Annotated in this window: 677 protein-coding genes, 1 tRNA gene, 1 other RNA gene, 3 pseudogenes and 1 riboswitch (1 of these 683 cut by a window edge); of the genes and pseudogenes, 358 read left to right on the top strand and 324 right to left on the bottom strand. The window is 61.2% G+C overall.

Annotated features, from left to right (window positions below):
- Positions 1-229: 229 nt before the first annotated feature.
- Entirely contained in the window at positions 230-1,429 is a 1,200-nt protein-coding gene (tyrS, locus tag HBO12_RS12490; RefSeq protein WP_170042264.1) for a tyrosine--tRNA ligase, read from the bottom strand.
- 210 nt (positions 1,430-1,639) lie between these two features.
- On the opposite strand from tyrS, the gene HBO12_RS12485 reads away from it, so the two are divergent.
- Together HBO12_RS12485 and HBO12_RS12480 are read left to right on the top strand one after the other, a co-directional pair.
- Positions 1,640-3,052, top strand: a complete 1,413-nt coding sequence (locus HBO12_RS12485; protein WP_169953839.1) for a peptidoglycan DD-metalloendopeptidase family protein — start codon at positions 1,640-1,642, stop codon at positions 3,050-3,052.
- 3 nt (positions 3,053-3,055) lie between these two features.
- Positions 3,056-4,147, top strand: a complete 1,092-nt coding sequence (locus HBO12_RS12480; protein WP_169953838.1) for an anhydro-N-acetylmuramic acid kinase — start codon at positions 3,056-3,058, stop codon at positions 4,145-4,147.
- A gap of 67 nt (positions 4,148-4,214) precedes the next feature.
- On the opposite strand, the gene erpA is transcribed toward HBO12_RS12480, so the two are convergent.
- Together erpA and argC are read right to left on the bottom strand one after the other, a co-directional pair.
- Entirely contained in the window at positions 4,215-4,565 is a 351-nt protein-coding gene (gene erpA / locus HBO12_RS12475; RefSeq protein WP_003176443.1) for an iron-sulfur cluster insertion protein ErpA, read from the bottom strand.
- A gap of 163 nt (positions 4,566-4,728) precedes the next feature.
- Positions 4,729-5,763 carry an N-acetyl-gamma-glutamyl-phosphate reductase gene (argC, locus tag HBO12_RS12470; RefSeq protein ID WP_169953837.1) on the bottom strand — a complete coding sequence of 345 codons (1,035 nt, stop codon included), beginning with the start codon at positions 5,761-5,763 and terminating at the stop codon, positions 4,729-4,731.
- Between the two features lie 136 nt (positions 5,764-5,899).
- On the opposite strand from argC, the gene hemJ reads away from it, so the two are divergent.
- The 6 genes from hemJ to coq7 all read left to right on the top strand — a co-directional run bounded on the left by hemJ (position 5,900) and on the right by coq7 (position 10,389).
- Positions 5,900-6,328: a protoporphyrinogen oxidase HemJ gene (hemJ, locus tag HBO12_RS12465; RefSeq protein WP_169953836.1), complete on the top strand. Its 429-nt coding sequence runs from the start codon at positions 5,900-5,902 to the stop codon at positions 6,326-6,328.
- 35 nt (positions 6,329-6,363) lie between these two features.
- Positions 6,364-7,326 (top strand): NAD(P)H-dependent flavin oxidoreductase, encoded by a 963-nt coding sequence (locus tag HBO12_RS12460; RefSeq protein WP_169953835.1) that lies wholly within the window; start codon positions 6,364-6,366, stop codon positions 7,324-7,326.
- A gap of 67 nt (positions 7,327-7,393) precedes the next feature.
- The gene (locus HBO12_RS12455; RefSeq protein WP_169953834.1) at positions 7,394-8,356 is read left to right on the top strand and encodes a DUF805 domain-containing protein; all 963 of its coding nucleotides are present in this window, start codon (positions 7,394-7,396) and stop codon (positions 8,354-8,356) included.
- A 63-nt stretch (positions 8,357-8,419) separates the two neighbouring features.
- The gene (locus HBO12_RS12450) at positions 8,420-9,205 is read left to right on the top strand and encodes an SDR family NAD(P)-dependent oxidoreductase (RefSeq protein WP_169953833.1); all 786 of its coding nucleotides are present in this window, start codon (positions 8,420-8,422) and stop codon (positions 9,203-9,205) included.
- A gap of 46 nt (positions 9,206-9,251) precedes the next feature.
- Positions 9,252-9,590 (top strand): histidine triad nucleotide-binding protein, encoded by a 339-nt coding sequence (locus HBO12_RS12445; RefSeq protein WP_032858506.1) that lies wholly within the window; start codon positions 9,252-9,254, stop codon positions 9,588-9,590.
- Positions 9,591-9,741: 151 nt separating this feature from the next.
- Entirely contained in the window at positions 9,742-10,389 is a 648-nt protein-coding gene (gene coq7, locus HBO12_RS12440) for a 2-polyprenyl-3-methyl-6-methoxy-1,4-benzoquinone monooxygenase (RefSeq protein ID WP_169953832.1), read from the top strand.
- 57 nt (positions 10,390-10,446) lie between these two features.
- Here the strand turns inward: coq7 and HBO12_RS12435 are convergent, their stop codons facing one another.
- Complete coding sequence (locus HBO12_RS12435; protein ID WP_169953831.1) at positions 10,447-10,869, bottom strand: OsmC family protein; 423 nt, start codon at positions 10,867-10,869, stop codon at positions 10,447-10,449.
- A gap of 234 nt (positions 10,870-11,103) precedes the next feature.
- Here HBO12_RS12435 and crp point away from each other — a divergent pair, with 234 nt between their 5' ends.
- Positions 11,104-11,748: a cAMP-activated global transcriptional regulator CRP gene (gene crp / locus HBO12_RS12430; RefSeq protein ID WP_169953830.1), complete on the top strand. Its 645-nt coding sequence runs from the start codon at positions 11,104-11,106 to the stop codon at positions 11,746-11,748.
- Here crp and HBO12_RS12425 read toward each other — a convergent pair.
- The 4 genes from HBO12_RS12425 to HBO12_RS12410 all read right to left on the bottom strand — a co-directional run bounded on the left by HBO12_RS12425 (position 11,745) and on the right by HBO12_RS12410 (position 15,083).
- Positions 11,745-12,440: a lipoate--protein ligase family protein gene (locus HBO12_RS12425; RefSeq protein WP_170042263.1), complete on the bottom strand. Its 696-nt coding sequence runs from the start codon at positions 12,438-12,440 to the stop codon at positions 11,745-11,747. The genes crp and HBO12_RS12425 overlap by 4 nt on opposite strands.
- A 157-nt stretch (positions 12,441-12,597) precedes the next feature.
- Positions 12,598-13,434 carry an indole-3-glycerol phosphate synthase TrpC gene (gene trpC / locus HBO12_RS12420; RefSeq protein WP_169953828.1) on the bottom strand — a complete coding sequence of 279 codons (837 nt, stop codon included), beginning with the start codon at positions 13,432-13,434 and terminating at the stop codon, positions 12,598-12,600.
- Positions 13,431-14,480 (bottom strand): anthranilate phosphoribosyltransferase, encoded by a 1,050-nt coding sequence (gene trpD, locus HBO12_RS12415; RefSeq protein ID WP_032858515.1) that lies wholly within the window; start codon positions 14,478-14,480, stop codon positions 13,431-13,433. The genes trpC and trpD overlap by 4 nt, the downstream gene beginning before the upstream one ends.
- A 9-nt stretch (positions 14,481-14,489) precedes the next feature.
- The gene (locus HBO12_RS12410) at positions 14,490-15,083 is read right to left on the bottom strand and encodes an aminodeoxychorismate/anthranilate synthase component II (RefSeq protein WP_038443772.1); all 594 of its coding nucleotides are present in this window, start codon (positions 15,081-15,083) and stop codon (positions 14,490-14,492) included.
- A 420-nt stretch (positions 15,084-15,503) separates the two neighbouring features.
- Between HBO12_RS12410 and estP the strand changes: the two genes are divergently transcribed.
- On the top strand, positions 15,504-17,426 hold the full coding sequence (estP, locus tag HBO12_RS12405) for an esterase EstP (protein WP_170042262.1): 1,923 nt from the start codon (positions 15,504-15,506) through the stop codon (positions 17,424-17,426).
- Positions 17,427-17,531: 105 nt separating this feature from the next.
- Here estP and trpE read toward each other — a convergent pair whose 3' ends face one another.
- From trpE to HBO12_RS12355, 10 genes are all read right to left on the bottom strand, one after another.
- Positions 17,532-19,013, bottom strand: coding sequence for an anthranilate synthase component I (gene trpE, locus HBO12_RS12400; protein WP_169953826.1), 1,482 nt, complete (start codon positions 19,011-19,013; stop codon positions 17,532-17,534).
- 68 nt (positions 19,014-19,081) lie between these two features.
- A complete protein-coding gene (locus HBO12_RS12395; RefSeq protein ID WP_170042261.1) occupies positions 19,082-19,900 on the bottom strand; it encodes a phosphoglycolate phosphatase in 819 nt (272 codons plus the stop codon).
- Positions 19,897-20,571, bottom strand: a complete 675-nt coding sequence (gene rpe / locus HBO12_RS12390) for a ribulose-phosphate 3-epimerase (protein WP_169953824.1) — start codon at positions 20,569-20,571, stop codon at positions 19,897-19,899. The genes HBO12_RS12395 and rpe overlap by 4 nt, the downstream gene beginning before the upstream one ends.
- Positions 20,572-20,655: 84 nt before the next feature.
- A complete protein-coding gene (locus tag HBO12_RS12385; RefSeq protein WP_170042260.1) occupies positions 20,656-21,804 on the bottom strand; it encodes an iron-containing alcohol dehydrogenase in 1,149 nt (382 codons plus the stop codon).
- 199 nt (positions 21,805-22,003) lie between these two features.
- Positions 22,004-22,831 carry an ABC transporter permease gene (locus tag HBO12_RS12380; protein ID WP_029296783.1) on the bottom strand — a complete coding sequence of 276 codons (828 nt, stop codon included), beginning with the start codon at positions 22,829-22,831 and terminating at the stop codon, positions 22,004-22,006.
- 12 nt (positions 22,832-22,843) lie between these two features.
- Complete coding sequence (locus HBO12_RS12375; RefSeq protein ID WP_170042259.1) at positions 22,844-24,091, bottom strand: ABC transporter permease; 1,248 nt, start codon at positions 24,089-24,091, stop codon at positions 22,844-22,846.
- Positions 24,092-24,246: 155 nt separating this feature from the next.
- Positions 24,247-25,287: an ABC transporter substrate-binding protein gene (locus HBO12_RS12370; protein ID WP_169953821.1), complete on the bottom strand. Its 1,041-nt coding sequence runs from the start codon at positions 25,285-25,287 to the stop codon at positions 24,247-24,249.
- Between the two features lie 46 nt (positions 25,288-25,333).
- Positions 25,334-26,446 (bottom strand): ABC transporter ATP-binding protein, encoded by a 1,113-nt coding sequence (locus HBO12_RS12365; RefSeq protein WP_029296791.1) that lies wholly within the window; start codon positions 26,444-26,446, stop codon positions 25,334-25,336.
- Between the two features lie 291 nt (positions 26,447-26,737).
- Positions 26,738-27,367 carry a response regulator gene (locus HBO12_RS12360; RefSeq protein ID WP_169953820.1) on the bottom strand — a complete coding sequence of 210 codons (630 nt, stop codon included), beginning with the start codon at positions 27,365-27,367 and terminating at the stop codon, positions 26,738-26,740.
- Between the two features lie 68 nt (positions 27,368-27,435).
- Complete coding sequence (locus HBO12_RS12355; protein ID WP_170042277.1) at positions 27,436-29,829, bottom strand: PAS domain-containing sensor histidine kinase; 2,394 nt, start codon at positions 29,827-29,829, stop codon at positions 27,436-27,438.
- A 61-nt stretch (positions 29,830-29,890) separates the two neighbouring features.
- Here HBO12_RS12355 and HBO12_RS12350 point away from each other — a divergent pair, with 61 nt between their 5' ends.
- Positions 29,891-30,868 carry an alpha/beta hydrolase family protein gene (locus HBO12_RS12350; RefSeq protein ID WP_170042258.1) on the top strand — a complete coding sequence of 326 codons (978 nt, stop codon included), beginning with the start codon at positions 29,891-29,893 and terminating at the stop codon, positions 30,866-30,868.
- A gap of 37 nt (positions 30,869-30,905) precedes the next feature.
- On the opposite strand, the gene HBO12_RS12345 is transcribed toward HBO12_RS12350, so the two are convergent.
- The 3 genes from HBO12_RS12345 to HBO12_RS12335 are packed head-to-tail and all read right to left on the bottom strand — an operon-like array spanning position 30,906 to position 33,371.
- The gene (locus HBO12_RS12345) at positions 30,906-31,673 is read right to left on the bottom strand and encodes a DnaJ domain-containing protein (protein ID WP_170042257.1); all 768 of its coding nucleotides are present in this window, start codon (positions 31,671-31,673) and stop codon (positions 30,906-30,908) included.
- A 1-nt stretch (position 31,674) separates the two neighbouring features.
- Positions 31,675-32,349: an N-acetylmuramate alpha-1-phosphate uridylyltransferase MurU gene (gene murU, locus HBO12_RS12340; protein WP_169953817.1), complete on the bottom strand. Its 675-nt coding sequence runs from the start codon at positions 32,347-32,349 to the stop codon at positions 31,675-31,677.
- Positions 32,346-33,371, bottom strand: coding sequence for an aminoglycoside phosphotransferase family protein (locus tag HBO12_RS12335; protein ID WP_170042256.1), 1,026 nt, complete (start codon positions 33,369-33,371; stop codon positions 32,346-32,348). The genes murU and HBO12_RS12335 overlap by 4 nt, the downstream gene beginning before the upstream one ends.
- A gap of 130 nt (positions 33,372-33,501) precedes the next feature.
- Here HBO12_RS12335 and HBO12_RS12330 point away from each other — a divergent pair, with 130 nt between their 5' ends.
- The 11 genes from HBO12_RS12330 (at position 33,502) to HBO12_RS12280 (ending at position 47,565) form a co-directional block, all read left to right on the top strand.
- Positions 33,502-36,288, top strand: a complete 2,787-nt coding sequence (locus HBO12_RS12330) for an LPS-assembly protein LptD (RefSeq protein ID WP_170042255.1) — start codon at positions 33,502-33,504, stop codon at positions 36,286-36,288.
- A complete protein-coding gene (locus tag HBO12_RS12325; protein WP_169953814.1) occupies positions 36,269-37,603 on the top strand; it encodes a peptidylprolyl isomerase in 1,335 nt (444 codons plus the stop codon). Before HBO12_RS12330 ends, HBO12_RS12325 begins: the two co-directional genes overlap by 20 nt.
- On the top strand, positions 37,600-38,589 hold the full coding sequence (gene pdxA / locus HBO12_RS12320; RefSeq protein ID WP_170042254.1) for a 4-hydroxythreonine-4-phosphate dehydrogenase PdxA: 990 nt from the start codon (positions 37,600-37,602) through the stop codon (positions 38,587-38,589). Before HBO12_RS12325 ends, pdxA begins: the two co-directional genes overlap by 4 nt.
- Entirely contained in the window at positions 38,586-39,398 is an 813-nt protein-coding gene (gene rsmA / locus HBO12_RS12315; protein ID WP_169953812.1) for a 16S rRNA (adenine(1518)-N(6)/adenine(1519)-N(6))-dimethyltransferase RsmA, read from the top strand. The genes pdxA and rsmA overlap by 4 nt, the downstream gene beginning before the upstream one ends.
- A 131-nt stretch (positions 39,399-39,529) precedes the next feature.
- Positions 39,530-39,910 carry a Co2+/Mg2+ efflux protein ApaG gene (gene apaG, locus HBO12_RS12310; protein ID WP_076962233.1) on the top strand — a complete coding sequence of 127 codons (381 nt, stop codon included), beginning with the start codon at positions 39,530-39,532 and terminating at the stop codon, positions 39,908-39,910.
- Positions 39,910-40,761, top strand: coding sequence for a symmetrical bis(5'-nucleosyl)-tetraphosphatase (locus tag HBO12_RS12305; RefSeq protein ID WP_169953811.1), 852 nt, complete (start codon positions 39,910-39,912; stop codon positions 40,759-40,761). The genes apaG and HBO12_RS12305 overlap by 1 nt, the downstream gene beginning before the upstream one ends.
- 32 nt (positions 40,762-40,793) lie before the next feature.
- Entirely contained in the window at positions 40,794-41,123 is a 330-nt protein-coding gene (gene glpE, locus HBO12_RS12300) for a thiosulfate sulfurtransferase GlpE (RefSeq protein ID WP_169953808.1), read from the top strand.
- A 282-nt stretch (positions 41,124-41,405) separates the two neighbouring features.
- Positions 41,406-43,328, top strand: a complete 1,923-nt coding sequence (locus tag HBO12_RS12295; RefSeq protein WP_017739508.1) for a PrkA family serine protein kinase — start codon at positions 41,406-41,408, stop codon at positions 43,326-43,328.
- A gap of 113 nt (positions 43,329-43,441) precedes the next feature.
- The gene (locus HBO12_RS12290) at positions 43,442-44,713 is read left to right on the top strand and encodes a YeaH/YhbH family protein (protein ID WP_169953806.1); all 1,272 of its coding nucleotides are present in this window, start codon (positions 43,442-43,444) and stop codon (positions 44,711-44,713) included.
- Positions 44,710-46,272 carry a SpoVR family protein gene (locus HBO12_RS12285; protein WP_169953804.1) on the top strand — a complete coding sequence of 521 codons (1,563 nt, stop codon included), beginning with the start codon at positions 44,710-44,712 and terminating at the stop codon, positions 46,270-46,272. Before HBO12_RS12290 ends, HBO12_RS12285 begins: the two co-directional genes overlap by 4 nt.
- A gap of 63 nt (positions 46,273-46,335) precedes the next feature.
- Positions 46,336-47,565, top strand: a complete 1,230-nt coding sequence (locus tag HBO12_RS12280) for a multifunctional CCA addition/repair protein (RefSeq protein WP_170042253.1) — start codon at positions 46,336-46,338, stop codon at positions 47,563-47,565.
- Positions 47,566-47,583: 18 nt separating this feature from the next.
- Here HBO12_RS12280 and folK read toward each other — a convergent pair whose 3' ends face one another.
- Together folK and folB are read right to left on the bottom strand one after the other, a co-directional pair.
- Positions 47,584-48,096, bottom strand: a complete 513-nt coding sequence (gene folK / locus HBO12_RS12275; protein WP_170042252.1) for a 2-amino-4-hydroxy-6-hydroxymethyldihydropteridine diphosphokinase — start codon at positions 48,094-48,096, stop codon at positions 47,584-47,586.
- On the bottom strand, positions 48,087-48,440 hold the full coding sequence (folB, locus tag HBO12_RS12270) for a dihydroneopterin aldolase (RefSeq protein WP_029296829.1): 354 nt from the start codon (positions 48,438-48,440) through the stop codon (positions 48,087-48,089). The genes folK and folB overlap by 10 nt, the downstream gene beginning before the upstream one ends.
- A 74-nt stretch (positions 48,441-48,514) precedes the next feature.
- On the opposite strand from folB, the gene plsY reads away from it, so the two are divergent.
- Positions 48,515-49,084, top strand: coding sequence for a glycerol-3-phosphate 1-O-acyltransferase PlsY (gene plsY / locus HBO12_RS12265; RefSeq protein WP_029296831.1), 570 nt, complete (start codon positions 48,515-48,517; stop codon positions 49,082-49,084).
- Positions 49,085-49,117: 33 nt separating this feature from the next.
- Here plsY and tsaD read toward each other — a convergent pair whose 3' ends face one another.
- A complete protein-coding gene (gene tsaD, locus HBO12_RS12260) occupies positions 49,118-50,143 on the bottom strand; it encodes a tRNA (adenosine(37)-N6)-threonylcarbamoyltransferase complex transferase subunit TsaD (protein ID WP_169953798.1) in 1,026 nt (341 codons plus the stop codon).
- Positions 50,144-50,346: 203 nt separating this feature from the next.
- On the opposite strand from tsaD, the gene rpsU reads away from it, so the two are divergent.
- The 5 genes from rpsU to HBO12_RS12235 all read left to right on the top strand — a co-directional run bounded on the left by rpsU (position 50,347) and on the right by HBO12_RS12235 (position 58,857).
- The gene (rpsU, locus tag HBO12_RS12255; RefSeq protein WP_002551877.1) at positions 50,347-50,562 is read left to right on the top strand and encodes a 30S ribosomal protein S21; all 216 of its coding nucleotides are present in this window, start codon (positions 50,347-50,349) and stop codon (positions 50,560-50,562) included.
- 446 nt (positions 50,563-51,008) lie between these two features.
- A complete protein-coding gene (gene dnaG / locus HBO12_RS12250; protein ID WP_169953796.1) occupies positions 51,009-52,979 on the top strand; it encodes a DNA primase in 1,971 nt (656 codons plus the stop codon).
- 67 nt (positions 52,980-53,046) lie between these two features.
- Positions 53,047-54,897, top strand: a complete 1,851-nt coding sequence (gene rpoD / locus HBO12_RS12245) for an RNA polymerase sigma factor RpoD (protein WP_169953793.1) — start codon at positions 53,047-53,049, stop codon at positions 54,895-54,897.
- A 124-nt stretch (positions 54,898-55,021) separates the two neighbouring features.
- Positions 55,022-58,765: a bifunctional diguanylate cyclase/phosphodiesterase gene (locus tag HBO12_RS12240; RefSeq protein ID WP_170042251.1), complete on the top strand. Its 3,744-nt coding sequence runs from the start codon at positions 55,022-55,024 to the stop codon at positions 58,763-58,765.
- Between the two features lie 15 nt (positions 58,766-58,780).
- Positions 58,781-58,857, top strand: a tRNA-Ile gene (locus tag HBO12_RS12235).
- A gap of 42 nt (positions 58,858-58,899) precedes the next feature.
- Here the strand turns inward: HBO12_RS12235 and HBO12_RS12230 are convergent.
- On the bottom strand, positions 58,900-59,979 hold the full coding sequence (locus HBO12_RS12230; RefSeq protein WP_170042250.1) for a phage integrase: 1,080 nt from the start codon (positions 59,977-59,979) through the stop codon (positions 58,900-58,902).
- Positions 59,980-59,982: 3 nt separating this feature from the next.
- Positions 59,983-60,219 carry a helix-turn-helix domain-containing protein gene (locus HBO12_RS12225; protein ID WP_170042249.1) on the bottom strand — a complete coding sequence of 79 codons (237 nt, stop codon included), beginning with the start codon at positions 60,217-60,219 and terminating at the stop codon, positions 59,983-59,985.
- 337 nt (positions 60,220-60,556) lie between these two features.
- Here HBO12_RS12225 and HBO12_RS12220 point away from each other — a divergent pair, with 337 nt between their 5' ends.
- The 7 genes from HBO12_RS12220 to HBO12_RS12190 all read left to right on the top strand — a co-directional run bounded on the left by HBO12_RS12220 (position 60,557) and on the right by HBO12_RS12190 (position 66,021).
- Positions 60,557-63,229 (top strand): toprim domain-containing protein, encoded by a 2,673-nt coding sequence (locus tag HBO12_RS12220; protein WP_170042248.1) that lies wholly within the window; start codon positions 60,557-60,559, stop codon positions 63,227-63,229.
- A gap of 469 nt (positions 63,230-63,698) precedes the next feature.
- Entirely contained in the window at positions 63,699-63,992 is a 294-nt protein-coding gene (locus HBO12_RS12215; RefSeq protein WP_170042247.1) for a hypothetical protein, read from the top strand.
- A gap of 325 nt (positions 63,993-64,317) precedes the next feature.
- Complete coding sequence (locus HBO12_RS12210) at positions 64,318-64,599, top strand: hypothetical protein (RefSeq protein WP_170042246.1); 282 nt, start codon at positions 64,318-64,320, stop codon at positions 64,597-64,599.
- Positions 64,592-65,026 (top strand): DUF2528 family protein, encoded by a 435-nt coding sequence (locus HBO12_RS12205; RefSeq protein ID WP_170042245.1) that lies wholly within the window; start codon positions 64,592-64,594, stop codon positions 65,024-65,026. The genes HBO12_RS12210 and HBO12_RS12205 overlap by 8 nt, the downstream gene beginning before the upstream one ends.
- On the top strand, positions 65,019-65,282 hold the full coding sequence (locus tag HBO12_RS28575; protein WP_275942093.1) for an Arc family DNA-binding protein: 264 nt from the start codon (positions 65,019-65,021) through the stop codon (positions 65,280-65,282). Before HBO12_RS12205 ends, HBO12_RS28575 begins: the two co-directional genes overlap by 8 nt.
- A gap of 2 nt (positions 65,283-65,284) precedes the next feature.
- Positions 65,285-65,536, top strand: coding sequence for a hypothetical protein (locus HBO12_RS12195; RefSeq protein WP_170042243.1), 252 nt, complete (start codon positions 65,285-65,287; stop codon positions 65,534-65,536).
- Positions 65,537-65,808: 272 nt separating this feature from the next.
- On the top strand, positions 65,809-66,021 hold the full coding sequence (locus HBO12_RS12190; protein ID WP_170042242.1) for a hypothetical protein: 213 nt from the start codon (positions 65,809-65,811) through the stop codon (positions 66,019-66,021).
- On the opposite strand, the gene HBO12_RS12185 is transcribed toward HBO12_RS12190, so the two are convergent.
- The 3 genes from HBO12_RS12185 to HBO12_RS12180 all read right to left on the bottom strand — a co-directional run bounded on the left by HBO12_RS12185 (position 65,994) and on the right by HBO12_RS12180 (position 69,155).
- Complete coding sequence (locus HBO12_RS12185; protein ID WP_170042241.1) at positions 65,994-66,251, bottom strand: ogr/Delta-like zinc finger family protein; 258 nt, start codon at positions 66,249-66,251, stop codon at positions 65,994-65,996. The genes HBO12_RS12190 and HBO12_RS12185 overlap by 28 nt on opposite strands.
- Positions 66,252-66,328: 77 nt before the next feature.
- Positions 66,329-67,195, bottom strand: a complete 867-nt coding sequence (locus HBO12_RS28375) for a phage portal protein (RefSeq protein WP_346343183.1) — start codon at positions 67,193-67,195, stop codon at positions 66,329-66,331.
- A complete protein-coding gene (locus HBO12_RS12180) occupies positions 67,107-69,155 on the bottom strand; it encodes a terminase large subunit domain-containing protein (protein ID WP_170042240.1) in 2,049 nt (682 codons plus the stop codon). The genes HBO12_RS28375 and HBO12_RS12180 overlap by 89 nt, the downstream gene beginning before the upstream one ends.
- 162 nt (positions 69,156-69,317) lie before the next feature.
- Here HBO12_RS12180 and HBO12_RS12175 point away from each other — a divergent pair, with 162 nt between their 5' ends.
- The 25 genes from HBO12_RS12175 (at position 69,318) to HBO12_RS12055 (ending at position 89,836) form a co-directional block, all read left to right on the top strand.
- Positions 69,318-70,223, top strand: coding sequence for a GPO family capsid scaffolding protein (locus HBO12_RS12175; RefSeq protein ID WP_170042239.1), 906 nt, complete (start codon positions 69,318-69,320; stop codon positions 70,221-70,223).
- A 1-nt stretch (position 70,224) separates the two neighbouring features.
- Positions 70,225-71,262: a phage major capsid protein, P2 family gene (locus HBO12_RS12170; protein ID WP_170042238.1), complete on the top strand. Its 1,038-nt coding sequence runs from the start codon at positions 70,225-70,227 to the stop codon at positions 71,260-71,262.
- Entirely contained in the window at positions 71,259-71,981 is a 723-nt protein-coding gene (gpM, locus tag HBO12_RS12165; protein WP_170042237.1) for a phage terminase small subunit, read from the top strand. The genes HBO12_RS12170 and gpM overlap by 4 nt, the downstream gene beginning before the upstream one ends.
- A gap of 100 nt (positions 71,982-72,081) precedes the next feature.
- Complete coding sequence (locus HBO12_RS12160; RefSeq protein ID WP_170042236.1) at positions 72,082-72,552, top strand: head completion/stabilization protein; 471 nt, start codon at positions 72,082-72,084, stop codon at positions 72,550-72,552.
- Positions 72,549-72,995 (top strand): phage tail protein, encoded by a 447-nt coding sequence (locus HBO12_RS12155; RefSeq protein WP_170042235.1) that lies wholly within the window; start codon positions 72,549-72,551, stop codon positions 72,993-72,995. Before HBO12_RS12160 ends, HBO12_RS12155 begins: the two co-directional genes overlap by 4 nt.
- Complete coding sequence (locus tag HBO12_RS12150) at positions 72,985-73,665, top strand: phage virion morphogenesis family protein (RefSeq protein ID WP_170042234.1); 681 nt, start codon at positions 72,985-72,987, stop codon at positions 73,663-73,665. The genes HBO12_RS12155 and HBO12_RS12150 overlap by 11 nt, the downstream gene beginning before the upstream one ends.
- Positions 73,666-73,676: 11 nt before the next feature.
- A complete protein-coding gene (locus tag HBO12_RS12145; protein ID WP_170042233.1) occupies positions 73,677-74,792 on the top strand; it encodes a DUF2586 domain-containing protein in 1,116 nt (371 codons plus the stop codon).
- A 6-nt stretch (positions 74,793-74,798) separates the two neighbouring features.
- Positions 74,799-75,248, top strand: a complete 450-nt coding sequence (locus HBO12_RS12140) for a phage protein (protein WP_092231970.1) — start codon at positions 74,799-74,801, stop codon at positions 75,246-75,248.
- Entirely contained in the window at positions 75,248-75,460 is a 213-nt protein-coding gene (locus tag HBO12_RS12135) for a TraR/DksA C4-type zinc finger protein (protein ID WP_170042232.1), read from the top strand. The genes HBO12_RS12140 and HBO12_RS12135 overlap by 1 nt, the downstream gene beginning before the upstream one ends.
- The gene (locus HBO12_RS12130) at positions 75,457-75,786 is read left to right on the top strand and encodes a hypothetical protein (RefSeq protein ID WP_262376968.1); all 330 of its coding nucleotides are present in this window, start codon (positions 75,457-75,459) and stop codon (positions 75,784-75,786) included. The genes HBO12_RS12135 and HBO12_RS12130 overlap by 4 nt, the downstream gene beginning before the upstream one ends.
- A complete protein-coding gene (locus HBO12_RS12125; RefSeq protein ID WP_170042231.1) occupies positions 75,783-76,316 on the top strand; it encodes a lysozyme in 534 nt (177 codons plus the stop codon). Before HBO12_RS12130 ends, HBO12_RS12125 begins: the two co-directional genes overlap by 4 nt.
- On the top strand, positions 76,316-76,771 hold the full coding sequence (locus HBO12_RS12120; protein ID WP_170042230.1) for a lysis system i-spanin subunit Rz: 456 nt from the start codon (positions 76,316-76,318) through the stop codon (positions 76,769-76,771). The genes HBO12_RS12125 and HBO12_RS12120 overlap by 1 nt, the downstream gene beginning before the upstream one ends.
- A 33-nt stretch (positions 76,772-76,804) precedes the next feature.
- Positions 76,805-77,092: a putative phage tail assembly chaperone gene (locus HBO12_RS12115; RefSeq protein ID WP_170042229.1), complete on the top strand. Its 288-nt coding sequence runs from the start codon at positions 76,805-76,807 to the stop codon at positions 77,090-77,092.
- A 20-nt stretch (positions 77,093-77,112) separates the two neighbouring features.
- The gene (locus HBO12_RS12110) at positions 77,113-77,256 is read left to right on the top strand and encodes a DUF6890 family protein (protein WP_463671611.1); all 144 of its coding nucleotides are present in this window, start codon (positions 77,113-77,115) and stop codon (positions 77,254-77,256) included.
- Positions 77,257-77,262: 6 nt separating this feature from the next.
- Positions 77,263-79,494 carry a phage tail tape measure protein gene (locus HBO12_RS12105; RefSeq protein WP_170042227.1) on the top strand — a complete coding sequence of 744 codons (2,232 nt, stop codon included), beginning with the start codon at positions 77,263-77,265 and terminating at the stop codon, positions 79,492-79,494.
- Entirely contained in the window at positions 79,491-79,808 is a 318-nt protein-coding gene (locus HBO12_RS12100) for a DUF2590 family protein (RefSeq protein ID WP_032863002.1), read from the top strand. The genes HBO12_RS12105 and HBO12_RS12100 overlap by 4 nt, the downstream gene beginning before the upstream one ends.
- Positions 79,805-80,977 (top strand): baseplate J/gp47 family protein, encoded by a 1,173-nt coding sequence (locus HBO12_RS12095; RefSeq protein WP_170042226.1) that lies wholly within the window; start codon positions 79,805-79,807, stop codon positions 80,975-80,977. Before HBO12_RS12100 ends, HBO12_RS12095 begins: the two co-directional genes overlap by 4 nt.
- Entirely contained in the window at positions 80,974-81,498 is a 525-nt protein-coding gene (locus tag HBO12_RS12090) for a phage tail protein (RefSeq protein ID WP_170042225.1), read from the top strand. The genes HBO12_RS12095 and HBO12_RS12090 overlap by 4 nt, the downstream gene beginning before the upstream one ends.
- Before the next feature lie 8 nt (positions 81,499-81,506).
- Positions 81,507-83,855, top strand: coding sequence for a phage tail protein (locus HBO12_RS28370; protein WP_178123724.1), 2,349 nt, complete (start codon positions 81,507-81,509; stop codon positions 83,853-83,855).
- A gap of 8 nt (positions 83,856-83,863) precedes the next feature.
- Positions 83,864-84,442, top strand: coding sequence for a DUF4376 domain-containing protein (locus HBO12_RS12080; RefSeq protein ID WP_170042224.1), 579 nt, complete (start codon positions 83,864-83,866; stop codon positions 84,440-84,442).
- Positions 84,439-85,362 (top strand): hypothetical protein, encoded by a 924-nt coding sequence (locus HBO12_RS12075; RefSeq protein WP_137271034.1) that lies wholly within the window; start codon positions 84,439-84,441, stop codon positions 85,360-85,362. The genes HBO12_RS12080 and HBO12_RS12075 overlap by 4 nt, the downstream gene beginning before the upstream one ends.
- Positions 85,359-85,910, top strand: coding sequence for a baseplate complex protein (locus HBO12_RS12070; RefSeq protein WP_057439554.1), 552 nt, complete (start codon positions 85,359-85,361; stop codon positions 85,908-85,910). Before HBO12_RS12075 ends, HBO12_RS12070 begins: the two co-directional genes overlap by 4 nt.
- On the top strand, positions 85,907-86,599 hold the full coding sequence (locus tag HBO12_RS12065) for a hypothetical protein (protein WP_170042223.1): 693 nt from the start codon (positions 85,907-85,909) through the stop codon (positions 86,597-86,599). The genes HBO12_RS12070 and HBO12_RS12065 overlap by 4 nt, the downstream gene beginning before the upstream one ends.
- Positions 86,584-87,555 (top strand): hypothetical protein, encoded by a 972-nt coding sequence (locus HBO12_RS12060; RefSeq protein WP_170042222.1) that lies wholly within the window; start codon positions 86,584-86,586, stop codon positions 87,553-87,555. The genes HBO12_RS12065 and HBO12_RS12060 overlap by 16 nt, the downstream gene beginning before the upstream one ends.
- A gap of 277 nt (positions 87,556-87,832) precedes the next feature.
- A complete protein-coding gene (locus tag HBO12_RS12055) occupies positions 87,833-89,836 on the top strand; it encodes an acyltransferase family protein (RefSeq protein ID WP_170042221.1) in 2,004 nt (667 codons plus the stop codon).
- Between the two features lie 136 nt (positions 89,837-89,972).
- Here the strand turns inward: HBO12_RS12055 and HBO12_RS12050 are convergent, their stop codons facing one another.
- From HBO12_RS12050 to HBO12_RS12035, 4 genes are all read right to left on the bottom strand, one after another.
- Positions 89,973-90,374: a type II toxin-antitoxin system HicB family antitoxin gene (locus HBO12_RS12050; protein ID WP_170042220.1), complete on the bottom strand. Its 402-nt coding sequence runs from the start codon at positions 90,372-90,374 to the stop codon at positions 89,973-89,975.
- On the bottom strand, positions 90,371-90,517 hold the full coding sequence (locus HBO12_RS12045; protein ID WP_170042219.1) for a hypothetical protein: 147 nt from the start codon (positions 90,515-90,517) through the stop codon (positions 90,371-90,373). Before HBO12_RS12045 ends, HBO12_RS12050 begins: the two co-directional genes overlap by 4 nt.
- A 7-nt stretch (positions 90,518-90,524) precedes the next feature.
- On the bottom strand, positions 90,525-90,707 hold the full coding sequence (locus tag HBO12_RS12040; RefSeq protein WP_128593241.1) for a type II toxin-antitoxin system HicA family toxin: 183 nt from the start codon (positions 90,705-90,707) through the stop codon (positions 90,525-90,527).
- 591 nt (positions 90,708-91,298) lie between these two features.
- Positions 91,299-91,748: a hypothetical protein gene (locus HBO12_RS12035; protein WP_169953788.1), complete on the bottom strand. Its 450-nt coding sequence runs from the start codon at positions 91,746-91,748 to the stop codon at positions 91,299-91,301.
- Between the two features lie 258 nt (positions 91,749-92,006).
- Here HBO12_RS12035 and HBO12_RS12030 point away from each other — a divergent pair, with 258 nt between their 5' ends.
- The 9 genes from HBO12_RS12030 (at position 92,007) to pqqE (ending at position 100,966) form a co-directional block, all read left to right on the top strand.
- Complete coding sequence (locus HBO12_RS12030; RefSeq protein ID WP_170042218.1) at positions 92,007-92,501, top strand: Lrp/AsnC family transcriptional regulator; 495 nt, start codon at positions 92,007-92,009, stop codon at positions 92,499-92,501.
- A gap of 146 nt (positions 92,502-92,647) precedes the next feature.
- Positions 92,648-94,339, top strand: coding sequence for a flavin monoamine oxidase family protein (locus tag HBO12_RS12025; RefSeq protein ID WP_169953786.1), 1,692 nt, complete (start codon positions 92,648-92,650; stop codon positions 94,337-94,339).
- A gap of 11 nt (positions 94,340-94,350) precedes the next feature.
- Entirely contained in the window at positions 94,351-95,145 is a 795-nt protein-coding gene (locus HBO12_RS12020) for a carbon-nitrogen hydrolase family protein (protein WP_170042217.1), read from the top strand.
- A 50-nt stretch (positions 95,146-95,195) separates the two neighbouring features.
- The gene (gene pqqF, locus HBO12_RS12015) at positions 95,196-97,583 is read left to right on the top strand and encodes a pyrroloquinoline quinone biosynthesis protein PqqF (RefSeq protein WP_170042216.1); all 2,388 of its coding nucleotides are present in this window, start codon (positions 95,196-95,198) and stop codon (positions 97,581-97,583) included.
- 163 nt (positions 97,584-97,746) lie between these two features.
- A complete protein-coding gene (pqqA, locus tag HBO12_RS12010) occupies positions 97,747-97,821 on the top strand; it encodes a pyrroloquinoline quinone precursor peptide PqqA (protein WP_003194766.1) in 75 nt (24 codons plus the stop codon).
- Positions 97,822-97,896: 75 nt separating this feature from the next.
- Entirely contained in the window at positions 97,897-98,808 is a 912-nt protein-coding gene (gene pqqB / locus HBO12_RS12005; protein ID WP_169953780.1) for a pyrroloquinoline quinone biosynthesis protein PqqB, read from the top strand.
- 10 nt (positions 98,809-98,818) lie between these two features.
- Positions 98,819-99,571: a pyrroloquinoline-quinone synthase PqqC gene (gene pqqC, locus HBO12_RS12000; protein WP_170042215.1), complete on the top strand. Its 753-nt coding sequence runs from the start codon at positions 98,819-98,821 to the stop codon at positions 99,569-99,571.
- Positions 99,568-99,843, top strand: a complete 276-nt coding sequence (pqqD, locus tag HBO12_RS11995) for a pyrroloquinoline quinone biosynthesis peptide chaperone PqqD (protein WP_032858571.1) — start codon at positions 99,568-99,570, stop codon at positions 99,841-99,843. Before pqqC ends, pqqD begins: the two co-directional genes overlap by 4 nt.
- Complete coding sequence (gene pqqE, locus HBO12_RS11990) at positions 99,836-100,966, top strand: pyrroloquinoline quinone biosynthesis protein PqqE (RefSeq protein ID WP_178121186.1); 1,131 nt, start codon at positions 99,836-99,838, stop codon at positions 100,964-100,966. Before pqqD ends, pqqE begins: the two co-directional genes overlap by 8 nt.
- A gap of 5 nt (positions 100,967-100,971) precedes the next feature.
- Here the strand turns inward: pqqE and HBO12_RS11985 are convergent, their stop codons facing one another.
- From HBO12_RS11985 to HBO12_RS11970, 4 genes are all read right to left on the bottom strand, one after another.
- On the bottom strand, positions 100,972-101,130 hold the full coding sequence (locus HBO12_RS11985; RefSeq protein ID WP_010207008.1) for a YqaE/Pmp3 family membrane protein: 159 nt from the start codon (positions 101,128-101,130) through the stop codon (positions 100,972-100,974).
- A gap of 98 nt (positions 101,131-101,228) precedes the next feature.
- Positions 101,229-101,549: a helix-turn-helix domain-containing protein gene (locus HBO12_RS11980; protein WP_170042213.1), complete on the bottom strand. Its 321-nt coding sequence runs from the start codon at positions 101,547-101,549 to the stop codon at positions 101,229-101,231.
- Positions 101,533-101,898 (bottom strand): type II toxin-antitoxin system RelE/ParE family toxin, encoded by a 366-nt coding sequence (locus HBO12_RS11975; RefSeq protein WP_170042212.1) that lies wholly within the window; start codon positions 101,896-101,898, stop codon positions 101,533-101,535. The genes HBO12_RS11980 and HBO12_RS11975 overlap by 17 nt, the downstream gene beginning before the upstream one ends.
- Before the next feature lie 231 nt (positions 101,899-102,129).
- On the bottom strand, positions 102,130-103,401 hold the full coding sequence (locus tag HBO12_RS11970; protein WP_169953769.1) for an aspartate aminotransferase family protein: 1,272 nt from the start codon (positions 103,399-103,401) through the stop codon (positions 102,130-102,132).
- Between the two features lie 206 nt (positions 103,402-103,607).
- Here HBO12_RS11970 and HBO12_RS11965 point away from each other — a divergent pair, with 206 nt between their 5' ends.
- Entirely contained in the window at positions 103,608-104,528 is a 921-nt protein-coding gene (locus HBO12_RS11965) for a LysR family transcriptional regulator (RefSeq protein WP_169953768.1), read from the top strand.
- A gap of 227 nt (positions 104,529-104,755) precedes the next feature.
- Here HBO12_RS11965 and HBO12_RS11960 read toward each other — a convergent pair whose 3' ends face one another.
- From HBO12_RS11960 to bioB, 10 genes are all read right to left on the bottom strand, one after another.
- On the bottom strand, positions 104,756-106,534 hold the full coding sequence (locus tag HBO12_RS11960; RefSeq protein WP_170042211.1) for an acyl-CoA dehydrogenase C-terminal domain-containing protein: 1,779 nt from the start codon (positions 106,532-106,534) through the stop codon (positions 104,756-104,758).
- Positions 106,535-106,689: 155 nt separating this feature from the next.
- Positions 106,690-108,474 (bottom strand): acyl-CoA dehydrogenase C-terminal domain-containing protein, encoded by a 1,785-nt coding sequence (locus HBO12_RS11955; RefSeq protein WP_170042210.1) that lies wholly within the window; start codon positions 108,472-108,474, stop codon positions 106,690-106,692.
- 90 nt (positions 108,475-108,564) lie between these two features.
- The gene (locus HBO12_RS11950) at positions 108,565-109,857 is read right to left on the bottom strand and encodes a GGDEF domain-containing protein (RefSeq protein WP_169953765.1); all 1,293 of its coding nucleotides are present in this window, start codon (positions 109,855-109,857) and stop codon (positions 108,565-108,567) included.
- Between the two features lie 207 nt (positions 109,858-110,064).
- The gene (locus tag HBO12_RS11945; protein ID WP_029296902.1) at positions 110,065-111,870 is read right to left on the bottom strand and encodes a phenylacyl-CoA dehydrogenase; all 1,806 of its coding nucleotides are present in this window, start codon (positions 111,868-111,870) and stop codon (positions 110,065-110,067) included.
- Between the two features lie 286 nt (positions 111,871-112,156).
- Complete coding sequence (locus HBO12_RS11940; protein ID WP_169953764.1) at positions 112,157-112,438, bottom strand: pyrroloquinoline quinone biosynthesis protein PqqE; 282 nt, start codon at positions 112,436-112,438, stop codon at positions 112,157-112,159.
- 107 nt (positions 112,439-112,545) lie between these two features.
- Complete coding sequence (gene bioD, locus HBO12_RS11935; protein ID WP_169953763.1) at positions 112,546-113,226, bottom strand: dethiobiotin synthase; 681 nt, start codon at positions 113,224-113,226, stop codon at positions 112,546-112,548.
- Positions 113,223-114,035 (bottom strand): malonyl-ACP O-methyltransferase BioC, encoded by an 813-nt coding sequence (bioC, locus tag HBO12_RS11930; protein WP_170042209.1) that lies wholly within the window; start codon positions 114,033-114,035, stop codon positions 113,223-113,225. Before bioC ends, bioD begins: the two co-directional genes overlap by 4 nt.
- Positions 114,028-114,759: an alpha/beta fold hydrolase gene (locus HBO12_RS11925; RefSeq protein ID WP_169953761.1), complete on the bottom strand. Its 732-nt coding sequence runs from the start codon at positions 114,757-114,759 to the stop codon at positions 114,028-114,030. The genes bioC and HBO12_RS11925 overlap by 8 nt, the downstream gene beginning before the upstream one ends.
- Positions 114,752-115,930: an 8-amino-7-oxononanoate synthase gene (bioF, locus tag HBO12_RS11920; protein WP_170042208.1), complete on the bottom strand. Its 1,179-nt coding sequence runs from the start codon at positions 115,928-115,930 to the stop codon at positions 114,752-114,754. Before bioF ends, HBO12_RS11925 begins: the two co-directional genes overlap by 8 nt.
- A gap of 156 nt (positions 115,931-116,086) precedes the next feature.
- Positions 116,087-117,142: a biotin synthase BioB gene (gene bioB / locus HBO12_RS11915; RefSeq protein WP_169953757.1), complete on the bottom strand. Its 1,056-nt coding sequence runs from the start codon at positions 117,140-117,142 to the stop codon at positions 116,087-116,089.
- Positions 117,143-117,234: 92 nt separating this feature from the next.
- Here bioB and HBO12_RS11910 point away from each other — a divergent pair, with 92 nt between their 5' ends.
- The 4 genes from HBO12_RS11910 (at position 117,235) to rarD (ending at position 120,950) form a co-directional block, all read left to right on the top strand.
- Positions 117,235-117,972, top strand: coding sequence for a ComF family protein (locus HBO12_RS11910; RefSeq protein ID WP_170042207.1), 738 nt, complete (start codon positions 117,235-117,237; stop codon positions 117,970-117,972).
- Between the two features lie 65 nt (positions 117,973-118,037).
- Positions 118,038-118,802: a TOBE domain-containing protein gene (locus HBO12_RS11905; RefSeq protein ID WP_170042275.1), complete on the top strand. Its 765-nt coding sequence runs from the start codon at positions 118,038-118,040 to the stop codon at positions 118,800-118,802.
- Between the two features lie 125 nt (positions 118,803-118,927).
- Entirely contained in the window at positions 118,928-119,902 is a 975-nt protein-coding gene (locus HBO12_RS11900) for a serine/threonine protein kinase (protein WP_032858595.1), read from the top strand.
- A gap of 163 nt (positions 119,903-120,065) precedes the next feature.
- The gene (rarD, locus tag HBO12_RS11895) at positions 120,066-120,950 is read left to right on the top strand and encodes an EamA family transporter RarD (protein WP_128593318.1); all 885 of its coding nucleotides are present in this window, start codon (positions 120,066-120,068) and stop codon (positions 120,948-120,950) included.
- Between the two features lie 222 nt (positions 120,951-121,172).
- On the opposite strand, the gene HBO12_RS11890 is transcribed toward rarD, so the two are convergent.
- The gene (locus tag HBO12_RS11890; RefSeq protein WP_057440288.1) at positions 121,173-121,691 is read right to left on the bottom strand and encodes a glycine cleavage system transcriptional repressor; all 519 of its coding nucleotides are present in this window, start codon (positions 121,689-121,691) and stop codon (positions 121,173-121,175) included.
- A gap of 480 nt (positions 121,692-122,171) precedes the next feature.
- Here HBO12_RS11890 and HBO12_RS11885 point away from each other — a divergent pair, with 480 nt between their 5' ends.
- Positions 122,172-124,349, top strand: coding sequence for a malate synthase G (locus HBO12_RS11885; protein ID WP_170042206.1), 2,178 nt, complete (start codon positions 122,172-122,174; stop codon positions 124,347-124,349).
- Positions 124,350-124,421: 72 nt separating this feature from the next.
- Here the strand turns inward: HBO12_RS11885 and HBO12_RS11880 are convergent, their stop codons facing one another.
- On the bottom strand, positions 124,422-124,814 hold the full coding sequence (locus tag HBO12_RS11880; protein ID WP_170042205.1) for a hypothetical protein: 393 nt from the start codon (positions 124,812-124,814) through the stop codon (positions 124,422-124,424).
- Between the two features lie 128 nt (positions 124,815-124,942).
- Positions 124,943-125,389 carry a response regulator gene (locus HBO12_RS11875; protein WP_169953748.1) on the bottom strand — a complete coding sequence of 149 codons (447 nt, stop codon included), beginning with the start codon at positions 125,387-125,389 and terminating at the stop codon, positions 124,943-124,945.
- A gap of 247 nt (positions 125,390-125,636) precedes the next feature.
- Here HBO12_RS11875 and HBO12_RS11870 point away from each other — a divergent pair, with 247 nt between their 5' ends.
- From HBO12_RS11870 to HBO12_RS11830, 9 genes are all read left to right on the top strand, one after another.
- Entirely contained in the window at positions 125,637-127,559 is a 1,923-nt protein-coding gene (locus HBO12_RS11870; protein WP_169953746.1) for a putative nucleotidyltransferase substrate binding domain-containing protein, read from the top strand.
- Entirely contained in the window at positions 127,556-128,263 is a 708-nt protein-coding gene (locus tag HBO12_RS11865) for an exonuclease domain-containing protein (RefSeq protein WP_169953744.1), read from the top strand. Before HBO12_RS11870 ends, HBO12_RS11865 begins: the two co-directional genes overlap by 4 nt.
- A gap of 97 nt (positions 128,264-128,360) precedes the next feature.
- Positions 128,361-128,879, top strand: a complete 519-nt coding sequence (locus HBO12_RS11860; protein WP_169953742.1) for an RNA polymerase sigma factor — start codon at positions 128,361-128,363, stop codon at positions 128,877-128,879.
- Positions 128,876-129,871, top strand: a complete 996-nt coding sequence (locus HBO12_RS11855; RefSeq protein WP_170042204.1) for a FecR domain-containing protein — start codon at positions 128,876-128,878, stop codon at positions 129,869-129,871. Before HBO12_RS11860 ends, HBO12_RS11855 begins: the two co-directional genes overlap by 4 nt.
- A 140-nt stretch (positions 129,872-130,011) precedes the next feature.
- A complete protein-coding gene (locus HBO12_RS11850; RefSeq protein ID WP_170042203.1) occupies positions 130,012-132,837 on the top strand; it encodes an acyltransferase domain-containing protein in 2,826 nt (941 codons plus the stop codon).
- Positions 132,838-132,983: 146 nt separating this feature from the next.
- Positions 132,984-135,422, top strand: a complete 2,439-nt coding sequence (locus tag HBO12_RS11845; protein ID WP_170042202.1) for a TonB-dependent siderophore receptor — start codon at positions 132,984-132,986, stop codon at positions 135,420-135,422.
- 64 nt (positions 135,423-135,486) lie between these two features.
- Positions 135,487-136,590 carry a PepSY-associated TM helix domain-containing protein gene (locus tag HBO12_RS11840; RefSeq protein ID WP_170042201.1) on the top strand — a complete coding sequence of 368 codons (1,104 nt, stop codon included), beginning with the start codon at positions 135,487-135,489 and terminating at the stop codon, positions 136,588-136,590.
- Complete coding sequence (locus tag HBO12_RS11835) at positions 136,587-136,766, top strand: hypothetical protein (RefSeq protein WP_169953736.1); 180 nt, start codon at positions 136,587-136,589, stop codon at positions 136,764-136,766. The genes HBO12_RS11840 and HBO12_RS11835 overlap by 4 nt, the downstream gene beginning before the upstream one ends.
- A gap of 164 nt (positions 136,767-136,930) precedes the next feature.
- A complete protein-coding gene (locus tag HBO12_RS11830) occupies positions 136,931-137,560 on the top strand; it encodes a glutathione S-transferase family protein (protein WP_170042200.1) in 630 nt (209 codons plus the stop codon).
- Between the two features lie 151 nt (positions 137,561-137,711).
- Here HBO12_RS11830 and creD read toward each other — a convergent pair whose 3' ends face one another.
- The 4 genes from creD to rloA2 are packed head-to-tail and all read right to left on the bottom strand — an operon-like array spanning position 137,712 to position 141,812.
- Complete coding sequence (creD, locus tag HBO12_RS11825; protein WP_169953733.1) at positions 137,712-139,085, bottom strand: cell envelope integrity protein CreD; 1,374 nt, start codon at positions 139,083-139,085, stop codon at positions 137,712-137,714.
- Positions 139,086-139,136: 51 nt separating this feature from the next.
- Positions 139,137-140,576, bottom strand: coding sequence for a two-component system sensor histidine kinase CreC (gene creC / locus HBO12_RS11820; protein ID WP_169953731.1), 1,440 nt, complete (start codon positions 140,574-140,576; stop codon positions 139,137-139,139).
- Positions 140,576-141,253, bottom strand: coding sequence for a two-component system response regulator CreB (gene creB / locus HBO12_RS11815; RefSeq protein ID WP_170042199.1), 678 nt, complete (start codon positions 141,251-141,253; stop codon positions 140,576-140,578). The genes creC and creB overlap by 1 nt, the downstream gene beginning before the upstream one ends.
- Before the next feature lie 58 nt (positions 141,254-141,311).
- Positions 141,312-141,812 carry a retropepsin-like aspartic peptidase RloA2 gene (gene rloA2 / locus HBO12_RS11810; RefSeq protein WP_029296952.1) on the bottom strand — a complete coding sequence of 167 codons (501 nt, stop codon included), beginning with the start codon at positions 141,810-141,812 and terminating at the stop codon, positions 141,312-141,314.
- 175 nt (positions 141,813-141,987) lie between these two features.
- Here rloA2 and HBO12_RS11805 point away from each other — a divergent pair, with 175 nt between their 5' ends.
- On the top strand, positions 141,988-142,875 hold the full coding sequence (locus HBO12_RS11805; protein WP_169953727.1) for an acyltransferase: 888 nt from the start codon (positions 141,988-141,990) through the stop codon (positions 142,873-142,875).
- Here the strand turns inward: HBO12_RS11805 and HBO12_RS11800 are convergent.
- Entirely contained in the window at positions 142,872-143,441 is a 570-nt protein-coding gene (locus HBO12_RS11800; RefSeq protein ID WP_170042198.1) for a DUF2780 domain-containing protein, read from the bottom strand. The genes HBO12_RS11805 and HBO12_RS11800 overlap by 4 nt on opposite strands.
- Positions 143,442-143,623: 182 nt before the next feature.
- On the opposite strand from HBO12_RS11800, the gene HBO12_RS11795 reads away from it, so the two are divergent.
- Both HBO12_RS11795 and HBO12_RS11790 read left to right on the top strand, forming a co-directional pair.
- Positions 143,624-144,082, top strand: a complete 459-nt coding sequence (locus HBO12_RS11795; protein WP_169953723.1) for an anti-sigma factor domain-containing protein — start codon at positions 143,624-143,626, stop codon at positions 144,080-144,082.
- Between the two features lie 246 nt (positions 144,083-144,328).
- The gene (locus HBO12_RS11790) at positions 144,329-144,694 is read left to right on the top strand and encodes a hypothetical protein (protein ID WP_178123723.1); all 366 of its coding nucleotides are present in this window, start codon (positions 144,329-144,331) and stop codon (positions 144,692-144,694) included.
- Between the two features lie 137 nt (positions 144,695-144,831).
- On the opposite strand, the gene fdhA is transcribed toward HBO12_RS11790, so the two are convergent.
- The 8 genes from fdhA to HBO12_RS11750 form a co-directional block, all read right to left on the bottom strand.
- The gene (gene fdhA, locus HBO12_RS11785) at positions 144,832-146,031 is read right to left on the bottom strand and encodes a formaldehyde dehydrogenase, glutathione-independent (RefSeq protein WP_038443950.1); all 1,200 of its coding nucleotides are present in this window, start codon (positions 146,029-146,031) and stop codon (positions 144,832-144,834) included.
- 189 nt (positions 146,032-146,220) lie between these two features.
- Positions 146,221-147,078, bottom strand: a complete 858-nt coding sequence (purU, locus tag HBO12_RS11780; RefSeq protein WP_169953721.1) for a formyltetrahydrofolate deformylase — start codon at positions 147,076-147,078, stop codon at positions 146,221-146,223.
- Positions 147,079-147,129: 51 nt separating this feature from the next.
- Positions 147,130-147,762, bottom strand: a complete 633-nt coding sequence (locus HBO12_RS11775; protein WP_169953719.1) for a sarcosine oxidase subunit gamma — start codon at positions 147,760-147,762, stop codon at positions 147,130-147,132.
- 132 nt (positions 147,763-147,894) lie between these two features.
- Positions 147,895-150,912: a sarcosine oxidase subunit alpha gene (locus HBO12_RS11770; RefSeq protein ID WP_170042197.1), complete on the bottom strand. Its 3,018-nt coding sequence runs from the start codon at positions 150,910-150,912 to the stop codon at positions 147,895-147,897.
- Complete coding sequence (locus HBO12_RS11765) at positions 150,909-151,211, bottom strand: sarcosine oxidase subunit delta (RefSeq protein WP_169953715.1); 303 nt, start codon at positions 151,209-151,211, stop codon at positions 150,909-150,911. Before HBO12_RS11765 ends, HBO12_RS11770 begins: the two co-directional genes overlap by 4 nt.
- A 15-nt stretch (positions 151,212-151,226) precedes the next feature.
- On the bottom strand, positions 151,227-152,477 hold the full coding sequence (locus HBO12_RS11760) for a sarcosine oxidase subunit beta (RefSeq protein ID WP_010207084.1): 1,251 nt from the start codon (positions 152,475-152,477) through the stop codon (positions 151,227-151,229).
- Positions 152,478-152,499: 22 nt separating this feature from the next.
- Entirely contained in the window at positions 152,500-153,753 is a 1,254-nt protein-coding gene (locus HBO12_RS11755) for a serine hydroxymethyltransferase (protein WP_029296971.1), read from the bottom strand.
- A gap of 247 nt (positions 153,754-154,000) precedes the next feature.
- Positions 154,001-154,729 (bottom strand): TraX family protein, encoded by a 729-nt coding sequence (locus HBO12_RS11750; RefSeq protein WP_170042196.1) that lies wholly within the window; start codon positions 154,727-154,729, stop codon positions 154,001-154,003.
- A gap of 90 nt (positions 154,730-154,819) precedes the next feature.
- On the opposite strand from HBO12_RS11750, the gene HBO12_RS11745 reads away from it, so the two are divergent.
- Entirely contained in the window at positions 154,820-155,860 is a 1,041-nt protein-coding gene (locus HBO12_RS11745; protein ID WP_170042195.1) for a threonine aldolase family protein, read from the top strand.
- 70 nt (positions 155,861-155,930) lie between these two features.
- Here HBO12_RS11745 and HBO12_RS11740 read toward each other — a convergent pair whose 3' ends face one another.
- A complete protein-coding gene (locus HBO12_RS11740; RefSeq protein WP_170042194.1) occupies positions 155,931-157,745 on the bottom strand; it encodes a flavin monoamine oxidase family protein in 1,815 nt (604 codons plus the stop codon).
- Between the two features lie 263 nt (positions 157,746-158,008).
- Between HBO12_RS11740 and HBO12_RS11735 the strand changes: the two genes are divergently transcribed.
- The gene (locus tag HBO12_RS11735) at positions 158,009-159,454 is read left to right on the top strand and encodes a purine-cytosine permease family protein (RefSeq protein ID WP_169953708.1); all 1,446 of its coding nucleotides are present in this window, start codon (positions 158,009-158,011) and stop codon (positions 159,452-159,454) included.
- Positions 159,451-160,266 carry a nitrilase-related carbon-nitrogen hydrolase gene (locus tag HBO12_RS11730; RefSeq protein WP_170042193.1) on the top strand — a complete coding sequence of 272 codons (816 nt, stop codon included), beginning with the start codon at positions 159,451-159,453 and terminating at the stop codon, positions 160,264-160,266. The genes HBO12_RS11735 and HBO12_RS11730 overlap by 4 nt, the downstream gene beginning before the upstream one ends.
- A gap of 60 nt (positions 160,267-160,326) precedes the next feature.
- Here HBO12_RS11730 and gbcB read toward each other — a convergent pair whose 3' ends face one another.
- Positions 160,327-161,427 (bottom strand): glycine-betaine demethylase subunit GbcB, encoded by a 1,101-nt coding sequence (gbcB, locus tag HBO12_RS11725; protein ID WP_169953703.1) that lies wholly within the window; start codon positions 161,425-161,427, stop codon positions 160,327-160,329.
- Positions 161,428-161,708: 281 nt separating this feature from the next.
- On the opposite strand from gbcB, the gene gbcA reads away from it, so the two are divergent.
- Complete coding sequence (gene gbcA, locus HBO12_RS11720) at positions 161,709-163,004, top strand: glycine-betaine demethylase subunit GbcA (protein ID WP_169953701.1); 1,296 nt, start codon at positions 161,709-161,711, stop codon at positions 163,002-163,004.
- A gap of 854 nt (positions 163,005-163,858) precedes the next feature.
- Here gbcA and etfB read toward each other — a convergent pair.
- The 6 genes from etfB to HBO12_RS11690 all read right to left on the bottom strand — a co-directional run bounded on the left by etfB (position 163,859) and on the right by HBO12_RS11690 (position 171,641).
- Complete coding sequence (etfB, locus tag HBO12_RS11715) at positions 163,859-164,629, bottom strand: electron transfer flavoprotein subunit beta (RefSeq protein WP_170042192.1); 771 nt, start codon at positions 164,627-164,629, stop codon at positions 163,859-163,861.
- Positions 164,630-164,644: 15 nt separating this feature from the next.
- Positions 164,645-165,865, bottom strand: coding sequence for an electron transfer flavoprotein subunit alpha (etfA, locus tag HBO12_RS11710; RefSeq protein ID WP_170042191.1), 1,221 nt, complete (start codon positions 165,863-165,865; stop codon positions 164,645-164,647).
- Complete coding sequence (dgcB, locus tag HBO12_RS11705; RefSeq protein WP_170042190.1) at positions 165,865-167,802, bottom strand: dimethylglycine demethylation protein DgcB; 1,938 nt, start codon at positions 167,800-167,802, stop codon at positions 165,865-165,867. The genes etfA and dgcB overlap by 1 nt, the downstream gene beginning before the upstream one ends.
- Positions 167,803-167,987: 185 nt before the next feature.
- Positions 167,988-170,048: a dimethylglycine demethylation protein DgcA gene (gene dgcA, locus HBO12_RS11700; RefSeq protein ID WP_170042189.1), complete on the bottom strand. Its 2,061-nt coding sequence runs from the start codon at positions 170,046-170,048 to the stop codon at positions 167,988-167,990.
- 15 nt (positions 170,049-170,063) lie between these two features.
- The gene (locus HBO12_RS11695; RefSeq protein ID WP_169953691.1) at positions 170,064-170,594 is read right to left on the bottom strand and encodes a DUF5943 domain-containing protein; all 531 of its coding nucleotides are present in this window, start codon (positions 170,592-170,594) and stop codon (positions 170,064-170,066) included.
- Positions 170,595-170,663: 69 nt separating this feature from the next.
- The gene (locus tag HBO12_RS11690; RefSeq protein WP_169953689.1) at positions 170,664-171,641 is read right to left on the bottom strand and encodes a dipeptidase; all 978 of its coding nucleotides are present in this window, start codon (positions 171,639-171,641) and stop codon (positions 170,664-170,666) included.
- A gap of 220 nt (positions 171,642-171,861) precedes the next feature.
- Here HBO12_RS11690 and HBO12_RS11685 point away from each other — a divergent pair, with 220 nt between their 5' ends.
- Positions 171,862-172,263 carry a lysozyme inhibitor LprI family protein gene (locus tag HBO12_RS11685; protein WP_169953687.1) on the top strand — a complete coding sequence of 134 codons (402 nt, stop codon included), beginning with the start codon at positions 171,862-171,864 and terminating at the stop codon, positions 172,261-172,263.
- Between the two features lie 42 nt (positions 172,264-172,305).
- A complete protein-coding gene (locus HBO12_RS11680; protein ID WP_170042188.1) occupies positions 172,306-172,713 on the top strand; it encodes a DUF3010 family protein in 408 nt (135 codons plus the stop codon).
- Positions 172,714-172,846: 133 nt separating this feature from the next.
- On the opposite strand, the gene HBO12_RS11675 is transcribed toward HBO12_RS11680, so the two are convergent.
- Complete coding sequence (locus HBO12_RS11675) at positions 172,847-173,791, bottom strand: GlxA family transcriptional regulator (RefSeq protein ID WP_170042187.1); 945 nt, start codon at positions 173,789-173,791, stop codon at positions 172,847-172,849.
- A gap of 193 nt (positions 173,792-173,984) precedes the next feature.
- Here HBO12_RS11675 and HBO12_RS11670 point away from each other — a divergent pair, with 193 nt between their 5' ends.
- The 5 genes from HBO12_RS11670 (at position 173,985) to HBO12_RS11650 (ending at position 178,099) form a co-directional block, all read left to right on the top strand.
- A complete protein-coding gene (locus tag HBO12_RS11670) occupies positions 173,985-174,923 on the top strand; it encodes a choline ABC transporter substrate-binding protein (protein ID WP_169953681.1) in 939 nt (312 codons plus the stop codon).
- A gap of 74 nt (positions 174,924-174,997) precedes the next feature.
- Complete coding sequence (cdhC, locus tag HBO12_RS11665; RefSeq protein ID WP_170042186.1) at positions 174,998-175,885, top strand: 3-dehydrocarnitine:acetyl-CoA trimethylamine transferase CdhC; 888 nt, start codon at positions 174,998-175,000, stop codon at positions 175,883-175,885.
- A 145-nt stretch (positions 175,886-176,030) separates the two neighbouring features.
- Positions 176,031-176,996: an L-carnitine dehydrogenase gene (locus HBO12_RS11660; RefSeq protein WP_170042185.1), complete on the top strand. Its 966-nt coding sequence runs from the start codon at positions 176,031-176,033 to the stop codon at positions 176,994-176,996.
- 117 nt (positions 176,997-177,113) lie between these two features.
- Positions 177,114-177,587, top strand: coding sequence for a thioesterase family protein (locus HBO12_RS11655; protein ID WP_170042184.1), 474 nt, complete (start codon positions 177,114-177,116; stop codon positions 177,585-177,587).
- Between the two features lie 248 nt (positions 177,588-177,835).
- Complete coding sequence (locus HBO12_RS11650; RefSeq protein WP_170042183.1) at positions 177,836-178,099, top strand: hypothetical protein; 264 nt, start codon at positions 177,836-177,838, stop codon at positions 178,097-178,099.
- 88 nt (positions 178,100-178,187) lie between these two features.
- On the opposite strand, the gene gbdR is transcribed toward HBO12_RS11650, so the two are convergent.
- Both gbdR and HBO12_RS11640 read right to left on the bottom strand, forming a co-directional pair.
- On the bottom strand, positions 178,188-179,291 hold the full coding sequence (gbdR, locus tag HBO12_RS11645; RefSeq protein WP_029300670.1) for a choline metabolism transcriptional regulator GbdR: 1,104 nt from the start codon (positions 179,289-179,291) through the stop codon (positions 178,188-178,190).
- A gap of 559 nt (positions 179,292-179,850) precedes the next feature.
- Positions 179,851-181,227, bottom strand: coding sequence for an L-serine ammonia-lyase (locus HBO12_RS11640; protein WP_170042182.1), 1,377 nt, complete (start codon positions 181,225-181,227; stop codon positions 179,851-179,853).
- 427 nt (positions 181,228-181,654) lie between these two features.
- On the opposite strand from HBO12_RS11640, the gene HBO12_RS11635 reads away from it, so the two are divergent.
- The 3 genes from HBO12_RS11635 (at position 181,655) to choV (ending at position 184,690) form a co-directional block, all read left to right on the top strand.
- The gene (locus HBO12_RS11635) at positions 181,655-182,602 is read left to right on the top strand and encodes a choline ABC transporter substrate-binding protein (protein ID WP_169953669.1); all 948 of its coding nucleotides are present in this window, start codon (positions 181,655-181,657) and stop codon (positions 182,600-182,602) included.
- Positions 182,603-182,669: 67 nt separating this feature from the next.
- Positions 182,670-183,515 carry a choline ABC transporter permease subunit gene (gene choW, locus HBO12_RS11630; RefSeq protein WP_032858679.1) on the top strand — a complete coding sequence of 282 codons (846 nt, stop codon included), beginning with the start codon at positions 182,670-182,672 and terminating at the stop codon, positions 183,513-183,515.
- Positions 183,512-184,690 carry a choline ABC transporter ATP-binding protein gene (gene choV / locus HBO12_RS11625; protein WP_029300678.1) on the top strand — a complete coding sequence of 393 codons (1,179 nt, stop codon included), beginning with the start codon at positions 183,512-183,514 and terminating at the stop codon, positions 184,688-184,690. Before choW ends, choV begins: the two co-directional genes overlap by 4 nt.
- 156 nt (positions 184,691-184,846) lie before the next feature.
- On the opposite strand, the gene HBO12_RS11620 is transcribed toward choV, so the two are convergent.
- Positions 184,847-186,784: a BCCT family transporter gene (locus HBO12_RS11620; RefSeq protein ID WP_346266490.1), complete on the bottom strand. Its 1,938-nt coding sequence runs from the start codon at positions 186,782-186,784 to the stop codon at positions 184,847-184,849.
- Between the two features lie 378 nt (positions 186,785-187,162).
- Between HBO12_RS11620 and betI the strand changes: the two genes are divergently transcribed.
- From betI to yccS, 11 genes are all read left to right on the top strand, one after another.
- On the top strand, positions 187,163-187,756 hold the full coding sequence (gene betI, locus HBO12_RS11615) for a transcriptional regulator BetI (RefSeq protein ID WP_032858683.1): 594 nt from the start codon (positions 187,163-187,165) through the stop codon (positions 187,754-187,756).
- A gap of 94 nt (positions 187,757-187,850) precedes the next feature.
- The gene (betB, locus tag HBO12_RS11610; protein WP_169953665.1) at positions 187,851-189,323 is read left to right on the top strand and encodes a betaine-aldehyde dehydrogenase; all 1,473 of its coding nucleotides are present in this window, start codon (positions 187,851-187,853) and stop codon (positions 189,321-189,323) included.
- A 128-nt stretch (positions 189,324-189,451) separates the two neighbouring features.
- Positions 189,452-191,152: a choline dehydrogenase gene (betA, locus tag HBO12_RS11605; protein ID WP_170042181.1), complete on the top strand. Its 1,701-nt coding sequence runs from the start codon at positions 189,452-189,454 to the stop codon at positions 191,150-191,152.
- A gap of 246 nt (positions 191,153-191,398) precedes the next feature.
- Positions 191,399-192,094 (top strand): RraA family protein, encoded by a 696-nt coding sequence (locus HBO12_RS11600; RefSeq protein ID WP_029297314.1) that lies wholly within the window; start codon positions 191,399-191,401, stop codon positions 192,092-192,094.
- Positions 192,095-192,216: 122 nt separating this feature from the next.
- On the top strand, positions 192,217-193,659 hold the full coding sequence (locus tag HBO12_RS11595; RefSeq protein WP_170042180.1) for a TldD/PmbA family protein: 1,443 nt from the start codon (positions 192,217-192,219) through the stop codon (positions 193,657-193,659).
- Positions 193,659-194,975, top strand: coding sequence for a TldD/PmbA family protein (locus tag HBO12_RS11590; RefSeq protein ID WP_170042179.1), 1,317 nt, complete (start codon positions 193,659-193,661; stop codon positions 194,973-194,975). Before HBO12_RS11595 ends, HBO12_RS11590 begins: the two co-directional genes overlap by 1 nt.
- 256 nt (positions 194,976-195,231) lie before the next feature.
- Positions 195,232-196,122 carry an alpha/beta fold hydrolase gene (locus tag HBO12_RS11585; protein WP_170042178.1) on the top strand — a complete coding sequence of 297 codons (891 nt, stop codon included), beginning with the start codon at positions 195,232-195,234 and terminating at the stop codon, positions 196,120-196,122.
- Between the two features lie 36 nt (positions 196,123-196,158).
- Positions 196,159-197,586, top strand: coding sequence for a multidrug transporter subunit MdtD (mdtD, locus tag HBO12_RS11580; protein WP_169953655.1), 1,428 nt, complete (start codon positions 196,159-196,161; stop codon positions 197,584-197,586).
- Between the two features lie 130 nt (positions 197,587-197,716).
- Complete coding sequence (gene dbpA / locus HBO12_RS11575; protein ID WP_232545553.1) at positions 197,717-199,054, top strand: ATP-dependent RNA helicase DbpA; 1,338 nt, start codon at positions 197,717-197,719, stop codon at positions 199,052-199,054.
- Positions 199,055-199,217: 163 nt separating this feature from the next.
- Complete coding sequence (locus HBO12_RS11570; RefSeq protein ID WP_169953653.1) at positions 199,218-200,396, top strand: aminoacetone oxidase family FAD-binding enzyme; 1,179 nt, start codon at positions 199,218-199,220, stop codon at positions 200,394-200,396.
- A gap of 223 nt (positions 200,397-200,619) precedes the next feature.
- Entirely contained in the window at positions 200,620-202,803 is a 2,184-nt protein-coding gene (gene yccS, locus HBO12_RS11565; protein ID WP_169953651.1) for a YccS family putative transporter, read from the top strand.
- 87 nt (positions 202,804-202,890) lie between these two features.
- Here the strand turns inward: yccS and HBO12_RS11560 are convergent, their stop codons facing one another.
- Positions 202,891-203,628, bottom strand: a complete 738-nt coding sequence (locus HBO12_RS11560) for a substrate-binding periplasmic protein (RefSeq protein ID WP_170042177.1) — start codon at positions 203,626-203,628, stop codon at positions 202,891-202,893.
- A gap of 255 nt (positions 203,629-203,883) precedes the next feature.
- Between HBO12_RS11560 and HBO12_RS11555 the strand changes: the two genes are divergently transcribed.
- Complete coding sequence (locus tag HBO12_RS11555) at positions 203,884-204,336, top strand: GNAT family N-acetyltransferase (RefSeq protein WP_169953647.1); 453 nt, start codon at positions 203,884-203,886, stop codon at positions 204,334-204,336.
- A 96-nt stretch (positions 204,337-204,432) separates the two neighbouring features.
- On the opposite strand, the gene HBO12_RS11550 is transcribed toward HBO12_RS11555, so the two are convergent.
- The 3 genes from HBO12_RS11550 to HBO12_RS11540 are packed head-to-tail and all read right to left on the bottom strand — an operon-like array spanning position 204,433 to position 207,416.
- Positions 204,433-204,729, bottom strand: coding sequence for a winged helix-turn-helix domain-containing protein (locus HBO12_RS11550; protein WP_170042176.1), 297 nt, complete (start codon positions 204,727-204,729; stop codon positions 204,433-204,435).
- A gap of 17 nt (positions 204,730-204,746) precedes the next feature.
- The gene (locus HBO12_RS11545) at positions 204,747-205,253 is read right to left on the bottom strand and encodes a M48 metallopeptidase family protein (RefSeq protein WP_170042175.1); all 507 of its coding nucleotides are present in this window, start codon (positions 205,251-205,253) and stop codon (positions 204,747-204,749) included.
- Positions 205,254-205,295: 42 nt separating this feature from the next.
- Positions 205,296-207,416, bottom strand: a complete 2,121-nt coding sequence (locus tag HBO12_RS11540) for a putative bifunctional diguanylate cyclase/phosphodiesterase (protein ID WP_170042174.1) — start codon at positions 207,414-207,416, stop codon at positions 205,296-205,298.
- 319 nt (positions 207,417-207,735) lie between these two features.
- Here HBO12_RS11540 and HBO12_RS11535 point away from each other — a divergent pair, with 319 nt between their 5' ends.
- The 5 genes from HBO12_RS11535 (at position 207,736) to HBO12_RS11515 (ending at position 211,716) form a co-directional block, all read left to right on the top strand.
- Positions 207,736-208,401 (top strand): polysaccharide lyase family 7 protein, encoded by a 666-nt coding sequence (locus HBO12_RS11535; RefSeq protein ID WP_170042173.1) that lies wholly within the window; start codon positions 207,736-207,738, stop codon positions 208,399-208,401.
- Between the two features lie 131 nt (positions 208,402-208,532).
- Entirely contained in the window at positions 208,533-209,762 is a 1,230-nt protein-coding gene (gene alr / locus HBO12_RS11530) for an alanine racemase (RefSeq protein ID WP_169953638.1), read from the top strand.
- Between the two features lie 318 nt (positions 209,763-210,080).
- A complete protein-coding gene (locus tag HBO12_RS11525) occupies positions 210,081-210,338 on the top strand; it encodes a hypothetical protein (protein WP_169953636.1) in 258 nt (85 codons plus the stop codon).
- 374 nt (positions 210,339-210,712) lie between these two features.
- Positions 210,713-210,982 carry a hypothetical protein gene (locus HBO12_RS11520; protein WP_169953634.1) on the top strand — a complete coding sequence of 90 codons (270 nt, stop codon included), beginning with the start codon at positions 210,713-210,715 and terminating at the stop codon, positions 210,980-210,982.
- Positions 210,983-211,254: 272 nt separating this feature from the next.
- The gene (locus HBO12_RS11515; protein ID WP_170042172.1) at positions 211,255-211,716 is read left to right on the top strand and encodes a hypothetical protein; all 462 of its coding nucleotides are present in this window, start codon (positions 211,255-211,257) and stop codon (positions 211,714-211,716) included.
- Between the two features lie 119 nt (positions 211,717-211,835).
- Here the strand turns inward: HBO12_RS11515 and fba are convergent, their stop codons facing one another.
- The 6 genes from fba to tkt form a co-directional block, all read right to left on the bottom strand.
- Positions 211,836-212,900 (bottom strand): class II fructose-bisphosphate aldolase, encoded by a 1,065-nt coding sequence (gene fba / locus HBO12_RS11510; RefSeq protein WP_029297347.1) that lies wholly within the window; start codon positions 212,898-212,900, stop codon positions 211,836-211,838.
- 279 nt (positions 212,901-213,179) lie between these two features.
- A complete protein-coding gene (locus HBO12_RS11505; protein WP_169953630.1) occupies positions 213,180-213,515 on the bottom strand; it encodes an MliC family protein in 336 nt (111 codons plus the stop codon).
- A gap of 60 nt (positions 213,516-213,575) precedes the next feature.
- Positions 213,576-213,797, bottom strand: coding sequence for a hypothetical protein (locus HBO12_RS11500; protein WP_170042171.1), 222 nt, complete (start codon positions 213,795-213,797; stop codon positions 213,576-213,578).
- 29 nt (positions 213,798-213,826) lie between these two features.
- On the bottom strand, positions 213,827-214,990 hold the full coding sequence (locus tag HBO12_RS11495; RefSeq protein ID WP_057440234.1) for a phosphoglycerate kinase: 1,164 nt from the start codon (positions 214,988-214,990) through the stop codon (positions 213,827-213,829).
- A complete protein-coding gene (gene epd / locus HBO12_RS11490; protein WP_169953624.1) occupies positions 214,987-216,072 on the bottom strand; it encodes an erythrose-4-phosphate dehydrogenase in 1,086 nt (361 codons plus the stop codon). Before epd ends, HBO12_RS11495 begins: the two co-directional genes overlap by 4 nt.
- Positions 216,073-216,194: 122 nt before the next feature.
- A complete protein-coding gene (tkt, locus tag HBO12_RS11485; RefSeq protein WP_169953622.1) occupies positions 216,195-218,192 on the bottom strand; it encodes a transketolase in 1,998 nt (665 codons plus the stop codon).
- 273 nt (positions 218,193-218,465) lie between these two features.
- On the opposite strand from tkt, the gene HBO12_RS11480 reads away from it, so the two are divergent.
- The 5 genes from HBO12_RS11480 to HBO12_RS11460 all read left to right on the top strand — a co-directional run bounded on the left by HBO12_RS11480 (position 218,466) and on the right by HBO12_RS11460 (position 223,523).
- Positions 218,466-219,461, top strand: coding sequence for an ArsR/SmtB family transcription factor (locus tag HBO12_RS11480; RefSeq protein ID WP_169953620.1), 996 nt, complete (start codon positions 218,466-218,468; stop codon positions 219,459-219,461).
- 19 nt (positions 219,462-219,480) lie between these two features.
- Complete coding sequence (gene metK, locus HBO12_RS11475; RefSeq protein ID WP_170042170.1) at positions 219,481-220,671, top strand: methionine adenosyltransferase; 1,191 nt, start codon at positions 219,481-219,483, stop codon at positions 220,669-220,671.
- A gap of 251 nt (positions 220,672-220,922) precedes the next feature.
- Positions 220,923-221,270 carry a DUF1090 family protein gene (locus HBO12_RS11470; RefSeq protein ID WP_070993955.1) on the top strand — a complete coding sequence of 116 codons (348 nt, stop codon included), beginning with the start codon at positions 220,923-220,925 and terminating at the stop codon, positions 221,268-221,270.
- A 95-nt stretch (positions 221,271-221,365) separates the two neighbouring features.
- The gene (gene ligB / locus HBO12_RS11465; RefSeq protein WP_170042169.1) at positions 221,366-223,048 is read left to right on the top strand and encodes an NAD-dependent DNA ligase LigB; all 1,683 of its coding nucleotides are present in this window, start codon (positions 221,366-221,368) and stop codon (positions 223,046-223,048) included.
- Between the two features lie 79 nt (positions 223,049-223,127).
- Positions 223,128-223,523 carry a DUF1090 domain-containing protein gene (locus HBO12_RS11460; protein WP_170042168.1) on the top strand — a complete coding sequence of 132 codons (396 nt, stop codon included), beginning with the start codon at positions 223,128-223,130 and terminating at the stop codon, positions 223,521-223,523.
- Between the two features lie 18 nt (positions 223,524-223,541).
- On the opposite strand, the gene HBO12_RS11455 is transcribed toward HBO12_RS11460, so the two are convergent.
- Positions 223,542-223,991, bottom strand: coding sequence for a c-type cytochrome (locus HBO12_RS11455; RefSeq protein WP_169953612.1), 450 nt, complete (start codon positions 223,989-223,991; stop codon positions 223,542-223,544).
- A 127-nt stretch (positions 223,992-224,118) separates the two neighbouring features.
- On the opposite strand from HBO12_RS11455, the gene mltA reads away from it, so the two are divergent.
- A complete protein-coding gene (gene mltA / locus HBO12_RS11450) occupies positions 224,119-225,300 on the top strand; it encodes a murein transglycosylase A (RefSeq protein WP_169953610.1) in 1,182 nt (393 codons plus the stop codon).
- A gap of 102 nt (positions 225,301-225,402) precedes the next feature.
- On the opposite strand, the gene HBO12_RS11445 is transcribed toward mltA, so the two are convergent.
- The 4 genes from HBO12_RS11445 to HBO12_RS11430 all read right to left on the bottom strand — a co-directional run bounded on the left by HBO12_RS11445 (position 225,403) and on the right by HBO12_RS11430 (position 228,102).
- Complete coding sequence (locus tag HBO12_RS11445; protein ID WP_057960859.1) at positions 225,403-225,789, bottom strand: MAPEG family protein; 387 nt, start codon at positions 225,787-225,789, stop codon at positions 225,403-225,405.
- A gap of 31 nt (positions 225,790-225,820) precedes the next feature.
- A complete protein-coding gene (locus HBO12_RS11440) occupies positions 225,821-226,654 on the bottom strand; it encodes an EamA family transporter (RefSeq protein WP_169953608.1) in 834 nt (277 codons plus the stop codon).
- A 74-nt stretch (positions 226,655-226,728) separates the two neighbouring features.
- Entirely contained in the window at positions 226,729-227,616 is an 888-nt protein-coding gene (locus tag HBO12_RS11435; RefSeq protein ID WP_169953842.1) for a formate/nitrite transporter family protein, read from the bottom strand.
- Between the two features lie 87 nt (positions 227,617-227,703).
- Positions 227,704-228,102, bottom strand: a complete 399-nt coding sequence (locus HBO12_RS11430) for an acyl-CoA thioesterase (protein ID WP_029297383.1) — start codon at positions 228,100-228,102, stop codon at positions 227,704-227,706.
- Between the two features lie 198 nt (positions 228,103-228,300).
- A riboswitch (S-adenosyl-L-homocysteine riboswitch) is annotated at positions 228,301-228,408 on the top strand.
- 21 nt (positions 228,409-228,429) lie between these two features.
- Between HBO12_RS11430 and ahcY the strand changes: the two genes are divergently transcribed.
- The 4 genes from ahcY (at position 228,430) to HBO12_RS11410 (ending at position 233,892) form a co-directional block, all read left to right on the top strand.
- A complete protein-coding gene (ahcY, locus tag HBO12_RS11425) occupies positions 228,430-229,839 on the top strand; it encodes an adenosylhomocysteinase (protein WP_169953606.1) in 1,410 nt (469 codons plus the stop codon).
- A 169-nt stretch (positions 229,840-230,008) separates the two neighbouring features.
- A complete protein-coding gene (gene metF / locus HBO12_RS11420) occupies positions 230,009-230,854 on the top strand; it encodes a methylenetetrahydrofolate reductase [NAD(P)H] (protein ID WP_029297387.1) in 846 nt (281 codons plus the stop codon).
- A 130-nt stretch (positions 230,855-230,984) separates the two neighbouring features.
- Positions 230,985-231,788 (top strand): substrate-binding periplasmic protein, encoded by an 804-nt coding sequence (locus HBO12_RS11415; protein WP_170042167.1) that lies wholly within the window; start codon positions 230,985-230,987, stop codon positions 231,786-231,788.
- Between the two features lie 223 nt (positions 231,789-232,011).
- Positions 232,012-233,892: a DEAD/DEAH box helicase gene (locus HBO12_RS11410; protein WP_057440348.1), complete on the top strand. Its 1,881-nt coding sequence runs from the start codon at positions 232,012-232,014 to the stop codon at positions 233,890-233,892.
- 231 nt (positions 233,893-234,123) lie between these two features.
- Here the strand turns inward: HBO12_RS11410 and HBO12_RS11405 are convergent, their stop codons facing one another.
- Positions 234,124-234,702: a YceI family protein gene (locus tag HBO12_RS11405; RefSeq protein WP_169953600.1), complete on the bottom strand. Its 579-nt coding sequence runs from the start codon at positions 234,700-234,702 to the stop codon at positions 234,124-234,126.
- Positions 234,703-234,734: 32 nt separating this feature from the next.
- Complete coding sequence (locus HBO12_RS11400; protein ID WP_169953598.1) at positions 234,735-235,286, bottom strand: cytochrome b; 552 nt, start codon at positions 235,284-235,286, stop codon at positions 234,735-234,737.
- A gap of 274 nt (positions 235,287-235,560) precedes the next feature.
- On the opposite strand from HBO12_RS11400, the gene HBO12_RS11395 reads away from it, so the two are divergent.
- Together HBO12_RS11395 and HBO12_RS11390 are read left to right on the top strand one after the other, a co-directional pair.
- Positions 235,561-236,967, top strand: coding sequence for an adenosylmethionine--8-amino-7-oxononanoate transaminase (locus HBO12_RS11395; protein WP_170042166.1), 1,407 nt, complete (start codon positions 235,561-235,563; stop codon positions 236,965-236,967).
- 166 nt (positions 236,968-237,133) lie between these two features.
- Positions 237,134-237,853, top strand: a complete 720-nt coding sequence (locus HBO12_RS11390; protein WP_170042165.1) for a 16S rRNA (uracil(1498)-N(3))-methyltransferase — start codon at positions 237,134-237,136, stop codon at positions 237,851-237,853.
- Positions 237,854-237,973: 120 nt separating this feature from the next.
- On the opposite strand, the gene HBO12_RS11385 is transcribed toward HBO12_RS11390, so the two are convergent.
- From HBO12_RS11385 to HBO12_RS11375, 3 genes are read right to left on the bottom strand one after another with little or no spacing between them, the layout of a single operon-like run.
- Positions 237,974-238,876 carry a transporter substrate-binding domain-containing protein gene (locus HBO12_RS11385; RefSeq protein ID WP_169953592.1) on the bottom strand — a complete coding sequence of 301 codons (903 nt, stop codon included), beginning with the start codon at positions 238,874-238,876 and terminating at the stop codon, positions 237,974-237,976.
- Between the two features lie 24 nt (positions 238,877-238,900).
- Positions 238,901-239,254, bottom strand: coding sequence for a RidA family protein (locus HBO12_RS11380; RefSeq protein ID WP_169953590.1), 354 nt, complete (start codon positions 239,252-239,254; stop codon positions 238,901-238,903).
- Between the two features lie 9 nt (positions 239,255-239,263).
- Positions 239,264-240,505 carry a D-amino acid dehydrogenase gene (locus HBO12_RS11375; RefSeq protein WP_169953588.1) on the bottom strand — a complete coding sequence of 414 codons (1,242 nt, stop codon included), beginning with the start codon at positions 240,503-240,505 and terminating at the stop codon, positions 239,264-239,266.
- Between the two features lie 106 nt (positions 240,506-240,611).
- Here HBO12_RS11375 and HBO12_RS11370 point away from each other — a divergent pair, with 106 nt between their 5' ends.
- Positions 240,612-241,514 (top strand): LysR family transcriptional regulator, encoded by a 903-nt coding sequence (locus tag HBO12_RS11370; protein ID WP_169953586.1) that lies wholly within the window; start codon positions 240,612-240,614, stop codon positions 241,512-241,514.
- Between the two features lie 95 nt (positions 241,515-241,609).
- Here the strand turns inward: HBO12_RS11370 and trhA are convergent, their stop codons facing one another.
- On the bottom strand, positions 241,610-242,227 hold the full coding sequence (trhA, locus tag HBO12_RS11365) for a PAQR family membrane homeostasis protein TrhA (RefSeq protein ID WP_170042164.1): 618 nt from the start codon (positions 242,225-242,227) through the stop codon (positions 241,610-241,612).
- Between the two features lie 132 nt (positions 242,228-242,359).
- Between trhA and HBO12_RS11360 the strand changes: the two genes are divergently transcribed.
- A complete protein-coding gene (locus HBO12_RS11360; protein ID WP_170042163.1) occupies positions 242,360-243,274 on the top strand; it encodes a LysR family transcriptional regulator in 915 nt (304 codons plus the stop codon).
- A 102-nt stretch (positions 243,275-243,376) separates the two neighbouring features.
- Here the strand turns inward: HBO12_RS11360 and madM are convergent, their stop codons facing one another.
- From madM to HBO12_RS11305, 11 genes are all read right to left on the bottom strand, one after another.
- Positions 243,377-244,141, bottom strand: coding sequence for a malonate transporter subunit MadM (gene madM / locus HBO12_RS11355; protein ID WP_169953582.1), 765 nt, complete (start codon positions 244,139-244,141; stop codon positions 243,377-243,379).
- A 5-nt stretch (positions 244,142-244,146) separates the two neighbouring features.
- The gene (gene madL, locus HBO12_RS11350; RefSeq protein WP_169953580.1) at positions 244,147-244,539 is read right to left on the bottom strand and encodes a malonate transporter subunit MadL; all 393 of its coding nucleotides are present in this window, start codon (positions 244,537-244,539) and stop codon (positions 244,147-244,149) included.
- A gap of 66 nt (positions 244,540-244,605) precedes the next feature.
- Complete coding sequence (gene mdcH, locus HBO12_RS11345; protein ID WP_170042162.1) at positions 244,606-245,511, bottom strand: malonate decarboxylase subunit epsilon; 906 nt, start codon at positions 245,509-245,511, stop codon at positions 244,606-244,608.
- Positions 245,508-246,104: a malonate decarboxylase holo-ACP synthase gene (locus HBO12_RS11340; RefSeq protein ID WP_170042161.1), complete on the bottom strand. Its 597-nt coding sequence runs from the start codon at positions 246,102-246,104 to the stop codon at positions 245,508-245,510. The genes mdcH and HBO12_RS11340 overlap by 4 nt, the downstream gene beginning before the upstream one ends.
- A complete protein-coding gene (mdcE, locus tag HBO12_RS11335; RefSeq protein WP_170042160.1) occupies positions 246,098-246,877 on the bottom strand; it encodes a biotin-independent malonate decarboxylase subunit gamma in 780 nt (259 codons plus the stop codon). The genes HBO12_RS11340 and mdcE overlap by 7 nt, the downstream gene beginning before the upstream one ends.
- Positions 246,874-247,716 (bottom strand): biotin-independent malonate decarboxylase subunit beta, encoded by an 843-nt coding sequence (locus HBO12_RS11330; RefSeq protein WP_169953572.1) that lies wholly within the window; start codon positions 247,714-247,716, stop codon positions 246,874-246,876. Before HBO12_RS11330 ends, mdcE begins: the two co-directional genes overlap by 4 nt.
- Positions 247,709-248,008, bottom strand: a complete 300-nt coding sequence (locus HBO12_RS11325; protein ID WP_057960874.1) for a malonate decarboxylase subunit delta — start codon at positions 248,006-248,008, stop codon at positions 247,709-247,711. The genes HBO12_RS11330 and HBO12_RS11325 overlap by 8 nt, the downstream gene beginning before the upstream one ends.
- Positions 248,008-248,865: a triphosphoribosyl-dephospho-CoA synthase gene (locus HBO12_RS11320; protein WP_169953570.1), complete on the bottom strand. Its 858-nt coding sequence runs from the start codon at positions 248,863-248,865 to the stop codon at positions 248,008-248,010. The genes HBO12_RS11325 and HBO12_RS11320 overlap by 1 nt, the downstream gene beginning before the upstream one ends.
- Positions 248,866-250,536 carry a malonate decarboxylase subunit alpha gene (gene mdcA, locus HBO12_RS11315; RefSeq protein WP_115129199.1) on the bottom strand — a complete coding sequence of 557 codons (1,671 nt, stop codon included), beginning with the start codon at positions 250,534-250,536 and terminating at the stop codon, positions 248,866-248,868.
- Positions 250,537-250,635: 99 nt separating this feature from the next.
- On the bottom strand, positions 250,636-251,358 hold the full coding sequence (locus HBO12_RS11310; RefSeq protein ID WP_170042159.1) for a hypothetical protein: 723 nt from the start codon (positions 251,356-251,358) through the stop codon (positions 250,636-250,638).
- 121 nt (positions 251,359-251,479) lie between these two features.
- A complete protein-coding gene (locus HBO12_RS11305; protein WP_170042158.1) occupies positions 251,480-251,731 on the bottom strand; it encodes a DUF6124 family protein in 252 nt (83 codons plus the stop codon).
- A 395-nt stretch (positions 251,732-252,126) separates the two neighbouring features.
- On the opposite strand from HBO12_RS11305, the gene HBO12_RS11300 reads away from it, so the two are divergent.
- Both HBO12_RS11300 and HBO12_RS11295 read left to right on the top strand, forming a co-directional pair.
- Positions 252,127-252,387, top strand: a complete 261-nt coding sequence (locus tag HBO12_RS11300) for a type II toxin-antitoxin system RelE/ParE family toxin (RefSeq protein ID WP_169953841.1) — start codon at positions 252,127-252,129, stop codon at positions 252,385-252,387.
- Between the two features lie 14 nt (positions 252,388-252,401).
- Entirely contained in the window at positions 252,402-252,689 is a 288-nt protein-coding gene (locus HBO12_RS11295; RefSeq protein ID WP_099168625.1) for a HigA family addiction module antitoxin, read from the top strand.
- Positions 252,690-252,847: 158 nt separating this feature from the next.
- On the opposite strand, the gene HBO12_RS11290 is transcribed toward HBO12_RS11295, so the two are convergent.
- The 6 genes from HBO12_RS11290 to pilG all read right to left on the bottom strand — a co-directional run bounded on the left by HBO12_RS11290 (position 252,848) and on the right by pilG (position 262,724).
- Complete coding sequence (locus HBO12_RS11290; RefSeq protein ID WP_169953565.1) at positions 252,848-253,303, bottom strand: chemotaxis protein CheW; 456 nt, start codon at positions 253,301-253,303, stop codon at positions 252,848-252,850.
- A complete protein-coding gene (locus HBO12_RS11285) occupies positions 253,296-259,151 on the bottom strand; it encodes a hybrid sensor histidine kinase/response regulator (protein ID WP_170042157.1) in 5,856 nt (1,951 codons plus the stop codon). Before HBO12_RS11285 ends, HBO12_RS11290 begins: the two co-directional genes overlap by 8 nt.
- 158 nt (positions 259,152-259,309) lie before the next feature.
- Positions 259,310-261,361 (bottom strand): methyl-accepting chemotaxis protein, encoded by a 2,052-nt coding sequence (locus HBO12_RS11280; RefSeq protein WP_169953563.1) that lies wholly within the window; start codon positions 261,359-261,361, stop codon positions 259,310-259,312.
- Positions 261,358-261,894 (bottom strand): chemotaxis protein CheW, encoded by a 537-nt coding sequence (locus HBO12_RS11275; RefSeq protein WP_169953562.1) that lies wholly within the window; start codon positions 261,892-261,894, stop codon positions 261,358-261,360. The genes HBO12_RS11280 and HBO12_RS11275 overlap by 4 nt, the downstream gene beginning before the upstream one ends.
- 12 nt (positions 261,895-261,906) lie before the next feature.
- Complete coding sequence (gene pilH / locus HBO12_RS11270; protein WP_169953561.1) at positions 261,907-262,272, bottom strand: twitching motility response regulator PilH; 366 nt, start codon at positions 262,270-262,272, stop codon at positions 261,907-261,909.
- Positions 262,273-262,316: 44 nt separating this feature from the next.
- On the bottom strand, positions 262,317-262,724 hold the full coding sequence (pilG, locus tag HBO12_RS11265; protein WP_032858786.1) for a twitching motility response regulator PilG: 408 nt from the start codon (positions 262,722-262,724) through the stop codon (positions 262,317-262,319).
- A gap of 238 nt (positions 262,725-262,962) precedes the next feature.
- Between pilG and gshB the strand changes: the two genes are divergently transcribed.
- The 7 genes from gshB to HBO12_RS11230 all read left to right on the top strand — a co-directional run bounded on the left by gshB (position 262,963) and on the right by HBO12_RS11230 (position 268,886).
- Positions 262,963-263,916: a glutathione synthase gene (gshB, locus tag HBO12_RS11260; RefSeq protein ID WP_029300457.1), complete on the top strand. Its 954-nt coding sequence runs from the start codon at positions 262,963-262,965 to the stop codon at positions 263,914-263,916.
- A gap of 77 nt (positions 263,917-263,993) precedes the next feature.
- The gene (locus HBO12_RS11255) at positions 263,994-264,893 is read left to right on the top strand and encodes an energy transducer TonB (protein WP_169953560.1); all 900 of its coding nucleotides are present in this window, start codon (positions 263,994-263,996) and stop codon (positions 264,891-264,893) included.
- Between the two features lie 100 nt (positions 264,894-264,993).
- Positions 264,994-265,563 (top strand): YqgE/AlgH family protein, encoded by a 570-nt coding sequence (locus HBO12_RS11250; protein ID WP_170042156.1) that lies wholly within the window; start codon positions 264,994-264,996, stop codon positions 265,561-265,563.
- Positions 265,563-266,000: a Holliday junction resolvase RuvX gene (gene ruvX / locus HBO12_RS11245; RefSeq protein WP_005792259.1), complete on the top strand. Its 438-nt coding sequence runs from the start codon at positions 265,563-265,565 to the stop codon at positions 265,998-266,000. The genes HBO12_RS11250 and ruvX overlap by 1 nt, the downstream gene beginning before the upstream one ends.
- An 82-nt stretch (positions 266,001-266,082) precedes the next feature.
- On the top strand, positions 266,083-266,589 hold the full coding sequence (pyrR, locus tag HBO12_RS11240) for a bifunctional pyr operon transcriptional regulator/uracil phosphoribosyltransferase PyrR (protein WP_169953558.1): 507 nt from the start codon (positions 266,083-266,085) through the stop codon (positions 266,587-266,589).
- 24 nt (positions 266,590-266,613) lie between these two features.
- Positions 266,614-267,618 carry an aspartate carbamoyltransferase catalytic subunit gene (locus HBO12_RS11235; protein ID WP_038444135.1) on the top strand — a complete coding sequence of 335 codons (1,005 nt, stop codon included), beginning with the start codon at positions 266,614-266,616 and terminating at the stop codon, positions 267,616-267,618.
- Positions 267,615-268,886 (top strand): dihydroorotase, encoded by a 1,272-nt coding sequence (locus HBO12_RS11230; RefSeq protein ID WP_169953557.1) that lies wholly within the window; start codon positions 267,615-267,617, stop codon positions 268,884-268,886. Before HBO12_RS11235 ends, HBO12_RS11230 begins: the two co-directional genes overlap by 4 nt.
- Before the next feature lie 144 nt (positions 268,887-269,030).
- Here HBO12_RS11230 and HBO12_RS11225 read toward each other — a convergent pair whose 3' ends face one another.
- The gene (locus tag HBO12_RS11225) at positions 269,031-269,459 is read right to left on the bottom strand and encodes an NINE protein (RefSeq protein ID WP_170042155.1); all 429 of its coding nucleotides are present in this window, start codon (positions 269,457-269,459) and stop codon (positions 269,031-269,033) included.
- Between the two features lie 249 nt (positions 269,460-269,708).
- Between HBO12_RS11225 and HBO12_RS11220 the strand changes: the two genes are divergently transcribed.
- Positions 269,709-270,344 carry a C40 family peptidase gene (locus HBO12_RS11220; protein WP_170042154.1) on the top strand — a complete coding sequence of 212 codons (636 nt, stop codon included), beginning with the start codon at positions 269,709-269,711 and terminating at the stop codon, positions 270,342-270,344.
- Between the two features lie 76 nt (positions 270,345-270,420).
- Here the strand turns inward: HBO12_RS11220 and HBO12_RS11215 are convergent, their stop codons facing one another.
- Positions 270,421-271,455 (bottom strand): type IV pilus twitching motility protein PilT, encoded by a 1,035-nt coding sequence (locus tag HBO12_RS11215; RefSeq protein WP_170042153.1) that lies wholly within the window; start codon positions 271,453-271,455, stop codon positions 270,421-270,423.
- Between the two features lie 57 nt (positions 271,456-271,512).
- Here HBO12_RS11215 and HBO12_RS11210 point away from each other — a divergent pair, with 57 nt between their 5' ends.
- From HBO12_RS11210 to HBO12_RS11170, 9 genes are all read left to right on the top strand, one after another.
- Complete coding sequence (locus HBO12_RS11210) at positions 271,513-272,199, top strand: YggS family pyridoxal phosphate-dependent enzyme (RefSeq protein WP_170042152.1); 687 nt, start codon at positions 271,513-271,515, stop codon at positions 272,197-272,199.
- A gap of 33 nt (positions 272,200-272,232) precedes the next feature.
- Positions 272,233-273,051, top strand: coding sequence for a pyrroline-5-carboxylate reductase (gene proC / locus HBO12_RS11205; RefSeq protein ID WP_057440375.1), 819 nt, complete (start codon positions 272,233-272,235; stop codon positions 273,049-273,051).
- A gap of 9 nt (positions 273,052-273,060) precedes the next feature.
- Complete coding sequence (locus tag HBO12_RS11200; RefSeq protein ID WP_057440376.1) at positions 273,061-273,651, top strand: YggT family protein; 591 nt, start codon at positions 273,061-273,063, stop codon at positions 273,649-273,651.
- Positions 273,652-273,813: 162 nt separating this feature from the next.
- The gene (metX, locus tag HBO12_RS11195; RefSeq protein WP_169954935.1) at positions 273,814-274,953 is read left to right on the top strand and encodes a homoserine O-succinyltransferase MetX; all 1,140 of its coding nucleotides are present in this window, start codon (positions 273,814-273,816) and stop codon (positions 274,951-274,953) included.
- Between the two features lie 7 nt (positions 274,954-274,960).
- A complete protein-coding gene (gene metW, locus HBO12_RS11190; protein ID WP_029300485.1) occupies positions 274,961-275,581 on the top strand; it encodes a methionine biosynthesis protein MetW in 621 nt (206 codons plus the stop codon).
- A 21-nt stretch (positions 275,582-275,602) separates the two neighbouring features.
- Entirely contained in the window at positions 275,603-276,037 is a 435-nt protein-coding gene (locus tag HBO12_RS11185; protein ID WP_029300487.1) for a DUF4426 domain-containing protein, read from the top strand.
- Entirely contained in the window at positions 276,034-276,630 is a 597-nt protein-coding gene (rdgB, locus tag HBO12_RS11180; protein ID WP_169955044.1) for an RdgB/HAM1 family non-canonical purine NTP pyrophosphatase, read from the top strand. The genes HBO12_RS11185 and rdgB overlap by 4 nt, the downstream gene beginning before the upstream one ends.
- Complete coding sequence (hemW, locus tag HBO12_RS11175) at positions 276,627-277,829, top strand: radical SAM family heme chaperone HemW (protein WP_262376965.1); 1,203 nt, start codon at positions 276,627-276,629, stop codon at positions 277,827-277,829. Before rdgB ends, hemW begins: the two co-directional genes overlap by 4 nt.
- Before the next feature lie 18 nt (positions 277,830-277,847).
- A complete protein-coding gene (locus HBO12_RS11170; protein WP_034116244.1) occupies positions 277,848-278,171 on the top strand; it encodes a DUF3392 domain-containing protein in 324 nt (107 codons plus the stop codon).
- Between the two features lie 138 nt (positions 278,172-278,309).
- Here HBO12_RS11170 and trmB read toward each other — a convergent pair whose 3' ends face one another.
- The 4 genes from trmB to HBO12_RS11150 all read right to left on the bottom strand — a co-directional run bounded on the left by trmB (position 278,310) and on the right by HBO12_RS11150 (position 280,547).
- Positions 278,310-279,035: a tRNA (guanosine(46)-N7)-methyltransferase TrmB gene (trmB, locus tag HBO12_RS11165; RefSeq protein ID WP_169954936.1), complete on the bottom strand. Its 726-nt coding sequence runs from the start codon at positions 279,033-279,035 to the stop codon at positions 278,310-278,312.
- Positions 279,036-279,044: 9 nt separating this feature from the next.
- On the bottom strand, positions 279,045-279,839 hold the full coding sequence (locus tag HBO12_RS11160) for a thiazole synthase (RefSeq protein WP_017845016.1): 795 nt from the start codon (positions 279,837-279,839) through the stop codon (positions 279,045-279,047).
- Positions 279,840-279,894: 55 nt separating this feature from the next.
- On the bottom strand, positions 279,895-280,095 hold the full coding sequence (gene thiS, locus HBO12_RS11155) for a sulfur carrier protein ThiS (RefSeq protein ID WP_170042151.1): 201 nt from the start codon (positions 280,093-280,095) through the stop codon (positions 279,895-279,897).
- A 71-nt stretch (positions 280,096-280,166) separates the two neighbouring features.
- Positions 280,167-280,547: a DUF423 domain-containing protein gene (locus HBO12_RS11150; protein WP_076963151.1), complete on the bottom strand. Its 381-nt coding sequence runs from the start codon at positions 280,545-280,547 to the stop codon at positions 280,167-280,169.
- Between the two features lie 74 nt (positions 280,548-280,621).
- On the opposite strand from HBO12_RS11150, the gene mtgA reads away from it, so the two are divergent.
- Positions 280,622-281,344, top strand: coding sequence for a monofunctional biosynthetic peptidoglycan transglycosylase (mtgA, locus tag HBO12_RS11145; RefSeq protein ID WP_170042150.1), 723 nt, complete (start codon positions 280,622-280,624; stop codon positions 281,342-281,344).
- 170 nt (positions 281,345-281,514) lie between these two features.
- Here mtgA and rpoH read toward each other — a convergent pair whose 3' ends face one another.
- From rpoH to ftsY, 4 genes are all read right to left on the bottom strand, one after another.
- On the bottom strand, positions 281,515-282,369 hold the full coding sequence (gene rpoH / locus HBO12_RS11140) for an RNA polymerase sigma factor RpoH (RefSeq protein WP_003176698.1): 855 nt from the start codon (positions 282,367-282,369) through the stop codon (positions 281,515-281,517).
- 129 nt (positions 282,370-282,498) lie between these two features.
- Positions 282,499-283,521: a permease-like cell division protein FtsX gene (gene ftsX, locus HBO12_RS11135; RefSeq protein ID WP_057440383.1), complete on the bottom strand. Its 1,023-nt coding sequence runs from the start codon at positions 283,519-283,521 to the stop codon at positions 282,499-282,501.
- Positions 283,518-284,189, bottom strand: coding sequence for a cell division ATP-binding protein FtsE (gene ftsE / locus HBO12_RS11130; RefSeq protein ID WP_003213784.1), 672 nt, complete (start codon positions 284,187-284,189; stop codon positions 283,518-283,520). The genes ftsX and ftsE overlap by 4 nt, the downstream gene beginning before the upstream one ends.
- Entirely contained in the window at positions 284,186-285,598 is a 1,413-nt protein-coding gene (gene ftsY, locus HBO12_RS11125; protein ID WP_170042149.1) for a signal recognition particle-docking protein FtsY, read from the bottom strand. Before ftsY ends, ftsE begins: the two co-directional genes overlap by 4 nt.
- A 341-nt stretch (positions 285,599-285,939) precedes the next feature.
- Here ftsY and HBO12_RS11120 point away from each other — a divergent pair, with 341 nt between their 5' ends.
- From HBO12_RS11120 to HBO12_RS11105, 4 genes are read left to right on the top strand one after another with little or no spacing between them, the layout of a single operon-like run.
- Positions 285,940-287,295: a M16 family metallopeptidase gene (locus HBO12_RS11120; protein ID WP_169954939.1), complete on the top strand. Its 1,356-nt coding sequence runs from the start codon at positions 285,940-285,942 to the stop codon at positions 287,293-287,295.
- Positions 287,288-288,778, top strand: a complete 1,491-nt coding sequence (locus tag HBO12_RS11115; protein WP_169954940.1) for a M16 family metallopeptidase — start codon at positions 287,288-287,290, stop codon at positions 288,776-288,778. Before HBO12_RS11120 ends, HBO12_RS11115 begins: the two co-directional genes overlap by 8 nt.
- Positions 288,778-289,392, top strand: coding sequence for a 16S rRNA (guanine(966)-N(2))-methyltransferase RsmD (gene rsmD / locus HBO12_RS11110; protein WP_169954941.1), 615 nt, complete (start codon positions 288,778-288,780; stop codon positions 289,390-289,392). Before HBO12_RS11115 ends, rsmD begins: the two co-directional genes overlap by 1 nt.
- Positions 289,393-289,450: 58 nt before the next feature.
- Positions 289,451-290,446 (top strand): hydrolase, encoded by a 996-nt coding sequence (locus HBO12_RS11105; protein WP_170042148.1) that lies wholly within the window; start codon positions 289,451-289,453, stop codon positions 290,444-290,446.
- Positions 290,447-290,559: 113 nt separating this feature from the next.
- Here the strand turns inward: HBO12_RS11105 and HBO12_RS11100 are convergent, their stop codons facing one another.
- Together HBO12_RS11100 and HBO12_RS11095 are read right to left on the bottom strand one after the other, a co-directional pair.
- The gene (locus HBO12_RS11100) at positions 290,560-291,414 is read right to left on the bottom strand and encodes a sulfurtransferase (protein ID WP_170042147.1); all 855 of its coding nucleotides are present in this window, start codon (positions 291,412-291,414) and stop codon (positions 290,560-290,562) included.
- A gap of 33 nt (positions 291,415-291,447) precedes the next feature.
- Entirely contained in the window at positions 291,448-292,119 is a 672-nt protein-coding gene (locus HBO12_RS11095) for a TetR/AcrR family transcriptional regulator (RefSeq protein ID WP_170042146.1), read from the bottom strand.
- A 147-nt stretch (positions 292,120-292,266) separates the two neighbouring features.
- Between HBO12_RS11095 and HBO12_RS11090 the strand changes: the two genes are divergently transcribed.
- The 5 genes from HBO12_RS11090 (at position 292,267) to HBO12_RS11070 (ending at position 296,870) form a co-directional block, all read left to right on the top strand.
- The gene (locus HBO12_RS11090; protein WP_169954944.1) at positions 292,267-293,694 is read left to right on the top strand and encodes a coniferyl aldehyde dehydrogenase; all 1,428 of its coding nucleotides are present in this window, start codon (positions 292,267-292,269) and stop codon (positions 293,692-293,694) included.
- A gap of 28 nt (positions 293,695-293,722) precedes the next feature.
- Positions 293,723-294,268: a twin-arginine translocation pathway signal protein gene (locus HBO12_RS11085; RefSeq protein ID WP_170042145.1), complete on the top strand. Its 546-nt coding sequence runs from the start codon at positions 293,723-293,725 to the stop codon at positions 294,266-294,268.
- A 57-nt stretch (positions 294,269-294,325) separates the two neighbouring features.
- The gene (locus tag HBO12_RS11080) at positions 294,326-295,921 is read left to right on the top strand and encodes a GMC family oxidoreductase (protein WP_170042144.1); all 1,596 of its coding nucleotides are present in this window, start codon (positions 294,326-294,328) and stop codon (positions 295,919-295,921) included.
- A 114-nt stretch (positions 295,922-296,035) separates the two neighbouring features.
- On the top strand, positions 296,036-296,515 hold the full coding sequence (gene coaD / locus HBO12_RS11075; protein WP_003176711.1) for a pantetheine-phosphate adenylyltransferase: 480 nt from the start codon (positions 296,036-296,038) through the stop codon (positions 296,513-296,515).
- Between the two features lie 103 nt (positions 296,516-296,618).
- Positions 296,619-296,870, top strand: coding sequence for a YfhL family 4Fe-4S dicluster ferredoxin (locus HBO12_RS11070; RefSeq protein ID WP_003213796.1), 252 nt, complete (start codon positions 296,619-296,621; stop codon positions 296,868-296,870).
- Between the two features lie 122 nt (positions 296,871-296,992).
- Here HBO12_RS11070 and mutM read toward each other — a convergent pair whose 3' ends face one another.
- Positions 296,993-297,805 carry a bifunctional DNA-formamidopyrimidine glycosylase/DNA-(apurinic or apyrimidinic site) lyase gene (mutM, locus tag HBO12_RS11065; protein WP_057440389.1) on the bottom strand — a complete coding sequence of 271 codons (813 nt, stop codon included), beginning with the start codon at positions 297,803-297,805 and terminating at the stop codon, positions 296,993-296,995.
- Between the two features lie 21 nt (positions 297,806-297,826).
- Positions 297,827-298,639 carry an HDOD domain-containing protein gene (locus tag HBO12_RS11060; RefSeq protein ID WP_169991609.1) on the bottom strand — a complete coding sequence of 271 codons (813 nt, stop codon included), beginning with the start codon at positions 298,637-298,639 and terminating at the stop codon, positions 297,827-297,829.
- 296 nt (positions 298,640-298,935) lie between these two features.
- Between HBO12_RS11060 and HBO12_RS11055 the strand changes: the two genes are divergently transcribed.
- From HBO12_RS11055 to ilvD, 3 genes are all read left to right on the top strand, one after another.
- Positions 298,936-300,132 carry a class I SAM-dependent rRNA methyltransferase gene (locus HBO12_RS11055; protein ID WP_057960898.1) on the top strand — a complete coding sequence of 399 codons (1,197 nt, stop codon included), beginning with the start codon at positions 298,936-298,938 and terminating at the stop codon, positions 300,130-300,132.
- Between the two features lie 246 nt (positions 300,133-300,378).
- Complete coding sequence (locus tag HBO12_RS11050) at positions 300,379-301,578, top strand: MFS transporter (RefSeq protein ID WP_170042143.1); 1,200 nt, start codon at positions 300,379-300,381, stop codon at positions 301,576-301,578.
- A 228-nt stretch (positions 301,579-301,806) separates the two neighbouring features.
- Complete coding sequence (ilvD, locus tag HBO12_RS11045; protein ID WP_169954950.1) at positions 301,807-303,648, top strand: dihydroxy-acid dehydratase; 1,842 nt, start codon at positions 301,807-301,809, stop codon at positions 303,646-303,648.
- A gap of 168 nt (positions 303,649-303,816) precedes the next feature.
- Here ilvD and HBO12_RS11040 read toward each other — a convergent pair whose 3' ends face one another.
- Positions 303,817-304,875 (bottom strand): HAD family hydrolase, encoded by a 1,059-nt coding sequence (locus tag HBO12_RS11040; RefSeq protein WP_463671610.1) that lies wholly within the window; start codon positions 304,873-304,875, stop codon positions 303,817-303,819.
- Positions 304,876-305,117: 242 nt separating this feature from the next.
- On the opposite strand from HBO12_RS11040, the gene HBO12_RS11035 reads away from it, so the two are divergent.
- Positions 305,118-306,509, top strand: coding sequence for an L-cystine transporter (locus tag HBO12_RS11035; RefSeq protein ID WP_170042142.1), 1,392 nt, complete (start codon positions 305,118-305,120; stop codon positions 306,507-306,509).
- A 67-nt stretch (positions 306,510-306,576) separates the two neighbouring features.
- Here the strand turns inward: HBO12_RS11035 and HBO12_RS11030 are convergent, their stop codons facing one another.
- A complete protein-coding gene (locus HBO12_RS11030; RefSeq protein WP_169954952.1) occupies positions 306,577-307,089 on the bottom strand; it encodes a dihydrofolate reductase in 513 nt (170 codons plus the stop codon).
- Positions 307,090-307,158: 69 nt separating this feature from the next.
- Here HBO12_RS11030 and HBO12_RS11025 point away from each other — a divergent pair, with 69 nt between their 5' ends.
- A complete protein-coding gene (locus HBO12_RS11025; RefSeq protein WP_170042141.1) occupies positions 307,159-308,538 on the top strand; it encodes a DUF2868 domain-containing protein in 1,380 nt (459 codons plus the stop codon).
- Positions 308,531-309,898, top strand: a complete 1,368-nt coding sequence (locus tag HBO12_RS11020) for a DUF3482 domain-containing protein (protein WP_169954954.1) — start codon at positions 308,531-308,533, stop codon at positions 309,896-309,898. Before HBO12_RS11025 ends, HBO12_RS11020 begins: the two co-directional genes overlap by 8 nt.
- Here HBO12_RS11020 and HBO12_RS11015 read toward each other — a convergent pair.
- The 6 genes from HBO12_RS11015 to HBO12_RS10990 form a co-directional block, all read right to left on the bottom strand.
- Entirely contained in the window at positions 309,895-310,449 is a 555-nt protein-coding gene (locus tag HBO12_RS11015) for a phosphonate degradation HD-domain oxygenase (protein WP_169954955.1), read from the bottom strand. The two genes, HBO12_RS11020 and HBO12_RS11015, sit on opposite strands and share 4 nt — an antisense overlap.
- 141 nt (positions 310,450-310,590) lie before the next feature.
- Entirely contained in the window at positions 310,591-311,616 is a 1,026-nt protein-coding gene (locus tag HBO12_RS11010) for a putative 2-aminoethylphosphonate ABC transporter substrate-binding protein (protein ID WP_169954956.1), read from the bottom strand.
- Between the two features lie 26 nt (positions 311,617-311,642).
- The gene (locus HBO12_RS11005; RefSeq protein ID WP_170042140.1) at positions 311,643-313,367 is read right to left on the bottom strand and encodes a putative 2-aminoethylphosphonate ABC transporter permease subunit; all 1,725 of its coding nucleotides are present in this window, start codon (positions 313,365-313,367) and stop codon (positions 311,643-311,645) included.
- 1 nt (position 313,368) lies between these two features.
- Complete coding sequence (locus HBO12_RS11000; protein ID WP_169954958.1) at positions 313,369-314,433, bottom strand: putative 2-aminoethylphosphonate ABC transporter ATP-binding protein; 1,065 nt, start codon at positions 314,431-314,433, stop codon at positions 313,369-313,371.
- Between the two features lie 237 nt (positions 314,434-314,670).
- Positions 314,671-315,534, bottom strand: coding sequence for a LysR substrate-binding domain-containing protein (locus HBO12_RS10995; RefSeq protein ID WP_170042139.1), 864 nt, complete (start codon positions 315,532-315,534; stop codon positions 314,671-314,673).
- 16 nt (positions 315,535-315,550) lie between these two features.
- Positions 315,551-317,863: a heavy metal translocating P-type ATPase gene (locus HBO12_RS10990; protein ID WP_170042138.1), complete on the bottom strand. Its 2,313-nt coding sequence runs from the start codon at positions 317,861-317,863 to the stop codon at positions 315,551-315,553.
- Positions 317,864-317,948: 85 nt separating this feature from the next.
- Here HBO12_RS10990 and cadR point away from each other — a divergent pair, with 85 nt between their 5' ends.
- A complete protein-coding gene (gene cadR, locus HBO12_RS10985; protein WP_169954961.1) occupies positions 317,949-318,398 on the top strand; it encodes a Cd(II)/Pb(II)-responsive transcriptional regulator in 450 nt (149 codons plus the stop codon).
- A 114-nt stretch (positions 318,399-318,512) separates the two neighbouring features.
- Here cadR and HBO12_RS10980 read toward each other — a convergent pair whose 3' ends face one another.
- Positions 318,513-319,484, bottom strand: coding sequence for a thymidylate synthase (locus HBO12_RS10980; protein WP_170042137.1), 972 nt, complete (start codon positions 319,482-319,484; stop codon positions 318,513-318,515).
- A gap of 51 nt (positions 319,485-319,535) precedes the next feature.
- The gene (lgt, locus tag HBO12_RS10975) at positions 319,536-320,348 is read right to left on the bottom strand and encodes a prolipoprotein diacylglyceryl transferase (RefSeq protein ID WP_169954962.1); all 813 of its coding nucleotides are present in this window, start codon (positions 320,346-320,348) and stop codon (positions 319,536-319,538) included.
- 213 nt (positions 320,349-320,561) lie between these two features.
- On the opposite strand from lgt, the gene HBO12_RS10970 reads away from it, so the two are divergent.
- A complete protein-coding gene (locus HBO12_RS10970; RefSeq protein WP_170042136.1) occupies positions 320,562-321,308 on the top strand; it encodes an NRDE family protein in 747 nt (248 codons plus the stop codon).
- A gap of 111 nt (positions 321,309-321,419) precedes the next feature.
- Here HBO12_RS10970 and ptsP read toward each other — a convergent pair whose 3' ends face one another.
- Both ptsP and HBO12_RS10960 read right to left on the bottom strand, forming a co-directional pair.
- Entirely contained in the window at positions 321,420-323,699 is a 2,280-nt protein-coding gene (gene ptsP / locus HBO12_RS10965; RefSeq protein ID WP_169954964.1) for a phosphoenolpyruvate--protein phosphotransferase, read from the bottom strand.
- Between the two features lie 22 nt (positions 323,700-323,721).
- Positions 323,722-324,201 carry an RNA pyrophosphohydrolase gene (locus HBO12_RS10960; protein WP_032858866.1) on the bottom strand — a complete coding sequence of 160 codons (480 nt, stop codon included), beginning with the start codon at positions 324,199-324,201 and terminating at the stop codon, positions 323,722-323,724.
- 143 nt (positions 324,202-324,344) lie between these two features.
- Here HBO12_RS10960 and HBO12_RS10955 point away from each other — a divergent pair, with 143 nt between their 5' ends.
- Positions 324,345-325,001 carry a histidinol-phosphatase gene (locus HBO12_RS10955; protein ID WP_169954965.1) on the top strand — a complete coding sequence of 219 codons (657 nt, stop codon included), beginning with the start codon at positions 324,345-324,347 and terminating at the stop codon, positions 324,999-325,001.
- 112 nt (positions 325,002-325,113) lie between these two features.
- On the opposite strand, the gene HBO12_RS10950 is transcribed toward HBO12_RS10955, so the two are convergent.
- Together HBO12_RS10950 and ilvA are read right to left on the bottom strand one after the other, a co-directional pair.
- The gene (locus HBO12_RS10950) at positions 325,114-325,527 is read right to left on the bottom strand and encodes a DUF2269 family protein (RefSeq protein WP_170042135.1); all 414 of its coding nucleotides are present in this window, start codon (positions 325,525-325,527) and stop codon (positions 325,114-325,116) included.
- Between the two features lie 40 nt (positions 325,528-325,567).
- Complete coding sequence (ilvA, locus tag HBO12_RS10945; protein WP_170042134.1) at positions 325,568-327,082, bottom strand: threonine ammonia-lyase, biosynthetic; 1,515 nt, start codon at positions 327,080-327,082, stop codon at positions 325,568-325,570.
- 136 nt (positions 327,083-327,218) lie between these two features.
- Between ilvA and rpiA the strand changes: the two genes are divergently transcribed.
- Positions 327,219-327,890 carry a ribose-5-phosphate isomerase RpiA gene (gene rpiA / locus HBO12_RS10940; RefSeq protein WP_029289406.1) on the top strand — a complete coding sequence of 224 codons (672 nt, stop codon included), beginning with the start codon at positions 327,219-327,221 and terminating at the stop codon, positions 327,888-327,890.
- 349 nt (positions 327,891-328,239) lie between these two features.
- Entirely contained in the window at positions 328,240-330,186 is a 1,947-nt protein-coding gene (locus tag HBO12_RS10935; protein ID WP_170042133.1) for an autotransporter domain-containing protein, read from the top strand.
- A 7-nt stretch (positions 330,187-330,193) separates the two neighbouring features.
- Here the strand turns inward: HBO12_RS10935 and HBO12_RS10930 are convergent, their stop codons facing one another.
- The 4 genes from HBO12_RS10930 to HBO12_RS10915 form a co-directional block, all read right to left on the bottom strand.
- The gene (locus HBO12_RS10930; RefSeq protein ID WP_169954969.1) at positions 330,194-331,114 is read right to left on the bottom strand and encodes an SdiA-regulated domain-containing protein; all 921 of its coding nucleotides are present in this window, start codon (positions 331,112-331,114) and stop codon (positions 330,194-330,196) included.
- Positions 331,115-331,235: 121 nt separating this feature from the next.
- The gene (locus tag HBO12_RS10925; protein ID WP_169954970.1) at positions 331,236-332,162 is read right to left on the bottom strand and encodes an SdiA-regulated domain-containing protein; all 927 of its coding nucleotides are present in this window, start codon (positions 332,160-332,162) and stop codon (positions 331,236-331,238) included.
- Between the two features lie 263 nt (positions 332,163-332,425).
- Positions 332,426-333,091 carry a fumarylacetoacetate hydrolase family protein gene (locus HBO12_RS10920; RefSeq protein WP_170042132.1) on the bottom strand — a complete coding sequence of 222 codons (666 nt, stop codon included), beginning with the start codon at positions 333,089-333,091 and terminating at the stop codon, positions 332,426-332,428.
- Positions 333,092-333,115: 24 nt separating this feature from the next.
- On the bottom strand, positions 333,116-334,510 hold the full coding sequence (locus HBO12_RS10915) for an FAD-binding oxidoreductase (protein WP_169954972.1): 1,395 nt from the start codon (positions 334,508-334,510) through the stop codon (positions 333,116-333,118).
- Positions 334,511-334,715: 205 nt separating this feature from the next.
- On the opposite strand from HBO12_RS10915, the gene serA reads away from it, so the two are divergent.
- Positions 334,716-335,945, top strand: a complete 1,230-nt coding sequence (gene serA, locus HBO12_RS10910) for a phosphoglycerate dehydrogenase (protein WP_029289418.1) — start codon at positions 334,716-334,718, stop codon at positions 335,943-335,945.
- 64 nt (positions 335,946-336,009) lie between these two features.
- Here the strand turns inward: serA and HBO12_RS10905 are convergent, their stop codons facing one another.
- Complete coding sequence (locus HBO12_RS10905) at positions 336,010-336,447, bottom strand: DUF4399 domain-containing protein (protein WP_169954973.1); 438 nt, start codon at positions 336,445-336,447, stop codon at positions 336,010-336,012.
- A gap of 134 nt (positions 336,448-336,581) precedes the next feature.
- Here HBO12_RS10905 and HBO12_RS10900 point away from each other — a divergent pair, with 134 nt between their 5' ends.
- The gene (locus HBO12_RS10900) at positions 336,582-337,205 is read left to right on the top strand and encodes a transporter substrate-binding domain-containing protein (RefSeq protein ID WP_169954974.1); all 624 of its coding nucleotides are present in this window, start codon (positions 336,582-336,584) and stop codon (positions 337,203-337,205) included.
- A gap of 149 nt (positions 337,206-337,354) precedes the next feature.
- On the opposite strand, the gene HBO12_RS10895 is transcribed toward HBO12_RS10900, so the two are convergent.
- On the bottom strand, positions 337,355-337,849 hold the full coding sequence (locus tag HBO12_RS10895) for a 2-thiouracil desulfurase family protein (protein WP_170042131.1): 495 nt from the start codon (positions 337,847-337,849) through the stop codon (positions 337,355-337,357).
- A 2-nt stretch (positions 337,850-337,851) separates the two neighbouring features.
- Positions 337,852-338,484 carry a 2OG-Fe(II) oxygenase gene (locus HBO12_RS10890; RefSeq protein WP_170042130.1) on the bottom strand — a complete coding sequence of 211 codons (633 nt, stop codon included), beginning with the start codon at positions 338,482-338,484 and terminating at the stop codon, positions 337,852-337,854.
- 131 nt (positions 338,485-338,615) lie between these two features.
- On the opposite strand from HBO12_RS10890, the gene HBO12_RS10885 reads away from it, so the two are divergent.
- The 3 genes from HBO12_RS10885 (at position 338,616) to HBO12_RS10880 (ending at position 340,682) form a co-directional block, all read left to right on the top strand.
- Entirely contained in the window at positions 338,616-339,368 is a 753-nt protein-coding gene (locus HBO12_RS10885; RefSeq protein ID WP_169954976.1) for a DUF2059 domain-containing protein, read from the top strand.
- 166 nt (positions 339,369-339,534) lie between these two features.
- Positions 339,535-339,843, top strand: coding sequence for a transposase (locus tag HBO12_RS28365; protein ID WP_262376964.1), 309 nt, complete (start codon positions 339,535-339,537; stop codon positions 339,841-339,843).
- Positions 339,792-340,682 carry an IS3 family transposase gene (locus HBO12_RS10880; protein WP_346343182.1) on the top strand — a complete coding sequence of 297 codons (891 nt, stop codon included), beginning with the start codon at positions 339,792-339,794 and terminating at the stop codon, positions 340,680-340,682. The genes HBO12_RS28365 and HBO12_RS10880 overlap by 52 nt, the downstream gene beginning before the upstream one ends.
- A 63-nt stretch (positions 340,683-340,745) precedes the next feature.
- Here the strand turns inward: HBO12_RS10880 and bipL are convergent, their stop codons facing one another.
- Positions 340,746-341,687, bottom strand: coding sequence for a phospholipase BipL (gene bipL / locus HBO12_RS10875; protein WP_170042129.1), 942 nt, complete (start codon positions 341,685-341,687; stop codon positions 340,746-340,748).
- Positions 341,688-341,798: 111 nt separating this feature from the next.
- On the opposite strand from bipL, the gene HBO12_RS10870 reads away from it, so the two are divergent.
- Together HBO12_RS10870 and HBO12_RS10865 are read left to right on the top strand one after the other, a co-directional pair.
- Entirely contained in the window at positions 341,799-342,374 is a 576-nt protein-coding gene (locus tag HBO12_RS10870; RefSeq protein ID WP_170042128.1) for a DUF6436 domain-containing protein, read from the top strand.
- Positions 342,375-342,414: 40 nt separating this feature from the next.
- Positions 342,415-344,781: a penicillin acylase family protein gene (locus tag HBO12_RS10865; RefSeq protein WP_170042127.1), complete on the top strand. Its 2,367-nt coding sequence runs from the start codon at positions 342,415-342,417 to the stop codon at positions 344,779-344,781.
- 110 nt (positions 344,782-344,891) lie between these two features.
- Here the strand turns inward: HBO12_RS10865 and HBO12_RS10860 are convergent, their stop codons facing one another.
- On the bottom strand, positions 344,892-345,797 hold the full coding sequence (locus tag HBO12_RS10860; RefSeq protein ID WP_170042126.1) for an AraC family transcriptional regulator: 906 nt from the start codon (positions 345,795-345,797) through the stop codon (positions 344,892-344,894).
- Positions 345,798-345,896: 99 nt separating this feature from the next.
- Between HBO12_RS10860 and HBO12_RS10855 the strand changes: the two genes are divergently transcribed.
- Complete coding sequence (locus HBO12_RS10855) at positions 345,897-346,250, top strand: carboxymuconolactone decarboxylase family protein (protein WP_076963657.1); 354 nt, start codon at positions 345,897-345,899, stop codon at positions 346,248-346,250.
- On the opposite strand, the gene HBO12_RS10850 is transcribed toward HBO12_RS10855, so the two are convergent.
- Positions 346,228-347,193, bottom strand: a complete 966-nt coding sequence (locus HBO12_RS10850) for a GlxA family transcriptional regulator (protein ID WP_170042125.1) — start codon at positions 347,191-347,193, stop codon at positions 346,228-346,230. The two genes, HBO12_RS10855 and HBO12_RS10850, sit on opposite strands and share 23 nt — an antisense overlap.
- Positions 347,194-347,465: 272 nt before the next feature.
- Here HBO12_RS10850 and HBO12_RS10845 point away from each other — a divergent pair, with 272 nt between their 5' ends.
- On the top strand, positions 347,466-348,107 hold the full coding sequence (locus HBO12_RS10845) for an HD domain-containing protein (protein WP_169954982.1): 642 nt from the start codon (positions 347,466-347,468) through the stop codon (positions 348,105-348,107).
- A gap of 130 nt (positions 348,108-348,237) precedes the next feature.
- Here the strand turns inward: HBO12_RS10845 and HBO12_RS10840 are convergent, their stop codons facing one another.
- The 8 genes from HBO12_RS10840 to HBO12_RS10805 all read right to left on the bottom strand — a co-directional run bounded on the left by HBO12_RS10840 (position 348,238) and on the right by HBO12_RS10805 (position 357,480).
- On the bottom strand, positions 348,238-349,122 hold the full coding sequence (locus tag HBO12_RS10840; protein ID WP_057440425.1) for an ABC transporter permease subunit: 885 nt from the start codon (positions 349,120-349,122) through the stop codon (positions 348,238-348,240).
- Positions 349,119-350,039 carry an ABC transporter permease subunit gene (locus HBO12_RS10835; protein ID WP_029289447.1) on the bottom strand — a complete coding sequence of 307 codons (921 nt, stop codon included), beginning with the start codon at positions 350,037-350,039 and terminating at the stop codon, positions 349,119-349,121. Before HBO12_RS10835 ends, HBO12_RS10840 begins: the two co-directional genes overlap by 4 nt.
- Positions 350,036-351,178 (bottom strand): ABC transporter ATP-binding protein, encoded by a 1,143-nt coding sequence (locus tag HBO12_RS10830; RefSeq protein ID WP_029289449.1) that lies wholly within the window; start codon positions 351,176-351,178, stop codon positions 350,036-350,038. Before HBO12_RS10830 ends, HBO12_RS10835 begins: the two co-directional genes overlap by 4 nt.
- 67 nt (positions 351,179-351,245) lie before the next feature.
- A complete protein-coding gene (locus HBO12_RS10825; RefSeq protein ID WP_170042124.1) occupies positions 351,246-352,340 on the bottom strand; it encodes a polyamine ABC transporter substrate-binding protein in 1,095 nt (364 codons plus the stop codon).
- A gap of 241 nt (positions 352,341-352,581) precedes the next feature.
- A complete protein-coding gene (locus HBO12_RS10820; protein ID WP_038448089.1) occupies positions 352,582-353,679 on the bottom strand; it encodes a polyamine ABC transporter substrate-binding protein in 1,098 nt (365 codons plus the stop codon).
- A gap of 194 nt (positions 353,680-353,873) precedes the next feature.
- The gene (locus HBO12_RS10815) at positions 353,874-355,238 is read right to left on the bottom strand and encodes an aspartate aminotransferase family protein (RefSeq protein ID WP_169954984.1); all 1,365 of its coding nucleotides are present in this window, start codon (positions 355,236-355,238) and stop codon (positions 353,874-353,876) included.
- A gap of 55 nt (positions 355,239-355,293) precedes the next feature.
- Entirely contained in the window at positions 355,294-356,652 is a 1,359-nt protein-coding gene (locus HBO12_RS10810) for a glutamine synthetase family protein (RefSeq protein ID WP_170042123.1), read from the bottom strand.
- 39 nt (positions 356,653-356,691) lie between these two features.
- Positions 356,692-357,480, bottom strand: a complete 789-nt coding sequence (locus HBO12_RS10805) for a gamma-glutamyl-gamma-aminobutyrate hydrolase family protein (protein ID WP_169954986.1) — start codon at positions 357,478-357,480, stop codon at positions 356,692-356,694.
- Between the two features lie 278 nt (positions 357,481-357,758).
- Between HBO12_RS10805 and HBO12_RS10800 the strand changes: the two genes are divergently transcribed.
- On the top strand, positions 357,759-359,135 hold the full coding sequence (locus HBO12_RS10800; RefSeq protein ID WP_057440427.1) for a glutamine synthetase family protein: 1,377 nt from the start codon (positions 357,759-357,761) through the stop codon (positions 359,133-359,135).
- Positions 359,136-359,298: 163 nt separating this feature from the next.
- Positions 359,299-359,925, top strand: coding sequence for a TetR/AcrR family transcriptional regulator (locus HBO12_RS10795; RefSeq protein ID WP_169954987.1), 627 nt, complete (start codon positions 359,299-359,301; stop codon positions 359,923-359,925).
- A gap of 113 nt (positions 359,926-360,038) precedes the next feature.
- Here HBO12_RS10795 and HBO12_RS10790 read toward each other — a convergent pair whose 3' ends face one another.
- From HBO12_RS10790 to HBO12_RS10755, 8 genes are all read right to left on the bottom strand, one after another.
- Positions 360,039-360,254, bottom strand: coding sequence for a TOBE domain-containing protein (locus HBO12_RS10790; protein ID WP_003213899.1), 216 nt, complete (start codon positions 360,252-360,254; stop codon positions 360,039-360,041).
- Positions 360,255-360,280: 26 nt separating this feature from the next.
- A complete protein-coding gene (ssuB, locus tag HBO12_RS10785; protein WP_169954988.1) occupies positions 360,281-361,087 on the bottom strand; it encodes an aliphatic sulfonates ABC transporter ATP-binding protein in 807 nt (268 codons plus the stop codon).
- Positions 361,084-361,872 (bottom strand): aliphatic sulfonate ABC transporter permease SsuC, encoded by a 789-nt coding sequence (gene ssuC, locus HBO12_RS10780; RefSeq protein WP_169954989.1) that lies wholly within the window; start codon positions 361,870-361,872, stop codon positions 361,084-361,086. Before ssuC ends, ssuB begins: the two co-directional genes overlap by 4 nt.
- A 9-nt stretch (positions 361,873-361,881) precedes the next feature.
- The gene (ssuD, locus tag HBO12_RS10775) at positions 361,882-363,030 is read right to left on the bottom strand and encodes an FMNH2-dependent alkanesulfonate monooxygenase (RefSeq protein WP_170042122.1); all 1,149 of its coding nucleotides are present in this window, start codon (positions 363,028-363,030) and stop codon (positions 361,882-361,884) included.
- Between the two features lie 25 nt (positions 363,031-363,055).
- Positions 363,056-364,024, bottom strand: coding sequence for a sulfonate ABC transporter substrate-binding protein (locus HBO12_RS10770; RefSeq protein ID WP_170042121.1), 969 nt, complete (start codon positions 364,022-364,024; stop codon positions 363,056-363,058).
- 93 nt (positions 364,025-364,117) lie between these two features.
- Positions 364,118-364,711: an NADPH-dependent FMN reductase gene (gene ssuE, locus HBO12_RS10765; RefSeq protein WP_170042120.1), complete on the bottom strand. Its 594-nt coding sequence runs from the start codon at positions 364,709-364,711 to the stop codon at positions 364,118-364,120.
- A gap of 316 nt (positions 364,712-365,027) precedes the next feature.
- Positions 365,028-365,666 (bottom strand): peroxiredoxin, encoded by a 639-nt coding sequence (locus HBO12_RS10760; protein WP_169954992.1) that lies wholly within the window; start codon positions 365,664-365,666, stop codon positions 365,028-365,030.
- Between the two features lie 275 nt (positions 365,667-365,941).
- Positions 365,942-367,282 (bottom strand): OprD family porin, encoded by a 1,341-nt coding sequence (locus HBO12_RS10755; RefSeq protein WP_170042119.1) that lies wholly within the window; start codon positions 367,280-367,282, stop codon positions 365,942-365,944.
- 369 nt (positions 367,283-367,651) lie between these two features.
- Between HBO12_RS10755 and tauA the strand changes: the two genes are divergently transcribed.
- Entirely contained in the window at positions 367,652-368,638 is a 987-nt protein-coding gene (gene tauA / locus HBO12_RS10750; RefSeq protein WP_170042118.1) for a taurine ABC transporter substrate-binding protein, read from the top strand.
- Positions 368,639-368,759: 121 nt separating this feature from the next.
- Here the strand turns inward: tauA and argA are convergent, their stop codons facing one another.
- Together argA and argE are read right to left on the bottom strand one after the other, a co-directional pair.
- Positions 368,760-370,058, bottom strand: a complete 1,299-nt coding sequence (argA, locus tag HBO12_RS10745) for an amino-acid N-acetyltransferase (RefSeq protein ID WP_032858930.1) — start codon at positions 370,056-370,058, stop codon at positions 368,760-368,762.
- Between the two features lie 135 nt (positions 370,059-370,193).
- Complete coding sequence (argE, locus tag HBO12_RS10740) at positions 370,194-371,342, bottom strand: acetylornithine deacetylase (RefSeq protein ID WP_169954995.1); 1,149 nt, start codon at positions 371,340-371,342, stop codon at positions 370,194-370,196.
- A gap of 160 nt (positions 371,343-371,502) precedes the next feature.
- On the opposite strand from argE, the gene HBO12_RS10735 reads away from it, so the two are divergent.
- Positions 371,503-372,870, top strand: a complete 1,368-nt coding sequence (locus HBO12_RS10735) for a CYTH domain-containing protein (protein ID WP_170042117.1) — start codon at positions 371,503-371,505, stop codon at positions 372,868-372,870.
- Between the two features lie 102 nt (positions 372,871-372,972).
- Here HBO12_RS10735 and HBO12_RS10730 read toward each other — a convergent pair whose 3' ends face one another.
- Positions 372,973-373,443, bottom strand: coding sequence for an Lrp/AsnC family transcriptional regulator (locus HBO12_RS10730; protein ID WP_076963642.1), 471 nt, complete (start codon positions 373,441-373,443; stop codon positions 372,973-372,975).
- 126 nt (positions 373,444-373,569) lie between these two features.
- On the opposite strand from HBO12_RS10730, the gene HBO12_RS10725 reads away from it, so the two are divergent.
- The 6 genes from HBO12_RS10725 to HBO12_RS10700 all read left to right on the top strand — a co-directional run bounded on the left by HBO12_RS10725 (position 373,570) and on the right by HBO12_RS10700 (position 378,881).
- Complete coding sequence (locus HBO12_RS10725) at positions 373,570-373,905, top strand: hypothetical protein (protein WP_170042116.1); 336 nt, start codon at positions 373,570-373,572, stop codon at positions 373,903-373,905.
- A gap of 84 nt (positions 373,906-373,989) precedes the next feature.
- Positions 373,990-375,741, top strand: a complete 1,752-nt coding sequence (gene tfpB, locus HBO12_RS10720) for a type IV pilus assembly ATPase TfpB (protein ID WP_170042115.1) — start codon at positions 373,990-373,992, stop codon at positions 375,739-375,741.
- Between the two features lie 74 nt (positions 375,742-375,815).
- On the top strand, positions 375,816-376,736 hold the full coding sequence (locus tag HBO12_RS10715; protein ID WP_027608388.1) for an SPFH domain-containing protein: 921 nt from the start codon (positions 375,816-375,818) through the stop codon (positions 376,734-376,736).
- 10 nt (positions 376,737-376,746) lie between these two features.
- Positions 376,747-377,193: an NfeD family protein gene (locus HBO12_RS10710; protein WP_169954999.1), complete on the top strand. Its 447-nt coding sequence runs from the start codon at positions 376,747-376,749 to the stop codon at positions 377,191-377,193.
- Between the two features lie 69 nt (positions 377,194-377,262).
- Positions 377,263-377,580 carry a DUF2388 domain-containing protein gene (locus tag HBO12_RS10705; RefSeq protein ID WP_057440438.1) on the top strand — a complete coding sequence of 106 codons (318 nt, stop codon included), beginning with the start codon at positions 377,263-377,265 and terminating at the stop codon, positions 377,578-377,580.
- A 161-nt stretch (positions 377,581-377,741) separates the two neighbouring features.
- Positions 377,742-378,881: a DegT/DnrJ/EryC1/StrS family aminotransferase gene (locus HBO12_RS10700; RefSeq protein ID WP_170042114.1), complete on the top strand. Its 1,140-nt coding sequence runs from the start codon at positions 377,742-377,744 to the stop codon at positions 378,879-378,881.
- Positions 378,882-378,923: 42 nt separating this feature from the next.
- On the opposite strand, the gene gcvH is transcribed toward HBO12_RS10700, so the two are convergent.
- The 9 genes from gcvH to HBO12_RS10655 all read right to left on the bottom strand — a co-directional run bounded on the left by gcvH (position 378,924) and on the right by HBO12_RS10655 (position 388,373).
- Positions 378,924-379,307: a glycine cleavage system protein GcvH gene (gene gcvH / locus HBO12_RS10695; protein WP_170042113.1), complete on the bottom strand. Its 384-nt coding sequence runs from the start codon at positions 379,305-379,307 to the stop codon at positions 378,924-378,926.
- Positions 379,308-379,359: 52 nt separating this feature from the next.
- Positions 379,360-380,442 (bottom strand): glycine cleavage system aminomethyltransferase GcvT, encoded by a 1,083-nt coding sequence (gene gcvT, locus HBO12_RS10690; protein ID WP_170042112.1) that lies wholly within the window; start codon positions 380,440-380,442, stop codon positions 379,360-379,362.
- Positions 380,443-380,598: 156 nt separating this feature from the next.
- Positions 380,599-382,215: an ABC transporter permease gene (locus HBO12_RS10685; RefSeq protein WP_169955003.1), complete on the bottom strand. Its 1,617-nt coding sequence runs from the start codon at positions 382,213-382,215 to the stop codon at positions 380,599-380,601.
- A gap of 197 nt (positions 382,216-382,412) precedes the next feature.
- On the bottom strand, positions 382,413-383,417 hold the full coding sequence (locus tag HBO12_RS10680) for an extracellular solute-binding protein (protein WP_170042111.1): 1,005 nt from the start codon (positions 383,415-383,417) through the stop codon (positions 382,413-382,415).
- 166 nt (positions 383,418-383,583) lie between these two features.
- Positions 383,584-384,801, bottom strand: a complete 1,218-nt coding sequence (locus HBO12_RS10675; protein WP_170042271.1) for a 2-octaprenyl-3-methyl-6-methoxy-1,4-benzoquinol hydroxylase — start codon at positions 384,799-384,801, stop codon at positions 383,584-383,586.
- A 9-nt stretch (positions 384,802-384,810) separates the two neighbouring features.
- Positions 384,811-385,296 (bottom strand): DUF4442 domain-containing protein, encoded by a 486-nt coding sequence (locus HBO12_RS10670; RefSeq protein ID WP_169955005.1) that lies wholly within the window; start codon positions 385,294-385,296, stop codon positions 384,811-384,813.
- Positions 385,289-386,476, bottom strand: coding sequence for a 2-octaprenyl-6-methoxyphenyl hydroxylase (gene ubiH, locus HBO12_RS10665; protein WP_170042110.1), 1,188 nt, complete (start codon positions 386,474-386,476; stop codon positions 385,289-385,291). Before ubiH ends, HBO12_RS10670 begins: the two co-directional genes overlap by 8 nt.
- A complete protein-coding gene (pepP, locus tag HBO12_RS10660; RefSeq protein WP_169955007.1) occupies positions 386,473-387,795 on the bottom strand; it encodes a Xaa-Pro aminopeptidase in 1,323 nt (440 codons plus the stop codon). The genes ubiH and pepP overlap by 4 nt, the downstream gene beginning before the upstream one ends.
- A 20-nt stretch (positions 387,796-387,815) precedes the next feature.
- Positions 387,816-388,373, bottom strand: a complete 558-nt coding sequence (locus HBO12_RS10655; protein WP_170042109.1) for a YecA/YgfB family protein — start codon at positions 388,371-388,373, stop codon at positions 387,816-387,818.
- A 137-nt stretch (positions 388,374-388,510) separates the two neighbouring features.
- Between HBO12_RS10655 and HBO12_RS10650 the strand changes: the two genes are divergently transcribed.
- The 4 genes from HBO12_RS10650 to HBO12_RS10635 all read left to right on the top strand — a co-directional run bounded on the left by HBO12_RS10650 (position 388,511) and on the right by HBO12_RS10635 (position 389,935).
- Positions 388,511-388,720: a TIGR02449 family protein gene (locus tag HBO12_RS10650; RefSeq protein ID WP_057440444.1), complete on the top strand. Its 210-nt coding sequence runs from the start codon at positions 388,511-388,513 to the stop codon at positions 388,718-388,720.
- Positions 388,717-389,034, top strand: a complete 318-nt coding sequence (locus tag HBO12_RS10645; RefSeq protein ID WP_029289530.1) for a cell division protein ZapA — start codon at positions 388,717-388,719, stop codon at positions 389,032-389,034. The genes HBO12_RS10650 and HBO12_RS10645 overlap by 4 nt, the downstream gene beginning before the upstream one ends.
- Before the next feature lie 30 nt (positions 389,035-389,064).
- A non-coding RNA gene (gene ssrS, locus HBO12_RS10640) (6S RNA) lies at positions 389,065-389,243 on the top strand.
- Between the two features lie 56 nt (positions 389,244-389,299).
- Positions 389,300-389,935 carry a 5-formyltetrahydrofolate cyclo-ligase gene (locus HBO12_RS10635; protein ID WP_170042108.1) on the top strand — a complete coding sequence of 212 codons (636 nt, stop codon included), beginning with the start codon at positions 389,300-389,302 and terminating at the stop codon, positions 389,933-389,935.
- 2 nt (positions 389,936-389,937) lie between these two features.
- On the opposite strand, the gene HBO12_RS10630 is transcribed toward HBO12_RS10635, so the two are convergent.
- Positions 389,938-390,087, bottom strand: a complete 150-nt coding sequence (locus HBO12_RS10630) for a hypothetical protein (protein ID WP_169955010.1) — start codon at positions 390,085-390,087, stop codon at positions 389,938-389,940.
- Positions 390,088-390,282: 195 nt separating this feature from the next.
- On the opposite strand from HBO12_RS10630, the gene HBO12_RS10625 reads away from it, so the two are divergent.
- The 5 genes from HBO12_RS10625 (at position 390,283) to HBO12_RS10605 (ending at position 396,216) form a co-directional block, all read left to right on the top strand.
- Positions 390,283-390,732 carry an EVE domain-containing protein gene (locus HBO12_RS10625; RefSeq protein ID WP_170042107.1) on the top strand — a complete coding sequence of 150 codons (450 nt, stop codon included), beginning with the start codon at positions 390,283-390,285 and terminating at the stop codon, positions 390,730-390,732.
- 86 nt (positions 390,733-390,818) lie between these two features.
- A complete protein-coding gene (locus HBO12_RS10620; RefSeq protein WP_169955012.1) occupies positions 390,819-391,784 on the top strand; it encodes an HlyD family secretion protein in 966 nt (321 codons plus the stop codon).
- Positions 391,781-394,498 (top strand): ribosome-associated ATPase/putative transporter RbbA, encoded by a 2,718-nt coding sequence (gene rbbA / locus HBO12_RS10615; RefSeq protein WP_170042106.1) that lies wholly within the window; start codon positions 391,781-391,783, stop codon positions 394,496-394,498. Before HBO12_RS10620 ends, rbbA begins: the two co-directional genes overlap by 4 nt.
- Positions 394,498-395,616 (top strand): ABC transporter permease, encoded by a 1,119-nt coding sequence (locus HBO12_RS10610; protein ID WP_169955014.1) that lies wholly within the window; start codon positions 394,498-394,500, stop codon positions 395,614-395,616. Before rbbA ends, HBO12_RS10610 begins: the two co-directional genes overlap by 1 nt.
- A gap of 150 nt (positions 395,617-395,766) precedes the next feature.
- Positions 395,767-396,216, top strand: a complete 450-nt coding sequence (locus HBO12_RS10605; protein WP_169955015.1) for a hypothetical protein — start codon at positions 395,767-395,769, stop codon at positions 396,214-396,216.
- A gap of 62 nt (positions 396,217-396,278) precedes the next feature.
- Here the strand turns inward: HBO12_RS10605 and HBO12_RS10600 are convergent, their stop codons facing one another.
- Positions 396,279-396,686, bottom strand: coding sequence for a flagellar basal body-associated FliL family protein (locus HBO12_RS10600; protein WP_169955016.1), 408 nt, complete (start codon positions 396,684-396,686; stop codon positions 396,279-396,281).
- 149 nt (positions 396,687-396,835) lie between these two features.
- Between HBO12_RS10600 and HBO12_RS10595 the strand changes: the two genes are divergently transcribed.
- A complete protein-coding gene (locus HBO12_RS10595; protein WP_169955017.1) occupies positions 396,836-397,816 on the top strand; it encodes an NADPH:quinone oxidoreductase family protein in 981 nt (326 codons plus the stop codon).
- A gap of 288 nt (positions 397,817-398,104) precedes the next feature.
- Positions 398,105-399,442 carry a glycerol-3-phosphate transporter gene (gene glpT, locus HBO12_RS10590; protein ID WP_057440450.1) on the top strand — a complete coding sequence of 446 codons (1,338 nt, stop codon included), beginning with the start codon at positions 398,105-398,107 and terminating at the stop codon, positions 399,440-399,442.
- Here the strand turns inward: glpT and HBO12_RS10585 are convergent.
- The gene (locus tag HBO12_RS10585; protein ID WP_169955018.1) at positions 399,426-400,091 is read right to left on the bottom strand and encodes a gamma-glutamylcyclotransferase; all 666 of its coding nucleotides are present in this window, start codon (positions 400,089-400,091) and stop codon (positions 399,426-399,428) included. The two genes, glpT and HBO12_RS10585, sit on opposite strands and share 17 nt — an antisense overlap.
- 26 nt (positions 400,092-400,117) lie before the next feature.
- Positions 400,118-402,505 carry a TonB-dependent receptor plug domain-containing protein gene (locus HBO12_RS10580; RefSeq protein WP_170042105.1) on the bottom strand — a complete coding sequence of 796 codons (2,388 nt, stop codon included), beginning with the start codon at positions 402,503-402,505 and terminating at the stop codon, positions 400,118-400,120.
- A gap of 326 nt (positions 402,506-402,831) precedes the next feature.
- Between HBO12_RS10580 and HBO12_RS10575 the strand changes: the two genes are divergently transcribed.
- On the top strand, positions 402,832-403,308 hold the full coding sequence (locus HBO12_RS10575) for a sn-glycerol-3-phosphate transporter (RefSeq protein WP_169955020.1): 477 nt from the start codon (positions 402,832-402,834) through the stop codon (positions 403,306-403,308).
- 203 nt (positions 403,309-403,511) lie between these two features.
- Here the strand turns inward: HBO12_RS10575 and HBO12_RS10570 are convergent, their stop codons facing one another.
- From HBO12_RS10570 to HBO12_RS10550, 5 genes are all read right to left on the bottom strand, one after another.
- Positions 403,512-404,480, bottom strand: coding sequence for a CDP-6-deoxy-delta-3,4-glucoseen reductase (locus tag HBO12_RS10570; protein WP_170042104.1), 969 nt, complete (start codon positions 404,478-404,480; stop codon positions 403,512-403,514).
- Positions 404,480-405,946 carry a 4-hydroxy-3-polyprenylbenzoate decarboxylase gene (gene ubiD, locus HBO12_RS10565; RefSeq protein WP_038444369.1) on the bottom strand — a complete coding sequence of 489 codons (1,467 nt, stop codon included), beginning with the start codon at positions 405,944-405,946 and terminating at the stop codon, positions 404,480-404,482. Before ubiD ends, HBO12_RS10570 begins: the two co-directional genes overlap by 1 nt.
- 156 nt (positions 405,947-406,102) lie before the next feature.
- Complete coding sequence (rho, locus tag HBO12_RS10560; RefSeq protein WP_003176825.1) at positions 406,103-407,362, bottom strand: transcription termination factor Rho; 1,260 nt, start codon at positions 407,360-407,362, stop codon at positions 406,103-406,105.
- Between the two features lie 232 nt (positions 407,363-407,594).
- On the bottom strand, positions 407,595-407,924 hold the full coding sequence (gene trxA, locus HBO12_RS10555) for a thioredoxin TrxA (RefSeq protein WP_169955022.1): 330 nt from the start codon (positions 407,922-407,924) through the stop codon (positions 407,595-407,597).
- A gap of 120 nt (positions 407,925-408,044) precedes the next feature.
- Positions 408,045-408,746 (bottom strand): FadR/GntR family transcriptional regulator, encoded by a 702-nt coding sequence (locus tag HBO12_RS10550; RefSeq protein ID WP_170042103.1) that lies wholly within the window; start codon positions 408,744-408,746, stop codon positions 408,045-408,047.
- Positions 408,747-409,000: 254 nt separating this feature from the next.
- Between HBO12_RS10550 and HBO12_RS10545 the strand changes: the two genes are divergently transcribed.
- The 4 genes from HBO12_RS10545 to HBO12_RS10530 are packed head-to-tail and all read left to right on the top strand — an operon-like array spanning position 409,001 to position 411,840.
- Complete coding sequence (locus HBO12_RS10545; RefSeq protein ID WP_170042102.1) at positions 409,001-409,786, top strand: transporter substrate-binding domain-containing protein; 786 nt, start codon at positions 409,001-409,003, stop codon at positions 409,784-409,786.
- A 14-nt stretch (positions 409,787-409,800) separates the two neighbouring features.
- Positions 409,801-410,469 carry an amino acid ABC transporter permease gene (locus HBO12_RS10540; protein ID WP_170042101.1) on the top strand — a complete coding sequence of 223 codons (669 nt, stop codon included), beginning with the start codon at positions 409,801-409,803 and terminating at the stop codon, positions 410,467-410,469.
- On the top strand, positions 410,466-411,116 hold the full coding sequence (locus HBO12_RS10535) for an amino acid ABC transporter permease (protein WP_170042100.1): 651 nt from the start codon (positions 410,466-410,468) through the stop codon (positions 411,114-411,116). Before HBO12_RS10540 ends, HBO12_RS10535 begins: the two co-directional genes overlap by 4 nt.
- Positions 411,103-411,840 carry an amino acid ABC transporter ATP-binding protein gene (locus tag HBO12_RS10530; RefSeq protein ID WP_169955027.1) on the top strand — a complete coding sequence of 246 codons (738 nt, stop codon included), beginning with the start codon at positions 411,103-411,105 and terminating at the stop codon, positions 411,838-411,840. The genes HBO12_RS10535 and HBO12_RS10530 overlap by 14 nt, the downstream gene beginning before the upstream one ends.
- On the opposite strand, the gene HBO12_RS10525 is transcribed toward HBO12_RS10530, so the two are convergent.
- From HBO12_RS10525 to HBO12_RS10510, 4 genes are all read right to left on the bottom strand, one after another.
- The gene (locus HBO12_RS10525; protein ID WP_178123719.1) at positions 411,812-412,366 is read right to left on the bottom strand and encodes a DUF1120 domain-containing protein; all 555 of its coding nucleotides are present in this window, start codon (positions 412,364-412,366) and stop codon (positions 411,812-411,814) included. The two genes, HBO12_RS10530 and HBO12_RS10525, sit on opposite strands and share 29 nt — an antisense overlap.
- Before the next feature lie 4 nt (positions 412,367-412,370).
- Positions 412,371-414,860: a fimbria/pilus outer membrane usher protein gene (locus HBO12_RS10520; RefSeq protein ID WP_463671609.1), complete on the bottom strand. Its 2,490-nt coding sequence runs from the start codon at positions 414,858-414,860 to the stop codon at positions 412,371-412,373.
- Positions 414,850-415,542: a fimbria/pilus chaperone family protein gene (locus tag HBO12_RS10515; protein ID WP_170042099.1), complete on the bottom strand. Its 693-nt coding sequence runs from the start codon at positions 415,540-415,542 to the stop codon at positions 414,850-414,852. Before HBO12_RS10515 ends, HBO12_RS10520 begins: the two co-directional genes overlap by 11 nt.
- 143 nt (positions 415,543-415,685) lie before the next feature.
- Positions 415,686-416,333: a DUF1120 domain-containing protein gene (locus HBO12_RS10510; protein ID WP_170042098.1), complete on the bottom strand. Its 648-nt coding sequence runs from the start codon at positions 416,331-416,333 to the stop codon at positions 415,686-415,688.
- 480 nt (positions 416,334-416,813) lie between these two features.
- On the opposite strand from HBO12_RS10510, the gene ppx reads away from it, so the two are divergent.
- Positions 416,814-418,316, top strand: a complete 1,503-nt coding sequence (gene ppx / locus HBO12_RS10505) for an exopolyphosphatase (RefSeq protein WP_170042097.1) — start codon at positions 416,814-416,816, stop codon at positions 418,314-418,316.
- A 3-nt stretch (positions 418,317-418,319) separates the two neighbouring features.
- Here ppx and HBO12_RS10500 read toward each other — a convergent pair whose 3' ends face one another.
- The 3 genes from HBO12_RS10500 to hemB all read right to left on the bottom strand — a co-directional run bounded on the left by HBO12_RS10500 (position 418,320) and on the right by hemB (position 423,217).
- On the bottom strand, positions 418,320-419,729 hold the full coding sequence (locus tag HBO12_RS10500; protein ID WP_170042269.1) for an amidase family protein: 1,410 nt from the start codon (positions 419,727-419,729) through the stop codon (positions 418,320-418,322).
- Positions 419,730-419,962: 233 nt separating this feature from the next.
- Positions 419,963-422,185: a polyphosphate kinase 1 gene (gene ppk1, locus HBO12_RS10495; protein ID WP_169955031.1), complete on the bottom strand. Its 2,223-nt coding sequence runs from the start codon at positions 422,183-422,185 to the stop codon at positions 419,963-419,965.
- Positions 422,186-422,203: 18 nt separating this feature from the next.
- Complete coding sequence (gene hemB / locus HBO12_RS10490; RefSeq protein WP_169955032.1) at positions 422,204-423,217, bottom strand: porphobilinogen synthase; 1,014 nt, start codon at positions 423,215-423,217, stop codon at positions 422,204-422,206.
- Between the two features lie 218 nt (positions 423,218-423,435).
- Between hemB and HBO12_RS10485 the strand changes: the two genes are divergently transcribed.
- Positions 423,436-424,080: a DedA family protein gene (locus tag HBO12_RS10485; protein WP_169955033.1), complete on the top strand. Its 645-nt coding sequence runs from the start codon at positions 423,436-423,438 to the stop codon at positions 424,078-424,080.
- Here the strand turns inward: HBO12_RS10485 and HBO12_RS10480 are convergent.
- The gene (locus HBO12_RS10480; protein ID WP_170042096.1) at positions 424,061-425,296 is read right to left on the bottom strand and encodes a sterol desaturase family protein; all 1,236 of its coding nucleotides are present in this window, start codon (positions 425,294-425,296) and stop codon (positions 424,061-424,063) included. The two genes, HBO12_RS10485 and HBO12_RS10480, sit on opposite strands and share 20 nt — an antisense overlap.
- Before the next feature lie 114 nt (positions 425,297-425,410).
- Here HBO12_RS10480 and elbB point away from each other — a divergent pair, with 114 nt between their 5' ends.
- Positions 425,411-426,076 (top strand): isoprenoid biosynthesis glyoxalase ElbB, encoded by a 666-nt coding sequence (gene elbB / locus HBO12_RS10475; protein ID WP_170042095.1) that lies wholly within the window; start codon positions 425,411-425,413, stop codon positions 426,074-426,076.
- A 63-nt stretch (positions 426,077-426,139) separates the two neighbouring features.
- Here the strand turns inward: elbB and HBO12_RS10470 are convergent, their stop codons facing one another.
- A complete protein-coding gene (locus HBO12_RS10470) occupies positions 426,140-428,038 on the bottom strand; it encodes an FTR1 family protein (RefSeq protein ID WP_170042094.1) in 1,899 nt (632 codons plus the stop codon).
- 301 nt (positions 428,039-428,339) lie between these two features.
- Here HBO12_RS10470 and HBO12_RS10465 point away from each other — a divergent pair, with 301 nt between their 5' ends.
- From HBO12_RS10465 to HBO12_RS10450, 4 genes are read left to right on the top strand one after another with little or no spacing between them, the layout of a single operon-like run.
- Complete coding sequence (locus HBO12_RS10465) at positions 428,340-429,737, top strand: COG3014 family protein (RefSeq protein WP_170042093.1); 1,398 nt, start codon at positions 428,340-428,342, stop codon at positions 429,735-429,737.
- Positions 429,738-429,747: 10 nt separating this feature from the next.
- Positions 429,748-430,116, top strand: a complete 369-nt coding sequence (locus tag HBO12_RS10460) for a YcfL family putative periplasmic lipoprotein (RefSeq protein ID WP_169955038.1) — start codon at positions 429,748-429,750, stop codon at positions 430,114-430,116.
- 35 nt (positions 430,117-430,151) lie between these two features.
- Positions 430,152-430,739, top strand: a complete 588-nt coding sequence (gene lpoB / locus HBO12_RS10455) for a penicillin-binding protein activator LpoB (RefSeq protein WP_169955039.1) — start codon at positions 430,152-430,154, stop codon at positions 430,737-430,739.
- Between the two features lie 3 nt (positions 430,740-430,742).
- Positions 430,743-431,483: a penicillin-binding protein activator LpoB gene (locus tag HBO12_RS10450; RefSeq protein ID WP_170042092.1), complete on the top strand. Its 741-nt coding sequence runs from the start codon at positions 430,743-430,745 to the stop codon at positions 431,481-431,483.
- Between the two features lie 122 nt (positions 431,484-431,605).
- Here the strand turns inward: HBO12_RS10450 and HBO12_RS10445 are convergent, their stop codons facing one another.
- From HBO12_RS10445 to HBO12_RS10435, 3 genes are all read right to left on the bottom strand, one after another.
- Positions 431,606-432,238 carry a LysE family transporter gene (locus HBO12_RS10445; RefSeq protein ID WP_169955041.1) on the bottom strand — a complete coding sequence of 211 codons (633 nt, stop codon included), beginning with the start codon at positions 432,236-432,238 and terminating at the stop codon, positions 431,606-431,608.
- 70 nt (positions 432,239-432,308) lie between these two features.
- Positions 432,309-432,878, bottom strand: coding sequence for a mechanosensitive ion channel family protein (locus HBO12_RS10440; protein WP_170042091.1), 570 nt, complete (start codon positions 432,876-432,878; stop codon positions 432,309-432,311).
- The gene (locus tag HBO12_RS10435) at positions 432,878-434,788 is read right to left on the bottom strand and encodes an ATP-binding cassette domain-containing protein (protein WP_170042090.1); all 1,911 of its coding nucleotides are present in this window, start codon (positions 434,786-434,788) and stop codon (positions 432,878-432,880) included. Before HBO12_RS10435 ends, HBO12_RS10440 begins: the two co-directional genes overlap by 1 nt.
- Positions 434,789-434,838: 50 nt before the next feature.
- Between HBO12_RS10435 and HBO12_RS10430 the strand changes: the two genes are divergently transcribed.
- Positions 434,839-435,303, top strand: coding sequence for a TIGR02444 family protein (locus tag HBO12_RS10430; protein WP_170042089.1), 465 nt, complete (start codon positions 434,839-434,841; stop codon positions 435,301-435,303).
- On the opposite strand, the gene HBO12_RS10425 is transcribed toward HBO12_RS10430, so the two are convergent.
- On the bottom strand, positions 435,300-436,415 hold the full coding sequence (locus HBO12_RS10425) for an AlgP family protein (RefSeq protein ID WP_170042088.1): 1,116 nt from the start codon (positions 436,413-436,415) through the stop codon (positions 435,300-435,302). The genes HBO12_RS10430 and HBO12_RS10425 overlap by 4 nt on opposite strands.
- A 192-nt stretch (positions 436,416-436,607) precedes the next feature.
- Here HBO12_RS10425 and HBO12_RS10420 point away from each other — a divergent pair, with 192 nt between their 5' ends.
- Positions 436,608-437,273, top strand: a complete 666-nt coding sequence (locus HBO12_RS10420; protein WP_170042087.1) for an FKBP-type peptidyl-prolyl cis-trans isomerase — start codon at positions 436,608-436,610, stop codon at positions 437,271-437,273.
- Positions 437,274-437,328: 55 nt separating this feature from the next.
- Here the strand turns inward: HBO12_RS10420 and HBO12_RS10415 are convergent, their stop codons facing one another.
- The 7 genes from HBO12_RS10415 to HBO12_RS10385 form a co-directional block, all read right to left on the bottom strand.
- Positions 437,329-437,787: an Rsd/AlgQ family anti-sigma factor gene (locus tag HBO12_RS10415; protein ID WP_070994033.1), complete on the bottom strand. Its 459-nt coding sequence runs from the start codon at positions 437,785-437,787 to the stop codon at positions 437,329-437,331.
- A 204-nt stretch (positions 437,788-437,991) separates the two neighbouring features.
- A complete protein-coding gene (locus HBO12_RS10410; protein ID WP_169955374.1) occupies positions 437,992-438,513 on the bottom strand; it encodes a disulfide bond formation protein B in 522 nt (173 codons plus the stop codon).
- A 236-nt stretch (positions 438,514-438,749) separates the two neighbouring features.
- Entirely contained in the window at positions 438,750-439,991 is a 1,242-nt protein-coding gene (locus tag HBO12_RS10405) for a heme biosynthesis protein HemY (RefSeq protein ID WP_170042086.1), read from the bottom strand.
- Between the two features lie 5 nt (positions 439,992-439,996).
- On the bottom strand, positions 439,997-441,109 hold the full coding sequence (locus HBO12_RS10400; RefSeq protein WP_169955376.1) for a uroporphyrinogen-III C-methyltransferase: 1,113 nt from the start codon (positions 441,107-441,109) through the stop codon (positions 439,997-439,999).
- Positions 441,110-441,128: 19 nt separating this feature from the next.
- Complete coding sequence (locus HBO12_RS10395) at positions 441,129-441,896, bottom strand: uroporphyrinogen-III synthase (RefSeq protein ID WP_169955377.1); 768 nt, start codon at positions 441,894-441,896, stop codon at positions 441,129-441,131.
- Positions 441,893-442,834 (bottom strand): hydroxymethylbilane synthase, encoded by a 942-nt coding sequence (gene hemC, locus HBO12_RS10390; RefSeq protein ID WP_170042085.1) that lies wholly within the window; start codon positions 442,832-442,834, stop codon positions 441,893-441,895. The genes HBO12_RS10395 and hemC overlap by 4 nt, the downstream gene beginning before the upstream one ends.
- 137 nt (positions 442,835-442,971) lie before the next feature.
- On the bottom strand, positions 442,972-443,718 hold the full coding sequence (locus HBO12_RS10385; protein ID WP_169955379.1) for a LytR/AlgR family response regulator transcription factor: 747 nt from the start codon (positions 443,716-443,718) through the stop codon (positions 442,972-442,974).
- A 552-nt stretch (positions 443,719-444,270) separates the two neighbouring features.
- Here HBO12_RS10385 and argH point away from each other — a divergent pair.
- Positions 444,271-445,665: an argininosuccinate lyase gene (argH, locus tag HBO12_RS10380; protein WP_169955380.1), complete on the top strand. Its 1,395-nt coding sequence runs from the start codon at positions 444,271-444,273 to the stop codon at positions 445,663-445,665.
- 167 nt (positions 445,666-445,832) lie between these two features.
- On the opposite strand, the gene HBO12_RS10375 is transcribed toward argH, so the two are convergent.
- Positions 445,833-446,495 (bottom strand): glutathione S-transferase family protein, encoded by a 663-nt coding sequence (locus HBO12_RS10375; RefSeq protein WP_170042084.1) that lies wholly within the window; start codon positions 446,493-446,495, stop codon positions 445,833-445,835.
- Positions 446,496-446,621: 126 nt separating this feature from the next.
- Here HBO12_RS10375 and HBO12_RS10370 point away from each other — a divergent pair, with 126 nt between their 5' ends.
- The 3 genes from HBO12_RS10370 (at position 446,622) to HBO12_RS10360 (ending at position 450,319) form a co-directional block, all read left to right on the top strand.
- Positions 446,622-446,906, top strand: a complete 285-nt coding sequence (locus tag HBO12_RS10370) for a hypothetical protein (RefSeq protein ID WP_057440482.1) — start codon at positions 446,622-446,624, stop codon at positions 446,904-446,906.
- A 149-nt stretch (positions 446,907-447,055) separates the two neighbouring features.
- The gene (locus HBO12_RS10365; RefSeq protein ID WP_169955381.1) at positions 447,056-447,310 is read left to right on the top strand and encodes a TIGR02647 family protein; all 255 of its coding nucleotides are present in this window, start codon (positions 447,056-447,058) and stop codon (positions 447,308-447,310) included.
- Between the two features lie 168 nt (positions 447,311-447,478).
- On the top strand, positions 447,479-450,319 hold the full coding sequence (locus HBO12_RS10360) for a class I adenylate cyclase (RefSeq protein ID WP_169955382.1): 2,841 nt from the start codon (positions 447,479-447,481) through the stop codon (positions 450,317-450,319).
- On the opposite strand, the gene rnk is transcribed toward HBO12_RS10360, so the two are convergent.
- The 3 genes from rnk to cyaY form a co-directional block, all read right to left on the bottom strand.
- Positions 450,316-450,726, bottom strand: coding sequence for a nucleoside diphosphate kinase regulator (gene rnk, locus HBO12_RS10355; RefSeq protein WP_169955383.1), 411 nt, complete (start codon positions 450,724-450,726; stop codon positions 450,316-450,318). The two genes, HBO12_RS10360 and rnk, sit on opposite strands and share 4 nt — an antisense overlap.
- Positions 450,727-450,869: 143 nt before the next feature.
- On the bottom strand, positions 450,870-451,088 hold the full coding sequence (locus tag HBO12_RS10350; protein WP_169955384.1) for a DUF1289 domain-containing protein: 219 nt from the start codon (positions 451,086-451,088) through the stop codon (positions 450,870-450,872).
- A gap of 2 nt (positions 451,089-451,090) precedes the next feature.
- On the bottom strand, positions 451,091-451,423 hold the full coding sequence (gene cyaY, locus HBO12_RS10345; protein WP_038444425.1) for an iron donor protein CyaY: 333 nt from the start codon (positions 451,421-451,423) through the stop codon (positions 451,091-451,093).
- A gap of 239 nt (positions 451,424-451,662) precedes the next feature.
- Here cyaY and lptM point away from each other — a divergent pair, with 239 nt between their 5' ends.
- From lptM to HBO12_RS10315, 6 genes are read left to right on the top strand one after another with little or no spacing between them, the layout of a single operon-like run.
- Positions 451,663-451,824 carry an LPS translocon maturation chaperone LptM gene (gene lptM / locus HBO12_RS10340; RefSeq protein WP_038444426.1) on the top strand — a complete coding sequence of 54 codons (162 nt, stop codon included), beginning with the start codon at positions 451,663-451,665 and terminating at the stop codon, positions 451,822-451,824.
- Between the two features lie 9 nt (positions 451,825-451,833).
- The gene (lysA, locus tag HBO12_RS10335; RefSeq protein ID WP_170042083.1) at positions 451,834-453,081 is read left to right on the top strand and encodes a diaminopimelate decarboxylase; all 1,248 of its coding nucleotides are present in this window, start codon (positions 451,834-451,836) and stop codon (positions 453,079-453,081) included.
- Between the two features lie 3 nt (positions 453,082-453,084).
- The gene (gene dapF, locus HBO12_RS10330) at positions 453,085-453,915 is read left to right on the top strand and encodes a diaminopimelate epimerase (protein WP_169955386.1); all 831 of its coding nucleotides are present in this window, start codon (positions 453,085-453,087) and stop codon (positions 453,913-453,915) included.
- 13 nt (positions 453,916-453,928) lie between these two features.
- Complete coding sequence (locus HBO12_RS10325; protein ID WP_169955387.1) at positions 453,929-454,654, top strand: DUF484 family protein; 726 nt, start codon at positions 453,929-453,931, stop codon at positions 454,652-454,654.
- Positions 454,655-454,656: 2 nt separating this feature from the next.
- The gene (gene xerC, locus HBO12_RS10320; protein WP_170042082.1) at positions 454,657-455,556 is read left to right on the top strand and encodes a tyrosine recombinase XerC; all 900 of its coding nucleotides are present in this window, start codon (positions 454,657-454,659) and stop codon (positions 455,554-455,556) included.
- Positions 455,553-456,248, top strand: coding sequence for an HAD family hydrolase (locus HBO12_RS10315; protein WP_170042081.1), 696 nt, complete (start codon positions 455,553-455,555; stop codon positions 456,246-456,248). Before xerC ends, HBO12_RS10315 begins: the two co-directional genes overlap by 4 nt.
- Before the next feature lie 110 nt (positions 456,249-456,358).
- Here HBO12_RS10315 and sutA read toward each other — a convergent pair whose 3' ends face one another.
- From sutA to glnK, 4 genes and pseudogenes are all read right to left on the bottom strand, one after another.
- Entirely contained in the window at positions 456,359-456,682 is a 324-nt protein-coding gene (sutA, locus tag HBO12_RS10310; RefSeq protein WP_169955390.1) for a transcriptional regulator SutA, read from the bottom strand.
- Between the two features lie 160 nt (positions 456,683-456,842).
- A pseudogene (locus HBO12_RS10305) lies at positions 456,843-456,947 on the bottom strand (YjbQ family protein); the annotation flags it as partial.
- 251 nt (positions 456,948-457,198) lie between these two features.
- A complete protein-coding gene (locus HBO12_RS10300; RefSeq protein ID WP_029289659.1) occupies positions 457,199-458,536 on the bottom strand; it encodes an ammonium transporter in 1,338 nt (445 codons plus the stop codon).
- Between the two features lie 34 nt (positions 458,537-458,570).
- A complete protein-coding gene (gene glnK / locus HBO12_RS10295) occupies positions 458,571-458,909 on the bottom strand; it encodes a P-II family nitrogen regulator (RefSeq protein ID WP_002555808.1) in 339 nt (112 codons plus the stop codon).
- A gap of 419 nt (positions 458,910-459,328) precedes the next feature.
- Between glnK and HBO12_RS10290 the strand changes: the two genes are divergently transcribed.
- Together HBO12_RS10290 and HBO12_RS10285 are read left to right on the top strand one after the other, a co-directional pair.
- Positions 459,329-459,589: an accessory factor UbiK family protein gene (locus HBO12_RS10290; RefSeq protein WP_057444205.1), complete on the top strand. Its 261-nt coding sequence runs from the start codon at positions 459,329-459,331 to the stop codon at positions 459,587-459,589.
- A gap of 176 nt (positions 459,590-459,765) precedes the next feature.
- Positions 459,766-461,262, top strand: a complete 1,497-nt coding sequence (locus HBO12_RS10285; protein ID WP_170042079.1) for a YifB family Mg chelatase-like AAA ATPase — start codon at positions 459,766-459,768, stop codon at positions 461,260-461,262.
- Positions 461,263-461,268: 6 nt separating this feature from the next.
- Here the strand turns inward: HBO12_RS10285 and HBO12_RS10280 are convergent, their stop codons facing one another.
- Positions 461,269-461,844 (bottom strand): TetR/AcrR family transcriptional regulator, encoded by a 576-nt coding sequence (locus tag HBO12_RS10280; RefSeq protein WP_170042078.1) that lies wholly within the window; start codon positions 461,842-461,844, stop codon positions 461,269-461,271.
- Positions 461,845-461,957: 113 nt separating this feature from the next.
- Here HBO12_RS10280 and HBO12_RS10275 point away from each other — a divergent pair, with 113 nt between their 5' ends.
- A complete protein-coding gene (locus tag HBO12_RS10275) occupies positions 461,958-462,872 on the top strand; it encodes an ABC transporter six-transmembrane domain-containing protein (RefSeq protein ID WP_170042077.1) in 915 nt (304 codons plus the stop codon).
- Positions 462,873-462,875: 3 nt separating this feature from the next.
- Here the strand turns inward: HBO12_RS10275 and HBO12_RS10270 are convergent, their stop codons facing one another.
- Together HBO12_RS10270 and HBO12_RS10265 are read right to left on the bottom strand one after the other, a co-directional pair.
- Complete coding sequence (locus tag HBO12_RS10270) at positions 462,876-464,852, bottom strand: methyl-accepting chemotaxis protein (RefSeq protein ID WP_170042076.1); 1,977 nt, start codon at positions 464,850-464,852, stop codon at positions 462,876-462,878.
- Between the two features lie 189 nt (positions 464,853-465,041).
- A complete protein-coding gene (locus HBO12_RS10265) occupies positions 465,042-465,962 on the bottom strand; it encodes a LysR substrate-binding domain-containing protein (protein WP_170042075.1) in 921 nt (306 codons plus the stop codon).
- 152 nt (positions 465,963-466,114) lie between these two features.
- Here HBO12_RS10265 and HBO12_RS10260 point away from each other — a divergent pair, with 152 nt between their 5' ends.
- Positions 466,115-467,482 (top strand): NorM family multidrug efflux MATE transporter, encoded by a 1,368-nt coding sequence (locus HBO12_RS10260; protein WP_169955396.1) that lies wholly within the window; start codon positions 466,115-466,117, stop codon positions 467,480-467,482.
- A gap of 129 nt (positions 467,483-467,611) precedes the next feature.
- On the opposite strand, the gene HBO12_RS10255 is transcribed toward HBO12_RS10260, so the two are convergent.
- On the bottom strand, positions 467,612-469,285 hold the full coding sequence (locus tag HBO12_RS10255) for a putative bifunctional diguanylate cyclase/phosphodiesterase (RefSeq protein WP_170042074.1): 1,674 nt from the start codon (positions 469,283-469,285) through the stop codon (positions 467,612-467,614).
- A gap of 268 nt (positions 469,286-469,553) precedes the next feature.
- On the opposite strand from HBO12_RS10255, the gene rep reads away from it, so the two are divergent.
- Positions 469,554-471,563 carry a DNA helicase Rep gene (rep, locus tag HBO12_RS10250; RefSeq protein ID WP_169955398.1) on the top strand — a complete coding sequence of 670 codons (2,010 nt, stop codon included), beginning with the start codon at positions 469,554-469,556 and terminating at the stop codon, positions 471,561-471,563.
- Between the two features lie 57 nt (positions 471,564-471,620).
- The gene (locus HBO12_RS10245; RefSeq protein ID WP_029289761.1) at positions 471,621-472,193 is read left to right on the top strand and encodes a xanthine phosphoribosyltransferase; all 573 of its coding nucleotides are present in this window, start codon (positions 471,621-471,623) and stop codon (positions 472,191-472,193) included.
- Between the two features lie 131 nt (positions 472,194-472,324).
- Here HBO12_RS10245 and HBO12_RS10240 read toward each other — a convergent pair whose 3' ends face one another.
- The 6 genes from HBO12_RS10240 to dadA all read right to left on the bottom strand — a co-directional run bounded on the left by HBO12_RS10240 (position 472,325) and on the right by dadA (position 478,418).
- Entirely contained in the window at positions 472,325-474,247 is a 1,923-nt protein-coding gene (locus HBO12_RS10240) for an acetyl-CoA hydrolase/transferase family protein (RefSeq protein WP_170042073.1), read from the bottom strand.
- A 133-nt stretch (positions 474,248-474,380) separates the two neighbouring features.
- On the bottom strand, positions 474,381-474,794 hold the full coding sequence (locus HBO12_RS10235; RefSeq protein WP_169955452.1) for a c-type cytochrome: 414 nt from the start codon (positions 474,792-474,794) through the stop codon (positions 474,381-474,383).
- Positions 474,795-474,975: 181 nt separating this feature from the next.
- Positions 474,976-475,524, bottom strand: a complete 549-nt coding sequence (locus HBO12_RS10230; RefSeq protein WP_029289768.1) for a cupin domain-containing protein — start codon at positions 475,522-475,524, stop codon at positions 474,976-474,978.
- Positions 475,525-475,640: 116 nt separating this feature from the next.
- Positions 475,641-476,714 carry an alanine racemase gene (gene alr, locus HBO12_RS10225; RefSeq protein ID WP_170042072.1) on the bottom strand — a complete coding sequence of 358 codons (1,074 nt, stop codon included), beginning with the start codon at positions 476,712-476,714 and terminating at the stop codon, positions 475,641-475,643.
- A gap of 77 nt (positions 476,715-476,791) precedes the next feature.
- Positions 476,792-477,145: a RidA family protein gene (locus HBO12_RS10220; protein WP_032856829.1), complete on the bottom strand. Its 354-nt coding sequence runs from the start codon at positions 477,143-477,145 to the stop codon at positions 476,792-476,794.
- Complete coding sequence (dadA, locus tag HBO12_RS10215) at positions 477,117-478,418, bottom strand: D-amino acid dehydrogenase (protein WP_029289774.1); 1,302 nt, start codon at positions 478,416-478,418, stop codon at positions 477,117-477,119. Before dadA ends, HBO12_RS10220 begins: the two co-directional genes overlap by 29 nt.
- A 156-nt stretch (positions 478,419-478,574) precedes the next feature.
- Between dadA and HBO12_RS10210 the strand changes: the two genes are divergently transcribed.
- A complete protein-coding gene (locus HBO12_RS10210; RefSeq protein WP_003206849.1) occupies positions 478,575-479,063 on the top strand; it encodes an Lrp/AsnC ligand binding domain-containing protein in 489 nt (162 codons plus the stop codon).
- Between the two features lie 105 nt (positions 479,064-479,168).
- On the opposite strand, the gene HBO12_RS10205 is transcribed toward HBO12_RS10210, so the two are convergent.
- Positions 479,169-479,522 (bottom strand): YkgJ family cysteine cluster protein, encoded by a 354-nt coding sequence (locus HBO12_RS10205; RefSeq protein WP_169955401.1) that lies wholly within the window; start codon positions 479,520-479,522, stop codon positions 479,169-479,171.
- A gap of 115 nt (positions 479,523-479,637) precedes the next feature.
- Here HBO12_RS10205 and HBO12_RS10200 point away from each other — a divergent pair, with 115 nt between their 5' ends.
- Entirely contained in the window at positions 479,638-480,930 is a 1,293-nt protein-coding gene (locus HBO12_RS10200; protein ID WP_170042071.1) for an NAD(P)/FAD-dependent oxidoreductase, read from the top strand.
- A 1-nt stretch (position 480,931) separates the two neighbouring features.
- Here HBO12_RS10200 and HBO12_RS10195 read toward each other — a convergent pair whose 3' ends face one another.
- Positions 480,932-481,165, bottom strand: a complete 234-nt coding sequence (locus HBO12_RS10195) for a DUF1127 domain-containing protein (protein ID WP_169955403.1) — start codon at positions 481,163-481,165, stop codon at positions 480,932-480,934.
- Between the two features lie 165 nt (positions 481,166-481,330).
- Here HBO12_RS10195 and HBO12_RS10190 point away from each other — a divergent pair, with 165 nt between their 5' ends.
- The gene (locus tag HBO12_RS10190) at positions 481,331-482,764 is read left to right on the top strand and encodes an aminotransferase-like domain-containing protein (RefSeq protein ID WP_170042070.1); all 1,434 of its coding nucleotides are present in this window, start codon (positions 481,331-481,333) and stop codon (positions 482,762-482,764) included.
- 62 nt (positions 482,765-482,826) lie between these two features.
- Complete coding sequence (locus tag HBO12_RS10185) at positions 482,827-484,392, top strand: phospholipase D family protein (RefSeq protein WP_170042069.1); 1,566 nt, start codon at positions 482,827-482,829, stop codon at positions 484,390-484,392.
- 82 nt (positions 484,393-484,474) lie between these two features.
- On the opposite strand, the gene HBO12_RS10180 is transcribed toward HBO12_RS10185, so the two are convergent.
- Both HBO12_RS10180 and HBO12_RS10175 read right to left on the bottom strand, forming a co-directional pair.
- The gene (locus HBO12_RS10180; RefSeq protein WP_169955406.1) at positions 484,475-485,617 is read right to left on the bottom strand and encodes an MFS transporter; all 1,143 of its coding nucleotides are present in this window, start codon (positions 485,615-485,617) and stop codon (positions 484,475-484,477) included.
- 166 nt (positions 485,618-485,783) lie between these two features.
- Entirely contained in the window at positions 485,784-487,277 is a 1,494-nt protein-coding gene (locus tag HBO12_RS10175; RefSeq protein WP_057440504.1) for an aldehyde dehydrogenase, read from the bottom strand.
- A gap of 227 nt (positions 487,278-487,504) precedes the next feature.
- On the opposite strand from HBO12_RS10175, the gene HBO12_RS10170 reads away from it, so the two are divergent.
- Positions 487,505-487,867, top strand: coding sequence for a cupin domain-containing protein (locus HBO12_RS10170; protein WP_170042068.1), 363 nt, complete (start codon positions 487,505-487,507; stop codon positions 487,865-487,867).
- Positions 487,868-487,947: 80 nt separating this feature from the next.
- Here the strand turns inward: HBO12_RS10170 and rpmG are convergent, their stop codons facing one another.
- Both rpmG and rpmB read right to left on the bottom strand, forming a co-directional pair.
- Entirely contained in the window at positions 487,948-488,103 is a 156-nt protein-coding gene (gene rpmG / locus HBO12_RS10165; RefSeq protein WP_003176906.1) for a 50S ribosomal protein L33, read from the bottom strand.
- A gap of 11 nt (positions 488,104-488,114) precedes the next feature.
- Complete coding sequence (gene rpmB, locus HBO12_RS10160; protein WP_007920377.1) at positions 488,115-488,348, bottom strand: 50S ribosomal protein L28; 234 nt, start codon at positions 488,346-488,348, stop codon at positions 488,115-488,117.
- Positions 488,349-488,806: 458 nt separating this feature from the next.
- Between rpmB and HBO12_RS10155 the strand changes: the two genes are divergently transcribed.
- Complete coding sequence (locus HBO12_RS10155; protein ID WP_170042067.1) at positions 488,807-490,399, top strand: ABC transporter substrate-binding protein; 1,593 nt, start codon at positions 488,807-488,809, stop codon at positions 490,397-490,399.
- A gap of 47 nt (positions 490,400-490,446) precedes the next feature.
- Here the strand turns inward: HBO12_RS10155 and radC are convergent, their stop codons facing one another.
- Positions 490,447-491,121, bottom strand: coding sequence for a RadC family protein (gene radC, locus HBO12_RS10150; RefSeq protein ID WP_169955409.1), 675 nt, complete (start codon positions 491,119-491,121; stop codon positions 490,447-490,449).
- A gap of 132 nt (positions 491,122-491,253) precedes the next feature.
- Here radC and coaBC point away from each other — a divergent pair, with 132 nt between their 5' ends.
- The 4 genes and pseudogenes from coaBC to argB all read left to right on the top strand — a co-directional run bounded on the left by coaBC (position 491,254) and on the right by argB (position 495,404).
- The gene (gene coaBC / locus HBO12_RS10145) at positions 491,254-492,462 is read left to right on the top strand and encodes a bifunctional phosphopantothenoylcysteine decarboxylase/phosphopantothenate--cysteine ligase CoaBC (RefSeq protein WP_029289805.1); all 1,209 of its coding nucleotides are present in this window, start codon (positions 491,254-491,256) and stop codon (positions 492,460-492,462) included.
- A gap of 5 nt (positions 492,463-492,467) precedes the next feature.
- Positions 492,468-492,923 (top strand): dUTP diphosphatase, encoded by a 456-nt coding sequence (dut, locus tag HBO12_RS10140; protein WP_169955410.1) that lies wholly within the window; start codon positions 492,468-492,470, stop codon positions 492,921-492,923.
- Between the two features lie 150 nt (positions 492,924-493,073).
- Positions 493,074-494,477 (top strand): annotated as a pseudogene (locus HBO12_RS10135) (phosphomannomutase/phosphoglucomutase); the annotation flags it as partial.
- A gap of 21 nt (positions 494,478-494,498) precedes the next feature.
- Complete coding sequence (gene argB, locus HBO12_RS10130; protein ID WP_076963434.1) at positions 494,499-495,404, top strand: acetylglutamate kinase; 906 nt, start codon at positions 494,499-494,501, stop codon at positions 495,402-495,404.
- Positions 495,405-495,600: 196 nt separating this feature from the next.
- On the opposite strand, the gene pyrE is transcribed toward argB, so the two are convergent.
- A complete protein-coding gene (pyrE, locus tag HBO12_RS10125; protein WP_169955412.1) occupies positions 495,601-496,245 on the bottom strand; it encodes an orotate phosphoribosyltransferase in 645 nt (214 codons plus the stop codon).
- Between the two features lie 82 nt (positions 496,246-496,327).
- Between pyrE and HBO12_RS10120 the strand changes: the two genes are divergently transcribed.
- On the top strand, positions 496,328-497,107 hold the full coding sequence (locus HBO12_RS10120) for an exodeoxyribonuclease III (RefSeq protein WP_029289816.1): 780 nt from the start codon (positions 496,328-496,330) through the stop codon (positions 497,105-497,107).
- Between the two features lie 58 nt (positions 497,108-497,165).
- Here HBO12_RS10120 and HBO12_RS10115 read toward each other — a convergent pair whose 3' ends face one another.
- Both HBO12_RS10115 and rph read right to left on the bottom strand, forming a co-directional pair.
- The gene (locus tag HBO12_RS10115) at positions 497,166-497,534 is read right to left on the bottom strand and encodes a DUF4870 domain-containing protein (RefSeq protein ID WP_169955413.1); all 369 of its coding nucleotides are present in this window, start codon (positions 497,532-497,534) and stop codon (positions 497,166-497,168) included.
- Between the two features lie 23 nt (positions 497,535-497,557).
- Positions 497,558-498,280, bottom strand: a complete 723-nt coding sequence (gene rph, locus HBO12_RS10110; RefSeq protein WP_057961002.1) for a ribonuclease PH — start codon at positions 498,278-498,280, stop codon at positions 497,558-497,560.
- Between the two features lie 233 nt (positions 498,281-498,513).
- Between rph and HBO12_RS10105 the strand changes: the two genes are divergently transcribed.
- From HBO12_RS10105 to HBO12_RS10075, 7 genes are all read left to right on the top strand, one after another.
- A complete protein-coding gene (locus HBO12_RS10105) occupies positions 498,514-499,377 on the top strand; it encodes a YicC/YloC family endoribonuclease (protein ID WP_170042066.1) in 864 nt (287 codons plus the stop codon).
- Between the two features lie 10 nt (positions 499,378-499,387).
- Positions 499,388-500,008, top strand: coding sequence for a guanylate kinase (gene gmk, locus HBO12_RS10100; RefSeq protein ID WP_170042065.1), 621 nt, complete (start codon positions 499,388-499,390; stop codon positions 500,006-500,008).
- A 167-nt stretch (positions 500,009-500,175) separates the two neighbouring features.
- A complete protein-coding gene (rpoZ, locus tag HBO12_RS10095) occupies positions 500,176-500,439 on the top strand; it encodes a DNA-directed RNA polymerase subunit omega (protein ID WP_169955416.1) in 264 nt (87 codons plus the stop codon).
- Between the two features lie 60 nt (positions 500,440-500,499).
- Positions 500,500-502,605 (top strand): bifunctional GTP diphosphokinase/guanosine-3',5'-bis pyrophosphate 3'-pyrophosphohydrolase, encoded by a 2,106-nt coding sequence (gene spoT / locus HBO12_RS10090; RefSeq protein WP_032856810.1) that lies wholly within the window; start codon positions 500,500-500,502, stop codon positions 502,603-502,605.
- A gap of 37 nt (positions 502,606-502,642) precedes the next feature.
- Positions 502,643-503,023, top strand: a complete 381-nt coding sequence (locus HBO12_RS10085) for a RidA family protein (RefSeq protein ID WP_025130815.1) — start codon at positions 502,643-502,645, stop codon at positions 503,021-503,023.
- A 55-nt stretch (positions 503,024-503,078) separates the two neighbouring features.
- Positions 503,079-503,822: a hypothetical protein gene (locus HBO12_RS10080; RefSeq protein WP_169955417.1), complete on the top strand. Its 744-nt coding sequence runs from the start codon at positions 503,079-503,081 to the stop codon at positions 503,820-503,822.
- A 66-nt stretch (positions 503,823-503,888) separates the two neighbouring features.
- Positions 503,889-504,623 carry a hypothetical protein gene (locus HBO12_RS10075; protein ID WP_170042064.1) on the top strand — a complete coding sequence of 245 codons (735 nt, stop codon included), beginning with the start codon at positions 503,889-503,891 and terminating at the stop codon, positions 504,621-504,623.
- Positions 504,624-504,724: 101 nt separating this feature from the next.
- Here the strand turns inward: HBO12_RS10075 and HBO12_RS10070 are convergent, their stop codons facing one another.
- The gene (locus HBO12_RS10070; protein WP_170042063.1) at positions 504,725-505,576 is read right to left on the bottom strand and encodes an NAD-dependent epimerase/dehydratase family protein; all 852 of its coding nucleotides are present in this window, start codon (positions 505,574-505,576) and stop codon (positions 504,725-504,727) included.
- Positions 505,577-505,766: 190 nt separating this feature from the next.
- Here HBO12_RS10070 and exbB point away from each other — a divergent pair, with 190 nt between their 5' ends.
- The 6 genes from exbB (at position 505,767) to HBO12_RS10040 (ending at position 512,698) form a co-directional block, all read left to right on the top strand.
- Entirely contained in the window at positions 505,767-506,780 is a 1,014-nt protein-coding gene (gene exbB, locus HBO12_RS10065) for a tonB-system energizer ExbB (protein WP_169955420.1), read from the top strand.
- 6 nt (positions 506,781-506,786) lie between these two features.
- Positions 506,787-507,212: a TonB system transport protein ExbD gene (exbD, locus tag HBO12_RS10060; protein ID WP_029289838.1), complete on the top strand. Its 426-nt coding sequence runs from the start codon at positions 506,787-506,789 to the stop codon at positions 507,210-507,212.
- The gene (locus HBO12_RS10055) at positions 507,209-507,955 is read left to right on the top strand and encodes a TonB family protein (RefSeq protein ID WP_169955421.1); all 747 of its coding nucleotides are present in this window, start codon (positions 507,209-507,211) and stop codon (positions 507,953-507,955) included. Before exbD ends, HBO12_RS10055 begins: the two co-directional genes overlap by 4 nt.
- Before the next feature lie 236 nt (positions 507,956-508,191).
- Complete coding sequence (locus HBO12_RS10050; protein ID WP_169955422.1) at positions 508,192-509,112, top strand: hydrogen peroxide-inducible genes activator; 921 nt, start codon at positions 508,192-508,194, stop codon at positions 509,110-509,112.
- A gap of 7 nt (positions 509,113-509,119) precedes the next feature.
- On the top strand, positions 509,120-511,195 hold the full coding sequence (recG, locus tag HBO12_RS10045) for an ATP-dependent DNA helicase RecG (RefSeq protein ID WP_057961010.1): 2,076 nt from the start codon (positions 509,120-509,122) through the stop codon (positions 511,193-511,195).
- A 102-nt stretch (positions 511,196-511,297) separates the two neighbouring features.
- Positions 511,298-512,698 carry an aminoacyl-tRNA deacylase and HDOD domain-containing protein gene (locus HBO12_RS10040; protein ID WP_170042062.1) on the top strand — a complete coding sequence of 467 codons (1,401 nt, stop codon included), beginning with the start codon at positions 511,298-511,300 and terminating at the stop codon, positions 512,696-512,698.
- A gap of 122 nt (positions 512,699-512,820) precedes the next feature.
- On the opposite strand, the gene HBO12_RS10035 is transcribed toward HBO12_RS10040, so the two are convergent.
- The 4 genes from HBO12_RS10035 to HBO12_RS10020 form a co-directional block, all read right to left on the bottom strand.
- Positions 512,821-513,195: a helicase gene (locus HBO12_RS10035; RefSeq protein ID WP_170042061.1), complete on the bottom strand. Its 375-nt coding sequence runs from the start codon at positions 513,193-513,195 to the stop codon at positions 512,821-512,823.
- 286 nt (positions 513,196-513,481) lie between these two features.
- The gene (locus HBO12_RS10030; RefSeq protein ID WP_003213368.1) at positions 513,482-513,757 is read right to left on the bottom strand and encodes an HU family DNA-binding protein; all 276 of its coding nucleotides are present in this window, start codon (positions 513,755-513,757) and stop codon (positions 513,482-513,484) included.
- Between the two features lie 190 nt (positions 513,758-513,947).
- The gene (locus tag HBO12_RS10025) at positions 513,948-515,096 is read right to left on the bottom strand and encodes an NAD(P)/FAD-dependent oxidoreductase (RefSeq protein ID WP_169955424.1); all 1,149 of its coding nucleotides are present in this window, start codon (positions 515,094-515,096) and stop codon (positions 513,948-513,950) included.
- A 38-nt stretch (positions 515,097-515,134) separates the two neighbouring features.
- Positions 515,135-515,302, bottom strand: coding sequence for a rubredoxin (locus tag HBO12_RS10020; protein WP_003213373.1), 168 nt, complete (start codon positions 515,300-515,302; stop codon positions 515,135-515,137).
- A gap of 196 nt (positions 515,303-515,498) precedes the next feature.
- Here HBO12_RS10020 and HBO12_RS10015 point away from each other — a divergent pair, with 196 nt between their 5' ends.
- Together HBO12_RS10015 and ubiA are read left to right on the top strand one after the other, a co-directional pair.
- Positions 515,499-516,062: a chorismate lyase gene (locus HBO12_RS10015; RefSeq protein ID WP_169955425.1), complete on the top strand. Its 564-nt coding sequence runs from the start codon at positions 515,499-515,501 to the stop codon at positions 516,060-516,062.
- Positions 516,062-516,952 (top strand): 4-hydroxybenzoate octaprenyltransferase, encoded by an 891-nt coding sequence (gene ubiA, locus HBO12_RS10010; RefSeq protein WP_170042060.1) that lies wholly within the window; start codon positions 516,062-516,064, stop codon positions 516,950-516,952. The genes HBO12_RS10015 and ubiA overlap by 1 nt, the downstream gene beginning before the upstream one ends.
- Positions 516,953-517,054: 102 nt before the next feature.
- Here ubiA and HBO12_RS10005 read toward each other — a convergent pair whose 3' ends face one another.
- Complete coding sequence (locus HBO12_RS10005) at positions 517,055-517,435, bottom strand: COG4315 family predicted lipoprotein (RefSeq protein WP_170042059.1); 381 nt, start codon at positions 517,433-517,435, stop codon at positions 517,055-517,057.
- Between the two features lie 152 nt (positions 517,436-517,587).
- Between HBO12_RS10005 and phoB the strand changes: the two genes are divergently transcribed.
- The 4 genes and pseudogenes from phoB to HBO12_RS28360 all read left to right on the top strand — a co-directional run.
- Positions 517,588-518,277 (top strand): phosphate regulon transcriptional regulator PhoB, encoded by a 690-nt coding sequence (phoB, locus tag HBO12_RS10000; RefSeq protein WP_003176964.1) that lies wholly within the window; start codon positions 517,588-517,590, stop codon positions 518,275-518,277.
- An 81-nt stretch (positions 518,278-518,358) separates the two neighbouring features.
- On the top strand, positions 518,359-519,645 hold the full coding sequence (gene phoR / locus HBO12_RS09995; RefSeq protein WP_178121202.1) for a phosphate regulon sensor histidine kinase PhoR: 1,287 nt from the start codon (positions 518,359-518,361) through the stop codon (positions 519,643-519,645).
- A gap of 259 nt (positions 519,646-519,904) precedes the next feature.
- Complete coding sequence (locus HBO12_RS09990; RefSeq protein ID WP_029289929.1) at positions 519,905-521,245, top strand: hemolysin family protein; 1,341 nt, start codon at positions 519,905-519,907, stop codon at positions 521,243-521,245.
- Positions 521,246-521,269: 24 nt separating this feature from the next.
- Positions 521,270-521,356: pseudogene (locus HBO12_RS28360) on the top strand (outer membrane lipoprotein carrier protein LolA); the annotation flags it as partial.
- Between the two features lie 6 nt (positions 521,357-521,362).
- Here the strand turns inward: HBO12_RS28360 and HBO12_RS09985 are convergent.
- From HBO12_RS09985 to HBO12_RS09950, 8 genes are all read right to left on the bottom strand, one after another.
- Positions 521,363-522,043, bottom strand: a complete 681-nt coding sequence (locus HBO12_RS09985) for a M23 family metallopeptidase (protein ID WP_170042057.1) — start codon at positions 522,041-522,043, stop codon at positions 521,363-521,365.
- A gap of 168 nt (positions 522,044-522,211) precedes the next feature.
- Positions 522,212-523,111 (bottom strand): response regulator, encoded by a 900-nt coding sequence (locus HBO12_RS09980; RefSeq protein ID WP_169955430.1) that lies wholly within the window; start codon positions 523,109-523,111, stop codon positions 522,212-522,214.
- Between the two features lie 168 nt (positions 523,112-523,279).
- Entirely contained in the window at positions 523,280-524,041 is a 762-nt protein-coding gene (gene phoU / locus HBO12_RS09975; protein WP_057961181.1) for a phosphate signaling complex protein PhoU, read from the bottom strand.
- A gap of 70 nt (positions 524,042-524,111) precedes the next feature.
- On the bottom strand, positions 524,112-524,945 hold the full coding sequence (gene pstB, locus HBO12_RS09970; protein WP_029289934.1) for a phosphate ABC transporter ATP-binding protein PstB: 834 nt from the start codon (positions 524,943-524,945) through the stop codon (positions 524,112-524,114).
- Positions 524,946-525,109: 164 nt separating this feature from the next.
- On the bottom strand, positions 525,110-526,780 hold the full coding sequence (pstA, locus tag HBO12_RS09965; protein ID WP_169955431.1) for a phosphate ABC transporter permease PstA: 1,671 nt from the start codon (positions 526,778-526,780) through the stop codon (positions 525,110-525,112).
- Between the two features lie 15 nt (positions 526,781-526,795).
- Complete coding sequence (locus HBO12_RS09960) at positions 526,796-528,829, bottom strand: ABC transporter permease subunit (protein WP_170042268.1); 2,034 nt, start codon at positions 528,827-528,829, stop codon at positions 526,796-526,798.
- Between the two features lie 487 nt (positions 528,830-529,316).
- A complete protein-coding gene (locus tag HBO12_RS09955; protein WP_169955432.1) occupies positions 529,317-530,303 on the bottom strand; it encodes a phosphate ABC transporter substrate-binding protein PstS in 987 nt (328 codons plus the stop codon).
- Positions 530,304-530,596: 293 nt separating this feature from the next.
- On the bottom strand, positions 530,597-531,877 hold the full coding sequence (locus HBO12_RS09950) for an MFS transporter (RefSeq protein WP_170042267.1): 1,281 nt from the start codon (positions 531,875-531,877) through the stop codon (positions 530,597-530,599).
- Positions 531,878-532,439: 562 nt separating this feature from the next.
- On the opposite strand from HBO12_RS09950, the gene HBO12_RS09945 reads away from it, so the two are divergent.
- Positions 532,440-532,844: an acyl-CoA thioesterase gene (locus HBO12_RS09945; RefSeq protein ID WP_003176975.1), complete on the top strand. Its 405-nt coding sequence runs from the start codon at positions 532,440-532,442 to the stop codon at positions 532,842-532,844.
- Positions 532,845-532,901: 57 nt separating this feature from the next.
- Positions 532,902-533,789 carry a D-hexose-6-phosphate mutarotase gene (locus tag HBO12_RS09940; RefSeq protein WP_170042056.1) on the top strand — a complete coding sequence of 296 codons (888 nt, stop codon included), beginning with the start codon at positions 532,902-532,904 and terminating at the stop codon, positions 533,787-533,789.
- A gap of 126 nt (positions 533,790-533,915) precedes the next feature.
- Here the strand turns inward: HBO12_RS09940 and HBO12_RS09935 are convergent, their stop codons facing one another.
- The 5 genes from HBO12_RS09935 to HBO12_RS09915 form a co-directional block, all read right to left on the bottom strand.
- The gene (locus HBO12_RS09935) at positions 533,916-534,452 is read right to left on the bottom strand and encodes a DUF3299 domain-containing protein (protein WP_169955434.1); all 537 of its coding nucleotides are present in this window, start codon (positions 534,450-534,452) and stop codon (positions 533,916-533,918) included.
- A 78-nt stretch (positions 534,453-534,530) separates the two neighbouring features.
- Entirely contained in the window at positions 534,531-534,776 is a 246-nt protein-coding gene (locus tag HBO12_RS09930) for a GlsB/YeaQ/YmgE family stress response membrane protein (RefSeq protein WP_029289950.1), read from the bottom strand.
- A gap of 100 nt (positions 534,777-534,876) precedes the next feature.
- On the bottom strand, positions 534,877-535,962 hold the full coding sequence (locus HBO12_RS09925) for a 5-(carboxyamino)imidazole ribonucleotide synthase (RefSeq protein ID WP_032856724.1): 1,086 nt from the start codon (positions 535,960-535,962) through the stop codon (positions 534,877-534,879).
- Positions 535,963-535,974: 12 nt separating this feature from the next.
- Positions 535,975-536,466 carry a 5-(carboxyamino)imidazole ribonucleotide mutase gene (purE, locus tag HBO12_RS09920; RefSeq protein ID WP_057440545.1) on the bottom strand — a complete coding sequence of 164 codons (492 nt, stop codon included), beginning with the start codon at positions 536,464-536,466 and terminating at the stop codon, positions 535,975-535,977.
- 313 nt (positions 536,467-536,779) lie between these two features.
- On the bottom strand, positions 536,780-537,703 hold the full coding sequence (locus HBO12_RS09915; protein WP_170042055.1) for a LysR substrate-binding domain-containing protein: 924 nt from the start codon (positions 537,701-537,703) through the stop codon (positions 536,780-536,782).
- Between the two features lie 180 nt (positions 537,704-537,883).
- On the opposite strand from HBO12_RS09915, the gene aspA reads away from it, so the two are divergent.
- From aspA to HBO12_RS09785, 26 genes are all read left to right on the top strand, one after another.
- On the top strand, positions 537,884-539,308 hold the full coding sequence (gene aspA / locus HBO12_RS09910) for an aspartate ammonia-lyase (RefSeq protein ID WP_038444539.1): 1,425 nt from the start codon (positions 537,884-537,886) through the stop codon (positions 539,306-539,308).
- A 521-nt stretch (positions 539,309-539,829) separates the two neighbouring features.
- Positions 539,830-540,666 (top strand): ABC transporter ATP-binding protein, encoded by an 837-nt coding sequence (locus tag HBO12_RS09905; RefSeq protein WP_262376972.1) that lies wholly within the window; start codon positions 539,830-539,832, stop codon positions 540,664-540,666.
- Positions 540,667-540,705: 39 nt separating this feature from the next.
- A complete protein-coding gene (locus HBO12_RS09900) occupies positions 540,706-541,698 on the top strand; it encodes an ABC transporter substrate-binding protein (protein WP_170042054.1) in 993 nt (330 codons plus the stop codon).
- Positions 541,699-541,726: 28 nt separating this feature from the next.
- Positions 541,727-542,500, top strand: a complete 774-nt coding sequence (locus tag HBO12_RS09895) for an ABC transporter permease (RefSeq protein WP_076963115.1) — start codon at positions 541,727-541,729, stop codon at positions 542,498-542,500.
- Entirely contained in the window at positions 542,500-543,264 is a 765-nt protein-coding gene (locus HBO12_RS09890) for an SDR family oxidoreductase (RefSeq protein WP_170042266.1), read from the top strand. The genes HBO12_RS09895 and HBO12_RS09890 overlap by 1 nt, the downstream gene beginning before the upstream one ends.
- 13 nt (positions 543,265-543,277) lie before the next feature.
- Positions 543,278-543,817 carry a cupin domain-containing protein gene (locus HBO12_RS09885; RefSeq protein ID WP_029289969.1) on the top strand — a complete coding sequence of 180 codons (540 nt, stop codon included), beginning with the start codon at positions 543,278-543,280 and terminating at the stop codon, positions 543,815-543,817.
- Between the two features lie 4 nt (positions 543,818-543,821).
- Entirely contained in the window at positions 543,822-544,700 is an 879-nt protein-coding gene (locus tag HBO12_RS09880) for an alpha/beta fold hydrolase (protein ID WP_170042053.1), read from the top strand.
- On the top strand, positions 544,697-545,530 hold the full coding sequence (locus tag HBO12_RS09875; RefSeq protein ID WP_169955440.1) for an IclR family transcriptional regulator: 834 nt from the start codon (positions 544,697-544,699) through the stop codon (positions 545,528-545,530). The genes HBO12_RS09880 and HBO12_RS09875 overlap by 4 nt, the downstream gene beginning before the upstream one ends.
- Before the next feature lies 1 nt (position 545,531).
- A complete protein-coding gene (locus tag HBO12_RS09870) occupies positions 545,532-546,329 on the top strand; it encodes an SDR family oxidoreductase (protein WP_170042052.1) in 798 nt (265 codons plus the stop codon).
- Entirely contained in the window at positions 546,322-548,004 is a 1,683-nt protein-coding gene (locus HBO12_RS09865; protein WP_169955442.1) for a thiamine pyrophosphate-binding protein, read from the top strand. Before HBO12_RS09870 ends, HBO12_RS09865 begins: the two co-directional genes overlap by 8 nt.
- A gap of 10 nt (positions 548,005-548,014) precedes the next feature.
- A complete protein-coding gene (locus HBO12_RS09860) occupies positions 548,015-548,818 on the top strand; it encodes an aspartate dehydrogenase (protein ID WP_169955443.1) in 804 nt (267 codons plus the stop codon).
- A gap of 10 nt (positions 548,819-548,828) precedes the next feature.
- Positions 548,829-550,322, top strand: a complete 1,494-nt coding sequence (locus HBO12_RS09855; RefSeq protein WP_170042051.1) for an aldehyde dehydrogenase — start codon at positions 548,829-548,831, stop codon at positions 550,320-550,322.
- Positions 550,322-551,287 carry a VOC family protein gene (locus tag HBO12_RS09850; protein WP_169955445.1) on the top strand — a complete coding sequence of 322 codons (966 nt, stop codon included), beginning with the start codon at positions 550,322-550,324 and terminating at the stop codon, positions 551,285-551,287. The genes HBO12_RS09855 and HBO12_RS09850 overlap by 1 nt, the downstream gene beginning before the upstream one ends.
- A gap of 13 nt (positions 551,288-551,300) precedes the next feature.
- Positions 551,301-552,443, top strand: a complete 1,143-nt coding sequence (locus HBO12_RS09845) for an FAD-dependent monooxygenase (RefSeq protein WP_170042050.1) — start codon at positions 551,301-551,303, stop codon at positions 552,441-552,443.
- Between the two features lie 2 nt (positions 552,444-552,445).
- The gene (locus HBO12_RS09840; RefSeq protein ID WP_169955447.1) at positions 552,446-552,763 is read left to right on the top strand and encodes a hypothetical protein; all 318 of its coding nucleotides are present in this window, start codon (positions 552,446-552,448) and stop codon (positions 552,761-552,763) included.
- A 1-nt stretch (position 552,764) separates the two neighbouring features.
- A complete protein-coding gene (locus HBO12_RS09835; RefSeq protein WP_029289990.1) occupies positions 552,765-552,992 on the top strand; it encodes a recombinase-like helix-turn-helix domain-containing protein in 228 nt (75 codons plus the stop codon).
- A 21-nt stretch (positions 552,993-553,013) separates the two neighbouring features.
- Positions 553,014-554,048, top strand: coding sequence for an aromatic ring-hydroxylating oxygenase subunit alpha (locus tag HBO12_RS09830; protein WP_170042049.1), 1,035 nt, complete (start codon positions 553,014-553,016; stop codon positions 554,046-554,048).
- Positions 554,045-554,452 carry a Rid family hydrolase gene (locus HBO12_RS09825; protein WP_170042048.1) on the top strand — a complete coding sequence of 136 codons (408 nt, stop codon included), beginning with the start codon at positions 554,045-554,047 and terminating at the stop codon, positions 554,450-554,452. The genes HBO12_RS09830 and HBO12_RS09825 overlap by 4 nt, the downstream gene beginning before the upstream one ends.
- On the top strand, positions 554,445-555,404 hold the full coding sequence (locus tag HBO12_RS09820; protein ID WP_169955450.1) for a PDR/VanB family oxidoreductase: 960 nt from the start codon (positions 554,445-554,447) through the stop codon (positions 555,402-555,404). The genes HBO12_RS09825 and HBO12_RS09820 overlap by 8 nt, the downstream gene beginning before the upstream one ends.
- Positions 555,405-555,843: 439 nt before the next feature.
- On the top strand, positions 555,844-557,070 hold the full coding sequence (locus HBO12_RS09815; RefSeq protein WP_170042047.1) for a hypothetical protein: 1,227 nt from the start codon (positions 555,844-555,846) through the stop codon (positions 557,068-557,070).
- A gap of 1,118 nt (positions 557,071-558,188) precedes the next feature.
- The gene (locus HBO12_RS09810) at positions 558,189-559,640 is read left to right on the top strand and encodes an alanine/glycine:cation symporter family protein (RefSeq protein WP_170042046.1); all 1,452 of its coding nucleotides are present in this window, start codon (positions 558,189-558,191) and stop codon (positions 559,638-559,640) included.
- A gap of 77 nt (positions 559,641-559,717) precedes the next feature.
- Complete coding sequence (locus tag HBO12_RS09805) at positions 559,718-560,695, top strand: asparaginase (RefSeq protein WP_170042045.1); 978 nt, start codon at positions 559,718-559,720, stop codon at positions 560,693-560,695.
- A 50-nt stretch (positions 560,696-560,745) separates the two neighbouring features.
- On the top strand, positions 560,746-561,738 hold the full coding sequence (locus HBO12_RS09800; RefSeq protein ID WP_170042044.1) for an AraC family transcriptional regulator: 993 nt from the start codon (positions 560,746-560,748) through the stop codon (positions 561,736-561,738).
- Positions 561,739-561,874: 136 nt separating this feature from the next.
- On the top strand, positions 561,875-562,909 hold the full coding sequence (locus HBO12_RS09795; RefSeq protein ID WP_170042043.1) for a histone deacetylase family protein: 1,035 nt from the start codon (positions 561,875-561,877) through the stop codon (positions 562,907-562,909).
- On the top strand, positions 562,906-563,997 hold the full coding sequence (locus HBO12_RS09790) for a polyamine ABC transporter substrate-binding protein (RefSeq protein WP_170042042.1): 1,092 nt from the start codon (positions 562,906-562,908) through the stop codon (positions 563,995-563,997). The genes HBO12_RS09795 and HBO12_RS09790 overlap by 4 nt, the downstream gene beginning before the upstream one ends.
- Before the next feature lie 115 nt (positions 563,998-564,112).
- Entirely contained in the window at positions 564,113-568,747 is a 4,635-nt protein-coding gene (locus HBO12_RS09785) for a dermonecrotic toxin domain-containing protein (RefSeq protein WP_170042041.1), read from the top strand.
- 3 nt (positions 568,748-568,750) lie between these two features.
- Here HBO12_RS09785 and pdxR read toward each other — a convergent pair whose 3' ends face one another.
- Positions 568,751-570,274: a MocR-like pyridoxine biosynthesis transcription factor PdxR gene (gene pdxR / locus HBO12_RS09780; RefSeq protein ID WP_170042040.1), complete on the bottom strand. Its 1,524-nt coding sequence runs from the start codon at positions 570,272-570,274 to the stop codon at positions 568,751-568,753.
- Between the two features lie 87 nt (positions 570,275-570,361).
- On the opposite strand from pdxR, the gene HBO12_RS09775 reads away from it, so the two are divergent.
- Genes HBO12_RS09775 through HBO12_RS09765 form a run of 3 tightly spaced genes read left to right on the top strand, consistent with a single transcriptional unit; the run spans position 570,362 to position 572,122 of the window.
- Complete coding sequence (locus tag HBO12_RS09775; protein WP_170042039.1) at positions 570,362-570,997, top strand: FMN-binding negative transcriptional regulator; 636 nt, start codon at positions 570,362-570,364, stop codon at positions 570,995-570,997.
- A complete protein-coding gene (locus tag HBO12_RS09770) occupies positions 570,994-571,440 on the top strand; it encodes a GNAT family N-acetyltransferase (RefSeq protein WP_169954017.1) in 447 nt (148 codons plus the stop codon). The genes HBO12_RS09775 and HBO12_RS09770 overlap by 4 nt, the downstream gene beginning before the upstream one ends.
- Before the next feature lie 10 nt (positions 571,441-571,450).
- The gene (locus HBO12_RS09765; RefSeq protein ID WP_170042038.1) at positions 571,451-572,122 is read left to right on the top strand and encodes a GNAT family N-acetyltransferase; all 672 of its coding nucleotides are present in this window, start codon (positions 571,451-571,453) and stop codon (positions 572,120-572,122) included.
- A gap of 3 nt (positions 572,123-572,125) precedes the next feature.
- Here the strand turns inward: HBO12_RS09765 and HBO12_RS09760 are convergent, their stop codons facing one another.
- Positions 572,126-572,404 (bottom strand): transcriptional regulator, encoded by a 279-nt coding sequence (locus HBO12_RS09760; RefSeq protein ID WP_170042037.1) that lies wholly within the window; start codon positions 572,402-572,404, stop codon positions 572,126-572,128.
- Positions 572,405-572,520: 116 nt separating this feature from the next.
- Between HBO12_RS09760 and HBO12_RS09755 the strand changes: the two genes are divergently transcribed.
- Positions 572,521-573,777, top strand: a complete 1,257-nt coding sequence (locus HBO12_RS09755) for an autotransporter outer membrane beta-barrel domain-containing protein (protein ID WP_170042036.1) — start codon at positions 572,521-572,523, stop codon at positions 573,775-573,777.
- Between the two features lie 76 nt (positions 573,778-573,853).
- On the opposite strand, the gene oadA is transcribed toward HBO12_RS09755, so the two are convergent.
- Positions 573,854-575,662 (bottom strand): sodium-extruding oxaloacetate decarboxylase subunit alpha, encoded by a 1,809-nt coding sequence (gene oadA, locus HBO12_RS09750; protein WP_170042035.1) that lies wholly within the window; start codon positions 575,660-575,662, stop codon positions 573,854-573,856.
- 11 nt (positions 575,663-575,673) lie between these two features.
- Complete coding sequence (locus HBO12_RS09745; RefSeq protein WP_029290035.1) at positions 575,674-577,089, bottom strand: acetyl-CoA carboxylase biotin carboxylase subunit; 1,416 nt, start codon at positions 577,087-577,089, stop codon at positions 575,674-575,676.
- Between the two features lie 194 nt (positions 577,090-577,283).
- Here HBO12_RS09745 and HBO12_RS09740 point away from each other — a divergent pair, with 194 nt between their 5' ends.
- Positions 577,284-578,258 carry a LysR family transcriptional regulator gene (locus tag HBO12_RS09740; protein WP_170042034.1) on the top strand — a complete coding sequence of 325 codons (975 nt, stop codon included), beginning with the start codon at positions 577,284-577,286 and terminating at the stop codon, positions 578,256-578,258.
- Here HBO12_RS09740 and HBO12_RS28355 read toward each other — a convergent pair.
- The 3 genes from HBO12_RS28355 to HBO12_RS09730 all read right to left on the bottom strand — a co-directional run bounded on the left by HBO12_RS28355 (position 578,188) and on the right by HBO12_RS09730 (position 582,512).
- Positions 578,188-578,385: a PA3496 family putative envelope integrity protein gene (locus HBO12_RS28355; RefSeq protein ID WP_262376960.1), complete on the bottom strand. Its 198-nt coding sequence runs from the start codon at positions 578,383-578,385 to the stop codon at positions 578,188-578,190. The two genes, HBO12_RS09740 and HBO12_RS28355, sit on opposite strands and share 71 nt — an antisense overlap.
- A 224-nt stretch (positions 578,386-578,609) precedes the next feature.
- Entirely contained in the window at positions 578,610-579,476 is an 867-nt protein-coding gene (hexR, locus tag HBO12_RS09735; RefSeq protein WP_029290040.1) for a transcriptional regulator HexR, read from the bottom strand.
- A 156-nt stretch (positions 579,477-579,632) separates the two neighbouring features.
- The gene (locus HBO12_RS09730) at positions 579,633-582,512 is read right to left on the bottom strand and encodes an EAL domain-containing protein (protein WP_170042033.1); all 2,880 of its coding nucleotides are present in this window, start codon (positions 582,510-582,512) and stop codon (positions 579,633-579,635) included.
- Between the two features lie 280 nt (positions 582,513-582,792).
- On the opposite strand from HBO12_RS09730, the gene uvrD reads away from it, so the two are divergent.
- The 8 genes from uvrD (at position 582,793) to HBO12_RS09690 (ending at position 593,975) form a co-directional block, all read left to right on the top strand.
- A complete protein-coding gene (uvrD, locus tag HBO12_RS09725; protein ID WP_169954024.1) occupies positions 582,793-584,976 on the top strand; it encodes a DNA helicase II in 2,184 nt (727 codons plus the stop codon).
- A gap of 223 nt (positions 584,977-585,199) precedes the next feature.
- Positions 585,200-586,072: a Tim44 domain-containing protein gene (locus tag HBO12_RS09720; RefSeq protein WP_169954025.1), complete on the top strand. Its 873-nt coding sequence runs from the start codon at positions 585,200-585,202 to the stop codon at positions 586,070-586,072.
- Between the two features lie 185 nt (positions 586,073-586,257).
- Positions 586,258-586,755 carry a sigma-70 family RNA polymerase sigma factor gene (locus HBO12_RS09715; RefSeq protein ID WP_169954026.1) on the top strand — a complete coding sequence of 166 codons (498 nt, stop codon included), beginning with the start codon at positions 586,258-586,260 and terminating at the stop codon, positions 586,753-586,755.
- A 43-nt stretch (positions 586,756-586,798) separates the two neighbouring features.
- A complete protein-coding gene (locus tag HBO12_RS09710; protein ID WP_346266489.1) occupies positions 586,799-587,779 on the top strand; it encodes a FecR family protein in 981 nt (326 codons plus the stop codon).
- 135 nt (positions 587,780-587,914) lie between these two features.
- Positions 587,915-591,025, top strand: coding sequence for a TonB-dependent receptor domain-containing protein (locus tag HBO12_RS09705; protein ID WP_170042032.1), 3,111 nt, complete (start codon positions 587,915-587,917; stop codon positions 591,023-591,025).
- Between the two features lie 88 nt (positions 591,026-591,113).
- Positions 591,114-591,875, top strand: a complete 762-nt coding sequence (locus HBO12_RS09700; protein WP_262376958.1) for a Slam-dependent surface lipoprotein — start codon at positions 591,114-591,116, stop codon at positions 591,873-591,875.
- Between the two features lie 93 nt (positions 591,876-591,968).
- Positions 591,969-593,468, top strand: a complete 1,500-nt coding sequence (locus tag HBO12_RS09695) for a surface lipoprotein assembly modifier (RefSeq protein WP_170042030.1) — start codon at positions 591,969-591,971, stop codon at positions 593,466-593,468.
- Positions 593,469-593,567: 99 nt separating this feature from the next.
- Positions 593,568-593,975 carry an SMI1/KNR4 family protein gene (locus HBO12_RS09690; RefSeq protein WP_029290059.1) on the top strand — a complete coding sequence of 136 codons (408 nt, stop codon included), beginning with the start codon at positions 593,568-593,570 and terminating at the stop codon, positions 593,973-593,975.
- A gap of 60 nt (positions 593,976-594,035) precedes the next feature.
- Here the strand turns inward: HBO12_RS09690 and HBO12_RS09685 are convergent, their stop codons facing one another.
- Entirely contained in the window at positions 594,036-595,799 is a 1,764-nt protein-coding gene (locus HBO12_RS09685; RefSeq protein WP_169954030.1) for a cation:proton antiporter, read from the bottom strand.
- A 293-nt stretch (positions 595,800-596,092) separates the two neighbouring features.
- Between HBO12_RS09685 and HBO12_RS09680 the strand changes: the two genes are divergently transcribed.
- Positions 596,093-596,575 (top strand): acyl-CoA thioesterase, encoded by a 483-nt coding sequence (locus HBO12_RS09680; protein ID WP_029290061.1) that lies wholly within the window; start codon positions 596,093-596,095, stop codon positions 596,573-596,575.
- Positions 596,576-596,691: 116 nt separating this feature from the next.
- On the opposite strand, the gene pdxY is transcribed toward HBO12_RS09680, so the two are convergent.
- Positions 596,692-597,564 carry a pyridoxal kinase PdxY gene (gene pdxY / locus HBO12_RS09675; protein WP_169954031.1) on the bottom strand — a complete coding sequence of 291 codons (873 nt, stop codon included), beginning with the start codon at positions 597,562-597,564 and terminating at the stop codon, positions 596,692-596,694.
- A 116-nt stretch (positions 597,565-597,680) separates the two neighbouring features.
- Here pdxY and HBO12_RS09670 point away from each other — a divergent pair, with 116 nt between their 5' ends.
- Positions 597,681-598,073 (top strand): DUF3301 domain-containing protein, encoded by a 393-nt coding sequence (locus HBO12_RS09670; RefSeq protein ID WP_057961211.1) that lies wholly within the window; start codon positions 597,681-597,683, stop codon positions 598,071-598,073.
- Here HBO12_RS09670 and HBO12_RS09665 read toward each other — a convergent pair.
- From HBO12_RS09665 to dksA, 4 genes are read right to left on the bottom strand one after another with little or no spacing between them, the layout of a single operon-like run.
- Complete coding sequence (locus HBO12_RS09665) at positions 598,067-599,029, bottom strand: CobW family GTP-binding protein (RefSeq protein ID WP_170042265.1); 963 nt, start codon at positions 599,027-599,029, stop codon at positions 598,067-598,069. The two genes, HBO12_RS09670 and HBO12_RS09665, sit on opposite strands and share 7 nt — an antisense overlap.
- Before the next feature lie 45 nt (positions 599,030-599,074).
- On the bottom strand, positions 599,075-599,719 hold the full coding sequence (locus HBO12_RS09660; protein ID WP_170042029.1) for a DUF1826 domain-containing protein: 645 nt from the start codon (positions 599,717-599,719) through the stop codon (positions 599,075-599,077).
- Positions 599,719-600,927 carry a zinc metallochaperone GTPase ZigA gene (gene zigA / locus HBO12_RS09655; RefSeq protein WP_170042028.1) on the bottom strand — a complete coding sequence of 403 codons (1,209 nt, stop codon included), beginning with the start codon at positions 600,925-600,927 and terminating at the stop codon, positions 599,719-599,721. Before zigA ends, HBO12_RS09660 begins: the two co-directional genes overlap by 1 nt.
- 26 nt (positions 600,928-600,953) lie before the next feature.
- Entirely contained in the window at positions 600,954-601,358 is a 405-nt protein-coding gene (gene dksA / locus HBO12_RS09650) for an RNA polymerase-binding protein DksA (RefSeq protein ID WP_170042027.1), read from the bottom strand.
- Positions 601,359-601,484: 126 nt separating this feature from the next.
- Here dksA and HBO12_RS09645 point away from each other — a divergent pair, with 126 nt between their 5' ends.
- The 5 genes from HBO12_RS09645 to HBO12_RS09625 all read left to right on the top strand — a co-directional run bounded on the left by HBO12_RS09645 (position 601,485) and on the right by HBO12_RS09625 (position 605,156).
- Positions 601,485-601,853: a glutamine synthetase gene (locus HBO12_RS09645; protein WP_169954035.1), complete on the top strand. Its 369-nt coding sequence runs from the start codon at positions 601,485-601,487 to the stop codon at positions 601,851-601,853.
- A gap of 78 nt (positions 601,854-601,931) precedes the next feature.
- Positions 601,932-602,837 carry a GTP cyclohydrolase FolE2 gene (gene folE2 / locus HBO12_RS09640; protein WP_170042026.1) on the top strand — a complete coding sequence of 302 codons (906 nt, stop codon included), beginning with the start codon at positions 601,932-601,934 and terminating at the stop codon, positions 602,835-602,837.
- Positions 602,834-603,259 carry a phosphoribosyl-AMP cyclohydrolase gene (gene hisI / locus HBO12_RS09635; RefSeq protein WP_169954037.1) on the top strand — a complete coding sequence of 142 codons (426 nt, stop codon included), beginning with the start codon at positions 602,834-602,836 and terminating at the stop codon, positions 603,257-603,259. Before folE2 ends, hisI begins: the two co-directional genes overlap by 4 nt.
- A complete protein-coding gene (locus HBO12_RS09630; RefSeq protein ID WP_170042025.1) occupies positions 603,256-603,816 on the top strand; it encodes a gamma carbonic anhydrase family protein in 561 nt (186 codons plus the stop codon). The genes hisI and HBO12_RS09630 overlap by 4 nt, the downstream gene beginning before the upstream one ends.
- Positions 603,817-603,818: 2 nt before the next feature.
- On the top strand, positions 603,819-605,156 hold the full coding sequence (locus HBO12_RS09625; RefSeq protein ID WP_170042024.1) for a dihydroorotase: 1,338 nt from the start codon (positions 603,819-603,821) through the stop codon (positions 605,154-605,156).
- A gap of 39 nt (positions 605,157-605,195) precedes the next feature.
- Here the strand turns inward: HBO12_RS09625 and HBO12_RS09620 are convergent, their stop codons facing one another.
- Positions 605,196-605,717: a DUF3617 domain-containing protein gene (locus tag HBO12_RS09620; protein WP_169954040.1), complete on the bottom strand. Its 522-nt coding sequence runs from the start codon at positions 605,715-605,717 to the stop codon at positions 605,196-605,198.
- A 130-nt stretch (positions 605,718-605,847) separates the two neighbouring features.
- Between HBO12_RS09620 and cls the strand changes: the two genes are divergently transcribed.
- Positions 605,848-607,287: a cardiolipin synthase gene (cls, locus tag HBO12_RS09615; protein ID WP_170042023.1), complete on the top strand. Its 1,440-nt coding sequence runs from the start codon at positions 605,848-605,850 to the stop codon at positions 607,285-607,287.
- A 147-nt stretch (positions 607,288-607,434) separates the two neighbouring features.
- Here the strand turns inward: cls and cfaB are convergent, their stop codons facing one another.
- The 4 genes from cfaB to bufA2 all read right to left on the bottom strand — a co-directional run bounded on the left by cfaB (position 607,435) and on the right by bufA2 (position 610,640).
- Positions 607,435-608,619, bottom strand: a complete 1,185-nt coding sequence (gene cfaB, locus HBO12_RS09610) for a C17 cyclopropane fatty acid synthase CfaB (RefSeq protein WP_169954042.1) — start codon at positions 608,617-608,619, stop codon at positions 607,435-607,437.
- An 85-nt stretch (positions 608,620-608,704) separates the two neighbouring features.
- Positions 608,705-609,487 carry an HvfC/BufC N-terminal domain-containing protein gene (locus HBO12_RS09605; protein WP_169954043.1) on the bottom strand — a complete coding sequence of 261 codons (783 nt, stop codon included), beginning with the start codon at positions 609,485-609,487 and terminating at the stop codon, positions 608,705-608,707.
- The gene (bufB, locus tag HBO12_RS09600; RefSeq protein WP_170042022.1) at positions 609,478-610,323 is read right to left on the bottom strand and encodes an MNIO family bufferin maturase; all 846 of its coding nucleotides are present in this window, start codon (positions 610,321-610,323) and stop codon (positions 609,478-609,480) included. The genes HBO12_RS09605 and bufB overlap by 10 nt, the downstream gene beginning before the upstream one ends.
- A gap of 62 nt (positions 610,324-610,385) precedes the next feature.
- Positions 610,386-610,640: a BufA2 family periplasmic bufferin-type metallophore gene (bufA2, locus tag HBO12_RS09595; RefSeq protein ID WP_169954045.1), complete on the bottom strand. Its 255-nt coding sequence runs from the start codon at positions 610,638-610,640 to the stop codon at positions 610,386-610,388.
- Positions 610,641-610,856: 216 nt separating this feature from the next.
- Here bufA2 and HBO12_RS09590 point away from each other — a divergent pair, with 216 nt between their 5' ends.
- From HBO12_RS09590 to HBO12_RS09565, 6 genes are read left to right on the top strand one after another with little or no spacing between them, the layout of a single operon-like run.
- Complete coding sequence (locus HBO12_RS09590) at positions 610,857-611,480, top strand: CDP-alcohol phosphatidyltransferase family protein (RefSeq protein WP_170042021.1); 624 nt, start codon at positions 610,857-610,859, stop codon at positions 611,478-611,480.
- 10 nt (positions 611,481-611,490) lie between these two features.
- Complete coding sequence (locus tag HBO12_RS09585; protein WP_170042020.1) at positions 611,491-613,245, top strand: bifunctional alpha/beta hydrolase/class I SAM-dependent methyltransferase; 1,755 nt, start codon at positions 611,491-611,493, stop codon at positions 613,243-613,245.
- Positions 613,246-613,247: 2 nt separating this feature from the next.
- On the top strand, positions 613,248-614,546 hold the full coding sequence (locus HBO12_RS09580) for a phosphatase PAP2/dual specificity phosphatase family protein (protein ID WP_170042019.1): 1,299 nt from the start codon (positions 613,248-613,250) through the stop codon (positions 614,544-614,546).
- Positions 614,536-614,979: a hypothetical protein gene (locus HBO12_RS09575; RefSeq protein ID WP_169954049.1), complete on the top strand. Its 444-nt coding sequence runs from the start codon at positions 614,536-614,538 to the stop codon at positions 614,977-614,979. The genes HBO12_RS09580 and HBO12_RS09575 overlap by 11 nt, the downstream gene beginning before the upstream one ends.
- Positions 614,980-614,988: 9 nt before the next feature.
- Entirely contained in the window at positions 614,989-615,609 is a 621-nt protein-coding gene (locus tag HBO12_RS09570; protein WP_169954050.1) for a lysophospholipid acyltransferase family protein, read from the top strand.
- A 1-nt stretch (position 615,610) separates the two neighbouring features.
- Positions 615,611-616,543 carry a phosphatidate cytidylyltransferase gene (locus HBO12_RS09565; protein ID WP_170042018.1) on the top strand — a complete coding sequence of 311 codons (933 nt, stop codon included), beginning with the start codon at positions 615,611-615,613 and terminating at the stop codon, positions 616,541-616,543.
- 80 nt (positions 616,544-616,623) lie between these two features.
- Here HBO12_RS09565 and HBO12_RS09560 read toward each other — a convergent pair whose 3' ends face one another.
- From HBO12_RS09560 to HBO12_RS09530, 7 genes are read right to left on the bottom strand one after another with little or no spacing between them, the layout of a single operon-like run.
- Positions 616,624-619,797: a hypothetical protein gene (locus tag HBO12_RS09560; RefSeq protein WP_170042017.1), complete on the bottom strand. Its 3,174-nt coding sequence runs from the start codon at positions 619,795-619,797 to the stop codon at positions 616,624-616,626.
- A 15-nt stretch (positions 619,798-619,812) separates the two neighbouring features.
- Complete coding sequence (locus HBO12_RS09555) at positions 619,813-620,619, bottom strand: glycosyltransferase family 2 protein (protein ID WP_169954053.1); 807 nt, start codon at positions 620,617-620,619, stop codon at positions 619,813-619,815.
- Between the two features lie 11 nt (positions 620,620-620,630).
- Positions 620,631-620,987 (bottom strand): SMR family transporter, encoded by a 357-nt coding sequence (locus HBO12_RS09550; protein ID WP_057440644.1) that lies wholly within the window; start codon positions 620,985-620,987, stop codon positions 620,631-620,633.
- Positions 620,988-620,989: 2 nt separating this feature from the next.
- Entirely contained in the window at positions 620,990-621,823 is an 834-nt protein-coding gene (locus tag HBO12_RS09545) for a sugar phosphate isomerase/epimerase family protein (RefSeq protein WP_170042016.1), read from the bottom strand.
- Positions 621,820-622,674: an NAD-dependent epimerase/dehydratase family protein gene (locus HBO12_RS09540; RefSeq protein WP_346343162.1), complete on the bottom strand. Its 855-nt coding sequence runs from the start codon at positions 622,672-622,674 to the stop codon at positions 621,820-621,822. The genes HBO12_RS09545 and HBO12_RS09540 overlap by 4 nt, the downstream gene beginning before the upstream one ends.
- Positions 622,631-623,779 carry an NAD(P)/FAD-dependent oxidoreductase gene (locus HBO12_RS09535; RefSeq protein WP_169954056.1) on the bottom strand — a complete coding sequence of 383 codons (1,149 nt, stop codon included), beginning with the start codon at positions 623,777-623,779 and terminating at the stop codon, positions 622,631-622,633. Before HBO12_RS09535 ends, HBO12_RS09540 begins: the two co-directional genes overlap by 44 nt.
- On the bottom strand, positions 623,779-624,804 hold the full coding sequence (locus tag HBO12_RS09530) for a glycosyltransferase (protein WP_169954057.1): 1,026 nt from the start codon (positions 624,802-624,804) through the stop codon (positions 623,779-623,781). The genes HBO12_RS09535 and HBO12_RS09530 overlap by 1 nt, the downstream gene beginning before the upstream one ends.
- 496 nt (positions 624,805-625,300) lie before the next feature.
- Between HBO12_RS09530 and HBO12_RS09525 the strand changes: the two genes are divergently transcribed.
- Entirely contained in the window at positions 625,301-625,498 is a 198-nt protein-coding gene (locus tag HBO12_RS09525) for a hypothetical protein (protein WP_170042015.1), read from the top strand.
- Positions 625,499-625,524: 26 nt separating this feature from the next.
- Positions 625,525-626,487 (top strand): bifunctional GNAT family N-acetyltransferase/nucleoside diphosphate kinase regulator, encoded by a 963-nt coding sequence (locus HBO12_RS09520; protein ID WP_170042014.1) that lies wholly within the window; start codon positions 625,525-625,527, stop codon positions 626,485-626,487.
- A 281-nt stretch (positions 626,488-626,768) separates the two neighbouring features.
- On the opposite strand, the gene HBO12_RS09515 is transcribed toward HBO12_RS09520, so the two are convergent.
- Complete coding sequence (locus tag HBO12_RS09515) at positions 626,769-627,671, bottom strand: LysR family transcriptional regulator (protein WP_170042013.1); 903 nt, start codon at positions 627,669-627,671, stop codon at positions 626,769-626,771.
- Positions 627,672-627,790: 119 nt separating this feature from the next.
- On the opposite strand from HBO12_RS09515, the gene HBO12_RS09510 reads away from it, so the two are divergent.
- Together HBO12_RS09510 and HBO12_RS09505 are read left to right on the top strand one after the other, a co-directional pair.
- Positions 627,791-628,999 carry a tetratricopeptide repeat protein gene (locus HBO12_RS09510; RefSeq protein WP_170042012.1) on the top strand — a complete coding sequence of 403 codons (1,209 nt, stop codon included), beginning with the start codon at positions 627,791-627,793 and terminating at the stop codon, positions 628,997-628,999.
- The gene (locus tag HBO12_RS09505; protein ID WP_262376956.1) at positions 628,996-629,961 is read left to right on the top strand and encodes a DMT family transporter; all 966 of its coding nucleotides are present in this window, start codon (positions 628,996-628,998) and stop codon (positions 629,959-629,961) included. Before HBO12_RS09510 ends, HBO12_RS09505 begins: the two co-directional genes overlap by 4 nt.
- Before the next feature lie 383 nt (positions 629,962-630,344).
- Here HBO12_RS09505 and glmS read toward each other — a convergent pair whose 3' ends face one another.
- From glmS to rpmH, 21 genes are all read right to left on the bottom strand, one after another.
- On the bottom strand, positions 630,345-632,177 hold the full coding sequence (gene glmS, locus HBO12_RS09500; RefSeq protein ID WP_057439302.1) for a glutamine--fructose-6-phosphate transaminase (isomerizing): 1,833 nt from the start codon (positions 632,175-632,177) through the stop codon (positions 630,345-630,347).
- Positions 632,178-632,187: 10 nt separating this feature from the next.
- Positions 632,188-632,955, bottom strand: a complete 768-nt coding sequence (locus HBO12_RS09495) for a DeoR/GlpR family DNA-binding transcription regulator (protein WP_029290123.1) — start codon at positions 632,953-632,955, stop codon at positions 632,188-632,190.
- A 227-nt stretch (positions 632,956-633,182) separates the two neighbouring features.
- Positions 633,183-634,550 (bottom strand): bifunctional UDP-N-acetylglucosamine diphosphorylase/glucosamine-1-phosphate N-acetyltransferase GlmU, encoded by a 1,368-nt coding sequence (glmU, locus tag HBO12_RS09490; RefSeq protein ID WP_170042011.1) that lies wholly within the window; start codon positions 634,548-634,550, stop codon positions 633,183-633,185.
- A 123-nt stretch (positions 634,551-634,673) separates the two neighbouring features.
- Complete coding sequence (locus tag HBO12_RS09485) at positions 634,674-635,090, bottom strand: F0F1 ATP synthase subunit epsilon (RefSeq protein ID WP_057439300.1); 417 nt, start codon at positions 635,088-635,090, stop codon at positions 634,674-634,676.
- Positions 635,091-635,134: 44 nt separating this feature from the next.
- Positions 635,135-636,511: a F0F1 ATP synthase subunit beta gene (gene atpD, locus HBO12_RS09480; RefSeq protein WP_015886645.1), complete on the bottom strand. Its 1,377-nt coding sequence runs from the start codon at positions 636,509-636,511 to the stop codon at positions 635,135-635,137.
- A gap of 27 nt (positions 636,512-636,538) precedes the next feature.
- Positions 636,539-637,399 (bottom strand): F0F1 ATP synthase subunit gamma, encoded by an 861-nt coding sequence (gene atpG / locus HBO12_RS09475; RefSeq protein WP_057439299.1) that lies wholly within the window; start codon positions 637,397-637,399, stop codon positions 636,539-636,541.
- A 50-nt stretch (positions 637,400-637,449) separates the two neighbouring features.
- Positions 637,450-638,994, bottom strand: coding sequence for a F0F1 ATP synthase subunit alpha (gene atpA, locus HBO12_RS09470; RefSeq protein ID WP_029290137.1), 1,545 nt, complete (start codon positions 638,992-638,994; stop codon positions 637,450-637,452).
- 21 nt (positions 638,995-639,015) lie between these two features.
- The gene (locus tag HBO12_RS09465) at positions 639,016-639,552 is read right to left on the bottom strand and encodes a F0F1 ATP synthase subunit delta (RefSeq protein ID WP_057439298.1); all 537 of its coding nucleotides are present in this window, start codon (positions 639,550-639,552) and stop codon (positions 639,016-639,018) included.
- 12 nt (positions 639,553-639,564) lie between these two features.
- A complete protein-coding gene (locus HBO12_RS09460) occupies positions 639,565-640,035 on the bottom strand; it encodes a F0F1 ATP synthase subunit B (RefSeq protein ID WP_008439543.1) in 471 nt (156 codons plus the stop codon).
- Positions 640,036-640,091: 56 nt separating this feature from the next.
- Positions 640,092-640,349 (bottom strand): F0F1 ATP synthase subunit C, encoded by a 258-nt coding sequence (gene atpE, locus HBO12_RS09455; protein ID WP_002555987.1) that lies wholly within the window; start codon positions 640,347-640,349, stop codon positions 640,092-640,094.
- A 133-nt stretch (positions 640,350-640,482) separates the two neighbouring features.
- Entirely contained in the window at positions 640,483-641,352 is an 870-nt protein-coding gene (atpB, locus tag HBO12_RS09450; protein WP_029290172.1) for a F0F1 ATP synthase subunit A, read from the bottom strand.
- A gap of 16 nt (positions 641,353-641,368) precedes the next feature.
- Complete coding sequence (locus HBO12_RS09445) at positions 641,369-641,776, bottom strand: F0F1 ATP synthase subunit I (RefSeq protein WP_010565865.1); 408 nt, start codon at positions 641,774-641,776, stop codon at positions 641,369-641,371.
- Positions 641,777-641,924: 148 nt separating this feature from the next.
- Entirely contained in the window at positions 641,925-642,797 is an 873-nt protein-coding gene (locus tag HBO12_RS09440; protein ID WP_032857179.1) for a ParB/RepB/Spo0J family partition protein, read from the bottom strand.
- Positions 642,798-642,806: 9 nt separating this feature from the next.
- Entirely contained in the window at positions 642,807-643,604 is a 798-nt protein-coding gene (locus HBO12_RS09435; protein WP_005792605.1) for a ParA family protein, read from the bottom strand.
- An 18-nt stretch (positions 643,605-643,622) separates the two neighbouring features.
- The gene (gene rsmG, locus HBO12_RS09430; RefSeq protein ID WP_169902059.1) at positions 643,623-644,267 is read right to left on the bottom strand and encodes a 16S rRNA (guanine(527)-N(7))-methyltransferase RsmG; all 645 of its coding nucleotides are present in this window, start codon (positions 644,265-644,267) and stop codon (positions 643,623-643,625) included.
- Complete coding sequence (gene mnmG / locus HBO12_RS09425) at positions 644,264-646,156, bottom strand: tRNA uridine-5-carboxymethylaminomethyl(34) synthesis enzyme MnmG (protein WP_170042010.1); 1,893 nt, start codon at positions 646,154-646,156, stop codon at positions 644,264-644,266. Before mnmG ends, rsmG begins: the two co-directional genes overlap by 4 nt.
- Positions 646,157-646,707: 551 nt before the next feature.
- Positions 646,708-648,078, bottom strand: coding sequence for a tRNA uridine-5-carboxymethylaminomethyl(34) synthesis GTPase MnmE (gene mnmE, locus HBO12_RS09420; RefSeq protein WP_169954063.1), 1,371 nt, complete (start codon positions 648,076-648,078; stop codon positions 646,708-646,710).
- Positions 648,079-648,157: 79 nt separating this feature from the next.
- Entirely contained in the window at positions 648,158-649,840 is a 1,683-nt protein-coding gene (yidC, locus tag HBO12_RS09415) for a membrane protein insertase YidC (protein ID WP_032857171.1), read from the bottom strand.
- 2 nt (positions 649,841-649,842) lie between these two features.
- Positions 649,843-650,088: a membrane protein insertion efficiency factor YidD gene (gene yidD / locus HBO12_RS09410; RefSeq protein WP_010465488.1), complete on the bottom strand. Its 246-nt coding sequence runs from the start codon at positions 650,086-650,088 to the stop codon at positions 649,843-649,845.
- Positions 650,081-650,485, bottom strand: coding sequence for a ribonuclease P protein component (rnpA, locus tag HBO12_RS09405; protein WP_308936377.1), 405 nt, complete (start codon positions 650,483-650,485; stop codon positions 650,081-650,083). The genes yidD and rnpA overlap by 8 nt, the downstream gene beginning before the upstream one ends.
- A 16-nt stretch (positions 650,486-650,501) precedes the next feature.
- Positions 650,502-650,636: a 50S ribosomal protein L34 gene (gene rpmH, locus HBO12_RS09400; RefSeq protein ID WP_003213577.1), complete on the bottom strand. Its 135-nt coding sequence runs from the start codon at positions 650,634-650,636 to the stop codon at positions 650,502-650,504.
- Positions 650,637-651,221: 585 nt separating this feature from the next.
- Here rpmH and dnaA point away from each other — a divergent pair.
- From dnaA to gyrB, 4 genes are read left to right on the top strand one after another with little or no spacing between them, the layout of a single operon-like run.
- On the top strand, positions 651,222-652,742 hold the full coding sequence (dnaA, locus tag HBO12_RS09395) for a chromosomal replication initiator protein DnaA (protein WP_169954065.1): 1,521 nt from the start codon (positions 651,222-651,224) through the stop codon (positions 652,740-652,742).
- Between the two features lie 39 nt (positions 652,743-652,781).
- Positions 652,782-653,885, top strand: a complete 1,104-nt coding sequence (dnaN, locus tag HBO12_RS09390; protein ID WP_057439291.1) for a DNA polymerase III subunit beta — start codon at positions 652,782-652,784, stop codon at positions 653,883-653,885.
- A 20-nt stretch (positions 653,886-653,905) separates the two neighbouring features.
- The gene (gene recF / locus HBO12_RS09385) at positions 653,906-655,009 is read left to right on the top strand and encodes a DNA replication/repair protein RecF (RefSeq protein WP_029290195.1); all 1,104 of its coding nucleotides are present in this window, start codon (positions 653,906-653,908) and stop codon (positions 655,007-655,009) included.
- A 4-nt stretch (positions 655,010-655,013) separates the two neighbouring features.
- Positions 655,014-657,431, top strand: coding sequence for a DNA topoisomerase (ATP-hydrolyzing) subunit B (gene gyrB, locus HBO12_RS09380; RefSeq protein ID WP_032857164.1), 2,418 nt, complete (start codon positions 655,014-655,016; stop codon positions 657,429-657,431).
- 100 nt (positions 657,432-657,531) lie between these two features.
- On the opposite strand, the gene HBO12_RS09375 is transcribed toward gyrB, so the two are convergent.
- Positions 657,532-658,251, bottom strand: a complete 720-nt coding sequence (locus HBO12_RS09375; protein ID WP_032857163.1) for a response regulator transcription factor — start codon at positions 658,249-658,251, stop codon at positions 657,532-657,534.
- Positions 658,252-658,450: 199 nt separating this feature from the next.
- Here HBO12_RS09375 and HBO12_RS09370 point away from each other — a divergent pair, with 199 nt between their 5' ends.
- The 3 genes from HBO12_RS09370 to HBO12_RS09360 all read left to right on the top strand — a co-directional run bounded on the left by HBO12_RS09370 (position 658,451) and on the right by HBO12_RS09360 (position 662,404).
- The gene (locus tag HBO12_RS09370; protein ID WP_170042009.1) at positions 658,451-658,723 is read left to right on the top strand and encodes a hypothetical protein; all 273 of its coding nucleotides are present in this window, start codon (positions 658,451-658,453) and stop codon (positions 658,721-658,723) included.
- A gap of 369 nt (positions 658,724-659,092) precedes the next feature.
- Entirely contained in the window at positions 659,093-660,082 is a 990-nt protein-coding gene (locus HBO12_RS09365; RefSeq protein WP_170042008.1) for a FecR family protein, read from the top strand.
- Positions 660,083-660,100: 18 nt separating this feature from the next.
- A complete protein-coding gene (locus tag HBO12_RS09360; RefSeq protein ID WP_170042007.1) occupies positions 660,101-662,404 on the top strand; it encodes a CHASE2 domain-containing protein in 2,304 nt (767 codons plus the stop codon).
- Between the two features lie 169 nt (positions 662,405-662,573).
- Here the strand turns inward: HBO12_RS09360 and HBO12_RS09355 are convergent, their stop codons facing one another.
- The 4 genes from HBO12_RS09355 to glyQ all read right to left on the bottom strand — a co-directional run bounded on the left by HBO12_RS09355 (position 662,574) and on the right by glyQ (position 666,970).
- A complete protein-coding gene (locus HBO12_RS09355; protein WP_169954070.1) occupies positions 662,574-663,344 on the bottom strand; it encodes a lysophospholipid acyltransferase family protein in 771 nt (256 codons plus the stop codon).
- 82 nt (positions 663,345-663,426) lie between these two features.
- Entirely contained in the window at positions 663,427-663,966 is a 540-nt protein-coding gene (gmhB, locus tag HBO12_RS09350; RefSeq protein ID WP_169954151.1) for a D-glycero-beta-D-manno-heptose 1,7-bisphosphate 7-phosphatase, read from the bottom strand.
- On the bottom strand, positions 663,966-666,020 hold the full coding sequence (glyS, locus tag HBO12_RS09345; RefSeq protein ID WP_170042006.1) for a glycine--tRNA ligase subunit beta: 2,055 nt from the start codon (positions 666,018-666,020) through the stop codon (positions 663,966-663,968). The genes gmhB and glyS overlap by 1 nt, the downstream gene beginning before the upstream one ends.
- Positions 666,017-666,970: a glycine--tRNA ligase subunit alpha gene (gene glyQ / locus HBO12_RS09340; protein WP_003213601.1), complete on the bottom strand. Its 954-nt coding sequence runs from the start codon at positions 666,968-666,970 to the stop codon at positions 666,017-666,019. Before glyQ ends, glyS begins: the two co-directional genes overlap by 4 nt.
- Before the next feature lie 81 nt (positions 666,971-667,051).
- On the opposite strand from glyQ, the gene HBO12_RS09335 reads away from it, so the two are divergent.
- Together HBO12_RS09335 and HBO12_RS09330 are read left to right on the top strand one after the other, a co-directional pair.
- Positions 667,052-667,609 (top strand): DNA-3-methyladenine glycosylase I, encoded by a 558-nt coding sequence (locus HBO12_RS09335; RefSeq protein ID WP_169954072.1) that lies wholly within the window; start codon positions 667,052-667,054, stop codon positions 667,607-667,609.
- A 40-nt stretch (positions 667,610-667,649) separates the two neighbouring features.
- A complete protein-coding gene (locus tag HBO12_RS09330) occupies positions 667,650-668,537 on the top strand; it encodes a lysophospholipid acyltransferase (protein ID WP_057439284.1) in 888 nt (295 codons plus the stop codon).
- A gap of 127 nt (positions 668,538-668,664) precedes the next feature.
- Here HBO12_RS09330 and HBO12_RS09325 read toward each other — a convergent pair whose 3' ends face one another.
- From HBO12_RS09325 to def, 5 genes are read right to left on the bottom strand one after another with little or no spacing between them, the layout of a single operon-like run.
- Positions 668,665-668,976: a tetratricopeptide repeat protein gene (locus HBO12_RS09325; RefSeq protein ID WP_170042005.1), complete on the bottom strand. Its 312-nt coding sequence runs from the start codon at positions 668,974-668,976 to the stop codon at positions 668,665-668,667.
- Positions 668,977-668,994: 18 nt separating this feature from the next.
- The gene (gene trkA / locus HBO12_RS09320; RefSeq protein WP_057957876.1) at positions 668,995-670,368 is read right to left on the bottom strand and encodes a Trk system potassium transporter TrkA; all 1,374 of its coding nucleotides are present in this window, start codon (positions 670,366-670,368) and stop codon (positions 668,995-668,997) included.
- 23 nt (positions 670,369-670,391) lie between these two features.
- Positions 670,392-671,702, bottom strand: coding sequence for a 16S rRNA (cytosine(967)-C(5))-methyltransferase RsmB (gene rsmB, locus HBO12_RS09315; protein WP_169954075.1), 1,311 nt, complete (start codon positions 671,700-671,702; stop codon positions 670,392-670,394).
- Entirely contained in the window at positions 671,702-672,652 is a 951-nt protein-coding gene (gene fmt / locus HBO12_RS09310) for a methionyl-tRNA formyltransferase (protein WP_170042004.1), read from the bottom strand. The genes rsmB and fmt overlap by 1 nt, the downstream gene beginning before the upstream one ends.
- 57 nt (positions 672,653-672,709) lie before the next feature.
- Positions 672,710-673,216: a peptide deformylase gene (gene def, locus HBO12_RS09305; RefSeq protein WP_029290229.1), complete on the bottom strand. Its 507-nt coding sequence runs from the start codon at positions 673,214-673,216 to the stop codon at positions 672,710-672,712.
- A 265-nt stretch (positions 673,217-673,481) separates the two neighbouring features.
- Here def and dprA point away from each other — a divergent pair, with 265 nt between their 5' ends.
- Together dprA and tsaC are read left to right on the top strand one after the other, a co-directional pair.
- Positions 673,482-674,576 (top strand): DNA-processing protein DprA, encoded by a 1,095-nt coding sequence (gene dprA, locus HBO12_RS09300; protein ID WP_169954077.1) that lies wholly within the window; start codon positions 673,482-673,484, stop codon positions 674,574-674,576.
- A 54-nt stretch (positions 674,577-674,630) separates the two neighbouring features.
- Positions 674,631-675,188 (top strand): L-threonylcarbamoyladenylate synthase type 1 TsaC, encoded by a 558-nt coding sequence (tsaC, locus tag HBO12_RS09295; RefSeq protein WP_170042003.1) that lies wholly within the window; start codon positions 674,631-674,633, stop codon positions 675,186-675,188.
- Between the two features lie 122 nt (positions 675,189-675,310).
- On the opposite strand, the gene HBO12_RS09290 is transcribed toward tsaC, so the two are convergent.
- Positions 675,311-676,288 carry an NADPH:quinone reductase gene (locus HBO12_RS09290; protein ID WP_169954079.1) on the bottom strand — a complete coding sequence of 326 codons (978 nt, stop codon included), beginning with the start codon at positions 676,286-676,288 and terminating at the stop codon, positions 675,311-675,313.
- 160 nt (positions 676,289-676,448) lie between these two features.
- Between HBO12_RS09290 and hemF the strand changes: the two genes are divergently transcribed.
- Positions 676,449-677,381, top strand: coding sequence for an oxygen-dependent coproporphyrinogen oxidase (gene hemF / locus HBO12_RS09285; protein ID WP_170042002.1), 933 nt, complete (start codon positions 676,449-676,451; stop codon positions 677,379-677,381).
- Positions 677,381-678,205, top strand: coding sequence for a shikimate dehydrogenase (aroE, locus tag HBO12_RS09280; RefSeq protein ID WP_169954081.1), 825 nt, complete (start codon positions 677,381-677,383; stop codon positions 678,203-678,205). The genes hemF and aroE overlap by 1 nt, the downstream gene beginning before the upstream one ends.
- Before the next feature lie 105 nt (positions 678,206-678,310).
- Here the strand turns inward: aroE and HBO12_RS09275 are convergent, their stop codons facing one another.
- From HBO12_RS09275 to betC, 3 genes are all read right to left on the bottom strand, one after another.
- Complete coding sequence (locus tag HBO12_RS09275; protein WP_170042001.1) at positions 678,311-679,873, bottom strand: SulP family inorganic anion transporter; 1,563 nt, start codon at positions 679,871-679,873, stop codon at positions 678,311-678,313.
- 152 nt (positions 679,874-680,025) lie between these two features.
- Positions 680,026-680,943: a choline ABC transporter substrate-binding protein gene (gene choX, locus HBO12_RS09270; RefSeq protein WP_170042000.1), complete on the bottom strand. Its 918-nt coding sequence runs from the start codon at positions 680,941-680,943 to the stop codon at positions 680,026-680,028.
- An 18-nt stretch (positions 680,944-680,961) separates the two neighbouring features.
- On the bottom strand, positions 680,962-682,476 hold the full coding sequence (gene betC / locus HBO12_RS09265) for a choline-sulfatase (protein WP_170041999.1): 1,515 nt from the start codon (positions 682,474-682,476) through the stop codon (positions 680,962-680,964).
- Between the two features lie 103 nt (positions 682,477-682,579).
- Here betC and HBO12_RS09260 point away from each other — a divergent pair, with 103 nt between their 5' ends.
- The 6 genes from HBO12_RS09260 (at position 682,580) to HBO12_RS09235 (ending at position 688,300) form a co-directional block, all read left to right on the top strand.
- Positions 682,580-683,527, top strand: coding sequence for a choline sulfate utilization transcriptional regulator (locus tag HBO12_RS09260; protein WP_170041998.1), 948 nt, complete (start codon positions 682,580-682,582; stop codon positions 683,525-683,527).
- A gap of 31 nt (positions 683,528-683,558) precedes the next feature.
- On the top strand, positions 683,559-683,885 hold the full coding sequence (locus HBO12_RS09255) for a DOPA 4,5-dioxygenase family protein (RefSeq protein WP_169954086.1): 327 nt from the start codon (positions 683,559-683,561) through the stop codon (positions 683,883-683,885).
- Positions 683,886-684,048: 163 nt separating this feature from the next.
- On the top strand, positions 684,049-685,014 hold the full coding sequence (locus HBO12_RS09250) for a 2-dehydro-3-deoxygalactonokinase (RefSeq protein ID WP_170041997.1): 966 nt from the start codon (positions 684,049-684,051) through the stop codon (positions 685,012-685,014).
- Between the two features lies 1 nt (position 685,015).
- The gene (locus tag HBO12_RS09245) at positions 685,016-685,636 is read left to right on the top strand and encodes a 2-dehydro-3-deoxy-6-phosphogalactonate aldolase (RefSeq protein WP_169954088.1); all 621 of its coding nucleotides are present in this window, start codon (positions 685,016-685,018) and stop codon (positions 685,634-685,636) included.
- A gap of 47 nt (positions 685,637-685,683) precedes the next feature.
- On the top strand, positions 685,684-686,832 hold the full coding sequence (gene dgoD, locus HBO12_RS09240) for a galactonate dehydratase (RefSeq protein ID WP_170041996.1): 1,149 nt from the start codon (positions 685,684-685,686) through the stop codon (positions 686,830-686,832).
- A gap of 151 nt (positions 686,833-686,983) precedes the next feature.
- Complete coding sequence (locus tag HBO12_RS09235) at positions 686,984-688,300, top strand: MFS transporter (RefSeq protein ID WP_170041995.1); 1,317 nt, start codon at positions 686,984-686,986, stop codon at positions 688,298-688,300.
- Between the two features lie 45 nt (positions 688,301-688,345).
- Here the strand turns inward: HBO12_RS09235 and trpA are convergent, their stop codons facing one another.
- Both trpA and trpB read right to left on the bottom strand, forming a co-directional pair.
- A complete protein-coding gene (trpA, locus tag HBO12_RS09230) occupies positions 688,346-689,155 on the bottom strand; it encodes a tryptophan synthase subunit alpha (protein ID WP_170041994.1) in 810 nt (269 codons plus the stop codon).
- Entirely contained in the window at positions 689,156-690,382 is a 1,227-nt protein-coding gene (gene trpB / locus HBO12_RS09225) for a tryptophan synthase subunit beta (RefSeq protein WP_169954090.1), read from the bottom strand. It lies immediately after the preceding gene.
- Positions 690,383-690,490: 108 nt separating this feature from the next.
- Between trpB and HBO12_RS09220 the strand changes: the two genes are divergently transcribed.
- Positions 690,491-691,387, top strand: coding sequence for a LysR family transcriptional regulator (locus tag HBO12_RS09220; RefSeq protein ID WP_170041993.1), 897 nt, complete (start codon positions 690,491-690,493; stop codon positions 691,385-691,387).
- Here the strand turns inward: HBO12_RS09220 and HBO12_RS09215 are convergent.
- Positions 691,384-691,710 (bottom strand): ElaB/YgaM/YqjD family protein, encoded by a 327-nt coding sequence (locus HBO12_RS09215; RefSeq protein ID WP_016969656.1) that lies wholly within the window; start codon positions 691,708-691,710, stop codon positions 691,384-691,386. The two genes, HBO12_RS09220 and HBO12_RS09215, sit on opposite strands and share 4 nt — an antisense overlap.
- 155 nt (positions 691,711-691,865) lie before the next feature.
- On the opposite strand from HBO12_RS09215, the gene HBO12_RS09210 reads away from it, so the two are divergent.
- Complete coding sequence (locus HBO12_RS09210) at positions 691,866-692,081, top strand: dodecin (RefSeq protein WP_029290270.1); 216 nt, start codon at positions 691,866-691,868, stop codon at positions 692,079-692,081.
- A 115-nt stretch (positions 692,082-692,196) separates the two neighbouring features.
- Positions 692,197-692,421 carry a DUF1161 domain-containing protein gene (locus HBO12_RS09205; RefSeq protein ID WP_169954092.1) on the top strand — a complete coding sequence of 75 codons (225 nt, stop codon included), beginning with the start codon at positions 692,197-692,199 and terminating at the stop codon, positions 692,419-692,421.
- Between the two features lie 58 nt (positions 692,422-692,479).
- Here the strand turns inward: HBO12_RS09205 and HBO12_RS09200 are convergent, their stop codons facing one another.
- Positions 692,480-693,481 (bottom strand): LLM class flavin-dependent oxidoreductase, encoded by a 1,002-nt coding sequence (locus HBO12_RS09200; protein WP_170041992.1) that lies wholly within the window; start codon positions 693,479-693,481, stop codon positions 692,480-692,482.
- Positions 693,482-693,693: 212 nt separating this feature from the next.
- Between HBO12_RS09200 and HBO12_RS09195 the strand changes: the two genes are divergently transcribed.
- Together HBO12_RS09195 and HBO12_RS09190 are read left to right on the top strand one after the other, a co-directional pair.
- A complete protein-coding gene (locus HBO12_RS09195; RefSeq protein ID WP_003170750.1) occupies positions 693,694-694,125 on the top strand; it encodes an OsmC family protein in 432 nt (143 codons plus the stop codon).
- 147 nt (positions 694,126-694,272) lie between these two features.
- Positions 694,273-694,512, top strand: coding sequence for a DUF1161 domain-containing protein (locus HBO12_RS09190; protein WP_057439267.1), 240 nt, complete (start codon positions 694,273-694,275; stop codon positions 694,510-694,512).
- Here HBO12_RS09190 and HBO12_RS09185 read toward each other — a convergent pair whose 3' ends face one another.
- Entirely contained in the window at positions 694,513-694,941 is a 429-nt protein-coding gene (locus tag HBO12_RS09185) for a PA0061/PA0062 family lipoprotein (RefSeq protein ID WP_170041991.1), read from the bottom strand.
- A gap of 87 nt (positions 694,942-695,028) precedes the next feature.
- Here HBO12_RS09185 and HBO12_RS09180 point away from each other — a divergent pair, with 87 nt between their 5' ends.
- Positions 695,029-696,072, top strand: a complete 1,044-nt coding sequence (locus HBO12_RS09180) for an aminopeptidase (RefSeq protein WP_170041990.1) — start codon at positions 695,029-695,031, stop codon at positions 696,070-696,072.
- Positions 696,073-696,157: 85 nt separating this feature from the next.
- Here HBO12_RS09180 and HBO12_RS09175 read toward each other — a convergent pair whose 3' ends face one another.
- Positions 696,158-696,817: an HAD family hydrolase gene (locus HBO12_RS09175; protein ID WP_169954096.1), complete on the bottom strand. Its 660-nt coding sequence runs from the start codon at positions 696,815-696,817 to the stop codon at positions 696,158-696,160.
- Complete coding sequence (locus tag HBO12_RS09170; protein WP_170041989.1) at positions 696,814-697,356, bottom strand: gamma carbonic anhydrase family protein; 543 nt, start codon at positions 697,354-697,356, stop codon at positions 696,814-696,816. The genes HBO12_RS09175 and HBO12_RS09170 overlap by 4 nt, the downstream gene beginning before the upstream one ends.
- Positions 697,357-697,457: 101 nt before the next feature.
- Here HBO12_RS09170 and prlC point away from each other — a divergent pair, with 101 nt between their 5' ends.
- The 8 genes from prlC to HBO12_RS09130 all read left to right on the top strand — a co-directional run bounded on the left by prlC (position 697,458) and on the right by HBO12_RS09130 (position 707,655).
- On the top strand, positions 697,458-699,509 hold the full coding sequence (gene prlC, locus HBO12_RS09165) for an oligopeptidase A (protein ID WP_170041988.1): 2,052 nt from the start codon (positions 697,458-697,460) through the stop codon (positions 699,507-699,509).
- Positions 699,506-699,781, top strand: coding sequence for a YheV family putative zinc ribbon protein (locus HBO12_RS09160; protein ID WP_029290288.1), 276 nt, complete (start codon positions 699,506-699,508; stop codon positions 699,779-699,781). The genes prlC and HBO12_RS09160 overlap by 4 nt, the downstream gene beginning before the upstream one ends.
- Positions 699,782-700,071: 290 nt before the next feature.
- Entirely contained in the window at positions 700,072-700,824 is a 753-nt protein-coding gene (locus tag HBO12_RS09155; RefSeq protein ID WP_170041987.1) for a gluconate 2-dehydrogenase subunit 3 family protein, read from the top strand.
- 2 nt (positions 700,825-700,826) lie between these two features.
- Positions 700,827-702,611, top strand: coding sequence for a GMC oxidoreductase (locus HBO12_RS09150; RefSeq protein WP_169954100.1), 1,785 nt, complete (start codon positions 700,827-700,829; stop codon positions 702,609-702,611).
- A gap of 12 nt (positions 702,612-702,623) precedes the next feature.
- Positions 702,624-703,919, top strand: coding sequence for a c-type cytochrome (locus HBO12_RS09145; RefSeq protein ID WP_169954101.1), 1,296 nt, complete (start codon positions 702,624-702,626; stop codon positions 703,917-703,919).
- Positions 703,920-704,000: 81 nt separating this feature from the next.
- Positions 704,001-705,059 (top strand): PA0069 family radical SAM protein, encoded by a 1,059-nt coding sequence (locus HBO12_RS09140; RefSeq protein WP_170041986.1) that lies wholly within the window; start codon positions 704,001-704,003, stop codon positions 705,057-705,059.
- Positions 705,060-705,290: 231 nt separating this feature from the next.
- Positions 705,291-706,022: a carbonic anhydrase gene (locus tag HBO12_RS09135; RefSeq protein ID WP_057957895.1), complete on the top strand. Its 732-nt coding sequence runs from the start codon at positions 705,291-705,293 to the stop codon at positions 706,020-706,022.
- 85 nt (positions 706,023-706,107) lie between these two features.
- On the top strand, positions 706,108-707,655 hold the full coding sequence (locus HBO12_RS09130) for a SulP family inorganic anion transporter (RefSeq protein WP_170041985.1): 1,548 nt from the start codon (positions 706,108-706,110) through the stop codon (positions 707,653-707,655).
- An 86-nt stretch (positions 707,656-707,741) separates the two neighbouring features.
- Here HBO12_RS09130 and HBO12_RS09125 read toward each other — a convergent pair whose 3' ends face one another.
- Positions 707,742-708,389: a hypothetical protein gene (locus HBO12_RS09125; RefSeq protein ID WP_169954104.1), complete on the bottom strand. Its 648-nt coding sequence runs from the start codon at positions 708,387-708,389 to the stop codon at positions 707,742-707,744.
- Positions 708,390-708,756: 367 nt separating this feature from the next.
- Between HBO12_RS09125 and coxB the strand changes: the two genes are divergently transcribed.
- From coxB to HBO12_RS09105, 4 genes are all read left to right on the top strand, one after another.
- Positions 708,757-709,884, top strand: coding sequence for a cytochrome c oxidase subunit II (gene coxB / locus HBO12_RS09120; RefSeq protein ID WP_169954105.1), 1,128 nt, complete (start codon positions 708,757-708,759; stop codon positions 709,882-709,884).
- Positions 709,885-709,942: 58 nt separating this feature from the next.
- Positions 709,943-711,532, top strand: coding sequence for a cytochrome c oxidase subunit I (gene ctaD / locus HBO12_RS09115; protein ID WP_038444815.1), 1,590 nt, complete (start codon positions 709,943-709,945; stop codon positions 711,530-711,532).
- Between the two features lie 120 nt (positions 711,533-711,652).
- Positions 711,653-712,204 carry a cytochrome c oxidase assembly protein gene (locus HBO12_RS09110; protein ID WP_057439257.1) on the top strand — a complete coding sequence of 184 codons (552 nt, stop codon included), beginning with the start codon at positions 711,653-711,655 and terminating at the stop codon, positions 712,202-712,204.
- Between the two features lie 34 nt (positions 712,205-712,238).
- Positions 712,239-712,872, top strand: the 5' portion of a protein-coding gene (locus HBO12_RS09105) for a cytochrome c oxidase subunit 3 (protein WP_169954106.1). It continues 254 nt past the right edge of the window; only the first 634 of its 888 coding nucleotides appear in the window; it begins with the start codon at positions 712,239-712,241; the stop codon falls past the right edge of the window.

The raw sequence follows: 712,872 nt of genomic DNA, 5'->3' as shown, positions 1-712,872 counted from the left end.
CAACCACTTGCGCTTTCGATCTCTCGTCAGCGGGAGGCGAATTCTACAGCGTTACACGCTGCTGTCAACACCTCTTTTTCAACTTCCTTTTGGCTTCGATGAACTGAAGCAACCTGCTGCCGAAAACCACATAACTCTTTGTTTACCAAGGAGTTTTCCGTTTCGACTGCGCCGGAAGTGGGGCGAATTATAGACAGATATAAATCGCCGTCAACCGTTACTTTCAGGTTTATTCGGATTTAAGCGTAATCCGCGCAAATGCCTTCTTGCCAGCCTGGCAAACGTGGGTCGCACCCAGCTCGTATATAAAGGAGCGATCGACAACCTCACCATCTATACGCACACCACCGGAACCGAGAAGGTCGCGTGCAACCGCCGAGTTCTTCACCAATCCCGCCTTATTAAGGACAGCCGCGATCGGCATCGCCTCGCCAGCAGTCAATTCAATCTCAGGCAGATCATCCGGCAGCTCACCATCCTTCATACGATTGCCCGCAGCACGATGAGCACTGGCCGCAGCCTCCTCGCCATGGAAGCGCGCAACAATTTCTTCCGCCAGCTTGATCTTGACGTCCCGCGGGTTCGCACCCGCCTCCACATCGGCACGCAATGCGTTGATCTCATCCATCGAGCGGAAGCTCAACAACTCGAAGTACCGCCACATCAAAGCATCAGGGATAGAAACCAGCTTGCCGTACATCACACCCGGCGCTTCCTGGATGCCGACATAGTTGCCCAACGACTTGGACATCTTCTTCACGCCATCCAACCCTTCCAGCAATGGCATGGTCAGAATGCATTGAGCCTCCTGACCATACGCGCGCTGCAGCTCACGCCCCATCAACAGGTTGAACTTCTGATCGGTACCGCCCAGCTCGACATCCGCACGCAGCGCCACCGAGTCATACCCTTGAACCAACGGGTACAGGAACTCGTGAATCGCGATGGGCTGATTGGTGGAGTAGCGTTTATCGAAGTCATCGCGCTCGAGCATCCGCGCAACGGTGTACTGGGACGTCAGACGAATGAAGTCCGCCGGCCCCATTTTATCCATCCAAGTGGAATTGAACGCCACTTCGGTCTTGGCCGGATCAAGAATCTTGAAGACCTGAGTCTTGTAGGTCTCGGCATTATCGAGGACCTGTTCACGGGTCAGCGGCGGGCGCGTAGCACTCTTGCCGCTCGGATCGCCGATCATCCCGGTGAAATCACCTATAAGGAAGATCACCTGGTGCCCCAGCTCCTGGAACTGACGCAGCTTATTAATAAGCACGGTATGACCCAGGTGCAGATCCGGTGCCGTCGGATCAAAGCCAGCCTTAATACGAAGGGGTTGGCCACGCTTGAGCTTTTCGATCAGCTCGGCCTCGACCAACAGTTCTTCCGCACCACGTTTGATCAGCGCTAGCTGCTCTTCAACCGACTTCATAACAGACCCGCAAAGCTCAGATTCAAAGGGAACCAACCATACAAGATCAGGGACTAATTACAAGTTTTGCCCTGCAAACGGACACCATTCGGCGAGCCCGGCATTCGCAAGCTTGCACCACAGATGATTTGGTTATATTTTATACAGTTATTTCATCTTCATCATGTCATTCATCTTTTCCATTTCATCTTTTCAAAGTCAAAATTACCTATGACCACTGAACCGTCTAAAGCGCCGCCGCTTTACCCGAAGACCCACCTGCTCGCCGCAAGTGGTATCGCCGCCCTTCTCAGTCTGGCACTCCTGGTATTCCCTTCCAGTGACGTAGAAGCCAAACGAACGACCCTGAGTCTTGACTTGGAGAGTCCGGTTGAACAACTGACACAAGACCAAGACGCTTCTGACGCCCAACAAGCCACAACCGCGAGCGTCGAGTCACCCTTTGCACAGATTGAAGACAGCACGGATGACACCAAGGAAACCGCCCAGGCAGCACCTGTACCCCAGGTAGCAAAAGGTCCCGAACACCGTGAAGTGATCGTGGCCAAAGGCGACACACTGTCGACACTGTTCGAGAAAGTCGGCCTTCCAGCCGCGACCGTTAACGATGTGCTGGCCAGCGACAAGCAAGCCAAGCAATTCACCCAGCTCAAGCGCGGCCAGAAGCTTGAGTTCGAGCTCAGCCCAGACGGTCAACTGACCACCCTGCACAGCAATCTCAATGACCTTGAAAGCATCACCCTGACCAAGGGCGCCAAGGGCTTTGCCTTCAATCGCGTGACCACCAAGCCGGTAATGCGCTCTGCCTATATTCATGGCGTGATCAACAGCTCGCTGTCCCAGTCGGCGGCGCGCGCAGGCCTGTCCCACAGCATGACCATGGACATGGCCAGCGTGTTTGGCTACGACATCGATTTTGCTCAGGATATTCGCCAGGGTGACGAGTTCGACGTGATCTACGAGCAAAAGGTGGCCAATGGCAAGGTTGTCGGCACCGGCAATATCCTGTCGGCGCGCTTTACCAACCGCGGCAAGACCTACACCGCTGTGCGCTACACCAACAAACAAGGCAATAGCAGCTACTACACCGCCGACGGCAATAGCATGCGCAAGGCCTTCATCCGTACTCCGGTTGACTTCGCCCGTATTAGCTCGCGTTTTTCCATGGGCCGCAAGCATCCAATTCTGAACAAAATCCGCGCCCACAAAGGTGTGGACTATGCAGCACCCCGCGGCACGCCAATCAAGGCTGCCGGTGACGGCAAGGTGCTACTGGCCGGGCGCCGGGGCGGCTACGGCAATACCGTTATCATCCAGCACGGCAACAGCTACCGTACGCTGTACGGGCATATGCAAGGCTTTGCCAAAGGCGTGAAGACCGGCGGCAACGTCAAGCAAGGCCAGGTGATCGGCTATATCGGCACCACCGGCCTGTCCACCGGCCCGCACCTGCATTATGAGTTCCAGGTCAACGGCGTGCACGTCGACCCGCTAGGCCAGAAGTTGCCTATGGCCGACCCCATCGCCAAGGCCGAGCGCGCCCGCTTTCTTCAGCAAAGCCAGCCGCTGATGGCACGCATGGACCAGGAACGCGCCACCATGCTGGCTTCGGCGAAGCGCTAAGCGATGGCGCTCTATATAGGTGTGATGTCCGGGACCAGCCTCGACGGCCTGGACATTGCGCTGATCGAGCAAAACACGGCGGTCAAGCTGATCGCCACGCATTACATCCCCATGCCTGAATCCCTGCGTGCGGAGCTGCTGGGCCTTTGTGCCAGCGGCCCGGACGAGATTGCGCGCTCGGCGATTGCCCAGCAAAACTGGGTCACCCTCGCCGCCCAGGGCATTCATGCCCTGCTTGAGCAACAGCAACTCACGCCCGCCGACATCCGGGCGATTGGCAGTCATGGGCAGACTATTCGCCACGAACCTGCCCGCGGCTTTACCGTGCAGATTGGCAACCCCGCTTTACTGACCGAGCTGACTGGAATAACCGTCGTCAGTGACTTCCGTAGTCGCGATGTGGCCGCCGGTGGCCAGGGTGCGCCACTGGTGCCTGCCTTTCACGAAGCGCTGTTCGGCCAGACCAGCGGCAACCGGGCAGTGCTGAATGTCGGCGGCTTCAGCAATCTGAGCCTGATCGAGACCGGCAAACCAGTAGCGGGGTTTGACTGCGGCCCGGGCAACGTCCTGCTCGACGCCTGGATTCACCAGCAACGGGGCGACACCTTTGACCGCGACGGCCAATGGGCTGCGACAGGAAAGATCGAGCCACAGCTGCTCACCGCGTTGCTCAGCGACCCTTTCTTCCTGACCCAGGGCCCGAAAAGCACTGGGCGCGAAGTCTTCAACCTGTCTTGGCTGGAGCACCACCTCGGTCGACTGCCATCATTCGATGCACAGGATGTCCAGGCCACGCTGCTGGAGCTGACGGCGCAGACTATCGTCGAGTCGTTGAAAACCGCACAGCCGCACACCGAGACCCTGCTGGTATGTGGCGGCGGCGCCTACAACACGACGCTGATGAAGCGCCTCGCCGCCATGCTACCGGCCACCCGCGTGAGCAGCACCGCCACCCACGGCGTAGACCCTGACTGGGTGGAAGCCATGGCCTTCGCCTGGCTGGCCCATTGCTGCCTTGAAGGCATCGCCGCCAACCGCCCAAGCGTGACGGGTGCACGCGGCCTTCGCGTACTTGGCGCGATCTACCCCGCCTGACACGCACATAGCAAAACGCCGCCTGGCTCCATAAGAGCCAAGCGGCGTTTTGCCTATCCGCTATCGATCAGATCGAGAACGACGAACCGCAACCACACGTCGTGGTGGCATTCGGGTTCTTGATCACAAAGCGCGAGCCTTCCAAACCTTCCTGGTAATCCACCTCGGCGCCTGCCAAGTACTGGAAGCTCATCGGATCCACGACCAGGCTTACGCCCTCGCGCTCGACGATGGTGTCGTCATCGGCCACATCTTCATCGAAGGTAAAGCCGTACTGAAACCCTGAACAACCGCCGCCCGTAACGAATACGCGCAGCTTCAAGCGATCATTACCCTCTTCATCGACCAGGCTCTTCACCTTGTGCGCAGCACCGTGGGTGAATTGCAAAGCCGTGGGGGTGAAGGATTCAACGCTCATGCTGATAATCTCCCGGCGTAGCGCCGCCATATGCGTGATGGCGGCCATTATCCGCTTCTCCTAGAAAAGCGGTCAACTATTGTTACGGTATATCAATCTGCCCGGCGCCCCTTAAAAACACAAAAGGCCCGATCAACGGGCCTTTTGCACAGCAGCCAACGCCTTAAGGCAGCATGCCGGCGTGGGACAAACCGAGCTTCTCATCCAGGCCGAACAAGATGTTCAAGTTCTGTACAGCCTGGCCCGACGCGCCCTTGACCAAGTTATCGATTACCGACAGCACCACTACCAGGTCGCCATCCTGCGGCCGATGCACGGCAATCCGGCACACGTTGGCACCGCGCACGCTGCGGGTTTCCGGGTGGCTACCGGCAGGCATTACATCGACGAACGGCTCATTGGCATAACGCTTTTCAAACAATGCCTGCAGATCCACCGAGCGATCTACGACCGTTGCATACAGTGTCGAGTGAATCCCACGGATCATCGGGGTCAGGTGCGGCACGAACGTCAGGCCGACGTCACTGCCAGCCGCACGCCGCAGTCCCTGGCGAATTTCCGGCAGATGGCGATGCCCCTTTACGGCATACGCCTTCATGCTTTCCGAGGTCTCGGAGTACAAGGAGCCTACAGCCGCACCACGACCGGCACCGCTGACCCCCGACTTGCAGTCGGCAATCAGGCGCGAGGCGTCCGCCAGGCCAGCTTCCAGCAGCGGTAGGAAACCCAACTGGGTAGCCGTCGGATAGCAACCCGGCACGGCGATCAGACGCGCCTGCTTGATCTGCTCACGATTAACCTCTGGCAAACCATACACCGCCTCTTCAAGCAGCTCTGGAGCACCATGGGGCTGGCCGTACCACTTGGCCCACTCATCGGCATCCTGCAGGCGGAAGTCCGCAGAGAGGTCGATGACCTTGGTCCCGGCGGCCAGCAGCTCGCCGGCCAACGCATGGGCAACACCGTGGGGGGTCGCGAAAAACACCACATCGCAGGCGCCCAGGGTCTTGATATCCGGAACGCTGAACGCCAGGCCGTCGTAATGACCGCGCAGGTTGGGATACATATCGGCAACGGCCAGGCCGGCCTCGGATCGGGAGGTGATGACCACCACCTCAGCTTGCGGATGCTGAGCCAACAGACGCAGCAATTCGACACCGGTGTAACCCGTGCCGCCGACGATACCGACCTTGACCATAAACCTGCCCTCAACGAACCCACTGGAAAGCCGTCGATAATAGGGGCCGTATCGTTCTGCGACAACCGTCAACGTGACGTGCGCGCACTCTAACCTCTACTATCTCCAGTTACCGTGAACCTGGGAATAACTAAAAATGCTTTATCTATGGCTCAAAGCCTTTCATATCGTCAGCATTGTCTGCTGGTTTGCCGGGCTGTTTTACCTTCCGCGCCTGTTCGTCTACCACGCACAAAGCCAGGATGCCGTCAGCCAGGAGCGCTTCTGCATCATGGAGCGCAAGCTGTACAAGGGCATCATGCTGCCAGCGATGATCGCCACGCTGGTATTCGGTATCTGGTTGATCAGCCTTAACCCGAGTGTCTTCAGCCAGGGTGGCTGGATGCACGCCAAGCTGACCTTGGTGGTGATCCTGATCGGCTACCACCATATGTGTGGCGCCCAGGTAAAACGTTTTGCCCGTGGCGAAAACACCCGCAGCCATGTCTTTTATCGCTGGTTCAATGAAGTGCCAGTTCTGATATTGCTGGCTATTGTAATTTTGGTCGTCGTAAAGCCGTTCTAACTCTAATCAGCCGCACTTAACCTGGGGTACTTCCAATGTCGCTGCCCGCTTTGCTAGAACAACGCCTACGCCTGCCCGTGGTGGCTGCGCCGATGTTCCTGATTTCCAATCCGCAACTGGTCCTGGCGTGCTGCCGCAATGGCGTGGTCGGGAGTTTCCCGGCACTCAACCAGCGCGAAAGCAGCGGGTTCAAGGCCTGGCTGGAAGAAATCGAGGCGGGCCTGGCACTGCTGGAAAACCCCGCGCCCTACGCGGTCAACCTGATCGTGCACAACAGCAACCCGCGCCTTGAGGCTGACCTGGCGATCTGCGTCGAGCACAAGGTGCCGATCGTTATCACCAGCCTGGGTGCGGTCAAGGAATTGGTAGACGCCGTACACAGCTACGGCGGCCTGGTGTTCCACGACGTCACTACCCGGCGCCACGCCGAAAAAGCCGCAGAAGCCGGCGTCGACGGACTGATCGCCGTGGCGGCGGGGGCTGGCGGCCATGCCGGCACCTGGAGCCCGTTCTCGCTGATCGCCGAGATCCGCCAGTTCTTCGACAAGACCCTCCTGCTGGCAGGCTGCCTGAACCATGGGCACGAGATCCTCGCCGCACAATTGCTCGGGGCTGACCTCGCGTATTTCGGCACGCGCTTTATCGGCACCACTGAAAGCCACGCCCCCGATGCCTATAAAGAGATGCTGCTCACATCGCGCGCAGCCGATATCGTGCACACTCCGGCGGTGTCGGGCGTGCCCGCAAGCTTTATGCGCCAAAGCCTGGAAAACGCCGGTTTCGACCTTGCCGCCCTGCAAGGCAAGGGCGAAGTGAACTTTGGCTCCAAGCTCAAGCCACTCAGCGACGAGGCAAAGGCCTGGAAGACTGTATGGTCCGCCGGCCAAGGCGTCGGAGAGATTGACGATTTGCCCAGCGTCGATGAACTGGTTGCCCGCCTCGATGCCGAATACCGCAAGGCACGCGAGCAAGCGGCACAATTGCGCTGGCCGCGCTGACTCACCCGCCAGGCCTGCCGATTGAAGCAGGCCTGCATTACCCCTGAAAAGTGACAAGGATGCCCGCATGAGCGACAACCGTTTCAAGATTGTGTTTGATGGAGCCCTGCTCCCGGGTGTCGAAAGCACCACCGCCAAGCTGAACCTGGCCGAATTGTTCAAAAGCGACGTCGAAGCGATTGAAAAACTCTTCACCGGGCGCCCGGTGGCCTTGAAGCGCGACCTGTCTCACGCCGATGCCGACACCTATCTGGCAGCCCTGAAAAACGCCGGCGTCGATGCGCGCATCGAAGCCGAACAACCCGTGGCCTTCAGCCTGGCTGAAACCCATGAGACCGACTCCGCGACCGCCGATTTCTCGCGTCCAGCCGCCTCACCATACGCACCGCCGCGCGCAGTTGTAGGGGAAAACCTTCCAGAGTTTTCCACCCTCAAGGTGTTTACCGTCAACGGGCGTATCGGGCGCTTGCGCTTCCTCGCCTGGACCCTGGTGCTGAGCCTGGCCTTGTTCACCGTCGTGGGCGCCCTGTTTACCGTGGGCCTGGGTATTGCCGCGGTATCTCCCACTGCGGCGATCATCATTGGCTCACTGCTCGGTTTCGTCGTGCTCGTGGCATCTGTGTGGATCAGTGTCCAGATCACCGTGCAGCGCCTACATGACCTGGGCTGGTCCGGCTGGTTATGGTTCCTGAACCTTGTACCGATCGTGGGCAGCATTTTCCCGATCCTGCTGATCGTGCTGCCTGGCAATGCGGGTGCCAACCAGTATGGTGCGCCACCGCCACGCAACTCGACCGCGGTGAAGGTCCTGGCCACCCTGTGGCTGGCACTGCTCCCATTGATATTCGCCGCTACGGTGATGCTGGCCATGAGCGGTTACCTGGACCAGCTCGAAAGCAGCGTGGACGGTGGCTATGAAAACAGCTCCATGACCACCGATGAAGACGCTGATCAGAGCGTCATCGTGGGTGAAGAAGATGTGCAAAGTGCTGACGATGCGGCCGAACCTGTAGACTCTACGCAAGAATGAAGAAACGCCCCACGCCTGTGACGCATCTGTCGCAGGCTCGGTGGCGTTGCGATGGAGAAACGCATGACCCGTTACGCTCTGATCACCGGTGCCTCCAGCGGCATCGGCCTGGCCTTGGCTGAAGCACTGGCCCGTCGCGGCCGCAGCTTGATTCTGGTGGCCCGCCAGCGTGATCAGTTGGAAAGTATTGCCATTGAGCTGACCCAACGCTTTGGCGTCGAAGTGTTGTTCCGCGCCTGTGACCTGGGCGAGCCATTGCGCCTGTCTGGGTTCCTGCTAGAGCTGGAAGAAGGTGAGCGGCAGATCGACTTGCTGGTCAACTGCGCCGGTATCGGCACCAGTGGCCCATTCCTCGCCCAGGACTGGATGACCGAGCAGGACCTGATCGAAGTCAACATCCTTGCCCTGACCCGCCTGTGCCACGCGCTGGGTAACTCCATGGCCCTGCACGGTGGTGGGCAGATTCTCAACGTCGCCTCGGTCGCAGCCTTCCAGCCGGGGCCATGGATGAGCACCTATTACGCCAGCAAGGCCTATGTGCTGCATTTCTCCGAAGGCCTGCGCGAAGAGCTGAAGAGCTGCGGCATCAAGGTTTCAGTGCTCTGCCCCGGCCCGACACGCACCGCCTTCTTCGGCACCGCACAGATGGACACCGCCAAGCTGGACCGTCAGCAGCTGATAAGCCCGGAAGAAGTGGCACTGCACACCGTACGTGCCCTGGCAAAGAACAAGGCGATCATTGTTCCCGGTCGCCGTAATCGCTGGCTGGCGTTCAGCCCGCGCTTGAGCCCACGCTGGCTGACCCGCAAGATTGCCGGCGCCATCAACAAGGCCTATTGCCCGCGTTGACCTGCTGGGTACACTCACCCTGCACTTTCATAATGGAGAAACAGCTGTGGATACTCTGTTCACCAAGATCATCAACAGAGAAATACCCGCGAGGATTATCTACGAGGATGACCAGGTCCTGGCCTTCCACGATATTGCGCCAATGGCCCCCGTGCATTTCCTGGTGATTCCGAAGAAGCCGATCCGCACCCTCAACGACCTGACGGAAGAGGACAAAGGCCTGGCAGGACACATCCTGTTCACCGCCCAGCGCCTGGCCGTGGAGCAAGGCTGCGAAAAAGGCTTTCGCGTGGTAATGAACTGCAATGAAGATGGCGGCCAGACCGTCTATCACATTCATATGCATGTACTGGGTCAACGCCAGATGAACTGGCCACCGGGCTGAAACCCCAATTGTAGGGGCCGGCTTGCCGGCGATGGCGGCCTCAAGAGCCTCATCGCCGGCAAGCCAGCCCTTATAAGAAGCATGACCCAGCGCAAACGCACGCCCCTCTCTTGCGGTAAACTGGCCGCCGAGATTTTTCCCGGAGGTCAGCATGACTACCCAACGTCACTACTCGCCGATTGACCGACTGTTGCTGCAAGCCGACACGGCCATGCGCACGCTGCTGCCCTTCAGCGGCCAGCCGTATCGCCCGTCACCTGCCATCGTGCAACCCGAAGCGCAAATGAGCGAGACGGATACCCGCCACGTCGCAGGCCTGATGCGTATCAACCATACCGGTGAAGTCTGTGCCCAGGCGCTGTACCAGGGTCAGGCATTGACCGCCAAGCTGCCGCAAGTACGCGCAGCCATGGAGCATGCGGCCGAGGAAGAAATCGACCACCTGGCCTGGTGTGAACAACGTATCCGCCAATTGGGCAGCCACCCCAGCGTGCTGAACCCACTGTTTTATGGTTTGTCGTTTGGTATCGGCGCCGCTGCCGGCCTGATCAGCGACAAGGTCAGCCTGGGTTTTGTCGCAGCGACCGAGCACCAGGTCTGCAAGCACCTGGATGAGCATCTGGAACAACTGCCGGCCGAGGACGAAAAGTCCCGGGCGATTCTTGAGCAGATGCGTATCGACGAAGAACATCACGCAGAAAGCGCACTGGATGCCGGCGGTTTCCGCTTCCCGGCACCGGTTAGGTTTGGCATGAGCCTGCTGGCCAAGGTCATGACCAAAAGCACCTACCGGATCTGAGCTGCAAAAAAGGGCGCTTTCAAAGCGCCCTTTCTTTTTTGCCGGTTGATCCAGTGATCAACCCAACTCAACGATCTCGTAATCATGAGTAATGGCCACACCGGCCGCGCCGAGCATAATCGAGGCCGAGCAGTACTTCTGCGCCGACAGCTCGACGGCCCGCTTGACCTGCGCTTCTTTCAGCGCGCGGCCCTTGACCACAAAATGCATATGGATCTTGGTGAACACCTTCGGGTCTTCAGTCGCGCGTTCGGCTTCTAGAAAGGCTTCGCAGCTTTCCACCGCCTGGCGCGACTTCTTCAGGATGCTGACCACATCGAAGTTGCTGCAGCCGCCCACGCCAAGCAGGAGCATTTCCATGGGCCGTACACCCAGGTTGCGACCACCGGCTTCCGGCGGGCCATCCATGACCACCACATGGCCGCTGCCCGATTCACCGAGGAACATGGCTTCGCCCGCCCATTGGATGCGTGCCTTCATCGCCCAGACTCCACTGCTAAAAAAGGGGCGCCAGCTTATCACAGGCCCTCGCGAGCGCAGTGCCCACCCGCAATACGATCAACAGTAGGCCGTGATAGATAAATTCCCTGATCGAGTCAGAATGTGTCTGTTAAGCTGGCGCCAAATCAATGGCGCATTGCCATCCATTGGATGGACCTCGCTCGATAAAAATATAAGTCCAACCACACCGTGCAGTCTTTTCGGGATACAACCATGGTTGCTATTACCCCCATACCCAAGATCAAGAACCTCGATAAGTTGCTGACCCACTGTCAGCGTCGACGCTATCCGGCCAAGCAGAACATCATCTGCGCCGGGGAGCGCTCGGAAACCCTGTTCTTCATTATCAAAGGTTCGGTCACGATCCTGATCGAGGATGAAGACGGCCGCGAGATGATCATCGCCTACCTCAATACCGGGGACTTTTTCGGCGAGCTGGGCCTGTTTGAGCAAGCCGGAAAAGAACAGGAGCGTAGCGCCTGGGTGAGGGCCAAGATCGAGTGTGAGGTCGCGGAAATCAGCTATGCAAAATTTCGCGAGCTGGCCGAACAGGATCCAGACATCCTCTACGCCCTGAGCGGCCAGATTGCCCAGCGCTTGCGCAACACCACCCGCAAAGTCGGCGACCTGGCGTTCTTCGATGTCACCGGGCGTGTCGCCCGCTGCCTGCTGGAGCTGTGCAAGCAGCCAGACGCCATGACTCATCCCGACGGCATGCAGATCAAGGTTACGCGCCAGGAAATCGGGCGCATCGTCGGTTGTTCGCGGGAGATGGTCGGTCGAGTGCTCAAGGATCTGGAGGAACGCAACCTGGTTCACGTCAAAGGCAAGACGATGGTGGTGTTCGGCACTCGCTAGTGCGCAAAGACCTGCGCCAGCATCTGCCGGTACAAACCGTCGAGGCGGCTGATCGCATCCGGCGCCGCAAAAGCTTCATGCAGGGCGATATGGCTGTCAGCGCGCACCCGTTGCTCCAGGCCACACGCCTGATTGAAGCGATTGACCGCAGCAATCAGTTCCTCACGATGGTTATCCAGCAACAGTGCGCCATGCACCAGGCCCACCGGGCGCCCACCACTCTGGCGCCAACGCTGGGCAGTGCCGACCATCTTGCGTCCGTCGAGATTGACGTTATAGCGACCATCGCAAAAGGCACCGTCGATTTCGCCCACGGAGGCATCGCCGCCCAACTCGGTCAGCAAATCGCAGATGGGTTGGCACAGGCGCAAATATCCGGTTTCAATCCGACCCTGGTCGCCCTCACTACGTGGCGGCGCGTAGACCAGTGCAATGTTCACCGTCGCCGCTGACTGCGGCACCGGCTCGCCCCCGGTTTCGCGCAGCAACACCGGCCAGCCGTGGGCCGCCGATACCTGGCTGGCCGCGTCAAATGCGGGCAGGCGGCTCAGACGCCGAGGCATTACCAATGCCTGGTCACTGGGTTGCCAAAACAGCAGGCCGAATGATTGCTCACCCGCGCAGACGGCGGCCAGCAAGTCTTGCTCGGCGGCAAGGCCTGCTTCAACGGTCATCGCTACGGGCTGGATCATCGGGCATCTACCTCTCTGAATAAACACAAAAACAAATGTGGGAGCTGGCTTGCTCCCGATAGCAACGTATCAGTCACCAATGCATTGACTGAAAGTCTGCTATCGCAGGCAAGCCAGCTCCCACACAAGCCAGCTCCTACCGTGACCGCGTTTTGAATCAATCCAGCGTCGAGCCGCTGACCGGCAGACCACGCTCCGGGAAAAACAGGCGCTGCAACTCAGCCCCAGGATTCTCCGCGCGCATAAAGGTCTCGCCAACCAGGAACGAGTAGACGTCGCTGATTTCCATCAGCTCCACATCCGCACGATTGACGATACCGCTCTCGGTAATCACCAGGCGGTCGCGGGGAATGCGCGGCAGCAAGTCCAGCGTGGTTTCGAGGCTGACCTCAAAGGTGTGCAGGTTGCGGTTGTTGACCCCCACCAAGCGTGTGTCGAGGGTTTTCAGCGCGCGTTCCAGTTCGTCACCGTCGTGGACCTCGACCAATACATCCAGGCCCACGCCCTTGGCAACTGCCGCCAGTTCGGCCATCTGCACGTCGTCCAGCGCCGAAACAATCAACAGCACGCAATCGGCGCCCAACGCCCGGGCCTCGACGATCTGGTACGGGTCGATCATGAAGTCCTTGCGGATCACCGGCAACTTGCACGCGGCGCGTGCTTGTTGCAGGTAAGCGTCGGAGCCCTGGAAGTAGTCGATATCGGTCAACACCGAAAGGCAGGTCGCCCCGCCTTTCTCATAGCTGGCAGCAATCTCTGCTGGCACGAAGTGCTCGCGGATCACGCCTTTGCTTGGCGAGGCCTTTTTGATCTCGGCGATCACCGCTGGCTGCTTGAGCTTGGCCTGGGTGATCAGGGCATTGGCGAAGCCGCGCGGTGCATCGGCGCTTTTCGCCAGGCCTTCCAGCTCGGCCAGGCTCACGCGGGCGCGGCGCTCGGCGACTTCTTCAGCTTTACGGGCGAGGATGTTTTCCAGGACTGTTGGCACGCTCATCCTTCATTCTCCATTTTGAATACGGCCGTGAATGCTCCCAGCTCTTCGAGCTTTTCGCGAGCCAGACCCGTATGCAGCGCATCGTGGGCCAAGGCGACACCTTCTGTAAGACTATAGGCGTGATCGGCTGCGTAAAGTGCCGCGCCAGCATTCAGAACAATCATCTCTGCCGCTTTCTGACCGTTTTCAGTCTTGCGACGCCCCAGGGCATCGCGAATCAATTCCAGGGAAGCGGCCGGGCTTTCCACCGCCAGGCCGTGCAGGCTCTGGCTCTTCATGCCCAGATCCTCTGGCTCGACCCAATACTCAGTGACCTGATCGTTCTTCAGTTCCGCCACAAAGGTCGGCGCCGCAAGACTGAATTCGTCCAGGCCATCCTTGGAGTGCACCACCAGCACATGCTTGCTACCCAGGCGCTGCAGGACTTCGGCCAATGGCCGGCACAGTGCCTGGCTGAACACGCCCACCACCTGATGTTTCACACCGGCCGGATTCGTAAGCGGGCCAAGCATGTTGAACAGGGTACGCAGGCCAAGGTCCTTGCGCGGTCCGGCGGCGTGTTTCATCGCACCATGGTGGGACTGGGCAAACATAAAGCCGATGCCAACGTTGTCGATGCAGCGCGCCACCTGAACCGGGGTCAGGTTCAGGTAGATACCTGCTGCCTCCAGCAGGTCGGCACTGCCGCTCTTGCCGGATACAGCACGGTTGCCGTGCTTGGCCACGGTGCAACCGGCAGCCGCCACCACGAAGGAGGAGGCGGTCGAGACGTTGAAAATATTCGCACCATCGCCGCCGGTGCCGACCACATCGACCACGCCGTCGAGGGTCTTGAGTTCGACCTTGTCCGCCAACTCGCGCATCACCGAGACGGCGCCGACGATTTCGTCGATGCTCTCGCTCTTCATGCGCATGGCCATCATAAAGGCGCCAATCTGCGCATCGGTGCATTGACCGGTCATGATTTCGCGCATCACATCGCTCATTTCAGCGGTGCTCAGGTCCAGATGGCCGACGATACGGCTCAGGGCAGTCTTGATATCCATGGAAAGTCCTTAGCGCGTGCCGCCGCTCTGCTTGAGAAAGTTGGCGAACAGCTCGTAGCCCTGCTCGGTCAGAATCGATTCAGGGTGAAATTGCACCCCTTCGACATTCAGTGTCTTGTGCCGCAGGCCCATGATCTCGTCGACCGAGCCGTCTTCCAACTGGGTCCAGGCCGTCAGCTCCAGGCACTCGGGCAAGGTTTCGCGCTTGACCACCAACGAGTGGTAGCGGGTCACCGTCACCGGCAGGTTCAGGCCCTGGAACACGCCCTGATCATTATGGAACACCGGGCTGGTCTTGCCGTGCATCACCTGGCGGGCGCGCACTACGTCGCCGCCGAACGCCTGGCCGATGGACTGGTGGCCCAGGCAAACCCCGAGGATCGGCAGCTTGCCGGCGAAAAACTGGATGGCTTCCAGGGAGATACCCGCCTCGGTCGGCGTGCACGGGCCAGGGGAAACCACAATGCGCTCAGGGTTCAGGGCAGCAATCTGTGCCACGGTCATTTCATCGTTGCGCACCACCTTGACCTCGGCACCGAGCTCGCCCAGGTATTGCACAACGTTGTAGGTAAAGGAGTCGTAGTTATCAATCATCAGCAACATGTGGGTTCAAACCTCTTGAATTCACTGATTTCGAATGACCGCCTTCCAAGAGAGTGACCCGCTGCCAGACGCACTTTCCGGTTGCCGGGGTCAGCCGGCAAGGGGCGTCGAACAAAGGGTGAAGAAGGCAAATCGGTACAGGTCCGGCCGGGCCGGCAGAGAAAATTCAGGCGCGCCAACGCCAACGGGCGTGTGCCTTGACTACTCGCATCAAGAGTTTGCTGATGATCAACACGGGGAGGGTCTCATTCATACGTTCCCGCACAGTAACGTAGCCTCGCCAGCGGTGCAATATGGAGCAGCAAATACGGGGGGCATGACAAAGGGTTTGTAGGAAAAAAACGATTTTCCTCACAGGCAACTCCCACTACATTGCTAGTGTTTCACTTCCGATACAAAAACAATCACATGGAATTGCGTATGCTCAGACCATCTTTTGTTGCGCCCCTTGCCGGCTGCCTCCTGGCGCTGGCCTGCGCGCAGGCGTTTGCAGCCCCTTCACCTTATTCAACCATGGTCGTTTTCGGCGATAGCCTGGCGGACGCGGGCCAGTTTCCCGATGGTCTGTCCGGTGCCACCCTGCGTTTTACCAACCGTACCGGTCCCACATTCCAGGGCGACTACGGCCTGGTTTCCTCGACCCTGCTGGGCTCCAAACTAGGCGTGGCAGCGAACGACCTGAATGCCTCCACCTCGCCGGTTCGCGCGGCCCAAGGCTTGCCTGATGGCAACAACTGGGCGGTCGGCGGCTACCGTACCGACAACATCCTGGATTCCATCACCTCGCTATCCAACACGGCGATCCCTCCGGGCAATGCGGGCGCCGGCACGGTGTTGCGCAGCCGCCAGGGGTATCTGCCGGCAAACGGCGGACGCGCCGACCCCAACGCCCTGTATTTTCTGTCCGGTGGCGGCAATGACTTCCTGCAACAGCGCGTCCTCAGTCCAGGCCAAGCCGTTGCCGCAGGCGGGCGCCTGGCCGACAGTGCCCAGGCCCTGCAACAAGCCGGCGCGCGCTACATCATGGTGTGGATGCTGCCCGACCTGGGCCTGACACCCGCCATCAACGGCACGCCGCAGCAAGCTGCGACGTCCGCCCTGAGTAATATTTTCAACCAGGCATTGGTACAGCGCCTGTCGCAGATCGATGCCCAGATCATCCCGTTGAATATTCCACTGCTGTTGCAGGAATCCTTCGCCGACCCTGGCCGATTTGGCCTGGCGACCGGGCAGAACCTTACCGGCACCTGCTTCAGTGGCAACAGCTGCACCGCCAACCCGACCTATGGCATCGGCGGCACCAACCCGGACCCGACCAAACTGATCTACAACGACTCGGTCCACCCCACCGTCGCCGGGCAACGCTTGATCGCCGACTACGCCTATTCGCTGCTCGCCGCTCCCTGGGAGCTGACGCTGTTGCCGGAAATGGCCCACGGCACACTGCGCGCCCACCAGGATGAGTTGCGCAACCAATGGCAGGCGGACAACGGCAACTGGCAGGCCGTGGGCCAATGGCGCGCAATTGTCGCCGGTGGTGGCCAGCGCCTGGACTTCGACGGTCAAGGCAGCTCCGCCAGTGGCGACGGCAGTGGCTACAACCTGAATGTCGGCACCAGCTATCGCCTCGACGACAGTTGGCGCGTAGGCGTGGCAGCCGGGCTGTATCGCCAGACGCTCGAAGCCGGCGCCAGCGACTCGGACTACAAGCTCAACAGCTACATGGGCAGCGCATTCGCCCAGTATCAGCACAACCACTGGTGGGCTGATGCCGCGTTGACCGGCGGCAGGCTGGACTTCGATAGCCTCAAGCGCAAGTTCGCCCTGGGCGTCAGTGAAAGCTCGGAAAAAGGCGACACCGACGGCTGGCTCTGGGCCTTGAGTGGTCGCGTGGGCTACGACATTGCCGGCGTCGGCAGCGATTGGCACCTGTCGCCGTTCATCAGCGCCGACTATGCGCGAGTCGAAGTCGATGGCTACGGGGAAAAAGGCAACCGCTCCACCGCGCTGACCTTTGATGATCAGCAACGCGACTCCAGGCGCCTGGGCGTTGGCCTGCAGGGTAGCTACCGCGTCACTCCGCAAACCCAGGTTTTTGGCGAAGTGGCTCACGAGCATGAGTTCGAGAATGACACCCAAAAGGTGAATATTTCGCTCAACAGCGTGCAGGGGATCGATTTCAAGCTGGACGGCTACACCCCCCGCAGCAACTCCGATCGCCTGAGCCTCGGGGTCAGCCACAAGCTCACCCAGGAGTTGGCACTGCGCGCGGCGTACAACGTGAGGAAGGATGACAGCCTGACCCAGCAAGGGGTCAGTGTCGGGGTGAGCCTGGATTTCTAAACCGGTCGTAAGAACAACATAAAGCTAATGTGGGAGCGGCAAGTCGAATCGTCGCACCGCCGCTCCCACACAAGCCCAATCCCACATTTAGATCGGGATCGACCGTCAGTCTTGCGGCGTCTGCTCGGCCAACGCCACCGCACGGAACATCGCTCGGCGCTTGTTCAGGGTTTCTTCCCACTCAAGGGCCGGCACCGAGTCGGCCACGATCCCGCCGCCCGCCTGGACGTGCAGTTCACCGTCCTTGATCACCGCCGTGCGGATCGCAATGGCGGTGTCCATGTTGCCATTCCACGCGAAATAACCCACGGCGCCGCCGTAGACACCACGCTTGACCGGCTCCAGTTCGTCGATGATTTCCATCGCGCGAATTTTCGGTGCGCCAGACAAGGTGCCCGCTGGCAGAATTGCGCGCAGCGCGTCCATGGCCGTCAGGCCGGCCTTCAGCTCGCCGGTGACGTTGGACACAATGTGCATCACGTTGGAGTAACGCTCGATCACCATTTTTTCGGTGAGCTTCACCGAGCCGATTTCCGAAACGCGCCCGGTGTCGTTACGCCCAAGATCGATGAGCATCAAGTGCTCGGCGATTTCCTTGTCGTCCGACAGCAGGTCCTCTTCGAGCGCCAGGTCGGCCTCTTCGGTCGCGCCACGAGGGCGCGTACCGGCAATCGGGCGCACGGTGATCAGGTTGTCTTCGACGCGCACCAGTACTTCCGGCGAACTGCCCACCACGTGGAAGTCACCAAAGTTGAAGAAGTACATATACGGCGTCGGGTTGAAGCAACGCAGGGCCCGGTACAAGTCGATGGGCGCCGCCTTGAAGTCGATGGACATACGCTGCGACGGCACCACTTGCATGCAGTCACCGGCGAGGATGTACTCCTTGATGGTATCGACCGCGCGCTCGTAGTCATCCTGGGTAAAGCTGGAACGGAACACCGGATCGGCCGCCGGTGGACGGCTGAGGTCCAGGCCGCGACGCGGGGTGATCGGCTGGCGCAGCTTGTCCAGCAGGGCTTCGAGGCTGGCCTGGCCTTGCTCGAACGCGTCGGCCTGGGCCGGGTCGGCGAGCACGATCGCGTGCATCTTGCCGGCCAGGTTGTCGAACACTACCACCGCGTCGGAAACCATCAGCAAGATGTCCGGTACGCCCAACGGATCGGGGTTCGGGCATTTGCCCAGCCGCTGCTCTACATAGCGCACGCAGTCGTAGCCGAAATACCCCACCAGGCCGCCATTGAAACGCGGCAGGCCAGGGATGGTCGGCACGTTGTAGCGCGCCTTGAAGGCTTCGACGAAGGCCAGCGGGTCTTGCACATCGTGGCTTTCGATCTCGATGCCGTCATGGGTGATGCTGACGTGATGGTCATGCACCCGCAGGACCGTGCGGCACGGCAGGCCGATGATCGAATACCGGCCCCACTTCTCGCCGCCCTGTACCGATTCCAACAGATAGGAATTGGGCTCATCGGCCAGTTTCAGGTAGATCGACAGCGGTGTATCGAAGTCAGCCAGGGTTTCCCGGGCCATGGGGATGCGGTTGTAGCCGGCAGCGGCCAAACGCAGGAATTCTTCGCGGATCATGAGGTGCCTCGTGGCGTGAGGGTCTAACAGTCAGGTATGCAAACGTGCCGCAGCGCGGCCAGGATCAGTCAGGCGCGCCAACGCCAGCGGGCCAGGGCCTTGATGACTTTCATCCAGAGTTTGCGAGTGACCACCACGATGGGATTTCCAGAAGGGGATGGGACAGCGTCGGGCAACGTTATCTCAGCGCCCGCTCCCAAGCAACCGGGGATTAGCCGTCGCAGGTCATCAATGACCAGCGCCGGCGACTCTTCGGCGATCGGCCGGCCATGGTTGTAGCCGTAGCTCAAGGCCACGCACTTGACCCCCGCCGCTTTCGCCGCCAGCACATCACTGCGCGAGTCGCCGACAAACAGCGACTGGGAAGCCGGGATATTGGCCATTTTCATCACAAAGAACAGCGCCGCCGGGTCGGGCTTTTTCTGCGGCAGGGTATCGCCGCCGATGATCCAGCGGAAATACCGGCCGATCTTCATCTGGTCCAGCAACGGAGCGACAAAGCGCTCCGGCTTGTTGGTGATCAGGGCCATTTCCACGCCCTGCTTGTGCAGCCACTTGAGGGTGTCGCGCACGCCGGGGTAAACCACGGTCAGTTCGTGGCCGTCTTCGTAGGCCGCATTGAACAGTTCCAGCGCGTGCTCGGCTTCCACGTCATCGACGCCCTCGGCGTCGATATGGTTGGCCAAGGCACGGCGCACCAGCACCTGCACGCCATTGCCGACCCAGTCGCGCACCGACTCGATACCGACCGGTTTGCGCCCCAGCTTGAGCAACATGTGATCCACCGCAGCCGCCAGGTCCGGCACCGAGTCGACCAGGGTGCCGTCCAGATCGAACATCACCAGCCGCGGCAATTGACCGGGGAACAGCTGCTCAAAACCGCTCATGGACGCGCCAGCGCCAGTTCTGCACGCATTTTGGCGATCACTTCCTGGTAGTCAGGAGTGTTGAAGATCGCCGAGCCGGCGACGAAGGTATCGGCGCCAGCCGCCGCGATGTCACGGATGTTGCTGACGTTGACCCCACCGTCGATCTCCAGGCGGATATCGCGGCCAGAGGCATCGATCAGCGCACGGGCTTCACGCAGTTTGTCGAGGGTGCCGGGGATGAACTTCTGCCCGCCAAACCCTGGGTTGACGCTCATCAGCAAGACCATGTCGACCTTGTCCATCACGTACTTGAGCGTGTCCAGCGGGGTCGCCGGGTTGAACACCAGCCCGGCCTTGCAGCCGCCTTCGCGGATCAGTTGCAGGGAACGGTCGATGTGCAGCGTGGCTTCCGGGTGGAAGGTGATGTAGGTCGCACCGGCTTCGATGAAGTCGCCGATGATGCGGTCCACCGGGCTGACCATCAGGTGCACATCGATGGGCGCGGTCACGCCGTACTTGCGCAGCGCCGCGCATACCATCGGGCCGATGGTCAGGTTCGGCACATAGTGGTTGTCCATGACATCGAAGTGTACGAAGTCGGCACCGGCGGCCAACACGTTGTCCACTTCTTCACCCAGGCGGGCGAAGTCGGCGGAGAGGATCGATGGAGCAATAACGAAGGGCTGCATGACGCACCTTTTCTGAGCTAAATCACGATGGCGCGCATTGTATACCTCATGCTTTGCTGCGCGCACCGTGACCTGACTCAATGGTTAGTAGGCGGCGCGGTAGATTTTCTCGATATCCGCCGCGCTCAGCTTGCGTGGGTTGTTGCGCATCAGGCGCTCGATTCCCGCCGCCTCTACCGCCATGGCCGGGATCGCATCCTCGGGCACGCCAAAGCTGCGCAGGCCGGAAGGGATCTCCACTGCGGCACACAGTCGCGTCATGGCCGCCACGGCCTGGTCCGCCGCATCGTTGACGCTCAAGCCCGTGACGTTCACCCCCATGGCCTGGGCGATATCCTGCATGCGCTCGACACAGGCCAGTTTGTTCCAGTGCATCACGTAAGGCAGCAGCAATGCGTTGCTCACCCCGTGGGCAATATTGAAACGCCCGCCCAACGGGTAGGCCAACGCATGCACCGCGCCCACCCCGGCATTGCCGAAGGCCATGCCGGCCATCAGGCTGGCGGTGGCCATATCGTCACGCGCCTGCAGGTTGGAAGGGTTGGCGTAGGCCTTGGGCAAGGCCTTGGCGATCAACTTGATCGCCCCGATAGCCAGGGCATCGGTGATCGGCGAAGCGTTCAGCGACAGATACGACTCGATGGCATGCACCAGGGCATCCACACCACTGGCCGCCGTGACACTGCGCGGGCAGGTCAGGGTCATTTGCGGGCTGATCAGCGCAACGTCCGGCAGCAGATAGTCGCTGACGATGCCTTTTTTCAATTGCGCGGCCTTGTCCGAGAGAATCGCCACATTGGTCACCTCCGACCCGGTGCCGGCCGTAGTGGGAATGGCGATCAGCGGCGGGCCCTTGCGCGGCACCTGGTCCACCCCGAACAAATCCGCCAGGGCGCCGTGATACCCGGCATAGGCGGCGACGCTCTTGGCAATATCGATGGCACTGCCGCCGCCCACACCGATCAGGCCGTCATGCCCGCCTTCGCGGTACACCTGCATGCAGTCTTCGACGATGGCGATCTCCGGGTCGGGCAGTACCCGGTCGAAAATCTCAAAGGGGCGATCCCCCAACTGCGCCAACGCCAATTGCACCGTGCCGGACTTGACCAGTGCGGCATCGGTGACGATCAGCGGGTTATCGACATCCATCCGGGTCAGCTCGGCGGCCAATTGCTCGATGGCACCTGGGCCGGTGAGCAATTTATGGGCGATCTTGAATGAGGAGATACTCATGTGCGCGGCCTCTTATAAAGTTGGGGGCTGGCACAAGAATAGCTGGGGAATATGGGTTGTCTGCCATTCAGCGGCTGAATGGCCAGATCATTCAAAGCGAACCCGGTCAATGTAGGAGCTGGCTTGCCTGCGATGGCCTCGTACCGAGTCGAGGCCATCGCAGGCAAGCCAGCTCCTACAGATGATAGGGTTTCAGCAGTCAGACCTGTGCCGTACGCAGTTTTTCGCTGCGCCCACGCAGCCATTCCAGGGTCAGCAACAGCACCACCGAGAAGGCAATCAGCAGAGTCGCTGCAGCGGCAATGGTCGGGCTGAGGTTTTCGCGGATGCCGCTGAACATCTGCCGAGGCAAGGTGGCCTGCTCGGGCCCGGCGAGGAACAGCGTTACCACCACCTCATCGAACGAGGTGGCAAAGGCAAACAGCGCCCCGGAAATCACCCCCGGCGCAATCAGCGGCAGCGTCACCCGGCGAAACGCGGTCAGCGGCGATGCCCCCAGGCTGGCCGCTGCCCGCACCAGGTTATGGTTGAAGCCCTGCAACGTTGCCGACACGGTGATGATCACAAAGGGCACGCCCAGTACCGCATGCACCACGATCAGTGAAAAGAAGCTGTTGCCCAGCCCCAGCGGAGCGAAGAACAGGTAACTCGCCACGCCGATAATCACCACCGGCACCACCATCGGCGAAATCACCAGGGCCATCACCAGCGCCTTGCCGGGAAAATGCCCACGGGTCAGGCCGATGGCCGCCAATGTACCGAACACCATCGCCAGCACCGTGGCCGCCGGGGCGACGATGATGCTGTTTTTCAGGGCACGCATCCATTCCGCCGAGGCGAAGAAGTCCTGGTACCAGTGCAGCGAAAACCCCTGCAGCGGGTACACCAGAAAACTCCCCGAGTTGAATGACAGCGGGATGATCACCAGCACCGGCAGGATCAGGAACAACAGGATCAGGCCGCAGAGGATCCGCAAGCTGTAGAACCACACCCGCTCTATGGGTGACATATAAGGACTGCTGGACATGTCAGGCGCTCCTCAGCTCAGGCGCAGGCGGCTGGCGCCCACCAGCCAGTTGTAGATCAGGTACAGCACCACGGTCGCCAGCAGCAGCAAGCCGCCCAGCGCAGTGGCCATGCCCCAGTTGATGCTGGTGTTGGTGTAGAACGCCACGAAGTAGCTGACCATCTGGTCGTTAGGGCTGCCCAGCAGGGCCGGGGTGATGTAATAGCCAATCGCCAGGATAAACACCAACAGGCAGCCGGCACCGACGCCCGCGTAGGTCTGCGGGAAGTACACCCGCCAGAAACTGGCAAAGGGGTGACAGCCCAGCGAAATCGCCGCACGCATATAGGTCGGCGAAATACCCTTCATCACGCTGTAGATCGGCAAAATCATGAACGGCAACAGGATATGCACCATGGAGATGTAGACCCCAAGCCGGTTGAACACCAGCTCCAGGGGCTTATCGATAATGCCCAGGCTCATCAGCGCACCGTTGATCAAGCCGCCGGACTGCAGCAACACAATCCACGCGGCGACACGCACCAGTACCGAGGTCCAGAAGGGCAGCAGCACCAGGATCATCAACAGGTTGCTTTGCCGCGCCGGCAGGTTGGCCAGCAAGTACGCCAGCGGATAGGCCAGCAGCAGGCAGCACACGGTAATCACCAGGCCCATCCAGAAGGTGCGGGCGAAGATATCGAGGTAGATCGCCTGGTCCGGGGTGGCCGGCGCGACTTCACCGAGGTCGTCGATCCGATGATCGACGGCCGCCAGCAGGTAATAAGGCGTAAGGCTGCTGGTGTTGCGGCGGATTGCCTGCCAGTACGCGGGGTCGCCCCAGCGTTCGTCGAGGTTTTCCAGCGCTTCTTTATAAGAGGCCGGCACTTCGCTAAACGGCAGCGCCCGCGCAGTTTTGGTCAACAGGCTGCGATAGCCCGCCAGTTCCATGTTCAGGCGCTTGGACAGGTCGCCCAAGGTCTGGTTTTTACGGGCTTCGCCCAGGTCCTCGCTGATAGCCTGATACACCGGCTCGTCGGGCAAGCCGCGACCATCCCAGGTGGTCACCGCCACCACGGTACGCGGCAAGCCGGCGACCACTTCCGGGTTACCGACGCTTTTGTAGAGCAGCGCAACGATGGGCACCAGGAACACCAGCAGCAAAAACACCACCAGCGGCGCGATCAAGGCCTGGGCCTTCCAGCGGTTAAGCCGCTCGGCACGGGCCAGGCGCTGTTTCAAGCTGGGGGTGGTGACCTCGTTCGAGGGAACGGCGATGGCCATGGCAAACTCCGGAAAATCTACAGTTGAACCCGTGTGAAAGGCCCCTTGTGGGAGCCGGCCTTGCCCGCGATGGCAGCGCCTCGGTGTGTCAGGTCTACCGAGGTGATGCCATCGCAGGCAAGCCAGCTCCTACAGGGGTTTAGCGGTGGGGCTTATTACTTGGCAGCCCAGGAGTTGAAGCGCTGCTCCAACTGCTCGCCGTTATCCGCCCAGAAGCTCACATCGATCTGCACCTGGTTGGCGATGTTTTCCGGGGTGGTCGGCATATCCTTGAGGATGTCCTTGGCCAGCAACGGTACGGCCTGGGTATTGGCTGGGCCGTAGGCGATGTTTTCCGAATAGGTTTTCTGCTGTTGCGGTGCGACGGAGAAGGCGATGAATTTCTTCGCCGCCTCGGCGCGTTCCTTGCCCAGGCCCTTGGGGATCGCCCAGGCATCAAAATCGTAGATGCCGCCGTTCCACACCACTTTCAGGTTGCTCTCTTTCTGCACGGCAGCGATCCGGCCGTTGTAGGCCGAACTCATCACCACATCACCCGAGGCCAGGTACTGCGGCGGCTGGGCGCCGGCTTCCCACCATTGGATCGACGGCTTGAGCTCATCGAGTTTCTTGAAGGCGCGGTCTTGGCCATCTTTGCTGGCCAGCACTTTGTAGACATCCTTGGGCGCTACACCGTCAGCCATCAGGGCAAATTCCAGGGTGTATTTGGCGCCTTTGCGCAGGCCACGCTTGCCGGGGAATTTCTGGGTGTCCCAGAAATCCACCCAGCCGCCTGGTGGCGCCTTGAGCTTGTCGGCGTTGTAGGCCAGCACGGTGGACCACACGAAGAAACCCACGCCGCAGGGCTGGATCGCGCCTTTCACGTAATCTTGCGTGTTGCCAAACAGTGCAGGGTCCAGCGGCTCGAACATGTCTTCGTCACAGCCACGGGACAGCTCCGGCGATTCGACTTCCACCAGGTCCCAGGACACGCTCTTGGTGTCGACCATGGCTTTGACCTTGGCCATCTCGCCGTTGTACTCGCCGGCGATGATCTTGCCGTGGCCCGCGCTTTCCCACGGCGCATAGAAGGCCTTGACCTGGGCCGCCTTGTTCGCGCCGCCAAACGACACCACCGTCAGGTCAGGACCTGCCATGACCTGTGAAGCACCCGCCAGGCCAATGGCCAGGGCGGTCAATTTCAGGGATCTCAACATTTATTGTTCTCTCCACGTGCAGGGTTGGATGAAGCCAAGGGGGCGATCAGTTCGCCTCTAGAAGTGGGTCGAGTGCGCGAACGTGCTCGACTTGCCAGCCAATCGGAACCACATCGCCGACCGTCAGCGCCGGGTCCAGCTCGGCGATCGGTTGTTTCACAAAGAAATCAGCCTTGCCGCAGACTTCCAGGCGCACACGTACGTGGTCGCCCAGGTAGATAAATTCGGCCACCCGACCCGAGAAGCGATTGCTGCAGCTTTCGCTGGAACCGTTGAGGCTGACCCGCTCCGGGCGCACCGACAGCGTCACCGGCCCCCCGATCTGCCCGACATTCACCGCCAGCGCCTCGACCTTCTCGCCCCGCGCCAGCTCGACCACGCAGCGCTCGCCGGTGTGGCTGTGCAGGCGGCCGTTAAGGCGGTTGTTCTCGCCGATGAAGTTGGCGACGAAGGTGTTTTTCGGCTCTTCATACAAGGTGCGCGGCGGTGCGATCTGCTGGATCTCGCCCTGGTGGAACACCGCCACCCGGTCGGACATGGTCAGGGCTTCACCCTGGTCGTGGGTCACGTAGACCACCGTCACGCCGAGGCGCTGGTGCAGGTGCTTGATCTCCATCTGCATGTGTTCACGCAGCTGTTTATCGAGGGCGCCGAGGGGTTCGTCCATCAGCACCAACTGCGGCTCGAACACCAGTGCGCGGGCCAGGGCCACCCGTTGTTGCTGGCCGCCGGAGAGCTGCGCCGGGTAGCGCTGGGCGAAGGCGTCGAGCTGGACCATGCTCAGCACGCGCTTGACCCGCTCGCTGACATCGGTCTTGCTCAAGCCCCGCACCGTCAGGGGGAACGCCAGGTTCTCGGCCACGGTCATGTGCGGGAACAGCGCGTAGTTCTGGAACACCATGCCAATGTCGCGCTTGTGCGGCGGCACGTTATTGATGGAGCGCCCGGCCAGGAGGATTTCCCCGGCGGTCGGCGTTTCAAAGCCCGCCAGCATCATCAGGCTGGTGGTCTTGCCCGAGCCGGACGGCCCCAGCAGGGTGAGGAACTCGCCTTTGCGAATGTCCAGGTTGAGGTCTTTGACGATCAGGTTCTCGCCGTCGTAGCTCTTTTGCACACCACGAAAGCTGACCAGCACATCATTTGAATCCACCTCGCTCATACCCGCACCTTTGTGTTTTGGACTGCTGTGGAGCAAGCGTAGTCCAGGCGCCAGCCCACGAAAATCGGGGCGCAAGAGAGATTGGCATCAGCGCGGTGGAAGGTTCGGGGTAGGGATTGCCCTACACGGATGGCGGGCATGGGACAGTTGGGCTGCCAGGAGGACGCGACAAGCCGCAGGCATGGGCTGCGGGGTGCTGCCGGGGTGTCGCAAATAGATACGCCTCCCTGTAGGAGCCCGGCTTGCCGGCGATGGCGCCCTCAAGATAGCCACCACCGGCAAGCCGGGCGCCTACAGGAGTTTGTGCTCCATCGCGTACTTCACTAGTTCTGCCAGGGAGGTAATGTTGAGTTTTTGCATCAACCGCGCCTTGTGGGTGCTGATGGTCTTGCTGCTCAGGGCCAGTTGCTGGGCGATATCGTTGACGTTGGCACCCTGGGCCAAACGCTCGAACACCGAGAACTCGCGCTCGGACAACAGCGAATGCAACGGCCGGGTGTCAGTGAGGCCGACTTCGAACACCATGCGGTCCGCCAGGTCCGGGTCGATATAGCGCCCGCCCGCGGCCACCTTGCGGATCGCCGTCAGCAATAGCGCCGGATCGCTGTCCTTGGTGGCGTACCCTGCCGCGCCGACCTTCAACGCCCGGGCGGCCATTTGCGCCTCGTCATGCATCGACAACACCAGGATTGCCGGTGGATTGTTCAGCGCACGGATCCGCGCAATCGCCTCCAGGCCGTTGACCCCGGGCATGGAAATATCCAACAGCACCACCTCGCAAGGTGTATGGCGCAAGGCTTCCAGTAACTGCTCGCCGTTCCCCGCCTCGCCCACCACCAGCAGGTCCTTGGCCAGGCCGATCAACTGCTTGATGCCTTCACGGACGATGGTGTGGTCTTCGGCTACCAATACGCGGATCACGGCAATTTCCTCTCTCTATAGCGATTAAACGCCGACATTCAAAATGTGGGAGCAAGACCACAAGGGATCTATGGCGAATCCAACGGCACTGTAACGCTGAGGGTGGTGCCCTCCCCCAACTCGCTGTCGAGGGTCAACCGCCCGCCCATGATCAGCACCCGCTCGCGCATACCCACCAGGCCAAACGATACCGGGCGTCCCGGCGCGGGGACGAACCCTGCGCCATCATCGCTGATGGTCAGGCGCAGATTGGCGCCCTCCACCACCAGGGTCAGCTCCACAGTATGCGCCTGGGCATGGCGCATGACATTGGTCAGCGCCTCTTGCAGGATGCGGAACAGGCCGATGGCCTTGGCGTCGCTCAATGCCGGCAGATTATCCGGCACTTGCACCAGGCAAGGGATCTGCGTGCGCGCTTCGAACCGCCGCGCCTGCCATTCGATGGCCGAGGCGATCCCGGCGTCGAGAATCGGCGGGCGCAGCGCGGTGGCCACATCACGGACCAGTTGAAACAGCTGCGCGATCAGGCGCTTCATACTGTTCAGGCGCTCGTGCAGGCCGGGGTCCAATTGCGCGTAGGCCAACTCGCACATGGACGTTTCCAGCTTCAGCACCGTGAGCATTTGCCCCAGCTCATCGTGGACTTCGCGGGCGATCCGCGCTTTCTCCTCCTCGCGCACGGTCTCCAGGTGGGCCGACAGCTCGCGCAGCTGCGCCCGCGAAGCGTCCAGTTCCAATTCGATGCGCTTGCTATCGCTGATGTCCCAGACGATCCCGTCCCAGACCACCGCGCCATCCTCCAGGCGCCGCGTGACGGCCTTGATCTCGGCCCAGCGCTGCTCGCCTTGCCGAGTGAGGATGCGGCCCTGCCACGACCAGTTGCTCTCGGTGTCGATGGCCTGGTCCTGGGTCTGGTGATAACTGGCGCGATCATCCGGGTGTACCAGGCTACGCAGCCCCACATCGCGGTGGCTGAGCACGGACGGCGAATAACCCACCAGGCGCTCGCTGCCTTCGCTGATGTAGGCAAAATCGATGGCGGCGCTCAACGGCAGGCGCTCCAGGCGAAACACCAACCCCGGCACATTGGCGGCGATGCCTTGCAGGCGCGCTTCACTTTCCTGCAACGCGGCCAAGGCCCGGCGGCGCTCGGTAACGTCGTTGAGGTACACCACCAGGTATTCGCCACCGGCAAAGCGCAGAAAACTCAAGGACACATCCGTGGGCAACAGGCTGCCATCCGCGCGCAGGCACTGGGTGGCAAAGCTCTGCGGCCCGTCTTCACTGGCCCGGGCGCGTTTCCACAGGTTCAGCCAGCGGTCCATGCTCAAGTTGGGTTCGAACTCGATCAACGGGCGTTCGATCAACGCGCCCGGGCCGTAGCCGAGCATCGCTTCGGCGGCGACGTTGGCGTAGCGCACATGGCTGTCCCAATTGACCCAGAGAATGCCGACGGTGCTTTGATCGATGGAAAACTGGGTCAGGCGCAACGCTTCGGCGCCTGCGGCACGGGCAGCGCTTTCCTCGCGCGCGGCCAGCAACTGGTGCTCCAGGGCATGTTTTTGCCGACGCTGCCACACAGCAACCGCCAGGCACGCGAGCAACAACAGGCCCAGCAACAGGCTGAGGTTTTGCCAGAACCCCGGTGATTCCGACAGCCGTGGGTATTTGGCTTGCAGCCAACGGGCGTGCAATTGCTCCAGCTCACGGGCGGGAATGGCCCGCAGGCCGCTCTCGACAATGTCCGCCAAGGCCGGCCAGTCACGCCGAGTGGCCACCCGCAGCAATTGCGGCAAGCCAATATCACCCACCACCGCCAGGCTGGCGAACTCTGGCTCGACCGACAGCCGGCTCAACTGCGCCTCATCGATCACGGCATAGCGCGCCTGCTGGCTGACCAACAATTGCAGGGCCTGGCGCTCCAGGGGCACGCCTTGCAGGTTCAGGTTGGGGTAATTGCTGCGCAGGTAATCAGCCACGGCGCTGGGCATGCGCACGGCGACCCTTGAGTGTTCGTCGAGTTTTTCCAGGTCCACCGCGCCGCTGCCGTCACGAATGCCGACGATGTGCTGGGGCACGCGCATATACGGGTCAGAAAACAACCACAGGCGCAGGCCAGCCGGGGTTTGCAGCAGGCCCGGCGCGAGGTCGACCGCGTCCTCGCGCAAGGCGTCCTCCAACTGTTCTTGCGTGGGGAAGTTGCGCCAGCTCAGCTCGATGTTCAACGCCTTGGCCAATGCCTGCATCAGCTCGACATTGGCCCCGGACAACCGCTGCAGGCGTCGGTCATATTGCGCGTAAGGCGCCTGCAACACCACGCCGACCCGCAGTTGCGGGTGCTGCGCCAGCCACTCGCGCTGCTGGGGGTTGAGCACCGCCGGCGACACCACGGACGCGGGCGCAGCACTTGCCATCAAGGGAAAGCACAGATAGCCGATAACCAGCAGACAGCGAAAAATCATCATTCACATCTCACATCCAACCCATTAGGCTGCCGGGATCACTTCTGGCCGGAATTGCACTATGCCCCTGCTTCACCGTTCGACACTGCCAGCATTGTGCCTGTCGCTCCTGTTTACCAGCACCTTTTGCGTGCAGGCGGCTGACAACGCGCCGGCTGCCGCCGAAAAGCCACCGCAACGCCAGCCTCTGCTCGAGCGCAGCCAGGAGGAAGCCAGCGCCCTGGAGCGACAACTGCCGCCTCAGGAGCAGCAGCAATTGCAGGCTGGCGACGAGTCATTCCTGGCCCTGTGGAAGCCGGCCAACAGCGCCGAGCCGCAAGGCGTGGTGATTATCGTCCCCGGCGCCGGGGAAACCGCTGACTGGCCGCAAGCCGTCGGGCCTTTGCGCCAGAAGCTGCCAGATGCCGAGTGGGGCAGCCTGAGCCTGTCATTGCCGGACCAGAGCCTGGACACCCTGGCGCCCCGAATCATCCAGGCCCCCGACTCAGCCGTCGACACCAGCAGCAAGGATGCCAGCACCGCCGCGCCCAAGCCGATCGAACAGGCCGCTAGCGCCGAAGCCGAAGGCACCGACCCGGCCGTGGTCCCCGGCGCGGATGAGCAGGACAAGACCGATGCGACCCGGATCTTCGCCCGCATCGATGCCGCCGTCGCCTATGCCCAGACCCAGAACGCCCACAGCGTAGTGCTGCTGGGCCACGGCACCGGGGCCTGGTGGGCAGCGCGCTACCTGAGCGAAAAACAACCCGCGCAGGTGCAGAAATTCATTATGGTCGCGGCGCAAACGCCGATAGGCCGCCAACCGAACCTGCAACAGCTGGCGCCGACCTTGAAGCTGGCAACGGCCGATGTCTTCTACCAGGACAATGCCCAGGCCAGGAAAATGGCGCTGGAACGCGGCCAGGCGAGCAAACGACTGAAGAATGACAACTATAAGCAGGTGTCGTTGAAGACTATCCCCGGCAATAGTTCAGCGGCCCAGGAACAGTTGTACCGGCGTATTCGCGGCTGGTTGAGCCCGCAAGGCAGCGGGACTTGACCCACCTCCCCTCGCCGCCAAGCCGGCTCCTGTAAGGTCAGCGGAAATCCCGCTGCTCACGGATCACCGTGTAGGCGCTATGCAGCTCGCGCGTACGCTCCGTAGCCTCGCGTACCTGCGAGGGGCTGGCGCCGCTGCCGGCGATCTTGTCCGGATGATGGCGACTGAGCAGTCGTCGGTAGGCACGCTTGATCACAGCCGGCTCTGTCGTGGCCGTCACCCCCAGAATCCGCAGTGCTTCCTGGTAGGTGCCACCACGAGTGGCCAGGGGCTTGCGCTCCGGCTCGTAGTCGTGGGCCAGGGCCTGGATCTGTTGCGGCGTCCACCCCAGCCACTTGCCCCAGAGGTCAATCAGGTCGCGCTCGGCGAGGCTGGCCTTGCCGTCGGCCCAGACCATGCGCCAGCAGGCACGCAGCACGCCTTCTGCGGCATGGGGCTGGGACTTGAGCACACGCAGGTAACTGCGCACCCGATCGGTCCCCGACTTGCCCCGATTGAACGCCGCAATCGCTCGGCGCTGGGCCGGCTCGGTCATATCCAGCGCGCGCATCTCCACCCGCGCCTGCTGGATATGCCCGTCGACCACTCGCCCGTTGCTCTTGGCCAAACGGCCCAGCAACACAAACAGCAGTTCGTCGTTACGCAGCGCCGGACGGCCACCCAGGCGCTCGCGCAGTTGCGCCCAACTGCGCAATTGCAGGCGTCGATCCAGCGCCTGGCCCAATAGCGCACCCAGCATGGCCCCCGGAATACTGGCGATGGCAAACCCCGCCCCGGCGCCGATCAAAGTCCCTGGCCACAGCATCTTACTGGCCCACGGTCAGCAGGTTTTCTACCTGCGCCAGGCGCTCCAGCGTACCGACGTCAATCCAGCGTCCATCCATGTGTTCCCCCGAGACCAAGCCTTGAGCCATCGCTGCGCGCAACAAGGGCGCTAGCTTGAAGGCACCGGCGCTGCAACCCGCAAACAGCTTGGGATGCAGCAGCGAAATGCCACTGAAGGTCAGGTTATCGGCATCGGGCGCTGCATCATGAAGCAAACCGTCCTTGATATAGAAATCGCCACCACTGGGGTGATGGGCCGGGTTGTCGACCATCACCAGGTGCGCCAGACCGCTCAAGGGCTGCTTGAGGCGGGCAAAGTCGTAGTCGGTCCAGATATCGCCATTGACCACCAGGAACGGCTCGTCTCCCAGCAGGGGCAAGGCCTGGAAAATCCCGCCACCGGTCTCCAGCGGCTCGCCTTCGGGCGAATACTGGATGCGCACGCCGTACTGCGCGCCGTCCCCCAGGTAATGCTCGATTTGCTGGCCCAGCCAGGCATGGTTGATGACGATCTCGGTGAACCCCGCTTTCGCCAGCGCCTCCAGGTGGTACTCGATCAGGCGCTTGCCACCGGCCTGGACCAGTGGTTTGGGAGTGTGCAAGGTAAGCGGACGCATCCGCTCGCCCTTGCCGGCCGCCAGGATCATGGCCTTCATACGTGGGCCTCGGCCGGTTGGCGCAGGCTCGACAGCAACTCGCCAAGGTCGGCCAGTTCCGGCCGATCGGCCAGCACCGCTTCTATATAGCCAAAGAAGCGCGGCACGTCCGCCAGGTAGCGCGGCTTGCCATCACGGTGGCAGATACGCGCGAAGATACCGATGACCTTGAGGTGCCGCTGCACCCCCATCAAGTCGCTGGCACGCAGGAAGTCTTCAAAATCCGCCTGTACCGGAATGCCCAATTGGCCAGCACGCTGCCAATAGCCGCGCTGCCATTCGCGCACCCGTGCCTGGGGCCAACTGAGGAAGGCGTCCTTGAACAGGCAGGTGATGTCGTAGGTCACGGGGCCGTAGACCGCGTCCTGGAAGTCCAGCACGCCAGGGTTCGGCACGCTGATCATCAGGTTGCGCGGCATATAGTCGCGGTGCACCAGGACCTTGGGCTGGGCCAGGGCGCTGTCGATCAACAACTGGCTGACCCGCTGCCATAGGGCCGACTGCTGCGCATCGAACTCGATGCCCAGGTGCCGGCGCACGTACCACTCGGGGAACAACTCCAGCTCCCGGCGCAACAACGGCACGTCGTAGCTGGGCAAGCCGGCGTCCATCGGCAATTGCTGGAACGCCAGGAGCGCGTCGATGGCCTCGGCAAACAATTGGTCGGCATTTTCCCCGTCAATCACATCCAGGTAGGTGTTTTTGCCCAGGTCATTGAGCAAAAGAAAGCCTTGGGACAGATCCTCAGCAAAAATTTGTGGAACATTTATTCCTGATTTAGCCAACATTCGCGCGATATCGACGAAAGGTTTGCAGTTTTCCTGGGGGGGCGGAGCGTCCATCACGACAAATGTGCGACCTGCGCCCTCCCAACGGAAGTACCGTCTGAAACTCGCGTCGCTGCTGGCCGCAGTCAATGTAGCCGGGGGTACGGGGCCCCATCCCTGGGCAAGGAAAAGCTCGGGTAACTGCTGATCGAGCCAGACTTTCAGGTGTTGCAAACGTAGATCTTGGTCGGGCATTACAAGGGTCTCCGACGGCGCTAGCCGTCAAGCGGGTCATGCTTTATTATCACGCATCTTTTTCAGACCATCGAGAGGCGTGCGGCCCACACCGCGGGCAGATGGCACGCAGGAAGCCCGGACTAATAAGATGGCATTGAAATCCCCCGCGTTTCGTAGAAAATTTCCGTTGCTGGTAACCGGCAGTCTGCTGGCCATGCAACCTTTCGCCACCTCATTCGTGGTCGCCGCGGAACAGTATGACTGCTCAGTCTCTGCTTCGGGTGCCTGGGATTGCGCGCCAAAAGCCAGCGCAGCCCCTTTGCCACCGCGTCCGGTGCATGACGGCAGTGCCGTCAGCTCGGCCAATGGCACGCCGCAAGGCGAAGCTGGCGGTGCCGAAGCCGTGCCGCAGACCAAGCTGGTCACCGAATCCAAGGGCCGTGGCCTGCGCTCGCGTAGCGCCGACTACAGCCACCTGGACTGGGTCCCTCGCGAGAAACTCACCGCCGCGCAACTGGCCGAAACCGGTCCTTATTGCGCCGGTGCGTACATCGAGCCGATCCGTCCTGGCATGAACGACAAGACGGACAAGAGCGACGCGCCGACCTTCATCGGTGCCAAGGCCTCTCGTTACGAGCAGGAAACCCAAGTCGCAACCCTGGCCGGTGACGTGGTCATGCGCCAGGGCAGCATGCAGGTCGAGGCCGACGAGGCCAGCCTGTACCAGGCCGAGAACCGTGGCGAGCTGAACGGCAAGGTGCGTTTGCGCGACAATGGCGCGCTGATCGTTGGCGACCACGCCCAGGTCCAGTTGGACACGGGTGCGGCCCAGATCGACAACGCCGAATACGTGATGCACAAATCGCGCATCCGCGGTAACGCGCTGTACGCCAAGCGTGCCGAAAACGCGATCATCCGCCTCAAGGATGGTACCTACACCACCTGCGAGCCGGACAGCAACGCCTGGCAACTGCGCGGCAACAACATCACGTTGAACCCGGCCACCGGCTTCGGTACGGCGACCAACGCGACGTTGCGGGTCAAGAACATCCCGATCCTGTACACCCCGTACATCTACTTCCCGATTGACGATCGTCGTCAGTCCGGCTTCCTGCCGCCGAGCTTCAGCTCGGGTGGGGAAAGTGGCTTTACGCTGGTGACACCGTACTACTTCAACCTGGCGCCGAACTACGATGCCACGCTGTACCCGCAATACATGACCAAGCGCGGCATGTTGATGGAAGGCGAATTCCGCTACCTCACCAAGTCCAGCGAAGGTCAGTTCGGCGGCGCGTACCTGAACGATGACAGCGACGAGCGGAAGAAACAGAGCGACTACAACAAAACCCGCTATATGCTCAATTGGCAGCATAAGGGTGGGTTGGATTCGCGGCTGTTGACTCAGATCGACTACACCAAGATCAGCGATCCGTTCTACTTCCAGGATCTGAAGTCCAATCAGATTGGCGTTGAGTCTCGTGAGTTCGTCAACCAGCAAGGTGCTGCCAGCTATCGCGGCGATACCTATACCGCTCAGTTGAATTTGCAAGCCTACGAGCTGGCGACGATCTCCCAGATCACTCCGTACAACCGGTTGCCGCAGTTAACCATCAATGGTGCACTGCCTTACCGTCCTGGTGGGCTGTACTTTGCTTATGACGCCGAGGCTGTCCGGTTTGATCGGGATTTGAGGACTGGCAATATCTTCAATAAAGATGGAGGCCCGCTCCCCAACGGCGAACCCCGTCTGGACACCTACGTGAGAGGCCTGACCCGTGCAAACGGCACGCGCTTGAACGCAGCACCAAGCGTATCGTTGCCGATGACCTCGAGTTACGGTTTCATCACGCCAAAGCTCAAGTACGCCTACACCAAATACGATCTTGATCTCGACGGCGCCGGCAAACAGCAAATGATTGACGCGGGCCAGAAATTCAAGAGCTCGCAAGATCGCTCCATTCCAATCGCCAGTGTCGATAGCGGGCTATTTTTCGACCGCAGCACCCAGTGGTTCGGCAAGGATTACACCCAAACCCTGGAACCGCGCCTGTTCTATCTCTATGTTCCAGAGAAAGACCAGTCCGATATCCCGGTATTCGATAGCAGCGAAACCACGTTCAACTACAACTCGCTGTTCCGCGACAACCGTTTCTCGGGCACTGACCGGATCGGCGACGAAAACAAACTGTCCCTGGGCGTGACCAGCCGCTGGATCGAAGAAAACGGCTTTGAGCGTCAGCGTGTGGCCATCGGCCAGGCGCTATACTTCAAGGACCGCGAGGTTCAACTGCCTGGCATCGTAGCCGCCGACCGTGCCGACTCGCAGTCGGACGTCTCGCCAATTGCCCTGGACTACGAGTTCCGCTTCAACCGCGACTGGCGCGCCACTGCCGACTACAACTGGGACACCGAGGAGCACGCCGCCCGTTCCGGCAGCGCGATGTTCCACTATCAGCCAGAAGACAACCCGAACAAGGTTATCAACGTTGGCTACCGCTATCGCAACGACCAGGTCGTCTACAACCAGCTGACCGGCAAATGGCAGTTTGGCGGCGATTACGGCACCGAAGGGCAGCCAGGTTTCGAGAAGGATTACTACAAAATCCAGCAACACGACTTCTCGATGATGTGGCCGATCGTTCCGCAGTGGAACCTGATCACCCGCTGGCAGTATGACTACGCACGCAACCGTACCCTGGAAGCCTTTGGTGGTTTCGAGTACGACAACTGCTGCTGGAAACTGCGCGTGATCAACCGTTATTGGGTTTCCAACGACGAATACACCCAGATCGCCCCGCAGAACGAAAAAGGCGACCACGGGCTCTTCCTCCAAATCGTCCTCAAAGGACTCGGCGGCCTGACTGGCGCCAAGGTAGAGAGCTTCCTCGACAAAGGCATCCAAGGTTATCGTGAACGTGAAGATCAAGCTTTCTGATTGTCTGCGCCCGCTGATGCTGGGCGCGCTGTTCTTGGGTACTGCAGCGGCACACGCTGCAGTGCAACCGTTGGACAAGGTCGTGGCCATCGTCGATAACGACGTGATCATGCAGAGCCAACTCGACCAACGGGTCAAGGAAGTTCAGCAAACCATCGCCAAGCGTGGCGGTGGCGTGCCACCGACCAGCGTCCTGGACCAGCAGGTGCTGGAACGCCTGATCGTCGAAAACCTGCAATTGCAGATTGGCGACCGTTCCGGCATCCGTATCACCGACGAAGAGCTGAACCAGGCCGTCGGCACCATCGCTCAACGCAACAACATGAGCATTGATCAGTTCCGCGCGGCCCTGGCCCATGACGGTTTGTCCTATGAGGACGCCCGTGACCAGATCCGCCGCGAAATGATCATCAGCCGTGTGCGCCAGCGCCGTGTGGCCGAACGCGTGCAGGTATCGGAGCAGGAAGTGAAGAACTTCCTGGCCTCGGACCTGGGCAAGATGCAGCTCTCCGAAGAACTGCACCTGGCCAATATCCTGATCCCGACGCCAGACAGCGCCAACGCCGAGCAGCTCAACGCCGCAGCGGCCAAGACCCAGGCGATCTATGACCGTCTCAAGGCCGGTGCTGACTTTGCGCAGATGGCCATTGCCCAGTCCGGCAGCGACAACGCCCTCGAAGGCGGTGATATGGGCTGGCGTAAAGCCGCTCAACTGCCACCACCGTTTGACCGCGAGTTGAGCGCCATGGAAGTGGGTGGCATCACCCAACCTGCGCGCACCCCTGGCGGCTTCATCATTCTGAAGTTGCTGGAGCGTCGCGGCGGTGAGGCTTCGTTGAAGGACGAAGTGCATGTCCGTCACATCCTGGTCAAGCCAAGTGAAATCCGCACCGAGGCTCAAACCAAGGAGCTGGCGCAAAAGATCTATGAGCGCATCGAAGGCGGTGAAGACTTCGCTACCCTGGCCAAAAGCTTCTCGGAAGACCCGGGTTCTGCCCTCAACGGCGGCGACCTGAACTGGATCGACCCACGAGCCCTGGTGCCCGAGTTCCAGCAAGTCATGAACGATACGCCGCAAGGCGTGCTGTCCAAGCCGTTCAAGACCCAATATGGCTGGCACGTCCTGGAAGTCCTTGGCCGCCGCGCCACCGACAACACCACCCAGGCCCGTGAGCAGCAAGCATTGACCGTACTGCGTAACCGCAAATACGATGAAGAGCTGCAAACCTGGCTGCGTCAGATCCGTGACGAAGCCTACGTGGAAAACAAGCTCCCTGGCGCCGACACAACAGGCACCGACCAGGCAGCCCAGTGAAACCCCAGCGTTTCGCGTTGACACCCGGCGAGCCGGCCGGCATAGGTCCAGACCTGTGCCTGCTGCTTGCCTCGCAAGCCCAGCCTCATCCCCTGATTGCCATTACCAGCCGTGACCTGCTCCTTGAGCGGGCCGCGCAACTGGGCGTGGCTGTCGACTTGTTGCCCGTTTCGCCGGGCAACTGGCCCGACCAGCCGGCCCCCGCGGGCAGCCTGTACGTGTGGGACACCCCGCTGCAGGCCAAGGTAGTCGCCGGGCAGTTGGACAAGGCCAACGCCGCCTTCGTCCTGCAAACCCTGACCCGCGCCGGACAAGGCTGCATCGACGGTGACTTCGCTGGGATGATCACGGCGCCGGTGCATAAAGGCGTGATCAACGAAGCCGGTATCGCCTTTTCCGGCCATACCGAGTTCCTTGCCGAGCTGACCCACACCGAACAGGTGGTGATGATGCTGGCAACCCGTGGCCTGCGCGTGGCACTGGTGACCACTCACCTGCCCTTGCGCCAGATTGCCGATGCCATCACGCCAGAGCGCCTGGAACGCGTCACGCGCATCCTGCACGCTGACCTGCAACAGAAATTCGGCATCGCCCAGCCGCGAATCCTCGTGTGCGGCCTCAACCCCCACGCGGGTGAAGGCGGCCACCTGGGCCATGAAGAAATCGACATCATCGAACCCACACTAGAGCGTCTGCGCCAAGAAGGCATGGACCTGCGTGGCCCATTGCCCGCCGACACTCTGTTTACCCCCAAATATCTGGAGCACTGCGATGCAGTGCTGGCGATGTACCATGACCAGGGGCTGCCCGTGCTGAAATACAAAGGTTTCGGCGCCGCAGTCAACGTGACCCTGGGCCTGCCGATCATCCGCACCTCCGTCGACCATGGCACCGCCCTGGACCTGGCGGGCAGCGGCAAGATCGATACCGGCAGCCTGCACGTGGCCCTGGAAACCGCCTATCAGATGGCCGAGACCCGTATATGACCGAGCATTACCAACACCGGGCGCGCAAGCGCTTCGGGCAAAACTTCTTGCACGATGCCGGCGTTATCGACCGCATCCTGCGCTCTATCCATGCCAAGCCCGAAGACCGCCTGCTGGAAATCGGCCCGGGCCAGGGCGCGCTGACCCAGGGCCTGCTCAATAGCGGTGGCCAACTGGATGTGGTTGAGTTGGACAAGGACCTGATCCCTATCCTCAACCAGCAATTCGCCGGCATGCCCAACTTCAACCTGCACCAGGGCGATGCGCTGAAGTTCGACTTCACCAGCCTCAATGCCGCGCCCAACAGCCTGCGTGTGGTTGGCAACCTGCCTTACAACATCTCCACGCCGCTGATCTTTCACCTGCTGAACAACGCAGGGATCATCCGCGACATGCATTTCATGTTGCAGAAGGAAGTGGTCGAGCGCCTGGCGGCCGGCCCTGGCGGCGGCGATTGGGGTCGCCTGTCGATCATGGTCCAGTACCACTGCCGGGTCGAGCACCTGTTCAATGTGGGTCCGGGCGCGTTCAACCCGCCGCCAAAAGTCGACTCGGCCATTGTGCGCCTGGTGCCACACGCGGTTCTTCCGCACCCGGCCAAGGATCATCGCCTGCTGGAACGAGTGGTACGCGAAGCCTTCAACCAGCGTCGCAAGACCCTGCGCAATACACTCAAGGCATTGCTGAGCAACGCCGAGATCGAAGCCGCCGGTGTCGACGGCAGCCTGCGCCCGGAGCAGTTGGACCTCGCCGCGTTTGTACGCCTGGCGGACCAGCTAGCGATTCAGCCTGCACCCGCTGCCGACTGACCCATCGCCGGCAAGCCGGTTCCTACAAGGGTGGACATCAGGTCATACAGCATGTCTGGCCTAGTGCCCACCTCATGGCCTAGACTGATCCGCATCTGCTGTCCTCCGCTTTTGCTCTTAAGGCCTCTTGCATGTCCGATCCTCGCTATCAGATCGACGTCAGCGTCGTCACCCGCTTCCTGGCGGAACAATCCCAACCCGAACAGAACCGCTTTGCCTTTGCGTACACCGTCACGGTGAAGAACAACGGCCAAGTGCCCGCCAAGCTGCTGTCGCGTCACTGGGTGATCACCGACGGTGACGGCCATGTCGAGGAAGTGCGCGGTGCCGGCGTCATCGGCCAACAGCCCCTGATCGACAGCGGCGCCAGCCATACCTACAGCAGCGGCACCGTGATGACCTCCAAGGTCGGCACGATGCAAGGCAGCTACCAGATGCTTGCCGAAGACGGCAAACACTTCGACGCCATCATTGCTCCCTTCCGCCTGGCGGTGCCCGGAGCCCTGCACTGATGGCAACCTATGCTGTCGGCGACCTGCAAGGCTGCCTGGAGCCGCTCAAATGCCTGCTTGATCGCGTAGCCTTCGACCCGGCCAAGGATCGCCTGTGGCTGGTGGGTGACCTGGTCAACCGCGGCCCGCAATCCCTGGAGACCCTGCGCTTTCTTTATGGCCTGCGCGACTCCCTGGTCTGCGTGCTGGGCAACCACGACCTGCATCTGCTGGCGGCCGGCAATAACATCGAGCGTCTGAAAAAAGGCGACACCCTGCGGGAAATCCTCGAAGCCCCGGATCGCGCCGAATTGCTCGACTGGCTGCGCCGACAACCGCTCTTGCACTACGACGAGGGGCGCAATACCGCCTTGGTACATGCTGGCATTGCGCCGCAGTGGACCCTGAAAAAGGCCCTCAAGTGTGCCGCCGAGGTCGAAACCGTCCTGGCCGATGACACCCTGTTCGCCACTTATCTGGACGGCATGTACGGCAATGAGCCAGTGAAGTGGGATAACGATCTGACCGGCGTCGCCCGCCTGCGGGTCATTACCAACTACTTCACGCGCATGCGCTTCTGCACCGCCGAAGGCAAACTCGACCTCAAGAGCAAGGAAGGCGCCGACACCGCCTTGCCCGGCTACAAACCCTGGTTCGCCCACAAGGAGCGCAAGACCCGCGACACGAAGATCATCTTCGGGCACTGGGCCGCCCTCGAAGGTCACTGCGACGAACCCGGCGTATTCGCCCTCGACACCGGTTGCGTGTGGGGCGGGGCCATGACCCTGATGAACATCGACACCGGCGAGCGCCTGAGCTGCCAGTGTGAATCTCCCCTTCCCGTAACACTGCCCGCTGCCGCCAAGCGCTAGACGCCGCTTGCCGCACGCCCAAGGAGCCCGCCATGAGCGAATTCAAACGTATCCCTCCCGAACAAGCCCAGGCCCTGCGCGAGCAAGGCGCCGTAGTGGTGGATATCCGGGATCCCCAGACCTACGCCCTGAACCACATCAAGGGCGCACGGCATCTGGACAATCACAATATCGCCGACTTCATCCGCGCCGCCGACCTCGACGCACCCGTGATCGTGGCCTGCTATCACGGCAACTCCAGCCAGAGCGCGGCGGCCTACTTGGTCAGCCAGGGCTTCTCCGATGTCTACAGCCTGGACGGCGGCTTTGAGCTGTGGCGTACGACGTATCCTGCGGAAATTGCCACAGGCGATTCGCAATAATTTTTTTAAACCCCGCTACCCCGCGTGACGCTTGGGCTCGCGCCGTTTCTGACGAACGGTGCGCCCAAACTAATTAGGCATCTCGCCTTGACCTCCCGGATTCCCAACTATCATTAAGCGCAGGCCATCCAAAACAGGGGAGAGCCGGTACACCGGCGTGCGGGTCATCGGTAGCGTTTCAGGGTGTTCTGGGGGGAAATGGCCACGGCAAGCGCCACTGGCTGCCAGCATCGACTGATTGATCCGGCGTCGGCTCCACGTATCGAGCGAGGTGACGACGTCATGAGTATTTTTAGCCACTTCCAACAACGCTTCGAGTCCACACAGCAGGAAGAGCTCACGCTGCAAGAGTATCTCGAGCTGTGCAAAAAGGACCGCAGTACCTACGCGTCTGCCGCCGAGCGCCTGCTACTGGCGATTGGTGAGCCGGAGCTGGTAGACACCTCCAATAATTCGCGACTATCGCGAATATTCTCCAACAAGGTCATCCGCCGCTACCCGGCCTTTGAAGACTTCCATGGCATGGAAGAATGCATCGACCAGATCGTCTCCTACTTCCGCCATGCCGCCCAGGGCCTGGAAGAGAAGAAACAGATCCTCTACCTGCTCGGCCCTGTGGGCGGCGGTAAATCCTCCCTGGCCGAAAAACTCAAGCAACTGATCGAAAAGGTGCCTTTCTACGCGATCAAGGGTTCCCCGGTATTCGAGTCGCCCCTGGGCCTGTTCAACGCCACGGAAGATGGCGCGATCCTCGAAGAAGACTTCGGCATTCCACGGCGCTATCTCAACACCATCATGTCGCCCTGGGCCACCAAGCGCCTGGCCGAGTTCGGCGGTGATATCAGCCAGTTCCGGGTGGTGAAGCTCTATCCATCTATTCTCAACCAGATCGGCGTCGCCAAGACCGAACCGGGGGATGAGAACAACCAGGATATTTCGGCGCTGGTGGGCAAGGTCGATATTCGCAAGCTGGAGGAGTTCCCGCAGAACGACGCGGACGCCTATAGCTACTCGGGCGCACTGTGCCGGGCCAACCAGGGCCTGATGGAGTTCGTGGAGATGTTCAAGGCGCCGATCAAGGTGCTGCACCCACTGCTTACCGCGACCCAGGAAGGCAACTACAACAGTACAGAAGGCCTGGGCGCGATTCCGTTTACCGGCATCCTGCTGGCCCACTCCAACGAATCGGAATGGCACACCTTCCGCAACAACAAGAACAACGAAGCCTTCATCGACCGGATCTATATCGTCAAGGTGCCGTACTGCCTGCGGGTCAGCGATGAAATCAAGATCTACGACAAGCTGCTGTTCAACAGCTCCCTGGCCAAGGCCCATTGCGCACCCGACACCCTGAAGATGCTCGCCCAGTTCACCGTGCTGTCGCGCCTCAAGGAGCCGGAAAACTCGAATATCTATTCGAAAATGCGCGTCTACGACGGGGAAAACCTCAAGGACACCGATCCCAAGGCCAAATCGATCCAGGAATACCGCGACACGGCAGGCGTCGATGAGGGCATGAACGGGCTGTCGACGCGCTTCGCCTTCAAGATCCTGTCCAAGGTCTTCAACTTCGACCCCCACGAGATCGCCGCCAACCCGGTGCACCTGCTCTATGTCCTGGAGCAACAGATCGAACAAGAGCAGTTCCAGGCTGAAACCCGCGAGCGCTACCTGCGTTTCCTCAAGGAGTACCTGGCGCCGCGCTATATCGAGTTCATCGGCAAGGAAATCCAGACCGCCTACCTGGAGTCCTACAGCGAATACGGCCAGAACATCTTCGACCGCTATGTGCTGTACGCAGACTTCTGGATCCAGGACCAGGAATACCGCGACCCGGAAACCGGCGAGATCCTCAATCGCGTAGCCCTCAACGAAGAACTGGAGAAGATCGAGAAACCGGCCGGCATCAGCAATCCGAAGGATTTCCGCAACGAAATCGTCAACTTCGTGTTGCGCGCCCGGGCCAACAACAATGGCAAGAACCCTACCTGGCTCAGCTACGAGAAGCTGCGGGTGGTCATCGAGAAGAAAATGTTCTCCAACACCGAGGATCTGCTGCCGGTCATCAGCTTCAACGCCAAGGCCAGCAAGGAGGATCAGCAAAAACACAACGACTTCGTCACACGAATGGTCGAGCGCGGCTACACCGACAAACAGGTACGGCTGCTCTCCGAGTGGTACCTGCGGGTTCGCAAATCGCAGTAAGGCAGCGACAGGCGTGCGCTGCCGGGCCTATGGCCTGGCAGCTGACCGTTTGTCTCTAAGCTTCCAGCTCGCGGCTTGAAGCTTGTAACGTGAAGCTGCCCGGAGGGCTCCCTATGAGCTATGTGATCGACCGACGCCTCAATGGCAAGAACAAGAGCACGGTAAACCGCCAGCGTTTCCTGCGGCGTTACCGTGACCACATCAAAAAGGCCGTCGAAGAGGCGGTGAGTCGCCGCTCCATTACCGATATGGAGCACGGCGAGCAGATCAGCATTCCCGGACGGGATATCGATGAGCCGGTGCTACATCACGGCCGCGGCGGTAAACAGACCGTGGTTCATCCGGGAAACAAGGAATTCACCTCCGGCGAACACATCCAGCGTCCTCAAGGCGGTGGCGGCGGCAAAGGCCCAGGCAAGGCCGGCAACTCCGGCGAAGGCATGGACGAGTTCGTATTCCAGATTACCCAGGAGGAGTTCCTCGAATTCATGTTCGAGGACCTGGAGCTGCCCAACCTGGTCAAACGCAACCTGACCGGCACCGACACCTTCAAGACCGTACGCGCCGGCATCAGCAACGAGGGCAACCCCTCGCGCATCAATATCATCCGTACCCTGCGTTCAGCCCATGCCCGGCGTATCGCCCTATCTGGTAGCAGCCGCGCCAAACTCAAAGAGGCCAAGGAAGAACTGGCGCGATTGAAGCGCGAAGAGCCAGACAATTTCGGCGATATCCAGGAAATCGAAGCAGAAATCGAGAAACTCAGTGCGCGTATTCACCGCGTACCGTTTCTCGACACCTTCGACTTGAAATACAACCTGCTGGTCAAGCAACCCAACCCCAGCTCCAAGGCAGTGATGTTCTGCCTGATGGACGTTTCCGGCTCCATGACCCAGGCGACCAAGGACATCGCCAAGCGCTTCTTTATCCTGCTGTACCTGTTTCTCAAGCGTAACTACGACAAGATCGACGTGGTGTTTATCCGCCATCACACCAGTGCCCGCGAGGTCGACGAAGAAGAGTTTTTCTATTCGCGGGAGACCGGCGGCACCATCGTGTCCAGTGCGCTGAAACTGATGCAGGAAATCATGGCCGAGCGTTATCCGGCCAACGAATGGAACATCTACGCGGCTCAGGCTTCCGACGGCGACAACTGGAACGACGACTCGCCCATCTGCCGCGACATCCTGATCAACCAGATCATGCCGTTCGTGCAGTACTACACTTATGTGGAGATTACCCCCCGCGAGCACCAGGCCCTGTGGTTTGAATACGAGCGCATCGGTGAAGCCTTCGCCGACACCTTCGCCCAGCAACAACTGGTCTCGGCCGGCGATATCTATCCGGTCTTCCGTGAACTCTTCCAGCGCAGGTTAGTGACATGACCGCCAAAGAGCATAAGCGCCAACCCATTTCCACGGGGTCCGAATGGACCTTCGAACTGATCCAGGCCTATGACCGGGAAATCAGCCGTATTGCGGCCGGATATGCCCTGGATACCTATCCCAACCAGATCGAAGTGATCACCGCCGAGCAAATGATGGATGCGTATGCCTCGGTGGGCATGCCCCTGGGCTACCACCATTGGTCCTACGGCAAGCACTTCCTCAGCACGGAGAAGTCCTACACCCGTGGCCAGATGGGGCTGGCCTATGAAATAGTGATCAACTCCGACCCGTGCATTGCCTACCTGATGGAAGAAAACACCATCTGTATGCAGGCCCTGGTGGTGGCCCACGCGTGCTATGGCCACAACAGCTTTTTCAAGGGCAACTATCTGTTCCGCACCTGGACCGACGCCAGTTCGATCATCGATTACCTGGTGTTCGCCAAGCAGTACATCATGCAGTGCGAGGAGCGCCACGGGATCGATGCGGTGGAAGACCTGCTCGACTCCTGCCATGCCTTGATGAACTACGGGGTAGACCGCTACAAGCGCCCCTATCCGATTTCCGCCGAGGAGGAACGGTTACGGCAGAAGGACCGGGAAGAGCATCTGCAAAAGCAGATCAACGACCTGTGGCGCACCATCCCCAAACGCGCCGACAAGAATAGCGACAAGGACAATGCGCGCTTCCCCGTCGAGCCCCAGGAAAACATCCTGTACTTCCTGGAAAAACACGCCCCGCTGCTGGAGCCATGGCAACGGGAGATCGTGCGGATCGTGCGCAAGATCGCCCAGTACTTTTATCCACAGCGCCAGACCCAGGTGATGAACGAAGGCTGGGCAACGTTCTGGCACTACACCCTGATGAACGACCTTTACGACGAAGGCCTGGTGACCGACGGCTTCATGATGGAGTTCCTCACCTCACATACCAGCGTGGTCTTCCAGCCAGGCTTCGACAGCCCCTACTACAGCGGCATCAACCCCTATGCCCTGGGCTTCGCCATGTACCGGGATATCCGGCGCATGTGCGAACACCCCACTGAGGAAGATCGCCGCTGGTTCCCGGAGATCGCCGGCAGTGACTGGCTATCGACCATCAAGTTCGCCATGAGCAGCTTCAAGGACGAGAGCTTCATCCTGCAGTACCTGTCACCCCAGGTGATTCGTGACCTCAAGCTGTTCAGCATTCTGGACGACGACCTCAAGGACGACCTGCTGGTACCTGCCATCCACGATGAAGCCGGCTACCGCACCATCCGCGAGACCCTAGCGGCCCAATACAACCTGGGCAACCGCGAGCCCAACGTGCAGATCTACAGCATCGATATGCGCGGTGATCGCTCCCTGACCCTGCGCCACCAGCAACACGACCGCAAACCCCTGGGAGAATCCACGGACGAAGTGCTCAAGCATCTGCACCGGCTATGGGGCTTCGATATCCACCTGGAGACCCTGCAAGGCGATCAGGTCATGAAGACCCATCACGTGCCGCCGCGCAACGAACATAACGACAACGATTACGGCCGCCTGGACCTGGCCGTGGTTCACCTTTGACGCAGCAATGCCTCCATTGGCCGGCCGCAGGCGTTATCCTGTAGGGCTAATGGAGGCTTTTTCATGCAAATCTACAAAGTCGGTGGAGCGGTACGTGATCGCTTGCTCGGCATCCCCGTTACCGATATCGATCGGGTCGTAGTAGGCGCCACCACTGAAGAAATGCTCGCCCTGGGCTATCGCCCAGTGGGCTCTGACTTTCCGGTGTTCCTGGACCCAAAAAACAACGATGAGTACGCCCTCGCCCGCACCGAACGCAAAAGCGGTCGGGGTTATGGCGGCTTTGTGTTTCATGCCAGCCCCGAAGTCACCCTCGAACAAGACCTAATCCGCCGCGATCTGACTATCAACGCGATCGCCGAAGACGACGACGGCAACCTGACCGATCCGTACAACGGCCAGCGCGACCTGCAAGCAAGGGTACTGCGTCACGTTTCCCCGGCCTTCGCCGAAGATCCCCTGCGCGTACTGCGGGTCGCGCGGTTTGCCGCACGTTATGCCGGTCTCGGTTTCACTATCGCCCCCGAAACCCTGGAATTGATGCGTCAGCTCAGCGACTCCGGCGAACTGGAAGCCCTGACGCCGGAACGCAGCTGGAAGGAAATTTCCCGGGCCCTGATGGAAGATCAGCCACAGGTGTTTATCCAGGTGCTGCGCGACTGCCATGCCCTGAAAACCCTGCTACCGGAAGTGGATGCCCTGTTCGGTGTACCCCAACCCGAAGCTCATCACCCTGAGATAGATACCGGCATCCACACCCTAAGCGTGCTGCAACAGGCGGCCCTCCACGCCCAACCCTTGACGGTGCGCTGGGCCTGCCTGCTGCATGACCTGGGCAAGGGCCTGACACCTGTGGATAAGTTGCCCCGGCATATTGCCCACGAGCAACGGGGCCTGAAACTGATCAAAGCCGTCAATGAGCGCTTCAAAGTGCCCAAGGATTGCCAGGAATTGGCGCTACTGGTCGGCGAGTATCACACCCATGGTCATCGGGCACTGGAGCTGAAGGCCTCGACCCTGCTGGAGTTGCTGCAGAGTTTTGATGTCTTCCGTCGACCACAGCGCTTTGAAGAGTTTGTCGTCGCCTGCGAAATGGACGCACGGGGTCGCAAGGGCCTTGAGCAGCGAAGTTATCCACAGGCGGATTACTTGCGTGCTGCCGCGCAGGTGGCGCGGGCCGTGGCAGTGGCGCCGCTGCTGGAGAAGGGTTTCAAGGGCCCGGAGCTGGGCGAGGCGCTCAAGCGTGAACGGCTCAAGGCTCTGAAAGCCTACAAGGACCAACACTCACTGTAGGCGCTGGCGAGCCGGCTTCTACAGGTCTGGGGTGAGTGGGCGGCCACGCCATTCGAAGGCAACCGGTGCCAGTACCTGGTCGATTTGTGCATCCCGCCACAGCGCGGCAAATGTCTTGCCGACTTCAGGATGCACGCGTTCGGGTGCCATCAACGACAGCGGCCACAACACAAAGGCGTTTTTCAGGATTTCTGCCCGCGGCAACACCAACCCATCAAAATTACCGCTCAGGTCGCCATACAGCAGCACATCAATATCCAGGGGCAAACCCTTGCGATCCGGCGCATAGCGGCCATTGTCGGCCTCGATGGACTTCAGCCGGCGATCCAGTTCCATCAACGGCAAATCGGTGTACGCCGATACCACCAGATTGAAGAACGGCCCGCTCTTGATCCCCACCGGCTGACTTTCGAATACGGCAGAACAGCGCATATCGGTCAAAAAGCCATCCAACGCGTCAAGACCCGCCTGCAAACGGGCCTCGCGCTCGATATTGCTGCCAAGACCAAGGTAAACCTGAGTTAGCGACATCCGCGCTCGATCTCCACGCCCACGCCCTTGGCGGCCGGGACGGCACCGGGCTTGGTCAACTTGAGGTGCAGCCAGGGGATCTGGAATTCTTCCATCAAGACCTGCGCCAGGCGCTCGGCAAACGTTTCCACCAGTTGGAATTGCGCCTGCGCGGCAAAGGCCTGGATGCGCGTGGAAACACTGGCGTAGTCGAGGGCCAGGGTCAGGTCATCACCGGCTGCGGCCGGGCGATTGTCCCAGGCGAAACTCAGGTCCAGGCGCAGGCATTGACGGATACCTCGCTCCCAGTCGTAGGCCCCGATCACGGTGTCGACTTCCAGGCCTTCGATAAACACTCTGTCCAAGCACTCTTCTCCACAGCACGACAAGGGCGCAATGCCCCGTTAGAATCAAGGCGTCCTCGCCCGGAATAGTTAGCATGTCTTGGTTACTGGCGACCCTCGCCTACCTGCTCGGCTCGCTGTCCTTTGCCATCTTGCTCAGCCGCCTGACGGGAAATCCCGACCCGCGAATGAGTGGCTCGGGCAATGCCGGCGCCACCAATATGTTGCGCCTGGCCGGCAAAAAGCTCGCCGTACTGACGTTGTTCGGCGACGTATGCAAAGGCCTGTTGCCCGTGCTGATCGCCGACCTCGCCGGCCTCTCCCTGCAACAACAAGCCTGGATCGGCGTGTGTGCCGTGCTCGGCCATCTGTTCCCGCTGTACTTTCGCTTTCGCGGTGGCAAGGGCGTCGCGACGGCCGCCGGCATGCTACTGGGGATCTACCCTCCAGCGGCGCTGCTGGCCATTGCCGCCTGGCTGCTGACGTTCTACCTGACCCGCACCAGCTCCCTCGCCGCATTGATCGCCACCCCCCTGACCCTGCCATTGCTGGCCTGGCAGGAGCCGGCTGCCCTGCTGCCGATGAGCGTACTCACCCTGCTGATTGTATGGCGCCATCGCGGCAATTTACGCGACCTGTTTGCCGGGCGCGAACGGCATTTTTAAATACGCCCGGTGAACCCGACTCATGTTCGTCGATCACAACGGCGGCAGTTGCTCCATCGGCCAACGCGCCTGCACGCTGATGGCCAGGCTCTCATGCTGGCCCGCCTGCAAGCGCTGGCAACCGGCGAAGGCGATCATCGCGCCGTTATCGGTGCAGAACTCAGGGCGCGCGTAAAACACATCGCCCTTGAGGTCGCCGAGCATTTTTTCCAGTGACAAACGCAATGCCTTGTTCGCGCTGACGCCTCCAGCGATGACCAGGCGCTTCATGCCGGCCTGCTTCAGGGCACGCTTGCACTTGATGGTCAAAGTCTCCACCACCGCCTGCTGGAACGCCAGAGAGATGTCGCAACGGGCTTGCTCGCTGTCGTCCCCGGCGCTGACGCTTTGCTGCCAGGTGTTCAAGGCGAAGGTTTTCAAGCCACTGAAACTGAACATCAGGCCTGGGCGATCACACATCGGACGCGGGAAGGTATAGCGCCCCGCCACGCCTTTTTCCGCCAGGCGCGCGATTTCCGGACCACCGGGATAATTGAGGCCCATCATCTTGGCGGTCTTGTCGAAAGCTTCACCGGCGGCATCGTCCAGGGTCTCCCCCAGAAGCGTGTACTGGCCGATTGCATCGACCTGAACCAGCTGCGTATGGCCACCGGAAACCAACAAAGCGACGAACGGGAACCCAGGAGGGTTTTCTTCCAGCATCGGCGCCAGTAAATGGCCTTCCATATGGTGCACGCCAAGGGCTGGAATACCCCAGGCAAACGCCAGCGCCTGGGCGCAGGAAGCCCCAACCAGCAGGGCCCCGACCAATCCAGGGCCGGCGGTATAAGCGATGGCATCGATCTCGGTGGCGACGCAGTCGGCCTCGTCCAGCACCTGTCGAATCAATGGCAGCATGCGTTTGACGTGATCACGGCTAGCGAGCTCCGGCACCACCCCGCCATAGGCCCGATGCAGATCGATCTGACTGAACAGCGCATCGGCCAAAAGCCCGCGTTCACTGTCGTAAAGCGCGACGCCGGTCTCGTCGCAGGAGGTTTCTAAGCCCAGTACTAACATGGGTTTGCGCCTTGTAGAGGCTGAATTCGAAGGCGCGCATAATAGTCGCCACGTCCCCTCCCGACTAGCGGTTTTCGATCAGAGGCTTTGCATTCCGGGCAATGAGGGGTTAACATCCGCAACCCTTAAAAACCGACGACCTCAGCCGCGAATTTTTTGCGACGAGAACGTTGATTCCCGGTAATGAAAGAAGGTAGCTCTGGATGCCAGCCGTCAAAGTAAAAGAGAACGAACCCTTCGACGTAGCTCTGCGTCGTTTCAAGCGCTCCTGCGAAAAAGCCGGTGTTCTGGCTGAAGTTCGTAGCCGCGAATTTTATGAGAAGCCAACTTCTGAGCGTAAGCGTAAAGCAGCAGCCGCTGTTAAGCGTCACGCCAAGAAAGTTCAGCGCGAACAGCGCCGCGCCGTTCGTCTGTACTAATACACAGACGTTCGTAGCAAGCTTCTGCCAAGCCCGGCCCTCAGCCGGGCTGTTGGCATTTGCGGATATCGCTTGATGCTTCACCGTCGACGCCGCACATGCGACCGAGACAAAGCTTCACACGTCAGGACTGGCTCTTTTGCCAGCGGTGCACGTCTCTTCTGACGAGCCTATCAAGGCTACTGACGAGCACACCCATTTTCCAAGCAGGCGATCAATAGGTCGACTGTGCCCCACGATGAGCTTCCGAGGCCGCCATTGGCCGTGACCGGACTCCAGGGCAACGCTTTCAAACACGTCGAAGACTGATTGGAACTAACGTCAGTGAACGTTCGACAGATACACTTCCTGGCAGCCCAAGCAGACAATCGATGATCAAGCCGCCGCCATGCGCGTCTTGAGTGCGTCACGGGCCCTCATTTACACGCAGTGATGACGAGAACGCCATGGCCGGGCTAATTCCCCAGAGCTTTATTGACGACCTTCTGAACCGCACCGACATCGTCGATGTTGTCAGCTCGCGCGTGCAAATGAAAAAGGCTGGCAAGAACTACACCGCCTGCTGCCCGTTCCATAAAGAAAAGACCCCATCGTTCAGCGTCAGCCCCGATAAGCAGTTCTACTACTGCTTCGGCTGCGGCGCTGGCGGCAATGCCCTGGGCTTTATCATGGACCACGACAACCTGGACTTTCCCCAGGCCGTCGAGGAACTGGCTAAAGCCGCCGGCATGGAAATCCCCCGCGAAGAAAGTGGCCGGCCGCACAAACCGCGCCAGCCTACCGACTCGCCGCTGTACCCACTGCTCACCGCCGCCGCCGAGTTCTACCGCCAGGCCCTGAAAAGCCACCCACAGCGCAAAGCCGCCGTGAACTACCTCAAGGGCCGCGGACTGACTGGGGAAATCGCCCGCGACTTCGGCCTGGGCTTCGCCCCGCCAGGCTGGGACAACCTGTACAAACACCTGAGCAGCGACACCCTGCAGCAAAAGGCCATGATCGACGCCGGCCTGCTGGTGGAAAACGCCGAGACCGGCAAGCGCTATGATCGCTTTCGCGATCGAGTGATGTTCCCGATCCGCGACAGCCGTGGCCGCATCATCGCCTTCGGCGGACGGGTACTCGGTGACGACAAGCCCAAATACCTCAACTCCCCGGAAACCCCGGTGTTTCACAAGGGCCAGGAACTCTACGGCCTGTTTGAAGCGCGCAAGAACAACCGCAACCTCGATGAAATAATCGTGGTTGAAGGCTACATGGACGTTATCGCCCTGGCCCAGCAAGGCCTGCGCAATGCCGTGGCAACCCTCGGCACCGCCACCAGCGAAGAGCACATGAAGCGCCTGTTTCGCGTGGTGCCCAGCGTGCTGTTCTGTTTCGACGGCGACCAGGCCGGACGCAATGCGGCCTGGCGCGCCCTCGAAGCCACCCTCTCGAGCCTGCAGGATGGGCGCCGCGCGCGCTTTCTGTTCCTGCCCGAAGGCGAAGACCCGGATACCCTGGTGCGCTCCGAAGGTACCGATGCGTTTCGCGCGCGCATCCACCAGCACGCACAACCGCTGGCCGATTATTTTTTCCAGCAATTGACCGAGGAAGCCGACCCGCGCTCCCTCGAAGGCAAGGCCCATATGGCTACCCTCGCGGCACCGCTGATCGACAAGGTCCCCGGCGCCAACCTCAAGGCCCTGATGCGCCAGCGCCTGCTGGAGATCACCGGCCTGAGCGGCGAGGCGGTCAGCCAGCTGGTGCACAGCGCGCCCCAGGAGGCGCCACCAGCCTACGACCCGGGCTTCGACTACGACGCCATGCCGGACTACGCTGACTTTCACCAGCCTCAAGAGGCCTTTGTGCCTCAACAGGACTGGACGCCGAAGAAACCCGGCGCCGGCGGCAAGAAATGGGACAAGAAACCCTGGAGCAAAAACGGCAAGCATGGCGACCGCGACGAGGCTTACGCCCCGCGGACACCGGTGGCCGTAGAAGCGCCGACGCTGATTGCCCTGCGCACCCTGATCCACCACCCGCAATTGGCGGGCCGAGTGGAAAGCGCCGAACATTTTGCCAACGAGAGCAACACCTACGCCCAGGTGCTGATTGCCCTGATCGAGGCCGTACAAAAAAATCCTAAGCTAAACTCAATCCAGCTGATGGCCCGCTGGCACGGCACAGAGCAAGGACGTCTTTTGAAAGCACTCGCAGAAAAGGAGTGGTTAATTGACGGCGATAACCTTGAACAACAGTTTTTAGACACCATTACTAGGTTATCCGCGGGTCAGCACACGCAGACCCTCGACGAACTTATCAAGAAAGCAAGGCAGCCAGGATTATCGGCTGAAGAGCAAATTCAGATAGCAAAGCAGATGCGCGACCTCTTAAAACAGAATGTTTCCGCATCAAACCCGACCTCAGCTGGCGTGTGAGGTCATAGCTCGGGTATAATCCTCGGCTTGTTTTTTGCCCGCCAAGACCTTCAGTGGATAGGGTGTTATGTCCGGAAAAGCGCAACAGCAGTCTCGTATCAAAGAGTTGATCGTCCTTGGTCGTGAGCAGGGTTACCTGACTTACGCGGAGGTCAACGACCACCTGCCGGAGGATATTTCAGATCCGGAACAGGTGGAAGACATCATCCGCATGATTAACGACATGGGGATCAACGTATTCGAAGCTGCGCCAGATAAGGATTCTCTTATGCTGGCGGACGCCGATACCGACGAGGCCGCCGCTGAAGAAGCTGCTGCCGCGCTGGCTGCAGTGGAGACCGATATCGGTCGCACCACCGACCCTGTGCGCATGTATATGCGTGAAATGGGTACGGTTGAGCTGCTGACACGCGAAGGCGAAATCGAAATCGCCAAGCGTATCGAAGAGGGCATCCGCGAAGTGATGGGCGCAATTGCGCACTTCCCCGGCACGGTTGACCACATTCTCTCCGAGTACACCCGCGTTACCACCGAAGGTGGCCGCCTGTCCGACGTCCTGAGCGGTTATATCGACCCGGACGATGGCATTACGCCGCCTGCTGCCGAAATACCGCCGCCTGTCGACCCGAAAGCCGTGAAAGCGGACGACGAAACCGACGACGACGAGGCTGAAGCCAGCACCGACGACGAAGAAGAAGTCGAAAGCGGCCCGGATCCGATCATCGCAGCCCAGCGCTTTGGCGCGGTCTCCGACCAGATGGAACTTGCGCGCAAGGCCCTGAAGAAGCACGGTCGTGGCAGCAAGCAGGCTACCGCCGAACTGCTGGCCCTGGCTGAGCTGTTCATGCCGATCAAACTGGTGCCGAAGCAATTCGAAGGCCTGGTTGAGCGGGTTCGTAGCGCCCTTGAGCGTCTGCGTGCACAAGAGCGGGCGATCATGCAGCTCTGTGTCCGTGATGCGCGCATGCCGCGTGCCGACTTCCTGCGCCAGTTCCCAGGCAATGAAGTTGACGAAAGCTGGACCGACGCACTGGCCAAGGGCAAAAGCAAATACGCTGAAGCCATTGGTCGCTTCCAGGCCGACATCGTTCGTTGCCAGCAGAAGCTGACTGCATTGCAGACCGAAACCGGTCTGACGATTGCCGAGATCAAGGACATCAACCGTCGCATGTCGATCGGCGAGGCCAAGGCCCGTCGCGCGAAGAAAGAGATGGTTGAAGCGAACTTGCGTCTGGTGATCTCCATCGCCAAGAAGTACACCAACCGTGGCTTGCAGTTCCTCGACCTGATCCAGGAAGGCAACATCGGCTTGATGAAGGCTGTGGACAAGTTCGAATACCGTCGCGGCTACAAGTTCTCGACTTATGCCACCTGGTGGATCCGTCAGGCGATCACTCGCTCGATCGCCGACCAGGCCCGCACCATCCGTATTCCGGTGCACATGATCGAGACCATCAACAAGCTCAACCGTATTTCCCGGCAGATGTTGCAGGAAATGGGTCGCGAACCGACCCCGGAAGAGCTGGGCGAACGCATGGAAATGCCTGAGGATAAAATCCGCAAGGTATTGAAGATCGCTAAAGAGCCGATCTCCATGGAAACCCCGATTGGTGATGACGAAGACTCCCATCTGGGTGACTTCATCGAAGACTCGACCATGCAGTCGCCAATCGATGTCGCCACCGTTGAGAGCCTTAAAGAAGCGACGCGCGACGTACTGTCCGGCCTCACTGCTCGTGAAGCCAAGGTACTGCGCATGCGTTTCGGCATCGACATGAATACCGACCACACCCTTGAGGAAGTCGGTAAGCAGTTTGACGTGACCCGCGAGCGGATCCGTCAGATCGAAGCCAAGGCGCTGCGCAAGTTGCGCCACCCGACGAGAAGCGAGCATTTGCGCTCCTTCCTCGACGAGTGATCACAAAACCCCCAGGCCCAGGCCTGGGGGTTTTGCTTTGTGCAGATTAAATCCTCCTCGCTTTACCTCCCCCCGCAATGCCCGTCTACACTCGAAATATTCCCCGTGCCATAACGAGACCGTTATGCCCAGACTGCCGACCGTGCTACTGCTGTCGCTGCTGACCTGGACCGCAACGGCTGGCGCGTTGACTCTCACTGATGAAGAGCATGGCTGGTTGGCGGACCACCCGGAGTTGCGCCTGGGCGTTGACGCATCGTGGCCGCCATTTGAATATCGCGACGAAGAAGGCCGCTATCAGGGCCTGGCCGCTGACTATGTACGACTGATCCAGGAGCGCCTGGGCATCAAGGTCAGGTTGATCGAGCCTGCCAACTGGAGCGCCCTGCTGGAGCAGGCCAAGAACAATCAGCTCGACCTGTTACCGGGCATCATGTCCACCCCGGAGCGCCAGGGTTTCCTGGCATTTTCCAGGCCTTACCTCGACTTCCCCATCGTCATTCTTGCCCACGAAGGCGGCGCCCAGCCCCGTTCCCTCAAGGACCTGTATGGACTGAAGATCGCCGTGGTGGAGAACTATGCCCCCCACGAATTGCTGCGCACCCACCACCCCGACCTGAACCTGGTGGCGATGCCCAACGTCAGCTCGACCTTGCAGGCCCTGGCCACCGATGAGGTGGACGCCGTCGTCGGCGACCTAGCCTCCAGTGTGTGGAGCCTGCGCCAGCTTAAGCTCGACGGTTTGTACGTTAGTGGCGAAACGCCTTATCGCTACCAACTGGCAATGGGCGTACCCCGCGAGAACAAAATGTTGATCGGCATCCTCGACAAGGTGCTCGCCGACCTCAGCCCCAGCGAAATCAACGAAATCCAGGAACACTGGGTCGGCAATGTCATCGATCACCGAGCCTTCTGGACCGATCTGCTGCTCTACGGCCTACCTGCCGTGCTGCTGTTGAGTACCGTGCTGGCCATCGTGATTCGGATCAATCGCCGGCTCAGCTCGGAAATTTCCCGCAGGGTGGCCCTGGAACAGGAGCTGCGCAGCAGCGAGTACCATTACCGGGGATTGGTGGAAAGCCTGTCAGCCATCGCGTGGGAAGCAGACATCCGCGATTTCACCTACAGCTACGTGTCGCCCCATGCCGAGGAGCTGCTGGGCTATCCACGGGCGCACTGGCTGATCCCCGGCTTCTGGCGCAACATCATCCACCCTGCCGACCTGACCCGTGCCGACAGCTTCTGCCAACGGGAAACCCGCGCCAACCGCGACCACAGCATTGACTACCGGGTAATCACCGCCGATGGCCGTTGTTTGTGGGTCAGGGACATTGTCAGCCTGATCAAGCATGGGCATGAGCCGGTCATGCGCGGCCTGATGATCGATATCAGCGAGGCCAAGCGCACCGAGGAAGCGCTGCAGCTCTCGCAGGAGAAGTTCGCCTCGGTGTTCCAGCAATGTCCGGACATACTGGTGATCGCCCGCCTGTCCGATGGCTGCCTGCTGGAGGTCAACAAGGCATTCGAGGACCAGATTGGCCTGAGCGCCGCAGACGTGGTCGGTAAAACCGCCACCGAGCTGAACATCTGGGGCATCCAGGGCGTAGGCCCCAACCTGCTCAAGCGGGTGCAGACCACCAGCATCCGCAACCTGGAGATGCCGTTCCTGCGCAGCAATGGCCAGGCGTTCACCGGGCTGATCTCTGCCGAACCCTTCCAGCTCGATGCGACCGAAGCGTTGGTGGTGGTAGTGCGGGACATCACCCAACTGAAGGAAACCCAGCAACAGCTGCAAACTTCCGAAGAAAAGTTCGCCAAGGCCTTTCACGCCTCGCCCGACGGCTTACTGCTGACGCGCCAGCACGACGGCCTGCTGCTGGAGGTCAATGAAGGCTTTAGCCGCATCACCGGTTTCAACAGTGCGATGTCCCTGGACCAATCGACCCTGGACCTGGGCATCTGGGTGGACTTGAACGAGCGCAAGCACATGCTCGACCTGCTACAACGCGACGGCCTGGTGCGCGACTTCGTCTGCCATATCCGGCGCAATGATGGCCAGATTCGCCTGTGCGAGGTATCCAGCCGCCCGCTGCCCATTGGGGATGACGACTGCATGCTGACCATCGCCCGCGACATTACCGAACGTCAGTTGATGCAGGAAAAACTGCAACAGGCCGCGACGGTTTTCGAAAGCACTGCCGAAGGCGTGTTGATCACCGATACCCGGCAGAACATCAGCGCGGTCAACCGCGCCTTCAGCGAAATCACCGGCTACAGCGAAGCCGAAGCCCTCGGCCATACCCCGCGCCTGCTCGCTTCCGGCCTGCACGACAGCGCGTTCTACGCCGCCATGTGGCATCAACTGACGGCCAACGGCCACTGGCAAGGCGAAATCTCCAACCGGCGCAAGAACGGCGAGCTGTATCCCAGTTGGCTGACGATCAACGCCGTGCGCAACCTCGAGCAGTCAATCACCCACTTCGTGGCAGTATTTGCCGACATCTCCAGCCTCAAGCATGCTCAGGCGCGGCTCGATTACCAGGCGCACCACGACCCGCTCACCGGCCTGCCCAACCGCACGCTGTTTGAAAATCGCCTGCAAACCGCCCTCAACAACCAACAGGAAACCGGCAGCCAGGGCGCGGTGCTGTTTCTCGACCTCGACCGCTTCAAACACATCAACGACAGCCTTGGCCACCCGATTGGCGACCTGCTGCTCAAGGACATCGCGGTGCGCCTCAAGGAACAACTGCGCGATATCGACACCGTAGCGCGCCTGGGCGGTGACGAATTCATCATCCTGCTGCCCGGCCTGCAACAAGCCAGCGACGCCCAGCACCTGGCCAATAAACTGCTGGCCTGCTTCACCCTGCCCTTCCAGGCGGGCGAGCACGAGTTCTTTATCAGCGCCAGCATCGGCACCAGTTTCTATCCGCAGGATGGGATCGACGTCGCCACCCTGGTAAAAAACGCCGATGCCGCCATGTACCGCTCCAAGGCCAAGGGCCGCAATCGGGTTGAACGCTACACCCAGGACCTCACCGCCCAGGCCAATGAGCGCGTCGCCCTCGAACACGAACTGCGCCGGGCCATAGAGCGCGATGAGCTGTTTCTGTACTACCAACCAAAGCTGAGCCTGGACACCCAACAACTGATCGGCGCCGAAGCCCTGATCCGCTGGCGCCATCCCACCTTTGGCGACGTACCTCCCGAACACTTCATCGCCCTGGCCGAAGAGAACGGCATGATCCTGCAAATCGGCGACTGGGTCCTGGAGCAGGCTTGCCGGCAACTGCATCAGTGGCGCAAGTGCTACGACGACTTCGGCCCCCTCTCCGTCAACCTCGCCGGGGCCCAACTGCGCCACCCCAACCTGTTGGGGCGCATCGAGCAACTGCTGCGCGACAACCGCCTGGAACCGGACTGCCTGCAACTGGAGATCACCGAAAACTTCATCATGAGCCAGGCCGAAGAAGCCCTGGAAGTACTGCATAAACTCAAGCACCTGGGCGTACAACTGGCCATCGACGACTTCGGCACGGGCTATTCATCCTTGAGCTACCTCAAGCGCCTGCCCCTGGACTTCCTGAAAATCGACCAGTCCTTCGTCCGCGGCCTACCGGACGATCCCCACGACGCCGCCATCGTGCGCGCCATCATCGCCCTGGGCCACAGCATGCAATTCACCATCATCGCCGAAGGCGTGGAAACCCCCGCCCAGCAAGCCTTCCTCGCCGACGAAGGCTGCGAACAAATGCAAGGCTACATCGTCAGCCTGCCCCTGCCTCCCGAGATCTTCGCCGCGACCTTCCTTCACATGACCCATTCGGATTTTTCGGATAGCACAGTGGAGAAACCATCGTTATAATCCGCGACCTACTGAGGGCCTATAGCTCAGTTGGTTAGAGCAGGGGACTCATAATCCCTTGGTCGTAGGTTCGAGTCCTACTGGGCCCACCACACTCAAAGCCGCGCACTGCGCGGCTTTCGCGTATCTGGCATCTATGAACTCGTGGGACTGGAGCCTTTCAAAACAAGGGATGTGTCCAATAAGTGTCCAACCCGCTTTGCCAAAGGGTTTAGGTTGACCACCTCGGCCAGGTGTCCAGGACTGAAGTGCGCATACTTCTGAGTCATGGCCAGGGAAGAATGACCCAACACCTTTTGCAAGGTGATGATGTCCCCACCGTTCATCATGTAATGACTTGCGAATGTGTGGCGTAAGACGTGCGTAAGCTGCCCCGCCGGCAAATCCAACGCCGCCGCATCCACCGCACGCCTGAACGTTTCATAGCAGGGCTCAAATGGCAGCGCTTTTTGCAAACGTTTCTCCAGCTCCCTGGAGATCGGAACTGTTCTGTTCTTGCTGGACTTTGTTTTGCTGTAGTGGATACGTTGCTGACGCACCTGGCGCACCTGGCGCAGCTGTAAGCCCTCGGCCTCACCCCACCGGGCACCCGTTGAAAGACATACCTCAGCAACCAGCAGCACGTCGCCGCCCAACGCCCGCAGGCAATCCAGCAGTAGGTCCATCTGGTCGTTGACCAGGTAGGCCATCTCTGTTTCGTCAAACCGCAACCCACGGACATTGGCGAGCGGATTCGGTTCGCTCCACTCCCCTAGCCGCTCCAACTCGTTGAATACAGCCCGCAGATACGCCAGCTCATGATTGAGCATGTTCGCGCTTGTAGGCTTACCGGGCTTGCCTTCCCTCGTATAACGGGAGTGCTTACCCTCGGCTCGCTCAGCGCGATACTGGGCAAAGTGGGAAGCGTTGAAGTGGGACGCTTTCGGGTTCCCCATCCGTTCAGCCATCGACCGCAGAAGGTCTTTGCGTTGTTCACCGGTTTTCAGGGTCTGGCCATGCAATGTGTACCAGCGCTCGATCAGATCGGAAAGCCTACGAGAATCCGCCTTTACCTTCTTTTCGAACTCCCCTTTTACTCCCTCACCCAGGATTCGACGCTCGAAATAAAGCGCCTCTCCCTTTGTGCGGAAAACCTTACGAACACGCCCACCCTCACTGCCCTCCGGACGGCAGTCGACCTTGTAGCGGCCATCCGCTAACAGTTTGATAGACATGGGCTATTCCGGGCTGATCTGGCCGGACTCAGGCGCAACGTCATCGGTGACCAACCAGAGGGCATATTTCTTGAAGCGTGGGTGATTGGCAATTTTCAAAAGTGCAGGGGCTCCGACCTCAATAAATCCTGCCTCGTATTTCCTGAACGTACTTTCACTGAAGCCCAGGACCTCGCAGAACTCTTTCTGCGTCAATCGCTCAGCTTTTCGAATCAATTTGAATTTCGCGGCAAAGTCCATCAAGCCCTCTTGACTTGTTCCTTACAAGGAATGAAGATGTTCCCTCAAAGGAACATATGTCCCATATTTCCCATAGGGTATCCATCGAGGGTAGCAGAATGAAGATCTGTATAGACACGCCATACGTAACAGTCGCCGAGTTTGTTCGTCGCTCCGGACAGTCCGATTCAGCAATCCGAAAGGCAGTGGACCAAGGAATCTATCTTGCCCTCCCACCTCCACCAGGCTCGAAAGCAATCATGATCAATATGGTCCACCTGGCCATGGAAGCAGCGGAGCAGGCTGAGCGGGTGCGTGGTGCAAAAACAGAAGCCGGTAACGAGTAAGGGGCCGGCATATGCAATTTGAAGACATCTACCGTCTGGAGGTGATCGACGCCCTAGAAAAGGACCTCGATCTGGACTTTAAGGACATCCGCGGCCCCAAGTACTTGCAGAAGGGCATTTGCCCAGGTTGCGGGGAACGCACGCTGTACATTGCCCGTAAGCAACCCTATCAACTCAAGTGCAACCGGCTAAACCAATGCCAGTTCGAAGAAAAAACCCGTGAGCGATATAGCTACCTGTTCGAAAACCTCAGCGAGCGATTCCCGAAAACAGACCTGAACCCCAACGCCACCGCCGACGCTTATCTGCTGCGCAATCGCGGTTTTGATATCAGCAAGATGAAAGGCTGGTACGAACAGGGCCGACGCAAAATGGCCGACGACCAATGGGCCGACACCGTCCGTTTTCCGCTCTGTGATGGCTATTGGGAGCGAATCATCGATGCAACGATGGTCGCAGCCAACAAGGGCGACAAAGCCGGCATCAAGTACAAAATGAGCTACAAGTCTGGCGGCTGGATGCCACCTGCTATGGCCATTGAAGCCGGTGACACGGTGTACATCGTCGAGGGCATCTTTCACGCCGTTGCTTTGCACCTTGCCGGATACAAAGTGATTGCATCGATATCGGCCAACAACTTCCCCTGGGATGTGATCGAGGCCAACAAAGGTAGGAAGGTACGCTGGATCATCGCCCTGGACGACGACAAGGCCGGCCACCTGGTGATCCCCAAGTATCGCCACCAGTTGCTCGCCATGGATGAAATCGCTTGGGTTGCTCTTTCTGGTCCCGATCGTGATTGGGACGACGTGTATCGCGACGGCCAGTTGGACGACGTATTCATGCAGGAGGCCAGCTATCAAGGTCGGTTGTTTGTAGCCCCTAATCCAGCAAAGCGAGCCTATCTGCTACACCTGAAAAAGCCATTGAGCTTCTTCCTGGTGGAATTTGGCAACCGCCTGTACACGGCGAAAGTGAACACCGATGAGCTAAACAAAGAGCTTAATAAAGACCAGGAAGGCGGGACGGTCCCCAAAACCAGAGAGGAACTTTTCGACAAATATTGCGACATCAAACAGGTGGCCAACTGCGTGCCACATTTTGAATACATTCAACGCGATGCACTCAGCGGGGATCAACAGTTCTTCTTTCAGTTCAACTTCCCGAACCCCGTCCAGAACTGCAAAGAGCCTTTGGCGCCAAACTCCATTGGTGACCCGAGAAGTTTCGCCAAGTCGCTGCTGGAGCGCACACCTGGTGGGAACTTTGAGGGCGGCGAAAAAGTGCTGGCCATGCTTCGTAGTCGGTGGCTGGACAACGCCTTAACTGTTCGTGCGCTGCCTTTTGTAGGCTATGACGCAGCTAGCAAGACCTATTGCTATCAAACGTTCGGCTATCACAAAGGCCGCGAGTACATGGCCAACAGTCATGGCTATCTGGAAGTCGGTAAAACAGGGCTGAAAACATCACTCAGCAGCCTGGTACTGACACGCGGGCAGGATTTCGACCCTCACTGGTTTTCAGACTTCGTCGAAGTCAATGGCCTGAATGGCTTGGCAGCCCTGTCATGGTGGACGGCGAGCCTGTTCACCCAGCAGATCCGCAGCAGACAAGAGTCGTGGCTTTTTTTAGAGCTGACCGGGGATGCCGGTGCAGGTAAATCCAGTTTACTGCGATTCCTCTGGCGCCTGCTCGGTCGAGCAAATTATGAAGGCATGAAACCTAACGCCACCGGGGCAAGTGCCATCGGATTGACCCGAGCCTTGTCACAGGTCAGCAATCTACCTGTAGTGCTGATCGAGTCAGACAGCACAATTGTCGATGCCCAAGGCCGTGAGACAACCAGCCAATACAATTGGGAAGACTGGAAAATGCTCTATGACAATAACGCCAACATCCGCACCGTGGGCGTCAAGTCGTCGAGCAATGACACCGACAGCCTGATCTTTCTTGCCGCCCTGTGCATATCTCAGAACGCCAGTGTGAAAGGCTCCGAAGCCATCCTGACGCGAATTGCCCACATGCACTGCACACGTGCTGGGCACACACCGGCTCGCAAGGTCATAGCCACACGTTTGAACGCCCTCCCGGTCGAGGAACTCGCAGGCTATTTACGTCGGTGCCTAGAGCAAGAAGCGAGCTGGTTAGAGCATTACTTTGCAGCGTTTGCAGAGTACGAAGCAAAAATGCAAGCCAACCTGGTCATTCAGCATCAGCGGATCGTGCAGTGCCATGCGCAACTTATGGCGGCCGCCAAAGCCACTCAGGCGCTGTTCCCTGAGTGGACTGACCAGCTCCTGGACCAGCTCTCTAAACACGTAGAAAGTCGCGCCATTGACCGGCAGCAGCGCGTAAGCAGCGAAGACCCAACTGCCGCTAGGTTTTGGCAGATCTATCACTATCTGAATGAAAAGGTGATCACGACCACTGACCAGGACGGGGTCCGGGATGTCACTCGGGAGACGCTGAACCACAGCTCCGATCCCACCTTGATCGCAATCAACATCGAGCACTTCCACAACGCATGCCGGCTCGCGGGCCAAGAGGTCATCCACGCTACCCAACTCCAACGCGCACTGCCGAAAAGCAGCTCGCACACTTACATCGAGGTTCGCAAAGTTCGATCAGTGATTGAGAAACGCCCGCTCAATTGCTGGATCTTCCGCAAGGGGGGGAAAGAGTGATGAACATCGGAGGGATGAAAGTCCGTGTGAGGGTCTACACAGAGAATTTTTTCGAAATGCGTGTGTTGCCACTGGAATGCCGGAACATCCAGAACATTTTTAAAATATATAAAAATATCTATATAAAACATATAGATAAGCAACATACCAAAATCACCACCAGCCGGAACATGCCGGAACGCACCGGAACATTCTTTAGAGACCTGTTCCGGAAATGTTCCGGCAACCCAGTTTTCCTGAACATGGCTACAGCCTTTGTAATTCAAGGTCTCCAGCCAATCAGCGGAAAAAAATGTTCCGGTATGTTCCGGCTTCGGATGCACATCATTAGAACCCATGAAACCCAAGTGGGCCGGTGCCGACAGCCAGTTTAATTTTTATTGTTCCGGATGTTCCGGCGAACTCGTGGGCACACACATTTTTTAGTGCAAACGCCTCACTGCCATTCCCACCAAAAAGGAGCAACACCATGCAAGTACAAGTAATCATCGGCAACGCCGGTCCTGGCAAAAACACCACATTGCAGGAAATACAGGCGGATCTGGCCAGGCAGGAGATCGAAGTTCCGATTGTTGTCGGCGCCGCCTATACCACTCCCTATTTCCTTAACCTGATCGCTAGTCATGCGATAGCCGGCGCCAAGTACTTCCTGGCGGACGACTGCACCAACTTTCAAATCAAGGCCGTGCTGGATCTGGCGGCAAAAGAAGAAAAATCAGGACTGCCCGATTACCTGGTTGTGCACCTGGTGCGCCAAACCTAAGAGGGTATAGCCATGATTATTCGATACAGCGCCAATGCTCTACCTGGCCAACTTCCGCTACCCGACGGATACGTAGATATTTGCACCCCCGAAGACTTAGCAGAGCTGGCCGCAGGTTCTCACTGGAGGGATCACCCTGCAGACATTCCGACCAGCATCACCGTCGTGCATTTGCACGACGTGAGTGGGCACGATTTGGGGTTGTTTGAAGTACGCACTGCACAGCGCACGGTATTCACGGCCACCCAATTACGGCAGGCCTGAAAGAGACGGTGTCGAGGAGTTCCAGCTCCCCGACACCAACCACCACAAGAGGAGCAACACCATGCAAGCACAGCACCCAAGTAGCAGCGTGAGCAAGGCTAACACAGGCCCCTGCCTCAACGCAGGAAGCACGTACAAACCAACGCGGCCGATGCTGGCCACTGCCGTGATCGGCGCGGCTCTGATCGGCTACCTGGTTCACAAAACACCAGACGCCCGCCAGCGCCTAGAAGACCTGGCCGACATGGCCCAAACCCTGGGCGACTTGTCCGAGCGTGATGCAGCTGTGGTCGCCCAGTTGCTCGCGAAGCCCGCAACCTTGAAGGGGACAAAGCATGTCTGAACAAACCAATGTAAAGCGCTACAAGGTCAAAGAAGTCTGGAAAGACTACGAGGTAACCCTTGAAGTCGATCACAACATACTGACTGTTGAGCGGGCTACGATGATTAATGGATTCTGGTCTAACCACAAAAATCGATTGTTTACTGAAAACGGTGACGTAATAAGAGTTGTAGTTCGCTACTTCGGACAAACCATCATTAACATGATGCTGAGCGAGGGTGGTTCCTCTTTTAGTGAGCACACAGGAAACCGAAGTTTTTTCGAAAATCCGGCCCCTATCTGGACCAAGGATTTACACGATGACGAAGGTTGGGGAGGAAGTGTTGAAGGTAGCCCTTATGGGTGGTGTGGTATTCGCGTAGTAGCCGCCGAAGTCGAGTGCCCTAGCTTTTATGATGTTGAGCTGGTGGAGGTGCCCCATGGCTGAGTCGCATGCAAAAGACAAGTTCGTAATCCGACTGCCAGATGGATTACGCCCAGCTATCAATGCTCAGGCGAAAGCTAATCATCGCAGCATGAATAACGAAATCATCCATAGACTTGAACGGTCATTAGAGCTTGAGGTTCTTTACGAAGATCAACTTAAGTTGAACATGATTCTGGCTCAATGCATTCAGAAACTCCAAAACCCACTGATAACCGTGGACCCCACCAACTTAAGACTTCCCGAAAAAGGAGTGTAGCTATGTTTATTGACGGCCGAATGATCGCGATCAGTGAAAATCAGTATGAAAGTGCACGTTTACAATTAGAACTGCCCTCTGACCATGTCATGGTTGAGGCGACAAGTTTCCTTCATCACGACACTGGGAACGGACGCGTAACAATCCCGCTCCCCAAAGATTATCTCGTTGCCGCGTTTGAAGGTCGAAACGGCGCCCGGTCTTATGGAGTGGTTTTAATTAAGAACCTGAGCAAGATGCAAGCTTCAACATAGCCACTGGAAAAACAAACTTACAATATATTCAGGGCGCCCCAGGCGCCCTTTTCTATTCCTTGCGCCCAACGAGCATCAAACGTATTTATTCCAGAAAAACAATAGGGCCTTTCTGAAACCGTCAAAGAATTGTCTGCCGCAGCAAAAACTTATACAAAAAAATATGATTCACAGCTTCAAACCAACTTTACAAGCATCAAAAAAACTGCTTGACCTAACAAAAATAGAACCAATAAGCTTTGTCAATTCGAGCCAAAAAAATGGAGTTTTATATGAAAAGCACCGAAGCGCTTATCGAACTAATAGACGACATAGAAAGGGTCGGAGATAAAATCGTGTTCATCATAAATATTGCAACATCAGAGCAGCAGTTATCCGAGCGGGCTCGTAGGGGCTTTTTAGAGTACGGGATAGATACGATTAATAGCTTTAGCGATATTGAAAGTAAAATTAAGAATTACCGCGACAATTGCGCACCGAGCTGATCAAAAAGCTCGCGTTGTTCGGCCCTCGGCATTGCTTGCAGGCGGTCGAACAATAGTCGATCCGCCATTTTCGCGGATGGGCTCAAGGTGTGGTGAAAGGTCAAATGGGCCACCCAGGAATGCCCGCAATGAACATCAAGGCATTGACAGTAAAGGGTTACAAAGTCGGGCGAATGAAGCGTGCTGTCACGTATCTTACCGATATGCCCGCATTTACATGTAACTCGCATACCTCCCTCCCCAGGGTTCCTTATGAGGCACTATTCTGCCACAAGGTGTAGTGCCTTTGCCCGTATTGGTCACTACATCATGTGATTGTCACTGCCTTCTCCGGCTCCCGCCAAGTAAACCGGCGGTCCTCCCGCAACGTATCGTTGAGCTGATTAAACAGCTGGCAGATCGGGCGTATCTCGTTACTGGTATAGACCCGATCGATCTTTTCGATATCGCCAAAACCGGCGCTGTTCTCTGGGATAATCCCGGCCAGTGCGGGGTTCATGCGCCACGCGGCAATCACGTCGTTACGTGTGATGTTCTTCACTTTCTCCAGCTCGTCCTTGGCCTGAAAGTCACCCACGGGGATGATCTGAATAGCCTTTTCGCTGCCGTTCGGGATATTGACGAACATTGAGCGGAAGTTGCCCACTCCCTTACTGGCACTTATTTGGGTGCGCAGTTCGTCTTCGTCTTCTTCGGTCAAGTTGGCGTCATTGGTATAGAAGATGTACCCCGCGTGCGCGCCGTTGCTGTAGTAACGCCGACGAAATAGGGTCGCAGCTTCGTTAAGCAACAGTGCCTGCAGGCCGCCCAAGTAGTCAGGTACGCCGTAGATGTTCTGTTCCACGTCATAGTTCAAGACGTGTTCAATCTCGTCCTGGTCAAACTCCACTTCTTTTCCGTTCGATTGCAGCATCACAAAACCGCCATCCACTTTCACCCGCATGTTGATAGCCGGCAGGTGTTCCATTTCCAGGATCTGCCCGAACAAGTTCGGTTTGCGAAGGAAATAGGATTCACCAAACACCATAAAGTCCAGGGCGGCGCGGCTCATGGTCGCGGTGCTGCAGCCCAATGACGGGATGAGCTCACGCAACAGCAGGTTGCGCTTGAACCCGGGAATGGCGCCGTGATGCGCGTTGGCGCGCAGCAGCTTGGCCAGCCCCTGGCGGGACACCGGCGGTGTGTAGATCCGGCCGTCGTGGCTGGCGAACACGCCCAGGTACTGCCCGATGTTTTCGGTCAGTACTTGTTCCGGGGCTCCGAACGAAAACGCCCTCATTGCTTGTTGCTTGGGTTGATCTACTTCCTGGGGCTTTCGATTTGGCTTGGCCATGGCTACCTGATCCGCTGAGTGTGTAACGGCTGCGCCGCTGTTTGTTGGTGTTGAGAGGTTCATTGGCCAGGGCGTGCATGACCGCCCAGGCAACGTCCGCGTGGCCCGTGGCGTCGGTACGGGAAGCGCTGTAAGTGATCTGGCCGCTGGCCGTAGCGCCGCGCTTGATCGTCAGGAACGCCTGGGCGATATCGTTCCACCCTGCATCCCATTCAATGCGGCTGCCCTGGATCGTGTCCTGGGCCTTGAGTACCAGGGTGTTTTTGGTTTCCAGGCTGTAGTGGATCGAGGTCGCCCGAGGGTAGAAGTCGCGCACCAAGTCGAACACCCCATAGCCAATACCCGTCGTATCGATACCAATGTGTTGCACGTTAAAGCGTTCGGTAAGTTTCTTGACCTGAGCGGCCTGGTACTTAAAGGACTGCCCACGCCAGCTGTGTTTTTCCAGGATGCGAAACTTGGCGCCCGGCTCCAGCGGCGGGGCGACCACAACACAGGTGGCATCGTCGCGTGTGCGGCTTGGGTCATAGCCCAACCATACTGGGCTGTTGCCATAGGGCCGATCATCGTCGGGGTTGAAGTCGGTCCACAGGTCCAGGTCGGAATAGCAACGCTCCAGGTCCGCCAGGCTGAACACACTTTGGGTGCTGTCGATAAACTTGCACTCGAACAGCTGCTGAAACTTGTCTTCGTCGTACTCCAGCTGCAGCTGCTCCAGGTCGAACAGATCGCAGCCGCCTGCAATGGCATCGGTGATGGTAATCACCTTGCGCCATTGACCGTCAGGACAGAGCACGCCGGCGGCGATCTGCTTTTCGCTGGGCCACGGCGCCTTCGCTGCCTTGCGTTTGCTGTTGCGGAACGCCTCGCCGGTCCAGAACGGATAGGCTTGATGGGTGACCGCGCTGGGCGTTGAAAAGTAGGTTTTACGCCACTTTTTATGGGTGCCCATGGCGCTGGCCACGGTGCTCAGTTTGTCGAAGTCGCGTATCCAGAAATACTCGTCGATGTAGACGTGGCCATGGTGCCCCTGGGCCGTGCTGCTGTTGGTACTGAGAAAGCGAAGTTCGGCGCCGTTGCTCAATACGATCGGGTTACCCGTCAGCTCCAAACCAAACCACTGCTGAGCAAACTGGATGATATAGCTGCGGAAAATTTCCGACTGCGCACGGCTGGCAGACAGGAACATCTGGTTATCGCCGGTCAGCACGGCATCCATGAAGGCTTCGCCGGCGAAGTAGTACGTCAACCCTGACTGGCGGCACTTCAACACATTACGGATGCGGCGGGTAAGCGGGTTCAGCTTGGCCTCAAACAACTCCTTCTGATAGCCGTACATCTTGCTGATGAACTTATCCAGGAAATCGACTTCGGTCAGGCCTGAAACGTCGTTCTTGACCTTCTTTTCCCGTTTCCTACCGCCTTTGTCGCCTCGATCACGGCGCTCCCCACGCTGGCCCTGGCGCGCTCCCTGGTGATCCGCCGGCACATCCGCCACCGGTGCCGGCACTGGTTTGACCGTCTGTTTCAGCAACCGATCGCGGACAGTGGTAAGACGGTCCAGTTCGTCCAGGTCGCCCTTGGAGAGAGTGGTGGTTTTCTCCAGGATCAGGGTGATTCGCCGGCTGACAGCCGTCAGCGGTTCTTCATCCGAAAGCATCTCGTCCCAGCCGCCTTTGGCGATCCAGTAATAAATGATGCGAATGTTGGGCAGCTTGAGTTGTGCCTGTATTTCACGCGGCTTGCAGCGGCGTAAATAGAGGCGCTTGGCGGTTTCTATGAGTTCTTTGGCATAGGGCATGCCGGCAGTCTATGCGGCGAAAACACCCGAAACGCGGGGTTTAAATCGACGTTATCCGTCGGGTGAAATGCGACGGATAACGTCGAAACAAAGCGTTTGTTTGGGGGGCATACGCTCCCTATCGTGGCGACTCAAATCACCGATTGAGCGCAGATAACGCCCATGCCCCGTTCCCTTGTTTCGTTCTGGAAACGTGTCGCCACCAGCGGCAAGACCGCAGATGGTCGCGACATCCCGGTCCAGGACCTGCGCGATATCGCCGCAACCTACAAGCCGTCGTTCTATACCGCTGTTATCTGGTGTGACCACCAACGCTGGCCAGGCTCACACGGCACCGTGTACGCCGTGCGCCTGGTTGAAGAAGGGGACGATCTGGAACCTGGCGAAGTGGCCCTGGAAGCTCAGTTGAAGCCCAACGACCAGTTGCTGTACCTGAATGATCGCGGGCAAAAACTGTTCAGCAGCATCGAAATCACCCCGAACTTTCGAGACACCGGCAAAGCGTATCTGACCGGCCTGGGCGTCACCGACGAACCCGCCAGTGTTGGCACCCAGGAACTGTACTTTTCGAATCGCTCCAACAAGACCGCTTACTACGCCGCCTCGGTGGCTATTGGCTCTTTTCGTGACACCCAACCCCAGGGTGATATCGGTCGGCTCGCTGCCATGTTCGCGGGTCTGTTCAAGCGCTTCGGCCTCGAAGAATCCCCCGCAACCCCGCTAACCCCAACCGAGAGCACACCCCCAATGGATGAAGCTACAGCCAAAGCGCTGAAAGCATTGCTGGAGCAGCTGTTGCTGGTCGCTGCCGGCATTCAAGCAGTGATTGAACCCGCGACTGAAGACGCCGAAGAACCCGACCAGGCGCCGATCGATGACGTTGAGAGTGCCGTTGCCGATATCGTCGAGCAGGCCGAAGCTGATCGCGAATTTGCCCGCCGTGGCAATACCGACAAACGCCTGGCCAACATCGAATCGTTGCTGACCAAAGCGTTCAGCACGGTCAAAGGCCGCCAGGTGCCACGCACTATCGGTGCCGTCAAACCGACCGCAAAGCGGGTGGTCTGACATGAGCAAAACCCTGTCCACCCACGCACTGAATCAATATGGCCTGCTGCGCTTGGCAATCGCTGAAGCGTACAGCGTCGATGACGCAAGCGAACAGTTCAGCGTAGAGCCGTCCGTAGCCCAGGAACTGAACGATAAGATCACGGAAAAATCGGACTTTCTGGGCCGAATCAACGTACTCGGCGTGTCAGAAATCAAGGGCGAGAAGGTCATGTTGGGCGTGTCCGGCCCGGTCACCAGTCGCACCAACACCAAGACAACCGACCGTGATGCCCGGGACGTTTCCGGCCTGGACAAACTCGGATACGAGCTGTTTTCGACAGAGTCCGACGTGGGCCTTCCTTACGCCAAAATCGACGCCTGGGCGAAATTCCCAGACTTTGCCGAACGCTACACCGCGGCTGTTCAACGTCAGATTGCCTTGGATCGAATCATGATTGGCTGGCACGGCACCCATGCGGCGCCGCAGACCGACCTGACCGCTTTCCCAATGCTGCAGGACGTGAACAAGGGGTGGCTACAGATCGCTCGTGAGCAGATCCCGGCCCAGGTACTGAAAGCAGGCAAGACCGCCGGCAAGGTCACCCTCGGCGTAGAGGGCGACTACGCCAACCTTGACGAGCTGGTGCATGACGTCAAACAGATGATTGACCCGGTTCACCGCGACGCCGGCGACCTGATTGCGATCATCGGCAGCGATCTGATGGCCGCTGACAAGGGCAAGCTGTACGCCAAACAAGGCGACACACCCACCGAAAAAGAACGTATCGAAGGCGCCCAGGTAATCGCTACCTACGGTGGTCTGCCTAGCTTCATCGTACCGTTCTTTCCAGTGAACGCGGTTGTGGTCACCAGTTGGGACAACCTGTCGATTTACTTCCAGGACAGCAGCTGGCGCCGCCAGTTGATCCAGAACCCGAAACGCTCCCGAACCGAGGACTACAACAGCCGTAATGAGGGCTACGTGATCGAGCAGTTGGAGAAATTCGCCGCCGCTGAAAACGTAGAAGTCCTTCCAACCCCGGCGCCTAAACCATGAGCCTGGCACTTGAGCATAAGCGGCGAATCCTGGCGCTAGGCCCAGATGCCGCCAGTGGCGGTGTTGACCCGGCTTACTCGGCAGACACCGCCTTGACCAGTCCCGCGAACGCCCAAAAGCACTTAAAGCTGATGGAAACCGCACTGGCCCAGGATCTGGAGCGTCTGAGCGCTATCAAGAGCCTGGATACCCGCCAGCAGCTCAAGCGGGACGAGCTGCTGCCCAAGTACATGGACTATGTGGAGCGCTATCGCGACTCGGGCCTGAACTACCCGAACCCGGTGTTAACCCAGGTGGTCGTGTGGCTGTTCGATACCGTCCAGTTCGACCTGGGTTTGGAAGTGGCGCTGTTCGCCATGGGCCAAGACCAGCAGATGCCGGAACGCTTCCTGCGGCGCGACTTGCAGACCTTCGTCGCTGATGCGGTGATCGACTGGGCCGAAGCGGAACACAAGGCCAAGCGCAGTCCTGAGCCCTATGTCAGCAGCTTACTGCCCTTCGTGGATGGCGAGTGGGATCTGTTCGAAGGCATCACCGCCCGTTACCACAAAGTGCTTGGGATTCAGGCCCTGGACGCAAATGAGTGGACCAAAGCCATCGAACACTTTGAACGTGCGATCGAGCTGTATCCGGAAATTGGCGTAGGGACACGCCTGGGCGGGGCCCGCAAGGCACTGGAAAAGCAGCAAAAAGAACAGGCCGAACAGGCCACCGAATAACCGACTACCCCCCCCCGGCGAGAAACTGTGGATGTGAGCCAACCATTTATGGCCCTGACCCACTGAAACAGTTTCCTCGCCCCTATTCGAGTGCCCCGCGATGAGCTTTTCAGGCCGCACTACCACCTTTGTGGAACGCCAGATTGAGAACGACGGCTTTTGGCCGAACCTCTCCCTGGCTGAATTCCAGAAGGAATATCGCCTGCCGGCGGAGTACCTGGAAGAGCTGCTGGTCAACACCCTGAGCATCGCCATGGTCGAGGTGAACGACGACCTGGCCCGCGTGAAAGCCACCCTGCAGGCTGCAGGCATATCGAGCCTGGAAAAAGCGGCCGGCGTGACTACTCCCGCCGAGTGGAGCTATGCCCACAAGGTCATGCTCTACAAGCGCGCCGTGTACTGCCGCGCCAAGGGCAATTCGTTGCCCCAATTCGCCACCGTCACCCGCCGCGAAAGCGCCGAAAACACCGGCAAGGAAGCCCCTGAACGCCGCGAAACCTTTCTGGAATTCAGCCAGCAGGCCGTTCGTACCCTACAGGGCCGTGGCCGCATCACGGCGGTGCTGTTGTGATCCAGCTCAAGGCGTTGACTGCCTACCTGATGGAACGCCGACTGGTGGAGCCTGAGCTGTTTGACAGTTGGACCGAACAGGTCAGCCTGGAACTGATCTGGAAGCCCGATCGCGACGGCCTGCACATGTCTGATATGCGCTATCGCGCCGTGTTCGCCCTGGAGCGTTTCACCGACCACCCAGCCAGGCTGATGGCCCTGGTCGCCAGTTGGCTGGAAACCCACGACCCCGATCGGCACCGCCACGATCTGCCGGCGCCGCTGTTCGCCGTTGAGCCCCTGGACGCGGACACCTTCGACGTGGAGCTGTCCCTGGAATTCATCGAGCCGCAATACCTGGCCGAAGATCCCACCGGCGAAATTGAGGCGTTCGGCAAGACCTGGGCATTTATCCCGTTCGATCTTTGGATCGCTGAACAGGGCGAGGTCGATCATGGCGCGTAGCACCCTGGAGCTGGACGCCCGGGGCTACCTGGGCGTGCGCGAGCAACTGGCGCTACTGAGCCTGCCGCCGCAGTTGCGCCGGCGTTTGCTCAACAACGTGACCAAGCGCGTGCGGACCATGAGCCGCAAGCGCGTGCGCGATCAGCAGAACCTGGACGGCTCGCCTTTTGAGGCCCGCAAGGGATCGAGCAAGGGCAAAAAGAAGATGGAAGCCGGCCTGGCCAAGCTGCTGCAGGTCACCCGTGTGAGTGCCGACGAGGCCGAACTGGGCTGGCGTAACGCGCTGACCCGGTGGGTCGCCGCGCAGCAACACAACGGCGTGTCAGAGCGGCGCACGGCCGCGCAGATGCGCCGCTGGAACAAGGTTCCACCAGGCACCGCCTGCACCGACAAGCAGGCCAAGCGCCTGCGCCGCCTGGGCTTTCGTACCCGGCAGAAGGGCAAAAAGAGCCTGAGCCGACCGTCAGTGGCGTGGATTCAAGAGCATGTGAACTACGCCCAGGCCGGCCTGCTTATCCGCATTTTGAACGACGAACGAACCGAATCTACCGGCGCGCAGAGCTGGGATATCACCTTGCCCAAGCGCCAGTTCCTCGGCGCGAGCAGCGAACGTGACACCAGCGTGCTGGTTAACCAGGTGCTGCAGCAAATCCTAAATTCACCCCGCTAACGAGGCACAGCATGGCACTTGGCAAAGTCAGCGTTAACAATCTCAATCTGGGCCAAGGCGCCGTGACTGAGATCGAGCGCTATTTTCTGTTCATCGGGGCCGGCCCGAAAAACACCGGCAAATTGCTCGCCCTCAACACCGACAGCGATCTGGACAACGAGCTGGGCATTCCGGCAAGCGATCTAAAAACCCAGATCACTGCAGCACGCTTGAACGGCGGCGATCGTTGGGCGTGCCTGGCGGCGCCGATCGGCACTGAAGGCGATTGGAAAACGGCACTGGATATCGCGCAGCAACAGGGCTTTTCCGTTGAAGCCGTGGTGATCACCAAGCCTGTGACGAAGGGCGACGAACTGTCAGCCATGCACGATGCGGCCATTGGCGTGAGCAATATCTACGGGCGCCGCGTTTTCTTCATGGCAGCGACCGCCGGCATCGCGGCGCAACTCACCTGGGCGCAGTACCTGCTCGAGCAAAAGGCAATCACCGCCGGCCTGGCCGCGCCGCGTGTGCTGGTGGTTCCGCAGCTCCACGGTAATGACCAGGGCGTGCTGGCCGGTCGCCTGGCGAATGCCGCTGTCAGCATTGCCGACAGCCCCATGCGAGTCGCCACCGGCGCAGTGCTGGGCCTGGGGCCGGTGCCGATCGACAGCGAGGGTAAACCGCTGCCGTCGGCAATCCGCGCCGAGCTGGACAAAGCTCGCTTCTCGGTCTCGCAGACCTATCCCGACTACCCGGGCGTGTACTGGGGCGACGGCAACATGTTGGACACCCCGGCCAGCGACTACCAGGTAATCGAATATCTGCGCCTGGCCGACAAGGCGGCGCGCCTGGTGCGTCCGCTGTTGATCCGTCGCGTGGCCGATCGGCGCCTGAACAACACGGCCAACAGCATGGCGGTGAACATCAACGCGCTGATGGCGCCCCTGCGCCGGATGGCCAAGTCGGTCAAATTCGCCGGCGAGGTGTTCCCGGGCGAGATCGAATCGCCAAAAGACGGCGACATCGTGCTGGTCTGGAAGAGCAAAACCGCCGTCGAGGCGTTTATCAAGCTCAAGCCCCATAACTGCCCGAAAGACCTCACGGCGAACATCGCCCTGGACCTTTCCACCGACGATTCGGAGTAACCCCCTATGTCACGTATTGGCGGCAAGAACTTTGACGTGAACCTGGGCGACCTCCTGGTCCACGTCGAAAGCTGCACCCTGGATATCACCGACAACAGCAAGGTCGCACAAACCCGGGGCGTACCTGACGGCTACGTCGATGGCGACGTGTCGGCCGCTGGCGAGTTTGAACTGGACTCGACCAACTTCGGCTTGCTGATCGACGCGGCACGCGCTGCCGGCAGCTTTCGCGAGCTGGAGGCGTTCGACTCGGTGTTTTTCGCCAAGGCCGGCGACGACGAGCTGCGCATTGAGGCGTTCGGCTGCAAGTTGAAGGTGTCGAGCCTGTTGAGCATCGACCCTAAGGGCGGCGAAAAGACCAAGCACAAGGTGCCGTTTGAGGTCACCAGCCCGGACTTTATCCGCATCAACGGCGTGCCGTACCTGAGTTCCACCGAGATCGAGGGCTTGGGCTGATGGGTGATTGGCTCGACGACTCCAAGAAGATCGAGGAACTGGAGCGCGAGCGGTGCATTCAGGCCCACCGCGCCCGTCTGCGCCCCTCGGGGCCGAGCCGTAGCCACTGCCTGGACTGCGACGAACAGATCCTGGCCAAGCGCCAGGCCCTGGGCGGAATCACCCGCTGTACGCCATGCCAGACCACTTTCGAGAAGGGAAACCGCCGATGACCAACAGTCTGCGGCCAAGCCTCAACGAGGCACTTTCAGAGCCCGGCCGTCTGGCCGGCCTGGAGCAAAATATGGCAATCATGGAACACCGCCTGACCTACATGGAAAACCGGCATGAGTCCGTGCCCATCCGTGTCAGCAAGCTGGAACAGCAGTTTGAACACATGTCCGGCCAACTGTCGGAACTCAACGCTGGCCAGCAGAAGCTGACCAGCGTGGTATCCGGCATCGGCACCAAAATTACCTGGGCGCTGGCGGTGGCCAGCACGCTGTGGGCCATCCTGCAGATGTTCGGGCCAGTCCTGTTGCGGGTGCTGTTCCCATGAGCCTGCGCGGCAAGATCGCCGCCGGCGTCCTTGCTCTGTCCAGCTCCACGCTGGTGGTGTTCCTGGGCACCTGGGAAGGCAAAGGCCAGAACACCGTGTATGCGGACAAGCTGGCCCGTGGCCTGCCGACCGTATGCATGGGCATCACCCGGCACACCAGCCCTTACCCGGTTGTGGTCGGTGACTACTGGTCAGACGCCCGGTGCGATGAGGTGGAGCAGCTGGTGATCCGCAAAGGCCAACTGCAGCTGGCCGACTGCATCACCAACCAGGACGTGGGCCAGAACACGTTCGACGCCCTGAGCAGCCATGGCCACAACTTCGGCACGCCCAGCACCTGCGCCAGTCGCGCCGTGGGCCTGATCAATGCCGGGCGCATCAAAGACGGCTGTGAGGCCCTGGCCTGGGCGCCTGACGGCAAAACACCAGTCTGGGCATTCATCACCACCGCCCAGGGCAAAAAGGTGTTTGTCCCGGGCCTGCACGCGCGCCGATTGGCCGAGGTCGAGCTTTGCAAGGCGGGCTTGTGATGCTGCGCAAAGCCCTTTTTCCGTTGGCGCTGTGCCTGGCGGCCTGGTTCGGCTTTGGCCTGCTGGAAGGCCAGCGCGACGACGCCCGCCGCGAGCGTGACAGAGCCTTGTCCGAAGTGGTCGGGCTGCGCGAAGCCGCACGGATCAGCGGCGAGATGCTGGCCGACCGTGACGCCATCGACCTTCAACGAACCCAGGAACTGAACCATGAACGCGCTGAAAACGATGCTTTGCGCCTTGATGTTGGCGCTGGCCGTAAGCGGTTGCCAGTCAAGGCTACCTGTACCGCCCCAACCGCCAGCAAAGCCGGCGCCGGCGGCCTGGCTGATGCAGGAACCGCCGAACTCACTGCAGACGCTCGACAAGATTATTTCACCCTCAGAGATCAGCTCGCCCTTAGTCGGCAAATGATCCTGGGCCTGCAGGACCACGTGCGCCGGATCTGCCTGCGCTGAACCTTACTTTTACCCCTGAACGGAGCAACACCCATGAACGATAAACGCGAGATCACCCTGGAAGTAGGCGACAAGGAATTTACCTTTGAACTGACTCCCCAGGACGTGACTAAGTACTTCAACGCAGTGACCCAAAACAACAAGGTCTCGCCGGCGAACAACCTGTTGGTGACCACCGTCAAGCAGGAACAGCGCGCCACCCTCAAGGCCCAGTTGGGCAACCCGGTGTTGGTCATGCAATTGGCCGGTGCGCTCCTGGAAGAGTACGGCCCGGACGTTGAAATCATCGTAAAAAAGCCCTCGACCACGCCGAACGACTGACCGAAAACGGCCTGGGCCAACTGGTGGCCCTGGCCAGCCGCTGGCTACCTGGTGCCGAGCCCACCGCCGAGGTGATGGGCACGGCCAAATGGTTGGAAGACGAACACTGGCGCCGGATGGAAATCGCCATCGCTAACGGCATCGCCTACGCACTGAAGGGATAACCCTAGATGGCTGACCAAAGCGCCCGCCTGGCCTTTATTTTGAGCCTGACCGATAAGGTCACCGCGCCCTTGGGCAAGGTGAAAATGGGCTTTTCTGACCTGGCCGAACAGAGCGAAAAGAACATCAAGACCATGGGCTTTGGCCTGGCGGGTCTGCTGGGCGCTGGCGCGGCCATCAATCAGTCGTTGCAACCGGCCCTGGAGATGAATCGCGCCCTGGGCGAGGTTCGATCGCTTGGCGTAGCCGAAGATGCGTTGAGCGCGCTGAACCGCAAGTCGCTGGAGTTTTCGGTGGCCTACGGCGAGAACGCCCGGGACTTTGTGGCCTCGGCGTACAGCATCGACGGCGCAATGAAGGGATTAACGGGCAGCCAACTGGCGATGGTGACCAATGCCAGCAACGTGCTGGCCAAGGCCACCAAGTCCGACGCGGACACCATGGGCCAGTACGTCGGCACCATGTACAGCCTGTTCAAAGGCCAGGCCGATTCCATGGGCAAAAGCGAATGGGTTGAAACTCTGGCGGGCCAGACGGCGACGGCTGTAAAGCTGTTCCGTACCAGCGGCGCGCAGATTGGCGAGGCGTTCAAGGCCGCCGGCGGGCTGGCCAGCACCGCCGGCGTGAGCCTAGCGGAACAGATGGCAGTCCTGGGCACCCTGGGCAGCAGCATGGAAGGCGGCGAGGCGGGCGGCCTGTACAAGGCGTTTTTCGAGAACGTCAGCGGCGCCTCGGAAAAGCTCGGTATGTCCTTTGTGGACCAGCAGGGCAAGTTGCTGCCGATGATGGACATCCTGGACAAGCTCAAGGGCAAGTTCGGGGATCTGTCGATCGAGGCCAACGGTAAGAAGCTGCGCGATGCCTTCGGCGGCGAAGCGGCACGCCTGATCACCAGCCTGATGGGCGACACCGGCCGGCTGAAAAACGGCATGGAACAGCTGGGCAACGTGCGCGGCCTGGAGAATGCCGAGCGCATGGCCAAGGACATGGTAGACCCGTGGCAGCAGTTCGCCGCTGCCGTGCAGGCATTGCGCATAGCCTTCGGGCAATCGCTGATGCCGATCCTGGAGCCGCTTATGGCCAGGCTGACGGGCGTGGCCACCACCCTGACACGCTGGTCGCAACTGTTCCCCAACATCACCCGGGTGATCAGCATCGCCGTGTTGGTGGTGTTCGGCATCATCGCCGCGCTGTCGTTACTCACGCTGACCGTCGGTATGTCGAAGATGGTCTGGCTGGGCCTGGTCACGGTCTGGAAAGTCCTCACCATGGTGGGCCTGCGCAGCATCGCCATGTTCCTTTACCACACCGTGATGGCGGTCGCGTTTGTCGCCGGCCTGGTGCTGATGGTGGCGTGGATGGGCCTGGTCAAGGGCGCCATGCTGCTATGGCAAGGGGCGATCTGGCTGGTCAACACCGCGTTGCTGGCCAACCCAGTGACGTGGGTCGTGATCGGCATCGTTGCCCTGGTCGCGGCCGTGGCGGCGGCGATCATCTACTGGGACCAGTGGACCAGCGCGCTACTCAACAGCGAGGCGTTCCAGTGGGTCAGCGGGCAACTGACCGCGCTATCAGACTGGTTTGGCTCTATGGGCGGCTGGGCGGGCATGGCCAGCGCGGCGTGGGACGGCATCGTCAACATCTTTAAACAGGCCATCAATGGCTTGATCGAGATGCTGAACAAGATCCCGGGCGTGCAGATCGACGCCGCGTTCGGGGATATGCCGGCACCGCCGCAAATGCCGGGTATCAGTGCGCCTCAGGTCGAGGCGCCGTTGCTGCCGCAGCTGGTGGGCGCCGCCCAGCAGCCAATCCAGGCGCCGCCCCTGGTGATGGCGGCCACGTCGAAGGTGCCGGCACAACCTGCGCCGATGCTCAACGCCCTACAGCCCCAGGCACAAGCACCGGCCTTGGTCCTGGCCCCGGTACCGAAAGGCCCGGCGCCGATCGCGCAGCCACTCGCCGCCCTGGAGCCGCCGCGTCAACCGCCGGCCCTGGTACTGGCGCCGCCACCTATGCAGCAGGCCGAGCAAAGTCAGCAGCGTATCAACGGCTCTGTGGCCAGCCTGTCACCGAAGCGGCCAGACGCTGTGCCCCGGGGCGGTCTGCTGGCAAGCATCCAGAACAACAACCAAACCCAGAACAAGGGCACCCATGTGGAGAACGTGAACATTCACACCGGCAAGCAAATGAACCCGCTGGAGCTGGAAGGCATGTTGGCCATGGCGGTGGGGGGATGAGCGAATACATCGATCTGCTGATCATCGACAACGACCTGGCGCTGGACCCGTCCCGTCAGCCGCTGCTGATTGATGACCGGGCCAGCATCGCCCAGGACATTGCGCACATGATCCGCGAAAGCGGCCTGCTGGTAACGCTGGTGGCCGAGCGTAGCAAGCTGCGTCAGCGCGACTGCATTCAGCAACTGGAGCTGCTGGTGGAGGCCGACCAACGCCTGGTGCCCGGGACTGCCCTGATTAACCAGGTGCAAACGGGGCAGTACCTGGTCACGGCGAAAACCCTGAAGTTTGGCGACATCGAGGTGACCCTGTGAGCGACGTTGATTTTAAACAGGCGCTGGCAGAGTCCGGCATTCCGGTAACCGAGGAAGGCTTGCGCAAAGCCTGGGAAAAGGAAGTCGCCGCCCAGGGCAGCAAGATGAGCAACACCAGCGCCTATTCGCCGTTCTGGCGGGTGATCACGGCCCTGGTGACCAAGCCGGTCATGTGGCTGATCACTTTCGTCAGCGACACCGTGCTGCCTAACTTCTTTGTCAAAACCGCCGTCCGTAAGTGGTTGGACATGTTGGCCTGGGCGGTCAACGTCGAGCGCAAAGGCGCGACCAAGGCCAAAGGCGTGTTGTTGTTTACCCGCGACGTTGCCGGGGGCGCCCTGGAGCTGCCCGCCGGCATCCTGGTGCAGTCGGCCGCGATCAATGGCCATATCTACCAGTTGGTGACCACCCAGGCGGCGACCTTTGCCGATGGGCTGATGCAGCTGGAAGTGCCGGTGGAGGCCCAGGACGTGGGCAGCGGCTACAACCTGGCCCCGGGTTACTACGCCATCCTGCCGGTGCCGATCGCCGGCATCGCCCAGGTGGTCAACGCTGACGGCTGGCTAATTGCACCAGGCGCAGATCCTGAGCCTGACGAGCAGCTGCGTTTACGGGTGCGCAACCAGTTCTCGGCGGTCAACCAGTGGCACACCGACGCGGTATACCGGGCGATGATCGCCGGCTTCCCGGGCGTGCGGCCCGATGGCGTGTACTTTCTGCATGGCGCTCCACGGGGGCCAGGCAGTGCCAATGCCTATGTGCTGTTCGACGCGGACGTGCCGGCGGCGACGTACCTGGAGCAAATCAACGCGCATATCCGCGACCAGGGCAACCATGGCCATGGTGACGATCTGCTGGTCATGGTGATGCCTGAGACCCAGCACGCGCTGAAGTTGACCCTGTGGCCACGTAGCCTGCTGACCGTCGAGCAGCGCACCAAGCTGCAGGCCGAAGTCGATCTATTCATCCGTGCAGCCTTTCGCGAGAGCGGCACCGGCGACTACCAACCGACACTGACCTATCCGCAGTCACGGTTCTCCTTTAGCCGCCTGGGCGAGGAACTCCACCAGCAGTTCGCCGGCATCGAGTCGTTGCGCTTCGATAACGCCGACATCGTGTCAGAGCTGACGATTCCCCGGATCAGCAGCCTGCAGGTGGTGTACGCATGATCAAGCTCAACTTGCCGTTCTGGTTGGATGGCCCGCAACTGACCAAGCTCAAAGACGCCAGCCAAAAGTGGTGGGAGACAGTCGAGGGCTGGTTGCAATGGCCGCTGCTGCAGATGGATGCCGACACCTGCCATTTGACCGTCCTCGATCTGCTGGCCTGGCAGCGGGATATCAGCCGCTTCAAGGACGAACCCGAAAGCCTCTACCGCCTGCGGGTCAAATTCGCCTTCATCAACGCGGTTGATGCCGGCAGCACGGCCGGGCTTAAACGCATCCTGCAGCGCCTCGGCGTGGGGTACGTCGAGATCGACGAACGCATGCCCGATCGGGACTGGGACGTGGTGCTGTTGCGTCTTTCCGACTCCCAACTGTCGCAGAACCCCGAGCTATTGCGGGTTTTGATCCAGCAATACGGCCGCACCTGCCGGCGTTATGACTTCGTGACCATCACCCCCGTGTCACTGCGCATTGTCGCGGTGGACTTCAACGACGACCAGCAAACGCTGGTCGCCAGCCTGTAGGAGCCCCCATGGGAGCCAGCATTACCCTTGCAGGTGAAAGCCTGATCGCGCAAAAACAAGGCGCACAACAGCCTCTGATCGTTTCCCGGTTTGTCCTGGCCAACGTGCCCGGGCTGGACCCGAACGGCCAGGTAGATCGAGCGGCACCGAAGCCGGCCGCGCACCTGGTGGCGAGCTATGACGTCACGCAAAAAGGCTTTGTGAACCCCAACCAGATTGTTTACAGCCTGATGCTGGGCAGCGATATCGGGGATTTTGATTGGAACTGGATCGGCCTAGAGACCGCCGAAGGCGTGTTGCTGGCCGTGGCCTACGTGCCACTGCAGCAGAAGCGCAAGAACATCCCGCCGCTGCAGCTGGGCAACAACGTCACCCGCAACTTCCTGGTGGTGTTCGACGGCGCCCAGGCGCTGACCGGGATCACCATCGACGCCAAGACCTGGCAGCACGACTTCACCGTGCGCCTGCATGGCATCGACGAGCGCGAGCGCCTGAGCAACCGCGATACCTTCGGCCGGGCCTGCTTTTTCAGCGACGGGCTGAAACTGGCCAAGGTCGGCAACAGCTACCAGGTGCAACCCGGGACCGCCTACATCGAGGGTGTGCGGGTGCTGGTGGCTGCTGCCGTCGCCGTGGCACCGCCGGGGTTTCCTGCCAAAGCCTGGCTGGATGTGAGCCTGGAGCGCCAGTTAAGCGATGTGGTGGCCCGCTGGGAAGTGCGTTTCGGCGCCGCTCTGGCCGACTTCACCGACAGCGCCGGCGTGCGCCATTTCTGCGTGCCGCTGGCGGATCTGCCCGATTCCAACACCGTGGTGGATTTGCGTCAGGCCGAGCCGATCAGTGATTCCCTGGTGAAGCATTTTGCGGGGAAAAAGTGGGTTGAAGGCGAACTGGACAAGAAGGCGAACAAAGGCACGAAACTCGCTGATTACGCGATCGATGACGCCATTCCCAATCGCAATCCACTGGGCGACAGCCTGGATATTCACGGCGGCTCCTATGGCTTTTTGACCGCGCTCAATGAAACGCACCTGTGCCAGAACTGCTACTGGAACGGCGCCGACTGGGTACGTCATGACGAAAAACGGGCAGCGGTGTCATTGATTGCCGGCTCTGGCACAGTTCGGGTGCAGCGGGTTGGCCCAGGCAAAAACCCGATCGTCTGGGCGTCAGTGTTCGACGTGCGCGACAGTGGCAACACCTACACCTCCGACAAGATCGATCAGTTGATTAAGGCCATTGACGAGGCGATCGCCAAGAAGGCGAACAAAGGTACAAAACTCGCTGATTACGGGATCAATGATGCCATTCCGAACGTGAACCCGCTGCCCGGCAACAGTCTGGATATTCACGGCGGAACCTATGCTTTTCTCACCTCGGCGGTTGAGACCAACCTGGCCCAAAATTGTTACTGGGACGGCCACTACTGGGTGCGCCACGACGAATCAAAACCGTGCGTTACGGTGTTTGCCAACGCCGGTAACGTGTATGTGCGTAAAGCCGAAGCAGGCCTGAACCCGATCAGCTGGAGCTACAGCGAGAAGCTACGGGACAGTGGCGACACCTACGATAAAACGAGCATCAATAGCTTTTTGGATCAACTGCGCCAGTCGTTGAACCAGCATCACCAGTGGTTGATCCAGATCGATGCTGAATTGAAGAAGAAAGCCGACAAGGGCACCAAGCTGGCCCACTACGGGATCGATGACGCCATCCCGAATTTGAACCCACTGCCTGGGAACAGTCTGGATATTCACGCTGGTTCCTTCGGGTTTTTAACAGCTCTGGAAGAAACCCACCTGGCGCAAAACTGCTATTGGAACGGTGTCCACTGGATGCGCCACGATGAATCCCGCTCAGCGGTCGTGCTGATTGCCGGCGGCGGAGCTATGCGTGTGCAGCGAGTCGCACCTGGACCAAATCCGATTGTGTTTACGGGATCCTCCGAGGTGATCGACAGCAGCAAAAAGGCCCTTCCTGGTGTGGCCGGCATCGCGCCGATCGCCAACCTGGAACAACTGGACGCCGGGGCCGATGAAGCCAGCATCGTGACGCCGCGCACCCTGCGTTGGGGCTTTTCGATCAGCCTGGCAGACAACGGCTACATCGCGTTCCCCCGTTGGATGGGGGGATTGATCATCCAGTGGGGCAATGCCTACATCGCAACCAACGGCAGCCAGTTCCTATTCCCGATCGGCTTCCCCAATAGATGCTTTGTTCTCGACGTGGGCAGCGGTGAAGACACTACGGGACAGGCCGAGGTGATGAATATTGTTCCCGGCTCCCGCACCCGTACCGGCTTTGCCGCCAACGCCACGGCGACATCCACCTACGGCTACATCGCGATCGGCCATTAAGGACTCCCATGAGCAAATACTTTTACAGCCCGTCACTGCACACCTTTCTGGTGGATGGCATTCACCCAAAACGCCCGGGCGACAGCGTTCCGATCAGCTACCAGCACTATTCCTACTTGCTGGCCAAGCAGTCCGAAGGCTTGCAGATCGTGTTCGACAGCGAAACCAAACAGCCTGTGGCGCGCCTGGCGCCCGGGACCAGCAAGCCCGAGCAACTGCAGAGCCTGTACCGGCAGAAGAACAGCGAGATCAATACCGCGTGTGAAACCGCGATCACCGGCGGCTTCTGGTCGCCAGCGTTGGGCGCGCTTCACCAGTACCCCAGCAAACTGGATGATCAACTGAACCTTACCAGTGTGATTCTGCAGGGCTTTGACAGTCCGTACGGCTGCCGCGACGAGGCGGGCGTTAAAGAGCTGCGCCAGCACACGGCCAAGCAGCTGCGCCAGGTCAGCGAAGACTTTACTACCTTCAAAATGGAGCTGCTGCAGCGGGCCAATGTGCTTAAACAGCTACTGGACCAGGCCCTGGCCAATGGCGACTTGAACGCCATGGAGGTGGTGACCTGGGAGAGCCTGCAGCCATGAACTGGGCGCCGGTGACTATGCGCTGGCCAAGTCAGGCCACGCAATGGATGGGCCAGCTGTCAGCGGCCAAGGATCTGGCCAGCACCGAGCAGGCCAGCACGGCCAAGCGTCTGGCAGACCTGGGCGGCAAGACCAGCACCAATCCGGGACCAGTCGGAGATGCCGCCCAGGGTGCGATCACTGCAGGCCGTGACGCGCTTGCCACACAGATGGGCGAGGCGCCGGCGTGCCTGGTGGTAACGCCATTTCAAAGCGGCATTGGCCAGGGCCGCGGATATCAGCGTTTCCTGTCAGCGCCGAACTTGCTGCAGCAGCTCGCCGGCAAACTGGTGGACGTGAGCGACACCGGCCGGCCCGATGGCCCCCAGTTCGCCCTGTGTCTGATGTTCCTGGCCACGCGCTTTGATCAGTTGGCCGAGAGCCTGGCGCGCTTCAATGCGTTGTTGCCGATGCCTGACCTGGTGCGAGCCGAACGCCGAGCGCGGCACTTGTCGAAGCTGGAAACGGAAAAGTGGGAGATCCCCACCGCCGGCGCGTTGCCCCGCTGGCAGACACTACCCCTGGAGCGCTGCACGGTGGTGAAGGCCGCCCAGCAATCCATGGCCGGCCAGCTTTCTGTCCTGGAGAGCTACGCCGCCGACAGCTCGCCCATGGCGGATCTGTCGGCCCTGGCCACGCGCAAGGCCGCCCAGCAGCAAAGCCGCGATAAACAGCTGGATGACCTGAAAGCGCTGCTGGCCAACGGCAATCCCGACAGCAGCATGCGCGCGCGCCTGATCGGGCCCGGCAATGCCACCGAGCTGCGCCAGGCGCTGTTGCAAGGCGAGGCCCCGGGGCATGAGTGGGTGTTGTGTGCCGGCGCGCTGCTGGTGGGATCTGAGCAGGGTCTGAGCTTCGTTCGCGAGCTGGTGGGCCTATGACGCTATTACTCGACGGGCAAGAGGTACGCGGGAAGAACCTCAAGGTCACCGGCAATCTGCGCATTGAGAGCGACGACCTGTCAGGCCAAACCAGCAACACCGACAAGGGCCACAAGGGCTTCAAGCCCAAGACCCTGACGGTCACGCTGATGATTCCATTTGTTGACCAGGTGCAACTGCGCGACCTGATGCGCCTGGTGGAAGCGACCGCCGGCGGTGGCCAGCTCAAGACGTACCGCATCGTCAACGACACGGCGGCCGCGTTCGGCATGCGCCAGGTGACGTTCACGGAAGGCGTGAGCGCCCGGGAAGACGACAACCTGCGCGGTTGGCTGATCCAGTTCACCCTGACCGAAAAGCTGTCCAACCCCGAGAAAGTCGAAGGTAGGCGCCCAGGTAACAAGGTGACAGCCCAATCAGGCCCCGGCGGGGCGGTGGGCGGCACCGGCGACGGTGGTGGCTCCAGCGAAGGCCCCGAGGAACTGACAGGCTTTGAAGCCACGCTGAAAAAGGTGGATGGCTGGCTGGGCGGGAGTAACACCCCATGAAGCTTCACAAAGTGTTGGCCATCGGTGGTGCGCCCTATGTCCTGGTCAAAAACGAAGTGCGGCTGGATGCCAAGAGCCCCGGCCGGGCGACCTTCACCATCCAGGCCAACGCCCCGGTCAAAGGCCTGGTGACGCTCGATATCGGCTACAACGACAGCACGCTGCGGCGCCACTTCATTGGCTACGTCGAACGCTCCACCACGGCCAGCAGCACCCAGCAGGTGCTGTTCTGCCGCGAGCTGGCGGCAATCCTGGCCAACCCGCTGCCGCTGAACCTGCGCCACGTCGATCTGCGCGCCGTCCTGGTCGAAATCAGCCAGCACACCGGCCTGCGTTTTCGCGTGCCGGACAAGCCCTACGCCGGGGTCAAGGCGCCGTTCTTCTACAGCCTGGCCGCCGGTTACCAAGCGATGGACAGCCTGGCCCGGGTGTTCAACATCCCCGACTTTATCTGGCAGCAGCAGGGTGATGGGGAGGTGTTCGTGGGCAGTTGGGCTGACAGCTTCTTTGGCGTTCGCCCGCCGCTGCAGTTGCCGGCGGAACTGTTCGACGACTACCAGGGCAACCAGAGCGCGATGATTGCAGCCCTTCCCGGGTTGCGACCAGGTGCAACGATCAAGCACGGCGAGCGCATCACCAGTGTGGCCCTCGTCGATAACCAGATGGCCATCCGATGGACGACGCAATAAAGCGAAGCGTAGAACGACAGTTCCCCGAACTCACCGGCGGTTACCACCTGCCACGCTTTGCCCGGGTTGTCGGCGTGGCCGATGCCCCGGCCGGCGCCGGGATCTGTGACGACTTCCGGCCGCGTTATGCGGTGGATATCGAGGTGCTGGGGCCGGATGGCGAGCCAGACAGCAAGCTGCCGATCCTGGCGGGTGTGCCGTTGCCGCTGCCCACGGGTGGCGAGGAAATGGGCATCTATGCCTTTCCCGAGGAAGGCACCCGGGTGGTGGTGTGCTTTGCCTACGGCCTGCCGCACAAACCCTATATCCAGACGATCCTGCCCCACGGCCTGAGCATGCCCAGCGTTCCGAAGGGGGACCAGGTGTGGCAGCACAGCGAGGCGTGCCAGCAGCGTGTAGACGCCGACGGCAACTGGCTACGCCAGACTGACGGCAAGATCCAGGACAAGGCGATCGAGCGGGAAGTGGAGGCCATGGGCAACACGGAGCGCTACCAGAACCACACCAGGACGGTGGACGACCATTCCAAGGAGTCGGTAGGGGGTATAAAGACGATCGAGGCTCTGGGCGCGCTCAAGCTGTTGTCGGGCGGATCTGCGAGCCTAGCGGCAATGGATGATCTGCACCAAGCGACCGGGCGCGACTTGAACCTGGTGGTAGGGCAGAAGCACAACGCCACGGTGGGTGGCGACATGGAGGAAAGGATTGAAGGCGTTCGGCAGAGCCTGGCAGCTGTCAGCCAACAACTGATAGCGCCGAAGAACCATGTCGGTTCTCAGAGCGTGAACATCTTCCAGGTGGTGTGTGACTTGCTCGACCTGGTGCAACAGATGAACACCCAGTTGGCCGGTCACACCCATGGGCCTACACCGGTACCAGGAAACGCTGGGGCGTTCACAGGTAACGCAGCTACGGCCATCGCACTGGCCGGACAATTAAAACCCATCACGTTATAAGCCCGGTTATGCGTAGTTCAGCCAGTCACCTGCCCCTGTAAACGCAGGTGGATACTGGCGAAACCCCATCAATCATGGAATCATGCACTTTATTCGCAGCTAACGGTCGCTAGCCTGTTCGTTCCTTCGGAAACCGTTAACGAACGCCAATGCAAATAGTGTTTTAAATACCAGACTGGTAATTCAGTAAATGGTTAGTTTGCTGGTAAGGGTTGCACGAGTAGGTGAGCACCTTATTTTAATAAGCCCTTTTTAGGGTGGAAAACTTGAGATTTTAATGTTGAACAATATGGACGTTAAAGGCAGTAACTTTAGGGGTGATATAAATGGGTTACGTGCCTGGGCGGTAGTTTCAGTAGTTCTGTATCACTTTGGCGTGTTCGGTTTTTCTGGAGGTTTCATCGGTGTAGATGTATTTTTTGTGATCTCTGGTTATTTAATGACCGGCATAATCGCGAAAGGCCTATCTAACTCCCTGACTTCAAATAAGCGGTTTTCGGTGCTAGAGTTTTATGTATCTAGAGCCAAGCGCATCCTACCTGCGCTAATTGTTTTATGTGGCTTCGTTTTGATTCTTGGGTGGGCCATTTTATTGCCGGGAGAATATCGTACGCTTGGCGCTTATACGCTTAGTGCGCTGGGATTTTTTTCGAATATAAAATTTAGACGTGAGTCGGGGTATTTTGACGCCGCCTCCCACGAAAATTTACTGTTGCATACATGGTCGCTTTCGCTTGAGTGGCAGTTCTATATAATTCTCCCGCTAGTAATGCTGGGAGCGTGGAAGCTCCGGCCAAAAATATCAACTCTAAAAATAGTCGTACTTCTTTGGCTTGCGCTATCGCTTTATTGGTCGCTTACGATAACTCCGCACAAACCCACAGCGGCATTCTATCTTCTTAAGAGCAGGGGGTGGGAATTGCTCGCGGGCGGGATTGTTTATCTGTGGGCTAACAATATTTCGATGACGGCGAATCTTAAAAGGATTCTTGAGGGGCTTGGCTTTTCATTAATAATTTTATCAATTTCTTTATTTGATCAAAACAGCCAGTGGCCAGGTTGGCGTGCAATAGTGCCAGTACTTGGGACGGCATTAGTGTTAGTTGCAGCAAGGCAGGATTCGTGGTGGACCGGCTCAAAGCTAGCACAATGGTTAGGAGACTGTTCTTACTCCTTGTATCTTTGGCATTGGCCAATAGTAGTGGTTCTGATGTTTTTGAACCTGAAAGGTCACACATTCGCTGTACTGATCGGATTGGTGTTGTCTCTGTTTTTCGGTTGGATATCTTACCGATATGTTGAAACACCTGTGCGTATAGGCTTGTCCAAAAAGCCTATGATCCCATCGGTGATATTTTTGTTGATTGGGGCCCTAACAATAAGTGCCTTTAGCACGCTGATTCGCCAGAAAGATGGTTTTCCAAGCCGGGTATCACCACAAACAAACGCAATATTTAATGAAGCGCTTAATAAGAATCCGCGTTTAGAAGAGTGCGCATCCGCATCATTTGGTATCGGTTCTAAAGACAACCCTGTACCCAACTGCAAATATGGGAACAATGACATAATCAAAGCGGTAATGATTGGTGACAGTCACTCTTCATCCCTGATTACATCACTGAAAGCAGCCATTGGAGATGGTGATGTATTGCAGTGGGCTGCCAATGCATGTCCTCTGGCTAGCGGCATATACAGCAAGAACGAAGAGCATAAGTGTCCTGATTACTTGACTTGGGCGCTAAAAGAAGCCAAGAAGCTACCAAGCAATGTACCTGTTGTTTTAGTAAATAGATTCTCACTTTATTTGTATGGGCCAAATGAAATTGACCCGCCACTGGCAAAACTAATGTCTCAGTCCACCTCTAAAAATGGAGACATAAAAAGCGATGAATATGCTGCTGAAATGAGAGTGGGCATACTTAAAACCGTGTGCGAGCTTTCTAAAGACAGAGATGTTTACATCGTCAAGCCTGTGCCAGAGCTAGGCTTTAACGTTCCTGCCAGTATGGGGCGGTCGATGATTTTTAATGTGCCCACAAGGGTTTCAGTAACGCTAGATCAATACAATAAAAGAAATTCCTTCGCCTTAAAAACACTCGATTTGGCGGCAGAACAATGTGGTGCAAAACTCCTTGACCCAATTCCATATTTGTGTGGCGAGGATACATGCTGGGGTGATGTTAATGGACTTCCAATTTATTTTGATGACGATCATTTGAATGAAAGAGGTAGTGAGATTCTAATTCCTATGTTTCAAGCAATAGGTAAGCCAAACTCATAGAAGCAATGCAACTTTCGATTCGGTGGTCGGGAGACAGCAACCAAAAACATATAGGCACTCACACCATAACGATTACCTGAACATTTAAAGACAAAGGGCGCCATTTGGCGCCCTTTCTGTAAGTCATTTCGGTTGGTTAAGCGCACAACTCCCGTAGTGCTGCAGTGGCTAGAAAGCCTGATCGCGATGCGTATCGATGATCCTTCTGCACCTTTTCATCGATCCGATTCAGCAGATGCTCAGGCAACGAGGCATTAAATCTTACCGACTTGCCCAGGTATGGGGTCAGATCGAAGTCGATCACTGCCCACACGCCATCCGCGTAATCTGGATTGCTCAAGTGTGCATCTACTTCTTGTGCTTGAGGTAAAGCCTCATCGTCCGCAACGAGCCCTTCCAAGTGTAGCGCCAGTGCCTCGCGTACATTTTCAAGCGCTTCTGAGAAGGTGGTACCAGCCGAGAAGCATCCAGGCACGTCGGGCACGGTCACACTAAAATCAGAGTCGGCGTCTTTATGTATTACGACTGGAAATTTCATTTACGCAATTCTCCCTTGAGAATTAAAGCGCTCGTTACGCAGAGCGCTTGAGATTCAGTATCTGTAGGTTTGAGGGCTTCATAAAGCCCCCTGTCGCCCAGTACCGCCTCACCGGAGCCCTTGTAGGGGTCTTCGGTGGTCAAACCGGCCTCACTTGAGGCCGGCGCTTTTCAGTATGTTGTGCAGCGTTCCTTTAGCTATTTCAGACTTGGGGTGTGGAACCGTCACCCGGCCTTTTTTGGTTGGGTGTTTGAACTGGTGGTGACTCCCCTTTACCGCCACTTCAAACCACCCATCCGCCTCGATTAACTCAATGACCTCTCGACTTCGCATCAACCCCCTCCCTTCGCTTCAATGTTGTGTATGGTACACACGATTGACGCCGCAGTCAAAGACTAATACACACGATACACACGAAAAATCTGCGTGTGGTAAAAGATTGCCGCACAAGAAAAAACGAGATGAAAAAGCACTTATCCCCCTCCCGCCGACGGGCTTTGCGTCCCTTTTTTGTGCAAACCCGCATGGTGGTGCAATCAGGGCGCCAGGCCACGCCAGCCGTGGGGCTTCGCGGGGTAAGGGTGATTGCACGATGTGAAAGGTTTTGCAAAGAAGTGCAACGAACGAGTCGGAGAGTGTCCAAAAAGTGTCCAAAACTTTTATCACCCCGTGGGAAATATGGGGCAAAAGGCCAATAAAAATGGCAGTTCCTAGAGTTTTCCCAATAGGCACTGGTGCTTTTTTTGGGCTCATAATCCCTTGGTCGTAGGTTCGAGTCCTACTGGGCCCACCAAATTGAAAGCCGCGCACTGCGCGGCTTTTTTTGTTTCTGGAGGCTGGAAATCCAAGAGGCTGGCCGCTAACTCTCAGGGCCCACATTCAGCGCGCAGGGCATACATACCGCCAAGCCATGGAGAGGCCTGACTACTGGGACACACCAACATATTCGTCCCTCCACTTTGCGAAGTCGGAGCGAGTCTTATAAATAACGTCATCAACTATATAAGCCCCTCTGGCAACTTCGCCAGGAAAATCAATAATAAACGCAAACCTTAAGCTATAGCTTTCTGACGGTTGATGGCGATATCTCTCTTCTTCAGAAAGATCCTTAATGTACATTTTATTTTCACCAGGTCGTTTTTTTGAAAACGATTCCCAGTCGATGGCAACTCCATCTGGATTAATTATTCGATACCTTTCTGGCTGACTATCAACATTCCACACAATAAACGCACCATTCGGACCGTCAGCAACATTGCGAACAATACCAATCACACCTGGCTTCAAAATATTATTGTTTGCCCTATTCTTCGGCTCCAGCAGTGTAGTCCTATGACCATCAATAAAAACCTCAACCAATGCTTTAGTACTCATGACGGACTCCATCAATTAGACTTTTAAACTTGAGTCTAAAATGCACCTACCGCCCCAACAACTGTGAAAACTAACAGGGCGCAATAACTATTTTGAATATTTTCCATAACCCTCAGGAATTACGACTTTGAATATTCCTGGTGCACTCGCCGCTGAATAATTTTCGGTGTAGCGCACGCGCAAGACTCGAAGATCTTTTTTGATCCAGTCGGCCAACGCGTTAACGAATGCTCCCCCCGTGAAATATGAGCCTGTAACATGCCCCAACCGCCACCCGCATCGGAGCCGCACTTGTCTACCCCCCGCCCGCCCCTCCTCGATGAAATCGACCGCCAACTAATCGCCGCCTTACAGCTCAACGCCCGCGAGAGCGTGGCGATGCTCGCCCGGCAATTGGGGATTGCCCGTACCACGGTGACCTCGCGCCTGGCGCGCCTGGAAAAGACCCAGGTGATTACCGGCTATGGCGTGCGCCTTGGCCAGCGTGTGGTGGATGGTGGGTTGCAGGCGTATGTGGGGATCACGGTGCAACCGCGCTCTGGCAAGGAAGTGCTGCGTCGACTCAGCGCCATGGCCCAGGTCCAGCAGTTGTGTGCGGTCAGTGGTGAGTTTGATTATGTGGCCTGGCTGCGCACCGATTCGCCGGAGCAACTTGATCAACTGCTGGACCAGATCGGCAGTGTCGATGGGGTAGAAAAGACCACCACCTCGATCATCCTCAGCAACAAATTGGATCGCGGGCAGCCAATCTGACCGCCATTTTCGTCACTTCGACTAAAAACAATCCAAAACGACGACACTTTGCGTCTTATTAACGAGCGCTACGCTCCCTAGAATGGCTGCCATCTTTTCCTATACTCCACGGGTCGTGCCCCGTGCAGTTGCCAGCAAGGTCAGCCATGAACGCCACTAACAAGAACAATCGCCACCCTGCAGACGGTAAAAAACCCATCACCATCTTTGGCCCGGACTTCCCGTTCGCCTTCGATGACTGGATCGAACACCCGGCTGGCTTGGGCAGTATTCCTGCCGCCCACCATGGCGCCGAAGTGGCGATTGTCGGTGCGGGTATCGCCGGGCTGGTGGCCGCCTACGAGCTGATGAAGCTGGGCCTCAAGCCGGTGGTGTACGAGGCCTCAAAAATGGGTGGGCGCCTGCGGTCCCAGGCGTTTGAAGGGGCCGAAGGCATCATCGCCGAACTGGGTGGCATGCGTTTCCCGGTATCCTCGACGGCGTTCTACCACTATGTGGATAAGTTGGGCCTGGAGACCAAGCCCTTCCCCAACCCGTTGACACCGGCCTCCGGCAGCACCGTGATCGACCTGGAAGGCCAGACCCATTACGCACAGAAACTCGCCGACCTTCCTGCGCTGTTCCAGGAAGTGGCTGACGCCTGGGCCGATGCATTGGAAGCCGGTTCGCAGTTCAGCGATATCCAGCAGGCCATCCGCGACCGCGATGTGCCACGCCTCAAAGCGCTGTGGAATACCCTGGTGCCGCTGTGGGACGACCGCACGTTCTACGATTTCGTCGCCACTTCCAAGGCGTTCGCCAAGCTGTCGTTCCATCACCGCGAAGTGTTCGGTCAGGTCGGTTTTGGCACCGGTGGCTGGGACTCGGACTTCCCCAACTCGATGCTGGAAATCTTCCGCGTGGTGATGACCAACTGCGACGATCACCAGCACCTGGTGGTCGGTGGCGTGGCGCAGGTGCCCATGGGGATCTGGCGCCATGTGCCTGAGCGTTGCGCCCATTGGCCAGCCGGCACCAGCCTCAGTTCCCTGCACCACGGCGCGCCGCGGGCCGGGGTCAAGCGCATTGCCCATGCCGCCGACGGTCGCTTCGCGGTGACCGACAATTATGGCGACACCCGGGAATACGCCGCCGTGCTGACCACCTGCCAGAGCTGGCTGCTGACCACCCAAATCGAATGCGACGAAAGCCTGTTCTCGCAAAAAATGTGGATGGCCCTGGACCGCACGCGCTATATGCAGTCGTCGAAAACCTTTGTCATGGTCGACCGGCCTTTCTGGAAGGACAAAGACCCGGAAACCGGCCGCGACCTGATGAGCATGACCCTCACCGACCGCTTGACCCGTGGCACCTACCTGTTCGACAACGGCGACGACAAGCCGGGGGTCATTTGCCTGTCTTACTCGTGGATGAGCGACGCCCTGAAAATGCTGCCGCAGCCCATTGATAAACGGGTCAAGCTGGCCCTCGATGCGCTGAAAAAGATCTACCCGAAAGTCGATATCAAGGCGCGCATCATTGGCGACCCGATCACCGTTTCCTGGGAGGCCGACCCGCATTTCCTCGGTGCTTTCAAGGGCGCGTTGCCGGGCCACTATCGCTATAACCAGCGCATGTACGCGCACTTCATGCAAAAGGATATGCCGGCCGAGCAGCGCGGGATTTTCATCGCCGGCGACGACGTATCCTGGACCCCAGCCTGGGTCGAAGGCGCAGTGCAAACCTCGTTGAACGCGGTTTGGGGCATCATGACCCACTTCGGTGGCAGTACCCACCCGCAAAACCCGGGGCCTGGGGATGTGTTCGATGAGATCGGCCCCATCGCCCTGGCCGAATAAGGAGTCAAGCCATGCGTGTCGCCCTGTACCAATGCCCGCCATTGCCACTGGATGTAGCCGGCAATCTCAAGCGCCTGCACCACGTCGCCCATGAAGCGGGCGATGCAGACCTGTTGGTGCTGCCGGAAATGTTCCTCACCGGCTACAACATTGGTGCGGAAGCGGTGGGCGCGCTGGCCGAGGCGCAGGATGGACCGGCGGCGCAAACCATTGCCGAACTGGCGCGCAATGCGGGCCTGGCGATTCTTTATGGCTACCCGGAGCGGGCCGAGGACGGACAGATCTACAACTCTGTGCAACTGATCGATGCCACTGGCCAGCGCCGGTGCAACTACCGCAAGACGCACCTGTTCGGCGACCTCGATCACTCGATGTTCAGCGCCGGCGGCGACGAGTTCCCTATCGTCGAATTGAACGGCTGGAAGCTGGGGCTCCTCATCTGTTACGACCTGGAGTTCCCGGAAAACACCCGGCGCCTGGCCCTGGCCGGTGCCGAGTTGATCCTGGTACCGACGGCCAACATGGTGCCCTTCGACTTCGTTGCGGACGTCACCGTGCGGGCACGGGCCTTTGAAAACCAGTGCTATGTGGCCTACGCCAACTACTGTGGGCATGAAGACCAGATCCAGTATTGCGGGCAAAGCAGCATCGCCGCGCCGAATGGCCAGCGTGTCGCCCAGGCCGGCCTGGATGAAGCGCTGATCGTCGCCACCCTCGACCGTCAGCTGATACGTGACGCACAAGCGGCCAATCACTACCTCGCAGACCGGCGCCCCGAGCTTTATGCCGCGCTGCACAAGCACTGACCACCGCGCTTTGCGCTAGCATAGGCACTTCCTACGTTCTGGAAGTGCTCATGCCTGTGCCGGCCCACCCTCATCACCTGCAACTGACCCTGGCCAATGGCCTGCGCGTTTCCCTGCGTCACGCCCCACGTCTCAAGCGCTGTGCCGCGGCCCTGCGGGTAGCGGCCGGCAGCCATGATGTGCCGTTGGCCTGGCCGGGGCTGGCGCATTTTCTGGAGCACCTGCTGTTTCTCGGCACCGAGGCTTTTCCTGCACCTGACGGTTTGATGGCCTACGTGCAACGCCACGGTGGGCAGGTCAACGCCAGCACCCGCGAACGCACCACCGACTTCTTCTTCGAAGTGCCCACCCCAGTGTTTGGCGACGCGCTGCAGCGTCTGGTGGATATGCTCGCTCACCCGCGCCTGGCGATGGACGATCAGTTGCGCGAGCGTGAGGTGTTACAGGCAGAGTTTGTCGCCTGGGCCCAGGATGCCGAGGCACAGCATCAAGTGGCGATGCTCGAAGGCCTCGCTGCCGCGCATCCACTGCGGGGTTTCCATGCGGGCAATCGCGACAGCCTGCCGGTGCCACACGAGGACTTCCAACACGGTTTGCTGGGGTTTTATCAAGACTTCTATCACACAGGGCAAATGACCCTGAGCCTTGCCGGCCCGCAATCGCTTCAGGAGCTGCAAGCCTTGGCCCAGCACTTTGGCGATCGCCTGCGCGCTGGCCCGCTGCGCCCGCAGCAGGCACCGCCGGCGTTGATGGACAGCAATAAACATCGCTATCAATACCTGGATCAACATCATCTGCACCACCTCATCGCCTGCAACGCGCCCCGCGAAGCCTTGGACTTCCTCTGCACCTGGCTGAATGCGCAGGCACCTGGTGGTTTGCTGGCCGAGTTGAAAACCCGTGGCTGGGTAAGCGCGCTGCACGCCAGGGTGCCGTACCAGTTCGCCGGGCAGGCGCTGCTGGATATCGAGTTCACCCTGGGGCCCAAGGGTTCACAACAAGTCCCGGCAATCGAAGCACTATTGAACGACTGGTTAAGCTTTTTCGCCCACAGCGACTGGGCTGCGCTGCGCGAAGAATATGCCCGGCTGATCGACCGCCAACAGCAAATCAGTGGCGCCTTGGGCCTGGCCCGTCAGGACAGTGAGAACCTTCAAACTCAGTTGTCCGAGCCGCACTGCCAAGCCCTCAAGGCCATGCTGATTGCACTGCAACCGTCGCTCGCGCAACAGGCCTGGCAGCTCCCGCCAGGCAACCCATTCCTGCAACGGTTACCCCAGGAACACCGCCCCGGGCTGATTCGCGGGCAGACCAGCGCCCATCGGGGCTTGCGCACCTTCGCCCAGGATCGCTCCCGTGGCCGGCGCGAACTGCCAGGCCTGTCGTTCAGCCAAGCATTGCCGGCCGATAGCGACGAAGGCGCCCTCTACCTGCGCTGGCAACTGGATTCGCCCGCACATGGCTTGGGCAACAGCCTGCAAACACTGCAAACCAACGCCCGTCAGGCCGGGGTGCAAGTGTCCTGGGAAGCCGTAGGCAATGCCTGGCTGCTGAAAATGAGCGGGCTGCATGAACCCATGCCCGCTATCGTCGAGCAACTGGCACGCGACCTGACCCAGCCTGACGCCGACCTTTGGCAGGACGCACTCGCCAGGCCGGCGCCGCAGATGGCCATTCGCGAGCTGCTCAAGGCATTGCCGGCCTGCTTTGCCGACATCGCTGACGTCACCGCGCCACCTGACCGTTGGGCCACCGCCCGCTGGCAAGGCTTGGGCATGGGCCTGCCGGCTGCGTGCGAAATGGCCATCAAAAGCGCGGCGGCGCGCCTACCCGGGCACTGTGCCGACAGTGAACACAAAGCCCAGCCCATCAACGGCCCGCATCGCTGGCACACCGTAGCAACCGATGGCGACGAAGACGCCTTGCTGCTGTTTTGCCCGACACCCAGCCAGTCCCTCACCGACGAGGCCGACTGGCGGTTGCTCGCTCACCTGGCGCAAACCCCGTTTTACCAACGCCTACGTGTCGAGTTACAAGTGGGCTACGCAGTATTCAGTGGCATCCGACAGTTCAATGGGCAAACCGGCCTGCTGTTTGGCGTGCAGTCACCCAGTGTCGCGCTTGCGGGCCTGTTCGAGCACATCCAGGTCTTTCTCAAGCAACTGCCAGCGTTGATCGGTGGGAGTAACGACTTGGGCAACACCACCCTGGCCCAGCAGTTCTCGCCACAAACACTGCCCACCGCCCAAGCCGCGGAGTTGCTCTGGCAGGCGCATTTGGCGGGGCGTGGCGCGGACTATCTTGAGCAACTGCAACAGATGATCCAGGCGCGCAACCGGCAGAACCTGGTGGATGCGGCGCAGCGACTCGAGCAAGCCGCCGGCGGCTGGCACTGCCTGGCCAATGGTGCGGCGGTGAGCGATGACTGGCAGATATGATTCTGATCGTTGCCGATGCTGCAACAGGCTTTTTCCACCAAGACAGCGCTAGCTTGACGAGAAATGAGTAATATTCCGCCACGCATCTGAACATCTCCGCTTGGAGGTGGACTATATGTATTACTTGGTAGTAAACGTCCCATCCCTTCGTAGGAGTATGAATATGACTTGGTCCAAACCTGCTTACACTGATCTGCGTATCGGTTTTGAAGTCACCATGTACTTCGCCAGCCGCTGAGTGCTTTTGTATTGCAATGCAACGCCTCGGCTCGCCGGGGCGTTTTTATTTTGAGTCTTGTGTGAAGGAGCGGCGATGTTTGTCCAGATTCTAGGTTCGGCGGCCGGTGGCGGTTTCCCGCAGTGGAACTGCAACTGCGTGAACTGCGCCGGCTTTCGCGACGGCAGCCTGCGGGCCCAGGCACGAACCCAATCGTCCATCGCCCTGTCCGACGATGGCGTGAACTGGGTGTTATGCAACGCCTCGCCGGATATCCGCGCGCAACTGCAAGGTTTTGCGCCGATGCAACCGGGCCGAGCACTGCGCGATACCGGGATCAGCGCAATCATCTTGATGGACAGCCAGATCGACCACACCACCGGCCTGCTCAGCTTGCGCGAAGGCTGCCCGCACCAGGTGTGGTGCACCGACATGGTCCACGAAGACCTGAGCACCGGATTCCCGCTGTTCACCATGTTGACTCACTGGAATGGCGGCCTCGATTGGCAGCGCATCGAGCTGGATGCCAGCTTCACTATTCCCGCCTGCCCCAACCTGCGCTTCACCCCGCTGCCTCTGCGCAGTGCCGCGCCGCCCTACTCGCCCCATCGGTTCGACCCGCACCCCGGTGACAATATCGGCCTGATCGTCGAAGACCTGCGCACCGGCGGCAAACTGTTCTACGCCCCCGGCCTGGGCAAGGTAGACGCGCCGCTCTTGGAGATCATGGCCGGCAGCGACTGCCTGTTGGTGGATGGCACGATGTGGGATGACGATGAAATGCAGCGCCGTGGCGTCGGCACCCGTACCGGCCGCGAAATGGGCCACCTGGCACAGAACGGCCCCGGCGGCATGCTGGAGGTACTGGAGCAACTGCCCAAGCAGCGCAAGGTGCTTATCCACATCAACAACACCAACCCGATCCTCGACGAAGACTCTGCCGAGCGAGCCGAGTTGGCGCGACGCAATGTAGAAGTAGCCTACGACGGCATGAGCATTGAACTGTAGGAGAGCCCCAATGACCGATACACCGCTGAACCCCGCCGACTTTGAACAGGCCTTGCGGGCCAAGGGCGCCTTCTACCATATCCATCACCCCTACCATGTGGCGATGTATGAAGGCCGGGCCACCCGCGAGCAGATCCAGGGCTGGGTCGCCAACCGGTTCTACTACCAGGTGAACATTCCGCTGAAAGACGCCGCGATCCTGGCCAACTGCCCGGACCGGGAAATCCGCCGCGAATGGATCCAGCGCCTGCTCGACCATGATGGCGCCCCCGGCGAAGACGGCGGTATCGAAGCCTGGCTGCGCCTGGGCCAGGCCGTGGGCCTGGACCCGGATCAACTGCGCTCCCAGGAACTGGTGCTGCCCGGCGTGCGGTTTGCCGTCGATGCCTACGTCAATTTCGCCCGCCGGGCCAATTGGCAGGAAGCCGCCAGCAGCTCGCTGACCGAGCTGTTCGCCCCGCAGATCCACCAGTCGCGCCTCGACAGCTGGCCCCAGCATTACCCATGGATCGACCCTGCCGGCTACGAGTATTTCCGCACCCGCCTGGGCCAGGCCCGACGTGATGTCGAGCATGGGCTGGCGATCACGCTTGCGCACTACACCACCCGCGCCGGCCAGGAGCGGATGCTGGAGATTCTCCAGTTCAAACTGGACATCCTTTGGAGCATGCTCGATGCCATGAGCATGGCCTACGAACTGAACCGCCCGCCTTATCACAGCGTGACCGCGCAGCGGGTCTGGCATAAAGGGATCACCCTATGAGTTTTGACCGCAGCAAAAAGCCGACGTGGCGCCAGGGCTATCGCTACCAGTACGAGCCGGCGCAGAAAGGCCATGTGTTGCTGTACCCCGAAGGCATGATCAAGCTCAACGACAGTGCTGCGTTGATTGGTGGCTTGATCGACGGTGAGCGCAGCGTGGCAGCGATCATTGGCGAGCTGGAGCAGCAATTCCCCGGCGTGCCCGAACTCGGTGAAGACATCGAGCAATTCATGGAGGTCGCACGTGCAGAGCACTGGATCGAACTTGCCTGAAAAGCCCGAGATTGGCCTGCCGCTATGGTTGCTCGCCGAGCTGACCTATCGCTGCCCGCTGCAGTGCCCGTATTGCTCCAACCCGCTGGACTTCGCCGAACAAGGCAAGGAGTTGAGCACCGAACAGTGGATCAAGGTGTTTCGCGAGGCCCGGGAGATGGGTGCGGCACAGCTGGGGTTTTCCGGCGGTGAGCCGCTGGTGCGCCAGGATCTTGCCGAACTGATCGGCGAAGCCCGCAAGCTGGGGTTCTATACCAACCTGATCACCTCCGGCATCGGCCTGACCGAGCAGAAGATCAGTGACTTCAAAAAGGCTGGCCTGGACCATATCCAGATCAGTTTCCAGGCCAGCGACGAGCAGGTGAACAACCTGCTGGCCGGCTCCAAAAAGGCCTTCGCGCAGAAGCTGGAAATGGCCCGGGCGGTCAAAGCCCATGGTTATCCGATGGTGCTGAACTTCGTCACTCATCGACACAATATCGACAAGATCGACCGCATCATCGAACTGTGTATTGCCCTTGAGGCGGACTTTGTCGAGCTCGCCACCTGCCAGTTCTATGGCTGGGCCCAGCTTAACCGCGTCGGCTTGCTACCGACCCAGGCACAACTGACCCGCGCCGAACGCATCACCAACGAATACCGCGCCAAGCTGCAAGCCGAAGGTCACCCCTGCAAGCTGATCTTTGTCACGCCGGACTACTACGAGGAACGCCCGAAGGCCTGTATGAATGGCTGGGGTAGTATCTTTCTGACAGTCACACCAGACGGCACCGCCCTACCTTGTCACGGCGCCCGACAGATGCCGGTGCAGTTTCCCAATGTGCGCGACCACAGCATGCAGCACATCTGGTACGACTCGTTTGGTTTCAACCGCTTTCGCGGCTACGACTGGATGCCCGAGCCGTGCCGCTCGTGCGACGAGAAGGAAAAGGACTTCGGCGGCTGCCGCTGCCAGGCTTTCATGCTGACTGGCGACGCCAGCAACGCCGACCCGGTATGCAGCAAATCCGCCGATCACGGGATCATCCTCAATGCCCGGCTCGAAGCCGAGCACGCCACGCAGACTATCGAGCAACTGGCTTTTCGCAATGAGCGAAACTCCCGGCTGATCGCAAAAGGCTGAAGGTTTCAGCGCTTGGCGATGATGTATACCGCGTGAATGATGCCCGGGAAGTAACCGCACAAGGTCAGCAGGATATTCAGCCAGAACGCGCCGGCGAAGCCCACTTGCAGGAACACACCCAATGGCGGCAACAGGATGGCGATGATGATACGAATGATATCCATGGGTTCAGCTCCGAAAAATCGGCTCGTGTGAGCCGTACAGCTAATCGACCCTGGCCGCGCGTGAGGGTTCAGTGGAATCTGGCACCGGGCCATCCTCCTCAGGCGAGGATCTCCAACCCGTGCTTTTGCACGATGCTCAGCAACTTGAGCGCCATGCCGCTGGGCTGCTTCTCGCCGGATTCCCATTGCTTGATTGTCGACGCACTGGTGTTCAGGTAACGGGCGAACACCGGTTGGCTGACATGACTGCGCTCGCGCAGTTGCTTGATCTGGTCGGCAGGTATCTGCGCCGGCACAGGCGCAATGCACATCTCATCGAACTCACGAAGGGTGGTCTTGCTGATGGCGCCGATCGAATGCAGCGCGCTGGCCGATTGGTGGATGGACTCCAGCGCTTCACTTTCATATTTTTTGCTCATGATGTATCTCCACAAACTCCCTGAGATCCAGTAACTGCTGGATCTGTATTTCGTTTAAGCCCTCATAGGCCTTTGCCAACGCCCTAAACCCAGCCAATTCCTTGTGGCTGATTTTGCTCTGGTCTTGTTTGGCGAACAGAAACTGATAAACCCAGTAATGCCTGCCCTTCGCCAGGACGATCGAACGATGACGGTTGTGATTGAGGCGTTTCTTCCAAACTCCGCCGCCCATATTATCCGCCTGCCCCCTGAGCATTTGGCCAAATGCCTCGCCCAATTCCATATCACCGATCCAGGCTTTGCGGGCAGCTTCAGCAAAATGCCGGCTTTTGAACAGCCTGAGTTTCATAGGCATCCATTCATCACAAACATACCACCCAGTGGTATAGATTAGAAAGAGCGCATACAAAATCCTTGCGCCCTACCGGCACTCCCTGCCGGTGCCCGCTAAAAAGCCATTTATTTCGATGAGGCTCAAGCCTCCTTTTCAATCCAAAAATTACACACAAAAAAACGCCCCCAACCAAAAAAATCAGGCTGGAGGCGCCGCGTATAACGCGAGACGGTTCAGGAATAAAGGTTAAACAGCAATGCCCTTGCGGCACTGCAGTTGGGTGGTATGCACACGGGAAAAAGCGCGGGCCAGACGCAGCAGCATTTCGTCAATATTGCTCTTGCTCACCGTCAGCGCCGGGGTAAAGCGCAGGCAGTCGGGTTGGGGAGCATTGAGGATAAGACCTTCATACAGTGCCGCCTTTACCACCGCATCTGCCGAATCATCTGACAAGCCCAGGCCCAACAAAAGGCCCTGGCCCCGCAGTTCGCCCTGGCCATAGCGGTGGGCAAGGCGCGCCAGGCCTTCGCCCAGGTATTGGCCGGTATCACGCACGTGTTCGAGGAAGCCGTGACCCAGCACGCTATCGAGCACGGCGACGCCGGCAGCGGCCATCAGGGCATTGCCGTGATGGGTACCTTCCAGCTCGCCCAGCTCAAAGCAGCAGGCCTTGCCGCGAGCCAGCAGCGCCGCCAATGGCACTCCGCCGCCCAGGCCTTTGCCCAGGGTGACGATATCGGCGCGCACGCCGTAGTGTTGTTCGGCCAGCAAGGTGGCGCAACGGCCCATGCCGGTCTGCACTTCGTCGAGGATCAGCAGGATGCCCAGCTCCCGGCACAGCCGCTCCACGCCCTTGAGGTAATGCTCGGTGGCCGGAATGACGCCGGCGTCGCTCTGGATCGGCTCCAGCATGATCGCCACGGTGTGCGCATCGACTGCGGCATGCAGGGCTGGCAGGTCGTTGAACGGTACGTGGCAGAAGCCCGGCAGTTGCGGCTCGAAACGATTGTCGCCAGAGGCCGCCAGTGTAGACAGGCTGCGACCATGACAAGCGTTGCTGGCAGTGATGATGCGATAGGCGCCACTGCGATGCAGTTGGCCCCATTTGCGCGCCAACTTGATGGCCGCCTCGCAGGCTTCCGCACCGCTGTTGAGCAGGTAGGCCTGGTCGCTGCCGGTGCTGTGGCACAGGCGGTCCACCAGGTTCAGTTGGCTGCGGTTGTGCAGGCCGCTGCCAGGGTTGATCAGCGCCTGCGCCTGGTCGGCCAACGCGCGCACCAATACCGAAGGGCTGTGGCCAAGGCTGTTGGCAGCACCGCCTTGGGTAAAGTCCAGGTAGGCACGGTCTTCACTGTCCCATAGCCAGGATCCCTGGCCGCGTACGAAAACCTGTGGCGGACGGGCCACGGTGGGCATCAATGATTGGCTGGAAAGCTCATCACGCAGCATCGGGGTTTTCGCGTCCAGTAACAGATCATCCAGGCTCGGTGCCGGGCGTCGCAGGTTGAACAGGTTCATGCCTGCACACCCCGCAGGTTGTTGGCAACCCTGGATTGGCGCAAGCCCGTCACGTCGTTTTTTGCCTTGCCTATGTAAACACCATCGCTGTAAACGGTATTCATCTCGCTTCTTGGCCCTGTAAGCCCTGTGAATAGGCGCTAGACTAGGCGCCTTGGGGGCGTACAGCCATTTCGATTTTCCAGCTTTTTCGATAAGCATTACTTATGGATTTCAAGCAACTGCGTTATTTCGTCGCGGTGTACGAGGAAGGCCATGTCGGCCGGGCTGCAGAGCGCCTGTCGATCTCCCAGCCGGCCTTGTCACAGCAAATCCGCCAGTTGGAGCAGAACCTCGACGTGAGCCTGTTCGAGCGCAGCAGCAAACGCCTGTTGCCGACCCTGGCTGCCCACACCTTGTACAACCACGCCCTGCCATTGCTCGATGGCATGCAGCAAGCCGTCGAGGCCCTGCGCCACTTCAAGGGCCAGGCGCTGCGTACCTTGGCCATCGGCGTACTGCAAACCGTGCATACCAGCCTGGTACCGCAGATGCTGGAACGGGTACGCAAGGCCCAGCCGCACCTGGTGGTGCAGATCTACGAGTTGACGGGCCTGGAGATCGAACGCCGCCTGCTCAACGGCTCGCTGGACATCGGCATCAGTTACTTGCCGGCACGCCAGCCCGGTTTGCACGGTGTGCTGCTGTATGAAGATGAACTGAAAGTGGTCATCCCATCCGACCATCCCTTGCGTGAATTCAAGAAGGTCTCCCTCAAGCAAGCGGCGGAACTGCCCATGCTGCTGTTGGGGGAAGAGTTCCAGGTCAGGCAGATCTGGCAGGCACAGTTGGCGAACCTGGGGCGCCGGCCACAGGTCCAAGCGGAGCTGAACACCATGGTGGGGATTCTCGACAGCCTGCCCCATACCAAACTGGCGACGGTACTGCCTGGCCGCTCCCAGGACGAACATAGCAGCCAAGCGCTGTTGTGGAAGCCCTTGAGCGAGCCACGGGTGCCGCTGAAGGTGGGGCTGGTGTGTCGGGATGTGCAACGGCAACAGGCGACGCTTGAGTTGCTGCGCACCTTGCTCGAAGACGTGATGAACGGTCCCCATGGGCCGACGGCCACAGTAGACGGGCTGGCCTGAACTTTTTCGCAGGCAATAAGAAAACCCCGCCGAAGCGGGGCTTTGCAGACTGTTTCCCTGACATCCATTTCACTCCGCCACCCTGGCAGAATCCTACGTGTCCCTGTTGTTGCTTTGCGCTTCCTGCGCGACGTCCATGTGAAGTAGATTAGCTGTGGATCCAATCTGGCGATAGAGGACGATTAGCAGCACGTCACGTAAGAGAATGCTTACACGCCCTCCCCCGCTTAGAACTGCGCTTCGTCCAGCAAGAACAGCGATTCACTGCCGGCTTTGACCGAGGCGCTCAGGGAGTTAATGCGCGGCAGCAGGCGGGCAAAGTAGAAGCGCGCCGTCCCCAATTTGCTGGCGTAGAAGTCTTCCTGGGCCTCTTTACCCAAGGCCGCCTTGGCCATCAGCGCCCACATGTAGGCATAGGCCATGTAGCCAAAGGCGTGCAGATACTCCACCGAGGCCGCGCCGATTTCATTCGGGTTGGTCTTGGCGCGGTCCAGCACCCAGGCGGTCAAGGTGTCGAGCTCGTCCACCGCAGCGCTCAGGGGCTGGGTGAACTCAGCCAGGTCGCTGCTGGCAGTGCTGATGAAATGGCGGATCTCATCGGCAAACAGGGTGTAGAACGCCCCGCCGCTGCCAACGATCTTGCGCCCCATCAAGTCCAGCGCCTGGATACCGTTGGTGCCTTCGTAGATCTGGGTGATGCGCACATCACGCACCAGTTGCTCCTGGCCCCACTCGCGAATGTAACCATGGCCGCCGAAAATCTGCTGGCCGTGCACGGTGGTTTCCAAGCCCAGGTCGGTGAGGAACGCCTTGGAAACCGGGGTCAGCAGCGCCACCAGGTCATCCGCGCGCTTGCGGGTCGCGGCGTCTTCGCTGAACTTGGCGGTGTCCAGTTGCATCGCCACATAAGTGGAGAACGCCCGGCCGCCTTCGTTTGCCGCCTTCATGGTCAGCAACATGCGACGCACGTCAGGGTGGTTGATGATCGGGTCGGCGATCTTGTCCTTGGCCTTGGGGCCGGTCGGCGAACGGCTTTGCAGACGGTCACGGGCGTACTCAACAGCGTTCTGGTAAGAACGCTCGCCAGTCGCCAGCCCCTGGATGCCGACGCCCAGGCGCTCGTAGTTCATCATGGTGAACATCGCCGCCAGGCCACGGTTCGGCTCGCCGACCAGGTAGCCAACGGCTTCGTCGAAGTTCATCACACAGGTCGCAGAGGCCTGGATGCCCATCTTGTGTTCGATCGAGCCACAGGTCACCGGGTTGCGCGCGCCCAGGCTGCCATCGGCATTGACCATGAACTTGGGCACCAGGAACAACGAGATGCCCTTGGGACCGGCCGGGGCGTCCGGCAACTTGGCCAGCACCAGGTGGATGATGTTTTCGGTGAGGTCATGTTCGCCACCGGTGATGAAGATCTTGGTGCCGCTGACCTTGTAGGAACCGTCCGCCTGAGGCTCAGCCTTGGTGCGAATAATCCCAAGATCGGTGCCAGCATGCGGTTCGGTCAGGCACATGGAACCGGCCCACACCCCTGCGTACATATTCGGCAGGTAGGTGGCTTTGAGTTCGTCACTGGCGTGGGTATTGATCGACACGCAGGCGCCGGACGTCAGCATGGGGTACAGGCCAAACGCCAACCCCGAGGAGTTGATCATTTCTTCGACCTGGGCCGATACGGCCTTGGGCATGCCCATGCCACCGTAGGCTGGATCGCCACCAACGCCGACCCAGCCGCCTTCAGCGTAGGTCTTGTAGGCTTCGGGGAACCCGGCCGGGGTAGTAACCACGCCGTTGTCCCAGCGGCAACCTTCTTCGTCGCCGCTGCGGCTCAAGGGGGCGATGGTCTTGGCGGTGACTTTGCCGGCTTCCTCAAGGATCGCCTCGACCGTTTCAGCATCCACGGTCTCGGCCAGGGCCGGCAGTTGCGCCCACAGCTTGGCAACCTCGAATACTTCGTTGAGGACGAAGCGCATATCGCGCAGCGGCGCTTTGTAGTCAGCCATGGCAAACCTCGTGAGAACGTTAAAAGTGATTCGGTAGGATCGGTTTCACAGACCCAGAGTGTAACCGAACAACTTTTGTGACACATAGGGTCTGCTTGTGACCAACAAGTATCTTTCAGTCACAACGATCCCTGTAGGAGCCGGTAGCCCGGCGCCTACAGGGCGAACAGTTCGGCAGGCAGGCTCATCAGGCAGTCACTGCCCGCTTCCACCGCCGCGCGATGGGCACTGGTGCGCGGTAACAGGCGCTTGAAATAAAACTCGCAGGTCGCCAGCTTGCCCCGGGCGTAATCGCCATCGCCATTGCCCGCATCCAACTGCGCCTGGGCCACCAGGGCCATGCGCAACCACAGGTAGGCGTGGATGATGTAACCGCTGTACATCAAGTAATCCAGGGCGGCGGCGCCGACTTCATCGGGGTTTTTCATCGCGGCCATGCCGACCTTGGTGGTCAATTCGCCCCATTGCTGGTTCAGCTCATTGAGTTGCGTGACCTGGGCCTTGAGTTGCGGGTGCTCGGCATGCGCCGCGCAAAACTTATGCACAATTTTGGTAAAGCCACGCAGCAACTTGCCCTGGCTGCCCAGCACCTTGCGCCCCAGCAAATCCAGGGCCTGGATACCGTTGGTGCCTTCGTAGATCGGCGCGATCCGACAATCGCGCACCAGTTGCTCCATGCCCCACTCACGGATAAAACCGTGGCCACCAAACACCTGCATGCCGTGGTTGGTCACTTCCAGGCCGGTTTCGGTCATAAAGGCTTTGCAGATCGGCGTGAGGAATGCCAGCAGGTCCTCCGCTTCCTGGCGTTGCTGCGGGTCGTCGCCCAGGTGCGCGGTGTCCAGCAGTTGCGCGGTGAAGTAAGTCAGGGCGCGGTTGCCTTCGTTGAAGGCTTTCATGGTCAGCAACATGCGCCGCACATCGGGGTGCACGATGATCGGATCTGCCGGCTTATCCGGCGCCTTGGCGCCCGTCAGGGAGCGCATCTGCAAGCGGTCGTTGGCGTACTTGATCGCGCCCTGGAAGCTCGCCTCCCCCAGGCACAGCCCCTGCATGCCCGTGCCCAGGCGCGCATGGTTCATCATGGTGAACATGCAGTTCAGGCCCTTGTTGGCCTCGCCAATCAGGTAACCCTCGGCACCATCGAAATTCAGCACGCAGGTGGCCGAGGCCTTGATCCCCATCTTGTGTTCGATGGAGCCGCAACTGACCCCATTGCGCGCCCCGGAATCGGCGAGGAACTTGGGCACGATAAACAGCGAAATACCCTTGGTGCCAGCAGGCGCATCCGGCAACTTGGCCAACACCAGGTGGATGATGTTTTCGCTCATGTCATGCTCGCCGGCGGAGATGAAGATTTTGCTGCCGGTTACCGCGTAGCTGCCATTGGCCTGGGGCACGGCGCGGGTCTTGATGATGCCCAGGTCCGTGCCGCAATGGGCTTCGGTCAGGCACATGGTGCCCGTCCACTGGCCGGCGGTGAGTTTGCTCAGGTAGGTGTCTTTTTGCTCTGCGGTGCCGTGGGCATGGATCGCCGACATGGCGCCGTGGGTCAGGCCCGGATACATGCCCCAGGAGGTGTTGCTGGAGCCGATCATCTCGCTGAGCACCAAGCCCAGGGAAGACGGCAGGCCCTGGCCGCCGTAGGCCGGGTCCGCCGCCAGGCCGTGCCAACCGCCTTCGACGTATTGTGCGAAGGCTTCCTTGAAGCCTTTGGGGGTGGTCACCACGCCATTATCGAAATGGCAGCCTTCTTCGTCCCCCGGACGGTTCAACGGCGCAAGCACGTTCTCGCAGAACCTGGCGCCTTCTTCGAGGATCGCGCTGACCATATCCGGGCTGGCCTCGGTGGCCCCCAGGGCAGCGTAGTGAGCTGGGAAATCAAACACGTGATCGATCAGAAAGCGCATGTCACGCAGGGGGGCTTTATAGGCAGGCATGGTGATGTCTCCGGCGGCAGATTGTTTAAACCTACTGCCGCCAGGGGCCCCGGACAATCACTGTACAGGCGCTGAATACATCACCATCACTCAACCGGCAGCGCCCTGCATGCGCACCGCGCCACGGCGATTCTGGCCGGCCGCCACCACGCAGTTACGCCCGGCGCCCTTGGCGTTGTACAGCGCCTGGTCGGCGCACTTGAGCACTTCTTCCGGGGTGCGCTGCTCGGCCTGGCGCTCGGCGACGCCGATGCTCACGGTCACCGAGACACTGGAATCGCCGCCGCCCGAACGGCGCTGGCGACCTTGGTGGTCGTCCTGGGGGCGACTGTCCTGATTGCGCAACTTGATGTGGTAGTTGGCAATGATCTCGCGGATTTCTTCCAGGTGCGGCAGGCATTCATCCAGGGTCTTGCCGGCAAACACCACGGCAAACTCTTCGCCGCCATACCGATAGGCCCGGCCACCGCCGCTGACTTTCGACAGTTTGCTGGCGACCAACCGCAGCACCTGGTCGCCGACGTCGTGGCCGTGGGTGTCGTTGAATCGCTTGAAGTGGTCGACGTCGCTCATCGCCAGCACATAGTTGCGCCCCAGGCGCTGCATGCGTTCATTGAGGGCGCGGCGTCCCGGCAGTCCGGTGAGCTCATCACGAAAGGCCATCTGATAGGCCTCATGGGACACACCCGCAGCAATCATCAACATCACCTGGCTGCACATGATGTTCAGGGTGAACGGCAGGATGAAGGTCTGCGGCAACATCCAGAACATTCCCAGCAACCCCACCAACTGCGCGGCGTGCAGCGGCCGAGGCTCGCGCCAGTACTGCGCCGCCAATGCGACAAAGCCCAGCAGGAACATCGGGTACGACAGTTGGATCAAGCTCATCCACGCGCCATGCAGCGCCGGCCAGCGAATCTCCGCCAGCCAGTTGAGCAACGGCCCCGGGTAACTCTGCTCCAGGCCCAGGGCCACGCTGCCGACGGCAAGCAGCACCGCGCAGCGTGCGACAAAGTCGCGGAACAGGTGGGTTTTCTCCTGCCACAAGGCATAGATGCTGAACAGCAGCGGCAACAGCAGGCACACCAGGTGGAACACCACGGCGGCGTCTTCGCGCACGCGGCCATGGTCACGATAGAAATCGGTCTGGGTGTCCAGCAGGAAGTAGGCGACGTACACCGTCACCATCAGGAACAGTTCACGCTGGCGACGGTACACCGCGCAATAGGCACCGCCCAGCAACAGCACCAGGGTCGGCAGGACGTTGAACAGCGAGGTGAAGAAAACGCTGAGGTCCTTGACGTAAGCAGCCGACAACCCCGCTAGCAATAACAGCAACGATGGTAGGAAATGACTGAAACGTACAGCGGACGCGCGCGACAAGGGTAAAGCTCCGACCCACAAAAAAAGATGGCATAGTGCCTTCATTGCTCACAGTTAAGCACATTCAATGTGACCTGCATCACATTGCCATCACTGTAACGGCAGCAAGGAGCAATCCCTGAGCGCGCCGCTCAGGTTTTTTCAGCCTCCCGCAAAAAAGCCGCCGCTCCCGAAAGAGCGGCGGCTTGGCAGGGAACCGGCCTAGGCTTAGTAGCCCAGGTCGAAGTTCTCTTCTTTCATGTCCATCAGGTTGTTGGCGCCCGACAGCATGGTGGCCACGTGGGTGCGGGTACGCGGCAGGATGCGCTGGAAGTAGAAGCGCGCTGTCTGCAGCTTGGCGGTGTAGAAGCCTTCTTCGCTGGTGCCGGCAGCCAGTTTTTCGGCAGCCAGGCGTGCCATGTCGGCCCAGAAGTAAGCCAGGCAGGCATAACCGGAGTACATCAGGTAGTCCACGGAGGCGGCACCGACTTCTTCACGGTCCTTCATGGCCGCCATGCCGACCTTCATGGTCAACTCGCCCCATTCCTTGTTCAGTGCAGCCAGCGGTGCGACGAACTCGCTGACCGCTGCGTTGCCTTCGTTGGCCTGGCAGAACTTGTGCACGATCTTGGTGAAGCCCTTGAGCGCTTCGCCCTGGGTCATCAGCACTTTACGGCCGAGCAGGTCCAGGGCCTGGATGCCGGTGGTGCCTTCGTACAGCATCGAGATGCGGCTGTCGCGAACGTTCTGCTCCATGCCCCACTCGGCGATGAAGCCGTGGCCGCCGTAGATCTGTACGCCGTGGTTGGCGGATTCAAAACCGACTTCGGTCATGAACGCCTTGGCGATCGGGGTCATGAACGCCAGCAGGCCATCTGCCTGTTTCTTGGCTTCGTCGTCGGTGCCGTATTTGACGATGTCCACTTGCTTGGCGGTGAAGTACACCATCGCACGGTTGCCTTCGGCGAAGGCTTTCATGGTCAGCAGCATGCGGCGTACATCAGGGTGCACGATGATCGGGTCAGCGGCCTTGTCAGGCGCTTTCGGGCCAGTCAGGGAGCGCATTTGCAGGCGGTCACGGGCATATTTGAGGCCACCCTGGAAACCGATCTCGGCGTGGGACAAGCCTTGCAGCGCGGTACCCAGGCGAGCGGTGTTCATAAAGGTGAACATGCAGTTCAGGCCTTTGTTCGCCGGGCCGATCAGGTAACCGGTGGCCGCGTCGAAGTTCATCACGCAGGTGGCGTTGCCGTGGATGCCCATCTTGTGTTCCAGGGAACCACAGGACACCGCGTTGCGCTCACCCACCGAACCATCGGCGTTGGGCAGGAACTTAGGCACGATAAACAGCGAGATGCCTTTGGTGCCAGCCGGAGCATCCGGCAGGCGGGCCAGTACGATGTGGACGATGTTGTCGGCCATGTCGTGCTCACCGGCCGAGATGAAGATCTTGGTGCCGGAGACTTTGTAGGAACCGTCGGCCTGAGGTTCGGCCTTGGTGCGCAGCATGCCCAGGTCGGTACCGCAGTGCGGTTCGGTCAGGCACATGGTGCCGGTCCACTCGCCCGAGACCAGTTTGGTCAGGTAGGCATCTTGCTGCTCGGGGGTGCCGTGCTCGGAAATGGTATTCATCGCGCCATGGGACAGGCCTGGGTACATGCCCCACGACCAGTTGGCTTCACCGACCATCTCGCTGACGGCCAGGCCCAGGGATTCCGGCAGGCCTTGGCCGCCGTGCGCGACGTCGTGGGCCAGGCTCGGCCAGCCGCCTTCGACGAATTGCTTGTAGGCTTCTTTGAAACCAGTAGGGGTTTTAACGCCTGACTCGCTCCAGGTGCACCCTTCGATGTCACCGACGCGGTTCAACGGGGCCAGCACTTGCTCACAAAACTTGGCGCCTTCTTCGAGAATGGCGTCAACCATGTCTGGGGTAGCGTCCTGGCAAGCCGGCAGACTCTGATAGTGCGCTTCGTAGCCGAGCAGTTCGTCACGAACGAAGCGAATATCACGCAAGGGGGCCTTGTAGTCAGGCATAGCGATAAACCTCTGCTGATGAATCCTGGAATGAACAACCGCGTGGATTTGTTGTAGCGGTCAAACAGTTGTTTGAAACATACGTTTACGACCAATCCTTGTCAAGCGCCCAGCGGCTGCCGTTTGTCATGACGCAGGTCAACGCCAGGCGCGACGAGGCCTGCAGCGTGATGCCGCACAGGATTTCCAGGGGGAAAAATGGCAGGAGCCGGCTGGCCGGCGATTGCGGTGTGCCAGGCAGGCCGCGATCGCCGGCCAGCCGGCTGCTACAGGAGAGTCAGGGGGATCAGGCGTAGGTGTCGATCAATGTGCCGAGCATTTCGTCGGAAGCCTTGGCGACTTTCGCGCCCAGCTCCACCTGGAACTTGCCTTCGGCCAGTTCCACCATATTGCTCGCCGAGTCGGTCGGCTGGCCGCGATTGACCGCTTGCAAACGGTCATTCTGCGCATCCGAAGGCTGGCTGGTGGCGGCACTGGCAATTTTGCCGGCGGCCTGGTCGACGCGGTTCTGCCCGGCCTGGATAGTGTTCAGGCCCGAATAAAACGCGCTACTTCCAGAGATGTCCATGGCGTGCACCTGCCTTGCAATCAATCGTGAACCCTTATTGAAGCAGACAATCTGGCAAAAGGCCCGTCAATAACACTAATGGCATAATGCCTTATCGCTAGGAAAAACTAATCAAGCAAGTCCAGTTGCAGGTACTCGGCCACCGCTTCGGCCGTGGGCTGCTTGAGGCGCGGCACCCGGCCCAGGCACGGCGCCGGCAGGCGTTCGGCCAAGGTGGCGAGGTTTTCTTCCAGACGGGAGGTCTTCGGGTCGATGATATTGGCCACCCAGCCCGCCAACGGCAGACCGTCCCGGGCGATGGCTTCGGCGCTCAACAATGCATGATTGATACAGCCCAGGCGCACGCCCACCACGAGGATCACCGGTAGCTGCAAGGCCTTGGCCAAGTCCGACAGGTTGTCCTGGTCAGCCAGCGGCACGCGCCAGCCACCTGCACCTTCGATCAGGGTGAAATCCGCGTGTTTTTCGAGGATGTGCTGCATCGGCTTGAGCAGGGCCTGCACGGTCAACGCCACGCCAGCTTCACGGGCCGCCAGGTGCGGCGCGATGGCGGGCTCGAAGGCCAGTGGATTGACCTCGGCATAGGTAAGCGGCAACGAGCACTCGGCCAGCAAGGCCAGGGCATCGGCGTTGCGCAAGCCACGGGGCGTTACTTCACAGCCCGAGGCCACCGGCTTGCCGGCGGCGGTACTCTTGCCCGCTTGCCGCGCGGCGTGCAGCAGGCCGGCCGCAACGGTGGTCTTGCCGACATCGGTGTCGGTGCCGGTAATGAAATAGGCAGCGCTCATAGTGGTTTCTCCAATACGGCGTACACGACTTGATAGGTTGCCGGCAGGCCCTGAGCCTGGCGGAACTGCTCATAGGCCTGCACCAGTGCAACAATCCGCGCGCGGCCCGTCAAGCCACCCGGGCGTCCCGGGTTCAGATTATGCGCGCCCAAGGCTTTCAATTCGTGGGTCAGGCTGCGCACATCCGGGTAATGCAGTACATGGGGGCGCTGCTCCAGGCTCACCACACGCAAGCCACTGGCCGCACACAGCTGTTGATAAGCACTGAACGGGCGGAAGCGATTGACGTGCACCATCCCGTCCGCCGCCCGCCAACTTTCGCGCAGCTCATCCAGGGTGCCGACGCACAGGCTGGCAAACGCCAGCACCCCGCCAGGCTGCAGCACGCGCCGGGCTTCGCTGAGCACCGCGGCAAAATCGGCACACCACTGCACCGCCAGGCTGGAAAAAATCAGCTCGCTGCTGCCGTCCTGTAGCGGCAAGCGCTCGGCATCCCCGGCGATAAAATGCTCGGCACCGCCCAAGGGCCGTGCGTGATGGAGCATACCTTCGGCGATATCCAGCGCCAGGCCTTGGCCCTGGGCAAATGCCTGGTTCAATGCACGGCTGAAGAACCCGGTGCCGCAGCCCAGGTCGAGCCAGCGCCGGGGCTGCAACGCCGACGGCAAACGCCCGAGCAACTCGCGGCCCACGTCCCGCTGCAACGCGGCCACGCTGTCATAACTGGCCGCCGCCCTGGAAAACGACGCCGCGACCTGGCGCTTGTCGGGCAAGGCGCCCGGCAGTGGAGGATGGGACAAATCAGTCATCACCGCACTCATGCAAAAAAGCCTGGATCGCCCCCGCCACTCCGTGGGGGTTATCCAGTAGGAAAGCGTGGCCGGCCTGCTCAATCAGACCGACTTCAACATCTGGCAGTAACTTCAACAGGTCAGTGGCCGCCTCACAGGGCACCAACTCGTCCAGGCCGGCAAACAGATGCAACTGTGGGCCACGAAAAGCCTGCAAGGCCTCGCGGGTGTCCAGTTGCGCTAGCAGCTCAAGGCCGCTCATCAATACACTGGACGGGGTAGCCGGCGCGCTGCTGACCAGCAAGCGCGCGATGCCCCGTGGGTCTTGCGTACCCTTGGCGCACAGCAGGCCGAAGCGTTTGAGGGTGACTTGCGAGTCGGCATGGCAGCCGGCCAGGAACCCATCGAAAGCCTGCGCCGCCATCCCATTGGGCCAGCCCTCATGCGCCACAAAACAGGGGTTGCTGGCCAAGGTCAGCAAGCCGCAGCAGCGCTCGCCGCGCCGTGCCGCCAACTCAGAGGCGAGCATCCCGCCCAACGACCAGCCGCCCAGCCAGGCGTTATCCGGCAAGGTGGCGTCGAGTTCGTCGAGCCATTCGTTCAGGTCGCCGCCCGGCAGCGCCGGCAGTGGTTCGATATCCACCCGCAGGCGCTCGTCCAGGCCGCGCAAGGCGGCGGCCAAGGGCTCCAGCGGCGAGACACCCAGGCCCCAGCCGGGAAGCAATATCAGTCGGTCACGCATGGTCGGACTCCCGGCCTGACAAGCGGAAACACTCATCCAATGCGTCTAACAATAGTCGTACCTGCGCCTCGCTGTGGGCGGCGGTCAAGGTCACGCGCAAGCGCGCGCTGCCGGCCGGCACCGTGGGCGGGCGGATGGCTGTGACCATGATCCCGCGCTCGCGCAGCATCTGTGACAGGCGTATCGCCCGGCCACTGTCGCCAACCATGATCGGCTGGATCGGCGTGAAGCTGTCCATCAACGCCAGGCCGATCTGTTCGGCGCCCTGGCGGAACTGGCGGACCAGCGTGCGCAGATGCTCGCGCCGCCAGTGCTCGCTGCGCAGCAGCGCCAGGCTTTTCAGGGTCGCGCAGGCCAGCGCCGGCGGTTGGCTGGTGGTGTAGATGTACGGGCGGGCGAACTGGATCAGGCTTTCGACCAGATCCTCACTGCCAGCCACAAACGCCCCGGCGGTGCCAAAGGCCTTGCCCAGGGTGCCGACCAACACCGGCACATCCTCCTGGCTCAGGCCGAAATGCTCGACGATCCCGCCGCCCGTGGCGCCCAGCGGTCCGAAGCCATGGGCGTCATCCACCATCAACCACGCGCCTTTGGCCCGGGCTTCGCGGACCAGGGCCGGCAGGTCCGCCAGGTCGCCGTCCATGCTGAACACGCCGTCGGTCACCACCAGGGTATTGCCGCAGGCCTTTTCCAGGCGCTTGGCCAGGCTGACCGCATCGTTGTGCAGATAGCGATTGAAGCGCGCACCGGACAGTAAACCCGCATCCAGCAGGGACGCGTGGTTGAGCCGGTCTTCGAGCACCGTATCGCCCTGCCCCACCAAGGCGGTGACGGCACCGAGGTTGGCCATGTAACCGGTGGTGAACAGCAGCGCACGCGGGCGCCCGGTGAACTCGGCCAGCGCTTCCTCTAACTCATGGTGCGGGGTGCTGTGGCCAACCACCAAGTGCGAGGCGCCACCTCCCACGCCCCAGCGGGCCGCGCCGGCCTGCCAGGCCTCGATGACTTGCGGGTGATTGGCCAGGCCCAGGTAGTCGTTGTTGCAAAAGGCCAATAACGGCTGGCCGTCCACCACCACCTGCGGGCCCTGGGGGCTTTGCAGCAGCGGGCGCTGGCGGTAGAGATGGTCTGTACGGCGGGCAGCGAGGCGCGCGGCGAGATCGAAAGACATGCTGGCCTCGATAAATCAGGTTGAATCCGACCCACTGTGGGAGCTGGCTTGCCTGCGATAGCGCAGGGTCAGTCGATCAATCAGGTGACTGATCGGTCGCTATCGCAGGCAAGCCAGCTCCCACATTTGGATTGCATTCCAATAGGGAGATGGGGTTCAGACGGCAGCGTTGTAGAACTGCTCGCTGCTTTTCTGCTCGACCAACGCCTGCTCAATCGCCGCCTGGTGCACTTCATCGGCATGTTCTTCGCGGGCTTCGGGCAGGATGCCCAGGCGCGAGAACAGTTGCATGTCCTTGTCCGCCTGCGGGTTGGATGTGGTGAGCAATTTATCGCCATAGAAGATCGAGTTGGCACCGGCAAAAAATGCCAGGGCCTGCATCTGCTCGTTCATCGCTTCGCGGCCAGCAGACAGGCGCACATGGGATTGCGGCATCAGGATGCGCGCCACGGCGAGCATGCGGATAAAGTCGAACGGGTCGATATCCTCGGCATTCTCCAGCGGCGTACCGGCCACCTTGACCAGCATGTTGATGGGTACCGACTCCGGATGCTCCGGCAGGTTGGCCAGTTGGATCAGCAGGTTGGCGCGGTCGTCCAGGGACTCGCCCATGCCGAGGATGCCGCCCGAGCAGATCTTCATCCCCGAATCACGTACATACGCCAGGGTTTGCAGGCGCTCGCTGTAGGTGCGGGTGGTGATGATCGAGCCGTAGAACTCCGGCGACGTATCCAGGTTGTGGTTGTAGTAGTCCAGGCCGGCCTGGGCCAGGGCCTCGGTCTGGTCCTGGTCAAGACGCCCGAGGGTCATGCAGGTTTCCAGGCCCATGGCCTTCACCCCTTTGACCATCTGCAACACGTAAGGCATGTCTTTGGCCGACGGGTGCTTCCAGGCCGCGCCCATGCAGAAGCGGGTCGAACCGATGGCCTTGGCGCGCGCAGCCTCTTCGAGGACTTTCTGCACTTCCATCAGCTTTTCTTTTTCCAGGCCGGTGTTGTAGTGGCCCGACTGCGGACAATATTTGCAATCTTCCGGGCAAGCGCCGGTCTTGATCGACAGCAAGGTGGACACCTGCACGCGGTTGGCATCGAAATGCGCGCGGTGCACGGTCTGCGCCTGGAACAACAGGTCATTGAACGGCTGGACGAACAGGGCTTTGACTTCGGCCAAAGACCAGTCGTGACGCAAGGTGGCAGTGAGGCTGGCGCTCATGGGCGATTCCTTGTTTATGCTTGGGCAAGCGCTGTGGGTAGGGCAATACCCACAGGCACGACACGGATGCTCGGCATATTTAAGGAAGATTCATGCACTGTCAACCTGACTACAAACATGAGGTTTACATCTGGCTAAAAAGCAACCAGATGTGCCTGCTCTGCGACGAAGCCACACATTCAGCCGCGACCCTGTGCAATACCTGCGAAATCGACCTGCCGTGGCTGACGGACGGCTGCGAGGTGTGCGCGCTGCCCTTGCCGATCAGCGGGCTGGTCTGCGGCCAATGCCAGCGCTCGCCGCCCGCATTCAGGCAAGTGGTCGCGCCCTGGACCTATGGCTTTCCGCTGGACAGCCTGATCAGCCGCTTCAAGCACCAGGGCAGATGGCCGCTGGGGCAGATGCTGGCGAGCCTGTTGCGCCAATGCCTGCAAGACCGCTTCGACAACGCCGAACTGGCCCGCCCCGACCGCTTACTCCCGGTGCCGATGGCCGCCAAACGCCTGCGCCAACGCGGCTACAACCAGGCCGCCATGCTCGCCCGCTGGCTGAGCCGGGACCTGGACCTGCCCCTGGATGAACACCTGCTGTTGCGCCCCCATGACACCGTTGCCCAGCAACAACTGGACGCCAAACAGCGCCAGCGCAACCTGCTCAAGGCCTTTGCCCTGGCCCCCGGCGCGCAGGTGCAGGGCCAGCACCTGGCACTGGTGGACGATGTGCTGACCACCGGCGCCACCGCCCACAGCATGGCCCGCCTGCTGATGCAGGCCGGCGCGCGCCAGGTTGACGTGTATTGCCTGGCGCGCACGCCCAAGCCCGGCACATGACTTGACTCTGGCGGCGCGTGCCCGCAACGTCCCGGGTATTCCAAGCCAGTGTGCAGCCGTTCGCCATGCCTTTACCGTCCCTGTTGAGCCAACATATTGTCCGCCGCCCGCAGCGCATCGCCTTGCTGCAACATATCGCCGAGCAAGGCTCCATCACCCGCGCCGCAAAAAGTGCCGGCTTGAGCTACAAGGCCGCGTGGGATGCCATCGATGAGCTGAACAACCTGGCGCAAAAGCCCCTGGTCGAGCGCAGCGTCGGCGGCAAGGGCGGCGGTGGTGCGCGACTCTCGGCAGAAGGTGAGCGGGTGTTGCGCCTGTATCAGCGCCTGCAAACCCTGCAAGCCCAGGTGCTGGAAGCCGCCGAAGACGCCAGCGACCTCAACCTGCTGGGCCGCCTGATGCTGCGCACCAGCGCGCGTAATCAATTGCATGGCCAGGTGGTCGCCATCGACAGCCACGGCCGCAATGATCGAGTACGCCTGGAACTGGCCGGTGGCTTGACCCTCGATGCCCAGATCACCCATGACAGCACCCTGCGCCTGGAACTGGAAACCGGTACGCAAGTAGTGGCCTTGATCAAGGCTGGCTGGCTGGAGCTGATCGCGGCTGACCAGGCGCCGGTGCCTGGGTTTAACTGCATGGGCGGCCAGGTCGAGGCCATCCTTGATGCCGATGATGGGCCCAGTGAGGTGCGCATTGTCTTGCCCAGTGGCCTGGTGCTGTGCGCGTTGGCAGCGCCCGAGCAGCTCAAGGCGCTGGGGGCGGGTGAAGGCACGCAGGTTCAGGTGCAGTTTGCGCCGAGCAATGTGTTGTTGGGCACGCCGGTTTAGCTGATCTTCAGGGCCCATCGCGGGCAAGCCCGCTCCCACACGATGGCACACGCGCCACCTATCCACGGCCCGGTGCGCTACCATACCCGGCCGGACGCGGCGACCTGCTGCGCGCAGGAGTTCGCATGGCCCACCCGTTTGAAACATTGACCCCCGACCTGGTTCTCGACGCTGTCGAAAGCATCGGTTTTCTCAGCGACGCCCGCGTCTTGGCGCTCAACAGTTACGAGAATCGTGTCTATCAAGTCGGCATCGAAGACTCCGAGCCGCTGATCGCCAAGTTCTACCGGCCCCAGCGCTGGACCAACGAGGCAATCCTCGAAGAACACCGCTTCACCTTCGAACTGGCCGAGTGCGAAGTCCCGGTCGTGGCGCCGATGATCCACAACGGCGAAAGCCTGTTCGAACACGCGGGTTTCCGTTTCACCCTGTTCCCCCGCCGTGGTGGCCGGGCGCCGGAGCCAGGCAATCTCGATCAGTTGTACCGCCTCGGGCAGTTGCTTGGGCGCTTGCATGCTGTCGGCGCCACCCGCCCTTTCGAGCACCGCGAAGCCCTGGGCGTGAAGAACTTCGGCCATGACTCCCTGAACACCTTGCTCGAAGGCAATTTCATCCCCAAGAGCCTGTTGCCCGCCTACGAATCCGTGGCCCGCGACCTGCTCAAGCGCGTTGAGGATGTGTACAGCGCCACGCCACACAAGAACATCCGCATGCATGGCGACTGCCACCCCGGCAACATGATGTGTCGCGACGAGATGTTCCATATCGTCGACCTCGACGACTGCCGCATGGGCCCGGCGGTGCAGGATCTGTGGATGATGCTGGCCGGCGATCGGCAGGAATGCCTGGGGCAGCTGTCGGAACTGATGGACGGCTACCAGGAATTCCACGATTTCGATCCCCGCGAACTGGCGCTGATCGAACCCCTGCGCGCCCTGCGCCTGATGCACTACAGCGCCTGGCTGGCGCGGCGCTGGGATGACCCGGCGTTCCCCCACAGCTTCCCGTGGTTCGGCAGCGAACGGTACTGGGGCGACCAGGTGCTGGCGCTGCGCGAGCAACTGTCTGCACTCAACGAAGAACCCCTGAAATTGTTCTGACCCCGGTAGGAGCCGGCTTGCTGGCGATGGCATCCTCAACAGCCCCCCCAACCCGAGGGCGCCATCGCCGGCAAGTTTTGTGGCGATTGAGTTTTCAGCACACATTTGCTGACAAACATCCTTACAATCGCCGCATTGTTAGTTGCCTAAGCAAGGATTCTGCATGCAAGCCGCCAACCCGCGTCGCGGGTACATCCTGGGCCTGAGTGCCTACGTCATCTGGGGCCTGTTCCCGCTCTACTTCAAAGCCATCGCCAGCGTGCCGGCTGCCGAAATCATCGTCCACCGCGTGCTGTGGTCGGCGCTGTTCGGCGGTTTGCTGCTGCTGGTGTGGAAACACCCCGGCTGGTGGCGCGAACTACGGGACAACCCCAAGCGCCTGGCGATCCTGGCGTTGAGCGGCTCGTTGATCGCGGGCAACTGGCTGACCTATGTGTGGTCGGTCAACAGTGGGCGCATGCTCGAAGCCAGCCTGGGGTACTACATCAACCCGCTGGTCAACGTGCTGCTGGGCATGCTGCTGCTTGGCGAGCGCCTGCGGCGCCTGCAATGGGTGGCCGTCGGGCTGGCCGCCGTGGGTGTGGCGCAACAGGTGTGGCAGGTGGGGAGTCTGCCGTGGGTCTCGCTGGTGCTGGCGCTGACCTTTGGCTTCTACGGCTTGATCCGCAAGCAGGCGCCGGTCAAGGCGCTGCCCGGGCTGGTGGTGGAAACCTGGATGCTGGTGCCGATCGCCCTGGCGTGGCTGCTGCTCAACCCCACCGCCCATAGTGCCAACCTAGCGTTCTGGAGCACTTCCGAAGCCTGGTGGCTGGTGGCTGCAGGCCCGGTGACGTTGATCCCACTGGTGTGTTTCAACGCTGCGGCGCGGCATTTGCCCTACACCACCCTCGGCTTCCTACAGTACCTGGCACCGACCCTGGTGCTGCTGCAGGCGGTACTGCTGTTCGACGAACACATGACGCCCGCCAGCCTGGTGGCCTTTGTGTTTATCTGGGCGGGGCTGGCGGTCTACAGCGTGGATGCGTGGCTCAGCCTGCGCAAACGCTGATCAAATAACGTACAAAACCCTACAAGCCACGGCCGGTGTGGCTTGCAGGGTTTCACCCCAAGGTTATCCACAACCTGATCCCCGGCGTTTGTGCACAAGCCGTTGAAATTGCTCGTTTTTTGCTCAAAGCGCCACAAGCCACGGCCGGCGTGGCCTGGCGCCGGGTCTCTACAGCTTATCCACAGGCCCATGCAAGATTTCCATGAACAACCCTGTGGACGGTTATTCCTCGCTGCGCAGCTGCAACTCCACCATTAGATCGTCGGCCAGGGTTTCCAGGGCGGCTTGCAGCGTGTCCAGCGCCAGGCTGGACGGCACGGCCAACGCAGCTTCGGCGTGAAACAACGGGTCGCTGCTCATGGGCGCCGGGCGCACGTCGGTGCTCAGGCGTTCCAGGTTGACCCCTTGCTTGCTCAACAGTGCGGTGATCTCGCGCACGATCCCCGGCCGGTCATTGCCCACCAGGGTCATCAGGATCGGCTTGCTCGCCGATGCCTGCGCGCCGCTGCTCTCGCCCACCAGCACACGGATGCCATGGGTAGACAAATCCTCCAGGGCGCTGACCAACTCGCTGCGGTTTTCCATCGGCACGCTGACCCGCAGGATCCCGGCAAATTGCCCGGCCATATGAGCCATGCGACTTTCCAGCCAGTTGCCACCGCGCTCGGCAATGCAGTGGGCAACACGTTCGACCACGCCGGGTTTGTCGGCGGCGATCACGGTGAGTACGAGATGGTCCATGGCAACAGCCCTCTTTTATGGATTAGCCAGTATAGGCAGATGTGCTCATGTAGGAGCCGGGAACCATCGCAGGCAAGCCAGCTTCCACGTTGACCCCATGGCAGTGAAGAAAAACAAATCGTGTACCATTTTTATATTTATCTGGAACAATCCATTGGTTTTTTGAGAACATCCCATACCCCGCTGTGACCGTACAACCAAAGTGGGTCGCTAAACGACGTATTTAGTCTAATTTTCACAACCGCAACTCATCATGTAGTATGCCTCGGCGCGCACTACATAACGTTAGGTCGATGTCTGCCCAGGCGCCGTTAGAACCCCGAACACCCCGTCAGCAAGCCTTGCGCCGTTGATTGGAACCGCCCAGCCGCCGTTGATGGCATGTACTGGTGCCTTGGGTTTGTGGTTTAAATGGCCAGAGGCTTCATTGGTAAATTGAAAAGCTGAAAAGCGAATTAGCTCCGCAGAGTGAGGCAAGCAATGACTGAACACGTTCAAGTCGGTGGCCTGCAGGTCGCCAAAGTCCTGTTCGACTTCGTGAACAACGAAGCCATTCCCGGTACCGGCCTGACCGCCGACCAGTTCTGGGCCGGTGCCGACAAGGTCATCCACGACCTGGCACCGAAGAACAAAGCCCTACTCGCCAAACGCGACGATTTCCAAGCGCGGATCGATGCCTGGCACCAGACCCACGCCGGCCAGGCCCACGACGCGGTGGCCTACAAAGCCTTCCTGCAAGATATTGGCTACCTGCTGCCAGAAGCGGCGGATTTCCAAGCGACCACCCAAAACGTCGATGACGAAATCGCCCGCATGGCCGGCCCCCAGCTGGTGGTGCCGGTGATGAATGCGCGGTTCGCCCTCAACGCCTCCAACGCCCGCTGGGGCTCGCTGTACGACGCGCTGTATGGCACCGATGCCATCAGCGAAGCCAACGGCGCCGAGAAAGGCCAGGGCTACAACAAGGTGCGTGGTGACAAGGTTATCGCCTTCGCCCGTGCGTTCCTCGACGAAGCCACACCGCTCACCGCCGGCAGCCATGTCGACTCCACCGGCTACAAGATTGTCGATGGCAAGCTGATAGTCAGCCTCAAGGGCGGCAGCAACAGCGGCCTGCGCAGCGATGCCCAGTTGATCGGCTACCAGGGCGATGCCGCCCAGCCCATCGCAATTTTGTTGAAGCACAACGGCCTGCATTTCGAAATCCAGGTCGACGCCAGCACCCCGGTCGGCCAGACCGACGCCGCCGGCGTCAAAGACATCCTGATGGAAGCCGCGCTGACCACCATCATGGACTGCGAAGACTCGGTGGCCGCCGTCGATGCCGATGACAAAGTGGTGATCTACCGCAACTGGCTCGGCCTGATGAAGGGCGACCTGACCGAAGAAGTGGCCAAGGGCGGCAAGACCTTCACCCGTACCATGAACGCCGACCGCACCTACACCGGTGTCGATGGCAACGCGGTGACCTTGCATGGTCGCTCGCTGCTGTTCGTGCGTAACGTTGGCCACCTGATGACCATCGACGCGATCCTCGATGCCCAGGGCAATGAAGTGCCCGAAGGCATCCTCGACGGCCTGATCACCAGCCTGGCCGCGATCCACAGCCTCAATGGCAACAACAGCCGCAAGAACAGCCGCACCGGCTCGGTGTACATCGTCAAGCCGAAAATGCACGGCCCGGAAGAAGCGGCGTTCACCAACGAGCTGTTCGGGCGCATCGAAGACGTGCTGAACCTGCCGCGCAACACCCTGAAAGTCGGGATCATGGACGAGGAGCGCCGCACCACGGTCAACCTCAAGGCCTGTATCAAGGCGGCCAGCGAGCGCGTGGTGTTTATCAACACCGGCTTCCTCGACCGTACCGGCGACGAAATCCACACCTCCATGGAAGCTGGCGCGATGGTGCGCAAGGCCGCGATGAAGGCCGAAAAGTGGATCGGCGCCTACGAAAACTGGAACGTCGATATCGGCTTGAGCACCGGCCTGCAGGGCCGTGCGCAGATCGGTAAAGGCATGTGGGCCATGCCCGACCTGATGGCCGCGATGCTCGAGCAGAAGATCGCGCACCCGCTGGCGGGCGCCAACACTGCGTGGGTACCGTCGCCGACCGCCGCTGCGCTGCACGCGCTGCATTATCACAAGGTCGACGTCTTTGCCCGCCAGGCCGAACTGGCCAAGCGCGAACGCGCTTCGGTGGACGATATCCTCACCATCCCCCTGGCGCAGAATACCGACTGGTCCGAGGAAGAAATCCGCAACGAACTGGACAACAACGCCCAGGGCATCCTCGGTTATGTGGTGCGCTGGATCGACCAGGGCGTGGGTTGCTCGAAAGTGCCGGACATCAACGATGTAGGCCTGATGGAAGACCGCGCCACCCTGCGTATCTCCAGCCAGCACATCGCCAACTGGTTGCGCCATGGCGTGGTCAGCCAGGCCCAGGTCATGGAAAGCCTCAAGCGCATGGCGCCGGTAGTGGATCGGCAGAACGCCGGGGATGCGCTGTACCGCCCGCTGGCTCCGGACTTCGACAGCAATATCGCGTTCCAGGCCGCGGTGGAGTTGGTGATTGAAGGGACCCAGCAGCCCAATGGTTATACCGAGCCGGTGTTGCATCGTCGGCGGCGGGAGTTCAAGGCCAGGAATGGCCTTTAAGTAATTGATAAAACTAAAAAGCCCTGTTCAATAGATCAGGGCTTTTTATTTGCAAAGAAAAAAGGTCAACACCTAGATAGTAATATCGTAAGTGCCGTTGAGCCGTACGGTTCCGGTTCCCCCCGCGACGTCTACATTATTCAGTTCGCCACTAAAGGTCCCACCTGAAACATGCACCGTGATTGACCCGCCTGTTACGGTTTCATAGAAGTTACCTGATGGACTGAGAAACTCCACACCAAAAGTTTCATGTGCTAGCACATGTGTGCCCTCCGACAAACTCTTGCCGTAATCAATACGCAGTTCTGCATCGATAGATGTCATAAAAACATAGAACCGAGAACCGGATAAATGATTCGCGCTAAAACCCTGAGTATGCCCACCTATCTTGAACTGGATGTCTGAAGACCCCGTGCCACGGCGCAGTGCCTCAATTTTTCCACCGGCTTGTTTTTCAGTACTCATGGTGAACTCCTGTTCGCTTCATTAGTTGGGGCACCGATCCCAAACCAGCACCCTCTCAACGATTAAACAGGCCCCCCTCAAACACCCGATACTGTGAAATCTGACAGTGCCGACCAACGGTCCCTCGGCTACGGAGCCATCCCCAACTCGCGCTTGACCATCTTCGCCAACTTCACGCTATCAATCGGCTTGAGCAAAAAGTCCACCACACTCAAATGCATCGCATCAATAACATCCGGCGCCTCGGCATCCCCCGACATGATGATGATCGGCAACGCCGCGCGGGTGGAGCCACGCACTTTTCGGATCAACTCCAGGCCATTGCTGGGCGCCATGCGCAGATCCGTGATCAACAACCCGATGGAGGTACTGGAATTGAGCAGTTGCCATGCCGCCTCGCCACTGTCCGCCGTCATGCAGCGAATGCCATCGAGCCCGAGAATTTCCGCCAGCAGTTCACGGGCGTCTTTATCGTCATCGACGATCAGCACCCGTTGCGGCGGTAGATCAGGCTCCAGCATCACGGCGCTCAGCGCCTCGCGCTCGGCATCACTCAAAATATCTTGGTCGGGCATAGATTTCTCGGCAGTTTCTCTCAATCTCCCAGCACAGAAGTCAGACATCGCCGGAAGGGCGAACAATGTGCACTTCGTCGGATAGATTTCCTAGTGGGAGATCTACGGGGTTTGGACCATATTCATGTAAGGTTTTTCCCTAGTCATTGAAGGCCGGATAGCTACCTAGACTTACGTCCAATGGGCACCCGCCGCGTGGGGGTCGACCATGAGGGACGATAACGACAAAAAAACTGCGGTCATGGTTATGAGTAAAGCTGATGCTTTCACCCAGGCAGGGAAAACTGCGGTGTTGCAGAACATTCACGGCACCCTGCAATTCCTGCAACGCTTCCCGCCGTTCAACCAAATGGAAAACGCCCACCTGGCGTTTCTGGTGGAACAGTGCCAATTGCGCTTCTATGGCCCCGGCGAGAGCATTCTCAAGCCCTCGGCAGGCCCCGTGGAGCACTTCTACATCGTCAAGCAAGGGCGTGTGGTGGGCGAGCGGCCGGATTCGGCGCAAACCACCTTCGAAATCACCACCGGCGAATGCTTCCCCCTGGCCGCGCTGCTGGGGGAGCGGGCGACCCGCACCGAGCACAAGGCCGCCGAAGATACCTTCTGCCTGCAATTGAACAAGCCGGCCTTTATCAAGCTGTTTGCCCTGTCCAGCCCGTTCCGTGATTTTGCCTTGCGCGGGGTCAGCAGCCTGTTGGACCAGGTCAACCAGCAGGTGCAGCAAAAGGCCGTGGAAACCCTCGGTACCCAATACTCGTTGAACACCCGCCTGGGCGAGTTGGCCATGCGCCACCCGGTGACGTGCAGCCCGCTGACGCCGCTGCGCGAGGCGGTCACGCTGATGCACGAGCAGCAGGTCGGCAGCATCGTGGTGGTCGATGAACACAAGGCGCCCCTGGGGATCTTCACCCTGCGCGACCTGCGCCAGGTGGTCGCCGATGGCACCAGCGACTTCAGCCAGGCCATCGAACAGCACATGACCCAGGCGCCGTTTTTCCTCAGCCCGGATCACAGCGCATTTGATGCCGCGATTGCCATGACCGAACGGCATATCGCCCACGTGTGCCTGGTCAAGGATCGGCGCCTGTGTGGCGTGGTGTCCGAGCGCGATCTGTTTTCCCTGCAACGGGTCGACCTGGTGCACCTGGCGCGTACCATCCGCAACGCGCCCCGGGTCGACAACCTGGTGGCGATCCGTGGCGAAATCGGCCAGTTGGTCGAACGCATGCTGGCCCATGGCGCGTCCTCGACCCAGATCACCCATATCATCACCCTGCTCAACGACCACACGGTGTGCCGGGTCATCGAGCTGAGCATCGCCGACAAGGGCGACCCCGGCGTGCCGTTCAGTTGGCTGTGTTTCGGCAGCGAAGGCCGCCGCGAGCAGACGCTGCACACCGACCAGGACAACGGCATTCTGTTCGACGCCCGTGACGCGGCCCATGCGGCCGAGATTCGCGGCCTGCTGTTGCCGCTGGCGCAGCAGATCAACCAGAGCCTGGCGCTGTGCGGCTTTACCCTGTGCAAGGGCAATATCATGGCCGGCAACCCCGAACTGTGCCTGTCCCGCGCCGAGTGGGCCCGGCGTTTTGCTGCGTTTATCCGCGAGGCGACGCCGGAGAACCTGCTCAAATCCAGCATCTACTTCGACCTGCGGGTGGTGTGGGGCGATGAACAGGGTTGCGAGCAACTGCGCCAGGGCATTCTTGACCAGGTCGCGGACAATCGCCTGTTCCAGCGGATGATGGCCGAGAACGCCTTGCGCCAGCGCCCGCCGGTGGGGCGCTTCCGTGACTTCGTGCTGACGCGCAAGGGCTCGGACAAGGCCACCCTGGACCTCAAGGTGCAGGGTTTGACGCCCTTCGTCGATGGCGCACGCCTGTTGGCCCTGGCTAACGGGATCGCAGCCAACAACACCCTGGAGCGTTTACGCCAACTGGTGGAGCACGAGGTGATCGAACGCCTGGACGGCGCGGCCTATGAAGAGGCCTACCACTTTATCCAGCAAACCCGCATGCAGCAGCACCAGTTGCAGACCCGCGAGAACCAGCCGTACTCCAACCGGGTCGACCCCGACAGCCTCAACCATCTGGACCGGCGCATCCTGCGTGAATCCCTGCGCCAGGCCCAGCGCCTGCAAAGCAGCCTGGCCCTGAGGTATCAACTGTGAGCCTGTTCAGTTGGCTGCGCCCTGCGCGGCCGGGCCTGGATGCCGCTCAACAGGCGCGCCTGCAACACCTGGCCGCCCCCAAGGCGCTCGGCGAACACAGTTTGCGCGAGCAGCGCTGGGTCGTCCTGGACCTGGAAACCAGCGGCCTGAACCTCAATCGCGACCTGGTGCTGTCGATTGGCGCGGTGGTCATTGAAGACGGTGCCATCGACTTTTCCCAGCAGTTCGAACGCACCCTGCTGCGGGCTCAAACCAAACTCAGCCCCAGCGTACTGATCCACGGCCTCGGCCCCAGTGCGATCGCCGCCGGTTGCGATCCGGCCGAGGCGTTGCTGGACTTCATGGATTTTGTCGGCGACAGCCCGCTGCTGGCGTTCCATGCACCGTTCGACCAACACATGCTTGGGCGCGCGCTCAAGGACAGCCTGGGTTATCGCCTGGCTCATCCATTCCTCGACGTGGCGGACCTGGCGCCGCTGCTGTGCCCGCAGGCGCATATTCGCGAAGCGGGCCTGGATGACTGGGTCGGCCACTTCAACCTGCAAGTCGGCGAACGCCATCACGCCAGCGCCGACGCCCTGGCCACCGCTGAATTGATGTTGATTCTGTTCAGCCGCGCCCGCCAGCAAGGGCTGGACAGCCCGGCGGCACTGCAACAGCGCCTGAGCCAATGGAAACGCCGCAAGCAGGCCCCCTCCCTATAGGAAGCATCACCCGACCAACGCCAATTGCACCCATCCGCTGCCTCTGCCACAATCGCGAATAATTCTCGTTAGTTTAAACATCTCGATTGGTGATGCCTTGTCGTCAGCCCAAAGTCCCCACAGTGAGCTTGTTGGCACGTTGTACCGTGACCATCGCGGCTGGCTGCTGGCATGGCTGCGGCGCAACGTGGCCTGCCCCAGTCGGGCCGAAGACCTCAGCCAGGACACCTTCATGCGCCTGCTGGGCCGTGAAGAACTGCGCGAACCCCGCGAGCCCCGGGCGTTCCTGGTGGCCATCGCCAAGGGCCTGTTGTTCGACTATTTCCGCCGCGCCGCGCTGGAACAGGCCTACCTCAGCGAACTGATGCTGCTTCCGGAAAGCGAACACCCGTCCCCAGAAGAACAGCACCTGATCCTCGAAGACCTCAAGGCCATCGACCGCCTGCTCGGCAAACTCTCCAGCAAGGCCCGCGCCGCCTTCCTCTATAACCGTCTCGATGGCCTGGGCCACGCCGAAATCGCCCAGCGCCTGGGGGTTTCCGTGCCGCGGGTGCGCCAGTACCTGGCCCAGGGTATTCGCCAGTGCTACATCGCGCTGTATGGCGAGCCGCTGTGACTCAGATCAGTTCCAAACCGGTTTCGGCACGAGTGCTGGATGCTGCGATAGCCTGGCAACTGTCCCTGGATTGCGGGGATCGCAGCGCCGTAGAGCAGGAAGAATTCAATAAGTGGCTGGCCAGCAGCGACGAACATGCCCGCGCCTGGCGCCAACTGGGCATGCTCGACCAGCGCTTCAGTGTGGCCAGCGGCCCGGCGCGGGCGGCGTTGCTGCAATCGCGCGAAAGTATCCGCCGCCGGGTGCGCAAGCTCGGCAGTGGCCTGGCCAGTGTGGTGCTGGTCTGCGGCCTGGCGCTGTTCGCCGGCCAGCGCTACGCGCCCCTCGACTATTGGCTGGCCGACCAACGCACCGCCACCGGCGAACAACGCACCCTGAAACTGGCCGATGGCACGCTGATCAACCTCAATACCCACAGCGCCATTGATGTGCGCTTTGACGAAAAACGCCGGGTGATTGTGTTGCAGGACGGCGAGATTCTCGTAGAGACCGGCCATAACGACGCGCGCCCCTTTTTCGTCCAGACCCGCGACGGCAGCCTGCGCGCCCTGGGTACGCGGTTTATCGTCGAGCGCGAGGACGACGGAACGCGGCTCAGCGTGTTGCAGTCGGCCGTCGCGGCGCAGCCCGAGGCGGTGCAGCAGGAGCAGGTGTTCAAGGAAGGCCAGCAGGTGCTGATGCGCCATGACGGCCTTGGCCCGTTGCTCGCCGTCAGCCCCGGCACCGACGCCTGGACCCGCGGCATGCTGGTGGTCGACAACGCGCGGCTGGCGGATGTGGTCGAGGAACTGTCGCGCTACCGCACCGGCTACCTGGGCGTGGACAAAAACGTCGCCGACCTGCGCATCACTGGCAGCTTCCCGCTGCACGACACCGACCTGGCCTTGAATGCCCTGCTGCCGACTTTGCCGGTGCAGATCCAGCAGCGTACGCCATGGTGGGTAAACGTGGCCGCCGGGCCCGCGCCAGGCAGCGCTGCTAGTAACAACTGAATAAAGACAATTTCGAAAAAGTCCAAAAAACTGTCATTTTTCACAGGTTATGAACACTACCTTTTGCCATCCAATAAGCCTTCGCTTTGCCGGCAACCCGCTGGCTAAAGCGTTTCTGTTAGGCCAACGAGGATGGACCCATGTCAACCCAACTCAATGTTTACCGTCAGAACTATGTCTTTAGCTTTCCTGGCCAAGGCAGCGACCCCTGTGGCGCTTTGGCAGAGTTGTATCAGTGCGTTCCCCAAGCGCGGGAGCAAATTGACGCGACCCTGACGATCATCGAACACCAGGCGGCCCAATACGAGCCAGATCCGCACCCTGGATTAGTGACCCAGGTTCTGCTGACCCATGATCACGCACTCCCCCTGCCTTCCGGCGTTGCCCAGTTGGCGCTATATGGCGCAGCGGTGGTACTCAATCAATTGCTCCAGGCGGCAGGTGTGGTCCCTGCCCTGATCGTAGCGCAAAGTTTCGGCGAAATTGCGGCCAGGGTCTGTGGCGGCGTGCTCGACATTGCGCAGGGGGCACGCGCGGTGTGCGCTCTCAATGCCGCCTACCGCGACGAGGAGGGCCGAGGCAGCATGCTGCTGATCAACCTTTCGGCGCCGGCCACCCAAGCACTGCTGGACCGCTTCCCCGAGCGCAACCTGGTACTGGGCTCGGTCAACGCACCGGCGCAATGCATCATCAGCGGCGAGACGGCAGACCTTGAGCACCTGCGTGCCCACCATGACGGCAACGCGCCGCCCTTGCGCCCGATCCCCATCGCGTACGCTTCCCACTACCCCCCTCACCTGGAAGTTGCCCGCAAGCTCTACGAAAACCTGCAGCCCCTGATACCCCAGCCGTTCCATACACCGATCTACTCCACCGTACTGGGGCGCCGCTACGAACCCGAGGATGACCTGCACCACATGTTTACCCGGGGTGTCACGCAGCCGACCAACCTGCCCCACACCTTGGCGCAGCTGCCGACGGACGAACACACCGTGTTTATCGACCTCGGGGTGAACAACGGCCTGTCCACGTGCATACACAAGAGCTTGCCCGATGCACAGGTCTACGCGCCGCTGGCACAACCCATCGAAATCCTGCGCCTGTTGCTGACCAAGACACCCCTCGAACACGAAGCGATCATGGCCCTGCGCGGCCTGGCCAATGGCCCGGTCGATGCCCAGGTTCACGCACACATGGCGAAAATTTTCCGCGACCCTGAACTGCGCCCCCGCGCCAACCAGAGCTTTCACGACGGCCACCGCCATACCTACCAGCGCTTGCAGCACCTGATGCGGCAACTGCCCGAAGGCATTCACGGGTTTGCACAACCGCAGTTACTGATGGCCGTGGCCTCTCACGCGGCGATCAACGACCCCTCGCTTTTTATGGGCTGCGTGATTCAGCAAGGGCTGTGCATCGGCACACTCCTGGCGTTCGAACAGGATCACCCGCACGCTGCGCAGTGGCGACATCAACTGGAAACGGGCGCGAGACTTGGGGTGTACGCACTGACTGAGATAGGTCGCAGCAACTCCCATATGGGGGCCTGTGTCGAAGCAGTATTCGACCCCAAAACCCGCACGTTTGTGCTGAACACGCCAAACAAAGCGGCGCTGAAATTCGCCAACGTCGGCATCAATAACCTGGACAAGATGGGCGTGGTGTTTGCCCAGGTAACCGTGCAGGGCCAGGCCTGTGGCGTGTTCGCGTTTGTACTGCCACTGAGTGACGCCAAGGGCCCGCGCCCAGGGGTTTGCATGTCGTCACCGGCGGAGATTCGCGCAGTGCCGCTCGATTATGGCCTGGCAAGCTTTGACCGGGTGCGTCTACCGTTCGACGCGTGGCTGTGCGATGGCGCTTCGATCGACGCGGCCAATCACTTCCACGACCCATTGGGCAGCACCGACCGCCGCCTGATTCGCTCACTGTTTGCGCCCAAAAATGTCTGGGCCATGGTCGGTATCGGCTTGAGTTCGGTGATGCTGGCCTGTGCAACCCTGGCCCTGACCCATGCCAACCGGCGCACCACCCAGGCGCGGATCGGCAACGGCACCGGCTTGCTGGCTTTTCGTACCCAACGCCGTGCGCTGTTCGGCTGCCTGGCCACGGCCTACGTCATGAAGTGCTTTGCCAATGACTCCGCGCGCCTGTGGATCGAAGGCACGGCCAGCCAGGCATCGCTGCAGACCACCGGCAGCGGCGACGCGACGTGGACCCCATGGGCCGCCATCAGCCAGACCCTGGCCCTGACCAAGGCCCTCTGCGCCCCCGCCGCCGAGGCGCTGGCCACCGAATGCCGATTGCGCTGCGGAGTGGCCGGCGCGCTCAACCTCAATCGCTTCGCCGACTACGAAGGCATGGCCAAGATCTACCAGGATGCCGGGGGCAATAACCGCATGATCCTGTTGGACGCAGCCAAGGTCCTGATCGGTCAGCCCTTGGACGAACCCACCCGGCCAGACCCGCAAGGTGCACTGGATGATGCCGCGTACTGGCAGGCCATGGCGCACACCCTGGAGTATCGCTTGCTCAAGCAAGTGGCCGAGCATGTCGCCCAGCATAGCGGCGAGGGTGAGGACGACATGCAGGTATGGAACTCGCAATTGATGATCGTTGCCCGCGCGGGTGAGGCCTACGCCCAGCGCCTGGCCATCCAGAGCGCGGTGCAAGCGAGCCACTCGCTGCCCCAGGGCCTGGCCAGGGAACTGGGTAGCGCGTTGTGCGGGATGTATGTGCTGGAATACCTGAATAAACACGCCGCCTGGTTTATCAGCGAAGGCCTTATGGACATTGCGCGCTACCGCGCCCTTGAGGAGCGCCTTGATGCGTTGAGCGATTTCCTCACCGCGCACGTTGAGCTATTGATTGAGGCGTTCGGCCATGGCGAGGCCACCCGCGCGGCAATCGCCGATACAGCGCCATACCCCGATGCACTGGCCAACAAACTGCAGTGGGCCGTCGGCTGAAAAACACCGCTATCCTGAGCCTTGAGGGCCATGCATTACGAAGAGTTGTGAGCATTCACAGATTTATTTTCACTTGGCCCTATCACTTTTTGATTCTCATCCGGCACCTAGGCAATTGAGAAATATTTCCATTCCGGAGCCGCCCTATGTCCCGCACACTAGACACCTTGTTGCGCCCCAGCCTGCTAGCCGTGGCGATCGCCCTCAGCGCCCCGCTGGCCAGCACTGCGCTGATCGCTGCCGAACAGGCATCCAGCGTGCGTGCCTACAACCTGCCGGCCGCACCGTTGGCCAGCACCCTGAACCAGATCGCCAGCCAGGCCGGCCTCGCACTGACCCTCAGCCCGGCACTGGCCGCCGGCAAGACCTCGGCCCCGGTCAAGGGCCAGTTCGATGCCCCGGGCGCACTGCGCGAGGCCTTGCGTGGCACTGGGTTGCAGCTGGAGCAAAGCAGCGCGGGCACCTACAGCCTGGTGGCGATTCCAGAGGGTGTGGTGTCGTTGCCGCAGACCAATATCACCGGGCAGGGGAATTACGAGAGCGCGTGGGGGCCGGTGGAGGGTTATGTGGCTACGCGTACGGCGGCTGGGACCAAGACCGATACGCCAATTGCCGAATTGCCGCGCTCCGTGACAGTAATCACCCGTAAACAAATGGAAGACCGCTCAGTTCTGAACCTCAACGACGCGCTGCGCTACACCGCAGGGGTGCAGAGCAGCGGCTATGGTTCTGACTCGCGCAGCGATTGGTTACTGGTACGCGGTTTTGTACCGACCCAATTCCTCGACGGCCTGCCTTTGCCAAAGGGCAACTACGCTACGCCAAAAGTTGACACTTGGAGCCTGGAGCGTATCGCTGTACTGCGCGGTCCGGCTTCCTCCGTCTACGGTCAGACGCCTCCCGGTGGCTTGCTGGATATGGTCAGCCGTCGCCCACAAGCTGAAAGCAGTCACGAGGTCGAGGTACAAACCGGTACCAATAACCACAAGCAGATCAACTTCGATAGCACCGGAAAAATCGATGACGAAGGACAATTCCTCTACCGTATCGGTGGCGTGGTGCGTGACAGCGATACAGCGGTCGATCATATCCCTGACAAACGCTACAACGTCGCGCCCAGCCTGACGTGGAACATCAACGACGACACCAAGCTGACCCTGCTCTCGCAGTTCACCCGCGACGACACCGGGATCACGGGTCAATTCCTGCCGCTACAGGGCACCAAATTGTCATCGCCTGCCGGCAAAATTTCCCACCACAAGAACCTCGGTGATCCGGACTGGGAATTCTACGACCGCACTTACTATGCGCTCGGCTATGCCTTTGAAACTCGCTTGAACGATACCTGGCAGTTCCGGCAAAACCTGCGCTATACCAAAAACGACCTGTCGTTCCAGGGCATCACGGCAGGGGGTAGTTTTTGGCCAAACGGGCCGGAGTTGGCCGTAGACGCCGATGGCAACGTGAGCCGCTCAGCCGGCAAGGTCGATGAAAACATCGGGCAGTTTGCCGTCGACAACAACTTCCAGGCCGACTTCCAGACCGGCGCTGTAAGCCACACCTTGCTGCTGGGTCTGGACCACCAGCGCTCCGATGCCGATGCGCGCTGGCTATGGGGTTCCGCCGGTGTTCCGACCATCAACTTCAATCGACCGGTGTATGGGCAGGACTTCTCCAAAGTCCAATACTTCACCATGTATGACTACACCCAAAAGACCCAGCAGACCGGCCTGTACGTACAGGATCAAATGGCTCTCGACAATTGGCGCCTGACTCTTGGTGGACGTGAAGACTGGGTGCACACCGGCACCACGTTCCACAACCAGAACGACGCCACCAACACCCAGCGTGACAAAAACTTCAGCGGTAATGCGGCACTAAGCTATGTGTTCGACAACGGCGTCACTCCATACCTCTCCTACGCCGAATCGTTCCAAGCGGGCTCAGGGACACAAGTACTCAGTACTGGTGCATTCAAACCCACAGAAGGCAAACAGTACGAAGCAGGGATCAAATATCAGCCGCCTGGCACCAAGGCGTTGCTGACCGCTGCCGTGTTCGATCTAACACAGACAAATACGTCGGTTACCGAGGGCGGCATTACCCGTCAAGTAGGCGAGGTGCGTGTGCGCGGCCTGGAACTGGAAGCCAGCGCCGACGTCACCGAAAGCCTCAAGCTCGTAGGCTCGTACACCTATAACGACAGCGAAATCACCAAGGGCGCTGCCGCAGAAAAAGGCAACCGCATGAATCAGGTACCTCGTAACCAAGCCACCGCCTGGGCCGACTACACCTGGCACAGCGGTCCGCTCGACGGCTTTGGCGTGGGTGCAGGCGTGCGTTATGTCGGCGATACCTACGGCAACGCTGCCAATACCGACTGGGGCCATGTTGGCTCCTACACGGTGTACGACGCCTCGGCCCATTACGATCTTGGCCGCGTAAGCAGCGCTCTGAAAGGTGTCACCGTGGCGGTCGATGCCAAGAACATCTTCAACAAGGACTACCTCGCCACCTGCGATGGTTTCTACTGCTACTACGGCGACCAACGTAACGTCGTCGCCAGCGTGAACTACAAATTCTAAGACGGTTAAAAACCGCAGATGAAGGGCCGCCCCAATTGCGGCCCTTCTGCCTTTTGGAGCCGTGATGAAAAGCACAACCATCCGCCGCTGGTCCTTCATCCACACCTGGACCAGCCTGATCTGCACCGTGTTCCTGCTGATGCTGGCGCTGACCGGGCTGCCGCTGATCTTTCACCACGAGATCGATCACCTGCTGGGCAATGAACCCGAGCTCAAGCAGATGCCGGCCGATACCCCGCAGCTCAATCTCGAGCAACTGGTGGCCAAGGCCCAGGCCCATCGCCCTGGCGAAGTCATGCAGTACCTGGCCTGGGACGAAGACGACAAGAACGGTGTGATTGCGATCATGGCGGCCACCGCCGGGACCGAGCCCAATTCGTCCCACACCTTTATGCTCGACGCGCGCACCGGCGAAAGTGTGGAGATGCCGTCGGCCAATGGCGGCTTGACGATGTTCCTGCTGCGCCTGCATGTGGATATGTTCGCCGGGCTGCCGGGCAAATTGCTACTGGCGTTCATGGGGGTGCTGTTTGTGCTGGCGATTGTTTCCGGCACGGTGTTGTACCTGCCGTTCATGCGGCGCTTGAAGTTCGCCACGGTGCGCCAGGACAAGTCCACGCGCCTGCGTTGGCTGGACCTGCATAACCTGATCGGTGTCGTCACCCTGACCTGGGCGCTGGTGGTGGGCGTCACCGGGGTGATCAGCGCCTGCGCCGACCTGATCATCGCCGCGTGGCGCAACGACAGCCTCACCGCGATGATCGAACCCTACAAGAACGCGCCGCCGCTGACCTTGCGTGCGCCGGCCACCAACCTGCTGAACATCGCCGAACAAGTCGCACCGGGCATGACCCCAGACTTTATTGCGTTCCCCGGCACGCGGTTTTCCAGCGAGCATCACTACGCGGTATTCATGAAAGGCAGCACGCACCTGACCTCGCACCTGCTGACCCCGGTGCTGATCGACGCCAGCGACCTGAGCGTCACCGCCGTGGCCGAGCGGCCGTGGTACATGGACGCCATGGGCATGTCCCAGCCCCTGCACTTTGGCGACTATGGCGGCATGCCGATGAAAATCCTCTGGGCGGTGCTGGATGTGCTGACCATCATCGTGTTGGGCAGCGGTGTGTACCTGTGGTGGGTGCGGCGCAAGGCGGCCAAGCCATGAGGCCCCGGCAGTCGAATTTCTGGAAGGTGTTCGGGGTGCCCTTGGTGATCGGGCTGCTCAGTGCTGCCGGGTTGTTTGCGGCGTTGCTGGGGGATGGGGGTTGGGATTCCCTCAGCTGGCTTGGGCTGGGGATCCCGGCGGCAATCGGTGTCTGGGGGTTGCTGCGGCGGCCGTGAGGACGCCATCGCAGGCAAGCCAGCTCCCCCACTTTGATGTGCGAATACCGTCCAATGTGGGAGCTGGCTTGCCTGCGATGAGGCCCGCAAAAACAACCGAGATCCCCCTCGCCAGTCACCTCGCAACTGTCTAGTCTATGGCCGACCCTTTCCGAGGATTGCCCATGTTCGCGCCCAGCATGACCTTGTTCCACAACCCCGCTTCGCCGTTTGTCCGCAAAGTTTTGGTGCTGCTCCACGAAACCGGCCAGCAAGAGCGGGTTGCCCTGGAGACCGTGCTGGTCACGCCGGTCAACCCGATCACCGCGTTGAACGAGGGCAACCCCCTGGGCAAGATCCCGGCCCTGCGCCTGGCCGATGGCAATGTGTTGCACGACAGCCGGGTGATCCTCGACTACTTCGACCACCAGCACGTCGGCAACCCGCTGATCCCCCGCGACGGCTCGGCCCGCTGGCGCCGCCTGACCCTGGCCTCGACGGCCGATGGGATCATGGACGCGGCGGTGTTGGTACGCTATGAAACCGCCCTGCGCCCGGCCGACAAACACTGGGACAGCTGGCTGCAGGAGCAGCGCAACAAAATCCGCCGCGCCCTGGCCGAGTTGGAACAGGACGCCATCGCTGAGCTGGCCAGCCATTTCGACATCGCCGCCATCAGCGTTGCCTGCGCCCTGGCGTACCTGGACTTTCGCCACCCGGACCTGCGCTGGCGTTCAAGCAATCCCAAACTGGCTACCTGGTACGCCGAGGTCAGTCAGCGGCCTTCGATGTTGGCGACCCAGCCGCCGGCCTGAGTGGTGCCTCCCTTGTAGGAGCGAGCTGGCTCGCGAAGGTATTCCAGGCGCATTGTCGAGGGGGAGGCACGCCCGCTCCAAGGGTCGGGCAGCAATGCCCTGATCATCGCCACCAGCTCTCCCCTCTCCCGCTGATCCTCACGTAAGCCGATCATTGCACCGCCTCCAGGTCAAACGCCAACGGCTCGGCCACCTTGCGTTTGCCCACGCCATACCAGTCCAGTTTGCGCGTCAGGACCATCACCGTGCCCAGCAGCCCGAACAGCAACAACGAGCCCATCAGCAGCGCGTAGTCCTCGGCGCTCAACAACCCGTACAGCAAGCCATACAGCGCCGCCAACCCCGCCGAGAACCCCAGGCCGTGGGCCACGCTGCGCAGCACATGGCACACATAAAAACCGATCAACAACACACAGGCACTGGCCGAAATCAGGTACGCCAGGGCAAAGCCGATATGCTCGGACAGCGACAACAGCAGCAGGTAGAAAAACGCCAGGGCCACCCCCACCAACGCGTACTGGATCGGGTGTACCGCCAGGCTCTTGAGCACTTCGAACAGGAAGAAGCCGGCGAATGTCAGGGCGATAAACAGCAGCGCATATTTGATCGCGCGATCGCTCTTGAGGTACTGGTCCACCGGGTCGATAAAGTTCACGCCGAAGCTGCGCTGGTTGAAGTCCTCGCAGCGACTGCCGACCACACAGCCTCCCAGTGATTCTTCAAGGTTGGTGGAGAAAAACGAGGTCTGCCAGCTGGCGCTAAAACCTTGGTCGTTGATCTCGCGCTGCACCGGTAGGAAGTTGCCGACGAAGCTTGGATGGGGCCAGTTGGAGGCCAGCTTGACCTTACTGGTCTTGCCCACCGGCAGCACCAGCAGTTGTTCGGTACCTTGCAGCCGCAGGTCGAACGCGAAGTCCAGCGGCGCGGGGTTCTTGCTGTCCTGGGCGGGCAACGGTACATGCACGCCAGCGCCAAGGAAGCTCACCTGGGTGCCCGGGGCAAACTCCAGGCGCTGGCTGCCCAGCTCCAGTTTCAGGGCGTTTTCAATGCCGCGGATATCGCTGATACCGACCGCCAAAAATGCCTGGCCAAACGTGTAATCGGCAAAGTCCTCCTTGATGCCCATCTGCGCCGGCAGCACAAAGCGGCCGCTGATGCGGTTGTCGGCATGGAACAGCCGCGCCTGGTAGATCCCCCGGGCGCGCAGTTCGGTTTGTACCTTGCCGTCGAGTTCGAACTGCTCCGGCAGGAAGTACAGGCGGCCATCTTCTTCGCTGAGCACTTCATAGCGTTTGTTGAGTTTTTCGTTGAGCTTCCACTCACGCACGGTCTTGCGATACGGCACCACCATCAACGGCCCGCTGACCTGCTGGCTGTAGCTGGAGCTGCGGGCAATGTCCATCAAGACGCCGTCGCGCAGTTCCTGGCGGTCGTTGATGATGCCGTTGATCATCAGCAACGGAATCAGCAATAGCAGGATCAGCAGCGCGATGGCGCCCAGTTTGAATAGCAGGCTGCGGTTCATGGGTCTCTCCCTGTTTTGATGGGGAGAGTCTGGCGGCGGCCTGTGGGGGATTTATGAGGGCAATGTGGAGACTGTGTGGAGATGCAGCACCACTTGCACGCCACCCGGGACGTTGCCGATCTGCAATGAGCCGCCGTGCAGCTTCACTACTTCTTCGACAAAATTCAGGCCCAGGCCGGTGCTTTTGCGCCCGCTGGCCGGGCGCGGCAGGGAGTAGAAGCGCTCGCTCAGGCGTGGCAGCGCGTATTCGGGGATCGGTGCGGCCTGGTTGAACAGGCACACATCCACATCGTGATGCCGCTCCTGGGCACTAAAGCGCAGAGTGCCGCCGGGCGGGGTAAAGTCCAGGGCGTTTTCCAGCAGGTTGCCCAAGGCCTGGCGCAGTAAAAACGGCTCGCCATACAGCTTCACATCCGCTTCGATCAGGCGCTCGACCTGCAACCCGGCCTGTTCGATCCGCGCGCATTGCGCCTTGAGGACTTCATCGACCAAGGCGGCCAACGGTACCGGGACTTGCTGCTCCAGCCCCTGGCGTTGCTCGACCTGGGCCAGGTTCAGCAGGCGCTCGATCAACTGCTGCAAGCGCGCGCTTTCGCTGGCGATATTGCCGACAAACCGCTGTTGCTGGGCGACAGTCATTTCCCCCTGCAACAACTCCGCCGCGCCGCGAATCGCCGCCAACGGGCTTTTCAGTTCGTGGGTCAGGGTGTGCACGTAACGCTCGACGTAGGCCTTGCCCTCCAGTTGCGTGCGCATGTGCTCCACAGCGGTGGACAACTGCGCCAGTTCACCGCCGCGATAATGCGGCAACTCGGCGCGCCGCCCCTCGCTGACCGCCTGGGCATAGGTGGTCAGGCGGCGTAGCGCAGCACTCAACCACCATGACAGCAACGCCCCCAGCAACAAGCCCAGCGCCACCAGGCCGGCGCCGTACCACAGCAGGCGGCGCTCGGTGCGGTCGACATAGGGCTGTAGCGAACTGTTGGGCTTGGCCACGGTAACGGCGCCGATGATCTGCCCGTTATCGCGGATCGGCGCGCCGACATGCATCACCGACGACGCCGGGTCATCGGCATCGCTGCGGGTCGAGCGGGCGCCGTACTCACCGCGCAGGGTCAGGTACACGTCGTTCCATTTCGAGTAGTCCTGGCCCACGGCTGTTCCTGCCGAGTCCAGCAGCACAACGCCCCGGGCGTCGGTCACATAGATGCGGTGGTTGACCTGATTCTTCGCCAGCCCCCAGATCGTCGCGCCCGGCTGGCGCTCGCCGTACGCCTTGAGCACGGTAGGCCAGTGGCTTTGGCCAAGGGTGCCGTTTTTCACATCGTCACGCAGGATTTCCGCCAGCAGGTTGGCGGTATCTACCAGGGTTTCCTCGGTGGACTGACGCACGCCGGGGCGGATTTCCTTCATCACCGTGTTGAGCACAAAGTAGCCGGTGAGGCCGATAAACAGCGCATACACCAGGAAAATCCGCAGCCCCATGCGCATCAGGCGTGGCTCGGGCTGTAGCTGTAGCCCAGGCCCCGATGGGTCTGGATCGGCTCGGCCTCGGCGGCCACGCCACGCAACTTGCTGCGCAGGCTTTTGATATGGCTGTCGATATTGCGCTCGTAGCCGGCATCGGCGGCCACGCCGACGGCATCCAGCAGTTGCTCGCGGCTGAATACCCGCCCGGGCTGTTCCAGCAGGCAGTTGAGCAGGCGAAACTCATGCCGGGTCAGGCCCAGCAACTGGCCGCGATAGAGGATTTGCACCCGCTCGTGGTCCACCTGGAACGGCCCGCCGCTGGCCGGCGCTGGCACCGGTGCCACGCGCTTTAAGATCGCCTTGACCCGCGCCGCCACTTCCCGCGGGCTGAAGGGCTTGACCACATAATCATCCGCGCCGATTTCCAGGCCCACCACACGGTCGATTTCACCGTCGCGGGCACTGAGGAACATCACCGGTACTTCGCTGAAGCGGCGCAGTTGCTTGCAGGTTTCAAAACCGCTGATGTCCGGCAGGCCGATGTCGAGGATCAGCAGGTCGGCCGGGGTTTGGCGTTGATGCTCCAGCGCCGCCTGGCCGAGGGTCAGCCAGGTGGTGGTAAAGCCTTCGCCTTGCAGGGCAAAAATCAGCGTATCGGCTATGGCCGCTTCGTCTTCGACAATCAGGATATGAGGCATGGCGTCCGAGCACTGGGAGCTAAAGGTGAACGGTGCCCCATGCCTTATGCGGCGTCAATCAGCAGTCGGGCTTGTCCGCGGTATAGCGACGAGCCGGGTTCACGGCGGCGCCGAACTCACGCAGGGCCTTGGCCCCGATCAGCAGCGGGTAGTTGAAGCTGCTGCGGTCGGTAAGGTTGACCTCCACCGTGCGCTTGACGTTGCCCAGGCACATTTCCAGGTCCACCACCGGGCGCTTGGCCACGCTGGTTTCTTCGCCGTCTTCATCTTCGTCGGCGCGGTTCTTGATCTTGCTGATGCGCGCCACTTTGTGTTCGTAGACCTTGTTGCTCACGTCCTTGCCGCTGAGACGGAACCGCACCCAGTCCTCGCCATCGCGGGTGAAGGTCTCGATGTCGCGGGCCGACAGCGAGGCGGTCAACGCGCCGGTGTCCATCTTGGCCTTGAAGGTCTCGCCGATTTCCGGCAACTGGATATATTCGTAGCGCCCGTACAGGGTCGGCTCGGCGGCCATCACGGGCAGGGCAACCACGGCTAATAGGGCAAGGAGGGATTTCACGTAGGAGGATTCCTTGAAGTAAGTAGACGAATACTAGACTGCAAACGCTGCCTAAAGTTGGATCGTTGCCCAGCATACGCAACACAAAGTGAAACATTCGTCAGGCCATTTGCGATTTGGCCTCTAGACTCAAGCTGCTTATCATGGCCCGTCCAATCGCTTGCAAGAGTTGCTTATGCGCCGCCTGCTCACCGGCTGTTTCGTCACACTGCTGCTGTTACTCAACACACTGATCCTGATCGGCCCGCTGCTGGTATTCGCCCTGCTCAAGCTGGTGGCGCCCGGGCGGTCACGCGATTACGCCTCCTGGGCCGTGATGTGGATCGCCGAGACCTGGGCCGAGATCGACAAGCTGATCTTTGCCCTGTGCATCCCCACCCAATGGGATATTCGCGGCGACACTGGGCTGAGGGTCGACACCTCATACCTGGTGATCAGCAACCATCAGTCCTGGGTGGATATCCCGGCGCTGATCCAGACCCTCAACCGGCGCACGCCGTTCTTCAAGTTCTTCCTGAAAAAGGAGCTGATCTGGGTGCCGTTCCTGGGCCTGGCCTGGTGGGCCCTGGATTACCCGTTCATGAAGCGCTACAGCAAGGCGTTCCTGGCCAAGCACCCGGAACTGGCGGGCCAGGACCTGAAGATCACCAAACAGGCCTGCGAGCTGTTCAAGCGCCAGCCGGTGACGGTGGTCAACTACCTGGAAGGCACGCGTTTTACCGAGGCCAAGCGTGCCCAGCAGGGCTCACCTTTCACTCACCTGCTCAAGCCCAAGGCCGGTGGCGTGGCGTTTGTGCTGGCCGCGATGGGCGAACAGCTGGATGCGATCCTCGACGTGACCGTGGTGTATCCACAGCAGAAGATTCCAGGGTTCTGGGACTTGATCAGCGGCGCGGTGCCGCGCGTCATTGTTGATATCCGCACCCGCGAGCTGGATCCGGCGTTGTGGCAGGGGGATTACGAGAATGATCCGGCGTTTCGCCAGACCGTCCAGAACTGGGTCAACCAGCTCTGGATGGAGAAGGATGCGCGCATTGCCCAACTGCGCGCCGAGCGACCTTAGCTACCGGTACCCCAGGCCTGGGCCAGTTTGCCAAGCAGTGAGCTGTCGGCACCCTGGCCGCCCAGGTATTGCAGGATCACCGGGGCAAACTGGCCGATCATGCCGCTGTCCATGCCCAAGGCGCTGAACGCGGTGTTCAGGTCGTTGGTGTTCTTCACGTTACCCAGCACGCCGTCCAGGCCGCTGGTCTTGCTGCCACCGTTCTGGCCAAGCATGCCGCTCAAGGCGCCAAGGCTGCCCAATGCGTTGTTGCCCGACAGCTTGTCCAGGCCCGGTACGCTTTTGCCCAACTGCGAATAATCGGTGCTGCTCAGTTGGTTCTTGGCCAGGCCCAGCATCGCACCGGTACCGCCGACGGCCTGCTCCGGGGTGACATTCAGTTGCTGGGTCAGTGCGCCCAGCAAGCCAGCGGTCTGTGAGGTCGGCGCAGCGGCGGCGGCCTTGTTGGTGCCCTGGGCGCCAGAAACGGCGTTGGCCACATCGCCCAGGCTGAAACCTGCTGCAAATACCGGGCTGGCCGCCACGGTCAGGAGGCAGGACAGGGCAAAACCGCGTGAAATCTTCATCGAGACAACCTCGTAAATGTAGGAGCTAAAGCAGCCGTTTGACTCAGCATCCAACAGGTTGTTCCACGTCACAGATTTGTTCAGAAAAGCACCAAAGCCCGGCACCATCAAACTGCCACTAGGAACCCATCGCCTGCCACAGGGTCAATCAACACACTACAAAACTTGTCAGGAAGAGCCTTATGACTGCGTCCCAACCCCCAGTGATCGAGCACAAGCCCTCATTCTGGACCCGCCCGCGCCTGTTCATCGGCGTCTGCGTGGTGGTGGTTGCCGGTATCGGCGGCGCGCTCTACACCCAGGACAGCGTCAAGTCCGCCGCGACCCTGGTCAGCAGTACCCAACAACCGGCGGCGCAAATTGTGGCGCACAAGGATTACCTGGAAGTCCAGCCCATCGCCGCCACCGCGCCTGAGCCGGACCGCAGCCTCGAACTGTGGGCCCTGCCGGCCGGCGGCACGCCTGTGTCTTTGGGCCTGTTGCCTGAAGATGGCAAAGGCATCATCGGCCTCAACCCACGCCAGCAGGAAACCATCAGCCAGCCGGTGGAGTTAATGGTCAGTTCGGAAACCAAAGGTGGCTCGGTGAGCAAGCAGCCTACCGGCCCGACGGTGTACCAGGGCGCGCTGGCAATTCGCTAACCGCCCTGCCTCCCCTCAAAAACGGGCTTGCCCGTGATAGCGCACGCGCCGTGAAGTTCGCAAAAAAAACCTGCTCCTTTGCAGGTTTTTTTGCGCCTGCGCATTTGCTCGGTCGCAGTCGCGGCGTTTGAAATAAGACACGTACTTTTAATTGCATTTAATTTTATCTAACTGTCATTTCCCACAGTAGGCACCCTCCAACTCCCGTTGCAACATGAAGCCTCCCACAACAAAGGAACGTTGATCATGCACAGCAAAATTTCAATCGGAGCACTCGTCTTCATGGCCCTGACCGGTCAGACCCTGGCGGCAGACATTAGTAGTTGTCCCGACGTAAGCGCGATCAAATCGTCACCCTACAGCGACCCCACGCTTGGAACGTTTGCTGATGGTTTCAAATACGAAGCCAGCAGCAACGGCAAGAAGTGGGAGGGCGTAACGGCCGGCACCGACGATGACTACCTTGATCCCAAATACAAACTCAAAGCTGAAGGCTTCAACCAGGCAAATGGCAAGCTGACATGTATTTATGGTGGCGAGGCGGTGAAGGCGGGCGAACCTGGCAAAGAAGTCTATTCCAACCCCTTCCTGAAATTGCATGCCCCCGAGTAGTCCGCCCCGGTATCAAAACGCAAAAACGATGACCGTTGGATCGAATGCCGATCAGTCAAGAGAAGGCGCAGACAGGCCGCTGTTCGCTCTTGGTTGGTCGGCATTAACCTCGGGTCACCGTTTTGTATTACGAGTGCCTACGCCGCGCTGAACAGCTTGTGCGGATCAATCACAAACTTCTTCGGCACCCCGGCATCGAACTCGCCGTACCCACGCGGCGCGTCATCAAGGCTGATCACCTGCACGCCGACGATCTCGGCGATGTTGATGCGGTCCCACATGATTGCCTGCATCAACTGGCGGTTGTACTTCATCACCGGGGTCTGGCCGGTGTGGAAGCTATGGGACTTGGCCCAGCCCAGGCCAAAACGAATGCTCAGGCTGCCCATTTTCGCGGCGGCATCCACCGCCCCTGGATCTTCGGTGACGTACAGGCCGGGGATGCCGATCTTGCCTGCGACGCGCACCACCCCCATCAGTGAGTTGAGCACCGTGGCCGGCGCCTCGTGCTTGACGCCATCATGCCCGTGGCCGCGCGCCTCAAAGCCCACGCAGTCCACCGCACAGTCCACTTCCGGCTCGCCCAGCAACGCGGCGATCTGCTCGTGCAGCGGCGTGTCCTTGGACAAATCGGCGATTTCAAAACCCTGGGCCTTGGCGTGGGCCAGGCGGATCGGGTTGACGTCACCGATGATCACCACCGCCGCGCCCAGCAAACGCGCCGAAGCGGCGGCCGCCAGGCCTACAGGACCGGCGCCGGCGATGTACACGGTACTGCCAGGGCCAACGCCAGCAGTGACGGCGCCGTGATAGCCGGTGGGCAGGATGTCGGAGAGGCACGTCAGGTCACGGATTTTCTCCATGGCCTTGTCGCGATCCGGCAGTTTCAGCAGGTTGAAGTCGGCGTACGGCACCAGTACGTATTCGGCCTGGCCGCCGGTCCAGTCGCCCATGTCGACGTAGCCGTAGGCACCACCGGCACGGGCCGGGTTGACGGTCAGGCAGACGCCGGTGTGTTGTTCCTTGCAGGAGCGGCAGCGGCCGCAAGCAACGTTGAAGGGCACAGACACCAGGTCGCCGAGCTTCAGGTTCTCGACGTCGCTGCCCTTCTCGATCACCTCGCCGGTGATTTCGTGACCGAGCACCAGGCCGGTCTGGGCGGTGGTACGGCCGCGCACCATGTGCTGGTCGGAGCCGCAGATGTTAGTGGAGACCACGCGCAGGATGACGCCGTGCTCGATCTTCCTGCCACGGGGGTCCTGCATTTTGGGATAGTCGATTTTCTGTACTTCGACCTGACCGTTGCCGAGATACACGACACCACGATTACCAGACATGCTTTCACCTCGCTGTTGTTTTTATGGAACTGCGGTGCCCGTTCGAGTGGGCAGCGCGTTTAAGTGCTCGGGTTACAGATGCTGTTTTTGCGTTGTTTGTAAGGGCCTCATCGCGGGCAAGCCCGCTCCCACATTTGATCGGGTTCACACATCACCCTGTAGGAGCTGGCTTGCCTGCGATGGCGTCAGTCAGAGCACCACCGTTCTATTGGCATTCAAGAACACCCGCCGCTCAATGTGGTACCCCACCGCCCGCGCCAATGTCAGCCCTTCGATATCCCGCCCCTTGGCAATCAGGTCCTCGGGATAGTGGCTGTGATCCACCACCTCCACGCCCTGGGCGATGATCGGGCCTTCGTCCAGGTCGTTGTTGATGTAGTGCGCAGTGGCGCCGACCAACTTCACGCCCTTGTTGTACGCCTGGTGGTAAGGCTTGGCGCCCTTGAACCCCGGCAGCAATGAGTGATGGATATTGATCGCCTTGCCATCGAGCTTGCGGCACAGCTCCGGCGACAGCACTTGCATGTAGCGCGCAAGGATCACCAGTTCGGCACCCGCGTCTTCAATCACTTGCCACACCTGACGCTCCTGGGACGGCTTGTCGTTGGGGTCGAGGGGGAAATGGTAGTAGGGAATCTGGTGCCAGTCGGCCAACGGCTTGAGATCGGGGTGGTTGGACACCACCGCGACCACATCCATCGACAGTTGGCCGATACGCTGGCGGTACAGCAGGTCGTTAAGGCAGTGATCGGCCTTGGACACCATGATCACTACTTTTGGCCGGTAGTTCGGTGCCGTCAGCTCGAAGATCATCCCAAAGGCTTCGCCTCGCGTGGCCAGGCCATCGCGAAAACCTTGCTCGTCGAAGCCATCGGGCTGACGGAACTCCACGCGGATAAAAAAGCGCCCCGAGAGGCGGTCATCGAACGAATGGTGCTCGGTGACGTAGCAGCCCTGCTCGAACAGATAGCGGGTGACCGCGTCCACCGTGCCGAGCACGCTGGGGCAGTCGGCGGTCAAAATCCATGTATCGGGTGCGCGGCTCATTACAGTTGACTCCTCAGGGATGCGTTCCCACGCAGCGCATGGGAACGATCATCAGGCTTGGACATTCAGGCCGAATTCGGCCGAGGCATCCTGCAACCACAACCACCAATAGTCCGAGAAGCTGCGACGAATCAGCAGTTCCCAGGTGTCTTCGGCGGTATGGCGGATCACCAGCTGCGACTTGGCGAACACCGTGCCCACTGCCTTGCCCACCGGGAAGTTGTCGGGGTGCACGTCGTAGCTGGTGGACTTCATCAGCACATCGCGCACGTTCGGGCCGCTGAGTTCGAGGATCTGCTGGCCGCCGCTGACGTTGACGACCTGGATGTGCAGATCGCCCAGGGCGGCCCGCAGGTTTTGCTCGGCGGCAAATTCTTCACCGCCTGGCACGATCAGCAACCACTCATCCGGGCCGAGCCATTGCAGGCTGGTTTCGCCCTTGACGATGACCTGCAGGGCGCCGGGCAGTTCGATGCCCAGGGCCTTGTGCACGCCGGCGGCGAAGGCCGCATCGTGGCCATCGCCGCGCAGGGTCAAGTGGCCGAGGAGTTTCTTTTCGCGCACGGTCACGCCGGCGTTCTTGCGGCCCTTGCCCACCTGGCTGGCGAGGTCGGCATGGTGCAGCGACGACTCGGCCTTGGCGCCGGAGGTGGGGCGTTGTTGGTACACATTGGCTGCTGTCATAAAGCACCTATCTGAATTCCAATGAACACCACAACCCCTGTAGGAGCCGGCTTGCCGGCGATGAGGCCCTCAAGCCTGGCGGCGATTTCCGAAACGCCATCGCCGGCAAGCCGGCTCCTACAGGGAGTGGTGTCAGATGTTTTGGCGATCGCCTTTCGGGTCGAAGAACACCGAAGACACAATCTCCGCCTCGATCACGCTGCCATCGGCCTGGGGCGAGAACACCCGCTCGCCCAATCGCTTCAAGCCGCCCTTGACCACCGCCATCGCAAACGAATAGCCGAGGGAGTTGTGCGCATAGCTGGAGGTGACGTGGCCGACCATCTTCATCGGGATGCTCTGCTTCGGATCAAACACCAGTTGCGCGCCTTCCGGCAGCCACACCTTCGGATCGATCGGCTTCAAGCCCACCAGTTGCTTGCGCTCTTCACGCACGCAATCCTCACGGTTCATCCCACGCCAGCCGATCCACGAGAACGGTTTGGTACGGCCCACGCACCAGCCCATGTTCAGGTCGTCCGGGGTCATCGAGCCGTCGGTGTCCTGGCCGACGATGATGAAGCCCTTCTCGGCCCGCAGCACGTGCATGGTCTCGGTGCCATATGGGGTCAGGTTGTACTGTTTGCCGGCCTCGACGATCTGTTCGAGCACGCCCATGGCGTAGTCGGCCTGCACGTTGACTTCGTACGACAGCTCACCGGTAAACGAGATCCGGAACACCCGCGCCGGCACACCGCCCACCAGGCCTTCTTTCCAGGTCATGAACGGGAAGCCGTCCTTGTCCAGGTCGATATCGGTGACCTCGCTCAACAGCTTGCGGCTGTTGGGCCCGGACAGGGTCATGGTCGCCCAGTGATCGGTGACCGAGGTGAAGTACACCTTGAGGTCCGGCCATTCGGTCTGCTGGTAGATTTCCAGCCACTGCAGCACGCGGGCGGCGCCGCCGGTGGTGGTGGTCATCAGGAAGTGGTTGTCGGCAAGGCAGGCGGTGACGCCGTCGTCGAAGACCATGCCGTCTTCCTTGCACATCAGGCCGTAGCGCGCCTTGCCCACGTCGAGCTTGGTCCAGGCGTTGCTGTAGATGCGGTTGAGAAACTCCCGGGCATCCGGGCCCTGGATGTCGATCTTGCCCAGGGTCGAGGCGTCCAGCAGGCCGACGCTGTCGCGCACGGCCAGGCATTCGCGCTTGACTGCCGCATGCAGGTCTTCACCGTTGCGCGGGAAGTACCATGGGCGTTTCCACTGGCCGACATCTTCGAACTCGGCGCCGTTTTTTACGTGCCAGGCTTGCAGCGCGGTGTAGCGCACCGGCTCGAAGATATGCCCGCAGTGCCGGCCCGCCACGGCGCCGAAGGTTACCGGCGTGTAGTTGGGGCGGAACATGGTGGTGCCCATCTGCGGGATGGTCACGTTCAGCGAGCGCGCGGCAATCGCCAGGCCGTTGACGTTACCCAGCTTGCCCTGGTCGGTGCCAAAGCCCAGCGCGGTGTAGCGCTTGACGTGTTCCACCGACTCGAAGCCTTCGCGGGTCGCCAGTTCGATGGCGGCGGCGGTGACGTCGTTCTGCAGGTCGACAAATTGCTTGGGCGCCCGTGCAGTGGCTTTTTCGTGAGGCACCTGGAACAAGGCCAGGGTCGGCTCTTCCAGGCGCGTCAGGGCCTTGGGCAGCGTACCTTCCACCGGGGCAAACCCGGCCTCGCTGGCCGCGCGCACGCCGCCTTCAAAGCCATCGGCCAGGGAATCACCCAGGCCGTAGACACCGTTGATACCGCCCACGCACACGCGTTTTTGCGGTGCTTCACCCGGTACAAAACCAAGGATATCTTCACGCCAGGTTGGCTTGCCGCCCAGGTGCGAGGCCAAGTGCACCACCGGGCTGTAGCCGCCGGAGCTGGCCACCAGGTCGCAGTCCAGCCACTCGCCGGGGCTGGTGACCTTATGTGCTTTGACGTCGATGGCCGCCACACGGGCGCCAGTGACGTGCTTGCTGCCACGGGCTTCGATCACGGCGCTGCCGGTAAGGATGCGAATGCCTTTGGCGCGCGCTTCTTCCACCAGCGCGCCGCGTGGGTTGTGGCGTGCATCGGCCACTGCGACCACGCTGAGGCCAGCGTCGAACCAATCCAGCGCCACACGGTAGGCGTGATCATTGTTGGTCGACAGCAGCAGCTTTTTACCCGGCGCCACGCCATAACGGCGCACGTAGGTCGAAACCGCACCCGCCAGCATATTGCCCGGCACATCGTTATTGCCGTACACCAGCGGACGCTCGCAGGCGCCGGTCGCCAGCACCACACGCTTGGCACGCACACGGTGGATACGCTGGCGTACCACGCCAATCGGCGCACGGTCGCCGAGGTGATCGGTGAGGCGCTCGTGGATGGTCAGGAAGTTATGGTCGTGATAGCCATTGACGGTAGCGCGAGGCAGCAGCACCACATCCGGCAGGGCCTTGAGCTCGGCGATCACGCTGGCGACCCACTCGGCCGCCGGCTTGCCGTCGAGGCTTTCGCGCGAGTCGAGCAGCGACCCACCGAATTCTTCCTGCTCATCGGCGATGATCACCCGCGCCCCACTGCGCGCAGCAGCCAGGGCCGCTGCCAGGCCCGCTGGGCCTGCGCCGACGATCAGCACGTCGCAATGGCGGTTCATATAGTCGTAGGTGTCCGGATCGTTCTCGGTCGGCGAGCGGCCAAGCCCGGCGGCCTTGCGGATGTACTTCTCGTAGGTCATCCAGAACGATTGCGGGTACATGAAGGTTTTGTAGTAGAAACCCGGCGGCATCAGCTTGCCGCCGACCTTGCCGAGGATGCCCATCATGTCGTTGTTCACGCTCGGCCAGCCGTTGGTGCTGGTGGCCACCAGGCCCTGGTACAACGCCTGTTGCGTGGCGCGCACGTTGGGGATCTGCGTGGCTTCGGTGGCACCGATCTGCAGCACCGCGTTCGGTTCTTCGGCGCCGGCAGCAAAGATGCCGCGCGGGCGCGAGTACTTGAAGCTGCGGCCGATGATATCCACGCCGTTGGCCAGCAGGGCGGCGGCCAGGGTGTCGCCTTCAAAACCTTTGTAGCTCTGGCCGTTGAAGGTAAACGTCAGGACTTTATTGCGGTCGATGCGGCCACCGTTGGACAGGCGATTGATCTGGCTCATACCTTCTCTCCAGAAGCCTTGGCGGTGAATTGCGGCTGGGTGCCAATCTTGTAGGTTTCAAGAATTTCGTAGGTCAGGGTGTCGCGGGTGGCGTTGAAATACTGGCGGCAACCGGCGGCATGGATCCACAGCTCGTGGTGCAGGCCGCGCGGGTTATCGCGAAAGAACATGTAGTCACCCCACTCTTGATCGGTGCAGGCATTCGGGTCCAGCGGGCGCGGGATGTGCGCTTGGCCGGAGGCGTGGAATTCCTCTTCGGAGCGCAGTTCGCCACAGTGAGGACAGAAGATATGCAACATAGGGAATTTCTCCTGTTAGTGGGCGACGGCCGCAGCGCCGTGTTCGTCGATCAGCGCACCGTTGTGGAAACGGTCGATGGAGAAAGGTGCCGCCAGCGGGTGCATCTCACCCTTGGCCAGGCTCGCGGCAAATACGTTGCCTGAGCCGGGGGTGGCCTTGAAGCCACCGGTGCCCCAGCCGCAGTTGAAGAACATGTTCGGCACCGGGGTCTTGGAGATGATCGGGCACGCGTCCGGCGTGGTGTCGACGATGCCGCCCCACTGGCGGTTCATGCGCACCCGCGAGAGCACCGGGAACATCTCGACGATGGCCTGGATGGTGTGTTCGATCACCGGGTACGAGCCGCGCTGGCCGTAGCCGTTGTAGCCGTCGATACCGGCGCCGATCACCAGGTCGCCCTTGTCGGACTGGCTGATGTAGCCGTGCACGGCGTTGGACATGATCACGCTGTCGATAATCGGCTTGATCGGCTCCGACACCAGCGCTTGCAGCGGGTGGGATTCGATCGGCAGGCGGAACCCGGCCAGCGAAGCCATGTGCCCGGAGTTACCTGCGGTGACCACCCCAACGCGCTTGGCGCCGATAAAGCCCTTGTTGGTCTCCACGCCGATGCACACGCCGTTTTCCTTACGAAAGCCGATCACCTCGGTCTGCTGGATCAGGTCCACGCCCAAGGCATCGGCAGCACGGGCAAAGCCCCAGGCCACGGCATCGTGACGGGCCACGCCGCCGCGCCGCTGCACGGTGGCGCCGAGGACCGGGTAGCGGGTGTTTTTCGAGCAGTCGAGGTATGGGATCTCGTCCGCGACCTGCTTGGCATTGAGCAGCTCGCCATCCACGCCGTTGAGGCGGTTGGCACTCACGCGGCGCTCGGAATCGCGAATGTCCTGCAGGGTGTGGCACAGGTTGTAGACACCACGCTGGGAGAACATCACGTTGTAGTTCAGGTCCTGGGACAGACCTTCCCAGAGCTTCATCGCGTGCTCATACAGGTGCGCCGACTCATCCCACAGGTAGTTGGAACGCACGATGGTGGTGTTGCGCGCGGTGTTGCCGCCGCCCAGCCAGCCTTTCTCGACCACCGCCACGTTGGTGATGCCGTGCTCCTTGGCCAAGTAGTAAGCAGTCGCCAGGCCATGCCCGCCGCCGCCGACGATGACCACGTCGTAGACCTTTTTCGGGGTCGGCGTGCGCCACATCTTCTGCCAGTTTTCGTGGTGGCTGAGGGAGTGTTTGAAGAGGCCGAAGCCCGAGTAGCGTTGCATAGGCATTACTCCAAAACCGCGCTCAGCGATAAACCGGGAAATCCGCGCACAGGGCAGACACGTGCTTGGCCACGTTGGCCTCGACGTCGGCATCGCCGAGGTTGTCGAGGATGTCGCAGATCCAGCCGGCCAGCTCCACACATTGCGCCACCTTGAAGCCACGGGTGGTCACCGCCGGGGTGCCGATGCGCAGGCCCGAGGTCACGAACGGCGACTGCGGGTCGTTGGGCACCGCGTTCTTGTTGACGGTGATGTGGGCGCGACCGAGGGCGGCATCTGCGTCCTTGCCGGTGAGGCCCTGGCGGATCAGGCTGACCAGGAACAGGTGGTTATCGGTGCCGCCGGAGACTACATCGTAGCCACGCTTGATAAACACGCTGGCCATGGCCTGGGCGTTGTCGATCACCTGCTGTTGATAGGCTTTGAAGCCTGGCTCCATCGCCTCCTTGAAGCACACAGCCTTGCCCGCGATCACGTGCATCAGCGGGCCACCCTGTGCGCCGGGGAACACCGCGGAGTTGAGTTTTTTCTCAATCTCTTCGTTGGACTTGGCCAGGATCAGGCCACCCCGCGGACCGCGCAGGGTTTTGTGGGTGGTGGTGGTGACCACATCGGCGTAGGGCAGCGGGTTCGGGTACAGGCCAGCGGCCACCAGGCCGGCGACGTGGGCCATGTCGACGAACAGAAGCGCGCCGACCTTGTCGGCAATCTGACGAAAGCGTGGGAAATCCAGGGTCTTGGAGTAGGCAGAGAAGCCAGCGACGACCATCTTCGGTTTGTGTTCCACGGCCAGGCGCTCGACTTCGTCGTAGTCGATCAGGCCGGTGTCGGTGTTGATGCCGTACTGCACCGCGTTGTACAGCTTGCCCGAGGACGACACCTTGGCGCCGTGGGTCAGGTGGCCGCCGTGGGCCAGGCTCATGCCGAGGATGGTGTCACCGGCATTGATCAGCGCCAGGTATACCGCGCTGTTGGCCGACGAACCGGAGTGCGGCTGCACGTTGGCGTAATCGGCGCCGAACAGTTGCTTGGCGCGCTCGATGGCCAGGGCCTCGACTTTATCCACATGCTCGCAGCCGCCGTAGTAGCGCTTGCCAGGGTAGCCTTCGGCGTATTTGTTGGTCAGGCCGCTGCCCTGGGCCTGCATCACGCGCTTGCTGGTGTAGTTCTCCGACGCGATCAGCTCGATATGATCTTCCTGGCGCTGCTCCTCGGCATTCATGGCCGCCAGCAGTGCGTCGTCATAGCCCTGGATCTGGTCTTGTTTGCTGAACATCGCGTCTCTCCCAGCCTTTCGTATTGTTGAGGCCCGTGCAGGGCCCTTTGATGCGATGGTAGGGCTGGCGCAGGCAGGTCAAATGCCTACGCACGCCACGCAAAGGTGCGTTTACGACATGGCGGCAACAACACTGAACAAATGTGGGAACGCTTGTGTGGGAGCTGGCTTGCCTGCGATGGCAGCACCGCGATTTTGCTGACACACCGCGCTGCTCGCATCGCAGGCAAGCCAGCTCCCACAAGGATTAGGCGATGATCTGGCGCACGAGTAGCAGCAGCAGGAAATGCAGGGGATAGAGAGCGTAGGCCCAGCGGCGCATGGCCGGGGGCGAGGCGCCTTGGGCATGTCGCAACAAGACCAATCCGACCAATGGCGCAATCAGGCATGCGGCCAACCCGAGCATCGCGACGAGATTGCCGCTATTGAGTAAGACCTGCCATTGATTGGCAGCTACACACACCAACCCCGGCAACACGCTGAAATACCAGGGGCGACTGAACACCAGCAACATCGCCAGCGGCAGTAATACACCAAAAAAGCCGAACATCAGTTGCGCCGAGAACGTACCGGCGATCAACAGCGCGATCAGCGCCAATCCGCGGTCAAAATTCGTCTTCTGCTGCCATCCCCTGGCAACCAGCAGCCCCAGCGCCAGGGTCGGCAGCACGTTCAATGTATCGGCATCGTCGATAAACATCCGATACGGCACCTCGCTGATCACGCTGAACAGCAGCAACCAGCCCAGGTAACGCCATTGCCCGCTGACCGGCGCATCCCGGACCCGCTGCAAATTGGCCGCAATCGCCAGGCAAAACCACGGGAACGCCAGGCGCCCCGGCACGTACAGGCCATCGAGGCTTAAACCGACATAGCGCAGGTGGTCGAGCACCATGCTCAATAGCGCCAGCCATTTGAGCAGGTCCAGAGCGCCATCGCGCCCGCGCTGCAAAGGAATCGTTTCAGTACCGTGCATAATTCCCCAGAGACTTTGCATTAACAGTGCGTGCGCCCGCCGGATATTCTTGGTTAAAGTGCGCACCAACATCGACCACAGGAACAGGCCATGACCGACAAGAGCCAACAATTTGCCAGCGACAACTATTCCGGGATCTGTCCGGAAGCCTGGGCCGCCATGGAACTCGCCAACCAGGGCCATCAACGCGCCTATGGCGACGATGAATGGACCCATCGTGCTGCCGACGGTTTCCGCAAACTGTTCGAAACCGACTGTGAAGTGTTCTTCGCCTTCAACGGAACAGCGGCCAACTCCCTGGCCCTGTCTTCCTTGTGCCAGAGCTACCATAGCGTGATTTGCTCGGAAACCGCCCACGTCGAGACCGACGAATGTGGCGCACCGGAGTTTTTCTCCAACGGCTCCAAGCTGCTCACCGCGCGCACCGAAAACGGCAAGCTGACCCCCGAATCCATCCGCGAGATCGCCCTCAAGCGCCAGGACATCCACTACCCCAAGCCGCGCGTCGTGACCCTGACCCAGGCCACCGAAGTGGGCAGCGTGTACACCCCGCAAGAAATCCGCGCCATCAGCGTCACCTGCAAGGAACTGGGGCTGAACCTGCACATGGACGGTGCGCGTTTCTCCAACGCCTGCGCGTTCCTCGGCTGCTCACCTGCCGACCTGACCTGGAAAGCCGGTGTGGATGTGCTGTGCTTTGGCGGCACCAAGAACGGCATGGCAGTGGGTGAAGCGATCCTGTTCTTCAATCACAAGCTGGCGGAAGACTTCGACTACCGCTGCAAACAGGCCGGCCAGTTGGCGTCGAAAATGCGCTTTTTGTCAGCCCCGTGGGTCGGCCTGCTGGAAAACAACGCCTGGCTCAAACATGCACGCCACGCCAACCACTGCGCCCAGTTGCTCAGCAGCCTGGTGGCGGATATTCCCGGCGTGGAATTGATGTTCCCGGTACAGGCCAACGGCGTATTCCTGCAACTCTCGGAGCCGGCCATCGCCGCGCTGACGGCCAAGGGCTGGCGCTTCTACACCTTCATCGGCAAGGGCGGCGCGCGCTTCATGTGTGCGTGGGATACCGAGGAAGAGCGGGTACGAGAACTGGCGGCGGATATTCGTGAGGTGATGGGAGCCTGATCTCCCCCCCGAAGTAGCCGGCGTGCCGGCGATGGCGACCCTGAGGGCGCCATCGCCGGCACGTTGTTGCCTACAACTGGAGGGGTTGTAATGCGTCCCACTGATCAATCGGCCCGGGATTGTGTTCGATCGTCCCACCGCCAAACTTGACCGCCAACTTGTTCACCGCATTCAACGCCGTCGTCACCCCGCCCTCGGCCCAGCCCCCGGTCCAGGAAATATCATCTCCAGACAGAATGAAACCGTCCGGCGCGCCCTCCTTTACACCACTCATGAACTGGGAAAACAGCAGTCTTTGATACTCATACTGCCCCGGCAGGTTCATCTTGAAGGCACACAGGTAGAACGGCTCATTTTCCCAGTTGATCTCGATAAAAGGGTCAACCATGCCGAACTCGGCCGCCAGGTTTAGTTGCGTGTCGGCATACACCGTATCGAGTAAGGTCGTACACAAATCGACATGAGACGGCAACGGCGCGCTGCGGTCGCCAAGGAACTTCAGGCTGTCATCGTTCCAGGTATATGAGAGAAACATGCCGCTGCCCTTGTTCACCCCGTTGCTTGGGGCATAGTCCAGCAGATAGGTGCCACGGGTAAGGCGGTCCGACAAGGTCACACTCATCTTGTAGCGACCATTCTCGACATCATTCCAAAACGGCCGTCGAGTGTTGGCGAAGATCTTTGCCGATTGCATGTAATGGGTATACATCACCGCTTCCCAGGTAGCCTGGGGCAGTAAGTTGCTCATCGGCGTAAAGCGCTCTTTGCCATCCATATAGCGGAACTTGTCGAGCACCCGCACGTGAGGCGTATAAATCACACTTTTAAAGTTACGCAGGGTGTCTCCACCCTGTTTGTTGTCATGCAGGTACACATCGAACGTGCCATCGGCCAGGCGGTGGATCTGCCGGACTTCCTGGTTGAGGGGGTCAGCAATCTCCCGCCGCGTCAAACTCTCCACCGTCGTGCCTGCCGGCCAATGGACCTGGGTGTCGCCGAACGAAGCCGGCGTGCGGCTCCATAGGCGCAGGGGCAGCTCGCTGGAGCCGTCATACATCAACGTGTGGTTGGTATCCAGGCCGGTGTACAACACCCGCAACACTTCCAGGAAACAGTTCGGATAGTCGGTGTTCCAGCCGCCAGTGCCGAAGCCTATCTGGCCAAACAGGTCAATGTCTTCGCGGCTCCACTTGGCTTGCTCGACCATGGCGGCATAGAAACTCAGGTCATCCCAGCCCGCCCTGAGGATCGTATTCCAGATCGCTTTGATTTCACCTTGGTCCACTGCAGTTTCCTGCATCGCGTTTTCCATGTCGGTGAACCGGATCGGGTCTTGTTCAAGGAATTCGCCGAAGAACATATCTTCGATTCGCCTGTATTTTTGCGGCAGGTCATTGCGTTCGTAGTAGGTCTGCTCGTTCTCGTAATCGACGAGGGTACTGGGGGCGGCGGGCGAGCCGGGGTTAGGGAAATCCGCCGAGTTGGCGCTCATCCCGACCTTGGCAAAGTAGTGCATCAACGCCTTGCCGGACTTGGGGAAGCGCATCGCCCCCAGTTCACAGATCACCCGGCCTTGTGGGTCGTTGCGATCACCCAGCACATGGGAATAGAGCCGCCCGCCAATACGCCCCGAAGCTTCCACCACTATCGGATGCAGGCCCATGCGCATCGCCTCGTAGGCTGCCACCAGCCCGGACATGCCGGCACCGACGATCAACACCTGCTCGCCAAGATGCTGCGCGGCAACTTGGGCCAGGGGCTTTTTAAGGATCGCGGCCTGCCATAAATAGCGGGCGTAATGAAACGGAAAGTCAGGAATCAGCGCCGTGACATTTTTGTTCAAAAGCCGCTGAGCACCTTGGGAGCGGGAGGGAATCGCAGACATGATGGCGTCCTTGCAGGTTGGGTAAATGTCCACCCTCTACTACAAGGCTAAAGGCGAATGCGACGAGACTAAGAGCCAGCCTAGTAGACCGTCCTCGCCACAATTAGATCGCTTTGCAATAAGAAAGAACGGCTCCATCGCCCCCCACGCGCAAAAGCCATTACTTAAGGAAAGTCTGAAGTGATTATTTATAGATCAGGATTTAATCGGGCCATCAGTTGCCCGATGCTGCGGCACTCACTATAAAAACAAGCCGTGAATCTATGAACGCCCTATCTGACAAGACGGTTCCCTGCGTCGCCCCTCGCCCAAAAATCGAGACCCGTTCCATTGACTATGTGCCGCGCAACGAACGGCACGGCAAAGTCTGGCATCAGGGACCCTTCTGGTTCACCGGCAACTTCGTCCTCACCACCATGGTCACCGGGTTCACCGGCGCCGCACTGGGCTTGAGCCTGGTCTACGCGATCCTGGCGATTGTCATCGGCGTGGGCCTGGGCACCTTTGCCATGGCCTTCCACGCCAACCAGGGCCCGCGCATGGGCTTGCCGCAGATGATCCAGTCACGGGCCCAGTTCGGGCTGCGCGGCGCTATCGTGCCGTTTGTGGCGGTGATCTTTGTGTACATCGGCTTCAATGTGTTCAACGTGATTCTCGCCACCGACGCCATCAACACGGTGCTGCCGGGCAGCCGGGCGCCGTGGTATGCGTTGATGATCATCCTCGCGGTGATGATTGCCGTGATCGGCCATGACCTGCTGCACACTGTGCAACGCTGGCTGACCTACGTGATGATCAGCGTATTCGCAGTGCTGACCGTTGCCGCCCTGATGAGCCTGTCGGCCGATGCCGCAGTGGCCGAGGCGCATTTCTCCTGGTCGGCGTTCCTGATCCAGCTCAGCGCCGCTGCCGGTTATCAGATCAGCTACGCCGTGTATGTATCGGACTACTCGCGCTACCTGCCCCATCAAACCCCCTCGCGCCGGGTGATTTTCTGGACCTACCTGGGGGCTGCCGGCTCGGCCCTATGGCTGATGTCCCTGGGCGCGTTCCTGGCCTCGGCCCTGCCCTCGCCCGATGCCATCGCCAGCGTGCGCACGGTGGGCAACCAGGTGATTCCTGGCTTCGGCACCTTGACCGTGCTAATCGCGGTGCCGGCGCTGATTGGCATCATGGCGGTCAATTGCTATGGCGCGATGCTGACCGGCATCAGTGCCATCGACGGTTTCGTGAAGATCCAGCCGCGCCTCAAGAGCCGGGTCATTGGCATCGGCCTGGTGGCAGTGATCATTTTCCTGATCGCCTTGAGCATTCCCGACAGCTATCTGGCCAGCTTCAACACGTTCGTGCTGCTGATGTTGTACTTCCTGGTGCCATGGACTGCCGTCAACCTCGCCGACTTCTACCTGGTGCGCAAAGGCCAATACGCCATCAGCGATATCTTCAACCCCGCCGGCATCTATGGCCTATGGGGCAAGGCGGGCTTGGTCGCGTACTGCCTGGGCCTGGTGTCGATGATCCCGTTCATGTCGTTGAGTTTCTATGAAGGACCGGCCGCCGTGGCGCTGGGCGGGGCCGATATCGCCTTCGTGATCGGCCTGGGCGTTTCCGCGCTTATCTATTGCCTGATGAGCCGCAACCTTGACCGCGATGCCGAACACCGTGCCATTGCCGCCAGCGAGGCCATGTTGGAAGGTGGTAAGCCATGAACACCCTACGTGTCGTCTGTGATCAACTCGCCCCGCGTATCGCCGATGTGGAACACAACCGCGCACTCAGCGCCAAGGCCATTCGCGGTGCGGCGGCGCTGGGCGCGCAAGTGCTGGTGTTGCCGGAGCTGATGCAAAGCGGCTACGCGTTCAATGACCGGGAGGAAGCCCTGGCAGTGTCCGAGGAGCTGGACGGCCCGACACTCACCCGCTGGAAAACCCTCGCGAGCGAACTGGGCATCATTGTCGTGGCCGGCTTTTGTGAGCGCCTGGCGGCAGGCCAGGTGGCCAACAGCGCCGCGCTGATAGAGCCGGGCGGCAGGCTGACGGTGTATCGCAAGGCGCACTTGTGGGATCGCGAGAAATTGATCTTCACCCCCGGAACTGAACCGCCACCGGCGGTGGAAACCGCCGCTGGACGGATCGCTGTCATGATCTGCTACGACCTGGAACTGCCGGAGTGGGTACGCCTGGCCGCCCTGGCCGGGGCTGACCTGCTCTGTGTGCCGGTGAACTGGCCGGACGGCCCGCGCCCAGCCGGTGAAAGACCGGCAGAAATCGTGCGGGTCCAGGCCAATGCGGCGGTCAACCGGATGTTTATCGCCGCATGCGATCGCCATGGCGAAGAGCGGGGGGTCAACTGGATTGGGGGATCCGTCATTGTCGATGCCGATGGCTACCCATTGGCCGGGGCGGTCTCACATCAGAACGAACAACGCCTGGTGGCCGACCTGCCCCTGGCCCAGGCCAGGGACAAGTTCATCAGCGAGCACAACCACGTGCACCAGGACCGTCGGCCGCAGTTGTACTGATCCGCCCGTTAACTCCCCTGATCGCTCCCACGCGCCACGTGGGAACGATCACACGATCTATCAGAACTCGATCCGCACATCGCCCTTCGGCACGCTGCAGCACGACAGGATGTAGCCCTCGGCTTCGTCTTCCTCGGTAATCCCGCCGTTGTGCTCCATTTCTACTTCCCCGCCCAGTTTCATCACCTTGCACGTGCCGCAAATGCCCATGCCGCAGGCCTTGGGGATCAGCAGGCCGAGCTTGGCCGCTGCCGCATGCACGGTTTCCCCTGGGGCCACACGGATACTTTTGCCCGACGAGATGAACTCCACCTGGTGCAAATCCGCCAGGTCGATTTCTGGCGCATCGGCCGCCTGTTCGGCTTGCTCCACCGCATCGGCACGCGCCTCTGGCGGGGTCGCACCGAAGGACTCCTCGTGGTAGCGGGTCATGTCAAAGCCATTGGCTTCCAGCAGGCGCTTGACCGCGTTCATATAGGGCGTAGGGCCGCAGCAGAACACTTCGCGCTCAAGGAAGTCCGGCACCATCAGTTCGAGCATTTTCTGGTTGAGGTAGCCCCGATATCCGGCCCACGGTTCGCCCAGGCCGTGCTTCTCGCAGATCAGGTGCAGGCTGAAGTTGTCGATGCGCGAGGCCATATGCTCCAGCTCGCGGTGGTAGATGATGTCTTTGGGTGACCGGGCGCTGTGCACGAACACCATGTCGACATTGGCGTTGGTGTCGTAATACCAGCGCGCCATGGACATCACCGGGGTGATCCCCACGCCGCCGCTCAGGTACAGCACCTTGGGGTTGCTGAAGTCGATGGCGTTGAACAGCCCGACCGGCCCGTGTACTGCCAGTTCCTGGCCTTCGTGCAGGGTGTCGTGCAGCCAGTTGGAAACCTTGCCACCGGGCACGCGCTTGATCGTCACCGAGAAGCTGTAGGGCACCGACGGCGAGCTGGAGATGGTGTACGAGCGCATGATCGGCTGGCCGTCGATTTCCAGCTCCAGGGTGACGAACTGCCCCGGCTTGAAAAAGAACAGGATCGGCTGGTCGGCCATAAAGCAGAAGGTGCGCACATCCCAGGTTTCCTGGATGACTTTGACGCAACGGACGATGTGCCGACCATTGGCCCAGGTCTGGGTGGTGACAGGATTCAGGAAGCTGTTGGACATGCTGTTCTCCACGGCCGTAGTTCGGCTTGATGCTGGCGATTCTGCGTAAGGCCGCAACCTGCCATTTACCTATCTGCGACATTCGCATACTTATCGCGACCAGCCCCCATACCACTGGGGTTGCGCGTCGGGAACAGAGTGGGCCATGTCGTTAATGGACAAGGTTGCGGGCAGCGCCGGGCCCACACTCGCAGCCAACAACGACGCTTTCTTTACGCCTTGCTGCAAACCTGATTAGCCACTTATCGCGGCCACACAGAATGGCCTTGAGGACACACACGATGGACGTCACCGCAACCTTGAGCTTGGGCGATCCGCTGGAACCCGCACGCAAGGCCACCGCGCAAATGCTGCAGGAGCGCGAGCGCACTTTTTCACTGCCACAGCCGTTTTACTCTGACCAGCGCCTGTTCGATATCGACATGCAGGAGATCTTCCAGAAGGAATGGTTGATCGCCGGCATGACCTGCGAGATCCCCAGCAAGGGCAACTACCTGACCCTGCAGATCGGCAAGAACCCGATCATCGTGATCCGTGGCGCCGAGGGCGTGGTGCATGCCTTCCACAACGTCTGCCGCCACCGCGGCTCGCGCTTGTGCACCAGCGACAAGGGCAAGGTCGCCAAGCTCGTATGCCATTACCACCAGTGGACCTACGAACTGGACGGGCGCCTGCTGTTCGCCGGCACCGAGATGGGCGCTGACTTCGACATGAAGCAGTACGGCCTCAAACCGGTGAACGTGAAGACCGCCGGCGGCTACATCTTCATCAGCCTGGCCGAGAACCCGCCGGCCATCGATGACTTTTTGTCGACGCTGAACCACTACATGGAACCCTACGACATGGAGAACACCAAGGTGGCGATCCAGACCACCTTGTTCGAAAAAGCCAACTGGAAACTGGTGCTGGAAAACAACCGCGAGTGCTACCACTGCAACGCCTCGCACCCCGAACTGCTGAAAACCCTGCTGGAATGGGACGACGTCACCGACCCACGGGCCGACCAGGCCTTCAAGGACCATGTCGCCGCCTCCGCCGCCGCCTGGGACGCCGAGAAGATCCCTTACGCCCACGCTAGCTTCGGCCTGCGTAACCGCATCGTGCGCATGCCGTTGCTCAAGGGCACCGTGTCCATGACCCTGGATGGCAAGCAGGGCTGCAAGAAACTGATGGGCCGGATCAAGAACCCCGACCTGGGCTCGATGCGCATCCTGCACCTGCCCCACTCGTGGAACCACTGCATGGGCGATCACATCATTGTGTTTACCGTGTGGCCGATCAGCGCCCAGGAAACCATGGTCACCACCAAATGGATTGTCCACAAGGACGCCGTGGAAGGCGTGGACTATGACGTCGACCGCATGCGCCAGGTGTGGGACGCCACCAACGACCAGGACCGGCGCCTGGCCGAAGAGAACCAGCGCGGGATCAACTCCACCGCTTACCAGCCGGGGCCGTACTCCAAGACCTATGAGTTTGGTGTGGTGAACTTTGTGGACTGGTACAGCGAGCGCATGTTGAACAACCTGGGAGCGGCGCCGGCGCCGTACCTTAAAGGTGTCGCCGCTCACGAATAACGGACACACCAGAGATCAAACTGTGGGGCTTGTGTGGGAGCGGGCTTGCCCGCGATAGCGGTGTATCAGTCACAGATTTGTTGGCTGACCCACCGTAATCGCGGGCAAGCCCGCTCCTACATTTGGTTACTCATCTGGTCAGAAATTAATCATCGCGCCTCCAGCCCGCTATTACCCTGCCCTCCAGCCATCCCCCAACAACTTATCCACAAAGCCACCCACAGTAATTGTGGGCAACTGCCTTATCTCCTTGAAATAAAACCAAGAAAATCCGTGACTTATTCAAAGCAGCGGGTTTGATCGAACATTGATCATTTTTTAATCAGAAGCGTACAAGCCACGTTTTATATGGCCTGTAGCGGATCGCAAACACCTTATCCACAGAAGCGCCAACAGACTTTGGGGGCAACTTCGGCCATTCTGTGGAAAACCGCCTGCAACCGAGCAAAATCGAGGCTTTACGCGCGTAAACCGATTGAAATGGCGATATTGATCATATTTCAACCAACTCACTGCAAGCCTCTATTCACATGGCCTGTAGCGGGTAGCGAACATCTTATCCACAGAAGCACCAACAGACTTTGGGGGCAACTATGAGCCGAGCTTTTTCCTTATCCACAGAAAAAGCCCAGTAAAAACCGTCGCTTAGGTTGGTTGTTTTTCGTACAGAGGGCTACAGGGCTTGATTTACATGGGGTGTGGACAGCCGCGAACAGGTTATCCACAGCTGGGCTAACAGGGATTGTGGGTAACACCGCAAACCCTGTAGGAGCTGGCTTGCCTGCGATGCAGGCACCGCGGTTTTTCAGTTACACCCAGGTGACGCCATCGCAGGCAAGCCAGCTCCTACAGGGTCAGCGCACCACGCCCTCTTCGACCAACAGCTTGAGAATCGCCTCGGCACCCGCCTCAGGGCTCACCCCCTTGAGCACCTGCCCACCGCCACCACTGGCCTTGGCCGTGGCAGCTTTCATGCGGTCGGCGCCGCTCTTGGCCTTGATCACCTTGAGTCGCTTGGGCCGAGGCTTGGCCGGTTGCAGCACGGCGCCTGTGAATAACTCATCGTCCACCACCTGCACGTCGTGCTCCTGCAGCACGCCACGCTGGGCCGGGCCGTAGGCGCTTTGCCGAGGCTTGGGCGCGGCGTTATCCACCGTGGCCAAAAAGGGCAGGCGCACCTTCAGGCGCCGCCGCTGCCCGCGAGGCAGCGCTTGCAGCACAAGGGCCACGCCGCTGTCGATGGACTCTACCTGGGCCAGGCCGACGATCAGCGGCCAGCCCAGTTGCTCGGCCAACAGGAACGGCAACATGCCCGAGCCTTCGCCGGTTTCGGCCTGGCTGCCGGAGAGCACCACCTGGGCGCCAGCGTCCCGCAGGTAGTCACCGAGTACCGGCAAGGCATCGGCGCCAGCCGGTTGTTCCAGCACGTGCAACTGCGCCAGCCCCATGCCCAGGTAGGCGCGCAGGGTCGGTTCGGCGATGTCGCCGGCATGCAGGACTTGCAGGTTATCCCCAGCCAGTTGCAGCCCCAGCTCGACGGCGCGGGCATCCTGTTCGGCACGACGCGGCCGGCCGGAGGTCGGGTGGGCGCCTATGGATACCAGGCTGATTACATGGGTGGTCATGGCCATATCCTTTGTTTAAGCCGCATCGCGCTTGGCGCCGTTGCGGTGGGCCTGGACCGCTGCAATCAAGGCCCGGAGAATGTCACCGCTGTCGCCGATTACCGACAGGTCGGCGCGCTTGATCATGTCGCAACCCGGATCGAGGTTGATCGCCACCACCTTGTCGCAGGCCCCGATGCCTTGCAGGTGCTGGATCGCCCCGGAGATCCCCACCGCCACATACACCCGCGCGGTGACCCAGATACCACTGGCGCCGACCTGGCGATCACGGGCCATAAAACCATCGTCCACCGCCACCCGCGACGCACCTTCGGTGGCGCCCAGGGCAGCGGCGGTCTGGTGGAACAGGTGCCAATCCTTGACCCCGTTGCCACCGGAGAAAATAAACTCGGCCTCGGCCATGGGAATCGCACCGGGATCCACCGCCACCGCGCCCAAATCCTCGATACGCGGCAAGCTGCGCGCCAGGGCTGTGGATAACTCCACAGGCAACACTTCGTGACGCGTATCGCTGACCGGATCGGCGCATTCCACAGCAGCCAGGATCAGCCGTGGCAGCGCGCGCGCCAGGTCTTCCCGGCCTGCGCCGGCACGGCCGATGCACTCAGAGCCCTTGATCTGCCACACCCGGGTGGCCGGGCGTTCCTTGAGGCTGGCGGCAAAGCGCCGCCCCAGTTCGCCACCGCCACTGCGGCTGTCGGGCAGCAGCCAATGACGCGGGCTGAACTGGTTATCCACAGCCCGCAGGCCATGGACCCGCTGCTCCGGTGAATAACCGTCGAATTCGTGCCCGTCGAGCACCAGCAGGCGGTCCACGCCGGCCGTGTCGAAGGCACTTTCCTTATGCTCGCCAAACACCACCGCCAGCACCGCGCCGTCGCTGCCGGCCAGTTGCCGCGCCAGGCCGAGCAAGTCGCGGTCGTGGCTGCTCAGGCGGCCGCCGACCATGTCCGGCACCACGTTGATGTAGAACGCCGGGGCTGGCACCTGGTGCAACGGCAACTGCACTTGCGCCGCTGCCGTACGTTTGGTCGCACCGCCCTGCTGGGCGCCGCTGCGGTCGATACGCTTGATGCCGTTGGGCCCGATAAAACCTATGCCATGCACGTTTTTACGGAGGATGCCGTTAGGCCCCATCCAGCTGTGCTGTTCCGGTTGCATCGCCGCATGCAGCGGGTGCAAGCGGTTGCGGGCGATCCATTCGGCCCGTGGGTCGCGGCGGATAATGTCGCTCATCAGTGGACCTCCGCTGGTACACGCGTGTTCTTGGCCGGTACAGCCTCTTCGAGCAAGGCGTCCGCCACCAACTCGGCAATGTCCTTGATCAGTGGGCGGGGTTCGACCACCCCTTCGAGCATCGCCGTGCACTGTGGACAACCCACGGCCACCAGTTCGGCGCCGGTCTCGCGGATGTCTTCCATGCGCATGTCGGGGATGCGCTGCTTACCGGGAATATCGGTGATCGGCGCGCCGCCACCGCCACCGCAACAACGGGAACGGAACCCCGAACGTTGCATCTCCTTGACCTCGATCCCCAGCGCCCGCAGCACTTGGCGCGGTGCCTCGTACTCACCGTTATAGCGGCCCAGGTAGCACGGGTCGTGGTAGGTCACGCTGTTGCCTTTGTGCTGGTCCAGGTTCAGCAGGCCTGCGTCGATCAGCTCGGCCATGTAGGTGCTGTGGTGCTGCACCCGGTAGTTGCCGTCGAAGGCGCCGTATTCGTTTTTCAGCACATGGAAGCTATGGGGATCGCAGGTGACGATGCGCTGGAAGCGGTACTTGGCCAGGGTCTGGATATTGCGCGCGGCCAGCAGTTGGAACGTTGCCTCATCGCCCAGACGCCGGGCCACGTCGCCGCTGTCACGCTCCTCAAGGCCCAGTACGGCGAAGTCGACCTTCGCCGCCTTCAGCACTTTGACGAAGGCGCGCAGGGTGCGCTGGTTACGCATGTCGAAGGCGCCGTCGCCGACCCAGAACAGCACGTCGGTGCTGCCTTTATCGCCGAGCAGCGGCAGGTTCAAGTCCGCCGCCCAGTTCATCCGCCCACCCGGGGCAAACCCGCCAGGGTTGTCGGTGGCGATCAGGTTCTCCAGGACTTCGGCGCCCTTGTTCGGGGTCGCGCCTTTTTCCAGGGTCAGGTGGCGGCGCATATCGACGATGGCATCTACGTGCTCGATCATCATCGGGCATTCTTCGACGCAGGCACGACAGGTGGTGCAGGACCATAATGTCTCGGCATCCACCAGGCCATTGACGATCGGTTGGTGCGGGTTGCCGCTGTGTTCGCCGATGGCCTTGCCCGGGTAAGGGCTGCCGGCGAACTTGGCATCGGTGCCGCCGGCCAGGCCGACCACCATGTCCTGGATCAGTTTTTTCGGGTTCAGCGGCTGGCCGGCGGCAAACGCCGGGCACGCGGCCTCGCACTTGCCGCACTGTACGCAGGCGTCGAAGCCCAGCAGTTGGTTCCAGGTGAAATTCTTGGGTTTTTCCACGCCCAGGGGCGCGCTCTTGTCGCTCAGGTCCAGCGGCTTCAAGCCGGTAGAGCGGCCCCCGCCAAAGCGTTCGGCGCGGCGGTGCCAGGCCAGGTGCAGGGCGCCGGCAAAGGCGTGTTTCATCGGGCCGCCCCAGGTCATGCCGAAGAACAGTTCCGACACACCCCACAGCACGCCCACACCAAGCAGTACGGCCAGCAGCCAGCCACCGAAGTCGGCGGGCAGGAGCCCGGCCACCGGCAAGGTCAACAGGAAGAAGCTCACCGAGAACGCCATCAGGCTTTTCGGCAGGCGCATCCACGGGCCTTTCGACAGCCGCGACGGCGGGTTGCGCCGGCGCAGATAGACGAAGGTGGCGCCGACAAACATCAGCACCGACGCCAGCAGCAAGGCGTAGCCGAGGATGCGGTTATGCAGGCCGAAGCCGTGCACCAGGATCGCCAGCAATGCCGACAGCACAAAGCCCAGGGCCGTGGCGACGTGGGTGTTGGCGATGTATTTGTCGCGGGCGACCACGTGGTGCAGGTCGACCATATAGCGCTTGGGCATGGCCAGCAGGCCGCCCAGCAGGTCGACCTTGGCAGCACGGCCCCGGCGCCACATGTTCATCCGGCGCACAGCACCGAGGACGGCCAGGCCTATCGCTGCGAACAAAAGAATAGGAAGCAAGGTGTTCAACATGGTGAAGCTCCCACAGACCACGCAAGTCTCGCGTGGGACCCGGCTCAATGTGGGAGCTGGCTTGCCTGCGATGGCATCACCCAGGTCTCACTCGAGACCGAGTTGCCTGCATCGCGGGCAAGCCCGGCTCCTACATAAAGCAGCTCCCACATTTTTGACCGAGTCCACATTGGTTCGGTGTTGGGTCAGAAATCCTTGCACAAGCGCAGGGCGTCGTAGATCGCAGCGTGGGTATTGCGCTGGGCCACACAGTCACCGATGCGGAACAGCAAGTACCCTTCCCCCGGCTCGCTCAGGCACGGTTGCGGCTTGATCGCGAACAGCGCCTCGACGTCCATCTGCCCCTTGTTGCGCGCCCCTTGCTTGAGGGCGTAGTAGATTTCTTCGTCCGGACGCACGCCGTTCTCCACCACCACCTGGTCCACCACCCGTTCTTCCTTGGCGCCGGTGTATTCGTTCTCCAGCACGGCTATCAGCTTGTCGCCCTCGCGGTAGACTTTCTCCAGCATCATGTCGCCGGTCATGATCACTTCCTTGGGATACATGCTGCGGTAGTAGGTCGGGAATGACGTACCGCCGATGGCCACGCCAGGCTTGATGTCGTCGGTGACGATCTCGACCTGGCAGCCCTTGTCGGCCAAAAAGTCGGCCACCGACATACCGGTGAATTCGCAGATGGTGTCGTACACCAGCACGTTCTTGCCCGGCGCCACCTTGCCGTCGAGCACGTCCCAGCTGCTGACCACCAGGCCTTCTGCCGCGCCCCAGTGTTCGTTCTGCTCGATGAACGGATGCCCGCCCACCGCCAGCACCACCACATCGGGGCGCAGGTCGAGAATGGTCGCGGCATCCGCCGCCACGCCCAGGCGCAGGTCGACGTTCAGCCGCGCCAGTTCCAGCTGGAACCAGCGGGTGATACCGGCGATCTGGTCGCGCTGCGGCGCCTTGGACGCCGTGGTGATCTGCCCGCCGATAAAGTCTTTTTTCTCGAACAGAGTCACCTCGTGGCCGCGCTCGGCAGCGACCCGCGCCGCTTCCATCCCGGCCGGGCCGGCACCGACCACCACCACTTTGCGCTTGGGCCCGGTGGATTTTTCGATGATGTGCGGCACGCCCATGTATTCACGGGAGGTTGCCGCGTTCTGGATACACAGCACGTCCAGGCCCTGGTACTGGCGGTCGATGCAATAGTTGGCGCCGACGCACTGCTTGATCTGGTCGATCTGGCCCATCTTGATCTTGGCGATCAGGTGCGGGTCGGCCATGTGCGCGCGGGTCATGCCGACCATGTCCACATAGCCGCCTTCGAGAATGCGCGTGGCCTGGTTCGGGTCCTTGATGTTCTGCGCGTGCAGCACCGGGGACTTGACCACTTCCTTGATCCCGGCCGCCAGGTGCAGGAACGGCTCCGGTGGATAACTCATGTTGGGGATCACGTTGGCCAGGGTGTTGTGGGTGTCGCAACCTGAGCCGACCACGCCGATGAAGTCGAGCATGCCGGTGTCGTCGTAGTACTTGGCGATCTGTTTCATGTCCTCGTGGGACAGGCCGTCCGGGTGGAATTCATCCCCGCACAAACGGATACCCACGCAAAAGTCCGGGCCGACCTCCGCACGCACAGCCTTGAGCACTTCCAGGCCGAAACGCATGCGGTTTTCAAAGCTGCCGCCCCATTCATCGGTGCGTTTGTTGACCCGTGGGCTCCAGAACTGGTCGATCATGTGCTGGTGCACCGCCGACAGTTCCACGCCATCCAGGCCTCCGGCCTTGGCCCGGCCTGCGGCGCTGGCGTAGTTGCCGATCACCCGCCAGATTTCTTCCGGCTCGATGGTCTTGCAGGTCGCACGGTGCACCGGCTCACGCACGCCCGAGGGTGACATCAGGGTCGGCCAGTTGAAGCCGTCCCAACGCGAGCGGCGCCCCATGTGGGTAATCTGGATCATGATCTTGGCGCCATGCTTGTGCATCGCGTCAGCCAGGTTCTGGAAGTGCGGGATGATGCGGTCGGTGGACAGGTTCACCGAACTCCACCACTCCTGCGGGCTGTCGATCGCCACCACCGAGGAGCCGCCACAGATCGCCAGGCCAATGCCGCCCTTGGCTTTCTCTTCGTAATACCTGATGTAGCGCTCGGTGGTCATCCCGCCGTCGGTGGCATACACCTCGGCGTGGGCGGTACTGAGCACGCGGTTACGGATGGTCAGTTTGCCGATCTGGATCGGCGCAAACATTGCTTCGAAAGCCATGGCACGGTCCTCGGCTTACAACGGCTTGACGGTGAACAGACCGTCGTCGTGGCCCTCTTCGGAGCCTCCGTAGACTTGTTCGGCGACGGTGCGGATGTTGCTGCCGCGCGCTTGCAGAATCTGGTCCATGGCACCGGCAAACCAGCCGGTGAACATGTAGTCGACCTTGCGCCCGACCTTGCCGTACACATAGACGAAGGCCGAGTGTTCGAGGGTGACGCTGGCGGTGCCTTTATCGAGGTCGATGTCCTGGATCTTGAACAGGCCCCAGCCGCGCTGCGACAGGCGCTTCATGTAGTGTTCGAACACCGCGACGCCTTCCAGGCCGTGGCATTCTGCTTCTTTTTCACACCAGTGCCAGGCGGACTTGTAGCCGGCCTTGTAGAGGATTTCGGCGTAGGCGTCAGCGCCCAGGACCTCTTCGATACCCATGTGGTTGTTGACGAAGAAATGGCGCGGCACGTACAGCATCGGCAGGGCGTCGGAAGTCCAGACACCGGTTTCGCTGTCGACTTCGATAGGCAATTGCGGGGCGATCTTGGCCATGGAAACTCAACTCCAGAAAATTCGGTTTGGTGCCCGCTGCACGGATGGCAGCGGGAAAGAATGCAGGGCTTATTCGCCCCAGACGTCCTTGAGAACGTTGACCCAGTTCTCGCCCATGATCTTGCGCACCACGCGCTCGCTGTGGCCGCGCTTGAGCAGGGTCTCGGTCAGGTTGGGGAACTCGCCCACGGTGCGGATGCCCAGCGGGTTGATGATCTTGCCGAAGCTGGTCAGACGGCGGGCGTAGCCCTTGTCATGGGTCAGCATTTCGAAGAAATCCTGGCCATGGCCCTGGGTGAAGTCGGTGCCGATGCCGATGGCGTCTTCGCCGACGATGTTCATGGTGTACTCGATGGCTTCGGCGTAGTCGTCGATGGTCGAGTCGATGCCCTTGGCCAGGAACGGCGCAAACATGGTCACGCCGACAAACCCGCCGTGGTCGGCAATGAACTTGAGTTCTGCATCGGACTTGTTGCGCGGATGCTCTTTCAGGCCGGACGGCAGGCAATGGGAGTAGCACACCGGTTTCTTCGATTCGAGGATGACTTCTTCGGATGTCTTGGAGCCGACGTGGGACAGGTCGCACATGATCCCGACACGGTTCATCTCAGCAACGATCTCACGCCCGAAGCCCGACAGGCCGCCGTCACGCTCGTAGCAGCCGGTGCCCACCAGGTTCTGGGTGTTGTAGCACATCTGCACCACACCGACGCCGAGCTGCTTGAAGATCTCGACGTAGCCGAGCTGGTCCTCAAAGGCATGGGCATTCTGGAAGCCGAAGATGATGCCGGTCTTGCCCTGCTCCTTGGCGCGGCGGATGTCGGCGGTGGTCTTCACCGGGATCACCAGGTCGCTGTTCTCGCGGATCAGGGTCTGGCTGGCCACGATGTTATTGATGGTGGCCTGGAAGCCTTCCCACACCGACACCGTGCAGTTGGCGGCGGTCAGGCCACCCTTGCGCATGTCCTCGAACAGGTCGCGGTTCCACTTGGCAATGATCAGCCCGTCGATAACGATGCTGTCGGCGTGCAGTTCGGCTGGGCTCATCAGGCGTCCCCTTATTGGCGATTCATGCGCCGAATCGTCTGCCGGCGCTTTGGGGCCAGCATATGCCCAGGGGCTGACAGAGCCGGGTGCAAAAACGACAGGGGAATTGCCGAAAGCGTCAATCCACGACAAAGGGTGCACGCAGGTGTCTGTCCTGCATCTGTTCTTTGGCCTACGCTTGAGCCAGAATTCGACCCATCCACTGATATGAGAAGGCGCAATGAAACCGATTTTCCTGGCTTTGGCACTCCTCGCCACCGGCGTCCACGCAGCCGAAGACACCGACAGCACCCCGTGTGATGGCATCGAAAACGACAAACAGACCCTGGAATGCGCCTCCTACAACAAAACCACCGCCGAACAGTTGCTCAAGGATAACTACCAGGGCCTGCTGGAACGCATGGGTTCCACCTACGCCAGCAACAAGGCGCAGTTGGCGGACATCACCGCTCGTCTGAAGGATGCCCAGCAGAAGTGGGAAAAACTGCGGGATGCCGACTGCGCGGTGGACACCTTCCCGGCAGTCACCGGCACCAAGGCCTACGCCATTGCGCAAAATGACTGCCTGGCGCGGATGAGTGATGAGCGGTCGGAGTTTTTGGAGTCGATCGGGCAGGAATAAGCGACAATCGCGCCCATCCTTTCCTCTGAACCAAGGCCACCCATGACTCTCTGCGGCATCGAAATCAAAGGCAGCGAAGCCATCATCGCCGTTGCCACCCTGGATCTGGCCCACGTCGCCCTGGCCACCAAGAAAATCGCCCTCGAGGACGATGACGAGGCGGCCAACGTCAAAGCTTTCGCCAGCCAGGTGGCCGCGTTTGTACGCGACAACGCCATCACCCGTATCGCGATCAAGAAACGCAGCAAAAAAGGCGAATTCGCCGGCGGCCCGACCACGTTCAAGATTGAAGGAGTGCTGCAGTTGCTGGACGGCGTTGAAGTGACACTGCTGTCGCCGCAGACCATCAATGCGCAGAACAAGAGGCACGACTTTGCGTTGCCGGCGACGCTGAACAAGTATCAGCATGAGGCGTTTAAAACCGCGTGCTCGGCCTTGGTAAAAAAGTAAGCCCCACCACAAATCCGATGTAGGAGCTGGCTTGCCTGCGATAGCGGTGGGTCAGCAACTTATTCTGCCAACTGATACACCGCTATCGCAGGCAAGCCAGCTCCTACATGGGGTCGGCGTATACGCAATAGACTTACACCACCTCCCGTCGCCGATCCTCCCGCGGGCACTTGGCAAACCGCGCCCGGTAGCTTCGAGTGAAATACGACGGCGACTCGAACCCACAGGCAATGCTTACTTCCAGCACGCTCATGCCGCTCTGGCGCAGTAACTGCCGGGCTTTTTCCAGGCGCAGGCAGAGGTAGAAGTTGCTCGGGGTGTCATTGAGATGCAGGCGGAACAGGCGCTCCAGTTGGCGCCGTGTGACCTTGATCATCTGCGCCAGCGCCAGGGTGCTCAGGGGCGGTTCGGTGTGTTGTTCCATCTCGCCAATCACCTGCACCAGTTTCTGGTTGTTGATGCCGTAGCGCGTGGCGATCTGCATGCGCTGGTGGTCTTTGCGCGGGCGGATGCGGCCCAGCACGAATTGCTCGGAAACCTGGATCGCCAGCTCCGGGCCGTGGGCCTGGCTGATCAGGTCGAGCATCAGGTCGATGGACGCGGTGCCGCCGGCGCAGGTGATACGCCGGCGGTCGATCTCGAACAGTTCCTGGGTCACGGCCAGTGCGGGATAGGATTCCTTGAAGGCATCGATGGCCTCCCAATGCAGGGTCAGGCGGTAGCCGTCGAGCAGGCCGGCCTGGGCCAGGACGAAACTGCCGGTGTCGATAGCGCCGAGGGTCACGCCGTCATGGTCGAGGCGGCGCAGCCAGTGCTCCAGGGCCGGCGTGGCGAATTCCAGGGGCTCGAAGCCGGCGACTACCAACAGAGTCGCACCTTTTTTCAGAGGCTCAAGCCCGGCGTCGGCGTTGACCGACATGCCGTTGCTCGCCAGCACTGCACCACCGTCAGCGCTCAGCACATGCCAGCGATACAGCTCGCCGCGAAAGCGGTTGGCCACGCGCAGCGGTTCGATGGCCGAGATAAAGCCGATGGCCGAGAAACCCGGCATCAGCAGGAAGTAGAAATCCTGGGACATGGTGCGCACTCGTGGGACGGGTAGCGTGGTCACTGTGATACGCCAGTTCCAGCGCCCATTCAAGGGCACAGGTCGCTGCAGTGCAAGAGTGGGTCGCCGCCGTGCGTTTTGCCGCGCCGCAAGCTGGGTAACTTGGCGGCACGGTGCACAAAGACGCCGGAACCCACAATAACGACCTGCCGAGGGATCCATCATGAACCGACTGATCAGCCGCTGCGTGCTCGCACTCAGTGCCGTCTTGAGCACCAGCCTGTGGGCCGCCGATGCCGCTTCCTGTAAGAACGTGCGCATGGGCGTGGTGAACTGGACCGACGTGATCGCCACCAGCGCCATGACCCAGGTGCTGCTCGACGGCCTCGGCTACAGCACCAAGCAAACCAGTGCGTCCCAGCAAATCATCTTCTCCGGCATTCGCGACCAGCGCCTGGACCTGTTCCTCGGCTACTGGAACCCGCTGATGACCCAGACCATCACCCCGTTCGTCGACGCCGGGCAGGTCAAAGTCCTCGAGGCGCCCAGCCTCAAGGACGCCCGCGCGACCCTGGCGGTGCCGACCTATCTGGCAGACAAGGGCCTGAAAACCTTCGCCGACATTGCCAAGTTCCAGAAAGAGTTGGGCGGCAAGATCTACGGCATCGAACCAGGCTCCGGGGCCAACACCCAGATCAAGGCGATGATCGCCAAGAACCAGTTCGGCCTGGGCAAATTCCAGTTGGTGGAGTCCAGCGAGGCCGGCATGCTCGCCGCCGTGGACCGCGCCGTACGCCGCAACGAAGCCGTGGTGTTCTTTGGCTGGGCGCCGCACCCGATGAACGTCAATGTGCAGATGACCTACCTGTCCGGCAGCGAGGACGCCCTGGGGCCCAATGAAGGCATGGCCACGGTCTGGACAGTGACCACCCCGACCTACGCCGAGCAATGCCCGAATGTGCACAAGTTGCTGACCAACCTGACGTTCACCGCCGCCCAAGAGAGCCGGATGATGCAGCCGTTGCTGGAGCACAAAGATGCGTTCGAGTCGGCCCGCCAGTGGCTCAAGGATCACCCCCAGGACCAGCAGCGTTGGCTGGAGGGCGTGACCACGTTCGACGGCAAGCCCGCTGCCGCCCATCTGCAATTGACCAGCAAATAACCTCTCTCGAATCACCGTTTCGCGGCCAACAACGGCCGCGAACGGCACTACCACGCCTGTAAGGAACCTGCCCCATGAACCACGACGTCATCATCACCTGCGCACTCACCGGTGCTGGCGACACGACCGCCAGAAGCCCCCACGTGCCGGTCACCCCCAGGCAAATCGCTGCAGCTGCGGTAGAGGCCGCCAAAGCCGGCGCCACCGTGGTGCATTGCCATGTGCGCGACCCGCACACCGGCAAGTTCAGCCGCGACGTGGCGCTGTACCGCGAGGTGATGGAGCGCATCCGCGAGGCGGATATCGACATCATCGTCAACCTCACCGCCGGCATGGGCGGCGACCTGGAAATCGGCGGTGGCGAGAACCCCATGGCGTTCGGCCCCAATACCGACCTGGTCGGCCCGCTGACCCGCCTGGCCCACGTCGAGGCACTGCTGCCGGAAATCTGCACCCTGGACTGCGGCACCCTGAACTTTGGCGATGGCGACACTATTTATGTGTCCACCCCGGCCCAACTGCGAGCGGGCGCCAAGCGCATCCAGGAACTGGGGGTGAAGGCCGAGCTGGAGATTTTCGATACCGGCCACCTGTGGTTCGCCAAGCAACTGATCAAGGAAGGCCTGCTCGACAACCCATTGTTCCAACTGTGCCTGGGCATCCCCTGGGGTGCGCCGGCCGATACCACCACCATGAAAGCCATGGTCGACAACCTGCCCGCCGCCGCGGTGTGGGCCGGCTTTGGCATCGGGCGCATGCAGATGCCGATGGCGGCGCAGGCGGTGCTGCTGGGCGGCAACGTGCGGGTTGGGTTGGAAGACAACTTGTGGTTGGACAAGGGCGTGCTGGCGACCAATGGGCAACTGGTGGAGCGTGCCGGGGAAATCCTCAGCCGCCTGGGCGCGCGGGTTCTGACCCCGGCTGAAGGCCGAACCAAGATGGGCCTGACCAAACGTAGCTAATCCCCTGCCGCAACCGGCTCAAAAATGTAGGAGCTGGCTTGCCTGCGATAGCGGTGTATCAGTTGATGCATTTGGCACTGACCCACCGCTATCGCAGGCAAGCCAGCTCCCACAATGAACCTCTTTAGCACTGGAAATTACCGAAATGAGCTTTATCACCGAAATCAAAACCTTCGCCGCCCTGGGCAGTGGTGTCATCGGCAGCGGCTGGGTATCCCGCGCCCTCGCCCATGGCCTGGATGTGGTGGCCTGGGACCCGGCGCCCGGCGCCGAAGCGGCCCTGCGCAAGCGTGTCGCCAATGCCTGGGCCGCCCTGGAAAAGCAGGGCCTGGCACCGGGCGCCTCCCAGGACCGCCTGCGGTTTGTCGCGACCATCGAAGAATGCGTGCAAGACGCCGACTTCATCCAGGAAAGCGCCCCCGAACGCCTGGAGCTGAAGCTGGAGCTGCACAGCAAGATCAGCGCGGCAGCCAAGCCCAATGCGTTGATCGGCTCCAGCACTTCGGGGCTTTTGCCCAGCGAGTTTTATGAAAGCGCCACACACCCGCAGCGCTGCGTGGTCGGCCACCCGTTCAACCCGGTGTACCTGCTGCCGCTGGTGGAAGTGGTCGGCGGCAAACACACTGCGCCCGAAGCGATCCAGGCGGCGATAAAAGTCTACGAATCCCTGGGCATGCGCCCGCTGCATGTGCGCAAGGAAGTCCCCGGCTTTATCGCCGACCGCTTGCTTGAGGCGCTGTGGCGCGAGGCGTTGCATCTGGTCAACGACGGTGTAGCGACCACCGGCGAGATCGACGATGCGATCCGCTTTGGCGCCGGTTTGCGCTGGTCGTTCATGGGCACGTTCCTCACCTATACCTTGGCCGGCGGCGATGCCGGGATGCGGCATTTCATGGCGCAATTCGGCCCGGCGTTGCAGCTGCCGTGGACGTACCTGCCGGCACCGGAACTGACGGACAAACTGATTGATGATGTGGTCGATGGCACCCGCGAGCAGCTGGGCAGCCATAGCATTGCGGCGCTGGAGCGCTATCGTGATGATTGCCTGCTGGCGGTGCTGGAGGCGGTGAAGACCACCAAGGCAAAGCACGGCATGAGCTTCGCCGAATAACGGCTGTTTATTTCTGTGGGAGCTGGCTTGCCTGGGATAACGGTGTTGGATTGACCACCACCATCGCAGGCAAGCCAGCTCCCACAGTTGACCGAGTACAGATCTGGAATTGACGACATGCCCGCACTGACGACCTACACCACCCACATCATCCCCGACTGGGTCGATTACAACGGCCACCTGCGGGATGCGTTCTACCTGCTGATCTTCAGCTACGCCACCGATGCGTTGATGGACACCCTGGGCCTGGACAGCGACAACCGCGAAGCCAGCGGCCACTCGTTGTTTACCCTGGAACTGCACCTCAATTACCTGCACGAAGTGAAACTCGGCGCCGAGGTCGAGGTGCATACCCAGTTGATCGCCCATGACAACAAGCGCCTGCATCTGTATCACAGCCTGCACCTGGTGGGCGAAGAGCGGGAGCTGGCGGGCAATGAGCAGATGCTGCTACATGTCGACCTTGCCGGGCCACGCTCGGCACCGTTCAGCGCAGCGGTGGCACAGCGCCTGGCGGCAATCAGCAGCGAGCAGGCAGACCTGCCCCGGCCTGCCCTGCTCGGGCGTGTCATCGGCCTGCCGGTCAAATAAAAAAAGCCCCGATCAAGCCGTGACAGGATCGGGGCAGAGTGCTTTGTGCGAGCGTGCGGGCCGAGGGTGACCAAACCTTCAATCTGCTTGCTTGAGCCTGAGTGTGCCCACAACCACCCTTGGCAACTGGCCCGAAAACGACCTGTTCATAGTCGTTCCAGCCATCGCGCCATTCAGGCCTTGCCGACCCGCTGACGGCCCACCAGAATCGAACCTGATCGAAGTCTCCCCTAACCAGGATGAACATCATGATGCACGCGGATTTGATTGATCAGGATGACCTGCTGAGCCAACTGCGCTCCCTGGGTTTCGAGGTGTCCAGCGGCGCCACTGCCGAGCAGGCCTGTGAATGTGCGGTACGCGGCTTGAGTGAAGCGCGGGCCAAGGCACTCAAGGGCATGGTCGAGCAGATGTACACCGGCAGCGCGACGATTCTGCCGGCGGTGCGCCAGGCGATTGATAAGCAGTTGTTGCCTGCTTTGGTGGCATTCAGGAAGAGTTCCGGGGCCTGATACACCGCTATCGCGGGCAAGCCCGCTCCCACAGGGGAATGCATTCCAAATGTGGGAGCTGGCTTGCCTGCGATGCAGGCGACTCGGTCTACAGCCTTACACTGGCAAACGTCGATTCATTGCGCGCCTGGCTCAACGCCGACATCGGCCCCGCCAACGGTGACAACACCAACGCCTGCGGAATCGGCATCATCGCCACTTGCTGGGTGGTGTTGGAACCGACGCGTTCATCCCGTGGCGGAATGCCGAAATACTCGCGGTAGCACTTGGAGAAGTGTGGCGTGGACACAAACCCGCACACCGAGGCCACTTCGATGATCGACATCGGCGTTTGCTTGAGCAACTGCCGGGCACGGATCAGGCGCAGCTTGAGGTAGTAGCGCGACGGCGAGCAGTGCAGGTATTTCTGGAACAGGCGCTCCAGCTGGCGCCGCGAGACGGCGACGTAGACGGCCAGTTCATCGAGGTCGATCGGCTCCTCCAGGTTGGCTTCCATCAGCGCGACGATTTCCTGCAGCTTCGGCTGGTTGGTGCCGAGCATGTGCTTGAGCGGCACACGCTGGTGATCCTGTTCATTGCGGATACGTTCGTACACAAACATCTCGGAAATCGCCGCCGACAGTTCACGGCCGTGGTCGCGGCTGATCAGGTGCAGCATCATGTCCAGCGGCGCGGTGCCGCCCGAACTGGTGAAGCGATTGCGGTCGAGGGTGAACAGGCGCGTGCTCATCGACACCCGAGGGAAAGCTTCCTGCATCGACGCCAGGCATTCCCAGTGCACGCTGCAATCAAACCCGTCGAGCAAGCCGGCGCAGGCCAGGGCCCAACTGCCGGTGCACACCGCGCCGAGGCGGCGGGACTGGCGCGCCTGGCTTTGCAGCCACGACACATGTTCGCGGGTCACGGTGCGCTGGATACCCACGCCGCCGCAGACAATCACGGTGTCCAGGGCCGGGGCTTTGTGCATGGAGCAATCGGGGGTGATTTGCAGGCCATCGCTGGCCCATACCTGGTTGCCGTCGACGCTCAAGGTGGTCCAGCGATACAGCTCGCGACCGGACAATTGGTTGGCCATGCGCAGTGGCTCCACTGCGGACGCCAGGGAAATCAGCGTGAAATTGTCCAGCAGCAAAAAGCCGATGGATTGAGGCGCACGGTTCTGGGGTTGAGCCCCGGAGTTGAACGACGTCATCGCGGTATCTCCTCACACAAAGCAGGTGATGGCCTCAGGCGAGGCTCTTGTTATTGCACTCTTCGTCCGTCAGGAGAGAGGCTTTGAATTGATAGAGCAAATGCCATGCCTAAAGTTGAATAGGTATTCAATAACTCCTGAAAACGACCTATTGAGGTGTCTATATAAGCCCGCGCCCGGCGTGAGGATATGAGTCGGAAAAAGCCTACGCTTACGGTCTGTGAGCAGATCGGTAGCACTTGTGGGAAGGCGCTTTCAGGGCGTAGGAAAAGTGTGTCACCACACGCACAGGTGACGGGTGGTCGGGAGGGAAATCGTTTGGGGCTACTTATCTGTTTGCGACGCGCTAAAAGGTGGCGTGTTGGGGGTGAAGTGTTCACTTTATGAGCAGTGGGGTTTGACACTGCGTCATCGCGGGCAAGCCTCAATGCCAGTCAGTTAAGCGCAGATCCCCTGTGGGAGCGGGCTTGCCAGCGATAGCGGTAGTGAATCCAACACCGCTATCGCTGGCAAGCCAGCTCCTACATTTGATCTTCACTGCTTTGAGCATTGGGTTCGCTTAACACTCGACAGCACTCACCGCCAACCCACCCCGCGAGGTCTCCTTGTACTTGTCATGCATATCCGCCCCGGTATCGCGCATGGTGCGGATCACCCGGTCCAGGGAGATAAAGTGCTGGCCGTCGCCACGCAATGCCATCTGCGCGGCATTGATTGCCTTGACCGCTGCAATCGCATTGCGCTCGATGCACGGCACTTGCACCAGGCCGCCCACCGGGTCGCAGGTCAGGCCGAGGTTGTGCTCCAGGCCGATTTCGGCGGCGTTGCACACCTGCTCCGGCGAGGCGCCGAGAATCTCGGCCAGCCCCGCCGCCGCCATGGCGCAGGCCGAGCCGACTTCGCCCTGGCAACCGACTTCGGCGCCAGAGATCGACGCATTCTTCTTGCACAGAATGCCGATGGCCGCCGCACCGAGAAAGTAGTCCACCACATTGGCCTCGGTGACTTCCTCGCTGAACTTCATAAAGTAGTGCAGCACCGCCGGAATGATCCCCGCCGCCCCGTTGGTCGGGGCCGTGACCATGCGCCCACCGGCAGCGTTTTCTTCGTTGACGGCCAGGGCGAACAGGTTGACCCACTCCATGGCGCTCAAGGTCGAGCCGATCACATTCGGCTTGCCCAGCTCCTGCAGGCTGCGGTGCAACTTGGCGGCGCGGCGGCGCACATTCAAGCCGCCGGGCAGGATGCCTTCGTGCTTGAGGCCCTGCTCGACGCAGTCCTGCATGGCACGCCAGAGTTTCATCAGGCCGCTGCGGATTTCTTCCTCGGAACGCCAGACCTTTTCATTGGCCAGCATCAGTTCGGCGACGCGCAGGTTGTGGGTCTTGCACAACTGCAACAACTCCACCGCGCTGGAGAAATCATAGGGCAGTTCGGTGCGGTCCATATCTGCCACGCCGCTGCGCGCCTGGGCTTCATCCACCACAAAGCCGCCGCCCACCGAATAGTAGGTATCGCGATGCAACTCGGTCTGGGCGCCGTAGACCACCAGGGTCATGGCGTTGGGATGGAATGGCAGGTTTTCGTCGATCAGGCGCATGTCCCGCGACCACACAAACGGCACCGGGAAGCGGTTGTCCAACAGCAACGTCTGCGTCTCACGCAGGGCCTCGATACGCAGGCCGATCTGCGATGGATCAATCGCGTCTGGCCACTCGCCCATCAGCCCCATGATCACCGCGTTGTCGCTGCCGTGGCCGATGCCGGTGGCCGATAACGAGCCATACAGCTGCACTTCGACACGCCGCACCTGATCCACAAGCGCACGTTCCCGCAAGCCCTGGACGAATAACGCCGCGGCGCGCATGGGGCCGACGGTGTGGGAACTGGACGGCCCAATGCCGATCTTGAACAGGTCGAAAACGCTGATAGCCATTGCGCGAAACTCCTCGATAGCACAGGCCAGGCGCAATAACGCCTGGTGGCGGAGCTGCTACGCTCAAGTCGCCCAGATGGCGGCATCATCAAGCTTTCACTGCGCCGTCCGGCGTCTCACACCGACATACCCATGCTCACCAGCGTCTTCCCCGTGCAATGGGACGTAATCGCCGTTTTTTGCGGCGCAGATCGAGAAAAAGTGCAGTTTTGCCTATGGAAAAATCTGTAAGCGACGTCACCGACACTGGATACGACCATCCCTGTACTGGATACGACCCACCCTGTAGGCGTCAGATTTTCACTGGTACATGATCAGTCTCGACTCGTTTGCAAGGCACCGAGGCTGCACATCGCTCGCACGCCCCAACTGCAACACTTATAAGCGCGGTCAAGCACCGCCGGAAAAACACCAGGAGTCCAAACCCATGAAAGGTTCCCCCCCGTTGTTGTTGGCCGCCATGCTGAGTCTTCCCCTTGCGGCCCTCGCTGCTGATCCTGAGCAGTGCAGCACCGTCAACTTCTCCGATGTCGGCTGGACCGATATCACCGTCACCACCGCCACCACCAGCGAAGTCCTCAAGGGCCTGGGCTACAAGCCCCGCACCACGATGATTTCCGTACCCGTGACCTACAAGTCCCTGGCCGACGGCAAGAACATGGATATCTTCCTCGGCAACTGGATGCCGACCATGGAAAACGACATCAAGCAGTACCGTGATGCCGGCACCGTGGAAACCGTGCGCGCCAACCTGGAAAACGCCAAATACACCCTGGCCGTGCCACAAGCGCTGTACGACAAGGGCCTGAAGGACTTCGCCGACATCGTCAAATTCAAGGACGAACTGGGCGGCAAGATCTACGGTATCGAGCCGGGCAACGACGGCAACCGTACGATCCAGAGCGTGATCGACAAGAATCAGTTCGGCTTGAAGGACGCAGGCTTCAAGGTGGTGGAGTCCAGCGAAGCGGGGATGCTCTCGCAAGTGGACCGTGCCACCAAGCGCGGCCAGGCCATTGTGTTCCTCGCCTGGGAACCGCACCCGATGAACACCCGCTTCAAACTCAAGTACCTGACTGGAGGTGACGATTCATTCGGCCCCAACTACGGCCAGGCCACCATCTACACCAACACCCGCAAGGGCTACGTGCAGGAGTGCAGCAACGTTGGCCAACTGCTGAAAAACCTGTCGTTCACCCTGGACATGGAAAGCACCCTGATGGGCAACGTCCTCGACGACAAGATGAAACCCGACGTAGCCGCCAAGGCCTGGCTGAAGAAGAACCCGCAAGTACTCGACACCTGGCTCGCCGGGGTCACCACCCTTGATGGCAAACCAGGACTTGCCGCCGTGAAAGCCTACCTCGACAAGTAACCGCTGACCCTGGGCCGGCGTGCCGGCCCGGGATGTTTTCCCTCTTCGCATGTGGACATTCACTACCATGCTGACTGAACAGAAAATCCCACTAGGCCAGTACATCGCTGCCTTCGTCGAATGGTTGACGCAGAACGGCGCCGATTATTTCGACGCGATCGCATCGACACTGGAAACGATGATCCACGGCGTGACGTTTGCGCTGACCTGGTTCAATCCGCTGGCATTGATCGGTCTGATTGCGCTGCTTGCTCACTACATTCAACGTAAGTGGGGCCTGACCGTATTTGTCATCGCCTCCTTCCTGCTGATCCTCAACCTGGGGTACTGGCAGGAAACCATGGAGACCCTGGCGCAGGTGCTGTTCGCCACCCTGGTCTGCGTGGTGATCGGCGTGCCGCTGGGCATTGTTGCCGCGCACAAGCCGATGTTCTACACGATGATGCGGCCGGTGCTCGATTTGATGCAGACCGTGCCAACCTTCGTCTACCTCATCCCGACCCTGACCCTCTTCGGGCTGGGCGTGGTGCCTGGCCTGATCTCCACGGTGGTGTTCGCGATTGCCGCGCCGATCCGCCTGACCTACCTGGGCATCCGCGATGTGCCGCAAGAGTTGATGGACGCCGGCAAGGCCTTTGGCTGCTCGCGCCGCCAGTTGCTCTCGCGCATCGAACTGCCCCACGCCATGCCGAGCATTGCTGCCGGCATTACCCAATGCATCATGCTGTCGTTGTCGATGGTGGTGATCGCGGCCCTGGTGGGCGCCGACGGCCTCGGCAAACCCGTGGTCAACGCGCTGAACACCGCCGACATTGCCCTGGGCTTTGAAGCCGGCCTGGCGATTGTGCTGCTGGCCATCATGCTCGACCGCATCTGCAAACAACCCGACGCCAAAGTAGGGGGTGATGCATGAGCATTATCCGATTCGACAATGTCGACGTGATCTTCTCCAAAGACCCACGCGAAGCCCTCAAGCTGCTGGACGAGGGGATGCACCGCAACGAAATCCTGAAAAAGACCGGGCAGATCGTCGGCGTGGAAAAGGCCAGCCTGGATATCGAGAAAGGCGAGATCTGCGTGTTGATGGGCCTGTCCGGCTCCGGCAAATCCAGCCTGTTGCGCTGTATCAACGGCCTTAACACCGTGAGCCGTGGCCAGTTGTTTGTCGAGCATGAAGGGCGCCAGATCGACATCGCCTCATGCACCCCGGCAGAGCTGAAAATGATGCGCACCAAGCGCATCGCCATGGTGTTCCAGAAGTTCGCCCTGATGCCCTGGCTCACGGTGCGCGAAAACATCAGCTTTGGCCTGGAGATGCAGGGCCGCCCCGAGAAAGAGCGGCGCAAGCTGGTGGACGAAAAACTTGAGCTGGTGGGCCTGACCCAATGGCGCAACAAGAAGCCCGACGAACTCTCGGGCGGCATGCAACAGCGCGTCGGCCTGGCTCGCGCCCTGGCGATGGACGCCGATATCCTGCTGATGGACGAACCCTTCTCGGCCCTCGACCCCCTGATCCGCCAAGGCCTGCAGGATGAGTTGCTGGAGCTGCAACGCAAGCTGAGCAAGACCATCGTGTTCGTCAGCCACGACCTGGATGAGGCGCTCAAGCTCGGTAGCCGGATCGCGATCATGAAAGACGGCAAGATCATCCAGTACAGCGTGCCGGAAGAGATTGTGCTGAACCCGGCGGATGACTATGTGCGCACCTTCGTCGCCCATACCAACCCGCTGAACGTGTTGTGCGGCCGCAGCCTGATGCGCACCCTGGACAACTGCAAGCGGGTCAACGGCTCGGTGTGCCTGGACCCAGGCGGCGATTCGTGGCTGGACCTGGCCGAAGGCAACACCATCCAGGGCGCGCGGCAAAATGGCGTGGCAATGAACCTGCAGAACTGGGCGCCAGGGCAAGCCGTGGAAGGCCTGGGGCGGTTGCCGACCTTGGTGGATTCGAATATCGGCATGCGCGATGCGTTGCAGATTCGCTACCAGACCGGCAACAAGCTGGTGCTGCACGACAACAACAAGGTGGTAGGGATTCTGGGGGATAGCGAGCTGTACCACGCCCTGCTGGGCAAGAACCTGGGCTAAAGACCCAACTGAAGGAACTGGGTCATTGTAGGAGCTGGCTTGCCAGCGATAGCGGTAGTGAATCCAACACCGCTATCGCTGGCAAGCCAGCTCCTACATTTGAGCGCATTGCCAAGTTTGAACAGGCGGTGTCAGTGACGACACCGCCGGCTTTTTTCAGCTATAGACACGGCCAAGGAGCTGCCGATGGCTTTCAAACTGATCGAGCACATCCCGGGTGATCTGCTCCTGGGTGAAGCCCATCAGGTCGTATTCCTGGCCGCCGTTGTGCAGGTAGACCTCGGCGCGGTAGTAGCGCGCACGCTCCTCGTCCGCCTCGATCGACTCACTGGGCGCCGCCAGGTAGCCGTCCAGGCTCACCTCGTAGACAAACGGGTTGCCTTCCATCTCGATCCGCACGCCAATGCAGCGCTTGGACTTACCCAGCAGCGTCTGCACATCCAGCCCTTGGGCGCGCAATGCCACGGCCGCTTCTTCCAGCGCCGGGGTGACTTTCTTGTCCATAAAGCGTTGCACCACCGCCTGGCTCGGTTGCAGGTCCTGGGCGGTGAGGCGCTCGCTGAAACCGCGACGGCCGCGTTCGGCCAATTGCGCCTGCTCCTGTTCGATGGCCACATCCTGGCGCATGGCCTTGTGCAAACCGAACATAAAGAAGATCAGCACCACCGAGAACGGCAGGCCCGCCAGTACCACCATGGTCTGCATGGCTTCAAAGTTGCCGGCAAACAGCAAGCCGATGGTCACCAGGGTGATCACCGCCGACCAGAAGATCCGCAGCCAGTGCGGCGCATCCTCATCCACATTGCCGCCCTTGCACGACAGGTTGGCCATCATCACCGCGCCAGAATCCGCCGGCGTCAGGAACAGCACAAAACCGACAAAGATCGACACGCCGATCACCACTTTCGACGCCGGGTAGTATTCCAGCAACTGGTAGATCGCCATGGATGGCTGCTCCAGCGCGGTCTTGCCCAGCTCCACCGCACCGTGGTTGAGCACCAGGTCCAACGCCGAGTTGCCGAAGATCGACAGCCACGCCAGGGTAAAGCCCAGCGGGATCAGCAATACGCCAGCCACCAGTTCACGCACGGTACGGCCACGGGAAATACGCGCGATGAACATGCCTACGAACGGTGCCCAGGAAATCCACCAGGCCCAGTAGAACAGGGTCCACAGGCCCATCCAGCGCTCGGACTTCTCGCCATCGCCTTCGTACACGTAGAGGTCGAAGGTTTTGAGCACCAGGCCGTTCATGTAGTCGCCCAGGTTCTGCACAAAGCCGTTGAGCAGGTGCAGGGTCGGGCCAAACAGCAGCACGAAAATCAGCAGGCCGCTGAACAGCACGATGTTCAGGTTGGACAGGCGGCGAATGCCATTTTCCACGCCCGACACGGCGGCGATGGTCGCCACGGTGCTCATCACGATGATCACGATCAGCAGGTTGGTGTTGCTGTGCTCCATGCCGAACAGGTTTTCCAGCCCGGACGACACTTGCATCGAACCAATCCCCAGGTTCGTCACCAGGCCCAGCAGGGTCACGAACATGCCGAAGCCATCCACCGCATGACCGGCCGCACCCTTGACCCAGCGCTCGCCCATCAACGGGTACAGCGCCGAACGCAGGGCCAGCGGCTGGTTATGGCGGTAAGCAAAGTACGCCACGGCCAGGCCGACCAGCGCATAGATCGCCCAGCCATGCAGGCCCCAGTGCAGGAAGGTCAGCTGCAACGCCTGGCGCGCGGCCATATGGGTGGCGGCGGCGCCTTCGGGCGGGTTGAAGTAGTGGTCCAACGGCTCGGACGCGCCGAAGTACAGCAACGAGATGCCGATGCCCGAGGAGAACAACATGCCGGCCCAGGCGCCGTAGCTGAAGTCCGGGGTATCGGCCTTGCTGCCCAGCTTCAATTTGCCGTAGGACGAAAACGCCAGGCCCACCACAAATACCAGGTAGGCGGCGATAACCACCATGTAGTACCAGCCAAAGCTCTTCGAGAGCCAGGTCTGGGCGACTCCCAGCATTCTGCCGGCCTCTTGCGGGGCGATGATCAGAACGGCGGTCAACAACAGGATCAGCGCGGTGGAGGTGTAGAACACCCAACCGTTGACCCGCACCTTTTCCGGTGGGGTCTTTATAAGAGAGGCAGAACTCATGGCACAGAGGCTCCGGGCAGTGCGAGAGAGGACACAAGGCAGCGCGTGACCCGCGCCATCGATTTTTCGGCAGTCGACGGACGGGTGTTATAAAGACATCCCGAAAATCCCCGAACCCCAGCGACCCAGGGTCATGGGCGGTTTCAAGGGTTTTTACGGATGTCAGATGTGCCTGCCGACATGTAGGAAATACCTGTAGGCAGCGACCATTTGTCGCAGATCTTATTCTTTGTTGATTGAACGTTCAATCAAAACAAAATAGACTGGCCTTCAAGCCGACGAACGTTTACGCCCGTCGGCAGGCCTAAGGAGAGGTGCTACATGCCCAAGGTCGGTATGCAACCCATACGCCGCCAGCAGTTGATCGAAGCCACATTGACGGCCATCGATCAGGTTGGGATGGGAGATGCCAGCATTGCGCTGATCGCCCGTCTGGCCGGCGTCTCGAACGGCATCATCAGTCACTACTTTCAGGACAAGAATGGCCTGATCGCCGCAACCATGCGGTACCTGATGAATGTGCTGATCGAGAACGTCCACGAACGCCGGCAGGCATTGAAGGAAGACAGCCCCCGGGCGCACCTTCAAGTGATTATTGGCGGCAACTTCGACGCCAGCCAGGTCAACGGCCCGGCAATGAAAACCTGGCTGGCCTTCTGGGCCACCAGCATGCACCACCCGTCTTTGCACAGGTTGCAGCGGATCAACGATCACCGCCTGTATTCCAACCTGTGCTGCCAGTTCCGCCGTGTGCTGCCGCTGGAAGATGCACGCAGCGCAGCCCGAGGCCTGGCGGCCCTGATCGACGGCTTGTGGTTGCGCGGCGCCCTGTCGGGAGACGCTTTCGACACGGAGCAGGCGCAACGGATCGCTTACGAATACATGGATTTCCAATTGGCCAAGCAGGTGAGTTAGAGCCCACATAAACGCTCAACCCCTGAACTGCTGCTGAGCGGGCTATGCCCCTTCAGTGGTTAACGCCAACCACTTATGCACTTGCGAGGACTTTATGGCCCGTTTCGAACTGCAAAAACTCTACATTGACGGCGGCTACAGCGACGCTGGCAGCGATGCCACCTTCGAAGCCATCAACCCGGCTAACGGTGAAGTTCTCGCCAACGTGCAGCGCGCTACGTTCGAAGACGTTGAGCGTGCGGTGGTCAGCGCCGAAAAGGGCCAGAAAATCTGGGCCGCGATGACCGCCATGGAGCGTTCGCGCATCCTGCGTCGCGCCGTGGAAATCCTGCGTGAGCGCAACGATGAACTGGCCGCCCTGGAAACCCTGGACACCGGTAAATCCTTCTCTGAAACCAAGTACGTCGACATCGTCACCGGTGCCGACGTGCTGGAATACTACGCCGGCCTGGTGCCCGCCATCGAAGGCGAGCAGATCCCGCTGCGTACCACTTCGTTCGTCTACACCCGCCGCGAGCCGCTGGGCGTGGTCGCCGGTATCGGCGCGTGGAACTACCCGATCCAGATCGCCCTGTGGAAGTCTGCCCCAGCCCTGGCGGCCGGCAACGCAATGATCTTCAAGCCAAGCGAAGTGACGTCGCTGACCACCCTGAAACTGGCCGAGATCTACACCGAAGCCGGCGTTCCGGATGGCGTGTTCAACGTCCTGACCGGCAGCGGTCGTGAAGTCGGCACCTGGCTGACCGAGCACCCACGCATCGAAAAAATCTCCTTCACCGGCGGCACCGACACCGGCAAGAAGGTCATGGCCAGCGCTTCGAGCTCCTCGCTCAAAGACGTGACCATGGAACTGGGCGGCAAATCCCCGCTGATCATCTTCGACGACGCCGACCTGGATCGCGCCGCCGACACCGCGATGATGGCCAACTTCTACAGCTCCGGCCAGGTCTGCACCAACGGCACCCGCGTGTTTATTCCAAAGCACCTGCAAGCTGCCTTTGAAGCCAAGATCGTGGAGCGTGTTGCGCGCATCCGCGTCGGCAACCCAGAAGACGAGAACACCAACTTCGGCCCACTGGTCAGCTTCGCCCACATGGAAAGCGTGCTGGGCTACATCGCCAAGGGTAAGGAAGAAGGCGCACGCCTGCTGTGCGGCGGCGACCGCCTGACCGACGGCGACTTCGCCAAGGGCGCGTTCGTGGCACCGACCGTGTTCACTGACTGCACCGACGACATGACCATCGTGCGTGAAGAAATCTTTGGCCCGGTAATGAGCATCCTCACCTACGAGACCGAAGAAGAAGTGATCCGTCGTGCCAACGACACCGACTTCGGCCTGGCCGCGGGCCTGGTGACCCGCGATCTGAACCGCGCTCACCGCGTGATTCATCAGTTGGAAGCCGGTATCTGCTGGATCAACGCCTGGGGCGAGTCCGACGCCAAGATGCCGGTGGGCGGCTACAAGCAGTCGGGTGTTGGCCGTGAGAACGGCATCAGCTCGCTGAACAACTTCACCCGCATCAAATCGGTACAGGTTGAGCTGGGCGACTACGCCTCGGTGTTCTAACCCGGCTACCGCCAATCGCCCGCAAGCGGGCTCCTACAAGGATTGCGCACGACCTGTAGGAGCCGGCTTGCCGGCGATCGAGGGCAACGCCCTCGCCTGACCTGACCATCTCCAAAGAGGGTGCATTTATGTCCCAAGAATACGACTACATCATTGTGGGTGCCGGTTCCGCCGGTAACACCCTGGCGACCCGTCTGACCGAAGACGAAGGCGTCACCGTCCTGCTGCTGGAAGCCGGCGGCCCGGACTACCGTTTCGATTTCCGTACCCAGATGCCCGCCGCCCTGGCGTTCCCGCTGCAAGGCCGCCGCTACAACTGGGCCTATGAAACCGATCCAGAGCCACACATGGACGGCCGCCGCATGGAATGTGGGCGCGGCAAGGGCCTGGGTGGCTCGTCGCTGATCAACGGCATGTGCTACATCCGTGGCAACGCCATGGACTACGACAACTGGTCGAAGCTGCCAGGCCTGGAAGACTGGAGCTACCTCGACTGCCTGCCGTATTTCCGCAAGGCCGAAACCCGCGACATCGGCCCTAACGACTACCACGGTGGCGAAGGTCCGGTCAGCGTGACCACGCCTAAAGCCGGGAATAACCCGCTGTTCCACGCCATGGTTGAAGCCGGCGTGCAGGCCGGTTACCCGCGTACCGAGGACTTGAACGGCTACCAGCAAGAAGGCTTCGGCCCGATGGACCGTACCGTGACGCCCAAAGGCCGTCGCGCCAGTACCGCCCGTGGCTACCTGGACACCGCCAAGAAACGTTCGACCCTGACCATCGTCACCCATGCCCTGACCGACAAAGTGTTGTTCGAAGGCAAGCGTGCGGTCGGCGTGCGTTACCTGATCGGCGCCGCCGAAGAACGTGTTGAAGCCCGCGCGCGCAAGGAAGTGCTGGTGTGCAGCGGCGCCATCGCTTCGCCGCAATTGCTGCAACGCTCCGGTGTAGGCCCGGCCAAACTCCTGGAAAGCCTCGACATCCCGGTGGTCCACGACCTGCCAGGCGTCGGTGAAAACCTGCAGGACCACCTGGAGCTGTATCTGCAATACGCCTGCACCCAGCCGGTCTCGCTGTACCCGTCGCTGCTCTGGTACAACCAGCCGGCCATTGGTGCCGAATGGCTGTTCAACGGCACCGGCATCGGCGCCAGCAACCAGTTCGAGGCGGGCGGTTTTATCCGTACCCGTGAAGAATTCGAATGGCCGAACATCCAGTACCACTTCCTGCCGGTCGCGATTAACTACAACGGCAGTAACGGTGTGAAAGAGCACGGCTTCCAGGCGCACATGGGCTCCATGCGTTCGCCGAGCCGTGGCCGTGTGCAAGTGAAGTCGAAGAACCCACGGGACTACCCGAGCATCCTCTTCAACTACATGGCCACCGAGCAGGACTGGCAAGAGTTTCGCGATGGCATCCGCCTGACCCGTGAAATCATGCAGCAGCCGGCACTGGACCCGTACCGTGGCCGCGAGATCAGCCCGGGCATCGACGTGCAAACCGACGAGCAACTGGATAAATTCATCCGCGAACACGCCGAAACCGCGTTCCACCCCTCCTGCTCGTGCAAGATGGGCACCGACGAAATGGCCGTGGTCGATGGCGAAGGCCGCGTGCATGGCATGCAGGGCCTGCGGGTGGTCGATGCATCGATCATGCCGATCATCACCACCGGCAACCTGAACGCGCCAACCATCATGATCGCCGAGAAAATCGCCGACAAGATGCGTGGCCGCCAGTTGCCACGCAGCACCGCGGACTACTACGTGGCCGGCGATGCGCCAGTGCGTGGCAAGCCGTTGCGTGAAGTGGGTCCGACCGCGCGGTAAGCGTTACACCGCGGCGCTCCTATCGCAGGCAAGCCAGCTCCCACATTTGAATGTATTCACCCATCAAAATGTGGGAGGGGGCTTGCTCCCGATGAGGCCCGCCCAGCCAACACACATCTTCCCAGACTCTTCCTACACTGCCCCGCCCTTGATCCCACCCCCCGCGCCGGCCTAATCTAGTCCCTCGCGCAAACGTTTCACCTTCCTACCGACACGCCGGCTTCTGCCTGGCCACGAGGCTTTCTCATGTTTGATGTCGTTTCTTCGAGCAAATGGCCTACCGGCTTCCTGATCAATCCAAACGTTGAACCGCTGGACCCGAAATGGCTGAAGGAATTCAGCAAGATTCCGGCCGCGGCCGTCAGCGACTGCCTGGGCCGTAACGTCGGTGGCCTGGGCCTGAAGGCCTTCCACGGCAATGCACCGATGCTCGGCAGCGCGCTGACCGTGCGAGTGCGCCCCGGTGACAACCTGATGATTCTCAAAGCCATGCAAATGGCCCGCCCGGGCGATGTGCTGGTGATCGACGGCAGCGCCGACCTGACCCGTGCGGTGTTCGGCGGCATCATGCGCGCCATGGCCCTGAAGGCCGGTATTGTCGGGGTGGTGATCAACGGCGCCCTGCGCGACCTCGACGAATGGCAGACCGGCGAACTGCCAGCCTACGCCATCGGCGGCGTGCATCGTGGCCCGAGCACTGACGGCGGCGGCGAGATCAACGTACCGATCTCCTGCGCCGGCATGCTGGTAGCACCTGGCGACCTGATGATCGGCGACGGCGACGGCGTGGTCGCCGCCTCGCGCAGCGAACTGCCGGAATTGCTGGTGCGCTGCCATGACCTGCTGGCCCGCGAGAAAGCCACACTGGCCGCCATCGAAGCCGGCACCCTGGACCCTGATCGCTTTGACGCGATTTTGCGCGCCAAGGGTTGCCCGGTCTAAAGTCAAAAGCATCGCAGGCAAGCCAGCTCCCACATTTTGATTTGTGAACACATTCAAAAGGTGGGAGCTGGCTTGCCTGCGATGGGGCCCTCAAAGCCATCACCGCCCACAAGGAAGGCCCCATGTTCGACAAACACCCGCAACTCAAACAACATTTCGCCGCCCTGCGTACCCGCGCCGAGTTCTTTTCCCTGCGCTACGTGCGCGAGTCCGGCCAGTACCTGTCGGTGCGCAAGAACGTCGCCGAACCGCCACACCTGAGCCGCGACGAAGGCGCCATGCTCACCGTGCGCCTCGACGGGGTCGAAGCCTACGCGGCCACCAACGATATTTCCCTGGCCGGCCTGCAAGCCGCCCTCGAGCGTGCCGAGCAGCAAGCCCGGCGGATCAGGCCCCACGCCCTGCTCGACCTGCGCGACCAGCCGGTGTCCAGCGACGTCGCCGACTATCTGTCGCCAGAACTCGAGCAACCCTTCCCGTCCCTGAGCGACTGCTACCAACTGCTCGGTGCCGAATCGGCCGCCGTGCCCAAGGACGAGCGCCTGGTGAACTGGGAGGTCAGCCTGGGCACCACCCGCGTAGAGCAGATTTACCTCAACAGCGCCGGCGCCGAGTTGCGCCAGGCCCAGCGCTTTGTGTTCCCCGGCGTCAACGTGACCGCCTACGACGGCAACGACAGCCAGACCCGCACCCTGGGTGGCAGCAACTTTGGCCAGCAAGGTGGCTTTGATGTCATCAGCCGCTTCGGCCTGGTCGGAGCCGCACCCCGAATTGCCGACGAGGCCCTGCAACTGCTGCTGGCCCCCAACACGCCCCAAGGCCCGCGCGACCTGCTGCTGATGCCCGACCAGATGATCCTGCAGATCCACGAGTCCATCGGCCATCCCCTGGAGCTGGACCGCATCCTCGGTGACGAGCGCAATTACGCCGGCACCAGCTTCGTCAAGGCCAGCGATTTCGGGCACCTGCAATACGGCTCCAACCTGCTGAACGTGACCTTTGACCCCGACATTCCCGAGCAACTGGCCAGCTACGCCCATGACGATGACGGCACGCCCGCCAACAAGCAGTTCCTGATCCGTAACGGCCTGCTGCTCAAGCCCCTGGGCGGGGCGCTGTCGCAATACCGCTCGGGCATGGGCGGCGTGGCCAACAGCCGCGCCAGCAGTTGGAACCGCGCGCCCATCGACCGCATGGCCAACCTCAATATCGAGGCCGGCGACCAGAGCCTGGGGCAACTGATCGGCGGCATCGAGCACGGCATCCTGATGTCGACCAACCGTTCCTGGTCCATCGACGATGCGCGCAACAAGTTCCAGTTCGGCTGCGAATGGGGCCAGTTGATCGAGAACGGCGAGCTCAAGGGCGTGGTGAAGAACCCCAACTACCGGGCGATTTCCGCGCAGTTCTGGCGCAAGCTCAGCGCCGTGGGCGATGCCAGTACCTTCAAGGTGCTGGGCACGCCCAACTGTGGCAAGGGCGAGCCGAACCAGGTGATCCGCGTCGGCCATGCATCGCCGGCGTGTGTCTTCAGTGATGTGGATGTGTTTGGGGGAGACGCCTGATGAAGGCTTTCAAGGACCTGGTGGAGTGGCTCAAGCAGGCCATCACCGAAGGGGAACAGTTTCATCTGGACTACGCGGCGGAGTCGTCCGAATTCGTGCGTTTCAACCACGCCAAGGTGCGCCAGGCCGGCCAGGTACAGCAGGCCAGTGTCAACCTCAAGCTGATCAACGATGGCCGGCACGCCGACCTCGGTATCACCCTGGCCGGAGACCCCGAGGTGGACCGCCAGCGCCTGGCCGAGAGCCTGCAGCAACTGCGCGAAACCTTGCCCTTGCTGCCCAAGGATCCTTACCTGCTGCTCAATCACACGGCCTGGCAAAACAGCAGCGAGCAGGCCCAGGCGCTGCCGGACCTCGATCAGGTCCTGGGCGAAATCAGCCAGGGCGCCCAAGGTTTCGACCTGGTCGGCATTTATGCCGCCGGGCCGATCAGCCGTGGGTTCGCCAGCTCGTCGGGGGCTTTTGGCTGGCATCAGGCCAATAGCTTCAACTTTGATTTCAGCCTGTTCCATGCCAATGGCGAGGCGGTCAAGGCCAGCTACGCCGGCGATGCCTGGGACAGCGCGGCCTTTGCCCAGCGAGTGCAGCAAGCCCGCGAACAACTGGAGTTCCTTGGCCGGCCCTTGCACACCCTGGCGCCCGGTCAATACCGCGCGTACCTGGCACCGGCGGCCATGGAAGAAATCATCGGCATGCTCGCCTGGGGTGGTTTTTCTGCGCAAGCCATCGCCAGCAAGGGCAGCCCGTTGCAGCGCCTGTATGCCGGCGACCAGGCCCTGAGCCCGCTGGTGGACATGAGCGAACAGATCACGGCCTCCTTGAGCCCGGCGTTCTCCCGTGACGGCTACCCGCGCAGCGACGTGACCTTGATCGCCAATGGCCAGGCGCAAGGGCAACTGGTCAACTCGCGCAGCGCCGCCGAATACGGTTTGAGCACCAACGGCGCCAGCGCCGATGAGTCCCCCAGCGCCTTGCAGATGGCCGCCGGCAGCCTGGCCCAGGCCGATATCCTCAAGCAACTGGGCACCGGCCTGTACATCAGCAACCTGTGGTACCTGAACTACTCCGACCAACCGGCGGCGCGCCTGACGGGCATGACCCGCTTCGCCACGTTCTGGGTGCAAGACGGTGAGATCAAGGCGCCGGTCAGCACCATGCGTTTTGACGATAGCGTCTACCAACTGCTGGGCTCACAGTTGGAGGCATTGACTGCCGAGCGCGAGTTGTTGCTGTCGGCCAGCACCTATGGCGAGCGTAATACCTCGTCCAACCTGCTGCCCGGCGCGCTGGTAAAACGTCTGACCCTGACCTTGTAAACGCCCGGCTTGGCGGCGATGGCGGCCAGACGATCGCCGTCAGGCTCCCGGGCCTGATCGCCGGCAAGCCGGCTCCTACAGGGGAATGCCCTGGGTTCTGATGAACCGTCCCTTGCCGCACCCCGTTGGTTGGCGGGCTGTTGTCGACACTCCAAAACCTCGTTATAACGGTTGGTGGCATCCCGCCACCTTTCAACCCGCTTGCGCGCAAGCGATGCATGACCTCGCCCGGGATAGGGCGAGCCGGAGCGTTGACATGTACCAAGGAAGTTTTGTCATTGATAAGTTGTTCAAGCACTACAACGTTCACGTAGAGCAACTGGGTAACGATCCGCAACGCAAGACCGTGCTGTTGGTCAACGGCGCGCTGTCCACCACCCGCTCATTCGCCCGCACCAGCAAGTGCCTGGCCGAGCATTTCAATGTGTTGATGTTCGACTTGCCGTTTTCCGGCTATTCGCGCCCCCACAACGCCGATCTGGACCTGGTGACCAAGGACGACGAAGTCGAGATCCTGCGGGCGCTGGTGGAGCGTTTCCAGGTCAACCACCTGGTGTCGGCCTCCTGGGGTGGCATCTCGACCCTGCTGACCCTGGCGCGCAACCCGCCTTCTATCGAAAGCTCGGTGGTGATGGCCCTGGCGCCCAATCTCAACCAGGCGATGCTCGAATACGTGGAGCGCGTGCGGGTGCTGATCGAGGCCGATGACAAGTCCGCCGTCGGCCACCTGCTCAATGAAACCGTCGGCAAATTCCTCTCCAGCCGGCTCAAGCGCAATAACCATCGGCACCTGTCGACCATGGCCACCACCGAATACCGCCAGGCGCGCTTTCATATTCATCAGGTGCTTGCCCTGGGCGATGGCAACTACCTGCCGCAATTGCGCCAGATCGAAACCCCGGTGCATTTTCTCAACGGCACCCTGGACGAATACACCCCGGCCAATGAAGCCCAACTGTTCAAGCAGTACGTGGGCCGCAGCAGCTTCGCCAGCGCCGAGCACACCGGCCATTTGCTCGACCTGGAGTCGCGGGAGGCGGCGCTGGCGGTGCACCGGGCGTTGATCGATTTCCTGGTGGGTAAAGACGTTCCCCTGTCAGATATAGACGAACCGCCAGTGGGAAAACCGGCGGAGGTTAGCGCATAATCGGCAACACATAGCCTGCTAACAAAAAGGGATCCCATGCCCAATCGTGTCGTGCTCGATGCCAAGACTGCCCGCTGGTTGCCCTGGGTGGTCGCGATTGCCTTCTTCATGCAGTCACTCGACGGCACGATTCTCAACACGGCACTGCCCGCCATGGCCGAGGATCTGGCGGAAAACCCGCTGCGCATGCAGGGCGTGATCATCGCCTACATGCTCACCGTGGCCTTGCTGATCCCGGCCTCGGGCTGGATCGCCGACCGTTTCGGTACCAAGAAGATTTTCTTTGGCGCGATCATGCTGTTCAGCATCGGCTCGCTGCTGTGCGCCCTGTCCAGCAGCCTGACCATGCTGGTGGGCGCGCGGGTGATCCAGGGCCTGGGCGGTGCGCTGATGCTGCCGGTCGGCCGGCTGGTGGTGCTGCGCGCCTACCCGCGCTCGGAGCTGGTGCGGATCATGGGCTTTATCACCATCCCCGGCCTGCTCGGCCCCTTGCTCGGCCCGACCATGGGCGGCTGGATGGTGCAATACCTGACCTGGCACTGGATCTTCCTGATCAACCTGCCGGTAGGCATGATCGGCTGCTACGCCGTGTGGAAGTTCATCCCCGACCTGCGCGGCAGCGAGCGAACACGCTTCGACAGCCTGGGCTTTTTGCTGTTTGGCGCGGCGATGGTGCTGATCACCATTGCCATGGAAGGCCTGGGCGAGCTGCACCTGCCGCATTTGCGCGTGATGTTGCTGCTGTTCGGCGGCATGGCGTGCCTGGCGGCCTACTGGCTGCGCGCCGGGCATATCGAAAACCCACTGTTCTCGCCGGTGCTGTTCAAGACCCGGACCTTTGCCGTGGGCATTCTCGGCAACCTGTTCGCGCGCCTGGGCAGCGGCGCCCTGCCGTTCCTCGTACCGCTGTTGTTGCAGATCGCCCTGGGCTATTCGCCGTCCCAGGCGGGGATGAGCATGTTGCCCCTGGCGGCGGCGGCCATGCTCGCCAAGTCCATCGCCCGGCCGCTGATCGAACGCCTGGGCTATCGCATCGTGCTCACCGGCAACACCCTGGCGCTGGGGATCATGCTGGCGAGCATGGGCCTGGTCAGCGAGCAGACGCCGTACCCGCTGCTGCTGGCAATGCTCGCAGTGCTGGGGGCGATCAACTCCCTGCAATTTACCGCGATGAACACCGTGACCCTGATCGACCTCGACGACGCCCAGGCCAGCAGCGGCAACAGCCTGCTGTCGGTGGTGGCGCAACTGGCCCTGAGCCTGGGGGTGGCCTGCGCCGGTGCCCTGCTTGGCGGATTTACGGCCGAAGCCGGTAACGATGGGGTCAACACCGTGCTTGAGGCATTCCAGTTGACGTTCCTCACCGTGGGCATCATGGCGATGCTGGCGGCGGCGATCTTCCTGCAATTGTCGCCAAAAGACGGCAAACGGGTGGTCAGCCGCGAGCACGACATTGAGCATTAAGCAGCGACTCGTCTAGAACTTGCAGGGAAATTCCCACGGGGCTGGTACACTGCGCGACATTTTGTTTTGCAGAGCCAGTCCCGTGACCACCATCGCCACCGCTTTTAATACTTTGCCGCTCTCCGCCGCCATGCTGGCTAACCTCGACTCGCTGGGTTATGCCGAGATGACGCAGATCCAGGCGCAAAGCTTGCCGGTGATCCTCAAGGGGCTGGACCTGATCGCCCAGGCCAAGACCGGCAGCGGCAAGACCGCTGCCTTTGGTATCGGCCTGCTGAACCCGATCAACCCGCGCTACTTCGGTTGCCAGGCCCTGGTGATGTGCCCGACCCGCGAGCTGGCAGACCAGGTGGCCAAGGAAATCCGCCGCCTGGCCCGCGCCGAAGACAACATCAAGGTGCTGACCCTGTGCGGCGGCGTGTCCCTCGGCCCGCAGATCGCCTCCCTGGAACATGGCGCCCACGTCATCGTCGGCACCCCGGGCCGCATCCAGCAACACCTGCGCAAGGGTTCGCTGGTGCTGGACGGCTTGAACACGCTGATCCTCGACGAGGCCGACCGCATGCTCGACATGGGTTTCTACGACGCCATCGAAGACATCATCAGCAAGACCCCGGCCCGTCGCCAGACCCTGCTGTTCTCGGCCACCTACCCGGTGAGCATCAAGCAACTGGCGTCCAAATTCATGCGCGCGCCGCAGCAGGTCAAGGCCGAAGCGTTCCACTCCGATGAGCAGATCGAGCAGCGTTTCTACGAAATCTCCCCGGAAGAACGCATGGACGCAGTGACCAAGGTGCTGTCGCACTTCCGTCCGGCCTCTTGCGTGGCCTTCTGCTTTACCAAGCAGCAAGTGCAGGAAACCGTGGATCACCTGACCGCCAAGGGCATTTCTGCGGTCGGCCTGCATGGCGACCTGGAACAGCGCGACCGTGACCAGGTGCTGGCAATGTTCGCCAACCGCAGTACTTCGGTACTGGTGGCCACCGACGTGGCGGCCCGCGGCCTGGACATCGACTCGCTGGACATGGTGATCAACGTCGAACTGGCCCGCGATTCGGAAATCCACATCCACCGCGTCGGCCGTACCGGTCGTGCCGGTGAGACCGGGATCGCCATCAGCCTGGTGGCACCGTCCGAGGCGCACCGCGCCCAGGCCATCGAACTGCTGCAAAAGGCCCCGCTGAACTGGGACCAACTGAGCAACCTCAAGTCCCAGGGCGGCGCGCCGCTGCTGCCGGTGATGAGCACGTTGTGCATTGCTGCCGGCCGTAAAGACAAGGTCCGCCCAGGTGACATCCTTGGCGCGCTGACCGGTGAAGCCGGGATTCCGGGCGCCCAGGTCGGCAAGATCGCGATCTTTGACTTCCAGGCCTACGTGGCGGTGGAGCGCAGCGTCGCCAAGCAGGCGTTGCAGCGCTTGAACGACGGCAAAATCAAGGGCCGTTCGTTGCGCGTACGGATCCTGTAAGCACACCGCGTTGCTGTTGAAGGAACCGAATCAATGTGGGAGCCGGGCTTGCCCGCGATGCAGGCGACTCGGTCTGACAGATTGACCGAGTTGATGCCATCGCAGGCAAGCCAGCTCCCACAGTTGATTGCATTTCAAATCAGGTTTTTGTGAGGACATTGCTGTGCGCTCGACCGAAGTTGTGATCATTGGCGCTGGCGCCGCAGGCTTGATGTGCGCGCTGACCGCCGCCGGGCGTGGGCGCAAGGTGATGCTGATCGACCATGCGAACAAGGCCGGCAAGAAGATCCTGATGTCCGGCGGTGGCCGCTGTAACTTCACCAACATGTACACCGAGCCGGCCAACTTCCTCTCGCACAATGCGCACTTCTGCAAATCCGCCCTGGCCCGCTACACCCAGTGGGATTTCATCGCCTTGGTGGCCAAGCATGGCGTGCCGTACCACGAGAAAAAACTCGGTCAGCTGTTCTGCGATAACAAATCCAGCGACATCCTCGGCATGCTGCTCGACGAATGCATCCAGACCGGCGTGAGCCTGCACCTGGACACCTCGATCCAGGAGATCGCCAGGCTCGACAGCGGCTACCAACTGCAAACCACCCTCGGCGAGTTGCGCTGCGAATCCCTAGTGATTGCCACCGGCGGCCTGTCGATTCCGACCCTGGGCGCCACCGGCTTTGGTTATCAGGTTGCCAGGCAGTTCGGTCATGAACTGCTGCCAACCCGCGCAGGCCTGGTGCCGTTTACCATCACCGATCAGCTCAAGGAGCTGTGTGGCGAGCTGTCCGGCACCTCGGTCGATTGCCTGGTCAGCTGCAACGAGCAGAGCTTTCGCGAGAACATTCTGTTTACCCATCGCGGCCTGAGCGGGCCGGCGATTTTGCAGATTTCCTCGTACTGGGAGCCCGGCGACACGGTTGAGATCAACCTGCTGCCCGACCACGACGCCCACGCCTGGCTGCAACAGCAACAGGCCGAGCGCCCCAACAGCGAGCTCAAGACCCTGCTGGGCGAGATCTTCACCAAGAAGATGGCCAACCTGCTGGCCGAGACGTGGTTTGTGTCCAAGCCGATGAAGCAGTACACCCACGCCGAGCTCGCGGACATCGCCACGCGGCTGGGCTGCTGGCAATTGGTCCCGGCCGGCACCGAAGGCTACCGCACCGCCGAAGTCACCCTGGGCGGGGTGGATACGCGGGAAGTGTCGTCCAAGACCATGGAATCGCTGAAAAGCCCCGGCCTGTATTTTATCGGCGAAGTGCTGGACGTGACCGGGCACCTGGGCGGCTTCAACTTCCAGTGGGCCTGGGCTTCGGGGTATGCGGCGGCGCAGTACGCCTGAACCAAGGATGTACTCGATCAAACTGTAGGAGCCGGTTTGCCGGCGATAGCGGTGTATCAGTGCCCCATTTGCCGGTTGACCCACCGCTATCGCCGGCAAGCCAGCTCCTACAGTTGATTGCGGTGCCTGGGATATTTTTTGCTTATGAATGTGATCGCCACGCTTGCCGTGGCGTCATTACTGGCTCAATTTAGCGGCATCGTCCCGGAAGACCCCAGACTTCATGTCCTCGACCTCGTTCAAGCAGTCCATGCGGCGCCTTTGGGCACTGGATAAGTTCAGTTACAGCGTACGGGTGTTTATCGCCCTCACCGGCAGCATGGCGCTGTGCTGGTATCAGGATGAAATGTCGCTGCTGATCCCGCTGTTCCTGGGGATTATCGCCAGCGCCCTGGCCGAGACCGATGACAGCTGGCAGGGCCGCCTCAATGCGCTGGCGGTAACGCTGGTGTGCTTCAGCGTGGCGGCGCTGTCGGTGGAGTTGCTGTTTCCCTACCCGTGGATTTTTGCCATCGCCATCGCCCTGGCGAGTTTTTGCCTGACCATGCTCGGCGCGTTGGGCGAGCGTTATGGGGCGATAGCCTCGGCCACCTTGATCCTGTCGGTCTACACCATGATCGGCGTGGACCAGCGCGGCGGTGCCGTCACCGACTTCTGGCACGAGCCTTTGCTGCTGGTGGCCGGTGCCGCCTGGTACGGCGCACTGTCGGTGCTGTGGCAGGCAATGTTTTCCAACCAGCCGGTGCAACAGAGCCTGGCCCGGCTGTTTCGCGAGCTGGGGCGTTACCTCAAGCTCAAGTCATCGTTGTTCGAGCCTATTCGCCAGCTGGACGTAGAAGCGCGGCGCCTGGAGCTGGCGCAACAAAATGGCCGGGTGGTGGCGGCGCTCAATGCGGCCAAGGAAATCATCCTGCACCGTGTCGGCAATGGCCGGCCGGGGTCCAAGGTCAGCCGCTACCTCAAGCTGTACTTCCTGGCCCAGGACATCCACGAGCGCGCCAGCTCCTCCCACTACCCCTACAACGCCCTGGCCGAGGCGTTCTTCCACAGCGATGTGCTGTTCCGCTGCCAGCGCCTGCTGCGCCAGCAAGGCAAGGCCTGCCAGGCCCTCGCCGAGTCGATCCAGTTGCGCCAGCCATTCGTCTACGACGACAGCTTCGCCGAGGCCCTGGGCGACCTGAACGCCTCCCTCGAACACCTGCGCATCCAGAGCAACCCGGCCTGGCGCGGGCTGCTGCGTTCGTTGCGCGCGCTGGCGGCCAACCTGTCGACCCTCGACCGCCTGCTCAGTGACGCCAGCAACCCCGACAGCCTGGCAGATGCCAGCGACAGCAGCCTGCTGGACCGTTCGCCGCGCAACCTCAAGGAAATGTGGACGCGCCTGCGTACCCAACTGACCCCGACTTCGCTGCTGTTCCGTCACGCCCTGCGCCTGCCGCTGGCGCTGAGTGTCGGCTACGGCATGGTGCATTTGATCCACCCGTCCCAGGGCTACTGGATCATCCTCACCACCCTGTTTGTCTGCCAGCCCAACTACGGCGCTACGCGGCGCAAGCTCGGCCAGCGGATCGTCGGCACAGCCATCGGCCTGACAGTGGCCTGGGCGCTGTTCGATCTGTTCCCCAGCCCCCTGGTGCAATCGATGTTCGCCATCGCCGCCGGGCTGGTGTTCTTTATCAACCGCACCACCCGCTACACCCTGGCCACTGCGGCCATTACCCTGATGGTGCTGTTCTGCTTCAACCAGGTGGGCGATGGCTACGGGCTGTTCCTGCCGCGCTTGTTCGATACCCTGCTTGGCAGCCTGATCGCCGGGCTGGCGGTGTTCCTGTTCCTGCCGGACTGGCAAGGCCGGCGCCTGAACAAAGTGCTGGCCAACACCCTGACCTGCAACAGCATCTACCTGCGCCAGATCATGCAGCAATATGCCGCCGGCAAGAGCGACGACCTGGCCTACCGCCTGGCCCGGCGCAATGCACACAACGCCGACGCCGCGCTGTCCACCACCCTGGCCAATATGCTGATGGAGCCTGGGCATTTCCGTAAGGAAGCCGACGTAGGCTTCCGCTTCCTGGTGCTGTCCCACACCTTGCTCAGTTACCTCTCGGGGCTTGGCGCGCACCGCGACACCCAACTGCCAGCAGACGTGCGCGAGCACCTGATCGAAGGCGCGGGCAAGACCCTCGCCACGAGCATCGACGAAATCGCCACGGGGCTGGCGAACAAGCAGCCGATCGCGGTGCAAAGCGATGCCGAGGAAGCGCTGGCGGTGGAACTGGAGCAGATGCCGGATGAGATCGACGAAGCACAACGCCTGGTACAGACACAGTTGGGGTTGATCTGTCGGCAGTTGGGGCCGCTGCGTACCTTGGCGGCGCATTTGATCAAGGAAACCAGTGCGGCTTAGGCCGTCATCGCAGGTGAGCCAGCGCCTACCTTTGAAATGCATTCCCATGTGGGAGCTGGCTTGCCTGCGATGAGGCCCTGAAGACCACTACATCCCATGCTGTTTGAGCAGTCGCGCATAACTGCCATCAACTTTCATCCGGGCAATCTCCCGATCAAACCCGGCAACAATCTGCTCATGCCTGGGGTTTTTCAGGCTGACCAGAATATGCAGGCTGTTCTCACTCAACGGCTTGGGCAAAAACTCCACCGCACTGCGCACCCTGGGTGATTCCCGCGCCAGGTAAAAGCGCGCGACATACTCGTCCTCGACCGTCAGCCGCACCCGCCGGGCCGCGAGCATGCGCACGGCCATGGCGAAGTTATGCACCGGGACTTTTTGCAGTTGGGGATCGGCGTCGAAGTCTGCCGAATAGGCGTAGCCGCGTACGACGGCGACGGGATAGTCGTGCAATTGCTGCAGGTTCTGGAACTCGATGGGATCGTCGCGGCGCTTGATGAAACGCACGCGGTTGAGCAGGTATTCGGCGGAAAACTGCCCCAACTGCGTGCGCGCCTCGTCGTACCAGGCATTGATCAGTACGTCATAACGCCCGTCGCCTACCCCCATCAGCGCCCGCGCCCAAGGCACCTGCTCGAAATCACTGGCATAGCCGGCACGCGCCAGGGCAGTGCTGACGATATCGGTGGCCAGGCCTCCATTGACCAGGGTCGCATCGGTAAACGGCGGCCACGCATCCGCCACCAGGCGCAAGCGTTCCGCGGCCACCGTGGGGGCCAGCAACAGCAATACGATCAAAGCAACGGCACGAGACAATCGCAGCATGCTTAATGTCCTTGCACAGCGGGCAGTTCCTTGCGGGCGATGACGCCTGGCGGGAATCCTTCCAGGTTCTGACTTTAGCTTATCGCTCGCGGTGTACCGCAGATTACACAAAGAACCCGGCCGCGAAAGCACTCAATGATGGCAAATTGACGTCACTCACAAAAAACGTGGTTTTGCAGGTGTTTGCACCACCGCCCAAGACAGTCGCCGGTCAGGGCATTACTATCCAGGCAGGTCTTTATGCGAGATGGGACGATGACTGTCGATTGGGTTTGCAAGCACCACAATGATCTGGGCAAGGAACAGCTCTACGCCATTTTGCGTCTGCGGGCAGCGGTGTTTGTGGTCGAGCAGAAATGCGTCTACCAGGATATCGATGACCAGGACCTGGAGGGCGATACCCACCACCTGATGGCCTGGCAGGACAATCAACTGGTGGCCTACCTGCGCCTGCTCGACCCGGAGCTGCACGGCGGCGACGTGGTGATCGGCCGCGTGCTGGTGGCCGAGGCGGCACGGGGTACCGGCCTGGGGCACGAGATGCTGGAGGAAACCCTCAAGCAGATCGACGATATCTGGCCGCAGACGCCGATCTTTCTCTCAGCCCAGGCGCATTTGCAGGGGTACTACGCAAGATACGGGTTCAAGGTCGAGGGGGAGGAATACCTGGAGGATGAAATTCCGCATATTGGGATGCGGCGCGCCTGAGGACGCCATCGCGGGCAAGCCCGCTCCCACATTTGAGCGCAATCAGCCTGTGGGAGCGGGCTTGCCCGCGATAGCGCCAGGCCTGCCAACCCAACTTCAGGGATAACCCAACACCTGCTTGACCTGCACCAGGTTGCGCTCGATCCAGCCGCGGTCAATCGCCCCCCAGTCGCGAATCCGATAGCGCCCGGCATGATTGCGGGCGCCCTCTTCCTGCTCGAACTCACAGACGATATCCAGGTCCGCCAACGCGGCGATGGTGTCCTGCGCCGTGCGCCGGGGCATGCCGGTCACCTCGGTCAGCGCCGGGACGCTGCTGGCCAATTGGCTATCGATCAGGTACGCCACATACAGGCGGCGGTAGAAACTGCTCTTGGTCTTGCTGACATCCATGCTCGCTTCCTCTCGATTCAATCCCGCGCCGCGCCTTGCAAGTCGCGATAGGTCAGGTACACCCGCAGGTCGAATTCCACCTGGTGGTAGCCGGGCAACATGTATTCGCAAAGTTTATAGAACGCCTTGTTGTGGTCCGATTCCTTGAAGTGCGCCAGTTCGTGGACAACGATCATCTTCAGGAACTGCGGCGCCGCGTCCTTGAACAACGCGGCGATGCGGATCTCTTTCTTGGCCTTGAGATTGCCGCCCTGCACCCGCGAGATCATGGTGTGCAGGCCCAGGGCGCGGTGGGTCAGGTCCAGGCGGTTGTCGAACAGCACTTTGTCGATGGCCGGCGCGTTGCGCAGGTGCTCCTGCTTCAGGGCCAGGGCGTAGCTGTACAACGCCTTGTCACTTTGCACCCCATGGCGCTCGGGGTAGCGCTGTTGCAGGTAGTCGCCCAGTTGATCCTTGGCGATCATTTGGCGCACTTGCTCTTGCAGGGCGGCGGGATAGGCCTGGAGGTATTTCAACGCAGTCATGGGTTCGAACGGCAGGGGCGTGAGGCCGCCAGTGTAGCGAATTCAGCAAGGGCCTGCCCGTAGCGCGAAAAGCTGCGGCCACTGGCAAATATCCTCAGCCGTCAGGGGCGGGGCCACCAGCGGTCCCTGGATAAACTGGCAGCCATTGGCCTGCAGCCAGTGGCATTGCTCCAGGGTTTCCACACCTTCGGCGATCACCAGCAAGCCGAAGTGCACGCACAGTTCGATAATGCTGCGGGCCAGCGCCGCCTCCCGCGGCGAGCCGAGCACGCGGGCGACCAGGCCGGGGTCGAGCTTGAGCGTGTCGAACTCCAGGTCACGCAGATGCGCCAGGGAGCAGTTGCCCGAACCAAAGTCATCCAAGGCTATGCGCACGCCCAGGCGCCGTAGCTGCTTGAGCTGCTTGATGGACTCTTCAATGTTGTGCATCAGGCTTTCTTCGGCGATTTCCACTTCCAGTTGTCGCCCGTGCAGCCCATGTCGCTCCAGTGCCTGCTGCAGTTGAGCCACCAGGTTGGGCATATTGAACTGGCTGCTGCTCAGGCTCACGCTGAGCACCCAGTCGTCACGCATGACTGGGGCCCAGGCCTGTCGCGCCAATGCCACCTGGTGGTAGATCCAACTGCTGAGCTGGCTAATCAACCGCGCCTCTTCCAGCAAGGGCAGGAACAACCCGGGCGGCACATCGCCAACACTGGGGTGCTGCCAGCGCAACAAGGCTTCGACCCCGCGCAAGTGCCCGTCCACCAGGGACACTTGGGGCTGGTACACCAACGTCACCTGCTTGTTGTCGATGGCCTCGCGCACACTGCTTTCTAGCATCAGGCGCGAGCGGGCCCGGCCGTTCATTTCCTGATCGTAATAGCGATATTGCTGACGCCCTGCCCGCTTGGCTTCGTACATGGCGATGTCGGCGGCGCGCAGCAGGCCAGTGAGATCGCGCCCGCAATCGGGGAAAGTGGCAATGCCGATACTGACCCCCAGCATCACTTCCAGGCCGTCTACCTGCTGGCAGATCGACACTCGCTCGATCAGTTGTTCGGCGAGCTTGGCGGCCTGCTCCGGGTATTGCAGTTCCAGCAACGCGACAAACTCATCCCCCCCGAGGCGGCCAAGAATGTCACAACTGCGCAGGCACAGCTCCAACTGCTCCGAGACCCAGCGCAGCACCCGGTCGCCGGCGTCGTGCCCCACGGAATCATTGACCCGCTTGAAGCCGTCCAGGTCCATGTACAGCAGCACCGTGGCCAGCTCGCTGCGCTCGTTGCGCAGCAGGATCGTCTCCACGGTCTGGTAAAAACCCCGCCGGTTGAGCAGACCGGTGAGGGGGTCGGTGACGGCCTGGGACTCCAATTGCTGATGCAGGTGCCGTACTTGCGACATGTCCTGCACAGTCACCACCATGGCCTTCTGCTCGCGGGGCAAGGGCGCACAGGACATCGCCACCGGCAGTTGCTGGCCGGGCGCGGTACGCAGGATCGCATCGTGCAGGCGCCAGGTTTCGCCGCGCAGGTAGCCGGCGTAAAGCTCGCAGCCGAACCAGTCGGGCATATGGGGTTTTTGCAGGTAGCCGAGGAACGCCCGGCCTTGCAGTTCATCCACCGTGGCATTGAGCAATCGCGAAATAGCCGGGTTGGCGTAGCTGATCACCCCGTCTTCGCCCACCACCAGGATGCCCTCGGCGGCGTTGTCGAGCACCGAGGCATTGAAGGCACGGGCCAGTTCCAGGTCATGACTCAAGCGCTGCAAGGCCCGTCGGTTGCGCTGATGCTCCAGCAAGGCCTGGACCTTGGGCTTGAGGATCTGCGGGTCGAATGGCTTGAACAGGTAGTCGATGGCACCGCTGGCATAGCCTTCCAGCACGGCGGCGGGCGATTGCTCATTGGCACTCAAGAAAATGATCGGAGTCATGCGGGTGCGCTGGCTGCCGCGCATCAAGCGCGCCACTTCGAAGCCGTCCATGCCCGGCATTCGCACATCCAGCAGCACCAGGTCGACGTCACGTTCGAGCAGCAGCCCCAGGGCTTCCTCGCCGGAAGCCGCCGTCACCACCTGCCAGTCGTCGCGCTGCAGGAGCGCGCGCATGCTGATCAGGTTTTCCGGGTAGTCATCGACCACCAGGAGCACTGAACAGCCGTCGGCCGGGGTTGGAACGGATTCCATGCTGCATCTCTTCCTTGAGGGTTCATTCCGGTCATTTTTGCGACAAAACCGGACACTTAATGTGGAGTCACTCTAGCCCTGGATCCAATAAAGCAGAAGGCGCGACGATGCCATCATTGCGCCAAAAGGCCACACAACCGACTAACGGTCAGCGCCTACAGCCCACGGACTACGGGAAAGATGGCTTTTTGACAGACTATTGACGCCAATAAACCGCCTAAAACTTGTTAACAAACAGTTACCAGCCGCTTATAAAGAACGCGCCAATCCACGGGCCAAAGCCTTTTGACCCTTCTTTCGTACAGTAAAGGCGCACCCCATGATTGATCTGTCCACCTGGAACCTGAGCATCCCTGTTGGCACCCCGCCAGCCACCATCGACACCCCCAAGCTGCTCAGTGGTTTCAAAGGCAAATACTTCCAGGCCGAAGGCAGCAGCGTGCAATTCTGGTCCCCGGTGACCGGTACCCGTACCGAAAACGCCATCTACCCGCGCAGCGAACTGCGGGAAACCTATGCCGACGGCCGGCTGCGCAACTGGACCTATCCCGAAGCCGACAATTACCTGCGCGCCACCCTGGCCATCAACCAGGTGCCCTCTTCGGGCAAGATCGTGATCGGCCAGATTCACGCCTATGACAGCCAGAAACCGCTGGTCAAAGTCGAATACCAGTACAAGGAAAAAACCCAGACCGGCAACATCGTCGCCAAGGTGCGCATGCGCCCGGACGACAGCAAGGGCCGGGTAATTATCGTGGCCGAGAATGTGCCCCTGGGGCGCAACTTCACCTACGTCATTCACCTGAACAAGGCTGGCTTGTTGAGCATCGAGGCCGCCAACGGCCAATGGAACGAGCGCCTCGGCGCGGCCTGGGGCAAAAAGCCGTTGTACTTCAAGGCCGGTGTGTACGTGCAAGACAACAGTGGCGACAGCAAAGAGGGCGGCAAAGTAACGTTTGCCAAGCTGGATATCGATCACAACTGACAGTCTGATCATTCTCACGACGCTTTAGGACAGAACCGCGACCCTGGGTCTCGACTTTCTTGTAGGACAATTCGAGTATGGCGCCGCGCACGCGCAATGCTTACCTATAAGAAAGTCATGGAGACTCATCAATGCCCTTCACTCGCACCCTACTCGCCCTGTCCATGGGCATGGTTCTGCTGCAAAACCCGGCCTTCGCGGCCCCGCCGTTGTCGATGACCGACGGGGTGGCCCAGGTCAATATCCAGGACAGCAACGCCTGGGTTGAGATCAGCAAAGCCGCGTTTGAACACAACATCCGCACCCTGCAAACCAGCCTCGCCGACAAGTCGAAAATCTGCGCCGTGCTCAAGGCCGACGCCTACGGCCACGGCATTGGCCTGCTGATGCCATCGGTGATCAAGCTCGGCGTGCCTTGCGTGGGCGTGGCCAGCAATGAAGAAGCCCGCGTGGTACGCGAAAGCGGCTTCAAGGGCCAACTGATCCGCGTGCGCACCGCCGCCCTCAGCGAACTGGAAGCGGCGCTGCCATACAACGTCGAAGAGCTGGTGGGCAACCTCGACTTCGCCGTGCGCGCCAGCCTGATCGCCGAGCATCACGGCCGCCCGCTGGTGGTGCACCTGGGCCTGAACTCCAGTGGCATGAGCCGCAACGGCGTGGAAATGACCACCGCCCAGGGCCGCCGCGACGCCGTAGCCATCACCAAGGTGCCAAACCTGGAGGTGAAGGCGATCATGACCCACTTCGCCGTCGAAGACGCCGCCGACGTACGCGCCGGCCTCAAGGCCTTCAACGAGCAGGCCAACTGGCTGATCAACGTCGCCCAACTGGACCGCAGCAAAATCACCCTGCACGCCGCCAACTCCTTCGCCACCCTGGAAGTGCCCGAGTCCCGCCTGGACATGGTGCGCCCTGGCGGCCTGCTGTTCGGCGACACCGTGCCGTCGTTTACCGAATACAAGCGGGTGATGCAGTTCAAGTCCCACGTGGCCTCGGTCAACAGCTACCCCAAGGGCAACACCGTCGGCTATGACCGCACCTACACCCTGGCGCGTGATTCGAAACTGGCGAACATCACCGTGGGCTATTCCGACGGCTATCGCCGGGCGTTCACCAACAAAGGCATCGTGCTGATCAATGGCCATCGCGTGCCGGTGGTGGGCAAGGTGTCGATGAACACGCTGATGGTGGATGTGACGGACGTGCCGACCGTGAAGAGCGGCGATGAGGTGGTGTTGTTTGGCAAGCAGGGGAATGTGCAGACGACCCAGGCGGAGGTAGAGGATATAAACGGGGCGTTGTTGGCGGACCTTTATACGGTGTGGGGTAATTCCAATCCCAAGGTTCTGGTCGATCAATAAACTACAGCAACCCTGTGGGTTGATACTTTCAAATCCTGCCCACAAAAAACCCGCATCTCTGCGGGTTTTTTATTAATACCTAAAGCTTAGTTAACCCTGTTATTAATTTTAAATACCACTTCAAATTTACCGCTCTCACACAACTTACACTCCCTAATAACAACCATTCCAAAAAAATCTAAAAAACTGTCATTTCTTACAGATGAAAGCAACAGTTAACGCCCCTATCATTCTCCTCGCACCACCCAGGAAGGGTGAAGCTGGAAACCGGGATTTATCTAATTCACCCACCAACTTTATTTAATAAAGGAATATGCAATGACCATTTCAATCAACTATGCACAAAGCACTTCAACCGGGACCATTACCGTCGGTGGTACAGGCGCAGCACCAAATACTGTTCTAAACGTACAGCAAGCCAACACCGGATATCTCTATGGGCAAATGACCTCAAGTTATGATGGTAGTTTTGCTGGAACATTTGCAGGTGTACCTTCAGGCACACGACAAGACTTGACGATCTACGATACAACCATCGGTCGATACACGCCTTACTATTATGTAGACGTCCGATAAGAAGCATCCCTCTGAGCACTATAAAAGCAACCGAAGGAAGCTTGCTCAAACATCGCTACAAAAAAGCCCGCGTCGCTGCGGGCTTTTTCCATTGAGGATAAAGGGGACGGATCTTTTTTGGCACCATTTTTACTGCTATACGTCTACCCGATTACACGGGCGTGGGAGGATCGATGCCCAATCTGGCCAGAGTTGCATTGCCTAAAAACCCGCATCAGATGGTCCAGCGCAGCCATAACAAACAGATCTTATTAACCACAAGTGCAATCACGAAAAAATATAAAAAAGCCACCAATACTGTGAGATTTCACAGTAGAGACAGTTATAAAAAAAAACTACCTTAAGGACTCAGATCAATCCAGATGAGAAAAATCATGAAAAACTCAATCCTTACGAAGTTATTAAATTCAGGAAAAAACCTCACCCCGGCAGCTTTCCTTGCTTGCACCCTAGCGGTGTCTGCTCCAGCCCATGCACAGGAGGATACATACATATGCAATATATCGTTACCTGGCAACCCAATTTCAACTGTCAAAGCAACGTCTGCAAGTGAGGCAGAAAAAAAAGTAAAAGCGGAAATGGCGGGCACCGCCCAAAAAATTTACGGCATAACATCCCTTAATGTTACTTGCGTAAAAAAGTGAACAAGCCATAACGATAAAGAGGGTAAAGGGGACGGATCTGTTAGATTCCATAGAGTACTGACGCCCCATAAGGGTGGGTTAGTTAAATAGATCTGTCCCCATTATCGATATTCTTCCATTTTATCCTCAATAGCGAAAGAGTCTAAAGACTGCAGCTTTTGACAGGTTTAACTTGGTTTTTGTTGGTTTATTTTTGTTGTGTGGTCTTTGGTGATTAAGGATGAGCCACAAAGTGTGTTTATTTCGCTAACATTTAGGTGAGGTTTAAAGTCATGGAATATAATTTTGTACAAGCACCACATGTAGACACTGCAACTGCAAGGGCTTTGGCTCACCGGGACTTTCTTAAAAATCCTGAAGACTCGACAAAGAAACTTTTTATATCTCTTGGGGGTTGGACACCGGAAGACCCTTTATCTTATGAAGAGACACAAGTGCTTCAGCAGCATGACCAACAATGGGCTGAATTTACTAATCATCATTACTTCTTTGAAGAAACCATCTCAGACGCTCAAAGAATCAGTTATATAGTCGGGCATCGCGGTGGAGACGAGTTTCCAGGCGTTACAGGCGCCGCTAATTATGAGGAACTGGCATCTGGGGTCTTGTCGCAATTAAGAGCCGGTACTTATAAACGAGGAAGTGGTGCTGCATATTCCTTGGATGATTTTGAAAAAAATGTGAAGGCGAGCAATAAAAGCAAGTTGAAATCAGGATGGTTGCGAAAAGAATGATTTTGCTGCGGTTTCGCCTTGCGTTGCCAGGTGTTTCACGCATCTATAAAAAACCCGCAGGAATCAGGCTGCGTTTTCACACAGCCTGAAGAGGCGGGTTTTTTATTAACACCTGAAGCTTAGTTAACCTTGGCGTTCAACTCACCTTTCAAGTACCGCTGGTACATCGCTTCCAACGACACAGGCTTGATCTTCGAAGCATTACCGGCAGTACCGAACGCTTCGTAACGCGCGATACATACATCACGCATCGCAGTCACAGTGGCACCGAAGAACTTACGCGGGTCGAACTCGCTCGGGTTGGTGGCCATCAGGCGACGCATCGCACCGGTGGAAGCCAGGCGCAGGTCGGTGTCGATGTTGACCTTGCGCACGCCGTGCTTGATGCCTTCGACGATTTCTTCAACCGGTACGCCGTAGGTTTCTTTGATGTCGCCGCCGTACTGGTTGATGATCGCCAGCCACTCTTGCGGTACCGAGGAAGAACCGTGCATCACCAGGTGGGTGTTGGGGATGCGTTTGTGGATTTCCTTGATGCGGTCGATGGCCAGTACGTCGCCAGTCGGTGGCTTGGTGAACTTGTAGGCGCCATGGCTGGTGCCGATGGCGATGGCCAGGGCATCGACCTGGGTGCGCTTGACGAAGTCAGCGGCTTCTTCGGGGTCGGTCAGCATCTGGCTGTGATCCAGCACGCCTTCGGCGCCGATGCCGTCTTCTTCACCGGCCATGCCGGTTTCCAGGGAACCCAGGCAGCCCAGCTCACCTTCTACCGACACACCGCAGGCGTGAGCCAGGGCGACGGTTTGTTGGGTGACACGCACGTTGTAGTCGTAGTCGGTCGGGGTCTTGCCGTCTTCACCGAGGGAGCCGTCCATCATTACCGAGCTGAAGCCCAGTTGGATCGAGCGCTGGCACACGTCAGGGCTGGTGCCGTGGTCCTGGTGCATGCACACCGGGATGTGTGGGAATTCTTCGATTGCCGCAAGGATCAGGTGACGCAGGAACGGCGCACCGGCGTATTTGCGGGCACCGGCCGAAGCCTGGACGATCACTGGGGAGTCGGTCTTGTCAGCGGCTTCCATGATGGCGCGCATCTGCTCAAGGTTGTTGACGTTAAAGGCTGGGACGCCGTAGCCGAACTCGGCTGCGTGGTCCAGCATTTGACGCATGCTGATAAGTGCCATTGTGTTGTCTCTCCCGGTCGAGGGTCGTTAATCGTGCAAGCCTGCCGTAGCGGCGGCTGCTATTCAAGTTATTGCAGATCAAGGCGTTGAGCCTTGGCCTGCTGAATCGTTATTGCTACTGGGGCTGACCCAAATTCCAATCTGGAACCGAATCATGTGGGAGCTGGCTTGCCTGCGATCGCGGTGTGCCAGACACCGAATTCGCCAACTGCGCCACCGCTTTCGCGGGCAAGGTCGCTCCCACATTTGGATATCATTTATGTTGAGACCGTGTTCTTTCTATTGGGCCTTGCAGCCCCGGCCGATCAAATCATCGGTGGCCACCCAGTAAACCAGGCCTTCCTCACCTTTGGTGTGAAACGCCAGCCGTTCATTGCTGTACAGCGCGCCGGAGGCCGCCACGTCTTCCTTGAGGCGATAGACCTGGTCGGAGCCGCCGAGGCGCACATCCACCTGCTTGTGGTCGGTATCGACAAACCGCCAGTTCACCTGGGCCTGGCTGTCGCATACCCAGGTGGTCCATGGTGCTTGCTGCGGTTGTGCCTTGTTGAACATGTTCAGGTTGGCACAACCGGCCAGTAGAGCCAGTGCTGCCAGGGCGATAACGCCTTTCATTGCCAATCCTCGAACGGCGGCCTGGGGCCGCCACTGCTGTCGGTTAGTGAATCAGACCCATCAAGGGCAACCCTGTTCCTTACCTTTGGGCGGGGAGTCGTATTTCTCCAGCCCGTCGGGCCCTATGCGCTTGCTGATCACCGGCATGGTTTCAGCCTGCCAGTCGGCCTGGTAGCAGCCCTTGTGCGGCGCAGCCCCCGGTGCCTCTGGCGGCGCCTTGGGCGCGCTGCCGCAGCCGGCCAACAGGGCTGCTGCAATCACCAGCGCGAATGGCTTGATCATGGGAATGCTCCTTTTCCAGACCGCAGGCCTCAGCCCTTGGCTCGACTTTCCAGCACTTCAACGGCTGGCAGCACCTTGCCTTCGACGAACTCAAGGAACGCGCCACCACCGGTAGAAATGTAGGAGATCTGCTCAGCAACGCCATATTTATCGATGGCCGCCAGGGTGTCGCCACCGCCGGCAATGGAGAATGCCGAACTTTCGGCAATTGCCTTGGCCAGCACTTTGGTGCCGTTGCCGAACTGGTCGAACTCGAACACACCCACCGGGCCGTTCCACAGGATAGTCCGGGAGGCTTTCAGCAGCTCAGCGAAGTTCGCAGCAGTTTGTGGGCCGATGTCCAGGATCATGTCGTCTGCCGCCACGTCGGCGATCAGCTTGACGGTCGCTTCGGCGCTTTCAGCGAATTCCTTGGCCACTACCACGTCCACCGGCAGTGGCACGCTGACCTTGGCCGCGATGGCGCGGGCAGTGTCCAGCAGGTCCGGCTCGTACAGGGATTTGCCTACCGGATGGCCAGCAGCCGCCAGGAAGGTGTTGGCAATGCCGCCGCCCACGATCAACTGGTTGCAGATCTGGCTCAGGCTGTTGAGCACGTCCAGCTTGGTCGACACCTTGGAGCCCGCCACGATGGCGGCCATTGGCTGGGCCGGTGCGCCCAGGGCCTTGCCCAGTGCGTCCAGCTCGGCAGCCAGCAACGGGCCAGCAGCGGCCACCTTGGCGAACTTGGCTACGCCATGGGTCGAACCCTCGGCGCGGTGCGCGGTGCCGAACGCATCCATCACGAACACGTCACACAGCGCAGCATATTGCTGGGCCAGTTCGTCGCTGTTCTTTTTCTCGCCCTTGTTGAAACGCACGTTTTCGAACAGCACGATGTCGCCGGCCTTGACGTCGACGCCGCCCAGGTAATCAGCCACCAGCGGCACTTCGCGGCCCAGGGCCTTGCTCAGGTAATCGGCTACAGGCTTGAGGCTATTTTCGGCGGAGAACTCACCTTCGGTCGGACGACCCAGGTGGGAGCAGACCATTACGGCCGCGCCTTTTTCCAGGGCCAGCTTGATGGTCGGCAGCGAGGCAAGGATGCGCGCATCGCTGGTGACCACACCGTCCTTGACTGGGACGTTGAGGTCTTCGCGGATCAGTACGCGCTTACCTTGCAGATCGAGGTCGGTCATCTTCAACACGGTCATGGTCGCAGTTCCTGAATTGCTTGATTTTGAAAGGCTGATTTTGCAGAAGCGATGTGCAGATAATGTTCCGCAACATCCAGCATGCGGTTGGCAAAGCCCCATTCGTTATCGAACCAGGCCAGGATGTTCACCAGCCTCGGGCCGGAAACACGGGTCTGGCTGGCATCGACAATGGCCGAATGCGGGTCATGGTTGAAATCACAACTGGCGTGGGGCAACTCGGTGTAGGCCAACAGGCCTTTGAGCGGGCCGCTGGTGGCGGCGTCGCGCAAAATCCGGTTGACCTCGCCAGCATCGGTGTCGCTGACGGTTTGCATGGTGATATCCAGGCACGACACGTTCACCGTCGGCACGCGCACTGCTTTGGCCTGGATTCGCCCGGCAAGTTCCGGCAGCAGGCGTTCGATACCACGGGCCAGGCCGGTGGACACCGGAATCACCGACTGGAACGCCGAACGGGTGCGGCGCAGGTCTTCATGGTGGTAGGCGTCGATCACCGGCTGGTCGTTCATCGCCGAGTGAATGGTGGTGATCGACACATATTCCAGGCCAATCGCCTGGTCCAGCAGACGCAACAGCGGCACGCCGCAGTTGGTGGTGCAGGAGGCGTTGGACACCAGCAACTCGTCACCGGTCAGGCAGTCCTGGTTGACGCCGTAGACGATGGTGGCGTCGACATCCGCCTCGCTGGCCATCGGCTGGGAAAACAGCACGCGCGGCGCACCGGCGTCGAGGAACCGCTGGCCATCGGCACGGGTGTGGTAGGCACCGGAGCATTCCAGCACCAGGTCGACGCCCAGCGCCGCCCAGTCGATGCCCTCGGGCGTGGCACTGCGCAAAACTTTCACGCAGTTGCCATTGATATGCAGACAATCGCCGTCGATCCGCACTTCGCCGGGGAACCGGCCGTGGGTGGAGTCGAAGCGTGTCAGGTATTCGATGCTGGCCATGTCGGCCAGATCGTTGATTGCGACAATTTCAAACCCGGCCGCCGCCCCTCGCTCGAACAGCGCACGCAAGACGCAACGACCAATCCGGCCGTAGCCGTTGAGTGCAACTTTGTAGGGACGGGGTTCAGGCATGGGGTTCTCGATCAATATGTTCCATCGCTATCGCGGGCAAGCCCGCTCCCACATTAGACCGCGATCCAAATGTGGGAGCGGGCTTGCCCGCGATGGCGCCAGTACAGACAACGCAGACTGACTTAGTCTTCCAGCAGTTCTTCAGCCTGACCCAGGATATTTTCCAGGGTGAAACCGAACTCTTCGAACAACGCTGGCGCCGGCGCCGACTCACCATAGGTAGTCATGCCGATCACGCGACCTTCCAGGCCCACGTACTTGTACCAGTAGTCGGCGTGCGCCGCTTCAATGGCGATACGCGCGCTGACCTGCAACGGCAGGACCGATTGCTTGTAGTCGGCGTCCTGGGCTTCGAACACGCTGGTGCACGGCATGGACACAACGCGCACGTTACGGCCTTGGGCAGTCAGCTTGTCGTAGGCCTGAACGGTCAGGCCCACTTCGGAACCGGTGGAGATCAGGATCAGCTCCGGCTCGCCGATGCAGTCCTTGAGCACGTAGCCACCACGGCTGATAGCGGCGATCTGCGCGTCGGTACGCGCCTGGTGCTGCAGGTTCTGGCGGGAGAAGATCAGCGCCGAAGGGCCGTCCTTGCGCTCGATCGCGTGCTTCCAGGCCACGGCCGATTCCACTGCGTCGGCTGGGCGCCAGCAATCCAGGTTCGGCGTGGTACGCAGGCTGGTCAGTTGCTCGACCGGCTGGTGCGTCGGGCCGTCTTCGCCCAGGCCGATGGAGTCGTGGGTGTACACGTGGATCACGCGCTTCTTCATCAGCGCCGCCATGCGTACGGCATTGCGTGCGTATTCCATGAACATCAGGAAGGTCGCGCCGTAAGGCACCAGGCCGCCGTGCAGGGCAACGCCGTTCATGATGGCGCTCATGCCGAACTCGCGCACGCCGTAGTACATGTAGTTGCCGCTGGCGTCTTCAGCCGAGACACCTTTGCAACCTTTCCACAGGGTCAGGTTGGAACCGGCCAGGTCAGCCGAACCGCCAAGCAGTTCAGGCAGCAGTGGGCCATAGGCATTCAGCGCGTTCTGGCTGGCTTTGCGGCTGGCGATGGTTTCGCCTTTGGCAGCCACTTCTGCGATGTACTCGTCGGCCTTGGCCGAGAAGTCCAGCGGCAGGTCGCCATTGAGGCGGCTCATCAGCTCATTGGCCAATGCCGGGAATTGGGCGGCGTAGGCTTCAAAACGCTGGTCCCACTCGGCTTCAGCGGCGCGGCCGGCTTCCTTGGCGTCCCACTCGGCGTAGATATCAGCCGGGATTTCGAACGGGCCGTAGTTCCACTTCAGCGCTTCGCGGGTCAGGGCGATTTCCGCGTCACCCAGTGGGGCGCCGTGGCAGTCTTCCTTGCCTTGCTTGTTCGGCGAACCGAAGCCAATGGTGGTCTTGCAGCAGATCAGCGTCGGCTGCTCGCTTTTGCGCGCCGTTTCGATGGCCGTCTTGATCTCTTCCGGATCGTGGCCGTCAACATTGCGGATGACCTGCCAGTTGTAGGCTTCGAAACGCTTTGGCGTGTCGTCGGTGAACCAGCCTTCGACTTCGCCATCGATGGAGATGCCGTTGTCATCGTAGAAAGCAATCAGCTTGCCCAGACCCAGGGTGCCAGCCAGGGAACTGACTTCGTGGGAAATGCCTTCCATCATGCAGCCATCACCCAGGAACACATAGGTGTGGTGGTCGACAACGTTATGGCCTGGACGGTTGAACTGCGCCGCCAGGACTTTTTCGGCCAGGGCGAAGCCCACGGCGTTGGCCAGGCCTTGGCCCAGGGGCCCGGTGGTGGTCTCGACGCCAGGGGTGTAGCCGAATTCCGGGTGGCCCGGGGTGCGGCTGTGCAGTTGGCGGAACTGCTTGAGGTCGTCGATGGACAGGTCGTAGCCGGTCAGGTGAAGCAACGAATAGATCAACATCGAGCCATGGCCGTTGGACAGCACGAAGCGGTCACGGTCGGCGAACGAGGGGTTGCTCGGGTTGTGTTTCAGGTAGTCACGCCAAAGTACCTCGGCGATATCCGCCATGCCCATCGGGGCACCGGGATGGCCGCTGTTGGCTTTTTGCACGGCATCCATGCTGAGGGCACGAATGGCGTTGGCACGCTCACGACGGCTGGGCATCGCTGATCTCCTGAGGATATTGAATCGAGAGTGAATAAAAGAAACGGAAAAAAGGACCGGCATTTTCCCTCAGCCAAGGCCTTAGGGGCAATGACAGATACCGACATATGTAGGTTTTTCCTGTGGTTTGGACTGCATTGGCAGCAAGAACACTTCCCGCCGTTCGTCTAAAGGTTATAGCGCCTGCTTATAACCACCGATTATCGACCAATATCAAAACTTTTTGATATTGGCCTTGCGAGGATTTGACCTCATCACTAGACTGCTGGCCTTATGAACTTACCTGCGCCTTCCATTCGCCCCGACGACTGCGATGAGCTGGCGGCCCTGTGCAAGGCCGGCGGCGATCCGCTGCGCCTGAATGTACTGCGCGCCCTGGCCAACGACTCGTTTGGCGTATTGGAACTGGCACGGATCTTTGCCATTGGCCAGTCCGGTATGAGCCATCACCTGAAAGTGCTGGCCCAGGCCGACCTGGTGGCCACCCGCCGTGAAGGCAACGCGATTTTTTACCGTCGCGCCCTGCCCCACACCGACTTGCTGGGTGGCAAGCTGCACGCTGCATTGCTCGAAGAAGTGGACAACCTGGCCCTGCCGGCTGACGTCCAATCGCGGATCGCACAGGTCCACGGGCAACGCGCCGCCGCCAGCCAGGACTTTTTCTCACGGGTGGCGGACAAGTTTCGCGCCCAGCAGGACCTGATTGCCGGGCTGCCTCAATACCGCGAAAGCGTGTTGGCGCTGCTCGACAAACTGGGCTTCAGCCAGGCTGCCACGGCGCTGGAAGTCGGCCCGGGCGATGGCGGGTTCCTGCCAGACCTGGCACGCCGCTTCCACCAGGTGACGGCGCTGGACAACAGCCCGGCCATGCTGGAACTGGCGCGCCAGCTGTGCGAACGCGAGCACTTGGGCAACGTCAGCCTGCGGCTGGCCGATGCCTTGAATGATGTAGGGCTGCAAGCCGATTGCGTGGTGCTGAACATGGTCTTGCACCATTTCGCCGCCCCGGCCGATGCCCTCAAACAAATGGCCGGTTTGCTGCAACCGGGCGGCAGTCTTTTGGTAACCGATTTATGCAGCCACAACCAGAGTTGGGCCAGGGAGGCCTGCGGTGATCTATGGTTGGGGTTTGAACAGGACGATCTGGCCCGTTGGGCCACCGCTGCGGGACTCGTTCCCGGGGAAAGCCTCTATGTAGGCTTACGTAATGGTTTCCAGATTCAGGTCCGCCACTTTCAGCGGCCAACTGGCGACACTCACCATCGGTAAATATCAGGAAAACATCGAGATGAGCGAATATTCCCTTTTCACCTCCGAGTCCGTGTCTGAAGGGCATCCGGACAAAATCGCCGACCAGATTTCTGATGCGGTGCTGGACGCCATCATTGCTGAAGACAAGTTCGCCCGCGTGGCGTGCGAGACGCTGGTGAAAACGGGCGTGGCGATCATCGCCGGTGAAGTCACCACGTCGGCCTGGGTCGACCTGGAGCAGATCGTCCGTGACGTGATCACCGACATCGGCTACACCAGCTCCGACGTCGGCTTCGACGGCGCGACCTGCGGCGTGATGAACATCATCGGCAAGCAGTCGCCCGACATCAACCAGGGTGTGGACCGTGCCAAGCCAGAAGACCAGGGCGCCGGCGACCAGGGCCTGATGTTCGGCTACGCCAGCAACGAAACCGACGTACTGATGCCTGCGCCGATCACCTTCTCCCACCAGTTGGTCAAGCGCCAGGCCGAAGCCCGTAAATCCGGCCTGCTGCCTTGGTTGCGCCCGGACGCCAAGTCCCAGGTGACCTGCCGTTACGAAGGCGGCAAAGTGGTGGGCATCGACGCCGTGGTGCTGTCGACCCAGCACAACCCGGAAGTCTCCTACAAAGACCTGCGCGAAGGCGTGATGGAGCTGATCGTCAAGCACGTGTTGCCTGCCGAGCTGCTGACCAAGGACACCCAGTTCCATATCAACCCGACCGGCCAGTTCATCATTGGTGGCCCGGTAGGCGACTGCGGCCTGACCGGTCGCAAGATCATCGTCGACAGCTACGGCGGCATGGCCCGTCACGGCGGTGGCGCGTTCTCCGGCAAGGATCCATCCAAGGTTGACCGCTCGGCCGCCTACGCCGGTCGTTATGTGGCCAAGAACATCGTTGCCGCCGGGCTGGCCGAACGCTGCGAGATTCAGGTGTCCTACGCCATTGGTGTGGCCCAGCCTACGTCGATCTCGCTGAACACCTTCGGCACCGGCAAGATCAGCGACGACAAGATCGTCAAGCTGGTGCGTGAGATTTTCGACCTGCGTCCGTACGCAATCACCACCATGCTCGACCTGCTGCACCCGATGTACCAGGAAACCGCGGCCTACGGCCACTTCGGCCGTACCCCTGAACTGAAGACCGTCGGCGACGACACCTTCACCACGTTCACCTGGGAAAAAACCGACCGCGCCGACGACCTGCGCACCGCTGCCGGCCTGTAATCGCAGCACGTAGCACCCAAGGCCCCGCCGGGTATTCCCGGCGGGGCTTTTTGTTGCGCTTTTTTACAGGCACCGATGAGCACGCGACGGCGAACCTGGCAAATAGTTCACATTTATTGGATCCAAACCTTGCAGGCAAAATGATGGCCCACTAGAATCCGCGCCCTCCCGAGCGCTCAACCACATTGGATATTGCATTGCGCCCGCTCGGGACAGCCAAGTGCGCAGGCAATCGAACATTGAGGTTTTTCATGCGTATTTCCACGTTCGCCCCTGCCGCCGTCCTGTTCAGCCTGTTCGCCCTGCCAGTGCAAGCCGCTGACCTGAGCGGCCTGACTGGCGCCCTGACTTCCCAGTTGGGCGGCGCAACCGGCAACTGCGAAAAACAGAGCCAGGAGCTGCAAGCCAAGGTCGATGCCGCCAAAGCCAATGGCGAAGACCTGAAAGTGAAGGCCATGCAGGCTGCACTGGATCAGGTAAACAAAGGTTGCAAAAAAGTCGGCGAGTCCCAGGGCAAGCTCGACGAAGCCTCGCAAAAGCAGCAGGCCAAGGCAGACAGCAACGACACCGTGAAAGCCCTGGGCGGTCTGTTCAAGTAAGCAGAAACACCCGGTAAAAAGCCTCGCGCCTGCGGGGCTTTTTTATGGGCGTCTGCCTGCTTTAGGCTGGCCCCCCCTTCAGAGCAAGGATGCTCATGATGCCGCCACGCCTGCTGACCTACCTGCTGTTGATGCTCTTCCCTCTCATCGCCTGGGCGCAGGGCTGCCCGGACTGGCCAGTGAACAAGGCCCAGGACGAAATAACCGCCCTGCAACGGCAAATCGGCCTGTGGGATGACAGTTACCATCGGCTCGGCCAATCCCTGATCAGCGACGAGCTCTACGATCAGGCCCGCATACGCCTGGAGCAATGGCGGGGTTGCTTCGCACAGGCACCGTCATCTGCCGACAACCCCCTGTCCAGCGCGCGCGGCACTGTTGCCCACCCAGTCGCGCATACAGGCCTTGAGAAGCTGGTCAACGACCGCGCCGTGGCAGACTGGATCAGCACACGCCGCGACCTGTGGGTACAACCCAAGGTCGATGGTGTGGCGGTGACCCTGGTCTATCGCGCAGGGCGCCTGGCCCAGGTCATCAGCCGCGGCGACGGCCTGTTCGGCCAGGACTGGACCGCCTCGGCCCGCAACATTCCAGGCATCGTGCAACAGCTGCCCGAGGCCATCGACCTGCTCTTGCAGGGCGAGCTGTATTGGCGCCTGGGCGCCCACATACAAGGGGAGACGGGCGGCATGAATGCCCGCAGTAAAGTCTCCGGGCTGATGAACCGCCAACACCTGAGTGACGCCGACGCCGCAGGTATCGGCCTGTTTGTCTGGGCCTGGCCCCATGGGCCGGCGGACCTCAAGCAGCAGTTGGACAGCCTCGCACGCTGGGGTTTTGGCGATAGCCAGCGTTACAGCCAGCCCATCGACACCTTCGAACAGGCACGGCACTGGCGAACTTTCTGGCATGAACATCCATTGCCCTTCGCCACTGATGGCGTGGTGCTGCACCACAGCCAGCGCGCCCCGGCCGAACGCTGGCAGGCCGGTACGCCGTATTGGGCTGTTGCCTGGAAATACCCGGTCATCAAAGCCCTGGCCCATGTTCGCCATGTGCAGTTCAAAATCGGCCGCACCGGCCGTATCACTCCGATCCTGGAACTGGACCCGGTGCTGCTCGACGACCGTCAGATCAAACGCGTCAGCATCGGCTCCTTGAAGCGCTGGCAGGAATTGGATATCCGCCCAGGCGACCAGGTGTCCATCAGCCTCGCCGGCCAGGTGATCCCAAGGCTCGACCAGGTCATCCTGCGCAGCTATCCACGGGTCGATGTCGCGGTGCCGGTAGCCAGCAATTTCCATCACCTGAGCTGCTGGCAATTGGCCCCGGCCTGCGAGGAGCAACTGCTGGCCCGGCTGACCTGGCTCAGCGGCAAGCAAGGGCTGGACCTGCCACACATTGGCCGCGAGACCTGGAATAGCTTGATCCAGGCCGGGCAAATCAGTGGTTTGGTGGATTGGTTGAACCTTGATGAGACAGAGCTTGCTACCATTGACGGATTCGGCGACCGCAGCAGTGCGCGCCTGCTTGCGAGCCTGCAAGTGGCGCGCCAGCGACCGTTCGCGCAATGGCTGATGGCGCTTGGGGTTCCACCTACCGCCCGCAATAACCTGGCGGGCGGCTGGCATGCCCTGGCTGCGCGAGACACTCAAGCCTGGCAGGCCGAAGCAGGAATCGGCCCGGGGCGCGCGGCGCAATTGAGCGCCTTTTTTCGCGACCCCCAGGTGGTGGCTATGAGTGAAACACTGCGGGCTGCCGGGATAGATGGCTTTTAGTCTCGACCCGCCAATTTAATCGGTGCCAGCAGAAATCATCCTGCCCACCTGACAACGATCTGTTTACTTTGGAGTTTCCATGAAATTTCTTGCACCGCTTGCCCTGTTGACCGTTACCAGCTTCCTCGCCACGCCATTGCTGGCTGCCGAGACAGCCCCGCAACTGACCGGTTGCGCCGCCAAGCGCCAGGCCATCAGTCTGCAGATCGAACAAGCCAAGGCCCACGGCAACAGTGAGCAACAAGCCGGCCTGGAAAAAGCCTTGAGCGAAGTCACCGCCCACTGCACCGATGCCTCCCTGAAAAAGGAACGCGAGAACAAGGTGCTGGACGCCAAGCACGAAGTCAGCCGCCGTCAGGCCGACCTCGACAAGGCCATGAAAAAGGGCGACTCCGAGAAGATCAACAAGCGTAAGGACAAGCTCGCCGAATCGCGCAAAGAGTTGCAGCAAGCTCTCGACGACCTGGACAAGTAAGGCGCAGCCAATCGAGCCTCAATGGTCGCGAAACTGCTTATGACAGGCGCTGCAGGCATCTTCGACTTTCTGCACCGCAGGCTTCAGGTCACTGGCTTTGTAAGGCTGCACCTGGCTGGCGATCACCAATTCACCGGTGGCCGCCTCAAGGTTGCGCGCCAGTTCCTGGAACTGGGCCTGTTTTTGCCATACGTCGTCCTTGGCGCTGGTGTGATCTTCTTCGCGCACCGTTGGAAAGTGCTTCCACGGCTCATGGGACAAAGCGTCAAGCTTGACCGCACCTTCGGCAAATTTGGCCCCGTCGAACGGGATGCGGCCACGCAGCATGCCGCCCAGGTCTTCGCCCGTCTTGAGCATCTGCTTGAAGATGGCCTTGCGCTGGCCCAATGGCGAGTTCGGGTCAACGCCACCGCAAGCGGTCAGCGTCAGGCAGGCCAGCAATACAACAGTCAGTTTTTTAAAAGTCATGATGGCTCAGGGTCACGGGAAACGGCGGCCAGTATCCTCGCCCCGCCCGCAAAGACCAATAGCCCTATTAATAATATGGATGCTTGCGCCGCACCCTGCGCAGGCAATCGCCTTGGGAATTACTTGCATGAATAACCTGTTTAACCCCTGGAGCCGCCGGCTGGCATGGGCTCTGCCGATGATCGCACTACTCGCCGGATGCGACGGCGGCAACGCTCCGGCACCCAAACCTGAGCCAGAAAAACCCCATGCTGTGGCGACCTACGTCAGTGCCACCTGGGAAGACCTGCCGGTGGTTTCGGACAGCGACCTGCAAGCTGGCTTCGAATCCTGGCGCAGCGCCTGCCAACGCTTGAAGAACGACCCGGTGTGGGGCGCCACCTGCGCTGCAGCGGTCAATGTGCCGGGCAATGCCGGGGATATCCGTGGTTTCCTCAAGCAGCAGTTGGACGTCTATGGCTTGCGCTCGGCGGACAACACGCCCAATGGGCTGATCACCGGCTATTACGAACCGGTCTACCCGGGCAGCCTCACCGAAACCAAGACCGCCCACGTGCCGGTGTTTGGGGTGCCGGACGACCTGATCATCGTCAACCTGGAAAGCATCTACCCCGAACTCAAGGGCAAACGCCTGCGCGGGCGCCTGGAAGGCCGGGTACTCAAGCCCTATGACGATGCCGGCACCATCAACCAGCAAGGCTCCAGTGCCAAGCCTATTGCCTGGCTGACTCACCCGATGGACCTGCAATTTCTGCAAATCCAGGGTTCTGGCCGCATCCAGCTGGCTGACGGTCGTCAACTGCGCGTGGGCTATGCCGACCAGAACGGCTTCCCGTATCGCCCTATCGGCCGCTGGCTGGTGGAGCAAGGCGAGTTGAAGAAAGACGAAGTGAGCATGGGCGCGATCAGTGCCTGGGCCAAGGCCCATCCTGAGCGGATCCCGGAACTGTTGGCGAGCAACCCCAGCTACGTCTTCTTCAGCACCCGCCCCGACAGCAATGAAGGCCCGCGCGGCTCGCTGAACGTGCCGCTGACCGCCGGCTACAGCGTGGCCGTGGACCGCAAGGTCATCCCGCTGGGCAGCCTGTTGTGGCTGTCGACCACCCGCCCCGATGGCGCGCCGGTCGTACGGCCGGTAGCGGCCCAGGATACCGGCGGCGCGATTGTCGGCGAGGTACGTGCGGACCTGTTCTGGGGCACCGGTGATGCGGCGGGCGAGTTGGCCGGGAACATGAAGCAGCAGGGCCAGATCTGGATGTTGTGGCCCAAGGGTACGGCGCTGCCTCAAGTGCCGGATGCGCCTTTGTAGGAACCGGCTGGCCGGCGATGGCGGTTTGAAATCCGACATCGCGGGTGCACGTGCTGGCGTCATCGCTGGCAAGCCAGCTCCCACAAGGGCTGGCTGCGTGCCTTAGATCGAGACGAAGAAGAAACTCGCAATCAACGCCATGCCCACGAACCACACCAGCGAACGCAAGATCGCCCAGTCCGCCAGGTAGCAGATGATGTACAGCAGGCGGCTGGTGATAAACAGCACCGCCAGTACGTTGATGGTCACCAGTTCCGCGTTGCCGGCCAGGTGGGCAATGATCACCGCAGCGGCAAACGCCGGGGTCACTTCGAAGCTGTTGAGCTGTGCACTATGGGCGCGCTTGGCGAAGCCTTCGAGGGTTTCGAGGAAGGCCCGGGGGTCATGGTTCTGCCGGGGGCCGAACTTGCCACCACTGAACTTGGCCACGCCGGTACACAGGTAAGGCAGAAAAATTGCGATCAACACACACCAGAAAGCGACAGTCATCACTCATTCCTTTTTTAGTTTTATCCGCTGGTTAGAGTTTCATCACGAGCATGCCGATCAGTACCAACCCACAGGCTAAGAGCCGGGAGCGGCCGAAAGGTTCTTTCAGGTAACGCATGCCGAACAACACCACCAGGATCACGCTGACTTCCCGCAGCGCGGCGGCCTCGGCAATCGAGCCCAACTGCATGGCCCAAAGCACCAGAGCGTAGCTCAACAACACGCACAATCCCACGCTCAGCCCCAACCGCCATTGTGTGCGCCAGAACAGGCTGAACGCCGCACGCTTGCGCACCATGGCCAACAATGGAAACGGCCAGGCGCTGAGCAGGGTCACCCAGACCAGGTAGTCCAATGGGTGCGACCAGCGCCGCAGCGCCTGACCATCGAGGAAGGTATAGCAGCCGATGCACAGGCCGATCAGCGCCACCACCGGCAACATCGACCACGGCAACCGATCCCCACCACCGCCATGCCACAACAGGCACAACATGCCGAGCGGGATCAGCAGGATGCCGACAATCTGCTGGGTACTGAGTACCTCCCCGGCAAACACCAGGGTCAACGCCAGCACCACCAGCGGCGATAAGCCGCGCATCAGCGGATACACCAACCCCAGGTCACCGACGCGGTAGGCCTGGATCAGCAGGTAGCGGTAGAGCAACTCGAACAGCGCCGAGGCGATGATCCACGGCCAGATTTCCAAGGGCGGCAGCGACACAAATCCTACCGCCAATAGCACAAACAGCAGCGCAACGCTGTCCATGCAGGCGATCACCAACAGGCGTTCGCCGCTGAATTTGATCAAGGTGTTCCACGTCGCATGCAACAGTGCCGCTATCAGTACCAAGACTGTCGCAAGCAATGGAACCTCCTGTAAGTGATTCGTGATGTGTCAGCACATACATATACCAAATACCGCGCTGGCACACACTGGCCTCACTGATCCTTGTCGATCCGCTGCGGATGCCTCGGGTCCGCCGCCTTTTTGCCCGGCAGGCTGCCTTCGCTGCGAATCTGCGCATGGCTGATCAACGCAAAGATAAAGCTGCCGCCGATGATATTGCCCGCCAGGGTCGGCCCGGCAAATACCAGCCAGAAGTCCTTCCACGGTAGCTCGCCGGCAAATACCAGGTAGGACACTTCCGCCGAACCGACGACGATGTGGGTGAAGTCGCCCAGGGCCATCAGGTAGGTGATCAGGATAATGATCCACATCTTGGCGCTTTCCATGGACGGGATCATCCACACCATGGTGGCGATCATCCAGCCGGAGACGATGCCCTTGGCGAACATCTGGCCCGTATCGTTTTCCATGATCTTGCGCCCGATTTCGAGGAAGGCCTGGTCGGTCTTGGTGTCGAAGATCGGCAGGTGCAGCATCACATAAGCCACCAGCAAGGTGCCGCAGAGGTTGCCCACCAGCACCACCGTCCACAGCCGCAACAGGCGCCCGGCATTGCCCAGGGTCGGCTTGCTCATCACCGGCAGCACGGCGGTCAGGGTGTTTTCGGTGAACAGTTGCTGGCGCGCGAGGATCACTGCAAGGAAGCCTGCGCAGTAGCCAAAGCTGGCAATCACCTTGAAGCCTTCGCCGTCGGGCAGGCGTGAGTTGAGCAGCCCCATGGCCATCAATGACAGGCCCATGGTCAGGCCGGCGGCCAGCGCCGACCACCACAGCGCCGCTACGCTGCGCTCCAGCTCCTGGTCGCCCTGGGTGCGGATGATTTCATGCAGCACCGCCGCCCGGGGTGGCTGGTTCTTGTCCACATCCTGCTGTTCTTCCTGCGACAGGTTGGGAGTCTTGCCGTCTTTTTGCGTGGCCATGGGCGTACCTGAACGTTGGGTGACGATGTTCAGGTACGACCTGCCAGTCATCACCAGCGTTCAATGGCCACTTGCTTATACGGAGGGTTACTCGCTGTCGTCCTGGAACTGGTCTTTGACGTACTTGATCTCGGTACGACCATGGGGTGCCGGCAGGCCGTCTTCGCCGAGGTTGACGAAGACCATTTTTTCTACGGTGAGGATGCTCTTGCGCGTGATCTTGTTGCGCACTTCACAGGTCAGGGTGATGGAGGTGCGGCCAAACTCGGTGGCGGTGATGCCCAGTTCGATGATGTCGCCCTGGCGCGAGGCGCTGACAAAATTGATCTCGGAAATGTACTTGGTCACCACGCGCTGGTTGCCCAGTTGAACGATGGCGTAGATCGCCGCTTCTTCGTCGATCCAGCGCAGCAGGCTGCCACCGAACAGGGTGCCGTTGGGGTTGAGGTCTTCGGGTTTTACCCATTTGCGGGTGTGGAAGTTCATGTTCACTCCAAAGCGTCTTGCGAAATGATGGCCAACATCATGGCAGAGCGCCGGCCCAAGCTCTATGAGCCATTGCCTATCAGTGTCATGAGCGATCTTCATGACCCCGACAGAAAGGCTTGGGAAGTCAGGCGCAGGCGGCTATAATCGCCACCGTTTCAAAACGGTCATCTGTGATTGATACCGTTCTCCCGCCACCTGTCCGAGGGGCGCTGCAGCAGGCCGTGGCCTGTCAGGCTCGGATGGGGCGTTGCCCAGCCGGGTTGTCCTGGCTGGATACTAAACGCACAACGGCGCCCATTCGCACACTACGAATGGAGGCTCTTCATGAGCGCTGTAATCACGCCTGCAGGTTTTACCGACTACAAAGTCGCCGATATGTCCCTCGCTGCCTGGGGCCGTCGCGAAACCTTTATCGCCGAATCCGAAATGCCTGCCCTGATGGGCCTGCGCCGCAAGTACGCCGCTGAGCAGCCGCTCAAGGGCGCGAAGATTCTCGGCTGCATCCACATGACCATCCAGACTGCCGTGCTGATCGAAACCCTGGTTGCCCTGGGTGCCGAAGTGCGCTGGTCGTCCTGCAACATCTTCTCGACCCAGGACCAGGCCGCTGCTGCCATCGCCGCTGCCGGCATCCCTGTCTTCGCCTGGAAAGGCGAGACCGAAGAAGAGTACGAGTGGTGCCTGGAGCAAACCATCCTGAAAGATGGCGCGCCTTGGGATGCCAACATGATCCTCGACGACGGCGGCGACCTGACCGAGCTGCTGCACAAGAAGTACCCGCAGATTCTCGACCGCGTCCACGGCGTGACCGAAGAGACCACCACCGGCGTACACCGCCTGCTGGACATGCTGGCCAAGGGCGAGCTGAAAATCCCGGCCATCAACGTCAACGACTCGGTGACCAAGAGCAAGAACGACAACAAGTACGGCTGCCGTCACAGCCTCAACGATGCGATCAAGCGCGGCACCGACCACCTGCTGTCGGGCAAGCAAGCCCTGGTGATCGGCTACGGTGACGTGGGCAAGGGTTCGTCCCAGTCCCTGCGCCAGGAAGGCATGATCGTCAAGGTCTCCGAAGTCGACCCGATCTGCGCCATGCAAGCCTGCATGGACGGTTTCGAAGTGGTCTCGCCGTTCATTGACGGCCAGAACGACGGCACCGAAGCCAGCATCGACAAGGCCCTGCTGGGCAAGATCGACCTGATCGTGACCACCACCGGTAACGTCAACGTCTGCGATGCGAACATGCTCAAGGCCCTGAAAAAGCGCGCCGTGGTGTGCAACATCGGGCACTTCGACAACGAAATCGACACCGCTTTCATGCGCAAGAACTGGGCATGGGAAGAGGTCAAGCCTCAGGTACACAAGGTTCACCGTACAGGCAGTGGTGATTTCGACCCACAGAACGATGACTACCTGATCCTGCTGGCCGAAGGCCGCCTGGTTAACCTGGGCAACGCCACTGGCCACCCAAGCCGCATCATGGATGGCTCGTTCGCCAACCAGGTACTGGCGCAGATCTTCCTGTTCGGCCAGAAGTACGCCGACCTGTCGCCAGCCCAGAAAGCCGAGCGCCTGACCGTGGAAGTACTGCCGAAGAAACTCGACGAAGAAGTGGCCCTGGAAATGGTCCGCGGCTTCGGCGGCGTCGTGACGCAACTGACCAAGACCCAGGCCGACTACATCGGCGTGACCGTCGAAGGCCCGTTCAAGCCGCACGCCTACCGCTACTAAGTAACCGGCTCTCTCCCTGCTGGAGCGGGCTTGTGTGGGAGCGGGCTTGCTCGCGAATGCGCAGTGTCAGTCGAAGCAGTAACGACTGGCACACCGCTTTCGCGAGCAAGCCCGCTCCCACATTGACGGTGTATGTCTTCCGGTTTTATGAGTTTTCAAGGGTATTACCATGTCCCAAGACCGTCGCTACAGCTTCGAGTTCTTCCCGACCAAGACCGATGCTGGGCATGAAAAGTTGATGGCGACTGCCAAGCAGTTGGCCAGCTACAACCCCGATTTCTTCTCCTGCACCTACGGCGCAGGCGGCTCGACCCGTGATCGTACGATCAACACCGTGCTGCAGCTGGAAAGCGAGGCCAAGGTGCCTGCCGCGCCGCACCTGTCGTGCGTGGGCGACAGCAAGGACGACCTGCGCGGCCTGCTGACCCAATACAAGGCCGCCGGCATCAAGCGTATCGTCGCCCTGCGCGGTGACCTGCCGTCCGGCATGGGCATGGCCAGCGGCGAGCTGCGCTACGCCAATGACCTGGTGAGCTTCATCCGTGAAGAAACCGGCGATCACTTCCATATCGAAGTGGCTGCTTATCCAGAAATGCATCCGCAAGCGCGCAACTTCGAAGACGATCTCAACAACTTCGTGCGCAAGGCCAATGCCGGCGCCAACAGTGCGATCACCCAGTACTTCTTCAACGCCGACAGCTACTTCTACTTCGTCGAGCGCGTGCAGGCCCTGGGCGTGAACATCCCGATCGTGCCGGGCATCATGCCGATCACCAACTACAGCAAGCTGGCGCGCTTCTCTGACGCCTGCGGTGCAGAAATCCCACGCTGGGTACGCAAGCAACTGGAAGCCTACGGCGATGACGTCAAGAGCATCCAGGCCTTCGGCGAGCAGGTCATCAGTGAAATGTGCGAAACCTTGCTGCAAGGTGGCGCACCGGGGCTGCACTTCTACACCCTGAACCAGGCTGACCCGAGCCTGGCGATCTGGAACAACCTCAAGCTGCCACGCTGAGGCTGCCCCCTTTGTACCGCCGGCCAGGATTCCTTCCCGGCTCGGCGGCGCAATAAAAGTTCAGGTTTGCCGCCTGAAGATCCCCGATCCAGAGCTTCTCTTTAACCTGAGACAGTCGTAACCTCAGGGTATGCCCGTCATTCTCCAGCTGTTGAGCGCTGTTCTTTTCACTTGCCTGAGCCTGACCGCCCACGGCGAGAAACTGCGCATTGTCACCGAGCCCTGGGCACCTTACGTCTACGAAGAAAACGGCCAGATGCGCGGGCTCGACTACGAGACTACCGTCATCGTGTTCCAGCGCCTGGGGATCGAGGTGCAGTGGCAGTTCCTGCCCTGGAAACGCTGCCTGGCCATGCTCGACCAAGGCCTGGCCGACGGCGCGCTGGATATTTTCCACAGCCACGAACGCGACGCGGCGCTGCTTTACCCCAGCGAACCGTTGTCCCAGGTTGAGTTTGTGATGTTCTACGCCAACCAGCGCCCGCATCCGTTCCAGACCCTGGATGACCTCAAAGGGCTGACCATCGGCACCTCCCCCGGTTACCTGTATAGCGCCGGGTTCAGCGAATCCACGCTGTTTACCCGCGAACCGGCCCCCAGCCATGAGGCTAACTTCGGCAAATTGGCCCGTGGCCGGATCGATCTGGTGATCACCGACCGCCGGGTCGGCCAGCATGTGCTCAAGGAATTGGGCCTGGAGCACCAGGTCACCCAGGCGCCGTCGGTGATCAGCAGCCAGAAACAATTCCTCGCCGTACGCCGTGGCGCGGGCATGGACCTGCTGGTCCAGCGTTTTGGTGCCGAGCTCAAACGTTTCAAACAAGAGCCCGCCTACGCGGCCCTGAGTGCCAAATATGCCGGCGCCGGGACCCAGATAGCCCCGTCGCCGCTGCTGGACGACACCGTTGAGCAGCAGGAAAGCAGCGCGCAGTGAATGCTCTGTTATACTCCGGCCTTTCCGCCAGGCTTACGCCCGGCCGCTGTGGTCGTATCACAGGCATCCAACCCCGCTACTGCGCAGCTTTGCAGCCCGCGCGAGCCATTGGAGTGCCTGCCAGCCCCAGCAGGACCGGACGGGGTTGCGTTCCTCTAAACGCCATTCGCGCCCGGCAAGATTATCCCTTTGGGCCAAGCCCTAACTACAAACAGGATTACTCATGTCCTTTGCTTCCCTCGGTCTCTCCGAGGCTTTAGTCCGCGCCATCGAGGCAGCGGGCTATACCGAGCCTACTCCGGTGCAACAGCGGGCTATTCCCGCCGTGTTGCAAGGTCGCGACCTGATGGTCGCGGCTCAGACAGGTACTGGTAAAACCGGCGGCTTCGCCCTCCCGATTCTGGAGCGGTTGTTCCCCAACGGTCACCCGGACAAATCCCAGCGTCACGGCCCGCGCCAACCCCGCGTACTGGTCCTGACCCCTACCCGCGAACTCGCCGCACAAGTGCATGACAGCTTCAAGCTGTACGCTCGCGACCTGAAGTTCGTCAGCGCCTGCATCTTCGGCGGCGTCGGCATGAACCCACAGGTTCAGGCCATGTCCCGCGGGGTTGACGTGCTGGTCGCCTGCCCTGGTCGTTTGCTCGACCTGTGCGGCCAAGGCAGCGTCGATCTGTCCCACGTGGAAATCCTCGTGCTGGACGAAGCCGACCGTATGCTCGACATGGGCTTTGTCCATGACGTGAAGAAAGTCCTCGCGCGCCTGCCGGCCAAGCGTCAGAACCTGCTGTTCTCGGCAACGTTCTCCAACGACATCACCGCCCTCGCCGGCAAGCTGCTGCACAACCCCGAGCGCATCGAGGTCACGCCGCCCAACACCACGGTCGAGCGTATCGAGCAGCGGGTGTTCCGCCTGCCAGCCAGCCACAAGCGCTCGCTGTTGGCCCACCTGATCACCGCTGGCGCCTGGGAACAGGTGCTGGTGTTCACCCGCACCAAGCACGGCGCCAACCGCCTGGCCGAGTACCTGGACAAGCACGGCCTCACCGCCGTCGCCATCCACGGCAACAAGAGCCAGAACGCGCGGACCAAGGCCCTGGCCGACTTCAAGGCCGGCTCCGTACGGATCCTGGTCGCCACCGATATCGCCGCCCGCGGCCTGGATATCGACCAACTGCCGCACGTGGTCAACTTCGAGCTGCCAAACGTCGATGAAGACTATGTGCACCGTATCGGCCGTACTGGCCGTGCCGGTCGTTCGGGCGAGGCCATTTCCCTGGTCGCCCCGGATGAAGAGAAACTGCTGAAAAGCATCGAGCGCATGACCAAGCAGAAAATCGCCGACGGCGACCTGATGGGCTTCGATGCCAGCACCGTGGAAGCCGAAAAACCGGAAGTGCGCGAGCGTCCGGATGTGCGTAACCCACGCAACCCACGTGGTCCCAAGGGCGATGGCCCGAACGGCGGCGGTGGTGGCGGTGGTCGTCGCGACAAAGGCAAGGACAAGGGCGGCAAGGACAAGGCGCCTACCAACGGCCGTGGCGAACGCCCAGCCCGTGAGCAAAAGCCCCGTGAAGGCACCCCGGCCCGCGAACAGCGCCAGCCGAGCCAGCCGCCACGCGCCGCAGCCGACCGCGCACCGGACGAGTTCCTCGACGACGACGTGGATAACTTCGGCAACCGCGTCGACTACGTGCCCCAGGCCAAGCCGGCCCAAGGCCGTGGTCGCCGCCCAGGTGCCCCGGCACCGGGCGCTGGTGCAGGTGCTCCGCGCACCGGCGGCCAGCCGCAGGGTCGCCAGAACGGTCCACGCAGCAGCAACGGCGCCACCACTGGCACCCCGCCTGCCAAGCGCAATGGCCCGCGCAACGGCGCTCCGCGTGACGGCCAGGCCCGTCGCGAAGAGTCGCGCAACCGCCGCCCTGCGCGTGATGAGCAGCCACGCGCCTCGGAACCTGCCGTGCAGAACCCGCGCAGCGGCACCACGCCGAAGATCATCCACAAGGAGTCGAAAAGCGATCGCTTCCCGACACCTGAGCAGTTGGATCAACTGCCAGGCCGCCCTCGTGGTGAAAAACCAGCGTTGCTGACCCGCAACCGCTGATTTTCAAAGCGCCATAAAAATGCCCCGAATCGAAAGATCCGGGGCATTTTTTTGGACTCGACATCGATCAACTGTGGGAGCTGGCTTGCCTGCGATGACGGAATTTCAGCCTGCATCGCAGGTGGCTGACCTGCCGCTATCGCAGGCAAGCCAGCTCCTACATTGACCGTATTCCAGGCTGCATAAAAAAACCGGATCTCACGATCCGGTTTTTTTATGCAGCCTGCGAATTTACTTCGCTTTGACACCTTCCAGCGAGATGTCCAGGTCCACGGTCTGGGAAGTCGGGCCAGGGCCTTTGATGCCGAAGTCATTCAGGTTCAGCGTAGTCTTGGCGTTGAAGCCAGCACGTTCGCCGCCCCATGGATCCTTGCCTTCACCGTTGAACGTGGCCTTGAAGGTCACAGGCTTGGTCACACCGTGGAAGGTCAGGTCGCCGGTCACGTCAGCAGTTTTTTCGCCGGTTGGTTTAACTGCGGTCGAAACGAACTTGGCATCGGCGAACTTGCCAACGTCCAGGAAGTCCTTGCTGGCGATGTGCTTGTCACGTTCAGCGTGGTTGGACCACAGGCTGGCGGTTTTCACGTCGACGGCGATTTTGCTCGCTTCAGGCTTGGCGGCATCCCAGCTGAACGTACCATCCCAGTCCTTGAAGGTACCGTGGATGTAGCTGTAGCCCAGGTGGCTGATTTTCCAATCGATGAAGGCATGCTGGCCTTCCTTGTCGATCTTGTAATCAGCAGCCATCACCTGACCAGCAGACAGCAGAGCAGAACCAATTGCCAGAGCGGCGAGAGTCTTTTTCAACATGCTTTCTATTCCTTGTGAGTCGAGGTTGAACATCAGGCTTTGCGCCCCAGCATACGAACCAGGGTCGCGTCACGATCAATGAAGTGGTGCTTCAACGCGGCCACGCCATGCAGGCCGGCAAACACCACCAGTACCCAGGCCAGGTACAAATGCACCAGCCCAGCTACGTCTGCCTGGTCCGGTAGACCGGAAACCACGGCAGGAATTTCAAACAGGCCAAACACCGGGATCCCGACACCGTCTGCGGTGGAAATCAGGTAGCCGGCAATCATCACGGCAAACAGCCCGAGATACAGGAACGCGTGGCCAAACGCCGCGCCGATCCGGGTCATGCGGCTATAGCTGGCCAGTGGCGGCGGTGGTGGGCTGAGCAGGCGCCAGACAATGCGCACCAACATCACCGCAAACAACGTAATACCAATGCTTTTGTGCAAGTCCGGTGCATCTTTGCGCCATAGGCTGTAGTAGTCGAGGCCGACCATCCACAGGCCCAGCGCGAACAGGCCAAACACCACCAGGGCCACACTCCAGTGGATAACAATGCTGACCCAGCCGTAGCGGGCCGATGTGTTTCGTAGTTGCATTCCCCAAATCCTGTAAGAGCCGTGTCCAAGACTAGCGTGTTACCTATCGATATAAAGCCGAAAATTTCGCTTTGAAATATCGATTTATCCGATGTTGAGCCTATGAACAGTAAATTAACTAGGGATTAAGGACTATTGAGCACAAACGTGACAGACCGTCCTGCATTTACTGCCAATTCACCGTTCATGGGTTGTGACACAGCCCACCATTGCATAGGCTTGCGCGATTGTTTTGCCTGCGCGGGTCACGGCAGCGCTTCGAGGAGACTAAAAGATGGGCTTGAACAACCAGTGGATGCAACGCGATCTGGCGGTGCTGTGGCATCCCTGCACCCAGATGAAAGACCACCAGCAACTGCCGCTGGTACCGATCAAGCGCGGTGAAGGCGTATGGCTGGAAGACTTCGAAGGCAAGCGCTACCTCGATGCCGTCAGCTCGTGGTGGGTCAACGTGTTCGGCCACGCCAACCCGCGTATCAACCAGCGCATCAAGGATCAGGTGGACCAACTGGAGCACGTGATCCTCGCCGGCTTCAGCCACCAGCCGGTGATCGAGCTGTCCGAGCGCCTGGTCAAGATCACCCCCGAAGGCCTGACCCGCTGCTTCTACGCCGACAATGGCTCGTCGTGCATCGAAGTCGCGCTGAAGATGAGCTTTCACTATTGGCTCAACCGCGGCCAGCCGAACAAAAAGCGCTTTGTCACCCTGACCAACAGCTACCACGGCGAAACCATCGCCGCGATGTCGGTCGGTGATGTGCCGCTGTTCACCGAGACCTACAAGGCGCTGCTGCTGGACACCATCAAGGTGCCAAGCCCGGACTGCTACCTGCGCCCCGCAGGCATGAGCTGGGAAGAGCACTCGCGCAATATGTTCCAGGCCATGGAACAGACCCTGGCGGACAACCACGACAGCGTCGCCGCCGTGATCGTCGAACCACTGATCCAGGGTGCCGGTGGCATGCGCATGTACCACCCGGTATACCTCAAGCTGCTGCGCGAAGCCTGCGACCGGTATGGCGTGCACCTGATCCACGATGAAATCGCCGTGGGCTTCGGCCGTACCGGCAGCATGTTTGCCTGTGAGCAGGCGGGCATCCGCCCGGATTTCCTGTGCCTGTCCAAGGCCCTGACCGGCGGCTACCTGCCGCTGGCCGCCGTGGTCACCACCGAAGATGTGTACAGCGCCTTCTACGACGACTATCCGACCCTGCGCGCCTTCCTGCACTCCCACAGCTACACCGGCAACCCGCTGGCCTGTGCGGCAGCCCTGGCGACCCTGGATATCTTCGAAGAAGACAACGTCATCGAGAACAACAAGGCCCTGGCCCAGCGCATGACCACCGCCACCGCGCACCTGGTAGACCACCCCCATGTCTCGGAAGTGCGCCAGACCGGCATGGTGCTGGCCATCGAGATGGTACAGGACAAGCCCACCAAGACCGCCTACCCCTGGCAGGAACGGCGCGGCCTGAAAGTGTTCGAGCATGCCCTGGAACGCGGCGCGCTGCTGCGCCCGCTAGGCAGCGTGGTGTATTTCCTGCCGCCGTATGTGATTACCCCGGAGCAGATCGACTTCCTCGCCGAAGTGGCCACCGAGGGCATTGATATCGCCACCAACAGCAAAGTCAGCGTGGCCGTGCCCAAGGACTTCCACCCAGGCTTTCGCGACCCCGGCTAACCCTCAGCCCCCTGTAGGAGCCGGCTTGCCGGCGAAAAACGTGAGAGCGCCGCGTTCATCCAGGCCCCCTCGTTATCGTTGACCTCCATCGCCGGCACGCCGGCTCCTACAGTACGCCGTCGCTCCCGCTGCATAGCAACACACACATTATTTGCAGAGAACAGAAATGAGACTGTCGCGTTTTTTCACCGATACCCCGCTAAGCCTTGGCGACCACGAATTGCCCGAAGCCCAGGCGCACTACATCAGCCGTGTGCTGCGCATGAACGAAGGCGATGCCGTGCAACTGTTCGACGGCTCTGGCCAGGAATTTCGCGGCAGCCTGCTGGAAGTCGGGAAAAAACGCGTGACGGTGCAACTGACCGAAGCCTTCGCCGGCCAGGTCGAGTCGCCACTGCACATTCATCTGGGCCAGGGCCTGTCCCGTGGCGAGCGCATGGACTGGGCCATCCAGAAAGCCACCGAGCTTGGGGTCAATGCCATCACGCCGATCTTCAGCGAGCGCTGCGAAGTGCGCCTCAAGGACGAACGTGCCGACAAACGCCTGCTGCACTGGCGCCAGGTCGCAATCAGCGCCTGTGAGCAATGCGGCCGCTCTACGGTGCCGGTGATTCACCCACCGCTGTTGCTGGCCGATTGGTTGAAACAGGCCGAGGCGGATTTGAAGCTGGTGCTGCACCCGGTGGCCGAGCCGCTGGTGAGCCATGCCAAGCCATCGAGCCTGGCGTTTTTGATCGGGCCGGAGGGTGGCTTGACCGATGGCGAAGTCCAGACCGCGCAAGGCGCTGGCTTCCACGCCGCACGCCTGGGGCCGCGGGTGTTGCGCACCGAGACGGCGCCCGTAGTTGCGCTGGCCGTCGCGCAACAACTGTGGGGCGACTTCTAACCCCACGTTGCAAACCCAATCAAACTGTAGGAGCTGGCTTGCCTGCGATGGCGGCATCAAGGCCTGCGCAAGACTTGCGGGCCTCATCGCCGGCAAGCCGGCGCCTACAGGCTGGGTGTTTTATTCCACCGGATCACTCACCGGCTTGGCAATGATCGCCTTCAGCTCGCTGGTCATGGGGAACTCCAGGTTCAAGCCCTTCGGCGGGATCGGCTGTTCAAACCAGCGCTGGTAGATCCCGTTGATTTCCCCCGAGCTGTACAGCTCGCCCAACGTTTCGTTGACCACCGCCAGAAACTGCGGGTCGTCCTTGCGCACCATGCAGCTGTAGATTTCCCGCGACTGCTCCTCGCCCACCACCACCCACTTGTGCGGGTCCTTGGCCTTGGCACGCTCGCCGTAGAGCAACGCATCGTCCATGTAGAACGCCACGGCCCGGCCCGATTGCAACATCTGGAACGCCTCGCCGTGATCCTTGGCGCTGATCACCGACATATCCAGCTTGTGCTCGTGGTTGTAGCTCTTGAGGAACCGCTCGTTGGTGGTGCCGGCAGTGGTCACCACGTTCTTGCCGCGCAGGTCGGCGAAGCGCTGGATACCGCTGTCGTTGGCGGTGAGCAACTGGCCCTTGACGTAGATAAAGCCATAGGAAAACGCCACCTGCTTCTGCCGCTCGGCCGTCACCCCGGTGGAGCCGCACTCCAGGTCGACGGTGCCGTTGATCACCAACGGAATACGGGTCTGGGAGGTGACCAGGTTGTACTTCACGTTGAGCTGGGGCACGCCGATCTTCTGTTGGATGCGCTCGACAATCTTGCTCGCCAGGTCCACCGAGTAGCCCATGGGTTTGCCGGTGTGGTCGCCGACATAGGAAAACGGCACCGACGCATCGCGATAGCCCAGGGTGATGCTCTTGGCATTCGCGACCTTGGCCAGGGTGCCCACCAGCGGCGCTTCATTGGCCTGGGCCTGGGCCGCCAGTAACAGCCCGAGGGCCGTGCCGATCAACGTGATTTTTTGCATTGTTATTCTCCGTTGGTTTTCTTGTTATGGGCGGCGTACAGCGATGACGCTGATTTCCACCAGCACACTGGGGCGTGCCAGTTCCGCCTGCAGGGTGGTACGGGTCGGTGCCTGGCCGGGCGTGAGCCAGGCGCACCAGACATCATTCATCGGCGCAAAACCCTCCTGAATGTTTTTCAGGTAGATCGTCGCGTTGAGCAGATGATCCTTGTCGCTGCCGGCTTCGGCCAGCAGCGCATCAATCTTGGCCAGCACCTCGTGGGTCTGGGTACTGACGTCCTGGCCGTCGCCCGGCACCTGGCCGGAAAGGAAGACCAGGTCCTGGAAAGTCACGGCGCCCGACAGGCGACTATTGCTGTTGATCCGGGTGATGGTCATTGCGCTGTCCTATGCGGCGCGGGGCGCTAGGCCCTGCATATCAATGGAAGGAGTGTGCTGGCCGATCAGTTCGGCCAACACCTGGCCGCTGCCGCAGGCCAGGGTGAAACCCAGGGCGCCGTGGCCGAGGTTGAGCCACAGGTTGCGGTACACGCTGGCACCAATCAGCGGCACGCCGCTGGGGGTGGCCGGGCGCATGCCGGCCCATTCGATGGCCTGGCTGTAATCGCCGGCCAAGGGGAACGTCTCACTGGCCTGGCGCTTGATCAGGGCCAGGCGCTTGGGCTCAAGGCCCTTATCGAAGCCGACGATATCGACCATCGCCGCCACCCGCAGTTGTTCGCCGATCCGCGCGTAAACGATCTTGCGGTCATAGTCGGTGATGCTGATGTTCGGCGCGGCGTGCTGCGCGCCAATCGGCACGCTCAGGCTGTAGCCCTTGAGCGGATACAGCGGCAATGCGATGCCCGGCAAGGCCAACTCGGGGCTGCGTACTCCCGCCGCCAGCACCAGGTGCTGCACCGGCATCACCTCGTCACCCAACTCAATCGCCTGCACGGTGCCGTTGGCATGGCGGATACCGGTGACCTTGCGCCCCAGCACAAACCGGCACCGGCCCGACGCTTGCAGGCGCGCCGCCAACTGCTGGCAGAAGCCATGACAGTCCGCCACTTCTTCATTGGGCGTGTAGATACCTCCGACAAAATCCCTGGCCCCCAGGGTCGGCTCCAGCCGCGTGCAATCGGCCGCCGACAGCACTTGCTGTTGCAGGCAATCGAGCACCTTGTTGCGAGCGTGCTCGAAGGTGTGATGGCTGCGAAATGTCACCAGCTTGCCGTTACGTTTCCAGTCGAAGCCGTCCAGCCCGTCTTCTTCGCGCCATTGCTGCAAGGTGCCCTGGCTCAGGGTGGCCAGGCGCAGCAAGTGCCCGGCGTTGCGCTTGTTGACCGATGCCCGGCAGGCGCCAAGGAAGGAGGCCATCCAACGCCATTGCGCCGGGTCCAGGCGCGGGCGCAGCTTCAATGGCGAATCACCACGCAGCAGCCAGCCAATGGCTTGCAACGGCACGCCTTTGTCCGCCAGCGGCGCAACGTAGCGATAGGACAACTGGCCGCCATTGGCAAAGCTGGTCTCGCTGCCCAGGCTGTCGCGGGCTTCGACCACCGTCACGTCCATGCCGGCGCGCACCAGGGCATAGGCGCTCGCCAGACCGATGACCCCACCGCCAATGATGCAAACCTGCTCAGCCATATCGATTCCCAAGCGTTGTAATGAGCGTCCAAGGGTAGGGGCAGGTGACAGGCGCCGGACAATGAATAAAGATGGGCCACCTATAAACAAAGGTTATGGACTCGTCATGCGCTTGCGTCATATCGAAATCTTCCAGGCCATCCGCCAGACCGGCTCGGTCAGTGCCGCCGCGCAGTTGCTGCATGTCTCGCAACCGGCGGTGACCAAGGTGCTGCAACATGCCGAGCTGCAACTGGGCTTCCCGCTGTTCCTGCGCATACGCGGCAAGCTGCAGCCCACCCCGGAAGCCCTGGCCCTGGAGCGCGAAGTCGATAAGGTCAGCGAAAGCCTGCAAGGCGTGCGGCGCCTGGCGCAGAACCTGCGGCGCGCGCCCGGCCAAAGCTTGCGCATTGGCGCCACGCCGGCCCTGGCCTTGTCACTGCTGCCGCCGGCGATTGGCGAGTGGACCCAACGCTACCCGGACATCGCCTGCGAACTGTCCAGCGCCCACAGCCGCGAGCTGGTGCAAAACCTGTTGATGCGCGAGATGGATGTGGCGCTGACCCTCAAGTCCCCGGACCATCCGGGGCTCAAGGCACAGGCATTGGCCCACGGCGTATTGGTGGCCCTGGCACCACGGGGTTTCTGGCCGGCGGCGGAACTGGGCAAACCCCTGCCCTTGATGGCCCTGGCGGGCACGCCGTTGATTGGCCTGTCGAGTGCCGACCCGCTGTCGGCGCGGCTCGACAGCTATCTGGAAGCGGTCGAACCACCGCCGCGCGTGCGGATCTCGGTGCAGACCTACTCCCTGGCCCGGGCCATGGTGGAGTCCGGCGCCGGCCTGGCGGTGATCGACCCCTTCACCGCGCTGGGCGCATCCACCGACAGCACCTGCATCCGCCCCCTGGCCCCACCGCTGCCCATCACCCTGTATGCCCTGACCCGCGCCGACGAGCCACCGCCGCATATGTTGGCGAGCCTGCTGGAGATCTTTGGCAGCCGTGCCCAGGAGCAGCTAGACCGCCTCTAAACCTGTAGGAGCCGGCTTGCCGGCGATGAGGCCATCAAGTCTTGCGCCAACCTTGCTGACGCCATCGCCGGCAAGCCGGCTCCTACAGAGGTGCGTCAGAGCACGTAGCGCATGATCGCCACAAAATGCAGCAGGCTGCCGCCAATCACAAACAGATGCCAGATCCCGTGGGAGTGCCTTAAACGGTGTTCCAGGGCAAAGAAGATAATCCCCACCGTGTACAACACCCCACCCGACGCCAGCCAGATAAACCCGTCCATGCCCAGCGCGGCAATCAACGGTTTGACCGCCACCAACACAATCCAACCCATCACCGCATAAATCACAATCGACAATATGCGCGCCTCGGAGCGCGGCTTGATCTCCTGCAAGATCCCGATCACCGCCAGCCCCCAGACAATCCCGAACAGCGTCCAGCCCCACGGCCCGTTCAGGGTCACCAGGCAAAACGGGGTGTAGCTGCCGGCAATCAGCAGATAGATCGAAAAGTGGTCGACCTTCTGCATGATCGCTTTCTTGCGCCCGCGCACGCTGTGATACACCGTCGAGGCGCTATACAGCACCAGCAGCGTAAAACCGTAGATCGCCACGCTGACGATCTTCCACGGGCTGCCGTCCATGCTCGCCACCACCAGCATCCACACCGCGCCGATAAAGGCTGCCACGGCGCCGAGCAAATGGCTCCAGGCGTTGAATCGTTCTCCGTGATACATGTGTCGCCGACCTCCAAAACTGCTGCATCTACCCCATAAGGCTCAGGCCTGACAGGCGAGAGTGCAAGACCGTTATGACGGTTGCGGCGCTTTAAGGGCACAATCGAACGCATTCGAATAAGAGTCATCGCCATGCTGATCGACGAAGAATTTACCCTCAAGAAACTGGAAATCTTCCTGGCCTTCATGCGCACCGGCAACCTGGCCCGTGCCGCCGCCGAGTTGCAGACCAGCAATGTCAGCGTGCACCGGGCCATCCACTCCCTGGAAAACGCACTGCGCTGCCCGCTGTTCAAGCACGAAGGGCGCAACCTCACCCCCCTGGAAAGCGCCTACATCCTCGAAGAGCGCGCGCAGAAGCTGGTACAGGATGTGGTCGACAGCGTGCGCCTGACCCGCGAAGCCGCCGGTTTCTCCGCCGAGCGTTTCAAGCTCGGCGCTCTGTATTCGCTGACGGTCAAGACCGTGCCGCAACTGATCATGGGTCTGAAAATCAGGCGTAGCGAGCTCAATATCGACCTGATCCTGGGCTCCAACGTCGACCTGATGTACAAGCTCAAAAACATGGAAGTCGACGCGATCCTGATCTCCCTCGACGACCAGGCCGTCGAGCCGGATTGCGCGCAGATCCAGCTGTTTTGCGACGATATCTTCCTCGCCACCCCCGCCGACTCGCCCCTGGATCGCGAACAGGAAATCGACCTGGCCCAGGTGCGCGATGCCACCTTCATCACCCTGACCCAAGGCTTCGCCACCCACCAGGACGGCGCACGGGTGTTCAAGCAGGCAGGCTTCGAGCCGAAGGTGGCGATGCAGGTCAACGATATCTTTACCCTGCTGAGCATGGTCAGCTCGGGCGTTGGCTATGCGCTGCTGCCGGGAAGGATCGCGGCGGTGTATGAGAACCGGGTCAAGCTGATCCCGCTGCAACCACGCTACCGGTTGCAGCAGCACATTGGCGTGGTGTTCTTGAAGGCCAAGGAGCGCGATCCGAACTTGCTGGCGTTGTTGGCGGAGTGTCGGATGTATGCCAATCGGCAACGTTGAACACTGCCCCTGTAGGAGCCGACTTGCCGGCGATCAGGCCATTCGCCTTGCGACACATCCAAGGCAGCCATCGCCGGCAAGCCGGATCCTACAAAGGGTCGATCAGCCCACCAACCCGCGCATGATCAAAAACAACAACGAAGGCCCCAACAAACACCCCAGCGCCGTATAAAACGCCGCCGTCAGGCAGCCATAAGGCACCAGCTTCGGATCAGTCGCCGCCAGCCCACCGGCCACGCCGCTGGAGGTGCCCATCAGCCCGCCGAAGATCACCGCACTGCGCGGGCTGTTCAGGCCAATCAGCGGGGCGACGAACGGGGTCATCACCATCACCAGAATGGCCTTGATCAACCCCGCCGCGATGGACAGCGCCATCACCTCGGAACTGGCGCCAATCGCCGCCCCGGTCACCGGCCCGACGATGTAGGTCACGGCCCCGGCGCCGATGGTGGTCAGGCTCACCGCATCGGTATAACCAAACGCCATGGCCACTCCGACGCCTGCGATAAACGACGAACCAACGCCGACAAACAACGCCAGCACCCCCACATATCCAGCACGCTTGAGCTCATCGACGCTCACCCCAAACGCGGTGGCCACGATGGCAAAGTCCCGCAGCATCGCCCCGCCCAGCAGGCCGATGCCCGACAGCAACGGGATATCCACCACGCCCTTGGCCCCGCCGGTAAACGCACCACCCACATAGGACAGCACCAGCCCCAGCAGGATCGCGATGGCCGAACCATGCAGGCGGCCTTTGGTGAAGGTGTCGCTGATCCAGTAGGACACCCACATGGTCAGGCCGATCACCGCAAAACCGCTGATCAGGCCGTAGCCGGTGATGACTTTCATCAAGGATTCGTACATGGCGCTCACCCTGCCGACTTGGGAGTGACAACCGCTTCCGGCTCACGCTTGCCGATGCGCACCAGCACCGGCACCAGGGCAAATGCCACCACCACCGCGCTGGTGCCGGCGAGGATCGCCATCGGGCCGCCACTGATCGCGCCATACACGTTTTGCTGGGCCGCCATGGCCACCACAATGGGAATGTACACCGCCGCCCAGAAGCTCACGCCCTGCTCGGATTTGCCGGTAAACAGGCCACGCTTGGCGAGGTAACTGCCCAGGCCGATCAGCAGCAACATCGCGATCCCCACCCCGCCGACGTTGGCCGGGATGCCCATCCATTTGCCCAATAGCTCGCCGACGAACAGGCCCGCCAGGGTACACAGGGCCAGAAACGCCACACCGTAAATAATCATGCTGGTAGTCCTCTTGATGCTTGATCGAAATTGTTGTTTTTGTGCTTCGAAAGCCAAGCTCACGCTTTATCGGTGGTGGCGGCCCTCCTGTTCCAGCAAGGCCTGCAAGGTATCCAGGCGCGCACCTTCGAAGGCAATCACGGTGCCTTGCTCAAACACCCGCCGCGCAAGGCCGGTGAGGACTGTGCCCGGAGGCAGCTCGATGTGCAGGCGCACGCCGCGCTCATAGGCGCTTTGCACGGTGCCGCGCCAATCGACGAGGCGGCACATGTTGAACGCCAGGTCGTCGCGCAACTGCGCCGGATCGCGGATCGGCCGCGCCCGGCTGCTGCTCAGGTAAGTGATGGCCGGCGCCTTGAGCGCGACCTTGGCAAACGCTTCAGCGAGGGCCTGGGCCGGTTGCTCCAGCAGTGCGCAATGGGACGGCACGCTGACGGCCAGGCGCTTGGCCACGCCCTGGCCTTTGACGCGGTTGGCCACCCGTTGCATGGCGGCATCGCTGCCGGCGATCACGCACTGGTTATCGGCATTGATATTGGCCAGGTACACCGGGGTTTGCGCGCTGTGGATCTCGGCGAGCACGCTTTCGACGGTGGATAACTCCAGGCCGATCAGCGCTGTCATGCCGTAGCCCTGTGGATAAGCGTGCTGCATCAGTTCACCGCGCAGGCTGACCAGCCGCAGCGCATCGGCAAACGCCAGGGCCCCGGCGATCACTGCCGCCGGATAAGCGCCGATGGACAGGCCCGCCACATAGTCCGGTGTGTGTTGCAACTCACGGGCATGGGCCACGCCGGCGATCAGCAGGCACAGTTGCACGGCGCGGGTGCTGGCCAGGGCCTGCGCCGAATCGAGCTGGCGCACCTCTTGTCCCAAGGTATCGCTGGCTTCATCGAGGACATTGGCAGGCAATTGCTGGAGCATGCCCGGGCGTTGGGCACCCTGCCCCGGAAACACCAGGAGGCTGCTCATGCCACGGCCTGCCAAGGGTCGATCACCAGATGCGCACCGCTGGCGTTTTTCAGCAGCACCCGCAGCGATGGGCCGGCCCATTCGCGCAAGGCCACCGCGCCATAAGGGGTTTGCAATTGCAGGTCCACGGCACACGGTGCGGTGTCCAGAATCGCCAGCAGCGCCTCGGCATCACCGCGATCAAGCCGCTCGGGCGCGCGCAGCAGCAAATCCAGATCGCTCTGGGCATGCAGTGCCTCAATGCCCGTGGCCAACTCGAAACCCGCGCTGCCCGTCACACCCCAAACCTCTTGCGCCAGCACCGGCCGCAGTTGATCGAGGGCGCGCAACGCCGGTAAATCCCGCGGCGAGATCACCCCGCACAGGGCCTCGGGTGTCACTCGCCGTTGCACAGCCGCCACGGGCATCACGGCCGCAAAACGCTGCTCACGCACACGTCCACGCACACCCACCGCCACATAGCCCGGTTCGGCCAGCGCCCGGCGCACCACCACTGGCTGCCCCGCCCCGATCACCGCCAGTACCCAGGCCGGTGCGTCAGCGGGTACGTGCGCCGGGGCCATGCCCCAGAGCAAGTCGTGGGCGTTCACCATTGTTCCCGCAACAGCTGGCGTACATGGCTGGACGCGGCACGATTGACGGCGCCCAGGCGCCCGCGTAAATCGCGCACGCCGCTGTTCTGCACATCCTTGATCGCCTGCACCAGGCAATCCCTGACCCGCGCCAGGTCGTCGGCGGTCGGTTGTTCGATCTGGCTGACCGTGAGGGTTTCCCAGAGCAAGCCGAGGCTGGCATAGCTGTCGATGTCATAGGCCATGGGCGGCACGCTGGCGGCCAGGGCTTCGAGTTCTTCGACGCTGCGCAAGGTGACCCGCGCCGCCGAGGCCTTGCCCATGGCGTGCACCATCACCCCAGGGTCGCGCAGGGCAATCAGGCGGTTGGCCTGGTAGCCATGGGCGAGAAACGCCCCGGACATGGCCTTGCCCACCAGCAACCCGATCACCGGGTGCCCGGCCAAACGGGCGCGGGCATAACTGTCCGCCGCCGCCGCCAGGGCCTGATGAATGCCCAGGGCTTCTTCGCGACGGCCATAGGCCTGGCTCGGCACGTCGACAATAGCCACAATCGGGCGTTGATCGCCGCGGGCGATGGCTTCATCCACCGCCTTGGCCAGGCCCCAGCCTTCCAGCAACCCAACCTCACCTTGGCGGGCGCGGGGGAAGCGGTTGGCAGCATCGGGCACCACCGCGATAAACCGCACGGCCTGCTCGCCGAGCACGCCATCAGCAACTTTCAACGAAGCCGGCAAACCCGCCACCGGCGCTGCATCCGCGCGCAATGCGTTGAACCAGTGCAAGCCTCTCATGAGCGTTCTCCCTGATACAGGTCACGAACCGTGGCCGGCTCGATCTGCGGTTCGGCGTCCAGCGCAGCCAGGCGCGCCAGGTAATAGTCGGCCTGGCGGCTGCGTTGCGAGGCCGGCAAACCTTGCTGCAACAGTTCACTGATCTGCTGGCGGATCTGCGCCACATCGTCCGCCACATAACGGTCGGCCAGGCCGCTGTTGAAGCGCTGCTCGCCGCCGGTCAGGCTCCAGATGAAGGGCCGGTCACGGGAGTCGTATTCTTCAAGGCCGGCTTCCTGTTCGATCACTTGCGGGCCGTTCAAGCCCAGGCGCGCTTCACGGGTCACCACCAGGTAGCTGCAAAGGCCAGCGGCAATGGACATGCCGCCAAAACAGCCAACGCTGCCGGCCACTACGCCGATCACCGGTTGGTACTGGCGCAGGTCGACAATCGCCGCGTGGATATCGGCAATCGCCGCCAGCCCGAGGTTGGCCTCCTGCAGGCGCACGCCGCCGGTTTCCAGCAGCAGCACCGCACGCGTCGGGATGCCGTTGCGGTTGTCCTCGGCGGCCAGTTCCAGGGCACCGGCGATTTTTGCGCCACCCACTTCACCGAGGCTGCCGCCCTGGAAATTACCTTCGATGGCGGCGATCACCAGTGGCAGGCCATCGAGGGTGCCCTTGGCAATCACCACCCCATCGTCAGCCTGCGGCACCACGCCCTGGCGGCTCAACCACGGCGACATCACGCGCTGGAACGGGTCGATCAATTCACGGTAGCTGCCGGCATCGAGCAAGGCCTTGGCCCGCTGGCGGGCGCCGAGTTCGACGAAGCTGTGCCGGTTGAGTAAATCAGTCATGGCCAAGCTCCTCGAAACCTTGCTCCAGGCGCAAACGCACCACGCCGGGGGTGGCGCCAAAATCGTGGATCTGAATGTTCAGCGCCGGTGGGGTCTGCTCCTGGAAAATCCGCTGGAACAGGTGCTGCCAACGCTGCTCGGCGCCGTTGACCGAGGTTTGCACCTGGATGCTCAAGGTGCCCGCCGTGCCCGGTTCCAGCAGCACTTCAAGGTCGCCGGAACCGACGCAGCCCACCAGCGCGCGGCCTTTGGGCGGCTGCCCGGCGGGGAATTCAAAGGATAGGGTTTCCATCAAAACGCTCCGTCGCAAGACTCGATGCGGTCGATAAACAGGCAGGCGGCCAACAGGTCGGCGGCGCCACCGGGGGAGGCATTCAGGGCCAGCAGTTGCTGGTCCAGCTCATTGAGGCGACGCCGCCCGGCCAGGCTCGCGCTGCCGCCCGCATCCAGCACGGCCTGGGCGCCCCGTTGCATTGCCTGCAAGCCATCGGTGCCGGCGCGGTAGAGCACGCAGGTGTCGGCCAGTTGGGTCATGATCGCCAGCAGCGCATCGAGGCGCGCGTTCTGCTCGCCGTGTTGTTGCAAACGGCTTGCGTGCAGTTGCGGCAGGCCCCGTTGCAGCACTGCGGGGAAGCCCAGTTGCGCTTCTTCGCGGGCGCCACGTACGCCATAGCGCTGCGCGACTTGCGCGCCATGGCTCAGCGGTTGCGGTGCAAAACGGTCATGGAGCAGGGCCAGGCGCGCAGCCCTTAAAGTCAGCGCATTGGCCGTGCGCGAGGCAGGTGCCAGCGCGGCGGCGGCCACCAGCAGGCCAAGAGCCCAGATCGCGCCACGGTGGGTATTCACGCCCTGGGTGGTGGCGAGCATCGCCTGTTCGCCTTCGCGGCCGATCCGGCCGAGGGCTTCGCGCAGCGGCAGGCCGATCTCGCCCAGGGCAATCGCCGCTTCGGCCATTTCCTTGAAGGCCGGCCACAAGGACAGCGCCGACGCGTGCATCAGGCCCAGGTGCAAATCGTGATGGGCGCCATTGCCGCGCCGATCCACCAGCGCCGGCTTGGGCGACAGGTCCGCTTCGTCGATCAGTGCATCGACCGCCAGGTCCGCCAGTTGCTCGGCCAGGGTCAGTGTGTGCAATTTGAGTGCGTGCATTTACCAGCTCCTGAACTTGGCGGGCGGGTTGTACAGGCCACCGGACCAGTCCACCAAGTCGGCCACGCTTTTGGCCGCCAGCAGTTCGCGGGTGGCGTCGGTGCGGCGGATGCCGAGGTCTTCGGGCAAGGCGATCAGGCCTTCGCGGCGCATGCGCGCGGTGTCCTTGGGGTTGTGGCGCAGGCCGATGGCGGTCACCCCGGCGACCGCCGCGATCATCGCCTGGCGCTCTTCCAGGGAGCGCGCCTTGTACAGGTAGGCGATGCCTTCTTCGGTGAGCAAGTGGGTCACGTCGTCGCCGTAGATCATGATCGGCGCCAGGGGCATGCCGCTTTTGCGCGCCACTTCCACTGCGTCGAGGGTGTCGACGAAGGTCGGTTTGCCGCCCTCCTGGAAGGTCTCGACCATCTGCACCACCAGCTTTTTGCCGCGCTCCAGCAAGGCTTCGGGGGCATCGTCGTGGCGCATATCGAGCCAGGCCGGGGTGCCGTGGCGGCGCCCGCGTGGGTCGTGACCCATGTTCGGCGCGCCGCCAAACCCGGCGAGCCGGCCTCGGGTCACGGTGGACGAATGGCCGTCACCATCCACCTGCAAAGTGGCGCCGATAAACAGGTCCACCGCGTATTGCCCCGCCAGTTGGCAGAACATCCGGTTGGAGCGCAACGAGCCGTCGCGACCGGTGAAGAACACATCCGGGCGCGCGGCGATGTAGTTTTCCATGCCCAGTTCGGTGCCGAAACAATGCACGCTTTCAACCCAGCCGCTTTCGATGGCGGGGATCAACGTGGGGTGCGGGTTGAGGGTCCAGTTGCGGCAGATCTTGCCTTTAAGGCCCAGGGACTCACCGTAGGTCGGCAGGATCAGTTCAATCGCGGCGGTATTGAAACCAATGCCATGGTTCAGCGACTGCACGTTGTGTTTTTCGTAGATGCCACGGATCGCCATCATCGCCATCAGCACATGCACCGGCTTGATATGCCGGGGGTCGCGGGTGAACAGCGGTTCGATATAGAAGGGCTTGTCGGCCACCACCACGAAATCCACCCAACTGGCCGGGATGTCCACGCGGGGCAAGTCGCTGACGTCGTCCACCAACTGGTTGACCTGCACGATGACGATGCCATCGCTGAACGCCGCCGGCTCGATCAGCGCCGGGGTGTCTTCGGTGCTGGGGCCGGTGTAGATATTGCCGGCGCGATCGGCCATGAAGCCTGCGGACAGCACCACGTTGGGGATCAGGTCTACGACCAGTCGCGCATAGAGTTCGATGTAGGTGTGGATCGCGCCGACTTCCAGCAGGCCGTCTTCAAGGAGCTGGCTGATGCGCAGGGATTGGGTGCCGGCAAACGAGAAATCGAGCTTGCGGGCGATACCCTTTTCAAACAGGTCCAGGTGCTCGGAGCGCCCGACGCTGGGCATGATCATGTGCAAATCGTGGAGCACGGCCGGGTCGGCCTTGGCCAGGGAGCGCGAGAGAAAGTCGGCCTGCTTCTGGTTATTGCCTTCCAGCACCACGCGGTCGCCGGGCAGGATCAGGGCTTGCAGGGCCTCGACGATCCTGTCGCTGGGCAGCACCGCCCCGTCGGCAAACGCCTGGACCAGCCCGAGCCGCCGCTGCTTCTCGTCGCGGCGCCGCGTCCAGCGCGAGTCGGGGGTTATTGTTGTTGTCATGATCGCTCCACGGGTTCGCTGTCGTGGGGCTCACCATAGGAGTGAATCGGGGGGGTATCAATCAAGCTCGGCGGTGGATTGTTACGGTTGGAGTAATGGTCAGGAGCGCCGCCATTCCATGCGCTGGCGCCACACCGTCCAGCCCAAGCCAATGCCCGCCACGCCATGAAACCCCAGCACCGCCGCCAGGCTCCAGCTCACCAGCCCCCAAATCGCCTGCACGTACACGGGCAGCAGAAACAGCAACAGCCCAAACAACACGGCCACGCCCCATTGCTCCCACTTCATCAACCGACGCAGATAGGAGACGATCGCACAGCCTGAAGCCGCGCCCAGGAAAGCCAGCAACAGGCCGGTGACTTCATGCCCCGACACCACGGGCCAATCCAGGCGCCACAAGGGCAGGCAGAAAACAGTCAGCACCAGTGAACACATCAGGATAAACACGAACAGGTATTCAAAGACCGCCAGGCCCCAGCCACGAATGCTGGTGCGGGTCTGTTCAATTTCGGCCTTGCTCGGCCTTTTCGAAATGGCCACCCCAAGCAAGCACGAGCCCAAACCGCCGAGGCTCATGACCACCAGGTTGATCACAACACCCTTGATTTCTTTGCCTGTGGCGTTGAGCACGAGGGTTTCCAGGTACCCCAAGATAAACACCGCGCCCACCACCGAAATCCCGAAGCCAGCGAGCTTGCCGCGCCGTGTCGGAAAATTCATCGTCGCGCTGGCAGTGAACACCAACACCAGGAACCACAACAGCAAAGCACCGGTAAACGGGGTGAGGTTGTACAGCCAGGCAAATACGTCAAATAGCCACATTGTGTTGTTGCTTCCACCGAAAGACTCGTCGGGTTATCGGCGGGTTTACGTGGGGCTTTATCCGAGCAGGCATCAGTCCCAAAAAGGGAACGAACGGTCCCTTTTTGGGACTGATCAAGTTTTACGCAGCGGCCGCAGGCGATAGTTGCGCCAGCGCGCGCTCGACCAGCAGTTGGCCCAGTTCGGTCATTTGTTGGATGGCCAGGAGCACGCCGCGCTGGGCGCCGTTCAGCTCAAAGGCCAGGCCGCAGGCCAGGGCGTTGAGGGAGGCGAGGGTTTCGCTGGCGTTGACCAGCAGGGTTTCGGTGTTCTGGTGTGGGTTGACGGTGAAGATACTGGATGAGGTAGGCGGGTTGGGGGTGGGTTTGATCATGGTGAACATCTCCGATATGTGAAGGAGACTGACACCGCTTGCTTGCACGCAAATCGGGTGGCAGCTGTGCGCAGGTGTGCAAGACCGGGCATATCGGACCCCGGCAGACCCGAAGGTCTCCCACGCACAGCCGCCATAACAAACACAGCAGGCATAAAAAACGCCCGCTGAATGGCTATGGGCGTTGGTGCGCCGATATGTAACCGGACTTGCACGTCCGTGTCACCGTTTTTTGCGATGACCGACCAAGCCTAGGCGCGAAGGCGGCGAGCGACAAGTTCATGGGCGGCGCGAAAATGCGCGGGAAAAATCTGAAGGCATCATGCCGCATGATCATTCCTACAGATTTTTAGGGTTGTTGCTCGGATGGCACCTCTCTAGCCTTTGGAATTTGAATCATCTCACCAGCAGAACATTATGAAACAGGATCAACCAAAGGCATCAACGCGGGTCACGCGAAACGCTTGCGTCGTGTGCTGCTGATTCTGGATAGCGCAGGACACCCGGGCGAATTGAATCTCCCAGGATGGCGTTTTCATCGACTCAAAGGCGATCTGCTCGACTACTGCTCCGTCAGCATTAGCGGTAACTGGCGCATCATTTTTCGTATGCTTGATGATCACGTCGAACTGGTTGATTACCTTGACTACCATTGAACAGGGGCACGTACATGGGTATGCACAACCCGCCACATCCCGGCGAAATCCTGCTTGAGGATGTGATGCCCAGCTTGGGCATCACCATTACCGAAATGGCCCGGCGGCTCGGCTTTGCCAGGGAAACATTCTCCAGGATCCTGCATGGTCACGCGCCAGTCAGCCCAGACCTTGCCGTGAGGTTGGAGCGGGCAGGCATCAGCAAAGCGCGGTTATGGTTGTCGATGCAAAGTACCTACGATCTTTGGCAAGCAGAGCACCGTGAACAACCGGTCATTGAGCGTTTTGCGCAGATTAAGTAAGGTTTGGCGCCAAGCGCAATCCAATGTGGGAGCTGGCTTGCCTGCGATGCAGACGCTTCGGTGTGTCAGTTAAACCGAGGTGATGCTATCGCAGGCAAGCCAGCTCCCACACAAGCCAGCTCCCACATTGGGTCTTCAGAGGTGTTGATAACGGCTGTTCAGGCCAACCCAGCCTCGACCAGCAGCGCTTCCAACCCCATCAGGTCCGGCACTTTCGCCACATGCTCGCCGACCTGTACCGCCGCCAGTTCCAGCGGCGACAGGGGGACGTCCACATAACTCAGTTGGCTGTCGAGCTTGTACGAGCGGGGAATGCCCTGGATCACCAGCGCGATGAACTTCAAGGTCGGGCGCCCGCCTAGGGCGTTGAGCACGACGATCCGTGCGCGTTCGCTGACAACGCTGGTACCACCGCAGGCCGCTTCGAAGCTGATCAGGGGCAGTTGCTGGTCGCGCCAGGTCACTTGCCGCAGGTACCACGGCGGGGCGTCGCTGGCCGGTTCGCCGCGCTGGAAGTCGATCAGCTCGGCCACCGCCACGTTGGGCAGCAGCAGGTGGCGGTCGGCCAGGGGCAGCAGCAAGCCGGTGAGTTGGCTGGTGCGGTGGTCAAGCATGTTTCGGGCTCCAGTAGGCGATGCTTTCGAGCAACACCGACTCTTGATAGGGCTTGCCAAGGTAGTCGTTGACGCCAATCGCCATGGCCCGATCGCGGTGTTTCTGGCCGGTGCGCGAGGTGATCATGATGATCGGCAGGCGCGCGAGCCGTGGATCGTTGCGCACCTGGATCGCCACTTCGAAGCCATCCATGCGCGGCATTTCGATGTCCAGCAACATCAGGTCCGGGGTGTGTTCTTCGAGCAGGGCGATGGCGTCGATGCCGTCCTTGGCAGTCAGTACGTTCATGCCGTTGCGCTCGAGCAGGCGGCTGGTGACTTTGCGTACGGTCACCGAGTCGTCTACCACCAGCACCAGCAATCGCTGTTTTTTCTGCGGCTCGTTGACCGCCAATGCCGTGTCCGCCGCCTGGGCCGGCAAGGCCGGGGCCAGGGCGCGGATATGTGCCAGCAGGTCGATGATCAACACCACCCGGCCATCGCCGAGGATGGTCGCCCCGGACAGCCCCTGCACCGCCGCAAACTGCGGGCCCAGGCCCTTGACCACGATTTCCCGGGTGCCGGCCATGTCGTCCACCTGCACCGCAATATATCGCTCGTTGCATTGCATCAGCAGCACCGGCAGCGGCTGGCTTTGCCCCAGTAGCTTGGGCCGGGCCACGGTGTGCAGCAGCTCGCCCAGGTAATACAGCTCATAGCGCTGGCCGGCGTATTGATACACCGGCGGGTCCAGTTGGTAGTGCCCTTCCAGCTCATTGGGCAACACGCGCACCAGGCCCTGGATGGTGTTCAGCGGGATCGCGTACTGGTCTTCCGCGCACTGCACCATCAACGCCCGGTTGACCGACACGGTGAACGGCAGGCGAATGCGAAAATGCACGCCCTGCCCCGGCGTAGAGTCGATCACCATGCTCCCGCCGAGTTGGCGCACTTCTTCATGCACCACGTCCATGCCCACGCCGCGCCCGGAAATCTGGGTGATTTTTTCGGCGGTGGAAAAGCCCGGCTGCAAGATGAACTGCAACACATCGCGATCGCTGATCTCCATCTCCGGGTCCAGCAGGCCACGCTTGATCGCCTTGCGCCGCACCGCATCCAGCGGCACGCCAGCGCCGTCGTCGCGCATGTCGAAGATGATGTCGCCACCTTCGTGGCTCAGGTCCAGAGTGATCCGGCCCTTCTGCGGCTTGCCCGCCAGCAGCCGTGCATCCCGCGATTCCAGGCCATGGTCGACGGCGTTGCGCAGCATATGCTCCAGGGGCGCGGCCATGCGCTCCAGCACGTTGCGGTCCATCTCGCCCTCGGCATTGCCGACCACGAATTCCACGTCCTTGCCCAGCTCGCCGGCCACTTGCCGCACGATACGCTTGAGGCGCGGCAGCATGCGCTCGAACGGCACCATGCGCGTGCGCATCAGGCCTTCTTGCAGCTCGGTGTTGATCCGCGCCTGTTGCTGCAACAGGTTCTGCGCGTCCTGGTTACGCTGGTCGAGGGTTTCCTTGAGGTCCAAAAGGTCCGAGGCCGACTCGGACAACGCGCGGGACAGCTGTTGCAACTGGGAATGGCGATCCATTTCCAGTGGATCGAATTCTTCGTAGCCCAGGCGCTCGGTCTCGGCGTGCTGGCGGCTGAGGATACGGCCCTGGGTCTCGGTATCGAGGCGGCGCAGTTGGTCACGCATGCGCTCGATGGTGGTTTCCACCTCACTGAGGGCGGCGCGGGCGTCGTTGACCTGCTGCTCGATGCGCCCACGGAAAATCGAGGTTTCGCCGGCGAGGTTGACCAGGTCATCCAGCAGCTCGGCAGAGATTTTCACCATGTCCGCGCCCGGCTCGCTAGCGGCCGGGGCTTCGGGTTTGCTGGCGGCCATGGCGACCGGTGCGGCCTGGTCTTCGCTGGGCTGGACCAGGCTTTTGATGCGCTCGATCAGGCGCTCCACCGAACCGACCGGCAACCCCGCCGCCACTGCCTCGACCATCTGCGCCAGGCGGTCATGGCAGCCCTGCAGCAGCGCAAACAGCTCGCTGGTGGGCGCCAGCAAGCCCGCCGACAGGCCTTCGTAGAGAAACTCCAGTTCGTGGGCCAGGTCGCCAATCGGGCCGATCTCGACCATCCGCGCGCCGCCCTTGAGGGTGTGCAGGTCGCGTAGCAGGGTCTCGACTTCCTGGCGGCCCTGGGGCTCGGCCTGCCAGCGCGACAGTGCGGCGCCGGAGCTGTCGAGGATGTCGGCCGCTTCCTCCAGAAAGATGTCCAGCAGCTCCGGATCACTGCCGCCGCCCTGTGCATCGGGCGGTGTGGGTAGCGCCACCGGCGCGGCGTTCTGGCGCACCTCGCGCAAGCGGCCAATCAGGGCGCTGGAATCACTCAAGGGTCGCTGCTCTTGCAACTGCTCCAGTTGCAAGGCCAGGTGTTCATGGCTGTCCATCAACACTTGCGCCATTTCAACGGAGTAGTTGTAGCGCCGGTCCACCAGGCCTTCGTAAAGGCTTTCCAACTCTTGGGCCAGATCGCCCACCGGGCCGATTTCGGCCATGCGCGCACCGCCGCGCAGGGTGTGCAGGTCGCGTTGCAGGGACGACAGCGGCGCCACGCCGTCGGGGTCCAGCAGCCAGCGCTTGAGGGACTGCCCGGCGCTGTCGAGGATATCCACCGCTTCTTCAAGGAAGATCTCGACGATCTCATCGTCCACCGCCCAGTCCTGCTGCAACTGCGAGGTGGCCGCGCCCAGTTCGGCAATGCTCAAGGCGCGGCTGCCATCGGTTTTGATCAGGCCGGTGGCGCTGGGGTCGAGCCCTTCATCGAGTAACTCGCGCAAGGCTTTCATGCGCGCCGGCGCCGGGCTGACCTCCTGGCCGGCGGCCAGTTGGTCGAGCATGTTGATCAGGGCTTCATGGGCCTGTTCGGCCTCCTGGAAAAATCGCTCGCTGACCGCCAGGCTGCTTTCTTCCACCGCGCCATACAGGTCGAGCAAGGCTTCGCACAGTTCATCCATCGGATGCAGTTCGGCCAGGTGTGCGCCCTCGCCCAGGGTGGTCAGCTCGTCCAGCAACGCACTGAGCTCCTGGCGCTCGCCAGGGTGTTGTTGCCAGCGCCGCAGCAGGCTTTCGGCATCGAGCAGGATGTCCATGCCCTGGGCCAGGAAGTTGCTGATCAACTGTGGGTCGCGCTTGACCCGCAGGCCGGCGCTCGGCGCATTGAGGAAGGCTTCGAGCTGGCCGTCGAGGCGCGCCTGGGTGCGCTCGATCAACGATTGCGCACCGTCGATGGGCGCCAGGGGGTCACTGTCCAACTGGCGCAGGCCGCGCTGGAACAGGGCTTCGCCCTCCAGCAGCAAGTCGATTTCATCCAGGTCCAGGGCCAGGCGATGGGCCTTGTATTCGCGGGTCAGGTGGTCCAGCGGCCGCGCCAGCTCGGCGATGGGCAAGACGCCCGCCATGTAGGCACTGCCCTTGAGGGTATGCAGGGCACGTTGCAGCTCATCGCTGACAGGCAGCGGCATCTGCTCGGTGGCCTGGTGCAAAAACCGATTGAGGCTGTCCAGGTGACTCTGTGCTTCGTTGCGAAAGATCTCCAGCAGCAGTGGGTCGAGCGCGCTGTCATCCTGAGCCACGGCTGGCGGTAACGGCGCGCCACTGGCCAGGGCATGGGCGCGTGCGGCAAGGTGGTCGACATCATCGCGCTGGCGCTGGGTGTCGGCGGCGAACTCGGCGATCAAGGCCGGCAGCAGCACCAGCACGTCATCCAGCACGGCCTGGACCTCGGCGCCCGGCGCGACCACCCGCTCGAGCACGCGGTTCAGCAGGTTTTCCACGGCCCACGCCAACTCCGCCAACACCAGGGCACGCACCATGCGCCCGCTGCCCTTGAGGGTATGGAAGGCGCGGCGCATGTCGCTCAGGGCGGCTTTATCTTCAAGGCTGGCGGCACCTTGGGGCACCAGGCGCTGCAACACGTCCAGCACTTCGGCGGTTTCCTCCAGGAACACTTCGCGCAGTTCATCATCCACCGACTCTTCATCGGCTGGCGGCGGCAGCAGGCTGCCCGGGCGTTGCAGGGCCGGTGGGTTGAGACGTGGGGTCGGGCTGGCCAGGGCCTGCGCCAGGGTCTGGGAATCGACCGGCAATTCATCGTGCGGTGCCGAGGGTTCCTGGCGCCAGGCTTGCTGCGCGGGCACTGGCGCATAACCTAGCGCCGCGAGCCCTTCAAAAGCGATATCCAACACCCGCTCGCCCGGTGCATCCGGGTCCTGCAGCATGCGCTCCAGGTAGTGTTCCAGGCTGGTGAGCACATCGGCGCAATGCTCCAGCTGCGCCGCCGGCGGCGCGGTGTCATGGCCCATCCACTGTTCATCGACGTAAATCTTGAAGCCACGCACTAGGCTCGCCGCGCGCGGCAGCGGGATCATCGCCAGGGCGCCACGCACCTGGGTCAGCAGCTCTGGCAGGGACTCCAGGCGCTGTGTATCCCATTGCGCCTCAAGGCAGTCGATGACCAGCTCTCGCGCCTGCTTGAGGCACTGGCATGACTCCTTGATCACCAATTGGTGGATCTGGGTCAGGTCGGTGGTGGGCAGGCGGCTGTCTTCACGGTTTTGCGGTTCGACGGTGCCGACCATCCCCGCCAGGGTCGCTTCGACATAAAGCAGGGCCCCGGCGACATCCATCAACACCGCGTCGTTGGGCTCGCGCTGCCCCTGGGCCAGGCCCTGGACCACCGCCAATTGGTCGATGATCACTTTGCGCGGCTGGCCAAAGCCCAATACCGCCAGGGTATCGGCGATCTGCCGCAACGGCGCCAGCAGGCTGTCCAGGCCAGAGATGTGTTGGCGGTCGCTGCGCACGAACAGGTCCAGGCGCTCCTTGACCCGCACCAACTCCTCACACAACGCGCCGAGCACCGAGCCCATGGCGTTGCGGTCCGGCCCGGCCAGGCGCGCGCGCTCGGCATCGACCACGGTGCTGTCGGGCAAGGCTTCATCCAGGCCGTAGCGTTCCTTGAGGCTTTGCATGCGCGGCGTCGGTCGGGTGACTTTGGCGATGTAAAACAGCAGGCTCTTGAGCAGTTGGTCGGGCGCCGGGGTGTTGATCCCTTCGATGCCCTGGATTTGCAGGCGCTTGAGCACCTTGTCACAGCTCTTGAGCAGGCTGCGCAACGCCGGGCTATTGGCGATAACGCCGATGAGCATGCCTTCGGCCAGCGCCGAGGTGACTTGCCACAACGCCAGCAACGGCGCGCCGTGGCACAGCGCTTCCAGTTGCGCGAAGACCCGCGCCATGTCTTCCAGGTTGCTCGGGCCGTGGTCTTCACGCAGCAGCCCGGCCAAGCCCTGTTGCAGCATTTGCCGCCATTGCTGCAGTTGCTCGGCAAAATCGGCCGGCGCTCGTTGGGCCAGGGCATCATCGGGCAGCGGCGCGATCACCAGCAGTTGCGGGCTGAACAGGCTGGTTTCCGAGAGCAGGCTTTTGCCGTGCACGCTGCGCAGGTCGTTGAGCAGTGGCAACACCACCAGGGGCAGGTCGCGCCGCGCGCTGTGCACACGGTCCAGGTACAACGGCAGTTGGCCGAGGGCTTGCTGCAGCAGGCGAATGCCTTCTTCACGCTGGCTGACACGCCCGGCTTGCAGGGCCAGGGCCAGGTGCTCCATTTCTTCGGCGAGCAGTGCCGCGCCGTAGAACTCGACCATTTGCAGGGCACCGTGGACCTGGTGAATGCCCTCCAGGCACTGCGCCAGGGCTTGCTCGCTGGCGTCCTCGGCAAAGGCGTCCAGCGCCGCACGGGCCTGCTTCAGGGTGTCGGCGATCTCGCCCTTGACCCATTCGAGGGCGACGTAGTCGTGCCGGTCAACCATAACGACTCCCGTCTGAATGGGTGAAAAGTGAGAATCCATGTGGGAGCGGGCTTGCTCGCGAAAGCGCTGGGTCAGTCGGCACATTAGGTGACTGATACACCGCTTTCGCGAGCAAGCCCGCTCCCACATTTAGATTGCGGTGGTTTTGGGGAGGCATGTCATTCATCGGTCTTGCGCACGGGCGGCAGGGTGAAGCCCGATACCGAGCGGCGCAACTGGCTGGCCATTTTGGCCAGGTTGCCAATGCTCTCGGCGGTGGCCGTGGAGCCCGATGAGGTCTGGCTGGTGATCTGCTGGATCACGTTCATGGTCAGGGAGATCTGCCCCGCCGACGAGGTTTGCTGCTGCGCGGCGTTGGAGATGCTCTGGATCAGCGCGGCCAGGGTCTTGGACACCCCCTCGATTTCTTCCAGGGCCACCCCGGCGTCCTGGGCCAGGCGCGCGCCACGTACCACTTCGGTGGTGGTCTGCTCCATGGAGATCACCGCTTCGTTGGTGTCGGTCTGGATCGCCCGCACCAGGTTCTCGATCTGCCGGGTAGCCGCCGACGAGCGCTCGGCCAGGCGTTGCACTTCATCGGCCACCACCGCAAACCCGCGCCCGGCGTCACCGGCCATGCTCGCCTGGATCGCGGCGTTGAGGGCGAGGATGTTGGTCTGCTCGGCGATGTCGTCGATCAGGCTGACGATATCGCCGATTTCCTGGGACGACTCGCCCAGGCGCTTGATGCGCTTGGCGGTGTCCTGGATCTGCTCGCGAATGTTGTCCATGCCGTGGATGGTGTTGTGCACCACCTCGTTGCCCTTGTTGGCGATCTCCACCGAGCGCTCGGCCACCGCCGAAGACTCGGCGGCGTTGGCCGATACCTGGTCGATGGATTGGGCCATCTGGTTGATCGCCGTCGAGGCTTCGGCAATCTGCTGGGCCTGGTGTTCCGAGGCCTGGGCCAGGTGCATGGCGGTGGCCTGGGTTTCCTGCACGGCGCCGGCCACTTCACCGGCGGTGAGGTTGATGGTCGCCACCAGGTCGCGCAACTGGTCCACCGAATAGTTGATGGAGTCGGCGATGGTGCCGGTGAAGTCTTCGGTCACCGAGGCGGTCACGGTGAGGTCGCCGTCAGCCAGGTCTTCGATTTCGTCGAGCAGGCGCATGATCGCGTTCTGGTTGCGTTCGTTTTTCTCGGCGGTTTCGCGCAGCTGGCGATTGGTCTCGCGCACCATCACCAGGCCAATCAGGATGATTGACGCCAGCGCCAGCAAGCCCAGGACATAGCCGCCGATGGTGTCGAGGGTGCGCCCGCCGGCCAGGTTTTCAAAACCTGTGGCCAGGTGCGAGGCTTCATCGAGCAGGGTTTGCGACAGGCTGAAGATGTTGCTTGCCGAGGCGCGCACCTGGAACAGTTGCGGCGAGGTTTCGAGGATTTCATCCACGGAGCCGGAGACAAACTCGAACAGCTCGGCAATCTCCGCCAGGCGCGCACGGGCGTCCGGGTCCTGCACTTCGCTGATCTTCAGGCCTGCGCTGCCCTGGAGCATGCCGGCCAGGACCTGGCCAAAGCGGTTGGCATCGCGGCCAAAGGCGTCGGCGGCCTTGACCGCCGTGTCATCCCCCGCCAGCACGGTGTTGACCGCCCCCAGGATGCGCTCGGCCAGCAGCGACTGGCGCTGGGCCACGGCCACCTGGCTGGCGGGCGCGCCGCGCTGCAGCAGGATCTCGACGACCTTTTCCGACTCCAACTGCAATTGCGGCACGGTTTCGGCCAGGGTCGCCGCCACTTGATGCAGGGACAGCACCGTCTGCTCGCTGGCCAGGATCACGTCGGTGTTCTTGAGCAAGGCTTCCCAGTCATGCTGCACGGCGCGCATTTCGCTGCGCACGGCGCTGGGCGCAGCGGGCAGGCCGGTGGCCGGGTCGCCTTTTTTCAGGTAGCTCCAGCGCTGGGCAAAATCATTGCGCGCCTCGCTCAACAGCTTGAACGCGGCGGCCTTGCCGGCTGCGGCCTCGGTGGCGTTCTTGGCAATGCGCTGGGACAGCACGCGCAGCTCGCCGGCGTGGCCGATGTACTGCTTGTCGTAGGTGGACTGGGTGTTGAGGTACGCGAAGTTGGCGAACAGCAACATGATGAAGATGATCAGCGCGATAAACAGCACGATGATCTGCGAGCGGCTACGGGAGGCTTCCTGCGGTTTGACGGGCGTGGCGGTGCTCATGCGGCAACATCCAGAAAGCCCGGGGCCTGGGCCAGGGCGAAGGGGCTGAAGACCTGCCACAGCGGGTCGCCGCTGAACTGGCCTTGGATAAACGCGGCGCTGGCCGCGGGCACGCTGGCCGATACCGGGCGCAGCTGGTCCTGGGCGAAGTGCTGCAGGCCGACCACCTCATCCACCAGCAGGCCGACGAAGGTGTCTTCGTGTTCGATCACCAGCACCCGGCGCTGCTTGCGCGCCGTCGACAGCTCATAGCCGAAAAACCCGCACAGGTTGATCACCGGCAGCAAGCGCCCGCGCAGGTTGGCCACGCCCCTGACCCAGGGCTTGACCCCGGGCATCAGGGTGCAGCGCGGTTCATGCAGTACCTCGGCGACTTCGCCCATGGGCGCCACATACCAATGCCCGCCCAGGCGAAAGCCAATGCCGCTCCAGCTGTGCGAGCGGGTTTCCTGGGACGGCAAATCAGCGGCCAACAGGCGGCAACGGCGGTCGATGTCCAGCAGCAGCTCAAAGGCGGTTTGCGACTCGGTCATGGGAACGTGCCGTCAGGACTTGAGCACCGAGTTCAGCACTTCGATCAGCTTGTCTTCTTCCACCGGCTTGGTCAGGTACGCCTTGGCGCCCTGGCGTGCGCCCCAGATCTTGTCGGTTTCCTGGTCCTTGGTGGTGACGATGATGATCGGGATACCGTTGGTTTCCGGCTCCTTGGACAACTGGCGCGTGGCCTGGAAGCCATTGAGGCCGGGCATGACGATATCCATCAGGACGGCGTCGGGTTTTTCCTGGCGGGCCAGGGCCACGCCATCGGCGCCATTCTCGGCCTTGAGGACTTGGTGGCCGTGCTTTTCCAGCATGCCGGTCAGTTTGTACATTTCAGTCGGCGAATCGTCGACGATCAGAACGCGTGCCATGGTTTTCCCCACTACATTGGTTGACGCAAGCCCAGGGGGCTGGGTCAATGTGCTTGTTCTACTGCGGCGAAACCCGGCACATAGGCCTTGATCGCACTGAGCAGTTCTTCCTTGCTGAAAGGCTTGGTCAAAAATTGATCGACGCCGACGATGCGCCCCTTGGCCTTGTCGAACAGGCCGTCCCTGGACGACAGCATGATCACCGGGATGGCCTTGAACGCCGGGTTGTTCTTGACCAGGGCGCAGGTCTGATAGCCATCCAGGCGCGGCATCATGATGTCGACAAAGATAATGTGCGGGTGATGGTCAACGATCCTGGCCAGGGCATCAAAACCGTCGATGGCCGTGATGACTTCGCACCCCACGTTCTTCAACAGCGTTTCAGCGGTGCGGCGAATCGTTTTCGAGTCGTCGATCACCATCACTTTCAAGGCGTTGGAATGCTGTTCCATATCTGCTCTACCATCGCCACAGCGAATCGGGTTTCGGTGTGTACTGCCGGATGCTGCCTGGGACGAGCGCCAAAACCCTTGCCATGCAAGGGCCGACACGCCATGGCAGTCTTTTTAGCACAGACTGGGGAGGCAATCTATCGGCCGACCGGCAAGGTGGTTTTTCCTTGACCCACAACAGCCGCAGCGCCACTCTGACGCCACTTTTATGCGCCCTTATTTGCTAGAGGAATTCCCCATGAGCGTTCGCGTCGGCATTGTCATGGACCCTATCGCCAGCATCTCCTATAAAAAGGATAGCTCGCTGGCCATGCTGCTGGCCGCCCAGGCCCGCGGCTGGACCCTGTTCTATATGGAACAGCGCGACCTTTACCAGGGCGATGGCGAGGCGCGGGCGCGGATGCGCCCCTTGCAGGTGTTCGCCAACCCTGAGAAATGGTTTGAGCTGCAAGACGAGATCGACAGCCCCCTGAGCGACCTGGACGTGATCCTGATGCGCAAGGATCCGCCGTTCGACATGGAGTTCGTCTACTCCACCTACTTGTTGGAGCAGGCCGAGCGCGCCGGCGTGCTGATCGTCAACAAGCCGCAGAGCCTGCGCGACTGCAACGAAAAACTGTTCGCCACCCTGTTCCCACAGTGCACGCCGCCGACCGTGGTCAGCCGCCGCGCCGATGTGCTGCGTGAATTTGCCGCCAAGCATGGCGATGTGATCCTCAAGCCGCTGGATGGCATGGGCGGCACCTCGATCTTCCGTCACCGCGCGGGCGACCCGAACCTGTCGGTGATCCTTGAGACCCTGACCGCCCTGGGCACCCAGCAGATCATGGGCCAGGCCTACCTGCCGGCAATCAAGGACGGCGACAAGCGCATCCTGATGATCGACGGCGAGCCGGTGGATTATTGCCTGGCGCGTATCCCGGCGGCCGGCGAGACCCGTGGCAACCTCGCGGCCGGTGGTCGTGGCGAAGCCCGCCCGCTGAGCGACAAGGACCGCTGGATCGCCGCCCAGGTTGGCCCGACCCTGCGGGAAAAGGGCCTGCTGTTTGTAGGCCTTGACGTAATTGGCGAGCACCTGACCGAAATCAACGTGACCAGTCCCACCTGTATCCGCGAAATAGACAACGCGTTCGGCACCAATATCGGCGAAATGCTCATGGCGGCAATTGCCGACAAGCTACAAGCCAAGTGACATAGAACAGCCAGATGTAAACCAACATTGCGCTATCATGCGCCACCCGTGAGACGCGCGATGTTGGTTTTCCTGTTATGACGCTTCCGTCCGACCTGCCCCCCGAACTCAGCCACAGCGGCGTACGCCCGGCTGATCGGCTCGGATTTACCCTGTTCCTGGCAGCGCTGATTCATTTGGCGTTGATCCTCGGCCTGGGCTTCACGTTCGTCGAACCCCAGCAAATCAGCAAAACCCTGGAAATCACCCTCGCCACCTTCAAAAGTGAGAAAAAGCCCGAGAAGGCTGACTTTCTGGCGCAGGACAACCAGCAGGGCAGCGGCACCCTGGATAAAAAGGCAGTGCCCAAGACCACCGAAGTGGCGCCCTTCCAGGACAACAAGATCAATAAGGTCACCCCGCCTCCAGCGGCCAAGCCCGAGGTCAAGCAGGCCGCGCCCAAGGCCGCCGTCGCCACCATTGCGCCAAAACCCCAGAAGGCCGTGACCCAGCGCGAAGCCGTGAAGACCGAGCCTGTGCCGAGCAAGCCCGCACCGACATTCGACAGCTCGCAACTTTCCAGCGAAATCTCCAGCCTGGAGGCCGAACTGGCCAACGAACAACAGTTGTATGCCAAGCGCCCGCGCATCTATCGGCTCAATGCCGCCTCTACCATGCGCGACAAAGGCGCCTGGTATAAGGACGAATGGCGCAAGAAGGTCGAGCGCATCGGCAACCTGAACTACCCGGACGAGGCCCGGCGCCAGCAGATCTACGGCAACCTGCGCCTGCTCGTATCAATCAACCGCGACGGTTCCTTATATGAAGTGCTGGTGCTGGAGTCGTCCGGCCAGCCATTACTGGACCAGGCGGCACAACGCATCGTGCGCCTGGCCGCACCGTTCGCCCCGTTTACCGGCGACCTGAACGATATCGACCGCCTGGAAATCATCCGCACCTGGCGCTTTGCCAAGGGCGACCGGCTTTCCAGCAATTGACTACCCCAAGCTCGCTCCTACACGGGCAAAAAATCCGCTAACCGTATTCCTACACATCCCCAGCTTGTCAGTTCGCCCCTCCAACGCCACACTAGCGGACATGAAAAATGTCAGCCCGACTTACCTCAAGCACCAATTCCTGATCGCCATGCCCCATATGGCCGACCCGAACTTTGCGCACACCTTGACCTATATCGTCGAGCACACGGCCAATGGCGCCATGGGGCTGGTGGTCAACCGACCGCAAGACCTGAACCTGGCGGATATCCTTGAGCAACTGCGCCCGGAGATCGATCCACCCGCCAGTTGCCAGGCGGTGCCGATCTACTTCGGTGGCCCGGTGCAGACTGACCGCGGCTTCGTGCTGCATCCCAGCGGCCCGACGTTCCAGGCAACCGTCGACCTGGAGGGCGTGTCGTTGTCCACCTCCCAGGACGTGCTGTTTGCCATCGCTGATGGCGCCGGCCCGCAGCAGAGCCTGATCACCCTGGGTTACGCGGGCTGGGAAGCCGGGCAACTGGAAGAAGAGCTGGCCAACAATGCCTGGCTGACCTGCCCCTTCGATGCCGACATTCTGTTCAACACCGCCAGCGAACTGCGCCTGAATGCCGCGGCCAAGCAGTTGGGGGTCAACCTCAACCTGCTGACCAGCCAGGTGGGGCACGCCTGATGGCCTTGCGACTGATCCTCGGGTTTGACTATGGCACCAAGCAGATTGGCGTGGCCGTGGGCCAGGTCATTACCGGCCAGGCCCGCGAGCTGTGTACCTTGAAGGCGCAGAACGGCATACCGGACTGGAATCAGGTCGAAGCCCTGATCAAGGAATGGAAACCCGACGCCGTGGTGGTCGGCCTGCCGCTGAACATGGACGGCACCCCCAGCGACATGTGCCTGCGCGCCGAAAAGTTCGCCCGCCGCCTCAACGGCCGCTACAACCTGCCCTTCTATACCCACGATGAACGCCTGACGACCTTCGAGGCCAAGGGTGAGCGTCGCGACCGTGGCGGGCAGAAAGGCAGCTACCGCGACAACCCGGTCGACGCCATTGCCGCCGCCTTGCTGCTGCAGGGTTGGCTGGATGAAAACACCGCTTTATTTGAATCCTGACTGACGCGGCTTGCCGCGTCTTCTTACGTTTGAGCCCGGACTTTGCCAGCGTCACGCTGCCCAAGCCCTTGAAGGAGCCACCATGAGCCTGCCCAATCCCGCCGAACTGATCCGTCAGATGGCGACGAGCCTCACGACCCACCTGCAACACCGCGCCATCAGCGAGCCGCGTTTCATCGGTATCCGTACCGGTGGCGTGTGGGTCGCCCAGGCGTTGCTGCAAGAGCTGGGCAGTGATGCGCCCCTGGGCACCCTGGATGTGTCCTTCTACCGCGATGACTTCAGCCAGAACGGCCTGCACCCGCAAGTGCGCCCGTCAGCGCTGCCCTTTGAAATCGAAGGCCAGCACCTGGTACTGATCGATGACGTGCTGATGAGCGGGCGCACCATCCGCGCCGCCATGAACGAGCTGTTCGACTACGGCCGCCCGGCCAGCATCACCCTGGTCTGCCTGCTCGACCTCGAGGCTGGCGAACTGCCGATCAGCCCGGATGTGGTGGGTGCGACCCTGTCGCTTTCGGCCCAGCAGCGGGTAAAATTGTCCGGTCCCACGCCGCTCGAACTCGAACTGCAAGACCTCGCCCTTTAAACCGCCTTGTAAAGAGTCCCCGCGATGACGCCTCTAGATGCCAAGCGCCCGCTGCAGCTCAACGCTCAGGGCCAGCTGCAACACTTCCTGTCCCTCGACGGCCTGCCCCGCGAATTGCTCACCGAAATCCTCGACACTGCCGACTCGTTCCTTGAAGTCGGCGGCCGGGCGGTGAAGAAAGTCCCGCTGCTGCGCGGCAAAACCATTTGCAACGTGTTCTTCGAGAACTCGACGCGCACCCGCACCACCTTCGAACTGGCGGCCCAGCGCCTGTCAGCCGACGTGATCACCCTGAACGTCTCCACCTCGTCGGCGAGCAAGGGCGAAACCCTGCTCGACACCCTGCGCAACCTGGAGGCCATGGCGGCCGACATGTTCGTGGTGCGTCATGGCGACTCGGGCGCGGCGCACTTTATCGCCGAGCACGTGTGCCCACAGGTGGCGATCATCAACGGTGGCGATGGCCGCCACGCCCACCCGACCCAGGGCATGCTCGACATGCTCACCATCCGTCGGCACAAGGGCGGCTTTGAAAACCTCTCGGTGGCCATCGTCGGCGATATCCTGCACTCGCGGGTGGCACGCTCGAACATGCTGGCCCTGAAAACCCTGGGCTGCCCGGATATCCGCGTGATTGCGCCGAAAACCCTGCTGCCGGTAGGCATCGAGCAATACGGGGTGAAGGTCTACACCGACATGGCCGAAGGCCTGAAGGATGTCGACGTGGTGATCATGCTGCGCCTGCAACGCGAGCGCATGGCCGGTGGCCTGCTGCCCAGCGAAGGCGAGTTCTACCGCCTGTTCGGCCTGACCACCGCACGCCTGGCCGGCGCCAAGCCGGATGCCATTGTTATGCACCCAGGCCCGATCAACCGGGGGGTGGAGATTGAGTCGGCGGTGGCCGACGGTCCGCACTCGGTGATTCTCAACCAGGTCACCTACGGCATCGCGGTGCGCATGGCCGTGCTGTCCATGGCCATGAGCGGGCAAACTGCCCAACGTCAATTCGAGCAGGAGAACGCCCAGTGAAGCTCAGCATTCTCGGCGCCCGAGTCATCGATCCGGCCAGCGGCCTGGATCAAGTCACTGATCTGCACCTGGAAGCCGGCAAGATCATCGCCATCGGCGCCGCCCCCAGTGGTTTCAGCCCGGTTCAGAGCATCGATGCCAAAGGCCTGGTGGCCGCGCCCGGCCTGGTAGACCTGAACGTGGCCCTGCGCGAGCCGGGCTACAGCCGCAAAGGCAGCATCGCCAGCGAAACCCGCGCCGCCGCTGCAGGCGGTGTCACCAGCCTGTGCTGCCCGCCGCAGACCAAGCCGGTGCTGGACACCTCGGCCGTGGCCGAGCTGATCCTCGACCGCGCCCGCGAGGCCGGCAATTGCAAAGTGTTCCCCATCGGCGCCCTGAGCAAAGGCCTGGATGGCGAGCAACTGGCCGAGCTGATTGCCCTGCGCGACGCGGGTTGCGTGGCCTTCGGCAACGGCCTGGAGAGTTTCCGCAGCACCCGCACCCTGTGCCGTGCCCTGGAGTACGCGGCCACCTTCGACCTGACGGTGATCTTCCACTCCCAGGACCACGACCTGGCCGAAGGCGGCCTGGCCCACGAAGGCCCCACCGCCAGTTTCCTCGGCCTGGCAGGCATCCCGGAAACCGCAGAAACCGTGGCCCTGGCCCGTGATCTGCTGCTGGTGGAACAAAGCGGCGTGCGCGCGCACTTCAGCCAACTGACCAGCGCCCGCGGCGTAGCCTTGATTGCCCAGGCCCAGGCCCGTGGCCTGCCGGTGACCGCCGATGTGGCGCTGTACCAGTTGATCCTGACCGATGAGGCGTTGATCGACTTCTCCAGCCTGTACCACGTGCAACCGCCACTGCGCACCCGCGCCGACCGTGACGGTTTGCGTGCGGCGGTGAAGTCCGGGGTGGTTTCGGCGATCTCCAGCCACCACCAGCCCCACGAACGGGATGCCAAGCTGGCACCGTTTGGCGCGACAGAGCCTGGGATCAGTAGCGTCGAGCTGCTGCTGCCACTGGCAATGACCCTGGTGGAAGATGGGTTGCTGGACTTGCCAACGTTGCTGGCACGCCTGAGCTCAGGCCCGGCGCAAGCGCTGCGCCTGCCGGCGGGCAAGCTGGCGGTGGGTGCGGCGGCGGACCTGGTGCTGTTTGACCCGGCCAGTTCTACTGTCGCCGGCGAGCAGTGGCTGTCCCGCGGTGAAAACTGCCCGTTCATCGGCCATAGCTTGCCGGCGACTGTGCGCTACACCCTGGTGGATGGACGGATCAGCTACCAGGCTTGATCCAGAACTGAAGCGGGCACAGTCAAATGTAGGAGCGGGCTTGCTCGCGAAAGCGGTGTATCAGTTAACAAATAGGTCGACTGATACACCGCTTTCGCGAGCAAGCCCGCTCCCACAATTAGATCCTCACAAGGCTGGAGATGATCAGCGACCGCCCAACCGCTCGGCATTGCGGATCGAAACCTGCGTATTCAACGTCCAGAAGTCATACAGCACGCCAATCAGGAACAAGCCGCCGGTCACCAGGTACAACAGGCCGGTGAGCCATTTGCCCTGATACATGCGGTGCAAGCCAAATACCCCAAGAAACGCCAACAGAATCCACGCCACGTTGTATTCAATCGGCCCGGCGGTAAAACGCAGGTCGGCTTCACGGTCCATTGCCGGGATCAGAAACAGGTCGATCAACCAGCCAATCCCCAGCAAACCAAAGGTGAAGAACCAGATCGTCCCGGTCACCGGCTTGCCGTAGTAGAAGCGGTGTGCCCCGGTAAAACCGAAGATCCAGAGCAGATAACCGATCATCTTGCTGTGAGTGTCCTGTTGCGAAACATCCTGTCGATAGGTGTTCATGAATGACCTCTTTTGCCTCGATAGATAAATATTTCTGGTTTCTTTGTGACTTTTTTACAGGCACCCGACGTACGGCAAATGCTATCGTCGCTTCCCTCAAAGCCTTATGCCGCCTGACTTGTGTAGGACAATTGCGACAGTTCGTCGCGGTTTTCCTGATTTTGACGTCAAGGTTCAGTCGACAAACGGCCTGAGAAAGACACTAAAAGCTGTTATAAAGTTGCGCGCAAACCAACAAGAGCCTGCCTTATGCGACCATTTTTAAAGACATGGCTAACCATTTGCCTATTGATGCCACTGGCCGCCCACGCCACCAATCGTGAGCAACGACTTCCGAACGTTAATGGTTTCACCCCTAAAGTTCACGCCACTACCAGCTCCGCCAAATCGGTAAAGCTCAGCGTCAAGCGCCCGGCTCAACTGAGCAAGGCCAACGTTAAAGCAGTTCCCGGCCTGGTCGCGAGCAATAACCAGCAAAGCAGCAAAGTCTTGAGCCGTGCGGTCAACGTGCTCGGTACCCCTTATCGTTGGGGCGGCAGCAGCCCAAGTAAAGGCTTTGATTGCAGTGGTTTGGTGAAATACGCCTTCAATGATGTAGCTGCGGTGGACTTGCCACGCACCTCCAATGCCATGGCCAGCGGCCACGGGCAGAAGGTTGATCGCAAGGATTTGAAGCCCGGCGACCTGTTGTTCTTCAAGCTCAAGAGCCGCCAGGTCAACCATGTAGCCATTTACCTGGGCAACGACCGTTTTATCCACGCACCACGCCGTGGCAAGTCGGTCAGTATCGACACCCTGAAAAAACCGTTCTGGAACAAGAACTACGTGATTGCCAAGCGCGTGCTGCCCAAAGAGCAGAACAACCTGCGGATTGTGCAGCGCTGACAGTAAATGCACATGTGAATGCTGGCTTGTGTGGGAGCTGGCTTGCCTGCATCCCAGGCAAGCCAGCTCCCACATCCTATATATCTGCTGGCACCCGCGCCTGCCCCCGCGCCTCTTCGCGACTAATCAGCCCCTGACCGACCAACACCTTCAAGCTCATATCCAACGTTTTCATCCCCAACGCCCCACCTGTCTGGATCGCCGAGTACAACTGCGCCACCTTGTCCTCGCGGATCAGGTTACGGACCGCCGGCGTGCCGAGCATGATTTCATGGGCCGCCACGCGCCCGCCGCCGACTTTGCTCAATAACACCTGGCTCACCACCGCCTGCAGCGACTCCGAGAGCATCGAGCGGACCATGGCCTTTTCCCCAACCGGGAACACATCCACCAGCCGGTCCACCGTCTTTGCCGCCGAACTGGTGTGCAGGGTGCCGAACACCAGGTGCCCGGTTTCAGCCGCTGTCAGGGCCAGGCGGATGGTTTCCAGGTCGCGCAACTCCCCCACCAGGATTACATCCGGGTCTTCGCGCAACGCCGAACGCAGGGCCATCGAGAAACTGTGGGTGTCGCGATGCACCTGGCGCTGGCTGATCAACGCCTTGCGCGGTTCGTGGACAAACTCGATGGGATCCTCAAGGGTCAGGATGTGCTGCTGGCGGGTGTTGTTGAGGTAATCGACCATCGCTGCCAGGGTGGTGGACTTGCCCGAGCCCGTGGTACCTGTCACCAGCACCAGCCCCCTGGGCAGCTCGGCGATGCGCCGGAATACATCGCCAAGCCCCAAGGCTTCCAGGCTTTGGACCCGCGAGGGGATCGCGCGAAACACCGCGCCCATCCCCCGGTGCTGGCGGAACACATTGGCGCGAAAGCGCGCGACACCCGGCACTTCAAAAGAAAAATCCGTTTCAAGAGATGTTTCGAAATCCTTTTGTTGGTGTTTATTGAGGATCGGGCTGAGCAGGTCGGCCAGTTGGGCAGCACTCAGCACCGGCCAATCCAGCGGCAGAACCTCACCATCAACGCGCACCCTCGGCGCCAGCCCTGCCGACAGATGCAGGTCGGAGGCGCCCCGGCTGACACTTGCGGCCAGCAGTTCAGTGATGTCCATAGGGCTATCCATTTCCAGTAGAATGCCGCGGACTCCATATCCACGGGCGCAACTTGAATGTCGACCATAGCAGACAATATCGGCCTGGTTAGTGAGCGCATCCGTGCCGCGGCCCGGGCCGTGCAGCGCGATGAAAGCAGCGTCCACTTGCTGGCCGTGAGCAAGACCAAACCCGCGCAAGCCGTGCGCCAGGCCCATGCCGCAGGGATACGCGACTTCGGCGAGAACTACTTGCAGGAAGCCCTCGGCAAACAGGCCGAATTAACCGACCTGCCCTTGAGTTGGCACTTCATCGGCCCCATTCAATCGAACAAGACGCGCGCTATCGCCGAGAACTTCGCTTGGGTGCACTCCGTGGACCGCCTGAAAATCGCCCAACGCCTGTCCGAACAACGCCCGGCCGACCTGCCGCCGCTCAATATCTGCATCCAGGTCAATGTCAGTGGCGAAGCCAGCAAATCCGGCTGTACACCCGCCGATTTGCCAGCATTGGCCGAGGCGATCCAGGCCCTGCCCCGCTTGAAGCTGCGCGGCCTGATGGCGATCCCCGAGCCCACCGACGACCGCGCGCAGCAAGATGCCGCGTTTGCCGCCGTACGAGACTTGCAAGCGAGCCTGAACCTGGGGCTCGACACACTTTCCATGGGCATGAGCCATGACCTTGAGTCGGCCATTGCCCAAGGGGCCACCTGGGTGCGGATCGGTACCGCCCTGTTTGGCGCCCGCGACTACGGCCAGCCATGAAATGGCTGACTTCCATCTGAGTAAGGACCTGTCATGAGCAGCACGCGTATAGCCTTTATCGGCGCCGGTAACATGGCGGCCAGCCTGATCGGCGGCCTGCGGGCCAAGGGCCTGCAAGCCTCGCAAATTCGCGCCAGCGATCCGGGCGCCGAGACCCGTGCCCGGGTGAGCGCAGAACACGGTATCGAAACCTTCGCCGACAACGCCGAGGCCATCCAGGGCGTCGACGTCATCGTGCTGGCAGTCAAGCCACAGGCCATGAAGGCCGTGTGCGAAGCCCTGCGCCCAAGCCTGGCGCCGCAGCAACTGGTGGTGTCGATTGCCGCTGGTATCAACTGCGCCAGCATGAACAACTGGCTCGGCGCCCAGCCCATCGTGCGTTGCATGCCCAACACGCCATCATTGCTGCGCCAAGGCGTCAGCGGCCTGTACGCCACCGCCCAAGTGAGCGCCGCCCAGCGTGAGCAGGCCCAGGAGCTGTTGTCGGCCGTGGGCGTGGCCCTGTGGCTGGAAGAAGAACAGCAACTGGATGCCGTCACCGCCGTGTCCGGCAGTGGCCCGGCGTATTTCTTCCTGCTGGTCGAAGCCATGACCGCCGCCGGTGTGAAGCTGGGCCTGCCACGGGAAATCGCTGAGCAACTGACCCAGCAAACTGCCCTCGGCGCCGCGCATATGGTGGTGTCCAGCGATGTGGACGCGGCCGAGTTGCGCCGGCGCGTGACCTCGCCCAATGGCACCACACAGGCGGCCATCGAATCGTTCCAGGCCGGGGGCTTTGAAGCCCTGGTCGAAAAAGCACTGGGTGCCGCCGCGCACCGCTCGGCCGAACTTGCCGAACAACTGGGTCAATAAGGAGCCAATATGATTGGTTTGAACACCGCCGCCGTCTATGTACTGCAAACCCTCGGCAGCCTTTACCTGCTGATCGTGCTGTTGCGTTTTGTCCTGCAACTGGTACGCGCCAACTTCTACAACCCGCTCTGCCAGTTCGCCGTGAAGGCCACCCAGCCACTGCTCAAGCCGCTGCGCCGGGTGATCCCGAGCCTGTTCGGCCTGGACATGTCTTCGCTGGTCCTGGCGATCCTGGTCCAACTGGCGCTGATGGCCCTGACGCTGCTGCTGACCTACGGCACCATGGGCAATTTCCTGCAACTGCTGGTCTGGGCCCTGATCGGCGTGACCGCGCTGTTCCTGAAGATTTTCTTCTTCGCCCTGATTATCAGCGTGATCCTGTCGTGGGTCGCACCGGGCAGCCATAACCCGGGCGCCGAACTGGTCAACCAGATCTGCGAGCCGGCATTGGCGCCGTTTCGCAAGATCCTGCCGAACCTGGGTGGCCTGGATATCTCGCCGATCCTTGCGTTCATGGTGCTCAAGCTCCTGGACATGCTGGTGATCAACAACCTGGCGGCAATGACCATGATGCCGGACATCCTGCGCTTGCTGATCTGACCTTTGGAGGAGCCGGCTTGCCGGCGATGGCACCCGCGAAAACGCCATCGCCGGCAAGCCGGCTCCCACAGAAACAAGCCGTCATCAGCCAGGACAAGGTTCGCTTGCCGCTGGCCCCCCCGCTCTTTAGACTTACGCCTCATTTAAACGAGAGCAGGGTCGATGCCAGCTGCCTTCCCCCCCGATTCTGTTGGACTGGTCGTGCCCCAAGTGGCGCACTTCAGCGAACCCCTGGCCCTGGCCTGCGGTCGATCGCTGCCGGCCTATGACCTGATCTATGAAACCTACGGCGAGTTGAACGCCACGGCCAGCAATGCCGTGCTGATCTGCCACGCCCTGTCCGGCCATCACCACGCCGCTGGCTACCACAGCGCCGACGAGCGCAAGCCCGGCTGGTGGGACAGCTGCATCGGCCCCGGCAAGCCCATCGACACCAACAAATTCTTTGTGGTCAGCCTGAACAACCTTGGCGGCTGCAATGGCTCCACCGGCCCCAGCAGCCTCAACCCGGAAACCGGCAAGCCGTTTGGCGCCGACTTCCCGGTACTGACCGTCGAAGACTGGGTGCACAGCCAGGCACGCCTGGCCGACCTGCTGGGCATCCAGCAATGGGCCGCGGTGATCGGCGGCAGCCTGGGAGGCATGCAGGCCCTGCAATGGACCATCACCTACCCCGACCGCGTGCGCCATTGCCTGGCCATCGCCTCGGCCCCCAAGTTGTCGGCGCAGAACATCGCCTTCAACGAAGTGGCGCGCCAGGCGATCCTCACCGACCCCGAGTTCCATGGTGGTTCGTTCCAGGAAGCCGGGGTGATTCCCAAGCGCGGCTTGATGCTGGCGCGGATGGTTGGGCATATCACCTACCTGTCGGATGACTCCATGGGCGAGAAATTCGGCCGTGGGCTCAAGAGCGAGAAGCTCAACTACGACTTCCACAGCGTCGAATTCCAGGTCGAAAGCTACCTGCGTTACCAGGGCGAGGAGTTTTCCGGGCGTTTCGACGCCAATACCTACCTGCTGATGACCAAGGCTTTGGACTACTTCGACCCGGCGGCAAACTTTGACGACGACCTGGCGAAGACCTTCGAGGGTGCCAGCGCCAAGTTCTGCGTGATGTCGTTCACCACCGACTGGCGCTTTTCGCCGGCCCGCTCGCGGGAACTGGTGGATGCGCTGATGGCCGCCCGCAAGGACGTGTGCTACCTGGAGATCGATGCACCGCAAGGCCACGACGCCTTCCTGATCCCGATCCCGCGCTACCTGCAGGCGTTCAGCAACTACATGAACCGCATTACATTGTGAGAAAGCCATGAGAGCCGACCTGGAAATCATCCAAGACTGGATCCCCGCCGGCAGCCGCGTGCTCGACCTGGGTTGCGGCGATGGCGAACTGCTGAGCTGGCTGCGCGACAACAAGCAAGTCACCGGCTATGGCCTGGAAAACGACCCGGACAACATCGCCCAGTGCGTGGCCAAGGGCATCAACGTGATCGAGCAGGACCTGGACAAGGGCCTGGGCAACTTTGCCAGCAACAGCTTCGATATCGTGGTGATGACCCAGGCCCTGCAGGCCGTGCACTATCCGGACCGGATCCTCGACGAGATGTTGCGCGTCGGCCGCCAGTGCATCATCACCTTCCCCAACTTCGGCCACTGGCGCTGCCGCTGGTACCTGGCCACCAAGGGCCGGATGCCGGTATCGGACTTCTTGCCGTACACCTGGTACAACACGCCCAACATTCACTTCTGCACCTTCGAGGACTTCGAAGCGCTGTGCAGCGGGCGCGAAGCCAAGGTGATCAACCGCCTTGCCGTCGATCAACAGCATCGCCACGGCTGGGCGAGTAAGCTATGGCCTAATCTTTTGGGTGAAATCGGGATTTATCGGGTCAGCAGTCCTGGCCTGACCGACCACCAGATTGCCGTCTAACCATTTTCGAGGAGGACGATCATGAGTCGCCTGGCTATTTTTCTACTCACCGCCTGCCTGGGCGCCAGTGCCATGGCCGCCGGCCCTATCGACAGCAATCGGCAGAAGGCATTTGGTGATATCACCGTGCACTACAGCACCTTCACCTCCAGCTTCCTGCAACCCGAGACAGCCCAGGCCGTGGGCGTGGTGCGCAGCAAGAACAAGGGCATGATCAACGTTTCGGTGATCAAGGGCGTGGAGCCCGTGGCGGCGCAAGTGACCGGCACGATCAAGGACCTGACCGGCAAAAGTGAAATGCTGACCTTCAAGCAAATCACCGAAAAAGGCGCGATCTACTACCTCGCCCCCTACTCGGTGCCGCAGCAGGAGTTCCGCACCTTTACCATCAATGTTGAAACCGGCGGCAAGGCCCATGGTTTCAGTTTCACCCAAGAACTGTTCCCGGCCGAATAATGAACCTGACACAACTCGTACTGGCCAGCCATAACGCCGGCAAACTCAAGGAACTCCAGGCCATGCTCGGCGAATCGGTGCAATTGCGCTCGATTGGCGAGTTCAGCCAGGTGGAGCCGGAAGAGACCGGCCTGTCATTCGTCGAAAACGCCATCCTCAAGGCCCGCAATGCCTCGCGCATTTCCGGCCTGCCGGCACTGGCCGACGATTCGGGCCTGGCGGTGGACTTCCTCGGCGGCGCTCCTGGCATCTACTCGGCGCGCTATGCCGACGGCAAAGGCGACGCGGCGAACAACGCCAAGCTGCTGGACGCCCTCAAGGACGTGCCGGACGCGATGCGCGGCGCGCAGTTTGTCTGCGTGCTGGCGCTGGTGCGGCATGCCGACGACCCGCTGCCGATCCTCTGCGAAGGCTTGTGGCACGGGCGCATCCTGCATACGGCCAGCGGCGAGCACGGGTTTGGCTATGACCCGCTGTTCTGGGTGCCGGAGCGCAATGTGTCCAGCGCCGAACTGAGCCCCGCCGACAAAAACCAGATCAGCCACCGCGCCCGCGCAATGGATTTGCTGCGCCAGCGCCTGGGCTTGAAATGACCCACAACACCTCCGCGCAGCCCCTGATCCTCGGTGGCGCGCAAACACCTCGGGCGGCCTTGCCAGTGCTGCCGCCCCTGGCGCTGTACATCCACATCCCGTGGTGCGTGCGTAAATGCCCCTATTGCGACTTCAACTCCCACACCGCCAGCAAGGTGTTGCCGGAAGAAGAGTATGTCGACGCGCTGCTGGCGGACCTGGATCAGGACCTGCACGCGGTGTATGGCCGCGAGTTGAGTTCGATCTTCTTTGGCGGCGGCACGCCAAGCCTGTTCAGTGCGGCGGCGCTGGGCCGGTTGCTGGAGGGCGTGGAGCAACGTATCCGGTTTGCCAGCGATATCGAAATCACCCTGGAAGCCAACCCCGGCACCTTCGAGCAAGAGAAGTTCGTCGCCTACCGCAAGCTGGGGATCAATCGCCTGTCGATTGGCATCCAGAGCTTCCAGCAGGAAAAGCTCAAGGCCCTGGGCCGCATCCACAACGGCGACGAAGCCGTACGCGCCGCCGGCATGGCACGCCAGGCCGGGTTCGATAACTTCAACCTGGACCTGATGCACGGTTTGCCCGATCAATCCCTGGACGACGCCTTGGGCGACCTGCGCCAGGCGATTGCGCTCAAGCCGACCCATCTGTCGTGGTACCAACTGACCCTGGAACCCAACACCGTGTTCTGGAACCAGCCGCCGACGCTGCCGGAAGACGACACCCTGTGGGATATCCAGGAAGCCGGCCAGGCCCTGCTCGCCGAACACGGCTACGCGCAATATGAAGTCTCGGCCTACGCCCAGCCGGGCCGGGCCGCGCGGCATAACCTCAATTACTGGAGTTTTGGCGACTTTATCGGCATCGGCGCCGGCGCCCACGGCAAGCTCAGTCATCCAGACGGGCGCATCGTGCGCACCTGGAAGACCCGCGCACCGAAGGACTACCTCAACCCGGCAAAAAGCTTCCAGGCAGGCATGAAAGAGCTGACCAACGAGGAACTGCCCTTCGAGTTCCTGATGAACGCCCTGCGCCTGACCGAGGGCGTGGAAGCCAAGCTGTATGCCGAGCGCACCGGCCTGGACCTGGCCAGCCTGGATCAAGCCCGCAGGGATGCCGAACAAAGTGGCTTATTGCAGGTCGAACCGTCACGCCTGGCGGCCACGGACCGTGGGCAACTCTTTCTCAATGACCTGCTGCAGAAGTTTTTGAGCTGATCGCTCTAAGGAAATCGAATGGATCTGGTACTCGACCTGCTCGCCACCGTATCCCGCTGGAGCCGTAGCAACCTGTCGGAAATATCCCTGGCGCTGGTAGGCTGCCTGTTGGTGCTATTCGGCGCCGACATCAAGGGCTGGGTCGAAGCGCGCCTGGGCAGCATCGCCGGCGCCTTGCGCGTACCGTTGATGGCCCTGCTGTGCATGATCGGCAGCGGCGCCGCGCTGATCTACGCCACGCCGTGGATTGTGCGGGGGTTGAGCCAGTTCAATAACTACAGCCTGGCACCGGTGCTGTTGGTGGTGCTGGTGTTGATTGGCGTGGTTGCCGACCGCCGCTGACTCAAAGCCCACCACAAAACAACTGTAGGAGCTGGCTTGCCTGCGATAGCATCACCTCGGTGTATCAGTGATACCCAAGTGACGCTATCGCAGGCAAGCCAGCTCCTACAGTTGGTCGCATTCCAGCTTTCTAGCTGATCAAGCCAGCTTTTCGAACTTCAAATCCCAAACCCCATGCCCCAACCGCTCGCCACGGCGTTCGAACTTGGTGATCGGACGTTCGGCCGGGCGTGGTACGCACTGACCATCTTCGGCCAGGTTGCGGTAGCCAGGGGCGACGTTCATCACTTCCAGCATGTACTGCGCATACGGTTCCCAATCGGTGGCCATATGCAGGATGCCGCCCACCTTGAGCTTGCTGCGCACCAGTTCCGCGAAGGACGCCTGGACGATACGGCGCTTGTGGTGACGACTCTTGTGCCATGGGTCCGGGAAAAACAGCATCAGGCGGTCGAGGCTGTTGTCGGCGATGCAGCGGTTAAGCACTTCGATCGCATCGCAGTCATAGACCCGCAGGTTTTTCAGGCCCTGGGTCAGCACGCCGTTAAGCAGCGCGCCCACGCCCGGACGGTGCACTTCCACACCGATAAAGTCTTGCTCGGGCGACGCCGCAGCCATTTCCAGCAGGGAATGGCCCATGCCGAAGCCAATTTCCAGGGAGCGCGGGGCCGAACGGCCAAACACCTGGTCGAAGTCCACCGGCGCATCGGCCAGGGGCAGGACGAACAGCGGCGTGCCCTGGTCCAGGCCCTTTTGCTGGCCTTCGGTCATGCGCCCGGCACGCATCACAAAACTCTTGATGCGGCGGTGCTTGGACTCGTCGCCTTCTTCCACGGGGTTCGGCGTTTCGTTTGATTCAGTCATCAATGGCTCTTACTTGATCAGACCATCCAGCGGCGAGGAGGCGCTGGCGTAAAGTTTTTTTGGCATACGCCCGGCGAGGTACGCCAGGCGGCCGGCGACAATCGCGTGTTTCATGGCTTCGGCCATCATGATCGGCTGTTGCGCATTGGCGATGGCCGAGTTCATCAGCACCGCTTCGCAGCCCAGTTCCATGGCGATGGTGGCATCGGACGCGGTACCGACGCCGGCATCCACCAGCACCGGGATCTTGGCTTCTTCGAGGATGATCTGCAGGTTGTACGGGTTGCAGATCCCCAGGCCAGTACCGATCAGGCCGGCCAGCGGCATCACCGCGATGCAGCCGATCTCGGCCAGTTGGCGGGCGATGATCGGGTCATCGCTGGTGTAGACCATCACGTCGAAACCTTCCTTGACCAGGGTTTCGGCGGCCTTGAGGGTTTCGATCACGTTGGGGAACAGGGTTTTCTGGTCCGCCAGCACTTCCAGCTTCACCAGGTTGTGGCCGTCGAGCAGCTCACGGGCCAGGCGGCAGGTGCGCACAGCTTCGATGGCGTCGTAGCAACCGGCAGTGTTGGGCAGGATGGTGTAGCGATCGGGCGGCAGGATATCCAGCAAGTTCGGTTCGCCCGGGTTCTGGCCGATATTGGTGCGGCGCACAGCCACCGTCACGATTTCGGCGCCCGAGGCTTCGATAGCCAGGCGGGTTTCTTCCATGTCGCGGTACTTGCCGGTGCCTACCAGCAAACGCGACTGGTAGGTACGACCGGCCAGGACGAAGGGCTTGTCGCTACGAACGATGCTCATGGGAAATCCTCGAGTAGGGGTGAGGTTCTGCAGAATCCGGGTAGTTGCCGCAGGGCTAGCCGCCGCCGATGGCGTGGACCACTTCAACCTGATCGCCTTCGGTGAGGGCGGTATCGGTGTGCTGGCTACGCGGGACGATATCCTGGTTGAGCTCCACTGCGACGCGACGTCCGGTCAGTTCCAGACGGGTCAGCAGGGCCGCGACGGTTTCACCGTCGGGCAGTTCATAGGATTCGCCGTTCAATTGAATGCGCATGCCACGGGCCGCCATCGTTTTTAGGGGCCAGCATTCTAGCCTGATCGTGACCTGAAGGTCAGCTACAAGCGTCAGGCGGTCAGTTGCAGGCGCCAGGCGGCGAGCCCCAGGCACAGCCAGCCAATCAGGAACGCCAGGCCGCCAAACGGCGTGATGATCCCCAGCTTGCCAATGCCGATGGTGGTCAGCAGGTACAGGCTGCCGGAGAACAGCAAGATGCCGATGCTGAACGACACACCGGCCCAGAGCACCAGGCGCCCGGGCACATGCGCGGCCAGCAAGGCCACGCCAAACAACGCCAGGGCGTGCACCAGTTGGTAGGTCACGCCGGTGTGGAATATCGCCAGGTATTCAGCCGTCAGGCTTTTTTTCAGGCCATGGGCGGCGAACGCGCCGAGGGCAACACCGGTAAAGCCGAAAAAGGCCGCCAACATCAGAAAGCCACGCAGCATGAGGAACTCCAGTCAGACTCAAAGGGCCGGGTCTGTATAATGGCCCGCTCAACGGGTTCGGCCAAGCCATCTCTATGCTGCGTGTCCTCTTCAGTCGTTTTCTCAAAGTCGTGAAATGGTTTGTCATCGGCAGTGTTTTGCTGGTGCTGCTGTTTCGTGTCGTCCCGCCGCCGTTTACCGCACTGATGGTCGAGCGCAAGATCGAGTCCTGGGTCGATGGCGAGCCCATTGACCTGCAACGTACCTGGGTGCCGTGGGATGAGATCTCCGATGACCTGAAAGTCGCGGTGATGGCCGGCGAGGACCAGCGCTTCCCGCAGCATTGGGGTTTTGACTTCGGGGCGATCCAGGCTGCGCTGCTGCATAACGAGCGCGGCGGCTCGATTCGCGGCGCCAGTACGCTGAGCCAGCAGGTATCGAAAAACCTGTTCCTGTGGGCCGGCCGCAGTTATTTGCGCAAGGGCCTGGAAGCCTGGTTTACCGGGCTGATCGAAATCCTCTGGCCCAAGCAGCGGATCCTTGAGGTGTACCTCAACAGCGTGGAATGGGACGAAGGTGTGTTTGGCGCAGAGGCGGCAGCGCGGCATCATTTTGGCGTGGGTGCCAAGGGGCTTTCGCGGCAGCAGGCCAGTTATCTGGCAGCGGTACTGCCCAATCCACGGGTGTGGAGTGCCAGCCATCCGACGGCGTATGTGGCGCGGCGGGCGGCGTGGATTCGCCAGCAGATGGGGCAGTTGGGTGGTACTGGCTATTTGAATGAGCTGAACAGTACGCGAAAGGCGCCGTGGGCCAACTGACGCAACATAAAACCTGTAGGAGCCGGCTTGCTGGCGATGGCGCTGTATCAGCCAATCATTGAGAGCCGGTAGATCGCCATCGCCGGCAAGCCGGCTCCTACAGGGGCGCGGCACGAACAAAAATGCCCCGATCTTTCGATCGGGGCATTTTTTTGCTCGTTCGCTGCGTGTTAGGCGGCGATCGACAGTTTCAGCTTATTCATCGCGCTCTTCTCAAGCTGACGAATGCGCTCGGCCGACACATTGTACTTTTGCGCCAGGTCGTGCAGCGTGGCTTTTTCTTCTGCCAGCCAGCGCTGGTAGAGGATGTCACGGCTGCGGTCGTCCAGCACTTCCAGTGCTTCGTGCAGATTGTGATTGGAGTTGTCGCTCCAATCGGCATCTTCCAGTTGGCGCGCCGGGTCGTACCGGTGGTCTTCCAGGTAATTGGCCGGCGATTGGAAAGCGCTGTCATCGTCCGCTTCAGCGGCCGGGTCAAAGGCCATGTCATGGCCGGTCAGGCGACTTTCCATCTCGCGCACTTCACGGGGCTCCACGCCGAGACTTTCGGCCACACGGTGGACTTCCTCGTTGTTCAGCCACGCCAGGCGTTTTTTCTGGCTGCGCAGGTTGAAGAACAGCTTGCGCTGGGCCTTGGTGGTTGCCACTTTCACAATGCGCCAGTTGCGCAGGATGAACTCGTGGATTTCCGCCTTGATCCAGTGCACGGCGAACGACACCAGGCGCACACCCATTTCCGGGTTGAAGCGTTTCACAGCCTTCATCAGGCCGACGTTGCCTTCCTGGATCAGGTCAGCCTGGGCCAGGCCGTAGCCGCTATAGCTACGGGCGATATGTACGACAAAACGCAGGTGGGCGAGCACCATCTGCCGAGCCGCCCCCAAATCCTGCTCATAGTAGAGACTCTCGGCCAGTTCACGCTCCTGCTCGGGCGTCAGCAATGGAATGCTGTTGACCGTGTGCACATAGGCTTCCAGGTTCGCACCCGGGACCAGAGCATAAGCAGGTTGCAAAGAAGTGGTCATACGAAAAAACCTCCGACTCACATAACTCGTGCAGTTCAGCACTGCGAAAATTGACCGGAAACCGTAGGACAAGTTCCCTAAACCACTGATACGGTCAATACAAACGAAACCACATTAATCTGACATTAACTACTTCGGCGCCAGCTCACGTAAATGCCGTGCGACCGCAATCCAAGCACCGATATACCCCAACAACACCGCGCCAAGCAACAGTGATAGACCATCGGCAGCGGGTACGCCAGCCAGGGCAAAATCACTGCCATACAAACCGGCCAGGCCGACTACCGCGTCGTTCAGCCAATCCAGGCCAAACGCCAATACGCCCCAGGACAGAATCCCCGCACCAAAGCCATAAAGCGCGCCCATGTACAGAAAAGGACGACGCACATAGCTGTCTGTGCCGCCGACCAGTTTAATCACTTCTATCTCGGTGCGGCGGTTTTCAATATGAAGGCGAATGGTATTGCCTATCACCAAAAGTAATGCAGAAACCAGCAACACCGTCAGGCCAAAGACAAACCGGTCGCCCAGCTTGAGAATCGCCGCCAGACGCTCGACCCACACCAGATCAAGCTGCGCCTGCTGTACCTTGGGCAATTCAGCCAATTTTTGTCTTAATGCTTCAAGGGCCGTCTTGTCGATTTCATTGGGCGTGACCAACACAACCCCCGGCAGCGGGTTCTGCGGCAGCTCCTTGAGCGCCTCACCCAGGCCGGACTGTTGCTGGAACTCTTCCAGCGCCTGGTCGCGGCTGATGTACTCGGCATCCGCCACGCCCGGCAGGTTCTTGATCTGCTCGCGCAGGGCCTCGCCTTCAGTGGCGCTGGCATCCAGTTGCAGATATAGGGAAATCTGCGCCGCGCGCTGCCAGGAACCGCCCAGGCGTTCGACATTATTAAGCAGCAACGACAAGCCCATCGGCAGGCTCAACGCCACGGCCATCACCAGGCAGGTGAAGAAGCTGCCAATCGGCTGCTTGCCCAGGCGGCGCAGGCTGTCCACCAGGCTGGCGCGATGGCTTTCGATCCAGGCGTGCAGCAAGGTGCTGAAGTCAGGGCCGTCATCATCGTCGCGTTTCTTTTTCTGCGGTTGCGGGTCGGCCGCTTTCGGCGCTACGCGCTCGGAAACTTTAGGGCTGCGTGTGGCACTCATACGCCAGCCTCCCCGTCACCGATCAGGCGGCCGCGCTGCAGGGTCAGCATGCGATGGCGCATGCGCGCGATCAATGCCAGGTCGTGACTGGCAATCAGCACGCTGGTGCCCAGGCGGTTGATGTCTTCAAAAACACCCATGATTTCTGCAGCCAGGCGCGGGTCGAGGTTACCGGTAGGTTCGTCCGCCAGCAGCAAGGCCGGGCGATGGACGATGGCGCGGGCAATGCCGACGCGCTGTTGCTGGCCGGTGGACAGGTCGCCGGGGTACAGGTCGGTCTTGTCCGACAGCGCCACCCGCTCCAGGGCCGAATCCACACGCTTGACGATTTCGGCCTTGGACAGCCCGAGGATCTGCAATGGCAGGGCGATGTTATTGAACACCGTGCGATCGAACAGCAATTGATGGTTCTGGAACACCACGCCGATCTGCCGGCGCAGGAACGGGATCTGTGCATTGCTGATGGTGGCCAGGTCCTGGCCCGCCAGCAGCAATTTGCCGGTGGTCGGGCGCTCCATGGCCAGCAACAGGCGCAGCAAGGTACTTTTGCCGGCGCCGGAGTGACCGGTGACAAACAAGAACTCGCCACGGCGCACCCGGAAACTCAGCTCATGCAAGCCGACATGCCCGTTGGCGTAACGCTTGCCCACCTGTTCAAAACGAATCATGAACGCTCCCGCTCGGCAAACAGTGCCTGGACAAAGGGTTCGGCCTCAAACGTGCGCAGGTCATCAATGCCTTCGCCGACACCGATATAACGAATCGGCAGCCCGAATTGTTTAGCCAGGGCGAAAATAACCCCACCCTTGGCCGTGCCATCGAGCTTAGTCAACGCCAGGCCAGTCAGCTGGACTGTCTGGTTGAATTGCTTGGCCTGGCTGATCGCGTTCTGCCCGGTCCCGGCGTCCAGCACCAACAGCACCTCGTGGGGCGCGTCGGCGTCGAGCTTGCCTATCACCCGGCGGACTTTCTTCAACTCTTCCATCAAGTTGTCTTTGGTATGCAGGCGACCGGCGGTATCGGCGATCAGCACATCGATGTTACGGGCCTTGGCGGCCTGCACGGCATCGAAGATCACCGAGGCGGAGTCGGCGCCGGTGTGCTGGGCGATCACCGGGATCTTGTTGCGCTCGCCCCACACCTGCAATTGCTCCACGGCAGCGGCGCGGAAGGTGTCACCGGCGGCGAGCATGACTTTCTTGCCTTCCAGTTGCAGCTTCTTCGCCAACTTGCCGATGGTGGTGGTCTTGCCGGCGCCGTTGACGCCAACCACCAGGATCACAAAGGGTTTTTTCTCGGTAATCACCAGCGGCGCTTCCACTGGCTTGAGCATGGCGGCCAGTTCGGCCTGCAATGACTTATAGAGCGCGTCGGCGTCGGTGAGCTGCTTGCGCGCGACCTTCTGGGTCAGGCTCTGGATGATCACGGCGGTGGCTTCGACGCCCACGTCAGCGGTCAGCAGGCGGGTCTCGATATCTTCGAGCAACTCGTCATCGATGATCTTTTTGCCGAGGAACAGGCTGGCCATGCCTTCGCCGATGCTTGCGCTGGTCTTGCTCAGGCCTTGCTTGAGTCGGGCGAAGAAGCCGGTCTTGCTGGTTTCAGCAGGTGCGGTCGCAGGCTCGGCAACTACGGCTACGGGCTCGACAATCACCGGTTCGACCACAACGGGCAGGGGCTCGGCGACCACCTCGACCGGCTCCACAACCACAGGAATCGGTGGTGCCACATGTTCGGCCTGCACATCCTCGACCAGCGCGACAGGCTCTTCAGCCACCGGCAATGGCGGCCACGGCTTGTGCTCTGGCTCTGGCTCTGGCTCTGGCGCAGCCTCCACCACCGGCTGCAAGACCGGTTCGGCGATAGGCAGCACCACAGGCGCCGGCGTCTCGACGACAGGCTCGGCCACCGGTTCAATCGCAGGTTGCGCCTGCAAAACAGGCTCGGGTACGGGCTCAGGTTGCACTTGCGGCTGTTCGACGACGGTTTCCTGCGGCTTTTTGCGCAGCCATCCGAACAGGCCTTTTTTCTCGCCAGCCGCAGCTGGGCTCTTCTTGTCGTCGTTGGAACCAAACATGGAGGACGGCTATCTCACGGTAGCGACGCGCCAAGGTGGCGCCTCGGTAAATAATATTCGATGCGCAACAGACTGTTTTTTAGCCAGCTTGTTCATGCGCAGTATTTTGTGAGGCGTGAATACAGCCTCAACAAATCGATTCAATATAGGACTGAAGCGATAAAATCGGCGAAAAGCGGATTAAAACCGGGGAAACCCACGGATAACTCCATCTTCACGACGACTGGATCCGAAACGATATGACAGCCGCAGTGGCCGCCGCTAATACGGATCAGTATCCTAGCACCTCCTCGCCCGCCGACGCTAAGACCAAGCGGGCAGCCCAACAGGTTTAAAAACGAATGAATGCTCTAGCCCGCCGCGCCGCAGGCCTGCTGCTCAGCACAGTTTGTCTGCCCCTTTCAGCCTTGGCTGCCGACCCTCAACCCACCCATGAATTCACCCTGGACAACGGCCTCAAGGTCGTCGTGCGCGAAGACCATCGCGCTCCGGTGGTGGTCTCGCAGGTCTGGTACAAGGTCGGCTCCAGCTATGAAACCCCTGGCCAGACCGGTTTGTCCCATGCCTTGGAACACATGATGTTCAAGGGCAGCTCCAAGACTGGTCCAGGCGAAGCTTCGTTGATCCTGCGCGACCTGGGCGCCGAAGAAAACGCCTTCACCAGCGACGACTACACCGCCTACTACCAAGTGCTGGCCCGCGACCGCCTGGGCGTGGCCCTGGAACTGGAAGCCGACCGCATGGCCACCCTGCGCCTGCCGGCGGACGAATTCAGCCGCGAGATCGAAGTCATCAAGGAGGAGCGCCGCCTGCGCACCGATGACAACCCGATGTCCAAGGCCTTCGAACGCTTCAAGGCCATGGCCTACCCGGCCAGCGGCTACCACACGCCGACCATCGGCTGGATGGCCGACCTGGACCGCATGAAGGTCGAGGAACTGCGCCACTGGTACCAATCCTGGTACGTGCCGAACAACGCCACCCTGGTAGTGGTCGGCGACGTGACCCCGGACGAGGTGAAAACCCTGGCCCAGCGTTACTTCGGCCCGATCCCCAAGCGTGACGTGCCACCGGCGAAAAAGCCCTTGGAACTGGCCGAGCCGGGCGAACGCCTGCTGACCATGCACGTGCAGACCCAATTGCCGAGCGTCATCCTGGGCTTCAACGTACCGGGCCTGGCCACTGCCGAAGACAAGCGTTCGGTCAACGCCCTGCGCCTGATCTCGGCACTGCTCGATGGCGGCTACAGCGCGCGCATCCCGAGCCAGCTGGAGCGCGGTGAAGAACTGGTGTCCGCCGCCTCGACCAACTACGACGCCTACACCCGCGGCGACAGCCTGTTCACCTTGAGCGCCACACCCAACCAGCAGAAGCAGAAAACCGTGGCCCAGGCCGAAGCCGGGCTCTGGCGCCTGCTGGACGAACTCAAGGCCAAGCCACCGACCGCCGAGGAACTGGAGCGTATTCGCGCCCAGGTCATTGCCGGCGTGGTCTACGAGCGCGACTCCATCACCAGCCAGGCCACGGCCATTGGCTCCCTGGAAACGGTCGGCCTGTCATGGAAACTCATGGACACCGAGCTTGCCGAGCTGCAAAGCGTGACGCCCGAAGACATCCAGAAAGCCGCGCGTACGTATTTCACCCGCGAACGCCTGAGTGTCGCCCATGTCATGCCCGAGGAGACCACTCATGAGTGATCGCAAAAACAACCGCCTGGTGCTGCCTGGCCTGATCGTCGTGACCCTGGTGGCAGCGGTCGCGGTGTATATCGGTCGCCCGGACGACTCCGTGGCCAGCCCGGCGCTGGAGCAGGCCAAGTCCAGCAAGACCCTGCAATCCCTGGCGGAACTGGACGGCAAGAACCCGACCAATCGCCAGCTCAACGTGCAGACCTGGAACACCGCCGAGGGCGCCAAGGTGCTGTTCGTCGAGGCCCATGAGCTGCCAATGTTCGACATGCGCATCCTGTTCGCCGCCGGCAGCAGCCAAGACGGCAACACGCCGGGCCTGGCGCTGCTGACCAACGCCATGCTCAACGAAGGCGTGCCGGGCAAGGATGTGGGGCAGATTGCCGCCGGTTTTGAAGGCCTGGGCGCGGATTTCAGCAACGGTGCCTACCGCGACATGGCGCTGGTGTCGCTGCGCAGCCTCAGTGCCGCCGACAAGCGCGAGGCCGCTCTCACGCTGTTTGACCAGGTGATCGGCCAGCCGACCTTCCCTGCCGACTCCCTGGCGCGGATCAAGAACCAGTTGCTGGCAGGCTTCGAGTACCAGAAACAGAACCCGAGCAAGCTGGCGAGCATCGAGCTGTTCAAGCGCCTGTACGGCGATCATCCCTATGCGCACCCGAGCGAAGGCACACCAGAGAGCGTACCGGCCATTACCCAGGCACAGTTGAAGGCATTCCACGCCAAGGCCTACGCCGCCGGCAACGCGGTGATCGCGATGGTCGGCGACCTGTCCCGTGCCGACGCCGAAGCCATGGCAGCCAAGGTGTCCGCGTCCCTGCCCAAGGGCCCGGCACTGGCGAAAATCGCCGAGCCGACCGAGCCCAAGGCCGGCCTGGGGCACATCGAGTTTCCCTCCAAGCAGACGCACTTGCTGTTCGCGCAACTGGGCATCGACCGTGCCGACCCGGACTACGCCGCCCTGTCCCTGGGCAACCAGATCCTTGGCGGCGGTGGCTTTGGCACCCGCTTGATGAGCGAGGTGCGCGAGAAGCGCGGCCTGACCTATGGCGTGTACTCCGGCTTCTCGCCGATGCAGGTACGTGGCCCCTTCATGATCAACCTGCAGACCCGCGCCGAAATGAGCGGCGGCACCTTGCGCCTGGTGGAGCAAGTGCTGGCCGACTACCTCAAGACCGGGCCGACGCAAAAAGAATTGGATGACGCCAAACGTGAACTGGCCGGCAGCTTCCCGCTGTCTACCGCGAGCAACGCCGATATCGTCGGGCAACTGGGCGCCATGGGTTTTTACAACCTGCCGCTCAATTACCTGGAAGACTTCATGAAGCAATCCCAGGCCCTGACCACCGAACAGGTCAAGGCTGCACTGAACAAGCACTTGAGCAGCGATAAAATGGTGATCGTGACCGCTGGTCCCACCACCGCGCAAAAGCCACTACCGCCCCCCACTGATAAACCTGCCGAGCAGCCGCTCGGGGTTCCGGAGCATTAATGGCTAGTCCATCGCGCCCTAAAAAACCTGTCCACAACGTTCATAACGGTGTGGGCCAACTGCGCATCATTGGCGGCCAATGGCGCAGCCGCAAGCTGAGCTTCCCCGATGTCGTGGGCCTGCGCCCGACCCCGGACCGGGTCCGCGAGACCCTGTTCAACTGGCTCGCGCCGTACATCGAAGGGGCCAAGGTGCTTGACCCGTTCGCCGGCAGCGGCGCGCTGTTCCTCGAGTCGCTGTCCCGTGGCGCCGCCCTGGGCCAGGCCCTGGACGCGAGCAACGTGGCGGTTTCCAGCCTGCGCGAACACCTGGGCACCCTGCGCTGCACCACCGGTCACGTCCAAACCGCCGATGCCCTGCGCTACCTGGAAACCCAGCCGGCCAGTGCATTCGACGTGGTGTTCCTCGACCCGCCGTTCAACCAGAACCTGCTGCCGACCGTCTGCACCCTGCTGGAAGAGCGCCAATGGCTGGCCGATGACGCCTGGGTCTACACCGAAAGCGAAACCGCGCCATCAACCCTGGGCCTGCCGGGCAACTGGCGCCTGCACCGCGAGCAAAAGTCCGGGCGGGTGTATTACGCGTTGTGGCAACGTACCGCTCTGACCCACTGAAAACGCTGTAGGTGCGAGTTTGTCTGCGGGCAGGCCCGCGCCTACAGGACAGGTATTCATGACACCGCCAGCAAACCGCTTCACCCCCGCCTTCGGCCTCGGCAACCCACATCTGCAAACGCTGTGGGGCCCGCTCTGGCGCCCCACCACCCACCTCGAGCGCCAGCGCGAGCGCCTGTGGCTGGAAGATGGCGATTTTCTCGACCTCGACTGGCACGGCCCCCACGACCCGCATGCGCCCTTGGTGCTGGTGCTGCATGGGCTGACCGGTTCGTCCAACTCGCCCTACGTTGCCGGCCTGCAAAAAGCCCTGGCCAGCCAGGGCTGGGCCAGTGTCGCGCTGAATTGGCGTGGCTGCTCCGGCGAACCCAACCTGTTGGCCCGCAGTTACCACTCCGGCGCCAGTGAAGACCTGGCCGCCGCCATCGCGCACCTGCGGGCCAAGCGGCCGTTGGCGCCGCTGTATGCCGTGGGTTACTCCCTGGGCGGGAATGTGCTGCTCAAGCACCTGGGCGAAACCGGCGACCACTGCGGCCTGCAAGGCGCGGCGGCGGTATCGGTGCCGTTTCGCCTGGATCAGTGCGCCGACCGCATCGGCCTGGGCTTCTCACGGGTCTATCAGAAGCACTTCATGCGCGAGATGCTCAGCTATATCCGGGTCAAGCAGCGCCAATTCACCCAGGACGGGCGCGAAGACGCACTGAAGACCCTGGCCGAGCTGGGCTCGCTGGAGAAGATGCGCACATTCTGGGATTTTGATGGGCGCGTCACCGCACCGCTGCATGGCTATCTGAGCGCCGAGGACTATTACCGGCGGGCGTCGAGTCGTTACTTCCTGGGGGAGATTCGCACGCCAACGCTGATCATCCAGGCGGCGGATGATCCTTTTGTGTTCGCCCACAGCTTGCCCCAGGCCAGCGAGCTGTCGGACTGCATCGAGTTTGAACTGCAGGCCAAGGGTGGGCATGTGGGGTTTGTCGAGGGTTCGCTGAAGACGCCTGGGTACTACCTGGAGCGGCGGATCCCGCATTGGTTACGGGTAAAACACGGTTAATCATGTGGGAGCGGGCTTGCTCGCGAATGCGGCGTTTCAGCTAATAAATTCGGTGGCTGGCACACCGCATTCGCGGGCAAGCCCGCTCCTACATTTGATCGGGGATTACCCACTTAATCGCCGGTAGCAATTTCGCGCTGCGGATCAGTGATCCACTCACTCCACGACCCCGCATACAACTTGCCCAACGGATACCCCGCCAGGCTCAAGGCAAACAGGTTGTGGCACGCCGTCACACCCGAGCCACAATACGCCACCAATTCCTGGGGCGAGCGGCCTTGCAGCTTTTCTGTAAACCGTTGCTTGAGCTGCGACACCGGCAAGAAGCGTCCGTCACTGCCCAGGTTTTCGCTGAACGCCGCACATTGCGCGCCGGGAATATGCCCGGCAATCGGGTCAATGGGTTCCACTTCACCGCGAAAGCGCGGCAAGGCACGGGCGTCGATCAAGGTCAGGCCCGGCTGGCCCAGGCGTTTTTGCAGGTGCTCGGCGTCCAGCAGAAGATGGTTGTCCGGGCTGCCGGCAAAGGTGCCAGGCTCGGTGCTCGGCGCATCCAGGCTCAAGGGGAAACCGGCGCTGTGCCAGGCCTTCAGGCCACCATCGAGGATCGACACACCGTCACGCTTGCCCAGCCACACCAGCAGCCACCAGGCACGGGCGGCAAACGCGCCAGGGCCGTCGTCATACAGCACGATTTCGCTGTCGGCATTGACGCCCCAGGCCTGTAACTGCTGGACCAGCACCTGGGGCGCCGGCAGCGGATGGCGACCAGTCACGCCCTTGGTCACTGGCCCACTGAGATGGCGCTCCAGGTCCGCATACTGCGCCCCCTCGATATGCCCTTCGGCATAGCTGCAACGCCCGTAATCCGGGTCTTCCAGGGCAAAACGGCAATCGAGGATGACTAAGCCTGCGTGCTGCTGGCGTTCGGCCAGTTGTTGCGGGCTGATCAGTTGCGCAAGCGGCATGACGGACTCCTGGAAATACGTTCGGGAAAGGGCCTACTTCACTTCTTCCAGTGCCTGACTTAGAGGCACGTAAAATTCCTTGAACAACGCGTCCACGGCTTCTTTGGCCTGGGGCGCGATAAACCCCGCCTCCAGCACCAGCACCTGATACACCCCGCGCTTGATCGCCTCGGCACTCAGGTGTGCGGAGTTCTCGTTGGTGGTGCACAAAAAGCGCACCCAGGAGGTGAGGATAATCCAGGCGTTGAGGGTCAAGGCTTCGGTCTGCACCGGGTCCATGTTCAGGATCCCGGCCTCGACAAACCCCCGGTAAATCGCGCCGCCCTGGATCAGGCAGCGCTGGGAAAAGCGCCGGTAGCCGGTGGCCAGTTCCGGGTCGCTTTCCAGCAGATGCTCAAGGTCGCGGTGCAAAAAGCGGTAGCGCCACATGCCGGCCAGCACCGCCTGCAGGTAGAAGCGCTTGTCCTCGACCACCATGGCCCGCCCCTGGGGCGGGCGCAGGAAGCTGTCTACCAGGGCTTCGTACTCGCGAAACAGCACGGCGATAATCGCCTGCTTGTTCGGGAAGTGGTAGTACAGGTTGCCGGGGGATATTTCCATGTGGGCAGCAATATGGTTGGTGCTGATGCTGCGCTCGCCCTGCTGGTTGAACAGCTCCAGGCTGGTTTGCACAATGCGTTCGCTGGTCTTTACTCGTGGTGCCATGGGGTATCGGCTTCTAAAATCCTGATGCAAACATCTTACGGTCTATCCTTGCCAGGATAAAACTGCATGTTGCCGCGAAGTCATTTGACAAAATAGAGCAATAACTCTAAAAACGCAGGTATTCCAATAACAATCGGGAACTGCGCCATGTCTGCCAACGTTGCCTACCTGCAAGATTCCCAGGCGCTGGACCAACTCCAGGACCTGTTCGCTGCTCAGCGCCGCGCCTACGCGGCCAACCCGATGCCAACGGCGGCGCAGCGTCAGCAGTGGCTCAAGGCCTTGCGCGACCTGCTCAGCGATGAGCGCCAGGCGCTGATCGAGGCCATCAGCAGCGATTTCAGTCATCGCAGTGCCGACGAAACCCTGTTCGCCGAACTGATGCCCAGCCTGCATGGCATTCACTACGCCAGCAAACACCTCAAGGGCTGGATGAAACCGTCGCGCCGCGCTGTAGGTATAGCCTTCCAGCCGGCATCTGCGAAAGTGATCTATCAACCCCTGGGCGTCATCGGGGTGATCGTGCCCTGGAACTACCCGTTGTACCTGGCCATCGGCCCGCTGGTCGGTGCGTTGGCGGCGGGTAACCGGGTGATGCTCAAGCTCAGCGAATCCACCCCCGCCACTGGCCAGTTGCTCAAGACCCTGCTGGCGCAAATCTTCCCCGAAGACCTGGTGTGCGTGGTGCTCGGCGAAGCAGAAGTGGGCATGGCGTTCTCCAAGCTGCCGTTCGATCACCTGCTATTCACCGGGGCCACCAGCATCGGCAAGCATGTGATGCGCGCCGCCGCCGAGCACCTGACCCCGGTGACCCTGGAGCTGGGCGGTAAATCCCCGGCAATTGTCTCGGCCGATGTGCCGCTCAAGGATGCCGCTGAACGGATCGCATTCGGCAAGGCGCTGAATGCCGGGCAAACCTGTGTGGCGCCGGACTACGTGCTGGTTCCCGAAGACCGTGTGGACGGCTTCGTCGAGGCCTACACCCAGGCGGTACGTGGGTTTTATCCGACCCTGGCCGACAACCCGGACTACACCGCCATCATCAACGAGCGACAACTCGCCCGACTCAATGCCTACGTCAAGGACGCAACCGACAAGGGCGCGACCCTGGTGCCGCTCTATGACCAGGGCCAGGCACGGCGCATGGCCCATAGCCTGCTGCTGAATGTCAGCGATGAAATGACCGTGATGCAGGACGAGATTTTCGGCCCGGTGTTGCCCATCGTGCCCTATCGCGGGATCGACCAGGCGTTTGCCTACATCAACCAACGCCCTCGCCCACTGGCGCTGTATTACTTCGGCTACAACAAGGCCGAACAGAATCGCGTACTCCACGAGACCCATTCCGGCGGCGTGTGCTTGAACGACACCCTGCTGCACGTGGCCCAGGACGATATGCCTTTTGGCGGCATCGGCCCGTCGGGCATGGGCCACTACCACGGCCATGAAGGGTTCCTCACGTTCAGCAAGGCCAAGGGGGTGCTGATCAAGCAACGCCTGAATGCGGCCAAGCTGATTTACCCACCGTATGGCAAAGCCATCCAGAAACTGATCCAGAAGCTGTTCGTGCGCTAAAACCGTTACCACCGGGACCACAATAAAAATGAACCCTAGCCTGACTGAATCACCCGCGCTGTCACGGCGCGGCGTCTTGAAGATCGGCCTGTGCGCCAGCGCCTTCCTGGCCACCGCAGGCCTTGGCGCCAGCCTCAGCGGTTGCTCCAGCAGCACCCCCGCCAGCGGCTTTGCCATGTTGCGCAACAGCGACCTGCCGTTTTTGCGCGCAGTGATCCCGGTGTTACTCGAAGGCGCGGCCAGCGCCGAGGTAGTGGCGGCAGGCATTGAGGACACCCTGAAAAAACTCGATTACAGCCTGCAGCACCTGTCACCGGAGATGTTCAAGCTGACCCAGCAGTTGTTCGACGTACTGGGCATGGCCGTCACCCGTGGCCCGCTGACCGGCATCTGGGGCAGTTGGGAAAATGCCAGCAGCGAGCAGATCCGCAACTTCCTGCATCGCTGGGAGAACAGCTTCCTCAACCTACTGCGCATGGGCCAGGGCTCGCTGCTCAAGCTGGTGATCATGGCCTGGTACTTTCGGCCCGAGTCCTGGGCCCATTGCGGGTACCCCGGGCCACCGAAGATCTGACCTTGGCAACCCACTTTGATAGCCACTCCGTAGCCAAAACAATAAGAGAACAAGCTAATGCCCGTACCTGATGTGTTCCGCGATGGCATGGCCCGCGGCTGGAAAACCCATAACGGCGCCGCCCTCGACCAGGACCTGGTGCTGGACGCCGATGTCGCGATCATCGGCAGCGGCGCAGGCGGCGGCACTACCGCAGAGATTCTCAGCGCCGCCGGCTACAAGGTGCTGCTGATCGAAGAAGGCCCGCTCAAGACCAGCAGCGACTTCAAGCTACTGGAAGACGAGGCCTACGCCAGCCTGTATCAGGAAGGCATAGGCCGCATGAGCAAGGACGGCGCCATCATCATCCTGCAAGGCCGTGCCGTGGGCGGCACCACGCTGATCAACTGGACCTCGAGCTTTCGCACCCCCGACCCGACCCTGTCCCACTGGGCCAGCGAGTACGCGGTCAAGGGCCACAGCAGCGCCGAGATGGCGCCGTGGTTTGAAAAGATGGAACAGCGCCTGGGCATCGCACCCTGGGCCCTGCCGCCCAACCCCAACAACGATGTGATCCGCAAAGGCTGCGAAAAGCTCGGCTACAGCTGGCACGTGATCCCGCGCAACGTGCGCGGCTGCTTCAACCTAGGCTATTGCGGCATGGGCTGCCCGGTCAACGCCAAGCAATCGATGCTAGTGACCACCATTCCCTCGACCCTGGAGCAAGGCGGCGAGTTGCTGTACCTGGCCCGCGCCGAGCGCCTGAAGTTCAGCGGCGACACCATCACCAGCCTCGAATGCGTGGCCATGGATGCGCGCTGCGTAGCGCCTACCGGCCGCAAGATCACGGTCAAAGCCAAGCATTACGTACTGGCCGGCGGCGGTATCAACAGCCCGGCGCTGCTGATGCGCTCGGACGCACCCGACCCGCATTCGCGCCTGGGCAAGCGCACGTTCCTGCATCTGGTGAATTTTTCTGCGGGGCTGTTCGACGAGGTGATCAACCCGTTCTACGGCGCGCCGCAATCGATCTACTCCGACCACTTCCAATGGCAGGACGGCACCACCGGCAAAATGTCCTACAAGCTCGAAGCGCCGCCGCTGCACCCGGCGCTGGCCAGCACATTGTTCGGGGGTTATGGCACGCAGAACGCCCTGGACATGAGCCAGTTGCCCAAGACCCACGCCATGCTGGCGCTGCTGCGCGACGGCTTTCACCCCGACAGCCAGGGCGGCAGCGTCGGCCTGCGCGGCGATGGCACGCCGGTGCTCGACTATGAGGTCTCGCCCTACGCCTGGGACGGCCTGCGCCGGGCTTTCCACAGCATGGCCGAGATCCAGTTTGCCGCCGGCGCCAAGTCGGTCAAGCCGCTGCACCACGACGCGCGCTACGTCAACACACTGGCGCAGGCCCGCAGCCTGATTGACGGCCTGAACCTGGAACTGCATCGCACCTGCCTGGGCAGCGCCCATGTGATGGGCGGTTGCGCCATGGGCGAAGAGCCGAAAAACGCCGTGGCCGACAGCCTGGGGCGGCATCACCAACTGCGTAACCTGTCGATCCACGACGGCTCGCTGTTCCCCACCAGCATCGGCGCCAACCCCCAGCTTTCGGTGTACGGCCTGACTGCGCAACTGGCGACGGCGCTGGCTGAACGTCTGAAAACAGCATGAAAAAACCAGGTATTCGCGGTGTCTATAGTGCTTTCTTCTGAATAAGTTGACTTGGCCGACCGGGATGGCTGCGATACCATCCGGTTCCCCAACGGACTCCGCCAGGACGACGCGATGAACCGAGTGTTGTACCCAGGTACCTTCGACCCGATTACCAAAGGCCATGGCGATCTGGTCGAACGCGCCTCGCGCTTGTTCGACCATGTGATCATCGCGGTCGCGGCCAGCCCCAAGAAAAACCCGCTGTTTCCCCTGGAACAGCGCGTGGAGCTGGCCCGCGAGGTCACCAAGCACCTGCCCAACGTGGAAGTGGTGGGCTTTTCGACGCTGCTGGCGCACTTTGCCAAGGAACAGAACGCCAATGTGTTCCTGCGTGGCCTGCGGGCGGTGTCGGACTTCGAGTATGAATTCCAGCTGGCCAATATGAACCGCCAACTGGCGCCGGACGTTGAGAGCCTGTTTCTTACGCCGTCGGAGCGTTACTCGTTCATTTCCTCGACCCTGGTGCGGGAAATCGCGGCATTGGGTGGGGATATCACCAAGTTTGTGCACCCTGCGGTCGCCGATGCGCTGACGCTGCGCTTCAAGAAGTAAGACCGCTCGACCGGCGCCCGCTCGCACTGCGGGCGCCAATGCGGCACAATTGCGCGCATTAGTTTTTCAGATGCCTTGGCAGAGCGCCCTGGCAGGAGTTTCCATGTCCCTGATCATCACCGACGATTGCATCAACTGCGACGTCTGCGAACCCGAGTGCCCGAACGCTGCCATTTCCCAGGGTGAAGAGATCTACGTGATCGACCCCAACCTGTGCACCCAGTGTGTCGGCCACTACGACGAACCCCAGTGCCAGCAAGTGTGCCCGGTCGATTGCATCCCGCTGGATGAGGCACACCCTGAGACTGAAGAGCAGTTGATGGAGAAGTACCGGTTGATTACCGGTAAGGCCTGAGACCTTGTGTTGGCTGGGCGGGCCTCATCGCGGGCAAGCCCGCTCCCACACTTGAAGGTGTTCACAAGTCAAAATGTGGGAGCGGGCTTGCCCGCGATGACGGCAGCCGCCGTCACACACAATCAGCTCTGGCACTTGGGGCAAAACACACTCGCCCGCTGCCCCAGCATCACATTGCGCAATTCGCTCCCGCAGACCTTGCACGCCTCGCCACCCCGGCCGTAGACGAACAGTTCCTGCTGGAAATACCCCGGCTGGCCATCGCCACCGATAAAGTCGCGCAATGTCGTACCGCCGCGCTCGATGGCGGCCGCGAGGATGCGTTTGATCTCGATCGCCAGCTTCAGGTAACGCCCACGGGAAATGCCCTTGGCCTCCCGGCGCGGGTCGATCCCGGCGGCAAACAGCGCCTCGGTCGCGTAGATATTGCCCACCCCCACCACCACCGCGTTGTCCATGATGAACGGCTTGACCGCCATCGAGCGCCCACGGGACAGCTGGAACAGGCGCTCGCCGTCGAACAGGTCGGTCAACGGCTCCGGCCCCAGGCGCAACAGCAGTTCGTGGTTGTGCGGGTCCTGGCTCCAGAGCATCGCGCCAAAGCGCCGGGGGTCGGTGTAGCGCAGGGCCAGGCCCGACTCCAGCTCGATATCCACATGCTCGTGCTTGGCCGCCGGCAGGCCGACTTCCACCAGACGCAGGTTGCCCGACATGCCCAAGTGGCTGATCAAGGTGCCGACTTCGGCGTTGATCAGCAGGTACTTAGCCCGCCGCTCCACCAGCACGATGCGCTGCCCGGACAGGCGCACATCGAGGTCTTCGGGGATCGGCCAGCGCAGGCGCCGTTCACGCACCACCACGCGGCTGACCCGCTGGCCTTCCAGGTGCGGCGCAATTCCGCGCCGGGTGGTTTCGACTTCTGGCAGCTCAGGCATATTCGTCTCGCGATAGAAAGGTTAGTGCGCGCCCAGCTCGCGGATCGACAACTTCAGGCTCTCGAAGTCGTAGTCCGACAGGCCCACGTAATCCAGCACCAGGTGGCCGATGCTCTCCCATTCATGGTCAACCGTCTGGTTGCCCAGCACCCGATAGGACGCGCAAATGTGCTCCGCCATCTTCAGGATCGCCAGCAGGTTTTTCAGCGGGCTGTTGCGCGCCGACTCATCGCTGAAAATCGCCAGGGCGTTGTGGTGGTTGGCGATGGCGTTGGTCACATGCTCCGGCAGGCGCCAGGACTTGGCAGTGTAGTAGCCCACCACCGCGTGGTTGGTGTGGAACGCACGGTTCTCGGTGTCGACCACCCGGCAATCGGGCCCTGCCTTGGCGTAGGAGTCTTCCAGCACGCTCATGTAGTCCGGGAAACGCTTGAGCATCAGCGGCACGCCACAATCGTGGAACAGCCCCAGGGCATAAGCTTCGTCCACCGCCTGGGAGCCGGTGCGCTTGGCCAGGGTCAGGCAGGTCATCGCCACATCCTGGGCGGTGTCCCAGAACCGATTGAGGGTGACGATGGTGTCGTCGCTCATCTCGCCCTTGATCGACTGGGCGTTGATCAGGTTGACGATCGAGCGGCTGCCCAACAGGTTCACCGCGCGCTGGATCGAGGCAATCTTGTTGCTCAGGCCGTAATACGGCGAGTTGACGATTTTCAGCAGCGAGCCGGACAGGCCGGGGTCCTGGGAGATCAGCCGCGCAATCACCTCCAGGTCCGGATCGGGCATGTACTGCTCCATCTGCAAATCCACCATGATTTGCGGTTGGGGCGGCACGCTGATGCCTTGCAGGGCCTGTTGGATCTGTTCGGCGGAAAGCTCTTGGGACATAAATACACACTCTGGGCTAGGGGGCGATTCTAACCCCGATGGGAACCTGACCGACACCTCAAAAGCCGGATTGGAAACCGGAGCAAAATGTGGGAGCTGGCTTGCCTGCGATGGCATCGCTGCGGTGCGACAGACAGACCGAGTCGCCTGGATCGCAGGCAAGCCAGCTCCCACATGTCCGGCGGCGCGGCCAACAACGACACAACACGGTATACTCCCGCTCTTTTTTCCGGAGCGACGTCATGTCCCTGCCAAGCCTGCGTCTCAAAGCCAACGCCGATCGTCGTTTGCGCAACGGCCACCTGTGGGTCTACAGCAACGAAATCGATGTGGCCGCCACCCCACTCCACGGCTTCCAGGCAGGCGACCAGGCCATCCTCGAAGCGGCCGGTGGCAAGACCCTGGGCATCGTGGCCATGAGCCCAAACAACCTGATCTGCGCGCGCCTGCTGTCGCGCGACATCAAGTTGCCATTGGACAAGTCGCTGCTGGTGCACCGCCTCAACGTCGCCCTGTCCCTGCGCGACCGCTTGTTCGACAAGCCGTTCTACCGCCTGGTCTACGGCGACTCCGACCTGTTGCCGGGCCTGGTGGTCGACCGTTTCGGCGATATCCTGGTGGTGCAGATCGCCTCGGCGACCATGGAAGCCCATAAAGAAGACGTGATCGCCGCACTGACCCAAGTGCTCAAGCCCAGCGGCATCCTGTTCAAGAACGATTCCGCCGCGCGCGACGCCGAAGGCCTCAACCGCTACGTCGAAACCGTGTTCGGCCTGGTGCCAGAGTGGGTTGCCCTGGAAGAAAACGGCGTGCAATTCGAAGCCCCGGTGATCCAGGGCCAGAAGACCGGCTGGTTCTACGACCACCGCATGAACCGTGCACGCCTGGCCCCGTATGCCAAAGGCAAGCGCGTTCTCGACCTGTACAGCTACATCGGCGGCTGGGGCGTGCAAGCTGCAGCGTTCGGCGCCAGTGAAGTGTTCTGCGTCGATGCCTCGGCCTTTGCTCTGGATGGCGTAGAGCGCAACGCCGCGCTGAACGGCGTTGCCGAGAAAATGACCTGCATCGAAGGCGACGTGTTCGAAGCCCTCAAAGAATTGAAAGCCAGCGAAGAGCGCTTCGACGTGATCGTCGCCGACCCACCGGCCTTCATCAAACGCAAGAAAGACATGAAAAATGGCGAGGGCGCCTACCGCCGCCTGAACGAGCAAGCCATGCGCCTGCTCAGCAAGGACGGCATCCTGGTCAGCGCCTCGTGCTCCATGCACCTGCCTGAAGACGACCTGCAAAACATCCTGCTGACCAGCGCCCGCCATCTGGACCGCAATATCCAGATGCTCGAACGTGGCGGCCAGGGCCCGGACCACCCGGTGCACCCGGCGATTGCCGAGACGCGCTACATCAAGAGCATCACGTGCCGGTTGCTGCCCAATAGCTAAGTAACACGCAGATCAAAGGTGGGAGTGGGCTTGCCTGCGATAGCGGTGTATCAGTTACAGATTTTTAATCTGTTACACCGCTATCGCAGGCAAGCCAGCTCCCACCTTTTTTTGTGCAGTGTCAGAAAGATTTTCCTACCTTCGCCAGCCACGCGCCCCCAGGAAATTTCCTTCAAAGGTTTTGATTGAATTCCACTTTTTGCAGACTAGTATCGGTTTCTGGCTTTACTGCGGAAAACAAAAACAATGTCTGATTCCACCTGCTCGCCCGTCCTCGATGGCCCAGCCAAACGCCAGTATTTTTCCCGCTTCATCCTGATCACCTGCATTTCCCTGATCAGTTTCTTCCCGATCAATATCCTGCTGCCTTCATTTCCGGCCCTCGCCGCCAGGTTCGACACGCCCAGCGCCAATGTCGCGCTGTCCATCAGCCTGTTTACCCTGGTCTTTTCGGTCTCCCAACTGATCGCCGGCCCACTCTCGGATAAATGGGGGCGCAAGGAAGTCCTGCTTGGCTGCATCACACTGTCGATCCTGGGGGCGATAGGCTGCACGCTGGCACCGGACTACCTGACCTTCCTGCTGTTTCGCAGCGTGCAGGCCATGGGCTGTGGCTTCTTCGTGCTGGGCCACGCCCTGGTGGAAGACCTGTTCGAGGAGCAGGACCGGGCTCGCGTGCGCCTGTATTACATGACCCTGAGCGGCTCGTTCGTCGCCCTTTCGCCGCTGATCGGCTCCTGGCTGCAAACCACCTTTGACTGGCAAGGCAGCTTCTACGGGTTCGCGGTGATGGCATTGGGCATGTTGATCCATGCGCTGTGCATCCTGCCCACCAAGTCCGCCAGCCCCCATCGCGCATCGGTGTCGATCATTGCCACGTTGAAAGCCGTGGCCGGCAACCGGGACTTCCTGCGCTACTGGTGGATCGCCGCACTGGTGTTCGCCTGCTACTTCGCCTTGATCAGCGTCACACCCCTGATGTTCATGGATGGGCTGAAACTGTCCGAATACCAGTACGCCCTGGTGCTGATGGTCTATGGCGTGGCCTATCTGCTGGGCGGCGTGGTGGCCTCGTTTCTGCAAAAACGCATCTCGCTGGCCCGGCAAATCAATATCGGCCTGGGGTTACTGCTGGTGGCCGGTGTGCTACTGATGCTGATCGTCAGCCTTGACGCCATCACCACCATAACCCTGCTGATCCCGATGCTGATCAGCGCCCTGGCCGTGACCCTGGTGCGCCCGGCGGCCATTTCGGCGGCGATGCTGCTGTTCTCAAGCAGCGCGGGCACGGCCGCCTCGGCGGGCAACAGCATCATGTTCCTGACGGCCGCCATCAGCAGCGCAGCCCTTGCGCAAACCGGAACGCATTTGCTGATGACCATTGCCGCAAGCTTTATCGTCTTCAGCCTCTGGGGCTGGCTGACAAATACGAGGGTCGGGCGATAAAGCCCCGGGACATGCTTCTCGCCATTCCCTCCCGACGCCAGCGGTGTAGAATCGACCCTATTCATCGCCAGTCATCCCCCGGCGGGTTTATGAGCTCAAGGCCAATGCGCACGGCGATCCCGTAACGTTTGCGGCAACTTCCGGACACACGGCTATTTCTGAGTGTTCCAGACGTCAATAGAAGCTCACTCCCCTATTTAGTACCTGATTAGCCGCCCGGAGTGCTCCATGCCAGATTACCGCTCGAAAACATCCACCCATGGCCGCAACATGGCCGGCGCCCGCGCACTGTGGCGTGCCACGGGGATGAAAGATGACGACTTCAAGAAGCCGATCATCGCGATTGCCAACTCGTTCACCCAGTTCGTACCGGGCCACGTCCACCTCAAGGACCTGGGCCAACTGGTCGCCCGCGAGATCGAACGTGCTGGCGGCGTAGCAAAAGAATTCAACACCATTGCCGTGGATGATGGCATCGCCATGGGCCATGACGGCATGCTGTATTCCCTGCCGAGCCGCGAGATCATCGCCGACTCCGTGGAGTACATGGTCAACGCCCACTGCGCCGACGCCATCGTCTGCATCTCCAACTGCGACAAGATCACCCCCGGCATGCTGATGGCCTCCCTGCGCCTGAACATCCCGGTGATCTTCGTCTCCGGCGGTCCGATGGAAGCCGGCAAGACCAAACTCGCCTCCCACGGCCTGGACCTGGTGGACGCCATGGTCATCGCCGCCGATTCCAGCGCTTCTGACGAGAAAGTCGCGGAATACGAGCGTAGCGCCTGCCCGACCTGCGGTTCGTGCTCCGGCATGTTCACCGCCAACTCGATGAACTGCCTGGTGGAAGCCCTGGGTCTGGCCTTGCCGGGCAACGGTTCGACACTGGCCACCCACAGCGACCGCGAGCAGCTGTTCCTGCAGGCCGGCCGCACCATCGTCGAACTGTGCAAGCGTTACTACACCGACAACGACGAGTCGGTATTGCCACGCAATATCGCCAACTTCAAGGCGTTCGAAAACGCCATGACCCTGGATATCGCCATGGGCGGTTCCACCAACACCATCCTGCACTTGCTGGCCGCAGCGCAAGAAGCCGAGATCGACTTCGACCTGCGCGACATCGACCGCCTGTCCCGCCACGTGCCGCAGTTGTGCAAGGTCGCGCCGAACATCCAGAAGTACCACATGGAAGACGTGCACCGCGCCGGCGGGATCTTCTCGATCCTAGGCTCCCTGGCCCGTGGCGGCCTGCTGCACACCGACCTGCCGACCGTGCACAGCACGTCCATGGCCGAGGGCATCGCCAAGTGGGATATCACCCAGACTGACGACGAAGCCGTGCACACCTTCTTCAAGGCCGGCCCGGCCGGCATCCCGACCCAGACGGCCTTCAGCCAGTCGACCCGTTGGGACACCCTGGACGACGACCGTGAAAACGGCTGCATCCGCAGTGTCGAGCACGCGTACTCGCAAGAAGGCGGCCTGGCCGTGCTCTACGGCAACATCGCCCTCGACGGCTGTGTGGTGAAGACCGCTGGCGTGGATGAGTCGATCCACGTGTTCGAGGGTCGCGCCAAGATCTACGAAAGCCAGGACAGCTCGGTGCGCGGCATCCTCGCCGACGAAGTGAAAGAAGGCGACATCGTGATCATCCGCTACGAAGGCCCGAAAGGCGGCCCGGGTATGCAGGAAATGCTCTACCCGACCTCGTACCTGAAATCCAAGGGCCTGGGCAAAGCCTGTGCGCTGCTGACCGACGGGCGCTTCTCGGGCGGCACTTCGGGCCTGTCCATCGGCCATGCTTCGCCAGAAGCCGCTGCCGGTGGCGCGATTGGCCTGGTGCAGGATGGCGACAAGGTGCTGATCGACATTCCGAACCGCTCGATCAACCTGTTGATCAGCGACGAAGAACTGGCCGCACGCCGGGTCGAGCAGGACAAGAAAGGCTGGAAACCGGTGGAGAAGCGTCCGCGCAAAGTCACCACCGCCCTCAAGGCCTACGCCCTGCTGGCCACCAGTGCCGACAAGGGTGCGGTGCGTAACAAGGCCATGCTCGACGGCCTGTAAGCCCCGTCCATAAAAATGCCCCGCCACGTGCGGGGCATTTTTTTGCCTGCCTGAATCGCCAAACCACAAGAGATCAAATGTAGGAGCTGGCTTGCCGGCGATCCAGGCGACCCGGTCTACCTGCCACACCGCAGTGATGCTATCGCAGGCAAGCCAGTTCCCACAGGGTTACTGGATTTCATCGGGCTTGACGATCACCCAGTTCTTGTCCGCCGTCACCGCCAGCCCTTCCTTGGCCTGGGCCGCAGCATGCTTGGCCATCATGCCGTTGAGCTGGGTCATGTACTTGTCCTTGCGGTTGATCCACAAGTGGATGCCACCCTTGGCCACGTCCACATCGTGAAACAGCATGTAGCCGTCGCTGGTAGGGGTGTCGCCGCCGACCAGTAGCGGTTTTTTCCATTCGTCGACGTAGGTGAGGATCGCCGCATGCTTGCCGGCCATCCAGGTCGCCGGGGTCCACAGGTAGGGGGTCAGTTCCAGGCCGAGGTTGGCCTTTTCATCGTATTTGCCGGCGCTGATCTGCTTACGGGCAGTGGTCAGCTCGCCAGTCTTGCGGTCCTTGAGCAACAGGCTGACCCCGATGACATTCTGCGGCTTGACGTTGTAGCCGTACTTCGGATCGGAGGCGACCATGCGCACCAGCTCTTCAGAGGCGGCGGTCATCACGTACACGTCGATGCCGTTTTCCATCAGTTTGTTGTACAGCTCGGTCTGGCCGGTGAAGATTTTCGGCGGTTGCACCTCCATGTTCTTCACCACATCGCCTTCAAAGTAGGTGACCGGCACCGGTTTGCCGGAGGCCATCAACTCATCCACGTAACCCTTGAGTTCCTTGAGGGTAAAGCCTGAAAACACCTGGGCGACCCACGGGTAGCAGACCATGTCGTCCACTTCGCACAGGCGATAGTAGTAACTGAACAGACTTTCCTTGTGCTCGGCGGTGTCTTTGAACGGCATAAGCTTGAGCGATGGATCGAGACTGTCGCGGGTGATCAGGCCCTTGTTTTCCAAGTACGGCAGCAGCGACTCTTCGAGGTCGAAGCGGTAGCTGGTGTTGTCCATGTCGAACACCGCGTAATTGCCCTTGTTGGCGTTGGCCGCAATCATTTCATTGAGTTGCTTGGCGGCGGGTGCCGGCCAGTGCTTCAACTCGGTGGCGGCCATGACCTGGCTGGCAAGCCCCAGGCACAGCGCGGCGGCAAACAGTCTCGACGTGAGCTTCATGTGCGTTTTCTCCCTGAGTGAAAGACATCGACGCTAACAAATCCGTGTGACCGTTCCCGGCACCAGCACGACCGTCTGCGTCCTGAAACCGCCACCGGCATATGTCAGGGCGCCAGGCCCTTATTCCAAAAACGACAGTAGTCATTCCATAAAGGTATTAAATCAATATATTTCAAGCTGTTAGGCTTTCCGGTTCGCAGTCGCACGCTCAGGCGACTGGCAGCCATTTACTTGGAGCTTCAATGAATCTGCCGCTGATTCTCAATCTGCTGGTGTTCCTGGCCTTATTGCTAGGCCTGGCCCAAACCCGTCGCACCCACTGGAGCCTGGCCAAGAAGGTCCTGCTGGCCCTGGTGCTCGGGGTGGTGTTTGGTGTGGTCCTGCACACCATCTACGGCGCCGGCCACCCGGTGCTCAAGGCCTCGATCAGTTGGTTCGACCTGGTGGGCAATGGTTATGTGCAGCTGTTGCAGATGATCGTGATCCCGCTGGTGTTCGCCTCGATCCTCAGCGCCGTGGCCCGCCTGCACAACGCCGCGTCCCTGGGCAAGATCAGCTTTCTGACCATCGGCACGCTGCTGTTCACCACCGCCATTGCGGCGCTGATCGGTATCGGCCTGACCAACCTGTTCGGCCTCACCGCCGAAGGCCTGGTGGCCGGCACCCAGGAACTGGCGCGCCTGCAGGTGATCCAGAGTGACTACGCGGGCAAGGTCGCCGACCTGAATATCCCGCAGTTGCTGCTGTCGTTTATCCCGCAGAACCCGTTTGCCGACCTGGCCCGGGCCAAGCCGACGTCGATTATCAGTGTGGTGATCTTCGCTGCGTTCCTGGGGGTTGCCGCGCTGCAACTGCTCAAGGACGACGTGGAAAAAGGCCAGAAGGTGCTGAACGCCATCGACACCCTGCAAGCCTGGGTGATGCGCCTGGTGCGCCTGGTGATGAAGCTGACTCCTTACGGCGTGCTGGCGCTGATGACCAAAGTGGTCGCCAGTTCCAACCTGCAAGACATCATCAAGCTCGGCAGCTTTGTGCTGGTGTCCTACCTGGCGCTGGGGCTGATGTTTGTGGTCCACGGCCTGCTGCTGTCGCTGGCCGGGATCAACCCGCTGCGTTTCTTCCGCAAGGTATGGCCGGTGTTGACCTTTGCCTTCACCAGTCGCTCCAGCGCGGCGAGCATCCCGCTGAGCATCGAGGCGCAGACGCGCCGCCTGGGCATCCCGCAGTCCATCGCCAGCTTCGCCGCCTCGTTCGGCGCGACGATTGGCCAGAACGGCTGTGCCGGCCTGTACCCAGCGATGCTGGCCGTGATGGTGGCGCCGACCGTGGGCATCAACCCGCTGGACCCACTGTGGATCGCAACATTGGTGGCGATTGTGACCTTGAGTTCAGCCGGCGTGGCCGGTGTGGGCGGCGGTGCGACGTTTGCCGCGCTGATCGTGCTACCGGCCATGGGCTTGCCGGTGGCGTTGGTGGCGTTGCTGATTTCCGTGGAGCCGCTGATCGACATGGGCCGCACGGCGTTGAACGTGAATGGTTCGATGACCGCCGGGGCGATTACCAGCCAGATCATGCAGCAGACCGATAAAAAGCTGCTCGATGCCGATGAGCATGCTGAGTTGGCGCAGGCCTGATAGAGCGCTATCGCCGGCAAGCCGGCTCCTACACGGTCCTGTAGGAGCCGGCTTGCCGGCGATGCTTTTAGGCCTTTTCCCAGACTTCGAAGTTGTACGCCGGCTTGTCGCCTTCTGCCGGATTCTGCACATTCGACACCAGCGTCCACCGGTTCAAGTCAAACTCCGGAAACCACGCATCCCCCTGCGGGCTCAACGCAACCCGCGTCAGATACAGGCGATCCGCCTGCTCCAGCCCCTGCGCATACAGTTGCGCGCCGCCGATCAGCATCAGCTCATCCACGCCCTGCTCCAGCGCCCAGGCCTCGGCCCGCTCAATTGCCGCATCGAGGGACGGAAAAACTTCCGCACCTTCGAGCACCAGATCGGTCTGACGGCTGACCACTATGTTCAAGCGACCCGGCAACGGTCGACCCAGGGAGTCCCAGGTCTTGCGCCCCATAATGATCGGCTTGCCCAGGGTGGTGGCCTTGAAATATTTGAAATCCCCCGGCAAATGCCAGGGCATGCTGTTGTCGACGCCGATCACGCGGTTTTCACCGAGGGCTGCGATCAGGCTTAAAGGGAGAGTTTTTTTCATGGCGACGAGAATACCAGAGGCGCGGGCCAGCGGTTATGCTCCAGGCTCACTGACACAACAGGACGGCGCGTGACTGCTCTGAACCCCCTGCACACACTCTGGCTGACGGAAACCGTGCGCCTGCGTGAAGAACACGCTGGCCCCCTGGAAGACCAGGAAGCCAATCGCCTGGCCCGCAGCAACGGCGGCGACCTGCCGACGCGCATTCAAAACCGCGCGCTGTGGCTGGCCGAGCGTGACGGCCTGCGCGCTGCCCTGCTGCATTGGCTGCAAGGCGCACGCCTGGCGCTGATCGTGCTGATGGTGCTGGCCATCGTCAGCGGCGCTGGCCTGGCCTTCGCCGCCCTGGGCAACGGCCTGGCCCCGGTCAATGTGTTCTGGGCCCTGGGCAGCCTGCTGGGCTTGAACCTGATCCTGCTGCTGAGCTGGGCCCTGGGCCTGCTGTTTGCCGGCGAACACAGCGCCAGCCTCGGCCGCCTGTGGTTGTGGCTCAGCGAAAAACTCGCCCGCGATGCCAAGGCCGCGCAACTGGCGCCAGCGCTGTTGTTGCTGCTGCAACGCCATAAGCTCAACCGCTGGGCGGTGGGTGTGCTGGTCAATGGCCTGTGGCTGCTGGCACTGTGCAGCGCGCTGGTGATCCTGCTGACGCTGATGGCCACCCGGCGCTACGGGTTTGTCTGGGAAACCACCATCCTTGGCGCCGACACCTTTGTCAGCGTGACCCAGGCCCTGGGCAGCCTGCCCGCGCTGCTCGGTTTCAGCGTACCCAGCGTGGAGATGATCCGCGCCAGCGGCGATTCGGCGCTGAATATCGAGAGCGCCCGCCAGGCCTGGGCTGCGTGGCTGGTAGGGGTGTTGCTGGTTTATGGCTTGCTGCCAAGGCTGATCCTCGCCGTACTGTGCCTATGGCGCTGGAAACGCGGGCGCGCAGCCCTGGGCCTGGACCTCAACCTGCCCGGCTACAGCCACTTGCGCGAAGCCTTGATGCCCAGCAGCGAACGCCTTGGCGTCAACGATGCCGCGCCGCCGCAGTTGCACCACGTCAGCGGCGGCGCCAGCGACCTGCACAGCGATGGCGCCCTGCTGGTGGCCATCGAACTGGACGACCAGCGCCCCTGGCCGCCCAAGTTGCCGGCCACGGTCAAGGACGCCGGCATCCTCGATAGCCGCGAATCGCGCCACAAACTGCTGGAGCAACTGACCCGCTTCCCGCCGGCACGCCTGCTGATCGCCTGCGATCCACGCCGCTCGCCGGATCGCGGCAGCCTCGCGCTGATCGGCGAGCTGGCCCGCAGCGCCAGCGCTACCCGCGTCTGGCTGCTGCAAGCGCCACCGGGCCAGGCGCTGGATGCCGAGCGCCTCGGCGATTGGCACAGCGCGTTGCGGCAACTGGACTTGCCCTTCGCCGATTGCGCGCCGCTCACCTGGCTGGAGACCGGTCATGACTAAACCCCTGAAACTGGCGGTGGTCGGCCACACCAACGTCGGCAAGACCTCGCTGCTGCGCACCCTGACCCGAGACGTGGGCTTTGGCGAAGTGTCCCACCGCCCCAGCACCACCCGGCATGTCGAAGGTGCGCGCTTGTCGGTCGACGGCGAGGCCTTGCTGGAGTTGTACGACACCCCAGGCCTGGAAGATGCCATCGCCCTGCTCGACTACCTCGAACGCCTCGACCGCCCCGGTGAACGCCTGGATGGCCCGGCGCGCCTGGCGCGTTTCCTCGAAGGCAGCGAAGCCCGCCAGCGCTTTGAGCAGGAGGCCAAGGTCTTGCGTCAGTTGCTGGCGTCCGACGCCGGCCTGTACGTGATCGACGCCCGGGAGCCGGTGCTGGCCAAGTACCGCGACGAGCTGCAAGTGCTGGCCAGTTGCGGCAAACCGCTGCTGCCGGTGCTCAACTTTGTCAGCAGCGCCGAACACCGCGAGCCGGACTGGCGTGAAGCCCTGGCCCGCCTGGGCCTGCACGCGCTGGTGCGCTTTGACAGCGTGGCGCCCCCCGAAGATGGCGAGCGGCGGTTGTATGAAAGCCTCGCCCTGTTGCTGGAAAGCTCGCGGCCACAGTTGGAACGGCTGATCCTCGACCAGGAAGCCCAGCGCCAGGCGCGCCAGCTAAGCGCCGCGCGCCTGATCGCCGAGCTGCTGATCGACTGCGCTGCGTGCCGACGCAGCGTGGTCACCGAGGATGAACAGCAAGCCATCAGCGATCTGCGCAAGGCCGTGCGCCAGCGCGAACAACGTTGCGTCGAGGCCCTGCTCAAACTCTACGGCTTCCGCCCGCAAGACGCTGCGGCCAGCGACCTGCCGTTGCTGGACGGGCGTTGGGGTGATGATTTGTTCAACCCCGAAACCCTCAAGCAACTGGGGGTGCGGGTCGGCGGCGGGATTGCCGCGGGGGCCGCCGCCGGGGCCGGTGTGGATTTGCTGGTGGGCGGCCTGACCCTGGGCGCAGCCGCCCTGGCCGGGGCGATTGCCGGCGGCGCGCTGCAAACCGCGCGCAGCTACGGCAGCCGTCTGCTGGGCAAGATCAAGGGCCAGCGCGAACTGACCGTGGATGACAGCGTGTTGCGCCTGTTGGCCCTGCGCCAGCGCCAGTTGCTCAAGGCCCTGAACCTGCGCGGGCATGCGGCGCTGCACAGCATCAAGGTCGACACCCCGCAGGACAAGAGCTGGCGCGAAGGCAAACTGCCCGACGCCTTGCACAAGGCGCGCGCCCATCCGCAATGGTCATCGCTCAACCCTCACCCAAGGTTGAGCCAGGCCGAGCGCCAGGAACAGATCGAGGCCCTGGCCCAACGCCTGGACGAGGCCTAGGCCGCCAGCAGTTGCCGGGCCTTGGCCTTCAACACCTCAAGGTCGAGCAGCGGCACGTGCATTTCCTTGGCCTGTTCATCCCAGTGGCGCATGCGCAGGCTCACCGCGCACAGCGGGTCCTGCTCGAACGCGCGGGCCTCGTCGGCCGTCATCACCCCGCCCTGATAACCCAGGGTGCGGCGGCTGGCCTCGCTCAAGCGTGCGTAATAGTCCGGCTGGCTGAAGGTCAGGTAACGCTTGGCCTGCACGTGATACTCCACCAGTTTCGCCAGGCGCTCGCTGAACCCGGCGCGCCGCAAGTAATCGGCGCCCAGGCGTTCGTGGCTGACCACGCCGTAGCCACCCATGTTCGCGCCACCCTGGCCGCAGATATGTCCGATGTCGTGAAAGAACGCCGCCAGCACCACTTCATCGTCGAAGCCTTCGGCCATGGCCAGTTGCGCGGCCTGGGACATATGCTCGATCTGCGACACCGGCTCGCCGATATAATCGGCAGCGCCATGCTGTTCATACAGAGCAAAGACCTCGGCGACTACCTGCTCAGCTTTCATTAGGCCTCTCCCCAGAATTAAGTGATGTAGCGAATTGCAGACCGCTATCGCCGGCAAGCCAGCTCCTACAGGGTGAATTGTGAACACCTTCAAATGTGGGAGCTGGCTTGCCGGCGATAAGGCCATCAGCCCCAACGAATATTATTGACCTGCCACTTTCTCCGACTTGCCGTCATAGCGCTTGCGCCATTCAGCCAGGATGTTGTCACGGTTCTTCGAGGCCCAGGCAAAATCGTTCTTGATCAGGCGCTGCTCATAGTCCGCCGGCAATTCGGTCTGCGGCTTGGCAATGCCCGGCTGGGCCAGCACCGCGAAGTTTTCCTTGTACAGCTCCATCGCTGCGGGGCTGGCGGAGAAGTCGGCGAGTTTCTGCGCTGCTTCCGGGTGGGCCGTGCCCTTGATCAGCGCAGTGGCTTCGATATCCCAGCCCAGGCCTTCCTTGGGCAATACGATGTCCAGCGGCGCGCCCTGGCGTTTCAACTGTACCGCCGGGTATTCGAAGGAAATGCCGATCGGGAACTCACCCGAAGCCGCCAGCTTGCACGGCTTGGAACCGGAGTGCACGTACTGGCCGATGTTCTGGTGCAGGTCATCCATGTACTGCCAGCCCTGCTTCTCACCGAAAGTCTGCAACCAGGCGCTGACGTCGAGAAAGCCGGTGCCGGACGACGCCGGGTTAGGCATGACGATCTTGCCCTTGTACTCGGGCTTGGTCAGGTCCTGCCAGCTGATGGGTTTGCTCAAGCCCTGTTTCTCGGCTTCGACGGTGTTGAAGCAAATCGTCGCGGCCCACACGTCCATGCCGACCCAGGCCGGTGGGTTGGCAGCGTCGCGGTAGTTCTTGCCAATCTTGTCCAGATCCTTTGGCGCATAGCTTTGCAGCATGCCTTGCTGATCGAGGATCGCCAGGCTGGAAGCCGCCAGGCCCCACACCGCATCGGCTTGCGGGCGGGATTTTTCCGCCAGCAGCTTGGCGGTGATGATCCCGGTGGAGTCGCGCACCCACTTGATCTCGACGTCCGGGTTGGCCGCCTCGAAGGCTTTTTTGTAGGTCTTCAACTGCTCGGCTTCAAGGGCCGTGTACACGGTCAACTCGGTCTTGGCAGCAAAGGCATTCAGGCTGAACGCGGTGAGCACAGCAGCGGCGAGGGCCAGGGGCTTGAACATGGTGCGTTTCCTTGTGGGGGGCAGAGTTATTGACCGGGCGCGGTTTGGCGCCAGGCCTGGGAGCGGCGCAACAAACCGCGTGAGGCCCACGCCAGCAGCAGCGAGACGCTGGCTGAGGTGAACAGAATCAGGGTCGACATGGCCGCCGCGCCGCCTACGTTGCCGGCGTCGTCCATGTTCAGCACGGCCACTGCGGCGAGGATGGTGTCGGGGCTGTAGAGAAAGATCGCGGCCGATACGGTGGTCATCGCCGAGACAAACAGGTAGCGCAGGATGTCCAACAGCGCCGGCAGGCAGATCGGCACGGTCACCCGCAAAAAGTGGCGGTACAGCGGCGCCTTGAGCGACAGCGCGGCGGCTTCGAACTCGGCGTCGAGTTGGCGCAGGGCCGTGGTGGCGGTCATTTGCGCGGTGGTCAAATAGTGAGCAATGGTGCACACCACCAGCAGCGTCATGGTCCCGTAGAGCACATGCAGCGGGTTGCCGTTGAGGTTGAAAAAGAACACGTAGCCCAGGCCCAGCACCAGGCCCGGCACCGCCATCGGCACAAAGCTGAGCATGCGCAGCGCCAGGTTGAGGCCTTTTTGCCCCTTGGTCTTTTCCATCAGATAAGCGCCGGTGAAGATCAGCACGCTGCCGATCAGTGCGGTGCAGACCGCCATGGTCAAGCTGTTGCGATAGGCCAGCCAGCCACCGCCGGCGGTGTCATTGAACTGATAGTGGTTGAGCGACAGCGACAGGTTGTACGGCCAGAACTTCACCAGCGACGAATACACCGCCATGCCGAACACCAACAGCAGCACCGCGCAGATCAGCAGCACAATCGCCAGGTAGCAGCCATCACGCAGGCGCGATGGCGCCGGCTGGAACACCTGGGCGCGGCCGCTCATGGAGTCGCCATGGCGCCGGCGCAGCCAGGTATCCACCGCAAAACTGAGCAGCGCCGGCAACAGCAGCACCATGCCGATCAGGGCACCACGACCGAATTGCTGCTGGCCGACCACGGCCTTGTAGGCTTCCAGCGCCAGCACTTGATAGTCGCCGCCCACCACCACCGGCACGCCGAAGTCGGTGATGGTCAGGGTGAACACCAGGCAGAACGCGGCGAACACCGCCTGGCGTGTCGCCGGCCAGGTGATGCTGCGAAACGCCCGGGCCGGGCTGGCGCCCATGCTTGAAGCGGCATCGAACAGCCGCGCGTCCGCCAGGGACAACGCCGACAGCAGGATCATCAGCGCGTGGGGAAAGGTGTAGATCACTTCACCGAGGACAATCCCCCAGAAGCCGTAGATGTTGTCTGACAGCAACCCGCGCAACATGCCCTGGTTGCCGAACAGGTACACCAGGGCGATGCCCGGCAACATCGACGGCGCCATCAGCGGCAGCAACGACAGGCCGCGCCAGAGGGTCTTGCCGGGGATCAGCGTGCGTTGCAGGGCGTAGGCAAACAGGTAGGCCAGGGGTACGACAATGATCGCGACGCTCAGGGAAACCTTCAGGCTATTGCCCAGCAGCCAATGGAAGTTGGCGCTGGTCAGCAACTCGCGCGCGGCCACCAGGCCGCCGCCCTGGCCGTCTTCGGCGCTGAAACCGCGCCAGAAGATCGCCAGCAGCGGCAGCAGCACGGCGACGCCCAACAGGCACAGCAACAGCAGCTTGCCGCCCAGCACAAAGATGCGGTCGCCGATTTGCGCACGGGAAGCCTGACGCGCCACGCGGCGGGGTACCGGCAGGCTCATATCAACGGCCATCTCAGGCAAACACCTGCAGGCTGCGCGGTGGCAGTGCCACCCAGATATCCTGGGCGCCCAGGCGTGGCATGGCTTCCGGCGCCAGTTCGGCCAGCAGCGAATGGCCGGGCAACTGGTCCAGTTCAAAGCTCATGCGGCAACGGTTGCCGAGGAAGGTGATCTCGCGGACCTTGGCCGGGAACAGGTTTTCTTCGTGTACCGGCGGGTTGACGCTGATCGCTTCCGGCCGGCAGAACAGGCGGCCCGACGCGGCTTTGCCGCAGTCATCGGCCAGGCGCACGTTCATCCCGCCGACCTGGGCGTGGCTGGCGCTGTTGCGGCTGAACGGCAGCCAGTTGCCCTGGCCGACAAACTCGGCCACGAACGGCGTGGCCGGGCGGTCGTAGATTTCTTGCGGGGTGGCGTACTGCTCGACCTTGCCATTGTTCATCACGGCGATGCGGTCGGCCATCAGCATGGCCTCGTCCTGGTTGTGCGTGACCATCAGGGTGGTGATGCCCAGGCGGCGTTGCAGTTGGCGCAGCTCGGTACACAGGTGCTCGCGCACTCGGGCATCGAGGGCCGACATCGGTTCGTCCAGCAGCAACAACGACGGGGCCGGCGCCAGGGCACGGGCCAGGGCGACGCGCTGTTGCTGGCCGCCGGACAGTTGGCCGGGGTATTTTTTTTCGCTGCCGGTCAGGCCCACCAGTTCCAGCATCTGCGCCACGCGCTTGCGCACTTCATCGCGACCGCTGCCGGTCAGGCCGTAGCCGATGTTGGCCTCGACGCTGAGGTTGGGAAACAGCGCGTAGGACTGGAACAGAATGCCGTAGTCCCGCGCCTGGGGTGCCAGTAGGGAAACATCGCGATCACCCAGGTACAACTCGCCGCTGTCCTGGCGCTCCAGGCCGGCGATGCAGCGCAGCAAGGTGGTCTTGCCGCAGCCCGAGGGACCGAGCAGGCACACCAGTTCACCGGCGGCGACGTCCAGGGACACATGGTCCAGGGCAGTAAAGGCGCCAAAGCGCTTCTGGATACCACGCACCTTCATCGGCGCGCCGGGGTTGAGCTGGGCTGTGTTCATGGTGGCACCTCATCAAACTGATGAAGGCCATGCTAGGCAGCAAATGCGTCCCTGGTGTGGCAGGAAGGCAAAAGCGGGTGATAGTGGTATTGGTGGATTTGGGTAGGGGTATAGCCTTGGGGTGTTTGGTCTACCGCTATCGCAGGCAAGCCAGCTCCCACATTTGAATGTATTCACAGATCAAAATGTGAGAGCTGGCTTGCCTGCGATGGCGATTTCAAAACCACCCAGAATCTTTCAGAGTGGCGACATTTCCTGCGCCAACCCCAGAAAAGCCGCCGGCAACCGCGCACCTTTGCGCTCTTTAAGGCAGTACAGGTACTCGGGAATCTGCGGCGCATTCTCGATGGTCAGCACCCGCAGTTGCGGGTCATGGGGCACTTCCTGGCGGGCGATGATACTGATGCCGATGTTGCGCAGCACCGCCTCGCGAATCGATTCGCGGCTGCCGATTTCCAGCAGCGGCCCATAACTCACGCCAGCGCCCTTGAGCATCTCTTCAGTCAGGCGCCGGGTGGTGGACCCTGCCTCGCGCATCAACAGGGTATGCCCCGCCAGCGCACTGAGCGGCACATGCTCCAGCACGGCCAACGGGTGATTGCGATGCACCGCCAGTACCAGTGGATCGGTGCCCAGCACCCGGCGGATCCGGCGCGGGTCGTCCAGCAGTTGCGAGGAGGCGGCGACGTCCACCCGGTAATCATCCAGGGCTTCGAGGACCTGCTGGGAGTTGCCGATTTCCACCGCCACTTCCACGTGGGGCAAGCGTTCGCGAAAGGTTTTCACCAGGTCGAGGATGTAATAGGGCGCGGTCGCGGCGATCCGCAACGTGCCCTGGACCTGGCCACTGTTGCGCAGGAAAAACTCGATATCCGCTTCCTGTTGCAACAGCGCCTTGACCATCGGCAACAGCCGCGCACCTTCGTCGCTGACGGTGAGGCGGCGGCCACCGCGGTAGAACAGCTCAACTGCGTACTGGCTTTCCAGATGGCGGATCTGGGTGGTCACCGTGGGTTGGCTCAGGCCGAGTTTTTTCGCCGCCTGGGTAATACTGCCCAGGCGGGCAACCATGTAAAACGCCTTCAACTCGGCACTCAGCACACCACCCTCTCATCGACTATTTGCGCAGTAGGCGCAGACCATTGAACACCACCAGCAGGCTCACGCCCATGTCGGCGAACACCGCCATCCACATAGTGGCCATGCCCATGAAGGTGACCGCCAGGAAGATCGCCTTGATCACCAGCGCCAGGGCGATGTTCTGCTTGAGGATACTCGACGTTTGTCGCGACAAGCGTATGAATGCCGGAATCTTGCGCAAATCGTCGTCCATCAGCGCAACGTCGGCGGTCTCGATGGCCGTGTCGGTGCCCGCTGCAGCCATGGCAAAGCCAATCTCGGCGCGGGCCAGGGCCGGGGCGTCGTTGATGCCGTCGCCGACCATGCCGACCCGGTGGTTTTTCCCGTACAGGTCCTCGATAGCCTTGAGCTTGTCGGTGGGCAGCAGGTCGCCCTGGGCCTGGTCGATGCCCACCTGGGCGGCAATTGCCTGGGCGGTGTGAGTGTTGTCGCCGGTGAGCATCAGGGTCTTGATGCCCAGCTCGTGCAACTGCTGGATGGCTTCGCGGCTGCTGTCCTTGACCGTATCGGCCACGGCGAACAGCGCCAGCGGGCCGGATGTGTCGAGCAGCAGCACCACCGACTTGCCTTGTTTTTCCAGGGCGAAAAGTTTTTCTTCAAGGGCCGGCGAGCACAGGCCCAGTTCTTCCACCAGGCGATGGTTGCCCAGGTGATAGACCTGGCCATTGATCTCGCCGCGCACCCCGCGCCCGGCCAGGGCTTCGAAGTTATCCACAGCCTGTAGCGGGAGTTTTTTATCCACAGCGGCATTGGCGATCGCCAGCGACACCGGGTGGTCGGAACGCGCGGCCAGGCTGGCGGCCAAGGCCGGCGCGCGGTCCTCCAAGTTGGGGAACAACGCCAGGTAGTCGGTCTGCACCGGCTTGCCGTGGGTGATGGTGCCGGTCTTGTCCAGGGCCAGATAGTCGAGCTTGTAGCCGGCCTCCAGGTACACGCCGCCCTTGATCAGGATGCCTTTGCGCGCAGCGGCAGCCAGGCCGCTGACGATGGTCACCGGGGTGGAAATCACCAGGGCACAAGGGCACGCGACCACCAACAGCACCAGGGCGCGGTAGATCCAGTCAAACCACACCGCGCCCATGAACAGCGGCGGGATCACGGCCACGCCGAGGGCAAACAGGAACACCGCCGGGGTGTAGATTTTCGAGAAGCTGTCGACAAAGCGCTGGGTCGGCGCCCGCGAGCCCTGGGCCTGTTCCACTGCGTGGATGATGCGCGCCAGCGTCGAGTTGTTGGCGGCAGCGGTCACCCGGTATTCCAGGGAACCGGCCTGGTTGATGGTGCCGGCGAAGACTTTATCGCCCACGGTCTTCTCGATCGGCAGGCTCTCGCCGGTGATCGGCGCCTGGTCGATGGTGGACTGGCCGGCAGTGACTTCGCCGTCCAGGCCAATGCGCTCGCCGGGACGTACCCGCACAACAGCGCCCAGTTCAATGGTCTTGACCTCTTGTTCGACCCAGCTACCGTCAGCCTGGCGCACCGTGGCCCGCTCCGGGGTCATCTGCATCAAGCCACTGATGGCATTGCGCGCACGGTCCAGGGACTTGGCCTCAATCAACTCGGCCACGGTAAACAGGAACATCACCATCGCCGCTTCCGGCCACTGGCCGATCAGGATCGCACCGGTCACGGCGATGCTCATCAGCGCGTTGATGTTCAGGTTGAGGTTTTTCAGGGCAATCCAGCCCTTTTTGTAGGTGGTGAGGCCGCCACTGAGGATCGACACCAGCGCCACCAGCGCCACCACCCAGGTCGGGGCCGCGTCAGTGAAATGGATCACCTCTGCTGCCAAGGCGCAAAAACCAGACAGGGCCAGCGGCCACCAGTGCTTCTTGGCCGGTGGTGCGGCGGCCGGCACGCCCTCTTCGATCGGATCGGCCTGCATGCCCAGGGACTTGATGGCCTCGACGATCGGCGCGGTGCTCGGCAGGTCGTGGGTCACGCCGAGGATACGGTTGATCAGGTTGAATTCCAGTTGCTGCACACCGGCCATCTTGCCCAGTTTGTTCTGGATCAGCGTCTGCTCAGTGGGGCAGTCCATGGCCTCGATGCGGAAGGTACTCAGGCGCGCGTTGGCGCTGGTTGCTTGCGTCAACGTCACCAGCGACGGGGCTGCTGCGCCGGAACAGCAGGAGCCGCCACCGTGATCATGCTTTTTCACAGGCGCAAGCTTTTGCGCGTGATCATGATGGCTATGATCATGGCCGTGGTCGTGATGGCTGTGATCATGGTCGTGATCATGATCGTGGCTATGGTCGTGCTTGTGCGGGGTGCGCAGGGAATCGCTCATTGTGTCGCGTCCATGAAGGTGCCTGTTGCCAAGTAAAGACCCTGTAGCCACTATAGGGTCAAGCACCCTTTTGGAGATTGCTGCGATGAAGATCGGCGAACTGGCAAAACTGACCGACTGCCCGGTGGAAACCATCCGTTATTACGAGAAAGAAGGCCTGCTGCCACCACCGGCGCGCAGTGAGGGCAACTACCGGCTGTACACCCAGGCGCACACCGAGCGCCTGACCTTTATCCGCAACTGCCGCAGCCTGGACATGACCCTGGAGGAAATCCGCAGCCTGCTCGGCCTGCGTGACAGCCCCCAGGACCAGTGCGAGAGCGTGAATGCACTGATCGACGAGCATATCCATCACGTCAAGGCGCGGATTGACGGGTTGCTGGCCTTGCAGACACAACTGCTCGACCTGCGCCAGCGCTGTGGCGAAGGGCCGGAGATCGACCAGTGTGGGATTTTGCAGCGGCTGGAGGTCAGTGGGAGTGTGGCGGCCAGTGAGGCGGAGCACTCACATGTGGGTCGTAGTCACGGCCATTAGATAATGGGGTAACTGAGCTGACGCCATCGCAGGCAAGCCAGCTCCCACATGTGCCTGAGTACTCGGTCACATGTAGGAGCTGGCTTGCCTGCGATGCAGACGATGCGGTCTCGACTAGACCGCCATCGGCGCCGTCATCGGCGCATGGTGCTCATAGCCTTCCAGCGAGAAGTCGCCAGGCTCGATCAGCTCCAGCCACTCCGGCTGGTACACCCCGGTCTTGGCAAACTCCGGCACGCGCTCGCTGATCACCAGCTTCGGCGCGGCAAATGGCTCGCGCTTGAGCTGTTCGCTGAGCATGTCCAGGTGGTTCTCGTAGACGTGCGCATCACCGATGAAATAGGTGAACCAGCGCGGCGTGTAGCCGGTCAGGCGCCCGATCAGGCTCAGCAGCGCGGCGCCTTCGGTGAGGTTGAACGGCGTGCCCAGGCCCAGGTCGTTGGAACGGATGTAGAGGGTCAGGGAGATTTCCCTGGTCTCGACATTCGGGTGGAACTGGTACAGCAGGTGGCACGGCGGCAAGGCCATTTCATCGAGCTGGGCGCAGTTCCAGCCGTGGAACAGGATGCGCCGGCTGCCCGGGTCCTTGATGATGGTGTCGACACACTGGCGGATCTGGTCGATGGCCTTGTACAGCACCACGTAGGCCTGGCCGTCTTCCTCGCCTTCGGCGATCTGGCGATAGCCCTGGGCCAGGGTCTGCTCGATAGCGGCCTGGTTGCTTAGCGGGATCTGCTTGTACGCCGGCCATTTGCGCCATTGCACGCCGTAGATCTCGCCCAGGTCGTCCTCGCCCTGGCGGAACGGGTTGGCCAGCCACTGCGCGTTTTCGTTGGCGTTCTGGTCCCAGACCTTGCAGCCCAGGGCGCGGAATTCGGCGGCGTTATTCACCCCACGCAAAAAGCCGCACATCTCGCCAATCGCCGATTTGAAGGCCATTTTGCGGGTGGTGATGGCCGGGAAGCCTTCCTGCAGGTCAAAGCGCAACATCGCACCGGGGAAGCTGATGGTGTTCACGCCAGTGCGGTTGGCCTGCTTGGTACCGTTGTTGATGACGTGGGAAACCAGCTCGAGATATTGCTTCATGACATTACCTGTATCGGTGAAGCCGAGGCCCTCGGGCCTCGGCGTTCGAATTTATAGCGCAGTGGTCTTGATCGCCTGTGGGCGGTTGTAAGCCCACCAGAGCAGGCCCAGGCCAACAAGAATCATCGGAATGCTCAGTACCTGACCCATGGTCAGCCAGCCGAACGCCAGGTAGCCCAACTGCGCATCCGGCACCCGCACGAACTCGACGATGAAACGGAAAATCCCGTAGAACAGGGCGAACATCCCCGAAACCGCCATGGTCGGCCGCGGTTTGCGCGAGTAGATATAGAGGATCAGGAACAGCGCCACGCCTTCAAGGGCGAACTGGTACAACTGCGACGGATGGCGCGCCAACTGCGCCGGGTCGCTGAACGGCGGGAACACCATGGCCCACGGCACATCGGTCGGCTTGCCCCACAGCTCGGCATTGATGAAGTTACCGATACGCCCGGCACCCAGGCCGATCGGCACCATCGGCGCGACAAAATCCATCAGTTGGAAGAACGACTTACCGTTGCGCCGGCCAAACCACCAGGCCGCGAGCATCACGCCGATAAAGCCGCCGTGGAACGCCATGCCGCCCTTCCATACCTCGAAAATCAGGGTCGGGTTGGCCAGGTACGCGCTCAGGTCGTAGAACAGCACATAGCCCAGGCGCCCGCCGACGATCACGCCCATCGACATCCAGAACACCATGTCGGAGAGCTTCTCCTTGGTCCAGGTCGGGTCGAAGCGGTTCAGGCGTCGGGAAGCCAACAGCCAGGCGCCGCCGATGCCGATCAGGTACATCAACCCGTACCAGTGGATTTTCAGCGGACCGATGGCCAGGGCCACCGGGTCGATCTGCGGGTAAGGCAGCATTGCGACTCCTCGTTAAATCATTCGTTATTGCGCACGGACCTTGCCGGTGGACGATTAAGCCTGCGTTACAGCAGCTCGATCAAATGAAGAAGTTCGCACCCGCGCCAAGCAGCCTGGCATGTTAACGGATGGGAGGCATCTGGCCCAACTTCGATACGATGGATAGCCGGCGGTTCTATGGGTAGAGTGAGCAAAACACAAAAGGATCGCCTTATGTGCCTGATTGTTTTCGCCTGGCGGCCGGGCCATGCCCAGCCGCTGATCGTCGCGGCCAACCGTGACGAATTCTACGCCCGGCCCAGCCTGCCCTTGGCCCAGTGGCCGGATGCACCGCAGGTGTATGCCGGTCGCGACCAGGAAGCGGGAGGCACTTGGCTGGGGGTGGGCGCCGATGGACGGTTTGCCGCGCTGACCAATATCCGCGACCCGCACCAGCCACCGGCGCGCAAGTCCCGCGGCGAGTTGGTGGCGCGTTTTCTCGGTGGTTCGCTGCCGGTTGCCGACTACTTGACCGAGGTTAACGGCAGATCGATTGAATATGCCGGATTCAACCTGTTGCTTGGCACGCCGCACGAGCTGTGGCACTACAACGCCAATGAATCGGCCCCCACCCAACTGAAGGCCGGGATCTATGGTTTATCCAACGCCGGGCTGGATACGCCCTGGCCAAAGCTGCTCAAGGCCAAGGCGGCACTGGCCCAAGTGCTGAGTGATCCGCAGCCGGATGCCTTGCTGGGGATTTTGAGCGACCCGCAGACCGCTCCTTTTGCCGAGTTGCCGGATACCGGGGTGGGGTTGGCTACGGAGAGTTTGTTGTCGAGTGTGTTTATCGCCAGCCCCAGTTATGGGACGCGGGCGAGTACCGCGCTGATTGTGCATGCCGATGGGCTGCGACATATGCTCGAACGCAGCTTTGGGCCCCATGGGGGGCGGTTGGGCGAGGTGGAACTCAAGATCTAACAGCGCCGCAGGTCAACTGTGGGAGCGGGCTTGCCCGCGGTAGCATTGGATCAGTCGGCATCTTAGTTGACTGACCTACCGCAATCGCGGGCAAGCCCGCTCCCACATTTTTTAGAGGGTTTTCGTCGCGGTCGGATTGATCATCCGTGCCAACCCCAGGCTTTTCAGGGCCAATTGCAGCGAGCTGTGGATAACTTGCGGGTTGTCGATGGTCATCAGTTCCGCCAGCAAGTCCTTGGCCTTGCTCAGGTTGATCTGGCGCAGCATCCACTTGACCTTGGGCAAGTTGGTGGCGTTCATCGACAGGCTGTCAAAGCCCATGGCCATCAACAGCACCGCCGCCGCCGGATCACCGGCCATTTCCCCACAGATACTCACCGGCTTGCCTTCGGCATGGGCATCGCGCACCACGTTCTGCAAGGCTTGCAGCACCGCCGGGTGCAGGTAGTCGTAGAGGTCGGCCACCCGTGGGTTGTTGCGGTCCACGGCCAGCAGGTATTGGGTCAGGTCGTTGGAGCCCACCGACAGGAAGTCCACCTGCCGCGCCAGCTCCTTGGCCTGGTACACCGCGGCCGGGATTTCGATCATCACGCCAATCGGCGGCATCGGCACGTCGGCGCCTTCGTCGCGCACTTCGCCCCAGGCCCGGTGGATCAGGTGCAGGGCTTCTTCCAGCTCGTGGGTGCCGGAGATCATCGGAAGAAGAATGCGCAGGTTGTTCAGGCCTTCGCTGGCCTTGAGCATGGCGCGGGTCTGGACGAGGAAGATTTCGGGGTGGTCGAGGGTAACGCGGATACCGCGCCAGCCAAGGAAGGGGTTGTCTTCCTTGATGGGGAAATAAGACAGTGACTTGTCGCCGCCGATGTCCAGGCTGCGCATCGTCACCGGTAACGGATGGAAGGCGGACAGTTGCTCGCGATAAATCGCCAGCTGCTCCTTCTCGCTCGGGAAACGTTGGTTGATCATGAACGGCACTTCGGTGCGGTACAGGCCCACCCCTTCAGCGCCACGTTGTTGCGCACGCGCCACGTCCGCCAGCAGGCCAGTATTGACCAGCAGCGGTACACGGTGGCCGTCGAGGGTCACGCAGGGCAGTTCGCGCAGGGCATCGAGCCCCTGGGACAGCTGGCGCTCCTCCTCGACAACTTCGGCGTACTGCTTGCGCAGCACCTCGCTGGGGTTGGTGAACACCTCGCCACGGTGCCCGTCGACGATCATCGAAATGCCGTCGACCTTGGAATACGGCAGGTCCACCAGGCCCATCACTGTCGGGATGCCCATGGCACGGGCCAGGATCGCCACGTGGGAGTTGCCCGAACCCAATACCGAGACCAGGCCCACCAGTTTGCCTTCCGGCACTTCGCCGAGCATGGTGGCGGTCAGTTCTTCACTGATCAGGATGGTGTTGTCGGGGTAGACCAGGTTGGTGGTGCGGTCTTCCTGCAGGTAGGCCAGCAGGCGCCGACCGAGGTCACGCACATCCGAGGCGCGCTCGCGCAGGTAGGCGTCGTCCATCAATTCAAAGCGGTTGACGTGATCGGTGACCACCTGGCGCAGCGCGCCCTGGGCCCACTGGCCGGTCTTGATCACGGTCTTGACTTCGTTACCCAGGGACGCGTCGTCGAGCATCATCTGGTACACATCGAACAGCGCCCGTTCTTCGGGGCGCAACTGGGTGGCCAGCTTGGTCGACAGGTTGCGCATATCGGCGCGCACGCCTTCCAGGGCGGTCTTGAACAGTTTGATTTCCGCGTCGATGTCGTCGACGGACTTGTCCGGCACCACATCGAGGTCGGCCGGCGGCAGCATGACCACCGCAGTACCGACCGCCGCACCCGGCGAACCCGGTACGCCGACGAACTTGGCTTCCTGGATCCCCTTGCCCTGGCGCCCCAGGCCGCGAATCGAGCCGGTGGCTTCGGCGTGGGCGATCACCCCGGCCAACTGCGCGCTCATGGTCACGAGGAAGGCTTCTTCACCTTCATCGAACTGGCGGCGTTCTTTCTGCTGGATGACCAATACGCCGACAACGCGGCGGTGGTGGATGATCGGTGCGCCGAGGAATGAGGCATAGCGCTCTTCACCGGTTTCGGCAAAGTAGCGATAACGCGGGTGATCGGCCGCGTTTTCAAGGTTCAGGGGTTCTTCACGCGTCCCCACCAGGCCCACCAGACCTTCATTGGGCGCCATGCTGACCTTGCCGATGGAGCGCTTGTTCAAGCCCTCCGTAGCCATCAGCACAAAACGGTTGGTCTCGGGGTCCAGCAGGTAAACCGAGCAGACCTGGCTGCCCATGGCTTCCTTGACGCGCAACACAATAATCCCCAACGCCGCCTTGAGATCCTTGGCGGAGTTAACTTCCTGGACGATCTTGCGCAGCGTATTGAGCATGGCTCGGGGTCGAACTCCGTCGTCAGTCGCGCGCTAAAAGGCGCGGGGCAAGCTCTTTGAGAGCGCGACGATAAACCTCGCGCTTGAATGTCACCACCTGGCCCAACGGATACCAATAACTGACCCAGCGCCAGCCATCGAACTCCGGTTTACCGGTCAAATCCATACGCACCCGCTGCTCGTTGGAGACAAGGCGCAGCAGAAACCACTTTTGCTTCTGGCCGATGCACAGCGGTTGGCTGTGGGTACGCACCAGGCGTTGCGGCAAACGATAGCGCAACCAGCCTCGGGTACAGGCCAGAATTTGCACATCTTCGCGCTCCAGGCCGACTTCTTCGTTCAACTCACGGTACAGGGCGTCTTCAGGGGTTTCATCGGGGTTGATCCCACCCTGGGGAAACTGCCAGGCATCTTGGTTGATTCGGCGAGCCCATAGCACCTGTCCGGCATCATTCGTAAGAATAATCCCGACATTTGGACGGAAACCATCGGGGTCGATCACGGCAACAACCTCGCAAACGCATGTCGCCGCATTGTTCCACAAAGCTTGTTGCAGCGGCAACGAGGCTGCTTACCTTATGTGCACTCTTGTGAAAAGACCGTATTCTGGACGCCTTTTTACAGACTTTTCAGCGAGTAACCGCAATGCGCCTGGCTTTATTCGACTTGGACAACACGCTTTTGGGCGGCGACAGTGACCACGCCTGGGGTGATTACCTGTGTGAGCGCGGCATCCTCGATGCCGTTGCCTACAAGACCCGCAACGACGAGTTCTACCAGGATTACCTGGCCGGCAAGCTGGACAACGCCGCGTACCTGAACTTCAGCCTGGAGATCCTCGGCAGCACCGAGATGGCCCAGCTCGACGAATGGCACCGCGACTTCATGCGCGACTGCATCGAGCCGCTGATGCTGCCCAAGGCGGCTGAACTGCTGGCCAAGCACCGCGCCGCCGGTGACACTCTGGTGATCATCACCGCCACCAACCGCTTTGTCACCGCGCCGATTGCCGCACGTTTGGGGGTTGAAACCCTGATCGCCACCGAATGCGAGATGGCCGATGGCCGCTACACCGGGCGCAGCACCGATGTACCGTGCTTTCGCGAGGGCAAGGTCACGCGCTTGAATCGTTGGCTGGAAGAGACCGGGTATAGCCTGCAAGACAGCTATTTCTATAGCGACTCGATGAATGACCTGCCGCTGCTGGAGCAGGTGACCCACCCGGTGGCGGTGGATCCGGACCCGAATCTGCGGGCCGAGGCCCAGAAGCGTGGCTGGCCGGTGATTAGCCTGCGCGGCTGATAAAGCTTTCGCGAGCAAGCCCGCTCCCACATTCGACTGCATTCCAAAGGTGGAGCCCGATCAAATGTGGGAGCGGGCTTGCTCGCGAATGAAGGCGACCCGGTTTCAAGCCTTAAACGGGTTTGGCACCCATCAACCCGGCAATCGCCACAAACCCCACCAGGCTGACAACCGCCAGGGCCAGGGTGAACTTCGCACTGCCCGTACCGCCCAGCCGCAGGCGATTGAGGCGCACCACCAGCCAGAACCAGGCCAGCGCCGCCACGGTGTAGATCACGCTGGAGCCCAGGATCCATGTCTGCCCCAATGGCCAGCCGATCAGGTGCACCAGCCACCAGCCGGTAAACGGCATGCTTACCAGGCTTACGCCCATCAACAACCAGACAAACAGCCATGGCCGGTGCAACGTAACCGCCGGGCCGGCGGCGCGCTTGCGCCAGCTCAGTACGGCCAGCGCCAGGCCACTGGCCAACAGCAGTACTGTTGCCACCATGTGGATCGTCTTGAGGGTCGTCAGATATTCCATGCTCTCGATTCCTTAAAGGCCGCCCAGTCAGCGTAGTCGCTCAACCGAGGAACAGCTGATAGGCCGGGTTGTCACTTTCATCCCAATACGGGTAGCCAATCGCTTCCAATGCCGCTGGCACCAGGTGGCGCTCGTTTGCCGGCACCTGCAGCCCAGCCACCACGCGGCCATCGGCCGCACCGTGGTTGCGATAGTGGAACATCGAGATGTTCCAGCGCCCGCCCAACTTATTCAGAAAGTTGAACAAAGCCCCAGGACGCTCCGGGAACTCGAAGCGAAACACCACTTCATTGCTGACATGCGCCGCATGCCCGCCGACCATATGGCGGATGTGCAGCTTGGCCAGCTCGTTCTCGGTCAGGTCCAGCACCGGGAAACCCTGCTCGCTCAGGCTGGCAATCAACGCGCTGCGCGGGTCGGTTTCCGGGTGGGTCTGCACCCCGACAAAAATGTGCGCTTCGCTGCCGGAGTGGTAGCGGTAGTTGAATTCGGTGATCTGGCGCTTGCCCACGGCCTCGCAGAAGGCCTTGAAGCTGCCCGGGCGCTCGGGGATGGTCACGGCAATGATCGCCTCGCGACCTTCGCCCAGCTCGGCGCGCTCGGCCACATGGCGCAGGCGGTCGAAGTTGACGTTGGCCCCGGAATCAATGGCGACAAAGGTCTGGCCGCTGACGCCACGGGTCTCCACATACTTCTTGATCCCGGCCACGCCCAATGCCCCTGCCGGCTCGGTGATGGAGCGGGTGTCGTCGTAGATATCCTTGATCGCCGCGCAGATTTCATCGGTGCTGACGGTGATCACTTCATCCACATAGTCCTTGCAGATATCGAAGGTGTGCTGGCCGATCTGCGCCACCGCCACGCCATCGGCAAAGATCCCCACGGCCGGCAGTACCACGCGTTCGCCCGCGGCCATGGCGGCTTGCAGGCAGTTGGAGTCGTCCGGCTCGACACCGATGATCTTGATCTCCGGGCGCAGGTACTTCACGTACGCCGCGATGCCGGCAATCAGGCCGCCGCCGCCCACCGGGACGAAAATCGCATCCAGCGGCCCTGGGTGCTGGCGCAGGATTTCCATCGCCACGGTGCCCTGCCCGGCAATGGTGTGTGGATCATCGTAGGGGTGAATGTAGACGTAGCCTTTTTCGTCGACCAGTTTCAGCGAGTACGCCAGCGCTTCCGGAAAGGAGTCGCCATGCAGCACCACTTTGCCGCCACGGGAACGCACGCCTTCGACTTTGATCTCCGGGGTGGTCTTGGGCATCACGATGGTGGCCTTGACCCCCAGCACCTTGGCCGCCAGGGCCAGGCCCTGGGCATGGTTGCCCGCCGAGGCGGTGACCACGCCACGGGCACGTTCTTCGGCGCTCAGTTGGGTCAGCTTGTTGTAGGCGCCGCGAATCTTGAAGGAGAACACCGGCTGCAAGTCTTCACGCTTGAGCCAGACCTTGTTGCCCAGGCGCTCGGAGAGCTGGCGGGCGGTCTGCAACGGGGTTTCCACGGCAACGTCGTAAACGCGCGAGGTGAGGATCTTCTTGACGTAATGTTCGAGCATCGGAAAGCATCACTGGGCGGGTTGGGCAGGGCCGAGGAGTCTAACCCGCCTCTTGGCCGGACGACCACACGAATCCAGAGGTTTTGTTGGGTTATACTCGCGCCCCTCTTTACTCCCCGCCCGTTCCGGAGCCCGCATGACCCAGGATCAACTCAAACAGGCAGTGGCCCAGGCCGCCGTCGATTTAATCCTTCCTAAACTCGACGATAAAAGCATCGTCGGCGTCGGCACCGGCTCCACCGCCAATTGCTTTATCGATGCGCTGGCCCTGCACAAGGGCGCGTTCGACGGCGCCGTGGCCAGCTCCGAAGCCACCGCCGCGCGCCTCAAGGGCCATGGTATTCCGGTGTACGAGCTCAATACCGTGAGCGACCTGGAGTTCTACATCGACGGCGCCGATGAAAGCGACGAGCACCTGAACCTGATCAAGGGCGGCGGCGCAGCCCTGACCCGCGAGAAGATCGTCGCAGCCGTGGCCAAGACCTTTATCTGCATCGCCGACGCCAGCAAGCTGGTGCCAGTGCTGGGCAACTTCCCGCTGCCCGTCGAAGTGATCCCCATGGCCCGCAGCCACGTGGCCCGCGAGCTGGTGAAACTGGGAGGCGACCCGGTGTACCGCGAAGGCGTGCTGACCGATAACGGCAACATCATCCTCGACGTATTCAACATGCAGATCACCAACCCGGTGGAGCTGGAGACCCAGATCAATGCCATCGTCGGCGTGGTCACCAACGGGTTGTTTGCAGCGCGGCCTGCCGATGTACTGCTGCTGGGGACCAGTGAAGGCGTTAAAACCCTCAAGGCCTGATGCTGTATGTGGGAGCTGGCTTGCCTGCGATGCAGGCGACTCGGTCTTTGAGCAAGACCGAGTTGATGCTATCGCAGGCAAGCCAGCTCCCACATTTGACCGAGTTGTACCCGATGTACATGTAACAAAAACGCTACTTTTCGCAGCATTCCCTCCCCCCGCCTGCCCCAATTTGTGCGCCAGCTCACGGCATCCCCTGCCATATCTGGTATCAAATCCGTTACAACTTATAGCCAGGCGACCCCCACTTCCAACAACGCGCCAATTCGCGACCGCCCCATGGAATGAGGCGCGCATTGTGCAATCGGTCCCGCCGAGCCACTCCCCCAACCACCTCAAGGAAGACCTTGTGATCAAGCCCCTAACCCTCGCTGTCAGCGTTGCCTGTGCCCTGCTGTCGACTCAATCCCATGCCTACGACTACGGCGAGCACGCCAATGTCACCCTGGAAAAGCTGATCACCGACTACCCAGGCCGCTATCGCGGCACGGCCAACTTTGCCGGGGCCGCCGACTGGATGCAGAGCCAGATGGGCAGCGCCTACAACATCAGCCGCCAGGACTTCACCTGGAATGGCGGCAGCCGCGCCTCGCAGAACGTGGTGGCCTACGCCGCCGGTACCAAACCGCAATACGTAGTGATTGGCGCGCACTTCGACACCTACTTCGGCCGCCCGACCCTGCAAGGCCTGGACGACAACGGCTCCGGCGCCAGCGTGCTGACCGAAGTGGCGAAGAACCTCGGTGGCCTGCAACTGGAAAACGGCCTGCAGATCGTCGGCTTCGGCGCCGAAGAGGAAGGCCTGCGCGGCTCCCGGGCGTTTGTCGACTCATTGAGCGCCAGCCAACGCGCCAATATGCTGGCCATGATCAACCTCGACAGCCTGATCACCGGCGACATGATGTACGCCCACGCCGGCCAGAACAGCACCGCCAACCCGGCCCTGGCGTCGTTACGCGAACACACGTTCCAGATCGCCAAGGAGTTGAACATCAACCTGTTCACCAACCCCGGCCTGGACGCGCAATACCCCGCCGGCACCGGCTGTTGCAGTGACGGCGAGGCCTTCGAGGCGCTGAACATCCCGATCCTGTATATCGAAGCCACCAACTGGGAACTGGGCGCCCTGGACGGCTACACCCAGACCAACAACCCGGCAATCCCCGGCGGCTCGACCTGGCACGACCCCAATGAAGACAACAAGACGGTCCTGACCAACGCCTTCGGCCAGGAACGCATCGACCAGCGCCTGCGCGACTATTCGCGCCTGCTCAGTCGCCTGGTGCTGGAGCTGACCAATGCCGACTTGATGGCGTCGACCACCTCGGGCGGCGCGGTTGCGCGCAATATGCAGGACAACCTGCAGCGCCAGCACCAGGCCATGGTGCGCCTGCATGACCGGCGCTGGCTGACTTTGCAAGCGGCCAGCCGTGAAGTCGGCAGCTTCGATGGCGAGATCGGCGTGGACGGCGAATACAACCCGGACAGCGGCTTCGACACCGCCCCCAACCCAGAGGCCCGGCGCCTGGGCCTGCATGCCCTGGGCGACTATCAACTGAGCAGCAGCCTGAACATCGGCGCCAGCCTGAGCTACCTCAACGGTCGCGACAAGCTGGAACACCGTGGCAAGCTGCAAAGCGACACCTGGCAAGCCGCGGTCTACGCCTTGTTGAACGATGGCGGCCCGACCTGGCTGGCTGGCGACCTGAGCGTGGGCCACAGCAGCTTCGACTCCAAGCGCAACCTGCTGATCCAGGCCAATGGTGGCCCCGTGCTGCTTAACCAGCAGTTGACTGGCGAGACCGACGCCCTGTCCCTGCGCGCCCGAGTGCTCGGCGGTTATGACTTCGACCTGGGCGCGATCAAGACCGGGCCGTTTGCCGGGCTCGATTACAGCCACTCGCGCATCGACAAGTTCCACGAGAAGCAGAACCTGCGCACCGCCCTTGAATATGAAGAACAGTCCTTCGATTCCCTGGAAGCCAGCCTCGGCTGGCGCGTGCGCGGTGCCGTGGCCCTGCCTTATGGCCTGAGCCTGATGCCCTACGGCGACATCGCCTGGGTCAAGGAATTGGCCGACGGCCGCCTCGACGACCTCGACCTGACCGCCCGCGCCGACGGCCAGGCCCGTACCGCACGCCTGGGCTCAGTGGACAAGAGCTTTGGCCGCGCACAGGTCGGCAGCCAATTGGCGATCACCCCGCAGCTTGGGGTGTACGCAGAGGTGAACGGCCGCCTGGGCCATGCCGAAGGCAGCCAGACCGGCTATTCGTTGGGTGTGCAGTGGATGTTCTGATCCGCGCTTACCGCTGCTCGGGCTTTTTCTTGAAGACATAGAACAGGTTCGGCTCACTCACCAGGTACAACGTGCCATCGTCATCCATGGCAATACCCTCGGCCTGGGGCACGCGTTTTTTCAGGCCATTGCGCCCCTTGAGCAGCGACAAGCTGCTCAAGGGGCGACCGTCGATATCCAGCTCCAGCACCAGGTACGACTCATCGGACAGCGCCAGCAAATGGCCACTACGCTCATCGTATTGCAGGCTGGACAGGTCGCGTACAAACAGCCCGGCATCGCGCCGGGGGTTGTTGACCACGTGGACCGAGTAGGTTTTTTCCGGTTTGAAATGGGGAAAGCCGTGCACTTCGTAGATCAGCATCGGGTCCCGTTCCTTGGCGACAAACAGGCGCTTGCCCACTGAGTCATAGGCCAGCCCTTCAAAGCCTTTATTGCCCTTCAGGTGCACACCCAGGGTCATTTGCTCGGCCTCGGCCGCGTCGAGAAACTGCGTGTCGTCCTCCAGGTGAATCTTGATCAGCCGCTGCTGGCGTTCATCGCTGACCACGTAGGTGTTTTCGCTGATGAACTCCACCGCCTCGGCATCGCCAAACCCCACCAGGTTGATGCGCCGCAGGATCTTGCCGTCCAGGGACAGTTCCACCAGTTCGGCGTTTTGGTTGGTCACGGTAAACAGGCTCTTGCGCACCGGGTCGTAGGTCAGCGCCGAGACATCATCATCCAGGCCTTCAATCACCTGGGCTTCCAGCACCACCTCATAGTCCGCCAGGCCAATGGAGCGTTCATCCAGCGGCTGGCGCCAGGTCTGCCAGTTGAACCAGGCGCGCTCGAATAAACGAAACTGCTGGGCGACCACGCCCACAGCAACCAGGGCGATCAACACTAGGATAAGAAGGGCAGGTTTGGGGCGGGCAAATCGGCGCATGGGGGCTGGCTCAAAGTCAAAACTGGCAAATGAATATCACAGCCATCTGAATTTAAACTTAAACGCAGCTCAGTGTCTGGGGAATGCCGCTCATAGAGAAGAATCCGACGTAATCAATCGGCTATTTCTGCTTCTCGAAGCGGTAGAACAAATTGGGCTCGCTGACCATGTACAGGGTGCCGTTTTCGTCCATGGTCACGCCTTCGGCGCGGGGGATGGTGTTTTTCAAGCCGTTGAAGCCGCCCAGTACAGTCATGAAGCTGACTTGCTCGCCCTTCTCGTCCAGTTCCAGCAGCAGATGGGAGTCGGCGGACAGTACCAACAGGTGGCCGGTACGCGGATCGACACTCAGGGCCGAAAGGTTGCGGATATCCAGCTCGGAGCTGGGCAATTTCTGCTTGTCGCCCGCCAGGACCTGGCTGCCGTCGCTGGCCCAGGTAAACAGTTGCGCTGGGCGCTCGATACCCAGCACCAGCTGTTGATTGCGTTTGTCCCAGGTGATGGCCTCGAACGCCTTGTTCTGGTTCTTGGAGGGGCCCAGGTCGTAGCTCGGGTAGTCGGCGAAGGCCAGTTGCCGCGTGTCGGCATCGACCTTGACCAGGGTCACGTTGTGCCTGCGCTCATCCACGATGGCCAGCACGCCGTTTTCCATGACCGTCACACCTTCCGGGTTGCTCCAGCCCACCATCGGAATCTTGCGCAACACATCACCCTGCAGGCTCAGCTCCACCAGGAACGGGTTTCTGCCCATGACGGCGAACAGGGTCTTGGTCCTGGGGTCGTAGGCCAGATCCGAAGCTTCGTCCTTTTCCATGCCAGGCAACGGCTTGGCGTCGATCACCGCCTGGTAATCCGGAAGCCAGATGCTCTCGCGACGCTCCATCGGGCTTTCAAACCGCTCCAACACCCACAACGCGCCCCGGTCATCCCAGTGCATCAACCAGGAAATCCCGTACATGATCGCCCCGGCCAGGAATAGCCAGGAATACCAGCGCATGTTCAAGCGCGAACGAAGAGTGGGTTTCACAGAAGGGAGGGGCACGGCCATGGAGGCATTCCAGATAATCGGCTGTAGGTGATGGCCCAGGCTCAGAGCGCCTGCGTGCCATATGACCGAGGATTATCCGGATGGAGTGTGAAAAAAATGCAAAGCCCCGATGTGCGCAGTACGCGCAAATAATCTGTGTACAAGCTTGTGTGGGAGCCGGGCTTGCCCGCGATGCAAGCACCGTGGTGCATCAGGCACACCGCGGTGATGCTATCGCAGGCAAGCCAGCTCCCACACAAGCCGGCTCCTACAGAGAGATGGGGTTAGCGTACGGCGCTTTCGAAGCGGCTGACACCCGGCAGTTCCAGCACCAGTTCGTCACCCACTTCCAGCGGGCCCACGCCCACAGGGGTTCCGGTCAGGATCACATCCCCGGCCTGCAGCGAGAAGCAGCCCGCCATGTGCTGGATCATCGGCACGATCGGGTTGAGCATTTGCGCGCTGTTGCCGTCCTGGCGCACCTGGCCATTGATGGTCAGGCGAATGCCGATATCGGTCAGGTCGGGGAAGGTGCTGCCCACCACGAACGGCGCAATGACTGCCGCACCGTCGAAGGACTTGGCGATTTCCCACGGCAGGCCCTTGGCCTTGAGCTCGGACTGCTTGTCGCGCAAGGTCAGGTCCAGGGCCGGGGCGAAGCCGGAGATGGCGTCCAGCACTTCTTCACGGCTCGGGGTTTTCGACAGCGGTTTGCCGATCAACACCGCGATTTCCGCTTCGTAGTGCACCGAACCGCGCTCGGCTGGAATGGCAAAGCCGCCTTCCAACGGCACCACGCAACTGCCCGGCTTGATAAACAGCAGGGGCTCGGTCGGCACCGGGTTGTCCAGTTCCTTGGCGTGTTCGGCGTAGTTGCGCCCGATGCAGACCACTTTGCCCAGTGGAAAGTGGATGTTGGTGCCGTCGACGTACTTGTGCTGATAGCTCATGGACCGCTTCCTCTTTCGTGATGGTTAAACAGCGAAGATCTTGCCCGGGTTCATGATCCCGTTCGGGTCGAACACGGCTTTCACTGCCTTCATATATTCGATTTCAACCGGAGAGCGGCTGTAAGTCAGGTAATCGCGCTTGGTCATGCCCACGCCGTGTTCGGCGGAGATCGAGCCGTTGTACTTCTCGACGGTCTCGAACACCCACTTGTTGACGGTGGCGCACTTGGCGAAGAACTCGTCCTTAGACAGGTTTTGCGGCTTGAGAATGTTCAAGTGCAGGTTGCCATCGCCGATGTGGCCGAACCAGACAATTTCGAAGTCTGGATAGTGTTCGCCGACGATCGCGTCGATTTCCTTGAGGAATGCCGGCACTTTCGACACGGTGACCGAAATGTCGTTCTTGTAGGGCGTCCAGTGGGAGATGGTCTCGGAGATGTACTCGCGCAGCTTCCACAGGTTGTGCAACTGGGTTTCGCTCTGGCTCATCACGCCATCGAGCACCCAGCCCTGTTCGACACAGTGCTCGAAGGTTTCCAGGGCGTGGTTGGCGACTTCTTCGGTGGTGGCTTCGAATTCCAGCAGGGCGTAGAACGGGCAATCGGTCTCGAACGGCGCCGGCACATCGCCACGGCCGAGGACTTTGGCCAGGGCCTTGTCAGAGAAAAACTCGAACGCCGTCAGGTCCAGTTTGCTTTGGAACGCGTGCAGCACCGGCATGATCGAGTCGAAGTCAGTGGTGCCCAACACCATTGCGGTGAGGTTTTTCGGGGCCCGGTCCAGGCGCATGGTGGCTTCGACCACAAAACCCAGGGTGCCTTCAGCGCCGATAAACAGCTGGCGCATGTCGTAGCCGGTGGCGTTCTTGATCAGGTCGCGGTTCAGTTCCAGCACATCGCCTTTGCCGGTGACGACCTTCATGCCCGCTACCCAGTTACGGGTCATGCCGTAGCGAATCACCTTGATCCCGCCGGCATTGGTGCCGATATTGCCGCCAATCTGGCTGGAACCGGACGACGCGAAGTCCACCGGGTAGTACAGGCCGTTTTCTTCGGCGACGTTCTGCAATTGCTTGGTGACCACGCCCGGCTGGCACACGGCGGTGCGATCGGTGAGGTTCACATCGAGGATCTGGTTCATGTAGTCGAACGACACCACCACTTCGCCATTGGCCGCCACGGCAGCCGCCGACAGGCCGGTACGCCCGCCGGACGGCACCAGCGCCACCTTGTGCGTGTTGGCCCAGCGAACAATGGCCTGCACTTGCTCAATGGTCTTGGGGAAGACGATAGCGGTCGGCGCGGGGGCGAAGTGCTTGGTCCAATCCTTGCCGTAAGCCTCCAGGGAGTCTGCATCGGTCAGCACTTTGCCGGGCTCAACCAGGGTCTTTAGCTCATCAATCAGGGCAGGATGGGTCATCGACAGAACTCTCGAACAATTCATGGTCATCCTGAGAACGCTTCACGTCGCAGGAATGAGTGTTTAGCGGGGCGCGTATGCTAGCATACCGCCCCCGCAGGACAGAGCCCAAGGGCGTTTCTGCGGTGACGGCTTTCCTGCCGTCCGGGTCAGCTTGCGCTGCTCGATTCCCTGCCATTTTTCTCCGGGATACAGGTTTACGCAGATGAGCAAGACTTCTCTCGATAAGAGCAAGATCAAGTTCCTTCTTCTGGAAGGCGTCCACCCATCGGCCGTCGACGTCCTAAAGGCCGCCGGGTACACCAGCATTGAGTACATCACCAGTTCTCTGCCGGAATCCCAGCTCAAGGAAAAGATCGCCGACGCGCACTTTATCGGCATTCGCTCCCGCACCCAGCTGACCGAAGAGATCTTCGACCACGCCAAGAAGTTGGTGGCGGTCGGTTGTTTCTGCATCGGCACCAACCAGGTCGACCTCAATGCAGCGCGCGAGCGCGGTATCGCGGTGTTCAACGCCCCGTACTCCAACACCCGTTCCGTGGCGGAGCTGGTGTTGGCGGAAGCCATCCTGCTGTTGCGCGGTATCCCTGAGAAGAACGCTTCCTGCCACCGTGGCGGCTGGATCAAGAGCGCGGCCAATTCCTTCGAAATTCGCGGTAAAAAGCTGGGTATCGTCGGTTACGGCTCCATTGGTACCCAACTGTCGGTATTGGCTGAAGGCTTGGGCATGCAGGTGTTCTTCTACGACACCCTGACCAAGCTGCCGTTGGGCAACGCCACCCAGGTGTCGAGCCTGACCGAACTGCTGGGCATGTCCGACATCGTCACCCTGCACGTGCCGGAAACCGCTGAGACCCAGTGGATGATCGGCGAGAAGGAAATCCGCGCCATCAAGAAGGGCGGGATCCTGATCAACGCCGCACGCGGCACCGTGGTCGAGCTGGATGCCCTGGCCGACGCGATCAAGGACAAGCACCTGATCGGCGCTGCCATCGACGTGTTCCCGGTGGAGCCACGCTCCAACGACGACATCTTCGAAAGCCCGCTGCGTGGCCTGGACAACGTGATCCTGACCCCGCACATCGGCGGCTCCACCGCTGAAGCCCAGGCCAACATCGGCCTGGAAGTGGCAGAGAAGCTGGTCAAGTACAGCGACAACGGTACGTCGGTGTCCTCGGTCAACTTCCCGGAAGTGGCCCTGCCGGCTCACCCTGGCAAGCACCGCCTGCTGCACATCCACCAGAACATTCCTGGCGTGATGATGGAGATCAACAAGGTCTTCGCGGAAAACGGCATCAACATCTCCGGTCAGTTCCTACAGACCAACGAGAAGGTCGGCTACGTGGTGATCGACGTAGACGCCGAGTACTCGGACCTGGCGCAAGAGAAGCTGCAGCACATCAGCGGTACTATTCGTAGCCGCGTGTTGTTCTAAGGTTTCAAGCGCACCACGAAAAAGGGAGCCCCACGGGGCTCCCTTTTTTTCGTCTGAACAAATCTTACTTCACCGTAACAGTGATCACTTTTGAGGCTACAGTAGGTTCGAACTGACGATGCAGGTTATCGCCCGCCACCAGTTGCAGCGTGTGCTTGCCTGGGGCCAGGGTCAGTTCGGTCTTGGTTTGCGCCTTGCCGAAGTGGATCACAGTGTCGGTGGCCGGAATCGGCTGGCTTGGATCAGGCAGTTGCGCCTGGTCGACCAGCAGGTGGTGATGGCCTGCACCCGGGACTTGTTTGTCGATGGGCTCCAGATCCATGCCCTTGATGCCAAACTCGACGGTGAAGGTCTTGTCGACGGTGGCGCCATCCTTGGGCGAAACAATGAACACTTCAGCCCCTTTGGGTGCCGGTGTGCGCGGGATATCCGCCGCAGACGCCAGCATTGAAGCCCCCAGCAGCAGGCTGGCCAGGGTTGCACGAGACAAAATGGCTTTCATTAACTTCTCCAGTTTTTCTATGAAATCTGTAGGGTTAAGACAACTTAGTGACGAAACGTTGTCCAAGGCACTCAACACCATAGCAAAGCGAGCCTTAACCGCGTCTCGCACCTTCGAATTCTTTAGGAGTGACCATGCGTTTTTTGCCTGGCCTGTTACTTGTGCTGCCTTTGCTGAGCCCCTTGGCTCACGCCGAACTGTTCGACGAGGTGTTTGACCGTGGCGAACTGCGCATTGCCCTGGAAGCGGACACGCCGCCCTTCAACTTCAAGGAAGGCGACAAACTCACCGGCTTTGAAGTGGACCTGGGTGAGTTGCTGGCTCGGGAAATGGACGTACGCGCCTCCTTTATCACCACCGACGACAGCGACTTGCTGCCCGGTGTGGAAAGCGGCAAGTACGACGTGGCGATCAACCACATCGCTGTGACTCCTGAACTGCGGGATCGTTTCGATTTCAGCGCGCCTTATAGCTATGCCAATGCCCAGATGCTTGCTAACAAGCAGCAAAAACCCCTGTTGAGCGGCCTGAATACACTCACCAGCAGTCAATTTGCCGCCAAGCCCACCGCAGGCGTGGATTTGCGCAGCCGGGTCGATGCCAAGGCCACGCTGACCCTGGCCATCCCCTTCCAGAAGGGCAACCCGGCGTTCAAATCGAGCCTGGACAAGGCACTGGAGCGGATCAAGGCCGATGGACGGCTGACGGCGCTGTCGGAAAAGTGGTTTGAGGCTGACACCAGCAAACCTGCCAAATAACCAATGTGGGGCCAGGTTTGTGTGTGTGAGTGGGCTTGTGTGGGAGCGGGCTTGCTCGCGAAAGCGGTGTGTCAGTCAACAAATCTGGCACTGATAAACCGCATTCGCGAGCAAGCCCGCTCCCACAAAAGGATGGTCCTACATGGGATTTAAGCGGGGTTTGAGAGCTCGTCCAGGGCTACCGCCGCCTCGGCCAGCTCCAGCTCGCTGAACACCTGTACCCCATGGCGCTTGAGCAACGCCGCCGTCACGCCTTCGCCCGTGACTTTGACCCCACTGAAGGTGCCGTCATACGTCAGCAGGTTGCCGCAAGACGGGCTGTTGGCCTTGAGCACGGCGATGCGGATGCCATGGCGCTGCACCAGGGCCAGAGCCTGGCGCGCACCCTCGACAAAGGCGTCACTGAAGTCTTCGCCATCGGCGGTCAGCACTTGGGCGCGGCCTTCCCACACCGCCATCCCCTGCCCGCCCGGAATCTCGGCAGATGGCCGTGGGGTAGGCAGGCCACCGGCCACCTCCGGGCATACCGCAACCACCCGGCCTTCGGCCTGCCAGGCGGCCAGTTGGTCAAACGGCCCGCTGGCCCCACCGTCGTAACGTACGCGATGCCCCAGCAGGCAGCGGCTGACCAGAATCTTTTGCATGCTCAAAACGGCTCGTTGCCCCGCCGGCGAAACCAGCCTGTCAGGGACAGGCGTTCGCAGTGGGCGGGCAGGACTTCGTGGGGCACTTCCCCCGACAGGAACACCACCAGGCAACCGCCGGTGGGGTCCACGTCGTATTCAACGCCGTCCTTGAGGTACATGCGCAACTGGCCGCCGTGCTCGGGCAGCCAGTCCTGGTTCAGGTAGACCACCGCCGAGACCATGCGCCGGTCATCATCGCGAAAACGGTCGAGGTGCTTGAGGTAGAACGCCCCCGGCGGGTACATGGCGAAGTGGCATTCGAACTCTTCCAGGCCGAGGAACAGCCCGCGGTTCATCGCCAGCCGCAGGTTGTCCATCAACGCCAGATAGCGGTCGCAGATCGCCGCCTGGCCGGGCTCCAGCCATTGGATATGGTCGCCACGGATCCCCTCGCGAATCTCCTGGGCCGGGCCGCGTCCGACAGCGGCCGGGGCCAATTCGCCTTCAATTGCGCGTTTATGGCACTCAGCCGCCAGTTCCAGGGTCAGAGCCTCTGGCAGGAAGATGTTCTGCTGCGACCAGCCCTTCACGGCCAGGTCGTCGACGATGCTTAGCAGCAGCGGGTCATCAGGGGATATTTGCATGGCGCGCATAGTATCCATACGCCTGGCAAACCGACAGCGCCGCCGAGCGCCTAAATACACTTTAGTCAGGCGATTGATAGGACTTCTCGACAAATCCTACGCCCGACACGGACAATAGTGGCCGACTGACAGGAGTCCCTATGCGTCGTTTGTTTTTATCCTTGCTGATGTTCTGCGTGTTGCCCGCCTGGGCAGACAGCCATGACCAGTTGTACGCGGTCGCCGGCTGGCCGGAACAACGCGCGCATTTTAATGACGCCTTGAGTGCCGCCCAGCAGCGCTACCGCAACAGCTTGCCGCCGGCGGTGTACCAGGCGCTGGTGGACAACAGCAATAAACGCTTCGCCCCCAAGGCCATGGATCAGCGCGCCGAAGCCCAGTTGCGCCAGAACCTGGCGGACCCAAAACCGGCGCTGGCGTTTTTCCAGTCGCCGCTGGGGCGCAAGATTGTCGCCGCCGAGTTGCTGGCGACCCGTCGCGACCAGTTGGCCAAGAACGCCCAGGGCTTGCCGCAAATCCAGGCCGACGCCACCCGCAGCCTGATCATCGGCCATCTGGCCCAGGCCCTGCCTGCCCGCGAAGCCGGGGCCGAAGTCAGCCTGGCGATTGCCGGCGTGGCCGCAGACAGCCTGAGCCAGATGATCCCCGGCCTGTTGGGCGGCGGTCAGGCGCAGAGCATGCTCAATGGCCAGCGCGAGCGGTTGATGCAGCAGATCGGCAATGACCTGAACAACACCTTGTTGTACGTCTATCGGGATTTGTCGGACCCGGAGCTGGAAGAATTCGCCACCTTTGCCGAGTCGCCGCAAGGCAAGGCTTACTACCAGGCAGCGCTGGCGGCGATCCGCGCCGGCCTGGCGGTCGGCCAAAGCACCTCCAGCCTGGCCCCCTGACGCCCCTCCCCCTGTAGGAGCGAGCTTGCTCGCGAAGAACTCAAGGACGCCGCGTCTAACCAGGCAGCACGCGTTATCGTTGACGTTCTTCGCGAGCAAGCTGAACTGGCCTAATACTCCCGGACACCTCTTAAGGGCGATATGATTCGCCCAATCAGGAGGTTCCATGCAAGAGCGAAAGACCTACACCCGCGAGTTCAAGCAACGTGCTGCAAGCATGGTTCTTGATGATAGCTGCTCAGTTTCTGACGTCTGTGCATCGATGGACGTTGGGCCTACGGCTCTGCGTCGCTGGATTGATCAGGTTCGCAAAGAACGCCAGAAAGGGCAGCCAGTGGCAGGTACTAAGGCAATCAGCGACGAACAGCGAGAGCTTCAACAGCTGCGAGCCAAGGTCAAGCGCCTGGAGACCGAGGCTGAAATATTAAAAAAAGCTACGGCTCTCTTGATGTCGGATCCCGATCGTTTTTCCTGATCGAAGAGCTGAGAGAGTCGGGCTCATATCCGACCCGCCTTCTTTGTAGTGCGTTGAGCGTTTCCCGCAGCGCGTTTTATGACTGGCTCAAGCGTCGCTCAGCGCCGAATACCAAGCGTGACGCGCTCAGAGCAAAAGTCGTGCAATTGCATGACGAAAGCCGGGGAAGTGCAGGCGCGCGGATGATCTCTCAGCACTTGAAGGCCCAGCAGATCAAGGTGGGACGGCATCTGGCCGGAAAACTCATGGCGGAGGCAAATCTGGCCAGCAGACAGCGCCGCCGCCATCAGTATCGCTCTAGAGGCGTCGAAGCATTTGTAGCCAAGAACCTGCTCGAGCGTAACTTCGAGCCAACCGCAATCAATCAGGTCTGGTGCGGCGACGTTACCAGCCTGATGGTTGGTAAACGCTGGTATCACTTGGCAGCGGTCATTGATCTGTTCGCCCGCCGAATCGTTGGCTGGGCGTTTTCTCTGATCAATGACGCCAACCTGGTTAGCAGGGCGCTGAGAATGGCGGTGGAGGTTCGAGGTAAACATGCAGGCTTGATGTTTCATTCGGATCAAGGCTGCCAATACACCAGCCAGCTCTTTCAGTCCGCGCTGCTGGAGCATGGGATAACGCAAAGCATGAGCCGCAGAGGGCAGTGCTGGGACAACGCGCCAACAGAGCGTTTCTTCGGGACACTCAAATCAGAGTGGGTGCCCAATAAGGGCTACACGACAGTTGAAGAAGCCAGGCAGGATATGACTAGCTTCTTCATGCGATACAACCGAATCAGGCTCCACAGCTACAACAACTACCTGTCGCCAATAGCCATGGAGCAAAAAGCGGCATAAACACCGTAATCGGTGTCCGGGATGACTTGACCAGTTCAAGCTCGCTCCTACAGGGGGGGAGGGTTATTTCAGGTGGTCGGTGAGGAACTTGAAGTATTCCTCGCGGATTTCAGGCAGCTCATTGGCCATGTGATGCCGCCCACGCGGCACCATCAGGATCTGCGGCTGATCAAACTTGCCACGCAGCACCTGCAAGTTGTGCTGCCAATCCACCGTCATATCTTCCTCGCCCTGCACGATCAGTGGTCGCCGCGTACTGCGCGGCGCGGCCTCGATGCGCTTGATCCAGCGCGCCAGCGCGCCCACCCAGGCGGTCGGTAGTTGCCGGGGCTGCAACGGATCGGCCTCGAGGAACGGACGGAACGCCGGGTCGTTGCTGTTATCGCTGAAGCGCCGGGCGATGCCTTTGACGAACGGCTTGAGCAGGTAATAGCTGAGCTGCGACCAACCCCAGGCACGCGGCCGCACCAGCGGCGACAACAGGAAGGCCTGGCCTTGCGCCGGGCTGCTGGAGCCATGGTTGAGCAGATGGTCCACCACAATCGCCCCGCCGGTGCTTTGCCCGAACAGGTGCCAGGGCTTGGGCAGTTGCAGCGCGTCGGCTTGGTCGAACAAGCCGTTCACCACGTGCTGGTACACCGCAAAATCATCGATGCTGGCACGTTCGCCACTGGACAGGCCATGGCCCGGCAAATCGCAGGCAATCACCACAAAACCCTGGTCCAGCCCCCACTCCACCACGCTGCGATACAGCCCCATGTGATCGTAGAAACCGTGGAACATAAACAGTGTGGCCACAGGTTGCGCCGGCCACCAGACCTGGCTGACCACCTCGAACCCATCCACCTCCATGCGCCCCAGGCGGCTGGCCACCGGGGTTTTGCGCGCGGCCAGGTCTAGCCCATAGAAGCGCTGGTAGACCCTGGCCTCGGCCGAAAGCGGCTGCGCGTCCACCAGGGGCCGCAGGCTTTCGCGCAGATGATCGGGGTCAAAGGTAACGGGCATAAGAACTTCCAGACTAGGGCTTCACAGCAGTGAACAGATGAATATTGAGTCGCGATATTCATCTGTCAGGGCAAGCATGGCAAGCTACGCCACCGTCGAGGATTGTTCTGAATGCCAAAGCCCTACCGCAACGCCCTGCTCGCCAGCCTGATCCTGCTGATCTGCGCCGTGGTGCTGTGGGTTGCGTATGACTGGTTCCAGGGCCGCTACCTGCGGGCATTCAGCGAACATACGGCGGTGTTTTCCGGCGACCTGCTGCGCCTGCCCGACGACCTCGCAGGCCCCGGCCCGATCCGCCTGGTGCACTTCTGGGACCCGGCTTGCCCGTGCAATGTCGGCAACCAGCAGCACCTGAGCGAACTGATCGAGCAATACGCGCCCCAGGGCGTGGAGTTCTACGCCCTGCAAAAAGCCGGCAGCCACGGCCAATTGCCCGCGACCCTTGGCGCGATGAAAATCATCACCGCCCTGCCCGGCGCCGACCAGGTGCCCGCCAGCCCGGCGGTGGGTATCTGGGATCGCAGCGGCAAGCTGGCGTATTTCGGCCCGTACAGCGAGGGCCTGACCTGTAATTCGAGCAACAGCTTTATCGAACCGATCCTGCAGGCGCTCAACGGCGGGCGGGCGGTGAACGCAACCCACACCCTGGCAGTGGGCTGCTATTGTTCCTGGCCGCAAGGTTCGTAGATTTTCAAGGTAGCCCCACTTCTAATAATAAGGATTGTTTATGAAGCGCGTTTTGTCGGGTCTTGTAGCCCTGCTGGTGTTGATCGCCCTCGGGGCTGGCTGGTACGTCTACAGCAAGCAACCGACCCGCCAGGGCACGGTGGAGCTGGCCAACCTGCAAGGCTCGGTCACGGTGCGCTATGACGACCGGGGCGTGCCGCATATCCGCGCGGAAAACGAGGCCGACCTGTATCGCGCCCTGGGTTACGTGCACGCCCAGGACCGCCTGTTCCAGATGGAAATCATGCGCCGCCTGGCGCGCGGTGAGCTGGCCGAGGTGCTCGGCGTCAAGTTGCTGGACACCGATAAACTGTTCCGCAGCCTGCGTATCCGCGAGCGCGCCACCACCTACGCGGCCCAGATGGACCGCCAGTCCCCGCACTGGAAGGCCCTGCAAGCCTATCTGGACGGGATCAACCAATATCAGGACAGCCACGCCAGCCCCATGGAGTTTGACGTGCTGGGCATCCCCAAGCGGCCGTTCACCGCCGAGGACACCATCAGCATCGCCGGCTACCTGGCCTACAGCTTTGCCGCAGCCTTTCGTACAGAGCCCTTGCTGACTTACGTGCGCGACCAACTGGGCAGCGATTACCTGAAGGTGTTCGACCTCGACTGGAAACCCAAGGGCGACCTCGGCCTGGCCGCCGCCGACTGGCAAGGCCTGAGCGCCATCGCCCGCCTCAGCGAGCAGGCCCTGGCCGACAATGGCCTGCCGCAGTTCGAAGGCAGCAACGCCTGGGCCATCAGCGGCAACCGCACCAAGAGCGGCAAGCCGTTGCTGGCGGGCGACCCGCATATCCGCTTTTCGGTGCCGTCTGTATGGTACGAGGCGCACCTGTCGGCGCCCGGCTTTGAACTCTACGGTTATCACAACGCCCTGGTGCCGGTGGCGTTCCTGGGCCATAACAAAGCGTTTGGCTGGAGCCTGACGATGTTCCAGAACGACGACCTCGACCTGATCGCCGAGCAGGTCAACCCGGACAACCCCAACCAGGTGCGCTACCACGACCAGTGGGTCGACATGACCAGCAGCGAGCAACAGATCGCGGTCAAGGGCCAGGCCCCGGTGACGCTGACCCTGCGCCAGTCGCCCCACGGCCCGATCATCAACGACGTGCTCGGCGCCAATGCCGGCACCACGCCGATTGCCATGTGGTGGGCGTTCCTCGATACCGAAAACCCGATCCTCGATGGTTTCTACCAACTCAACCGCGCCGACACCCTGGCCAAGGCCCGCCAGGCGGTGGCCAAGGTGCATGCACCGGGGCTCAATATCGTGTGGGCCAATGCCAAGGGCGATATTGGCTGGTGGGCCGCAGCGCAGTTGCCGATCCGCCAGGCCGGGGTCAACGCCGGGTTTATCCTCGATGGCAGCACAGCCCAGGCCGACAAGCTGGGCTTCTACCCGTTCAGCGCCAACCCCCAGGAAGAAAACCCGGCGCGCGGCTACGTGGTCTCGGCCAATGCCCAGCCGGTATCGCCTACTGGCATGCAGATCCCCGGCTATTACAACCTGGCGGACCGTGGCCAGCAGTTGAACGCGCAATTGAGCGACAACCAGATCAAATGGGACCTGGACAACAGCCAGGCCCTGCAACTGGGCACCACCACCGCCTACGGGCCACGCCTGCTGGCGCCGCTGTTGCCGGTGCTGCGCGAGGTGGTCAAGGACCCGGCCGAACTCAAGCTGCTGGAGCAACTGGCCGCATGGAAAGGTGACTACCCGGTGGAATCGATCCCGGCCACGCTGTTCAACCAACTGCTGTACGACCTGACTGACGCGGCCTTTCGCCCCAAACTGGGTGACGAGATGTTCAAGACCCTGATCACCACTCGTGTGATCGACGCCGCCTTGCCACGCCTGGCCGCTGCTGCCGATTCGCCGTGGTGGAACGGCCAGCGTGCCGCGACCGTCAAGCACGCCTGGGACAACAGCCTGGCGCACCTGAGAACCACCTTCGGTGACGACCCGGCGCAATGGCAGTGGGGCAAGGCCCATACCCTGACCCACGGCCATCCGCTGGGCATCAAGAAGCCACTGGACCAGATCGTCAATGTCGGGCCGTTCGCCTCACCGGGCAGCCACGAAGTGCCGAACAACCTGTCGGCAATCATCGGCCCTGCGCCATGGCCGGTGACGTACGGCCCGTCCACCCGACGCCTGGTGGACTTTGCCGACGCCGCTCACGCGCTGACCATCAACCCGGTGGGCCAAAGCGGTGTGCCGTTCGACAAGCACTATGCCGACCAGGCCGAGACCTATATCGAGGGCGGGTACGAGCAGGCGCATTTTGATGAAGAAGAGGTCCAGGCCAATACTCGCGGCACCCTCAAGTTGTTGCCGGCCCGCCCACAACAGCCCTGAAGAAACACCCTCAAAACGGTGGGAGCGGGCTTGCTCGCGATGGCTGAGTGTCAGTCGATACATTAGTTGACTGATACACCGCCATCGCGGGCAAGCCCGCTCCCACAGTTTTAATCTGCGTTGCGCATTCGACCGGGCGCTTGGCCATATGCCTCCTTGAATTTCTTGCTGAACGCCGCCTGGGACTGGTAACCCACCCGGGCCGCAATATCCGTCAGGCTCAGCCGTGACTGCTGCAGCAGATTGAACGCCAGCTCCATGCGCAACTGGGTCAGCAGCACCCACGGCGACACGCCGGCCACTTTGACAAATGCGCGCATGAACGTGGCCCGGGACATCGATGCAGCCCCCGCCAGGCTGTCGATGGTCCAGTCATGCCCGGGCTCGGCCAGCATCGCCTGCCAGGCGCGGCCCAGGCGTTTGTCGGTGAGCAAGGCAAAGGTGCCGGCCAGCGGCGCCTGTTGCGCCAACCAGGTGCGCACCAGCAAGGTGAACAGCGCCACCGACAGGGCATCAATAAACGACCGCGCGCCCAGCCGCTCACCGTCAGCCTCACTGCGCATCAGCGCAATCAGTGCCGCCAGTTGCCCATCGGCCGGCCATTGTCGGCTGGACACCACCAGGTACTCGGGCAAGGCCGCAAACAGCAACGACTGGCGGTTGTAGTGAAAGGCGCCACAGAGCATCTCAACCTCCGGCTGATCACCGCCCAAGCGATGCACCTTCAGTACCCCGCTGTCGATCACCGTGGGCAGCCTCGGCAGGGTCTGCGCGCCCTGGCTGCGCAGCAGATGGGTCGCACCACCGGGCATCAACAGGATATCGCCTTCTGCCAGCGTCACCTGCTGCCCACCCGAAAGCTCGGCGTGGCAGGTCCCCCGCACGACAATATGATACGGCGCCACCCCCAGCGATTCGGGCGCATGGTCCAGGGCCCAGTCGCCCTGGAACTGGCAGCGCACGTCAAGGCGGCCACGCAGGTTGGCCAATGTGATCAGCGTGTCGATAGCGTTCATTTGCGAATATCGGTCAAAAAGATGAGCGGATCGAACAATACCGCCAAATCCGAACGGCACACACTGGCTTCACACCCAACCCGTTCAGGAGTCAACGCAATGTTCAATAACTGGCCCGACTTGCTGCCCACCGTGAAGAACGCCTTTGGCGCACTGGGCAAGAGCAACCCGAAGATGGTCAAAGCCTACATGGCGCTGGGCGAGGCTGCCGAGGAAAACAACGTCCTGGATGCCAAGACCCGCGAACTGATCGCGATTGCCGTGGCCATCACCACCCGCTGCGACGGCTGCATCGGCGTACATGCCGACGCCGCGATCAAGGCCGGTGCCACCCGCGAAGAAATCGCCGCGACGCTTGCCACCGCGATCTCGCTGAATGCCGGCGCCGCCTACATCTACTCGCTGCGCGCACTGGAAGCCTACGACACACTCAAACCAGCGCCGCAAAGTTGAGCCGGAACTGCTGCGGCGTCACCCCCAGCCGGCGATTGAACACGCTGCGCAGGTGCTGGGCGTCGCGAAACCCGCATTGGTAGGCCACGGTCTTCAGCGGTGCGGTGCTGCTTTCGAGCATCACCCGCGCCGCATCCACCCGCGCGCGCTCGACAAACTCTGCCGGGGTGATCCGCGCTTCGCGGGCAAACACCCGCGAAAAGTTGCGCGCACTCATATTGGCCGCGCGGGCCAGGTCGGCGATGCCCAGGTCACCCGTCAGGTTCGCCAGCACGTACAACTGCACTTGCGCCACCGCCGAGGTGGCTTCGGCGTGGGGCGTGAGGAACGGGCTGAACTGCGATTGCCCGCCGCTGCGCTGGGTAAACACCACCAGGCGCTTGGCCACGCTCAAGGCCACTTCCGGGCCGTGGTCCTGGGCCAACAGGTACAGCGACAGGTCGATGCCCGCCGTGACCCCGGCCGAGGTGTAGAGGTTGGCGTCCTGCACGTAGAGGCGGTCGGCGTCGACCTGGGTCGAGGGGCACAGGCGCGCCAGATCAGCCGCATCGCTCCAGTGGGTGGTGACGGTTTTGCCATCCAGCAATCCGGCCCGGGCCAGCATGAAGGCGCCATTACAGATCGAACCGAAGCGCCGGGCCCTGGCGCTGGCGTCACGCAGCCATTGATGGAACGGCGCGCCGAAATCTTCGAAGGGCAACTGCGGGCCGCCGGCGACCAACAACAGGTCATAGGCTTGCAGCGCATTGCTGTAATGGATATGAGCCTGCAAGGACAGACCGTTGGAACAGGCGATCTGGCCCTGGACCTGGCCGATGACTTCGAGCCGGTAATGATCCGCAGGCGCCAGGAAGCGATTGGCCTCGCAGAACACATCCATGGGGCCGGTCACGTCCAGCGACTGGACGCCGGGGAAGATCAGGATCGCGACGGTCTTGTGCATGGGTAAACCTTCCTCTGGACTGTCGCAAAACCCTGTGGGAGCTGGCTTGTCGGATCGCCGCATCGCTGCGATGGCATCACCTGGGTATACCTGATGTACCGAGGCGATGCTATCGCAGGCAAGCCAGCTCCCACATTGGATCGTGTACAACCATGGCGCGATATGAAGGCACATTGGCCGGGATCGCGCCCCTGCGGCGGTGGTTGCCTGGCAGCTGGGCGACCAGACTGGACTGATCAGCGCCAACCGGCGCTTTCTTGAGGATCATGACCATGAGCACCACCATCGCCGGCATCAAAATCCCCGACAGTGCCCTGGCCAAGGCTACCACCGAATACATCCGCGACATTGAATCCGACCTGCTCTACCACCACTCCCGCCGGGTGTTCCTGTTTGGCGCCTTGAGCGGCGAGCGCCAGCAATTGGCCTACAACCCGGAGCTGCTGTACGTCGGCGCAATGTTCCATGACTTGGGCCTGGTGGCCGGCCACCGCAGCGATGATGAGCGTTTTGAAGTGGACGGCGCCAACGCTGCTGCCGCCTTTCTGAAGCCTTATGGCTTGAGCGACGACGATATCGAGCAGGTATGGCTGTCCATCGCCCTGCACACCACGCCGGGCGTGCCCAAGCACCTGCGCCCTACCGTCGCCCTGGTGACCGCTGGCGTGGAGATGGATGTGCTGGGCATGGACTACGCCGCGTTTACCCACGTGCAGCGCGAGGCGGTGGTGCATGCGCATCCACGGGGTGAAGGGTTCAAGGAGTGCATCATCTGCGCGTTTGCCGACGGGTTGCGTCATCGCCCGCAGACCACGTTTGGCAACGTGAAGACCGATGTGCTGGTGGATCAGGAGCCGGGGTTCAAGCCGATGAACTTTGTCGAGGTGATTCGCCAGTCGCCGTGGACGGCTTAATCAACTTGAAATGCAATTGAATATGGGAGCTGGCTTGCCTGCGATAGCGGTGGTTCAGTCACATCTTCTGTGACTGACACTCTGCTATCGCAGGCAAGCCAGCTCCCACATTTTGAGCCTGTTCCGGCCGTTAGACCGGTGCGGGCGCGCGCCGTACATCCGGCTGTTTCCAGCCATCCGCCGCAGCTTCTTCGATCGCTTGCTGGATCGCCTTCTTGCGCCGCTCTTCGGCACGGCGGCTGAAGAACCACACCAAAAAGGTCACCAGCGACACCGCCAACAGAATCAGGCTGGCCACGGCGTTGATCTCGGGCTTGACCCCAAGGCGCACCGCCGAGAACACTTCCATCGGCAAGGTGGTCGAACCCGGGCCCGACACGAAGCTGGCCAGTACCAGGTCATCCAGGGACAACGCGAACGACATCATGCCGCCCGCCGCCAGCGAGGGTGCGATCATCGGGATAGTGATCAGGAAGAACACCTTCCACGGCCGCGCACCCAGGTCCATGGCCGCCTCTTCGATCGACAGGTCCAGCTCACGCAAGCGTGCCGACACCACCACCGCCACATACGCCGCACAGAACGTGGTGTGGGCGATCCAGATGGTGACGATGCCACGCTCCTGGGGCCAGCCGATCATCTGCGCCATGGCCACGAACAGCAGCAACAGCGACAGACCGGTGATCACTTCCGGCATCACCAGCGGCGCGGTCACCAGGCCGCCAAACAGCGTGCGGCCCTTGAACTGGCTGATACGGGTTAGCACGAACGCTGCCAACGTACCCAGCGCCACTGCGGCCACCGCCGTGTAGCAGGCGATTTCCAGGGAGCGCGCCACCGAGCCCATCAACTGGGTGTTGTCCAACAGGCCCACGTACCACTTGATCGACCAGCCGCCCCACACCGTCACCAGTTTCGATTCGTTGAACGAATAGATCACCAGGATCAGCATCGGCAGGTAGATGAACAGCAGCCCTACGACCAGCATGAAGCTGGAGAAACTGAAGCGCTTCATACCTTGCCCTCCATCTCTTTGGCTTGGCTGCGGTTAAACAGAATGATCGGCACGATCAGGATCGCCAGCATCACCACCGCCAGCGCAGAGGCCACCGGCCAGTCGCGGTTGTTGAAGAATTCTTGCCACAACACTTTACCGATCATCAGGGTTTCCGGGCCGCCCAGCAGTTCCGGGATCACGAACTCGCCCACCACCGGGATGAATACCAGCATGCAGCCGGCAATGATGCCGTTCTTGGACAGCGGCACGGTGATTTTCCAGAAGCTGTTGAAGGTGCTCGAACCCAGGTCCGACGCGGCTTCCAGCAGGCTCTGGTCATGTTTGACCAGGTTGGCATACAGCGGCAGGATCATGAACGGCAGGTACGAATAGACCACGCCGATATACACCGCGATATTGGTGTTGAGGATCTGCAACGGTTCGTTGATCAGGCCCATGGACATCAGGAAGCCATTGAGCAAGCCGTTGTTGCTAAGGATGCCCATCCACGCATACACGCGGATCAGGATCGCGGTCCAGGTCGGCATCATGATCAGCAGCACCAGCACGGTCTGCATCTCTTTGCGCGCACTGGCGATGGCGTAGGCCATCGGGTAGCCGATCAGCAGGCACAAGGCCGTGCTGAAAAACGCCATCTTCAGCGAGCCGAGGTAGGCGGCGATGTACAGTTCGTCGCCGGCCAGCAGGCTGTAGTTGGCCAGGTTGAGCACCACCTCCAGCTTCTGCTCGATGTAGGTGTAGATCTCGGTGTAGGGCGGGATCGCCACGTCGGCTTCGGCAAAGCTGATCTTCAGGACGATGAAGAACGGCAGCATGAAGAACAGGAACAGCCACAGGAATGGAATCCCGATGACCACCTGCTTGCCGCTGGGAATTATTCGGTGTAATCGCCGTTTGAATTTCTTCATGTTCATGAGCGAAGTACCACGCCGCTGTCGTCTTCCCACCATACGTAGACCTGGTCACCCCAGGTCGGCCGCGCGCCACGGCGTTCGGCGTTGGCGACGAAGGACTGCACCAGCTTGCCGCTCGGCAGCTCGACGTAGAACACCGAGTGGCCGCCCAGGTAGGCAATGTCATGCACCTTGCCGCTGGACCAGTTGTGCTCGCAGGTCGGCATTTCGGTGGTGACCAGCAGCTTTTCCGGGCGGATGGCGTAGGTCACCGACTTGTCTTCCACCGACGTGGCGATGCCATAACCCACGTAGATATCGCGGTCCAGGTCGGCGCACTTGAGCACCGCGTGGCCTTCGGCGTCATCCACCACCACGGTGTCGAAGATGTTGACGTTGCCGATGAACTCGCACACCAGGCGGCTGGTGGGGGTTTCGTAGATATCGATCGGGCTGCCGATCTGCGCGATCCAGCCCAGGTGCATGATCGCGATGCGCTCGGCCATGGTCATGGCCTCTTCCTGGTCGTGGGTCACCATCACGCAGGTCACGCCGACGCGCTCGATGATTTCGACGAGTTCAAGCTGCATCTGCGAGCGCAGCTTCTTGTCCAGCGCGCCCATTGGCTCATCGAGCAGCAGCAGTTTCGGGCGCTTGGCCAGGGACCGGGCCAGGGCCACCCGCTGACGCTGGCCGCCAGACAACTGGTGCGGCTTGCGCTTGGCGTACTGGCTCATCTGTACCAGCTTGAGCATCTCGGCCACGCGGGCCTCGACTTCGGCCTTGGGGATCTTGTCCTGTTGCAGGCCGAAGGCGATGTTCTGCGCCACGGTCATGTGTGGGAACAAGGCGTAGGACTGGAACATCATGTTGATCGGCCGCTCGTAGGGCGGCATGTCGGTGATATCCACACCGTCGAGGAAAATCCGCCCTTCGGTCGGTCGCTCGAAACCTGCGAGCATGCGCAGCAAGGTGGACTTGCCCGAACCAGAACCGCCGAGCAAGGCGAAGATCTCGCCTTTCTTGATTTCCAGGGACACATCGTCCACGGCAATCGTCTCGTCGAACTTCTTCGTGACCCGGTCGATTTTGACCAACACCTTTTTCGGTGTCTGGTCGCCCTCGAGGGCTTTCTTATAGGCGCCGGAGGCAACTGCCATTTACGAAACTCCCAGAAAAAAAGAGTGCAGAACGTCCAATACGGACGAACCTTAGATAGTGTGAGCCTTACTTGCCCGTCTTGACCTTGGTCCAACTACGGGTCATCAAGCGTTGCACTTTCGGGGGTAGCTCGAAGTTGACAAACGTCCGGTCGAGAACCGCCTGCGGTGGATAAACCGCTTCGTCGGTGCGTATCGATTGCTCCATCAGCGTGTCCGCCCCTGGGTTAGGGTTGGCGTAGCCGACGTAATCACTGACCTGAGCGATCACTTCAGGTTGCAGTAAATAGTTGATGAAGGCGTGGGCCTCCTTGACGTTGGTCGCGTCCTTGGGGATCGCCAGCACGTCAAACCACAGGTTGCCGCCTTCTTTCGGAATCGCGTAGGCGATGTTCACGCCCTTGCCTGCCTCGGCCGCCCGGGCCTTGGCCTGGAACACATCGCCGGAGAAGCCGGCAGCCACGCAGATATTGCCGTTGGCCAGGTCCGAGATGTATTTGGATGAGTGGAAGTAGGTCACGTAGGGACGTACTTTCAGGAGTTTTTCCTCGGCCTTTTTATAGTCGGCCGGGTTGGTGCTATTAGGGTCCAGGCCCATGTAGTTGAGCACCGCCGGTAGCATTTCATCGGCCGAGTCCATGAAGGACACGCCGCAACTGGCCAGCTTCTTCATGTTTTCCGGCTCGAACAGCACGGCCCAGGAGTCGATCTTGTCGACACCCAGCACTTCCTTCACTTTGTCGACGTTGTAGCCAATGCCGTTGGTGCCCCACAGGTAAGGCACCGCGTATTGGTTACCCGGGTCGTTCTTTTCCAGGCGCTTGAGCAGCGCCGGGTCGAGGTTGGCGTAGTTGCTCAACTGCGCCTTGTCGATTTTCTGGAACGCGCCCGCCTTGATCTGCTTGCCCAGGAAGTGGTTGGACGGCACCACCACGTCATAGCCGGTGCGCCCGGCCAGCAATTTGCCTTCCAGGGTTTCGTTGGAATCGAACACGTCATAGACCGGCTTGATGCCGGTGGCCTTTTCAAAGTTGGCCAGGGTGTCGGGGCCGATGTAGTCCGACCAGTTATAAACATGCACAGTCGAAGCCGCCTGCACGCTGACTGCCAACGTGAGACCCGCCCCTACCAGCAAGGCTTTGCGAAATAAAGAAATTGGCAAGTGGAGGTCCTCTTAAATAGTTGGGCCCAAAGTTGTTGCCCGACAACAAAACCGGCGCGCAACTTACCCTCGATAAACCGATCCGGCAAAACTTTCTGTCATTTAATTTGTGAGAGCGGGCTTGTGTGGGAGCGGGCTTGCTCGCGAAGGCGGCGTGTCAGCCTGCATATGTCTCTACTGACACGCCGCCTTCGCGATCAAGCCCGCTCCCACCCAAACCCCCTCCCACACTTATCAAGGCTTATTTACCCGACTTGATCTTGGTCCAGCTGCGCGTCAGCAGGCGCTGGGTAGCGGCCGGCAGATCGCTGATTGCATACAGCTTGGCTTTCACTGCATCCGAGGGATAGATGCTCGGGTCACCCGAGATATCCTTGTTCACCAGCGGCGTAGCGGCCTTGTTACCGTTCGGGAAACGTACGCTGTTGGTGATGGCAGCCATGACTTCAGGCTTGAGCAGGTAGTTCATGAACTGGTAGGCGGCGTCCAGGTTCTCGGCATCTTTAGGGATGGCGACCATGTCGTAGAAACTGCCTGCACCTTCTTTCGGAATGGCGTAGGAAACCTTGACCTTGCCACCGGCTTCAGCCGCGCGGGACTTGGATTGTTCCAGGTCGCCCGAGTAACCCACGGCCACGCAGATGTTGCCGTTGGCCAGGTCCGAGATGTACTTGGAGGAATGGAAGTAGCCTATCGAAGGACGGATCTTGAGGAACAGTGCCTCAGCTTCAGCCAGTTGCTTCTTGTCCTGGCTGTCGGTCGGGTAACCCAGGTAGTGCAGGGCCACCGGGATCATTTCGGTTGGCGAATCGAGGAAGCTCACGCCACAGCTTTTGAGTTTTTCGATGTTCTCGGGCTTGAACAGCACATCCCACGAGTCGATCTTGTCCACGCCCAGCGCAGCCTTGACCTTGTCGGGGTTGTAGCCGATGCCGATGGTGCCCCACATGTACGGGAATGCGTGCAGGTTGCCTTTGTCGCTGGCGTCACCGACGGCCTTGAGCAGGTCGGTATCGAGGTTCTTCCAGTTAGGCAGCTTGGACTTGTCCAGCTCCTGGTACACACCGGCCTTGATCTGCTTGGCCAGGAAGTTGTTCGACGGCACAACCACGTCGTAGCCGGACTTGCCCGCCAGCAGCTTGGCCTCGAGGGTTTCGTTGCTGTCGAAAACGTCGTACACCACTTTGATGCCAGACTCTTTCTCGAAGTTGGCGATGGTGTCCGGTGCAATATAGTCGGACCAGTTGTAGACATGCAGTACTTTACTGTCTGCCTGGGCCGCGCCCGCCATCACGCCCATCAGGGACAAGGCCAGGAGGGTCTTGCCAGCGTTCTTCAAACCTAATGCCTTCATTCGGTCATGCTCCAATTTTTCTTTTTTGGGCCACATTTTTCTACGTTTCATGGCCCGTCGAAGGGCAACAAAACAGGGCGACAGTCTGGCAAGTTCAGGGGCCGGCTTTCAACCAAAGCCCCGCATTTATCATTGCCCGAATGCAACAGCCGCTAGCCGCTGCATTCTGAGCCTAGCACTTAGCCCTGCAATGCCGCCAAAGTCAGATCCAGGCACTGGCGAGCCTTGGTCACCAGCTCGTCAATCTCGGCCTTGCTGATCACCAGCGGCGGCGAAATGATCATGGTGTCGCCCACGGCGCGCATGATCAGGCCATTTTCGAAACAGAAGGTGCGGCAGATCATGCCCACGCCCTTGCCTTCATAACGCTTGCGCGTGGCCTTGTCCTGTACCAGCTCGATCGCACCCAACATGCCGACACCACGTACTTCGCCCACCAGCGGATGATCCGCGAGCTCGCGTAGACGCTTTTGCAAATACGGTGCCGTTTCGTCATGGACGCGGCTGACAATTTTTTCATCGCGCATGATGCGGATGTTTTCCAGGGCCACCGCAGCAGCCACCGGGTGCCCGGAATAGGTGAAGCCGTGGTTGAAATCGCCGCCTTCGTTGAGCACTGCCACCACTTCGTCGCGCACGATCAGGCCGCCCATGGGGATGTAGCCCGAGGTCAGGCCCTTGGCGATGGTCATCATGTCCGGCTTGAGACCGTAGAAATCGCTACCGAACCACTCACCGGTGCGGCCAAAGCCACAGATCACTTCGTCGGCGACAAACAGGATGTCGTACTTGGCGAGGATTTCCTTGATGCGCGGCCAGTAGGTCTCTGGCGGCACGATCACACCGCCGGCGCCCTGGATCGGCTCGGCGATAAAGGCACCGACGTTGTCCACGCCGACTTCCAGAATCTTCTCTTCCAGTTGATTGGCGGCCCACACCCCGAACTCTTCAGGGCTCATGTCGCCGCCTTCGCCAAACCAGTACGGCTGGGCGATGTGCACGATGCCCGGGATCGGCAAGTCGCCCTGCTCGTGCATATAAGTCATGCCGCCCAGGCTGGCGCCGGCCACGGTGGAACCGTGGTAGCCATTCTTGCGGCTGATGATGGTCTTCTTGTTCGGCTGGCCCTTGATCGCCCAATAGTGGCGGACCATGCGCAACATGGTGTCGTTGCCTTCGGAGCCGGAGCCAGTGAAGAACACGTGGTTCATGCCGGCCGGGGCGATATCGGCGATCGCCTTGGCCAGTTCCAGCACTGGCGGGTGGGCGGTCTGGAAGAACAGGTTGTAGTAAGGCAGTTGTTTCATCTGCTTGGCGGCGGCGTCAGCCAGCTCATCGCGACCATAACCGATGGCCACGCACCACAGGCCGGCCATGCCGTCGAGGATCTTGTTGCCTTCGCTGTCCCACAGGTAAACGCCCTTGGCGTTGGTGATAATGCGCGGGCCTTTCTCTTTCAACTGCTTGAAGTCGCTGAACGGCGCCAAGTGATGATCGTTGCTCAGGGCTTGCCATTCACGGGTTTGCGGGTTGTTGCTGGACATACCAATCTCCAAAAAGTAGGTGAAGGTGCGACCCATCCTGGCCGCACCCGGCGCATCAGACGGCGAAGAGCAGGAATTCCCGCTCCCACGAACTGATCACGCGCTTGAAGTTTTCATGCTCGGCCCGCTTGACCGCGACGTAGCCAGTGATGAATTTGTGACCCAGGTATTTCTCGATGGTCTTGCTGTTTTCCATGCGCTCCAGCGCATCTTCGATGGTCAACGGCAGGCGCAGGTTGCGTCGCTCGTAGCCACGACCGACCACCGGGGCGCTCGGGCTGATGCCTTCGACCATGCCGATATAGCCGCACAGCAGGCTGGCGGCGATGGCCAGGTACGGGTTGGCATCGGCGCCCGGCAGGCGGTTTTCCACGCGGCGGTTCTGCGGGCCGGCATCCGGCACGCGCAGGCCCACGGTGCGGTTCTCTTCGCCCCACTCCACGTTCACCGGCGCCGAGGTGTCGGGCAGGAAGCGGCGGAACGAGTTGACGTTAGGCGCAAACAGCGGCAACAGCTCGGGGATGAACTTCTGCAGGCCACCGATGTGGTGCAGGAACAGCTCGCTCTTGGAGCCGTCCTCATTGGAGAACACGTTCTTGCCGGTGGCGATATCAATGATGCTCTGGTGCAGGTGCATGGCGCTGCCGGGCTCGCCGGTCATCGGCTTGGCCATGAAGGTGGCGGCCACGTCGTGCTTGAGCGCGGCTTCACGCATGGTGCGCTTGAACACCAGGATCTGGTCGGCCAGGGACAGGGCATCGCCGTGACGGAAGTTGATTTCCATCTGCGCCGTGCCGTCCTCGTGGATCAGGGTGTCCAGGTCCAGCTCCTGCAGCTCGCACCAGTCGTAGACATCTTCGAACAGTGGGTCGAATTCGTTGGCCGCTTCTATAGAGAAGGACTGGCGACCGGTTTCCGGACGGCCAGAGCGGCCAATCGGCGGTTGCAGCGGGAAGTCCGGGTCTTCGCAGCGCTTGGTCAGGTAGAACTCCATCTCCGGCGCCACGATGGGCTGCCAGCCTTTGTCTTCGTAGAGCTTGAGGACTTTCTTGAGCACGTTGCGCGGCGACAGCTCGATGGGGTTGCCTTGCTTGTCGTAGGTGTCGTGGATCACCTGGGCGGTGGGCTCGATGGCCCAGGGCACCAGGAACACAGCGTTTTGGTCCGGGCGGCAGATCATGTCGATGTCGGCCGGGTCGAGCAATTCGTAATAGATGTCGTCTTCGACATAGTCGCCGGTCACGGTCTGCAACAGAACGCTCTCGGGCAGGCGCATGCCTTTTTCGGCAATGAACTTGTTGGTCGGCGAGATCTTGCCCCGGGTGATCCCCGTGAGGTCGCCAATCATGCATTCGACTTCTGTGATCTTGTGGTCTTTCAACCAATCGGTGAGCTGGTCGAGGTTGTTACTCATAAATGCCTCTGGGCTGGGTTTCCTGACATCCATTAAAGGTCAGGCGTTGTTTGACGCGTGCGCGTCTCTTTGTTTCGCCCGCGTTCGGCAGGCATCGCCAAATGCCTGGAAGATCGCGAGGTAGTACGGGTTGGAGCTTACCTGCCATTCAGGGTGCCATTGCACTCCTAATGCAAAAGCGTCTGCAAAAGCCTTGCCCTGTTTGAGCGAAAAAGCCTCGACCAGGCCGTCCGGCGCGGTCGCCTCGACCTGCAGGCCCGGCGCCAGGCGGTCGACGCCCTGGCTGTGGATCGAGTTGACCTGGATCGTGTCCGGCAAGCCCAGGCCCGCCAATACCCCGCCCGGGGCGATCGCCACGGCGTGCGCCGGGCCGTACTGGACTTCCAGCGGCTGGGTATCGTCTTCGCGGTGATCGAGCATACCCGGCAACTCATGAACCTTCTGGTGCAGGCTGCCGCCCAGGGCCACGTTCATTTCCTGGAAGCCCCGGCAAATCCCCAGCACCGGCACGCCTGCGGCAATCGCGGCGCGAATCAGCGGCAGGGTGCTCTGGTCCCGTGCAGGATCATGGGCAGTCCCGGGCGCACTGGCCGGACCGTCGTAATGGAAGGGTTCGATATTGGAAGGTGAGCCGGTAAAGAGAATGCCGTCCAGACCGTCAAGAATATTGGCCGGTTCGAACAGCTCCGCCAAGGACGGAATAATCAATGGCAGGCCCTTGGCAGCGACTGCCACGGCGCGGACGTATTTGTCGCCACTGATGTGATAAGCATGCAGACCAACCTGTTTGGAGCAGGCGGTGACGCCGATTAACGGCAGGCCAGACATGAAGCACCCCGGTATTATTGCTGTTATGGGTTTGAATCGAGCTTAGCCTTGTTCATTTTTTTACACAACACCCCCGTAAAAAATACAACACGGCCCGCTCAAGCCTGCTAGTCCCAAGCCGGTCAAACTGGCAAAACTGCCCAAAAAAGCCGCAAAAAAGCCCCCTGGGCGCTTTTTTAGGGCAAAAAAGGCCTCGCTTGACTTCGGCAAGCCGTTCGGGTTGACTGAAACCAGAAAAGATCAATGATTGATATTTTTAACAACAAAGGTGTTGCATCATGTCGGTACCCCCGCGTGCCGTTCAGCTTAACGAAGCGAACGCGTTCCTTAAGGATCATCCTGAGGTTCTGTACGTAGACCTTCTAATTGCGGATATGAATGGTGTGGTGCGCGGTAAGCGCATCGAACGCACCAGCCTCCACAAGGTTTACGAGAAAGGCATCAACTTGCCGGCCTCTTTATTTGCCCTGGATATCAATGGCTCGACGGTGGAAAGCACCGGCCTGGGTCTGGACATCGGTGATGCTGACCGAATCTGTTATCCAATCCCCGACACCCTGTGCAATGAACCCTGGCAAAAGCGCCCTACCGCGCAACTGCTGATGACCATGCACGAACTTGAAGGTGAACCTTTCTTCGCCGATCCGCGCGAAGTGCTCCGCCAAGTTGTAACCAAGTTTGACGATATGGGCCTGACCATCTGCGCCGCCTTCGAGCTTGAGTTCTACCTGATCGACCAGGAGAACGTGAACGGCCGGCCACAACCTCCCCGCTCGCCGATTTCCGGCAAACGCCCGCACTCGACACAGGTCTACCTGATCGACGACCTCGACGAATACGTCGACTGCCTCCAGGACATTCTGGAAGGTGCCAAAGAGCAAGGCATCCCGGCTGACGCCATCGTCAAGGAAAGTGCCCCGGCGCAGTTCGAAGTGAACCTGCACCACGTCGCCGATCCGATCAAGGCATGCGACTACGCGGTACTGCTCAAGCGTTTGATCAAGAACATTGCCTACGACCATGAGATGGATACCACCTTCATGGCCAAGCCTTACCCAGGCCAGGCCGGCAATGGGTTGCACGTGCATATTTCGATCCTGGACAAAGACGGCAAGAACATCTTTGCCAGCGAGGATCCCGAGCAGAACGCCGCATTGCGTCACGCGATCGGCGGTGTGCTGGAGACCCTGCCTGCACAAATGGCTTTCCTGTGCCCCAACGTCAACTCCTACCGTCGTTTCGGCGCACAGTTCTACGTGCCGAACTCGCCGTGCTGGGGCCTGGACAACCGCACCGTGGCGATTCGCGTACCGACCGGCTCGTCCGACGCCGTACGTATCGAACACCGTGTGGCCGGCGCCGATGCCAACCCTTACCTGCTGATGGCTTCGGTCCTGGCAGGCGTACACCACGGCCTGACCAACAAGATCGAGCCTGGCGCACCGGTGGAAGGCAACAGCTACGAGCAGAACGAGCAAAGCCTGCCGAACAACCTGCGCGACGCCCTGCGCGAGTTGGACGACAGCGAGGTGATGGCCAAGTACATCGATCCGAAATACATCGATATCTTCGTCGCCTGTAAGGAAAGTGAGCTGGAGGAGTTCGAACACTCCATCTCCGACCTTGAATACAACTGGTATCTGCATACCGTGTAAGCGGTGGCTGCAATAAATGAACGCTGCAGGCTTATGGCCTGTGGCGTTTTTTTATGGCCGCCTGCGGCGGATCGCTGGCAAGCCAGCGCCTACAGCGATAGCGGTTTGGCAGACAACACACCTTCCTGCTCATACAATGCCCGCTGCCCTGTAGGAGACATCCATGACCCGCCCCGCCGCCCCTCGCAAACCCCGCGCCCGCAGCCAGGCCCGGATCGACGCGATCCTCGACGCCGCCCGCACCTTGCTGGCCGCCGAAGGTGTGGCCAGCCTGTCGATCTACAGCGTGGCCGAACGGGCGCAGATTCCGCCGTCCTCGGTGTATCACTTTTTCGCCAGCGTACCGGCCTTGCTCGAAGCCCTGACGGCAGACGTGCACGCCGCCTTCCGCGCAGCGCTGCAAGCACCCATCGACCACGACCAACTGCACACTTGGCGCGACCTGTCGCGCCTGGTCGAGCTGCGCATGCTGGCGATCTACAGCAAGGACGCCGCCGCCCGCCAATTGATCCTCGCCCAGCACGGCCTCACCGAAGTGACCCAGGCCGACCGCCAGCACGACCTGGAGTTGGGGGACTTGATGCTGCAAGTGTTCAACCGCCACTTTGAGGTGCCGACGCTGCCGGCGGATGTGGACGTGTTTGCCCTGGCACTGGAACTGAGCGACCGCGTGTATGCGCGCTCGGTGCATCAGCATGGGCAGATCACCCCGCGCATGGCGGAGGAAGGGATGCGGGTATTCGATGCGTATGTGGGGCTTTATTTGCCGGTGTTTTTGCCTAAGCGATAAGTTTTACGGTGACTGGGCCGGCCTCTTCGCGAGCAAGCCCGCTCCCACATTCGACCGCATTCCCATGTTCGAATGTGGCAGTAGGCTTGCCTGCGATAGCGGTCTGAAGCCGATCACAGCTTGGCGATCGACACCTCGGTGGACTTCACAAACGCAATCACTTCACTGCCAATCACCAGCTCCAGCTCTTTGACCGAGCGGGTGGTGATCACTGACGTGACGATGCCGGACGCGGTCTGCACGTCGATTTCCGACAGTACGTCGCCTTCGACGATTTCCTTGATGGTGCCTTTGAACTGGTTACGCACGTTGATCGCTTTGATAGTCATGGTGTTATTCCTTAGGGACAAGTGAGTTATTGCGCCCAACGCAATTGCGTAGGCAACGGTGAAACAGGTTCCGGCTCAGGCGGCGTGCCGGGCAGTGACAGCACACGGTTGAGCACTTCGGTTTCCAGGGCCGCCAGGCGATGGGAGCCGCGGACCCGCGGGCGTGGCAGTTCCACATGCAGGTCGAGGCCGATTTCGCCGTCCTCGATCAGGATCACGCGGTCGGCAATGGCCACGGCTTCGCTGACGTCATGGGTCACCAGCAACACGGTAAAACCATGCTTGCGCCACAGGTTTTCGATCAGTTGCTGCATCTCGATGCGGGTCAGGGCATCCAGCGCCCCCAAAGGTTCGTCCAGCAGCAACAGGCGCGGCTGGTGAATCAGGGCGCGGGCCAGGGCCACCCGTTGTTTCTGGCCACCAGACAACGCTGCCGGCCACTCATCGGCACGCTCGGCCAGGCCGACCGCTTCCAGCGCTTCAAGGGCCTGGGGCCGCCAGTTGCCTTTAAGGCCCAGGCCGACGTTATCGATGATCTTTTTCCAGGGCAGCAGGCGCGCTTCCTGAAACATCAGCCGCGTGTCTTCGAGCGCTTCGCTCAACGGTGCGGAGCCTGCAAGCAACTCGCCACTGGTGGCGCTATCAAGGCCGGCCAGCAAGCGCAGCAAGGTACTTTTGCCGCAGCCACTGCGCCCGACCACGGCGACGAACTGGCCCGCCGGGATGTGCAGATCGATCTCGCGCAGGACTTCCCGCGCGCCAAAGGCCTTGCGTAGCTTGCGCACCGCCAACGGGATACCCCGCAGCAGGCGTGGAGGTTGTTGAGCGGTCATGCCGCACCTCCTTTATGTACTTGATAGGCCGGATGCCAGCGCAGCCAGACCCGCTCCAGGCCCCGCGCCGCCAGGTCCGCCAGCTTGCCGAGCACCGCGTACAGCACGATCGCCAGCACTACAACGTCGGTTTGCAGGAACTCGCGGGCATTCATAGCCAGGTAGCCAATGCCGGAACTGGCCGAGATGGTTTCCGCAACGATCAGCGTCAGCCACATAAAGCCCAGGGCAAAGCGCACCCCCACCAGGATCGAGGGCAAGGCGCCGGGCAGGATCACCTGGCGAAACAGGCTCAAACCCGACAAACCGTAACTGCGAGCCATCTCCACCAGCGCCGGGTCGACGTTGCGGATGCCGTGATAGGTGTTGAGGTAGATCGGGAACAGCGTGCCAAGGGCCACCAGGAAAATCTTCGCCGTCTCATCGATGCCAAACCACAGGATCACCAGCGGGATCAGCGCCAGGTGCGGTACGTTGCGAATCATCTGCACCGAGCTGTCCAGCAGGCGTTCGCCCCATTTCGACAGGCCGGTGATAAAGCCCAGGGCCAGGCCGATGCCGCCGCCGATCACAAAACCCAGGCCCGCGCGCCAGCCACTGATGGCCAGGTGGGTCCAGATTTCACCGCTGCTGACCAGATGTACCCCAGCCGCAATCACTGCGCTGGGGGCCGGCAGAATACGCGTCGACAACCAGCCCGCCGACACCGACAACTGCCACACCGCCAGCAACAGGACCGGCAGCGCCCACGGCGCCAGCCGATGCAGAATCCGTTGACTATTCATGACGGCGCCTCAGCTCTGCGACGCGGCTTTGGGAAGAATGTCGTTGGCCACCATCTCGCCAAACGGGCTGACGTAACCGGCGCTTTTCGGCAGCTCGGGACGTTCGATATCCAGGTGCGGGAACAATAATTCCGCGACCCGGTACGACTCTTCCAGGTGTGGATAGCCGGAGAAGATAAAGGTGTCGATGCCCAGGTCCGCGTACTCCTTGACCCGCGCCGCCACGGTCGGCCCGTCACCCACCAGTGCCGTGCCGGCACCACCGCGTACCAGGCCGACGCCGGCCCACAGGTTAGGGCTGACTTCGAGGTTGTCGCGGTTGCCGCCATGCAGGGCGGCCATGCGTTGCTGGCCCACCGAATCAAAGCGCGACAGCGACGCCTGGGCGCGCGCGATGGTGTCGTCGTCCAGATGGGAGATCAGTTTGTCGGCGGCTTTCCATGCCTCGTCGTTGGTTTCACGCACGATCACATGCAAGCGAATACCGAAGCGCACGGTGCGCCCGAGCTTGGCCGCCTTGGCCCGCACCTGCTCGATTTTTTCCGCCACCGCCGAAGGTGGTTCGCCCCAGGTCAGGACCATTTCCACTTGTTCGGCTGCCAGGTCCTGGGCCGCTTCGGAAGAACCGCCGAAATACAACGGCGGCCGAGGTTGCTGGATCGGTGGGTACAGCAGCTTGGCGCCTTTGACGCTGATGTGCTGGCCGTCGTAGTCCACGGTTTCGCCTTCCAGCACGCGCCGCCAGATGCGGGTGAACTCCACCGAGGCCTGGTAGCGCTCTTCATGGCTGAGGAACAGGCCGTCACCGGCCAGCTCTTCTGGATCGCCACCGGTCACCAGGTTGAACAGTGCGCGGCCACCGGACAGCCGGTCCAGGGTCGCTGCCTGGCGCGCCGCCACCGTCGGGGAAATGATCCCGGGGCGCAGCGCAACCAGGAACTTCAGACGCTGGGTCACCGGGATCAGCGAGGCGGCCACCAGCCACGAGTCCTCGCAGGAGCGCCCGGTAGGGATCAGCACCCCGCCAAAGCCCAGGCGATCAGCGGCCTGGGCGACCTGCTGCAAATAACCGTGATCCACGGCGCGAGCGCCTTCGGCGGTGCCAAGGTAATGGCCGTCGCCGTGGGTTGGCAGGAACCAGAAAATATTGAGGCTCATGGAGTTGTCTCCTGAAGAAGTCGGATTACGGCGCTTTGGCAACGGTCGCAGGTGGCGTCCAGATCACGTCCTTGATGCTCAAGGGCTTGGGAATCAATTTGAGCTGGTAGAAGGTGTCGGCGATTTTCTGCTGGGCGGCGACCACTTCCGGGGTCAGGAACAGCGCGCCGTAGCCTTGGCGTTTCACCGAGGTCAAGGTGATGTCAGCCGGCAGGCCGAGCAATGGTGCGACTTGTTCGGTGACTTGCTGGGGGTTGGCCTTGGACCATTCGCCCACGGCGCGCACTTCTTCCACCAACGCCTTGATCACGTCCGGGTGTTTTTCGGTGTAAGGCTTGGTGGCCAGGTAGAACTGGTGGTTATCGGCAATGCCGGTGGCGTCACGCAGGGTGCGGGCTTGCAGTTGCTTCTCGGCAGCCGCCTGGTACGGGTCCCAGATGACCCACGCATCGACACTGCCACGCTCGAAGGCGGCACGGGCGTCGGCGGGCGGCAGGAACACGGTCTGTACGTCGGTGTATTTCAGGCCCGCGTCTTCCAGGGCGCGCACCAGCAGGTAATGCACGTTGGAGCCTTTGTTGAGCACGACTTTCTTGCCCTTGAGCTCGGCCACCGATTTGATCGGCGAGTCCTTGGGTACCAGGATGGCTTCGCTGGTCGGCGCTGGCGGTTCGTAGGCGACGTAGAGCAGGTCGGCGCCGGCGGCCTGGGCGAACACTGGCGGGGTCTCGCCGGTGACGCCAAAGTCGATGGAGCCGACATTCAGCCCTTCAAGCAACTGCGGGCCGCCGGGAAATTCGGTCCACTGCACGTTCACACCCTGGTCCGCCAGGCGTTTTTCCAGGGAGCCCTTGGCCTTGAGCAGCACCAGGGTGCCGTACTTCTGATAACCGATCCGCAGGGTTTCTGCGGCTTGGGCTTGAACAATGGCGCCGAAGGACACAGCCGCAGCAAACAGTGCGACCAGGCCCCGACGCAAGATGACAGTGCGCATGGCGCTCTCCAAATTGACGATGAGGGTTGTGGCTGCACCTGCTTGGCCGTTGGCGGCTGAGTAAGGTGAGGGTTTCTTACATTAGGGTTCGGCTTAGATGCTCCAGCGAGCGTTCAACAAACGTTCATTCAACACATGGGGGTCCAGCGGTTGCGGGCGGCGGGCCATGGCGCTGTAGAACTGCTCCAGGGCTTCGCTCAAGCGTTGTTCAAGGATCGGCACCAACTGCGCCTGGGCACTGCCTTCGCCGTAGGCGATCTGGCTGTCTTCGGCGAAAATCCCGTGCAGCAGCTCCTGGGCTTTCAGCGCCGACAGCACGGGTTTCAGGGCGTAGTCCACCGCCAGCATGTGGGCAATGCTGCCGCCGGTGGCCATGGGCAATACCACTTTGTGGGCCAGGGCGCGTTCCGGCAGCAGGTCGAGGACGGTTTTCAATGCACCGGAAAACGAAGCCTTGTACACCGGCGTGGCAATCAGCAAACCATCGGCATTGGCCACCTGGGCCAGCAGGTCGAGGACCTTCGGGCTGTCGAAGCGGGCATACAACAAATCTTCGGCCGGGAAGTCCCGTACCTGATAACTCACCACTTCCACGCCTTGCTGCTGCAACCAGCGCCGGGAATGATCCAGCAAGACCCCCGAGCGGGAACGCTGACTGGGACTGCCACCAAGTGTTACGACCAGCATCTGGAGTTTCCTTGAGCAAGTGTCGGCGGTTCGCGGTGCGGCGATGGCGCCAAGATGGGACAGACCTTATCAGCAGATTTATATATCTATAAATCTTATTTTTTCATTTGTTTATTCTTAAATTGCATATAAGAAAGATCATTCGCCAGGCGAAAAAAAAGGCCGTCGAAACGGCCTGAAAACCCCTGCTATGTGAGTACTGAAATGCGATTAACTTGTGGGAGCGGGCTTGCTCGCGATTGCGGCGTATCAGTCAGCACATTTCTTGCTGAACCACCGCATTCGCGAGCAAGCCCGCTCCCACATTGGATTCGGGTTACCGGTTGGGCTGTGGGGTCAGCCGCAGATACGGCTTCACCGCCCGATAGCCCTTGGGAAAGCGCTTCTTGATCTCTTCCTCATCCTTGAGCGAAGGCACGATCACCACTTCGTCACCGTCCTGCCAGTTGGCCGGGGTGGCGACTTTGTAGTTGTCGGTCAGCTGCAACGAGTCGATGACCCGCAGGATTTCGTGGAAGTTGCGCCCGGTGCTGGCCGGGTAGGTGATGGTCAGGCGAATCTTTTTGTTCGGGTCGATCACGAACAGCGAACGCACGGTAAGGGTGTCGTTGGCATTGGGGTGGATCAGGTCGTACAGGTCCGAGACCTTGCGGTCGGCATCGGCCAGGATCGGGAAGTTGACGATGGTGTTCTGGGTTTCGTTGATGTCTTCGATCCACTTGTGGTGGGAGTCCACCGGGTCTACCGACAGGGCAATGGCCTTGACCCCGCGCTTGGCGAACTCATCCTTGAGCTTGGCGGTGAAACCCAGCTCGGTGGTGCACACCGGGGTGAAGTCCGCCGGGTGGGAAAACAACACGCCCCAGCTATCGCCCAGCCACTCGTGGAAGCGAATCTTGCCGGCGCTGGAATCCTGTTCAAAGTCGGGGGCGATATCGCCCAGTCTGAGGCTCATGGTGTGGCTCCTGATGAGTGCTTATGGAACCCACTGTGCCTGTGCCGATGAGATTTTAAAAAGAATAAATATCGATTTATTTAGACGATAAAGGAATATTAAAAATCTGTTCACTGGACCGCAACCAAGGCGCAGGCCAACATGCACCCAAGGTTCGAGAAGGCCTTGAGACACTGTAGAAAGAGGGGTTCAGGAAGGGCTTGCGGGGGTTGAGCCCGACTTGAAAGCAACAGCACCTTGCCCGGCATTGCGCCGGGCAAGGTTTTTACCGTGTCTTACAACAGCGGCAGCGAGTAGCTAAGGATCAGACGGTTTTCGTCCTGGTTACGCGTGCTTGCGATGTCGCTGCGCCACATGGCGTTTTTCCAGGTCACGCCGAGGTTTTTCAGCGGACCTTCTTGCACTACGTATGCAACAGTGATGTCACGCTCCCACTCGGACTGGCCGGTGAACTCGCCACGGGTGCTCGAAACGGTGTCGATATCGTCACCCTTCAGGTAGATCACACCAGCGGTCAGGCCAGCCAGGCCCACCTTGGCGAAATCGTAGGAGTAGCGAGCTTGCCAGGTACGCTCGCCAGCGCGGGCGAACTTCTGGATTTGCATATCGGTAGTCAGGTAAGCCGACGAGCCGTCACCCTGGTTCAACCAAGGGAAGTCGCTGCTGCCATTGCTGACCTGATAACCACCACCGAAGGTGTGACCGGCAACGGAGTACAGGAACAAGCCGCTGTACAGGTTGTTATCAACCTTGCCGCGACCGGAGTTGACACCGTTGTAGTTGCCCGACGAGAAGTAAGCAGACTGGTTGCCGTTGTTACCGTCATCGGAGCTGTTGAAATAGCGCAGGTCAGACTTCAGAACGCCTGGACCGATGGCCCAGTTGTGGGTCAGGCCCAGGAAGTGTTGCTTGTAGAAATCTTCCAGATTGCCGTAGTAGTACTGGGCAGTCAGGTCCTTGGTGAGCTTGTAGTCACCGCCGGCATAGATGAACTTGTTGCTGTCGCGCCAGTTAACGCCACGGCTGTTCGCGCCGGAGATCGACAGGTTCTCGTTGTTGCTGGAGTTACGGCCCTTGGCCTTTTCGATCTGACCGCCAACCAGCGTCAAATCTGTGATTTCGTTAGTGGTGATCTGACCACCTTGGAAAGTCTGCGGCAGCAGACGACCATCGTTGGTAACGATAACCGGCAGCTTGGGTTGCAAAGTCCCCAGTTTCAGCTCGGTTTGGGAGATCTTGGCTTTGGCTGTCAGACCCAGGCTCGAGTAGTTATCAACAGCTTTGCCGTTGGACTCGCTTGGGAAGATAGTGCCACCGTAAGCGGAGCCAGTGTTGCCGTTGGTGCCGCCGCCCGAATCAAGACGGATACCCAACAGGCCAATGGCATCAACACCGAAGCCAACAGTACCCTGCGTGTAACCGGAGGTGAAACGCAGATCGAAGCCTTGGCCCCACTCTTCGTTCTTGTTCGCGCCGGCGCCTTCACGGTTGTCGGAGTTGATGTAAAAGTTACGCAGACCCAGTGTGGCCTTGCTGTCTTCAACAAAACCAGCGGCGCCAGCTTGCTGGGCCAAAACCCCAGCTGCGACGGCGAACGCCAATGTGGACTTCTTCATGTACCGCTCCTCTCGTTTCTAATTTTTGTAGTTCTTTGGTCTCGGGTCTGACGCCCTCGATCCACAGATGCGCGATTAGCGCCAGATCGTGACTGACAAGTCAATCGTAACCTTGTGTGTCTACTACCTTCGTCTAATCGCAGTTGATTTGGTCCCTGCAGGGTAATGAGTTTTTCATACACCCAAAAAGAATTATTTCATCCTTTTTCATACTATTCAGGAATAACACTTTCCATGGCGCGACAATCCCGCAGCGGGGTATCGCTCCATAAGCTAATTCCTAAAGGGTATTTATTGGCTATTTTTTAGATCGTTTAGTGTGAGCAGAATCTCGCACACGTCACTCACGATCAAAAAGGCGACGCCATCATGGCCAAACGCGCATCCTCTAGTCAATTTGTTACAGTTTTACTATCGCTTACACTTTCTTTTGGAGTGCAGGCCGCCAACCTCACCATCGGCTATCAGACCGGCATCGATCCGAGCAAAGTGCCCCAGGCCGACGGTGTTTATGAGCAGGCCATCGGCGAGAAAATCGACTGGCGCCGCTTCAATAGCGGCCCAGAAGTGGTCACCGCGATTGCCTCCGGCGATGTGCAGATCGGCAACCTCGGCTCCAGCCCGTTGGCGGCCGCCGCATCCCGCAATCTACCCATCGTAGCCTTCATCGTATCGGCTCAGATCAATAGTTCTGAAGCTTTGGTAGTGCGTAACGGCAGCCAAATTGACGCACCCAAGGACCTGATCGGCAAAACCATTGCCACACCTTTTGTCTCCACATCTCACTACAGCCTGCTCGGGGCCTTGAAACACTGGGGCCTGGACACCACCCAGGTGAAAGTGGTGAACCTGCAACCAGGCGAAATTGCCGCAGCCTGGAAACGCGGGGATATCGATGGTGCCTTTGTCTGGTCGCCCGCCCTGGGGGAAATCCGCAAGACCGGCAAGACGTTGACCGACGCCGCCGAGGTGGGCCAATGGGGCGCGCCGACGTTCGAGGTGTGGGTGGCGCGCAAGGACTTTGCCGAGAAACATCCGGAGGTCGTGGCCAAGTTTGCCAAGGTCACCCTGGATTCGTTTGCCGAGTACGCAGCGCACAAATCCGAGTGGACAGCGGATTCGGTACCGGTGCAGAAGATCGCCCGGTTGACCGGCGCAAACGCCGCAGACATCCCCGAACTGCTGGAAGGCAGCACCTTCCCCGATGCACAGGCGCAGCGAACCGACGCTTTGCTCAATGGTGGGACAGCCAAGGCCATTGGGGAGACGGCGAAATTTCTTAAGGAACAAGGGATAGTAGAGACCGTGTTACCGGACTATTCGGCCTACGTCACCGGAAAATTCATCAAAGAATAAACCCTCCCCCTGTAGGAGCCGGCTTGCCGGCGATGGCGATGGCGGTGGGCCAGTTAACAAAGATGTCGACTGATACACCGCCATCGCGGGCAAGCCCGCTCCTACATTGGATGGGTGGCGCTTATAAGGTCTTTTCGAAGATCTTCGAATTACGCTGGAAGTTGTACAGCGAAGCCCGCGCCGATGGCAGGCGATCGACGCTGCTCGGCACGAAGCCGCGCTCGCGGAACCAGTGGGCAGTGCGGGTCGTCAGCACGAACAAGGTCTTCAAGCCTTGGGTCCGGGCGCGGGTTTCGATGCGCTCCAACAGCTCATCGCCACGGCCGCCATGGCGATACTCCGGATTGACCGCCAGGCACGCCAGTTCGCCAGCATCCGAGTCGGCAATCGGGTATAGCGCGGCGCAGGCGATGATCATGCCTTCGCGTTCCACCACGCTGAACTGCTCGATTTCCCGCTCCAGCACTTCCCGCGAGCGGCGCACCAGGATCCCCTGCTCTTCCAGCGGGCTGATCAAGTCCAGCAAGCCACCGACGTCTTCAATCGCCGCCTCACGCACCAGCTCGAACTGCTCCTGAGCCACCAGGGTACCGCCGCCGTCGCGGGTGAAAAGTTCGGTCAACAGCGCACCGTCCTCGACATAACTGACGATATGGCTGCGCCCCACGCCCCCACGACAGGCCTCGGCCGCCGCATCCAGCAGTTCGGCCTGGTAATTGTTGCCCAGGCGTTGCAGGTGCGCCGGCACTTGTTGCGGGCGCAGTTCGCGCACTAGCCGGCCGTTTTCGTCGATCAGGCCCAGGTCTGCGCCGAACAGCAGCAGCTTGTCGGCGCCCAGGTCGATGGCGGCGCGGGTGGCGACGTCTTCACAAGCGAGGTTGAAAATCTCCCCGGTCGGCGAATAGCCCAACGGCGACAGCACGACGATGGAGCGCTCGTCCAACAGGCGATTGATGCCCTTGCGGTCGACCCGGCGCACTTCGCCAGTGTGGTGGTAGTCGATGCCGTCCAGCACACCGATCGGCCGCGCGGTCACCAGGTTGCCACTGGCCACCCGCAAGCGCGAGCCCTGCATCGGCGAAGACGCCATGTCCATGGACAGCCGCGCTTCAATGGCAATGCGCAGGTGGCCGACCGCGTCGATCACGCACTCAAGGGTTGCCGCATCGGTGATGCGCATGCCGTCGTGGTAATGCGGGGTCAGGCCGCGAGCGGCAAGGCGGGTTTCGATTTGCGGGCGCGAACCATGCACCAGCACCAGGCGCACGCCGAGGCTGTGCAGCAGCACCAGGTCGTGGACGATATTGCCGAAGTTGGGGTGATCCACACCATCGCCCGGCAGCATGACCACAAAGGTGCAGTCACGGTGGGCATTGATGTAGGGCGAAGCGTGACGAAGCCAATTGACGTATTCGGGCATAAAACCTGGGCCTGTAATAAAAAGCAGCCAAAAAAGGATGAATCGCTAAACGCACAGCGGGCTGATGGTTATCGTCGGAACAGGCTTGGCGACACGCTCGCTCTCCTTCTATGTACGGGGTGCAATGGAGTTAATTTATGCAGGTTTGAGGCAGTAGTGTTCAATCAATTCCCGCAATAGACGCACTGTAGGCGTCAAGCGTGACATTTCAAGGTACTCGCCCGGCTGGTGGGCGCAGGCGATATCCCCAGGGCCGAGCACCAGGGTTTCACAACCAAGGCGCTGAAGATAAGGCGCTTCAGTGCCGAACGCTACTGCTTCGGCACGATGACCGGTCAAACGTTCCGCGACCCGCACCAGCTCCGCATCTTCCGGCTGCTCGAAGGGCGGCACTTCGGGGAACAGTGGCGCGTAGTCGATCTGCACCTGATGGCGCTCGGCGATGGGCGTCAGCTTCTGGCGGATGGCGTCGCGCAACACCTGGGGATCCATGCCGGGCAAGGGCCGCAGGTCGAACTCCAGGGAGCACTGGCCGCAAATGCGGTTGGGGTTATCGCCGCCGTGGATGCAGCCAAAATTCAAGGTCGGCTGGGGCACGCTGAACTGGGGGTTGCGGTACTCCCGCTGCCAGGCCAGGCGCAGGCCGCGCAGCTCGCCCATGGCGTCATGCATGGCTTCGAGGGCGCTGTGGCCCAGGCTTGGGTCCGACGAATGGCCACTGCGTCCGAGAATATCGATGCGCTCCATCATCACGCCTTTGTGCAGGCGGATCGGCTTGAGGCCCGTGGGCTCGCCAATCACCGCGGCACGCCCCAGCGGGCGACCGGCCGCAGCCAGGGCGCGGGCGCCGGCCATGGAGCTTTCTTCATCGCAGGTGGCGAGGATCAGCAGCGGCTGCTTGAACGGTTGGTCGAGCAGCGGCAAGACGGCTTCGATGGCCAGCGCGAAAAAACCCTTCATGTCGCAGCTACCCAATCCTACCCAGCGCCCGTCCACTTCCGTCAACTTCAAAGGATCGGTCTGCCATAGCGCTTCATCGTACGGCACGGTATCGCTATGCCCCGCCAGCACCAGGCCACCGGGGCCGCTGCCGAAGCTGGCCAACAGGTTGAACTTGCCGGGGCTGACCTGCTGGATATCGCAGGCAAAACCCAAATCGCCGAGCCAGGTGGCGAGCAAATCGATCACCGGGCGGTTGGTCTGGTCGAGAGACGCTTGGGTACAACTGACAGAGGGCGCGGCAATCAGTGCGGCAAATTGTTCTTTCATGGACGGTAAAGGCATGCGCTGTCTCTCAACTTCCACAGATGAAACCCATCATAGAACCATCCGCGCTGCACAATAAACCCGTTACGGCACGTTGCCCGGCTCAGTCCTGTACACTGCACGGCCTTGGCAGCCACCTATTCTCCCGGCTGCACTCCCGATCCTGGATGTTCCGGCCATGCAAAAAGAAACCGAAATCAAGCTCCGCGTCAGCCGCGAGACCCTCGCCGCGCTGCGTGAGCACCCGCTCCTGAAAAAACGTAACAAAAGTGGCTGGGAACGCCGTGAGTTGATGAACCAGTACTTCGACACCCCCGAGCGCGACCTGGCCCAGGCCAAGGTCGCCCTGCGCCTGCGCAAGGATGGCGACGAAGTGATCCAGACCCTCAAGACCCGTGGCCACAGCGTTGCCGGCTTGTCGGAGCGCAATGAATACGACTGGAAACTGGCCAAGGCCAAGCTCGACGTGAAGAAACTCGACGGCGAGTGCTGGCCCGAGCAACTGGCCGAGTTGGACAAAAAGACCCTCAAGCCGATCTTCACCACCGACTTCGTACGCGAACGTGCCGAGATCGCCTGGGGCCGTGGCAAGGCCAAGGTGGTGATCGAAGCCGCCCTGGACCTGGGCCAGGTGATTGTCGGCAAGCAGAAGGAAGAAATCTGCGAGCTCGAACTGGAACTGCGCGAAGGCGAGCCCGCCGCCCTCCTGGAACTGGCAGCCGAGCTGGCGCAAACCCTGGCGCTGATGCCGTGTGATATCAGCAAGGCCGAGCGCGGCTATCGCCTGTTCGACGCCAACAGCTACTCCCTGAGCCTGCCGGCCCCGCAACTGCAACCACAAATGCCCCTGGACGACGCCTTCGCCGCGCTGACCTGGCATTTGCTGGGCAGCAGCCAGCGCCTGGCCGAGCAGTACCGTTTCAACGGTCATTGGCGCCTGTTGCAGGACTGGGTAGACAACCTCGCCGAAATGCGCGCCCTGATCGGCAGCCTTGGCCAGGCCGCGCCGCGCCAATCCACCAGCGAACTGCGCAGCGCCCTCGACGCCCTTTTGGAAGACTGGCGCCCGCTGGTCCAGGCCGGTGAAGACGATGAAGACGTGCGCAAGGCCGCGCCGGAACAGTTCCTCGAAGAACTAACCGACGTGCGCTGGGGCCTGTTCTCACTGAACACTTCGCGCTGGCTGCTGGCCCGCACCTGGACCCTGGACCGCAATGTGCGTGGCAACCGCCAGGGCGCCGCCCAGGTCGCCAACTGGCTGCCGCGCCTGCTGGCCGACGAAGCCGTCGCCCTGCGCCTGCCACGCTACCAGCAACAGCCCGAAGACCTGGCCGAGCAACTGCCGCGCATCGAGCGTCTGCAGGCCTGGCTGCATCACGCCCGCCACCTGCTGGAGATCCCGGAGCTGGATCGTTTGTACGGCGAGTTGAACAAGTTGGCGGCCCTGGCCAACCAGCCGATCACCGATGAGTCGCTGGATGCGCGGATGCATCAGGTGATTGCGGTGTATCAGAACCGTGCCTGGAAGACTTTGTTGCGCATGTAAGATTGCTATCGCGGGCAAGCCCGCTCCCACACTCGAACCGATTTGCTCTGGAACACTCGGTCAACTGTGGGAGCGGGCTTGCCCGCGATGACACCCGCACTATCACCGCAACACTGGCAGGCTGGTGGTGGACTTGATCTCCGACAGCGCCACAATCGAATTGACCTCCTGAATCCCCGGCACCATCGACAGTTTCTCGAAGAAGAAACGCTCATATGCCTCGATATCCGAGGTGACAATGCGCAGTAGAAAATCCACCGACCCCATCAGCACATAACACTCCAGCACTTGCGGGAACCCGCGGATCGCCTCGGTGAATTCCGTGAAGTTGGAGCGCCCGTGGGCGTTGAGTTTGACCTCGGCAAAAATCTGCGTGTTAAGGCCAATCTTCTTGCGATCAAGCAGCGTTACCTGGGCGCGAATCACCCCCTCCTCCTTGAGCCGCTGAATCCGCCGCCAACAAGGCGACTGCGACAGGCCGACCTGTTCGGCAATCTGCGCGCTGGAGAGCGACGCGTCTTCCTGGAGCAGTGCCAGGATCCGGCGGTCGTAGACGTCCAACTCACTGTGCATAAAAATACCTATTAATCCAGCTTCTACGAATTACCTATTCATATATAAGGCATATCACTCCAACATAGATAAGAAATACCCCACACCCCATGTAAAAATTTCTCCAGTCAAATTTGGAGAACGGCCATGCATTCAATTCCATCCAGCCCCACCACCCGCGTCGATGCCTGGGCCGTCAGCAGCAGCCATTGCCAGGCGCGCTACCAGATCCTCGCCGAAGCCGAGCCCGATGTGCTGTGCCGGATCCTCAATTTCTTCGCCTTGCAGTTTTTGGTGCCGCAGCAGGTGACCGTGATGCGCGACGATGACCTGCTGAACATCGACGTAGTGATGGATGGCCTGAGCTGGCACCGCGCCCAGGTGATCGGTGAAAAACTTCGTAACCTGATCAGCGTGTGCTCGCTGGAACTGCAACCCGTTGAATCCACAAGGCTACAAACCGTGCAGGCGGTGGCTCAGTAAAAACCGGCAATAACCCGCTGGGCGACAGCGACCAGGATCGGACTAGCCTTGGCGCTGCTGCTTCAAACCGCCCAGGAAACCGCCATGTCCGCTGTGCCAGAACACCGGGATCGCAGGCTTTGCCTCGACGATCTGCTGCCCGCCCTTACCGCCCACGGTTTGCTCGACACAGCCCTGGCCGAGCGCTTGCGGCGCACATCGGCCGATGGCTTGCATCCGCTGGAGTTTCTCGCCGGCCAGTCACTGCCTGATCCCGCCAGGCCCGGCCTATTGCTGTGCCTGGAACGGCTGACGGAGTGGCTCGCCCGTCAGGTGGGGCAGCCCTACCTACGCATCGACCCGCTGAAAATCGATGTAGCGAGTGTGGTGCCGCTGATGTCTCACGCCTTCGCCCAACGCCACCATATCCTTGCCGTCGCCGTTGACCGCGACAGCGTGACGGTAGCCAGTGCCGAACCGTACCTGCGTGAGTGGGAAACAGGCCTGGCCCATGTGTTGAAGCGCCCGATCAAGCGCGTGGTAGCCAACCCCGAGGCGATCCGCAGTTGCACCCAGGAGTTCTTCCGCCTGGCCAGGTCGGTCAACGGGGCCGACCAGACCAACCCCACGGCGACCGCTGCCGAGCAACTGCTCAGGCTCGGTGCCGGTGAGCAGGAACCAGACGCCAACGACGCGCACATCGTCAATATTGTCGACTGGCTGCTGCAATTTGCCTTTGGCCAGCGCGCCAGCGATATCCACATCGAGCCCGGCGCCGACCAGGGTCGCGTGCGCTTGCGTATCGATGGACTGCTGCACGATGCCTATCAGTTTCCGTCCCAGGTCACCACCGCCGTGGTCAGCCGCCTGAAAAGCCTTGGGCGGATGAATGTCGCCGAAAAGCGCAAACCCCAGGATGGCCGGATCAAGACCAAGACGCCCGCGGGGATCGAAGTGGAACTGCGCCTTTCGACCCTGCCCACGGCCTTCGGCGAGAAGCTGGTGATGCGGATTTTTGATCCACAGGTGCTGCTCCAGGACTTCCAGCAACTGGGGCTTTCGGCCGATGACTTGCTGCGCTGGGGGCAAATGACCGGTCAGGCCAACGGCATCATCCTGGTCACCGGCCCCACCGGGTCAGGCAAGACCAGCACCCTCTACAGCACACTGCGACAGCTGGCGACCCGCACGGTCAACCTGTGCACGGTGGAAGATCCAATCGAGATGGTGGAACCGGCCTTCAACCAGATGCAGGTCCAGCACAATATCGACCTGACCTTCGCCAGCGGCATCCGCGCGCTGATGCGCCAGGACCCGGACATCATCATGATCGGCGAGATCCGCGACCTGGAAACCGCTGAAATGGCGATCCAGGCGGCCTTGACCGGCCACCTGGTGCTCTCGACCCTACATACCAACGATGCCCCCAGCGCGATCAGTCGCCTGCTGGAACTGGGCATCCCCCACTACTTGATCAAGGCCACATTAATTGGGGTCATGGCCCAGCGTCTGGTGCGGCGGTTGTGCCCGCACTGTAAAAGCCCGGAGGCACTGAACCAGGACGATTGGCGCAGCGCCACCCAGTCCTGCACGCCGCCCCCCGCCAGCGTCTACCGGGCCAATGGCTGTGCAGAGTGCCGGGACAGTGGCTATCGCGGACGCATCGGGGTTTACGAGATCATGCTGATAAATGACGCTGCCAGGAACCTGGTCTGCGCCGAAACCGACCTGCAGGCATTGCGCCGCCAGGCGCTCAAGGACGGCATGCGCAGCCTGCGATTGTCGGGCGCCCACAAGGTTGCGGCGGGGCTGACCACCCTGGAAGAAGTCTTAAGGGTCACCCCCTCCAACGAGTAAACCGTTCTTATCTGCGACAAGCCCGTTACAATCGACAGACTTCGCGTACCGCCACCACCAGACAAGGAATCGTTATGCAGATCGGAACAGTGCTTCTCCTCTTCGTAGGCTTGGCCATTGCCATCCTGTTCATGGGCTTCAAAGTCGTGCCCCAGGGCTACCAATGGACGGTGGAGCGCTTCGGCCGCTACACCAACACGCTCAAGCCTGGCCTGAATATCATCATTCCGGTGATGGACCGCATCGGGCGCAAGATCAACGTGATGGAAAGCGTGCTGGATATTCCGCCCCAGGAAGTGATCACGGCCGATAACGCCACGGTGCAGATCGACGCGGTGTGCTTCTTCCAGGTGGTGAATACCGCCCAGGCGGCCTACGAGGTCAACAACCTCGAACATGCGATCCGCAACCTGCTGCAAACCAACATCCGTACGGTGCTCGGTTCCATGGAACTGGACGCCATGCTCAGCCAGCGCGACGGCATCAACGAGAAGCTGCTGCGCACGGTCGATGAAGCCACCGCGCCGTGGGGCATCAAGATCACCCGCATCGAGATCAAGGACATCAGCCCACCTGCCGACTTGATGGCCGCCATGTCCGGCCAGATGAAAGCCGAGCGGATCAAGCGTGCCCAAATCCTCGAAGCCGAAGGCCTGCGTGCCTCCGCCATCCTGACCGCCGAAGGCAAGAAGCAGGCGCAGATCCTCGAGGCCGAAGGGGGTCGCCAGGCTGCGTTCCTGGAGTCCGAGGCCCGTGAGCGTCAGGCTGAAGCCGAAGCGCGCGCCACACAGGTGGTATCGGAGGCGATTGCCACCGGTAACGTGCAGGCCATCAACTACTTTGTCGCGCAGAAATACATCGATGCCCTGGGCAAGCTGGCCTCGGCCAACAACAGCAAAGTGATCCTGATGCCGCTGGAAGCCAGCCAAGTCATTGGCGCTGTGGGCGGCATCGGCGAAATCGTCAAGGCCACCTTCGACAACAAGAAAGCCTGAGGCTCGCGCCATGTGGGAATTCCTGCAACACCTGTCGTTCTGGGATTGGTTGGCGCTGGGCACCGTGCTGCTGATTCTCGAAGTGTTTGGTGCCGGCGGCTATCTGTTGTGGATGGGGATCGCGGCGGCAGCGGTTGGCGTGCTCAAGTTCCTGATTCCAGGGCTTGGGCTGGAGCTGCAACTGCTGCTGTTTGCGGTGCTGTCGATCCTGACGGCGGTGTACTGGTGGAAGCGCCAGCGCAGCAGTGCCAAGGCCAGCGATCAGCCGGGCCTGAATATGCGTGGTTCGGAGCTGATTGGCCGCACCTTTGTGGTGCATCAGGCGATTATCGATGGCCGGGGCAAAGTCAAGGTCGGCGATGGCGTGTGGATGGTCACCGGGCCTGATGCGCCTGTAGGGGCTCAAGTACGGGTGATTGGCCAGGAAGGCGTGATTCTGCGGGTCGAAACTGTTTAGTCAGCCATGGAACTAGGCTGGGTTATCTACAATCAAACTGTTCAGATAACCCAGTCGGAGTCACCCATCATGCGTCTCAAATATGCTGTCGCCACCCTCGCCGTGCTTTCCCTCCCAGTTGGATCGGCCATGGCCGACAGCTTCTGGCGTAATGTCATCTCATCGGGCGCCACCACCGGCTCCACGTACCTGACCTTCAAGGACCACAAGCTGGTAGTCGCCGCCCAGGACGACGCCGGTAGCTTCGTCGCCAGCGACGGCGGCATCCGTGGCCCTTACCTGGAAGCCGCCATGCAGAAAGTGCGTGCCGACAACCCAGGCCTGAAGGCCACTGACATGGAACTGGCCAACGCCATCCTGGCGAAGAACGCCATCGCCGCCGAGTAAACCGGGCACAAAAAAGCCGCTTCAAAAGCGGCTTTTTTGTGCCTGTCGTTCGACGATTCGTTCACGGATGACAGGCTATATTCAGTTACCCCGTGCGACGATGCTGGGGTTGATATGAGCTTTTATTCTTAGTTCTTCTTAAAACGGATGCTTTCAACGTCATGAGCCAACTGCCTTTCCTGCCGTTTTCAAAACCGACCATTGATGAAGCCACTATCGCGGCAGTCGGTGAGGTGTTGCGTTCCGGCTGGATCACCAGCGGGCCCAAGGTGCAGGCGTTCGAAGCACAGTTGTCGGAATATTTTGGCGGCCGGCCGGTGCGCACCTTCAACTCCGGCACCTGCACCATGGAGATTGCCTTGCGTATCGCCGGTGTCGGGCCGGGGGATGAAGTGATCACCACGCCGATTTCCTGGGTGGCAACGGCCAACGTGATTCTGGAGGTAGGCGCCACGCCGGTGTTTGCCGATATTGACCCGGTGACCCGCAATATCGACCTGGCCCAGGTGGAAGCCGCCATTACGCCGCGCACCAAGGCGATCATCCCGGTGTACCTGGCCGGCCTGCCGCTGGACATGCCGATGCTCTATGCACTGGCCAACAAATATGGGCTGCGGATCATCGAAGACGCCGCCCAGGCATTGGGCTCCAGTTGGGATGGCCAGCGAATTGGCGCCACGGGGGATTTTGTCTCGTTCAGCTTCCAGGCGAACAAGAACATCACCTGTTCCGAAGGCGGCTGCCTGGTGTTGAACAACGCTGAAGAAGCGCGCCTGGCGGAGAAATACCGCCTGCAAGGCGTGACCCGCAGTGGGTTCGATGGCCTGGACGTGGATGTGCTGGGCGGCAAGTTCAACATGACCGATATCGCCGCCGCCATCGGCCTGGGCCAGTTTGCCCATCTCGAGCAGATCACGGCCCATCGCCAGGCCCTGGCCCGGCATTACTTCGAGTGTTTGGGCAGCGATTTCGAGGCAACGTACGGCGCACAACTGCCGCCTGCGGACTTTGAAAACAGCAACTGGCACCTGTTCCAACTGGTTCTGCCCGAGCGTTCGGATGGCCTGCCGGCCCGCGCTACGTTCATGGAGCAGATGCAGGCCCAGGGCGTGGGCATTGGCTATCACTACCCGCCGATCCACCTGCTGAGCCTGTATCGGGCACAGGGGTTCAAGGAAGGCATGTTTCCGATTGCGGAAAGCGTCGGGCGCTTGATTGTGTCGTTGCCGATGTTTACGGCGATGACCAAGGCGGATGTGGAGCGGGCTGTTGCGGCGGTGAAGCAGGTGCTCAAGCCCTGACCGTTGCAGTAGCCGGCTTGCCGGCTCCTGCAGGGGACGGTGTTATTCGCCGATGGCGGCTTTGTAGCCAGCGGCATCCAGCAGTTTTTCCAGTTCTGCGGCATTGCTTGGCTGGACCTTGAAGATCCAGGCCTCGTAAGGCTTTTCATTGAGCGACTCAGGGGCATCGGCCAAATCCTCGTTGACCGCAATCACTTCACCCGAAACCGGCGAGTAGATATCCGAAGCAGCCTTCACCGATTCGACTACGCCTGCGGCGTCGCCCGCGGCGAACACCTTGCCCACTTCCGCCAATTCAACAAACACCACATCACCCAACGCTTCCTGGGCGTGATCGGAGATCCCGACGGTCACGGTGCCATCCGCTTCCAGGCGTGCCCATTCGTGGCTTTCGGCAAAACGCAGTGCGGCAGGGATATCGCTCATAGTCTGTGTCCTCAAAAAGAAATGTCAGCGGCCATTGGCCTGCCGCAAAAGGTTAGATCAAGGTCTTGCCATGGCGCACGAAGGTCGGCTTGACCACTCGCACCGGGTACCACTTGCCGCGAATCTCTACTTCCGCGCGGTCAGCGGTTGCCATCGGTACACGCGCCAGGGCAATGGATTTACTCAGCGTAGGAGAGAAACTACCACTGGTGATCTCTCCTTCGCCAACATCGGCGATACGAACCACTTGATGAGCGCGTAAAACCCCGCGTTCTTCCAGCACCAAACCCACCAGCTTGAGCTGCACTCCGGCGGCCCGTTCAGCCTCCAGGGCGGCACGCCCGATGAAGTCGCGGCCCGCGGGTTCCCAGGCGATGCTCCAGGCCATATTGGCGGCCAACGGTGACACATTCAGGTGGATATCCTGGCCGTAGAGGTTCATGCCGGCCTCAAGGCGCAGGGTGTCACGCGCACCCAGGCCGATAGGCGAGATGCCCGCGCCCACCAGGTCGTTGAAAAAGCCCGGGGCCTGGTCGGCGGGCAGGACGATTTCCAGGCCATCTTCGCCGGTATAGCCTGTGCGTGCGATAAACCAGTCGCCGTCGGCGCGGCCCTCGAAAGGCTTGAGCTGGTGGATCAGCACGCCGCGAGACTGGGTGACCAGCTCGGCAATCTTGTGCCGGGCCTGGGGCCCCTGGATCGCCAGCATGGCCAGGTCCGGGCGCTCATGCATCAGCACCTGATAGCTGCCCAACTGGGCCTGCATCCACGCGATATCCTGGTCGCGGGTGGCCGCATTGACCACCAGCCGGTAACCGTCTTCGGTGCGGTAGACAATCATGTCGTCCACCACCCCGCCCTGCTCGTTGAGCATGGCGCTGTACAGCGCATGGCCGCAGCCATGCAAACGATCGACATCATTGGCCAGCAAGTACTGCAGCCACTCCCTGGCCTGGTGGCCTGAGATATCGATCACGGTCATGTGGGAAACATCAAACACCCCGCAGTCACGGCGCACCTGATGGTGCTCCTCGACTTGCGAGCCGTAGTGCAGAGGCATATCCCAACCGCCAAAATCGACCATTTTCGCGCCGAGGGCGAGATGCAGGTCATACAGAGGCGTACGCTGTCCCATGGGTTTCTCCTTCCGGGCGTGGCGAAGGTGCGGACGGTTGCCGTTCGGGCTACACACCTTGAAATACAAGGCCTGCAGCCACAATCAGCCACCCTGCCCGGAAGACGGGCCGCACCGAATGCCGCGCATTGTAGCCTCAAGCCGTAGGACTGGCACCTAACCGATTCGTCGCGCCGAACGTCGGATCAAGCCGATGACCGGCAACAGGCCGACCAACACCAGGGTCAGGGCGGGCAACGAGGCACGCGCCCACTCGCCCTCGCTGGTCATCTCGAAGATGCGTACCGCCAGCGTGTCCCAGCCGAATGGGCGCATCAGCAGGGTCGCGGGCATTTCCTTGAGCACATCGACAAACACCAGCAAGGCCGCGCTCAAGGTGCCGGGCAGTAAAAGTGGCAGATACACTTTGCAAAACAGTCGTGGCCCACTTACCCCCAGGCTGCGCGCTGCTTCCGGCAAGGACGGGCGGATGCGCGCCAGGCTGTTTTCCAGCGGGCCATAGGCCACCGCCAGGAAGCGCACCAGATAGGCCATCACCAGCGCCGACAGGCTGCCCAGCAGCAAAGGTTTGCCAGCGCCGCCCAGCCAGCTGGAAACCGGAATCACCAACTCGCGGTCCAGATAGCTGAAAGCCAGCATGATCGACACCGCCAATACCGAACCCGGCAAGGCATAGCCCAGGTTGCCCAGGCTGACCCCGGAGCGGATAGCCCGGGTCGGCGCCAGGCGGTTGGCGAAGGCCAGCAGCAACGCCACGCTGACGGTGATCAGCGCGGCCATGCCGCCCAGGTAGAGGGTATGCACGATCAGCCCGGCATAGCGCTCGTCGAGGTCGAAACGCCCGCGCTGCCAGAACCAGGCCAGCAGCTGGAGCATCGGGATAACAAAGGCACAGGCAAACACCAGGGCGCACCAGCCGGTTGCGGCGGCGGCCTTGACGCCATGCAGGTGATAGAGCGCCTTGCCCCGCGGTCGCTCGTTGCTCGGGCGGCTGGCGCCACGGGCCCGGCGCTCGCCGTAGAGCACCAGCATCACCACCAACAGCAGCAGGCTCGCCAGTTGTGCGGCGCTGGACAGGCTGAAAAAGCCATACCAGGTCTTGTAGATGGCGGTGGTGAAGGTGTCGAAGTTAAACACCGACACCGCGCCGAAGTCCGCCAGGGTTTCCATCAACGCCAAGGCTACGCCGGCGCCGATCGCCGGGCGCGCCATGGGCAGGGCCACCCGCCAGAACGCCTGCCAGGGCGACTGGCCCAGCACTCGCGCCGCTTCCATCAACCCCTTGCCCTGCGCCAGGAACGCGGTGCGCGCCAGCAGGTAGACGTAGGGATAGAACACCAGCACCAGCACGATGATCACGCCACTGGTGGAGCGCACGCGCGGCAGGCGCAGGCCCATGCCGAACCATTCGCGCAGCAGGGTTTGTACCGGCCCGGAGAAATCCAGCAAACCCACGAAGACAAACGCCAGGACATAGGCCGGGATGGCAAACGGCAGCATCAACGCCCAGTCCAGCCAGCGCCGGCCGGGGAACTCGCAGAGGCTGGTCAGCCAGGCCAGGCTCACGCCCAGCACCGTTACGCCTACCCCGACGCCCACCACCAGGGTCAAGGTGTTGCCCAGCAGACGCGGCATCTGGGTATCCCACAGGTGCGACCAGATTTGCGTGTCGATGCTTTGCCAGGACAGCAACAGGACACTCAGGGGCAGCAGCACCAGGGCGGCGACAGTGAAGACCGGCAGGTACCAGCGGCGTTGGGCGGGGTGGGCCAAAAGGAATTCTCAAGCAGTGGATTATTCGCAGGCCTGCACAAAACACTGTGGGAGCGGGCTTGTGTGGGAGCCGGCTTGCCTGCGATGCAGACACCTCGGTTTATCAGCGATACCGGGGTGATGCTATCGCAGGCAAGCCAGCTCCCACCCAAGCCGCTCCCACATTAATTAGAACTGCGGCGTGCTACAAATTGTACTCAGTTCCAGCCCGCACGATCCATCAGGCGAATCGCCTCGGCCTGGCGCTTGCCCGCCACTTCCACCGGCAGGGTGTCCGCCTTGAACTTGCCCCAGCTCGCCACTTCAGCCGAAGGTTCTACCGCAGGGTTGGCCGGGAACTCCTGGTTGACGTCGGCAAAGATCTTCTGCGCCTCAGGCGTAGTCATCCACTCCACCAGAGCCTTGGCGGCTTCCGGGTGCGGGGCGTACTTGGTCAGGCCGATGCCCGACAGGTTGACGTGCACGCCACGGTCGCCCTGGTTCGGCCAGAACAGTTTCACCGCCAGTTTCGGGTCCTGCTTGTGCAGGCGGCCGTAGTAGTAGGTGTTGACGATACCCACATCGCACTGCCCGGCGTTGATTGCCTGCAGTACCGCAATGTCATCGGAGAAGACGTCGGTGGACAGGTTATTGACCCAGCCCTTGATGATTTCTTCAGTCTTTTCTGCGCCATGGGTTTCGATCAGGGTGGCGGTCAGCGACTGGTTGTAGACCTTCTTCGCGGTGCGCAGGCACAGGCGGCCTTCCCATTGCTTGTCGGCCAGGGCTTCGTAGGTGGTCAGCTCTGCCGGCTTCACGCGGTCGGTGGAGTAGGCGATGGTGCGCGCCCGCAGGCTCAAGCCCGTCCAGGCATGGCTGGAGGAGCGATATTGTGCAGGGATGTTGGAGTCGATCACCTTGGAGGTGAAGGGTTGCAGAATGCCCATCTGCTCGGCTTGCCAGAGGTTGCCACCATCGACGGTCAGCAGCAGGTCGGCGGTGGCGTTCTGGCCTTCGGCCTTGATGCGCTGCATCAGCGGCGCTTCCTTGTCGGTGATGAACTTCACCTGCACCCCGGTTTTCTTGGTGTAGGCGTCGAACACCGGCTTGATCAACTCGTCGATACGAGAGGAGTAGACCACCACTTCGTCAGCCGCCTGGACGGTGGTGCTGGCGATAAGGGTGAGTGCCAGGGCAGTCAGGAGGCGCTTGGGTGCCAACATAGGTGCGGTCTCTCGTAGGAAAAGTGAGCGCAAATGATAAGGACTCACATTTAGCATCTCAACCAAACACTGGGCGCAGGCGTTACGAGATGTTGCATGGGAAGGATTTACCCTGCGACAACCGGCCTCATCGCCGGCAAGCCGGCTCCTAGCGGGGTGAACGCACTCAGGGCTTGGCCAGGTCCGGCAGGTCGCCGGTCAAGCCCAGCGCCTGACGCACAAACAGCGCCTTGGCCTCGGGCATTTGGTCGACCATTTTCAGCCCGGCATTGCGCAACCAACGCAACGGCAACTGGTCGGCCTGGAACAACCGTTCAAAGCCCTCCATCGCCGCCATCAGCGCCAGGTTGTGCGGCATGCGCCGGCGCTCGTAGCGACTGAGCACCTTCACATCTGCCAAGCGTTCACCGCGCTCGCACGCCTTTAGCAGCACCTCGGCCAACACCGCGGCGTCGAGGAAGCCCAGGTTCACGCCCTGCCCCGCCAACGGGTGAATAACGTGGGCTGCATCGCCAATCAGCGCCAGGCCTTCGGCGACGTAGCGCTTGGCGTGGCGCTGGCGCAGCGGTACGCACAGGCGTGGGTCGGCACTGACCACGCTGCCCAGGCGGCCCTCAAAAGCGCGCTCCAGTTCACCACAGAAGCTTTCGTCGTCCAGGGCCATCAAGCGTTCGGACTCGCTCGGCGTGGTCGACCAGACGATCGAGCACCAATCTTCGTGGCCATCGCGTACCAGCGGCAGGAACGCCAGCGGGCCATGGTCGGTGAAGCGCTGCCAGGCCGTACGCTGGTGCGGCTGGCTGCTGCGCACGCTGGTGACGATGGCGTGGTGCAGGTAATCCCATTCGCGTGTGGCGGTGCCGGTCAGGCGGCGCACGGCCGAGTTGGCGCCGTCGGCGGCGATCACCAGCGGCGCGCGCAGGGTGCGGCCATCGGCCAGGGTCAGCAGCCAGTCATCGCCGGAGCGGCGCATCTGCTCCAGGCGTGCGTTGGCCAGCAGGCCCAGGTCGCAGTCGTGCAGGCGCTCAAGCAGGGCGTCCTGGACCACACGGTTTTCGACGATATGCCCCAACACCTCGGCATGCACACTGGCCGCCGAGAAGTGGATCTGCCCGGTGCCGCTGCCATCCCAAACCTGCATTTCGCCGTAGGGGCTGGCGCGGCGACTGGCGATGCCGTCCCACACGCCCAGGCGTTCGAGGATGCGCTGGCTGGCGGCCGACAAGGCGCTCACCCGCGGTTCAAACGGAGCATCGGCGTCAAATGGCTTGACGCTCAACGGGCTGCCGTCGAGCAGCAGCACTTGCAGGCCACTGCCCTGCAACGCCAGCGCCAGGGCGCTTCCGACCATTCCGGCCCCGACAATCAGCACATCTGCGCGCATGTCCATGCTTTATGCCTGTTTCGCTGGCGGCTTGCGCCGCACGTAAAGGGTTTTGTCGACTCGCGCCACCAGGGTGCCGGAGCCGTCGTAAATCTGCACCTTGAGGTGCGGCAAGTATTTCTCGCCGCCCTCGGTCTGGCGTCGCACTTCATCGAGCAAGGCCTGGTCGATGGAGAATTCGGCAAACACCGGGCCTTTGCCCGGCGAGATGAAATCGATGCTCGCCGCCTTGTCCCACACGATGTAGTCGCGGCCCAGGTTCTCCATCAGCATCAGCATGTAGAACGGGTCGACCATCGAATACAGGCTGCCGCCAAACTGCGTACCGACGTAATTGCGGTTGTACCAGCCCAGGCCCATGCGCACCTTGGCGTGACAAAAGTCGGCACTCAGGTGCTGGACCCGCACCCCGGCGCCGAGGTACGGCGGGTACAGGCTCAAGAACCAGCGTAATAACCGCGCCTTGCCCAGGCGCTCCGTCAGCCACTTACGCATCGGGGCGCGTGCCCAGGCCCATGGCCTGCCGGGCGAACCAGCGTTTGGCCGGCGGCAGCAGGTCCAGGCCCAGCAGGCCGAGGTTACGGCCCATGGCGACCAGCGGTTGGCCGCTGCCGAACAGGCGGGTGACCTGGTCGGAGAAGCCCACGGTCAGTTGTTGATCCAGGCGCTGGCGTTCGCGGTAGGCCTGCAAGGTCGCCAGGTCACCCGGCACGGCGGGCCCGGCCAGCAAGGCCTCGGCCAACGCATAGGCATCGCGCAGGGACAGGTTGAAACCCTGACCGGCAATCGGGTGCAAGCTGTGGGCGGCGTTGCCCAGGACCACCAGGTGCGAGCGCACTTGCTCCTCGGCCTCCACCAGCGTCAGCGGATACAAGTGGCGCGCGCCGACCTGTTTCAGGGTGCCCAGGCGATAGCCAAACACGCCCTGCAACTCGCTGAGGAAACTGCGTTCATCCAACTGCGCCAGGCGCTGGGCGTCCATGCCGACGCGGGTCCAGACCAGCGCGCAACGGTTGTCCGCCAGCGGCAGCAAGGCCATCGGGCCTTCGTCGGTGAAACGCTCGAACGCCTCGCCGTTATGGGCTTCGCTGGGGGTGATGTTGGCGATCAGGGCACTCTGGTTGTAAGGCCGTTGCTTGACGCCAATGCCCAACTGCTCGCGCAGCCCGGAGCGGCCACCATCGGCCAGTACCGCAAGGTCGCACTCAATGACGGTTTCATCGTTGAGGGTCAGGCGGTAGCCATCGGCCAGCGGCTCCATGCGGCTGACTTCTGCGGGGCAGCGCCAACTGATCACGTCTTTGTCCAGGCCTTGCCACAGGCACTGCCCGAGCCAGGCGTTTTCCACCACATAGCCCAGGGCCGGTACGCCCTCTTCAAGGGCCGACAAGCGTGCGGTAGAGAAGCGCCCACGGTCGGAAACATGAATTTGCTTGATCGGTTCGGCACGTCGGGAAATGTCTTGCCATACACCCAGGCGCTGGTAGATCTGCCGCGCGCCAAAGGACAGCGCCGAGGAACGCGCGTCATAGCTCGGCTGGTAGCTGTCGCCGGGGGCGAAGGGTTCGATCAGCACGATTTTCCAGCCACGGGCCTTGGCCCCGGCCTGCAATGCCAAGGCCAGGCTGGCGCCCACCAGGCCGCCACCGATAATCGCCAGGTTGACCCGGCTCATCGGGCGGCCGCCATCAGTGCTTCAATCTCGGCCACGGTCTTGGGTACGCCACCGGTCAGAATTTCACAGCCTTGCTTGGTCACCACCACGTCATCCTCGATGCGCACGCCTATGCCACGCCATTTCTTTGCCACGTTTTGGTTGTCCGGGGCAATGTAGATGCCCGGCTCCACGGTCAGGGCCATGCCCACTTCCAGCACCCGCCATTCGCCGCCGACCTTGTACTCGCCCACATCATGCACATCCATGCCCAGCCAGTGCCCGGCGCGGTGCATGTAGAACGCCTTGTAGGCTTCGCTGGCGATCAACTCGTCCACATCACCCTGCAACAAGCCCAGCTTCACCAGCCCGGCGGTGATAACTTGCACCGTCGCCTCATGGGCCTGGTTCCAGTGCTTGTTCGGCGCGATCTGGGCAAAGGCGGCGTCCTGGGAGGCCAGCACAATTTCGTAGATCGCCTTCTGCTCGGCCGAGAACTTGCCATTGACCGGCCAGGTGCGGGTGATATCGCTGGCATAGCAGTCGATTTCACAACCGGCGTCGATCAACACCAGGTCCCCGTCCTTGAGCAGCGCGTCATTCTGCTGGTAGTGCAGGATGCAACTGTTGCGCCCCGAGGCGACGATGGAGCCATAGGCCGGCATCTTCGCCCCGCCCCGGCGGAATTCGTAGTCCAACTCGGCTTCCAGGCTGAACTCATGCAACCCGGCGCGGCTGGCCTGCATCGCCCGAATATGGGCCGCGCAGGAAATCCGCGCGGCTTCGCGCATGACCTTCACTTCTGCGGCGGATTTATACAGGCGCATGTCGTGCAGCAGATGATCCAGGGCAACGAATTCGTTCGGCGGCTGCGCACCGAGGTGCGCCTTGGAGCGGATCACGTTGATCCACTCCATCAGGTGCCGGTCGAATTCGGCATTGCTGCCCATGGCCGAGTACACCCGGTCGCGGCCTTCGATCAGGCCGGGCAGGATGTCGTCGATATCGGTAATCGGGAACGCATCGTCGGCGCCGTATTCGCGAATCGCGCCTTCGGTGCCAGCGCGCAGGCCGTCCCACAATTCGCGCTCGGCGTTGCGTTCACGGCAGAACAGCACGTATTCGCCGTGAATGCGCCCAGGCATCAGCACAATCACCGCTTCGGGCTCGGGGAAGCCGCTCAGGTACTGGAAGTCGCTGTCCTGGCGGTACACGTGCTCGACATCACGGTTGCGGATCGCCACGGCAGCGGCCGGCAGGATCGCGATGCTGTTGGGTTCCATCTGCGCCATGAGCGCCTTGCGGCGGCGGGTGTATTCCGCTTTGGGGATATGGATCATGGGCAGGTGGGTTCCCTCTCTTAGTGCAGCGACGGCTTGGTTGCAGCAGGTTCAGCAGACTTTCGGGTTTCGGTGAACAGCAGCAACGGCGCGACGCGCAGGTATTCCATGACTTCCATATAGTCGCCTTCGCCATCTTCGGATTCTTCCAGCGCATCTTGCACCTGGGAGATGGCTGCGAGGTCCTGCAACACTTCCTTGGCGTCGGTGCTCAGCTCCAGGCCGCCGGCGTTCACGCCAAAGCCATGGAGGAAACCCTGGCACCATTGGCCCAGTGCAGCGGCACGCTCGGTGAGCGACGCATCGTCGGTTGGCAGCAGCAGGACCACGGTGACGTCATCACCGGTCAGTTCGCCTTTAACCATTTCTTGCAAGCCGATCAACGCGTTGCGCACGTTTTCGGTAGGCTCGGTTTCCAGCAGCTCGGCCACGTCGGCCAGCCAGGTGTCGGCGTCAAAACCGACGCCGGTGCAACTACGGCCCAGCAGCACGCCATGCAGTTCGGCAGGCGAGCAAGGGTGACCGCTGGAGCTCAGCAGTTTGGAAAAAGCGTCGTACGGGGAGTTCTGAATAGGCATGATGAGCTAGGCGCCAGGCGGCGCGATGTCTAGAATGAAGCGCTGTATCCTAGCACCGGCAGACGCACCCGACTATCAAGGGCGTCAGATCGTTTATCCTGCAGTTGCCATTCATCAGACAAATCCAGTGGAACCCTATGGAAGACGCCGACTTGCAAGCGCTGATGGCCAGACTCGAATTGCTAATTACCCGGGTCGAGCAACTAAAGAGTCAAAACGGACTCCTATTAGCTCAGGAAAAGACCTGGCGCGAGGAACGCGCGCACCTCATTGAAAAAAACGAAATCGCCCGGCGTAAGGTCGAATCGATGATTTCGCGCCTGAAGGCCCTGGAGCAAGACTCATGAGTTCAAGCAATAGCGTCACCGTGCAGATTCTCGACAAAGAGTATTCGATCATCTGCCCCCAGGAGGAGCGCAGCAACCTGGTGAGCGCCGCCCGCTACCTGGATGGCAAGATGCGTGAAATCCGCAGCAGCGGCAAAGTCATCGGCGCCGACCGTATCGCCGTGATGGCCGCGCTGAACATTACCCACGATTTGCTGCATAAGCAGGAACGCCCTGACGTACAGGCCAGTGGTTCGACACGCGAGCAAGTGCGTGACCTGCTCGAGCGCGTCGACCTGGTGCTTTCTACCGACCAGGAACCACCCAAGGGCTGATCGCCGCGTCTATTTCGGGTATACTCGCCTCACTCCCTGGCGTGCTTGCCAGTCGGCGATGTCCCTGAGCCGATTCGCACTACCCTGGAAGTTGCACGTTGGGCTGGTGTGCATGTCCGCTAGACGGAAAGCCTTAAAGCCTACTGCATCTTCCACCTTGAACTTTCGGGTTCAAGGGCTAAGTCGACAGCGGTTCTGTCGGGGAGCCTGATTCCCAAACTCAATGCCAGTCCCCGGACTGGCATTGTTTTATGAGCCGAACACCATGACCGAACCTGCGCCACTTTCCCGTCCGCACCTTCGACGCATGTTGCGCAAGGCCCGCCGCGCCCTGACGCCGAGCGAGCAACGCCAGGCCGCGCTTGGCCTGTATCGGCAACTGGCACAGCACCCGCTGTTTCGCCGGGCCAAACAAATCTCCCTGTACCTGCCGACGGATGGCGAAATCGATCCGCGCTTGCTGCTGCGCGCTGCCCAGCGCCGGGGCAAGGCCACCTACCTGCCAGTGCTCAGCGCCTGGCCTCGGACCAAGATGGTGTTCCAACGCGTGCGCCCTGGGGAAAAGCTTGCGCCCAACCGCTTTGGCATTCTTGAGCCACGGGTCAATGTCGGGCGCCAGCGCAAGGTCTGGGCCCTGGACCTGGTGCTGCTGCCGTTGGTGGGTTTTGATGATGCGGGCGGGCGGCTGGGCATGGGCGGCGGTTTTTACGATCGCAGCCTGGCGTACCTGGCGCGCCGCTCATCGTGGCGCAAGCCGACGCTACTGGGGCTGGCCCATGAGTGCCAGAAGGTCGAACGCCTGGCGCAGGCAAGCTGGGACGTGCCGTTGAATGGCACCGTTACCGATAGAAGATGGTATGTCGCAGAGGGGACGCCGCTGGACTCAACGGCGCCGAAATAGCGTCAACGCTTGAAGGTTTGTTGTTGCTGCTGTGCAAATTCAACCGGGGCTTGGGTCTTGTTCGACCATAGGCTTTGCGCATACCCGGTGGTCACGACGCCCAGACCGAACAAAATAACCAAAATCCATAGTAAATCCGGTTTGCGTTTCATCGATTGCCCCCCTTCAGGCATATCACACACGATGACAGCAACGTTCCAAAGTAGTCCGTTCCAGCTGCGTCAAGCTTAAAATCCCGGCATTCTGCGTTAACGTGAACCAACACGCAAACCTTGGCGTCAACCGACCGTCGGTTTGTCATGAAATTGACAGACAAGCTGCCCAATCCCCTGCAAAGGAGCAAAACCATGGCCTATTGGCTGATGAAATCCGAGCCCGATGAGCTGTCCATCAAGGGCCTGGAAAAACTCGGCGAGGCGCGCTGGGACGGCGTGCGCAATTACCAGGCGCGCAATTTCCTGCGGGCCATGGCCGTGGGCGACGCGTTCTTCTTTTACCACTCCAGTTGCCCGGAACCGGGCATTGCCGGCGTAGGAAAAATCATCGAAGCGGCTTACCCCGACCCGACCGCGCTGGAGCCTGATAGCCATTACTTCGATGCCAAGGCCACCCCCGAGAAGAATCCGTGGAGCGCCATCACCGTGGCCCACGTCGAAACCTTCCCCAAAGTCCTCGGGCTGGGCTACCTCAAGCAACAGACGGCCCTGGCCGAATTGCCGCTGGTGCAAAAAGGCAGTCGCCTGTCAGTGATGCCAGTGACGGCGGAGCAATGGGCGGCGGTCATGGCGCTGCGCTAACGCCTAACGGTATTCATTTGACCGGTATCAACGGCTATCGGTTACGATCCCGGCAAACTAGGACGCTAACACCGCAGGATGCACCCATGTCGACGTCACATCGCAGTTCGCAATTCTTCGCCTTTCTCCTGATTTTGCTGTTGGTGGCCGCCGGCGGCTTCGGTTACTGGAAGTCCACCCTCGACCGCCTGCCGGAAGGCTTGAGCATGGGCAACGGCCGACTGGAATCCACCGAAGTGCAGATCGCCACCAAGATCCCCGGCCGCTTGGCCGAGGTGCGGGTCGATGAAGGCGACAAGGTGCTCAAGGGCCAACTGCTGGCGCGTATCGACACCCGCACCCTGGAAGCCCAGCGTTCCCAGGCCGAAGCCGAAGTACTGCGCGCCAAGGAGAACTTCGCCGCTGCCGAAGCCAACGTGCAATTGCGCCAGAGCGAGAACCTGCTGGCCAGCCAGGAACTCAAGCGGACCCAAGAGCTGTACCGCCGCGGTTTCGCCAGCGCGCAGTTGATCGACCAGCAGCAGGCACGCCAGAACACCGGCAATGCGGCGGTGGTGGCCGCCCAGGCCCAGGTGAATGCGGTCAAGGCCGCCATTGGTGCCGCCGAGGCCCAAGTGGCGCAACTGACCAGCGAAATCGACGACAGCAGCCTGCGCGCGCCCATCGACGGCATCATTCAACTGCGCCTGGCCGAACCTGGCGAAGTGCTCGGCGCCGGTGGGCGGGTGTTGTTGCTGATCGATCCGAATGACCAGTACATGAACCTCTACCTGCCCGCCTCCGTCACCGGTCGCCTGACCGTGGGCAGTGAAGCGCGGATCGTGCTCGATGCCCTCCCGGATCAGCCGCTGCCAGCGAAAATCAGCTTTGTCGCGGCCAAATCCCAGTTCACCCCCAAAGAAGTGGAAACCCGCGACGAGCGCCAGAAACTGGTGTTTCGCGTCAAGCTGCGCCTGACTCAACCAAGCGCCGTGCCCCAGGCCAAGCCCGGCATGCCCGGCGCCGGCTATGTGCGCACTGCCGACCTGGACTGGCCGGCCAACCTGCAATGAACGGGCTGGCGCTGCACGCCACGGGCATCAACCACCGCTACGGCAAGCAACAGGCGCTGATCGACATCGCCTTCAGCCTGCCGGCCGGCACCCGCTGCGGCCTGATCGGCCCCGATGGCGCGGGCAAGTCGAGCCTGCTGGGCTTGATCGCCGGGGTCAAAAAGCTGCAGACCGGTGACTTGCAGGTGCTGGGCGGTTCCATCGAAGACCGCCGCCACCGCAACAGCCTGTACCCGTTGATCGCCTTTATGCCCCAGGGCCTGGGTGGCAACCTGTATCCAGAGCTGTCTATCAGCGAGAACATCCGTTTTTTCGCCACCCTGTTTGGCCTGTCCACAGCCGATTGCGACCAGCGCATGCACAACCTGTTGCTGGCCACCGACCTGGCACGCTTCGCCGACCGCCCCGCGGGCAAGCTGTCGGGCGGGATGAAGCAAAAACTGGGGCTGTGCTGCGCGCTGATCCACGATCCGGACCTGCTGATCCTCGATGAACCGACTACCGGCGTCGACCCTTTGTCACGCCGGCGCTTCTGGGAACTGGTAGAAACCGTACGCAGCGAGCGCCCACAACTGACGCTGCTGGTGGCCACGGCCTACATGGAAGAAGCCGAGCAGTTCGAGCACTGCCTGATGCTCGACCGCGGCAAGCTGATTGCCGATGGCCTGAGCCGTGACCTGGCTGCTGTTACGCCCAGTGGCAAGCTGGATGACGCGTTCACCCATTTCCAGGGCGACAGCGCGCACAACAACCAGCCGCTGGTGATCCCCCCTCGGGCTAACGACAACACCGATATCGCCATCGAAGCCCACGACCTGACCCTGCGCTTTGGCGACTTCACCGCTGTCAACAAAGTCAGCTTCGCCATTGGCCGTGGCGAGATCTTCGGCTTTCTCGGCTCCAACGGCTGCGGCAAGACCACCACCATGAAAGTCCTCACCGGGCTGATGCCGGCCAGTGAAGGCAGCGCCACGCTGCTGGGCAACCCGGTGAATGCCAAGGACCTGGCGACCCGCAAGCGCGTGGGTTTCATGTCCCAGAGCTTCTCGCTGTACGGCGAACTCAGCGTGCGCCAGAACCTGGTGCTGCACGCACAGTTATTTGATCTGCCCAAGGCCGACAGCGGCCCACGCATCGAAGAATTGATCCAGCGTTTTGACCTGGGCAGCGTCGCCGAACAACCCTCCGGCGAGTTGCCTCTGGGCTTGCGCCAGCGCCTGTCCCTGGCCGTGGCGGTGCTGCATCGCCCGGAAGTGCTGATCCTCGACGAACCCACATCGGGTGTGGACCCCGCCGCCCGCGACGATTTCTGGCGCTTGCTGGTGGAGTTGTCCCGCGAGCAAGGGGTGACGATTTTCCTCTCCACCCACTTTATGAACGAAGCCCAGCGCTGCGACCGCATCTCGTTGATGCACGCAGGCAAGGTGCTGGCCTGCGACACGCCAGACGCCCTGCAACGACAATTCCACGGCGAGACCCTGGAAGCCGCGTTCGTCACCTGCCTGGAGCAAGCCCAGCAAACCCCGGAAACCGCCGCGCCCAGCGCGAGCGTCAGCACGCCGACCACGCCGCCCGTCAGCAAGCGCGGCTTCAGCCTGGCGCGCCTGCTGGCGGTGGCCAGCCGTGAAGGCAAGGAACTGCTGCGCGACAAAGTGCGCATGGCCTTTGCCCTGCTCGGGGCGATTTTCATGATGGTGATCTTCGGCTACGGCATTTCCCTGGACGTGGAGAAGCTCGCCTTCGCCGTGTATGACCAGGACCAGACGCCGCAAAGCCGCGCCTATCTGGAGGCCTTTCGCAGTTCGCGCTACTTCGCCGAACAGCCGCCGATCACTGATTCAGCCGAGCTGCACCGGCGCCTGCAACGTTCGGAAATCAAACTGGCCCTGGAAATTCCCCCCGGCTTTGGCCGCGACCTCTACGCCGGGCGCCAACCAGCGGTGGCCGCCTGGCTCGATGGAGGAATGCCGTTTCGCGCCGAGACCAGCCGCAATTATGTAGAAGCCGTACACCAGGCCAACCTGCAACAACTGGCCGAACTCAACAGCACACCGCTGTCCCAACCGGCCGCGGCCAAGCTGGAAACGCGCTTTCGCTACAACCAGGACGTGGTCAGCGTAAATGCCATCGGCCCGGGTGTGATGGCGCTGATCCTGGCGTTTATCCCGGCCATGCTCACCGCCCTGGGCATCGTGCGCGAGAAGGAACTGGGCTCGATCACCAACTTCTACGCCACGCCCCTTACCCGCCTGGAGTTCCTTCTTGGCAAACAGGCGCCGTACCTGGTGATCAGCCTGATCAACCTGGCCTTGCTGGTGGCGATGAACCGCTGGCTGTTCGGCGTGCCGTTCAAGGGCAGCGGCCTGACCCTGGCGTTTGGCGGCCTGCTGTATGTGCTGGCCACCACCAGCATGGGCCTGCTGATTTCCGCGTTCACCCGCACCCAGATCGCGGCGATCCTCGGCACCATGATTATCACCAGCCTGCCGACCATCCAGTTCTCCGGGTTGATCGTGCCGCGCTCGTCCCTGGAAGGGGCGGCGGCGCTGATGGGGATGCTGTTTCCCGCCGGTTACTTCCTGGATGTCGCCGTCGGCACCTTCACCAAAGCCCTGGACCTGCGCCAACTGTGGCCACAGTGCCTGGCGCTGTTCGGGTTTTTCCTGGGTTTCACCGGACTGAGCCTGGTCATGCTCAAGAAGCAGGAGGCCTGATGCACAAGTTCGCCCATATCCTGCGCCTGGGAGTCAAAGAGCTCACCAGCCTGCGCCACGACAGCGTGCTGCTGTTGTTCCTGTTCTATGCCTTCACCGTCGCCATCTACATGCCGGCGGCCGGCTCGGTGATTGGCGTGCACAACGCCAGCGTGGCCTTTGTCGATGAAGACCACGGCCAATTGTCGCGCCAGTTGGCCGAAGCCCTGCAGCCACCGGAGTTCCAGCCTGCCGTGCCACTGCCCTACGACCAGTTGGACAAGGTCATGGACAGCGGCCAGTACACTTTCGTGATCAACGTGCCGGCCAATTTCCAGGCCGACCTGTTGGCCGGACGCCAGCCGAGCGTGCAGGTCAACGTGGATGCCACGGCCATGAGCCAGGCGTTTATGGGCGCGGGCTATATCGGGCGGATTTTCCAGCGCGAACTGCTGACCTACGGCGGCCAGTCCGACGCCAGCCAGCGCGCGCCAGCGGCCCTCACCACCCGCGCGTTGTTCAACACCAACCTGGAAGGTGGCTGGTTCCTGGCGGTGATCCAGATCGTCAACAACATCACCATCCTCGCCATCGTACTGACCGGCACCGCCCTGCTGCGCGAACGCGAGCACGGCACCCTCGACCATTTGCTGGTGTTGCCGCTGACCGCCCTGGAAATCATGCTGGCAAAAATCTGGAGCAATATGCTGGTGGTGGTGCTGTGTACCTGGCTGTCCCTGGAAGTGGTGGTCAAGGGCCTGCTCGGCGTGCCGCTGGCCGGCTCGTTGAGCCTGTTCCTGCTGGTGACGGCGTTATACCTGTTTGCCAGCACCGCCTTGGGCATCTTCCTTGCCACCCTCGCCCGCTCGACGCCGCAGTTCGGCTTGCTGGCGATCCCGGTGATCATTCCGATGCTGCTGTTATCAGGCGGCAGTACGCCGTTGGACAGCATGCCCGAATGGTTGCAATGGGTGATGCAGGGCTCGCCGTCCACGCACTTTGTGAGTTTGAGTGCGGCGATTCTGTTCCGGGATGCGGGGGTGAGCGTGGTGTGGCCGGATTTGCTGGCGCTGGCGGGAATTGGGTTGCTGTTTTTTGCGGTGGCGTTGGCGCGGTTCAGGAAGAGTCTGGCGTCTTGAACTATCACTTGTAAATTATAAAAACCACTAAGCCTATTAAAAAACAAAATAAAAAACTGTCATTTATGACAGTAGCCGGCATTCCTCTCCCCTTGTTAGCTTGAACAGCCAACCACGAACTTATCGCCGTAGCACCCCGGGAGAGCGAAAATGGTCAATAAATCAGATTCGGATAACAGTGGCTCCAGCGACGCTGCCACCCCAGAGGTCATAGAGATTAAGATCGACTCGAATAACCCCAACGGAAAAACAACAGTTACAGGGGAGTATTCATTGCATGGATATAAAGGAGCGATAGAGGTTGAATACACCTGGAGAAGTAATGTCTACACGATAACTGCGCTCAGATATCTATTCGAGCGTACTGCGGTAACGGGTAAAAACCCCCGCTTCGAAATCACCAGAGACACCGACGGCCCCAGCGGCCCCACATTGTCAGTCAACCCTCCACAAGATGGCCAATGGCACTCTTGGGGTTCATCAATGAGCTACCAAACAGCCAACACAGCACTATTTTTCACTTTCTACTTTATCTTCGACGCGCCCCCCGAGGGGGTATGGAGAACAGATAGAAAAATACTGAAGCTCACTGTGTACTAACTATTACAACCAGCAACTTAGTTGCTGGTTTTTTAAACCATCAAAAGTCCCCCCACTCGGACCTATTGAATGATCAGGTTGTTAAACAACAAATCCTCAACCACCGGCTTGCCCGTCTCATCGTTCATCACTTGCTGAGCCTGCTTCAGCGCTTCCTGGCGCAACTTCTCCTTGCCCTCGACACTGCCCATGCTCTCGACTGTCTGCTGGGTAAACAACGCCACCAGTTGATTGCGAATCAGCGGCTCATTGGCCTTGATCGCCGCCGCCGCTTCCGGGCCGGTCACGCGCAGGGCCACGTCGGCCTTGTATACCCGCAGTTTCGGGCCGCCATCCAGGGCGTAGTTGCCGACAAAAGGCGGCGTCAGGCTGTAATAGCTGACCTTGGGCGCTTCGCCTTCCTTGGCTTCTTCGGCATGGGCTGCCATCGGCAACGTCAGGGCCAGCATCAACAGGATCCACGCTTTCACAGTTCATTCCTCATATTCGGTGGCCAGTAGCATAACGCTAGCAAGGCAGAGCACAAGCTTATGGCGACTTATCAGGCCGGGGCATGCTCGTTGACCCGTGACCTTACCCACCTACACTTATCGGCCAATACGCCAAAAGGAATAGTCCGATGAAAGCCGTGCTGTGCAAAGCCTTCGGCCCTGCCGAAACCCTGGTGTTGGAAGACGTCGAAAGCCCGGCGATCAAGAAGAACGAGATCCTGCTGGATGTGCACGCCGCCGGGGTGAATTTCCCGGACACGCTGATCATCGAGGGCAAGTACCAGTTCAAGCCACCCTTCCCGTTCTCGCCGGGTGGCGAAGCGGCAGGTGTGGTCAGCGAGGTCGGGGAAAAGGTCAGCCACCTCAAGGTCGGCGACCGGGTCATGGCGTTGACCGGGTGGGGCAGCTTTGCCGAGCAGGTCGCGGTGCCGGGCTATAACGTGCTGCCGATCCCACCGAGCATGGATTTCAATACCGCCGCTGCCTTCAGCATGACCTACGGCACTTCGATGCACGCCCTCACCCAGCGTGGCCATCTGGCCGCTGGCGAGACCCTGCTGGTACTGGGCGCGTCCGGTGGCGTCGGACTGGCCGCCGTGGAAATCGGCAAGGCCATGGGTGCCCGGGTGATCGCCGCCGCCAGCAGCGCCGACAAGCTGGCCGTGGCCAAGGCTGCCGGGGCCGATGAGTTGATCAACTACAGCGAAAGCAACCTCAAGGATGAAATCAAACGCCTGACCGATGGCAACGGCGCCGACGTGATCTACGACCCGGTGGGTGGCGATCTGTTTGACCAGGCCATCCGCGCCATTGCCTGGAACGGCCGCCTGCTGGTGGTGGGGTTTGCCAGCGGGCGTATCCCTGAACTACCGGTGAACCTGGCGCTGCTCAAGGGCGCGGCGGTGCTCGGGGTGTTCTGGGGCTCGTTCGCCCAGCGCCAGCCGCAGGATAACGCGGCGAATTTCCAGCAGTTGTTCAGTTGGTATGCGCAGGGCAAGTTGAAGCCGCTGGTGTCGCAGGTGTATCCGCTGGATAACGCGGCGCAGGCGATCAATGACCTGGGGCAGCGCAGGGCGGTGGGCAAGGTGGTCGTGCAGGTCCGCCAGTGATTTGAAATGCAATCAATGTAGGAGCTGGCTTGCCTGCGATAGCGGTGGGCCAGCTACATCGTTGGTAACTGATCCACCACTATCGCAGGCAAGCCAGCTCCTACAGTGGGTCTGCGGTGTTCTGAAGAATCTGGTTACGACCCATACTTGTCTATTGGCGACATGTTCGTAAAAGAACATGCAATTACTCCGGTTTCCTGTGTTTGCGGATAAGAGGCGATGCTATTTTCGGTAACGAAACTGTAACATTCGCATCCGCAGTCAAAACAAGAAATTTGGAGCTCTTGAATGTTTGCTTTCTTTCGTCCTGCCCCACACCAGGCACCCCTGCCTGAAGAAAAGATCGACAGTACCTACCGACGACTGCGCTGGCAGATCTTCGCCGGTATTTTCTTTGGCTACGCGGGTTACTACCTGCTGCGCAAAAACTTCTCCCTGGCCATGCCGTACCTGATCGACGAGGGTTACACCCGTGGTCAACTGGGCTTGGCCATGTCGGCAATCGCCATTGCCTACGGCCTGTCCAAGTTCCTCATGGGCCTGGTGTCCGACCGCTCCAACCCGCGCTATTTCCTGCCGTTTGGCCTGCTGGTATCGGCCGGGGTGATGTTCATTTTCGGTTTCGCGCCTTGGGCAACCTCCAGCGTGACCATGATGTTCATTTTGCTGTTCATCAACGGCTGGGCCCAGGGCATGGGCTGGCCGCCAAGCGGGCGGACCATGGTGCACTGGTGGTCGCAGAAAGAACGCGGCGGCGTGGTGTCGGTATGGAACGTGGCGCATAACGTCGGCGGCGGCCTGATCGGCCCGCTGTTCCTGTTGGGCATGGCCTGGTTCAACGACTGGCACGCAGCGTTCTACGTGCCGGCCACCGTAGCCTTGGCAGTGGCGGCGTTTGCCTTCATCACCATGCGCGACACCCCGCAGTCGGTGGGCCTGCCGCCTATCGAGAAGTACAAGAACGACTACCCGGAAGGCTACGACGCCAGCCACGAAGACGAATTCAGCGCCAAGGAAATCTTCGTCAAGTACGTGCTGCGCAACAAAATGCTCTGGTACATCGCCTTCGCCAACGTGTTCGTCTACCTGCTGCGCTATGGCGTGCTGGACTGGGCACCGACCTACCTCAAGGAAGCCAAGCACTTCACCGTCGACAAGTCGTCGTGGGCGTACTTCTTCTACGAATGGGCGGGGATTCCCGGCACGCTGCTGTGCGGCTGGATGTCGGACAAGATCTTCCGTGGCAACCGTGGCCTGACCGGCATTGTGTTCATGGCCCTGGTGACCGTGGCGACCCTGGTGTACTGGCTCAACCCGCCAGGCAACCCGATGGTCGACATGATCGCGCTGTTCTCCATTGGCTTTTTGATCTACGGCCCGGTGATGTTGATCGGCCTGCAGGCGCTGGAGCTGGCGCCGAAGAAAGCCGCTGGTACGGCGGCAGGCTTTACCGGCCTGTTCGGTTACCTGGGCGGTTCGGTAGCGGCCAGTGCGGCCATGGGCTACACCGTGGACCACTTCGGCTGGGACGGCGGCTTTGTGCTGCTGATCGGCGCGTGCCTGCTGGCCATCGCGTTCCTGATCCCAACCCTGTGGCACACCAATAGCGTCAGCTCGGCGCGTTAATCGCCGCGACGCCTTTGGCACATCGCTTGAGCCGCGCCTCCAGATTTTTATCTGGCATGGCGTGGCTACGCAGGGCGTTGACGGTCTGCTCGACATAATCGCGAGTGGTGCCGTAACGCCCGCAAGCGCTTTCAAATACCTGGTTCAGCACGCTGTCGGGCAAGTTGCCGGCGTAGCTGGGCAGGTGCCGCTCCAGCACAAAACCCAACGCCTGCACCTGGCTGCCGTCTTCAAGCCGGCAACTGAGCCAATGTGGCCGATACGATGGGTAAGGCATCTCGCGCTGCCACAAGGCATAGAGCGAGGCCTCCAGTTGATCCTCCGGCAGGCGGTAGGCAAAGCCGCTGCACGAGCCACCACGATCCAGGCCAAACACCAGCCCCGGCAACTCCGGCGTGCCCCGGTGCTCGTGGGACCACAGGTACAGGCCCCGGTGATACCCATGGACCCGGGCGCGCAGGCGCTGGGTTGCCGAACACTCGGGACGCCAGATCAGCGAGCCATACGCAAACAGCCAGACCGGCCCACCCTTGTGCAGGCCCATGGTGGCTTGCATCGAGCTCATCAATTGTTCGTGAGTGAGTTGCGGCCCCAGATCGAGCCGCGGTGGGTAAGCCAATTGCAGACGTTCGGATTCAATAACGGTCATGGCAGATCGCTTAGGTCTCCTGTGCATTACCAGTTATAGGCGACTTTACCGTAATAGAACGCGCCGCTGTAACCGTAAGGCGAAAAAGTGCTATAGGCCAGGTTGCCGCCACTGCTGGCGTAGGCATTGAGCTTTTCCGGGTATTTGTCGGTCACGTTGTCGCCGCCCACGGTGAAGGTCCAGTTGTGCAATTTGTAGTCAGCCGACAGGTCCAGCACCCAGGCGGCCTTGAAGGTCTGGTCGTTGACCTTGTCTGCCTGGTAGCTGGTGAATTCGCCATAACGCACCAGGTTGCTGTGCAGCGCCCAGTTGCCGAAGGTGAAATCGTTGGCCAGGCTCAACTTGTGCTGGGGCGTGGTGTCGCCCAGCAAGCCGATGCGCTCGCGCCGGTCGACCCGCACCAGGTTGGCGCCCAGGCTATCGAGAATGGCCGGGTTGGCCTTCACGTCCGTGACCTTGGTGTGGTTGTAGTTGTAGCCCACAGTGCTGTTCCAGCGGATGCCGTTATCCAGTTGGTAGCGGTAGTTGGCCACCAGGTCGACACCATCGGTGCTGGTGTCGGTGGCATTGGTGAAGTAACGGGCGGTGGTGTAGTCGATGTTGCCGACACCGTTGGCCTGCAGATAAGCGCGAGTCGCCGCGTTGAGCGCGAGGTTGGACGACAGGCTGATACGGTCGCGGATATCGATACGGTACACGTCGACCGTCACCGTCAGGTTATCCGCGGGCTCCAGCACCAGGCCCAGGCTGTAGTTACGCGACTTTTCGGCCTTGAGGTCTTCGGCGCCGAGCAGGCGGGCGACCTGGCTGGTGGCCGGGAACGTGCCGGCTTCCTGGATAGTGTTGCCGATCAACTGCGACGAGGTGTAGGCAAAGTTCTGCTGGGCCAGGGACGGTGCGCGAAAGCCATTGGAAATGCTGCCGCGCAGGGCCACCTGCGGGGTGAAGTCATAGCGAGCCGACAGCGAGCCGCTGACGTTGGAGCCAAAGTCGCTGTAGTCCTCATGGCGCACCGCCGCCGAAACCCCGAGCTTCTCGGTGAAATTGGTTTCCAGGTCCAGGTATTGCGCCCAGTTGTGGCGCGAGGTGCTGCCGGCGTCGGCATCACGGAAACCGCCGAGGCCCGAACTGCCGGTCTGGTAGTAGGACGCCGGCTCACCGGCTTCAATCTCATAGCCCTGGTGCAGGTACTCACCACCGAAGGCCACCGACACCGGGTACGGCAACCAACCAAGGTCGAACTCCCGGGACAGGTCCAGGCTGAGCTGCTTCTGTTCGTTGCTCAGGGTGCCGTTGTCGAACTTGCGCGGCGTCGCCAGGCCCAGGGAGGTGTTGATGGTTTCGGTGCGCAGTTCGTACTGGTTCTTGCCGTAGTTGGCCGACAGGTCGTAGTGCCAGTCATACGCCAACTGCCCACGCAGGCCGGCCACCAGCGAGGTGTCTTCGAGGTTGCCACGGATCAGCGGCAAGTAGCCATTGGGGTTGAGCGCCGGGATGTTGTTGGACGCATTGCTCGCCCGGTAAAACGCCGCCGTCTCCCCGCGCCGCTTACTGTAGCCACCAAAGGTGTAGAACTCGGCAGCATCGTTGAAGGCATAGCCGGCGTTCAACCACAGCTTGCCTTCGTTGGTGGAGGGTTCGCCCTGGCGGAACACTCGCTGGCCGTACGTGGTAGAGCCGACGCTGGCCGGGCGGTAATCGTGGCCGGCGCGATTGGTGTAGTCATTGTCGGCGCCTTCGGCGGAGAGGTTGATAAACCCGTTCTCGCCCACTGCCAGGCCGGTATTGCCGCTGATGTTGCGCTGGATCCCGTCGCCTTTCTTGTATTGCCCGAACTTGCTGGAAACCGCGCCTCCATGGTCGGTCTGCTTGAGGATCACGTTGATCACCCCGGCAATCGCGTCAGAGCCGTAGCGGGCCGACGCGCCATCGCGCAGCACTTCGATATGGTCGACCGCCGACAGCGGGATGGCATTCAAGTCTGCCGGGGCCGAACCGCGACCGACCGCCCCGCCCAGGTTGACGAAGGCACTGGTGTGGCGCCGCTTGCCATTGACCAGCACCAGCACCTGATCCGGCGACAGGCCGCGCAGTTGCGCCGGGCGCACCAGTTCGGCGCCGTCCACCAGGCTGGGGCGTGGGAAGTTGATGGAAGGAATCAGCCGCGCCAGTACAGCACCCAGCTCATCGGAGCCGGTACTGCGCAGACTTTCGCCGGAAATAACATCAATTGGTGACAATGAGGCGCTGGCCGTGCGTTCTTGGGCACGAGTGCCGGTGACGATCACCGTGTCGAGTTTTGGTGCGTCCGCAGTCGTCGTTTCAGCTGCAATCACTGGATTGAATCCCACGGCGGTCAGCAAATTGGCTGACAAAATCGCCGTGTACAGCGCGTGTTTGTTGTAGCTCCCCATACCGCTCCCCTTGCAATCAAAAGTCAGAACTTCAATGCCCTGAGTTCATACGATCGATCCGTGTGGCGGACGGTGGCGGTCATTTACTGGTTATTGGCAGAAAGTCGGTGGCCCGATGACATATAGCTTAATGATATTTATCTTGACGAATAAATATCTTTTAAGAATAAGAGAAAGCATAAGCAATGGGCCCCATTCGTCAGGATTGCCCCGGTAAACGTCGTTGTTTCAGCACCGGTTCAGCCTTTACGGGCGGCCTGGCCTCAAGATGGGCCCGCGTCACGACCCCACTTAGCCGCGCATTAACCGACTATCGAGGTCGCCCCATGAAAAACCGACTTTCTGGCCTGCTGCTCCTGGCGCAGGCCACCACCGCCCTGGCCGCCGAAACACCCGCCAACGACGACAAAGGCTTCTGGTACGCCCAGACCAGCGTCTACACCCGGCACTTTGCGCCGGACCCCGAGCACAACAACCACCAGGACCTGATCGGCCTGGAGCGCAATGACGCTTCGGGGTGGGTGTATGGCGGTGCGACCTTTCGCAACTCGTTTCGCCAGCGCTCGTATTACGCCTATGCGGGCAAGCGCTATGACATGGCCAACTATCCGGTGTACCTGAAGCTGACCGGCGGGGCGATCCAGGGCTATCGCGGCAAATACCGCGACAAGATCCCGCTGAACCGCTACGGCGTGGCACCAGTGATCATTCCGTCGGTAGGCGCGCACTATGGGCCGGTGGCGGCAGAGCTTGTGCTGCTGGGGTTCAATGCGGCGATGGTGACCACGGGCGTGCGCTTCTGAGGCCGCGCACCCGAGTAGACACAATCCGATGTGGGAGCTTGCCCGCCCCCATATTTGATTTGTGGCGGTACCAAAATTCCCTGCCATGCGCAGATCCCCTGTGGGAGCGGGCTTGCCCGCGATAGCGTTGGTTCAGTCAATATCGTCGGTGACTGATACACCACTATCGCGGGCAAGCCCGCTCCCACAGTTTGATCGGCGCCTCAGGCGCGAGGGGCGTAGGCAAACACGTCAGCACGCATCTGATGTGCATCCATGCCCGCGTTGACCAGCGCATCCAGCGTGCCATAGATCATCGCCGGCGAACCGCTGGCGTAGACATGCACAGCCTTGAGGTCGGTTATGTCCTCGCACACCGCCTCATGCAACAAGCCACAACGCCCTTCCCAACCGCACAGGTCGCTGACCACTTTGTGCAGGAACAAGTTGGGCAATTGCTGCCACTGCTCCCAGTGTTCGACCTGGTAGAAATCTTCGGGACGGCGCACGCCCCAGTACAGATGCACCGGGTGCTTGAAACCGCTGGCCCGGCAGTGCTCGATCAGGCTGTGCATCTGCGCCATGCCGGTGCCGGCCGCGATCAGCACCAGCGGCCCGTCGGGCAGCTCGGCCAGGTGGGTATCGCCAAACGGCAGTTCGACCCGCGCCATCTGGTTGCGCTGCAACTGCTCGATCAGGCTGCGGGCACTGTCTTCGCGCACCAGCACATGCAGCTCCAGGTCGCGCCCGGCATGGGGCGCCGACGCCAGGGAAAACGCTGATTTCTCGCCGTTTTCGCGCTCGATCATCAGGTACTGGCCAGCGTGGTAGCGCAGCGCCTTGCCGGCCGGCGCACGCAGGCGCACGCGCCACACATCGCCACCCAGGTCCACGCACTCGCTCAACTGGCAGGCAAGCTTGCGCACCGGCAACTCCCCCGGCGCCAACACGCCATCCCATAGCACGATGCAATCTTCCAGCGGCTCGGCGATGCAGGTGTAGAACTCGCCATGATCGCGCACCTCGCCGGCCTGCTGCACCCGGCCCTCGACCAACAGGGCCGCGCACACGTGGCACACGCCATTGCGGCACGCCTGCGGGCATTCGTAGCCCAGGCGCCGCGCACCTTCAAGAATCCGCTCGCCCGGCTGCAAGTCGAGGACCGCACCGGAAGGTTGCAGGGTTACACGCATCAATCTATTCCCAATTCTTTCCACATCGCATCGACACGCGCCGTCACGGCTTCATCCTTGACGATCACCCGGCCCCACTCACGGGTGGTTTCACCCGGCCACTTGTGGGTGGCATCCAGGCCCATCTTCGAGCCCAGGCCCGACACCGGCGAGGCGAAGTCGAGGTAGTCGATCGGCGTGTTATCGATCATCACTGTGTCGCGCTTGGGGTCCATGCGCGTGGTGATGGCCCAGATCACATCGTTCCAGTCCCGGGCATTGATGTCGTCATCGGTGACAATAACGAACTTGGTGTACATGAACTGTCGCAAAAACGACCACACACCGAGCATGACGCGCTTGGCGTGGCCCGGGTAGGACTTCTTCATGGTCACGATGGCCATGCGGTACGAGCAGCCTTCCGGCGGCAGGTAGAAGTCGGTGATTTCCGGGAACTGCTTCTGCAGGATCGGCACGAACACTTCGTTCAGCGCCACACCCAGGATCGCCGGCTCATCCGGCGGGCGGCCGGTGTAGGTGCTGTGGTAGATCGGCTTGATCCGGTGGGTAATGCGCTCGACGGTGAACACCGGGAAGCTATCGACTTCGTTGTAGTAGCCGGTGTGGTCGCCATAGGGGCCTTCATCGGCCATCTCGCCCGGATGAATCACGCCTTCGAGGATGATTTCGGCGGTGGCCGGCACTTGCAGGTCGTTGCCACGGCACTTCACCAGCTCGGTGCGGTTGCCGCGCAACAGGCCGGCAAAGGCGTATTCGGACAGGCTGTCCGGCACCGGCGTCACGGCTCCGAGGATGGTGGCCGGGTCGGCGCCCAGGGCGACAGACACCGGGAACGGCTGGCCGGGATGCTTCTCGCACCACTCACGAAAGTCCAGCGCGCCGCCACGGTGGCTCAGCCAACGCATGATCACCTTGTTGCGGCCGATCACTTGCTGGCGGTAGATGCCGAGGTTCTGGCGGTCTTTGTTCGGCCCCTTGGTGACGGTCAGGCCCCAAGTGATCAGCGGGCCGACGTCGCCGGGCCAGCAGGTCTGCACCGGGAGCATCGCCAGGTCGACATCATCGCCTTCGATGACCACCTCCTGGCACACCGCGTCCTTGACCACTTTGGGCGCCATGGCAATGATCTTGCGGAAGATCGGCAGCTTCGACCAGGCATCCTTGAGGCCCTTGGGCGGCTCGGGCTCCTTGAGGAAGGCCAGCAGCTTGCCGATCTCGCGCAGTTCGCTGACCGACTCGGCGCCCATGCCGAACGCCACCCGGTCGGGCGTGCCGAACAGGTTGCCGAGCACCGGGATATCAAAGCCTGTGGGGTTCTCGAACAGCAGCGCCGGGCCCTTGTTACGCAGGGTGCGGTCGCAAATCTCAGTCATTTCCAGGACCGGGGAAACCGGCACCTGAATACGTTTCAACTCTCCGCGCTGCTCAAGTTGCTGCACGAAATCCCGAAGATCCTTGAATTTCATTAACCATGCCACCCGTAAAATAGGCGTACATCCTACCTGCTCTGAGGGCGGCTGGCAGCTTATCGCGGCGTATTTGCGTTTGGAACATGCTTAAAAAACGCACGAAAAAAAATGGCGCCCCTGGGGGCGCCATTCTTTCGGACCTGAAACGTCGTATTACTTACGCTTCATCGACAGGAAGAACTCGTCGTTGGTCTTGGTGGTTTTCAGCTTGTCGATCAGGAACTCGATGGCGGCAACTTCGTCCATCGGGTGCAGCAGCTTGCGCAGGATCCACATGCGCTGCAGTTCGTCGTCGGCCGTCAGCAACTCTTCGCGGCGGGTGCCGGAGCGGTTGATGTTGATGGCCGGGAACACGCGTTTTTCAGCGATGCGACGGTCCAACGGCAGTTCCATGTTGCCGGTACCCTTGAACTCTTCGTAGATCACTTCGTCCATCTTCGAGCCGGTTTCAACCAGAGCGGTGGCGATAATGGTCAGCGAGCCGCCTTCTTCGATGTTACGCGCGGCGCCGAAGAAACGTTTCGGCTTCTCCAGGGCGTGGGCATCGACACCACCGGTGAGCACTTTGCCGGAGCTCGGGATCACGGTGTTGTAGGCACGGGCCAGACGGGTGATGGAGTCGAGCAGGATCACCACGTCCTTCTTGTGTTCGACCAGGCGCTTGGCCTTCTCGATCACCATTTCGGCAACCTGCACGTGGCGGGTTGGCGGCTCATCGAACGTCGAGGCAACCACTTCGCCGCGCACGGTGCGCTGCATTTCGGTCACTTCTTCCGGACGCTCATCGATCAGCAGCACGATCAGGTGAACTTCAGGGTTGTTACGCGCGATGTTCGCTGCAATGTTCTGCAGCATGATGGTCTTACCGGCTTTCGGCGGTGCGACGATCAGACCACGCTGGCCCTTGCCGATCGGGGCGCACAGGTCGATCACACGACCGGTCAAGTCTTCAGTGGAACCGTTGCCGGCTTCCATCTTCATGCGCACGGTCGGGAACAGCGGCGTCAGGTTCTCGAAGAGAATCTTGTTCTTCGCGTTCTCGGGACGATCGAAGTTGATCGTGTCGACCTTGAGCAGGGCGAAGTAACGCTCGCCTTCCTTTGGAGGACGGATCTTGCCAACGATGGTGTCACCGGTGCGCAAGTTGAAGCGACGGATCTGGCTCGGCGAGACGTAGATATCGTCTGGGCCGGCGAGATAGGAGGCGTCTGCAGAGCGGAGGAAGCCGAAGCCGTCCTGGAGAATCTCCAGCACGCCATCACCGGAGATTTCCTCGCCGCTTTTCGCGTGCTTTTTCAGCAGGGAGAAAATCACGTCCTGCTTGCGCGAACGGGCCATATTTTCTATGCCCATTTCTTCGGCCAGTTGGAGCAGGTCGGTAATCGGCTTTTGCTTGAGTTCAGTCAGATTCATATAGGAATGACGTAATCATTTATAGAGGGGGGGAATTAAGCTTTTGGCTTAATGAGGCCGCGCCGCAGAGAAGGCGACAGGATCGCGTACTAATCGAAAGGAATGCGTCGGCGACGGCTTGCAGGGGGCAGTGGAGAAACCAGTGCGGGGCCGAATGTACCACCTGAGTTTGGGAGCGTCTAGCCCTGTTTCACGAAAAAGCCCCGCAATTTGCGGGGCTTTTTGACGACGCTTAGATGTTGGCGTCGAGGAAAGCTTGCAGTTGCGACTTCGACAGCGCGCCGACCTTGGTGGCCTCGACGTTGCCGTTCTTGAACAACATCAGGGTCGGGATACCACGTACGCCATGCTTGGCCGGGGTTTCCTGGTTGTCGTCGATGTTCAGCTTGGCGATGGTCAGCTTGCCTTCGTAGGTAGCTGCGATATCGTCCAGGACCGGGGCGATCATTTTGCAAGGGCCGCACCACTCAGCCCAGTAGTCAACCAGCACCGGGCCTTGGGCCTGAAGGACTTCGGCATCAAAGGTCGCGTCGGTGACGTGCTTGATAAGATCGCTGCTCATGGATGTCTCCGGGTTGTAAGCAAAAAAAACGTTGCCCATCATAGCCGCCCTTCCTTCGTTCAGGAAGCCGCCGCTGATTGACTCTTGCTATGGGACGCCATCATTTTGGATATGGCCGGGTCATGAGGCTACCGGGGTGATAAGGGCGATCCCCGTACGCAGCGCCGCGTTACGCACGTGCTCCTGCATGGATTTGTGCGCCGCCGCGCTGCTGCGCCGGGCCAGGGCACGGAGGATCTTGCGGTGCTCCTGCCAGGTTTCCATCGCCCGCTCCGGTCGGATGAACGGTAGTTTCTGGCTTTCCAGGAACACCTCGGCGCTGGCGCTGAGGATGCTCACCATCGCCTGATTGCCACTGGCCAACAGGATGCGCTGGTGGAAAGCGAAGTCCAGCCGTGCGGCGGCCTCGAAATCACCGGCCTTGAGCTCCCGGCGCATGGCCTGGACATTGTCTTCGAGCCCATCCAGTTCCTCGGTGGTCAACGTCATGGCCGCCAGCCCCGCAGCAAAACCCTCCAGGGCGTAACGCAACTGGAAGATATCCAACGGGCTGGCCTGTGCCGTAAACGGCCAGGCCACACCGCCCATATCACCCGCCGGTGGTGCCTGCACGAACACGCCCTTGCCCGGTTGCACGCTGACCACCCCCAGAGCGCTGAGCGATGACAAGGCCTCACGCAACGAGGCACGACTGACCCCCAGTTGCAGCGCCAGGTCACGCTGGGAAGGCAATGCATCACCTGGCCCGAAGCCCTGTTGCTTGATCAGTTTGCGGATGGCTTGCAAGGCCGCTTCCGGTACGGCTTGGGCGATGGAATTCATAAAAACCCGAGGTTTTAGTCAACAGTAGGCCTAGTTGTAAATCTATTCTCGGCAGCCCGCAAGCCACGCCCCAAAGGGGCTCGCGCGGTTTTGCCGGCGCTCGAAAAGGGTGCGAAACAGCGGCTGACTGTTCAGACCAGTAAGACCGCTGCAAGCCCATTAAATCCTGCCTTGCAACCGTTTCAGGGCGTCATGGCATGGGCTGTGCACTGGGCAAACTCAGAAAATCCCTTCACCCTTTTCGGAGAGTTGCCATGACCAAGCGTTGCAGCGCCCTGCTCACTGCCTTGTTTGCCAGCCTGATGCTCAGCCAGGCGCCAGCCCAGGCCAACGGCCTGGACGATATCGTCGCCCGTGGCACCCTCAAGGTCGCGGTGCCCCAGGATTTCCCGCCGTTCGGCTCGGTCGGCCCCGACATAAAGCCGCGCGGCCTGGATATCGACACCGCCAAACTGTTGGCCGAGCAACTCAAGGTCAAGCTGGAGCTGACCCCGGTCAACAGCACCAATCGCATCCCGTTCCTCACCACTGGCAAAGTGGACCTGGTGATTTCCAGCCTGGGCAAGAACCCGGAGCGCGAGAAGGTCATCGACTTCTCCAAGGCCTACGCGCCGTTCTATCTCGCGGTATTTGGCCCACCTGACGCGGCCATCGCGAGCCTCGACGACCTCAAGGGCAAGACCATCAGCGTAACCCGCGGCGCCATCGAAGATATCGAGTTGACCGCCGTCGCGCCCAAGGAAGCCACGATCAAGCGCTTTGAAGACAACAACTCGACCATCGCCGCCTACCTCGCCGGCCAGGTAGACCTGATCGCCAGTGGCAACGTGGTGATGGTGGCGATCAGCGCGCGCAACCCCAAGCGGGTGCCGGCGTTGAAAGTCAAACTCAAGGATTCGCCGGTGTATGTCGGCGTGAACAAAAACGAGCCGGCGCTGCTGGAGAAGGTCAACCAGATCCTGGTCGCCGCCAAGGCTGACGGCAGCCTGGAAAAAAACGCGATGCAGTGGCTCAAAGAACCGTTGCCGGCAGACCTGTGAGGCGGAGCTGATCCATGGCCTATCAATTCGACTTTGTGCCGGTGCTGGCCAATACCGACCTGTTGTTGCGCGGTGCGCTGTTCACCCTGGAGCTGACCGCTATCGGCGCCATCCTTGGGGTGGCGCTGGGGATTGTCGGCGCCGTGGTGCGGGCATGGAAAATCCAGCCGTTCTGCTGGCTCTTCGGGGTGTATGTCGAGTTGATCCGCAATACGCCATTCCTGGTGCAGTTGTTCTTCATCTTCTTCGGCTTGCCGTCCCTGGGCCTGCAGATTTCCGAATGGCAGGCAGCGGTGCTGGCGATGGTGATCAACCTGGGGGCTTATTCCACGGAGATCATTCGCGCCGGGATCCAGGCGATTCCCCGTGGGCAACTGGAGGCCGCAGCGGCGCTGGCAATGACGCGCCTTGAAGCGTTCCGCCATGTGGTGTTGCTGCCGGCGCTGGGCAAGGTATGGCCGGCGCTGAGCAGCCAGATCATCATCGTGATGCTCGGTTCGGCGGTGTGCTCACAGATCGCCACGCAAGAGTTGAGCTTTGCCGCCAACTTTATCCAGTCCCGCAATTTCCGTGCGTTTGAAACCTATGCACTGACCACCCTGGTGTACCTGTGCATGGCGTTGATGATCCGCCAGTTGCTCAACTGGATCGGCCGCCGCTATGTGATGAGGAACAGCCGATGAGTGATTTTTCGTTCTGGGACATCGTGCGCAACCTGCTGACCGGCCTGCAGTGGACGCTACTGTTGTCGCTGGTGGCGTTTATCGGCGGCGGGCTGATCGGCTTGCTGGTGATGACCCTGCGCATCAGCAAAAAGGCACTGCCGCGCAATATTGCCCGCACCTATATCGAACTGTTCCAGGGCACGCCGCTGCTGATGCAGTTGTTCTTGGTGTTCTTCGGCATCGCCTTGCTGGGGATCGATATCTCGCCGTGGCTGGCCGCCGCGATTGCCTTGACCCTGTTTACCAGCGCCTACCTGGCCGAGATCTGGCGCGGCTGTGTCGACGCGATCGCCCATGGTCAGTGGGAAGCCTCCGCCAGCCTGGCCCTCAACCCTTATGAGCAACTGCGCCACGTGATTTTGCCCCAGGCCCTGCGAATTGCCGTGGCGCCGACAGTGGGTTTCTCGGTGCAGGTGGTCAAGGGCACGGCGGTGACGTCGATCATCGGCTTCACCGAATTGACCAAGACCGGCAGCATGCTCGCCAACGCCACCTTCGAGCCCTTCATGGTCTACAGCCTGGTGGCACTCGGTTACTTCCTGCTCTGCTACCCCTTGTCCCTCAGTGCCCGCTACCTGGAAAGGAGACTGCATGCCTCTGCTTAGAATATCCGCGCTGCACAAGTATTACGGCGATCACCATGTGCTCAAGGGTATCGATTTGACGGTCGAGGAAGGCCAGGTGGTGGCGATCATCGGCCGCAGTGGCTCGGGAAAATCCACCTTGCTGCGCACCCTCAATGGCCTGGAGTCGATCAACGATGGGGTGATTGAAGTCGACGGCGAATACCTCGACGCGGCCCGCGCCGACCTGCGCAGCCTGCGGCAGAAAGTCGGCATGGTGTTCCAGCAGTTCAACCTGTTCCCCCATTTGACCGTGGGCGAAAACGTCATGCTCGCGCCCCAGGTCGTGCAAAAAGTCACCAAGGCCAAGGCCGCGGACCTGGCGCGACAGATGCTGGAGCGCGTCGGGCTGGGGGAAAAATTCGATGCCTTCCCGGATCGCCTGTCCGGCGGCCAGCAACAGCGGGTGGCCATCGCACGGGCACTGGCGATGTCGCCCAAAGTGTTGCTGTGCGATGAGATCACCTCGGCGCTGGACCCGGAGTTGGTCAATGAAGTGCTCACAGTGGTGCGCCAACTGGCTAAGGATGGCATGACCTTGATCATGGTCACCCACGAGATGCGTTTTGCCCGGGAAGTCGGCGACAAATTGGTGTTCATGCACCAGGGCAAGGTACATGAGGTTGGCGACCCGAAGGTTCTGTTTGCCCAACCGCGCACCGCTGAGCTAGCCAACTTTATTGGTTCTGTGGAGCAGCCGGGCTGATGCCAGCCTCGTGCGGCACCCACTCGACCTGGACCTGCCCTTCCAATGTGGTTTCACGGCGCACAGAGAACGCATCGACCGGCAGATACGGGTCGACCTCCAACTGCGCCGATAATCGCCGGCCTGTCACCGGTACGCCTGCGGCCCGGGCGATCAGCACCTGCCCGGGCACAAGCTGATCGCCGGTCGAGCCGTCGACGGCCAGGTCCACGGGGCGGCCATCCAGCTGGGAGTGCCGGATACTCAAGGTAACGACGCCCTCGTCACCAAACCGAAACCCCCGCCCTCCCGCAGGCAACCCGCCAAACCGGATCGCCATGGGCACGGGATCGATGCACACCACGTTCAGCACCACCGTACGCTTGCCCAGTGACGGTGAACTGGCGGGGCCATCGAGCCACTGCGCGTGGCGCAATATGCCAAAGTCGACGCGAGGCTGGCTTAAAACCAACTGGCAATTGGCGACACTGGCTTCACTGGCCAATATCGCGATAACGAACAACAGGCGCTGATAAAACCTGCTCACCGATTTACAACCCTTGGCAGGTGGCCGAGGCGGTTTCATAAAGTTTGTCATTGGAGGGCTCTGGCTCAAGGTTCAGTTGCAACAGGCAGGGTTTGGTCGAATCCGGCAATTGGACACTCAGGGTTTGCTGGGGCTGGCTGTCATTCAGGAAGATCAGGCCTTCGCCCACCACGCTGGTCACAAAGGCCTTGTCGGTGCCAAACACAGCAGCTCCCTGGGGTAACGTGCGCCCATGCTGATCACGGGCAGTCAATAGAACACGGCGGGCACTGACCACCTGGAATTCCACGGTATTGAACGAGCCGCGTGCAGCCGCCAGGGTTTGGGTGCCGTTCTTGAGGTCGACGCGCTTGGGCAGCGACTGGGTCTGCACTTGGAGGTGGCTGTTGCTGTACGCCGGTAGCCCAGGAATGACCGCTTGGCCGCGATAGTCGGTCCAGACCGGGCCCTGGGGCGTCTCGACCTTGGCGCCCGAGATATTCCCCACCGACAGCAGGCCGAACGTGTCCTGTACCGGGTAGGGCGAAAAAGTCAGCCCTTGCCCATGGGCCACCACGGCGCCCTGCAATTGCCCGGTGTAGCTGGTTCCCGAGGCGTCGCGGTTCACTCCCGCACCTATGCGGGTGTAGCGCGGCATGACATCGACCCGCCCGTGCACCGATTGCTGGCGGTCCGTCAGATCGCGCTCGGCTCCAACCTCATAGTCCACATACTCATTGACCCGTTCCGACAAGGATGTGCCGATATCGGAGCGGCCATTGCGCCGACTGGCGTAGGAGGTCAGGCGACGGCTCTCGCCAAAGGGCAGGCTGACCTGCAGGCGCAGGGACATCCCTTGCGAGGGAAGCTCCTCATTGGCGGCATAACGGCGTTTTCGGCGGCGCGACGGGCCGGTTTGCGAGTCGGCGATCAACGCGACATCAACCTCACTGAAACGCCTGTTCCACGACGCGAATACGTGTTCGGCACCCTGCCCGTCAAACTGGGTGCTGCGCGAATAGCTGAGAGATAGCGCGCCAAACAGCGGCTCGGCCCAACTCAGCCCGGCGGTGTACTGGCGCTGGAAACGCGCATCCAGAAAGTCCTTGTTCGAGACGGCGCCTGCCTCCAGGACATCCCGATAACCTCGGCTCTGGGTAGTAGCACTCAGGTTCACTTCAACCCCGGCGCCCAACGGGCTGCCCAGCGACACGGCATTGCGCGTGCCGCCCACGCCACGGACCTGGTCACGCGACATGTTGTGCCTTGCCGTCAGCGAAACCCGCTGGAAAAACACCCGGCTCAACGTACCACCGGCCGCATGATATTCATCTGTCCCCAGCACGCCGAACCCCAGGGCCGTGCCTGCGCCCAGGCCCCAGGTACCGCTGCCCATCGCCACCACCGGTTGCTCCCGGCCACTGACGAGCGTTTCGCGCACCTTGCCCAGGGCAAAGTCGAAGCCAGGCGCCACAGGCACCTGGGCTCCGAACGACGCCGCCGGCACCACGAAACTGCGCTTGCCACTCCGGGTCCCGATGACACTCACGTCCAGGTCACTGGTGCCATTGAGCAGCGGCAGACCGGTCAGGCTGAAGGGGCCTTCAGGCACCAGGGTCGAATAAATCAGTACCCCGGACTGGCGCACCTCAACCCTCGCCTGGCTATGGGCCAGGCCTTCGACCACTACACCGTTGGCGCTCCCAAGGCGCGCCACACCATCGGGAAAGAATTGGAAGCCCGAAAGCTGGAGCCCACCAAACACCGGGCTGCGGCTGGAAATCTGGCCTGCCTGGAAGGTCGATTGCAGGGCCGCGAAATCGCGCTGGGCGTAGGCATACACATGCTCGCTGCTGCCCCTGCCATTATCGGAAATGTAGAACTGCCGACTGCGCACAACCCAGTTGCCCAGGTTGAACCCCGCCTCGGTATAGGCCGAGACAAACCGGCTGGAGCCATCACGTGCATGGCTGTCGAACCCCAGCACATCGTAGTTGAGCATGGCGGCCGTACCGCCCTGGCTGAAGCTGCCCGCCTCCCACTGCGCCTCGCGCAACGATTGCGTGGGCACCACCAGGGATACTTCGTCACTGCCGGGGCGCAGCCGCACTATCGTTGCCGGATACTCACCAATAAAGTCATGGCATGCCTGATCGGCCGTGACACCGGCCTGCAAGATCACCGATGGCACCCGCAAACCGGCCTTGTCCAGCAGCCCTCGGGTAAAGCACAGTTGGCCCTGATAGTCGAAACGAGCGTCGACCAGCCCCAATGCGGCGCCATTGACCCGCAGCCCGACCACCTGGACACCCTCGCGAAAACGCGCGGCACTGCGAAAGTATTCCGAGACTTTTGGATCAATGCCATGGGTGGTCAGGGCCGCCAGGTCAAACCCCGTCCCCAGCTCGATGGCCACCACCTCCCCATGCCCCCCGAAAAGGCTGGCCAGGCCCATGAACAGCCCCGAACAACGGGCACCACCCGTCATCTTGCCCACCGCCCGGTCAATTCCCATGATCGGCCACATTGGCTTGGTAACTGTCGACGCTGAACCCGTAGACAGTCGCCGGCTGCAGGACCACCGAGCTGACGGCGGAAAGGGCGCCCTGGGTCGCGACCGCCAGGGTCTCACCCGGCAGGATGTAGCTGCGCGGCAGGGTCGCCAACTGTTTGCCCGGCAGCAGTTGCAACTCCAGCGCCAACCGCACTACATACGCACTGTCGTTGTGCACGACCAGGCCACTGCCCTGGCGCTTCCACCTCAGCAGTTCCCAGGGTGCCTGGTGCCTGGCCAGCCCCTTGGGATGCAGGATCAGCGGCAGGTTCTGGCGCAGCGTGATGCCAATGGTCGCCCCGCCGGGGCTGCGGGCCTGGGGGATGCCTTCAAAGGACACGCGTTTCAAGCGCTGGGTCTTGAGCGGCGCAGTGGCGGTGCTGATAAAACGCACCAACTGGGTTTCACCGGCTTCGACCCGACTAATCGGCGGCGTGACAACCAGCAGCGGCTCTTGATCTTCCGGGATGTTTTCAATCACCGAGTGAAGTAACGCGGGACCCGGATCGGTGTTCTTGAGATTGATCGTCGCTTCACCGTCTTCTTCATAGAGCACGACCACCGTTGTCTCGGGCTGCATGCCATCGGCGAAGGCCATGCCACTTGCGCAAAACAGTAAAGCTGAACAACTCAACAGCGTCACACTCGCTTTCAAAAAACAACTCACAGTGTTTTCTCCGCAACGACCCAAACAAATAGCAAACAAGTGCCCACGCAAAAGCAGCCGACAAGTTCCGGAAGTACCAAGAAAACTTCCGTTGCAATATCGGCTGTTTTTATAAGTGCTTAGATGTAACTAAGTACTAAAGTAGCCCGCCCATCCAGCGTGACATCCCGGGTGAGGTCCAGGTCCTGCGCCTTGTTGATGACCGCCTTGACCGCAATCACACCGGTCAGTTGGGCAACGGCTGCCGGAGTAATGGTCGCGCCATTGCGCCACGAATACTGGCTGGGGGATTGCGCGACTTTGCCATCACTGACCTGCCAGGCGCCGGTGCCCGACCGCATGATCGGGTTCAACACCACCCCTGACGACCTCAGGTCGCGCAGGGTGACCGAGTAACCGCCGGTACGCCGGTTCGATACGGCCCCCAAGCCGAAGTTCTGCGCCTCGGTATAGCCGGCACCGAGGATCCCGGTGACCTTGCTGCTAGCCTGTAGGTCGGTCAGGGCCAGGGCGAACTTGGCCGGGGTGCTGCCGCAGTTGACGGACACCGAGGTGGTTCGCTCCTCGCGAGGGTTGAAGGCGGTCTGGGACAACTCGCCGGAGCGGATGGTCCCGTAGTCGATGATCCCACCACCACCCAGGCTCAGGTTGCAGGAGGTGGGAGTGATCGTCCCCCGCACCACCAGTTGCGCTACGTTTGTTGCCTGGGCAGCGATACTGGCTGCCAGGCAGATAATGCCCATCGTCAAACCCAATGCTTTTTTCATGATCAACCTGTCGTTAGAAAGTGTCAGGCGTTATTTATTTAATCCGGGCAGTTTACCGCCCACCTTTAGTTCCTTGATGAAACACAAAGCCATAAATAAATAACACCACGGCATCATTGCCGAAGGACAGTTTCACCCTGGCCACCACCTAATAAATATAAGACAACACCTTAAACCCTGTGAGACCTGTTAAATACAACCGTCCCTTTTAACAACTATAGAAGTAGTCCGGAGCAAACTAAAGATCAGCATAATTAACGCCGCCATGTAGGAAACCGCATAAGCACTTCAACTTTTGAAAAACTTTATAACCCCCTACATACCACTAGGGAGATGTCATAGGCCGCCCGGGAATTTGCCCTACATTTCCTACAAAACTTGATCGAGAGCAGGGGTAAGACAAATCACCGAGCACTACGCGTTGGCGCCAGCGTTTGATCGTGGCACGATGGCAAGGTTATCGACCGAGATCCCCTACCCATGCCGCAATCCCAAGCCAAGAATCTGTCCCTGATCGCCGCCATCGACCTGGGCTCCAACAGCTTTCACATGGTCGTGGCCAAGGCCCAGAACGGTGAGATCCGCATCCTTGAGCGGCTCGGCGAAAAGGTACAATTGGCGGCCGGGATCGACGATGAGCGCAAGCTCAACGAAGAATCCATGCAGCGCGGGCTCGATTGCCTCAAGCGCTTTGCCCAACTGATCAACGGCATGCCCCAGGGCGCCGTGCGTATCGTCGGCACCAACGCCTTGCGCGAAGCGCGTAACCGTGGCGAATTCATCCGCCGCGCCGAGGAGATCCTCGGGCACCCGGTGGAAGTCATCTCCGGCCGTGAAGAAGCGCGCCTGATCTACCTCGGCGTTTCCCACACGTTGGCCGATACCCCCGGCAAGCGCCTGGTGGCCGACATTGGCGGCGGCAGCACCGAGTTCATCATCGGCCAACGCTTCGAGCCGCTGCTGCGCGAAAGCCTGCAAATGGGTTGCGTCAGCTACACCCAGCGCTATTTCAAGGACGGCAAGATCACCCCGGCCCGCTACGCCCAGGCGTACACGGCGGCGCGGCTGGAGATCATGAGCATCGAACACGCCCTGCACCGCCTGACCTGGGATGAAGCCATCGGCTCATCCGGCACCATCCGCGCCATCGGCCTGGCCCTGAAGGCCGGCGGCCATGGCACTGGCGAAGTGAATGCCGAAGGCCTGGCCTGGCTCAAGCGCAAGCTGTTCAAGCTCGGCGATGCCGAGAAGATCGACTTCGATGGCATCAAGCCCGACCGCCGCGCCATCTTCCCTGCCGGCCTGGCGATCCTGGAAGCCATCTTCGACGCCCTCGAGTTGCAGCGTATGGACCATTGCGATGGTGCCCTGCGTGAAGGTGTGCTCTACGACCTGTTGGGCCGCCATCATCATGAAGACGTGCGTGAGCGCACCCTGGGCTCGCTGATGGAGCGTTACCACGTTGACCTGGAACAGGCGGCACGGGTCGAGCGCAAGGCGCTGCATGCCTTTGACCAGGTCGCCGAGGATTGGGACCTGGAAGACGGGGTCTGGCGTGAACTGCTGGGCTGGGCGGCCAAGGTCCATGAGGTGGGCCTGGACATCGCCCACTACCATTACCACAAGCACGGCGCGTACCTGATCGAGCACTCCGACCTGGCGGGGTTTTCCCGGGAGGACCAGCAGATGCTGGCGCTGCTGGTGCGCGGCCATCGCCGCAATATCCCCAAGGACAAGTTCGCCGAGTTCGGCGCCGAGGGCATCAAGCTGATTCGCCTATGCGCCCTACTGCGCTTTGCGATCCTGTTCCATCACATTCGAGGCACCCAACAGATGCCGCAAGTCACCCTGCGCGCCAATGGCGACAGCCTGGATGTGGTGTTCCCCAAAAACTGGCTGGACGAGAATCAACTGACCCAGGCGGATTTCGCCCAGGAAGCCGAGTGGCTGACGCGGGTGGGGTTCAGCTTGAACGTGCACTGACACCTAGACCCTCTCGGACGACAGCGGTACGCCAGGCCGGAACGCCGGCTCGCGGATGGCCTGCGAGGCCTGTTCATAACCGTGTGCAACCGAGAGCAGCGTGGCTTCACTGTTGCCCGTGCCGCAAAAGTGCAGCGCGGTTGGCATACCCTCCTCATCCATGCCCGAGGGCACCGAGATGCCGGGGTAACCGGCTGCGGCGGCAAAGTAGTAACTGTCGGAGCGGAAGTTCGACACGATGGCATCGAGCCTGTGCTCGCTCAACGGCTTATCGAGGGTGTCCTTGAAAGTCGGCAGGACGGCCGCCCACAGTTGCTCGCGCTGCTCATCCGTCACGTCCAGGCTGTTGATGTGCTCCAGCAACGCCTGGTCCGGCTCCCCGGTTTTCCTGTCACGCTCGTTGAACGCAATCAGCTCAGCCAGCGACTTCACGGGCAACCCTTCCCGGCCGGCCAAGTAGCCTTCCAGGCGTTGCTTGATCCCAGCAAACAGCGCGTCGCTGTATTGATCGTACGTCTCATTCGATACATTCGCGTCCAGCCTGCCTATGGGCACCATGACTGCACCCTTGGACGCGAGCAATGCGAGCGCGTCCTCGTAGTGCTTTCTGTCTGCGCGCAGGGCCGGATTCTGGGCGGCCTGCGGCGACAGCTCAGGCAGCGGGGTGTAGCCGATACGCTTGCCCTGCAAGGCATTGGCCGTCAGGCCGGCGGTATAGCCGGTGGTTTCGGTCATGGCATTGAGCGCTTCGCCAGCATCCCGCACGCTGCGGGTAAACGTGCCCACCGAGTCCAGCCTGGAACTGGTGATGACGCCCTCGGTGCTCACCAGCCCGACCGAGGTTTTCAAACCAACCACGCCGTTGTAGGCCGCCGGGGCAATGATCGAGCCGTTGGTCTCGATGCCCAGTGCCAACGGTACCAGGCCCTGGGCGACCGCCACCGCCGAACCCGAACTGGACCCTGCCACCTGCCCTCCCAGCCGATGGGGATTGAGGGTCTGCCCGCCACGGGAGCTCCAGCCATCGACCGCCACGCTGGAGCGGAAGTTGGACAGCTCGCTCATATTGGTCTTGCCCACGATCACGGCGCCAGCCTTGAGCAGGTTGTCCACAACCTTGGCGTTTTTGGTCGCCGGTGAACCAACCAGCGCACGGGAACCCGCACTGGTGTGCATTTTACCGCTGGTTTCAAAGACATCTTTCAGGGCAATCGGCACGCCGTGCAAAAAACCGCGCACGGTACCGCCGGCACGCTCCTGATCGCGCGCCCGCGCCTGTTCACGTGCATCGGGGTTGACCTGCAGGAACGCATTGCCACCCTGCAAACCCTGGTCGATGTTGGCGATACCTTGCAATGAATCGCGCACCAGCGACTCTGAAGTGACTGCCGCCCGAGCCATGTCGGACGACATGGCCTGCGCACTGCGGTAGCCCTTCGGCGGTGCGGCCAGCACCTCAAAAAAACCCGAGGCTTCAAGCCCGATTCCTACGCCCGATCCGATCATCGAAAACTCCTCAACTGCGCTATACAGGCTATCGCCTGATAGCCCGAGGTCAGTCTAGGAGCGGGAGCCTGGGCTCCCCAACCTGGGAAATCTGACGGTGCTGTCCGATTTCTCAGTGGGGGGTGTAGGCCTGGCCGATATCAGCGGACCGTCAGCACCGGGCTGCCCAAGCGCTCCAGCAAGGTTGCCTGGGCACTGCGCGGGTTCTGGTTGCCGGTCGGCGTGTTGCGCACATAGCGCCCGTCCGACTGTAGGCTCCAGCTGTGGGTGTTGTCGGTCAGATAACTCTCAAGCTCTTTCTTGACCCGCATGATCAGCTTCTTGCCTTCCACCGGGAAGCAAGTCTCCACCCGCTTGTCGAGGTTGCGCTCCATCCAGTCGGCGCTGGAGAGGAACATCTGCTCCTCGCCGCCGTTGAGGAAGTAGAACACCCGCGTGTGCTCCAGGAAGCGCCCAATGATCGAACGCACGTGGATATTGTGGGACACGCCCGCGATGCCCGGACGCAGGCAGCACATGCCCCGCACCACCAGGTCGATCCGCACGCCGGACTGGCTGGCCTTGTACAGCGCGCGAATGATCTTCGGATCGGTCAGCGAGTTGAACTTGGCGATGATATGCGCCGGCTTGCCGTCGAGGGCGAACTGGGTCTCGCGGGCAATCATGTCGAGCATGCCCTTTTTCAGGGTGAACGGCGCATGCAGCAGCTTTTTCATGCGCAGCGTCTTGCCCATGCCGATCAACTGGCTGAACAGTTTGCCGACGTCTTCGCACAGCGCGTCGTCGGACGTCAGCAGGCTGTAGTCGGTGTAGAGCTTGGCGTTGCCCGCGTGATAGTTGCCGGTACCAAGGTGCGCGTAACGCACGATTTCACCGGCCTCGCGGCGCAGGATCAGCATCATCTTGGCATGGGTCTTGAAGCCGACCACGCCATAGATCACCACCGCGCCGGCCGCTTGCAGGCGGCTGGCCAGTTGCAGGTTGGATTCTTCGTCGAACCGCGCACGCAGTTCGATCACCGCCGTGACTTCCTTGCCGTTACGCGCGGCGTCGACCAGTGCATCGACGATTTCCGAGTTGGCGCCGCTGCGGTACAGGGTCTGGCGCACGGCCAGGACATGAGGATCCTTGGCGGCCTGGCGCAACAGGTCGACCACCGGGGTGAACGACTCGAAGGGGTGCAGCAGCAAGATGTCCTGCTTGCTGACCACACTGAAGATGTTTTCGCTGTTTTGCAGCAGCTTCGGAATCTGCGGGGTGAACGGCGTGTATTGCAGTTCCGGGTGGCTGTCCAGGCCGGTGATGCTGAACAGGCGCGTCAGGTTCACCGGGCCATTGACCTGGTACAGCTCGGTCTCGGCCAGGTTGAACTGCTTGAGCAGGTAGTCCGACAGGTGCTTGGGGCAGGTGTCCGCCACTTCCAGGCGGACCGCGTCGCCGTAGCGCCGCGAGAACAGCTCGCCGCGCAGGGCGCGGGCCAGGTCTTCGACGTCTTCGGTATCGACCGCCAGGTCAGCGTTACGGGTCAGGCGGAACTGGTAGCAACCCTTGACCTTCATGCCCTGGAACAGGTCATCGGCGTGGGCGTGGATCATCGACGAAAGGAATACATAGTTATCGCCAGCCCCCCCGACCTCTTCCGGTACCTTGATGATCCTTGGCAACAGGCGCGGTGCAGGAATGATCGCCAGGCCCGAATCACGGCCAAAGGCATCGATCCCTTCGAGCTCGACAATAAAGTTCAGGCTCTTGTTCACCAGCAGCGGGAACGGGTGCGTCGGGTCCAGGCCAATCGGGGTGATGATCGGCGCGATCTCGTCACGGAAATAGCGACGAACCCAGGTCTTGAGCTTGACGGTCCAGTTGCGGCGGCGGATGAAGCGCACCTGGTGCTTTTCCAGCTCCGGCAAGAGGATGTCGTTGAGGATGGCGTATTGGCGATCCACATGGCCGTGCACCAGCTCGCTGATACGGGCCAGGGCCTGGTGCGGCTGCAGGCCATCGGCGCCGGCTTGCTCGCGGGCAAAGGTGATCTGCTTCTTGAGGCCGGCGACACGGATCTCGAAGAACTCGTCCAGGTTGCTGGAAAAGATCAGCAGGAACTTCAAACGCTCGAGCAGCGGGTAGGACTCATCCAGCGCCTGTTCCAGCACGCGGATATTGAATTGCAGTTGCGACAGCTCGCGATGGATGTACAGGCTGCTGTCGTCCAGGTTCGGAATCACGATAGGCGGTGCCGCCACCACCGGCTCCGCGGTCACGGCAGGCTGCTCGGGCGCAAGCTCCGGCGGGGTTTCGGCCACCTGTTCAACCACCGGGTGCGCATCTTTTACGGCAACTTCTGTGAGTCCTTCGGTATTCATCGAGTGTTCCTGTGAGGGCTATTGTTGCTCTCTAAGCAATTGGGCGGCACGGGCGGCAAAGTAAGTCAGGATGCCATCAGCACCCGCACGTTTAAAGGCGGTAAGGGACTCAAGGATCACGCCTTCACCCAACCAGCCATTTTGAATCGCGGCCATGTGCATGGCGTATTCACCACTGACCTGATAGACAAAGGTTGGCACCTTGAATTCCTCCTTGACCCGATAAAGGATGTCCAGGTACGGCATGCCAGGCTTGACCATCACCATATCGGCGCCTTCGGCCAGGTCCGCCGCCACTTCGTGCAAGGCTTCGTGGCTGTTGGCCGGGTCCATCTGGTACGAGGCCTTGTTGGCCTTGCCCAGGTTCAATGCCGAGCCGACCGCATCGCGGAACGGGCCGTAGTAGGCGCTGGCGTACTTGGCCGAATAGGCCATGATCCGCACGTTGACATGCCCGGCCAGCTCCAGCGCCTCGCGGATCGCCTGGATCCGACCGTCCATCATGTCCGAGGGGGCCACCACCTGGGCGCCCGCTTGGGCATGGGACAGCGCCTGCTTGACCAGTGCGTCGACGGTGATGTCGTTCTGTACATAACCCTCTTCATCCAAGATGCCATCCTGCCCGTGGGTGGTGAACGGGTCCAGCGCCACGTCGGTGATCACCCCAAGCTCGGGGAAACGCTCGCGCAGGGCGCGGGTTGCGCGCTGGGCAATGCCTTCAGGGTTCCAGGCCTCGGCGGCGTCCAGGGACTTGAGCCCGGCCGGCGTGACCGGGAACAGCGCCAGCGCCGGGATCCCCAGTTCAACCCACTGCGCCGCCTCTTCGAGCAGCAGATCAATGGTCAAGCGCTCGACACCCGGCATCGACGCCACCGCTTCCCGGCGATTTTCGCCATCGAGCACAAACACCGGCAGGATCAGATCATCCACCGTCAGTACGTTTTCACGGACCAGGCGGCGAGAAAAATCATCACGACGGTTGCGGCGCAGGCGGGTAGCGGGAAACAGGCGTTGGGCGGGGGTAAAGCTCACGGCAGACTCCTGAGCCCGGCTTGACGGGCGAGCGTGACAGTTATAAGCGGCCATTATGACGAAGGAATGACAGTTGTGCTTACTCATACAACTGGCATGCGACCTGTAGCCGCATTCATGCTTTACGTAGGAAATGTTCACTTCGTGACACATCTCGATACTTTCATGAATGTTCACGAAGGCGTAGGCTGCGCGTTCATTTCGCCAGCACCCAGACAATGCTCCAACAATTTCTGAATGACTTTGGCTACTTTGCCCTCTTCCTGGGGACGTTCTTTGAAGGTGAGACCATCCTGGTTCTCGCAGGCTTCCTTGCGTTCCGCGGATACATGGATATCAACGTGGTGGTGGTGGTCGCGTTCTTCGGCAGCTACGCCGGCGACCAGCTCTGGTACTTCATGGGCCGCAAGCACGGGCGCAAATTGTTGGCGCGCAAGCCACGCTGGCAACTCCTGGGCGATCGGGCGCTGGAGCATATCCGCCGGCACCCGGATATCTGGGTACTGAGTTTCCGCTTCGTCTACGGCTTGCGTACGGTCATGCCCGTGGCCATTGGCCTGTCCGGCTACCCGCCGGGGCGCTACCTGTTGCTCAACGGTATCGGCGCGGCGATCTGGGCGGCAGCGCTGGGTGCTGCGGCCTATCACTTTGGCGCCGTGCTCGAAGGCATGCTGGGCAGCGTCAAGAAGTACGAGCTGTGGGTCCTCGGCGCCTTGCTGGTGCTCGGCCTGGGCTTGTGGCTGCGCCGGCGCATCCGCAACGCCCGCCTGACCCGGGAAAACTGCGCGGCCGAAAAAGCCCGGCTGGAGCAGGAACAACTGGCCGAGCCGAAAAAGCCCGAGCCTACGACGCCAATCGAGTAAGCCGGCCCCGGCAACAGTAAAGGCCGATGACACTGAGCAGGCTGTAGCTGACCAACCCCAGCCAGCCCAGCACGCTGGCGGGCCACAACCCTACCAGCGGCGCCAGCCACACCAACGGCACGTTCAGCACCAGCCGCAGCAGCTCGGCCTTCAAGGCCCACGGGCGATTCTCCAGGGCCACGCCCAGGGTAAACAAGCCCAGTGCCATCACACTCCAGCCCAACACAAGCGCAGCGGTCGGCATGCCTTCGCCGACATTCATCAAATAGCTGCCAAAACCCACATACGCGGCAAATTGCAGGGCGATGTAAATCTGCTGGCGCGTGTCCAGGGGCACCTCGAATTTCCGGAACTGGCTCAGGTCCGGCTTGGCCAGCGGGTACCTGGCCTGGACGTCCGCCGGGCGCCAGCCGGTGCGCATGAACCAGATACGCAGTTTGTCCCACCCATTTTCGGTACGCCGGGCGTCACTCCACAGCTGTGCATAAAACTGCAGGTTGGCCCACAGCGGATTCCAGCTGGCCAGAGGCGTGGTCACGCCAAAGACCACCGGCTCGTTTTCGTCTTCTTCCTGGAACGAGCCAAACAAACGGTCCCAAATAATGAACACCCCGCCGTAGTTGCGATCCATGTAGAGAGCGTTCTGTGCATGGTGGGCCCGATGATTGGACGGTGTGACGAAGAACCATTCGAACCAGCCGAGCTTGGGCACATGGCGGGTATGCACCCAGAACTGGTACAGCAGGTTGAGCGACGCCACGCTGATAAACACCAGCAGCGGCACGCCGACGACAGCCAGCGGCAGATAGAAGACCCAGCTCAGCAAAAAGCCGGTGCTGGTCTGGCGCAAGGCGGTGGTGAGGTTGTAGTCCTCGCTTTGGTGATGCACCGAGTGCGCCGCCCACAGAATATTGCGCTCGTGGCCGCAGCGATGCAGCCAGTAGTAGCAGAAGTCGTAGAAGACAAAGGCGAACACCCAGGTCCAGACGCTCTGGGCCGGCATCTCGAACAGCGCCAAATGCTTGAGGGCGAAGGCATAGGTCAGCAGCCCGACGCCTTTGGTCAACAGCCCAGTGGTGGTGGACAATACACCGGTGCTCAGGCTGTTGATGGCGTCGGCCACCCGGTAGTTGCGCTCGCCGCGCCAACGGTCAGCCAACAGTTCGACCACAATCAGGGCAATGAAAAACGGTACCGCGTAAGGGACGAAGTCCATGGGCCAGTCCGGTCAATTATTGTTACACCAAGATTAGTGCAGTGGCCGGTTGTCCCATTGGCAATGCGCGACAAATAAGTAGACATTTAACGCCATAAATCAGGAGAAATGCCCATGAGCAAAAAGATTGCAGTGATCCTTTCCGGCTGTGGCGTGTACGACGGCGCTGAAATCCATGAAAGTGTTATCACGCTGCTGCGCCTGGATCAGCGCGGCGCCGATGTCCAGTGCTTTGCCCCGGACATCGCGCAGTTGCATGTGATCAACCACCTCACCGGCGAAGAAATGCCTGAGTCGCGCAATGTCCTGGTGGAGTCGGCGCGCATCGCCCGGGGCGAGGTGAAGGACATTCGCGAGGCCCGCGTGGAAGAATTCGATGCGCTGATCGTGCCCGGCGGTTTTGGCGCGGCGAAGAACCTGTCGAACTTTGCCGTCGAAGGCGCCGGTTGCAGCGTCAACCCGGACGTACTGGCACTGGCCGAAGCCTTTGCCGAAGCGGGCAAGCCGGTGGGGTTGATCTGCATTTCGCCGGCCCTGGCGGCAAAAATCTACGGCCCAGGCGTGACCTGCACCATCGGCAACGACGCCGACACCGCCGCCGCCCTGGACAAGATGGGTGCGACCCACCAGGAATGCGCGGTAGACGAAATCGTCGAAGACAAGGCGCGCAAGCTGGTGAGCACGCCGGCCTATATGCTGGGCAAGAACATCAGCGAAGTGGCATCGGGGATCAACAAGCTGGTGGACCGGGTGCTGGAACTGACCCACGAGAACGACTGAACCAGCGAAGCCGATCAAACAGGTGGGAGCTGGCCAGCTCCCACAATTTGACCGCAAGTACCTTCAGGAAGCCGCCACCCGGCGCTTCTCGGCCAAGCGGCTGCGGCTGTACAGCACCACAATCGCAATGATCGCCACGGCCTGGGCACTCAACGAGTACGCATCGGCATGGATGCCCAGCCAATCGAAGTCAAAGAACGCCACCGGCCGGGTACCGAAAATGCCGGCTTCCTGCAACGCCTTGACGCCATGCCCGGCGAACACCACCGACAGCGCACACAGCAACGCCGCGTTGATGCCGAAGAACAGCGCCAACGGCAACTTCGCCGAACCGCGCAGGATGATCCACGCCAGGCCCATCAGCAGCACCAGCGCCGTGGCGCCACCGGCCAATACCGCGTTATGCCCGGCAGGACCGGCCTGCAGCCACAGGGTTTCGTAGAACAGGATCACCTCGAACAGTTCGCGGTACACCGAGAAGAACGCCAGGATCGCAAACCCAAAACGCCCGCCACCACCGACCAGGCTGCTCTTGATGTAGTCCTGCCAGGCGGCCGCGTGGCGCCGATCGTGCATCCATACCCCCAGCCACAACACCATCACACTGGCAAACAGCGCCGTGCAGCCTTCGAGCAATTCACGCTGGGCGCCGCTGACGTCAATCACATACGCCGCCAGGGCCCAGGTCGCCGCGCCAGCGACCAACGCCAGCGCCCAACCGACGTTGACGCTGCGCACCGCCGACTGCTGGCCGGTGTTACGCAAAAAGGCCAGGATCGCCGCCAGCACCAGGATCGCTTCCAGCCCTTCACGCAGCAGGATCAGCAAGCCCGAGATATAGCTCAACGACCAGCTCAGGCCGTCGCCGCCCAACAGGCCGGCCGCTTCCGTGAGTTTGCCCTTGGCCACATCCAGGCGCTGCTGGACCTGCTCGATTGGCAATCCGTCCTGCAACGACTGCCGATACGCCATCAGGGCTTTCTCGGTGTCCTTGCGCACGTTGGCATCGACGTTATCCAGTGAGCTTTCCACCAGCTCGAAGCCTTCCAGGTACGCCGCTACCGACAGGTCGTAGGCCTGCTCGTGCTCACCACTGCGGAACGCCGCCAGGCTCTTGTCGAGGGTCGCCGCGGTGTACTCCAGCAACTGCGCCGGACCACGCTGGACCTGCGGCGGCTGCGCGCGCTGGGCGCGGAACACCCGGACGGCGTCCGGCCCTTCGGCGGCCAGCACCTCTTCCGGGGTCTGGCGCGCCAGGTCGGCCAGGTTGAAGGATTTTTCGCTTTTTGCAGCGGCCGGGTCGGCGGTGAAGCCGGCGATGTAGGTCGCCAGGTCCCAGCGCTGACGGTCATCCAGCTGGTCGGCGAACGACGGCATGTCGGTGCCTTCGACGCCCAGGCCCAGGGTGTTGTAGATGCCATACAGGCTCAGGCGGTCCAGGCGCTGCGCATCGCGCAGGTTGGCCGGCGGCGGGGTCATGCCGACACCGGCCGGGCCATCGCCAGCCCCGGCGTCACCGTGGCACACCGAACAATGCTGGGCGTACAGCGGCGCGCCACGTGTCGGGTCCGGGGTAATGGCCGGCGCCTGGCTGACTTCATAGGCTACCGCCAACTGCGCCCCCAGTTGCCGGGCCTGGCGTGCTACCGCGTTACCGTCCTGATGGCTGGTAACGGCGGCCAGCAGCTCATCGACGCCTTTGACCAGCGCCACACGCTCGGGCTTGTCCGGCAGTTCTGCCACCAGCCCCTGCAACACGCCGAGAAATTCCACCTGCTCACGGTATTCAGACTCATCGACCACCTTGCCCGCCTGTACCGTCGGCGGATAGTCGGCGCCAATGTAGTCCAGCAAATGCAGGGCCTGGGGCGCACCTTCTGCGGTGGCAGCCAGCAGATTGAAGCTGCACGACACCAACGCTGGCAACAACAGCCAGGCGAGAAAACGGGAGGGGGCAGTCATGAATGAATCTCAGATGGAAACAAGAAGTAACATATTGTCGAATGTTAATGGGTTTGACTCAAGGCGTTAGTGATTGGCGGCTGAAATCTGTGCCCTGGGTAGTGGCACAAACCTTAAACAATGCCGCTGAAAAGCCATTGTTTTGCCAGTAACGAGGCCTATAATGCGCCGCCTTCGTTATCGCGAATCGGCATTTAGGCTCCTCTTTTTATGAGGAATAGGTAGGAAAAAGCTTCCTGCGATTGGTTATTCGACCCGACCAGCCCCTTCGGCCGATTACGCTCAGGGAAGCAGCACCTCAATGGCATCTCGCGCTTTTACCTCCCTTGCCCTCGCGGCAGTCACGCTGCTGTCGGGCTGTTCGATGTTCCGCAGCTACGACACGGAACTGCAAGCCACCAACCAGCAGTTGGCCAGCGGCAACGTGGATGCCGCGCTGACCCTGCTGGAAAAGAACAACAGCAGCGAAGACAAAGACCTTCTCTACTACTTTGAAAAAGGCGAGTTGCTGCGCGCCAAGGGCGACCTGGCCGGCAGCCAGGCGGCCTGGCACCGCGCAGACGTGGTGGTGTACAAGTGGGAGGAGTCGGTCAAGTTCGACACCGAGCGCTATCTGGCGCAGTTCGGCAGTTTCCTGGTCAATGACAAGGTGCGGCGCTACGAAGGGTATGACTATGAAAAAGTCATGCTCACCACCCAGATGGCGCTGAACCTGCTGGCCGTCAACGACTTTGACGGCGCGCGCACCGAAATCAAGAAAACCCACGAACGCGAAGCGGTGATCGCCGAGCTGCGGGACAGGGAATACCTCAAGCGCGAAAACGAAGCCGAGCGCCAGGGCGTAGCCACCCAGTTCAAGGATTTGCGTGGCTACCCGGTAGAAAGCCTCGACGCGCCGGACGTGGAGGGCCTGAAGAACAGCTACCAGAGCGCGTTCAGCCATTACCTGGCCGGTTTCGTCTACGAAGCCCTGGGTGAAAAAGACCTGGCCGCGCCGGGCTATCGCAAGGCCGCCGAACTGCGCCCCAACACACCGCTGCTGGAACAGGCGCTGCTCGATCTGGACGCTTCTGCCGTGGCGGCTGACGAAAGCGACGTGCTGATCGTGGTCCAGAGCGGCCTGGCGCCGGCCCGCGACTCGATCCGCCTGCCGTTGCCGATTCCTATCGACGGGCATTGGGTGATCACACCGCTGTCGTTCCCGGTGATTAAGCCAGACACTTCGACGGCCACCTTTGCGCAGATCGGCGTCGATGGCCGGCAGCAGAACCTCACGGCCCTCAACAGCACGACCGCGATGTCACGCCGCGCCCTGCGCGACGACATGCCGGGGATCATCCTGCGCACGACCGTGCGTGCCATCAGCCGTGGCGTGACGCAAAAAAACCTCAACCAGACCAACCCAATGGCCGGCCTGGTGCTGGGCATCGCCTCCGCCGTCACCGAGGGCGCCGACACCCGCACCTGGCGCACCCTGCCGGACGTCACCCAGGTCACGCGCCTGCGCCTCAAGCGTGGCGAGCACCAGGTGAGCCTGCCCAATGCCCTGGGCGGCAGCCTGGTGACGGTCAAGGCCGAACAACGCCACCAGGTGATCACCTTGCGGGTGGTCGGCAACCAGGTCTTCGCCAGCGGCCTGGCGGCCCATGTGGTCGCGAGCAACCCGGCCCAGGCCGTCGCCAGCCTCAAACAACCTTAAGGAGCACGCTATGCGTCATTTCATCCTCGGCGCCCTGGCGCTGATCTTCCTCGCCGGCTGCGCCACCCCGCCGCCGGCACCTGGCAGCGCCGCGAGCAAAGTCGTGGTGATGGGCAAGTTCAAGGGCATCGCCGTCGGCGCCATTCGGGTGGCCCGCGAGAACGGCTTCCTGACGGCCAAGGTGCAACTGAGCAACATCACCAGCAGCAACCAGATGATGTATTACCGCTTCGCCTGGCTGGGCGCCGATGGCTTCCCGGTGGGCGACGAAGAAACCTGGAAAGTGCTGAACCTCTACGCCAACCAGGCCACCTTCCTGCCGGCCATCGCCAACCTGCCCCAGGCCGCCGACTTCCGCCTTGAAGTCAAGACGCCTTGAGCCTGGCCCCTATTCAGTTTTCGAGAGACCTTCCCATGTTTGCACGCTTTTCGTTCCTCGCCGTGATCGCCGTCCTGGCCAGCGGCTGCGCCAACACCTCGCCGGTCATCGGCGGCAAAAACATCAGCTATGGCGACACCAAGGCCGTGGAACTGGTGACCAACGAGTTCGGCTCCACCGACCTGCAGATGATCGCCGAAAGCATGACCCGCTCCCTGGCGCAGTCCGGCATCCTCCAGGGCCGCCCGGTGGTGCAGGTGTATGACGTGAAGAACAAGACCAGCGAGTACATCGATACCCGCGAGATCACCACCTCGATCAAGACCCAGTTGATGAAGACCGGCACCGCCCGCTTCGCCAGCGACAACACCGATATGCAAAGCCAGGTCGACCAGCTCAAGCTGCAAAACCAGAGCGGCCTGTACAAGAAGTCCACGGTCAGCAAGACCGGCAACATGGTCGCCGCCAAGTACCGCCTGGAAGGTTCCATCAGTTCCATCGTCAAGCGCAGCGCCGACTACAAGGACGTGTTCTACAAGTTCAGCCTGCAACTGGTCGACGTCGAAAGCGGCCTGGCGGAATGGATGGACGAAAAAGAAATCCGCAAGACCACGGAGCGCTAAGCCATGGGCCCATGGATCGGCATCATCGCTCTGCTGTGCAGCTTTGGCGCCTGGGCGGCGCCGAAAATCGCGGTCACGGACCTGGCCTACGAGGCGCGGGTGGAGCAATACATCCACGCCGTCGCGGCCAGCAATAACTTCCAGGCCAGCCCGTATAACGCCAGCGGCGCGTCCAGCTACACCGAGTTCGAGAGCCGCAACAGCTACATCGAACAGAGCGAGCTGCGCAAATTCAGCGGCGATATCAAGGGCGAGATTCTCAAGTCGCGCCAGTTCCAACTGGTCCAGGGCACGCCCTACACCAGCGAGGCCAAAGGCGATGTGTACGACGTGATCAAGCGGATCAAGGCCGGCCACTTCAAGGGCGCCGACTATGTGTTGTTTGGCACCTTGTCGGATATCGACTTCACCCAGGACATCAACGCCCTGGATCGCACCAACAGCTATTCAGCGGTACTGGGGCTGGCGGTCGTGGCGGACTTCAGCCTGATCAACACCCGTACCTACGAGATCACCTCGGCATTTACCGCCATGGGTGAAGGCCAGGACACCAAGTTGGTGAGCAGTCGCGACGTGCGCGTGAGCCTGAGCCGGCCACGGGTGGTGAAGGAAGTGTCGAAAACCCTGGGTGAAGATGTGGCGCGCCAGCTACAAGAGCAGTTGGGCGGCGGGTATCAAGAGCCCGGCCAGCCTGCGTTGCGCAATAACCTGCCAAGGGATGAGGCGCCGAAGATCCTGCACTGAACCCAAAACCAATGTAGGAGCCGGCTTGCCGGCGATAGCGATGGGTCAGTGCAATATATGCTGGCTGATACACCGCTATCGCCGGCAAACCAGCTCCTACAGTTTTGATTGGGTTTATTCAGTCAGGCCGTTGCGCGATGCAGGCTGGCGAGGAAACCCGCCGCGCCCACGAACAGCCCGGCAAACGTACGGTTCACGCGTTTTTGCTGCTTGGGCGTTCGCAACAGGCGCAGTACCTTCGACGCCAGCCCGGTGTAGCCGGCCATCACGATCATATCCACGCCGATCATGGTCGCGCCGAGGATCAGGTACTGGATCAGCAGCGGTGCCTGCGGGTTCACAAACTGCGGCAGCACCGCCAGCATGAAGACCAGGGCCTTGGGGTTGCTGGCATTGACCAAGAAACCACGGAACATCATCGCCATCGGCTTGCCGATCGGGCGTACGGCCGCGTCATCGCTCATGTCCATGGGCAAGGCGCGCCATTGCTTGACGGCCAGATACACCAGGTACGCCACGCCAAACCACTTGATCGCATAGAACGCGGTAGAAGACGCCGCAAGAATGGCGCCCAGGCCGCCCGCCACCACGGCAATCTGCATCGCCAGGCCCAATTGCAGGCCGATGGCGTTCCAGTAACCGCGCAGGAAACCGTATTGCAGGCCGCTAGACATCGAGGCGATGGCGCCCGCGCCGGGGGAGAGACTGATGATCCAGCTGGCCAGGAAAAAGGCCAGCCATGTGTCGAGCGCCATTACACACCTCGTAGCAAATTCGTTGTGAGCACTAAGCTAACTCCGAGGGCCGAGGGCTGGCTAGAGAATTTTAAGGCAAGGAGCTGATATCACTACCGCGCCAGCGGCGTACCGAACGCTGGAAGAACAGGCTGTTGGGCACTTGCACCACCGCGCTGTCGGTGCCCGCCTCGGCCACTTCGATCAGCGTGGTGTAAAGCAGGTTGATCGCGATCACCCGGCCTTTGACGCCAGGCTTGTCGACGGTGTCCACCAGCTCGACCACATCGCCCAGGCGAAACGGCCCGACGGTAAAAATCAGGATCGCGCAGAGCAGGTTGGACAGCACCGACCACATGGCAAAGAACGCCACCGCCGCCACGGCCACAAAACCCGATAGCGCAGTCCACAGCACGGTGGCCGACACGCCCAGGCGTTCGAGGACGAAGATCAGCGCACTGCCCATGATCAGCCAGCGCAGGCCACCACGCAGGGGCATCAGCAGTTGTGGCGGGAACGGGTAGCGCTCGCCCAGCCGCGTCAGGCCCTTGGCGACGAAGCGCTGGGCCAGGTAGCCGGCCAGCAGGATCAGCAGGATTTGCACGCCGACCCACACCGGTTCGATCCATTGCGCTGGCAGCGGCAGTTGCAAGGCTTCCATCAGGACAGCGCCTCCAGCTCCGCTTGCAGGCCTTCGAGCAATTCGAGGGCTTCCATCCAGGTTTCCTCCAATTGCCCTTCACGCACCTTGAGCTTGGCCTGTTCGGCCAGCAAGTCGCGCAGTTCATCCTTGCGGGCCGCTTCGTACACCGCGCTGTCGCCGAGGCTGGCTTCGATCTTGGCCAGGCGCTCGTGGACCTTGCCCAACTCGGCTTCGAGCTTGTCGGCTTCGCGTTTGTGCGGCGCCAACTGCTGGCGCAGGGCAGCGGCGGCCTGGCGCTGGGCTTTCTTGTCGGTCTTGTCCGGGTTGACCGGGGTGTTGCTGACCGGCGCGTTACGCAGGCGATAGTCGGTCAACCAGCGGGCGTAGTCGTCCAGGTCGCCGTCGAACTCTTCCACCTTGCCATCGGCCACCAGCAGGAAATTGTCGGTGGTGCTCTTGAGTAAGTGGCGGTCGTGAGACACCACCAGTACAGCGCCACTGAATTCCTGCAGGGCCATGGTCAGCGCCAGGCGCATTTCCAGGTCCAGGTGGTTGGTCGGTTCGTCGAGCAGCAGCAGGTTGGGCCGGTCCCAGGCGATCAGGGCCAGGGCCAGGCGGGCTTTTTCGCCGCCGGAGAAATTCAGCACCGGCTCATCGATGCGTGCACCACGGAAGTCAAAGCCACCGAGGAAGTCACGCAGGGTCTGTTCGCGCTCGGTTGGCGCCAGGCGCTGCAAGTGCAACAGCGGGCTGGCCTTGGCGTCGAGGGAGTCCAGTTGATGCTGGGCGAAGTAGCCCACCACCAGGTTCTCGCCACGGGTCAGGCGCCCGGCCAGGGGTTGCAGCTCGCCTGACAGGTTCTTGATCAGCGTCGATTTGCCCGCGCCGTTGGGGCCGAGCAAACCGATGCGCGCACCCGGGGTGAGCTGCAGCTTGACCTTCTCCAGGATGGTTTTGTCGCCATAACCCAGGCGTGCATCCGAGAGATCGAGCAAGGGGCTGGAGATTTTCAGCGACTCGCGGAACACAAAGTCGAACGGCGAATCGACGTGGGCCGCCGACAGTTCTTCCATGCGCTCCAGGGCCTTGATCCGGCTCTGGGCCTGGCGGGCCTTGGTGGCCTGGGCCTTGAACCGGGCGATGTAGCTTTCCATATGCGCACGCTGCGCCTGCTGCTTCTCGAAAGCCTGTTGCTGCTGGGCCAGGCGTTCGGCACGGGCCCGCTCGAACGCGGTGTAGCCGCCGCGATAGAGGGTGATTTTCTTTTGCTCGACATGGGCGATGTTGTCGACCACGGCGTCGAGGAAATCCCGGTCGTGGGAAATCAGCAACAAGGTGCCGGGGTAGCTCTTGAGGAAATCCTCCAGCCACAGGATCGCATCGAGATCCAAGTGGTTGGTCGGCTCATCGAGCAGCAACAGATCCGAGGGGCACATCAGCGCCTGGGCCAGGTTCAGGCGCATGCGCCAGCCACCGGAAAAGTCGGCGACCGGGCGATCCATCTGTTCGTTGGTAAACCCAAGGCCGGCGAGCATCTTGCGCGCGCGGGCGTCGGCGGTGTAGCCGTCGGCGCTGTCGAGTTCCGAGTGCAGGCGGGCCTGGGCGGCACCGTCCTGGGCTTTCTCAGCCTCGGCCAGGTCGTGTTGCACCTGGCGCAGGCGCAGGTCGCCATCGAGCACATAGTCGATCGCGATGCGGTCCAGGGTGTCGATCTCCTGGCGCATATGGGCGATACGCCAGTCGGCCGGCAGCAGGCAATCCCCGGAATCCGGGGTCAGCTCACCGAGCAACAGGGCAAACAACGTGGATTTGCCGGCGCCATTGGCACCGATCAGGCCGGCTTTGTGACCGGCGTGCAGGGTCAGCTCGGCGTCTTCAAGAAGACGTTGCGGGCCACGCTGTAATGTTAGGCTTTGAAGTCGGATCATAATGGCGGCGGAGTCTACCAGCTTCGTTGACCGCTGGCTTGGGTGTGAACATGTGCGCTGACCTGTGGAGCTTTGCCCTCTCGACCTACGCCCGTGCGGGCGCTGAAGATGCCTGCCTGCGCTTGCAGGAACAAGGGGCGAATGTGTGTCTGTTGTTGTGCGGGCTGTGGCTGGAACAGCGTGGCGTCGCACCCGAACCTGCGCGTGTGCTGGCACTACGGGAAATTGCCGACCCCTGGCAGGCAGATGTCGTACAGCCCTTGCGCATGGTGCGCACGCAATGGCGCGCTATGGCGCAGCAGGATGTGGAACTGGGAGCTTTGCGCGAGCGGGTCAAGGCCCTGGAGCTGGAAGCCGAACGGCAGTTGCTGTTACGCCTGGAGGCGCTGGCGAAGGGTTGGCCAACAGGGGAACGAGCCACGGATCAAACATGGCTTGAAGGACTGGTGACCGAAGCCGCCAACCTCGACCACGACGCGCTGCATCAGCTGCGCGCCGCGGCCACCGGCACTTAGGAAGTGCTGGTTGGGGTGGTGACGGGTGCTGCCGGGGCAGGCGTGTTGCTGGCCGGTGCGGTGGTAGCGGCTGGAGCGGCAGGGGTAGCAGGCTGGGCGGCTGCTGGAGCTGGTTTGGCGGCTGGCTTTGCAGCAGCAGGCTTGGCAGCAGCAGGTTTGGCAGCAGCAGGTTTGGCAGCTGGCTTAGCGGCTGGTTTTGCGGCAGCAGGTTTGGCAGCTGGCTTGGCGGCTGGTTTTGCGGCAGCAGTTTTAGTAGCTGGCTTAGCGGCCGGCTTTGCAGCAGCAGTTTTGGCAGCTGGCTTGGCGGCTGGCTTGGCGGCTGGTTTCGCAGCAGCAGTTTTGGCAGTTGGTTTAGCGGCAGGCTTTGCAGCAGCAGTTTTGGCAACTGGCTTAGCGGCTGGTTTCGCAGCAGCAGGTTTGGCAGCTGGCTTGGCGGCTGGTTTCGCAGCAGCGGTTTTGGCAGCTGGCTTGGCGGCTGGTTTCGCAGCAGCAGTTTTGGCAGCTGGCTTAGCGGCTGGTTTCGCAGCAGCAGTTTTGGCAGCTGGTTTAGCGGCTGGTTTCGCAGCAGCGGTTTTGGCAGCTGGTTTAGCGGCTGGTTTCGCAGCAGCGGTTTTGGCAACTGGCTTGGCAGCTGGTTTCGCAGGCGCTTTTTTAGCAGCAGGCTTGACCGCAACTTTGGCCGGCGCCTTGGCCGCAACGGCCTTGGCCGGTGTACGAGTGCTCAGCACTTTGGCCACCGCTTCTTTCACACGACCAACACCCTGCGCCAATTTCAGGCTCTCTTGGGCATCGCGCTTGAGTTGAAGGATGTAGGTGCGGGTTTCGGATTGACGATCCTTGAGGGCATCGAGCAAGTCCTCAAGTTCTTTCACGGCGCCCTTGGCTTTGGTTTGCGCCTTGGCTTTGCCGGCGGTTGCGGCGTCTTGCAGTTTGGTACGGGATTTATGCAGTTTTTCTTGCGCCTTGCCGCGTTGCTTTTCCAGCTTGGCGAGCAATTTTTCTGCATCAGCCAAGGCTTGGGAGCAAGCACTTTCCAAATGTTCGAGCAGGCTGCCCGAGAGTTGTTGGAGCAAGTGCAACGGGGTATTAACAGGCTTCTGTTTGGCCGACATGGTTTACCTCCTGGCTGACGTGGGTGCGGCTCATACTAGCCCTCTGCTCTTACCGCCGCTAGGGCATGTTGACAGTATCGAATGCGTTGCGTTGCACCGCACAAAAATTCTTATCGATATAACGAAAAACCACTCCATTCTTTACCCCCTCACACTGGCATAATCCACCGCACTTTCGGCTGGAGAATACCCATGTCGCGTTACCTTTTTTTCATCCTGGGTTTGTCGATTTCAGTGGCCAATGCAACTGAACCGGCGGCGTCCAAAGACAGCCACGACCTGGCCTACAGCCTGGGCGCCAGCCTGGGTGAGCGTCTGCGCCAGGAAGTCCCCGACCTACAGATCCAGGCCTTGCTCGACGGTCTCAAACAAGCCTATCAAGGCAAGCCCCTGGCACTGGATGAGGCACGCATCGCACAGATTCTCGCCCAGCACGAAGCGCAGGCCAGCCACGAGACCCAAGTGCCGCAAAGCGAAAAGGCCCTCGCCGCCGAACAACAATTCATGACCACGGAAAAAGCCCGGACCGGCGTGCGGGAATTGGCCGACGGTATCTTGCTCACGGAACTGACCCCCGGCAGCGGGAAAAAGCCGGGCGCCCATGATCGGGTTCAAGTGACGTATGTGGGGCGATTGCCCGATGGCACGATTTTCGACCAGAGTGCCCAGCCCCAATGGTTTCGCCTGGACAGTGTGATCAACGGCTGGCAAAGCGCGTTGCAGCAGATGCCGGTGGGCGCGAAGTGGCGCCTGGTGATTCCATCGGCACAAGCCTATGGCGCAGACGGCGCAGGTGAGTTGATAGCACCTTACACGCCACTGGTTTTCGAGATTGAGTTGCTCGCAACCGGAGCCTGACCCCAACGAAAAACGGTGCGCCATGCGCACCGTTTTCTTGTCTCGCCGCGAAGGCTCAAGCCTGGGTTGCAGGCTCTTCCTTGTGGGCGTTGTGCAGCACTTCGATCAGGCAGTCTTCCAGCTCGAAACGCTCATGGAGCAAGCCGCCCAGCTCTTTGAATTTTGCGGCAACGCACTCACCCTTGTCGCAGAGGTCGTTAAAAGCCAGGAGCTTTTCGGTGATGACGTCGATGCGCGGGTAAATGGTCTTGGCCAAGTCCAGGCCACGCTGGTCGTCAAAGGCCTCGGCCTCCTTGGTCAGTTGCTCATACACCCCGAAGTGCCCTGCCGAGACGTAGTCCACCAAGACACCACAGAACTCCTGCAGAGGCTTGCGGTTCTCAGCCAGAGCCTCGGGTTTCTCACCAAGAGCATCAAAGGCCCGAACCAATTCGTGACGTGCTTTCAACCAGCTGTCGATCAGCTTATGCACACCACCCCAGCGTTCCTGAGCATTCTGACAACTTTCCAACATGATGATCTCTTCCCTTATGGGCGGTGCCGCTTTTGCCCGCGCAATACGTCGAGGATAAGCGGCAAGCGGACAACGCCGCATCGAACAAACTGTTTCAATAACGCGTGCGGGCCAGATTATGCCCGCGTGACTATGGCTTCAAGGTACGCAGACCAGAAAGTTCATACAAGTGTTTAATCCCATCCTACGAGCCAACACACCCAATCAGTGCTTCACGAACCGCAAACCCGGGCCGGGCAACAAACGCGAAAACTGCGTTGCCCCCAGGATGAGCATGGCCACGAAGAACAGCAGGCTCCACTCCGGGATGCTCAAGTCGAACAGCGTCCAGTTGATTTCCACACAATCGACGGTGCCCTTGAATGCCAGTTGCAAGGCTTGCCCCAGCGACAGGTTTTCGATCATGTATTCCAGGCTCGGCCAGCAGTTGGGCATCTGGTCAGGCGGGATGTTCTGCAACAGCACCTGGCGCACCGCTGTCACTGCGCCGAGCAGCGCACAACCCATGCTCGCCGCCCAGTACAGGTAAATGCCCACGCGCCTGGGGCCATGGAGCGTTGCTATCAGGGTAATCAAGGTGAACACCGCCAGCAGGCTGCGCTGGATCAGGCACAGGAAACAAGGTCGCAGCAGAGCCCCGTATTCCAGATAAAAAGACGCGCCCAACGTCAGCACACCGGCCATGAACGCCAGGAAGAACAAGGAGCGTGAGGGGGCCAAAGACATTGTTTATCCGCAACGCAAGAGATAGGTAGTTACGGTAGAGGAAAGACCTTACCCCTTTCAATACGCGCTGGAGCAGACGCTTCCGCGAGATAGCAGGGATATCCCGTCAGAGGGCTGGCGACTTTACGTGGCCCGGTGTGGGAAACCACCTCAAGCCCCTGAAATCGAGAAAACCCAGGGATTTTGAAGGGCTGGTTACCAGATGCTTCCGAGCCAACCCTTCAAAACATCCTACGTTAAACCCGTGCAGGCACCGGTAGCGGCGAAGCCAGCAGGCGACTATCCAACAACCCCAGGCCTTCCTGGAACAGTTGATTACTGCGCTCGGTGTCACCCAACTGCGCCAGCAATCGCGCCAATTCGGCGCAGGCCTCGGGGTTGCGTTGCACTTGCAGGCTGCTTTCCAGATAGTCCCGCGCCTTGCCCCAAAGACTGTTTTGCAGGCAGAGCCGGCCCAGCGTCAGCAACAGACTGGCGTCCCCCGGATGGTCCTTGAGCCAACCTTCGGCGAATTTCAGCTGGCGTGCCGGATCGCTACCGCGCAGCAGGCCATACAACCTGATCAAGTGACTGTCGTAACCACGCTTGAGCGCAACACGCAACGCCTCTTCGGCCTTGGCATCGGCGCCCAATTGGCGCAATTGCTCGGCATAGGCCAACACCAACTGGGGCTCCTGGCGCTGGGCCGAGGTCAATTGTTGCCAGGCCCGCTCAAGGGATTGCAGGCCCGCCTCGCCCTGTTCTTCACGCTGTACCGCCAGGCTCAGGTTTTCACCCCAGGCCCGGCGCTCCAGATCCGCCAGCTCGGGGGCGGGCAGCACTTTGTCCTTGCGCAGCTCCGGTAACAGCCGGATCACCGAGGACCAGTCACCGCGCTGCTGGTGCAAGCGCTGGAGCTGGCGCAAGACCTGGGCGTTGTGCGGATGGCGCTCATGCATGGCCTGCAGCGTCACGAGGGCCGCATCCGTGTCGCCACGGTCCATCTGCAACTGCGCGTGGCTCAAGGCGATGGCGAGCTCGGCCTGGGGCTGACGCTCCAAAGCGCGCTCCAGCAGGCTGTCGGACTCTTCATAACGCCCCTGCTCGTTGGCCGCCCGGGCTGCGCCAAGGTAATACAGCAATGGTTGGCGTTCGGCTTCCGCCGCGCGGTGCAGGTGCCGCTCGGCACTGGCCCAGCGGCCTTCCGCCAGGTCCATCTGCCCTTGTTCAATAGCGACTTGCACCCGTCGACTGCGATTGCGCCGCGACCACGGGTTGACCACGCCACCGGAAGTCGTCACCAGGCCCAGCAGTACCCGCAGCAGATAGATCGCCAGGCCGACGACAAACACCGCCACCAGGGTCGACCACAGGCCGGACTCATAATGCAGCACATGGGGGTAGCTGATCAGCACATAGCCGGTGTGTTTCGAGATGCCCACCGCCAGCGCCAGGGCGAGAGCTATCGCCAGCACCAGGATCACATAGAAACGCTTCATCGGCTTTACTCCTGGGTCGCCGGCTTACCGGCTGAAGCCTTGGCTTCATCGGCAGACAGGTGGCGGCGTTCAAGGTAAGCCTGCACCGCAGACAAACTCGCGGCGAGGTCCGGGGTCACCACCGAGACGGCCTTGGGCTCAAGCTCGGTGATACGCGCCAGCATGGCCTGGCTTTGCGGATTGTCCTGGTTGAAGTTGCCCTGCAACACGCTGCGCGCCTCGCCCAGCGCTCGGGCGTATACCGCCGGCTCGCCATTGAGTGCGGCCCATTGCGCCTGCTCCAGCGCCAGGCTCAGGGCCAGGCGCACCTGGTTCAGGCCTTGGCCTGCCAGCAACGGGCGGATGTTATCGTCGGGATTGAAGTCGATACGGAAGTAGCGGGAAATCTGCTCCCACCATTGGCTCCAGCGATTGTCAGTGTCGGTAGTCGCAAGGCCTTGCGGGCTTTCTTGCAGCTGATATTCCGGGGACACGGCCGCCAGTTGCACCACCTGGTCACGCAGCGCCGCCAGTTGCAGGTACAGCCCGGTACGATCCGGCTGCTCGACACTGCGCAATGCCGCCAAGCTCTTGGCCAATTGCTCGCGGGCGGCGTACGAACCCGGATCGCTCTGCTCGCGCAGGATCTCATCGGCGCCCTGCACCAACGCCTGGGCACTGTTGATGTCCTGCAACGCGGACAAACGCAGGCTGGCCAGGCGCAGCAGATGCTCGGCCTCGGCCAGGCGCCAGTCCTTGCGGCTGGCACCCAGCACGGTTTCCAGACGCTGGTTCAGGCGCTGCTGGTCGCCCTGTAATTGCGCGACCAACCGGCGGCGTTCCTCCAGCTCATCAGCACCGGGCAATTGTGCCAGGCGTGCGGCCAACTGCTGTTGCGCCTGCGCGATGCCCTGGGATTGTTCATCCAGGGTGCGCACCTGCCCCAACTGTTGCTGGCTGCTCGCTTGCAAGGCCCGGACCTGCCAGAGCCCCCAGCCGCCAGCCGCAACACCGGCGGCACCAAGCAGCAGAGCGAGGATCGCCAGGCCATTGCCACGGCGAGGCGCAGTGATCGGGGTCTCAACAGGCGCATCGAGCGCGGGCTGAGCTTCATCTTTAGGCAAGGCTGTTTCGCTCACGTGTCCATCCTTTGCGTTATTAGAGAGTGGGAACGGGCTGGCTCCGTAACGCCACTAGCAAAGCCGCGGCACTGGCACCACGGCAATCCACAACTTTTTCCGCGCCCGCCGCCCGCGCCATTTCGGCGACTCGTGGGCTGGGCACGAACAACGGCAACTGGGCCACGCGTGGCCAATGGGCACCGGCGAGGCCTTGCAGATGCAAAAAACCCTGCCCACTGCTGACCACCAGGCCGTTCAAGCGTTCCACTGCAATGCGTTGGGCGAGCACATCCGGGTCGTAGGCCGGCAGAAACCGACGATACAACTCCAGATAATCGACACTAGCACCTTGGCCGCGCAAACGCTCAGCCAGCAGCTCTCGCCCACCCTGCCCGCGCAGGATCAATACCCGCGCATGGTCAACAGCGACAGCCTCGCGCAACCTGGGCAATGCAAGCAAGGCCTCACTGTCATCCCCAAGCTCGGGGTAGCTCACGTTAAGGCCATGCTCAGCCAGGACCTGGGCCGTTGCCGCACCAACGCTGAACCACGGCAAGGCCGGCACTGCTGGCGCGTATTGATCAAGCAAGTGCAACGCCCGGCGTGCGGCCGGCTTGCTCACGACGATCACCGCACAATAGCGATCCAGGCCCTGAAAAACCGCCCGGTGTTCAGCAGTGATGGGCAAGGGTTGGGTTTCCAGCAACGGCAGGCTGCTGCTGAAGATACCGGCTTCGGACAACGAGGCCGCCAAGGCTGCCGAATCCTCGGCAGGCCGCGTCAGCAGCACACGCCAGTCGGTCACTGCGGACCGGCCTCGCCATAGACTTTTTGCAGAATGGCGCCGGCGCCTTTTGCCAGGAGTTCTTCGGCTACCTGCACGCCCAGGCTCGCGGCTTCGGCTTGTGGCCCGCGGATTTGCGCGGTGAGCAGCAAACCACCGTCAGGGTCGCCCACCAGGCCGCGCAGCCACAGGTTCTCACCCTCAAGTACCGCGTAGCAGGCAATCGGCACCTGGCAGCCACCGTTGAGGTGTTTGTTCAGGGCGCGTTCGGCGGTGACACGAACCTCAGTGTCTTGGTGATCCAGAGCCTTGAGCAGCGCCTGGATTTCCCGGTCTGCGGTGCGGCATTCGATACCGACTGCTCCCTGGCCACCGGCCGGCAGGCTGTCCTCGACACTGATGGCCGAGGTGATGCGGTCTTCAAAGCCCAGACGAATCAGGCCAGCCGCCGCCAGGATGATCGCGTCGTACTCGCCGGCATCCAGCTTGGCCAGGCGGGTATTGACGTTGCCCCGCAGGAAGCGGATCTGCAGGTCCGGGCGACGGGTCAGCAACTGGGCCTGGCGACGCAGGCTGGAGGTGCCGACGATACTGCCCTGCGGCAATTCATCGAGGGAGGCGTAGGTGTTGGACACGAAGGCATCGCGCGGGTCTTCACGCTCGCAGATGCAATACAGGCCGAGGCCTTCGGGAAAGTCCATCGGCACGTCTTTCATCGAGTGCACGGCGATGTCGGCTTCGTTCTCCAGCAGAGCGGTTTCCAGCTCCTTGACGAACAGGCCCTTGCCACCGATTTTCGACAGCGGCGAGTCGAGCAGCTTGTCGCCGCGACTGACCATGGGCACCAGGGTCACCGTGAGGCCAGGATGGGCTTGCTCAAGGCGGGCTTTGACGTATTCGGCCTGCCACAAGGCCAGGGCGCTTTTACGGGTGGCGATGCGGATTTCGCGAGAGGACATGGATCAATCCGTACTGAATAGATACGGCAGATAATAACAGCTCAGGCAGAACCGCCTTGATTTGAATCAGCAAGTGCGGGGCCTCCCTGGCCGCAGCGCACCGCAATTGGGGCATGCAGGTCGCTACAGCCTTCGGGCTAAAGCTGCTGCATCATCTTGCGCACGCCTGCGACGTGGCGCCGGCTGACGATCAATGCGTCGCCGTTGAGCCCTTTGAGGAACAGCTGGAAATGGCCCAGGGGCGTGCGCTGCAGACGCTCGATGCGTTCGCGGGCCACCAGCGCGTTGCGGTGGATACGCACGAAACGCTCGCCAAATTCGTCTTCCAGGGCCTTGAGCGGCTCATCGAGCAGCACTTCACCGTGCTCGTGACGCAAGGTCACGTACTTGTGATCGGCAATGAAATAAATCACCTGGTCCACGGGAATCAGCTCGATGCCCTTGCGAGTCCTGGCACTGATATGGCTGCGGGGGCCGTTGCCACTTTGCGCCGCGGGCTGGGTCAGGGCGGCAAGTTGCACGCGATTGGGCCGCTCGGCTTTCTTCAAGGCCTTGAGCAGGGCATCGGCTGATACCGGCTTGGCCAGGAAGCTGACACCGCTGGCCTCCAGGGCCTCGGCAGAAAACTCCTCGTCGCTGGCGCATAACACCAGCGCCGGCGGCGACTCGCGCTCGCTCAAGCGGGCGGCGACCTGCAGGCCATCAAGGCCCGGCATGCGGATATCGAGGAGCACCACGTCCGGCTTCAGGCTGTCGATCAAGGTCAATGCCTCGTCGCCACTGGACGCGCTCGGTTCAAGGGCAGTGTATCCCTCGAGTTCACTGACCATACGGCTCAGTCGCTCGCGGGCTTGGGGTTCGTCATCAACGATCAGGACATTCATATTGCGCTGGATTCCTGCGTGAGTCTCGCACAAGGATAGCGTAGACAGGTGCGGTGACTTCCGTCACGGCGATCCACGCTAAGACTAGCGTGAGCGGCAAAAAGTGCCCCGAGAGCGACACCAATATTTACCCGGACCTGTTCAATACCGCCCAAAACCCGATACCGCAGGGCATCGTCATAGGGTTTGCTGATACTCAATATGAACACCCCCTCTACTTTAAGGTTAGCCTGGAGTTCGACCTCATCGCCTGGCATTGGTGCACTGCACCCCTGTCAGTGCAACTGTAGACGCTCACGAAGGCGACATTGCTCAATCGTCAAATATCGTCTCAATAAACACCCTTTGTTTACCTCAGGAACCGACCGGTTTAAACCCCCGCGTTCACTCCCGCCTCCAGTCTCATCCCGGACGCGGCCAACGGCAAGGCACTTTGCCACCCATCAAACAAATAAAAATGCCGACGCGGCGTATCAACGCCTCCACGGACAACCCTGTTATTATCGGCGGCACACTTTCATGCCCTCTTTTAAGCAGATCACGAGCGAATCCATGAGCACCGACAAGACCAACCAGTCCTGGGGCGGCCGCTTCAGTGAGCCCGTCGACGCCTTCGTCGCGCGCTTCACCGCCTCCGTCAATTTCGACCAGCGCCTCTATCGCCACGACATCATGGGCTCGATCGCCCACGCCACCATGCTGGCCAAGGTCGGCGTGCTGACCGATGCCGAGCGCGACAGCATCATCGATGGCCTGACCACCATCCGTGGCGAAATCGAGGCTGGCACCTTCGACTGGCGCGTGGACCTTGAAGACGTGCACATGAATATCGAGGCGCGTCTTACCGACCGCATCGGCGTGACTGGCAAGAAGCTGCACACCGGGCGCAGCCGCAACGACCAGGTGGCCACCGATATCCGCCTGTGGCTGCGCGATGAAATCGACCTGATCCTGGCCGAAATCACCCGCCTGCAAAAAGGTCTGCTGGAGCAGGCCGAGCGTGAATCGGACACCATCATGCCCGGCTTCACCCACCTGCAGACCGCACAACCCGTGACCTTTGGCCACCACCTGCTGGCCTGGTTCGAAATGCTCAGCCGCGACTACGAGCGCCTGGTCGACTGCCGCAAGCGCGCCAACCGCATGCCTCTGGGCAGCGCGGCCCTGGCCGGCACCACCTACCCGATCGACCGCGAGTACACCGCGCAACTGCTGGGTTTCGACGCCGTGGGCGGCAACTCCCTGGACGGCGTATCGGATCGCGACTTCGCCATCGAGTTCTGTGCAGCAGCCAGCATCGCGATGATGCACTTGTCGCGTTTCTCCGAAGAACTGGTGTTGTGGACCAGTGCACAGTTCCAGTTCATCGACCTGCCGGACCGCTTCTGCACCGGCAGTTCGATCATGCCGCAAAAGAAAAACCCCGACGTGCCGGAGCTGGTGCGCGGTAAAAGTGGCCGTGTATTCGGCGCACTGATGGGCCTGTTGACCCTGATGAAGGGCCAGCCCCTGGCCTACAACAAAGACAACCAGGAAGACAAGGAACCGCTGTTCGACGCCGCCGACACCCTGCGCGACTCGCTGCGCGCATTTGCCGACATGATCCCGGCGATCAAGCCCAAGCACGCGATCATGCGTGAAGCGGCGCTGCGCGGTTTCTCCACCGCCACTGACCTGGCGGACTACCTGGTGCGCCGTGGCCTGCCGTTCCGTGACTGCCATGAAATCGTCGGGCATGCCGTGAAGTACGGCGTGGACACCGGCAAGGACCTGGCGGAAATGAGCCTGCAAGAGCTACGTCAGTTCAGCGACCAGATCGAGCAGGATGTGTTCGCGGTGCTGACCCTGGAAGGCTCGGTCAATGCCCGTAACCATATCGGCGGCACGGCTCCGGCCCAGGTCAAGGCAGCCGTGGTGCGCGGCCAGGCCCTGCTCGCCAGCCGCTAAAAGCATCGCAGGCAAGCCAGCTCCCACCTTTGACCAGAGCCTTCAATTTAACTCGGTCAAAATGTGGGAGCTGGCTTGCCTGCGATAACATCACCTTAGTGTCACTGACACACCGAGGTGCCTGCATCGCGGGCAAGCCCAGCTCCCACACAAGCCCGCTCCCACATTTATGACTTCTTCGCCGCGACCATCGCCATGAAGGCTGGCATCGCCGCCTCCTTGTCCGCCGCCACTCGCTGGGCGTTGGGCAGGTCTTGCAGCTTCTTCAGCAAGGCCTTGGCCTTCGGCAACTCAGCCAGCAGATCCAGGCCAAACAGCTTCCCACCGACCGCACACGCCAAGTCCACGCTGTACATAAAATACAGATCGGCAAGCGTAAAACTCTCCCCCGCCACATACGGCGCGAACTTGCCGTGCCGGCCCAGTGATGCAATCCCCAACAGCAACTCGGCCTTGGCCTTGTCCTTGATCGCCTGCGGTACCGTCATGCCAAAGAACGCCTCGCCATAACAAGCGCGGGCCGGCAGTTCGATGTACAACTCGATTTCCCTGCACAGCGCCAACACTTGGGCGCGCTGGAATGCATCGCCTGGCAGCAGGGCCGGGCCCGACTGGGTCTGTTCGAGGTATTCGAGAATCACGCTGGTTTCGTTGATAAAACCTCTCTCGACCTTCAGCACCGGCACCTTGCCGCGCGGGCTCACCACCAGGGCTTCAGGGGTTTGCCCGGCATAAAAAGCCACTTCCTCGAAGGGCAGGCCTTTTTCCAGGAGCGCCAGCTTGACCATGTTGTAGTAGTTACTGACCGAAAATCCGTAGAGCTTGAGCATCACAAAGCCTCCAGGCCGTGCAGGGGGTTGGCTGGGTAGGTTATAGAACGTGATGCGCCGCCTGACCAGCAGCATCACCTGGCTGAATGGAGGTAGACTGGCGCCCTTTCCTGACAGGAGGCAGCCATGAGCGAGCCAACCGATATCGACAACGACGACGAAGAGTTCGCCGAATCCACACTGACCCAAGCGATCGAAAACCAGATCGAAAGCGACAACCCGCCCGCGGCCAAGGCCACGTTCAACAAGCTGACCCTGGTGGGTTACGAGCGCGAAGACATCCTGAACCTGATGGCCCATGTGCTGGCCGTGGAAATCGACGCGATGCTGGAAGAAGACCGGCCGTTCAACACCGACTGGTATGAAACCGCCCTGCGCGCACTGCCAGAGCTGCCGCCGGAAAACCAGTAGGCCCCTGGAACCGCCATCGCCGACAAGCTGGCTCCTACAGGAGTGCGGCTTGCCTCCCCTGTGCCCATATCGCACTGGACAGTTCGCCCAAGTACGTTCACCTTAGGGGCTGCTAGCGTCTGACAATTCCTAGAACGTCTGGAGTCCTTATGTCGTATACCCCTGAGTTGGTTGCCGAACTGGAAATCCTTGCACTTTTTAACCTGGGCAATATCCAGGAAGGCCTGAAAGTCCATCAGACCGCCGCTCCCACTGCCATTGCTGCTGCCAAACGCCTGTTCGAGAAAAAACTGATCGACCAGCCAGATGGCGGCTACCTGACCAGCCTGGGCCGCGACGCGGCAGAACAAGCGCAAACACTGCTGACAATTCTGACTACCGCTACCACCAAAGAAGCCGCCTGATCCACCGTATCGCCCACGGGATCCTCTGTTCACGGATTCCGCGGGCATTCCTGTGTGCACGATAAAATTCTGACGTCAAAAACAAATTCCCCTTAAGCCTCCTACGATTCTGTCTGTAAACTCCTACACGGCTGCCCACGCCGGGCCCTGCGAGCCGTTGAGTTCGACATGACCAGTACCCATGAAATCCGCCCTGACTTGGATGAAGGCATTGACCGCAAGGTACTGGCCCAACTGCGCTCGCGTTTCCTGACCCTCAATGCCGGCCGCATGGCCCGCGCCGTCGAAGGCCTGACGCCGCGCCAGCAAAGCGTGCTGGCGCTGCTGCCGCTGTTTTTCCACGTCAATCACCCGCTGCTGCCGGGCTATGTCTCGGGCAGTACGCCGGCCGGCTTGGCGAATTTTGAACCGGATGCCCAGGTCCTGGCCGAAGCCCAGCGCCTGACCCGCTCGTTTTCCTACAAGCCACGCCACGGCAACCCGCCCACCCCGATCCACGGCCTGTTCCTGATGGGCAGCCTCGGCACGTTGGCCCAGGCTGACCAGAGCGATATGGACGTGTGGGTGTGCCACGCCGCCGACCTGAGCGAGGCCGAGCTGGGCGAGCTGCGCAAAAAATGCCAACTGCTGGAAGCCTGGGCCCTGGGCATGGGCGCCGAAGCGCATTTTTTCCTGATCGAACCGAGCCGCTTTGCACAGGGCGGTCGCGATACCCAGCTCAGTTCGGATGACTGTGGCACCAGCCAGCACTATCTGTTGCTCGACGAGTTCTACCGCACCGCCATCTGGCTGGCCGGGCGCACGCCGATCTGGTGGCTGGTACCGGTCTACGAAGAAGCGCGCTACGCCGAATTTACCCACACGCTGATTTCCAAACGTTTTATCCGCGCCGACGAAACCCTCGACCTCGGGCACCTGGCCCATATTCCACCTGGGGAATTCATCGGCGCCGGCCTGTGGCAACTGTTCAAGGGCATCGAGTCACCCTATAAGTCGGTGCTCAAGCTGTTGCTGACCGAGGTGTATGCCAGCGAACACCCCAAGGTGCAGTGCCTGAGCCTGCGTTTCAAACGCGCAGTGTTCGCCAACCAGTTGGATCTGGATGAGCTGGACCCGTATATCGTGGTCTACCGCCGCATCGAGGAATACCTGCGCAGCCGCAACGAACCCGAACGCCTGGAACTGGTGCGGCGCAGCCTGTACCTGAAGGTCAACCGCAAGCTCACCACCGGCCAGCGCACCATCGGTTGGCAGCGCGCACTGCTGGAGCGCCTGGCCAATGAATGGGGCTGGGACCAGCGGCAACTGGCCCTGCTCGACAGCCGCAGCCAGTGGAAAGTGCGCCAGGTCGCGTCCGAGCGCCGGGCCCTGGTCAATGAGCTCAATTACAGTTATCGCTTCCTGACCCAGTTCGCCCGCACCGAACAGACCGTGAGCCTGATCAACAAGCGCGACCTCAATGTGCTGGGCCGGCGCCTGTACGCGGCCTTCGAACGCAAGGCCGGCAAGGTCGAGTTCATCAACCCAGGGATTGCTCCGGACCTGGCCGAAGACACCCTCACCCTGGTTCATTCGCCCAATCGCAAGGAGCCGGGTCAGTTTCACTGGGGCCTGTACAACGGCAGCCTGACCGCCCTGGAATGGGAGCACTTTGCGCCGATCAAACGCAGCCGCGACCTGCTGGAGATGCTCACCTGGTGCCATCGCAACGGCGTGATCGACAGCAGCACACGCCTGGCCCTGCACCCCGGCACCAGCGACTTGAGCGAATTCGAGCTGTTCAACCTGCTGGGCAGCCTGCAACAGACTGTCGCCCTGCCCCTGGCCACGGTCGATGAAGAACGCCTGCTGCGTACGGCGATACCCGAGGAGGTGCTGTTGCTGATCAACGTCGGCGTCGACCCCCTCAAGCATCACCGTGACTTGAATATCCTGATGACCACCGAGCGCACCGACTCCCTGAGTTACGCCGGCGTCAGGGAAAACCTGGTGCTGACCCTGGACCAGGTGACGCTCAACAGCTGGAACGAGGTGATGGTCAGCCGCTACGAGGGGCCCCACGCCCTGCTCGATTGCCTGCGCGATTACCTGAATCAGTTACCGCATGACCGATTGCCGCGGCTGCGGGTGCGTTGTTTCTGTCACAACCGTGCGCAGTTCATTGCCCAGCGGGTCGAAGAGATTTTCGATACCGCGCAAAACCTGATGCTCAGCCAGCTCAACCACCGCTATCTGATCCAGGTACAACAGCACTATCACGTCATGGAGCTGGCACCGGGGCAAGCCAATCACGTGTCATTGCCCAGCCAGCAGGCGCTGGTGGACTACCTCAGCGAGGAGCTGGCCAGCTACAGCCCGTTGCACCTGGATGCCATGGCCCTGGAAGACCACGACCTGGCAGCACTGCTGCCCATGGGCCAGGCCGATTGTGTGCAGGTGTTCTACCGCATCAACGACGGCTTCGCCGAGCTGTACGTACTCGACGAGTTCAACGCCCTCTGGCAACAGCGCCTGCCGTTTCATGATGAGCAGAGCTTGCTCGCGCCTTTGCAGCGCTTTCTGCAATCGATCATTTATCGACGGGACGCGCTGTCACCGCTGGACCCGCAGCAGCCACTGGGGGCGGTGCAGACGCTGTATTACCAACTGCTGCCATCGGCAGGCGGCCGTACCCGTCGGGTCGAGCCACGGCCTGCGCCGCAGACTCCGGCCAACAAACCGTTCTACGACGTGCAGGCGATTATCGGCAAGGGTGCGCCAGGCCAGGTGGGGATCACCCTGTACTGCAATCAGCGGGAGTTTTGCGAACTGGAGTTTGGCGACCAACTGTTTGCTGTGGTCGCCCAGGAGATCGTCGGGCAGCGCCGGGAAACCGAGCGCTATCGTTGCTACATCACCGATTTGGACCTATCCGGCCTACTCGGTGATGTTCAAAGCCCAAGCAATCTGTACCTGCGCTACAAAGCCGAGTTGGAGCAGGCGCTCAACCAGGCCTTGAATGAGGTTTAGAGCGCGAATGCGCCGCCGTCCTTCGGCTGGCCTTCGACACTCAGCAGCTCAAGCTTGAGGGTCTTGCCGCCCGGAGCAGGCCAATCGATATGCTGGCCGACTTGCAGGCCCAGCAACGCACTGCCCACCGGGGCCAGGATCGAGATCTTGCCTTCGTCGGCATTCGCGTCCTTGGGGTAGACCAGGGTCAGGTGATAGTCCTTGCCGCTGCTTTGCTCACGGCAATGCACGCTGGAGTTCATGGTCACGACACCGGCAGGCACTTCATCGTGGCCAACCACCTCTTCGGCGCGGTCAAGTTCGGCTTGCAGGGCGATGACGCCTGGCAGTTTGTCGTCCATACGGTCGATCAGTTGCTCAAGACGTTGCACATCGAGACGGGTGAGGATGATGGAAGGTGCAGTCATGATTGCGGCAGACTCCTTTTTTTCTGCACAAAAAAGCAAAACCCCGCCAATAAACGGCGGGGTTCTCACGGACCTCGATGAGTTGAGGTATACCCGGACACTACCACAGCACACCAAATAAACAAGATGGGCCGGCCTGAAGGTCAGGCGCCAGCCTTGCGTTGCTCGGCCTGGGCGACGATCACGCGGCGCCGCTGGTCGTCGGCGGAGCGCCATTCCCGGATGTCTTCCACATGCCGGAAGCAGCCAAGGCAGACTTTTTGCTCATCCAGCCGACACAAACTGATACAAGGTGACGGCACAGCCGGGCTGACATTGCTGAACAGCGGCTTGGGCGGGCGGACGGGCGCGGGCTGGGTCACGATCAGATCTCGTCGAAGTCCAGCTCGACGCCGGCTTGTTCCAGGGTGATGCGTGCAAGCATTTCGCTCAACAGCTCGTCACTGGTGTCGTTCGACCAGCGTTTTTCTTCTTCGTCGTAGTCGAAGTGAAACCCTCCGGAACGCGCGGCCAGCCACAGCTGGCGCAGCGGCTCCTGGCGGCTGAAGATCAATTGGCTGCCGTTCTCAAACTTGACGGTCAACACGCCTGCAGAATTTTCCAGATCCACGTCCAGGCCACTCTCGTCGAAAATATCCTCCAGCGCTTGCTGGGTCGCATCGACCAGGTCGTGAAAGCGGGCTTCGGTCAAACTCATGGTGGGAACCTCAAAAAGTGTCTACTCACGCTCAAGCGCCGCACGATACGGAGGCGCCATGATGATTGCAAAGGATACCGATTTCATTCCCACCAGCCGTGCGAATTATCCCGACGGGATGTAGGCCACATCACGACATACTCGGCAAAGCCCCGCCGGACGGGTGTCCCGGCGCATAGGCAAGCTGGCGGGTGGTCGGTATACTCGGGCGCAATTAATGCATATTCAAGGATTTAGCCATGAAGCGCCTGATCTCTTCCCTTGCTGCGCTCGTCGCGGTCGCTTGCCTCGTCAGTGCCTGTGGTCAAAAAGGCCCGCTGTACCTGCCCGATGACAGCAAAGACCCGAATGAACAGGCGCAAACGTCGCAATCCAAAGCGCACAAGCACGACACCTACTAAGGGAATTTCATGGACGCTTTTAACTACCGGGACGGCGAGCTGTTCGCGGAAGACGTGGCGCTGTCCGCGATTGCCGAACGCTTCGGTACCCCGACCTATGTGTACTCGCGAGCGCATATCGAAGCGCAATACCGCACCTTTGCCGATGCACTGGAGGGTACGCCAAGCCTGGTGTGCTATGCAGTAAAAGCCAACTCCAACCTGGGTGTACTCAATGTCCTGGCGCGCCTGGGCGCTGGTTTTGACATCGTGTCCCGTGGCGAGCTGGAGCGTGTACTGGCCGCGGGCGGCAAGGCTGACAAAATCGTGTTCTCCGGTGTCGGCAAGACCCGCGAAGACATGCGCCGCGCCCTGGAAATCGGCGTGCATTGCTTCAACGTCGAGTCCACCGACGAGCTGGAGCGCCTGCAAGTGGTGGCCGCCGAGATGGGCGTGCGTGCGCCGATTTCCCTGCGCGTCAACCCGGACGTAGATGCTGGCACGCACCCGTACATTTCCACCGGTCTCAAAGAGAACAAGTTCGGCATCGCCATTGCCGACGCCGAAGACGTGTACATCCGCGCCGCCCAACTGCCGAACCTGGAAGTGCTGGGCGTGGACTGCCATATCGGCTCGCAACTGACCAGCCTGCCACCGTTCCTCGATGCCCTCGACCGCCTGCTGGCGCTGATCGATCGCCTCGGCGAGTGCGGCATCTACCTGCACCACATTGATCTGGGCGGTGGCGTGGGCGTGCGTTATCGCGACGAAGAGCCGCCGCTGGTGGCCGACTACGTCAAGGCCGTACGCGAGCGCACCGAAGGCCGCGACCTGAAGCTGATATTCGAGCCGGGCCGCTACATCGTTGCCAATGCGGGCGTACTGCTGACCCAGGTCGAGTACCTCAAGCACACCGAACACAAGGATTTCGCCATCGTCGATGCGGCGATGAACGACCTGATCCGCCCGGCCCTGTACCAGGCCTGGATGGATGTCAGCGCCGTGCGCCCGCGCGACAGCGCGCCGCGCACCTATGACATCGTCGGCCCGATTTGTGAAACCAGTGACTTCCTGGCCAAGGACCGTGAACTGGCCCTGGCAGAAGGCGATCTGCTGGCCGTGCATTCGGCCGGTGCCTATGGGTTTGTCATGAGTTCCAACTACAACACCCGCGGGCGTACCGCCGAAGTGTTGGTGGACGGTGATCAAGCGTTTGAAGTGCGTCGCCGCGAGACGGTAGCCGAGTTGTTTGCTGGCGAAAGCCTGCTGCCGGAGTAAGCCATGCTGCTGCGTTTTACCAAGATGCACGGGCTGGGCAATGACTTCATGGTCCTTGACCTGGTCAGCCAGCACGCGCATATCCTGCCCAAGCACGCCAAACTGTGGGGCGACCGCCATACCGGCATCGGCTTCGACCAACTGCTGCTCGTCGAAGCGCCGAGCAACCCGGAGGTGGATTTCCGTTACCGGATCTTCAACTCCGACGGTTCCGAAGTGGAGCAGTGCGGCAACGGTGCGCGCTGCTTCGCGCGGTTCGTGCTGGACAAGCGCCTGACCGCCAAACGGCAGATTCGCGTCGAGACCAAAAGCGGCATTATCGAACTGGATATCCGCAGCGACGGCCAGATCAGCGTCGATATGGGCGCCCCGCGCCTGGTACCGGCCGATATTCCGTTCGTGGCTGATGCCCAGGCGTTGAGCTATCCGCTGGATGTCGACGGTACCGTGGTCGAGGTGGCCGCCGTGTCCATGGGCAACCCCCATGCAGTGCTGCGGGTCAACGACATCAACAATGCGCCAGTGCATGAGCTGGGCCCGAAGATCGAACATCACCCGCGTTTTCCGGCACGGGTCAACGTCGGCTTCCTGCAGGTCATCGACCGCTCCCGCGCGCAGTTGCGGGTCTGGGAACGCGGCGCCGGGGAAACCCAGGCTTGTGGCACCGGTGCTTGCGCCGCCGCCGTGGCGGCGATCAGCCAGGGCTGGATGGATTCGCCACTGTTGATCGACCTGCCTGGTGGACGCCTGTCCATCGAATGGGCAGGCCCAGGCCAACCGGTGAAGATGACCGGCCCGGCATCCCGCGTATACGAAGGACAGGTCCGTCTATGAGAGCGACTCGCTAATGACCGATAAGCCCCAGGCACCCGCCAAGCAGCCCGAAGGATCCCCTTGCGAAAGCCTGGAGGCAGCGGCCGTCGCCGCTTACCTGGAGGCTAACCCGGACTTCTTCGTCGAACACGACGAGCTGCTGCCGGCCCTGCGCATCCCTCACCAGCGCGGCGATACCGTGTCGCTGGTGGAGCGGCAGATGAAGATCCTGCGCGAGCGCAATATCGAAATGCGCCATCGGCTCTCACAGTTGATGGACGTGGCCCGCGACAACGACCGCCTGTTCGACAAGACCCGCCGCCTGATCCTGGCGCTGCTGGATGCCGCCAGCCTGGAAGACCTGACCATTGCCGTCGAAGACAGCCTGCGCCAGGACTTCCAGGTGCCGTTTGTCAGCCTGATCCTGTTCAGTGACAACCCGATGCCGGTCGGGCGCTGGGTCAAGGGCAGCGACGCACAGACCGCCATCGGCGGCCTGTTGTCGGAAGGCAAGACCATCAGCGGCACCCTGCGCGAGCATGAGCTGGACTTCCTGTTTGGCGAAGACCAGCGCGTGCAGATCGGCTCGACTGCCGTGGTCGCCCTCAGCCATCAAGGCTTGCACGGTGTCCTGGCCATCGCCAGCCGTGATCCGCAGCACTACAAAAGCACCGTGGGCACGCTGTTCTTGACCTACATTGCCGAAGTGTTGAGCCGCAGCCTGCCACGCTTCACCAGCGCCCTGCGCGCGGTGCGCTAGCCATGGAACGACAACTGGACGCCTACTGCGCTCACCTGCGCAGCGAGCGCCAGGTGTCTCCCCATACGCTGGAAGCCTACCGGCGGGACTTGAACAAGGTCCTGGCGTTCTGCCAGAAACAACAGATCGGCAGTTGGAAAGCCCTCGATATCCAGGGCCTGCGCAGCCTGGTTGCGCGCCTGCACCAGCAAGGCCAATCCTCCCGCAGCCTGGCGCGCCTGCTGTCGGCGGTGCGTGGCCTGTATCACTACCTCAACCGCGAAGGCCTGTGCGATCACGACCCGGCCAACGGCCTGGCGCCGCCCAAGGGTGAGCGCCGCCTGCCCAAAACCCTGGATGCCGACCGCACCCTGCAATTGCTCGATGGCGCGGTCGAGGATGACTTCCTGGCTCACCGCGACCAGGCGATCCTGGAGCTGTTCTATTCCTCGGGCCTGCGCCTGTCGGAGCTGACCAGCCTCAACCTCGAGCAGTTGGACCTGGCCGATGGCCTGGTGCAAGTACACGGCAAAGGCAGCAAGACCCGCGTGCTGCCCATTGGCAAAAAAGCCCGCGACGCCCTGCTGGTATGGCTGCCCCTACGAGCCCTGGCCAACCCGCCGGACGATGCGGTGTTTGTCAGCCAGCAAGGCCGACGCCTCGGGCCACGGGCCATTCAGCTGCGGGTCAAGGCCGCCGGCGAGCGGGAACTGGGGCAGAACCTGCATCCGCACATGCTGCGCCACTCCTTTGCCAGTCACCTGCTGGAGTCATCACAAGACTTGCGCGCCGTGCAGGAACTGCTCGGCCACTCGGATATCAAGACCACCCAGATCTACACCCACCTGGACTTCCAGCACCTGGCGACGGTGTACGACAGCGCCCATCCACGGGCCAAACGCGTTAAAGGCGGCGACTCATGAGCATCAAGCTAATCACCTTCGACCTGGACGATACCCTGTGGGACAACGTCCCCGTCATCATCAGCGCCGAAGCGTCGATGCGCCAATGGCTGGCGACCCATGCGTCCAAGGTCGGCGACTTGCCCCTGGAGCATTTCGCCAGCCTGCGCCAGCACGTACTGCAACGTCATCCCGAACTCAAGCACCGGATCAGCATCCTGCGCCACCGGGTGCTGATGCACGCCTTTGAAGAGGCCGGTTATCCACAGCCGCAGGCCACGGAAATGGCCGATGTGTGTTTTGAAGCGTTTATTCATGCGCGGCACCAGCTCACGGTCTTCCCGGAAGCTGAGCCGATGTTGCAAGCCCTGCGCCAGCACTTCCTGCTGGGGGTGATCACCAATGGCAATGCCGATGTCCAGCGCGTGGGCCTGGCGGATTACTTCCACTTTGCCCTGAGGGCCGAAGATATCGGCATCGCCAAGCCGGATGCGCGCTTGTTTCAGGAAGCGTTGCAGCGAGGTGGGGTGGATGCCAGTGCGGCGGTACATATTGGCGACCATCCGGGCGATGACATCGCCGGGGCGCAGCAGGCGGGGTTACGGGCGGTGTGGTTCAACCCGGCGGGCAAGGTTTGGGAAGGCGAGAAATTGCCGGATGCGCAGATTCGCAGCTTGAGCGAGCTGCCTTCGCTGCTCCACAGCTGGAAATAACGCGACCCGACAAGCCAGCTCCCACATGGGTTTGCGGCACTGGCCATTTGTCTCAGGCATGAAAAAGCCCGCAGCGACGGCGGGCTTTTTCAGCAAGCAAGTAACCGGCCTCAGATAGGCCGACTGCCGTACTTGTTGTCCGGCTTCTTCGGTGGATCTGCCACCACGTTGGCCTCGACTTCCTGCACTTTGCCGCCCTTGGCGAGGAATTCTTCCATCGCGCGGGCCAGCGCATCGCGCTCTTTGTTCTTGGCTTCAACGCTCGGCAACTCATCAACCGACACAGCAGCCTTGGCCTTGCCCTTGGCGGTCGGGGCCGGCGCGTCATCGCCGCCGTCGTCGTCAGCTACGTCTTCGGCAGCCGCCTCAAGACCTTCTTCGGTTTCGTCGTCACCTACTTCGAGGTCGTCGTTTTCCAGATCATCGTCGCTCATGTTCTACCTCATGACTTGCGAAAAGCAGATTAGTTATAGCCCAGCTTCACCATCTGTCGAAGGCTGCCGGAAAAAAATCAACGTCCACCGGATAACCAGTGGCTTATGCCCCGTCACCGTGCAAGGTGCCGAGGACTTTACGAGCACCGCCATGATCACGCTACTCGCCCAGATAAACGCCTTGCCATGTGCCCATTGCCAAATGGCCGGCCGTGACCGGCAAACTCAGTTGGCGAGCCGAAAGGCTGCCCTTGAAATGACCCGGGGCTTGGCCCGCAGGGTAATCAGGGTCTGCCGATGTATACAGTTCTGCGCCCATCGGCGCGCATTCTAGCGCGCTCTGGGAAAAAACAAAGTGCCGAATACGCCTACATGCCTGTAAGACATTCGCACACTGAAAAGTACCGTGTGGATCCGATCACAAACTCGACACAAAAATTCTCACACGCTTTCACCACAGGCAAATACCAGACAAAAAAATGCCCGGCAAGCCGGGCATGTTTTTTTCATAGGTTCTTACAAGTTGTAGCCACGTTCGTTGTGTTCCGCCAGGTCCAGGCCAACGGCCTCTTCCTCTTCGGTCACACGCAGGCCGATGGTCAAGTCCAGCACCTTGAGAATCACAAAGGTCACGATACCGGTGTAGATCACGGTAAAGCCTACGCCCTTGGCCTGGATCCAGACCTGTGCGGCAATATCGGTCACCGTGCCGAAGCCACCCAGGATCGGCGCCGCGAATACACCGGTGAGGATCGCCCCGACAATCCCGCCAACACCGTGCACGCCGAAAGCATCCAGGGAGTCATCGTAGCCCAGCTTGCGCTTGAGGCTGGTGGCGCAGAAGAAGCAGATCACGCCAGACGCCAGGCCGATCACCAGGGCGCCCATTGGGCCCACGGTACCGGCGGCCGGAGTAACGGCCACCAGGCCGGCGACCACACCCGAGGCGATGCCCAGGGCGCTTGGTTTGCCGTGGGTAATCCACTCGGCGAACATCCAGCCCAGTGCCGCAGCCGCGGTAGCGATCTGGGTCACCAGCATCGCCATGCCCGCCGTGCCGTTGGCCGCAGCAGCAGAGCCGGCGTTGAAGCCGAACCAACCGATCCACAGCATCGCCGCGCCGATCAGGGTGTAGCCCAGGTTATGCGGGGCCATCGGCGTAGTCGGGTAGCCTTTACGCTTGCCGAGCACGATGCACGCCACCAGGCCAGCCACACCGGCGTTGATGTGCACCACGGTGCCGCCAGCGAAGTCCAGCACGCCCCAGTCCCACATCAGGCCGCCGTTGCCGCTCCAGACCATGTGCGCGATCGGCGCATAGACCAGGGTGAACCAGATGGCCATGAACAGCAGCATGGCGGAGAACTTCATACGCTCGGCAAACGCACCGACGATCAGCGCCGGGGTGATGATCGCGAAGGTCATCTGGAAGGTGATGAACACCGCTTCCGGGAACAGCGCTGCAGGCCCAGTGATGCTGGACGGTGTGACACCCGCCAGGAACGCCTTGCCCATGCCGCCGAAGAACGAGTTGAAGTTGACGACGCCCTGCTCCATGCCGGTGGTGTCGAACGCAATGCTGTAGCCGTAGACGACCCACAGGATGCTGATCAGACCGGTAATGGCGAAGCACTGCATCATCACAGAAAGAATGTTTTTGGAGCGGACCATGCCGCCGTAGAACAGCGCCAGGCCAGGGATGGTCATGAACAGCACCAGTGCGGTGGCTGTCAGCATCCAGGCAGTGTCGCCGGAATTGAGGACTGGAGCCGCCACTTCGTCTGCCGCCATGGCCAGGCTGGGCATTACGATGGACAACAGGGCTCCTAGCCCTGCGAATTTACGCAGAGTCATATTGTTTTCTCCTGGGGCGTTGGGGTTTGGCGGCTTAGATTGCGTCGGTATCGGTTTCGCCGGTACGGATGCGAATAGCCTGTTCCAGATTGACCACGAAGATCTTGCCGTCGCCGATCTTGCCGGTGTTGGCCGCCTTGGTTATCGCCTCGATAACCCGATCAAGATCCTTGTCGTCAATGGCGACATCAATCTTCACCTTCGGCAGGAAATCGACTACGTATTCCGCGCCGCGATACAGCTCGGTATGACCCTTCTGCCGACCGAAGCCTTTGACCTCAGTGACGGTAATGCCCTGCACGCCGATCTCGGACAGTGACTCGCGTACATCGTCCAACTTGAACGGCTTGATGATGGCAGTGACTAGCTTCATGAAAACTCTCTCCCGAATTGGTGGACTTGCCCCAGGAAAACAAACCCGTCTCAAGTCTAAGCGCAGTGCCTGGCTTTGTAACGCATCGTCGCCTCGGCAATTGCCTCGGCGACGCCAGCTAACCGTTGGTGACGAAACATGTACCCTGGTCCGTCAGCGCACTGCATTCGTCACAGCGACTGCATCAGTGCATGGGTCATGATCGTCTAAGCAGAAACCTTGCCAGCTCCGTAAAAATCACTGAAATCAAGCCGTTGCCCGCTCACACCGAGCAATGGGCCGTTGTAGCAGCCCACATACGCACAAAAACAGTGCGTCCGCATTCGGGACAATGCGCGAAAAGCGTGCGCAGAGCACTGGGAAAAGACTATAGGCGCTGCGTGATACACTGCCGGCCAACTGTTTCCGGAATGTTTCCCATGCTCGCGCCCAAAGACCTCCTCGACGCCCTGAGCGGCCACGCCTCTCGCCTGTTCAGCGGCGAGACCCCGCTGCCTCGCAATGAAATCGAAAGCCAGTTCAAGGCACTGCTGCAAAGCGGGTTCAGCAAACTGGACCTGGTCAGCCGGGAAGAATTCGACAGCCAGATGGTAGTCCTGGCCCGCACCCGAGCACGCCTGGAGAGCCTGGAGGCGAAGGTGGCAGAGTTGGAAGCGCGGTTGAATCCACCCCAGGAATAACCACCCTGCCCCCTGTAGGAGCCGGCTTGCCGGCGATGGCTGTCTACCTGACACACCAAACCGGCTCCTGCAATTTCAACGCCCGGATACGTTCAGTAAAACCTGCGCAAGGCGCCTCCCCCTCTCTCGTCTACCCTTGAAAAACCGCAAAGCGGCCCTCCCTTCAAGGAACGAACATGTCCCTCGCCATCGTCCACAGCCGCGCCCAGATCGGCGTCGAAGCCCCCGCCGTCACTGTCGAAGTGCATATGGCCAATGGCTTGCCGTCCCTGACCCTGGTGGGCTTGCCGGAGACAGCGGTCAAGGAAAGCAAAGACCGCGTGCGCAGCGCCATTCTCAACAGTGCGCTGCAATACCCCGCGCGCCGCATCACCCTTAACCTGGCGCCCGCCGACCTGCCCAAGGACGGCGGGCGTTTTGATCTGGCGATTGCCCTGGGGATTCTCGCGGCCAGCGTGCAGGTGCCGACACAGGCGTTGGATGGCGTGGAGTGCCTCGGCGAACTGGCCCTGTCTGGCGAAGTGCGCGCCGTCAAAGGTGTGTTGCCAGCCGCGTTGGCCGCACGCAAGGCCGGGCGCAGCGTGATCGTGCCCAGGGCCAATGCCGAGGAGGCGTGCCTGGCCGGCGGGTTGAAGGTGATTGCGGTGGATCATCTGCTGCAAGTGGTGGCGCACCTGAATGGGCTGGTGCCGATCGAGCCTTACACGTCCGACGGATTGCTGTACCTGAACAAACCTTACCCGGACCTGAGCGAGGTGCAGGGCCAACTGGCCGCCAAGCGCGCACTGCTGATTGCGGCAGCGGGTGCCCACAACTTGCTGTTCAGCGGGCCACCCGGCACCGGCAAGACTTTGCTTGCCAGCCGCCTGCCCGGCCTGCTACCGCCCTTGAGCGAACAGGAGGCGCTGGAAGTGGCGGCGATCCAATCAGTGGTCAGCCTGGCGCCGTTGAGCCACTGGCCTCATCGGCCCTTTCGCCAGCCGCACCATTCCGCGTCCGGGCCGGCGCTGGTGGGCGGCGGCTCGAAACCGCAGCCTGGGGAAATCACCCTGGCCCATCACGGGGTGTTGTTTCTCGATGAGCTGCCGGAATTTGATCGCAAGGTGCTGGAGGTGCTGCGCGAACCGCTGGAATCGGGACATATCGTGATTTCCCGGGCACGCGACCGCGTCAGCTTCCCGGCACGCTTTCAACTGGTGGCGGCGATGAACCCCTGCCCTTGCGGTTACATGGGTGAGCCCAGTGGACGTTGCCGGTGTACGCCGGAGCAGATCCAGCGCTACCGCAACAAACTCTCCGGGCCGTTGCTGGACCGGATTGATTTGCACCTGACCGTGGCACGCGAAACCACCGTGCTGAACCCCTCCCAAAAGGTCGGTGATGACACGGCGAAGGCATCCGCCCAAGTGGCCGAGGCCCGGGAGCGCCAGCAAGGGCGCCAGGGTTGCGCGAATGCCTTCCTCGACCTGGCGGGATTACGCGAGCACTGCGCACTGGTAAACGCCGATGAAAGCTGGCTGGAGAGCGCTTGCGAGCGGCTGACGTTATCGCTGCGCGCAGCCCACCGACTGCTCAAGGTCGCGCGTACCCTGGCAGACCTTGAGCAAGTGGAAGGCATCGCTCGCCATCACTTGGCGGAGGCATTGCAGTACCGGCCGGCATCAGTTGGCTAGCAGCGTTCAGGAAAAATCCAGCAGCAGCCTCGCCACTTCCAGCACCTCACCCAGTACCGCTTCTGCCGACTCGGCGGAAGGCTTGAGCATCAGGTCATCGGCGTAGCCCATCGCCAGGGCGAAGAGCTGCCGTGCAGCGCGTTGGGGCGACTTGCAGCGAAAGACCCCGGCAGCGACACCCCGCTCGATCACCTCGGCAAGCATGCCTTGCCATTGGGCATTGATCACCAGGTAAGCCTGGGCCATTTGCGCGTCATGCATGGCCTCGTCCCAGGCGTCCAGCCAGAGCGCCCAGCCTGCATCGGCGGTGCTGGGCAGGCAGTCGCTCAAGAATCCTACGAGCGCCTCCAGTGGTGGCGCATCGGCCAAGGGCTCGCGCACTTCATCCAATTGCTCATTCGCAAAGCGCACAAAGGCTTCGCGGCGCAATTCATTCCAGTCGCTGAAGTAGTGATAGACATGGCTGCGCGACAGCCCGGCATGTTCGGCCAAGTCACGGGTGGATACATCGGCAAAGCCCTTGCTGCGAAACAGCTCCAAGGCAGCGGCGATGATCTGGTCTTTACGGTCGATACGCGACATGGGCAATTCCTTACGGGCGCCACCAGATAAGCGGCGCTTGCTTTTTGAGCGATCGCTCAAAGATACTTGAGCAGTCGCTCAATAGTAGCGCCTATTACTCCTTCGGTGCACCCATGCCATCCACAACGCCACACATCCTGATCGAAGAAAGCAAGAAAATCGGCCAGCAATCGGCCAGCCAAACCCTCAAGGCAATCGCCAAGGCTTATCCCGGCAAGCTGTTCTGCACGCTGTCGTTGGTTGCGCTGGAGAACGCGTTGCTGCTGGCCTATCCCCTGTTTGCCGGTTTCGCCGTGGACTCGATCCTGCGCGGCGATGCCGGCAGTGCGCTGTTCTATGCGGCCGTGGTGATGGCGTTCTGGGTGGTCGGCGCCGCACGCCGGGCGTTGGATACCCGCACTTTCACGCGGATCTACGCCGATCTTGCCGTACCTGTGATTCTCAATCAGCGTCTGCAGAACCACAGCACGTCCAAGGCAGCCGCACGGGTGGTGCTGGCGCGGGACTTTGTCGATTTTTTCGAAAAACATGTGCCCGTGATCGCAACGGCCTTGGTCTCCATCGTTGGCGCAGCTGCGATGCTGCTGGTGATTGAACCTTGGGTGGGCCTGGCCTGCTTTGCGGCATTGCTGCTTTGCATCATCCTGCTACCGCGATTTGCCCGCCGTAACGAGCAGTTGCACGAACGGTTGAATAACCGCCTGGAGAAAGAAATTGGCCTGGTGGAAAAGGTGGGCGCCCAGACGTTGCGACGCCATTACCAGTTGCTGTCACGCCTGCGTATCTGGCTGTCGGACCGCGAAGCCGCCGCCTACCTGTTTCTCGGCACGCTGGCAGCGCTACTGTTCATCGTAGCGATCAGCCAACTGGCCTTGTCGCCAGCGGTCAAGGCCGGCCATGTCTATGCGGTGATGACGTACCTGTGGACCTTCGTCAGCAGTCTCGACGAAGCGCCAGGGATGGTCGACCAACTGGCGCGGCTCAAGGACATTGGCAAGCGCGTGGACCCAGGGCTCGGCGACCACTAAGCCTCAACGAAACCGATCCACCTCCTGCCGCAACCCCGCCGCCAAGGTCTCCAGTTCCTTGGCGGTAACTGCCAGGTTCGACACCACTTCCCGCTGCTCACTGTTGGCCAGGGCAATGCTCTGCAGGTTGCTGCTGAGCAAAGTCGCGGTGCTGCTTTGCTCCTGGGTCGCGGTGGTAATCGCGGCGAACTGCTGCCCCGCCGAACGGCTTTGTTCGTCGATGCGCGCCAGGGCCGAGGCCACGTCGGCGTTGCGCGACAGGCCTTCCTGCATCAGCACATTGCCCTGCTCCATGGTGCTGATGGCGTTGCCGGTTTCCTGCTGGATGCTCTGGATCATTCCGGAAATTTCATCGGTGGCCTGGCGGGTGCGTGAGGCTAGGTTGCGCACTTCATCGGCGACCACGGCAAACCCACGCCCCTGCTCCCCGGCCCGCGCCGCCTCGATGGCGGCGTTGAGCGCCAGCAGGTTGGTCTGATCGGCAATCGAGGTGATCACACCGACGATGCCGCCGATTTCCTGGGAGCGTTGGCCCAGGGTATTGATCACCGTGGCCGTGCTGTTGAGTGCCGTGGCGATATGTTCCAGGGACGACGACGCCTCCTGCATCGAGTTGCGACCGATGCGGGTCTGCTGGGCATTTTCCTGGGCCAGGCGCTCGGTATTACCCATGTTGTCGGCAATGTTCAACGAGGTGGCGCTGAACTCTTCCACCGCGCCGGCCATGCTGGTGATCTCGCCGGACTGCTGCTCCATGCCCTCATAGGCCCCGCCCGACAGGCCCGACAGCGCCTGGGCGCGGCTGTTGACCTCTTCGGCCGCCTCGCGGATGTGGGAGACCATGGTCGACAGGGCTTCACCCATCTGGTTGAAACTGCGCGCCAGTTGACCGATCTCGTCATGGCTGGACACATTCAGCCGCGCACTCAAATCACCGGCGCCCAGGGCTTCGGCCTGGCGCACCAGGTCACCCAGGGGCTGGAGTTTGCTGCGCAGCAGCCAGACCGCCGCGCCCACGGCCAACAGCATCGCCAGCACGCTGCCGATTACCAGGCGGATACCCACGGCCCAGGTCACCGCCCGGATCTCGGCCTTGGGCATGCTCGCCACCACCGACCACGGGCCGCCGTCAAACGGCACCGCAACGCTGTAGAAGTCCTCGCCCTGGTCACTCCAGAAACGCCCCTGGCCGGGCTTTTGCGCCAGCTCCAGAATCGGCACAACCGCCTGCTCCGGGGCTTGCACACCAGCGGGCGGCACCAGCCAGTGTTTTTGCTCGTCCAGCAGCGCCAGCGAGCCGGTCTGGCCAATGCGAAAACGCTTGAGGTTGGCGAACTGGGCGTTCTGCGCATCGGTGTAGTCAAAACCGATAAACAACACCGCAATCACCTGGCCGCTGGCATCGCGCACCGGGCTGTATTGGGTCATGTAGGAGCGCTCGAACAGCACCGCACGGCCAATGTAGCTCTGCCCGGCAAGCAGGCGCTGGTAGGCCGGGCCCTGGCGATCCAGCACGGTGCCGATCGCACGGTTGCCGTCCTGTTTGGTCAGGGAGGTGCTGATGCGGACAAAGTCTTCGCCACTGCGCACGAACACCGTAGCCACGCCACCGGACATCTGCTTGAACTCATCAACCTCGTCGAAGTTGTTGTTCAACACCTGGTCGCCCAGGTACAGGCTCGGGGTCTGTACCCCGGCCACGTTCACTTTCTGCTCGGGATGCACGCGCAACCCGGCGGCGAAGCGCTGCTCAAACAACCCGCTCAAACGCTCGGTGCTCTCGCGCAGGGTGCTGTGGAAGGTATTAAGTTGGTCGGCGAGCAAGCGCGCTTCGCTGGCCAGGTGTTCTTCGCGGGTTTGCAGGTTGGCCGAATCCAGGGAGCGCAGGGCAAATAGGGTGCTGGCGCTGATCACGACAGCCAATATGACCGCCAAGGCAATGCCCAGCTGCGAAGCGATGCGGGCGCGGGGTTGAGACATGACAGCTCCTGGCCGAGGCCCGGATCGTCCTGATCTCATAGCGCTAATCGGCGAATTTCTTGGATTGGGGGGCACGCTGAGCCGCAACTAATGGCGGCTCCGACACACCTACTTCGGCGGCCCGGATCAATACTTGAGCAAATTACAGGGGTATCACTCAAACGCATTGTTTGCGCGCGCTGCATCGATTCAGTCGAGCTGCTCCACTGGCGGCAGTGTCATGGCCCGGACCTCACTTTGCAGGAAGTCCGAGAGCCTGCGCAGGCGCTCGCCGCCGGGGCGGGTCTTGGGCCAGACCAGGTAGTAACTTTCGCCGCTGGCCACCGCAGTAGGCCAGGGCAGGCTCAAGCGCCCCTGCGCCACATCTTCGGCAACCATCAGCAAATCCCCCATGGACACGCCATAGCCCCGAGCGGCGGCAATCATGCCCAACTCCAGCGTATCGAACACCTGCCCGCCCTTGATGGCGACACGAGAGGCCAGGCCGGTGCGTTGCAACCAACGGCGCCAATCACGCCGGTCCGGCGTGGGGTGCAGCAGTTCAGCGCCGGCCAGGCGCTCCACATCCCAGGGGCCATCGTTGAGCAGGTTCGGCGCGCCCACCGGGATCAGCAGTTCGGGGAACAGGTAACTGGCCTCCCAATCTGTGGGAAAGTGCCCATCACTCAGTAGGACCGCGCAGTCGAACGGCTCCTGGTTGAAATCCACCTCATCGATGCTCATCCACGCACTGGTCAACTGCACTTCGTTGCCCGGCTGCAAGTGCCGGAACCGACTCAGGCGTGCCAGCAACCAGCGCATGGTCAGGGTCGACGGGGCCTTCATGCGCAGGATGTCATCTTCGGCATTCAAGGTATGGCAGGCGCGCTCCAGGGCGGCGAAGCCCTCGCGCACGCCCGGCAGCAGCAAGCGCGCCGATTCGGTGAGCTGCAAGGTGCGCCCGCTGCGCTGGAACAGGCGACAGGCGAAATGCTCCTCCAGGGTGCGGATATGCCGGCTGACTGCACTTTGGGTGATCGACAGTTCTTCGGCGGCACGGGTGAAGGAGTTGTGCCGTGAGGCGGCTTCAAATGCACGCAAGGCATACAGCGGAGGAAGGCGACGAGACATGAGGAAAACTCCGACGGCACGAACCGCAAACCCTACCAGAATCATCCTTGCATGAGTTTTAATCATGCCAATGATCGCATTTATCCCTTTGTGAAAAGCGCTGAGAGCGCCGAGAATCAACCCTTCTACCCTTTGTGCAAATATTGAGCGTGATGATCATGCAGCATCCGGCGCGTACCGAACTCTGGGCCATTCTGCGGCTGTCAGGGCCGTTGATTGCCTCACAGCTGGCGCACATGCTGATGGTGCTGACCGACACCCTGATGATGGCCCGCCTGAGCCCCGAAGCCCTGGCCGGCGGTGGGCTCGGCGCGGCGAGCTATTCGTTTGTGTCGATCTTTTGCATCGGCGTGATTGCCGCCGTGGGCACCCTGGTCGCCATTCGCCAGGGCGCCGGTGATATCGAAGGCGCTACCCGCCTGACCCAGGCCGGCCTGTGGCTGGCCTGGCTGATGGCCCTGGTGGCGGGCCTGCTGCTGTGGAACCTCAAGCCGGTGCTGCTGATGTTCGGCCAGACCGAGACCAACGTGCAGTCGGCCGGCCAGTTCCTGATGATCCTGCCGTTTGCCCTGCCCGGCTACCTGACATTCATGGCCCTGCGCGGCTTCACCAGCGCCATCGGCAAAGCCACCCCGGTGATGGTGATCAGCCTGTGCGGCACGGTGATCAACTACCTGCTCAACCATGCATTGATCGAAGGCATGTTCGGCCTGCCCAAACTGGGCCTGATGGGCATCGGCCTGGTCACGGCGATTGTCGCCAACTGCATGGCCCTGGCGCTGTTGTGGTACATCAAATACAACCGCGCCTACGCCGCCTACCCATTGGGCAAGGGCCTGTTGCGGCCCAACCTGCATTACTTGCGCGAGCTGTGGCGCCTGGGCCTGCCGATTGGCGGCACCTATGCAGTGGAAGTCGGCTTGTTCGCCTTCGCGGCGCTGTGCATGGGCACCATGGGCAGTACGCAGTTGGCGGCCCACCAGATTGCCCTGCAAATCGTCTCGGTGGCGTTCATGGTCCCGGCGGGCATGTCCTATGCGGTCACCATGCGCATCGGCTTGCATTACGGCGGCGGGCACCTGCTCGGCGCACGGCTCGCCGGGCGTGTGGGTATCGCCTTCGGCGCGACGGTGATGCTGGGGTTTGCCATGGTGTTCTGGCTGTTTTCAGACCCGCTGATCGGCCTGTTCCTCGACCATGACGACCCGGCCTTCGCCCAGGTGATCAGCCTGGCGGTGAGCCTGTTGGCCGTGGCGGCGTGGTTCGAGTTGTTCGACGGTGTGCAGACCATCGCCATGGGCTGCATCCGCGGGCTGAAGGATGCCAAGACGACCTTCCTCGTCGGCCTGGGCTGTTACTGGTTGATTGGCGCACCGGCGGCCTGGCTGATGGCGTTTACCCTGGGTTGGGGGCCGACCGGGGTGTGGTGGGGGTTGGCGCTGGGGCTGGCCTGCGCGGCGATTACCCTGACGTGGGCGTTTGAAAGAAAGATGAGGCGGATGATTGCCCAGACAAACTGAAGAAGGTACGCGTTCACTGTAGGAGCTGGCTTGCCAGCGATGGCGATGTATCAGTCACAGTATCGTTGACCGACAGACTGCTATCGCTGGCAAGCCAGCTCCTACAATCATTGGTTTGACCGCACCGGCCTAGATCACCTCGCCCAACAACGCCTGCTGGCTGCTGCCAAACGTCAGGTATTCCACCAATTCCGCCAGCGGCAACGGCTTGCTGATCAGGTAACCCTGGGCCTGGTCGCACCCAAACAAGCGCAACAACGCCAGTTGCTCGGGGGTTTCCACGCCTTCGGCCACCACTTCCAGGTTGAGGTTGTGGGCCAGGTTGATCATGGCATGCACCAGCTTGCGGTTTTCCTCGCGCTCTTCCATGCCGCCGACAAAGCTCTTGTCGATCTTGAGCAAGGCAATTGGCAGGCTGTTGAGGTGTACGAAGGACGAGAAACCAGTGCCAAAGTCATCCAGGGAGAAACGCACCCCCAGGCGGCCCAGGGCATCCATGGTTTGCTTGACCAGGTCGCTGCGGCGCATCACGGCGGTTTCGGTCAGCTCGAACTCCAGCCACTGCGCCTCCACCCCGCGCTCGGCAATCAAGCGGCTCAAGGTCGACAGCAACTGGCTGTCCTGGAACTGACGGAACGACAGGTTGACCGCCATGTGCAGCGGCGGCAGGCCGCGTTCGCGCAGGTCCTGCATATCGCGCAGGGCCCGGGAAATCACCCAGTAGCCCAACGGCACGATCAGGCCGCTCTGCTCGGCCAGCGGCACGAACTCGCTAGGCGGCAACAACCCGCGCTCACCATGGCGCCAGCGCACCAGGGCTTCGAGGCCGACGATATGCCCATCGTCCAGGTCCAGACGCGGCTGGTAATGCAGTTCCAATTCGTCACGGCGCAGCGCCCGGCGCAGTTCGCTTTCCAGGTCGGCGAGGCTGCGGGCGTTGCGGTTGATGCGTTCATTGAAGATATGAAAGGTGCAGCCCTGGGTGCTCTTGGCCTGCTGCATGGCGATGTGCGCGTGCCACATCAACGGGTCGGCGCCGGCCTTGGCGCGGGCATGGGCCACACCCAGGCTGCAACCGATCAGCAGGCTCTCGCCATCGACCCAATAAGGTTCCGCCATGGCCTCGGTGATGCGCTCGGCCATCCACTCGGCGCGCTGCGGCGCACGGCGGGTGTCGATCAGCAAGGCGAATTCGTCACTGCCAAGGCGTGCCAGTTGGTCGCCGACTTCCAGTTGGCTCTTGAGCCGCGAGACCACTTGCAGGATCAGCCGGTCGCCCGCCTGGTGGCCGAGGGCATCGTTGGCGTGGCGGAAGTTGTCCAGGTCCAGGTGGCCGAGGGCCAGGCCACGCCCGTCGTTTTCGGCAAGGCGCGCGGCCAGCAAGGTCTGGAAGCCCTGACGGTTGGCGATGCCGGTCAGCGGATCCTGTTCGGCCAGGCGTTGCAGGGTATTTTCCAGCACGCCGCGCTCGCGCACGTGGCGCAGGCAGCGGCGCAGCGTATCCACGTCAAACGCACCACGGATCAACCAGTCGCTGGCGCCCAATGGCGCAACCAGCGGTTCCTGCTCCAGCAGCAACACGGTGGGCAGGCTACAGCGGCCAGGGCCGGGTTGCAGGCTGGGGGTGGTCAGCAATACAGCCGTGCGGTCGTCGTCGAACAGGCTGCTCACCGACTCCCAGTTTGGCGCACTGATCAGCACAGCCCCATCGCCCATCGGCGTCAGGCACTCGCGCAACAACGCTGCCCACGCAGGCTCATCGGCCAGTAGCAGCAAACGCAAGGGTTCGACAGGCGTAGACAAGCTAGCTCCCTAGACTTTGCAAAATTTCGTTGGCGGCGGGCATTATGACGTGCAGCCTGATAATGACCAATGATATTGGTTATCAAATACGTGCTGTGCGGCTCTAGATCGAACAATAGACCCAAAAACCCCGCACATCCTGCGGCAAAGTAACAAAACCGGCAAATTTAGATCGAGTGGTACGTCACACTGTCGTTCAGAGGCGGCAGAATCTTGCCAGCCTGTTAAAATGCCCGCCCTTTTCGCTCAAAGACTCCCAAAACCCTGTATGTCCCGACTCAATCCCCGGCAGCAAGAAGCCGTGAACTACGTCGGCGGCCCTCTATTGGTGCTCGCCGGTGCTGGCTCCGGCAAGACCAGCGTGATCACCCGCAAGATCGCGCACTTGATCCAGAACTGTGGCATCCGTGCCCAGTACATCGTCGCCATGACCTTTACCAACAAGGCGGCGCGGGAAATGAAAGAGCGCGTCGGCACCCTGCTCAAGGGTGGCGAAGGCCGTGGCCTCACCGTGTGTACCTTCCACAACCTGGGGCTGAACATCATCCGCAAGGAGCATGTGCGGCTGGGCTACAAGCCGGGCTTCTCGATCTTCGACGAGACCGACGTCAAGTCCCTGATGACCGACATCATGCAGAAGGAATATGCCGGCGACGACGGCGTAGACGAGATCAAGAACATGATCGGCTCGTGGAAAAACGACCTGATCCTGCCCGCCGAAGCCCTGGAAAACGCGCGCAACCCCAAGGAACAGACCGCCGCCATTGTCTATACCCACTACCAGCGCACGCTCAAGGCGTTCAACGCGGTGGACTTCGACGACCTGATCCTGCTGCCGGTGAAACTGTTCCAGGAACACAAGGACATCCTGGAAAAGTGGCAGAACAAGGTGCGCTACCTGCTGGTGGACGAATACCAGGACACCAACGCCAGCCAGTACCTGCTGGTGAAGCTGCTGATCGGCACGCGCAACCAGTTCACCGTGGTCGGCGACGATGACCAGTCGATCTACGCCTGGCGCGGAGCCCGCCCGGAAAACCTGATGCTGCTCAAGGACGACTACCCGTCCCTGAAAGTGGTGATGCTGGAGCAGAACTACCGCTCCACCAGTCGCATCCTGCGTTGCGCCAACGTGCTGATCTCCAACAACCCCCACGAGTTTGAAAAACAACTGTGGAGCGAGATGGGCCACGGCGACGAGATACGCGTGATCCGCTGCCGCAACGAAGACGCCGAAGCCGAGCGCGTGGCCGTCGAACTGCTGACCTTGCACCTGCGCACCGACCGCCCCTACAGCGACTTCGCCATCCTGTATCGCGGCAACTACCAGGCCAAGCTGATCGAGCTGAAGTTGCAGCACCACCAGATTCCTTATCGATTGTCAGGCGGCAACAGCTTTTTCGGACGCCAGGAAGTAAAGGATCTGATGGCCTACTTCCGGCTGATCGTGAACCCGGACGACGACAACGCCTTCCTGCGCGTGATCAACGTGCCACGCCGGGAAATCGGCTCCACCACCCTGGAAAAGCTCGGCAACTACGCCACCGAACGCAAGATCTCGATGTACGCCGCCACCGATGAAATCGGCCTGGGCGAGCACCTGGACACGCGCTTCACCGATCGCCTGTCGCGCTTCAAGCGCTTTATGGACAAGGTGCGCGAGCAATGCGCCGGCGAAGACCCGATCAGCGCCCTGCGCAGCATGGTCATGGATATCGACTATGAAAACTGGCTGCGCACCAACAGTTCCAGCGACAAGGCGGCGGACTACCGCATGGGCAACGTCTGGTTCCTGATCGAGGCGTTGAAGAACACCCTGGAAAAAGACGAAGACGGCGAAATGACCGTCGAGGACGCCATCGGCAAGCTAGTGCTGCGCGACATGCTCGAGCGCCAGCAGGAAGAAGAGGATGGCGCCGAAGGTGTGCAGATGATGACCTTGCATGCGTCCAAGGGCCTGGAATTCCCCTACGTGTTCATCATGGGCATGGAAGAGGAAATCCTCCCACACCGTTCCAGCATCGAAGCCGACACCATCGAAGAAGAACGGCGCCTGGCCTACGTGGGTATTACCCGCGCGCGTCAGACCCTGGCCTTCACCTTTGCGGCCAAGCGCAAGCAGTACGGCGAGATCATCGACTGCGCCCCGAGCCGGTTCCTCGATGAGCTGCCACCGGACGACCTGGCCTGGGAAGGCAACGACGACACCCCAACTGAAGTCAAGGCGGTACGCGGCAACACCGCCCTGGCGGATATACGCGCGATGCTAAAGCGCTAGAATCGACTACTTTTTAATCTACTTTCGGCGCCCCTTGCGCCACCAGAGGAAGCTTTTGTGGAAGCACTGCACAAGAAAATTCGCGAAGAAGGCATCGTGCTTTCCGACCAGGTACTCAAGGTCGACGCCTTTCTGAACCATCAGATCGACCCGGCGCTGATGAAGCTGATCGGCGACGAATTCGCCGCGCTGTTCAAGGATTCGGGGATCACCAAGATCGTCACCATCGAAGCCTCTGGCATCGCGCCGGCGATCATGACCGGCCTGAACCTGGGCGTGCCGGTGATCTTCGCCCGTAAGCAGCAGTCCCTGACCCTGACGGAAAACCTGCTGTCGGCGACGGTGTATTCCTTCACCAAGAAAGTCGAAAGCACTGTGGCGATTTCCCCGCGCCACCTGACCAGCAGCGACCGCGTGCTGGTGATCGATGACTTCCTGGCCAACGGCAAGGCGTCCCAGGCACTGATTTCGATCATCAAGCAGGCTGGCGCCACCGTGGCAGGCCTGGGGATCGTGATCGAGAAGTCGTTCCAGGGCGGGCGTGCCGAGCTGGATGCCCAGGGTTACCGGGTTGAGTCGCTGGCGCGGGTCAAGTCCCTGGCTGGCGGTGTCGTGACCTTCATCGACTGAAGGTGAGCGAGCACAGTTAAAAATGTGGGAGCTGGCTTGCCTGCGATAGCGCAGTGTCAGGCGACAGAGATGTCGACTGTCAGGCCCTCGTCGCAGGCAAGCCAGTTCCCACATTTGCCTTGTGTTACCTGTCAGCGTGCGGTGGCCTGTAGGCCAGCAAGCAATAGACGCTGATACAAATCCTCTTTAAACCCCTCCGGCGTTTCCAGGCGCATGCGCAGCAGGTGCTCGGCAAACGCCTCAGGCTCCGGTGCATCCAGCGCCGCCTTACCCAGTTCCAGAATCTCCGTCAGCTTGAATTTGCTCTTGAGCCAGTTCAACGCGCGCAACAAATCGCGCTCTTCATCGGTGAAGTCACTGCCCAGCGGGTACTCCGGGAACAGCCTTGGATGCCGCGCCTGCACGGCCTCCAAGCGCGCGAGCGTGTTGTCGGCAAAGCGCGGGTCGAGCTGGAAGTCCTTGGGCAACTTGCCGGCTTTTTGCGCCTGCTCGATCAGGTCGGCCTGGAATCGCGAGTCGGTGATATTGAGCAGCGCCTCGATCACCTTGGCGTCGGTCTGGCCGCGCAGGTCGGCGATGCCGTATTCGGTGATCACAATGTCGCGCAGGTGCCGGGGAATCGTGCAGTGGCCGTACTCCCAGACAATATTGGAGCTGACATCGCCACCCGACTCGCGCCAGCTGCGCAGGATCAGGATCGAGCGCGCGCCCTCCAGCGCATGGCCCTGGGCGACAAAGTTGTATTGCCCGCCCACCCCGCTGAGCACGCGACCGTCTTCCAGTTGGTCGGCAACACCGGCGCCCAGCAACGTGACCATGATCGCGCTGTTGATAAACCGCGCATCCAGGCGCTGCAAGCGCTTGAGCTCTTCCTGCCCGTACAGCTCGTTGATGTAGCTGATGCGGGTCATGTTGAATTCAAGGCGCTTGGCGTGAGTCATTTCCTGCAAGCGCTGGTAAAAACTGCGTGGCCCGAGGAAGAAACCACCGTGGATCGAAACGCCATCCTGCTGCGCCGCATCGTCCAGCAGGCCAGCGTTAGCCTGCTGCTGAGTCGCCACATCCGGGTACACCCTGCGCCGCACAATCCCGGCGTCGGCCAGCACCAGCAGGCCGTTGACGAACATTTCGCTGCAGCCGTAAAGGCCCCGGGCAAACGGCTCGACCCCGCCCTCACGGCTGATCAGCGGTGCCCACTGGTACACATCAAGGTCTGTGAGCAACTGCCGGTAGCCTTCGTTATCGGCCTGGCGCGCCAGCAGCGCAGCGGTCAGGGCGTCGCCCATCGAACCGATGCCGATCTGCAACGTACCGCCGTCGCGCACCAGGGTACTGGCGTGCAAACCGATGAAGTGGTCCTGCAAACCCACGGGCATGTTCGGCGTGGAGAACAGCGTGGTGCGGTCTTTTTCGTCGATCAGGAAGTCGAACTGATCCATGCCCAGCTCGGCATCACCGGGCATGTAGGGCAAATCTTCATGCACCTGGCCGACCACCAGGATGGTCTCCCCGGCCGCACGGCGCTTGGCGATCATCGGCAACAGGTCGAGGGTGATATCGGGGTTGCAGCTCAGGCTCAGGCGATCCGGGTGTTCGCTGCTGCTGGCCACCAACTGCGCGACCAGGTTCAGGCCGGCGGCGTTGATATCGCGGGCGGCATGGCTGTAGTTGCTGCTGACATAGTCCTGTTGGGCCGAGGCGCTATGCAGCAGGCTGCCGGGCTGCATAAAGAACTGCTGCACGTGGATATTGGCCGGCAGGCTGTCCTTGCGCAGGGCGGCGAGGAAGTCCAGCTCGGGATAATCGCCAAACACCCGCTCGATAAACGGCTCCAGGAAACGCTTCTGCAAGCCATCGCCCAACGGTGGGCGGCCCAGGCTGAGGGCCGTGTAGATGGTCAGCGCCCGCTCGGGCAGCTTGGCAATGCGCCGGTACAAGGCGTTGGCAAACAGATTCGGCTTGCCCAGGCCCAACGGCATACCCATGTGGATATGCGCAGGCAAGCGCTCCAGTACGTCATCGACCGCTTGTTCGATTGAACACAACTGCACCATCCGACCCTCCTGAACATTCCGTGATTAGGGGTTGGACCGAGCTTGCCGGGTCTTTGCTGCAATGAACAGCCTTGGCCGCCAAATTGCGCCCACAAAAAAGCCGCTGGTCAGCGGCTTTTTGGCGAAGATCGGTTTATTTCAAACCAGACATCTTCTCGATCGCAGCCTTGAGGTCGTCATCCGAGCAATCGGAGCAGGTGCCTTTAGGCGGCATGGCATTGATGCCGGTGATGGCTTTGGCCAGGATGCCGTCGAGGCCGCCCTGGTGGTCGGCGCGTTCTTTCCAGGCTGCGGTGTCACCGATTTTCGGTGCACCCAACAGGCCCGTGCCGTGGCAAGCATTACAGTGTTTGGCAATGACTTCGTCCGGCGTTTTCGCACCGCCGCCGCCTGCTGTCACAGCGACTTCCATCCCCTTGCACTCTTGCCCCTGGACACACACCTGTCCGACAGGCGCCAGGCGCTTGGCAATATCATCATTGGTCGCAGCTTGAGCGCTGGCAGCCCAAAGGGCCAGTACGGTTGCTGGTACGGCCAGCATTTTCATAATTAGGTTCACGCGTTCACCCTCATGGTGGCTATTCACGCCTGCGGCCACGGTTTCGCAGGCGGCGAAAGTATAACGGTTAGGCCGCCTCACTGAAACAACCCTATTATCCAAGGGGAGATTCAGTAGGGCGAAATACAACGATGGGCACCTCTGCAAGGTAGGCAGGGCGCCTCTTCTGTTAAAAGTTCGCGGGCGTGGCTGCGCTGATTAGTCGCGCCGGCACATCGAACGGATTACGAAAACGGTGCGGCTTGGTGCTTTCAAAGTAGTAGCTATCGCCGGCTTCGAGCACAAAAGTTTCGACGCCCACGACCAACTCCAGACGACCTTCCAACAAGATCCCGGTTTCCTCACCGTCATGGGTCAGCATTTCCTCGCCGGTATCGGCGCCTGGCGGGTAGATTTCGTTGAGAAACGCAATCGCCCGGCTGGGATGCGCCCGGCCCACCAGTTTCATCGTGACCGCGCCATCGGAGATGTCGATCAGCTCATTGGCTTTATAGACGATCTGCGTCGGTTTTTCCTGGAGGATCTCCTCGGAAAAGAACTCGACCATGGACATGGGAATGCCGCCCAGCACCTTGCGCAAGGAGCTGATGGAGGGGCTGACACTGTTTTTCTCGATCATCGAAATGGTGCTGTTGGTGACGCCCGCACGCTTGGCGAGTTCACGCTGGGAAAGACCTTTCAGTTTACGGATGGATTGCAGTCGTTCGCCGACGTCCAATGCAGGAGCCTCCTAGGATTCAGGCTTTGTTGTAATTGAGCGTTATCATGGCGACAGCGTTCAGTATTTACAACACTTTGGTCTGAATCCTGGTGGACGTGATCGGCGGCCTGCGGCTATGTGCCGGAATAGAGCCGTGGCACGCGGCGCAGGTTGCAAAAAATCTGGTAGGGAATGGTATCGGCGGCGCTCGCCACATCGCTGGCGAGGATGTTTTTGCCCCACAACTCCACGGTCGAGCCCAGGCCGGCCTGGGGCATGTCGGTCAGGTCGATGCACAGCATGTCCATCGACACCCGCCCCAGCAGCTGGCTGCGCTGGCCGGCGACCAGCACCGGCGTGCCGGTCGGCGCGTGCCGTGGATAACCGTCGGCATAGCCCATGGCAACCACGCCGATACGCATCGGCTTGGGCGTCACGAAGCGCGCGCCATAACCCACTGGCTCGCCCGCAGGCAGCTCGCGTACGCAGATGACTTTCGACTCCAGGGTCATCACCGGCTGCAAACGCGCGGCAACTGCCTGGTCTTCGCCAAAGGGCGTCGCACCGTAAAGCATGATGCCCGGTCGTACCCAATCACTGGAAACGCTCGGCCAGCCCATCACCGACGGCGAATTGCGCAGGCTGACCTGGGCCGCCAGGCCCTGGCGCGCCGCCTCGAACACCGCGACCTGCTCATCGCTGCTGGCGCAGTCCAGCTCATCGGCACGGGCGAAGTGGCTCATCAGCACAATCTTTGCGACTTTGCCGCTGGCCAGCAGGCGCTGGTACGCATCGTGATAGTCCTTGGGATGCAGCCCAACCCGGTGCATGCCCGAATCCAGCTTCAACCACACCGTCAGCGGCTTGCTCAGGCGCGCCTGTTCAATTGCCTCCAGTTGCCACAGCGAATGCACCACGCACCACAAGTCATGCTCGATGATCAGCGGCAGCTCGTCGGCCTCGAAGAATCCTTCGAGCAACAACACCGGCCCACCAATTGCAGCGGCGCGCAGCTCCAGCGCTTCCTCGATGCAGGCCACGGCAAAACCGTCGGCCTGGTCTTCCAGGGCCAGGGCCACACGCACGGCACCATGGCCATAGGCATCGGCCTTGATCACGGCGAGGGCCTTGGCCCCGGTCAGTTCGCGGGCCAATTGGTAGTTATGGCGCAGGGCTTGTAGGTCGATCAGGGCACGGGCAGGACGCATGGCGGCAGGCTTCTAGGCGGCGGTGGGAAGAAAAAACCGGTACCGGCCAATAGCGCCGGCACCGGAAGAGGGATCGTTTATGGCAGAGCAGCCACGACAGACAGCTCCACCAGGATTTCTGGCTCACACAGCTTCGACTCGACCGTGGCACGGGCCGGGGCCACGCCTTTTGGCAGCCACTTGTCCCAAACCGCGTTCATGCCGGCAAAGTCGGCGTCGATGTCTTTGAGATAGATCGTCACCGACAGCAACTTGGTTTTGTCGGTACCGGCCAGATCCAGCAATCGCTCGATATTGGCCAGGGTTTCTCGGGTCTGCTGTTCAATCCCGGCACTCATGTCGTCGCCGACTTGTCCTGCCAGATACACGGTACCGCTGTGGACAACGATCTGGCTCATGCGCTCATTGGTGAGCTGGCGCTGGATTGACATGTTTTGTGGACTCCTGAGGGTTGCCGTAACGGGAAATATCAAGGCCTGCGGCACTGATCTGCGGGGTTTTCTTGGCCATCAGGTCCGCCAGCAGGCGACCAGAGCCACAGGCCATGGTCCAGCCGAGGGTGCCGTGGCCGGTATTCAAGAACAGGTTCTTGAAGGGCGTGGCGCCGACGATCGGCGTACCGTCCGGGGTAGTCGGACGCAGGCCGGTCCAGAAGGTGGCTTCGCTCAAATCACCGCCCTGAGGATAAAGGTCGTTGACGATCATCTCCAGGGTTTCGCGCCGGCGCGGGTTCAGCGACAGGTCAAAACCGGCTATTTCAGCCATGCCACCGACCCGGATGCGGTTGTCGAAACGGGTGATCGCGACTTTGTAGGTCTCGTCGAGAATGGTCGAGGTCGGGGCCATCGCCGGGTTGGTGATCGGCACGGTCAGGGAGTAACCCTTGAGCGGATACACCGGCGCCTTGATCCCCAGCGGCTTGAGCAACTGCGGCGAGTAACTGCCCAGGGCCAGCACGTAGCGGTCGGCGGTTTCCAGCTTGCCGTCGATCCACACACCGTTGATGCGGTCGCCGGCGTGGTCCAGGCGCTGAATGTCCTGTTCAAAGCGGAACTCCACACCCAACTGCTTGCACATATCGGCCAGGCGGGTGGTGAACATCTGGCAGTCGCCGGTCTGGTCATTGGGCAGGCGCAGGGCACCGGCCAGGATATCCGTGACGCTGGCCAGGGCCGGCTCGACGCGGGCAATGCCGGCGCGGTCAAGCAGCTCGAACGGAACCCCGGACTCTTTCAGCACGGCGATATCCTTGGCCGCGCCATCGAGTTGCGCCTGGGTGCGGAACAATTGCGTAGTACCCAGGCTACGGCCTTCGTAGGCGATACCGGTTTCGGCGCGCAGTTCGTCGAGGCAGTCGCGGCTGTACTCGGACAGGCGCACCATGCGCTCTTTGTTCACCGCATAACGGTTGGCCGTGCAGTTGCGCAGCATCTGCGCCATCCACAGGTATTGGTCGATATCGGCGGTGGCCTTGATCGCCAGCGGCGCATGGCGCTGCAGCAACCACTTGATGGCCTTGAGCGGCACGCCCGGCGCGGCCCATGGCGACGCATAACCGGGCGAGACCTGGCCGGCGTTGGCGAAGCTGGTCTCCATTGCAACGGCCGGCTGACGGTCGACCACGACCACCTCAAAACCGGCACGCGCCAAATAGTAGGCACTGGCCACACCAATGACACCGCTACCCAAGACCAAAACGCGCATTTTTATATCCTCATCACGGCTTGACCGCTGACGTTTGTTGTTCAGCACAAAGATGTGGGCAGTATAAAAAGCAATGGCCAGTGCATTTCACTATATAAGTGCCTATATTTGGCGACAATTCTCGGCAAAAACCCTTTTCACGGAGGAGCATCCCCTATGCGGACCAATACCCAGACCAAGCGGGAGCTGGACAAGATCGACCGCAACATCCTGCGCATCCTGCAGGCCGACGGGCGGATTTCGTTTACCGAGCTGGGGGAGAAGGTCGGGCTGTCGACCACGCCTTGCACCGAACGGGTCCGGCGCCTGGAGCGCGAGGGGATCATCATGGGCTACAACGCCCGCCTCAATCCGCAGCACTTGAAGGGTAGCCTGCTGGTGTTTGTCGAGATCAGCCTCGACTACAAATCCGGCGATACCTTCGAAGAATTCCGACGTGCCGTGCTGAAACTGCCCCATGTGCTGGAGTGCCACCTGGTCTCAGGGGATTTCGACTATCTGGTGAAGGCGCGGATCTCCGAGATGGCTTCGTACCGCAAACTGCTGGGCGACATCCTGCTCAAGCTGCCCCATGTGCGCGAATCCAAGAGCTATATCGTGATGGAAGAGGTGAAGGAGAGCCTGAACCTGCCGATCCCGGATTGACGCCCCTACCGTGTAGGAGCCGGCTTGCCGGCGATGAAGCCCTGGAGTCATGCATTCAATTGAATGACGCCATCGCCGGCAAGCCGGCTCCTACAAGGGGAGCAGTCAGACCAGCACCTGCCGCGTCGTCGCCATGTACTCGTGGATCTGCTTCTCCACCCGCGGGTGAATCAACTCCACCGGGCCACGGTTGTTGGGGCATGGCAGGCTGGGGGTAGTACCAAACAGCCGGCAGATCAGCGGGCGTTCGTCGTACACCGTGCAGCCGTCGGGGCCCAGGTGTACGCAATTGAGCTCATCCATGGCCGCTTCCTGCTCGGCCGCCGTCTTGCGCGGCAGGCGCGACATTTCCTCGGTGGATGTAGTCACCGGCCCACAGCAATCATGGCAACCCGGCACACACTCGAACGAGGGAATCTGCCGGCGCAGCGCGTTGACTTTCTGGCTGTTGCAACTCATCGAAACCCATACCGAACGGCGAATAGGCGTGGATTTTGCCCTAAAAGCCCCGAGTGAGACAGCTTCACCCGACCGCTGTATCCTGCGTCAAATTTTCCAAACACGGATGCTCCCCATGACCGCCAGCGCCCGGCACACCGCTTCCTACTACGCCGCCAGCAGCCTGCCGCAGCCCGATTATCCGGTGCTGGCAGGCGAAGTCGTCGCCGATGTGTGCGTGGTGGGCGGCGGGTTTTCCGGGCTGAACACCGCGCTGGAGCTGGCCGAGCGCGGCTTTAGCGTGGTGCTGCTGGAGGCGCGCAAGATCGCCTGGGGCGCCAGCGGGCGCAACGGCGGGCAGTTGATTCGTGGCGTCGGTCACGGCCTGGATCAGTTTGCCAATGTAGTCGGCACCGAAGGTGTGCGGCAGATGAAGCTGATGGGCCTGGAAGCCGTGGAAATCGTGCGCCAGCGGGTCGAGCGCTTCCAGATCGATTGCGACCTGGCCTGGGGCTATTGCGACCTGGCCAACAAGCCCCGCGACCTGCAAGGCCTGGCCGCCGACGCCGAAGAACTGCACGGGCTTGGTTATCGCCATGAACTGCGCCTGCTGCAAGCCGGGGAGATGCGCAGCGTGATCGGCTCCGACCGTTACGTGGGCGGCATGATCGACATGGGCTCCGGCCACCTGCACCCGCTGAACCTGGCCCTCGGTGAAGCCGCCGCCGCGCAGCAACTGGGGGTCAGGCTGTTCGAGCAGTCCGAAGCCCTGCGCATCGACTACGGCCCGGAAGTCAAAGTCCACACCGCCCAGGGCAGCGTGCGCGCCAAGACCCTGGTGCTAGGCTGCAATGCCTATCTCAATGGCCTCAACCCGCACCTGAGCGGCAAGGTGCTGCCCGCTAGCAGCTACATCATTGCCACCGAACCCTTGAGCCCAACCCAGGCCGCCGAGTTACTGCCGCAAAACATGGCGGTGTGTGATCAGCGGGTCACGGTGGACTACTTCCGCTTGTCGGCCGACCGGCGCCTGCTGTTCGGCGGTGCTTGCCACTACTCCGGACGCGATCCCCAGGACATCGGCGCCTATATGCGGCCGAAGATGCTCAAGGTCTTCCCGCAATTGGCCGAGGCGAAGATCGACTATCAATGGGGCGGCATGATCGGCATCGGCGCCAACCGCCTGCCGCAGATTGGCCGGCTGGCCGACCAGCCCAATGTGTACTTTGCCCAGGCCTACGCCGGCCATGGCCTGAACGCCACCCACCTGGCCGGCAAACTGTTGGCCGAAGCCATCAGCGGCCAGCACAGTGGGCGCTTCGATCTGTTTGCCCAGGTGCCACACATCACCTTCCCTGGCGGCAAGCACTTGCGCTCACCGCTGCTGGCCCTGGGCATGCTCTGGCACCGCTTGAAAGAACTGCTCTGACTCAGCCGCGCCAGAACGGCTTCAAGCCTTCCTGGCGCGCCTGCTCGGCACTCAGGCCGATGTCGCGCAGTTGCTCCCGGCTCAACTCCAGCAAGGCCTTGCGCGTGTGGCGCCGGCGCCAGAACAGTTCCCAACGGCTCGGATTGCCAGGCGCCAGCCCGGCCAGCCCACGTTCCTGCCCTGCTTCCAGTTCCTGACTGTGTAACGCCAGCCGCACGTCGCTCAAGCCACTCATCGTCTTGCCCCTCATTTGCCTGTTGCCATGAGTGACTAGAATGAGCGCCGCAGCAAAACCATTACAGATTCAACCAACCTATATTAAATCCATACAGATACTCCACAACACACGCTGAATCCTGTATTTTCCAGGCATCTGTACTGGTCCTCGGGAGCAACCGCCATGACGCTTTACGTCAACCTCGCCGAACTGCTGGGCACGCGCATCGAACAGGGCTTCTACCGTCCCGGCGACCGTCTGCCCTCGGTGCGCGCCCTGAGCGTAGAACATGGCGTCAGCCTGAGCACCGTCCAGCAGGCTTACCGGCTGCTGGAAGACAACGGCCTGGCAACGCCCAAGCCAAAATCCGGCTACTTCGTGCCTGTCGGGCGCGAGCTGCCGGCGTTGCCCGCCGTAGGTCGGCCGGCCCAGCGCCCGGTGGAGATTTCCCAGTGGGACCAGGTGCTGGAACTGGTCCGCGCGGTACCTCGCAAAGATGTCATACAGATGGGCCGAGGCATGCCGGATGTACTGTCGCCAACCATCAAGCCGCTGCTGCGCAGCCTGGCCCGGGTGAGCCGGCGCCAGGACCTGCCAGGCCTGTACTACGACAATATCTACGGCTGTATGGAGCTGCGCGAGCAAATCGCCCGTCTGTCATTGGATTCCGGCTGCCAGCTCGACGCCCAGGACATCGTGATCACCACCGGCTGCCATGAGGCGCTGTCCTCCAGCATCCGTGCGATTTGCGAGCCTGGCGATATCGTCGCCGTCGACTCGCCAAGCTTTCATGGCGCCATGCAGACCCTCAAGGGCCTGGGCATGAAAGCCCTGGAAATCCCCACCGACCCGCTCACCGGCATCAGCCTCGAAGCCCTGGAACTGGCCCTGGAACAATGGCCGATCAAAGTCATCCAGTTGACCCCCAACTGCAACAACCCCCTGGGCTACATCATGCCCGAGGCCCGCAAACGGGCGCTGCTGACCCTGGCCCAGCGCTTTGACGTGGCAATCATCGAAGACGATGTGTATGGCGAACTGGCCTACAGCTACCCGCGACCACGCACCATCAAATCCTTCGACGAAGAAGGCCGCGTCCTACTCTGCAGTTCCTTCTCCAAAACCCTGGCCCCCGGCCTGCGGATCGGCTGGGTAGCCCCTGGCCGCTATCTGGAGCGGGTGCTGCACATGAAGTACATCAGCACCGGCTCCACCGCCACCCAACCGCAGATCGCCATTGCCGAGTTCCTCAAGAACGGGCACTTCGAGCCGCATTTACGGCGGATGCGCAGCCAATACCAGCGCAATCGCGACCTGATGCTCGATTGGGTCAGCCGCTATTTCCCCGCCGGCACCCGCGCCAGCCGGCCCCAGGGCAGCTTTATGCTGTGGGTGGAACTGCCCGAGGGCTTCGACACCCTCAGGCTCAACCGCGCCCTGGTCGAGCAAGGCGTACAGATTGCCGTGGGCAGCATCTTTTCTGCCTCGGGCAAATACCGGAACTGCCTGCGGATGAACTACGCTGCCAAGCCAACACCCCAGATTGAAGAGGCGGTGCGCAAGGTCGGGGCCACGGCGATCAAGATGCTCGCCGAAGCCGAACAGCGGGTGGACTGACCTTTTGCCAGCAATCACCGTCATATGCCCACCACCGCCCTGATTCGGAACCTGCCTCCTTGATGAGCCAACGGCTGTTAGCGCTTCTTTTGCTGGGGTTCCTGGGCCTGGGCGGTTGCGCCACCCTCAACGTACCCCGCGTACCCAGCGAAGCGCTGCCGACCACGCAGTCCGCCTTCGGCCGCTCGATCCAGGCCCAGGCCGCGCCCTATCAGGGCCGCTCCGGGTTCCGCCTGCTGCCCAACAGCAGCGAAGCGTTCATGGCCCGCGCCGAACTGATCCGCAATGCCCAGACCAGCCTCGACCTGCAGTACTACATCGTCCATGACGGCATCAGCACGCGCATGCTGGTGGACGAGTTGCTCACCGCGGCCGACCGTGGCGTGCGGGTGCGCATCCTCCTGGACGACACCACCAGCGACGGCCTGGACCAGATCATCGCCACCCTGGCCGCGCACCCGCAGATCCAGATTCGCCTGTTCAACCCCTTGCACCTGGGGCGCAGTACCGGCGTGACGCGGGCCATGGGCCGGCTGTTCAACCTATCGCTGCAACACCGGCGCATGCACAACAAGCTGTGGCTGGCGGACAACAGCGTGGCGATAGTCGGCGGGCGCAACCTGGGGGATGAGTATTTCGATGCCGAGCCCAACCTGAACTTCACCGATATCGACATGCTCAGCGTGGGGCCTGTGGCCGAACAACTGGGCCACAGCTTTGACCAGTACTGGAACAGTGCACTGAGCAAACCCATCGCCGACTTTATCTCCAGCGCCCCCTCCTCCCGCGACCTGGCCACCGCGCGCGGGCTCCTGGAGAAGTCCCTGGCCGAGTCGCGCCAGCAAAACCATGCCCTGTACAACCGTCTGCGCACCTACCAGACCCAGCCCCGCATGGACATCTGGCGCCGAGAGCTGATCTGGGCCTGGAACCAGGCACTGTGGGATGCACCGAGCAAGGTCCTGGCCAAGGCCGATCCCGACCCGCAACTGCTGCTCACCACTCAACTGGGGCCAGAGCTGGAAGGCGTGCACAGTGAACTGATGATGATTTCGGCCTACTTCGTCCCCGGTCAGCCGGGCCTGGTGTACCTGACCGGCCGCGCAGACGCGGGTGTGGACGTACGCCTGCTGACCAACGCCCTGGAAGCCACCGACGTGCCGGCGGTGCATGGCGGCTATGCGCCCTATCGCAAGGCGCTGCTGGAACACGGGGTGAAGTTGTACGAACTGCGCCGCCAACCGGGCGACGGCGGCGGCAGTGGCCCGCACTTGCTGGGTAGCCGCGCGCTGCATGGCTCGGACTCCAGCCTGCACAGCAAGGCGATGATCTTTGATCGGCAGAAGTCGTTTATCGGCTCATTCAATTTCGATCCGCGCTCGGTGCTGTGGAACACCGAGGTCGGGGTGCTGGTGGACAGTCCTGAGCTGGCCGAACACGTGCGCAACCTGGCCCTGCAAGGGATGGCGCCCGCCTTGAGCTATGAGGCGAAACTGCAGCAGGGCCAGGTGGTCTGGGTGACGGAAGATAACGGCCAGTTGCACACCCTGACCCGTGAGCCGGGTAGCTGGTGGCGCCGGTTCAATGCCTGGTTCGCTACCACCGTGGGCCTGGAGCGCATGCTCTAACCCCTGTAAGAGCCGACTTGCCGGCGATAGCGGCGGGTCAGGTAAGTTGCTATCGCCGGCAAGCCGGCTCCTACAGGTTTACCTAGGCTGGCTGCTCAACGCCAAACGCTCCTTGGCGCAACAACAGAATCACCAGCCCCAAGGCCCCCGCCGCCATCAACAACGGCAACGCATGCCCGCTGATCCACTGGCTGCCAGCCCCCGCTACCAGTGGGCCGATCAGGCAACCAATGCCCCACAACTGCGCGATATGGGCATTGGCCCGCACCAGCGCATCATCACGGTAGCGTTCGCCGATCAGGATTAACGACAAGGTAAACAAGCCCCCGGCGCTGGCACCGAACAGCACCCAGATCGGCCAGATCAGCCAGGTATCGAGCAACGGCGCAATCGCCAGGCTCGACAGCAGCAACAGCACCGCGCAGCCCAGAAACAGGGTGCGCCTTGGCAGGTAATCGGCCAGGGCGCCAATCGGCAATTGCAGCAGGGCATCGCCGACGACCACGGTGCTGACCATCGCCAGCGCCACCTCGGCGGTAAAGCCCTGTTGCAGGCAATACACCGGTAATAGCGTCAGAATCATCGCTTCGAACGCGGCAAACAGCGCCACCGCCCAGGCAATCGCCGGCAAGCCACGGCAAAAACCCCACAAGTCGCCAAAGGTCACGCTGAAGGCTTCTGCCGTCGGCGCCCCGCTGCGCCCCAGGAGCAGGACCGGCGCAACGATCAACAGGCCGACACCAACCCAGAAACCATAGTCATGCTCGGTGCCCAGCACACCGAGCAACAACGGCCCCGACAGCTGGCTCAAGGCGTAGGTACAGCCATACAGCGCCACCAGCCGGCCACGCCACTGCTCCACCACCAACTGGTTGATCCAGCTCTCGCCGAGGATAAACACGATGGTCAGGATCACCCCGATCATCAACCGCAGCACCAGCCACACCGGATAGCTGGGCAGTACCGCCAGTAAACCGATGGAAATCGCCCCGGCCCACAGGCACAGGCGCATCAGGTTCGCCGTGCCCAACCAGGAGGCCAGGCGACTGGACACCTTGGCGCCCAACAACACACCGAATGCCGGCATGGCCGCCATGATGCCGATGGCAAAGTTGCCATAGCCCCAGCTTTCCAGGCGCAGGGACACCAACGGCATGCTCACGCCCAGGGCGAGGCCGACGCTGAGTACCGACGCCAGGACGGCGAAGTAAGTCGCCCAACGCATTGCCACGCTCCTGTGGGTTATTTCCAGATCACGCAAAATACTGTGGGAGCGGGCTGGCCCGCGATGAGGGAGTACCAGCCAACTCATGAGTGACTGATATACCGCTATCGCGGGCAAGCCCGCTCCCACATTTGGGTCTACTGCAGCTTGGGCCCGGAGTCCGGACTTACAGCTTGATCCAGGTCGCCTTCAGCTCGGTGTACTTGTCGAACGCGTGCAGCGACTTGTCGCGACCGTTGCCCGACTGCTTGAACCCACCAAACGGCGCAGTCATGTCGCCGCCATCGTACTGGTTGACCCACACGCTACCGGCGCGCAGGGCCTTGGCGGTCAGGTGCGCCTTGGAGATATCCGAAGTCCAGACTGCAGCGGCCAGGCCATAAGGCGTGTCGTTGGCAATCGCCACCGCTTCTTCAGCACTGTCGAAAGTCAGCACCGACAGCACCGGGCCAAAGATCTCTTCCTGGGCAATTTTCATGGCGTTGGTCACGCCGTCGAAAATCGTCGGCTCGACATAAGTACCACCGGTCTCCTGCAGGGTGCGCTTGCCACCGGCCACCAGCTTGGCGCCATCGGCGTGCCCGGCCTCGATGTACGACAGCACGGTGTTCATCTGCTGGGTATCCACCAGCGCACCGACATTAGTCGCCGGGTCCAGCGGGTTGCCCGGCTTCCAGCCCTTGAGGGCCTCGATCACCATTGGCAGGAATTTGTCCTTGATCGAACGCTCCACCAGCAGGCGCGAGCCGGCCGTGCAGACTTCGCCCTGGTTGAAGGCGATGGCGCCCGCAGCGGATTCGGCGGCGGCTTGCAGGTCCGGGGCATCGGCAAACACGATGTTCGGGCTCTTGCCGCCGGCTTCCAGCCAGACGCGTTTCATGTTCGATTCGCCGGAGTAGATCATCAGTTGCTTGGCGATCTTGGTCGAACCGGTGAACACCAAAGTGTCGACGTCCATATGCAGCGCCAGGGCCTTGCCGACAGTGTGGCCATAACCCGGCAGCACGTTGAGCACGCCTTTGGGGATACCGGCTTCAACGGCCAGGGCGGCGATGCGGATGGCAGTCAGCGGGGATTTTTCCGAGGGCTTGAGCACGACCGAGTTACCGGTGGACAGAGCCGGCCCCAGCTTCCAGCAGGCCATCATCAGCGGGAAGTTCCACGGCACGATGGCCGCCACTACGCCGACGGGCTCGCGGGTCACCAGGCCCAGTTGGTCATGGGGGGTGGCGGCCACTTCATCGTAAATCTTGTCGATGGCCTCGCCGCTCCAGCTCAGGGCTTGCGCCGCGCCAGGGATGTCGATGCCCAGGGAGTCGCCGATGGGCTTGCCCATGTCCAGGGTTTCGAGCAGGGCCAGCTCTTCGGCATTGGCCTTGAGCAGCGCGGCGAAACGGATCATGGTGGCTTTGCGCTTGGCCGGGGCCAGGCGTGACCAGGCACCGGAGTTGAAGGTGGCGCGGGCGTTTTCCACGGCGCGCTGGGCGTCGGCGACGTCACAGCTGGCAACCGTGGTCAGCAGGCGGCCATCGACCGGGCTGAGGCATTCGAACGTGTCGCCGGAAACCGCGGCGGTGTATTCGCCATTGATGTAGGCGCGGCCTTCGATCTTCAGGTCCTTGGCGCGTTGTTCCCAGTCGGCACGGGTCAGGGTGGTCATGCGAGTGTCCTCCTCTTATTAAATATAAGGGCCCGGCGTTATAACCGCTCCCTTCCAAATGCTTGCCCGGCCAGCCAGCTATTCGGTCCGAGGCACCCGCCACCCTAAACCAGCCGCAAGGGATGTTTCAATATATTTGACATAACCGCGGCAAACGCCCTTGCGATGTTCATTTTAATAAACATAGACTTTGGCTCTCCAACCCCAGGCCTAGACGGGATACGTGCATGAACATTCAGGATGTCGTCGATTTCAGCCAGGCGAACACCGCCGCCGAACGCTACCGCCCCGCCACAGAAAAAGTCCTCAAGGGCGACCCCGAGCAGACGCTCTACAACCACTACAACAGCCCGTGCGGCCAGATGAACGCCGGGGTCTGGGAAGGTGAAGTCGGGCAATGGAAGGTGAACTACACCGAACACGAGTACTGCGAGATCGTGCAGGGGGTTTCGGTGCTACGCGATGCCGAAGGCAACGCCAAGACCTTGCGCGCCGGTGACCGCTTCGTGATCCCGGCCGGGTTCAGTGGCACCTGGGAAGTGCTGGAGCCGTGCCGCAAGATCTACGTGGTGTTCGAAGAAAAGGCCTGATCGGTCGAGCGCGACTTTTCAAAAGGCAAAAAAAACCCGCATCGTGAGATACGGGTTTTTTTCACAAGAAAGAAAACCAATTACTTGATTTTGCCTTCTTTGTAGATCACGTGCTTGCGAACGCGCGGGTCGAACATTTTCTTTTCGAGCTTGTCCGGGGTAGTACGCTTGTTCTTGTCGGTAGTGTAGAAGTGACCAGTACCGGCGCTAGAGATCATTCGAATCAATTCACGCATGATTTAGCTCCTTAGATTTTGCCGTCGCGGCGCAGTTCAGCGAGCACGACAGTGATGCCACGCTTGTCGATGATACGCATGCCTTTGGCAGATACGCGCAGACGGACAAAACGTTTCTCTTCTTCAACCCAGAAGCGGTGATGCTGCAGGTTTGGCAGGAAACGACGACGGGTTTTGTTGTTTGCGTGGGAAATGTTATTCCCAGTCACCGGACCCTTACCGGTAACTTGACAGACTCTCGACATGCCTCAGCCCTCTAAAACCACATGCCCAACCCGGCATGGGTTGGCCGCTTAATCTCTCAGTCATTTGGCGCCAGGCGCCGCGTTTCTTTAAGGGTCTTACCGGCTACACCTACAGTGAAGGAACCGGGCCCCTAGAAAAGAGCGCTGCTTTATACCAGAAAGACCCCAGTGCAACAACAGCCGGTGTGTTTTTCCCGCTGTAAATCTCGCCCGAACAGCTCTCAAGCGCTGCCAGGGTGGGCCGCCGTGCTGGCGAACCGCTCGTCGCACCAAATGTTTTATCGCCGCTGCTTGTAGGCCAAGGCCCCGGACAAAATGACCTGAGGCGCCATCAAAACAGTATTTGCTGTAAATGCACAGGCAAAAATGGGCTAGTCATTTGTGAATCAGGCCACTACGGTAGGCCTTTTCCAGACTGCACTCGCAGATGGGCCTCCGATCTGCAAAGGAAACCGACCATGCGCCTCGCTGCCCTGCCACTCCTGCTCGCCCCGCTCTTCCTCGCCCCGTTGGCCCAGGCGGCCTCCACGTTGAGCGTCTGCACCGAGGCCAGCCCCGAAGGGTTCGATGTGGTGCAGTACAACTCCCTGACCACCACCAACGCCTCGGCGGATGTGTTGATGAACCGCCTGGTGGACTTCGACGCTGCAAGCGGCAAGCTGGTGCCGAGCCTGGCCGACAGCTGGGAAGTCTCGCCAGACGGCCTGACCTACACCTTTAAATTGCATCCGGACGTGAAATTTCACCGTACCGCGTATTTCAACCCAAGCCGCAGCCTCACCGCCGAAGACGTACGCTTCAGCTTCGAGCGCATGCTCGACCCGGCCAACCCCTGGCACCAGATTGCCCAGAGCGGCTTCCCTCACGCCCAGTCGCTACAACTGCCGGCGCTGATCAAGAAGATCGACGCCCTCGACCCGCTGACCGTGCGTTTTACCCTGAATCACGCCGACTCCACGTTCCTCGCCGCGCTGAGCATGGGCTTTGCCTCGATCTACCCGGCCGAATACGCCGACAAGCTGCTCAAGGCCGGCACCCCGGAGAAGCTCAATAGCCAACCCATCGGCACCGGGCCCTTCGTTTTCGGGCGTTTCCAGAAAGATGCGGCCATTCGCTACAAGGCCAACCCGGATTACTTTGCCGGCAAACCGGCTGTGGATAACTTGATCTTTGCGATCACCCCGGACGCCAACGTGCGCCTGCAGAAACTGCGCCGGGATGAGTGCCAGATTGCCTTGTCACCCAAGCCCCTGGATATCGGCGAGGCGCAAAAGGATGCGGCGCTCAAGGTGGAAAAGACCGCAGCCTTCATGACCGCCTTTGTGGCCATCAACAGCCAGCACCCTCCGCTGGACAAGCCAGAAGTGCGCCAGGCGATCAACCTGGCCTTCGACAAGGCCAGCTACCTCAAGGCCGTGTTTGAAGGCACCGCCGAAGCCGCCACCGGCCCCTACCCGCCCAACACCTGGGGTTTTGCCAAGGAATTGCCGGGTTATCCACAGGACATCGCCAAGGCCAAGGCCCTGCTGGCCCGTGCCGGCTTGAGTGACGGCTTCAAGACCACCATCTGGACCCGGCCCTCGGGCAGCCTGCTCAACCCCAACCCAAGCCTGGGCGCCCAGTTGTTGCAGGCGGACCTGGCCAAGGTCGGCATCCAGGCCGAGATCCGCGTGATCGAATGGGGCGAACTGATCCGCCGCGCCAAGGCGGGCGAGCACGACCTGCTGTTTATGGGCTGGGCCGGCGACAACGGCGACCCGGATAACTTCCTGACCCCGCAGTTTTCCTGCGCAGCGGTCAAATCCGGCACCAACTTCGCCCGCTACTGCGACCCCGCGCTGGATAAGCTGATCAGTGCCGGCAAGACCACCAACGAGCAAGGCGTGCGCAGCAAGCTGTACCAACAGGCGCAGGCGCAGATCCAGCAGCAGGCACTGTGGTTGCCACTGGCCCACCCGACGGCCTTTGCCCTGACACGCAAGAGTATCGAGGGGTATCAGGTCAGCCCGTTTGGGCGCCAGGACTTCTCCAAGGTCAGCGTAAAACCCTGACCCGGCCTCTGTAGGAGCCGGCAGGCCAGCTCCTACAAGAGGTTGCGTTACAGCCAGCCATATTCAGCCATCGACAGCGGGTCACCGTCGCCGACAATGATGTGGTCCAGTACCCGCACATCCACCAGATCCAGGGCCTTTTGCAGCACTTTGGTCAATTTTCGATCAGCAACGCTCGGCTCGGCATTCCCGGAGGGATGGTTGTGGCACAGGATCAAGGCCGCCGCGTTGTAGTCCAGGGCGCGCTTGACCACTTGTCGCGGGTAGACCGTGGCGTTGTCGATGGTGCCCTGGAACAGCGCCTCGAAACCCAGCACCCGATGCCTGGAGTCGAGAAACAGGCAGCCAAATATCTCGTGGGGCTGGTGGCGCAGCAGGGCCTTGAGGTAATCACGCACGGCTACCGGGCTTTCCAGAACCGACTCGTTACGCACATGCTCGGCCAGATGGCGCCGCCCCATTTCCAGTACCGCCTGCAACTGGGCGAACTTGGCCGGCCCCAGGCCCAGGTGCTGGATGAATACGGCCTGGCGCGCCTCCAGCAGCGTACGCAGGCTGCCAAACTGCCCCAACAGGTGGCGCGCCAGGTCCACCGCGCTTTTACCCGAGACACCGGTACGCAGGAAAATCGCCAGCAACTCGGCATCCGAGAGGCTCTGCGCGCCCAACTCCAAAAGCTTCTCCCGCGGACGCTCCGCCGCAGGCCAATTGCGAATACTCATGGCACCTCCGTGTGCATGTGCGCCGCTGTTGCATGGCGGACGCTGTGTTATCTTAGCCGCTCTTTTTTGCGCGCGATTTCACCCTGGGGAGGGGGGATCGCAACGCCATCACTGAACTGGAAAGGCAAACCAATGCAGCGTCTGTATCGGAAACGCATCGTTCTCGGCGTCGGCGGCGGCATTGCCGCCTACAAGAGCGCAGAGTTGGTTCGCAGGCTCCTGGACCAGGGCGCCGAAGTGCGCGTGGTCATGACCCGTGGCGGCAGTGAGTTCATTACCCCACTGACCATGCAGGCACTGTCCGGCCACCCGGTACACCTGGACCTGCTGGACCCGGCTGCCGAAGCCGCCATGGGCCATATCGAACTGGCCAAATGGGCCGACCTGGTGCTGATCGCACCCGCCACCGCCGACCTCATCGCGCGCCTCGCCCAAGGTATTGCCGACGACCTGCTGACCACGCTGGTACTGGCCACCGACGCCACCGTCGCCATCGCCCCGGCGATGAACCAGGCCATGTGGCGCGACCCGGCCACCCAGGCCAACACCCAATTGCTGCAAAGCCGTGGCCTCAAGGTTTTTGGCCCGGCCTCCGGCAGCCAGGCCTGTGGTGACGTCGGCCTGGGCCGCATGCTCGAAGCCACGGACCTGGCGCTGTGCGCCGCCGAGTGTTTCCAGCACCTGGCCCTGACCGGCAAGCACGTGTTGATTACCGCCGGCCCGACCCAGGAAAACATCGACCCGGTGCGCTACATCACCAACCATAGCTCAGGGAAAATGGGCTTTGCCCTGGCTGAGGCGGCGGTTGAGGCAGGCGCGCGCGTGACCCTGATCACCGGCCCGGTGCATCTGCCAACCCCGGACCGGGTCACCCGCATCGACGTCGTCAGCGCCCGCGACATGCTCGCGGCCTGTGAGGCGGCGATTCCCTGTGATGTGTTTATCGCTTCGGCAGCGGTCGCAGACTACCGCCCGGAAGTGGTTGCGCCGCAAAAACTCAAGAAAGACCCTACAAGCGGCGATGGCCTGCTCCTGCAAATGGTCCGCAACCCGGACATTCTGGCCACCATTGCCACCCGCGCCGATCGTCCGTTCAGCGTCGGTTTCGCCGCCGAGACCGAAAACCTGCTGGACTACGCCGCACGTAAACTGAAAGACAAAAACCTCGACCTGATCGTTGCCAATGATGTCGCCAACCCCAGCATCGGCTTCAACAGCGAGGAAAACGCCTGCAGCGTGATTGACCGCGAGCTGCACGCCACCCTTTTCGCCCAGACCAGCAAGGGCAAGATTGCCCGCCAACTGATCTCTTTTATCGCCCAACGGCTGAACCAGGTTTAATTTCCATGCACGCTTTGCAAGCCAAGATCCTCGACCCCCGCATCGGCACCGACTTCCCACTGCCGGCCTACGCCACACCCGGCTCCGCCGGCCTGGACCTGCGCGCCATGCTCAAGCAAGACACCGTCCTTGAGCCGGGCCAGACCCTGCTGATCCCTACCGGCCTGTCGATCTACGTCGGCGACCCTGGCCTGGCTGCGTTGATCCTGCCGCGCTCGGGCCTTGGCCACAAACACGGGATCGTGCTGGGTAACCTGGTGGGCCTGATCGACTCCGACTACCAAGGTGAGCTGATGGTCTCGTGCTGGAACCGTGGCCAGACCGCCTTCAACATCGCCGTCGGCGAGCGTATCGCCCAACTGGTGCTGGTACCGGTGGTGCAGGCGCATTTCGAGCTGGTGACCGAGTTCGACGAAACCCAGCGCGGCGCAGGCGGTTTCGGGCATTCCGGCAGCCACTGACTACGCTCAGGCATGCCGGGCGCAGCGTCCGGTATGCCCCAGTGGCACTTTCGCACTACGAACTCTAGGGCTAAAACGCCGTCTTACCCTTCAGTTTGAGCCTGCCGGTCGCCGCACTCAGGCCTGTCCGCCCCGTATCGATGGAGTTTCCCAGTGATGAGCAACGCAGCCCCAGTCGCACCGACGTTTCCCGACAGCATTTTCCGCGCCTACGACATCCGTGGCGTCGTCCCGAAAACCCTGACCGCCGAAACCGCCTACTGGATCGGCCGCGCCATCGGCTCCCAAAGCCTGGCCCAGGGCGAGCCCAACGTCTCGGTGGGACGTGACGGTCGCCTGTCCGGCCCCGAGTTGGTGGAACGCCTGATCCAGGGCCTGGCCGACAGCGGCTGCCATGTCAGTGACGTAGGCCTGGTGCCAACGCCGGCGCTGTACTACGCCGCCAACGTGCTGGCCGGCAAATCCGGCGTGATGCTCACCGGCAGCCACAACCCATCGGACTACAACGGCTTCAAGATCGTGATTGCCGGCGACACCCTGGCCAACGAGCAGATCCAGGCCCTGCACACTCGCCTCAAGACCAATGACCTGACCAGCGGCCAGGGCAGCATCACCCAGGTCGATATCCTCCAGCGCTATTCGGACGAAATCACCCGGGACGTCAAGCTCCAGCGCCGCCTGAAAGTCGTGGTGGACTGCGGCAACGGCGCAGCCGGCGTGATCGCCCCGCAACTGCTCGAAGCCCTGAACTGCGAAGTGATCCCGCTGTTCTGCGACGTCGACGGCAACTTCCCCAACCATCACCCGGACCCGGGCAAGCCTGAAAACCTGGTGGACCTGATCGCCAAGGTCGCAGAAGTGGGGGCCGATGTCGGCCTGGCCTTCGATGGCGACGGCGACCGCGTGGGCGTGGTGACCAACACCGGCAGCATCGTGTTCCCCGACCGCCTGCTGATGCTGTTCGCCCGCGACGTGGTTGCACGCAACCCAGGCGCCGAGATCATCTTCGACGTCAAGTGCACCCGGCGCCTGACGCCGTTGATCAAGGAATATGGCGGCCGCCCACTGATGTGGAAGACCGGTCATTCGTTGATCAAAAAGAAAATGAAAGAAACCGGTGCCCTGCTGGCCGGCGAAATGAGCGGCCATGTGTTCTTCAAGGAACGCTGGTTCGGTTTTGACGACGGCATCTACAGCGCCGCCCGCCTGCTGGAGATCCTCAGCAAGGAGAAATCCAGCGCTGAAGACTTGTTCGAGACCTTCCCGAACGATATTTCTACGCCGGAAATCAATATCCATGTGACCGAAGAGAGCAAATTCAGCATCATTGACGCATTGCACGATGCGCAATGGGGTGAAGGCGCCAACCTGACCACCATTGATGGTGTGCGAGTCGATTATGCCGAAGGCTGGGGCCTGGTTCGCGCGTCCAACACCACTCCGGTGCTGGTCCTGCGTTTCGAGGCGGATACCGAGGCCGAGTTGCAGCGCATCAAGGACGTGTTCCACGCCCAGTTGAAACGTGTTGCCCCTGATCTCCAACTACCGTTCTGATTATTTGCCCCGGAGCCCTGAATGACCCTCGAACGCGACGCTGCCGCCAATACCGCCAAGGTCCTTTCCGAAGCGCTGCCTTACATTCGACGCTACGTCGGCAAGACGCTGGTGATCAAGTACGGCGGCAATGCCATGGAAAGCGACGAGCTGAAAACCGGCTTTGCCCGCGACATCGTGTTGATGAAAGCCGTCGGGATCAACCCGGTGGTGGTACACGGCGGCGGCCCGCAGATCGGCGACCTGCTCAAGCGCCTGTCCATCGAGAGTCATTTCATCGACGGCATGCGTGTCACTGATGCACAGACCATGGATGTGGTGGAGATGGTCCTGGGCGGCCAGGTGAACAAAGACATCGTCAACCTGATCAACCGTCACGGCGGCAGCGCCATCGGCCTGACCGGCAAGGACGCCGAGTTGATCCGCGCGAAGAAACTCACCGTGACCCGCAAGACCCCGGAGATGACCCAGCCGGAAATCATCGACATCGGCCAGGTGGGCGAAGTGATCGGCATCAACACCGATTTGCTCAACCTGCTGGTCAAGGGCGACTTCATCCCGGTGATCGCGCCGATTGGCGTGGGGGCCAATGGCGAGTCCTACAACATCAACGCTGACCTGGTAGCCGGCAAGGTGGCCGAGGCCCTGAAGGCCGAGAAGCTGATGCTGCTGACCAACATCGCCGGCCTGATGGACAAGGAAGGCAAGGTCCTGACCGGCCTGACCACCCAGCAAGTCGACGACCTGATCGCCGACGGCACTATCTACGGCGGCATGCTGCCGAAGATCCGCTGCGCACTGGAAGCAGTGCAAGGTGGTGTCGGCAGCTCGCTGATCATCGACGGCCGGGTGCCCAATGCGGTGCTGCTGGAGATCTTCACTGATACGGGCATGGGCACGCTGATCAGCAATCGCAAGCGGCCGTAAACACTGAAACAAAAAGCCCCCGTTCAACCTGGTTGAACGGGGGCTTTTTTATGTGCATCGACCTGCAGCATTATGGAGATCCCCTGTAGGAGCGGGCTTGCCCGCGATAGCGGTAGTCCATTCAACACTGATGTTGACTGACAGATCGCCATCGCGAGCAAGCTCGCTCCTACACAAGCTCATCAGCTACAAGGGGTCAGACGCCAAACTGCTCGCGGTACGCACGCACTGCCGGCAGGTGCTGCTTGAGCTGCGGGTCGTCTTCGAGGAACTGCAATACCTGGTTCAGCGACACGATGCTGACCACTGGAATGCCAAAATCACGCTCTACTTCCTGGATCGCCGACAACTCACCGTTGCCGCGCTCCTGGCGGTTCAGTGCGATCAGCACGCCGGCGGCCTTGGCGCCGTCCTGGGATGCAATGATCTGCATCACTTCACGAATCGCGGTGCCGGCGGTGATCACATCGTCGATGATCAGCACATCACCGGCCAGCGGTGCGCCGACCAGGCTGCCGCCTTCGCCGTGGGCCTTGGCTTCCTTGCGATTGAAACACCATGGCAGATCCCGGTCGTGATGTTCGGCCAGGGCCACTGCGGTCGCGGCGGCCAACGGAATGCCTTTGTAGGCAGGGCCAAACAGCACATCGAAGGAAATACCGCTTTCAACAATGGCGGCGGCGTAGAAACGCCCCAGTTGCGCCAGGGCAGAACCCGAGTTGAACAGGCCAGCATTGAAGAAATATGGGCTGGTGCGCCCGGACTTGAGGGTGAACTCACCGAAGCGCAAAACCCCGCGATCGATGGCAAAACGAATGAAATCGCGTTGATACGCCTGCATGAAAAAAGCCTCAGATACCACGGATTTAGCTAAATAGGTAGACGGCGTGTATCATACACGCACGCGATTTTTGGGGCCATTTATGCGGATCATCAGTGTGAACGTTAATGGTATTCAGGCTGCAGTCGAGCGTGGTTTGCTCAGTTGGCTGCAAGCCCAGAATGCCGACGTCATCTGCCTGCAGGACACCCGCGCCTCCGCCTTTGAACTGGACGACCCAGCCTTCCAACTGGATGGCTACTTCCTTTATGCCTGTGATGCCGAAGTCCCTGCCCAAGGTGGCGTGGCTCTGTATTCACGGTTGCAACCCAAGGCGGTCATCAGCGGCCTCGGCTTCGAGACAGCCGATCGCTACGGGCGCTACCTGCAAGCCGATTTCGACAAAGTCAGTATTGCTACCTTGCTGCTCCCTTCGGGGATGAACGGCGATGAAGACTTGAACCAGAAGTTCAAGCTAATGGACGATTTCGCCCGTTATCTGGATAAACAGCGACGCAAACGTCGCGAGTACATTTATTGTGGCTCGTTGTACGTGGCGCAACAGAAGCTGGATATCAAGAACTGGCGCGACAGCCAGCAATCCCCGGGTTTCCTGGCGCCGGAACGGGCCTGGATGGACGAGATTGTCGGCAACATGGGTTATGTAGATGCCCTGCGTGAAGTCAGCCGCGAAGGCGACCAGTACAGCTGGTGGCCGGACAACGAACAGGCCGAGATGCTTAACCTGGGCTGGCGTTTCGACTACCAGTTGCTGACCCCCGGCCTGCGCCGGTTTGTGCGCAGCGCACGTCTGCCGCGTCAACCGCGCTTCTCGCAACATGCGCCGTTGATCGTGGACTACGACTGGACCTTGACCATCTGAGGTCAATATCCAGGCACAAAAAAACCGACATCACTGTCGGTTTTTTTGTGGGCGATGATTATTTGATCAATCGCCAGGTGAGCGGGTAACGGTAGGCAATGCCTTTGTTCGCCTTGACCCCGCCGATGATGGTCAACACCAGCGCGGCAATTACCAGCACCACCATCAACAGGAAGCCGATCACCACGAACCCCAGGACAAAGCAGACCAGCCAGGCGATGGCCACGGTCAGCTGGAAGTTCAGCGCTTCCTTGCCCTGGTCATCGATCAGCGGGTCCATGTCCTTCTTCACCTGCCACAGGATCAACGGCCCCAACACACTGCCAAAGGGGAACACCAGGCCGAGGAACGCCGCGAAGTGACAGAGCATCGCCCACTGGCGCACTTCTTTGTTCTGGGCCGACACAGGAAGCTGGTTGTCACTCATGGCGTTGCTCCTTGAGGCTGGTTTCAGTCAGCCAGTGCGGCGTTCTGCAGTTCGAAGATTTCGCTCATGCCTTTCTGGGCCAAGGCCAGCATGGCGTTCAGGTCGGCCGGTTGGAATGGCGCACCTTCGGCGGTGCCCTGCACCTCGATGAAGCCACCGGTGCTGGTCATGACCACGTTCAGGTCGGTCTCGGCAGCCGAATCCTCCAGGTAATCCAGGTCCAGTACCGGCTCGCCCTGGTACATGCCCACCGACACAGCGGCAATCATCTGCTTGAGCGGGTCGCCACCTTTCAGGCCACCGCGTTTCTTGATCACTTTCAGCGCATCGACCAGGGCGACCATGGCGCCAGTGATGGACGCGGTGCGGGTGCCGCCGTCGGCCTGGATCACGTCGCAGTCGACATATAGGGTCACGTCGCCCAGTTTGGACATGTCCAGCGCAGCGCGCAGGGAGCGGCCGATCAGGCGCTGGATTTCCAGGGTACGACCACCCTGCTTGCCACGACTGGCTTCACGCTGGTTACGCTCGCCAGTGGCGCGCGGCAACATGCCGTATTCGGCGGTCAACCAACCCTGGCCCTGGCCCTTGAGAAAACGCGGCACGCCGTTCTCCACGCTGACGGTGCAGATGACCTTGGTATCGCCAAACTCGACCAGTACAGATCCCTCGGCGTGTTTGGTGTAGTTGCGGGTGATGCGGATCGAGCGGAGCTGATCGGCAGCGCGACCACTTGGACGTTTCATAGGGGATACCTGTACTAAGGACGAAAAACTGCCGAGCATTATAGAGCCGCAGGCCGCTTCTCGGCACTGCTAATAAATTCGGTAACGAATGGACAAGCCCTGCCACCCTTTGTCACAGCCAGCATTTGGGGGCGCTCGCCCCGTTGCGCTACAATCCTGCGCCTTCGCAGCCTGTCGGCTTCAATCTACCTACCAGCCCGCCCGTTTGCGGGACTGTATCGCGAGGTACCTCCATGGTGCACAGCATGACCGCCTTCGCCCGCGTCGAAAAAGCCGGCGCCCAGGGCACCCTGAGCTGGGAACTGCGCTCGGTCAACAGCCGCTACCTGGAGCCGCACCTGCGCCTGCCCGAATCCTTTCGCGACCTTGAAGGCGCCGTGCGCGAAGCCCTGCGCGCCGGCATCTCCCGTGGCAAGCTGGAATGCACCCTGCGCTTTACCGAGGAAACCACCGGCAAGCCGCTGCAGGTTGACCGCGAACGCGCCGCGCAACTGGTCGCCGCCGCCGAGACCATCGCCAGCCTGATCAAGCAGCCGGCAGCCCTGAACCCGCTGGAAGTCCTGGCCTGGCCCGGCGTACTGGTGGCCGACGCCACTGACCCGCAGGCGCTGAATGCCGAGGCCCTGGCCCTGTTCAATCAAGGCCTGAAGGAGCTCAAGGCCGGGCGCGAGCGCGAAGGCGCCGAACTGGCGCGCCTGATCAGCGAGCGCCTGACCGCTATCGAAGCCGACGTGGTGACCCTGCGCGAGTTGGTCCCGCAAATGCTGGCCACCCAGCGCCAGAAGGTCCTCGACCGCTTCGCCGACATGAAGGCCGACCTCGACCCGGTGCGCCTGGAGCAGGAAATGGTCCTGCTCGCGCAAAAAAGCGACGTCGCCGAAGAACTCGACCGCCTGAGTACCCACATCCTGGAAGTGCGCCGCGTGCTCAAGGCGGCCGGTGCCGCTGGTCGGCGCCTGGACTTCCTGATGCAGGAACTCAACCGCGAAGCCAATACACTGGGCTCCAAAGCCTTCGATCCGCGCAGCACCCAGGCTGCGGTCAACCTCAAAGTGTTGATCGAGCAAATGCGCGAACAAGTACAGAATATTGAGTAAGGCAACTCCCATGACCCACAGCACCGGCACCCTCTACATTGTTTCCGCGCCCTCGGGCGCGGGCAAAAGCAGCCTGGTCAAGGCCCTGACCGACGCCAACCCGGAGATCCGCGTATCGGTCTCCCATACCACCCGCGCCATGCGTCCGGGTGAGGTGAACGGCGTGAACTATCACTTCGTCGAGCGCAGCGAGTTCGTGAAGATGATCGAACACGGTGACTTCCTGGAGCGTGCCGAAGTGTTCGGCAACCTCTATGGCACGTCCCAGAGCCATTTGCAGCAGACCCTCGACGAAGGTCATGACCTGATCCTGGAAATCGACTGGCAGGGCGCCGAACAAGTGCGCCAATTGATGCCCAAGGCGCGCTCGATCTTTATCCTGCCGCCGTCCCTGGAAGCCTTGCACCAGCGCCTGACCAATCGCGGCCAGGACAGTGACGAGATCATCGCTGGGCGCATGCGCGAAGCCGTCAGTGAAATGAGCCACTATGTGGACTACGACTACCTGATCATCAACGACGATTTTGCCCACGCCCTGGACGACCTGAAGGCGATTTTCCGTGCCAATCAGCTCCAGCAAAAACGCCAGCAACAGCGTTTTGGCAAATTGTTGGCCGAACTGCTCGGTTGAATGGCTCTTCCCAAAACCGCTGCAAGGGCCTTACATTGGCGCTTGTAGCGTGTTTGCCGGGGCCTGCGGAAAATCAGCGCTTCCCTAAACGCTGGTGATTTTTTAAACTGTTGAGTCCGCTCGCCCAACCGGGCAGCGCGCATCTTGCATTCGCTCCGAGGAATACCATGGCCCGCGTAACCGTTGAAGACTGCCTAGAACACGTGGATAACCGCTTTGAGCTGGTCATGCTCTCTACCAAGCGTGCCCGTCAATTGGCCACTGGCGGCAAAGAGCCGTTGCTCAATTGGGAAAATGACAAGCCAACCGTGATGGCCCTGCGCGAAATCGCTGCCGGCGTGATGAGCTACGAGTTCATCGCCAACGCCGAGATCGTTGAAGACGAACCGCTGTTTGCAGCGTTCGAGGACGAGTCCAACGAGGCCGTCTAAGCCTATGCCTGGTCGACGTAGCACGGCGCGGGGTCAAAGCCTTCGGCAGGAGTTAATACCTTGCCGAGCATAGACGCCCTCGCCGATCGCTTATCGACCTACCTCGGTACCGACCAGGTCAACCTGGTCCGCCGAGCGTATTTCTACGCCGAACAAGCCCACGACGGCCAACGCCGCCGCAGCGGCGAGGCATATGTCACCCATCCTCTTGCGGTGGCCAATATTCTTGCCGACATGCACATGGACCATCAAAGCCTGATGGCCGCGATGCTGCATGACGTGATCGAAGACACCGGCATTGCCAAGGAAGCGCTCAGCGCGCAATTTGGCGAAACCGTGGCCGACCTGGTCGACGGGGTCAGCAAGCTGACCCAGATGAACTTCGAAACCAAGGCCGAGGCCCAGGCGGAAAACTTCCAGAAAATGGCCATGGCCATGGCCCGGGATATCCGGGTGATCCTGGTCAAACTGGCCGACCGGCTGCACAACATGCGCACGCTGGAAGTGCTGTCCGGCGAGAAACGCCGGCGCATTGCCAAGGAAACCCTGGAAATCTACGCGCCCATCGCCAACCGGCTGGGCATGCATGCCATTCGTATCGAATTCGAAGACCTTGGTTTCAAGGCGATGCACCCGATGCGTTCAGCGCGTATCTACCAGGCGGTCAAGCGCGCCCGGGGCAATCGCAAGGAAATCGTCAACAAGATCGAAGAGTCCCTGAGCCATTGCCTGGCAATCGACGAGATTGAAGGCGAAGTCAGCGGGCGGCAGAAGCATATCTACGGCATCTACAAGAAGATGCGCGGCAAGCGCCGGGCCTTCAACGAGATCATGGACGTGTATGCGTTCCGGATCATCGTCGACAAGGTCGATACCTGCTACCGCGTGCTGGGCGCTGTACATAATTTGTACAAACCCCTGCCAGGCCGCTTCAAGGACTACATCGCGATCCCCAAGGCCAACGGCTATCAGTCGCTGCATACCACGCTGTTCGGTATGCATGGGGTGCCGATCGAGATCCAGATCCGCACCCGGGAAATGGAAGAGATGGCCAACAACGGCATCGCCGCCCATTGGCTGTACAAGTCCAGCGGCGACGAGCAGCCCAAAGGCACCCATGCCCGCGCCCGCCAGTGGGTCAAGGGCGTGCTGGAAATGCAGCAGCGTGCCGGCAACTCCCTGGAATTTATCGAAAGCGTGAAGATCGACCTGTTCCCGGACGAGGTCTACGTGTTCACGCCCAAAGGCCGGATCATGGAGCTGCCCAAGGGCTCCACGGCGGTCGACTTTGCCTACGCGGTTCACACCGACGTCGGTAACAGCTGCATTGCCTGCCGGATCAACCGTCGCCTGGCCCCACTGTCGGAACCGCTGCAAAGCGGTTCCACCGTGGAAATCGTCAGCGCGCCGGGGGCCCGGCCGAATCCGGCGTGGCTCAACTTCGTGGTCACCGGCAAGGCTCGCACCCATATCCGCCACGCGCTGAAGCTGCAACGTCGCTCCGAGTCCATCAGCCTGGGCGAACGCCTGCTGAACAAGGTGCTCAACGGTTTCGACAGCTCCCTGGAGAAGATTCCCGCCGAGCGCGTGCAGGCGATCCTCCACGAGTACCGCCAGGAAACCATCGAAGACCTGCTCGAAGATATCGGCCTGGGCAACCGCATGGCCTACGTCGTCGCCCGTCGCCTGCTGGGCGAAGGCGAGCAACTGCCGAGCCCCGAAGGCCCGCTGGCCATTCGTGGCACCGAAGGCCTGGTGCTGAGCTACGCCAAATGCTGTACGCCAATCCCGGGCGACCCGATTGTCGGGCACCTGTCCGCCGGCAAAGGCATGGTGGTGCACCTGGACAACTGCCGCAATATCAGCGAAATCCGCCACAACCCGGAAAAATGCATCCAGCTGTCATGGGCCAAGGATGTGACCGGCGAATTCAACGTCGAGCTGCGGGTGGAGCTGGAGCACCAGCGCGGCCTGATCGCCCTGCTGGCCAGCAGTGTCAACGCGGCCGACGGCAATATCGAAAAAATCAGCATGGACGAACGCGATGGTCGCATCAGCGTGGTCCAACTGGTGGTCAGCGTGCACGACCGCGTGCACTTGGCCCGTGTGATCAAGAAACTGCGTGCCCTGACCGGGGTTATCCGCATCACTCGCATGCGCGCATAACACCCCCCTATAGCCCGGACATTACAAGGAGTCATTCATGACCAAGACTGTTATCACCAGCGACAAGGCACCTGCTGCCATCGGTACTTATTCCCAGGCGATCAAGGCGGGCAACACCGTCTACATGTCCGGCCAGATCCCACTGGACCCAAAGACCATGGAACTGGTTGAAGGCTTTGAAGCCCAGACCGTACAAGTCTTCGAGAACCTCAAGTCGGTAGCTGAAGCAGCAGGCGGTTCGTTCAAGGACATCGTCAAGCTGAACATCTTCCTCACCGACCTCAGCCACTTCGCCAAGGTCAACGAGATCATGGGCAAGTACTTCGAACAACCCTACCCAGCCCGCGCCGCCATTGGCGTTGCCGCCCTGCCCAAGGGTTCCCAGGTTGAGATGGACGCGATTCTGGTCATCGAGTAATACATTCGGCGCAACCCACGGGGTTGCGCCGACTTCGTTTTAAAAGGATTTCGTAATGCGCAAAGCGCTCGTTGCCTCCACGCTGCTGGCCCTTCTTCTTGGCGGCTGCGCCAGCAGTCCTGCCACCCGGGATGTGAGCGGTACCTGGATCAACCAGGTTGCCATCGATGCGGCGTCCAAGGGCGGCCCTTTGCGTGAAGCCCTGCAAGCCTACGGCCCGAACCTCGAATGGGAGGTCAACACCCGGGCCAACCAGGCGCGCTACTTCAACGGCTTTGAACGCCCTGAAGGCACCCTGGCCGGCGAAAAGTCCGGCACCTGGAACGTTGATTTCTACGGCAGCTCGACCACCGAACTCAAGCGCAAGGGCAAACAGCTGCTGCAAGTGGCCAACGACAACGAGCCCGAACAGCTCTTTGATCGCCCCAAGGACCCTGCCCCTGAAGGCGCACCGTTGGGTGCCAACTTCGAACGGGCGCTGTACGCGGCCTACATGGGCGGCAGTTGGAAAATCACCAGCGGCAGCGGCCTGGGCGAGACCGTACAGTTCCAGGCCAACGGCCAGGTTACCGGCCTGCCGGGTGCCGACCAGTATTCACTGTGCCTGGCAGGCGATTGCGCCTCCATGAGTGGTGGCTACGACAGCATCTGGCTGCAACAAGGCGGCCAGGGCAACCCGTGGATCTTCAGTCGCAACGACAAGCAACTGGAGATTTTCCAGGCGATCAATACATCCCAGGCCGACGAAGTGCCTTCGTTCACCCCCGGGCCGCGCCAGTGGCTGTTGGAAAAACAGTGATACGAAACAAAGGAGCCTACGGGCTCCTTTTTCTTTAGCCTGCAATCCTTTGCCTCGGACTACGCCATGTTCAAACCACTCCTCATTGGCCTGGCCTTGCTGGGCGGCTGCACCCACGTATCGCAACCCGTCGACATCAGCGGGATCTGGATCAACCAGGCCGCCATCGATGCCGCCGCCCAGGGCCGGCCGCTGCTCAACAGCCTGCAAGCCAACGGCAGGAACCTGGAGTGGAATGTCGACACCCGCACCGGCCAAGCTCATGCCAGCAGTGCCTTTGAGGTAGATGAAGGCCAACTCCTGCCAAAAGCACCTGGCGCATGGACCGTCGATCACAACGGCTATGGCCGTGACGAACTGCAATTAAAGGATCAGCAACTGCTCCAACTGCCTCGCAAGGATCTGCCCGGCCAGGTGTTCCAGCGTGCCCACCCATCGACCACGGAGGGTGCGCAATGGGGGAGTACATTCCGGCAGGCACTGAACTCAGCTTACATGGGTGGCCCGTGGAAAATCCTTGAGGGCGAAGGCGCCGGCGGCACCGTAGTGTTCAATGCGCATGGCAACCTGTCGGGCCTGGGAAAGAATGACCGATACGAATTGTGCCTGGGCGGGGACTGCGCCACTCAAGGCGCCGGCAATGACACCCTGTACCTGGGCAAAGGCGACGCGGGGGATAGTTGGATTTTCGTGCGCAACGGCAACACGCTGGAAATTTTCCAGGCGATCAATCATTCCAGGCCAGACGAAATTCCTCAGTTGAGCCCTGGGCAGCGCCAGTGGCTGCTGGAAAAACAGTAAGACCACTGTGGGAGCTGGCTTGCCTGCAATAGCATCACCTCTGTTTCACTGACACACCGAGCTGCCTGCATCGCAGGCAAGCCCGGCTCCCACAGGAGAGGTCAGCCCTTGAGGATAGCGGCGTAGCCTTCGCGGTAGCTTGGATAGGTTGGCGTCCAGCCCAGCGCCTTGGCTCGCGCATTGCTGCACTGCTTGCTGCCCGCACGCCGCACGCTGGCGTCTTCGGCCCACTCGGTGACCCCAAGGTACTCGCGCAGCCAATCCACGACTTCGGCCAGCGGCGCAGGCGCGTTGTCGACACCGATGTAGACCTTGTCCAACGTACCGCCCTGCTCCACATGCAGCAGCAAAAAGGCCAGCAGCCCTGCCGCATCATCGACGTGGATGCGGTTGCCATATAAAGGTGGCTCAACCGCCACGCGATAGCCTTGGCGCACCTGGCTCAACAACCACTCGCGACCAGGACCATAGATACCGGTCAAGCGTACAGTCGTGGCCGGGATACCGCTGTCCAATGCCACTTGCTCGGCTTCCAGCATCACCTGCCCGGAGTACCCAACGGCATGGGTGGGCGAGGTTTCATCGACCCATTCACCGTTTTGCTGGCCGTAGACGCTGCTACTGGACACAAACAGCAGGTGCTTGGGCTGCTGACCATAGTCATCGAGCCACTCCAGCACATGCTGCAAACCTTCGACATAGGCTTTGCGATAGCCCGCTTCATCGTGGTCGGTCGCGGCCGCGCAGTACACCAGGTAGTCCACGCCACCAATCGGCCAGGTGTCGGGGCAGTCCTTTTTGAACAGGTCGCCGGCAATGCCAATCACCCCTTCCGGCAGGCGCGAGACATTGCGTCGCAGGCCATGCACCTCCCATCCCGCGACCAGCAATTGACTCGCCAGCCGACTACCTACATCACCACAACCGGCAATCACCACAGAAGGCGCAGACATCACAAAACTCCGTTCTCAAAGGTCTAGATTAGCCCTCGCAGGTGACCAGCGGCCAGAAAAAGCACAAATAAAGTTACTGTATTACTTCTGTTAACAAGAATTACTTGCAATAATAACGGCCCATTTGTCCTCGGCCCTTTTGCGGCCTGGCAGGGCAATCCCTTATTTTTTCCTCTCAGGTCCGGCCAGCATGACACGCAATAACCTCCCCGCTTCGCCAACCAAGCCTCACAGCCCGTCCCGCGCCTGGCGCGCGATAACTGCGTTGCTGCTCAGCGTCCTGCTGGCTCCGACCGCCGCGTTCGCCGATGCCACGGCACCGGCCACCCCGCCTGCCGCCGCTGCACCAGCCCCGGCTGCAGCCCCAGCACCTGAGCAAAACGCCGCCGCTCCCGGCGCACCGGCTGCCGCACCTGCGGCCACCGACCCGGTCGCAGCCGACGGTGTTACCCCGCAAGATGAAACCGGCGTAGTCCTGGAAGAAGACAACACCCTGGGCATGGCCCACGACCTGTCGCCGTGGGGCATGTACCAGAACGCCGACATCATCGTGAAGATCGTGATGGTCGGCCTGGCTATCGCCTCGATCATCACCTGGACCATCTGGATCGCCAAAGGCTTCGAACTGCTGGGCGCCAAACGCCGCCTGCGCACTGAAATCGTCAACCTGAAAAAAGCCACCACCCTTAAAGAAGCCAGCGAAAGCGCGGCCATCAAGGGCACCCTGGCGCATCTCTTGGTGCACGACGCGCTGGAAGAAATGCGCCTATCGGCCAACACCCGCGAAAAGGAAGGCATCAAGGAACGCGTGAGCTTCCGCCTGGAGCGCCTGGTAGCGGCCTGCGGTCGCAACATGAGCAACGGCACCGGCGTGCTGGCGACCATCGGTTCTACCGCACCGTTCGTCGGTCTGTTCGGTACCGTGTGGGGCATCATGAACAGCTTCATCGGCATCGCCAAGACCCAGACCACCAACCTCGCCGTCGTTGCCCCAGGCATTGCCGAAGCCCTGCTGGCAACCGCCCTGGGCCTGGTCGCCGCGATTCCAGCGGTGGTGATCTACAACGTGTTCGCCCGCTCGATCGCCGGCTACAAGGCCCAGGTGTCGGATGCTTCGGCAGAAGTCCTGTTGCTGGTCAGCCGTGACCTCGATCACCTGCCTACCGAGCGCAGCTCGCAACCGCACATGGTGAAAGTGGGGTAATCGGCCATGGGCCTGCATTTGAATCAAGGCGACGACGAGCTCGTCGAGAACCACGAAATCAACGTCACGCCGTTTATCGACGTGATGCTGGTGCTGCTGATCATCTTCATGGTGGCAGCACCCTTGGCCACGGTGGACATCAAGGTTGACCTCCCCGCCTCCAGCGCGAAACCCGCGCCGCGGCCGGAGAAACCGGTGTTCCTCAGCGTCAAGGCTGACCAGCGCCTGTTCCTGGGCGAAGAAGAGGTCAAATCCGAAACCCTGGGTGCGGTGCTCGACGCGCGGACCCAGGGCAAGAAAGACACGACGATCTTCTTCCAAGCCGACAAAGGCGTGGACTACGGCGACCTGATGAGCGTGATGGATGCCCTGCGGGCGGCCGGCTACCTCAAGGTCGGTCTGGTCGGACTTGAGACGGCAGCCAAAAAATGATCACGACGCGCCACAAACTGACGCGTTATGGCACCAGCCTTGCCGTCGTGCTGGGCGTCCACGCCGTCGCGATCATCCTCGCGTACCAATGGTCGGCACCCCATATGGTGCAGTTGCCACCGGCGGCCATGGTCATCGACCTGGCGCCGATGCCGGCACCACCGCCTCCGGCCCCGCCGAAGGTGGTGACGCCGCCGCAACCGCCGGCGCCGGTGGAAGAGTTGCCCTTGCCGAAACTGGCCGAGGCACCCAAGCCGACGATTTCCGTGCCCAAGCCGGTCAAGCCAAAGCCCAAGCCGCAGCCGCCCAAGCCTGAGAAAAAGGTCGAGCAGCCCAAGGAAAAACCTTCCGAGGACCCGCCGAGCGAAAGCCCTCAGAACAACGCGCCTTCGGAAAAGTCGGCCCAACCGCAACCCGGCCCTTCGCCGGCGCAAGTCGCGGCCAAGGCCACCTGGGAAAGCACGCTGCTCGGTCACCTGGCGAAATACAAGAAGTACCCGCCAGGCGCCCAGGCCCGTGGCAAGGAAGGCTTGAACCGCTTGCGGTTCGTGGTGGATGCCGAAGGCAAGGTGCTGTCTTATGAATTGGTGGGCCGTTCCGGCAACGCCGACCTGGACCGCGCCACTCTGGAGATGATCCGTCGTGCCCAGCCGCTGCCCAAGCCACCGGCCGACATGTTGAAAAACGGCAGCATCGAAATCGTTGCGCCGTTTGTCTACAACATCGAGAAGCGTCGCCGCTAACCCCTGTGGGAGCGGGCTTGTGTGGGAGCGGGCTTGCCCGCGATGACGGTGTAACAGTCAACATCCACAATGACTGACACACCGCCATCGCGAACAAGCCCACCCCCACACAAAGCCGCCAACGCCATTAAGCAAAATCCCCCGCACAAACCGCTCAATCCCCAATCTAGTTCTGATAACGTGCGCCTATCGATTGCAGCCGGTATGCTTGGCCCGCAACCTCATGGACGCCCGCTATGACTCTTACAGAATTACGCTACATCGTGACCCTCGCCCAAGAGCAACACTTCGGCCATGCCGCCGAACGTTGCCATGTCAGCCAGCCGACGCTGTCGGTGGGTGTGAAGAAGCTTGAAGACGAACTCGGTGTGCTGATTTTCGAGCGCAGCAAGAGCGCCGTGCGCCTCACTCCGGTAGGCGAAGGCATTGTGGCCCAGGCCCAGAAGGTACTGGAGCAGGCCCAGAGCATTCGTGAACTGGCCCAGGCCGGCAAGAACCAGCTGACCGCCCCGCTGAAAGTCGGCGCGATCTACACCGTCGGCCCGTACCTGTTCCCACACCTGATCCCGCAACTGCATCGCGTTGCGCCGCAGATGCCGCTGTATATCGAGGAAAACTTCACCCACGTACTGCGCGACAAACTGCGCAACGGTGAGTTGGACGCGATCATCATCGCTTTGCCGTTCAACGAAGCCGACGTGCTGACGTTGCCACTCTATGACGAGCCGTTCTACGTGCTGATGCCCGCCTCCCACCCGTGGACGCAAAAAGACACGATCGACGCCGGCCTGCTCAACGACAAGAGCCTGCTGCTGCTCGGTGAAGGCCATTGCTTCCGCGACCAGGTGCTGGAAGCCTGCCCGACCCTGACCAAGGGCAACGACGGCGCCAAGCACACCACGGTGGAATCCAGCTCCCTGGAGACCATCCGCCATATGGTGGCGTCTGGCCTGGGCATCTCGATCCTGCCGCTGTCGGCCGTGGACAGCCATCACTATGCAGCCGGCGTGATCGAAGTGCGTCCGCTCACCCCGCCCGTGCCGTTCCGCACCGTGGCGATTGCCTGGCGGGCCAGTTTCCCGCGCCCGAAAGCGATTGATATCCTCGCCGACTCGATCCGCCTGTGCTCGGTGGCCAAGCCGCCCGCTGCGAGCTAAGCCTTGTATGACTGAGTTGTCGCAGGTGTCGGTGACGGCACTCAAGGGTGTCGGTGAAGCCATGGCCGAGAAGCTGGCCAAGGTCGGCCTGGAAAACCTCCAGGACGTGCTCTTTCACCTGCCCCTGCGCTATCAGGACCGCACCCGTGTAGTGCCCATCGGCCATCTGCGCCCTGGGCAGGACGCGGTGGTCGAAGGCACCGTCAGCGGTGCCGATGTAGTGATGGGCAAGCGCCGCAGCCTGGTGGTGCGCCTGCAGGACGGCACCGGTGGCCTGAGCCTGCGCTTCTACCATTTCAGCAACGCGCAAAAGGAAGGCCTCAAGCGCGGCACTCGCGTGCGTTGCTACGGTGAAGCGCGCCCGGGTGCCTCGGGCCTGGAAATCTACCATCCGGAATACCGCGCCATTACCGGCGACGAGCCGCCGCCGGTAGACACCACCCTCACTCCCATCTACCCGCTCACCGAGGGCCTGACGCAACAGCGCCTGCGCCAGCTGTGCATGCAGACCCTGACCCTGCTCGGCCCGCAAAGCCTGCCCGATTGGCTGCCGCAGGAGCTGGCCCGTGACTACCAGTTGGCGCCCCTGGCGGATGCGATTCGCTATCTGCACCATCCACCGGCCGATGCCGATGTCGATGAGCTGGCCCTGGGTCATCACTGGGCCCAGCATCGCCTGGCCTTTGAAGAGTTGCTGACCCACCAATTGTCCCAGCAACGCCTGCGCGAAAGCATGCGCTCCCTGCGTGCGCCAGCGATGCCCAAGGCCACGCGCCTGCCCGCGCAATACCTGGCCAACCTCGGCTTTGCGCCGACCGGCGCGCAGCAGCGGGTAGGCAACGAAATTGCCTACGACCTGAGTCAGAAAGAACCAATGCTGCGCCTGATCCAAGGCGATGTCGGTGCTGGCAAGACCGTGGTCGCGGCCCTGGCCGCGCTGCAGGCCCTGGAGGCCGGCTACCAGGTGGCGTTGATGGCACCGACCGAGATCCTCGCTGAGCAGCACTTCATCACCTTCAAGCGCTGGCTCGAACCCCTGGGCCTGGAAGTGGCATGGTTGGCGGGCAAGCTCAAGGGCAAGAACCGCACTGCCGCCCTGGAGCAGATCGCCGCTGGCGCCCCGATGGTGGTAGGTACCCACGCGCTGTTCCAGGACGAAGTGAAATTCAAGAACCTGGCCCTGGTAATCATCGACGAACAGCACCGCTTTGGCGTGCAGCAACGCCTGGCCCTGCGCGAAAAGGGCGTGGGCGGGCGGATGAATCCGCACCAGTTGATCATGACGGCCACCCCGATCCCACGCACATTGGCCATGAGTGCCTACGCCGACCTCGACACCTCGATCCTCGACGAGCTGCCGCCCGGCCGCACCCCGGTCAACACCGTATTGGTCACCGACACCCGCCGCGTCGAAGTCATCGAGCGCGTGCGCGGCGCCTGCGCCGAGGGGCGCCAGGCGTATTGGGTATGCACGCTGATCGAAGAGTCCGAAGAACTGACCTGCCAGGCGGCCGAAACCACCTACGAAGACCTCACCAGCGCCCTGGGCGAGCTCAAGGTCGGGCTGATCCACGGGCGCATGAAGCCTGCGGAAAAAGCCGCAGTGATGGCCGAGTTCAAGGCCGGCAACCTGCAATTGCTGGTCGCCACCACAGTCATCGAAGTCGGCGTGGATGTGCCCAACGCCAGCCTGATGATCATCGAAAACCCCGAGCGCCTGGGCCTGGCGCAACTGCACCAGCTGCGCGGTCGTGTCGGCCGGGGCAGTGCCGCCAGCCACTGCGTGCTGCTCTACCATCCGCCGCTGTCGCAGATTGGCCGCCAGCGCCTGGGGATCATGCGCGAGACCAACGACGGCTTCGTGATCGCCGAAAAAGACCTGGAACTGCGCGGCCCCGGCGAAATGCTCGGCACCCGCCAGACCGGCCTGCTGCAATTTAAAGTGGCCGACCTGATGCGCGACGCCGACCTGCTGCCCGCCGTGCGCGACGCCGCCCAGGCCCTGCTGGAACGCTGGCCGCACCACGTCAGCCCGCTGCTGGATCGCTGGCTGCGCCACGGCCAGCAATACGGCCAGGTCTGACAGACCGCCGATAGCCGACACCATCACAAACCGCAGTTAGACACCCCCCCGCCGAACCAAGCTGGTTATACTCCAAGCAAATGTAGGAAATTGGATCCGGCCATGTCAGAAGTTGCCCACGCCACAGCCCCGCCGACTGCCCCATCGGTCATTCGGGACCTGCTCGCGAAACTCGCCATCAGCTACACGGAAGTCACCGAACACCCCGGCCTTAACCCGGCCCGAAAGGTTCAAGCGGTACTGCTCGATGACGCGGTGGGCGCCCTGATGGTGCTGTTCCCCCAGAGCCAGTTGCTGGATCTCAATCGCCTAACCGAGCTGACCGGGCGCAACCTCACCGCCGTCGCACCGGAGCGCCTGGAGCGCATGCTCGGCAAACACAGCCTGAGCCTGCTGCCCGGCCTGCCGCCGTTGACCAGCTCGCCATGCCTGTATGAAGAACGCCTGCTGCGCGAGCCGACCCTGCTGGTGCACTCGGGCGAAGCCACGGTGCTGCTGGAAATCGCCAGCGATGACTTCAAGCGCATGCTGAGCAAAGCCAGCGCCGCCAACTTCGGCGAGCCCTTGAGCAGCATCCGGCCCAACTTCGATCGCCCTAACGATGACCCCGACGAAATCTCCCAGGCCATGCAGGCGTTTACCGCCCGCCGCATCCAGCAAAGGCTGGAAGCCACCATCGAGATTCCGCCGCTGGCCGACACCGCGCAGAAGATCATCAAGCTGCGGGTTGACCCAAACGCCACCATCGACGACATCACCGGCGTGGTCGAGACCGACCCGGCCCTGGCCGCGCAAGTGGTGAGCTGGGCGGCATCGCCGTACTACGCCTCGCCGGGCAAGATCCGCTCGGTAGAGGATGCGATCGTGCGCGTGCTGGGCTTCGACCTGGTGATCAACCTGGCCCTGGGCCTGGCGCTGGGCAAGACCCTGAGCCTGCCCAAGGACCATCCGCAACAGGCCACGCCCTACTGGCACCAGTCGATCTACACCGCTGCGGTGATCGAAGGCCTGACCCGCGCCATGCCCCGCGCCCAGCGTCCGGAAGCCGGCCTGACCTACCTGGCGGGCCTGCTGCACAACTTTGGTTACCTGTTACTGGCCCACGTCTTCCCACCGCACTTCTCGCTGATCTGCCGGCACCTGGAGGTCAACCCGCACCTGTGCCACAGCTATATCGAGCAGCACTTGCTGGGCATCAGCCGCGAACAAATCGGCGCCTGGCTGATGCGTTACTGGGATATGCCGCAAGAGCTGTCCACGGCCCTGCGCTTCCAGCACGACCCGAGCTATGACGGCCAATACGCCGAATACCCGAACCTGGTATGCCTGGCGGTGCGTTTGCTGCGCGGGCGGGGGATTGGTTCCGGGCCTGAGGCCGAGATTCCGGACGAGTTGCTGGAGCGCCTGGGCCTGAGCCGCGACAAGGCCGAGGACGTGGTGAGCAAGGTGTTGGATGCCGAGGTGTTGTTGCGCGAACTGGCGTCGCAGTTCAGCCAGGGGTAAAGCTGGTGCCTGTTGTACCGCTATCGCAGGCAAGCCAGCTCCCACATTTGACCGAGTTCCAACGTTGGAATGCACTCAAAATGTGGGAGCTGGCTTGCCTGCGATGAATGCAACTCGGTCTTTCAGGCCTTCTTCTTCGGCTTCAAATACTTGGTCAAGCCCTGGAACCACATCACCAGGGCCGGGTTGCCCTTGATCTGGATCGACTTGTCCTGAATCCCCGTCATGAACGCCAGTTGCTTGTTCTTCGCCTGCATCGTGGCGAAGCCATAGGCGGCGTCTTTGAAGGCGATGGCGAACGCAGGCTCCGGGTGTACACCCGAGCGACTGGTGATGCGCTGGTCTTTGACGATGAAGTGGCGGGCGACCTTGCCGTCGAGGGTCTGCAGCTGGAATGCCAGGTCTTTGTCACCCAACTGCTGCTGGAACGCGTGGTTGTTGCGGCTGGCTTTGGCCATCATCAGGCCCAGCACCCACAGGAGAAAACGAAATTTCATGCACACGGCCTCAGTGTAATTATTGGGTGGCCGCAGCAGTTTAACGATTTGCGCGCGGAACGCCACCGATCTCCCGCGTTAGCCGGAGATCGGCTGGCGTTTACCGCTTATAGCAACAACTTGGCTCAAACGTCAGGGCAACGCATCGGTGCCCACTCGGTCACTCCAAGCGCCACCCACACAACCGTCGTGGCCCAAGAACGCGCCCCAACAAAAATGGGCACCCGACCCAGTCGGCGTGCCCATTTTTCATACCTCCACGCCTCCCTTCGAGGCGGTGCCGCGCTTACGGGTTGACGCTGTCTTTAAGCGACTTGCCCGGTTTGAACGCTACGGTGTTGCTCGCCTTGATTTTCACCGGCTCGCCGGTTTGCGGGTTTTTGCCGGTGCGGGCGCCACGGTGGCGCTGCAGGAAGGTGCCGAAACCAACCAGGGTGACGCTGTCCTTGCGGTGCAAGGCGCCAGTGATTTCTTCAAGAACGGCGTTGAGGACGCGGTTGGCCTGTTCTTTGGTCAGGTCTGCTTTTTCTGCAATGGCGGCTGCGAGTTCTGGTTTACGCATAGGTGAAGCCTCTTTGACGGTTTTTTGTTGTTATGTCCGTGCTGCTCTCTGCTGGAGCAGCGCCAAGGCGCCGCAGGCTCTACTCTGCGGCAGACGGGAGTGAGGATGGCATGCCATTGGTGCCTGCGCCAGTCTCGCGGCGACCTTTCTAGGGGGAAAAAGGTGCTTATTCCGACAGAACGACCAGCATTTACGCCAGCAGAGGCGGAAGTTCCTTATTCAGGGCCAGTTTTTCCATGACTGCCGTACCGGTAAGCGCATAGCCCAGCAGGCGACCGCTGGCATCGCGGCACAAGGCCTTGATGTCGCCGCCCTGCCCTTCGACACTCCACACGCCTTCAGTGCCCCGTGGCGGTGGTGAGACCACCAGTGGGCACGCCGGGGTTTTCACCGTGACCGGCATCGGCCCGTAGTTGACCGCCGTGGCGTTGCCCGCCAGGGTCTGGGCCAGGGCGCGGGCGCAGCTCATCAGGGGCATGACGTACAACAGGTTCAGGCCATCGACCTCGGCGCAGTCGCCCAGGGCGTAGATATTGGCGTGGGAGGTCTTGAGGTGGCGGTCGACCATGATCCCACGGCTGATTTGCAGGCCGGCCGCAGCCGCCAGGTCCACCCGGGGGCGCAGGCCGATGGCGGAAACCACAAGGTCGCAATCAATCACCGTGCCATCGGACAGGTGGGCCTCCAGGCCGTCAGCCGTGCGTTGCAGGCGGTTAAGCACCGGGCCCAGGTGGAAGCGTGCGCCCAGGCCTTCCAACCCGGCCTGCACCGCTGCAGCCGCCGCCGGGTGCAGCAGGGTCGGCATGACTTGCTCGCACGGTGCCACCAGGTCGATGGTGTAGCCACCCAGGATCAGGTCGTTGGCAAATTCACAGCCGATCAGGCCCGCACCCAATAGCAACACCCGGCGCTTGCCGACAGCGGCGTGGCGAAAGCGCGCGTAGTCTTCCAGGTCGTTGATCGGGAAAATCAATTCAGCGGCATCGCCCTCGACGGGCACCTGCACAGTCTGGGCGCCCCAGGCCAGGATCAGGTCGCGGTAGGCCACCGCCTCCTCGCCGATCCACAGGCGCTTATGCCCAGGGTCGATCCCACTGATTCGGGTATGGGTGCGCACCTCGGCCTTGAGTTGCTCGGCCATGGCGCCAGGGGTCGCCATGCTCAGGCCATCGGCATCCTTGTTTTTGCCAAAACCGGTGGAGAGCATGGGCTTGGAGTAGGAACGCCCATCATCCGCGGTGATCAGCAACAGCGGGGTTTCGCTGTCGAGCTTGCGAAACTCCCGAGCCAGGTTGTAACCGGCCAAGCCCGTACCGATGATCACGACAGGTGCGCTCATTCCATTCTCCTTGTAGTGCATTTCTTAAATTCAGCGAATCAACCGATTTCGATCATTTCAAAATCCATTTTGCCGACGCCGCAGTCCGGGCACAGCCAGTCTTCCGGGACGTCCTGCCACAGGGTACCTGGGGCGATCCCGTCATCCGGCCAACCGTCCTTCTCGTCATAGATCAGGCCACAGACTACACATTGCCACTTCTTCATTACTTGCTTCCTCAGGGTCCAGGCTTACTGGCCGACGGTCGATAGATCCAGCATTGCCGTGCGGCTCAGGGCGTTTTGTACTGATCGGGGCGCCCAGATGCAAGCATGTTCGACCCAATGTCCCGGCACACGCCGGCAACAATCCAGGCTGCCATGGTAAGCTCGGCGCCTCATTAACTGCCAATAATGACTCCCCGTGCCGCATTCGATTGCCGTTCCCGATGCCTGCCAATGGCTGAACCAGAGCCTTCTGCGCCCTCTGCCCGCCCCCCCTGCCCTTGACTGGCTGTTCGATGAAGGCTCGCTGACGCGCCGCCTGACGCACCTGTCCAACGATGGTTTCAGTGTTACGCCGCTGTACGAAGGCTGGCAGCCCCTGCGAGACGACGAATGCGCCGCCCTCGACCTGCCAGCGGCCAGTATTGGCTGGGTACGCGAGGTGTATTTGCGCGGTCACGGCCAGGCCTGGGTGTTCGCCCGCAGCGTGGCGGCGCGCAGTGCCTTGCAGGGCGATGGCTTGCATATGGATGAGTTGGGCAGTCGTTCCCTGGGCGAGTTGCTGTTTTGTGACCAGGCCTTCACCCGCCAGGCCATCGAGGTCTGCCACTACCCACGCGCCTGGCTGCCGCAGGCCGATCAGGCCAATGGCTTGTGGGCGCGGCGCTCGCGCTTTGATCGCGGCGCGTTGAGCGTGTTGGTGGCGGAAGTGTTCCTGCCGAGCCTGTGGCAAGCCGTGCAGCAATCTGCGGAGGATTGCTGATGTACCAGCGCCTGCTCCAATCCCTGAACCGCTTGAACCCACGGGCCTGGGACTTTGTGCAACTGACGCGGATGGACAAGCCCATCGGCATCTATCTGCTGCTGTGGCCCACCCTGTGGGCACTGTGGATTGCCGGCAAGGGCTCGCCATCGTTGAGCAATATCGTGATTTTTGTGTTGGGCGTGACCCTGACCCGTGCCGCCGGTTGCGTGATCAATGACTGGGCTGACCGCAAGGTCGACGGCCATGTGAAGCGCACCGCGCAACGCCCGTTGGCCAGCGGCAAGATCAGCTCCAAAGAGGCCCTGGTGTTCTTTGCGGTGCTGATGGCCATCAGCTTTTTGCTGGTGCTGCTGACCAATGCCGCCACCATCTGGCTGTCCCTGGGCGGCCTGGCCCTGGCCGTCAGCTACCCCTTCATGAAGCGCTACACCTATTACCCGCAAGTGGTGCTCGGCGCGGCGTTTTCCTGGGGCATGCCCATGGCGTTTACCGCCGAGACCGGCAGCCTGCCGGCCATTGCGTGGCTGCTGTATATCGCCAACCTGCTGTGGACCGTGGCCTACGACACCTACTACGCCATGACCGACCGCGATGACGATCTGAAAATCGGCGTCAAATCCACCGCGATCCTGTTTGGCGATGCCGACCGGATCATCATCCTTACCTTGCAGGGGCTGGCGCTGCTTTGCCTGCTACTGGCGGGCTCACGCTTCGAACTGGGCGGCTGGTTCCACCTGGGGCTGGCGGCGGCGGCGGGGTGTTTTGCCTGGGAGTTCTGGTACACCCGGGATCGGGACCGGATGAAGTGCTTCAAGGCGTTTTTGCACAACCATTGGGCAGGGTTGGCGATTTTTCTCGGGATTGTGGCCGATTACGCCTTCCGATAATGCCCTGTTCCTTGTAGGAGCCGGCTTGCCGGCGATGAGGCCAGCAGCCCTGCGGTGATTTCAGGGCCGCCATCGCCGGCAAGCCGGCTCCTACAGGGGAGTTCAGGGCTTGGCGACCTTCCAGGCGCCGTCCATTTTGCCGTCGCCGGTCGCATCGCCGGCCTTCTTGTCGGCGATGAAGGTATACAGCGGCTTGCCGTCATAGGCCCATTGGCTGGTGTTGTCGTCACGGGTGATGACGGTCCACTTGCCCATCGGTTTATCGGTGGACTCGGCCTTCAACGGCGGCCAGTTGCTGGCGCACTTGTCGTTGCAGTTGGACTTGCCGTCGGCATCCTTGGCAAAGGTATAGAGCGCCATGCCCTTGTGGTCCACCAACATCCCGTCTTTAGTCATGGCCGGGTCCGCCGCGACAGCCAGTGTCGGCAGCGTCAACGCCGCCGTGACCAGCAGGGCTTTCCAGGAAAAAATACCTTGAGTCATCAGAACCTTCCTTTTGCGGTTGTCAGGATTCGGACTCAAAGCGTAGTTCAGGACTAGGCCGATTGCGCAGGCCAGTAAAATACTGTCACACGACTGCAATAATTCCGTTATCTAATGCGGCGCAAGACAGTTAAATGACAAGAGGACTTAGCATGGTTGGCAGGAGCATTCTGATCGTTGACGACGAAGCGCCCATTCGCGAAATGATCGCCGTTGCGTTGGAAATGGCCGGCTATGACTGCCTGGAGGCAGAGAACTCCCAGCAGGCCCACGCCATTATCGTCGACCGCAAGCCGGACCTGATCCTGCTGGACTGGATGCTGCCCGGCACCTCTGGCATCGAGCTGGCCCGGCGCCTCAAGCGCGATGAGCTGACCGGGGATATCCCGATCATCATGCTCACCGCCAAGGGCGAAGAGGACAACAAGATCCAGGGCCTGGAAGTGGGCGCCGATGACTACATCACCAAGCCGTTTTCCCCACGGGAACTCGTTGCACGTCTGAAGGCCGTGCTGCGCCGCGCCGGCCCGACCGATGGCGAGGCGCCGATTGAAGTCGGCGGCCTGCTGCTGGACCCGATCAGCCACCGCGTGACCATCGACGGCAAGCCTGCCGAAATGGGCCCCACCGAATACCGCCTGTTGCAGTTCTTCATGACCCACCAGGAGCGCGCCTATACCCGTGGGCAATTGCTGGATCAGGTGTGGGGCGGCAATGTGTATGTAGAGGAGCGCACCGTGGACGTGCACATCCGCCGCCTGCGCAAAGCCTTGGGCGATGCCTACGAGAATCTGGTACAAACCGTGCGCGGTACCGGCTATCGGTTTTCCACCAAAGGCTGAGCCAGCCCTTCCCAGACTTAACAGCCGACAAGGACGCATGTTCAAGTGAACCAAAACTGGCATGGCACCCTGATCCGCCACATGCTCCTGCTGGTCACCGGCTGCCTGTTGGTCGGCCTGATCAGCGGCTACTACGGCTGGAGCCTGGCCATCGGCCTGGGCCTCTACCTGGGCTGGACCCTCAAGCAATTGCTGCGCCTGCACGAGTGGCTGCGCCAGCACAAACCCGATGAAGCACCACCCGACGGCTACGGCCTGTGGGGCGAGGTGTTCGACAGCATCTATCACCTGCAACGCCGCGACCAGCGGGTGCGGGGCCGCCTGCAAGCGGTGATCGACCGGGTCCAGGAGTCGACGGCCGCGCTCAAGGACGCGGTGATCATGCTCGACAGCGACGGCAACCTGGAATGGTGGAACCGCGCCGCCGAGACCCTGCTGGGCCTCAAGACGCCCCAGGACAGCGGCCAGCCGGTGACCAACCTGGTACGCCATCCGCGCTTCAAGGAATACTTCGAGCAGGATAACTACGAGGAAGCCCTGGAAATCCCGTCGCCCACCAACGATCGGGTGCGCATCCAGCTGTACCTCACGCGCTATGGCAACAATGAACACTTGATGCTGGTGCGCGACGTCACCCGCATCCATCAGTTGGAACAGATGCGCAAGGATTTCGTCGCCAACGTCTCCCACGAATTGCGTACGCCGCTGACGGTGATCTGTGGCTACCTGGAGACGCTGCTGGACAACGTCGAAGGCGTCAACCCGCGCTGGAACCGTGCCTTGCAGCAGATGCAGCAACAGGGCTCACGCATGCAGACCCTGCTCAACGACCTGCTGCTGCTGGCCAAGCTGGAAGCCACCGACTACCCCTCGGACAACCACCCCGTGGCCGTACAGAGCCTGCTGCAGACCATCAAAAACGATGCCCAGGCCCTGTCCGGCGAGCGCGGCCAGATCATTACCCTGGAGGCCGACCCGTCGGTGCTGCTCAAGGGCAGCGAGGGCGAATTGCGCAGTGCTTTTTCCAACCTGGTGTTCAACGCTGTGAAGTACACCCAGGACAAAGGCACGATCCGCATCCGCTGGTGGGCCGATCAGCAGGGGGCGCACCTGAGCGTGCAGGATTCGGGGATTGGTATCGACAGTAAACACCTGCCACGCCTGACCGAGCGTTTCTACCGCGTCGACTCCAGCCGCAACTCCAACACCGGCGGTACGGGGCTGGGCTTGGCGATCGTCAAGCACGTGCTGTTGCGCCATCGGGCCCGCCTGGAAATCAGCAGCGTCCTGGGCCATGGCAGCACCTTTACCTGCCACTTTGCGCCGACGCAGGTCAGTCGTTCGCAAGCAATCGCGACGAAGGATTAATCTGAAAATAACCCCCACCCTCCTGTGGGAGCTGGCTTGCCTGCGATAGCATCACCTCGGTGCATCTGTAAGACCTAGGCGCCTGCATCGCAGGCAAGCCAGCTCCCACATAAGCCCAATGCAGCAGGCATTCACGGATCCGCCCGGCAGCCGCCACTAGGCAAGCGCCCCTTCAGCCGCTACATTGCCTGACTTGTGCCCGCCCTTGAGGCACAGCCATCACCCCTTTTTGAATACACGGAACCCGCAAAACCCCATCATGGACCCTTCCCCTGGTATCACCCTCGCGACACTCTTCGCCGATTTCGGCATGATTCTTTTTGCACTGATCCTGGTACTGCTCAACGGTTTCTTCGTTGCGGCGGAATTTGCCATGGTCAAACTGCGCTCCACCCGGGTCGAGGCCATCGCCCACACCAACGGCTGGCGCGGGCAGATCCTGCGCACCGTACACAGCCAGCTCGACGCGTATCTGTCGGCCTGTCAGTTGGGTATCACCCTCGCCTCCCTGGGCTTGGGCTGGGTCGGTGAGCCGGCTTTTGCGCACATCCTGGAGCCGTTGCTGGGGGCCATGGGCGTCGAGTCGCCTGAAGTCATCAAGGGCGTGTCGTTCTTCGCCGCCTTCTTCGTGATTTCCTACCTGCACATCGTGGTCGGTGAGCTGGCGCCCAAGTCCTGGGCCATTCGCAAGCCCGAGCTGCTGTCGCTGTGGACGGCGGTGCCGTTGTACCTGTTCTACTGGGCGATGTACCCGGCAATCTACCTGCTCAACGCCAGCGCCAACGCGATCCTGCGCATCGCCGGCCAGGGCGAGCCCGGCCCCCATCACGAGCACCATTACAGCCGCGAAGAACTCAAGCTGATCCTGCACTCCAGCCGTGGCCAGGACCCAAGCGACCAAGGCATGCGCGTGCTGGCCTCGGCCGTGGAAATGGGCGAACTGGAAGTAGTGGACTGGGCCAACTCGCGGGAAGACCTGGTGACCCTGGACTTCAACGCGCCGCTCAAGGAAATCCTCGCGCTGTTCCGCCGCCACAAATTCAGTCGCTACCCGGTGTACGACCCGGTGCGTGGTGAGTTTGTCGGCCTGCTGCACATCAAGGATCTGCTGCTGGAACTGGCGGCCCTGGATCATATTCCCGAGTCGTTCAACCTGGCCGAGCTGACCCGCCCGCTGGAGCGCGTGTCGCGGCACATGCCGCTGTCGCAATTGCTCGAACAGTTCCGCAAGGGCGGCGCGCACTTTGCCCTGGTAGAGGAAGCCGACGGCAACATCATCGGCTACCTGACCATGGAAGACGTGCTGGAAGTGCTGGTGGGCGATATCCAGGACGAACACCGCAAGGCCGAGCGCGGCATCCTCGCCTACCAGCCGGGCAAACTGCTGGTGCGTGGTGACACGCCGCTGTTCAAGATCGAGCGCCTGCTGGGCATCGACCTGGACCACATCGAGGCCGAAACCCTCGCTGGCTTGATCTACGACACCCTCAACCGGGTGCCGGAAGAGGAAGAAGTGCTGGAAGTGGAAGGCCTGCGGATCATCATCAAGAAGATGAAAGGCCCGAAAATCGTGCTGGCCAAGGTCCTGATGCTCGACTAGGGCACACCCCCTGTAGGAGCGAGCTTGCTCGCGAAGGACGTTAACGATAACGCTGGGATCCTGACACCCGGCAGCGCCCTCAGGTTTTTCGCGAGCAAGCTCGCTCCTACAAAAGCCTTACCGCGTGCCCGACGCAAAGTTGGGCAAGGCCTGTACCGGCTGCGTGAACTCATACGGAATCGACACCCACCCCGCCCCCGTATCGCGCTGCACCACAAAATGCAGGTGTGGCCCGCTGCTGTTACCGGTATTGCCCGACTGCCCCAGCGGGCTGCCCACCCCCACGTGCTGCCCATCCCTGACGCTGACCGACCCTCGCTTGAGGTGCAGATAAACACCCTGGGTGCCGTCATCGTGCAACACCCGCACGAAGTTGCCCGACGGGTCACTGCCGCGCCCGGATTGGTTGTTCTCGGTCTTCACCACCAAGCCGGCCCGCGCAGCGATGATCGGCGTGCCCTCGGGCATGGCGATATCCATGGCGTAGCGACTCTTGACGTCAGAATGACTGAATGTGCCGCCAGGCCCCTGGGTCAGGCGGAAAGGCCCGCCACGCCAGGGCAAGGGGTAGCGCTGGAACTGCGCCGGCCGCAAGTTGCGCCGCGGCTGGGGATCAAGCACCTGGCGCTTCACCGGCACCACCCGCCGTTCCTGGAACACAAACACCTGGGCGCCGGGGGTCTTCTGCTCGCTGAAAAACACCACGCCACGGGCATCGGTGGAACGATAGAGGGTCGTGGCCAGGGTCGATGAAGCGACCGCGCACAGGCCACAAAACAACATAAAACGCACAAGCATCGGATAAACCTGCCGGGTATGACTGAACGGCAGGCTAGCAAGGGTTCATGACACTGTTGTGTGGACCGACGCCCCTGTAGGAGCCGGCTTGCCGGCGATGGCGGTTTATCTGTCACCGCGCCACGCCATCGCTGGCAAGCCAGCATCTACAGGGATCAGGGGGTTGGTTCAGGCACCCGGCACGAAATGCTTCTGCGCGGTGCCCCGGGCAATCAGCCGGGAGATGTAGTCCAGCTTCTGCGCGTCCTGGTCGATAAAGCGGAAGGTCAGTTGCAGCCAGTCGCTGTCGGGGCGTGGTTCGTAGGCGACGATGGCGTGCAGGTAGCCGTTGAGGCGGGCAGTTTCGGCGTTCTCGCCTTGTTCAAGATCAAGCACAGCACTTTCCAGCACTTGCGGCAGGACGTCGCCACGGCGCACCACCAGCAGCGCCTCCTTGATGCTCAGGCCCTTGATCACACATTGCTGGGTGCCGCTGGACAGACGCAATTGGCCCTGGCCGCGACCGCTGGCGGCCGAGGGGGCGGCGGTGGACTGAACGGGCGGGCTGTTGAGCAGGCCTTTGCTCGGCGCGGCCACCGGGGCGGGCTTGACCGCTTCGGGCTTGCCACCGGTCAGGGCGCTGAGGGAGTCGTTGCCGAAAGCCGAGTTCATCTTGGTCGGCGCACTGGCCAGCAAGGCGTCGAGGCGACCGATCTTATTCAGGGCCTGCTTGACCTTGTTCAGCAACTGTTCGTTGGTGAACGGCTTGCTGACATAGCCGGAGACGCCGGCCTGGATGGCCTGGACCACGTTTTCCTTGTCGCCACGGCTGGTGACCATGACAAACGGCATGGACTTGAGCTGTGGCTGCTCACGGCACCAGGTCAACAGTTCCAGGCCAGACATTTCCGGCATTTCCCAGTCGCACAGCACCATGTCGAAGGTTTCGCGCATCAGGATGGCCTGGGCCTTTTTGCCGTTCACCGCATCTTCAATCTTGATACCGGGGAAGTAGTTACGCAGGCACTTCTTCACCAGGTCGCGAATAAACGAGGCGTCATCCACCACCAATACACTGACTTTACTCATCGACCCTTCATCCTCTCAAAACCCCGGCAAGCAAAACGCTTAACTGATGGCATTTTGCCAAAAACTCGTCAGTCACGCCGGGACTTTATGGCTGCCCGCAGCGCAAAACTCATACGCCACAAACGCAAACGCCCGACCAGAGGCCGGGCGTTTATTTCTCGGGCAATCTTACTTATCGTCAGATTCGGCCGGAACATTAGGGATTTGATCGGCCGTGCCTTCAACTTCGGCTTTCATGCGCTTGAGGCCCATGTGCCGTACGTCGGTGCCGCGTACCAGGTAAATGACCAATTCCGAGATATTGCGCGCGTGGTCGCCGATCCGCTCCAGGGAGCGCAGCACCCAGATGATGCTCAATACCCGCGAGATGGAGCGCGGATCTTCCATCATGTAGGTCGCCAGCTCACGCAGGGCGGTCTTGTACTCGCGGTCGATGATCTTGTCGTACTGGGCCACCGACAACGCCAGGTCGGCGTCAAAGCGGGCAAACGCATCCAGCGCATCGCGCACCATGTTGCGCACCTGGTCGCCGATGTGACGCACTTCGACGTAACCGCGCGGCGCTTCGCCTTCTTCGCACAACTGGATGGCGCGACGGGCGATCTTGGTGGCTTCATCGCCGATGCGCTCCAGGTCGATCACCGACTTGGAAATGCTGATGATCAACCGCAGGTCGGAGGCCGCCGGCTGGCGACGAGCGAGGATGCGCAGGCATTCCTCGTCGATGTTGCGCTCCATCTGGTTGATCTGGTCGTCGATCTCGCGCACTTGCTGGGCCAGGCCCGAGTCGGCCTCGATCAGCGCGGTCACCGCGTCGTTGACTTGCTTCTCCACCAGCCCGCCCATGGCCAGGAGGTGGCTGCGCACTTCCTCAAGCTCGGCGTTGAACTGCGCGGAGATGTGGTGGGTAAGGCCTTCTTTGCTAATCATGTTGGCGTCCTTGGAGCGTCCGGTAAGGTGCGGAGAACCGCAGCGTCAGTGCAATCAGAACCACAGCTTCCTAGCCGTAGCGACCGGTGATGTAGTCTTCGGTCTGCTTCTTCGCCGGATTGGTGAACAGGGTATCGGTATCGCCGAATTCCACCAGTTTGCCCATGTACATGAACGCGGTGTAGTCGGAAACCCGCGCCGCCTGTTGCATGTTGTGGGTCACGATGACGATGGTGAACTTGGACTTGAGCTCGTAGATCAGCTCTTCGACTTTCAGCGTCGAGATCGGGTCGAGTGCCGAGCACGGTTCGTCGAGCAGCAGCACTTCCGGCTCCACGGCGATGGTCCGGGCAATCACCAGACGCTGCTGCTGGCCGCCGGACAGGCCGAGGGCCGATTCGTGCAGGCGGTCCTTGACCTCGTCCCACAGCGCCGCGCCCTTGAGGGCCCACTCCACCGCTTCGTCAAGGATGCGCTTCTTGTTGATGCCCTGGATCCGCAGGCCATAGACCACGTTTTCGTAGATGGTCTTGGGGAACGGGTTAGGCTTCTGGAACACCATGCCCACCCGGCGACGCAGCTCGGCCACGTCTTCGCCCTTGCGGTAGATGTTGCTGCCGTAGAGGTTGATCGCGCCTTCCACACGGCAACCGTCCACCAGGTCGTTCATGCGGTTGAAGGTGCGCAACAGCGTGGACTTGCCGCAGCCCGACGGGCCGATAAAGGCGGTCACGCGCTGCTTGGGGATGTTCATGCTGACGTCGAACAGGGCCTGCTTCTCACCGTAGTACAGACTCAGGCCCGGGACTTCGATGGCCACGGTTTCTTCGGCCAGGCTCAGGCTCTGCTTGTCGCGACCCAGGGCTGACATGTTGATGCCGTGGGAATGGGTTTCATGTTGCATGGGATGCTCCCTGTGCTACCAATTCGTTTCGTTGAACCGCCGGAGCGGCTTACTCAAATTCTGTGTCTGTGGGAGCTGGCTTGCCTGCGATGGCATCACTGCGGTCTTACTGATACACCGCGTCGTCTGCATCGCAGGCAAGCCAGCTCCCACATTGGACCGTGTCAGCTATCCAGTGCCTTGTACTTTTCGCGCAGGTGGTTACGAATCCATACCGCCGACAGGTTCAGCGTGGCGATCACCAGCACCAGCAGGAACGCGGTGGCGTACACCAGCGGACGTGCGGCCTCGACGTTGGGGCTCTGGAAGCCGACGTCGTAGATATGGAAGCCCAGGTGCATGATCTTCTGGTCCAGGTGCAGGTACGGGTAGTTGCCGTCCAGCGGCAGCGATGGCGCCAGCTTGACCACACCCACCAGCATCAGCGGTGCTACTTCACCCGCGGCGCGGGCCACCGCGAGGATCATGCCGGTCATCATCGCCGGGCTGGCCATGGGCAGGACGATTTTCCACAGGGTTTCGGCCTTGGTCGCCCCCAGTGCCAGGGAACCTTCACGCACCGTGCGTGGGATTCGCGCCAGGCCTTCTTCGGTGGCCACGATCACCACCGGCACCGCCAGCAGCGCCAGGGTCAACGAGGCCCACAACAGGCCCGGCGTACCGAAGGTCGGCGCCGGCAGGGCTTCGGGGAAGAACAGGCGGTCGACCGAACCACCCAGCACGTACACAAAGAAGCCCAGGCCGAATACGCCGTAGACAATCGCCGGGACGCCCGCCAGGTTGTTCACCGCGATACGGATAATGCGGGTCAAGGTGTTCTGCTTGGCGTATTCACGCAGGTAGACCGCCGCCAGCACGCCGAACGGAGTCACGATCATCGCCATGATCAGGGTCATCATCACGGTGCCGAAGATCGCCGGGAAGATCCCGCCTTCGGTGTTGGCTTCCCGCGGGTCATCGCTGAGGAATTCCCAGACCTTGCTGACATAGAAACCCATCTTGGTCAGGGTGCCCATGGCGTTCGGCTGGTAGGCATGCACCACATGGCCGATGTTGATTTCCAGCTCTTTGCCGTTGGCATCACGGGCCGTGAGGCTGTCGCGGTTGAACTGGGCGTGCAGGTCGGTCAGGCGCGCCTCGACGGCCTGGTAACGCGCATTCAGCTCGGCGCGGTCGGCATCCATGTCAGCCTGGGCGGCAGCGTCGAGCTTGCCGCTGAGTTCCAGCTTGCGACCGTGCAGGCGGATTCGCTCCAGGCCGGCGTTGATCGCACCAATGTCGCTCTTCTCAAGGGTCTTGAGATCGGCGGCCAACCTGTTCACCCGCTCAACCCGCGCCTGCAGCTCGGGCCACGCCGCCTCGCCTTCGGCGATGACTTTGCCATCCTGCTTGACGTTGACCAGGGTGCCGTAGAAGTTGCCCCACTCACGACGCTCGATGGCCATCAACTCGACAGGCGTGGTCTGGTTGGTCAGCCACTCGCCGACGATCCAGGTGAAGTCATTACCGTTCAAGTCCCGGTTGCCGACCTTGATCAGCTCGCGGGTCATGAACTCCGGACCTTCGTCCGGCACCGGCAGGCCAGCGCTTTTCAGGCGCTCGCGCGGCACTTGTTCTTTCTGTACCACTTCGCCGATGACGATGTGGTTGGCCTGGCCCGGCACGTTGTAGTTGGCCTGGATCAGGTCGGCCGGCCAGAAGTGACCCAAGCCGCGTACGGCAATCACAGCCAGCAAACCAATGGTCATGATGACCGCGATGGCCACCGCGCCACCGCTGATCCAGACGCCAGGGGCGCCGCTCTTGAACCATCCATTCAGGGAGTTCTGTTTCACAGACTTCTACCTTTCTTAAAGCGACGAGTATTTCTTGCGCAGACGCTGACGGATCAGCTCGGCGAGGGTGTTCATGACGAAGGTAAACAGCAGCAGCACCAGCGCCGAGAGGAACAGCACGCGGTAGTGACTGCCGCCCACTTCCGACTCGGGCATTTCCACCGCGACGTTGGCGGCGAGCGTTCGCAGGCCTTCGAACAGGTTCATTTCCATGACCGGGGTGTTACCCGTGGCCATCAGCACGATCATGGTTTCGCCCACTGCACGGCCCATGCCGATCATCAGCGCCGAGAAAATCCCCGGGCTTGCGGTCAGCAACACCACACGGGTCATGGTCTGCCAAGGCGTAGCGCCCAGCGCCAGGGAGCCTAGGGTCAGGCCACGCGGCACGCTGAACACGGCGTCTTCGGCGATGGAGTAGATGTTCGGGATCACCGCAAAACCCATGGCCAGGCCGACTACCAGGGCGTTGCGCTGGTCGTAGGTGATGCCCAGGTCGTGGGAGATCCACATGCGCATGTCGCCACCGAAGAACCAGGTTTCCAGGTACGGGCTCATGTACAGCGAGAGCCAGCCCACAAACAGGATCACCGGGATCAGGATCGCGCTTTCCCAGCCATCGGGAACCCGCAGGCGGATCGACTCAGGCAGGCGGCTGAAAACAAAGCCGGCGACGAGGATGCCAATCGGCAACAACATCAGCAGGCTGAAAATCCCCGGCAGGTGCCCTTCGACATACGGCGCCAGGAACAGGCCGGCGAAGAAGCCGAGGATCACCGTCGGCATCGCTTCCATCAGCTCGATCACCGGCTTGACCTTGCGGCGCAGGCTCGGAGCCATGAAGTAAGCGGTGTAGATCGCCGCGGCGATGGCCAGGGGTGCAGCCAGCAGCATGGCGTAGAACGCGGCCTTGAGCGTACCGAAGGTCAGTGGCGCCAGGCTCATCTTCGGTTCGAAGTCGCTGTTGGCGGCGGTCGATTGCCAGACGTATTTAGGCTCGTCGTAGTTTTCGTACCAGACCTTGCTCCACAACGCGCTCCAGGACACTTCCGGGTGCGGGTTGTCGAGGGTCAACGGCTGCAGCTTGCCGCCGGCTTCGACGATCACGCGGTTGGCCCGTGGCGACATGCCAAAGATGCCCTGGCTTTCGACCACCGGGTCCACCAGCAAAGTGCGGTGCGCGGTACTGTGGAACACCCCGAACTTGCCGGAGGCATCCAGGGCGGTGAAGCCTTTGCGACGCTCTTCAGCGGTGATTTCAACGATAGGCGTGGTGCCCATCTGGAAAGTACGGATCTGCTTGAGGTGTTGCTCACCATCCGGGTCACGGGCCATGAACCACTGGGCCAGGCCACCCTTGGAGTCGCCGACGATCAGCGAGATACCGCCCACCAGTTGGGTGCTGGCGGTGATTTCAGCGTTGCCATCTTCCAATAATTTGTATCGACCGTTGAGGCTGTTGTCCCGCAGGCTGAACACATCGGCCAGGGCGCGACCGTTGATCACATACAGCCATTGCTGGCGTGGATCGACAAAGATCGCTTTAACAGGCTCGGTCATTTGCGGCAGGTCGATGCGCTTCTGCTCGCTGACCACTTCGCCGGTCATCATGTTTTCTTCGCGGCTCACCGACAGCACGTTCAGGTGCGAACCGGCGGAACCGGCAACGATCAGCGAGCTGTCAGTGGCGTTGAGGGCGACATGTTCCAGCGGCCGACCGGCTTCGTCGAGCACTATTGGCGTGTCGCCGTAGGGGTATTCGATTTCGGGCGAAATGGTCTTCTTGCCGTCCGGGTACGACACTTTATAAGAGTGACGGAACACCAGGGACTGGCCATTGGACAAGCCAAGGATTACCAGCGGGCTGCCGGGCTGGTCTTCACCGATGGACACCACGCTGGCGCCGGCCGGCAGGGCCAGGTCGACACGCTTGAGTTCAGCACCGGTATCAACGCTGAAGAACAACGCCTGGCCCTTGTCGGAAACCCGCATGGCGACCTGGTTCTGCTCTTCCAGCGAGATCAGCAACGGCTTGCCGGCATCCTGCATCCAGGCCGGGCTCAGGGCCTCGTCCTTGGTCAGGCTGGCACCCTGGAACAGCGGCGCGACCACGTAGGCCAGGAAGAAGAAAATCAGCGTGATAGCGCCGAGGACGGCAAGGCCGCCGACCAGTACGTACCAACGGGTCAGGCGGTCCTTGAGCGCGCGGATGCGGCGCTTGCGTTGCAGCTCAGGCGTATTGAAATCAATGCGCTTGGGAGGAGAAGTCGTCGTCATGGTGGAATTGGCCAGATCATTCATGCGCACACCCTAGCGATCCTGTATGACAGAAAGATGACAATGCAGTGACGCAAAAAATCCGCCGCGTAGCAGGGCTGGCAGCGGACCGAAAAATTAGGAGTGTAGACCGGCTTGTCATGGGAGCGGGTTGGCCCGCGATGGCATCAACACGATTTCAATTTTAAACCGCGTCGCCTGCATCGCGGGCAAGCCCGCTCCCACACAAGAGCATGCATCTACACCAGGTAGTGCAGGCTTATTTGCCTTCTTTCAGACCCAGGTCAGCCAGTGCCTTGGCGGCAACTTTGGCTGGCAGTGGGATGTAGCCATCCTTGACTACAACTTCCTGGCCCTGTTTGGACAGAACCAGTTTCACGAACTCGGCTTCCAGCGGGGCCAGAGGCTTGTTCGGAGCCTTGTTGATGTACACGTAGAGGAAACGCGACAGCGGGTACTTGCCGTTCAGGGCGTTTTCTTCGGTGTCTTCGACGAACTCGCCGCCTTCTTTCTTGGCCAGGGCCACGGTTTTCACGCTGGCAGTCTTGTAGCCGATGCCCGAGTAACCGATGCCGTTCAGCGAGGAGCTGATGGACTGCACGACCGAAGCCGAGCCTGGTTGTTCGTTGACGTTTGGCTTGAAGTCACCTTTGCACAGCGCTTCTTCCTTGAAGTAGCCGTAGGTGCCGGATACCGAGTTACGACCGAACAGTTGCACTGGCTTGTTGGCCAGGTCACCGGTCACACCCAGGTCACCCCAGGTCTTGGCGTCAGCCTTGGCGCCGCACAGGCGAGTCGACGAGAACACGGCATCGACCTGAGCCATGGTCAGGTGCTTGATCGGGTTGTCCTTGTGTACGAATACAGCCAGGGCGTCCACGGCCACCGGGATAGCCGTCGGCTTGTAGCCGTATTTGTTCTCGAAAGCCTGCAGTTCGTTGTCCTTCATCTTGCGGCTCATCGGGCCCAGGTTAGCGGTGCCTTCGGTGAGTGCAGGCGGCGCGGTGGAAGAACCGGCGGCTTGAATCTGGATGTTTACGTTCGGGTATTCTTTTTTGTAGTTCTCGGCCCACAGGGTCATCAGGTTGGCCAGGGTATCGGAACCGACGCTGGACAAGTTGCCCGATACACCAGTGGTCTTGGTATAGGCCGGAATTGCCGGGTCAACACCAGCGGCCACCGCGTGGGCAGTCGCAACGCCAGCAGCGACAAAAGTCATTGCCGCCATCAAACGCTTCAGTTTCATGCCTTACTCCTAGCAGATAGGGATAGTTGGATCGGGGCCAAGTATCGGTAGGCCGTGTGAACACTCTATGTCTGGAATATGACAATTAGATGAAAGGCCAGTATTGGCTAGGAAAGCGGATGCGGGGGGGGGACGCTGAGTAAACGCGGGGGCGAGGCGAGGGATTGCGGTAATTTCAGAAACACTCTGTAAACGTTGCAGGAGCCGGCTTGCCGGCAATGGGCCCTTGAATTGTGCACTGATCAAGGGACGCCATCGCCGGTAAGCCGGTTCCTACAGGGGACTTGCCAGGTTCAGCGCCCGCGTTTCCACAGGTAGGCACCCACCAGCATCCCCATCGTGCAGATCACGGCAACGTAGTACGCCGGGCCCATTGGGCTTTCTTTCATCAGCAGCGACACCACCAACGGCGTCAGACCACCGAACACCGCGTAGGCAACGTTGTAGGAAAACGACAGGCCGCTGAAGCGCACCACCGGCGGGAAGGCCTTGACCATCACGTAGGGCACCACGCCGACCACGCCGACGAACAGGCCGGTGAGGGTGTACAGCGGGAACAGCCAGTTCGGGTGGTCCAGCAGGCTGTGATACAGCGTCCACGAGGTCGCGAGCAGCAATGCGCAACCGGCGATCAGCACGCGACCGGCGCCAAAGCGGTCAGCCAGCGCGCCGGAGAGGATGCAGCCCAGGCTCAGGGTGACGATCGCCAGGCTGTTGGCCTGCAACGAGACTGTCGGGCTGAAGTGGTAGATGGTCTGCAGCACGGTCGGGGTCATCAGGATCACGACGACGATACCGGCCGACAGCAGCCAGGTCAGCAGCATCGACAGCACGATGGCGCCACGGTGGTCACGCAGGACCGCACGCAAGGGCAGCTCGGCGGCCAGGGTCTTGCGCTGCTGCATTTCGGCGAAGATCGGCGTTTCGTGCAGCCAGCGGCGCAGGTACACCGAAAACAGGCCGAATACACCGCCCAACAGGAACGGGATCCGCCAGGCGTAGTCCGACACCTGCTCCGGGGTGTACAGGGTGTTGATGGCGGTGGCCACCAGCGAACCCAGGAGGATCCCGGCGGTCAGGCCGCTGGTCAGGGTGCCGCAGGCGTAGCCGATATGGCGTGGTGGGACATGCTCAGAAACAAAAACCCACGCCCCCGGCACTTCGCCACCAATCGCCGCGCCCTGGATCACGCGCATCAGCAGCAACAGGATCGGAGCCCACAGGCCGATCTGCGCGTAGGTCGGCAACAGGCCCATGATCAGGGTCGGCACGGCCATCATGAAGATGCTCAAGGTGAACATCTTCTTGCGCCCCAGCAGGTCGCCGAAGTGCGCCATGATGATCCCGCCCAGCGGCCGCGCCAGGTAGCCGGCGGCGAAGATGCCGAAGGTCTGCATCAGGCGCAGCCATTCGGGCATGTCGGCGGGGAAAAACAGCTTCCCGACCACAGTGGCGAAGAACACGAAGATGATGAAGTCGTAGAACTCCAGCGCGCCGCCCAGGGCCGACAGCGACAGGGTTTTGTAGTCGTTGCGGTTCAGCGGTCGTGCGGGCGGCGCAATGCTTGAAGGCACTGTGGTCATGGCAAGGCTTCTCTTATTAGGTCAGATCAGGAATCCGCAACAGCGCTGGTTTGGCCTGGCAGGTCCGGCAAGATAACAAATTGCCTGGAAAAGCACAGTCTAAACACCTGCACAGCGGTTGGCGCCGACTCGCAAAGTCACCACCTTGCAAGGCCCGCCTCTTCCTTCTTCGAATTATTGTCGGGGACCAAAAACGCCAGCAAATACTGGGGTGCTGGGTTTAAAAGAAACAATGGTCAAACCCCTCAAGTTGCATGACTGTTTTGGCCATTTGCCCGACACCTTCAAAGCCACGCAGATAGATGTACAAAATCCGGCCCCAATGGTCGTCGCGCAGGCTAGCGACCGATATACTGCCCGCCTTGCACCGGCATATCAGTGGAAGTTGCGCGAAAACGTCGTTGGCACCGGCCAGCCGATTTCGCAGAGTTTCCCTCAAGGCGCCTTTCGAAAAACGTGACGAACGTAGTATGTTCGGGGCTGAATCGTTTTTCCAAGACGGCTATTCACCGATTACATAGTCCAAGAGTCACGGGTCAGAGGCACCCCCGGCATGATCGAACTCGAACAAGAAGATCCTATCCCGCAAGGCGATCTCGCCCTGCAAATCACCGCACTGCCCCGTGAAACCAACGGTTTCGGCGATATTTTCGGCGGCTGGCTGGTAGCGCAGATGGACCTGGCCGGCACGGCAATGGCCAGCAAAGTCGCCGGCGGCCGCGTGGCTACCGTAGCCATCGACCGCATGGCCTTCCTGGTTCCGGTGGCGGTGGGCGCGCAGTTGTCCTTCTACACCCAGGCCCTGGAAATCGGCCGCAGCTCGATCCAGATGATGGTCGAAGTGTGGAGCGATGACCCGCTGTCCAGCGAATGGCGCAAAGTCACCGAGGCGGTGTTTGTGTTCGTCGCCATTGATGGCAGCGGGCGCACCCGGTCGGTTCCGTCGCGGGCGCGTTAAACCTCGCGGCGGTTTGACGGTCCATTGCCCCATTGCCTGTCACTAAGAGAGCCTTGTATGCCTACGCCCCACGTTGAAGCCGTGAAAATGGATGAGCTGGACTGCTGGCGCATCCGCCACAACGGCGCCGAAGTGCTGGTGGCCCAACAGGGTGCGCACGTGTTCAGTTACCAGCCCGCTGGCGCAAAACCGGTGATCTGGCCTAACGACAAGGCGGTGTTCAAGGCTGGCAAAGGTATCCGTACGGGTGTGCCGGTGTGCTGGCCGTGGTTTGGTGTGTTCGAGCGCAACCCGCAAAGCGTCAAGGCGATGCGCCAGAGTGATCAGCCGGCCGGCGCCCATGGTTTCGCGCGCACAGCCATCTGGACCCTGGCCGGCGTCGAAGACAACCGGGTTGAGCTGGTACTGCCGGCACCTGCTGGCGGCTTCCCTGGCTGGCCCCATCAGGTCGATCTGAAAATGAGCATCCTGCTCGACGATCAACTGCATATCCGCCTGACCAGCCACAACCGCAGCACCGACACCGTGATCATCAGCCAGGCGCTGCACAGCTACTTCGCGGTCAGCGACGTGCGCAAGGTGCAGGTCGATGGCCTGGATGGGCTGGACTACATCGATACCGCCGACGGCTGGGTGACCAAGCAACAGGTCGGCGCACTGCACTTCAGCGCCGAGACCGACCGTATCTACCTCGACACGCCGGCACAGTTGAACATTGTCGATAAAGACTGGCAGCGCCGTATCCAGCTCACCAGCGAAGGATCAAAATCGACGGTGATCTGGAACCCCTGGACTGAACGCGCCAAGGCCTTCGATGACATGGCCGACGATGGCTGGCAGGGCATGCTGTGCATCGAGACGGCAAATGTGCTGGACGATGTGGTGGCACTGGCACCGGGCGCTAGTCACACCATGGGCGTGAGCATGGCCAGTCTGCCCCTGTAACCTAACCAAAATGTAGGAGCGGGCTTGCCCGCGATGGCGGTGTTTCAGCCGATACATTCGGCGACTGATACACCGCTATCGCGGGCAAGCCCGCTCCCACCCAAGCCCGGGGTTTTGTGGCGCTGGTTATAGATCCGCTTCCTGCACCACCCTCACCACTCCCGCATCCAGGGCATAAGCCGCATCCGCCAGGTCGTTGTTGACCGTCTCGACCTTCAAGGTGCCGGTCACCCATAGCGGCGTGTAGATGTCATCCAGCTTCAAGCCCTTGGGATAGCGCACCAACACCAACTGGTTTGGCGGCGGCGGCGGCACGTGGATGCACGCGCCCGGGTAAGGCACCAGGAAGAACAAGGTGCTGCGGCCCTTGGCGTCGGTTTCCAATGGCACCGGGTAGCCCCCCAGGCGGATATGCTTGCCGTTCAGGGCGGCCACGGTCTTGGTCGAATACATCACCGCCGGCAAGCCTTTGCTCTGCTTCAAGCCACCCTTTTCGGTAAAGGTGCCCAAGGCTTCCGGGGAGTTGTGGTCGATATCCGGCATTTGCTCCAGGGCTTTCTGGTCTGACTCAGGCATCAGTTCCAGCCAGTCGGTTTCCGGCAATTGGGCGGCGTGGGCCAGGCTTGAACCCAGCAAAAGGACAGTCAACAGGAGGCGGCGCATGAAGGGGCTCGGCAAATGAACACAGTGCCGGCATTCTAGCCCTCTGCGCCTGCGCAGCGCAGAGGGCTTGTCGCTAAATCATTTCTTTTTCAGCAGACCGTAGATCACCAGCAACACGATGGCACCGACCAGCGCGCCAATGAAGCCTGCGCCCTGGCCTGCCTGGTAGATACCCAGCGCCTGGCCGCCATAGGTCGCCGCCAGGGAGCCGGCGATACCCAGCAGGATGGTCATGATCCAGCCCATGCTGTCGTCGCCTGGTTTCAGGAAACGCGCCAGCAGGCCGACGATCAAACCGATAAAGATGGTCCCAATGATACCCATGGCATTTCCCTCTGAATGAAAGTTAGCTGAAGCCTAGTCAGACTTTGGCATCCTGCAATCAGAGGATGGCGGTCACCAATGGTTCCCGCCAGCCCGTGGGTTATTGCGCGGCGATCAGTGCCTGGACCTTGGCGATCTGCGCGTCGAGTGTCGCGCGGTCCTTGCAACGCAGGTTGGCGTGGCCGACCTTGCGCCCGACCTTGAAGGCCTTGCCGTAGTGATGCAGGTGGCAGTCATCAATCGCAATGACCTGCTCTACCGGCGGCACCACACCAATGAAGTTGAGCATCGCGCTCTCGCCCACCTTGGCCGTGGAACCCAGTGGCAGGCCCGCAACCGCCCGCAGGTGGTTTTCGAACTGGCTGCACTCGGCGCCTTCGGTGGTCCAGTGCCCGGAGTTGTGTACACGCGGGGCGATTTCGTTGGCCTTGAGGCCACCGTCCACTTCAAAGAATTCGAAGGCCATCACGCCGACATAATCCAGTTGCTTGAGCACGCGGCTGGAATAGTCTTCGGCCAGGGCCTGCAACGGGTGGTCGGTGCTGGCCACGGACAGCTTGAGGATGCCGCTGTCGTGGGTGTTGTGCACCAACGGGTAGAAGCGCGTTTCGCCATCACGGGCGCGCACGGCCACCAGCGAGACTTCGCCGGTGAACGGCACGAAGCCTTCCAGCAGGCAAGCAACGCTGCCCAGCTCGGCGAAGGTGCCGACCACATCGGCGTCAGTACGCAGGACTTTCTGGCCCTTGCCGTCATAACCCAGGGTGCGGGTTTTCAGCACAGCCGGCAGGCCGATGCTGGCGACGGCAGCGTCCAGGTCCGCCTGGGACTGGATGTCGGCGAAGGCCGGGGTCGGAATGCCCAGGTCCTTGAACATGCTCTTTTCGAACCAGCGGTCACGGGCGATGCGCAGGGCTTCGGCGCTCGGGTACACCGGCACGAATTGCGACAGGAACGCCACGGTTTCGGCCGGCACACTTTCGAACTCGAAGGTCACCAGGTCGACTTCATCGGCCAGTTGGCGCAAGTGGTCCGGGTCGCTGTAGTCCGCCCGCAGGTGTTCGCCCAGGGCCGCCGCACAGGCGTCCGGCGCCGGATCAAGAAACGCGAAGTTCATCCCCAGCGGCGTACCCGCCAGGGCCAGCATGCGACCCAGTTGGCCGCCACCGATTACACCGATTTTCATCAATCAACAACCTCAGGCGATGCGTGGGTCTGGATTGTCCAGGACGCTGTCAGTCTGTTCGGCGCGGAATTTCTTCAGGGCCGCGTGGAACTGTGGATGCTTGGCGCCCAGGATACTGGCCGACAGCAATGCCGCGTTGATCGCGCCAGCCTTGCCGATCGCCAGGGTGGCCACCGGAATGCCGGCGGGCATCTGCACGATGGACAGCAGCGAATCCACGCCCGAGAGCATCGACGACTGCACCGGCACACCGAGTACCGGCAAGTGGGTCTTGGCCGCACACATGCCCGGCAGGTGGGCTGCGCCACCGGCACCGGCGATAATCACCTCGATGCCACGGGATTCTGCTTCATCGGCATACTGGAACAGCAAGTCCGGCGTGCGGTGGGCGGAAACCACCTTCACTTCAAACGGAATGCCGAGTTTTTCCAGCATATCGGCGGTGTGGCTAAGGGTGGACCAATCGGACTTGGAGCCCATGATCACGCCAACCAATGCACTCATCGTCGTGCCTCTTCTCTCTGGGCGCCCGCAGGCGCGTCAAAAAACAACAAGCCACGCGGGAAATCCGGCGTGGCTTGTTGTACGAATTAAGGCCGGTTGGACCGGCCGAAGGCCGCGCAGTATACCGTAATAATGCAGATAAACAGCCCCTGGAATGACCATCTGTCTTACCGGTCAAACCTGCGGTTTTATTGACTTCAGAGTCAGCCAAAACACCCAAAACCTGTAGGAGCCGGCTTGCCGGCGATTGCGGTCAATCAGCACCAAATATCCGACTGGCACACTGCTATCGCTGGCAAGCCAGCTCCTACAGTTAACCGCGTTCGGCCGGCGGATTCTGCGCCGCCCCACCTTCCAACTTGCGCCACAACAACCGCACGTTCGCCTTGCGCACCAACGCGCAGCGATACAGGCGGATCTCCAGCGGCACATGCCACTGCGGCCCGCCGCACACTACCAGTTCACCCCGGGCCAGCTCGGCGCGCACGCTCAACTGTGGTACCCAGGCAATCCCCAGCCCTTCCAGCGCCATGCTTTTAAGGCTGTCGGCCATGGCGGTTTCATACACCGTAGTAAAGCGCAGGGCGCGCTGGCGCAGCAGCAGGTTCACCGAACGCCCGAGGAATGCCCCGGCGCTGTAGGCCAGCAATGGCACGCTGCCCTCGCCTTCCAGGTCAAACAGCGGCTTGCCATCGGCATCGGCGGCGCACACTGGGAGCATTTCGGTATTGCCCAGGTGCAGCGACGGGAAAATATCCGGGTCCATCTGCATTGCCGCATCTGGGTCGTAGAACGCCAGCATCAGGTCGCAGCCACCTTCGCGCAGGGCATGCACCGCGTCGCCGACGTTGGTCGCGACCAGCCGCGTGGCGATGTTCAGCCCTTCGTTGCGCAATTGCGCGATCCAGCGTGGGAAAAAGCCCAGCGCCAGGGAGTGCGCCGCCGCGACTTGCATGACTTCGCCCTGGCCGCCTTCAAGGTGATGCAAATGGCGTAGCACTTCGCCCAGTTGCTCGACCACCGTGCGCGCCGTTACCAGGAACAACTGCCCCGCCGCCGTCAATTCGACCGGCGTGCGCGAACGGTTGACCAACGTCAGCCCCAGGGCCGCCTCAAGGCTGCGGATGCGTCGACTGAAGGCCGGCTGGGTGACAAAGCGCCGCTCCGCCGCCTGGGAGAAGCTGCGCGTGGCCGCCAGGGCGCTAAAGTCTTCCAGCCATTTGCTTTCAAGGTTCATCTGATTCTCCAGGGCATGCACCATTTTGGCACACACGCCCGCCATGTTAACCGGGTCACATCAACATTATGCCGTTTGTGCATAGGCCAGCGCTTAATAGCATTGGCCCAAAAACTCCCACAAGCCTAGCATTCACAGCGTTCCGGCCTAGCCCGGGTCCATATCGAGATGATTTCCGTCATGTCCTCCGCTGCATCATTCCGCACAGAAAAAGACCTGCTTGGCGTACTCGAAGTACCTGCCCAAGCGTATTACGGCATCCAGACCCTGCGAGCCGTGAATAACTTCCGTCTCTCCGGCGTTCCGATTTCGCATTACCCGAAATTGGTGGTCGGTCTGGCAATGGTCAAGCAAGCCGCCGCTGATGCCAACCGCGAGTTGGGCCAGCTCAGCGAAGCCAAGCACGCTGCCATCAGCGAAGCCTGCGCCCGCCTGATCCGCGGCGACTTCCACGAAGAGTTCGTGGTGGACATGATTCAAGGCGGCGCTGGCACTTCAACCAACATGAATGCCAACGAAGTCATCGCCAACATCGCGTTGGAGGCCATGGGCCACAACAAGGGCGAGTACCAATATCTGCACCCCAACAACGACGTGAACATGGCGCAGTCGACCAACGACGCCTATCCGACCGCGATCCGCCTGGGTCTGCTGTTGGGCCATGACGCGCTGCTGGCCAGCCTCGACAGCCTGATCCAGGCGTTCGCCGCCAAGGGTGTCGAGTTCGGCCACGTCCTGAAAATGGGCCGTACCCAGCTGCAAGATGCCGTGCCGATGACCCTCGGCCAGGAATTCCGTGCCTTCGCCACGACCCTGGGTGAAGACCTGGCACGCCTCAAGACCCTGGCGCCGGAGCTGCTGACCGAAGTCAACCTGGGCGGCACCGCCATCGGTACCGGCATCAACGCCGACCCGCGCTACCAGGCCCTGGCTGTACAGCGCCTGGCCACCATCAGCGGCCAGCCGCTGGTACCGGCGGCCGACTTGATCGAAGCCACCTCCGACATGGGCGCGTTCGTGCTGTTCTCCGGCATGCTCAAGCGTACGGCGGTGAAGCTGTCGAAGATCTGCAACGACCTGCGCCTGCTGTCCAGCGGCCCACGTACCGGGATCAACGAAATCAACCTGCCAGCGCGTCAGCCAGGCAGCTCGATCATGCCCGGCAAGGTCAACCCGGTCATCCCGGAAGCCGTGAACCAGGTGGCCTTCCAGGTCATCGGTAACGACCTGGCCCTGACCATGGCGGCCGAAGGCGGCCAGCTGCAACTGAACGTGATGGAGCCGCTGATCGCCTTCAAGATCTTCGACTCGATCCGCCTGCTGCAACGCGCCATGGACATGCTGCGCGAGCACTGCATCGTCGGCATCACCGCCAACGAAGCACGCTGCCGCGAACTGGTGGAGCACTCCATCGGCCTGGTCACCGCGCTGAACCCGTACATCGGCTATGAAAACGCCACCCGCATCGCCCGCATTGCCCTCGAAAGCGGCCGCGGCGTGCTGGAACTGGTGCGCGAAGAAGGCTTGCTCGACGACGCCATGCTCGACGACATCCTGCGCCCGGAAAACATGATTGCCCCGCGTCTGGTGCCTTTGAAGGCCTGAACGCATGTAGCACCGCTCACCAGGTTGAGGGACTAGACACCTCTCACCCTTTTGAGGGCTTGAAGACTTGCTCTTCAGGCCCTTTTTTTTGCCCGCAATTTGCCAACCCCCAACCTTTGTAGGAGCCGGCTTGCCGGCGATGAGGTCCTCAAGGCAGGTACAACATTTCAAGAACGCCATCGCCGGCAAGCCGGCTCCTACATAAACGCAACCAGTCCCTCGAATGCGTTTTACATATAAAACAAATAACGCCTTTCGCAACTTCCCCGCGTTACCCAATAAAGCACCGACTTCTTGCAACTTCCCATTACACGCTCAAGCAGTGTGCAATTTCGTGCCATATAAGAACCAACGTTTCATATATGAAACAACCAACTTCCAACTACTAGAACCTAAATCACTAATATCAAAGGATATTTACTAATAGTTTGTAGGAAATAACCCCCTGGCATTGTTCATGCACTAAACGGCGTATCACCTATAAAACAGACCAGAGTACCTACCTGATGGCTGTGAAAGAGATGTACGCCGTGACGCCCCAATGGAATAACCAAGCTCTCAGGGAAGAGCTGGAGCCGACTGAAATTGAATTTCGCAATGTCGGTAAATGTTTCCCGGCCAAGGGTAAAGCAGACGCGCCCTTCGCCATTCGCGAGGTGAACTTCAAGATTCGCCGGGGTGAAGTGGTGTCGATCATCGGCCCTTCCGGTTGTGGCAAGAGCACCATTCTCAATATGGGCTCAGGCCTGTACCGCCCCAGCGAAGGTGAAGTGTTCGTTGGTGGCGAGCCGGTCACCGGGCCGGTGCCGCAGGTTGCGTTCATGTTGCAAAAGGACCTGCTGATGCCCTGGCGCAGCATCCGCCGCAACGTCGAGCTGGGCCTGGAGATCCAGGGCGTACCCGCCGCCACCCGGCAGAAAGTCGCCCTCGACCTGCTCGAGCGCTGCCACCTCAATGGCTACGCCGATCACTACCCGTTCCAGCTATCCGGTGGCATGCGCCAGCGCGCCGCCCTGGCTCGCACCCTGGCCATCGACCCGCAGGTGCTGTTCCTCGACGAGCCGTTCTCGGCACTCGATGCCCAGACCAAGATGATCCTGCAACAGGACATGGCGCGGATGCTGTTCGACGAGAAGAAGACCGCGCTGTTCATCACCCATGACCTGATCGAAGGCATCGCCATGTCCGACCGCTTGCTGGTCATGAGCGCCCGCCCCGGCACGATCATCGAAGAAATCAGTATCGACCTGCCGTTTCGCGACAACCCCCTGGAGCGCCGCAAGCTGCCGGAAATCGGCCCGCTGGTCGGCCGCCTGATGGAGTTGCTCCAGGTCGGCGCCGACACCGAACTGCACTGATCACCGCCCTTGCGGCCCCCAACCGATTCAGGAGTCCCCATGCTCAAGTCTCTGTTTCAACGTCTTTGCGCCCTCAGCCTGGGCCTCGGCATGGCCTGTGCCGCCCAGGCGCAGCCGACCAAGGTCACCTACCTGCTGCCGGCGCCGCCCAACTCGCCCGCGTTCGCTCCGTGGATCATCGCCAAGGAAAAGGGCTACTACACGGCCCAGGACCTGGACCTGACCTTTATCGCCGCCAAAGGTGGCGTGGACGTGGCCAAGCAGATCGGCGCCGGTAATGCGCTGATCGGCGGAGCCATCGGTGACACGCCGATCGTGGTGCGGGCCAATGGCATCCCGGTGCGCGCCGTGGCGGTGCTGGGCGACGGCGGGGTGACGATGATCGCCACCAATGCCAAGGACAACATCAACAGCGTCAGCGACCTCAAGGGCAAGACCATGACGGTGATGTCGTACTCCGACACCACCTACTACGCCCTGCTCGCCTCGCTGCGCAAAGCCGGGCTGGGCAAGAACGACGTGAACATCCAGGCCGCCGGCCCCGCCGGGGTCTGGCAATTGTTCTCCGCCAACAAGGCCCAGGCCATGGCGGGCGTGCCGGACTGGGTGATCAATGCCGAGGAAGCCGGGGTGCAGATCAAGCTGATCCCCCAGGACCAGATTTTCGAGAGCATGGCCCAGGCGATTCTCGCCTCCGACGACGCGATCAAGAACCAGCCCCAGATTGTGCGCGGCGTGGTCCAGGGCACCCTGCAAGGCATGCGCGACATCATCCAGGACCCGCGCGCCGCCGCCGCGACCTTCGCCAAGGCGGTACCGGCCTACGCCGGCAAGGAAGACTCGCTGGAGAAGATCTTCAAGCTCTACGTCGAACACGTCTACGCCAAGCAGGCCGTGCTCGGGCACATCGATCCGCAGCACCTGGACAAGGTCCTGCAGTTCTATGTCAGCGAAGGCATCGTCACCCAGGCGACTCCGCTTGAAGACCTCTTCACCAACCAATTCGTCGACAGCCCGGTCGCCGCACAGTGAACCACCGGGACATTGAGGTACGTACACGATGAAAAACAACAACTCCGTGCTCGGTAGCGTCGCGCTGCTGATCCTGTTCCTGGTGCTTTGGCAATGGGGCCCCGGCCTGCTCGGCATGCCCGAGTTCGTCATGCCCAAACTCAGCCGCGTGGCCCAGGAAGGCCTGGTGATGTGGCAAACCGGCGGCCTGCTGCAACACACCCTGATCACCGCCCTGGAGATCGTCGTCGGCTTCGCCCTCGGCGCCCTGCTGGGAGTGATGATCGGTGTCTCGCTGGGCCTGTCGCCGGCGGCCGAAGCCATGTTGTCGCCGTACATCCTGGCCTTGCAGATCGCCCCGAAAGTCGCCTTCGCGCCGCTGTTCGTGATGTGGCTGGGCTACACCATCTACCCGAAGATTCTGATCGCGATCCTGATCGTGTTTTTCCCGGTGATGATCAACGTGCTCTCGGCAATCCGCACCGTCGACCCGGACATGATCAACCTGGTACGCACCATGAATGCCAGCCGCTGGCAGATCTTCCGCCTGGTGGAGTTCCCGTCGGCCATGGCCGCACTGTTTTCCGGCCTGCGTATCGCCTCGACCCTGGCCGTGATCGGCGTCACCGTCGGTGAGCTGGTCGGTGGCAACCAGGGCCTGGGCTTCTTGCTGGTAGACGCCGAGGGCCAGGGCAACACCGCTGGGGTGTTCGTCGCCATTGTCGCGCTGACCCTGATTGGGGTGATCGCCTACGGCGCAGTAGTGTGGGCGGAAAAACGCGTCCTGCACTACATGCCCAAAGCCATGTTGAGCACCCAATGATGAGCCGCCATGACCTTTTGCTTGCAGGCCGCCGCGTGCTGGTCACCGGTGGCGCTCGGGGCCTGGGCTATGCCTTTGCCCAGGCCATCGGCCAGGCCGGCGCCCGGGTGGTGATTGCCGATGTGCTGCACGAGCGTGTACAGCAGGCCGCCGGTGAATTACGGGCGCTGGGCCTGGACGTGCAGGCCGTGGCTGTCGACCTGGCGCAACCCACCTCGGTCCAGGCCTGTGTCGACGCGACGATTAGCCTGCTGGGCGGCCTCGACGGCCTGGTGAACAACGCCTCGATCACCAACTCCGGGGGCAAGGGCTGCGAAGAGCTGAGCATCGACACCTGGGACCAGGTGATGCAGGTCAACGTGCGCGGCACCTGGCTGATGACCACCGCCTGCCTGCCGGCCCTGCGCGCCAGCGGCCAGGGCGCCATCGTCAACCTGGCCTCGGACACCCCGCTGTGGGGTGCACCGAACCTGCTGGCCTACGTCGCCAGCAAGGGCGCGATCATCGCCATGACCCGCAGCCTGGCCCGTGAGCTGGGCAGCGACAACATCACCGTCAACGCCATCGCCCCTGGCCTGGTGCTGGTGGAAGCCACCGCCTACGTGCCCGAGGCGCGCCACCGTTTGTACAACGACCAACGGGCCCTGCAACGCCCGCAATTGCCCGAAGACGTCAGCGGCGCCGTGCTGTTCGCGCTGTCCGACCTTGCCCGCTTTATCACTGGACAAACCCTGCCGGTCAACGGCGGGTTCGTCATGCCTTGATCTGGAGACTGTCATGACTGATCTATCTGCCCAAAACGACACCCCGAAAAGCTGGGACCGCCCTGCCGGCGCCAGCCTGGAAAGCTGGATGAGCACGCGCATCGCCCGCTACGAGACGCGCAAGTACGACTGGGATGCCCTGAAGTTCCAGGCCGACTACGACCCCAAGTTCCGCCGCGCGCAAATGCGCTACATCGGCACTGGCGGCACCGGCATCAGCACCGACATGAACACCATCCCGTCGGAGCACTTCACCTTTTCCACCATGGTCATCCCGGCCGGCCACGAAGGCCCGCCGCACCTGCACATTGACGTCGAAGAAGTGTTTTTCGTGCTGCGCGGCAAACTCAAGGTGGTACTGGAAAAGGACGGCGAGCGTTTCGAAACCATCCTCACCGACCGCGACGTGATTTCCGTGCCGCCGGGCGTGTACCGCGAAGAGATCAATATCGGCGACGAAGACGCGCTGATGTGCGTGATGCTCGGCGCGAAAAAGCCGATCACCCCGACCTATCCGCCAGAGCACCCTCTGGCCTCGATCAAGCGCGGGTAAGCCCATGTTGCCAGGACTCACCCAAGCCGCGCCGACGGCCGACCTGCAAGCCCAACTGCAGCGCGACTTCCCCCAGCGCCTGGTCGCCGCCGCCGGTGGCCAGCAGGCCCTGCGCGAATGCGGCACGGGGCCGGCGGTGGTGTTGCTGCACGGTATCGGCTCGGGCGCGGCGTCCTGGCTGCAAGTGGCACAGCACCTGGCGGCCCAGGCCCGGGTCATCGCCTGGGACGCGCCCGGCTATGGCGACTCCAGCCCCCTGGAGTCGGACGTGCCCAAGGCCGAGCAATACGCCGCCCGCCTGGTGCAGATGCTCGATGCGCTGGAAGTGGACGAGTGCGTGCTGGTCGGCCACTCCCTGGGCGCGCTGACCGCCCTGGCCTTGGCCCGCAGTGCGCAGGCCCAGCGGGTGAGCCGCCTGGTGCTGATCAGCCCGGCTCGCGGCTATGGCGCACCCGAACGCAGCCAGCAGCGCCAGCAAGTACGCCAGCAACGCCTGGATAACCTGCAACGCCTGGGTATCGCCGGCCTGGCCGCACAACGCAGCGCCCACATGCTCTCGTCGCAGGCCCAGCCCCAAGCGTTGGCCTGGGTGCACTGGAACATGGCCCGCCTGAACCCGCTGGGTTATCGCCAGGCCATCGAATTGCTGTGCGGCGACGACCTGCTGCGCCACGGCCAACCTGCAATGCCCTGCGAAGTGCATTGCGGCGAAGCCGACGCCATCACCACGCCCGACACCTGCCTGGGCGTGGCCAAGGCCCTGGGTGCCAGCTTCAACCTGATCGCCGACGCAGGCCATGCCAGCCCCATCGAACAACCGCTGGTGGTTGCCGGTCGCCTGGCCTACGCCCTCAAACAATCCCTGACAGGTAGAACCCTATGAACGACTCAGATCTGCTGAAGGATGCTCAGGACAAATACATCGTGCCGGGCCTGGAGCGCGGCTTGCTGCTGCTCTGCGAGTTCAGCCGGCGCAACCGCACCCTGACCGCGCCGGAACTGGCACGGCGCCTGGCGCTGCCGCGCTCGACCATTTTCCGCCTGCTGACCACCCTGGAAACCATGGGCTTCGTCACCCGCAGCGGCAACGAATACCGCCTGGGCATGTCGGTGCTGCGCCTGGGCTTCGAGTACCTGGCCTCGCTGGAGCTGACCGAACTCGGCCAGCCGCTGCTGGCCCGTTTGTGCGACCGGGTTAACTACCCCAGCAACCTGGTGGTGCGCGACGGGCGTTCCATCGTCTATGTGGCCAAGGTTTCGCCGCCGTCGGTGTTCTCCAACGCGGTCAACGTCGGCACCCGCCTGCCGGCCCATGCCACGGTGCTGGGGCGCATCCTCCTCGAAGACCTGTCACTGGCCGAACTGCGCGAGCTGTACCCCGAGGAGCACCTGGAACAGCACTCCCACTGCACCCCCAAAACCGTGATGGAGCTGTTCGACATGCTCCAGGCCGACCGCCAGCGCGGCTTTGTCAGCGGCGAAGGGTTCTTTGAATCGGCGATTTCCACAGTGGCCGCGCCCGTGCGCGACCAGAGCGGCGACATCGTGGCCGCCCTCGGCGTAACCATCCCGACCACGCAGATCGGTCATGTGAATTTTGAAGAGCTGTTGACCCAGGTACGACGCAGCGCCGACGAGCTGTCGCGCCTGCTCAACTACAACGGCGGCGCCCACAGCAGCCAGCCCCGCGTCACTGCCTTGATGAGAGATTGAGATGAGCCTTTATCCATTGCAGGGCCGCACCGCAATCGTCACCGGAGGCTCCTCGGGCATTGGTCTGGCGTGCGTCGAGCTGCTGCTGGAAGCCGGCGCCGCCGTTGCGTTCTGCGGCCGCGATGCAGAACGCCTGCGCCGTGCCGAAAGCGACCTGCGCCAACGTTTCCCCCAAGGCCAACTGCTGGCCCAGGTGTGCGATGTGCTCGATGGCGAAGCGGTCAACGCCTTTGCCAGCGCCAGCCAGGCCGCGCTGGGCGCCGCCAGTGTGTTGATCAACAACGCCGGGCAAGGCCGGGTCTCGACCTTCGCAGACACCACCGACAGCGCCTGGACCGAAGAGCTGCACCTGAAGTTTTTTTCGGTGATCAACCCGGTCCGCGCCTTCAAGCCGCAGCTGCACAACCAGGCCGATGCCGCCATCGTCTGCGTCAACTCACTGCTGGCCAGCCAGCCGGAGCCGCACATGGTCGCCACCTCGGCCGCCCGCGCCGGGATCAAGAACCTGGTGCGCTCGATGGCCACCGAGTTCGCCCCGCAAGGCATCCGCGTCAACGGCATCCTGATTGGCCTGGTGGAGTCCGGGCAATGGCGCCGCCGCTTCGAAGCGCGTGAAGAACGCGACCTCGACTGGGCGCAATGGACCGCCCGCCTGGCCCAACAAAAACATATTCCCCTGGGGCGCCTGGGCCTGCCGATTGAAGCGGCCCGCGCGATCCTGTTTCTGGCCTCGCCTCTGTCGGCTTACACCACAGGCAGCCATATCGATGTATCCGGAGGCCTGTCCCGCCATGCGTAATGAAAACACTGTCACCGTGGGCGCTGCCATCACCGCCTTTCTCGAACAATGCGACGTCAAGGCCGCGTTTGGCGTGATCTCGATCCACAACATGCCGATCCTCGATGCCTTCGCCGTGCGCGGCAATATCCGCTTTGTCATGGCCCGGGGTGAAGCCGGCGCCGCCAACATGGCTGACGCCTATGCCCGTACCACCGGCGGCCTGGGCGTGTGCCTGACCTCCACCGGCACCGCCGCCGGCAATGCCGCGGGCGCCATGGTTGAAGCGCAGACTGCCGGCACCCCGCTGCTGCACATCACCGGGCAGATCGAGACGCCATACCTGGATCAGGAACTGGCGTATATCCACGAAGCCCGCGACCAGTTGAACATGCTCAAGGCCGTGTCCAAGGCCGCCTTTCGCGTGCGCAGCGTCGAGACCGCCATCAGCACCCTGAAGCTCGCGGTACAGACCGCCCTCACCGCGCCCACCGGCCCGGTCAGCGTCGAGATCCCGATCGATATCCAGTCGACCTTTATCCCGATGCCTACCGACCTGTCGCCGCTGCCGATCCCGGTCGCCGTACCGGCACCGGAAGCCCTCGACCTGGTGGCCGCGCGCCTGGCCAGTGCCAAGCGCCCGATGCTCTGGCTCGGTGGCGGCGCACGGCATGCCGGGGCGCAGGTCAAGCGCCTGCTGGCGATGGGCGTGGGGGTGATCACCTCGACCCAAGGCCGTGGCGTGGTCAATGAAGACGACGAGCGCTGCCTGGGGGCCTTTTCGCAGAACAAACGGGTCGAGCAGTTCCTGCAAACCTGCGATGCACTGCTGATCGCCGGGTCGCGCCTGCGCAGCAACGAGACCTTCAAGTACGCGCTCAAGCTGCCGCAGAACACCCTGCGCATCGACGCCAACCCGGCCATCGAAGGCCGCAGCTATGCCAGCGAGCTGTTTATCTGCGGCGATACGGCCCTGGCCCTGGACGGCCTGGCTGACCGCCTGGAAGGCCGCCTGCACACCGACCCGCAGTTCCTCAGCGAACTCAAGGCCGTGCGCGAGCAATCGCGCAACCAACTGGTGGCGGACCTGGGCCCGTACTCGGCGATGGTCGAGCAATTGCAGGCCAGCACCGGGCGCAACTTCTCCTGGGTGCGCGATGTGACCCTGTCCAACAGCATCTGGGGCAACCGCCTGCTCAACTTGTACCACCCGCGTGCCGGGGTTCACGCCTTGGGCGGCGGTATCGGCCAGGGCCTGGCGATGGGCATCGGCGCCGCGGTCGCAGCCGCTGAAACCGCGCCCGAGCGCAAGGTGTTCGCCCTGGCGGGCGATGGCGGTTTCATCCTCAACCTGGGTGAGCTGGCGACCCTGGTCCAGGAGCGCGCCAACCTGGTGATCCTGCTGATGAACGACCAGCGCTATGGGGTCATCCGCAATATCCAGGACGCGGTCTACGGCAGCCGGCATTGCTATGTCGACCTGCACACCCCGGACTACACCAAGCTCGCCGAATCCATGGGCCTGCGCCACGGCCTGGTCACCGACCTCAAGGATTTCGGCAAGGTGGTCGACAGCGCCTTGAGCCAGCCCGGCCCGTTCCTGCTGGAAGTGGACATGCTCAGCGTGGGCAATTTCGCCACCCAGTTCGCCGGCCCGCCCAACAGCGAAACCAAAGCCCAGAAGGCCACCGCCTGAGGATCGCCGCATGTTGCATATCACCATGATCGGCTGCGGCGCCATTGGCGTCGGCGTGCTGGAGCTGCTGGAGAACGATCCGCAGCTGTGCGTGGATTACGTCATTGCCTCCGAGGGCTCAGAGGCGTTGGTGCGCCAGCGCCTGGCCAGTTTCAAGCGACCGCCGCAGGTGCTCACCGCCTTGCCCGCCGATACGCGCCCGGATTTGCTGGTGGAATGCGCCGGCCACCGCGCTATCGAGGAACATGTGCTGCCGGCCCTGGAGCGTGGGATTGCCTGCCTGATTGTGTCGGTCGGCGCCTTGTCCGAAGTGGGTCTGGTCGAGCGCCTGGAAGCAGCCGCTGAGCGCGGCAAGACCCGCATCGAGCTGCTGCCCGGTGCGATTGGCGGTATTGATGCGTTGTCGGCGGCCAAGGTCGGCGGCCTGGATTCGGTCAACTACACCGGGCGCAAGCCGGCCCGCGCCTGGAAAAACACTCCCGGCGAGCAGGCGTGCGACCTGGACACCATCAGCCAAGCCACGGTGATCTTCCAGGGCAGCGCCCGCGAAGCCGCGCGGCTGTATCCGAAAAACGCCAACGTCGCCGCCACCCTGTCCCTGGCCGGGCTGGGCCTGGATCGCACCCACGTCACGCTGATCGCCGACCCCCACAGCGACGAAAACGTCCACCACTTCGAAGCCCGTGGCGCCTTTGGCCGTTTCGAGTTGAGCCTGCGCGGCAAGCCGCTTTTGGCCAACCCCAAGACCTCGGCGCTGACCGTGTACAGCGTGGTCCGTGCGCTGGGCAACCACGCCCATGCCATCTCAATTTAGGAGCCCGTCGATGACTCTCGAACAGACTTTACCGATCTGCATCGCCGGCCACTGGCGCCTGGGCCGTGGCGAACGCTACGCCAGCCGCTACCCGGCCACCGGCGAGGCCGTGGCCTGGCTTAACGCTGCCGATCTGCAGGATGTAGAAGACGCCATCCAGGGCGCACACCAGGCCTTCCTGCACAGCGGCTGGGCCCAGCGCAAACCCCATGAGCGGGCCAGCGTGCTGTACCGCATCGCCGAGCTGATCCGCCTGCACAGTGAAGAACTGGCGCAACTGCAACGCCAGGACAACGGCAAGCCGATCAATGAAACCCGCGCGCTGGTGGCCAGTGCGGCCGGCACCTTCCAGTTCTTCGCCGCCGCCTGCGAAACCCTCGAAGAAACCATTACCCCCTCGCGCGGCGATTTCGTCAGCATGAGCGTGTATGAGCCGATGGGCGTGGTCGCCGCGATCACTCCGTGGAACTCGCCAATTGCCAGCGAGGCGCAAAAGGTCGCACCAGCCCTGGCGGCGGGCAATGCGGTGGTGATCAAGCCAGCGGAAATCACCCCGCTGCTGGCCCTGCGCCTGGCGCGCTTGTGTGAAGAGGCCGGCCTGCCCAAGGGCCTGATCAGCGTGCTGCCCGGCAAAGGCTCGCTGCTGGGTGATGCGCTGACCCGCCACCCGCTGGTCAAGCGCGTGTCGTTCACCGGCGGCACCCGCACTGGCAAGCACATCGCCCATATCGCCGCCGACAAGATGATGCCGGTGTCGTTGGAGCTGGGCGGCAAGTCGCCGACCATCGTCCTTGATGACGCCGACCTCGACCACGCGGTGGCGGGCGTGCTCTACGGCATCTTCAGCTCTTCGGGCGAGGCCTGTATTGCCGGCTCGCGGCTGTTTGTCGCGCGCGCCCTGTACGAACCCTTCATGCAACGCCTGGTAGCCGCCGCCGCGAACCTGCGCATGGGCGACCCGGCCGACGAAAACACGCAGATGGGCCCGCTGATCAGCGCCAGCCATCGTGAATCGGTGGAACGCTACGTCGCCCTCGGCCTGGCCGAAGGCGGGCGCCTGCGCCTGGGCGGGCAGCGCCCCAGCGGTGGCCTGTATGACCAGGGCTACTTCTACCCGCCGACCATCCTCGAAGGCCTGCACAACCAACAACAGGTGTGCCAGGAAGAAATCTTCGGCCCGGTGCTGGTGGCCATGCCCTTCGACGATGAAGAGCAACTGCTGGAGCAGGCCAACGACAGCCTGTACGCCCTCGCGGCAGGCATCTGGAGCCGCGACTACAAGCGCGCCTGGGCCCTGGGCCGGCGCTTGCAGGCCGGCACGGTGTGGATCAACACCTACAAGCAGTTCTCGATTTCCACGCCGTTCGGCGGTTGGCGCGACAGCGGCCTGGGCCGCGAGAAAGGCCGCCTGGGGATCCTGCAATACATGGAACAAAAGAGCCTCTACTGGGGCATGAACCAACAGCCACTGGCCTGGGCCGGTGTGCCACACGAGGTAGCGTGATGAGCGTTTTAGGTATTGATGAAGTCACCTATGGCGTCGAGGACCTCGACACCTGCGTGCGTTTTTTCAGCGACTGGGGCCTGACCCAGGTCAGCGCGCAACCCGATGAGGTGATCTTCGAGACCCTCAACGGCTGCCGCGTAGTGCTCGCCGACCTGAACAAACCCGGCCTGCCGCCCGCCATCGAGGCCGGCTCGACCGTGCGCGAAGTGGTGTGGGGCGTGGCCGACGCGGCGGACCTTGCGCTGTACGCCGAACGCATCGCCAACGACCCGGGGTTTGTCGAGGGCAACGGGCGTATCGGCTGCACCGACCCCAACGGCTTGGCGATCCGCCTGCAAGTGACGCGCAAGCGTGAGCTGGAGATCGAGTGCAGCGGCCACAACACCTGGCAGACCAAGGGCCGGATCAACAAGGCGGCGCCGATCTACGAGCGCGCCACGCCGATTGAGGTCGGCCACGTGGTGTTTTTCGTCAAGGACGTAAACGCCTGCGAAGCCTTCTACCACGAGCGTTTCGGCTTCCAGGCCTCGGACCGCTACCCGGACCGCGGGGCCTTTTTGCGCACCGCCGAGGAAGGCGGCCATCACGACCTGTTCATGCTGCAACTGCCGGCGCCACGGGCGGGGCTGAACCATGTGGCCTTTACCGTACGCGATGTGCACGAGGTGTTTGGCGGCGGCATGCACGTGTCCCGCAGCGGCTGGCCGACCGAGATCGGCCCTGGGCGCCACCCGGTGTCTTCGGCGTTTTTCTGGTACTTCAAAAACCCCGCTGGCGCGCTGGTGGAGTACTACGCCGACGAAGACCAACTGACCGGCGAATGGCAGCCCCGCACCTTTGAGCCGGGGCCCACGGTGTTCGCCGAATGGGCGATTGCCGGCGGTATCGACGGCAATACCCGGCGCCAGCAACACGTCGAGGCGCCGCAAGGCAAGTTCCTCACCGACAAACCGAAACCTTGAGCAGGAGTCGCACATGCCTTCCTTAAATATTGCTATCGCCGGCGCCGGCATCGGCGGCCTGACCGCCGCGATCGCCCTGCACCGCGCCGGTCACCAGGTCACCGTGTTTGAACAGTCCAAGGCCTTTTTGCGGGTCGGTGCCGACATCAACCTCACCCCCAACGCGGTACGGGCGCTGGATGGCCTGGGAATTGGCGCCGCCGTGCGCATCCCGGCCGCGCGGCCGACCCACCGTATCAGCCGGATGTGGGACAGCGGCGAAGAGACGTCACGCCTGGAAATGTCCGACGCCGCCGAGCAGAAGTACGGCGCCCCGCAACTGACCATCCACCGCGCCGATCTGCTGGCGGCCCTGGCCGAAGTGTTCCCGCTGGAGCAGGTGCAGTTCGCCAAGCGTGCCGAACGGATCGAGCACACTGACGACGGCATCTGCCTGCATTTCAAGGATGGCAGCCAGCACCGCTGTGACGTGCTGATCGGCGCCGACGGTATCCACTCGGTGGTGCGCAACGCGCTGTTCGGCGAAGAGCACCCGCGCTTTACCGGGGTGGTGGCATACCGCGCGGTGGTGCCGGCCGAGTTGGTGGCCCATGTGCCGAATATCCAGGCCTTCACCAAATGGTGGGGCCCCAACCCCCAGAGCCAGATCGTTACGTTCCCGCTGAACCAGGGCAAGGACATCTTTATCTTCGCCACTACCGCCCAGGACAGCTGGCATGAAGAGTCGTGGACCAGCGCCGGCGATGCCGACGAACTGCGCAGCCACTACCAGGCATTCCACCCCGACGCCCGTGCCCTGCTGGATGCCTGCAGCGATGTGCTCAAGACCGCGCTGTATGAGCGCGACCCGCTGCCGTTCTGGTCCAAGGGACCCATCACCCTGCTGGGCGATGCCTGCCACCCGATGATGCCGTTCATGGCCCAGGGTGCCGGCCAGGCCATCGAGGATGCGGTGGTGCTCGCCCGTTACCTGCAAGACCTCGACAGCCCGTCCCAGGTCGCCGCTGCCTTGCAGGGCTATCAGCAGGCGCGCCTGGAACGCACCAGCCAGATCCAGATCGGCTCGCGCGGCAACCAGTGGCTCAAGGACGGCGGCAATGCCGATTGGGTCTACGGCTACGACGCCTGGTCCATCCCCACCCAAAGCGCGGCCTGACCATGAGCGACACCTTGCTGGTGACCGTGCTGCTCAAGCACGACCAATCAAAAAACCTGGAAGACATTCAGCGGCACATGAAGCAGCAGGACTGGTGGGAGCGCTTTCCACCGCAAGGCGTGGAGGTGGTGAGCTGGACCGTGGCCATGGGCCTGGGCCAGATCGTCACCCTGCGCTTGGCGCCGGGCCTGCTGCCGTCCCTTAACGTGGAGCTTGAGCGCTCGGCGTGGGGCGTGTTCAGCACTGAAGTTTTCCCGACATACGACTTTATCCCGGTGCGCGAAACCATCCGCGAACGGGTACGCAACGGAGGTCAATGACATGAGCACTACCGAACGATTCCTCGAGCCCCATCAGGCGCGCAAACGGCCCAATACCCAGTTTGAAGAGCTGCTGGGCGACTCCATCGAGCGCGCCTTCGGCAACGGCGTGACCGAGTTGGCGGCCCTGCTCGCCCACCTCAACCTGGCCGGCCCGCCCTGCCCGCTGACCAGCGGCGAGTGGACGGCAGATGCCTATCAAACCCTGATGGCCCGGCTGGGCGAATGACCCGGCAGAAGGAATAAAAAAATGACTATGCAATTGACCGTCGACCCTGTTGAAAACCATCTGGCCAATGGCCTCAAAGACCTCTGGTTCCCGGTATTACCCTCGGACCTGCTGGGTGAAAAGCCGGTATCGGTACGCCGCCTGGGCTACAAGATCGCCCTGTGGCGCGATAACGATGGCCGCGTGCACGCCCTCGAAGACCATTGCCCCCATCGCGGTGCGCCGCTGTCCCAGGGCCCGGTGTTGGGTGATCGCCTGCAATGCCCGTATCACGGCATCGAAGTGCGCTGTGACGGTACCGTGACCAAGGTACCGGGCAGCCCTGGCTGCAAACTCGAAGGCAGCCGCCCGACCCGCATGTTCCATACCCGCGAAGCGGCAGGCGCGATCTTTTTGTTCAATGCCACCGACCCGCATTTAGCGACCCCGCCGGAACTGGTGCTGCCCGAGCAACTGACGTCCCCGGAGTGGAGCAGCTTCGTCTGCTACACCGAGTGGAAAGGCGACTACCGCTACGTGATCGACAACGTCATGGACCCGATGCACGGCACCTACCTGCACAAGATGTCGCACTCGATGAGTGAAGGCGAAGCCACCGCCAAGTTCGTCACCCGCGACACCGACAACGGGTTCTTCTTCGAGAAGGAAGGCCAGCGCGGGGTGAACTTCGACTGGACCGAGTTCATGGACAACGGCTGCCATTGGCTGCGCCTGGAAATCCCCTACCCGAAAACCGGCGGCCCGGGCGGCAACTTCACCATTATCGGCAGCTACACCCCAAGCAGCCGCGCGCTCTCGGCGGTGTTCCACTGGCGCTGCCGACCGCTGACCGGCTGGCAGCGCGATACCTGGCGCTTCCTCTACAAAAACCGCCTGGAAGCGCGGCACTGGGCCGTGCTGGAGCAGGATCGGGTGCTGCTGGAGTTCATGGAACCGGACGCCAACCAGCGCGAAAACCTCTACCAGCACGACCTGGGTGTGGTGCGCATGCGCCGTTACCTGAAGAACGCGGCCAAGGCCCAGCTCGAACTGATCGACGCGAAGCAACTGCCATGAACCCGGTCGTGGTGGCGCCCGCCGGGGCCAGTTGGTCGAATGCGCTGCTGATCGGCCGCGAGGTGGTGATGTCCGGGATGACCGCACACCCCGCCAGCCGCGAGGCGACCCTGGATTGCTACGCCCAGACCCTGGTGGTGCTGGGCAAGATCCAGGCGCTGGTGACGGCGGCCGGTGGGCATCTGGGCAATATCTACCGGCTGACGGTGTACCTCACCGATATCGCCGACAAGGACCAGGTGGGCCGCGCACGGCGCGATTTCTTCGCCGGGCAGGCCGTATTTCCCACGTCCACCCTGGTGGCCGTCAGCGCGCTGGTGTTTCCTGAACTTCGGGTCGAGATCGAGGCCAGTGCCCGGCTCGATGTCGACCTGCGTACCGTCACAGAGGTGAATGATGTCTAAGCCCTCCCTGCTCAACGCCCGCGTACACACCCTGCGCTATGAAGCCGAAGGCATCATCAGCGTGGAGTTTCGGCCGTTGGGCGATACCGTGTTCCCGCCGTTCGAGGCCGGCTCGCACATCGACCTGCACCTGGCCAACGGCCTGGTGCGCAGCTACTCGCTGCTCAATTCTCCCAGCGACCAGGGGCGCTACACCGTGGGCATCCTGCGTGACCGCAACAGCCGCGGCGGCTCGGAGTATGTGCACAGCCAACTGCGGGTCGGCATGGCGCTGTCGATCTCGGCGCCGCGCAACAACTTCGCGCTGGACCTGAGCGCCAGCCACAGTGTGCTGGTGGCCGGTGGCATCGGCATTACGCCGATCTACTGCATGTTTCGCCAACTGCTGGCCCAGGGCAAATCCGCCGAGCTGATCTATTGCGCGCGCTCGCGCCAGGAAGCGGCATTGGTGGAAGCCTTGAACGGCCTGGATGCGCGGGTGGTGTACCACTTCAACGACGAAAAAGGCGTGCCGCCGGACCTCGCCGCCTACCTCGCCGGCCAACCTGCGGATACGCACTTCTACTGCTGCGGCCCAACGCCGATGCTGGATGCGTTCGAGGGCACCTGTGAGCGCCTGGGTTATCCCCATGCCCATATCGAGCGCTTTACCGCCGCCGAACTGCCGCCCAGCGAAGATGCGCAGAACCGCTATAGCGTGGAGTTGAAAAAGTCCGGCAAGACGCTGTCGGTGGAGCCCGGCTTGAGCTTGCTGGATGTGCTGCTCGAAGCCGGTTGCGACATCGATCACAGCTGCCGCGAGGGGGTGTGCGGCTCCTGTGAAACGCGGGTGGTGGAAGGCCAGATCGACCACCGCGACGGGGTGCTGACCAAGGCCGAGCGCGCGGCGAACAAATCGATGATGGTGTGTGTTTCGGGCTGCAAGAGCCAACGGTTGGTGCTGGACCTCTAGCCCCCCCTGTAGGAGCGAGCTTGCTCGCGAAGAACGTTAACGATAACGCGGTTTATCCTGAATAACCGCGTTACCCTCAAGTTCTTCGCTCGCGCCTACAGGATCACCCGCAAAGTGCCCGTTTCATTGGCAGCGTGCAATAAAGACGCACCTATCACGGGCAACTTTGTTACCGCACTTACGGATTGTTTCATGGGTTATACACAGCGCTTTGTTTCCCATATAAACAATTGTTTTTAAGCGGTTTTTTTATAAAATCCAAACTAACTTACCGCCTGGCACACTTCCTGCTCTACTCCCGTGCATCCACTGATTAAACGGCGTTTCGCCGATAAAACAATAATAGCCAACACTTAAACCCGGTAAGACCCGCTCCCTCCTTAGTTGCCTTTAAAGGCAAGCGGACGAGTGTTGCCGATCACCCGGTAGAGAGGTCTCTATGAAGCGTGTCTTATGTGCAGGATTGATGTTTGCCAGTTTCAGCGGTTTCGCCGCAGAACCCATCCCTTCCGAGCCGGTGCGGGCCAACGCCGCCAATAAACCTTTCCCCCACATTGCCTGGCGCAGTGACGCCGGGGACGCCAGCCTGGACATCGGCGGCGCGCTGCGCACCAACTATCGCGACGAGCATTGGGACACCACCGAGAACAATGGCCGCTTCCTCTTCGACACATTCCGCCTGGACGTGCAGGCCACCTACAAGAGCCTCTATAGCGATATCGGCTACTGGTTCCAGGACGACGGCAAGCGCTCCATCGACCGTGGCTTCGTTGGCTATCGGCTCAATGCCAACTCCAACCTGCAACTGGGCGCACCGTTCAAGCCGTTTGGCCTGGAGCCGTATCCGCAATTTGGCTGGAGCTACCACCTGCCGTTTTTCATGGGCTATGCCTCGAGTGCCGGCACCGGCCTCAAGTACAGCTACAAGGATCAGGATTGGGACGTGCAGCTTGGCTTTTTCCCGCGCATGTTGCCCAGCGACCTTCGCTACTCGCCTGAAGTCGGGCGTTACGCCGACCTGAACGACAACGCGATTGCCTTCACCCAGTCGCGCCAGGACAACGAGAAGCGCAACCAGCTCAACGCCCGCGTGGCGCGCACCTTCAACAGCAATGGCTGGAAAACCGAGATCGGCGCCTCGCTGGCCACCGCCCAGCTGTACAACGCCACCACCAAGGACGATGGCGACTATTGGGCCGCCGGTGTACACGCCATCATCAACAAGGGGCTGTGGACCGTCACCACCCAGGCCATCCGCTACGAATACGATCCCGAAAACCCCACCGGCGTCAGCAAGGACTCGGTACTGATGGGCGGCAACGGCCTGACCCCGGCCTACCTGATCGCGTCCAAGGCCAGCCTGGCGTCGATCAACCTCGGCTACGACGTCTACACGCCTAGGCTGGGGCAGTTGAAGAAGGTCAAGCTGTACACCGACTACAGCCGGATGATGAAAGACAAGAGCGAATGGGATGATTCGCAGATGTTCACCGTAGGCGCGCAGTTCCTGGCCATGCCGGTGATGGCCTGGGTCGACTTTACCTGGGCGCGCAACGCCAACCCCTATGGCGGCGCAGAGAATGGCAGTGGTTTTACCAACACCAGTTCGGTGGGCAGCAACGAGTGGTATTACCGCACCAACGTGAATATTGGTTACTACTTCTAACCAGACAACAAAAGTCAAAGGTGGGGGGGGAGTACATATCCGTTGCTGCGGTCATGGCGGCTATTGGTTCCGCCCTTACGGCGGGTCACTTTCGAAAAGCGCGAAAGTAACCAAAGCGCTTTTGCCCCACCACTCGGTGCCTCGCCTAGGCTCGGCATGCCCGCAGTCAGGCATTGCTCCGTGGGCCCGCCGCGATCGGCCATCCATGGCCGTGTCGCGGCTACCCCGGCATCCTGCCGGGGTGCCCACTGCGCAATACCTGCCTGCGGCCAGCGTGGTTTGACGGGGCGCCTAAGATCAAAAGCCAGATCAAAAACAGAGCAACAGCAAAGCCAGAGCGCGAAGCTGCATTCCCCTGTAGGAGCTGGCTTGCCTGCGATGGCGGCAGGTCTGCCAACAGATTCATCGACTGATACACCGCTATCGCAGGCAAGCCAGCTCCTACAGGGTACGCGTACGCTTCGACGATCAGGTCGGCTGTCAGGCCGCCTCGCGTTGCTTGTGATTTTGATCCCAGCGCCCCGTTAAACCACGCTGGCCGTCATCCGATATTGATTTGGGGGGTAACCCGGCAGGACGCCGGGTTAGCCGCGCTGGGCCAGGGATGGCCCATCGCGGCGGCCCCCCAAATCAATGTCGGATGACGGGCACACCGAGCCTAGGCGAGGTGCCGAGTGGTGGGGCAAGAGCCCTTTGCTTACTTTGGGGCTTTTCCAAAGTGAGCCGCCGTAAGGGCGGAACCCTAAGTGGCCATGACTGCAGCAACGGATATGTACTCACACCCCACAACCAAAAAAGAGCAAGTCGTGTAGATACTCATGCCTAACGCAGCCTCACCAAAGCTCGACAGCCCCCACATCAGGTCAGTGTGACGCTTCGACCATTCCTCGCTCAGTTGCGCTGCTTGCAGACGGCTGGCGCACACCTAGGTATAGTGCCGCCCCTCTTCGCATGCACGATCGTCAACCGCATGCGAACGCCGAACTAATAACAACCCGCGACTTGGAACCGGGACGAGCACTCGCCCCACCTATCGTGCTGCCTGCGCGACGGTGTGTAACGCGATGTTTCGACCCGTCCGGCTTTTGCCTTTACAAAAAAACAGCGAGGAATACTCCATGCTAGAAGTCATCAACGACTTCCTCTCAGGAAAAGTACTGATCGTGCTCATTGTCGGGCTCGGTGGTTACTTCACGATCCGCTCGCGTTTCGTTCAGTTTCGTCACTTCTTTCATATGTTCGCGGTGTTTCGCGACAGCCTCAAAAGCAGTGCCGGCCAACTCAGTTCGTTCCAGGCGCTGATGCTCAGCCTGGCCGGGCGGGTGGGCGCCGGTAACATCGCCGGGGTCGGCATTGCCGTGACCCTGGGTGGCCCGGGCGCAGTGTTCTGGATGTGGGTCACCGCGCTGGTGGGCATGTCGTCGAGCTTTATCGAGTGCTCCCTGGGCCAGCTCTACAAACGCACCGACGCCGAAGGCACCTACCGTGGTGGCCCGGCCTATTACATCCAGCACGGCCTGCAAAAACGCTGGCTGGGGATGGTCATGGCGTTCCTGCTGCTGGTGACCTTCGGGTTCGCCTTCAACGGCCTGCAAGCCCATGCCGTGACCCACTCGCTCAATAACGCCTTTGGTTTCGACACCACCTACACCGGCCTGGCGCTGGCGGTGTTGCTGGGCCTGGTGTTTATCGGCGGGATCAAGCGCATTGCCTCGATTGCCGACCTGCTGGTGCCGGTCAAGACCCTGGTCTATATCGCCGTGACGGTCTACGTGATCGTGCTGCAATTCGACCAGGTGCCGGCCATGCTCGCGACCATCGTCAGGAGCGCCTTTGGCCTGGACCAGGCCTTCGGCGGCCTGGTGGGCAGCGCGATCATCATGGGTGTGAAGCGCGGCGTGTTCGCCAACGAAGCAGGCCTGGGCAGCGCGCCCAACGTGGCCGCGGTGGCCTCGGTGGAACACCCGGTCGCCCAAGGTGTGGTGCAAGCGTTCAGCGTGTTCCTCGACACCTTCATCATCTGCACCTGCACCGCCCTGCTGATCCTGCTTTCGGGCTTCTACACCCCAGGCTTTGAAGGCGACGGCATTGCCCTGACCCAGAACTCCCTGGCAGCGGTGGTCGGTGACTGGGGGCGGATGTTTATCTCGGTGGCCCTGGCGTTGTTCGTGTTTACATCGATCATGTACAACTACTACCTGGGCGAGAGCAACCTGCGCTTTTTGGTGGGCAACAACCGCAAGGTGCTGATCGGTTATCGCGCGTTGGTACTGGTGCTGATCTTCTGGGGTTCGATCGAGAACCTGAGCACCGTGTTCGCGTTCGCCGACATCACCATGACCATGCTGGCGTTCGTCAACCTGTTCGCCCTGGCGTTCCTGTTCAAGATCGCCATGCGTATCCTCAACGACTACGACAACCAGCGCGCGGCGGGCATCAAGACCCCGGTGTTCGACTCCAGCCAGTTCCCGGACCTGGACCTGGACCGCAAGGCCTGGCCGGCCAACCCGGTGCAGCCTGAGCCAACCGCTCAAGCGACTGCTGAGTTGAACGCCCAAGTGCAACGCTGAGCCTAGATAGATGACACGCCGCCCGGCCTTGGGCATGCTCTGGGCCCGGCGGCGTTTTTCGTTCAGGAGATTGTTCGATGTCCAAAGCTAACACCCTCATGGTGCTCTACACCGGCGGCACCATCGGCATGCAAGCCAGCGCCAACGGCCTGGCGCCCGCTTCGGGCTTTGAAGCGCGCATGCGCGAACAGCTTGCCCACCTACCAGCGCCAGCCTGGCGCTTTCGGGAAATGTCGCCGCTGATCGATAGCGCCAATATGACGCCCGCCTACTGGCAACACCTGCGCAGCGCCGTAGTCGAGGCTGTGGACGAGGGCTGCGATGGCGTGCTGATTTTGCATGGCACCGACACCCTGGCCTACAGCGCGGCGGCCATGAGTTTCCAACTGCTGGGCCTGCCGGCGCCGGTGGTGTTCACCGGTTCGATGCTGCCGGCCGGCGTGCCCGACAGCGATGCCTGGGAAAACGTCAGCGGCGCCCTGGCAGCGTTGGGTGAAGGCCTGGCGCCCGGGGTGCACCTGTACTTCCACGGCGCACTGATGGCGCCGACCCGCTGCGCGAAAATCCGCAGTTTTGGTCGCCATCCCTTTGCTGCACTGCAGCGCAACGGCGGCGTGGCCAAGGCCCAGGCGCTGCCTGCCGCCCTGGACTACCGCCAGCCCAAGGCCCTGGCCAATGTCGGCGTATTGCCGCTGGTACCGGGCATTGATGCCGGGCAACTGGATGCCCTGGTCGACAGCGGCATCCAGGCACTGGTGCTCGAATGCTTTGGCAGCGGCACCGGGCCCAGCGATAACCCGGCGTTCCTCGCCAGCCTGCAGCGTGCGCAGGCTCGGCACATCGTGGTCGTAGCGATCACCCAATGCCATGAAGGCGGTGTGGAACTGGACGTATATGAAGCGGGCAGCCGCCTGCGTGGGGTCGGTGTGTTGTCCGGTGGCGGCATGACCCGCGAAGCTGTGTTCGGCAAGCTGCAAGCCTTGCTCGGCGCCGGGCTGCCCAACGACGAAGTACGGCGCCTGGTCGAGCTGGACCTGTGCGGCGAACTGAGCTGAGCGGCATATAACTTGCTCCACTTCCAGCCATCCCCTGGCTGGAAGTTCCCATGCTGCACTCCCACCTCACCACCCTCAACGCCGTTTCCCTGGTGCTCAGCACCTTCAAGGCCGAAGGCTTGCCCGCCGAAGCGCTACTGGCCGGCAGTGGCATCTGTGCGGCGGACCTGAGCCGCGCCGACACACGCATCGCCACGCACCAGGAGATGCAAGTGTGCGCCAATGCCGTGGCCTTGCAGCGCGATATCGGGCTGATCGTGGGGCGACGGATGCACGTATCGGCGTACGGCATGCTCGGCTATGCCCTGCTCACCAGTGCCACTTTCGGTGACGCTTTGCGCCTGGCCCTGCGTTATCCGGCGCTGTTGGGAACACTGTTCGAACTGAGCCTTGAGCAAGACGGCGAGCGTATCTGGTTCACCGCAAGCGATTACCGCGAGAGCCCGGCGCTGACCGCCTTCAACGTGGAGCTGTGCCTGGGGTCGCTGAAGGTGATCTGCGACGACCTGCTCGGCCATCCGCTGCCCTTGCTGGGCGCGCGCTTTGAGCATACTGCGCCGGATTACCAGGCGCGCTATGCCGAGTGTTTTGACTGCCCGTTGCAGTTCCAGGCCACGGCCAATGCGTTCGCCTTCGACCAGCGCTGGCTCGCCCAACCCTTGCCCCTGGCCGACACCGTGACCCACCGGGCCATGGCCGAACGCTGCCGCAAGCAGAACACCGAATTCACCGGGCGCGAGGCCTGGCTGGGGCGGGTCCGCCAGTTGCTCGCGGCACAACTGCACGCCGCACCGGGGCTCGATGGCCTGGCCCAGCAGATGAACTGTTCGCCGCGCACCCTGCGCCGGCACCTGCACGACCTGGGCTGCAGCTACCAGGAACTGCTGGACGAACTGCGCTTCGAGCGCGCCAAGCAGTTGTTGGCGCAAGACCAGTGGCCGATCTACCGCATCGCCGAGCAGTTGGGTTTCAGTGAGACCGCGAGCTTCCGGCATGCCTTTGTACGCTGGAGCGGTGTAGCGCCGAGTCAATTTCGAGCCTGACGCCCCATGCAGGGGCGAATTTCGGACAGACAATTTGGCCATATTTATCCCCTTTTGGCCGCTCCTGCCGTTCTCCAAACCTGCGCGCACCGCAACACTGCAAGGCATCCCAACCTGCCTGCGGAGAACAATAAAAATGCTGACGATCTACTCGCACGATCACCACCTGCACCATGGCCGTTGCGAATTGATGGACGGCCAGTTGATGCCCTGCTTCGAAATGCCTTCGCGCGCCGACCATGTGCTGCAACGGGTCAAGGACCGTACACTGGGCCCGGTGCAAGCGCCCCAGGACTTTGGCCTGGCGCCGCTGCAGCGCATCCACAGCCGCGACTACCTGGAGTTCTTCCAGGGTGCCTGGGCCCGTTGGGTCGAATTCGGCCAGGACGGCGACCTGCTGCCCTACACCTGGCCCGCCCGGACCTTGCGCCGCGTGCTGCCCACCAGCCTGCACGGCCAACTGGGCTATTACAGCTTCGACGGCGGTGCGCCGATCACCGCCGGTACCTGGCAGGCGGCCTACAGCGCGGCGCAGGTCGCGCTGACCGCGCAGCAGGCGATCCAACAAGGCGCCCACAGCGCCTTCGCCTTGTGCCGGCCACCGGGGCATCACGCCGCTGGCGACTTGATGGGCGGTTACTGCTACCTCAACAACGCCGCCATCGCCGCCCAGGCTTTTATCGACCAGGGCCACAAAAAGGTCGCGATCCTCGACGTGGATTACCACCACGGCAACGGCACCCAGTCGATCTTCTATGAGCGCAGCGATGTGCTGTTCACTTCGATCCACGGGCACCCGCAGGCCGAGTTTCCGTTTTTCCTCGGTTATGCCGACGAGCTGGGCGAGGGTGCCGGCGAAGGCTTCAACTTCAATTACCCGCTGCCGGCCGGTGCCGCCTGGGACACCTGGAGCGCGGCACTGGAGCAGGCCTGCCGGGAGATCGAGGGCTATGGCGCCGACATCATCGTGGTGTCCCTGGGCGTGGACACGTTCAAGGACGATCCCATCTCGCAATTCAAGCTCGACAGCCCGGACTACCTGGCCATGGGCGCGCGTATCGCCCGCCTGGGCAAGCCGACGCTGTTTGTGATGGAAGGCGGTTACGCGGTGGCAGAAATCGGCATCAATGCCGTCAACGTTCTCGAAGGTTTTGAAGGGGCAGCCCAATGAACATGCTCAAGTCGCTTGTGCTCTGCGCCGCCGTGCTCAGCAGCGCCGCCCACGCCGAAGAAAAAACCCTGCGGGTCTACAACTGGTTCGACTACATCACGCCCAAGGCCCTGGAAGATTTCAAGGCGCAGAACCCGGCGATCAAGCTGGTGTACGACATCTTCGACACCAACGAAGCCCTGGAAGCCAAGTTGCTGACCGGCAACTCCGGGTATGACGTGGTGGTGCCGTCCAATGTGTTCCTGGCCAAGCAGATCGAAGCCGGGGTGTTCCAACCCCTGGACCGCAGCCAGTTGCCCAACTGGAACCACCTCGATCCCAAGCTGATGAAGCTGATCGAGGCCAACGACCCGGGCAACAAACACGCGGTGCCCTACATGTACGGCACCATCCTCATCGGCTTCAACCCGGACAAGGTCAAGGCCGCCCTGGGCGCCGACGCACCGGTGGACAGCTGGGATTTGATCTTCAAAGAAGAGCACATCAGCAAGCTCAAGCAATGCGGCGTGGCACTGTTGGACTCACCGTCGGAAATCCTGCCCCTGGCCCTGCAGCACCTGGGCCTGGACCCCAACAGCAGCAACCCCAAGGACTATGTCAAAGCCGAAGCGTTGCTGATGAAGATCCGCCCCTACATCACCTACTTCCACTCATCCAAATACATGGCCGATATCGCCAACGGGGATATCTGCGTGGCCGTCGGTTACTCCGGCAGTTTCTCCCAGGCCGCCAACCGCGCCCGGGAGGCCAAGAACGGGGTGATCGTCGACATGCGCCTGCCCAAGGAAGGCGCGCCAATCTGGTTCGATATGCTGGCCATTCCCAAGGGTGCAAAAAACCCGCAGGACGCCTACACCTTCATCAACTACCTGCTGCAACCCCAGGTGATCGCGCCCATCAGTGATTTTGTCGGCTACCCCAACCCCAACAAGGATGCGACCGAGCACGTCTACCCGGCGATTCGCAACAACCCCAACCTGTATCCCACCGAAGCGGCGATGGCCACGCTCTACACCCTCAAGCCCCTGGAGCGCGACGCCGAGCGTGCGCGGACCCGGGCCTGGAGCAAGATCAAGTCCGGCACCTGATCGACCTTGGCCTGGGCGCGCCGGCCCCGGCCAGGGTATTTATCTACCGTCTTCGCCGCCGCCGCAGAAACTACCGTGCAGCTCTTCAAGCCTTCCACTGGCCAAGGAGCTGCAAATGCCCAACGACTCACCCGCCCCCCATAACCGTCCGCCAAGTGCCTATGAGCTGCTGATGCAATTGAGTACCGGCCCCTCCATCCGTGAAGTCGCCGCGAACCTGCTACGTGCAGCCCTCAAGGAGCAATACCCGACACTGAACATCGAGCCGGACCTGGCCATGGTCGTCACACCGCATTGGCGCATCGTCGGCGATGCGATCCAGGCAGCGCCGGCGTCTACCGAATCACTGACCTCGGTCCTGGCCAACCAGGCCCTGTCGCCTGAGCCGGTGATCTATATCGACGGCGAGCATTTCCTCACCCTGGAGCCCGCAGCCCAGCCCCCCGACCACCTGCCCGTGAAGATCGATGCTATCGCACGGCTGGTCAACGAGCTGTCGGCCCTGATCTTCAGCGCTTTCCAGGAGCAGCAGTTGGACTACTGGAATGCCTCCAACGGCCTGGCAGGCCCCCGCTGGCAGACACTCGCCCATTCCTTGCGCAACGTATGGAACGTTACGGCCCAGGAAGGCTGGGATGAACAAGATTGCGCCATGGCCAGGACGCTGTTCCACTTCCCGCAGCTGGCCAGGCGCAAAACCTCCGATACCTTCCAGACCCACGCTTACCTGGTCGACATTGATGCCAGCAACGAAAACCAGTCCATTCACGTTGGCCTGTCGGATATCGCGGTGCTGATCGGCGTACATGAGCAACAGCAGCGCATCCTCACGTATTCGCTGAGCACTGGTTACGCGAAATTCGACTCCCTGGACGCCTTCGGCCAAGCCCTGCCCACAGGCCTGACGCAAAGTGCGGCGCAGGTGAACGTGCAATGGCGCCTGTACGAACCGCAGGGGGATTTCTTCGAGAGCCAGGCGTGTAACCTGGTCGCCCTGCAACTGGAGGCCATCGGCTCGGTGGGCTCGTCCGGCATCGAAGCACCTCCCGCAGCAGCGGTCGGCGGCCAGGCGGTCGCCCGCATCCTGCCGGTGATTGAGGACCTGAGCAGCCACTCACTGTCGAACATCCGCCAGATACATGAAGAGCTTCCCGAGTGGCTGACCGGCGCCTCAGACCTCGACATCTCGACCTACAGCCGCTACCTGATCGACCTGGCCGAACTGCACACCCACAACCACGGGCGCACGTTCCAGGACGGTATCCCGGCAATCCGCGACTACGCCCGGGAGCAGTTGCAAGGCACACTCAAACAGCAACCCAATGGCGCGAGCCTGAACCTGGACAAGGTCGAGATCAGCATCGAGAGCCCGGTGGTCTGGGGCACTTTTGTGCTGCCCGGGGCCAGCGACATCACCCGGCGCAGCCTGATCGACCTGGCCCTGGAAAACCTCACCGGGCTGCCCACAGGAACAACCAGCGTGCTCTACAACGGCGGCAAGAGCCCGACCTGGCTGACCTACACCTACCTCAAGGACCTGATCGAAACCCTCGATATCGGCGAACACTACCCGGCGCTGATCAAACGCACCCTGCTCGACGACCCTGCTGAGTCGAAGAGCCGGCAGACCCTCTACACCTCGCACTTGCGGGTGCAACTGCCGCTGCTGGCCTTGCAGTGGAAAATCCAGCGCCTGCATGGCATCGACGAGCGCGGTTACCGCTATGTGGCGGCGGCCGTGCAGGCAGAGGCGCACGAGCGCCAGGTGGAAGGGCAAGAGATCGTGTTCCGCCGCCTGGCCTTTGTCCCGACCTTGCGCCCCAGCAAGGAACAGGATGGGGTGGCGAATATGTTCGTGATCGGCCCCCGCGACCACACCCAGGGCCCGTGCCTGCTGTATCGCCCGTTGCTGACTCCGGTGCTGATCCAGTTCCCGTCCCGGCAAAACCTGCTGTATGCGATCAAGCATCAGCGCACCCTGCGCGATTCGGTGCTGGCCTGGCTGGCCGAAGACATACGCTTTAACTACGAGCAGTACGTGTTCCCCGCCGCCCTGCCCTCGCCATGGACGGTGGTGCGCGCGCTGGTGGAACCGCAAGTGGTGCTGCAAATGAGTGGCCCCATGGCCCTGAGCGACGAAGTGCTGGGCAATGATGCCCTGGCGACGTTGTTCACGGACAACGCCAATGCGCTGGTGGAGCTGGCCAACCGCCAATCGGTGTCCAATGTGCAGAAGCGCTGGGCCAGTTACCGGCAGGCCGGCTGGATGATTTTCGGCGCGGCGCTGCCCTTTTTGGGGCGCACGGTGGGGATCGCCGCATGGATCTGGCAAATCATGGACGACCTGCAAGCCACGGCCCAGGCCGAACCGGGGCCCGATGGGGAGGTTTCCTGGACGGCTCAGGTCGACCTGCTGCTCAACCTGGGCATGGCCCTGGTGCTGCACGTGACCTTGCGCCATCCACCTGAGCGAGCAGCGCAAAAGGTGGCGCTGGTGGAGACTGAACCCACACCGGTAGAACCTGAAACCACGGTTCTGGAAAAGACGCAAAAAGCACTGCCGACGTCGCCCAAAGTCCTCGTCAGCCAGCAAGCCAACGTGTCCGAGAGCGACCTGGCCGCACGTCATCAAGGCCCCCTGCACAGCAGCGGCGCACTCAGTCGTGCGCCCTCAAGCCTGGGGGCGACCCTGGATCGCTTCAAAATTGACAAACCCGAGGGGCTGGGGGAGCCGATCACGGAGGCCGGGGTGCACCTGCATCTCTATGCCCTTGCCGATAAATGGTACGCACCGGTCGGCCCACGCTGGTTCGAGGTGACGGTGGATGAGAACGACAACGTCATGATCATCGACCCCAAACGCCCCACCCACAACGGCCCCTTGCTGCTAAGCAACCTGGCCGGCCAATGGTTTGTCGACACCCGCCTGCGCCTGCGCGGTGCCGGGTTCAGGAACCGCCGCAAAGCCGCGCAAGCCAAAGCACCTTCGCGCATCCTCGACCTGCGGCAAAACCTCAACGCGTTCAACGCCGACCAGCGACGCGGGCAAACCGAAATCACCCAGGCACATGCGGCGATAGAGCCAAAGCCAGGCCCCTCCTCCGAGCGCCAGCGCGAGGCGTACATCGACAAGGTCGACGCCCGCATGGCCGAATACGACGTGCCCATCCGCCAACTGCGGGCACTGAACATCATCGACACAGTGCCCAATTACCAGGGCAACATGATTGACTATTTGAGCCAACAACTGCTGCTGACCCGTTCGGCCGTTGCGCAACGCCTGCCCATGTTTCGCACCAAGCTATTGACCACGCTCCAGGAGCTGGAAACGATCACCTCGCGGGACGCCAAGCTTCAGGCGCAGCTCGCCGGAACGGTATCAAAGCTCAACCTGGACATGATCAAGCGCCTGCAATACGCCGAGTCGCGTTATCGCGAGCTGGAAAAGCTCGGTATCGAGGGCACCAAAATCATCCAGACCACGCTGCGCGCCTTGCCCCACTTCAAGCTATACGACCTCAAAGCCCTGCAAATCACCCTGACCCGCTACCTGTGCATCACGCCAGGCACAGGCGAAGCGTTCACCGATGCGCACCGCCAGCTCGATGAAATCGTCAACTGCGCCGATATCAACATCCTGACCTGGGTCGAGACCCTGAGCGAATCGACCATCAGCAACCCGGACGAGCGCCTCGATGTGCTCAACAGCCTGGTAGAACAGTTCGCCATCATTGACCAGCGCTTGCTGGACCTGCACGCCGAATACCCTGAACACGTGCAGCGAGAGCCCCTGGAAGACCTGCGCCAGCGGATCGACGAATTCAACCAGCAGGCGACTCACGAACTGGTGCTGCTGCTGCGTGAGCGCAAGCCCCCGGAACCCAAGGCCGGCTCGTCCAGAACGCCGCAGACGCCGAAAAAAAAGGTTATCAAGACCCGTTTCAGCGGCGTGCTGGTGGGGGAGTTGCGGCCTGACGAGGCAGGCCTGCTGGATGTCAGGGCGCCGGTGACGGGCAAGGTCATTGCCACCTTCCACGAAAAAAGCCCCGGCGTGTGGGTGGAACGCGCAAGGCCTGCCGCAAAGCTGCCCAAGCCACAGGCTGCCGACCTCAATACCAGCATGAACGATGGGCAGCACCTGCTGGATGAGGAACCCGCCGCCACGCAGCGGGTGCTGGCGCATGCCAAAAAAGCCGGACGCATCCCGGTAGAGATCGAAGAAATGCTGCATCAGTACGCGGCACGCCTGGAGCAGGCGGTTAACACGGTCGAGGAGGCGCTGACCCAGCGCAACCTCACCGAAAGCGATCGCCCCTCTGCTGCCACACTCAACCGCAAACTCAACGAGGCGGCGCAACGCCTCTACCAATTGGGCACCAACACCCGTATCAGCATGACCAAACAGCAACTGCCCACCGCCGAACGGGTGGAATGGCTGCACAGCCTGGGGAAGGTAAATATCGTCAAGGTGGTCACCCGCCGACGCCTCAAGGGGCCCGGCAAAAACTATCTGGATGAGTACGCCATCCGCGATCACCAAAGCCAGGAAGTGCTGTGGTATGCGCACTTCCACTACGAATCGCCGCAAGCCGAACTCGACAACTACACCGCCGGCCACCTCAAGACCCGCGACCAGCAAAAGCTCGGCGGCGCGATCCACCGTACGGGCTTGAGCGAGCGCGACCAGATCGCGATTTATCGCAGTGAAATCCGCCCGCCACTGGCGCGTGCCCTGTTCTTCCAGAACTGAGGCTCAACCGGCCTGCCAGGCCCGGCGCAACCGGGCCAGCGCCTGGGCAATAGCCTCTTCGGGCACGGCGGCAAACCCCAGCACCAGGCCGGCACGCAGCTCCGGTGCCGGCCCGGTATCGGGCAGCCAGTAGCTGCTCAGGGCGTTGATCTCCACATCCGCGGCCAAGGCCTGGGCCACCAGTTGCGCTTCACGGGCCAGGCCCTGCACCCGCACGGTGAGGTGCAAGCCGGCCGCGACACCGGGCAGGCTCCCCACACCCGGCACATCGGCCGGCCAGCCGGCCAGCACGGCATTGCGCCGGCTCAGGGCGGCGCGACGCATGCGGCGGATATGCCGCTGGAAGTGCCCCGCTGCCATGAACTCGGCCATCACTGCCTGGGTGCTGACCTCAGAGTGCCGCACATCCACGGCGCGGCGTCGGGTGAAGGCACTCACCAGCGCCTGGGGCAAAACCAGATAGCCCAGGCGCAACGCCGGGAACGCCACCTTGCCGAAGGTGCCCACGTAGAGCACCCGGCCACTGCGGTCCAGGGCGGCCAGCGGGGCCAAGGGCGCGCCGCTGTAGCGGTACTCGCCGTCGTAGTCGTCCTCGATGACCCAGCCACCGGTGCGCTCGGCCCAGGCCAGCAGCTCCAGGCGCCGGGCCAGGCTCATCACCACTCCCGTCGGGTATTGGTGCGAGGGCGTGACGTATGCCAGGCGGCAATCGCTGAGCGCGTTCAACGCGGTGCAGTCGATGCCGCCAGCGTCCACTGCCACGCCTTGGAGTTTCGCCCCGGCAATGGCGAACGCATGTCCAGCCGCCCGATAACCGGGATTTTCAATCGCCACTCCATCCCCGGGCTCCACCAGCAGCTGTGCACAAAGGCTGATCGCCTGTTGCGCGCCGCTGGTGATCACTATTTGCTCAGCAGTGCACTGCATGCCTCGCGAGCTACGCAAGTAGGCGGCGATCAGCCCGCGCAGGCGCGCGTCCCCTGCCGGGTCGCCGTAGCACAACTGCTGCAGGTTCGGCTTGCGCCAAAAAGCCGCATTCAGCTTGGCCCACACGTCAAACGGGAACAGATCGAAGGCCGGCACACCCACGCGAAAAGCCCGTGGCGGGCCAGCCGGCGGCAAGGGTAAATGGTTGCTTTCCAGACGACCCAAAGCGCCGCTGTGGATAACTGCACTGGATGAAAATCCAGGCAGGTCGGCGTGAATTGTGGATAAAGCTGGGGATAAGCCTGTTGATAACCCTGTGGGCACTTTTGTGGATAGTTTTTTTTCCAATTGCGCCACATAGGTCCCGTCACCCACCCGCCCTTCGATAAAGCCTTCGGCATACAGCTGGTCGTAGGCCCGCACCACGCTATTGCGGGAAATCCCCAGGGCCGCTGCCAGGTCGCGGCTAGCCGGCAGGCGAGTGCCACTGGCCAGTCGCCCATCCAGCACGCGCTGGCGCAGCGCCTCATACAACTGGCGTGTCAGGCCTTGGCGACGATCAAGCTCGATACCAGCAGGGTTAAACGACATGGGCGACATATTGGACCTATGAAATTGGTCTGAGATGGCTCTTACAACAGACCATTAGCCTGCCTAGGATGCACGTATTCGCCAAGGAAAATATTCATGTACACACCGTCCGCCTTTGCTCTCGACGATTTGCCCGAACAGCAGCAACTGATCCAGCACACGCGCCTGGCGCAACTGGTGACCTTTGGCGAACAAGGCCTGCAAGCCAGCCACCTGCCGCTGCTGCTCAACCCCGACGAGGGCCCCAACGGCACCCTCTACGGGCACCTGGCCAAGGCCAACCCTCAGTGGCGCGACCTACAAAATGGTAGCGAAGCGCTGGTGATCTTCGCGGGCGCCGAGGCCTACGTCAGCCCGGCGTTCTACCCGGCCAAGGCCGAACACGGCAAAGTGGTACCAACCTGGAACTACCTGGCGGTACACGCCTACGGCAAGGCCCAGGTGTTTACCGATGCCGAGCGCTTGCTGGCGGTGGTCAGTGCGCTGACCGATCGCCATGAAGGCCGCCGCGCCCAGCCATGGAAAGTCAGCGACGCCCCGGCCAGCTACATTGACGGCATGCTCAAGGCCATCGTCGGCTTCGTCCTGCCAATCGAGCGCCTGATCGGCAAACGCAAGCTCAGCCAGAACCGCAGCGCGGCCGACATTGCCGGGGTGCGCGAAGGACTGGCCGCCAGCGTTGATATGCGTGACCAAACCCTCGCCCGATTCATTCCCAAGGACCGCACATGAGCCAGATCGAAATCCGCCGGGTAGCAGCCACCGAGCACGCCGCCTGGTTACCGCTGTGGCAGGCCTACCTGCGCTTCTATAACACCGAGTTGCCTGACGCAGTCAGCGCCAGCACCTGGCAACGCCTGCTCGACCCCAGCGAACCGACCCATTCGGCCCTGGCCTGGCAGGATGGCAAGGCGGTGGGCATGGTCAACTTTATCTATCACCGCTCCAACTGGAGCATCGAAAACTCCTGTTACCTGCAAGACCTGTTCGTGGAACCCGGCCAACGCGGCACCGGGGTTGGTCGCCAACTGATCGAGTTCGTCTACACCACCGCCAAGGCCGAGGGGTGCGCCAAGGTCCACTGGTTGACCCATGAGAGCAACGCCACGGCGATCCAGTTGTATGAACGCATTGCCGAACGTCCCGGCTTTATCCAATTTCGCAAAGGCCTTTAAGGAGTACCCCATGTCGACCTCACTTGCAGATTGGAAAGGCGCCCCCGCGCCCACCGCCCAATTGATCGAAGGACGCTTTATCCGCCTGGAAAAACTCGACCCGGCCCGCCACGCCGATGGCTTGTGGCAAGCCCTCCAGGGCCCCGGCGCCGACCCCAAGCTGTGGGACTATTTGCCCTACGGCCCGTTTCCCGAGCGCGCCGCGTTCGACGCGTGGTTGAACAACCACGCGGCCAACAGCGACCCATACTTTTTCAGCGTGATCGACCGCGCCAGCGGCGACGTGCAGGGCATCCTCAGCCTGATGTCGATCGTCCCGGCCCAGGGCCGCATCGAAATCGGCCACGTCACCTTCGGCGCACCGATGCAGCGCTCACCCAAAAGCACCGAGGCCGTGTACCTGCTGGCCCGGCACTCGTTCGAGCTGGGCTACCGCCGCCTGGAATGGAAGTGCAACAACGGCAACGCCCGCTCCAAATACGCCGCCGAGCGGCTGGGATTCAGTTCTGAAGGGGTGTTCCGCCAGCATATGGTGGTCAAGGGGCAGAACCGCGATACCGCGTGGTATTCGATCCTCGATGGGGAATGGCCGAAGGTAGGCGCGGGGTTTGAGGCGTGGCTATCCGAGACTAACCAGACAGCGGATGGGCAGGCGAAAAGCCTGGCGCAATGCCGGGGCTGACGGTCAGTTCAGCGACCGCCGGACCTTGACCACACCCATCTGCAAACCGAACGGCCGGAACACCGCGTTCAACAACTTGAGCGTCTGATTGCCCTCGCCATGCTCGATATGCACCAGGGTGCGCAGGGAAATCTTGCACATCCTGGCGCATTGGCTCTGGTGCACTCCGGTGGCGTCCACGCCCAGCCGACGCACGGCTTCGCCGATCTGCAGGGTGCCTTCGGCCAGGCCCTGCTTTGCGCTTTGGATCAACAAAGCGCGTGTCCAGGCCACAACCCGCACGTATGTATTCGCCCCGGACTAAAGACATCTCCCTCCCACCTAAAACGCTGCTCCTGACAGTTATCCCTCCGCCGCCTCGCTAAATTCCCCGCCTCACATATCAGAGGTCGGACCCTATGCACTGCACATCCAAGCGACTCGCCCTTGCCATCACTTTCATGCTGAGTGCCTTGAGCATTCAATTGGCCGCCGCACGCGGGGATATGGGGCCACCGCCCAGCGAACCGGACCCGGCCAGCCCTTTTTATTTCATTGACTACGCCACCACCGGCAATGGCCGGGGCGTGGCCCAGGTGCTGGACCGTGCAGTGGATGCCTTGCTGGAGTCAGGCAACCTGAGCGTGCGCGAGCAGTATCTGATTGCAGATGACGCCCGCTATATGGGCAACCTGGCCCCCGGAAGAATCGGCGCGGTGCTTGAGCAACTGGCCGGCAGCCAGAACGCCAACCTGGGCAACGCCACCCAAAGCAGCCTCAAGCCACTGCAAAGCAGTTTGCTGTCGGCCATGGGCGAGATGAACGGCGACGCCAACAGCCGCGTCTGGCTGCAAGGCCTGGGCAACGCCGGCAGCCTGGACGGCCAGCACGGCGGTGGTGATTTACAGCAGCGTAACCAGGGCCTGGTGCTGGGCGCCGATTGGGCCGTGGACCCCGCTTGGCGCGTGGGTGTAATGGGGGCCAAGTCGACCAGTGACCTGAGCGCCAAACGCTTCAAGGCCGCGCTCGACAGCTGGCACCTGGGGGCATACGCGGTGCGCCAGGACGGGCCGTTGGCGTTGCGCCTGGGGGCAATCCACAGCAACCATGCCGGGCTGAACAAGCGCAGTGTCGATTTTGATTTCATCGACCATCAAGAGCAGCTCAAGGGCAAGTATTCTGCGCAAAGCCAGACGCTTTTCAGCGAGCTGGGCTATCGCGTGGACCACGGCAGTTTCACCGTCGAACCGTTCGCGGGCGTCGGTTATCAGCGTTACCAACGCGAGCGCTTCAAGGAAAAAGGCGGCCTCAGCGCCCTCAATGTCGGCGAGCAGACCCAGGCGAACCTCAACAGCACCTTCGGCCTGCGCATGACCAGCCTCTATACCCTGGACAACCAGATGACCCTCAAACCCCACGCCAGCGCCAGCTGGAAACACCTGTACGGCGACGTCGACAGCCGCGTGCGCCAGTCGTCGGCATGGGTGAACAAGGACGAGTTCAACAGCACCTTCACCATCGAAGGCACGTCCCTGGACCGCGACAGTATGGCGCTGCAAGCCGGGCTGGGCCTGGGCATCTCCAGCAGCCAAAGCGTCGGCCTGACCTACACCGGCGATTTTGGCGCCCGCAGCAACAGCCAGGCCGTCATGGGCCAATGGACCCTGAGCTTCTGATTGGCGCTTTATTACAGGCAAAAAAAGGGGGCAACATGCCCCCCGAGGATTAAGCGGTAGTGTCGAAGGCTGGATATCAGCCTTCGATTTCGATCAGGATTTCGCCCGGGTTGACCCGGTCGCCCTTGGCTACGTGAACGGCGGTGACTTTGCCGGCGATGGCCGCCTGCACCTCGGTCTCCATCTTCATCGCTTCGGTGATCAGCACGGCCTGGCCGGCCTTGACCACGTCGCCTTCCTTGACCAGAACATCGACGATATTGCCCGGCATCGCCGTGCTCACATGGCCCGGCGCGCTGGCCTGCTTGCGCTTGCTGGTGCCGCCGCCGACAAACTCGTTGAGCGGTTCGAACACCACTTCTTCCGGCATCCCGTCGATGGACAGGTAGAAGTGGCGCTTGCCTTCGGCCTTGACGCCAACACCGGTGATATCCACGCGGTAGCTTTCACCGTGTACGTCGATGACGAACTCGGTCGGCACACCTTCACCGCCAGCACGGGCTACACCACCGGCTTCAGGAATCGGCAGCAGCACTTCAGGGGACAAGGTGCCGGCATCGCGCTCTTCCAGGAACTTGCGCCCGATATCGGGGAACATGGCGTAGGTCAGCACGTCTTCTTCGGACTTGGCCAATGCGCCGATCTCGCCGCGCAGCTTGGTCATTTCCGGCTTGAGCAGGTCGGCTGGGCGCACGTCGATCACGTCTTCGCTGCCGATGGCCTGGCGCCGCAGTTTCTCGTTCACGGTGCCCGGCGCCTTGCCGTAGCCGCCTTGCAGGTACAGCTTCACTTCATTGGTGATGGTTTTGTAGCGCTCGCCAGCGAGCACGTTGAAGAACGCCTGGGTGCCAACGATCTGCGAGGTTGGCGTGACCAGCGGCGGGAAGCCGAGGTCTTCACGCACCCGTGGGATTTCCGCCAGCACTTCGCTCATGCGGTTGAGGGCGCCCTGCTCTTTCAACTGGTTGGCCAGGTTGGAAATCATCCCGCCCGGCACCTGGTTGACTTGCACGCGGGTGTCGACGGCGGTGAATTCGCTTTCGAACTGGTGGTATTTCTTGCGCACGGCGTAGAAGTACAGGCCGATTTCCTGCAGCAGTTCCAGGTCCAGGCCGGTGTCGAATTCGCTGCCTTTGAGGGCGGCGACCATCGACTCGGTGCCCGGGTGGCTGGTGCCCCAGGCGAAGCTGGAGATGGCGGTGTCGATATGGTCGGCACCGTTTTCGATGGCCTTGAGTTGGCACATCGCGGCCAGGCCAGCGGTGTCATGGGAGTGGATAAAGATCGGCAGGCTCTGCTCGGCCTTCAGCGCCTTGACCAGTTCACCGGTGGCGTACGGGGTCAGCAGGCCGGCCATGTCCTTGATCGCGATGGAGTCGCACCCCATGGACTCCAACTGCTTGGCCTGGGCCACGAAGGCCTCGATGGTGTGCACCGGGCTGGTGGTGTAGGCGATGGTGCCCTGGGCGTGTTTGCCCGCAGCTTTCACCGCTTCGATGGCCACCCGCAGGTTACGCACGTCGTTCATCGCGTCGAAGATGCGGAACACGTCGATACCATTTACCGCGGCCTTGGCGACGAAGGCCTTGACCACATCGTCGCTGTAGTGGCGGTAGCCCAGCAGGTTCTGCCCACGCAACAGCATTTGCAGGCGCGTGTTAGGCAACGCGGCGCGCAGTTTGCGCAGGCGCTCCCACGGGTCTTCTTTCAAGAAGCGCACGCAGGCGTCAAAGGTCGCGCCGCCCCAGACTTCCAGGGACCAGTAGCCGACTTTGTCGAGCTTGTCGCAGATCGGTAGCATGTCGTCGGTGCGCATGCGGGTGGCCAGCAACGATTGGTGGGCGTCGCGCAGGATGGTGTCGGTTACGAAGATTTTCTTAGACATTGGAATGTTCCTCACAGGCCTGCGTGGGCGGCGATGGCGGCGGCGATGGCCAGGGCCAGCTCTTCGGGTTTGCGCTTGATCGAGTAGTTGGTCAGCTCAGGGTGGCTTTCCACAAAACTGGTGTTGAACTGGCCGCTGCGAAATTCCGGGTTGCGCAGGATTTCCTGGTAGTAGGCGGCGGTGGTCTTCACGCCTTGCAGGCGCATGTCGTCCAGGGCACGCAGGCCGCGGTCCATGGCTTCTTCCCAGGTCAACGCCCACACCACCAGCTTCAGGCACATGGAGTCGTAGAACGGCGGGATGGTGTAACCGGTGTAGATCGCCGTGTCGGTACGCACGCCAGGGCCGCCTGGGGCGTAGTAACGGGTGATCTTGCCGAAGCTTGGGAGGAAGTTGTTCTTCGGGTCTTCGGCGTTGATACGAAACTGCAACGCAAAGCCACGGTGCTGGATATCTTCCTGCTTTACCGACAGCGGCAGGCCGGAAGCGATGCGGATCTGCTCGCGAACGATATCAATGCCGGTGATTTCTTCGGTGATGGTGTGCTCCACCTGCACCCGGGTGTTCATCTCCATGAAGTACACCTCGCCCTCGGCGAGCAGGAACTCCACGGTGCCGGCGTTCTCGTAGCCCACAGCCTTGGCCGCACGCACCGACAGGTCGCCGATATAGGCGCGCTGCTCGGGGGTCAACTGGGGGCTGGGGGCGATTTCGATGAGCTTCTGGTTACGGCGCTGGATCGAACAATCGCGCTCGAACAGATGCACCACGTTGCCAAAGCTGTCACCGAGGATCTGCGCCTCGATGTGCTTGGGATTGACGATGCATTTTTCCAGGAACACTTCCGCCGAACCAAAGGCCTTGGTGGCCTCGGAGATCACGCGGGGGAAGGCTTGTTCGAGCTCTTCACGGCTGTTGCAGCGACGAATGCCGCGCCCGCCACCACCGGAGGTGGCCTTGAGCATCACCGGGTAGCCGATGCGGTCGCCTTCGGTCAGCGCCTCGGCGATGTCGGCGACGTTGCCTTCGGTGCCCGGCGTCACCGGCACGCCGGCCTTGATCATGCTGCGACGCGCTTCGGTCTTGTCGCCCATGCGGCGAATCACTTCGGCCGATGGACCAATGAACTTGATGCCGCGTTCGGCGCAGATATCCGCCAGTTCGGCGTTTTCCGACAGGAAGCCGTAGCCTGGGTGCAATGCATCACAGCCGGTTTCCACCGCCAGGTTCACCAGCTTGCGCGGGTTCAGGTAGCCGGCCAGGGGCTCGGCACCAATGCTGTGGGCCTCGTCGGCGCGCTTGACGTGCAAGGCATGCCGGTCTGCGTCGGAATAGACCGCCACCGAACGGATACCCATTTCGGCACAGGCCCGCACGATGCGGACGGCAATCTCACCACGGTTGGCGATCAGGATCTTTGTTATCACTTGGAAATTCCCTTGAGCCGATTGCTGCGTTCATCGACCTGCTAGACCAGGTCGGCGCGTGACCAAATGTTTCAAGCCAGTCGCGAGACACACACTATGCGCACTTAGGGATTAACAAAAATCAATAATTATTGGGTTGTGTATAAGTAAAGACTTATAGTTGGCCGTACAAACCCAGCGAGCCGTCTTGAATTATGCGTAAGTCATTGATGCGTATGACATTACGCCAGTTGCAAATCTTCAATGAAGTCTGCGACTTGCGTTCCTACAGCCGCGCTGCCGAGGAAATGTCCCTCACGCAACCCGCCGTCAGCCTACAAATTCGCCAGCTTGAAGAGCTGATCGGCCAGCCGCTATTCGACTACGTCGGCAAAAAGCTCTACATGACCGAAGCCGCCGAAGCCCTGCAACGGGCCAGCCGGGACATTTTCGGGCGCCTGGAAAACCTCGATATGCAGCTCTCGGACATGCAAGGCTCGCTGCAGGGGCAATTGAAGCTGGCCGTGGAATCCAGCGCCAAATACTTCGTGCCGCACTTGTTCGCCGCCTTCAAGCGCCAGCACCCGGAGGTGCAGTTGCACCTGACGGTGGTCAACCGCGCCCAGGTGATCCGCCGGCTGTCGGACAACCGTGATGACCTGGTGATCATGTCCATGGTGCCCCAGGACATGGGCCTGGAATTCCTGCCGTTTCTCAATAACCCGATTGTGGCGGTGGCCCCGCCGGACCATCCGCTGAGCCTGCAAGGGCCGCTGCGCCTGCAGGACCTGGAGCCTTACACCTTGTTGCTGCGCGAGCCGGGCTCAGGGACACGGCTGGCCTGCGAGGAATACTTCAAGGAAAAGCGCGTGCACTTCACCCAGACGGTGGAAGTGGCCTCGGCCGAGGCGCAGCGCGAATGCGTGGTGGCGGGGTTGGGCGTGGCACTGCTGACGCGCCACGCCCTGAACCTGGAGCTGGCCACCGGTGGGCTCAAGGAGCTGGCGGTGGAAGAGCTGCCGCTGTACCGCAGTTGGTGCCTGGTGCAGGCCAAGGCCAAGCGCCTGTCACCGGTGGCCCATGCGTTCCTGGGCTTTATCCGCAGCGAACGGGTGCAGATCAGCGCGCTGGCTGAACGTTTCGCTGGGCAGCCGCGGGTGCCTGCCAATGCAACTCCGGGTAGTCACTGATGCTTTGCAGCAGTTGGCGTTGTTCACAGCGATCTTCAATTGCACGTCGGAACGCCATGCGGCGCTGGTCTTCCTGCTGACGACGGGTCTTGACGGTGCTGGTGCTGTCTTCGTAGTGCCGGGCCATTTCGAGTCTCCCAATGCGAGTACGGGGAGTTCAGGATGGGCACGGGGGATGACGGTTTGGCGGCGCGAGGGTTACAGGACGATGAATCTTGCGGATGCAACACCGGCCAAAACTGTAGGAGCCGGCTTGCCGGCGATGACGGTGCCTCGGGCGATAAGTGTGGGGCTGGCAGACCGCTATCGCAGGCAAGCCAGCTCCTACAGTTGATCGAGTGCGACCTTGGGTCAGTCGTCGAGGGCTTTGACCGATTTGGGCGAGAGACGCAGGCTGCGCAAGCTGCGCTTGACGCTCTTGAGGTGGTTGACCAGGCTCGGGCCACGCGCCATCGCCACGCCCATCGCCAGCACGTCGATCACTACCAGGTGGGCGATGCGCGAGGTCAGTGGCGTATAGATCTCGGTGTCTTCATGCACGTCGATCGCCAGGTTGACCGTGGACAGCTCCGCCAATGGCGTCTGGCTCGGGCACAAGGTGATCAGCGACGCGCCGCTTTCACGCACCAGGTTGGCGGTGATCAGCAAGTCCTTGGAACGGCCCGACTGGGAAATACAGATCGCCACGTCGGTGGGCTTCAACGTCACCGCTGACATCGCCTGCATGTGCGGGTCGCTGTAGGCCGCCGCCGTCAGCAGCAGGCGGAAAAATTTGTGCTGGGCATCCGCCGCCACCGCGCCGGAGGCACCAAAGCCATAGAACTCCACGCGCTGGGCCTGGGACATGGCGGTCACGGCTTTTTGCAGTTCGATCGGGTCGAGCTTTTCCCGCACTTCCATCAGGGTGTGCAGGGTGGTATCGAAAATTTTCAGGCTGTAGTCGGCGACGGAGTCGTCTTCGTGGATCGCAAACTGCCCGAAGCTGGCACCGGCCGCCAGGCTCTGGGCCAGTTTCAACTTCAAGTCCTGGAACCCCGAGCAACCGATGGCGCGGCAGAAGCGCACGATGGTCGGCTCGCTGATCCCCACGCTGTGGGCCAGGTCAGCCATGGAACTGTGCATCACGGCCGCAGGGTCAAGCAGCACGTGATCGGCAACCTTGAGTTCCGATTTGCGTAACAGGTGGCGCGACTGGGCGATATGTTGCAACAGGTTCAAAGGGCAGGACTCTTGTTATTGGCAGGCGCCAGGGATGTAGCAAGCTTGTAGTTATACTACAAGAATTGCGGATTTGCCCGTTCGATGCATCACTAAATCGCCCTACTACGCCCTGAATCAGCGGGCATATGCGATGTAGCACCCGATGGCGCCTCGCTAGCAGCCAGGAAAATCCGCATTTTTCCGTAACAAATCCGCCAGCCCTTCGGCCTCGATCGGCCGACTGATCAAATAGCCCTGTACCTCATCGCAGTTTTCGGCGCGCAGGAAATCCAGCTGCTGCTGATCCTCCACACCCTCGGCCACCACCTTGAGCGCCAAGCCATGGGCCATGGCGATGATGGCCCGGGTAATCGCCAAGTCTTCGCGCCCCTGGCCCAGGCCCCGGATAAAGGTCTGGTCGATCTTCACGTAATCCACGGGGATGCGCTTGAGGTAGCTGAGGGACGAATAGCCGGTGCCAAAGTCGTCAATCGCCAGCTTCACCCCCAGGTCGCGCAGTTGCTGGAAGGTGGCGATGATGTGCTCGACGCTGTCGAGCAACTGGCTTTCGGTCAGCTCCAGCTCCAGGTACTGCGGGGCCAGCCCGGTTTCGTCCAGCACCTGGCGCACCAGGCTGACCAGCTTGCCCTGGCGCAACTGGTGCACCGACAGGTTGACCGACACGCGGATCGGCGCCAGGCCCTGGCGCTGCCATTCACACGCCTGCCAGCAGGCCTGGCGCAGCACGAACTCGCCTAATGGCACGATCAATCCGGTTTCTTCTGCCAAGCCAATGAAATCACCGGGCGGCACACTGCCCCATTGCGGATGGTCCCAACGCACCAGCGCCTCGGCGGCGTTCATCTTGCCAGTGGCCAGGCACAGCTTGGGTTGGTAGAACACCTTCAATTGGCGCTCATCGATGGCTTTGCGCAGTTGGTTTTCCAGCTGCAGGCGCTCAAGGGTGCTGGCTTGCAGGCTGTCGGTGTAGAACTGGAAGTTGTTGCCGCCCAAATGCTTGGCGTGCTGCATGGCCATGTTCGACTGGCTGACCAACGCGGAAATTTCCCGCGCGTTATCCGGCAACAGGCTGACACCGATTGAGGCGCTGACTACCAACTCATGCCCCTCCACCGCCACCGGCACCCGCAACTTGGCCAGCAGCCGGGTGGCGACTCGCGCCAGGCTCGACAGGCTGCCATAAGCGTCGAACAACACCGCAAATTCATCGCCGGACAACCGCGCAATGGTGTCGGCCTCCGGCAACGCGTTGATCAGGCGCCGCGCCATTTTTTGCAGCAATTGGTCGGCGACTTCATGGCCCAGGCTGTCATTGAGCAGCTTGAAGCGGTCCAGGTTGATATGCAGTAACGCCAGGCTGCGGCCGCCCTGGCGCACCCGCTGATGGGCCTCGCGCAGGCGCTCGCGAAACAGCGAGCGGTTGGCCAGGCCCGTCAGTTCGTCGTAATGGGTGAGGTAGCGCATGCGCTCCTCGGATTCGCGGCGCGCCGACAGATCGGCGAAGAAGCCCACGATATGGCTCACGTTTCCCCGAACATCGCGCACTACGCTCAGTTGCAGCCATTGCGGGTACAGCTCGCCGTTCTTGCGCGCCTCCACCAATTCGCCCTGCCAACTGCCGTGGCTCAACAACGCCTGGCGGATCACCGGGAAGTGTCGACGGGCATCGCGGCTGCACGGCAACTCCACGACGTTGCGCCCGAGCATGTCGTCGATATCAAAGCCGGTCACGCGACTGAAGGCCTGGTTGACCGCAATCAGCACGTACTCCGGGTCCAGGATCACGATGCCTTCGCTGGCCGCCTCGAACACCGTGGACGCCAGCCGCAGCTGTTCTTCCACCGCCTTGCCGGCACTGATATCGCGCCGGGTACCGAGCATGCGCGTCACGCGCCCGCTGGCCGCACGCTCCACGGCGCGCCCACGGTCCTCGATCCACACCCAGCGCCCGTCGCCATGGCGCACGCGGTACTCCACCTGGTAGTCCTCGCTGCGCCCTTTCAAGTGCTCCACCAGCGCGCGCTTGAGCAGCGGCAAGTCGTCCGGGTGCAGGCGAGGCGTGAGGTCGCGCAACATCGCCGTGACGTATTCCGGCTCCAGGCCGAACAACTCCTTGAGCTGGGTGTGGTGGACCTCGTCGGTTTGCAGGTTCCAGTCCCACAAACCCAACTCACTGGCCTGCAATGCCATCGCCAGGCGCGCTTCGCTTTTGCTCAGGGCCAGGCTGGCGGCGTCCAGTTGCTGGCCGCGTTGTTCGACACGGTGTTGCAGGCCGACCTGGGCTTCACGCAACTCCTGCTCGACCTGGCGCCGCTGCTCAACCTCGCGCACCAGGTCCTGATTCAACTGCTCGCTGCGCTGACGGGCCTGCTGCAGGTGCTCGATCAGGGCCTGGTTCTGGAACCGGCGCAGCAAACCGCGCTGGATCAGGCGGTTGACCTGCCATGCCACCAGGCTCAGGGATGCCAGCAGAATCAGGCCCAGGTAACTCCAGCCCTGCAGTTGCGGTTCGCCGCTCCAGAATAAATAGAGGATGGTGGGCACCAGGCAGGGCAAGGCAAACGATAAGAACGCCGGCACGCTCACCGCGTAGGCCACGCTGGCCGATAAGGTGGCCACGCCAATCAGGCCGAAGATCCAGGCCTGCTGCACGAAACTGTCTAGGGGCACCAGGACAATGGCCGCGCTCGCCAGGGTCAGGCCGCTGGCCGCCGAGCCCAACATGAACATGCGCCGCCAGACCGGCTGCGCCTGCCGGCTGGGCAGGGCGCTATCGAAGGCCGCCACCTGGATCACGCGCATCGCCACCAGGGCCAGCAACCACACCAGCCAACTGCCGACCAGCACGTAGCGCTGCGGGCTCCAGAGCAACCAGGCGCAGACCAGACCGTTAATCAACATCAATAAAGTGGGCAGCAACGAACCTTGGTACAACAGACGCGTGCGCTCGACCGCCATCTCCATGGCGTAGTGCTTGCGGATAACTTGCGCCGGCGCGACAGAAGGGCCAGGCAAGTCGGTGCTGAGGGTCATAGGCAGTGTTCTTATAATGGTGAGCCCGAAACGTCGACGGAGCATACACAAGCGGGCGGGCAGACCAAACTGCTCTGGATCATAAAAATCGGCGAATAAACCATCGCAAACCTTGGGCCCAGAGGGGCTGAACAAGACAGGGCGCGGGCTACAGGCGATGACTTACCGGTCATCACCGTGGATCGATTATTTGCCGATTGAAGATCGCCGCGGATTTTTTTGTGCCGACCACCCGGCAATGGGATTTGCCCCCCTTCCCCCGGCACCCTAGAATGCGCCGATGCGCGATGATCTCTCCCTTTTGCTGAATTCCCTCAACGATGCCCAACGCCAGGCCGTAGCAGCCCCCGTTGGCCGTCAGTTGGTCCTGGCCGGTGCTGGCTCCGGTAAAACCCGAGTGCTGGTGCACCGTATCGCCTGGTTGATCCAGGTCGAGAACGCGTCGCCGCATTCCATCCTGTCGGTGACCTTCACCAACAAGGCCGCTGCCGAGATGCGCCACCGCATCGAGCAGTTGATGGGCATCAGCCCGGCCGGAATGTGGGTCGGCACCTTCCACGGCCTGGCGCACCGCTTGCTGCGGGCCCACTGGCAGGAGGCGGGCCTGGCCCAGACCTTCCAGATTCTCGACAGCGATGACCAGCAACGCCTGGTCAAGCGGGTGATCCGCGAGCTGGGCCTGGATGAACAACGCTGGCCGGTGCGTCAGGCCCAATGGTTTATCAACGGCCAGAAAGACGAAGGCCTGCGCCCGCAACATATCCAGGCCAGTGGCGACTTGTTCCTGGCCACCATGCGCAGCATTTATGAAGCCTATGAAGTGGCCTGCCAGCGTGCCGGCGTCATCGACTTCTCCGAACTGCTGCTGCGCGCCCTCGACCTGTGGCGCGACAACCCCGGCTTGCTGGCCCACTACCAGAAGCGCTTCCGGCACATCCTGGTGGACGAGTTCCAGGACACCAACGCCGTGCAGTACGCCTGGTTGCGCCTGCTGGCCAAGGGCGGCGACAGCCTGATGGTGGTGGGCGACGACGATCAGTCGATCTACGGCTGGCGCGGCGCGAAAATCGAGAACATCTACCAGTATTCCGACGACTTCCCAGACGCCGAGACCATTCGCCTGGAGCAGAACTATCGCTCCACCGCCGGGATCCTCAAGGCCGCCAACGCCTTGATCGCCAATAACACCGGGCGCCTGGGCAAGGAATTGTGGACCGACGGCGGTGAAGGCGAGGCAATCAACCTGTACGCGGCCTTCAACGAGCACGACGAAGCGCGCTACGTGGTGGAAACCATTGAAAGCGCCCTGAAAACCGGGCTGGCCCGCAGTGATATCGCCATTCTGTACCGCTCCAACGCCCAGTCACGGGTACTCGAAGAGGCCTTGCTGCGCGAGCGCATTCCGTACCGCATCTATGGCGGCCAGCGCTTCTTCGAGCGCGCAGAAATCAAGAACGCCATGGCCTACCTGCGTTTGCTGGAAGGTCGCGGCAACGATGCCGCGCTGGAGCGGGTGATCAACGTACCGGCACGGGGCATCGGCGAGAAAACCGTCGAGGCGATCCGCGAACATGCGCGTCACAGCGATGTGTCGATGTGGGAGGCCATGCGCCTGCTGATCGCCAATAAAGGCCTGACCGGCCGCGCTGCCGGAGCGTTGGGTGGGTTTGTCGAGTTGATCGACAGCCTCGCCGCCAAATGCCTGGAAATGCCGCTGCACCTGATGACCCAGACCGTGATCGAACAATCCGGCCTGATCGCTTATCACGAGGCGGAAAAGGGTGAGAAAGGCCAGGCTCGGGTAGAAAACCTTGAGGAACTGGTCAGCGCCGCCCGCGCGTTCGAGAACAGCGAGGAAGATGCCGACCTGTCGCCACTGGCGGCGTTCCTCGGCCACGCCTCCCTGGAAGCCGGCGATACCCAGGCCGACGAGCACGAAGACAGCGTGCAACTGATGACGCTGCACAGTGCCAAGGGCCTGGAATTCCCCTACGTGTTCCTGGTGGGCATGGAAGAAGGCCTGTTCCCGCACAAGATGAGCCTGGAAGAGCCCGGCCGCCTTGAAGAAGAACGCCGCCTGGCCTACGTGGGTATCACTCGGGCGATGCAGAACCTGGTGATGACCTACGCCGAGACACGACGCCTGTATGGCAGCGAGACCTACAACAAGGTGTCGCGTTTCGTACGGGAAGTGCCCAAAGGGCTGATTCAGGAAGTGCGCTTGTCCAATAGCGTCAGCCGGCCGTTTGGTGGCGGCCAGCAGCAGAACTCCAGCAACATGTTTGCCGGCTCGGAAATTCCCGAGACCCCGTTCAGCCTTGGCCAGCAGGTCCGGCATGCGATCTTTGGCGAAGGGGTGATCCTCAACTTCGAAGGCGCCGGGGCCCAGGCCCGGGTGCAGGTGAACTTCGCCGAAGGCAGCAAGTGGCTGATGATGGGTTACGCCAAGCTCGAAGCGGTCTGACTGAGCGTTCCCACGCTCTGCGTGGGAACGATCGGGCGCTCTGCCTCGGTGAGATGGGTCGCCTTGCCCTTGTTTTTAACCAGTACGGGCCAATATCTGTAATTAGTCCTACAGACCATTCGCAAAGGTCTTACGCAAAAGCCCGAAACATTATGCCGCTAGCCACTGCCTCTGCACCTGTGCAACATGGCGCGCGTGCAATCCACAAATGGGAATTCCCTTTATGAAACGTTTTCTTAGCATCGCCATGGCGTTGTGCATCGGCCTGACGATGAGCCTCGACGCCAACGCCAAACGCTTCGGTGGCGGTAAAAGCTCCGGCGCAGCACCGAGCCACCAGACCAGCCAAATGGCCCCAGCCGCTGGCGGCATGGGCGGAGCGGCTGCCACCGCAGGTGCAGCCGGTGCCGCTGGCGCTGCTGCCAAGGCCGGCGGTGCTTCGCGCTGGTTGGGCCCTCTGGCCGGTATCGCTGCCGGTGGCCTGCTCGCTTCCATGTTCATGGGCGGCGGCTTCCAGGGCATGCAGATCTTCGACATCCTGATCATGGCGGTCATCGCTTTTGTGATCTTCCGCTTCATCGCCGCCCGTCGCCGCAAGCAGCAGGAGCACCTGGCTCCAGCCGGCGCGCCGATGCAGCGTGAAGTGTTCGAGCAAAAGCCTGCCATGGGTTCGATCTTCGGCGGCTCGGCAGCACCTGCTGCCGCTCGTCCGGTGATCAACGCGCCAGCCTGGTTCAACGAAGAGCGTTTCGTCGAAGCGGCCCGCAACCACTTCCAGTCCCTGCAGCAACACTGGGACGCCAACGAAATGGACAAGATCGCCGAGTTCGTGACCCCGCAACTGCTGGAGTTCCTCAAGCGCGAACGTGCCGAACTGGGCGACGGCTTCCAGTCGACCTACATCGACGACCTGCGCGTGCAGTTGGAAGGTGTGGATGATCGCGCCGACAAGACCATCGCTACCCTGACCTTCAGCGGTACGTCGAAGACTTCGCGCTTCGACCAGGGCGAAGTGTTCAGCGAAAGCTGGAACATGGAACGTCCACAGGGCGAAAACCAGCCTTGGCTGGTAGCCGGTATCCGCCAGAACGGCTGATCCGCAAAGGCCTATAGCCTGCTGTAAGAAACACCCCGGTCTTGTGCAGCGCTTTAAGAAGCCTGCACAGCCGGGGTGTTTTTTTGCCTGTGGAAAAGTCAGCATGGGGTTTTGCTGGATTAATGAGAACGACTCTCATTATACTCGCCCTCCCCGGTTCTGCCCGAGCATAGGAAAGTGCCGCCGTGCTGGAAAAACTGTTCACTCAACATGCACCCGCGTTGCATCGGTATCTGTTGCGCAAAAAGTGCTCCCCAAGCCTGGCTTCGGACCTGGTACAGGACACTTTCCTGCGCATCGCCCAGTTGGAGAGCCTGGAGCGCGTGCTGTGCGCGCCGTCCTATCTGTTTCGGGTAGCGCACAACCTGATGATCGACCATCACCGCCGCTATGGTGAAAAGCGCTACGACAACGACCCCAGCGCCTTCTTCGCCACCCTGGTCGACGAAACCAGTTGCCCTGAAGAACAGGCCCTCGGCGCGTTGGAACTGGAGCACCTGGAAAGCCTGCTGCAACGCATGCCACCGCGTACCCGCGATGTGTTCATGCTGTGCCGGGTGGAAGGCATGACGCACAAAGAGACCGCGCGCTATTTACGGATATCCACAAGCTCTGTACAAAAACACATGGCAATGGCCCTGGCCAGGATTGGCCGGGCGCTTGAGCCGGACCAAGAGGGCTGAGCCTTGTGTACGACAAAGAGCCAAAAGGTAAATAGACCGAACCGTGAACGCCTCCCCACAGACTATCGACCCGGTAGAGCGCAAAGCTGCCGACTGGGTGATGCGCCATCGCCAAGGACAGCTTTCGGCACGTGAACTCGAGGCGTTTCAGCGCTGGCTGGCCGCCGACCCTTTGCACGCCGCCGCCGCCGAGCGCGCCAATCGTGCTTGGCTGGCCACCGCGCAGCTCAAGCAACGTCCCGGCTATGTAAAACCCCAACGCCCGCCGCGCTCTGCCTGGCTGCGCATGCCGGTGGTCGGCGGCAGCGCCGTGGCGGCGCTGGCGTTGGGCTGCTGGATGCTGCTGGCACCACCTTTCTGGGTCCAGGCCCTGAATAGCGACTATCACACCGGGTTTGGCGAGGTGCGCCAGATCACCCTGGCCGACGGCAGCCAGGTGCAACTGGGCAGCCACAGCATCCTGAGCCTGGCCTACGACGATCAGACCCGTCGGGTGCGCTTGAGCCAGGGCGAGGCGGTCTTCACCCCTGCGCCAATGAATGAACAGGAGCGGCGGCCCTTCACCGTACAAGCGCCCGGGGCCGATATCACCGCGCGAGGCACACGTTACCTGGTCGGTGTCGGCAAGGATCGCGAAGGCTGGGTGGGTGTGCTGCAGCATCGGGTCGAGGTCAACCTGACCCAGCACGGGCGCGATGAAGCCGCAGGTTCCGCGCTACTGGAGCAGGGCAACAGCCTGCACTTCAGCCCCAGAACGGGCCTGGTGCCGCTGAACACTAGCCCCGAGGAACTGGCCAGTTGGCAGGAAGGCCGGCTGGTATTCCAACGCGAATCCCTGGCCGACGCCGCCGCCCGCATCAACCGTTACCGACCGGGGCTGGTGCTGGTCAAGGGCGAGGCCCTGCGCAACGTGCGGGTCAGTGCGGTAATGCGCCTGGATAACCTCGACGCCGCGCTTGAACACCTGGTGGCGCAAGTCCACGGGCGCATGTTCGAGCTGCCAGGACTGACACTGATCTACTGAGCCGCCTCGCACGGCGTCAATTTCAAAAAAATATAAATAACAGAATTTATAGACCATAACGATCTATCGCGTTTTTGCAGCTGGGCCGTTTCTACTACATGTGAATAAATCTTATTTACTTTAGTGAGGCCGGTTTTGCAGACGCAAGAGAACAACAAAAAACGCCAGGCAACAAAACGCACCCGACTGAGCCTGGGAATTGCGTCGGCCGCCATTGCGCTGGTCGCCAATGCCGCCACCATCAGCCCGGTGCTGGCAGCGCCAAGCGCAAACCACGCCCCGGCCACTGACGTGCACAACTTCGACGTGCCCGCCCTGGCGCTGGATCAAGCCTTGGTCCTGCTGGCGCGCCAGGCCGGTGTCGAGTTGTACCTGGGCAGCAACGACTTCACCAACAGCTACGGCAACCCGGTCAAGGGGCGCTTGTCCCTGGACACCGCGCTGCAAACGCTGCTGGCCAACCAAGGAGTCAGCTACAGCCTCACCGGCTCAGCCGAGCGCCCGATCATCCAGGTGCAATCGGCACCGAACTCGGCGGGTATCCAGGCCGGCGACTTGCACCCGACCTACGTCATGGGCATGGAAGGCAAGCAGTCCCGGGACGAAAAGGGCTACAACGATATCTACGACCAGGACATCTCCTCGGTGTATGCCGGCAAGGAGCAGATCGAACGCTACAAAGGCGCAGCCCCCGCCGATATGTTCAAGGGCATGCTCAACGTGTACAGCGGCGACTCGCGCAACAGCGGCGCACTGGACCCAAACATCCGCGGCATCCAGGGCCCCGGCCGCGTGCCTGTGACCATCGACGGTACCGAACAGGCAATCACCGCTTACCGCGGCTACATGGGCGCCAACAACCGCAACTACATCGACCCCAACCTGATCGGCAGCATCAAGGTGCTCAAGGGGCCGAACCTGGAGCGTAACGTCTACAGCGGCATTGGCGGCGCGGTGGTGGCCAGCACTCTAAACGTCGACGATGTGCTCAAGCAGGACCAGGAATATGGTGGCGAACTTAAAATCGAAGGCAGCAATAACTCGGTGTCACCCAAACTGCCGACGCTGATGACCGGGCAAATGCCCAGCCCCGGTTATGAATATTCACCCATCAGGGGCTATTACGATCACTCGCTGTACAAACACCCGCGCACCAGCAGCAGTAACAAACTGCTGTCCAGCGATGACTCCGCCTACCGCCTGGCACTGGCCACGCGCCAGGAAAAATTCGAACTGCTGGCTGCCTACGCCTTCCGTGAAAAAGGCAACCACTACGCGGGCAAGAACAAGAGCGGCTTCTATTCCAGCGGGAAGAAAGTCAACGGCGAGTTTGACTACATTCCCAACCTCGCCACTATCTACAAACCGGGCGATGAGGTGCCCAACACCTCCAGCAAGATGGAGTCCTGGCTGGGCAAGGCCAAACTCAAGATTGATGAAAACCAGTCCCTGGAATTCGGCTATCGCGACACCGATGCGCTGTACGGCGAGATCCTGCCATCACGGATCTCGTTCTTTAAACCCGGCACGACTTACGACGCCGCCACCAACGGCGTGCCGCAATGGCCGTTGAGCCATGTACAAAGCAAAGCCTACAACCTGGAATACAACCTCAAGCCCGAAGGTAACCCGTGGGTGGATTTCTATTCCAACCTGTGGATGACCAACACCCGCAGCGATACCTACAGCAGCGGTGGCGTCCCCAATCAAACCACCATTGCCGACCCGGTGTACCGCAATACCGCCCTGGCCAACGCCAAGCATGATCGTATCGGCCTGACCGCAAGCAATAAGTTGAAGTTGCTCGACAGCCTCGACCTGACCCTGGGTGGTAGTTATCAGCATGAAAAGTTGGGATCGAACGACAACTATTACGACCCTATCATCAGCGACACGTTGCGCATGTACCCTCGGGCCGGGCGCCGCGAGGAACAGGAGTACAACTTCAAATTCGACTGGCGGCCCGTAAGTTTTGCCAAATTTGAGGCGGGGATGCGTTATTCGTCTTATTGGGCATTTGATGATTACTTGAAAAGTGCCCAGGACAAGAGTGGGATAACAACACAATTTGAAGATACCGGGCGTCGGGTGGATTACACCACGCGAAAGACGCTGACCGACTCTGAGTTGCAAGCCGACATCGATCGACAAATTGCAAGCAACAAAGTTTTCTGGGATATGTTTGATACCCCGGAGTCGGAACGTCAGGAGCTAATTGACGTAATCAAACAACAAACGCCACGTGTGCAAGACACTCAGCACAGGGCGGATTGGGCGAGTGACGGAAAAGGTCGTTATTCACGCTATAACAATCCATGTATCAATGGATTGAGTGCAGGCGAAAATATTATTTCCTGCAGCTCTTCCGGAAACGGCAAGGGCTACGAAAAAGATATCAAAGCCAAACACCAGAAAGACAGTGGCTGGACACCTTCGCTTTCTGCAACCTTCTATACCTCGGAAAATGGCCGGGTCTACCTGCGCTACAGCGAGGCCATCCGTTACCCAAGCATGTTTGAAAGCACCATGGGCTTTTCCTCATCGGTCAACCCCTGGGGGCTTGAGCCAGAACATGCGCATAACTACGAAGCCGCCTACATCCATAACCTGGCCGGCTGGGGTGGCAGTGAAAGCGCCGACATCAAGCTGAGCTATTACTACAACACGACAAAAAACGTGATCGAACGCGACCCACAACTGCGCTTCAGTAACCTTGAGAAGCAAGTCACTTCCGGCGTGGAGTTCCAGGGCCGCTACGATAACGGACGGTTTTTCACCGACATGAGTATCGGCCACGTCCTGAAAAACAGAGTCTGCGATGAAAACTCGGCTGTCTCCGTCAGCACCGACGGCAGCACCCCCAACTGCGTGGAAGACGGTTTTGTAGGCGGATACCTGGTGAGCATGGCAATGCCGGAGTGGACTGCCAACCTCGGGTTAGGTGCGCGCTTCCTTGATCGCAAACTGGAAGTGGGCGGACGGGCTATTTATTACCGCCAACATGAAAACAAGTTCTATGACAACTACCCCAACAGCGCCATGGTCAGTTATTACCTGAATACGCCCATGTCATGGGACAAGATCATCACTTATGACGCCTACGTTAACTATAAATTGACCGATGACGCATCCATCGAGTTAACCGGCACCAACTTGAGCAACCTTTATTACATCGACCCACTCACGCGTTCGGCCATGCCCGCACCCGGTCGAACGTTGAAACTCGCTTTCACCACTACTTTTTAACTTGGGAGGTACTGCATGGGAGGCTAAAGAAGAAATTGGCAAACGCTTGACGTGTTGACTTAATTTAAATCACTCAATGGATGATGAAATGAAATCTTTCAACTACACAGTATTGGCAGTGGCACTTCTGGGTCTGGCTGGCGTTGCTCAAGCAGCCACTTCTTCTGGTCAAAGTTACGATGGCACGATCGTCGTCGACGGCTCCAGTGGTTCAGGCTCAACTAACCACCCAGGTTCCGCAGGCCAGCCAGCCATTGGCGTTAACGCTTTTTACAACGGCACGAAAGTCGCTTTCAGCGGTTTGAAAGGTATGGCTGCCACCGATGCCAATGGTGTCTCCACCATTACCACCGCGATGATGCCACCCTCTCACTCCACACTGGGCAACTTTGACTTCAAACAAGTCGCCAACCAACAGGTGTACTACGGAGAGTGGTCGCAGACCGGCGCCAACAATGATCCAACCCGCGTCGTGTACTACTCCGGCGACACCGCTGGCCGTGTACTGCCAACAGCCAACGTGACCTACGCGGTACAGGGCATCAACAACTACTCCGGAGCTAACGTGCTGTCTGGCGACCTGACCGCCTCGTTCGGCAACGCTACACCAACCTTGACCGGCTCGCTGAGCAACAGCGCGCTTAAAGTTCAAGTCACCGCGGCCATCGACACCGCCACCGCAGGCTTCGCCGGTACTGCCCAGGCGCGTAATACTGCAACCAACGCACTGCTTTCGTCCGGCACCTCACAAGGCAGCTTCTTCGGCGCAGGCGCCACCGCGTCGCTGGCGGGTATCGCCAAGTTCACCGACCGCAACTACGACACCGCCTTCGGTGGTGTCGCCAAGTAATCGCACGTTGAACCTGTTGTAGCACCACCCAAGCAAGTGCCTGCCCCCAGGCACTTGCTTTTGGCGTTTTGAAGCGATCCCGAGAGCCCGGTAATGCCCCAGCCCTATTGCATGCGATCCCTCACGCTCCACGCTTTACCCTTTTCCCTGCTGCTGTGCATGACCCCGGCGGTATTTGCCGCCGACCAGGACACCAGCCTGCGCCTGAACCAGACCATCGAGTACCGCGCCAATCAGCAAGAGCGCGAGTTGCTCAAGGATGAACTGCCCAGCGACGGCGCCCCGCCGCTGTTGAATATCGATGGGCAAACCTACAGCGTCGGCAACAACCTCGATGAACTGGGCCGCGCGGTGTACCTGTCCATCGAGCGCCAGCAATGGCCGCAAGCCAGGGATTACCTCAAGCGCTACACCGCCCTGCCCGGCCACGACCCGATGCTCACCGCCTATGCCAACGGCGGCCTGGCCCGCGCCGATGGCAACCTTGAACAAGCAGAAAGCTACTACCGCCAGCTGCTGGCGTTGCAGGGCGACTTCCTGCCGGGGCGCCTGGAGCTGGCGCGGGTATTGTTCGAGAACCGCAAGGATGGCGAATCCAACGCCGCGTTCCGGCAGATCAGCAGCAGCCTCAGCCCAGCGGACGCCCAAGCCATGGGCGTGGGCAAGACCGTCGACAGTTTTATCCAGGCCCTGGACCACCGTGAAGACTGGCAAGGCTCCCTGGCTATCGGCCCGACCTGGGGCTACAACCTCAACCAGTCCCCGGAAAGCGAGGTGACTTATCGCTACGTCACCCCCGACGAAACCATCTACGTCAAACGCTCACTGCCCAAGGCCGTGTCTGCCCACGGCGCGGACTACGAGGCCACGCTCAACAAGCGCGTGGCCATCAGCGGCCACCACGGGGTGTTCATGCGCTCGCTGCTCTATGGCCAGGCCTATGAAAAACAGAGCAAGTACAACGAAGGCACCCTCATCAATAACGCCGGCTATAGCTACCACGACGCCAAAAACCAGTACGCCCTCGGGCCGTCGTTTGAATTCAATACGATTGGTGACAACGCCATGTACAGCGCCTGGGGGCTGCGCGGCGAATGGATTCATACACTGTCGGCCACACGTATGTTCAAGCTGGAAGGCGAATATAAGGACATGGCCTACAAACACCAGATCAATAGCAACCTCGACGGCGGCATCAGTTCGGTCTACGCCACCCTGTGGCAGGCCCTGCCCCAGCGGTGGACGCTGTTCGGTGGCGTAGACCTGACCGAGCGTAATACCCAGGACCGCACGGCGGCCTACCTGCAAAAGGGCGTGCGGCTGGGGGTGGCGAAAGATTTCGAAGTGGGCGTCAGCGCCGTGCTGTTCGCCTCGTACCGCAAGCGCCAATACGACGCCTACAGCGCTATCGTCGATGACCGACGCAATGAGAAAGAACAAGGCTACACCTTTATCCTGCGTGCCCCACGCCTGGCGGTGCTGGATGCGGTGCCCAGCCTGACGGTCAAGTACAACAAGGTCGTCAGTAATGTCGACTGGCTTTATTCCTACGACAAAAACAGCATCAGCCTAAAGCTGGAAAAGCAGTTTTAACCGACAACACCGGGTTTTCTATTTCGCGGTTGCACTTATAGCGAGCTACTGTATAAAACGCCCCTATAAACCGCGCCATCTAGCATGAGGATCCCGGCCGTGGAAGAAGTTATCGAACAATTGCGTGAAGCCAACGAACCGGTACCGGTTCCTCTGGAACTGCCCGACGAAGACCAGTTGGTGGAAGTCGAGGAACAGCTGTTTATCAACATCCCGTTTGTGTTCAAGGAATTCCTGCTGACCGTCAGCGATGTGGTGTATGGCAGCCTGGAGCCGGTGACCATCACCGACCCCCAGTCCCACACTTACCTGCCGGAAGTCGCCGCCAATGCCTGGGATATCGGCGTGCCTCGCGAACTGATCCCGATTTGCCAGGATGGCGACGACTACTACTGCGTCGAAGAAGACGGCACGGTGGTGTTGTGGTCCGGCGAAGAAGAGCTGGTAACCGAAGAGTCCTGGGAGTCGGTGTGGCACTGGGCGCGGGACGTCTGGCTGGAAAGCTGATGCCTTTGTAGGCGCCGGCCGGCCGGCGCCTACGGTGGATCGCTCAGTTGAGGGTGGTGGTCAGTGCTCCGGCGTGTCCTTGTGATTGTCCAGGGTCTCCAGCAAAGCCACTTGCATGCGTGTATGGATGCGGATGAACCAACGCCAGAGCACGGCGGCCACCGCAGCCGTGACCACGGCAATCAACACCAGCAACTTGTTGGTCGGCAAAATACTGGCCGACAAGGCTGCCAACAGCAGGAAGATCACCAGTAGCGAGAGAATCGGGATCAGTTCGGCAATCACCCGCCGCACGCGCTGGGTATGGCGCCCGGCCATTTCCGGCTTCACGCTCATCTCCGCCAGCAACATCGACAGCGCCTTGAGCTTGCGATATGCGGCAATCAGAAACGGCAGCGACAGCAACAACGCCCCGCCCCAGATCAATGCCTTCTGCCAACTCGGATCACTGATCCAACCTTCCAGATACCCACCAATGCGCGCGGCAAAAAAGCTGCCGGTGAAGAAGATCGCCACCACCAGCGCCAGGTTCACCCCCACCTGCAAGATGATCTTGCGGATCATCGACGCCAGCATTGCGCCTTCGCCCTGGGGCGAAATACTGCGCAACCATTCGCCATACATGCCAAACACCCGGCTCAGGCGTTGGGGCATCACCGCCGCGATCTTCAAGGACAATGGGTCGGCGCCACGAATCAGGTAGGGCGTGAGCAACGTCGTGATGGCGGAAACGGCCACCGCCACCGGGTAGAGAAAGTCGCTGGTCACCTGCAAGGTCATCCCCAGCGCCGCAATGATGAAAGAAAATTCGCCAATTTGTGACAGGCCCATACCCACCCGCAACGAAGTGCGGCCGTCATTGCCGGCGATAAACGCGCCAAGGCCACAGGACAGCATCTTGCCCAGCACCACGGCCACGGTGATCACTGCAATCGGCCAGGCGTATTGCAGCAGGATCTGCGGGTCGATCATCAAGCCAATGGCAACAAAGAAGATTGCGCTGAACATGTCGCGAACCGGTTCGATCAGGCGCTCGATTTTCAGCAACTGCCGGGATTCGGCCATGATCGCACCGATCAGGAAGGCGCCCAGCACCATGCTGTATTCGAGCTTGACCACCAGCAGGCAGAAGCCGAAACACAGGCCCAGGACGGTGATCAGCAGCATCTCGTTGCTTTCGAACTTGGCCACGTAGGCCAGCAGCCGTGGCACCAGCAAAATGCCGATCACCAGGGCCACGATCATGAACAGCGAGAGCTTGCCGACCGTGGAAAACACCTCGCCGGAACTGACCGTACCGCTGACGGCGATGCTCGACAGCAAGGCAATGATGCCGATACCCAGGATGTCTTCGACAATCAGCACGCCAAAGATCAGCTGGGCAAAGCGCTGGTTTTTCATCTTCAGGTCGTTGAGCGCCTTGACGATGATGGTGGTCGAGGAAATCGCCAGGATCGCGCCGAGGAACAGCGAGTCCATGGTGTTCCAGTCGAACCATTGGCCAATTTCATAGCCAATCCAGATCATCAGGATGATTTCCAGGAAGGCCGCGATAAACGCCGTGGCGCCCACCTTGAACAGCTTGCGCAGGCTGAACTCCAGGCCCAGGCAGAACATCAGGAAGATCACCCCCAGCTCGGCCAGGGTCTTGATAGTGTCTTCGTCGTGGATCAGGCCGAATGGCGGGGTGTGCGGGCCAATGATGAAGCCGGCGACGATGTACCCCAGGACGACCGGCTGCTTGAGGCGATGAAACAGGATAGTCACCACCCCTGCCACCAGCATGATCACGGCCAAATCCTGGATAAAGCTGATGGCGTGCATGGCGAGGGGCTCCTTGAGGGTACTGGCGCTGTCCCGGTTTCCACGCGGCCGCTACAACGGCGCGCAATGTGCGGAAGGAGAAGTCTGCCTTAATCGTAAGAAATGCCCTTGAAATGGGCTTTTCAAGGGTAACACCACGACTTCCGGCAGAAAGCCGGTGCAATATATGGAAACAGATCGCCTTGGGCGTGACGGCAAGGCCCGTCCCGGCGTCCCGTAAGGGATGACGCCGCAATGATTCCAGCATCCGCAGAGGTGCCCCCCCAACCAATGCCTACAACCGTGAGTGTGCTATGGAACCCGGAAACGCCCAGCTGTCGATGACGGTATTGATGACCCCTGACATGGCCAACTTCTCAGGCAATGTCCACGGCGGCACCCTGCTCAAGTACCTCGACGAAGTGGCCTACGCCTGCGCCAGCCGTTATGCCGGCCGCTACGTAGTCACGCTGTCGGTGGACCAGGTGATTTTTCGCGAGCCGATCCATGTCGGCGAGTTGGTGACGTTCCTGGCTTCGGTCAACTACACCGGCAACACCTCGATGGAAGTAGGGATCAAGGTCGTCACCGAGAACATCCGCGAGCGCTCGGTGCGCCATACCAACAGTTGCTTCTTCACCATGGTTGCCGTCGATGACGACCGCAAGCCGGCCGCCGTGCCCGCATTGCAGCCGCAGAACAGTGAAGACAAGCGCCGGTTTATCCAGGGCAAGCAGCGCCGGCAGATTCGCCAGGAGCTGGAGAAGCGCTACCAGGAAATCAAGGCCGACGTGTAACCCCAATCAAAATATGGGAGCGGGCTTGCTCGCGAAGACGGTGTACCAGTCAGCACATATATTGACTGATACACCGTCTTCGCGAGCAAGCCCGCTCCCACATTGGGTTGGTGGTGTCAGAGGCTGATCGGCGTGGCTTCAAAGCGCACGCGCGGATGGGCGATGCGGTCCTGGGCCCGCACCAATTCCAACTCGTAGCTGGCGCACGCCTGGGTTTCCAGCAGCACTTCATGCACAGCCGCCGCCGTAAATTCGAAGGCCGCCAGCAGGCTGTCACCCAGTAGCACCCGCGCCAGGAACAGGCCCGACGTCAAGTCGCCCACCCCCACCGGCTGGCGTGGAAACGCCAGCAATGGCCGACGCAGGTGCCAACTGCCTTCTGCCGTCACCAGCAGCATCTCGAAACCGTCCGCCAGCTTGCCCGGGTAATCCAGGTGTTTGACCAGCACCGCCTTGGGCCCACGCGCCAGCAGGGCCCGCGCCATGCCCAGGCAGTCGAACAGCGACTGCGGTTTACGCCCGCAAAAGCTGTCCAGCTCCAATTGGTTGGGGCACAGGAAGTCAGCCATGGCCACAGCTTCGTCGAGCAAGAAATCACTGACTTCCTGGGGCACGATGCAGCCTTTTTCCGGATGCCCCATCACCGGGTCGCACAGGTACAGGGCCTTGGGGTTGATGGCCTTGATCCGCGCCACACCGGTCAGGATCGCCCGGCCCTGGGCGGCGCTGCCCAGGTAACCGGACAACACCGCATCGCAGTTGCCCAGCTCGCCAATCGCCGCGATCCCCTCCACCAACGCAGGAATTTGCTGGGGCGCCAACACTTCTCCCGCCCACTGGCCATACTGGGTATGGTTGGAGAACTGCACAGTGTTCAGCGGCCAGACATTCACCCCCACCCGCTGCATGGGAAACACGGCGGCGCTGTTGCCGGCATGGCCGAAGACCACATGGGACTGGATCGCAAGCAGATGAGGCGTACGTTTCATGCAGGAAACTTCCGTAAAACCGTTAAATTCTGGCCGCGCAGTATGCGACTAAACGCAGCCTGTACGACAGACCGGAGACGCAGTTAAGCTGGCCTTACTTTGTTGGAGCAAATCGAATGCTGACCCTGGGAAATATCTTTGTGCTGATGCTGCTGGCGGCGGCTGCCGCCTGGGTGTGGCACAACCACGGCCTGCGCGAGCGCGCGTTGGAGAGGGTCAAACAGCATTGCGCCAAGCTCGACATCGAACTGCTCGACGGCGCCGTGGCCTTGAAACGCATCGGTTTCGTCAAGGACGCCAGCGGGCGCCGGCGTTTGGCACGGGTCTACAATTTTGAGTTCACGGTGACCGGCGAAGCCCGCCATCCCGGCACCATCACCCAATTTGGGGCCCACAGCGCGCAAATCGAACTGGCGCCCTACCCGTTTGAAATAAAGACGCCGCCGCCCAGCGCCGAAGTGATTGAACTGAGCCAGTGGCGCCAGGAGCACGGCAAGAGCCGTCACTGACGGCAAGCGGCCAGGGCTTTTTGCAGTTTTGCCACATCCTGCTCTTCGCCAAAGATCAGCTCGATACGCGAGTCCCGACGCCATTCGCTGGGCTGCCAGGTGAGTGTGGTGTTATCCACAGCGTTGGCCGAGACCCAACCGTCGGCGCTGTGGATAACCAATTTGGCGCGACGCCACTCCAGGTTCTGCAACCATTGGCACAGCCGCGTGGGGTCGAACTGCTGGCTTGGGTGCCAGCGCCAACCGATGCTCCAGCCGCCGGCCTGCGCCTGATGCAGGCAAATCGGCACGCACGGATCGCTCCAGATTGCCGGGATTTGCGCCAGCCCCTGGGGCACTTGAAAGTTATCCACAGCCGCCCCAGCCTGTGCGCCAAACCCCGGTAGCCGAACCAATGGCAGCTGCGCCTGCCGCGCCCAGTAAATCTCGCAGGCCGGCAGGGTCCTTTCGATTGCGCTACGTTGCGCGGCGTCCAACCCTTCAGCCTTGTTCAGCAGCAGCAACCCGGCACTGGCCAATGCTTCGCGTTGCGCGTCAGGCAACGGTCTGCCCGCCGCCAGTGCCTGGGCGTCGAGCACCAGCACACAAGGCTGGACAGCCAGCACGGTTTGCCAGGGCGCCTGGCGCAACTGCGCCAGCAATTGCGCCGGGTGCCCCAACCCTGAGGGTTCGATAAACAACCGGTGCGGCTTGGCCTTACGCAGCAAGCGGCCTAGCCCTACCTGGAACGGCGCACCATTCACACAGCACAAACAGCCACCGGCCACTTCGCCGATGGCAATGCCGTCGTCATCCAGGGTCAGCAGCGCAGCATCCAGGCCAATCTGCCCGAACTCATTGATCAACACCGCCCATCGCTCATTGGCCGGGCGCTGGGTGAACAGGTGCTTGATCAAGCTGGTCTTGCCAGCCCCCAAGGGACCGGCAATCACATGCGTGGGAATATTCTGCAGCATCGTGGACATTATTCAGGCCGTGTAGAGACGCTTGATCCTACCCGGTTATGCCAGCCAATCCAGCGTCAGAATCAGCCGCCGTTCATTGGCGGCCAGGGCCGGCGAGCGATGAATCAGGCCATGTCCCTCGTTGCCGCGCCACTTTTCGCCCTTGAGCAGGGCGACTTCGCCACAGTGGATCTGTTCGATACGCTCGGTGGGTTCCGCGTCCGCCTGACTCAATTGACGTCGGTCCATCACCCCTTCGCGCAGCCATTGGCTGCCGATGCCGGCATAGGTGGTAATCAAACGCACAGGCACGTGATCGACGTGAAAGCGCGGGCACATGGCCTTGTCCAGTAGCCTCAGCCGCACGCCAATGCGCTTGGCGCCCAGCAGGCAGGCAAAAGCGCTGATCAGCCAGGCAACATCGGCGATAAAGCCTTCGTAGCCCTCAAGGTCACGACAGCCTACGGCCAGCCCCTGCAAGTCGGGTTCGGCGTCTTCGCTGTCCAGCTCCACCACCAGCGACTCCGCCAGCGGCTCGCCCAGCGAGACCAGCAACGCGCCAAACTCGGCGATGTGCAGCGGCAACTGGCGCTGCCACAGCGCCAGGTTGACGCCGTTATCCAGGATGTCGGCGAGGGCCAACGGGGTTTCCCCACGGGTCTGGCGAATCACCGGGCGCAGTTGAATCACAGGTGCCAGCATCAGGCGGCTGCCTCCTCGTACCAAGGGCCAAAAGGATCGACCAGCAGGTGCCAACCTTCAGCGCCCAAGGCCATTTCATCGTCGGTCAGCAGGCATGCGTCCAACTCGGCGCGCAGGCGCACGAAGTCGATGTTCTGCCCGATAAACACCAGTTCCTGGCGGCAATCCCCGGTGCTCGGCTGCCAGTTGCCCATGATCGCCGCGACACTTTCCTGATCCTCGGGCCATTGACTCTTGGGCACAAAGCGCCACCAGCGGCCGGCAAAACCATGGCGCATCAGGCCGCCGGCCTGGGACCAACTACCGGCATCGCGGTACTTACTGGCCAGCCAGAAAAACCCCTTGGAGCGCAGCAGCTTGCCGTTGACCCATGGGCGGTCGATAAAGTCGAAAAAGCGTTGGGGATGGAATGGCCGGCGCGCCCGGTAGGCCGTGGAGGCGATGCCATATTCCTCAGTCTCCGGCACATGCTCGCCGCGTAGTTCCTGCAGCCAGCCCGGTGCCTGGGCCGCGCGCTCAAAGTCAAAACGCCCGGTGTTGAGGATCTCGGCCAGCGGCACTTCGCCCATGACCATGGGAATGATGCGCGCCTGGGCATTCAGGCGTTCAAGGATGGCCACCAGTTCTTCACGCTCGTGGCGGCTGATCAGGTCGATCTTGCTGACTAGGATGACGTCGGCGAACTCGATCTGTTCGATCAACAGGTCAGTGATGGAGCGCTCATCGTCCTCGCCCAGGGTTTCGCCGCGGGACGCGAGGCTTTCGGCGGCCTGGTAGTCGAGCAGGAAGTTCATGCCATCGACCACGGTGACCATGGTGTCCAAACGCGCAATGTCGGCCAGGCTCTGGCCGTTTTCATCGCGGAAGGTGAACGTTTCCGCCACCGGCAGCGGCTCGGAAATGCCGGTGGATTCGATCAGCAGGTAATCGAACCGGCCCTCCCTGGCGAGCTTTCCTACCTCGACCAGCAAGTCTTCACGCAGGGTGCAGCAGATACAGCCGTTGCTCATCTCCACCAGTTTTTCTTCGGCGCGATTGAGGCTGACGTCGCGCTGGACTGCGGCGCCATCAATGTTGATTTCGCTCATGTCGTTGACGATCACCGCCACCCGCAGGTTTTCGCGGTTGCGCAGGACGTAATTGAGCAGCGTGCTTTTACCGGCGCCGAGAAATCCGGACAGCACGGTAACGGGTAAACGGTCGGTCATCGGGTGTTCCTCATCAGGGTGGCCGGTCAAATCGCCCGTTGATGGCGTTCGCGCAGCTCTTCACGTTCTTTGGCTTCAATACACAGGGTGGCCGTGGGCCGCAGCAACAGGCGCTTGAGGCCAATCGGCTCGCCCGTCTCGCGGCACCAGCCGTATTCACCACGGGCGAGGTGCTCCAAGGCTTCGTCGATCTTGTCCAGCAGCTTCTTTTCTCGCTCCAGCAGGCGCAGTTGCCACTGGCGCTGTTCTTCGGCGCTGCCCACATCGGCGGGGTCGCTGTTGGGCTCATGCTCGCGCAGCACGATGAATTCGGCTTCGATGCGCGTTTGCAGGTCATAGCGCTGGGCCAACAACAGCTCGCGGAAAAAGGCTTGCTGGGCCTCATTCATGTAATCAGCGGGCGGCTGGGCAAGCAGGTCTTGTTCAGTCATCGGGACGATTCACGGGTCAGGCTGTGCATTGATGTTATATTATAACAATACAAATAAGCCAATGCCCTCTTGCTCGACACGACGAAGGGCGTAATCCTTGATTCTCTCCAGGCCCCGAGAAGCGCGATGAAATACCTGATATGCAGCGTGTTGCTGCTGGTGGCGACCCAGGCCAGCGCCCAAATGCCCGGCACGCTGGCCACCTGCACCCGCAGCGCCACCCTGCTGGCCTGCGTCGATGCCCAAGGCAATGCCTACAGTGTCGCGACCGCAGGCAACACCACGTATCTGCGCGGGTTCGAGGTGATCGGCAAGCGCTATTGGGCGCAGACCAACAGCCGCTATGGCCAATTGACGTTCTTTACCGGCCTGGCTTCCGACGGCGAGGCGTGGGTGGGCTACACCCGGCGTGTGGGCTGGACCACGATCAACCGGTTCTCCAGTTCCGGAGGCTCCAGCGCCAAGTTCACCTGCAGCCGTATCAGCGGGTGCTAGGGCGGTGGTAGAAAAATCATCGTGGATTTAATTGTTATACTATAACATGTCAGATTATTTCCAACGATGGACCTGCTCATGAATGCGCTGACTCTGCCGGATATCGCCGCGCAGGCTTCTCGCCAAGCCTTGCCTCTCGACTGGGTGGGCATGTGCGGTATTGCCCTTCCTATCCTGATCGACGGCCAGCGCTTGAGTGCCAAGACCGATGCCGGCGTAAGCCTGGATGACGGCGAGGCGCGAGGCATTCATATGTCGCGCCTGTACCTGGCGCTGGAGATGCTCGAGCAACAAGACCTGCAACCCGTGTTGCTGCGCCAGGTTTTACAGCGATTCCTTGATAGCCATGAAGGGTTATCGAGCAGCGCCTACCTGCGGATTCACACCGACTTGCTGCTTAAACGCCCGGCATTGGTCAGCCCGCTATCGGGCTGGAAGACTTATCCGGTGACCATCGAAGCGCGTCTGGAAAAGCAGATGTTCCACGTGGAACTAAAAATTGACGTGACCTACTCGTCCACCTGCCCTTGCTCTGCGGCCCTCGCCAGGCAGTTGATTCAACAGCAATTTGTCGATGACTTCGGCAATAAGTCGTTGCAGCACGAAGATGTACTGGCCTGGCTCGGCAGTGCCAATGGCATCGTCGCCACGCCCCATAGCCAACGCAGCAGTGCGCTGTTGCAGGTCCAACTGCAACCCGGCGTACAAACGTTGCCCCTGACCGACTTGATCGACCAGGCCGAAGCCGCCCTCGGCACCGCCGTCCAAACCGCCGTAAAGCGCGCCGATGAACAGGCGTTTGCCCTGGCCAACGGCCAGAACCTGATGTTCTGCGAAGACGCCGCGCGCCGTCTGAACCTGGCGCTAAAACGCTCGGATGCAGTGCAAGCCATTCACCTCAAAGTCATCCACGCCGAAAGCCTGCACGCCCATGACGCCGTAGCCGAAAGCCATTGGACGAGAACCGTCTCGGGCACCCCATGACGCTGACAATGCTCGACCTCGAAGCCGCCAGTGTAGGCAGTCGCTTTGCCCTGGCCCCGGTACTGAATGCCTTGCCGTGGAACCGCGACGGCCTGATCGCCGCCATCGCCCAGCAACACGGCAGCGGCGAGGTATTGATGCTGGCCTGGATGAATCGCCAGGCCCTCGAAGAAACCCTCGCCAGCGGCCAGGTCTGCTACTGGTCACGCTCACGCCAGCAGTTGTGGCGCAAAGGTGAAAGCTCCGGCCACCGCCAGCAGTTGGTCGAAGCACGCCTGGATTGCGACGGCGATGCTGTGTTGCTGATCGTCGACCAACAGGGTCCGGCCTGTCACACCGGCCGCCCGAACTGTTTTTACAACGCTATCGAAGACGACCACGTGCATATCCTCACCGCGCCCCTCAAGGAACCTGCAGCATGATCCGCAAGAACCCTTCCGGCGATCTGCCGGTCATTGCCGAATCGGCCTACGTCGATAAAACCGCGATCATCTGCGGCAAGGTGATCATCGGCGAGAACGTATTTGTCGGCCCCTATGCGGTGATCCGCGCCGATGAAGTGGACGCCACCGGCGACATGGACCCGATCACCATCGGCGCCAATTCCAATATCCAGGACGGCGTGGTGATCCACTCCAAATCCGGTGCGGCGGTGACTATCGGCGAGTTCAGTTCCATCGCCCATCGCTCGATTGTCCACGGCCCCTGCACCGTCGGCGACCGGGTGTTCATCGGTTTCAACAGCGTGCTGTTCAACTGCGTGGTTGGCGACGGCTGCGTGGTGCGGCACAACTCGGTGGTGGATGGCCGCGACTTGCCCGCCGCCTTCTATGTGCCGTCCACCACGCGCATCGGTCCCAACACCGACCTGTCGCAGTTCCCGCCCGTCAGCGTCAGCGCCTCGGAGTTTTCTGAAGATGTGGCGCGTACCAATGTCGACCTGGTGCTTGGCTACAAAGCCCTGCAAAACGAGTTCTGAGCATGAGCCGCCTGCTGATCCGCAACGCCCGCCTGGTGAATGAGGGCCAGGAATTCGACGCCGACTTGCTGGTCGCCAACGGCCGTATCGAGAAAATCGCCAGCAGCATCCACGGGCAAACAGCCGCTATCGAGATTGACGCCCAAGGCCAATGGTTGCTGCCAGGCATGATCGACGACCAGGTGCACTTTCGCGAACCCGGCGCGCCGGACAAAGGCAGCTTCTACAGCGAGTCCCGCGCGGCGGTGGCAGGTGGCATCACCAGCTTCATGGACATGCCCAACACCCAACCGGCGACCCTGACCCTGGAAGCACTGGCCGACAAGAAACGCCGCGCGGCGCTGCACTCGGTGGCCAACTATGGCTTTCACTTTGGCGTCAGCAACGACAACCTCGACACCGTGGCTGCCCTTGATCCGCGGCAGGTCGCCGGGGTCAAAGTGTTTATGGGCGCCTCCACCGGCAATATGCTGGTGGATGATCCACGCGTCCTGGAGCGTTTATTTGCTGAGGTGCCGACCATTCTCCTCGCCCATTGCGAGCACACGCCGAGCATCCACGCCAACGAACAGCGGCTGCGCGATCGCTTCGGCGAGAAGATTCCTGCTGTAGCCCACCCGCTGATTCGCGACGCCGAAGCCTGCTATCGCTCGTCATCCCTGGCGGTGGAACTGGCGCGCCGCCATGGCACGCGCCTGCATGTGCTGCACCTGACCAGCGCGCGGGAATTGCCGCTGTTCGAAGACAAACCGCTGGCAGAAAAACGCATCACGGCAGAAGTGTGCGTGCATCACTTGCTGTTCGATGACCGCGACTATGCCCGCCTCGGCCACCAGATCAAATGCAACCCGGCGATCAAGACCCGGGCCGACCGCAATGCCCTGCGCCTGGCACTGCTGAGCAACCGGTTGGATGTGATTGGCACCGACCACGCCCCGCATACCTGGGCGCAAAAACAGCAGGCGTACCGTGAGGCACCGGCAGGATTGCCCCTGGTGCAACACGCGTTGCCTGCATTGCTGGAATTGGTGGCCGACGGCTTGTTGCCACTGACTACGCTGGTGGCAAAAACCAGTCATCGCGTCGCCGACCTGTTCGCCATTCCCCAGCGGGGTTATCTGCGCGAGGGCTACTGGGCCGACCTAGTGCTGATCAAACCCGAGCCCGAAGGCAAGCCCGTGAGCAGCCAACCGATCCTCGCCCGGTGCGGCTGGACGCCGTTTGCCGAACGCAGCTTTCGCCATAGCGTCAGCACTACCCTGGTGTCAGGCCATGTGGCCTGGCACCAGGGGCAGGTGATCGACAGTTGCCAGGGGCTGCCCCTGCATTTTCTGCGCTAAACGCAGGGGCCGGCTTGCCGGCTCCTGCAGGGCGTGTGATCAGGCGCGGGGCTTGACCGTGCCGCAGTCGTTGCCCAGCCACTGCGCCTGGGTGTCGAGGCTGCCGTTCTGCTGCACGCCGGTGGCATTGAAGGTGCCGTTGACCGTGGTGGTAAATGCCTTCTGGCTCTGGAACGTGGCCACGCCAGTGCCCTGGGCTTTCGGGCAGCTGAAGCGGAATTTCCACTGGTTGCCGGTCTTGTCTGTCACCTCTTGCTTGCAACCCGATTGCGGGTCGGTCAGCGGGATGGAGTCGGAGGCCACCTGGGCCGGTGTCAGGCACACCTGCACGCCCTTGCCGGCCATGGTAATGCCTTGTTTTTCCAGCATGGCGCGCTGTTCCGGGGTCATCTGTTGTTTCAGCTGACCGAGGATCAACGACAAGTCCGGCAGGTTCTGGTTATCGACTTTCATGTTGCTGGTGGTCAATTCCCACAAGCCCGGCGCCAACATCTGCGCCTGCGCTGCCACCGGCAGCGTCAAACCAACAACCATGGCCAAACCAAGCAGACGAGCATTCATCGGGTAACTCCTGGGTAATTGTCGGCGTTAGACGTCGTAAAGTGGTCGGCGTTGCATGCTCAATAAAATAGCGACAATCGCCGCCGAACATGGTCTGTTACGCATTGGATTGTCAGGAGTAATGTTGTCCATGGATTTCTTCGGCCCGCACTTGCTTGGTTACTTCATCGCCACCCTGCATTTTCTCGGCTCGCTGGCCGCCCTGCACGCGGTGCTGACCGTGCGTACAGCCCAAGGCTCGATTGCCTGGGCTCTGTCGCTGATGTTCATGCCGTACCTGACCCTGATCCCCTACCTGATCTTTGGCCGCAGCAGCTTCGATGCCTATATCCAGGCGCGCCGCCAGGCCAACCAGGAAATGCACAAGGCCATCACCGAGTTGAACTGGCGCCCCTGGGTCGAAGAAGCCCTGGCCGCGCGCAACTCCCACGCCTACGCCTCCCTGCGCGCCATGCCCAAGCTGGGGCGCATGCCGTGCCTGGCCAATAACCAGGTGCGTTTGCTGGTCAATGGCGACGCCACCTTCAGCGCCATCTTCGACGCCATCCGCGCCGCCAAGACGGCTGTGCTGGTGCAGTTTTTCATCATTCATGACGACGAACTCGGCCGCCAGTTGCACAACCTGCTCAAAGCCAAGGCCGCCGAGGGCGTGGCCATCTACGTGCTGTATGACCGCATCGGCAGCCACTCCCTACCCCACCGCTATGTGCAATCGCTGCGCGACGCCGGGGTGCAGATCAAGGCGTTTGCCACCCGCAGCGGCTGGCTCAATCGTTTCCAGGTAAATTTCCGCAACCACCGCAAGATCGTCGTGGTCGATGGCCTGAGCGGGTTTGTCGGTGGGCATAACGTCGGCGACGAATACATGGGCAAGAAACCGCCGCTGGCGCCCTGGCGCGACACCCATGTGCACGTCAGCGGCCCGGTGGTGGCCTGCCTGCAGGAGTCGTTTGCCGAAGACTGGTTCTGGGCCGCGCGCGAACTGCCGCCGCTGATCCTGCCCGACACCTACGCCGACGACGGTGTGCTCTGCCAATTGCTGGCCAGCGGTCCGGCGGACCCCTATGAGACCTGCTCGCTGTTTTTCGTCGAAGCCATTCATGCGGCAATTGAGCGAGTGTGGATCACCAGCCCTTACTTCATCCCCGATGAGGCAGTATTCGCCGCGTTGCGCCTGGCGGTGTTGCGTGGCGTGGACGTACGCCTGCTGCTGCCGTCACGCCCCGACCATCGCATTGTCTACGCCGCATCCAGCCTGTACGCGATTGAAGCGGTGCGCGCCGGGGTTCGGGTATTCCGCTACAAGCCGGGTTTCCTGCATCAGAAAGTGGTGTTGGTAGACCGCGAAATCAGCGCCATCGGCAGTGCGAACCTGGACAACCGTTCGTTCCGCCTCAACTTTGAAGTGATGTTGCTGACGGTCGATAAAACCTTCGCCAGCGAAGTGGAACACATGCTGCTGGACGACTTCGCCCAGGCCCACGAAACCAGCCAGGAAGAAAGCCAACAGACCCGCCGCCTGCAGCAACTGGGCATGCGGGTGGCGCGGTTGATTTCCCCGATCCTATAAATTGCACCGGACAAAATGTGGGAGCTGGCTTGCCTGCGATGCAGACTCCGCGTTCTTGCAGTTACAGCGCGGTGATGCAATCGCAGGCAAGCCAGCTCCCACACAAGCTCAGCTCCCACATTTGGTATTGCAGCGTAGCCAAAGATCTCAGCGATAGAGATCTTCCCGCGTCCACGGCAACTCATGGCTCCCATCGGCATGGGGCTTGACCGCCAGGATCTGGTGCAGGTTGATCCACCCGCGGGCAAACGCATACGCACATCCTGCCAGGTACAGGCGCCAGATACGCAGTGCCTGGGGCGGGACCATTTTCGCCGCCGCTTCCAGGTTGTCTTCCAGGCGTTCGCTCCAATGGTCCAGGGTGCGTGCGTAATGCAGGCGCAGGCTTTCCACGTCGACCACTTCCAGACCGACTTCGCTGATCTCGGCGCTGATCATCACCAGGTGCGGCAGCTCGCCATTGGGGAATACGTAGCGCTCGATAAAGTCCCCCGCGCCACGTCCCACCGGGCGGCCATCGGTATGTTTGGCGGTGATGCCATGGTTGAGCACCAGGCCTCCTTCGCGCACGGCGCCGAACAGGGTCTGGCAGTACTGCGCCAGGTTGGCGTGGCCAACATGTTCGAACATGCCGACGCTGACCACTTTATCGAACCGCCCGTCCTGGGGCAGGTCGCGGTAGTCGAGCAACGCCAGTTCCACTTGGTCTTCCAGGCCCTCGGCGAGCACGCGTTCCCTGGCCAATGCCAGTTGTTCCTTGCTCAGGGTGATGCCGAACACCTTGACCCCGAATTCGCGCGCCGCATAACGCGCCAGCCCGCCCCAGCCGCAACCGACGTCCAACAGATATTCCCCAGGCTGCAGGCGCAACTTGCGGCACAGGTGGCGGAATTTATCTTGCTGGGCCTGGTCGAGGGATTCGCTGCCGGTCTCGAAGTAACCGCAGGAGTAGGCCATGTCACGGTCCAGCCAGAGCTGGTAGAACTCGTTCGACAGGTCGTAGTGGTAGGAAATCGCGGCAGCATCCGTAGCCTTGTCGTGGATCGAGCGCACCGGTCCGGCGTGCTCATCTTCATCCACCAGGGCGTGGCTCAGTTCGTCACACACCCGGATCACATCGCTGATGGAGCCTTCCAGCTCCAGTTTGCCTTCGACGAAGGCAGCGCCCAGGGAATCGAGCGTGGGATGGGTCAGTTGCGTCACCATCACCGGGTCCTTGACCACGATCGTGACGCTGGGCTCCGGGCCCAGGTTGAACTCATGGCCATCCCAGAGTCGCAGACGCAGCGGTAGCTGAAGATTCTGTAAGGCCGGTGGAAGTTGCGCGAGCATGAGTAGTCCCCCCTGTTTCAGACGTCTGGAATGAGGGTAGACCATCCACGAAAAAGTAGCTGGCTATCGATTCAATAGCCGCCTTCTATGGTGCCCGACGTTGCAGCAAACCGTCCTCAACCCACTGTTTCAACCACGTGACAGCTTGTAGCGGCGCGCCCTCTTGATAAGTGACTGCCAATTCGGCGCACAGTTCTGAAAAACTCCAACCGCCGTCGGCCATCCCGGCCAGGGCATAAGCCTCGGCGGGCTCCAGGCTACGGAAGCGGCACACCTGCTGGTCACGCCAGATCAGGCACACCTGGGCCAACGACAACGGCTGGCTGCCGGGAAACGTCGCCTGTGCCTTGACCCCGCGCCAGATCTCCAGGCTGTTGAAGCGACACAACACTTGCTGTACCGCCGGCACCCACTCGACCTGCAACACCGGCCAATCTTCAGGCGCCAGTTGCGCCATGTCGTGCAGGCTCAGGGGTTGGCCGGGGGACGCATCAAACGCCAGGGTAAAGGCCCATTCCAGGCACGCCAGCTCTGCCAGCGGCGCGCTTTGTTCGGCGACCAGATGCTCGCCGATAAAGCCTGCAAACCGTTGCCCCAACCAGCGCAAGCTGAAATGCGCCGATGGATATCGCTGCACATAGGCCGCTACCAGCCCGGCAAACTCCTCATCCCCCAGCCAGTGCCACACAGCCGGGAAATCCCCCTGCATCACTTCCAGTAAACGGGCCCGATAGGCGTGGTGATAGATCGCCAGGCCCGTGTCGACATCCAGGGTCGGGCCACCGATCAAGGTGCTGGCAAAGCCGCTGGCGTCGGTGTCTGCCAATAGATGCCGTTCAAATGCCAGTTGCCAATCGATCAAGCGCATAGCGACCTCCGGGCCAGGGCGCCAGCCCCCAGCTCACGGGCCTTGCCCAGTTCGTCGAGCAACTCGGCAAACGGCGGGAAATGGTCATCGCGCTCCAACAACGTCGCCACCGGCCCCAGGTGTTCCAGGGTCTGTTGAAACAGCTGCCACACCGGATCGCATACCGGGTGGTCATGGGTATCGACCACGTAGTCGCCGTAGTCCATATGCCCGGCCAAATGCAGTTGGCGGATGCTGTGCGGCGGCAGGTTGCGGATAAAGGTCCAGGCATCGAAGCCATGATTGCGCGAGCTGACATACACGTTATTCACGTCCAACAGCAGCTCGCAACCACTGAGATGGCTCAAGGCGCTGAGAAATTCCCACTCGGTAAACTCATCGGCCTTTGAGCGCACATAGCTGGAGACATTTTCCAGCACCAGCGTCCGCTGCAGCACCTCCTGCACCTGCCGCACGCGGGTAGCAACGTGGTAGAGGCTTTCTTCGGTGTAGGGCAGCGGCAACAAGTCATGCAACTGATGGGCGTTGCCCCGGCTCCAACACAGGTGATCGGACACCCACGCCGGCTTGACCCGGTCGGCCAATTGCTTGAGTTGCGTGAGGTAGTCCCTATCGAGGGCATGGGGCCCGCCGATGGACAGGGACACGCCATGCATCACCAGCGGATAGCGCTCGGCGATGGCGTCCAGGTAGTACAGGGCTTTGCCGCCCTGGACCAGATAATTCTCGGAGACGATTTCGAACCAGTCCACCGCCGGCGACTGCTCGAGAATCTGCTGATAGTAAGTGCTGCGTAGTCCCAGGCCGTAGCCCAGGCAAGGAACCGATGCCGACATGACGAACTCCTGGAAAGTGTCCGCAGCGACGTGCACACCGCTGCGGGATCACGTATTCGCGGTTATTCGCCGACTTTGCCGCCAGCTGCATCACAAGCAGCCTTGGTCATGGCCTTGAAACCATGGCCCTTGCAGACAGCCTGGCCTTTACAGGCGTTTTCAGCGGTCTTGCAATCGTTCATGCCTTTGCAGGAGGTCACGCCATAGCAGTGCACATTCGCTTCATCGGCGGCTTGTGCCTGGGTCGCGACACCGGCAAACAGCGTGGCGGCAGCGATGGCCAGGGCAGCACCGGAAACAGCGTTCTTGAAGTTCATTGTGGTATTCCTCATGGGTCTGTAGGGGGTCGGCTAAACGGTTTGTTCAGTCCCGACACAGCACTAGAGTGAGATGCCGGAGGGGCGTTACAGCGCTGTGAAAATTTTCCTGGTTTCCTGAATCCTTGTAGGAGCCATCACTAGTGCGCACCGCGATTTATCGTCACACTCGCAGCAGCTTTTTCGCGGGATCACGGACAAGGAAGCGTCACTCTCATGATTTCGATCTATCAGCTCAAACCGCGCTTTCAGAACCTGCTGCGGCCCCTGGTGCAGCGCCTGTATGACAACGGCACCACCGCCAACCAGATCACCGTGCTGGCGGGCATCGTGTCGCTGCTGGTGGGCCTGCTGATCGCCGGTTTCGCCCAGCACGCCTGGGTGTTCGTATTGATCCCGTTGTGGATGATCCTGCGCATGGCCCTCAATGCCATCGACGGCATGCTCGCCCGGGAATTCGGCCAACAGTCACGCCTGGGCGCCTACCTCAATGAACTGTGCGATGTGATCGCCGACAGCGCGCTGATCCTGCCGTTTGCGCTGATCCCCGGGGTCGGCCTGGCGCCGGTGTTGCTGGTGACACTGCTGGCGGTGTTCAGCGAGTACGCCGGAGTGCTCGGGCCGATGGTCGGCGCATCGCGGCGCTATGACGGGCCCATGGGCAAGAGTGATCGGGCGTTCGTCCTCGGCGTACTGGCCACTGGCGTGGCCCTGGGCTGGCTCGGTGCCGGCTGGGTCGACGGGGTGATGTGGCTGGTGGCGGCCTTGCTCGCCTACACCCTGGTCAACCGTGTACGCCAGGGCCTCAAAGAACAACCAGACATCCCTCCGACGGCATAAGGATCTTGCGATGCGCGAACAGCAACAGCACACCTTCAGCACCCACGACGGCGTAGCGCTTTTTTATCGGCATTGGCCCGCGACCAGCGCCGCCGGGCCCGAGCCACGCCAGGCGATCCTGCTGTTCCATCGAGGCCACGAGCATTCGGGGCGTATTGCGCACCTGGTGGATGAACTGGACCTGCCGCACTTCGATTTCTTCGCCTGGGACGCCCGTGGCCACGGCCAGTCCCCCGGCGAGCGTGGCGACAGCCCGAGCTTTGCCACCAGCGCGCGGGATGTGCAGACGTTCTGCGACCATATCGGCGCCACCTATGGCATCGAGGCAGAAAACCTCGCGGTCATCGCCCAGAGCGTCGGCGCGGTGATCGCCGCCACCTGGGTCCACGACTACGCGCCGAACATCCGCGCCCTGGTGCTCGCCTCCCCGGCGTTCAAGGTCAAGCTCTACGTGCCCTTCGCCCGCCCAGGCCTGGGGTTGATGCGGCGCTTTCGCGGCAACTTTTTCGTCAACAGCTACGTCAAGGCCAAGTTCCTCAGCCATGACCCAGAGCGCGTTGCGTCCTACGACACTGACCCACTGATCACCAAGGCGATCTCGGTGAATGTGCTGCTGGGCCTGTACGAAGCGGCCGACCGTGTGGTCGCCGATGCCCAGGCGATCCAGGTGCCGACCCAGCTGTTGATCTCCGGCTCGGACTTCGTGGTGCATCGCAAACCCCAGCAACAGTTCTTCGAGCGCCTTGGCAGCCTGCAAAAGGAACTGCACATCCTGCCCGGCTTTTTCCACGACACCCTCGGCGAACGGGATCGCGCCGTGGCGTTGGCCAGCGCCAGGCGTTTTATCCTGCAAAACTTTGCCCACCCGCTGGACCGCGCCAGCCTGCTGGACGCCGACAAGATCGGCGCGACCTGCGCCGAATCCGAATCCCTCGCCGCGCCGCTGCCGCGCAACTCCCTGCGTGACCTGTACTGGCGCATGACCCGCGCCAGCATGGGCCTGGGCCGCAAGTTGTCCGAGGGGGTGAAGCTGGGCTTCGACACCGGTTTCGACTCGGGCAGCACCCTGGACTACGTGTACCGCAACACCCCCACCGGCAAAGGCGCGCTGGGGCGGATGATCGACACCAACTACCTGAACTCCATCGGCTGGCGCGGGATCCGCCAGCGCAAACTGCACGTTGAAGAGTTGCTGCGCCTGGCCATGGCCAAGCTGCGCGACGACGGGCGCGAGGTGCGCATCGTCGACATCGCCGCTGGGCACGGTCGGTACATTCTGGAAGCCTTGCAGGGCGTTTCTCCACTGCCGGAATCGATCCTGTTGCGCGACTACAGCGATATCAACGTGCGCGACGGTGGCGCGCTGATTCGCGAGAAAGGCCTGGGGGATATTGCGCAGTTCGTCAAAGGCGATGCCTTCGACCGGGCCGACCTCGCAGCGCTGGCGCCCAAGCCGACGCTGGCGGTGGTGTCCGGGCTGTATGAGCTGTTTGCCGATAACGCCATGGTCGGGGGTTCCCTCGCCGGCCTGGCCGAAGCCGTGGAGCCCGGGGGCTACCTGGTGTACACCGGCCAACCGTGGCACCCGCAACTGGAACTGATCGCCCGTGCCCTGACCAGCCATCGCCAGGGCCGGGCCTGGGTGATGCGCCGTCGCAGCCAGGCAGAGATGGATCAACTGGTGGCAGCGGCAGGCTTTCGCAAGATCACCCAGCGTGTGGATGAATGGGGCATCTTCAGCGTGTCGCTGGCGCAGAAGATCTGACCATGCGCGAACCGGGCCTCTTCAAACCAGCGTTGCTGTGGCTGCTGCTTCTGGCGCCGCTGTTTTTCAGCACCTACGGCTTTTCCACCTGGGTCACCAGCCAGCGCAGCGATGTCGGCACCCTGGTGTTCGGCTGGGAAACCCATATGCCGTTCTGGGCCTGGACCATCGTGCCCTACTGGTCGATTGACCTGCTCTACGGCTTCTCCCTGTTGCTGCCCAACAGTCACCATGAGCTCAAGCAACATGCCCTGCGCCTGCTCAGTGCCCAGGTGATTGCCGTGAGCTGCTTCCTGCTCTGGCCGTTGCGGTTCACCTTTGAGCGCCCGGAAATGGACGGCGTGTTCGGCTGGCTGTTCGCAGTGCTGGCGGGGTTCGACAAACCGTTCAACCAGGCGCCGTCGCTGCATATCGCTTTGCTGGTGATCCTGTGGGTCATGTACCAGCGGCATAGCCAAGGCCTGTGGCGCTGGCTGGTGCATGGCTGGTTCGCTTTGATTGGTGTTTCGGTGCTGACCACGTACCAACATCACTTTATCGACTTACCCACAGGCGCCCTGGCCGGCTGGCTGTGCGTGTGGCTCTGGCCGGTGGATCATCCAAGCCCGCTGTTGCATGCGCGCCTGGCCAAAGACCCGAAACGCTGGCGCCTGGGTGTGCGTTACGCCGTGGGCGCCCTGGTGCTGGCGATAGCGGCCTTTACCGGGGGCGGCGCCTGGTTATGGCTGCTGTGGCCTGCCGTCGCGGTGTTGCTGGTGGCGCTCAACTACTGGCTGCTGGGCGCCGCAGGCTTTCAGAAACGCGCCGATGGCCGCCTCAGCCCGGCAGCACGCTGGCTGTATGCGCCTTATCTCGCGGCGGCGTGGCTCAACTCGCGGCTGTGGACGCGCAAACATCCACAGCCTGACCGGGTTGTGGATAACGTGTGGTTGGGGCGAATTCCGACGCCAGCGCAGCTGAGTTCATTCAATGCGGTGGTCGATCTGTGTGCCGAGTTGCCTGTTTATCCACAAGGCCGCGCTTACCATGCCCTGCCCGTCCTCGACCTGACTGCACCCACACCGGCACAGTGCCTGGAGGCGGCCCAAGCCATTGAGCGCTTGCACGAACACGGGCCGTTGTTGGTGTGCTGCGCCCTCGGCTACTCGCGCAGTGCCAGCGCCGTGGCGGCATGGCTGCTGCACAGCGGGCGGGCGAGCACGGTAGACGAGGCACTGGCTATTATTCGTACAGCACGGCCGGATGTGGTCCTGCACGCCAATCACCGTCAAGCCTTGGGAGCACTGCCTTATGCCCGCTGACATGCACCTTCAGGTAGTCGCCAGCCTGCTGCGCCGCGGCCGTTCGCTGGATCAGTTATCCACAGGCCTGACCTTGCTCGGGGTGCTGTTTGGCCTGGCGCAATTGTTGATGGTCAGTATCACGCCGATCTGCCTGCTGCTCAGCCTGTGGATGATTATCCTCGGGCTGCTGCAAAAGTACTGGGCGCTGCGGGTGGCCTTCGACGCCGACCTGTTTGCGCTGATGGCCAAGGACATAGAACGTACCGCCGAACTGGACCAGACCCTGCAGGCCCTGAGTCTGCAACCTGCCAATCGCCCCAGCCGCCCCTGGACCGAACGTCGGCGTGGTGCCCTCAAATTGCTGCGCAAACAGGCCTACCTGCTGGGCGCGCAAGTGTTACTGACATTGGCCGTCATCCTGGCCAGCCCGTGGCTGCCCTTCGCCGGATAAGGAATCCTCATGTTCGAACCCGTGGTCGCGACCCTGATTACCTCCATGGCCCGCACAGTGACCGGTGCCCGCAGCCTGTGGCTGGGCTGCGCCCCGGAACCGGTGCAGCGCATCTATTTTGCCAACCACAGCAGCCACGGCGACTTCGTGCTGCTGTGGGCGTCGTTGCCGCAGAACCTGCGCAAAGCCACACGCCCGGTGGCCGGCACCGACTACTGGAACAAGAGCGCCTTGCGCCGCTACATCATCAACCGGGTGTTCAACGGCGTGCTGATCGACCGCGAGCGCAAAGACCCTGTGGATAACCCCTTGCAGCCGATGCTCGAGGCCCTGGAACAGGGCGATTCGCTGATCATTTTCCCTGAAGGCACACGCAACCTCGAAGATGGCCTGTTGCCCTTCAAGAGCGGCCTGTATCACCTGGCAAAAAGTTACCCACAGGCACAACTGATCCCGGTGTGGATCGCCAACCTCAACCGTGTGATGCCCAAGGGCCGGGTGCTACCGCTGCCGCTGCTGTGCACCACCAGCTTCGGCGCACCGCTGCAATTGCAGGACGGTGAAGACAAGGCCCTGTTTCTCGCCCGCAGCCGCGACGCCCTGCTCGCCCTCGCCCCGGAGCATTCCTGACATGGATAGCCAAACCCTGATGTTGTTCGGCGGCATCGGCATGATCCTGGTGCTCGCCTCGCTGATCGGCCTGATCCTCAAGCTGCGCACCCGTGGCACAGCCAACGCGGTGATCGACAACCTCAACGCCCGCATCAATGCCTGGTGGGTGATGGTGGTGGTGATCGGCATCGCTTTCTGGCTCGGCACCGGCGCGGTGATCCTGCTGTTCTACGCCGTATCGTTCTACGCCCTGCGCGAATTCCTCACCCTCACGCCCACCCGCCGCAGCGACTACCCGGCACTGGTCGCCGCGTTCTACCTGGCGCTGCCCCTGCAATACCTGCTGATCTACTTTGACTGGTACGGCCTGTTCTCGATCTTTATCCCGGTCTACGTGTTCCTGCTGCTGCCCATCCTGGCGTCGCTGGGCGGCGACAGCACGCACTTCCTGGAGCGCGCATCGAAAGTGCAATGGGGGCTGATGATCGCGGTGTTCTGCGTGTCCTTCGTGCCTGCGCTGCTGACCCTCGATATCGTCGGCTACGAGGGCCGCAACCTGCTGCTGATCGCGTACCTGGTGATCGTGGTGCAGCTCTCGGATGTATTGCAGTACGTGTGCGGCAAACTGTTCGGCAAACACAAGATCGCGCCCAACCTGTCACCGTCGAAAACCGTCGAAGGCTTTGTCGGCGGGATCCTGCTGTCCTCCCTGATCGGCGCAGCGCTGTGGTGGACCACCCCGTTCAACCCCTGGCAGTCCTTCCTGATTGCACTGCTGATCAACCTGCTGGGCTTTGCCGGCGGGATTGTGATGTCGGCGATCAAGCGCGACCGAGGCGTGAAGGATTGGGGACATATGATCGAAGGACACGGCGGGATGCTGGATCGGCTGGATTCAGTGTGTTTTGCGGCGCCGATTTTCTTTCATCTGGTGCGGTATTGGTGGACCTGAGCAGCACCCCACAGGACTGAAACGACAAGACCCGATGTCCGCCAGAGACATCGGGTCTTGTGGGTTGCGAGCACCTTACTTCAGTGCTGTCGCTGGTAGAGCCCCAGGTTATCGACCTTGAAACTGCTGCAAGCGCCGGCATTGTCCAGATCAATCCGGATGCCCTTCACATGCTGCAACGTCAACCAGCGCGGTGATGCATCCAGTGGCACGATCAACGTCCCGTCCTCTGCATTGAAACGAACGCTGGAGGCCTCGAACGGCCCCTGCTGCCCATCCCCCCACCAGAACACCTGCATACGCGGCTCGGCGGCGCGGCCGGAGCAGCGGAACTCGAACTTGAGCAGGCCAGCGTCGTGACCAGACAGATTCAGCGCCGCAAGATCGAAACTCATCGACGGATCACCGCCATCCACTCGGTAGCTGCTTTCTTGTGCCACCAATTGATTGAGGCTCGGCTTTACGTCATCCAGACTGTTGATCAGTGCCATCTTGTTGTTCAGGGAGACTTGGGAACGGCCCCAGGCAACCGGGATTTTCTTCAGGTCCGTTGATGCAAAAGCGCGCTGCAGCAAGGCTGCCTGGTACTCGGCAATCGCTTCGGGGCGAGGTTCGATCAAGCGTGGGTGGCTGATCGGGTCAGCGTCGGAAACCTGCAACGCCGGGCCCTCCAGCCATATGCTTTGACCCGCGGCACGTATCTCGCGAATCCGGCGAATCTCGCTCTGGTTGACCTGAATCTGATCACCCACCTTCAACGCCGCCAACATACCCGGATCGGACACATAGAGCGCTGCGACAGTGCGATTGATGCCGTGGCTCCAGTTCGCATCGGTGAAGTCCATCAGGGGTATTTCGATACTGGTGACTGGCGCCGAGGCGCTGCCCTTTTTACGCCCGAGAATGAAGCCATCCACATAGACCGGGTCGTAGTGATCGACAACGAACCGATACAGGTACGGATTACGCAGCGCCAGGCCGCCGCCGTCGTGGATGATGTTCATCCCTTCCAGCAAGGCGATGGTCGGCAGGTCTTGTTTGAGGGTCTCGATAGCCCGCAACTGCTGGGTTGGCGACACCATGTTGTACGCCGCAGTGACCGGCAGCAGGGGCCGATAACCCAGGTAGAAGTACTGGGCGTTGCGGGAAGTCAGGTCCAGATAGGTTTCGCCAGCCGGAACATTGTCCGTCAATACTCGCGACAAACGGGTCAGCCTGTCCCAGTGAAAAGGCTGTACAAAGGAGCGGCCGATATTCGGCAGGCCAGCAGCGGCGCCATCACTGATTCCCAACCCTTGAGTGCTGATAACAGCCGTAGTGGATTTGACCAGGTTATTGATCGATACCGGCGAGAACCCCAGGGATGCGCTCATGCTCGCAGCCAGGACAACCATGACCACTTTATTGCGCGCACTGAGCACGCCCCAACACGCGACAGGCAACAGGATCGCCCAGCCGAAACTCGCCGCCAACCCCGGACGAGACATACCACCTGGGTCGACGCGTCCCATCGAATAAGGGATCAACAACAGCGCAAAGAGGAACACCACCAGCAATGGCAGCAAGGTGTCGAGACGACGCTCGGGTGTCTGGAACCAGCGATGTACCAACATCAGGCACGCCAGAGGAATAGCGATCCAGGACATGCGCAAGGCTTCAAACACAAAGCCTTTGCGCGCGCCCTCCCAGCTCAACGCCCATGGCACGCCGTAGGCAACCTGGTTGATAGGGCCATTTTCCAGGACATAACGGATAGCCCCCAACAGCATGATCCCTGCGGGCGTAACCACCGCCAACACCAGTAGCACTACGCCTGTAATCAGAATGCCCTTCAGCTTGCGGGGGCGTGGAGCTTTCCAGAGGTGCCAGGCGTAATAAGCAGCCATCACCCCAGACGCCGCCGCAAGCAGCAGCCCTTGTGGCGGGATTCCGAGGACTACCAGCGGCGCCGTGATCATCCAGACCAGCAGCCAGCGCTCGGGACGCTGGCGCAACGACGGGCTCAACCACAGGCAGAGAAACGGGATCAGAAACAGCCAGATAATATTGGCCGTCAGGAAGAAGATGGCGGCAAACGCCAACCCGATACTGCGCGAAAAATAGTAGAGCGACAGGAAGGCGGCAAAAGACAACAGCGCGATGCTGAGATTACCGACATGAATAATGCTGCCGGCAGAACCGTCATAAAACACAAATGATAAGAACTGGGTCAGGTCATCGCCGATGATGCCGTGGGCAGGAACGTAGTCAATATAGGGAATAGCCCCCTGCATATAGGACCACCAGCCCAACAAGCTTTCACCGAAGTGATAATCGTCGGCGCTGATGTTGGGGAAAATGGTCGTGCCCATTTTCAAGCCCACCAGCAAGCCGAAAAACGCGATAGGCGAAAGCAGCGTGGCAATGTCGCTGGTTGATGTATACCGACGCAAACGCCGCAGTACATCCACCACGCCCCAAACCAGCATTCCGATAACCAGTATCTTCAACCAGACCGTGGTCTCGTATTTGGAAATACTGCCATCTGGCTCTTGTATGCGAGCGGGATACAGCGCCAGGTAAAAGGTCGACAGACCCAATTGACCAGCCATCAACAGCCATGGGGCAATTCGCGCAAAACCCTTGGGGCTCCACACAATGTATGCCATACCCAGGATCCATCCGACGATGGCTATCCCATAGGTGGGCTTGGCGTATCTGGACAACTCAACCCCATCGCTCCAGGCAGCTGGCGCGCGGCCCAGCGCCAACACCACCTCCAGCTGTACCAGCGCCAGCAACAGGATACCGAGCGCCCCCAGGCCGAATATCCGAGGGTCCACATTGATTTTTTTGACCGCGCCAACCGTGGCTGCCAAAGCGATAAACGAGACACCAAACACCGAGCAGTAGAGGACTTTCGGCTCGAAATCCGTGCCAAGCACCATGCATGCAATAGCGGTAATCGCAGGGAGCGACCACCACAACCATTGGTTGGATAAAACCAGTGCGCTGTCGCTACCGAATTGTTTCTTCTGGCGCCCCATCAAGGAGGTAAAAAACAGCAACGCACAGAAAAGAACGGCGATGAATACTGGAGCAACCACCTGGTCCTGAAACTTGGTATCTGCGGTCCAACTGATGTAGCCCACGATGAAGTCGGCATACTTGGGTGCGGTCGAGATACCCAGACATAACAACAGTGCAAACGCCGTGATAACCACACACGCCAGCACTGAAGAAACCCTTTCATTCATTTCCAGATGCTTGAACATTTCACTACCAGATCTTTAGTTGTACTTGCCAAAACAGGCTCGGAACAATACCGCCAGCACCGAAAGATTGCCTTTTACGCTACTGATCTTGGTAGGCACTTCACCTTGGGGGTAGCGGCGCACGGTCGCCAGTTCTACGCAGCGATAGCCCAGTTTCGGCGCGCGATACGACAGGTAGGCAAGCAGCTCGTAGGTATCGAACACATCACGGAAGATCGCCATCTTCGGATCAATCAGCATCTTGCGGCTGTAGGCACGAAAGCCCTGGGTGGTATCTGTCCACTTGAAGCCGGAAAATAGGCTCAGCATCGGCGCATGGATAAAACGGATAGCAAAATCGCGGGACTTGGGGGTGTTCTCGGCAACACCGCCCTGGACAAAACGCGAAGCCTGGACAAAATCCACACCCTGCTGCAGCGCTTCGATAAAGCGCGGGATGGCCTCTGGGTCATCCTTGTCGTTGCCATCGATGGTCACGATACCTTCGTAGCCCTGGTCCAGGGCGAAGGCGTAGGCGCAGCGCAACTGCGCGCTCAACTTGCCCGGGGCAGTCTTGACCAGCAGGCCGCGCACACCCACCTGTTGCAGTGATTGCAACTCAAGCGAGCCATCAGAACTGCCACCATCGACGATGATGATGTCGGCCATGTCTGCGATGTTGAACGCCGCCATACGGGCGAGCAGGTTCTTGATCCGGTCGCCTTCGTTGATGACCGGAATGACCACGCACCAGGGGTGCTGGCGACCTAGCCAGAGTGGCGTGTCATAGGACGGTACCTGCCAGCCGGCACGTACATCGGGAGCAATATCAGAAGAAGTCATTTTAATTTCCATCAAACGACGCGAGCTGTGATCAGCCCTACGCCAGCAATAACCAGGGCGATGCCGACTCCCGTGGTCCAGTGGAAGGACTCACGGAAAAACAGCAGGGAAAACAGGGCGACCGTCGCGATAGCCCCGGCCGTAAGGACCGGGTGTGCCACGTTCAGCGGCAAACGGGCCAATGCTGCGGCATAAAGCAGGAACGCAGCACCATACAGGACCAGCCCGACCCAGAACGGCCAGTTGCTGAGTGCCGCCATCGGGTCGCTCAAGGAAGGGAATTTGCGCGGGGGCATCATCGCCATCTTCACCAGGACGCTGGCGGAGGCGTTCGACAAGATACCTAGGATCAAGATGATCCATTTGATGCTCATGCCGTCACCTCGTCGCAGGCGCGGTAATGCTGGCGGGCAACCTGCAGCGCACGCTCGATCGATTGCGCATGGGCTTCGGTCTTGGTCGCCACCATCTCAATGGTGACCACATGCCCGGGCAAGTAGTGGGCTACGGCACGTGCCATTTTTTCATGGTCAGTACCGCCGTCACCCAGCGGGAGCAAGTCTGGTTCACTGGCGTGGATATGCCCGATCAACTCGGCACAGTCCTCAAGCACGGTGAATGGGTCTTCACCGTTGATCGCAAGCGCCCCGGTATCCAGTTGCATGCGGATCGCCGGGTGGTCGATTGCCCGCACCACCACTGCGGTTTGTGCACTGTTGGTCATGAAGTTCGCCCCGTAGCAGGTGGGGTTGGGCTCCAGGCAGATCGTCACACCGCTCGCCTGGGCGATATCGCCCAATTGCCGGAAGAACGCCACAGCGCCATCCTGCGCCTGCTGGTCGGTCAAACCACTGCGATCTCGGTTCTTTGGCGAGCCAAATACAATCCGTGTCGCACCCAGGCCTGCGCCAATGCGGCACACGCCCGCCAGGTGTTGCAGCAAGGCCGCCTGGCTTTGTACGGAGCCGAAGACATTCAGGCCCGTCGTGCCAAACAACAGTGCCTGCATGCCGGTCAATGCAATACCACGTTGCGCCCACCAGTCCTTGACCCGCGCAATCTCTGCGTCCGTGGCCTTGGCAGGCTCGGGGAAGTATTTGCCCGGTGCAATATCAATCGCATCCACGGCAAAGCGCGCAAGCAGTTCAGCGATGACTTCGTCCTCGGTGGTTTCCCACGCGATATTGGAAATCGCCAGCCTCATGCCTGTGCTCCCGATGCGGCCTTGAGCGGCTCCGACTGCGCATAGGCCCGTACGGCCTGCACGGTTTCGCGAGCGCTGTACTGATAGCGCCCAGTGCCGCCAAACAGCTGCGCATGCTTGGTCTGCATGTCATAGGTAGCAGCCGCATTGGCCAGGGTATTGGTGAAAGGCTTGCCGAAGCCCTTCTGCGAAATGTCGGCGACACTCACTGCCTGGGCAGTCAGGTGGACCAGCTTGAGCCCCGCCTCGAGTGCGGTCTGGATGTCGTACCACAAGTTGATCATCGGGTAGAACTGGAACACGCCCCGGCTATCGATCGCCTGCAGGTTGTTGTCGTTGAGGAAGTCAAAAATCACGTTTTTACGCAATCCAGGCCCGACGAGCCCCGGCAGGCGAACGATCAAGTGATTCGGAAAATGACTTTCAACGAAGGTTTCCAGCAGCCGACGGTGCAGGCCATAGGCATGCAGGCCGGACTCATCGACCGGGGTGTCTTCATCAACGCCGATAGGGCTTTTGAACACATCCACTGTGCTGATCAGCACGAAGGTCTTGCACTGGATGGTTTTCAGATGGGCGATCAGTGCTTCGATCTTCTGGCGGTCGGCCTCAGGCTCGCGGTTGGCAATCCATTTTTGCGCCGGGGCGCCGGCACAGACCACGAGGTCGAAGGATTTGCCTTCTATCTCACCGATGTTGGTGGACCGGTACAAGTCCTCGAAGCAAGCCTGCTTAAGAAGCGTGCCCCCGACAAACCCGGAGAAACCAATAAGCGAATTCATCTTTTTCCGCTCCAAACCTGAAGTTTTATTGACCTTGATGGGAAAAACTCTCGGTATCCAGTTTTTCAAGCACATCGTAAATGTTGTCTATCTTGCCACCCAGCACGGAAAAGCAACCTGGCAACTCGGCGTGCTTTTCGAAAAGAATCGGGCGTCCATCATCCCCTTCGTTCTTCACCAGGATGGTCTTGACCTCGAACAGCGAATCCTTGTGTTGGGCCTTGAGCACTTCGGGGATATACCGCCCGACGTCCCTGACCATGCGATCGACCCGTGTATCGCGCTCATAAAGCCGTAGCTTTTCGTAGGGGTCGAGGCCTTTTTCATCGTTCCAGTGCAAGTGCGGCGTATAGCGTACATGGGACAAGGTATGCAGCCCACGGGCCGGGAATGGCATCAGTGAAAAGAACGGGCCGTCCATCACCGTGACGCCCAAACCTTCGAGGGATTCGGGCATCTGCATCAAGGCCATTTCCGTGATCTCTTGCTTGAGGCCGGTACTGACCCCCGCGAAATCACCCGCAAACTGATTGAGGCCACTGTACGTACAGTTGAAGACGTAGCGACAAGTCGTCAGCGCTTCCTCGCCCTGGGAGGTTTGGGTGACCACCTGCAAAGGCGCCTCGGCGCCCCTGGAAATTGAAGTGACCCGTGTCTGGTAACGGATCTGCACAGCGCTTTCTGCCAGCTCGCGAGCCGCCCAGGCTGCCAGGCGAGTGGTGTCGAACGCATATTCTTCGACGAGGAATACTTCTTCGATCAAACGTGGTTCGAACAAGTCGCGCAGCGCTGGATCGGCGGGTTTGAGGTCCGCACCGATGTCCCGGCAAAAACGCTCGAACTGCTTGGCCGTGACCTTGGAGTTGCGCCGGGCAATGGCGTACAGCTTGGTAAAGTCCTGCTTGACCACCTGCGGCCAGTCCTGCACAAACTTGGGCAGGTTGACCCGGCTGCGATAGGCCGTGGTGAAGCTGCGCGGATAGTGATAGCCGTTATGCACACGTGCCTGGTTGTTGTAACTGGCGCGCATCATCAGTGCCGGCTCGCGCTCTACCAACAGGATCCGTTTCAAGCCCCGTTGCTTGGCCAGGTAGACCGCAATGGCTGCTCCGTAAAACCCCCCACCGATGATGACGGCATCCTGCTCAGGCTGGCTGGCTTGGGCGCTCGACATCAGGAAACTCGTTCGCTGGGCTGAGCCTTGGGCGCGACCGAAGCTGGTGCTACCTCTTCAATGTTCAGCTTCTCGCGCCGGGTCATGCGCGCGCTGGTGAACTCCTGGCCTACATGATAAAGCGGCCCTTCATTCGACAGGCTGGCCATGTTGAGGATGTATTCACCCAGCACCAGCAGCACCAGTGAGATCAGGAAAAACATGCCCGACTGCTGGAGCGAGAAACTGATCCAGCCAGGCGCTACATCAGCCTTGAAGATACCCACCGAGATCACATAGGCGCAGTACACCAGGTTGGCAACCGCGCCAAACAGCGAAAGGTAGGTCACCAGGCGCATAGGCGCGCGCGTGGTGGAAACCAGCAAGCGTACGCCACGATCAATACTGTCGCCCAGCCGCTTGGGGCTGGAGGCCTGGGGCACGGCGCTGTACTTGAGGTAGGCCCGGGCAAAACCACCGGTGGCCGGCAGATGCCGATACGTCATCGAAGGCTGGGGGTGTTGCAGGATGAAATTGATCACGCGCTTGCTGAGAATGCGGTACTGAGGCGCTTCCTTGGCAAGATGAACCCCGTTGAAGCGGTTGTACATGCTGTGGAACACCGCGTTGGCCCAACGATAGGCCAGGCTCTGGGTGCTCTTTTGTTCGTTGTGGGCAAAGACCACATCGGCACCGCTGACGGCTTGATCAAGCATCTGGGGGACGAAGTTGATGTCGTCCACCAGCGGATCGATGACCGCGACATAGTCACCCAAGGCGTTTTCCAGGCCGACCCAGGACGCTGTGTCGGTGTCCACTTCCTTGGTCAGCGCATAGACCTGCAAGTTGGCCAGGCCCTTCTCACTTGTCAGGCCCTTCAAGACCATGACACTGTCATCATCGGACGCGTTATCAACAACGATCAGCTCATAGTCGCTGACTGTTTTCGCAATGACTTCGGCAGCTTCGGACAGTATTTTTTCTATTTTATCGCCCTGATTACGAACGACAAAAACGACAGATAAAAAACAGGGAAAATAAGCCATCACCAACTCTCGCAAAAATTAATTAAAAGACTGGATGAGTCGTTTATCCGAGATCGCCATAGATAGCCGGAATACCTCACACCACTGACCGAGAGTTTCAGAGCCGCAGGGTCATCACTGCCGGGAAGGGGTAGCCATTGCCAAACGTTCAAATCGCTCTTCCTTGAAGCAGTTGGCTCAAAGCACGCCCGAAACAGCGGCCAAGCCAGGAAAACCTGGGGCGCGGCAAAATAGACAATCGCTATCGAACCTGGTGCCAGCCCAAAGTTGCGCAGGATCATAACACAAAAAAAGGCGCCTCAACGACGCCGAACTGGCGTTTTGCCAGCCTTGAAACCGGGATAATGAACATCTTGAGCCGTCCACTAAACCATCGTTTCAAAAAAGTTAATTAATTATAAATTTTATTCATTTCTATTGTTCAAGTCGGTCGGCGGTATTCCGTCAGGATAACTGTAAGTAGTTAATCTCAGATCAAGCACCAGGACTTATCGGGATGACCAGCGCAAATAAAACATCCCGCAAAGACATGGCACTCGCAGGGTATGGGGAAGATCAACTCACCGAGACTTCTGGAAGACTTGATGGAGCCGCTTACGGCGAGCCTCAGGGTAGGACCAAGGGACAGGGTTCGGCAAAAGATGATTTGCTCGACCTCTCCAGGCTGTTCGGCATTGCTTGCGTTATGTCTTAACATGGTCGGTTGCCCAAAGAGCCGTCATGGCCAAAGCCATGACGGGCTTCCATCCTTTACAAGTAAGTGTGATGAAGATGAACAAGCCTTTCATTTCGCTGTGCCCTGAAATTACTCGGGCCCACGCGCTGACGCTGATGGATTGGTTGGAGGATGAGCGCGTCACCTGCTATCTGAGCGATTCGCGTCATGTCTCCCGCTCCATCGAGCAAGCCATCGATCGGACTCAATCGCCGATCCTGACCCATCTATTCAACCAGGGCGGGCGATTCTTCATGGCCTATGACCGGCATGACGCCCCGGTGGGCTTTGTGCGTCTAATCAAGACCGGCTCAGATTGCGAGATAGTCCTGGTCATCGGAGACAGCGACAAGTGGGGCCAAAACCTTGGTGCCCGCACGATCCGCGAAGGCATGAAACTGGCCTTCCTCGACATGCGGGCCAAGAAGCTCATCGCCAAGATCCACCCGGACAACGCGCGCTCGCTGAAAGCCTTTCTGCGCAGCGGCTTTGTGCTTGAGAGCGAAGCGCCGGCATTGAAGTCATTTTCCATGACGGCGGGGCGCTATCTCCAGCTCTTGCGCGAAGGTGCCGCTGGCGACTCCACCAGGATCTACATTACTGAAATCGACAAGGCCAGGCTCGAGAGCCTGATCGCGCTCGAGCAAGGCCCGACCGTTGTTGAACTCGAACATGAGCTTGAGCGAGCCATTGTCGTCAAACCGCAGCAGGTGGCGTGCAATGTCGTCACGATGAACTCCAGGGCCTTGCTGCAACTGGACGAAGAAGAGATCGAAGTGGCCCTGGTTTACCCTGAAGACGCGGACAGCACCGCAGGGAAGCATTCCGTGTATTCCGACATCGGCGCCGCCATCCTGGGCTATCAGGAGGGGGACGCCATCGACTGGCGAATTTCTGATCGGACCCGCCGCATTGAGATCAGGAAAGTGCTTTACCAGCCGGAGGCTGCGGGCGACTTCCACCTGTAATTGCGTGTTTTGCTAGGAGGGATAAGCACAGAAGGACGTCGTTTGGAGCCCCGAGGGGCCCCAAACGGGACCGTTTTTAATCCTGATGACCGTGCCATTGGTCTGGACGTCGATCAACGACGATGGTTGGAAGCAAGCCTTCAGCCGGGCGCTCCAGGATGCTGGATACGAAATTGATTGGAATAAGGTAATGCGCAGCTAGGCAGGCTGGGCTACAGCACGGCATCGCGCAGCAAATCAACCCGCTCGACAGCATTGAAATGACCGGAGGGGCTCCCTCTTTACAAGCCATTTCCCTTCAAATCACTCTTACGACTCCGGTAAATCTTCTCTGCCAACTCAATGAATGCTTGAGCTGCAGCAGTAGTCTCGCTGCAATCCAGCACCGCGATTCCGACTTGGCGCCTGACTGCCGGATCGAGTGTCCTGACCACATAAAGCTTCTCGCTATCCTCGGGCAACGAAGACTCAGCCACAATCGTTACCCCATCTCCGCGAGCCACCGCGGCCAAGGTACTCATCAACTGAGAGGTCTTGTAGCGAATACGCGGCTTCAATTTGACAGCAGCAAAGAGCTGCGAGACCAGTTCGGCTGAACCAGCCTCGGTTAGTACAAACGGATCAGAACATAAGTCCTCCAATGTCACTCTTTCGTTTGAAGCGAGAGGGTGCGCAATCGGTAGCAAGGCAACCATTTGGTCCTCAAGTAAAGGCCAGGTATCAAACTGGGCTTCAGGTAAGGTGACAAACCCTACGTCCACCTCTCTGTCTAACAACCATTCCGTCACTTGGCGATCAGGCCCCTCACTCACATGAACTTCAATATTGGGGTAAAGGCGGCGGTAGTCTTTAAGAATCCGCGGCAACAAAAGCTGGGATGAGGTTGGGCCAAATGAACCAATTCGCAGGGTGCCAAGTTTCATGCCGCGGGCATCGCTGGCATCCTGCCTAATTGCATCCGCCAGACCAAGCATAGGTTGCACACGTAGAAGGATTCGCGCCCCTATGTCTGTCAGTTCAATCTGGCCTTGATGCCGAAGTAGCAGTTCAACACCCCACTCCTGCTCCAGAGCCCTTATTGCGTGAGAAACCGCAGATTGGGATATTTTCAGTTGGGCGGCTGCGAGGGTGAAGCCACGCCGCTCTGCGACAGCGACAAAAATTTCCAATTGGGTCAGCGTCATTTTTCATCCATGAGTAATCGCTCATTTTCATATGACCATGATTTTGCGTAAGCATAGATGAAACAGGCATAACGAGATAGGCCAGCCCTTTTCGCCAACTTATATCCAAGGATTGTTTTATGGTCGCCCAATGGAAGACTGATGGGATTTCGGCACTGTGGCCTGAAATCAACGGCCCATTCCTGTCCCTGCGAGGTATACCCGAGCATCTGATGCCGGTCACCCAGACTCAGGAACTGTACAAAGACCTTCTATTAGGGTTCGATGCAATCACGAGTTGCGAGATGAAAGAACTTTACAAGTTCAAACTGTTTCTCAATCGGATGCATCAACGATCGAACTTACCCCCGGAGTTGTTACTGATCCATAAGGCATTTATAGCTTGGGTAAACTTTGAATATGAGCGAGCACGTACACTCTTTACGCAACACCTGAAAGCGTACCCCTCCGACATCATCACAATTTTTTTTGTGCACATGCTCGACTTCTGTACTGGTAAGACGCCTAGATTAACGGCAGAATTTTCGTTTTGCGAACCACACATACCGCACACTCATGCCTTGTACTCCTACTACCTGGCAATAAAATCTTTTGTTTTGTGTGAAGACCAGCCCTTCCAACAAGCCCTTGAACTGGGCCTTGAGGCGGTTAGGCTGATTCCCCATAACATCTACGGCATCCATGCTACTGCCCACGCATTGCATGAGATGGGCCGCTGGCAGGAACTTTCGAGTTTCCTGATCGACTGCAAGCCTGACTGGATCGAAAATAGCGGCATGCGCATGCACGTCTATTGGCACATGGCTATAGCCCACGAGCGATGCAACGAGGTCGATCAGGCGCTCCAAGCGTTCGAGGAACTGTATGAATTAAAGGACAGCCCCTTCGCGAAGCAGGATCTGGATGCGGTGGGTTTTCTCTGGCGCCTGCGTTTGAAAGCCACAGACAGCAAGTTCGCCGCTATCTGGGAACGTCTCGCTCTTTTGTGGACCGGCAGCGTCTCTGGATCAACCTCTTACTTTCACAAAATCCATGCTGCGCTTGCCTTTTCTGCGACCAATCAGACTCTCCTCATCGAGAAGCAAATCGCCGAAAGCGACGGCTTTGGCATCGAGCCCGAAGCGCACCGAGCAGGCTTAGACGTGCTCAAAGGCATTCTACTGTTCACCTTGAAGCGTTATCACGAAAGCCTGGCGCTCTTGCGTACCAGCCGAGACCAGTGGCCGTTGTTAGGAGGGAGCCGTGCCCAACGCGAAGTCCTTGATCTGACTCTCGAATACATAGAACTCAAGACCCGACCGATCGTTGAAGAGAGGGCACCTGCATGACCAGCCATTCTCATCCACTGGTCCTTACTTCAGACAGCCTTACCTATCTTAAGCTTTCTCTGGTAGCAATGATCTGGGGAGGTACCTTTGTCGCTGGTCGGTATCTATCCGCAGACACACCCGCGCTATTAGCCGCCAGTGTCAGATTTATATTCGCCGGAATCACACTCGGACTGTTCCTAGGTTTCTTTTTAAAAAAGAGCTTTGTCCGGCTTGATCGGTCGCAACTAGTCAAGATCGTAGGATTGGGATTTTGCGGAATTTATACTTATAACCTCTGTTTTTTTTATGGCCTACATTACACAGCAGCCTCCCGCGCGTCATTGATCGTAGCCCTGAATCCCGCCGTCATGGCTCTTTTCTCTTATGTGTTTTTCCGAGAAAAAATGTCTGCAATGAAAACCGCAGGCATTTTTCTTTGCCTGATAGGGGCGGCTGTCGTGATTCTCAATAAGTCGTCAGGCACATTAATCGTGGATAAAAGCGACTGGCGCGGAGACCTTTTGATCTTTGGTTGCGTACTCAGTTGGGTCGCCTTCAGCGTATTCGGTAAGTCGGTAGTCAAAGAAATCGGCGCCCTACATACGGTGACCTACTCCATCTTCGCGGGGGCCGCGATGCTGACGGCGACCGCTATCGTCACTGGTCAATTCAATCAGGCATCACTGCGAGCTCTAACCCTTGCCGACTTTTCCAGCTTGCTGTACTTGGGTGCCATAGGCTCAGCGCTGGCATACATCTGGTACTACAAGGGAATCGAGCAGATCGGCGCAACACGTGCCGGAGTGTTCATCGCGCTCAATCCGCTGACCGCGGTGTTACTGGGTGCTATTTTGTTGGATGAGCAGCTCAGCGCTCCCACATTTATGGGGGGCGCACTGATTATAGTGGGCATCATGATCTGCAATAGACCAGCCCGCCCTCAATATAACTGCGAGATGAAGAACGTGCGTACGCCATAATAGACTGAGTAAGTTATTTACCGTTTTAATTATCGAAACAGCCAGAGGCTCATAAACTAAACGACGTTTTAGATCATCTGTTTTTCGGACCAATCCACCTTTTCTACGCAGGCTATCTAGCAAACCTGCGAAGGTCCCATGCACAGTTGCTATGACGCCTATAATATCCAGGCTGTACATGAAGATATTCACGATCAACCGCAATTTACGACTTGCCAATCTCCGCGAATTTTTTTGTAAATCTGAATCTGGAAGGTGAGCCGCAACGTGGAGCACTCGGCACAAAAGAAGCGGGAGAGAAGATCGTCGCTTGGAGCCCACGGAGGCTCCAAGCGAGACAGACTCTAATGCTTACGATCACCCTTTCTCGTTACCGCTAAACATTACTCAACCGTCACCGACTTGGCCAAGTTACGTGGCTGGTCAACGTCCGTGCCCTTGAGCACCGCCACGTAGTACGACAGCAATTGCAGCGGGATGGTGTAGAGAATCGGCGACAGGGTGTCGTGGATGTGCGGCATGTTGATGACGTGGGTGCCTTCGCCGTTGGTCATGCCGGCCTTTTCGTCGGCGAACACGATCAGTTGGCCGCCACGGGCGCGAACTTCCTGCAAGTTGGACTTGAGCTTCTCCAGCAGTTCATTGTTCGGCGCCACGGTGACCACCGGCATGTCATCGTCCACCAGGGCCAATGGGCCGTGCTTGAGTTCACCGGCCGGGTAGGCTTCGGCGTGGATATAGGAGATTTCCTTGAGTTTCAGGGAGCCTTCCATCGCCACTGGGTACTGCGCGCCACGGCCGAGGAACAGGGTGTGGTTCTTGTCGGCAAACAGCTCGGCGACTTTCTCTACGGTGCTGTCCATGGCCAGGGCTTCGCCCAGGCGGGTCGGCAGGCGGCGCAGTTCTTCTACCAGGGTGGCTTCCACGCCCGCAGCCAATGTGCCGCGCACCTGGCCCAGGGACAGGGTCAGCAGCAGCAAGCCCACCAACTGGGTGGTGAAGGCCTTGGTGGAGGCTACGCCGATTTCGCGACCGGCCTGGGTCAGCAGGGTCAGGTCCGACTCACGTACCAGGGAGCTGATGCTGACGTTGCAGATCGCCAGGCTCGCCAGGTAGCCCAGCTCTTTGGCATTGCGCAGGGCGGCCAGGGTGTCAGCGGTCTCGCCGGACTGGGAGATGGTCACGAACAGGGTGTCGGGCTGCACCACCACCTTGCGGTAGCGGAACTCGCTGGCCACTTCGACCTGGCACGGGATGCCGGCCAGTTCTTCAAGCCAGTAACGCGCGACCATGCCGGCGTGATAACTGGTGCCACAGGCGACGATCTGCACATTGCGCACTTTGGCGAACAGCTCGGCGGCTTGCGGGCCGAACGCGTTTACCAGTACTTGCTTGTCGCCAAGGCGACCTTCCAGGGTGCGTTGCACCACGGCCGGTTGCTCGTGGATTTCCTTGAGCATGAAGTGGCGGAACTCGCCCTTGTCGGCAGCTTCGGCGCCGTCGCGGTACTGCACCGCTTCACGCTCGACGGAGTTGCCGTCGACATCCCAGATCGCCACGCTTTCACGGCGGATATCGGCGATATCGCCTTCTTCCAGGTACATGAAGCGGTCGGTGACCTGACGCAGGGCCAGTTGGTCGGAGGCGAGGAAGTTCTCCCCCAGGCCCAGGCCAATCACCAATGGGCTGCCACTGCGAGCGGCAACCACACGGTCCGGTTGGCTGGCGCTGATCACGGCCAGGCCGTAGGCGCCATGCAGTTCCTTGACCGTGGCCTTGAGGGCGGTGGTCAGGTCACTGTGGTCCTTGAGTTTGTGGTTGAGCAGATGGGCGATGACTTCGGTGTCGGTGTCCGAGGTAAAGACGTAGCCCAGGCCCTTGAGTTGTTCGCGCAGCACTTCGTGGTTTTCGATGATGCCGTTGTGCACCACCGCGATATCACCGGAGAAGTGTGGGTGCGCATTACGCTCGCACGGTGCCCCATGGGTCGCCCAGCGGGTGTGGGCGATGCCCAGGCGGCCCGCCAGGGGCTCACCGGCCAGGGCCTGTTCCAGTTCGCTGACTTTGCCCGGGCGACGCATGCGCTCGAGCTTGCCCGCGTTGCTGAAGACCGCCACGCCGGCACTGTCGTAGCCACGGTATTCCAGGCGCTTGAGGCCTTCGAGCAAAATGGCGGTAACGTTTCGTTCAGCGACTGCGCCTACAATTCCACACATGGTTTCTCTCCTAGATGACTGCCGCGCAAATCAGCGTAATGCCGCGGGCTTGAATCTGGTCGCGGGCCTCAAGCGGCAGGCGATCATCGGTAATAAGGGTATGGACGCTGCTCCAGGGCAGTTCCAGGTTGGGAATCTTGCGGCCGATCTTGTCGGACTCGACCATCACCACCACTTCGCGGGCGACTTCGGCCATCACTCGGCTCAAGCCCAGCAATTCATTGAAGGTGGTGGTGCCACGCTGCAGGTCGATGCCGTCAGCGCCTATAAACAGTTGGTCGAAGTCATAGGAACGCAGCACCTGTTCAGCGACCTGCCCCTGGAACGAGTCCGAGTGCGGGTCCCAGGTGCCGCCGGTCATCAACAGCACCGGTTCATGCTCAAGCTCACTCAGGGCACTGGCCACATGCAGGGAGTTGGTCATCACTACCAGGCCGGGCTGATGGCCCAGTTCGGGGATCATCGCGGCGGTGGTGCTGCCGCTGTCGATGATGATCCGCGCATGTTCACGCAGGCGCTTGACCGCCGCCCGGGCGATGGCGCGCTTATGCACAGAAATCGGTTGGGCAGGATCGCCCACCAGTTCCTGGGGCATGGTGATGGCGCCACCGTAGCGACGCAGCAGCAAGCCGTTGCTTTCCAGCGCGGCGAGGTCCTTGCGGATGGTCACTTCGGAGGTTTCGAAACGCTTAGCCAATTCATCCACGCTCACTTCGCCCTGCTCGTTGAGCAAGGTGAGGATGTTGTGGCGTCGTTGTGGTGTATTTCGTTTCGACATGGTGATGATAAGTTTCGTTTCGAAAGATAACGAAGGCAATCAAAACCTATTGACGAAGGATCGTCAAGCAGAAGAATGAAATTTTATTGAAGCCCCAGATCAAAAATGTAGGAGCTGGCTTGCCTGCGATAGCGGTGTATCAGTCGATGAAAACGTGACTGAAATATCGCCATCGCAGGCAAGCCAGCTCCCACATTGATGGGTGGTGGCTGAAGGTTGTGGATAACTCAGGTCTTTTTGATTTTGACCGGGCGTTTCCAGCCGTCGATGTTGCGTTGGCGGGCGCGGGCCACCGCCAATTGCGACTTATCCACATCCTGGTTGATGGTTGAGCCTGCCGCTGTGTTTGAACCATCGCCAATGGTGACGGGCGCAATCAGTGAGTTGTTGGAGCCGATAAAGACGTCCTCACCGATCGTCGTCTGATACTTGTTGGCACCATCGTAATTGCAAGTAATGGCGCCGGCGCCAATGTTGCTGCGGGCCCCAATCACTGCATCGCCGAGGTAGGCCAGGTGCCCTGCCTTCGCATCGTCGCCCATCCGTGCGTTTTTCAGCTCAACGAAGTTACCCACATGGGCCCTGGCGCCCAGCACGCTGCCCGGGCGCAACCGCGCAAACGGCCCTGCATCGCTGCCCTCACCCATCACGGCACCGTCGATGTGACTGTTGGCCTTGACCACCACGCCTTTGCGCAGGGTGCTGTCCTTGATCACGCAATTGGGGCCAATCACCACATCGTCTTCGATGATCACGCGGCCTTCGAGGATCACATTGATATCGATCAGCACGTCGCGGCCCACGGTCACCTCACCGCGTACATCGAAACGCGCCGGGTCACGCAGTGTCACGCCCAGCGCCATCAGGCGGCGGCCTTCGCGCAGTTGGTAGTGACGCTCCAGTTCCGCCAGTTGCTTGCGGTCGTTGGCACCCTGCACTTCCATTGGGTCGTGGGGCTGCTCGGTGGCGACCAGCAGGCCGTCGCTGACGGCCATCTCGATGACGTCGGTGAGGTAGTACTCGCCCTGGACATTGTTATTCGACAAACGACTCATCCAGTCTGCCAGGTGAGCCGCCGGCACCGCGAGAATCCCGGTATTGCCTTCGCTTATCGCCCGTTGTGCCTCGCTGGCATCTTTATGCTCGACGATGGCGGCGACCTTGCCGCCGGCATCGCGCACGATGCGGCCATAACCGGTAGGGTCGTCCAGTTCGACGGTGAGCAGGCCCATCTGGCCCGGCACTACGTGCTTGAGCAGGCGCTGCAGGGTTTCCACTTCGATCAGCGGCACATCACCGTAGAGGATCAGCACGGTGTCGGCCTTGATGAACGGTACGGCTTGCGCGGTGGCATGACCGGTACCCAGTTGCTTGTCCTGCAATACGAAATTCAAGTCATCGGCTGCCAGACGCTCACGTACCGCATCGGCACCGTGGCCAATCACTACGTGGATACGTTGTGGGTCCAGTTGCCGGGCGCTGTGGATAACATGGCCAAGCATGGAGTTACCCGCAACCGGGTGCAGTACCTTGGGCAGGGCTGAACGCATGCGGGTGCCCTGGCCAGCGGCGAGAATGACGATTTCAAGAGACATGAATGGCTACCAATCCTGGGCGGTCCGGCTTCAGACCAAAGAAGTGTTTTGCAAAAAAAGAAAAAGGGTAGCCGAGGCTACCCTTTTTAATCAATCGCGCATGAAGCATGACGGCTTGGCCGCTTACTTCTTGCGGATCTGCTGGAGCGTGCGCAGCTGGGCTGCAGCCTCGGCCAGACGTACAGCAGCAGCGCTGTAGTCGAAGTCTGCACCTTTTTCGTGCAGAGCCTTCTCGGCAGCCTTGACGGCTTCCTGAGCGGAGGCTTCATCCAGGTCGCCAGCACGTTGCACGGTGTCGGCAAGAACCTTGACCATGTTCGGCTGAACTTCGAGGAAACCGCCAGAGATGTAGAACACCTCCTTTTCCCCGCCCTGCTTGGTCAGAGTAATCGGACCGGGCTTCAAGCTGGTGATCAGCGGTGCGTGGCCCAAGGCAATACCCAGGTCACCCAACTCGCCGTGTGCAATTACCATCTCTACCAGACCGGAGAAGATTTCCCCTTCCGCGCTGACGATATCGCAATGGACTGTCATAGCCATCTGATTGCCTCAACCTGATGAGCGCCCGTTGCCGGGCGCCTGGATTACAGTTTCTTGGCTTTCTCGATCGCTTCTTCGATGCCGCCGACCATGTAGAACGCTTGTTCTGGCAGGTGGTCGTAGTCACCGTTGAGGATGCCTTTGAAGCCAGCAATGGTGTCTTTCAGGGAAACATATTTACCCGAGGCACCGGTGAAGACTTCAGCCACGAAGAACGGCTGCGACAAGAAGCGCTGGATCTTACGAGCGCGGGATACCAACTGCTTGTCGGTTTCCGACAGCTCGTCCATACCCAGGATCGCAATGATGTCCTTCAGCTCTTTGTAGCGCTGCAGCACGTACTGAACGCCGCGAGCGGTGTCGTAGTGCTCCTGGCCGATCACGTTCGGGTCCAGCTGGCGCGAAGTCGAGTCCAGTGGATCGACCGCTGGGTAGATACCCAGGGAAGCGATGTCACGGGACAGTACGACGGTGGCGTCCAAGTGGGCGAAGGTGGTCGCAGGCGACGGGTCGGTCAAGTCATCCGCAGGTACGTATACCGCTTGGATCGAAGTGATCGAACCTTCCTTGGTCGAAGTGATACGTTCTTGCAGAACGCCCATCTCTTCAGCCAGGGTCGGCTGGTAGCCTACTGCCGAAGGCATACGGCCCAGCAGTGCGGATACTTCAGTACCGGCCAGGGTGTAACGGTAGATGTTGTCGACGAACAGCAGAACGTCGTTACCTTCGTCACGGAACTTCTCGGCCATGGTCAGGCCAGTCAGTGCTACGCGCAGACGGTTACCCGGCGGCTCGTTCATCTGACCGTAGACCAATGCCACTTTGTCCAGAACGTTGGAGTCCTTCATCTCGTGGTAGAAGTCGTTACCCTCACGAGTACGCTCACCCACACCGGCGAACACGGAATAACCGCTGTGCTCGATGGCGATGTTACGGATCAGTTCCATCATGTTTACGGTCTTGCCTACACCGGCACCACCGAACAGACCCACTTTACCGCCTTTGGCGAACGGGCAGACCAGGTCGATAACCTTGATGCCGGTTTCCAGCAGGTCGTTGCCGCCAGCTTGCTCGGCGAACGAAGGTGCTGGACGGTGAATGCCCCAACGCTCTTCAGTATCGATCGGGCCAGCTTCGTCAATCGGGTTGCCCAGTACGTCCATGATCCGGCCCAGGGTCGCTTTACCGACCGGTACGGAGATGGCAGCGCCAGTGTCGACAACGTCCAGACCGCGCTTCAAGCCTTCGGTGGAACCCATCGCAATGGTACGAACTACGCCGTCGCCCAGCTGCTGCTGAACTTCCAGAGTAGTTTCCGCGCCTTGTACTTTCAGCGCGTTGTAGATGCTCGGTACGCTGTCGCGTGGGAATTCCACGTCGATAACGGCGCCGATGATTTGAACGATACGTCCGCTACTCATAGCTGGATCCTCTGAATATTTGAACCGTTAAACCGCGGCAGCGCCGCCGACGATTTCCGAGATCTCTTGGGTGATCGCAGCCTGACGCGCCTTGTTGTAGATCAGCTGCAAATCGCTGATCAGATCACCGGCGTTGTCGGTAGCGTTTTTCATCGCGATCATCCGCGCCGCTTGTTCAGCTGCGTTGTTCTCGACCACCGCCTGGTACACCTGCGACTCCACGTAGCGCACCATCAAGCCGTCAAGCAGCTCTTTGGCGTCTGGTTCGTAGAGGTAGTCCCAGTGGTGCTTGAGTTCCTGATCCGGGGTCGCCACCAGTGGAATCAATTGCTCCACGGTTGGCTGCTGGGTCATGGTGTTGATGAACTTGTTGGATACCACGGACAGGCGGTCAATCCGGCCTTCCAGGTACGCATCCAGCATCACCTTCACACTGCCGATCAAGTCATTGATCGACGGCTCTTCACCCAGGTGGCTGATAGCTGCAACGACGTTACCGCCGAAGTTGCGGAAAAAGGCCGCACCCTTGCTACCAACAACACACAGATCAATCTCGACGCCGTTTTCGCGGTTTACCGCCATGTCCTTGACCAGGGCCTTGAACAGGTTGGTATTCAAACCACCGCACAAACCACGGTCACTGCTCACTACCACATAACCTGCACGCTTGACGGCGCGCTCGATCATGAACGGGTGGCGGTATTCCGGGTTGGCGTTGGCCAGATGCCCAATTACCTGGCGGATACGCTCCGCATAAGGACGGCTAGCCGACATGCGCATTTGTGCCTTGCGCATTTTGCTGACCGCCACTTTCTCCATGGCGCTGGTAATTTTTTGCGTGCTTTTGATGCTCGCAATCTTACTGCGAATCTCTTTTGCGCCTGCCATGTAACACCTATCAGGTTAGCAAGCGGGAGCCTTGCGGCTCCCGCTGCGGCTTACCAGGTTTGGGTGGCCTTGAACTTCTCGATACCAGCCTTCAGGCCAGCGTCGATTTCGTCATTGAAGTCACCCTTCACGTTGATCTTGGCCATCAAATCGGCATGATCTCGGTTGAAGTAAGCAATCAGCGCTTGTTCAAAGCTGCCGACCTTGGCGATTTCGACGTCAGTCAGGAACCCACGCTCAGCGGCATACAGCGACAGCGACATGTCAGCGATCGACATTGGCGCGTATTGCTTCTGCTTCATCAGCTCGGTAACGCGCTGACCATGCTCAAGTTGCTTACGGGTCGCTTCGTCCAGGTCAGAAGCGAACTGGGCGAATGCCGCCAGTTCACGGTACTGAGCCAGAGCGGTACGGATACCACCGGAGAGCTTCTTGATGATCTTGGTCTGAGCGGCACCACCCACACGGGATACCGAAACACCGGCGTTCACAGCAGGACGGATCCCGGAGTTGAACATGGCCGATTCCAGGAAGATCTGACCGTCGGTGATGGAAATCACGTTGGTCGGAACGAACGCGGAAACGTCGCCAGCCTGGGTTTCGATGATCGGCAGTGCGGTCAGGGAACCGGTTTTGCCGGTCACTGCGCCGTTGGTGAACTTCTCTACGTACTCTTCGGAAACGCGGGATGCGCGCTCCAGCAGACGGGAGTGGAGATAGAACACGTCGCCTGGGTAGGCTTCACGGCCTGGTGGACGGCGCAGCAGCAGGGAAATCTGGCGGTAAGCCACTGCTTGCTTGGACAGATCGTCATAAACGATCAGCGCGTCTTCACCGCGGTCGCGGAAGAATTCACCCATGGTGCAACCGGAGTACGGTGCCAGGAATTGCAGCGCAGGAGATTCCGAAGCACTGGCAGCCACGATGATCGTGTTGGCCAGGGCGCCGTTTTCTTCCAGCTTGCGAACCACGTTGGCGATGGTCGATTGTTTCTGACCGATCGCTACGTAGACGCAGAAAATGCCGCTGTCTTTCTGGTTGATGATCGCGTCGATCGCCAGAGCGGTCTTACCGATCTGACGGTCACCGATGATCAGCTCACGCTGGCCACGGCCGACTGGGATCATGGCATCGACAGCCTTGTAGCCAGTCTGTACAGGCTGGTCTACCGACTTACGCCAGATCACGCCTGGAGCAACTTTCTCGACCGCGTCGGTCTCGGTGTTGCCCAGTGGACCTTTACCGTCAACAGGGTTACCCAGTGCGTCGACAACGCGACCCAGCAGTTCCTTACCAACCGGAACTTCCAGGATGCGGCCTGTGCACTTGGCGCTCATGCCTTCAGCCAGACTGGTGTACGCGCCCAATACAACGGCACCTACGGAGTCTTGCTCCAGGTTGAGGGCCATACCGTAGACGCCGCCCGGAAACTCGATCATCTCGCCGTACATTACGTCGGCCAGACCGTGAATCCGCACGATGCCGTCAGATACGCTGACGACAGTGCCTTCGTTACGGGCTTGGGAGGTCACATCGAGCTTGTCGATGCGGCCCTTGATAATTTCACTTATTTCGGAAGGATTGAGTTGCTGCATTGCTCTGCTGCCCCTTCAAACTCAAGATTTCAATGCTTCGGCAAGATTCGCGAGTTTGCCGCGAATCGAGCCATCGATAACCAGGTCGCCGGCGCGAATGACAACACCCCCAATAAGGGATGGGTCTTCCGCAACTTGCAGGCGCACTTCCCGGTCGAGTCGTGCACTGAGAACCTTGGCGAGTTTGTCTTGCTGTTCTTGGTTCAATGCAAAAGCACTGGTCACTTCAACGTCTACCGACTTCTCTTGCTCGGCCTTGTACAGGTCGAACAGAGCGGCAATCTCCGGCAAAAGCGGGAGACGGTCGTTTTCGGCAACGACGTGGATGAAGTTCTGCACTTTCACATCAAACTTGTCGCCGCACACGTCAATAAACGTGGCGGCCTTGTCTGCGCTCGTCAGTCGCGGGGCCTTGAGCACGCGCTGCATGGTGTCGTCTTGCGACACTGCTGCAGCCAGGCCGAGCATGGCTGACCAAGAGGCCAGCTGCTGGTGGGCCTGGGCGTGCTCGAAGGCTGCCTTAGCGTAAGGTCGGGCCAACGTGGTCAATTCTGCCATGATCGCCCTCGCTTAAATTTCAGCAGCCAGTTTGTTTACCAGCTCCGCGTGCGCGTTTTGATCGATTGTGGCACCCAGGATCTTCTCAGCACCGCCGACGGCCAGAGCACCCAGTTGGGCACGCAGCGCATCTTTGACACCATTCAGTTCCTGTTCGATCTCGGCCTGAGCCTGAACCTTCACACGGTCAGCGTCGATACGGGCTTTTTCAACAGCCTCTTCAACAATCTGGTTACCGCGTTTCTTGGCTTGCTCAATGATTTCAGCTGCCTGAGCCTTCGCTTCGCGCAGTTGCTGACCCGCTTTATCTTGGGCCAACTCCAGGTCGCGAGCTGCTCGTGCGGCAGCGTCCAGTCCATCCGCGATCTTCTTCTGACGTTCGTGCAAAGCCGCGATGACCGGAGGCCATACGAACTTCATGCAGAAAACAACAAAAATCAAGAACGCTAAGGACTGACCAATAATGGTTGCATTAATGTTCACGCCAATACCTCGCTCGTTCGTTGCACAACACACCAATCACTCAAAAAAACGAGTGATTAACCGGCGAGTTGACCAACGAAGGGGTTCGCGAAGGTGAAGAACAGAGCGATACCAACACCGATCATGGTCACGGCGTCGAGCAGGCCGGCAACGATGAACATTTTAACTTGCAGCATTGGAACCATTTCTGGCTGACGCGCTGCGCCTTCCAGGAACTTGCCGCCCAACAGGCCGAAACCAATGGCAGTACCCAGGGCGCCCAGGCCGATCAACAGTGCAACAGCGATAGCGGTTAGACCAACTACAGTTTCCATCTTTCCTCCCGACTTTTACGTCGTATGGTTTAGGTTTTTTAGATTTTAAAGCGGTAAAACAAATCGTTTCATAGCCCTTTGGGGCCACCTTCCCGTTTCACCGGGAAGGACATCAGACTAGTCGAGACTGGTCTTAATGGTTCTCTTCGTGCGCCATCGACAGGTAGACGATGGTCAGCATCATGAAGATAAACGCCTGCAGGGTGATGATCAGGATGTGGAACACAGCCCACGCCCACTGCAGAACAATGCCCAGGCCGCTAAGCCAGAGCAGGCCGCTGCCGAACATCACAGCGATCAGGATGAACACCAGCTCGCCGGCATACATGTTGCCGAACAGTCGCAGGGCCAGGGAAATCGGCTTGGCGATCAGGGTGACGAATTCCAGCAGGAAGTTCACCGGGATCAGCAGGGCTTGAACGAAGATGTTCTTGCTGCCGAACGGGTGCAGGGTCAGTTCGCCGATGAAGCCGCCGATGCCCTTGATCTTGATGCTGTAGAAAATGATCAACGCGAACACCGACAGGGCCATGCCCAAGGTAGCGTTCGGGTCAGTGGTCGATACCGCGCGGAATGGGATGTGCGGGTCGCCGCTGATCCACATGGCCACTTGCGGGATCCAGTCCACCGGGATCAGGTCGACGGCGTTCATCAGGAACACCCAGACGAAGATGGTCAGTGCCAGCGGTGCAATCACCGGGCTACGGCCATGGAAGCTGTCTTTCACGCTGCCATCGACGAATTCGACCAATACTTCAACGAAGTTCTGCAAAGCACCTGGCTGACCGGAAGTCGCCTTCTTTGCCGCCATGCGGAAAATCAGGACGAAGATCAGACCCAATGCGACCGACCAGCCCAGAGTATCCAGGTGGAAAGCCCAGAAGCCCATTTCTTTGGCTTCTGCTGCGGAGTGGGCAAAGCCCCAGCCGCCGTTGGGAAGCTGACCGAAGGTCAGGTTCTGCAAGTGGTGCTGGATATAGCCCGAAGCGGTTGTTTCTGCCATGGTTGCCTCAAACGCCCTAAGGTTTCGAAAGTCTTGTTTTCATTAGCAGGGGAGCGAACCAGCTGACCAGTTGGGTCAACACGAAGACGCCGAATACAGCTAGCGGCGCCAATGGCTTCACACCTGCAAAGGTCAGTGCAAACAGCACTGCCGTCAAAATCAGTTTCCCTGCCTCGCCGGCATAAAAGGACCGGACGATAGCCTGGGCTGCCCGGGCGCCGGAAAACCGAAAGGCCCTGTGAGCAAAATACATATTGGGCAGCAAGGCTATCAGGCCTCCGCAGAGTCCTGAGTATCCGGCTACGACCCCATGCCAATACCAAAGCGCCAATGCGGCGATCAGCAAAATGACAAATTGGGCCAATAAAACCGGAAAAACGGCCAAGCGATGGAACGGCAACGTGTTTGGCGTGCGGGTTTCCATCACTCTTGCTCCTCAATGGTCGGCTGCCGGAAATCAATAACTTGGCATAATTTGTGCCGACAAAATGCGCGCAGAGTATAGGGGCGGTTCTGCCCCTATTCAACTGCCGGGTAGTGATTTCCGACTGCACGCTACATAAGCAAATGTTTCAACGGATGTGGGAAAGAACGCCCTGAAGCTCATCAAGGGAGTTATATCCGATAACCAATTGCCCTTTGCCCTTCTTACCGTGGCGAATTTGCACCGCAGAGCCCAGCCGCTCGGCCAGGCGCTGCTCAAGGCGCGCAATATCCGGATCAGTTTTGACCGTCTCGACCGGTGCAGGTTTACCACTGAGCCACTGGCGAACCAGGGCCTCGGTCTGACGAACGGTGAGACCTCGTGCGACAACGTGTCGCGCCCCTTCAACCTGTTGATTTTCCGGCAAACCGAGCAAAGCACGGGCATGACCCATTTCCAGGTCGCCGTGGGACAGCATGGTCTTGATCACTTCCGGAAGCGCAATCAGGCGCAACAGGTTGGAAACCGTGACACGGGATTTGCCCACCGCATCGGCCACTTCCTGCTGGGTCAGCTTGAATTCCTGCTGCAGACGCTGCAGGGCAATGGCTTCCTCGATGGGATTGAGGTCTTCACGCTGGATATTCTCGATCAGCGCCATGGCAATGGCCGTTTCATCCGGCACATCACGCACCATCGCCGGGATGGTTTCCTGGCCGGCCTGCTGGCTGGCGCGCCAGCGGCGTTCACCGGCGATGATTTCAAACCGACCGCCGCCAATGGGGCGCACGACAATCGGCTGCATCACGCCCTGGGCCTTGATTGAGTTCGCCAACTCCTCCAGCGCCTGCGGGTCCATGTCCCGGCGCGGCTGGTACTTGCCACGCTGGATCAGGTCCAGGGGCAAGTGTTGCAGTTCACGGGAGTCGGCCTGCACCGCTTGCTCTTCCAGCGAAGTAACAGTCGGACCACTCAGCAGTGCATCCAGTCCACGTCCGAGACCTCGTTTCTTGACGGCCATGGGGATTCCTTAAGTTGGCTGGGCTGCAGCGGTGCGTGAGTTGCGACGTTGGCGACGAACCATCTCGCCGGCCAGCGCCAGGTAGGCAATGGCACCACGCGATGACTTGTCGTACGCCAGCGCGGGCATGCCATAGCTTGGCGCTTCGGCCAGGCGGATGTTACGCGGGATCACTGTGTCGTAGAGCTGGTCGCCAAAGTGTTCCTTGAGCTGCGCCGACACATCGTTCATCAGGCTCAGGCGCGGGTCATACATGGTCCGCAGCAGGCCTTCGACCTTCAGGTTCGGGTTGAGCAACTCGGCGATACGCTTGATGTTATCCACAAGGTCGCTCAAGCCCTCGAGGGCGAAGTACTCGCACTGCATGGGGATGATCACCCCATCGGCGGCGACCAACGCGTTGAGCGTCAGCATCGACAGCGACGGCGGGCAGTCGATCAAAATGTAGTCGTAATTCTCGCGGATCGGCGCCAGGGCGCTGCGCAGACGGCTTTCTTTCATCTGCATTTCCAGCAGCACCACTTCCGCCGCGGTCAGGTCGCGGTTGGCCGGCAGCAGTTGATAACCGCCGTGTTCGGAGTAGTGCATAGCCTGGGCCAGGTCGCACTCGCCTATCAGCAAGTCGTAGACCGAGTTTTCCAGGCCGTGTTTATCCACACCGCTACCCATGGTGGCGTTGCCCTGTGGATCGAGATCGATCAACAGCACCCGACGCTTGGTAGCGACCAGGGATGCTGCGAGGTTGATGCAGGTGGTGGTTTTGCCCACGCCACCTTTCTGGTTCGCTATCGCGAATACCTTAGCCATTCTTGCTTGTGTTCCCAATCATGCCGTGCGGCGCAGTATCAGCAGATGGCGTTGGCCTTGGCAACCGGGTACGGCCAAGGCGTGTTCGCTATCGAGGTGGAAGTCTGCCGGCAATGCTAACAGCTCGTCGCTTGGATGAACGCCCTTCATTGCCAGCCAACGGGTGTTCAGGTCGCCCAGGTGGCGGGTCCAGTTGCTGAAGTTCTCCATGCTGCTGAAGGCCCTGGAAACAATTCCATTGAAAGGCAGTTCAGGCGTGAAGGCTTCGACGCGGCTGTGGATAACTTGCAGGTTGTCCAGCTTGAGTTCGAGTTTGACCTGGGTCAGGAAGCGGGTTTTCTTGCCGTTGCTGTCCAGGCAAGTCACTTGCGACTCGGGAAACAGGATCGCCAGCGGGATGCCAGGCATGCCACCGCCACTGCCAACGTCCAGCCAGCGGCCGTTTTCGATGAAGGGCATCACGCTCAAGCTGTCGAGCAGATGCCGCGAAACCATTTCGTCCGGATCGCGCACCGCAGTGAGGTTGTAGGCCTTGTTCCACTTGATCAACAGGGCCAGGTAGCCCAACAGCAACTCGTGCTGGGCTGCGGTCAGGTCCACACCCAACTGGCGTGCACCTGTGGATAACTCTTCGGCGTGTTGCGAGGTGACCAACGAACTCAAGCGCTTTGCTCCAACTGACGGCCCGCGCCGCGTTTTTTCAAATGAATCATCAACAGCGAAATGGCTGCCGGGGTGACGCCCGGGATACGGGAAGCCTGGCCCAACGTCTCGGGACGAGTTATCCCCAGCTTGCTTTGAATCTCTTTGGACAGCCCGGAAATCCCGGTGTAATCGATATCCACAGGCAGCTTGGTGTCTTCACTGGCGCGCAGCCGGGCGATCTCGTCCTGCTGGCGGTCAATGTAACCGGCGTATTTGGTCTTGATTTCGACCTGCTCGGCCACCTGTGGATCTTCTGCGCCGCCGCCGGTTACCGAGACTAGACCAGCGTAGTCGATTTCCGGGCGGGACAGCAGGTTCAACAGGTTGTACTCGTGGGTTAGCGGCGTGCCGAATTTTTCGGCAATGGCATCGCCCTGTTCGGTGCCCGGGCGGACCCAGGTACTTTTCAGGCGCTGCTCTTCCAGTTCGATGCTTTCGCGTTTTTTGCAGAACGCTGCCCAACGTGCGTCATCGACCAGGCCCAGCTCGCGACCTTTTTCGGTCAGGCGCAGGTCGGCGTTGTCTTCGCGCAGGATCAGGCGATATTCGGCCCGGGAAGTGAACATCCGGTACGGTTCCTGGGTACCCAGGGTAATCAGGTCGTCGACCAACACCCCGATGTACGCTTCATCGCGACGCGGGCACCAGCTGTCTTTGCCCTGGGCGCGCAATGCGGCGTTGGTCCCGGCCAGCAAACCCTGGGCGCCGGCCTCTTCGTAACCGGTGGTGCCGTTGATTTGCCCAGCGAAGAACAGGCCGCCGATCACTTTGGTTTCCAGGCTGTATTTCAAGTCCCGCGGATCGAAGTAGTCGTACTCGATGGCGTAGCCGGGGCGCACGATGTGGGCGTTTTCCATGCCGCGAATCGACTGCACGATCTGGATTTGCACGTCGAACGGCAGGGAAGTGGAAATTCCGTTCGGGTACAGCTCGTGGGTAGTCAAACCTTCCGGCTCGATGAAGACCTGGTGGCTTTCCTTGTCGGCAAAGCGGTGGATCTTGTCCTCGATCGATGGGCAATAACGCGGGCCGATGCCTTCGATCACGCCCGAGTACATCGGCGAACGATCAAGGTTGGCAGCGATGATTTCGTGAGTGCGCGCGTTGGTGTGGGTAATCCAGCAGCTCACCTGCTTGGGGTGCTGCTCCTTGGAACCCATGAACGACATCACCGGAATCGGCGTATCCCCGGCCTGTTCGGTCATCACCGAGAAATCCACAGAACGCCCGTCGATACGCGGCGGGGTCCCGGTTTTCAGGCGACCGACACGCAGTGGCAGTTCGCGCAGGCGATGAGCCAGGGCGATGGACGGCGGATCGCCGGCGCGGCCGCCGGAATAGTTCTGCATCCCGATGTGGATAAGTCCACCGAGGAAGGTACCAGTGGTCAACACCACGGATTCTGCGAAGAAACGCAGGCCCATTTGCGTAACAACACCGCGCACCTGGTCCTGTTCGACGATCAGGTCATCTGCGGCCTGTTGAAATATCCACAGGTTGGCCTGGTTTTCCAGGGTTTCGCGCACCGCGGCCTTGTACAGGATGCGGTCGGCTTGTGCCCGAGTAGCACGCACCGCCGGGCCTTTGCGGCTGTTGAGCACGCGAAATTGAATACCACCCTTGTCGGTAGCCATGGCCATCACACCGCCAAGGGCGTCGATTTCCTTGACCAGATGGCTTTTGCCGATCCCACCAATGGCGGGGTTGCAACTCATGGCACCGAGGGTTTCCACGTTGTGCGTCAGCAACAGGGTTTTGACCCCCATGCGGGCTGACGCCAGTGCTGCCTCGGTACCGGCATGACCGCCGCCGATGACGATCACTTCAAAACGGGAAGGGAAATCCACCACGCACCTCGTGCCTGCTTATGTAGGTAATCAGGAATTGTTTGTTGAAAGAGTTTTAGAGCTATGGCGGCAAGTATAGGGACTTAGCCGTTCCTAAAGAACCCTTTGCACAAAATTTAACCAGCTGTGGATGAATCACAGACAATAGAAATTAAAAGAGAGAAATTTATTAAATCTTTGTTTTTATGTTTATTTCTACTGAGCCTACTTTCTGTGGATAGATCTCTATAGCCCTTTATTTACGTACTGTACAGAGATTCAAAAGTCTGTGGTTAGGTGCCAATGAGGCCCTTGGATAAGTGCTTTAAGCCTGTGGATTAAACAGGTGGTTATCCACAGAGGGGTTTTTACTCAGGTTTCAAGCCCTGTTATCAACTGGGCACAGGGGCGGTTATTCACAGGGCTTAATCCACAGAAAAGCATCAGCCGCGGCAAATTCCGTCCACGGCAAGGCCACCTCGGGGCGAGGTTATTGTCAGAAAATACTCAGGGGTGTCCTGAAACGGACAAAACAGACAGGCACCAATGGCCTGTCTGTGAACTACGAAGGGTTATTTACCGATGCAGAAACTGGAAAAGATCCTGCCGAGCAGGTCATCGGAACTGAATGCCCCGGTAATCTCCCCCAGAAGCTGCTGTGCCTGGCGCAAATCCTCAGCCAGAAGCTCCCCAGCACCTGCCAGGGTCAACTGCGCCCGGCCATGCTCAAGGGCGGCACTGGCATGGCGCAACGCCTCAAGGTGGCGGCGACGCGCACTGAAGCTGCTTTCCGAAGTCTGTTCATAGCCCATGCAGGCCTTGAGATGATCGCGCAGCAGTTCCAGGCCATCGCCGGCAGACTTGGCGCTGAGGCTGATGGTGACATGGCCATCGTCGCTGACCTCCAGGGCAATCGCCTCACCCGTGAGGTCTGCCTTGTTGCGAATCAGCGTGACCTTGGCCGGGTCCGGCCGTTGCTCAAGGAACTCCGGCCACAGGGCAAAAGGATCCACGGCCTCTGGCGCGGTGGCATCCACCACCAGCAACACCCGATCGGCTTCCCCGATGGCCTTGAGCGCCCGTTGCACGCCGATTTTTTCCACCTGGTCATCGGTGTCACGCAAACCGGCGGTATCGACCACGTGCAGCGGCATGCCATCAATGTGGATATGTTCGCGCAGGATATCCCGGGTGGTGCCGGCAATTTCGGTGACAATCGCCGCTTCACGCCCCGCCAGGGCGTTGAGCAAGCTGGACTTGCCGGCGTTGGGCCGGCCGGCAATCACCACGGTCATGCCATCGCGCAGCAATGCGCCCTGCCCGGCTTCCTTCAAAACTGTGGATAACTCGTCTCGCACCTTATCGAGCATGGCCAGGACATGGCCATCGGCAAGAAAGTCGATTTCTTCTTCCGGGAAATCAATCGCGGCCTCGACATAGATGCGCAAACTGATCAATTGCTCGGTGAGGTTATGCACACGCAGGGAAAATGCCCCCTGCAACGAGCGCAAGGCATTGCGCGCCGCCTGTGCAGAACTGGCCTCGATCAGGTCGGCAATCGCCTCGGCCTGGGCCAGGTCGAGCTTGTCGTTGAGAAACGCACGCTCGCTGAATTCACCAGGCCGCGCCAGACGGCAGCCCAACTGCAGGCAGCGCTGTAGCAGCATGTCGAGGACGATAGGCCCGCCATGGCCTTGCAGTTCCAGCACATCCTCACCGGTGAAAGAGTTTGGGCCCGGGAAATACAGGGCCAGACCCTCATCCAGTACCTCAAGATCCTCGCCGAAAAAAGGCCCGTAATGCGCATACCGAGGCTTGAGCTCGCGGCCGCTGATCGCTTGGGCGGCAATGCCGGCAAGTGGCCCGGAAATACGAACGATGCCGACACCGCCCCGGCCTTGAGCGGTGGCGACGGCAGCGATGGTTTCACGAGGAGCGCTCATCAGCGGTTTCCCAGACAAAAGTGACAGAATGCAAAACGCCCCACGAGGGGGCGTCTTGAGTGGTTATCCACAGAGTAAGTTACGCCTCGGCTTTTTTGGCAGCCGCTTCGATCTTACGTGTGATGTACCACTGTTGAGAGATCGACAACACGTTGTTGACCACCCAGTACAGAACCAGACCAGCCGGGAACCACAGGAAGAAGAAGGTGAAGATGATTGGCATCATTTTCATTACCTTGGCCTGCATCGGATCCGGAGGCGTCGGGTTCAGACGCTGCTGGATGAACATGGTTGCGCCCATGATGATCGGCAGGATAAAGAACGGGTCTTTGATCGACAGGTCAGTTATCCACAGCATGAACGGCGCCTGGCGCATTTCCACGCTTTCCAGGAGTACCCAGTACAGCGACAGGAACACCGGCATCTGTACCAGAATCGGCAAGCATCCACCCAGCGGGTTGATCTTCTCTTTCTTGTACAGCTCCATCATGGCTTGCGACATTTTCTGCCGGTCGTCGCCATGTTGCTCTTTGAGTGCAGCCAGTTTCGGCGCAACGGCGCGCATACGGGCCATCGACTTGTAGCTGGCGGCCGACAGAGGGAAGAAAATCCCTTTGATCAGCATGGTCAGGAAGATGATCGACCAGCCCCAGTTACCGACGATGCTGTGGATATGTTGCAGCAACCAGAAGATTGGCTGGGCAATGAACCACAGGATGCCGTAATCCACAGTCAGTTCCAGACCTGGGGATAACTCCTTGAGTACCGCCTGGCTTTTCGGGCCGGCATACAGGGTGGCGCTGGTTTCAGCCTTGGCACCTGGTGCAACGGTCAACGCCGGGCCAGTGAAACCAATGATGTAGTTACCCTGGTTGTCCTTGCGGGTCTGGACCAGGTTGGCTTCGCCCTTATTCGGGATCCACGCGGTTACAAAGTAGTGTTGCAGCCAGGCTACCCAACCACCTTGGACGGTTTCTTTCAGCGCGCCCTTGTCGATGTCTTTCATCGACACTTTTTTGTACGGCTCGTTACTTGTCCACAGGGCGGCGCCCAGGTAAGTCGCGGTGCCGGTGGCAGTGCTGGAAGATGGATCGGAACTGCCATCACGCTTGAGCTGGGCAAACAGGTTGCCAGTCCAGGCCTTTTCGCTGGTGTTATCGATCAGGTAGGTGACTTTCAGATCGTACAAACCGCGCGTGAAGCTGAAGCGCTTGATGTAATTGACGCCGTCGTGACTGAATTTCAGGTCGACGTTCAACTGGTTTTGGCCATCAGCCAGTTGATAAGTCTTCTGTTCGGTCGAATAAACCGGACGACCGGTAGCACGAGCATCAGGGCCATCAGTGCCAGTCAGGCCGCTTTGTGCCAGATAAACACGCTCGCCACCGTTATCGAACAACTGGAATGGAACATCCGGATGGTCTTGGCGACGTGGGTACAGTGGCAATTTAAGCTGGGCGATATCGCCGCCCTGTGGATCGATCGCCAGGTCCAACACATCCGTCTTGACGTGGATGAGGTCTTTATTGGTGATGACCGCGTTATCTACAGGGGTGCTGGTATCGGCATTCGCGCTGGGTACATCGGCACTGGCGGAAGCATTGTTACCCAACGGTGCATCTGCAATAGCAGGAGCAGACTGATTGGTAGCAACATTCTGAGTCGGCAGGGCAGCCTGGCCATAGTCCTGGTTCCATTTCAGAACCATAACGTAGGACACGATTGCCAGGGCGACGATCAGGATCGTGCGTTTAATATCCATGATTACTCGGCCATCGAAGAAGAACGGGAGGTAGGGATAGGCGGAACCGGGTCATAACCACCGGGATTCCACGGATGACAGCGACCTAAACGACGAAAGGTCAGCCAGCCACCGCGCAGAAGGCCATGATTTTCTATGGCTTCATACGCGTAGCAGGAACAACTGGGGTAGAAACGACAGTGGCTGGCCATCAGCGGACTAATGGCATAACGGTAAAACTGGATCGGAACGAGGGCCAGTTTACGCATCAGTGCTGTCTACCCCTACAGTTTCGGGGCTGACTGCTGGGGTCGGCTTGCTGGTGCGAGCCAAACGTTTCCAGAGCTTGCCGAAATGCTGAATCAATTCGGGGTTTTCTACGTCCCCCAAGCCTTTGCGCGCGACGATAACAATATCCCAACCAACCAGAGTCTCCTGGTGGAGGCGAAACGATTCGCGCATCAGACGCTTGAGGCGATTGCGCTCAACGGAGAGCTTTACGCTCTTCTTGCCGATCACCAACCCGAGACGGGGGTGATCCAGATCGTTGTTACGCGCAAGGAGCAGGAGATTTTTCCCCGGAACCTTGCCGGTGGGGGAGTCAAAGACTGCCTTGAAGTGCCGGGGGGTTAGCAGACGCTTTTCCCGACTGAAGTCCTGACTCACCACCAGTACCGGATTATCAAACTGCCAGACGCGCACGACCTTTGGCGCGGCGACGCGACAGGACAGCACGGCCGTTCTTGGTAGCCATGCGAGCACGGAAACCGTGGGTACGGGCGCGTTTGATGGTGCTTGGTTGGAAAGTACGTTTCATGGCGTGTTACCTGGTTCGTCCACAACGGGCCGGAATGGCCCCCGTTTTAAGAGACCGGGGATTCTAGAGAAAGCAAGCCTCTAGGTCAATTTCCAACCAGCTATTCCTTCAATTAGATATCTGAGGGCATCGAGACCGATTCCGGGCGGTTCGACTTTGACGAGCAATGCCATAGATATAAAAATAAAGAAGGAAGTTATTTAAAGCTTTTCTGTAAAGCTTATAAAAGCTAGGCACGCGATCTTCTGTGGATAACTACCTTGAGGCCATATTCCACGTGCTGTACAGAGAATGACAACACGGGGGAGAAACGGTGCTCTGCCTGTGCTGCGCTATCGGATAAGCTGTGTGTGGAATGGCTACTTATCCACAGGCCAGTTACCCACAGACTTTCGACCCCACTTGTACAACGAGCTTAGGGGCGCTTATCCACAGAGCTTATGCACAGACCATTTGTCGCCTTTTTTACGGTTAAGGCATTGATTCTTGGCGGCCTGTGAGCAACCTACATGTGGATAAGTGGGCCGCTCGCCGCTACAATGGCGGCTGTTTTTGCCTCACCGGCTTTCAACTTAGGGGATATCCGTGTCAGTGGAACTTTGGCAGCAGTGCGTGGAGCTTTTGCGCGATGAGCTGCCTGCCCAGCAATTCAACACCTGGATCCGTCCACTACAGGTCGAAGCCGAAGGCGACGAGTTGCGTGTCTACGCACCCAATCGTTTTGTTCTCGACTGGGTCAACGAGAAGTACCTAAGCCGCGTTCTCGAATTGTTCGACGAACATGGCAATGGGATGGCTCCAGCGCTCTCCTTATTAATAGGCAGCAAACGCAGCTCCGCGCCGCGTGCCGCGCCGAATGCGCCGCTGGCCGCGGCTGCCTCGCACGCCCAGGCTGCGGCAGCCCCGGTTAACCACGCACCAGCCACCGCTGCGCCAGCCCCGAGCAAATCCGTGGCGCAAAAAAATGCGCCAGTGAGCGAAGAGCCGTCCCGCGACAGCTTCGACCCCATGGCAGGAGCCAGTTCGCAGCAGGCCCCGGTGCGCGCCGAGCAGCGCACGGTCCAGGTCGAAGGTGCGCTCAAGCACACCAGTTACCTGAACCGCACCTTTACCTTTGAAAACTTCGTCGAAGGTAAATCCAACCAGTTGGCCCGCGCCGCCGCCTGGCAGGTGGCCGACAATCCCAAGCACGGTTACAACCCGCTCTTCCTTTACGGCGGCGTTGGCTTGGGTAAGACGCACTTGATGCACGCTGTGGGTAACCACCTATTAAAGAAGAATCCGAATGCCAAGGTCGTGTATCTGCACTCGGAGCGCTTCGTGGCCGACATGGTCAAGGCGTTGCAACTCAATGCGATCAACGAATTCAAGCGCTTCTATCGCTCCGTCGATGCGCTGCTGATTGATGACATTCAATTCTTCGCGCGCAAGGAACGTTCCCAGGAAGAGTTTTTCCACACGTTCAACGCCCTGCTTGAAGGCGGCCAGCAGGTCATCCTCACCAGCGACCGTTACCCGAAGGAAATCGAAGGCCTGGAAGAGCGCCTCAAATCGCGTTTCGGCTGGGGCCTGACCGTTGCGGTAGAGCCGCCGGAACTGGAAACCCGGGTCGCGATCCTGATGAAGAAAGCCGACCAGGCGAAAGTCGATCTGCCTCACGATGCGGCATTCTTCATTGCCCAGCGTATTCGCTCCAACGTGCGTGAGCTCGAAGGTGCGCTCAAGCGCGTTATCGCTCACTCGCACTTCATGGGCCGCGATATCACTATCGAGCTGATTCGCGAATCCCTGAAGGACCTGTTGGCGCTGCAAGACAAGCTGGTCAGTGTGGATAACATTCAACGCACCGTGGCCGAGTACTACAAGATCAAGATTTCCGACCTGCTGTCCAAGCGCCGCTCGCGCTCGGTAGCGCGTCCCCGTCAGGTGGCCATGGCGCTCTCCAAGGAGCTGACCAACCACAGCCTGCCGGAAATTGGCGATGTGTTTGGTGGTCGCGACCACACCACGGTCTTGCACGCGTGCCGCAAGATCAATGAACTTAAGGAATCCGACGCGGATATTCGCGAGGACTACAAGAACCTGCTGCGTACACTGACAACTTGATGAACACCAGCGCAGCTTATTAAGGCAAGGGACTAGACCATGCATTTCACCATTCAACGCGAAGCCCTGTTGAAACCCCTGCAACTGGTCGCAGGCGTCGTCGAGCGCCGACAGACCTTGCCGGTACTTTCCAACGTATTGTTGGTTGTCGAAGGCCAGCAGTTGTCGTTGACCGGTACCGACCTGGAAGTCGAACTGGTTGGTCGCGTACAGCTGGAAGAACCCGCCGAGCCCGGTGAGATCACCGTGCCTGCGCGCAAGCTGATGGATATCTGCAAAAGCCTGCCCAACGATGCGCTGATCGACATCAAGGTTGATGAGCAGAAGTTGGTGGTCAAGGCCGGGCGCAGTCGTTTCACCTTGTCGACCCTGCCGGCCAACGATTTCCCGACGGTAGAAGAAGGCCCCGGTTCGCTGACTTGCAGCCTGGAGCAAAGCCGCCTGCGCCGTTTGATCGAGCGCACCAGCTTCGCCATGGCCCAGCAGGACGTGCGTTACTACCTCAACGGCATGCTGCTGGAAGTCTCCGAAGGCATCATCCGTGCCGTGGCCACCGACGGTCACCGTCTGGCAATGTGCTCGATGAAGGCCGATATCGGTCAGCCGGACCGCCACCAGGTCATCGTGCCGCGCAAAGGTATCCTTGAACTGGCGCGCCTGCTCACCGAGCCGGACGGTAACGTCAGCATCGTCCTGGGCCAGCACCATATCCGTGCCACCACGGGCGAGTTCACCTTCACCTCCAAACTGGTAGACGGCAAGTTCCCGGACTACGAGCGCGTGCTGCCCAAAGGCGGCGACAAGCTGGTGATCGGTGATCGCCAGGCGCTACGTGAAGCGTTCAGCCGTACCGCGATCCTGTCCAACGAGAAGTACCGTGGTATTCGCCTGCAATTGGCCAACGGCCAGCTGAAAATCCAGGCCAACAACCCGGAACAGGAAGAAGCGGAAGAAGAAGTTGGCGTCGACTACAACGGTGGATCCCTGGAAATCGGCTTCAACGTGAGCTACCTGCTGGACGTGCTGGGTGTGATGACCACCGAGCAAGTGCGTCTGATCCTGTCGGACTCCAACAGCAGCGCCCTGGTGCAAGAATCCGATAACGACGACTCGGCTTATGTTGTTATGCCGATGCGCCTGTAATCATGCTCAGCAGAAGCTAGATGTCCCTCAGTCGCGTCTCGGTCACCGCGGTGCGCAATCTGCACCCGGTGACCTTCTCCCCCTCCCCCCGCATCAATATCCTCCATGGCGCCAACGGCAGTGGCAAAACCAGCGTGCTGGAAGCCATTCACTTACTGGGCCTGGCTCGTTCCTTTCGCAGCGCCCGCCTGTTACCGGTGATTCAATACGAGCAATTGGCGTGCACCGTTTTTGGCCAGGTCGAACTGGCGCAAGGCGGGCACAGCAGCCTGGGGATATCTCGTGATCGGCAGGGAGAGTTCCAGATCCGTATCGATGGGCAGAATGCGCGCAGTGCAGCGCAGTTGGCGGAAATCCTACCCCTGCAATTGATCAACCCTGACAGCTTCCGTTTACTGGAGGGGGCACCAAAAATTCGCCGGCAGTTCCTTGATTGGGGAGTGTTCCACGTGGAACCGAGGTTCATGGCCACGTGGCAGCGCCTGCAGAAGGCCCTGCGGCAGCGGAACTCATGGCTGCGGCATGGTACACTTGACGCCGCTTCGCAAGCGGCCTGGGACCGTGAACTGTGCCTGGCCAGCGACGAAATAGATGAATACCGCCGCACCTACATCAAAGCCTTGAAACCAGTCTTTGAACAGACCTTGAGTGAGTTGCTGGAACTCGAGGGACTGACGCTGAGCTACTACCGTGGTTGGGACAAAGAGCGTGACTTGAGTGCAGTACTCGCCACCTCTTTGCAACGGGATCAGCAAATTGGCCACACCCAGGCAGGGCCGCAACGCGCTGATTTGCGCCTTAGATTAGGTGCACATAACGCCGCGGATATCTTGTCCCGTGGCCAGCAGAAGTTGGTGGTCTGCGCGTTGCGTATCGCCCAGGGGCACTTGGTTAGCCAGGCCCGGCGCGGGCAGTGTATTTATCTGGTGGATGACTTGCCGTCCGAATTGGACGAGCAACACCGCCGCGCGCTATGCCGCTTGTTGGAAGACTTACGCTGCCAGGTATTTATTACCTGTGTAGACCACGAATTATTGAGGGAAGGCTGGCAGACGGAAACGCCAGTCGCTTTGTTCCACGTGGAACAAGGCCGTATCACCCAGACCCACGACCATCGGGAGTGAAGGCATGAGCGAAGAAAACACGTACGACTCGACCAGCATTAAAGTGCTGAAAGGTTTGGATGCCGTACGCAAACGTCCCGGTATGTACATTGGCGACACCGATGATGGTAGCGGTCTGCACCACATGGTGTTCGAGGTGGTCGACAACTCCATCGACGAAGCGCTCGCCGGCCATTGCGACGACATCAGCATCATCATCCACCCGGATGAATCCATCACCGTACGCGACAACGGTCGCGGCATTCCGGTAGATGTGCATAAAGAAGAAGGCGTATCGGCGGCAGAGGTCATCATGACCGTGCTCCACGCCGGCGGTAAGTTCGACGACAACTCCTATAAAGTATCCGGCGGTTTGCACGGTGTAGGTGTGTCGGTGGTAAACGCCCTGTCGGAAGAACTGATCCTGACTGTGCGCCGCAGCGGCAAGATCTGGGAACAGACCTACGTCCACGGCGTGCCTCAAGCACCTATGGCGATCGTTGGCGACAGCGAAACCACAGGCACCCAGATTCACTTCAAGCCTTCGGCTGACACCTTCAAGAATATCCACTTCAGCTGGGACATCCTGGCCAAGCGGATTCGTGAGCTGTCCTTCCTCAACTCCGGTGTGGGTATCGTCCTCAAGGACGAGCGCAGCGGCAAGGAAGAGCTGTTCAAGTACGAAGGCGGCCTGCGTGCATTCGTTGAATACCTGAACACCAACAAGACTGCGGTCAACCAGGTGTTCCACTTCAACATCCAGCGTGAAGACGGCATCGGCGTGGAAATCGCCTTGCAGTGGAACGACAGCTTCAACGAGAACCTGTTGTGCTTCACCAACAACATTCCACAGCGCGATGGCGGTACTCACCTGGTGGGTTTCCGTTCCGCACTGACGCGTAACCTGAACACCTACATCGAAGCCGAAGGCCTGGCGAAGAAGCATAAAGTCGCCACTACTGGTGACGATGCCCGCGAAGGCCTGACCGCGATTATTTCGGTCAAGGTCCCGGATCCGAAGTTCAGTTCCCAGACCAAAGACAAGCTGGTTTCTTCTGAAGTGAAGACGGCTGTCGAACAGGAAATGGGCAAGTACTTCTCCGACTTCCTGCTGGAAAACCCCAACGAAGCCAAGCTGGTCGTCGGCAAGATGATCGACGCGGCACGGGCCCGTGAAGCGGCGCGTAAAGCCCGTGAAATGACCCGTCGTAAAGGCGCGCTGGATATCGCTGGCCTGCCGGGCAAACTGGCGGACTGCCAGGAGAAGGACCCTGCCCTCTCCGAACTGTACCTGGTGGAAGGTGACTCTGCTGGCGGTTCCGCCAAGCAGGGTCGTAACCGTCGCACCCAGGCGATCCTGCCGTTGAAGGGTAAGATCCTCAACGTCGAGAAGGCCCGTTTCGACAAGATGATTTCCTCCCAGGAAGTCGGCACCTTGATCACCGCCCTGGGCTGTGGCATTGGTCGCGACGAGTACAACATCGACAAGTTGCGCTACCACAACATCATCATCATGACCGATGCTGACGTCGACGGTTCGCACATCCGTACCCTGCTGCTGACCTTCTTCTTCCGTCAGTTGCCGGAGCTGATCGAGCGTGGCTACATCTACATCGCCCAGCCGCCGTTGTACAAAGTGAAAAAGGGCAAGCAAGAGCAATACATCAAAGACGACGACGCCATGGAAGAGTACATGACGCAGTCGGCCCTGGAAGATGCCAGCCTGCACTTGAACGACGAAGCCCCGGGCATCTCCGGTGAGGCGCTGGAGCGTCTGGTAAACGACTTCCGCATGGTGATGAAGACCCTCAAGCGTTTGTCGCGCCTGTACCCTCAGGAGCTGACCGAGCACTTCATCTACCTGCCGGCTGTCAGCCTGGAGCAGTTGGGCGATCACGCAGCGATGCAGGATTGGCTGGCCCAGTACGAAGTGCGCCTGCGCACCGTCGAGAAGTCTGGCCTGGTGTACAAAGCCAGCCTGCGTGAAGACCGTGAACGTAACGTCTGGCTGCCAGAGGTCGAACTGATCTCCCACGGCCTGTCGAACTACGTCACCTTCAACCGCGACTTCTTCGGCAGTAACGACTACAAGACCGTAGTAACCCTGGGCGCGCAACTGAGCACCCTGCTGGACGACGGCGCGTACATTCAGCGCGGCGAACGCAAGAAGCAGGTCAAGGAGTTCAAGGAAGCCCTGGACTGGTTGATGGCAGAAAGCACCAAGCGTCACACCATCCAGCGATACAAAGGTCTGGGCGAAATGAACCCTGACCAGCTGTGGGAAACCACCATGGACCCAGCCCAGCGCCGTATGCTGCGTGTGACCATCGAAGACGCCATTGGCGCGGACCAGATCTTCAACACCCTGATGGGTGATGCGGTCGAGCCACGTCGTGACTTCATCGAGAGCAATGCCTTGGCAGTGTCCAACCTGGACTTCTGATAACGCTATTGCCAAACAAAAAAGGCCAACGTTTAACGTTGGCCTTTTTTTATTGCCCAGATTTTGGAGCCCTTTTTAAATGCTCCACGTGGAACATCGGCTATGCCGTCGCTGCGGTCACGCTCTCCAACCGATAGCCATACCCATAGATCGTCAGCAGCTGCCAACCCCGCTCCGGCGTCAGCCCAAGCTTGTTTCGGAGCCGATAAATGTGGGTATCCAGTGGTCGCGAAGACACCATTTCTTCATGGGTCCAGAACCGTTCATAGAGATATTCCCGTGACAGCGGCCGGGCCAGGTTGGCGAAGAGGCAGCGTGCCAGGCGGTATTCCCTTTCGGTCAGGTTGATTGGGTCACCGGCGCGGCTGACGGTCAGTTCGGCATCGTCGAAGGTCAGGTCGTTGAAAACCAGCACTTCGGTGGCAGCAGATTTCTGCAGGCCGTGACGACGCAGGACGGCACTCACCCGTGCCTTCAGTTCGTTGGGGCGAAACGGTTTGCTGACGTAGTCATCGGCACCGCTGTTCAGGGCCTGGACGATATCGCTCTCGGCATCGCGGCTGGTCAGCATAATCACGGGCGGTGGCGCCTCCATGTGCTCACGGGTCCAGCGCAGGATCGCGATGCCGCTCAGGTCCGGCAACTGCCAGTCGAGTACCAGCAAGTCGAAGGTTTCTCGGCGCAGTTGGCGCAGCAAGTCTTCGCCACGTTCGAAGCAATGCAGCGTCCATGGCTGCTCCGAGGCACTTGGGATTTGTCGCAGTGTCTGTTCCACCCGCCGCAATTCGGCAGGTTCGTCATCCAGTATCGCGACACGCATGGCAGGGTCCTTTCTTCTTGAAGAATGTTGCAGCGGTTGAAGAGAGCGTAATGGTTCACCGTTGAATCTGAACAATTGTGGCCAGTTTCTCAAGCTCCCTGAATCTCTCGGTACGCTGATATCAGATAGCCCTAAGGCCGTTAAACATCGCGTACCCAGCTGGAAAGATACCGGCTCAAGCCCCTCAGGAAAAGGATCAATGCCAATCAGGTTTTATGCGCTGTCGGGACAGGTGTGTCTCGTGCAGAAGGTCAGAGTGTGGGGAAAGATGTTCATGCTGGTGATGGCAACAGGTTTTGGCACAGAAATGGTGGATGCCTGCAGCCCGGCACAGTCTGCCCCACTTGACGAAATGACGGTGTACGCCGAATCCGTAGACGGCCTCGGTTACGCAGGACTCAGGGAAATCGATGCCCCGCAGGCGTTTCAACACGGAAGCTTGCTGGACCAGGATCAACGATGGATCTTCTAAATCTGAACAAATGTTGCACTACTCCCCTATGCACCACTCTTGTAGGTAAATTCTCTTTCGCTGAGTGACACATGGAGGGCGTGCGCGGGAAGCGCTCTCGATACACGGACGTATCATCTGTAGTCCGCGGTTCGCCATGGGCTGCTGTCGGAGGGATGTGAGGGACAGTATTTCTTCGATGTACATCCGGTTCGACGTCGTCGATCCGGCAGACACAGGGATGTGTCACCTTTCTTGGCGCCTCATCCCTACCACTACGGCTATCGAGTTCGATGCGTCATCGGGTATCGTAGGCGAGATTCAAGGTCCTGCCGCCGCAAGACGCTTTCTGAATGTGCAGTCTGACGGACCTTTAGAACTAGAACCTTGATGAGCGCCATGACCCTCTTTCCTCGTCGCTATTCCCTTTCCTCTTTGTTTGGCTCAAGCCTGGCCCTGGCGCTGGTGGTCACCAGCCCACAAGTCCTCGCCAAGCCTGCACCTGTGCGCGCGCCCTACATTGATGACAACCTGCTGTGCCGGGCACAGCCGCTGCCGGCAGTCGTGCAGAACCTTACCGGTGAAGCCTGGAAGCTGGACGCCAAGGGGCGCCCCAGTGTGTTGGAAGAAGGCATGCTGATCGATGAGCAGGAAAGCGTAAAAACCTCGCCATCGGCGTTTGTCAGCCTGTTGCTGGGCGATGGCTCACGCATCGTCCTGCCCTCCAGCTCCGAGGTGCGTTTGCATTTGGTGGAAGAACAGGCGATCCCCCAGGTCATCCTGCAACAAGGCCAGGTCGAGGCCTACGTACTCAAGCGCACCAGTGACTATGACCGTTTTCAAATCGTGACCCCGGTGGGCGTACTGGGCGTGCGCGGTACGCACTTTCGTGTGCGTAACGACGATCAGCAATCGGTGGTCGAAGTGCTCAACGGCCAGGTAGCCGCCAGCCGTACCGAACCGCAGCCGGTAGGCAAACAGCTGAAGAACAAGCCGCAGACGGGCCCGGTGGAAGGTGAACTGAAGGTCGGCGCTCGACAAGGGGTGCTGCTCAAGCCCCAGGGCGAGTTGAAGACAGTCGACCTTTTGCCCGCGCCGCGCCTGATGGGCCAGGACGGCCAGAAAGGCGATGCGCCGGTATGGACATTGATCTTGCACCCGCAACCGGGGGCCCAGCGCTACCGTGCGCAAGTAGCTACCGATAAAACCTTCATGAACATCAAGCAGGAAAACTTCTCCAGTGAGCCGCGCTTGAGCTTCACTGGACTCAAGGCCTCGTTCTATCACGTGCGCGTGTCGGCCTTTGATGACCAGGGACTGGAAGGAGAAGCAGGCGTTTATGACATCTTCTATTACCCACCTGCCACCCGTGTGCAGTAGCAGCGCGGCGCTCGCACGGTGAAGTGGTGGCGCCGGGCTGAACAGCGCCAGCCGACCCAGGCCCAACGCCTGTTCAATGGGCTGGTCAGGGAGTGGCTGTGGATCGGTCTGCTTTTGCTGCCGATGACGGCCTTTCTGTCGCTAAGCCCTGGCCTTGCCCTGAATAACCTGCTGTACGACAGCCTGCGGCGCATGGCGCCGTTGCCGGTGGATCCGCGCATCCTGCTGGTGAACATTGACGACATGAGCCTCAAGGAACTCGGTCAATGGCCGTGGTCGCGGCGCCTGCATGCCGACCTGATTGACCAGTTGAGTGCGGCCAAACCCGCCGGGATCCTGCTCGATGTGATCTTCAGCGAACCGGCGCGCGAGCCGGCCAATGATCAACGCCTGGCCCAGGCTATGTGCAATGCCGGCAATGTCCTGCTGCCGTTGATTCGCGAAGGCACGCCGCGCCTGGGGCAACCCATCGCGCAGATCCTCCCTGTGCTGCCACTGCGCGATTGTGCGAGGGGGGTGGGTCATATCAACGTGGAAGCGGACAGCGACGGTATTGTGCGCAGCCTGTACCTGCGTGAGGGGCCGCCGGGGCAACTGGTCCCGCAACTGGCCTGGTTGGCCTTCGAGCTGACCGGCCAGCACACCGATATGCCAGGGCTGTCAGCGTCTTCTGAAGTAACCGACTGGCAGCGTGACAATGCCATCCGCATCCCATTTATCGCCACCGACCACGGCTTTCCCAGCGTGCCGTATGTCAGTGTCTTGCGCGGTGAGGTCCCTGCCCAACTGTTGCGTGACCGGATCATTCTGGTGGGGGCTACTGCACCGGGCATGGGCGATCGCTATGTGACACCGCTTTCGGCCAGCGTCGGTACCACCCCGGGCGTCGAGATCCAGGCCAATATCCTCAACGGCCTGCTGCAAGGGCGCAGCATTACCGTGTTGCCTGGCTGGCTGGCCACGCTGCTGTCCACCGCGATGGTGGCCTTGTTGCTGGGCCTGCTGCTGTTGCGCCCGCGTTATGCGCTGTGGCTGACCCTGGGCTGCATGGCGGGCGCCCTCCTCGCTTCCTGGGGCTTGTTGCGCCTGGGGCTCTGGTGGTCGCCAGCGGCCACGCTGATCGGCATGCTGCTGGGCTACCTGATCTGGAACTGGCGCCGCCTGAGCGTAATCCTCGCCTACTTCGGCTGGGAATTGGCGCGCCTGGACAGCGAGCCCAAGGTGCTGCCGGAACGCCGTCGCGCGGCCGTCAGCAACGGTGATGTGTTGCAGGGCCGTATCGTGGCCCTGGAGCAAGCGGTCAGCCGTACCCGCGACACCCGGCGTTTTATGGCCGATGGCCTGGAGTGCCTGCCGGTCGCTACGCTGATTACCGATCCCACAGGCGAGATCCTGTTGGCCAATCGGATCGCCCGCGATGTGTTTGGCAACGAACTGATTGCCCAGAACCTGCTGCAGCAACTGGCGGCACTGGGTTACCCGCCCTTGCAAGGCCAGGTACATACGCCGCTGTCGGCCCTGGAAATCATCGAGTTCCGCGATACCCATCAACGCAGCCTGCGCCTGGAACTGGCGCCTCTGTTACCGGCCGACGGTGATGTGGCGTTGGGGTGGCTGTTGAGCCTGACTGACCTGAGTATCGAACGCGACGCCCAGCAGCAACGTGAAACCCTGCTGCGGTTTCTCTCCCATGATCTGCGGGCGCCCCACTCGGCAATCCTCGCGTTGCTGGATGTGCAACGGCATGAAGCCTCAGACGTTTCGCAGGTCTTTACCCAGATCGAACAGCAAGTGCGACGCGCATTGAATTTGACCGAATCGTTCGTTCAACTGGCCAAGGCCGAGTCCGACGGTTATCAGTTTGAGCCCAGCCTGTTTGCCATGCTGGTGCTCGATGCGTTTGACCAGGTCGCGCTGCTGGCCCAATTGAAACATATCCAGTTGGTCCACGACCTGGACGAGGCTGGTGAGCAAATGGTCCTCGCGGATCAGTCGCTGCTCACCCGAGCCTTGTTCAACCTGATGGAGAATGCGATCAAGTACAGCCCAGCCGGCACCACGGTGACGGTGCGCCTGGAACGCAACGGCCAATGGCTGGCTTGTCATATCCAGGACCAGGGCCCCGGCATCGCGGCCCAGGAGCTGCCTGAACTGTTCAGCCAATACCGACGTTTTGCTTCGGCTCAGGGCAGCGAAGGCCTGGGGCTGGGCCTGACCATGGTCAAGGCGGTGATGGACCGCCATGGGGGGCGGATCGACTGTGTGAGTGTGGTGGGGCAAGGCACGGTTTTCAGCCTGCAGATGCCGTTGTGGGAGGAGTAATCAGCTGTGCATAAAAAACCGGCCGCAAGGGCCGGTCTTCAACGCCCGAAAAAACTTATGCACGTTTTCCGGTGTTTTATTAGCTTAAGAAATATGTAATAGAATCATAAGCCTACAAGCGAAAAACTGCATTTCGCCAACAAACCGTGCACAGGTTATCCACAGAACGTCAGATCACCGCCTGGTCCGCTGCAACCGGCAGTGGCGGCAGCGAACCCATGGCCCGTTGCTGCGCCTCATTCCACGCTGCAGCGCGGTCATTGAGCGCGGCAATTGCACGCGGTCCTTCCCCTTGCGCATACATCGGCTCGCCGATCACCACGGTGATGGTGCCTTTGCGCTTGGCCCAGCCTTCCTTGGGCCAGAACTTGCCGGCATTGTGGGCAATCGGCAGTACTGGCAGGTTGGCGTTGACCGCCAATGCCGTACCGCCCCGGGAGAACTTGCCTACAGTGCCAAAGGGGACGCGAGTGCCCTCCGGGAAGATCAGTACCCACACCCCATCCTTGAGCAGCTCGTCACCCTTCTTCGCCACATGCTTGAGCGCGGCCTTGGGGTTGTCGCGGTCGATGGCAATTGGGCGCAGCATGGCCATCGCCCAGCCAAAGAACGGCACGAACAGCAACTCACGCTTGAGCACCTGGCTCAGGGGCGAGAAATACGCGGAAAGAAAGAAGGTCTCCCAGGTGCTCTGGTGGTTCGACAGGATCACGCACGGCTGGTCCGGCACATTCTCGGCACCCTTGACCTCGAAACGAATGCCCAGGAACACCTTGGTCAGCCACAACGCGCAGCGGCACCAATAGACGTTGATAAAGCGATAGCGCGCCTTGAATGGCAAAAAGGGCGCGATAAAAAAGCTCAGGGTGCACCAGAGAAACGAACTGGTGCCCAGCAGCAGGTAAAAGAAGAAGGTTCTGATGGCCTGCAAAATCGACATGGCAGCATTTACCGTTGCGGGACAACGCCCGCCTGTTAAAAGTGCACTCCCGAACAATCCTTGGTCAGGAAGTCGAGGGCGACTAGTTGTTGATAAGTTCTGCGGCAACCGCCGCCAGATCGTCAAAAATCAAGGTGCCGACCGGCAGGTTTTTCGCCTGGGTCTTTTCGCCTTTCCCGGTCTTTACCAAAACTGGCTGAGAGTCGACGGCTTTGGCCGCCTCCAGGTCACCGAGACTGTCCCCGACGAACCATATCCCAGCCAGGGGCACCTTGTAATGTTCTGAAATGATTTTCAACATGCCAGGCTTGGGTTTGCGGCAATCGCAGCCCTCATCCGGCCCGTGGGGGCAGTACACCACCAGCCCCACCTCACCGCCCTGCTCGGCCACCAATGCGCGCAGGCGCGCGTGCATGGCGTCCAGGGTGGCGATGTCGTAGTAGCCGCGGGCGATGCCGGACTGGTTGGTAGCGATGGCTACCGTCCAGCCGGCCTTGCTCAACTGCGCGATGGCCTCGACCGAGCCGGGCAGCGGGATCCACTCCTCCACCGACTTGATGTAAGCGTCGGAGTCGTAATTGATCACCCCGTCCCGATCGAGAATCAGCAGTTTCAACATGATCAGCTCAGCGTCGAGATGTCAGCGATGTTGACGAACAAGCCGCGCAGGCGCGCCAGCATGGCGTAGCGGTTTTTCCGCACGCCAGCATCTTCGGCATTGATCATCACCGCCTCGAAGAACGCATCCACCGGCTCACGCAAGGTGGCCAGGCGCGCCAGGGCTTCGGCGTAGTTGCGCTCGGCGATCAGCGGCTTCACTGCGTTTTCTGCCTTGGCGATGGCCGAGTTCAGCGAGAACTCCTTGGCATCGGCAAACAGGCCAGGGTCGACATCGGCATTGCCCAGGCCTTCGGCCTTGCTCAGCAGGTTCGACACGCGCTTGTTCACGGCGGCCAGGGCGTCCGCTTCCGGCAGCTTGCGGAACGCTTGTACGGCTTGCACACGCTGGTCGAAGTCCAGTGCCGAACCCGGTTGCAGGGCACGTACCGACAGGTAGACGGAAACGTCCACGCCTTCGTCTTCGTAGCGCGCACGCAGGCGGTCGAACACGAACTCCAGCACTTGCTCGGCCAGGCCGGCTTGCTTGACCTTGCCACCAAACTGGCCGACGGCAAATACCACGGCCTGGGTCAGGTCGAGGTCGAGCTTTTTGTCGATCAGGATGCGCAGCACGCCCAGGGCGGCACGGCGCAGGGCATATGGGTCTTTGCTGCCGGTCGGCAACATGCCGATGCCAAAGATACCGACCAGGGTATCCAGCTTGTCGGCGATGGCCACGGCCGCACCGGTCAGGGTGGTTGGCAGCTCGGCGCCAGCGCCACGCGGCATGTACTGCTCGTTCAAGGCCAGGGCGACGTCTTCAGGCTCGCCGTCATTGAGCGCGTAGTAGTAACCGGCCACGCCTTGCATTTCCGGGAACTCGCCGACCATCTCGGTGGCCAGGTCGCATTTGCACAGCAGGCCCGCGCGTGCGGCCAAGGCAGCGTCGCCGCCAATGCGTGGGGCGATGTAGGCCGCCAGCTTGGAAACCCGCACAGCCTTGTCGTAGACGCTGCCCAGCTTCTCCTGGAACACCACGTTCTGCAGGCGCAGGTTGAAGTCTTCGAGCTTCTGCTTCTTGTCTTGCTTGAAGAAGAACTCGGCGTCGGTCAGGCGCGGGCGTACGACTTTTTCGTTACCGGCGATGATCTGCTGCGGGTCCTTGCTTTCGATGTTGGCCACGGTGATAAAGCGCGGCAGCAACTTGCCGTCCACATCCAGCAGGCAGAAATACTTCTGGTTGTCCTGCATGGTGGTGATCAGGGCTTCTTGCGGCACATCGAGGAAACGCTCTTCGAACGAGCACACCAGTGGCACCGGCCACTCGACCAGCGCAGTTACTTCGTCGAGCAGGCTTGGCGGCACGATGGCAGTGCCTTCCTGCAAACGGGCCAGCTCTTCGGTGCGCTTGCTGATCAGCTCGCGACGCTCGTTGGCATCGGCCAACACGTAGGCGGCACGCAGGTCAGTGGCGTAGTTGGCCGGCGAGGTGATGCGCACGGCTTCAGGATGATGGAAGCGGTGACCACGGGACTCACGACCGGCCTTCTGGGCGAGGATGGTGCAATCGATGACTTCGTCACCGAGCAGCATCACCAACCATTGGGTCGGACGTACGAACTCTTCCTTGCGTGCACCCCAGCGCATGCGCTTGGGGATCGGCAGGTCATTGAGAGAATCTTCAACGATAGTCGGCAACAGGCTGGCGGTCGGCTTGCCCTTGATGACTTGGCTGAAACGCAGTTTCGGGCCGCTCTGGTCGATCTCGCTCAGCTCGACGCCGCACTTCTTGGCAAAACCAAGGGCAGCCTGGGTCGGGTTGCCTTCAGCATCAAAGGCGGCCTGGCGTGGCGGGCCGTCGAGGTTGATGTTGCGGTCCGGCTGCTGGGTTTCCAGCGCGGTCAGCAATACTGCCAGGCGACGTGGCGCGGCGTAGACCTTCTTGGCTTCAAACTTCAGGCCGGCAGTCTGCAGGCCTTTCTCGATGCCGGCCAAAAATGCATCGGCCAGGGTGTTGAGGGCCTTGGGTGGCAGCTCTTCGGTACCCAGTTCAACCAGGAAATCTTGAGCACTCATTGTGCAGCCTCCAGCTTAGCCAACACTTCATCACGCAGGTCCGGGGTCGCCATCGGGAAGCCCAGCTTGGCGCGTGCCAGCAGGTAGGCTTGCGCAACGGAACGCGCCAGGGTGCGGACACGCAGGATGTATTGCTGGCGCGCGGTTACCGAGATGGCACGGCGGGCGTCCAGCAGGTTGAAGGTGTGGGATGCCTTCAGGACCATTTCATAGCTTGGCAACGGCAACGGCTGATCCAGTTCGATCAGGCGCTTGGCTTCGCTTTCGTAGAAGTCGAACAGTTCGAACAGCTTCTCGACGTTGGCGTGTTCGAAGTTGTAGGTCGACTGCTCCACTTCGTTCTGGTGGAACACATCGCCATACGTCACTTTGCCGAACGGGCCGTCAGCCCACACCAGGTCGTAGACCGAGTCCACGCCCTGCAGGTACATGGCCAGGCGTTCCAGGCCGTAGGTGATTTCGCCGGTCACCGGGTAGCACTCGATGCCGCCCGCCTGCTGGAAGTAGGTGAACTGCGTGACTTCCATGCCGTTGAGCCAGACTTCCCAGCCCAGGCCCCAGGCGCCGAGGGTTGGCGATTCCCAGTTGTCTTCGACGAAACGGATGTCGTGGACCAGTGGGTCCAGGCCGACATGTTTCAGCGAACCCAGGTACAGCTCCTGGAAGTTGTCCGGGTTGGGCTTGAGGACCACCTGGAACTGATAGTAGTGCTGCAGGCGGTTGGGGTTTTCGCCGTAGCGGCCGTCAGTCGGGCGACGACTGGGCTGCACATAAGCGGCGTTCCAGGTTTCCGGGCCGATGGCCCGCAGGAATGTTGCGGTGTGGAAAGTGCCGGCGCCTACTTCCATATCGTAGGGCTGAAGTACCACACAACCTTGCTCGGCCCAGTATTGCTGGAGGGCGAGGATCAAGTCTTGGAAGGTACGCACGGCTGGCGTAGGCTGGCTCACAAAATTCACCTGTTACTTGGGCTGCGATTTAAAGGGCGGGAGTATACCCGATTCGGCCCCGCCACCACTCCCTGGAGCCTTATGCCACGCTGCTTTTGGTGTTCTGAAGATCCGCTGTACATGGCTTATCACGATCAAGAGTGGGGAACGCCGCTGCGCGATGCGCAGGGTTTGTTCGAGTTGCTTTTGCTCGAAGGGTTCCAGGCGGGCCTGTCCTGGATCACCGTTTTACGCAAACGCGAGCATTATCGAAAGGTCTTGTTCGGTTTTGATCCAAAGCGCCTGGCGCAGTTGAGCGATGCCCAGATCGAGCAGTTGATGCTCGACCCAGGCATTGTGCGCAACCGCTTGAAACTCAATGCCACCCGGCGCAATGCCGCGGCCTGGCTGGCGCTGGAGGACCCGGTGGGGTTGCTCTGGTCGTTTGTCGGCGGCGTGCCCAAGGTCAATCACTTCAAGGATCGCAGCCAGGTCCCGGCGATTACGCCAGAGGCCGAAGCCATGAGCAAAGCCCTCAAGAAAGCCGGCTTCACGTTCGTCGGGCCGACCATCTGCTACGCGTTCATGCAGGCCTCAGGGATGGTCATGGACCACACCCAGGACTGCGACCGTTACGCGGACTTGGTCAACGCCGGGTAGAATGGCCGCTTTGCGCACCACACACGATCAGGAGTGACCTGTGGAAAAGTTAAAAGGCGCCTTGCTGGTAGGCGCTCTGCGATTGTTTGCCCTGCTGCCCTGGCGCGCCGTGCAAGCCGTGGGTTCGGCGATTGGCTGGATCATGTGGAAGACCCCCAACCGCTCCCGCGACACGGTGCGGATCAACCTCTCCAAGTGTTTCCCGGACATGGACCCGGCCGAGCGCGAGCGCCTGGTTGGCCAGAGCCTGATGGACATCGGCAAGTCCCTGACCGAGAGCGCGTGCGCCTGGATCTGGCCGGCCCAGCGTTCTATCGACCTGGTACGTGAAGTCGAAGGCCTGGAAGTGCTGCAGCAAGCCCTGGCCTCGGGCAAAGGCGTGGTCGGCATCACCAGCCACCTGGGCAACTGGGAAGTGTTGAACCACTTCTATTGCAGCCAGTGCAAACCGATCATTTTCTATCGCCCGCCCAAGCTCAAGGCGGTGGATGACCTGCTGCGCAAGCAACGCGTGCAGTTGGGCAACCGGGTGGCGGCGTCGACCAAAGAAGGCATCCTCAGCGTCATCAAGGAAGTGCGCAAGGGCGGCCAGGTGGGGATTCCCGCTGACCCGGAGCCGGCAGAATCGGCCGGGATCTTCGTACCGTTCTTCGCCACCCAGGCGCTGACCAGCAAGTTCGTGCCGAATATGCTCGCGGGCCATAAGGCGGTGGGCGTGTTCCTGCATGCCCTGCGGTTGCCGGACGGCTCGGGTTACAAAGTGATCCTGGAAGCGGCGCCAGAAGACATGTACAGCACCGACACGGCCACGTCCTGCGCGGCGATGAGCAAGGTGGTGGAGCGTTATGTCGGCGCCTACCCGAGCCAGTACATGTGGAGCATGAAGCGCTTCAAGAAACGCCCGCCGGGCGAGGCGCGTTGGTACTGATACACCCGGCTCTGCAAGCAACAAAGATCAAATGTAGGAGCTGGCTTGCCTGCGATAGCATCGCCTCGGTGTCACTGAGAGACCGAGTCGCCTGCATCGCAGGCAAGCCAGCTCCCACAGGGGTGCCTCAGGCTTGGCGATCGAGTTTTTTCAGGAATACGGCCATCTCTTTCTCGGCCTGCTTGTCGCCATGGGCCTGGGCCGCTTCAATACCCTGCTCCCATGCCTGGCGTGCCGCGCTTTTATCGCCCAGCGCAGCATGCGCCTTGCCCAACAGCTTCCACGCCGCCGAATACTTCGGGTCAAACCCGACGCACTTGCCTAAATGCTCGGCTGCCTTGGCATTGTCCTTCAAATCCAGGTAACCCTTGCCCAAGCCAAAGCGCAGCAGCGAGTTATCCACACCCTTGGCGAGCATTTTTTCCAGGGATTCGAGCATGTCGGTCTCTCCGTCAGATCAGAAAAAGCTCAACCCCACGTGGAACAGCTTCTCCACATCGCGGATATGTTTTTTATCCACCAGGAACAGGATCACATGATCGCCCGTGGCGATCACCGTATCGTCATGGGCGATGATCACTTCTTCATCGCGGATGATCGCGCCAATGGTGGTGCCCGGTGGCAAGCCGATATCGCGGATCGCACGGCCGATCACCTTGCTCGACTTGGAGTCACCGTGGGCGATCGCCTCGATGGCTTCCGCCGCCCCCCGGCGCAATGAGTGCACGCTGACGATATCGCCGCGCCGCACGTGGGCCAGCAGGGTACCGATGGTGGCCAATTGCGGGCTGATGGCAATGTCGATGTCACCACCCTGGATCAGGTCCACATAGGCCGGGTTGTTGATGATGGTCATCACCTTCTTCGCCCCCAGCCGCTTGGCCAGCAGCGACGACATGATATTGGCCTCGTCGTCGTTGGTCAGGGCCAGGAAGATATCGGCGTCGGCGATGTTCTCTTCCATCAGCAGGTCGCGATCCGAAGCGCTGCCTTGCAGCACCACGGTGCTGTCGAGGGTATCGGACAAGTAGCGGCAGCGCGCGGCGTTCATCTCGATGATCTTCACCTGGTAGCGGCTTTCGATGGCCTCGGCCAGGCGCTCGCCGATCTGCCCGCCGCCGGCGATGACGATGCGCTTGTAGCTCTCGTCGAGCCGGCGCATTTCGCTCATCACGGCACGAATATTGGCCTTGGCGGCGATGAAGAAGACTTCGTCGTCGGCTTCGATCACTGTGTCGCCCTGGGGCAGGATCGGCCGGTCGCGGCGGAAAATCGCGGCCACGCGGGTTTCCACATTCGGCATATGTTCGCGCAATTGGCGCAGTTGCTGGCCCACCAGCGGCCCGCCGTAGTAGGCCTTGACCGCCACCAGTTGCGCCTTGCCTTCGGCAAAGTCGATCACCTGCAGCGCGCCGGGGATTTCGATCAGGCGCTTGATGTAGTGGGTAACCACTTGCTCGGGGCTGATCAGCACGTCCACCGGAATCGCGTCGTTGTCGAACAGGCCGGCGCGGGTCAGGTAGGCCGCTTCACGCACCCGGGCGATCTTGGTCGGGGTGTGGAACAGGGTGTGGGCGACCTGGCAGGCGACCATATTGGTCTCGTCACTGTTGGTCACCGCCACCAGCATGTCGGCATCGTCGGCGCCGGCCTGGCGCAGCACGGTGGGGAACGAGGCACGGCCCTGGACCGTACGGATATCCAGGCGATCGCCCAGGCCGCGCAGGCGTTCGGCGTCGGTGTCGACCACGGTAATGTCGTTGGCTTCACTGGCCAAATGCTCAGCCAGCGTACCGCCGACCTGCCCTGCGCCAAGGATGATGATCTTCATCCGGTCACTCCCTTAAAAACCATTCAACCGCGTGCCGCGGCAATCTTGATCAGCTTGGCGTAATAGAAGCCATCGTGCCCGCCTTCCTGCGCCAGCAACTGGCGGCCGTGGGGCTGCTTGATGCCGGCGGTAGTGGCAATGTCCAACTCCCGCGCGCCGCTGGTGCGGGCGAGGAAGGCTTCGATCACGTCGGTGTTTTCGGTCGGCAAGGTCGAGCAGGTGGCGTAGAGCAGGATGCCACCGACCTCCAGCGTCGGCCACAGCGCGTCCAGCAACTCGCCTTGCAGCACAGCCAGGGCGGCGATGTCGTCGGGTTGGCGGGTGAGCTTGATATCCGGGTGACGGCGGATCACACCGGTGGCGGAACAGGGTGCGTCCAGCAGGATGCGCTGGAACGGCTTGCCATCCCACCAGGCGGCGGTGTCGCGCCCATCGGCGGCAATCAGCTCGGCGTCCAGGCCCAGGCGCGCGAGGTTTTCGCGCACGCGCACCAGGCGCTTGGCTTCCAGGTCGACGGCGACGACACCGGCCAGGCCCGGCTGCACTTCCATGATGTGGCAGGTCTTGCCGCCTGGGGCGCAGCAGGCGTCCAGCACCCGCTGGCCCGGTGCCAGGTCGAGCAGGTCGGCGGCCAGTTGCGCGGCTTCGTCCTGCACGCTGATCCAGCCTTCGGCAAAGCCTGGCAGGCTACGCACATCGCCTGCGGTCTCCAGCACGATGCCGTCCTGGCTGTACACGCAGGCGCTGGCATTGATGCCGGCCTCTGCCAGTAATTGGAGATAGGCATCGCGGCTGTGATGGCGGCGATTGACCCGCAGAATCATCGGCGGGTGGGCATTGTTGGCGGCGCAGATGGCTTCCCACTGCTCTGGCCAGAATGCCTTGAGGGATTTTTGCAGCCAGCGCGGGTGCGCGGTGCGCACTACCGGGTCGTGTTCGAGCTCGGCCAGCAACCCCTCGCTTTCGCGCTGGGCACGGCGCAGCACGGCGTTGAGCAAGGCCTTGGCCCAGGGCTTTTTCAGCTTGTCGGCGCACCCCACGGTTTCGCCGATGGCGGCGTGGGCCGGCACGCGGCTGTAGAGCAACTGGTAGAGGCCCACCAGGAGCAGCGCCTCGACGTCGGCATCGGCGGCCTTGAACGGCTTTTGCAGCAACTTGGCCGCCAGCGCCGACAGACGCGGCTGCCAGCGGGCGGTGCCAAAGGCCAGGTCCTGGGTGAAGCCGCGATCGCGGTCTTCGACTTTATCCAGTTGCACCGGCAACGAGCTGTTCAGGGAAGCCTTGCCATTGAGCACGGCGGCCAGGGCCTTGGCGGCGGCCAAACGCGGGTTCATCAAGCGTCCACTCCAAGGATGATGCCGGGGGCAAATTTCTCACGACGGCTGTTGAACAAGTCGCTGAAGTTCAGCGCCTTGCCGCCGGGCAATTGCAGACGAGTCAGACACAGTGCCTGTTCGCCGCAGGCCACCAGCAGGCCTTCCTTGCTGGCGCCGATGATTTCACCGGGGGCGCCGCTGCCGTCGGCCAGGGTGGCGGCGAGGACTTTCAATGCTTCGCCATTGAGTGTGCTGTGGCAGATCGGCCACGGGTTGAAGGCACGTATCAGGCGCTCCAGTTCCACGGCCGGGCGGCTCCAGTCGATGCGCGCTTCGTCCTTGTTCAGCTTGTGGGCGTAGGTGGCGAGGCTGTCGTCCTGCGCTTCACCGTGCAAGGTGCCAGCCGCGAGGCCGGCAATCGCCTCGACCACCGCTGGCGGGCCCATCTCGGCCAGGCGGTCGTGCAGGCTGCCGCCGGTGTCTTGGGCGGTGATGGGCGTGGTCACCTTGAGCAGCATCGGCCCGGTGTCCAGGCCGGCTTCCATGCGCATCACGGTCACGCCGCTTTGTGCGTCACCGGCCTGCACCGCGCGCTGGATCGGCGCCGCACCGCGCCAGCGCGGTAGCAGCGAGGCGTGGCTGTTGATGCAACCCAGGCGCGGGATATCCAGCACTGCTTGGGGGAGGATCAGGCCGTAGGCCACCACCACCAGCAGGTCCGGCTTCAGTGCTGCCAGTTCAGCCTGGGCCTCGGCATTGCGCAGGGTCGGCGGTTGCAGCACGACGATGCCGTTTTCCAGCGCCAGTTGCTTGACCGGGCTGGGCATCAGTTTTTGCCCACGGCCGGCCGGGCGATCCGGCTGGGTGTACACCGCGACGATTTCATAAGGGCTGGCAAGCAGGGCCTTGAGGTGTTCGGCGGCAAATTCAGGGGTGCCGGCAAAAACGATGCGCAGTGGCTCGGTCATGGGAAACGTCTCACAAAAGAAAAAGGCTTGCCGGAGCAAGCCTTTGAAAGAAGGGAATCAAGCTTGCTGGCGATGCTTCTTTTCCAGTTTCTTCTTGATCCGGTCGCGTTTGAGCGTGGACAGGTAATCGACAAACAGCTTGCCGTTGAGGTGGTCGCACTCGTGCTGGATGCACACCGCCAGCAGGCCTTCGGCAATCAGCTCGAATGGCTTGCCGTCGCGGTCCAGGGCCTTGATCTTGACGCGCAGCGGGCGTTCGACGTTCTCGTAGAACTCCGGCACCGACAGGCAGCCTTCCTGGTATTCGCCCATCTCGTCGGTCAGCGGCTCGAATTCCGGGTTGATGTACACCATCGGTTCGCTGCGGTCTTCGGACAGGTCCATGACCACCACGCGCAGGTGCACGTTGACCTGGGTGGCGGCGAGGCCGATGCCCGGGGCTTCATACATTGTTTCAAACATGTCATCGACCAGCTGACGAACCTTGTCGTCCACTACGGCCACCGGTTTGGCGATAGTGCGCAGGCGCGAGTCCGGGAATTCGAGGATGTTCAAAATAGCCATAAGCGTAATTGCTGCACATGTGAGGTAAAGGCAAATCGGCCTCGGGACACCCCGCACGGCCGGTGTGAAACGCTCGCAGGCCGCGAAGGCCAAGGCATTTCACGCGAACCGACATAATAAAGGAGATTGCCCCCATGAGGAAATCGCTACTCGTCTTCAAAACGGGGCGCCAGGTTGGGCGGCAATAACCAGTTGCAATAATTAGCCTGCTAAATAAGTTACCAACAGAGTTATCCACAGCTTGTTCCTGATCAAGGATGATCATATGTCAGCAATCCCTACTGCAGATATTTCCCCTGCCGAGCTCGAAGCCCGCCTGCGTTTGCACCGCATGCCGGAGCTGGGGCCCAGGCGTTTCAAGACGTTGATCGAGGCCTTTGGTTGCGCCTCGAAAGCCATCGGCGCACCGGCCAGTGCCTGGCGCTCCCTGGGGTTGCCGGCCGCCTGCGCCGAAGCCCGGCGCAGCGTGCAGGTGCGTGATGGCGCCAGCGTCGCATTGGCTTGGCTTGAGCATCCGGCCCAACATTTGCTGATGTGGGACCAGCCCGACTACCCGGCCCTGCTGGCCGAGTTGGGCGATGCGCCACCCTTGTTATTCGTCGCCGGCAATCCCGCCATCCTGGAAAAACCGCAGCTGGCCATGGTCGGCAGCCGCCGTGCTTCCCGACCCGGAATGGATACGGCGGCGGCCTTTTCCCGCAGCCTGGCGGGCGCCGGTTTTGTGATCACCAGCGGCCTGGCCCTGGGCATCGATGGGGCGGCGCACCAGGCGGCATTAGATGTCGGGGGGCAGACAATCGGGGTGTTGGGCACCGGCCTGGAAAATTTTTATCCACAGCGCCACCGCCGGCTCGCCGAGGCGATGATTGCCCAGGGCAGCGCGGTGGTTTCCGAGTTCCCGCTGGACGCCGGGCCCCAGGCCGGCAACTTCCCGCGACGCAACCGCATTATCAGTGGCCTGTCCCTGGGCGTGCTGGTGGTGGAAGCCAGCGTGGCCAGCGGTTCGCTGATCACCGCGCGGCTGGCGGCCGAGCAGGGCCGCGAGGTGTACGCCATACCGGGGTCGATTCATCACCCGGGGGCCAGGGGTTGTCACCAATTGATCCGTGAGGGGGCGGTGCTGGTGGAGACCATCGAGCACATCCTTGAGGGGCTGCGCGGCTGGCAGGCGTTGTCGCGGCCCGCGCCGGTGCCGGTGACCCATCCGCTGCTGGCGTTGCTGCACGCGGCGCCCCACACCAGCGAAGGCCTGGCCATCGCCAGCGGGCAGAGCCTGTCCCAGGTGTTGGCGAGCCTCACCGAACTGGAGCTGGAGGGCCGGGTGATCTGCGAAAGTGGCCGCTGGCTCGCGCGCAGTTAGGTTTTGTAACGAAGATCGGTAAACTGCGCAGAGCTTTAGTCCGGAGAGTGAGTAATGGTCAACAGGTGGCGTGTGCAAGAAGCCGCACGAGAAATTCGCGCAGGCGCGGTGATTGCCTATCCGACCGAGGCGGTGTGGGGCCTGGGCTGCGACCCATGGAACGAGGAGTCGGTGGAGCGCTTGCTGGCGATCAAGGGCCGCTCGGTGGACAAGGGCTTGATCCTGGTCGCCGACAATATCCGGCAGTTCGATTTTCTGTTCGAAGACTTCCCGGACACCTGGATCGACCGCATGGCCAGTACCTGGCCGGGACCCAATACCTGGCTGGTACCCCATCAAGACTTGCTGCCTGAGTGGATTACCGGCAAGCACGACACCGTGGCGTTGCGAGTCAGTGATCATCCGCTGGTGCGGGATTTGTGTGCATTGGTGGGCCCGTTGATTTCCACCTCGGCCAACCCGCAAGGCCGGCCGGCAGCGCGCACGCGGATCCGGGTGGAGCAGTATTTCCGTGGGCAGGTGGATTTGGTGCTGGGCGGTAGCCTGGGTGGGCGCAAGAACCCGAGTTTGATTCGGGACCTGGCGACGGGCGAGGTTCGGCGCCCGTCCTGAGACCCAGGCGTGGCCATCGCGAGCAAGCCCGCTCCCACATTCGAGCGCATTCCCATGCTGGAAATCGGTCGAATGTGGGAGCGGGCTTGCCCGCGATAGCGGTCTGCCAAACCACCGAGATCTCAAGGCAACAGAATGGTCGACCCCGTCGTCCGCCGCCCCGACAACTCCACCTGCGCCTTCGCCGCATCCGCCAACGAAAAGCGCTGGTTGATATCAATGCGCACCTTGCCGCTTGCGATCATGCCAAACAGGTCATCGGCCATGGCCTGTAGGTTCTGCGGATTGTTGGCGTAGGTCGCCAGCGTCGGCCGGGTCACGTACAGCGAGCCTTTCGCCGCCAGAATCCCCAGGTTCACCCCGTCCACCGCGCCCGAGGCATTGCCGAAACTCACCAGCAGGCCACGTGGCGCCACGCTGTCCAGCGAGGCGAGCCAGGTGTCCTTGCCGACGCCGTCGTACACCACCGGGCATTTTTTGCCGTCGGTCAGTTCCAGCACCCGCTGTGGGACATTTTCCTGGCTGTAGTCGATGGTTTCCCAGGCGCCGAGGGATTTGGCCAGGGCGGCTTTTTCCGGCGAACTGACCGTACCGATCAGCTTCACGCCCAGGGCCTTGGCCCATTGGCAGGCCAGGGAACCGACGCCACCTGCAGCGGCGTGGAACAGGATGGTTTCACCGCCTTGCAACTCATAGGTCTGGCGCAGCAGGTACTGCACGGTCAGGCCCTTGAGCATGGCGCCAGCCGCTTGTTCGAAGCTGATCGCGTCCGGCAGGTGCACCAGGTTGGCCGCTGGCAACACATGCAGTTCGCTGTAGGCACCCAGCGGGCCGCTGCCGTAGGCCACGCGGTCGCCGACCTTGAATTGAGTGACTGCGCTGCCCACCGCATCCACCACGCCAGCGCCCTCCGCGCCCAGGCCCGAGGGCAAGGCTGGCGGTGCATACAGACCGCTGCGGTAATAGGTGTCGATGAAGTTCAGGCCAATGGCCTTGTTCCGCACCCGAACCTGCTGTGGGCCGGGCTCCACGGGTGTGTAGTCCACATACTCAAGTACTTCGGGGCCGCCATGGGCGCTGAACTGGATACGTTTGGCCATCTGTTCTGTCCTCAAGTCTGTTTCGCGAAAGGCTCCTATCGGACTCCTATGCTTGACCTTCGTCAACTGTGGCAGTGCCCGGCGCGGTGGTATCCTGTGCGCCCCTTTGCCGCCGACGCCCAATGGCCTCGCGTAGCTTTGCCCGATTCAAGGTGATGCCATGACTACCCGCACCGAGGCTGTAAAAGCCTACCTGCTCGACCTGCAAGACCGCATTTGCAGTGCCCTGGAAACCTTCGAGGCGCATACACGCTTTATCGAAGACGCCTGGACCCGCCCAGCTGGTGGCGGTGGCCGCACGCGGGTGATCGAGAACGGGACCGTGATCGAGAAAGGCGGCGTCAACTTTTCCCACGTCTTTGGCAGCGGCCTCCCACCGTCCGCCAGTGCCCACCGCCCGGAGCTCGCCGGTCGTGGTTTTGAAGCCCTCGGCGTGTCGCTGGTGATCCACCCGCATAACCCCCATGTGCCAACGTCCCACGCCAACGTGCGATTTTTCATCGCCGAGAAAGACGGTGAAGAGCCGGTGTGGTGGTTCGGTGGCGGCTTCGACCTGACGCCCTACTACGCCAACGAAGAAGACTGCATCCACTGGCACCGCGTGGCCGAGCAGGCCTGCGCGCCGTTTGGCGCGGACGTTTACCCGCGCTACAAGGCCTGGTGCGACAGCTACTTCCATATCAAGCATCGCAACGAGCCCCGGGGTATTGGCGGCCTGTTCTTCGATGATTTGAACGAGTGGGACTTCGACACCTGCTTCGCCTTTATCCGAGCGATTGGCGACGCCTACATCGACGCTTACCTGCCGATCGTCCAGCGCCGCCAGGCAATGGCTTATACCGAGCAGCAACGCCAGTTCCAGGAGTTTCGCCGTGGGCGCTACGTGGAATTCAACCTGGTTTATGACCGTGGCACGCTGTTTGGCCTGCAATCGGGCGGGCGTACCGAGTCGATCCTGATGTCGTTGCCCCCGCAAGTGCGCTGGAGCTATGACTGGAAGGCCGCTGCCGGCAGCGAAGAAGCGCGCCTGACCGACTACTTCCTGCAAGACCGTGACTGGCTCGGCCTTGCTGCGCCCCAGGTGGCCAGCTGATGGATCGTTATGTGGTGTTCGGCAACCCTATCGGCCACAGCAAATCGCCGCTGATCCATCGCCTGTTTGCCGAGCAGACCGGCCAGGCGCTGGACTACAGCACCCTGCTGGCGCCGCTCGAGGATTTCACCGGCTGTGCTCAGGAATTTTTCCTGCATGGGCGCGGTGCCAACGTCACCGTTCCCTTCAAGGAAGAGGCCTACCGCCTGGCCGATGCCCTGACCGAGCGCGCGCAACGCGCAGGCGCGGTGAACACCCTGAGCAAGCTGGCCGATGGCAGCCTGCTGGGTGATAACACCGATGGCGCCGGCCTGGTGCGCGACTTGACCGTCAACGCCGGCCTGAGCCTGGCCGGCAAGCGCATCCTGCTGCTCGGTGCCGGCGGCGCAGTGCGCGGTGCACTGGAGCCACTGCTGGCGCAACAGCCCGCCTCGCTGATCATCGCCAACCGCACCGTGGAAAAGGCCGAGCGGCTGGCCGAACTGTTCGATGACCTGGGGCCGGTCTCCGCCAGCGGTTTCGACTGGCTGAGTGAACCGGTGGACCTGATCATCAACGCCACCTCCGCGAGCCTGTCAGGCGATGTACCGCCGATTGCCAGCAGCCTGATCGAACCGGGCAAGACCTTTTGCTACGACATGATGTACGCCAAGGAGCCGACCGCCTTCTGCCGCTGGGCCACTGAACACGCTGCGGCGGTGGCGATGGATGGCTTGGGCATGCTGGTGGAGCAGGCGGCGGAAGCCTTCTACCTGTGGCGCGGTGTACGGCCGGATTCGGCGCCGGTGCTGGCCGAGTTACGTCGGCAGTTGGCAGGCCACTGAAGATCAACTGTAGGAGCTTGCCTGCGATAGCGGTGGGTCAGCGCCGGATGCGCCACTGATACACCGCTATCGCAGGCAAGCCAGCTCCTACAGTTTTTTACCGTGTCAGTCTTCGAAAAGGATCGGGCATTTGTCCGCCCCTTCCAGCTTCCTCAACTCCTCCACCACTTGCGGCCGCGCCCGGCGCAGCGTCAGGCTGCGTCCCAACCCCTGCAACCGCCGCGCTTCCTGGTGCAGCATCTCCACCCCGGAATAGTCGATAAAGTTGATCTGCTGCGCCTCGATCACCACCCGCTGGCCTTGCAGGCGCTGCAAGCGCACTTGCAGGTAATGGCTGGCGCCAAAGAAGATCGAGCCACCGACCCGCAGCACATCGTCGTCCCCATCGCGCCATTGCTGCACCCGTGGCTGCGAGGTGCGCTTGAGGTAGAAGAACAGCGATGCCAGCACCCCGGCATAGATTGCCGTTTGCAGCTCCAGCAGCAAGGTGGCCAGGCACGTCAGGCCCATCACCAGACACTCTGCACGGCTGACCCGCCACAGCGCGCGGATGCCCCGATGATCCACCAGGCCCCAGCAGATCAGCAGGATGCTGGCGGCCATGCTCGGGATCGGGATGTGCGCAATCACCGCCGCGCCAAACAGCGCAAACAGTGCGACCCACAACGCCGAAAACACCCCCGCCAGCGGCGAACAGGCGCCCGCCTCGTAACTCAGGCCCGAGCGGGTGAAGGATCCGGCCGACAGGTAGCCGGAGAAAAATCCGCCGACGATATTGGATAAACCCTGGGCGCGTACTTCCTGGTTGGCGTCGAGCAACTGTTGCGAGCGCGCCGACAGCGAGCGGGCAATCGACAGGCTGGTCACCAGCCCCAGCATGCCCACCGCCACGGCGCTGGGTAGCAGGCGCAGGACCATGTCCAGGTCCAGCGGCAACGGGCTGAACGGCGGCAGTTGGCCAACAAATGAGCTGACCCGCGCCACATGCCCGAACATCGCCGGCCACGCCCACGCCGCCAGGCTGCCTACCGCCAGGGCAATCAACAGGCTTGGCCAGCGCGGCACGCAGTATTTAAGCAGCGCGCCCACCAGCAAGGTGCCCAGGCCAAGGGCCAGTGACGGACGATCCCACTCGCCACCATGGTCGATCAGCGCCAGCAGGCTGTTGATGGCCGTGGCCTGGCTGGGCAGGTCGAGCCCCAGCAGGTTGGGCAACTGGCCCAGGGCGATGACCACCGCCGCGCCGAGGGTGAAGCCGAGGACGACGGAATGGGAGACGAAATTGACCAGCGCGCCAAAGCGCAACATGCCCAACAGCCATTGGAATACGCCGGCGAGTAAGGTCAGCAGCAGGATCAGGGTGATGTAGTCCTGGGAGCCAGGCACCGCCAGCGGGCTGATGCTGGCGTAGAGCACGATGGAAATTGCCGCCGTCGGGCCGCAGATCAAATGCCAGGACGAACCCCACAGGCAGGCAATCAGCACCGGGATGATCGCCGCATACAGGCCGTATTCGGGGGGCAGGCCGGCGATCAGGGCGTAGGCGATCGATTGCGGCAAGGCCAGCACCGCGCCGCTGAGGCCGACCAGCGCATCCCGGCCGACGCTGGCGCGGGTCTGGCGTGGCAGCCAGCGCAGGAATGGGAGCAGAGTGTGGGGCCGGGACATGGATCGCTCGAAATACTGTAGGAGCGAGCTTGCTCGCGAAGATGGATAACGATAACGCGGGTTGCCTGAAAAAACGCGGCGTTTTTGAATTCTTCGCCGGCAAGCCGGCTCCTACAGGGTGATAGGAAGACCTGTAGGAACCAGGGCAATATTTAGAGTTTGGCTTTGACCGCCGCCAATGCATCCTGGCCATCGAGGGTTTCAACCCCCTCCAGCCACTTGTCCAAAACCGCCGGATTGGCCTTGATCCATGCCTTCGCCGCGTCAGCATTGCTGACTTTGTTGTTCACCACCTCGGCCATGATGCTGTTTTCCATATCCTGGGTAAACGTAAGGTTGGTCAGCAGCCTGGCCACATTCGGGCAGGCCTGTGCATAACCTTTGCGGGTCAGGGTGTACACATTGCCGGTGTCGCCGAAGTATTTTTCGCCGCCCTTGAGGTAACGCATCTTCAACTGCACGTTCATTGGGTGCGGTGTCCAGCCCAGGAAAGTGACGAAACGCTCGCGCTTCACCGCCCTGGACACTTCGGCGAGCATCGCCTGTTCGCTGGATTCGATCAGCTTCCACTGGCCGAGGTCGAAGTCGTTTTTCTTGATGATCTCGTGCAGCGAAAGGTTGGCCGGAGCGCCGGAGCCGATGCCGTAGATCTTTTTGTCGAACTTGTCGGCAAATTTGTTCAGGTCGGCAAAGTCACGCACACCGGCCTCCCACACATAGTCCGGCACCGCGAGGGTGAACTGGGTGCCCTCGAGGTTTTTCGCCAGTTGCACCACATCGCCATTGGCCACGAACTTGTCATAGAAGCCCTGCTGCGCCGGCATCCAGTTGCCCAGAAACACATCCACCTGGCCGTCCTTGAGCCCGCCAAACGTGATCGGCACCGCCAGGGTATCGATCTTGGCCTTGTAGCCCATGCCGCTGAGCAAAACACCGGCGATGGCATTGGTGGCGGCAATGTCGCTCCAGCCGGGGTCGGCCATCTTTACCGTCTCGCAACGGGTGTCGGCATACGCATGGGTGGCACTGAGCAACAACACTGCACTCACGATTGTGGATAACTTTTGCATGGCCTTCCCCTTACTGATTTATTGGTTTTGGCAGGGTTGTGGATAACGGGCCTTGTGCTCCAGATCGTCGAGGTCGATATGGTTGCGCATGTACTGCTGGCTGGCGTCTACCAGCGGCTGGTGATCCCAGCTCTTGAGTTTGCCCACCGCCAGCGCCTCGCATACCAGGCGCCGACGGCGTTGGCTGGCGAGCACTTGCTGGTGGATCGCCGGCATGTCCCACTTGGCCCGCGCTTCGGCCAGGAACGCCTCGAACAACGCACGATGGGCCGGCGACTGACTGAGTTCTTCTTGCTCACGTGGGTCGTGGTGCACATCAAACAGTAGGCAAGGATCGTCCTCGCTGTAGATGAATTTGTAGGCCTCCCGGCGAATCATCATCAATGGGCCGATGGTGCCTTCGGCCATGTACTCGCCGAACACCTCGTCATGCCCGCCCTGCCCTTGCAAGTGCGGGACCAGTGAGCGGCCGTCCAGCGGCAGGTTGGGGTCCAGCTCGCCGCCGGCCAGCTCCACCAGGGTCGGCAACAGGTCGGCGGTGGACACCGCCGCACTCACCCGCCCGGCCTTGAATTGCCCCGGTGCACTGACCAGCAGCGGCACCCGCGCGGCCATTTCAAACCAGTGCATTTTGTACCAGAGCCCCCGCTCGCCGAGCATGTCGCCGTGGTCGCCGGAGAACACGATGATGGTGTCCTCGGCCAGGCCTGTGTCCTGCAGGGTTTGCAGGAGTTTGCCGACGTTGCTGTCAATGTAGCTGCACGCCCCGAAGTAAGCGCGCCGCGCATCGCGGATCTTATCCACAGGCAGCGGCTTGTCCCACAGGTCGTAGACCTTGAGCAGGCGCTGGGAATGCGGGTCCAGGTCGGCCTGGGCCGGCGTTGTAGGCATTGGGATGTCATTGTCGTCGTACAGATCCCAGAACGGTTTGGGAATGGTGTACGGGTCGTGGGGGTGAGTCATGGAAACCGTGAGGCAGAATGGCTGGTCGCCGTCCTCGCGAATATGGTCGAACAGGTACTGCTGGGCCTTGAACACCACCTCTTCGTCGAAATCCAGCTGGTTGGTGCGCACACACGGGCCGGCTTGCAGCACCGACGACATGTTGTGATACCAGGTGGGGCGCACGTCGGGCTCATCCCAGTTCACCGCCCAGCCGTAGTCGGCGGGGTAGATATCGCTGGTGAGGCGCTCTTCATAGCCGTGCAACTGGTCCGGCCCGCAAAAGTGCATCTTGCCCGACAGCGCCGTGCGGTAGCCGAGGCGGCGCAGGTAGTGGGCATAGGTCGGTACATCGGCGGGGAAATCCGCCGCGTTGTCGTAGGCGCCAATCTTGCTCGGCAACTGGCCGCTGACCAGGGTAAAACGCGACGGCGCACACAGCGGGCTGTTGCAGTACGCAGCGTCGAACACCACACCTTGTGCGGCCAGGCGGCTGAGGTTGGGCAGTTTGATCGGCGAAGGGCCGTAGAACGGAAGCAACGGCGCGGCCATTTGATCGGCCATGATGAAAAGAATGTTCTTGCGCTTCATGGTCTCTCGGCATTCCATAGTCAGTGTTTATGCGATTGAGCATGCAGGCCGTGGAAACCGTGGTAAAGCCCATGAAAAGCAATGTCTAGGATAAGCACCGCTTATGTATAAAGCCCTGGGAAACCTGTCGCTGGATCTGTTGCGCGCCTTTGAAGCCGCCGCCCGTCATCGCAGCTTTACAGCGGCTGCGATGGAGCTGGGCACCACCCAGCCGGCCGTCAGCCAGCAGATCAAGCGCCTGGAAGAACAGCTGGCCGTACGCCTGTTCGACCGTATCTACCGCGGCATCGAATTGACTGACGCGGGCATGCTGTTGTTCGAGCACGTCCAGGCCGGATTGCAGAGCATTGATGCGGGCCTGGGGCTAATCACGGAGCAGGACCAGCACGAAGTGTTGCAAGTGGCGACCGACTTCGCCTTCGCCGCCTACTGGCTGATGCCGCGTCTGCATCGCTTTCATGAGGCCAACCCGCAAGTGGATGTGAGCCTGGTCACCAGCGAGCGCAACCACGCGGCCTTGCGCAGTGACATCGATGTGGCGGTGTTGTTTGGCGACGGGCGTTTTCGCCAGGGCCACAGCCAGTGGTTGTTCAACGAGGAAGTGTTCCCGGTGTGCAGCCCGCAACTGCTCAAGGGCCGCGCCACGCCGCTGTCGCTACAAAGCCTGCCGGAGCTGCCGCTATTGCACCTGCGCCAGGAAAACAGCCAGTGGTTCGACTGGAACGGGGTGTTTCGCGAACTGGGCATCACCGCCGCACCGACCCCCGGCCTGCTGCGTTTCGACAATTACACCCTTTTGATCCAGGCGGCGATTGCCGGCCAGGGCGTGGCCATCGGCTGGCGCCATCTGGTGGATAATCTGCTGGAGCAGAAATGGCTGTGCCGGCCGATTGGCGACACGGTGATCTCGCGCTTTGGTTATTACGTGGTGTTGCCCCAGCGCAAACGGCGCGGGCAGTTGATCGAACGGTTTGTCGACTGGCTGGCGGCCGAGCAGGCCAGCAGCGCGCAGTCCCTGGCCGGGCTGGCCCTGCCGTCGATTGCGGTCTAGGATCGGCCGATCAACGAGTCCGGAGCCAGTCATGCAACGTATCAAGGGCTACCACGCCCATATCTACTTCGACGCCAGCACCCTCGACCAGGCGCGCAAGCTCTGCGAAGACGCGGCGGCCATCTTCCCGGTGCGCATGGGGCGCATGCACGAGCGCCCGGTGGGCCCGCATCCGGACTGGAGCTGCCAGCTGGCGTTCGACCCCGAGTACATCGGCGTGGCGCTGCCGTGGCTGGCGCTCAACCGCAACGGGTTGGTGGTGTTTCTGCACCCGGATACCGGCGATGACCTGAAGGATCACACCGACTATGCGATCTGGATGGGCGCCATGCGGCCGTTGGATTTGTCGATTTTTTAACCAGTTGCTGTCAGTTAAGTCCTCACGTTCTGGTGCGAAGAACAGCACAGGGACGTGGGGATTTTTTCTGGGTTGTTCCACTATATGGGATTGATATTTATATATTGAGATATTTTCAGCCTTAGGTTTATAGTCGGCCATCTGCCACATTCCAGGTGAAGCGATGCCGGCGCAATTGATCGCGCTCGATTGGGGAACCAGTTCCCTTCGTGCCTATAAGCTCGGCCCAGGTGGCCAGGTCCTCGAACAGCGCTCGCTGGCGTCGGGGATCATGCATTTGCCCAGTGCACCGCGATTGATCGGTGGTGTTCATTGCAGCGATGGGTTTGAGCTGGCCTTTGATACCGCGTGCGGCGACTGGCTCGACGCCCAGCCCGAGCTGCCGGTGATCGCCTGCGGCATGGTCGGCAGCGCCCAGGGGTGGGGTGAGGCGGCCTATCGCAAGACGCCGGTTGACGTCGCCAGCCTGGGCTTGGCGCTGCACAAGGTGCGCAGTTTGCGCGGTGTGGATGTGCATATCGTGCCCGGTGTGATCGAGCAGGTCGGTTTACCCAACGTGATGCGCGGCGAAGAAACCCAGGTGCTCGGCGTGCTGCAAAGCCTGCCAGCCAGCGCTGAATTATTGATCGGCCTGCCCGGCAGCCATTCCAAATGGGTCGAGGTGGTCGCAGGCCGCATTACCCATTTCGACACCTTCATGACCGGCGAACTGTTCGCGGTGCTGAGCAAGCACAGCATTCTGGGGCGTACGCAAAAGAGCGCCGGGCAGTTTCAGGCCGACGCCTTTGACCGGGGTGTGCGCGTGGCACTTTCAGAGGATGGCCGGCGCGGTGTGCTGTCGACCCTGTTCAGCGCGCGCACCCTGGGGTTGACCGCAGAACTGACTCCTGAGCAGCAGCCCGACTACCTGTCCGGCCTGCTGATTGGCCATGAACTGGCCGGCTTGCCCGACCGTGCGCGCCACACGCCGATCATCCTGGTGGGCGCCGCCGCCCTCTGCGCCCGCTACCAACGTGCCCTCGCCCTGTGTGGTTTGCACCACGTCAGCCTCGCGCAAGCAGCGACCGAGCGCGGCCTGTGGCAACTGGCGCTGGCCGCCGGGCTCATTCAACCTGCAATCGAGGCCTGACATGCTCAAGCAAGCACTCACACACAACGGTTTGATCGCGATCCTGCGGGGCCTGCGCCCGGATGAGGCTGGCGCTGTCGGCCAGGTGCTGTACCAGGCCGGGTTCCGGGTGATCGAAGTGCCGCTCAATTCGCCAGATCCCTACACCAGCATCCGCACCCTGCGTGAGACGTTGCCCGCCGACTGCCTGATCGGCGCTGGCACCGTGCTGACGCCCGAGCAGGTGGAGCGGGTGAAGGCGGCGGGTGGCCAGGTGATCGTCATGCCCCACAGCGATGCCAAGGTGCTGCGTGCCGCAAAAGCTGCGGGCCTGTACCTGTCGCCTGGGGTCGCGACGCCCACTGAAGCCTTCGCCGCCCTGGCCGAAGGGGCCGATGTGCTCAAGCTGTTCCCGGCCGAGCAAATGGGCCCGGCGGTGGTCAAGGCCTGGCTGGCGGTGTTGCCGGCCGGCACGGTCCTGCTGCCGGTGGGCGGGATTACCCCGGACAACATGCAAGTGTTCGTCGACGCCGGGGTCAAGGGCTTTGGCCTGGGCTCCGGGCTGTTCAAGCCCGGCATGACGGTCGAGCAGGTGGCGAGCCGTGCCCAGGCGTATGTCGCTGCCTGGAATGCCTTGAACTGAGTGTGCCTGGCGCCTCAGGCGCCGCATCCGACAAGAGAGATAAGAAGATGAAAATCACCAAACTGACCACCTTTATCGTGCCGCCGCGCTGGTGCTTCCTCAAAGTGGAAACCGACCAGGGTGTAACCGGTTGGGGCGAGCCCGTGGTTGAAGGCCGCGCCCACACCGTGGCGGCGGCGGTCGAGGAATTGTCCGACTACTTGATCGGCAAAGACCCACGCAATATCGAAGATATCTGGACCGTGCTGTATCGCGGCGGCTTCTACCGGGGCGGCGCGATTCATATGAGCGCCCTGGCCGGTATCGACCAGGCGTTGTGGGACATCAAGGGCAAGGCCCTCGGCGTGTCGGTCAGCGACCTGCTGGGCGGCCAGGTGCGGGACAAGATCCGCGTCTACTCGTGGATCGGCGGCGACCGCCCGGCCGACACCGCCCGTGCGGCCAAGGAAGCCGTGGCCCGGGGGTTTACGGCGGTGAAGATGAATGGCACCGAGGAGCTGCAATTTCTCGACACCTTCGACAAGGTCGACCAGGCCCTGGCCAACGTGGCCGCCGTGCGCGACGCGGTCGGCCCGAATGTCGGCATTGGCGTGGACTTCCATGGCCGCGTACACAAGCCCATGGCCAAGGTGCTGATGAAAGAGCTGGACCCGTACAAGCTGATGTTTATCGAGGAGCCGGTGCTCAGCGAAAACTACGAAGCGCTCAAGGAACTGGCGCCTTTGACCAGCACCCCGATTGCCCTGGGCGAGCGGCTGTTCTCGCGCTGGGATTTCAAGCGTGTGCTCAGTGAAGGTTACGTCGACATCATCCAGCCGGATGCATCCCACGCCGGCGGCATCACCGAAACCCGCAAGATCGCCAACATGGCCGAAGCCTACGACGTGGCCCTGTCCCTGCACTGCCCGCTGGGCCCGATTGCCCTGGCGGCGTGCCTGCAACTGGATGCGGTTTGCTACAACGCGTTTATCCAGGAGCAAAGCCTGGGCATTCACTACAACGAGAGCAACGATTTGCTCGACTACGTGCGCGATCCGGGAGTTTTCGACTACGACCAGGGCTTTGTGAAAATCCCCAACGGGCCGGGGCTGGGGATTGAGATCAACGAGGAATACGTGATCGAGCGCGCGGCCATTGGTCACCGCTGGCGCAACCCGATCTGGCGGCATGCCGATGGCAGTTTTGCCGAGTGGTGATTGTCACCTGACGGAACGCGGTCAGTGTGGGAGCTGGCTTGCCTGCGATAGCAATGTTGAATGTTCCGCCGCCATCGCAGGCAAGCCAGCTCCCACTTTCAACCCGGTAGCCGTTAACCGACCTCAATAAACATAATAAGAGGCTCCCCCCATGCACCCTGAAACCCTCACCGGCCAGGCGTCCCTCGTCACGCCCAGCCGCAAGCGTTACTTCATCATGGTCCTGCTGTTTATCACGGTGGTGATCAACTACCTGGACCGCAGCAACCTGTCGATTGCCGCGCCGGCCCTGACCAGCGAGCTGGGGATCGACCCGGTGCATGTGGGGCTGATTTTCTCGGCGTTCGGCTGGACCTACGCCGCCATGCAAATCCCCGGCGGCTGGCTGGTGGACCGGGTGCCACCGCGCATTTTGTACACCGTGGCCTTGCTGTTGTGGTCGATTGCCACGGTGATGCTGGGGTTTGCCGCAAGCTTTATCGCGCTGTTTGTGTTGCGCATGGCGGTGGGTGCCCTGGAAGCGCCGGCTTATCCGATCAACAGTCGGGTCGTCACCAGCTGGTTTCCCGAGCGTGAGCGCGCCACGGCCATTGGTTTCTACACGTCCGGGCAGTTCGTCGGGCTGGCGTTCCTTACCCCGGTACTGGCGTGGTTGCAGCATCACTATGGCTGGCACATGGTGTTTATCAGCACCGGCGCAGTGGGCATCCTCTGGGCACTGGTGTGGTATGCGGTGTACCGCGAGCCGCGGGATTTCAAAGGGGTCAACAGCGCAGAAATCGAGTTGATCCGCGCAGGCGGCGGCCTGGTGGACCTGGATGCACAAACCGCCAAGCGCAAGGCGCCTTTCAGTTGGGTCGACCTGGGTATCGTGCTGACTAAACGCAAGCTGTGGGGCATCTACCTGGGCCAGTTCTGCCTGAACTCGACCCTGTGGTTTTTCCTGACATGGTTCCCAACCTACCTGGTGAAATATCGCGGCATGGACTTCATCAAGTCCGGCCTGCTTGCCTCGCTGCCGTTTCTCGCGGCGTTTGTCGGGGTGTTGTGTTCCGGGCTGTTTTCCGACTGGCTGATCCGCCGTGGCACCTCGGTAGGGTTTGCGCGCAAATTGCCGATCATCAGTGGCCTGCTGATCTCCACGGCGATCATCGGCGCCAACTTCGTGGATTCCACGCCACTGGTGATTGCATTCCTGGCGGTGGCGTTCTTCGGCAACGGCCTGGCGTCGATCACCTGGTCGCTGGTCTCGACACTGGCGCCGGCGCGGCTGTTGGGGTTGACGGGTGGGGTGTTCAACTTCATCGGCAACCTGGCGGCGATCACCACGCCTATCGTCATTGGCTTTCTGGCCACGGGCGACTCGTTTGCGCCGGCGATTACCTACATTGCGGTGTTGGCGTTGCTGGGGGCGCTGTCTTACATACTGCTGGTGGGTAAGGTCGAGCGGATCGAGCTGAAGGAATAAAGCTGTTGTAGGAGCGAGCTTGGCTCGCTCCTACAAGGGGGGCGTTTATTTACGGGCGTTACGCACACCTTCCGACAGCGCTGCACACAGGCTCAACACCCCATCAATCGCTTGCTGGTCGTTGCTGGCATTGGCGATGTGGTCGATCAGCGCCGACCCCACCACCACACCGTCCGCCAGGCGGGCGATGGCGGCGGCCTGTTCCGGGGTGCGGATGCCGAAGCCGATGCTGATCGGCAGGTCGGTATGCCGGCGCAGGCGGCCGACGGCCTCTTCCACGTGTTCCAGGGTGGCGGCACCGGCACCGGTCACACCGGCCACCGACACGTAGTACACAAACCCGGAGCTGCCGTTGAGCACGGTGGGCAGGCGCGCATCGTCGGTGGTGGGCGTGGTCAGGCGGATAAAGTCGATGCCTGCGGCCTGGGCCGGGTCGCACAGTTCGCTGTTATGTTCCGGCGGCATGTCGACCACGATCAGGCCGTCCACGCCGGCCTCTTTTGCGTCATGGATAAAGCGCGGCACGCCGTACATGTGGATCGGGTTGAAGTAGCCCATCAGCACCAGCGGCGTATCGCTGTTGCCCTGGCGGAACTCGCGAACCATCTGCAGGGTTTTCGCCAGGTTCTGCTTGGCGCCCAACGCACGGATATTGGCCAGCTGGATCGCCGGGCCATCGGCCATGGGGTCGGTGAAAGGCATGCCCAGCTCGATCACATCGGCGCCGGCTGCCGGCAAGCCCTTGAGGATCGCCAGGGAAGTGTCATACCCCGGGTCGCCAGCGGTAACGAAGGTCACCAGGGCGGCGCGGTTTTGTTCCTTGAGTTGCGCAAAGCGGGTTTGCAGGCGGCTCATTTAGTGTTTCTCCTGCTGAGACTGTTCCATATGGTGCATCACTGTCTGCATGTCCTTGTCGCCACGGCCCGACAGGTTGACCACCATCAGGTGATCCTTGGGCAGGCTCGGTGCGCGCTTGAACACTTCGGCCAGGGCGTGGGCGCTTTCCAGTGCAGGAATAATCCCTTCCAGACGGCAGCATTTGTGAAAGGCGTCGAGGGCTTCGTCGTCAGTTACCGAGGTGTACTGGACGCGGCCAATGTCGTGCAACCATGCATGCTCAGGGCCGATGCCGGGGTAGTCGAGGCCCGCAGAGATCGAGTGGGCGTCGATGATCTGGCCGTCGTCGTCCTGCAACAGGAAGGTACGGTTGCCGTGCAGCACGCCCGGTACGCCGCCATTGAGGCTGGCCGCGTGCTTGCCGGTCTCGATGCCGTAGCCGGCGGCTTCAACACCAATGATCTGGACACTGGTGTCATCGAGGAACGGGTGGAATAGGCCCATGGCATTCGAGCCACCGCCGATGCACGCCACCAGGCTGTCCGGCAGGCGGCCTTCCTGGGCTTGCAACTGGGTGCGGGTTTCCTTGCCGATCACCGCCTGGAAGTCGCGCACCATCGCCGGGTACGGGTGCGGGCCGGCCACGGTGCCGATCAGGTAGAAGGTGCTGTCGACGTTGGTCACCCAGTCGCGCAGGGCTTCGTTCATCGCGTCCTTGAGGGTGCCGGTGCCGGCCACCACCGGGATCACTTCGGCGCCCAAAAGCTTCATGCGGAACACGTTGGCCTGCTGGCGCTCGATATCAGTGGTGCCCATGTAGATCACACATTGCAGGCCAAACCGCGCGGCGACGGTGGCGGTGGCCACGCCGTGCATGCCGGCGCCGGTCTCGGCGATGATGCGTTTCTTGCCCATGCGCCGCGCCAACAGGATCTGGCCGATGCAGTTGTTGATCTTGTGCGCGCCGGTGTGGTTGAGCTCTTCGCGCTTGAGGTAGATCTTGGCGCCGCCGCAGAACTCGGTCAGGCGCTCGGCAAAGTACAGCGGGCTGGGGCGTCCGACATAGTCGCGCTGGAAGTAGGCCAGTTCTTCGTTGAAGGCCGGATCGATCTTGGCCGCTTCGTATTCGCGGGCCAGGTCGAGGATCAACGGCATCAGGGTTTCCGCCACGTAGCGGCCGCCGAACGCGCCAAACAGGCCGTTGGCGTCAGGGCCGTTGCGTAAATCGGTCTGGGACTGAGTCATGGTGCGCTCCAGGAAGAAAGTTGGGAGAGGCAATGACGGCCACTCTACCCCTGACGCCGGACCGTGAAAACCGATAAGATCGCCGCAACCTGTCAGGAAAACTCACAGATGAGCCGAGACCTTCCGCCGCTTAATGCCCTGCGTGCATTTGAAGCCACCGCCCGCCTCAACAGCGTCAGCCAGGCCGCCGAGCAATTGCATGTGACCCATGGTGCGGTCAGCCGACAACTGAAAGTGTTGGAAGAACACCTTGGGGTGAGTCTTTTCGTCAAGGATGGACGCGGCATTAAACTCACAGATGCCGGCGTGCGGCTGCGCGATGCCAGCTTCGAGGCGTTCGAGCGTCTGCGGGATGTGTGCGGGGAGTTGACCCAAAGCAGCGCCGATGCGCCGTTTGTCCTCGGCTGTTCCGGCAGTCTGCTGGCGCGTTGGTTTATTCCGCGCCTGGGGCGCTTGAATGCCGACTTGCCGGATTTGCGCCTGCATCTATCGGCGGGCGAAGGCGACCTTGACCCAAGGCGCCCGGGCCTGGACGCCCTGCTGCTGTTTGCCGAGCCGCCGTGGCCTGCGGATATGCAGGTCTACGAGCTGGCGAGCGAGCGGATTGGCCCGGTGATGAGCCCGCATTTTGCCCATTACCAAGCCCTGCGCCAGGCACCCGCCCAGGCTCTGCTGGGCGAAGCCCTGTTGCACACCACTTCGCGCCCGCAAGCCTGGCCCAATTGGGCACAGCACCATGGCATCGAGCCCGGTGCATTGAAGTACGGCCAGGGGTTTGAGCATCTGTATTATTTGCTGGAGGCGGCCGTGGCTGGCCTTGGGGTGGCGATCGCACCGCAACCGCTGGTGGCGGAGGACGTGCGCGCCGGTCGCCTGGTTGCGCCATGGGGTTTTAGTCAAACCCCGGCGCAACTGGCGTTGTGGCTACCCAAGCGCGCCGCGGATGGGCGCGCCCGGCAGCTGGCGCAATGGCTCAAGGCTGAGCTTGCGCGCCAGCCGGTTTAGTCACCGCGTTTGCACAGCAGGTAAGCCGCCAGCAGGCCCAGTGCGCCAACGGCAACGCCGGCGGTGGTCCAAGGGTGCTCCTGTGCATAGTCACGGGTGGCAGCCCCGGTTTCGCGGATTTTCACTTTGCTTTCTTCGTAGGCGTCGCTGATCAAGTGGCGGGAGTGCTTGAGGGCATTCTCGGCATTGCTTTTGAGGGCCTTCAGGGTTTTGCGCGACTCGTCAGACGCATCGTCCTTGAGGCTCTCAAGGGATTTGAGCAGGCTCGAAATCTCGGCTTCCATGCTTTCCAATGACGCTTTGCGTAAAGAGGTGTTGGCCATGTGGGCTCTCCTGGAGTGAATGAGTAACGTGTGTTGATTCCGACTGCGGGGGTTTCAGAAAGTGCAGTAAATCTGAACTTTCAAGTGAGAAGAGTCGCCAGAAGCAGTAAGAAGAATCACTGCTAGGCTTCATTAATCGACCCAGGAGAACACTCATGACTGATCATCACACCTACAAGAAAGTCGAACTGGTGGGCTCGTCCCCAACCAGCATCGAGGACGCCATCAACAATGCCCTGGCCGAGGCCAGCAAGAGCATCAAGCACCTGGAGTGGTTTGAGGTCACCGAAACCCGTGGCCACATCAAGGACGGCAAGGCCGCGCACTTCCAGGTGACACTCAAGGTGGGCTTTCGTATTGCCAATAGTTGACGGGGTTGGTTGAACTTGCACGCTGGCCGATTGCCATAACCTGCGCTACACCCTTTGGGCGCCGATGCCCTATGCGTCGGCGTACATTTTTTGATCAGCGCAAGGAAAGTAACGGATGAAAAAGTTTCTGTTAGCGGTAGGTTTGTTGAGCCTGGCAGGTACAGCCCTGGCGGCTGGCAAGGATTGTGGCGAGCTGAAAAGCGAAATCGACGCCAAGATCCAGGCCAATGGTGCGTCCGGGTACACCCTGGAAATTGTCGAAAAAGGCAGCGCAACCAACGGCGAAGTGGTCGGCAGTTGCGAAGGTGGTACCAAGGAAATCGTCTACAACCGTAGGTGATCCCGTGCGGCAGACATAAAAACCGACGCCAGAGCGTCGGTTTTTTTATCCCTGCCGATCAGCCTTTCATCACCTGGGCCAGTAGCTCATAGGAACGAATCCGATCAGCATGTTCGTACAGGTCGCAGGTAAAGATCAGCTCATCGGCGCCCGTCTGCTCGATCAACACCTCCAGTTTGGCGCGAATCTTCGCCGGGCTGCCTACCATCGCCAGGCCTAGGAAACTGCCTACCGCGTCCTTCTCATGGGGCAGCCACAGGCCGTCCATGCTGTCGACCGGCGGGCGTTGCACCAGGCTTTGCCCACGCATCAGCGCGAGAATTCGCTGGTAGACCGAGGTGGCCAGGTAATTGGCCTGCTCATCGGTATCAGCGGCCACCAGCGGCACACCGAGCATCACATAGGGCTTGTCGAGCACTGCCGAAGGCTTGAAGTGATTGCGATAGACGCGAATCGCCTCATGCATCATGCGCGGTGCGAAATGGGAGGCGAAGGCGTAGGGCAAACCGCGCTCGCCGGCCAGTTGGGCGCTGAACAGGCTGGAACCGAGCAGCCACACCGGGACGTTGGTGCCGGTGCCCGGTACGGCGATCACCCGTTGGTCGGGGGTGCGCGGGCCCAGGTAGGCCATCAACTCGGCCACATCTTCCGGGAAGTCATCGGCGCTGCCGGAGCGCTCGCGGCGCAGGGCGCGGGCGGTCATCTGGTCTGAGCCAGGTGCGCGGCCCAGGCCCAGGTCGATCCGGCCGGGGTACAGGCTTTCCAGGGTGCCGAACTGTTCAGCGATCACCAGTGGCGCATGGTTGGGCAGCATCACGCCGCCTGCGCCGACCCGGATAGTCGAAGTGCCACCGGCCAGGTAGCCGAGCAGCACCGAGGTCGCGGAGCTGGCGATGCCATCCATATTGTGGTGCTCGGCCACCCAGAAGCGGGTGTAGCCGAGCTTTTCCACGTGCTGGGCCAGGTCCAGGGAATTGCGCAACGACTGCGCCGGGCTGCCATTGGCGCGCACCGGTACCAGGTCGAGGGTCGAGAACTTCACATCGGACAGTGGTTTCATAAGCCTGCTTCTCCATAGGGGCGCAGGCTTGTGACGAACCAAAACCTGCCGCTTCATGTGCATGCCCTATGCAATGAGGGCATATACCCGAGATTCAATAGCGGACATGAAATTTCCTACTTGCCCGCTTGGTTTTTCCGACAGGGTGAACTTTGCCAGAGGTTCTATCCTCAGAACCTTACTGATGCACAACCACTGCTTGGGAGAACGCTATGAGTATCGTGAAAAAAGCCTCCGCACACTGGGAAGGCGACCTGAAAACCGGTCTGGGCTCGATCTCGACCGAAACCGGCGTATTGCGCGAAGCCCCCTACGGCTTCAAGGCACGTTTCGAAGGTGGCAAGGGTACCAACCCTGAAGAACTGATCGGCGCGGCCCATGCCGGCTGCTTCTCCATGGCCTTTTCCATGATTCTTGGCGATGCCGGCCTCAAGGCTGACAGTATCGACACCCAGGCCGAAGTGACCCTGGACCAGGTGGACGGTGGTTTTGCGATCACCGCAGTCCACCTGATCCTCAAGGCCAAGATCCCCGGCGCGAGCCAGGCGCAGTTCGATGAACTGAGCAAGAAGGCCAAGGAAGGATGCCCAGTGTCCAAGGTGCTGAACGCCACCATCACCCTGGATGGCACCCTCGTCAACTGATCTGCGCAGGTCCAATGTGGGAGCGGGCTTGCTCGCCCCCACATTTTGTTCTGCGTTAAATCAGAACTCGCGTTTCGCAAATGTGGTCTCATACCCATGCAGCCTTTGGCGCACACCCGTGCGCAGCGCATTTAGGGAGCTTCACACATGAAACGTTTTGCCTTGGCGATTATCTGCGGTGTTTTGGCCACATCGGCAATGGCCGCGCCCAAAGACTGTGAAGAGCTCAGGAAAGAGATTGAAGTCGGCCTACAGGCCAAGGCAATCCCGTCCTACACCCTGGAAATCATCACCGCCGAAGAAGCCAAGAATCATGACGAAGCCATGATCGTCGGCTCCTGCGAAAACGGCACCAAGCGCATCATCTACCAGCGCAACGATGACTGATCAGGGAATGCAGTTGACGCTGCGTTCCTCGGCCAGCAACTGACGCTGGGCGTCATACAGCCGGATATTCGGGGTGAAGCCCAGCGAGCGCCCTTCCAGGCGGTAGCGCTGGCCGGCCTGGAACTGGTCGTATTGCAGGGTGATAAAACAGGTGCGCTCCTGGGGCTGGTTCAGCCCGCCACCCAGGCCTGCGCCGGCATACACTTCAAAATCAAAACGCACCATCAACTCGTGGCTGCCCGGTGGCACCTGGAAGTAGCGCCCATCGTCCAGGGCCTTGCCGTCCAGGCGTTGCGCCATGACCAGCTTGGCGCCGGGTGTCGGGGTGGCAAAATCGACCCAGGCCTGTTGCGGGTCGGCTGGCGGGATCGGGGTGGAGGCGCAGGCGCTGAGAAAAATCGCCGCCAAGGGAAGCAAGAGCTGACGCATAGTGGGCACTCAACCGTAGGAATGGTATGAGCATAACCCCTGCCAGCCAGTTAGTCTGGCGGGCCAAAGATTGTGGAGCGGTTTGAGATGGTGCGGCATTTATTGGCGGGGCTGACGTGCCTATTGCTCGGTGGCTGTTCCAGTGTCAGCTATTACAGCCAGTTGGCCAGCGGCCAATGGCAGCTGCTGCAGGCGCGGGAGCCGGTGGCCAAGGTGATCGCCGATCCGACGCGCCCGCAAGTGTTGCGTGAGCATTTGGCGCAATCCCAGAAGGCACGCACCTTTGCCAGCCAACAGTTGCATTTGCCCGACAACCAGAGCTACCGCCTTTACGCCGATATCGGCCGGCCGTACGTAGTCTGGAATGTCTTTGCTACATCAGAGTTTTCTTTGTTACCCCAGACCCATTGTTTCCCGATTGCCGGCTGCGTGGCCTATCGCGGTTATTACACTCAGGGCGCGGCCCGGGGCGAGGCTGCGTTGTTGCAACTGCGTGGCATGGATGTGTCGATTGGCGGCGTCGAGGCCTATTCCACCCTCGGCTGGTTCAATGACCCGATCATGAGTTCGATGATGCGCTGGGGTGATGAGCGCCTGGCCACGGTGATTTTTCACGAGCTGGCGCACCAGCGTTTTTATGTGAAGGACGACACGGAGTTCAATGAGTCGTTTGCCACCTTCGTCGAGCAGGAAGGAACCCGGCAATGGCGCGCGGCCCGTGGCCTGGCGCCTGCAAGCGAATCGACGCTGAAGCAGCGCGACCAGTTTATCCAACTGATCCTCGACACCCGCAGTCGCCTGGAGCGCCTGTATGCGCAGCCGTTGGCCGCAGATGCGATGCGCCAGGCCAAGGCGGCCGAATTCGAGCGCTTGCGCCGTGAGTATCGGCAGATGCGCGACAGCCAGTGGGGCGGCGACCCCCGTTATGACGCCTGGGTCAATCAGCCGATGAACAATGCGCGGTTGTTGCCGTTTGGGCTGTATGACCAGTGGGTACCGGCGTTTGCGGCGTTGTTTCGCCGGGAGGGCGGGGATTGGCTGAGGTTCTACGGCGCCGTGGAGCAGTTGGGGCGCTTGCCGGTGGAACAGCGCAAATTAGCGTTGCGGCAGTTGGTAAGCGGTGACGTTTAGGGCCTCATCGCAGGCAAGCCAGCTCCCACATGTTGATGTGTGAACACCGTCCAATGTGGGAGCGGGCCTGCCCGCGATAGCGGTCTCAAGCCCGCCGCAAAAACGCCTGATGCATCTCCTCCAGCGTCTCAAAATGCCAGCGCGGCGCTTCAGCATTCAACTCGGCAAAACTACCAAACCCATACCCCACCGCCGCTGCATCCAGCCCGTTGCTACGTGCGCCGATCAGGTCGTGCTTGCGGTCGCCGATCATCAAGGTACTGGCCGGATCCAGGCCTTCCTCGCGCATCAAATGGGCGATCAGCTCGACCTTGTTGGTGCGGGTACCGTCCAATTCACTGCCGTAAATCACCTTGAAGTGCTTGGCGAAATCGAAATGCCGGGCGATCTCCCGGGCAAATTCCCACGGTTTGGAGGTGGCCACATACAGTTGGCGACCCTGGGCATTGAGCTCCTCCAGCAACGGCATGACCCCATCGAACACCCGGTTTTCATAGAGCCCGGTGACTTTGAAGCGCTCGCGATAGAAATTCACCGCCTCCCAGGCCCGCGCCTCGTCGAAATCGTAGAACTGCATAAAGGCTTGCAGCAGCGGCGGGCCGATAAAGTGTTCGAGCTTGGTCAGGTCCGGCTCATCGATGCCCAGCTTGGCCAAGGCGTACTGGATCGAGCGGGTGATGCCTTCCCGTGGATCGGTCAGGGTGCCGTCCAGGTCAAACAGGACGGTTTGGTAATCCAGGGTCATCGGTCGAATCCTTCTGCCAGGTGCAGGTCCTTGAGCTTCACGTAGTTCGCTGCGCTGTAGGTGAAAAAGGCGCGTTCCTTGTCAGAAAGCGCGCGGACTTGTTTAACCGGGCTGCCCACATACAAAAAACCGCTTTCAAGTTTCTTGCCCGGCGGCACCAGGCTGCCGGCGCCGATGATCACATCGTCTTCAACCACCGCGCCGTCCATCACAATGCTGCCCATGCCGATCAGGATACGACTGCCGACGGTGCAGCCATGGAGCATGACCTTGTGGGCGATGGTCACATCGTCGCCGATCAGCAGCGGGAAACCGTCAGGATTGAAGGGCCCGGCGTGGGTAATGTGCAGCACGCAGCCGTCCTGCACGCTGGTGCGTGCACCGATGCGGATGCGGTGCATGTCGCCGCGAATCACCGTCAGCGGCCAGACCGAGCTGTCGGCGCCGATTTGAACATCGCCGATCACCACCGCCGAAGCATCGACGAAAGCCCCGGCGCCGAGGGTTGGCGTGTGATTCTGATAGGTGCGAAGGGTCACGATAGCCTCTCTCTGTTTGGTTGATAGCTGCGGTGGACGTTGATTGTAATTAAGATGGCCCCATCTTTGTCTTACCTGTTTCTTCAGCCAAGGTGCCAACCGTGAGCGCGAACAACCCTCTTTTGCAGTCCTACGACCTGCCGCCGTTCTCGGCGATCCGTGCCGAGCACGTCCAACCGGCCATCGAACAGATCCTGGCCGACAACCGCGTCGCCATCGAAGGCATCCTGCAAAGCCAGGGGAAAAGTCCGACCTGGGCCGGCCTGGTCCTGGCCATGGATGAACTCAACGACCGCCTGGGCGCCGCCTGGAGCCCGGTCAGCCATCTCAATGCCGTGTGCAACAGCGCTGAACTGCGTGAGGCCTATGAGGCCTGCCTGCCGGCATTGAGCGCCTATTCCACGGAGATGGGCCAGAACCGCGAACTGTTCCAGGCCTTCGAAGCCCTGGCCAACAGCCCGCAAGCGGCCGGTTTCGACGTGGCGCAAAAAACCATTCTGGAGCACGCACTGCGCGACTTCCGCCTGTCGGGTATCGACCTGCCGCCTGAGCAGCAGAAGCGCTACGCCGAGGTGCAGAGCAAACTCTCCGAACTGGGCAGCAAGTTCTCCAACCAATTGCTCGACGCCACCCAGGCCTGGACCAAGCACGTCACCGACGAAGCCACCCTCGCCGGCCTGACCGACTCGGCCAAGGCGCAAATGGCGGCTGCGGCACAGGCCAAAGGCCTCGACGGCTGGCTGATCAGCCTGGAGTTCCCCAGCTACTACGCGGTGATGACCTACGCCCACGACCGCGCCCTGCGCGAAGAAATCTACGCGGCCTACTGCACCCGTGCGTCGGACCAGGGCCCGAATGCCGGTCAGAACGATAACGGCCCGGTGATGGAACAGATCCTCGACCTGCGTCAGGAACTGGCCCAACTGCTCGGTTTCGCCTCTTTCTCCGAACTGAGCCTGGCCACCAAAATGGCCGAATCCAGCGACCAGGTACTGAGTTTCCTACGCGACCTGGCCAAACGCAGCAAGCCATTCGCCACCCAGGACCTGCAGCAGCTCAAGGCCTACGCCGCCGAACAAGGCTGCAATGACCTGCAAAGCTGGGACAGTGGTTTCTACGGTGAAAAGCTGCGTGAACAGCGCTACAGCGTGTCCCAGGAAGCCCTGCGTGCCTACTTCCCGATCGACAAAGTGCTGGGCGGGCTGTTTGCCATCGTCCAGCGCCTGTACGGCATCGAGATCGCCGAGCAGAAAGGCTTCGACACCTGGCACCCGGATGTTCGCCTGTTCGAAATCAAGGAAAACGGCCAGCACGTCGGCCGCTTCTTCTTCGACCTGTATGCCCGCGCCAACAAGCGTGGCGGTGCCTGGATGGACGGCGCGCGGGATCGTCGGCGCACCGCCGAGGGTGTGCTGCAAAGCCCGGTGGCCAACCTGGTGTGCAACTTCACCCCGGCCGACAGCGGCAAGCCAGCCCTGCTGACCCACGATGAAGTCACCACCCTGTTCCACGAATTCGGTCACGGCCTGCACCACCTGCTGACCCGCGTCGAACACGCGGGCGTGTCCGGCATCAACGGCGTGGCCTGGGACGCGGTGGAGTTGCCGAGCCAGTTCATGGAGAACTGGTGCTGGGAACCTGAAGGCCTGGCGCTGATTTCCGGTCATTACGAAAGCGGCGAAGCCCTGCCCCAGGACCTGCTGCAAAAAATGCTCGCGGCGAAGAACTTCCAGTCTGGCCTGATGATGGTGCGCCAGCTGGAATTCTCGCTGTTCGACTTTGAACTGCATGCCACCCACGGTGATGGCCGCAGCGTGGCGCAGGTGCTCGAAGGCGTGCGCGACGAGGTGTCGGTGATGCGTCCGCCGGCCTATAACCGCTTCCCCAACAGCTTTGCGCATATCTTCGCTGGCGGTTACGCGGCGGGGTACTACAGCTACAAGTGGGCCGAAGTGTTGTCGGCAGATGCCTTCTCCAAGTTCGAAGAAGACGGCGTGCTCAATGCCGAGACTGGCCGGGCCTTCCGCGAGGCGATCCTGGCCCGTGGCGGCTCCCAGGCGCCGATGGTGCTGTTCGTCGACTTCCGCGGACGCGCACCGTCGATTGACGCACTTTTGCGCCACAGCGGCCTGAGTGAGGACGCGGCAGCATGAGTGACGGGCCTGTGATCACCAAAAAGCAATTTATCGCCGGCGCCGTGTGCCCGGCGTGCAGCGAGCCGGACAAGTTGAAGATGTGGACCGAAGACAGCGTGCCCCATCGCGAATGCGTGGCCTGTGGCTATACCGACACGCTCAACGACCAGGGTTTGTCGGTGCCCAAGGAATTGGGCACGCGGGTCAACACCTCGGCGTTGAAAGCGCCGGCGGACCCCAAGGTGCAGGCGGTGCAGTTCTTCCCTAATCCCAAGCTGAAAAAAGACTGACGGACCTCACTCCGTCCAACCTGTGGGAACAGGCTCATGTAGGAGCTGGCTTGCCAGCGATAGCATCACCTCGGTGTCACTGATACACCGAGGTGTCTGCATCGCAGGCAAGCCAGCTCCTACACAAGCCTGTTCCCACTTTTTTTGCGCGCATTTCTCGATTTTCCTGGCTGAAACGATTCCTGCATTCCTTAGCCTGCTATCATTTGTAACCATTGATTACATCCACAACGACAAGCCGCTCCATGAAGCGACTGCTCAAACCCGTGACCACATGATGAGGTGCCACCATGTCTGATCAAGATCGAGACAACCCCCGGCGTGACTTTTTGCGCAAATCCTTGACCTTGATCCCGGTGGTCACGGTTGCCAGCACCGGCCTTGGCGGCTCGATGCTGATGGCCACGCCCGAGCCTGTCCAGGCCAGCCCGGCCAAGGCACCTACCAGCGAAAAGGCCTACGAGCCCAGTTACTTCACCGCTGAGGAATGGGCCTTCATCAACGCGGCCGTCGCGCGCCTGATCCCCGCAGATGCCCAAGGCCCAGGTGCCCTGGAAGCCGGTGCGCCGGAATACATCGACCGGCAGATGAACACGCCCTACGCCAGCGGCGCCCTGTGGTTCATGCAAGGCCCGTTCAATGCCGACGCACCGCCCGAGATGGGCTGGCAGAGCAAACTGGTGCCCAAGGAGATCTATCGCCTGGGTATTGCTGCCACGGATTCCTGGTCGAAAGCGTTCAACGGTAAAACATTTGCTGGGCAAGACAGCGCTACCCAGGATGATTTGCTGCGCCGCCTGGAGGCGGGAGGTGCCGAAACCGGCGAGCATTTCGCTGCGGTCCCGCCGAAGATTTTCTTTAACTTGTTGCTGCAAAACACCAAGGAAGGGTTCTTCTGCGACCCGATCCACGGCGGCAACAAAGGCATGGTCGGCTGGACCATGATCGGCTTCCCCGGCGCCCGCGCCGATTTCATGGATTGGGTTGAACGCAACGAGCAATACCCCTTCCCGGCTGTTTCCATCCGTGGCGAGAGGGCATAAACGTGGCGACCATCATGAAGAAAGTGGATGCAGTCATCGTCGGCTTTGGCTGGACTGGCGCGATCATGGCCAAGGAGCTGACGGAAGCCGGCTTGCACGTGGTAGCGCTGGAGCGCGGCCCGATGCAGGACACCTACCCAGACGGCAATTACCCACAAGTGATCGACGAACTGACCTACAGCGTGCGCAAAAAGTTGTTCCAGGACATTTCCAAGGAAACCGTGACCATTCGCCATAGCGTGAATGACATTGCCTTGCCCAACCGTCAGTTGGGCGCTTTCCTGCCGGGCAACGGCGTAGGCGGCGCGGGCCTGCACTGGTCGGGCGTGCATTTTCGGGTGGACCCTATCGAACTGCGCATGCGCAGCCACTACGAAGAACGCTACGGCAAAAACTTCATTCCCAAGGACATGACCATCCAGGACTTCGGCGTCAGCTACGAAGAACTGGAACCGTTCTTTGACTACGCCGAAAAGGTCTTCGGCACCTCCGGCCAGGCCTGGACCGTGAAGGGCCAACTGGTGGGTGAAGGCAAGGGCGGCAACCCTTACGCGCCGGATCGTTCCAGCCATTTCCCACTGGAATCGCAGAAAAATACCTACTCGGCACAGCTGTTTCAGCAGGCCGCCACTGCCGTGGGCTACAAGCCCTACAATCTGCCTTCGGCCAATACCTCGGGGCCTTACACCAATCCCTATGGCGCGCAGATGGGGCCGTGCAACTTCTGTGGTTTTTGCAGCGGGTATGTCTGCTACATGTACTCCAAGGCATCGCCCAACGTGAACATCCTGCCGGCCCTGCGCCAGGTGCCGAACTTTGAACTGCGGCCAAATTCCCACGTGCTCAAAGTCAATCTCGACAGCACCAAGCGCAAGGCCACTGGCGTGACCTATATCGACGCCCAGGGCCGGGAGATCGAGCAACCGGCAGACCTGGTGATTCTTGGCGCCTTCCAGTTCCACAACGTGCGCCTGATGCTGCTCTCGGGCATCGGCAAGCCCTACGACCCGATCACGGGCGAAGGGGTGGTGGGCAAGAACTTCGCCTACCAGAACATGGCCACCATCAAGGCCTACTTCGACAAAGACGTGCACACCAACAACTTCATCGGCGCTGGCGGCAATGGCGTGGCGGTGGACGACTTCAACGCCGATAACTTCGATCATGGCCCCCATGGTTTCGTCGGCGGTTCGCCGATGTGGGTCAACCAGGCGGGCAGCCGGCCGATTGCCGGTACCTCCAACCCACCGGGCACGCCGGCCTGGGGCAGTGCGTGGAAGCGCGCCACGGCCGATTACTACACCCACCAAGTGTCGATGGACGCCCATGGCGCTCATCAATCCTACCGGGGCAACTACCTCGATCTGGACCCGGTTTACCGTGATGCCTACGGCCTGCCGTTGCTGCGCATGACCTTCGACTGGCAGGAAAACGACATCAAGATGAACCGCTTCATGGTCGAGAAAATGGGCAAGATCGCCGAAGCGATGAACCCCAAGGCGATTGCCGTACTCGGCAAGAAGGTCGGCGAGCACTTCAACACCGCGTCTTACCAGACCACGCACCTCAACGGTGGCGCGATCATGGGTACCGACCCGAAGACCAGCGCGTTGAACCGCTACCTGCAGTGCTGGGATGTGCACAACGTGTTTGTCCCAGGCGCATCCGCTTTCCCACAAGGCTTGGGCTACAACCCTACGGGCCTGGTGGCGGCGCTGACCTATTGGTCCGCCCGGGCGATACGCGAGCAGTACCTGAAAAATCCCGGCCCGCTGGTTCAGGCATAAGGAGCGACGACTATGAAAGCATTTGTTATCGCAACCCTGGCCCTGTTCAGCAGTTGCTCGGTGAGCGCCGCTGAAACTGATCTGGTCAAACAGGGCGAATACCTGGCTCGCGCCGGTGACTGCGTGGCCTGCCATACCGCCAAGGGCGGCAAGCCGTTTGCCGGTGGCCTGGCGATGGAAACCCCGATCGGCGTGATCTACTCAACCAACATCACCCCGGACAAAACCGGCCTGGGGGACTACAGCTTTGAAGATTTCGACAAAGCCGTGCGCCATGGTGTCGCCAAAAGCGGTAGTACCCTTTACCCGGCGATGCCCTACCCGTCTTACGCACGTGTCAGCGAAACCGACATGCAGGCGCTGTATGCGTACTTTATGAAAGGCGTGGAGCCGGTCGCCCAGGCGAACCAGGACAGTGATATTCCCTGGCCCTTGAGCATGCGCTGGCCCCTGGCGGCATGGCGTTGGATGTTTGCGCCCGAGGTGGCGGGCTATCAGGCTCCGGCCGATGCCGACCCGGTGATCAGCCGTGGCGCCTACCTAGTGGAAGGCCTCGGTCACTGTGGCGCCTGCCATACCCCGCGAGCCCTGACCATGCAGGAAAAGGCCCTGAGCGCGTCGCAAGGTGCGGCGTTCCTGTCCGGCAGTGCGCCCCTGGAAGGCTGGATCGCCAAAAGCCTGCGCGGCGACCACAAGGACGGCCTGGGCAGTTGGAGCGAAGAGCAACTGGTGCAGTTTCTCAAGACCGGTCGCAGTGATCGCAGCGCGGTGTTTGGCGGCATGAGCGACGTTGTAGTCCACAGCATGCAGTACATGTCTGAAGACGACCTGACCGCTATCGCCCGTTACCTCAAGAGCCTGCCGGCAGTCGATCCCAAGGATCAGCCGCACCAGTACGACAAGCAGGTGGCCGAGGCTTTATGGAAAGGCGATGACAGCCAGCCGGGCGCTGCGGTGTACATCGACAACTGCGCGGCCTGCCATCGCACCGATGGCCATGGCTACACCCGGGTGTTCCCGGCGCTGGCGGGCAACCCGGTGTTGCAGACGGCGGATGCCACATCGTTGATCAACATTGTGTTGAATGGTGGAACCCTGCCGGCCACACACGCAGCGCCTTCTACATTCACCATGCCGGCCTTTGCCTGGCGCTTGTCGGATCAGGAAGTGGCGGATGTGGTCAGTTTTATTCGGGGCAGCTGGGGTAACCAGGGCGCGCCGGTGAAGGCTGGTGACGTGGCCGACCTGCGCAAAAGCGATAAACACACCACCTCGGGCGACGATCTGGGGCAAGTGACGAGTCACTGATTTTGCCTTTGCCGCCCAACGGCACTGGTCAGATACGCTGCGCCTCGATACTGTATATAAAAACAGTATCGAGGCGTTTTCATGTCCACTCCTCTGCCGCCGCGCGGGCGAGGCACCGCCACCAACCTGCACAATCGCTTCGCGCCCACGGTGAGTGTGGCCGAGGATGACGGCTGGTATCAGGAAGTGCCGCCGACCCAGGGCACCGAAGTGCGCATCGAGACGGCGAAGACCATCATCACCCGCAACACCTCGCCGGACCTGCTGTTCGACCGCTCCATCAACCCTTACCGGGGGTGTGAGCACGGTTGCATTTATTGTTATGCGCGGCCCAGCCATGCCTATTGGGACATGTCCCCGGGCCTGGACTTTGAAACCAAGCTGATCGCCAAGAGCAACGCCGCCCAGGTGCTGGAGCAACAATTGTCCAAGCCCGGTTATGTGTGCGCGCCGATCAACCTGGGCTCCAACACGGACCCGTACCAGCCCATCGAGCGCGAGTACCAGATCACCCGGCAAACCCTGCAAGTGCTGCTGCGCTATCGCCACCCGGTGACTATCGTGACCAAGGGTTCGTTGATCCTGCGTGACCTTGACCTGCTCACCGAACTGGCCCGCCAGCGGCTGGTGGCGGTGATGATCAGCCTTACCAGCCTGGACGACGAACTCAAGCGCATCCTGGAGCCTCGTGCAGCGGCGCCCAAGGCGCGGCTGCGGGCGATCCGGGTGATGCGCGAGGCAGGGATCCCGGTAGGCGTGCTGTGCTCGCCGATGATTCCGATGATCAACGACAGCGAACTGGAAAGCCTGCTCGCCGAGGCCCATGCCGCCGGGGCGCAGAGCGCCGCCTATATGATGCTGCGCCTGCCCCTTGAGGTGGCGCCGCTGTTCGAGGAGTGGTTGGCGGCCCATTACCCGCAACGGGCGGCCCATGTGATGAGCCTGGTACGCCAGGTGCGCGGTGGCGAAGTCTATGACAGCCGCTTCGGTGTGCGCATGCGCGGTGAAGGACCGTTTGCCGACCTGCTGGCGCAACGATTTGCCAAGGCGATCAAGCGCTTGGGGCTTGACCAGCGGGAGGGCTTCAATCTCGATTGCAGTGCATTCTGTCCACCCGGCAGGCAGCTGGCTTTGTTGTAGACTGATACAAATGCGCGGGTTTCCCGGCCAGGGTGGTCGCGTTTTGATATCACTGAAACCCGCGAGATAGAGCGGTTGATTCAGTTTGAGTTAAGTTTCGGCAGGTACCTTGTTCATTGAGTGACTGATGGGTCGGCGGCGCTGGCTGGGTGGTTTGCATGTGTTGTTTCCCGGTGATCGCGCGTCGACCTCAACTGCAAGACTCTCCTGCCCCAACCACGAGGATGAATCATGAGTGACAAGGATAAACAGCCGTTGGCTGCGTCGGCTTCAGCCCCTCACGAGGCGGAGTCCGCCGATGCAGCGCTGCAGCACATCGTTGATGGCTTTTTGCATTTCCATAACGAGGTCTTTCCCCAGCAGGAAGAGCTCTTCAAGAAACTCGCCACGGCCCAGAGCCCACGGGCGATGTTTATCACCTGTGCCGACTCGCGCATTGTTCCGGAACTGATCACCCAGAGCTCCCCGGGCGATTTGTTTGTCACCCGTAACGTGGGTAACGTCGTGCCGCCTTACGGGCAGATGAACGGCGGTGTGTCCACGGCCATCGAGTACGCGGTGCTGGCGCTTGGCGTGCAGCACATCATCGTCTGCGGCCACTCCGATTGTGGCGCCATGCGGGCCGTGCTCAACCCCCAGAGCCTGGAAAAAATGCCCACGGTCAAAGCCTGGCTGCGCCACGCCGAGGTCGCCAAGACCATGGTCCAGGACAACTGTGATTGCGCCAATGAAGGCGAAAGCATGCAGGTGCTGACCGAAGAAAACGTCATCGCCCAGTTGCAACACTTGCGCACCCACCCCTCTGTGGCTTCGCGCATGGCCAACGGCCATTTGTTCATCCACGGCTGGATCTACAACATCGAGACCAGCGAGATCAAAGCCTACGATGCGGACCAGGCCACGTTCCGGCCGCTGAGCGGGTCCGGACCGATCCCTTCGGCGACGCCCAAAGCGCGCTTCTAAAACAATCCCCTGCCGGGTAATGCGATGGCTGCCATGGATGCAGCCAGGCCTTGCCACGCCCGGCGAATGCCTCGGGAGAGTCATCATGCGTGCAGCTCAATTAAAAACAGTGCTGCCACGGGAGCTGTTGGCTTCGGTGGTGGTGTTTCTGGTGGCCTTGCCCCTGTGCATGGGGATCGCCATTGCATCCGGGATGCCACCGGCCAAGGGGCTGATCACCGGGATTATCGGTGGCCTGGTGGTGGGCTGGCTGGCCGGTTCGCCCCTGCAAGTCAGCGGCCCGGCGGCCGGCTTGGCGGTGTTGGTGTTCGAACTGGTGCGCCAGCACGGCATGCTGATGCTTGGGCCGATCCTGCTCTTGGCGGGTTTCCTGCAACTGGTGGCCGGGCGCCTGCGCCTGGGCTGCTGGTTCCGGGTGACGGCGCCGGCGGTGGTCTACGGCATGCTGGCGGGGATCGGGGTGTTGATCGTCCTGTCGCAAGTGCATGTGATGCTCGATGGGGCGCCCAAGCCTTCGGGGTTGGATAACCTCGCGGGCTTCCCCGCCGCAGTGGCCCAGGCCATTCCCAGCCTGGGTGGCGGGCTCGGTTGGCAAGCCGGCCTGCTGGGCTTGGCGACCATGCTGGTGATGTGGTTGTGGGACCGGTTTCGCCCGCAAAAGCTGCGCTTTGTCCCCGGCGCATTGCTTGGCGTGGGCCTGGCGACCGTGACCAGCCTGGCGCTGGCCTTGCAGGTCAAGCGCGTGGAGGTGCCGGAAAACCTCGCCGATGCCATTTATTGGTTGCGCCCCAGCGACCTGCTGAACCTGGCCGATCCCAACCTGCTGATTGCGGCCTTCGCGGTAGCCTTTATTGCCAGTGCCGAAACTCTGCTCTCGGCGGCAGCAGTGGACCGCATGCATAACGGCCAACGCTCGGACTTCGATAAGGAACTATCCGCTCAGGGTGTAGGCAACATGCTCTGCGGTCTGGTGGGTGCATTGCCCATGACCGGGGTGATCGTGCGCAGCTCGGCCAACGTCCAGGCGGGGGCAACCACGCGCTTGTCGGCGATGTTCCACGGCCTTTGGCTACTGGCCTTCGTATTGCTGTTGTCGAGCGTGCTGCAAAGCATTCCGGTGGCGAGCCTGGCGGGGGTGCTGGTGTACACCGGCATCAAGCTGGTGGACCTCAAGGCGTTCCGTGGCCTGGCGCGTTATGGCCGGATGCCGATGTTCACCTACGCCGCCACGGCCCTGGCGATCATCTTCACCGATTTGCTGACGGGAGTGCTGGTGGGCTTCGGCCTGACCCTGGTCAAACTGGCGTGGAAGGCTTCACGGTTGAAAGTCAGCCTGATCGACCTGCCCCAGGACGGTGAGATGGAGTTGCGATTGACCGGTGCGGCGACCTTTCTCAAGGTGCCCGCATTGACCCAGGTGCTGGCGACTGTGCCGGCGGGGACCACGGTGCATGTGCCGCTCAATAACCTGAGCTACGTGGATCACTCGTGCCTGGAGTTGCTGGAGGAATGGGGGCGGGCCAATGCGGCCAAGGGCTCGAAGTTGGTGATCGAGGCGCGCGGGTTGAAGCGCAGGTTGGAAGGGCGGATACGTACCACGACGCGGATTGGTTCGGCCCCGTCAGTGGGCTGACGAAACCGGATAAAAAAATGTGGGAGCGGCGCTGCGACGATTCGACTTGCCCGCTCCCACACTTTGTTCTGCGCCAGGCCGGAAATTCAGGCTGGCTGATCCAGCTCCAACTCCACGCCCAATTGGCGCGACAGGCACGGCCAGCGCTTCCACGCGGCTTCCGTTGCCGGGCTCTTGAGCTGTTCGCGATAGGCCTCGACGGACTCCAGGGCGAAGCTCTCTTCATTGAGCATTTCATCCACCGCCAGGTGCACGGCTTCATCCAGCTGATTGGCGAAATCTTCGCCGATCAGTTGGTGGGCAATCACGTTGGCAACGGTGGTGTCTGCCGGAATCAACGGCTGGCCGAAATGCTTGATATACAGATCGTTTACTTCTTCCACCAGTCGGTGGGCCAGGTAGGCCTCGTCCAACAGGCCGTTGAGGCCTTCATGGGCCGTCAGGATCGCCGGCGGCTGTAGAAAGAAATGCTCGGCGATTTTCAGCACCGGCTTGATCTGGCTTTCAATCCCGGCTTCCCGGGCCACGTCGTTGGCGGCGTCCAGCAGGTCCGGGACCTGGTCGATGTAGGCGGTGACGAAACGCGTCATCACGGCATTGCGATCACCGTCGGCCAGGGAAATGGCCGAGTGCAGGTGTGGCAACTGTGCGTCCAGTTGTTTAGCCAATTGGCCGGTGGACGCTTCGTGTTGATGGGCACGGGAAATCTGCTCGCGCAATGCGGCGGTGTTCATGAAAGCTCCAGGAATACGGGCGTAGGAAAGGGGATTGCATAAGGTAGCTCGTTTATACGAGCCCCTAAGACGCATTTGTCATAATTATTTCATGGTTATGCGCCGCTGTTATATCGAAATGCCATCGTTCGTCGGATAGGCCCTGAATCTGCTGGCCGGCCAATGCCGTTCGTCTCTTTTTACTGATTTGTCCCCACACATTGCGGGGTCGCAGTCGCTGTCTATACTCGGGTTTGTACGCAATTAGCTGATGACGCCCGACTGCATTAGGCAGGCAAGGCTTGGCGGATGTAAGCAGTTTGGAAGCCGCCCCCTTGGCCGCAGGTGCAAACCGGCGGGATAACAAGAACGATAAGGGGAACCCGCAATGACGCGACATCCACATGTTTGGATGGGCTTACTCTTGTGGTCAGTATTCAGCCAGGCGCAAGCCGCCTGGACGGTGAATATGGCACCAGGGGCCACTGAAGTCAGTCACGCCGTGTTCGACCTGCACATGACCATTTTCTGGATCTGTGTGGTGATCGGCATCATCGTGTTTGGCGCCATGTTCTGGTCGATGATTGTGCATCGACGCTCCACGGGCCAGGTGGCGGCCAAGTTCCACGAAAGCACGACGGTCGAGATTCTCTGGACGGTGGTGCCCTTGCTGATCCTCGTCGCCATGGCCATTCCGGCGACCAAGACCCTGATCAACATCTACGACAGCAGTGAATCGGATATCGATATCCAGGTCACCGGCTACCAGTGGAAGTGGCACTACAAGTACCTGGGCCAGGACGTCGAGTTCTTCAGCAACCTGGCCACTCCCGCCGAGCAGATCCATAACCAGGCCACCAAGGGCGAACACTATCTGCTGGAAGTCGACCAACCGCTGGTGCTGCCGGTGGGCGCCAAGGTGCGCTTTTTGGTGACGGCCGCCGACGTGATCCATTCGTGGTGGGTGCCGGCGTTTGCGGTCAAGCGCGATGCGATCCCAGGCTTCGTCAACGAGGCCTGGACCCGGGTCGAGAAGCCCGGCATCTACCGTGGCCAGTGCGCGGAGCTGTGCGGCAAGGATCACGGCTTCATGCCCATCGTGGTCGAGGTCAAGTCCAAGGCCGACTACGAAACCTGGCTTGGCGAGCGCAAGGAGGAAGCCGCCAAGCTCAAGGAGCTGACCTCCAAAGAGTGGACGCGCGAAGAGCTGGTGGCCCGTGGCGACAAGGTCTACCACACCACCTGCGTGGCCTGTCACCAGGCCGAAGGCCAGGGCCTACCGCCGATGTTCCCGGCGCTCAAAGGCTCGAAAATCGCCACTGGACCGGCGGCAGACCACCTGAGCATCGTCTACCACGGTAAGCCCGGTACGGCGATGGCGGCCTTTGGCAAACAACTGTCGGAAGTCGATATTGCGGCGGTCGTGACCTACGAGCGTAACGCCTGGGGCAACAACAAAGGCGACATGGTCACGCCCAAAGACGTGCTGGCCATCAAACAGGCGGAAAGCAAATGAACCTCTTCATTGCGTATGCCCTGAACCGCCCCGCCCATCCGCTTGCAGGAGAACGGCCATGAGCACTGTGATCGATGACCACGGTCATGCCGCTGACCACGCCCACGGTCCCGCCAAGGGCCTGATGCGCTGGGTGCTGACCACCAACCACAAAGACATCGGGACCATGTACCTGTGGTTCAGCTTCGCCATGTTCCTGCTCGGCGGCTCGTTCGCCATGGTGATCCGTGCCGAGTTGTTCCAGCCGGGCTTGCAGATCGTCGAGCCGGCGTTCTTCAACCAGATGACCACCATGCATGGCTTGATCATGGTGTTTGGCGCGGTGATGCCGGCGTTTGTCGGCCTGGCCAACTGGATGATCCCACTGATGATCGGCGCGCCGGACATGGCCTTGCCGCGCATGAACAACTTCAGCTTCTGGCTGCTGCCGGCGGCGTTCCTGCTGCTGGTCTCGACCCTGTTCACCCCCGGTGGCGGGCCGAATTTTGGCTGGACCTTCTACGCGCCGCTTTCCACCACCTACGCCCCGGAAAGCGTGACGTTCTTTATCTTTGCCATCCACCTGATGGGTATCAGCTCGATCATGGGCGCGATCAACGTGGTCGCCACCATCCTCAACCTGCGCGCACCGGGCATGACCCTGATGAAGATGCCGCTGTTCGTCTGGACCTGGCTGATCACCGCCTTCCTGCTGATTGCGGTGATGCCGGTGCTGGCCGGTTGCGTGACGATGATGCTGATGGATATCCACTTCGGCACCAGCTTCTTCAGCGCTGCCGGCGGTGGTGACCCGGTGTTGTTCCAGCATGTGTTCTGGTTCTTCGGCCATCCTGAGGTGTACATCATGATCCTGCCGGCCTTCGGTGCCGTCAGCTCGATCATCCCGACCTTTTCGCGCAAGCCGCTGTTTGGCTACACCTCGATGGTCTACGCCACGGCGAGCATCGCGTTCCTGTCGTTTATCGTGTGGGCGCACCACATGTTCGTGGTGGGTATTCCGCTGGTGGGCGAGCTGTTCTTCATGTACGCCACCCTGCTGATCGCGGTGCCCACCGGGGTCAAGGTGTTCAACTGGGTCAGCACCATGTGGCAAGGCTCGCTGACGTTCGAGACGCCCATGCTGTTTGCCGTGGCCTTTGTGATCCTGTTCACCATCGGCGGCTTTTCCGGGCTGATGCTGGCGATTGCCCCAGCGGACTTCCAGTACCACGACACCTACTTTGTGGTGGCGCATTTCCATTACGTACTGGTGCCTGGAGCGATCTTCGGGATCTTCGCCTCGGCTTACTACTGGCTGCCGAAATGGACCGGCCATATGTACGACGAAACCCTGGGCAAGCTGCACTTCTGGCTGTCGTTCGTGGGGATGAACATGGCGTTCTTCCCGATGCACTTCGTGGGGCTGGCCGGCATGCCACGGCGGGTGCCGGACTACAACCTGCAGTTCGCCGACTTCAACATGGTGTCGTCGATTGGCGCCTTTATGTTCGGCGCCACGCAGATCTTCTTCCTGTTTATCGTGATCAAGTGCATCCGGGGCGGTAAGCCGGCGCCGGCCAAGCCGTGGGATGGCGCCGAAGGGCTGGAGTGGAGCATTCCTTCGCCGGCGCCGTATCACACCTTCACCACGCCGCCGGAGGTCAAATGAGCCCGGTCATGAAAACACTCCCGATCCCCTGTGGGAGCGGGCTTGCCCGAGATGGCGGCCTCAAGACCCCTGCAGAGCTTGAGGGCCTCATCGCGAAGCCAGCTCGCCCAGGTGGGCGCCATGGCTGACTCCGTCCCTCTCAACCGCCTGGTCACGCGCCTGCTGATCCTGGTGTTGGCGATGTTCGCCTTCGGTTTTGCCCTGGTGCCGATCTACGACGTGATGTGCAAGGCGTTCGGCATCAACGGCAAGACTGCGGGGCAGTACGAAGGCTCGCAGGTGGTCGATCCGTCACGTCAGATACGGGTGCAATTCCTGTCGACCAATGCCATCGATATGGTCTGGGAATTCCACTCCAGGGCCGACGAAATCGTGGTCCACCCCGGTGCGGTCAACGAGATGGTGTTCGTGGCCTTCAACCCCACCGACAAGCCGATGACCGCCCAGGCGATCCCGAGTATTTCCCCGGCCGAAGCGGCGATGTACTTCCACAAGACCGAGTGCTTTTGCTTCACCCAGCAAGTGCTGCAGCCGGGAGAGCGCATCGAGATGCCGGTGCGCTTCATTGTCGATCGCGACATGCCCAAGGATGTGAAGCATTTGACCCTGGCGTACACGCTGTTCGATATCACTGCGCGCCAACCGCCCGTGGCTGTCCATACCGGCGGCTAGGCGTGCCTGCGGGCTCGATTAGGAGAACGGATACATGTCGACTCATGATACGTACTACGTACCAGCGCAAAGCAAATGGCCAATAATTGCCACGTTTGGGCTGTTGATCACCGTGTATGGCCTGGGTGTGTGGTTCAACGACCTCAAGGCGGCCCGCCCGGAATCCCACGGCCCGCTGATCTTTTTCGTCGGCAGCCTGCTGCTGGCCTACATGATGTTTGGCTGGTTTGGCGCGGTGATCAAGGAAAGCCGTGCCGGGTTGTACAGCGCGCAGATGGACCGCTCATTCCGCTGGGGCATGACCTGGTTCATCTTTTCCGAGGTGATGTTTTTTATCGCGTTCTTTGGCGCGCTGTTCTATGTGCGGCATATGTCGGCGCCGTGGCTGGCCGGTGAAGGCTCCAAGGGCATTGCCCATATGCTGTGGCCCAATTTCGAGTTTGCCTGGCCGCTGCTCAACAACCCGGACCCCAAGCTGTTCCCGGCGCCGGAAGGCACCATCAGCCCGTGGGGCCTGCCATTGGTCAACACCATCTTGCTGGTGAGTTCCAGCGTGACCATCACCATCGCCCACCATGCCCTGCGCAAGGGGCATCGCGGCGCGCTGAAGATCTGGCTGGCGATCACCGTGTTGCTGGGGTTGGCGTTCCTCGGGTTCCAGGCCGAGG

Source organism: Pseudomonas sp. WS 5059 (assembly GCF_012985525.1).
GTDB lineage: Bacteria > Pseudomonadota > Gammaproteobacteria > Pseudomonadales > Pseudomonadaceae > Aquipseudomonas.
The sequence above is the reverse complement of the archived record's forward strand: the minus strand, read 5'-3'. Positions and strand labels throughout refer to the sequence as shown.

What these genes read in the sequence shown, in the direction of transcription:
- tyrS (WP_170042264.1), bottom strand. Translation starts at nt 1,429, where the DNA reads ATGAAGTCGGTTGAAGAGCAGCTAGCGCTGATCAAACGTGGTGCGGAA.
- HBO12_RS12485 (WP_169953839.1), top strand. Translation starts at nt 1,640, where the DNA reads ATGACCACTGAACCGTCTAAAGCGCCGCCGCTTTACCCGAAGACCCAC.
- HBO12_RS12480 (WP_169953838.1), top strand. Translation starts at nt 3,056, where the DNA reads ATGGCGCTCTATATAGGTGTGATGTCCGGGACCAGCCTCGACGGCCTG.
- erpA (WP_003176443.1), bottom strand. Translation starts at nt 4,565, where the DNA reads ATGAGCGTTGAATCCTTCACCCCCACGGCTTTGCAATTCACCCACGGT.
- argC (WP_169953837.1), bottom strand. Translation starts at nt 5,763, where the DNA reads ATGGTCAAGGTCGGTATCGTCGGCGGCACGGGTTACACCGGTGTCGAA.
- hemJ (WP_169953836.1), top strand. Translation starts at nt 5,900, where the DNA reads ATGCTTTATCTATGGCTCAAAGCCTTTCATATCGTCAGCATTGTCTGC.
- HBO12_RS12460 (WP_169953835.1), top strand. Translation starts at nt 6,364, where the DNA reads ATGTCGCTGCCCGCTTTGCTAGAACAACGCCTACGCCTGCCCGTGGTG.
- HBO12_RS12455 (WP_169953834.1), top strand. Translation starts at nt 7,394, where the DNA reads ATGAGCGACAACCGTTTCAAGATTGTGTTTGATGGAGCCCTGCTCCCG.
- HBO12_RS12450 (WP_169953833.1), top strand. Translation starts at nt 8,420, where the DNA reads ATGACCCGTTACGCTCTGATCACCGGTGCCTCCAGCGGCATCGGCCTG.
- coq7 (WP_169953832.1), top strand. Translation starts at nt 9,742, where the DNA reads ATGACTACCCAACGTCACTACTCGCCGATTGACCGACTGTTGCTGCAA.
- HBO12_RS12435 (WP_169953831.1), bottom strand. Translation starts at nt 10,869, where the DNA reads ATGAAGGCACGCATCCAATGGGCGGGCGAAGCCATGTTCCTCGGTGAA.
- crp (WP_169953830.1), top strand. Translation starts at nt 11,104, where the DNA reads ATGGTTGCTATTACCCCCATACCCAAGATCAAGAACCTCGATAAGTTG.
- HBO12_RS12425 (WP_170042263.1), bottom strand. Translation starts at nt 12,440, where the DNA reads ATGATCCAGCCCGTAGCGATGACCGTTGAAGCAGGCCTTGCCGCCGAG.
- trpC (WP_169953828.1), bottom strand. Translation starts at nt 13,434, where the DNA reads ATGAGCGTGCCAACAGTCCTGGAAAACATCCTCGCCCGTAAAGCTGAA.
- trpD (WP_032858515.1), bottom strand. Translation starts at nt 14,480, where the DNA reads ATGGATATCAAGACTGCCCTGAGCCGTATCGTCGGCCATCTGGACCTG.
- HBO12_RS12410 (WP_038443772.1), bottom strand. Translation starts at nt 15,083, where the DNA reads ATGTTGCTGATGATTGATAACTACGACTCCTTTACCTACAACGTTGTG.
- estP (WP_170042262.1), top strand. Translation starts at nt 15,504, where the DNA reads ATGCTCAGACCATCTTTTGTTGCGCCCCTTGCCGGCTGCCTCCTGGCG.
- trpE (WP_169953826.1), bottom strand. Translation starts at nt 19,013, where the DNA reads ATGATCCGCGAAGAATTCCTGCGTTTGGCCGCTGCCGGCTACAACCGC.
- HBO12_RS12395 (WP_170042261.1), bottom strand. Translation starts at nt 19,900, where the DNA reads ATGAGCGGTTTTGAGCAGCTGTTCCCCGGTCAATTGCCGCGGCTGGTG.
- rpe (WP_169953824.1), bottom strand. Translation starts at nt 20,571, where the DNA reads ATGCAGCCCTTCGTTATTGCTCCATCGATCCTCTCCGCCGACTTCGCC.
- HBO12_RS12385 (WP_170042260.1), bottom strand. Translation starts at nt 21,804, where the DNA reads ATGAGTATCTCCTCATTCAAGATCGCCCATAAATTGCTCACCGGCCCA.
- HBO12_RS12380 (WP_029296783.1), bottom strand. Translation starts at nt 22,831, where the DNA reads ATGTCCAGCAGTCCTTATATGTCACCCATAGAGCGGGTGTGGTTCTAC.
- HBO12_RS12375 (WP_170042259.1), bottom strand. Translation starts at nt 24,091, where the DNA reads ATGGCCATCGCCGTTCCCTCGAACGAGGTCACCACCCCCAGCTTGAAA.
- HBO12_RS12370 (WP_169953821.1), bottom strand. Translation starts at nt 25,287, where the DNA reads ATGTTGAGATCCCTGAAATTGACCGCCCTGGCCATTGGCCTGGCGGGT.
- HBO12_RS12365 (WP_029296791.1), bottom strand. Translation starts at nt 26,446, where the DNA reads ATGAGCGAGGTGGATTCAAATGATGTGCTGGTCAGCTTTCGTGGTGTG.
- HBO12_RS12355 (WP_170042277.1), bottom strand. Translation starts at nt 29,829, where the DNA reads ATGATTTTTCGCTGTCTGCTGGTTATCGGCTATCTGTGCTTTCCCTTG.
- HBO12_RS12350 (WP_170042258.1), top strand. Translation starts at nt 29,891, where the DNA reads ATGCCCCTGCTTCACCGTTCGACACTGCCAGCATTGTGCCTGTCGCTC.
- HBO12_RS12345 (WP_170042257.1), bottom strand. Translation starts at nt 31,673, where the DNA reads ATGCTGTGGCCAGGGACTTTGATCGGCGCCGGGGCGGGGTTTGCCATC.
- murU (WP_169953817.1), bottom strand. Translation starts at nt 32,349, where the DNA reads ATGAAGGCCATGATCCTGGCGGCCGGCAAGGGCGAGCGGATGCGTCCG.
- HBO12_RS12335 (WP_170042256.1), bottom strand. Translation starts at nt 33,371, where the DNA reads ATGCCCGACCAAGATCTACGTTTGCAACACCTGAAAGTCTGGCTCGAT.
- HBO12_RS12330 (WP_170042255.1), top strand. Translation starts at nt 33,502, where the DNA reads ATGGCATTGAAATCCCCCGCGTTTCGTAGAAAATTTCCGTTGCTGGTA.
- rsmA (WP_169953812.1), top strand. Translation starts at nt 38,586, where the DNA reads ATGACCGAGCATTACCAACACCGGGCGCGCAAGCGCTTCGGGCAAAAC.
- apaG (WP_076962233.1), top strand. Translation starts at nt 39,530, where the DNA reads ATGTCCGATCCTCGCTATCAGATCGACGTCAGCGTCGTCACCCGCTTC.
- HBO12_RS12305 (WP_169953811.1), top strand. Translation starts at nt 39,910, where the DNA reads ATGGCAACCTATGCTGTCGGCGACCTGCAAGGCTGCCTGGAGCCGCTC.
- glpE (WP_169953808.1), top strand. Translation starts at nt 40,794, where the DNA reads ATGAGCGAATTCAAACGTATCCCTCCCGAACAAGCCCAGGCCCTGCGC.
- HBO12_RS12295 (WP_017739508.1), top strand. Translation starts at nt 41,406, where the DNA reads ATGAGTATTTTTAGCCACTTCCAACAACGCTTCGAGTCCACACAGCAG.
- HBO12_RS12290 (WP_169953806.1), top strand. Translation starts at nt 43,442, where the DNA reads ATGAGCTATGTGATCGACCGACGCCTCAATGGCAAGAACAAGAGCACG.
- HBO12_RS12285 (WP_169953804.1), top strand. Translation starts at nt 44,710, where the DNA reads ATGACCGCCAAAGAGCATAAGCGCCAACCCATTTCCACGGGGTCCGAA.
- HBO12_RS12280 (WP_170042253.1), top strand. Translation starts at nt 46,336, where the DNA reads ATGCAAATCTACAAAGTCGGTGGAGCGGTACGTGATCGCTTGCTCGGC.
- folK (WP_170042252.1), bottom strand. Translation starts at nt 48,096, where the DNA reads ATGTCGCTAACTCAGGTTTACCTTGGTCTTGGCAGCAATATCGAGCGC.
- plsY (WP_029296831.1), top strand. Translation starts at nt 48,515, where the DNA reads ATGTCTTGGTTACTGGCGACCCTCGCCTACCTGCTCGGCTCGCTGTCC.
- tsaD (WP_169953798.1), bottom strand. Translation starts at nt 50,143, where the DNA reads ATGTTAGTACTGGGCTTAGAAACCTCCTGCGACGAGACCGGCGTCGCG.
- rpsU (WP_002551877.1), top strand. Translation starts at nt 50,347, where the DNA reads ATGCCAGCCGTCAAAGTAAAAGAGAACGAACCCTTCGACGTAGCTCTG.
- dnaG (WP_169953796.1), top strand. Translation starts at nt 51,009, where the DNA reads ATGGCCGGGCTAATTCCCCAGAGCTTTATTGACGACCTTCTGAACCGC.
- rpoD (WP_169953793.1), top strand. Translation starts at nt 53,047, where the DNA reads ATGTCCGGAAAAGCGCAACAGCAGTCTCGTATCAAAGAGTTGATCGTC.
- HBO12_RS12240 (WP_170042251.1), top strand. Translation starts at nt 55,022, where the DNA reads ATGCCCAGACTGCCGACCGTGCTACTGCTGTCGCTGCTGACCTGGACC.
- HBO12_RS12230 (WP_170042250.1), bottom strand. Translation starts at nt 59,979, where the DNA reads ATGTCTATCAAACTGTTAGCGGATGGCCGCTACAAGGTCGACTGCCGT.
- HBO12_RS12225 (WP_170042249.1), bottom strand. Translation starts at nt 60,219, where the DNA reads ATGGACTTTGCCGCGAAATTCAAATTGATTCGAAAAGCTGAGCGATTG.
- HBO12_RS12220 (WP_170042248.1), top strand. Translation starts at nt 60,557, where the DNA reads ATGCAATTTGAAGACATCTACCGTCTGGAGGTGATCGACGCCCTAGAA.
- HBO12_RS12215 (WP_170042247.1), top strand. Translation starts at nt 63,699, where the DNA reads ATGCAAGTACAAGTAATCATCGGCAACGCCGGTCCTGGCAAAAACACC.
- HBO12_RS12210 (WP_170042246.1), top strand. Translation starts at nt 64,318, where the DNA reads ATGCAAGCACAGCACCCAAGTAGCAGCGTGAGCAAGGCTAACACAGGC.
- HBO12_RS12205 (WP_170042245.1), top strand. Translation starts at nt 64,592, where the DNA reads ATGTCTGAACAAACCAATGTAAAGCGCTACAAGGTCAAAGAAGTCTGG.
- HBO12_RS28575 (WP_275942093.1), top strand. Translation starts at nt 65,019, where the DNA reads ATGGCTGAGTCGCATGCAAAAGACAAGTTCGTAATCCGACTGCCAGAT.
- HBO12_RS12195 (WP_170042243.1), top strand. Translation starts at nt 65,285, where the DNA reads ATGTTTATTGACGGCCGAATGATCGCGATCAGTGAAAATCAGTATGAA.
- HBO12_RS12190 (WP_170042242.1), top strand. Translation starts at nt 65,809, where the DNA reads ATGAAAAGCACCGAAGCGCTTATCGAACTAATAGACGACATAGAAAGG.
- HBO12_RS12185 (WP_170042241.1), bottom strand. Translation starts at nt 66,251, where the DNA reads ATGCGAGTTACATGTAAATGCGGGCATATCGGTAAGATACGTGACAGC.
- HBO12_RS12180 (WP_170042240.1), bottom strand. Translation starts at nt 69,155, where the DNA reads ATGCCCTATGCCAAAGAACTCATAGAAACCGCCAAGCGCCTCTATTTA.
- HBO12_RS12175 (WP_170042239.1), top strand. Translation starts at nt 69,318, where the DNA reads ATGCCCCGTTCCCTTGTTTCGTTCTGGAAACGTGTCGCCACCAGCGGC.
- HBO12_RS12170 (WP_170042238.1), top strand. Translation starts at nt 70,225, where the DNA reads ATGAGCAAAACCCTGTCCACCCACGCACTGAATCAATATGGCCTGCTG.
- gpM (WP_170042237.1), top strand. Translation starts at nt 71,259, where the DNA reads ATGAGCCTGGCACTTGAGCATAAGCGGCGAATCCTGGCGCTAGGCCCA.
- HBO12_RS12160 (WP_170042236.1), top strand. Translation starts at nt 72,082, where the DNA reads ATGAGCTTTTCAGGCCGCACTACCACCTTTGTGGAACGCCAGATTGAG.
- HBO12_RS12150 (WP_170042234.1), top strand. Translation starts at nt 72,985, where the DNA reads ATGGCGCGTAGCACCCTGGAGCTGGACGCCCGGGGCTACCTGGGCGTG.
- HBO12_RS12145 (WP_170042233.1), top strand. Translation starts at nt 73,677, where the DNA reads ATGGCACTTGGCAAAGTCAGCGTTAACAATCTCAATCTGGGCCAAGGC.
- HBO12_RS12140 (WP_092231970.1), top strand. Translation starts at nt 74,799, where the DNA reads ATGTCACGTATTGGCGGCAAGAACTTTGACGTGAACCTGGGCGACCTC.
- HBO12_RS12135 (WP_170042232.1), top strand. Translation starts at nt 75,248, where the DNA reads ATGGGTGATTGGCTCGACGACTCCAAGAAGATCGAGGAACTGGAGCGC.
- HBO12_RS12130 (WP_262376968.1), top strand. Translation starts at nt 75,457, where the DNA reads ATGACCAACAGTCTGCGGCCAAGCCTCAACGAGGCACTTTCAGAGCCC.
- HBO12_RS12125 (WP_170042231.1), top strand. Translation starts at nt 75,783, where the DNA reads ATGAGCCTGCGCGGCAAGATCGCCGCCGGCGTCCTTGCTCTGTCCAGC.
- HBO12_RS12120 (WP_170042230.1), top strand. Translation starts at nt 76,316, where the DNA reads ATGCTGCGCAAAGCCCTTTTTCCGTTGGCGCTGTGCCTGGCGGCCTGG.
- HBO12_RS12115 (WP_170042229.1), top strand. Translation starts at nt 76,805, where the DNA reads ATGAACGATAAACGCGAGATCACCCTGGAAGTAGGCGACAAGGAATTT.
- HBO12_RS12105 (WP_170042227.1), top strand. Translation starts at nt 77,263, where the DNA reads ATGGCTGACCAAAGCGCCCGCCTGGCCTTTATTTTGAGCCTGACCGAT.
- HBO12_RS12100 (WP_032863002.1), top strand. Translation starts at nt 79,491, where the DNA reads ATGAGCGAATACATCGATCTGCTGATCATCGACAACGACCTGGCGCTG.
- HBO12_RS12090 (WP_170042225.1), top strand. Translation starts at nt 80,974, where the DNA reads ATGATCAAGCTCAACTTGCCGTTCTGGTTGGATGGCCCGCAACTGACC.
- HBO12_RS28370 (WP_178123724.1), top strand. Translation starts at nt 81,507, where the DNA reads ATGGGAGCCAGCATTACCCTTGCAGGTGAAAGCCTGATCGCGCAAAAA.
- HBO12_RS12080 (WP_170042224.1), top strand. Translation starts at nt 83,864, where the DNA reads ATGAGCAAATACTTTTACAGCCCGTCACTGCACACCTTTCTGGTGGAT.
- HBO12_RS12075 (WP_137271034.1), top strand. Translation starts at nt 84,439, where the DNA reads ATGAACTGGGCGCCGGTGACTATGCGCTGGCCAAGTCAGGCCACGCAA.
- HBO12_RS12070 (WP_057439554.1), top strand. Translation starts at nt 85,359, where the DNA reads ATGACGCTATTACTCGACGGGCAAGAGGTACGCGGGAAGAACCTCAAG.
- HBO12_RS12065 (WP_170042223.1), top strand. Translation starts at nt 85,907, where the DNA reads ATGAAGCTTCACAAAGTGTTGGCCATCGGTGGTGCGCCCTATGTCCTG.
- HBO12_RS12060 (WP_170042222.1), top strand. Translation starts at nt 86,584, where the DNA reads ATGGACGACGCAATAAAGCGAAGCGTAGAACGACAGTTCCCCGAACTC.
- HBO12_RS12055 (WP_170042221.1), top strand. Translation starts at nt 87,833, where the DNA reads ATGTTGAACAATATGGACGTTAAAGGCAGTAACTTTAGGGGTGATATA.
- HBO12_RS12050 (WP_170042220.1), bottom strand. Translation starts at nt 90,374, where the DNA reads ATGAAATTTCCAGTCGTAATACATAAAGACGCCGACTCTGATTTTAGT.
- HBO12_RS12040 (WP_128593241.1), bottom strand. Translation starts at nt 90,707, where the DNA reads ATGCGAAGTCGAGAGGTCATTGAGTTAATCGAGGCGGATGGGTGGTTT.
- HBO12_RS12035 (WP_169953788.1), bottom strand. Translation starts at nt 91,748, where the DNA reads ATGAGTACTAAAGCATTGGTTGAGGTTTTTATTGATGGTCATAGGACT.
- HBO12_RS12030 (WP_170042218.1), top strand. Translation starts at nt 92,007, where the DNA reads ATGCCCCAACCGCCACCCGCATCGGAGCCGCACTTGTCTACCCCCCGC.
- HBO12_RS12025 (WP_169953786.1), top strand. Translation starts at nt 92,648, where the DNA reads ATGAACGCCACTAACAAGAACAATCGCCACCCTGCAGACGGTAAAAAA.
- HBO12_RS12020 (WP_170042217.1), top strand. Translation starts at nt 94,351, where the DNA reads ATGCGTGTCGCCCTGTACCAATGCCCGCCATTGCCACTGGATGTAGCC.
- pqqF (WP_170042216.1), top strand. Translation starts at nt 95,196, where the DNA reads ATGCCTGTGCCGGCCCACCCTCATCACCTGCAACTGACCCTGGCCAAT.
- pqqB (WP_169953780.1), top strand. Translation starts at nt 97,897, where the DNA reads ATGTTTGTCCAGATTCTAGGTTCGGCGGCCGGTGGCGGTTTCCCGCAG.
- pqqC (WP_170042215.1), top strand. Translation starts at nt 98,819, where the DNA reads ATGACCGATACACCGCTGAACCCCGCCGACTTTGAACAGGCCTTGCGG.
- pqqD (WP_032858571.1), top strand. Translation starts at nt 99,568, where the DNA reads ATGAGTTTTGACCGCAGCAAAAAGCCGACGTGGCGCCAGGGCTATCGC.
- HBO12_RS11985 (WP_010207008.1), bottom strand. Translation starts at nt 101,130, where the DNA reads ATGGATATCATTCGTATCATCATCGCCATCCTGTTGCCGCCATTGGGT.
- HBO12_RS11980 (WP_170042213.1), bottom strand. Translation starts at nt 101,549, where the DNA reads ATGAGCAAAAAATATGAAAGTGAAGCGCTGGAGTCCATCCACCAATCG.
- HBO12_RS11975 (WP_170042212.1), bottom strand. Translation starts at nt 101,898, where the DNA reads ATGAAACTCAGGCTGTTCAAAAGCCGGCATTTTGCTGAAGCTGCCCGC.
- HBO12_RS11970 (WP_169953769.1), bottom strand. Translation starts at nt 103,401, where the DNA reads ATGAACCTGTTCAACCTGCGACGCCCGGCACCGAGCCTGGATGATCTG.
- HBO12_RS11965 (WP_169953768.1), top strand. Translation starts at nt 103,608, where the DNA reads ATGGATTTCAAGCAACTGCGTTATTTCGTCGCGGTGTACGAGGAAGGC.
- HBO12_RS11960 (WP_170042211.1), bottom strand. Translation starts at nt 106,534, where the DNA reads ATGGCTGACTACAAAGCGCCGCTGCGCGATATGCGCTTCGTCCTCAAC.
- HBO12_RS11955 (WP_170042210.1), bottom strand. Translation starts at nt 108,474, where the DNA reads ATGCCTGCCTATAAAGCCCCCCTGCGTGACATGCGCTTTCTGATCGAT.
- HBO12_RS11945 (WP_029296902.1), bottom strand. Translation starts at nt 111,870, where the DNA reads ATGCCTGACTACAAGGCCCCCTTGCGTGATATTCGCTTCGTTCGTGAC.
- HBO12_RS11940 (WP_169953764.1), bottom strand. Translation starts at nt 112,438, where the DNA reads ATGGACATCTCTGGAAGTAGCGCGTTTTATTCGGGCCTGAACACTATC.
- bioD (WP_169953763.1), bottom strand. Translation starts at nt 113,226, where the DNA reads ATGAGCGCTGCCTATTTCATTACCGGCACCGACACCGATGTCGGCAAG.
- bioC (WP_170042209.1), bottom strand. Translation starts at nt 114,035, where the DNA reads ATGACTGATTTGTCCCATCCTCCACTGCCGGGCGCCTTGCCCGACAAG.
- HBO12_RS11925 (WP_169953761.1), bottom strand. Translation starts at nt 114,759, where the DNA reads ATGCGTGACCGACTGATATTGCTTCCCGGCTGGGGCCTGGGTGTCTCG.
- bioF (WP_170042208.1), bottom strand. Translation starts at nt 115,930, where the DNA reads ATGTCTTTCGATCTCGCCGCGCGCCTCGCTGCCCGCCGTACAGACCAT.
- bioB (WP_169953757.1), bottom strand. Translation starts at nt 117,142, where the DNA reads ATGAGCGCCAGCCTCACTGCCACCTTGCGTCACGACTGGTCTTTGGCC.
- HBO12_RS11910 (WP_170042207.1), top strand. Translation starts at nt 117,235, where the DNA reads ATGCACTGTCAACCTGACTACAAACATGAGGTTTACATCTGGCTAAAA.
- HBO12_RS11905 (WP_170042275.1), top strand. Translation starts at nt 118,038, where the DNA reads ATGCCTTTACCGTCCCTGTTGAGCCAACATATTGTCCGCCGCCCGCAG.
- HBO12_RS11900 (WP_032858595.1), top strand. Translation starts at nt 118,928, where the DNA reads ATGGCCCACCCGTTTGAAACATTGACCCCCGACCTGGTTCTCGACGCT.
- rarD (WP_128593318.1), top strand. Translation starts at nt 120,066, where the DNA reads ATGCAAGCCGCCAACCCGCGTCGCGGGTACATCCTGGGCCTGAGTGCC.
- HBO12_RS11890 (WP_057440288.1), bottom strand. Translation starts at nt 121,691, where the DNA reads ATGGACCATCTCGTACTCACCGTGATCGCCGCCGACAAACCCGGCGTG.
- HBO12_RS11885 (WP_170042206.1), top strand. Translation starts at nt 122,172, where the DNA reads ATGACTGAACACGTTCAAGTCGGTGGCCTGCAGGTCGCCAAAGTCCTG.
- HBO12_RS11880 (WP_170042205.1), bottom strand. Translation starts at nt 124,814, where the DNA reads ATGAGTACTGAAAAACAAGCCGGTGGAAAAATTGAGGCACTGCGCCGT.
- HBO12_RS11875 (WP_169953748.1), bottom strand. Translation starts at nt 125,389, where the DNA reads ATGCCCGACCAAGATATTTTGAGTGATGCCGAGCGCGAGGCGCTGAGC.
- HBO12_RS11870 (WP_169953746.1), top strand. Translation starts at nt 125,637, where the DNA reads ATGAGTAAAGCTGATGCTTTCACCCAGGCAGGGAAAACTGCGGTGTTG.
- HBO12_RS11850 (WP_170042203.1), top strand. Translation starts at nt 130,012, where the DNA reads ATGTCAACCCAACTCAATGTTTACCGTCAGAACTATGTCTTTAGCTTT.
- HBO12_RS11845 (WP_170042202.1), top strand. Translation starts at nt 132,984, where the DNA reads ATGTCCCGCACACTAGACACCTTGTTGCGCCCCAGCCTGCTAGCCGTG.
- HBO12_RS11840 (WP_170042201.1), top strand. Translation starts at nt 135,487, where the DNA reads ATGAAAAGCACAACCATCCGCCGCTGGTCCTTCATCCACACCTGGACC.
- HBO12_RS11835 (WP_169953736.1), top strand. Translation starts at nt 136,587, where the DNA reads ATGAGGCCCCGGCAGTCGAATTTCTGGAAGGTGTTCGGGGTGCCCTTG.
- HBO12_RS11830 (WP_170042200.1), top strand. Translation starts at nt 136,931, where the DNA reads ATGTTCGCGCCCAGCATGACCTTGTTCCACAACCCCGCTTCGCCGTTT.
- creD (WP_169953733.1), bottom strand. Translation starts at nt 139,085, where the DNA reads ATGAACCGCAGCCTGCTATTCAAACTGGGCGCCATCGCGCTGCTGATC.
- creC (WP_169953731.1), bottom strand. Translation starts at nt 140,576, where the DNA reads ATGCGCATGGGGCTGCGGATTTTCCTGGTGTATGCGCTGTTTATCGGC.
- creB (WP_170042199.1), bottom strand. Translation starts at nt 141,253, where the DNA reads ATGCCTCATATCCTGATTGTCGAAGACGAAGCGGCCATAGCCGATACG.
- HBO12_RS11805 (WP_169953727.1), top strand. Translation starts at nt 141,988, where the DNA reads ATGCGCCGCCTGCTCACCGGCTGTTTCGTCACACTGCTGCTGTTACTC.
- HBO12_RS11800 (WP_170042198.1), bottom strand. Translation starts at nt 143,441, where the DNA reads ATGAAGATTTCACGCGGTTTTGCCCTGTCCTGCCTCCTGACCGTGGCG.
- HBO12_RS11795 (WP_169953723.1), top strand. Translation starts at nt 143,624, where the DNA reads ATGACTGCGTCCCAACCCCCAGTGATCGAGCACAAGCCCTCATTCTGG.
- HBO12_RS11790 (WP_178123723.1), top strand. Translation starts at nt 144,329, where the DNA reads ATGCACAGCAAAATTTCAATCGGAGCACTCGTCTTCATGGCCCTGACC.
- fdhA (WP_038443950.1), bottom strand. Translation starts at nt 146,031, where the DNA reads ATGTCTGGTAATCGTGGTGTCGTGTATCTCGGCAACGGTCAGGTCGAA.
- purU (WP_169953721.1), bottom strand. Translation starts at nt 147,078, where the DNA reads ATGAGCCGCGCACCCGATACATGGATTTTGACCGCCGACTGCCCCAGC.
- HBO12_RS11775 (WP_169953719.1), bottom strand. Translation starts at nt 147,762, where the DNA reads ATGACAGCAGCCAATGTGTACCAACAACGCCCCACCTCCGGCGCCAAG.
- HBO12_RS11770 (WP_170042197.1), bottom strand. Translation starts at nt 150,912, where the DNA reads ATGAGCCAGATCAATCGCCTGTCCAACGGTGGCCGCATCGACCGCAAT.
- HBO12_RS11765 (WP_169953715.1), bottom strand. Translation starts at nt 151,211, where the DNA reads ATGTTGCATATCTTCTGTCCTCACTGTGGCGAACTGCGCTCCGAAGAG.
- HBO12_RS11760 (WP_010207084.1), bottom strand. Translation starts at nt 152,477, where the DNA reads ATGCAACGCTACTCGGGCTTCGGCCTCTTCAAACACTCCCTCAGCCAC.
- HBO12_RS11755 (WP_029296971.1), bottom strand. Translation starts at nt 153,753, where the DNA reads ATGTTCAGCAAACAAGACCAGATCCAGGGCTATGACGACGCACTGCTG.
- HBO12_RS11750 (WP_170042196.1), bottom strand. Translation starts at nt 154,729, where the DNA reads ATGCACGGTACTGAAACGATTCCTTTGCAGCGCGGGCGCGATGGCGCT.
- HBO12_RS11745 (WP_170042195.1), top strand. Translation starts at nt 154,820, where the DNA reads ATGACCGACAAGAGCCAACAATTTGCCAGCGACAACTATTCCGGGATC.
- HBO12_RS11740 (WP_170042194.1), bottom strand. Translation starts at nt 157,745, where the DNA reads ATGTCTGCGATTCCCTCCCGCTCCCAAGGTGCTCAGCGGCTTTTGAAC.
- HBO12_RS11735 (WP_169953708.1), top strand. Translation starts at nt 158,009, where the DNA reads ATGAACGCCCTATCTGACAAGACGGTTCCCTGCGTCGCCCCTCGCCCA.
- HBO12_RS11730 (WP_170042193.1), top strand. Translation starts at nt 159,451, where the DNA reads ATGAACACCCTACGTGTCGTCTGTGATCAACTCGCCCCGCGTATCGCC.
- gbcB (WP_169953703.1), bottom strand. Translation starts at nt 161,427, where the DNA reads ATGTCCAACAGCTTCCTGAATCCTGTCACCACCCAGACCTGGGCCAAT.
- gbcA (WP_169953701.1), top strand. Translation starts at nt 161,709, where the DNA reads ATGGACGTCACCGCAACCTTGAGCTTGGGCGATCCGCTGGAACCCGCA.
- etfB (WP_170042192.1), bottom strand. Translation starts at nt 164,629, where the DNA reads ATGACCACCCATGTAATCAGCCTGGTATCCATAGGCGCCCACCCGACC.
- etfA (WP_170042191.1), bottom strand. Translation starts at nt 165,865, where the DNA reads ATGAGCGACATTATCCGCCGCGACCCACGGGCCGAATGGATCGCCCGC.
- dgcB (WP_170042190.1), bottom strand. Translation starts at nt 167,802, where the DNA reads ATGTTGAACACCTTGCTTCCTATTCTTTTGTTCGCAGCGATAGGCCTG.
- dgcA (WP_170042189.1), bottom strand. Translation starts at nt 170,048, where the DNA reads ATGGCTTTCGAAGCAATGTTTGCGCCGATCCAGATCGGCAAACTGACC.
- HBO12_RS11695 (WP_169953691.1), bottom strand. Translation starts at nt 170,594, where the DNA reads ATGGCCAAGATCGCCCCGCAATTGCCTATCGAAGTCGACAGCGAAACC.
- HBO12_RS11690 (WP_169953689.1), bottom strand. Translation starts at nt 171,641, where the DNA reads ATGAGCCCAGCCGAACTGCACGCCGACAGCATCGTTATCGACGGGCTG.
- HBO12_RS11685 (WP_169953687.1), top strand. Translation starts at nt 171,862, where the DNA reads ATGAAACCGATTTTCCTGGCTTTGGCACTCCTCGCCACCGGCGTCCAC.
- HBO12_RS11680 (WP_170042188.1), top strand. Translation starts at nt 172,306, where the DNA reads ATGACTCTCTGCGGCATCGAAATCAAAGGCAGCGAAGCCATCATCGCC.
- HBO12_RS11675 (WP_170042187.1), bottom strand. Translation starts at nt 173,791, where the DNA reads ATGTCCCAGGATTTCTACTTCCTGCTGATGCCGGGTTTCTCGGCCATC.
- HBO12_RS11670 (WP_169953681.1), top strand. Translation starts at nt 173,985, where the DNA reads ATGAACCGACTGATCAGCCGCTGCGTGCTCGCACTCAGTGCCGTCTTG.
- cdhC (WP_170042186.1), top strand. Translation starts at nt 174,998, where the DNA reads ATGAACCACGACGTCATCATCACCTGCGCACTCACCGGTGCTGGCGAC.
- HBO12_RS11660 (WP_170042185.1), top strand. Translation starts at nt 176,031, where the DNA reads ATGAGCTTTATCACCGAAATCAAAACCTTCGCCGCCCTGGGCAGTGGT.
- HBO12_RS11655 (WP_170042184.1), top strand. Translation starts at nt 177,114, where the DNA reads ATGCCCGCACTGACGACCTACACCACCCACATCATCCCCGACTGGGTC.
- HBO12_RS11650 (WP_170042183.1), top strand. Translation starts at nt 177,836, where the DNA reads ATGATGCACGCGGATTTGATTGATCAGGATGACCTGCTGAGCCAACTG.
- gbdR (WP_029300670.1), bottom strand. Translation starts at nt 179,291, where the DNA reads ATGACGTCGTTCAACTCCGGGGCTCAACCCCAGAACCGTGCGCCTCAA.
- HBO12_RS11640 (WP_170042182.1), bottom strand. Translation starts at nt 181,227, where the DNA reads ATGGCTATCAGCGTTTTCGACCTGTTCAAGATCGGCATTGGGCCGTCC.
- HBO12_RS11635 (WP_169953669.1), top strand. Translation starts at nt 181,655, where the DNA reads ATGAAAGGTTCCCCCCCGTTGTTGTTGGCCGCCATGCTGAGTCTTCCC.
- choW (WP_032858679.1), top strand. Translation starts at nt 182,670, where the DNA reads ATGCTGACTGAACAGAAAATCCCACTAGGCCAGTACATCGCTGCCTTC.
- choV (WP_029300678.1), top strand. Translation starts at nt 183,512, where the DNA reads ATGAGCATTATCCGATTCGACAATGTCGACGTGATCTTCTCCAAAGAC.
- betI (WP_032858683.1), top strand. Translation starts at nt 187,163, where the DNA reads ATGCCCAAGGTCGGTATGCAACCCATACGCCGCCAGCAGTTGATCGAA.
- betB (WP_169953665.1), top strand. Translation starts at nt 187,851, where the DNA reads ATGGCCCGTTTCGAACTGCAAAAACTCTACATTGACGGCGGCTACAGC.
- betA (WP_170042181.1), top strand. Translation starts at nt 189,452, where the DNA reads ATGTCCCAAGAATACGACTACATCATTGTGGGTGCCGGTTCCGCCGGT.
- HBO12_RS11600 (WP_029297314.1), top strand. Translation starts at nt 191,399, where the DNA reads ATGTTTGATGTCGTTTCTTCGAGCAAATGGCCTACCGGCTTCCTGATC.
- HBO12_RS11595 (WP_170042180.1), top strand. Translation starts at nt 192,217, where the DNA reads ATGTTCGACAAACACCCGCAACTCAAACAACATTTCGCCGCCCTGCGT.
- HBO12_RS11590 (WP_170042179.1), top strand. Translation starts at nt 193,659, where the DNA reads ATGAAGGCTTTCAAGGACCTGGTGGAGTGGCTCAAGCAGGCCATCACC.
- HBO12_RS11585 (WP_170042178.1), top strand. Translation starts at nt 195,232, where the DNA reads ATGTACCAAGGAAGTTTTGTCATTGATAAGTTGTTCAAGCACTACAAC.
- mdtD (WP_169953655.1), top strand. Translation starts at nt 196,159, where the DNA reads ATGCCCAATCGTGTCGTGCTCGATGCCAAGACTGCCCGCTGGTTGCCC.
- dbpA (WP_232545553.1), top strand. Translation starts at nt 197,717, where the DNA reads ATGCTGGCTAACCTCGACTCGCTGGGTTATGCCGAGATGACGCAGATC.
- yccS (WP_169953651.1), top strand. Translation starts at nt 200,620, where the DNA reads ATGTCCTCGACCTCGTTCAAGCAGTCCATGCGGCGCCTTTGGGCACTG.
- HBO12_RS11560 (WP_170042177.1), bottom strand. Translation starts at nt 203,628, where the DNA reads ATGCTGCGATTGTCTCGTGCCGTTGCTTTGATCGTATTGCTGTTGCTG.
- HBO12_RS11555 (WP_169953647.1), top strand. Translation starts at nt 203,884, where the DNA reads ATGACTGTCGATTGGGTTTGCAAGCACCACAATGATCTGGGCAAGGAA.
- HBO12_RS11550 (WP_170042176.1), bottom strand. Translation starts at nt 204,729, where the DNA reads ATGGATGTCAGCAAGACCAAGAGCAGTTTCTACCGCCGCCTGTATGTG.
- HBO12_RS11545 (WP_170042175.1), bottom strand. Translation starts at nt 205,253, where the DNA reads ATGACTGCGTTGAAATACCTCCAGGCCTATCCCGCCGCCCTGCAAGAG.
- HBO12_RS11540 (WP_170042174.1), bottom strand. Translation starts at nt 207,416, where the DNA reads ATGGAATCCGTTCCAACCCCGGCCGACGGCTGTTCAGTGCTCCTGGTG.
- HBO12_RS11535 (WP_170042173.1), top strand. Translation starts at nt 207,736, where the DNA reads ATGATTGATCTGTCCACCTGGAACCTGAGCATCCCTGTTGGCACCCCG.
- alr (WP_169953638.1), top strand. Translation starts at nt 208,533, where the DNA reads ATGCCCTTCACTCGCACCCTACTCGCCCTGTCCATGGGCATGGTTCTG.
- HBO12_RS11525 (WP_169953636.1), top strand. Translation starts at nt 210,081, where the DNA reads ATGACCATTTCAATCAACTATGCACAAAGCACTTCAACCGGGACCATT.
- HBO12_RS11520 (WP_169953634.1), top strand. Translation starts at nt 210,713, where the DNA reads ATGAAAAACTCAATCCTTACGAAGTTATTAAATTCAGGAAAAAACCTC.
- HBO12_RS11515 (WP_170042172.1), top strand. Translation starts at nt 211,255, where the DNA reads ATGGAATATAATTTTGTACAAGCACCACATGTAGACACTGCAACTGCA.
- fba (WP_029297347.1), bottom strand. Translation starts at nt 212,900, where the DNA reads ATGGCACTTATCAGCATGCGTCAAATGCTGGACCACGCAGCCGAGTTC.
- HBO12_RS11505 (WP_169953630.1), bottom strand. Translation starts at nt 213,515, where the DNA reads ATGAAAGGCGTTATCGCCCTGGCAGCACTGGCTCTACTGGCCGGTTGT.
- HBO12_RS11500 (WP_170042171.1), bottom strand. Translation starts at nt 213,797, where the DNA reads ATGATCAAGCCATTCGCGCTGGTGATTGCAGCAGCCCTGTTGGCCGGC.
- HBO12_RS11495 (WP_057440234.1), bottom strand. Translation starts at nt 214,990, where the DNA reads ATGACCGTGTTGAAGATGACCGACCTCGATCTGCAAGGTAAGCGCGTA.
- epd (WP_169953624.1), bottom strand. Translation starts at nt 216,072, where the DNA reads ATGCCTGAACCCCGTCCCTACAAAGTTGCACTCAACGGCTACGGCCGG.
- tkt (WP_169953622.1), bottom strand. Translation starts at nt 218,192, where the DNA reads ATGCCCAGCCGTCGTGAGCGTGCCAACGCCATTCGTGCCCTCAGCATG.
- HBO12_RS11480 (WP_169953620.1), top strand. Translation starts at nt 218,466, where the DNA reads ATGAACTTACCTGCGCCTTCCATTCGCCCCGACGACTGCGATGAGCTG.
- metK (WP_170042170.1), top strand. Translation starts at nt 219,481, where the DNA reads ATGAGCGAATATTCCCTTTTCACCTCCGAGTCCGTGTCTGAAGGGCAT.
- HBO12_RS11470 (WP_070993955.1), top strand. Translation starts at nt 220,923, where the DNA reads ATGCGTATTTCCACGTTCGCCCCTGCCGCCGTCCTGTTCAGCCTGTTC.
- ligB (WP_170042169.1), top strand. Translation starts at nt 221,366, where the DNA reads ATGATGCCGCCACGCCTGCTGACCTACCTGCTGTTGATGCTCTTCCCT.
- HBO12_RS11460 (WP_170042168.1), top strand. Translation starts at nt 223,128, where the DNA reads ATGAAATTTCTTGCACCGCTTGCCCTGTTGACCGTTACCAGCTTCCTC.
- HBO12_RS11455 (WP_169953612.1), bottom strand. Translation starts at nt 223,991, where the DNA reads ATGACTTTTAAAAAACTGACTGTTGTATTGCTGGCCTGCCTGACGCTG.
- mltA (WP_169953610.1), top strand. Translation starts at nt 224,119, where the DNA reads ATGAATAACCTGTTTAACCCCTGGAGCCGCCGGCTGGCATGGGCTCTG.
- HBO12_RS11445 (WP_057960859.1), bottom strand. Translation starts at nt 225,789, where the DNA reads ATGACTGTCGCTTTCTGGTGTGTGTTGATCGCAATTTTTCTGCCTTAC.
- HBO12_RS11435 (WP_169953842.1), bottom strand. Translation starts at nt 227,616, where the DNA reads ATGGCCACGCAAAAAGACGGCAAGACTCCCAACCTGTCGCAGGAAGAA.
- HBO12_RS11430 (WP_029297383.1), bottom strand. Translation starts at nt 228,102, where the DNA reads ATGAACTTCCACACCCGCAAATGGGTAAAACCCGAAGACCTCAACCCC.
- ahcY (WP_169953606.1), top strand. Translation starts at nt 228,430, where the DNA reads ATGAGCGCTGTAATCACGCCTGCAGGTTTTACCGACTACAAAGTCGCC.
- metF (WP_029297387.1), top strand. Translation starts at nt 230,009, where the DNA reads ATGTCCCAAGACCGTCGCTACAGCTTCGAGTTCTTCCCGACCAAGACC.
- HBO12_RS11415 (WP_170042167.1), top strand. Translation starts at nt 230,985, where the DNA reads ATGCCCGTCATTCTCCAGCTGTTGAGCGCTGTTCTTTTCACTTGCCTG.
- HBO12_RS11410 (WP_057440348.1), top strand. Translation starts at nt 232,012, where the DNA reads ATGTCCTTTGCTTCCCTCGGTCTCTCCGAGGCTTTAGTCCGCGCCATC.
- HBO12_RS11405 (WP_169953600.1), bottom strand. Translation starts at nt 234,702, where the DNA reads ATGTTGAAAAAGACTCTCGCCGCTCTGGCAATTGGTTCTGCTCTGCTG.
- HBO12_RS11400 (WP_169953598.1), bottom strand. Translation starts at nt 235,286, where the DNA reads ATGCAACTACGAAACACATCGGCCCGCTACGGCTGGGTCAGCATTGTT.
- HBO12_RS11395 (WP_170042166.1), top strand. Translation starts at nt 235,561, where the DNA reads ATGGGCTTGAACAACCAGTGGATGCAACGCGATCTGGCGGTGCTGTGG.
- HBO12_RS11390 (WP_170042165.1), top strand. Translation starts at nt 237,134, where the DNA reads ATGAGACTGTCGCGTTTTTTCACCGATACCCCGCTAAGCCTTGGCGAC.
- HBO12_RS11385 (WP_169953592.1), bottom strand. Translation starts at nt 238,876, where the DNA reads ATGCAAAAAATCACGTTGATCGGCACGGCCCTCGGGCTGTTACTGGCG.
- HBO12_RS11380 (WP_169953590.1), bottom strand. Translation starts at nt 239,254, where the DNA reads ATGACCATCACCCGGATCAACAGCAATAGTCGCCTGTCGGGCGCCGTG.
- HBO12_RS11375 (WP_169953588.1), bottom strand. Translation starts at nt 240,505, where the DNA reads ATGGCTGAGCAGGTTTGCATCATTGGCGGTGGGGTCATCGGTCTGGCG.
- HBO12_RS11370 (WP_169953586.1), top strand. Translation starts at nt 240,612, where the DNA reads ATGCGCTTGCGTCATATCGAAATCTTCCAGGCCATCCGCCAGACCGGC.
- trhA (WP_170042164.1), bottom strand. Translation starts at nt 242,227, where the DNA reads ATGTATCACGGAGAACGATTCAACGCCTGGAGCCATTTGCTCGGCGCC.
- HBO12_RS11360 (WP_170042163.1), top strand. Translation starts at nt 242,360, where the DNA reads ATGCTGATCGACGAAGAATTTACCCTCAAGAAACTGGAAATCTTCCTG.
- madM (WP_169953582.1), bottom strand. Translation starts at nt 244,141, where the DNA reads ATGTACGAATCCTTGATGAAAGTCATCACCGGCTACGGCCTGATCAGC.
- madL (WP_169953580.1), bottom strand. Translation starts at nt 244,539, where the DNA reads ATGATTATTTACGGTGTGGCGTTTCTGGCCCTGTGTACCCTGGCGGGC.
- mdcH (WP_170042162.1), bottom strand. Translation starts at nt 245,511, where the DNA reads ATGAGCAGCCTCCTGGTGTTTCCGGGGCAGGGTGCCCAACGCCCGGGC.
- HBO12_RS11340 (WP_170042161.1), bottom strand. Translation starts at nt 246,104, where the DNA reads ATGGTGAACGCCCACGACTTGCTCTGGGGCATGGCCCCGGCGCACGTA.
- mdcE (WP_170042160.1), bottom strand. Translation starts at nt 246,877, where the DNA reads ATGAGAGGCTTGCACTGGTTCAACGCATTGCGCGCGGATGCAGCGCCG.
- HBO12_RS11330 (WP_169953572.1), bottom strand. Translation starts at nt 247,716, where the DNA reads ATGACTGATTTACTCAACCGGCACAGCTTCGTCGAACTCGGCGCCCGC.
- HBO12_RS11325 (WP_057960874.1), bottom strand. Translation starts at nt 248,008, where the DNA reads ATGGAAACCCTATCCTTTGAATTCCCCGCCGGGCAGCCGCCCAAAGGC.
- HBO12_RS11320 (WP_169953570.1), bottom strand. Translation starts at nt 248,865, where the DNA reads ATGCACGCACTCAAATTGCACACACTGACCCTGGCCGAGCAACTGGCG.
- mdcA (WP_115129199.1), bottom strand. Translation starts at nt 250,536, where the DNA reads ATGACAACAACAATAACCCCCGACTCGCGCTGGACGCGGCGCCGCGAC.
- HBO12_RS11310 (WP_170042159.1), bottom strand. Translation starts at nt 251,358, where the DNA reads ATGTGGCTATTTGACGTATTTGCCTGGCTGTACAACCTCACCCCGTTT.
- HBO12_RS11305 (WP_170042158.1), bottom strand. Translation starts at nt 251,731, where the DNA reads ATGATCAAACCCACCCCCAACCCGCCTACCTCATCCAGTATCTTCACC.
- HBO12_RS11295 (WP_099168625.1), top strand. Translation starts at nt 252,402, where the DNA reads ATGGGTATGCACAACCCGCCACATCCCGGCGAAATCCTGCTTGAGGAT.
- HBO12_RS11290 (WP_169953565.1), bottom strand. Translation starts at nt 253,303, where the DNA reads ATGCTTGACCACCGCACCAGCCAACTCACCGGCTTGCTGCTGCCCCTG.
- HBO12_RS11285 (WP_170042157.1), bottom strand. Translation starts at nt 259,151, where the DNA reads ATGGTTGACCGGCACGACTACGTCGCCCTCGAATGGGTCAAGGGCGAG.
- HBO12_RS11280 (WP_169953563.1), bottom strand. Translation starts at nt 261,361, where the DNA reads ATGAGCACCGCCACGCCCGTCAAACCGCAGGAAGCCTCCCGTAGCCGC.
- HBO12_RS11275 (WP_169953562.1), bottom strand. Translation starts at nt 261,894, where the DNA reads ATGACCGAGTCGCAAACCGCCTTTGAGCTGCTGCTGGACATCGACCGC.
- pilH (WP_169953561.1), bottom strand. Translation starts at nt 262,272, where the DNA reads ATGGCACGCGTTCTGATCGTCGACGATTCGCCGACTGAAATGTACAAA.
- pilG (WP_032858786.1), bottom strand. Translation starts at nt 262,724, where the DNA reads ATGGAACAGCATTCCAACGCCTTGAAAGTGATGGTGATCGACGACTCG.
- gshB (WP_029300457.1), top strand. Translation starts at nt 262,963, where the DNA reads ATGAGCGTTCGCGTCGGCATTGTCATGGACCCTATCGCCAGCATCTCC.
- HBO12_RS11255 (WP_169953560.1), top strand. Translation starts at nt 263,994, where the DNA reads ATGACGCTTCCGTCCGACCTGCCCCCCGAACTCAGCCACAGCGGCGTA.
- HBO12_RS11250 (WP_170042156.1), top strand. Translation starts at nt 264,994, where the DNA reads ATGAAAAATGTCAGCCCGACTTACCTCAAGCACCAATTCCTGATCGCC.
- ruvX (WP_005792259.1), top strand. Translation starts at nt 265,563, where the DNA reads ATGGCCTTGCGACTGATCCTCGGGTTTGACTATGGCACCAAGCAGATT.
- pyrR (WP_169953558.1), top strand. Translation starts at nt 266,083, where the DNA reads ATGAGCCTGCCCAATCCCGCCGAACTGATCCGTCAGATGGCGACGAGC.
- HBO12_RS11235 (WP_038444135.1), top strand. Translation starts at nt 266,614, where the DNA reads ATGACGCCTCTAGATGCCAAGCGCCCGCTGCAGCTCAACGCTCAGGGC.
- HBO12_RS11225 (WP_170042155.1), bottom strand. Translation starts at nt 269,459, where the DNA reads ATGAACACCTATCGACAGGATGTTTCGCAACAGGACACTCACAGCAAG.
- HBO12_RS11220 (WP_170042154.1), top strand. Translation starts at nt 269,709, where the DNA reads ATGCGACCATTTTTAAAGACATGGCTAACCATTTGCCTATTGATGCCA.
- HBO12_RS11215 (WP_170042153.1), bottom strand. Translation starts at nt 271,455, where the DNA reads ATGGACATCACTGAACTGCTGGCCGCAAGTGTCAGCCGGGGCGCCTCC.
- HBO12_RS11210 (WP_170042152.1), top strand. Translation starts at nt 271,513, where the DNA reads ATGTCGACCATAGCAGACAATATCGGCCTGGTTAGTGAGCGCATCCGT.
- proC (WP_057440375.1), top strand. Translation starts at nt 272,233, where the DNA reads ATGAGCAGCACGCGTATAGCCTTTATCGGCGCCGGTAACATGGCGGCC.
- HBO12_RS11200 (WP_057440376.1), top strand. Translation starts at nt 273,061, where the DNA reads ATGATTGGTTTGAACACCGCCGCCGTCTATGTACTGCAAACCCTCGGC.
- metX (WP_169954935.1), top strand. Translation starts at nt 273,814, where the DNA reads ATGCCAGCTGCCTTCCCCCCCGATTCTGTTGGACTGGTCGTGCCCCAA.
- metW (WP_029300485.1), top strand. Translation starts at nt 274,961, where the DNA reads ATGAGAGCCGACCTGGAAATCATCCAAGACTGGATCCCCGCCGGCAGC.
- HBO12_RS11185 (WP_029300487.1), top strand. Translation starts at nt 275,603, where the DNA reads ATGAGTCGCCTGGCTATTTTTCTACTCACCGCCTGCCTGGGCGCCAGT.
- hemW (WP_262376965.1), top strand. Translation starts at nt 276,627, where the DNA reads ATGACCCACAACACCTCCGCGCAGCCCCTGATCCTCGGTGGCGCGCAA.
- HBO12_RS11170 (WP_034116244.1), top strand. Translation starts at nt 277,848, where the DNA reads ATGGATCTGGTACTCGACCTGCTCGCCACCGTATCCCGCTGGAGCCGT.
- trmB (WP_169954936.1), bottom strand. Translation starts at nt 279,035, where the DNA reads ATGACTGAATCAAACGAAACGCCGAACCCCGTGGAAGAAGGCGACGAG.
- HBO12_RS11160 (WP_017845016.1), bottom strand. Translation starts at nt 279,839, where the DNA reads ATGAGCATCGTTCGTAGCGACAAGCCCTTCGTCCTGGCCGGTCGTACC.
- thiS (WP_170042151.1), bottom strand. Translation starts at nt 280,095, where the DNA reads ATGCGCATTCAATTGAACGGCGAATCCTATGAACTGCCCGACGGTGAA.
- HBO12_RS11150 (WP_076963151.1), bottom strand. Translation starts at nt 280,547, where the DNA reads ATGCTGCGTGGCTTTCTGATGTTGGCGGCCTTTTTCGGCTTTACCGGT.
- mtgA (WP_170042150.1), top strand. Translation starts at nt 280,622, where the DNA reads ATGCTGCGTGTCCTCTTCAGTCGTTTTCTCAAAGTCGTGAAATGGTTT.
- rpoH (WP_003176698.1), bottom strand. Translation starts at nt 282,369, where the DNA reads ATGACCACTTCTTTGCAACCTGCTTATGCTCTGGTCCCGGGTGCGAAC.
- ftsX (WP_057440383.1), bottom strand. Translation starts at nt 283,521, where the DNA reads ATGAGTGCCACACGCAGCCCTAAAGTTTCCGAGCGCGTAGCGCCGAAA.
- ftsE (WP_003213784.1), bottom strand. Translation starts at nt 284,189, where the DNA reads ATGATTCGTTTTGAACAGGTGGGCAAGCGTTACGCCAACGGGCATGTC.
- ftsY (WP_170042149.1), bottom strand. Translation starts at nt 285,598, where the DNA reads ATGTTTGGTTCCAACGACGACAAGAAGAGCCCAGCTGCGGCTGGCGAG.
- HBO12_RS11120 (WP_169954939.1), top strand. Translation starts at nt 285,940, where the DNA reads ATGAATGCTCTAGCCCGCCGCGCCGCAGGCCTGCTGCTCAGCACAGTT.
- HBO12_RS11115 (WP_169954940.1), top strand. Translation starts at nt 287,288, where the DNA reads ATGAGTGATCGCAAAAACAACCGCCTGGTGCTGCCTGGCCTGATCGTC.
- rsmD (WP_169954941.1), top strand. Translation starts at nt 288,778, where the DNA reads ATGGCTAGTCCATCGCGCCCTAAAAAACCTGTCCACAACGTTCATAAC.
- HBO12_RS11105 (WP_170042148.1), top strand. Translation starts at nt 289,451, where the DNA reads ATGACACCGCCAGCAAACCGCTTCACCCCCGCCTTCGGCCTCGGCAAC.
- HBO12_RS11100 (WP_170042147.1), bottom strand. Translation starts at nt 291,414, where the DNA reads ATGCCGCTTGCGCAACTGATCAGCCCGCAACAACTGGCCGAACGCCAG.
- HBO12_RS11095 (WP_170042146.1), bottom strand. Translation starts at nt 292,119, where the DNA reads ATGGCACCACGAGTAAAGACCAGCGAACGCATTGTGCAAACCAGCCTG.
- HBO12_RS11090 (WP_169954944.1), top strand. Translation starts at nt 292,267, where the DNA reads ATGTCTGCCAACGTTGCCTACCTGCAAGATTCCCAGGCGCTGGACCAA.
- HBO12_RS11085 (WP_170042145.1), top strand. Translation starts at nt 293,723, where the DNA reads ATGAACCCTAGCCTGACTGAATCACCCGCGCTGTCACGGCGCGGCGTC.
- HBO12_RS11080 (WP_170042144.1), top strand. Translation starts at nt 294,326, where the DNA reads ATGCCCGTACCTGATGTGTTCCGCGATGGCATGGCCCGCGGCTGGAAA.
- coaD (WP_003176711.1), top strand. Translation starts at nt 296,036, where the DNA reads ATGAACCGAGTGTTGTACCCAGGTACCTTCGACCCGATTACCAAAGGC.
- HBO12_RS11070 (WP_003213796.1), top strand. Translation starts at nt 296,619, where the DNA reads ATGTCCCTGATCATCACCGACGATTGCATCAACTGCGACGTCTGCGAA.
- mutM (WP_057440389.1), bottom strand. Translation starts at nt 297,805, where the DNA reads ATGCCTGAGCTGCCAGAAGTCGAAACCACCCGGCGCGGAATTGCGCCG.
- HBO12_RS11055 (WP_057960898.1), top strand. Translation starts at nt 298,936, where the DNA reads ATGTCCCTGCCAAGCCTGCGTCTCAAAGCCAACGCCGATCGTCGTTTG.
- HBO12_RS11050 (WP_170042143.1), top strand. Translation starts at nt 300,379, where the DNA reads ATGTCTGATTCCACCTGCTCGCCCGTCCTCGATGGCCCAGCCAAACGC.
- ilvD (WP_169954950.1), top strand. Translation starts at nt 301,807, where the DNA reads ATGCCAGATTACCGCTCGAAAACATCCACCCATGGCCGCAACATGGCC.
- HBO12_RS11040 (WP_463671610.1), bottom strand. Translation starts at nt 304,875, where the DNA reads ATGAAGCTCACGTCGAGACTGTTTGCCGCCGCGCTGTGCCTGGGGCTT.
- HBO12_RS11035 (WP_170042142.1), top strand. Translation starts at nt 305,118, where the DNA reads ATGAATCTGCCGCTGATTCTCAATCTGCTGGTGTTCCTGGCCTTATTG.
- HBO12_RS11030 (WP_169954952.1), bottom strand. Translation starts at nt 307,089, where the DNA reads ATGAAAAAAACTCTCCCTTTAAGCCTGATCGCAGCCCTCGGTGAAAAC.
- HBO12_RS11020 (WP_169954954.1), top strand. Translation starts at nt 308,531, where the DNA reads ATGACTAAACCCCTGAAACTGGCGGTGGTCGGCCACACCAACGTCGGC.
- HBO12_RS11015 (WP_169954955.1), bottom strand. Translation starts at nt 310,449, where the DNA reads ATGAAAGCTGAGCAGGTAGTCGCCGAGGTCTTTGCTCTGTATGAACAG.
- HBO12_RS11010 (WP_169954956.1), bottom strand. Translation starts at nt 311,616, where the DNA reads ATGTTCAAGCCCCTGGCCCTCGCCGCTGCTGTGCTCACCGCGTTCAGC.
- HBO12_RS11005 (WP_170042140.1), bottom strand. Translation starts at nt 313,367, where the DNA reads ATGGCCGTTGATATGAGCCTGCCGGTACCCCGCCGCGTGGCGCGTCAG.
- HBO12_RS11000 (WP_169954958.1), bottom strand. Translation starts at nt 314,433, where the DNA reads ATGAACACAGCCCAGCTCAACCCCGGCGCGCCGATGAAGGTGCGTGGT.
- HBO12_RS10990 (WP_170042138.1), bottom strand. Translation starts at nt 317,863, where the DNA reads ATGAGCGATTCCCTGCGCACCCCGCACAAGCACGACCATAGCCACGAT.
- cadR (WP_169954961.1), top strand. Translation starts at nt 317,949, where the DNA reads ATGAAGATCGGCGAACTGGCAAAACTGACCGACTGCCCGGTGGAAACC.
- HBO12_RS10980 (WP_170042137.1), bottom strand. Translation starts at nt 319,484, where the DNA reads ATGAAGCAATATCTCGAGCTGGTTTCCCACGTCATCAACAACGGTACC.
- lgt (WP_169954962.1), bottom strand. Translation starts at nt 320,348, where the DNA reads ATGCTGCCTTACCCGCAGATCGACCCGGTGGCCCTGGCCATCGGTCCG.
- HBO12_RS10970 (WP_170042136.1), top strand. Translation starts at nt 320,562, where the DNA reads ATGTGCCTGATTGTTTTCGCCTGGCGGCCGGGCCATGCCCAGCCGCTG.
- ptsP (WP_169954964.1), bottom strand. Translation starts at nt 323,699, where the DNA reads ATGCTCAATACGCTGCGCAAGATCGTCCAGGAAGTTAACTCCGCCAAG.
- HBO12_RS10955 (WP_169954965.1), top strand. Translation starts at nt 324,345, where the DNA reads ATGCGCCTGGCTTTATTCGACTTGGACAACACGCTTTTGGGCGGCGAC.
- HBO12_RS10950 (WP_170042135.1), bottom strand. Translation starts at nt 325,527, where the DNA reads ATGGAATATCTGACGACCCTCAAGACGATCCACATGGTGGCAACAGTA.
- ilvA (WP_170042134.1), bottom strand. Translation starts at nt 327,082, where the DNA reads ATGCTCGAACATTACGTCAAGAAGATCCTCACCTCGCGCGTTTACGAC.
- rpiA (WP_029289406.1), top strand. Translation starts at nt 327,219, where the DNA reads ATGACCCAGGATCAACTCAAACAGGCAGTGGCCCAGGCCGCCGTCGAT.
- HBO12_RS10930 (WP_169954969.1), bottom strand. Translation starts at nt 331,114, where the DNA reads ATGCGCCGATTTGCCCGCCCCAAACCTGCCCTTCTTATCCTAGTGTTG.
- HBO12_RS10925 (WP_169954970.1), bottom strand. Translation starts at nt 332,162, where the DNA reads ATGGCCGTGCCCCTCCCTTCTGTGAAACCCACTCTTCGTTCGCGCTTG.
- HBO12_RS10920 (WP_170042132.1), bottom strand. Translation starts at nt 333,091, where the DNA reads ATGAGCTATCAGCACAAGTACGTCGACGGCACCAACATCCACTTTCCA.
- HBO12_RS10915 (WP_169954972.1), bottom strand. Translation starts at nt 334,510, where the DNA reads ATGACCCATCCTGCCCTGATTGATGAGCTAAAGACCCTGGTTGAGCCC.
- serA (WP_029289418.1), top strand. Translation starts at nt 334,716, where the DNA reads ATGAGCAAGACTTCTCTCGATAAGAGCAAGATCAAGTTCCTTCTTCTG.
- HBO12_RS10905 (WP_169954973.1), bottom strand. Translation starts at nt 336,447, where the DNA reads ATGAAAGCCATTTTGTCTCGTGCAACCCTGGCCAGCCTGCTGCTGGGG.
- HBO12_RS10900 (WP_169954974.1), top strand. Translation starts at nt 336,582, where the DNA reads ATGCGTTTTTTGCCTGGCCTGTTACTTGTGCTGCCTTTGCTGAGCCCC.
- HBO12_RS10895 (WP_170042131.1), bottom strand. Translation starts at nt 337,849, where the DNA reads ATGCAAAAGATTCTGGTCAGCCGCTGCCTGCTGGGGCATCGCGTACGT.
- HBO12_RS10890 (WP_170042130.1), bottom strand. Translation starts at nt 338,484, where the DNA reads ATGCGCGCCATGCAAATATCCCCTGATGACCCGCTGCTGCTAAGCATC.
- HBO12_RS10885 (WP_169954976.1), top strand. Translation starts at nt 338,616, where the DNA reads ATGCGTCGTTTGTTTTTATCCTTGCTGATGTTCTGCGTGTTGCCCGCC.
- HBO12_RS28365 (WP_262376964.1), top strand. Translation starts at nt 339,535, where the DNA reads ATGCAAGAGCGAAAGACCTACACCCGCGAGTTCAAGCAACGTGCTGCA.
- bipL (WP_170042129.1), bottom strand. Translation starts at nt 341,687, where the DNA reads ATGCCCGTTACCTTTGACCCCGATCATCTGCGCGAAAGCCTGCGGCCC.
- HBO12_RS10870 (WP_170042128.1), top strand. Translation starts at nt 341,799, where the DNA reads ATGCCAAAGCCCTACCGCAACGCCCTGCTCGCCAGCCTGATCCTGCTG.
- HBO12_RS10865 (WP_170042127.1), top strand. Translation starts at nt 342,415, where the DNA reads ATGAAGCGCGTTTTGTCGGGTCTTGTAGCCCTGCTGGTGTTGATCGCC.
- HBO12_RS10860 (WP_170042126.1), bottom strand. Translation starts at nt 345,797, where the DNA reads ATGAACGCTATCGACACGCTGATCACATTGGCCAACCTGCGTGGCCGC.
- HBO12_RS10855 (WP_076963657.1), top strand. Translation starts at nt 345,897, where the DNA reads ATGTTCAATAACTGGCCCGACTTGCTGCCCACCGTGAAGAACGCCTTT.
- HBO12_RS10850 (WP_170042125.1), bottom strand. Translation starts at nt 347,193, where the DNA reads ATGCACAAGACCGTCGCGATCCTGATCTTCCCCGGCGTCCAGTCGCTG.
- HBO12_RS10845 (WP_169954982.1), top strand. Translation starts at nt 347,466, where the DNA reads ATGAGCACCACCATCGCCGGCATCAAAATCCCCGACAGTGCCCTGGCC.
- HBO12_RS10840 (WP_057440425.1), bottom strand. Translation starts at nt 349,122, where the DNA reads ATGAAGCGCTTCAGTTTCTCCAGCTTCATGCTGGTCGTAGGGCTGCTG.
- HBO12_RS10835 (WP_029289447.1), bottom strand. Translation starts at nt 350,039, where the DNA reads ATGAACATGAAGAAATTCAAACGGCGATTACACCGAATAATTCCCAGC.
- HBO12_RS10830 (WP_029289449.1), bottom strand. Translation starts at nt 351,178, where the DNA reads ATGGCAGTTGCCTCCGGCGCCTATAAGAAAGCCCTCGAGGGCGACCAG.
- HBO12_RS10815 (WP_169954984.1), bottom strand. Translation starts at nt 355,238, where the DNA reads ATGTCCAGCAACAACCCGCAAACCCGTGAATGGCAAGCCCTGAGCAAC.
- HBO12_RS10810 (WP_170042123.1), bottom strand. Translation starts at nt 356,652, where the DNA reads ATGAGTAACAACCTCGACCAGCTCACCGATTGGTTGAAAGACCACAAG.
- HBO12_RS10805 (WP_169954986.1), bottom strand. Translation starts at nt 357,480, where the DNA reads ATGTCTGGCCTGCCGTTAATCGGCGTCACCGCCTGCTCCAAACAGGTT.
- HBO12_RS10800 (WP_057440427.1), top strand. Translation starts at nt 357,759, where the DNA reads ATGTCGGTACCCCCGCGTGCCGTTCAGCTTAACGAAGCGAACGCGTTC.
- HBO12_RS10795 (WP_169954987.1), top strand. Translation starts at nt 359,299, where the DNA reads ATGACCCGCCCCGCCGCCCCTCGCAAACCCCGCGCCCGCAGCCAGGCC.
- HBO12_RS10790 (WP_003213899.1), bottom strand. Translation starts at nt 360,254, where the DNA reads ATGACTATCAAAGCGATCAACGTGCGTAACCAGTTCAAAGGCACCATC.
- ssuB (WP_169954988.1), bottom strand. Translation starts at nt 361,087, where the DNA reads ATGACCGCTCAACAACCTCCACGCCTGCTGCGGGGTATCCCGTTGGCG.
- ssuC (WP_169954989.1), bottom strand. Translation starts at nt 361,872, where the DNA reads ATGAATAGTCAACGGATTCTGCATCGGCTGGCGCCGTGGGCGCTGCCG.
- ssuD (WP_170042122.1), bottom strand. Translation starts at nt 363,030, where the DNA reads ATGAGCCTCAATATTTTCTGGTTCCTGCCAACCCACGGCGACGGCCAT.
- HBO12_RS10770 (WP_170042121.1), bottom strand. Translation starts at nt 364,024, where the DNA reads ATGCGCACTGTCATCTTGCGTCGGGGCCTGGTCGCACTGTTTGCTGCG.
- ssuE (WP_170042120.1), bottom strand. Translation starts at nt 364,711, where the DNA reads ATGCTGGTCGTAACACTTGGTGGCAGTCCCAGTCAGCGTTCCCGCTCG.
- HBO12_RS10760 (WP_169954992.1), bottom strand. Translation starts at nt 365,666, where the DNA reads ATGAGCCTCAGACTGGGCGATATCGCCCCCGACTTTGAACAGGATTCC.
- HBO12_RS10755 (WP_170042119.1), bottom strand. Translation starts at nt 367,282, where the DNA reads ATGAAGAAGTCCACATTGGCGTTCGCCGTCGCAGCTGGGGTTTTGGCC.
- tauA (WP_170042118.1), top strand. Translation starts at nt 367,652, where the DNA reads ATGGCCAAACGCGCATCCTCTAGTCAATTTGTTACAGTTTTACTATCG.
- argA (WP_032858930.1), bottom strand. Translation starts at nt 370,058, where the DNA reads ATGCCCGAATACGTCAATTGGCTTCGTCACGCTTCGCCCTACATCAAT.
- argE (WP_169954995.1), bottom strand. Translation starts at nt 371,342, where the DNA reads ATGCCTTTACCGTCCATGAAAGAACAATTTGCCGCACTGATTGCCGCG.
- HBO12_RS10735 (WP_170042117.1), top strand. Translation starts at nt 371,503, where the DNA reads ATGCAAAAAGAAACCGAAATCAAGCTCCGCGTCAGCCGCGAGACCCTC.
- HBO12_RS10730 (WP_076963642.1), bottom strand. Translation starts at nt 373,443, where the DNA reads ATGCACAGTGAGTTGGACGTCTACGACCGCCGGATCCTGGCACTGCTC.
- HBO12_RS10725 (WP_170042116.1), top strand. Translation starts at nt 373,570, where the DNA reads ATGCATTCAATTCCATCCAGCCCCACCACCCGCGTCGATGCCTGGGCC.
- tfpB (WP_170042115.1), top strand. Translation starts at nt 373,990, where the DNA reads ATGTCCGCTGTGCCAGAACACCGGGATCGCAGGCTTTGCCTCGACGAT.
- HBO12_RS10715 (WP_027608388.1), top strand. Translation starts at nt 375,816, where the DNA reads ATGCAGATCGGAACAGTGCTTCTCCTCTTCGTAGGCTTGGCCATTGCC.
- HBO12_RS10710 (WP_169954999.1), top strand. Translation starts at nt 376,747, where the DNA reads ATGTGGGAATTCCTGCAACACCTGTCGTTCTGGGATTGGTTGGCGCTG.
- HBO12_RS10705 (WP_057440438.1), top strand. Translation starts at nt 377,263, where the DNA reads ATGCGTCTCAAATATGCTGTCGCCACCCTCGCCGTGCTTTCCCTCCCA.
- HBO12_RS10700 (WP_170042114.1), top strand. Translation starts at nt 377,742, where the DNA reads ATGAGCCAACTGCCTTTCCTGCCGTTTTCAAAACCGACCATTGATGAA.
- gcvH (WP_170042113.1), bottom strand. Translation starts at nt 379,307, where the DNA reads ATGAGCGATATCCCTGCCGCACTGCGTTTTGCCGAAAGCCACGAATGG.
- gcvT (WP_170042112.1), bottom strand. Translation starts at nt 380,442, where the DNA reads ATGGGACAGCGTACGCCTCTGTATGACCTGCATCTCGCCCTCGGCGCG.
- HBO12_RS10680 (WP_170042111.1), bottom strand. Translation starts at nt 383,417, where the DNA reads ATGTTGGCACCCAAGCGCCTCCTGACTGCCCTGGCACTCACCCTTATC.
- HBO12_RS10675 (WP_170042271.1), bottom strand. Translation starts at nt 384,801, where the DNA reads ATGCGCGCAGATGTGCTGATTGTCGGGGCCGGAATGGTCGGAAGCGCC.
- HBO12_RS10670 (WP_169955005.1), bottom strand. Translation starts at nt 385,296, where the DNA reads ATGCGTAAGTGGCTGACGGAGCGCCTGGGCAAGGCGCGGTTATTACGC.
- ubiH (WP_170042110.1), bottom strand. Translation starts at nt 386,476, where the DNA reads ATGAGCCGGGTCAACCTGGCGATTATCGGTGGCGGCCTGGTGGGCGCC.
- pepP (WP_169955007.1), bottom strand. Translation starts at nt 387,795, where the DNA reads ATGATCCATATCCCCAAAGCGGAATACACCCGCCGCCGCAAGGCGCTC.
- HBO12_RS10655 (WP_170042109.1), bottom strand. Translation starts at nt 388,373, where the DNA reads ATGCCTATTCAGAACTCCCCGTACGACGCTTTTTCCAAACTGCTGAGC.
- HBO12_RS10650 (WP_057440444.1), top strand. Translation starts at nt 388,511, where the DNA reads ATGGAAGACGCCGACTTGCAAGCGCTGATGGCCAGACTCGAATTGCTA.
- HBO12_RS10645 (WP_029289530.1), top strand. Translation starts at nt 388,717, where the DNA reads ATGAGTTCAAGCAATAGCGTCACCGTGCAGATTCTCGACAAAGAGTAT.
- HBO12_RS10635 (WP_170042108.1), top strand. Translation starts at nt 389,300, where the DNA reads ATGACCGAACCTGCGCCACTTTCCCGTCCGCACCTTCGACGCATGTTG.
- HBO12_RS10630 (WP_169955010.1), bottom strand. Translation starts at nt 390,087, where the DNA reads ATGAAACGCAAACCGGATTTACTATGGATTTTGGTTATTTTGTTCGGT.
- HBO12_RS10625 (WP_170042107.1), top strand. Translation starts at nt 390,283, where the DNA reads ATGGCCTATTGGCTGATGAAATCCGAGCCCGATGAGCTGTCCATCAAG.
- HBO12_RS10620 (WP_169955012.1), top strand. Translation starts at nt 390,819, where the DNA reads ATGTCGACGTCACATCGCAGTTCGCAATTCTTCGCCTTTCTCCTGATT.
- rbbA (WP_170042106.1), top strand. Translation starts at nt 391,781, where the DNA reads ATGAACGGGCTGGCGCTGCACGCCACGGGCATCAACCACCGCTACGGC.
- HBO12_RS10610 (WP_169955014.1), top strand. Translation starts at nt 394,498, where the DNA reads ATGCACAAGTTCGCCCATATCCTGCGCCTGGGAGTCAAAGAGCTCACC.
- HBO12_RS10605 (WP_169955015.1), top strand. Translation starts at nt 395,767, where the DNA reads ATGGTCAATAAATCAGATTCGGATAACAGTGGCTCCAGCGACGCTGCC.
- HBO12_RS10595 (WP_169955017.1), top strand. Translation starts at nt 396,836, where the DNA reads ATGAAAGCCGTGCTGTGCAAAGCCTTCGGCCCTGCCGAAACCCTGGTG.
- glpT (WP_057440450.1), top strand. Translation starts at nt 398,105, where the DNA reads ATGTTTGCTTTCTTTCGTCCTGCCCCACACCAGGCACCCCTGCCTGAA.
- HBO12_RS10585 (WP_169955018.1), bottom strand. Translation starts at nt 400,091, where the DNA reads ATGACCGTTATTGAATCCGAACGTCTGCAATTGGCTTACCCACCGCGG.
- HBO12_RS10580 (WP_170042105.1), bottom strand. Translation starts at nt 402,505, where the DNA reads ATGGGGAGCTACAACAAACACGCGCTGTACACGGCGATTTTGTCAGCC.
- HBO12_RS10575 (WP_169955020.1), top strand. Translation starts at nt 402,832, where the DNA reads ATGAAAAACCGACTTTCTGGCCTGCTGCTCCTGGCGCAGGCCACCACC.
- HBO12_RS10570 (WP_170042104.1), bottom strand. Translation starts at nt 404,480, where the DNA reads ATGCGTGTAACCCTGCAACCTTCCGGTGCGGTCCTCGACTTGCAGCCG.
- ubiD (WP_038444369.1), bottom strand. Translation starts at nt 405,946, where the DNA reads ATGAAATTCAAGGATCTTCGGGATTTCGTGCAGCAACTTGAGCAGCGC.
- rho (WP_003176825.1), bottom strand. Translation starts at nt 407,362, where the DNA reads ATGAATCTGACTGAACTCAAGCAAAAGCCGATTACCGACCTGCTCCAA.
- trxA (WP_169955022.1), bottom strand. Translation starts at nt 407,924, where the DNA reads ATGAGCAGCGATCTTATCAAGCACGTCACCGACGCGACCTTTGATGCC.
- HBO12_RS10550 (WP_170042103.1), bottom strand. Translation starts at nt 408,746, where the DNA reads ATGAATTCCATCGCCCAAGCCGTACCGGAAGCGGCCTTGCAAGCCATC.
- HBO12_RS10545 (WP_170042102.1), top strand. Translation starts at nt 409,001, where the DNA reads ATGACCAAGCGTTGCAGCGCCCTGCTCACTGCCTTGTTTGCCAGCCTG.
- HBO12_RS10540 (WP_170042101.1), top strand. Translation starts at nt 409,801, where the DNA reads ATGGCCTATCAATTCGACTTTGTGCCGGTGCTGGCCAATACCGACCTG.
- HBO12_RS10535 (WP_170042100.1), top strand. Translation starts at nt 410,466, where the DNA reads ATGAGTGATTTTTCGTTCTGGGACATCGTGCGCAACCTGCTGACCGGC.
- HBO12_RS10530 (WP_169955027.1), top strand. Translation starts at nt 411,103, where the DNA reads ATGCCTCTGCTTAGAATATCCGCGCTGCACAAGTATTACGGCGATCAC.
- HBO12_RS10520 (WP_463671609.1), bottom strand. Translation starts at nt 414,860, where the DNA reads ATGGGAATTGACCGGGCGGTGGGCAAGATGACGGGTGGTGCCCGTTGT.
- HBO12_RS10510 (WP_170042098.1), bottom strand. Translation starts at nt 416,333, where the DNA reads ATGAAAAAAGCATTGGGTTTGACGATGGGCATTATCTGCCTGGCAGCC.
- ppx (WP_170042097.1), top strand. Translation starts at nt 416,814, where the DNA reads ATGCCGCAATCCCAAGCCAAGAATCTGTCCCTGATCGCCGCCATCGAC.
- HBO12_RS10500 (WP_170042269.1), bottom strand. Translation starts at nt 419,729, where the DNA reads ATGTCGTCCGACATGGCTCGGGCGGCAGTCACTTCAGAGTCGCTGGTG.
- ppk1 (WP_169955031.1), bottom strand. Translation starts at nt 422,185, where the DNA reads ATGAATACCGAAGGACTCACAGAAGTTGCCGTAAAAGATGCGCACCCG.
- HBO12_RS10485 (WP_169955033.1), top strand. Translation starts at nt 423,436, where the DNA reads ATGCTCCAACAATTTCTGAATGACTTTGGCTACTTTGCCCTCTTCCTG.
- HBO12_RS10480 (WP_170042096.1), bottom strand. Translation starts at nt 425,296, where the DNA reads ATGGACTTCGTCCCTTACGCGGTACCGTTTTTCATTGCCCTGATTGTG.
- elbB (WP_170042095.1), top strand. Translation starts at nt 425,411, where the DNA reads ATGAGCAAAAAGATTGCAGTGATCCTTTCCGGCTGTGGCGTGTACGAC.
- HBO12_RS10470 (WP_170042094.1), bottom strand. Translation starts at nt 428,038, where the DNA reads ATGACTGCCCCCTCCCGTTTTCTCGCCTGGCTGTTGTTGCCAGCGTTG.
- HBO12_RS10465 (WP_170042093.1), top strand. Translation starts at nt 428,340, where the DNA reads ATGGCATCTCGCGCTTTTACCTCCCTTGCCCTCGCGGCAGTCACGCTG.
- HBO12_RS10460 (WP_169955038.1), top strand. Translation starts at nt 429,748, where the DNA reads ATGCGTCATTTCATCCTCGGCGCCCTGGCGCTGATCTTCCTCGCCGGC.
- lpoB (WP_169955039.1), top strand. Translation starts at nt 430,152, where the DNA reads ATGTTTGCACGCTTTTCGTTCCTCGCCGTGATCGCCGTCCTGGCCAGC.
- HBO12_RS10450 (WP_170042092.1), top strand. Translation starts at nt 430,743, where the DNA reads ATGGGCCCATGGATCGGCATCATCGCTCTGCTGTGCAGCTTTGGCGCC.
- HBO12_RS10445 (WP_169955041.1), bottom strand. Translation starts at nt 432,238, where the DNA reads ATGGCGCTCGACACATGGCTGGCCTTTTTCCTGGCCAGCTGGATCATC.
- HBO12_RS10440 (WP_170042091.1), bottom strand. Translation starts at nt 432,878, where the DNA reads ATGGAAGCCTTGCAACTGCCGCTGCCAGCGCAATGGATCGAACCGGTG.
- HBO12_RS10435 (WP_170042090.1), bottom strand. Translation starts at nt 434,788, where the DNA reads ATGATCCGACTTCAAAGCCTAACATTACAGCGTGGCCCGCAACGTCTT.
- HBO12_RS10430 (WP_170042089.1), top strand. Translation starts at nt 434,839, where the DNA reads ATGTGCGCTGACCTGTGGAGCTTTGCCCTCTCGACCTACGCCCGTGCG.
- HBO12_RS10425 (WP_170042088.1), bottom strand. Translation starts at nt 436,415, where the DNA reads ATGTCGGCCAAACAGAAGCCTGTTAATACCCCGTTGCACTTGCTCCAA.
- HBO12_RS10420 (WP_170042087.1), top strand. Translation starts at nt 436,608, where the DNA reads ATGTCGCGTTACCTTTTTTTCATCCTGGGTTTGTCGATTTCAGTGGCC.
- HBO12_RS10415 (WP_070994033.1), bottom strand. Translation starts at nt 437,787, where the DNA reads ATGTTGGAAAGTTGTCAGAATGCTCAGGAACGCTGGGGTGGTGTGCAT.
- HBO12_RS10410 (WP_169955374.1), bottom strand. Translation starts at nt 438,513, where the DNA reads ATGTCTTTGGCCCCCTCACGCTCCTTGTTCTTCCTGGCGTTCATGGCC.
- HBO12_RS10405 (WP_170042086.1), bottom strand. Translation starts at nt 439,991, where the DNA reads ATGAAGCGTTTCTATGTGATCCTGGTGCTGGCGATAGCTCTCGCCCTG.
- hemC (WP_170042085.1), bottom strand. Translation starts at nt 442,834, where the DNA reads ATGTCCTCTCGCGAAATCCGCATCGCCACCCGTAAAAGCGCCCTGGCC.
- HBO12_RS10385 (WP_169955379.1), bottom strand. Translation starts at nt 443,718, where the DNA reads ATGAATGTCCTGATCGTTGATGACGAACCCCAAGCCCGCGAGCGACTG.
- argH (WP_169955380.1), top strand. Translation starts at nt 444,271, where the DNA reads ATGAGCACCGACAAGACCAACCAGTCCTGGGGCGGCCGCTTCAGTGAG.
- HBO12_RS10375 (WP_170042084.1), bottom strand. Translation starts at nt 446,495, where the DNA reads ATGCTCAAGCTCTACGGATTTTCGGTCAGTAACTACTACAACATGGTC.
- HBO12_RS10370 (WP_057440482.1), top strand. Translation starts at nt 446,622, where the DNA reads ATGAGCGAGCCAACCGATATCGACAACGACGACGAAGAGTTCGCCGAA.
- HBO12_RS10365 (WP_169955381.1), top strand. Translation starts at nt 447,056, where the DNA reads ATGTCGTATACCCCTGAGTTGGTTGCCGAACTGGAAATCCTTGCACTT.
- HBO12_RS10360 (WP_169955382.1), top strand. Translation starts at nt 447,479, where the DNA reads ATGACCAGTACCCATGAAATCCGCCCTGACTTGGATGAAGGCATTGAC.
- rnk (WP_169955383.1), bottom strand. Translation starts at nt 450,726, where the DNA reads ATGACTGCACCTTCCATCATCCTCACCCGTCTCGATGTGCAACGTCTT.
- cyaY (WP_038444425.1), bottom strand. Translation starts at nt 451,423, where the DNA reads ATGAGTTTGACCGAAGCCCGCTTTCACGACCTGGTCGATGCGACCCAG.
- lptM (WP_038444426.1), top strand. Translation starts at nt 451,663, where the DNA reads ATGAAGCGCCTGATCTCTTCCCTTGCTGCGCTCGTCGCGGTCGCTTGC.
- lysA (WP_170042083.1), top strand. Translation starts at nt 451,834, where the DNA reads ATGGACGCTTTTAACTACCGGGACGGCGAGCTGTTCGCGGAAGACGTG.
- dapF (WP_169955386.1), top strand. Translation starts at nt 453,085, where the DNA reads ATGCTGCTGCGTTTTACCAAGATGCACGGGCTGGGCAATGACTTCATG.
- HBO12_RS10325 (WP_169955387.1), top strand. Translation starts at nt 453,929, where the DNA reads ATGACCGATAAGCCCCAGGCACCCGCCAAGCAGCCCGAAGGATCCCCT.
- xerC (WP_170042082.1), top strand. Translation starts at nt 454,657, where the DNA reads ATGGAACGACAACTGGACGCCTACTGCGCTCACCTGCGCAGCGAGCGC.
- HBO12_RS10315 (WP_170042081.1), top strand. Translation starts at nt 455,553, where the DNA reads ATGAGCATCAAGCTAATCACCTTCGACCTGGACGATACCCTGTGGGAC.
- sutA (WP_169955390.1), bottom strand. Translation starts at nt 456,682, where the DNA reads ATGAGCGACGATGATCTGGAAAACGACGACCTCGAAGTAGGTGACGAC.
- HBO12_RS10300 (WP_029289659.1), bottom strand. Translation starts at nt 458,536, where the DNA reads ATGACTCTGCGTAAATTCGCAGGGCTAGGAGCCCTGTTGTCCATCGTA.
- glnK (WP_002555808.1), bottom strand. Translation starts at nt 458,909, where the DNA reads ATGAAGCTAGTCACTGCCATCATCAAGCCGTTCAAGTTGGACGATGTA.
- HBO12_RS10290 (WP_057444205.1), top strand. Translation starts at nt 459,329, where the DNA reads ATGCTCGCGCCCAAAGACCTCCTCGACGCCCTGAGCGGCCACGCCTCT.
- HBO12_RS10285 (WP_170042079.1), top strand. Translation starts at nt 459,766, where the DNA reads ATGTCCCTCGCCATCGTCCACAGCCGCGCCCAGATCGGCGTCGAAGCC.
- HBO12_RS10280 (WP_170042078.1), bottom strand. Translation starts at nt 461,844, where the DNA reads ATGTCGCGTATCGACCGTAAAGACCAGATCATCGCCGCTGCCTTGGAG.
- HBO12_RS10275 (WP_170042077.1), top strand. Translation starts at nt 461,958, where the DNA reads ATGCCATCCACAACGCCACACATCCTGATCGAAGAAAGCAAGAAAATC.
- HBO12_RS10270 (WP_170042076.1), bottom strand. Translation starts at nt 464,852, where the DNA reads ATGTCTCAACCCCGCGCCCGCATCGCTTCGCAGCTGGGCATTGCCTTG.
- HBO12_RS10265 (WP_170042075.1), bottom strand. Translation starts at nt 465,962, where the DNA reads ATGTCTCGTCGCCTTCCTCCGCTGTATGCCTTGCGTGCATTTGAAGCC.
- HBO12_RS10260 (WP_169955396.1), top strand. Translation starts at nt 466,115, where the DNA reads ATGATCATGCAGCATCCGGCGCGTACCGAACTCTGGGCCATTCTGCGG.
- rep (WP_169955398.1), top strand. Translation starts at nt 469,554, where the DNA reads ATGTCCCGACTCAATCCCCGGCAGCAAGAAGCCGTGAACTACGTCGGC.
- HBO12_RS10240 (WP_170042073.1), bottom strand. Translation starts at nt 474,247, where the DNA reads ATGGTGCAGTTGTGTTCAATCGAACAAGCGGTCGATGACGTACTGGAG.
- HBO12_RS10235 (WP_169955452.1), bottom strand. Translation starts at nt 474,794, where the DNA reads ATGAAAATGCTGGCCGTACCAGCAACCGTACTGGCCCTTTGGGCTGCC.
- alr (WP_170042072.1), bottom strand. Translation starts at nt 476,714, where the DNA reads ATGCGTCCTGCCCGTGCCCTGATCGACCTACAAGCCCTGCGCCATAAC.
- HBO12_RS10220 (WP_032856829.1), bottom strand. Translation starts at nt 477,145, where the DNA reads ATGTCAATCCAGCGCCAGCTCACCAATGAGCGCATGAGCCAGATCGTT.
- dadA (WP_029289774.1), bottom strand. Translation starts at nt 478,418, where the DNA reads ATGCGCGTTTTGGTCTTGGGTAGCGGTGTCATTGGTGTGGCCAGTGCC.
- HBO12_RS10210 (WP_003206849.1), top strand. Translation starts at nt 478,575, where the DNA reads ATGCGGACCAATACCCAGACCAAGCGGGAGCTGGACAAGATCGACCGC.
- HBO12_RS10205 (WP_169955401.1), bottom strand. Translation starts at nt 479,522, where the DNA reads ATGAGTTGCAACAGCCAGAAAGTCAACGCGCTGCGCCGGCAGATTCCC.
- HBO12_RS10200 (WP_170042071.1), top strand. Translation starts at nt 479,638, where the DNA reads ATGACCGCCAGCGCCCGGCACACCGCTTCCTACTACGCCGCCAGCAGC.
- HBO12_RS10195 (WP_169955403.1), bottom strand. Translation starts at nt 481,165, where the DNA reads ATGAGTGGCTTGAGCGACGTGCGGCTGGCGTTACACAGTCAGGAACTG.
- HBO12_RS10190 (WP_170042070.1), top strand. Translation starts at nt 481,331, where the DNA reads ATGACGCTTTACGTCAACCTCGCCGAACTGCTGGGCACGCGCATCGAA.
- HBO12_RS10185 (WP_170042069.1), top strand. Translation starts at nt 482,827, where the DNA reads ATGAGCCAACGGCTGTTAGCGCTTCTTTTGCTGGGGTTCCTGGGCCTG.
- HBO12_RS10180 (WP_169955406.1), bottom strand. Translation starts at nt 485,617, where the DNA reads ATGCGTTGGGCGACTTACTTCGCCGTCCTGGCGTCGGTACTCAGCGTC.
- HBO12_RS10175 (WP_057440504.1), bottom strand. Translation starts at nt 487,277, where the DNA reads ATGACCACCCTGACCCGTGCCGACTGGGAACAACGCGCCAAGGACCTG.
- HBO12_RS10170 (WP_170042068.1), top strand. Translation starts at nt 487,505, where the DNA reads ATGAACATTCAGGATGTCGTCGATTTCAGCCAGGCGAACACCGCCGCC.
- rpmG (WP_003176906.1), bottom strand. Translation starts at nt 488,103, where the DNA reads ATGCGTGAATTGATTCGAATGATCTCTAGCGCCGGTACTGGTCACTTC.
- rpmB (WP_007920377.1), bottom strand. Translation starts at nt 488,348, where the DNA reads ATGTCGAGAGTCTGTCAAGTTACCGGTAAGGGTCCGGTGACTGGGAAT.
- HBO12_RS10155 (WP_170042067.1), top strand. Translation starts at nt 488,807, where the DNA reads ATGCGCCTCGCTGCCCTGCCACTCCTGCTCGCCCCGCTCTTCCTCGCC.
- radC (WP_169955409.1), bottom strand. Translation starts at nt 491,121, where the DNA reads ATGAGTATTCGCAATTGGCCTGCGGCGGAGCGTCCGCGGGAGAAGCTT.
- coaBC (WP_029289805.1), top strand. Translation starts at nt 491,254, where the DNA reads ATGCAGCGTCTGTATCGGAAACGCATCGTTCTCGGCGTCGGCGGCGGC.
- dut (WP_169955410.1), top strand. Translation starts at nt 492,468, where the DNA reads ATGCACGCTTTGCAAGCCAAGATCCTCGACCCCCGCATCGGCACCGAC.
- argB (WP_076963434.1), top strand. Translation starts at nt 494,499, where the DNA reads ATGACCCTCGAACGCGACGCTGCCGCCAATACCGCCAAGGTCCTTTCC.
- pyrE (WP_169955412.1), bottom strand. Translation starts at nt 496,245, where the DNA reads ATGCAGGCGTATCAACGCGATTTCATTCGTTTTGCCATCGATCGCGGG.
- HBO12_RS10120 (WP_029289816.1), top strand. Translation starts at nt 496,328, where the DNA reads ATGCGGATCATCAGTGTGAACGTTAATGGTATTCAGGCTGCAGTCGAG.
- HBO12_RS10115 (WP_169955413.1), bottom strand. Translation starts at nt 497,534, where the DNA reads ATGAGTGACAACCAGCTTCCTGTGTCGGCCCAGAACAAAGAAGTGCGC.
- rph (WP_057961002.1), bottom strand. Translation starts at nt 498,280, where the DNA reads ATGAAACGTCCAAGTGGTCGCGCTGCCGATCAGCTCCGCTCGATCCGC.
- HBO12_RS10105 (WP_170042066.1), top strand. Translation starts at nt 498,514, where the DNA reads ATGGTGCACAGCATGACCGCCTTCGCCCGCGTCGAAAAAGCCGGCGCC.
- gmk (WP_170042065.1), top strand. Translation starts at nt 499,388, where the DNA reads ATGACCCACAGCACCGGCACCCTCTACATTGTTTCCGCGCCCTCGGGC.
- rpoZ (WP_169955416.1), top strand. Translation starts at nt 500,176, where the DNA reads ATGGCCCGCGTAACCGTTGAAGACTGCCTAGAACACGTGGATAACCGC.
- HBO12_RS10085 (WP_025130815.1), top strand. Translation starts at nt 502,643, where the DNA reads ATGACCAAGACTGTTATCACCAGCGACAAGGCACCTGCTGCCATCGGT.
- HBO12_RS10080 (WP_169955417.1), top strand. Translation starts at nt 503,079, where the DNA reads ATGCGCAAAGCGCTCGTTGCCTCCACGCTGCTGGCCCTTCTTCTTGGC.
- HBO12_RS10075 (WP_170042064.1), top strand. Translation starts at nt 503,889, where the DNA reads ATGTTCAAACCACTCCTCATTGGCCTGGCCTTGCTGGGCGGCTGCACC.
- HBO12_RS10070 (WP_170042063.1), bottom strand. Translation starts at nt 505,576, where the DNA reads ATGTCTGCGCCTTCTGTGGTGATTGCCGGTTGTGGTGATGTAGGTAGT.
- exbB (WP_169955420.1), top strand. Translation starts at nt 505,767, where the DNA reads ATGACACGCAATAACCTCCCCGCTTCGCCAACCAAGCCTCACAGCCCG.
- exbD (WP_029289838.1), top strand. Translation starts at nt 506,787, where the DNA reads ATGGGCCTGCATTTGAATCAAGGCGACGACGAGCTCGTCGAGAACCAC.
- HBO12_RS10055 (WP_169955421.1), top strand. Translation starts at nt 507,209, where the DNA reads ATGATCACGACGCGCCACAAACTGACGCGTTATGGCACCAGCCTTGCC.
- HBO12_RS10050 (WP_169955422.1), top strand. Translation starts at nt 508,192, where the DNA reads ATGACTCTTACAGAATTACGCTACATCGTGACCCTCGCCCAAGAGCAA.
- recG (WP_057961010.1), top strand. Translation starts at nt 509,120, where the DNA reads ATGACTGAGTTGTCGCAGGTGTCGGTGACGGCACTCAAGGGTGTCGGT.
- HBO12_RS10040 (WP_170042062.1), top strand. Translation starts at nt 511,298, where the DNA reads ATGTCAGAAGTTGCCCACGCCACAGCCCCGCCGACTGCCCCATCGGTC.
- HBO12_RS10035 (WP_170042061.1), bottom strand. Translation starts at nt 513,195, where the DNA reads ATGAAATTTCGTTTTCTCCTGTGGGTGCTGGGCCTGATGATGGCCAAA.
- HBO12_RS10030 (WP_003213368.1), bottom strand. Translation starts at nt 513,757, where the DNA reads ATGCGTAAACCAGAACTCGCAGCCGCCATTGCAGAAAAAGCAGACCTG.
- HBO12_RS10025 (WP_169955424.1), bottom strand. Translation starts at nt 515,096, where the DNA reads ATGAGCGCACCTGTCGTGATCATCGGTACGGGCTTGGCCGGTTACAAC.
- HBO12_RS10020 (WP_003213373.1), bottom strand. Translation starts at nt 515,302, where the DNA reads ATGAAGAAGTGGCAATGTGTAGTCTGTGGCCTGATCTATGACGAGAAG.
- ubiA (WP_170042060.1), top strand. Translation starts at nt 516,062, where the DNA reads ATGTACCAGCGCCTGCTCCAATCCCTGAACCGCTTGAACCCACGGGCC.
- HBO12_RS10005 (WP_170042059.1), bottom strand. Translation starts at nt 517,435, where the DNA reads ATGACTCAAGGTATTTTTTCCTGGAAAGCCCTGCTGGTCACGGCGGCG.
- phoB (WP_003176964.1), top strand. Translation starts at nt 517,588, where the DNA reads ATGGTTGGCAGGAGCATTCTGATCGTTGACGACGAAGCGCCCATTCGC.
- phoR (WP_178121202.1), top strand. Translation starts at nt 518,359, where the DNA reads ATGCTCCTGCTGGTCACCGGCTGCCTGTTGGTCGGCCTGATCAGCGGC.
- HBO12_RS09990 (WP_029289929.1), top strand. Translation starts at nt 519,905, where the DNA reads ATGGACCCTTCCCCTGGTATCACCCTCGCGACACTCTTCGCCGATTTC.
- HBO12_RS09985 (WP_170042057.1), bottom strand. Translation starts at nt 522,043, where the DNA reads ATGCTTGTGCGTTTTATGTTGTTTTGTGGCCTGTGCGCGGTCGCTTCA.
- HBO12_RS09980 (WP_169955430.1), bottom strand. Translation starts at nt 523,111, where the DNA reads ATGAGTAAAGTCAGTGTATTGGTGGTGGATGACGCCTCGTTTATTCGC.
- phoU (WP_057961181.1), bottom strand. Translation starts at nt 524,041, where the DNA reads ATGATTAGCAAAGAAGGCCTTACCCACCACATCTCCGCGCAGTTCAAC.
- pstB (WP_029289934.1), bottom strand. Translation starts at nt 524,945, where the DNA reads ATGCAACATGAAACCCATTCCCACGGCATCAACATGTCAGCCCTGGGT.
- HBO12_RS09960 (WP_170042268.1), bottom strand. Translation starts at nt 528,829, where the DNA reads ATGCAGGATGCCGGCAAGCCGTTGCTGATCTCGCTGGAAGAGCAGAAC.
- HBO12_RS09955 (WP_169955432.1), bottom strand. Translation starts at nt 530,303, where the DNA reads ATGAAACTGAAGCGTTTGATGGCGGCAATGACTTTTGTCGCTGCTGGC.
- HBO12_RS09945 (WP_003176975.1), top strand. Translation starts at nt 532,440, where the DNA reads ATGATCGAACTCGAACAAGAAGATCCTATCCCGCAAGGCGATCTCGCC.
- HBO12_RS09940 (WP_170042056.1), top strand. Translation starts at nt 532,902, where the DNA reads ATGCCTACGCCCCACGTTGAAGCCGTGAAAATGGATGAGCTGGACTGC.
- HBO12_RS09935 (WP_169955434.1), bottom strand. Translation starts at nt 534,452, where the DNA reads ATGCGCCGCCTCCTGTTGACTGTCCTTTTGCTGGGTTCAAGCCTGGCC.
- HBO12_RS09930 (WP_029289950.1), bottom strand. Translation starts at nt 534,776, where the DNA reads ATGGGTATCATTGGGACCATCTTTATCGGTTTGATCGTCGGCCTGCTG.
- HBO12_RS09925 (WP_032856724.1), bottom strand. Translation starts at nt 535,962, where the DNA reads ATGAAAATCGGTGTAATCGGTGGCGGCCAACTGGGTCGCATGCTGGCC.
- purE (WP_057440545.1), bottom strand. Translation starts at nt 536,466, where the DNA reads ATGAGTGCATTGGTTGGCGTGATCATGGGCTCCAAGTCCGATTGGTCC.
- HBO12_RS09915 (WP_170042055.1), bottom strand. Translation starts at nt 537,703, where the DNA reads ATGAACCTTGAAAGCAAATGGCTGGAAGACTTTAGCGCCCTGGCGGCC.
- aspA (WP_038444539.1), top strand. Translation starts at nt 537,884, where the DNA reads ATGTCCTCCGCTGCATCATTCCGCACAGAAAAAGACCTGCTTGGCGTA.
- HBO12_RS09905 (WP_262376972.1), top strand. Translation starts at nt 539,830, where the DNA reads ATGTACGCCGTGACGCCCCAATGGAATAACCAAGCTCTCAGGGAAGAG.
- HBO12_RS09900 (WP_170042054.1), top strand. Translation starts at nt 540,706, where the DNA reads ATGCTCAAGTCTCTGTTTCAACGTCTTTGCGCCCTCAGCCTGGGCCTC.
- HBO12_RS09895 (WP_076963115.1), top strand. Translation starts at nt 541,727, where the DNA reads ATGAAAAACAACAACTCCGTGCTCGGTAGCGTCGCGCTGCTGATCCTG.
- HBO12_RS09890 (WP_170042266.1), top strand. Translation starts at nt 542,500, where the DNA reads ATGAGCCGCCATGACCTTTTGCTTGCAGGCCGCCGCGTGCTGGTCACC.
- HBO12_RS09885 (WP_029289969.1), top strand. Translation starts at nt 543,278, where the DNA reads ATGACTGATCTATCTGCCCAAAACGACACCCCGAAAAGCTGGGACCGC.
- HBO12_RS09880 (WP_170042053.1), top strand. Translation starts at nt 543,822, where the DNA reads ATGTTGCCAGGACTCACCCAAGCCGCGCCGACGGCCGACCTGCAAGCC.
- HBO12_RS09875 (WP_169955440.1), top strand. Translation starts at nt 544,697, where the DNA reads ATGAACGACTCAGATCTGCTGAAGGATGCTCAGGACAAATACATCGTG.
- HBO12_RS09870 (WP_170042052.1), top strand. Translation starts at nt 545,532, where the DNA reads ATGAGCCTTTATCCATTGCAGGGCCGCACCGCAATCGTCACCGGAGGC.
- HBO12_RS09865 (WP_169955442.1), top strand. Translation starts at nt 546,322, where the DNA reads ATGCGTAATGAAAACACTGTCACCGTGGGCGCTGCCATCACCGCCTTT.
- HBO12_RS09860 (WP_169955443.1), top strand. Translation starts at nt 548,015, where the DNA reads ATGTTGCATATCACCATGATCGGCTGCGGCGCCATTGGCGTCGGCGTG.
- HBO12_RS09855 (WP_170042051.1), top strand. Translation starts at nt 548,829, where the DNA reads ATGACTCTCGAACAGACTTTACCGATCTGCATCGCCGGCCACTGGCGC.
- HBO12_RS09850 (WP_169955445.1), top strand. Translation starts at nt 550,322, where the DNA reads ATGAGCGTTTTAGGTATTGATGAAGTCACCTATGGCGTCGAGGACCTC.
- HBO12_RS09845 (WP_170042050.1), top strand. Translation starts at nt 551,301, where the DNA reads ATGCCTTCCTTAAATATTGCTATCGCCGGCGCCGGCATCGGCGGCCTG.
- HBO12_RS09840 (WP_169955447.1), top strand. Translation starts at nt 552,446, where the DNA reads ATGAGCGACACCTTGCTGGTGACCGTGCTGCTCAAGCACGACCAATCA.
- HBO12_RS09835 (WP_029289990.1), top strand. Translation starts at nt 552,765, where the DNA reads ATGAGCACTACCGAACGATTCCTCGAGCCCCATCAGGCGCGCAAACGG.
- HBO12_RS09830 (WP_170042049.1), top strand. Translation starts at nt 553,014, where the DNA reads ATGACTATGCAATTGACCGTCGACCCTGTTGAAAACCATCTGGCCAAT.
- HBO12_RS09825 (WP_170042048.1), top strand. Translation starts at nt 554,045, where the DNA reads ATGAACCCGGTCGTGGTGGCGCCCGCCGGGGCCAGTTGGTCGAATGCG.
- HBO12_RS09820 (WP_169955450.1), top strand. Translation starts at nt 554,445, where the DNA reads ATGTCTAAGCCCTCCCTGCTCAACGCCCGCGTACACACCCTGCGCTAT.
- HBO12_RS09815 (WP_170042047.1), top strand. Translation starts at nt 555,844, where the DNA reads ATGAAGCGTGTCTTATGTGCAGGATTGATGTTTGCCAGTTTCAGCGGT.
- HBO12_RS09810 (WP_170042046.1), top strand. Translation starts at nt 558,189, where the DNA reads ATGCTAGAAGTCATCAACGACTTCCTCTCAGGAAAAGTACTGATCGTG.
- HBO12_RS09805 (WP_170042045.1), top strand. Translation starts at nt 559,718, where the DNA reads ATGTCCAAAGCTAACACCCTCATGGTGCTCTACACCGGCGGCACCATC.
- HBO12_RS09800 (WP_170042044.1), top strand. Translation starts at nt 560,746, where the DNA reads ATGCTGCACTCCCACCTCACCACCCTCAACGCCGTTTCCCTGGTGCTC.
- HBO12_RS09795 (WP_170042043.1), top strand. Translation starts at nt 561,875, where the DNA reads ATGCTGACGATCTACTCGCACGATCACCACCTGCACCATGGCCGTTGC.
- HBO12_RS09790 (WP_170042042.1), top strand. Translation starts at nt 562,906, where the DNA reads ATGAACATGCTCAAGTCGCTTGTGCTCTGCGCCGCCGTGCTCAGCAGC.
- HBO12_RS09785 (WP_170042041.1), top strand. Translation starts at nt 564,113, where the DNA reads ATGCCCAACGACTCACCCGCCCCCCATAACCGTCCGCCAAGTGCCTAT.
- pdxR (WP_170042040.1), bottom strand. Translation starts at nt 570,274, where the DNA reads ATGTCGCCCATGTCGTTTAACCCTGCTGGTATCGAGCTTGATCGTCGC.
- HBO12_RS09775 (WP_170042039.1), top strand. Translation starts at nt 570,362, where the DNA reads ATGTACACACCGTCCGCCTTTGCTCTCGACGATTTGCCCGAACAGCAG.
- HBO12_RS09770 (WP_169954017.1), top strand. Translation starts at nt 570,994, where the DNA reads ATGAGCCAGATCGAAATCCGCCGGGTAGCAGCCACCGAGCACGCCGCC.
- HBO12_RS09765 (WP_170042038.1), top strand. Translation starts at nt 571,451, where the DNA reads ATGTCGACCTCACTTGCAGATTGGAAAGGCGCCCCCGCGCCCACCGCC.
- HBO12_RS09755 (WP_170042036.1), top strand. Translation starts at nt 572,521, where the DNA reads ATGCACTGCACATCCAAGCGACTCGCCCTTGCCATCACTTTCATGCTG.
- oadA (WP_170042035.1), bottom strand. Translation starts at nt 575,662, where the DNA reads ATGTCTAAGAAAATCTTCGTAACCGACACCATCCTGCGCGACGCCCAC.
- HBO12_RS09740 (WP_170042034.1), top strand. Translation starts at nt 577,284, where the DNA reads ATGCGTAAGTCATTGATGCGTATGACATTACGCCAGTTGCAAATCTTC.
- HBO12_RS28355 (WP_262376960.1), bottom strand. Translation starts at nt 578,385, where the DNA reads ATGGCCCGGCACTACGAAGACAGCACCAGCACCGTCAAGACCCGTCGT.
- HBO12_RS09730 (WP_170042033.1), bottom strand. Translation starts at nt 582,512, where the DNA reads ATGACCCTCAGCACCGACTTGCCTGGCCCTTCTGTCGCGCCGGCGCAA.
- uvrD (WP_169954024.1), top strand. Translation starts at nt 582,793, where the DNA reads ATGCGCGATGATCTCTCCCTTTTGCTGAATTCCCTCAACGATGCCCAA.
- HBO12_RS09720 (WP_169954025.1), top strand. Translation starts at nt 585,200, where the DNA reads ATGAAACGTTTTCTTAGCATCGCCATGGCGTTGTGCATCGGCCTGACG.
- HBO12_RS09700 (WP_262376958.1), top strand. Translation starts at nt 591,114, where the DNA reads ATGAAATCTTTCAACTACACAGTATTGGCAGTGGCACTTCTGGGTCTG.
- HBO12_RS09695 (WP_170042030.1), top strand. Translation starts at nt 591,969, where the DNA reads ATGCCCCAGCCCTATTGCATGCGATCCCTCACGCTCCACGCTTTACCC.
- HBO12_RS09685 (WP_169954030.1), bottom strand. Translation starts at nt 595,799, where the DNA reads ATGCACGCCATCAGCTTTATCCAGGATTTGGCCGTGATCATGCTGGTG.
- HBO12_RS09680 (WP_029290061.1), top strand. Translation starts at nt 596,093, where the DNA reads ATGGAACCCGGAAACGCCCAGCTGTCGATGACGGTATTGATGACCCCT.
- pdxY (WP_169954031.1), bottom strand. Translation starts at nt 597,564, where the DNA reads ATGAAACGTACGCCTCATCTGCTTGCGATCCAGTCCCATGTGGTCTTC.
- HBO12_RS09670 (WP_057961211.1), top strand. Translation starts at nt 597,681, where the DNA reads ATGCTGACCCTGGGAAATATCTTTGTGCTGATGCTGCTGGCGGCGGCT.
- HBO12_RS09665 (WP_170042265.1), bottom strand. Translation starts at nt 599,029, where the DNA reads ATGCTGCAGAATATTCCCACGCATGTGATTGCCGGTCCCTTGGGGGCT.
- HBO12_RS09660 (WP_170042029.1), bottom strand. Translation starts at nt 599,719, where the DNA reads ATGCTGGCACCTGTGATTCAACTGCGCCCGGTGATTCGCCAGACCCGT.
- zigA (WP_170042028.1), bottom strand. Translation starts at nt 600,927, where the DNA reads ATGACCGACCGTTTACCCGTTACCGTGCTGTCCGGATTTCTCGGCGCC.
- dksA (WP_170042027.1), bottom strand. Translation starts at nt 601,358, where the DNA reads ATGACTGAACAAGACCTGCTTGCCCAGCCGCCCGCTGATTACATGAAT.
- HBO12_RS09645 (WP_169954035.1), top strand. Translation starts at nt 601,485, where the DNA reads ATGAAATACCTGATATGCAGCGTGTTGCTGCTGGTGGCGACCCAGGCC.
- folE2 (WP_170042026.1), top strand. Translation starts at nt 601,932, where the DNA reads ATGAATGCGCTGACTCTGCCGGATATCGCCGCGCAGGCTTCTCGCCAA.
- hisI (WP_169954037.1), top strand. Translation starts at nt 602,834, where the DNA reads ATGACGCTGACAATGCTCGACCTCGAAGCCGCCAGTGTAGGCAGTCGC.
- HBO12_RS09630 (WP_170042025.1), top strand. Translation starts at nt 603,256, where the DNA reads ATGATCCGCAAGAACCCTTCCGGCGATCTGCCGGTCATTGCCGAATCG.
- HBO12_RS09625 (WP_170042024.1), top strand. Translation starts at nt 603,819, where the DNA reads ATGAGCCGCCTGCTGATCCGCAACGCCCGCCTGGTGAATGAGGGCCAG.
- HBO12_RS09620 (WP_169954040.1), bottom strand. Translation starts at nt 605,717, where the DNA reads ATGAATGCTCGTCTGCTTGGTTTGGCCATGGTTGTTGGTTTGACGCTG.
- cls (WP_170042023.1), top strand. Translation starts at nt 605,848, where the DNA reads ATGGATTTCTTCGGCCCGCACTTGCTTGGTTACTTCATCGCCACCCTG.
- cfaB (WP_169954042.1), bottom strand. Translation starts at nt 608,619, where the DNA reads ATGCTCGCGCAACTTCCACCGGCCTTACAGAATCTTCAGCTACCGCTG.
- HBO12_RS09605 (WP_169954043.1), bottom strand. Translation starts at nt 609,487, where the DNA reads ATGCGCTTGATCGATTGGCAACTGGCATTTGAACGGCATCTATTGGCA.
- bufB (WP_170042022.1), bottom strand. Translation starts at nt 610,323, where the DNA reads ATGTCGGCATCGGTTCCTTGCCTGGGCTACGGCCTGGGACTACGCAGC.
- bufA2 (WP_169954045.1), bottom strand. Translation starts at nt 610,640, where the DNA reads ATGAACTTCAAGAACGCTGTTTCCGGTGCTGCCCTGGCCATCGCTGCC.
- HBO12_RS09590 (WP_170042021.1), top strand. Translation starts at nt 610,857, where the DNA reads ATGATTTCGATCTATCAGCTCAAACCGCGCTTTCAGAACCTGCTGCGG.
- HBO12_RS09585 (WP_170042020.1), top strand. Translation starts at nt 611,491, where the DNA reads ATGCGCGAACAGCAACAGCACACCTTCAGCACCCACGACGGCGTAGCG.
- HBO12_RS09580 (WP_170042019.1), top strand. Translation starts at nt 613,248, where the DNA reads ATGCGCGAACCGGGCCTCTTCAAACCAGCGTTGCTGTGGCTGCTGCTT.
- HBO12_RS09575 (WP_169954049.1), top strand. Translation starts at nt 614,536, where the DNA reads ATGCCCGCTGACATGCACCTTCAGGTAGTCGCCAGCCTGCTGCGCCGC.
- HBO12_RS09570 (WP_169954050.1), top strand. Translation starts at nt 614,989, where the DNA reads ATGTTCGAACCCGTGGTCGCGACCCTGATTACCTCCATGGCCCGCACA.
- HBO12_RS09565 (WP_170042018.1), top strand. Translation starts at nt 615,611, where the DNA reads ATGGATAGCCAAACCCTGATGTTGTTCGGCGGCATCGGCATGATCCTG.
- HBO12_RS09560 (WP_170042017.1), bottom strand. Translation starts at nt 619,797, where the DNA reads ATGTTCAAGCATCTGGAAATGAATGAAAGGGTTTCTTCAGTGCTGGCG.
- HBO12_RS09555 (WP_169954053.1), bottom strand. Translation starts at nt 620,619, where the DNA reads ATGACTTCTTCTGATATTGCTCCCGATGTACGTGCCGGCTGGCAGGTA.
- HBO12_RS09545 (WP_170042016.1), bottom strand. Translation starts at nt 621,823, where the DNA reads ATGAGGCTGGCGATTTCCAATATCGCGTGGGAAACCACCGAGGACGAA.
- HBO12_RS09535 (WP_169954056.1), bottom strand. Translation starts at nt 623,779, where the DNA reads ATGTCGAGCGCCCAAGCCAGCCAGCCTGAGCAGGATGCCGTCATCATC.
- HBO12_RS09530 (WP_169954057.1), bottom strand. Translation starts at nt 624,804, where the DNA reads ATGGCTTATTTTCCCTGTTTTTTATCTGTCGTTTTTGTCGTTCGTAAT.
- HBO12_RS09525 (WP_170042015.1), top strand. Translation starts at nt 625,301, where the DNA reads ATGACCAGCGCAAATAAAACATCCCGCAAAGACATGGCACTCGCAGGG.
- HBO12_RS09520 (WP_170042014.1), top strand. Translation starts at nt 625,525, where the DNA reads ATGGCCAAAGCCATGACGGGCTTCCATCCTTTACAAGTAAGTGTGATG.
- HBO12_RS09515 (WP_170042013.1), bottom strand. Translation starts at nt 627,671, where the DNA reads ATGACGCTGACCCAATTGGAAATTTTTGTCGCTGTCGCAGAGCGGCGT.
- HBO12_RS09510 (WP_170042012.1), top strand. Translation starts at nt 627,791, where the DNA reads ATGGTCGCCCAATGGAAGACTGATGGGATTTCGGCACTGTGGCCTGAA.
- HBO12_RS09505 (WP_262376956.1), top strand. Translation starts at nt 628,996, where the DNA reads ATGACCAGCCATTCTCATCCACTGGTCCTTACTTCAGACAGCCTTACC.
- glmS (WP_057439302.1), bottom strand. Translation starts at nt 632,177, where the DNA reads ATGTGTGGAATTGTAGGCGCAGTCGCTGAACGAAACGTTACCGCCATT.
- HBO12_RS09495 (WP_029290123.1), bottom strand. Translation starts at nt 632,955, where the DNA reads ATGTCGAAACGAAATACACCACAACGACGCCACAACATCCTCACCTTG.
- glmU (WP_170042011.1), bottom strand. Translation starts at nt 634,550, where the DNA reads ATGTCTCTTGAAATCGTCATTCTCGCCGCTGGCCAGGGCACCCGCATG.
- HBO12_RS09485 (WP_057439300.1), bottom strand. Translation starts at nt 635,090, where the DNA reads ATGGCTATGACAGTCCATTGCGATATCGTCAGCGCGGAAGGGGAAATC.
- atpD (WP_015886645.1), bottom strand. Translation starts at nt 636,511, where the DNA reads ATGAGTAGCGGACGTATCGTTCAAATCATCGGCGCCGTTATCGACGTG.
- atpG (WP_057439299.1), bottom strand. Translation starts at nt 637,399, where the DNA reads ATGGCAGGCGCAAAAGAGATTCGCAGTAAGATTGCGAGCATCAAAAGC.
- atpA (WP_029290137.1), bottom strand. Translation starts at nt 638,994, where the DNA reads ATGCAGCAACTCAATCCTTCCGAAATAAGTGAAATTATCAAGGGCCGC.
- HBO12_RS09465 (WP_057439298.1), bottom strand. Translation starts at nt 639,552, where the DNA reads ATGGCAGAATTGACCACGTTGGCCCGACCTTACGCTAAGGCAGCCTTC.
- atpE (WP_002555987.1), bottom strand. Translation starts at nt 640,349, where the DNA reads ATGGAAACTGTAGTTGGTCTAACCGCTATCGCTGTTGCACTGTTGATC.
- atpB (WP_029290172.1), bottom strand. Translation starts at nt 641,352, where the DNA reads ATGGCAGAAACAACCGCTTCGGGCTATATCCAGCACCACTTGCAGAAC.
- HBO12_RS09445 (WP_010565865.1), bottom strand. Translation starts at nt 641,776, where the DNA reads ATGGAAACCCGCACGCCAAACACGTTGCCGTTCCATCGCTTGGCCGTT.
- HBO12_RS09440 (WP_032857179.1), bottom strand. Translation starts at nt 642,797, where the DNA reads ATGGCCGTCAAGAAACGAGGTCTCGGACGTGGACTGGATGCACTGCTG.
- HBO12_RS09435 (WP_005792605.1), bottom strand. Translation starts at nt 643,604, where the DNA reads ATGGCTAAGGTATTCGCGATAGCGAACCAGAAAGGTGGCGTGGGCAAA.
- mnmE (WP_169954063.1), bottom strand. Translation starts at nt 648,078, where the DNA reads ATGAGCGCTCCTCGTGAAACCATCGCTGCCGTCGCCACCGCTCAAGGC.
- yidC (WP_032857171.1), bottom strand. Translation starts at nt 649,840, where the DNA reads ATGGATATTAAACGCACGATCCTGATCGTCGCCCTGGCAATCGTGTCC.
- yidD (WP_010465488.1), bottom strand. Translation starts at nt 650,088, where the DNA reads ATGCGTAAACTGGCCCTCGTTCCGATCCAGTTTTACCGTTATGCCATT.
- rpmH (WP_003213577.1), bottom strand. Translation starts at nt 650,636, where the DNA reads ATGAAACGTACTTTCCAACCAAGCACCATCAAACGCGCCCGTACCCAC.
- dnaN (WP_057439291.1), top strand. Translation starts at nt 652,782, where the DNA reads ATGCATTTCACCATTCAACGCGAAGCCCTGTTGAAACCCCTGCAACTG.
- recF (WP_029290195.1), top strand. Translation starts at nt 653,906, where the DNA reads ATGTCCCTCAGTCGCGTCTCGGTCACCGCGGTGCGCAATCTGCACCCG.
- gyrB (WP_032857164.1), top strand. Translation starts at nt 655,014, where the DNA reads ATGAGCGAAGAAAACACGTACGACTCGACCAGCATTAAAGTGCTGAAA.
- HBO12_RS09375 (WP_032857163.1), bottom strand. Translation starts at nt 658,251, where the DNA reads ATGCGTGTCGCGATACTGGATGACGAACCTGCCGAATTGCGGCGGGTG.
- HBO12_RS09370 (WP_170042009.1), top strand. Translation starts at nt 658,451, where the DNA reads ATGCCAATCAGGTTTTATGCGCTGTCGGGACAGGTGTGTCTCGTGCAG.
- HBO12_RS09365 (WP_170042008.1), top strand. Translation starts at nt 659,093, where the DNA reads ATGAGCGCCATGACCCTCTTTCCTCGTCGCTATTCCCTTTCCTCTTTG.
- HBO12_RS09355 (WP_169954070.1), bottom strand. Translation starts at nt 663,344, where the DNA reads ATGTCGATTTTGCAGGCCATCAGAACCTTCTTCTTTTACCTGCTGCTG.
- glyS (WP_170042006.1), bottom strand. Translation starts at nt 666,020, where the DNA reads ATGAGTGCTCAAGATTTCCTGGTTGAACTGGGTACCGAAGAGCTGCCA.
- HBO12_RS09335 (WP_169954072.1), top strand. Translation starts at nt 667,052, where the DNA reads ATGCCACGCTGCTTTTGGTGTTCTGAAGATCCGCTGTACATGGCTTAT.
- HBO12_RS09325 (WP_170042005.1), bottom strand. Translation starts at nt 668,976, where the DNA reads ATGCTCGAATCCCTGGAAAAAATGCTCGCCAAGGGTGTGGATAACTCG.
- trkA (WP_057957876.1), bottom strand. Translation starts at nt 670,368, where the DNA reads ATGAAGATCATCATCCTTGGCGCAGGGCAGGTCGGCGGTACGCTGGCT.
- rsmB (WP_169954075.1), bottom strand. Translation starts at nt 671,702, where the DNA reads ATGAACCCGCGTTTGGCCGCCGCCAAGGCCCTGGCCGCCGTGCTCAAT.
- fmt (WP_170042004.1), bottom strand. Translation starts at nt 672,652, where the DNA reads ATGACCGAGCCACTGCGCATCGTTTTTGCCGGCACCCCTGAATTTGCC.
- def (WP_029290229.1), bottom strand. Translation starts at nt 673,216, where the DNA reads ATGGCTATTTTGAACATCCTCGAATTCCCGGACTCGCGCCTGCGCACT.
- dprA (WP_169954077.1), top strand. Translation starts at nt 673,482, where the DNA reads ATGTCAGCAATCCCTACTGCAGATATTTCCCCTGCCGAGCTCGAAGCC.
- tsaC (WP_170042003.1), top strand. Translation starts at nt 674,631, where the DNA reads ATGGTCAACAGGTGGCGTGTGCAAGAAGCCGCACGAGAAATTCGCGCA.
- HBO12_RS09290 (WP_169954079.1), bottom strand. Translation starts at nt 676,288, where the DNA reads ATGGCCAAACGTATCCAGTTCAGCGCCCATGGCGGCCCCGAAGTACTT.
- hemF (WP_170042002.1), top strand. Translation starts at nt 676,449, where the DNA reads ATGACTACCCGCACCGAGGCTGTAAAAGCCTACCTGCTCGACCTGCAA.
- aroE (WP_169954081.1), top strand. Translation starts at nt 677,381, where the DNA reads ATGGATCGTTATGTGGTGTTCGGCAACCCTATCGGCCACAGCAAATCG.
- HBO12_RS09275 (WP_170042001.1), bottom strand. Translation starts at nt 679,873, where the DNA reads ATGTCCCGGCCCCACACTCTGCTCCCATTCCTGCGCTGGCTGCCACGC.
- choX (WP_170042000.1), bottom strand. Translation starts at nt 680,943, where the DNA reads ATGCAAAAGTTATCCACAATCGTGAGTGCAGTGTTGTTGCTCAGTGCC.
- betC (WP_170041999.1), bottom strand. Translation starts at nt 682,476, where the DNA reads ATGAAGCGCAAGAACATTCTTTTCATCATGGCCGATCAAATGGCCGCG.
- HBO12_RS09260 (WP_170041998.1), top strand. Translation starts at nt 682,580, where the DNA reads ATGTATAAAGCCCTGGGAAACCTGTCGCTGGATCTGTTGCGCGCCTTT.
- HBO12_RS09255 (WP_169954086.1), top strand. Translation starts at nt 683,559, where the DNA reads ATGCAACGTATCAAGGGCTACCACGCCCATATCTACTTCGACGCCAGC.
- HBO12_RS09250 (WP_170041997.1), top strand. Translation starts at nt 684,049, where the DNA reads ATGCCGGCGCAATTGATCGCGCTCGATTGGGGAACCAGTTCCCTTCGT.
- HBO12_RS09245 (WP_169954088.1), top strand. Translation starts at nt 685,016, where the DNA reads ATGCTCAAGCAAGCACTCACACACAACGGTTTGATCGCGATCCTGCGG.
- dgoD (WP_170041996.1), top strand. Translation starts at nt 685,684, where the DNA reads ATGAAAATCACCAAACTGACCACCTTTATCGTGCCGCCGCGCTGGTGC.
- HBO12_RS09235 (WP_170041995.1), top strand. Translation starts at nt 686,984, where the DNA reads ATGCACCCTGAAACCCTCACCGGCCAGGCGTCCCTCGTCACGCCCAGC.
- trpA (WP_170041994.1), bottom strand. Translation starts at nt 689,155, where the DNA reads ATGAGCCGCCTGCAAACCCGCTTTGCGCAACTCAAGGAACAAAACCGC.
- trpB (WP_169954090.1), bottom strand. Translation starts at nt 690,382, where the DNA reads ATGACTCAGTCCCAGACCGATTTACGCAACGGCCCTGACGCCAACGGC.
- HBO12_RS09220 (WP_170041993.1), top strand. Translation starts at nt 690,491, where the DNA reads ATGAGCCGAGACCTTCCGCCGCTTAATGCCCTGCGTGCATTTGAAGCC.
- HBO12_RS09215 (WP_016969656.1), bottom strand. Translation starts at nt 691,710, where the DNA reads ATGGCCAACACCTCTTTACGCAAAGCGTCATTGGAAAGCATGGAAGCC.
- HBO12_RS09210 (WP_029290270.1), top strand. Translation starts at nt 691,866, where the DNA reads ATGACTGATCATCACACCTACAAGAAAGTCGAACTGGTGGGCTCGTCC.
- HBO12_RS09205 (WP_169954092.1), top strand. Translation starts at nt 692,197, where the DNA reads ATGAAAAAGTTTCTGTTAGCGGTAGGTTTGTTGAGCCTGGCAGGTACA.
- HBO12_RS09200 (WP_170041992.1), bottom strand. Translation starts at nt 693,481, where the DNA reads ATGAAACCACTGTCCGATGTGAAGTTCTCGACCCTCGACCTGGTACCG.
- HBO12_RS09195 (WP_003170750.1), top strand. Translation starts at nt 693,694, where the DNA reads ATGAGTATCGTGAAAAAAGCCTCCGCACACTGGGAAGGCGACCTGAAA.
- HBO12_RS09190 (WP_057439267.1), top strand. Translation starts at nt 694,273, where the DNA reads ATGAAACGTTTTGCCTTGGCGATTATCTGCGGTGTTTTGGCCACATCG.
- HBO12_RS09185 (WP_170041991.1), bottom strand. Translation starts at nt 694,941, where the DNA reads ATGCGTCAGCTCTTGCTTCCCTTGGCGGCGATTTTTCTCAGCGCCTGC.
- HBO12_RS09180 (WP_170041990.1), top strand. Translation starts at nt 695,029, where the DNA reads ATGGTGCGGCATTTATTGGCGGGGCTGACGTGCCTATTGCTCGGTGGC.
- HBO12_RS09175 (WP_169954096.1), bottom strand. Translation starts at nt 696,817, where the DNA reads ATGACCCTGGATTACCAAACCGTCCTGTTTGACCTGGACGGCACCCTG.
- HBO12_RS09160 (WP_029290288.1), top strand. Translation starts at nt 699,506, where the DNA reads ATGAGTGACGGGCCTGTGATCACCAAAAAGCAATTTATCGCCGGCGCC.
- HBO12_RS09155 (WP_170041987.1), top strand. Translation starts at nt 700,072, where the DNA reads ATGTCTGATCAAGATCGAGACAACCCCCGGCGTGACTTTTTGCGCAAA.
- HBO12_RS09145 (WP_169954101.1), top strand. Translation starts at nt 702,624, where the DNA reads ATGAAAGCATTTGTTATCGCAACCCTGGCCCTGTTCAGCAGTTGCTCG.
- HBO12_RS09140 (WP_170041986.1), top strand. Translation starts at nt 704,001, where the DNA reads ATGTCCACTCCTCTGCCGCCGCGCGGGCGAGGCACCGCCACCAACCTG.
- HBO12_RS09135 (WP_057957895.1), top strand. Translation starts at nt 705,291, where the DNA reads ATGAGTGACAAGGATAAACAGCCGTTGGCTGCGTCGGCTTCAGCCCCT.
- HBO12_RS09130 (WP_170041985.1), top strand. Translation starts at nt 706,108, where the DNA reads ATGCGTGCAGCTCAATTAAAAACAGTGCTGCCACGGGAGCTGTTGGCT.
- HBO12_RS09125 (WP_169954104.1), bottom strand. Translation starts at nt 708,389, where the DNA reads ATGAACACCGCCGCATTGCGCGAGCAGATTTCCCGTGCCCATCAACAC.
- coxB (WP_169954105.1), top strand. Translation starts at nt 708,757, where the DNA reads ATGACGCGACATCCACATGTTTGGATGGGCTTACTCTTGTGGTCAGTA.
- ctaD (WP_038444815.1), top strand. Translation starts at nt 709,943, where the DNA reads ATGAGCACTGTGATCGATGACCACGGTCATGCCGCTGACCACGCCCAC.
- HBO12_RS09110 (WP_057439257.1), top strand. Translation starts at nt 711,653, where the DNA reads ATGGCTGACTCCGTCCCTCTCAACCGCCTGGTCACGCGCCTGCTGATC.